Source organism: Burkholderia sp. 22PA0099 (genome assembly GCF_047497165.1).
In the GTDB taxonomy this organism is placed as follows: Bacteria; Pseudomonadota; Gammaproteobacteria; order Burkholderiales; family Burkholderiaceae; genus Burkholderia.
Map to the genome: position 1 here is coordinate 2,736,390 of NZ_CP163165.1, position 922,746 is coordinate 3,659,135.

General features: G+C 66.3%; 775 protein-coding genes, 12 tRNA genes, 1 other RNA gene, 22 pseudogenes and 1 riboswitch (2 of these 811 running past the window's edge). Of the genes and pseudogenes, 327 read left to right on the forward strand and 483 right to left on the reverse strand.

The window, feature by feature from the left end; genetic code table 11:
• The 6 genes from AB4851_RS27565 to AB4851_RS27590 all read right to left on the reverse strand — a co-directional run.
• Window positions 1-504 carry the 5' portion of a response regulator transcription factor gene (locus tag AB4851_RS27565; RefSeq protein ID WP_414449601.1) on the reverse strand. It extends 201 nt beyond the left edge of the window, so the window shows 504 of its 705 coding nt (coding positions 1-504); the start codon lies at window positions 502-504; its stop codon lies beyond the left edge, outside the window.
• A 206-nt stretch (window positions 505-710) separates the two neighbouring features.
• A complete protein-coding gene (locus AB4851_RS27570; RefSeq protein WP_414449602.1) occupies window positions 711-1,169 on the reverse strand; it encodes a hypothetical protein in 459 nt (152 codons plus the stop codon).
• A 485-nt stretch (window positions 1,170-1,654) separates the two neighbouring features.
• Window positions 1,655-1,882, reverse strand: coding sequence for a sulfurtransferase TusA family protein (locus AB4851_RS27575; RefSeq protein WP_414444902.1), 228 nt, complete (start codon window positions 1,880-1,882; stop codon window positions 1,655-1,657).
• Window positions 1,883-2,017: 135 nt separating this feature from the next.
• Window positions 2,018-3,055 carry a Gfo/Idh/MocA family oxidoreductase gene (locus AB4851_RS27580; RefSeq protein ID WP_414449603.1) on the reverse strand — a complete coding sequence of 346 codons (1,038 nt, stop codon included), beginning with the start codon at window positions 3,053-3,055 and terminating at the stop codon, window positions 2,018-2,020.
• An 11-nt stretch (window positions 3,056-3,066) separates the two neighbouring features.
• Entirely contained in the window at window positions 3,067-4,086 is a 1,020-nt protein-coding gene (gene iolG / locus AB4851_RS27585; protein WP_414449604.1) for an inositol 2-dehydrogenase, read from the reverse strand.
• Entirely contained in the window at window positions 4,079-4,957 is an 879-nt protein-coding gene (locus AB4851_RS27590; protein ID WP_414449605.1) for a MurR/RpiR family transcriptional regulator, read from the reverse strand. The genes iolG and AB4851_RS27590 overlap by 8 nt, the downstream gene beginning before the upstream one ends.
• A gap of 194 nt (window positions 4,958-5,151) precedes the next feature.
• On the opposite strand from AB4851_RS27590, the gene AB4851_RS27595 reads away from it, so the two are divergent.
• The 7 genes from AB4851_RS27595 (at window position 5,152) to iolB (ending at window position 14,059) form a co-directional block, all read left to right on the forward strand.
• Complete coding sequence (locus tag AB4851_RS27595; RefSeq protein WP_414449606.1) at window positions 5,152-6,228, forward strand: sugar ABC transporter substrate-binding protein; 1,077 nt, start codon at window positions 5,152-5,154, stop codon at window positions 6,226-6,228.
• A 109-nt stretch (window positions 6,229-6,337) separates the two neighbouring features.
• Window positions 6,338-7,483, forward strand: coding sequence for an ABC transporter permease (locus AB4851_RS27600; protein ID WP_414449607.1), 1,146 nt, complete (start codon window positions 6,338-6,340; stop codon window positions 7,481-7,483).
• 12 nt (window positions 7,484-7,495) lie between these two features.
• Complete coding sequence (locus AB4851_RS27605) at window positions 7,496-8,305, forward strand: ATP-binding cassette domain-containing protein (protein ID WP_414444896.1); 810 nt, start codon at window positions 7,496-7,498, stop codon at window positions 8,303-8,305.
• A gap of 12 nt (window positions 8,306-8,317) precedes the next feature.
• Complete coding sequence (locus AB4851_RS27610) at window positions 8,318-10,294, forward strand: bifunctional 5-dehydro-2-deoxygluconokinase/5-dehydro-2-deoxyphosphogluconate aldolase (RefSeq protein ID WP_414449608.1); 1,977 nt, start codon at window positions 8,318-8,320, stop codon at window positions 10,292-10,294.
• 11 nt (window positions 10,295-10,305) lie between these two features.
• On the forward strand, window positions 10,306-12,282 hold the full coding sequence (iolD, locus tag AB4851_RS27615; protein ID WP_414449609.1) for a 3D-(3,5/4)-trihydroxycyclohexane-1,2-dione acylhydrolase (decyclizing): 1,977 nt from the start codon (window positions 10,306-10,308) through the stop codon (window positions 12,280-12,282).
• On the forward strand, window positions 12,279-13,199 hold the full coding sequence (iolE, locus tag AB4851_RS27620) for a myo-inosose-2 dehydratase (RefSeq protein WP_414444893.1): 921 nt from the start codon (window positions 12,279-12,281) through the stop codon (window positions 13,197-13,199). Before iolD ends, iolE begins: the two co-directional genes overlap by 4 nt.
• Window positions 13,199-14,059 (forward strand): 5-deoxy-glucuronate isomerase, encoded by an 861-nt coding sequence (gene iolB / locus AB4851_RS27625; RefSeq protein ID WP_414449610.1) that lies wholly within the window; start codon window positions 13,199-13,201, stop codon window positions 14,057-14,059. Before iolE ends, iolB begins: the two co-directional genes overlap by 1 nt.
• A 332-nt stretch (window positions 14,060-14,391) precedes the next feature.
• Here the strand turns inward: iolB and AB4851_RS27630 are convergent, their stop codons facing one another.
• Window positions 14,392-14,829 carry an acyl-CoA thioesterase gene (locus AB4851_RS27630; RefSeq protein WP_414449611.1) on the reverse strand — a complete coding sequence of 146 codons (438 nt, stop codon included), beginning with the start codon at window positions 14,827-14,829 and terminating at the stop codon, window positions 14,392-14,394.
• Window positions 14,830-15,158: 329 nt separating this feature from the next.
• Between AB4851_RS27630 and AB4851_RS27635 the strand changes: the two genes are divergently transcribed.
• Window positions 15,159-15,497, forward strand: coding sequence for a YbjQ family protein (locus tag AB4851_RS27635; RefSeq protein ID WP_414449612.1), 339 nt, complete (start codon window positions 15,159-15,161; stop codon window positions 15,495-15,497).
• 31 nt (window positions 15,498-15,528) lie between these two features.
• On the opposite strand, the gene AB4851_RS27640 is transcribed toward AB4851_RS27635, so the two are convergent.
• A complete protein-coding gene (locus tag AB4851_RS27640) occupies window positions 15,529-16,065 on the reverse strand; it encodes an NUDIX domain-containing protein (RefSeq protein ID WP_414444888.1) in 537 nt (178 codons plus the stop codon).
• 149 nt (window positions 16,066-16,214) lie between these two features.
• A complete protein-coding gene (locus AB4851_RS27645; RefSeq protein WP_414449613.1) occupies window positions 16,215-17,819 on the reverse strand; it encodes a YbfB/YjiJ family MFS transporter in 1,605 nt (534 codons plus the stop codon).
• Window positions 17,820-17,940: 121 nt separating this feature from the next.
• Between AB4851_RS27645 and AB4851_RS27650 the strand changes: the two genes are divergently transcribed.
• Window positions 17,941-18,909 carry a LysR family transcriptional regulator gene (locus AB4851_RS27650; protein ID WP_414449614.1) on the forward strand — a complete coding sequence of 323 codons (969 nt, stop codon included), beginning with the start codon at window positions 17,941-17,943 and terminating at the stop codon, window positions 18,907-18,909.
• A gap of 255 nt (window positions 18,910-19,164) precedes the next feature.
• On the opposite strand, the gene AB4851_RS27655 is transcribed toward AB4851_RS27650, so the two are convergent.
• The 5 genes from AB4851_RS27655 to xylF form a co-directional block, all read right to left on the reverse strand.
• Entirely contained in the window at window positions 19,165-20,070 is a 906-nt protein-coding gene (locus AB4851_RS27655; protein ID WP_414449615.1) for an SMP-30/gluconolactonase/LRE family protein, read from the reverse strand.
• Entirely contained in the window at window positions 20,067-20,834 is a 768-nt protein-coding gene (locus AB4851_RS27660) for an SDR family NAD(P)-dependent oxidoreductase (protein WP_414449616.1), read from the reverse strand. The genes AB4851_RS27655 and AB4851_RS27660 overlap by 4 nt, the downstream gene beginning before the upstream one ends.
• A 96-nt stretch (window positions 20,835-20,930) precedes the next feature.
• Window positions 20,931-22,133: a sugar ABC transporter permease gene (locus AB4851_RS27665; RefSeq protein ID WP_414449617.1), complete on the reverse strand. Its 1,203-nt coding sequence runs from the start codon at window positions 22,131-22,133 to the stop codon at window positions 20,931-20,933.
• Window positions 22,130-23,719 (reverse strand): D-xylose ABC transporter ATP-binding protein, encoded by a 1,590-nt coding sequence (xylG, locus tag AB4851_RS27670; protein WP_414449618.1) that lies wholly within the window; start codon window positions 23,717-23,719, stop codon window positions 22,130-22,132. The genes AB4851_RS27665 and xylG overlap by 4 nt, the downstream gene beginning before the upstream one ends.
• 98 nt (window positions 23,720-23,817) lie before the next feature.
• Entirely contained in the window at window positions 23,818-24,846 is a 1,029-nt protein-coding gene (gene xylF / locus AB4851_RS27675) for a D-xylose ABC transporter substrate-binding protein (protein WP_414444881.1), read from the reverse strand.
• 303 nt (window positions 24,847-25,149) lie between these two features.
• Here xylF and AB4851_RS27680 point away from each other — a divergent pair, with 303 nt between their 5' ends.
• Both AB4851_RS27680 and AB4851_RS27685 read left to right on the forward strand, forming a co-directional pair.
• On the forward strand, window positions 25,150-26,373 hold the full coding sequence (locus AB4851_RS27680) for a XylR family transcriptional regulator (RefSeq protein ID WP_414444880.1): 1,224 nt from the start codon (window positions 25,150-25,152) through the stop codon (window positions 26,371-26,373).
• On the forward strand, window positions 26,370-27,443 hold the full coding sequence (locus tag AB4851_RS27685) for an aldose epimerase family protein (protein ID WP_414449619.1): 1,074 nt from the start codon (window positions 26,370-26,372) through the stop codon (window positions 27,441-27,443). The genes AB4851_RS27680 and AB4851_RS27685 overlap by 4 nt, the downstream gene beginning before the upstream one ends.
• Before the next feature lie 101 nt (window positions 27,444-27,544).
• On the opposite strand, the gene AB4851_RS27690 is transcribed toward AB4851_RS27685, so the two are convergent.
• The gene (locus AB4851_RS27690) at window positions 27,545-28,963 is read right to left on the reverse strand and encodes an aldehyde dehydrogenase family protein (RefSeq protein ID WP_414449620.1); all 1,419 of its coding nucleotides are present in this window, start codon (window positions 28,961-28,963) and stop codon (window positions 27,545-27,547) included.
• Between the two features lie 132 nt (window positions 28,964-29,095).
• Here AB4851_RS27690 and AB4851_RS27695 point away from each other — a divergent pair, with 132 nt between their 5' ends.
• Entirely contained in the window at window positions 29,096-30,040 is a 945-nt protein-coding gene (locus AB4851_RS27695; RefSeq protein WP_414449621.1) for a LysR family transcriptional regulator, read from the forward strand.
• 102 nt (window positions 30,041-30,142) lie between these two features.
• On the opposite strand, the gene alaS is transcribed toward AB4851_RS27695, so the two are convergent.
• Window positions 30,143-32,767 carry an alanine--tRNA ligase gene (gene alaS, locus AB4851_RS27700; protein WP_414444876.1) on the reverse strand — a complete coding sequence of 875 codons (2,625 nt, stop codon included), beginning with the start codon at window positions 32,765-32,767 and terminating at the stop codon, window positions 30,143-30,145.
• A gap of 315 nt (window positions 32,768-33,082) precedes the next feature.
• Here alaS and AB4851_RS27705 point away from each other — a divergent pair, with 315 nt between their 5' ends.
• Window positions 33,083-34,303: a CaiB/BaiF CoA transferase family protein gene (locus AB4851_RS27705; RefSeq protein WP_414449622.1), complete on the forward strand. Its 1,221-nt coding sequence runs from the start codon at window positions 33,083-33,085 to the stop codon at window positions 34,301-34,303.
• Between the two features lie 470 nt (window positions 34,304-34,773).
• Here AB4851_RS27705 and AB4851_RS27710 read toward each other — a convergent pair whose 3' ends face one another.
• Window positions 34,774-34,983 carry an ornithine acetyltransferase gene (locus AB4851_RS27710; RefSeq protein WP_414445570.1) on the reverse strand — a complete coding sequence of 70 codons (210 nt, stop codon included), beginning with the start codon at window positions 34,981-34,983 and terminating at the stop codon, window positions 34,774-34,776.
• Window positions 34,984-35,209: 226 nt separating this feature from the next.
• Between AB4851_RS27710 and AB4851_RS27715 the strand changes: the two genes are divergently transcribed.
• On the forward strand, window positions 35,210-36,928 hold the full coding sequence (locus AB4851_RS27715; RefSeq protein WP_414449623.1) for a glutamine--tRNA ligase/YqeY domain fusion protein: 1,719 nt from the start codon (window positions 35,210-35,212) through the stop codon (window positions 36,926-36,928).
• An 86-nt stretch (window positions 36,929-37,014) separates the two neighbouring features.
• Here the strand turns inward: AB4851_RS27715 and AB4851_RS27720 are convergent, their stop codons facing one another.
• The gene (locus tag AB4851_RS27720) at window positions 37,015-37,518 is read right to left on the reverse strand and encodes an NUDIX hydrolase (protein WP_414449624.1); all 504 of its coding nucleotides are present in this window, start codon (window positions 37,516-37,518) and stop codon (window positions 37,015-37,017) included.
• Window positions 37,519-37,627: 109 nt separating this feature from the next.
• Window positions 37,628-39,034: a cytochrome-c peroxidase gene (locus AB4851_RS27725; RefSeq protein WP_414449625.1), complete on the reverse strand. Its 1,407-nt coding sequence runs from the start codon at window positions 39,032-39,034 to the stop codon at window positions 37,628-37,630.
• 201 nt (window positions 39,035-39,235) lie between these two features.
• Here AB4851_RS27725 and AB4851_RS27730 point away from each other — a divergent pair, with 201 nt between their 5' ends.
• Window positions 39,236-40,852, forward strand: coding sequence for an acid phosphatase (locus AB4851_RS27730; RefSeq protein ID WP_414444871.1), 1,617 nt, complete (start codon window positions 39,236-39,238; stop codon window positions 40,850-40,852).
• 85 nt (window positions 40,853-40,937) lie between these two features.
• Here the strand turns inward: AB4851_RS27730 and AB4851_RS27735 are convergent, their stop codons facing one another.
• Together AB4851_RS27735 and AB4851_RS27740 are read right to left on the reverse strand one after the other, a co-directional pair.
• Window positions 40,938-42,329 (reverse strand): sensor histidine kinase, encoded by a 1,392-nt coding sequence (locus AB4851_RS27735; RefSeq protein WP_414449626.1) that lies wholly within the window; start codon window positions 42,327-42,329, stop codon window positions 40,938-40,940.
• Window positions 42,316-42,981: a response regulator transcription factor gene (locus tag AB4851_RS27740; RefSeq protein WP_414449627.1), complete on the reverse strand. Its 666-nt coding sequence runs from the start codon at window positions 42,979-42,981 to the stop codon at window positions 42,316-42,318. The genes AB4851_RS27735 and AB4851_RS27740 overlap by 14 nt, the downstream gene beginning before the upstream one ends.
• A gap of 133 nt (window positions 42,982-43,114) precedes the next feature.
• Here AB4851_RS27740 and AB4851_RS27745 point away from each other — a divergent pair, with 133 nt between their 5' ends.
• Together AB4851_RS27745 and AB4851_RS27750 are read left to right on the forward strand one after the other, a co-directional pair.
• On the forward strand, window positions 43,115-44,152 hold the full coding sequence (locus AB4851_RS27745; protein ID WP_414449628.1) for an ABC transporter substrate-binding protein: 1,038 nt from the start codon (window positions 43,115-43,117) through the stop codon (window positions 44,150-44,152).
• A 108-nt stretch (window positions 44,153-44,260) separates the two neighbouring features.
• On the forward strand, window positions 44,261-45,520 hold the full coding sequence (locus AB4851_RS27750; protein WP_414451964.1) for an MFS transporter: 1,260 nt from the start codon (window positions 44,261-44,263) through the stop codon (window positions 45,518-45,520).
• A gap of 116 nt (window positions 45,521-45,636) precedes the next feature.
• On the opposite strand, the pseudogene AB4851_RS27755 reads toward AB4851_RS27750, so the two are convergent.
• The 9 genes and pseudogenes from AB4851_RS27755 to tssI all read right to left on the reverse strand — a co-directional run bounded on the left by AB4851_RS27755 (window position 45,637) and on the right by tssI (window position 57,454).
• Window positions 45,637-46,093: pseudogene (locus tag AB4851_RS27755) on the reverse strand (nuclear transport factor 2 family protein).
• Window positions 46,094-46,422: 329 nt separating this feature from the next.
• Entirely contained in the window at window positions 46,423-46,848 is a 426-nt protein-coding gene (locus tag AB4851_RS27760) for an SMI1/KNR4 family protein (RefSeq protein WP_414449629.1), read from the reverse strand.
• Entirely contained in the window at window positions 46,845-47,204 is a 360-nt protein-coding gene (locus AB4851_RS27765) for a hypothetical protein (protein ID WP_414449630.1), read from the reverse strand. The genes AB4851_RS27760 and AB4851_RS27765 overlap by 4 nt, the downstream gene beginning before the upstream one ends.
• An 88-nt stretch (window positions 47,205-47,292) precedes the next feature.
• Window positions 47,293-47,556: a hypothetical protein gene (locus AB4851_RS27770; RefSeq protein ID WP_414449631.1), complete on the reverse strand. Its 264-nt coding sequence runs from the start codon at window positions 47,554-47,556 to the stop codon at window positions 47,293-47,295.
• A 514-nt stretch (window positions 47,557-48,070) separates the two neighbouring features.
• Window positions 48,071-48,421, reverse strand: a complete 351-nt coding sequence (locus AB4851_RS27775) for a hypothetical protein (protein ID WP_414449632.1) — start codon at window positions 48,419-48,421, stop codon at window positions 48,071-48,073.
• Window positions 48,417-49,046, reverse strand: a pseudogene (locus AB4851_RS27780) (sugar-binding protein); the annotation flags it as partial. The pseudogene AB4851_RS27780 and the gene AB4851_RS27775, both read right to left, overlap by 5 nt.
• A gap of 156 nt (window positions 49,047-49,202) precedes the next feature.
• On the reverse strand, window positions 49,203-49,544 hold the full coding sequence (locus AB4851_RS27785; RefSeq protein ID WP_414449633.1) for a hypothetical protein: 342 nt from the start codon (window positions 49,542-49,544) through the stop codon (window positions 49,203-49,205).
• A 2-nt stretch (window positions 49,545-49,546) separates the two neighbouring features.
• Window positions 49,547-54,193 carry an RHS repeat-associated core domain-containing protein gene (locus AB4851_RS27790; RefSeq protein ID WP_414449634.1) on the reverse strand — a complete coding sequence of 1,549 codons (4,647 nt, stop codon included), beginning with the start codon at window positions 54,191-54,193 and terminating at the stop codon, window positions 49,547-49,549.
• Between the two features lie 66 nt (window positions 54,194-54,259).
• Window positions 54,260-57,454 (reverse strand): type VI secretion system tip protein TssI/VgrG, encoded by a 3,195-nt coding sequence (tssI, locus tag AB4851_RS27795; RefSeq protein WP_414449635.1) that lies wholly within the window; start codon window positions 57,452-57,454, stop codon window positions 54,260-54,262.
• Between tssI and AB4851_RS27800 the strand changes: the two genes are divergently transcribed.
• A complete protein-coding gene (locus tag AB4851_RS27800; protein WP_414452005.1) occupies window positions 57,350-57,649 on the forward strand; it encodes a hypothetical protein in 300 nt (99 codons plus the stop codon). The genes tssI and AB4851_RS27800 overlap by 105 nt on opposite strands.
• 260 nt (window positions 57,650-57,909) lie before the next feature.
• Window positions 57,910-58,488, forward strand: a complete 579-nt coding sequence (locus tag AB4851_RS27805; protein WP_414449636.1) for a class I SAM-dependent methyltransferase — start codon at window positions 57,910-57,912, stop codon at window positions 58,486-58,488.
• Window positions 58,489-58,566: 78 nt separating this feature from the next.
• Here the strand turns inward: AB4851_RS27805 and mgrA are convergent, their stop codons facing one another.
• Together mgrA and AB4851_RS27815 are read right to left on the reverse strand one after the other, a co-directional pair.
• On the reverse strand, window positions 58,567-59,610 hold the full coding sequence (mgrA, locus tag AB4851_RS27810) for an L-glyceraldehyde 3-phosphate reductase (RefSeq protein WP_414449637.1): 1,044 nt from the start codon (window positions 59,608-59,610) through the stop codon (window positions 58,567-58,569).
• Window positions 59,611-59,786: 176 nt separating this feature from the next.
• A complete protein-coding gene (locus AB4851_RS27815; RefSeq protein ID WP_414449638.1) occupies window positions 59,787-60,179 on the reverse strand; it encodes a tautomerase family protein in 393 nt (130 codons plus the stop codon).
• Window positions 60,180-60,288: 109 nt separating this feature from the next.
• Between AB4851_RS27815 and AB4851_RS27820 the strand changes: the two genes are divergently transcribed.
• Window positions 60,289-61,206, forward strand: coding sequence for a LysR family transcriptional regulator (locus AB4851_RS27820; protein WP_414449639.1), 918 nt, complete (start codon window positions 60,289-60,291; stop codon window positions 61,204-61,206).
• A gap of 13 nt (window positions 61,207-61,219) precedes the next feature.
• Here the strand turns inward: AB4851_RS27820 and AB4851_RS27825 are convergent, their stop codons facing one another.
• On the reverse strand, window positions 61,220-62,209 hold the full coding sequence (locus AB4851_RS27825) for an AraC family transcriptional regulator (RefSeq protein WP_414449640.1): 990 nt from the start codon (window positions 62,207-62,209) through the stop codon (window positions 61,220-61,222).
• A 111-nt stretch (window positions 62,210-62,320) separates the two neighbouring features.
• On the opposite strand from AB4851_RS27825, the gene AB4851_RS27830 reads away from it, so the two are divergent.
• A complete protein-coding gene (locus AB4851_RS27830; RefSeq protein ID WP_414449641.1) occupies window positions 62,321-63,517 on the forward strand; it encodes an MFS transporter in 1,197 nt (398 codons plus the stop codon).
• A gap of 88 nt (window positions 63,518-63,605) precedes the next feature.
• Here AB4851_RS27830 and AB4851_RS27835 read toward each other — a convergent pair whose 3' ends face one another.
• The 5 genes from AB4851_RS27835 to AB4851_RS27855 form a co-directional block, all read right to left on the reverse strand.
• A complete protein-coding gene (locus AB4851_RS27835) occupies window positions 63,606-64,217 on the reverse strand; it encodes an ankyrin repeat domain-containing protein (protein ID WP_414449642.1) in 612 nt (203 codons plus the stop codon).
• A gap of 115 nt (window positions 64,218-64,332) precedes the next feature.
• Window positions 64,333-65,811, reverse strand: a complete 1,479-nt coding sequence (locus tag AB4851_RS27840) for a catalase (protein WP_414445568.1) — start codon at window positions 65,809-65,811, stop codon at window positions 64,333-64,335.
• Window positions 65,812-66,237: 426 nt separating this feature from the next.
• The gene (locus AB4851_RS27845; protein ID WP_414449643.1) at window positions 66,238-67,017 is read right to left on the reverse strand and encodes a response regulator transcription factor; all 780 of its coding nucleotides are present in this window, start codon (window positions 67,015-67,017) and stop codon (window positions 66,238-66,240) included.
• Between the two features lie 95 nt (window positions 67,018-67,112).
• A complete protein-coding gene (locus AB4851_RS27850; RefSeq protein WP_414449644.1) occupies window positions 67,113-67,460 on the reverse strand; it encodes a DUF4148 domain-containing protein in 348 nt (115 codons plus the stop codon).
• A 356-nt stretch (window positions 67,461-67,816) separates the two neighbouring features.
• Window positions 67,817-68,749, reverse strand: a complete 933-nt coding sequence (locus AB4851_RS27855; protein WP_414449645.1) for a LysR family transcriptional regulator — start codon at window positions 68,747-68,749, stop codon at window positions 67,817-67,819.
• A 229-nt stretch (window positions 68,750-68,978) separates the two neighbouring features.
• Between AB4851_RS27855 and AB4851_RS27860 the strand changes: the two genes are divergently transcribed.
• Window positions 68,979-70,121: a TDT family transporter gene (locus AB4851_RS27860; protein WP_414449646.1), complete on the forward strand. Its 1,143-nt coding sequence runs from the start codon at window positions 68,979-68,981 to the stop codon at window positions 70,119-70,121.
• Window positions 70,122-70,212: 91 nt separating this feature from the next.
• Here AB4851_RS27860 and AB4851_RS27865 read toward each other — a convergent pair whose 3' ends face one another.
• The 4 genes from AB4851_RS27865 to AB4851_RS27880 all read right to left on the reverse strand — a co-directional run bounded on the left by AB4851_RS27865 (window position 70,213) and on the right by AB4851_RS27880 (window position 74,073).
• Window positions 70,213-70,539 carry a hypothetical protein gene (locus tag AB4851_RS27865; protein ID WP_414444846.1) on the reverse strand — a complete coding sequence of 109 codons (327 nt, stop codon included), beginning with the start codon at window positions 70,537-70,539 and terminating at the stop codon, window positions 70,213-70,215.
• A gap of 610 nt (window positions 70,540-71,149) precedes the next feature.
• The gene (locus AB4851_RS27870) at window positions 71,150-71,983 is read right to left on the reverse strand and encodes an autoinducer binding domain-containing protein (RefSeq protein WP_414449647.1); all 834 of its coding nucleotides are present in this window, start codon (window positions 71,981-71,983) and stop codon (window positions 71,150-71,152) included.
• Window positions 71,984-72,179: 196 nt separating this feature from the next.
• Entirely contained in the window at window positions 72,180-73,427 is a 1,248-nt protein-coding gene (locus AB4851_RS27875) for a dicarboxylate/amino acid:cation symporter (RefSeq protein ID WP_414449648.1), read from the reverse strand.
• Window positions 73,411-74,073: a GntR family transcriptional regulator gene (locus AB4851_RS27880; protein WP_414449649.1), complete on the reverse strand. Its 663-nt coding sequence runs from the start codon at window positions 74,071-74,073 to the stop codon at window positions 73,411-73,413. The genes AB4851_RS27875 and AB4851_RS27880 overlap by 17 nt, the downstream gene beginning before the upstream one ends.
• Before the next feature lie 195 nt (window positions 74,074-74,268).
• On the opposite strand from AB4851_RS27880, the gene AB4851_RS27885 reads away from it, so the two are divergent.
• Both AB4851_RS27885 and AB4851_RS27890 read left to right on the forward strand, forming a co-directional pair.
• A complete protein-coding gene (locus AB4851_RS27885; protein WP_414449650.1) occupies window positions 74,269-74,664 on the forward strand; it encodes a GNAT family N-acetyltransferase in 396 nt (131 codons plus the stop codon).
• Between the two features lie 42 nt (window positions 74,665-74,706).
• A complete protein-coding gene (locus tag AB4851_RS27890; RefSeq protein WP_414449651.1) occupies window positions 74,707-75,516 on the forward strand; it encodes a TlpA family protein disulfide reductase in 810 nt (269 codons plus the stop codon).
• Between the two features lie 34 nt (window positions 75,517-75,550).
• Here AB4851_RS27890 and AB4851_RS27895 read toward each other — a convergent pair whose 3' ends face one another.
• From AB4851_RS27895 to AB4851_RS27910, 4 genes are all read right to left on the reverse strand, one after another.
• On the reverse strand, window positions 75,551-76,837 hold the full coding sequence (locus AB4851_RS27895; protein WP_414449652.1) for an MFS transporter: 1,287 nt from the start codon (window positions 76,835-76,837) through the stop codon (window positions 75,551-75,553).
• Window positions 76,838-76,874: 37 nt separating this feature from the next.
• Window positions 76,875-78,017, reverse strand: coding sequence for a mandelate racemase/muconate lactonizing enzyme family protein (locus AB4851_RS27900; RefSeq protein WP_414449653.1), 1,143 nt, complete (start codon window positions 78,015-78,017; stop codon window positions 76,875-76,877).
• Between the two features lie 260 nt (window positions 78,018-78,277).
• A complete protein-coding gene (locus AB4851_RS27905; protein ID WP_414449654.1) occupies window positions 78,278-79,552 on the reverse strand; it encodes a glucarate dehydratase family protein in 1,275 nt (424 codons plus the stop codon).
• 48 nt (window positions 79,553-79,600) lie between these two features.
• A complete protein-coding gene (locus tag AB4851_RS27910; protein WP_414449655.1) occupies window positions 79,601-80,941 on the reverse strand; it encodes an MFS transporter in 1,341 nt (446 codons plus the stop codon).
• A 173-nt stretch (window positions 80,942-81,114) separates the two neighbouring features.
• Here AB4851_RS27910 and AB4851_RS27915 point away from each other — a divergent pair, with 173 nt between their 5' ends.
• Window positions 81,115-81,843, forward strand: coding sequence for a GntR family transcriptional regulator (locus AB4851_RS27915; RefSeq protein ID WP_414449656.1), 729 nt, complete (start codon window positions 81,115-81,117; stop codon window positions 81,841-81,843).
• A gap of 36 nt (window positions 81,844-81,879) precedes the next feature.
• Here AB4851_RS27915 and AB4851_RS27920 read toward each other — a convergent pair whose 3' ends face one another.
• Entirely contained in the window at window positions 81,880-83,841 is a 1,962-nt protein-coding gene (locus tag AB4851_RS27920) for a Cache 3/Cache 2 fusion domain-containing protein (protein ID WP_414449657.1), read from the reverse strand.
• 250 nt (window positions 83,842-84,091) lie between these two features.
• On the opposite strand from AB4851_RS27920, the gene AB4851_RS27925 reads away from it, so the two are divergent.
• The gene (locus AB4851_RS27925; RefSeq protein ID WP_414449658.1) at window positions 84,092-85,177 is read left to right on the forward strand and encodes an acyltransferase family protein; all 1,086 of its coding nucleotides are present in this window, start codon (window positions 84,092-84,094) and stop codon (window positions 85,175-85,177) included.
• A gap of 73 nt (window positions 85,178-85,250) precedes the next feature.
• Here AB4851_RS27925 and AB4851_RS27930 read toward each other — a convergent pair whose 3' ends face one another.
• The 7 genes from AB4851_RS27930 to AB4851_RS27960 all read right to left on the reverse strand — a co-directional run bounded on the left by AB4851_RS27930 (window position 85,251) and on the right by AB4851_RS27960 (window position 94,460).
• Window positions 85,251-86,549 (reverse strand): c-type cytochrome, encoded by a 1,299-nt coding sequence (locus tag AB4851_RS27930; protein WP_414449659.1) that lies wholly within the window; start codon window positions 86,547-86,549, stop codon window positions 85,251-85,253.
• Between the two features lie 14 nt (window positions 86,550-86,563).
• On the reverse strand, window positions 86,564-88,345 hold the full coding sequence (locus tag AB4851_RS27935; RefSeq protein ID WP_414449660.1) for a GMC family oxidoreductase: 1,782 nt from the start codon (window positions 88,343-88,345) through the stop codon (window positions 86,564-86,566).
• A gap of 2 nt (window positions 88,346-88,347) precedes the next feature.
• Entirely contained in the window at window positions 88,348-89,013 is a 666-nt protein-coding gene (locus AB4851_RS27940) for a gluconate 2-dehydrogenase subunit 3 family protein (protein ID WP_414449661.1), read from the reverse strand.
• 207 nt (window positions 89,014-89,220) lie between these two features.
• Window positions 89,221-90,771 (reverse strand): methyl-accepting chemotaxis protein, encoded by a 1,551-nt coding sequence (locus AB4851_RS27945; RefSeq protein ID WP_414449662.1) that lies wholly within the window; start codon window positions 90,769-90,771, stop codon window positions 89,221-89,223.
• Window positions 90,772-90,959: 188 nt separating this feature from the next.
• Window positions 90,960-91,748: a 2-keto-4-pentenoate hydratase gene (locus AB4851_RS27950; protein ID WP_414449663.1), complete on the reverse strand. Its 789-nt coding sequence runs from the start codon at window positions 91,746-91,748 to the stop codon at window positions 90,960-90,962.
• 74 nt (window positions 91,749-91,822) lie between these two features.
• Window positions 91,823-93,106: an MFS transporter gene (locus tag AB4851_RS27955; RefSeq protein WP_414449664.1), complete on the reverse strand. Its 1,284-nt coding sequence runs from the start codon at window positions 93,104-93,106 to the stop codon at window positions 91,823-91,825.
• A gap of 139 nt (window positions 93,107-93,245) precedes the next feature.
• Window positions 93,246-94,460, reverse strand: a complete 1,215-nt coding sequence (locus AB4851_RS27960; protein ID WP_414449665.1) for a pyridoxal-phosphate-dependent aminotransferase family protein — start codon at window positions 94,458-94,460, stop codon at window positions 93,246-93,248.
• 173 nt (window positions 94,461-94,633) lie between these two features.
• Here AB4851_RS27960 and AB4851_RS27965 point away from each other — a divergent pair, with 173 nt between their 5' ends.
• On the forward strand, window positions 94,634-95,353 hold the full coding sequence (locus AB4851_RS27965; protein ID WP_414444826.1) for a GntR family transcriptional regulator: 720 nt from the start codon (window positions 94,634-94,636) through the stop codon (window positions 95,351-95,353).
• Between the two features lie 34 nt (window positions 95,354-95,387).
• Here AB4851_RS27965 and AB4851_RS27970 read toward each other — a convergent pair whose 3' ends face one another.
• The 6 genes from AB4851_RS27970 to AB4851_RS27995 all read right to left on the reverse strand — a co-directional run bounded on the left by AB4851_RS27970 (window position 95,388) and on the right by AB4851_RS27995 (window position 102,197).
• The gene (locus tag AB4851_RS27970) at window positions 95,388-95,804 is read right to left on the reverse strand and encodes a TerB family tellurite resistance protein (RefSeq protein ID WP_414449666.1); all 417 of its coding nucleotides are present in this window, start codon (window positions 95,802-95,804) and stop codon (window positions 95,388-95,390) included.
• Window positions 95,805-95,950: 146 nt separating this feature from the next.
• Window positions 95,951-97,087: a porin gene (locus AB4851_RS27975; protein ID WP_414449667.1), complete on the reverse strand. Its 1,137-nt coding sequence runs from the start codon at window positions 97,085-97,087 to the stop codon at window positions 95,951-95,953.
• 85 nt (window positions 97,088-97,172) lie between these two features.
• Window positions 97,173-98,105, reverse strand: coding sequence for a VOC family protein (locus AB4851_RS27980; protein ID WP_414449668.1), 933 nt, complete (start codon window positions 98,103-98,105; stop codon window positions 97,173-97,175).
• Window positions 98,106-98,127: 22 nt separating this feature from the next.
• Window positions 98,128-98,985, reverse strand: a complete 858-nt coding sequence (locus AB4851_RS27985) for a fumarylacetoacetate hydrolase family protein (protein ID WP_414449669.1) — start codon at window positions 98,983-98,985, stop codon at window positions 98,128-98,130.
• A gap of 40 nt (window positions 98,986-99,025) precedes the next feature.
• Window positions 99,026-100,384, reverse strand: a complete 1,359-nt coding sequence (locus AB4851_RS27990) for an MFS transporter (RefSeq protein WP_414449670.1) — start codon at window positions 100,382-100,384, stop codon at window positions 99,026-99,028.
• Window positions 100,385-100,496: 112 nt separating this feature from the next.
• On the reverse strand, window positions 100,497-102,197 hold the full coding sequence (locus AB4851_RS27995; protein WP_414449671.1) for an FAD-dependent monooxygenase: 1,701 nt from the start codon (window positions 102,195-102,197) through the stop codon (window positions 100,497-100,499).
• A gap of 101 nt (window positions 102,198-102,298) precedes the next feature.
• Here AB4851_RS27995 and AB4851_RS28000 point away from each other — a divergent pair, with 101 nt between their 5' ends.
• The 4 genes from AB4851_RS28000 (at window position 102,299) to AB4851_RS28015 (ending at window position 105,907) form a co-directional block, all read left to right on the forward strand.
• The gene (locus AB4851_RS28000; protein WP_414449672.1) at window positions 102,299-103,201 is read left to right on the forward strand and encodes a LysR family transcriptional regulator; all 903 of its coding nucleotides are present in this window, start codon (window positions 102,299-102,301) and stop codon (window positions 103,199-103,201) included.
• A 374-nt stretch (window positions 103,202-103,575) separates the two neighbouring features.
• Window positions 103,576-104,295, forward strand: coding sequence for an MBL fold metallo-hydrolase (locus AB4851_RS28005; protein WP_414449673.1), 720 nt, complete (start codon window positions 103,576-103,578; stop codon window positions 104,293-104,295).
• Between the two features lie 188 nt (window positions 104,296-104,483).
• Entirely contained in the window at window positions 104,484-105,029 is a 546-nt protein-coding gene (locus tag AB4851_RS28010; RefSeq protein ID WP_414444817.1) for an OsmC family protein, read from the forward strand.
• Window positions 105,030-105,112: 83 nt separating this feature from the next.
• Entirely contained in the window at window positions 105,113-105,907 is a 795-nt protein-coding gene (locus AB4851_RS28015) for a sulfite exporter TauE/SafE family protein (protein WP_414449674.1), read from the forward strand.
• 27 nt (window positions 105,908-105,934) lie between these two features.
• Here the strand turns inward: AB4851_RS28015 and AB4851_RS28020 are convergent, their stop codons facing one another.
• Window positions 105,935-106,750, reverse strand: coding sequence for an alpha/beta hydrolase (locus AB4851_RS28020; RefSeq protein ID WP_414449675.1), 816 nt, complete (start codon window positions 106,748-106,750; stop codon window positions 105,935-105,937).
• A 94-nt stretch (window positions 106,751-106,844) separates the two neighbouring features.
• Window positions 106,845-107,405, reverse strand: coding sequence for a lipocalin family protein (locus AB4851_RS28025; protein ID WP_414449676.1), 561 nt, complete (start codon window positions 107,403-107,405; stop codon window positions 106,845-106,847).
• Between the two features lie 280 nt (window positions 107,406-107,685).
• On the opposite strand from AB4851_RS28025, the gene AB4851_RS28030 reads away from it, so the two are divergent.
• Window positions 107,686-107,862, forward strand: a complete 177-nt coding sequence (locus AB4851_RS28030) for a DUF1328 family protein (RefSeq protein ID WP_414444813.1) — start codon at window positions 107,686-107,688, stop codon at window positions 107,860-107,862.
• A 184-nt stretch (window positions 107,863-108,046) separates the two neighbouring features.
• Here AB4851_RS28030 and AB4851_RS28035 read toward each other — a convergent pair whose 3' ends face one another.
• The 8 genes from AB4851_RS28035 to AB4851_RS28070 form a co-directional block, all read right to left on the reverse strand.
• Window positions 108,047-108,979 carry a hypothetical protein gene (locus tag AB4851_RS28035; protein ID WP_414449677.1) on the reverse strand — a complete coding sequence of 311 codons (933 nt, stop codon included), beginning with the start codon at window positions 108,977-108,979 and terminating at the stop codon, window positions 108,047-108,049.
• 359 nt (window positions 108,980-109,338) lie between these two features.
• Window positions 109,339-110,925, reverse strand: coding sequence for a methyl-accepting chemotaxis protein (locus AB4851_RS28040; protein WP_414449678.1), 1,587 nt, complete (start codon window positions 110,923-110,925; stop codon window positions 109,339-109,341).
• Between the two features lie 104 nt (window positions 110,926-111,029).
• On the reverse strand, window positions 111,030-111,848 hold the full coding sequence (locus tag AB4851_RS28045; RefSeq protein ID WP_414449679.1) for a molybdate ABC transporter permease subunit: 819 nt from the start codon (window positions 111,846-111,848) through the stop codon (window positions 111,030-111,032).
• Window positions 111,849-111,873: 25 nt separating this feature from the next.
• Window positions 111,874-112,809 (reverse strand): extracellular solute-binding protein, encoded by a 936-nt coding sequence (locus tag AB4851_RS28050; protein WP_414449680.1) that lies wholly within the window; start codon window positions 112,807-112,809, stop codon window positions 111,874-111,876.
• A gap of 23 nt (window positions 112,810-112,832) precedes the next feature.
• Entirely contained in the window at window positions 112,833-114,008 is a 1,176-nt protein-coding gene (locus AB4851_RS28055; RefSeq protein WP_414449681.1) for a porin, read from the reverse strand.
• Between the two features lie 374 nt (window positions 114,009-114,382).
• Window positions 114,383-115,330 carry a catechol 1,2-dioxygenase gene (catA, locus tag AB4851_RS28060; protein WP_414449682.1) on the reverse strand — a complete coding sequence of 316 codons (948 nt, stop codon included), beginning with the start codon at window positions 115,328-115,330 and terminating at the stop codon, window positions 114,383-114,385.
• A gap of 64 nt (window positions 115,331-115,394) precedes the next feature.
• On the reverse strand, window positions 115,395-115,685 hold the full coding sequence (gene catC, locus AB4851_RS28065; protein WP_414444787.1) for a muconolactone Delta-isomerase: 291 nt from the start codon (window positions 115,683-115,685) through the stop codon (window positions 115,395-115,397).
• 31 nt (window positions 115,686-115,716) lie between these two features.
• Entirely contained in the window at window positions 115,717-116,853 is a 1,137-nt protein-coding gene (locus tag AB4851_RS28070; RefSeq protein ID WP_414449683.1) for a muconate/chloromuconate family cycloisomerase, read from the reverse strand.
• A gap of 144 nt (window positions 116,854-116,997) precedes the next feature.
• Between AB4851_RS28070 and AB4851_RS28075 the strand changes: the two genes are divergently transcribed.
• Window positions 116,998-117,879 carry a LysR substrate-binding domain-containing protein gene (locus AB4851_RS28075; protein ID WP_414449684.1) on the forward strand — a complete coding sequence of 294 codons (882 nt, stop codon included), beginning with the start codon at window positions 116,998-117,000 and terminating at the stop codon, window positions 117,877-117,879.
• A gap of 38 nt (window positions 117,880-117,917) precedes the next feature.
• On the opposite strand, the gene panS is transcribed toward AB4851_RS28075, so the two are convergent.
• Window positions 117,918-118,844 (reverse strand): ketopantoate/pantoate/pantothenate transporter PanS, encoded by a 927-nt coding sequence (gene panS / locus AB4851_RS28080; protein ID WP_414449685.1) that lies wholly within the window; start codon window positions 118,842-118,844, stop codon window positions 117,918-117,920.
• Window positions 118,845-119,398: 554 nt separating this feature from the next.
• Between panS and AB4851_RS28085 the strand changes: the two are divergent.
• Window positions 119,399-120,454 (forward strand): annotated as a pseudogene (locus AB4851_RS28085) (TolB family protein); the annotation flags it as partial.
• A 300-nt stretch (window positions 120,455-120,754) separates the two neighbouring features.
• On the opposite strand, the gene AB4851_RS28090 reads toward AB4851_RS28085, so the two are convergent.
• Genes AB4851_RS28090 through AB4851_RS28110 form a run of 5 tightly spaced genes read right to left on the reverse strand, consistent with a single transcriptional unit; the run spans window position 120,755 to window position 128,567 of the window.
• A complete protein-coding gene (locus AB4851_RS28090; protein WP_414449686.1) occupies window positions 120,755-122,254 on the reverse strand; it encodes a hypothetical protein in 1,500 nt (499 codons plus the stop codon).
• 8 nt (window positions 122,255-122,262) lie between these two features.
• The gene (locus AB4851_RS28095; RefSeq protein ID WP_414449687.1) at window positions 122,263-122,823 is read right to left on the reverse strand and encodes a Biofilm PGA synthesis auxiliary protein PgaD; all 561 of its coding nucleotides are present in this window, start codon (window positions 122,821-122,823) and stop codon (window positions 122,263-122,265) included.
• Complete coding sequence (gene pgaC / locus AB4851_RS28100) at window positions 122,816-124,069, reverse strand: poly-beta-1,6-N-acetyl-D-glucosamine synthase (protein ID WP_414449688.1); 1,254 nt, start codon at window positions 124,067-124,069, stop codon at window positions 122,816-122,818. Before pgaC ends, AB4851_RS28095 begins: the two co-directional genes overlap by 8 nt.
• Window positions 124,066-126,150 (reverse strand): poly-beta-1,6-N-acetyl-D-glucosamine N-deacetylase PgaB, encoded by a 2,085-nt coding sequence (pgaB, locus tag AB4851_RS28105; protein ID WP_414449689.1) that lies wholly within the window; start codon window positions 126,148-126,150, stop codon window positions 124,066-124,068. Before pgaB ends, pgaC begins: the two co-directional genes overlap by 4 nt.
• 29 nt (window positions 126,151-126,179) lie before the next feature.
• Window positions 126,180-128,567 carry a poly-beta-1,6 N-acetyl-D-glucosamine export porin PgaA gene (locus AB4851_RS28110; RefSeq protein WP_414449690.1) on the reverse strand — a complete coding sequence of 796 codons (2,388 nt, stop codon included), beginning with the start codon at window positions 128,565-128,567 and terminating at the stop codon, window positions 126,180-126,182.
• A 739-nt stretch (window positions 128,568-129,306) separates the two neighbouring features.
• Between AB4851_RS28110 and AB4851_RS28115 the strand changes: the two genes are divergently transcribed.
• Window positions 129,307-129,825, forward strand: a complete 519-nt coding sequence (locus AB4851_RS28115; RefSeq protein WP_414449691.1) for a hypothetical protein — start codon at window positions 129,307-129,309, stop codon at window positions 129,823-129,825.
• Between the two features lie 60 nt (window positions 129,826-129,885).
• Window positions 129,886-130,467 (forward strand): hypothetical protein, encoded by a 582-nt coding sequence (locus tag AB4851_RS28120; protein ID WP_414449692.1) that lies wholly within the window; start codon window positions 129,886-129,888, stop codon window positions 130,465-130,467.
• A 69-nt stretch (window positions 130,468-130,536) separates the two neighbouring features.
• On the opposite strand, the gene AB4851_RS28125 is transcribed toward AB4851_RS28120, so the two are convergent.
• Together AB4851_RS28125 and AB4851_RS28130 are read right to left on the reverse strand one after the other, a co-directional pair.
• A complete protein-coding gene (locus tag AB4851_RS28125; RefSeq protein ID WP_414449693.1) occupies window positions 130,537-131,745 on the reverse strand; it encodes a M20 aminoacylase family protein in 1,209 nt (402 codons plus the stop codon).
• Window positions 131,742-133,052, reverse strand: a complete 1,311-nt coding sequence (locus tag AB4851_RS28130) for an MFS transporter (protein WP_414449694.1) — start codon at window positions 133,050-133,052, stop codon at window positions 131,742-131,744. The genes AB4851_RS28125 and AB4851_RS28130 overlap by 4 nt, the downstream gene beginning before the upstream one ends.
• A 242-nt stretch (window positions 133,053-133,294) precedes the next feature.
• Here AB4851_RS28130 and AB4851_RS28135 point away from each other — a divergent pair, with 242 nt between their 5' ends.
• A complete protein-coding gene (locus AB4851_RS28135) occupies window positions 133,295-134,239 on the forward strand; it encodes a LysR family transcriptional regulator (RefSeq protein ID WP_414449695.1) in 945 nt (314 codons plus the stop codon).
• A gap of 24 nt (window positions 134,240-134,263) precedes the next feature.
• Here the strand turns inward: AB4851_RS28135 and AB4851_RS28140 are convergent, their stop codons facing one another.
• Together AB4851_RS28140 and AB4851_RS28145 are read right to left on the reverse strand one after the other, a co-directional pair.
• Window positions 134,264-135,439: a porin gene (locus AB4851_RS28140; protein ID WP_414449696.1), complete on the reverse strand. Its 1,176-nt coding sequence runs from the start codon at window positions 135,437-135,439 to the stop codon at window positions 134,264-134,266.
• A 298-nt stretch (window positions 135,440-135,737) separates the two neighbouring features.
• The gene (locus AB4851_RS28145) at window positions 135,738-136,457 is read right to left on the reverse strand and encodes a DJ-1/PfpI family protein (protein WP_414449697.1); all 720 of its coding nucleotides are present in this window, start codon (window positions 136,455-136,457) and stop codon (window positions 135,738-135,740) included.
• A gap of 77 nt (window positions 136,458-136,534) precedes the next feature.
• Between AB4851_RS28145 and AB4851_RS28150 the strand changes: the two genes are divergently transcribed.
• Complete coding sequence (locus tag AB4851_RS28150; protein ID WP_414449698.1) at window positions 136,535-137,512, forward strand: GlxA family transcriptional regulator; 978 nt, start codon at window positions 136,535-136,537, stop codon at window positions 137,510-137,512.
• Between the two features lie 44 nt (window positions 137,513-137,556).
• Here AB4851_RS28150 and AB4851_RS28155 read toward each other — a convergent pair whose 3' ends face one another.
• On the reverse strand, window positions 137,557-138,372 hold the full coding sequence (locus AB4851_RS28155) for an SDR family NAD(P)-dependent oxidoreductase (RefSeq protein ID WP_414449699.1): 816 nt from the start codon (window positions 138,370-138,372) through the stop codon (window positions 137,557-137,559).
• Between the two features lie 83 nt (window positions 138,373-138,455).
• On the opposite strand from AB4851_RS28155, the gene AB4851_RS28160 reads away from it, so the two are divergent.
• A complete protein-coding gene (locus tag AB4851_RS28160) occupies window positions 138,456-138,806 on the forward strand; it encodes a winged helix-turn-helix transcriptional regulator (protein WP_414449700.1) in 351 nt (116 codons plus the stop codon).
• A gap of 23 nt (window positions 138,807-138,829) precedes the next feature.
• Here AB4851_RS28160 and AB4851_RS28165 read toward each other — a convergent pair whose 3' ends face one another.
• A complete protein-coding gene (locus AB4851_RS28165; protein WP_414449701.1) occupies window positions 138,830-139,228 on the reverse strand; it encodes a VOC family protein in 399 nt (132 codons plus the stop codon).
• Between AB4851_RS28165 and AB4851_RS28170 the strand changes: the two genes are divergently transcribed.
• A complete protein-coding gene (locus AB4851_RS28170) occupies window positions 139,191-139,997 on the forward strand; it encodes a hypothetical protein (protein ID WP_414449702.1) in 807 nt (268 codons plus the stop codon). The genes AB4851_RS28165 and AB4851_RS28170 overlap by 38 nt on opposite strands.
• Before the next feature lie 39 nt (window positions 139,998-140,036).
• On the opposite strand, the gene AB4851_RS28175 is transcribed toward AB4851_RS28170, so the two are convergent.
• From AB4851_RS28175 to AB4851_RS28200, 6 genes are all read right to left on the reverse strand, one after another.
• Window positions 140,037-140,573 (reverse strand): type 1 glutamine amidotransferase domain-containing protein, encoded by a 537-nt coding sequence (locus AB4851_RS28175; RefSeq protein ID WP_414449703.1) that lies wholly within the window; start codon window positions 140,571-140,573, stop codon window positions 140,037-140,039.
• Window positions 140,574-140,763: 190 nt separating this feature from the next.
• Window positions 140,764-143,175 carry a PAS domain S-box protein gene (locus AB4851_RS28180; RefSeq protein ID WP_414449704.1) on the reverse strand — a complete coding sequence of 804 codons (2,412 nt, stop codon included), beginning with the start codon at window positions 143,173-143,175 and terminating at the stop codon, window positions 140,764-140,766.
• 35 nt (window positions 143,176-143,210) lie between these two features.
• Complete coding sequence (locus AB4851_RS28185; RefSeq protein WP_414449705.1) at window positions 143,211-144,338, reverse strand: response regulator; 1,128 nt, start codon at window positions 144,336-144,338, stop codon at window positions 143,211-143,213.
• Entirely contained in the window at window positions 144,338-144,949 is a 612-nt protein-coding gene (locus tag AB4851_RS28190) for a chemotaxis protein CheB (RefSeq protein ID WP_414449706.1), read from the reverse strand. The genes AB4851_RS28185 and AB4851_RS28190 overlap by 1 nt, the downstream gene beginning before the upstream one ends.
• On the reverse strand, window positions 144,949-145,839 hold the full coding sequence (locus AB4851_RS28195; RefSeq protein WP_414449707.1) for a CheR family methyltransferase: 891 nt from the start codon (window positions 145,837-145,839) through the stop codon (window positions 144,949-144,951). Before AB4851_RS28195 ends, AB4851_RS28190 begins: the two co-directional genes overlap by 1 nt.
• A gap of 16 nt (window positions 145,840-145,855) precedes the next feature.
• On the reverse strand, window positions 145,856-149,425 hold the full coding sequence (locus AB4851_RS28200; RefSeq protein WP_414449708.1) for a response regulator: 3,570 nt from the start codon (window positions 149,423-149,425) through the stop codon (window positions 145,856-145,858).
• Between the two features lie 657 nt (window positions 149,426-150,082).
• Between AB4851_RS28200 and AB4851_RS28205 the strand changes: the two genes are divergently transcribed.
• The 3 genes from AB4851_RS28205 (at window position 150,083) to AB4851_RS28215 (ending at window position 154,715) form a co-directional block, all read left to right on the forward strand.
• Window positions 150,083-151,195, forward strand: coding sequence for a Ku protein (locus AB4851_RS28205; protein WP_414449709.1), 1,113 nt, complete (start codon window positions 150,083-150,085; stop codon window positions 151,193-151,195).
• Between the two features lie 24 nt (window positions 151,196-151,219).
• The gene (gene ligD / locus AB4851_RS28210; RefSeq protein ID WP_414449710.1) at window positions 151,220-154,114 is read left to right on the forward strand and encodes a DNA ligase D; all 2,895 of its coding nucleotides are present in this window, start codon (window positions 151,220-151,222) and stop codon (window positions 154,112-154,114) included.
• Between the two features lie 100 nt (window positions 154,115-154,214).
• The gene (locus AB4851_RS28215; protein WP_414449711.1) at window positions 154,215-154,715 is read left to right on the forward strand and encodes a DUF2591 domain-containing protein; all 501 of its coding nucleotides are present in this window, start codon (window positions 154,215-154,217) and stop codon (window positions 154,713-154,715) included.
• Here AB4851_RS28215 and AB4851_RS28220 read toward each other — a convergent pair.
• Window positions 154,712-155,500 (reverse strand): HAD-IIB family hydrolase, encoded by a 789-nt coding sequence (locus AB4851_RS28220; protein WP_414449712.1) that lies wholly within the window; start codon window positions 155,498-155,500, stop codon window positions 154,712-154,714. The genes AB4851_RS28215 and AB4851_RS28220 overlap by 4 nt on opposite strands.
• A gap of 232 nt (window positions 155,501-155,732) precedes the next feature.
• Between AB4851_RS28220 and AB4851_RS28225 the strand changes: the two genes are divergently transcribed.
• Window positions 155,733-155,930, forward strand: coding sequence for a hypothetical protein (locus AB4851_RS28225; RefSeq protein ID WP_414449713.1), 198 nt, complete (start codon window positions 155,733-155,735; stop codon window positions 155,928-155,930).
• Between the two features lie 101 nt (window positions 155,931-156,031).
• Window positions 156,032-157,291, forward strand: coding sequence for an MFS transporter (locus AB4851_RS28230; RefSeq protein ID WP_414449714.1), 1,260 nt, complete (start codon window positions 156,032-156,034; stop codon window positions 157,289-157,291).
• 108 nt (window positions 157,292-157,399) lie between these two features.
• Here AB4851_RS28230 and AB4851_RS28235 read toward each other — a convergent pair whose 3' ends face one another.
• Window positions 157,400-158,308, reverse strand: coding sequence for an alpha/beta fold hydrolase (locus AB4851_RS28235; protein WP_414449715.1), 909 nt, complete (start codon window positions 158,306-158,308; stop codon window positions 157,400-157,402).
• Window positions 158,309-158,395: 87 nt separating this feature from the next.
• Between AB4851_RS28235 and AB4851_RS28240 the strand changes: the two genes are divergently transcribed.
• Window positions 158,396-158,791: a MerR family transcriptional regulator gene (locus AB4851_RS28240; RefSeq protein ID WP_414449716.1), complete on the forward strand. Its 396-nt coding sequence runs from the start codon at window positions 158,396-158,398 to the stop codon at window positions 158,789-158,791.
• Window positions 158,792-158,887: 96 nt separating this feature from the next.
• On the opposite strand, the gene AB4851_RS28245 is transcribed toward AB4851_RS28240, so the two are convergent.
• Complete coding sequence (locus AB4851_RS28245) at window positions 158,888-159,226, reverse strand: hypothetical protein (RefSeq protein ID WP_414444752.1); 339 nt, start codon at window positions 159,224-159,226, stop codon at window positions 158,888-158,890.
• A 97-nt stretch (window positions 159,227-159,323) separates the two neighbouring features.
• Here AB4851_RS28245 and AB4851_RS28250 point away from each other — a divergent pair, with 97 nt between their 5' ends.
• Entirely contained in the window at window positions 159,324-159,491 is a 168-nt protein-coding gene (locus AB4851_RS28250; protein ID WP_414449717.1) for a hypothetical protein, read from the forward strand.
• Between the two features lie 21 nt (window positions 159,492-159,512).
• Here the strand turns inward: AB4851_RS28250 and AB4851_RS28255 are convergent, their stop codons facing one another.
• Genes AB4851_RS28255 through AB4851_RS28265 form a run of 3 tightly spaced genes read right to left on the reverse strand, consistent with a single transcriptional unit; the run spans window position 159,513 to window position 162,186 of the window.
• The gene (locus AB4851_RS28255; RefSeq protein ID WP_414449718.1) at window positions 159,513-160,424 is read right to left on the reverse strand and encodes an NAD(P)-dependent oxidoreductase; all 912 of its coding nucleotides are present in this window, start codon (window positions 160,422-160,424) and stop codon (window positions 159,513-159,515) included.
• Complete coding sequence (locus tag AB4851_RS28260) at window positions 160,421-160,810, reverse strand: carboxymuconolactone decarboxylase family protein (protein WP_414444749.1); 390 nt, start codon at window positions 160,808-160,810, stop codon at window positions 160,421-160,423. Before AB4851_RS28260 ends, AB4851_RS28255 begins: the two co-directional genes overlap by 4 nt.
• Window positions 160,807-162,186, reverse strand: a complete 1,380-nt coding sequence (locus AB4851_RS28265) for an MFS transporter (RefSeq protein WP_414444748.1) — start codon at window positions 162,184-162,186, stop codon at window positions 160,807-160,809. Before AB4851_RS28265 ends, AB4851_RS28260 begins: the two co-directional genes overlap by 4 nt.
• A gap of 135 nt (window positions 162,187-162,321) precedes the next feature.
• Between AB4851_RS28265 and AB4851_RS28270 the strand changes: the two genes are divergently transcribed.
• Complete coding sequence (locus tag AB4851_RS28270; RefSeq protein WP_414444747.1) at window positions 162,322-163,008, forward strand: GntR family transcriptional regulator; 687 nt, start codon at window positions 162,322-162,324, stop codon at window positions 163,006-163,008.
• 159 nt (window positions 163,009-163,167) lie between these two features.
• Here AB4851_RS28270 and AB4851_RS28275 read toward each other — a convergent pair whose 3' ends face one another.
• A complete protein-coding gene (locus tag AB4851_RS28275; RefSeq protein WP_414449719.1) occupies window positions 163,168-163,590 on the reverse strand; it encodes an RrF2 family transcriptional regulator in 423 nt (140 codons plus the stop codon).
• 102 nt (window positions 163,591-163,692) lie between these two features.
• Between AB4851_RS28275 and AB4851_RS28280 the strand changes: the two genes are divergently transcribed.
• Window positions 163,693-164,679, forward strand: a complete 987-nt coding sequence (locus tag AB4851_RS28280) for an alpha/beta fold hydrolase (protein WP_414449720.1) — start codon at window positions 163,693-163,695, stop codon at window positions 164,677-164,679.
• Between the two features lie 20 nt (window positions 164,680-164,699).
• On the opposite strand, the gene AB4851_RS28285 is transcribed toward AB4851_RS28280, so the two are convergent.
• Window positions 164,700-165,647, reverse strand: coding sequence for a LysR substrate-binding domain-containing protein (locus AB4851_RS28285; RefSeq protein WP_414451965.1), 948 nt, complete (start codon window positions 165,645-165,647; stop codon window positions 164,700-164,702).
• 102 nt (window positions 165,648-165,749) lie between these two features.
• On the opposite strand from AB4851_RS28285, the gene metC reads away from it, so the two are divergent.
• From metC to AB4851_RS28310, 5 genes are all read left to right on the forward strand, one after another.
• On the forward strand, window positions 165,750-166,922 hold the full coding sequence (gene metC / locus AB4851_RS28290; RefSeq protein ID WP_414449721.1) for a cystathionine beta-lyase: 1,173 nt from the start codon (window positions 165,750-165,752) through the stop codon (window positions 166,920-166,922).
• Window positions 166,923-166,963: 41 nt separating this feature from the next.
• The gene (locus AB4851_RS28295) at window positions 166,964-167,800 is read left to right on the forward strand and encodes an ABC transporter substrate-binding protein (RefSeq protein ID WP_414449722.1); all 837 of its coding nucleotides are present in this window, start codon (window positions 166,964-166,966) and stop codon (window positions 167,798-167,800) included.
• Window positions 167,801-167,803: 3 nt separating this feature from the next.
• Window positions 167,804-168,454 (forward strand): amino acid ABC transporter permease, encoded by a 651-nt coding sequence (locus AB4851_RS28300; protein ID WP_414444742.1) that lies wholly within the window; start codon window positions 167,804-167,806, stop codon window positions 168,452-168,454.
• The gene (locus tag AB4851_RS28305; protein WP_414449723.1) at window positions 168,451-169,221 is read left to right on the forward strand and encodes an amino acid ABC transporter ATP-binding protein; all 771 of its coding nucleotides are present in this window, start codon (window positions 168,451-168,453) and stop codon (window positions 169,219-169,221) included. Before AB4851_RS28300 ends, AB4851_RS28305 begins: the two co-directional genes overlap by 4 nt.
• Window positions 169,222-169,388: 167 nt before the next feature.
• The gene (locus AB4851_RS28310) at window positions 169,389-170,558 is read left to right on the forward strand and encodes a porin (RefSeq protein WP_414449724.1); all 1,170 of its coding nucleotides are present in this window, start codon (window positions 169,389-169,391) and stop codon (window positions 170,556-170,558) included.
• A gap of 147 nt (window positions 170,559-170,705) precedes the next feature.
• On the opposite strand, the gene AB4851_RS28315 is transcribed toward AB4851_RS28310, so the two are convergent.
• Window positions 170,706-171,113 (reverse strand): DoxX family protein, encoded by a 408-nt coding sequence (locus tag AB4851_RS28315; protein ID WP_414449725.1) that lies wholly within the window; start codon window positions 171,111-171,113, stop codon window positions 170,706-170,708.
• 105 nt (window positions 171,114-171,218) lie between these two features.
• On the opposite strand from AB4851_RS28315, the gene AB4851_RS28320 reads away from it, so the two are divergent.
• Window positions 171,219-172,112: a LysR family transcriptional regulator gene (locus AB4851_RS28320; protein WP_414449726.1), complete on the forward strand. Its 894-nt coding sequence runs from the start codon at window positions 171,219-171,221 to the stop codon at window positions 172,110-172,112.
• Window positions 172,113-172,141: 29 nt separating this feature from the next.
• Here AB4851_RS28320 and AB4851_RS28325 read toward each other — a convergent pair whose 3' ends face one another.
• The 8 genes from AB4851_RS28325 to AB4851_RS28360 form a co-directional block, all read right to left on the reverse strand.
• Complete coding sequence (locus tag AB4851_RS28325) at window positions 172,142-173,080, reverse strand: helix-turn-helix transcriptional regulator (protein ID WP_414449727.1); 939 nt, start codon at window positions 173,078-173,080, stop codon at window positions 172,142-172,144.
• A 22-nt stretch (window positions 173,081-173,102) separates the two neighbouring features.
• Window positions 173,103-173,738, reverse strand: coding sequence for a YbhB/YbcL family Raf kinase inhibitor-like protein (locus AB4851_RS28330; protein WP_414449728.1), 636 nt, complete (start codon window positions 173,736-173,738; stop codon window positions 173,103-173,105).
• 171 nt (window positions 173,739-173,909) lie between these two features.
• Window positions 173,910-175,505, reverse strand: a complete 1,596-nt coding sequence (locus AB4851_RS28335; protein WP_414449729.1) for a gamma-glutamyltransferase family protein — start codon at window positions 175,503-175,505, stop codon at window positions 173,910-173,912.
• 51 nt (window positions 175,506-175,556) lie between these two features.
• Window positions 175,557-176,333, reverse strand: coding sequence for an amino acid ABC transporter ATP-binding protein (locus AB4851_RS28340; RefSeq protein ID WP_414449730.1), 777 nt, complete (start codon window positions 176,331-176,333; stop codon window positions 175,557-175,559).
• 2 nt (window positions 176,334-176,335) lie between these two features.
• The gene (locus tag AB4851_RS28345; RefSeq protein ID WP_414449731.1) at window positions 176,336-176,983 is read right to left on the reverse strand and encodes an amino acid ABC transporter permease; all 648 of its coding nucleotides are present in this window, start codon (window positions 176,981-176,983) and stop codon (window positions 176,336-176,338) included.
• A complete protein-coding gene (locus AB4851_RS28350; protein WP_414449732.1) occupies window positions 176,980-177,633 on the reverse strand; it encodes an amino acid ABC transporter permease in 654 nt (217 codons plus the stop codon). The genes AB4851_RS28345 and AB4851_RS28350 overlap by 4 nt, the downstream gene beginning before the upstream one ends.
• Before the next feature lie 57 nt (window positions 177,634-177,690).
• The gene (locus AB4851_RS28355; protein WP_414449733.1) at window positions 177,691-178,521 is read right to left on the reverse strand and encodes a transporter substrate-binding domain-containing protein; all 831 of its coding nucleotides are present in this window, start codon (window positions 178,519-178,521) and stop codon (window positions 177,691-177,693) included.
• Between the two features lie 15 nt (window positions 178,522-178,536).
• Window positions 178,537-178,950 (reverse strand): RidA family protein, encoded by a 414-nt coding sequence (locus AB4851_RS28360; RefSeq protein WP_414449734.1) that lies wholly within the window; start codon window positions 178,948-178,950, stop codon window positions 178,537-178,539.
• A 168-nt stretch (window positions 178,951-179,118) separates the two neighbouring features.
• Here AB4851_RS28360 and AB4851_RS28365 point away from each other — a divergent pair, with 168 nt between their 5' ends.
• Window positions 179,119-180,570: a PLP-dependent aminotransferase family protein gene (locus tag AB4851_RS28365; protein ID WP_414449735.1), complete on the forward strand. Its 1,452-nt coding sequence runs from the start codon at window positions 179,119-179,121 to the stop codon at window positions 180,568-180,570.
• A 249-nt stretch (window positions 180,571-180,819) separates the two neighbouring features.
• Here the strand turns inward: AB4851_RS28365 and AB4851_RS28370 are convergent, their stop codons facing one another.
• The 4 genes from AB4851_RS28370 to AB4851_RS28385 are packed head-to-tail and all read right to left on the reverse strand — an operon-like array spanning window position 180,820 to window position 187,863.
• Complete coding sequence (locus AB4851_RS28370) at window positions 180,820-182,271, reverse strand: efflux transporter outer membrane subunit (RefSeq protein WP_414449736.1); 1,452 nt, start codon at window positions 182,269-182,271, stop codon at window positions 180,820-180,822.
• Complete coding sequence (locus AB4851_RS28375) at window positions 182,268-185,411, reverse strand: efflux RND transporter permease subunit (RefSeq protein WP_414449737.1); 3,144 nt, start codon at window positions 185,409-185,411, stop codon at window positions 182,268-182,270. Before AB4851_RS28375 ends, AB4851_RS28370 begins: the two co-directional genes overlap by 4 nt.
• Before the next feature lie 8 nt (window positions 185,412-185,419).
• Entirely contained in the window at window positions 185,420-186,622 is a 1,203-nt protein-coding gene (locus AB4851_RS28380) for an efflux RND transporter periplasmic adaptor subunit (RefSeq protein ID WP_414449738.1), read from the reverse strand.
• The gene (locus AB4851_RS28385; protein ID WP_414449739.1) at window positions 186,619-187,863 is read right to left on the reverse strand and encodes an MFS transporter; all 1,245 of its coding nucleotides are present in this window, start codon (window positions 187,861-187,863) and stop codon (window positions 186,619-186,621) included. Before AB4851_RS28385 ends, AB4851_RS28380 begins: the two co-directional genes overlap by 4 nt.
• Window positions 187,864-187,992: 129 nt before the next feature.
• Between AB4851_RS28385 and AB4851_RS28390 the strand changes: the two genes are divergently transcribed.
• Window positions 187,993-188,949: a GlxA family transcriptional regulator gene (locus tag AB4851_RS28390; protein ID WP_414451966.1), complete on the forward strand. Its 957-nt coding sequence runs from the start codon at window positions 187,993-187,995 to the stop codon at window positions 188,947-188,949.
• A gap of 32 nt (window positions 188,950-188,981) precedes the next feature.
• Here AB4851_RS28390 and AB4851_RS28395 read toward each other — a convergent pair whose 3' ends face one another.
• On the reverse strand, window positions 188,982-189,941 hold the full coding sequence (locus tag AB4851_RS28395) for a helix-turn-helix domain-containing protein (RefSeq protein WP_414449740.1): 960 nt from the start codon (window positions 189,939-189,941) through the stop codon (window positions 188,982-188,984).
• Window positions 189,942-190,230: 289 nt separating this feature from the next.
• On the opposite strand from AB4851_RS28395, the gene AB4851_RS28400 reads away from it, so the two are divergent.
• Entirely contained in the window at window positions 190,231-191,247 is a 1,017-nt protein-coding gene (locus tag AB4851_RS28400; RefSeq protein ID WP_414449741.1) for a zinc-dependent alcohol dehydrogenase family protein, read from the forward strand.
• A gap of 256 nt (window positions 191,248-191,503) precedes the next feature.
• Window positions 191,504-193,396 (forward strand): methyl-accepting chemotaxis protein, encoded by a 1,893-nt coding sequence (locus AB4851_RS28405; protein WP_414449742.1) that lies wholly within the window; start codon window positions 191,504-191,506, stop codon window positions 193,394-193,396.
• Between the two features lie 39 nt (window positions 193,397-193,435).
• Here AB4851_RS28405 and AB4851_RS28410 read toward each other — a convergent pair whose 3' ends face one another.
• The 6 genes and pseudogenes from AB4851_RS28410 to AB4851_RS28435 all read right to left on the reverse strand — a co-directional run bounded on the left by AB4851_RS28410 (window position 193,436) and on the right by AB4851_RS28435 (window position 201,030).
• Complete coding sequence (locus AB4851_RS28410) at window positions 193,436-194,947, reverse strand: diguanylate cyclase (protein ID WP_414449743.1); 1,512 nt, start codon at window positions 194,945-194,947, stop codon at window positions 193,436-193,438.
• Between the two features lie 219 nt (window positions 194,948-195,166).
• Window positions 195,167-196,403, reverse strand: a pseudogene (locus AB4851_RS28415) (MFS transporter).
• A gap of 113 nt (window positions 196,404-196,516) precedes the next feature.
• Entirely contained in the window at window positions 196,517-197,107 is a 591-nt protein-coding gene (locus tag AB4851_RS28420; RefSeq protein WP_414449744.1) for a hypothetical protein, read from the reverse strand.
• A gap of 67 nt (window positions 197,108-197,174) precedes the next feature.
• Window positions 197,175-198,026 carry a hypothetical protein gene (locus AB4851_RS28425; protein ID WP_414449745.1) on the reverse strand — a complete coding sequence of 284 codons (852 nt, stop codon included), beginning with the start codon at window positions 198,024-198,026 and terminating at the stop codon, window positions 197,175-197,177.
• Between the two features lie 149 nt (window positions 198,027-198,175).
• On the reverse strand, window positions 198,176-199,555 hold the full coding sequence (locus tag AB4851_RS28430; RefSeq protein ID WP_414449746.1) for a sigma-54-dependent transcriptional regulator: 1,380 nt from the start codon (window positions 199,553-199,555) through the stop codon (window positions 198,176-198,178).
• Complete coding sequence (locus tag AB4851_RS28435; RefSeq protein ID WP_414449747.1) at window positions 199,540-201,030, reverse strand: sensor histidine kinase; 1,491 nt, start codon at window positions 201,028-201,030, stop codon at window positions 199,540-199,542. The genes AB4851_RS28430 and AB4851_RS28435 overlap by 16 nt, the downstream gene beginning before the upstream one ends.
• 264 nt (window positions 201,031-201,294) lie before the next feature.
• Between AB4851_RS28435 and AB4851_RS28440 the strand changes: the two genes are divergently transcribed.
• From AB4851_RS28440 to AB4851_RS28450, 3 genes are all read left to right on the forward strand, one after another.
• Window positions 201,295-202,287 carry a DUF1852 domain-containing protein gene (locus AB4851_RS28440; protein WP_414449748.1) on the forward strand — a complete coding sequence of 331 codons (993 nt, stop codon included), beginning with the start codon at window positions 201,295-201,297 and terminating at the stop codon, window positions 202,285-202,287.
• Window positions 202,288-202,317: 30 nt separating this feature from the next.
• Window positions 202,318-203,346, forward strand: coding sequence for a methionine synthase (locus AB4851_RS28445; protein ID WP_414449749.1), 1,029 nt, complete (start codon window positions 202,318-202,320; stop codon window positions 203,344-203,346).
• A gap of 195 nt (window positions 203,347-203,541) precedes the next feature.
• Window positions 203,542-204,450, forward strand: coding sequence for a LysR family transcriptional regulator (locus tag AB4851_RS28450; RefSeq protein WP_414449750.1), 909 nt, complete (start codon window positions 203,542-203,544; stop codon window positions 204,448-204,450).
• Between the two features lie 104 nt (window positions 204,451-204,554).
• Here AB4851_RS28450 and AB4851_RS28455 read toward each other — a convergent pair whose 3' ends face one another.
• Window positions 204,555-205,331 (reverse strand): substrate-binding domain-containing protein, encoded by a 777-nt coding sequence (locus AB4851_RS28455; protein WP_414449751.1) that lies wholly within the window; start codon window positions 205,329-205,331, stop codon window positions 204,555-204,557.
• A gap of 68 nt (window positions 205,332-205,399) precedes the next feature.
• Window positions 205,400-205,930, reverse strand: coding sequence for a TlpA family protein disulfide reductase (locus AB4851_RS28460; protein ID WP_414449752.1), 531 nt, complete (start codon window positions 205,928-205,930; stop codon window positions 205,400-205,402).
• An 855-nt stretch (window positions 205,931-206,785) separates the two neighbouring features.
• On the opposite strand from AB4851_RS28460, the pseudogene AB4851_RS28465 reads away from it, so the two are divergent.
• The 3 pseudogenes from AB4851_RS28465 to AB4851_RS28475 form a co-directional block, all read left to right on the forward strand.
• Window positions 206,786-207,307 (forward strand): annotated as a pseudogene (locus AB4851_RS28465) (ESPR-type extended signal peptide-containing protein); the annotation flags it as partial.
• Window positions 207,308-207,457: 150 nt separating this feature from the next.
• Window positions 207,458-210,424 (forward strand): annotated as a pseudogene (locus tag AB4851_RS28470) (YadA-like family protein); the annotation flags it as partial.
• Window positions 210,425-210,537: 113 nt separating this feature from the next.
• A pseudogene (locus AB4851_RS28475) lies at window positions 210,538-210,804 on the forward strand (OmpA family protein); the annotation flags it as partial.
• 120 nt (window positions 210,805-210,924) lie between these two features.
• Here AB4851_RS28475 and AB4851_RS28480 read toward each other — a convergent pair.
• The 12 genes from AB4851_RS28480 to AB4851_RS28535 form a co-directional block, all read right to left on the reverse strand.
• Window positions 210,925-211,281, reverse strand: a complete 357-nt coding sequence (locus tag AB4851_RS28480; protein ID WP_414449753.1) for a BON domain-containing protein — start codon at window positions 211,279-211,281, stop codon at window positions 210,925-210,927.
• 21 nt (window positions 211,282-211,302) lie between these two features.
• Window positions 211,303-211,866, reverse strand: coding sequence for a hypothetical protein (locus AB4851_RS28485; protein ID WP_414449754.1), 564 nt, complete (start codon window positions 211,864-211,866; stop codon window positions 211,303-211,305).
• A 205-nt stretch (window positions 211,867-212,071) separates the two neighbouring features.
• Entirely contained in the window at window positions 212,072-212,479 is a 408-nt protein-coding gene (locus AB4851_RS28490) for a hypothetical protein (protein WP_414449755.1), read from the reverse strand.
• 194 nt (window positions 212,480-212,673) lie between these two features.
• Entirely contained in the window at window positions 212,674-213,141 is a 468-nt protein-coding gene (locus tag AB4851_RS28495) for a hypothetical protein (RefSeq protein WP_414449756.1), read from the reverse strand.
• Window positions 213,142-214,157: 1,016 nt separating this feature from the next.
• Complete coding sequence (locus tag AB4851_RS28500) at window positions 214,158-214,847, reverse strand: response regulator transcription factor (protein ID WP_414451967.1); 690 nt, start codon at window positions 214,845-214,847, stop codon at window positions 214,158-214,160.
• A gap of 56 nt (window positions 214,848-214,903) precedes the next feature.
• Window positions 214,904-216,244 (reverse strand): sensor histidine kinase, encoded by a 1,341-nt coding sequence (locus AB4851_RS28505; RefSeq protein WP_414449757.1) that lies wholly within the window; start codon window positions 216,242-216,244, stop codon window positions 214,904-214,906.
• Window positions 216,245-216,320: 76 nt separating this feature from the next.
• On the reverse strand, window positions 216,321-217,781 hold the full coding sequence (gene fumC / locus AB4851_RS28510; protein ID WP_414449758.1) for a class II fumarate hydratase: 1,461 nt from the start codon (window positions 217,779-217,781) through the stop codon (window positions 216,321-216,323).
• Between the two features lie 25 nt (window positions 217,782-217,806).
• Window positions 217,807-218,796: a cytochrome d ubiquinol oxidase subunit II gene (gene cydB / locus AB4851_RS28515; RefSeq protein WP_414449759.1), complete on the reverse strand. Its 990-nt coding sequence runs from the start codon at window positions 218,794-218,796 to the stop codon at window positions 217,807-217,809.
• Window positions 218,793-220,205, reverse strand: a complete 1,413-nt coding sequence (locus tag AB4851_RS28520) for a cytochrome ubiquinol oxidase subunit I (RefSeq protein WP_414449760.1) — start codon at window positions 220,203-220,205, stop codon at window positions 218,793-218,795. Before AB4851_RS28520 ends, cydB begins: the two co-directional genes overlap by 4 nt.
• A gap of 224 nt (window positions 220,206-220,429) precedes the next feature.
• The gene (mqo, locus tag AB4851_RS28525) at window positions 220,430-221,929 is read right to left on the reverse strand and encodes a malate dehydrogenase (quinone) (RefSeq protein ID WP_414449761.1); all 1,500 of its coding nucleotides are present in this window, start codon (window positions 221,927-221,929) and stop codon (window positions 220,430-220,432) included.
• Window positions 221,930-221,952: 23 nt separating this feature from the next.
• Complete coding sequence (locus AB4851_RS28530; RefSeq protein ID WP_414449762.1) at window positions 221,953-222,339, reverse strand: cupin domain-containing protein; 387 nt, start codon at window positions 222,337-222,339, stop codon at window positions 221,953-221,955.
• A gap of 944 nt (window positions 222,340-223,283) precedes the next feature.
• Window positions 223,284-223,985: a YoaK family protein gene (locus AB4851_RS28535; RefSeq protein WP_414451968.1), complete on the reverse strand. Its 702-nt coding sequence runs from the start codon at window positions 223,983-223,985 to the stop codon at window positions 223,284-223,286.
• Between the two features lie 344 nt (window positions 223,986-224,329).
• On the opposite strand from AB4851_RS28535, the gene AB4851_RS28540 reads away from it, so the two are divergent.
• A complete protein-coding gene (locus AB4851_RS28540; RefSeq protein WP_414449763.1) occupies window positions 224,330-225,712 on the forward strand; it encodes a sigma-54-dependent transcriptional regulator in 1,383 nt (460 codons plus the stop codon).
• A gap of 37 nt (window positions 225,713-225,749) precedes the next feature.
• Here AB4851_RS28540 and AB4851_RS28545 read toward each other — a convergent pair whose 3' ends face one another.
• Complete coding sequence (locus AB4851_RS28545) at window positions 225,750-226,901, reverse strand: DNA topoisomerase IB (protein WP_414451969.1); 1,152 nt, start codon at window positions 226,899-226,901, stop codon at window positions 225,750-225,752.
• Window positions 226,902-227,206: 305 nt separating this feature from the next.
• On the opposite strand from AB4851_RS28545, the gene AB4851_RS28550 reads away from it, so the two are divergent.
• Both AB4851_RS28550 and AB4851_RS28555 read left to right on the forward strand, forming a co-directional pair.
• A complete protein-coding gene (locus AB4851_RS28550) occupies window positions 227,207-228,292 on the forward strand; it encodes a catalase family protein (protein ID WP_414449764.1) in 1,086 nt (361 codons plus the stop codon).
• 32 nt (window positions 228,293-228,324) lie between these two features.
• Window positions 228,325-230,652, forward strand: a complete 2,328-nt coding sequence (locus AB4851_RS28555; protein ID WP_414449765.1) for an FdhF/YdeP family oxidoreductase — start codon at window positions 228,325-228,327, stop codon at window positions 230,650-230,652.
• Window positions 230,653-230,765: 113 nt separating this feature from the next.
• Here AB4851_RS28555 and AB4851_RS28560 read toward each other — a convergent pair whose 3' ends face one another.
• Together AB4851_RS28560 and AB4851_RS28565 are read right to left on the reverse strand one after the other, a co-directional pair.
• Window positions 230,766-231,041 carry a hypothetical protein gene (locus AB4851_RS28560; RefSeq protein WP_414449766.1) on the reverse strand — a complete coding sequence of 92 codons (276 nt, stop codon included), beginning with the start codon at window positions 231,039-231,041 and terminating at the stop codon, window positions 230,766-230,768.
• A 71-nt stretch (window positions 231,042-231,112) separates the two neighbouring features.
• Entirely contained in the window at window positions 231,113-232,921 is a 1,809-nt protein-coding gene (locus AB4851_RS28565; RefSeq protein WP_414449767.1) for a thiamine pyrophosphate-requiring protein, read from the reverse strand.
• A 235-nt stretch (window positions 232,922-233,156) separates the two neighbouring features.
• Between AB4851_RS28565 and AB4851_RS28570 the strand changes: the two genes are divergently transcribed.
• On the forward strand, window positions 233,157-234,059 hold the full coding sequence (locus AB4851_RS28570; RefSeq protein ID WP_414449768.1) for an SDR family oxidoreductase: 903 nt from the start codon (window positions 233,157-233,159) through the stop codon (window positions 234,057-234,059).
• Window positions 234,060-234,112: 53 nt separating this feature from the next.
• On the opposite strand, the gene AB4851_RS28575 is transcribed toward AB4851_RS28570, so the two are convergent.
• From AB4851_RS28575 to AB4851_RS28595, 5 genes are all read right to left on the reverse strand, one after another.
• Window positions 234,113-235,765 (reverse strand): response regulator, encoded by a 1,653-nt coding sequence (locus AB4851_RS28575; protein WP_414449769.1) that lies wholly within the window; start codon window positions 235,763-235,765, stop codon window positions 234,113-234,115.
• Window positions 235,758-236,084 carry a circadian clock KaiB family protein gene (locus AB4851_RS28580; RefSeq protein WP_414449770.1) on the reverse strand — a complete coding sequence of 109 codons (327 nt, stop codon included), beginning with the start codon at window positions 236,082-236,084 and terminating at the stop codon, window positions 235,758-235,760. The genes AB4851_RS28575 and AB4851_RS28580 overlap by 8 nt, the downstream gene beginning before the upstream one ends.
• Window positions 236,085-236,192: 108 nt before the next feature.
• Complete coding sequence (gene kaiC, locus AB4851_RS28585; protein WP_414449771.1) at window positions 236,193-237,869, reverse strand: circadian clock protein KaiC; 1,677 nt, start codon at window positions 237,867-237,869, stop codon at window positions 236,193-236,195.
• A gap of 131 nt (window positions 237,870-238,000) precedes the next feature.
• Complete coding sequence (locus AB4851_RS28590; RefSeq protein WP_414449772.1) at window positions 238,001-238,426, reverse strand: response regulator; 426 nt, start codon at window positions 238,424-238,426, stop codon at window positions 238,001-238,003.
• A gap of 174 nt (window positions 238,427-238,600) precedes the next feature.
• Window positions 238,601-238,840, reverse strand: coding sequence for a hypothetical protein (locus AB4851_RS28595; protein ID WP_414449773.1), 240 nt, complete (start codon window positions 238,838-238,840; stop codon window positions 238,601-238,603).
• Between the two features lie 100 nt (window positions 238,841-238,940).
• Here AB4851_RS28595 and AB4851_RS28600 point away from each other — a divergent pair, with 100 nt between their 5' ends.
• Together AB4851_RS28600 and AB4851_RS28605 are read left to right on the forward strand one after the other, a co-directional pair.
• Complete coding sequence (locus AB4851_RS28600; protein ID WP_414449774.1) at window positions 238,941-239,996, forward strand: FAD-binding oxidoreductase; 1,056 nt, start codon at window positions 238,941-238,943, stop codon at window positions 239,994-239,996.
• Between the two features lie 41 nt (window positions 239,997-240,037).
• On the forward strand, window positions 240,038-240,721 hold the full coding sequence (locus tag AB4851_RS28605; RefSeq protein ID WP_414449775.1) for a M24 family metallopeptidase: 684 nt from the start codon (window positions 240,038-240,040) through the stop codon (window positions 240,719-240,721).
• Window positions 240,722-240,842: 121 nt separating this feature from the next.
• Here AB4851_RS28605 and AB4851_RS28610 read toward each other — a convergent pair whose 3' ends face one another.
• Complete coding sequence (locus AB4851_RS28610) at window positions 240,843-241,712, reverse strand: LysR family transcriptional regulator (RefSeq protein WP_414449776.1); 870 nt, start codon at window positions 241,710-241,712, stop codon at window positions 240,843-240,845.
• Between the two features lie 107 nt (window positions 241,713-241,819).
• Here AB4851_RS28610 and AB4851_RS28615 point away from each other — a divergent pair, with 107 nt between their 5' ends.
• From AB4851_RS28615 to AB4851_RS28630, 4 genes and pseudogenes are all read left to right on the forward strand, one after another.
• Window positions 241,820-242,134 (forward strand): EthD family reductase, encoded by a 315-nt coding sequence (locus tag AB4851_RS28615; protein WP_414449777.1) that lies wholly within the window; start codon window positions 241,820-241,822, stop codon window positions 242,132-242,134.
• 58 nt (window positions 242,135-242,192) lie between these two features.
• On the forward strand, window positions 242,193-243,188 hold the full coding sequence (locus AB4851_RS28620) for an alpha/beta hydrolase (RefSeq protein WP_414449778.1): 996 nt from the start codon (window positions 242,193-242,195) through the stop codon (window positions 243,186-243,188).
• Window positions 243,189-243,203: 15 nt separating this feature from the next.
• Window positions 243,204-244,033 (forward strand): annotated as a pseudogene (locus tag AB4851_RS28625) (oxidoreductase).
• 244 nt (window positions 244,034-244,277) lie between these two features.
• Entirely contained in the window at window positions 244,278-244,778 is a 501-nt protein-coding gene (locus AB4851_RS28630) for an AAA family ATPase (protein WP_414449779.1), read from the forward strand.
• Window positions 244,779-244,842: 64 nt separating this feature from the next.
• Here the strand turns inward: AB4851_RS28630 and gcvA are convergent, their stop codons facing one another.
• Window positions 244,843-245,775, reverse strand: a complete 933-nt coding sequence (gene gcvA, locus AB4851_RS28635) for a transcriptional regulator GcvA (RefSeq protein WP_414449780.1) — start codon at window positions 245,773-245,775, stop codon at window positions 244,843-244,845.
• Between the two features lie 277 nt (window positions 245,776-246,052).
• Between gcvA and AB4851_RS28640 the strand changes: the two genes are divergently transcribed.
• The 4 genes and pseudogenes from AB4851_RS28640 (at window position 246,053) to AB4851_RS28655 (ending at window position 248,961) form a co-directional block, all read left to right on the forward strand.
• Window positions 246,053-247,192, forward strand: coding sequence for a YbfB/YjiJ family MFS transporter (locus AB4851_RS28640; protein WP_414451970.1), 1,140 nt, complete (start codon window positions 246,053-246,055; stop codon window positions 247,190-247,192).
• Window positions 247,156-247,476 (forward strand): annotated as a pseudogene (locus AB4851_RS28645) (tyrosine-type recombinase/integrase); the annotation flags it as partial. The gene AB4851_RS28640 and the pseudogene AB4851_RS28645, both read left to right, overlap by 37 nt.
• Before the next feature lie 36 nt (window positions 247,477-247,512).
• Entirely contained in the window at window positions 247,513-247,644 is a 132-nt protein-coding gene (locus AB4851_RS28650) for a hypothetical protein (RefSeq protein ID WP_414449781.1), read from the forward strand.
• A 60-nt stretch (window positions 247,645-247,704) separates the two neighbouring features.
• Entirely contained in the window at window positions 247,705-248,961 is a 1,257-nt protein-coding gene (locus tag AB4851_RS28655) for an integrase arm-type DNA-binding domain-containing protein (protein ID WP_414449782.1), read from the forward strand.
• A gap of 4 nt (window positions 248,962-248,965) precedes the next feature.
• On the opposite strand, the gene AB4851_RS28660 is transcribed toward AB4851_RS28655, so the two are convergent.
• Window positions 248,966-250,107, reverse strand: a protein-coding gene (locus AB4851_RS28660) for an IS3 family transposase (RefSeq protein WP_414446794.1) whose coding sequence is annotated in 2 segments (ribosomal slippage) — window positions 248,966-249,861 and window positions 249,861-250,107 — 1,143 coding nt in all. Because the reading frame shifts where the segments join, the coding sequence is not laid out codon by codon here.
• 58 nt (window positions 250,108-250,165) lie between these two features.
• Here AB4851_RS28660 and AB4851_RS28665 point away from each other — a divergent pair.
• The 4 genes and pseudogenes from AB4851_RS28665 to AB4851_RS28680 all read left to right on the forward strand — a co-directional run.
• A pseudogene (locus tag AB4851_RS28665) lies at window positions 250,166-250,333 on the forward strand (preprotein translocase); the annotation flags it as partial.
• 288 nt (window positions 250,334-250,621) lie between these two features.
• Entirely contained in the window at window positions 250,622-251,908 is a 1,287-nt protein-coding gene (locus tag AB4851_RS28670) for a helix-turn-helix domain-containing protein (RefSeq protein ID WP_414449783.1), read from the forward strand.
• Window positions 251,909-251,921: 13 nt separating this feature from the next.
• Complete coding sequence (locus tag AB4851_RS28675) at window positions 251,922-253,079, forward strand: beta family protein (protein WP_414449784.1); 1,158 nt, start codon at window positions 251,922-251,924, stop codon at window positions 253,077-253,079.
• 343 nt (window positions 253,080-253,422) lie between these two features.
• A complete protein-coding gene (locus tag AB4851_RS28680) occupies window positions 253,423-254,430 on the forward strand; it encodes a hypothetical protein (protein ID WP_414449785.1) in 1,008 nt (335 codons plus the stop codon).
• Between the two features lie 151 nt (window positions 254,431-254,581).
• Here the strand turns inward: AB4851_RS28680 and mads8 are convergent, their stop codons facing one another.
• The 8 genes from mads8 to mads1 are packed head-to-tail and all read right to left on the reverse strand — an operon-like array spanning window position 254,582 to window position 271,694.
• Window positions 254,582-260,158 (reverse strand): methylation-associated defense system ATP-binding protein MAD8, encoded by a 5,577-nt coding sequence (gene mads8 / locus AB4851_RS28685; RefSeq protein ID WP_414449786.1) that lies wholly within the window; start codon window positions 260,156-260,158, stop codon window positions 254,582-254,584.
• Complete coding sequence (mads7, locus tag AB4851_RS28690) at window positions 260,155-261,828, reverse strand: methylation-associated defense system protein MAD7 (protein ID WP_414449787.1); 1,674 nt, start codon at window positions 261,826-261,828, stop codon at window positions 260,155-260,157. Before mads7 ends, mads8 begins: the two co-directional genes overlap by 4 nt.
• Window positions 261,828-266,003, reverse strand: coding sequence for a methylation-associated defense system protein kinase MAD6 (mads6, locus tag AB4851_RS28695; RefSeq protein ID WP_414449788.1), 4,176 nt, complete (start codon window positions 266,001-266,003; stop codon window positions 261,828-261,830). The genes mads7 and mads6 overlap by 1 nt, the downstream gene beginning before the upstream one ends.
• Complete coding sequence (mads5, locus tag AB4851_RS28700; RefSeq protein WP_414449789.1) at window positions 266,003-267,424, reverse strand: methylation-associated defense system restriction endonuclease subunit S MAD5; 1,422 nt, start codon at window positions 267,422-267,424, stop codon at window positions 266,003-266,005. Before mads5 ends, mads6 begins: the two co-directional genes overlap by 1 nt.
• Entirely contained in the window at window positions 267,421-268,077 is a 657-nt protein-coding gene (gene mads4, locus AB4851_RS28705; protein WP_414449790.1) for a methylation-associated defense system protein MAD4, read from the reverse strand. Before mads4 ends, mads5 begins: the two co-directional genes overlap by 4 nt.
• A complete protein-coding gene (gene mads3 / locus AB4851_RS28710) occupies window positions 268,074-269,447 on the reverse strand; it encodes a methylation-associated defense system AAA family ATPase MAD3 (RefSeq protein WP_414449791.1) in 1,374 nt (457 codons plus the stop codon). The genes mads4 and mads3 overlap by 4 nt, the downstream gene beginning before the upstream one ends.
• Window positions 269,444-271,486 (reverse strand): methylation-associated defense system DNA methyltransferase MAD2, encoded by a 2,043-nt coding sequence (gene mads2, locus AB4851_RS28715; RefSeq protein WP_414449792.1) that lies wholly within the window; start codon window positions 271,484-271,486, stop codon window positions 269,444-269,446. Before mads2 ends, mads3 begins: the two co-directional genes overlap by 4 nt.
• Window positions 271,479-271,694 carry a methylation-associated defense system helix-turn-helix domain-containing protein MAD1 gene (mads1, locus tag AB4851_RS28720; protein WP_414449793.1) on the reverse strand — a complete coding sequence of 72 codons (216 nt, stop codon included), beginning with the start codon at window positions 271,692-271,694 and terminating at the stop codon, window positions 271,479-271,481. The genes mads2 and mads1 overlap by 8 nt, the downstream gene beginning before the upstream one ends.
• Window positions 271,695-271,962: 268 nt before the next feature.
• Between mads1 and AB4851_RS28725 the strand changes: the two genes are divergently transcribed.
• The 6 genes and pseudogenes from AB4851_RS28725 to AB4851_RS28750 all read left to right on the forward strand — a co-directional run.
• Window positions 271,963-272,304 carry a hypothetical protein gene (locus AB4851_RS28725; protein ID WP_414449794.1) on the forward strand — a complete coding sequence of 114 codons (342 nt, stop codon included), beginning with the start codon at window positions 271,963-271,965 and terminating at the stop codon, window positions 272,302-272,304.
• Between the two features lie 108 nt (window positions 272,305-272,412).
• On the forward strand, window positions 272,413-273,378 hold the full coding sequence (locus AB4851_RS28730) for a DUF932 domain-containing protein (protein ID WP_414449795.1): 966 nt from the start codon (window positions 272,413-272,415) through the stop codon (window positions 273,376-273,378).
• 70 nt (window positions 273,379-273,448) lie between these two features.
• Window positions 273,449-274,444 carry a YqaJ viral recombinase family protein gene (locus tag AB4851_RS28735; protein ID WP_414449796.1) on the forward strand — a complete coding sequence of 332 codons (996 nt, stop codon included), beginning with the start codon at window positions 273,449-273,451 and terminating at the stop codon, window positions 274,442-274,444.
• A gap of 51 nt (window positions 274,445-274,495) precedes the next feature.
• On the forward strand, window positions 274,496-275,422 hold the full coding sequence (locus AB4851_RS28740; RefSeq protein ID WP_414449797.1) for a phage capsid protein: 927 nt from the start codon (window positions 274,496-274,498) through the stop codon (window positions 275,420-275,422).
• Window positions 275,419-276,372 carry a hypothetical protein gene (locus tag AB4851_RS28745; RefSeq protein ID WP_414449798.1) on the forward strand — a complete coding sequence of 318 codons (954 nt, stop codon included), beginning with the start codon at window positions 275,419-275,421 and terminating at the stop codon, window positions 276,370-276,372. Before AB4851_RS28740 ends, AB4851_RS28745 begins: the two co-directional genes overlap by 4 nt.
• Before the next feature lie 72 nt (window positions 276,373-276,444).
• A pseudogene (locus AB4851_RS28750) lies at window positions 276,445-276,855 on the forward strand (DUF4942 domain-containing protein); the annotation flags it as partial.
• 28 nt (window positions 276,856-276,883) lie between these two features.
• Here the strand turns inward: AB4851_RS28750 and AB4851_RS28755 are convergent.
• Window positions 276,884-278,001 (reverse strand): IS3 family transposase gene (locus AB4851_RS28755; RefSeq protein ID WP_414449799.1). Its coding sequence is split into 2 segments (ribosomal slippage): window positions 276,884-277,740 and window positions 277,740-278,001, totalling 1,119 coding nucleotides; the frame shifts between segments, so codons are not numbered across the junction.
• A gap of 79 nt (window positions 278,002-278,080) precedes the next feature.
• On the opposite strand from AB4851_RS28755, the pseudogene AB4851_RS28760 reads away from it, so the two are divergent.
• The 3 genes and pseudogenes from AB4851_RS28760 to AB4851_RS28770 all read left to right on the forward strand — a co-directional run.
• Window positions 278,081-278,482, forward strand: a pseudogene (locus AB4851_RS28760) (DUF4942 domain-containing protein); the annotation flags it as partial.
• A 101-nt stretch (window positions 278,483-278,583) separates the two neighbouring features.
• Window positions 278,584-278,967, forward strand: coding sequence for a hypothetical protein (locus AB4851_RS28765; RefSeq protein ID WP_414449800.1), 384 nt, complete (start codon window positions 278,584-278,586; stop codon window positions 278,965-278,967).
• Window positions 278,964-279,257 (forward strand): hypothetical protein, encoded by a 294-nt coding sequence (locus AB4851_RS28770; RefSeq protein ID WP_414449801.1) that lies wholly within the window; start codon window positions 278,964-278,966, stop codon window positions 279,255-279,257. Before AB4851_RS28765 ends, AB4851_RS28770 begins: the two co-directional genes overlap by 4 nt.
• A 365-nt stretch (window positions 279,258-279,622) precedes the next feature.
• Here AB4851_RS28770 and AB4851_RS28775 read toward each other — a convergent pair whose 3' ends face one another.
• Entirely contained in the window at window positions 279,623-279,952 is a 330-nt protein-coding gene (locus tag AB4851_RS28775; RefSeq protein WP_414449802.1) for a helix-turn-helix domain-containing protein, read from the reverse strand.
• 212 nt (window positions 279,953-280,164) lie between these two features.
• On the opposite strand from AB4851_RS28775, the gene AB4851_RS28780 reads away from it, so the two are divergent.
• Together AB4851_RS28780 and AB4851_RS28785 are read left to right on the forward strand one after the other, a co-directional pair.
• The gene (locus AB4851_RS28780; RefSeq protein WP_414449803.1) at window positions 280,165-281,517 is read left to right on the forward strand and encodes a hypothetical protein; all 1,353 of its coding nucleotides are present in this window, start codon (window positions 280,165-280,167) and stop codon (window positions 281,515-281,517) included.
• 147 nt (window positions 281,518-281,664) lie between these two features.
• Window positions 281,665-282,522 carry a hypothetical protein gene (locus AB4851_RS28785; protein WP_414449804.1) on the forward strand — a complete coding sequence of 286 codons (858 nt, stop codon included), beginning with the start codon at window positions 281,665-281,667 and terminating at the stop codon, window positions 282,520-282,522.
• Between the two features lie 209 nt (window positions 282,523-282,731).
• Here AB4851_RS28785 and AB4851_RS28790 read toward each other — a convergent pair whose 3' ends face one another.
• The 3 genes from AB4851_RS28790 to AB4851_RS28800 all read right to left on the reverse strand — a co-directional run bounded on the left by AB4851_RS28790 (window position 282,732) and on the right by AB4851_RS28800 (window position 287,084).
• Window positions 282,732-283,004, reverse strand: a complete 273-nt coding sequence (locus tag AB4851_RS28790; RefSeq protein ID WP_414449805.1) for a hypothetical protein — start codon at window positions 283,002-283,004, stop codon at window positions 282,732-282,734.
• Window positions 283,005-283,284: 280 nt separating this feature from the next.
• Window positions 283,285-284,811 (reverse strand): nuclease domain-containing protein, encoded by a 1,527-nt coding sequence (locus tag AB4851_RS28795; protein ID WP_414449806.1) that lies wholly within the window; start codon window positions 284,809-284,811, stop codon window positions 283,285-283,287.
• Between the two features lie 5 nt (window positions 284,812-284,816).
• Window positions 284,817-287,084 carry an McrB family protein gene (locus AB4851_RS28800; RefSeq protein ID WP_414449807.1) on the reverse strand — a complete coding sequence of 756 codons (2,268 nt, stop codon included), beginning with the start codon at window positions 287,082-287,084 and terminating at the stop codon, window positions 284,817-284,819.
• A gap of 503 nt (window positions 287,085-287,587) precedes the next feature.
• Between AB4851_RS28800 and AB4851_RS28805 the strand changes: the two genes are divergently transcribed.
• On the forward strand, window positions 287,588-287,752 hold the full coding sequence (locus AB4851_RS28805; protein ID WP_414449808.1) for a hypothetical protein: 165 nt from the start codon (window positions 287,588-287,590) through the stop codon (window positions 287,750-287,752).
• Window positions 287,753-288,172: 420 nt separating this feature from the next.
• Window positions 288,173-288,862 carry a hypothetical protein gene (locus AB4851_RS28810; RefSeq protein ID WP_414449809.1) on the forward strand — a complete coding sequence of 230 codons (690 nt, stop codon included), beginning with the start codon at window positions 288,173-288,175 and terminating at the stop codon, window positions 288,860-288,862.
• Between the two features lie 299 nt (window positions 288,863-289,161).
• Here the strand turns inward: AB4851_RS28810 and AB4851_RS28815 are convergent, their stop codons facing one another.
• The 7 genes from AB4851_RS28815 to AB4851_RS28845 all read right to left on the reverse strand — a co-directional run bounded on the left by AB4851_RS28815 (window position 289,162) and on the right by AB4851_RS28845 (window position 295,133).
• Window positions 289,162-289,407: a hypothetical protein gene (locus AB4851_RS28815; RefSeq protein WP_414449810.1), complete on the reverse strand. Its 246-nt coding sequence runs from the start codon at window positions 289,405-289,407 to the stop codon at window positions 289,162-289,164.
• Between the two features lie 258 nt (window positions 289,408-289,665).
• The gene (locus AB4851_RS28820; protein ID WP_414449811.1) at window positions 289,666-290,916 is read right to left on the reverse strand and encodes a hypothetical protein; all 1,251 of its coding nucleotides are present in this window, start codon (window positions 290,914-290,916) and stop codon (window positions 289,666-289,668) included.
• Window positions 290,917-291,108: 192 nt separating this feature from the next.
• Window positions 291,109-292,542: a DUF3987 domain-containing protein gene (locus AB4851_RS28825; protein WP_414449812.1), complete on the reverse strand. Its 1,434-nt coding sequence runs from the start codon at window positions 292,540-292,542 to the stop codon at window positions 291,109-291,111.
• Between the two features lie 58 nt (window positions 292,543-292,600).
• Window positions 292,601-292,858, reverse strand: a complete 258-nt coding sequence (locus AB4851_RS28830; protein WP_414449813.1) for a hypothetical protein — start codon at window positions 292,856-292,858, stop codon at window positions 292,601-292,603.
• Between the two features lie 148 nt (window positions 292,859-293,006).
• Window positions 293,007-293,855: a hypothetical protein gene (locus tag AB4851_RS28835; RefSeq protein ID WP_414449814.1), complete on the reverse strand. Its 849-nt coding sequence runs from the start codon at window positions 293,853-293,855 to the stop codon at window positions 293,007-293,009.
• Between the two features lie 153 nt (window positions 293,856-294,008).
• Window positions 294,009-294,085: transfer RNA gene (locus tag AB4851_RS28840), tRNA-Arg, on the reverse strand.
• Window positions 294,086-294,302: 217 nt separating this feature from the next.
• A complete protein-coding gene (locus AB4851_RS28845) occupies window positions 294,303-295,133 on the reverse strand; it encodes an undecaprenyl-diphosphate phosphatase (protein WP_414444638.1) in 831 nt (276 codons plus the stop codon).
• A 93-nt stretch (window positions 295,134-295,226) separates the two neighbouring features.
• On the opposite strand from AB4851_RS28845, the gene AB4851_RS28850 reads away from it, so the two are divergent.
• From AB4851_RS28850 to AB4851_RS28875, 6 genes are all read left to right on the forward strand, one after another.
• A complete protein-coding gene (locus AB4851_RS28850) occupies window positions 295,227-295,484 on the forward strand; it encodes a hypothetical protein (protein ID WP_414449815.1) in 258 nt (85 codons plus the stop codon).
• A gap of 217 nt (window positions 295,485-295,701) precedes the next feature.
• Window positions 295,702-296,610 (forward strand): aldose epimerase, encoded by a 909-nt coding sequence (locus tag AB4851_RS28855; RefSeq protein ID WP_414449816.1) that lies wholly within the window; start codon window positions 295,702-295,704, stop codon window positions 296,608-296,610.
• 215 nt (window positions 296,611-296,825) lie between these two features.
• Window positions 296,826-297,524 (forward strand): peptidoglycan DD-metalloendopeptidase family protein, encoded by a 699-nt coding sequence (locus tag AB4851_RS28860; protein ID WP_414444636.1) that lies wholly within the window; start codon window positions 296,826-296,828, stop codon window positions 297,522-297,524.
• Window positions 297,525-297,874: 350 nt separating this feature from the next.
• Window positions 297,875-299,485 carry an acyl-CoA synthetase gene (locus AB4851_RS28865; RefSeq protein ID WP_414449817.1) on the forward strand — a complete coding sequence of 537 codons (1,611 nt, stop codon included), beginning with the start codon at window positions 297,875-297,877 and terminating at the stop codon, window positions 299,483-299,485.
• Window positions 299,486-299,641: 156 nt separating this feature from the next.
• Window positions 299,642-299,965 carry a DUF2288 domain-containing protein gene (locus AB4851_RS28870; RefSeq protein WP_414449818.1) on the forward strand — a complete coding sequence of 108 codons (324 nt, stop codon included), beginning with the start codon at window positions 299,642-299,644 and terminating at the stop codon, window positions 299,963-299,965.
• 10 nt (window positions 299,966-299,975) lie between these two features.
• Window positions 299,976-301,358, forward strand: coding sequence for an MATE family efflux transporter (locus AB4851_RS28875; protein ID WP_414449819.1), 1,383 nt, complete (start codon window positions 299,976-299,978; stop codon window positions 301,356-301,358).
• A 15-nt stretch (window positions 301,359-301,373) separates the two neighbouring features.
• On the opposite strand, the gene AB4851_RS28880 is transcribed toward AB4851_RS28875, so the two are convergent.
• The 3 genes from AB4851_RS28880 to AB4851_RS28890 all read right to left on the reverse strand — a co-directional run bounded on the left by AB4851_RS28880 (window position 301,374) and on the right by AB4851_RS28890 (window position 303,245).
• Complete coding sequence (locus tag AB4851_RS28880; protein ID WP_414449820.1) at window positions 301,374-301,586, reverse strand: hypothetical protein; 213 nt, start codon at window positions 301,584-301,586, stop codon at window positions 301,374-301,376.
• 220 nt (window positions 301,587-301,806) lie between these two features.
• On the reverse strand, window positions 301,807-302,625 hold the full coding sequence (locus AB4851_RS28885; RefSeq protein ID WP_414444631.1) for a GNAT family N-acetyltransferase: 819 nt from the start codon (window positions 302,623-302,625) through the stop codon (window positions 301,807-301,809).
• Between the two features lie 161 nt (window positions 302,626-302,786).
• Entirely contained in the window at window positions 302,787-303,245 is a 459-nt protein-coding gene (locus tag AB4851_RS28890; protein ID WP_414449821.1) for a SixA phosphatase family protein, read from the reverse strand.
• A gap of 109 nt (window positions 303,246-303,354) precedes the next feature.
• Here AB4851_RS28890 and AB4851_RS28895 point away from each other — a divergent pair.
• Window positions 303,355-303,431, forward strand: a tRNA-Pro gene (locus tag AB4851_RS28895).
• 181 nt (window positions 303,432-303,612) lie between these two features.
• The gene (locus AB4851_RS28900; protein WP_414444618.1) at window positions 303,613-303,831 is read left to right on the forward strand and encodes a hypothetical protein; all 219 of its coding nucleotides are present in this window, start codon (window positions 303,613-303,615) and stop codon (window positions 303,829-303,831) included.
• A gap of 84 nt (window positions 303,832-303,915) precedes the next feature.
• Here AB4851_RS28900 and AB4851_RS28905 read toward each other — a convergent pair whose 3' ends face one another.
• The 5 genes from AB4851_RS28905 to AB4851_RS28925 form a co-directional block, all read right to left on the reverse strand.
• A complete protein-coding gene (locus tag AB4851_RS28905) occupies window positions 303,916-304,275 on the reverse strand; it encodes a copper-binding protein (RefSeq protein ID WP_414449822.1) in 360 nt (119 codons plus the stop codon).
• Window positions 304,272-307,487: an efflux RND transporter permease subunit gene (locus tag AB4851_RS28910; RefSeq protein WP_414449823.1), complete on the reverse strand. Its 3,216-nt coding sequence runs from the start codon at window positions 307,485-307,487 to the stop codon at window positions 304,272-304,274. The genes AB4851_RS28905 and AB4851_RS28910 overlap by 4 nt, the downstream gene beginning before the upstream one ends.
• Window positions 307,484-308,977 carry an efflux RND transporter periplasmic adaptor subunit gene (locus AB4851_RS28915; RefSeq protein ID WP_414449824.1) on the reverse strand — a complete coding sequence of 498 codons (1,494 nt, stop codon included), beginning with the start codon at window positions 308,975-308,977 and terminating at the stop codon, window positions 307,484-307,486. Before AB4851_RS28915 ends, AB4851_RS28910 begins: the two co-directional genes overlap by 4 nt.
• Window positions 308,978-308,985: 8 nt before the next feature.
• Complete coding sequence (locus AB4851_RS28920) at window positions 308,986-310,281, reverse strand: TolC family protein (protein WP_414449825.1); 1,296 nt, start codon at window positions 310,279-310,281, stop codon at window positions 308,986-308,988.
• 139 nt (window positions 310,282-310,420) lie between these two features.
• Window positions 310,421-310,795 carry a hypothetical protein gene (locus tag AB4851_RS28925; protein WP_414449826.1) on the reverse strand — a complete coding sequence of 125 codons (375 nt, stop codon included), beginning with the start codon at window positions 310,793-310,795 and terminating at the stop codon, window positions 310,421-310,423.
• A 154-nt stretch (window positions 310,796-310,949) separates the two neighbouring features.
• Here AB4851_RS28925 and AB4851_RS28930 point away from each other — a divergent pair, with 154 nt between their 5' ends.
• The 4 genes and pseudogenes from AB4851_RS28930 to arsH all read left to right on the forward strand — a co-directional run bounded on the left by AB4851_RS28930 (window position 310,950) and on the right by arsH (window position 313,568).
• Complete coding sequence (locus AB4851_RS28930; RefSeq protein WP_414449827.1) at window positions 310,950-311,273, forward strand: ArsR/SmtB family transcription factor; 324 nt, start codon at window positions 310,950-310,952, stop codon at window positions 311,271-311,273.
• Between the two features lie 53 nt (window positions 311,274-311,326).
• Window positions 311,327-312,397 (forward strand): ACR3 family arsenite efflux transporter, encoded by a 1,071-nt coding sequence (arsB, locus tag AB4851_RS28935; RefSeq protein ID WP_414449828.1) that lies wholly within the window; start codon window positions 311,327-311,329, stop codon window positions 312,395-312,397.
• Window positions 312,398-312,417: 20 nt separating this feature from the next.
• Window positions 312,418-312,852 carry an arsenate reductase (glutaredoxin) gene (gene arsC, locus AB4851_RS28940; RefSeq protein ID WP_414449829.1) on the forward strand — a complete coding sequence of 145 codons (435 nt, stop codon included), beginning with the start codon at window positions 312,418-312,420 and terminating at the stop codon, window positions 312,850-312,852.
• A pseudogene (gene arsH, locus AB4851_RS28945) lies at window positions 312,818-313,568 on the forward strand (arsenical resistance protein ArsH). The gene arsC and the pseudogene arsH overlap by 35 nt, the downstream one beginning before the upstream one ends.
• 54 nt (window positions 313,569-313,622) lie before the next feature.
• On the opposite strand, the gene AB4851_RS28950 reads toward arsH, so the two are convergent.
• Window positions 313,623-315,035: a sigma 54-interacting transcriptional regulator gene (locus AB4851_RS28950; protein ID WP_414449830.1), complete on the reverse strand. Its 1,413-nt coding sequence runs from the start codon at window positions 315,033-315,035 to the stop codon at window positions 313,623-313,625.
• A 1,293-nt stretch (window positions 315,036-316,328) separates the two neighbouring features.
• Between AB4851_RS28950 and AB4851_RS28955 the strand changes: the two genes are divergently transcribed.
• Window positions 316,329-316,802 (forward strand): PRC-barrel domain-containing protein, encoded by a 474-nt coding sequence (locus AB4851_RS28955; protein WP_414449831.1) that lies wholly within the window; start codon window positions 316,329-316,331, stop codon window positions 316,800-316,802.
• Between the two features lie 52 nt (window positions 316,803-316,854).
• Here AB4851_RS28955 and AB4851_RS28960 read toward each other — a convergent pair whose 3' ends face one another.
• Window positions 316,855-317,865: a helix-turn-helix domain-containing protein gene (locus AB4851_RS28960; protein WP_414449832.1), complete on the reverse strand. Its 1,011-nt coding sequence runs from the start codon at window positions 317,863-317,865 to the stop codon at window positions 316,855-316,857.
• 173 nt (window positions 317,866-318,038) lie between these two features.
• On the opposite strand from AB4851_RS28960, the gene AB4851_RS28965 reads away from it, so the two are divergent.
• The 4 genes from AB4851_RS28965 (at window position 318,039) to AB4851_RS28980 (ending at window position 320,560) form a co-directional block, all read left to right on the forward strand.
• Window positions 318,039-318,386, forward strand: coding sequence for a hypothetical protein (locus tag AB4851_RS28965; protein WP_414449833.1), 348 nt, complete (start codon window positions 318,039-318,041; stop codon window positions 318,384-318,386).
• 223 nt (window positions 318,387-318,609) lie between these two features.
• A complete protein-coding gene (locus AB4851_RS28970) occupies window positions 318,610-319,329 on the forward strand; it encodes a Crp/Fnr family transcriptional regulator (protein ID WP_414449834.1) in 720 nt (239 codons plus the stop codon).
• A 126-nt stretch (window positions 319,330-319,455) separates the two neighbouring features.
• Window positions 319,456-319,692, forward strand: coding sequence for a hypothetical protein (locus AB4851_RS28975; protein ID WP_414445556.1), 237 nt, complete (start codon window positions 319,456-319,458; stop codon window positions 319,690-319,692).
• Between the two features lie 64 nt (window positions 319,693-319,756).
• A complete protein-coding gene (locus AB4851_RS28980) occupies window positions 319,757-320,560 on the forward strand; it encodes a transglutaminase-like domain-containing protein (RefSeq protein WP_414444607.1) in 804 nt (267 codons plus the stop codon).
• A 63-nt stretch (window positions 320,561-320,623) separates the two neighbouring features.
• Here AB4851_RS28980 and AB4851_RS28985 read toward each other — a convergent pair whose 3' ends face one another.
• The 8 genes from AB4851_RS28985 to AB4851_RS29020 all read right to left on the reverse strand — a co-directional run bounded on the left by AB4851_RS28985 (window position 320,624) and on the right by AB4851_RS29020 (window position 327,581).
• The gene (locus AB4851_RS28985; protein WP_414451971.1) at window positions 320,624-320,836 is read right to left on the reverse strand and encodes a hypothetical protein; all 213 of its coding nucleotides are present in this window, start codon (window positions 320,834-320,836) and stop codon (window positions 320,624-320,626) included.
• A gap of 519 nt (window positions 320,837-321,355) precedes the next feature.
• Window positions 321,356-321,787 (reverse strand): hypothetical protein, encoded by a 432-nt coding sequence (locus AB4851_RS28990; protein ID WP_414444606.1) that lies wholly within the window; start codon window positions 321,785-321,787, stop codon window positions 321,356-321,358.
• A 162-nt stretch (window positions 321,788-321,949) separates the two neighbouring features.
• Window positions 321,950-323,197 carry an enolase C-terminal domain-like protein gene (locus AB4851_RS28995; RefSeq protein ID WP_414449835.1) on the reverse strand — a complete coding sequence of 416 codons (1,248 nt, stop codon included), beginning with the start codon at window positions 323,195-323,197 and terminating at the stop codon, window positions 321,950-321,952.
• 52 nt (window positions 323,198-323,249) lie between these two features.
• Window positions 323,250-324,542 (reverse strand): MFS transporter, encoded by a 1,293-nt coding sequence (locus tag AB4851_RS29000; RefSeq protein WP_414449836.1) that lies wholly within the window; start codon window positions 324,540-324,542, stop codon window positions 323,250-323,252.
• Between the two features lie 76 nt (window positions 324,543-324,618).
• Complete coding sequence (locus AB4851_RS29005) at window positions 324,619-325,386, reverse strand: SDR family oxidoreductase (protein ID WP_414449837.1); 768 nt, start codon at window positions 325,384-325,386, stop codon at window positions 324,619-324,621.
• Window positions 325,387-325,502: 116 nt separating this feature from the next.
• Window positions 325,503-326,222, reverse strand: a complete 720-nt coding sequence (locus AB4851_RS29010; RefSeq protein WP_414449838.1) for a FadR/GntR family transcriptional regulator — start codon at window positions 326,220-326,222, stop codon at window positions 325,503-325,505.
• A gap of 106 nt (window positions 326,223-326,328) precedes the next feature.
• Complete coding sequence (locus AB4851_RS29015) at window positions 326,329-326,595, reverse strand: hypothetical protein (RefSeq protein ID WP_414449839.1); 267 nt, start codon at window positions 326,593-326,595, stop codon at window positions 326,329-326,331.
• A gap of 254 nt (window positions 326,596-326,849) precedes the next feature.
• On the reverse strand, window positions 326,850-327,581 hold the full coding sequence (locus AB4851_RS29020) for an SDR family oxidoreductase (protein ID WP_414449840.1): 732 nt from the start codon (window positions 327,579-327,581) through the stop codon (window positions 326,850-326,852).
• Window positions 327,582-327,652: 71 nt separating this feature from the next.
• Between AB4851_RS29020 and AB4851_RS29025 the strand changes: the two genes are divergently transcribed.
• Window positions 327,653-328,294 carry a TetR/AcrR family transcriptional regulator gene (locus tag AB4851_RS29025; RefSeq protein ID WP_414449841.1) on the forward strand — a complete coding sequence of 214 codons (642 nt, stop codon included), beginning with the start codon at window positions 327,653-327,655 and terminating at the stop codon, window positions 328,292-328,294.
• Between the two features lie 235 nt (window positions 328,295-328,529).
• On the opposite strand, the gene AB4851_RS29030 is transcribed toward AB4851_RS29025, so the two are convergent.
• Both AB4851_RS29030 and AB4851_RS29035 read right to left on the reverse strand, forming a co-directional pair.
• Window positions 328,530-329,276 (reverse strand): glucose 1-dehydrogenase, encoded by a 747-nt coding sequence (locus AB4851_RS29030; RefSeq protein WP_414449842.1) that lies wholly within the window; start codon window positions 329,274-329,276, stop codon window positions 328,530-328,532.
• A gap of 159 nt (window positions 329,277-329,435) precedes the next feature.
• Window positions 329,436-330,317, reverse strand: a complete 882-nt coding sequence (locus tag AB4851_RS29035) for a LysR family transcriptional regulator (RefSeq protein WP_414449843.1) — start codon at window positions 330,315-330,317, stop codon at window positions 329,436-329,438.
• A gap of 237 nt (window positions 330,318-330,554) precedes the next feature.
• Here AB4851_RS29035 and AB4851_RS29040 point away from each other — a divergent pair, with 237 nt between their 5' ends.
• The 4 genes from AB4851_RS29040 to AB4851_RS29055 all read left to right on the forward strand — a co-directional run bounded on the left by AB4851_RS29040 (window position 330,555) and on the right by AB4851_RS29055 (window position 332,810).
• Window positions 330,555-331,172: a glutathione S-transferase family protein gene (locus AB4851_RS29040; RefSeq protein WP_414444594.1), complete on the forward strand. Its 618-nt coding sequence runs from the start codon at window positions 330,555-330,557 to the stop codon at window positions 331,170-331,172.
• A 31-nt stretch (window positions 331,173-331,203) separates the two neighbouring features.
• The gene (locus AB4851_RS29045; RefSeq protein WP_414449844.1) at window positions 331,204-331,596 is read left to right on the forward strand and encodes a hypothetical protein; all 393 of its coding nucleotides are present in this window, start codon (window positions 331,204-331,206) and stop codon (window positions 331,594-331,596) included.
• 69 nt (window positions 331,597-331,665) lie between these two features.
• A complete protein-coding gene (locus AB4851_RS29050; RefSeq protein ID WP_414449845.1) occupies window positions 331,666-332,142 on the forward strand; it encodes a hypothetical protein in 477 nt (158 codons plus the stop codon).
• A gap of 56 nt (window positions 332,143-332,198) precedes the next feature.
• A complete protein-coding gene (locus AB4851_RS29055; RefSeq protein WP_414449846.1) occupies window positions 332,199-332,810 on the forward strand; it encodes a superoxide dismutase in 612 nt (203 codons plus the stop codon).
• A 78-nt stretch (window positions 332,811-332,888) separates the two neighbouring features.
• On the opposite strand, the gene AB4851_RS29060 is transcribed toward AB4851_RS29055, so the two are convergent.
• The 3 genes from AB4851_RS29060 to AB4851_RS29070 all read right to left on the reverse strand — a co-directional run bounded on the left by AB4851_RS29060 (window position 332,889) and on the right by AB4851_RS29070 (window position 334,821).
• Complete coding sequence (locus AB4851_RS29060) at window positions 332,889-333,050, reverse strand: DUF1328 family protein (RefSeq protein WP_013697398.1); 162 nt, start codon at window positions 333,048-333,050, stop codon at window positions 332,889-332,891.
• Window positions 333,051-333,101: 51 nt separating this feature from the next.
• A complete protein-coding gene (locus tag AB4851_RS29065) occupies window positions 333,102-333,290 on the reverse strand; it encodes a DUF3008 family protein (RefSeq protein ID WP_414451972.1) in 189 nt (62 codons plus the stop codon).
• Between the two features lie 76 nt (window positions 333,291-333,366).
• Window positions 333,367-334,821: an RNA polymerase factor sigma-54 gene (locus AB4851_RS29070; RefSeq protein WP_414449847.1), complete on the reverse strand. Its 1,455-nt coding sequence runs from the start codon at window positions 334,819-334,821 to the stop codon at window positions 333,367-333,369.
• A 411-nt stretch (window positions 334,822-335,232) separates the two neighbouring features.
• On the opposite strand from AB4851_RS29070, the gene AB4851_RS29075 reads away from it, so the two are divergent.
• A complete protein-coding gene (locus AB4851_RS29075) occupies window positions 335,233-336,003 on the forward strand; it encodes a DUF4397 domain-containing protein (protein ID WP_414449848.1) in 771 nt (256 codons plus the stop codon).
• A gap of 74 nt (window positions 336,004-336,077) precedes the next feature.
• On the opposite strand, the gene AB4851_RS29080 is transcribed toward AB4851_RS29075, so the two are convergent.
• Entirely contained in the window at window positions 336,078-336,608 is a 531-nt protein-coding gene (locus tag AB4851_RS29080) for a DUF3005 domain-containing protein (RefSeq protein ID WP_414444587.1), read from the reverse strand.
• 102 nt (window positions 336,609-336,710) lie between these two features.
• The gene (locus AB4851_RS29085; protein WP_414449849.1) at window positions 336,711-337,619 is read right to left on the reverse strand and encodes a MipA/OmpV family protein; all 909 of its coding nucleotides are present in this window, start codon (window positions 337,617-337,619) and stop codon (window positions 336,711-336,713) included.
• 690 nt (window positions 337,620-338,309) lie between these two features.
• Here AB4851_RS29085 and AB4851_RS29090 point away from each other — a divergent pair.
• Both AB4851_RS29090 and AB4851_RS29095 read left to right on the forward strand, forming a co-directional pair.
• Entirely contained in the window at window positions 338,310-338,540 is a 231-nt protein-coding gene (locus AB4851_RS29090) for a hypothetical protein (protein WP_414444586.1), read from the forward strand.
• Between the two features lie 36 nt (window positions 338,541-338,576).
• Window positions 338,577-339,101: a PRC-barrel domain-containing protein gene (locus AB4851_RS29095; protein WP_414451973.1), complete on the forward strand. Its 525-nt coding sequence runs from the start codon at window positions 338,577-338,579 to the stop codon at window positions 339,099-339,101.
• Window positions 339,102-339,188: 87 nt separating this feature from the next.
• Here AB4851_RS29095 and AB4851_RS29100 read toward each other — a convergent pair whose 3' ends face one another.
• The 4 genes from AB4851_RS29100 to AB4851_RS29115 form a co-directional block, all read right to left on the reverse strand.
• The gene (locus AB4851_RS29100; protein ID WP_414444585.1) at window positions 339,189-339,809 is read right to left on the reverse strand and encodes a DUF4142 domain-containing protein; all 621 of its coding nucleotides are present in this window, start codon (window positions 339,807-339,809) and stop codon (window positions 339,189-339,191) included.
• Window positions 339,810-339,858: 49 nt separating this feature from the next.
• Complete coding sequence (locus AB4851_RS29105; protein WP_414449850.1) at window positions 339,859-340,266, reverse strand: BON domain-containing protein; 408 nt, start codon at window positions 340,264-340,266, stop codon at window positions 339,859-339,861.
• A gap of 205 nt (window positions 340,267-340,471) precedes the next feature.
• The gene (locus AB4851_RS29110; RefSeq protein WP_414449851.1) at window positions 340,472-342,820 is read right to left on the reverse strand and encodes an ATP-binding protein; all 2,349 of its coding nucleotides are present in this window, start codon (window positions 342,818-342,820) and stop codon (window positions 340,472-340,474) included.
• A 106-nt stretch (window positions 342,821-342,926) separates the two neighbouring features.
• Window positions 342,927-344,321, reverse strand: coding sequence for a sigma-54-dependent transcriptional regulator (locus tag AB4851_RS29115; RefSeq protein ID WP_414449852.1), 1,395 nt, complete (start codon window positions 344,319-344,321; stop codon window positions 342,927-342,929).
• On the opposite strand from AB4851_RS29115, the gene AB4851_RS29120 reads away from it, so the two are divergent.
• Window positions 344,321-344,644: a hypothetical protein gene (locus AB4851_RS29120; RefSeq protein WP_414449853.1), complete on the forward strand. Its 324-nt coding sequence runs from the start codon at window positions 344,321-344,323 to the stop codon at window positions 344,642-344,644. The two genes, AB4851_RS29115 and AB4851_RS29120, sit on opposite strands and share 1 nt — an antisense overlap.
• 63 nt (window positions 344,645-344,707) lie before the next feature.
• On the forward strand, window positions 344,708-345,691 hold the full coding sequence (locus AB4851_RS29125; RefSeq protein WP_414449854.1) for a sigma-54 interaction domain-containing protein: 984 nt from the start codon (window positions 344,708-344,710) through the stop codon (window positions 345,689-345,691).
• 19 nt (window positions 345,692-345,710) lie between these two features.
• Here AB4851_RS29125 and AB4851_RS29130 read toward each other — a convergent pair whose 3' ends face one another.
• From AB4851_RS29130 to AB4851_RS29140, 3 genes are all read right to left on the reverse strand, one after another.
• The gene (locus tag AB4851_RS29130; protein ID WP_414449855.1) at window positions 345,711-346,655 is read right to left on the reverse strand and encodes a BON domain-containing protein; all 945 of its coding nucleotides are present in this window, start codon (window positions 346,653-346,655) and stop codon (window positions 345,711-345,713) included.
• A gap of 141 nt (window positions 346,656-346,796) precedes the next feature.
• Window positions 346,797-347,132 carry a chemotaxis protein gene (locus tag AB4851_RS29135; protein ID WP_414449856.1) on the reverse strand — a complete coding sequence of 112 codons (336 nt, stop codon included), beginning with the start codon at window positions 347,130-347,132 and terminating at the stop codon, window positions 346,797-346,799.
• Window positions 347,133-347,205: 73 nt separating this feature from the next.
• On the reverse strand, window positions 347,206-347,502 hold the full coding sequence (locus AB4851_RS29140; protein ID WP_414449857.1) for a hypothetical protein: 297 nt from the start codon (window positions 347,500-347,502) through the stop codon (window positions 347,206-347,208).
• A gap of 183 nt (window positions 347,503-347,685) precedes the next feature.
• On the opposite strand from AB4851_RS29140, the gene AB4851_RS29145 reads away from it, so the two are divergent.
• The 5 genes from AB4851_RS29145 (at window position 347,686) to AB4851_RS29165 (ending at window position 351,446) form a co-directional block, all read left to right on the forward strand.
• Complete coding sequence (locus AB4851_RS29145) at window positions 347,686-348,006, forward strand: hypothetical protein (RefSeq protein WP_414444577.1); 321 nt, start codon at window positions 347,686-347,688, stop codon at window positions 348,004-348,006.
• Window positions 348,007-348,132: 126 nt separating this feature from the next.
• Window positions 348,133-348,504 (forward strand): hypothetical protein, encoded by a 372-nt coding sequence (locus AB4851_RS29150; protein WP_414449858.1) that lies wholly within the window; start codon window positions 348,133-348,135, stop codon window positions 348,502-348,504.
• Complete coding sequence (locus AB4851_RS29155) at window positions 348,501-350,309, forward strand: S10 family serine carboxypeptidase-like protein (RefSeq protein WP_414449859.1); 1,809 nt, start codon at window positions 348,501-348,503, stop codon at window positions 350,307-350,309. The genes AB4851_RS29150 and AB4851_RS29155 overlap by 4 nt, the downstream gene beginning before the upstream one ends.
• A gap of 59 nt (window positions 350,310-350,368) precedes the next feature.
• Window positions 350,369-350,791 carry a hypothetical protein gene (locus AB4851_RS29160; RefSeq protein ID WP_414449860.1) on the forward strand — a complete coding sequence of 141 codons (423 nt, stop codon included), beginning with the start codon at window positions 350,369-350,371 and terminating at the stop codon, window positions 350,789-350,791.
• Between the two features lie 214 nt (window positions 350,792-351,005).
• On the forward strand, window positions 351,006-351,446 hold the full coding sequence (locus AB4851_RS29165) for a hypothetical protein (RefSeq protein ID WP_414449861.1): 441 nt from the start codon (window positions 351,006-351,008) through the stop codon (window positions 351,444-351,446).
• A gap of 92 nt (window positions 351,447-351,538) precedes the next feature.
• Here AB4851_RS29165 and ppx read toward each other — a convergent pair whose 3' ends face one another.
• On the reverse strand, window positions 351,539-353,053 hold the full coding sequence (gene ppx, locus AB4851_RS29170) for an exopolyphosphatase (protein ID WP_414449862.1): 1,515 nt from the start codon (window positions 353,051-353,053) through the stop codon (window positions 351,539-351,541).
• Between the two features lie 48 nt (window positions 353,054-353,101).
• On the opposite strand from ppx, the gene AB4851_RS29175 reads away from it, so the two are divergent.
• Both AB4851_RS29175 and ppk1 read left to right on the forward strand, forming a co-directional pair.
• Complete coding sequence (locus AB4851_RS29175; protein WP_414449863.1) at window positions 353,102-353,377, forward strand: hypothetical protein; 276 nt, start codon at window positions 353,102-353,104, stop codon at window positions 353,375-353,377.
• A gap of 19 nt (window positions 353,378-353,396) precedes the next feature.
• Window positions 353,397-355,460: a polyphosphate kinase 1 gene (ppk1, locus tag AB4851_RS29180; protein ID WP_414449864.1), complete on the forward strand. Its 2,064-nt coding sequence runs from the start codon at window positions 353,397-353,399 to the stop codon at window positions 355,458-355,460.
• Between the two features lie 112 nt (window positions 355,461-355,572).
• Here ppk1 and phoR read toward each other — a convergent pair whose 3' ends face one another.
• From phoR to pstS, 7 genes are all read right to left on the reverse strand, one after another.
• Window positions 355,573-356,886 (reverse strand): phosphate regulon sensor histidine kinase PhoR, encoded by a 1,314-nt coding sequence (gene phoR, locus AB4851_RS29185; RefSeq protein WP_414444570.1) that lies wholly within the window; start codon window positions 356,884-356,886, stop codon window positions 355,573-355,575.
• Window positions 356,887-356,964: 78 nt separating this feature from the next.
• Window positions 356,965-357,666, reverse strand: a complete 702-nt coding sequence (gene phoB / locus AB4851_RS29190) for a phosphate regulon transcriptional regulator PhoB (RefSeq protein ID WP_206127137.1) — start codon at window positions 357,664-357,666, stop codon at window positions 356,965-356,967.
• 31 nt (window positions 357,667-357,697) lie between these two features.
• Window positions 357,698-358,402, reverse strand: a complete 705-nt coding sequence (phoU, locus tag AB4851_RS29195; protein WP_414444569.1) for a phosphate signaling complex protein PhoU — start codon at window positions 358,400-358,402, stop codon at window positions 357,698-357,700.
• 16 nt (window positions 358,403-358,418) lie between these two features.
• Complete coding sequence (gene pstB, locus AB4851_RS29200; RefSeq protein ID WP_414444568.1) at window positions 358,419-359,267, reverse strand: phosphate ABC transporter ATP-binding protein PstB; 849 nt, start codon at window positions 359,265-359,267, stop codon at window positions 358,419-358,421.
• 15 nt (window positions 359,268-359,282) lie between these two features.
• On the reverse strand, window positions 359,283-360,179 hold the full coding sequence (gene pstA, locus AB4851_RS29205; RefSeq protein WP_414449865.1) for a phosphate ABC transporter permease PstA: 897 nt from the start codon (window positions 360,177-360,179) through the stop codon (window positions 359,283-359,285).
• Window positions 360,176-361,156: a phosphate ABC transporter permease PstC gene (pstC, locus tag AB4851_RS29210; RefSeq protein WP_414449866.1), complete on the reverse strand. Its 981-nt coding sequence runs from the start codon at window positions 361,154-361,156 to the stop codon at window positions 360,176-360,178. The genes pstA and pstC overlap by 4 nt, the downstream gene beginning before the upstream one ends.
• 112 nt (window positions 361,157-361,268) lie before the next feature.
• Window positions 361,269-362,300, reverse strand: coding sequence for a phosphate ABC transporter substrate-binding protein PstS (gene pstS / locus AB4851_RS29215; protein ID WP_414444565.1), 1,032 nt, complete (start codon window positions 362,298-362,300; stop codon window positions 361,269-361,271).
• Window positions 362,301-362,530: 230 nt separating this feature from the next.
• Between pstS and AB4851_RS29220 the strand changes: the two genes are divergently transcribed.
• Window positions 362,531-362,908 (forward strand): hypothetical protein, encoded by a 378-nt coding sequence (locus AB4851_RS29220; RefSeq protein ID WP_414449867.1) that lies wholly within the window; start codon window positions 362,531-362,533, stop codon window positions 362,906-362,908.
• On the opposite strand, the gene glmM is transcribed toward AB4851_RS29220, so the two are convergent.
• The 4 genes from glmM to AB4851_RS29240 all read right to left on the reverse strand — a co-directional run bounded on the left by glmM (window position 362,863) and on the right by AB4851_RS29240 (window position 367,925).
• Window positions 362,863-364,218 (reverse strand): phosphoglucosamine mutase, encoded by a 1,356-nt coding sequence (gene glmM, locus AB4851_RS29225; RefSeq protein ID WP_414449868.1) that lies wholly within the window; start codon window positions 364,216-364,218, stop codon window positions 362,863-362,865. The genes AB4851_RS29220 and glmM overlap by 46 nt on opposite strands.
• Before the next feature lie 24 nt (window positions 364,219-364,242).
• Window positions 364,243-365,049, reverse strand: coding sequence for a dihydropteroate synthase (folP, locus tag AB4851_RS29230; protein ID WP_414451974.1), 807 nt, complete (start codon window positions 365,047-365,049; stop codon window positions 364,243-364,245).
• Between the two features lie 155 nt (window positions 365,050-365,204).
• Window positions 365,205-367,094: an ATP-dependent zinc metalloprotease FtsH gene (ftsH, locus tag AB4851_RS29235; protein ID WP_414449869.1), complete on the reverse strand. Its 1,890-nt coding sequence runs from the start codon at window positions 367,092-367,094 to the stop codon at window positions 365,205-365,207.
• 168 nt (window positions 367,095-367,262) lie between these two features.
• The gene (locus AB4851_RS29240) at window positions 367,263-367,925 is read right to left on the reverse strand and encodes an RlmE family RNA methyltransferase (protein ID WP_414445550.1); all 663 of its coding nucleotides are present in this window, start codon (window positions 367,923-367,925) and stop codon (window positions 367,263-367,265) included.
• A gap of 226 nt (window positions 367,926-368,151) precedes the next feature.
• Here AB4851_RS29240 and AB4851_RS29245 point away from each other — a divergent pair, with 226 nt between their 5' ends.
• On the forward strand, window positions 368,152-368,700 hold the full coding sequence (locus AB4851_RS29245; RefSeq protein ID WP_414451975.1) for a YhbY family RNA-binding protein: 549 nt from the start codon (window positions 368,152-368,154) through the stop codon (window positions 368,698-368,700).
• 99 nt (window positions 368,701-368,799) lie between these two features.
• Here the strand turns inward: AB4851_RS29245 and AB4851_RS29250 are convergent, their stop codons facing one another.
• From AB4851_RS29250 to gloB, 9 genes are all read right to left on the reverse strand, one after another.
• Window positions 368,800-369,282, reverse strand: coding sequence for a DUF4149 domain-containing protein (locus AB4851_RS29250; protein ID WP_414449870.1), 483 nt, complete (start codon window positions 369,280-369,282; stop codon window positions 368,800-368,802).
• Between the two features lie 14 nt (window positions 369,283-369,296).
• A complete protein-coding gene (gene greA / locus AB4851_RS29255; protein ID WP_414444561.1) occupies window positions 369,297-369,773 on the reverse strand; it encodes a transcription elongation factor GreA in 477 nt (158 codons plus the stop codon).
• A 117-nt stretch (window positions 369,774-369,890) separates the two neighbouring features.
• On the reverse strand, window positions 369,891-373,145 hold the full coding sequence (gene carB, locus AB4851_RS29260) for a carbamoyl-phosphate synthase large subunit (RefSeq protein ID WP_414449871.1): 3,255 nt from the start codon (window positions 373,143-373,145) through the stop codon (window positions 369,891-369,893).
• Window positions 373,146-373,196: 51 nt separating this feature from the next.
• The gene (gene leuE / locus AB4851_RS29265) at window positions 373,197-373,874 is read right to left on the reverse strand and encodes a leucine efflux protein LeuE (RefSeq protein WP_414449872.1); all 678 of its coding nucleotides are present in this window, start codon (window positions 373,872-373,874) and stop codon (window positions 373,197-373,199) included.
• A 23-nt stretch (window positions 373,875-373,897) separates the two neighbouring features.
• Window positions 373,898-375,043, reverse strand: coding sequence for a glutamine-hydrolyzing carbamoyl-phosphate synthase small subunit (gene carA / locus AB4851_RS29270; RefSeq protein WP_414449873.1), 1,146 nt, complete (start codon window positions 375,041-375,043; stop codon window positions 373,898-373,900).
• A 341-nt stretch (window positions 375,044-375,384) separates the two neighbouring features.
• On the reverse strand, window positions 375,385-376,623 hold the full coding sequence (locus tag AB4851_RS29275; protein ID WP_414449874.1) for an MFS transporter: 1,239 nt from the start codon (window positions 376,621-376,623) through the stop codon (window positions 375,385-375,387).
• Window positions 376,624-376,766: 143 nt separating this feature from the next.
• Window positions 376,767-378,338, reverse strand: coding sequence for a transglycosylase SLT domain-containing protein (locus AB4851_RS29280; protein WP_414449875.1), 1,572 nt, complete (start codon window positions 378,336-378,338; stop codon window positions 376,767-376,769).
• Window positions 378,274-378,471: a hypothetical protein gene (locus tag AB4851_RS29285; RefSeq protein ID WP_414452006.1), complete on the reverse strand. Its 198-nt coding sequence runs from the start codon at window positions 378,469-378,471 to the stop codon at window positions 378,274-378,276. The genes AB4851_RS29280 and AB4851_RS29285 overlap by 65 nt, the downstream gene beginning before the upstream one ends.
• 162 nt (window positions 378,472-378,633) lie before the next feature.
• Entirely contained in the window at window positions 378,634-379,440 is an 807-nt protein-coding gene (gene gloB / locus AB4851_RS29290) for a hydroxyacylglutathione hydrolase (protein WP_414449876.1), read from the reverse strand.
• Window positions 379,441-379,459: 19 nt separating this feature from the next.
• Between gloB and AB4851_RS29295 the strand changes: the two genes are divergently transcribed.
• From AB4851_RS29295 to dnaQ, 3 genes are all read left to right on the forward strand, one after another.
• Window positions 379,460-380,272 (forward strand): class I SAM-dependent methyltransferase, encoded by an 813-nt coding sequence (locus AB4851_RS29295; RefSeq protein ID WP_414449877.1) that lies wholly within the window; start codon window positions 379,460-379,462, stop codon window positions 380,270-380,272.
• A complete protein-coding gene (gene rnhA, locus AB4851_RS29300; RefSeq protein ID WP_414449878.1) occupies window positions 380,269-380,718 on the forward strand; it encodes a ribonuclease HI in 450 nt (149 codons plus the stop codon). Before AB4851_RS29295 ends, rnhA begins: the two co-directional genes overlap by 4 nt.
• 80 nt (window positions 380,719-380,798) lie before the next feature.
• On the forward strand, window positions 380,799-381,530 hold the full coding sequence (dnaQ, locus tag AB4851_RS29305) for a DNA polymerase III subunit epsilon (RefSeq protein WP_414449879.1): 732 nt from the start codon (window positions 380,799-380,801) through the stop codon (window positions 381,528-381,530).
• A 22-nt stretch (window positions 381,531-381,552) separates the two neighbouring features.
• On the opposite strand, the gene AB4851_RS29310 is transcribed toward dnaQ, so the two are convergent.
• Window positions 381,553-381,885 (reverse strand): YnfA family protein, encoded by a 333-nt coding sequence (locus tag AB4851_RS29310; RefSeq protein WP_414449880.1) that lies wholly within the window; start codon window positions 381,883-381,885, stop codon window positions 381,553-381,555.
• 596 nt (window positions 381,886-382,481) lie between these two features.
• Here AB4851_RS29310 and proP point away from each other — a divergent pair.
• Window positions 382,482-383,963, forward strand: coding sequence for a glycine betaine/L-proline transporter ProP (proP, locus tag AB4851_RS29315; protein ID WP_414444550.1), 1,482 nt, complete (start codon window positions 382,482-382,484; stop codon window positions 383,961-383,963).
• A 171-nt stretch (window positions 383,964-384,134) separates the two neighbouring features.
• Here proP and AB4851_RS29320 read toward each other — a convergent pair whose 3' ends face one another.
• From AB4851_RS29320 to mdcA, 11 genes are all read right to left on the reverse strand, one after another.
• The gene (locus AB4851_RS29320) at window positions 384,135-384,341 is read right to left on the reverse strand and encodes a hypothetical protein (protein ID WP_206127117.1); all 207 of its coding nucleotides are present in this window, start codon (window positions 384,339-384,341) and stop codon (window positions 384,135-384,137) included.
• Between the two features lie 136 nt (window positions 384,342-384,477).
• Window positions 384,478-385,107: a glutathione S-transferase family protein gene (locus tag AB4851_RS29325; RefSeq protein WP_414449881.1), complete on the reverse strand. Its 630-nt coding sequence runs from the start codon at window positions 385,105-385,107 to the stop codon at window positions 384,478-384,480.
• 105 nt (window positions 385,108-385,212) lie between these two features.
• The gene (locus AB4851_RS29330) at window positions 385,213-386,067 is read right to left on the reverse strand and encodes an alpha/beta fold hydrolase (RefSeq protein WP_414449882.1); all 855 of its coding nucleotides are present in this window, start codon (window positions 386,065-386,067) and stop codon (window positions 385,213-385,215) included.
• A gap of 93 nt (window positions 386,068-386,160) precedes the next feature.
• Entirely contained in the window at window positions 386,161-386,724 is a 564-nt protein-coding gene (locus AB4851_RS29335; RefSeq protein WP_414449883.1) for a hypothetical protein, read from the reverse strand.
• A 183-nt stretch (window positions 386,725-386,907) separates the two neighbouring features.
• A complete protein-coding gene (mdcH, locus tag AB4851_RS29340) occupies window positions 386,908-387,840 on the reverse strand; it encodes a malonate decarboxylase subunit epsilon (RefSeq protein ID WP_414449884.1) in 933 nt (310 codons plus the stop codon).
• Window positions 387,837-388,703, reverse strand: a complete 867-nt coding sequence (gene mdcB / locus AB4851_RS29345) for a triphosphoribosyl-dephospho-CoA synthase MdcB (protein WP_414449885.1) — start codon at window positions 388,701-388,703, stop codon at window positions 387,837-387,839. Before mdcB ends, mdcH begins: the two co-directional genes overlap by 4 nt.
• Window positions 388,700-389,446: a malonate decarboxylase holo-[acyl-carrier-protein] synthase gene (mdcG, locus tag AB4851_RS29350; RefSeq protein ID WP_414449886.1), complete on the reverse strand. Its 747-nt coding sequence runs from the start codon at window positions 389,444-389,446 to the stop codon at window positions 388,700-388,702. The genes mdcB and mdcG overlap by 4 nt, the downstream gene beginning before the upstream one ends.
• Window positions 389,421-390,137, reverse strand: a complete 717-nt coding sequence (gene mdcE / locus AB4851_RS29355) for a biotin-independent malonate decarboxylase subunit gamma (RefSeq protein ID WP_414449887.1) — start codon at window positions 390,135-390,137, stop codon at window positions 389,421-389,423. Before mdcE ends, mdcG begins: the two co-directional genes overlap by 26 nt.
• The gene (locus tag AB4851_RS29360) at window positions 390,124-391,047 is read right to left on the reverse strand and encodes a biotin-independent malonate decarboxylase subunit beta (protein ID WP_414449888.1); all 924 of its coding nucleotides are present in this window, start codon (window positions 391,045-391,047) and stop codon (window positions 390,124-390,126) included. Before AB4851_RS29360 ends, mdcE begins: the two co-directional genes overlap by 14 nt.
• Complete coding sequence (mdcC, locus tag AB4851_RS29365) at window positions 391,044-391,361, reverse strand: malonate decarboxylase acyl carrier protein (protein ID WP_414444541.1); 318 nt, start codon at window positions 391,359-391,361, stop codon at window positions 391,044-391,046. The genes AB4851_RS29360 and mdcC overlap by 4 nt, the downstream gene beginning before the upstream one ends.
• 77 nt (window positions 391,362-391,438) lie before the next feature.
• Complete coding sequence (gene mdcA, locus AB4851_RS29370; protein ID WP_414449889.1) at window positions 391,439-393,085, reverse strand: malonate decarboxylase subunit alpha; 1,647 nt, start codon at window positions 393,083-393,085, stop codon at window positions 391,439-391,441.
• A 199-nt stretch (window positions 393,086-393,284) separates the two neighbouring features.
• Between mdcA and AB4851_RS29375 the strand changes: the two genes are divergently transcribed.
• Window positions 393,285-394,133: a LysR family transcriptional regulator gene (locus AB4851_RS29375; RefSeq protein ID WP_414444539.1), complete on the forward strand. Its 849-nt coding sequence runs from the start codon at window positions 393,285-393,287 to the stop codon at window positions 394,131-394,133.
• A gap of 54 nt (window positions 394,134-394,187) precedes the next feature.
• Here the strand turns inward: AB4851_RS29375 and AB4851_RS29380 are convergent, their stop codons facing one another.
• Together AB4851_RS29380 and AB4851_RS29385 are read right to left on the reverse strand one after the other, a co-directional pair.
• Window positions 394,188-395,108 carry a 3-hydroxyacyl-CoA dehydrogenase NAD-binding domain-containing protein gene (locus AB4851_RS29380; protein WP_414449890.1) on the reverse strand — a complete coding sequence of 307 codons (921 nt, stop codon included), beginning with the start codon at window positions 395,106-395,108 and terminating at the stop codon, window positions 394,188-394,190.
• Between the two features lie 182 nt (window positions 395,109-395,290).
• Window positions 395,291-397,156, reverse strand: a complete 1,866-nt coding sequence (locus AB4851_RS29385) for a phosphoenolpyruvate carboxykinase (GTP) (RefSeq protein ID WP_414449891.1) — start codon at window positions 397,154-397,156, stop codon at window positions 395,291-395,293.
• Window positions 397,157-397,691: 535 nt separating this feature from the next.
• Between AB4851_RS29385 and AB4851_RS29390 the strand changes: the two genes are divergently transcribed.
• The 3 genes from AB4851_RS29390 to AB4851_RS29400 all read left to right on the forward strand — a co-directional run bounded on the left by AB4851_RS29390 (window position 397,692) and on the right by AB4851_RS29400 (window position 400,537).
• Complete coding sequence (locus AB4851_RS29390) at window positions 397,692-398,186, forward strand: Hsp20/alpha crystallin family protein (protein ID WP_414444536.1); 495 nt, start codon at window positions 397,692-397,694, stop codon at window positions 398,184-398,186.
• A gap of 21 nt (window positions 398,187-398,207) precedes the next feature.
• A complete protein-coding gene (locus AB4851_RS29395; protein ID WP_414449892.1) occupies window positions 398,208-398,633 on the forward strand; it encodes an Hsp20/alpha crystallin family protein in 426 nt (141 codons plus the stop codon).
• Window positions 398,634-398,839: 206 nt separating this feature from the next.
• On the forward strand, window positions 398,840-400,537 hold the full coding sequence (locus AB4851_RS29400; RefSeq protein WP_414449893.1) for a DUF2242 domain-containing protein: 1,698 nt from the start codon (window positions 398,840-398,842) through the stop codon (window positions 400,535-400,537).
• Window positions 400,538-400,714: 177 nt separating this feature from the next.
• Here the strand turns inward: AB4851_RS29400 and AB4851_RS29405 are convergent, their stop codons facing one another.
• The gene (locus AB4851_RS29405) at window positions 400,715-401,908 is read right to left on the reverse strand and encodes an MFS transporter (protein ID WP_414449894.1); all 1,194 of its coding nucleotides are present in this window, start codon (window positions 401,906-401,908) and stop codon (window positions 400,715-400,717) included.
• A 479-nt stretch (window positions 401,909-402,387) separates the two neighbouring features.
• Between AB4851_RS29405 and AB4851_RS29410 the strand changes: the two genes are divergently transcribed.
• Window positions 402,388-403,128, forward strand: coding sequence for an HAD family hydrolase (locus AB4851_RS29410; protein ID WP_414449895.1), 741 nt, complete (start codon window positions 402,388-402,390; stop codon window positions 403,126-403,128).
• Between the two features lie 366 nt (window positions 403,129-403,494).
• Here AB4851_RS29410 and AB4851_RS29415 read toward each other — a convergent pair whose 3' ends face one another.
• The 3 genes from AB4851_RS29415 to AB4851_RS29425 form a co-directional block, all read right to left on the reverse strand.
• Window positions 403,495-403,827: a DUF2322 family protein gene (locus AB4851_RS29415; RefSeq protein ID WP_414449896.1), complete on the reverse strand. Its 333-nt coding sequence runs from the start codon at window positions 403,825-403,827 to the stop codon at window positions 403,495-403,497.
• 236 nt (window positions 403,828-404,063) lie between these two features.
• Window positions 404,064-404,660: an anthranilate synthase component II gene (locus tag AB4851_RS29420; protein WP_414449897.1), complete on the reverse strand. Its 597-nt coding sequence runs from the start codon at window positions 404,658-404,660 to the stop codon at window positions 404,064-404,066.
• A gap of 96 nt (window positions 404,661-404,756) precedes the next feature.
• On the reverse strand, window positions 404,757-406,034 hold the full coding sequence (locus AB4851_RS29425; protein WP_414449898.1) for a PLP-dependent aminotransferase family protein: 1,278 nt from the start codon (window positions 406,032-406,034) through the stop codon (window positions 404,757-404,759).
• Window positions 406,035-406,454: 420 nt separating this feature from the next.
• On the opposite strand from AB4851_RS29425, the gene AB4851_RS29430 reads away from it, so the two are divergent.
• Window positions 406,455-407,624: an alpha-hydroxy-acid oxidizing protein gene (locus tag AB4851_RS29430; protein ID WP_414449899.1), complete on the forward strand. Its 1,170-nt coding sequence runs from the start codon at window positions 406,455-406,457 to the stop codon at window positions 407,622-407,624.
• A gap of 244 nt (window positions 407,625-407,868) precedes the next feature.
• On the opposite strand, the gene AB4851_RS29435 is transcribed toward AB4851_RS29430, so the two are convergent.
• The 5 genes from AB4851_RS29435 to AB4851_RS29455 all read right to left on the reverse strand — a co-directional run bounded on the left by AB4851_RS29435 (window position 407,869) and on the right by AB4851_RS29455 (window position 430,111).
• On the reverse strand, window positions 407,869-409,170 hold the full coding sequence (locus AB4851_RS29435; RefSeq protein WP_414449900.1) for an MFS transporter: 1,302 nt from the start codon (window positions 409,168-409,170) through the stop codon (window positions 407,869-407,871).
• A gap of 2 nt (window positions 409,171-409,172) precedes the next feature.
• Window positions 409,173-410,459: a cupin-like domain-containing protein gene (locus AB4851_RS29440; protein WP_414449901.1), complete on the reverse strand. Its 1,287-nt coding sequence runs from the start codon at window positions 410,457-410,459 to the stop codon at window positions 409,173-409,175.
• Window positions 410,456-427,660: an amino acid adenylation domain-containing protein gene (locus AB4851_RS29445; RefSeq protein ID WP_414449902.1), complete on the reverse strand. Its 17,205-nt coding sequence runs from the start codon at window positions 427,658-427,660 to the stop codon at window positions 410,456-410,458. The genes AB4851_RS29440 and AB4851_RS29445 overlap by 4 nt, the downstream gene beginning before the upstream one ends.
• Window positions 427,661-427,801: 141 nt before the next feature.
• On the reverse strand, window positions 427,802-429,403 hold the full coding sequence (gene pabB / locus AB4851_RS29450; protein WP_414449903.1) for an aminodeoxychorismate synthase component I: 1,602 nt from the start codon (window positions 429,401-429,403) through the stop codon (window positions 427,802-427,804).
• Between the two features lie 120 nt (window positions 429,404-429,523).
• Window positions 429,524-430,111: a VOC family protein gene (locus AB4851_RS29455; RefSeq protein WP_414444523.1), complete on the reverse strand. Its 588-nt coding sequence runs from the start codon at window positions 430,109-430,111 to the stop codon at window positions 429,524-429,526.
• A gap of 714 nt (window positions 430,112-430,825) precedes the next feature.
• On the opposite strand from AB4851_RS29455, the gene AB4851_RS29460 reads away from it, so the two are divergent.
• Window positions 430,826-431,401, forward strand: a complete 576-nt coding sequence (locus AB4851_RS29460) for a flavin reductase family protein (protein ID WP_414449904.1) — start codon at window positions 430,826-430,828, stop codon at window positions 431,399-431,401.
• 374 nt (window positions 431,402-431,775) lie between these two features.
• On the opposite strand, the gene AB4851_RS29465 is transcribed toward AB4851_RS29460, so the two are convergent.
• Window positions 431,776-432,648 carry a LysR family transcriptional regulator gene (locus tag AB4851_RS29465; RefSeq protein WP_414444521.1) on the reverse strand — a complete coding sequence of 291 codons (873 nt, stop codon included), beginning with the start codon at window positions 432,646-432,648 and terminating at the stop codon, window positions 431,776-431,778.
• 146 nt (window positions 432,649-432,794) lie between these two features.
• Between AB4851_RS29465 and AB4851_RS29470 the strand changes: the two genes are divergently transcribed.
• From AB4851_RS29470 to AB4851_RS29480, 3 genes are all read left to right on the forward strand, one after another.
• Window positions 432,795-434,051, forward strand: coding sequence for an MFS transporter (locus AB4851_RS29470; protein ID WP_414449905.1), 1,257 nt, complete (start codon window positions 432,795-432,797; stop codon window positions 434,049-434,051).
• A 403-nt stretch (window positions 434,052-434,454) separates the two neighbouring features.
• Window positions 434,455-435,138, forward strand: coding sequence for an HAD family hydrolase (locus AB4851_RS29475; protein WP_414449906.1), 684 nt, complete (start codon window positions 434,455-434,457; stop codon window positions 435,136-435,138).
• A gap of 151 nt (window positions 435,139-435,289) precedes the next feature.
• Entirely contained in the window at window positions 435,290-435,658 is a 369-nt protein-coding gene (locus AB4851_RS29480; protein WP_414444518.1) for an NUDIX hydrolase, read from the forward strand.
• A gap of 21 nt (window positions 435,659-435,679) precedes the next feature.
• Here AB4851_RS29480 and AB4851_RS29485 read toward each other — a convergent pair whose 3' ends face one another.
• From AB4851_RS29485 to AB4851_RS29515, 7 genes are all read right to left on the reverse strand, one after another.
• Window positions 435,680-436,360 (reverse strand): flavin reductase family protein, encoded by a 681-nt coding sequence (locus AB4851_RS29485; protein WP_414449907.1) that lies wholly within the window; start codon window positions 436,358-436,360, stop codon window positions 435,680-435,682.
• Window positions 436,361-436,518: 158 nt separating this feature from the next.
• Window positions 436,519-437,241 carry a class II aldolase and adducin N-terminal domain-containing protein gene (locus tag AB4851_RS29490; RefSeq protein ID WP_414449908.1) on the reverse strand — a complete coding sequence of 241 codons (723 nt, stop codon included), beginning with the start codon at window positions 437,239-437,241 and terminating at the stop codon, window positions 436,519-436,521.
• Between the two features lie 79 nt (window positions 437,242-437,320).
• Entirely contained in the window at window positions 437,321-438,184 is an 864-nt protein-coding gene (locus AB4851_RS29495) for an amino acid ABC transporter ATP-binding protein (protein WP_414449909.1), read from the reverse strand.
• A gap of 14 nt (window positions 438,185-438,198) precedes the next feature.
• Window positions 438,199-438,861, reverse strand: coding sequence for an amino acid ABC transporter permease (locus AB4851_RS29500; RefSeq protein ID WP_414444514.1), 663 nt, complete (start codon window positions 438,859-438,861; stop codon window positions 438,199-438,201).
• A 34-nt stretch (window positions 438,862-438,895) separates the two neighbouring features.
• Window positions 438,896-439,546, reverse strand: coding sequence for an amino acid ABC transporter permease (locus tag AB4851_RS29505; protein ID WP_414449910.1), 651 nt, complete (start codon window positions 439,544-439,546; stop codon window positions 438,896-438,898).
• A gap of 19 nt (window positions 439,547-439,565) precedes the next feature.
• Window positions 439,566-440,393 (reverse strand): transporter substrate-binding domain-containing protein, encoded by an 828-nt coding sequence (locus AB4851_RS29510; protein ID WP_414449911.1) that lies wholly within the window; start codon window positions 440,391-440,393, stop codon window positions 439,566-439,568.
• Window positions 440,394-440,529: 136 nt separating this feature from the next.
• Complete coding sequence (locus AB4851_RS29515; RefSeq protein WP_414449912.1) at window positions 440,530-441,561, reverse strand: LysR family transcriptional regulator; 1,032 nt, start codon at window positions 441,559-441,561, stop codon at window positions 440,530-440,532.
• Window positions 441,562-441,633: 72 nt separating this feature from the next.
• Here AB4851_RS29515 and AB4851_RS29520 point away from each other — a divergent pair, with 72 nt between their 5' ends.
• From AB4851_RS29520 to AB4851_RS29565, 10 genes are all read left to right on the forward strand, one after another.
• Window positions 441,634-442,428 carry a phytanoyl-CoA dioxygenase family protein gene (locus tag AB4851_RS29520; protein WP_414449913.1) on the forward strand — a complete coding sequence of 265 codons (795 nt, stop codon included), beginning with the start codon at window positions 441,634-441,636 and terminating at the stop codon, window positions 442,426-442,428.
• 175 nt (window positions 442,429-442,603) lie between these two features.
• Window positions 442,604-443,542, forward strand: coding sequence for a LysR family transcriptional regulator (locus AB4851_RS29525; RefSeq protein ID WP_414444509.1), 939 nt, complete (start codon window positions 442,604-442,606; stop codon window positions 443,540-443,542).
• Window positions 443,543-443,643: 101 nt separating this feature from the next.
• Window positions 443,644-444,798, forward strand: coding sequence for an aromatic ring-hydroxylating oxygenase subunit alpha (locus tag AB4851_RS29530; protein WP_414449914.1), 1,155 nt, complete (start codon window positions 443,644-443,646; stop codon window positions 444,796-444,798).
• A gap of 81 nt (window positions 444,799-444,879) precedes the next feature.
• Window positions 444,880-446,067, forward strand: a complete 1,188-nt coding sequence (locus AB4851_RS29535) for an ABC transporter ATP-binding protein (protein WP_414449915.1) — start codon at window positions 444,880-444,882, stop codon at window positions 446,065-446,067.
• Window positions 446,067-447,140: an ABC transporter substrate-binding protein gene (locus AB4851_RS29540; RefSeq protein WP_414449916.1), complete on the forward strand. Its 1,074-nt coding sequence runs from the start codon at window positions 446,067-446,069 to the stop codon at window positions 447,138-447,140. The genes AB4851_RS29535 and AB4851_RS29540 overlap by 1 nt, the downstream gene beginning before the upstream one ends.
• Before the next feature lie 88 nt (window positions 447,141-447,228).
• Window positions 447,229-448,488, forward strand: coding sequence for an ABC transporter permease (locus tag AB4851_RS29545; RefSeq protein WP_414449917.1), 1,260 nt, complete (start codon window positions 447,229-447,231; stop codon window positions 448,486-448,488).
• 19 nt (window positions 448,489-448,507) lie between these two features.
• Entirely contained in the window at window positions 448,508-449,335 is an 828-nt protein-coding gene (locus AB4851_RS29550; RefSeq protein WP_414449918.1) for an ABC transporter permease, read from the forward strand.
• 198 nt (window positions 449,336-449,533) lie between these two features.
• A complete protein-coding gene (gene zapE, locus AB4851_RS29555; protein WP_414449919.1) occupies window positions 449,534-450,559 on the forward strand; it encodes a cell division protein ZapE in 1,026 nt (341 codons plus the stop codon).
• Window positions 450,560-450,667: 108 nt separating this feature from the next.
• The gene (locus AB4851_RS29560; protein WP_414449920.1) at window positions 450,668-451,105 is read left to right on the forward strand and encodes a hypothetical protein; all 438 of its coding nucleotides are present in this window, start codon (window positions 450,668-450,670) and stop codon (window positions 451,103-451,105) included.
• 187 nt (window positions 451,106-451,292) lie between these two features.
• Entirely contained in the window at window positions 451,293-452,552 is a 1,260-nt protein-coding gene (locus tag AB4851_RS29565) for an MFS transporter (RefSeq protein WP_414449921.1), read from the forward strand.
• Between the two features lie 239 nt (window positions 452,553-452,791).
• Here the strand turns inward: AB4851_RS29565 and AB4851_RS29570 are convergent, their stop codons facing one another.
• Entirely contained in the window at window positions 452,792-453,433 is a 642-nt protein-coding gene (locus AB4851_RS29570; protein ID WP_414444500.1) for a GntR family transcriptional regulator, read from the reverse strand.
• Between the two features lie 105 nt (window positions 453,434-453,538).
• Between AB4851_RS29570 and AB4851_RS29575 the strand changes: the two genes are divergently transcribed.
• Window positions 453,539-454,015: an OsmC family protein gene (locus AB4851_RS29575; protein ID WP_414449922.1), complete on the forward strand. Its 477-nt coding sequence runs from the start codon at window positions 453,539-453,541 to the stop codon at window positions 454,013-454,015.
• A gap of 100 nt (window positions 454,016-454,115) precedes the next feature.
• Window positions 454,116-455,063, forward strand: a complete 948-nt coding sequence (locus tag AB4851_RS29580) for a hypothetical protein (protein ID WP_414449923.1) — start codon at window positions 454,116-454,118, stop codon at window positions 455,061-455,063.
• A gap of 46 nt (window positions 455,064-455,109) precedes the next feature.
• Here the strand turns inward: AB4851_RS29580 and dctA are convergent, their stop codons facing one another.
• The gene (gene dctA, locus AB4851_RS29585) at window positions 455,110-456,471 is read right to left on the reverse strand and encodes a C4-dicarboxylate transporter DctA (protein ID WP_414449924.1); all 1,362 of its coding nucleotides are present in this window, start codon (window positions 456,469-456,471) and stop codon (window positions 455,110-455,112) included.
• Between the two features lie 180 nt (window positions 456,472-456,651).
• A complete protein-coding gene (locus AB4851_RS29590; RefSeq protein ID WP_414449925.1) occupies window positions 456,652-457,818 on the reverse strand; it encodes a mandelate racemase/muconate lactonizing enzyme family protein in 1,167 nt (388 codons plus the stop codon).
• A gap of 98 nt (window positions 457,819-457,916) precedes the next feature.
• On the opposite strand from AB4851_RS29590, the gene AB4851_RS29595 reads away from it, so the two are divergent.
• Window positions 457,917-458,876: a LysR family transcriptional regulator gene (locus AB4851_RS29595; RefSeq protein ID WP_414444495.1), complete on the forward strand. Its 960-nt coding sequence runs from the start codon at window positions 457,917-457,919 to the stop codon at window positions 458,874-458,876.
• A 36-nt stretch (window positions 458,877-458,912) separates the two neighbouring features.
• On the opposite strand, the gene AB4851_RS29600 is transcribed toward AB4851_RS29595, so the two are convergent.
• Window positions 458,913-459,875 (reverse strand): 2-hydroxyacid dehydrogenase, encoded by a 963-nt coding sequence (locus AB4851_RS29600; RefSeq protein ID WP_414449926.1) that lies wholly within the window; start codon window positions 459,873-459,875, stop codon window positions 458,913-458,915.
• A gap of 290 nt (window positions 459,876-460,165) precedes the next feature.
• Between AB4851_RS29600 and AB4851_RS29605 the strand changes: the two genes are divergently transcribed.
• The 4 genes from AB4851_RS29605 to AB4851_RS29620 all read left to right on the forward strand — a co-directional run bounded on the left by AB4851_RS29605 (window position 460,166) and on the right by AB4851_RS29620 (window position 464,107).
• Window positions 460,166-460,936 carry an SDR family oxidoreductase gene (locus AB4851_RS29605; RefSeq protein ID WP_414449927.1) on the forward strand — a complete coding sequence of 257 codons (771 nt, stop codon included), beginning with the start codon at window positions 460,166-460,168 and terminating at the stop codon, window positions 460,934-460,936.
• Window positions 460,937-461,011: 75 nt separating this feature from the next.
• Window positions 461,012-462,328 carry an MFS transporter gene (locus AB4851_RS29610; RefSeq protein ID WP_414449928.1) on the forward strand — a complete coding sequence of 439 codons (1,317 nt, stop codon included), beginning with the start codon at window positions 461,012-461,014 and terminating at the stop codon, window positions 462,326-462,328.
• Between the two features lie 46 nt (window positions 462,329-462,374).
• Window positions 462,375-462,767 carry a VOC family protein gene (locus AB4851_RS29615; RefSeq protein ID WP_414449929.1) on the forward strand — a complete coding sequence of 131 codons (393 nt, stop codon included), beginning with the start codon at window positions 462,375-462,377 and terminating at the stop codon, window positions 462,765-462,767.
• Between the two features lie 47 nt (window positions 462,768-462,814).
• On the forward strand, window positions 462,815-464,107 hold the full coding sequence (locus tag AB4851_RS29620) for a citrate synthase (RefSeq protein ID WP_414449930.1): 1,293 nt from the start codon (window positions 462,815-462,817) through the stop codon (window positions 464,105-464,107).
• Between the two features lie 54 nt (window positions 464,108-464,161).
• On the opposite strand, the gene AB4851_RS29625 is transcribed toward AB4851_RS29620, so the two are convergent.
• The 12 genes from AB4851_RS29625 to AB4851_RS29680 form a co-directional block, all read right to left on the reverse strand.
• Window positions 464,162-465,283, reverse strand: coding sequence for an NAD(P)/FAD-dependent oxidoreductase (locus tag AB4851_RS29625; protein ID WP_414449931.1), 1,122 nt, complete (start codon window positions 465,281-465,283; stop codon window positions 464,162-464,164).
• Window positions 465,284-465,509: 226 nt separating this feature from the next.
• Window positions 465,510-466,958 carry a dihydroorotase gene (locus AB4851_RS29630; protein WP_414449932.1) on the reverse strand — a complete coding sequence of 483 codons (1,449 nt, stop codon included), beginning with the start codon at window positions 466,956-466,958 and terminating at the stop codon, window positions 465,510-465,512.
• A complete protein-coding gene (locus AB4851_RS29635; protein ID WP_414444488.1) occupies window positions 466,948-467,508 on the reverse strand; it encodes a carbonate dehydratase in 561 nt (186 codons plus the stop codon). The genes AB4851_RS29630 and AB4851_RS29635 overlap by 11 nt, the downstream gene beginning before the upstream one ends.
• A complete protein-coding gene (locus tag AB4851_RS29640; RefSeq protein ID WP_414451976.1) occupies window positions 467,505-468,125 on the reverse strand; it encodes a 6-pyruvoyl trahydropterin synthase family protein in 621 nt (206 codons plus the stop codon). Before AB4851_RS29640 ends, AB4851_RS29635 begins: the two co-directional genes overlap by 4 nt.
• Window positions 468,126-468,256: 131 nt before the next feature.
• Window positions 468,257-468,667 carry a Fur family transcriptional regulator gene (locus AB4851_RS29645; RefSeq protein ID WP_414449933.1) on the reverse strand — a complete coding sequence of 137 codons (411 nt, stop codon included), beginning with the start codon at window positions 468,665-468,667 and terminating at the stop codon, window positions 468,257-468,259.
• 125 nt (window positions 468,668-468,792) lie between these two features.
• Window positions 468,793-469,722: an alpha/beta hydrolase gene (locus AB4851_RS29650; protein ID WP_414449934.1), complete on the reverse strand. Its 930-nt coding sequence runs from the start codon at window positions 469,720-469,722 to the stop codon at window positions 468,793-468,795.
• 199 nt (window positions 469,723-469,921) lie between these two features.
• A complete protein-coding gene (locus AB4851_RS29655) occupies window positions 469,922-471,235 on the reverse strand; it encodes an Nramp family divalent metal transporter (protein ID WP_414449935.1) in 1,314 nt (437 codons plus the stop codon).
• Between the two features lie 117 nt (window positions 471,236-471,352).
• Complete coding sequence (locus AB4851_RS29660) at window positions 471,353-471,625, reverse strand: hypothetical protein (RefSeq protein WP_414449936.1); 273 nt, start codon at window positions 471,623-471,625, stop codon at window positions 471,353-471,355.
• A 110-nt stretch (window positions 471,626-471,735) separates the two neighbouring features.
• Complete coding sequence (locus tag AB4851_RS29665) at window positions 471,736-472,716, reverse strand: XdhC family protein (RefSeq protein WP_414451977.1); 981 nt, start codon at window positions 472,714-472,716, stop codon at window positions 471,736-471,738.
• Window positions 472,717-472,796: 80 nt separating this feature from the next.
• Window positions 472,797-475,289 (reverse strand): c-type cytochrome, encoded by a 2,493-nt coding sequence (locus AB4851_RS29670; protein ID WP_414449937.1) that lies wholly within the window; start codon window positions 475,287-475,289, stop codon window positions 472,797-472,799.
• Window positions 475,279-475,782 carry a (2Fe-2S)-binding protein gene (locus AB4851_RS29675; RefSeq protein ID WP_414449938.1) on the reverse strand — a complete coding sequence of 168 codons (504 nt, stop codon included), beginning with the start codon at window positions 475,780-475,782 and terminating at the stop codon, window positions 475,279-475,281. Before AB4851_RS29675 ends, AB4851_RS29670 begins: the two co-directional genes overlap by 11 nt.
• A 124-nt stretch (window positions 475,783-475,906) precedes the next feature.
• Window positions 475,907-477,058 carry an FAD-dependent monooxygenase gene (locus tag AB4851_RS29680; RefSeq protein ID WP_414449939.1) on the reverse strand — a complete coding sequence of 384 codons (1,152 nt, stop codon included), beginning with the start codon at window positions 477,056-477,058 and terminating at the stop codon, window positions 475,907-475,909.
• A 288-nt stretch (window positions 477,059-477,346) separates the two neighbouring features.
• Between AB4851_RS29680 and AB4851_RS29685 the strand changes: the two genes are divergently transcribed.
• The 5 genes from AB4851_RS29685 to AB4851_RS29705 all read left to right on the forward strand — a co-directional run bounded on the left by AB4851_RS29685 (window position 477,347) and on the right by AB4851_RS29705 (window position 483,103).
• Window positions 477,347-478,099: an Asp/Glu racemase gene (locus AB4851_RS29685; protein ID WP_414449940.1), complete on the forward strand. Its 753-nt coding sequence runs from the start codon at window positions 477,347-477,349 to the stop codon at window positions 478,097-478,099.
• Between the two features lie 11 nt (window positions 478,100-478,110).
• Window positions 478,111-478,947, forward strand: a complete 837-nt coding sequence (locus AB4851_RS29690; protein WP_414449941.1) for an alpha/beta hydrolase — start codon at window positions 478,111-478,113, stop codon at window positions 478,945-478,947.
• A gap of 47 nt (window positions 478,948-478,994) precedes the next feature.
• Window positions 478,995-480,035 (forward strand): 2,5-dihydroxypyridine 5,6-dioxygenase, encoded by a 1,041-nt coding sequence (locus tag AB4851_RS29695; protein ID WP_414449942.1) that lies wholly within the window; start codon window positions 478,995-478,997, stop codon window positions 480,033-480,035.
• 25 nt (window positions 480,036-480,060) lie between these two features.
• Complete coding sequence (locus AB4851_RS29700; protein ID WP_414449943.1) at window positions 480,061-480,741, forward strand: isochorismatase family protein; 681 nt, start codon at window positions 480,061-480,063, stop codon at window positions 480,739-480,741.
• An 82-nt stretch (window positions 480,742-480,823) separates the two neighbouring features.
• Window positions 480,824-483,103, forward strand: a complete 2,280-nt coding sequence (locus tag AB4851_RS29705; protein WP_414449944.1) for a molybdopterin cofactor-binding domain-containing protein — start codon at window positions 480,824-480,826, stop codon at window positions 483,101-483,103.
• 18 nt (window positions 483,104-483,121) lie between these two features.
• On the opposite strand, the gene AB4851_RS29710 is transcribed toward AB4851_RS29705, so the two are convergent.
• Entirely contained in the window at window positions 483,122-483,565 is a 444-nt protein-coding gene (locus AB4851_RS29710) for a MarR family winged helix-turn-helix transcriptional regulator (protein WP_414444475.1), read from the reverse strand.
• A gap of 497 nt (window positions 483,566-484,062) precedes the next feature.
• On the opposite strand from AB4851_RS29710, the gene AB4851_RS29715 reads away from it, so the two are divergent.
• Complete coding sequence (locus AB4851_RS29715) at window positions 484,063-485,370, forward strand: MFS transporter (protein ID WP_414449945.1); 1,308 nt, start codon at window positions 484,063-484,065, stop codon at window positions 485,368-485,370.
• Window positions 485,371-485,660: 290 nt separating this feature from the next.
• Here AB4851_RS29715 and AB4851_RS29720 read toward each other — a convergent pair whose 3' ends face one another.
• Both AB4851_RS29720 and AB4851_RS29725 read right to left on the reverse strand, forming a co-directional pair.
• Complete coding sequence (locus AB4851_RS29720; RefSeq protein ID WP_414449946.1) at window positions 485,661-485,987, reverse strand: DUF4148 domain-containing protein; 327 nt, start codon at window positions 485,985-485,987, stop codon at window positions 485,661-485,663.
• A gap of 212 nt (window positions 485,988-486,199) precedes the next feature.
• Window positions 486,200-487,069 carry a LysR family transcriptional regulator gene (locus AB4851_RS29725; RefSeq protein WP_414449947.1) on the reverse strand — a complete coding sequence of 290 codons (870 nt, stop codon included), beginning with the start codon at window positions 487,067-487,069 and terminating at the stop codon, window positions 486,200-486,202.
• Window positions 487,070-487,219: 150 nt separating this feature from the next.
• On the opposite strand from AB4851_RS29725, the gene AB4851_RS29730 reads away from it, so the two are divergent.
• The 6 genes from AB4851_RS29730 to AB4851_RS29755 all read left to right on the forward strand — a co-directional run bounded on the left by AB4851_RS29730 (window position 487,220) and on the right by AB4851_RS29755 (window position 492,499).
• Window positions 487,220-487,654, forward strand: coding sequence for a VOC family protein (locus AB4851_RS29730; RefSeq protein ID WP_414449948.1), 435 nt, complete (start codon window positions 487,220-487,222; stop codon window positions 487,652-487,654).
• 59 nt (window positions 487,655-487,713) lie between these two features.
• Window positions 487,714-488,526 (forward strand): 5-oxoprolinase subunit PxpB, encoded by an 813-nt coding sequence (gene pxpB / locus AB4851_RS29735; protein ID WP_414449949.1) that lies wholly within the window; start codon window positions 487,714-487,716, stop codon window positions 488,524-488,526.
• Window positions 488,523-489,473, forward strand: a complete 951-nt coding sequence (locus AB4851_RS29740; RefSeq protein ID WP_414449950.1) for a biotin-dependent carboxyltransferase family protein — start codon at window positions 488,523-488,525, stop codon at window positions 489,471-489,473. The genes pxpB and AB4851_RS29740 overlap by 4 nt, the downstream gene beginning before the upstream one ends.
• Window positions 489,463-490,257, forward strand: a complete 795-nt coding sequence (locus AB4851_RS29745; RefSeq protein ID WP_414449951.1) for a LamB/YcsF family protein — start codon at window positions 489,463-489,465, stop codon at window positions 490,255-490,257. Before AB4851_RS29740 ends, AB4851_RS29745 begins: the two co-directional genes overlap by 11 nt.
• Before the next feature lie 61 nt (window positions 490,258-490,318).
• Window positions 490,319-491,650: an MFS transporter gene (locus AB4851_RS29750; RefSeq protein WP_414449952.1), complete on the forward strand. Its 1,332-nt coding sequence runs from the start codon at window positions 490,319-490,321 to the stop codon at window positions 491,648-491,650.
• A gap of 36 nt (window positions 491,651-491,686) precedes the next feature.
• The gene (locus AB4851_RS29755) at window positions 491,687-492,499 is read left to right on the forward strand and encodes a putative hydro-lyase (RefSeq protein WP_414449953.1); all 813 of its coding nucleotides are present in this window, start codon (window positions 491,687-491,689) and stop codon (window positions 492,497-492,499) included.
• 19 nt (window positions 492,500-492,518) lie between these two features.
• Here the strand turns inward: AB4851_RS29755 and AB4851_RS29760 are convergent, their stop codons facing one another.
• Window positions 492,519-493,454, reverse strand: coding sequence for a hydroxymethylglutaryl-CoA lyase (locus tag AB4851_RS29760; protein WP_414451978.1), 936 nt, complete (start codon window positions 493,452-493,454; stop codon window positions 492,519-492,521).
• A 434-nt stretch (window positions 493,455-493,888) separates the two neighbouring features.
• Here AB4851_RS29760 and AB4851_RS29765 point away from each other — a divergent pair, with 434 nt between their 5' ends.
• On the forward strand, window positions 493,889-496,441 hold the full coding sequence (locus AB4851_RS29765; protein WP_414449954.1) for a mechanosensitive ion channel family protein: 2,553 nt from the start codon (window positions 493,889-493,891) through the stop codon (window positions 496,439-496,441).
• 312 nt (window positions 496,442-496,753) lie between these two features.
• Here the strand turns inward: AB4851_RS29765 and AB4851_RS29770 are convergent.
• A pseudogene (locus tag AB4851_RS29770) lies at window positions 496,754-497,686 on the reverse strand (LysR family transcriptional regulator); the annotation flags it as partial.
• 122 nt (window positions 497,687-497,808) lie between these two features.
• Here AB4851_RS29770 and AB4851_RS29775 point away from each other — a divergent pair.
• A complete protein-coding gene (locus tag AB4851_RS29775) occupies window positions 497,809-499,320 on the forward strand; it encodes a CoA-acylating methylmalonate-semialdehyde dehydrogenase (RefSeq protein ID WP_414444464.1) in 1,512 nt (503 codons plus the stop codon).
• A gap of 140 nt (window positions 499,321-499,460) precedes the next feature.
• Here the strand turns inward: AB4851_RS29775 and AB4851_RS29780 are convergent, their stop codons facing one another.
• Entirely contained in the window at window positions 499,461-500,474 is a 1,014-nt protein-coding gene (locus AB4851_RS29780; protein ID WP_414449955.1) for a zinc-dependent alcohol dehydrogenase family protein, read from the reverse strand.
• A 643-nt stretch (window positions 500,475-501,117) separates the two neighbouring features.
• Between AB4851_RS29780 and yghU the strand changes: the two genes are divergently transcribed.
• Window positions 501,118-501,990 carry a glutathione-dependent disulfide-bond oxidoreductase gene (gene yghU, locus AB4851_RS29785; RefSeq protein WP_414449956.1) on the forward strand — a complete coding sequence of 291 codons (873 nt, stop codon included), beginning with the start codon at window positions 501,118-501,120 and terminating at the stop codon, window positions 501,988-501,990.
• Window positions 501,991-502,074: 84 nt separating this feature from the next.
• On the opposite strand, the gene AB4851_RS29790 is transcribed toward yghU, so the two are convergent.
• Window positions 502,075-502,482 carry a VOC family protein gene (locus tag AB4851_RS29790; RefSeq protein ID WP_414449957.1) on the reverse strand — a complete coding sequence of 136 codons (408 nt, stop codon included), beginning with the start codon at window positions 502,480-502,482 and terminating at the stop codon, window positions 502,075-502,077.
• Window positions 502,483-502,985: 503 nt separating this feature from the next.
• A complete protein-coding gene (locus AB4851_RS29795; RefSeq protein ID WP_414449958.1) occupies window positions 502,986-503,642 on the reverse strand; it encodes a TetR/AcrR family transcriptional regulator in 657 nt (218 codons plus the stop codon).
• Window positions 503,643-503,920: 278 nt separating this feature from the next.
• Between AB4851_RS29795 and AB4851_RS29800 the strand changes: the two genes are divergently transcribed.
• Complete coding sequence (locus tag AB4851_RS29800) at window positions 503,921-504,328, forward strand: PRC-barrel domain-containing protein (protein ID WP_414444459.1); 408 nt, start codon at window positions 503,921-503,923, stop codon at window positions 504,326-504,328.
• 256 nt (window positions 504,329-504,584) lie between these two features.
• On the opposite strand, the gene AB4851_RS29805 is transcribed toward AB4851_RS29800, so the two are convergent.
• Window positions 504,585-505,160, reverse strand: coding sequence for a DUF3455 domain-containing protein (locus AB4851_RS29805; protein ID WP_414449959.1), 576 nt, complete (start codon window positions 505,158-505,160; stop codon window positions 504,585-504,587).
• 318 nt (window positions 505,161-505,478) lie between these two features.
• On the opposite strand from AB4851_RS29805, the gene AB4851_RS29810 reads away from it, so the two are divergent.
• The 3 genes from AB4851_RS29810 to AB4851_RS29820 all read left to right on the forward strand — a co-directional run bounded on the left by AB4851_RS29810 (window position 505,479) and on the right by AB4851_RS29820 (window position 508,141).
• A complete protein-coding gene (locus AB4851_RS29810) occupies window positions 505,479-505,925 on the forward strand; it encodes a CHRD domain-containing protein (RefSeq protein ID WP_414449960.1) in 447 nt (148 codons plus the stop codon).
• Between the two features lie 78 nt (window positions 505,926-506,003).
• Window positions 506,004-506,609 carry a cytochrome b gene (locus AB4851_RS29815; protein ID WP_414444456.1) on the forward strand — a complete coding sequence of 202 codons (606 nt, stop codon included), beginning with the start codon at window positions 506,004-506,006 and terminating at the stop codon, window positions 506,607-506,609.
• Window positions 506,610-506,719: 110 nt separating this feature from the next.
• Window positions 506,720-508,141 (forward strand): glycosyltransferase family 2 protein, encoded by a 1,422-nt coding sequence (locus AB4851_RS29820; RefSeq protein WP_414451979.1) that lies wholly within the window; start codon window positions 506,720-506,722, stop codon window positions 508,139-508,141.
• Between the two features lie 29 nt (window positions 508,142-508,170).
• On the opposite strand, the gene AB4851_RS29825 is transcribed toward AB4851_RS29820, so the two are convergent.
• From AB4851_RS29825 to AB4851_RS29870, 10 genes are all read right to left on the reverse strand, one after another.
• Window positions 508,171-508,614, reverse strand: coding sequence for a GNAT family N-acetyltransferase (locus AB4851_RS29825; protein WP_414449961.1), 444 nt, complete (start codon window positions 508,612-508,614; stop codon window positions 508,171-508,173).
• A gap of 235 nt (window positions 508,615-508,849) precedes the next feature.
• Window positions 508,850-509,947 carry a 3-phosphoserine/phosphohydroxythreonine transaminase gene (serC, locus tag AB4851_RS29830; RefSeq protein ID WP_414449962.1) on the reverse strand — a complete coding sequence of 366 codons (1,098 nt, stop codon included), beginning with the start codon at window positions 509,945-509,947 and terminating at the stop codon, window positions 508,850-508,852.
• Window positions 509,944-511,236 (reverse strand): ATP-grasp domain-containing protein, encoded by a 1,293-nt coding sequence (locus AB4851_RS29835; RefSeq protein WP_414449963.1) that lies wholly within the window; start codon window positions 511,234-511,236, stop codon window positions 509,944-509,946. Before AB4851_RS29835 ends, serC (AB4851_RS29830) begins: the two co-directional genes overlap by 4 nt.
• Window positions 511,237-511,239: 3 nt before the next feature.
• On the reverse strand, window positions 511,240-511,464 hold the full coding sequence (locus AB4851_RS29840; protein ID WP_414449964.1) for a hypothetical protein: 225 nt from the start codon (window positions 511,462-511,464) through the stop codon (window positions 511,240-511,242).
• A 225-nt stretch (window positions 511,465-511,689) separates the two neighbouring features.
• Window positions 511,690-512,733 (reverse strand): 4-hydroxy-2-oxovalerate aldolase, encoded by a 1,044-nt coding sequence (gene dmpG / locus AB4851_RS29845; protein ID WP_414449965.1) that lies wholly within the window; start codon window positions 512,731-512,733, stop codon window positions 511,690-511,692.
• Window positions 512,730-513,692 carry an acetaldehyde dehydrogenase (acetylating) gene (locus tag AB4851_RS29850; protein ID WP_414451980.1) on the reverse strand — a complete coding sequence of 321 codons (963 nt, stop codon included), beginning with the start codon at window positions 513,690-513,692 and terminating at the stop codon, window positions 512,730-512,732. The genes dmpG and AB4851_RS29850 overlap by 4 nt, the downstream gene beginning before the upstream one ends.
• Window positions 513,693-513,748: 56 nt before the next feature.
• Window positions 513,749-514,516: a 2-keto-4-pentenoate hydratase gene (locus AB4851_RS29855; protein WP_414449966.1), complete on the reverse strand. Its 768-nt coding sequence runs from the start codon at window positions 514,514-514,516 to the stop codon at window positions 513,749-513,751.
• Window positions 514,513-515,331 carry a 2-keto-4-pentenoate hydratase gene (locus AB4851_RS29860; protein ID WP_414449967.1) on the reverse strand — a complete coding sequence of 273 codons (819 nt, stop codon included), beginning with the start codon at window positions 515,329-515,331 and terminating at the stop codon, window positions 514,513-514,515. The genes AB4851_RS29855 and AB4851_RS29860 overlap by 4 nt, the downstream gene beginning before the upstream one ends.
• Window positions 515,328-515,549: a tautomerase family protein gene (locus AB4851_RS29865; RefSeq protein ID WP_414449968.1), complete on the reverse strand. Its 222-nt coding sequence runs from the start codon at window positions 515,547-515,549 to the stop codon at window positions 515,328-515,330. The genes AB4851_RS29860 and AB4851_RS29865 overlap by 4 nt, the downstream gene beginning before the upstream one ends.
• Window positions 515,550-515,803: 254 nt before the next feature.
• Window positions 515,804-516,634: an amidohydrolase family protein gene (locus tag AB4851_RS29870; RefSeq protein WP_414449969.1), complete on the reverse strand. Its 831-nt coding sequence runs from the start codon at window positions 516,632-516,634 to the stop codon at window positions 515,804-515,806.
• 193 nt (window positions 516,635-516,827) lie between these two features.
• On the opposite strand from AB4851_RS29870, the gene AB4851_RS29875 reads away from it, so the two are divergent.
• Window positions 516,828-517,733 (forward strand): LysR family transcriptional regulator, encoded by a 906-nt coding sequence (locus AB4851_RS29875; protein WP_414449970.1) that lies wholly within the window; start codon window positions 516,828-516,830, stop codon window positions 517,731-517,733.
• 28 nt (window positions 517,734-517,761) lie between these two features.
• Here the strand turns inward: AB4851_RS29875 and AB4851_RS29880 are convergent, their stop codons facing one another.
• Both AB4851_RS29880 and AB4851_RS29885 read right to left on the reverse strand, forming a co-directional pair.
• Window positions 517,762-518,379: a carboxymuconolactone decarboxylase family protein gene (locus AB4851_RS29880; protein ID WP_414449971.1), complete on the reverse strand. Its 618-nt coding sequence runs from the start codon at window positions 518,377-518,379 to the stop codon at window positions 517,762-517,764.
• A gap of 28 nt (window positions 518,380-518,407) precedes the next feature.
• Complete coding sequence (locus AB4851_RS29885; RefSeq protein ID WP_414449972.1) at window positions 518,408-519,772, reverse strand: MFS transporter; 1,365 nt, start codon at window positions 519,770-519,772, stop codon at window positions 518,408-518,410.
• 190 nt (window positions 519,773-519,962) lie between these two features.
• Between AB4851_RS29885 and AB4851_RS29890 the strand changes: the two genes are divergently transcribed.
• Window positions 519,963-521,330 carry an LLM class flavin-dependent oxidoreductase gene (locus AB4851_RS29890; protein ID WP_414449973.1) on the forward strand — a complete coding sequence of 456 codons (1,368 nt, stop codon included), beginning with the start codon at window positions 519,963-519,965 and terminating at the stop codon, window positions 521,328-521,330.
• Between the two features lie 19 nt (window positions 521,331-521,349).
• On the opposite strand, the gene AB4851_RS29895 is transcribed toward AB4851_RS29890, so the two are convergent.
• The 3 genes from AB4851_RS29895 to AB4851_RS29905 form a co-directional block, all read right to left on the reverse strand.
• The gene (locus AB4851_RS29895; RefSeq protein WP_414449974.1) at window positions 521,350-522,225 is read right to left on the reverse strand and encodes a M48 family metallopeptidase; all 876 of its coding nucleotides are present in this window, start codon (window positions 522,223-522,225) and stop codon (window positions 521,350-521,352) included.
• Between the two features lie 414 nt (window positions 522,226-522,639).
• A complete protein-coding gene (locus AB4851_RS29900) occupies window positions 522,640-523,332 on the reverse strand; it encodes a hypothetical protein (RefSeq protein WP_414449975.1) in 693 nt (230 codons plus the stop codon).
• Window positions 523,333-523,414: 82 nt separating this feature from the next.
• Entirely contained in the window at window positions 523,415-524,326 is a 912-nt protein-coding gene (locus tag AB4851_RS29905; RefSeq protein ID WP_414444439.1) for a LysR family transcriptional regulator, read from the reverse strand.
• A gap of 93 nt (window positions 524,327-524,419) precedes the next feature.
• Between AB4851_RS29905 and AB4851_RS29910 the strand changes: the two genes are divergently transcribed.
• The 3 genes from AB4851_RS29910 to AB4851_RS29920 all read left to right on the forward strand — a co-directional run bounded on the left by AB4851_RS29910 (window position 524,420) and on the right by AB4851_RS29920 (window position 530,357).
• Entirely contained in the window at window positions 524,420-527,842 is a 3,423-nt protein-coding gene (locus AB4851_RS29910) for a molybdopterin-dependent oxidoreductase (RefSeq protein WP_414449976.1), read from the forward strand.
• Window positions 527,843-527,923: 81 nt separating this feature from the next.
• Window positions 527,924-529,372, forward strand: coding sequence for a short-chain fatty acid transporter (locus AB4851_RS29915; protein ID WP_414449977.1), 1,449 nt, complete (start codon window positions 527,924-527,926; stop codon window positions 529,370-529,372).
• 40 nt (window positions 529,373-529,412) lie between these two features.
• Window positions 529,413-530,357, forward strand: coding sequence for an ornithine cyclodeaminase family protein (locus AB4851_RS29920; RefSeq protein WP_414449978.1), 945 nt, complete (start codon window positions 529,413-529,415; stop codon window positions 530,355-530,357).
• Window positions 530,358-530,540: 183 nt separating this feature from the next.
• On the opposite strand, the gene AB4851_RS29925 is transcribed toward AB4851_RS29920, so the two are convergent.
• The 3 genes from AB4851_RS29925 to AB4851_RS29935 all read right to left on the reverse strand — a co-directional run bounded on the left by AB4851_RS29925 (window position 530,541) and on the right by AB4851_RS29935 (window position 534,220).
• Window positions 530,541-531,767, reverse strand: coding sequence for a porin (locus AB4851_RS29925; protein ID WP_414449979.1), 1,227 nt, complete (start codon window positions 531,765-531,767; stop codon window positions 530,541-530,543).
• A gap of 119 nt (window positions 531,768-531,886) precedes the next feature.
• On the reverse strand, window positions 531,887-533,002 hold the full coding sequence (locus AB4851_RS29930; protein WP_414449980.1) for a branched-chain amino acid ABC transporter substrate-binding protein: 1,116 nt from the start codon (window positions 533,000-533,002) through the stop codon (window positions 531,887-531,889).
• A gap of 156 nt (window positions 533,003-533,158) precedes the next feature.
• A complete protein-coding gene (locus AB4851_RS29935) occupies window positions 533,159-534,220 on the reverse strand; it encodes a proline racemase family protein (protein ID WP_414449981.1) in 1,062 nt (353 codons plus the stop codon).
• A gap of 158 nt (window positions 534,221-534,378) precedes the next feature.
• On the opposite strand from AB4851_RS29935, the gene AB4851_RS29940 reads away from it, so the two are divergent.
• From AB4851_RS29940 to AB4851_RS29955, 4 genes are all read left to right on the forward strand, one after another.
• Window positions 534,379-535,092, forward strand: coding sequence for a GntR family transcriptional regulator (locus AB4851_RS29940; protein WP_414444432.1), 714 nt, complete (start codon window positions 534,379-534,381; stop codon window positions 535,090-535,092).
• 115 nt (window positions 535,093-535,207) lie between these two features.
• On the forward strand, window positions 535,208-536,974 hold the full coding sequence (locus AB4851_RS29945; protein WP_414449982.1) for a tannase/feruloyl esterase family alpha/beta hydrolase: 1,767 nt from the start codon (window positions 535,208-535,210) through the stop codon (window positions 536,972-536,974).
• Between the two features lie 73 nt (window positions 536,975-537,047).
• Window positions 537,048-537,530, forward strand: coding sequence for a hypothetical protein (locus AB4851_RS29950; protein WP_414449983.1), 483 nt, complete (start codon window positions 537,048-537,050; stop codon window positions 537,528-537,530).
• A gap of 61 nt (window positions 537,531-537,591) precedes the next feature.
• Complete coding sequence (locus tag AB4851_RS29955) at window positions 537,592-538,164, forward strand: hypothetical protein (protein ID WP_414449984.1); 573 nt, start codon at window positions 537,592-537,594, stop codon at window positions 538,162-538,164.
• On the opposite strand, the gene AB4851_RS29960 is transcribed toward AB4851_RS29955, so the two are convergent.
• Window positions 538,161-538,772, reverse strand: a complete 612-nt coding sequence (locus tag AB4851_RS29960; protein ID WP_414449985.1) for a PolC-type DNA polymerase III — start codon at window positions 538,770-538,772, stop codon at window positions 538,161-538,163. The genes AB4851_RS29955 and AB4851_RS29960 overlap by 4 nt on opposite strands.
• 601 nt (window positions 538,773-539,373) lie before the next feature.
• Between AB4851_RS29960 and aspT the strand changes: the two genes are divergently transcribed.
• Complete coding sequence (aspT, locus tag AB4851_RS29965) at window positions 539,374-541,065, forward strand: aspartate-alanine antiporter (protein WP_414449986.1); 1,692 nt, start codon at window positions 539,374-539,376, stop codon at window positions 541,063-541,065.
• A 128-nt stretch (window positions 541,066-541,193) separates the two neighbouring features.
• The gene (locus tag AB4851_RS29970) at window positions 541,194-542,846 is read left to right on the forward strand and encodes a bifunctional aspartate transaminase/aspartate 4-decarboxylase (protein WP_414449987.1); all 1,653 of its coding nucleotides are present in this window, start codon (window positions 541,194-541,196) and stop codon (window positions 542,844-542,846) included.
• Window positions 542,847-542,891: 45 nt separating this feature from the next.
• Here the strand turns inward: AB4851_RS29970 and pelG are convergent, their stop codons facing one another.
• The 8 genes from pelG to AB4851_RS30010 all read right to left on the reverse strand — a co-directional run bounded on the left by pelG (window position 542,892) and on the right by AB4851_RS30010 (window position 556,928).
• Window positions 542,892-544,265 carry an exopolysaccharide Pel transporter PelG gene (pelG, locus tag AB4851_RS29975; protein ID WP_414449988.1) on the reverse strand — a complete coding sequence of 458 codons (1,374 nt, stop codon included), beginning with the start codon at window positions 544,263-544,265 and terminating at the stop codon, window positions 542,892-542,894.
• Window positions 544,265-545,905 (reverse strand): GT4 family glycosyltransferase PelF, encoded by a 1,641-nt coding sequence (pelF, locus tag AB4851_RS29980; RefSeq protein WP_414449989.1) that lies wholly within the window; start codon window positions 545,903-545,905, stop codon window positions 544,265-544,267. The genes pelG and pelF overlap by 1 nt, the downstream gene beginning before the upstream one ends.
• On the reverse strand, window positions 545,902-546,924 hold the full coding sequence (locus AB4851_RS29985) for a tetratricopeptide repeat protein (RefSeq protein WP_414449990.1): 1,023 nt from the start codon (window positions 546,922-546,924) through the stop codon (window positions 545,902-545,904). Before AB4851_RS29985 ends, pelF begins: the two co-directional genes overlap by 4 nt.
• Window positions 546,917-548,326, reverse strand: coding sequence for a PelD GGDEF domain-containing protein (locus AB4851_RS29990; protein WP_414449991.1), 1,410 nt, complete (start codon window positions 548,324-548,326; stop codon window positions 546,917-546,919). The genes AB4851_RS29985 and AB4851_RS29990 overlap by 8 nt, the downstream gene beginning before the upstream one ends.
• A gap of 57 nt (window positions 548,327-548,383) precedes the next feature.
• The gene (locus AB4851_RS29995) at window positions 548,384-548,926 is read right to left on the reverse strand and encodes a penicillin-binding protein activator LpoB (protein ID WP_414444422.1); all 543 of its coding nucleotides are present in this window, start codon (window positions 548,924-548,926) and stop codon (window positions 548,384-548,386) included.
• 72 nt (window positions 548,927-548,998) lie between these two features.
• Window positions 548,999-552,976, reverse strand: coding sequence for a tetratricopeptide repeat protein (locus AB4851_RS30000; protein WP_414449992.1), 3,978 nt, complete (start codon window positions 552,974-552,976; stop codon window positions 548,999-549,001).
• Window positions 552,966-555,794, reverse strand: coding sequence for a sugar ABC transporter (locus AB4851_RS30005; protein WP_414449993.1), 2,829 nt, complete (start codon window positions 555,792-555,794; stop codon window positions 552,966-552,968). The genes AB4851_RS30000 and AB4851_RS30005 overlap by 11 nt, the downstream gene beginning before the upstream one ends.
• Window positions 555,795-556,610: 816 nt before the next feature.
• A complete protein-coding gene (locus AB4851_RS30010) occupies window positions 556,611-556,928 on the reverse strand; it encodes a hypothetical protein (RefSeq protein WP_414449994.1) in 318 nt (105 codons plus the stop codon).
• A 380-nt stretch (window positions 556,929-557,308) separates the two neighbouring features.
• Here AB4851_RS30010 and AB4851_RS30015 point away from each other — a divergent pair, with 380 nt between their 5' ends.
• Entirely contained in the window at window positions 557,309-557,776 is a 468-nt protein-coding gene (locus tag AB4851_RS30015) for a hypothetical protein (protein WP_414449995.1), read from the forward strand.
• Window positions 557,777-557,961: 185 nt separating this feature from the next.
• On the forward strand, window positions 557,962-558,453 hold the full coding sequence (locus AB4851_RS30020; protein WP_414449996.1) for a DoxX family protein: 492 nt from the start codon (window positions 557,962-557,964) through the stop codon (window positions 558,451-558,453).
• Between the two features lie 131 nt (window positions 558,454-558,584).
• Here the strand turns inward: AB4851_RS30020 and AB4851_RS30025 are convergent, their stop codons facing one another.
• The 12 genes from AB4851_RS30025 to AB4851_RS30080 all read right to left on the reverse strand — a co-directional run bounded on the left by AB4851_RS30025 (window position 558,585) and on the right by AB4851_RS30080 (window position 571,685).
• Window positions 558,585-559,688 (reverse strand): amidohydrolase family protein, encoded by a 1,104-nt coding sequence (locus AB4851_RS30025; RefSeq protein WP_414449997.1) that lies wholly within the window; start codon window positions 559,686-559,688, stop codon window positions 558,585-558,587.
• Window positions 559,689-559,874: 186 nt separating this feature from the next.
• Entirely contained in the window at window positions 559,875-560,342 is a 468-nt protein-coding gene (locus AB4851_RS30030; RefSeq protein ID WP_414449998.1) for a GlcG/HbpS family heme-binding protein, read from the reverse strand.
• Between the two features lie 90 nt (window positions 560,343-560,432).
• On the reverse strand, window positions 560,433-561,353 hold the full coding sequence (locus AB4851_RS30035; RefSeq protein WP_414449999.1) for a LysR substrate-binding domain-containing protein: 921 nt from the start codon (window positions 561,351-561,353) through the stop codon (window positions 560,433-560,435).
• A 122-nt stretch (window positions 561,354-561,475) separates the two neighbouring features.
• Entirely contained in the window at window positions 561,476-562,330 is an 855-nt protein-coding gene (locus AB4851_RS30040) for a fumarylacetoacetate hydrolase family protein (protein WP_414450000.1), read from the reverse strand.
• 28 nt (window positions 562,331-562,358) lie between these two features.
• Window positions 562,359-563,564 carry a porin gene (locus AB4851_RS30045; protein ID WP_414450001.1) on the reverse strand — a complete coding sequence of 402 codons (1,206 nt, stop codon included), beginning with the start codon at window positions 563,562-563,564 and terminating at the stop codon, window positions 562,359-562,361.
• 157 nt (window positions 563,565-563,721) lie between these two features.
• A complete protein-coding gene (locus AB4851_RS30050) occupies window positions 563,722-564,468 on the reverse strand; it encodes an SDR family oxidoreductase (RefSeq protein WP_414450002.1) in 747 nt (248 codons plus the stop codon).
• Between the two features lie 77 nt (window positions 564,469-564,545).
• Window positions 564,546-565,241, reverse strand: a complete 696-nt coding sequence (locus AB4851_RS30055) for a GntR family transcriptional regulator (protein ID WP_414444403.1) — start codon at window positions 565,239-565,241, stop codon at window positions 564,546-564,548.
• Window positions 565,241-566,476 carry an LVIVD repeat-containing protein gene (locus AB4851_RS30060; protein WP_414450003.1) on the reverse strand — a complete coding sequence of 412 codons (1,236 nt, stop codon included), beginning with the start codon at window positions 566,474-566,476 and terminating at the stop codon, window positions 565,241-565,243. Before AB4851_RS30060 ends, AB4851_RS30055 begins: the two co-directional genes overlap by 1 nt.
• Before the next feature lie 59 nt (window positions 566,477-566,535).
• A complete protein-coding gene (locus AB4851_RS30065; RefSeq protein ID WP_414450004.1) occupies window positions 566,536-567,852 on the reverse strand; it encodes an MFS transporter in 1,317 nt (438 codons plus the stop codon).
• Between the two features lie 292 nt (window positions 567,853-568,144).
• Complete coding sequence (locus tag AB4851_RS30070; protein WP_414450005.1) at window positions 568,145-569,704, reverse strand: aldehyde dehydrogenase (NADP(+)); 1,560 nt, start codon at window positions 569,702-569,704, stop codon at window positions 568,145-568,147.
• Window positions 569,705-569,724: 20 nt separating this feature from the next.
• A complete protein-coding gene (kdgD, locus tag AB4851_RS30075) occupies window positions 569,725-570,639 on the reverse strand; it encodes a 5-dehydro-4-deoxyglucarate dehydratase (protein ID WP_414450006.1) in 915 nt (304 codons plus the stop codon).
• A 122-nt stretch (window positions 570,640-570,761) separates the two neighbouring features.
• Window positions 570,762-571,685: a LysR family transcriptional regulator gene (locus AB4851_RS30080; protein ID WP_414450007.1), complete on the reverse strand. Its 924-nt coding sequence runs from the start codon at window positions 571,683-571,685 to the stop codon at window positions 570,762-570,764.
• A gap of 152 nt (window positions 571,686-571,837) precedes the next feature.
• On the opposite strand from AB4851_RS30080, the gene AB4851_RS30085 reads away from it, so the two are divergent.
• On the forward strand, window positions 571,838-572,851 hold the full coding sequence (locus tag AB4851_RS30085; protein ID WP_414450008.1) for a zinc-binding alcohol dehydrogenase family protein: 1,014 nt from the start codon (window positions 571,838-571,840) through the stop codon (window positions 572,849-572,851).
• 94 nt (window positions 572,852-572,945) lie between these two features.
• Window positions 572,946-573,383 carry a GlcG/HbpS family heme-binding protein gene (locus AB4851_RS30090; RefSeq protein ID WP_414450009.1) on the forward strand — a complete coding sequence of 146 codons (438 nt, stop codon included), beginning with the start codon at window positions 572,946-572,948 and terminating at the stop codon, window positions 573,381-573,383.
• 186 nt (window positions 573,384-573,569) lie between these two features.
• On the opposite strand, the gene AB4851_RS30095 is transcribed toward AB4851_RS30090, so the two are convergent.
• The 3 genes from AB4851_RS30095 to AB4851_RS30105 form a co-directional block, all read right to left on the reverse strand.
• Window positions 573,570-574,874, reverse strand: coding sequence for an Nramp family divalent metal transporter (locus AB4851_RS30095; protein WP_414450010.1), 1,305 nt, complete (start codon window positions 574,872-574,874; stop codon window positions 573,570-573,572).
• Window positions 574,875-574,979: 105 nt separating this feature from the next.
• Window positions 574,980-575,951: a ferritin-like domain-containing protein gene (locus tag AB4851_RS30100; RefSeq protein ID WP_414450011.1), complete on the reverse strand. Its 972-nt coding sequence runs from the start codon at window positions 575,949-575,951 to the stop codon at window positions 574,980-574,982.
• Window positions 575,952-576,358: 407 nt separating this feature from the next.
• Window positions 576,359-577,105 carry an SDR family oxidoreductase gene (locus AB4851_RS30105; RefSeq protein WP_414450012.1) on the reverse strand — a complete coding sequence of 249 codons (747 nt, stop codon included), beginning with the start codon at window positions 577,103-577,105 and terminating at the stop codon, window positions 576,359-576,361.
• A gap of 129 nt (window positions 577,106-577,234) precedes the next feature.
• Between AB4851_RS30105 and AB4851_RS30110 the strand changes: the two genes are divergently transcribed.
• On the forward strand, window positions 577,235-578,206 hold the full coding sequence (locus AB4851_RS30110; protein ID WP_414450013.1) for a LysR family transcriptional regulator: 972 nt from the start codon (window positions 577,235-577,237) through the stop codon (window positions 578,204-578,206).
• 3 nt (window positions 578,207-578,209) lie between these two features.
• Here the strand turns inward: AB4851_RS30110 and AB4851_RS30115 are convergent, their stop codons facing one another.
• From AB4851_RS30115 to AB4851_RS30125, 3 genes are all read right to left on the reverse strand, one after another.
• Window positions 578,210-578,842 carry an NAD(P)H-binding protein gene (locus AB4851_RS30115; RefSeq protein WP_414450014.1) on the reverse strand — a complete coding sequence of 211 codons (633 nt, stop codon included), beginning with the start codon at window positions 578,840-578,842 and terminating at the stop codon, window positions 578,210-578,212.
• A 34-nt stretch (window positions 578,843-578,876) separates the two neighbouring features.
• Window positions 578,877-579,461: a YceI family protein gene (locus AB4851_RS30120; protein ID WP_414450015.1), complete on the reverse strand. Its 585-nt coding sequence runs from the start codon at window positions 579,459-579,461 to the stop codon at window positions 578,877-578,879.
• 76 nt (window positions 579,462-579,537) lie between these two features.
• Complete coding sequence (locus AB4851_RS30125) at window positions 579,538-580,368, reverse strand: oxidoreductase (RefSeq protein ID WP_414450016.1); 831 nt, start codon at window positions 580,366-580,368, stop codon at window positions 579,538-579,540.
• A gap of 281 nt (window positions 580,369-580,649) precedes the next feature.
• Between AB4851_RS30125 and AB4851_RS30130 the strand changes: the two genes are divergently transcribed.
• From AB4851_RS30130 to AB4851_RS30140, 3 genes are all read left to right on the forward strand, one after another.
• Window positions 580,650-581,243, forward strand: coding sequence for a TetR/AcrR family transcriptional regulator (locus AB4851_RS30130; protein WP_414450017.1), 594 nt, complete (start codon window positions 580,650-580,652; stop codon window positions 581,241-581,243).
• A gap of 190 nt (window positions 581,244-581,433) precedes the next feature.
• Window positions 581,434-581,559, forward strand: coding sequence for a hypothetical protein (locus AB4851_RS30135; RefSeq protein WP_414450018.1), 126 nt, complete (start codon window positions 581,434-581,436; stop codon window positions 581,557-581,559).
• 133 nt (window positions 581,560-581,692) lie between these two features.
• A complete protein-coding gene (locus AB4851_RS30140; RefSeq protein WP_414450019.1) occupies window positions 581,693-582,745 on the forward strand; it encodes a GGDEF domain-containing protein in 1,053 nt (350 codons plus the stop codon).
• A gap of 368 nt (window positions 582,746-583,113) precedes the next feature.
• On the opposite strand, the pseudogene AB4851_RS30145 reads toward AB4851_RS30140, so the two are convergent.
• The 17 genes and pseudogenes from AB4851_RS30145 to gspG all read right to left on the reverse strand — a co-directional run.
• Window positions 583,114-583,389 (reverse strand): annotated as a pseudogene (locus AB4851_RS30145) (IS3 family transposase); the annotation flags it as partial.
• A 25-nt stretch (window positions 583,390-583,414) separates the two neighbouring features.
• A pseudogene (locus AB4851_RS30150) lies at window positions 583,415-584,522 on the reverse strand (IS3 family transposase).
• Window positions 584,523-584,639: 117 nt separating this feature from the next.
• Window positions 584,640-585,017: a DUF6984 family protein gene (locus AB4851_RS30155; RefSeq protein ID WP_414450020.1), complete on the reverse strand. Its 378-nt coding sequence runs from the start codon at window positions 585,015-585,017 to the stop codon at window positions 584,640-584,642.
• A 17-nt stretch (window positions 585,018-585,034) separates the two neighbouring features.
• Complete coding sequence (locus AB4851_RS30160) at window positions 585,035-590,182, reverse strand: RHS repeat-associated core domain-containing protein (RefSeq protein ID WP_414450021.1); 5,148 nt, start codon at window positions 590,180-590,182, stop codon at window positions 585,035-585,037.
• 309 nt (window positions 590,183-590,491) lie between these two features.
• Entirely contained in the window at window positions 590,492-598,717 is an 8,226-nt protein-coding gene (locus AB4851_RS30165; protein ID WP_414450022.1) for an IPT/TIG domain-containing protein, read from the reverse strand.
• Between the two features lie 263 nt (window positions 598,718-598,980).
• Window positions 598,981-600,096, reverse strand: a complete 1,116-nt coding sequence (locus tag AB4851_RS30170; RefSeq protein ID WP_414450023.1) for a cytochrome-c peroxidase — start codon at window positions 600,094-600,096, stop codon at window positions 598,981-598,983.
• Window positions 600,093-600,725, reverse strand: a complete 633-nt coding sequence (locus AB4851_RS30175; RefSeq protein WP_414450024.1) for a type II secretion system protein — start codon at window positions 600,723-600,725, stop codon at window positions 600,093-600,095. Before AB4851_RS30175 ends, AB4851_RS30170 begins: the two co-directional genes overlap by 4 nt.
• On the reverse strand, window positions 600,722-601,141 hold the full coding sequence (locus AB4851_RS30180; protein ID WP_414450025.1) for a prepilin-type N-terminal cleavage/methylation domain-containing protein: 420 nt from the start codon (window positions 601,139-601,141) through the stop codon (window positions 600,722-600,724). The genes AB4851_RS30175 and AB4851_RS30180 overlap by 4 nt, the downstream gene beginning before the upstream one ends.
• A 3-nt stretch (window positions 601,142-601,144) precedes the next feature.
• Window positions 601,145-601,693, reverse strand: a complete 549-nt coding sequence (locus tag AB4851_RS30185; protein ID WP_414450026.1) for a type II secretion system protein — start codon at window positions 601,691-601,693, stop codon at window positions 601,145-601,147.
• Window positions 601,690-604,179 (reverse strand): secretin N-terminal domain-containing protein, encoded by a 2,490-nt coding sequence (locus AB4851_RS30190; protein WP_414450027.1) that lies wholly within the window; start codon window positions 604,177-604,179, stop codon window positions 601,690-601,692. The genes AB4851_RS30185 and AB4851_RS30190 overlap by 4 nt, the downstream gene beginning before the upstream one ends.
• Entirely contained in the window at window positions 604,176-604,769 is a 594-nt protein-coding gene (locus tag AB4851_RS30195; protein ID WP_414450028.1) for a hypothetical protein, read from the reverse strand. Before AB4851_RS30195 ends, AB4851_RS30190 begins: the two co-directional genes overlap by 4 nt.
• A 61-nt stretch (window positions 604,770-604,830) precedes the next feature.
• Complete coding sequence (locus AB4851_RS30200; protein WP_414450029.1) at window positions 604,831-605,547, reverse strand: hypothetical protein; 717 nt, start codon at window positions 605,545-605,547, stop codon at window positions 604,831-604,833.
• Window positions 605,535-605,999: a hypothetical protein gene (locus AB4851_RS30205; protein ID WP_414450030.1), complete on the reverse strand. Its 465-nt coding sequence runs from the start codon at window positions 605,997-605,999 to the stop codon at window positions 605,535-605,537. Before AB4851_RS30205 ends, AB4851_RS30200 begins: the two co-directional genes overlap by 13 nt.
• A 47-nt stretch (window positions 606,000-606,046) precedes the next feature.
• Window positions 606,047-606,760 carry a hypothetical protein gene (locus tag AB4851_RS30210; protein ID WP_414450031.1) on the reverse strand — a complete coding sequence of 238 codons (714 nt, stop codon included), beginning with the start codon at window positions 606,758-606,760 and terminating at the stop codon, window positions 606,047-606,049.
• Window positions 606,761-606,914: 154 nt separating this feature from the next.
• Entirely contained in the window at window positions 606,915-608,606 is a 1,692-nt protein-coding gene (locus AB4851_RS30215; RefSeq protein ID WP_414450032.1) for a GspE/PulE family protein, read from the reverse strand.
• Complete coding sequence (locus AB4851_RS30220) at window positions 608,603-609,790, reverse strand: type II secretion system F family protein (protein ID WP_414450033.1); 1,188 nt, start codon at window positions 609,788-609,790, stop codon at window positions 608,603-608,605. Before AB4851_RS30220 ends, AB4851_RS30215 begins: the two co-directional genes overlap by 4 nt.
• Window positions 609,791-609,804: 14 nt before the next feature.
• Entirely contained in the window at window positions 609,805-610,218 is a 414-nt protein-coding gene (gene gspG, locus AB4851_RS30225; protein WP_414450034.1) for a type II secretion system major pseudopilin GspG, read from the reverse strand.
• A 268-nt stretch (window positions 610,219-610,486) separates the two neighbouring features.
• Here gspG and AB4851_RS30230 point away from each other — a divergent pair, with 268 nt between their 5' ends.
• The 3 genes and pseudogenes from AB4851_RS30230 to AB4851_RS30240 all read left to right on the forward strand — a co-directional run bounded on the left by AB4851_RS30230 (window position 610,487) and on the right by AB4851_RS30240 (window position 618,343).
• The gene (locus tag AB4851_RS30230) at window positions 610,487-611,635 is read left to right on the forward strand and encodes a phosphatase PAP2 family protein (protein WP_414450035.1); all 1,149 of its coding nucleotides are present in this window, start codon (window positions 610,487-610,489) and stop codon (window positions 611,633-611,635) included.
• A 548-nt stretch (window positions 611,636-612,183) separates the two neighbouring features.
• Window positions 612,184-617,121, forward strand: coding sequence for a beta strand repeat-containing protein (locus tag AB4851_RS30235; protein WP_414450036.1), 4,938 nt, complete (start codon window positions 612,184-612,186; stop codon window positions 617,119-617,121).
• A 212-nt stretch (window positions 617,122-617,333) separates the two neighbouring features.
• Window positions 617,334-618,343, forward strand: a pseudogene (locus tag AB4851_RS30240) (IS3 family transposase).
• An 8-nt stretch (window positions 618,344-618,351) separates the two neighbouring features.
• Here the strand turns inward: AB4851_RS30240 and AB4851_RS30245 are convergent.
• Window positions 618,352-618,488, reverse strand: a pseudogene (locus AB4851_RS30245) (integrase); the annotation flags it as partial.
• A 591-nt stretch (window positions 618,489-619,079) separates the two neighbouring features.
• On the opposite strand from AB4851_RS30245, the gene AB4851_RS30250 reads away from it, so the two are divergent.
• The 7 genes from AB4851_RS30250 to AB4851_RS30280 all read left to right on the forward strand — a co-directional run bounded on the left by AB4851_RS30250 (window position 619,080) and on the right by AB4851_RS30280 (window position 626,678).
• Window positions 619,080-620,174 carry a substrate-binding domain-containing protein gene (locus AB4851_RS30250; RefSeq protein WP_414450037.1) on the forward strand — a complete coding sequence of 365 codons (1,095 nt, stop codon included), beginning with the start codon at window positions 619,080-619,082 and terminating at the stop codon, window positions 620,172-620,174.
• A gap of 230 nt (window positions 620,175-620,404) precedes the next feature.
• A complete protein-coding gene (locus tag AB4851_RS30255) occupies window positions 620,405-621,463 on the forward strand; it encodes an ABC transporter substrate-binding protein (RefSeq protein WP_414450038.1) in 1,059 nt (352 codons plus the stop codon).
• A 22-nt stretch (window positions 621,464-621,485) separates the two neighbouring features.
• Window positions 621,486-622,307, forward strand: coding sequence for an ABC transporter permease (locus tag AB4851_RS30260; RefSeq protein ID WP_414450039.1), 822 nt, complete (start codon window positions 621,486-621,488; stop codon window positions 622,305-622,307).
• Window positions 622,304-623,233, forward strand: a complete 930-nt coding sequence (locus tag AB4851_RS30265; protein WP_414450040.1) for an ABC transporter permease — start codon at window positions 622,304-622,306, stop codon at window positions 623,231-623,233. The genes AB4851_RS30260 and AB4851_RS30265 overlap by 4 nt, the downstream gene beginning before the upstream one ends.
• Window positions 623,234-623,274: 41 nt before the next feature.
• On the forward strand, window positions 623,275-624,309 hold the full coding sequence (locus tag AB4851_RS30270; RefSeq protein ID WP_414450041.1) for an ABC transporter ATP-binding protein: 1,035 nt from the start codon (window positions 623,275-623,277) through the stop codon (window positions 624,307-624,309).
• A gap of 29 nt (window positions 624,310-624,338) precedes the next feature.
• The gene (locus AB4851_RS30275; protein ID WP_414450042.1) at window positions 624,339-625,163 is read left to right on the forward strand and encodes a phosphodiesterase; all 825 of its coding nucleotides are present in this window, start codon (window positions 624,339-624,341) and stop codon (window positions 625,161-625,163) included.
• A gap of 309 nt (window positions 625,164-625,472) precedes the next feature.
• Window positions 625,473-626,678: an MFS transporter gene (locus AB4851_RS30280; RefSeq protein WP_414444371.1), complete on the forward strand. Its 1,206-nt coding sequence runs from the start codon at window positions 625,473-625,475 to the stop codon at window positions 626,676-626,678.
• Window positions 626,679-626,940: 262 nt separating this feature from the next.
• Here the strand turns inward: AB4851_RS30280 and AB4851_RS30285 are convergent, their stop codons facing one another.
• Complete coding sequence (locus AB4851_RS30285) at window positions 626,941-627,876, reverse strand: EamA family transporter (RefSeq protein ID WP_414444370.1); 936 nt, start codon at window positions 627,874-627,876, stop codon at window positions 626,941-626,943.
• Between the two features lie 599 nt (window positions 627,877-628,475).
• Window positions 628,476-628,599, forward strand: a riboswitch (TPP riboswitch).
• Window positions 628,600-628,672: 73 nt separating this feature from the next.
• Between AB4851_RS30285 and thiC the strand changes: the two genes are divergently transcribed.
• From thiC to AB4851_RS30310, 5 genes are all read left to right on the forward strand, one after another.
• Window positions 628,673-630,604, forward strand: coding sequence for a phosphomethylpyrimidine synthase ThiC (gene thiC / locus AB4851_RS30290; protein WP_414444368.1), 1,932 nt, complete (start codon window positions 628,673-628,675; stop codon window positions 630,602-630,604).
• 235 nt (window positions 630,605-630,839) lie between these two features.
• Window positions 630,840-631,052, forward strand: a complete 213-nt coding sequence (locus AB4851_RS30295; protein WP_414444367.1) for a glycine zipper 2TM domain-containing protein — start codon at window positions 630,840-630,842, stop codon at window positions 631,050-631,052.
• Between the two features lie 142 nt (window positions 631,053-631,194).
• Complete coding sequence (locus tag AB4851_RS30300) at window positions 631,195-631,551, forward strand: hypothetical protein (RefSeq protein WP_414450043.1); 357 nt, start codon at window positions 631,195-631,197, stop codon at window positions 631,549-631,551.
• A 245-nt stretch (window positions 631,552-631,796) separates the two neighbouring features.
• Window positions 631,797-632,732, forward strand: coding sequence for a DMT family transporter (locus AB4851_RS30305; protein ID WP_414450044.1), 936 nt, complete (start codon window positions 631,797-631,799; stop codon window positions 632,730-632,732).
• A gap of 500 nt (window positions 632,733-633,232) precedes the next feature.
• On the forward strand, window positions 633,233-634,564 hold the full coding sequence (locus tag AB4851_RS30310) for an EAL domain-containing protein (protein ID WP_414450045.1): 1,332 nt from the start codon (window positions 633,233-633,235) through the stop codon (window positions 634,562-634,564).
• A gap of 51 nt (window positions 634,565-634,615) precedes the next feature.
• On the opposite strand, the gene arfB is transcribed toward AB4851_RS30310, so the two are convergent.
• The 4 genes from arfB to recC are packed head-to-tail and all read right to left on the reverse strand — an operon-like array spanning window position 634,616 to window position 644,452.
• Entirely contained in the window at window positions 634,616-635,017 is a 402-nt protein-coding gene (gene arfB, locus AB4851_RS30315) for an alternative ribosome rescue aminoacyl-tRNA hydrolase ArfB (protein WP_414444363.1), read from the reverse strand.
• Window positions 635,014-637,365, reverse strand: a complete 2,352-nt coding sequence (locus AB4851_RS30320; protein ID WP_414450046.1) for an AAA family ATPase — start codon at window positions 637,363-637,365, stop codon at window positions 635,014-635,016. The genes arfB and AB4851_RS30320 overlap by 4 nt, the downstream gene beginning before the upstream one ends.
• The gene (gene recB / locus AB4851_RS30325; protein ID WP_414450047.1) at window positions 637,362-641,096 is read right to left on the reverse strand and encodes an exodeoxyribonuclease V subunit beta; all 3,735 of its coding nucleotides are present in this window, start codon (window positions 641,094-641,096) and stop codon (window positions 637,362-637,364) included. The genes AB4851_RS30320 and recB overlap by 4 nt, the downstream gene beginning before the upstream one ends.
• A complete protein-coding gene (gene recC, locus AB4851_RS30330) occupies window positions 641,093-644,452 on the reverse strand; it encodes an exodeoxyribonuclease V subunit gamma (RefSeq protein ID WP_414450048.1) in 3,360 nt (1,119 codons plus the stop codon). Before recC ends, recB begins: the two co-directional genes overlap by 4 nt.
• Before the next feature lie 162 nt (window positions 644,453-644,614).
• Here recC and AB4851_RS30335 point away from each other — a divergent pair, with 162 nt between their 5' ends.
• A complete protein-coding gene (locus AB4851_RS30335) occupies window positions 644,615-646,912 on the forward strand; it encodes an FUSC family protein (protein ID WP_414450049.1) in 2,298 nt (765 codons plus the stop codon).
• A 40-nt stretch (window positions 646,913-646,952) separates the two neighbouring features.
• Here the strand turns inward: AB4851_RS30335 and AB4851_RS30340 are convergent, their stop codons facing one another.
• The 3 genes from AB4851_RS30340 to AB4851_RS30350 all read right to left on the reverse strand — a co-directional run bounded on the left by AB4851_RS30340 (window position 646,953) and on the right by AB4851_RS30350 (window position 648,292).
• Window positions 646,953-647,168 (reverse strand): hypothetical protein, encoded by a 216-nt coding sequence (locus AB4851_RS30340; protein ID WP_414450050.1) that lies wholly within the window; start codon window positions 647,166-647,168, stop codon window positions 646,953-646,955.
• Window positions 647,169-647,203: 35 nt separating this feature from the next.
• A complete protein-coding gene (locus tag AB4851_RS30345) occupies window positions 647,204-647,674 on the reverse strand; it encodes an Lrp/AsnC family transcriptional regulator (protein WP_414444357.1) in 471 nt (156 codons plus the stop codon).
• Between the two features lie 129 nt (window positions 647,675-647,803).
• Window positions 647,804-648,292 (reverse strand): hypothetical protein, encoded by a 489-nt coding sequence (locus tag AB4851_RS30350; protein WP_414450051.1) that lies wholly within the window; start codon window positions 648,290-648,292, stop codon window positions 647,804-647,806.
• Window positions 648,293-648,482: 190 nt separating this feature from the next.
• Here AB4851_RS30350 and AB4851_RS30355 point away from each other — a divergent pair, with 190 nt between their 5' ends.
• The gene (locus AB4851_RS30355; protein ID WP_414450052.1) at window positions 648,483-648,818 is read left to right on the forward strand and encodes a hypothetical protein; all 336 of its coding nucleotides are present in this window, start codon (window positions 648,483-648,485) and stop codon (window positions 648,816-648,818) included.
• Between the two features lie 250 nt (window positions 648,819-649,068).
• Window positions 649,069-650,262: an ammonium transporter gene (locus AB4851_RS30360; RefSeq protein ID WP_414450053.1), complete on the forward strand. Its 1,194-nt coding sequence runs from the start codon at window positions 649,069-649,071 to the stop codon at window positions 650,260-650,262.
• A gap of 24 nt (window positions 650,263-650,286) precedes the next feature.
• Here the strand turns inward: AB4851_RS30360 and AB4851_RS30365 are convergent, their stop codons facing one another.
• Window positions 650,287-651,225, reverse strand: coding sequence for a DMT family transporter (locus AB4851_RS30365; RefSeq protein WP_414450054.1), 939 nt, complete (start codon window positions 651,223-651,225; stop codon window positions 650,287-650,289).
• 74 nt (window positions 651,226-651,299) lie between these two features.
• On the opposite strand from AB4851_RS30365, the gene AB4851_RS30370 reads away from it, so the two are divergent.
• The 8 genes from AB4851_RS30370 to AB4851_RS30405 all read left to right on the forward strand — a co-directional run bounded on the left by AB4851_RS30370 (window position 651,300) and on the right by AB4851_RS30405 (window position 665,921).
• On the forward strand, window positions 651,300-652,157 hold the full coding sequence (locus AB4851_RS30370; protein ID WP_414450055.1) for a LysR substrate-binding domain-containing protein: 858 nt from the start codon (window positions 651,300-651,302) through the stop codon (window positions 652,155-652,157).
• A gap of 24 nt (window positions 652,158-652,181) precedes the next feature.
• Window positions 652,182-653,003 (forward strand): SIR2 family NAD-dependent protein deacylase, encoded by an 822-nt coding sequence (locus AB4851_RS30375; protein ID WP_414450056.1) that lies wholly within the window; start codon window positions 652,182-652,184, stop codon window positions 653,001-653,003.
• 462 nt (window positions 653,004-653,465) lie between these two features.
• Complete coding sequence (locus AB4851_RS30380; protein WP_414450057.1) at window positions 653,466-655,442, forward strand: PhoX family protein; 1,977 nt, start codon at window positions 653,466-653,468, stop codon at window positions 655,440-655,442.
• 614 nt (window positions 655,443-656,056) lie between these two features.
• On the forward strand, window positions 656,057-656,869 hold the full coding sequence (locus AB4851_RS30385) for an IclR family transcriptional regulator (protein ID WP_414451981.1): 813 nt from the start codon (window positions 656,057-656,059) through the stop codon (window positions 656,867-656,869).
• A 295-nt stretch (window positions 656,870-657,164) separates the two neighbouring features.
• Entirely contained in the window at window positions 657,165-658,517 is a 1,353-nt protein-coding gene (locus AB4851_RS30390; RefSeq protein WP_414450058.1) for an MdtA/MuxA family multidrug efflux RND transporter periplasmic adaptor subunit, read from the forward strand.
• 22 nt (window positions 658,518-658,539) lie between these two features.
• A complete protein-coding gene (locus AB4851_RS30395) occupies window positions 658,540-661,668 on the forward strand; it encodes an MdtB/MuxB family multidrug efflux RND transporter permease subunit (protein WP_414450059.1) in 3,129 nt (1,042 codons plus the stop codon).
• 3 nt (window positions 661,669-661,671) lie between these two features.
• A complete protein-coding gene (locus AB4851_RS30400; protein WP_414450060.1) occupies window positions 661,672-664,989 on the forward strand; it encodes an efflux RND transporter permease subunit in 3,318 nt (1,105 codons plus the stop codon).
• A gap of 302 nt (window positions 664,990-665,291) precedes the next feature.
• Window positions 665,292-665,921 carry an NAD(P)H-binding protein gene (locus AB4851_RS30405; protein ID WP_414450061.1) on the forward strand — a complete coding sequence of 210 codons (630 nt, stop codon included), beginning with the start codon at window positions 665,292-665,294 and terminating at the stop codon, window positions 665,919-665,921.
• 93 nt (window positions 665,922-666,014) lie between these two features.
• Here AB4851_RS30405 and AB4851_RS30410 read toward each other — a convergent pair whose 3' ends face one another.
• The gene (locus AB4851_RS30410; RefSeq protein WP_414444345.1) at window positions 666,015-666,563 is read right to left on the reverse strand and encodes a peroxiredoxin; all 549 of its coding nucleotides are present in this window, start codon (window positions 666,561-666,563) and stop codon (window positions 666,015-666,017) included.
• A 280-nt stretch (window positions 666,564-666,843) separates the two neighbouring features.
• Between AB4851_RS30410 and cdpA the strand changes: the two genes are divergently transcribed.
• Together cdpA and AB4851_RS30420 are read left to right on the forward strand one after the other, a co-directional pair.
• On the forward strand, window positions 666,844-668,595 hold the full coding sequence (gene cdpA / locus AB4851_RS30415) for a cyclic di-GMP phosphodiesterase CdpA (RefSeq protein ID WP_414450062.1): 1,752 nt from the start codon (window positions 666,844-666,846) through the stop codon (window positions 668,593-668,595).
• A gap of 21 nt (window positions 668,596-668,616) precedes the next feature.
• Entirely contained in the window at window positions 668,617-670,149 is a 1,533-nt protein-coding gene (locus tag AB4851_RS30420; protein WP_414450063.1) for an HDOD domain-containing protein, read from the forward strand.
• A 97-nt stretch (window positions 670,150-670,246) separates the two neighbouring features.
• Here AB4851_RS30420 and AB4851_RS30425 read toward each other — a convergent pair whose 3' ends face one another.
• The 11 genes from AB4851_RS30425 to AB4851_RS30475 form a co-directional block, all read right to left on the reverse strand.
• On the reverse strand, window positions 670,247-671,044 hold the full coding sequence (locus AB4851_RS30425; protein ID WP_414444342.1) for an ABC transporter substrate-binding protein: 798 nt from the start codon (window positions 671,042-671,044) through the stop codon (window positions 670,247-670,249).
• Between the two features lie 116 nt (window positions 671,045-671,160).
• Window positions 671,161-672,231, reverse strand: coding sequence for a succinylglutamate desuccinylase (gene astE / locus AB4851_RS30430; protein ID WP_414450064.1), 1,071 nt, complete (start codon window positions 672,229-672,231; stop codon window positions 671,161-671,163).
• On the reverse strand, window positions 672,215-673,567 hold the full coding sequence (gene astB, locus AB4851_RS30435; RefSeq protein WP_414450065.1) for an N-succinylarginine dihydrolase: 1,353 nt from the start codon (window positions 673,565-673,567) through the stop codon (window positions 672,215-672,217). Before astB ends, astE begins: the two co-directional genes overlap by 17 nt.
• Before the next feature lie 13 nt (window positions 673,568-673,580).
• Window positions 673,581-675,044, reverse strand: a complete 1,464-nt coding sequence (astD, locus tag AB4851_RS30440) for a succinylglutamate-semialdehyde dehydrogenase (RefSeq protein ID WP_414450066.1) — start codon at window positions 675,042-675,044, stop codon at window positions 673,581-673,583.
• A 3-nt stretch (window positions 675,045-675,047) separates the two neighbouring features.
• Window positions 675,048-676,082, reverse strand: coding sequence for an arginine N-succinyltransferase (gene astA, locus AB4851_RS30445; protein WP_414450067.1), 1,035 nt, complete (start codon window positions 676,080-676,082; stop codon window positions 675,048-675,050).
• Window positions 676,079-677,164, reverse strand: coding sequence for an arginine/ornithine succinyltransferase subunit alpha (gene aruF / locus AB4851_RS30450; RefSeq protein WP_414450068.1), 1,086 nt, complete (start codon window positions 677,162-677,164; stop codon window positions 676,079-676,081). Before aruF ends, astA begins: the two co-directional genes overlap by 4 nt.
• Window positions 677,165-677,201: 37 nt before the next feature.
• On the reverse strand, window positions 677,202-678,425 hold the full coding sequence (locus AB4851_RS30455; protein WP_414444336.1) for an aspartate aminotransferase family protein: 1,224 nt from the start codon (window positions 678,423-678,425) through the stop codon (window positions 677,202-677,204).
• A gap of 192 nt (window positions 678,426-678,617) precedes the next feature.
• A complete protein-coding gene (locus AB4851_RS30460; protein ID WP_414450069.1) occupies window positions 678,618-679,661 on the reverse strand; it encodes a GlxA family transcriptional regulator in 1,044 nt (347 codons plus the stop codon).
• A gap of 1 nt (window position 679,662) precedes the next feature.
• A complete protein-coding gene (locus AB4851_RS30465; protein WP_414444334.1) occupies window positions 679,663-680,457 on the reverse strand; it encodes an ABC transporter ATP-binding protein in 795 nt (264 codons plus the stop codon).
• A gap of 26 nt (window positions 680,458-680,483) precedes the next feature.
• Window positions 680,484-681,197 (reverse strand): ABC transporter permease, encoded by a 714-nt coding sequence (locus tag AB4851_RS30470; RefSeq protein ID WP_414444333.1) that lies wholly within the window; start codon window positions 681,195-681,197, stop codon window positions 680,484-680,486.
• Window positions 681,194-681,883, reverse strand: coding sequence for an ABC transporter permease (locus AB4851_RS30475; protein ID WP_414450070.1), 690 nt, complete (start codon window positions 681,881-681,883; stop codon window positions 681,194-681,196). The genes AB4851_RS30470 and AB4851_RS30475 overlap by 4 nt, the downstream gene beginning before the upstream one ends.
• A gap of 445 nt (window positions 681,884-682,328) precedes the next feature.
• Here AB4851_RS30475 and acnB point away from each other — a divergent pair, with 445 nt between their 5' ends.
• The gene (gene acnB / locus AB4851_RS30480) at window positions 682,329-684,914 is read left to right on the forward strand and encodes a bifunctional aconitate hydratase 2/2-methylisocitrate dehydratase (protein ID WP_414444331.1); all 2,586 of its coding nucleotides are present in this window, start codon (window positions 682,329-682,331) and stop codon (window positions 684,912-684,914) included.
• Between the two features lie 149 nt (window positions 684,915-685,063).
• On the opposite strand, the gene bamE is transcribed toward acnB, so the two are convergent.
• The 5 genes from bamE to hpnI all read right to left on the reverse strand — a co-directional run bounded on the left by bamE (window position 685,064) and on the right by hpnI (window position 690,543).
• Entirely contained in the window at window positions 685,064-685,636 is a 573-nt protein-coding gene (gene bamE / locus AB4851_RS30485) for an outer membrane protein assembly factor BamE (RefSeq protein WP_414450071.1), read from the reverse strand.
• Window positions 685,637-685,727: 91 nt separating this feature from the next.
• A complete protein-coding gene (locus AB4851_RS30490) occupies window positions 685,728-686,849 on the reverse strand; it encodes an HpnL family protein (protein WP_414450072.1) in 1,122 nt (373 codons plus the stop codon).
• Window positions 686,846-687,724 carry a hopanoid biosynthesis-associated protein HpnK gene (gene hpnK, locus AB4851_RS30495; RefSeq protein WP_414450073.1) on the reverse strand — a complete coding sequence of 293 codons (879 nt, stop codon included), beginning with the start codon at window positions 687,722-687,724 and terminating at the stop codon, window positions 686,846-686,848. Before hpnK ends, AB4851_RS30490 begins: the two co-directional genes overlap by 4 nt.
• Window positions 687,725-687,762: 38 nt before the next feature.
• On the reverse strand, window positions 687,763-689,184 hold the full coding sequence (gene hpnJ, locus AB4851_RS30500; protein WP_414451982.1) for a hopanoid biosynthesis associated radical SAM protein HpnJ: 1,422 nt from the start codon (window positions 689,182-689,184) through the stop codon (window positions 687,763-687,765).
• A 186-nt stretch (window positions 689,185-689,370) separates the two neighbouring features.
• Entirely contained in the window at window positions 689,371-690,543 is a 1,173-nt protein-coding gene (hpnI, locus tag AB4851_RS30505; RefSeq protein WP_414450074.1) for a bacteriohopanetetrol glucosamine biosynthesis glycosyltransferase HpnI, read from the reverse strand.
• A 715-nt stretch (window positions 690,544-691,258) separates the two neighbouring features.
• Here hpnI and AB4851_RS30510 point away from each other — a divergent pair.
• Entirely contained in the window at window positions 691,259-692,254 is a 996-nt protein-coding gene (locus tag AB4851_RS30510; protein ID WP_414450075.1) for an LLM class flavin-dependent oxidoreductase, read from the forward strand.
• Window positions 692,255-692,280: 26 nt separating this feature from the next.
• Here the strand turns inward: AB4851_RS30510 and AB4851_RS30515 are convergent, their stop codons facing one another.
• Window positions 692,281-693,429, reverse strand: a complete 1,149-nt coding sequence (locus AB4851_RS30515; RefSeq protein ID WP_414450076.1) for an alpha/beta fold hydrolase — start codon at window positions 693,427-693,429, stop codon at window positions 692,281-692,283.
• A 168-nt stretch (window positions 693,430-693,597) separates the two neighbouring features.
• Between AB4851_RS30515 and pdxY the strand changes: the two genes are divergently transcribed.
• From pdxY to AB4851_RS30530, 3 genes and pseudogenes are all read left to right on the forward strand, one after another.
• Window positions 693,598-694,461, forward strand: a complete 864-nt coding sequence (gene pdxY / locus AB4851_RS30520; protein ID WP_414444324.1) for a pyridoxal kinase PdxY — start codon at window positions 693,598-693,600, stop codon at window positions 694,459-694,461.
• Between the two features lie 146 nt (window positions 694,462-694,607).
• Window positions 694,608-697,076 (forward strand): GcvT family protein, encoded by a 2,469-nt coding sequence (locus AB4851_RS30525; RefSeq protein WP_414450077.1) that lies wholly within the window; start codon window positions 694,608-694,610, stop codon window positions 697,074-697,076.
• 230 nt (window positions 697,077-697,306) lie between these two features.
• Window positions 697,307-699,402: pseudogene (locus AB4851_RS30530) on the forward strand (phosphocholine-specific phospholipase C).
• Window positions 699,403-699,493: 91 nt separating this feature from the next.
• Here AB4851_RS30530 and AB4851_RS30535 read toward each other — a convergent pair.
• The 5 genes from AB4851_RS30535 to AB4851_RS30555 form a co-directional block, all read right to left on the reverse strand.
• On the reverse strand, window positions 699,494-700,336 hold the full coding sequence (locus AB4851_RS30535) for an NAD-dependent epimerase/dehydratase family protein (protein ID WP_414450078.1): 843 nt from the start codon (window positions 700,334-700,336) through the stop codon (window positions 699,494-699,496).
• Between the two features lie 228 nt (window positions 700,337-700,564).
• Window positions 700,565-701,323: a FadR/GntR family transcriptional regulator gene (locus AB4851_RS30540; protein ID WP_414444321.1), complete on the reverse strand. Its 759-nt coding sequence runs from the start codon at window positions 701,321-701,323 to the stop codon at window positions 700,565-700,567.
• 278 nt (window positions 701,324-701,601) lie between these two features.
• Complete coding sequence (locus AB4851_RS30545) at window positions 701,602-702,072, reverse strand: DUF2214 family protein (protein ID WP_414450079.1); 471 nt, start codon at window positions 702,070-702,072, stop codon at window positions 701,602-701,604.
• A gap of 30 nt (window positions 702,073-702,102) precedes the next feature.
• The gene (locus AB4851_RS30550) at window positions 702,103-703,284 is read right to left on the reverse strand and encodes a hypothetical protein (RefSeq protein WP_414450080.1); all 1,182 of its coding nucleotides are present in this window, start codon (window positions 703,282-703,284) and stop codon (window positions 702,103-702,105) included.
• 294 nt (window positions 703,285-703,578) lie between these two features.
• Window positions 703,579-704,643, reverse strand: coding sequence for a glycosyltransferase family 4 protein (locus tag AB4851_RS30555; protein WP_414444318.1), 1,065 nt, complete (start codon window positions 704,641-704,643; stop codon window positions 703,579-703,581).
• A 638-nt stretch (window positions 704,644-705,281) separates the two neighbouring features.
• Here AB4851_RS30555 and AB4851_RS30560 point away from each other — a divergent pair.
• Entirely contained in the window at window positions 705,282-707,117 is a 1,836-nt protein-coding gene (locus AB4851_RS30560; protein WP_414450081.1) for an ABC transporter ATP-binding protein, read from the forward strand.
• Between the two features lie 99 nt (window positions 707,118-707,216).
• Here AB4851_RS30560 and otsA read toward each other — a convergent pair whose 3' ends face one another.
• The 4 genes from otsA to AB4851_RS30580 form a co-directional block, all read right to left on the reverse strand.
• Entirely contained in the window at window positions 707,217-708,620 is a 1,404-nt protein-coding gene (gene otsA, locus AB4851_RS30565) for an alpha,alpha-trehalose-phosphate synthase (UDP-forming) (protein ID WP_414450082.1), read from the reverse strand.
• The gene (otsB, locus tag AB4851_RS30570; RefSeq protein WP_414444315.1) at window positions 708,617-709,369 is read right to left on the reverse strand and encodes a trehalose-phosphatase; all 753 of its coding nucleotides are present in this window, start codon (window positions 709,367-709,369) and stop codon (window positions 708,617-708,619) included. Before otsB ends, otsA begins: the two co-directional genes overlap by 4 nt.
• A gap of 179 nt (window positions 709,370-709,548) precedes the next feature.
• Window positions 709,549-710,043: a GNAT family N-acetyltransferase gene (locus AB4851_RS30575; protein WP_414450083.1), complete on the reverse strand. Its 495-nt coding sequence runs from the start codon at window positions 710,041-710,043 to the stop codon at window positions 709,549-709,551.
• A gap of 155 nt (window positions 710,044-710,198) precedes the next feature.
• On the reverse strand, window positions 710,199-711,065 hold the full coding sequence (locus tag AB4851_RS30580) for a pirin family protein (RefSeq protein ID WP_414450084.1): 867 nt from the start codon (window positions 711,063-711,065) through the stop codon (window positions 710,199-710,201).
• A gap of 124 nt (window positions 711,066-711,189) precedes the next feature.
• Here AB4851_RS30580 and AB4851_RS30585 point away from each other — a divergent pair, with 124 nt between their 5' ends.
• The 5 genes from AB4851_RS30585 to AB4851_RS30605 all read left to right on the forward strand — a co-directional run bounded on the left by AB4851_RS30585 (window position 711,190) and on the right by AB4851_RS30605 (window position 714,103).
• Complete coding sequence (locus AB4851_RS30585; protein ID WP_414451983.1) at window positions 711,190-712,095, forward strand: LysR family transcriptional regulator; 906 nt, start codon at window positions 711,190-711,192, stop codon at window positions 712,093-712,095.
• 111 nt (window positions 712,096-712,206) lie between these two features.
• A complete protein-coding gene (locus tag AB4851_RS30590; RefSeq protein ID WP_414444311.1) occupies window positions 712,207-712,713 on the forward strand; it encodes a GAF domain-containing protein in 507 nt (168 codons plus the stop codon).
• Between the two features lie 203 nt (window positions 712,714-712,916).
• A complete protein-coding gene (locus AB4851_RS30595; RefSeq protein ID WP_414450085.1) occupies window positions 712,917-713,468 on the forward strand; it encodes an RNA polymerase sigma factor in 552 nt (183 codons plus the stop codon).
• A gap of 10 nt (window positions 713,469-713,478) precedes the next feature.
• Window positions 713,479-713,796 carry a hypothetical protein gene (locus AB4851_RS30600; protein WP_414444309.1) on the forward strand — a complete coding sequence of 106 codons (318 nt, stop codon included), beginning with the start codon at window positions 713,479-713,481 and terminating at the stop codon, window positions 713,794-713,796.
• 1 nt (window position 713,797) lies between these two features.
• Complete coding sequence (locus tag AB4851_RS30605) at window positions 713,798-714,103, forward strand: 4Fe-4S dicluster domain-containing protein (RefSeq protein ID WP_414444308.1); 306 nt, start codon at window positions 713,798-713,800, stop codon at window positions 714,101-714,103.
• 91 nt (window positions 714,104-714,194) lie between these two features.
• On the opposite strand, the gene AB4851_RS30610 is transcribed toward AB4851_RS30605, so the two are convergent.
• The 5 genes from AB4851_RS30610 to uvrC form a co-directional block, all read right to left on the reverse strand.
• Window positions 714,195-714,268, reverse strand: a tRNA-Cys gene (locus AB4851_RS30610).
• Between the two features lie 119 nt (window positions 714,269-714,387).
• Window positions 714,388-714,463 (reverse strand) — tRNA-Gly (locus tag AB4851_RS30615).
• A 68-nt stretch (window positions 714,464-714,531) separates the two neighbouring features.
• Window positions 714,532-714,607: transfer RNA gene (locus tag AB4851_RS30620), tRNA-Gly, on the reverse strand.
• A gap of 149 nt (window positions 714,608-714,756) precedes the next feature.
• Window positions 714,757-715,350: a CDP-diacylglycerol--glycerol-3-phosphate 3-phosphatidyltransferase gene (gene pgsA, locus AB4851_RS30625; protein ID WP_414444306.1), complete on the reverse strand. Its 594-nt coding sequence runs from the start codon at window positions 715,348-715,350 to the stop codon at window positions 714,757-714,759.
• Window positions 715,351-715,432: 82 nt separating this feature from the next.
• The gene (gene uvrC / locus AB4851_RS30630) at window positions 715,433-717,616 is read right to left on the reverse strand and encodes an excinuclease ABC subunit UvrC (RefSeq protein WP_414450086.1); all 2,184 of its coding nucleotides are present in this window, start codon (window positions 717,614-717,616) and stop codon (window positions 715,433-715,435) included.
• A 76-nt stretch (window positions 717,617-717,692) separates the two neighbouring features.
• Between uvrC and earP the strand changes: the two genes are divergently transcribed.
• The 3 genes from earP (at window position 717,693) to AB4851_RS30645 (ending at window position 721,267) form a co-directional block, all read left to right on the forward strand.
• Window positions 717,693-718,889, forward strand: coding sequence for an elongation factor P maturation arginine rhamnosyltransferase EarP (gene earP / locus AB4851_RS30635; RefSeq protein ID WP_414450087.1), 1,197 nt, complete (start codon window positions 717,693-717,695; stop codon window positions 718,887-718,889).
• A 156-nt stretch (window positions 718,890-719,045) separates the two neighbouring features.
• Window positions 719,046-719,603, forward strand: coding sequence for an elongation factor P (gene efp / locus AB4851_RS30640; protein WP_414444303.1), 558 nt, complete (start codon window positions 719,046-719,048; stop codon window positions 719,601-719,603).
• Between the two features lie 263 nt (window positions 719,604-719,866).
• Window positions 719,867-721,267, forward strand: coding sequence for a sigma-54-dependent transcriptional regulator (locus tag AB4851_RS30645; RefSeq protein ID WP_414450088.1), 1,401 nt, complete (start codon window positions 719,867-719,869; stop codon window positions 721,265-721,267).
• Window positions 721,268-721,377: 110 nt separating this feature from the next.
• Here the strand turns inward: AB4851_RS30645 and nagZ are convergent, their stop codons facing one another.
• From nagZ to AB4851_RS30755, 22 genes and pseudogenes are all read right to left on the reverse strand, one after another.
• Window positions 721,378-722,406 (reverse strand): beta-N-acetylhexosaminidase, encoded by a 1,029-nt coding sequence (gene nagZ / locus AB4851_RS30650; RefSeq protein WP_414450089.1) that lies wholly within the window; start codon window positions 722,404-722,406, stop codon window positions 721,378-721,380.
• A 24-nt stretch (window positions 722,407-722,430) separates the two neighbouring features.
• The gene (gene acpS, locus AB4851_RS30655) at window positions 722,431-722,847 is read right to left on the reverse strand and encodes a holo-ACP synthase (RefSeq protein ID WP_414450090.1); all 417 of its coding nucleotides are present in this window, start codon (window positions 722,845-722,847) and stop codon (window positions 722,431-722,433) included.
• 7 nt (window positions 722,848-722,854) lie between these two features.
• Window positions 722,855-723,628 (reverse strand): pyridoxine 5'-phosphate synthase, encoded by a 774-nt coding sequence (gene pdxJ, locus AB4851_RS30660; protein WP_414450091.1) that lies wholly within the window; start codon window positions 723,626-723,628, stop codon window positions 722,855-722,857.
• Window positions 723,625-724,511 (reverse strand): annotated as a pseudogene (recO, locus tag AB4851_RS30665) (DNA repair protein RecO). The gene pdxJ and the pseudogene recO overlap by 4 nt, the downstream one beginning before the upstream one ends.
• On the reverse strand, window positions 724,498-725,400 hold the full coding sequence (gene era, locus AB4851_RS30670) for a GTPase Era (RefSeq protein WP_414444298.1): 903 nt from the start codon (window positions 725,398-725,400) through the stop codon (window positions 724,498-724,500). Before era ends, recO begins: the two are co-directional and overlap by 14 nt.
• A 59-nt stretch (window positions 725,401-725,459) precedes the next feature.
• Entirely contained in the window at window positions 725,460-726,611 is a 1,152-nt protein-coding gene (gene rnc, locus AB4851_RS30675; RefSeq protein WP_414450092.1) for a ribonuclease III, read from the reverse strand.
• Between the two features lie 152 nt (window positions 726,612-726,763).
• Window positions 726,764-727,657 carry a signal peptidase I gene (gene lepB / locus AB4851_RS30680; protein ID WP_414450093.1) on the reverse strand — a complete coding sequence of 298 codons (894 nt, stop codon included), beginning with the start codon at window positions 727,655-727,657 and terminating at the stop codon, window positions 726,764-726,766.
• 16 nt (window positions 727,658-727,673) lie between these two features.
• On the reverse strand, window positions 727,674-729,467 hold the full coding sequence (gene lepA / locus AB4851_RS30685) for a translation elongation factor 4 (protein WP_414450094.1): 1,794 nt from the start codon (window positions 729,465-729,467) through the stop codon (window positions 727,674-727,676).
• Between the two features lie 190 nt (window positions 729,468-729,657).
• A complete protein-coding gene (locus AB4851_RS30690) occupies window positions 729,658-729,915 on the reverse strand; it encodes a glutaredoxin family protein (RefSeq protein WP_414450095.1) in 258 nt (85 codons plus the stop codon).
• 9 nt (window positions 729,916-729,924) lie between these two features.
• Window positions 729,925-731,454: a DegQ family serine endoprotease gene (locus AB4851_RS30695; RefSeq protein ID WP_414450096.1), complete on the reverse strand. Its 1,530-nt coding sequence runs from the start codon at window positions 731,452-731,454 to the stop codon at window positions 729,925-729,927.
• Between the two features lie 17 nt (window positions 731,455-731,471).
• Window positions 731,472-732,527 carry a MucB/RseB C-terminal domain-containing protein gene (locus AB4851_RS30700; protein WP_414450097.1) on the reverse strand — a complete coding sequence of 352 codons (1,056 nt, stop codon included), beginning with the start codon at window positions 732,525-732,527 and terminating at the stop codon, window positions 731,472-731,474.
• Between the two features lie 5 nt (window positions 732,528-732,532).
• Window positions 732,533-733,144 carry an RseA family anti-sigma factor gene (locus AB4851_RS30705; protein ID WP_414444291.1) on the reverse strand — a complete coding sequence of 204 codons (612 nt, stop codon included), beginning with the start codon at window positions 733,142-733,144 and terminating at the stop codon, window positions 732,533-732,535.
• Window positions 733,145-733,229: 85 nt separating this feature from the next.
• Window positions 733,230-733,829: an RNA polymerase sigma factor RpoE gene (gene rpoE / locus AB4851_RS30710; protein WP_414444290.1), complete on the reverse strand. Its 600-nt coding sequence runs from the start codon at window positions 733,827-733,829 to the stop codon at window positions 733,230-733,232.
• Window positions 733,830-733,925: 96 nt separating this feature from the next.
• Window positions 733,926-734,384 carry an RNA polymerase subunit sigma gene (locus AB4851_RS30715; RefSeq protein WP_414450098.1) on the reverse strand — a complete coding sequence of 153 codons (459 nt, stop codon included), beginning with the start codon at window positions 734,382-734,384 and terminating at the stop codon, window positions 733,926-733,928.
• 11 nt (window positions 734,385-734,395) lie between these two features.
• Window positions 734,396-735,634 carry a beta-ketoacyl-ACP synthase II gene (gene fabF, locus AB4851_RS30720; RefSeq protein WP_414450099.1) on the reverse strand — a complete coding sequence of 413 codons (1,239 nt, stop codon included), beginning with the start codon at window positions 735,632-735,634 and terminating at the stop codon, window positions 734,396-734,398.
• Window positions 735,635-735,795: 161 nt separating this feature from the next.
• Window positions 735,796-736,035, reverse strand: a complete 240-nt coding sequence (gene acpP / locus AB4851_RS30725) for an acyl carrier protein (protein WP_012735022.1) — start codon at window positions 736,033-736,035, stop codon at window positions 735,796-735,798.
• Between the two features lie 145 nt (window positions 736,036-736,180).
• Window positions 736,181-736,930, reverse strand: coding sequence for a 3-oxoacyl-ACP reductase FabG (gene fabG, locus AB4851_RS30730; protein WP_414444287.1), 750 nt, complete (start codon window positions 736,928-736,930; stop codon window positions 736,181-736,183).
• Between the two features lie 33 nt (window positions 736,931-736,963).
• Entirely contained in the window at window positions 736,964-737,896 is a 933-nt protein-coding gene (fabD, locus tag AB4851_RS30735) for an ACP S-malonyltransferase (protein WP_414450100.1), read from the reverse strand.
• A 67-nt stretch (window positions 737,897-737,963) separates the two neighbouring features.
• On the reverse strand, window positions 737,964-738,953 hold the full coding sequence (locus AB4851_RS30740; protein ID WP_414444285.1) for a beta-ketoacyl-ACP synthase III: 990 nt from the start codon (window positions 738,951-738,953) through the stop codon (window positions 737,964-737,966).
• Entirely contained in the window at window positions 738,954-740,060 is a 1,107-nt protein-coding gene (plsX, locus tag AB4851_RS30745) for a phosphate acyltransferase PlsX (protein ID WP_414444284.1), read from the reverse strand. It abuts the gene before it with no gap.
• 134 nt (window positions 740,061-740,194) lie between these two features.
• On the reverse strand, window positions 740,195-740,374 hold the full coding sequence (gene rpmF / locus AB4851_RS30750; protein ID WP_010105341.1) for a 50S ribosomal protein L32: 180 nt from the start codon (window positions 740,372-740,374) through the stop codon (window positions 740,195-740,197).
• A gap of 97 nt (window positions 740,375-740,471) precedes the next feature.
• Complete coding sequence (locus AB4851_RS30755; protein WP_414450101.1) at window positions 740,472-741,116, reverse strand: DUF177 domain-containing protein; 645 nt, start codon at window positions 741,114-741,116, stop codon at window positions 740,472-740,474.
• Between the two features lie 242 nt (window positions 741,117-741,358).
• Here AB4851_RS30755 and AB4851_RS30760 point away from each other — a divergent pair, with 242 nt between their 5' ends.
• Both AB4851_RS30760 and AB4851_RS30765 read left to right on the forward strand, forming a co-directional pair.
• Entirely contained in the window at window positions 741,359-741,985 is a 627-nt protein-coding gene (locus AB4851_RS30760) for a Maf-like protein (protein WP_414450102.1), read from the forward strand.
• Entirely contained in the window at window positions 741,982-742,704 is a 723-nt protein-coding gene (locus AB4851_RS30765; protein WP_414450103.1) for an SAM-dependent methyltransferase, read from the forward strand. Before AB4851_RS30760 ends, AB4851_RS30765 begins: the two co-directional genes overlap by 4 nt.
• 51 nt (window positions 742,705-742,755) lie before the next feature.
• On the opposite strand, the gene AB4851_RS30770 is transcribed toward AB4851_RS30765, so the two are convergent.
• From AB4851_RS30770 to AB4851_RS30785, 4 genes are read right to left on the reverse strand one after another with little or no spacing between them, the layout of a single operon-like run.
• The gene (locus AB4851_RS30770; protein ID WP_414450104.1) at window positions 742,756-743,760 is read right to left on the reverse strand and encodes a S49 family peptidase; all 1,005 of its coding nucleotides are present in this window, start codon (window positions 743,758-743,760) and stop codon (window positions 742,756-742,758) included.
• A 30-nt stretch (window positions 743,761-743,790) separates the two neighbouring features.
• Window positions 743,791-744,174, reverse strand: a complete 384-nt coding sequence (locus AB4851_RS30775) for a Rieske (2Fe-2S) protein (RefSeq protein WP_414450105.1) — start codon at window positions 744,172-744,174, stop codon at window positions 743,791-743,793.
• Window positions 744,171-744,830, reverse strand: coding sequence for an HAD-IA family hydrolase (locus tag AB4851_RS30780; protein WP_414450106.1), 660 nt, complete (start codon window positions 744,828-744,830; stop codon window positions 744,171-744,173). Before AB4851_RS30780 ends, AB4851_RS30775 begins: the two co-directional genes overlap by 4 nt.
• 5 nt (window positions 744,831-744,835) lie before the next feature.
• On the reverse strand, window positions 744,836-745,840 hold the full coding sequence (locus AB4851_RS30785; protein ID WP_414450107.1) for an RluA family pseudouridine synthase: 1,005 nt from the start codon (window positions 745,838-745,840) through the stop codon (window positions 744,836-744,838).
• A gap of 721 nt (window positions 745,841-746,561) precedes the next feature.
• Between AB4851_RS30785 and AB4851_RS30790 the strand changes: the two genes are divergently transcribed.
• The 6 genes from AB4851_RS30790 (at window position 746,562) to AB4851_RS30815 (ending at window position 754,023) form a co-directional block, all read left to right on the forward strand.
• The gene (locus AB4851_RS30790) at window positions 746,562-749,837 is read left to right on the forward strand and encodes an Rne/Rng family ribonuclease (RefSeq protein ID WP_414450108.1); all 3,276 of its coding nucleotides are present in this window, start codon (window positions 746,562-746,564) and stop codon (window positions 749,835-749,837) included.
• Between the two features lie 203 nt (window positions 749,838-750,040).
• Window positions 750,041-751,153 (forward strand): GTP 3',8-cyclase MoaA, encoded by a 1,113-nt coding sequence (gene moaA / locus AB4851_RS30795; protein ID WP_414450109.1) that lies wholly within the window; start codon window positions 750,041-750,043, stop codon window positions 751,151-751,153.
• A 109-nt stretch (window positions 751,154-751,262) separates the two neighbouring features.
• Window positions 751,263-751,817, forward strand: coding sequence for a molybdenum cofactor guanylyltransferase MobA (mobA, locus tag AB4851_RS30800; RefSeq protein ID WP_414451984.1), 555 nt, complete (start codon window positions 751,263-751,265; stop codon window positions 751,815-751,817).
• A 97-nt stretch (window positions 751,818-751,914) separates the two neighbouring features.
• The gene (gene glp, locus AB4851_RS30805) at window positions 751,915-753,213 is read left to right on the forward strand and encodes a gephyrin-like molybdotransferase Glp (protein WP_414450110.1); all 1,299 of its coding nucleotides are present in this window, start codon (window positions 751,915-751,917) and stop codon (window positions 753,211-753,213) included.
• A 43-nt stretch (window positions 753,214-753,256) separates the two neighbouring features.
• A complete protein-coding gene (locus AB4851_RS30810) occupies window positions 753,257-753,532 on the forward strand; it encodes a hypothetical protein (protein WP_414444272.1) in 276 nt (91 codons plus the stop codon).
• A 56-nt stretch (window positions 753,533-753,588) separates the two neighbouring features.
• On the forward strand, window positions 753,589-754,023 hold the full coding sequence (locus AB4851_RS30815) for an N-acetyltransferase family protein (RefSeq protein WP_414451985.1): 435 nt from the start codon (window positions 753,589-753,591) through the stop codon (window positions 754,021-754,023).
• Between the two features lie 39 nt (window positions 754,024-754,062).
• On the opposite strand, the gene rmuC is transcribed toward AB4851_RS30815, so the two are convergent.
• The 5 genes from rmuC to pncB all read right to left on the reverse strand — a co-directional run bounded on the left by rmuC (window position 754,063) and on the right by pncB (window position 760,076).
• Window positions 754,063-755,523 (reverse strand): DNA recombination protein RmuC, encoded by a 1,461-nt coding sequence (gene rmuC / locus AB4851_RS30820; RefSeq protein WP_414450111.1) that lies wholly within the window; start codon window positions 755,521-755,523, stop codon window positions 754,063-754,065.
• Window positions 755,520-756,509, reverse strand: coding sequence for a 2-hydroxyacid dehydrogenase (locus AB4851_RS30825; RefSeq protein ID WP_414444270.1), 990 nt, complete (start codon window positions 756,507-756,509; stop codon window positions 755,520-755,522). Before AB4851_RS30825 ends, rmuC begins: the two co-directional genes overlap by 4 nt.
• Before the next feature lie 86 nt (window positions 756,510-756,595).
• The gene (locus AB4851_RS30830; protein WP_414451986.1) at window positions 756,596-757,972 is read right to left on the reverse strand and encodes a sodium:proton antiporter; all 1,377 of its coding nucleotides are present in this window, start codon (window positions 757,970-757,972) and stop codon (window positions 756,596-756,598) included.
• A 101-nt stretch (window positions 757,973-758,073) separates the two neighbouring features.
• On the reverse strand, window positions 758,074-758,745 hold the full coding sequence (locus tag AB4851_RS30835) for a LutC/YkgG family protein (protein ID WP_414450112.1): 672 nt from the start codon (window positions 758,743-758,745) through the stop codon (window positions 758,074-758,076).
• Window positions 758,746-758,876: 131 nt separating this feature from the next.
• On the reverse strand, window positions 758,877-760,076 hold the full coding sequence (gene pncB / locus AB4851_RS30840; protein WP_414450113.1) for a nicotinate phosphoribosyltransferase: 1,200 nt from the start codon (window positions 760,074-760,076) through the stop codon (window positions 758,877-758,879).
• A gap of 319 nt (window positions 760,077-760,395) precedes the next feature.
• Between pncB and fdxA the strand changes: the two genes are divergently transcribed.
• From fdxA to AB4851_RS30880, 8 genes are all read left to right on the forward strand, one after another.
• A complete protein-coding gene (gene fdxA, locus AB4851_RS30845) occupies window positions 760,396-760,719 on the forward strand; it encodes a ferredoxin FdxA (protein ID WP_206130446.1) in 324 nt (107 codons plus the stop codon).
• Window positions 760,720-760,836: 117 nt separating this feature from the next.
• A tRNA-Asn gene (locus AB4851_RS30850) sits at window positions 760,837-760,912 on the forward strand.
• 60 nt (window positions 760,913-760,972) lie between these two features.
• Window positions 760,973-761,048 (forward strand) — tRNA-Asn (locus AB4851_RS30855).
• A gap of 142 nt (window positions 761,049-761,190) precedes the next feature.
• Window positions 761,191-761,667, forward strand: a complete 477-nt coding sequence (locus AB4851_RS30860; RefSeq protein ID WP_414450114.1) for a CreA family protein — start codon at window positions 761,191-761,193, stop codon at window positions 761,665-761,667.
• Between the two features lie 25 nt (window positions 761,668-761,692).
• Window positions 761,693-762,607, forward strand: coding sequence for an AraC family transcriptional regulator (locus AB4851_RS30865; protein ID WP_414450115.1), 915 nt, complete (start codon window positions 761,693-761,695; stop codon window positions 762,605-762,607).
• 48 nt (window positions 762,608-762,655) lie between these two features.
• The gene (locus AB4851_RS30870; RefSeq protein WP_414450116.1) at window positions 762,656-763,447 is read left to right on the forward strand and encodes an AzlC family ABC transporter permease; all 792 of its coding nucleotides are present in this window, start codon (window positions 762,656-762,658) and stop codon (window positions 763,445-763,447) included.
• A complete protein-coding gene (locus AB4851_RS30875) occupies window positions 763,444-763,782 on the forward strand; it encodes an AzlD domain-containing protein (protein WP_414450117.1) in 339 nt (112 codons plus the stop codon). Before AB4851_RS30870 ends, AB4851_RS30875 begins: the two co-directional genes overlap by 4 nt.
• Window positions 763,783-764,082: 300 nt before the next feature.
• Window positions 764,083-764,871 carry a DUF4088 family protein gene (locus AB4851_RS30880; protein WP_414450118.1) on the forward strand — a complete coding sequence of 263 codons (789 nt, stop codon included), beginning with the start codon at window positions 764,083-764,085 and terminating at the stop codon, window positions 764,869-764,871.
• A 134-nt stretch (window positions 764,872-765,005) separates the two neighbouring features.
• Here AB4851_RS30880 and AB4851_RS30885 read toward each other — a convergent pair whose 3' ends face one another.
• Window positions 765,006-765,392 carry a hypothetical protein gene (locus AB4851_RS30885; RefSeq protein WP_414444262.1) on the reverse strand — a complete coding sequence of 129 codons (387 nt, stop codon included), beginning with the start codon at window positions 765,390-765,392 and terminating at the stop codon, window positions 765,006-765,008.
• 387 nt (window positions 765,393-765,779) lie between these two features.
• On the opposite strand from AB4851_RS30885, the gene AB4851_RS30890 reads away from it, so the two are divergent.
• From AB4851_RS30890 to fumC (AB4851_RS30900), 3 genes are all read left to right on the forward strand, one after another.
• Entirely contained in the window at window positions 765,780-765,998 is a 219-nt protein-coding gene (locus AB4851_RS30890; RefSeq protein WP_414444261.1) for an RNA-binding S4 domain-containing protein, read from the forward strand.
• 132 nt (window positions 765,999-766,130) lie between these two features.
• Window positions 766,131-767,522, forward strand: coding sequence for an MATE family efflux transporter (locus AB4851_RS30895; protein ID WP_414450119.1), 1,392 nt, complete (start codon window positions 766,131-766,133; stop codon window positions 767,520-767,522).
• A gap of 266 nt (window positions 767,523-767,788) precedes the next feature.
• Window positions 767,789-769,183, forward strand: a complete 1,395-nt coding sequence (gene fumC / locus AB4851_RS30900) for a class II fumarate hydratase (RefSeq protein WP_414450120.1) — start codon at window positions 767,789-767,791, stop codon at window positions 769,181-769,183.
• A gap of 103 nt (window positions 769,184-769,286) precedes the next feature.
• Here the strand turns inward: fumC (AB4851_RS30900) and AB4851_RS30905 are convergent, their stop codons facing one another.
• Window positions 769,287-769,796, reverse strand: coding sequence for an acyl-CoA thioesterase (locus AB4851_RS30905; RefSeq protein ID WP_414444258.1), 510 nt, complete (start codon window positions 769,794-769,796; stop codon window positions 769,287-769,289).
• Between the two features lie 90 nt (window positions 769,797-769,886).
• Entirely contained in the window at window positions 769,887-770,039 is a 153-nt protein-coding gene (locus AB4851_RS30910; protein ID WP_414450121.1) for a hypothetical protein, read from the reverse strand.
• Between the two features lie 135 nt (window positions 770,040-770,174).
• Between AB4851_RS30910 and AB4851_RS30915 the strand changes: the two genes are divergently transcribed.
• Window positions 770,175-770,882 carry an ArsR/SmtB family transcription factor gene (locus tag AB4851_RS30915; RefSeq protein ID WP_414450122.1) on the forward strand — a complete coding sequence of 236 codons (708 nt, stop codon included), beginning with the start codon at window positions 770,175-770,177 and terminating at the stop codon, window positions 770,880-770,882.
• 226 nt (window positions 770,883-771,108) lie between these two features.
• Window positions 771,109-773,772, forward strand: coding sequence for a DUF6600 domain-containing protein (locus AB4851_RS30920; RefSeq protein WP_414450123.1), 2,664 nt, complete (start codon window positions 771,109-771,111; stop codon window positions 773,770-773,772).
• Window positions 773,773-773,876: 104 nt separating this feature from the next.
• Here AB4851_RS30920 and AB4851_RS30925 read toward each other — a convergent pair whose 3' ends face one another.
• Both AB4851_RS30925 and AB4851_RS30930 read right to left on the reverse strand, forming a co-directional pair.
• Complete coding sequence (locus AB4851_RS30925) at window positions 773,877-774,848, reverse strand: thymidylate synthase (protein WP_414450124.1); 972 nt, start codon at window positions 774,846-774,848, stop codon at window positions 773,877-773,879.
• A gap of 59 nt (window positions 774,849-774,907) precedes the next feature.
• Window positions 774,908-776,275: a sigma 54-interacting transcriptional regulator gene (locus tag AB4851_RS30930; protein ID WP_414450125.1), complete on the reverse strand. Its 1,368-nt coding sequence runs from the start codon at window positions 776,273-776,275 to the stop codon at window positions 774,908-774,910.
• Window positions 776,276-776,825: 550 nt separating this feature from the next.
• Between AB4851_RS30930 and AB4851_RS30935 the strand changes: the two genes are divergently transcribed.
• Both AB4851_RS30935 and AB4851_RS30940 read left to right on the forward strand, forming a co-directional pair.
• Window positions 776,826-778,262, forward strand: a complete 1,437-nt coding sequence (locus AB4851_RS30935) for a cell wall anchor protein (RefSeq protein ID WP_414450126.1) — start codon at window positions 776,826-776,828, stop codon at window positions 778,260-778,262.
• 103 nt (window positions 778,263-778,365) lie between these two features.
• A complete protein-coding gene (locus tag AB4851_RS30940; protein ID WP_414450127.1) occupies window positions 778,366-778,863 on the forward strand; it encodes a dihydrofolate reductase in 498 nt (165 codons plus the stop codon).
• 98 nt (window positions 778,864-778,961) lie between these two features.
• On the opposite strand, the gene pmbA is transcribed toward AB4851_RS30940, so the two are convergent.
• A complete protein-coding gene (pmbA, locus tag AB4851_RS30945; protein ID WP_414444250.1) occupies window positions 778,962-780,332 on the reverse strand; it encodes a metalloprotease PmbA in 1,371 nt (456 codons plus the stop codon).
• 161 nt (window positions 780,333-780,493) lie between these two features.
• Here pmbA and yjgA point away from each other — a divergent pair, with 161 nt between their 5' ends.
• Complete coding sequence (gene yjgA, locus AB4851_RS30950; protein ID WP_414450128.1) at window positions 780,494-781,102, forward strand: ribosome biogenesis factor YjgA; 609 nt, start codon at window positions 780,494-780,496, stop codon at window positions 781,100-781,102.
• Entirely contained in the window at window positions 781,086-781,709 is a 624-nt protein-coding gene (mog, locus tag AB4851_RS30955; RefSeq protein ID WP_414450129.1) for a molybdopterin adenylyltransferase, read from the forward strand. The genes yjgA and mog overlap by 17 nt, the downstream gene beginning before the upstream one ends.
• A 53-nt stretch (window positions 781,710-781,762) precedes the next feature.
• Here the strand turns inward: mog and orn are convergent, their stop codons facing one another.
• Entirely contained in the window at window positions 781,763-782,362 is a 600-nt protein-coding gene (orn, locus tag AB4851_RS30960; RefSeq protein ID WP_414444247.1) for an oligoribonuclease, read from the reverse strand.
• Window positions 782,363-782,490: 128 nt separating this feature from the next.
• On the opposite strand from orn, the gene AB4851_RS30965 reads away from it, so the two are divergent.
• From AB4851_RS30965 to AB4851_RS30975, 3 genes are read left to right on the forward strand one after another with little or no spacing between them, the layout of a single operon-like run.
• Window positions 782,491-783,753 carry a M48 family metallopeptidase gene (locus AB4851_RS30965; protein ID WP_414450130.1) on the forward strand — a complete coding sequence of 421 codons (1,263 nt, stop codon included), beginning with the start codon at window positions 782,491-782,493 and terminating at the stop codon, window positions 783,751-783,753.
• A complete protein-coding gene (gene rsgA / locus AB4851_RS30970) occupies window positions 783,750-784,694 on the forward strand; it encodes a ribosome small subunit-dependent GTPase A (RefSeq protein ID WP_414450131.1) in 945 nt (314 codons plus the stop codon). Before AB4851_RS30965 ends, rsgA begins: the two co-directional genes overlap by 4 nt.
• A gap of 27 nt (window positions 784,695-784,721) precedes the next feature.
• A complete protein-coding gene (locus tag AB4851_RS30975) occupies window positions 784,722-785,060 on the forward strand; it encodes a putative signal transducing protein (protein ID WP_414450132.1) in 339 nt (112 codons plus the stop codon).
• Window positions 785,061-785,149: 89 nt separating this feature from the next.
• On the opposite strand, the gene AB4851_RS30980 is transcribed toward AB4851_RS30975, so the two are convergent.
• From AB4851_RS30980 to rpsP, 6 genes are all read right to left on the reverse strand, one after another.
• Window positions 785,150-786,088 (reverse strand): CobD/CbiB family protein, encoded by a 939-nt coding sequence (locus AB4851_RS30980; RefSeq protein WP_414444243.1) that lies wholly within the window; start codon window positions 786,086-786,088, stop codon window positions 785,150-785,152.
• Window positions 786,089-786,198: 110 nt separating this feature from the next.
• On the reverse strand, window positions 786,199-786,888 hold the full coding sequence (locus tag AB4851_RS30985; protein WP_414450133.1) for a CoA pyrophosphatase: 690 nt from the start codon (window positions 786,886-786,888) through the stop codon (window positions 786,199-786,201).
• Between the two features lie 87 nt (window positions 786,889-786,975).
• A complete protein-coding gene (gene rplS, locus AB4851_RS30990) occupies window positions 786,976-787,371 on the reverse strand; it encodes a 50S ribosomal protein L19 (protein WP_414444241.1) in 396 nt (131 codons plus the stop codon).
• Window positions 787,372-787,510: 139 nt separating this feature from the next.
• Window positions 787,511-788,308: a tRNA (guanosine(37)-N1)-methyltransferase TrmD gene (trmD, locus tag AB4851_RS30995; RefSeq protein WP_414444240.1), complete on the reverse strand. Its 798-nt coding sequence runs from the start codon at window positions 788,306-788,308 to the stop codon at window positions 787,511-787,513.
• Between the two features lies 1 nt (window position 788,309).
• Window positions 788,310-789,023, reverse strand: a complete 714-nt coding sequence (rimM, locus tag AB4851_RS31000) for a ribosome maturation factor RimM (protein ID WP_414444239.1) — start codon at window positions 789,021-789,023, stop codon at window positions 788,310-788,312.
• A 43-nt stretch (window positions 789,024-789,066) separates the two neighbouring features.
• A complete protein-coding gene (rpsP, locus tag AB4851_RS31005; RefSeq protein WP_012734974.1) occupies window positions 789,067-789,321 on the reverse strand; it encodes a 30S ribosomal protein S16 in 255 nt (84 codons plus the stop codon).
• Window positions 789,322-789,513: 192 nt separating this feature from the next.
• Between rpsP and AB4851_RS31010 the strand changes: the two genes are divergently transcribed.
• Together AB4851_RS31010 and AB4851_RS31015 are read left to right on the forward strand one after the other, a co-directional pair.
• Window positions 789,514-790,689 (forward strand): PQQ-dependent sugar dehydrogenase, encoded by a 1,176-nt coding sequence (locus tag AB4851_RS31010; RefSeq protein WP_414450134.1) that lies wholly within the window; start codon window positions 789,514-789,516, stop codon window positions 790,687-790,689.
• 63 nt (window positions 790,690-790,752) lie between these two features.
• Window positions 790,753-791,211: a TM2 domain-containing protein gene (locus AB4851_RS31015; protein ID WP_414450135.1), complete on the forward strand. Its 459-nt coding sequence runs from the start codon at window positions 790,753-790,755 to the stop codon at window positions 791,209-791,211.
• 25 nt (window positions 791,212-791,236) lie between these two features.
• Here the strand turns inward: AB4851_RS31015 and AB4851_RS31020 are convergent, their stop codons facing one another.
• Together AB4851_RS31020 and AB4851_RS31025 are read right to left on the reverse strand one after the other, a co-directional pair.
• Window positions 791,237-792,367 carry a PA0069 family radical SAM protein gene (locus tag AB4851_RS31020; protein WP_414450136.1) on the reverse strand — a complete coding sequence of 377 codons (1,131 nt, stop codon included), beginning with the start codon at window positions 792,365-792,367 and terminating at the stop codon, window positions 791,237-791,239.
• A 98-nt stretch (window positions 792,368-792,465) separates the two neighbouring features.
• Window positions 792,466-792,954, reverse strand: coding sequence for an Lrp/AsnC ligand binding domain-containing protein (locus AB4851_RS31025; protein WP_414444235.1), 489 nt, complete (start codon window positions 792,952-792,954; stop codon window positions 792,466-792,468).
• 146 nt (window positions 792,955-793,100) lie between these two features.
• Here AB4851_RS31025 and AB4851_RS31030 point away from each other — a divergent pair, with 146 nt between their 5' ends.
• Window positions 793,101-794,387, forward strand: coding sequence for a D-amino acid dehydrogenase (locus AB4851_RS31030; protein WP_414444234.1), 1,287 nt, complete (start codon window positions 793,101-793,103; stop codon window positions 794,385-794,387).
• 75 nt (window positions 794,388-794,462) lie between these two features.
• Here AB4851_RS31030 and AB4851_RS31035 read toward each other — a convergent pair whose 3' ends face one another.
• The 5 genes from AB4851_RS31035 to AB4851_RS31055 all read right to left on the reverse strand — a co-directional run bounded on the left by AB4851_RS31035 (window position 794,463) and on the right by AB4851_RS31055 (window position 800,019).
• A complete protein-coding gene (locus AB4851_RS31035; protein ID WP_414450137.1) occupies window positions 794,463-796,253 on the reverse strand; it encodes an acyl-CoA dehydrogenase in 1,791 nt (596 codons plus the stop codon).
• Window positions 796,254-796,358: 105 nt separating this feature from the next.
• A complete protein-coding gene (locus tag AB4851_RS31040; protein ID WP_414444232.1) occupies window positions 796,359-797,294 on the reverse strand; it encodes an electron transfer flavoprotein subunit alpha/FixB family protein in 936 nt (311 codons plus the stop codon).
• 12 nt (window positions 797,295-797,306) lie between these two features.
• Window positions 797,307-798,065: an electron transfer flavoprotein subunit beta/FixA family protein gene (locus tag AB4851_RS31045; protein ID WP_414444231.1), complete on the reverse strand. Its 759-nt coding sequence runs from the start codon at window positions 798,063-798,065 to the stop codon at window positions 797,307-797,309.
• A 276-nt stretch (window positions 798,066-798,341) separates the two neighbouring features.
• Entirely contained in the window at window positions 798,342-798,995 is a 654-nt protein-coding gene (locus AB4851_RS31050; RefSeq protein ID WP_206127685.1) for a methionine ABC transporter permease, read from the reverse strand.
• Window positions 798,985-800,019, reverse strand: a complete 1,035-nt coding sequence (locus AB4851_RS31055; protein WP_414450138.1) for a methionine ABC transporter ATP-binding protein — start codon at window positions 800,017-800,019, stop codon at window positions 798,985-798,987. Before AB4851_RS31055 ends, AB4851_RS31050 begins: the two co-directional genes overlap by 11 nt.
• A 291-nt stretch (window positions 800,020-800,310) precedes the next feature.
• Between AB4851_RS31055 and AB4851_RS31060 the strand changes: the two genes are divergently transcribed.
• Window positions 800,311-801,144 carry a lysophospholipase gene (locus AB4851_RS31060; RefSeq protein WP_414451987.1) on the forward strand — a complete coding sequence of 278 codons (834 nt, stop codon included), beginning with the start codon at window positions 800,311-800,313 and terminating at the stop codon, window positions 801,142-801,144.
• 40 nt (window positions 801,145-801,184) lie between these two features.
• Here the strand turns inward: AB4851_RS31060 and AB4851_RS31065 are convergent, their stop codons facing one another.
• Window positions 801,185-802,108 (reverse strand): histone deacetylase family protein, encoded by a 924-nt coding sequence (locus AB4851_RS31065; RefSeq protein WP_414450139.1) that lies wholly within the window; start codon window positions 802,106-802,108, stop codon window positions 801,185-801,187.
• Between the two features lie 179 nt (window positions 802,109-802,287).
• Here AB4851_RS31065 and mltB point away from each other — a divergent pair, with 179 nt between their 5' ends.
• Complete coding sequence (gene mltB / locus AB4851_RS31070; RefSeq protein ID WP_414450140.1) at window positions 802,288-803,547, forward strand: lytic murein transglycosylase B; 1,260 nt, start codon at window positions 802,288-802,290, stop codon at window positions 803,545-803,547.
• Window positions 803,548-803,653: 106 nt separating this feature from the next.
• Here mltB and cysM read toward each other — a convergent pair whose 3' ends face one another.
• The 16 genes from cysM to gyrA all read right to left on the reverse strand — a co-directional run bounded on the left by cysM (window position 803,654) and on the right by gyrA (window position 821,370).
• Window positions 803,654-804,556 carry a cysteine synthase CysM gene (cysM, locus tag AB4851_RS31075; RefSeq protein WP_414450141.1) on the reverse strand — a complete coding sequence of 301 codons (903 nt, stop codon included), beginning with the start codon at window positions 804,554-804,556 and terminating at the stop codon, window positions 803,654-803,656.
• A gap of 255 nt (window positions 804,557-804,811) precedes the next feature.
• Complete coding sequence (locus AB4851_RS31080) at window positions 804,812-805,129, reverse strand: ComEA family DNA-binding protein (RefSeq protein ID WP_414450142.1); 318 nt, start codon at window positions 805,127-805,129, stop codon at window positions 804,812-804,814.
• 74 nt (window positions 805,130-805,203) lie between these two features.
• The gene (rfaD, locus tag AB4851_RS31085; RefSeq protein WP_414450143.1) at window positions 805,204-806,196 is read right to left on the reverse strand and encodes an ADP-glyceromanno-heptose 6-epimerase; all 993 of its coding nucleotides are present in this window, start codon (window positions 806,194-806,196) and stop codon (window positions 805,204-805,206) included.
• Window positions 806,197-806,247: 51 nt separating this feature from the next.
• Window positions 806,248-807,225 (reverse strand): D-glycero-beta-D-manno-heptose-7-phosphate kinase, encoded by a 978-nt coding sequence (gene rfaE1 / locus AB4851_RS31090; RefSeq protein ID WP_414444223.1) that lies wholly within the window; start codon window positions 807,223-807,225, stop codon window positions 806,248-806,250.
• Window positions 807,194-808,594, reverse strand: a complete 1,401-nt coding sequence (locus AB4851_RS31095) for a UDP-glucose dehydrogenase family protein (RefSeq protein ID WP_414450144.1) — start codon at window positions 808,592-808,594, stop codon at window positions 807,194-807,196. The genes rfaE1 and AB4851_RS31095 overlap by 32 nt, the downstream gene beginning before the upstream one ends.
• A gap of 48 nt (window positions 808,595-808,642) precedes the next feature.
• Window positions 808,643-809,815: a lipopolysaccharide assembly protein LapB gene (gene lapB, locus AB4851_RS31100; RefSeq protein WP_414444221.1), complete on the reverse strand. Its 1,173-nt coding sequence runs from the start codon at window positions 809,813-809,815 to the stop codon at window positions 808,643-808,645.
• 48 nt (window positions 809,816-809,863) lie between these two features.
• Window positions 809,864-810,154 carry a LapA family protein gene (locus tag AB4851_RS31105; protein ID WP_414444220.1) on the reverse strand — a complete coding sequence of 97 codons (291 nt, stop codon included), beginning with the start codon at window positions 810,152-810,154 and terminating at the stop codon, window positions 809,864-809,866.
• Between the two features lie 268 nt (window positions 810,155-810,422).
• Window positions 810,423-810,743 (reverse strand): integration host factor subunit beta, encoded by a 321-nt coding sequence (locus tag AB4851_RS31110; RefSeq protein ID WP_414444219.1) that lies wholly within the window; start codon window positions 810,741-810,743, stop codon window positions 810,423-810,425.
• Between the two features lie 22 nt (window positions 810,744-810,765).
• A complete protein-coding gene (gene rpsA, locus AB4851_RS31115) occupies window positions 810,766-812,478 on the reverse strand; it encodes a 30S ribosomal protein S1 (RefSeq protein WP_414444218.1) in 1,713 nt (570 codons plus the stop codon).
• A gap of 172 nt (window positions 812,479-812,650) precedes the next feature.
• Window positions 812,651-813,340, reverse strand: coding sequence for a (d)CMP kinase (gene cmk / locus AB4851_RS31120; RefSeq protein WP_414451988.1), 690 nt, complete (start codon window positions 813,338-813,340; stop codon window positions 812,651-812,653).
• Between the two features lie 23 nt (window positions 813,341-813,363).
• Window positions 813,364-814,665, reverse strand: coding sequence for a 3-phosphoshikimate 1-carboxyvinyltransferase (gene aroA, locus AB4851_RS31125; protein ID WP_414450145.1), 1,302 nt, complete (start codon window positions 814,663-814,665; stop codon window positions 813,364-813,366).
• Between the two features lie 21 nt (window positions 814,666-814,686).
• Complete coding sequence (locus AB4851_RS31130; RefSeq protein ID WP_414450146.1) at window positions 814,687-815,613, reverse strand: prephenate dehydrogenase; 927 nt, start codon at window positions 815,611-815,613, stop codon at window positions 814,687-814,689.
• Between the two features lie 94 nt (window positions 815,614-815,707).
• Entirely contained in the window at window positions 815,708-816,790 is a 1,083-nt protein-coding gene (pheA, locus tag AB4851_RS31135) for a prephenate dehydratase (RefSeq protein WP_414450147.1), read from the reverse strand.
• A gap of 34 nt (window positions 816,791-816,824) precedes the next feature.
• Complete coding sequence (gene serC / locus AB4851_RS31140) at window positions 816,825-817,907, reverse strand: 3-phosphoserine/phosphohydroxythreonine transaminase (protein ID WP_414450148.1); 1,083 nt, start codon at window positions 817,905-817,907, stop codon at window positions 816,825-816,827.
• Window positions 817,908-818,065: 158 nt separating this feature from the next.
• Entirely contained in the window at window positions 818,066-818,665 is a 600-nt protein-coding gene (locus AB4851_RS31145) for a DUF2059 domain-containing protein (RefSeq protein WP_414451989.1), read from the reverse strand.
• An 89-nt stretch (window positions 818,666-818,754) separates the two neighbouring features.
• Window positions 818,755-821,370 (reverse strand): DNA gyrase subunit A, encoded by a 2,616-nt coding sequence (gyrA, locus tag AB4851_RS31150; RefSeq protein ID WP_414444212.1) that lies wholly within the window; start codon window positions 821,368-821,370, stop codon window positions 818,755-818,757.
• Window positions 821,371-821,962: 592 nt separating this feature from the next.
• On the opposite strand from gyrA, the gene ompA reads away from it, so the two are divergent.
• From ompA to ssrA, 4 genes are all read left to right on the forward strand, one after another.
• Window positions 821,963-822,619: an outer membrane protein OmpA gene (gene ompA / locus AB4851_RS31155; RefSeq protein WP_414450149.1), complete on the forward strand. Its 657-nt coding sequence runs from the start codon at window positions 821,963-821,965 to the stop codon at window positions 822,617-822,619.
• A 160-nt stretch (window positions 822,620-822,779) separates the two neighbouring features.
• On the forward strand, window positions 822,780-823,478 hold the full coding sequence (gene ubiG / locus AB4851_RS31160) for a bifunctional 2-polyprenyl-6-hydroxyphenol methylase/3-demethylubiquinol 3-O-methyltransferase UbiG (protein WP_414450150.1): 699 nt from the start codon (window positions 822,780-822,782) through the stop codon (window positions 823,476-823,478).
• Between the two features lie 27 nt (window positions 823,479-823,505).
• Window positions 823,506-824,219: an HAD-IA family hydrolase gene (locus AB4851_RS31165; RefSeq protein ID WP_414450151.1), complete on the forward strand. Its 714-nt coding sequence runs from the start codon at window positions 823,506-823,508 to the stop codon at window positions 824,217-824,219.
• Window positions 824,220-824,231: 12 nt separating this feature from the next.
• Window positions 824,232-824,601, forward strand: a transfer-messenger RNA (tmRNA) gene (gene ssrA / locus AB4851_RS31170).
• A 101-nt stretch (window positions 824,602-824,702) separates the two neighbouring features.
• Here ssrA and AB4851_RS31175 read toward each other — a convergent pair.
• Both AB4851_RS31175 and AB4851_RS31180 read right to left on the reverse strand, forming a co-directional pair.
• Window positions 824,703-825,320 carry a hypothetical protein gene (locus AB4851_RS31175; RefSeq protein WP_414450152.1) on the reverse strand — a complete coding sequence of 206 codons (618 nt, stop codon included), beginning with the start codon at window positions 825,318-825,320 and terminating at the stop codon, window positions 824,703-824,705.
• Between the two features lie 103 nt (window positions 825,321-825,423).
• The gene (locus AB4851_RS31180) at window positions 825,424-826,209 is read right to left on the reverse strand and encodes an arylamine N-acetyltransferase family protein (RefSeq protein WP_414450153.1); all 786 of its coding nucleotides are present in this window, start codon (window positions 826,207-826,209) and stop codon (window positions 825,424-825,426) included.
• 164 nt (window positions 826,210-826,373) lie between these two features.
• Between AB4851_RS31180 and AB4851_RS31185 the strand changes: the two genes are divergently transcribed.
• A complete protein-coding gene (locus AB4851_RS31185; protein WP_414450154.1) occupies window positions 826,374-827,810 on the forward strand; it encodes a PLP-dependent aminotransferase family protein in 1,437 nt (478 codons plus the stop codon).
• Window positions 827,811-827,819: 9 nt separating this feature from the next.
• Here AB4851_RS31185 and pdeM read toward each other — a convergent pair whose 3' ends face one another.
• The 8 genes from pdeM to AB4851_RS31225 form a co-directional block, all read right to left on the reverse strand.
• Window positions 827,820-828,482: a ligase-associated DNA damage response endonuclease PdeM gene (gene pdeM / locus AB4851_RS31190; protein ID WP_414450155.1), complete on the reverse strand. Its 663-nt coding sequence runs from the start codon at window positions 828,480-828,482 to the stop codon at window positions 827,820-827,822.
• Window positions 828,479-831,430: a ligase-associated DNA damage response DEXH box helicase gene (locus AB4851_RS31195; RefSeq protein WP_414450156.1), complete on the reverse strand. Its 2,952-nt coding sequence runs from the start codon at window positions 831,428-831,430 to the stop codon at window positions 828,479-828,481. Before AB4851_RS31195 ends, pdeM begins: the two co-directional genes overlap by 4 nt.
• Window positions 831,427-833,112, reverse strand: coding sequence for an ATP-dependent DNA ligase (locus AB4851_RS31200; RefSeq protein ID WP_414450157.1), 1,686 nt, complete (start codon window positions 833,110-833,112; stop codon window positions 831,427-831,429). Before AB4851_RS31200 ends, AB4851_RS31195 begins: the two co-directional genes overlap by 4 nt.
• On the reverse strand, window positions 833,109-834,275 hold the full coding sequence (locus AB4851_RS31205; protein ID WP_414450158.1) for a ligase-associated DNA damage response exonuclease: 1,167 nt from the start codon (window positions 834,273-834,275) through the stop codon (window positions 833,109-833,111). Before AB4851_RS31205 ends, AB4851_RS31200 begins: the two co-directional genes overlap by 4 nt.
• A gap of 387 nt (window positions 834,276-834,662) precedes the next feature.
• Window positions 834,663-835,628, reverse strand: a complete 966-nt coding sequence (locus tag AB4851_RS31210; protein WP_414450159.1) for a hypothetical protein — start codon at window positions 835,626-835,628, stop codon at window positions 834,663-834,665.
• 356 nt (window positions 835,629-835,984) lie between these two features.
• Complete coding sequence (locus tag AB4851_RS31215; RefSeq protein WP_414451990.1) at window positions 835,985-836,716, reverse strand: hypothetical protein; 732 nt, start codon at window positions 836,714-836,716, stop codon at window positions 835,985-835,987.
• 549 nt (window positions 836,717-837,265) lie between these two features.
• On the reverse strand, window positions 837,266-837,532 hold the full coding sequence (locus tag AB4851_RS31220; protein WP_414444200.1) for a hypothetical protein: 267 nt from the start codon (window positions 837,530-837,532) through the stop codon (window positions 837,266-837,268).
• A gap of 135 nt (window positions 837,533-837,667) precedes the next feature.
• Window positions 837,668-838,750 (reverse strand): substrate-binding domain-containing protein, encoded by a 1,083-nt coding sequence (locus AB4851_RS31225; RefSeq protein ID WP_414444199.1) that lies wholly within the window; start codon window positions 838,748-838,750, stop codon window positions 837,668-837,670.
• Window positions 838,751-838,878: 128 nt separating this feature from the next.
• Here AB4851_RS31225 and AB4851_RS31230 point away from each other — a divergent pair, with 128 nt between their 5' ends.
• The 5 genes from AB4851_RS31230 (at window position 838,879) to AB4851_RS31250 (ending at window position 845,377) form a co-directional block, all read left to right on the forward strand.
• Window positions 838,879-839,349 carry an NAD(P)H-dependent oxidoreductase subunit E gene (locus AB4851_RS31230; RefSeq protein ID WP_414444198.1) on the forward strand — a complete coding sequence of 157 codons (471 nt, stop codon included), beginning with the start codon at window positions 838,879-838,881 and terminating at the stop codon, window positions 839,347-839,349.
• Entirely contained in the window at window positions 839,346-840,923 is a 1,578-nt protein-coding gene (locus AB4851_RS31235) for a formate dehydrogenase beta subunit (RefSeq protein WP_414444197.1), read from the forward strand. The genes AB4851_RS31230 and AB4851_RS31235 overlap by 4 nt, the downstream gene beginning before the upstream one ends.
• Before the next feature lie 14 nt (window positions 840,924-840,937).
• A complete protein-coding gene (gene fdhF / locus AB4851_RS31240; RefSeq protein ID WP_414450160.1) occupies window positions 840,938-843,886 on the forward strand; it encodes a formate dehydrogenase subunit alpha in 2,949 nt (982 codons plus the stop codon).
• 13 nt (window positions 843,887-843,899) lie between these two features.
• Window positions 843,900-844,154: a formate dehydrogenase subunit delta gene (locus tag AB4851_RS31245; RefSeq protein WP_414450161.1), complete on the forward strand. Its 255-nt coding sequence runs from the start codon at window positions 843,900-843,902 to the stop codon at window positions 844,152-844,154.
• 266 nt (window positions 844,155-844,420) lie between these two features.
• Window positions 844,421-845,377 carry an IS110 family transposase gene (locus AB4851_RS31250; RefSeq protein WP_414450162.1) on the forward strand — a complete coding sequence of 319 codons (957 nt, stop codon included), beginning with the start codon at window positions 844,421-844,423 and terminating at the stop codon, window positions 845,375-845,377.
• Here AB4851_RS31250 and AB4851_RS31255 read toward each other — a convergent pair.
• Entirely contained in the window at window positions 845,365-847,074 is a 1,710-nt protein-coding gene (locus tag AB4851_RS31255; protein ID WP_414450163.1) for an FAD-dependent monooxygenase, read from the reverse strand. The genes AB4851_RS31250 and AB4851_RS31255 overlap by 13 nt on opposite strands.
• A 132-nt stretch (window positions 847,075-847,206) precedes the next feature.
• Between AB4851_RS31255 and AB4851_RS31260 the strand changes: the two genes are divergently transcribed.
• Complete coding sequence (locus AB4851_RS31260; RefSeq protein ID WP_414450164.1) at window positions 847,207-849,048, forward strand: tetratricopeptide repeat protein; 1,842 nt, start codon at window positions 847,207-847,209, stop codon at window positions 849,046-849,048.
• Between the two features lie 117 nt (window positions 849,049-849,165).
• On the opposite strand, the gene AB4851_RS31265 is transcribed toward AB4851_RS31260, so the two are convergent.
• From AB4851_RS31265 to AB4851_RS31275, 3 genes are all read right to left on the reverse strand, one after another.
• Window positions 849,166-850,467 carry an MFS transporter gene (locus tag AB4851_RS31265; protein WP_414450165.1) on the reverse strand — a complete coding sequence of 434 codons (1,302 nt, stop codon included), beginning with the start codon at window positions 850,465-850,467 and terminating at the stop codon, window positions 849,166-849,168.
• A gap of 275 nt (window positions 850,468-850,742) precedes the next feature.
• Window positions 850,743-851,486, reverse strand: a complete 744-nt coding sequence (locus AB4851_RS31270) for a DUF2968 domain-containing protein (protein WP_414450166.1) — start codon at window positions 851,484-851,486, stop codon at window positions 850,743-850,745.
• 116 nt (window positions 851,487-851,602) lie between these two features.
• Entirely contained in the window at window positions 851,603-852,838 is a 1,236-nt protein-coding gene (locus tag AB4851_RS31275; protein ID WP_414450167.1) for a gamma-glutamyl-gamma-aminobutyrate hydrolase family protein, read from the reverse strand.
• Window positions 852,839-853,098: 260 nt separating this feature from the next.
• On the opposite strand from AB4851_RS31275, the gene AB4851_RS31280 reads away from it, so the two are divergent.
• The 6 genes from AB4851_RS31280 (at window position 853,099) to guaD (ending at window position 860,647) form a co-directional block, all read left to right on the forward strand.
• Window positions 853,099-854,475 carry an amidase gene (locus tag AB4851_RS31280; RefSeq protein WP_414450168.1) on the forward strand — a complete coding sequence of 459 codons (1,377 nt, stop codon included), beginning with the start codon at window positions 853,099-853,101 and terminating at the stop codon, window positions 854,473-854,475.
• Window positions 854,476-854,647: 172 nt separating this feature from the next.
• Window positions 854,648-855,166, forward strand: coding sequence for a disulfide bond formation protein B (locus AB4851_RS31285; RefSeq protein WP_414450169.1), 519 nt, complete (start codon window positions 854,648-854,650; stop codon window positions 855,164-855,166).
• Between the two features lie 566 nt (window positions 855,167-855,732).
• Entirely contained in the window at window positions 855,733-856,746 is a 1,014-nt protein-coding gene (gene xdhC / locus AB4851_RS31290) for a xanthine dehydrogenase accessory protein XdhC (protein ID WP_414450170.1), read from the forward strand.
• A gap of 19 nt (window positions 856,747-856,765) precedes the next feature.
• On the forward strand, window positions 856,766-857,791 hold the full coding sequence (locus tag AB4851_RS31295; RefSeq protein ID WP_414450171.1) for an adenosine deaminase: 1,026 nt from the start codon (window positions 856,766-856,768) through the stop codon (window positions 857,789-857,791).
• A 101-nt stretch (window positions 857,792-857,892) separates the two neighbouring features.
• The gene (locus AB4851_RS31300) at window positions 857,893-859,269 is read left to right on the forward strand and encodes an NCS2 family permease (RefSeq protein ID WP_414444184.1); all 1,377 of its coding nucleotides are present in this window, start codon (window positions 857,893-857,895) and stop codon (window positions 859,267-859,269) included.
• 37 nt (window positions 859,270-859,306) lie between these two features.
• Entirely contained in the window at window positions 859,307-860,647 is a 1,341-nt protein-coding gene (gene guaD / locus AB4851_RS31305; protein ID WP_414450172.1) for a guanine deaminase, read from the forward strand.
• Between the two features lie 165 nt (window positions 860,648-860,812).
• Here the strand turns inward: guaD and AB4851_RS31310 are convergent, their stop codons facing one another.
• Window positions 860,813-861,520: a DUF4136 domain-containing protein gene (locus tag AB4851_RS31310; RefSeq protein ID WP_414450173.1), complete on the reverse strand. Its 708-nt coding sequence runs from the start codon at window positions 861,518-861,520 to the stop codon at window positions 860,813-860,815.
• 209 nt (window positions 861,521-861,729) lie between these two features.
• Between AB4851_RS31310 and pepN the strand changes: the two genes are divergently transcribed.
• The 6 genes from pepN (at window position 861,730) to AB4851_RS31340 (ending at window position 868,076) form a co-directional block, all read left to right on the forward strand.
• Window positions 861,730-864,435, forward strand: coding sequence for an aminopeptidase N (gene pepN / locus AB4851_RS31315; protein WP_414451991.1), 2,706 nt, complete (start codon window positions 861,730-861,732; stop codon window positions 864,433-864,435).
• 372 nt (window positions 864,436-864,807) lie between these two features.
• Window positions 864,808-865,827: a class 1 fructose-bisphosphatase gene (locus AB4851_RS31320; RefSeq protein WP_414444180.1), complete on the forward strand. Its 1,020-nt coding sequence runs from the start codon at window positions 864,808-864,810 to the stop codon at window positions 865,825-865,827.
• Window positions 865,828-866,138: 311 nt separating this feature from the next.
• Window positions 866,139-866,214: transfer RNA gene (locus AB4851_RS31325), tRNA-Thr, on the forward strand.
• Between the two features lie 307 nt (window positions 866,215-866,521).
• Window positions 866,522-866,773 carry a GlsB/YeaQ/YmgE family stress response membrane protein gene (locus tag AB4851_RS31330; RefSeq protein ID WP_414445535.1) on the forward strand — a complete coding sequence of 84 codons (252 nt, stop codon included), beginning with the start codon at window positions 866,522-866,524 and terminating at the stop codon, window positions 866,771-866,773.
• A 379-nt stretch (window positions 866,774-867,152) separates the two neighbouring features.
• Window positions 867,153-867,257 carry a chorismate mutase gene (locus AB4851_RS31335; RefSeq protein ID WP_414452007.1) on the forward strand — a complete coding sequence of 35 codons (105 nt, stop codon included), beginning with the start codon at window positions 867,153-867,155 and terminating at the stop codon, window positions 867,255-867,257.
• A gap of 231 nt (window positions 867,258-867,488) precedes the next feature.
• On the forward strand, window positions 867,489-868,076 hold the full coding sequence (locus AB4851_RS31340) for a chorismate mutase (protein WP_414450174.1): 588 nt from the start codon (window positions 867,489-867,491) through the stop codon (window positions 868,074-868,076).
• Window positions 868,077-868,158: 82 nt separating this feature from the next.
• Here the strand turns inward: AB4851_RS31340 and AB4851_RS31345 are convergent, their stop codons facing one another.
• Both AB4851_RS31345 and AB4851_RS31350 read right to left on the reverse strand, forming a co-directional pair.
• Entirely contained in the window at window positions 868,159-869,319 is a 1,161-nt protein-coding gene (locus AB4851_RS31345) for an exonuclease domain-containing protein (protein WP_414450175.1), read from the reverse strand.
• Window positions 869,320-869,434: 115 nt separating this feature from the next.
• On the reverse strand, window positions 869,435-869,638 hold the full coding sequence (locus tag AB4851_RS31350; RefSeq protein ID WP_206126557.1) for a cold-shock protein: 204 nt from the start codon (window positions 869,636-869,638) through the stop codon (window positions 869,435-869,437).
• A 399-nt stretch (window positions 869,639-870,037) separates the two neighbouring features.
• On the opposite strand from AB4851_RS31350, the gene AB4851_RS31355 reads away from it, so the two are divergent.
• Complete coding sequence (locus AB4851_RS31355) at window positions 870,038-870,286, forward strand: hypothetical protein (protein ID WP_414444177.1); 249 nt, start codon at window positions 870,038-870,040, stop codon at window positions 870,284-870,286.
• A 544-nt stretch (window positions 870,287-870,830) separates the two neighbouring features.
• Window positions 870,831-871,982: a porin gene (locus tag AB4851_RS31360; RefSeq protein WP_414444176.1), complete on the forward strand. Its 1,152-nt coding sequence runs from the start codon at window positions 870,831-870,833 to the stop codon at window positions 871,980-871,982.
• Between the two features lie 98 nt (window positions 871,983-872,080).
• Here AB4851_RS31360 and greB read toward each other — a convergent pair whose 3' ends face one another.
• On the reverse strand, window positions 872,081-872,644 hold the full coding sequence (gene greB / locus AB4851_RS31365) for a transcription elongation factor GreB (protein WP_414444175.1): 564 nt from the start codon (window positions 872,642-872,644) through the stop codon (window positions 872,081-872,083).
• Window positions 872,645-872,769: 125 nt separating this feature from the next.
• Here greB and AB4851_RS31370 point away from each other — a divergent pair.
• Window positions 872,770-872,846 (forward strand) — tRNA-Arg (locus AB4851_RS31370).
• 62 nt (window positions 872,847-872,908) lie between these two features.
• Window positions 872,909-872,985, forward strand: a tRNA-Arg gene (locus tag AB4851_RS31375).
• Window positions 872,986-873,180: 195 nt separating this feature from the next.
• Here the strand turns inward: AB4851_RS31375 and AB4851_RS31380 are convergent.
• The 4 genes from AB4851_RS31380 to AB4851_RS31395 all read right to left on the reverse strand — a co-directional run bounded on the left by AB4851_RS31380 (window position 873,181) and on the right by AB4851_RS31395 (window position 877,493).
• Entirely contained in the window at window positions 873,181-875,550 is a 2,370-nt protein-coding gene (locus tag AB4851_RS31380; protein ID WP_414444174.1) for a RelA/SpoT family protein, read from the reverse strand.
• A 64-nt stretch (window positions 875,551-875,614) separates the two neighbouring features.
• Window positions 875,615-875,818 (reverse strand): DNA-directed RNA polymerase subunit omega, encoded by a 204-nt coding sequence (rpoZ, locus tag AB4851_RS31385; RefSeq protein ID WP_006999799.1) that lies wholly within the window; start codon window positions 875,816-875,818, stop codon window positions 875,615-875,617.
• Window positions 875,819-875,876: 58 nt separating this feature from the next.
• Window positions 875,877-876,563 carry a guanylate kinase gene (gene gmk, locus AB4851_RS31390; protein WP_414450176.1) on the reverse strand — a complete coding sequence of 229 codons (687 nt, stop codon included), beginning with the start codon at window positions 876,561-876,563 and terminating at the stop codon, window positions 875,877-875,879.
• A gap of 6 nt (window positions 876,564-876,569) precedes the next feature.
• Entirely contained in the window at window positions 876,570-877,493 is a 924-nt protein-coding gene (locus AB4851_RS31395) for a YicC/YloC family endoribonuclease (protein ID WP_414444172.1), read from the reverse strand.
• 208 nt (window positions 877,494-877,701) lie between these two features.
• Here AB4851_RS31395 and rph point away from each other — a divergent pair, with 208 nt between their 5' ends.
• The 7 genes from rph to AB4851_RS31430 all read left to right on the forward strand — a co-directional run bounded on the left by rph (window position 877,702) and on the right by AB4851_RS31430 (window position 883,422).
• The gene (gene rph, locus AB4851_RS31400) at window positions 877,702-878,433 is read left to right on the forward strand and encodes a ribonuclease PH (protein ID WP_414450177.1); all 732 of its coding nucleotides are present in this window, start codon (window positions 877,702-877,704) and stop codon (window positions 878,431-878,433) included.
• A gap of 1 nt (window position 878,434) precedes the next feature.
• Window positions 878,435-879,067, forward strand: coding sequence for an RdgB/HAM1 family non-canonical purine NTP pyrophosphatase (rdgB, locus tag AB4851_RS31405; RefSeq protein ID WP_414444170.1), 633 nt, complete (start codon window positions 878,435-878,437; stop codon window positions 879,065-879,067).
• Window positions 879,064-880,308 (forward strand): radical SAM family heme chaperone HemW, encoded by a 1,245-nt coding sequence (hemW, locus tag AB4851_RS31410; protein WP_414450178.1) that lies wholly within the window; start codon window positions 879,064-879,066, stop codon window positions 880,306-880,308. Before rdgB ends, hemW begins: the two co-directional genes overlap by 4 nt.
• A 66-nt stretch (window positions 880,309-880,374) precedes the next feature.
• Window positions 880,375-880,462 (forward strand) — tRNA-Ser (locus tag AB4851_RS31415).
• 341 nt (window positions 880,463-880,803) lie between these two features.
• Window positions 880,804-881,178: a hypothetical protein gene (locus AB4851_RS31420; protein ID WP_414450179.1), complete on the forward strand. Its 375-nt coding sequence runs from the start codon at window positions 880,804-880,806 to the stop codon at window positions 881,176-881,178.
• A gap of 115 nt (window positions 881,179-881,293) precedes the next feature.
• Window positions 881,294-881,824: an energy transducer TonB gene (locus AB4851_RS31425; RefSeq protein WP_414450180.1), complete on the forward strand. Its 531-nt coding sequence runs from the start codon at window positions 881,294-881,296 to the stop codon at window positions 881,822-881,824.
• Between the two features lie 287 nt (window positions 881,825-882,111).
• Entirely contained in the window at window positions 882,112-883,422 is a 1,311-nt protein-coding gene (locus AB4851_RS31430) for an MFS transporter (RefSeq protein ID WP_414450181.1), read from the forward strand.
• A gap of 174 nt (window positions 883,423-883,596) precedes the next feature.
• Here the strand turns inward: AB4851_RS31430 and AB4851_RS31435 are convergent, their stop codons facing one another.
• From AB4851_RS31435 to AB4851_RS31480, 10 genes and pseudogenes are all read right to left on the reverse strand, one after another.
• Entirely contained in the window at window positions 883,597-883,917 is a 321-nt protein-coding gene (locus tag AB4851_RS31435) for a YXWGXW repeat-containing protein (RefSeq protein WP_414450182.1), read from the reverse strand.
• A 296-nt stretch (window positions 883,918-884,213) separates the two neighbouring features.
• A pseudogene (gene minE / locus AB4851_RS31440) lies at window positions 884,214-884,467 on the reverse strand (cell division topological specificity factor MinE).
• A 12-nt stretch (window positions 884,468-884,479) separates the two neighbouring features.
• Complete coding sequence (gene minD, locus AB4851_RS31445) at window positions 884,480-885,295, reverse strand: septum site-determining protein MinD (RefSeq protein WP_414444164.1); 816 nt, start codon at window positions 885,293-885,295, stop codon at window positions 884,480-884,482.
• Window positions 885,296-885,356: 61 nt separating this feature from the next.
• Window positions 885,357-886,145: a septum site-determining protein MinC gene (gene minC / locus AB4851_RS31450; protein ID WP_414450183.1), complete on the reverse strand. Its 789-nt coding sequence runs from the start codon at window positions 886,143-886,145 to the stop codon at window positions 885,357-885,359.
• Window positions 886,146-886,308: 163 nt separating this feature from the next.
• Window positions 886,309-886,948, reverse strand: a pseudogene (locus AB4851_RS31455) (GNAT family N-acetyltransferase).
• Between the two features lie 329 nt (window positions 886,949-887,277).
• Window positions 887,278-887,368, reverse strand: a tRNA-Ser gene (locus AB4851_RS31460).
• Between the two features lie 117 nt (window positions 887,369-887,485).
• Window positions 887,486-888,775 carry a serine--tRNA ligase gene (gene serS, locus AB4851_RS31465; protein ID WP_414450184.1) on the reverse strand — a complete coding sequence of 430 codons (1,290 nt, stop codon included), beginning with the start codon at window positions 888,773-888,775 and terminating at the stop codon, window positions 887,486-887,488.
• Between the two features lie 94 nt (window positions 888,776-888,869).
• Window positions 888,870-890,180, reverse strand: coding sequence for a replication-associated recombination protein A (locus AB4851_RS31470; protein WP_414444161.1), 1,311 nt, complete (start codon window positions 890,178-890,180; stop codon window positions 888,870-888,872).
• A gap of 208 nt (window positions 890,181-890,388) precedes the next feature.
• Window positions 890,389-891,072 carry an outer membrane lipoprotein chaperone LolA gene (lolA, locus tag AB4851_RS31475; RefSeq protein ID WP_414444160.1) on the reverse strand — a complete coding sequence of 228 codons (684 nt, stop codon included), beginning with the start codon at window positions 891,070-891,072 and terminating at the stop codon, window positions 890,389-890,391.
• A gap of 44 nt (window positions 891,073-891,116) precedes the next feature.
• The gene (locus AB4851_RS31480) at window positions 891,117-893,420 is read right to left on the reverse strand and encodes a DNA translocase FtsK (protein WP_414450185.1); all 2,304 of its coding nucleotides are present in this window, start codon (window positions 893,418-893,420) and stop codon (window positions 891,117-891,119) included.
• Window positions 893,421-893,714: 294 nt separating this feature from the next.
• Here AB4851_RS31480 and trxB point away from each other — a divergent pair, with 294 nt between their 5' ends.
• Both trxB and AB4851_RS31490 read left to right on the forward strand, forming a co-directional pair.
• Window positions 893,715-894,677, forward strand: coding sequence for a thioredoxin-disulfide reductase (gene trxB / locus AB4851_RS31485; protein WP_414450186.1), 963 nt, complete (start codon window positions 893,715-893,717; stop codon window positions 894,675-894,677).
• A 167-nt stretch (window positions 894,678-894,844) separates the two neighbouring features.
• The gene (locus AB4851_RS31490; RefSeq protein ID WP_414450187.1) at window positions 894,845-895,636 is read left to right on the forward strand and encodes a Smr/MutS family protein; all 792 of its coding nucleotides are present in this window, start codon (window positions 894,845-894,847) and stop codon (window positions 895,634-895,636) included.
• Between the two features lie 133 nt (window positions 895,637-895,769).
• Here the strand turns inward: AB4851_RS31490 and AB4851_RS31495 are convergent, their stop codons facing one another.
• The 4 genes from AB4851_RS31495 to AB4851_RS31510 form a co-directional block, all read right to left on the reverse strand.
• Entirely contained in the window at window positions 895,770-896,888 is a 1,119-nt protein-coding gene (locus AB4851_RS31495) for an ABC transporter ATP-binding protein (RefSeq protein WP_414450188.1), read from the reverse strand.
• 106 nt (window positions 896,889-896,994) lie between these two features.
• Entirely contained in the window at window positions 896,995-897,852 is an 858-nt protein-coding gene (locus AB4851_RS31500; protein WP_414444155.1) for a carbohydrate ABC transporter permease, read from the reverse strand.
• Entirely contained in the window at window positions 897,842-898,783 is a 942-nt protein-coding gene (locus tag AB4851_RS31505; protein WP_414444154.1) for a carbohydrate ABC transporter permease, read from the reverse strand. Before AB4851_RS31505 ends, AB4851_RS31500 begins: the two co-directional genes overlap by 11 nt.
• A gap of 147 nt (window positions 898,784-898,930) precedes the next feature.
• Window positions 898,931-900,175 (reverse strand): ABC transporter substrate-binding protein, encoded by a 1,245-nt coding sequence (locus AB4851_RS31510; protein WP_414450189.1) that lies wholly within the window; start codon window positions 900,173-900,175, stop codon window positions 898,931-898,933.
• A 539-nt stretch (window positions 900,176-900,714) separates the two neighbouring features.
• Here AB4851_RS31510 and zwf point away from each other — a divergent pair.
• From zwf to AB4851_RS31525, 3 genes are all read left to right on the forward strand, one after another.
• Window positions 900,715-902,187, forward strand: coding sequence for a glucose-6-phosphate dehydrogenase (zwf, locus tag AB4851_RS31515; RefSeq protein WP_414450190.1), 1,473 nt, complete (start codon window positions 900,715-900,717; stop codon window positions 902,185-902,187).
• Window positions 902,188-902,286: 99 nt separating this feature from the next.
• Window positions 902,287-902,967 carry a 6-phosphogluconolactonase gene (gene pgl / locus AB4851_RS31520; protein WP_414450191.1) on the forward strand — a complete coding sequence of 227 codons (681 nt, stop codon included), beginning with the start codon at window positions 902,287-902,289 and terminating at the stop codon, window positions 902,965-902,967.
• On the forward strand, window positions 902,945-904,861 hold the full coding sequence (locus AB4851_RS31525) for a bifunctional transcriptional regulator/glucokinase (RefSeq protein WP_414444150.1): 1,917 nt from the start codon (window positions 902,945-902,947) through the stop codon (window positions 904,859-904,861). Before pgl ends, AB4851_RS31525 begins: the two co-directional genes overlap by 23 nt.
• 98 nt (window positions 904,862-904,959) lie before the next feature.
• On the opposite strand, the gene AB4851_RS31530 is transcribed toward AB4851_RS31525, so the two are convergent.
• Window positions 904,960-906,174 (reverse strand): Bcr/CflA family multidrug efflux MFS transporter, encoded by a 1,215-nt coding sequence (locus tag AB4851_RS31530; RefSeq protein ID WP_414450192.1) that lies wholly within the window; start codon window positions 906,172-906,174, stop codon window positions 904,960-904,962.
• Window positions 906,175-906,413: 239 nt separating this feature from the next.
• Between AB4851_RS31530 and AB4851_RS31535 the strand changes: the two genes are divergently transcribed.
• From AB4851_RS31535 to AB4851_RS31560, 6 genes are all read left to right on the forward strand, one after another.
• Window positions 906,414-906,875 carry a hypothetical protein gene (locus AB4851_RS31535; protein WP_414450193.1) on the forward strand — a complete coding sequence of 154 codons (462 nt, stop codon included), beginning with the start codon at window positions 906,414-906,416 and terminating at the stop codon, window positions 906,873-906,875.
• A gap of 143 nt (window positions 906,876-907,018) precedes the next feature.
• Window positions 907,019-908,302: a glutamate-1-semialdehyde 2,1-aminomutase gene (hemL, locus tag AB4851_RS31540; RefSeq protein ID WP_414450194.1), complete on the forward strand. Its 1,284-nt coding sequence runs from the start codon at window positions 907,019-907,021 to the stop codon at window positions 908,300-908,302.
• A 21-nt stretch (window positions 908,303-908,323) separates the two neighbouring features.
• On the forward strand, window positions 908,324-909,442 hold the full coding sequence (ribD, locus tag AB4851_RS31545; protein WP_414450195.1) for a bifunctional diaminohydroxyphosphoribosylaminopyrimidine deaminase/5-amino-6-(5-phosphoribosylamino)uracil reductase RibD: 1,119 nt from the start codon (window positions 908,324-908,326) through the stop codon (window positions 909,440-909,442).
• Between the two features lie 22 nt (window positions 909,443-909,464).
• Window positions 909,465-910,094: a riboflavin synthase gene (locus AB4851_RS31550; RefSeq protein WP_414450196.1), complete on the forward strand. Its 630-nt coding sequence runs from the start codon at window positions 909,465-909,467 to the stop codon at window positions 910,092-910,094.
• Window positions 910,095-910,374: 280 nt separating this feature from the next.
• On the forward strand, window positions 910,375-911,664 hold the full coding sequence (locus AB4851_RS31555) for a transglycosylase SLT domain-containing protein (RefSeq protein WP_414450197.1): 1,290 nt from the start codon (window positions 910,375-910,377) through the stop codon (window positions 911,662-911,664).
• A 359-nt stretch (window positions 911,665-912,023) separates the two neighbouring features.
• On the forward strand, window positions 912,024-913,160 hold the full coding sequence (locus AB4851_RS31560) for a LysR family transcriptional regulator (RefSeq protein WP_414444139.1): 1,137 nt from the start codon (window positions 912,024-912,026) through the stop codon (window positions 913,158-913,160).
• Here AB4851_RS31560 and AB4851_RS31565 read toward each other — a convergent pair.
• Window positions 913,047-914,351 (reverse strand): Nramp family divalent metal transporter, encoded by a 1,305-nt coding sequence (locus AB4851_RS31565; protein WP_414450198.1) that lies wholly within the window; start codon window positions 914,349-914,351, stop codon window positions 913,047-913,049. The genes AB4851_RS31560 and AB4851_RS31565 overlap by 114 nt on opposite strands.
• A 121-nt stretch (window positions 914,352-914,472) precedes the next feature.
• The gene (locus AB4851_RS31570; RefSeq protein WP_414450199.1) at window positions 914,473-915,729 is read right to left on the reverse strand and encodes a cupin domain-containing protein; all 1,257 of its coding nucleotides are present in this window, start codon (window positions 915,727-915,729) and stop codon (window positions 914,473-914,475) included.
• Between the two features lie 276 nt (window positions 915,730-916,005).
• Here AB4851_RS31570 and tatA point away from each other — a divergent pair, with 276 nt between their 5' ends.
• Window positions 916,006-916,239: a Sec-independent protein translocase subunit TatA gene (gene tatA / locus AB4851_RS31575; protein WP_414450200.1), complete on the forward strand. Its 234-nt coding sequence runs from the start codon at window positions 916,006-916,008 to the stop codon at window positions 916,237-916,239.
• A 37-nt stretch (window positions 916,240-916,276) separates the two neighbouring features.
• Here tatA and AB4851_RS31580 read toward each other — a convergent pair whose 3' ends face one another.
• Entirely contained in the window at window positions 916,277-916,921 is a 645-nt protein-coding gene (locus AB4851_RS31580) for a LysE family translocator (protein WP_414450201.1), read from the reverse strand.
• A 340-nt stretch (window positions 916,922-917,261) separates the two neighbouring features.
• Between AB4851_RS31580 and ribBA the strand changes: the two genes are divergently transcribed.
• The 4 genes from ribBA to AB4851_RS31600 all read left to right on the forward strand — a co-directional run bounded on the left by ribBA (window position 917,262) and on the right by AB4851_RS31600 (window position 920,654).
• A complete protein-coding gene (ribBA, locus tag AB4851_RS31585; RefSeq protein WP_414444134.1) occupies window positions 917,262-918,389 on the forward strand; it encodes a bifunctional 3,4-dihydroxy-2-butanone-4-phosphate synthase/GTP cyclohydrolase II in 1,128 nt (375 codons plus the stop codon).
• Between the two features lie 61 nt (window positions 918,390-918,450).
• Window positions 918,451-918,963, forward strand: coding sequence for a 6,7-dimethyl-8-ribityllumazine synthase (gene ribH / locus AB4851_RS31590; RefSeq protein WP_414444133.1), 513 nt, complete (start codon window positions 918,451-918,453; stop codon window positions 918,961-918,963).
• Window positions 918,960-919,391 (forward strand): transcription antitermination factor NusB, encoded by a 432-nt coding sequence (gene nusB, locus AB4851_RS31595; protein ID WP_414444132.1) that lies wholly within the window; start codon window positions 918,960-918,962, stop codon window positions 919,389-919,391. The genes ribH and nusB overlap by 4 nt, the downstream gene beginning before the upstream one ends.
• A 69-nt stretch (window positions 919,392-919,460) precedes the next feature.
• Window positions 919,461-920,654, forward strand: coding sequence for a pyridoxal phosphate-dependent aminotransferase (locus tag AB4851_RS31600; protein WP_414450202.1), 1,194 nt, complete (start codon window positions 919,461-919,463; stop codon window positions 920,652-920,654).
• 100 nt (window positions 920,655-920,754) lie between these two features.
• Here AB4851_RS31600 and AB4851_RS31605 read toward each other — a convergent pair whose 3' ends face one another.
• Complete coding sequence (locus tag AB4851_RS31605) at window positions 920,755-921,885, reverse strand: transglycosylase SLT domain-containing protein (protein WP_414450203.1); 1,131 nt, start codon at window positions 921,883-921,885, stop codon at window positions 920,755-920,757.
• 578 nt (window positions 921,886-922,463) lie between these two features.
• Here AB4851_RS31605 and AB4851_RS31610 point away from each other — a divergent pair.
• Window positions 922,464-922,746 carry the start of a UbiD family decarboxylase gene (locus AB4851_RS31610; RefSeq protein WP_414450204.1) on the forward strand. The gene runs 1,289 nt beyond the window's last position, so only the first 283 of its 1,572 coding nucleotides appear in the window; its start codon is at window positions 922,464-922,466; the stop codon falls past the right edge of the window.

Here is a 922,746-nt window from a genome sequence, read left to right on the forward strand (position 1 = left end):
GTGCTGGAACAGCAGCAGCGCCAGGTCGAATTCCTTCTGCGTCAGGCTGACCGGCTGATCGCCGACGAAGGCCTGCTTCAGGTTCGTGTCGAACCGATAGTTGTCGAACTCGCGCACGATCGATTCGGAACGGGCCGGATAGGCGCGGCGCAGCAGCGACCCGATGCGCGCGCGCAGGATGCCGCCCGATACCGGCTTGACCACGTAATCGTCCGCGCCGGCGTTCAGGATCGCGGTGATGCCGGCCTCGTCGTCGCGGCTCGTCATGAAGATGATCGGCAGCCGGTGCTCGACCTGCTGCTCGCGCACCCACTTCAGCAGTTCCTCGCCCGACAGGTCCGGCACGTTCCAGTCCAGCACCAGCAGGTCGAAGGTTTCGCGCTGCAGGCGCTTCTTCAGCACCTTGCCCTCGCTGAAGGCATAGCAGGTATGGCCGACCGCGGTCAGCGTCTGGCTGACGAAATCGGTTTGCGCTTCGTCGTCATCCAATACAGCAATTCTCATAGCACCCCGCAGTGCGGCGGCGGCGGCTGCCGCCCCTCGCTTTTCCGGTCGAAACCGGCACGACTCGACACGATGCGACGCTGTGCCGCCATTGTGTCTGGATCGCTTCTTTTCTCAAAATCAGGACGTTCACCGAGACTGCGATCGCCACCTGGCGGCTCGCGGGCGTTTCGGGGCGTCCTTTCGATCGGTTCCGCCTGGCGCGCCTAGCCCAAAGGCGTGGCCGTCTTGTCCTGTTCGCCGCGTGCATCACCGTCTGCGCGCCGCTCGGCCACGTCGCTGCCGCTGCCGCTGCTGCCGCCATCGTCATCGGCAGGCGCCGCGCGTTCGGCCAGCGCCGCGTGAAGCTGACCGCGCACATGCTCCCAGGCGGTGCGCGCGTAATCGGGCTGCTCGGCCGCCCAGGCATGCGCCTGGTCGAACACGCGAATCACGGTGGGCGCGCAGCGCGTCACGGCCGGCGCCGGCTGCCCGAGCATCCCGCCGAGCCATTCGGCCAGCCACGGCATGTCGGCCGCGCAGGCGTCGGCGTAGGCTTCGAGCGCGGCGCGCGCATGGCGGTCGCGCGACGGGTCGAGCCCGATGCGCTGCATCGCGCCTACCCGATCGCGCGCCTTGAGCGGTGCGGCAAACGGAATCCGGACCGTTCCGGGCCTGAAGAACATGCTCTCTCCCTGGTGCAGCGTTTCCCGCCGCTCGTGTCAAGCGTTGCAGTGCAGTATAAGGAGCGCACGATCAAACATCGTTTAAACATTGTTAGATCGTTAATAATCGACACAACAATCTTTGCGATTCGATACCGCGCATTGCGGATCGCCGGCCGATTTTCTTGCAATCGCCGCATTTTCAATCGAAGGATTGGCCGCAATGGCTTGCTGGGCCTGAAATCTGACGCAAGCGCGCGGCGCGGGTTTCACACAAATTCACCGTGCGATAACCGGCCGGCAATCGGCCCGCGATTGCGATGTCGATGAAAATGGGTGCGACGTATTATCGCATTCGGTGACGGTTCAACACGATGCGCGGCGCGATCCTTAACTTCATTACGAAACTTGCGCGCCGTCCTGGCGGCATGCGCGAACCGCCGCACCATGAAAAATGCCGCCGGGGCCGAAGCCCGGGCGGCATGTTTCACGCGTGCGGTGCCGAATCAGCGGCGACGCATCAGGAACACGAACGTCTTGTCCTGGGAGGTCGATTCGACGATCTCGTTGCCCGTCTGCTTGGCAAACGCGGCGAAATCGCGCTGCGAACCGGGGTCGGTGGCGAGCACCTTGAGAATCTGGCCGCTTTCCATATCGGCAAGCGCCTTCTTGGCGCGCAGGATCGGCAGCGGGCAGTTCAACCCGCGCGCATCCACTTCCTTGTGAACTTCCATCGGCTTCGACCTTCGAGTGACGCGCCGGCAAGGCGCGGAGTGAAGGCGCGATTTTACCGCAGCGCGGGCGCGCCCGCCGGCCGCCATGCAGCCGTGCATGGCCAAACGGGCGCACCCGCCCGGCGCGTTACGGCATTACAGCGTCACCGCCTGGCCGGTGTGCAGCGCCTCGCGCATCGCGTGGCCGATGCGCGTCGCCTCCAGCGCGTCGGCCAGCGTCGCGCCGCCCGAGTCGGCTCCGCTGCGCACGGCATCGACGAACGCCTGCGCCTCGATCAGAAAGGCTTGCTCGAAGCGGTCGAAGAACGTCGGCGTGCACGCGGCGCGCACCCCGCCCGCGTCGTAGATCTCGACGCGGTTCGCACGCGGAATGCGCCCGATCGTCATCGCGCCGGCCGTGCCGATCACTTCCGAGTGCGAATCGTTGCCGTGGGCCATGGTGCGCGAGGCGTAGAACATCGCCAGCGCGCCGCCTTCGAATTCGCAGATCGCCACGCCGTTGTCCACGTCGCCGCACGCGCGCAGGCCCTCGTGCAGCGCCACGGTGCCGGCCGCGAACACGCGCGTGGCGCGCGGGCGGCCGAGCAGCCAGCGCGCCACGTCGATGTCGTGCACCGAGCAATCGAGGAAGATGCCGCCCGAGCTCGGCGCGAATCGCACGAAGAAGCCGTCGGGATCGTTCTGGTCGGTGGTTTGCGAGCGCACCAGGAACGGCCGGCCGATCGCGCCCTGCACCACGCGCTGGTAAGCATCGCGGTAGCTCGGATCGAAACGGCGCATGAAGCCGATCATGGCCTGCAGGTGCGGGCGCGCGTTCGCCTCGGCGATCACGCGCTCGCATTCGGCCAGATCGAGCGACAGCGGCTTCTCGCAGAACACGTGCTTGCCCGCGCGCAGCGCCGCCACGATCTGGTCGGCGTGCAGCGAGGACGGCGTGACGAGCCACAGCGCGTCCGCCTCGGGGTCGTCGATCAGCCCCGCCACGTCCTCGTATACGCGCGACACGCCCAGCGTGTCGGCGGCCCACCCGCATTCCTCGGCTACCGGGCTGCACGCCGCCACGAGCCGCGCGCCGTTCACGCGGCGCGCGAGGTTTTCGGCATGGCGGCGGCCGAGCCGGCCGAGCCCCGCGATGCCGATCCGCACCGGCGCGGCTTGCATCTGGGAAGTCATCGCGGCGCCCCTTATGCGACGGCTTCGGACAGCCGCACCGCGCGGCCCTCGCGCCACGAACGGGTAGCCGCCTCGGCCAGCTCCAGCGCCTTCACGCCGTCGCCGATGGTGGTGCGCACCGGTTCGCCGCGCGTCACGGCCGCGAAGAAATGCGCGATCTCGCGCGCATAGGCCACGCGGTAGCGTTCGAGGAAGAACGCCTCGGGCAAGTCGTTCGACACCGCTTGCGCGGTGTAGGCGGTCACCTCGGTGGGCCGCACGTTGCCGGCCTGCAGCATGCCGCCGCTGCCGAGCAGCTCGAAGCGCTGGTCGTAGCCGTAGGCGGCGCGCCGCGAGGTGTTGATCTGGCAGAGCCGGCCGCGCCGCGTGCGGATCGTCACGGCGGTCGCGTCGACGTCGCCCGCCTCGCCGATCGCCGGATCGGTCAGCACGCTGCCGGTGGCGTGCAGCGTGTCGGCCTCGTCGTCGAGAATCCAGCGGAAGATGTCGAAATCGTGGATCAGCATGTCCTTGAAGATGCCGCCCGAGCGCTGGATATAGCCGACCGGCGGCGCACCCGGGTCGCGGCTCGTGACGATCAGCATCTCGGGCGTGCCCACCTCGCCCGCCTCGATGCGCGCCTTGACGGCCTCGAAGGTCGGATCGAAGCGGCGCTGGAAACCGATCATGCAGACCACGCCGGCCTGCGTCACGGCCGCCTCGCAGGCCCGCGCACGGGCCAGCGCGAGATCGACCGGCTTCTCGCAGAACACGTGCTTGCCGGCCTGCGCCGACGCGACGATCAGGTCCGCATGGGTATCCGTGCTCGAACAGATCACCGTGGCGCCGATCGCGGCGTCGCCGAGCGCGCCGTCGGCATCGGCCGCGCGCGCGCCGTGTTCGTCGGCGAGCGCCGCGGCGGCGGCCGGATCGACATCGATCACGTACTTGAGGCGCACGCCCGGCTGGCGCGCGAGATTGGCCGCGTGAATGCGGCCGATACGCCCGGCGCCGAACACGGCGACGTCGATCGTCGGAACTGCTTCAGTCATCGTATCCTCCAGTGTCCTTCACTTCTTCCACGTTCAATTCGAGCCGGTACGCGAGCGCGATGAACAGCGCCTGGCACAGGCAGATGGTGCTCGTCAGCGAACGGAACGCGAACGCGCTCCCCTCCTTGACGAGCAGATGCGCGCTCGCCTCGCGAACCAGCGGCGAGAGCCGGCTGTCCGTGATGACGAGCGTGCTCGCATGGTTGTGGCGCGCGGCGCGCAGGCAGTACTGGGTTTCCTTGCCGTACGGCGCGAAGCTGATCGCGATCACCACGTCGCCCTTGCGCACGCTGCGGATCTGCTCGCGGTACATGCCGCCGATGCCCGACACCAGATGCACGCGCTTGGCCGTGTGCTGCAGCGCATACACGATGTAGCTCGCCACCGGAAACGAACGGCGCACGCCGATCACGTAGATGTTGTCGGCCTTCTCCAGCATCGAGACCGCCGCGTCGAACTGCGCGTCGTCGAGGCCCGCCGCCAGCTCATCGAGCCCCGCGCGCGCGGCGTCGATGAACTGCCGCGCGACAGCCGGCTCCGACAGCGCGCCGGCCTCGTCGTCAATCAGCGTGCGGATGCGCTGCTGATAGCTCTGCACGCTCGGGTTGCGCTCGGTATAGGCCTCGCGGAACACCGCCTGCAAATCGGAAAACCCGGAAAAACCGAAACGCTGCGCGAAGCGCACCACCGCCGACGGATGCACGCCGCAGCGCTCGGCGATGTCGCTGGTGCGATCCATCATCACGCTCGAACGGTGCTCGTCGATATACGAGGCGATGCGCTTGAGCTGGCGCGGCAGCGTGTCGTAGGTATCGGTGATGCGCTGCAGCAGCGCGTCGACCGTGGTGTCGGGTTGCGTGGTGTCGTCCATGAATGTGCGGCGGCGCGGCGCGCCAAACCGGTGCTGATGTCGTGGGCCGAGTATAGGCAGCGCCCTCTCAAAATGGAACACATTTTCCATTTCAAGTTGAAATAAAATTTTCTTTGCAATCGCCCGGCGCTTGACCTAATCTTGCTCGTGAACGGCAACGTTCGACCCATAACAGAACCGACACAGGTGGAGACATGAGACTTTGCAATGGCAAGGCCGGCTTTCGCTCGTCCGGCGTCACGGCGAGCCTGAGAACGCTTGCGGCAGCGCTGGCCGTCGCGGCCGGCCTGGGCGCCGCCGCGCTGCCCGCGCAGGCAGCCGATGCCCGATTCGTCCTGATCAGTCACGCGCCCGATTCCGATTCCTGGTGGAACACCATCAAGAACGCGATCAAGCAGGCCGACGCGGATTTCAACGTCACGACCGATTACCGCAATCCCCCGAACGGCGACATCGCCGACATGTCGCGCCTGATCGAACAGGCCGCCGCGCGCGACTACGACGGCGTGATCACCACCATCGCCGATTTCGACGTGCTCAAGAGTTCGATCGGCAAGGTCACCGCCAAGAAGATCCCGCTCGTCACCATCAACTCGGGCACCGAGGAACAGAGCACCCAGCTCGGCGCGATCATGCACGTGGGCCAGCCCGAATACGTGGCGGGCCAGGCGGCCGGCGAAAAGGCCAAGGCCGCGGGCGTCAAGTCGTTCCTGTGCGTGAACCACCTGGCCACCAACCCGGTGTCGTTCGAGCGCTGCCGTGGCTTCGCCGATGCGATCGGCGCGGACATGAAGAGCTCCACGATCGACGCCGGCACCGATCCGACCGAAATTCAATCGAAGGTCAGCGCCTACCTGCGCAACCATCCGAAGACCCAGGCCGTGCTGACGCTCGGCCCGGTGCCGGCCGCCGCCACGCTCAAGGCGCTGCAACAGATGGGGCTGTCGGGCAAGGTCTACTTCGCGACGTTCGACTTCTCCGACGACATCGCCCGCGCGATCCGCGCCGGCACGATCCAGTTCGCGATCGATCAGCAGCCGTACTTGCAGGGCTACATCCCGGTGGCCGTGCTCGCGATCGTGAAGAAGGACAAGACCACCGACCCGGTGAAGATCCGCCAGATCCTCGAAGCCAATCCGAAATTCCAGGCGCGCCTCGCGACCTACGGGCTGCAACCGTCCTACGGCCCGAAGAACATCCGCTCAGGCCCGGGCTTCATCACCAAGGACAACCTGGACAAGGTCGTGAAGTACGCGGGCCAGTACCGCTGAGGCACGGCAGGACAACGTTGACCGCGCGGCGTGCTGCCGCGCTTTCGTGCCGGCGCGTCGGGCTTGCGTTTGCCCGCTTTCCCGCGCGCCGCGGCATCAAGGAGACATCATGGGTGTAGCCGGCAAGCATCTGACAGCGCAGCCCCAGGAAACCCCGCAGCCCGGCGCGCGCGCCGACGAGCGGCTGCGCGGCGAGGCCTGGTTCTCGCGCTTTCTCAATCGTCCCGAATTCGCCGCGATTTCCGGCGCCGTGCTGGTGTTCGCGATCTTCGCGATCGGCGCGGGCGGCTCGGGCATGTTCAACCTCGACGGGATCATGAACTGGTCCCAGGTGGCGGCCTATCTCGGCATCCTCTCGGTGGGCGCCTGCCTGCTGATGGTGGCCGGCGAGTTCGACCTGTCGATCGGCTCGATGATCGGCTTCGCCGGCATGATGGTCGCGATCCCCACCGCCTATTTCCACTGGCCGATCTGGGCCGCCGTGATCTTCGCGTTCGCCGGCTCGATGGCGCTCGGCGCGCTGAACGGTTATCTGGTGATGCGCACCCGGCTGCCGTCGTTCATCGTCACGCTGGCGTTCATGTTCATCCTGCGCGGCCTGACGCTGGCGCTGTCGGTGATGTTCGCGGATCGCACCATCATCTCGGGCCTCGGCGATTACGCCCACGCCGATCCGCTCACCCATGCGCTGTTCCAGGGCGTGGCGTTCCACGGCCTGTTCCGCTGGCTCGCGCACCTGGGCGTCGGCGGCCTGCTCGACAACGGCGACCCGCTGGTGCCGGGCGTGCCGAAGGTGATCCTGTGGTGGCTGGCGGTCACGGCGATCGGCGCGTTCGTGCTGGCCAAGACGCGCTGGGGCAACTGGATCCTGGCGGTGGGCGGCGACGCCAACGCGGCCAAGAACGTGGGCGTGCCGGTGCGCCGCGTGAAGATCCTGCTGTTCGTGCTGACCGCGTTCTGCGCCTGCCTGTTCGCCGTGCTGCAGGTGGCCGACATCGGCTCGGCGGCGGCCGACCGCGGCCTGCAGAAGGAATTCGAGGCAATCATCGCCGCGGTGATCGGCGGCACGCTGCTCACCGGCGGCTACGGCTCGGTGGTGGGCGCCGCGTTCGGCGCGCTGATCTTCGGCGTGGTGCAGATCGGCATCACCTACACCAACATCAGCTCGGACTGGTTCCGCGTATTCCTTGGCGTGATGCTGCTGATCGCCGTGCTGTTCAACCACTATGTGCGCCGCCGCGTGGCGCAAGCGTAACGGAGCCGACTCATGTCCCAGCCTTCCGGTGCGTCCGCGCACGACACGATTCTCGAACTCGACGGCGTCAGCAAGTTCTTCGGCAAGGTGATCGCCCTGTCGGACATCAACCTGAAACTGCGGCGCGGCGAGGTGCATTGCCTGCTCGGCGACAACGGCGCCGGCAAATCCACGCTGATCAAGACGCTGGCCGGCGTGCACGCGCCGTCCGAGGGCCGCTACCTGGTGGACGGCCAGCCGGTGCGCTTCGAATCGCCCAAGGACGCGCTCGACCTCGGCATCGCTACCGTCTATCAGGATCTGGCGCTGGTGCCGCTGCTGTCGGTGGCGCGCAATTTCTTCATGGGCCGCGAGCCCACCCGCAAGCTGTTCGGCCTGATCGACGTGATGGATCTCGACCTGGCCGCCGAGGTGGCGCGCGGCAAGCTGGCCGAGATGGGCATCCACGTGCGCGACGCGCATCAGCCGATCGGCACCATGTCGGGCGGCGAGCGCCAGTGCCTCGCGATCGCGCGCGCCATCCATTTCGGCGCGCGCGTGCTGATCCTCGACGAGCCGACCGCCGCGCTCGGCGTCAAGCAGAGCTTCAACGTGCTCAAGCTGATCCACACCGCGCGCGCCAAGGGCATCTCGGTGATCTTCATCACCCACAACGTCCACCACGCCTACCCGATCGGCGATTCGTTCACGCTGCTCAACCGCGGGCGCTCGCTCGGCACCTTCACCAAGGACACCATCAGCAAGGACGAGGTGCTCGACATGATGGCCGGCGGCGCGGAAATGCAGAAGATGGTCGCCGAACTCGACGGCGCCGTGATCTAACCAGGAACCGACATGGCTCACTCCCCCCTTTCCTTCGCGCAGAACCGGGCGCTCGATGTGATCTGCATCGGCCGCGTCGCCGTGGACCTGTACGCGGAGCAGATCGGCGCCCGCCTGGAAGACGCGACGAGCTTCGCGAAATACCTGGGCGGCTCGTCCGGCAACATCGCGTTCGGCACCGCGCGGCTCGGTTTGAAATCGGCGATGCTGGCGCGCGTGGGCAACGACCACATGGGCCGCTTCGTGCGCGACACGCTGGAGCGCGAAGGCTGCGACACGCGCCAGTTGATTACCGACGAGGCACGCCTGACCGCGCTGGTGCTGCTCGGCATCAAGGATCGCGACAGCTTCCCGCTGGTGTTCTACCGCGAGAACTGCGCCGACATGGCGATCGACGAGGACGACATCGATGAAGCTTTCATCGCCTCCTCGAAGGCGCTGCTGATCACCGGCACGCACTTCTCCACCGACAAGGTCAACCGCGCGAGCCGCCGCGCGCTCGATTACGCGCGCCGCCATCAGGTGCGCACCGTGCTCGACATCGATTACCGGCCGGTGCTGTGGGGGCTGACCGGCAAGGCCGACGGCGAAACCCGCTTCATCGCCAACGAGGGCGTGACCGCGCATTTGCAGCGCATTCTGCCGCTGTTCGACCTGGTGATCGGCACCGAGGAAGAGTTCCGCATCGCGGGCGGCAAGGATGCGCTGCTCGATGCCTTGGAGATGGTGCGCCGCGTGACCAGCGCCACGCTGGTGGTCAAGCGCGGGCCGCTCGGCTGCTCGATCGTCGAGGCCGCCGTGCCGAAAACGCTCGACGCGCTGACGCTGATCGGCGGCGTCGAAGTGGAGGTGCTCAACGTGCTGGGGGCCGGCGACGCGTTCGCCTCGGGCCTGCTGTCGCAATGGCTGCGCGGCGCACCGCTCGAAGCGGCGGCCCGCACCGCGAACGCCTGCGGCGCGCTGGTGGTGTCGCGCCACGGCTGCTCGCCCGCGATGCCCACGCCGGCCGAGCTGACGCACTTCCTGAGCGAGGCCGCGCGCGACCCGCAACGCATGCGCCGCCCCGATCTCGACCCGGCGCTCGCGCGCCTGCATCGCGTCAGCCCGCCGCGCCGCCAATGGGATCAGGTGCTCGGCTTCGCGTTCGACCATCGCAACCAGTTCTTCGAGCTGGCGCAGCAGACGGGCGCCCCGCTCACGCGGATCGCCGAGCTGAAGCGGCTGTTCGTCGAGGCGGTCGCGCAGACCGAAACCGAACTCGGCCTGCAAGGCCAGATCGGCGTGCTGATCGACGACCGCTACGGCCAGGACGCGCTCAACGACGCGACCGGACGCGGCTGGTGGGTCGGCCGCCCGGTCGAGCTGCCCGGCTCGCTGCCGCTCGAATTCGATCATGGCCGCTCGGTCGGCACCACGCTCGAAACCTGGCCGGCCGAACAGATCGCCAAGTGCCTGGTGCGCTATCACCCCGACGACGCGCTGGCGGTTCGGCTCGAACAGGAAACGCAGTTGCGCGCGCTGTACGACGCCGTGCAGGCCAGCGGCCACGCGCTGCTGCTCGAAGTGATTCCGCCGCGCCGCGCCGATCTGCCCGACGGCCCCGACGTGGTCTATCGCGCGCTCAAAAGGCTCTACAACCTCGGCATCCATCCCGAGTGGTGGAAGCTCGAACCGCTCGACGCGGCGCAATGGCGCGAAGTCGACCGCCTGATCGCCGAGCGCGATCCGTATTGCCTCGGCGTGGTGCTGCTCGGCCTGTCCGCGCCGGTCGAGCAATTGGTGGGCGGCTTCGCGGCCGCGGCCGCGTCGAACACCTGTCGCGGCTTCACGGTCGGCCGCACGATCTTCTGGGAGCCGAGCCGGGCCTGGCTGGCCGGCGAGATCGACGACGCGGGCGTGATCGCGCGGGTGCGCGCCATCTTCGAGACGCTGATCGGCGCCTGGCGCGATGCGCGTGCCGGCGAGGTCGCGGCCCGCCGCGTCGCCTAGGAGGGATGACGATGAACCGTAGAGCGATCGAATCCGATCCGGCGCAGGCCGGCAGCGTGGCTGCCGGCGCCGAGGGCGCGACCGTGCGCCTGACCGTCGCGCAGGCGCTGGTCCGCTATCTCGCCGCGCAGCAGGTGCCGACCGAGGACGGCAGCGGCCGCACCGAGCCGCTGTTCGGCGGCGTGTTCGCGATCTTCGGCCACGGCAACGTGGCCGGGCTCGGCGAGGCGCTGTACCAGGCGCGCGACGTGCTGCCGACCTACCGCGCCCACAACGAGCAGGCGATGGCCCACAGCGCCATCGCCTACGCGAAGGCGCATTTCCGGCGTCGCATGATGGCCGTCACCAGCTCGATCGGCCCCGGCGCGACCAACCTCGTGACGGCCGCCGCGCTGGCCCACGTGAACCGGCTGCCGGTGCTGCTGCTGCCCGGCGACGTGTTCGTCTCGCGTGCGCCCGACCCGGTGCTGCAGCAGGTGGAGGATTTCCACGACGGCGGGCTGTCGGCCAACGACGCGCTGAAGCCGGTGTCGCGCTACTTCGACCGGATCGTCCATCCGGCGCAGTTGCTGAACGCGCTGCCGCGCGCGCTGCGCGTGCTGACCGACGCCGCGCTGTGCGGCCCCGTCACGCTCGCGCTGCCGCAGGACGTGCAGGCCATGGCCTACGACTATCCGGTGTCGTTCTTCGCGCCGCGCGTGGTGCGCTTTCATGCGCCCGCGCCCATCGAGGCCGAGCTGGACGCCGCGCTCGACACGCTGCGCACGGCGCGCCGGCCGCTGCTGGTGGCCGGCGGCGGCGCGCTCTACAGCGCGGGCGGCGCCGCCGCGCTGCGCGCGTTCGCCGAACGGCACGGCATCCCGGTAGCCGAAACCCAGGCTGGCAAGAGCTGCCTGCCGTGGGATCACCCGCTCAACGCCGGCGCGCTCGGCGTGACGGGCGCCCCGGGCGCCAACGCGCTGGCCGCCGAGGCCGATTGCGTGATCGCGGTCGGCACCCGGCTGCAGGATTTCACGACCGGCTCGAACACGCTGTTCGCGCAGGCCGCCGTGCTCGGCATCAACGCCAACCCGTTCGACGCGCTCAAGCATCGCGCCACGGCCGTCGAGGCCGATGCGCGGCTCGCGCTCGATGCGCTCGCGGCGCGCCTCGACGGCTGGCGCGCCGAACCGGGCTGGACCGAGCGCGCGCACGGGCTGGCCGCGGCCTGGCGCGACATCGTGCAGACGCTGACCCACGCCCCGCCGCAACCGGGCCAACTGCCGTATGACGCCGACGTGATCGGCGCGGTGCAACGCTCGGCGGCCAAATCGGCGGATTCGGCCGCCAACGACATCGCCGTCTGCGCGGCCGGCACGCTGCCGGCCGAACTGCACAAGCTGTGGCGCGCCGCCGTGCCGGGCGGCTATCACGTCGAATACGGTTATTCGTGCATGGGCTACGAGATCGCGGGCGGCCTCGGCGTCAAGCTCGCGCGGCCCGAGCGCGAGGTGATCGTGTTCGTCGGCGACGGCAGCTATCTGATGATGAACAGCGAGATCGCCACCTCGGTGATGCTCGGCGCGCGGCTGATCGTGGTGGTGCTCGACAACCGTGGCTACGGCTGCATCAACCGCTTGCAGCAGGCCTGCGGCGGCGCGCCGTTCAACAACATGATCGAGGACTGCGTGCAAGGCCCGGCCGGCGCGCCGCAGATCGATTTCGCCGCCCATGCGCGCGCGCTCGGTGCCCACGGCGAGCATGTCGACAGCCTCGACGCGCTCGACGCCGCGCTCGCGCGCGCCCGCACCGCCGACCGCAGCACCGTGATCTGCATCGACACCGACGCCACGCGCACCACGGCCGACGGCGGCTGGTGGTGGGAGGTCGCGGTGCCCGAGGTGTCGCCACGCGCCGCCGTGCGCGAGGCGCGCGCCCGTTACGAACAGCAGGTGGCCGCACGCACCGGCACGTCTCACGAACCTTCTTCCCCGGAATCATCGACATGAGCGATTACGACATTCGAATCGGCGTCAACCCGCTGTCGTGGATGAACGACGACCTGCCCTCGCTCGGCGGCGAGACGCCGCTCGCGGTGGCGCTCACCGAAGGCAAGCAGATCGGCTATGCCGGCTTCGAGCTCGGCAACAAGTTTCCGCGCGAGCCGAAGGCGCTTCAGGATCTGCTCGGCGGCTACGACCTGGCGCTTGTGTCGGGCTGGTATTCGGGCCGGCTCGCCGAGCGCGGCGTGCAGGAGGAAATCGACGCGGTGGGGCCGCATCTCGAATTGCTGGCCAGCAACGGCGCGACCGTGATGGTGTACGGCGAGGTGGCCGCCTCGATCCAGGGCTCGCCCGACGTGCCGCTCTACCAGCGCCCGCGCTTCGTGACCGACGCGCAATGGGAGCAATACGCGCAGCGGCTCGATGCGTTCGCCCGCTACACGCTGAGCCAGGGCGTGCGCACCGCCTATCACCACCACATGGGCGCCTACGTCGAGGCGCCGGCCGACATCGACCGGCTGATGGCGCTGACCGGCGACGCGCTCGGGCTGCTGTTCGACACCGGCCACGTGACGTTCGGCGGCGGCGATCCGCTCGCCGTGCTGGAGCGGCATATCGGCCGCGTCTGCCATGTGCACTGCAAGGACGTGCGCCCCGAGGTGATCCGGCTGGCCGGCAACCGCAACTGGAGCTTTCTCGAATCGGTCATCAACGGCGCGTTCACCGTGCCGGGCGACGGCAGCGTCGATTTCCCGGCCGTCATCGACCGGCTCAAGCGCCACGGTTACCGGGGCTGGCTGGTGGTCGAGGCCGAGCAGGACCCGGTGATCGCGCCGAGCTACGCCTATGCGGAGCTGGGTTACCGGACGCTGCGCGCGCTGGTCGATGCGCCGCTCGCGTCGCAACGCAAGGAGGCCGCGTGATGAACGCCGACATGAACACCCCCACCAAACCGCAGGACCTGCTCGTCAAAGGCACGGCCGCCGGCCCGTCGATCGCGACGGTCACGCCCGAATCGGCCCACTGGCGGCACGTGGGCTTTTCGGCTCATCGGTTGAAAGCCGGCGCATCGCTGGCGCTGCACGAGCCGCAGCGCGAAACCTGCATCGTCGTGCTGGCCGGCCGGGTCGATATCGCCAGCGACGACGGCACGCGCTGGGACGCGCTCGGCTCGCGCGACAGCGTGTTCGAGGACAGCCCGCCCGCCGCGCTGTACCTGCCGCCCGGCGTGCGCGTGACGATCACGGCCACGCGCGACACGGAGCTGGGCGTGGCGAGCGCACCGGGCACCGGCCGCTATCCGCCGCGCCGCATCGAGCCGGGCGAGATGACACGCTCGGTGCGCGGCACCGGCGCGAACACGCGCTACGTGTGCGACATCCTTCCGCAGACGGAGCCCGCCGAATCGCTGCTGGTGGTCGAGGTGCGCACGCCGTCGGGCCACTCGTCGAGCTACCCGCCGCACAAGCACGACACCGACAACGTGCCGGTCGAGAGCTTCCTGGAAGAGACCTACTACCATCGCGTGAATCCGCCGCAGGGCTTCGTGTTCCAGCGCGTCTATACCGATGCGCGCGACATCGACCAGTCGATGGCCGTGTCCGATCACGACGTGGTGATGGTGCCGCGCGGCTATCACCCGGTGGTGGTGCCGTACGGTTACGACTCCTACTACCTCAACGTGATGGCCGGGCCGACGCGCGTCTGGCATTTCAAGAACGATCCCGAGCACGACTGGATCGCGAAGCGCGATGCGGCCGCGCAGGCGGCCAAGGCGGGGTGAGATGGCTCGCTGGCCTGATGGCCGGTGGCTGGCCGTGCGTGGTCGGCCAGCGCATCGGTGTAGACACCGGGCACGGGGAAGCTCGCGTGTGCGGAATCGAGTCCGTCGAGCCGGCTGAAGGCGCCGTCTCGGTGTCGGCCCGGCCACCGGCATGAACCGCGACATTGGCGCAGGCATCGAGCATGAGGAAGCTCACGTGTGCGAAATCGAGCACGCCAAGCCGGCTGGAAGATCCACCTCGGTCGGCGTCGAGCCGGCTACCGGCAGAATCGCGACTACAGCCGTTAGTTGATGCCCGTCGACCGCACCACGGCCGACGCCTGCCCGCGGCTTCAGGCGGCCAGCGGCGCGAGCGCGGCGCGCAACGCGTCGGGCAGCGGCACCGGGCGGCGGCTGTCGCGGCCCACGTAGACATGCACGAAATGCCCCTGCGCGGCCGCCGACGCCTCGCCTTCGGCGAACAGGCCGATCTCGTAGCGCACGCTGGAGGTGCCGAGCTTCGCCACGCGCAGGCCCGCGTCGATCTTCTGCGGGAACACCAGCGGCGCGAAATAGTTGCATTGCGTCTCGACCACCAGGCCGATCGTTTCGCCGCGCTCCGCGTCGAGCACGCCGGCACGGATCAGGTATTCGTTCACGACGGTATCGAAATAGCTGTAGTAGACGACGTTGTTGACGTGGCCGTAGACGTCGTTGTCCATCCAGCGCGTGGTGATCGACAGGAAGTGAGGGTAGGCGCTGCGCGGCAGCAGTTCGGGCTTGGCGGACATGGGCGGCGGAGTCGAGGTCGGAGGGAAGGAAGCGGGATCGGCACGCGGCGCCGCGCCCGGCTTTACAGCGCGGCGCGTTCGCGCGACGATGCGGCGCACGGCCCGCCTCGCGTGCCGCACAGAAAAACACACATCGCGTGAAATTCCAAGGGGCGGCCGGCGTCCAAGCAGTTCGAGTGCAGGCTGCACGCGGCTGCACGCGGCTGCACGCGGCTGCACGCGGCTGCACGCGGCTGCACGCGGCTGCACGCGGCTGCACGCGGCTGCACGCGGCTGCACGCGGCTCGGCTCGCCGCCGCCCCCTTCCACCCTTCGCCACGAGAGCTCTCATGCCCGACCACCACCTGATCACCACCGCCTTCGACCTGCCCGGCCATCGCATCGACCAATCGTTCGGCATCGCGCGCGGCATCGTCGTGCGCTCGCGCTCGATCATCGGCTCGTTCGGCGCCGCGATCCAGACCGTGTTCGGCGGCAATATTTCGCTCTACGCATCACTATGCGAGCGCGCGCGGCAGGACGCGTACGACAAGATGATCGCGCAGGCCGCCGGCTTCGGCGCGAACGCGATCATCGGCATGCGCTACGACGCCACGGAAATCGGCTCGGGCATCACCGAGGTGCTGTGCTACGGCACGGCGGTGCGCGCCACGCCGATCGCGGGGTGAACGCCGAGGCGTTATGACTCGTTGCCGCCCGTCATTGCCCCGGGCGGTCGACAAACGTGACGTCGAGCCCGCGTGCGCGCATCCAGTCGGCCACGGCGTAGCCGGTGCCGGCGCGCCACGGCCGCAGGTTCGGCGGTTCGACGAGCCGGTATTCGAGCAACTCCGGCGACAGCGCGATCTCGCCGCTGGCCCGCACGTGATACGCGATGATCAGCTCGTTCTTGCGGATGAATTCGTACACGCCCACCAGTTCCACCGAATCGGCCCGCAACGAGGTTTCCTCCAGCACTTCGCGGGCGATGCCTTCCTCGGGCGTTTCGCCGTTTTCCAGGAAGCCGGTGATCAGCGCGAACATCCCTTCCGGCCAGGCCGCGTTGCGCGCGAGCAGGATCTTGCCGTCGATCTCGACGATCGCGGCCACCACCGGCAGCGGGTTGTTCCAGTGGACGTAGCCGCAGGCCGCGTCGGGGCAGACCTGGCGGACGCGGCCGCCCTCGTGCAGCGCGTCGGCGCGCGTGGTGAGCGGGGTCGCGCAGCGCGGACAGAAACGGTGTTCGGCAGTGGTCATCGGGGGAGCGCTTGCGGCGCGGCGAGCGGCATGGAAAGCCGTCGCGCGCCATCGTTGGGGGAAAGACGAAGCGCACATTCTAGCGAGTTTGGGCGGTTTGCATCGGAGGCCGCGACGGCCCCCGATGCGGGCTTGGGCGCGTCTTTTCGTTACGCGTCCGGCAGGCCGGCCCGGGCCGCCGCCTCGCGCCGCGCGACGATCGCCCAGGCCGCGAAACCGAGCGCGCCCGCCAGCAGCGCCGCCACCGCGATCCACAACGCCGGCGTGAACGACCCGGCCCGCGCCGCCACCGGCGCGGCGACCAGCGGCCCGGCGATCTGCCCGAGCCCGTAGGACGCCGTGGCATACCCCATCAGCCCGGCCGCCGCCTCGCCATGCAGACGCCGCGCCTCGCGCATCGCGAACAGCGTGATCGCCGTGAACGGCAGGCCGAGCAGCAGGCTGCCGAGTGCGAAGCCGGCCGCGGTCGGCCATGCGATGCCCAACACGATGCCAAGCGCCTGCACCGCGCACGACAGGCCGAGCAGCAGCCGGTTGTCCCAGCCGGCCGGCAACCGCGACGCGAGCAGCGCGCCCACCATCAGCGCCGCGCCGAACATCGGCCAGAACAGGTCGGGCCACGGCGAACCGGGCGGCAGCGCGCCGCGCGCGATCACCGGCAGGAACGTGGCCGTGATGATGTAGCCGAAGCCCGGCGCGCCATACAGCACGATCAGCCGAAGCGCGTCGCGGCGCACGGCCGGGTGGCCGGCGTCGGGCGGCGCGGCGTGCGTGATCCGAGCGGTTTGCGTTGCTTGCCCGGCATGACTCGCTTGCGCTGCCTGCCCTTCCGATCCTTCCGATCCTTCCGATCCTGCCTGTCGTGCCTGTCGTGCCTGTCCTGCCTGTCCTGCCTGTCCGGCTTGGCCCACCTGCCCGGCCACCCCCGCTTGCCCCACCTGTCCAGCCACCCCAGCTTGCCCCACCTGTCCGGCCGCCCCCGCTGGCCCCACCCGTCCAGTCGACTGTGCCTGCCCCACTCGTCCGGCCGCCCCTGCCGCCACCGCTTGCCCTGCCTGCGCAGGCCGCCGCGCCACCGCCCCCCATGCCGCGCTCGGCGCGATCACGCGCCAGATCCACACCGCGAGCAGCACCGACAGCAGCGCGAACCCGAGCCAGCCGAATTCCGCACGCCGCCCGGCCAACGCGCTGCCGATCAGCCCGGTCACGACGATCCCGCCGCCCGGCCCCGTGAAGATCGCGCCACTCCATTGCGGCGCACCCAGCTCGGTGAGTCGGCGCATGCCCCACTGCGACGCGAACACGAACGTCCACGCGCTGACCACGCCGGCCACGAAGCGCACCGGCAGCCACACCGCGAAGCCGTGCAGCGCGCCCATCGCGGCGGTCAGCGCGATCGTCGCGACCAGGCCGCCGCGCACCATGCGCGCCGCATCGACGCGCAGCGCCGCGCAACTGACCGCCCCGACGAAATAGCCTGCGTAGTTCGCCGAGGCAAGCCAGCCGCCGTGCCGGATGTCGAGCGTGCCGTTGGCCAGCATCAGCGGCAGCAGCGGCGTGAACGCGAAGCGGCCGACGCCGAGCGCCACCGCCAGCGCCGCCGCGCAGGCAAACGCGATCAGGCGCGGATCGGCAAGGCGGCCCGCGTCAGCGCCTGGGCCGGGGGCGGCGGTCGAACGCGGCGCCCCCGCCGCCGACACAGACGACGCGGACGATGAAGTGGGCGATGACAGGCAGGAAGCGGAGCGATTCATTCGGGTCGGATGCGATGTGGCGGCCGCGCGGACGGCGCGACACGGATCGGCCCATCCTAGCTTGACCATTCAATCTCGAAAAATGAATAATCGAGAACCTTTCGTTCTCCTGGAGAGAATCATGGATCTGGCGGCGCTCGCGATCTTCCGCGCGGTGGTGCGCGAAAACGGCGTCACGCGCGCGGCGGCGAAGCTGAACCGCGTGCAGTCGAACGTGACCACCCGCATCCGTCAACTGGAGGAACAACTCGGCGCGGCGCTGTTCGTGCGCGACGGCCGGCGGCTGGTGCTGACGCCGGCGGGCGAGACGCTGCTGCCCTACGCCGAGCGCCTGCTCGCGCTGGCCGACGAGGCGCGCCACGCGGTGCGCGAGGATCGTCCGCACGGGCGGTTGCGGCTCGGCACCATGGAGAGCACGGCCGCGAGCCGGCTGCCGGACGTGCTCGCGCGCTATCACCAGCGCTGGCCCGAGGTCGGGCTCGAACTCGTGACGGGCGTCACGAACTGGCTGATCGAGCGGGTCCGTGCGTTCGAACTCGACGCGGTGCTGGTCGCCACGCCACCGCAGCCGGACATGCTCGACGCCGCGCTGTTCGAGGCGGTGCCCATTTATCGCGAGCCGCTGGTGCTGATCGCGCCGCGCCATCATCCGCCGGTGACGACGGCGCGGGACCTGCGCGTGCCGACGCTGGTGTCGTTCGAGCGCGGCTGCGCCTATCGCGGCTACATCGAGCGCTGGTACGCCGCGCAGGCGAGCAAGCCCGCGCGCGTGCTCGAACTGGGTTCGTACCATGCGATCCTCGCCTGCGTCGCGGCCGGCGCCGGCGTCGCGCTGGCGCCGCGCAACGTGCTCGACATGTCGCCCGTCACCGACACGCTGTCGGTGCATCCGGTGGCCGATCTGCAACCGGTCGATACGCTGCTGGTCTGGCGGCGCGGCCATGCGTCGGCGGCGCTGGCCGCGCTGCGCGAGGCGCTCGTCGCGCATGGCGCGGAAGTCGCGCCGACGCGGGCCGTCGATCCGGAACCGGCGGCGGCGCCCCGGCCCCCGGCGAAGGTTAGACGCACGCGTACGGCGCAGGTCACCTGAACGGCGGCTGCCCGGCCGCCTCGATCGGCTGGCTCGGCTGGCTCGGCTGGCTCGGCTGGCTCGGCTGGCTTGCAGGGCAGCCCGCATGCACGAGCGAACGCGTTATCGCGTTATCGCGACAGAGCGCGCCGTCGGCCGCCCGGCATCGCCAAGCCGATGGATCGAACCCGGCCGCGCCAGGTCGGACGCGCGGCGCTACACGGCGCGCGCATCGCCTGCGCGCCGCCTGCCGGCACCCGCCCCGCGCGCCGTCTCTCATCCCTCGGCGTCGAAACGCACCGTGCAGACCGCCGGCGGCAGCCCCGCCACCGGCGCGCGAAACGCAAACAGGCCGCCGGCCAGCGGCTGCGCCTGCCGCTCGGCCTCGCTCAGGCCCTTGGTCGCCGTGGTCGCGTAGACGGTACGCAAATCGTCGCCGCCGAACGCGAGCTTGGTGACGTTCGCGCACGGCAACGCGACCTGCCCGAGCAGCCGGCCGTCGGGCGCGTAGCGCTCGATCCGTGCGCCGCCGAACAGCGCGATCCAGACGCCGCCCTCGGCATCCACGGCCATCCCGTCCGGATGGCCGCCGCCCTCGATCCTGGCGAACACGCGGCGCCGCCGCGGCACGCCGTCGTCGCCGAGATCGAACGCGTACACCAGGCGCCGCAGCGTGTCGGTGTGATAGAGCGTGCGGCCGTCGGGGCTCGCGGCGGGGCCGTTGGTGATCACGTAGCCGGCATCGTGCGCGGCCACGCGGCCGTCCTGGCCGACGCGATAGAGCCGCCCGGTCGGCGCGGCCTCGGCGTTGTCCATCGAGCCGAACCACAGGTGGCCGCCCGCATCGACGTAGCCGTCGTTGAGCCGGTTGCCGGGCAGGTCGGTCTCCAGCGGCAGCACGCGCGTGAACCGCCCGTTGCCCGGTTCGAAGCGGAACAGCCCGCCCTGCACGCCGCAGATCAGCGTACCGTCCGCGCACGGCAGCGCGAAGCCGATCTGCCCCGGCGCCGCCCAGCTCTCGCGGGCGCCGCCCGCCGGGTCGTGGCGATAGAGCCGCCGGCCCTTGATGTCGACGAACAGCACGCGGCGCGCGGCGGCGTCCCAGCAGGCGCCCTCGCCGAGCGTGGCCGCCACCGGCCAGACGCAGTCGAGGGCGCCGTCGGGTACGAGGGCCCGCGTCATCCGCCGAACCAGCCGGCGTCGACGAAATATTCTCGCGCGGTGCAGCGCGCGGCGTCGTCGGAGGCGAGGAACAACGCCATGCGCGCGACGTGCTCGGGCTCGACGCGCTCGTGCAGGCACTGCGAGGCCACCAGCTTCGCCTCGCTCTCGGACGACTGCCACAGCTTCATCTGGCGCGGCGTGCGCACCGCGCCCGGCACGATGCAGTTCACGCGGATGCCGAACTCGCCGAGATCGCGCGCGAGCCCGCGCGTCAGGCCCTCGATGCCGGCCTTCGCCGTCATGTAGATGCTGAGGCCCGTCTCGGCGATGTGCCACGAGATCGAGCCGAGGTTCAGGATCACGCCGCGACCGAGCGAGCGCATGCCGGGCAGCACCGCCTGCGCGCAGAAGAACTGGTGGCGCAGGTTCACCTCGATGCGGCTGTCCCAGTAGGCCGCCGTCAGCTCGCCGGGACGATGGCGGTCGTCGTTGGCCGCGTTGTTGACGAGCACCTCCACCGGCCCCGCCTCGGCCGCGATCGCGGCGAACGTCGCGTTCAGCGCGTCGATGTCGCGCAGATCGCAGTAGTGGAACGCCGGCGGCACGGGTACGTCGCCGAGCGAGGCGACGAGCGCCGTCGATTCGTCGCGCGCGATGTCGATGAAGCTCACGCGCGCGCCCTGCGCGGCGAACGCCGCGACGATCGCCGCGCCAATCCCGGTGCCGCCGCCCGTCACCACGACGTGACGGCCGGCCAGGCTCGGATAGATGGCATAAGTCATGAAAAATCCCGAAAAACCGGTCAGCAGACCATTGAAGAAAGCATCCTCGTCCGGCCGCGCGGCGGCCGGCGTTGCGGGCGTTGTCCGCGGCGCCCGTCAGCGGCGCCCGGCACGCGACACCACGTCGACCCAGACGGCCAGCACCAGAATCCCGCCCTTGACGATCATCTGCCAGTAGGCGTCCACGTCGAGCATCGACATGCCGTTGTCGAGGCTGGCCATCACCAGCGCGCCGATCAGCGCGCCGTGGACGGTGCCCGCGCCGCCGCGCATTGAGGTGCCGCCGATGAAGCAGGCGGCGATCGCGTCGAGCTCGCCCATGTTGCCCGCCGACGGCGAGCCGGCCGCGAGCCGCGCGGTGTTGACGATGCCGCCGAACGCGCACATCAGCCCCATCAGCCCGAAGATCGCCAGCTTCACGCGGTCGGTGTTGATGCCCGACAGGCGCGTGGCCTCCAGGTTCGAGCCGACCGCGTAGATGCGCCGGCCGAACACGGTCTGGGTGGCCACCCACGAGAAGATGCCGAGCAGCGCGAGCACCAGCAGCACCGGCACCGGAATCCCGCCGTAGCTGTCGAGCGTGGCCACGAACGCGGCCACGATCAGCCCGGCCGCGACCAGCTTCGCGATGTCCTGCCAGAGCGGCACGACCCCGAGTTCGTAGCGGCGCCGCGCGCGCCGCTGGCGCACCGTCACGACCACCAGCAGCGCGACGATCAGCAGCGCGATCGCGTCGCCGATGCGCGGCGGCACGTAGCCCTGGCCGATCAGCACGAAGCCGTCCGAGACCGGCGCGATGGTCGCGCCGTGCGTGATGCCGAGCAGGATGCCGCGATAGGCGAGCATGCCGCCCAGGCCGACGATGAACGACGGCACGCCGCGATAGGTGGACCACCAGCCGTTGAAGAGGCCCACCACCACGCCCAGCGCCATCACCACCGGCACGGTGGCCACGATCGGCCAGCCGAGCACCTGGTCGAGAATCGCCGCCACGCCGCCGAGCAGGCCGAGCAGCGAGCCCACCGACAGGTCGATCTCGCCGGCGATGATCACGAACACCATCCCGCAGGCCAGCATGCCGGTGATCGACATCTGCCGCAGCAGGTTGGAGAGATTGCGCGGCGTGATGAACGCGCCGTGGGTGAGCAGCGAGAACAGCAGCCAGATCGCGGCCACCGCGATCAGCAGCGCCAGGATCTTGTAGCGTGCGAACAGCCGGCGCAGTTGCTGCGCGGTGCCGGTGGCGCCCGCCGGGCGAGCCGCGCGGTCGGCGGCCTGGGTGGTCGTCTCGGGTGTCATGCGATGCCTGCCTCGGGTTGAGTCGTGTCGCGCCGCGCGGGCCGGATCGCCGCGCCCAGCACCTGTTCCTGGGTGAGTCCGTGGTTGGGAAAATCGCCGCGCAACTCGCCGTCGCCGATCACGATCACGCGATCGGCGATGCCGAGCACCTCGGGCAGCTCCGAGGACACCATCACGATCGCCATCCCGCGCTTGGCGAGATCGCCGATCAGCTTGTAGATCTCGTACTTCGCGCCCACGTCCACGCCGCGCGTGGGCTCGTCGAGGATCAGCACGCGCGGCTCGGTGAGCAGCATGCGCGTGAGCACCGCCTTCTGCTGGTTGCCGCCCGACAGGCTCGCGATCGACAGCATCGGGTGCGCGGCGCGCACCGACAGCCGGCGCATCTCCACGCGGATCGTGTCGTGCTCGGCGGCCGCGTCGATCCGGCCGAAGCGCGTGAAGCGCTGCAGCACCGCGAGCGTGATGTTGTGGCCGACGCTCAGTTGCGGGACGATGCCGTGGCGCTTGCGGTCCTCGGGCACCATCGCGATGCCGGCGCGGATCGCGTCGAGCGGCGCGCGAATCCTGAGCGGCGCGCCGTCGAGCAGCACCTGCGCCTCGCTCGCGCCCGGATAGGAGCCGAAGATCGCCTGCATCAGCTCGGTACGCCCCGCGCCCACCAGCCCCGCCACGCCGAGGATCTCGCCGCGCCGCACCGCGAACGAGACATCGTCCACGCGCTTGCGGCGCGGGTTGTTGACGTCGAGGCAGGTCACGTTGCGCGCCTCGAACACGATCTCGCCGACCGGATGCGGCTCGCGCGGAAACAGGTTGGTGATCTCGCGGCCCACCATCTGCGCGATGATGCGTTCGGTCGACATGCCCTGCATCGGCTGCGTCGACACATGCTTGCCGTCGCGGATCACGGTGACCGTGTCGCACACGGCCTGGACCTCGTCGAGCTTGTGCGAAATGTAGACGCAGGCGATGCCGCGCGCCTTCAGGTCGCGAATGATGTCGAGCAGGATGCGCGTCTCGGCGGCCGTCAGCGACGACGACGGCTCGTCGAGGATCAGCAGCTTCGCCTGCTTGTTGAGCGCCTTGGCGATCTCGATCAGCTGCTGGTGGCCGCCGCCGTAGTGCATCACCGGCAGCGCCACGTTGATGCCCTCGATGCCGAGGCCGGTCAGCAGCGCGTCGGCGCGGCGCACCATCGCCGCGTAGTGCATGCGCCCGCCCGGCAGCGTCAGTTCGTTGCCGAGGAACAGGTTCTCCGCCACCGACAGCTCCGGCACCAGCATCAGTTCCTGGTGGATGATGACGATGCCGGCGCGCTCGCTGTCGCGAATGCCGGCGGCCTGCAACGGGCGGCCTTCCCAGCGGATCTCGCCGTCCCAGGTGCCGCTCGGGTAGACGCCCGACAGCACCTTCATCAGCGTGGACTTGCCGGCGCCGTTCTCGCCGCACAGGCCCACGCATTCGCCGGGACGCACCACGAGATCGATGCCGTCGAGCGCCTTCACGCCGCCGAAGGTCTTCACGATGCCGCGCATCTCCAGCAGGGGTTCGGGGGTGCGGGTTTCCGACATGCGGATGTCCGACATGCGCCGTCCTTGTTCGTGTCCGGGGGTTCGAGAGTTCGGGTGGGCCGGGCTCGCGCCGCCGCGCGCGGCGCGCACCGGGGCGAGCCCGGCGCGTCGCCTCAGTGCGAGCCGATCTGCGCCTGCGTGTAGAAGCCGTCCTTCACCACCACGTCGACGTTGCCCTTGGTCAGCAGCGTCGGTTGCAGCAGCAGCGTGTCGACCTTCTTCCTGCCGTTGTCGTACTGCGCGTTGAAGGCCGGCTTGCCGCCCTTGGCGAGCGTCACGGCGAGCGTGGCCGCCTCGCCCGCGATCAGCTTGAGCGGCTTGTAGACGGTCATGGTCTGGGTGCCGGCCACCAGCCGCTTGACGGCGGCCAGATCCGCGTCCTGCCCCGACACCGGCACCTTGCCGGCCAGATGCTGCGCGGCGAGCGCCTGGATCGCGCCGCCCGCGGTGCCGTCGTTCGAGGCCACCACCGCGTCGATCTGGTTGCCGTTCGCGGTCAGCGCGTTCTCCATGATGCCGAGCGCGGTCGAGGCGCTCCATTCGGGCACCCACTGCGAGCCGACCACCTTGATGTCGCCGCGGTCGATCGCCGGCTGCAGCACCTTCATCTGGCCTTCGCGCAGGATCTTCGCGTTGTTGTCGGTGGGCGCGCCGCCGAGCAGGAAGTAGCGGCCCTTCGGACGCGCGTTGACCACGCCCTGCGCCTGCAGCTCGCCGACCTTCTCGTTGTCGAACGAGATGTAGGCGTCCACGTCGGCGTCGAGGATCAGCCGGTCGTAGGACACCACCTTGATGCCGGCCTTCTTCGCCTCGGCCACCACGTTGGTCAGCGCCTTCGAATTGAACGGCACGATCACGATCACGTCCACGCCGCGCGAGATCAGGTTCTCGATCTGCGAGATCTGGCGCTCCTCGCTCGCGTCGGCCGACTGCACCGACACCTTCGCGCCGAGCTTCTCGGCGGCCGCGACGAAGTAGTCGCGATCGCGCGACCAGCGCTCGACGCGCAGGTCGTCGATGCAGAAGCCGATCTCGGGACGATCCTTGCTCGCGTGGGCGAGCGGCGCCGCGAGCGAGACGCTCGCCAGCACGGAGGCGGCGACCAACGATTTCAGGACGGAACGACGGCGATTCGAGGGCATGTCTCTGTCTCCATTTCGGTCTGGTTCTTGTGTGTGGGTCGCGGGACGCCGGCGCCCGATCGGCCGGGCGGTGATCAGGCACGGCCGGCCCGACGACAAGCGGCATGGTGCATGCGCCGGCCGCCGAGCGGCAATTACGAAATTGCCCAACCGCCTTAACATTTCTTGCCGGCCCGAGGCGATCGCGGCAACGGCGCGGCCGGCAGCCACTAGAATGGGCGGACCGCGACACCCGGGCCGCCCTGGCGCCCGTGATTTCGATATGCGAGAGACGCCCGCCGATCCCTCGCGAGGAGACCGTCCATGCAACGTCCATCCGCCGATCCGCCGCCGTCCGCGCGCGCGCACCGCATCGCGCTGCTGTTCAATGCGAACAAGGTGTACGACCGCGAGGTGATCGCCGGCATCGGCGACTACATGCGCTCGACGCGCGTGACCTGGGACCTGTTCCTCGAGGACGACTTCCGCTGCCGGCTGGCCGGCATCGAGCGCTTCGACGGCGACGGCATCATCGCCGACTTCGACGACCCGGCCGTGGACGCGGCGCTGCGCGGTTGCCCGCTGCCGGTGGTGGCGGTCGGCTCGTCCTACGAGGACGCGACGCACTACCCGGCCGGCCTGCCCTACGTGGCCACCGACAACGGCAAGCTGATCGCGCTCGCCTACACGCACCTGATCGAGGCCGGGCTCGAGCACTTCGCGCTCTACAGCCTGCCGCCCGCCGACGAAAACCGCTGGGCGCAGCAGCGCGAGCTCGTCTACACGCGCCTGCGCCGCCACGATGCGCCGGCGCTGCCGATCGAGCACGAGATCTACCGCGGGCTGTCCACCAGCGCGCCCACCTGGCACCAGTCCACCCGGCAACTGATCGACTGGCTGCGCGCGCTGCCCAAGCCGGTCGGCGTGATCGCCGTGACCGACGCGCGCGCACGGCACCTGCTGCAGGCCTGCGTGTCGGCCGGGCTCGCGGTGCCCGAGGAGATCGCCATCATCGGCATCGACAACGATCCGCTCACGCGCACGCTCTCGCGCATCCCGCTCTCGTCGGTGATCCAGGGCACCGAGGAGATGGGCCGCACCGCCGCCCACCTGCTGCACCAGATGCTCGGCGGCGCGCGCTTCGCGGGCCGCCAGATCCTGGTGCCGCCGGTGGGCATCAACGTGCTGGCCTCCACGCGCCACCAGCCGCTCGCGAGTCCCTATGTGATGCGCGCGCGGCACTTCATCCGCCAGTACGCGTGCCAGGGCATCCGCACCGAGCAGGTGGCCGACTACGTGGGCGTGTCACGCTCGTCGCTCGAGGAACACTTCCGCCGCGAGCTGCGCTGCACCGTGCATCAGGAAATCCTGCGCCACAAGCTCGACGCGGCCAAGCAGCTGCTCACGCAGCACGAGCTGGCCACCGCCGAGGTGGCGGTGCGCTGCGGCTTCACCTCGACGCAATACATGTACGCGGTGTTCCGGCGCGAACTCGACTGCACGCCGCGCGAATACCAGGAACGCACGCTGTCCGGAGGCCACGCTTGAGCGCAATCCAATCGACGCCGGCCTTCGGGCCGGCCGGCCACAGCGTCTCGTCGCGGCCGTGGGACCGCCTGCCCGGCGGCGACCTGGTGCGCCTCTTCACGCTGCGCAACGCCCACGGCATGCGCGTGGCGATCAGCGATCTCGGCGCGACGCTGGTGTCGTGGCAGACGCCCGACCGCGGCGGCCGGCTCGGCGAGATCCTGCTCGGCTTCGACGCGCCGGCCGCCTACCTCGATTCGCACGCCTATCTCGGCGCGCTGGTCGGGCGCTGCGCGAACCGCATCGCCGGTGCGCGTTTCACGCTCGACGGCATCGACCACACGCTCGACCGCAACGACGGCGAGCAGTGCCTGCACGGCGGCCTGAACGGCTTTCACCGCGCGCTGTGGGACACCGACATGCTCGACGACGCGCTGGTGATGCGGCTGGTCTCGCCCGAGGGCGACGGCGGCTTTCCCGGCAACGTCGAGGTGCAGGTGCGCTACGCGCTCGACGACGACGGCACGCTGTCGATCGGCTATGAGGCGCGCAGCGACGCGCCCACGCCGCTGCAACTGACGAGCCACCCGTATTTCAACCTGAGCGGGCGCGCGCATGCCGACATCGACGGGCACGTCCTGACGATCGACGCGGATCAGTATCTGGAAGTGGATGCGCGGATGATCCCGACGCGGCTCGCCAGCGTGGCCGGCACCGCGTTCGATTTCCGCCAGAGCGCGCCGCTCGGCGCGCGGCTCGGCTGGCCGCACGCGCAGCTCGCGCTGGCGGGCGGCTTCGATCACTGCTTCGCGCTGCGCAAGGCGCATGTCGGCAGCGGCGGCGTGCGCGCCGTGGCGCGCGTCTACGATCCCGGCAGCGGCCGCGAACTGACGGTGCTGACCGACCAGCCGGGCTTGCAGCTTTATACCGGCAACGCGCTGGCGGGCGCGCATGCGCCGCGCAGCGCGCTGTGCCTGGAGGCCGGCGCGTTCCCGAACCAGGTCAATTCGGAGGCGGCCGAGGCGGTGGTGCTGCGCCCGGGCCAGGTGTATCGGCAGGAGACGCGGTATCGCGTGGCGGTGGCCGGATAGGCGGCGGTGTGCGTGGCTGGCCCCAACGTCCTCGAGCGAGACGACACCGGGAAAGGCGCCACCGGCCACGCCGCCCCGGCCCTGGCGCACCGCCCTTGCGCCTATCCCACCATCAACGTCTTCGGCTCCAGATACGCGCCGAGGCCCCACTTGCCCATCTCGCGCCCGAGCCCCGAGTGCTTGAAGCCGCCGAACGGCGCGCGCGGCTCGTGATTCAGCGTGTTGACCAGCACCCGCCCCGCGTCGATCCGCAGCGCGATGCGCTCGCAGCGCTCACGATCGCGGCCGAGCACCAGCGCGCTCAGGCCGTAATCGGTGTCGTTGGCGATTGCGATGGCGTCTTCGTCGTCCTCGTAGGCGATGATCGACAGCACCGGCCCGAAGATTTCCTCGCGCGCGATCCGCATGTCGTTGCGTACGCCCGAAAACAGCGTCGGCTTGACGAACCAGCCCGCCGACAGCCCATCCGGCCGCCCCTCGCCACCGGCCAGCAGGCGCGCGCCCTCTTCCGTGCCGAGCCGGATATAGCCCTGCACGCGCTCCCACTGGCGGCGGCTGACCATCGGCCCGATCTCGGTATCGGCCTCGCGCGGATCGCCCGATTTCACGCGCGCCACCGCGTCGGCCGCCACCTGTTCGAACTCGGCGAGCCGCGCGCGCGGCACCAGGATGCGCGTGCCGGCGATGCAGGCCTGGCCGCTGTTCATGAAGCCGGCCTGCAGAACGATCGGCATGATCGCGTCGAAATCGGCGTCGTCGAGCACCAGCGTCGGCGATTTGCCGCCCAGTTCGAGCGTCACGCGCTTCATCGAGCCGGCGCCCGCTTCGATCAGGCGCCGCCCGACCGCCGACGAACCGGTAAACGAGATCTTCGCCACACGTGGGTCGCGGCTCAACACCTCGCCCACCACCTCGCCGCGCCCGTTCACGACGTTGACCACGCCGCGCGGCAGCTCGGCCGCATGCAGCGCCTCCAGCACGATCTGCGTCTGCCAGGCGCTCATCTCGCTCGGCTTGATCACGGCCGTGCAGCCGGCCGCCAGCGCGGTGGCGAGCTTGTTGCAGATGAAGCCGGCATTGCTGTTCCACGGCGTGATCAGCGCCGCGACGCCCACCGGCGTCATCACCACGCGCGCCGCGCCGGCCGTCTCCTCGAACGCGAACGCTTCGAGCGCATCGATCGCGGCCTGCACCGTCTGGGCCGGATAGGCCGCCATCCAGCGCGCGCGCGACGACGGCGCGCCGTACTCGGTCACGATCGCCTCCAGCAACGCCGCCTCGCGCGCCGCCACCTGTTCGTGGATGCGGCGCAACGCGGCCAGCCGCTGCGCGCGCGAGGTGCGCGACCAGGCCGGGAACGCGGCGTGGGCCGCCTCGATCGCGCGGTGCGCATCGTGCTCGTCGCCCAGGCGCACCTGTCCGATCGTCTGCCCGGTGGCGGGGTTGGTCAGGTCGAACCATTCCTGCCCGTGCGGCAGGACGAATTCGCCATCGATATAAAGGTGCTCGATCCGTTGCATGTGCGTTCTCCGTGTGAGGGGCCGAGCGGCGCCAGGCGGGCGCCGCTTGCAGGGATGCCAGTCTAGGGAAGCACGACTGTTTCGATAAGACGGCCTATCATGCATGGCTCATCCCGAAAATCAGGACACTCGATGCATCGCACCGGCATGACCGAACTCGAAGTGGTGCTGGCCGTGGCCCGTCACGCCAGCTTTCGCGCGGCGGCGCGCGAGTTGGGCATGTCGAGCACGGCGGTCAGCGCCGCCGTGGCCGGGCTGGAGGCACGGCTGGCGGTGCGCCTGTTCAACCGCTCGACGCGCAGCGTGGCGCTGACCGATGCCGGGCAGCGCTACGTCGAGCGCGTCGGCCCCGCGCTGGCCGAGATCCGGCGCGCCGGCGAGGAAGCCGCCAGCGGCCCGGACACGCCGAGCGGCACGCTGCGCCTGAACGCGCCGCCCGAATCGACCGTGATGCTGGTGCAGCCGCTGTTGAGCGAATACTTGCGGCGTTATCCGGAGGTGCGGGTGGACGTGACCACCGACCTGCGGCTCATCGATATCGTGGCCGAGGGCTTCGACGCCGGCATCCGGCTCGCCGAATCGGTGCCGCAGGACATGATCGCCGTGCCGCTGACGGGCGACATCCGCATGCTGGTGGTCGGCACGCCCGACTATCTGGCGCGCCACGGCACGCCGCGCGAGCCGGCCGATCTGATCGCGCATCAGCGCATCGCGATGCGCATGGGGCACGGCGGCCTCTACCACTGGGAGCTGGAGCGCGACGGCCGCAAGTTCCAGGTCAACATGCCTACGCGGATGGTGTTCAGCGAGACGCGCGCGATCCGCCAGGCGGTGCTGGCGGGGCTGGGGCTCGGTTTCATCTCGGAATGGTTCATCGCCGACGCGCTCGCCAGCGGTGCGCTGGTGCCGGTGCTGGAGGCGTGGTGCCAGCCGTTCGGCGGGCTGCGGCTCTACTACCCCGGCCGGCGCTTCGTGCCGGCCCGCCTGCGCGCGCTGATCGAACTGGTGCAGACGATGCGCGACGAGGGCACGGCCGTGTTTCCCGGCGACTGGATGGCCGGGCCGGGCGGCGCATGACGCGGAGCATGGCGAGCACATGACGCAACGGACGCAGACGTAAAAAAGCCGCGAACCTCGCGGCTCGCGGCTGGTTCCAGCGGGCGCGACGCGCCGGGGGCGTTACAGCTTCGACGCCACCCAGGCCTGCACGCCGGCCAGCGCGGCCGGCAGGTTGGCCGGCTCGGTGCCGCCCGCCTGCGCCATGTCGGGGCGGCCACCGCCCTTGCCGCCGACCTGCTGCGCGACGAAATTGACCAGTTCGCCCGCCTTGACCTTCTTGCTGGCCTCGGCCGTCACGCCGGCGATCAGGCTGACCTTGCCGCCTTCCACCGCCGCCAGCACCACGGCGGCATGCTTGAGCTTGTCCTTGAGCTTGTCGACCGTCTCGCGCAGCGTCTTGGAATCGGCGCCGTCGAGCGTGGCGGCCAGCACCAGCACGCCGTTCACGTCCACCGCCTGCTGCGCCAGTTCGTCGCCCTGGCTCGACGCCAGCTTCGACTTCAGCGCGGCCAGTTCCTTTTCGAGCGACTTGACCTGATCCTGCACCTGGCCGATACGCTGCGTCAGCTCGGCCGGCTGGGCCTTGAGCATGGCCGCGGCGGTGTTCAGGCGCGCGTCGAGTTCCTGCACGAAACGCACGGCGTTGTCGCCCGTGATCGCCTCGACGCGGCGGATGCCGGCGGCCACGCCGCCTTCCACCACGATCTTGAAGAAGCCGATGTCGCCGGTGCGGCTCACGTGCGTGCCGCCGCACAGCTCGCGCGAGAAGCCGAGATCGAGCACGCGCACTTCGTCGCCGTACTTTTCGCCGAACAGCGCCATCGCGCCGCCCTTGACCGCATCGTCGTACGACATGTTCTGCACCACGCCCGGCGCATTCGCGAGGATTTCGGCGTTGACGATCGCCTCGACCTTGCGGATCTCGTCATCCGACAGCGGCGCGTTGTGCGCGAAGTCGAAACGCGTCTTGTCGGCGTCGACCAGCGAACCCTTCTGCTGCACGTGGCTGCCGAGCACTTCGCGCAGCGCCTTGTGCATCAGGTGGGTGGCCGAGTGGTTGCGCTCGGTGCGCATGCGGCGTGCGATGTCGATTTCGGCGCGCACCGTATCGCCCACCTTCAGCACGCCCTGCGCCACTTCACCGTGGTGGCCCACCACCTCGGCCTGCACCTTCAGCGTGTCCTCGACGGCGAAGCGCGTGGCCGCATTGGCCAGCACGCCCTGGTCGCCGACCTGGCCGCCCGATTCCGCGTAGAACGGCGTGTGGTCGAGCACCACTACAGCCTGCTCGCCAGCCTTCGCCTCGTTCACCGCGGCGCCGCCCACGTACAGCGCGACGACCTTCGCGTCGTCGAACGCGATCTGCTCGTAGCCGTGGAAGGTGGTCTTGGCGCCCGAGTATTCGAGGCCTTGCGTGGCCTTGAACTTGCCGGCCGCGCGGGCCTGCTCGCGCTGGCGCGTCATCGCATCCTCGAAGGCCGGCTCGTCGACGGTCACTTCGCGCTCGCGGCACACGTCGGCCGTCAGGTCGAGCGGGAAGCCGTAGGTGTCGTGCAGCTTGAACGCCAGTTCGCCGTCGAGTACCTTGCCGCCCTTCGCGTCGAGATCGGCCAGCGCGGCGTCGAGAATCGTCATGCCGTGATCGATGGTTTCGAGGAAGCGTTCTTCTTCCTGACGCAGCACGTCGGTCACGCGGCCTTCGGCTTCCTTCAGCTCCGGATAGGCGGCGCCCATCTCGGCGACCAGGTCGGCCACCAGCTTGTGGAAGAACGCGCCCTTGCGGCCGAGCTTGTAGCCGTGGCGGATCGCGCGGCGCACGATGCGGCGCAGCACGTAGCCGCGGCCTTCGTTGCCCGGGATCACGCCGTCGACGATCAGGAACGAACACGCGCGGATGTGATCGGCGATCACCTTCAGCGAGTTGTTCGTCAGGTCGCTCACGCCCGTTTCGCGGGAAGCGGCCTTGATCAGGTTCTGGAACAGGTCGATTTCGTAGTTGCTGTGCACGTGCTGCAGCACCGCGGCAATCCGCTCGAGGCCCATGCCGGTGTCGATCGACGGCTTCGGCAGCGGCGTCATGTTGCCCTGCGCGTCGCGGTTGAACTGCATGAACACGAGATTCCAGATCTCGATGTAGCGGTCGCCGTCTTCCTCGGGCGAGCCCGGGGGGCCGCCCCACACATCCGGGCCGTGGTCGTAGAAGATTTCCGAGCACGGGCCGCACGGGCCGGTGTCGCCCATCTGCCAGAAGTTGTCCGACGCGAAGCGCGCGCCCTTGTTGTCGCCGATGCGGATGATGCGCTCGGCCGGCACGCCCACTTCCTTGTTCCAGATGTCGAAGGCTTCGTCATCGTCGTGATAGACGGTGATCCACAGCTTTTCCTTCGGCAACTGATAGACCGAGGTCAGCAGCTCCCAGCTGTAGTGGATCGCATCCTTCTTGAAGTAATCGCCGAACGAGAAGTTGCCGAGCATCTCGAAGAACGTGTGGTGACGGGCCGTGTAGCCCACGTTTTCGAGGTCGTTGTGCTTGCCGCCCGCGCGCACGCTGCGCTGCGAGGTGGTCGCGCGCGAATACGGGCGCGATTCGGTGCCGAGGAACACGTCCTTGAACTGCACCATGCCCGAGTTGGTGAACAGCAGCGTCGGGTCGTTGCCCGGAACGAGGCTCGACGAACGAACGATCGTGTGGCCCTTCGATTCGAAGAACTTGAGGAATTTCTCGCGGATTTCGGCGGCTTTCATAGCGTGCGGGAACGGACCTGCCAGACAGGCTCTGTGGCTATCGGCGCCGCGCGCCGGGGAAACGGGCGAACGGCGGCTGGTTTCGGAAACCGCCGATTATACGGGATCGCGACCCGAAGGCAGCAGGCCCGCGCCCCTGGCGGCGCGCCGGCACGCCTGCCCGGGCGCGCCGCGAAGCCGCCGCGGTGCATCCCCCACGCATCCCCCGCGCCGCCGCCGCGCCGCCGACGCACGATTCGCTTTAAGATGCGACGACCGCCGCCCGGGCCGGCAGCCGCGGGCGCAGCCAGATTCGACAAGGGAGACGAACAGCAGATGGGAGCCTTGAGTCATATCCGCGTGCTCGACCTGAGCCGTGTGCTCGCCGGGCCGTGGTGCGCGCAGACGCTCGCCGATTTCGGCGCCGACGTGATCAAGATCGAGCGCCCCGGCGCCGGCGACGACACGCGCCACTGGGGGCCGCCCTACCACCGCGCGCCCGACGGCAGCGACACGCGCGAGGCCGCCTACTACCTGGCCGCGAACCGCAACAAGCGCTCGGTGACGGTCGACATCGCCTCGCCCGAGGGCCAGCGCGTGATCCGCGAGCTGGCCGCGCAAAGCGACGTGGTGATCGAGAACTACAAGGCCGGCCAGTTGAAGAAATACGGCCTCGACTACGACGCGCTGCGCGCCGTGAAGCCGGACCTGATCTACTGCTCGGTCACCGGCTTCGGCCAGACCGGCCCCTACGCGCACCGCGCCGGCTACGACTTCATCATCCAGGGCCTCGGCGGCTTCATGAGCATCACCGGCGAGCGCGACGGCGAACCGGGCGGCGGCCCGCAGAAGGCCGGCGTGGCGATCGCCGACCTGGCCACCGGGCTCTATTCGGCGGTCGCGATCATGGCCGCGCTGACGCACCGCGACCGCACCGGCGAAGGTCAGTACATCGACATGGCGCTGCTCGACGTGCAGGTGGCGCTGCTCGCCAACATGAACACCAACTACCTCGCCAGCGGCCAGCCGCCGACCCGCTGGGGCAACGCCCACCCGAACATCGTGCCGTACCAGACGTTCCAGACGAGCGACGGCTGGATCATCGTGGCGGTGGGCAACGACAGCCAGTTCCGCAAGTTCGTCGAGGCCGGCGGGCGCGGCGAACTGGCCGACGACCCGCGGTTCGCGACCAATCCGTCGCGCGTGCGGCACCGCCCGGTGCTGGTGCCGATCCTCTCGGAGATGACTCGCGAGCGCGGCAAGGACGCGTGGATCGCCGCGCTGGAGGCGGCCGGCGTGCCGTGCGGGCCGATCAACGATCTGGGCGAGGTGTTCGAGAACGAGCAGGTGGTGGCGCGCGGGTTGCAGATCGAGCTGCCGCATCCGAGCGGCACGCCCGTCAAGCTGGTGCGCAATCCCGTGAAGATGAGCGCAACGCCGCCCGAGGCCCGCAGCGCCCCGCCGCTGCTGGGCGAACACACCGATGAAGTGCTGCGCGAGCTGCTCGGCTACGACGACGCGGCGATCGCCGCATTGCGCGGCAAGGGCGCGCTATGAGGCGGCGAACGCGCCGGCGCACGGTGCGCGCCGCATAAAAAACGCCGGGGCACGCTGCTCGCGTGTCCCGGCGCCGCGCCGCGGTGAGTGGCCTCCCGCGGCGTCCTGTCTGACCGGCACCCCTCCCTCCGCGCCCGGCTCGCGCCGAATCGCCAGAGTTCCGATGCCGGATTTCTCCCTGATGCCTGTTGCTGCAGCTCGACGTTGCCGTCTTTTGCGTCGCCGTTGCGGGCAACGCGGGCGGCTCCCGCCCGGTAGAGCGGAAGCCGGTCGGGCCAGCGCTGCCGCCGGCCCGCAAACCTGTTGGAACGTTTTGTCCGGACGTTCACCGCGCCGGGATGACGGGCGGCTTCAATCGTCAGAGGGTTCGGAGATCGGGGCGGTTCGCATCAAGCATCAAGCATCGAGCGAAACCGACCTCGGGCGGCAAACCGGTCGCGGCGCGTGCCGCGCCCCGCCGCCCTTAGGCATCAACGATGGACGTTCGCGCCGACCAGCGCGCCGCCGGCCGCGCCCGCCACGGTGCCGATCGGGCCGCCCGTGATCAGGTAGCCCAGTGCGCCGCCCGCTGCCGCGCCGATGCCGGCGTTGCGCTGGGTGCGCGTCACGGCGCAGGCGCCGAGGCTGGAGACGACGAGGGCGATGACAGTTGCGCGGATCAGGAAGTGCGTGGTTTTCATTTTCGTGTTCATGTTGGTATTCCCCTTGGAGTTCATGCGGCTTCGAACCGGGTGACTTATCTTAAAAAGGCCGCTCACCGCCCGACAACGCGTTTTACCTCCCGTTACGACTGAAACAGAAGGCCCTGCCCGCCGCCACACGCGCCTCGCTCCACGCCCGCGTCAGGTAGAATCGACGGTTTCGGGCGGCGCACCCGGCGCGCGCCCCACTTCTTCCAGTTCCCGCATGAGCACCGAACGCAACGACGCCCCCGCGGCATCCAATTTCATTCGCAACACCATCGACGACGACAATCGCTCGGGCAAATGGGGCGGCCGCGTCGAAACGCGCTTCCCGCCGGAGCCGAACGGCTATCTGCACATCGGCCATGCGAAGAGCATCGTCCTGAACTTCGGCGTCGCGCGCGACTACGGCGGCGTGTGCCACCTGCGCTTCGACGACACGAACCCGGAAAAGGAAAGCGTCGAGTACGTGAACTCGATCATCGACGCGGTGCAATGGCTCGGCTTCGACTGGCAGAAGGACGGCAAGGATCACCAGTATTTCGCGAGCGACTACTACGATCAGCTCTACCAGTTCGCCGAGCTGCTGATCGAGCGCGGCCGCGCCTATGTCGACAGCCAGAGCGCCGAGGACATGCGCGCGAACCGCGGTTCGGCCACCGAGCCGGGCACGGATTCGCCGTTCCGCAGCCGCTCGCCCGAGGAAAACCTCGACCTGTTCCGTCGCATGAAGGCCGGCGAATTCCCCGAGGGCGCGCATGTGCTGCGCGCCAAGATCGACATGGCCTCGCCGAACTTCAACATGCGCGACCCGGTCATCTACCGGATCCGCTACGCGCATCACTACCGCACGGGCGACGCGTGGTGCATCTACCCGATGTACGACTACACGCACTGCATCTCGGACGCGCTCGAGGGCATCACGCATTCGCTGTGCACGCTCGAATTCGAGGATCACCGCCCGCTGTACGACTGGGTGCTCAACGAGCTGGCCGACGCCGGCCGCTTCACGCGCCCGCTGCCGCAACAGATCGAATTCTCGCGACTGAACCTGACCTACGCGATCACCAGCAAGCGCAAGCTGCTGCAACTGGTCAACGAGAACCACGTCGATAGCTGGGACGACCCGCGGATGCCGACCATCGTCGGCATCCGCCGCCGCGGCTTCACGCCGGAAAGCCTGCACCTGTTCTGCGACCGGATCGGCGTGACCAAGGTCGATTCGTGGATCGACATGGGCGTGCTCGAAGGCGCGCTGCGCGACGATCTCGACGAGAAGGTGCCGCGCACGGTGGCCGTGCTCGACCCGCTCAAGCTCGTGATCGACAACTACCCCGAAGGCCGGAGCGAGGATTGCACGGCGCCCGTGCATCCGCATCATCCGGAGCGCGGCCAGCGCACGTTCCCGATCTCGCGCGAGCTGTGGATCGAGCGCGAGGATTTCCAGGAAGTGCCGCCGAAGGGCTATTTCCGCCTGTTCCCCGGCAACAAGGTGCGCCTGCGCTACGGCTTCGTGATCGAGTGCACGGGCTTCGACAAGGACGAGCAAGGCAACGTCACAGCGGTGCACTGCAACTACTTCCCGGACAGCAAGTCGGGCACCGAAGGCGCGAACACCTACAAGGTCAAGGGCAACATCCACTGGATCAGCGCCGCGCACGCGGTGCCGGCCGAGGTGCGGATCTACGACCGCCTGTTCCGCGAGGCGCATCCCGATGCGGGCGGGCGCAACTATCTGGAAGCGCTGAACCCCGATTCGAAGAAGATCGTCAACGCCTACCTGGAACCGGGCGACGCGGGCGCCCAGAACGCGGCCCCCGAAGCGCGCTACCAGTTCGAGCGACACGGCTACTTCGTCGCCGACCGCTACGACACCCAGCCGGGCAAGCCGGTGTTCAACCGGATCGTGCCGCTGCGCGATAGCTGGGGCACGGCGAAGTAAGCCACGCCGTTCACCCGGCGCTCGATGCAAAAAACCGGCCTCGGCCGGTTTTTTTCGTCCGCCGCCAACGGCTGCCGCCGTGGCACTCAGGCCGGCAACCGCCGATGCAGCGCCGTCAGCGACAGCGTGCTCGCGAACACCTTGGCGAGGCTGCGGCTCGCGTACTCGGCCACCTGCGCCACCTCGACCCAGCGGAATGCGTCCATCTCGGGAATCGAGGCCCCCGTCGCGCGGCTAGGAAACATGGAAGTGCAGAGGCAGCCCGACAGATCGGTTTCGGCGTCGCGCAGGCGCGCGGCGAACAGATAGAGATCCTTGTCGGTGCGATAGGCGAAGTGCCCGAGTTCGATCAGGCGATCGGGCGCGAGCACGATGCCGGTTTCCTCGAACAGCTCGCGCAGCGCGGCGTCGCGCTCGGCTTCGCCCGGATCGCGCGCGCCCTTCGGAATGTCCCAATGCGTGGTTTCGGTTGCGTGCGCAAGCAACACGCGGCCCGCCGGATCGAGCAACACGACGCCGCACGACAGCGTGCGCGCCGCCTGTCGCGGCCGCCCTGCCGCCGGTTTCAGGTTCGCAAGGGGTGCCCCCATCGTCGGTTCTCCTCGGCATTCGGATGAGCGGGACGAGGCGCGCATGCGCCTCGCCGGCGAGCATACCATGCCGATTTTCGACGATCGGAGCCCGCCCGCCGCGGCGGTTTCAGCGCGCGGCGAGCTTGTCCTTGCCCGCGCCGCCGGCCTGATAGCCGTCGGTCAGCGTGTTCAGGAACGCGATCACGTCCTGGATCTCGGCCTCGTCGAGCGCCGGCTTCTCGCCCTTCTTGCGGTCGAACGGCGGCTCGGTATTGATGTTGGCCCAGTAGCGCTTCGGCAGATCGTCGAACTTCTGCACCACGCCGTGACGCACCGGATAGAACTTCTCCGGGTTCGTGTCGCGCTGCACGTAGAAGCGCATCACCTCTTCGAGCGAGTGATAGATGCCGTTGTGGAAGAACGCCTTCTTCAGCGCCACGTTGCGCAGCGTGGGCGTGCGGAAGATCCCGCAGTATTCGTCCTCGCCCTTCAGGTCCTGGCGCTCCGGCCCGCATGCGCCGAGATCGTAGAACTTCGGATCCTGGTTGACCGCCAGCGCGCGATTGCGCGGCACGCCGATCGCGATCAAACCGAAATCGCTGAACTGCGGCGGCTGGCCGTCGAGCGAGCGCTGGCTGATGTGGCAGCTCGCGCAATTGCCCTTGCGCTCGTCGTTGAACAGCGCCAGGCCGCGCATCTCGGCCTCGGTCAGCGTGGCCTTGTGATCGAGGAACGCGTCGTACTTGCTGCTGTACGGCGTGAACACCTCGGGCGTCTGCTCGTAGGTGCCGAGCGCCTGCAACACCGCCTCGAAGGTGGCCTTGTCGTCGCCGAGCACCTTGTCGCCGAACGTCGCGCGGAAATCGGCCAGATACGGCGCCGCGCGCACGGCCTTCGCCACCTTCTCGGGCGTGCTGTTCATCTCGAAGCGGGTCAGCAGCGGAATGCGCGCCTGCTGCTCGCCGCGATCGACGCGGCCGTCCCAGGTCAGGCCGCCGGTCGGGCCGGCGTCCACGCTCTCGTCGCCTTCTTCGTCCGAATCGTGGAAGTGCCGGGTGAACGGCGGCACCTTCTGCAGGTACATCAGCGTGGGCACCGCGCGGAAGCCCTGCTGATGCAGATCGTCGCCGCCCAGTTGCACCGACAGCGCGTTAGGCGAACCGAAAGCATGCTCGGCGCTGTGGCACGACGCGCACGCCAGCTTGCCCGAACCCGACAACGACGGATCGAAAAACATCTGCTTACCGAGCACTGTCATCTTCTTGACGGCCGCATAAACCTGCGCGCGCGTCTGCGGCTGGTTCGCCACCACGATCTCGTCGCTCGCGGCCCGCGGCGCGGCGGCTTGCGCAGCCGACGCAACCGAGGCAGCGGCGCCCGAGGCGGCGGGCGCATTGCCCGCCGAGCCCGGCGCGTGCTGGTCGCAGCCGCTCAACAGCCCCGCGACCAGCATCGACGCAATGACGGCCGCGCGGGCAACCAACGGGTGACGAAGCGGCCGGGGCCGGGCGAGGTCTCGTGACAGGCTGCGCATGACATTCCGAAAGACAAGAAAGGAAGGCGCGAGCGTATGTCAGTCAAATGTCAATCACGTGACTTTGAATCGACAGGCAAACGAAAGCTTTACTACATTTAGCCGTCAAACATTACTTACATAATCCGGTCGGCCGGCTGTCATTCGTCATACGAGGATTCCGCCGGCTCCTACGGTACATGTGCGACAGAGAGACAACGAATGAAGAAAACCTTGATCCGCGTTACGCCCATCGCGCTTGCAGCGGCCGCCTTCCTGGCAGGCTGCGGCAGCGACGATGACAACACCACGCAGACCACCACCCCGCCGGCTGCCCAGACGCTCGCGTCGGTGCAGAACGTCGTGGTGATCTACGCGGAAAACCGCAGCTTCGACAACCTCTACGGCGCCTTCCCGGGCGCGAACGGCACGGCCAACATCAAGGCCGCCGACGCCGTTCAGCTCGACCGCGACGGCACCCCGCTCGCCACGTTGCCGAGGATCTGGGGCGGCCTGACCGCCGCCGGCGCGGCTGTGCCGGTGACCGAAGCCATGACGGCCAACCTGCCGAACGCGCCGTTCGCGATCGACGACACGGCCGGCTTCAACACGGGGCTGAACGTCACGACGCGCGACCTGTATCACCGGTTCTATGAGAACCAGATGCAGATCAACGGCGGCAAGAACAACATGTTCGCGGCCTGGGCGGATTCGGGCGGCCTCGTGATGGGCCACTACAACACCGACGCATCGAAGCTGCCGCTGTGGAAGATCGCCCAGCAATACACGCTGGCCGACAACTTCTTCATGGGCGCGTTCGGCGGCTCGTTCCTGAACCACCAATACCTGATCTGCGCCTGCGCGCCGGTCTACCCGAACGCCAACAACAGCGTGGCCTCCAAGTCGATCTCGACGGTGAACGCCGACGGCGTGTCGCTGACGGTCGATCCGGCCACCTCGCCGGCCTCGGCGCTGACGGGCGTGCCGAAGTTCCTGAACTCGGGCAACCTGACGCCGGACTTCTACGCGGTCAACACGATGCAGCCGCCGTATCAGCCGAGCGGCAACAAGGCCCCGGCGACCGACGCCACGCTGACGCTGGCCGATCCGACCGTCGCCACCACCCTGCCGCCGCAGACGGAAACGACGATCGGCGACCTGCTGAGCACGGCCAACGTGTCGTGGGCCTGGTACGGCGGCGCGTTCGGCGCGGCGCTGAGCAACGCGCAAGGCACCACGCCGGCCGCCGCGGCCGACGGCACCACGATCGCGAAGGCGAACTTCCAGTACCACCACCAGCCGTTCAACTACTACAAGGACCTGGCGCCGGGTACCGCGGCACGCGCGGCGCACGTGCTCGACGGCGGCATCAACGGCTCCGAGTTCATCAAGGCGATCGACGCGGGCAAGCTGCCGCAAGTGTCGTTCTACAAGCCGCAGGGCAACCTGAACGAACACGCGGGCTACACCGACGTGGCCTCGGGCGACCAGCACATCGCCGACGTGATCGCCCACCTGCAGAAGAGCCCGCAGTGGAACAACATGGTCGTGATCGTGACGTACGACGAAAACGGCGGCTTCTGGGATCACGCCGCGCCGCCGAAGGGCGACCGTTGGGGCCCGGGCACGCGGATTCCGGCGCTGATCGTGTCGCCGTTCGCGAAGAAGGGTTTCGTCGACCACACGCAATACGACACGGCCTCGATCCTGCGCTTCATCACGCGCCGCTACAGCCTGCCGAAGCTGCATGGCCTGACGGTGCGCGACAACGCGCTGGCCGCCAACGGCGCGGCGGCGATGGGCGACCTGACTGCCGCCCTGACGCTGTCGACCAACTAAGCATCGGCACTCGCAGCGCCTGACCCGTGTTGCGCGGGTCGCGCATGACGGGGCGGCTTCGGCCGCCCCTTTTCATTCAGGCCGTTCATGCCTGGCGCACAAACGTCAGGATCACTGAAAAACCGCCCCGCTCCGGCAACGCGAACGTGACCTGGCCGCCGTGCGCGTCCATCACTTCCTTGACGATCGCGAGGCCCAGGCCCGAGCCGTCGCGACGCTGCGCGCCGCTGCCGTCGAGCCGCACGAACGGGCGCAGCACGGCATCCCAGTGCTCGCGCGCGATGCCCGAGCCGTTGTCGGTGACGGTCAGCATCACGCGCTCGCGCGTGCCGTCGAGGCTCACGTCGATCTGGCTCGCGTCGCCGTGATGCAGCGCGTTGTGCAGCACGTTCGACAGCGCTTCCTGCAGGCTGATCGCGTCGCCCTGGATGGTCGCATCGCTCAGGCGCGCGTCGAGCGACACCTGCACGTCGCGCTCGTCGGCCAACGGGATCGTGCGGCCCAACACCTCGCGGGCCAGCGCGGCCAGATCCACCGGCTGCAACGGCACCACCTCGGTACGGTGGATCACCATTGCGTGGTTCAGCAACTGCCCGGTCAGGCGGCCGACGTCCGAGCAGGTCGCGCGCAGCGTGTCGAGACGCGCGCGCTGCCGCGCGGCGTCGGTTTCGTTGCTCAACATTTCGATCTGCGCGTCGAGCCGCGCGAGCGGCGTGCGCATCTGGTGCGCCGCGTCGGCGATGAAGCGCTGCATGGTGGCGACGCGCTCCCCGAGCCGGCGCATCAGGCCGTTGATCGCGCCGATGATGGCCGCGATCTCGCTCGGCGTATCGATCACCACCGGCCGTAAGTCAGCCGGATCGCGCGCGGCGATGATCGATTCGATCTGCGCGAGCGGCAGCAGGCCGCGCCGGATCGCCAGCGCGCTCGCGCCGATCGCCAGCGCCGTCATCAGGCCGATCAGCGTCCACACCTTGAGGCTCATGTCGTTGGTCAACTGCTCGCGCGCGTGGGTGGTTTGCGCGATCGTCACCAGCGCCCAGCCCGGCGTGCGTTCCTCGGGCATGTAGCGCGCGATGGTGGCGATCCGCACCGCCTGCCGCTCGTAGTTGCGCGAGGCGAACTGCGTGCCGCGCTGCGCCGCCGCCACGTTCGCCGCATCGGGCAGCGTGTTGTAGCCGGCCACCACCACGCCGCGCGAATCGACCACCTTGTAATAGACCAGGTCGTAGCGCGACAGCGACGACAGCGCCGCCACCGGCGGATTCAGCGCCAGCACGCCGCCCTGCACGTAGAGGTTCTCCGCCACCTGGATCGCCGCACCCGACAGCAATTGATCGTAGGCGCGCTCCGCCGCGACGCCCGCGTAATAGCGCGCCGCCAGCGCGAGCGCGGCCGCGCCCGACAGCACCACGCACGCGATGAACAGCAGCGTGCGGCCAAACAGCGTTTTCGGAAACCAATCAGCGCGTCGCAATCTGATAGCCCATCCCACGTGCCGTGCGAATCTCGACGTCGCTGCCCTGCAGCTTCCTGCGCACGCGCGTCACGTATTGCTCGACCGCATTCGCCGACGGCTCGCGGCCGAAGCTGAACAACTGGTTCAGCAGTTCGTCCTTCGAAAACACGCGCTGCGGACGGCTCGCGAGAATTTCGAGCAGCGCGAACTCCTGGCGCGACAGCGGCAACGGCTGGCCGTCGAGCTCGGCCAGGCGGCTGCTGCGATCGATCGCCAGGCCGCCGAAGCGCAGCACGTCGCTGGCGTGGCCGCTGTTGCGGCGCAGGAGCGCCTGCACGCGGGCGTCCAGCTCGCGATAGTCGAACGGCTTGACGAGGTAGTCGTCGGCGCCCAGGCCCAGGCCGCTGACGCGATCGTCGATCGCCGAACGCGCCGTGACCAGCAGCACCGGCGTGGTGCTGCCCGAGGCGCGCAGGCGGCGCAGGATCGCGAAGCCGTCCATCGACGGCAGCATCACGTCGAGCACGACCAGATCGAACGCCTCGACGCCGAGCAGGCTGCTGGCCGCCGCACCGTCGCGTTCGAGATCGACCGCGTGGCCGAGCCGCGTCAGGCGGCTGCCGATCGCTTCGCCGATTTCCGCGTCGTCCTCGACGACCAGAATGCGCATGGTGAGTCCTGCCGATAAGGTGGATTACGGGTATTCCCGGGGGACGGATCTCAGCATTTTCTCAGGTTCGCCCGCTAACCTCCATGCCAGTTCGTCAAGAGGCCGCCACGGCCGTTTCGGAGGAGACCGCACGATGCCCACGCCGTCGTCCGGCCGGCGCGCGCTGCTCGCCGCCGGCCTTGCTGCTGCCGCCGCGCCGCTCGCGCGCCAGGCGCGGGCGTTTTCGTTGTCGCGCGGCCGAACCGTCAGGATTTCGAAGGGTTATGGCGTGTTGTACCTGCCGCTGCTCGTGATGGAACGGCAGCGCCTGTTCGAGGCGCATGCCGTGCGACGCGGGCTCGATCAGGTCAAGGTCGAATGGGTGCTGCTCGACGGCGGCAATTCCGTCAACGACGCGATGATGGCCGGCACGCTCGATTTCGCCGGCGCCGGCGCGCCCGGCTTCATCGAGCTGTGGGCGCGGGCGCGCGGCATTCCGAACGTCGAGGTGATCGGCATCGCGGGGCTATCCGCCACCTCGCTGTCGCTGAACACCAATCAGGCGCGCATTCGCGGGCTGGCCGATTTCACGCCCGCCGACCGGATCGCCGTGCCCGGCATCCATACGTCGCTGGCCGCCGTGGTGTTGCAGATGATCGCCGCGCGACAGTTCGGACTGCCGCATTTCGCCAAGCTCGACCCGATCACCGTGAACCTGCCGCATCCGCAGGCCATGGACGCACTGATCCGGCGCGACGGCGGCGTGACCGCGCATTTCGGCTCGCCGCCGTTCTCCATTCTCGAACTGCGCCAGCCCGGCATTCATCGCGTGACCGATGCCGTGCAGGCGCTCGGCCCGCTGACGCTCGACGTGGTGTTCGCGCCCAAGAGCGTGATCGACGCCGAGCCGGGGCTGGCCGCCGCGTTCATCGGCGCGCTCGACGAGGCCAACCGCTTCATCGCCGCGCATCCGCGCGAGGCCGCCGCGATCTATGTGTCGTCGTCGGGCCTGCGGGTGTCCGCCGACGACATCGTCGCGATGCTCGGCATGCCCGAAACCCGCTACGCCGTGGTGCCCGACCGGCTCATGGAGTTCGTCGATTTCCTGCATGGCGTCGGCACCATCAAGACCCGGCCGCGAACCTGGAACGAGATGTTCACGGCCCAGCTCGATGCGTATCTGACGCGTTGAGCCCAGCGATTCGCACTGCGATTCATTTCAGCAACACGCTTCAAACAGGAGCCCAGCGTGACCCTTGCCTCCCCTTCCCTCGCTGCCGCCGGTGACGAGCAGCGCGTCATGTCGAAGATCGCGTGGCGCTTGATGCCGATCCTCGTCGTGATGTTCCTGATTTCGTTCATCGATCGTCAGAACGTCGGCTTCGCCAAGTTGCAGATGGCGCACAGCCTCAATATTTCCGAATCCGCGTTCGGCCTGGCGTCCTCGTTGTTCTTCATCGGCTACCTGCTGTTCGAGGTGCCCAGCACGCTCGCGCTGCACAAGTTCGGCGCGCGCGTCTGGCTCGCGCGGATCATGCTGACCTGGGGCTTGATCACCGTCGCGATGGGCTTCACCACCTCGATGCCGATCTTCAGCGGGCTGCGCTTCGTGCTCGGGATCGCCGAGGCCGGCTTCTATCCCGGCGTGATCTATTACCTGACGCTGTGGTTTCCGCAGAGCTACCGCGCGCGCGTGCTCGGCATCTTCACGCTCGGCAGCGCGCTGGCCAACATGCTCGGCTCGCTGGTGGGCGGCTGGTTGTTGAGCCTGAGCGGCATCGGCGGGCTGGAGGGCTGGCAGTGGGTGTTCATCGCCACCGGGATTCCCGCCGTGGTGGTGGGCATTCTGGTGTTCTGGCTGCTGCCCACGTCGTTCCGCGAGGCGCGCTTCCTGTCCGAGCAGGAAAAGCAGCTCGTGGCCACCGCACTCGAACGCGAGGCGCCGCCGCATGCCGAGCATTCGCAGCCGTGGAAGGCGTTCCTCGACCCGCGCGTGATGCTGTTCGCCGCCACGTACATGATGATGTCGACGTCGCTGTATGGCGTGACCTACTGGCTGCCGACCATCGTCAAGTCGTTCGGGGTGTCCAGCACAACGAACGGTTTGTTGAGCATGCTGCCTTGGGCGCTGGCCGTGGTGCTGCTGATCTGGCTGCCGCCGAAGCTTAAGCGCGCGAAGAGCCTGCTGCGCACCATCGGCATTGTGGCCGCGCTCGGCGCGGTGGGTTTCGTGTTGAGCCTCGTGCTGCCGACCACGCCGCTGCGCTTTATCGCGCTCGTGCTCGGTGGCGCGTGCATTCCGCTGATCTACCCGTGCTTCTGGTCGATGCCGCCGCGCTATTTCACCGGCGCGCGGGCTGCGGCCAGCGTGGCGGCGATCAACTCGATCGGGAATCTTGGCGGGTTCTTCAGCCAGAATTTGATGCCGCTGGCCGGGAAGCTGACCGGGTCCGCGTTCGGGCCGATGATCGTGCCGATCGTGTGCCTGACGGTGTTGGGTGTGGGGGCGTTTGTGGGGTGGGCGCGGACCGAGCGAGCTGGTGGGGCTGTGCGGGCTTGATGGTTTGAGGTCGCGTTTCCTCGGGCGTGGGTTGGGTGGCGCGCCGGGGGTTGATTCGGATGACTGAAGGTGATGCGGGCCGGTTTGCATGGGAACATGCGCCGGCCCGTTTTGCGTCAGGCCTGGCGGTTTGCTTCGACTGCTGCGACTGTCGCGACCGCGAGCAGCGATTGCAGGCCGCGCCAGCCCCAATAGACACGATGCGCGACGATCAGGCCGTCTTCGATGTCCATGAATTCGACGAGGTCGGTTTGTTCGCCAGTGGGCGTGACGCGCGGGTATTCCCAGACGAGCTGGCCGCCGTTCGCGAAGAAATCGCCAGTGCGGTACCAATCGGTGAAGGTGTTCGCGAGTTGGGTGAAACCGGTGGCGAAGAAGTTGCGGATGGCGGGTTTGCCGGTGAGGGTGCCCTGTGTCGCTGGTGATCGCCAGAACCGATGGGGATTCGAAGTGTGCGTGGCCGGCGTAGAGGGAGATCAGGGCTTCGAGGTCGCGGGAGGTGATCGCGGCGTGCCATTGGGTGTGGATGTGGCGGATTTGGGCTTCGGTCGAGGGGGGGGTTGGGGTGGGCATGGGTGGTGGGTGCGTGGAGATGCACGCTTGCGGTGGGGGTGAAACGGAGATTAGGGGATGGGCGGGGGTGGATGTTTCAGGATGGGGTGAAATGAGGGGAGGCGACCGGGACCGGGGCCATTAGAATTTCCGTGTTCGAGGCGAGTTGGGCATCACACGGCGGGCTGGAAGAAGCGCTCTTCCATAGTGGCTTCGGGTTGCGAGGCATACGTCCTCCTTGGGACATGAATATGCCTCGAACACGAAATTACGGACAGGTCCGACAGGTCCTCTGCGCCTCTTCCAGCACCTTGCACTGGATCGAATGTGCGTCATAGCAATGGTTGCAGTTATAGATCGTTGCCCGTAATACGGCCGTCGTGGATGCTGGTCAGTCCAGATACGAAGTCGCTAGCCAGTGGTTTGATCTCATCCTCAGCGAGCGCACCGAGCGGTACAACAACGAAACGTTCACCCTTTTGAAGATCCAGAGCAAAGCAGTAATCCCCACCGTCCGTACCGATGCCCACGAAGCTTCTGCCCATGCGCGTCGTAATCGAGTACAAAGCATTGAGTTCGACGACCTGCGCGACGGTCCACATCGATAAATAAAGGTCACCAACTTCACCCTCGCCTCCATCCGACCACCCAAGGAAGCCCTTGTAGCTCAATGGGAGCGAGACACCTAAAGTAGTTTCCAAGCTCGCGATTTCCACTGGGTTGGACGGGGCATTCCTGCGAAACCCTTCTCCCAGCAACACGGTGAAATCCGTCATTTGATCGCTCCGAGTTTGTCGAAGTATTTGTACGCCTTCTTCAAGGCACGTTTACGGCAGTCGTCCGAAATCCCAGCAGCCCGCATATCTTTCGACGAGTAATTAAACTGATCCCGGATTCCAGTAGCCCGCGGGTCCTGACCTGCGGCCGTCATTGCATCACGGCGCGCGTTCTGGCTATCGCCGATCGCTTTGTGGATCGGGTTTTGTGGGATGAGAATCGCAGGAGCTTCACGATAGTTGCCCCCTCGATCCTGAATGATGTGGTGACGCTGATAGTCGGACCGTCGGAGGGCTCGGTTGATTGCCGTGTGGCTCGACGCCGCATAGGCGATGCGCCCGGACGGATCGAACACGGAAATCTGACACTCCCCTTTACGACCGAAATCCTCATTCCATTTATCTCGCCTGCGGCATCATCCACGCCATGATTGGTAGATCAATTCATTCATACATCGTGGCGGCCACCAATATATCGGCAAGAACCCTCCAATTCATGGACTCAAGATTTACACTTTCAGAAATTCCCATATTTTCATAATAGCCATCCATGTCCTCGACCCACGAAGCTATTCCACCCAAATAAGCCCCAACAGAGCCATTTTCAATTTCCTCCCCTCCCTTTATCAATCTCGAAAGCTCCTCCACAAAATCAATAAAATCCTCTCGACTCTTAATTTCGGAAATTTTCGCTCTATCAATATTCATCTCATTCAACGATCATTGACTGACCGTCCTCCATCTTCAAACGCATTGATTTTCCACCATTTTTAAAGATCATCCTCCGCATCCGACCATTTACTTGATCTTGCGAATCCACTTGATATGGCATACATTTTACAGCCAATTTTAATGCAGCAAGCCTCCGATGGTCGAGAATCCAGAATTCGATCCACCGCCCCACCGGGTCATATCAGTAATCCATCGAGCCCGTACGGCTTTCTCTGATTTGCGCCAATTATCCGGCCGTGTCGTAGCAATAACGCCGCGTACTCAATGCTCCTTGTGCCTTGTCGCAGCACACAGTCTGGCGCTCAACGCGCCCGACCAAATTGAAAATTCGTAATTTACCCAGTCCGGCTCATCATCGTTCGTTTTACTTCGCGATGTAGATCGTCGCGTTCAAGCTGAACATGATCCACGTTATCGACGAGCAGCCCGGACAAATATCGTGATATCGCGTTCAGCAATGGCCGCTTTCTAGGCCATTATCATTGGCTTCTTAATTCAAACCTAAGAAATCGTCGTACTGCGCATAATGATTAAGACATCGAACCACCTGATCCACAGAGGCAGCTGGTTTTTGCTTGTACGCTAGATCGACAACATCTTGGAAATGCTCTCGCATGTAGCCTTGCTCAAGCCCCAATGCGGTTACTGATTGAGGCAAGACCTCATTTTCATCGTCGTCGAAGTCAGGCACATCACCGACGTAGACCTCCATGTCCGACTGCAGATCGCTAACACCCTCGCGAACGTAAATCATATAAACCGCATCTCGATCCTTTTTCCTTTTGACCAAGCTGATCAGATTTTCAAGCGTATAAAACGCATTTACAAAAAAATTGCCCATTATGGCTGTCCTCGATCTGCGTCAGTTGCCCGGCCGCGTCGTAGCGATAACGCCGCGTACTCAACGCCCCCGGTGCCTTGTCGCGTTGCACGGTCTGACGCTCGATGCGCCCGGCCGGATCGAAGACCGTCGTTTGCCCGATCCGGCTCGCCAGCGTCCGTCTGACTTCGCGGTGCAGATCATCGCGTTCGAGTTGAACGCGATCCACACCATCAACAAGCAGCCCGTGCACATGCCCGGAGCCATACATCATCCAGTCGATCGTGTGCCCGTCAGGCCGTACGGTCTGCTTACGGTTGCCCAGTTCGTCATACCCGTGATGCCACACGTAGCTGCGCTTCACGCCAAATACATCGTAGGCGTGGTGCTCCCGCACAAGATTCCCGACCGGATCGAAGAAACGCTGCACCCGGCTATACCGGTTGCTCGCCTCGATCAAACGCCCGGTCGCGTCATAAGCAAAGGATTCCGATTCATCGCCGCACGCACGCTTCGCAAAGCGGCCGCCACGATCATGTTCAACCTGCGTGACGCGGCCCGCTTCGTCGATCGAAGCAAGATCACCGCTCGCCTCGTCGTAAACGTATTGCGTCGACTTCCCATCGAACTCGACCTCTTCCAGCAAGCGCCCGACCGGGTCATACCGGAACGTATACGAAGCCTCGTTCGCATCCGTGAGGCGCACCAATCGCCCGAGCCGATCGTAGCTCGAGTTGGTGGTGGGAAAAGGTTGGTTCGTAGCTGTTGCAACGTCGACCTCACACGCCCGAAACAATACTAATTATTGAACCATCCATACATCCTCATATCCTTGATCGTCAATGATGAACTTTGACCCTGGCGGCAGTCGCAAATACTTCAATACTGACGGAAGCATTTCCGACAAGTGTTCCGCATGCACAGGTTTATAAAAATCAGCCGCATCAGAATATTCACCACAGTGGAAAAACCAACTAATATTCCCTCCGTCGGGCAAGGAAATACGCGTTCCATATATGGGCATTTCCCCAAGCGTCGAAATTGCAACAGCAACCATCTCTTCAGGAGAGAAATCTGGCAAACCCAGCCGCTCGCAAGTTTCTTTCTGAATTTCAAGAAAATCGTTCAAATTCGATTTTTCCATTATCAAATCCCCAACTTACCTTTCATACATTTCGAGAATGCGGATGCCATCCCGCCCTGGCGTTTTGAACATACTGGGCAATGTGGCTGCACTGCCGATACCGAAGATTGATTTTTCGAATTATTCGATCCAGTTCGATAGTACTCCACCACCAATGCATCTTTATGGTCAGCAACCATCTTAGGTGCAACATTTCCACAGACAACGCATGGCACCCCTTGAACTGAAGCAGTCTGGGCAGCATTAGGACCACAGGCCGCATCTCTTTTATAAGACGACGCAATATTTTGCTTAGGTTGAAACTGCTCACGATCAGGAACACCGTATTCGTTTAACGGTATCGAAGCCCCTGCTCCGTCGGTCGTGGATGATAGACCGAACGGATCCATCCAGCTTATCGGATTCGGAGCATATTGATAGACGTTAATGCCACCCGCCAAACCGATCGGGTCGTTGCTAATGAACCTACCGGTCTCTGGAAGGTAATACCGATACCGGTTGTAATGCAGCCCCGTCTCATCATCAACCTGCTGCCCCTGAAACCGCAGCGAGTTCACAACCAAACCCACCCCAGCCGCCCCAGAAGCCCGCCCAATCACCTCCCGAGCCTCACCCCAAGCCTTATACGCCGCCTCCCAAACCACCTCCCCCGCCTCATCCGTCATCATCAACGGCGTGCCGATCTGATCACAGTGATAGAACATCACCCGCGCTTCGCTCTGCGCCACCGGCACGCGCTGAAGCGGATCCTCCTCCGGCACATACCGCGCATCGGCATGAACCACCGGCGTCTCGATCCCCTCCACCGGCTCCGACACATACTGCACCATCGGCACGAACGTCGCCGCCTCATACACATAATGCGTGCTGCGCGAATCATTCGACTCATACGCCAGCGTATCGCCATCCCAGCCGAACACCGTCCGCGAACCGTTCACCTCCTTCCCGATCCGCCGTCCCAGCGCGTCATAAAAATAGCGCGACGCACTCCGCCGGGCAGTCTCTTCGACATCCGCCGCCCGCATCCGATTGAACGCATCCCACTCGAACCGCTGCACACCGGCCGGTGAACGCTTCTGAACCAGATTCCCTTGCGCGTCGTAATCGAAGTGCGTGCCCGCATAATCCTTGAGCAGATTCCCCAGCACCTTCGGCACCGACGCCGGCAATGTACTCTCATGCCGGCCCAGATACTCGCTTCGAGTGCGCGCCGTTTCCGGCGCACCCGGATCAACAATATTGCTCGCCGGATCGAACGCAAACCGCTCGCGAAGCCCCGGCCCGATCGATTCGATCAACCGCCCCACCGGGTCGTATCGATAATCCGTCGCGCCCTTGCGGCTGTCCTCGATCTGCGTCAGTTGCCCGGCCGCGTCGTAGCGATAACGCCGCGTACTCAATGCCCCCGGTGCCTTGTCGCGTTGCACGGTCTGACGCTCGATGCGCCCGGCCGGATCGAAGACCGTCGTTTGTCCGATCCGGCTCGCCAGCGTCCGTCTGACTTCGCGGTGCAGATCATCGCGTTCGAGTTGAACGCGATCCACACCATCAACAAGCAGCCCGTGCACATGCCCGGAGCCATACATCATCCAGTCGATCGTGTGCCCGTCAGGCCGTACGGTCTGCTTACGGTTGCCCAGTTCGTCATACCCGTGATGCCACACGTAGCTGCGCTTCACGCCAAATACATCGTAGGCGTGGTGCTCCCGCACAAGATTCCCGACCGGATCGAAGAAGCGCTGCACCCAGCTGTACCGGTTGCTCGCCTCGATCAAACGCCCGGTCGCGTCATAAGCAAAGGATTCCGATTCATCGCCGCACGCGCGCTTCGCAAAGCGCCCGCCACGATCATGTTCAACCTGCGTGACGCGACCCGCTTCGTCGATCGAAGCAAGATCACCGCTCGCCTCGTCGTAAACGTATTGCGTCGACTTCCCGTCGAACTCGATCTCTTCCAGCAAGCGCCCGACCGGGTCGTACCGGAACGTATACGAAGCCTCGTTCGCATCCGTGAGGCGCACCAATCGCCCGAGCCGATCGTAGCCATAACTGAGCCGCTGGCCGAGCGCATCCACCCGCGACGCCACGCGCCCGCCCACGTCGTAGGAATACCGCGTGGCCCGCTGCATCGAATCGATCGTCTGCAGCAAGCGCCCTTCGGAGTCGTATTGAATCCGCTCGACGCCAGCCGGCGAACGCACTTCATCGAGTTGCCCGTTCGCCGCATATTGAAACGTCGTGGCGGCGCCGGACGCATCCGTCGCTTCCGCCAGCCGTCCGGCCGCATCGTAAGCCCACTTCGTGGTCTTTCCCGAACAGTCGCGATACGACAGGAGCCGCCCGCCCGCGTCATAGCTCAAGGTTTTCGCGCCGCCCTTCGCGTCGATCACGGTCGTCGGCAAACCCTGCTCGTTGTACTTGTACTTCGTCTCGTACCCGAGCGGGTCCTTCGCGACGACGACATTCCCCGCTTCGTCGTACTCCTGCTCCCACGCATGTCCGTGCGGATCGATCGTCTTGACGACCTGATCCTTCGCGTCGTATTCCATGCGGATGACGGAACCATCGGCACGTTGATGGCGAACCAGATTGCTGCGCGCGTCGTAATCGAAGAACTCTTTGCCGCCGTCGCGATGCGTGTATTGAACGAGCTTGTCGTTCGCATTCCGATACATCCATTCTTCGGCACCGTCCGGATGAATGACACGGAACGTGTAGCCCTTGCGGTCGAAGTAGTGCCGCGTGACGTTTCCGAGCGCATCGGTCACGGCCACCATGCGGAAATTCGGGTGCCAGGCGAGCGTGACTTCATCGCTGCCGTCGTCGCGATATTCGCGGAAGCAACGCGCCTTCGCGTGCGTGCCATCCCATTCGAGATTCACGCCGCGGCCGGTTCGGTCGGTGTAGCGCGTCACCAGATGGTGCCGATACCGATACTCGCGGCGGTTGCCATAGCGATCGAACGCCGCGATCAAATCGCCTTCCTGGTCGTACTCGTAGGCGGCCAACCGGCCGACACGCTCGCCCTCGGCGTCATGCTCGAAGATTTCGACGATCCGCCCGTGCGAATCGAACCTGAACGCGACCTGACGATGCGGCACGATCAAGCGGTGCAACTGTCCCAGAGCGTCGTAATCGAACGTCAACTGATTGCCGGCGCGGTCCTTGATGAAGGAAAGACGATACCGGTCGCCGTCCCGCTCGTACGCTTCCAGTTCGTCGTGCCCGCGCGTCACGGTGAGCCAGCGTTCATCGACACGCAGCAGCGTCAAACCTTCCGCCTGATCGTCGTGCGCGGTACCGATATCGAGCAACGGGTAATCGAGGCTGCGCCCCTCCGCATCGTGGTACACCAGCTTCGTTGCGTGCACATCGATGCGCGTCGTATAGGGCGTGGTCCAGCGCGGCCCCAGTTCGCCGCGCTCGTCGTTGGCGTCGAAGAACGAGCGATAAGTGCGCACCCAGGCAATCGGGATCGGCCCGTCGATGATGAAATCGTCGTGATCGATGCGCTCGTCGCCGAGCGCGAAGCCGATCGAGTTCCCCGAAGCGGCCGCTGGCGTTTTCACGGGCGTGGACAGATTGCAGCAACTGACGCCCGGATGTTCCGCCGGCCCCGTCTTGTTCTGCTTTTCGACCGCCCCCTCCCCGCGCCGCGCCTCGACCTTGGTCGAGCCCTGCGATTTCACGGCCGAAGTCTGCGTCTTCGAATGGCGCGCGCGCCAGCTCACAACGCCTGCCAATCCCGCCTCGATCAGCCAGCCGATCTTGCCGATGTCGTTGCCGTCGAGCGACTTCACGGCCTTCTGCATGGCGGGGATCTTCTGGCGCAGCCCGTTCGCGACCGCCATCAGGTGCTCGCTCGCGTGCGGATCCACCATCTTCACCGCAGACGTGGCGAGATTGATCTCGCCCTTCGCGACGATCTTGACGCCGTTCACCAGCAGCGACCCGATATTGCCCAACACGGCGCCCGGCTGATACACCACGTTGTGCAGCGCCTGCTTCCCTTCCCGCTTCAGATTGTTGACGTTGTTCTGGCTGCTGTAGTTCTCGCCGGCCGCGTGCGCGAACAGGTCGGCGAGACCGTTCATCAGCGTAGTCATGTACTCGGCGGCCTTGTTCAGCACGAAGGTCAGATCCTTGCGCACTTCGTTCAGGAAGGTCTCGATCTCGCCCGCGTAGCGCGCCTGCAAGCCGTCCGCGATCACGGCGATCACGCTGTCCCGCATCATGTTCAGCGCGGCCTCGCCCGCGGCCTTGCCGTTCTTGACCAGTTCCTCGCGCATCAGCGCCATCAACGGCCGTGCGCCCATCCGCACCTGTGCGGTGCCGGGCGGCAACGGAATGATGCCGATCAGGTCGAGGCCGAGGTTCAACCAGTCGAACATGTCGATCGGCTTGTCGCCGTGGTTGATCATCGCGCGGATGTCGTTGATCAGATCGACGGCGGCGAAGATGTTGGCGAGCACCGGAACGTTGCGCGCCACCATCTCGACACGAGCGAGCGTGACCACTCCGCCGCTCAGATCGCCGAGCCACTTGTCCAGATCCTTGAGGTTCGCCGCGACGTCCTCGGGATGGAATTTGATGAGCGGCGACACGAAAACATCGGTCGGCAGCGGTTGGATAACGGCCGGAGCGGTCATGATCGAATGGTTCTATGAATATTTTTATCGGAATGCGAAATATCGAAACGGGTCATGCGACCTGCGTCACACCATTTTCAACGCGGCGGCAGCGCCCTTCGCACTTTGTGCGAGGCCGCCAAGCTGCTGCGCGGTGTTTTTCAGCGCACTGGCCTGCGCCAGCGCGCCCTGCGCTCCCGACGGCAGGGCACTGCCCAGGGCCTGCTGCGCCATGCCCATTCCCTTGGAAGCGATCGCGCCCGTGAGCGCGGACGTTCCCCCCGAAGCAACGGAGCCGGCCAACCCGGCGACATTGCCAAGCGCGCCGCTGCTGCCCCCCATCGCACCGAGCCCCTTCGACGCAAGCGAACCGGCCGCACCGAGCATGCCGCCCACCCCACCGGACGACGCCGAGCCCACCGCACCGGCCACGCTGCTCGCCGTCTTGGCGACCGACGCCACCGACGCCAACGCCCCCGCCGAAGGCAGCAAGGACCCGAGCTGCGATTGCGCGGCCGGCCCCGCATCGGCGCTCGCCGTATCGGCGGCCGCCGGCCAGGTGGGCGGCGCGAACTCGCTGGCCTTGTCGCTCTGCACGCGCGGGTCCTTGCCGAACGCCACCTGCACCACGCCGGGCGGCAAGCCGCTCACCACGGCCTTGCCGCTCGCGTCGAGCGCGCCTTGGCGCAGCACGCCGCCGTTCGCGTCGAGCACCGAGAACAGCCCGCCCTTCACGGCCTCGCCGTTCGCATACTGATGCAGCAATTCCAGTTGCCCCGGCTGATCGGGCCGCGCGGACGGCAGCGGATAACCCATGCTGGCCGGCCCCGCGAACGTATGCGACGCGCCCTTCACGTCGACGGTGCCCGGCGCGTGGATCTCGATGTTGCCGCCCGACAGGCGGATATAGCCGCCGCCGCTGGTCAGCAAGATGCCCTGGTCGGCCGCCAACTGCACGGAATCGGTGGCGGACAGCAGCTTGACCGTCTTCTGCGCGGTCACCTCGACGTTGTCGTCCTGCGCCTGGATCTCGACCTTGCCCTTCGCGGCGAACAGCTTCATGCCGGCGCCCTGCACGAACAGGCTCAGTTTCTGGCCGATGCTCGCGATCAGCGACTTGCCGGCGACGACGTGGGTGCTCTGCCCGCTGACGAGATTGATGTGCTGCGCGGCGGCCAGGTGCACGGATTGCTGCGTCGAGATGCCGATGCCGGACGGGCTGCCGAACACCATGACGGGTTGCTGGAACACGTTGGCGCTGCCGGTGCCGCCGCCGGCCGTGTTGCCACCCGAGGCGGCCGCGCCGCTACGGCTGCTCTGCGTCGCGTCGGTCAACTCGCGCAACGCGTCGTGCGCATCCTGCAGGCTTTCGGCCTGATGCTGGACGCTGACGGACGACAGCGATTCGATCAGGCTTTCCGCGCCCACCAGTTGCTGCTGGGTTTCGCGCACGTCGAGCGGCTGGCTGTTCGCGGCCTTCGGATGCGTGGTGACGTACAGCCCCTGCGTCGCACGCACGGCGCCGTAATCGTCGGTACGCAGATCGAAGCCGCTGCCGAGATAGGCGCCGCGCGAATTGCCGCTCTGGTCGATCAGGTAGCCGAGGTGCAGCAAACTGTTCGCACTGCTGCTCATCAGTTGCAGGCGGTTCTGGCCGGTGGCGTCGTCGAGCACCATCTGGTTGTAGCCGCTGCCGGCATACTCCTTCGAGCGGTGGCCCGACAGGATGCCGTTGCTGTGCCATTGCGGCGTGGCCTGGCCGTTATAGACGCGCGCCACGGCGATCGGCCGATCGCAATCGCCGCCGATATGGTCGATCAGCACTTCCTCGCCCACGCGCGGCATATGCACGCCGCCGTAGCCGCCGCCGGTATCGGATTGCACCACGCGCACCCACGTCGACGCGCCCTGGTCGCCGGGGTTCACGCGGTCCCACACAAAACGCACCCGGATGCGGTTCAGCTCGTCGGTATACACCTCCTCGCCATCCGGGCCGACCACGATCGCCGTCTCCAGATGCATCTCGGGCTTGCGATGATCGACGGGGCTGCGATACGGCACATTGGTGCGCTGCGCCTCGACCGCAACGCGATAGAACCCCACCGAGCCATCGTCGTGCGCGACCTGGGTGGCCGGTGTGGCCGCCTCGCCGTCCTCGGCACGCGCCTCGGCCAGCGCGGCTTCGAGGCTGTGCGGAAAGTGCGGCGCGCCGGTCACCGGCAGGTTGTTCTCGATCCACCACGCCACCTCGATCGCGGCGAATTCGCGCTGCGCGGCGGGGTCGCCGTCATGCACCGGGTGATCGGCCAGCGTGAAGCGGCGGCCGGCATCGAGCGCACGCACGCCGCCCGCGCCGTGAAAGCGCTTGGCCTGCGACTCCCATTCCTCCATGCGGACCTGCGAGAGCTTGTCGCCGTGCGACTGGTCGCCGAACGTATAGCCGCCGGTGTACTCGTACACGTCGAGCTGATCGGGCAGCGCGCCCTGGTTGCCCATGGTCGGCGTCTGCGTGCCTTTCGGGTTCGCCGACACCGACGGGTTCTTGTAGTCGAACGTGCGCGTGGTCAGCGTGACGCTCTGCAGCGTGCGCGTGCCGGACCACTGCGTCAGCGCGTCGGTTTCGGCGCCGGTCGCCATGCGCGCGAAGTTGACGGTAGCCGGCGATAGTTCGGGCAACGATGCAATCGCATCGGTCACGACCAGCGTATGCGATTTACCATCGCCGCCCTGCTCCCAATAACCGAACCAGCCTTCGCTCTCGAACAGCCGATGGACGAAATTCCAGTCGGTTTCGCTTTGGCGCGTATAGGAACGATTCGCGGCCGGTTGCGACAGCGCGAAACGGAAATGCCCCTGCGCCTCGGGGTGTGCATTGAAAATATCGGTGACGATCGCATCGGCGCTCTTGTCGATCCAGATTTTCTGGTCGCGCCGAAAATGCAGCAGATGCAGCCACGCGCTGACGGTCAATTGATATGTGGTCAGGCCACCGTCGGCGCCGAGCCGGCGCGCGGTGAATACATGGCCCTGAATCGGCCGATAACTGGCATCGGCCTGTTGAATCCACAGCGTGACCGCTTGCGCGATCAGCGATTTCAACGCGATGTCGTCGTCGGAGGAAACGACGTCGAGCGTAAAGGTGTAATCGCGCCCCACCGTCGAACGGCCGACGACGCGTTGCACGACCAGTTTATCGGCCCCGAGCGGGGTATCGAGTTTCACGAGCCGATCCTGCTGAATCACACCGGCCTGTATCGCCCCCGCGATATCCTGCACGTTCATGGTGGTTCGCCCTTGTTCTTATCCAGCGCTCTCGGAAAGCGTCTGATCAATCGATTGGCGATTGTAACCGGCGAGTTAGTCAATCGTGAACGCCATGCCGATGACAATCGAGATTTCACCTTCTTTCAACAAATCGATTATTCGATAACAGGCAATTCATGCCGAATCAAAATGATCGAGATAAAGATCGAGTAATTTTTTCTCATCGTTATTGCCCCGTTTGATCGGCGATTCATGACGGCAAGATGGCATGGGCCTTACGCATCGGACAGATCCGGCCGGTTCGTCCCAAGAAAATGAAACGAACTATGACGAGCCTTTTTTCGGCCACAAAACGATGCAACACTACGAGTCGTTTTGCTTTTCCGGCTGCGCCCGCGCGGGCAGCCATCGCGTTTCCTCTACCGTTCCGGTGCGCGCGCCTTGCGCTCACCTTCTCACGAGGTGTTCGCCACATGCGACTCCGAAGCGCATCGTCCGATCTGTTGTTCTTCCTGAGGTCCTGGTTCGAGAATCCGCTGAACGTCGCCGCGATCGCGCCGTCCGGCGAGCCGCTAGGCCGCCTGATCACACGCGAGATCACCGGCTCCGACGGCCCCGTGCTCGAACTCGGCGCCGGCACCGGCGTCTTCACCAAGGCGCTGCTCAGGCGCGGCGTGGCCCAGCGCGACCTGATCCTGGTCGACAACACCGACCGTTTCGCGGCGCTGCTGACTCAGCGTTTTCCCGACGCGAAGATCGTGATCGGCGACGCAGCCCGGCTCGAATCGCTCGGCGTGGCGCTGCCGCAATCGGTCGGCTCGGTGGTCAGCGGCCTGCCGCTGCTGTCGATGCCGAAACCGAAGGTGGCCGCGATCCTGGGCGGTGCGTTCCACTATCTGCGCGAAGACGGTGCGTTCTTTCAGTTCACCTACGGGTTTCGCTGCCCGATTCCGCGTGGCACGCTCGACGCGCTGGGCCTGAAGGCGACCTGCGTGGGCCGCGTGATCCGCAACCTGCCGCCGGCCGCTGTTTACCGAATTTCACGCAAATAAAAACGGGCGGCGCGAAATCGCTCGCGCCGCCCGCTTCCATCCTGCGATTCAACGGCGGCAACCGGCCGCCATGGTCGTTCAGCTTGCGCCGATGCCCGACGACACCTTCCAGAGATCGACGTTGCCGTCCTGCGCGTGACGATCGATCTCGGCCAGTTCCTCGGCCGTAAACGTCAGTTGCTTGACCGCGTCGAGCGAATCGTCGAGCTGCGCCACCGTGCGTGCGCCGATCAGCGTGGACGACACGCGCGGGTCGCGCAGCGTCCAGGCGATCGCCATCTGCGCGAGCGTCTGGCCGCGCCGTTCGGCGATCGCATTCAGCGCACGGATGCGTTCCAGGTTCTGCTCGTTGAGCATGCCGGCATTCATCGAGCCGCTGCGGCCCACGCGAGCGTCGGCCGGCACGTCCTTCAGGTATTTCGAAGTCAGCAAGCCCTGCGCGAGCGGCGAGAAGCCGATGCAGCCCACGCCCAGTTCCTCGAGCGTCGGCAGCAGGCCGTGCTCGATGCTGCGGTTCAGCATCGAATAGTTCGGCTGGTGAATGAACAGCGGCACGCCCTCGGCGCGCAGGATCTTCTCGGCTTCGCGCGTCAGTTCCGGCGAATACGACGAGATGCCGACATACAGCGCCTTGCCCTGCCGATGCAATTGCACGAGCGCGCCCATCGTTTCGTCGAGCGGCGTGTTCGCGTCGACGCGATGCGAATAGAAGATGTCGACGTAATCGAGCTTCATGCGGCGCAGGCTCTGCTCGCAGCTCGCGATCAGGTGCTTGCGCGTGCCGGTCGGGCCGCCGTACGGGCCGGGCCACATCTGCCAGCCGGCCTTGGTCGAAATCACGAGTTCGTCGCGATACGGCTTGAAGTCGGCGGCCAGCCAGCGCGAGAAGTTCTCCTCGGCGGAGCCGGCCGGCGGGCCGTAGTTGTTGGCCAGATCGAAGTGCGTGACGCCGCGATCGAACGCGCGGCGCAGCACGGCGCGGCCCGTCTCGAACACGTCGACGCCGCCGAAGTTCTGCCAGAGGCCCAGCGAGATGGCGGGAAGCACCATCCCGCTGCGGCCGACGCGACGGTACGGCATCGCGTCCTTGTATCGATTCGAATCAGCCAGATACTGCGTCATGGGTCGTCTCTCCTGAACCGTGGGACTGCCCGGCTTCGCCGTTGCGAAACCGGGCGGGTCGCCTGCAAAACGCCAAGTGTAGGGACAGCCGGCAGTTCAGGGAAATGGATTCTGCAGATCGCATTGATCTATTTGCGGAATAGATCGGCGAACCCGCGCGATGCTCGCGCGGCCGCTCAATCCTTCGGCGCGTATTGCATGTCGCCATTGCCGAACGACCAATCCTCGCGCGCCACGTCCACCAGGCTGATCCAGACATCTTCCTTGCGCAGGCCGGTTTTCGCGTGAATGCCGTCGGCCACGGCGCGATAGAACGCCTTCTTCACGTCCACCGTGCGGCCGGCGTTCCAGGTGACCTGGATGAACACGATGCTCGGCGTGTACGTGACGCCGAGATAACCGTCGGCCGGATAGATCAGCTCGTCGGGCGCGTGCCGCGAGATGACCTGGAACTTGTCGTTCGGCGGCACGTTGGCGACGGTGGTCATCGCTTCGTACACCGTATCGCTGATCGCCTTGATGACTTCGGGCGAGGTGTCCTTGGACAGGCTGATTCGTGCGAGGGGCATGAGATTCTCCGTGGAGGATGCGGCACTGGCGTGCAGCGGATGTTCAGAGTAGGCTGACGGCCAAGTTTCCACAAGAGAATGATATTCATCATCAACATGACGAATCGGAATGATGATTGACGAACTCAGATCGTTTATCGCGGTGATCGACGCGGCCTCGCTCACGCGCGCCGCCACCGGCCTGTACGTGTCGCAATCCACCGTGTCGAAGCGCATCCAGCGGCTGGAAGCGATGCTCGGCGCGACGCTGTTCGACCGCAACGCCAAGCCGCCGCGGCCCACCGCGCTGGCGGGCCGCATCTACGAGCAGGCCGTGCCGCTGCTGCGCGCGCTGGAACAGCTGCACGACATCGCGCGCGACGACGCCGCGCCGGTGGGCACGCTGCGCTTCGGGCTGCCGCAGGTGCTGGCCGATATCGTGATGTTCGATGCGGTGGTGGCGATGAAGCAGCGCTTTGCGGCGCTGGAGGTGAAATTGCTGACCGACTGGAGCACGCGCCTGCAGGACAGGATCGAGCGCGGTGCGCTCGACGCGGCGATGCTGATGTTGCCGGAAGACGCACCGCTGCCGGACGGCCTGGCCGGCAGCCGCGTCGCGCGCTTCGACGTGAAGGTCGTGCAGAGCGCCGCGAAGCCGCTGGCCGAGCGCCGCGCGGCCATGGCATCGCTGGCGGCGCACGAATGGATTCTGAACCCGGACGGATGCGGCTATCGCGCCGCGCTCGAACGCGCGCTGGCCGACCAGGGCCATGCGCTTCGGCTCGGCGTGGATACCTATGACACGGACATGCAATTGCGGCTCGTCGCCAACGGGCTCGGCCTCGGGCTGGTGCCGCACGCCGTGCTGAAAGCCAGCCCGTGGCGCCGCCAGTTGCGCGTGATCGAGGCCGGCGATTTCGACCTGAAGCTCGATATCTGGCTGGTGTTTCCGCCGCAGCTCGGCAACTTCAAGCGCGCTGTGGCAGTGCTGACCGAATCGGTCGCGGCGTCGTTTGCCGATCAGGCGCGGCAGGGCAAGGGCCGCTGAAGCGAGGCTTGCCTCAGCCCGCCACGCCCTCGCCCTGCGCGCGCACCGCGCCGGGCGGCCGGCCGATGGTGCGCTTGAACGCGCGGCTGAACGCGGCGAGCGAACCGTAACCGAGCCGATACGACACGGTCTCGATCGGCTCGCGGTCGCGCGCGATCCACTGCGCGGCCAGCCGCATGCGCAGCTCGGTCAGGTAGCGCACCGGCGTCATGCCGGTGGCCGCCACGAAGCGCTCGGCGAACACCGAACGCGAGTTGCCGGCCTCGGCGGCCAGCTCGGCCACCGTCCAGTTGCGGCCCGGCTCGCGATGCAGCGCGACGATCGCGCGGCCCAGGCGCGGGTCGCGCAGCGCCTGCACCCAGCCCTCGGCATCGCCGCAGCCGCATTCCACCCAGCCGCGCACGATGAACGCGGCCACCACGTCGGCCAGCCGCGCCAGCACCGCCGCGAAGCCGGCGCGCTCCAGACACGATTCGCGCTCCATCGCATCGAGCATCGCGCGCAGCTCGGGATAGCGTTCGAGCAGCGTGCCCACATGCATGATCTCGGGCATCGACGCGACCAGCGGCTGCATGCCGCCGAGGTCCAGTTCCATCCAGCCGCTGAAGATCAGCACGTCGTCGGCCACCTCGCCGCTCGCGAGCCGATCCTCGTGCATCGCGTTGATCGCCGCGATCGTTTCGCACAACTTCGAAGAATCGAACTCGGTGATCTCGGTGCACGCAACGTCGGGCGCCGACAGCAACGAATGCAGGCCGCCGTGCGGCATCAGCACGGCATCGCCCGCGCGCAGCTCGATGGTCTCGCCGCTCGCCGCGCGCAGCAGCGCCGTGCCGCGCCCGACGAAGTGGAACTGCGCGCAATCGGGCGCGTTGTTCAGGCGCATGCCGAACGGCGGCGCGACGTGAATGCGCCGGTATTGCACGCCCTTCAGGCGCATGCCGAGCAGCAGCTCGCTGACGAGATCGTGGCTGTCGGGGTCGAATCCGCGGGGTTCAGGCATCGTTGTTTCGGACGATTGATCAAGTTTTGCGGATTGTATGTCATAGACCGTCATCCCGCTGATCCGTAATCTGTGCACTCGTCGTAAACCCTGAGCGGACGCTACACACCCATGGAAATCGCCACCCCCACCCCCGACACCGCGATCCCCGTCGCCCATCCCGCATGGAGCGCCGTGTACGCGATGTCGCTCGGCGTGTTCGGGCTCGTCACCGCCGAATTCCTGCCCGCGAGCCTGCTCACGCCGCTCGCCGACAGCCTCGGCATCACCGAAGGCACGGCCGGCCAGGCCGTCACCGTGACCGCCGCGGTGGCGCTCGTCACCAGCCTGCTGACCGCCGTGGCGACGCGCGGCATCGACCGCCGCCGCGTGCTGCTGGCGTTCTCGCTGATGCTGATCGCCTCGAACGTGCTGGTGGCCTCGGCCAGCGGCTTCGGCGCGATCCTGATCGGGCGCGTGCTGCTCGGCATCGCGCTCGGCGGCTTCTGGACCATGTCGGCCGCCACCACCATGCGGCTGGTGCCGGCCGCGATGGTGCCGCGCGCGCTGTCGATCATCTTCAGCGGCGTGGCCGTGGCGACCATCGCCGCCGCGCCGCTCGGCAGCTATTTCGGGCACCTGATCGGTTGGCGCAACGTGTTCTACGCGGCGGCGGCGATCGGCGCGATCGCGTTCGCGGCCCAGTTCGCCACGTTGCCGTCGATGGCGCCGAGCGGCACCACGCGCCTGCGCACGCTGATCGACGTGCTGCGCCGGCCGACCGTCGGCATCGGCATGTTCGCCGTCACGCTGGTGTTTACCGGCCACTTCGCGTTCTTCACCTACCTGCGACCGTTCCTGGAAGACGTGGCCGGGGTGGGCGTCAACGCGCTGTCGGCGATCCTGCTGGGCTACGGCGTGGCGAACTTCCTGTTCACGCCGGTGGCGGGCCGCGCGCTCGAACGCGGGCTGCGGCCGATGATGATCGCGATGCCGGCGCTGATGGTGCTGCTCGGCGTGGCGCTGTCGCTGTTCGGCCGGCTGCCGCTGGTCGATGCGGTGCTGGTGGCCTTGTGGGGCGCGGCGTTCGGCGGCGTGCCGGTGGCCTGGTCCACCTGGGTCACGCGTACCGTGCCGGACGAGGCGGAAAGCGCGGGCGGCCTGATCGTGGCGGCCATCCAGTTGGCGATCTCGCTGGGCGCGGCGGCCGGCGGGGTGGTGTTCGATTCGCGCGGCGCGACCGGCGTGTTCGTCGCGGCGGCCGTGGTGCTGATCGTTGCAGTTGCAACGATCGTGGCCGGCGTGCCGGTGCGGCGCGAACTGAAGTAAGCCACCCGGCTCCTGCGAAGCAGGCCGCACGCGTCTCGTTCCGGCGAGCGCGTGCGGCCTGTTTTCAATTGGGCGGCCGCCTGCCGGTTCAGCGCGTCGCGCCCACCGTCAGCAGCGCGTGATAGGCGGCATCGTTGCCCTGCGCCTGCGCGAGCCGCAACGCCGTGGTGCCGCGCGCGTCGGCGTGATCCGGGTCCGCGCCGCGCTTGACCAGTTCGGGCAGCAGGTCGAGCCGCCCGAACAGCGCGGCGAACGACAGCGCCGTCTCGCCCGAATGGTTGACCTGATCGATCGCGCACGACGTGTTCATCAGGCGCCGCGCGGTGTCGAGTTCGCCCTTGAAGATCGCGCCCATCAGCGCGGTGTTGCCGTTGCGGTCGCCCACGCAGGCGTTCGCGCCGTGCGACAGCAGGAAATCCATCGCCTGCGGCTGCGCATCGTAGGCCGTCAGGATCAGCGCCGTATAGCCCTGGCGCGTCGACGCGTTGATCGGGTACCCCGCCTGGAGCAGCGCGTCGAGGATATCGGTACGGCCGAGCCGGGCCGCGGCGAACCAGTCGTCGTCGTAATGATGAACATCCGGCACCGCAGCGCCGGGTTCCGGCTTGTGGAGCACAGGCGCCGTGCAGGCGCCGAGCGAAAGCAGCAGCGCGGCAAGCGCGGCCTTGAAGCGGAGGGAGTCAATGCTGCGGAAGGGCATGTCATAAGGCTCCGTCGAGAAATGGGGCATGCGATGCGTGAGCCGGCGGGCGAGCGCATGGCCGATGCGCCCGCCTGCCCTGCCGGTGCCGCGCGAGGCGGCACCGGCACGCCGCTTACTTGTCGCTCAGCGACGCGGCTTGCGACTGCACACGCGACAGATCGGCGTGGGTCGCGGCGGCCAGGCGCTTGCCGTAATCGGCATCGGCCTTGTAGAAGTACGACAGCATGGTGATCTTGTTGTCGTCGTTCGTGACATGGTTCAGGTCGGCCGACAGCGCCGTCACCAGATCCGCCTTGCCCTGCGACGACAGCGACCGGTAATACTCGCCGGCCTGGCCGAAGTTCATCGTCTTGTGGATCGCGGCCTGCTGGGTGGTGCCGTGCAGCGGCGTCTGCACGTACTTGTATTGCGGGTCCTGCGGGATCTCGCCGAGCGTGGACGGCTCGTAGTTGACCTCGCCCTTGCGGTCGCCCGCATTCATCAAGCCATCCTGATTATTGTTGACGACCGGCACGCGCGGGCGGTTGATCGGCAGCGAGTTGAAGTTCGGCCCGATGCGGTACATCTGCGTATCGGCGTACGAGAACATCCGCCCTTGCAGCATGCGATCTTCCGACGGCTCGATGCCCGGCACCATGCGCGACGGCGCGAACGCCGATTCCTCGGTCGTCTCGAAGTAGTTGTCCGGCACGCGGTTCAGCACCATCGTGCCGATCTTGCGCTCCGGCACGTTGCTCCACACCTTGGTGTCGTCGAGCGCATTGAAATCGAACTTGTCGAGATCGTCCGGGTTCAGAACCTGGATATACAGGTCCCACTTCGGATCGTCGCCGCGCTTGAGCGCGCCGTACAGATCGTTCGACATCAGGTTCCAGTCGCGGCCGATCGAGGCCGGGATGTCCTTCGGACGAATCCCTTCCATGCCCTGCTCGCTCTTCCAGTGGAACTTCACGTAATGCACCTGGCCCTGCGCGTTGACGAGCTTGAACGCGTGCACGCCGAAGCCGTCCATGCGCCGGTACGAATCGGGCATGCCTTCGTCGCTGTAGAGGCGCGTCAGCATGTTGGTCGCTTCGGGGGCGTGCGCGAAGAAGTCGAACGCGAGGTTCGCATCCTGCACGCCGGTCACCGCGCTCGGCTTGTTGGCGTGAACGAAATCGGGGAACTTGATCGCATCGCGGATAAAGAAGATCGGCAGGTTGATGCCGACCAGATCCCAGTTGCCCTCGCTCGTATAGAACTTGGTGGCGAAGCCGCGCGGGTCGCGCGCCTGTTCGGGCGAGCCGCGATAGCCCATCACCGTCGAGAAGCGCACGAACACCGGCGTGTGCTCGCCGGGCACGAACACCTTGGCGCGCGACAGATCGGAGATATCCGCATCGGCCACGAACTCGCCGAACGCGCCGGTGCCGCGCGCATGCACGACGCGCTCGGGAATCCGCTCGCGGTCGAAGCGCTGCAGCTTTTCGATCAGATGGGAGTCCTGCAGGAGGACCGGGCCGGCGGGGCCGGCCGTTTGCGAATTCTGGTTGTCGCCGACGGGCGAACCGTTATCGCGCGTCAGGTTCGCGGCAAACGCCGACGACGACATCAGCAGGCCGACAGCCACCGGAATCGCCCAACGCGACTGATTGTTTTGCTTCTTCATTTCGTCTCCGTGAGGAAGTGATACCACTGGGGATGTGGCAAATCGGGACGAAATGGATGCTATTTATTCGAAGCAAAACGCTCCAATTGGAATTCGCAATAGCGGAAATAGCGATGCTCAATCAGATGCCCGGATCGGCTGGCCACGGTCTTTCGTGACCGCCTTCAAACCCTTTCCTGAAAAGGCTTGCAGCCTTTCTCAAGCAACCCTCAATTGATCAGCAATCCGATATTTCTCCGCAACTCAAAGCACGATTTTAAAAATCGTGATAGCCATTTTCGGATAATTAATTACTGCAACGCATCAATGGCAATTGCCGATTTTTACCGGGTGCAATCGCACATCGGAAATAATTCACTCGTATTTCTGTCAGGCGTGCAGGCTGTCCGTCATCCGCGTCTCGTCGGCGCGTGCGCGCGTGGCCGCGCCATGCTCCGGCTCCGCGTCGACCGCGCCATCGCCCGAAAAATAGTAGCCCGCGCGGCGCACGGTGCGAATGAAGCGCTTGCCGTTCGGGTCGTGCAGCTTGCCGCGCAACTGCTTCACATGCACCTCGATCAGGTTGGTGCCCGGATCGAAATGATGCTGCCATACGGCCTCGAGAATCATGCGCCGCGTGACGACGCGATCCTGGTTCAGCATCAGGAATTCGAGCAGCCGGAACTCGGTGGGGCGCAGCATCACGAGCGTCGAATCGACGAACACGATGCGCCGGATCCGGTCCAGCACGATCCCCGCCGCATGCAGTTGCGCGCTGGCCGACGGGTCCGCCGGCAACGGCGCGCGCGATTGCCGCCGCAGCAGCGCCAGCGTACGGGCGCCCAGCTCATCGAAGTCGATCGGCCAGGGCTGATAGTCGTCGGCACCGGCCTTCAGCATCCGCACGCAGCGCTCGATGCTGCCGGTCGCGTCGGTCGCGAGGATCGGCACGCTCACGCCGGTTGCGCGCATCGCGCCGACGATGGTCGGCCCGTCGACGTCGGCGATGTCGTGCGCGACGATCACCAGCGCATAGCCGCCGCCCGTCACGCGATGCAGCGCGTCGCGCGCCGTGACCGCCTGTTGCGGCCACAACCCTTCCTGCCCGAGTACCGCCGCGATCTGCCGGTACTGCGCATCGTCGGGTTCGATCACGAGGATATGGCTCATCGGCGGCCTCCCATCGGTTGCACGGGTTCGGTCCTGCGGTTCGACACGCGCGGGCGGGATGCGCCCGCGCGACGCTTCGACACCGGCCTCATGGCTCAGCTGCCGAAGTACGTGTTGCAGAAGCTGGCCGGGCCGACGCAATCCGCGTTGCTCATCAAGGCCGAGGTTTGCGTCTTCGGCATCGCGGCGCGTTGCGGTTGCTGCGGTTGTTGTGCTTCTTGTGCTTGTTGCACCTGCTCGGCGGCCACCTTCGCTTCGGCGGCTTGCAGCTTCGTCGGGTAGTCGGTGTCTTCGCCGGCCGACGCGTTGTAGCCGGCTTGCTCCAGTTGCACGAGTTCGGCGACGACCTGGGCGCGCGTCAGCGGCGCCTGCGTCTGTGCGAACGACAGCGACGGGATCGTGATGGCGCAGAGTGCGATGGCGAGAGTGGTCAGCTTGTTCATGGTCAGTGCTCCAGATAAAGGTTGGGGATGCGTCGATCGGTGCGTTTCGTATCGCCCGAATAACATTCGGCATCCTGATCAATTTGAGGATTTCCCTCGGTTCGTCAGGCCTGTCTGCTTCGCAAATCAAGGCCTGTCAGATGTGCTAACACCGCCTCGATGCGAATATTCCGGCTCGATGCAAAAAACTTTGATCGCCGGTGTTTCCGAGCGTCGCGAGCGCGTCGCTCAATGAATAGATCGTGCGGTGCGGGAGTTGGGTTACATGCGTCGCACGAAAAAGTTCGTGGACGTCAACGCAGGAAAGAAGAAGCAGACGCGGCCGGCGGCCGGCGCGGGAAGATGGCGAAACGGGTTCAGGCGGCCCGCTTGCGGCGGCGTTTGGCAACAGGAAGAAGCGAAGGCAATGGCGCCTCGGCGGGCGGCACGAGCGCCATCAACGCCTGCGCGGCCGGCGACAGCGAGCGCCCCTTCAACCACACCATATGCAGTGCCCGCTCGATGCGCGGCGCATCGACCTCGACGAGCCGCAGGTCGCCGCGCGCGATCTCGTCGCGCACGCTGAGCACCGACAGATAGGCCAGCGCCGGCTGCGCGATCAGCATGCGCTTGATCGCCTCGGTGTCGCCCACCGACATGCGCGGCACGATCGGCAGCCCGAGTTTCGCGTAGGCCTCCTCGACGATCGCACGCGTGCCCGAGCCCGGTTCGCGCAGAATCACGGCGCGATCGGCCAGCACGGCCGGATCGAGCCGCTGGCCCGCCAGCGGGTGATTCGCGGCGGCCACCACGGCGATCTCGTCGGCGCCGATCGGCCTGGCGTCGAATACCGCGGCATCGAACGGCCCCTCGACGAAGCCGAGCGTGAAGCGCATCTCGCGCAGCCCCGCCTCCACTTGTTCGGTGTTGGCGACGGCCAGCTCGATGGCGACGCGCGGGTATTGCGCATGAAAGCGCGACAGCAGATCGGGCGCCCAATAAACGCCGAGCGTATTGCTCGCGCCGATCTTCAATTGCCCGGCGCCCAGCCCCGCCATCTCGTGCAGTTCGGCCTGCGCCGCATCGGCCAGCGCGAAGATCTGCGCGGCGTGATCGAACAGCACGCGCCCCGCCTCGGTCAACGCCACGCCGCGCGGCAGCCGGTCGAACAGCACCAGGCCGAGCCGCGCCTCCAGCTCGCGAATCTCGCGCGTGACGGCCGGCTGGCTGACATGCAACCGCTCGGCGCCCGCGCTGACGCTGCCGGCGCGGGCCACTTCGTAAAACGCCAGCAAATGCGTGAAATTCATCGGGTCGGGTGTCGGAACGCGGTGACAGGGGTGGACGGCCGGCAGGTCGCGCCGTTCGTTGCCCTCGCAGGCAAACACCGTGGCGCGCCGTTTATTCCCGGTTCGAGGAAAAAAGCGTGCCGAAAAGCATATCAAAAAAGCATCGCATCGATCGTTAATATGTATTTTTTATATCCATGCCGCGTCACTAGACTCGTTTCATCTTCTCCAGACCTCCGCGGAGCCCACGATGACACACCGTCTTGCCTCACCCACCCCGCTGGCCGCCGCCCGGCCGGCATGGCTCGAAAACATTCGTCAGTTCACGCCGAACTGGTTCGCCGTGACGATGGGCACGGGCGTCGTCTTCCTCGTGCTGAACGCGCTGCCGGGCGCATCGCCGCTCAAGCCGCTGCTGGCCGGCTGGCTCTGGCGCATCGATATCGCGCTCTACGCGCTGTTCGCCGCGATGTTCGTCGGCCGGCTCGTGCTGTTCGGCGAAACGGTGCGGCCGATGCTCCGTCACCCGATACAGTCGCTGTTCCTCGGCACCCTGCCGATGGGGCTCGCACCGATCGTCAACGGCATCGTGCTGTTCGGCGGCGCCCATGACGGCAATGCCGCCACCTCGGTCGCGTTCGGCTTGTGGGGGTTTGACGCGGTGTTGTCGGTGGCGGTGGCCGTGGGCGTGCCGTATCTGGTGTTCACGGTGCAGGAGCACAGCCTGGAACGCCTGACCGCCGCGCTGTTGTTGCCGATCGTCGCGCCCGAGGTGGCCGCATCGAGCGCGGCGGTGCTGGCCCCGCATCTGAACGTCGAGACGGCGCGCTGGGTGGTGGGGGCGGGCTATGTGTTGTGGGCGATCTCGGTGCCGCTCGCGTTCTCGATCCTGACGATCGTGCTGTTCCGCCTGGTGATCCACAAGCTGCCGCATCGCGAGCTTGGCGTGACGAGCTTCCTCACGCTCGGCCCGATCGGCACCGGCGCGCTCGGGCTGCTCACGCTCGGCAACGCCGCCGCGCAAGCCTTCGCCGGCACCGCGCTGCAATCGGTGGCCGCCGTGGCCCGCGACGTGGGGGTGCTCGGTGCGCTGTTGCTCTGGGGCGCCGGCCTCTGGTGGCTGGCCTGCGCACTGCTGTTCATGTGGCGCTATCGCCGCGAAGGGCTGCCGTTCAATCTGGGCTGGTGGGGATTCACGTTTCCGATCGGGGTGTACACGCTGGCGACGTTCAACCTCGCGCACGTGACCGGCTTCGACGGCTTCACGCAGCTCGGCACCGGTTTCGCCTGCCTGCTCGGCATGCTGTGGATCGTCGTGCTCGCCCGCACGCTGCGGGGGCTGGTGGCGGGACGCATGTTCCGCGCGCCATGCCTGGCAAGCTCGCAGGCCTGAGGCGAATCGAATGAATCCGGGGATGATGCGGATCGGCGCCCGGAACATCGGGGCCGATCCGCTCGCGCCTGGGCGCGGATGCGGATGCGGTTCAGTCGCCGTCCGTGCAGACGGTCTCGGCGGCGATGCTGTCGCGCAGCGCGGCCGTGTGCTCCATGAACGCCGCGTACATCAGCAGCGAGCAATCGCTGTCGCGCAACGCCTGGCCCATCTGCTCGGTTTCGGCTTCGAGGCAGCGCAGCAGCCCTTCGCGATCGCGGCACTGCTCCATCATGGCCTTCAACAGCGCCTCCTGAGCGTGGACCCGGCCGAACAGCACGTCGATCCGCATCTCGTCCTTGGTCATGCGCCCCGCCGCCGCGCCGTTCATGTCTCCCGCCACGCCCGTTTTCACCGCCCGCATCTGCTGCGCGTTCATCTGCCCTCGCTCCTTTCTTCCCGGCCGGCTTCGCTGACGAAGCCGCCTTGTGCCCGAATTCCTGCTGCGGTTGCCGCTCGTCGCCTCAAACGACGAGCCATGCACTCGGCGCCGGACCGCGTTTCTCGACGGTCACGGCACGGCTGCGGTGTGGTTCGTGAAATAAGGGTTTCATGGCCTCTCGCTATCGAAGTGCAACGGCGGCTGCTTCCGGTGAAGCAAGCCGGGCATTGCGTGTTGACGGGGTGTACCCCGCGCATCGAATGCATGGCTTATTTTCAATATCGCGGAATCAATCCAGCCAAGCCGCCGGCTTTAACTCGTCCACGGCATCAACGCCATTTTGTTATTGGAAACGATTACTTGGTATCGCCGCCGCACCGGCTTAAAGATGAACCCGCGCCGCATCGATTATCGATACCGCGCGGTCAGCCAGGAGATGCGGAACGGCCCATGGCACATGGGCCGGCGCCATTCTCCATCAAATCTTGAAAATATGCACGCATCGAAAATAAGATATTTTTCGCCGCGCCCTGGATCTCGTGAATCGATGATATTCGGTCGATTTTTATTGTCCAGTGCGCTAACGCTCAAAACTCGCACATTCGATTTACGGATCGAGCAGGCCGAGTGCGGTAGCGCGCTTTACCGTCAGTGAAATGTGATTGACGGAAAATTTTTCATTGAGCCGCTTGTAATACCCGTAGACGGTCGGCACCGCCACGCATAACTCCGCGGCGATCTGGTTCGCGGTCTGGCCGCCGCGCAGCAGCTTCAGGATGCGCGTCTCGCGCGCCGTCAGCGCCAGCGAGCGCGCCGCATTGCGGCGCATCTGCCGCGCCAGCCAGTCGAGCAGTTCGCTGGCGAGCAGCCGATAGAAGATGCGCTTCGCATGCAACGCCGCCTCGCCCTCGCGCGGGCTCGCGTCGATCCCCACGTAGAGCACGCCGCTCAAGCCCTGCGTCGGCAGATGCGCCGGCGCGATCAGCTTGGCGCGAAAGCCGTGCGCCGCATCGTGTTCGCGCAGCGCGTGCTGGCCTTCCGTCAGTGCCGCGATGCCGGTGGCCACGATCGGCGTGGAGGTGCGGCGCGCGTAGGCCACGCCGGGGTCCGCATCGAACCAGCGCCGCGCCCGGTAGGTGCCGAGCCAGCCCGGCTCGGCGTCGGTCAACGCCAGCTCGTCGGCGGGCCGCAGCGGCGCCCCCTCGGCCGGCATCAGCAGGAACGCAAAACGTTCGCCACCGAGCTGCCGCACGAGCCGCGACGCGATCGCGCGCACGGCCTCGAAATGCGGCGCGCGCTCGAATTCATCGAACAGCGCCCAATCATCGGACTCGAAACTCGTCAGCGCCATGACCGACGCGCTCGACGGCGATCGCGCGCCAACGCTCTGCGCGGCGTTGCCACGCGGCTCGTCGTACGGTACGCCTTCCCTGTTTGCCACCACCTTGCTCCTTGTGCTTCCCGCGCCGCCTGTCACGGCACAAAACTGCGATCGCAGATTGCCCGCCCCTGCGCTGCAAAAACGCTGTGCCTCATCGCACTCGACGAGGCACCGCTGCGTGACCACCTATAATTTCATCGAAACAGCAGGGTGGCCGACGCAACCGCCTGCGCCGGCCCCTTCGTTGCCGCGGAACTCAGGTCGGCTGACCCGCGCCGCCGTCTACCGGGTCGGCCGCCGCGTCGCGCTCGCCCCTCGACAGCCGCATCGACACCGTCATCGCCACCGTGCTCGCATAGACGTTCAGTGCGGTACGGCCCATGTCGAAGAACGCATCGACGCCGAGAATCAGCAACACGGCTTCGGCCGGCAAGCCGACCGCCGCCAGCACGATCGTGATCGCCACGATGGCGCCCGACGGCACGTTGGCCGCGCCGTCGATCGTGAGGATGGTCAGCACGAGGATGGTCAGCGCGAGCGGCCAGCTCCAGACGATGTGGTACGCATCGGCGAGATAGCCGACTGCCAGCGCCGTGTAGAGCACCGCGCCGTCGCGATTGAAAATGTAGGACAGCGGAAGGATCGTGGAAGCCACCGATTGCGGCACGCCCATTTCCGTCAGCTTCTTCAAGTGCACCGGATACGTGATTTCCGACGAGCGCGTGGTGAACGCGAGGATCAACGGCTCGCTGACCTTGCGGATCACGGCGAGCGGACGCTGGCCGGTGGCGATCACGATGGCGGTCAGCAGCAGCGCGAGGATCGCCATGCCGAGGTAGGCGATGCCGAGCAGCCGCACCAGCGGCATCAGCCCCGACACGCCGCGGCTGCTCATCAGGCCGGCCACGGCCGCGAAGATCGCCAGCGGCGACAGCGCGACGATCCACTCGACCATCTTGAACAGCCCCGCCAGCAGCGACGAAAACAACGTGATGGCCGGACGCCCGGCCTCGCCCGCCGCGCCGAGCGCAGTGCCGAGCAGCACGGCGAACACGAGCACCGGAATCGCATTGCCGGACGCCAGCGCGGCGACCAGGTTCTGCGGAATCATGTCGGTGATGAAGCCGAGCCAGTCGATGCTCGACGCCAGATGCTGCGGCAGCGCGCCCGATTCGGTCAGCGGCGCGCCCAGGCCGGGCCGGAAAATCCAGTTCAGGCCCAGGCCAAGCGCGCTCGACAGCGCCGTCATGACGATGAAGAACACGATCGTGATGGCGGCCGTGCGGCCGAGGTGGCGGCGTTGCTCGACGGCGCGATAGCTGCCGACCGTCACCGACAGCAGGATTAGCGGCATCACCACCATCTTGATCGCGTGGCCGAACATGACGGACAGAAACCCGACATCGGCCGCAAAGCGCGGAGCGGCCACACCGGCGATCGCGCCCAGAATCAGCGCCACGATCATCCACATCGGCAGGGAAGACTTGTTATTCCTTTGATTCATGTGCGGCCCGTATCAGTTGAATTCGTGCGGGGGTGCCATCGACGATGTGATTCCACATATGCATGCGCGCCGCTTCGGGTTGCCCGTCGCGGATCGCGGCATAGATCGCCAAGTGCTCCATGGTGCCGCGCCGAACCGTTGCGTGGTCCTGACGCGGCAATTCGTTCAAGGCCAGCGTTTGCGCCTTGAGCAACTTATAAAGATCGTGAAGCCGCTCGTTTTGCGCGGCCACAAACATTTCCTTGTGAAATACCCAGCCGATCCGCTGTTCGGCCATGATGTCGGCCTCACCACTTTCGAGCAGCCGCGTGATGCGTTCCGCCGATTCGACGAGCGCGGATGTCGGCCCCTTGCAGGCGGCCAGATACGCCGCCGCGCTTTCGAGCGCAAGGCGCACTTCGTAGATTTGCTGAAGATCGTCGTGTGTGGGATCGGTAACGAATGTCCCTCGCTTGTCGAATACGGTCACGAGGTTTTCGGTAGCGAGACGCTGCAAGGCGCTACGTACCGGCATCTGCCCAATGCCGAGTTTGTTCGCCAAACCGCGATGAGAAATTTTTTGCCCTGGTTCCAGCCTGCCGTCAAGAATTCGTGTTCGAATTTCGTCGTACGCATTGTCAGCGTCGGAATGTATTTTTTCTTCCATCCTGAGATCGCAGTATTGTCTTTAGGTTGTCGCAATCGGCCCGCGACGAGGATACGCCGTCGCAATTCGCCGATCAACCGTCAGATTTGACGGGTTTTCATATCAGAATGAAGGTTTTTCCCGGTACGATTTCGGATGATGACTCACGCTTCACTTTTTGAAATTCTCAGCGTTTCGGCTGACGAAGTAGTTCCGTTGCGCGCCCGGTTGCTGCTCGACGGTGACGAAATGGCGTCGCGTCTGGCCGGCGATCTCGATGTCGAGACCTTGCATCTCGGCGTGCAACGCGCCGGGCAGATCGTCGGCGTTGCGTCGGTATGTCGCGAAGACAGCGATGCGCAAGCGCCGAACGGTTGGCGCTTGCGCGGCATGGCGATCGACGAATCGCTGCGCGGCCTCGGCTTCGGCCGGCTGCTGGTCAACCTCGGTGCACGCCATGCGCGCGAGCGCGGCGGCCGGTTCTTGTGGTGCACGGCGCGCGATTCGGCGAAAGGCTTCTACGAACGGCTCGGCTTCGTGTGCGGCTCCGAGCCGTTGCGGCTGGCCGCCAAGCCCGATCTGCTGTTCTTCCGAATGTCGATGGTGATCTGAGATGGCCATCCGATCGATTCCTGACAACGGCGGGCATCGGCCATGACGAGCGTCGGGCCGTTCTCGGTGCAGGTGGTGGCAATCGCGGCGGCCGCCCTGCTGGCCGGGCTGGTGGCGTTCGGCCTGCAACGGCGCGAGCGCGTGCATGGCGGCAAGCGCGCCGCGGCGCTGCTGCTCGATGGTTTGCTGATCGCGCTGGTGGCGGCGCGCCTCGCCTATGTCGCGCGCTGGTGGCCGCAGTACGCGGCCGCACCGCGCGCGATCGCGGCGATCGGCGATGGCGGCTTTCTCGGCTGGGCCGGCGTGCTCGCCGCGCTCGCGTTTCTCGGCTGGCGTCTGCGCGGCCTGCCCGCGCTGCGCCGTCCGGTGCTCGGCGGCCTCGCGGCGGGCATCGTGGCGTGGGGCCTCGCGCAAGGCCTGGTCGTCACGCTGCAACGCGATGCGCCGCAACTGGCCTCGCTGCATCTGAGCACGCTCGCGGGCGCGCCCGTCACGCCGGCACTGACGGCCGGCAAACCGGTAGTGGCCAATCTCTGGGCAAGCTGGTGCCCGCCGTGCCGGCGCGAGATGCCGGTGCTGGCACGCGCGCAGGGCGAACATGCCAACGTCGCGATCCTGATGATCAATCAAGGGGAAGACGCGCGCACGGTGCGCGCGTTTCTCGACAGCCAGGGCCTGCACTTCGGCAACGTGCTGCTCGACCCGGCCAGCAGCGCGATGCGCGCCTACGGCTCGCGTGGCCTGCCGACCACGCTGTTCTTCGATGCAAACGGCCGGCTGGTGGAATCGCATGTCGGCGAAATCACCGCGGCCCGCCTCGAAGATGTGATCGGCGCGCGCTTCGGGCATTGAGTCCGACCGAAGCCCCAAGCGGGCGTCTCACGATTTACACCGCGCCGCGCAACCGCTCCACGGCCGAGGCGCGCACTGCCACCATCAGGATGATCGCGCCGGCCAGCGCCGATGCGCCGGCCAGCACGAACGCGCTCGAATAACCGCCGCCGTATTGCACGAGCCAGCCCGTCAGGCTCGGCGACAGGATACCGGCCAGGTTCGCGAGCAGATGCACGAAACCGCCGGCCGCGCCCACCCGCTGGCGCGGCACGATTTCCTGCAGCAGCGACCAGCACGCCTGCGGCGCCATGAACGCGAACAGGCTGGCGATCGCGATCAGCGTCACGGCCGCCACCAGCGAGGTGACCTGCGAGGCCAGCAGCACGCAGGCCGCCGCCACCCCGAGCCCCACCACGATCACGATCTTGCGCGCGAACAGCACGTCGCCGGTACGCCGGTAGATCCGGTCCGACACCGTGCCGCCCATCGCGAAGCCCACTGTTGCGCCGAGCCACGGCAGGATGCCGACCACGCTCATCTGCTTGATGTTCAGGTGTTGATAGTCGGTCAGATAGCTCGGCAACCACGACAGAAAGAAATACAGCACGTAGTTGAAACTGAAGAACGCGAGCGCCGTGCCGAGCACCGGGCGCGACAGCAGATAGCGGAACAGGCCTCGCTCGTGGCCGGCTTGCTCGCCGGCCTCGGGGATCGCTTCCACGGCGCGGTCGGCGATGATTTCACGCGCCTCCTCGGCCGTCACGCGCGGGTGCGTGGCCGGATCGTCGCGGAACAGCGTCCACCAGGCGGCGAGCCACAGGAAGCCCAGCAGCGCGATCACCACGAACGAGATGCGCCAGCCGAACTGCAGCGCCACCAGCCCGACGATCGGCGCCGCGATGGCCGCGCCGAGCGGCTGCCCGGCGTTGGTCCAGCCCACCGCGCGCCCGGCCTCGCTGCGCGGGAACCAGTTCGAGATCGACTTGTTGGTGGTGGTGCCCATCGGCCCCTCGCCCATGCCGAACGCCACGCGCACGATCATCAGGTGAGCGAACGATCCGGCCAGCGCCGTGGCGCCGCAGAACAGCGACCAGATGCCGGCTGCCACCGCGAACACGCGACGCGGGCCGTAACGGTCCGCCGCCCAGCCGCCCACGAAGCAGAACAGGCAGTAGCCGACGAAGAAGCTGCTGAACAGCACGCCCATCTGCGCATCGTTGATGCCGAGATCGCGCTTGATGATCGGCGCGACCACCGACAGTGCGGCGCGGTCCAGATAGTTGAGCATCCCGGCGCCGAACAGCAGTGCGCCCACCCACCAGCGGTAGCGAAATTTCATCGTGTCTCCTTGATCGTTATAAGAGGGGGCCGGCGCGTCAATCGAGCGTGGCGCGGGCCATCAGGTTGCGAGTCAACAGGGCTTCGTCGGGCTGGAAGCCGAGGCCCGGCGTGTCGGGCAGCGCGAGCCGCGCGCCGGGGCGCTGCGCGGCGTGCAGGCGCTCGGGCCAGTCGAGATACGGAATTTCGAGCGCGACGTCGTCGGGCAGCGTGGCCACCACGTGCGCGGTGGCGAGCAGGCCCGCGCCGTAGTAGAAGCAATGCGGCACGACGCGCACGCCGTAGCTGCCGGCCAGCGCGATCACCGCGCGCATGCCGGTCGGGCCGCCGATCTTCGCGATGCTCGGCTGCGCGACATCGAGCGCGCCGCGCTCGAACAGCTCGCGAAAACCGGCCACGCCCGAGGCGTTCTCGCCGGCCGCCACCGGCACGCCGAGCGCGCGAACCCGCGCGATGCCGGCAACGTCGTCGCACGGCCACACCGGTTCCTCGATCCAGCCCAGCCCGACCTCCCGCAATGCATCCACGCGCTGCGCCGCTTCGGTCGCGCTCCACGGGCAGTTCACGTCCACCATCAATTGGCCGGCCGCCGGCAGCGCGCGGCGCGCGGCCACGATCGCGTCCTGTTCGGTTTCGTGCAGCTTGATCGCGCGGAAGCCTTCGTCCCAGGCGCGGCGCACGTGGCGCGCCACTTCGTCGGGTTCGTTCTCGTAGCTGACCAGGCTGGCGTACACGTCGATCGTGTCGCGATGGCCGCCGAGCCAGCGGTACAGCGGCAAGCCGGCCGCTTGCGCGGCGAGGTCGTGCAGCGCGGTGTCGATCGCCGACAGCGCGTACAGCACCGGACCGGTACGACCGAACGCATGCAGCGCGTGATCGGCGCGCTCGCGCAGCGCCGCGATGCCGTCGAGCGTCGGCTCGAATTCCGCGCCGCGGAACCAGCGCCCCACCGGCCCTTCGAGCGCGGCGAACGTGACCGGATTGATCAGGTGACCGAACGCTTCGCCCCAGCCGATGCGGCCGGCGTCGTCGGTCAGTTTGACGAGCAGCGTTTCCATCCGGCGCAGCGAGCGATCGGCGGCGTTGTAGGTATCGGAAGCGGCTTCGGTATCGGAGGCGGGACGGCGTCCCGCATCGAATGCGAGCGACAGGCGGAGGACTTCGACGGCGGCGATTTTCACGGGCAAGTCTCGAAACCGCCGGACCGATGCTGTCTCCACCCTGCCCGCCGGGCGGCGGGCAGGGAGCGCGGGCGATCGACGCCCGGCCAGGCGGGATCGGTTCCGGCTCAGGTTAATTGTCCGTCATCGTACGTCATGGGTTCGTTTAGTGCAATCGTCAGCCCGTTTATTGCCTGAAACGTGCATGTAAGCTGACGATCGATGCATCCAACTTATACGATGTCGTATTTCATATGTGAACGCCCTCGCCACGGTGTACTTCAATAGCGCGGCTTCCGGTTCGTCCAGTCCGGCTTGTACTTGCGCATCTGGCCGACGTCGTCGCGCTGGCGAATGCCGCAGGTCCGGTACAGCTCGTGCAGCTTCATCAGTTGCTCGCGGTCGATTTCGAGGCCCAGGCCGGGTTCGTCGGTCAGCGCCACGCAGCCGCCGACGATCGGCAGCTTGCCGCCCTTCACCACTTCCTCGTCCGGCTCCTGCCACGGGTAATGGGTATCGCAGGCGTACGACAGGTTCTCGACCGAGGCGGCCACGTGCGTCATCGCCATCAGGCTGATGCCGAGGTGCGAATTCGAATGCATCGACACGCCCACGCCGAACGTGTCGCACATGCGCGCCAGTTGCTGCGTGTCGCGCAGCCCGCCCCAGTAATGATGGTCGGCCAGCACGATCTGCACGCTGTTCAGCGCGACGCTGCGGCGGAACTCGTCGAAATCGGTCACCACCATGTTGGTCGCGAGCGGCATGCCGGTGCGGCGATGCAGTTCGGCCATGCCTTCGAGGCCCGGCGTCGGATCTTCGTAGTACTGCAGATCGTCGCCGAGCAGTTCGGCCATCCGCAGCGCCGTGTCGAGCGACCAGTTGCCGTTCGGATCGATGCGCAGCGGCGCGTTCGGGAACGCGCGCCTGAGCGCCTTGACGCAGGCCACTTCGTGTTCGGGGTCGAGCGCGCCGGCCTTCAGCTTGATGCTCTCGAAGCCGTAGCCGTCGATCATGCGGCGCGCCTGCTCGACGATCTGCGCCTCGCCGAGCGCCTCGCCCCAGCCGTCGGCCGGATACGGGCTGTCGATATGTTCGGCGTACTTGAAGAACAGGTAGGCGCTGAACGGCACGGCCTTGCGCACCGCGCCGCCGAGCAGGTCCACCAGCGGCGCGTTCAGGTAACGCGCCTGCGCGTCGAGGCAGGCCACCTCGAACGCCGAATAGGCGTTGCTGACCGCCTTGCTCGCGTGCGAGCCGGGCGCCAGTTCGGCGCCGGCCGAACTGGCCGGCGACAGGCGCGACACCACCCCGCGCACGATCTCGCGCAGCCGGTTCAGCTTGAACGGATCGAGGCCGAGCAGCGCGCCCTTCACCGCGTCGAGCACCGCCAGCGCCGGCGCATCGCCATAGCTTTCGCCCAGGCCGATATGGCCGGTGTCGGTTTCGATCTCGATGATCGAGCGCAGCGCATAGGCCTCGTGAATCCCGGCCGCGTTCAGCAGCGGCGCATCCTTGAAGGCGATCGGGGTGACGGTGACTCGGGTGATTTTCATGGGGATTCCTGACAATAAAGTGAGCGAGGCCTGGCTTCGATCGATCGTTCAGCCGGCGCGGCGCGCCCGTGCGCGCTGGCGCCCGGCGCGCGTCATCCAGACCGCGCCGACCGCCACCAGCGAGGTGATCGACAGGCCCGTGAGGCCGCCGCGAATCGAGCCGGTGTGCTGTTCGAGCAGGCCGAACACGGTCGGCGCGACAAAGCCGCCGAGGTTGCCGATCGAATTGATCAGCGCGATCACGCCGGCCGCGATCCGCGCATCGAGGTGCCCCTGCGGGATCGGCCAGAACAGCGACGACGCCGCCTTGAAGCCCACCGCCGCGAAGCAGATCGAGACGAACGCGAACGACGCGCCGCCGAACGTCGACACGAACATGCCGAGCGCCGCGATCACCAGCGCGATCGAGGTCCACAACTGCTGATTGCGAAAGCGCGAGGCCAGCGTGGCGAAGCCGTACATGGCCGCGATCGACACGATCCACGGGATCGAATTGAACAGCCCGACCTGGAAATCGCTGTAGTGGCCCATCTTACGGATGATGCTCGGCAGCCAGAACGTCGCGCCGTAGATCGTCAACGACACCGCGAAATAGATGAAGCAGTACAGCGCGATCTTCGGGTCGGCCAGCAGCTTGAGCGGCGACGTGTGCGCGGGCCGGTTGCGCTCGCGCTCGGCCTGCTCGGCGGCGATCGTGTCGGTCACGGCGCGCCGCTCGGCGTCGGCGAGCCAGCGCGCGTCGGCCGGACGCGAATCGAGCCAGAACCAGACCACCGCGCACAGCACGATCGAGGCCGCGCCCTCGATCACGAACATCCACTGCCAGCCGTGCAGGCCGAAGCCGTCGATGCTCAACAGCGCGCCCGACACCGGGCCGGCCAGGATCGACGCGAGCGCCGAGCCGCTCAGGAATACCGCCATCGCCTTGCCGCGCGAACCGGCCGGCAGCCACTGCGTGAAGTAATAGATGACGCCGGGGAAGAAACCCGCCTCGGCGATGCCGAGCAGGAAGCGCAACACGTAGAACGAGGTTTCGCCCTGCACGAAGGCCATCGCCGTGGCGGCGATGCCCCAGGTCAGCATGATCCGCGTGAGCCAGGCCTTCGCGCCGAAGCGCGCGAGCAGCAGGTTCGAAGGCACCTCGAAGATCGCGTAGCCGACGAAGAACAAGCCCGCGCCCAGGCCGTAGGCGGCCGCGCCGATGCCGATGTCCGCGGCCAGATGCTCGCGCACGAAGCCGATGTTGACGCGATCGATGTAGTTGACGATGAACATGATCACGAACAGCGGCAGCACGCGGCGCTCGATCTTCGCGACGGCGCGCCCGAGCGGCGAGGCCGGCGCGAGCGCGGGTTCGCCCGGTGCGGCGGGATGCTTCGCAGTTTCCACGGTGTCTCCTGATGTTGTCTGTCGGCGGCCGGCCGGTTCGAACCGCCCGACGCCGAGTTTTGCGGATTAAAACACTAAAACATTAGTGCGTCAATGAAGCGGGAGTTTGGTATCGTGGCGGCTGCCGCCGGGGCGTCGCGACGACGCCCGGCCGATGTTTTCCGCTTCCGACCATGACTCCGACGCTTTCCGCCCCGCCCACCGCCGCCGCCCTGCCCGAGCTGATCGCTCCGTCCTTCGACCGTTCGCGCCATGCCGCGCCGCAGGTGTTCGAACACTTGCGCGAGCTGATCGTCGACATGCGGATCGCGCCGGGCACGGTGTTGCAGCGCGCCGAGCTGGCCGCGCTGTACGGCCTGAGCCAGACGCCGATCCGCGACGCGTTGATCCGGCTCGGCGAGGAAGGCCTGGTGGACATCTTTCCGCAGCACGCCACGGTCGTCAGTTCGATCGACGTCACGCTGGCGCGCCAGCAGTTGTTCCTGCGGCGCTCGATCGAGCTGGAGATCGTGCACCGGCTCGCCAGCAACACGCCCGCCGCGCTGGTGGCACGGCTGGAGGACAGCATCGAGCTGCAGCGCATGCATGCGGCGCGCGAGAACTACGTGGAATTCGTGCACGCCGATCAGGCGTTTCACCGCCTGATGTACGAGGCGGCCGACGTGACGGGCTTGTGGGCGCTGGTGCGCAAGCAAAGCGGCCATCTGGACCGGTTGCGCAACCTGCATGTGCCGATTCCCGGCAAGACCGAGCGCGTGCTGATGCAGCACGCGGCGATCGTCGCGGCGATTGCCGCCGGCGACCCCGACGGCGCGCAGCAGGCGCTGCGCGCGCATCTGTCGGGCACGCTCTCGCAGGTCGACGACATTCGCGCCCGCTTCGGAGGATTCCTGAAGAACTGAGCGGGCAGCTCGCGCCGCCCCCGGGCGCGGCTTAGCTTACGTCAGCTTGAACACGCTGACCGCCTCGGCCAGTTGCTCCGCCTCGCCGCGCAGGCCCAGCGCCTCGCGCTGCGCCTCGTCCACCACCTGCGCGTTCTGCTGCGTGGCCTCGCCGATCTGCGTCACCGCGATATTGACCTGCTCGATCGCCTGCGACTGTTCGCGCGAGGCCTGACTGATCTCGCCGATGATCACGCGCACCTGCCCCACGCGCTCGACGATGCCCTGCATCGCCGCGCTCGCCTCGCCCGCGATGCGCGCGCCACGCTCGACGGTCGCGCCCGATTCGGCCACCAGCGCCTCGATCTCGCGCACCGACGCCGCGCTGCGCTGCGCGAGCGCGCGCACCTCGCCCGCCACCACCGCGAAGCCCTTGCCCTGCTCCCCGGCGCGCGCCGCTTCCACGGCCGCGTTCAACGCCAGGATGTTGGTCTGGAAGGCAATGCTTTCGATCACGCTCGTGATGTCGGCGATCCGGTTCGCCGAACGGCCGATCTCGTCCATCGTCGACACCACGCGGCCCACCGCCTCGCCGCCCGCGCGCGCCGCATCCGACGCGCCCGACACGAGCTGGTTGGCCTGCGCGGCGTGATCGGCGTTCTGCTGCACGTTGGACGTCAGTTCCTCCATGCTGGCCGCCGTGCGTTCCAGGTTGCCGGCCTGCGCGGCGATCCGTTCGGCGATGTCGCCGCTGCCCGAGGCGATCTGCCCGGTACGCGACGACATCACGGCCGCGCCCTCGCGCACCTGCGCGACGATCCGCGCGAGGCCGTCGCCGATTCCGTCGATCGCGCGAATCAGCCGGCCGATCTCGTCCTCGCGCACGCGCTGGCCCTGTGCGATGCGCACGCTCAGGTCGCCCGCCGCGAGCCGCTCCGAGGCCCGCGCCGCCTCGTCGAGCGGGCGGCTCACGAGCCGCCGCACCGCCCACACGAACAGCAGGCCGAACAGCGCCACCAGCGCCAGCCCCACCAGCAGGAAGCGGTCGCGGGTGGCCGTCACGTCGGCCGTCACCTCGTCGCGCGGCGCGATGCCGGCCACCAGCCAGTGCCATTCGGGCACGGTGAGGAATACGACGTACTTGTCGCGCGCGTCCGCTTCGCCGAACAGCGCGTCGGCGGAACGGTATTCGAGTTGGCCGCGCTTCATCTCCAGCATCCGCGCGAACGGCGCGCCGGCTTCGTCGCCGTGCTTGCCCTCGGCGTTCGGGTGAACGATGAAGGTGCCGCGATCGGGGCCGTCCGAGGCGTCCATCGCCAGGAAATAGCCGCTGTCGCCGATCTTCTGGCGGCGGATGCCGTCCTCGATCGCCGCGATCTCCGCGCCCACGTCCACGCCGACGAACAGCGCGCCGATCACCTGGCCGCTCGCGTCGCGAATCGGCTTGTATTGCGTGATGTAACGTTTGCCGAACAGCGCGGCGAGACCCGTATACACCCGGCCGTTCGACACCGGCCCCCAGGCCGGCCCCTTGCGGTCAAGCAGCGTGCCGATCGCGCGCGTGCCGTCGGCCTTCTTCAGCGAGGTCGTGACGCGGAGAAAATCGTCGCCGCGCCGCGCGAACACCGTCGCGATCGCGCCGCTGCGCGCGAGGAAATCGTCGGGAATCGAAAAATCGAGATCGAGCACGCGATCGCCGGTTTTCAGCGTCGGCGCGGCCGCGCCCTGGATGTCAATCGTTTGCGCGGGGTCGATCGAAAACGCCCCGGGCAACAGGCCCTCGAATTGCGTCATCGAGCGGCCGACCTCGGCCGTCAGCGCCTTGTCGAACAGCGCGATCGTGTCGGCGATCGAGGCGTCCTTCTCGGCGATGCGCCGCAGCACCTGGTCGGTCACTTCCGCGCCGGCAGTGCGGGTCAATGCCCAGGCGAACGCGGCCAGGCTCAGCGCGAACAGCAGGCAGGAAAAAAGGGCGAGCCGCACCCCGATGCTGGTGCGGCGCATGGCGAATAGAGTCATATCGGACGAGTTATCCCAAAAAAAGGTCGCCGCCCGGCACCGTGGGGTTCGAGCACAGTGCCGGACGGAAAACACGAATACAGTCCGCGGCGTAAGCGCTTATCGGCAGTTCGTAAGGAATCTTTAGGGTTTTGAGGCGCGCAGGGCGCGTCTCGCCGAAACTCACCGGTAGGCTACAATTCCGCCGCCCGATCCCGACCTCGCGCGCTCCGGCGTGCCCCTGCCACTGCGATTCCAACCGCGTCCGCCCGTGAAGTCCCACCGCATTCCCGAACTCGATCTGCTTCGCTTCCTCGCCGCCCTCGCCGTCGTGTTCTTCCACTACGCGTTCCGCGGCCATGCCGCCGACGGCCTGACCGGGATGTTTTATCCGGCGCTGGAGCCGGTCGCGCAGTACGGCTTCCTCGGCGTGCACCTGTTCTTCATGATCAGCGGCTTCGTGATCCTGATGACGGCCGGCGAGGCGCGCTTCGGCAAATTCGTCGCGTCGCGCGCCGCGCGGCTGCTGCCGGCATTCTGGGCCTGCTGCACGGTGACGTTCCTCGTGACGCTGGCGCTCGGCGGCGAGCGCTTCACGGCAAGCTGGCCGCAATATCTCGTCAATCTGATCCGGCTCGGCGGCGGCTTCGGCCTGCAACCGATCGACGGCGCGTACTGGTCGCTCGGCACCGAGCTGCGCTTCTATCTGCTGGTGGGCATCCTGCTGCTGGTCGGGCAGATCCAGCGCGCCGAACGCTGGCTGTTCGTCTGGCTGATCGGCGTGGTGCTGGTCGATCTGTTCCCGTTCATCAAGCTCAAGGGCTTCCTGATCACCGATTACGCCGGCCTGTTCATCGGCGGGGCCGCGTGCTACCTGATGCGTCAGCACGGCCCGAACCGTTCGCGGTTGCTGCTGGTCGGCGCGGCCTGGGCGCTGTCGCTGTATCAGGAGCATCTGCTGCTGACGTCGTTCAACGAGAACTTCGGCGCCGGCATTCGCCTGGGCGTGGTGGGCGCGATCATGAGCGGGTTCTTCGCCGTCATGCTCGGGCTCGCGCTGCGCCGCACGCCGCTGCTCGGCGGCACGCGCTGGGTGTGGTTCGGCGCGATCAGCTACCCGCTGTATCTGATCCACCAGAACGTCGGCTACATGCTGTTCAATGCGGCGGCCCCGTCGATCGACCGCACGCTGCTGTTCTGGGGCGTGCTGCTGCTGGCGATCGGGTTCGCGCTCGGCGTGCACGTCGTCGTGGAAAAACCGCTGGCCGGCCCGATCAAGCGTGCGCTGCTGCGCGGCTTCGACGCGCTGCAGGGCCGCCTGCCCGTGCGTCGCACCGGCGCGTCGCGGCGGCCATGAAAAAAGGCGCTGCTCGCGCAGCGCCTTCGCCCGTTTCAGGCCCGATCAGACCATCAGGCCAATCAGCCCGACCTCACCCGCCGGTCTTCGCCCGCACCGCGGCCACCTGCCTGGCCGTGACCGCCGGCCCCTGGTTGCCCCAGCTCGAGCGCACGAAGCTCGCCAGTTGCGCGATCTCCTCGTCGTTGTAGCGCCAGCCGAAACCCGACATCGCCAGCCGCGACGGCGCCGTCTGCGTCGACGGCAGGCGCGAGCCGGCCAGGATCACGGCGATCAGCGAATCCGGGTTGGCCTGCGTGACCATCGGATTGTCGACGAGCGACGGGAACACGCCCGATGCGCCCTTGCCGTTCACGCGGTGGCAGGCCGCGCAACTGTCGAGATACACCTCGGCGCCGCGCCCCTGCACCGTCCCGCCGAGAATCGCCTTGACGGTGGCGTCGTCGGAATGGAACGACGCGGTTTGCGGCGGCGCGCCCAGGCTCTTCAGATAGACGGCCATCGCCTTCAGGTCGGCATCGCTCAGATACTGCGTGCTGTGCTCGACCACCTCGCCCATCGGCCCGGACACCGATGAATGCGGATTGCGGCCTGTCTTCAGGGTCGCCACCACGTCGTCCACCGACCAGGCCTCCAGCCCGCCACCCGCCGACGAGCGCAGGTTGATCGGCGCGGTGCCGTCGAGCGACGCGCCGGCCAGGTACTGATCGCTCTTGCCGCTCACGTCCAGCTCCTGGAACGCCGCGCCGCGCGGCGTGTGACAGGTGCTGCAATGCGCGAGGCCCTGCACGAGATAGGCGCCGCGATTCCATTCGACGCTCTTCGCGGCATCGGCCACGAAGCGCGAATCGTCATGAAATGCGCGGTTCCAGTAGGCGAGCGGCCAGCGCACGCTGAGCGGCCAGGGGATGTCCGAGGCGCGGTTCGGCTGCGCCGAGGCCGGCACCTGCGTGGTGAAGTACGCGTACAAGTCCTGCAGATCCGCGTCCGACACCTTCGCATACGACGTGAACGGCATCGCCGGGTACAGATGCTTGCCGCCCTTGGCCACGCCCTCGCGCATCGCCAGCACGAACTCGTCGAACGTGTAGCCGCCGATGCCGTGCTCGCGATCGGCGGTGATGTTGGTCGAATAGATCGTGCCGACCGGCGTCGCGAACGGCAGGCCGCCCGCGAACGGCGTGCCGCCCTTGGCCGTGTGACAGGCGATGCAGTCGCCGGCTCGCGCCAGATACGCGCCGTGCACGGCGTCGCCGCGGCGCGTGGCGAGCGCCGCATCGAGGTTCGCGCCCGGCGTGACCGAGGCGAATGCCCACAAGGCGCCGACCGCCACCACGCCGGCCGCCACCACTCCAGTAATGATTTTCCGCATGTCTTGTCGCTCGCTCAGACCTGCACCATGGCGGCGCCGGGATTCTTCAGGTATTGCGAGCGGATGTTGCTCGCCGCCCAGTAAGCGAGACCGCCCACCAGCCCCGTCGGGTTATAGCCGAGGCCGTGCGCGAACACGTTCGCGCCCATCACGAACAGGTTCGGCACGTCCCAGCTTTGCAGGTACTTGTTGACCACGCTCGTCTTCGGATCGGCGCCCATCGCCGTGCCGCCGCTGATGTGCGTGCTCTGGTACGCGCGCGTGTCCCAGTGCGTGCCCGGCTTCAGGATGCGGCCCGAGATCGACTTCGGATTCATCGCGCGGCCGATCTCCATCATCTTGCCGGCCACGTATTCCGAGGCGCGCAGGTCGTTGTCCTGCCAGTCGAGCGTGAGGCGCAGCAGCGGCGAACCGTAGGCATCCCGATAATTCGGATCGAGATCGAGGAAGCAGTTGCGATACGCCATGTTGCTGCACTGCGATTCGATGCGGCCGGTGTGCAGGAAGTTGTCCTTGACGGCCTGCTTCCACTCGCTGCCCCACTTCGGCGTGCCCTTGGGCAGCGGAATGCCGCGCACCGGGCCGTTGCCGGTCTGGCGGCCCCAGATGATGCCACCGCCGATGAAGCCCAGTTGCGCGTGATCGAAGTTGTCCGCGTTGAACTCCTCGATCGCCTGGCCGCCACCGCCCGCGCCCATGAACTGATTGATGTACGTGTCCTTGTCCCAGAACATGTTCACGCTGTTCAGCAACTGGTAGCAGAAGTTGCGGCCGACCGTGCCTTCGTTGGTGTCCGGGTTGAACGGCTGACCGATCTTCGAGAGCAGCATCAGGTGCACGTTGTGCAACTGGAACGCGGCCAGCACGACCATCTCGGCCGGCTGCTCGACCTCGTTGCCTTCGTGATCGATATAGGTCACGCCGGTCGCGCGCTTGCCGCTCGCGTCGGTGTTGACCTTGATCACGTGCGAATTCACGCGCAGCTCGAAATTCGGCTTGCGCAGCAGCGCCGGGATGATCGCCGTTTGCGGCGAGGCCTTCGAATAGTTCAGGCAGCCGTAATCGCTGCAGAAGCCGCAGAAGTTGCACGGCCCGAGCTGGCAGCCGTATTCGTTGGTGTACGGGCCGGACGCGTTGCCGGCCGGCAGCGCGAACGGGTGGTAGCCGAGGCCCTTGGCGGCGGCCGCGAACAGCTTGCCGGTGGGGTGATCGGTCAGCGGCGGCAGCGGGTAGGCGCCGCTGCGGCGGCCTTCGAACGGGTTGCCGACGCCGGTCGGCTTGCCGTCGAGGTTGCCCGCCACGCCCGAGGTGCCGCACACGCGCTCGAAGCGGTCGAAGCTCGGTTCGAGCTCGTCGTAGGTCACGCCCCAATCCTGCAGGTTCATGCCTTCGGGGATGAACTTCGCGCCGTAACGCTCGGTGATGTGGCTCTTGTAGCGCAGCTCGTCCGGCATCACGCGCGACTGCACGCCCGACCAGTGCGAGCCCGCGCCGCCCACGCCCTCGCCCGGCTTGAACGAACCGATCTGCCGATACGGCACGGCGGTCTGGTCTTTCGTGTGGCGGTTGGTGACGGTGGTCTTCGAGAGGTTCTGCAGCAGCGCGTTGCGCGCCGAATACTTGATCTCGTCGACGATCTGCGGATACGCGAAATCGGGCACCGTCTCGCGTGCGTCGCCGCGCTCCAGCGCCACCACGTTGAGCCCCGCATTGGCCAGTTCGATCGCCATGATCGCGCCGGTCCAGCCGAAGCCGACGATCACGCAGTCGACCGGCTTTTTCTTGATGCTCGCCATGCTTATCCTCGCTTGCCGTAGAGACTGACGGGCGCGTAGGGATAAGGCTTGGCCTCGCCCACGAACTCCAGGTAGTCGGCGCGCACGCCGGGGTAGCCGATCATCTTCCAGGCGGCCATGTCCTTGTTGCCGCCGTAGGACGGATCGCCGAAATAGCCTTCCATCACGTTCTTCAGCAGGAAACCGTTCAGGAATCCCTTGAAGTTGAAGTCGTCGGACTTGATCTCGCCCGATTCGATCTTCTTGATGAAAGCGGTCCCCTGCGCATGGCCCAGGTCGGCGAACGCCTTGCCGCCGAAATGCGCGCGGCTGTAGGCGTTGATCGCGCGGATGCCGAGCCGGTATTGCTCCTTCGGCGTGAGCTTCGACTGGTAGCCGAACTCAGGCTCGACCTTGAAGAACGGCCCCTGCATGTACCAGCGGGCCGCATCGCCGTACGGCGTCTGCATCTGGCGGTCGATGTACTGCGGCACGCCGAGTTCGACCGCGCCCGGACCGATGTCGTCTTTCGGGATCAGCACGTCGCAGGCGGCGTTGACGAACGCCCATTCCTCCGGCGTGAAATAGCCGGGGGTGTAGTGCTCGACGGTGGGCCGGTCGGCGGGCGGCAGGCCCGGCGCGGGCGTGGGCGGGCTGCTGCTGGCCACGGCGCCGGTGATCCCGACCACGGCTATGGGTGCAATCGCGATGGAGCCTTTGAGAAAGCTCCGCCGGCTGCGATCTTTCGCTGTCGTCATTGTCGAATCGTGTTGTGGAGAAAGAGAGGCACTGCAAGCGGTACTTCAGCGGTACTTCGGGGCCGCGTGCGTTGCGCGGCCCCTCTACTGCGAATCAATACGTGCTGCTCGACGGCGGCAACGCCGCGCGCCAGCGGGTCAGGCCAGCTTGAACGTCTCGACGTGGCCGCGCATGCGGTGCGACTGCTCGCTCAGGGCCTGCGCCGCCGCGGTCGCCTGCTCGACCAGCGCCGCGTTCTGCTGCGTGATCGAATCCATCTGGCTGACGGCGGTGTCCACCTGCTCGATGCCCATGCGCTGCTGTTCGGCGGCGGCGGCGATCTCGTTCATGATGGTCGCCACGTCGCGCACCGCGCCCAGCACTTCCTGCATGGTGCGGCCCGCGTCGGCCACCAGTTCGCTGCCCTCGGCAATCGTTTGCACCGATTCGCCGATCAATTCCTTGATTTCCTTCGCCGACGCCGACGAGCGCTGCGCGAGGCTGCGCACTTCGCTGGCCACCACCGCGAAACCGCGGCCCTGCTCGCCGGCGCGCGCCGCTTCCACCGCGGCGTTCAGCGCCAGGATGTTGGTCTGGAACGCGATGCCCTCGATGATCCCGGTGATGTCCGAGATCTTGCGCGAGCTGCTGTCGATGCCGCCCATCGTGCCGACCACCCGCTCCACCACGTCGTTGCCGCGCGCGGCCACGCTCGAGGCGTTGTCGGCCAGACGGCGGCCGGTGTGCGCGCTCTCGGCGTTCTGCTTCACGGTGGCGGTCAGCTCGCTCATGCTCGCGGCGGTTTCCTCCAGCGAGGCGGCCTGCTCCTCGGTGCGCACCGACAGGTCGAGCGTGCCCGAGGCGATCTGCTGGGTGGCCGTGGCGATCGATTCGGTGCTGCTGCGCACCTCGCGCACGGTGCCGGCCAGGCTCGTCTGCATCGCGGCCACGCCGCGCAGCAACATGCCCATCTCGTCGTCGGCGTGCACGTCGATGCGGCGCTGTAGGTCGCCCTGCGCGATCGATTCGAAATGCGAGAGCGCGTCGTTGAGCGGCCTCATGATGGCGCGGCGCAGCGAAAACCAGCTGAAGCCGGCCGCGATCACGCCGATCGCGATCATCGCCACCGACAGCGCCGAATACACGCGGAAGCTCGCCTCGGCGGCCTCGTAGTTGGTCTTGGCGTTGGCGTAGAGCGCGCCCTTGACCTTGTCGTTGGCCGCGCTCATCGCGTTGTAGAGCGCGGAGAGCTGCGTCATGGCGATGGTGTCGATGCGCGCGGCGTCGTGCGCGCGGATCGCGTCGATGAAGCCCGCCACCGCGTCGCGCATGGTGGCGCGGCGCGAGGTGGCCTCGTCGATCAGGTCGGCTTCGCTTTTTTCGTGCGGCTGCTTGACGAAGGTCTGCCACCATTCGTCGGACTTCGCGAAGAAGCCGGTGGCGCGCTCGATCTGCTCCTGCGCCTTCGGATCGTCGGGGTGCAGCGCCAGGCGGTCGAGCACGAGGCGCGTGCGGGCGATGTAGATCTCGGCGTTGCCGATATTGGTCGCGGCGGTCAGCTTGTTCTCGTAGGTGTCCTGATTGGCGTGGTTGGCCCGGATCGTGCCGAGCAAGCCCAGCGCACCGATGGCCACCATCAGGACGGCAAGAAAACACATCGTCAAGGCGATCCGCGTCTGCAGCGAAAAGCCTGCTTTACCAAACTTCATTTTGTTGTTCTCCGGGGGTACACACTGTGTCGTTATCGGCCACGCATGAGAACGTTTACGGCGAGTGCTTAATTAACTTTAGCGTTTCATCTGATTTAATAAATCCCGCAAACGTGCTAGCGATTCGGCACGTCGCGTGGTGCCGCCAAAGCCACCGCGAAACGGCCGAATCCCCCGTCCGGCAAGGCTCAGGCGACTTCCAGGCGGATCGGCGGCAGCCCGTCGAAGTGCCCTTCGGCCAGGCCCGGCCCCGCCGGGAACACCATGCCGATATAGGAACCGGTCGTCACGATCTGCTCCGGCGTGACCGCGATGCCGCGCTCGACGGCGCTGTGATTGACCAGCCAGGTCAGCAGGCGGCGCGGGTCGACGGCCGGGTTGCTGCCGGTGGCGGCGGGCGCCGCCGGCTCGCCCGCAAAGCGGAACGACAGCGCCGGCGACACGAACGGATACGCCGCGTCGTACGGCACCGGCTCGCCCACGATCAGCGCGCCGTGGTTCTGCAAATCGGCCAGTTGTGCGAAACGATCGACCTCCGGCCAGCCGGCCCAGCGGCTCGTGACCACCTCGATGGTCGGCACCATCGAGGCGATCGCGGCCAGCACCTCGTCCTCGGTGTAGCGTTCGGCGCGCGGTGCGAAGCGGCGGCCGAAGCGAAAGCCGATTTCCAGCTCCAGGCCGAACGGCGCGGCCGGATCGCGCGCGAGCCGCGCGCCGCTCGGATGCAGCGCGATGGTGGGCAGCGGCGCGCCTTGCGCCGGGCCGTCCGCGCCCTTGCCGCCGACCTTCCAGCCGCCGACTTGCGCGCCGAGCGCATCGAGCACGGCGTGCTGGGTGTCGTAGGCCGCTTGCGCGTCGGGCAGCACGCCCGTGCTCTGTGCCGGGTCGAGCCGGGTGCCGTCGCGCCAGGCGGCGGCCAGTGCCCGGGCGAGCGGGGCCACCGCGTCGCGCTGCCGGGGTTCGAGGGAAAGACTCACGCGTCGATGCTCCTGTGTGGATGCCGAAACAAAAAGAGAGGCACGCTCAAATGCCCTGATTCAAATGCCTTGCTTCAGACGCCTTGATGCGAGGCGACGGCCGCATCGGGTTCGGCGTTGTCGAAGCGCCGCTCCGGATGCATGCGGAACGCGCACACCACGCCCACCGCCATCAGCGCCATGCTCACGTAGAACGGCAGCTCCCAACTGCCGAAGCGGTCGATCAGCGCGCCGCCGATCACGGGCGAGACGATCGCCGCCAGCGCCGAGCCGGTGTTCATCATGCCGCTGGCGGTGCCCGAGAATTCCGGCGCGATATCCATCGGAATCGCCCACATCGGCCCGATCGTCATCTCGGCGAAGAAGAAGCCGAGCGCGAGGCAGGTGGTGGCCGCCCCGATGCCGTGCACGAACGCGAGCGGCACCATCACCACCAGCGTCAGCAGCATGCAAACCGACACCATGCCGCTGCGCGCCCGCGCGAGGCTGCCGGTGCGGCGCAGGATGCGGTCGGTCACGACGCCGCCCACCGTGTCGCCGAGCACGCCCGCCAGGAACACCACCGACGAGAACAGCGCCGAGGTCTGCAGGTTCTGGTGGTAGTGATGCAGGAAGAACTGCGGAATCCAGCTCAGGAACAGCCACAGCGTCCAGCCGTAACAGAAATAGACCAGCGTGACCGGCAGCATCCGCCGGAACAGCGCGCCCCAGCGCACGCGCGTCGCGCGCGGCTTCGGCGGCGGCAGGATCGCCAGTTCGGCCTCGGTGATGCGCGGGTGGTCGCGCGGCTGCTCGGTGTAGGTCAGCCACCAGCCGATCACCCAGCACAGGCTCAGCGCGCCGCACAGGAAGAACGCCGCGCGCCAGCCGAAGTTCGCCATCATCAGCACCACCGCCGCCGGCGCGAGCGCATTGCCCACGCGGGACGCCGCATGCGTGATGCCCTGCGCGAAGCCACGCTGATCCTTCGCCACCCAGCGCGACATCGCGGCGGTGGCGGCCGGGAACGTGGCGCCCTCGCCGAAACCCAGCAGCAGCCGCGCCGCCAGCAGCGACACCAGCCCGCCCGCCATGCCGGTCAGCAAGGTCGCCACGCCCCACACGGCGCCGCACGCGATCAGCGTCTTGCGCGCGCCGAAGCGGTCGCTGACCCAGCCGCCAATGATCTGGAACACCAGATAGGGATACGCAAAGGCCGAGAACACCAGCCCCACCTCGGTGTGGGACAGGCCGAACTCCTTGCCGAAACCGACCGCCGCGGTGCTGACGTTGACGCGGTCGAGGTAGGTGATGAAATACATGACGCACAACATGACGAGCACGACGTTCGTCGCGCTCGTCAATCGATACCGTTTCATCGTGTGTCTCCGAATGTTGGAATAGGTCTTGCCGCCACCACACTGCCTGCCCCGCGTGCGTTGCGCGGGGCGAATCACGGAATGGGCGCGGCCGGTGCGGAGCGCGGCATGCCACGCTCCGCCCGGCCCGGCGCCGGGCTCAGGCCGCCGCTTTGAGCGGGGTGCGCACGGCTTGCGCGGCCAGATAATCCATCGCGGCCGGCAGGCCGCTGGCCGCCAACGGCACGCCGGCGATCCGCAACCCCATCTCGCAGCCGGCCAGCGTGGCCATCAGCGTCAGGTCGTTGCAGTCGCCGAGGTGGCCGATGCGGAACATCTGCCCCTTGAGCTTGCCGAGCCCCGCCCCGAGCGACATGTCGAAGCGCTCGTACACGATCTTGCGCACCGCGTCGGCATCCACACCCTCGGGCATCCGCACGCCGGTCAGCACCGGGCTGTAGACGGCCGGGTCGGCGCACTGGATCTCCAGGCCCCAGCCCTGCACGGCATGGCGGCAGGCCTGCGCGAGCCGTTGATGGCGCGCGAACACCTGGTCGAGCCCTTCGTCGGCCAGCATGTCGAGCGCTTCCGACAGGCCGTAGAGCAGGTTCGTGTTCGGCGTGTACGGCCAGTAGCCGCCCTTGTTCATCTCGATGATCTCGGCCCAGCCCCAGAAACTGCGCGGCAGCTTGGCATCCGCACTGGCGGCCAGCGCCTTCTGCGACACGGCGTTGAAGCTGATGCCCGGCGGCAGCATCAACCCCTTCTGCGAGCCGGAGATGGTGACGTCCACGCCCCATTCGTCGTGCCGGTAATCGGCGCTGGCCAGCCCGGAGATCGTGTCGACCAGCAGCAGCGCCGGGTGGCCGGCCGCGTCGATGGCCGCGCGCACTGCGGCGATGTCGGAAGTCACGCCCGTGGAGGTTTCGTTATGGACCACGCAGACGCCCCGGATGCGGTGCTCGCGATCCTCGCGCAGCCGCGCCTCGATCCGGTTCGCGTCCACGCCGCGCCGCCAGTCGTCCTCGCCACCGATGAATTCGGGCTTCAGGCCGAGGTTCTCGGCCATGCGCTTCCAGAGCGTGGCGAACTGGCCCGTCTCGTACATCAGCACGGTGTCGCCGGGGCTCATGGTGTTGGCGAGCGCCGCCTCCCACGCGCCGGTGCCCGACGCCGGATAGATCACCACCGGCTGACGCGTCTTGAAGATCGCCTGGATGCCGCTCAACACCTTCAGGCCCAGCGCGCCGAATTCCGGGCCGCGATGGTCGATGGTCGGGTAGCTCATCGCGCGCAGGATTCGGTCCGGCACCGGGCTCGGCCCCGGGATCTGAAGGAAGTGGCGGCCAGAGGGATGGAAATCCAGCTTGAGCATGCGTGTTCTCCTGGTTGAATTTTGCATGCAAAAAACTATATTCCTCCCAAGCGGCGAATCACAACCGCAATCTGCACGTGGTTTACCCGCGTACATTCGGTGACATTTCTCGAAATTGTGACGGGATGGCCTTCGTGTAAAATCGGTGCCTTGACGATTTATCCGTTTTTTGTATGCAAAATGACACCCCCGCCTCCCCTCCGCGCGCCGTGCTGCCCCCGGTCGAGCGGCAACGCCTGCACGACACGGTGGTCGAGCATCTGCGCAACTTCATCGTCGAAGGCACCCTCGAACCGGGGCAAAAGCTCAACGAACGGGAGATCTGCGAGATGCTCGGCATTTCGCGCACGCCGCTGCGCGAGGCGCTGAAGGTGCTCGAAGCGGAGGGGCTGGTGGATATCGCGCCGAACCGCGGCGCGTCGGTGTCGAAGATGTCGGAGGCGGAGATTCGCGAGACCTTCGAGTTGATGAGCGGGCTGGAGGCGTTTTCGGGCGAACTGGCCTGCGATCGCATCACGGCCGAGGAGATCGACACGATCAAGGCGCTGCACTACGCGATGCTGGCCTGCCGCGCGCGGCAAGACCTGGCCGGCTACTACAGCCGCAACCGCGAAATTCACGATCTGATCAACGTGGCGGCGCGCAACGCGGCGCTGCGGCAAACCTACCTCGCGATCAACCGCAAGCTGCAGGCGCTGCGGTTTCGTTCGAACTTCCAGAGCGCGAAATGGGATCGCGCGATCCACGACCACGCCGACATGATCGAGGCGCTCGAAGCGCGCGACGGCGCGCGGCTCGCGCAGATCCTGCGCCGCCACCTGCTCGACAAGCGCGACGCGGTGCTGCAACTCGACGCCGCCGCGCAGGCCAGCGCGGCGGGCGGCCGCGCCTGAGCCGCCCGCCCGTGTTGCGACGCTTGCCGCGCGCTTACGCGGCCACCGCCATCGTGCGAGCCATGCCCTGCACCGGAGCCGGCGCCGGCACCACCCACGCATCGAAGATCGCCGCCAGCATGGCGACTTCGCCGTCGGCCAGATAATCGTCGGCCGACGCCACCGCCAAGCACGCGCGCAGCACCACCCGGCGCAACGCCGGATCGTCGACCTCGGCCAGCAAGGGCGCGTGCGCCGTGGCGTCGAAGCCGCTGCCGCTGCCGATCTCCATGTCTTCGCACAAGGCCTGCACCACGCTGTCGAACTCGCCGGGGCGCAGGCCCAGCCGCGCGATCACGCCGAGCCGCGCCAGCATCCGCTCCTCGTTGGCGTCGACGTGGCCGTCCGCGATCATCACCAGGGCGACGATACGGGCGGCGGCTTGAGGACTGTTACGACGATAGCTGCGCATGGCGTGATTTCCGTTGCGGTTCGATCCGCGTGGTTGAAGATGCGCCAGTATCGGCGAATCGCGGCATCGGAAAAACCAGCATTTCGATACGTTTCAGTTCGTAAAAACCGAACTTTCCGCGCCGCCCGAGTGCGGCGCGGGCGGCCTCAGAAGTTGTGGCGGATGCCGGCCATCACGCCGAGCTGGCCCACGCCCGCGTTCGGCGTGGTGCCCGGGCCGCCCTGGCTCAGCGTGTAGCGCGCCTTCGCGCTGTTGAACACGTAGCCGGTTTGCAGATAGACGCTGCTCTGCTTCGACAGCAGATAGGTGCCGCGCAGCGCCGCCAGCGTCGCGCGCGTGTCCTGCGCGCTGTCGACGGTACGGTAGATGCCGCCATCGACGATCACGGTCGGCGTCGCCAGGTACGAGCCGGTCACATAGAAGATGTCGCTGCGCACGCCGGCCAGCCCCGGCCCGGCCACTTCCACGCGCCGCCCTAGCCAGCCCGCGCCGAGCTTGAACGCGCCGGCCTTCAGATAGCCGTTCAATTGCATGCGCAAGTCCTTGTCGCCGCTGTCGGTCAGCGCGATCGCGGCGGTGCCGTTGAACAGGTTGGCCGCCGCGCCGGGGCCGCCGCGCTGCTCGTCGTAGGCCGCCGCCACGCCGAAGTGATCCGCGTCATACCGCAGGAGTACTGACCATTGACGGCACGCGTTGAAGTTTCCGGGCAGCGATCCCGCGCAAGTGCCCTGGCCCGGCGAATTGCCGGTGCCGGCCGAATCGCGGCCGAACGAATAGGTGCCGCCGAGCGTGACGCCGCTGAAGCTGCCCTTGTAGGCAATGGTGTTGTCGCTGCGTGCGTTCGGAATGTAGGAATCGATCGAGCCGACGCCGCCGTAGATGTCGGGGCCGAGCTGGTCCGAATCGAGGATCGCCCAGTACGACATGGTGTATTGCCGGCCGAAACTCAGGGTGCCGTAGCGGTTCGTCACGCCCACCCAGGCCTGCCGCCCGAACAGCCGGCCGCCCTGATTGACGTCGCCCGAGCGCACGTTGAAGCCGTCCTCCAGCACGAACGTCGCCGCGTAGCCGCCACCGAGATCCTCGGTGCCGCGCACGCCCCAGCGCGAGGGCACCGAGCCGGTGATGCCCGGCATCCGCACCACGCGCCCGCCCGTCGGGCCGGCGTGCGTGACCAGCTCCACGCCGGTATCCAGAATGCCGTACAGCGTGACGCTGCTTTGCGCGTGCGCGCCGCAGCCGAACGCGAGCGCGCCGGCCGCCATGATCGTCTTGACCTTCATGTCTCCATCCGTCTATTTGATTGTTGTGGTGCCTCTGGTGCTGCGGGTCATGCTGGTGCCGCGAATGCCTTTGCGCCTGCCTCCTTCAAGCCTCGCTGTTGCGCGTGAAGTTCTCGGGGACCGCCGGCCCCCAGAGATACAGCGAATCCTCCGGTGCGAAATCGCCGGCGGGCCATGCCTGCCCGGCCGACACGTAATCGATATCCGCCGAGTACTCGCAGAACGAACCCCACGGGTCCTCGACGTAATGGAAATAGTTCGAGCCGAGCACATGCCGGCCCGTGCCCCAACCCTTCGCGTAGCCGGCCGCGGCCATCTGCGCGGCGCCCTCGCCTACCCGGTTCACGTCGTCGACGTCCCAGGCGGCGTGATGCCAACCGCGCGCGCCGCTCTTCGCGAACGCGACGAGATGGTGATCGCTGCCGTGCGGCGCATGGGTGAACGCAATCAGGTCGAGCGACTTGTCGGACAGCCGCAGGCCGAGCGCGTCGCGATAGAAATCGATCGCGCCGAGCACATCCGGCGAGAACAGCAGCACGTGCGACAGCCGCGCGGGCCGCACCGTCCGCACCTCGCGCCGCGTGCAGTTGCCGCGCCGGTCGGCCGGCGTGCCCGCCACGTCGCGCGGCGCCTTCGCGGCCGGGCTCGTCTTCGGCCCGGCCTTCACCTGGATCAGGTTGCCGTCCGGATCGTGGAACCAGAACCCGGCCGCGTCCGGCCCGGCCGTGAAGCGCGCGCCCGCCGCGCGGGCCTGCTCGCGCAGCGCGTCGAGATCGCCGTCGAAGCAGTTGAAGCTCAGGTAGGCCAGCGATTTGCGCGCGGCCGGCAGCACGCGCGCCCAGCGCCAGCCGTCGGCCGCGCGTACCTCCAGTTCATCGGCACGCGTGCCGGCGCGCGTCACCGCAAGACCGAACGCGCCGAAGAAGCGCTCGGCCTCGTCGATCGACGGCACGTTCAGCGCGAAGTGATCGATCGAATGCACGCCCGCGCGCGGCGCGGGGAATAAGGCTCCGCTCATGCTCGTTTCTCCCGGTTCGGGTTCAGCGCGCCGCTTCATCCGCGATCACGTTGCGCAACGTGCCCATGCCCTCGACGCTGACCTCGCACACGTCGCCCGCCTTCATCAGCAGCTTCGGCGTGCGCGCCCAGCCGATGCCCGACGGCGTGCCCGACACGATCACGTCGCCCGGCTCCAGCGTGATGGCCTCGCTGATGATGCTGATCAGCGACGCCACGTCGAACACCATGTCGTCGGTGCTCGCCGATTGCACGACCGCGCCGTTCACGCGCGTCTCCAGTTGCAGCCCCTTGACGCCGGGCGGCAGCTCGTCGGGCGTGATCAGATCGGGGCCGAACGCGCCGGTCGCATCGAAGTTCTTGCCGACCGTCCATTGCGGCGTCTTGAACTGGTATTCGCGCACCGAGCCGTCGTTGAACAGCGCGTAGCCGGCCACGCAATCGAGCGCCTGCTCGCGCGCGATATGGCGGCCGCCCTTGCCCAGCACCACGGCAATCTCGCCCTCGAAATCGAGCCCTTCCGAATCGGCCACGGCCGGGCGGATCATCGGCTGCTGGTGCGCGACGAGGCTGGTGTTCACGCGCAGGAACAGCGTTGGATAGGATGGCTGATCGTAGTTGCTCTCCTTGGTGTGGTCGGCGAAGTTCAGGCCGACGCAGAGGATCTTCGGCGGCCGCTGCAACGGCGGCAGCCATTCGAGGCCCTCGGCCGGAACGCGTTGCCCGCCCGGTTCACCCGACTGCGCACCGGCCCACTCGGCCAGATCCACGCCGCGCGCCAGCACCGTTTCGAGCGGCTCGTGGCCGAGCACGCGCACCTGGTCGCCCTCGCGCACGCCGAGCGTCGCGCGTCCATCCAACATGAAATTCACCAACCGCATGTTTCGTTCCTTTTTTGCAGGGAGAGTGTGAGAAGTGCCGTCACGCGCGCGAGGCGCGGGCGTCACCGTGAGTGCGATAGAGCCAGCCGTTCGCGAGCATCGCGAGCCCGGCCACCCCCACCGGCGCCGCGAACACCGCGAACGCGGCCGTGGGCGAATGAAACGCCGCGAGCAGCAGGCCGCCCGTCATCGAGCCGATGATCGAACCGATGCGGCCCACGCCGAGCGCCCAGCTCACGCCGGTGGCGCGGGCGGCCGTGGTGTAGAAGCCGGCCACCAGCACGTTCGCGCCGGTCTGCGCGCCGGACAGCCCGAAGCCGGCCAGAAACACCGTCGCCCAGACCAGCGATGGCGAGCCGAGCGTCGCGCCGATCAGCGCGATGGCAAGCGCGGCCACCGCGTACGAGCCGGTCAGCACGAAGAACGGATTCATGCGGTCCATCAGCCGCGCGTTGACCAGCGAGCCGATCGTGCCGCCGAGCGGCAGCATCGCGCCGACGCGCGCCGCGTGGGCCGCGTCGATGCCGGCGCTGGTGATCACCGTCGGCAGCCAGCTGCTGACCTGGTAATAGACCCACAGCGTGCAGAAGAACGCGACCCAGAGCAGCAAGGTGCCGGTGCGGTAGCGGGCCGAGAACAGCACGCCGACCGCGCTTTCGCGCGGGCGATCCGCGCCGTGCGGGGCGGCTTCGCCGGCTGTTGCGGCATCGAGCGGCGTGTTCGCGTCGCCGGTGAGGCGCGCCATCACGCGGCGCGCTTCGTCGGCATAGCGCGGCTTGCCGGCCATGAAGCGGACCGATTCGGGCAGCCATCGCCAGATCACCGGCGCGAGCAGCAACGGGCAGATGCCGCCGAACACGAACACGCCCTGCCAGCCGAAGCGCGGCAGCAGCAGCGAGGCCACCGCGCCGCCGCAGGCCAGCCCGAGCGTGAAGCCGCAGAACATCAGCGTGACGCGCATCGCCCGCCCGCGCGCCGGACTGAATTCGGACGACAGCGTGATCGCGTTCGGCATCGCGCCGCCCAGGCCCGCGCCGGTCAGGAAACGCAGCGCCACCAGCCACGCCGCCGACGGCGCGTAGGCGCACGCGAGGCTGCCGACGCCGAACAGCACCAGCGAGATCGTGATCACGCGCTTGCGGCCGATGCGGTCCGCCAGCGGCCCGAACACGAAGCTGCCGACGGTCAGGCCGAACAGGCCCGCGCCGAAGATCGGGCCGAGCTGGGCCGGGCTCAGCGACCAAGCCGCCTTCAGCAGCGGCGCGACATAGCCGACCGAGGCGACGTCGAAGCCGTCCGCCGCGACGACCAGGAAGCAGAGGACGAGCGTGAGCGTTTGCAGCGGCGAGCGCTGCACGGTGTCGGCAACGCCCGGTGGGGCAACGGACTGCGCTTGCATGGTGGTGTCTCCGATGGATTGTGATTCGCTATTTTTTTCACGGGCGCGAGTTGCCCGGCAGAACAATCGACAGGACGACTGAACGACACGACGCCCGAATCCCGGCCCCGCCCTATTGCGCCGCGAGCGCGGCGGCCGGCTCGCGATGCCGGTGCCCGAGGCTGCGCCACGCGGCGGCCTCGAAGCCGGCGTCGAGCGCATCGCCGCGCCACGCGACATGCTGGTCGGGTCGAATCAGCACGTAGGCCGCTTCGTAGGCTTGCGCCAGCTCGGCGTCGTCGATACGCAGCACGGCGAGGTGCGGCAGCGCGGGCGCGGCGCGCTGCACGGCCGCCTGATCGAACCCGGCGCCCGGCGCGCGCGTGCAGAGCAGCGTGAAGCCCGGGCCGAAACGGTCGTACAGCGAACGGCCGTCGGCCAGCCACACATGCGGCGCGCGATGCCCGGCGCGCGCGGTCGGCAGATAGAGATTGGCGGCGTCGGGCGGCGGCGTGCCGGCCTCGGCCTCCACCAGCGGCGACGCGTCGTAGCGCGTGCCCAGATGCACGCCCGGAATCACGAATTCGCCGGTCGCGTGGAACGCGAGGTAATCGCCGATCGCCGTGCGCGCCGCCTCGCCGGCCTCGCCCGCCTGGTACGCAACCGGCGGCAGGCGCACGTGCCCGATGCTGTCGGCGAAACCGCGCGCGAACGCGGTGTTGCGCAACGCGGCGGGCCGCCGCTCGGCCTCGTAGCTCGCGCCGAGCGCCTCGCCGGCCAGCCCCTTGACCATCGCTTCGAGCTTCCAGGCCAGGTTGGCCGCATCGTCGATGCCGGTGTTGTAGCCCAGGCCACCGGTCGGCGTGAACAGGTGCGCGGCGTCGCCGGCCAGGAACACGCGCCGCTCGGCGAAGCGTTCGGCCACCAGCGCGAAGCCGGCCGTCCAGGCCGAGCGGCTCTTGATCTCGAACGGGATGTCCGCGCCGATCGCCTCCGCGATCCGGCCGCGCACGCTCGGCGCGTCGGCCGCGTCGGCCGCCTCGCCGTCGCGCAACTGCACGTTCATGATGAAGTGGCCCGCGCCGTCCACTGCGATCACCAGCGCGCGCTGCGTCGGGCTGAACGTCCAGTACTGCCAGGCCGGCGGGTGGCCGCTCGCGCGGTACAGATCGGGCGCGTGGAAGTAGACGGCGTCCATCTGGCCGCCCATGAATTCGCGCTTCTCGCCCGCCATGCCGGCCAGCCGGATGCCGAGCGTCTTGCGCACCAGGCTGCGCGGGCCGTCGCAGCCGATCAGGTAGCGCGCGCGCACGGTGCGCGTGGCGGCCGGGCGATCGTCGGTGGCGTCGAGTTCGACGCGCGCCGTGACGGCATCGTCGTCCTGCTCGAAGCCCGTCACCTGCGCCGAGAAATGCACGCGGCAGCCGTCGTGGCCGCGCGCCGCCTCCAGCAGCACCGGCTCCACGTAAAGCTGCGAGCAGCGGTGCGGCGGTTCGGGCGTGGGCCACGTGAACGCATGCCCCTTCGCCCATTCGACGGCCTCGCGCGAACTGGGCTGATGCAGCCGCGCCAGCTCATGCCCGGCGATCGAGGTGAAATAGGCCACGTCCGGCGCATAGTCGGCCGGCAGCCCCAGCGCCCGCACGCGCGCGGCGATGCCGATGCGGCGAAAGTGCTCCATCGTCCGCGCGCTGTTGGCGTTCGCGGCCGGGTGCCGGCTGGTGCACGGCTTCGCGTCGAACAGCTCGACGCTGACGCCGCGCTGGCCCAATTCAGCGGCGAGAAAAAGCCCGACCGGGCCGCCGCCCACGATGATCACGTCACAATCCAGCACTGCCGTCTCCTGGTGTTTTCTAAGCTGGATGTGAAAGTAAACGGCTTATCTCTATAAATCTATACAATGAATTTCATATCCGGAATGAATTCACTGCATACATGAACACGCCCGACCTGAACTTCCTGTACGTGCTGCAAGCGCTTGCCGAGGAACGCAGCGTGTCGCGCGCCGCCGACCGCCTCGGCCTGACGCAGCCCGCCGTCAGCCACGCGCTCGGCAAGCTGCGCACGCTGTTCCAGGACGACCTGTTCGTGCGTGCGGGCGCGGTGATGGCGCCCACGCCGGTGGGCGAGCGGCTGGCGCAGGGCGTGGCGCACGTGCTGGCCGTGGTGCAGGAGGAAATCTGGAGTGCGAAGGGATTCGATGCCGCCACCACCACGCGTTCGTTCTCGGTGTGTCTGAGCGACATGGGCGTGATCGTGCTGCTGCCGCGCCTGCTGGCCGCCTTGCGCGAGCAGGCGCCGGGCGCGGTGCTCAAGCCGATCCAGTTGCCGTCGCCCGAGCTGGCCGGCGCGTTGCAGGACGGCGCGCTCGATCTCGCGATCGGCTATCTCGGCAAGCTCGGCGACAACCTGCACCGCCAGCCGCTGTTCCGGCGCTCGCTGGTGGGCATCGTCAAACGCGGCAACGCGCGCGGCAAACGGCGCATGACGCTCGCCGAATTCATCGAGCGCAAGCACGTGGTGGCCGGCACGCTGGCGCTGACCAACCAGTTGCTGGAAAAGGAGTTGCGCAGCCATGGGGCACGGCTGATGGTGGGCGTGGATGTGCCGTACCTGCTCGCGGTGCCGAGCCTGGTGGCGAATTCGGACTACATCGCGGCCATCCCCGACGAGCTTGCGGCGCTGTTCGCGCGTCTCGCGCAGGTGGACGTGTTTCCGCTGCCGATCGCGCTGCCCGACCTGACCGTGCAGCAGTTCTGGCACGCGCGCCATCACAACGACGCCGGGCATCGGTGGTTCCGGCGCTTGGTGGCGGACACGCTCAAGCAACCGGATTGATGAGCAGCGTTCATGGGGACTGGCAGACGTGGATATCGCCGCGGGCGGGCAAGCAGGCCGTGGCCGAGCATGGTCACGGCTGGAACGGCCACGGCCCGACGTTGTAGCGCTCGGGGCCGACCATCCTCTCCGCGCATGAGCACGAGGGCTGCGCGCTCATGCCGATGCGACGGTTTCGAATACGCGCCGCGGGCTTCACATCGCGCCGCGCGTGAGGCCGGCCCCGGTATCGTGAGTCAAACGGGCATGCTCTTGATCCTGCCGGGCATTCGCCCCCGCTCGCCGCGCCGTTAAGCTCGACACGGAACGGCAATCCGCGCCGCCCCACAAGCCGCCCCCACGACCCTGGGCATTCGAAGCAGAGAGGTCCCGAGATGATTTTTCGACAGTTTTTTGACGCGCAATCCTGCACCTTCACCTACCTGCTCGCTTCGCGCAGCGGCGGCGAAGCCCTGATCATCGATCCGGTCAAGGAGCAGCTCGATCAGTACCTGAAGGCGATCGCCGAGCTGGACCTGCGGCTCGTGCAGGCGATCGACACCCACGTGCACGCCGACCACGTCACCGCGCTCGGCGACCTGCGCGACGCCACGCAGTGCGTGACCGTGATGGGCGACCGCTCGAAGGCGCATTGCGTGAGCACGCATGTTCATGACAACGAACTGATCGACATCGACGGCGTGCGCCTGCGCGCGCTCTACACGCCCGGCCACACCGACGAATCGTTCAGCTTCGTGCTCGAAAACGACGGCCCGCGCGCCGTGTTCACCGGCGACGTGCTGCTGATTCGCGGCAGCGGCCGCACCGATTTCCAGAACGGCGACCCGCGACGCTCGTGGGATTCGATCGTCAACCGCCTGTTCACGCTGCCCGACACCACCACCGTCTATCCGGCGCACGACTACAAGGGCTGGAATGCGTCGTCGATCGGCGAGGAGAAGCGCTTCAATCCGCGCATCGCCGGCAAGACGCAGGCGCAGTACGTGCAGATCATGGAATCGCTGAACCTGCCGCATCCGAAGATGATGGACGTGGCCGTGCCCGCCAACCTCGCGTGCGGGCAGCCCGGCAACAAACCGGCGTGGCAAGGTTGAGAGACGCCTCGTGCCTCGACTGGCCCGCCCTGCGAACGAGACGATCGGGCATGTCGTTGCGCCGGCGGAGCATGTCGAAGCTCAGGCCCCGCCGGTACAGTGAATCCATGCCGCACACGGCGGCATGCGGACCGGCACCGGTCACCCGCCATTCAGTTGCGTTGCCTGTCAACCCAAGGAGATTCCTCATGAGCACGACCCACGAAGCCGTTCAAACCTACCTGCGCCCGATCGATCGCGACGGCCTCGAAAAATTCGCCGCCGCCAGCCGCGACAACCCGGAACGCCGTGGCACCAACAAGGTTCACACGGTGCTGCAAGGCCAGTTCCGTTCGTGGAGCTTCGTCGGCGATCACAACCCCGTGGTGGTGGACGAGCCGCTGCACCTGATGGGCGAGAACACCGTGCCGGCGCCGGGCGAAGTGGCGCTGTCGGCGCTGGGCGGCTGCCTGTCGGTCGGCATCACGGCGGTGGCCACGCATCGCAACGTGCGCCTGTCGCGCCTCGAGATCTTCCTCGAAGGCGATATCGGCAACACCGCAGCCTGGGGCGCCGGCGGCGCGGACCGTCAACCGTCGCAGATGGGCTTCCAGGAAATTCGCGTCAAGGTCGTGATCGAAGGCGATGCCTCGCGCAAGGAACTCGACGATATCGTCAGCCATGCGAACTATTGCTCGCCGGTGGCCAATACCATGCGCAATCCGATTCCGTTCAGCATCGCCACCGCAAGCTGATCCGGCTCGGGCCGGCCCGCCGATGCGGCGCGCCGGCCCACCCGCGCCCTTCTTCGCCTCTTCGTCTTGCACCGAGCGTTTTCATGTTGACTGGTCTGATTTGCGGTGCCGTGGTCGGCATCATTCTGGGCATGACGGGCGCCGGCGGCGGCGTGCTCGCGATGCCGTTCCTGGTGCTCGGCCTCGGCATCGCCAACCGCGACGCCACGCCGATTTCGCTGATCGCCGTGGCGCTGGCCGCGGCCGTCGGCACCGTGGCCGCGCTGCGCCAGCGCACCGTGCGCTACCGGGCCGCCGCCGTGATGGCCACCGCCGGCGCGCTGTTCGCGCCGCTCGGCTTGCGCGCCGCGCATGTGCTGCCCACCCACGTGCTGGTGATCGGCTTCTGCGTGATCATGCTGATCGTGGCGGTTCGGATGTTGTTGCCGGTGTTCGCCAAGCAGCAGGCGCAAGCGGCGGCCCGGCGCTGCCCGTGCCACGTCGACCCCGCCACCGGGCGCTTTCGCTGGACGCTGGCCTGCACGCTGTCGCTGGCCGGCACCGGCGCGTTCGCGGGCCTGCTCACCGGCATGCTCGGCGTGGGTGGCGGCTTCGTGATCGTGCCGGCGTTGCGGCAGTTCACCGATGTGGATATGCGCGTGGCCGCGTCGACCTCGCTGATGGTGGTGGCCCTGGTCAGTTCGATCACGGCCGCCGGCGCGCTGGTGGGCGGCGTGCATCTGCCCGAGAACGGCGGGATCTTCATCGCGGCCACCGTCGGCGGGCTGGTGGTGGGCCGCAACGTGGCCGGCCGCGTGCCGTGGCAGTGGACGCAGGTCACGTTCTCGATTCTGGTGGTGGCGGTGGCGGTGTGGTGGCTCGCGCGCGACCTGCTGTAACGCGAGGCACACGGCCGACGCCGGCAATCAGGCCGCGTCGAGCCAGCGCATCACCTGCTGCCAGTGCGGCGCGCTCATGTTGTCGAACCAGGTGTCGTGATTGGCCTCCGGCAGCAGCATCAGATGGCTGCCCGGATGCCGGCTGGCGAGGCGCTCGGCATGCGCGACCGGAATCAGCGTGTCGCGCACCGAGCCGATCACCACCAGCGGGCCGCGGTAATCGGACACGGCGGAGGCCGAATCGAAGCGATCGTGCAGCATCCAGCGCACCGGGAACATCGGATACTTCTCGCCGGCCACCGAAGCCAACGTATCCCACGGCGTGATCAGCGCCACGCCGGACAGCGCCCGCTCGTGGCCCTGCACCACGCGCGCCGCCATCCCTGCGCCGAGCGACTCCCCGACCAACCAGACCCGTCCGGGCCAGCTCGCGAGCGTCTGCGCCAGCGCGTCGCGCGACGCGGCCAGCGCGGCGCGCATGGTGCGCTCGCCGGGGCGGCTGCCGTGCCCCGGATACTCGACGATCGCGACGCGATAGCCCGCCTGCACGAACACGTTCGCGAGCGGCAGCTTGGTTTCGGAGGATTCCTCATTACCGTGATAGACGATCACGGTGCCGCGCGGCACCGCGCCGTCCGGCGTGACGATATAGCCCGCGTATTGACCGCCGATTTCCCAGCGCTCGATACGCTCGCCCGGGTGCGGCATGTCGCGTGGGTCTTCCGCATGCGGCGTGGACGGCAACAGCATCCGGTCCTGCAGCAGATACAGGGCCGCCGCCGCAGCCAGATAGGCGCCGGCGGCGAGCAGCAGGCAAGAGACAAGAATCCGCTTGGCAGCCATCACGCGTTCGTCAGGTTGAAAACGCGCCAGTATAAGGAGTTGGCCGGTTTTTCGACGTGTTGCGATTATTACGCGGTAATTCACCGCACCGGATTCACTGCGCCGTCATGCGCAGCAGCGAGATGTCGTAGCCCAGCTCCGCCGCACGCGCGACCAGTTGCTGGCGCAACAGCGTCGACGGATTCGCATCGCGTGTCAGCAGCCACAGAAAGCGCCCGGACGGCTCGCCGACGATCGACCAGGTGTAGTCGTCCGCATGATCGAGCACCCAGTAATCGCCGACGTAGAACGGCCCGAAGAACGACACCTTGAGCTTCGCCCCGCCGCTGTCCGGCACCCGCTTCGCACGCCCCTGCACCGAACGCGGTTTGCCGTTCGCGCCGCGGCCGCACGCGTTGATCACCTCGATCAAACCGTCGTCGCGCAGCGCGTAATCAGCCGTAACGCCATCGCAGCCGCGCTCGAAGCGATTCTCGTAACGCGCGAGCTCATGCCAGCGGCCGAGATAGCGATCGAGTTCGACCGGTTTGGCCGGCTGCGGCACCGCCGCGTTGCCGCGCTTGCCGCCGCCGAAGCCGGCGCAGCCGTTCAGCAGCAAGGCCGCGGCCGACACCGCGACGGCCAGCGTGGAGAAGCGCACCAGGGAACGGTTCATCGGGATGTCCTCACGGAATTGATCTGGAATCCTGAAGCAGATTCGATACCAGCACGGCGGGCCGGGGCGCAACGAGATGCGCAGCCGGAAAGCTGGGCATTTTTATAAGAGGGTCGCGCACCGTTTGTAGTATTTACCTCCCGGTGCGTCGCGTGCGTGGCGCGAAGCATGGCGTGTGATGTGTCGCGATACCGCCTGGCGCAAGGCCCGGCGGGCAATCCGGCCGAGTTGGCGCGGCAATTGCATAAAGGGGCCACCACTCTAACGGGAGCACACCATCATGTTGAAATGGGCACTGATTTTTGCCGTCATCGCGATCGTCGCGGGGCTGTTCGGGTTCACGGGCATTGCCGCCGGGTCGGCCGCCATCGCCAAGCTGCTGTTCGGCTTGTTCCTGCTGCTGTGCATCGTGTTCCTGGTGATCGGGGTCGTGGTGGCGAAGCGGGTCGTGAAATAGCGGGCTGCGCGCCTGGATCGCAGGCGTGCGCGCGGCTGCTTAACAGCCGCCGCGCGGCGCCGTTTGAACCGTTGCCGATCTCGGCCAATCATTCGCATTCCTCAAGGGATTCTCTCCTCTCCCTTGCGACAAGCCGGTAATGCCAGGATGCCGCGTGACATTCGCGCGGCATCCTGTTCCGCCTTCAGCCGTCGACGTAATCGATCCCGGTCAACGGCCCGAGATGCGCGATCGACGTGAAGTGATTCTTCTCGGTCGTGTCGATATCGAATTCGAGCACGTTGCCGCCGAGGTCCGTCACGAATGCGCGGCGTCCCGGCTCGTCGAGCGACAGCCCGATGCCTTCTTTCAGCCCGTGCGCCAGCACTTCGTGATTGACCAGCCCGTCGGGCGCGACGTGCGCGCGGTTCAGCGTATTGCCGTCGTGCGCGTCGTCGCCGCGGTCGGTCCAGTACAGCACGTTTTCCTGCCTATCGATGTCGAGATCGATCGGCTCCGGCAGCTTGTCGAGCAGGCACACGACATCGGGGCGGGCCGCCGGCGAGGCGCCGGCCGGCAGGTCGAGGCCGGCGCGGAAGATCCGGCCTTCACCGGCGTCGGGTGCGCCCTTCTGCGTCCAGTACAGATGACCGTTCGGCTTGTCGAGCGCGATGCCCACGCAGTGGCGGGTGGCGTCGGCGGTGTCGGCCGGGAAGTCGCCCGTCTTGACGAGCACCGTGACGTCCGAGCCGTCGAGCCGCGCGCGCATCACGCGCATGCCTTCGCGGTCGCACCAGTAGATCAGGCCGCCTTCGATGTCGAGCGCGAGTTCCTTCGGCGTGCCGGCCAGGCCGGACGCCACCAGCACGCGGTGATCGCTGCCGTCGAGATTCGCGCGCTCGATCGTGCCGTCGTTCGGGGGCACCGCGCCGGCCGCCGGATCGGAATCGATCAGGTGAACGCCGCTGCCCATGTTGGACCAGTAGATGACGCCGTTCTCGGCATCGACCTTGATGCCGTCGGGCGTGAACGTCAGGTTCGTGACGACCGCTTCGTGCGAGCCGTCGGACGACAGCGCGATGATCGCGGGCGGGCGGGTTTGCAGAACGTACAGCGTGCCGTTTCTCTTTGCATCCACGATGACTTCCTCCATTGGGACGGACAGGACTGCCGGGGGCGAATACGTCGGGAACCGCAAGCGGAATGACAGGAATCCGCCGCATTGCAACATGGCATCGAACGCTTTCAAGCAGCGTCGGCCAGCTTCAATGCGGTGAGTTTAGCCGCACCGCAGCAAAGATGCAGTGTGGCGGGCGGGGATGTCATGGAGATGGCGGGGGCGGAAGGGGCGCCACCGAGGCGGCCTTGCTCGGAGCGCGAGGCCGGGCGGCCAGGACGTGGGCATTGCCGGCCCGGGCGGCATCCGCATGCCGTCACCGGGCCAAAAGAGCCGAACCGGGCAGAAGAGAACCAGATCAAACCGGCCCGGCAAGAGCATCAAGCCGCCAACCGCCCATCCTCCACCCGAAACACCGACACCGCCCCATGCAGCGCATGCGCCTGCTCGCGCAGCGCCGCAGCAGCAGCCGATGCCTGCTCGACCAGCGCGGCGTTCTGGATGGTGGCGTCGTCGATATGCGCGATCGCCCGGCCGACCTGCTCGATGCCGTCGTTCTGCACGTCGGAGGCGGCCGCGATCTCGCTCATGATCAGGTTCACGCGGCGCACCGAGCCGAGAATTTCCTCCATCGTCCGCCCGGCGTCCTGCACCTTGGTCGAGCCGAGCCGCACGCGGCTGACGGAATCCTCGATCAGCGCCTTGATTTCCTTCGCGGCGGTGGCCGCGCGCTGCGCGAGCGAACGCACCTCGGTGGCGACCACGGCGAAGCCGCGCCCCTGCGGGCCGGCGCGCGCCGCCTCGACGGCCGCGTTCAGCGCCAGGATGTTGGTCTGGAACGCAATGCCCTCGATCACCGAGATGATGTCGGCGATCCGGGCCGACGCGGTGGAAATGTCGTCCATGGTGCTGACCACGTCGCGCATGCTCTCGCTGCCGCGCGCCGCCACGTCCTCGGCGGTGGTGGCCAGCTCGCTGGCCTGCTTGGCGCTCGCGGAGTTCTGCTTGACGGTGCCGGTCAGTTGCGCCATCGAGGCGGTGGTCTGCTCCAGCGAGGCCGATTGCGATTCGGTGCGCGTCGACAGATCCTCGTTGCCCTGCGCGATCTGCAGGCTCGCACTGAGCACGCCGTCGGCATGCGTGCGCACGTTGCCCACCACGTCGCGCAACGCGCCGCGCATGCGGTCCATGGTGGCCAGGATGCTGTCGGTGTCGCCGGGGCTCACGTTGGCCTGCTGCACCAGCGACCCTTCACGGATCGCATTGGCGAGGTGGCGCACCTCGTCCGGTTCGCCGCCGAGCGCGCGCGTGATGTCGCGGCTGATCAGCCAGGCGATCAGCGCGCCCACCACGATCGCCACGCCGGTCAGCACCAGCATCAGCAACTGGAACGTGCGGCCGACCTGGCGCGCCGATTCGGCCTGCACCTTGTTCAGCGCCTCTTCCATGTCGATGAACGCGTTGATGTCGTTGAGCCACTGCACGAACGCCGGCCCGGCCTGCTTCAGCACGGTGTCCTGCGCGCCGGCCTGGTCGCCGCCGGTGCGCGCCTGCAGCACGGTGGCGATCAGCGGCATCACGCGCGCCTCGTCCTGGCGGATTCGCGCGAACATGGCGCGCTCGTCGTCGGAGGCCTGCTTGCGATCGGCCACCTGCGCCGTCAGCGGCGCGGCGGCCCGTTGATAGTCCTCGTTCAGCGCGGCGATGTGGGCGGCCACCCGCGCCACGTCGTCGGCCGGCACCAGCACCGCGTCGCGCAGCGCGATGGCGCGGTCGTGGACGCTGCCGCGAAACGCGATCGCGTAGGTCTCCTTGACGCTGTTCACGTCGTTGATGGTCGCCAGACTCGCGTTGATCATGTTGACCCGAAAGATCCCGATGACGGTCAACGCCACCAGAATCAACAACACCACGCCGAATCCCGCCGCGACCCGCGTGCCTACCCGTATGTCTTTAAGAAGCAACATCTCCGCCTCACTATTATTTATGTGGGCCCGATAGTCTCACATAATGGAAGATCGCTCGGTACACCCTCACTCAATAAGGACAATAGAAAAAAACTAACGGCGGGTCAGCCGTGCTTCCCCGCGTGCCGCCCGCCGCGAAACAGCGACATCACCAGCACCGGCACCGGCAGCATCACGGCCACCAGAATCCATGTCAGCACATAGACGGACTGGATTCCGCTGTTCTGCAGATTGATATAGAGCTTGACCGGGATGCCCTGCGGGAAATACGAGAACACGGCGACGATGCCGAACTCGCCGACGATCCGCACCCAGGTCACCAGCGCGCCGGTCGTCAGCTCGCGCGCGGCGAGCGGCAGCGTGATGCGCAGGAAGGTGCGCGCGGGCGACGCGCCGAGATCCTGCGACGCCTCCTCCAGCACGCCCGGCACGTTCTCGAACGCGGTGCGCGCCGCGATCACGAAATAGGCGAGGCCGCCGTAGACCTGCGCGACGATGAACGAGCCGGCATTGTTGTTCAGCGATACGCCTAACGCGCCGAGCGCGCGGCCCACCGTGCCATACGGCCCGTAGGCCGACACCAGCAGAATCCCCATCGCCAGCGACGGCATCAGCAGCGAATACAGCACCAGCACGTTGACGCAGGCGCCCAGCCGCGAGCGCGTGCGGGCCAGCCAGATCGCCAGCGGCAGCCCGAGCGCGACGATCGCGAGCATCGCCCAGGTACTGAGCACCGCCGACACGCCCACCGCATGCCAATCGCCGTACGCCGCGCTCAGTTGCCCCCAGCGCGTGTCGTGCATCAGCGACAGCAGCGGCAGCATCAGCAACGCGAGCGCCGGCACGAGCCCGATCCAGGCCATGCCGGCGGTATCACGCAAGGACAGACGCAACGGCAGCCGCGCCGAGAACCAAGCCGGCATCGCTACGCGCCCGACGAGGCGACCGTCACGGATACAGCGCCTCGCCCTTCGGCGCGCCGTAACCGTTCTGGCGGAAGATCGCCTGGCCCGCCGCGCTGTTCAGGAACGCCGCGAAGCCACGCGCCGCCTCGGGGTTCGGCGCGTTCTTCAGCACCGCCGCGTAGAACACCAACGGTTGCGGGCGCAACGTTTTCGATTGGCCCGACGGATCGGTGATCGGGAACGACACGTTGGCGTACCAGTCCTTCGCATACTTCGGATTGCTCAGGTTGATCTCGTCGGGCAGCGCGATATAGGGCAGCCCGGCCGAGATCGTCGCGCTTTCGTAGCCGGACGAGGCATCCACCTGCCCCGCTTCGAGGCGCGTCAGCAAGCCGCCCTCGCCGAACACCTGCTGCGGATTGTCCGTATCGCCCAACACCTGGCGGGCCAGCTCGGGCTGCGCGTAATACTTCGCGGCCAGCATCATCGTGAAGATGATGTTCTGCCCTTGCGGATCGACCCGCGCATCGGTCCGGCCGAACCGCAGGCCGGGCGTCTGCAGCACCTTCCACCACGGCTCGCCGCCGTGACGGCTGGCTTCGAGCTGTTTGGCGAACGCGCTCTTCGGATTGAACGCGATCACCATGCTGGTGCTGGCGACCGGCACCGCCTGGTCGATCAGGTTCGCATCCTTCAGGATCTGCATCGGACCGGGCGTGATCGACACGAACACGTCCGCGACGATCTTCTTCGACGCCAGCAGGCGCGCCATGCCGTAGGCGCCCTCGCCCTGCCCTTCGTACTGCAGATTGGCGGTCTTGGCGAACGCCGGGCCGAGGCCCTTGTCCATCACCACGCCCATCGAGCCGGCGTAGGTCACGCGCAGCGCCGGTTCGGCGTGCGCGACGCCGGCCGCGCCGAGCGCCACGGCGAGCCCGAGCCCGCCGATGAGCCGCCGGGTCGCGGCGCGTCGAGTCATGTGCATTGCGGCGGCGCCCGGCATCAGAACTTGTGGCGCAGGCCGACGCGCACCGCGAGCTGGTTGTTCGCGCCGCCGCCCGAATTGCCGATGAAGCTCGAACTCGAACCGATCTCGGCCTGCACCGGCACCACGCGTCCGCCGATCGTGTTGCTGCCCGAGGCGCGCTGGTAGATGCCGACCAGATACACGTCGGTGCGCTTGGACAGCGCGTAGTCCACCGCGCTGTTGAACTGGTTCCAGTGGCCGGCGAAGCCGCCCGTCAGTTCCTGGAACGTGTAGCCGAGGCCGACGTTCAGCGCGGTCGTGATGCCGTACTTGCCGCCGATTTCGTAGTTGTTCATCGTCGAGGCGCGGCCCGCGATCGGCACGAAGCGCGTGTGGGTCCAGTTGCCCCACACGGTGCCCGCGCCGATCAGGTAGCGCGCGCCGATGCCCAGCGTTTCGAGCTCGTGCAGGCCGCCCGTATTGACGTTTGCGGCGGTCACGCTGAACGCCGGCGTCGCGCCGTTCGGGAAGCGGATGGCGGTGTACGCGGCGCCCGCGGCGAACGGCCCCTGCGCGTAGTTCAGGCCGAAGCTGTAGGTGCTCGACGAGCCTTGCGTGGTGGTGGTGCCGGCGGTGGTGGTGGGCTGGCCGGCGAACGCGCCGGCCTGATTCGAAAAACCGTACAACGCGCCGAACGTGAAGCCCGCGAAGTTCGCGCTGTTGAACTTGACCGAGTTGTTGATCCGGCTCGACGTCAGTTGGTCGAGATCGTTGATATGGAACGCGTAATTGCCCGCGACCGTCTGGTTGCCCATCGTGTAGTTGCCGCCGATGTACTCGGTCGACAGCGAGTATTGACGGCCGAACGACAGCGAACCGACGTTCTCCTTCGACAGGCCGACCGACGCCTGGCGGCCGAACAGCGCGCCACCCTGGCCGAGCGTGCCGTCGCCCGAGCTGAAGCCGCTTTCGAGCACGAAGATCGCCTTGAGGCCCGAGCCGAGATCCTCGCTGCCGCGAATGCCCCAGCGGCTGCCCTGCGCCACGCCGTCGCCGAACTTGACCAGGCTCTTGCTGGTGCCGGTGGCCGTGGCGGCGTGGTTCACGTACGTGACGCCGGAATCGATGATGCCGTACAGCGTCACGCTGCTTTGCGCATGCGCGGTCACGCCGACGCATCCGAGCAGGACGGTCGCGGTCGTCTTCTTCATGTCTTGATCCTTTCTGATTATCGTGTGGGGCAGTTCGCCGCGTGAGGCCCGATCGACGTGGTCTTCGTCGCGGGCAGCACAGGTCGTCGCTCGTGCGGGAGCGATCCATCGCGCGTGAAAATGTGGTGGCGCGTTATGGCTGGCGAAATATAGCGATCCGTTATCGACGCGTAAAGACGCCGTGACCGCCAACGTCGATCAAACGCAACGCTTTCCGAATACAGTTCGCGGCGTGCCCGGGAAACACAGTTGCAAGACGTTGCGCGCACATCGAAATGGGATCGGAGCGCCCCATGCGAAACGGGGGCCATGCCTGCCGGCATGGCCCCCGCTTGATCCTGCTTGGTCCTGCTTATTCCCGCTCGAAGCTTTCGTTATGCCGTCGCGGACACCCGCGGGCGGCTGACGATCTGGTTGTCGCCATTTTGCGGCAGCGCGGTCAGCACGATGTCGAACTCGATCGACCGATAGGCGTCGGCCTTCAGGCCAAGCGCCAGGCCGCCCGTCTTCTCGACGATGTGCGGGATCAGTTCCTCGCGTGTGGCATACGCGAAGTCATCCCAGATCAGCGGATCGCCCTCGATGTTGAACTGCGTGGTCAGCTTGCGGAAGCGCTCGCTCGTCACGAAGAAGTGGACGTGCGCGGGGCGGTTGCCGTGGCGGCCCAGCGCGTCCAGCAGTTGCTGCGTCGCGCCCTGCGGCGGGCAGCCGTAGCCGACCGGCATCAGCGTGTGGAATGCGTACTTGCCGTCGGCGCCGGTGCGTACCGCGCCGCGCAGGTTGAATTCGCTCTGCGCGGTGGTCGGATCGAAATGCGAATAGAAACCATGCGAATTCGCATGCCAGCATTCGACGATCGCACCGGCCACCGGCTTGCCGTCCGTGCCGGTCACGGTGCCGTGGATCACGAGCGGGCCGGCGTGGTCGTCGGCGTCGAGATCGATCCGGCTCATGCCGTCGCGCACCGGCGCACCGGCCACGTACAGCGGCCCCTCGATGGTGCGCGGCGTGCCGCCCGTCAGGCCGGCCTGCTCGTCCTCGGCGTCCATGCGAATGTCGAGATATTTTTCGAGGCCGAGGCCGGCCGCCAGCAGCGCCGCCTCGCCGTCCTGCCCGAGCTTGTTCAGATAGGCGATGCCGGCCCAGACTTCGTCGGCCGTGATGTCCAGCTCGTCGATCGCCTTGAACAGGTCGCCGAGCAGCCGATGGATGATGTGCTGCGTGCGCGCGTTGCCGTGGCCCGTGCCCTTGCCGCCCTCGAGGTTCGAGGCGGCCTTCAGCAGGTCCTGCGCTTGCGGGGTGTGAAAAACTTGAGGGTTCATGATCGTCTCTCTGTTGTGATATTGAGGGGCTCGGGCCAGGCGGTCGTACGACGTTTGGCGCGCGTCAGGCGTCGTTCTCGCGCACCGACGACGGGTGGCGGCACAGCGGCGTCACCGAGATCGTCATGTAGGGAAACAGCGGCAGGCCCATCAGGATCTCGTGCAGTTCGGCGTTGCTCTCCACGTCGAACACGCTGACGTTGGCGTACTCGCCCACCAGGCGCCAGATATGCCGCCACTTGCCGCTGCGCTGCAGCTCCTGCGAATACGCCATCTCGCGCAGCTTGATCGCGTTGAATTGCTCGGCCGGCATGTCGGCCGGCGGTTTGACATCCATGCGTACGTGGAAAAGCATCGTCTCGTTCCTGTGGGAGTGTGCGGGGGATTCAGCGCGTGACCTTGATCAGCCCGTCGCGCGTGAAGCGCTTGAGCTTGGCTGCGTCGAGTTCGATGCCGAGGCCGGGGCCGCTCGGCACGGTCAGTTCGAAATCGCTGTAGTCGAGCGGCGTGGTGAGGATCTCCTCGCTGATCAGCAGCGGGCCGAACAGTTCGGTGCCCCATTGCAGGTTCGCGAAGCTTGCGAACAGATGCGCCGAGGCCACCGTGCTGAACGCGCCTTCGAGCATGGTGCCGCCGTACAGCTCGATGCCGGCCGCGTCGGCCACCGCCGCCACGCGCTGCGCCGCGAACAGGCCGCCGCTCTGCTCGATCTTGATCGCGAACACATCCGCGCCGCCCTGCCGGGCGATCTCGAACGCGCTCTCGGGGCCTTGCAAAATTTCGTCGGCCATCAGCGCCACCGGGAAGCGGCGCATCAGCCGCGCCAGCGCGGCGGGCGACGCCACCGGCTGCTCCACCAGTTCGCAACCGGCCTCGGCCAGCGCGGGAATCGCGCGCACCGCCTTTGTCTCGCTCCAGGCCATGTTCACATCGACGCGCACCGAGCCGCGCTCGCCGAGCGCCTGCTTGATCGCGGCCACGTGGCGGATGTCCGCTTCAAGCGCCTTCGCGCCGATCTTCAGCTTGAAGATGCGATGCCGGCGCTCGGCCAGCATCCGCTCGGCCTCGTCGATGTCACGTGCGGTGTCGCCCGAGGCCAGCGTCCACGCCACCGGCACGCGCTCGCGCCGACGCCCGCCGAGCAATTCGCTGACGGGCACGCCGAGCCGCTTGCCATGCGCGTCGAGCAGCGCCGTTTCCAGCGCGCTCTTGGTGAAATGATTGAGCTTGACGAGCTTGCCGAGGTAGGCCATCAGCGCCTGGATGCGCGTGGCGTCGCGGCCGATCATGGCCGGCGCGAAATAGGCGTCGATCGCCAGTTTCATCGTCTCGGGGCTTTCCGGCCCGTAGGCCATGCCGGCGATGGTGGTGCCCTCGCCGATGCCCACCACGCCGTCGCTGCAGATCACCTTCACCAGCATCAGGGTCTGCCCGTACATGGTGGCCACCGACAGCTTGTGCGGCCGGATGGTGGGCAGATCGACAAGGGAAGTTTCGACGCGTTCGACGGTCACGGAAGTCATGGCGGATCAGGCTGGGAAAAGGACAGTGAACGATTTATACGGCGCGGCGCGGCGCAGCGTCCAACACCTTTTTTATCCCGCTCGATACCTTTAAGATATGGAACCGCCTTTTCCCGCACCGGGCCGCGAGGCTCGCACACCGGCATGGATCTCCGTCAACTCCGTTATTTCGTCGCGGTCGCGCGCGAGCGCAACTTCACGCGCGCCGCCGCGCAACTCCATATCGCGCAGCCGCCATTGAGCCGGCAGATGCAGTTGCTGGAAGAGGAACTCGGCGTGCCGCTGCTGATCCGCAACAGCCGGCCGGTGCAATTGACCGACGCGGGGCGGCTGTTCTACGAGCAGGCAATCCAGTTGCTCGGGCGCGCCGAGCAGATGCAGGCCGCCACGCGGCGCGTGGGGCTGCACCAGCGCAGCGTGCTGTCGATCGGGTTCGTGGCGTCGACGCTGTACGGGGGGCTGCCGCAGGTGCTGCAGAAGCTGCGCGCGCGTGCGCCGGAACTCGATATCCAGATGGTGGAATTGATGTCGATCGAGCAGATCGAGGCGCTGAAGGCCGGCCGCATCGACATCGGCTTCGGGCGCGTGCCGCACAGCGACCCGAGCGTGGCGGGCGCCGTGGTGCTGGAGGAACGGCTGGCGGTGGCGCTGCCGCGCGCCTCGCCGATGGCGGGCAGCACGCAGCCGATGCCGATCGGGGAGCTTGCCGGGCAGCGGCTGATCGTCTACCCGAAGGAACCGCGGCCCGGCTTCGCGGATCAGGTGCTCAGCGCCATGCACGGGCATGGCGTGGCCTTGAACGAGGTGCTCGAAGTGCGCGAGATCCAGACCGCGCTCGGGCTGGTGGCGGCCGAGTTCGGGGTGTGCGTGATTCCGCAATCGGCCTGCCAGATGCGCCACGACGTGCATTACCGCCTGATCGACGACGAACGCGTCACCTCGCCGGTCATTCTCAATCACCGCCTGAACGACAACTCGCGCTACATCGAACTGGTCAAGCAGCTAATCGCGGACGTCTATCGTTAGCCCGCCCGCGCCGGCCCAGGCGGATCAGCCCCGCGCGCTCAGTCGCGCGTCGAGCCCTTGGCCGGCCGCCCCGCCCAATACCCGGCCAGCAGCGAACCCGACAGGTTGTGCCATACCGAGAACAGCGCGCCCGGCAGCGCGGCGATCGGCGTGAAATACAGCTTGCCGAGCGTGGCGGCGAGGCCCGAGTTCTGCATGCCGACCTCGATCGCGAGCGTGCGGCACACGGCTTCGTCGAAGCCGAGCAGGCGCCCGCCCCAGTAGCCGCCGAGCAGGCCGATGGCGTTGTGCAGCACCACCCCCACCATCACGATCATGCCGACCGACGCGATGCTGTTGCGCGTGCCGGCCACTACCGCCGAGATGATCAGCAGGATCGCGACCATCGACACGATCGGCAGGTACGGCTCGATCGCGTTCACCGCGCGGCGGAACAGGTGGTTGACGATCAGGCCCACCACGATCGGCAGCGCGACGATCTGCAGGATGCTCATCAGCATGCCGTGCACGTCCACCACGATCGACGCGTCCACGTACAGGCGCGTGAGCAGGGGCGTGGCGAACACGCCCACCAGCGTCGACAGCGCGCTGATGGTGACCGACAGCGCCACGTCGCCGCGCGCCAGATAGATCATCACGTTCGACGCGGTGCCGCTCGCCACGCTGCCCACCAGCACCATGCCGGCGGTCAGGTCGGGCGGCATGCGCAGGATCTTGGCGAGCGCCCAGGCGGCCAGCGGCATCACGAGGTAATGCAGCACGATGCCGGCGATCACCGGCGCGGGGCGCGTGAACACGCGGCGGAAATCGGCGATCGAGAGCGTGACGCCCATCGACAGCATGATCAGCGTGAGCAGCGTCGTGACGTGCGGCGCGACCGGCGTGAAGGTGGCCGGCGTGAAATACGCGGCGAGCGAGATCAGCACCGCCCACAGCGGAAAGAGTCGGGTTACCCGGGCAAGCATGATGAAAATCCTTGGTCGATCTTGTTGGTGTCGAGTGTCGAAAGACGCGCCGGCAGCGGCGTCACGCTGCGCGAACGGTCACGCGGGCCGGCGGCGGGTTCGCCGCCGATCGCCTGGCGCCCGGCTTCGTGAGACGGGCGCACGCCCGGGCGACGGCGCAAAAACCGGCGATTCTACCTTGCACGGGCGAAAGTCCCGGCCATTGGGTTCTTCGGATGCCTGACCGGCGCGCGTCCCATTGGCGGGCGCCGCCGCGCGCAGGTGCGATGGGCACCACGGCCAAGCCAAACCGGAAATTGTTCCCGATCCCGCGTTCCAAAGCCGCGATATACCCGCGATTTCCATCCTTTCTCGCAACATTGACCGCTCGCCCCGGCTTCTAGACTGTGTCCAATGATGTCGTGGGAGAAGGAACACCAAGCCGCCGATGAGCGGCAACGCCACCCTTCCCCGCCCCGAGTTCGTCCCTAGACCAAGACGCACCGGCACCCATCGGCGCGCCGCTCGCGGCGCGCCGATTCGACCGATGCGATATTCATTCGGATATCGAAATCATGAAACTCATCCACCGAGTCGCCGGGGTTGCGACCGGGATGGCCCTCGGCCTCACGGGCCTCGCGGGTGCGTTCGGCAGCAGTCCCGCCGATGCGGCCTGCATCAGCAATCCGCGCGCGCAATCGAACGCCTCGTTTCCCGCTTCGCTGACCGGCAAGCTGGTGTATCACAGCTATGTCGATTACGGAGACGGCACCAGCCAGCTCTACCTGTACGACTTTTCCGCCCACACGCTGACCCGCCTGAGCCAGCCGTCGTGGGGCATCTCCGACCCGATGAACGCGGCATTCAGCCCCGACGGCAAGTGGCTGACGTTCATGGGCATCGCGAACAACGCCTGGAACGTGTTCATGCTGGCGCTCGGCGGCAACGCCGCGCCGATCAACATGACCAACAGCACCGGCGCCACGCGCAACGAGGACCCGAAGTTCAGCGCCGACGGCAAATCGATCGTGTTCAAGCAGAACGGCGACGTGAAGCTGGCCACGCTGTCGTACACCAGCACCGGCCCGGTGTTCACGTCGGTGGCGAGCCTGACCAACGTGCCGGCCGGCTCGGAATATTCGATGCCGTTTCTCGCGCCCGATGCCAGCGCCGTGTATTACGCCAGCGGCACCGGCGCGAAGATGGGCCTGATGAAGCGCATGCTCGGCACCGGCGTGACCAGCACCTACGATCATCCGGCCGGCCTGCAGACCTACTACCCGATCGCGCGCGCGGACGGCACGGTGTTCTACACGCGCTGGAAGAACAAGGGGCAACTCGACCAGATCTACGCGAAGACGCCGGACCCGGCCTCCACGCCCGATCAGTTGGCGCTGAACGATTGCATCAGCAACAACTCCGATCCGGCGCCGGTGAGCGGCACGAACTATTTGTTCTTCTCGTCGACCACGGCCGGCGGCTATCAGCTCTATCTGGGCGACACCGTCACCGGCCGGCGCTGGAGCCTGACGCCGTTCGGCGTCAATGCCGACACCAGCCGCGCCAAGCTCGGGCCGAGCTACTTCGGCGGCAACGCGACGAGTCAGACCTCGCTGATGCTGCGCCGTCGCGTGCATCGGGCGTAAGCCAGACCTGGCTGATGCCGCACCGTCGCGTGCATCGGGCGTAAGCCAGACCTCGCTGATGCCGCGCCGTCGCGTGCATCGGGCGTAAGCCAGACCTCGCTGATGCCGCACCGTCGTCTGTGTCGGGCATAAACCAGACCTCGCTGATGCCGCGCCGTCGTCTGTGTCGGGCGTGAGCCGGGCATCCCTTCAGCGGGCGTTCGCGGCCGCATCCACGAGGCACGCGCCGGAATCCGCTTCCGGCGCGTGCCTCGTTGCTTTTTCCCTGAAGCATTTTGCGCCCCGCTACGGGCCGCATCGATCCGATTCGGCCGGCGGCACGGCCTGGCGCGTATCGAAATCGGCTTCGCGCAAACCCGACGGCGACAGCGACACCATATGCAGCGACGCCGGGCCGTTCGCGATGCCGGTCACGCCCGTGTTGCCCCATGCGAACGGCGCGGGCATCAGCCCGTGCAGCGCGATCGAGTCGCCGGTCAGTGCGAGCGTCATCAGCCGGCCGTCGCGCGTGGGCACGTAGGCGTTCGCGCCATCGACCACGACGCCGGCCTCGCGCACCGACGCCGGCAGACACGCCAGCCGCGCCGTGACCTGCCCCGCCTCGTCGATCAGCATGACGGTGGTGCGGCCGTCGGCCAGCGTGGCCTCCAGCACGAAGCGCCCGACGGCGGGCACCCATTCGGCGGCATAGGTGTAGTACTGCACGCGCAGATCGTCGAGCGAACCGGGCACGCGCACGAACTTGCCGGTGGCCGGGTCGAGCAGCGCGTAGCGCAGGCGTGCGATGGTGTCGCCGGGGATGAATTTCTGCCAGACCAGCAGCGCGCGCGACGGCGAGCCGGCGATCATCGGCCACCATTCTCGGCCGTGCGGCATGACCTCGACGCGCCGCAACAGCGTGCCCGCGCCGTCGTACACCTTCGCGGCCACGCCGTCGCCGGAGCCGAGGTTGTCGATGCCGCCGCCCTGCACCCAGCCTTCCGAATAGAACACCACGAAGCGGCGGCCGACGGCGGCCACGTGGCCCGAATGGCCGCCCGATTCCACCTCGCTCGGGTAAGACACGATCGGCGTGAGGTCGTCGCGATACACGCCGAAGCGCTGGCTCACGTTGCGCGGCGCGTTCCAGCCGTCCTCGAACGTGACGAACAGGCGGCCGTCGGTGTTTTGCGCGACGGACACCGGCTCCTGCGCCTCGGGGCGGCCGATGAACCGATGCACGCCGGCCAGCGCCGCCTGCCCCGGCGCCCATCGGCCGACGTAGACGTCGTGCGGCCAGCTTCCGTCGGGGTTCGCGCCGCGCGGCGGCAACCCGGAGCTGCTGAAGAACACCCAGTGGCTTCCATGACCGGCGCTCACCGTGGCGATGCCGTGCATGAAACGCCGCTCGTCGCCGAAGCCGGGCGCGGGCACCGCCACCACGGCCCCGGCCGGCGCGCGGTGAGCATCGATCGGTTCGGTGGTGGCGGTGGTGGCGGTGGTGGCGGCCACGGCCCCGGTCGGTACACGATGAGCGCCGAGCGGTTCGGCAGCGGCAACGTCAGCAGCCACGGCACTGGCCGGTACACGACGAGCGTCGAGCGGTTCGGCCGTGGCGACGTCAGCAGCCACGGCACTGGCCGGTACACGACGAGCGTCGAGCGGCTCGGCAGCGGCAACGTCGGCGGCCACGGCCGGGCGCGCCAGCGCGCTCAACACGAGCGCCGCGCCGAGGCAGGCGCGCAGCATGCCTACCCCGCGGGCACGCCCGGCCGCACGGCGATACGCGGCGTTCCTGTTTTCCATCACCCGGCTCACTCGCGCGGCGTGCCCATCTTGTACGCGACCCGCGCGCGATAGGCCGGCTCCGCAGAGGCCGGCACCTTCGCGTCGTCGTCATCGCTCGACGCCACGGGGATCGGCTGCGGGCGCAGCGCCGCGATCATGCCGCTCGCATCGTGCGAGGCCACGAACACGCGCGCTTCCGGGTCCCAGTCGCGCGACGCCGTATCGGCAAACAGCGCGGGCTGCGCGACCGTCACGCGCGGCTTGCGCCGCAGCAGGCGCTGCATGCGCGATTTCGACGTGAACGGATGCGCGACGTGCGCGAGGATCATCCAGGTCGTCAACGCCGCGCCCATCGTGCCGATGATCGCCACGTAGGAAATCAGTTCGGGCCACGAAAGATCGCCCTGATCGAACGGCAGCAGATAGCGGTAGGCATACAGCGTGATGACGGCCCACATGGTGCCGACGCAGGCCGGCCGCACCAGGCGGAACCACGCAACCAGCACCACGCCGCGCATGACGCCCCAATCGGCGATGATCTTGCGGGGCGCGCGCAGCGAAAGGTCGATGACGGGCGAATCAGTCATGTTGAATACCTCGGTCGGGGCTGGTCCAGATCGCGCGCTTGCCGCGGCGTCCGAGGACGACCGCGGGCAAGGCCACGACCGTCGTGACCATGTTGATGAGCCAGAAGGCAATCGGATACCAGACGGAATCCATCAGATAGAGCATCAGCTTTTCGTCGTAGCGCCGGTCGATCAGGCAGCCGACGAAGATCTGCAACACGCAGGTCGCCACCAGCAACATGCCGTGCCAGCGCGGGATCAGCGACACCTGCCAGTCGGGCGGCAGCGGGTGGATCGTGTTGATCAGCGCCAGCACCAGCATCAGCGACATCGAATAGGCCCACGCGATGCCGAGCAGGTATTCGATGAAGATCGGCCACATCATCAGTTGCGAGCGGTGCAGCAGGCGCGGCGCATACTTGAGCAGCACCTGCACGCCGCCCTTGGCCCAGCGCAGCCGCTGGCGGTACAGGCCGCGCAGCGTCTCGGGCATCAGGATCCAACTGATCGCGTGCGGTTCGTAGGCCACGCGCCAATCGTTGCATTGCAGCTTCCAGCTGATGTCGATGTCCTCGGTCAGCATGTCCGAGCTCCAGTAGCCGACATCCGCCAGCGCGCTCTTGCGGAACATGGTGCTGACGCCCGACACCGTGAAGATGCGCCCGTACACCTGCTGCGTGCGCTTGATCAGGCCGATGATCGACGAGAACTCGCCCACCTGCATGCGCCCGAGCAGCGAGGTGCGGGTGCGGATGCGCGGGTTGCCCGTCACCGCGCCCACGCTCGGATCGGCGATGAAGTGCTCCAGCATCCAGCTGATCGCATCCTTGTCGAGCAGCGAATCGCCGTCGATGCACATCAGGAACGGCGCGTCGGTCACCACCGTGGCGGTGGTCAGGCCGATCGCCTTGCCCTCGTTCTTGGCGTGATGCACGACCGTCAGGCGCGGGATCTCGGCGGCCAGTTGGTTGAGCACCTCGCCGGTGCGGTCGCGGCTGCCGTCGTTGACGGCGATGATCTCGTAGTTCGGATAGTCGAGCGCCGCCAGATGGCTGAACACGCGGCGCGCGTTGGCCTCCTCGTTGTAGCACGGCACGATCACCGCCACCTTCGGCATCCCGGCTCGCGCGAGCGCTTCCGGCGAGCGCTCGCGGCCCTGTTCGAGCACGAAGAAATGCACGGTCCCGCCGATCATCCACAGGTAGGACATGAAGAACGGGTAGAAGAAGATGAAATCCTGGAGCCGGTTGATGACGAGATGGATCATTTCGCTCCCGGGGCCTTGGCACTGCTGAGCAACGCGTTGATCGAGGTCGGATCGAGCCGCGCGCGCACCGACATCACGTCGCGCAGCGCGAGCGCCTCGGGCTGATCGTGCGCGAAATCGTCGGGGTAGTAGCCGTAGCTGACCATGCCGGCCTCGCGCAGATGCGCCATCTGCTCGGCCAGCCGCTTGCCCGGCACGCGCGCGCCGCTGCGCGAATCGACCGCCTCCAGCATGAACACCGTGCGGCGCGGGCCGTCCGTCACCTGTTTCACGGTGCTGCCGAGCTTGCCGAGCCACGCATCGACCGAGCCGATGCCCTGCCGCGACGGCATCGCCAGCAGGCCGACGAAATCGTAATCGTTGAGGAATGCCGCGTAATCCTGCGCGTAGCGGCCGCCGGCCTGCGGATCGAGCAGCACGTCGGGGAAGATCGCGCGCACCGTCAGCACCTCGCCGCTGTTCTGGCTGTCGAACACGATCTGCTGCAACTCCTGCGTGAACTCGATCAGGTGGCGCGTCTTCAGTTCGCCCCAGCGCCGGGCCAGCGCGGGATCGGCGCGGATCTGCCCGACCTCGCGCGGCAAGCCCCAGCGCACATAGGTATCGCCCGCGTGGCGGCCGGCATCCTCGGTGTCGCCGAGCATCGCGTCCTCGCCGAACAGCACGCCCGAAAACGCCGCATAGCGGCCCAGATCCTCATACATCTCGCGCACGAACGCGCGCGCGGCCGGATCGAACGGGCTCAGGCGGCGCACGCCCGATGCGCCGGGGGGCGGGCTGCCGCCGCCGGCCGCGCTCACGAACTCGACGCGCCCGGCCAGCCTGGGCGGCACCGCGAACGACAGCACCGGCAGCCACGCATACACCGACACCCGCGCCCGCGTGCTCAATTGCCAGGCCGCGCGGCTGAACAGATCGGCGCGCACCGGCAGGTGCCGGTTCGGGAAATACACCGCCTCGGCCAGCCCCGAGCGCGACGGGTCGGAAAACGCCTGCAGATACACCGAACTCGGGCGCAGCCGGAAGATCCGCTCGATCAGGTCGCCGAGCTTCTTCTCCTGCCGCTCGGGCGACGGGTCGTATACATCATCGAGCGACACCACCACCGCCCGCTCCACCGGATTGACGCGGCCGCGGTTCTGCCACGGCTCGCGCATCGAGCGCTCCAGGCCGCCCACGTCGATGTCGTAGGTGGCGAGAATCCGGCGCATGCGATCGAGCGGCACGTCGCGCGTGTTCGGGCCGGATTCCAGCGTGAACTGGGTCTGCATGCCGAGTTGGGCCGACACCGTGCGCACCGTCAGGTTCTGCGCGCCGTACGGCCAGACCATCGAGCGGATCGTGAAGCCCGTATGCGCCTTGACCTGGCGAATGCAGCGGCCGAGGTCGGTGCGCACGCGCGTTTCGAACTCCTGATCGGTTTCGTAGCGCTGTTGATCGCGCAGATACAGATGCGAGGTGGCCGCCGGCAGTTCGTTGCCCTGGGGATTGGCGATCGCGCCGTGGTGCAGATCGTGCGTATGGCAGGCCAGTTCCACGAGGCCCGAATCGGCCACGTCCTTCACTTCGTCCCACGACATGAACGTGTCGCGCGGCACCACCAGCGTGTCGGACAGGCGCACGCCGGTATCGGCCGGGGTATCCACCCACGACGTGACGATCGCCATCACCGCCGGGTAGTTGAACTGCTTGAGCAGCGGCAGCACCTTCTCGTGATGGCTGCGGAAGCCGTCGTCGAACGTCAGCAGCACGGCGCGCGCCGGCAGCGGCTTGCCGCCGCTGCGCGCGGCCAGCACCGCGCCGAGGCTGACCGGGTGATAGCCGTTCGCATCGATCCAGGAAAAGATCGAGGTCAGCGTGCCGGTATCCACCGCGTACGGGTCGGTCACGTTGTTGGTGGCGAACTCTTCCTGCAGGTTGTCGCGAATGTCGTGAAAGCACAGCGTGCGGAACGTCAGGCCGTCGGCCGCATCCGCCGGCGGCAGCAGGTCGATCAGGCGCGCCGGGGCGAGCCTCGGAAACAGCGTGCAGCCGGCCAGCGCCCCGATGCAACTGCAAATGAACCGTCGTCTGGATTCCATCGTTATCGTTCTCCGTTCGAGACAGGCGCTCAGAAAGGCACCGTGAGCGAGCCGTAAGCCGTCGCCGACAATTCCCGCGAGCCGTCGTACGCATGACTGAGCAAGCCGAGGCCGTAGGTGAGCGCGACGTTGTGGCTGAAGCTCCAGACGTGCTCGATGCGCGCGCCCAGCTCGGGGCTGGTGCCGAAGCCGCGCTCGTTGTACGCGCCGGCGGTCAGGTAGATGCGCTGCTGCAGGCCCTTCTCGCCGCTGCGCCACAGCGACCACTGATGCATCGCCACCAGCTCGGCCGTGTAGTCGCGCCCCGGGGCGTAGTAATTCGCGTTGGCGATGGTGTTGCTGCCGGTGCCGAGGTTCATCGTCAGGTTGACGAACTGGTTGGCCGCGGTGAACACGCGCTGCGTGCCGCTCAGGGTGATCTCCTGGTTGAAGTTCGAATCGCTGTAGCGCGCGGCGGAATACGTGAGCGAAGCGGAGCGGCGGTCGGTATCGGTGAAGTTGAAGCTGAACTGCGCGGTCTTGCCCCACAGGTGATCGAGATAGGCCTTCCACGGCAGCGCGTTCGAATCGGTGTCCACCGATGCGCTCGCCGACAGGTAATCGTTGAATGCGTAGTTGACCTCACCGTTCGCGCCCATCCGGCCGTCCGCGCCGAGCGAGCGCGTGGCCTCGCCGGTAATCGACAGCCCGCCGTTGCGGTAATCGCCGCCGATGCCGGTGCGCGTGCGGCTGATATTGCCGATATCGGTGTTCGCGTGGCCGTAGTAGGTGTGGCCGAACACGCGCCAGTTGTCGAGGATCGGCGGCGAATACAGCATCGTGTCGATGCTGAACTCGTTGTCGGCCAGCTCCGAATTGCCGTGCTCGCCGTTCACCTCGATCGACAGCACCGGCGCGCGATACGCGGCGTAGTCGCGCTTGAACGCACGCACCGCCCCGCTTTCGGGGAAGGTGGTGCCGAACGTGTCGTCGATCTGGTGCGCGCGGCGGTAATCGCCGAGCGCCAGCGACGCGCGGCCCAGGCCGGCCATCGTCTCCACGTCGTCGGGGTGATCGGTCAGCGTGCCGGCGTAGGTGTCGCGCGCGCGTCGCGTCTGCGAATTGCCGAGCATCGCGTCGGCCTGCGCATCGCGCACCTCGGCGCTGAACGGCACCTGCTCCTCGAGGCGTTGCAGGCCGGCCATGCCGGTTGCGGTCTGGCCCATGTAGATGCGGCTTTGCGCGAGCAGCCGGTAATAGCGCAGGTAGTCGTCGTTGGCCGGGTCCCACTGGTTGATCTTCGCGGCGGACGGCAGCGCGCGCCGCATGTCTTCCAGCACCTGTTGCGCCTGCACGTAATGGTTCTGATCGGTCAGCGCGTAGAACAGGTCCTCGCGCAAGTCGATCAGGCGCGTGTGCGCGCCGTATTGATAGCCGAGCGTGGCCGCATCGGGCGCGGGCGCGGTGAACTGCGCGATGGCGCGGCGGTACGCCCACTCGGCCTTGTCGGGCCGTTGCAGATAGGCATAGGCGTCGCCCACCGCCGCCAGCGCGTCGATCGACACGTCGCTGCCGGGCGGGATCGTCTCGAACACCGCCACCGTATCCTTCATGCGCCCGTGCGCGGCATAGGCCACGGCGCGGTCGCCGGCCAGCGACGCGCGAATCGGCGCGTAGTCGGGCGTGGCAGGCAGGCGCTGGTCGAACGCCTCGGCCTCGCGGATGGCACGATCGAGCGCATCGAAGCGGTCGGCGCTGGTCATCTCGCGCACCTTGGCGCGGCCGCCGCGCACTTCCTGGCGGATGCTCAGTTCCTCGATGCGCGCGAGATCGACCGGCGAGAACACGTCGGGCCGCGCCCGGGCCAGCACGAGCGCACGCACCGCGCCGCCTCCCGTGGCCAGCGTCAGCACCTGCTTGCGCAGGTTCTCGTCGGGCGATGCCGAGGTTTCGGACGATTCGGACAATTTCGCCACGGCTTCCGGCACCGATTGCGAGGGCGGCGGAGGCGGCTCGGGCGTGGGGGCGGGGCTCGGTGCGAGCGTGCTGCCGAACGTGCTGCCGGCCGCGAGCGTCGGGCCGGGCGCACCGTCTTCCGGCATCGGCACGGCGTGGACCACGGGCGGCATGCCGTTGCCGACGGTGCCGAGGTTGGCCGCGGCAGTCGGCGCTTGCGGCTCCGCCTTGCGATGCGGTGGTTCCTGCACCGGCGCGCTGCCCGGCATTGGCCGGCCGGCCGGCACGGGGCTGGCCGGATCGTCCGGCATCTCGACCATGAAAACCACCGGCCCGGAAGGCGGCGCTTCCTGCGCGCACGCTTCCCCACTATCCAACGTCGCATAGGCCGACAACAGCACCATCGGCACGACCGTCGCGGGCGCACAGGCACCCAGCGGCCACCGGCGAGGCGGCACGCGCAAACGCTTGAACTCGATCATCGATACGATTTCCTTTTAAAGCGTTCCGTCGGTAAAACAGGCACGCGATCGGTGAAAATGACCTATTGCCGCCAAACGGCGAATCAGGTCATTCCGTTGAAATTTGACAAAATCTCAACATCTTCACGAATCAAGGAAAATCACGGCAGGCAACAAGGGGCGACCGGCATCGACAATGCTTTTTTGCGGGATTCGATATATCGAGTTTGTCGTCATATAAAGTCAGCCTGGTTTTTATCAGTCCACACCCTTACGCTTTCATCGCGATTGGCGAATCATCCCCGCCGATTCGAACGAATCGCGATAGCCACATAATGGCGAACGCCAAGGGAGCCGGCCGTCGCGCGAGGAGCGCAAAGGCCGGACAGGAAGCGCCGACGCGGCGCGTCATCGACTTCTGGAACGTCGATGGTGAGACGGCTCCACTTTGATAAAAGCGGCCGCCAATAGCGGCAAATCGTCAAACAAGCTTTAAAGATTCCTTTTAAAGCATATTCAAGCGACCATGCCACTACCGATACGAGAAAGCATTCTAATCGGCGGGATTGAAACGATTCCCGAAACGTTTCATCTCGTTACTCCCGTTACAATCAGAATCGATTACTGATTGATGTCGGTTTTATCGGTCATTAATTCTTATTGAAGGTTAAAATTAGAAATATTTACTGAGTCGCCTATGATGTTTGCATTTCATTCTTCTCGTCCGTATCCTGATTGCTCTTTAACGACGGAGAAGCCAATGGCGGCATTCATCACGAGAATTAATTGGGTGCGTGCAAGCCAGTGGTGTCTTGCCACGACATTGGCGGCATCCGTCCTGCCGGCCGGTGCGCAGATCGCCCATCCGGTAGGCGAAGGCGCGCAACCGGCCACGATCACGCCGCCCCCGGCCGTGGCGGCCGCCACCGCGTCGGCAGCGCCTTCTACGCCCGCCCCGACAAGCGCCAAGACACCCCGGCCGATGCTCTATTACGTCTGCGGCAACGCCGACATCGACAAGCAGGTGCATGCGCCCGATCCGCAGCATCCGTTCAACCTCGGCGTGAGCTTCGCCGCCTCCAACACGGCTTCGCCGCCGTCCGACGTGGCCGTCAAGGTACGCCGCCATGGCCGCGTGCTGATGGATTTCATCGCGGCCGGGCCGAATTGCCGGTTCTCGCTGCCCGATGCGGAATACCGCGTCGAGGCCACCTACCAGGGCGCGATGAAGTTCGACATCGTCAAGACCGGCGACCTCGACGCGCGCATCACCTGGTAACGCACCGGCTTCGCGCCGTTCGACCCGAGCAGGGACACCCCACGAGGAGGCAAGACAACCATGAGCACATCCGATCAACCGAGCATCTCGCTTGTCAGCGCGCCGCGCATCGGCTGGACCGTCGCGTTGAGTCTGGTGTTCTATCTGATCGCATTGAGCGCGGGGCTGCGCTACAACCCGACGCACGCCTTCTGGCATTCTTCGGAGGCCGAAGCGCCGGCTACGTCGGATGGCGCGCCGATCATCGGCACGGTCAGCGCGACGCCGCCGCGCCTGGTGGGCGATGCGCCGGCGGGGCTGTTGCTGACGCAGGCGCTCGATTGCGCGCAGGCCCGGCAATGGGAATGCATGGGCCAGGCCAGCGAGGCCGCGCGAGCGCTGCAAGGCGATGCGGCGTTGGCGCAGGTTTCGGCCACGCCGTCGGTGATGAGCACCGCTGCGGCGGCCACGCTGGCCGCCGCGCCCGCCGTGGCGTTGGCAGCGGCACGCCCGCACGCGGCGCCGCGTGCGGCAGTGCGCAGCTGGAAGGTGTCGACGCGGCCTCACGCCGCGCCGCGCCGCCCGATCCAGCGCGTCGCCTATCACGTGCCGGCGCGCCCGCCCGCTCCCGATCCGTTCTTCGCGAACCTGTATCGACACTGAGGCCGACGGGATCGGCGGCGTGCTGCACGCTCAGGCCGCGCCGGTCATGCCCGGTTCGCTCCAACCGCCTCAGGCCGCCTTCGCCGCCACCTTCGGCAACCACGCCTTCACCAGCGACACCCACCACGCCATCCCCGGCTTCAGCAGCGCATCGTTGAAATCGTAATTGGGGTTGTGCAGCGGAATCGCGCAACCGCACTGGCCGTGCTCCGAGCCGTCGCCGTTGCCGATGAACACGTAGCAGCCGGGCCGGTGCTGCATGTAGAACGCGAAATCCTCGGACGGCATCTGCGGCGCCACCTCGGCATCCACGCTCGCCGCGCCGAACACCGATTCGAGCACGCCGGCCGCGAAGGCCGTCTCGTCGCGATGATTGACGAGCGCCGGATACATGCGGTCGAACGTGAAATCGAGCCGCATCTCGTAGGCCGAGGCGATGCCCCGCGCCAGTTCGCGCATGCGCTGCTCGATGCGGTCGAGCACCTCGGGCTTGAACGCGCGCACCGTGCCGCTCAAGGTCGCGTGCCCCGGGATCACGTTGACCGCGTTGCCGGCATGGATCTCCGTGACGGATAGCACCGCCGCCTCGTTCGGATCGATGTTGCGCGCGACCACGCTCTGCCACGCCTGCACCAGCGCCGTGGCGGCCACCACCGGGTCGGCCGCGCGATGCGGCTGCGCGGCGTGCGCGCCGGCGCCGGTCAATTCGACGGTGAACGTGTTGCTCGACGCCATGATCGGGCCGGGCCGCAGCGCGAAGCTGCCGGCCGCGATGCCGGGCCAGTTGTGCGCGCCGAACACGGCGTCCATCGGGCAGCGCTCGAACAGGCCGTCTTCGATCATCAGGCGCGCGCCGGCGCCGCCCTCCTCGGCCGGCTGGAAAATGAAATTGACGGTGCCGTCGAAATCGCGCTGCTCGGCCAGGTAGCGCGCCGCGCCGAGCAACATGGCGGTGTGGCCGTCGTGGCCGCACGCGTGCATCTTGCCGGGATGGCGCGAGGCATGGGCAAAGCGGTTCAGCTCGTGGATCGGCAGCGCGTCCATGTCGGCGCGCAGGCCGATCGAGCGGGCGCCGCGTCCGCAGCGCAGCACGCCCACCAGGCCGTGGCCGCCGATGCCGCGCTCCACGTCGATGCCCCAGCTCGTCAGCAGCCGCGCGACGTAGTCGGCGGTGTGCTGCTCCTCGTGGCGCAGTTCGGGGTGGGCGTGCAGATGTCGTCGGATGCGAATCAGATCGGGTTCGATGGCGCCGAGGCGCGGGTCGTTCAGGAAGGTCATTCGGTCAGGGCGCCGTGCGCCGGTTGTTCGGAATTCGAGCCGGCGCGCGCGGACAGCGCAACCGGAATGCAACTGACGAGCGCGGCGGCGGCCAGGTAGTAGCCCACCACCAGCTTGTCGCCGGTTGCGTTGATCAGGGTGGTGACGATCAGCGGCGTCAGGCCGCCGAACAGCGTCACGCCGGTGGCGTACGACAGGCCCACGCCGGTGGCGCGGAACCGCACCGGAAACACGCCGGCCAGCACGTTCGAGGCGCACGCCGCGTAGCAGGCCAGCAGCAGCGCGATGACGGATTGCACGGCCATCAGCGAGAGGCGATCCGGGTGTCGGGACAGGAACAGGAACATCGGATACGCGCCCAGCGCCGTGAGCAGCGCGCCGAACAGCATCGGGCGGCGCACGCCGATCCGGTCCGACAGCAGGCCCACCAGCGGGCACGCGACGACCATCGTGACGCCGTACGCCAGTTGCCCGAGGTAGCTGTCGAACAGGCTCATGTGCAGCTCGCGCACCGAGTAGGTGGTGAAGTAGTTCGACACGTAGGTCGCGATGGTCCAGAACACCATGATCGCGACGCCGCCGATCAGCCGCCAGCGGTATTGCACGAGTTGCGGCACGAGCGGCTCGGCGCGCTGCCGGCTGGCGCGTTCGAACGCCGGCGTTTCCGGAATCGAGCGGCGCACGTACCAGCCCACCGGCCCGATCAGCACGCCGAACACGAACGCAAGACGCCACGCGCCCGCGTTGATCTGCGCATCGCTGAACAGGTGCGTGAGCGCCATGCCCACCAGCCCGGCGAGCATCACGCCGCCGCCCTGCGACATCTGCTGGAACGACGAGGCGAAGCCGCGCCGCTGCTGCGGCGCGTTCTCGATCAGCAACGCGACCGAGCCGCCGATCTCGCCGCCGGCCGAAAAGCCTTGCAGCAGGCGTCCGCACACCACGATCACCGGCGCGGCCACGCCGATCGATGCATACGACGGGCAGACCGCCAGCACCAGCGTGCTGGCCGCCATCAGCACCAGCGTCAGGCTCAACGCGCGGCGGCGGCCGGCGCGGTCCGCATAGCGGCCCAGCACCAGCGCGCCGAACGGGCGCGCGGCGAAACCCACCGCGAACGTCATGAACGTCAGCAGCAGCGAACTGAATTCGGACTGCGTAGCGAAGAAGGTGCGCGAGATCGGCACCGCGAAAATGCCGTAGGCAATGAAGTCGTAGATTTCGAGCAGATTGCCGACCGAGGCGGCCGCAAAGGTCCTGCGTTCGGAGGACGCGGCTGGGTCGTGGAGTGCACCGGAGCGGTTCATGGGAGCGGTTCTGTCGATGTTGGAATAGGCCTCAATCTACCGTCCGCCCCCCTCGCCGCCGCCATACTATTCAAAAATAGCGGGGATACCCGAAAGGCATACCCCAAGGGAAAACGCCGATCCGGCAAGGGTTTTCGACCCGCCGCGCGCGGCGTGTCGCGGGTCGCTCCCGGCTGGCCGGAATGCTTTTGGCATGCAAGACTCCAGGCACGTCTTCACGCACTTCGATTCCCGCATTTCACATGGATATCCGACACGTTCGTTACTTTCTCGCGGTGGCCGATTCGGGCAGCGTGGCGGCCGCCGCGCGGCAGTTGCACATCGTGCAGCCGGCCTTGAGCCGGCAGATCCGCGATCTGGAGGAGGAATTGGGCGCGCCGCTGTTTTCGCGCAGCGCGCGCGGCGTCGAGCTGACGGCGGCGGGCGAACAATTCGCGCTGGATGCGAGAAAGCTGCTGATCGATTTTCAGTCGGCGCGGCAACGCGCGCTGCGCGTCGCGCAAGGCAGCGCGGGCGCGCTGCGGCTCGGGCTGTCGCCCGCCTATAGCTGGCACCCGGCAATACTCTCGCAGTTCAACCGGTTTCGCGAGGCGCAACCGGCCATCTCGCTGCGGGTGGAACCGATGCTGTCGTCCCTGCAACTGACGGCGCTGGCCAATGGCGAACTCGACGGCGGCTTTCTCGGCTGGCGCGATGTGCGCGACACGCGCTTCGACGCGATCACCGTGTTCGATTGCGGGCTGCGCATCGCCGTGCCGAAGCGGGGCGGCATCACGATGGAGGTGCCCGAACGGCTGTCCGATCTCGCGCAACTGCCGTGCGTCTGGTTCGATCGCGACACCTCGCCCGCCTACTACGACTTCCTGATCCGTCAATGCCAGCTTGCCGGGTTCTCGCCGAACATCGTGCAGGTCGGCGGCGACACCACCATGATTCTCGGGCTGGTGGCCGCCGGGTTCGGCTATTCGATCGTGCCGGACAGCGCGCTGCATTGCTGCCCGTCGTCCACGGCGTTGATCGCGCACCCTGAGCTGACGCTGACCTACCCGGTCGAGTTCGTGTGGAAGCGCGATCAACTGAACGGGCCGCTCGCGCGCTTCATCCGCGACATGGAACCGCGCGTGCCGTTCGACCCGTATGCGACATGGGCCGGCGAAACGCCGCAGCAGGCAGACGTGCCGGCCTGAGAGGCGACGCCCGGCGGCCCGCGATCAGAACTTCTGGCGGATCGCGAGATGCACGGCGGCCTGATGGTCGGTGGATGAGGCGCTCAGGCTCGTGAGCGCCGCCATGGCGTCCTTGCCCGTCGAATCGTGGCCCGACGCCTTCTGATACACGGCTGAAAAATACACGTCGGTCCGCTTCGACAAGGCGTAGTCCGCACCGATCTCGCCCTGGTAGTAACGCGCGCCGGCATTGCTCGCGCCGTTGGCCAGCGTCACCGCATTGCTGCGCGTGTAGTCGAAGCCGGAGGCCAGCAGCAGCGCCGGCGTCAGTTGATAGCGCAGGCTCAGTTCCGCGTTGTCGAAGGTGGCGCTGCCGCCCGCGCGGAAGCCGGTGGCGCCGTTGCCGCCGAGGTCGAGGAAGCGCACGTTCGAGTAGGTCGCGCCGAGCGTGGCCGCGCCGATCGCATAGGTGCCGCCGAGCGCGATCACCTGGTACGAATTGGCGGACGCGTAGCCGGAATAGATCGGATTACTGACGACAGCCGGCGTGGCGGCCGACGTGCTGTTGCCGAACAGGCCGCCCAGGTTCGACGGCGTGCGCGCGTTGAGGTAGCCGATGCCCAACGTGACCGGCCCGCCCGCGTAGCCCGCGCCGAGCGACCAGATCTGGTTCTGCGACACGCTGCCCGCCACGCCGCCGACGCTGTAGGTGCCGCCCCACGTGAAGCCGCCGTAGCGCGGGCCGACGTACTTGACCGTGTTGTTGGTGCGATACGAGTTGTTGAAGTTGTCGATGTCGCCCGCATGCGCCGCGATCGTGCCGCCCCATGCATCGGCCACGCTCAGGATGCCGACATAATCGACCACCGAATCGTATTGCCGCCCCAGCGTGACGCGCCCGAAGCGCTCGCTGGCGAGCCCGACGAACGCCTGTCGGCCGAACATCAGGCCGCCCTGCCCGAGCTTGCCGCTGTTCACGTCGAAGCCGTTCTCCAGCGTGAATACCGCCTTCAACCCGCCGCCCAGGTTCTCCTCGCCGCGCAGGCCGAACCGGCTGCCCTGCAGCATCCCCGACGACAGGTTGTACAGCGAATGGCCGCCCGCGTTCGACGTGTAGTTGATGCCTTCGTCGATGATTCCGTACAAGGTCACGCTGCCCTGCGCATGCGCGGCTTCCGTCATCGCGCCCAACACCGCGATGGTGATCAACAGCTTCTTCATGCTTCAATCCCCTTGATCGATTTCGTATAGAACTACTGATTAGTTTTTCCTGACGATTTCAGGCAAGGGGATGGTAGTGGCGATCAAAAATCGCGGGTATTACCTAAAAACTGGGTGCGCTATGCCTCGCGGGCATAGCACGGCATGACGGCTTCACGTCATCCGGAACACCTCCGGCGCGTGGTTCAACTCCGCTGTCTGATCGTCGAGCGCACTCGACGGCGAACAGCTTCGGCGTATGCGTGGAAACATGGGCGCGCCGAGCGCCCCGTTGACGGCATGCATCTGCCCGCATGCCTCAGCCGGCCACTGCCGCGAGCCGCTGCGCCGCCTTCTCGACGGCGGCCACGCGAATCGCGCGACGCACCGCCGTGGCCTGCAACGCCCGCTCGACGATCGCGCGCGGCGCGACGAACGGCGTGCCGGCCTGGAACGGCGGCTCCGGGTCGTATTCGATCTGCAACTGGATCTGCTGGGCGACGTCCTCGCCGGCCACTTCGGCGGCCACGCGCAGGGCCATGTCGATGCCGGCCGTGACGCCGCCCGACGTATAGAGGTTGCCGTCGATCGTCAGGCGTTCGTCGCTGGGGATCGCGCCGAACCGGCTCAACAGGTCGCGCGCCTGCCAGTGGCCGCCCGAACGGCGGCCGTTCAGCAGGCCGGCCGCGCCGAGCAGCAGCGAGCCGGTGCAGATGCCGAAGATGTATTTCGCGGCGAGCGCGCGTTCGCGCACGAAGCCGACGATCCGCGGGTCGAGCATCGCCTCGTCCGTGCCGGGGCCGCCCGGCACGACGAACAGGTCGTAGGCGGACGCGCCGGCGAAATCGGCGTCGGGCTGGATCACCAGGCCCTTGTCGGTGCGCACCGGCGCGCGACTCGGCGCGACGATTTCCACGCGCCAGCCGGGCAGTCGGCCGAGCACTTCGAGCGGGCCGGTCAGGTCCAGTTGCGTCATGTCCGGGAACAGCAGCAGGCCGGCGGTTTGGGTTTGGGGGGCAAGTTCGAGCGATGGGGTCATGGAATCCTCCGAGTGGTGACGCCATTGAATCAGCCCGCGTACTGGCAAAAAAGACAGAAAATGCGTATTTTTTGCCAATGCCTGCCCTTGCCTCCCCGCCCCCTCGCCGGATCGTGATCTTCGTGTTCGACGGCGCCCAGCCGATCGACGTGTCCGGCCCGCTCCAGACCTTCGACACCGCCAGCGAAGAGGCGATGGTCGAGCGTTACCGGTGCAGCGTGGTGTCCGAGGATGGCGGCCCGCGCCGGCTGCAAGGCGGCATGACGGTGCTGACCGAGCCGCCGCCCGACGGGCGCTTCGACACGCTCGTGATCCCGGGCGGCCCGGGCGTGCATGCGGCGCGCAAGTCGCCCGAGATCGTGCGGCAAGTCAGGGCGCTGGCCGAGCGCGCCGAGCGGGTGTGTTCGGTCTGCACCGGCGCATTCCTGCTGGCCGAGGCCGGGCTGCTCGCAGGGCGCAAGGCGGCCACGCACTGGCGCGCGTGCGCGGCGCTGGCGCGGGAATTCCCGTCGGTGGAGGTGCAGCCCGATCCGATCTGGGTACGCGACGGCCGGGTCTGGACCTCGGCCGGCGTGACGGCCGGCATCGATCTCGCGCTGGCGATGGTCGAGGCGGATTTCGGCAACGCGCTGGCGGCGCTCGCCGCGCGGCGGCTGGTGGTGTACATGCGGCGCTCGGGCGGGCAGGCGCAATTCAGCACGCCGCTGGCGCTGCAAACCGCCGACGGCTTCGGCACGCTGTTCGACTGGCTCGGCAAGAACCTGCACCGGCCGCTGAAGGTGACCGACCTGGCCGACGAGGCCGGCATGTCGCCGCGCACCTTCATCCGCCATTTCACCGAGAAGATCGGCATGCCGCCCGGCAAGGCGCTGCAAGGTCTGCGCCTCGAACGCGCGCAATCGCTGCTGACCTCCACCACGTATTCGCTGTCGGAAGTGGCGCGGCGCACCGGCTTCGGCCGCGAGGAGCGCCTGCGCAATGCGTTCGTCCGGCAGTTCGCGATCGGGCCGACGCAGTGGCGGCAGCGCTTCAGCGAGAAGCACGAGGCGTCGTAGTCGCAAGCAGCGCGAAGCCAATGCGTGTGCTTGGTGGCGGTGCGTTACAACCCCGGCGACAACCCGCCATCGATCCGCAGGTTCACCCCCGTGATGTAGCCCGCGAGCGGGCTGGCAAGAAACGCCACGGCGTCGGCGATCTCGTCGAGCCGCCCGACCCGCCCCATCGGCACCTGGGCGAAGCTCGGCAGCACGGCCCGCTCGACCGCCTCCCACGCGCCGTCGCGCTCGGCCAGCCCGCGCTCGGCGGCCACCTCGCGAAACCGCGCATCGAGCGCGGCGCTGTGGATCGTGCCCGGCGAGACGGCATTGACCGTCACGCCGTCGGCCGCCACGGCCTTCGCCATCGACGAGGTCAGTGCATTGATCGCGGCCTTGCTGGCCGAGTAGTCGGGCGCGCTGGGCGGCGGGATGGTCGCGGCCAGGCTCGAAATATTGATCACGCGCCCCCAGCGGGCCGCGCGCATGGCGGGCAGCAGCCGCGTGGCGACGCGCACCGCGGCCAGCACGTTGCGGTCGTAGGCCGAAGCCCACGCGCCGGCCTGCGTCGTGTTCCAATCGTCGCGCGAGCCGCCCGAGCCGCCCGCGTTATTGATCAGGATATCGATGCGTCCGGCGCGGGCCTGCGCATCGTCGACCAGCCGCCGCACCGCGTCGTCGTCCGTCAGGTCGCCCGTCACGAACGCGGCCCGGCCGCCCTGCCCGGCGATCTCGCCGGCCACGCGCGCGGCCAGCCCGGCATCGCGGCCATGCACCACCACGAACGCCCCTTCCCGCGCGAGCGTCCTGGCCAGCGCCTCGCCGATGCCCTTGCTGCTTCCCGTCACCAGCGCCGTCTTGCCGTGCAATTGCAAATCCATCGCCTATCCCTCACGCTTCGTCAACGAAGACGCCACGATAGGGAGCACGAGTGAACGAAACAAGTACGCACTTTTCGGTGCCCATGGCTCCCATCTCGCCCGAAGCGCGCGAGGCCTGCCTCGGCCCGGACGGCTCGGTCGCGCATGTCGCGCGCGTGATCCGCATGATCCACGGGCGCTGGAAGCTGCCGATCCTGTTCCGGCTCTACGCCGATCCGGCGCTGCGCACCTTGCAGTTGAAACGCGACCTGCCCGGCATCTCGCAGAAGATGCTGACCCAGCACCTTCGCGAGTTGGCGGCCGACGGCCTGATCGAGCGCATCGATTTCGGCGAGAAGCCGTTGCGCGTCGAATATCAGTTGACGGAGCGGGGCCGGCAGTTGCTGCCGGTGCTGGTGGCCGCGCGGCAGTTCTCGGCGCGCCATCCGGCGTGAGCACGGCATGGCGAACTCACCGCTCAAGCCTTCGCGAACTTGCGAATCGCGTCCTCGGTCACGGGCGTGAACAGGTTGACGAGATTGCCGTCGGGATCCCGAAACAATACCGAGCGGTTGCCCCACGGCTGCGTGACCGGCGCCTGCACGATGTCGGCCAGATGCGGTTCGAGCCGCGCGAACGCCGCATCGACGTCGTCCACGCGAAACTCGACGATCATCGCGCGGTTGCTGCCGGGCGTGGCCGCGCCCGCGCCGAACAGGTCCATGGTGCGCTTGCTGCCGACCGCCAGCGTGCACGACGGCGACGCCAGTTCGGCGAAATCGTCGGTGAACCAGGTGGCCGTGAGGCCGAGCGTTTCGTAGAAGCCGACCAGCCGGCGAATGTCGTCGGTGATGATGCGGGTGGAGACGAAGTCCATGGGGTTTCCTCCTGAAGTCGATGTGTCGGCGCATGCTACGAGGAGGCTGCTGACACCGTGCTGTCAGCAGCACGGCAACCGGGCAACGCACGCTTCATTCGCACCGGTTGAATTCAGAACTTCGCGCACGGCAATGACACGCGGCGCGGGCCGGCCCATCATGCGATGCGACTTCGCCACGCCACCGCCCGCCATGCCCAAGCTCATCGCCCTGCTGCTCCACCGAATTCGCTCCCTGCTCGCCCTGTGCCTTGCCTCCGCGCTGCTCGCCTCGACGGCGGGATGCCACGCGCAGGCCGAACCCGATGCGGCCGGCCAGATGTCGATGAAGCCGTCCGTCACGTACCTGTTCCTGCTGCGCCGCACGCCGTTCTTCACGGCGCTGTCGACCGAGCAGTTGCAATGGGTGATCGCGCATTCGAAGGAATGGCAGGTGCGGGAAGGGTCCGTCATCGATGCGTGCAGCGCCGGCGGCAGAGAAAACGCTTCGGATGACTGGATACTGCTCGACGGCGGCTGGGCGGTCGAGCACGACGGCCGGGCCGAACGCGCCGGGCGCGGCGAGGCGGGGCAATGGTTCAACCGGACGGTGGCGAACGGCGCACGCTGCCGGCTCGTGGCGACCGAATCCGGCTACGTCATGAAGATCGCGCATGCCGACCTGCAAAACATGCTGGCGCGCGGTTTCGACTTCGATGCGCCGTTGGCGGCCGGGCGCGCCTATTACCGGACGATGTTCGGCAACGGGCGCGCGGGCGACGCGCAGTGAATCAGTGAATCGCTGTGAATCGACCGGCCCCGCCCGCGTTCAGGCGAGGCTGTCGATCAGCGCCGCATTGAACGCCTTCAGGTCGTCCGGCTTGCGGCTCGAGATCAGCGAACCGTCGCGCACCACGGGTTCATCCACCCAGGTGCCGCCCGCGTTGCGGATGTCGTCCTGCAGGCTCGGCCAACTCGTCATCCTGCGCCCGCCGACCACGCCGGCCGACACCAGCAGCCAGCCGCCGTGGCAGATCACGGCGATCGGCTTGTCGGCCCGGGTGGCCTCGGTCACGAAGCGGCGCGCGTCGTCCACCATGCGGATCGCGTCGCCGTTGACGACGCCGCCCGGCAACACCACCGCGTCGTAATCGGCCGCGCTCGCCTCGTCGAACGTGCGGTCCACCTTGACGCGCGCGCCCTTGTCGACGTGCCGGAAACCCTGGATCTCGCCGTGCTGCGTCGAAATCACGTGCACCTGCGCGCCTTCGGCCGCCAGCGCGCGCTGCGGCTCGGTCAGTTCGACTTCCTCGAATCCGTCCACCGCGAGGATCGCGATCTTGCGTTGGTCGAGTGCGTTTGCCATGACGTGCTCCTGTTCTCGTTTGCGGCTCCGTATCGGCCGTCACGACATATCGAGCAACGACGGTGCCCGGCAAACGCGACGCGGGCGCGAGGCGCGAGCGACGCGCCCCGGGTGATTGCTACACGGCTTGCAGAATTTACCCGGCGGCGTTCAGCGGACCCGACCCCAGCCGCCGAACGCCCAACAGCCCTCACGTGCCTCGAACGATCCGCTCCACCGCGTCGAACAACTGGTCCGCATCGAACGGCTTCTGCAACGCGGTCCAGGCGAAATCGAACGCCTGCATCCGCGACACGGCGTGGCCCGACGCGAAAATCACGCCGATGCCGGGATACCGCGCGAACGCCAGACGCGCCAGTTCCATGCCGTCGATGTCGGGCAAGGCCAGATCGGTCAGCAGCACGCCGCATGGCTCGGTTTCGAGCAGCTCGAGCGCCTTGCGCGGATGGTCGGCCTTGAGCACCGTCAGGCCATTCATCTCCAGCAGCATGGCGGTGGCCTCCAGCGAATCGATATCGTCGTCGACCACCAGCACGCGCTTCGCGGCGGCCGCGTCGAAGGCCGGCGCAGGCGATGCAGCCGGTGCGGCCGATGCAGCCGGTTCCACCGCAATCGGCTCGCTCGCCGTCACCGGTGCCGCCGGCGCTGCCGCCTCGCCAGCCGCGCTCAACAGCCCGCGCAGCCGGGTCGCCAGTTGCTGGCGGCTATACGGCTTGCTCAACAGCTCGACGCCAGGGTCCAGCCGGCCGCCGTGCACGATCGCATTGCGCGTGTAGCCCGACGTGAACAGCACCTTGAGCGCGGGCAACTGCTGCTTGGCCAGACGCGCCATCTCCGGGCTGCTCAACGGCCCCGGCATCACCACGTCGGTAAACAGCACGTCGATGCGCGCGCCGCTGCCGATCACGGCCAGCGCCTGATGCGCGTCGCTGGCTTTCAGCACCTCGTAGCCGAGCCCCGTCAGCGTGTCGATCACGGTCGACTGCACCGACAGGTCGTCCTCCACCACCAGCACCGTCTCGCTGCCCTGCTGCAGCGTCTCGGGCGCGGCGCACGGGGTGGCGGCGAGCGCCTCGGCGGTCATCGGGAAATACGCCTTCACGGTGGTGCCGTGGCCGACCTCGCTGTAGATGCGGATATGCCCGCCGCTCTGCTTGACGAAGCCGTAGGCCATGCTGAGGCCCAGGCCCGTGCCGATGCCTTCCGGCTTGGTGCTGAAGAACGGGTCGAACGCGCGGGCCAGCACGTCGTGCGACATGCCCACGCCGTTGTCGGTCACGGCCAGCATCACGTACCGGCCCGGCAGCACGTCGGGCTCGGCCGCGACGTAGCCCTCGTCGAGCGTCTCGTTCGACAGTTCGAGCGTCAGCCTGCCGCCCTCGGGCATCGCCTCGCGCGCGTTGACGGCGAGATTGAGCACGGCGTTTTCGAACTGATGCGGATCGAGCATCGCGAACCACAGCCCCGGCGCGACCACCGTATCGATCTCGATGGCGTCGCCGAGCGTGCGGCGCAGCAAGGCGTCCATCTCGCGCAGTTGGCGCTCGGGGCTCACCACCAGCGGTTGCAGCGCCTGCTGCCGGCCGAACGCCAGCAGATGCGCGGCAAGCCGCGAGCCGCGCTCGGTCGCGTCGATCGCCTTTTGCAGCCGTTCGAGCGTCCACGGGTCGTGCTCGTGGCGATGCGTGAGCAGATCGAGATTGCCGCGCAGCACCTGCAGCACGTTGTTGAAATCGTGGGCGACGCCGCCCGTCAACTGGCCGAGCGCCTCCATCTTCTGCGACTGGAACAGCGCGGCGCGCGCCTGGTCGAGCTGCTCGGCGGCCTTGCGGCGCTCCGTGATGTCGCGCGTCACCTTGGCGAAGCCCACCATCACGCCGTCGTGCCGAATCACGTCGATCACGACATGGGCGAGGAAACGGCTGCCGTCGCGCCGCACCCGCCAGCCTTCCGCCTCGAAGCGCCCTTCGTCGCGCGCCGTCGCGAGCGCATGCTCCGGCACGCCATCCGCCACATCTTCGGGCGTGTAGAAGCGCGAGAAATGCGAGCCGACGATCTGCTCGGCCGTATAGCCCTTGATGCGCTCGGCGCCCGGGTTCCAGCTCACCACGCGGCCGTCGGGCGACAGCATGAAGATCGCGTAATCCACCACGCCCTGCACCAGCAGCCGGAACTGGCGCTCGTTCTCGAGCGCCGCGTCGTAGGCCGCCTTCTCGTCGCTGAGGTCGCGCACGACCTCGACGAAGCCCAGCAGCGTGCCGTCGTCGCCGCGCAGCGCGGTCATCACGACGCTGGCCCAGAACGGCGCGCCGCCGCTGCGCAGGCGCCAGCCGAGGCCGGCATGGTGGCCGTGCTCGGCGGCGCCGGCCAGGGCGTGGCCGGGCACGCCGGCCGCGCGGTCGTGCTCCGGATAGAACCCGGAAAAATGCCGGCCGACGATATCGGCGCTCCGGTAGTCGTGAATGCGTTCCCCGCCGCGATTCCAGCTCAGGATGCGGCCGTCCGGCGCCAGCGTGCAGATCGAGTAATCCCCGGTCGTCTGCACCCATGCGCGCTCCCAGTCTCCCGACGGGCCGGCTTGATAAGTCGTTGTACTTGTCATGATTGGTGACTGTGGTGGTGTCGATCGCGTTGGGTCTAGACCAGCGGCCGAAGCTCGCCGGCTTCGTCCGAGCGCGGCAGATCGAGACGGAACGTCGTGTGATCGGCTTCGTGCGTCTCCACGCGCGCCGTGCCCTTGTGCATCTGGATCACCTTCTGGACGATGTTCAGGCCGAGGCCCAGGCCCGCGCGCTTGGGCGAGCCGGCCGCGCCCGGCCCGAACGCCTCGAACAGGTGCGGCACCACGTTCGCCGCGATCACGCCGCGATTGCGCACCTTCACCACCACCCGGCCCGCGGCCTCGCCATCCACATCGACCGTCACCGGGCTGTCCGCCGCGCCGTATTGCAGCGCGTTGCTGACCAGGTTGGACACGGCCTGCCACAGCAGGTCGCCATCCCACACGCCGGCGCAATCGCCGCGCTCGGTCACGACGATCCGGTCGCCGCCCTCGCTGGTGCGGAATTCGTCCGCCACCGCGCGGCACAGCGCGCCCAATTGCGCGGGCTGCCGCTGCATCTGCAGCCGGCCGCCTTGCAGGCGCGCCAGGTTCAGCAACTGATGCACCATGCGCGCCATGCGCAGCGAGCTGGTCTTGATGCGGTTCGCCACGGTGGCCGTCTGCGTGCCGGCCGGATCGCGCAGCAGGTATTCGGCCGAGGCCAGCACCGCGCCGAGCGGCGTGCGCAGATCGTGGCCGAGCACCGCCATCAGCATCTCGTTCGCTTCGAGCAGGTCGCGGGTGGTCTGCAACTCCTCGGCCAGCAGCCGCTTGTGCCGCTCCAGTTGCACGAACACCTCGACCTTCGCCTTCAGGATCGCCGCATTGATCGGCTTGTAGAGGAAATCGACCGCGCCGGCCTCGTAGCCGCGAAACGTGCGCGACGCCTCTTCCGAGGTGGCGGTCAGGAAGATGATCGGCACGTGGGCGGTGCGCGAGCTGCCGCGCATCAGCGTGGCCAGCTCGAAGCCGTTCATGTCGGGCATGTTGACGTCGAGCAGCGCCAGCGCGACGTCATGCACCAGCAGCAATTCCAGCGCCGCGGTTCCCGATTGCGCCACCAGCAGGTTGACGCCATCCCGGGCAAGCAGGGCCTGCAACGCCGTGATGTTGTGGGCGATGTCGTCCACAATGAGAATGTTGACAGAAGCCATGGTGTGCATCAGGAGTAAACAGGCAAACTCGCCAGCCGGTTGGCCATCGCGAGCGGTGAAAGGATGGCGTCGGCGGCCCCGCGCGCGATCGCCGCGCGCGGCATGGTGGGCGCCTCCGCCGTCTCCGGTTGCTGCACCCAGGCCGTGCCGCCCGCGGCGCGAATGCAGGCCAGGCCGGCCGCGCCGTCGTCGTTGGCACCCGACAGCAGCAAGCCCAGCAAGCGGCTGCGAAATCGATACGCGGCCGATTCGAACAGCACGTCGATCGACGGCCGCGAGAACCCCACCCGGGCATCCACCGACAGCGCCACCGTGCGGTCGTCGGCGGCGAGCATATGGTAATCGGGCGGCGCCAGATAAACGTGCCCGCCCCGCAGCGGCTCGCCGGCATCGGGCTCGATCGTCGGCAGCCGGCAATGGCGCGCCAGCGCCTGCGCCAGATGGCTCTGCGCATTGGCCGGCAAGTGCACCACCACCATCACGATCGCCGAAAAATCCGCCGGCAGCGCGCCGAGCAGCACGCCCAGCACCTCGACGCCGCCGGCCGACGCGCCGATCACCACGGCCTCGTAGGCGCGCGGTGCGGGCTCGGAGGGAAAGGAAGCTGCGCACGAGGTCATCAACGTTTCCGGTAAATGCGCTCGCGCTCGCGGAAATCCTCGAACGCCGGGTGCTGCCCCGAGAAGCGCAGGCTTTCCTTGATGCCGAGGCCGAGAAAGCCGCGCCGCACCAGCGTGCGCTCGAACAGCGCCAGCGCGCGATCCTGCAACGCGCGATCGAAGTAGATCAGCACGTTGCGGCACGACACCAGATGCGCCTCGAGAAACACCTCGTCGGTCGACAGGCTGTGATCGGCGAACACCACCCGGTCGCGCAGTTGGGTCGAAAAACGCGCGCCGCCATAGGCCGCGTGATAGTAGTCCGACAGCGAACGCTTGCCGCCGGCTTCCAGGTAATTGCGCGAGAAGCCCGCGATGCGGTCGAGCGTGTAGATGCCGGCTTCGGCGCGCGCCAGCGCATCGGGGTTGATGTCGGTCGCATAGAACATCGTGCGCTCGGTGAGCCCCTCCTCCTCGAACAGGATCTTCATCGACCACAGCTCCTCGCCGTTGCTGCATCCGGCCACCCACACCTTGATCGACGGATAGGTCCGCAGGATCGGCAGCACCTGCTCGCGCAGCGCGCGGAAATAGGCCGGATCACGAAACATCTCGCTGACCTGGATCGTCAGGAACTGGAACAGCCGCGTGAAATCCTCCTCGCGGCGCAGGATGCGATCCTGCAACTGCGACAGGCTCGGCAGGCCGAATTCCGTCAGCGCCTGCGTGAGACGGCGGCGCAGCGACGGCATCGAGTAATGCCGGAAATCGTGCTGGTATTTCAGGTAGATCGCGTCGAGCAGCAGCTTCAGTTCGAGATCGAAATCCGACAGGCGCGGCTCGGCGTCCGGCGCGGCGGGGCCGGCCGGATCGTTCGGGTCGGCGGGATCGACGGGATCGATGGGGTTCATGCGGTCGATGTCCATCTCAGCGCTGCCGCAGCCAGACCCGGCAGAGCGACACGAGCTTGTCGATGTCGATCGGCTTCGAGATGTAATCGTCGGCGCCCGCCTCGATGCAGCGGATGCGGTCGTGCTCCATCGCCTTGGCGGTCAGCGCGATGATCGGCAACTGCAGGAAGCGCACGTCCTGGCGGATCGCGGCCGTGGCGGCCAGGCCGTCCATTTCGGGCATCATCACGTCCATCAGCACCAGGTCGATCTTGTGGCCTTGTTCAAGCACCTCCAACACTTCGCGGCCGTTGCGCGCGATGAACAATTTCGCGCCGAGCGGCTCGATCACGTGCGACAGCGCGAAGATGTTGCGCGCGTCGTCCTCGGCCAGCAGGATCGCGCTGCCCTCGAACACGTCGTCGCGCTGGCGCACCGTGCGCAGCATGCGCTGCTGCTCGGGCGCGAGCGTCGATTCCACGCTGTGCAGGAACAGCGTCACCTCGTCGAGCAGGCGCTCGGGCGAGCGCGCGCCCTTGATGATGATCGACTTCGAATAGCGGCGCAGGCGGTGTTCCTCGTCGACGGACAGCGTGCGGCCGGTGTAGACGATCACCGGCAGCAGCGCGCGCGCCGGGTCGGTCGCGAGCCGTTCGAGCAGGTCGTAGCCGGTGCCGTCGGGCAGCGCGAGGTCGGTCACCACGCAATCGAACTCGTTGCCGTCGAGCTGCTCGATGGCGCGCGCCAGCGTATCGACCGCCACGATGTCGGTGGTCTCGTTGCCGAGCAGCACGCGGATGCTCTCGCGCATCGCCAGGTCGTCCTCGATCACCAGCACGCGCTTGAGGCGATGTTGCAGGCGGCCTTCGAGGCGGCGGATCGCCGATTCGAGCGTAGCGCGCGCCGCCGGCTTCATCGTGTAGCCCACCGCGCCGAGGTGCAGCGCCTTCGCGGTGTGATCGGTGGCGGCCACGATATGGATCGGGATGTGGCGCGTCAGCGAATCGTTCTTCAGCCATTCGAGCACGGTCAGCCCCGAATGATCGGGCAGGCCCACGTCGAGCAGCACGGCGGTCGGCTGCATGTCGCGCACCAGCGCGATGCCCGAGCCGCCGTCGGCCGCGTGCACGAAATCGAAATCGAGTTCGTGCACGAGATCGCGCAGGATGCCGGCGAACACGAGGTCGTCCTCGATCGCGAGGATCAGGCGGCCGGGCCGCTGGCGGTCATGCCGGTCGTCGGCGATCGATTGCGCCGCCGTGGCCGAGGTGGCGGCCGTCACGGCCCGCTCGTGCGGATCACGCGACGGCGTGCTCGATGCGCCCGATGCGCCGGTCGTGAAACCGGCCGCGCCGAACGTGGCGGCCAGGCCCGGTGCGTCGGCCAGCATCGGCACCGCATCGCGCGGCGCACGTGCCGAATGCAGCGCGCCGGCGTCCGGCGTGCCTTCGGCATCCACCGTCCACGCCGCCTCGGCCGGCAGCCACAGCGTGAAGACGCTGCCCGCGCCGAGTTCGCTGGCCACGCCGATCCGTCCGCCCAGCAATTCCGCGAAGCGGCGCGAGATCGACAAGCCCAGGCCGCTGCCGCCGTAGTGGCGGCTGGTCGAGCCGTCGGCCTGCTGGAACGCCTCGAAGATCATTTCGAGCTTGTCGGCGGCGATGCCGATGCCGGAGTCGCGCACGTCGAAACGGATCTGGCCCGACGCGTCCGCGGAGATGCTCAGCGCCACCTCGCCGCGCTCGGTGAACTTCAGCGCGTTGGACAGCAGGTTGCGCAGGATCTGCACGAGCCGCTGGCTGTCGGTCACGATCGTCGCCGGCGCGCCGGGCGCGCGCGAAATCGTCAGCGCGAGCGGCTTGGCGGCCGCGATCGGCTCGAACATCTCGCGCAGCGACTGCATGACCGGTTCGAGCGCCACCCACTCGGGCTCCATCGTGACCTGCCCGGCCTCGACCTTCGACAGATCGAGAATGTCGTTGATCAGGTTCAGCAGGTCGCTGTTCGAGCTGTGGATGGTTTCGGCGTAATGGACCTGTTCCTTGGTCAGATTGCCGCCACGGTTTTCCTGCAGCAGCCGCGCGAGAATCAGCGAGCTGTTCAGCGGCGTGCGCAACTCGTGCGACATGTTGGCAAGAAACTCGGACTTGTAGCGGCTGGTCTGTTCGAGTCGCGCCGCGTTGGCCGAGATCGACTCCTGCGCCGTCACGAGTTCTTCCTTCTGCCGCTCCAGGCGCTGTGCGTATTCCTCGAGTTGCGTGTTGGTCTGCTCGAGCTCGGCCTGATGCGACTGGAGCCGCGCCTGCGAATCGGTCAGCGCCCGCCCGCGCTCCTCCAGCCCTTCGTTGGCCACCCGCAGCTCTTCCTGCTGGACCTGCATTTCCTCGTTCAGCAGTTGCGCTTCCGCGAGCGTGTCCTGCAGGCGCTCGCGATATTGCGCGGCGGCGAGGAAGTCGCCCGTGCTGTTGGCGATCAGTTCCAGGAATTCGAGGTCGCGCGCCTCGATATCGCGCATGAAGGCCATTTCGACCACGCCGTTTACCGCATCGTCGCTCGTGACCGGCAGCACCACCAGGCCGCGCGGCGCGCTGCCGCCGAGGCCCGACGTCACCATCAGGTAGTTGTCGGGAATGTCCTTGAGCACCACCGTGCGGCGCGACGTGGCGGCCTGGCCGATCAGGCTTTCGGCGTCGCGGAAGCTGCGGGCGCCGCCGGCGGCGGCATCCGCGCTGAAGCCGTGCGTGGCGACCCGGCGCAGCTCGCCGCTGGTCGCGTCGCGCACGTAGAGCGCCGAGACGAACGCGTCGAGGTAGTGCGCGAGGAAATCGAGCGTGGCCTGCCCCACCGAGGCGGCGCTGCTCTGTCCGACCATCTTTTCCGCGAGCAGGCGCTGGCCCGAGCGCACCCACACCTGCCGTTTCAGCACGTCGGTGTGTTCGACCTGCTGGCGCAGCGCGTCGTCATAGGTGCGCGACAGTTCGAGCAACTCGCGCCGGCCGCGCCACGCCAGGAACGCGCTGACCAGCACGCTGAACAGCACGAACACGCTGACGAGCACCGCCGTCAGGCTCCGGGCGGCGTCGCCGCGTTGCTGGCGCAGCGCCAGTTCGACGTCGAGGAAGCCCGCGAACTCGCGGCGGATTTCGTCGAATTCCTGCTGGCCGCGGCTCGAACGCACCGCGCCGCTGTAATCGAGGTTCTTGCGGCGCAGCTCGATGATGTCGTCCGCGTTGCGGTTCCAGCGCGTCTGGATCGCCTGGATGCGCTTGAGCGTCTCGACCTGGGGCGGGTTGTCGGCCACCAGCTTCACCAAGCCGTCGATCTCGGCCTGGAAGCGGCTTTCGTCGAGTTCGTAAGGTGATAGAAAGCGTTCGTCGCCGGTGATCAGGTAGCCGCGCATCGACGCCTGGCGTTCGACCGCCAGCCGCATCATTTCGTTGGCATTGCCGATCACCCGCTCCGAGTGCTCGACCCAGCTCATGGTGGAGGTCAGATACAGCACCAGCCCGATGAACACCGCGACGCTCACCAGGCCCATGCCGAGCGGTAACGCGATATTGCGCTGGATGATCTTGCGGAAAGTGAGCGGGTCGAGAGCTTCGGTCATTGGGTCCTTTGTGCTTTTTAATCCGCGCATCGGCCGGCAAATGCCTCGACTTCGTCCGGGTGAGCGGACGCGGGAATCGGGCGTGCGGGAACGGGTCGGCGGGTAGCGCACCCGCACTTTACAGGGCATGGATCGCTCGCGAAACTGCGATCTCGCTGTGGGGGGCGGTGGAGGGGGTGGCGGCGCTTCGACTTGCCGGGTTTGGGTCGATTTTGGGGCCGTTATTGGACCCACTTCGGGCCCACTTCGGGCCTGCTTCGGGGCGGCTTTGGATCGGTTTTCTGCCCGGCCGCTGCGCGTCGGTTGCCCGGCCGTCCCGGTGCCGCCGGCCCGGCTGCGTCGCGCCGGCAGGCGACATCGGCCGCCACCACGGCTCGCTTTTTTACAAACCGGCAGCAGGATTTGCGCGACGCCGGCCGGCTGGCCCCCGCGAATCGCCTGGCCGACCGGATGCTCCGACGCACGGGTGCGCTGCCGCCGCAGCCGGACCGACGCGAATCGGCCTGCCGATCGGCCCTCCCCGCCGCGCGGCACGCCTCTTGCGAACATCTCGATCCATCCTGCGAAAACCCGAACTCGGCCCGCCCCGCGCGCGGCAAGCGGGAACGCGGCACGGCGAAAAGCCCTTCGCCATCCGAATCACTCACGGAGCACGCGATGCCTGCCATGATCTGGAAAGGAGCGATCAGCTTCGGGCTGGTCCATGTGCCGGTGCAACTGGTGCCGGCCACGCGCACCGTCAAGCCGTCGTTTCACCTGCTCGACCAGCGCTCGATGGACCCGGTCGGCTACCGGCGCGTGAACAAGCGCACCGGCCGCGAGGTGCCGCGCGAGGACATCGTGCGCGGCTACGAATACGAAAAGGAACGCTACGTCGTGCTGAGCGACGACGAAATCCGCGCCGCGAACCCCGAATCGACGCGCTCGATCGACATCGTGACGTTCGTCGAGGCCGCCGCCGTGTCGTTCCTGTATCTCGACACGCCGTATTACCTGCTGCCCGACCGCAACGGCGAGAAGGTCTATGCGCTGCTGCGCGAGGCGCTCGTCGATACCGGCAAGATCGGCATCGCGCACGTGGTCATCCACGAGCGGCAGCATCTGGCGGCGCTGATTCCGGTGGGCGCGGTGCTCGCGCTCGATCTGCTGCGCTGGGATAACGAACTGCGCCCGCTCGACGAATTCGCGGCCGGCCGGGCCAGCGCCCGGAAGGCCGGCGTCAGCGCCCGCGAGCGGCAGATGGCCGGCAAGCTGATCGACGACATGTCGGGCAACTGGTCGCCGGACGCCTATCGCGACACGTTTCGCGACGACATCCTGGCGCTCGTCGAACGCAAGATCAAGGCCGGCAAATCGAAGAAGGTCGAAACCCCCGCCGCCGGCAAGCCGCGCGCGCCGTCGAACGTTCTCGACCTGACCGAGCTGCTGCGCCGCAGCCTGAGCGGCAAGCGCGGGCGGCAGGCAAACGGCGGGGCGCGGCCCGAGGCGGCCGCGAGCGACGGCGGCGGTCGCGACAATCGCGACAATCACGACAAGCCGGTTCGCAAGAAGGTGGCGGCGAAGGCCGCCAAGGCCGCCGGGAAAGCCGCCCCGACCGGCAAGCGCGCGCCGAAGGAATCGGCATCGGCATCGACGAAAAAGAAGCCCCCCGGCAAGACGGCGACGAAACAGGCTGCCGCCAAGCGCCCCGTCGCGAAGAAAACGGCCGCCGCCAAACCGAAGGCCGCCGCGGCCGCTCGCGGCAACGCGCCCAAGCGCCGGGCCGCCTGAGCCCGAACCGATACCGGAGCGCCGATGCCGACCCGCAAGCTCGCCGACTACCGCCGCAAGCGCCGTTTCGACGCGACGCCCGAACCGAGCGGCGCGCCCGCCCGCGCCGTCCGTTCGGCCCCGGCCGCCCGCGCCGCCCCGGCTGCGCTGCGGTTCGTCGTGCAGGAGCATCACGCGCGGCATCTGCATTACGACTTCCGGCTCGAACTCGACGGCGTGCTCAAATCCTGGGCCGTTCCGAAGGGGCCGAGCCTGGACCCTTCGGTCAAGCGGCTCGCCGTGCAGGTCGAGGATCATCCGCTCGATTACGGCGCGTTCGAGGGCGACATTCCCGTCGGCCATTACGGCGCCGGCAGCGTGCGGATCGACGACGCCGGCCACTGGATTCCGGACGGCGGGCAGGCCGGCGCGCGGCGCGGCTACCGCGACGGCAAGCTCACGTTCGCGCTCGAAGGCGGCAAGCTGCACGGGCGCTGGTCGCTGGTGCGCACGCGCTCGATCGGGCACGGCAAGCAGACATCGTGGCTGCTGATCAAGGCCCGCGACGAGGCGGCGAGCGAGGCGCCGGGCAGCGCCAACAAGGTGAAGCGCCGCGCCAAGGTCTCGCCGAGCGAGACCGCCCACGCCGTGGCGAGCACCGCCGCCAACGCAACCCTCCGCGCCAAGGCCTCGTCGAGCGCTGCAAAGAGCGAGGCGGCTCACGTCACACCGGGCACCACCGCGAAGACGAATCGCCGCGCCAAGTCCTCGCCGAGCGCTGCAACGAGCAAGGCCGTCCGTGCCACACCGGGCACCGTCGCCAAGGCAAACCGCCGCGTCAAGGTTTCGTCGAACGCTGCAACGAGCAACGCCGTCCGTGCCACACCGGGCACCGCCGCAAAGACGAAGCGCCACGCCAAGTCCTCGTCGAACGCCGCCCCCTCCCACCCCGCCCCCGCAGGCCGCCGCGCCGCCCTGCCCGAGCGCCTCAGTCCCCAGCTCGCGACGCTCGTCGATGCGCCCCCTCCCGGCGACGATTGGCGCTACGAAATGAAATTCGACGGCTATCGCGTGCTGATCCGCATCGCCGGCAGCGGCCGGCGGCGCTCGGCGCAAATCTACACGCGCGAGGGCAACGACTGGAGCGCGAAATTTCATACGCAGTGCGAAGCCCTCGCCGCATTGCCGGTGCGCAACGCCTGGTTCGACGGCGAGGCGGTGGTGGCCGACCCGAACGGCGCACCGAGCTTCGCGGCGCTGCAACAGGCGCTGTCGTCCGGCGACGACGGCGCGATCACCTTGTTCCTGTTCGACGTCCCGCATCTGGACGGCCGCGCGTTGCAGGATCTGCCGCTCGATGCGCGTCGCGCGCTGCTCGCGCAGCGGCTCGGCGAAGCGGCGTCGCCCCATCTGCGGCTCTCGCCGACGCTCGACGGCGAGACGGCCGAACTGCTCGCGGCGGCGGCCGAGGCCGGGCTCGAAGGCCTGATCGGCAAGCGCGGCGGCAGCCGCTACCGCGCCGGGCGCGGCGACGCATGGATCAAGCTGAAATGCCGACAGCGGCAGGAGTTCGTGATCGGCGGCTACACCGATCCGCAAGGCAGCCGCGAAGGCCTCGGCGCGCTGCTGCTCGGCGTGTTCGACGCGCCGGGCGGCCGCAACGGCGGACGCCACAGCACGGCGACGCTGCGCTACGCGGGCCGCGTCGGCACCGGCTTCGACCGGCGCCAGCTCGCGTCGCTGCTGCGCCAACTGCAGGCCGTCGAGCGGGCGCGCACGCCGTTCGCGACACCGCCGAAACCGCGCGGCGGCGGCGCCGTGCACTGGGTCGCGCCCACGCTCGTGGCCGAATGCGAGTTCGCGAACTGGACGGCGGACGGCCTCGTGCGCCAGGCGGCGTTCGTCGCGCTGCGCGACGACAAGCCCGCTTCGCGGATCGTCCGCGAAACGCCCGCGCCCGCACCGACACCCGCACAGCGCGCACCCGGCAAGCCGCCCTCCGCCACGCCCCCGGACCGACGACCCATGACGAAACAGCGCAGCGACGCCGACCTTCACGGCGTGCGCATCACCCACCCCGAGCGCGTGATCGACGCCGACAGCGGCGCGACCAAGCTCGACCTGGTGCACTACTACGCGGCGCTCGCGCCGTGGCTGCTGCCGCAACTGCACGGCCGGCCGGTGTCGCTGGTGCGGTACATGAAAGGCGTCGGCGGCCCGTCGTTCTTTCAGAAGCACGCAGGCAGGCAAGGCATGACGTTCGTCACGCGGCATCCCGGGCTCGACCCCGGCCACGACGCGCTGATCACGCTCGACGACGCGGCCGCGCTGATCCACGCCGCGCAATTCGACACCATCGAATTCCATACCTGGAACGCCTCGATCGACCGGATCGAGCGCCCCGACCGGCTCGTGTTCGATCTCGACCCGGACCCGTCGCTGCCGTGGCGCGCGATGACCGACGCGGCGGGGCTGGTGCGCGCGCTGCTCGACGAACTCGGGCTCGCATCGTTCTGCAAGACGAGCGGCGGCAAGGGCCTGCACGTGGTCGCGCCGATCAGCCGCCACACGTCGTGGGACGACGCGCGCGATTTTTCGCAGGACGTCGCCCGGCACCTGGCCGCGACGCTGCCCGAACGCTTCACCGCGACGATGGGGCCGAAGCACCGGAAGGGGCTGATCTTCGTGGACTATCTGCGCAACGGGCGCGGCGCGAGCACCGTGGCCGCCTACTCGGCGCGCGCGCGGCCCGGGCTCGGCGTATCGGTGCCGCTTGCCTGGGACGAGGTGCCGGAGACGCGCGGCGGCGCGCAATGGACCATCGCGAACGTCGCCGCGCGGCTCGCGGCGCTTGAACGCGACCCGTGGGAGGGCTACGGCGACGTGTGGCAACGGCTCACCGCCGCGATGCGCAAGCGGCTCGCGCCCGGTTCGGGTTGAGGCCCGGCGGCGCGCCCGCCTCGATGCGGGCGCGGGCATGAATGCTGCGGCACGTTCCGCATCCCCCTCACCGCCCCATTTCCAGCCCTGGACCCCTGCCATGCAAACCGACCGACTCGATGCCCGAGAACTCGACTACTGGACCTTGCGCGCCCTGGCGCATGACGACCGCCCGCTGGTGTTCGTCGCCACCGAACCGGAGATCGTCGCCACCGTCGCGAGCGGCGATTTCTCGCGAATGGACCAGCGCGTGTCGGCGTCCACCGATTGGGCGGATGCCGCCGCCGTGCTCGAACGCGTCGCCGACCTGCGCGCGACCCGCCTCGACGACGGCGTCACCCGCGTCGAAGCGCGCTTCGCGGGCTTGCCCGATCTGACGCTCGCCGCCCACGGCGAAGGCCCGACCTTGCGCGTGGCGCTGTTGCGGGCGTTTGTCCGCGCACGCTTCGGCGACACGGTCGGGCCGGTGCCCGGCGAGCCGCACGTCGTGCAAAACGGGCAAGTGACAGCGCACGAAGCCGGCGCGCCGCTGCCGCACGGCGGTCAGCGCCGCGATGCGCCGCGCGACACGCACGAGATCGGCGCGCTGCCGCGCCCCTAGCCCGCCCGGCCCGTCGAACGCAGGATCGCCTGCGCGAACTCCACGAAGCCCGCACCGCCCGGCCCGCGCGTGATCCAGCGCGGCGCCACCGGCAGGTGCGGCAGGTAATCCACCACCGTGCTGACGCCGGCCGTGTGCGTGAAGAACGCGAACATCGGCGCGTCGTTGGTGGAATCGCCCGAATAGGCGACCGACGCGCGGGCGGCGTCGGCGTCCAGGCCATAGGTGTCGGCCAGCACGCGCAGCGACATCGTCAGCTTGTCGTAGCCGCCGATCCAGCCGAGCACCCAGAGGTTGTTGATCGTCGCATCCGCCCCGGCCTGCCGCAGCGCCTCGACGAGGCGGCGGTCGGCGGCCTCGCCCGTGCGGCGATAGGCGAGGCTCGTCAGGCGGAACGCCTGATCGTCGGCTTCCCGCGCCTCGGGCACGGCGCGTTGCACGGCTTGCGCCACCGCCTGCAGTTGCGCGCGTACCGGTTCGAGCCGGTCGGGCGCGTGCCAGAACCGGCGCTCGACCTCGTGCCCGTGCGCCCCGCGCCGCAGGAACAGGCCGCCGTTTTCGGCAATCACGCCGTCGACCGGCCACATCCGGGCCATCTGATCGCACCACCCGGCCGGCGCCGCCGTGACCGGCACCACGCGAATGCCGCCCGCCTCCAGTTGCGCCAGCGCCGTATAGGTGTCGGCGGACAGCCGGCCTTGGTAGGTCAGCGTTTCATCCATGTCCGTGAGCACGAACCGGACGGCCGAGAATTGATCGGCGCGGGCGTCGGAAAGGGGTTGCATGATGGCCGGTGGGCAGGAATGGCCGCAAATTATGACGGCCAAGCGGGCCGGCGCTTCGTCGAATTGCGCGAATGCATATCGCGATTCGTCGATAACGGCGACGCGCGGCGCGCTTGCCCGCCGCAATGCGACGGCCGGCACTTGACTAAAAATGCGACGAATTTGTCGCCTTCAAGCGTATGCGCGCAGCCATCGCCGCGATGGTTCGCATTGCACGCCGTGCCGAGCGCCGGTGGGCAGCTTCGCCGAGCGCCTTGCGCCGAGCGCCTCGGCGCGCGCCGGCCGGTTGGATATCGGCGCGCGCGACGGCGAATCGGGCCGCGCCATTCGCGTTTTCCTCGCCTACGCCGGCCCGTCGCGCGCCGTCACGCGCCACGCGCCGCGCGTTGACACGGCCGATTCCGCCACGTACGCTGCGCGACTGCAGTGAGACGTCCTGTCCACTTGCCGTAAGCGTTTACGTCAATCAACGCGCAATCGGGTTCCGGCACGTTCGCCTCGCCGAGGAACCCATGCGCTCGAGATTCGCGTATGCACATCCGCTCTTACGGCATTCCCGCCTTTCTGTCGTCCCTCCCGGCTTCGGCCCGTTGCGCGTTGGCGCTCGGCTTTTGCATCGGCTTCGCGGACGGCGTGATGCTGCCCTTCCTCGCGCTGTGGGCCGAGCACGCGGCCCATGTGTCGTCGCGCTTCGTCGGCCCGTTGCTGGCCTGCTATTCGGCAGGAGAACTGATCGCCACGCCGTGGCTCGGCGGCGCGGCCGACCGCTGGGGCCGCCGGCCCGTGCTGCTCGCCTCGTTGCTCGGGGTGGGCGGCGGCTTCATGCTACTGCCGTTCTGCCAGGGCGCCATCGAGATCGCGGCGGTGCTGCTCGCGATCGGCGTGGCCGAATGCGCACTGCATCCGACCGTCTCGACCGTGATCGCCGATGTCGTCGCGCCGGCCCGGCACCGGCAGGCGTTCGCGTGGGCGCGCGGCGTCTCGGGCCTCGGCCGGATCGCCGGGCCGGCAACCGGCGCGATGCTCGCCGCGCCTGCGCTCGGCGGCGTGTTCTTCGGGGCGGCCGGCGCCTTGCTGGCCGCGGCGTTGATGGTGCTCGCATGGATGCCCGAGACGCGTCACCCCGGCAGCCATCACAACGACAACGAAGACGAGGACGACGAGCCGGGCCTCGCCGGCCTGCTGCCGGCGTTTCGCGACCGGCAGTTGGCATCGATGCTCGGCTGGCTGCTGTGCGTCGAGATCTGCGCGGGTTGGGTGCCGGCCGTGCTGCCGCTGTTCGCGCACGACACCGGGCTGCTCACGCCCGCGCAGGTCGGCTGGCTGTTCACGTATGGTGCGGCGCTGCTGGCCGGGTTGCAGGTGGCGACGGCGGGCAGGCTGGCCCGTGTGGAAGGCGGCGCGCTGGTCTGGAGCAGCGCGCTCGCGTTGGCCGCCGCGTTCGCGGCGATCCTGCTGCTCGGCGGCGTGGCCGGGCTGGCGGTCGGCATGACGCTGCTGTCGCTGAACCAGATGCTGCTCGGGCCGTTGGTGCCGGCCACGCTCGGCGCGCTCGCGCCGCCGCATCGGCGCGCCGTGTACATGGCGGCCGGCTCGGTCGTCAACGATCTGGAAGACACGCTCGGGCCGGCGATCGGCACGCTGGTGTACGGGGTGTCGCCGCGCCTGCCGTGGATCGTCGGCATCCCGCTCGCGCTCGGCGCGGGTTTCGCGTTGTCGAGACGAATGCGGCGAATGCAGCGGGCAGGCCGCCGCGAGGCGGAATCGGACAGCCGCGCGCCGGAGCTGTGAGCAAGATGCCGTGCGCAGGCGACGGCGGAAGCCGCCGCCGAGGCGCTGGCCGTGCTTCGGCCCGCGTCAGTCGGCCGAGCGGGGAAAAAGCGCTGATCGATCACACCGTCATTTCCCGAACACCGAGCCGGCGAACGCGGCCAGATCGCGATTGAAACGCGCCGGCTCGTCGGCGAACGGCGCGTGCCCCGATTCGGGGTACACCTCGGTGACGATGCGCGGATTGAGTTCGGCCGCGCGCGCGAGCGTGGCCCGGGTGTCGACCAGCGCGTCCTGTCCGCCATAGAGGAACAGCAACGGCACCCGTGCGCGGCCGAGGCCGTCGGCGGCGAGCACCGTCATCGACGGCACCGCGCGCTGCATGTCCCACGACGCCATCGCGGCATTGGCCAGCAAGCGGTCGAACGTCGCCGCATCGGGCGCGCGGTTGAAACACAGCGCGACGAAGCTGTGCTCGCCATCGAGATGCGTCTTCAGATCGGGCGCGGTCATGTCCCGGTAAACCTCGGGATGACTGACGATCTGCCCCGCCGCGAGTTCGACCACGCCGTCCACATACACCGCGCCCGAGATCGCGCGATCGCCGTACTTGGCAAGGTAGTTCGAGATCACCACGCCGCCCAGCGACCAGCCGACCACGATCGGCTTGCGCGCATGCGAGCCGGCGATCACGGCCGCGAGATCGTCGGCCCAGCGGCCTCCGTCATGGTATGGCGCGGCGCCGGCGGGCTTGTCGGACAGGCCGTGACCGCGCAGGTCGTAGGTGATGACGCGGTATGGGCGCAGTTCGGGGCTGCCGACCTGTGCGTCCCAGTTCAGGTGGCTGCCGAGCAGCCCGTGCACGAACACGATCGGCGGGCCGTCGGGGTTGCCGCTTTCCTGCACCGCGAGCTTGACGCCGTCCGGCGAGGTGACGGTGTAACTGGCCGACGCGGCCCTGGCGGCCGGCGACGACGCGATCAAGGCCACGGCCCAGAGGCCGGCCAGCAGCAAACGATGGAAGAGTCGGGTGGACATGCGCTTTCCTGTGAAGGTTGACGAGCCGCTCAGTCTCAACCCTCACACTGATGTGAGAGTCAAGCGCTTCGTGCTAGGCTGGCCTTCATGAAAAATCCGCCCTTACCTGCCGCCCCCGCCTGGCTGACCATCGGCGACCTGTCGCAACGCACCGAGGCGAGCGTGCGCTCGATCCGGCACTACGACGCTCACGGCCTGCTTGCGTCGGTGCGCGCCGGCAACGGTTATCGGATGTTTCCCGAGAAAGCCGTCACGCAGGTCCGGCAGATCCAGCGCATGATCGCCACCGGCTTCACGATCGACGACATTCGCGGCTTTCCCGATTGCATGCTGCTGATCGAGGGCGCACGTTCGTGCGACCAGATCACCGGCGCGCAACGGCAACGGCTCGAAGCGATCGACCGCCAGATCGCCGATCTGGAAAAGCGTCGTGCGCGATTGATCAAGACGCTGCTGGAAGGCGCGGTGCCACCGGTCGAATGAGGCGCGGGTATCTGAACCCGGTTTGACCGACGGCCTGAACCGAAGCAAGGGTTCAGGCCGTGGAAGAGGAAACGATAGTGAATCGAAAAACCGCGATTACTGATACGCGCACACCTTGGCGGTGTCGTTCACCCAGCACGCGCCGTCGCGCTTCAGGATGCCCAGATCCGAATGCGCATGCGTGGCGCCCGGCTCCTCGTTCCAATACCCGTGCGCGCCCTCGTCGTCCATCAGCACGTAGGCAAAATACTTGGCCGGATGCTTGCCCCCGGCTCCGATCGAAAACGTGCCGTGCTCCTCGAGTTTGACCTCGCAAGGCCCGTCGAGATAAACCTTCTGATTCACCTGCAGCAGGCAGCGCCCGGTTTTGGCATAAGCCGAGGCCGGCGCGGCGACCACGGCCAGTGCGAGCAAAAGCAAGGGAATGGTTTTCACGTTGTTTTAATCTCTCAGGTTGATCGAACGCGAAGATATAGCATGATTTCAAGTACCGTCAATGGCAATCCCGGCCCACCGGCGGCGGGAAAAACCGATGCTGGAATCCGCGCATTCTCTTTTCAAACCGGCACCGGATATGAGCGTGTTTCCCGGCTTCGCACGCGAGATCGCCGACGCGGCGCGCGAGAACATCACGCTGCTCGCCACGATCGGCAGCCACATGAAAATGGCCGGCAGTCCAAACGACTGCCGGCCATCTTGATCGAGGCACAACCCGCTCCGCCTATTCGCCGCGCTCACCGCCCAACTCGACACCCGCCAGCAACTCGCTGAACCGCGCCATCTCGGTGTGATCCTTGCCATGCCCGAGCGTATTGACGGCCGCGCCCCACAAATCGCGGCACAACGACGAAAACGGCGCGGACACGCCGCCTTCGCTGGCCACCGTCAGCGCGATGCCGACATCCTTGGCCAGCAGATCCAGGCCGAAATTGCTGTTGAACGCACGCGACAGCACGAACTGCTTGAACTTCTTTTGCGTGCTGTTGTTCATGCCCGTCGAGGCATTGAGCACGTCGACCATCTTTTCCGTGTCGAGGCCGAACTGCTGGCCGATCAACAAGGCCTCGACGCCGATCAGAAAGCCGCCGGCCGACACCAGGTTGTTCAGCGCCTTCATCGCCTGCCCCGCGCCGATCCCGCCCACTTCCGTCACGCTCGTGCCCATCCGGCGCAGCAACGGCATCGCGCGCTCCACATGCCGTGGCTCGCCGCCGGTCATGATGGCCAGCTCGCCCGTGACCGCGCGCGACACGCCGCCCGACACCGGCGCGTCGATCGTCGCGTGGCCGGCCTCGGCCAGCTTCGCGGCGAGCGCCTGGGTGACGGTCGGCACGCCGGACGTCATGTCGATCACCAGCGCGCCCGGCGCGAACGTGCCGGCGAGCGGCAGCAGCGCGTCCTCGACATGGCGGCTGGTCGGCAGGATCGTGATGACGGCATCCGCGCCCTGCACCGTATCGGCCAGCGTGGCCGGCGCCGCGCCACCCACCTCGGCGGCGAAGCGCTCGCCGCGGCCGGGCGCCACATCGAACACGGCCACCTCGAACCCGCCTTCCACCAGCCGCGCCGCCATCGGCCAGCCCATGTTGCCGATGCCGACGAACGCGACCTTGCCGAAGCCCCCGGCGCTCACTTCAACGCCCCTTCGGCCACCAGCACCTCGTGCGCCGCCTTGAACGCCTTCAGGCCGTAGGGGATGCCCGAGTACGCCGTCGCATGCAGCAGCGCCGCCTTGATTTCCTCGACGCTCACGCCGTTGTTCAGCGCGCCCTTGACGTGCAGCTTCAGCTCGTCGGTGTGGCCCGCGACGGTCAGGATGCCCATCTGCATCAGGCTGCGCGTCTTGCGGTCGAGCGTGGCGTCGCCCCAGGCCCAGCCCCACGCCCACGAGGTCGTGGCGCGCTGGAACGACATCATGAAGTCGTCGGCCTTCTCCATCGATGCATCGACGTACGCGGCGCCAAGCACCTCGCGGCGAATCGGCATGCCTTTCTGGAACAGTGCGTCGTCTTCTTTCATGATTCAACTCCTTTGTTGAGAACTATCGATTCAGAGGGGGTGACCGATTCCAAGGACCGGCCGGTCGTACGCGGGCCGACCAGGGCGACGACGATCGCCACCATGAGCCAGCACGCCGAGATATACGAAAAGACGCTCAGGTAGCCCGCGCTCACATACAGCGCGCTGACGATGAACGGGCCGACCACATTGGTCAGGCGTCCTATGCCATAGCAGAACCCGGTGCCCAGCGAGCGCAGCCGCGTCGGATACGATTCGGGCGTGTAGATATAGAGCGTGGCGTTCATCAACTGGATCGAGAGCGTCACGAGCGCGCCGAAGATCACGATGAACAGCGGCGACGGCGCGAGCCCGTACGCCACCCCGCTCACCGCGATCACGACGGCATCGACGGCCACCACCCACTTGCGCTCGAAGCGCTCGACCACCGCCGTGCCGAGCCAGGCCCCGATCGGGTTGCAGATGGCGATCAGGCTCGCGTATTCCAGCGAATGCGCCACGCTGAAACCGCGCGCAACCAGCAGCGTGGGCACCCACGCCACGAAACCGTAGAAGCCCAGCGTCTGGAACACCCAGATCAGCGTCAGCCCGATCGTCTGCGCGCGGTAGCCCGGCGCGAACAGGTCGCGCACGGCCACCGGCTCGGCGCGGGCGGTGCCGGTTTCCACCGGCATCGCGGCCAGGGATTCGTTCGGATCACTGATTACCGTGCCGGCCGCGCGTTCCAGCTTGTCCACCGCGATCCGGGCTTCCTGCATGCGCCCTTTCAGCATCAGCCAGCGCGGCGATTCGAGCAGCCGCAGCGCGAACGGCAGCACCAGCAAGCCCAGGCTGCCCCACACGAACACCAGCCGCCACGCCCACGGTTCCATCGGCACCACCAGCCGCGCGACCCAGGCGGTGGCCGGAATGCCCATCAGCCCGAGCATGAAGATCGTGCTCATCACCTTGCCGCGCACGCGCGCCGGGAAGAACTCGCTGATGTAGACGTTCGCGATCACCGTCATGGCCGACAGGCCGATGCCGGTCAGGAACCGGAAGGTAGCGAGCGAATAGATGTCCCACGATGCCGCGTTCAGCAGCGAGAACACCGTGTACACGATGATGCTCGACACGAACGCGCGCTTTCGCCCCAGGCGATCGGCCAGCATCGCCCCGCACGCGCCGCCGATGAACATGCCGCCGAAACTCACCGACGTGATCAGCGCGACCGCATGCAGCGGAATGTGCCACTGGGCAACGATGGCCGGCGCTGCGTAGCCGAACGTGTTCAGGTCGGCGAGTTCGAAGAAGAACGCGAACGCGAGCACCCCCATCGCCATCTTGTGAAACCGGGTCAGCGGCAGGGCATCCAGCCGCGAACTGAGTGTACTCATTGTCTCCTCCGATTCTTGATTGTCTGACAATCCGTCAATCTGTCAGTTAACGCAGAATGACACACGAAAGATTGTCCGTCAATCTGTCAAATTCGAGGCGTGTGGTAAATTTCGGCTGTCACCTACGAGGAAGCGATGACGACGTCTTTGAAAATCACCCCGGTTTCCGTGCGCAAGCAGGTCGAGGACGGCCTGCGCGCCGCCATTGCGGCCGGCAAGTTCCTGCCGGGCGACCATCTGCCGGACCGGTTGCTGTGCGAAACCTTCGGCACCAGCCGCAGCGTGGTGCGCGAGGCGATCCGGCTGCTGGAGGCGGAGGGGCTGGTGCAGGTTCACCCCAATCGCGGGCCGTTCGTGGCCAGCTTGACGGTGGAGGAAGCCGCCGATATCTACGAGATCCGCGCCGCGCTGGAAGCGGTGGCCGGGGAAGGCTTCGCGATGCGCGCCGGCAGCGAGGACCGTGCCGAATTGAAGGGGATTTTCGAGGAGCTGCGCGCCTCGGACGTCGATCGCCACAAGCTGCTCGAACTGAAGCGGCGGTTCTATGACGTGCTGACGCGCGGCAGCGGCAACCAGCTCATCAAGGGCATGCTCGACCGGCTGCTGACGCGCAACTCTCAGTTGCGCGCCCTGTCGCTATCGAGCGACGGGCGCCTCGCGCAGACGGTCGAGGAGATCGGCCGGGTGATGGAGGCGATCGACCGTCACGACGGCCCGGCTGCGGCCGCCGCGTGCCGCGCGCATATCCGGGCGGCCGCGGAAGTGGCGCTGCGCATTTTGCGCGAGCGGGCGCAGCAAACGGATTCGGTTGCCGCGGGGTGAGTGGGAATCATCGGAGTAGCGAGGCTGCGCCCGTCGAGGCCGGCCCTATCCCGTTGACGTTCCGTGGCGGTCACGCTCTCCGGCCGACCGCCGCCACCGGCCATTCGTCCCGGCCACGCCCGATGGCCGCCGATAGCCGGGAACCTCCGCCTGCAAACCTCACGCTTGCGACTGCATCACCTGCGCGGCCAGCTCCGCCAGCGTGGTGTCGCCCAGTTCATCGATCAGCCGCGCCTGCGCCGAATCGAGCGCCCGCCCCAGCGTCGCATTGACGGCCCGCTCCACCGGGCAATCGGGGTGATCGGCGGAAGGGCCGATGGCAAACACCGAGCCGCTGTCGAGCGCCAGCAGCACATCGCGCGCGGTAATGGCCTGCGCCGCCCGGGCCAGCTTCCAGCCGCCGCCCCGCCCGCCCGTCGACGTCACCAGCCCGCTCTCGCGCAACCGGCCCATCACGCGCCGCACCACCACGGCATTGGTCTGCAGCATCAACGCAATCGTTTCGGAGTTCTCATTGCCGTCGAGCAGATGCATGTGCACCAGCACATGCAACATGCGCGCGAGGCGGGTGTCGTGTCGCAACGGGCGTCTCCCGATCAAATACGGTCAAGGTCATTCGGACGGTTGACGATAGCACAAAGCGAAACTTATGATGTTACGGAATCAACGACCGGAGCGATCGAGATGCTTGAAATGGACGCGCGCAGGATTCGTACCAACGGTATCGACATGCATATCGTGCAGCAAGGCGATGGGCCGATGATCCTGCTGTGTCATGGCTTCCCGGAGACCTCGCATGCGTGGCGCCATCAGTTGGCGCCGCTCGCGCGGGCCGGGTTCCGCGCGGTGGCGCCGGACCTGCGCGGCTACGGGCTGACGGACAGCCCCGATGCGGTCGACGCGTTCGACATCCGGCATCTGGTGGCGGACATGGTCGGCGTGCTCGATGCGCTGGACGTGCCCCAGGCCATCATCGTCGGCAGCGACTGGGGCGCGACGGTGGCCTGGCAAGCCGCGGCGACGCGGCCCGACCGGTTTCGCGGCGTGGTGGCGCTGGGCGTGCCGATGATGGCGCCGCCGCCCGTGCCGCCGACGCAAATCTTTCCGCAAACCGCGGACGCGCTGCTTTACGCGCTGTACTTCCAGCCCGAGGGGCCGGCCGAGGCCGAACTCGAACGCGATCCGCGCCAATCGCTGCTGAAAATCCTGTACTGGGCCTCCGGCGACGCCGGGCCGCGCGACGCCGGCCAGACAACGCCGAACCCGTTCGCGATGGTCTCGCGCACGCAGGGCATGCTCGCCGCGCTGCCGATGCCGTCCGCGCTCCCCGCCTGGCTGGACGAGGCGGATCTCGAGGCCTACGTCCAGGCGTTCGCCCGCAGCGGATGGCGCGGCGGCCTGAACTACTACCGCAACCTCGATGCGAACTGGGCGCTAGAGCGCCAGTACGACGATCCGCAAGTCAAGGTTCCGGCGCTGTTCCTCGCCGGCGAACGCGACCCCGGCCTGAGCATCCCCGGCATGCGCGACATCATCGCGGGCATGCCGTCGCTCGTGCCCCGGCTGCAAGCGAGCCGGATCATTCCCGGGTGCGGGCACTGGGTCTCGCAGGAGCGTCCCGAGGCACTGTCGGCGGCGATCATCGAGTTTGCGCGCGGGCTCGATGCGTGACTGACGAGGCGGCATGCAGGCTACTTGCGCCGCGTGCCGCCGGATGCCTGCGCTGACGACGCCATCGCCGATTCGATCGCCTTCTGGTCGCGGCTCAACTGCACGCGCATGTGGCTCAGAAACTGCCGCGCGTTCTCGGCCAGGGGCGTGCCGGGCCGGAACACGAGAACGCCGGTAAACACCACGTCCGCATCGATCGGCTTGACGACCAGGCCACGCTCGACAAAATCGAGCGCGACGATCGGATGGGCGATCCCCAACCCCACGCCGGCCAGCGCGAGTTCGCAGATCGTGTGCGAATAAGGCGTCTCGACAAGCGGCCTGAGCGTCACGTCGAGCGCCCGCAACTGCGTATCGAGCCTGCGCCGCGTGCTGTCCTCGGGGTTCAGGGCCACGAACCGCGTGGTCGCCAGGTCCTTCACCTTGACCGCCGCGCGCCCCGCAAACGGGTGTTCGCGGTTCATCACGGCCACGCCCGGCATCCGCACGAAAGCCGAATGCTCCAGGCCCGCCATCGACATCTCGTCGGACATCAACCCGAAGTCCACCTCCCCCGCCGACACCTTCTCGTGCACTTCGCGCGAACTCATCACCTGCAGGGAAATCTGCACGTCACGCCCGGCCGCATCGAAGCCCGCAATCACGCGCGGCAGAAACCCCGTGCCGAGCGCCGGCAGCGAAGCGATCGCCAGGCGGCCGAGCCCGTATGAACGCAGGCTGCGGATGCGGTGCTCGATCACCTCGTAGCCAACGAAATAACGATCGACGTCGCGCATCAACGCAATCGCCTCCTGCGTCGGCACGAGCCGGCTGCGCACGCGCTCGAACAGCTTGAAGTCGGCCATCGCCTCGAGCCGCCGAATCGCCTGGCTCACCGCCGGTTGCGAAATCTCCAGCAAACCGGCCGCCTTGCTCGTGCTGCCGGCATTCATCACGGCCCGGAACACTTCGATGTCACGCACACCCATATAACCACCGCTTATAGACCTAATTATTTCCGATGCTGACCGAAACCGGGGCGTAAGTAAACTTCGTTCATCGCATTCGCAGCCCAACGTAACCCGAACCTCATGACGAAAAACACCCAAGCTACCCGCCGCTCCGAGCCGTTCCGCAGCCTGTCGCCCGCGGTCATGCGCGCCTCCACGGTCGTGTTCGACTCGCTCGCCGATTTCGCGCGCCGCAAGGAGCGCCAGCCCGACGGCTTCAGTTACGGCATCACCGGCACCCCTACCGCCCGCGAACTCGAGCACCGGATCGCCGCCCTCGAAGGCGGCCGGCACTGCGTGGTCACCCCGTCCGGACAATCCGCGCTGATGACGACCGTGATGGGGTTCGTGCGCGGCGGCGATCATCTTCTCGTGTCCGCCGCATGTTACGGAGCCCTGAAGACCTTCGCGCAGAAATGGCTGGCCCACTTCAACGTGGACGTCGAGCTGTATCCGCCCGCGATCGGCGCCGACATCGAGCGATACCTGAAGCCGAACACGAAGATGATCTGCATGGAATCGCCCGGCACGGTCACGATGGAAATGCCCGATATCCCCGCCATCGTCGCGGTAGCGAAGCGCCACGGCGTGATGACGATGATGGACAACACCTGGGCCAGCCCGCTGGCATTCCGCCCGCTCGAACACGGCGTGGATTTCAGCATCGAGGCCGCCACCAAGCTGTTCGGCGGGCACTCCGACCTGCTGGCCGGCTCGATCAGCATGAACGATGCCGGCCACTACGCGACGCTGCGCGAAACGCAGAGCATCCTCGGGCAGCAAACCAGCCCGGACGACTGCTTCCTGGTGCTGCGCGGCATGGAAACGCTGCAGATTCGCTTCGCGGCGCAAAGCGCGGCCGCCCTGCAGGTGGCGAGCGCGCTCGATGCGCATCCGCTGGTGCGTTCCGTGCTTTTCCCCGCGCTGGAATCCGATCCGGGACACGCGATCTGGAAGCGCGACTTCTCGGGCAACGGCTGCCTGTTCTCGCTGATTCTCGAGCCGGCGCCCGAAGCCGCGTTCACCGCGTTCTTCGATGCGCTCCGGCACTTCGCGATCGGTGCGAGCTGGGGCGGCGTGCACAGCCTGGCGGCGTACTACCCGGCACCGTTGCAGGCCGACCGCCCGTTCCCGCTGACCGACCAGCCGATCATTCGTCTGTCGATCGGCCTCGAACCCGTCGACACCTTGATCAACGACCTGCGCGCCGGCCTCGATGCGTTCGCCGGCGCGAAAAACGCCACGGCGGCGTGATGTGCACGGCCCATCCGACCACCGATAACAGGGGTGCCCCGATGAAAACAGCCATTCGGTTCCGTGCGGCGCGGCTCGCCGTGTGCGTCATGTTCGGCGCGGCGTCGATTGCCGCGATGCCCGCACAGGCGGCCGATCGGTTGGCGGCGGCCCGAGCCGCCGGCACGCTGCGCGTCGCCAACACGCAAAGCAGCCCGCCGTGGAGCCTGCTCGACGATCGCAATCAGGCCGCCGGCTACGACGTGGAAGTCGCCAGGGAAGTCGCTCGCCGGATCGGCGTGCCGAAGGTGACGTTCGTCGCCGATTCGTTCAAGAACTTCGTCGAGGGATTGAAATCCGGCAAGTACGACCTCGTGATGAACGACCTGACGCCCACGCCGGAACGCGGCAAGCAGGTGGATTTCGGCGCGCCCTACGGCGTCGAGGATTTCCGGATCTTCGTGCGCGCCGACAACGCCACGATCAAGGGGCGCGCCGACCTGAAAGGCAAGCGCGTCGGCGTCACGACCGGCTCGACCAACGAATCGTGGTCGCGCTCGCACCTCGCGGATTCCGACATCCGCACCTACGACAACGGCGGCCTGGTGTTCAACGACCTCGGCAGCGGGCGCATCGACGCGGTGATCATCTCGCACTTCGGCGGCCTCAAGTATGCGAACGTCAACCACCTTCCGGTCAAGGAAGTCGGCGAACCGCTGATCTACCAGTTGTCCGCGCCGGCGCTGCAGAAGGACCAGCCCGCGCTGCGCGACGCGGTCGACAAGGCCATCGCCGAGATGCTGGCCGACGGCACGATCGAACGGCTCGCGAAGAAATGGGTCGGCGCCGATTACGACATGGTCGGCACGATCGCCAAGGCCAAAGCCCAGAAGGAGTAAGCGATGCTGGAGTTGTTCATGCGGTCGCTGCCGCTGCTCAAGAGCGCGGTCCTGATGACGATCTTCCTCGGGCTGTCGTCGTTCGTGCTGGGCTCCACGCTGGGCCTGCTGGTGGCGCTGGCGCGGCTGTCGCGCTACCGGGCGTTGCGCGCCGTGGCGTTCGCCTATGTCTCGATCTTTCGCGGCACGCCGCTGCTCGTGCAGATCCTGCTGCTCTACTTCGGGCTGCCGCGCTACGGCATCGTGCTCGACCCGGTGCCGGCCGCCCTGCTCGCGCTGACGCTGTTTTCCGCCGCCTACCTCAGCGAGAACTTCCGCTCCGGCATCAACGCGGTGGACCGGGGCCAGTGGGAAGCGGCGATGTCGCTCGGCATGGGCTACTGGAAGGCGATGACGCGGGTGATCCTCCCGCAAGGGCTGCGCATCGCGATCCCGCCGGTCGGCAGCCGGATGATCGCGCTGATCAAGGACACCTCGCTGGCCTCGACCATCACGGTCGTCGAACTGACGCGCGTGGCCGATCAGGTCGGCGCCTCGACGTTCCGCTACATGGAGATGTTCCTGATGGTCGGCCTCATTTATTGGCTTATCAACCAGATCCTGACGATCGTGCAGACGATCCTCGAGAATCGTTTGTCGAGGCGCTTCCAGTGAACCGAGATATCCAGACCGTCGCCGTGCGCGGCCTCGTCAAATCGTTCGGCAACAACGCGGTGCTGCGCGGCGTCGATTTCAGCGTCGCGCGCGGCGAGGTGGTCGTGATCATGGGGCCGTCCGGCTCCGGCAAGACCACGCTGCTGCGTTCGTTGAATTTTCTCGAAGTGCCGGATGCCGGCTCGGTGTCGGTGTGCGGCATCGACGTGGCGTGTTCGGGCGAGGCCGGGCTGACGCGCGACGACCAGAAACGGATCAGGTCGATCCGCCAGCGCAGCGCGATGGTGTTTCAATCGTTCAACCTGTTCCCGCACCGGAGCGCGCTCGACAACGTGATCGAAGGCCTCGTCAGCGTCAAGAAGATGAAGAAGCCCGAGGCGGTGGAGCGCGGCATGCGGCTGCTCGAACGGGTCGGCCTCTCCGCCAAGGCCGACGCCTATCCGGGCCGTCTGTCGGGCGGCCAGAAACAGCGCGTCGCGATCGCGCGCGGGCTGGCGATGGAACCCGAGGTCATCCTGTTCGACGAACCGACCTCGGCGCTGGACCCGGCCCTGCGCGAAGACGTGCTCGCCGTGATGCGCGAGCTGGCCAACGACGGCATGACGATGCTGGTCGTGACGCACGAAGTGCGCTTCGCCCGGGACGTGGCCGACCGCGTCGTGTTCATGGACGGCGGCGTGGTGGTCGAGGACACCGATCCCGCCGCGTTTTTCGACGGCGCGGGCAACCCGCGCGTGCGCCAGTTCCTGCATCTCATCGAAACCTGATCGACACCACGCGACAGGCCGCCCTCCCTCGGGACGACGGCCGCCGCCTGTTCCGAACCCCTGAAAACTCACGCGCCCGTTCGCGGGGATCGTCACGTCCGGCGCCCGCGCCGCACGGATCGATCCGCCTGCTTGCCCACACACCACACGACCCAGGAGCCACCACCATGAAACGCACCGTCACCTCGCTGGCCGCGCTCGGCCTGATGTCCGCCGGCACCGCCGCCCACGCCCAGAGCACGGTCACGCTGTACGGCATCGTCGACGCCGGCATCGCCTACGTTCACAACAGCGCCGGCACGGGCGGCATCAACCAGAGTTCGCTCGTGCGCTTTTCGAGCGGCACCATGTCGGGCAGCCGCTGGGGCCTGCGCGGCTCGGAAGCGCTCGGCAACGGTTTGCAGGCCATCTTCCAGCTCGAGAACGGCTTCAATGCCGGCACCGGCACGTTGAACCAGGGCGGCCGCGAATTCGGGCGCAAGGCGATCGTCGGCCTGAGCAGCCCGAACTGGGGGACCTTGACGCTCGGCCGCCAGTACGACCCGGTGGTCGACCTGGTGCAGCCGCTGACCGGCGATGCGTATTTCAGCGGCACGTTCGCCACCCCGGGCGACATCGACAACTACGACAACAGCAGCCGCATCAACAACTCGGTCAAGTATGCGAGCCCCGATCTGCACGGCTTCAACATCGAGGCGATGTACGCGTTCGGCGGCACGGCCGGCAGCGTGTCGGACGGGCAGACCTACAGCGTGGGGGCGAGCTACGCGAGCGGGCCGTTCGCGCTGGCAGCCGGCTATTTCTACGCAAACGGCGGGCGCACGGCCACCAACGGCGTGCGCGCCTGGAGCGGCTCGGCCGACACGCTGTTCAACACCGTCATCAATACGGGTTACGCCTCGGCCAAATCGATGCAGATCGCACGGGCCGGCGCGCGCTACAAGCTCGGCGCGCTGACGCTCGGCGTGTCGTACAGCAACATCCGGTACGGCCGCGACACCCTCTCCACGTTCGGCAAGGACGAAACCTTCAACTCGGGCGCGCTGCTGGCCGCCTATACGTTCACGCCCACCTCCCGCGCGGGCTTCGGCTACAACTACACGAAATCGAGCGGGGCCGCCTCGGCGCACTATCACCAGGTCAACCTCGGCTACGACTACGCGCTGTCGAAGCAGACCGACCTCTACGCGCTCGCGGCCTATCAAAAGGCCGGCGGCAGCACGTTGAACGCCGCCGGCAGAACGATCGCGGCCGATGCATCGATCGGTTCGTACGGGATCAGTTCGGGTGCCGACTCGCAGGCACTGGCGGCGATCGGCATTCGTCATAAATTCTGACGCGTGCGGATGGCGCGGCGCGCGCGACATGCCGCCGATGCGCGGCGCGAACGGGTCGCGGCCGGTTTCACGCCGCGCTCAAGCCGATCGCCCGGCCGACGCGCGACGCGTCGCAAGCGCAGGTGTCGGCCGCCGCCTCGCATCGCCTCATCGAATCGGACGCGACGGCCGCAGCGCATGCGCCCCGTCGCCCAGCAACATCAGCACGAGCAGCGCCGTGGCCCAGAACGCCGGATACTCCCAGCCGCCGCCCTTGTCGTTGAATTCCCAACCCACCTTGCTGTGCACCATCGCAATCGTGCCCAGCAACTCGAAAAAGAGCGGCACGGCCACCCAGCGCGCATACACGCCGAAGATCAGCGCCAGCCCGCCGAACAATTCCAGCGCGATCGTCAGATAGGCCAGCACGGGCGGCAAGCCCAGCGAGCCGAAATAGCCGACGAACCCCGGCACCGTGAACACGAACAGCTTCACGCCGACATGCGCGAGAAACGGCACACCGAGCAGCACGCGCAGCAACAATGCTCCATACGGAGCCGTTCTGGTTTCCAACATGATGGGCATCGCCTCGAGAAGAAAGAGGCCTCAGTGTGAAACGCACCACCCTGTTCGAAAATAGCTATATTTGGACATTGCATCGCCAAAAATGAACAGGCCCCCATGAACGACCTCGACTGGAACGATTTGCGCTATCTGCTGGCGATGGCGCGCGGCGGCTCGGCGGCGGGCGCGGCGCGCACGCTGGGGGTGTCGCACGCCACCGTGCTGCGGCGCTTGCAGGTGCTCGAACAGGAGGTGGGCACGGCGCTGTTCGACCGGCTGCAGACCGGCTACGTGGCGACCGAGGCGGGCCTGCGCTTCATCGATATCGGCGAGGCGTTCGAACGCGCGCTGACCGGCACCCGGCGCGAAGTGGAAGGGCAAGTCACGGGCCTGGCCGGCCCGATCCGCTTCACCACCACCGATTCGCTGGCCGACGGCCTGCTGCCCGGCATCCTGCAGGCGTTCCACGAACGCTATCCGGCCATCACGGTGGAAATGCGCATCACCAACGCGCGGCTCGATCTCGACCGGCGCGAGGCCGACGTGGCCTTGCGCCCGACGCGCGAGCCGCCGCCCGCCTGGGTCGGCAGGGCCGTCGCGCGCATGGATTGGGGCTTGTATGCCGCGCGGCCGCGTCACCGGATCAAGGCCAGCCGGCGCGACACCGCCGCGCCGGCGTGGCTGCTGCCCGACGGCCATCTCGCGCAGGCGCCGCTCGACGCGTGGATGCGCGAGCGGATCGGCGGCGAGCGCATCGTCGCCACGGCCGATTCGTTCGTGGCCTTGCGCCGGCTCGCCGAGAGCGGCGCCGGCGTGGCCGCGCTGCCCTGCTTCATGGCGCACGGCACGAATCTGACGTTGCTCGAACAGCCGCCGCTGGCGCTGTCCTCGGAGCTGTGGCTGCTGACGCATCCGCATCTGCGCGGCGCCGGCCGGATCCGGGCGTTCATGGATCACGTCGCGCAGCAGATCGGCGCCTTGCACGCGCGGCTGGCGCCCCCTCGGGCGTAAGCGGCCCCCCGTACGTAAGCGGCCCGGCCCTATCGAACGACCGACGGCAGGCAGCCGAAGCGCGCGTGGAACCGCTGCGAAAACCGCGCGCGGGATTGATAGCCGCAGGCTTCCGCGATGCGCGCGACGCCCCAGGTGGTGGTCTGCACCAGCAGCATCGCGTGGTGCATGCGCACCTCGATCAGCAGATCCTCGAAGCGCGCGTTCTCGGCGGCAAGACGCCGCCGCAGCGTGGCGGGGCTCATGGCCAGCGCCTTGCCGGCCTCGTGCGCCGTCCAGTGCCGTGCCGGCGCGTCGCCGATCAGCGTGCGCACCTGGGCGGCCGTGCTGTGCCGGTCGATCCGGCGAAAACGGAAGCCGCGTTCGTCCAGCGCGGCAAGCAGATCCAGCAGACGGTAGCGCAGGCGCTCGTCGCTGAGGGCGGCGTTCGTCATGCTGCCGGCGACCTGACGCAGCGACGCCGCCAGATCGTCGTCCAGCGGAATCGATCGAAAGGCGGCGTCGTGAGCGGTGTCCGCGGCTGCGGCCGGGCGGCCGCGCTCGAACGCGTCGAGCAGCGCGGCGGAAAACGTCAGGAATACCGAACGAAAGCAGCGCGCCGCGCCGCCGGGCGTCTTCTCCAGGTCCGCGCCGATGCCCGCCTCGACCAGCAACAGCGAGGCCGGCACGTCGATCGTCATCCGCGTGAGGCCGTCGTCGAGATCGAGCCGGCCCGACACGATCAACACCGCCGTGGCCTCCTGAAACACGAAGCGCGGCGTGTGCTGCGCCGTGGTCAGGCAGGGCTGCGCAAGCGCGCCCAAGCCACGCCGGGAGACCGGCGCGCCCGACGGTGCGGGCCAGTCGGCGAGCGCGTCGCGGGCGGCGTTGGCGGCGTTGGCGACGTTGGCGGCGTTGGCGGCGTTGGCGTCGTTGGCGTCGTTGGCGTCGTTGTCGACGCTGCCGTCATCGAGCGATATGCAAGCCATGGCGCGATGCGTTCCGATGCCGTTACCGCGCGGGCACGGCCGGATTCAGGCTGTAGAGGCCCGTGATCCGTGCGCTGCCGAGCACCGGCGCCCGGTCGAGCGCCGCACGCACGTTCGCGCCGGTGAGCGCGCCGTCGATCTCCAGTGCCGGCACGCCGAGCGCATACACCGTGAAGATGTAGTGGTGAACGATCGTGTCGTTCCACGGCGGGCACGGGCCGTCGTAGCCGTAGTAGTCGCCGCTCATCTGTGCGTCGCCGGCAAACCAGCCCGTGTAATCGTTGATGCCGTGCCGCAAGCCGGCCGGGCTCGTCGGCCCCGGCTTGCCGCGCGGCGTCACGCCGTCCGACTGCGAACCCGCCGCGATCTCCGTGGTGCCGGCCGGAATGTCGAGCAGCAGCCAGTGGAAGAAATCGACGCGCGGCAGCGAAGCCGGCACGGTGCGGCCCGCCTGGTTGACGTCGTCGCCCCGGCTCGGCACGTCGGGATCGTGGCAGACCACCACGAACGACTGCGTGCCGGCCGGCGCATCGCGCCAGGCGAGATGCGGGTTGCGATTCGCCGACAGCGCGACGTGGGATGCGGCATCGGGAACGGCGAACGCGAATTCGCCCGGAATGGCCTGGCCGTCCTGAAAACTCTGGCTGATCAATTGCATATGAAATTCGTCCCATGCGGGGTGGGTGGAAGAGAGGTATGGCGTGTGCCGGCACGCCGCCATTATAGAAACGGCCGCCCGCCCCGATGAGCGCACATCGAATCAAAAATCACGCCGATCCGATCAATTTGATTGGCTGAAGCATGCCAGCCGCACACCACGGATCACCGCTCACCGCCCCGCGCTGCTGCGCGGATCGTGCCCGCCCGTGCACGCGCCCGAGGCGTCGCGCAGGATCGCGCCGGCATGCCCCATCGTCTCGTCGTAGTCCTGCAGCAGTTCGACGGGGTGGCCGTACGCCCTGAGCGCCTCGACGGTCGCGGCCGGAAAGCGCGCCTCCAGCTTCAGCGAATCGCTCGATTCGCCCCAGGTGCGCCCGAGCAGCCAGCGCGGCGCATCGAGCGCGTCGAGCGGCGACAGCCCCAACTGCGCGACACGCGAAAAGATCGCGCTCTGGGTTTGCGGCTGCCCGTCGCCGCCCATCGTGCCGTACACCAGGGTTCGGCCGTCGTCGAAGCGCGCCAGCGCCGGATTCAGCGTATGGAACGGCAGCCGGCCCGGCATCAGCGGGTTGCGCGAGGCCGGATCGAGCGAAAAGCTGCAACCCCGGTTCTGCCACAGCACGCCCGAGCCGGGCAGCACCACACCACTGCCGAACTCGTGATAGATGCTCTGGATGAAGCTGACGGCCACGCCATCGCGATCGATCGCGCCGAGCCAGACGGTATCCGCCGGCCCCATGCCCTGCCCCCACGGCGCGGCCTGCCCGGGCCGCACGCGCGCCGCGAGCCGGTCGAGATGCGCGGGATCGAGCAGCGCTTGCGGATCGACCGTCATGAAGCGCGGGTCGGTCACGTGCGCATCGCGAATCGCGAACGCGAGCTTGGTGGCTTCCACGCAGGCATGCACATACTCGGGGCCGAGCGGGTCCATGCCGGCATGCAGCAACCGGTCGAGCAGGCCGACGATCAGCAGCGACACCACGCCCTGCGTCGGCGGCGGCAGGTTGTACACGGTGCCCGCGCTGTGCGCGAGCGCCAGCGGCCGCACCATGCGCGCGGTGTGGCGCGTCAGATCGTCGAGCGTCACCGGCGCGCCGGCCGCCTGCAGGTCCGCGGCGAGGCTGCGCGCAAGATCGCCGCGATAGAAATCGTCGAAGCCGGCGCTCGCGAGTTGGGTCAGCGTGTCGGCCAGCCGAGGCTGGCGGAACCGGGCGCCCGCGCCCAGCTCCGTCGGCAGGAACGTCGCCGCGAAGCCCGGTACGTCGCGCAGCTCGGCCTGTTTGCGTTCGGTGCAGCGCACCTGCGATTCGCTGGCCGCGAAGCCGTCGGCGGCATGGCCGATCGCCTCGCCGAGCAGGCGCCGCAGCGGCAGCCGGCCGCCGAGGTGCTGCATCGACCACGCATGCGCCGCCTGCCAGCCCGACACCGTGCCCGCGACGGTGATCGCCGCCAGCGGGCCGCGATGGGGAATGCTCGACAGCCCCGCCTCGGCATACACCTGCGGCGCGACCGCCTGCGCGGCGGCCCCGCACGCATCGATCGCGACGGGCGCTTCGCCGGGGCGCGCGATCAGCCAGAAGCCGTCGCCGCCGATGCCGTTCATGTGCGGATACACCACGGCGATGGTCGATGCGGCCGCAATCATCGCCTCGACGGCGTTGCCGCCCTCGCGCAGCACCGAGCGCGCGCTCTCGGCCGCGAGCGGATGCGGCGCGACGGCCATGCCGTGCGTCATGGGAAAGGAATCGGGGCGGTCGAAGGTCATGGTCGGGAACGAAGGATCGGAACAAGAAAAACCACAGCATGCACCAGCGATTCAGGCCGTGTAGCGCGCGAGGAATTTCTTCGCGCGCTCGGTTTTAGGTTGGCTGAAGAACGCGTCGGGCGCGGCGGTCTCGACCAGCTTGCCGCCATCGAGAAACACCACCTGATCGGACACGTCGCGCGCAAAGCCCATCTCGTGCGTGACGATCAGCATGGTCATGCCCTGCCCGGCCAGCGCCCGCATCACGCCGAGCACCTCGCCCACCATCTCGGGGTCGAGCGCGCTGGTCGGCTCGTCGAACAGCAGCACGTCGGGGCGGATCGCCAGCGCGCGCGTGATCGCCACGCGCTGCTTCTGGCCGCCGGACAGCCGATGCGGATAGACGTCGGCCTTGTCGGCCAGCCCGACCTGCGCCAGCAGCGCCAGCGCCTCGCCGCGCGCCTCGTCGGCCGCGCGCCCGTGCACGTGGAGCGGCGCGGCCATCACGTTCTGCAACACCGTCATGTGCGGCCACAGCGCGAAGTTCTGGAACACCGTGCCGATCCGGCCGCGCGCGGCGGCCAGTTGCCCGCGCGACATCGGGCGCGCGGCGGCGCCCTCGCCGGTGCGGCCCATCGGCTGGCCGCCGACCTCGACGGTGCCCCGGCCCGGCACTTCCAGCCAGTTGATACAGCGCAGCAGCGTGGATTTGCCCGAGCCGCTCGGGCCGAGCAGGCAGGTGGTGGTGCCCTGCGGCACGTCGAAGCTGATGTCGCGCAGGATCTCGACGCCGTCGTAGTCCTTGCACAGCCCGCGCACGCGGATCGCCGCGGAAGCCGTTGCTTTCATGGTCACCTCGAAGGAGAGCGGCCGAGCCGGCCGACCGTCCAATCGGTCAGCAGCGACATCAGCCAGTACACCAGCATCGCCAGCAGAAACGGGGCGAATGGCGAGAAATAATTGCTGCTGACGAAGTTCGCCGCGAACGTCAGTTCCTCGACGGTGATGATCATCAGCAGCGCGCTGTCCTTGATCACCATCACCGCCTGGTTGACGAGCACGGGCGCGGCCGCCGCCAGCAATTGCGGAAACACGATGCGCCGGTACAGCGCGCGGCGCGTGAAGCCGAACGCGTCGGCCGCCGTCAGCGTGTCCTGCGGCAGCGCGAGCCCCGCCGCGCGCAGGATCTCGACGAAATAGGCGCCGTGGTAGATCACCAGCGACGCCAGCCCGGCGCCGAGCGCGTCGAAGCGCAGCCCGATGGCCGGCAGGCCGTAATACACCACGTAGGCGAACAGCAGGAACGGCACGCAGCGCATCAGGTCGGCCAGCAGCCGCACCAGGCGCGCGACGGGCTGCGGCCCCTCGCGCAGCAGCACGTAGCCGAGCAGCGCGAGCGGCAGGCTGATGGCCAGGCACAAGGCCACCAGCGCCAGCGAAGTGGCCGCGCCCGACGCCAGGATGGCGCGCGAGGCCCACAGCGAAGTCAGGCTGTTCATGACGCGCGATATCCGTAACGTTGGGCCGCGCGCCGTTCCAGCATGCGCTGGCCCTGCACCACCAGCGCGATGATCAGCGTGTAGAGCACGGTGGCGGCCAGAAACGGCGGCAGCGGGTCGTAGGTATCGGCGCCGATGCGGCCCGCCGCGCGCGTGATGTCGACGATGCCGATCACCGAGGCGGCCGGCGTGATCTTCAGCAGCAGCGTGATCTCGCTGACGAGCGGCCCGAGGCTCGCGCGCCAGAGTTGCGGCAGCACGATGCGCATCAGGGTCTGCCACCCCGAGAAGCCGAACGCAGCGCCGGCTTCGAGCTGGTCGGCCGGCAACGCGATCAGCGCCGCGCGCCAGATCTCGCAATTGAATGCCGTGGTGTTCAGGCTCAACGCCAGCGCGGCGGCCGCCATCGGCGGCAGGTCGAGGCCGGCCGCCGGCATCACGAAGAACACCAGCAGGCACAGCGTGACGACCGGCGTGGGTCGCATCACGCTGACATAGGCGGCGATCGCGCGGCCGAGCACCGGCACGCGCCGCCAGCGGGCCAGCGCCAGCAGCAGGCCGAGCGGGATGCCCACCGCCACGGCGCACAGCGCCAGCAGCAGCGAAACGCCCGCGCCCTGCAGCAAGGCCAGATAGGAGCTTGTCGTCATGGTGAAGTCGGCCGCGCAGCCGGTAACGGCCGCACGGCGTGTCCGGTGAGGGTCGCGTCAGTTGCCGCCGGTTGCCGACAGCGGCATCGATTCGAAGGTGGTGCCCAGCCACTTGCGCTGCAGCGCGTACAGCGAGCCGTCCGCGCGCGTCTTGGCGAGGAAGCCGTTCAGGTAGCGCAGCAGCGTGGTGTTGCCCTTGGCCACGGCCCAGGCCGCGTAGGTCGGCGCGCCGACGGCGGTGCCCATGCGGAACCGGTCCGGGTGCTCGTGGATCAGGCTGGTCAGGTTGACCACGCCGTTGATCACGTAGTCGAGACGGCCGTTCGACAGATCCTGGTACGCCTCCGGAAACGACGCGTACTGCACCACCTTGCCCAGTTGCCCGCCGTGCGCGGCCAGCGTCTTGCTCAGGTCCGCAAGCGCCGCGTACGAGCCGCCGCCGGCCTGCACCCCGACCACCTTGCCGGCCAGATCGGCCACCGACTTGATGCGCGTTTCACCGTTGCGCACCACGTAGTACTGCGTCGCATCGGCCACCGGCATCGTGAAATCGAGCGTCTTGGCCCGCTCCGGCGTGACCACCACCGAGGTCAGCGCCACGTCGTACTTGCCGGTCGTCACGCCCGGCAGCAACCCCGACCACGGAATGATGTTCTGCTCGATCTTGAAGCCCGCCGTCTTGCGCAACTGGTCGAGCAGCGCGTTGTCGAGGCCGACGGGCTTGCCGTCCTGGATGAATTCGAACGGACGGAAATCGTCCTCGGTCGCGACCGTCATCACGCCCTTGGCCTGGATCTGTTCCAGCGTCAGTGCGGCGGCCGCATGCGTGCCGGCGGCGAACACCGCGCAGGCGGCAACGGCAATGGCAAACCAGTTCTTCAGCAACATGGGAATCTCCTTGAATCAGCGGGTGGCGCCAGCGCGGCGGCGGGCGATGAAGTCGATTTCGACGAGTGCGTCGTAGGCCAGGCCGGTCACGCCGACGCAGGTGCGCGCGGGCAGGCGGCCGGGCTCGAAATAGCTCTGGTAGGTGGTGTTGAACGCGGCGTAGTCCTCGCTGAAACGCGTCAGGAAGGCGCGTGCGACCACCACGTCCGTGAAGTCGAGGCCAAGCCCGGCGAGCACGGTGCGCAGGTTCGCCATGACGTTGGCCGTCTGGGCTTCGATGCCCTCGGGCAGCACGCCGGGCGCGCCGGGGCTGTCGGGCATCTGCCCCGTCACGAACACGAAGCCGTCGGCTTCCGTGGCGTGGCTGAACGGGGCCACCGGCGTGGGGCCGCCGGCGATCATGTGAAAGGCGATGGGGGACTGCGACATGGACAGGCTCCAGGGTGGTGATGCGCTTCCTTTTGCAAGCCCTGTGCCAGTTTGATTAACAGAACAAATTGTCCTGTTTTTCTCCGCTATACTCGCGCAAATTGTCCCAATCACAACCTTGGTGCCGCCACAAACTGGTGCAATTCACGCATCGAATCGGGGATTTCCATGAGCAACCATGACAATGATCCATACAATCCGAATCGCCCTGCCGGTGGCGTCAAGCCGCCCTGGCTGGTGGCGATCGACATCGCGCGCGGCCCGCGCTATCTGGCGATCGCGAACGGCGTGAAGGCGGCGCTGATCAACGGCACGCTGAAGGCCGGCGACCGCCTGCCGCCGCAGCGCGAGCTGGCGCAACTGCTGCAACTGAACCTCGGCACGGTCACGCGCGCGTTCGACGAATTGCGCAGCATGGGCCTGATCAAGGGCACGGTCGGGCGCGGCACCTTTCTCACGCTGCCGGCCTCGATGGACAGCCCCGCCTCGCTGTGGGATCACTCGCAGCCGCAAGGCTTCATCGATCTCTCGCACAACTTTCCCGAGCACGCACCGGGCATGGCCGGCGCGCATCCGCTGCTGCGCGCGCAACTGCGCGTGGACGACGCCGCGCGCCTGCTGGCCACCCAGGTGGATGCGGGCCACCTCACGCACCGCACCGCCGCGGCCCGCTGGCTCGACAGCCGCGGCGTGCCGGCCACGGCGGAGCAGCTGGTCGTGACCTGCGGCGCGCAGCATGGCCTGCTGCTCGCGCTCGGCGCGCTGACGCGGCCCGGCGACATCGTGCTGACCGAGGAGCTGACCTACTACGGCCTGAAATCGGCCGCCGCGCTGACGGGGCGCTCGCTGGTGGGCGTGCGCATGGATGCCGAGGGCCTGCTGCCGGACGCGCTCGATACCGCCTGCCAGCGCTCGGGCGCGAAGGTGCTGTTCTGCTGCCCCACCCTGCACAACCCCACCACCGCCACCATGAGCGCCGCGCGCCGGCGCGAGATCGTCGAGGTGTGCCGGCGTCGCGACCTGCTGATCGTCGAGGACGACGTGTACGGCTGGATGCCCGACGAGGCCCTGCCCTCGCTGGCGCTGCTCGCGCCGGAGCGCACCCTCTACGTGACGGGGCTGTCGAAGCTGATCGGGCCGGGCTTGCGGATCGGCTTCGTGGCCGCGCCGCCGCCCTATGTGCATGCACTCGGCGTGGCCTTGCGCGCGACCACCTTGATGGCCTCGCCGCTGAATGCGGCGATGGCTCGCGACGTGCTGGAATCGGGCGAGATGGCGCAGATCGTCGAGACGATCCGCGAGGAAACGCGCGCGCGGCAGGCGCTGGTCGCGGCGGCGCTGCCGGCGGCGGCGATCGTGACGCGCCCCGGCGCGTTCTATTTCGGACTGCGTACCGGCAGCCATCGCACCGGGCAGGATTTCGCCCGCGCCGCCGAGGCGGCCGGGATCGGCGTGACGCCCTACGATCTGTTCGAAGCCACGCCGCTCACGGGCAGCACGCTGGTGCGCGTGTGCCACAACGCGGCCCCCGATCGCGACAGCCTGCGCCGGGCGCTGGCCGGGCTGGTGCAATTGCTCGGGCAGCCGGCTGCCGCGATGGGGTTTCGGCGCGGGGCGTGAGACGGATGAAGCGAGCCGGAACGTGCCGGCCCGACGTGCTCGGCCAAATTGCTCGGACAGCCGGCCGTCGCAATGGGGTTTCGGCGCGGGGCGTGAGACGGGTGAAGCGAGCCGGAACATGCCGGCCCGACGTGCTCGGCCAAATTGCTCGGGCAGCCGGTAGCCGCGATGCCGTTCCGGCGCGGGGCGTGAGGGGGATCGAGCTAGCCCGAACACGCCGGCCCGACGTGCTCGGCCAAGCGGAAGCGATCACCCGCCGCTGGCGACCACCTCCGACGTAGCCCAGCCCCCGCCCAACGCCCGATACACGCCCACCGCGGCGCGCGCGACGCCCGCCCGGCTTTCGTCCAGTTGATCCTGCGCGTCGAGCAATTGCCGATCCGCATCCAGCACATCGGTCAGCGTGATCGCCCCCGCCCGATACGCCTGCCGCGCGAGATCGCGCGCCTCGATCAGCGAGCGCACCTCGGTGCGCAATTCGATCAGGCGCGCATGGTTCTGCGTCAGGCCGGACAAGGCGTTCTCCACGTCCTCGGCGGCATGCAGCACCGCCTTTCGATAGACCGCGAGCGCTTCGGCATTCGCCCCGCGCGCCTCGGCCACTTCCGCATCGACCTTCCCGAAATCGAACAGCCGCCAGCGCAATGCCCCGCCGCCCAGCGCCTGAAACGCCGACGCACCGAACAGATGGCCCGTACTCGTGCTGTCGAACCCCAAGGCGCCCGACAGCGAGAGCTTCGGGTAGTACTCGCCGATGGCCGCGCCGATCTGTTCGTTGGTCGCGGCGAGCCGCCGCTCCGCCGCGATGATGTCCGGACGACGGCGCAACATGTCGACCGGCTGCGGGTTGGCGGGAATCGGCGGGATGTCCGGGATCTCGCCCGGCACGGCAAGCGCCTGGGCCTGAGTGCCCGGCTGCGAACCCGTCAACACGTCGAGTCGATTCAGTTGCTGCTCCAGGCCTTGACGCAAGACGGGCACGCTCGCGCGAGCCTGCCCGAGCAAGGCTTCGGTCTGCGCGATCTCCCGTTGCGTGGCGGCGCCCGCCGCCAATCGATGCCTGACGAGTTCGAGCAACTGTTCGTCCGCCACGATCTGCGCCTGCGCGACGGCCACGCGCGCCTGATAGCCGCGTATCTGCAAGTACGCATCGGCCGTGTCCGCCACCACCATCACGCGGATGCCGGCCCGATCGGCCTCGGCCGCCTGCGCTGCGTCGCGCGCGGCGGCAGCGCCCCGCCGCAGGCCGCCGAACAGATCGATCTCCCAGCTTGCCGACGGCCCGATCGCATCCTCGTGCCCATCGCGTGTAAAGCCGGGCACGGTGGACGCGACCGCCCCGAACGGGCTGCGCAGGCTCTGATGTTCGTAGTGGCTTGACCCATCGAGATCGATGCTCGGCAGCAGCGCCGCACCGGCGCCCGATGCCGCGGCCCGCGCCTGACGCACGCGCGCGAGCACCGCCGCGAGGTCGAGGTTCTGTTCGAGCGCACGCGCCTCCAGCGCCGTCAGCACCGGATCGTCGAAACCGGCCCACCAGCGATCCATCGACGGCTCGGCTTGCCCCGCTTTTTGCGGCACACCCGCCACGGCGTTATGAAACGGCTGCAGGTCCGTTTTCGGCGGCGTGTAGTCCGGCCCCACCGCGCAACCGCTCACGCTCAATGCGAGCGCCGCGACCCATCCTCGGTTTCGGCTCATGCGTTGCTCCTCCCGCCCAGTTTGCGTATCGCGGCATAGAACGCCGGGGTGAAGACCAGCCCGAAGGCGGTCACCCCCAGCATGCCGAACAACACCGCCGTGCCCAGCGACTGACGCATTTCGGCGCCGGCCCCCGTGGCCACCGCCAGCGGCGCGACCCCGAGAATGAACGCGAACGAGGTCATCAGGATCGGCCGCAGGCGGGTGCGCGCCGCCTGCGTCGCTGCTTCCTCGGCGGTGTCGCCGTCGTGGTCCTGCCGCTGCCGGGCGAATTCGACGATCAGGATGGCGTTCTTCGCGGCCAGGCCGACCAGCACCACGAAACCGATCTGCGCCAGGATGTCGATCGGCAAGCCCCTGAAACGCAGCCCCGTGGCGGAGGCCAGCAGGCACATCGGAACGATCAGCACCACGGATAACGGCGTCTTCCAGCTTTCGTACTGCGCGGCGAGCACCAGGAACACGAAGATCGCGGCGGCGGCGAATATCGCGAGGGTCGGCACGCCCGGTTTCCGTTGCTGATAGGCCAGGTCGGTCCATTCGAATTCGATGCCGGGCGGCAATACCCGGGCGGCAAGCTCGGACATCCGCTCGATGGCATCGCCGGACGACACGCCGGGCGCCGCGGCACCCTGCACCTCGGCCGCCGGATAGAGGTTGTAGCGCGGCACGCGATACGGCGCGGTCATCGCCCTGAAGGTGGCCACCGAGCCGATCGGCACCATGTCTCCGCTGGCATTGCGCGCCTTCAGGCGCGCGATCTCCTCGCTGTTCTCGCGGAACGCTTCATCGCCCTGGGCATAGACCTGGAAGGTCCGGCCCAGGTAGTTGAAATCGTTCACGTATTGAGAGCCCAGATAAAGCTGCAAGGTGGAGAACACGTCGGTGGTGGTCAGGCCGACCTTCTCCGCCTTCACGCGATCGATATCGGTGAAGATCGACGGCGCGCGCGTGTTGTAGAGCGTGAACACGCCGCGAAACGCCGGGTCGTGGTTGGCCGTCGCCACGAGCCTGTTCGCGGCCTGCGACAGCGCTTCGGCGCCGAGGTTGGCGTGGTCCTCCAGCATCAGCTTGAAACCGCCGGCGCTGCCCAGGCCCTGGATCGGCGGCGGCGAGATCACCAGGATGCGGGCGTCCTTGATGACGGCCAGGCGCTGCTTGACGATCCCCAGCATCTTCTCCGCGTTGACGCCGCGAATCTCGTGGCCGCCCATCGACGGCAGCACGATGAAGATGGTGCCGGCGCTCGGCGACACCGTCGAGGTGGTCGCGTCGTACCCGGCCATCGGTGAGGTGTGCTCGATGCCCGGCGTGCTCATGATGATGTCGGTGGCCTGGCGCACCACGGCATCGGTGCGGTCGAGGCTGGAGCCGGGCGGCAGGCTCAGAATCGCGATCAGGTAACCCTGGTCCTGCTCGGGAATGAAGCCGGTGCTCATCAGCGAGAACTGCACGCCCGTCAGCGAAATCAGGCCGAGGTACGCCACCGCGACAATCGCCGTGGCCCGCACCAGGCGGCCGGTGATCCTGCCGTAGTGATGGGACAGCCAATCGAACGCTGCATTGAAGCGCCCGAACCCCGCCTGAACCATTTTCGCCACGCCGCGCGGCGCGACGTGGCGCCCGCCCTCGGGATGCGCCTTCAGCAAGGCGGCGCACAACGCCGGGCTCAATGTGAGCGAGACGAAGCAGGAGATCACCGTCGAGGCCGAGATGGTGATCGCGAACTGCTTGAAGAACAGCCCCGGGATGCCCGAGATGAACGCCGACGGCACGAACACGGCGCACAGCGTCAGCGCGATCGCCACCAGCGCCCCCGACACCTCGTCCATGGTCCGGTGCGCCGCGTCTCGCGGCGACATGCCGAGCGCGATGTTGCGCTCGACGTTCTCGACCACCACGATCGCATCGTCCACCACGATCCCCACCGCCAGCACCAGCCCGAACAGCGACAGGTTGTTGATGGTCGTGCCGAACGCGGCAAGAATCGTGAACGCGCCCACCAGCGACACGGGAATCGCCACCACCGGGATCAGGGTCGCCCGCCAGCTTTGCAGGAACACGTAGACCACCCCCACCACCAGCAAAATCGCGATGCCGATGGTCAGGATGACTTCGTGAATCGACTGGCTGACGAAGGTGGTCGGGTCGTAGAAGATCTTGTAGGCGAGCCCGGAAGGAAAGCGCTTCGAGAGTTGCTTCATCTTGTCGATGATCGCGTGCTCCACCGTCACCACGTTCGAGCCCGGCACCGCGAACGCGAACAGCGGCGCCGACGGGCTGCGGTCGGCATAGGCGGTCGACAGGTAATCCACCGCGCCGAGTTCGACCCGCCCGATATCGCGCACGCGCGTCACCCGGCCCTGCGCGTCCGTCTTCAAGATCACGTTGGCGAACTGCTCCGGCGTGACGAGCCGGCCCAGCGCTTCCACGTTGATCTGATACGCGGCTCGCGACGCCACCGGCGGTTCGTTCAAGACCCCTGCCGAAACCTGGGCGTTCTGCGCCCGCAACGCGGCGAGGATCTCGTTCGCGCTCAGGTTGCTGGCTGCGGCCTTGTCCGGGTCGATCCAGATTCGCATCGCGTACTGCCGATCGCCGCGCGAGAGCAGGTCCGACACGCCGGGAAGACGCGCGATCTCGTCCTTGACGTTCAGGATCATGTAGTTCGAGATGTATTGCGTATCGCGCGAGCCATCCGGCGAATAGGGATGGATGCCGAGCAGGAACGCCGGGATGGTCTTCTTGACCTGCACGCCCTGGCGCTGCACCTCGTCGGGCAGGCGCGACAAGGTATCCTCCACGCGATTTTGCGTGAGCATCAGCGCGGCGTTCATTTCCGTGCCCACCTTGAAGGTCACGGTGATCGTCAGCGCGCCGTTGCCGGTGGACTGGCTGCTGATGTACTCCATGTTCTCGACGCCGTTGATCGATTGCTCGAGCGGCGTCGCGACGGTTCGGGCAATCGTTTCGGCGGAGGCCCCCGGGTAGGTGGTGGTGACCTGCACGGTCGGCGGCACGATATCCGGGTACTGGGCCACCGGCAGGAAGGCCATCGTCGCCAGCCCGAACACCGTGATGAAGACGTTGATCACGGCCGCGAAACGCGGCCGGTCGATGAAGAAGTGTGCGAGTTTCATGTCGTGGCTCAGCTTCCGCCCTGCTCGGTGGTGTCGTCGATCGCGCCGGCATGGGGCGACACCTTCGCCCCCGGGCTCGCCGCCGGCATGCCGGCCACGATCACCCGGTCGGTCGCTTGCAGGCCGCCGAGGATCACCCTCAGCCCGCCGCGAAGATCGCCGATGCGCACGCGCCTGGGCTTCACGATGTCGTCGCCGCCCACCACCAGCACGATGTGCTCCGATTGATCGGGCAGCACCGACGCGTCGGGCACGAGCAACGCGGGGCTCGGCGGAGCGAGCTGCACCCGCACCCGCGCGAAGCCGCCCGGCGTCAGCAGGAGGTCGTCGTTGGCGAGGGTCGCGCGGGCGTGAATGGTGCCGCTCGACCGGTCGATGGCGTTGTCCAGGAAGTCGAGCGCGCCGTGCCGCCCGAACCCCTGTTCATCGCTGAGCGAGATCTGCACGGCATTGGCCAGCGGCCCCGGCTGCGTCAGGCGCCGCCGCGAAAACGCCATGTAGTCGGCTTCGCTCATGTCGAAGTCCAGATGCACGGGATTCACCGAAACGAGCGTCGCCAGCAGCGTGGTCGGGCTCGATCCGGCGCGGCTCCCCGAAATGAGATTGCCGACGGAAACCAGATGCGTGCCGATCCGCCCGGTGAACGGCGCGACGATCCGGCAATGATCGAGATCGAAGCGCGCATCGTTCAACTCGGCCTGGGCGTCGTCGACCGCAGCTTTCGCGGCCCGCTGGTCGGCGTCGCGCTGCTCGGCGTTCTCGGTGGTGCCCGCGCCGCTCTGCTGCAAGGTCTGCGCGCGGCCGAACTGCCGGTTGGCGAGCGTCAGCCTGGCCCGCGCGGCGTCGAGCCGGGCGATCGCCTCGTTCAGCTTGATTTCATACGGCGTGCGATCGATCTCGAACAGCACGTCGCCCTTGCGCACCAGGCTGCCGTCCTTGAAACCGATCCGCGTCAGCGTGCCGCCGACCTGCGCGCGCAGCTCGACCTGCTCGATCGCGGAAAGCCGGCCCTGGAATTCGACCCGGCTGTCGATCTCGCGCTGCAGTGGACGGGCCACCACCACGCTCGGCACCGGCGCCGCACCGGCCGCACCGGCGTTGCCGCCCAGCACGCGCGGCCCGCCCAGCACGGCGGCCGCGATCACGGCCAGCGCCGCGCCCGAGAGGATCCAGCCTTTGACTTCGCGCTTGCGGGTTGAATGATCGTTCATTCCCGGCTCCTGTCGATGATGTGCCTGGTCAGCAGGAAGAAGATCAGCGCGGCGGCTTCGAGACACGCCGCGATCAGATCGATGCCGTGAATCCCGCCCTGGGCCACGATGCGCGCGCCGATCCAGCTTCCCAGCGAGAAGCCGGCGTACATCACCGAATAATTCAGCGACAGCGAGATCGGCGCTTCGGACACGCCGCCGGCCTTGACCAGCCGCGCCATCAGGGCCGGCACCACGCCCCACGCGGAAAAGCCCCAGCACACCAGCCCGATCGCAACCGGCAGCACAGGGTGGGTGGGCGCTGAGAACGCGATGGCCGCCAGAAACAGGAACGCGAGGATGCCGAACGCGAGCGCGGCGATGATGATCGCCGTCGAACCGAAACGATCGGTGAGCTTGCCGCTGGCCAGCACGCCCGCGGCGGCCGACACGCCCCACAACGACAGCATCGCCGTGATCCCCCAGCCGCTGACCTTGGCGACCTCCACCAGGAACGGCGCAATCATCGGATAGGCGGTGTAGACCGCCGCTGCCCACAGCAGCGTCACCAGCAAGGTCATCCAGACCCGGGGGCGGGTCGCGGTCGTCACGCGCTCGCGGAAGCCGGGCACCCGCAGGCCGTCGCCCACCGTGGCGGGCACGCCCATGGCGATGCCGACGGCCGCGACGATCGCCATCACGCCCACCGCCAGGAACGTCATGCGCCAGCCGAACGCGTTGCCGATCAGCGAACCCAGCGGCAAGCCCAGCGCCACCGCGATGGTCGTGCCGCTGTTGACGATGGCCAGCGCCGTGGCGCGGCGATTCGGCCCGACCGTCACGCCGGCCAGCGCGCTGGCGTTGGGCACGTACAGCCCCGCCGAGATGGCGAGAATGATCCGGGCCATCAGGATGCCGAAGAAATCGGTCGACGCCCACGCGACGAAGTTGCCCGCCGCGAATACGCCGATCGCCGCGAGCAGCAGCTTGCGCCGGTTCAGGCGCGCGCCGAGCACCGTCAGGATCGGTGAACTCAGCGCCAGCGTGAGGGTGAACACCGTGATCAGCAGCGCGACCGCCGACAGCGATCGCCCGAAATCCACCGCCATGCGCGGCAGCAGCGGCGCGATCATGTACACCTCGGTGCCGATCGCGAAGGTACCCAGTGCCATGCAGTAGATCGGCACCAGCGAGGCGTGGTCCGCGGCCTCCGCCGCGCCGCCTCGGGTCGAAACAGTGTGTTTGCCAGGTTGAATGCTCATCGCTTTTCCACAGGGAATTCAGTGCAGGCCGTCCGGAAAAGTCCGGTTCCGGTCGTGCCCAGTATCCCGTTGAGACGCGATGTCACAAATGTCATACTGCGTGCAATTCAGGACATTCCGATTGCTGCGATGAAGACACAAAAAGTGGGGTTCGTGTTTTACCAGGGGTTCACGCCGCTGCAGATCGCCGTCGCGGGCGCGTTCGATGTCGCGAACCGTCACGCCGGCCGGACGATCTACGAGGTGCGGGTGCTGTCGAAGTCGGGCGGCCCGTTACGCGGGCCGATCGGTGTGTCGATCGACTCGGAACCGTTCTCCGACGCGTTGTTCGATCTGCTCATCGTGTGCGGCGGCCCGGTGGAGCCGGAGCCGGACATCGTCGCGTTCCTTCGCGGCGCGCCGCAGCGCAGCCGCCGGATCGCCAGCGTCTGCACCGGCGCGTTCGCGCTGGCGGCGGCCGGGCTGCTGGAAGGCCGCAGCGCCACGACCCATTGGGGCAGCGCCCGGCTGTTGCAGGAGCGTTATCCGGCCATCAAGGTGGAGGAAAACCGGATCTTCATGTCGGACGGCCCGATCTGGACCTGCGCGGGCAGCACCGCCGGGCTCGATCTGGCGCTGGCGTTCATCGAGGAGGATTTCGGCATCGATCTCGCGCGCACCATCGCGCGCTTTTTTGTCATGTACCACCGCCGCAGCGGCGGGCAGACGCAGTATTCGACGCTGCTCGAACTGGAACCGAAGTCGGATCGAATCCAGAAGGTCGTCACCTATGCGCGCCGCCATCTAACCAATCGTCTGAGCATCGACGAGTTGGCCGAGGTCGCAAATCTGAGCCCACGGCAATTCAGCCGCATCTTCCAGGAAGAGACCGGGCAATCGCCGGCCAGGGCCGTCGAGAACCTGCGCGTCGAGGCGGCGCGCATCCTGATGGAAGACAGCGATCATCCGATCGAGGCGGTGGCACAGCAGACGGGCTTCGGCGATTCCGGGCGCATGCGCCGCGCCTTCATCCGCGCGTTCGGGCAGTCGCCGCAGGTGATCCGGCACGCGACGCATGGCGCCACCGAGCCGGATGCCGGCCACTGATCGCGCCGCGCAGCCGGATCGCCCGCCCCGCGCTATGCGCCAGCGTGAACCCGGGCGCGGAAATCGCGTGGCGTTTCGCCGAGCGCCGACTTGAACTGACGGCTGAAATGCGCGGCGTCCTTGAACCCCGCGTCATGGCCGATGCGCGTGATGGATAGATGCGTGCGCAACGGATCGGCGAGATCGCGGCGTGCCTGCTCGATCCGGCCGGACCAGAGCCGTTGCGACACGCGCACGCCGGTTCCCTCGAACAGGCGGCTCAGTTGCCGGGCCGAGATGCCGTGCGCCGCCGCGATCGATTCGCTGTTCAGTTCGGGATCCGAAAGATGCTGTTCGAGATACGCCAGGATCCGGCGCCGCAGCGCGACATGACGCTCGCCGGCATGCAGCGGGGCATCCAGGCCCGCGCCCAGCGCCGTGGCGATCAGATCGAGCGCGGCATCGTGCACCCGGCCCAGGTAGGCCGGATCGATGGCGTCGAGTTCGGCCGGGATCTGCCGAAGGTAGCTCGACGCCAGCCGGCCCACGCCGCGATCGCCCGCCACGCGCTGCGCGGTGAGATCCTCGGCCGTGGCGAGCCTGCCGAGGAGCAGCTTGCGCGGCAGGCGCATCACGATCTGGCCGAAATCGCGGTCGAAGCGCAAGTCGTAGGGGCGCGTGGTGTCCACCAGCGTGAAATCGCCCGGCTCCATCACCGCCTGCCGCCCGCCCTGCCGGGCCTGGCCACGGCCCGCCGTCTGCAGGGTCAGCAGGAAAACGTCGCGCGCCGAGCGCGCAATGCGCGAGCGCGTGCGCGCGACCCCATGCGCCGACGACGCGATCTGAAACATCTGCAGTTCACCCGCCTCCAGGCACTCCAGCCGGCCGTCGAAGCGGTCGGGCGTCGGCACGTCGCAATCCAGCTCGACGAAGGTATCGCAGACCAGCGAGGCCCAATAGTTCGCGCGCGCCGTTCCGGCCAGGCTCGAGGTGGAGAAAGACAGCCGGTTCATGGCGGGCTCCTTGATACGGTGAGCCGAGCATTTTCCGACATTTCCGGTTCGCTCGTTGAGGGCGGGATCGAGTGCCGGTGTCGATGCCGCAACGCTTGGTTCGCGATCGACCGCCACGGACAGAAATCCGGGCCGGCGCAGGCAAGACGGCCCGATCGGGCGCCTCTACGCTGTCGGGATTCGGCGCAAGGGGTGCCGCCTGCCGCGCGCATATCGCGGGCGCGTTCCCCGACTGCCCCGTTCGCCCGGCGATCCCGTCGGCGCTCGCTCTAACGTATGGAGAATCACGATGTCGGAACTGGTGAAAATCGTTCAATTCCATGAGGCCGGCGGCCCGGAAGTCTTGAGCGTGGATACCCTGCCGTTGCCGGAACCCGGCCCCGGCGAGGCGCGCCTGCGCGTCAAGGCGATCGGCCTGAGCTATGGCGAGATCATGTTCCGCAAGGACGAGTACTACGTCTCGCCGAGCTTCCCGGCCCGCAACGGCTACGAGGCCTCGGGCGTCGTCGAGGCCGTCGGCCCGGGCGTCGATCCGGCCCTGGTCGGCCAGATCCGCTCCACCGTGCCGGCGTTCTCGCTGACCGATTACGGCGTGTACGGCGAGGTCGCGATCGTTCCGGCGGAGCTGCTGGCCCCCTACCCCGAGCACCTGTCGTTCGAGGAAGGCGCCAGCATCTGGATGCAGTACATCACGGCCTGGGGCGCGCTGGTGCATCACGCCGCCATCGCGCCGGGCGATTTCGTGGTCATGACGGCCGCCGCCGGCTCGGTCGGCCCCGGCGCGATCCAGATCGTCAAGGCCGAAGGCGGCATCCCGATCGCCATCACGCGCTCGGCCGCCAAGCGCGATCGCTTGCTCGAACTGGGCGCGGCGCATGTGATCGTCACCGACGAAGAGCCGGACCTGACGGCTCGCATCCTGGAGATTACGGGCGGCGTGGGCGCCAAGGTGATCTTCGACAGCGTCGGCGGCCCCGCCATCGCCGATCTCGCCATGGCGACGGCCGACGATGCGCTGATCATCGTCTACGGCCTGCTCTCGAACCAGGTGCCCGCGTTTCCGATCTACGAAGCCTGGCGGCTCGGCGCGCAACGCCGGAGCTTCAAGATGATGGGGTACTCGGTGTTCGGCGTGACGCTGGTTCCGCAGTTGCGTGAACAGGCCGTGCGATACGTCTACGACAAGATCAAGGGCGGCCAGTTGAAGCCCCGCATCGCCAAGACGTTTGCGCTCGCCGATATCGTCGAGGCGCATCGCTACATGGAACGCAGCGAGCAGGTCGGGAAGATCGTGGTGACGGTCTAAGCCGTTCGGCCCCGGCGCGGGTCGAGCCGGGTTGCCATGACGTTCTCCGCGACGCATGGCAACGCAGCGCGGAAATGATCTGACGAATCGCGAGCGAACAGCGCCCGGTTCAACCAACCAAGAGTGATGAATACCGCCAAAATCCGACAGATTTCGTCGCATCCGGACGGTTTCCGCCTGCGCGATTAAAGAACCGGCCCAGGCTGCCGACAAGTAGGTCAAATCCCGCCCTGCTCTCTGCCCAGCCCCGATGCCGATGACCCTTTCCAACTCCGTGGGCCTCAAGATCGGCCTCTCGTTCGGCGCGGCGCTCGCGCTCAGTATCGCCGCCCTGACGGCCGTCAGCGTGATCAACGTCCGGACCGAAGCGGCCCGCAATTTCGAGCAGTCGAGCCAGTCGCGCATCGCCCAGGCCGACGAATCGCTCGACGGCACCTTCAAGGGCGTCGAGCAGAACCTCGGCTACCTGGTCGGCACGGCGCAGTTGCTGTCGGCCGACGCTTCGATCACCAACTACCTGGCCGGTGGCGGGATGATGACGCCCGACAAGAACGGCGGGGTCGAGCAGACCATCTTTGCGTTGCTCAAGCAGTTCGGCGACGCGCATCCGGACCTGCGCTACCTCGACATCGGCACGCAAACGGGCGGCTACGTCCAGTGGCCGATCGAGAGCATGAACGGCAACCACTACGACCCGCGCGAGCGGCCCTGGTACAAGCTGGCGATGACGGACCCCGATCACGTGGTGCGTCCCGCCCCGTACCTCAGCGCGGCCGGCTCCGGCGGCGCGATCATTCCGTTCGCCAAGGTGGTCAAGGGCGCGAACGGCGCGATCATCGGCGTGCTGGAAGGCGACCTGTCGCTGACCGGCTTCGCCAGCCTGACCAGCGGCATCCGTTTCGGCGAAACCGGCTACCTGCTGGTGGCGGACAACAACGGCAAGGTGCTGATCGATCCGCGCGACAAGACGCACGAATTCAAGGATCTCGCCGGCCTCGGCGACGGCTACCAGCAACTCGCCTCGGCCACCGACGGACGCAGCGCGGTGCGGTTCGGCTCCACTGTTTACGAGGCCTACGCCTACACCTCGCCGAAGAATGGCTGGCGCTACTACGCACTCGAACCGCGCAGCGAAATGATGGCGGGCGCGAACCGGCTGGCCGCGATCCTGTTCCTGACCGGCTTGCTGGTGCTCGGTGCGGCCCTGCTGTTCACGGTGATCCTGAGCCGCCGCATCACGGTGCCGCTGCGCGCGCTGGCCGGATCGATGCACGAAATCGCCGAGGGCGACGGCGATCTCACCACGCGCCTGCCGGTGGCCGGCAAGGACGAAGTCGCGCAGTTGGCCCAACGCTTCAATGCGTTTGTCGAGAAGCTGCACGGCGTGCTGATCAAGGTGGCGTCGAGCAGCACGCAATTTCAGACGGCCGCGCGCGAAGTGTCGGCCGGCAATATCGATTTGTCGGCGCGCACCGAGCAGCAGGCCGCCTCGATCCAGCAGACGGCCGCCAGCATGGAACAGTTGGCCGGCACCGTGCGCGAGGCGGCCGATCGCGCCAAGCATGCAAACACCATCGCCACCGACGCGGTGAGCGTGGCGCGACGCGGCGACGAGGCCGTGACCGACGCGGCGAAAACCATGGAAGCGGCCGTCAGCGAATCGGAGCGCATCATCGGCATCGTCGGGATCATCGAATCGATCGCCTTCCAGACCAATATCCTCGCGCTCAACGCGGCCGTGGAATCGGCGCGCGCGGGCGAAAGCGGCCGCGGCTTCGCCGTGGTGGCCACCGAGGTCCGCAACCTCGCGCAGCGCTCGACGGCCTCGGCCAAGGAGATCAAGGGCCTGCTGGAAGCCTCGGTGGGCAACGTGCGCACGGGCGCCTCGCAAATCGCCGTGGCCGGCAAGACGATCACCGAGCTGAACAGCGCGGTGCGCAGCGTGGCCGCCATCACAACCGATATCGCGGCGGCCGCGCACGAGCAGACCCGCGCGATCGACGAAATCAACACCGCCGTTTCCACCATGGATCAATCGACCCAGCAGAACGCGGCGCTCGTCGAGGAAATCGCGGCGGCATCGGAATCGCTGAACGCGCAGGGGCAGCAGCTTCACGAGACGGTCAGCCTGTTCCGCCTGGAACGTTAAGCGCTGCGCCGCAACCCCGGCCCACCCGGGCCGGGGACGCTACGCTTCCTGCGCGCAACACACGCGGTTTCGGCCTTCGCGCTTGGCGCGATACAGCGCCGAGTCCGCCGATTGCGTCAGTTCATCGATCGATGCCGGGCGGCCGCGATGCCCGGTCGCGTAACCCATGCTGACCGTGAATGGTGGCGTCGACTCGACGAAATCGGCAAGCCGGTTGCGCTCCACTTCCGCACGGATCGCCTCGGCCACGGTTGCGGCGCCGCTTTCGTCGGTGTTCGGCAACACCGCGACGAATTCCTCGCCGCCGTAACGCGCGACGATGTCGGCACGCCGCTGCGTGTGGGCCCGAATGCATTCGGCCAGGAAGCGCAGCGCCGTATCGCCCTGCGCATGCCCGAATCGGTCGTTGTACTGCTTGAAGTGATCGACGTCGATGAACAGCACGGACAGGCTGCCGCCGTCGCCACCGTTGTTGCGCTGCAAGCGCTCCCATTCGTTGGCCAGCGCGATGTCGAGCGCGCGGCGGTTTTGCAGGCCCGTGAGCGGATCGGTGCGGCTCAGATCGGTCAGCAGCCGCTGCTTGCGCAGGTTGTTTTTCAACGCGAACGCGAGCAGCCACACCACGGCGCAGAACAGCGTGCAGATCAGCGAGGCCGACACGCCCACCGACCATGACATGCGCATGAAGCCGGCGAGAACGCTGCGTTCGGCGGGGGCCACGACGGCAATCAGCGGCGTACCGGGCACGTGGTGATACGTATAGAGCCGCCGGGTGCCGTCGATACGTGAGTAGTCCGTATAGAACCCCGAATCCTGCGTGAGCATGCGTTCGAAGGGCTGCGATGCGCTCAGGCGGACCATCTGGTGGCCGCCCAGCGGCGGATTTCTGGCCAGGATGGTGCCGTCCGCGCGCAGGATCGCGCTGATGCCGTTCTTCCCGACGTTCAGCCGGGCCAGCAACTGATCGAAGTACGTGATATCGATGGCCACCACCGCGATGCCGTTGAACGTGTGGTCCGGCAGCTCGATGCGGCGCGACAACGCGATCGACGCCATGCCGTTGCGCACGCGGGCACGATAGGGTTCGGAGACATAAAGGCCGACGTTCGCGGCGTCGCGATGCACCGTGAAATAGTCCCGGTCGCTGAAATCCCATTGGTGCGTCGAGCTGCAGCATCCGTCGATCACGTGGCCGTACCGGTCGGTCACGCCGATGCCGGTCACGTATTGGGCGGGCCCGCGCTGAAACAGCAGATCGTGCCGCAGCCTGGCATCCATGCGCTGGATCTCGGGCCTGCCGAGATCGGATGCCAGCACCACCAAGGCGTTGTTGGAGGTTTCGACGGTCCTGCCGATCTCGCTGGCCAGCACGGCGGCGACGTTGAGCGAGCTTTCGTGCGCATGCTCGACGACCCCGGTTCTCATTGCCCAGAGCGTCATGGCGTTCAGGCTCAGCGCGGCGAGCGACATCAGCGTGCCCAGCGCACCGACGACGAGATGGTTTCGTCCCGCCCAGTCGGCAATTTTCTCGATGGGTGTGGAGGCTGGCATGCTCACGCTCGTAAGGACAATCCGATGCAATGCACTACGCAAGGCGGCGGGAAATCCTTGTTAACGGCAAGCGGGCCGGGAAATCGAGGTCGGTGGACGATGCGAATCGGCAGCGCCTGCGCGCAAACGGTTGCGGTCAGGCCGGCAGGGATATGTTTCGTATGACTTATCGCGTGTCGGAACGCCGAGGTTCGGCAACCGCCCGCGACGAAATCCGCATCATGTCGCGAGCGAGTTCGGGCGGGCGGGATCGTCATGAACGCCGCATGCCTGCCTCAAGGACGTGCCGAACACCATCCACAGCGTGAGCGAGCCCATCGACACCGCGCCCAGCGCGAGGAATGCCGTGGCGTAGCCGAAGTGCTGCGCGAGCACGCCCCCGAGCGCGGGGCTCAGGGCCGCGCCGGCACCCTGCACGGTCATCACCACGCCCTGCCCGACGTTGACGCGCCCGGTGCCCTGCAGCAGCCGCACGATGAGCGCCGGCACCGCGACGCCTTGCAGCCCCGCGCCGATGCCATCGAGCACCTGCACGGGCCACACGCCCCAGGCGGAAATGAACAGCGCCGCCGCCAGCCCGCGCAGCGGCAGCGCCAGCAACGTGATCAGAATCACGCGCCAGTATCCGATGCGCAGGATCAGCCGGTTCGCCACGCAGGCGGCCAACACCATCACGAGTTGCGCCACCACGATCGTCTGCGCGGTGAACGCGCTCGGATCGCCCTGGTGAGCGGCCACCACCGCCAGGCCATAGAGCGGCAGCATCGCGGCATTGCCGAGGTGGAACATCGCCAGCGCGGCGGACAGCAGCAACAGCGGGCGACATGTCAGGAGCACCCGCAAGCCGCTCGCCGGCTCGTGCGCCTGCGTGGTCGAACCCGCGCTCAAGCCTCGGGCGCGGTCGTGATCGATGCAATCGCGTCGGATCAGCAAGGTGGCGATCATCGCCATCACGCCGAACACGCCCGTGAGCGCGAACACCAGCGCCGAAGCCGTAACGCCAGCCCAGCCACCCCGACAGCGCCGCACCGACCACGTTACCCGCGTGATTGGCCACCTGGTTGCGCCCGAACTGCCGATCGAAACCGCGCGCCTGCACGATGCCGAGCGTCATGCCCGCCACGGCAGGCCCGAGCACGGCGCCCGTCACCGCCGTGAGGATTTGCGATGCCGCGACCATCCAGTACGCGTGGGCCGCCCACAGCACCAGCGAGGCGAGGGTCGTCATCACCGCCGCCGCCACGATGACGCCGCGCTTGTGACGGGTGGCGTCGACCAGCGCACCGGCCGGCGAGGTGGCGAGCATGCCCGCGATGCCGCCGAGCGTCATCACCATGCCGATCGCGTCGGCGTGCCAGCCACGCGCCTGCAGAAAGACGCCGAGAAACGGGCCGATGCCGGCCTGGACATCGGCCATGAAGAAGTTGAGCCCTTCCAGCGCGTAAAGCGGATTCATCGCTCGCTCCTCTCATGGTCGTTCCCATCCGGGTGACCGGCACCGACCCACACAAGGCCGGCGCACGAAGCATGCCGATCCGAAGCGAACCCGGCTCGACATGCGTGCGCCCGCTATGCGTCGAGCGCCGACGCGACGGTGTCCTCATCGACCAGTTCGGCGATTTCGGCGACCTCGACGGTTCGCCCGTGCCGGTTGGTCACGCCCTGCCCCCACGCCTGGACGTGCGCGCCCGGCTCAAGGTACGACGCCAGTTCGGCAGCGGCGTGCGGCGGCATGCGCAGCGACGTGCCGTCGCTCAACAGCGCACCGCGCAACTCGCCTTTCGGGCCGTAGAGCGACAACAGCACTTCGCCGCTCGCCTCCATCGGGCTGCGCCCGGCTTCCGGGCGCGGCGGCTTCTCGCCGTCGTGATGCGGGCCTTCGTCCAGGATCAGCTTGCCGGCCGTCGTCGTGATCGAAACGGCGGCGAGCAAGGGGGCGCCGCGTGCCTTCACGCCACGCACGCGCACCTCGTCGCCCACGGCAATCGAGCGTGCAACCTGCCGCGACAAATGCGGCGGGAAATGGACCTGCTGCGGCGGGACCTGCTGCGGCGAACGCGCGCCCAACACCAGGCCATCCAGTTCGCCATGGGCGTTCAGAAGAAAACGCGTGACCTTGCCGCGAACTTCGGGAAGGCTCTCGGGATCGATCCAATGCATGTCGTGACTCCTTGTTCGACGGTGAGGGAAACCGGAATGCGGTTCGTGAGGGGGTATCGCGCCTCGCTCAAGGCGCGGGCGGCGCGCGATCGTAGAGCATCGTCAGCTCGCCGGGCGCGCCGAATGCGGTGGCCTGCAGCGCCGTGCCGTATCGGGTGCGCGTGCCGTACCCTTGCGCCGATACCGTCGCGCCGGTTTGCACGAGCGCGGGAAATTGCTGGGCGATGGGCGGCGTCATGCGAATCACGGTGCCGTCGGCCAGGATCACGCCGTCCGGCTCGCCGCGCGGCGTGGTCGTGACGTGCGCCACCTGGCCTTGCGCATCGAGACGCGACAGCGCCGCGCCGTGCAGATCGGGCGGCAGCGGCGGGTTGCCCGGCAACGGCGGCTGATCCACCAGTTGCCGACCGCTGCGCAGGTCGGTGATGCGCTGCGCCGTGAGCGCGCCGCCCGCATCGCGCGATCCGCCGATCCGCACGTTGTCGCCCGGGCGCACCATCGAGACAAGCTGCTCGCCCAGGTGCGGCGGGAAACGGACCAGCGTGCCGTCACGTGTCAACAGGCTGTCGACCTCGCCATCCGGGTTGATCAGAAAGCGCGCCACGACGCCTTGCTCGGTCGCGGGCGCATCGCTATCGCCGAGCCGCCCGGGGCCGTGCGCCGGCGGCGCAGGCACAGGCGCCGCCGCCGTGGGGGCGCCGAGCGCGGGGACAGGCGCAGGCGGTGCCGCCGTGGCGGCATCGAGCGCAGGGGCCGGCGGCGGCGCGCCGGTCGCGGCTGGGGGCGGCGGCGCGATGGGCCGCCCGGTGTCGGCCTGGGCCGCCGAGGCGGGGTTCGCCACGACGAGCGCGGCGAGGCTCGCGGCGCTCAGGATGCGGGTGGCAAGGCGGCTGCATGAGGGCTTCGGATTCGCTGGCATGATCCACTCCTTGAAGACATGGAGCGTCTTTTGCAAGCTCCATGCCATGCCGGAAAGTCCCATGCGGACAGGCGCCCACGCGCCGATGCGGGATGGCGATGTCGGGAAACCGGACAGCCGCTGTCCGGTTTCCCGACACATCCACACCGTCAGGCGTCGGACAGGCCGAGATTCGCGAGGCGTGTGTAGAGCGACTGGCGACTGATGCCGAGCCGGCGCGCGGCTTCGGCCCGATTGCCATCGGCCAGCGCGAGCGCGCGGGCGATCAGGGCACGTTCGAGCGTCGCGAGCGCATCGGGCAGGGGCAGGTCGATCAGGGCCGGGGGGATCGCATTGGCGTCGCTCGCGGCCGAATCGAACAGGAATGCGAAATCATCCCGGGTCAGCACGCTCGCCGGCGCCAGTGCGTGGGCACGCTCGATCGCGTTGGCCAGCTCGCGCACGTTGCCGGGCCAGCCAAAGCCGACCAGCAGCCGCTGGGCGTCCGCGGAAAGATGCTTGCGTGCGGCTTCGGGGCCACCGGCGACGGTTTCGAGGAAGTGCTCCGCCAGGGGAAGGATGTCGGCCACGCGTTCGCGCAACGGCGGCATATGCAGCGGAATCACGCTCAACCGATACGACAGATCCTGCCGGAACGTGCCGGCCGCGACCATCGCCGGCAAGTCGCGATGCGTGGCGGCCACCACGCGCACATCGACGGTCAACGGCCGGTTGCTTCCCAACGGCACGATCTGCCGCTCCTGCAACACGCGCAGCAGCTTCGCCTGCATCGCGAGCGGCATGTCGCCGATTTCGTCGAGAAAGAGCGTGCCGCCGTGCGCCACCTCGAAGCAGCCGCGCCGGTCCGCATGGGCGCCGGTGAACGCGCCCTTGGCATGACCGAACAGCTCGCTCTCGAGCAGATCCGGCGGGATCGCGGCGCAGTTCACGGCGATGAACGGGCCATCCGAACGGGCCGACGCGCGATGCAGCACGCTCGCCGCGACCTCCTTGCCGGTGCCCGTCTCGCCGGTGATCAGGACGGTCGATTGCGTGCCGGCCGCACGGCCGAGCTGCTTCTGGATGTCGCGCATGGCCTCGCTGATGCCGAGCAATTGCGGCTCGCGAGAAGGCGTGTCGTCCGCGAACCGGGGAATGGCCCGCAAGGCGGACGTATCGACACGAGTCGCGACGATGCGCGCGAGCAGCGCGGCGATCTCGTCGCGGCCGACCGGCTTGGTCAAATGCTCGAACGCGCCCAGCCGCATCGCGCCGATGGTGTTGTCGCTGGTGGCGTACGCCGTCAGCATCACGACCGGCACCTGCTGCAGCTCGGGCATGTCCCGCAGCGTCTTGAGCACGGCAAGACCGTCCGCGCCCGGCAGCCGGAAGTCGAGGAAGATGCACACGGGTGTCGCTGCCTCACGCAGACGCGCGATCGCATCTTCGCCGGAGCGCGCCTCGATCGGACGGTAGCCGAGGTCCTGGATGGTCTCGGCCAGGCCGTCGCGGAACGCATCGTCGTCGTCGATGATCAGGATGGTCGCCATGGCACCTCGATGACAAAACAGGTCGATTCGGCCGGGGCCGCCAGCCACGCGCCGCCGCCATGCGCCGATGCGATCTCGCGCACGACGGCCAGGCCCAGCCCCGATCCGTCGGGGCGCCCCGTGACGAACGGCTCGAAGATCCGCTCGCGATCGCCGTCGCTCACGCCCGCGCCTTCATCCACGACTTCGAGCCGCAGGCGCGCTTCACCCTCGCGCGTGACGGCGCACGCATTGACCTTGACGTGGCTGCCCGGCGGCGCGTGCCGCAGCGCGTTGACGATCAGATTGTCGAGTGCGCGCGCCAGTTGCGCGGCATCGAAGACCGGATGCGTGGCGCCGGTGCCGGCGGCGACTTCCATCTGCAACGTCACCTGCCGGCTTTCCGCCCGCGCTTCGTGCGTACGCAGCAAGCCGGCGAGCCACGCGGGCAGGTCGACCGCCTGCGGGCGGAGGGTGATCGGTTGCGTCAGCGCGAGCAGGCTCGTGAGTTGAGATTCGACGCGCCCGACTTGCTCGATGATGATCTTCAACGCGGCTTCGCGCCGGGCGGCGTCGCCCGCCAGCGCGTTCTCCGCCTTCAGGCGCATCGCGCCGACCGGGTTGCGGATTTCATGCGCGATCTGCGCGGCCATCTTGCCCAGCGCGCCGAAACGCTCGGCCTGCCCGAGCTTCGCACTCAGCGCGTTGGCCTCGCGTTGCAGGCGATCCGCGCGTTCGACATAGCGGTTGAGCGCATCGACGATGTGATCGAGATCCGGTTCGCCAAGCCGCTCGATGCGCGTGCCGCGTTCGAGGCCGCCATCCGGCGCCAGCGCCTGTTCGAGCCGCGTGAGCTTGCGCTTCCAGCGCCTGAGCGCCATCGCCAGCAACACCGCGAGCGCCACGATGACGGCCAGCATCGTCGCCAGGATGGCCGCCGCGCGCTCCCCGTATGGCCCGAGCGGCGGCCGTGCCCGCGTCAGCATCCAGGCGAGCAACCCGGCATGACGCGGCACCGGGCAAGCGACCGCGACCACCGCATCCCCGCCGCCGGTCACCACGTCGGCACGCATCTGGCCGAGGCGCGCGACGTTCGACAGCGTGCGAAGAATCAATGGGGTTTCGGCTTCGGGCACGTCGCGTTTGACGCCACTGCCCTCGTAGGTCGGAAACGCGTAGGCGAGAAAGCCGGCCGGCGCGCCGGGGGGCGACGCCGAGGACCAGAAGCCGCCCTCGATGCCCTCCGTGCGGATCAGGACGAGGTCGAGCACGGCGTGCATCAGATCGACATCGGTTTCGCCGGGCCGCTGCATCGACAGGTCGTAGCGCGACGCAACCGCGGCGCAGGCCGTCACGGCCTGCTGCCGGGCTTGGGCGACGCGCTCCCCCAGCGCCGACGAGAGCATCAGCCACACGACCGCCGTGAGCAGAATGCAAAGGCCGGCGACCAGAATCCAGAGCGCGTAGAGCTGAGTGGAGAACGACGGTCTCGGCATGAAGGGCCTGCGAGAAATCGGGGAGAGAATTTCCGAGCAAAACTCACGCCTGCATGCGGCGGGCGAGAAATGGTACACCAGGCACCAGTCGTTTTTCGTCGCGCATCGACACATGAAAATAAATAATCGATCTATGAAATCAAATCACTTTTTCTCATCGATTACTCCACGATAGAATGCGCTTCAGCATTAATTATATAAATTCGATTCATTTAAATTAAAAACAGATCAAACCGCATATCAAGAACCAGGATTTGAATCGCGATGAACCACGACTTCACATTCTTCATCAAAAGCATTCGCTTCGATGAAAACTACCATCCCGGCGAAAACACCCGCATCACCACCAACTTCGCCAATCTGGCCAGGGGCGACGCGCGCCAGGAGAATTTGCGCAACACCTTGAGCATGATCGACCGTCGCTTCAATGCGTTGGCGCACTGGGACAACCCGCGCGGCGATCGCTATGGCGTCGAGCTCGACATCATTTCGGTCGAAATGAATATCGACTCGGGCGGCAATGGCGAGAATGGCGGCGCATTCCCGATGATCGAAGTATTGAAAACGAATATCGTCGATCGAAAAACGGACGAACGCATCGAAGGCATCGTGGGGAACAATTTTTCCTCCTACGTGCGAGATTACGATTTCAGCGTGCGCCTGCTCGAACACAACAGGAATCAAGCCGAATTCGGCATTCCGCACGATTTCGGCGACCTGCACGGCAAGCTGTTCAAGCGCTTCGTGAATTCCGACGCGTACCGAGCACACTTCAACAAGCCGCCCGTGATCTGCCTGAGCGTGTCGAGCAACAGCACCTATCATCGGACGGCAAATCAGCACCCGGTGCTGGGCATCGAATACCAGCAAGGCAAGCTTTCGCTGACCGAGCAGTACTTCGAAAAAATGGGGCTGCAGGCTCGCCATTTCATGGCACCCAACAGCGCCGCACCGCTGACGTTTTATTTTCTCGGCGATCTGCTCAACGATTACACCAATCTCGAACTGATCAGCACCATCAGCACGATGGAAACATTCCAGAAGATTTACCGGCCAGAAATCTACAACGCCAATTCCGCGGCCGGAACCCCGTATCAACCCAGCTTGCAGCACCCGGATCATTCCCTGACCCGGATCGTGTACGACCGGGAAGAACGCAGCCGCCTGGCGGTCGAGCAAGGCAAGTTTGCCGAGACGCATTTCATCAAACCCTACCAGGCCATGCTCGAGCAATGGTCCGCCGATTGCGCGCTTTGATTCATTAATCAACACACCAGGTCATTCATCATGAAAACGTTGTTGCCCACCTCGACTGCCGGCAGCCTGCCGAAACCCGCCTGGCTGGCAGAGCCGGAGAAACTCTGGTCGCCGTGGAAGCTGCAGGACGAGGCCTTGGTCGAAGGCAAGCAGGACGCCCTGCGCGTGTCCTTGAACGATCAGCAGCAGGCAGGCATCGATATCGTCAGCGATGGCGAGCAAACGCGCCAACACTTCGTCACGACGTTCATCGAGCATCTCGAAGGCGTCGATTTCGAGAAGCGCGAGGTGGTCAGGATTCGCAATCGCTACGATGCGAGCGTGCCGACCGTGGTGGGCGCCGTGGCGCGCAAGCAGCCGGTTTTCGTCGACGATGCCAAGTTCCTGCGCCGGCAAACCCAACAGCCGATCAAATGGGCGCTGCCCGGCCCGATGACCATGATCGATACGCTCTACGACAGCCACTACAAAAGCCGCGAAAAACTGGCCTGGGAGTTCGCCAAGATCCTCAATCAGGAAGCCCGGGAGCTGGAAGCCGCTGGCGTCGATATCATCCAGTTCGACGAGCCCGCGTTCAACGTGTTCTTCGACGAGGTGAACGACTGGGGCATTGCCGCCCTGGAAACGGCAATCGAAGGGCTCAAATGCGAAACCGCCGTGCATATCTGCTACGGCTACGGCATCAAGGCCAATACCGACTGGAAAAAGACGCTGGGCTCGGAGTGGCGGCAATACGAGGAAATCTTCCCGAAGCTGCAGGCCTCGAATCTCGACCTGGTTTCCCTGGAATGTCACAACTCGCGCGTGCCGATGGATCTGATCGAACTGATCCGAGGCAAGAAGGTGATGGTCGGGGCGATCGACGTGGCATCGAACACCATCGAAACGCCGGAGGAAGTCGCCGATACCTTGCGCAAGGCGCTTCAGTTCGTCGATGCCGACAAGCTCTATCCGTGCACCAACTGTGGCATGGCGCCCCTGTCTCGCCACGTGGCGACCGGCAAGCTGAATGCCCTGAGCGCGGGCGCGGAAATCGTCCGGGCGGAACTCTCGTCCTGATATCGGCTTGATATCGGCTTGCAACCGGAGCCAAGGCGCGGCCTCCACCGCCGCCCTGCTCCGGTTCGTCCATGCCGTAATACAGCATGCCGCTGTCGTTGATCCGCGCCACGTTCTTCAAGCGCGAGGCGGGCCGCCGCGATGCGCCCGATCGCCTCGATTAGAATTCCTCATTGCCTGAAGAACGGAACACCCATGCTCGAACGCATTCATCTGGTCATCATCCGCGAGGTGCAGCGGCAGGGCTCGCTCACGGCCGCCGCCGCGGCGCTGTTCCTGACGCAGTCGGCACTGAGCCACACCGTGAAGAAGATCGAGCAACAGCTCGGCACGCCGATCTGGAATCGCGAGGGGCGTGGCCTGCGGCTCACGCAGGCGGGGCACTATCTGCTGTCGCTCGCGGAACGGATGTTGCCGCAATTCGAGCATGCGGAGGCGCGCATGAAGCAATATGCCGACGGCGAGCGCGGCACGCTGCGCATCGGCATGGAATGCGCGCCGTGCTACCAGTGGCTGCTGAAGGTGGTCTCGCCGTACCTGACGCGCTGGCCTGACGTGGATGTGGACGTGAAGCAGCGCTTCCAGTTCAGCGGCATCGCGGCGCTGTTCGGCTATGACATCGACGTGCTGGTCACGCCCGATCCGCTCGCGCGCCCGGGGCTGCGCTTCGATCCGGTGTTCGACTACGAGCAGGTGCTGGTGGTGGCGGAAGATCATCCGCTGGCCGACGCGCGTTACGTGAAGCCCGAGCAGCTGATCGACGAGACGCTGATCACGTATCCGGTCGAGACCGATCGTCTGGATATCTACACGCATTTCCTGCGCCCGGCCGGCGTGGTGCCGCGCCGCACCAAGGCGATCGAGACGACCGACATCATGCTGCAGATGGTGGCCAACCGGCGCGGCGTGGCGGCGCTGCCGCGCTGGCTCGCCGAGGAATATGCGGACCGCGTGCCGGTCGTGCCGGTGAAGCTCGGCAAGAACGGCATCGCCAAGCAGATCTTCCTCGGCACGCGCGACGCGGACGCCTCGGTGGACTACCTCGCGTCGTTCATCGACTTCGCGAAGGACCTGAACTGGCAGACAGCGCGATTTGCACGCTGATAGCGCCCGGCATGACGGCTTGGATTCATGAAGCTGTCCTGACGAAGTCGCCGCGTCGATCGGCGACATCCTGTCCGCCTCGATCGGCCCACGCGATCTCGACGTCACTGCGCCGGCTGCCCGGCGAGCCATCCCCACCGGCCAAAGATCTTCGCGCCCTGCGGCGATTGCAGAAACGCCACGAACTGCGACGATGCCGCCACGTCGGCGCCCCTGCGCGTGATCGCAATGCCCGCATCCCGATAGATCGCGTAGCGCGGCTCGATCGCAACCAGGTCCGCCAGCGACGGGTTCGAGGTCTGCCAGATATTCCACACCAGCCAGACATCGATATCGGGGTGGTCGATCCACGTCTGACGCGCGACCGCCGTGTTCGGCGCATAGCTGACGATATTGGCGCGCAGCGCCTTCACGGTGCCGATATCGCCAAGCCGCCCCGCCACATCCTCCCACACGCCGTTCTGCCCGGCACCGTTGACCACCAGCACGCGAACCCCGGGCTTCAATGCATCGCCCAGGCCGCCGATATGCCGTGGATTGCCCTTGCGCACGAGCATCGCCATCGGCCGCAGATACAGCGGCACCGGCGCATCGGGCGTCAGTTGGTCGCCCATCGCCACGACGAAATCGGACATCATCGTCTCAGAGCCGCTGTAGACGAGGTCGGCATCCGCGCGCGCGTGGTCGATCCAGCCGGCTGTCGGGCCGGCCGTGACCTCGACATGCACGCCGGTCTGTTTCTCGAACGCCTGCGCGGCCTCCTTCATCGCGGGGGCGGGGCCGCCCGCGCCATAAACATGCAACGTGGCGGATTGGGCCATCGCATGGCCCGCGCACAACGCCGCACACATCGTGAAAACGGCACCTAAGGTCTTGTTCAAGCTGGGTCTCCTGATAATGATGGCCGCCGACAGCGACCGGGTTGAAGCGATCGGCGTGCGGGTCGCGGTCAGTGCGGTTTCGAGGTCAGCTTGTCGAGCAAGGCCGTCATTCGTTGCGGGTCCACCTGCCCCAACGCCGACGCCACTTTCTCGCCATTGCCGTCGAGCACGACCGTAAACGGCACGCCGCCATGCGTGTCTCCTTCCCGGAGCAGCATCGCGATACCCGGGCCGCCCGCCAGGTAGACCGGATAGTTGATGCCATTGCGTTTGGCGAATGCGGCAACCGGCGCGGCTTCATCGAGCGCGATGCCCAGGAACTGCACCTTGCCGGCGTACTGCTTCTGGAGTGCGACGAAATCCGGCACCTCGCGACGGCATGGCGCGCACCAGGGCGCCCAGAAATTCACGACCACCACTTCGCCCGGATAGCGGGCCAGTTTTTCGGTCTTGCCCGACAGCGTCTGCAACGACAGTTCGCCGAGATTCACGACCTCGCCGGCATGAGCGCAGTTCGACGCGGCGAGTGCGACGCCGGTGACGGCCAGCACGTGCGCCGCGATCGTGGCGCAGCGCGAAACCATGGAACGAAACTTCATCGCGTTGTCCTTGGTGAATCGGAAAGGGAACGTTCGGAAGGTATCGCGCCGTGGCCCCGCGGCCCATGACCGATCGGAGCAGATTCATGCTCCATCGTCTCGATTGCGGGATCGTCCGCAAGCCTGCTTCGGTGTGCCAGGCGGTGCCGATCGCGGCGTTGCTGCGCCACGGCCCACACCGACCTCCGTGGCCTTCTCCCTTCTACCGCCTGCCACAACGCCAGGCTCGACCCCACCCACATGATTTCAAACACACCTCATTTCAAATAATCAAAATAATTACTTTTCTACTTTTTGGATTATGAATTCAGTCTTTCGGACATGATCCCGAACCCCGAATGCACAACGCAACAACGGGGCCTGACAATCCGGCGGATCGGGCCGTGGCCCCGACTTCGAACGAGCATATCGATCCTGATAATCAGGGCCTTGATTTTGAATCGGCCCCGCGGCCCATGACGATTATCCGAAAGCCACGAGCATGGCATCCAGCCATGCCAAGGCCGGGGCATCGGGGTCAGGCAGCTTGCCTGGCCTCGAATATCACATTCTTACGACACCTTTCAAGATCAGAGCAATGACAGCCGATTACCAAACAACCGGTGATTTGGTGTGAGGATTGCACGACGCACCGAATATCCAATGAAATTGGCAATATCTTTAAAAATAGTTAAATTCACAAATGAAAGACATTTAATTTTAAACATTGGAAAAACATGTTTGCAGTGATTTTCACATGTTCATGGTTACCGAAAATAAACTGAGCTCGTCAATTTCGAGATTACCGCAATCTGGTGATTGATTTGTCTGAAAAATCAGACGCCCTATTGCGTATTTCTTTAAAGGCTGCCGACCATGAATCGCATATACCGCTCAATCTGGAACGCCACCCTCGGAACCTGGGTGGCGGCATCCGAACACACGCAGTCACGAGGCAAGGCCAATCAGTCCGCGATCGTCAAGGCTGCCGTGTCATGTGTCGTGCTGTCGGCAGCCTCGATCAACGTATCGCATGCTCAATACGCTGCAGGCAATGGCGTCGCAACCGGTGCCTCGTCGATCGCCATCGGGGTGAATACGCCCCAGACCGCGACGACGGCCAGCGGCAGCTATTCGGTCGCCATCGGCCCGAGCGCAACATCCGGCGGCAATTATTCGGTGGCGCTTGGCAGCACGGCAACCGCCAGTGGCGGCAGCGCCATCGCTTCCGGTTTCGGGGCGACGGCGAGCGCCGAGCATGCCGCGGCCTATGGCGCCGGCGCCGATGCATCGGGTGGGTATGCGACCGCCCTGGGGCCCGGGGCAACCGCGAGCGGTAGTGGCTCCAGCGCCATCGGCGTGAATGCCGTCACATCCGAAAGCAATTCCGTTGCGGTAGGCAACGGAGCACGAGGAACTGGCCTGGGGTCGACCGCCGTGGGCGCTGGCGGAACGGCGAGCGCGCTCAATTCCACCGCGTTGGGCGCCAACGCCGCGGCGGAGTCGGGCGGTGCCACCGCGCTGGGGGCTTATGCCACCGCCTTTGGTTCGAATGCGGTGGCGATCAGCGAGAACGCCCTGGCCTATGGCAGCAACTCGGTGGCCATAGGTTTCAACACGACGGCCGACGGCCGAAATTCTCTCGCGCTGGGCAATAGCGCCAGTGCGTCGGGTAATGAATCCATCGCGGCAGGTTCAATGGCGGTAGCCAGTCAAGCCAATGGCTTGGCGATTGGAAATGGCGCGACCGCATCCAACGCCAATGCCGTCGCACTGGGGAGTGGTTCGGTAACGACGGCGGCGGTAGGCACCAGTTCAGCCACGGTTGGAAGCGTGTCCTACGGAGGGTTTGCAGGCACGACGCCCTCCTCTACGGTCAGCGTCGGGGCTGTCGGCGCCGAGCGAACCATCACGAACGTGGCCGCCGGGAGAATTACGGCAAGCAGCACGGATGCCATCAACGGCTCGGAGCTTTACTCAACGATTAGTACAACCAATAGCAGTATCACGTCGTTATCGACGTCGACTTCGACCGGCATCGGCTCCTTGTCGACGGGGTTGTCGACCGCCACCAGCAATGTGGCCTCGCTGTCGAGTGGATTGAGCAGCACGAACAGCAATGTGGCCTCGCTGTCGAGCGGCCTTTCTTCGACCAATAGCAACGTGTCGTCGTTGTCGTCGGGCCTCAGCAGTACCAACAGCAATGTCGCCTCGCTGTCGTCCTCGACTTCGACCGGCATCGGCTCCTTGTCGACGGGGTTGTCCACCACCACCAGCAATGTCGCCTCGCTGTCGAGCGGTTTGAGCAGCACCAACAGCAACGTGTCGTCGCTGTCGTCGGGCCTGTCATCGACCAACAGCAACGTGTCGTCGTTGTCGTCTGGCCTCAGCAGCACCAACAGCAACGTCGCCTCGCTGTCGTCCTCGACTTCGACCGGCATCGGTTCCTTGTCGACGGGGTTGTCCACCACGACCAGCAACGTCGCCTCGCTGTCGAGCGGTTTGAGCAGCACCAACAGCAATGTGTCGTCGCTGTCGAGCGGCCTGTCCTCGACCAACAGCAACGTGTCGTCGCTGTCGTCTGGCCTCGGCAGCACCAACAGCAACGTTGCCTCGCTGTCGTCCTCGACTTCGACCGGCATCGGCTCCTTGTCGACGGGGTTGTCGACCACCACCAGCAATCTCGCCTCGCTGTCGAGCGGTTTGAGCAGCACCAACAGCAATGTGTCGTCGTTGTCGTCGGGTCTCAGCAGCACCACCAGCAACGTCGCTTCGCTGTCGAGCGGCTTGAGCACCACCAACAGCAATGTGTCGTCACTGTCGTCGGGCCTGTCGACGACCACCAGCAACGTTGTCTCGCTGTCCAGCGGCTTGAGCACCACCAACAGCAACGTCTCATCGTTGTCCACCGGCCTGTCCTCGACCACCAGCAACGTGTCGTCGCTGTCGTCGAGCCTCAGCAGCACCAACAGCAACGTCGCCGCGCTGTCGTCCTCGACCTCCACCGGCATCGGGGTGCTGTCTACCGGCCTCAGCTCGGCCAACAGCTCGATCATGTCGTTGTCCACATCGACCTCGACTTCGATCAACGCAGCGAAGACACACTATTACAGCGTGAACGACAACGGCACGCCGGCGAGCAACTATCAGAATGACGGTGCAACGGGCATCAATGCACTTGCAGCCGGCGTGAACGCCAGCGCGGCGGGCGCAAGCAGTGTCGCGGTCGGCGATGGTTCAAGCGCCGCCTCGACCGGTGCGATCGCCATCGGTCAGGGCGCGCTCGCCAATGGCGAAGGGGCGACGGCACTCGGCAGCAATGCGCTTGCCAGCGCCAAGGGCGCGGAGGCGTTCGGTTCAGGCGCGACGGCAAGCGGCATCAACTCCCTTGCGTTCGGTTCAAACGCCACCGCGAATGTCGCCAACTCGATCGCGATTGGTGCGAATTCCATGACGGGTGCGCCGGTCGGCACGCAAGGCGCCACGATTGGCGGGCTCGCCTACACGTTCTCGGGTGGAACTCCTGTAGGAGTCTTGAGCGTCGGACAGCCGGGGCAGGAGCGCCAAATCACGAATGTTGCCGCGGGCCGGGTATCCGCCACCAGCACGGACGCGGTGAACGGCAGCCAGCTCAACGCAACCAACCTGGCGGTCAACAGTTTGTCGACGTCGATGGTGTCGAATATCTCGTCGTTGTCGACCGGCATCGGCTCGCTGTCGACAAGCCTCAACACCACCAACAGCAACGTGGCCTCGCTGTCGACCTCCACCTCGACCTCCATCACCTCGTTGTCGACCGGCCTCAGCAGCACCAACAGCAATGTCGCGTCGCTGTCCACGTCCACCTCGGCTTCGATCAGCTCGCTGTCGACGGGGCTGAACACAACCAACAGCAACGTCGCCTCGCTGTCGAGCGGCGTGACGAACATCAATAACACGCTGAACCAGCTGTCAACGTCGATCAACACCAACCAGACACGTTCGGTGAACAGCACCGGGGTGGCAGTCGACATGAACGGCACGGGCAGCGACAGGCCCTCCGTCACGGCCGGTTCCAATTCGGTGGCGATCGGTGCGAATTCGAATGACGGTGGTCGCTTGAACGTGGTGTCGGTGGGCAGCGATACGCAGCAACGCCAGGTCACGAACGTTGCGCCGGGTACGCAGGGCACCGATGCCGTGAACGTGAATCAGTTGACGCAAGTGCAGACGGCAATGTCGACGGCGCTGTCGGGGCAGCAGGGGCAAATCAATTCGCTGGGCTCCCAGTTGCAACAGACCGATCAGATGGCCCGACAAGGGATTGCCGCGGTCGGCGCGATGGCGTCGATCCCGCAGATCGATCGTGACGCCAACTTCGGGATGGGTGTCGGCACCTCGACGTTCCAGGGCCAGAAGGCGATGGCGGTCAACATGCAGGCTCGCATCAGCGAGAACTTGAAGGCCTCGATCAATGGCGGCTTCAGCGGCGGTCAAAAGGTGATCGGCGCAGGCATGCTTTATCAGTGGAAGTGAGGGCTTGCCGGAACCGTCGCGGCAGCTCGGCTAGCTGCCGCGACGCAGGCGGGACGAGTTCGTCATGCGGCCCGTGGTGTGACGCAATCCAATTCGGTTTGAAGGAGTTAACTGTGAACAAACTTACGCTTGCGCTCTTTTCAGCGGCCATCACGGGGTGCTCGACGGCTTCCGGTCCGACCTACAGCGCTTTCGAACTGCAACCGCGTGGTGGCGTGCAAACGTTCCAGGTGGATTGCGGCGGCTTGCTGGCCGGGCCGTCGACCTGCACGAAGGCCGCTCGCAAGATATGCGGCGATCGAATCGTGCGCACCGTCGATTCGGTGCGCACATTGCGCGACGGCTCGAATCCGACATCGTTGGTTTTCCAATGCGATGCGGGGCAAACCCGGGTCGATCCTTGAGCCGGCAAGGAGGTCCGCCGGCTCCGTCGAGAATGGAGCCGAGCGGACAAAGCGGCAAGCCGCCCGAAAACGCATCGACCGACGCGCGATACAAGACTATCGAGGGCTCGCAATCAGAAGGTTGTGAACCGTGCTCACACCCGCCACACCTTGCACCGCGGCTCCGGCCAGCGTGATCTGGCCGGGTTGCGCGACATCACCCGCCAACGTGACGACCTGGCCTCGCACCTTCACATTGATGCCGGACACATCGAGTCCTGGAACTTGCGAAAGCGCGTTGTGCAAGGCCGGTCCCAAATTCGGGTTTTTCCGTTCCGCTACGCTTCTGCCGTGGCGACTCGAGTCCGAAGGTGTGGCCGATGCGATATTGCTTTCCTGTGCCCAAGTGATCTGAGTGGCGACGCCGACACAGGCGATTCCGCATATGACTCTCAGGTTTTTAAATGCTTTCATATTGATTTTCGCCTATCCAACCTAGATACACGTGACGACGATATTGGTGACCAACCCCGCAACCGCGCCAGCCGCATTCGCGACCGTGCAGTTTTGCACCGGCGCGTGAGGTTGAGATAGCACCGTGACCGAATACGAACGGGAATAGCTCACGGGCGTGCCGAACGAGAAGCCGCCATTTCCCGCAAGGGTCACGGTGTCCGCGCCGTTGTTCTGCAGGATGAGCACATTGCCGGGCGTCAGGCCGGCCACCGTCCCGCTGATCGTATAGCTGTTCGGCGTGCACGAAATAGCGACGTTGTCGTCTCCCGGCCCCGGGCCATACCCATCGTTATCGATGATCGAACAGGTCTGCCCCGTGGGCTGCGTGAGCACGGTCACGTTGTAGTCGCTTGAATTGTCGACCGGATTCGAAAAGAGAAAGCTGCCGTTGGCAGTCAGTGTCAGGTTGTCGGCTCCGTCATTCTGTACAACCAGGCTGCTCGATGGAAGCAGCCCATCGAGAACACCGCCGACCTGGTAACAGGAGCCGTCACTCAGACAGCTATCGCCGTTATCGCCGCCGCAACCGGACAGGATCAGCATGGCAGCAGTCATCCCGGTTACCAGACGATAACTGCGCCCCCTCCCCGGTGCATGGCGCCGACGGCCGACTGCACCGGCTGGAAAATCATTCGACTCCAATCGGGAATTCATCATTCTTTAGCTAGCTTGCGATTTTTTGAAGATCATGATTTTTGTTCGCACGCCGAAATGATCAAACACTTCAGCGTGCCGGCACGTGAATACTTTACTTCGACGTGCAAGTCTCGATGCCGTTGCCGCCCCCCATGTATTGCGGCTCGTAGTAGAACTTTTTGATCGTGATCTTTCCACTCGACGCGGTATTCACCGTAGCCAGCGCTACGCCGAAGTCGTGCTTCGACAGATCCTTATTCGCGAAGTCCATGGCCAATTGTTTCCCGTTCGAAACAATCGATCCGACGTAGACGTCATCGACCGTCACCTTGTAAGCACCGAACTTGCCCGAACTATACTTCGCGTCGAGCTTGAGGATCATGGTGCTGTGCGAATCGCCGTCGTGAATATCGTTGCCGGCGCACTGATAAACACCGCTGATATCGGTGCCATTGAACGGGGTTCGAGTTGCCTCGATGGTTGCCGCGTGGCTTGACGATGCGAGCACGAGGAGCGACATTCCGAAAGACGTCAAGATTGATTTCATCATCAAATCCCAATAACTACATAAATAACCGACCATTTCGCACATCACCGAAAATCAACGGCAATAATAACGCTGCATCGTTGATGCCGAGAGATCACGAAATGGACCACCAACAGCCCACGAATTTCACAAATCTTCTTATCGATCTTTGTTTTTCAACTATATTTTCAATTAAACTCGACGTTATTCGGCTTCTTGAATCGAAACCAGGCGATACTCCTTGGCGTCGCCAGCAGGATCACGGCCACGACCTCCGCGATGCAATCGATATTGTTACTCGGGGCCAGCGACGCATCCTCCGGGTGAACGGTATACGCCAGGAAAATCGCCAACATCTTTATAACCAAAATGACCGACAGAACATTTTTTGCCCATCGCTGCCTGGAAAACAACTCGACCAGCAAAAAACCCTTCACGACCACCCAAACCAGCACTATCGTCAACAAAAAGAACACGATGGCACCAAGCGCCGCAGCGGACATCTTTTCGGAAGACTGAAAATTGTTCAGCGACTCGAAATCGTGGTACCCACAAAGCATTTGCACAAAAAGAATGGGCAACGGAAGATAAAACACGAACAGAATCATCGCGGCAATTTTTGCAGAAATCGGTGATTTACCGTTCAGAATTGGCACCTTTCTACGAAGAACAAACCTCATCACAACACCCCTTTTATACTTTCACGTCAAATAAATATATCGTCCCGGCGCATCAAAAATACCCAATCCTTCAACCCTCTCCCCGGGAAATTCCGACCATTTACTCGATCGTGAATCACCTCCTCTCATGATCAATTTTTTGAGCCACAGTGCGAGTACGCCACGCCCCATCCCGATGCACGGTCCGGCACGCATTCAGGTGAAATACTCGCCCTGCCTTGGAGAAATTTTCACGCTGCGATCAGCGCACACCAATCAATTGCAAACCCGAAAGCTGTGCCAGTGCCAACCGTAATAGCCATTGTCGGGTTCGCGACGGCGTACCCAGTGACAGAAAACCGGGGGCGACTCCACGACAGCAACGGCAGGAGCCGCGACCACCACGGGCGCAGGCGCAGCCACAACCACCTGAGGCGGTGGAGGCGCCGCCACGACCACGGCCTGCGCCAATGCGGACTGCGAAAAACAGACGGACAGCAGTGCCGAACACAAAGCAACGGCACAAGCCTTGAATGAAAATTTTTGCATTTTTTAGTTTCGAAGATGAAGTTCGGTGTGGATCAGCAGAGCACGTCAGCGCCAATAGCCATGATGCCAATAGCCCCACGAGTCGTAATGAGCCGGAACCCAGACGGCCTGGCCGACGGGGGCGACCACACACCCAACAAGGCTCAAGCTCAGGCTACAGAGCAGCGTCACAATAGAAATGCGTTTCAGCATGGGATGTCGAGTTGTAAAAATCAGTGCTTCTGGAAGGTCCATCTACACACCGCATCACGATGCATCGCGCCTTTTCAATCGATCGTTATCCTGATCAATTGATTGATCGCTACCCATCATGCTTCAGCGATGACATGCCCAGGGCCGTACCCAGCGATACGATCCTCAAAAAAACTCACGTTTCAAGGATCGCTCACTACCCTGACAGTGCGTCGATACAACATATCGTATCGTTGAAGAATGAGCGCAGAATGAGCGATCCGGGAAGTGCGTCAGTGAGCCAACGCCAGGTCGTTGCCGACATCGTCGAGCATCACGGTCCACCCGAGTCCGCGCACATTGCGAATCACGGCCCCCCCGAACTTCTTTCGCACCGAATGAATCAGGGCGTCGATCGCATTGCTCTCGACCTCTTTTCCCCAGCCATACAGGCGGTCTTCAAGCTGCCCGCGCGACAGGATCGTTCCCGGCCGCTCGAGAAACGCCAACATCAGCGAGAACTCGCGTGCGGACAACACCGACGTGCTGCCATTGCACGTCAGTGTGCGTTTGTCCATGTCGAGGCTGAAGGATTCGTTGCCGAGGCGAGAGGAGGCATAGCCCGCCTTCCGCCGGATCACGGCACGAATTCGTGCCAGCAGTTCGGGAACCGCAAGCGGTTTCAACATATAGTCGTCTGCCCCGACATCGAGGCCTTCGACCCGTGAATCGAGATCATCCTTGGCCGTCAGGATCAGAACCGGCACGGCCTTACCCGCCTTTCGCAATGATTTCAGCAGTTCCATGCCGTCCATGCCGGGCAAACCCAGATCGAGCAGCACGACGCTGTACTCCGCGTCGTCGGTGGCACGTAGCCCGGCCACCCCATCACGTACCCAGTCCACGCTGATATCGGCATTCTTCAATGCGCGCAGTAGGCCTTGACCGATCTGTACATCGTCTTCGATTAGCAAAACTCGCATTTCCATTACCTTGAAAAACACCATGAACGGCCGAATGCCGCGGAATCGGTGGGGCCTCAGGCGGCGCCATCACGTTCCATCGGCAAGCTCACCATGGCGATGATCCCGGACTGCCCGTCGCTGCGATTGTGCAGTTGCACCGTCCCGTCGTAGCGAGTCACGATGGCCCTGACGATCGCCAGACCCAAGCCGCTGCCGTCGCCGCCGACATCGGCGCGAAAGAAACGATCGAACACGCGCGGCAGCAGTTTGGGATCGATGCCCGGCCCGCTGTCCTTGACCGTGATATCGACCGTCTTGCCCCGTACGTGGGTCGATACATCGATCCTGCCGCCGTCCGGCGTATACCGCACGGCATTCCCGACCAGGTTCCGGACCACCGTGTCGATATCCAGCTCGAGCATGCGCACTCGCGCATCGGTCATTTCGTCTGCGCCGATATCGATGCGTCGTTGTATTGCCGTCGGCAACACATCGGCAATGGCATTCACGATGGTCGGGCCAACGTCGATGCTCGCCATCGCCGATGCCATCGACTTGCCCAACAGGGGCGTATCGGCACGAGCCAGTCTCAGCAGTTGAGAAATCAGGTTACTGCTGCGTGTAATGCCGCTTTGCAGTTCGCGAAAGCGCTCCAGACTGCCCAATCCGATCTCGTGTTGCAGATTGTCGGCCTGCAATTGCAAGGCGGTGATGGGCGTTCGCAGCTCGTGGGCGGCATTGTCGATAAATTGGCGCTCGGTTTCGATCGAATGAGCGAGACGTTCGATCATCAGATTGATGGAACGGATGAAGGGCAGCAACTCATCGGGCACGCGAGTCAGCGGCAACGCTTCCAGACAGTTCACGTCGATGGCGCATACCGTATTGCCGAGCCGATTCACCTGTCGCAGCGAGCGGCTCACGACGATCGGCACCGCGATCCAAACGAAGGGAATCAGCACGACGATCGGCCAGAGCGAGTAGGTCGCCAACCGCGTCTCCATTTCTGCCCGTGCCGACATCCGTTGCGCAATCTGGACCCGCTGGCCGGGGCGGCTGCGCGTGTAGAGCCGCCACTTCTCTCCGAACAGAGTCGGGTTGGTGAAACCGAGCCGCGCGTCACGCGGCAACAGCAAATCCGGATTGTTGGAATAGACGGGTTTCGATTCGTCGTCTTTCCATACGACGATGACGAGGTCATGCTTGTCCGGGGGCGTGGAAACCCGAAAAAACGTCACGCTGCGCGTGTCGAAATCGAGCCGAAGGCGGATGGCCAGAGAGGCCATGCGCCGGTCGAGCAGCGCGGCCGTACCGGCTTTCAAAAAGTGGTACGAGCTCGCGCCTTGCATCAATGCAAGCAAACTGATCATCACGCCAATGGCGAGGATGAGTTGGTTACGAAGCGATTTGAGCATGAACATGGTCGTCAGTCGCGAAGCCAACCCGCCACACGCCTTCCTGATCGGGAGGCAACGAAGTGACCACCGTTTATCAAGCGCCCCCGGTGCCCTCACCGATCATGGCGGCGGGGTTGATGAACTTCTCGTAGTCGGATTCGCTGACCTTGCCCGATTTGAGCGCCGCGGCCTTCAACGTGGAGCCGGTGGCCTGCGCATCCTCGGCGATATGCGCGGCGTTCTGATAACCGATCACCGGCGACAGTGCCGTCACCAGCATCAGGTTGTTGTCCAGGTAAGCCTGAATCCTGTCGTGATCGAGATCGGTTCCTTCCACGGAATAGGTCCGGAACTTTTCGCAGCCATCGGCGAGAATCGTCGCGCAATGCAGGAAGTTGTTGATGATGATCGGCCGCATCGCGTTCAGCTCGAAATTGCCCTGGCTACCCGCAAAGGCGACCGCCGTGTCCTCGCCGATCACCTGGATCGAGATCATGACCATCGCTTCGCATTGGGTTGGATTGACCTTGCCCGGCATGATCGACGAGCCGGGTTCGTTGGCCGGCAGCGTGAGTTCCCCCAGCCCGCAGCGCGGCCCCGACGCCAGCCAGCGCATGTCGTTGGCGATCTTCATGAGCGACACCGCGGCGCCGCGCAGCGCCGCGGAGGCGCGCACCATGGCGTCCAGCGAGCCCTGCGCCATGAATTTGTTCGGCGCCGTCACGAACGGCTTTCCCGTCAGCTCGGCAATCTTCGCCGCCACATTTTTCGAAAATCCCGCCGGCGCATTGAGGCCGGTGCCGACCGCGGTGCCGCCGAGCGCCAGTTCGTAGAGCCCTTCGCGGCTGCGTTCGATCTCCGCGATGCAGGCCCGCAGCTGCGCGGCCCACCCCGACCATTCCTGCCCGACCGACAGCGGCGTCGCGTCTTCCAGATGGGTACGCCCCACCTTGATCACGTTCATCCATCCGCTCGCCTTGCGTTCGATGGTGGCGGCAAGCCGGCTCAGGGCCGGCACGAGACGCTCGTCGATCACGGTGACGGCGGCGATATGCATCGCGGTGGGGAAACTGTCGTTGGACGACTGGCCCATGTTGACGTCGTCGTTGGGCCCTACCGGCTGCTGCGTGCCGAGCGTGCCGCCCAGCAATTGAATCGCACGGTTCGACAGCACTTCGTTCACGTTCATGTTGGACTGGGTGCCCGACCCGGTCTGCCACACATAAAGCGGGAAATGCGCATCGAGCCGGCCGGCGATCGCTTCGTCGGCGGCATGAACGATGGCCTGAGCTTTCCAGTCAGGCAGCCGCCCGGCCGCCTGGTTGACCAGGGCACATGCCTTCTTCACCGTGCCATAGGCGTGATAGACCGCCTTGGGCATCCGGTCGTCGCCGATCGAGAAATGCTCGAGCGAGCGCTGCGTCTGCGCGCCCCAGTATTTTTCGGCGGGCACCGAGACCGTGCCCATGCTGTCAAATTCCTCGCGGGTGCCCGAGGCATTGAGGCCGATTGCAATGTCCGCCAGGGCTGGGTGGTCGAGGTTGGCGTTCGTCATGTTCAGTGTTCCTTGATAGAGAATGTCAGTACTCTTCACCATTCACTTGCACCTTCCCCTTGAAGGTGAAGTAAATGAACATCGTGTATAGAATCGTGATCGGCAGCACGAAGACACCCGCTCCCCAGAACAGAAACGACTGGCTCGACTGTGGCGCTGCGGCTTCGGTGGTCGTCATGGCGAACGGAATCACATACGGATAGAACGACGCGACGAACGTACCGAGCCCAACCGCAAACAACGCCACGGTGAGAAGGAACGGCGCCAACTCCCGACGCGCGCCGATGGCTCTTGCCATCAACGCACTGATCACCAGGGCTTCAATAGGAAACAGAAACAGTGTCGGGTGATCGATCCAGCGCTGCATGAGCGGCGTGTTTCTGAGCAAGGTCGCGACGAACGCCACCGCAAGAAATCCCAATACCCCCACCAGCAGGCGAGGCAGCAGTCGAAAGGCCAGTTGTTGCGTGGTGCGGCGCGACTTGTAGGCGAGCCAGGCCGCGCCGATCAGCGCGTATCCCAAACACAAGCCCAAGCCACAGAACAGCGCAAAGGGCGACAGCCAGCCAAAAGCGCCGCCGATGTAATCGCGCCCGTTCATCGGCAGACCATTTGCCAGCGCGCCCGCGGTCGTGCCTTGCATGAAGGCCACGAGGTAGGATCCGATCATGAATCCCTTGTCCCACAACGGCCGGGTGCGCGTGCTTCGGTCACGGAATTCAAAGGCAACGCCTCGGAAAATCAGACCGGCCAACATGACCATCAGAGGCAAATAAAAGGCCGACAACAACGTCGCGTAAAACAGCGGGAATACCGCGAACATGACCGTCGCGCTCATGACGAGCCAGGTCTCGTTGCCATCCCACACGGGTGCGATCGACGCCAGCATGCGGTCACGCTCCGATGCGTCTCGAACCCATGGAAGCAACATGCCGACGCCCAAGTCGAAACCGTCGAGCGATACGTACAGAAATGTGGTCAGAACAAGCACCGCAACCCAGAAATCGAGCATCATGCGAGCGTCTCCGATTTGCGATTCGAGTCGATGTTCTCGCTCGCCAGCGATAAAGGACGTTTCGGGTTCGTTCCCGCTGTTGCCGGTGCAGAAACACTGGCTGGGCCACGCTTGAGCAAGCGATAGATGTAGATCGTGCCGAACAGGAAGATCACGCTGTATATGACCGAGAAGAGGAGCAATGTGGCGCCGACTTCCGGACTGCTCAAAGTCGGGGTGACAGCCTCCGCGGTACGCAATTGGCCGAACACCGTCCAGGGTTGTCGGCCCACTTCGGCGGTAAACCAACCCGTCAAGGTCGCGATGAAGCCAACGGGAAAGGACAGGAAAATCGTCCGGAGCAACCAACGGCTGACCTGAGCACGCTTGCGTACCACCTGCCAACTCCCGTACCAGGCGAGTGCCAGCATCAGCAGCCCACACGCGACCATGATTCGGAATGCGAAAAATGGGATGGCCACCGGAGGGCGATTCGCTTTCGGCCAATCGGTCAGCCCGACCTCTTTTGACGTGAGGCTCATCGAGCCGATCAGGCTACCCAGGTAAGGGATGCTGATCGCGTAATCGTTCGATTCGGTCTTCTCGTTGGGCCAGGCGATCAATACTTCCGCCGCCGGTTGCTCGTCATGCCAGCGCGCTTCTATCGCTGCGAACTTGGTGGGCTGTTTATCGTGCGTATAGTCACCGACCAGGTGCCCGAACAACAACTGACACGGCACCAGCACGGCAGCCAGGCCAAGCGACATGCGCATCATGGTGCGCGACTCGGCTTCGAACTGCCCTTTCAGGGTGTGCCACGCACCGGTGGCGGCGATGCAGAACGCCGACGTGAGATAGGCGGCGAGCAGCATGTGCGGGAAGCGCACGAGCATCACTGGGCTGAAGATGATGGCCGGCCAGTCGGTCGGCGTGAAAACCCCCTTCGCGTCCATCACGAAACCAACCGGGTATTGCATCCAACTGTTGTTGACCATGATCCAGAACGAGGACAAGGTCGTACCGAGCGCCATCATCAGACAGGAAAAGAAGTACAGCCATCGAGGCAAGCGGTTCCGGCCGAACATCACCATGCCGAAAAAGCTCGCCTCCAACGCGAACGCACTGAACGTTTCATAGGCCAGCAGCGGCCCCTGGATCGCGCCGGTTCGCCGGGAGAGTTCACTCCAGTTGGTGCCGAACTGAAACGCCATGACGATGCCCGACACCACACCCATCGCGAACGCAACCGCGAATATGCCGCGCCAGAAATCGAACAGACGCCGATAGGTTGGCCGCCCTGTCGTCAGCGACATCCCCTCCAGCACACAGAGCCACGCAGCCAGCCCTACCGTGAAAGCTGGAAAAATGATGTGAAACGACACGGTCGCCGCGAACTGGATTCGCGACAGCATGAGTGCGGTGAGGTTCATATGGCTTCCTTGAGCCGATTTCCAGCCGGACAGCCGCCCGAGCAGAGGCAAGTCGTGCTGTGTCCACGTAGATTCGTGGCGAGCGCCACCTACGTCTGCGTTGATTGATATCGAAATTGCGGTAACCGGCATCACGGCTTTCCCCGGCGCGAAGAACATTCGCAGTGCGAATGGAACGCGTTGCCAGTTCATCGGCCGGGTCGAAACTCACGCACACTGCCGCGTCAAACGTTTTCCAGCCCGAGCACGGCCGCGGTATGGGCGCGGGTTTCTCGGCATGCCTCGCCGTCTTGCTTCAGATCGATCCCATAAGTCGGGATGATCTGCTTCAGGCGCGGCAGCCAATCGCCGTCCGTCATTCGATCGGAGAAGCAGGTACGCAGCACTTCGAGCGCGATATGGGCCGCCGTCGATGCGCCGGGCGATGCACCCATCAAGGCCACGATCGACTTGTCTTGCGACGCGACGAGTTCCGTGCCGAACTCCAGTTCGCCACCGCCCTTGCCATTGGCCTTGATGATCTGGACACGTTGGCCGGCCACCGCCTCGGTCCAGTCTTCCTCTCTGGCGCCGGGATAAAAGCCCTGCAGGGTTTCGAACATCTGATGCGGCGTCTGAACGATCTGCCCGACCAAATACTCTTCGAGTTGCAGGCTGTGTCGCGCAACGTCGAGCATGGGCAGAATGTTGGCGGGTCGCACCGACTTGAACAAATCGAAATAGGAGCCCTCCTTGAGAAACTTGGTCGAGAACCCGGCATAAGGCCCAAACAGCACCGAGCGCTTGCCGCCAACCACCCGGGTGTCCAGATGCGGTACGGACATCGGCGGCGATCCATGGGCCGCCTTGCCGTAGACTTTGGCGTGGTGACGTTGCGCAACGGCATCGACGTCACAGCGCAGCCACACCCCGCTGACCGGAAACCCGCCGTAACCGTGCCCTTCCGGAATGCCCGATTTCTGCAGCAGTTCGATCGATGCACCGCCGGCGCCGATGAATACGAATTTCGCCAGCGTGATGCTGATTTCGCCAGTTTCGCGATTTTCCACCTCGACCTGCCAGGCACCATTTTCGTGACGCGCCAGGCCCACGACGCGATGCTGGTAATGCACCGAGAATCCTGACTGGCCGGCCAGTTGCGCCACGAGCAAGTGGGTCAGCGCGCCGTAGTCGACATCGGAGCCGGTCGCCATGCGGGTCGCGGCCAACGGCGTTGCCGGATCGCGCCCCTCCATCAGCAACGGTGCCCATTCGGCAATCTGCTTGCTGTCCTCGCTGTACTCCATGCCGGCGTAGCAATGATGCGAGGACATCGCTCGAAAGCGCTCGCGCAGGAATGTCCGATTCGCCTCGCCGGTGACGAAACTCATATGCGGGCAGGCATGAATGAACGCCGCGGGGTCGGCTATTTTCCCGGTCTTGACCAGGTGGGCCCACAGCTGCCGGGACATATCAAACTGAACATTGACCTCGAGCGCCTTGGCGATGTCGACACTGCCATCGGGCAACTCGGGGGTGTAATTCAGCTCGCAATTGGCGGCGTGCCCGGTGCCCGCATTATTCCAACCATCCGAGCTTTCGAGCGCGCAGTCGTGCAAGGTTTCGAACATCACCACCGACAGTGACGGATCGAGTTCCTTCAGCACCGTACCCACAGTCGCGCCCATGATGCCGGCGCCGATCAGAACGACATCTGCATTCCTAAACGTATTCTCAATACTCATCTGAAACTCCGTCGACCAGATAACTAGTCTTGCTTTACGAAACAGGGGGTGGAGAACGGCGTGAAGATCACATACGCGCGCCGCCACGGCTCGTCGTCGACGAGCCTCCAGCGGTGGCCGCTTCCCGTCGTGTCCTCGGCAAGCAGCACATCGCCTGGCGCGATGGTGAATGTCGCACCCGATCGCGTGGTGAACTCGAGCGTGCCGCTCAGCGTGATGACGAACTGGCGAGCAGGTGCGTCGTGCCATTCGAAAGTCCCACCCGCGCGTGTCTCGCGAAACGAGATGGACACCACGTCGACGGTTTCGCTCAGCACGTCGCCCCGCTCTCCCTTCGGGAGATCGATCAAGCCTTCCTCGAACAGCGAGTCGCCATCACTGCCGGTCCAGATTCGAACACATCTGATCATTGCACGCTCCACCCAATAGTCTGTTAAATAATCTTTGCTTGATGCGCAATCCTATAAAGGAAAAAGGCATGAAAGCGGACAATACAGCAGCGGAAGTTTAAAAGCATCCCTTCTAAAGTTAAACATTTTTCATCCACGGGCATCCTCATTTTTTCTCATCCATTTAGTTCCTATCTTCAGTAGATAGCAGATCAATTCAAATCAAGTTTAGTGATTATTTTTGGATGTTTACCTTGAATTCTTTCAAAGCAGATTCATCACATCAATCTTGCCTGCCGAACTACCCACTCACAATTCACCCGCATCTCTTCATGGAGTACTTAAACAATCTTCTTAAGCCAATGATTAATTATCAAGTTCAATACTCTTGATAAGAAAGGGAATTGAAATGAGGAAGGCATACCTGCGTCCGAGCGCGGAACAACGCCCGACGCTCATGGCCGGGCAGCCCGACGCGAGCCCGGTCGGCGGCCGACGAAAGCGGTGCGCGGCAATGCACGCGAAACGCGGTTCGTCGTGCCATGCCGAATGAACGATGCAGGAAGATTTTCACGGAACGCGAAATAACCTGTTATTTCGCCTTGGAGGAATACTTGATTATTGATAATGCCAGGTTACAGCCGCCGCACCCTAAAACTTATTCAACACTCCAATCCGGAGTTTGACCTGATTATGCGATCCGGCCGGAAAACCATTCGCAATATCGCCAATGGAGGCCACCGCATTAACGACATTTCCTTAGGAATCCAATGTCGAGCCACTCGCATGCTGACAACCCCCAATACATAGAGCAAGGTTTTCCGGATAAAAAATAAATGACCGTGACGCCCAGGTTCTGGTAACGAGGAGGTAGCGCATCTCCCGCAACAGATTGATCGAACAGATATGAACGCCCCCGGATCGAGCAGGTATTCAGATTCCTGCATGCGCACGAGACGGGGCGATTATCGATTCCCCGCTTGATTTTCCCCACCGCCGGCGCCGCTGCGCGCCAGTTGTCCCATCCGGAAAAGTGCGCCCAACAGAAGCGCAACGGCAAACCATAACGCCATATCGCGCATCAGCCGGGTGGCGAGCCCTCCGAACACGGCGCCGGCGAAGAAGCTCAAGCTCGCGCCGCCGAGCAACGATGCGTCGTGCAGCGCCAACTTGTCGTATCTTGGAATGAGTCCTTCGAGAAGACTTTTCGCCGCGCCGCGAAGGTTGCCGGTCGTCATCATTGACGAGTACGCAAGATTCTCGACATGCGTAAACGACAAGGTCTGCATGGTGGCGACGAACGTGATGCCCGGGATCAACCACAGTTCCGCGCGTCCACACACGCCACTGGCGGCTACCGTCAGAAAGAGAATCTCGAGTAAAAGGCAGACCAGGGCGGGACGCCGAATCACGTTGGCCACGATGTCGAGTCGCAACAGATGGACGACGAATACCGCGAGCACGAAGGCGACGAGTGGCGGGACGTGCCGTTGCGCCTGAACCCAGTTGCCGGCTGATATCTGGATGCCAAGGAGTGCCACGTTCCCGGTCATGGCGTTTGCGAACACGCCGCCGTGGCCAACGTAGGCATAAGCGTCGAGAAAGCCTCCGGACAGCGTCAAGAGGGTGGCGACGCTACGGCTTTTGCCTGCCGTATCCAGATTCATCTTGCTCGCTCCTGTTTCCTTCATGATGTTGCCGCGCATGGTAGCAGCGAAGAATGCGCTGTCGGGAAGACAAGTGCGTGGCCTGGCCGGCGGATAGCCGAGCTGCCCGGCTTGCCATTTCCGATCCACTTTTTGTAGACTTCCGATAGGTAGCACGCCTGTTGCCACTTCTCGGAAGGGCGCCGCACCGGCCCGGCGTTTGGACCGGCTGCCAACGCCGACACGACGTGGCTTCGGCACGCTCTGCCCTTCTCAGGCGCAGAGACTTTCTGGTCATTCCATCAGCAAGCGATGCAGTTCGAGGTCCGCCGACCTTGCTGCGTGATTCGTCATGGACACCGCCCATGCCCTACGTACTCTTTGTCGAAGACGACCCCGATTCCAGGGATATGCTCGTGGCGCTCGCCCGGACCCAGCACCTGACATGCGACGCCGTCGGAACGTTGGCCGAGGCCCGGGCCCTCATTGCCAGGCGCATGCCCGACCTTATCCTGAGCGACTTGATGTTGCCCGACGGTCAAGGTGTGGACCTCTTTGACGAGTTGCCCAAGGGAACGCACTGCGAAAAGGTGGTGATGACCGGCCACGCCAGCATGGATTCGGCAATCAATGCGATCCGATGCGGTGCGAACGACTACCTCGTCAAGCCGTTGAACATGCACCGGCTCAACAGCATCTTCGCGCGCGTGCCCAGAACGCCTGCGCTCCACGAAGAGATCGCCAAGTTGCGCGACGAGCTGAAGCGTCTCGGCCGCTTCGGTCTCATGCTTGGCAGCTCGCCGGTGATGCAGCGTGTCTATGACGCCCTCACGCGGGTGGCGAGCACGGATGCGTCGGTGCTGCTGACGGGAGAATCCGGCACCGGAAAGGAATTGGCGGCGGAAACCGTCCACAACCTCAGCAACCGCCGTAGCGGCCCGTTCCTCGCCGTCAACTGCGGCGCCATCGCGGCGAACCTGGTCGAGAGCGAACTGTTCGGCCACGACAAAGGCAGCTTTACCGGCGCAGACCGCCAGCACCAGGGCTACTTCGAGCGCGCGGATGGCGGCACCTTGTTTCTCGATGAAATTACCGAGATGCCGCTCGAATTGCAGGTCAAGCTGCTGCGCGTGCTCGAAACAGGATGCGTATCACGCTTGGGGGCCACCGCAGAGGTGGATGTCGACGTGCGCATCGTCGCGGCGACCAATCGCGATCCCGAAGCAATGATCGCCAGCGGCAAGTTGCGGGCCGACCTCTACCATCGAATCAACGTCTTTCCGATCGCGCTGCCACCGCTTCGGGAGCGTGGCGACGACATACAGTTGCTCGCCGGCGCGCTGCTCGAGCAGCACGGCAAAGCGTCCGGACGCAACCGGCAGTTCGCCCCGGCCGCACTGGCCGCGCTGTCGAATTACGCGTGGCCGGGAAACGTGCGCGAACTGCGCAACTTCGTGCAGCGCGCGAGCATCTTCAACGAGGGCGATTTGATCACCGAACTCCCGCCGCCCATCCTGACCGAAGTATTGGGCGACGGGGACGCCGCCGACGAGGTCGTGACGGTGCCGCTGGGCATCACGCTCACCGAGGTCGATCGACGCATGATCCTCGGCACGCTGGCGCAATGTGGCGGCGTCAAGACGCACGCAGCCGAAGTGCTCGACATCAGTCTGAAGACGATCTACAACCGCCTCGCGGAATTCAACGACACCGATGACGATGACCCGCTGAACCACGGCGCCTCGTAACATCGCCCCCGACACGCGCGGCAAGCCGGCCCGGCGATCAGGCGTGCGGCGCGCTCATGCGCTTGCCGCGCGTCGAGGCGGATCGATGGGCCTCATGGCCGGCCCCCTTGCTGCCATCCGACGCGCCAACCCGTCTTCGCGGCCGCTGCACCGGTTTCGATGCCGGGCTTCCCGCGGCCTTGACCAGCAAAGCCGCAAACGCCACCTCGTCGATCCTCAACCCGCGTCGCGCACGACACGGCCCGAGCGCCGCCAGCCCGCCGGCTTCGAACGCGTCGAGCACCACCGGATGGATATAGCAGCGTCGGCACACGGCGGGCGTGTTGTAGAGCAGCGCAGCCACCGCCCGCACCGTCTCGACGATCTGCTTGCGCGCCTGCGCCGTGTCGATCCATTCGATCCGGCGCAGCGCGCCGAGCGCGTGGACGCTGCCCGCCCACGTGCGATAGTCCTTCGCCGTGAAATCCGCGCCGCTCGCCTCGTGCAGATAGGCGTTGATGTCGGCCGATCCGACCGTGTGCCGTTGACCATCGTCGTCGACGTACTGGAACAGGTCGTGGCCGGGCAGCTCCGCGCAGCGCCGCAACATGCGCCGCAGGCGCGGATCGTCGATCGTGACGTCGTGCTCCACCCCGCTCTTGCCGGTAAAACGCAGCCGCATTTCGCCGGCCGCGATCTTCAGGTGGCGCTTGCGCAGCGTGGTCAGCCCGTAGGACGCGTTGTCCCGTGCGTATTCGGCGCTGCCGATCCGCACCAGCGTGGTATCGAGCAGACGCACCACGGTCGCCACCACCTTGTCGCGCGGCATGCCGGGCTGACGCAGATCGCGCGTGACGCGCGAGCGGATTCGCGGCAAGGCCCGGGCAAACGCGGTCATCCGCGAATATTTGTTGGCATCCCGAAGTTCCCGCCACAGCGGATGGTAGCGATACTGCTTGCGACCACGGGCATCGCGGCCGGTCGCCTGGAGATGGCCGCGCGGGTCGGCACAGATCCACACGTCCGCATAGGCCGGCGGGATGGCCAGCGCGTCGATTCGCGCGATTTCGTCGGCATCGCGAATGCGCCCGCCATCCACGTCGAAATAGACGAAGCGACCCCGCATGCGCCGCCGCGTCAGACCGGGCCGACGGTCGTCGACATGGCGCAGCGGTCCGACGCGCGCCTCTGGGTCTGGTGTGGCTGTCATTGCATCCTCCGGGTCTCGTGTGGTTCGCGGCACGCAATCGGTTCCCACGATGGCGAATCCGATGGAAAACGTCGGACGCGGCAGGCGACCAATTTGCAAGCACCGTGTACAAAAGCGCCAACCGGCGCGCCGGCCGGCCCGGACTCCCGCGATCGTCCGACGGAGCCGATCATGGGGGGCCTTCGCGCGAGCGATGAACCTTCGGCATCCAGCAAATTCGATGCCCGGCTGGCGTGCGCGCCACGACCGGCGTGGGTACGGCGCTTGCGCAAGCACAAGCGCCCACCCCACCGACGGAGCCATCGATGACCCCCACCGCGCTGACGATCCACCCCCTGCCGTTCGACCCGCTGTTCGAGCAGATCCCCGACGATGAAGCCGATACCACGCGCGAGCTGATCGATGCCCTGAACCACATCCAGGACATCACGTCGCACGACTACGCGCATGCCGTGCGCAGCGTGCATGCCAAAAGCCACGGCCTGCTCGAAGGCGAACTGACGGTGGCCGCCGATCTGCCGCCCGAGCTCGCGCACGGCGTGTTCGCGCGCAAGGGCGGCACCTATCCGGTGACGCTGCGCCTGTCGACCAATCCCGGCGACGTGCTCGACGACGCCGTCTCCACGCCACGCGGCCTGGCGCTGAAGATCGCGCAGGTCGACGGCGCGCGACTGCCCGGCAGCGAGGCGCAAGCCACGCAGGATTTCGTGATGGTCAATGCGCCGGCCTTCTCCGCCCCCACCCCGAAGGCCTTCGTGCGCAGCCTGAAGATGCTGTCGAAGACGACCGACCGTGCGCCGGGCGGCAAGAAGGCGCTGTCGGCCGTGATGCGCGGCGCCGAACGCGTGATCGAGGCGGTCGGCGGCAGCAGCGCGACGCTCACGAACCTGGGCGGCCATCCGGCCACGCACATCCTTGGCGAGACCTTCTACACCTGCGCGCCGTGCCTGTACGGGCCGTATTTCGCGAAGCTGGCCGTGGTGCCCGTCTCGCCCGAGCTGGTCGCGCTGAAGGATGCGCCGATCGACCTGAGGGGCCGCCCGGACGCCCTGCGCGAAGAGGTGGTGGCCTTCTTCGCGCGGCATGGCGGCGAATGGGAGCTGCGCGTGCAACTGGCGACCGACATCGAAACCATGCCCGTGGAGGATGCCTCGGTCGCGTGGCCGGAGGACGTCAGCCCGTATGTCGCGGTCGCGACGATCCGGGTGGCGCCGCAGCCGGGCTGGACCGACGCGCGCTCGACGGCGATCGACGACGGCATGAGCTTCAGCCCGTGGCACGGCCTCGCCGCGCATCGCCCGCTCGGTGGCGTGATGCGCGTGCGCCGGGCGGCCTACGAAACGTCAGCGGCGTATCGCGGCACGTTCAACGGCTGCCCGGTGCACGGCTGAAGCACACGACCCACGAATCCGGAGCTCAGACCATGCACGATACCGACGAACCCACCACCCGCGACGCCCCCGACACCGATCCCGAACGCCGCAACGCGGCCTATCCGCACGCGTCGGGCGGATGGGGATCGATGAAGGCGGTCGTCGCGATCCTGGCGAGCGAGCACGCGGTGCGCAAGGGCGGCGCCGCGCTGATGCGGCAGAACAAGCCGGACGGCTTCATGTGCGTCAGTTGCTCGTGGGCCAAGCCGGCCGGCCCGCATCCGTTCGAATTCTGCGAAAACGGTGCGAAGGCCACCGCGTGGGACATGACGTCGAAACAGGTGGGCGCCGCGTTCTTCGCGGCCCACACCGTTACCGAACTCGCCGGCTGGCACGACCACGATCTCGAGGCGGCCGGACGGCTGACCGAGCCGCTGCGCTATGACGCGGCCAGCGACCGCTATCTGCCGGTCGGCTGGCAGCAGGCCTTCGACGAGATCGGCCGCGAGCTGAACGCAACCACGCCCGATCGCGCGGTGTTCTACACGTCGGGCCGCGCCTCGCTGGAAACCTCGTACATGCTGCAGTTGTTCGCCCGCCAGTACGGCACCAACAACCTGCCGGACAGTTCGAACATGTGCCACGAAAGCAGCAGCGTCGGCCTGCAGGCGGCGATCGGCGCGGGCGTCGGCACCATCGGCCTCGACGATTTCGAGCAGACCGACCTGATGTTCTTCTTCGGTCACAACGTCGGCACCAACAGCCCGCGCATGCTGCATCCGTTGCAGGACGCGCGCCGTCGCGGCGTGCCGATCGTCACCTTCAACCCGCTGCGCGAGCCGGGCCTGGTGGGCTTCACCAATCCGCAATCGCCGCGCGAGATGCTGACGCCGGGCGACACGCAGATCTCGACGCAATACCACACGCTGCGCATCGGCGGCGACACCGCCGCGTTGACGGGCCTGTGCAAGGCCGTGATCGCCGAGGACGACGCGGCGCGCGCCGCCGGTGCGCCGCGCGTGCTGGACACGGCCTTCATCGATGCGCACACGCACGGCTTCGACGCGTTCGCGCGCTACGTGCGCGAGACCCCATGGCACGCGATCGAACGCGAAAGCGGTCTCGCGCGCGCCGAACTCGAGCGCGCCGCCCGCCTGTATTGCCACGCCAATGCGGTCATCGTGCATTACGGCATGGGCATCACGCAGCATCGGCTCGGCGTGCAGAACGTCCGCATGATCTGCAACTTCCTGATGCTGCGCGGCAATCTCGGCAAGCCCGGGGCCGGCGTCTCGCCGATCCGGGGCCACTCGAACGTGCAGGGCCAGCGCACCGTCGGCATCACCGAAAAACCGGCGCTGGCGCCGCTCGACATCCTGGCCCGCCAGTTTCACTTCGAGCCGCCGCGCGAGACCGGCATGAACGTGGTGGAAGCGTTCGAGGCGATGATCGACGGGCGCGTCGATGCCGTGTTCAACCTCGGCGGCAACCTGGTGCGCTCGGTGCCCGATCGCGATCGCATCGAGCCGGCCTGGCGGCGCCTGCGGATGACCGTCAACGTCGCCACCAAGCTGAACCGCACGGCGCTGCTGCCCGGCGCGGTGTCCTATCTGCTGCCGTGCCTGAGCCGCATCGAGATCGACCGGCAGGCGGGCGGCGAGCAGGCGGTGTCGGTGGAGGACAGCACCGGGCGCATGCACGGCTCGCGCGGCGTGGCCGAACCGGCCGGCGAGACGCTGCGCTCCGAGCCGTTCATCGTCGCCGGCATCGCCACGGCCACGCTCGGTGCGCGCAGCACCGTGGCCTGGGATGCCTGGCGCAACGACTACCGGCTGATCCGCGAGGCGATCGCCCTTACCTACCCCGAGATCTTTCACGATTTCGACGCGCGCATGTGGACGCCCGGCGGTTTCGCGCGCCCGTTGCCGGCACGCGAACGCCGCTGGATGACGCCCAGCGGCAAGGCCGAATTCGCGGTGCCCGAATCGCTCGGCGAAGACCCAGACATGCCGGCCGGCGAAGGCGCGCTGCGGCTGATGACGATGCGCGGCGACAGTCAGTTCAACACCACGATCTACAGCCTCGACGACCGGTTTCGCGGCATCTACGGCGACCGGATGGTGCTGCTCATGCATCGTGACGACATCGCCGCGCATGGCATCGGCACGGACGAGCGCGTGACGCTGGAAACCATCGCCCATGACGGCGTCGAGCGGCGCGTGGCCGGCCTAAAGGTGGTGCCGTACGAGATTCCGCGCGGCTGCGTGGCCGGCTATTACCCCGAGTGCAATCCGCTGCTGCCGCTCTGGCATCACGCGAAGGGCAGCAAGGTGCCGGGGGCGAAGTCGATCCCGGTGCGGATCGTCGCGGCCGGGTGACGGCGATGGCGGCGCCGGCGAGGAACGGCACATGAGACCGCCCGCCGGCGGCCGCCCGCCCACGATGCCGGCGTGCAGGCCGCACCGCCTCCGCGTTCAACCGTGCGGGCCGATCAGCGCAGCGCGGCGCTCGCCTTCACGAAGGTGCCGGCATCCGAATCACGGATCGCGTGCTTCAACGCCTTCAGGGCAGGCTTCAAGGCGTCCTCCGACGCCGCGTCTCGGTCGACCACGGCTGCGGCCTCCTTCTCCAGCCGGTCCAGCAATTTCGCGGCACAACGCGTGTCGAGGCTGCCGGTTCGCACGAGGTCGGCAAGCTTCTCGCTCAGTTCGACAAGCGCAACCGGTTGCGTCAGTGTCTGCACACTTTCACTGCCCTTCTTACCCATGATGAATGTCCTTTGTGGTCGACCCACTGCCTGCGCCATGCCGAACCCACGCCGCATCGACACGCGCCTCGTTACGATTTGCCATCATGCTTTCCCCCCGGCAGCACCGACGCCAGCACCTGCCGCGCGGTATCGGCGACGACACTGCGTTCGCGAGGATCGCCCTTGACCAGCGTCTCGGCAAAATGCCTGGCCTGCTGCAGCGTGACGTGCGGCGGCAGCGGCGGCACCTCCGGATCGCTCTTCACCTCCAGAAGCACCGGGCGATCGGCCGCCAGCGCCTCGTCCCAGGCCGCCGCGAGCTGCGCCGGATCGTCGACGTAGATCCCCTTCAGCCCGATCAGCTCCGCGAACTTGTGATACGGCACGTTCGGCACCTGCTGCGACGCGTCGAACTTCGGATCGCCCTCCATCACGCGCTGCTCCCACGTCACCTGGTTCAGATCCTCGTTGTTCAGCACCATGCAGATCCAGTGCGGATTCGGCCAACGCTTCCAGTACTTCGCCACCGTGATCAGTTCGGCCATGTTGCTCATCTGCATCGCGCCGTCGCCCACCACCGCGATCACCGGCCGCGCGGGATGCGCGAACTTCGCCGCGATCGCATATGGCACGGCCGCTCCCATCGACGCGAGCCCGCCCGACAGCGATGCCATCATGCCGCGCCGGATCATCAAATCGCGTGCGTACCAGTTCGCGCACGAGCCGGAGTCGCTGGTCAGGATCACGTCGGCGGGCAGCTTCGGCGACAACTCGGTAAACACGCGCTGCGGATTCACGCCGCGCCCGGGGCTCGCATCGGCCAGCGCGCGCTTGGCGAGCGTGTCGTGCCAGCGCCGGTTCCAGCGCGCGATCCGGTCGCGCCAAGGATGCGTGTCGCGCTCCTTCAGCAGCGGCAGCAACTGGCGCAGCGTTTCCGCGGCATCGCCGACCAGATTCACCTCCATCGGATAACGCAGGCTCAACATGTCGGCCTTCAGGTCGATCTGCACGCCACGCGCCTTGCCCTCTTTCGGCAGGAATTCGGCGTAGGGGAAACCGGAACCGATCATCAGCAGCGTGTCGCATTCGTTCATCAGCTCGCTGCTCGGCTCGGTGCCGAGCAGGCCGATCGAGCCCGTTACCCAGGGCAGATCGTCGGGCAGCGCCGCCTTGCCGAGCAGCGCCTTCGCCGCGCCGGCGCCGAGCCGGTCGGCCACGGCGATCACCTCGTCGGTCGCGCCCAGCGCGCCGGCGCCCACCAGCAGCGCGACCTTCGAGCCCGCATTGAGCACCTCGGCCGCGCGCTGCAGATCGGCCTCGTAGGGCACGACCTTGGGCCGCGCATAACCGACGCCCGAATGCGCGGTGCCGTGCACACGCTTCGGCGGCTCGTAATCGAGTTGCTGGAGATCGTTCGGCAATATGATCGCCGTCACGGTGCGCGTCGCGATCGCGGTGCGCACGGCCCGATCGATCAGATGGCGCACCTGCGCGGGCACCATGGCGGTCTGCACGAACGCGCCGGCGACATCCTTGAACATCGCGGCCAGATCGAGTTCCTGCTGATAATGCGCGCCGAGCGCGGCACGCGCCTGCTGCCCCACCAGCGCCAACACCGGCATGTGATCGAGCCGGGCATCGTAGAGGCCGGTGATCAGATGCGACGCGCCGGGGCCGGACGTCGCGATGCACACGCCCAGCTCGCCTGTAAATTTTGCATGCGCGCTCGCCATGAACGCCGCCATTTCCTCGTGCCGGGCCTGCACGAAATCGATCTTGCCCTCGGCGCGGTTCAGCGCGCCGAACACGCCGTTGATACCGTCGCCCGGATACCCGTAGATGCGCCGCACGCCCCACTCCGCAAGCCGTTCGACGATGAAATCTCCGACTGTCGCCATCGCGCTGTTCCTCCATGCATGCGCGCGGCGCACCGACAGGGGCCGGCCGCCTTCCTCGCGCAGGTTGCGCAGATGAATGCGCAAGCGTCGTGCCGCGATCGCGACATGACGCGATCCGGCCGGACCTGCGCCGCAAAACCTTGAACCGTCGATCACGATGGCACGACTGTTGCTGACATCGACAGACGTAGCGGACCTCGCGTCCCGCCTTGCCAACAGAACACGGAGCGCTCTCATGACCGACAAACCCGATCAGACCACCATGCAGGACCCGCTCACGCAATATCCGCAGCCCGACTTCGACAGACAGCCGCAACCCGCGCCGGGCCTGGCCCGCAAGATGCATCCGAAGCCCGATCACGGGGAGCAGAGCTATCGCGGCGCAGGACGCCTCAAGGGCCGTCGCGCGCTGATTACCGGCGCCGACAGCGGCATCGGACGCGCCACCGCGATCGCCTTCGCGCGGGAAGGCGCCGACGTCGCCTTGAACTATTTACATGATGAGGAGGCCGACGCCGGCGAGGTCGTCCGGTTGATCGAGGAAGCCGGCCGCAAGGCCGTGGCGCTGCCTGGCGACATCAGCGACGAAGCGTTCTGCACGAAGCTGGTCGACGATGCCGTGCGCGCGCTCGGTGGCCTCGACATTCTCGTGAACGTCGCCGGCAAGCAGGTGTACGTCGAGCACATCGCCGACCTGAGCACCGCGCAACTCGAAGCCACGTTCCGCACCAACGTGTTCGCGATGTTCTGGCTCTGCAAGGCCGCCCTGCCGCATCTGCCGCGCGGCGGCACGATCATCAACACCACCTCGATCCAGAGCTACCAGCCGAGCCCCGGGCTGCTCGATTACGCGTCGACCAAGGCCGCGATCACGGCCTTCACGCACGCGTTCGCCAAACAGGTGATCGACCGGGGCGTGCGCGTCAACGCGGTCGCGCCGGGGCCGATCTGGACGCCGCTGCAACCGAGCGGCGGCCAGCCGCAGGAGAAGGTCGAGGTATTTGGCTCCGAAGCGCCGATGAAGCGCCCCGGCCAGCCCGCCGAGCTTGCGCCGATCTACGTGCTGCTCGCCTCGCAGGAATCGAGTTATGTGACCGGCGAGGTTTACGGCGTGACCGGCGGCAATCACCTGCCCTGATCAGCCGGCACGCCGATTCCGATCTCGTAACGCCTCGATGCGTCGTGCCGACGTCAAACCAACATCCGTGCGATCGTGCTCGCCAGGATTTCCAGTGGAAACGGCTTCAAAAGCACCGCAGGCTCGGGGCCGGATATCGCGCTGAAATCGAGCTTGTCGGCAAATCCCGTGATAAACACGATGGGCAATCGGGGCGAGCGCTGACGCATCGCGACGGCCAGCTCGCCGCCCGTGACACGTGGCATGGCGTAATCCAGCAACACGATATCGTGCTGCCGCCGATCCAGCGATTGCAGCGCCGCCGGTGCATCGGCTGCGACATCGACGATGTAGCCGAGCATTTCCAGCGAGTCGACAAGTGCGGTCCGAATGGCGTCGTCATCGTCGACCACCAGAACATATTTCGGCTCGGTCGCATAGGCGGACGCCTTCTCTCGGGTTGACGAGCTGGCCACCACCGCCGGTTCCGTCAGGCGCAGGAGGATGGTCACCTTGGTGCCGATTCCGCTTTCACTTTCGATTCGTGCAGTTCCGCCTGCCTGACGGGCAATGCCGAACACCTGCGCCAATCCAAGCCCGGTACCCGCACCGATTTCCTTGGTCGTGAAGAACGGCTCGAATGCCTTGGCACGGACATGATCGGGCATGCCGTGACCGTTGTCCGTGACGCCGATCTCGACATAGCGGCCCCGCGTCAACTCGGGATCGCCGCCAATCTCGACCACGCGCGAAGCGATGACCAACGCGCCCCCCTCCGGCATGGCGTCTCGGGCGTTGATTGCCAGATTCAACAATGCGAGTTCGAGCTGTGTCGAATCGGCCACGACCGGGGTGGCGGATGCGTGCAGCTCGAACGTGATGTCGATACCGGTTCCCAGGCTTCTCGTCAGCATCTCCGACATGCCGGTGATCAAGTCGTCCACCACCACGGAAGACAGCGCAACTTGCTGGGTTCGGGAAAAAGCCAGCAACTGCGCGGTCAGCTTTGCCCCGCGCATCACCGAGCGCGCCGCATTTTGCGCCCATTTCTGCACTTTCTCCGCATCGGCGGCCATGTGCTGAATCAGTTCGAGATTGCCGTGAATTGCCTGCAGCAGATTATTGAAATCATGCGCGAGCCCGCCGGTCAACTGGCCGACCGCTTCCATCTTCTGCGACTGGCGCCGCTGCGCCTCCGCCTGCCGTTGCTCGCGCAGATCGGTGATCACCGCACACACGATGATCTGGTCCGCCAGATCGCTGACAAGCAACGGGCTCAGCGAAATCGAGACGGCGATGGCCGCGCCGCTGTCATTGATCAGTTCGAATTCACGGCGTGCCGGCCGGGTGCTTCCGGCCGCCAGGAAGCTGGCGTAATCGGGAAGCGCCGCGGCATCGAGATGCCGGGCGAACGCCTGCCCCACGATTACGGCGTGTTGCTTTCCCAGCAGTTCGGCGACCACGCGGTTGGCATACAACACCGAGCCATCGGCGGAGAGCATCAGCGCGCCCTCCTGCATCTGCTCGATGAGTTCGCGGTATAGCCGGTCCGCATTCACCAGCGTGTAAAGGCGCGCCGAATGATTCTGCTCGCCGACGACGGCGTCGACCGCCCCGCTTCGGATTGCATCGAGCGCTTCCTCCGCCTCCTGCAATCTGGCCCGAAGTTCTTCGTGGGTCAGATCTGCCAGCTTGGATTCGCGATCGTCGTACTCGCGGTCAGGCATGCTTGTCGACTCCGGAAAGTGGCAGGCTGAGTGCACTTAAAAGTTTGTCGCGATCGGACAGATCGCCAATGATGCGTCGTACGGGAAGCGGAAAGACTTTGACGAGCGTGGGGACGGCGATGATCTGATCCTCCATGCCCGCCTCCGGATCGAGGTACAGATCGATGATCTGCAGATCGACACGGCCGGCCAGCACGGTCGCACAAAGTCTGCCCGCATTCTCGATCGCCCGGGCGGAGCGCGGCGTGCTGCCGGTGACGTAAAGCTTCAAGACATACCGCTCCGGATCAGGGCCGGGTACAGCGGTCGAATGGGTCACATGGCGCCTTTCGTATCGTGTCGAACGTTGCGCGGTAAGCGAGTGCCATGCAACTGTGAAAAGACGCCCCTCGGGCGCTCCCCGCGGAACGATAGAGTCATTCTCACGTCAGGCACCTCGCCGTCGCGCGAGAGTTTCCCGATCTTCGCTCGCCGTTTCCTCGGCAATGCGCGTGACCTGATCTTGTGCGCTCGCTTCTTCGTCTTCCTCATTCAGAGAGGCCTGAAGTTCGGCGATCTGCCGCTTGATCGCCTGGCGCTTGCGTTCTGCCTCACGGTGCGCCCGTTGCGCACTTTCCATTCGCGCCGCGGCTTCCGCGCGCTCCCTGGACTCCTGCGAAACCCGCGCGGCCCCGGTCAACACGCCTCCTGCACCGATGTACGCCGGCACCAGCTCGATTCCGTCCGAACTCAGCGTGTATTCGCGGATCTGGTTTGAATGCGCCATGCCACGAGCCTTCAGCACATAGAGCGTCCGGTTCCGCTCCCCGTTGGCCTCGGTGTTGAACAATGCGACCCAGACATCCATCAAGGACGACACGCTTCGGTCGTTGACCGAGGCGGCCGTGGCCACATCGACCAGGCTGGTGAAAACACATGTCGTGCCACGCGCCTTCAGCATGTCGATCAGGCGGAGGAATACCGCATGCACTTCATCCTCCAGCCCGCGGAACGCGGACAACGGATCGATGACGACCAGGGACGGATCGAACTTTTCGATGTCCCGATACATGCGCGCAAGATGCATCTCCAGCCCGAAAAGGCTGGGACGCGCCGATTCGAAACGCAATTGGTCGCCCAGGAACTTGCCCAGATCGATGCCGACCGAGCGGAGGTTGCGGATGACCTGAGCGGGCGACTCCTCGAATTCGAAAAACAGGACCCGTTCGCCACGCTCGCAACTCGCTTGCGCAAAGGCCGCCGCAAACGTGGTTTTACCGGTGCCCGCGAGGCCTGAAATGAGGACGCTCGAGCCGCGATAGATCCCGCCCCCGTCGAGCATCCGATCAATGCCGGCTATGCCCGTGGGGAGGATCTCTTCGGGCGAGGGATGATCCAGGCTCGCCGAAGTAATCGGTAAAACGGTAATGCCCTCGGCATCGATCAGGAACGGGTATTCGTTGGTGCCATGGGCAGACCCCCGATACTTCACCACGCGCAGCCGGCGCGTGGTGACCTGGTCGCGCACCCGGTTGTCGAGCACGATCACGCAATCCGACACATATTCTTCAATGCCGTAGCGCGTGAGCGTGCCGTCGCCCCGCTCGCCCGTGACGATGGCCGTCACGCCACGCTCCTTCAACCAGCCGAACAGACGGCGCAACTCGGAGCGAAGCATGCTTGCATCGTTGAACGACGCAAACAGGGTTTCGATGGTGTCGATCACGACGCGCCGGGCCTTGACCTTGCGGATCATGACATCCAGGCGGATAAACAGGCCTTCCAGATCGTAATCCGGCGTCTCGTCGGTTTCCGATGGCCGCAGCTCGATATGGTCGATCAGAAGCCGGTTCTGATTGGCAAGCTCGGCTACGTCATAGCCGAGCGACGCCACGTTGGCGGCCAGATCCTCCGAGCGCTCCTCGAAGCTGACGAAAACGCCCGGTTCGTCATACCGAGTGGCCCCTTCGACCAGAAACGTCATGGCGAACAAGGTCTTGCCACAGCCCGCGGCGCCGCACAGCAGCGCAGATCGCCCGCGCGGCAGCCCGCCATGGGTCAACTGATCAAATCCGGCGATCCCGGTCGGGGTCTTTGGGATTCCTGATGGATGAAAGGTTGCCAACGCTGGCCTTTGATAAGTGGACGTTACGGGGAGCGAGAGGACATCGGAAGCTCATTGTCGCACCATATGGGGCAAACGGCGGCGACTCGCCGCCGTTTCCGTCAACGCCCCCTGTCGAACGGCGGCCGCGCTTACTGACCGACGTTCTTTCCTTCGGGCGTGGCGAGTGCCTCCGCCAAATCGGACAGCACGATGGGTTTGACGAAATAGCGCTCGAAACCGGCAGCGGCGGCACGGTTGCCGTCGCCGGACTGGCCGTACCCCGTGAGTGCAAACAGCCGGAGCTTCGCATGCCGTGGCTGACTTCTCAGAACGCCCGCCAGCGCATAGCCGTCCATCCCGGGCAAACCGATGTCCAGGATGGCGACATCGGGCTCGAATTGCCCCGCGACGGAAATCGCATCAACCGGATTGATCGCCGTCGAAACCTCAAAGCCCTTCATGGTCAGATACGCCTCCATGACCGATAGTCCGTCCAAATAATCGTCGACCAATAGCACCCGCATGCTGTCACCTGTTTGTTGCGCTCGCCCGGTTTCGGGCAATGCGCTTTGCATAATGGAAAAGATTCGTGTGTGTCGAACCGAACCGGTGGCCCGAACTCGTGGCGATCGCCGCACGTCATCACGGCCCGCGAAACGTCCTGCCAACGCATGGCCGACGCCCGCGCCGCCCGTCGAGCCATCGAGGCACGGTGAGATTCTGGCGCATTAACGGCATGCCGATACGAATTATCGGCCTTGGACGCAGCCAAGGAAAAACCGGCGGCAGCCGGGTTGCGGGTCCAGCACGGATCGAGCCTGCACTCGGTCGCCGCGCTGCATCGACTCCGGCACCTCGCGGAAGATGCCGTTGCCGCATACGCGCAACGCCTCGTCGCGGAACGCCACGCTCGCCCAGAAGTCGCCATCCACATCGCCACGCGCCGGCGTCTGCCGGCCGGCATAGTGGTCCAGCGGCGGCCGCGTCAAATGGTACTTCAGCTCGATGTCGGCGCTTTGTATAGTCGCGTCACATCCGAAGCCCGGCCGACACGCCGGGCAGCGAGATGGACATCGACGTGGGGGCATCATGCAGGCGCAGGTCCAGAGTCTCGAATTTCGCGGGCAATCCGTCGTGATCCTCAACCTACTCCCGGAAAATACGGCGTTCCATTATCGGGAGGGCCAGTATTTGAGCATCGCGCTGCCGGGCACGGACCAGCATCGCTCCTACTCGATGGCCTCGCCGTGCCGCCCGGACGGGGCGATCGAACTGCACATCCGCCTGCACGAGCATGGGGCGTTCTCGCACATGCTGCGCGAGCGGATCGAGATCGGCAGCACGTTGACGCTGTCGGGCCCATACGGCGACTGCATTTGGAGCGTGCCGGCCGACGCTTGCGCGAAGGTGATCCTGCTGGCGACCGGAACCGGCATCGCGCCGCTCAAGGCCATGATCGAACGACACGCGAGGAGCGCGCCCCGCAACGCGGTGTGGCTGTACTGGGGCGGCGATCGGCCCGAGGACTTCTACGTGGCGCAGGCATTGCGCGCCCTGGAGCAGGAATGCGCCCATTTTCATTTCGTGCCGGTGCTGCGGGAGGGCGCTCCGGATTGGGCCGGAGCCCGAGGCTTCGTGCAGGATATCGCGGCAGCCGACCATCCCGATCTCGGCGATGCGTACGTGTTCGCCTGCGGCTCCCCCATCATGGTGCGCATGGCGCGCGAGCGTCTGATGACGACATGCGGCTTGCCGGAGGACAGATTTTTCTTCGACGCCTTCGAGCCCTCCGAGCCCCATGCGGATGCCGCCGCACGCGCGTCCGACGCGCCTGTCACGCTGTCGGTGCAATTGCCCAACGGTGCGCGCCATGCCGTGCGTTGCCGGGCCGGAGAACCGCTGATGCGCTCGCTCGTTGCCGAGCACTTCGTCCAGGCGATCTGCGGCGGCAATCAGTCGTGCGGCACCTGCCGCGTCACCTTCGACGAGGCCGACCTGGCTCGGCTGCCCGTCATGTCCAGGGCCGAGCGGCGCCTGCTGGCGGCGCTGCCGGCCAGTGGCCCGTGCGACCGGCTGTCGTGCCAGTTGAACGCCGACGCCCGCTACGAGGGCTTGCAACTGCGTATTCCCCCACAAGACTTCTGACCGGATCGTCGATCCGGCTGCCAACGTGAAACGAGCCGCTCATGAACCAACCACACAATCCGCTTGAAGCCGTCGGATCGCATTACGACGCGGCACAGATGCTCGTCGCGCGCGAGCATACCCGTCGTGCCGTGCAGGCGATCGCCGCCGCGATGCAGCCCGGCATGATGGAGTCCGAAGCAATCGAGACGGCGAAGGACATCCTGGCCGAGATGGGCCTGCTGCGGGGCTGGCACGACGTGTACGTGCGGTTCGGAAAGAACACCGTGCAGATCGGCGGCACGCCGGACGATCCCGACATCGTGCTCGGGGAAGACGACATCTTCCTGGTGGATATCGGGCCCTGCTGGCAACACTGGGAAGGCGATGGCGGCGACACGTTCGTGACCGGCGCGAATGCGGAAATGGCGCGCTGTGCTGCCGACGTCAAGGCGATCTTCCACGAAGTGCGCCGCCACTGGCTCGCCACGGGGGCATCGGGCAAGCAGTTGTACGACTTCGCGAAAGCCAGCGCCGAACGGCGAAACTGGGTGTTGAATTTCGACTTGCCGGGCCACCGCATTGCCGATTTTCCGCACAAGGCCATCGTCAACGTCCCCTTGTCGGGCATCGAGTTTTGCCCGTCCCAGGAGATCTGGGTGCTGGAGATCCACATCCGTGATCGGGACAGCCGCTTCGGCGCCTTCTTCGAAGACACCTTGCTCGACGATTCGTATTTCGATTGATGGCGCGGCGAGGCGCGAATGCGCTGTTCGTCGTCCGGGTCGAACATTCCGTCAATTTGATGGCCGGGATGTTGACCGGTGAGGCTAGGCGCGCAGCCTCGGCGTTCCAGCTCAATACGCCTCAAGAAGCATCGAACGACGAATGCGCCAGGTGCTTGATCGCGAGATCGACGAATGCGCGAAGACGATGCAACCGGCTGAGATCGCGATGGTAACCCATCCAGATTTCTCTGGGCGGCGGGTCGTCATCCAAATCCAGCCTGCGGATGGCGCGGTTCTGGTCTCCGACAGGTCGGGGTAGTACCGCGATACCCACCCCTTCGCCACACATCTGCGCCTGGACATTGCGATTATTGGATTGCAATACCACGCTGGCATTCGGGAAGCGCCGCTTCAGCCAATCGATGTCCGGGAATGTCCCCGTCGAGGTGTCCATCGCGATCAACCGATTCCCCGCACCGTCGCCATCGACCGGATCGGTGCTGGAGGTCGCGACGTAGACCCCGTATCGCATCCGAAGCAGCCGCTTTTGCACAATGTCCGGCCCCTCGAACGGGACGATACGGAAAGCGACATCCGCCTCGCGTTGAGCCAGATTGAACAAGCGCGTTCCGGTGAGAATCTCGATGTCGACAAGCGGGTATTCGCGCGAGTATTCGGCAATCACCGGCGGCAACGCATAGGCGCCGAACCAATCGGCCGCCGACACCCTGAGCGTGCCTTCCAGCTTCCGCTGTTTGCCGGCCAGCCGCCGCTCCATGGACAGCGCGCTCTCTTCCATTTGCTCCGCGAGCGGCAGGATCGCAGCACCCTCCTCGGTCAGAACAAAGCCGTCCGTGGTTCGCTGAAAAAGCACCTGCCCCGTGGATTCCTCAAGGACACGAAGCCGCCGTCCCATGGTCGGGTGGCTCAAGTGCAGCGCGCGTGCGGCAGCGCCCAGGGTGCCGGTACGCGCTATTGCAAGGAAGATCCTGACGTCGCCCCACTCCATACCAACACCCACATATTTGAACGGACTCCGTTCATTATATTCGATTGCCGAACAATAATGAGTTGAGCGAGACTACGCACCCTCGAATGGAAATAAAGGAAATCGTCATGGCGCACCTTGCCCCCGCTATCGTGTACGTGACCTACGAGGGCACGCCGGACAGTCGCTTCGATCGACGCTACTACGTCGAGCAGCACCTCCCGCTCGTCATGCAGGCATGGCAGCGCCACGGTCTCGAGGACGTCACGGCTTTCTTTCCGCCGTTGACGCACGTCGGCACGCTGGTGATTTGTGAATGTCGCTTTCGCGACGCAGCGGCAATCGACGCCGCCTTTGGATCTCCGGAAACCCCGGATGTCATGGCCGACGTTCCGAAATTCACCGACATACGCCCAACGCGCTTTCGCGTCGCCCCACTTTGAGCGGGTCAATGCAATACCGACGCCGTACCCCCTCACGCTTGAAGACAGGAGAATGATCTTGGCTTTCTGGAAACATGCTTCCCCGCGTACCGTGCGTCGCGGGCATATGTGGATTTCGGGCGATCGGATCGAACGAAATGGACAGACCTACCAACGCGGCCCGCTCTTCGTCGAGTGGGAAACGCCGGACGAGGTGACGCGCCCCTGGCCAATCGTACTTCTGCATGGTGGCGGCTATCAGGGCACCGAGTGGTTCGACACGCCGGATGGCCGGCCCGGCTGGGCGCAGCGCCTGGTGGAGGCCGGCTACGCGGTGCTTGTCGCCGACCGTCCAGGGCAAGGCCGCTCGCCGTTCCACACCGAAACGATGGGCCCCATGGGGCCACCGTTCTCCTACGAACACGGCCGCCATATCTACTTCCCGGCCGAATACGAGGGGCAACACACTCAGTGGCCCTTTGCTCGGGACGATGAAGCGGCAATGGATGAATTCATCGCCGGCTATGGCCCGCTTCCCGCGGACCTCGCGTTTTCCGAAGACATGGAAGCGGATCGGATCGCGAAGTTGCTGGACAGAATCGGCCCGGCAATCCTCCTGACGCATTCGGCGTCGGGGCCGGTCGGCTGGCTGGTGGCGGACCGCCGGCCCGGGCTGGTCAAGGCGATCGTCGCCGTCGAGCCCATGGGGCCGCCCTTTGCGACGATTCCCAATATCGGCTCGCTCACGTGGGGCCTCGCCGCGGCGCCGCTGACCTGGGAACCGCCGGTCGCTTCGCCTGACGCGTTGCGCGCGGCCGCGCCCGGCACGCACCGATTGCCCGCGCTCGCCGGATTGCCGATCGTTGCCGTCACCGCCGAAGCCTCGGCCTTCGCCGCCGCCAGCCAGCCGGCGATCGAGCAACTCAAGGCGGCCGGCAGCGAGGCCGAATTGCTGCATCTTCCCGATCACGGCGTGTTCGGCAACGGTCACGGGCTCATCTACGAGAAGAACTCCGATGAGGCGCTGGCGCCGGTGTTGAAGTGGCTCATCGAACATACGGAAGAACAGCACTGAGTGAAGGGGAAAACCGTGAAGAAAACCTGGTTGATTACCGGTTGCTCCAGTGGTTTGGGTCAATATCTCGCCCAGGCTGTCGCGTCGCGAGGCGACCAACTGGTGGCCACCGCCCGCGACCCCGAAACGCTGCGAACCTTGGCGCAGCAGTTTCCGGAAACGGTGCGAGTGTGTGCGCTGGACGTGACACGATCGGAGGAGGCTCGGGCTGCCGTGGCGCTGGCGGCGCAAGCCTTCGGTGGGCTGGACGTACTGGTCAACAACGCAGGCTACGGCTTGTTCGGCGCGATCGAAGAGGCCGTGGCCGACGAGTACCGCCCGATGTTTGATGTCAACGTGTTCGGGCTGATCGAAGTGACCCGTGCCGCATTGCCGATGCTGCGCCAGCGGCGCGGTGGGCGCATCGTCAATTTGTCTTCGACGGCGGGGATTGCGGGGGGGCCGGCTCGGGCTATTACGCCGCCACCAAGTTCGCCGTGGAGGGCCTGTCCGAAGCGCTGGATCAGGAAATACGGCCCTTCGGCCTGCGCGTCGTCATCGTCGAGCCGGGCCCATTCCGTACGGCCTTCCTGGGGCGCTCGATCACGCTGGCGAAACACCGGATCGGCGACTACGACCAAACTGCAGGCCAGCGGCGCGCTTACCGCGACAGTAACGATGGCAGGCAAGCCGGCGATCCGGCCAAGGCGATCGATGTCATTCTGCGAGCCGTCGATAGCGACGCTCCGCCGTTGCACCTGCCCTTGGGGCCGGTCGCCTACGGCGTCGCCGATCGCAAACTGGCGGCGTTTCGTGAGGACATCGACGCATGGCGTCGGATCGCCATTGCGACCGACTTCGATTGAAACCGGGCGAGCACCGTGTTGGTGACGTACAGGGCCGCTTCGATTTCATCCGGGTTTCGATACCCCCGTTGCATCTAAACGTGCCAAGGCGTTTCGGCAGGGGCTCGCCGAAGCCGCATCGGCGCCACGCAACGCCGCGCGGAGTATGATCGCGCGGTCGCGCATGCCGAACGGTCGCGCCGTCTTCACAAGCTTCCACATGTCGCCAATCTCCGTCGCAGACCTGGGCTCACGCATATGTATCATGGGGCCGTCGAACAGTGGCAAATCAACGTTGGCCGGCGCCATCGGCCGCTCGTTTGCACTGCCCGTCATACATCTCGACCAGCTTTTTCATCAGCCCGATACCCATTGGCAACCCCGCCCGCAACGGGAGTTTATCGCCCTGCATGATCGGGCCATTGCTGAGGATAACTGGGTAATGGAAGGCAACTACTCGGTGTGTCTTCCTCAGCGATTGCAACGCGCAACGGGATTCATCCTCATCGACACGCCGACCGCGATCAGCCTGCTCCGATATCTGCGGAGAACCTTGTTCGAACGCGATCGCCCCGGAGCGCTTGCAGGGGCCGAAGACAAGGTGCGATGGGAAATGGTTCGCCACATTGCCGTTACCACTCGCGCCAATCGAGCGCGCTACGCGGCGATGTTCGACGATATCGGCTTGCCGAAAGTGCGCATGACGTCCGCGCATGCCGTGCGATCGTTTTGTCGTGAATCCGGCGTGACCTTGTTCAGAAAATAACCGATGGGTGGCGGCTGCCATTTCCAGCCAGTGTTGTGCGACTGCGATGATGCCCCATGGGCCTTCATTTGCGGAAACGCCGAGGTTGCCGGAGATCGTCGGCGGCAGTTTGACATTCCAGCCACTTGCGAAAGGCGTTGAAATCGTCCTGATCGCACGATAGCGGCTCTCTCCAAACCACGAACCAACTGTACGTATCTTCCGCCTCGACGTCGCCGACACGAACCAATCGGCCCGCCGCAAGATCATCGGCGGCCAGTACGGATCGTGCCAACGCCACGCCCTGTCCCGCCATCGCGGCTTGCAGCAACAACCCCGCATCGTCGTAACTCGGCCCTTGGGTCGGCTCGGGAAGCGCAAGGCCTGCAGCCTTGAACCAGGGCTTCCATTTCTGTCTCGGACTACGAAGCAATGTGACGTCGAGAAAGTCTTCGGCCGATTTGAGCGATGTTCGGGCGAGCAATGCAGGGCTGCATACCGGAAAGATCACGCTTTTCATCAACTTTGTCGTGTGCAAGCCAGGCCAGTGTCCCGTGCCATAACGAATCGCCAAATCGATCCCGTCTCGACCATCCAGCGCCGCAAGCGCCGCGGTCGGTCGAATGGCGATATCGACATCAGGATGGCTCGACTGAAAAAACGAAAGTCGAGGGACCAGCCAGCGAGCCGCAAAGCTCGGCAGAACGCTGACTGTCAGCGTCCGCGTGACCTGGCGTGTTCGGGGACGGGCGCGTGCAGCGTTAAAGGCCTCTGCCAGTCGCTGCAAACCCTCACGCAGATCCAGCACCAGAACTTGCCCGGCCTCCGTGAGCAGCATGCGCTGCCCCTGGCGAACAAAGAGCGTGACCCCGCCAAGCTCTTGTTCCAGACGCGCAATATGCTGGCTGATCGCGCCATGCGTCAGGGACAGCTCTTCAGCCGCGCGACTGTAGCTCAGGTGCCGAGCAGCCGCCTCGAAGGCCCGAAGTGTTTGGAGCGGTGGCAAATTGGGGATCATCGCGGTTAATCTGGCTATCAGTGATGGTTAGTTTACATCGTTTGCCACGCTCGAAAATCAATCGAATAATACGGGCCAAAATGAAGCCCAGCACGAATATACACCGTTAATTTTACTGACGATAAATGGCAGCCAAGGCACCGGCGACAGCAAGGGCTTCATGGTCAACCCACAGGACGCCACGATGGCTATCGACAACACCCTTGCCCATTCAAAACGAACGCCCCCATTGAATTCCACGCCCCTCGCGCCCGTCTGGGTTGTATTCGGATTGGCGATGGGGCCGGCGGTGGCGCTGGGCCTTGCACGCTTCGCCTATGCGCTTCTGCTCCCTCCGATGCGCAGCGCGCTCGGATGGAGCTTTGCCGATGCCGGCGCGATGAACACGGCAAATGGTGCCGGATACTTGATTGGCGCATTGGTCGCCGCACCGATTGGGAAACTGATCGGCGACAAACTCGTTTTTGCGCTCGGCTTGTTGTTGACGGCGGTGTTCGTGGGTGCCTCCGGCCTGACAGCCGACTTCACGATATTGCTGACACTGCGAACGATCGCCGGCTTTACGGGGGCGCTCTCATTTGTCGCTGGAGCGGGCCTTACCTCGGTAGCCGCCACCGGGGGTGCTCAAAGCCGGGCCCCCACTTTGCTCGGCATTTACTTTGCGGGCGCCGGCATCGGCGTCACCACTTCGGCACTGGCCGTTCCCCCGCTGCTCAACGCGACCGGATGGCGCGGCGGATGGTTGGTACTGGGTGGATTGGGATTGCTGGCGACAGCGTTCGGCTGCTTCGCGCTCAAACGCGCTCGCACGACCATCTACACGTCGTCCGAGGCCGCACGAGGCGGATGGTCGCCTTGGTTTATGGCACGCAAGCTTATTGCCTACGCGTTGTTTGGCGCAGGCTACATTGCCTACGCAACGTTCATCGTCGCATTCCTCCGTAGCGAGGAAGGGCTGACTGGCCCGGAAATTTCCGCGTTCTGGTCGATCCTGGGGCTTGCATCGATCGGCGCCGCCTTTGCGTGGGGCCCCATTCTTGGACGCCTTAAAGGCGGATGGGGAACTGCGGCAACGATCGGCATGGTCGCGATAGGGGCCGCTATTCCGCTGATATGGAGCAATGTGGTCGGCGCTTTTCTCTCGGCGATCCTGTTTGGTGGTTCTTTTCTCGCGGTGATCGCAGCCGTCACATCGTTTGCCCGCCGAGCTGCGAAACCGCACGCATGGACGAGCGCCATTGCGGCATTGACGATCGCTTTCGGACTCGGCCAGTGCATCGGCCCGGTGCTGAGTGGCGCGCTTTCCGATGGCCCCAATGGCGTGCGTGTGGGCCTCTGGTTGTCCGTCGGCATCTTGATGGCGGCCGCCGTTATCGCAGCTTTACAGCCGGAGCCGGTGGTCATCAATCTCAGATAGATAAGCGGGATTTCAATCGGGCATGTGCCGAGGCGGGGATGGTGGATTTCAACTGACACGACCTGAGGCACACATGGGCGAGCTGACATGTGCAGCGCGGGACGCCGCTGATGATGCTGAAGGAGCTAGGCGGCTGGGAGACGATTTCGATGGTGCAGAAGTATGCGCACTTGGCGCTGAGCCATCTGGCGCAGCACGCCGGCAACGTCAAGTTTCTGTCAATGTCGGTGGATCAGGTGGTCGATGAGGCGACCAAGAAATCGCCCAAAACCCTTGCTGCATAAGGCTTTCGACTGGCCCGCCCTACACGATTCGAACGTGTGACCTACGGCTTAGAAGGCAGAAGGTTTTTACCTTCCTTGGCGTGGATCGACGTTGATGACTCCCATCAAACAACTGAAAATAAACAACTTTTTATCAAACCGCTGAAAAGTGATGTTGACCTTGATTGATCTAAAATCCTAGAATTCGGTTACATGGCGGTTACACGGAAACTAGGAACCCTTCACCCGATGTCCAAGGTCAACTTCACGGTCGCGCGAGTCGACGCGCACCACTGCCCCGACGGTAAGCCGCAAGCATTTCTCTGGGACAGCCGAGCGCCCGGCCTTGGGCTCCGTGTCACGGCGAACGGTGTCAAGGCGTACATTTTTCAGTCGAAGGTGCACGGGAAGACCGTGCGGATCACCATCGGCGACCCGCGCAGCTTCACGATAGAAAAGGCTCAGACCGAGGCCAGGCGCCTGCAAACACTCGTGAGCGAAGGCAAAGATCCTCGAGAAGTAGCCGTCGCAGAGAAAGAGATGCATGCACGAGCGCGAGAGGAACGTCTCGAGCGCGAAGCTCTTGCGCGGAAAATGGTCGAAGAAGAGTTGCTAAGAACATCGCTGCTCGCTCGCACGGTCTGGAACGCGTACATGGATGCCCCCCATGAAAAATGGGGAGAGCGACATCGCGCCGACCATATTCAGGCGGCCGATCCTGGCGGAGCACCAAGAAAGCGCGGCGAAGGTGTCACCGTCGCCGGCCCTCTTGCGCCGTTGCTCGATATGCCACTCTCACAAATCGATGCCGATGTCGTGAAGGAATGGTTTCGCAGTCAGCAGGCAACTCGGAAGACGATGGCAGCGAACGCATACCGAAAATTTCGCGCGTTCATCCGATGGTGTGCGGCGTCGGATCTGTTTCGTGCGGCAACGAATTCTGACTGCTGCACTGACCCGGCCGTTAAAGATACGATCCCGCGCCAACGAGCAAAGGAAGGCGACTGCCTGCAACGGGAACAGTTGGCATCGTGGTTCAGCGCGGTCAGGGCCATACCTAACCCTGTAATCTCGGCATATCTTCAGGGGCTGCTGATCACAGGAGCTCGACGCGAAGAGTTGGCATCTCTGAAATGGATCGACGTTGACTTTCGTTGGCGCAGCTTAACTTTGAACGACAAGATCGAGGGAACTGGTGGCCGCACGATTCCCCTTCCACCGTATTTCTCGGAGTTGCTGCTACACCTCAAGCACCTCAACGAGCTGCCCCCGAATCGGCGTCAAGTCAGAGAGCTCGCAAACCAAGGGAGGTTGTGGTTCCCTTCCCCATGGGTATTTGCAAGCAAGAAGGCTAAGGACGGCAAATTGGCGGAACCGAGGATCGCGCACAACAAGGCGCTAGCAAGCGTCGATTTACCTCATCTCAGCTTGCATGGTCTCCGACGTTCATTTGGTACGTTATCGGAGTGGGTGGAAGTTCCAACTGGACTGGCCAGAGTTTCATAGACACTCACAAGCCGTTTAGCGCGTAGCGCCGCTCAAACTCTACAGGTGACAGGTCGCCGGCGGAACCATGCCGGCGAATCGGGTTGTAGAACATCTCAATGTAATCGAACACGTCCGAGAAAGCTGCTGTCCTGTTCGGGTAGATGCGCCGCTTGACCCGCTCCTTCTTCAATGCGCTGAAAAAGCTTTCGGCAACGGCGTTATCGTGGCAATTTCCGCGACGACTCATGCTCGGGACCATATGGTGAGCCCTCAAGAATGACTGCCAGTCATCGCTGGTGAACTGACTGCCCTGATCCGAATGCACCATGACACCGGGCCCCGGTTTGCGCTTCCAGACTGCGGCCAACAGGGCTTGCAACACCAGATCAGTGGCCATCGTTGATCGCGTGGCCCAGCCAACGATCTGACGCGAGTACAGATCCATGACCGCCGCCAAATACAGCCAGCCTTCGTAAGTTCGGATGTACGTGATGTCGGTTACCCAGACTCTGTTCGGCGCGTCGGGGGCAAACTCCCGATTCAATACATTGTCCACCACACCAACCGGGCCCCCACGATAACGAGGCTTGCTGCCGTAGCCGACTTCGGCGCGCAACCCTTCTTCGCGCATTAACCGAAACACGCGATGACGACTACACGTCTCGCCCGATTCTCGCAAATCCACCGTGATTTTGCGGTAACCGTAGACGCCGCCGCTGGTCAGCCAATGATGCTTGATCAGACCGAGGAGCCGGTCGTCCTCGCGCTGGCGCTCACTACCCGACTGACGCCGCCAGGCGTAATAACCGCTGCGATGAACGTTGAGAACACCGCACATCGTACGCAGGCAATGCTCGTTGATATGGGCCCGAATGAATGCGTACTTTGCCGTTATCCCTTTGCAAAGTACGCGGCGGCCTTTTTTAGAATGTCGCGCTCCTCGGTTACCCGCTTGAGTTCGGCCTTCAGCCTACGCACCTCGGTGTTCTGGTCCAATTCCGCCTGCCGCACAACATCCGGCTTATCGAATTTCGCCCGCCAAGCATAGAGGCTGTGCGTCGTAATGCCCAGCCGCTGGGCGACATCCGCCACCGAGTGACCGCGCTCGGTAACTTGCTTGACTGCTTCGATCTTGAACTCATCCGTGTACCGCTTGCCGCTCATGCTGACCTCCTCGGTTGCCATAAATTATGGCTCGAAGATGTCTACGAAAGGCTGGCCAGTCCAAACAGGTGTTGTCGCACAAATTCAAGGCCATCGCCCGTCAGCGATCGCGGAAAAGCACTATCGCCGGCGCCCTATCGACCTTCTTCGGAAATGGCATGATGCGATCGAGATGTGGATGATCGAGCAAGCAGGAATCGATTCTTCTGGCGAACAGTACGATTGAATTCGTGTTGATGTCACTCCGCCCTAACAATCCGCGCTCGACAATCAATTGCAACTTTCAACGCTCGTAGATATTGGCGTCGAAGCCGCTTGGGTCGGGCAGTGTCATCCCGTAGACCATCAGCACGCGCAAAAGCGCTCGAACCCATAAGTAAATTTACTCCTGATTTCCCGCAGCAAGCATTCGACTGCTTGCGCTCGACCAGTGTGGCGATGTTCATCGTCATAGACCAAGTGCTACGAGCGAAACACAATTGCACCCAACAAATTTGTTGGGTAAAATTCTCACATGTCTTCGCAAGCTCTTATCACCAACGACCGCCATGCCCGCGAGGTCACCGGGCTGATCGAGGAATTGTCATGTGCGACCTCGTCGGAACAAATGCTCAAGTCGGTGGTCAGCGGCCTCCCCCCGGAGGTCATGGCGGGTGTCCAGCGCGCTTTGACCGCAGAACGTGCAGAACTCACGGCCATGCTCAATGCTTATCTGGACGCCAAGCGTGGCGATCTGGCGCAGCTGAAGGCGCGGGCTCAAAACGATTTGGGCGAGATGCTTATCGTGGCTCGCATTGCCAAGGGTTGGTCCCAGAAGGATCTCGCGCGGCAGATTGGCCTACGCGAGCAGGCTATCCAGCGCTACGAAGCGGATCTCTACCGTTCCATCAGCCTAGCCGGCTTTGTTCGTGTAGCGAAGGCGCTAGGACTGAATCTGTCTGCTGATATCTGTCCCAATGCCACCGCACCCTGGATGTCTCTGCCTTCGCTGGATGTTTCTGCCGAGCAGGCGCAGAAAGTGTTGAAACATGCGAGGGAGAACGGCTGGCTCGAAAATATCGATTCCGATGAAAACGCACTGAGTCAACTGGTGCGCTATGTCGCAGAGCACGTGGGAAGCCACGGAAAACCCTCGCTGTTTCGAACAGGCCTGGTTGTTGAACACCACGCCGATGACTGGTCCTTGCTTTGCTGGAAGGCGCAGGTGACACGTCGGGCCAAAGCGACCATTGACGCCCAGAAGATCAAATACCGCCCTCTCGACATGGCATGGCTGAAAGACCTTCCCGGCCTGAGCGCAATTGAGGATGGTCCGCTTCTCGCCCGAGACTTGCTGCTGGCCCATGGCATAGTGGTCGTCGTCGAGCGCCATGTTCCGGGCATGAAAGTCGATGGGGCGGCATTTCTGATCGATGACATTCCGGTGATCGGCCTGACGCTTCGTCGAGACGCACTGGACAACTTCTGGTTCACGCTACTGCACGAAGTAGCGCACGTGATCCTCCACTACCGGACAGGCCTAGCTGCTGGTTTTTTTGACAACATTGAAACGCGGGAAATTGACGAGATGGAGGCGGAAGCTGATCAGTTCGCCGGTAGCCTGCTAATCCCCAACGACCTCTGGTTACGCTCGCCCGCGCGTATTTCTAAGACGGCTGAAACCATCGAGCGTTTCGCGCAACGCCTCGGGATCTCTCCCGCAGTGGTCTTTGGGCGTATCCGGATGGAACGACAGAATTACGCAATATTCTCAGACAAGATTGGTTCAGGTCAGGTTCGTAAGCTGTTTTTTCAACAGTAGTCGGAGGTTCTGAATGCATGAGGGTTCGAAGATCCTGTATTGTCCGGCATTGCGCCTAAAAGCCGGCGAGCTGGCTGGAATAAGGGAGCTTGACGACGGAGTCGCACGGCACGTTCTGCCCCGCCTTATCGTCCCTCCAGCGGACGATCGTGACGATAACCCCCAGCCCCGGCTGTTCAACTCCGAGTGTAACGTGCCGGATGTGGGCGGCCTTGTGAGCACTCACTGGCGCGGCCGGCGGGCATTCATCGACTTTTCTTATCTCATTCCCGAATGCAGGGCGGCACAGAGCGAAACATGGTTGCCTCCGATTTTCGCCCGCGCTAGGTCGCTCCATGTCCGAGCGATCCCCTTCGTGCCGATAAGCAAGCTGAGCTCCGAACTGATCTCTGCCATAAAGAGAGTTTTGCCCGCCGACGAGACGCTCAAGCTCGGAATAAGCGTGCGATCTGGCGATCTGGAAGATCCGCAACTTGAGAAAACATTCAGCACGATTCTCAGTGAGCTGTCTCTGGAGTTCCGCGAGTGTGCCGTCTTTGCCGACTTCACAGACGCAGACTTTTCCGAGTTCCAATTAGTGAGCCCGATTATCGGTTTTGCTCTGGAAGCGTTGCAGGATCTCGGCCCTTGGCAGCTTATCGTCTTCCAAGGTACTCACTATCCTGAGAAAAACCCCGCCACTCAGGCTGGACAGACGGTAGCGTGGCCCCGCAACGAATGGCATGCCTGGCACAACGCCGTGAAGTTCGACGCCAATACAGCGGAGCACATGATCTTCGGCGATTACGCCGCAGACTGCGCAAAGATGAATTTCAAGAAAGCACGTGCTCAAGCGATTCGCCACTATCGCTACGCAACGCCAACGGACTGGCTGATCGTGCGCGGCGGCAGTGGTGACAGCGATTCGCGCATCATGGCCGATGTCTGCCAAAGGATAGTTGATAGCGGTCAGTTCGCTGGGGCCGACTTCTCGCTGGCGGATCGGTACATCCGCGATAACGCCATTGACGGTACCAACCCTGGCAATCCTCAGATCTGGCGTCAGGTCAATACGACACATCACATCACGCAAGTCGTGACCGACGTTGCGAAAGTTCGAGACATTCATATCGCGCCGTTGCCCGCAGAGCCTGCAATACTACAGGCCCAATTGTTCGCGCCAGGCGAGTGATCCAAATGGCGTACACGTGACTAAACCGCTGCGCACCAACAAGCATAAAGCGCCGTTCAACACTCATGCGTTCCCACTGGAATCGCGGCTGGAGCGCCCGAAGGTTATTCGATATGCGAAGAGGTGTTTGATGTCTAAAGGCCCGATCCCACCCTTACCCGATCGCGACCAGTTATTTCAGGAGGTATGGACTACCCCTATGGTGCATGTCGGTCACCGATACGGCATTTCGGGAACAGATGTGCGACGTGTATGTGACGCATTCCAGATACCCGTCCCACAGCCCGGGCATTGGACGCGAGTCGACCTCGGACATACGATTCCGCGGCCTGAACTGCCTGCGATGTCCAAGCAGGAAATCCTAACTGCCGTATCCGCAGTTGAAGCAATAATCGGTCGGCCCAAACAGCTTGTCGAAATGCGTGCCGACAAGCGAATTCAGAAAGGGAAGAAAACCAACGCCAACGATGGCCCCAATCAAAAAGATTGGCATCGTGCCATCGAACAGTTACGTGAGCAAATGGACAAAGGTGTCGCTCGCGCCGACCATCTAAAAAAAAGACATGACTGGGAACAGGGCCATCCCGGAAAGCAATACCCGCACAAAGGTGAAGTCGTCTATGGAAGCTGGGAATCCTTTTGTGATGCAGGGCAGTTGTTGGTGACCTCGCACCGCAAGTTCGCCGCTCGTTTATCCACGGGCACCTATCAGCGAGGACTGTTAATTCTTAACATCCTTTGCCACGGAGCAGGGCTTGAGGGATACACGGTTCAGATGGCAAAGGACAATGAACGCCTTGAGCTATCGAAGCAAGGAGCTCGCGTCGGAATTCGCATTACTGAAAAATTAATTCAAGGTACGCGGTATCGCACCAATAGCTGGGACAAGTCTCGTGAGCCAGTGCGTACGCTAACGCCAACCGGAACGCTCACACTGTTTGTTGAACAGCAAGGCCCAGGCCAAACCGAGTTGTCGGACACCAGAGACCTGCCGCTCGAACAGCAGTGGAAACGCATTCTTGCAGCCATCAAGCATCGGCACCAAGGCTCGCTGACAAACGTCGCGGAATGGGATGAGCAGAAGCGAAAATGGAGAGAGGCCGAAATCCGACGCGAGGAGGCGGCAAAAATCATTGCTGAGGAAAACCGAAGGCAAGCGTCCCTGTTCTCCGAAGTCGAAAACTGGCAGCGTGCGGAACTGATTCGAGCTTACGTCGCGTACCTTGATAGCAAACTGGCAGATCAAGCCCAGTTAAACACCGGATACATCACGTGGAGGACATGGGCTGCCGAAGTTGCAGACAAGCTCGACCCAGCCCTCCATCGCATCGGCAAGGCGTCTGAAGCATGACGTCTAATAGACCTATCTAAAATACCTCGAAGCCGAAGACGCCCAGACCTAACGGCTCATAGTTCCCACAAGCTGTGAGTTGGCTGTCGCGCTTTTTCTACTGGTTGCACCTGCACTTGATGGATGGATCCTGTCAAGCGCAGCGTGTAGATCAGCCCCTCACAGCCACCCGAGTTGCCCCACCGTGCTGCGTGACCCTGGGTCTGCACCGAAGCTTAACGGCCCCCTTGGAAAACGACTCATCCGTCGCCTTGCTTGACCAAACGTAGGCCTCTCCGGCTTTCAGTAGGGCCATGCGCTCTGGCGTCAGGTTGCCGAGTGCGGCATTGGCTTTCTGGATATGCTTCAACCAAGCAGGAGAGTTGAACTTGTGCATGATGATCTGGCTGGACAGCTCGATCAGGCTGACAGGCACGGATGGCGGGTCTTGGCTTGCTACCATGATGCTGACGCCCTTGTGCCGCATCTCTCGGACCACTTCGATTAGCCCGGCAACCAGGTCGGGACTCTCGATGTATTTGTGGGCCTCATCAAACACCACCAGCTTGTTGAAGCTGCGCCCATCTATGCGCGCATCAGCGAACAACTGCAAGAGGACGACGAACAGTCCGAGGGCTTCGTCCTTCTCGATGAACTCGTCTCGCAGGTCCACGATGATCAGTCGGCCTGGTCTCACCACCTCAGTGAGCGAGGTACCGTCATTGATGTACTCTGCGGCCAGGTCGAGGCGCATCCGAGCCAGCTCCTTGAGGTGATCGGGAACCGACGATGCATCGATGCCTGCACGCAAGCCCTCAAGGGTGATGTCGTCACGCATCGCCTTCATGATGCGCATGATCTGGCGGATATAGGTGGCCTGATTGCCCACGGCGCCCATCAAGAACTTCCAGTGAGACGCTTTCAGCTCTGACGCCGAGAACTGCAAAGGCCGCACTTCAATGTCGGGGTACTCCGCCTGACGCTCTTCGATCTTGTCTGCTGGCACGAGGAGCAAGACATCCGCGAGCGCCTTCGGCTCCGCGCCATACACTTCCTTCAGCGCACGAACCTGATCTTCCACCGAGTTCGCCCCCACCATCGACGTGAACTCGGGCTTGTAGTCCATCGTCGGGCTGTAGTGGAAGATCACCGTGGACAGCGGCTCGGGAAGGCAGTTGATACCAGGGATCTGCAGCGAAGCCATCTCTGCCACGCTGCCCAAGGTGTAGCTCTTGCCACCACCCTGAACGCCGAACAGGCTGATGGTGTGGGTCTGATTGAGGTCAAGTGCCACCTTGCGCCCAGACACTTCGCCAATCAGGCCGTACTGCGGTGTTGCTCCCGTAGCACCGAGCATGATGTCGTAAGCTACGCGCCTGTCGGTAGTCTCGCCATCTTGAGTCCGCGGCCGTGTAACGGACACACCCTGGGGAACCTCCTCCTCCGCAACAAGAACCGATGCGGGCGCCTGTTCCGCAGTCGCATCCGCACCCGGCTCGTCTACTGACAGTGGTGGCATGTCAGTGCTTGCAGCCTGCACGGTGCCTATTGGCTGAGGAGCCACCAGCACCACTGCGGCTGGTTCCGGCTCCCTCACGGACGCGTTGGAAACCACCTCATGCTGCGCGTATTTGACCCTCGGACTGTCGTCCCACGCGAGTGTTCGATCCCGTGGCGGGCTGAGGAACGCTGCCGTTTCAAAGGTAGGAACGGCTGGCGCCAACTCCCTGCGACGAAGCAGTTCTTGCGTGACCTCTCGCGCTGTGTCAGCAGAGCGCGCGTACTGGACGCTAGCCACCGTTTCGATGTCAGTCACTGCCGACTCCACCAACTGCCGGATCAAATCACTACCGATCCGATAGAACTCGATGCCGTTTTCATGCTCGGCGGCCTCAGTACCTGGCTTGCTGAAGTCAAACACCACGGCACTTCGTGTGAACTGCAGGGTGTACGGCCGCTCATCAAGGCGTCGCAGGAAGTAGTGGGCCTCTTCGGCGGCTTCTGGCAAGACCACGCCATAGCGTTCGGAGCGGTCTAGGTAGAAGCCCAGCAATGCAGCAAGATCGCGATTCTTGATGGGGCGGTCGGGCCGATCTACGTCAGCCATCTTGGGGTCGAAGTGATAGGCCAAGACGTGCTCGGACTGAGCAATCTGATCAGCGATGGAGGCCTTCAACTGCGCGTAGGCAGCAACATCACCCACTTGGCTATAGCACTTCACTTCGACCAACCGACATGTCACCACACGGCTTGCTGGGTCAAGGTCGAACAGGGCAAGGTCAGTCCGACGGAAGCTGACTTCATCGCCCATTTCCTCAGCGCTTTGCTTCAACGCCTTGTATAACTCCAAGTGCGCGTCCAACGGCACGACGACTTGGTTCTGGAAAACGCCTTGGTGTTCGAGAAACAAACGCGAGAGCGCTAAGCCCATCGCCTCGGCCCGCTGGGATGAAGAGGACAGCAACTTCAAGGCCAACCGTCCGGACAACGATCGAAGCTGGTCCAGCATCACCAAGGCATGTCGGCCCGTATTGGGCAGTCCGTACTCACCTAAGATGGGAATCAGCAACGACTCAAGCTCAGCAACGGACCGCGAGGTGATCGCCAGCCGATGGCTCATCGCGCTCGCCATGTCGGGCGAGTGGTCGATCAAATAGTCTGGCCGTGTGGCATGCCGACGATGGTCGAAGAACTCGATCCCCAAGTTCCGATCGATCGTAAGCACCCAATCACTGACCTCATGAACCTGATGGAGCATGGCACGCTCATCTGCGGACAGGCTCAGCGCAACAACGGGGCGAGCATGCGGCAGGTATTGACTGCGAGCAACTGTCGCCACTGCGACCGAGACAGCACGGGAAACACCACCCATGAGATCGGACAACACTTCTGCTCCCTCCAGCGGCTGCGCCGCGCCATGAAGCGGACGACGCAGCCAAGTGATGGACTGCTCGTCTTCCAGATAGTCCACTTCGAAGGGCTGAACCAGACCATGGACAAACGAAGAGTCGTCACTGTCCCGAACATCAACTGCTCGAATTTCCTCAGCAGGGAACAAGTCAAACAAGAAGGACAGGTGAGCCGCATGCAATTCCGGATCCTCACGGAATTCCTTGATGGCACGAATGGCCAGTCGCAGCTTGGGGTGCAAATGACTGTTGGTCGGCGTCGAAAAAGCGTCTGCCTCCTTGGCGCTTGTTCCCGAGTCTGGCGACAAGAGTTCCAGCAACGCTTCCCCGGTCGAAGGGGCAGCAGGATCAAGTACGAAGAGCCGGATGTCGTAACGTAGATCGGCGAAGTCAGGATGTCGCTGGAGAGCCAGCAACACCTCGGCCATTGCGCCTGCGCGCCCCGCGTTGAATGCGTTGATCGTCAGCGTCTCCACATACGGGTGCTGGACCAGATAACGCTGCACGCGCGCGGCAAGATAAGCACTATCGATCGTTGCCCCGCCTATGGCTGGCTCTGGCAAGCCCAAGGCACCACAAACCTCCCCGATCAGGCCACGAGGGTCCTTTTCATCGGTCGCCGCGTACAAGGACCAGAACGGGTTGATGTTGTCCACAGCCAGCGCTGTCCGTCCCAGCTCCTCACCGAAGGGAACAACCGGCGGAAATGCCGCTGGCGCAAGCTGCTTGATCACTGCGTCACGTGTCGGGATCACAAAGTCTTTGTTGCTAGCCCGACTCTGCTCCATCCAGGCCTGGCCGAGATGGCTCCATGCAACATGCCAGTTGGCACGCAAAGGATGCGTTGGCCCCAGCAGCACAGCATCTCGTCGCCTGCCTTGGTAGTCCTCCAGCACGAGGGCTACTGAATCTATGGTGAGCGCGTAGCGAAGCTCATCCATTGCTTGCCGCGCAACGACCGTCTCTGTGGAGCTGGCACGTGCAAGCGCTGTGTCGATCCAAGCCAAGTAGGCGGAGGCGTAGTTCTGCGCCGGCTCCTGAAGGGACAGAAGATCGCTGGCCTGCATGATCAGCCGTTGGTCCCCCTTGAGCACTGCGGCGAAAAACGACTCCCGAGCCTCTCGGAATCGAGTTACCTCGTCCGAGACTGGCCACTTGAATGACGTCGTAGATCGGGTGGCAACACCCGAAGCGCTGATAGAAAGGCTCAAGCGGTTAATACCTTCCGGGTCTTCAAGAAACGCCAGCTCCAGGTTCGCCAAAAGGCTGGACACCAAGACGTTCGCCTTACCCTCCTTGCCCAGGCGAACCTCCAAGGTTTCGCCGCTGGCCGTGGCCTTGCTACTGCGCTCCACCCAGCCGCAGCCGGTCACAGTAACGGTTCCAGGATCACGATCCTGAGTAACCGCCGCAAAACGTGCCCGCAGCAACGCATGCATCAAGCTAGACTCACGCGGGACCGCACGCTGTGGTGGTTCTACCTCCACCTCGTCGTCGGTGACCACGTAAAAGAGGTCACTTTCGTTGGGGCTGGCGTGCGTCTCAGCTGCATCAGTGTTGAACCGAATGGGATTGCCTTCTCCGTCCGCTAGAGGGATGCGATCACCGTCCTCGGTCTCTGCATACACCCGCACGTAGTGCCAGCCTTCCTCCCAGTCGATCTTGCCAATAGACGAAAAAGCAATCGCGCCGGAGTCGGTTCCTTTGGTCCAGGCGGCTTTTCGCCTACGCAGGCCTGTCGGCCCGTTGTCGCGCGACACAACTTCTGCCACGAAGCGCGACAGCCCTTCGACCTTGGACGGCACCGGGTCAACACGGAAAGAGACACTGAACTTTTTGAGCCCGGTTTTTGAGATGGGCAGCACCTTGTGCCCGATCAACTCAGCCAACCGGGGGTCTTCGTTGTCATCCTTTACCACGGGCAAGTCAGGCAGAGCGACATAGCCGATGTAGATGGCATCGGGGTTGACTCCACCGTCCTCGAACAACCATTTGTTGAACGCAAGTGGCCAATTCACACGGTCACGAACGATGGCTTGCGTCCACTCCTTGGGATTGGAGACGCCTATACGGGAGAAGAACTCGCCAAGCTGCTTGCAGAACACGTGGTCCAACAAGCCCAGCTCAAGCGCGCGAACGCGCTCCGTCTTGGTAGACCAGGTCACGCGCTCAACGCACTCTCGGTTGCGCGCCACTCGCGCAGGTGCGCGCTCGGCCTGTTGGAACAACTCAAAGTCCGGCACCAGAGCAAGCTCAAAAAGCGCTGCCCCCATCGCGTCCGGATCAAACTCATTGATCTGGCACGTGAGCAGGTAACGAGCGACAGCAGCGTCATCGGCATACCTCCATCGGCTGTCACGCCGCCGCAACTCGCTCAAGCAGGCCTCTACGGCCATCCGCAAGTTGGCAGGAACTTGAGCCAGCAACTGCCCATTCAGCTCCGCATACGCGCCATCGATCGAGGCCTCTTCGAACGTCGCGACGCCAAAAGAATCTTCCGCTGAAGCACGCAGGTCATTCGGCACGAAGACCAGCAACGGGGGCCGAAGCTCATCGTTCGGTAGCGGATTCCGCAGCTCAACCAGTTTGGTGCTGCTGACAGCCATGTCCGGTGCCATCGCTCGCAAGCCTTCGTCAGCCAGTACCACGACATTCGCTGACGGCACGGCAGCCCGCAGGCCGCCAGCCAAGCGAATCATCAGCTCTCGATCCAAATCAGTGGCCCGCATGCAATGCCCAAGCTCGCGAGCGGCAAGCAACCGGGATAGTTTTGGAAGCAGGACCGATTCCAGCGCGGCGTTCAGTTCTTGATTGGTGAGTTCACGCAGTCCCTGACTCATGCGCGCGCTCCTTCGTTTCGTTCTGCAATCGTGTAGCGCGGCACCACGGTCTGGGTCACGTAAGCATCAGACAAATCTCGATAGAAGCCAATCTCACGCAGGCGTCCAGTAAATGCCTGCACATTACTGCGCAGAGCTTTCCGTTCGTCGATGGTCGGAGCGCTGAACCCCTCACCGGGCGGCAGCTGATCGATGTAGAGCCCATAGCGTTCACGCAAGAACGACAACAAGTCGTCGATTCGCATTTCGCCGGTGAAGTAGCCCTGGTCCCCACCGGGCAGCAACACCGCGATCTGCAGCAACACTTCCAGCAGGCGACTCTCCAGCGCAAATCTCCGAGGTGCGTTTCGAGCACGGGTCTGCGCAAGTAGCGCCCCCGACTTGTTCTTTAACATCGTCGCGTCCAAAGACTCGATGATGTACTTCCGATGGAAGGCACCACGCAGTGCCACCAAAATCTCGATGTAGGTCTCGAAGTCCGAGAGTCCCATCTTTGTGATGGCCTCCACCTCTGCGTCAAGGCCAGCATCACCCTCAGACAAGGATTCGAGCAGCCCAGCCAGCCGCTCACCAAAGAACTTGTCTCGCTCTTCCGCGTATGGTTCCCCTTGCAGACCGTAGAGTTCTCCGACCGAGAACACAGAATTCAAGGGCCGGATCAATTTTCCTCTCCGAACGAGGTGCTCAGAAAACTCGTCAAGCTTCTTGGCGACGAAGTAAGCTCGCACAAAGCTAGGAATGCGCCGATAGTAGCCATCTGCACTGCGCTCTGCCAGCGCTGCGGTAGAAGACTCTGCGTTCCCCGATAGATCAACGAACAGGCCAAGCTTGTAGGGGCAATCACCCTGAGGCTCGCGTTGCTCGCGGGGCTTCATAGGGCATGCCGATTCAGCGCACAGAGAGTTGGCTCCCTCCAGCCTCTGCCAGGCAGGCAGCAGTTTTAGCAAGCGAAGGTGGTACAGCGCCAAGTGAAACGACAACAGCACCTTCAAGTACTCCACCATCACCGAGCGCGGCATGAAGGGCTTGTAGAACAGCAATCGCTGAATGTCTTCGGCCATCAGATCGGCTGAGCCGATGCATACAGGCGCAAACCGATCTCCACCCGCGCGCGTGTCCGCCGTGTCCTTCCTCTGCGACAGAAAGTGCAGCAGCGTCGCCGTCTCGATGTCTGTCAGTGCCTTGTCGTTGAGCTCTCTTGTGAGCTTGTCGAACCCATCGAAGAAGAAGCCCTTGAGATGTTCGATGGCGTGGTGGCCGGACCTATTTCTTGCGTGATACAGCATCTGATAGAGATGCTGGGCGGCGCCGTAGTCACGGGAGTGCTTCGGGTTGCGAAAGCGATAGGTATAGCCATGCAGCGGTCGCGGCCCTGCCACGGCGGCGTTTTTCTTGCCTCGGTTCACGATGTCCATCAGGTGGGTTTCCACCCAGCGCTCCACCGTATCTCGGTGCTGGGTGAAGCCCAAGAACTTGTCGCTAGCATCGAGGATGTCATCAACGAACTTGTCCACGGTCAACTCGCGCTTGTCGCGGAAAACGCTCGGATAGCCACCATGCTCAAGCCGCTCGAACAAGCCGGTGAGCACGCGATCCATCTCGATGGTCTTGAAGTCGAGATAGCTGATTTTCGGGAGTCGGAACTCCCTGTCCTTTTTCTGCAATGCCATCAGTTCCCCCTGGCGCCGCTCTCTGCGGCTTCTTCTTGGCGAGCGCCCTGCACAGGGCCGTGCAGCAAACGCATCTCCACCCGACCATCGTCATGGCGGGCCAAGCGGTAGAAGTCGTGCCCCGTGGTCGTCAGCAGGATTTCGCGGTAAGGCTGAGCGTTGAGACTGTTCTTGAATACGCCAAGGCAAAGATAGAAACCCTGTATCTCTTCAACGCTTGGCCGATAGCCTTCATTCAGCCGCACCAGCATCTCGAACACGTCGAGGTTGATGATCAGCTCGCTGCTGATGGCACCTGCGCCTTGGCCTTGATACTTCAGAAGCAGACCGGTCGGCAGATGTTCAACGAAGCGAGCCTTGGCCGCAAAGTCTTGAACCTGCAGCCGAAAGCCCTCCACGGGGAAGAGCCGGTAGCTCCGAACCGTACCGTGTTCGACTTGCCGCAACTGCAAGGCCAGGCTGGCTCCAAGGCGCTCCGGGCGCTGCAACCCCTCGCCTCGGTTGATGGCATGCAGGATTTCGCTCGTGAGTTCGTCAATGGGCATTTCGCCTCGAACGATCTCCACCATGCGTTTGGCGGAGCGATAGGGCAGCATTTTTTCCCAGCTGGCGTCACGCCGCTCAAAGAAATGCTTGCGGCGTGCCATGGCCACATACTCGCGGTGCTTCCTCGCCCGGTGGCGAACTGACGAGTCAGACACGCCACGCGGCAGATCGCCGAACAGGCGCTTCAACACCTCGAAGTCAAACTGCCCTCGGCGCTCAAAGCGGAACAGGGCGCGGTCATCCGGCTGAACAAAGTCCAGGCCTCGGTCGAAGCGGGGATCCTCCTGCTTGCCAACATCCAGATCGCTCAGCAGCGTCAGCAGCCGGTCCGAAGTGGCTTGTCCGCCACCCATCCAGCTGTTGAAGTAGAAGCTGCGCGCCACGTCATCGTGCTTGCCTAAGGCGTAGAGCGCATGAATCTCGCCACAGTCACGGTTGCCAATCAGCATGAAGGAAAGCGCTGAACGCAGGTCGCGCATCGTGATGTGCAAGCGCCCGCGCAAGTGCGCCATCGTGTAAAGCGTCTCGAGGCGTTCCAACAAGCGCGGCCCGGCAATCTCATCCTGGAAACTGCGCGCGTTGTGCAAGGCGTAGCAACTGTCTTTCAAGTCACACAGCTCACAAGCAGCCCAGTTCTCCGGGCGGACGATGCTTCGCAGCGTGCGCTCCAGAATCGATCCATCCTCAGTATTGTTAGCGTCGTCTGCCACAACGCTGCGCAGGTTCAGGTTCACTACCGCCACGCCAGACTCCGCTTCCCCCGTGGCGAATGCACGCCGAACCAGGGCCGTGAGTGCCGGGAAATCCCGTTCATGTGCAGCGAGAAAGTCCACCAAGCGGCCCTCGTTGATCGCAATCAGCCGGGTCTCTTTGGGGCTCCATGAGGCTGCATCGTTGCCCTTGAACGGGGCCAGGAAGTCCAGCAACACCTGGTTATTGTCTTTGTTGCCCTCGTCTTGGCTGCCGTCATAGTTGATGAGGTAGCGCTTGCCGTCCAAACTCAGCTCGCTCCCGTTTGCCAAACCACGATTGACAGCTCCGCCGCGCGCTTCCACCTCTTTCTCCAAGCGTTGCAAGAAGGCGGTCTTGCCATCACCAGCGTTGCCAGAGATCAGCACGAGCCGGAACTCCCCTTGCAGCACAGCAGGCAACAAGGCACGGTCCAACGCGGTGTCCACATAGGCTGAGAACCCAAGCGCGTCCATGCCCCGCGTACCCGCATTGCTGCGCCGGCTTTGACTGTAGAGCGTCAGCAGGTGTGATACGAACGCATTGGTGTTGGGTGCCGATTCAGCCAAGGCAGGCTGCCCGCTGCTCACCGCCGTCACCATGGAGGCCAGACTGACCGTCTGCACACGACGTGCATGGCGAACTTCTGCCAGCGCATCGCGGAAATCGACGGCCGTGTGGAAGCGCTCTGCCCTGCGCGGCGCAATGGCCTCGAGCACCACGTTCACCAGCTCTGGCGCTAGGTCAGCAAAGCCCGAAAGTTCGCGCGGGTCGGGCGCAGGCTTGTTGATGGGCGGCTCCGTCGTGTCCCATGGGTAGCGGGCGGTCAATGCCTCGTACAAAGTCAGGCCCAGCGCATACAGATCGCGGTCTGCACGCTCGCCGTTATGCGGAATGACCTCAGGGTCAAAGTCCGGCGGCAAATAGCGCCGCGAGCCCCCGCCGCGCGACTCCTTGTCATCGGCCCGTACCGACACATTGAAGTCGATGATTTTGGCGCCCTTCTGCGTCCACAAGAGGTTGCGTGGCTTGATGTCGCAATGGTGGAAGCCCTGCGCATGCAGATGCACCAGACCCTCGATCACCTGCTTGCCCAGCTCCAGCGCATCCTCGGGGGACAGCAGGCGATCGTGAATCATGTCGCCGACATCGGCCCCTTCCACGTACTCAAACACCAGGAAGGGAATGTCCCGCCCTGGAATCACATCCGCATCCAGCACACGAACCACATGAGGGTGCTCGGGGATGTGCACCAGGTGGCGGTACTCCTTCTTCAGGCGCTCCAAGGTCGAGTGCCGGTCACTGACGATGAGCTTCACAGTACGCGCCACATCACCCAAGGTGTCGATCACCTTGTAGACCACACCGAAGCTGCCGCGCCCGAGCTTCTTCTCCACGATGAACTTGTGGGTCAGGCGATGGCCTGCCGCCAAGTTCAGGTAGTCGGTCTGGGCATCATCGACTTCGAAGACCTCAGGCTTTGGTGCTTCTGCAGCCTGATTGGCCACTTGCGCAACGGGTTGCAGTAAAGCATTCACAGCGGCCAGCGCGGCAGATGCGGTCAACCGTTGGTGCTCATCAAAAGCGCACAGGCTCTGAAGCCAAGCATCAAAGGCTTCGTTCAGCTCCGGTCGCAGCGCCGAGGGCTTGCTGAGGAACTCCCCGGCTCGATCCCACACCGTAGTGGGCTCGCCAGCGAAGGGGCGCTCGCCAGTGAAGAGTTCGTAGAGGATGACCCCTGCGGAGAAGATGTCTGATGGGCTGGATGCGGCACCCGGCTCCCGGAACGCTTCGGGTGCCACATAGGCTTTCTCCACCAGATCAACAATGTCCGCCGCGATCGTCAGGCTGCGGTCCACACCGGGCTTGGCGAAGTCGAAATCGGTGATGCGTGTGGTGCCGTCCTGGCCAATCAAGATCGCACCCGGCGTCAGGTTGCGATGCACCACACCGTGATGGTGGGCATGGGCCAAGGCAGCCAGCAGGTCTTTGGCCACGCGCCACTTCTGGTCCAGGGTCAGCGCCAACTGGGGCCGAGCCATGTGCACCGTCAACGCCTGGCCCGGTGCATCGTCCAGGATCAGGATGAACGACTTGTCGTCATCGGTCGGGAAGAAATCCCGCGCCGCGACGATGTTGGGATGCAGCGGCAGCTTGGACAGCGCCCGGTAGGCATTGGCAATGCGGTTGACCTGCGCTTTGCGCATGTCTTCAGGCTTGTAGGGGTCTGCCTGGTACACCCGCAGGCGGGCCGTACCACCTGCGAACGCGTTCTCGGCGCGGAACTCGGTGTAGGCCTCCGCTGCCCCGAGCTTCTCTTTAACCTGCCAGTGCCCAAAGCGCTGCACTGCGGAAGCTGGCTTCACCACCTTCAAGGCATGCAGGATCAAGCCTTGCTGCTGCAGGATGTTCTTGGAGAAGCGCGTTGGGATGCGCGTGGCATCCTTGAAATAGCGCTCTGCGTCCTTCAGCTTCACCACCCGGTCTGAATCCAACTGCTCGCGGTCATTCAGGTGTGCATCGGGCGCGGTGAGCAGGATAGCGGCATCGACGTAGATGCCGTCCAACTCATCCCGACCGGGATGGGCCTGGGTCACCAAGCCCTTCACCGTGCGCGCATGACCGCGCAGCTTGCCCAGTGGCGATGGATATGGCGCGCGCCCCTCGGGATACCACCTGTTGCCGTACACGTCGATGGTGCCGCGCGTGCCCTTTACGTCGATCAGGTAAAGGGCATGCGGGGTCAGCAAAGCGATGTCGATCTCGAAGCGCTCGCCCCGCCGCTCGATCTCGAAGTTGTGAAGCAGAACGAAACTGTCTGGCAAGCGATCCCGCAGGTAAGCGATGGCGCTGCGCTCTGCATCGTTGACCGGCTGGCCTACTGGGATCACTTTGGCCATTACGACTCCCCTTTTATCTTCTGTTCTAGTAGTCTTATGGCTTTCAATTCTGCTTGTCGTGCTTGCTCGATCATTTCGTGAGCTTCAATAACAGGCTTCGCGAATGACTCTCTCACTGACGGAGCTGGCCACAAGACTCTAAGCCTCGAAATGTGTGGCTCCCACACTCTGGGAATGCTATTTCCACATGCCTGTCGCTTGATCAGCACCTCGCCAACCCTTGTTCTCAAAAACAAGTACAGAAAAGCGCCGTCAATTTCAGTGAGCGGAGAAACTCTAAAGACATCGTCAGCACAAAAGACACCTTCAAGCCACCCGTTAACATACAGCGGCCGCCCGAAAAGACCGTAAATCTGACCTGCCGCCTGGAACACCACGGTTCCTCGCTCAAGGATAAATTCATCAAACTTAGGAGTTCGCCTGCTTACATACCTAGGCTCCTCTGCCTGGTATCGATAAATGTCGTTACCACTCACAAATAAGCGTCCGTACTCCTCGCTCTCCACCCATAAACGTTTGAAGATAGGTGGCTTGAAGTACCTTTTAACAACTGAAGACAGCTTCTCAACTCCGAGCGGACTGCGATCCAGCATTTCCTCGGCCCAAAGTGCAGCTGCCGAGTGATACGGTGCATCCAGACGATCATTCAAGTCAGAGCACTTCACACTGGTGTGAGAAAACTCTGTCACCTGTGGCAAATCGTCGGATGAAAATCCAGCCGCACCCTCCAATTGCTTCAGTGAAGTTGCGAGCTGCATATTTGCCATGCTGCGCAATCGGGAAGATCTTTCAACCAACTGATGAATTTCACCCTCAAACTCCGGCCCGAACCGTGGAACCGGCAAATTCGCTATGTGTTCTGGTTCGATGTGCTGGATGATTGCGCCGTAAGTACCGGAAACCACCAAAGGTACGCCGTAGCGACTAGTCAAGAACGCGTACAGATAACCAGGCGGGACGGACTCCGGATTAGGAACAACCTTCATAATGTGCTGCGATGACCACATTCCATCCATGTCAGGACGTACGTATGTCATCCGCCCGATGGTCCCAGAGCAGGTAATTAGCGTGGTGCCAGCACTAAGCTTTAGATAGGCCAATTTATTCGACTGCGCGTAGCGCCGCTGAAGGAGCGGCACAGTCGAAAGATCCGCGTTGAGCATGTCGCTGTTGCTCAAAAATGGAACCCCTTGTGCGGGGTCATTCACCCAAACTCTTGCAAAGACGGGACCGTTGTAGATGCCTCCGGCATATCCGGTCGTGAGGGTGCGCAACGGGTCTTTGCGTACCTTCAACTGTGTGAGCGCATCTCTCGCCTCCAATGCGCCTGACATGTATGGATTGCAGTCCAAGCGCCGACCACCCTCATTGAGCCAGCCGGATCGAACGATGCGTGCGTTCTTGAAACTCGTGAAGGTCATGCTGCAACCTCCTGGGGGAACCACGCGATAAACGTTGCGTGCATCTCAGCGAAGGCCACATCGGTGCAACCCTTGATCGAGATGTGCTGAGCCAGCTTCTGGTAGATCGCAGAAGAGCGGGGTTGCCGCGTTTGCTTCAGCACCCACTCAGTTGCCTCCTTCGGCCGCGGTGGTTTGGCGGCGTCAGCAGGCCACCATCCGCTCTCGGCAAGATGCTGACGCAGCGACTTATCGCCCTTGTAGCGCAGCACATCCGCCACCTGCGGCTTGTCTTGCCACAGCCAGTTTTCCAACTCGGGCTCGATGGCGATCACCTTGACCGCATCCTCGGCCCAACCACTGGCCACCAGTTTGGCCGTGATGTCAGCAACGATGACATCTTTGCCAGGCGAGCCTTCCCATTCACAATCCAGCACCACGAGGGCGCGATGGTGGCTGTTCTGGTAGGGGCGCAACAACTCGTGGCCCTTGGTGTAGACGCCGGGGTCGTTGCCACCTTCGTCCACCAGCAGGTCGGCACCGACATCGGTGTTGATCTCGAAGGGCGCGCAACCGAGGCTCAGGTGCCAACGCTCGCGCTTGAAGTACCCACGGAAGGTGGCCGCCATGTTGCTGTCGGCCACCAAGATGACGCAGGGGCGCTTGTTCATCATCCAAGCACCCCCGCTGCGAATAGGCTGCCAAGGTCGATGCCACCTCGCCACTCTTGCAGGCGAGGATGCTCTGTCCCGGCGACCATCTCCACGCCGCCTTCGCTTGCCAGACGTGCACACAGCAATTGATCGAGCTCGGCTCGCGCCAGTACCACAGGTGAATGCGATGACACCCAGACCTGGCTGTCATACATGGACGAGAGCGATTGCAGGACCGCTTCGATGGCGCGCGGATGGATGCCGTTCTCTGGCTCCTCGGTCACCAGGATGGCCGGTTGCTTACCGAGGTAAGGCAGCAGCGTCAGCGTGAGGATGCGCAAGGTGCCGTCAGACAAGCCCGGGGACGGTACTTTGAAGTCGCCTTTGTAGCTAACCACGAAGTACGCGTGGTGATCGTCCTCACGTTCACGCACATCAATGTCAATGACCTGCGGAAGCGCGGTTTGCACATGGGCAATCCAATCGGCATAGCGCTCGCTGCGGTAGCCGATGTCTGCGCCTTCCGTAGCGCCTTCACGCTTCAAGTCCAGTGCGAGCCATGGCGCATTTCGACCGTCCGATGTGATCGTTTTCGGCTGGCCTGGCGGGCAGGCAAACCGCATTTCCTCCCAATCTGGATTAAGAAACACGGTGTCTGTGGTCAGTAGACTATGCAGCCAACGTGAAGCAGGGTACTCATGCTCCGACTCAAAGAGCATACGGGGCATGGCGAGCAAAGTGTTGCCAATTCCTACCTTTGTGGAGCGGGTTCTTGCTCCTGGGGGCGGAACCTCTGGCGTGAATTCAGCCGTTTGTCCAAATTCGCGCTGCAGAATCATTCGCCAGCCCTTGCGTTTCCGCTCGCCTACTCGAACACCCTGGTATCCAGGCTCCGCGCGATTCGGTTTGTAAGCCTCAGGGAAGACGAATAGGTACTCTTGAACAACGTGTAGGTCTCGGTCTTCAGAGACTCTGAGTCCGAGTTCGTACCGAATATGTGAAGGCCAGCGCTTCTTGTCGATCTCCAGCGCGGAATGAGTTTTTTGCCGTTGAGCCTTACTCAGTCGTTGAAACATGCCTTCGACGAGTTTTGACTGGACTTCTTCCGGCAATTTCGCCTCAATGGCGAAAGAAAAATCATCTCCCCGACCAGCAAACACGAGTTCCCTCAGGCTGCTGGCGCGAGCTTTGCCCTCCGATGACTTGCGACGACGCGGTACGAACGCATCGACCACATATTTGGCGTCCAAGAGGTCGCCGAGTAGGCCGGGCAAATCGAGGAGCGTGGTCTTGCCAGAGCCGTTGGCCCCGACGAGAACGCGAAAGTCGCCGACATCGACGCCCAGGCGTTCGAAGCAGCGATAACGTGTGGCTTCAAGTCGCGTGATCATTTGCTGGGCTCCGGATGTTGGGCGCGGAACTCGGCATACGCCTTGGCGATTTCGGGCAGATCGTCGTCGAGGATGCGCTCCTTGCGGTGCAGGGTGCGCACGTGCAAGCCACCGCCGATGCGAACCTTCTCCTCATGGCTGACATCCACCAGGATTTCTTCGCCGTCAGGGTGGCGCTTGTAGAGCGTGTTGCCACGGCGGTCGAAGCCCACCTTCTCGGCGACTGCCATGAAGACGGGGTAGTCCTTCTTCTGACCGAGGTCTTCTGCCTTGATCACCTCTTCGGGCTTGCGCTTCAGGAAGAGCAAGCTGGTCAAGATGTTGACGTTGGCTTCGACGATGAAGGACTCCACGGGCAAGTCGATGCTGGCCAGCACCCAGCAGTGGCGAAGAATCCAGTAACGGATGTACTCATCGCCAGGATTGCCCAAGATGCCGTCAGGCAAGACGATGCCAGCACGGCCGCCCGGCTTGAGCCACTTGACGCATCGTTCGATAAACAGCACCTCGGGCGACACAGCAGGCTTAATGGCATTGGTCATCACGAAACCATCGCCTTGCCGTTCCCAGCGGCGGGCCAGCTCGTACTGCTCCAGGATAGTCTTTTCGGTGACTGGAATGTCGGAGCCAAACGGCGGGTTGGTCATCAAGACATCAATCGTGCCAAGCGGGATGGCTGCCTTCGCTGCCGGCACGCCAGGCAGGTGGCCTGCCGGAAACTCCAGTGAATTCATGTGATAGAGGTGGCCGAGCGAATTGCCAGCCATCATCACGTTCATCTGTGCAGCGCGAACCAGGAAGGGGTCGAAGTCGGCGCCAAACAGGTTGTTGGCGGCGAAGTGGGCCAACCGGTCTCGAATGGAGACGAACTCTTCTGTGTTCTCGTCACCTGCCTTGATGTGCTTCTCGTCGTGGAAGACCTTGTTCAGGTAGTTCAAGGTCTCGACCAGGAAGCCGCCCGTACCGCAGGACGAATCGAGCACGCGCTCATGCTCCTTGGGAGCCAGCATCTTGACCACGAGGCTGATGGCGCCACGCGGGGTGAAGTATTGGCCGCGATCTCCACGCAGGTTGGTGCCGACGATCTCTTGGTAGGCCGCACCCTTGGCGTCCACATCTGTGCGGCCAAAGTCGTAGCGGGCCAGTTCGGAGACGATGAAGGCCAGGGCGCGGTCGGACAAGGTGATCTCCTCATTGCCCTTGAACAGACCGTCGTACTTTTTCTTCACTGCCTCAAAAAGCGGCTTGATGCGCAGGCGAATTTGCTCTCGGCCAGCAGCTTCAAACGGCTCGAACGGCCCCACCCAGAAGCGACGCGCATCGTTGGGCTGCTGCTCGTCGTACATCTTGCAGAAGATTAGATACAGGAACTGCCAGAAGGCCGCATCCTTCGGCATGCCTTCATTGCCGTGGATATAGTTGTGGCAGCGGCGGAACGCTGTGCGCAGCATGACCGGATCGGCACGGCGCAAGCGCCCCATGGAGCGCCCTTCAACACTGAAGGTGTCATCACCTAGGGGCCAGTCGCCGATGGGCTTGAACTTGGTATCGAATCGGGTGACTTCTTTCTTGAAGAAGAAGAACTCAAGGCCGTTGGTCCACAAGCCGTAGTCGCAGCTATCGACTTCAGCCATTACCATTTCAAGCACTTCGAACTCTTTGCGTGCTTCTTCTGGATCACGCATGCGATAGGCACCCTTGGTGCCGAGCTTGGGCTCTTTCTCCACCACCACAGAGCGGTAAAGGTTGTCTACGGTGTGTGCTTGGCCTGGCTTGAAGATGGCGATGTCGAGCTTGCGGTTCTTGCCCAGCATCTTGACCTTGAAGTCAGGCTCCATGTCTTCGGCGGCAATCCCATACTCATGAATGATGGCGCGGGCGATACGCTGACGGACTTGCTCTTTGTCGCTGTCCTTCACCGGGTTACCAGTGATGTAGTCAAAGACCTTGCCCTCTTCGAGCGCTTTCTCAGGCGCTTGGGCTTCTTGATCAAGGTCACTCATATCGTTGTTGTCCTGTACGGAGCGCTGCTTAGGCATTGCGGGGCTCCTTGTCGTCAAAATCATCACTGCTGGCAGCGGCACCGCCCTCTCGAACCCAGGCGTCCACGTCTTCCTTCTTGAACTTCCAGAAACGCCCAACCTTGTGCCCTGGCATGCCTTTGGAGGTCACCCAGGTGTAGATGGTGTCTTTGGCTACGCCGAGGTAGTCGGCGATGTCATCGACAGAGAGCCAGCGGTCGTCCATGTCTGCATCCAAACAGAAATGCGCCGTCAGAGTAGCGGCAACTGAGCACAGTCTACGCCACTTCCAGCCAGCCCAACAGGGTTTGATTCGGTTTTGATTGGGTTAGACCTTGTTAGGATCGTTTGAACAAGTGCCCAGAGTGGCAAGCATGTCACTTTTATCAACTCATTCAACTCCAGTTTTTTTCAAACTTATATCACCTCATCGAGCATCCCTCCCGACACGCCTAGGCAATGTGCTTTGTCCCAATCCCTCATGAGGTTGATATATGAACTCTTCGATTTTCTGTCCCCGCTGCGATTCGCCTTGCGTCGTCGCACGCAACACAGCCCGAAAGGCCGGTGGTGCCATTGGTGCGACGGCTGGTGCCGCTGGTAGCGCGGCTGCAGCACTCGGCGGAGCCGAAACCGGTGCAGCACTCGGAATGGTGGCCGGCCCCGTAGGCTCGATCTTCGGCGGCATCGCCGGTGCTCTCATGGGCGCACTGCTTGGTGGCGCTGCCGGATGTGCGGCTGGCACCGCCTTCGGCGAGCAAATCGACACGCATGTCCTCGACAACTACGAATGCCAAGCGTGCGGCCACACCTTCAGCCAGCAACACGCGAGCTGATGTAGCTCGCCCCACGCTTAACTAATCGTCCGACTCAACGCCTACAGCCCTCCGGGGCTGTAGGCGCTTTTGCGTTCTGTTTCCCAAAATCGATCAGGAGATTTTCAAATGCATCTCGTCAACAGCATGGCCTACGTCAACGAAACCCCGTGGCACGGCCTGGGTAGCCAGCTCGCACCTAACCAGCCCATCGAAGTGTGGGCAAAGCAAGCCGGCATGGATTGGCAGATCGAGTCGACCGACGTGCGCTATCTGTCGGGCAACGCTGGCGGCAATCTCGGTTCGATCCACTCGTTCCCCGAGCAGCGTGTGCTGTACCGCTCGGACACGAAGGCGCCGTTGTCCGTCGTGTCGTCGCGCTACCAGGTGGTGCAGCCTCGGGCCATCCTCGAGTTCTACCGCGATCTCACCGAAGTCGGAGGATTCGCGCTCGAAACTGCAGGGGTGCTCAAAGAAGGCAAAAAGCTTTGGGCGTTGGCTCGCACCGGCCAATCTGTGTCGCTTAAGGGTAAGGACACGGTGAACGGCTATCTGCTGCTCGCGACGGCATGTGATGGCACCCTCGCGACGACTGCTCAGTTCACCTCGGTTCGCGTCGTGTGCAACAACACCCTGCAGATTGCGCTAGGCGACAGCGCCGGCTGCGTGAAGGTGCCGCACCGCACGCAGTTCGATGCGCAAGCCGTCAAGCGACAGCTCGGCATCGCGATCTCTTCGTGGGACGGCTTTATGGTCCGCATGAAGGCGCTGTCCGAACGCACCGTCAACGATGCTGCGGCCGAGAGCTTCTTTCGGCGCGTGTTGACCTACCCCGTTAGTACCGGCCAGCTCACGCAAGCCACAAACGACTCCGCGATCAAAACCGTGCAGTCGCTCTACACCGGAAAGGGCATGGGTTCGACGCTCGAATCGGCATCTGGGACCGCGTGGGGGCTCGTCAACTCGATCACGGAGTTCGTCGACCATCAACGTCGTGCTCGCAGCGAGGACCACCGCCAGGATGCAGCCTGGTTCGGCACCGGCGCCGCACTCAAGCAAAAGGCTTGGGATGAAGCGATGAAGCTGATCGCCTGACTCCATGTCCACCGTACTTCCCTGCCCGGCCGGATCGCTCCGCCGGGCAATTTCATTTGTGGAGGTAGAAATGTCGCTATCTGAAACAGCCACACGGCAACGTAGTCGTCCGGCGCTGCGCCTCGTCGAAACGAAAGACATGTCTCGCGTGGATTGGCTGGAAGTGCGGAAATCAGGTATAGGCGGCTCGGATGCTGCCGCTGCCGTCGGGCTCTCGCCATATCAGTCGATGCTCGAACTGTGGCTCGTCAAAACCGGACGAGATGCGAACCTTCTCAAGCCCGATCCCAACGATACAACCGAGCCGGTCTACTGGGGCACGCTACTAGAGCCCATCGTCGCAGCGTCGTACACGAAGCAGACGGGAAACCGCGTGCGACGCGTCAACGCTATGCTTCAGCATTCGTCGATTCCGTGGATGCTCGCCAATGTCGATCGTGAGGTCGTCGGCAACCAGAACGTCCAACTGCTCGAATGCAAGACCGCGGGTGAGTTCGGCGCCCGCCTCTGGCGTGCCGGTGTTCCCGAGTACGTCCAGATTCAAGTTCAGCATCAGCTTTGCGTCACCGGCAAGCAGGCCGCTGATGTCGCTGTGTTGCTGTGCGGCCAGCAACTCGATGTCCATCGTATCGAGCGCGACGACGCGCTGATTGCACGGTTGATCGAGTTGGAGGCCGCATTCTGGCGCTACGTCGAAACCGATACCCCGCCGCCCGCCGACGGCTCGGAATCGGCTGACCGCGCGCTGCGCAGTCTGTATCCAGGAACGGGGGGCAACGTCGATTTCACCGACGATCGCCGCTTGTCGTCCGCGTTCGCAGACCTCATCGCAGTTCGCAGCGAGATCGAGACACGACAAGCAGTCGAAGCTCAGCTCAAGCAAACCATTGCGCAAGCCATGGCAGAAGCCGATCGCGCGCAATTCGAAACGGGATCCGTGTCGTTCAAGCGCAGCAAGGACGGCACGGGCGTCGATCTCAAACGACTGCTCGCTGACCACCCCGAGCTTGCCACGCAGTACGCCATCACGAAGCCTGGAACGCGCCGCTTCCTCGTGTCGACCTGATCGCCATTGGCTTCGCCCCCTCGATTCCATCTATCCATATAGGAGAGCATCATGCTCAAGGGACTTGCAATCACGCCTCCCATTGTGGGGCGCATCAGTATCGGGAAAATCGTCGAGCGCAACGGCAAGCGGCTCCCCGAGAAAGACGACGCGTTCACGATTACAACTCAAGTGCAGCAGCGTGGGGAGTGGCTGCTCCATCCGCTCAACGAAGCACTGCGCAAAGCCACGACCGGCAAGCTGCGCGCGATCCCGGTGCGATTTCTGTTCAACGATCCGGACCTGAATCTGCGCGCCGAATACTCTTGCTTCGACCGCGAGACTGGACGCCCGGTTTGCGTCGGTAACGGTGAGACTTGCCGTCGTGCCGGCGACGCCGGTATCGAAGAACTGCCATGCCCGTCGCCCGATGCATGCGCCTTCGGTCAAGGGGGGGCCTGTAAACCCTACGGGCGGCTCAATGTGCTAATCGGCGACGAAGACGAAATGGGCAGCTTCTGTTTTCGCACCACGTCGATCAACTCCATCCGGACCCTGGCCGCACGCTTGCACTACTTCGCTGCGGTGTCGGGCAATCTACTGGCGTGCTTGCCGCTGGAGCTGAAACTGCGCGGCAAGTCGACTACGCAGAGCTATCGGTCCGCGATCTACTACGTGGATCTCTGCGTACGTGCAAACAGCACACTCGAAGCGGCCATAACGGAGGCACGCGAGCTGAGCAGTCGGCGACGCTTAGCTGGGTTTGATCAAGCGGCGTTGGATACGGCTGCACGTACTGGACTCGCCAACGGCGCATTCGAGGACAGTATTGAGGAACGCGCGGCAGTCGCCGAGGAATTTTATCCAGCGGAGTCAGTTGACGACGGTAGTCACGGTGGGGACGGTGGCAATAGCGACACGGCTCATACGTCCACCACGCCGAGCCTGAAAGACAGACTGGATCAGCGTGCCGCACGACTCGTCGAGAAAGCCGCATGATCCGTCGCGTGGCATTTTCCCTGGCAGGCGCAGCAACGACTACTGCGATCTGCATGTCGGTACTGGCTAGCTGGCAGCGCGGTGGATGGCTACTGGAGCGGATTGCCTGGGTTGCCATCGGCGTCGTGCTTGTCGCTGGCGCACATGTGCTCCCAGCACTTTACCGATCAGCGCCCCTTGCTGTTCGCGCTGTCGGTACGCTGCTGTGGCTCGGCTGCATGGCGGCGGCATCGTTCGGGCATGCGACTTTCTTTCTGCTATCTCAGTCGCATGCAGGTAACGCTAGGGTATCGACATTGGTGGACGTCAAACCTGTCGCTCACCGCAGTCTCACTGCCGTCATATCCGAACGTGCTTCGATCACTGCGCAACTCGCCCAGGCCAACGTGCATCGTTGTGTTGGTGACTGTCCGGTACTGCGCGCGCGTCGTACCGGACTAACTGCACGACTGAATGCGCTAGACGCAGAAGCCAGCGACGTCCGGCGAGACCAGGCCGCAGAGGATCGAGCGGAAATTGTCCGCGACACCACCAAGGCCGATCCAGTTACAACGCGCCTTGCGGCGGTTTTAGGCATGGCGACCACGAAGCTTGACCTGCTCGTCGGGTTGGCACTCGCTGCCATTCTGGAAGCCACGGCCTGCCTGCTCTGGTGGGTCGTATTTTTGCCGCGTGCGGACTCCGTGACTGAGATAAGTCATGACGCAGTCACTCTAGTCGCATCGGAGCAGCTAGGGCCGACTACGACGGCACCTACCGTCCAGTCAGAAACGCCTCCTCCCGCCCCGGTCGTGATGGAACCGGATACCGACCTCACGAGACTCGTCCGCGACATCCAGGCGGGAATCTTGAAGCCGACCGTTGCCAGCATCCGCCGTCATCTCCACTGCTCACAGGCCAAAGCCGTTGCGCTTCGCCGCCAGTTCATAGAACACAACGCAAAGCCATAAGCGCCGGGCCTCTCGCCCGGCGTTTTCGTTTCTTCGTCTTCATCAATTTCACGACATACGGCCAGGAGGACTATGGATACCGCAACCGATCTCGTTAAAAGCCTCAGCATTACCCATCTCGCGAACCAACGCGTGGCCGCAGTGGAGCGCGTCCGTGCCGCGCTCGATCTGCTGGACGAAGCAGAACAGATTGCTATGGCCGCCAATCTGGGCTTCCCTCGGATGGTGCTTGATGAAAGCTATGGTTGTCGGGGCCGGCCCAGCATTTCCGGCCTGCATGCGGTTCGGGCCGATGCCGAAACCGCCATTGTGCGCGTCATCGACACTCGCGGCTGGGACTATCTGTTAAAGGAGTCCGGTCTGCGCACCTTCATGGACGCGAAGGCACGCGAACAGTGGAGCCGACAGATCAGTGAGGGCGATGTGCCGGAACTGACTGCAGCCAATATCGAGGCCACGTTCACACAGCTCTACAGCGCACGCTGATCCGCTTGGGTTTTCCGGACCAACCCTAGCGCGAGTTTTCCGGCGTTTCGGGCCCGGTGGGGCCCGGCAAAAGCGCCAGCTGACGGGCATATTCAGCCGGCGCCAAGTCTTTGAGAGCAGAGTGAGGACGGCTCTCGTTGTAGTCCTGCCGCCATGCCTCGACGATCGCTTTGGCTTCGCCCAACGGCTCGAACCAATGTAGGTTCAAGCATTCGTCGCGGAATGATCCGTTAAACGTTTCAATGTGGCAATTGTCCGTCGGTTTGCCCGGTCGGCTGAAGTCGATCTTGGCTCGATGGTGATATGCCCACATGTCGAGCAGCCGACCGGAAAATTCACTACCGTTATCGACAAACACATGCCGTGGGGCGCCGCGCGTAGCCGCGATGCGATTGAGTGCTGACACTACGTGTTCGCCTTTCAAACGCTGTCCAACCTCGATGACCAAGGCCTCCTTCGTGAACACGTCCACTACGGTCAAGGTACGGAACTTCGAACCATCAGCCAGTTGGTCGGCCACGAAATCCATGCTCCACGCGTCGTTCGGCTTGACGGGCACAATCTTGGCCACCCGGGTGACCACCATCTTGCGGCGCTTCGGCAGTTTCGAACGCAACTGCAGCTGCTCCTCGCAATACAGCCGATACGCCTGATTCCTGCCCAACTGCCAACCTTCGCGACGCAACAGCACGTGGATGCGTCGATAGCCATATCGCACTCTGCTGTACGCAATCTCGCGCATGCGTGAACGCAGCTCGGGACGGGAGTCCTTGACGCTGCGGTAGTACTGGACACTGCGCGGTTGCTTCACAAGCCTGCAGGCCCGCCTCATCGTCAATCCGTAGTGGCTCACCACATCTCGCCTCAGCGCGGGCCGGGCCACTTTTTTGAAGCGACGTCCTGCAAGATCGCCTTGTCCAGGCTCAGCTCGGCAACCAGCTTCTTCAGTCGCGCATTCTCGTCCTGCAACTGCTTGAGCTCGCGTACCTGGTCCGACTGCATGCCTGCGTACTGCTTCTTCCAGCGATAAAACGTCTGCTCCGAAATACCGATCTGGCGGATCAGATCCGCCACCGGCATACCTAGCTCTGCCTGCTTCAGCACCGCCACAATCTGTTCAACTGAAAAGCGCTTGCGTTTCATGGCAACCACCTCCTGGTCAGGGTCAAGTGTGCCGCAAAACTCGCGCTCGGAACGGTCCAGGATTCCCAAAGCAGATCAACGCAGCGACATGTTCGAGCGCGGCGTGATCCAGTGCTTCCGGCAGCTGTCCTGGAACTACAAGACCAACCAGCCATTCAAGTTCGGCAAACGCATCATCGTGACCTGCCTGCTCAGCTCCGGCTTTTCGAGCCGTCACGGAACGGACCGTCTGGATGACCTGGTTCGCGTATTCAGCGTGCTGGACGGCAAGCCCGAACCGGATCATCGACACGGCATCTCTACGCTGCTGTTCGATGCGCGACAGGCCCGACTCGCTGAAGCCGACAACGACTATCTGCACCTGCGCTGGTTCAAGAACGGCAACGGCCACGTGACCTTCAAACGGCCCGATTTGGTGACCCAGATGAACCAGATTCTCGCAAAACACTATCTGAACGCGCTGGCATCCGACGCGCGCTAGCTTCCGCTCGTTTCACGCCGCCTCCGGCACTGCTGCTATTTCCCGCCCACGTCATCCGGTTTTACCGGAGGCCCGTGCTCGCCCTGCTTCTGGAGACATTCATGAGCAATACCATCCGCCTTAAGCCGCTTTTCAAGCCTGGGCGCCTGCTCTTCACGCCCGACGTGCTGCATACGCTGCGCGCGAACAACATCCCCGCCATCAGCGTCGTCCTGCGGCACATCGTCGGTGACTGGGGCTGCGTGTCCGATGACGACAAGCACGAAAACGATCTGTCGATCGCAGCCGGCCTGCGCCTAATCTCGCTCTACCCGTTACCGGACAACACCTGCATTCTCGTGGTCACCGAATGGAATCGCTCTCAGACCACCATCGAACTGGTGAAGGAATCTGTATCGAACGGAATTTTCCGGCCGCAACCCGCCGCCCATCGCCGTTATCCGGCCTGGCCCGCCGTGACCTATGAAACGAGGATCGCGGCATGAACGGATCCCCACACCATAGCGCACGCTTCCCCTTGGGTAAGACGGTCATCACGCCTGCCGCCCTAGCTTTGCTGGAGCAGGTAGAACTGTCACCAACTGAGTTGCTGAGCCGCCATCTGCACGGCGACTGGGGAGAACTTGATGTTGCCGATATCGCCCAGAACGAGCTGGCACTGCTGACCGGCAAGCGCTTGCTATCGAGCTACGTCATTCCCGGCGGAGGCGCGGTCTGGATCATCACTGAAGCCGACCGTTCAGTCACGACGATCCTGCTGCCGGAGGACTACTGATGCCGTCCCTGGTCGAGAAACTGCACCCCGCACTACGCCTGGGTCAACGCCTGTTACTTGAACAGTCGCGCCAACCCTTATTCAGTCGTCAGGGAGAGAGTTGGGCACTGACTGGCCGGTTGTCACTTGGCTCACCGATCCATGCAATGGCGCACGACATGCGGCCCTGGTAGTGGGTATGGAGGAACGAGACGCTAGGCCAACGGCCTTGCTGTTGCTCGATCCGAGCGGCAGGGCTCCAGCACTCAATGCATAGAATGCACGCCTCGAGCTTGGGGAGCTACACACGATTTACGTGACGGCCGAAACTACCCTGCCCGTTCAGATGGATGGCGCAGTGTCACTCCGGCTTGCCGAGTCGAGCACTACCGCAGACGACTGCGCTTGATTTCAGGCGGGGTTGCAACGTTTGCCCGGCGCTCGCCAGTTGGTGCAAGCGAGACGCCATCCAAGGGCTCAAACAGGCCTGCCAACGTGATATTGAGCGCATGGCAGATGTTGGCCAGTGTCTCGACGGAGGGATTGGCGATGCCCCGCTCAATGGCCGAAATGTAGGTTCGGTCAACGTGGGCCTCGAAGGCCAAGGTCTCCTGCGACTTTTCCACTTCGTGTCGGCGTTGCTTGATGCGCTTTCCAAGCGCGGCCGTGATCGGTGCGAATGAACGGGTCGCAGATTCGGGTCGTCGAGCAGTCATGAACGGCAGGATGCCCGGACGACGACTTATTCACGACGCTGTATATTCGTCATTTACTGTAGAGTTTACTCTACAGTCAGACAAAAATATGCCGATATAGCAGGACGGCAACGATCCAGGCCGAACCGTAGGCCGGCCATAAGACCGAGGAGCAGAAGGCCCTGCCCCTCACATTCCGCAATCGAACTCAAATTAACGAGAGAACACGCAAAATGGGGAAGAATACGTTCAACACGGGGATCACGAATCTCGCGCTCGGCGCGGCGATGTGTGCCTCGCTCGTGGCATGCGGTGGCGGAGGCGGAAGTTCCACACCCGCCACCGGTAGCACCGCGACGTCGGTCAAGACGACCGGGACAGCCGCCACCGGATCGCCCATCTCAGGCGCGACCGTGCAATTCAAGTGCGCTTCGGGCGCGACTGCTTCAGCCACGACCAGCGCTGACGGCACTTGGAGCGTTTCGCTCAATGCCAGCGATTATCCCTGCGCGGTGCGTGCGACGGGCGGACAGGCCAACGGCAAAACGATGACCGTCCCGCTGTACTCCGTAGCAGCAGCACCCGGCAATACCAACGTCACACCGCTGGCAGACTTGATAGTTGCAGCCCTGACCAAACAAGACCCGGGCACCTGGTTCGCCAATGTCCGCGGTGGCGACTTGGCCGGATTGATCACGTCGACCAATCTGGCAGACGCAACGGCCACGCTCGTGACGCAGCTTGCAACGTTGCCGGGCAAACCGACGTTGCCGACGGGCTTCGATCCGCTCACGTCCACATTTACCGCGACCAAGGGCGATGCGGGCGACGATGTGCTTGAGGTCTACAGTGCTGCACTGATCGCGTCGGGTTTGTCGCAAGCAGATGCGGAAGGTAAATCGGCCGCTGGTAGCGCCCTGACACAGGCGGCAACTGCCGCGACTGCCTACACGACACCGGGCCTGACCAGCCTCCAGATCGGCTTGGCGCAAAACCTGGATGGTAGCTACGGGCTGTCCGTTCCCGACATCGCGCGCGGCTCGCTGACCTCAGCGGCAACCGTCGATACCGCAGGCAACATCACGGCACTTTCAAACACGACGAATTTCTCTGGCGTTGTCAGTCTGCTGGGGAATCGAATCGGCGAGCTTTGCACGTCGAACGGCATCGGTGGCGTCATCGCGAACCACCCCGGGCAGTATGTCTATTTATCGAGCGACCTGACCGAGGTGCTCAGTCCTAGCGAGCTGAATGGCCGGACGTTCAGCGAGTACGAAGACTGCGTGCAGTCGGGCACGACCTCCTTCCAACAGACTTCGGATGGAACGGGAGCCATGACCTTCACCAGCACGGACGGCAGTCAAGACGCGCCCGTCGCCAACATCGCACAGGCGTTTTCGACCACTGGCCTCGCTGACTCGGCTAATCACTCGGTCAAGCGCGCCAAGGCGTACAAGTACGTCGCCAACGGCGTGACGCAGTACGTCTACATCACTGTCAACAGCACGACGACACCTGGTGCGAACGATGATCCGTTGACGTTTGATGCGGACACCAAGTACGTGACGATTGGACTGTCTCAGTAATGTTCAGCTCGCCGCCTTGTTTCCACGAGAGCGGCGCGTTTCCTTGATGGCGCAGCTGCCGATCATTCCGGCTCGCTGCGCTTTTCTTCGTCTGGCGATCGATCTCGTGCTGCCAGATCCACCCTAAAAACAATCCACCTTCAATCCATGAACAAAAATCTCATTCGCCTCGGGCTGGTCGTTGCTATTTGCGCCGCGCTGGCGGCCTGCGGCCACTCCGAAGTCGACACGGTCAAGAAGTCCACTGTTCCGCAAGATCCCACCCACACCTACGAGACCGCATTGTCGAATCGCAGCTCGTGCGAACGCGACGAGTGGCACATCTTCAAGGACGACTCAGGGCGATCGGTCGTGGAATATCGGTGTGACCTGAAAGATGGCGCAGCATTGATTGCCGCGTATCGCCAGAAGAAAATCCTCGATACGCAGAACGACTTCCAGGGATACCTGCGCGGCCTTGATCAAACTACCGAGCAAGCCGAGCAAAGCCCAGAATTTTGGGAAAAGGCATTGGTCGACGCTCAAAGTAAACTCGCGCAGATGCAGTCGCAAGCCGATGCCGCAAAGTCGAGCGCGGCCGCAGCAGGCGACCCCAGTGCGCTTCGTCAAGCCATGGTTAATCAAGGCGACATCGAAGGGGCACAACGCGCCGCCGAACAAGCACAGCAGCATCTTGCTGACGCACAAAACACGCTCACCAGCTTGCCTCAAGAACGCGCCCGCTTCGAGCAACAAGAGAAAGACGCGCTGGCGCAGATTGATGGGGCATACGGCGGTGTGACGAAGACGACCGAGGTGTTCCAGTGGTTTGTGCGTGATGATTCGATCGTGCCGGCGTGGTCAGGCGTCGAGCTGACCAAACAGGATGGCAGCACCGTTCGACGCAACAAAGATTGGCAAAGAACGATGGGAGATTTGATCAGCCATAGAGGTGACGATCATGTTCACTATGCGCTTGATGTCCCCGATAACATTGCACCCGCTCAATGGCCATCGGCATCCTGATCAACAATACAGCGTTCCACAAGCTACCTACCTCTCACGCGGAAGGTAGCGTTATTTTTTTATCCGAATTGCAGACCGGACAGCCTTGTGTCGACGACTTACGATGGTATCCGGCAAACACGACAGGTCGCTCTGACATGCACTGGCCGCGTTTTTATCACGTGAGCTTCGGCGTCTCGTGCAGCTTGAGCCAATAGCTATTGATCTCGTCATCGGATACGTTGAAGCGCCGAAGCCATTCCTCGCTCGGGACGGTTGTATTTAGCTGAGGCACGTTCAAGGACGACACGAACTGGAAGATCGTGGAATACCGCTGCGAGTTTCAGAACTGGGCAGCGCTGCTTTCCGCATTCCGTCATCAGAAGATCAGCGATACGTAGCACGATTTCCATGGCTATTTCCATGGCCTCGACCAGACCGCCGGGAGTATCGAGAGTCCCGAGCAACTCGAAAAACAGCTCGCTAATGCCCAGAGTCAGCAATAGTGATTACCTCATCGCAACGAAAGTTGAGCACCTTCGCGAATTCTTGCAAGAGGTCGTCAAACTGACTAAGGCGCCAATTGAAACGTCCTAGACGGCTCGGTAGAGAACGCTCCGCAACGATTCAGGTTGCTCGATATGTTGCAACAACTGCCTCTATTCCTTGCCGCGTTCTGGCAGCAGAAATTCCGCGACGACCAAAACGACTACCCTGGATATTATCGTGGCGTCGATCAAGACATCGCGCATACCACGGGAAAGGAGCACCGTCCGCCCCCGGTCAGCCCAGCAGGAAACGTCTCAGGCACGCGACGAGGGCCGATACGTCATTGTCCGGTGCCAGTTCAAATGTCCCAACGCCGAAAGCTTCCTGGAATGCACTCTCTGCCAACCAGTCAACAGCGCCGCTCCGTGGAAGGAGCAGAAAACTACCCCAAGGACGTTCGCCGTGCCATGTCAGGCTGTCCTGATAGATGTGGGCCGACTGCATAGCGTCGAGGACATTGGCCCGACTGGCCCGATATTTCGCGTCGAGCACAAGGAAGCGTCTACCCTGCGACGACTCGATCGTGAGAACGATATCCGGCTCGCGCTGCCGTGAAAGACTTTTGAATCCCCGCGCGCTTGCCTGGTCCCAAGCCTGAAACGTCGGCTGTAAATGAAGGATCACGGTATCTCCGTTCAAACAGCCATGTACCCGGGGTCGAACAAGAGCGGGGTCACCGGTGACGAACTTCCATCCGGCTTCCGGTGCGATCTCCTGCAGCAACTGCCAAGTTCGCACGAAGCACCAGCGCTCGTAGATCTGCCATGTGGGTCCCATGGGCAGTGGGTCATCCTCGGCCTCGCCTAGCACGCCCGAATTCAAGGTCTTCCACGCCAACTGGAATGCACGGGCATAGTCAGGTTGTGCAGAGATCGCGTTGAGGCCTGCAGAGGAAACCTCCGGGCGCGTCACAGCGCGAAATATCGGAGTTCGCCGGATACCGCGCACTCCATCGGTGAACGCAGCCAACACCCGCAGACGACGCGACACTCTGGTCGACAGCCGTTCGTCCTGTCGGCCGACCATATCGGTGAACTGCTCACCAAGTGCTGCCGCGCGGGCAAGCAAGCGCTCCAACATGACCGCAATCGCACGGTTGGCCGCGTGATCGAAGGTCGACTCTACGTGGGGCACCGTCACCCGGCTCAGGTCAATGAGATCGCCCGAGTCTGATCCAAGTAGTTGGCCTGCTACCGGTGTACGGCAGAGATCACGCACCGTTCGGACATCCAATCGCCGGACCTGGTGCGGCTGCACGGTGCGTCGTTCCTGATGTGAGCTCATCAGCGAGTGTCGACAGACGGCGCGCAAGGCGGCAAGGCATGAGCTGCCATAGCGACGCATCCGGGCATAGGCCACCTCGACGGAACCAACATCGCCATCTCGCCCAAAGCGAGACGACATCGCGCCATCACCCAACAGCATAGACGGCATGACGTTGAGGATTTCGCTAACCATACATAGAAATTGAGGTTGGCCCAGCTTGTTCGGTGAAGGCCCCACGTCCAGACCATAGGTAGCGATCAGCCTGCCGGTGCTATCCAATACCTCCGCGTCCACCCTACCAGCATAGAAGCCTGGCGCCCAAACCCATGCCTGCTGACCAAGCCGGCGATCGAGGGGGATTTCGTCGACCAGAACGAAGACGGCATCGGACGTCGCTACCCGAAACGAGTAGACACCTCTCTCGACGAATCCTGTAGCAACGCCACCGGGCGGCACTTCCCACAGACGCCCCGCGGGCTCCTCGATCAAGAGCATCCGTGTCAGCGCCAGAAGCGGGCACTGCCCAGTCGGGTGAGATCGTCGGACAGCTGAGCTACCTTCTCTTGCGACATTGGCAGTTGGTGCGCCTCTAGTAACTTTCTCGTCTCAATCAATGCTGTGCGCAGACGAGAGTTATCCTCTCCGCGTAGCTTTGGAAGGATCTTCCCATACACGGCATGGTCAATCGCCTGCCGGAAACCGATGGCACCGCCTGCAAGCGCAGCCCGCACGTATCCGATCACGTCACCGATCGTACGCCAGCCGAAATGTAGGCGCACCGGCCGAAGTACTGCGCTCAACTCCTTGAGAATCTCTTGCAGAACTGCAGTGTGGCCAGCGTCAAGACCGGAGCTTCCCCAGCCAGGATATGCATTCGTGTCGATGTCCCAGAATTCGATGACCGATGCACGATCTAGAACCTTGTCGCTCAGGCCATGGGTCGTCTCGTCCATATTGACCGTTCCGATAATCAGGAGGTTAGACGGGTAGGCCACGCTCGGCGGAATCTCATCGACATCGTCATCCTGGGCATGCAGCTCAATTTGATCTCCCGTCTCCATTGCCGACAGCAGAGGCGCCAGATACTGCTCCGGATGCGATAGGTTCATTTCGTCGAGCACCACTGTATAAGGTCGCTCAGGATCGCGCACCGCATCCAGGAGAAAGTTCAGAAAGCTCGTGCGTACATACCGTTCAGTGTTTAGCGGATTCACGTATCCCAGCAGCGGACTAGGATCGTGCCAACCGGGCTGCACAGGCAGGACGTAGACACCACCCGCGGCAGCCGATGACGGTTGGCCTCGCAGCGCGTGCCCATAGCTTCGCGCCAACTGCGTCTTGCCGGATCCGCTAAGACCGCTCAGCACGGCGAGATGGCGCCGCTCGTGACTCCACAGCGCGGCGTCCAACTGAGCAACAAGTACTCGATTAAACACCAGCGTCTCAGGGAACTGCGCCAGAATTTTGTCGACGCTCGTCCGTTCCAAGACGAGAGTCGAGCCGCGGTCAGCCAAGGAAGGCACCGGCTCGCTCGGAGTGAGTGCCGCCACCAGCTGACCAGGCTCCCAGTGGATTCGGCCCGCCCATTCCTTGCCCCGAGCCGTCAGCGCTAACCTCCTGCCAGCAGTGAACTCAATCAGATCCATTGCACGCAACCAACCGATCAATGCAGTCGGCGCGAAGTTAGTCTTCCAGCCGGGGTTGACCTGCTGGAGATCCGAGATCAAGGTATTCTGCTCACGGGGCTTTTGACTCAGCAGATAAAGCACGTTGTCGAAGCCAAGAATCTGTGTCAACAGCCAATCCGACACATCGTCCGGATCACCAGACTCGAGAAACGCCATCCCCCGCGAGGTCAGCTTGAGGCTGTTGCCGTCGGCAGCCAGCACACCCCATTCCGCTATCAGCGCATTGATGTTTGTGTTAACAGAATTTGGCGACAACTTTGGATTGACCGCTCGCACATGCTCCCGGAAGTCCTCGCGCGAACAACCATCTTTGACGAACTGAAGCATGGCGAGTACCGACGGAATCGACCCGCCAATGGCAAGCATGCCGCGACGACGCCGGCTTGCCGGCAATGGCCGCAACTGGCCTTCTCCTGCGGCGGCGCCACTATCCGTTGTGACCTCATCGTCTATCCGAGCGATCTTTCGCTTGAAGAGAAGCCATGGCAACTTCATACGCGTCAGTTCCGGCGGCTCGTCCGGCGGCATATTGATACGCGACCAGACGCTGTCGAGCCGGTCGAGAATACGCTGATTCAACATCGCGCGACCTTCCCCGAGTCTGCCAACGTGCATAGCCTTGCCAAGACCATCGAGGACCTTCCCGTCGGCCAGACTGGTGAAGTGCCGCGGCTGCAGAGCGGCAAATACGCGCGCGAGCTTGAGCCGCGGCACCCGGGATCCCGTTTGCTGGATAAATTTTGCAACCTCGTCCCACAACCGTTGTAGTTCCCGCGTAAAAGCTTCCCGGTCGAGTGAGGCATCCTGATTCCGAACCGTCCATAGGCGATCAACGATCGCGCTGTCGGTCCAGAATGGTTGCGTAGCAATGAAGCCTTGACCGGTCGCCGAAATTGCTTCGCTATCCCATAGAGTCTGCTGGAATCCCTCGGATCGGAACACATCTTTGTCCGCCTGCTGCACCTTGTCGATATGCGCTGCCAAAGCCTGCGTCCACTTGCGATAATTCGGGTCGTCCCGATGAGCGGCCAACACCTGGTTGGCCGCTGCGACGAGCGCGTCGTCCTCTTGCAGATCCATGCTTATTTCCTAAAGCCAATCGAACAACCATTAATGTCGGAGGATGCGATAACAGCGTTCGCAATTTTGCAATTAACACTTCTCAGTGCCAAGCAGTTTCGCCCAATCGGCGACAGTGTTATCACTGTTTGGAGTCGCAAGCAATCATATCTGCTGACCATCGCGATGAGCGCATTAGGAGCCACACAGGCACATGTGCGGTTGCAGCAACTCGGCCTCGTCAACAACAAGGTCGTTGTCTACGAGGACGAGGCCACACGTCGTCGGTTACGAGGGCGAGATGCCTCGCGTGAAGGGCTATGCCAGCGAGAATTTCCGCATTCTCACCAACCAGAACTATCGGGGAGGATTTCTTGTTCTCGCTTGCGATCTCTAACGGCGCGTCGTGTGCAATGAACCCGAAGTTCATATGGTTCACCAGCAAGGAGATTTTATTCACATGGCATTCCGACGTACTAGCCGTGAAGGTCTCTTCCCGGTTGAACAGTAGCAGGATGATCATCATGTTCGACAGCAAGAGCAAGCTCTATCCGCTCATTCCGCCTGGGCCGGCGCTGCAGGCAGCTACAGCGAAATCGAAGAAGCTGGCCAAAGGCGGTCAGACTTGCAATGACGCGAAGCTGAAAGCATTCCGTCAGGTAATGCACTCGGATACTACGACGTGCTGAGTGAGTGGCGCAGTCAGTGTGGTTTAGCTCCCGTCTGAGCCTGCCATCTAGCTCGAGCGATACATGGATGCCGCGTCAACGAGACCCGGCATCTTATTCTATCCTCGGAGACCGGCGGCGCCACGTATCGCCAAACGAACGACTGCAACGTCAACGAGGATCTCAAACCGTAAAACGAAACAGGAGCTTGCCCGAGTTAAAAATTTGCGAGAATATGCCGTTAATTCGGCCAAACGCTTGCTCGTCTGCCAAGGTCAAGATATTGTTCGGTTCGTCATATGCCAGTGTGTTCCATGTGCTCATGTCTGGTCGTAAGATGCTTATCCGGCGCTGATTCCTGGGCCCTCATCCGTACATCTATACATTGAAACAATGACAACTCACCCAAAACAAGCATTTGTACACTTTCACTCAAGCTACATGTTTGATCTGGCCGAAAACGAATGTCGAATGGGACGAGGCGTAGCGTGCGTAATTTTGTGTGCTGCTGCAATAGAAGCACTATTTGGCGATATCGCTCTGTCGTTGGTCGCCCGAAGAGATTTCGTGAATAGTGTTCGCGATAGCTCTCAGGAGGCCCCCAATCTCTTTGGCCAAAAACAGGCTGCATACACTTTCTCAAAAATCCCCCCTCTAAACGCGCTGGAAGAATCGATCGCCACCGCCTTTGGCAAACTTAGCGAATACAAATCGTCGGGACTCGACCTGTACTATGTGCTGGACGGATTTCTCCAAGGTGAGGATCGCAATCCCAAAAAGGCAACGAAAGCGCAGAAAGCGGCCTGGAAATCAACGCTTCCGCTTGGAGTAGGAGAGCTCTTCGAGTTGCGAAATTCGATTGTACATAGGCATGGGTCAGCGTTTATATTCGATAACGAAGGAGCGTTGATGAATGGACCTGACGCATTGCCCCCGTCCTTGGCGGAGTTGAAAGATATCTTCAAGATCGACATCACTGATTCGAACAGATCAGGTTGGTTGGGGCTTATCGACACCGAAGAGGTAGCGACTTGGGGTGTGCGCGTAGCCCGAGAATTCATCAATGCGACACTGCATTCATTACCACAGACACCAGCGTTTGACTTTCTCAAGAGCAACGCAAAAATTTGATCGAAGAGCCTAGCTCCGGCGCATCTGCTTGGGTAAGAACATCTATTGTCTCGATCAACCGATGGTGTGTGATCTACTTGAACGCTAGCCCCCGTCGCTACACGGGCAGGAGGCCATATCACGCAGAAAAACGAGATGACGACCGTGAACAGTATTGGCGGGGGCTGCTCCACGAGGACAGCTCGCTTCCGATCCCAACCCCCAAACCGATCTCACCGAAAACGCTCAAGGCTTTGAGTCAAGTCATAACGCGTTCAGCTGTAGCACATTGCATGGCCCCTCGCACTCGCGATGCTCCGTCATCCCTGATGATTACCTGCTGCTGCGCCATCACGCTCTCGCTGTATTTCAGCGAGCCAGCTCTTGAACGTGACCGGAGCGAGCCCCAAGCCCATATCTTTCAGCTTTTTGATGATTGCCGCATTCGATACACCTCCTCCAATCAACTCCTGAATGGTGTCGTACATGTCGCGAAAACGCTGCTTTCGAGGGTCTGCATGATGGTTAGACAGCAACTTGCGTAGCTCTTCAATATCGGCTTGCATGCAGGTCGTATTGCGCGAGGGATTTTGATGCACTGGATTCTCGGTTCATATTCGGTTGCACAGGGGGTTTCATTTACATTCAAACTGGATATACGGATCGTCTTCACTCAAATTTAGAAATTACAATTTTCGTAACAAATTCACCAAATCCCACCAGTCTCACGCGCATCCCGAACAATCCTCCAAGTGCGCACGTATCTTGCGGATTGTTCGGGATACCACGAGCGCGGACCAAGTCATTTTTTTCACACAATTACTTCAAATATCGCAAGAATCGTCTGATGCAGATTCAATGCCGCGCGTGCGGGGACGACCACGTTTGGGTCCCGTTAGCTCCTTAATCTTACCGTGCAGGAACATCTTTAACTTGCCTGCATGCTTGATGCGAACCAGCTGCGTAGCTTTCGCAAAATAGCTCAATGCCGTCCACAGATGCTTGCGCTTTTCCGTATCGTAGTGATCGATCATGCCAACCCCCACGTAGCGATACCCTCCCCGAGCAGCCTTCAGGTTGCAGCTGAAGGCGTACCCACGTCCCTCCGTAATAATGTCATTCCAGTAGTTCGCGATCTTGAGCGAATACCCCACATCGTCCTGCACCTCCGAGCCATTAAATATGAAGCATATGTGCAGGTGATGCCCACCATCTCGTGAATACTCAATGCGGCCCACATGACCGACGATGTGCCTGAATATCGAGCGCTTGCCTTTCATGTTCCCGCACAGACGCTCCCAGTCAGCTTTGAGCTCGACGAGGCTGATCCATCGAGGATTCTCTTCGTGGTGCTCGGTACCGTTCATGAAAGCTTCATGTTCACGTTCAGCACGATTTTGCATGGCATCACGACGCTCTATCGCTTCGGTAACATCAGCACATGCGGTCTTGTGGTATTCGAGCACCATGTCGACGAACATGAGCCTTGCATATCTTTCAAACAGGTTTTCCAAGTAACGGCGAAGGTATGCGAGATTGTGCTTGCCGTTGCTTTTCCAATCGCTAATTCGCTTCTTGAGCTTGACCCTCCGCGCCTCTTCAAGCATTGTCGCTATGAAGTCAATCGCCATCTTCGCATGCAGCGGGTCGACTCCATGACCATCCTCATCCGTCCAATCCACATGTGTGTAGTTGCTGATCTGGTGCTGACGGTACCGTTCAAAGAAGAACTCCAAATCTGGTGAATACGATAGAGACGGATCGTGAATGCGGGCGTACGCTGACAGTCTCTTTATATCGTCGGCCATCTTCAACACGATTACGCTCCCATCTCTTCTGTACCTATAGGGTAGCGAGCTACCACGGAGCAACTTCTCCATGAAGTCGATCAAGGAATGCAGGTCTGCTGCATTTAGCTGATAGGACTGCCCATCTATACTTCGTACCTGATTGACGACTGCTGACACAGTCGCCATGGTCAATCTCATGTCATCGTCATGCTCATCTGAACGATTAATTGCTGCACGATGATCTTGCCGATCATCATCCTCATCATAGAGATGATAGTCATTCATATTTAATTATCTTAATTTCTCTATAGATATGCAGAGTTAATTATTAACCCCGTTCATATACCAAAATAATTCCAACACAATGAAGCAGGGAGCTCGCCGACGATACATCGACAAATCCCTTGCTTTCATTATGTTTTGAGGCTGTTTAAGGATATCCCCAAACATACCGATTTCTTTGTAGCAGAAGGAGACTCAGTGAACACCACCTCGTCCAAGGAGATGCCCTACACTATCGCGTCGATTCAGATGAACCATTCCGCCCTTCACCCACACCTCCTCCTGAGCGCAGAGCTTCGCCAATGCCTTCTTGAACTGCCCTGCAGTCGCCATACCGGCATTGAAAGCCCGCTCACGCAGAAGATCCTCTGAGATCTTGTCGCGCACACGCAGATCACGGAACAAAAGCTCGTGCAGTCGACCTGCATCCTCATCGATCCGCGAGAGCGCTTGCTCCTCCGAGTTGATCAGCCGGGAAAAATTTTCATAGCTCCACAGGGCAATTTCTTCCGCACATTCGACTCGTTCAGCCGTAATGAGACCTTCTTCACCCTCAAACTCGTGGTGCCTCGCCGCGTGGCGGATAATTTGCTCATGCAGCTTGTTCAGGCTGGCCATCTCACTCGAACTTGCTCCCTCCAACCGGATACTTCCGATACGACGATCGGCTCTCTCAAGTGCGCGGCCTGCTAGGGGCGAGAACGTCAGGATCTTTTGCCCCTCCCAGCCCATTTGTTGCAAACGTATTTGCTCGTGGAAGTAGTGTTCACAGCGCCCGAGAAACTCCTGCATTTCGGCGAGCGCAAGGACATCAGGCAGGTCTGTAGGAGCAGGCTCAACTATTGATCGATCCGTGAAATACCAGAAAAAACGAGCAAAGAAACCAATTTCGAGTGCATGCCTTCCCTGAGGTGTGCGCAAAAAGGCTAGGAGTCGGTCCGGCTGAATTGGCACGACCATCGCAATCTTTGGATCGACCATCGCTACGCCCGTGCAGTGACGCGCGAAACTGATCGGGATGCCACTCCAGCTCGAACACAGCAAACCGATCAGATCCTTCCCCAGCTCAGGCAAGAAGGCACTGCCCTCATCCGGGGCGATCAAAAACGCACGATTCTGGTCTGTCTGCTCTTTCACAGCAGCAAACGAAAACCGCTCAAGGGTGCGAGGCGGCGACGGCGGGGCTTTAGGGCGACTTTGTTCAAGCTCGACCAACCGACTGACGAAAGCATCGTTAGGGGGAAGCCCCTTGCTCGCTAGCTTGGCGATCGCACTCTGGGTGCCCGCATACTGGGCGTGCCACGCCGTCATGCGACCTTTGTGTTCTTGCCATGCAGCGAGCGTCTCCGTATCGTGCGCGGCAATGAGGCCGCTACGGTGAGTCATGGACGGCTTCCCTGCTGGAGACTTTCCAACACCGGAATCACCACCGATTCCAATGTAGGCCGTAAGCCCGATTTGCTGACCATTCCATTTGACCTTAGTGCATGGAGCAACAGCGTTCGCGGTATGCGTATCAATAACGCCTGCGAAAATCGTAGCGAACGTCTCGGTGCGAGCTACAGCCTCGACCAAAGCACGTTGCTTCTTCGATAGTGCACACAGCAGAACAGAATTGCCGAACATCATGCGGCCTCCTGTCCATCGAGGAGAACTACCATGCAAACTTTGTTGGTGGCGATGCCGATCATTGCGCCACCTCGCTATTGCTGGTGTTGACAAATGCGTCATTGGCAGCCACTACACCATCTCGCTTGGTAACGATCACGGCAGGCCAGCGAAGACGGCCATTCGCATGCTTCTGTGGCACGACTCCGAAGTAGCTACCCGTCTGGCTGTAGCGCTTGCGAGCGGTTTGCTCCTCGATATGGTTCTGCGCGGCAAACGTCTTGGTTTGCCACGGATACGCAGTGTGTTCGACTGAATGATTCGGACTATTGGACATCTCTGTTCCTCGTGGGCCGAGATGCGGGCCCATGCGCCACGTTGATCGCCCCCGATCAACGTGACGCCATGATCCGACTAGAGAAACAGATGCTGAACCAGGGCGTCGATAACCGTCGCTTATCGACGGTTATCGACGGAATCCTTTGTCAGCTGTTGACCTTTTGCTTTGCGCGCAGCCTACGCAAGCGGGCGTCAAGCGCACCTTCTGTCAGATGGCCCATCATCGTTCCATCTTTCTGTACGACGTTGGTTTTATAGATAAGGCCATGCACGGTCGCCTTTTTTGTCTGGTAAGTTTCGACGCGACCGGTGAATGGGGGGATTTCGGCATGCGCCATGTCCTTAAGCTTTAACCATACTTGCTTGGTTGCATCAGAGGCGGCCGCAATAATGGCCTCCGCAATTAAATGATCTAGATCGCGTTGTCTTTTCTTCCCCAAGAGAGACACACGCCGCCCATGGTTAGATGCCGGATGCATCACGACTTCTTCTTGGGACGTAGATTGTTTTTTTTGCTCCTCCCCTGCTGCGGCGAGCAATTTCAGCGCAGCCAACTCGTCGGCTACCGAGAGCGCGAAATGGTGATGGTAGGAGCCGGCAGGATAGATATGCCGCATAAACTCCAGCAGCTTAGGGACATTCCAAGAAGCTTCGCCTGTAGCGTTGCACCACTTCAGGAAATCATCCGATACGATCTCGTCACGAGGCATGGTCCCGTGACGTACATCCTCGCGATATTCGTCCAACAGTCGAGTCGCGAACTGTAATTGACGAGGGGTCGCTGGAACATCGGGATCATCCAGTTGGCGGACATCGCTATCCTCGCCAGGAATCTCCGTGCATTTTCCGAGGGGCGGGATGACGCCCGTGACCAACAGCACCCCTTCTGCCGGCGTCCAGTATGCACGCTTATTTATGTAGTATTCGACCCGCTCGAGAAACTCCACTCGCTTGCGGGCTAACTGACTGCGGTTTTTATCAACGTCGGCGCTCATCCTAGGCAGTGCGTAGTGGCAAAGGCGGTAGCGTACCGTATCCCAGTGATCCAGATGGATCTTCGGTGATGGAATCCGGTTACATCGCGGTTACACGAGACCAAGTCAATGCGCGATAGCTTGAAGCCATGCATCGTAACTCATTGACTTAACTGGCCCGCCCTACACGATTCGAACGTGTGACCTACGGCTTAGAAGGCCGTTGCTCTATCCGTCTGAGCTAAGGGCGGTCATGAGACAGGCGGCGCCGAAACCGGCACCGCCAGAAAGAAGCGAAGCAACCACCGCACATCCCGGCCCAAACGCCAACACCACCGGAACGCACCGCTCGTCACCTCGAATCGGAACCCCCGAGCGAAGCGCCAACCCCGCGCCCCCGACGAATTCCGAGCCAAAGATTATACCCGATCGCTACCGCGCGACCAGCCCAAACCGGGCAAGGTCAAATCAGACCGGCTGCGCATGGAACGCGAACCAACCGAGGCAGAACAGCCCCGCCAGCACGCAATACACGCCGAACGACGCGAGACGCCCGCGCCCTTCGAAATAGCGCATCAGGAAACGAATGCTCAGATAAGCGGCAATCGCCGTCAGCACACCGCCCAGCGCGGCATCGGCCAGTTGATCCGGCGCATGAAACAGCTTCGGCAGTTCGAGCACGCCGGCCGCCAGAATGATCGGCGTGCCAAGCAGGAACGAAAATTCGGCGGCCTTTTCGGTCGTCAGCCCGGCGGCATTGCCGGCGATCATCGTCAGCCCGCTGCGCGAAAAACCCGGGATCAACGCGCCAACCTGCGCCAGCCCGACCAGAAACGCGCGGCCAAAACCGAGCCGCTCCGGCGCACGATGCGCGCGCGAACGCTGGAGGCGATCGCCCCACCACAACAGCACGCCGTTGACGATCAGCGCGCCGGCCACGATCCGCAGGTCATGGAACACGTGCTCGATCTTCTTCTCGAGCAACAGCCCCACCAGCCCGGCCGGAATCGTGCCGATGATCAGCGCCCACATCATGTGCGCGTCGTCGTTGGGACGGCCGGCGAACGAGGCGAAGAAGCCCCGCACGAGCGCGCACCAACGCTTGCGGAAATACCAGAGCAATGCGATCGCGGTACCGAGGTGCAGTGCAACAAGGAACGGCAGCAGTTGCGGCGCATGCTTGTCGATATGCATGCCGATCAATGCGGGCACCAGCAGCGTGTGACCCAGGCTGCTGACGGGGAAAAGTTCGGTCACGCCCTGCAGGACGCTCAGAAATACCAGAAACCAGAGGCTCACGCGTCGGTCCTTTTGTCGATGATGAATGGGAAAAGCGCTCGATACACCGGATGGAGAATCCGGCAGCGCACTGATTATGCACAGCAGCATTCCGTGCGCCAAGTCGCCGGGCCGCACTTCGCGGCTTTCATCGACGGAACCGTCAAAATTGTCAGGAAATTGAAATACACCCAGAAACAAAAAGGCCCGCGGTCCGGAGGACGGCGGGCCTGGAAGCGCTGCGGAGGCTGGCCCGCAGCGGTTTTGGCATCAGCGGCCGAGCTGGTAGAAAAACAGCAGCGTGCTGCCGGTGAACATGCCGAACAGGGCGATTCCCATTGCCATTGCCAGATCCATGCTGCTGACTCCTGATTCGAATGCGGTGTAACGAAAAGTAACCGGTCGACACAATTATGCGGTCAAACCGACAGACTGCCACCCGCAATTTCCCCACATGGGTTTCCCCTAGGCAAGTTTTTCCGATTTTTGCCGATAACCCGCTGCGGTTCGCGCGCCCTCGCCACTCGCGCAAGCGCGCGGCGTCCGCTATGCTGTCCGCCCGTTGTGTTGACGCCGATCGAAGGACACCATGCCCATCTTCCAGCAGCAGGACATCATCGAACTCGTCGATGGCCCGTCGCGGCTGCGCATCGCGCCGCAAGCCGGCGGCCGTCTCCTGTCGTGGGATATCGATGGCGAGCCGGTCATCTTCTGGCCCGAGCAGGCCGACTGGAGCGCGCCGGCCAAGGTGCGCGGCGGCAACCCGCTGCTGTTCCCGTTTCTGGGCCGGCATCGTGTCGGCAATACAGTCGGCCGCTGGCGCGACGCGGCGGGCGTGGTGCGCGACCTGCCGATGCACGGCTTCGCGCGCGACCTGCCGTTCGCGGCGCACGTGGATGCGGACGGCCGCGGCATCGACATGACGCTCGAATCGAGCGACGCAACGCGCGACGGCTACCCGTTCGCGTTCCGCTTCGATGCGCGCTATCAGTTCGCCGACGCGAACACGCTCGACGTCGAATTGACCACGCGCAACCTCGGCGACGCCCCGTTGCCCTACTACGCCGGCCATCACTTCTACTTCGCGCTGCCGCACGGCGAGCGCGCGCAAACCTCGATCGAGCTGCCGCCGACGCAGCGCCGCTTCCAGGAAGCAGACGGTTCGATCAGCGCGCCGGTCGCCGGCGAGCCGCGCTATACGCTCGACGAGGCGCGCATCCTCGACCGCTTCCACTGCCTCGAAGGCGTGCCGGCCCGCCCGCTGCGCATCACGATGCCGGGCCGCAACCGCCGCATCGACATCGATCTGAACCGCCCCGGTTCGGTGGAGTGGTACACGGTGACAACCTGGACCGAGAAGCCGGAATCGGATTTCTATTGCGTGGAGCCGTGGCTCGGCCTGCCCGACGCCATCCACAACGGCCTCGGCCTGCGCATGCTCGCGCCCGGCGCGACGGAAACGGCCTCGTTGCGCATCAGCGTCGCCAAGCTCGACTGAACGACACGGCGCGCGGCCCTGCGCCGGACGCCACGTGCCGCGCGCAGCCTCACGGCGCGGCCATTCGCACCGCCTGAACGGCCGCGCCGTGACGCCGCGCACGTCTCGTGCGGCGATCGAACCCGCAAATCGGCGCCGCGCGCCACGAACCCGGTAAAATCCCCGGTTTTGTATCCTGCCGCCGCGCCCCGCGCCGCGCCGTCTTGCGAGGTTTCATGTTGGTCAAAGCCGCCCGAGGGTTCGTCCTTGCTTCACTCGCCGTTGTCCTGGCCGCGTGCGGTTCCGCACCGGTCGGCCCCGGCTTCTATCGCGTCGAACGTGGCGACACGCTGTCGAAGATCGCCCGCTCGAACCGCCAGCCGGTCTCGAACCTCGTGCGCTGGAATTCCATCTCGAATCCCAATGCGATCGAAGTCGGCCAGGTGCTGCGCGTCGCGCCGCCAGGCGGCACGGCATCGAGCAGCGCGCCGGTGCGCACCACCGGTGGCGGTGGCGGCAGCTCGGCGCCCCCGCCCGCAGCCGCCGTCGCGCCGCCGCGCCCCAACGTCTCGATCTCGCTGATCTGGCCGGCGGCCGGCACGGTGGTGCACTCGTTCGATGGCGGCAATTCGAAGGGGATCGACATCGCGAACACGGCCGGCACGCCGGTGGTGGCGGCAGCGGCAGGCACGGTGGTGTATGCGGGCAACGGGCTGCGCGGCTACGGCAACCTCGTGATCATCAAGCACGACGCGGATTTCCTGACCGCCTACGCGCACAACCGCGTGCTGCTCGTGAAGGAGGGCCAGGCGGTCACGCAGGGCCAGAAGATCTCGGAGATGGGCGACAGCGACAACGACCGCGTCGCGCTCCATTTCGAGCTGCGTTACGGCGGCCGGTCGATCGACCCGGCGCGCTACCTGCCCGCGCGCTGACGCACGCGCCGCATCGCGCGGCGCGCATTCCGGCAGCGGCCGCCAGGCCGCCCTGCTGACGAACGGGACCGCTCAGCGCTTGCGATACCGGCCGCTGACGCGGCCGGACAACGGATCAACGCGCGTCGCAAACAACACGACGGCGCTGATGCCGAGCACGCTGAACCCCGTGGCAATCCAAAGCCAGACCATGTTTCATTTCGATTCGTTGAACGAGCGATAGTACGCGGGAACCGGCATGGCCGCCGTGGCGCACATCATCCCTCGTGAAGTGCGACTATCGCGCGAAGGCCGTGACGATACGGTGTAATCTCGGCAATCCGTCTGTTGCGATGTCGCCCGGAGCGCCAATGCTGCCTGAAGCCGACGATTACCCTTCATTGCTTGCCGCGTTCGCGTGGCGCATTCCCGAGCGCTACAACATCGGTGTCGACGTGTGCGACCGCTGGGCCGACGGCAGCGGCCGGCTCGCGCTGATCGACGAGCGCGAGGACGGCACCGTCACGCACTATACGTTCGACGCACTGAAGGCGGCCTCCAATCGCCTCGCCCATCACTTCGCGCGTGCCGGCCTGGTGCGGGGCGATCGCGTCGGCATCTTCATCGCGCAAGGCGCGCAAACCGCGATCGCGCATCAGGCCGCCTACAAGGCCGGCCTGATCGCGGTGCCGCTGTTCGCGCTGTTCGGCGCCGACGCGCTCGAATTCCGGCTGGCCGACAGCGGCGCCGCGGCACTCGTCACCGATTGCGCGGGCGTGGCCAAGATCGCGCCGCTGCGCGCCGCGCTGCCGGCCCTGCACACCGTCTACTGCACCGACGGCGAGCCCGACGGCACGCTGTCGTTCGACGCCGCGCTCGCCGGCGAATCGGACGCCTACCTGCCCGTCGATACCTCGGCCGACGATCCGGCCGTGATCATCTGCACCTCGGGCACGACCGGCAAGCCGAAGGGCGCCCTGCACGCGCATCGGGTGCTGCTCGGCCATCTGCCCGGCGTGGAGATGTCGCAGAACGGCTTTCCGCGCGGCGCCCGCGTGTTCTGGACGCCGGCCGACTGGGCCTGGATCGGCGGCCTGCTCGACGTGCTGTTGCCGGCCTGGCATCACGGCGTGACGGTGGTGGCGCGTCGCTTCGAGAAGTTCGACGGCGAGGCCGCGTTCGCCCTGCTCGCCCGCCACGGCGTGACCCATGCGTTCCTGCCGCCCACCGCGCTGAAACTGATGCGCGGCGTGCCGCGGCCACGGGAGCGGCACGCGCTCATGATCGAATCGGTCGCGAGCGGCGGCGAATCGCTCGGCACCGAGCTGCTCGATTGGGGCCGCGAGGTGTTCGGCGTGACCCTCAACGAGTTCTACGGGCAGACCGAGTGCAACGTCGTGCTGGCCTCGTGCAGCGCACTGTTCGCGCCGCGCCCCGGGGCGATCGGCAAGGCCGCGCCCGGGCATCGCGTCGAGATCGTCGATGCGGCCGGCCAGCCGGTGTCACCCGGCACCGAGGGCACGATCGGCATCCGGGCGCCCGACCCGGTGATGTTCCTCGGCTATTGGCGCAACCCCGACGCGACGCGCGAGAAGTTCGCGGGCGAGTATCTACTGACCGGCGACCGCGGCGTCGCCGACGCGGACGGCTTCATCCGCTTCGTCGGCCGCGACGACGACGTGATCACGAGCGCCGGCTACCGGATCGGCCCGGGGCCGATCGAGGATTGCCTGCTGCGCCACCCGGCCGTGCGGATGGCGGCCGTGATCGGCGTGCCCGATCCGACCCGCACCGAGATCGTGAAGGCGTTCGTGGTCGTGCAACCCGGCGTGACAGCCGACGAGGCGCTGGTGCGCGAATTGCAGCAGCACGTGCGCACGCGCCTGGCCGCGCATGAATACCCGCGCGCGATCACGTTCGTCGACGGGCTGCCGCTGACGGCCACCGGGAAGATCATCCGGCGCGCGCTGCGCGGCCTGTGAGCAGGCCACTGCACGGCCGCACGGCGGCGGACATGGGCATGACCGCGTTGCCACAGGCAGAACGGGCGCGCCGGCGGATCGGCTAGAATCGCGGCTCACCCCGCCTTGCAATCCGCACCCGGCCGTCACCCCGGCCGGGCGCCCCCGTTCATGACCATGACCGCATCGACCCCTCCGTCCGCCGGCGACACGCTCAGCCCGCTCTACCGCCAACTGCTCGGCGAAACCGCCAAGATCGACTGGTGCGATCTCGAACGCTTCTTCGCACAGGGCAAGCTGCTGTCGGTGGCGCGCGACCTCGATCTCGTCAGCGTGGCCGAAGCGGTCGCCTCCGACGATACCGAACAGGTCACGCGCTGGCTGTCGGCTGGCCATGTGGCACGGATGCCCGCCGAACTCGCCCAGGATTACGCCACGCGCACGCCCGAGCTGTGGGCCGTGGTCGTATCGCCGTGGATCTGCGTGCAGGAACGCACCTGAGGGCCTGCCGATGTCCGCGTCCCCTGCTTCTCCCGCTTCTTCGACCACCGCCGCACCTGGCCGCACGCCGGTCGACCATCGCAGCGTGCTAGGCCTCGCGATTCCGATCGTGCTGGCCAACCTGACGCAGCCGATCCTCGGCGCGGTCGACACGGCCGTGGCCGGCCACCTCGACGGCCCGCAGGTGCTGGGCGGCGTCGCGCTCGGCAGCCTGTTCTTCAGCTTCGTGTACTGGGGTTTCGGCTTCCTGCGGATGGGCACCACCGGCCTCGTCGCGCAGGCGTTCGGCGCGGGCGATCAGGCCGGCATCCGGCTCGCCGTGTGGCGCGCGCTGGCGCTGGCCGCCGTGCTGGGTCTGCTCGTGCTGGCGCTGAACGGCCCGCTGATCGCGATCGCCCTGCATCTGCTCGGCGGCAGCGACGCGGTGCGTGCCAACGCCCAGGCCTATGCGCAGGCTCGCATCTGGGCCGCGCCGTTCGCGCTCGCGAACTACGCGATCCTCGGCTATCTGCTCGGCGTGCAACGCGTGCGGCTGGCGCTCGTGCTGCAAGCGTTCATCAATGTCGTGAACATCGTCGCCGTGGTGGCGTACGTGTATCGCTTCGACGGCGGCGTGGCCGGCATCGGCGCGGCCACCGCGACGGCCGATCTGGCCGGCTTCGTGCTGGGCGCGATCGTGTTGCTGGTGCGTCGCGGGAGCGGGCACGGCCTCGGGTTCGGCTTGCCGACCCGGGCGGCGTTCTTCGAGCGCACCGCGCTCAAGCGCCTCCTCGTGCTCAATCGCGACATCTTCGTGCGCACGCTGTGCCTGCTGTCGGCGTTCGGCTGGTTCGCGCATCGGGGCGCGCAGCAAGGCGACGCCACACTCGCGGCCAACGCGCTGCTGCTCAATTTCCTGACCTTCACGTCCTACGCGCTCGACGGCTTTGCCCATGCGGCCGAGGCGCTGGTCGGCGCGGCCGCCGGCGCGCGCGATCGCGACACGTTCCGCGCGGCCGTGCGCGTGACGCTGCAATGGGCGGTGGGATGCTCGGCGGTGTTCACGCTCGTGTATGCACTGAGCGGCAACTGGATCGTCGCGCAACTGACCGATCAGCCGGCCGTGCGCGAGATGGCGGCACGCTTCCTGCCGTGGGCGGCCGTGCTGCCGCTGGTGTCGGTGTGGGGATTTCTGCTCGACGGCGTGTTCATCGGCGCGACGCAGACACGCACGCTGATGATCGCGATGGCCATCTCGCTGGCCGTGTTCCTCGCGGCCAGCTTTGCGCTGGCCGGGCCGCTCGGCAATCACGGCCTGTGGCTCGCGCTGTCGATCTTCATGCTTGCGCGCGGCGTCACGCTGTCGCTGCGAATGCCCGCGCTCGCGCGCCGGATCGGCAGCGCGGCGGGCTGAGGCCGAACGGCGGCCTTACTGCGACGCGGCGGCCGGTGCGGCCGGCGTGCCCGACGACGCCGGCGCATCGAGCATCGTCGGCGGCGTCATGTCGGTCGGCACGCCGTGGTAGTCGGCCGGATCTTCCGGCGGCTTGCCGTGATGGCGCGAGCCGTCGCTCGACGCCGATTGATCCACGCAGGCGCTCAACATTACCGCGACGAGCGCGGCCATAACGAAACGGAACATCCTCACCTCGAATTCGAAACACCGCGCGGCGCACGACGCACCGCGCACGCGACGCAGCAGTCTAGCGGAAACCGGCGCGTCCAGCCTCGTGCGCCGGGTTGCCAGATGCGTGATTCGCGCACGGCGCGCTCGCTGCCCGCTCGTGGCGTCGGCAACAAAAACGGCACGACGATCGGATCGTCGTGCCGTTTCGGTATTCGACTTGGCGCGTGCCGGAGGATCAGCGTGCGATCGGCTCGGCCAGGAAGTGGCGGGCGTAGCGGGCGTTGATGTCCGAGAGACGGAACAGCGTCAGGAAATCGGCGCAGTTGAAATCGGGATCCCAGGCCGGTGCGCCGCAGATCTTCGCGCCCAGACGCAGATAACCCTTGATCAGCGGCGGCGGCAGCACCTTCGTGCCCGTCTTCAGCTCGTCCACCGGCAGCGCCGTGTGCGGGAAGGCGTGGTATTCCGGCGCCGTGAGCGAGTCGCTGAGCGACGCGTAGAGGTTGGCCGCGTAGTGGCCGCCGTCGGCCATCGACACGCTCGCGCAGCCGAGCATGGTTTCGTAGCCGTTTTGCATCATGTAGGTGCCCAGACCGCCCCAAAGCGCCATGATCACGGCGCCGCTGCGGTAATCGCGATGCACGCACGAGCGGCCGACTTCGACCATTTTCGAGCGCAGATGCGCGAGGCGGGACAGGTCGAACTCACCTTCCGCGTACAGGCGGCCGATACGGGCGGCCTGATGCGGCGGGAGGACCCGGTAGGTACCGACGACCTTGAGCGTGTCGAGGTCGCGGACCAGCAGGTGATCGCAGTAGGCGTCGAAAGGATCGACATCGAGGCCAGCGGGGCCGCTGACCGAGGCGCCCATCTCTTCGGCGAACACGTGGTAACGCAGGCGCTGGGCTTCGCGCAGTTCGTCTTCGGTACGCGCCCAAGCGGCGCGCAAGCGGAATTCAGACGTGACCGTTTCGGCCGCGCGCGGCAAACGGCGACGCGACTGATCAAGCGGCAGCGAAGCAAATGGGAGCGTGGGCGTCGGCAGATCTCGCATCAGGCTTTCCTGGTCGTAAGGATTGGAACGACATGGTCGCCAATGTAGTAACCGGCCGTGACGCTTGGATGGCAAATCGGTGTCAGTTGGGTGACATGTCGTCCAAATGACTTTAGCAGAAAGTCGGAAGAAAGGTATCTAGACGCGGAATTGGGCCGGATTCAGGTCAATTCCGGTGAAATTGCGGCCTTCAGGACGGCTTGACCGGCCCGCTCGATCGAGCGGCTTTGCAGCCAGATCAGCCCGCCTTTTTTCAGCGACCAGCTGTCGTCGATACCCGACAGCAGCTTCGCCGCCACCGCGCCGAGCGTCGGTTGATGGCCAACCACCACCACCGTGGGCGCGATGCCCTCCGGCCAGCCGGCCGCCGTCAGCACGTCGGCCACGCTGCCGCCCGGTGCCAGTTCGCGCACCGTGCGGTATTGATCCGTGAGCGTCTCGATCGTCTGCACGGTGCGCACCGCCGGGCTCGCGAGGATCACGGCGCTGCTTTCGAGCCGCGGCCTCAGCCACTTCGCGACCGCATTCGCATCGCGACGGCCCCGCACGGTCAATTGGCGGGCGAGATCGCTGGCGGCGTAGTCCTCCGCTTCGGCATGACGCCATAGAATCAGATGCATCCTGATGAACCTCGGCGAGTCGATCGGACCTCCATGCTAACGCGCCTTCAATGACATCTGTACAAGGGATTGACCCGAGTGGCGCAATGAGGCACAATCTTTGGCTTGTCGGAGCGTAGCGCAGCCTGGTAGCGCATCTGATTTGGGATCAGAGGGTCGTAGGTTCGAATCCTATCGCTCCGACCACGAAATACGAAGGGGTTACACGCCACAAGCGTGTAACCCCTTTTTCGTTTCCGGCTTCGGATCACTGCGTGAAGCCGGTTTAGAGCACCTGGAATGTTGCGACGCAACAAAAATGCTCGTAGACTGAGCTGGCGTCTACCGCGACATTGCTTCACGGGCGCCGCTAACGGGAGAGCACGCCATGACGACGTATTCGCCTCAACCCAGCCTGTCGCCCCCCGCTCTGCACGTCTTCGAGCAAGATGGCGCCTGGCACTGGGGCATCACCGTCCCGCGAGCCGCGGGAAGCGGATTCAAGCTGATCGCTTTCAGTGAGAAAACCTTCGCCGTTGAAAGCGCCGCCCGCATTGACGGCGGCTCCGCGCTCGCGAGCCTGGCGGATATCGACTCGCGGCATTGATGCTCCGTCGGCACGCTCATCGCGCACCGGAGCCAGGCTGAACGCCGCGTTCCGGATACGCGGAGATACACGGCGCCCGCTTCGTCAGGACGAAGCCTTCACCATCTTCACGATGACGGGTGCGCCCTTCACGTTCTCGATGCGCACCTTGACCCTCTCCCCCGAATAAGCGTTCCGCACCATCGCGGCGCCGCTCGCCTTGTAGGCCATCGTCATCGCGGGCATGCCGAGGTTGGCAAGTTCTCCATGCCTGAGCGTGACCATGCCCGTCGCACTATCGACCTTGACCACCTCGGCGTCGCTCAATGCCGTGTCCGATGCCTTGGCCGATGACGGCGGCTTCGTCGGCATGGGCATGCCGGCCATGTCGTCGCCGGCGAGAGCCGATGCGGCATAGGCACCGGTGGTGCAGGCAAGCAGCGTGAGAACGAGGAAACGTTTCATTGCGATTCTCCAGTGGTGATGGAAGGCACGTTCGTGCCGGAAGGAACTGCGTGAAATGAACCGGGCGGGCGCACGGCGCCGTGCCTGCGCAGGCGTCGACGCTGCAGCAGGTACCACGCGGCGGGGATCACGAACATGGACAGCAAGGGCGCGGTGACCATGCCGCCGATCATCGGCGCGGCGATGCGCTGCATGACTTCCGACCCGGCGCCATGACCGAACATGATGGGCAGGAGCCCGGCCAGCACGACGGCGACGGTCATCGCCTTGGGTCGCACGCGCAGCACCGCGCCCTCACGGATCGACGCCAGGAGCGTGGCCTCGTCAAGCCGCGCCCCCCCGGTCAAGCGGTGATCGAGCGCGCGCTTGAGATACAGCAGCATGATCACGCCGAATTCGGCGGCCACGCCGGCGAGCGCGACGAACCCCACCGAGGTCGCCACGGACACCGTATGCCCGAGCGCCCAGATCAACCAGAATCCGCCGACCAGCGCGAATGGCACGGTCGACATCAGCAGCGCCGCGTCGGCGACGGAATCGAAGGTGAGGAACAGCAGCACGAAAATCACCGCGAGCGTTACCGGCACCACCATGCGCAGCTTCGCGGAAGCGCGTTCGAGATACTCGAACTGTCCGGACCACGCGATTGAATAGCCGGGCGGCAGCATCACGTTGCGCGCGACCGCGCGTTGCATCGCGGCGACGGCGGACGCCAGCGCCACGTTGCGGATATCGACATACACATAGCCCGCGAGGCGCGCATTCTCGCTGCGTATCATCGGCGGCCCGTCGTCGATGCGCACGCGCGCGATATCCCCCAGAACGATCTGCGCGCCGCGCTCGGTGACGATCGGCAACTGGCGGATGGCCTCCACCGAATCGCGAATCTCGCGCGGATAACGCACGTTGATCGGGAATCGCTCGCGGCCCGCGATGACTTCGCCCACCTCGTCGCCACCCACCGCCGACGACACCACCGACTGGATCTCGGCGACCGACAGCCCATAGCGCGCGGCGGCGAGCCGGTCGATGTCCACGTCGATGTAGTGTCCGCCGTTCAGCCGCTCGGCCAGCGCCGACGTGACGCCGGGCACGCCCTTGACCGCGGCCTCCACCTGCGTGGCGATGCGGTCGATGCCGTCGAGGTCGGGGCCGGTGATCTTCACGCCCACCGGCGTCTTGATGCCGGTCGACAGCATGTCGAGGCGGTTGCGGATCGGCAGCACCCAGACGTTCGAGAGGCCGGGCACCTTCACGCGCGCATCGAGCTCGTCGATCAGCTTTTCCGGCGTCATGCCGGCGCGCCACTGGCTGCGCGGCTTGAACTGGATCGTGGTCTCGAACATCTCGAGCGGCGCGGGGTCGGTGGCACTGTCGGCGCGCCCCGACTTGCCGAATACCGTCGCCACCTCCGGGACGGTCTTGATCAGCCGGTCGGTCTGCTGCAACAGCTCGGCCGCCTTGTCCACCGAGATCCCGGGAAGCGCCGTCGGCATGTACAGCAGGTCGCCTTCGTCGAGGGTCGGCATGAATTCCTCGCCGAGCCGCGACAACGGAATCGCGGTGAGCGCCAGCGCGACGGCCGCCAGGCCGATCACGCGCCACGGCCGCCGCAACGTCGCGTCCAGCAGCGGGCGGTAGGCACGCACGAGCAGGCGGTTGACCGGATTGGACGCTTCCGGCGGAATGCGCCCGCGGATCAGATAGCCCATCAGGACCGGCACCAGCGTGACCGACAACCCCGCCGCCGCCGCAATCGTGTAGGTCTTGGTGAACGCAAGCGGCGCAAACAGCTTGCCCTCCTGCCCTTCGAGCGAGAACACCGGAATGAACGACAGCGTGATGATCAGCAACGAGAAGAACAGCGCGGGCCCTACCTCGGCGGCGGACTCGGCGATCAGTTCCCAGCGCTGCGACGCGGTGATCGGCGTGCCGGGGCGGGCATGCTCGAACGCTTCGAGATGCTTGTGCGCGTTCTCGATCATCACGATCGCCGCGTCGATCATCGCGCCGATCGCGATCGCGATGCCGCCGAGCGACATCAGGTTCGCGTTCACGCCCTGGTAGCGCATCACGATGAAGGCCGCCAGCACGCCGAGCGGCAACGACAGGATCGCGACGAGCGCGCTGCGCAGATGAAACAGAAACACCGCGCAGACGATCCCGACGACGATGAACTCCTCGATCAGCTTGTCCTGAAGATTGCCGACGGCGCGTTCGATCAGTTTCGAGCGATCGTAGGTCGTGACGATCTCGACGCCCGGCGGCAGCGAGCGCTTCAGATCCGCGAGCTTCGCCTTGACCGCCTCGATCGTCGTCAGCGCATTCTTGCCCGAGCGCATCACGACCACCCCACCCGCGACCTCCCCCTGGCCGTTCAGTTCGGCAATGCCGCGACGCATCTGCGGGCCGATCTGGATGCGCGCGACATCGCCGAGCAGGACCGGCGTTCCCGCCGCATTCGTGCGCAGCACGATGTGACGAAAATCGTCGAGCGTTTTCAGGTAGCCGGACGCGCGCACCATGTATTCCGACTCGGCCAGTTCCACCACCGAGCCGCCCGACTCCTGGTTCGCATTCCTGATGGCCTGCGAGACGGCATCCGGCGTGATGCCGAACGCTCGCAGCCGGTCCGGGTCCAGCACCACCTGATATTGGCGCACCATGCCGCCGATGCTCGCGACCTCGGACACGTCGGGCAAGGCCTTCAGTTCGAACTTCAGGAACCAGTCGTTGAGCGCGCGCAATTGCCCGAGATCGTGCTGCCCGGTGCGGTCGACCAGCGCATATTCGTAGATCCAGCCCACGCCGGTCGCATCGGGCCCGAGCGACACCGTCGCGCCCGGCGGCAGACGGCTTTGCACCTGGTTCAGATACTCGAGCACGCGCGAGCGCGCCCAGTACTGATCCGTCCTGTCGTCGAACAGCACGTAGACGAACGCGTCGCCGAACGACGAGTACGCGCGGATCGCGGTGGCGCCCGGCACGCCGAGCAGTGTCGTGGTGAGCGGGTACGTGACCTGATCCTCGATCACCTGCGGCGCCTTGCCCGGATACGAGGCCTTGACGATCACTTGGGTATCCGAAAGATCGGGCAGCGCGTCGAGCGGCGTCTGCCTGACCGAATACACGCCCCATGCCGCGAGCAGCACCGTGGCGAGCAGCACCAGAAAGCGATTGTGGATCGACCAGCGGATAAGGCGCGCGATCATGGCTGGCCTCCCACCGGTTCGACCTTCGTGAGCTGGTAGCCGCTATCGGTCTGCCGGAATGCGAAACGCACGGTGTCGCCCGCACGAACCTCGGCGAATGCATCGGCGGACGGCTTCTCGAATGCCATGGTCATCGCGCTCCAGTGCAATGCGGGCACTGACTGATGCGAGAACGTGATCTCGCTCGCGTCGATTTTCTCGACGATTCCCGTGGTTTCGTAGGTTGGCGCGGCACTCGCCGCACTCGCCGCGACCTCCGGGCCGCTCGCCCCGAGACGCGGCAATACCGATTTCAGGCTCGCCTCGGAATCGATCAGGAACTGGCCGGACGCGACGACCTGCTGGCCCTCGGCCAGACCGGAGGCGATCACCGTATTGCCGCCCGCCTCGCGCCCGAGCGTGACTTCGACGGGCCGCATCTGCCCATCGGCGTTGCGCACGATGACGAGCGAACGCTTGCCCGTCGTGATCACGGCTTCCGATGGCACCACCAGTTGCGGCGCAGCCGAAGCGGCACTGACCCGCACGCGCACCAGCATGCCCGGCGTGAGCCTGCCCTGCGCATTGTCGATCTCAAGACGCGCCTGAAGTGTGCGGCTGTCGGTGCTGATGCCGGGCAGGATCTCGCGGATGCGGCCGGTGAAATGCCGCGAGCCATCGGCGGCCGCAACGGCATCGACGCTCATGCCGGGCCGCGCCTGCAGCGCCAGCGATTCGGGAATCTCGACGATGAGCCAGAGCTTTGCGAGCCCCGTGATCTTGGCGAGGGTCTGTCCGGGCGTGACCATCGCGCCTTCGCGCACGTCGAGCTCGCTCACGACGCCGGTTTCGGCCGCGGTGAGCGTGAGATGGGTCTGGACCCGGCCGGTGCGATCGAGCGCGGCAACCAGGGCATCGGGAATCGAGAGCGCCTTCATGCGCGCGCGCGCCGCCGCCAGCAGCCCGCCATCCATGCCGGAGCGCCGCAGCGCGAGATATTCCTCCTGCGGCGCCAGCCAGTCGGGAACGAACAGCGACGCGACCGGCGCGCCCTTCTCGATGCGCTGCATCGGCGCGTTCGCAGCGAGGCGATCGATATAACCGGTCACGCGCGACTGCACGACATCGGCGGTCGATTCGTCGAACTGCGTCGTGCCGATGGCATCGAAGCCGTCGGGCACGCTCACGCGTTGCACCGTCGCATAGCGGATGCCGAGATTCTGCTGCAGCGTCGGGGCGATCCTGATGCCGTGAGCGCCGCCTTCGTCCGCATAGACGGGCTGAAGCTGCATGTCCATGAAGGGCGACTTGCCGGGCTTGTCGAAATGCTGGTTCGGCACCATCGGATCGTGCCAATAGAGCACCTTGCGGGTCGCGCTTGCATCACGGCGATCGACGCCGGCAGCGGGCACGGACGACGCATGGCGCGTCCCGGCCACATAGCCGGCGCCAGCCAGCACCAGGCCGGCTGCCAGCGCCGCCATGGCGAGAACGAGGGGTTTCGGGTTCATGGTGGGCCTCATGGGTTGACGGCGAGCGCGGGCGGGACGACCTGGTATTCGAGCTGCGCCCAGGTGAGCGCGACCTCCCGTTGCAGGTCGAGGATCTGAAGCTGCGCATCGAGCTGCGCACGCCGGGCGGCGAACGTGTCGGCGAGCGAGCCGGTTCCTGCGCGATACGCGGCGACGGCGAGATCGGCGCGGGCATCGGCGGCAGGCAGCAGGCCAGCCTGCAAGCCGGCGACACGCTCGCGGCCGCTGGCCAGCGTGGTCGACAAGGTCTGGAGATCGGCTTCGACCTGACGGCGGGTGTCCTCGAAGCTCAGGCGCGCCTGGGTGGCGAGGTCGGCCTTGCCCGCGACATCGCGATCCTCGACGCTCGACCGGTGGATCGGCAGCGGAATGCTCACGCCGACGGAGACGAAGTGCGAGTTGCCGCCGCCCTGCAGATACGAGACGTTCCAGGTCCAGTTGGGGCTGCGGCGGCTTTCGGAGACGGCCACCTCCGCGTCGGCGATGCGAATGTCGGCCGCCGCCGTGATCAACGCCGGGTCGACGCTGCGCAACTGGTCGGCGGACAGCGTCGCGACGACCGACTGCGGAGCGGGCGGCTCGCCCGCGACATCGGTCACGGGAATCGCCGTCCAGCGCGACAACGCGATGAGCGCGGTCTGGAAGACCTGCCGCGCCTTGAGCAGATCGTCGCGGGTCCCGGCCTGCATCAGCCGCGCCTGGGCGACGTCGGTGGCCGTTGCTCTCACGCCGCGATACGACGCTTCGGTAGCGGCCAGTTCGTGCGTCATGTGCTCGACAAGCGCCTCGCGCAGCGCGACGGCCCGCTTCGCATAAGCGGCGTCGAGCCACGCCGTGGCGGTGCGCTCGCGCACGGTCGCGAGCTGGGCAAGATAGCCGGACTGCGCGAGCTCGACCCGCTTCGCGGCGAGATCCGACTGGAGCGCCCGCTTGCGCGACGACACCCATTCCTGCTCGATGCCGATACGGCGCATCGTCAGAATGTTCTGGCCGATCGTATAGGCCTGATCGCCGTTGATCGGCAAGGTGTCGATGCCGGCCGTCAGGTTCGGATTGGGTAGCTGGCCCGCGCCGACGACCGCCTGCGCGCTGGCATCGACGGAAGACTGGGCGGCCGAGATGGCCGAGTTGCGCGCGCTCGCGCTTTCCAGCGCGGCGTCGAACGTCAGGGGGGTGGCCTGCGCGTGAGCGGTCGGGCCGTGCGCAAGCGACAGCGCGAGCACGAGCGCGCGCAGCCGCAGCCCGCCGCGCCGGTATGCCGGCGCGGCTTTGACTGGTTGCATGTTGAACTCCGTTGGGTCGAGCCCGTACCTGCCGTCAGGTGGTCGATGCGCACCGTGAAGGCAAATGGACGACAAGCGGACTCACGCCCCGCAAGGGGGCGACATCACCGCGAGGTCGCGGCGTACCGGATGGTGGGAGTCAGAGCGCGCGTGGCGGCCGCCACAACCCGTCGGGGCTGCGCGCGGGACAAGCCTGCGTGTAGTGGAAGCGCAGTTCGCTGACGCGTCCTGCCGGACGCGAAAGGATCGGCAAGGAAACCGGATGGTAGAGATTGCCGGCCTGGCATTGCGCCGTCATCTTGCAAAGCGTGCCGGCGGATTTGCCGTGACCGGCAGCCGAGGATGGCATGCCTTCGCAGTCGGACATGCCCTGCATGCCGGCATCGGACACATCGGCCGCGCCGGTCATCGAAGCCTGCATCGGACACGGGCCGGCCAAGCCGCTGGCCGCCAGCCCGGAGAGGGGCAGCATCGCGCAAAGCAGCAGAACGAGGAATGTCCGGATCAATTTCATCGCCGGGCAGTATAGCCGAGCCTTTGCCGGTAAGGGTCACGCCATTGTGAAGAAGCATGCCCGCGACCGTGCATGCGGATCGTGCCGCTTCTGCTTGGGTGAACGCCGCCCGCACCTTCTTGCCTCACTCATATATTTCGAATATATTGGAAATATGGAAGAAAAAGACATCATTAGCGCCCTAGCGGCGCTCGCCCACGAATTGCGCCTGCGCGTGTTCCGCATGCTGGTTGTCGTCGGGCCGGAAGGGCTGACGCCGGGCACCATGGCGGCCCAGCTCGACGTGCCCAACGCCACGCTCTCGTTTCACCTGAAGGAGTTGATGCATGCCGGGCTGGTCACGCAGGAACGCGACGGCCGCACCTTGATCTACCGGGCCGCCTACGCGCAGATGAACGCGGTCCTCGGTTTCCTGACCGAGAACTGTTGCCAGGGGCAGGCTTGCCTTGGCCCAGGTGCAACGTCATGCCCATGCTGAACGAGAACGCTGACGAAGCAACCCACATCGAACCCCTGCCCGTTCGGGCCGCCATGAACCCACCCCACATCGCCGCCGTGCGCAACCACGACTCGAAGCTCGCGATCGGTTTCTTCGAGCGATATCTGAGCGTCTGGGTCGCACTGTGCATCGTCGCGGGCATCCTGCTCGGCCAGTGGCTGCCCGGCGTGTTCCAGACGATCGGGCGCATCGAATATGCCCGAATCAACTTGCCGGTCGGCGTGCTGATCTGGGTGATGATCGTCCCGATGCTGATCAAGGTCGATTTCGGCTCGCTGCATGAGGTGCGGCAACATCTCAAGGGGATCGGCGTCACGCTCGTCGTCAACTGGCTGGTCAAGCCGTTCACGATGGCGTTCCTCGCATGGCTCTTCATCAAGCACCTGTTCGCACCGATGTTGCCCGCCGTGCAGCTCGACAGCTACGTGGCCGGCCTGATTCTGCTGGCGGCCGCGCCCTGCACGGCGATGGTATTCGTCTGGAGCCGCCTCACGGGCGGCGACCCGCTCTTCACGCTCTCGCAGGTCGCGCTCAACGACAGCATCATGGTGGTCGCGTTCGCACCGCTCGTCGGGCTGCTGCTCGGCATCTCGGCCATCACCGTGCCGTGGGCGACACTGCTCTCGTCGGTGGTGCTCTACATCGTCATTCCGGTCATGCTCTCGCAATTCATCCGCGCGGTGCTGCTGGCTCGCGGCCACGCGGCGTTCGAAGCGGCGATGGCGAAGATCGGCCCGTGGTCGATCACGGCGCTGCTCGCCACGTTGGTGCTGCTGTTTGCCTTCCAGGGCGAAGCCATCCTGAAGCAGCCGCTGGTGATCGTGCTGCTGGCCGTGCCGATCCTGATCCAGGTGTTCTTCAACTCGGCGCTGGCGTACTGGCTCAATCGCGCGGTTGGCGAGAAACACAGCATCGCCTGCCCGTCCGCGCTGATCGGCGCATCGAACTTCTTCGAGCTGGCCGTCGCCACCGCAATCGGCCTGTTCGGTTTCCACTCCGGCGCGGCGCTCGCGACGGTGGTCGGCGTGCTGATCGAAGTGCCGGTCATGCTGCTCGTGGTACACGTCGTCAACCGGTCGAAGCACTGGTACGAGCGTGCCTGAACGTTACGAAAAACAAGGCCATGAACGAAGTCACCCTCTATCACAACCCGGATTGCGGCACCTCGCGCAACACCCTCGCGATGATCCGCAACGCGGGCATCGAACCCGTCGTCATCGACTATCTGACAAGCCCGCCGTCGCGCGAGACGCTCGTCGAGCTGATCGCGCGGTCGGGACTGAGCGTGCGCGAGGCGTTGCGCGAGAAAGGCACGCCCCATGCGGAACTGCACCTGGACAATCCGGCACTGACCGATGATCAGTTGTACGACGCGATGATGGCGCATCCGATACTGATCAATCGTCCGTTCGTGGTGACGCCGATCGGCGTGCGGCTGTGCCGCCCGTCCGAAGTCGTGCTCGAGATCCTGCCCGACGCGCAGCGCGGCGCGTTCACGAAGGAAGACGGCGAAGCCGTCATCGATGCGGAGGGCAACCGTGTCAGCCCCCGCAACTGAACTCATGACCGCCCTTGCCCAAATCGACGCGGCATCGTTCCGCGTGCCCGATATCCGGCGCTTGCAGGTCGCGGAGGCTGCCTCGCATCCGCCCCCGCATCCTGCTGCTCTACGGCTCGCTGCGCGAGCGCTCGTTCAGCCGCCTGCTGAGCGAAGAGGCCGCGCGCCTGCTCACGGCGATGGGTGCCGAGGTACGCACGTTCAATCCGAGCGGCCTGCCGCTACCCGACGATGCGCCGGACACGCACCCCAAGGTGGCGGAACTGCGCGACCTGGTGCTGTGGTCGGAAGGCATGGTCTGGTGCTCGCCCGAGCGCCACGGTGCGATGACCGGCATCATGAAATCGCAGATCGACTGGATTCCGCTTTCGGTTGGCGCAGTGCGCCCGACGCAGGGCAAGACGCTCGCGGTCATGCAGGTGAGCGGCGGCTCGCAGTCGTTCAACGCGGTCAATCAGATGCGTGTGCTCGGGCGCTGGATGCGGATGCTGACCATCCCGAACCAGTCGTCGGTGGCGAAGGCCTTCGCGGAATTCGACGAGGCCGGCCGCATGAAGCCATCGGCCTATTTCGATCGTGTCGTGGACGTGATGGAAGAACTGGTGAAGTTCACCTTGCTGACGCGCGATGTCGGCCCGTACCTGGTCGATCGCTACAGCGAACGCAAGGAAAGCGCCGCCGAACTGATGCAGCGAGTGAGCCAGAGCCGTATTTGAGCCACCGCGTTGGCCGCCATCTCGTCTCGGGCCGGCTCCCACGCGCCGGACATGTCACAGGCCGTGCGAGTTCAACAGCCGATACAAGGTCGCGCGTGAAATGCCGAGTTCGCTCGCCGCCTTGATGTGCTGGTTCCGGTGCCGCAACAACGCGGCTTCGATCGTGCTTTTTTCCGCCCCCTCCCGAGCCTGCGCGAGCGTGGTCGGCACCGGTGTGATGAACTGGTCGAGGCCCAGGTCCGCGGCCGAGATCAACCGGCTGTCGGCCATGACGATCGCGCGCCGGATTCGGTTGATCAGCTCGCGGACATTGCCGGGCCAGGAATAGGCGTGCATGGCCTGGTGCGCGCAGCCGGTGAAGCCAAGAATCATGCGCTCGGCGTCGCCGCGAAACTTCTGCAGGATGTGATACGCGATCAATTCGATATCCCCCCCGCGCTCACGCAACGGCGGCTCGTTGATCCGAAGCACGCATAGACGATAGAACAGGTCCGCTCGAAAGCGCCCGTCATCGATCGCGGCGTCGAGATCGACATGCGTGGCCGTGATCACGCGAACATCGACCGGAATCGAAGCGTGCCCCCCCAGGCGTTCGATTTTTTTATCGGACAGGAAGCGCAACAGGCTCGCGCCGCTTTCGAACGGCAAGTCGCCGATCTCGTCGAGAAACAGCGTCCCGCCGTCGGCAGCCTCGATCCGCCCGATCTTCGGGTGGTTCGCGCCCGTGAATGCACCGCGTTCGTAGCCGAACAATTCGGACTGCAACAGATGTGGCGGTATCGCACCGCAATTGATCGCGATGAACGGCGCCTTGCTTCGCCCCGATTGGGCGTGGATCGCACGGGCCGTCAATTCCTTGCCGGTACCCGATTCGCCCGAGATGAACACCGGCGCATCGGCCTTCGCGACCTTCTCGATCGAGCGAAACAGGCGTTGCATCGCCTCGCTCGCGCCCACCATGCCATGGCCCCCGACGTTGGCGCCATCGGGCGCGCAGTCATGCTCACGCAGGTCCGCCATCCACGACGCACGATTGACGGCATGATCGACCGCCGCGTAGGTCGACGGCCGCGTCAGGTAATCGAAGCAATAGCGGTGAATCAGTTGGCGCACTTCGGGTTCGGCCAGCCGCAGCGGATCCACCAGCGCGATCCAGCCGATCTGCTTGCTCCGCAGCATCGGTTCGAGCGCGGCGGCTTCGTGGGTGTCGAAGCCGTCGAGATCGACGATGCCGGCATGCACGGCGCCGGGCCGCTCGCGACGACGCACGGGTTTCGAGCTGATCGCGAGCGACACGTCCCAGTGTCGTGCCGCGAGGTACGCCACCAGCGCCGCATCCGGATCTCGTGCCAAATAAAGACACCGACGAACGGCCGGCGCGCTTGACGCCTCATCGGTCGGCAGGCTCGCCGCAGACGACGAAGCGAGAGACACGAGCGGAGAATCGACACGTCGAGGATTTTGCATACCGCCTTGGAGAGGTAATTGCACGGCTTCGCGTAAAGACGGGCGAAGCCGAGCACATGTCGATAACGTTCCGCGCTATCGCGACGTGTCGAAAATGGTCGATAGAAAATTAAAGGTGCTGATACGGTTCATCATCTGCCGGTGCACACAAGCCTGCGATCGCCGCCGCGCCAATCACGGCCGCGACGATGAAAACAAAGCCTCGTCGTCATCGACTTGCATCGGTATGTCTCGACACGCCGAACCAAGGCGCCGCCCTGTCGGCCATTACATGAAAAATTCACGAATGGCGTATAGGCAATAACGCCCGTTCAATGCGAAGACTGCCCCGCATTCGGTTCGCGCAATGTGCTTTTTTTTCTCTGGCCGGTCTGTACGGTAAATGCTGATTTTTCCTCGCACGACGATACGGACGGTTCGCCATTTGACCGCCCGATCAAACCCAGGCACGTATCCGTGCGTTGAATTTACCGTCGTGACGAATTTTCCGGCAGGCGCCGGGTGAATTCCGGATCATCGAAGCACGGTATGACCGGTAGGGCTGCGCCCCTTTCATTTCCCGACTATCGGCACGAAGCCGCGATGCGATCGTTGCCGAATGCTCATTGCAACGGGTACGAGCGCTCGCGTCGGCCACCTCGATTCCTCGCGCGAATAGCGGCCGAACCCGCCTCCAGGCGCGGTCTCACGGTCTCGTGGCCTACATGGGAGTCGGCACGAGACGTTTCGCCAGTTGAACGTGGCGCAAGCATGCCCTCGGTGTTTACCTTTATCGAAGATCTCGTGCCAATTGAATGGCGTGAGTCAAAACAACAGAACGTCAAACTTATTTGACGATTAATCCGAGATCGCGAAAATCCATCGACCATATATAAACCATATGATCCTTACCAAAAACATCGCCGCTCATCTGGAATTGACTTATCGATTCGACATGAGAATTTTTGCACGCCGATTTCCATCGCACCTTTGGATTGGCGCATTGGTAAAAACATCCGCATCAGCGCGGGGGGCCACCCCGTCTCGGTACATTTTCCGGCCTGTTCGCCGTGGCCGGGATTCCGTCCAATCGATTATTTCGCTGGCCGCTTCACAACGGCATGCATGGTTTGATCGCCGCAAGCGAAAACGATCACGATTGGCCGCCACCACTTCGTACGATGCCGTACCGATTCGTCCAGTCGATGCGCGCATTGTGGGCATCAAGGGTTCATGCCGTTCGAGCGCCGATACCGCGGCCGGCCCGACAGTTCCGCCGTACGGCATCTTCCATCATTTATTCAGGATAACGTCATGACGATAATCGATCCGGCCCAACCCTCTGCTTCAACGCCGGACGGCACGGCGATCATCGGCGGCGAGAGCGGCGAAGGCCCCGGCCCGGACGTGATGGCGGCCGACACGCTGCGTGGCGACAAGCTCATGTCGAGCGACAACGAGGAACTCGGCAAGATCTCGGAGATCATGCTGGACGTGCGTGGTGGGCGGATCGCCTACGCGGTGTTGTCCAGCGGAGGCTTTCTCGGTATCGGCGACACCCTGCGGGCCATTCCGTGGAGTGCGCTGACGCTCGACGCCCATGAGAAGTGCTTTCGGCTCGCCATGACCGCGGAAAGCGTGAAAAACGCGCCCGCGTTCGACAAGAACGCGTGGCCGTCGATGGTGGATCTCGAGTGGGGGCGGCAGGTGCACGCGCATTATCAGCGCCGCCCGTACTGGCTCGCTGCGGAGCCGACGCTGCCGGACGATCCGCCCGGGCCGCGATGAGCGGCGGCGAGCCGGGCGATGCCGGGCTGCCGCACGGCGATCAGCGCCGCGATCACCGTGGCGACAGCAGCCGATCGCTTTCCTCGCGCACCACCTGATAGCACTCGCACACATGACGCTCCAGCGCGGCGCGATCGAGCACTTCGATCTTGCCGCGCGAGTAGCGGATCAGGCCCGCCTCCTGGAGTTTTCTCGCGGTCTCCGTCACGCTCGCGCGACGCACGCCGAGCATGTCGGCGATCAGCTCCTGCGTCATCTGCACATCGCTTGAATCGAGCCGGTCGAGACTCAGCAGCAACCAGCGGCAGAACTGCTGCGAAATCGAATGATGCCGGTTGCAGACGGCCGTTTGCGCCATCTGCGTGATGAGCGCCTGCGTGTAGCGCAGGAACAGGCGCTGCACCGCACCGCCGCGCGCGAACTCATCCTTGACGACCTGCCCGCTGAGTTTGAACGCGTCGCCTCCGCTCTGGACGATCGCGCGATTCGGCATCGTCTCGCCCCCCATGAACAGCGCCACCCCCACCAGACCGTCGCGCCCCACCACCGCGATCTCGGCCGACGCACCGTTCTCCATCACGTAGAGCATCGAGATGATCGCGGTGGTCGGCAGGTAGATATGGCTGAGATGGTCGCCCGATTCATAGACGACATGCCCGAGCGGCATCGTGACGGGCGTCAGATGCGGCTCGATACGGCGCCGCTCGTCGCCGGGCAGCGCGGCCAGCAAGTGATTGAGTTGCATCGACGGCTCGCCGGCGTCGTGCGGCGCACGATCGTCCTGCTCGTAGCGCAGCACCCGCTCGACCAGGCGTTGCTGCAGTTGTGCCTGTTCGTGGTAATCGCGGCTGGGCAGCAGGCTTTGCACCGACGATCGCAACGTGTCATGGCCAAGCGCATCCAGAATGCGGATCTTGGTCAACACGCCGAGGTCGCTCTTGCCGTTACGCCAGGCCGAAATCTGCGCGCGGGTCAGCCCGAGACTTTCCGCCACCTGAGCATCGCTGGCGAATCGGCCCCTGCGCTTCAATTCATCGAACGTTCCAACCCAATCGAATTGCATGAGTCGATAATCAAAATGGTGTCAAATACATTTGACTTCGCGCCTTGATTTGAGCACAATTAAATTGTGCTATTGGCGTGTCAAATGCGTGGGGCATATATAGTACATGCGCCTATGGTCGCCACGCCGCTTTCGCGCGCACATACCGTTCGTGCATACCTCGAGATTCATGCATGAGCGATCCCCGATCGTACTTCCGTTTGCCCGCCTCGTTGTCTCAGCAGACCGTTGCAGCCGTTCCCGCCCCGATCACCGACGACGAATTCTCCGCATCCCAGCTCGATTTTGTCCGCGATGTCTTTGCCTACGCGGCGCATCTGCGCGAGCATGGACGGCCCACCCCGCTCTCCGATGCCTTCCTCGGCGCGTTCGTCGGCCTGCTCGAAGCCATCGACATGAACTCACGCGAAGACACGCTGCGCTGCACGTCCCAATTCCGCGAGATCGTTACGCTGCTGATGCCGGATGCGGCACCCGATGCGGAGCCGGCAGCGGCCCCGGCCGCGCCGCCTACGAAATAGCCCGCCCGCTGGCGCAGCAGGCCCGTTGACGCCACGCTGGCGCGACCTCGGCCGCGCTGCCGCCATTCACGCACACCGTACAGAGTTCGGGCGCATGCCCGAGCACACTGATGTCGTCCTCCCGCCTCCCTGGCCGGCCCCCGGAGCATGATCGCGTGTCGGTCGAGCGTGCTGCACCGCGTGGGCCCTCGGCAGTCAATCCAGCACCCACCAGGATCGGTTCATGCCCCTTCCCCCTCGCCTCACGGACAACTATCTGCTCGCTGCACTGTCGGAAGACGAACGGAAGGACATCGCCCCACATCTATCGCTCGTCGAGCTGCCGCTCGGCACCTTGTTGCACGAATCCGGCAGCAGGCAATCCTATGCGTATTTCCCGACCACCGCGATCATGTCGCTGCTGTACGTGATGGAAGACGGTTCATCCGCAGAAATCGCGATCGCCGGGAAGGAAGGGATGATCGGCGTGTCGCTGTTCATGGGCGTGGATACCACGCCGAGCCGAGCGATCGTGCAAAGCGCCGGGCGGGCCTATCGGATGGACGCGCGCCTCTTCGGCCAGGCATTCCAGCGTGGCGGCATGCTGCAACAGATGTTGCTGCGCTACACCCACGCGCTGATTACGCAGATGGCGCAGACCGCCGTCTGCAACCGTCACCACTCCATCGATCAGCAGTTGTGCCGTTGGCTGCTGATGAGCCTCGACCGTCTGCCGTCGAACCAATTGCGCATGACGCAGGAACTCATCGCGAACATGCTGGGCGTGCGCCGCTCGGGCGTCACCGGGGCCGCGCTGAAGCTGCAGGACGCGGGCCTGATCCGCTATAACTACGGGCATATCGAGGTGCTGGACCGCCCCGGCCTGGAAAACCGAGTGTGCGAATGCTATCGCGTCGTCAAGCGCGAGTACGACAAGCTGCGACTCGACCCGAATACGCAATAGCGCGCGGGAGCGGGCACGCACCGTGCGCCGCTTCTCCCAAACCATGCCGCACGCTGCGAAGCGCAGGACTCGATCGAGCGCGCGCGCGGCGAGCGCGTGGTTGCCGATCCCCTGAAAGAGGTCTTCATGCAGCGAACCATCGCGTATCGCAACTTCGAGATTCATGTCGAATTGACGCCGGCCAAACAGGACACGTTCGATGTGAGCGTCCAGATCGGACGCGGCGCAAGCCTGGCGATGAGCGGCGTCGAGGGGCGCCGCATCGCGCTGCGCAACGGCCCGTTTACCGAACGGTGGGCTTACCTGATCGCCGAGGTCGCCGGCCAGGCCGCGATCGACGTGATCCTGGGGCCGGCAGACTGAGCTTCGCGCCCCGCCGGCCACGCGGCTCGCCGGCCCCACCACCCCGCCCAGCCAAGGAACACTCATGAAACTCCGCGTCGGATACCAATTGTCATACACGTGTTCGCAACCCACGCCGATGATGCTGATGCTGAACACGCACTTCTCGCACGCGAACGATATCGTCGTGCCGGATGTGCTCGTCACTCATCCGCCGCTGCCGCTCCACCAGTATCGCGACGGCTTCGGCAACCTGTGCAGCCGGATCGTGGCGCCGGTCGGGCGCCTCGATTTGAGCACTACCGCGCTGCTGAACGTGTCCGGCGAAATGGAGACGCGCCCCAGCAACGATTGGGGCCATCCGGTGGAGCAACTGCCCGATGAAACGCTGGTGTTCCTGCTCGGCAGCCGCTATTGCGAAACCGACCTGCTGGTTGAAACCGCCTGGCGCCTGTTCGGCCAATGCGTGCCCGGACGCGACACCGTGCTGAAGATCTGCGACTTCGTGCACCAGCACATCGAATTCGACCACGATCACGCACGGCCCACGAAAACCGCGCTGGACGCGTATCGCGAACGCAAGGGCGTGTGCCGTGATTTCGCGCATCTGGGTGTTGCGCTGTGCCGGGCCATGAATATTCCGGCGCGCTACTGCACCGGCTATGTCAGCGATGTGGGCTTGCCGCCCGTTACCGCGCCGATGGATTTCGCCGGTTGGTTCGAGGCGTATGTGGGAGGGGGCTGGCAGACGTTCGACCCGCGAAACAACACGCCGCGCATCGGCCGGGTCTTGATGGCCTACGGCCGGGATGCCGCCGACGTGGCCATCAGCAATGCGTTCGGCACCGCGGAACTGACGCACTTCGAGGTGCATTGCGACGAGGCGTGATCACGCCGCGCCTCGCGCGGCATGCCGCGCGGCGATGCGGCGGCGAGCGCACGCCGGGGCGCTTCAGCCATACGTCGTGTGCAACCAGACATGAGCCCAATTGCGGGCATAGGCGATCGCATCGTCGCGACTATCGAAGCCCGCCAGATCCCCGCTCAGATAAACGTCGTATTCGCTGCCATCCGCGCGATGGGACCGGATGCGCGCATGCGCCATGTACTCGCCATCGGCATGGCGAGGCGTCGGGTCGACACGGAATCGGCGCGGCGAAGACAGCCCGATGATCTCGATGGCGCCCGCCTCGACGGGCAGGTGACGGTCGACGAAACCGGGGACATCGTATTGAATCGAGCACTGCAGGTCGAATGGGCTCATGTCGCACTCCGGCATCTCCGGCACGCTGGCCGGAATAGGGAAATTCAAGTCGTGCCGAGACTCGCCGGCACCGGCGAAACCGAGATCCTGAAGCGGAAGTCACGCCGGCATGGACGTTCGACGCAAGGCAGGGAGGCCGCGAAAACGCGGTGGGTCAAGCCACCACCAGGATCGCGGTTCGGGATCGGTAGCGTGCGGATGGCGCCGAATCACGGAGAAAAGCGCCACCTTCAGCGCTTCATGCTACGCGCCTTAATTGATTTGTATAGCTAAATTTCCTGGTCGATCCGGCGCCTGCCGTGAAGGGAAAAAGTCATTCCAATCTGCGGCATGGGGCGGCGGAATTTCAACCTGGCACGACCCCGGCACACGGCAACGACAACCCATCGAGGCCGGGCCGAAATCCGTCCATGGCCGCAGTCAGGGCGCATCGCCCTGCACCACCACCGCCAGTTCGAGATTGATCTCGTCGTCGGCCGTCCACTTGATCACCGCGGCGGGCGCCCCGAGATACGGCGAGCGAGCCGTCAGCGCGGCGAAGCCCGCATCGGTCAAGCCGATCCGGGCCAGCTTCGCCTCCGACACGGAATAGACCTGGCGTGCGTGGGTCATGCCTGCGTCGCGCAATATCAGCAAGGCATCGCGAAGCTGGACGTCCACCTGTGGGTCGTCGGCGCGCAGGTGAATTTCGAACTCGGCATGGGGATCGTGGCTCGCCGCGTCGGCCAGTGCGTAGGCGGGCGTCGGATAGACGGCATTGCCGATCGCCGCCCCGGCCGAGGTCACTCGGCTCAACGCCCAGGCCTCGGGTATCCGTTCTTCGATGAGGTGGTAGTCGTGGGTCGTCAACATGTTCGTTCTCCAATGGCTGGAGCACCCACGACGATGGCCAACGGCGCGGGCGCAATGGTTACTGACAACATTGCGCCGCAACGCGTACGGCAGAATACTGAGCAGCCACTATAGCATCCGTGCCGAGTCGCGCCCCATGCAATCGGGTTTCCCCTCGCTCCCTCAAGGCGTCTGCAGCGCGCCATCCTTCAAGCGCGTCTGCGTCCACGTCGTCACCGTGTTCTCGCACGGATATTTCGCGGCCTCCGCTTCATCGATATCGACGCCCAGGCCTGGCTTGTCGTTCGCATACACATGCCCGTCGCGAAACTCCGGCAGCCCCGGGAACACCGCCAACAGCGCCTCGCGCGGCCCCTTCAATTGCTGGATCACGAAGTTCGGCGGCTCGGTGCCCGACCATTCCTGCACGCCGAAATTGCGCGACGCGAGATCGATATGGATATTGGCCGCGTGCGCGAGCGGCGACATGTCGCCCGGGCCGTGCCACGCCGTTCTCACGCCGAACTGCTCGGCGAAGATCTGCAGCTTGCGGCCGGCCGTGATGCCGCCGATCTGGCTCAGGTGGACGCGGATGAAATCGATCAGCCGCTCGGTGATCAGGAAGCGCCATTCGTAAGGATTGTTGAACAGTTCGCCCTGCGCGAGCGGCGTCGTGGTCTTCTCGCGCAACTGGCGAATCCACTCGCCCTCCTCCAGCGCGATGGCATCCTCCAGGAAAAACAGTTCGTACGGCTCCAGTTCGCGCGCGAAGCGGATCGCCTCGACCGGCTTCAGCCGCTCGTGCACGTCGTGGCACAGCTCGACATCGAAGCCGATCCGGCTGCGGATGCCGTCGAACAGCTTCAGCGTCTCGCGCATGTATTTGCGGCCGTCGAGATAGATGCCGTCGGCCGAGCCGTGCGGCGCGCCAGCCGGCGCCGCGCCGAACCCCGCACCGCCGTAGCCGCCGCTCTGACAGCGGATATGCGTGATGCCCTGCTCGCGATACTTCTGGATGTTCTCGCACAGCTCGCCGAGATCGCGGCCGTCGGCATGCCGGTACACCGGCACGCCCTCGCGGCACTTGCCGCCGAACAACTGATACAGCGGCAGGTTCGCCATCTTGCCCTTGATGTCCCACAACGCCATGTCCACGCCCGAGATCGCGTTGTTCTCGATCGGGCCGTTGCGCCAGTACGCGTTCTGATGCATCAGTTGCCACAGCTCCTCGATCGCTTCGGCATCGCGGCCGATCAGCAGCGGCCTCAAATAGGCTTCGATGAGGCATTGCACGGCGAGGTGCCGGTACGCGAACGTCGCGCAACCGAGCCCGACCAGCCCGGGCTGGTTGGTCTCGATCTTGACGACGATCAGGTTGATCCCTTCGGGTGCGGTCAGGATGACCTTCACATCGGTAATCAGGGTGGTCATGGGTAGGCGGAAATCCAGAGAATGAGGAATGCGACGCGAGGCGCCAAGTGCATCAGGTACGGCCGAGCGAGGCCGCCGACGGCTCGGCCGGGCGCGGTTCGGCGCGGCCCGGCACGGTCATCATCAGGATCACCGACGCCAGCAGCCCCACCGCCATGAAAATGTATGACGCGGACGGGCTGCCGGTCGCACCGTTCAGGTAGCCGACCACCCACGAGCCGAGGAACGCGCCGAGCGCGCCGCTCGAATTGATGATGCCGATCGCGCCGCCCAGCACGTTGCTCGGCACCAGTTCGGGCACCAGCGCGAAGAACGGCCCGTAAGGCGCATACATCGTCGCGCCGGCAATCACGAGCAGAACGAACGAAATCCAGAAGTGCGAGCCGCCGACCAGATACGACGCCACCAGCGCGATGGTGCCGATCAGCAGCAGCGGCCAGACGAACAGCTTGCGATTGCGCGTCTTGTCCGACAGCCAGGACGCGAGCAGCATCAGGATGATCGCGGCCAGATACGGCACGGCGGCCAGCCAGCCGACCGACACGATGTCGATCGTCGAGGCCGCCTTCAGGATCGACGGCAGCCACATGATGAAGCCGTACACGCCGATGCTCCAGAGCGCATGGATCGCGCAGCACTTCAACACCACCGGCGAACGAAACGCGGCCTTGTAATCACGCACCGGCGCGATATCGGCCTGCTCCGCCTTCAGGCGCGCATCGAGTTCGGCCTTTTCCGCCTGGCTCATCCACGGCGCATCGGCCGGGCGATCCTTGACCGTGAACCACCACACCACGGCCCAGGCGAGCGCGGGCAGCCCCTCGAGGACGAACATTTCGCGCCACCCGAAGCTGCGCACCAGATAGCCCGACACCACCGACATCCACAACACCGTGACCGGGTTGCCGAGGATCAGGAAGGTGTTCGCGCGCGAGCGTTCGGAGCGCGTGAACCAGCGGCTGATGTACATCAGCATCGACGGCATGACCGCCGCCTCCACCACGCCGAGCACGAAGCGCAGCACCATCAGCATCGGGATATTGCTGACCATCCCCGTCGCCGCCGCGCACAGCCCCCACAGAATCAGGCTCGCGAAGATCAGCTTCTTGACGCTGTTGCGCTGCGCGTAGATCGCGCCCGGCACCTGGAACAGGCAATAGCCGAGAAAGAACAGCGAACCGATCAGCGACGACATGCCGTGCGTGATGCCGAGATCCTTGTCGATCCCGGCCGCCGCGGCGAAGCCGTAGTTCGCGCGGTCGAGATAGGCCAGGCTGTAGGTGATGAAGATGATGGGCATCAGATACCACCATCTTTGGGGTGCCACGGGTTTGACGCTGTCCATGATGTCTCCGATAGGTGCGTGCGAGCCGCCGCCCGTCTGGTGTTGTTGGTGTGGGCGGCCGGGGTTCAGGTGCTGCTTACAGGACCGACAGCCAGCCGCCGTCGACGTAGATGATCTGGCCGTTCACGTAGCTCGACGCCGCCGAGGCGAGATACACGGCGGTGCCGACCAGTTCCTCGGGCTTGCCCCAGCGCTGGGTCGGGTTGCTGCTCTTGACCCACGCATCGAAGCTCGCGTTCTCGACCAGCGGCTGATTCATGTCGGTCAGGATGTAGCCGGGGCCGATCGCGTTCGCCTGGATGTTCGACTGCGCCCATTCGGCGCTCATCGCGCGCGTCAGCATCTTGATGCCGCCCTTCGCCGCCGTGTAGGCGCCCACCGTCGCGCGCGCCGCCTCGCTGGTCAGCGAACCGATGTTGATGATCTTGCCGCCCGTGCCGCGCGCGATCATGCGCCGCGCCGCCTGCTGGCCGACGATGAACGCGCTCGTCAGGTTGGTGTCGATCACGCGCTGCCAGTCGCCGAGCGCCAGCTCGACGAGCGGCTTGCGAAACTGGATGCCGGCGTTGTTGATCACGATGTCGATCGGCACGCCGTCCCGGTCCCATTGCGCGAACGCGTCGGCCACGGCCTGCTCGTCGGTCACGTCGAACGCGCGGCCTTGCACGTCGAAGCCCCGCTCGGCAAGCCGGCCGACCGAGGCGGCCACGGTGTCGGCCTGCGTGCCGTTCACGATCACGCGCGCGCCGGCGGTGGCGAGGCCTTCGGCCAGCGCGTAGCCGATGCCGCGCGCCGAACCGGTCACGAGCGCCGTGCGGCCGCTCAGATCGAACAAAGAAGTCATGAGGATTCCTCTTGATAGTCGAAGGTCGGGCGCGAGTGCGCCCCTCGCGGCCGCTGCCGGCCGCGATGACGTGAAATGCCGAATCGCCGCTCGGGCGGCTTACAGGGCTAGGGGGCTCAGGTCGGCTTGCCGCCCACGGCCCGATGCAGCGCCGCGCGATCCTCGAAGTCTTGCTCGGCGCGTCGGATCAGCACGAGCGAAGCCGCCTCCGCGGCCGCCTCGTCGCCGTTCTCGATCGCGAGGCACAGCGCTTCGTGCATCGGCAGCGAGCGGGCCGGGCCGCCGGCGATCTCCGAACTGAGCGCGAAGCTGGTTTCGAGGATCGACGACAGCGCGCTCTGCATCTGCTGGACGAACTGGTTGTGGCAGGCGGTCAGGATCGCGCCGTGAAACGCCAGGTCGGCGGGCACGTAGTCGCCGTCGCCGGCCACCGCGCGCGCCATCGCCTGATACGCGCGCCGGATCGCGATGCGATCGGCGTCGGTGGCGCGCTTCGCGGCGAGCTTGGCCGCGTTCGGCTCGATGATCAGGCGCAGCTCCATCAGATCCTGGATCAGCGCGTCGTCCACTGTGCCCGCCCGGGCGCGCCAGTGGATCACGTCGGGATCGAACAGTTGCCATTGCGAGCGCGGCAGCACGATCGTGCCGTAGCGCCGCCGCACCTGCAGCATGCCCTTGGCGGACAGCGACTTGACCGTCTCGCGGATCGTGATGCGGCTCACCTTGAGCCGCTCGGCAAGCTCGTCCTCGGACGGCAGCACCTCGCCCGGGGCGAGTTGCCCCGAGCAGATCTGCTCGCCCATCTGGTTCAGTACCTGCCGGTGCAGGGTTGCCATAAGTGACTCTCTAGATCATACGTATGATGTAGAAAGATACGGGTGGGAGCCGGCTGCGGCAATCCGGGTTGTCCCGAAGCCGGGGGACATGCGCCGTTCGGGCGAGTCACAGCGTCGCCAGCAGCCCCTTGTCGAACGGCCGCAACGCGTCGAGGCGCTGCGCCGCCACGAGGTTCGCCCAGTCCGGGTTCGCGATCAGCGCGCGTCCCACCGCGACCAGGTCGCACTCGCCTGCCGTGAGGCGCGCCTCGACCGGCGCGAGCGGGCCGACCGTGGCGGCGTGCTCGCCTTCGCGCAACGCGCCCACCACGTCGCCGCCCTCCAGCCCGACCGAGCCGACCCTGCACGCCTGCCCGAAGCAGCACGTCGGCATGTACGGCATCTCGCAAGTGCCGGGCCGCGTGCTGCCGAGGGATTTCTGCGTCGACGGCAAGCCGCACGCGCTGCGCTTGAAAAAGCGGGGCGGCGGCAAGCGACGCGGATGCCTACGTTGCCGGCCACGCGGCGGGACTCGGTCTCGCCCGCGGCTCGTTCCATTCGTTGCGTGCGCAACTGGAATCGGGCGTCCGGTGCGATGAAGCACATCTCCACCCGGCCGAACCCGATCCTCGCCCCACCCGCCAACGCTTACCAGGGCGTCGTGCCGCCGGCCTCGACGAACGTGCCGGACACCGCATCGTCGCCGAGCAGCGCATACTTCACCGGGATTCTCGCGCCCTCCTCGACGCTCAGGAAACCTTGATGGCCGGTGAGATCGGTCTTCACGTAGCCCGGGCTCACCGAATTGACGACGATCGGCGTGCCCTTCAGTTCTTCCGCCAATTGCACGGTCAGCATATTGAGCGCAGCCTTGGACGCGTTGTAGCCGATCAGCCGCGCGTTGTAATACGGCGAGGACGGATCGCCGTTGAGCGTCAGCGAGCCGAGCGCACTCGACAGGTTGACGATGCGCGCTCGCGGCGCCTGCCGCAGCAGCGGCAGCATCGCCTGCGTCACGCTCAACGTGCCGATGAAGTTGGTGTCCATGATGCGGCGCGCGGCATCGGGCGATGCGGCGGTCGGCGCGCCGTCCTGGGCATCGACGATGCCCGCGTTGTTGACGAGGATATCGAGCCGGCCGTGCCGGGCGCGAATCGTCTCGGCGGCGGCGGCGATGCTTGTTTGATCGTTCAGGTCGATCGATACCGCTTCGGCGCGCACGCCCTGCGAGGCGAGGTCGTCGAGCGCCGCCTGCGCGCGGCCGGCATCGCGCGCGCCGACGATCACGAACACGCCGGCCTGCCCGAGCTGGCGCGCGATTTCCAGACCGATGCCCTTGTTGGCGCCGGTCACGAGTGCAATGCGGTTAAGGTCTGTCATCTGCCATCCTTCATCTGTTCGGTTGGGACACGAACACGATATAAAGAATCGTCCTGCCTGAGAATTCGCTTATGCCGTCCGCCACACCCATCCGTCTCACGCCCCGTAGAAAGCCGCGCCAGGCGCGTTCGACGGTCACGCTGCATGCCATTTTCGAGGCCAGCATTCAGGTTTTGCTGACCGACGGCCCCGAGCGCCTGACCACCACCAAGGTGGCGGATCGGGCCGGCGTGTCGGTCGGCACGCTGTATCAATACTTTCCGCACAAGCAGGCGCTGTTCTACGGCCTGAACGAACACTATCTGGAGGCGCTGGCCGAGAAGATCGAGCGCACCTGCCAGGCGCAGCACGGCGAGCCGATCGGCCGGATGATCGAGGTGCTGGTGGGAACGTATTGGGATACCAAGATGGAACGGCCCGACGTCACGCGCGTGCTGTATCGCTCGGTGGTCGATCTCGACAACGCGCCGCTGGTCGAGGCGTTCGCCCGGCGCGTCGATGCGGCGTCGGCGGCGATGTTCGCCAGCGCGGCCGATGCGGTGTTTCCGGATCTTGCGATCGTCAACCTGACGTTGCTCAACACCATCTTCGGCACGGTGCGCAGCGTGTTCGAGCGCAGCCTGCCCGACGACGAGGCGCGTGCGGTGCAGGCGCAAGTGATCCTGATGTGCCGCGCGTATCTGGATCGGCTCGGTGCGGCAAACCGGAAATAGGCGATGCCTCACGAACAGGTTGTGCATACAACCTGTTCGGATCGGTACGTCAAACTGCGAAGCGCAGCCACATGCGTAAAAACCCGGTTGGCGATGAAGCGCCACCGGGTTTTTTCTTGCTACGCCGCGAAACCTTCGGCCGATAAGCCGGCAGGCCCGCGACGGCGCGTGGCAGGCGGGGTTCGCCTGCCCGCTATTGCTCGGTTCAGTTCAACTCAATTCCGCTCAATTCCGCTCAACGCATCCCGCCCGCCGCCAGCAGGTTCTCGCCCGTCAGCCAGCGCGCATCGTCCGAAGCCAGGAACACGGCAATATCGGCGATATCGTCCGGGCGGCCGCCACGGCCGAGCGGCGTCTTGGCGATGAACTCGGCATCCATGCCCGAACCCGAAATGCCGGCCGTATGCGTGCCTTCGGTTTCCACATAACCGGGGTTGATCGCGTTGACGCGAATCTTGCGCGCGCCCAGTTCGAGCGCCAGCACGCCGGTGATTGCATCCACCGCGCCCTTGGTGCCCGTGTAGATGGCGGTGGCCGGCGGCGTGATGCGCGTCACGCCCGAGCTGATGTTGATGATGCTGGCGCCTTCGCCCAGATGCTTCGACGCGGCCTGCGTGACCAGCAGCAAGCCGAGCACGTTGGTATTGAACTGACGATGGAATTCGTCTTCGGTGATGTCTTCCAGCGCGCCGAACGCATACACGCCCGAGTTATTCACGACGATATCGAGCGAGCCGTACGTATCGACAGCGGCTTGCACGAGGCTGGCCGCCTCGGAGGTTTTCGACACGTCGCCGCCGGCCGCCACTGCGCGCCCGCCTGCACCGGTGATCTCGCTCACGACCTTCTCCGCGCCATCCCGGCTGCTGGCGTAACCGACCACCACCGCCGCGCCTTCGGCGGCCAGCGCCTTGGCGATCGCCGCACCGATTCCCTTCGACGCACCCGTGACGAGTGCCACTTTTCCTTCGAGCTTGGCCATTCCGATCCTCATTTGCGGTAGACCGGGCGCTGCCAGGACGGCGGCGCACCGGGTATGTCCACGAATCTACGCGCGGTCCGGGGCCGGAAAAAGTGGATCAAGCCGAATGAAGATGCCGGGTTTCGCAAACAATCGGAAACGGATCGGCTGCGTCGCGCGCTACCCGCCGTAACCGAGGTCGCTTCGCAAGCGCTCGACCGCCAGGTCGATGAAGCCCCGAATCTTCGCCGGGGTGTGCAGCCGTTCGGCATACACGACATGCACGGGCATGGCCGGTTCCTCGAACTCGCTCAACACGGCCTGCAATGCGCCCGAGCGCAACTGCGCGGCAATCTGGTAGGCCGGCACGCGCGTCACGCCCATGCCCGCTTCGGCGGCGGCAATCGCGGCATCGTTGGTATTGCAAAACAGCGCCGGGCCGACCCGCACCACGATATCGCTCGCGATGCCGAAGCGCCATTCGCCCGCGGCCCAGCCCGCCGTCGCGCCGACGACGCGGTGGCGCGCGAGCTCGTCGGGCCGCTCCGGCACGCCATGCTGGCGCAGATAGTCGGGCGACGCGCACACCACCCGCCGCACCGTGCCGACCATGCGCGCCACGTAGCTGGCATCGGGCAGATGTCCGATGCGCACGGCCACGTCGATGCCCTCCTCGACCAGATGCGTCATGCGATCGACGAACAGCGCATGGCCGACGAGCTTCGGATGACGTTCGAGAAACGCGTTGAGAATCGGCAGCACATGCATGCGCCCGAACAGCACGGGCGCCGACACGGTGAGCGTGCCGGTGGGCGCCGAATACGAACCGGCTGCCGCCGCCTCGGCCTGCTGCACTTCCGCGAGAATGCGGCGGCAATCGTCGAGGTAGCGCTCGCCCATTTCGGTGAGCTTGATCGAGCGCGTCGTGCGCACGAACAGGCGCGCGCCCAGCATGTCCTCCAGCAAGGCGATGGTGCGGGTGACGGTGGGCGGGCTCGCGTTGAGCAGGCGCGCCGCGCCCGCGAAGCCGCCGGCCTCGGCAACCTTCACGAAGACGGTCATGGCGTGAAAGCGGTCGATGATGTTCCCCTCTCCGGGTGGCCCCGGCGCAAAGCCATTGTTTCGGCCTCCGCATGATATCCGGGCGGCGCCGGCCCGTTAAGTGCGCAGCATTCGAAAAAACAAAAGAGTGCATTCCACCGATTGGCCGTTTCGCCGAACGATGCGACTCCTTACGCTTCAGTCATCCGGGCGGACTGGCCGCCGGGGCCTAACGAAATTGCACACGAGACTGCACGCATGAAACTCTACTACGACGCATTGTCCGGACACTCGCACCGCATCCGGCTGTTCCTCTCGCTGCTCGACCAGCCCGTCGAGATCGTCAACGTCTCGCTCGCGGCGGGCGAACACAAGCAGTCCGAATTTCTGAAGCTGAATCGTTTCGGACAACTGCCGGTTCTGGAAGACGACGGCACCGTGCTGGCCGACTCCGCCGCGATTCTGGTCTACCTGGCCAAGCACCTCGGCAAGACCGACTGGCTGCCCGAGGATGCGCTCGGCGCGGCCAGGGTGCATCGCTGGCTGTCCGTGGCCTCGGGCGAGATCGCCTACGGCCCGTCCGCCGCGCGGCTGATCACGCTGTTCGGCGCGAAGCTCGACGCGCAGGAAGTCATCAAGCGCTCGCACGACATCCTCAAGCTGATCGACGCCGAACTCGACGGCCACGCGTGGATCGCCTCCGCGCAGCCGAGCATCGCCGACGTGGCGCTGTACAGCTACATCACGGCCGCACCGGAAGGCAACGTGGATATCTCCGGCTACGCCAACGTCAACGCCTGGCTCAAGCGCATCGAGGCGCTGCCCGGCTTCGTGCCGTTCGCCCGCAACGCCGTCGGCCTGCGCGCGGCGGCCTGACGACGCTTCCCGCCACGACCGCGAGCCGATCATGTCGAATACCCCGTCGTCGCCGGGTTGGGGCCTGGACGCATCGCCGTTTCACGAAGGCGAGCTGGCCGTGCAGGAGCGCGTGGGCGTGCGCGAAAAGATGGCGGTGACGGGGCGGCAGGTCGTGCGGGAATATCTGACCGGGCAGCATCGGGAATTCTTCGGACTGCTGCCCTATAGCTTTGTGGGCTCGGTCGATGCGCAAGGCCGGCCGTGGGCGTCGATCCTGCTCGGCCACGCCGGCTTTCTCGACGCCGTGGACGCCCATACGGTCGCCGTGCAGGCCCGGCCGCTGCACGGCGATCCGCCCACGGCCCCGCGTCCGGAATCCACCGGACCTACCACCCCACCCGCCGTGGGGTCATTCCACCCGCCCATTCGACTATTTAAATAAAAATAATTATCATTCGCATTCATAGAGCAGCACCGAGCCTGCCCCATCCGAGGACCCGAGAGGAACGTCATGCACACCGCCACCGCCGCCCCACCCTCCCGCGCAGACGACCGCGACGAGCTCGCGCGCTGGCGGCGTTCGATCACCTGGGGCAACCGCGCGTTCGACGAACGCGACTACGCCGCCGCCATCGCCCATTACGACGCGGCGGTCGCGGTGGCGGACGCCATGTACGGCCGCGTCGGCGACGCCGAAGCCGGCACGGCCGCGTGGGTGGTCGCGCATCACAACCTGGCCGACACCTACGCGCGGCTCGGCCGCAACTGCGACCAATGCCGCCACCTGTGCGCCGCGCACGCGCGCCTCTGCGACACGATGAACGGCGCGGCGCTGCCGATCCGCTGGCAAACCGCCGCGCAACGCCATTGCCGCCGCACCTATGCCGAACTGACGCACTACGTCGCGGGCCATCCCGACGACAACGCCGCCCGCGACGCCTGCCAGCTCGGCGCGGCCGGCCCTGTGCATACGCTGATGCGCCAGTAGCCAGCCACCGCCCGACCCAAGCCATCGAACCCACCGCATCACCACCCGGAGCCACCATGCCCTACACCCTGCCCCCGCTGCCCTACGCCTACGACGCGCTCGAACCGCACATCGACGCGCAGACGATGGAGATCCACTACTCGAAGCATCACCAGGCCTACGTGAACAACGTCAACGCGGCGCTCGAAGGCGCGGGCCTGCCGTTCCCGAGCATCGAGGAACTGGTGTCGGGCATCGAATCGCTGCCCGAGGCGGTGCGCGGCGCGGTGCGCAACAACGGCGGCGGCCACGCCAACCACAGCCTGTTCTGGAGCGTGATGGCGCCGAACGGCGGCGGTGCGCCGCAAGGCCGTCTCGCCACCGCGATCGACACCGATCTCGGCAGCTTCGATTCGTTCAAGGATGCGTTCACGAAGGCCGCGCTGACGCGCTTCGGCAGCGGCTGGGCCTGGCTCAGCGTGACGCCTGCGAAGAAGCTGGTGGTGGAGAGCAGCGGCAACCAGGACAGCCCGCTGATGACGGGCAACACGCCGATCCTCGGCCTCGACGTCTGGGAGCACGCCTATTACCTGAAATACCAGAACCGTCGCCCCGAATACATCGCGGCGTTCTACAACGTGGTCAACTGGGCCGAGGTCGCGCGCCGCTACGACGCCGCGCTCGGCTGATCACGCGCCCGTGCAATCGGGCGCACCATGAAAAACGGCCGCCATCGCTGGCGGCCGTTTCGTTTGTCGACTGCTTCGTTATCTTCGAATCACGCCAAGCAGCAGCGTCACGATGAAGATGATGACGAAGATGAAGAACAAGATCTTGGCGATTTCAGCGGCGCCGGCTGCAATGCCGCCGAAACCGAAGACCGCCGCGATGATGGCGATGATAAAAAAGATCACTGCGTAGCGAAGCATGTCTACCTCCAGGTTGAAAAACGATTCCCATGTCGTGAAGCGCTCAGGCCGTCACGACGTTCTCTTGTGTTGCGGCTTGTCCTTGGTCCGGGTCGCGGCCATGTCCTCGAGTTCGCGCTCGCTCATCGAGTCGTGCATGTCGCGCGACGCGCCCTTCAAATCCTTGACCTGTGTATCTCCACGCTTGGCCGACAATGCCGCGCCGGCCGCGTGCTGTTGCGCTTGCGATTTCGCTTTCATGGCCGCCTCCTCGTTCAGCATGACTGATGGATGGGATGGGAAATTCGAACTGCGCATGCCGCGATGAAACGCGTGCTCAAATCGGCACGCGACGGCGCAGTTCGGCCGGCAGGATCTTCATCGCCTGCCGGTACTTGGTGACGGTGCGCCGCGCGAGCACCACGCCGCGCCCCGCCAGCCGATGCGCGAGCGTGACGTCCGACAGCGGCTCGCCGGCCGCCTCGGCCGTGATCATTTCGCGGATCAGCACCTTCGCCGCCGCGGCCGAACAGGCACCGCGCCCCGCCGCTTCGAGCTTGCGCGGGAAGAAATGCTTGAACTCGAACACGCCGTGCGGCGTCGCCATGTACTTGTTGCCCGTGGCACGCGAAATGGTGGATTCGTGCAGATCGAGCTCCTCGGCGATGTCGCGCAGCACCAGCGGCTTCAGCGCGATCGCGCCGTAGCGGAAGAAATCACGCTGCCGCGCGACGATGCATTCGCCGACGCGCTGGATCGTATCGAAGCGCTTCTGCGCGTTGCGGATCAGCCAGCGCGCTTCCTGCAACTGCTGACCGAGCGGCGATTGCACCGATTCGCTCGATTTCGCGAACAGCTCGGCATACAGCTTGTGCACGCGCGCGCGCGGCATCACGGCCGGGTTGACCGTCACGACCCAGCGCCCGTTCACCTGGCGCACGATCACGTCGGGCACCACGTAGTCGCCGCTCGCGCTGCCGTAATGGTTGCCGGGGCGCGGATCGAGCTTGCGCACCAGCGCGCAGGCCGCACGCAGCGTGCGCGTATCGCAGCCGATGCGGCGCTGGATCTCGGCCGTTTCGCGACGCGCCAAGCGTTCGAGATGATGTTCGACGATGGTCTTCGCGCACTCCACATCGGGGCGGCCGGCCGGCATCGCATTCAGTTGCAGCAGCAAACATTCGGATAACGAACGAGCAGCCAGGCCCGGCTTGTCTACCGATTGCACCAGCCGCAGCGCCACCGTCAGTTCCTGCTCGTTGAAGCAGACATCGGAATCGGCCACCGTCTCGGCCAGCTCGGTGAGCGTCTGGCGCAAGTAGCCGTCGTCGTCGAGCGCGTCGATCAACGTGCGCGCCGCCGCGCGGTCGCGCGGGTTCAGCGGATAGAGGCACAGCGCCTCGTGCAGATGCTCGTGCAGCGACGGCTCCATCACGATCCGCTCCGACGGCTCCAGGTCGTAGCTGTCGCCCGAGCGGCGCATCGCGCTGCCGCGCATCGAGGGCTCCGCCGTGTACGACATCTCGTTGTCGCGCGGCCCTTCCTCCGCGGTCACCAGATTCGGCGCATCGGCCGATTCGGCGGATTCCGCGGCCTGTTCGGCTTGATCGAACGGCGTGCGCGTATCGTCGTCGCCCGATACCTGCACGTCTTCCAGGAACGGGTTGGTGTCGAGCGCCTGACGCAGCTCTTGCTGAAATTCGAGCGACGATAGCTGAAGCAGCCGAAGCGACTGTTGCAACCGCGGCGTCAGCGTCAAGTGTTGTCGCATCTGTAGCGCGAGCGTGGACATCGGGTGCTCCTCGTCGATTGATTGATCCTGTCCCGACTTTCGCAACATTCGTACCAGGTTGCTCGAGCCTTGATGGACAAGGGCTCGACCTGCAGGCCGCAACACGCGTCACCGCCGACAAGGCATTTTTTACAAGCGGGTTCGCAAGATTTGGACCGTGAGCCCGACACCCCATGCAATGCGCTGTTGCGCGACGCAAAGCACGCGTATCGGTGGCGCGCCCGCGACCGCGCGATCGCGTGCGGGTACGAGTTCTGCTGGATGGAATCGCCCGCCGACCGCGCGGGTGCGGCGAGGGGGCATCGAAAAATGCGTTCGCCGCCGGGCTTCGGCCCGCTGGCCGCACGTCGTCGCGCGCATCGCGCCCGGCGACGCGCAAGCACAGAATCCAATCAGATCGGAGAACAAGACATGAAGGCAATTCGTACCCTCGCGGTAATGGCATCGGCCGTGGCGATGCTGGCCGCATGCGGTGGCAACGACGGCAACGACATCGGCACCATCATCGGCACCGCGAAGCCGCAGGCGCGCTTCATCAACGCCGTGCCGCTCGGCCCCAATCTGGACTACTACCTGAACAGCAAGCTCAACACGGCGAACGTGGCCTACAAGGGCGTGACGCGTTACGCCGATCTCGACACCGGCAACCAGACCACCTCGTACAACTCCACCGGCAGCAACACCGCGATCGCCTCGCAGGCCTTCTCGACCGTGAACGGCCATCACTACACGACGATCGCGCTGCCGAGCACGTCGAACTCGATCGCGGAGATCGACGATCCGTACGCCAAGGGCCTGCTGTCGGACAAGGCGCGCGTGCGCGGCTTCAACGCGTCGCCGAACGCGCAGAACCTCGACATCTACGTGGTCAATGCGGGCAGCACCAATATCAGCGCGAGCAGCCCGACGCTGGCGAACGTTTCGTATCAGAACGCGGTGCCGGCCTCGACGCAGGATTCGCTCTATCTGTCGGGCGGCAGCTATCAGGTGATCGTCACGACCGCCGGCTCGAAAACGCCGATCCTGACCACCCCGGCCGTCTCGCTGGCCAACAACGCGGATTGGCTGGTGCTGACGATCCCGGCCGGCGGCATCAGCGACGTGGTGCCGAACGACATCCACGTGCTGATCGCGCAGGGCAACGAGGCCGATGCGTCCGCGCAGGAACTCGGCCCGCAATAAACCGGCTGCTCACGCAAGAACGCCGCCGGCGCGAGCCGGCGGCGTTTTCGTATCGGGCGGCGCGGCGCGCGCCGTCAGCGCTTGGCGGCGTCCGACGGTTCGAGCCGGATCACGCGCTCGGTGCGTGCGCCGTAGGTGCGGCCCGCATCGATGATGCCGGCCGCGCTGACCTGCCAGCCGAGCCGCGTTTCCACGGCCGGCGAGCCGTCGCCGCGGCGGCTCGCGAAACCGGCCAGGCCGTCGTCGGACGTGACCACGCTGTCGTCGAGCGAGGCGTTCGAGTGGATCTCGTTGTCATGCCAGAGCGGCGCGTCGCGATGCGCGTCGAAGCTCTTGCCGTCGACGTCCACGCAACTGTCGGACGCGCCCATGTTCGCGTTGTCGAGCGTGACGATGCGGCTCGCCGCGCGGCGCACCGGATCGCCGTGTTCGCGTTGCGCATAGCGCTCGCGATCGATCGCCGGCAAGCCGGTGGGCGTTTTCGAGGCGATCCGTTCGGGCGTGAGCCTGCGATCGCCGGCCGCGACCGGCGCGCCGCCGATCGCGGGCGCGGGCGTCTTAACCGGGTTGGCTTCGGTGTGCGAATGATTCCGTGCCTGTTCCATTGTCTCCTCCTGGTCGGGGTGCCTTGCGCCGCGCGGGGCAAACCGCGCGGCAGGCATGGATGCAGCATCAGCGGTACCGGGTGAAACGACGCCGGACAATCCTTAGAACTGGTAATTGACCGAGACGTCCGCCACACCGTTGGTCGAGCGCTGCGTGAGCGGGCTGTTGCGTGCGCTGCCCACCAATTGCTCCAGCGCGCCATCCACCGTGACGAACCAGTGCTTGCGGACGAACCACACCATCGTCATGCCGACACCGTACGATTTCAGGCCTGCTTTCGCAGAATACGGCCGGTAGCCGGTGCGTGTCGATGCCTGCTGGTTGATACCGAACCAGCTGTTCATATAGTTCGAATCGGCGAACGACACGGTCGGGCCGGCGAACCAGAAGAACTTCTCGGAGCTGCCCGGCAGCGGCATGTAGGCCGACAGATCGCCCACCCAGCCGTTCGAGCCGCCGATGCTGCGCCGCACATCGGCGCGCAGCACGATCGGCAGGTTCTTCGAGATCACGTAGTCGCCCGACAGCTTGATCAGCGGTGCGGGATTGATGTTGGGCAGGCCGTTCAGGTGGCCGAGATCGTCGGCGGAGCGGCGGCCGAGATCGTAGTTGATCGACAGCGTGGTGCGCCAGTTCTGGCCCTGCGCGAAGTTCACGCCGAGCCCCTCGCCCGTCGACAGGAAAAACAGGTCGCGGTAGCGCACGTCGAAGTTCGGGCCGGCCTTCACGCGGTATTGGTCGGAGCCTTCATAACGCGGCTGGAACGAGGAAGCGGCGCCAAAGCGCACCGACCACTGCTCGGGCGGCTTCGGATCGAACACCTTCTGGAGCGTGACGCCGGCCGAATACTGCCATTCGCCGAGCGGCGACGGGGTCTGCGCGCGAGCCGTCACGGCGGCGGCGCAGCAGACGGCGAACACGGTGAGCCGGGACGGCACGATCGCGCGGCGCGGCAACATCACCGGGCGGGGCGCAGACAGGGAAACGGAAACGGCACGGCGTCGAATCATCAGCTCATCCTCTTTATGTAATCGGTTCTTCCGGGAGCGTGCCGCCCCGCTGCTGCGCGGGTGCCGTTGCCCATGTTACTCGCGGCACGCGCGTTGCGGGTGCCGGCCAGCAAGCAGGTTCGCCACGCACGAACCGCTCCCTTTCGTCTGCCTCGGGTCTGCCCCCGGTCTGCCTCCGTCTCGCCGGCAACCGGCCCGTCGCCCCCCCACGCGCTCGGGCGGTTCGCGCGACGGCGGATCGCCCTCGGGCGGTCGCGGCGTCGGCGGATCGGTCGGCCCGGGGTCGCCCTCGTCGGGCGGCGGGTCGGGATCGATCGCGGGGTGAGTCGGCTCGGGACGATGCAGCGAGATGCCGGCAGGCCGACCGGCGAATCGCGATGCATCGAACCCGGCGAACTGGGCAAACGAAGCGGAAACAAGCGCCACGGTCGGTCCTCCGGATGCAAGACAGCGGGCATTACTGCAATTCGCATGCCATGCGTGCCGGCGCCCGCGCCGTCAGGCCGGCGGCCCGAGTCGCAACCGCGCGCCGCGACCTGTTCGACGGTTCGCGTGCATTCCTTACATCCGGCACTGAAAATTTTTCAGTTTTGAGACAGTCATCGACGTGACGCCGTGATGGCAGGCCGGCAAGCGGGCCGGCATGGAGCTTGCGCCACAGAATCACGAACCTACCGTGGAGGACCTGCGATGCCATCCCTTACCCACCCCGCTTCGCGAACCGAGGGCGCCGGGAGCAAACCGGCGCCGAACGAGCGCGGCGCGGAACGCAGCACGACGCGCCGCGACGAGAAGCAGATCGACAAGGCGCTCGAAGACACTTTCCCGGCCAGCGATCCGCCGGCCACCGGCGGCGTGACGCGGATCGATCCCGTGCCGGCCCACCAGCCGCCGGACCGCGGCGAACCGGGCTCGCCCTGAGCGCGGCGCGCAGCCCTTTCAGCAAGGAGGTCGATGATGAATCTGCATTCCGAAACCGGCACCGGCGAACGCATCGTCGGACGACCCGACCCGTCGGCAGGCCCCGGCCCGGACGTGATGGCCGCCGCGACGCTCGACGGCAACCGCGTGTATGCGACCGACGGCGAGCATGTCGGCCACATCAAGGACATCATGCTCGACGTGCGCGGCGCGCGGATCGCCTACGCGGTGCTGTCGAGCGGCGGCGTGCTCGGCATCGGCGACAAGCTGATCGCCGTGCCGTGGCATGCGCTGACGCTCGATACCGATCGCAAGTGTTTCGTGCTGGCCGCCACCGCGCAGCAGGTGCGCGCGATGCCCGGCTTCGATCGCCATCACTGGCCGTCGTTCGCCGACCCGGCCTGGGCCGAGCCGCCCGCGACGAACCAGCCGGCCGCCGCGGCCACCGGCTGGGACCCCGACGATATCGGTCACTTCGATGTGGATACCGGGCTCGACATCGACGCCCCGCCGCACGAAAGCGCGCCGAACCAGCCCGAGCCGCGCGACGGTCGCCATTGATCGGTCGGGCGGTCATGTTTGAAGGAGCGTCCCGTGTGGGGACGCTCTCTTTTGTCCGCGCGATGTGCACGCCGCCGCCGGGGTGCTTCAACGGCCCACTTCGCGCGCGAGCTTCTGGGCCAAGCCCAAATGCTGGTGCAGCATCGGCAGGCTGTCCTGCGCGAACGCGCGCAACTCGGTCGAATGGCCGCCGCGCGCCTCGGCCGAAAACAGCCGGATCGCCTGCCGGTGCGCGCCCGGCCCGGCGATCGCCACGTAGGCCACATCGAAATCGTGGCCGTGCTTGTTGCGCAGCGCGTCGATGTCGGGATCGACGATCATCGCGGCCTGCGCCGGCACGCCCTCCTTCGCGGCAAGCGTGCGCAACTGCTCGTTGGCGCGGCCGTGATCGTCGAGCATCTTCTTCGCGAACACACGCACGGCCGGCGATTCCGAGCGCTCGATCGCCAGTTGGCTCGCCTGCACCTCGCGTTTGCCGGCGAGCGCGGCCTTGTCGACGAATTCCGGATCGATGCCCTGCGGGCGCTTGGCGATCTCGCTGTCGCCCACCGGCGAAGCCGGCTTGACGATTTCGGCGCCGACGCTCGGGCTGGCGGCGGGCGGGTTGTGCGGCACCGGGTTCGGGTCGGTCTGGGCCGAAGCGGCGCAGGCCGCGCCGAGCGCGACGGCCAGGGTGGCCGCGCGCAGGCGTGTCGTGACTCGACTCATCCTCGCTCTCCTCGTGAAATCGGACTGCGGCTGGATGACGACGTCGCGCTTACTTCGCGAGGATCGTCAGTTGGTCCTGCACCGAACGCACGCCCTTCACGCTCTTGACGGCCTGCACGGCGAGCGGCTTCTGCGCCTCGTCGGGCACGCTGCCGGTCAGCGTGACACGGCCCTGTTTGGTGCTGACGTGGACATCGCCGGACGACAGCCCGTCGGTCCCGACCAGGGCCGCCTTCGCCTTGGTGGTGAGGGTCATGTCACGCATCGACGCGCCGGCCGAATGCGTGGCCGACGCCACCTCGTCGCTGGCGGCCGCGTTCGCGTCGAGCGAGGCGGTCGCGCAGAACGCGGTGGCGGCGGTCAGGGCGATCGCCAGCAAGCCGCGCGCGGAGCGCGTGGCGACACGGCGGCGGTTCAATGAACGATGCGGGCGTTGACCTTCGGTGCGGTGCTTCATCGTGACCTCCAGGAATCGGGCCGGACGGGCCGGCGATATCGGGAGGCTCGCAACGCGCGTACCCGGCCGCCCCGCCACGCCGGGCAAGGCGAAGCGGGCGCGACGGTGCTTTTCGTCAAGCTGATTGCAAGATTTACGGAGCGGGGAACAGAAGCGGGAAGAACGCGGGAAGAACGCGGCAGCCGTGCAACGTGGCCGCCGGCCCTCATTTGTCTATCGTGGAAGACGAAGACGGAGACGTCAGTGATCGCAGTGGCGCCTGCGTTGCGCGCAGGATCTCGCGCGCCAGCGTCTGCACATCGACCGGCTTGCACAGATAGCCGTTGAACCCGGCCGACAGCACGCGCCGTTCGTCGGCCTGCCCGGCATGCGCCGTCACGGCCAGCACGGGGGCGCTCGCGGCGGCGCGAGCGTCGCCGCGCAGCGCATCGAGCAGCCAGAAGCCGTCGCCATCGGGCATCGCCAGATCGGACAGCACGATGGTGGGTCGCGCCGCGTCGAGCCGCGTCAGCGCGTCGCGCCCCGACGAGGCCACCACCACCGCCGCGCCGAGCGTGGCGAGCGCGGCCGCCAGGCTGGTGCGCGAGGTTTCATCGTCGTCGACCAGAAGAATGCGCTGGCCGGCGAGATCGAGCCGCTCGCGCGTCAGCGTCGTGTCGCTGTCGCGGCTCGCCCACAGCACGGCGTCCGGCGTCTGCCAGCCGGCCGGCAGCGCCACTTCGAAACGGGTGCCGAGATCGAGGCCGGCGCTCGTCACGCGCACGCCGCCGCCGTGCAGCTCGGCGATGTGCCGCACGATCGACAGGCCCAGCCCCAGCCCGCGCTTGGACGACGCCGGCGAGCCCTCGGCCCGCCGAAACGCCTCGAACACGTGCGGCAGGAAATCGGCCGGCACGCCCTGCCCGGTGTCGCTCACCGTCAGCAGCGCGCGCGAATCCTCGCGGGTCAGCCCGATCGTCACGCGGCCGCCGCGCGGCGTGAACTTGAACGCGTTCGACACCAGATTCGACAGCATCTGCCGCAGCCGCTCGGCGTCGCCCGACACGATGCAGGTGTCGAACGCGCAATGCGTGTCGAGCTGCACGCCGCTGCTGACGGCAGTGGTTTCGAACGAGACGGCCACATCGTTCATCACCCGCACCAGATCCACCGGCATCGGATCGAGCCGCAGCTTGCCGGTGGCGAGCGAGGACGCATCGAGAATATCGGCCACCATCCGCGACAGCGAACGCGCGCTGCGATCGATCGCGTCGATCGCCTGGCGTTGCAGCGCGCCGTCGATCGGGTTGCGCATCACCTCGACCCAGCCGTAGATCACGTTCAGCGGCGTGCGCAGCTCGTGCGAGACGACCGCCAGCAGCTCGTCCTTGAGCCGGTTCGAGGTGTCGGCCAGGCGCCGCGCATCGCGCGCGCCGCGCAGCCGGTGATCGGCACGGCGGTCGCGGCGGCGCTGCACGCGCGTGTCGCGCAGCGTCAGCGACAGCGCCACGCAGCGTTCGGCTTCGTCGAACACCGGCGAGGCGCCGAGCGTCGCGCGAAACCGCGTGCGGTCGGCGCGCAGGCACAGCAGGTCGAGCCCGGCCACGGCCTCGCGCATCTCGGCCACGGCGACGGTCAGCGGATGCCGCGCCTGCCAGCGCGGCGCCACCAGCATGCCGACGTCGCGTCCGAGCGCATCCGCCTCGGCATAACCGAACATGCGCTCGGCGGCCGGATTCCAGCTCGTGATCAGGCGATCGACGCCCACCCCGATGATCGCGTCGGTCGAGGCATCCACCAGCCGGCGCAGCATCCGGTTCGCCATCGTGCGTTCCTGATCGGCGCTGACGTCGCGCAGCACCAGCACCGCACCGCCGCGCTCACCGTCGGCATCGCATCGCGGCGACACCGACATCGCCACCGGAATCCGCGCGGCCTGCCCCGCCGGCCGCAGCCATTGCAGGTCGGCCGCGCCGCCCTCGCCACCGGCCAGCACGCGGTCGAGCTGGACCGAGCGCACGCGCTGGTCGTCGCCGTCGTAGGCATGGAACACGTCGTGGAACGGCTGGCCGCGCGCGGCGTCGGCATCATGGCCGGCCAGCGCGGCGGCCGCGGCATTCAGATAGGTGATGCGGGCAGCCGGATCGGTGACGATCACGCCCTGCGTCAGCGAGGCCAGCGTGGTTTCGTAGTCGCGGCGCTGCGCGGCTTCGCGGCGGCGCAGCGCATCATTGGTGAGCCGGGCATGACGCAGCGCGGCTACCACCGCGCTGACCACCCCCGACACCAGCAGGAACATGCCGATTTCCAGCGCCTGCATGGCGCCGGATATCGGATAGGCCTGCGGGTCGCTGACGAACAGCAGCCAGATCAGCAGCGCGCCGACGAGCGACGCCGCCAGGCCGGCGCCGAACGAGACGGTCCAGGCGATGCCCGCGATGAACGGGTAGTACAGCACCAGCGGCATGTTCGGGCCGCCGAAATGGACGAGCAGCGACTGCAGCACGGTCGGCATCGCGACGAGTGCCGCAACGATCACGCCATTGCGCATCCAGCCTGCTTCGAGTTGATTCATCTGATCGGCTCCCGTCCGCACCGCTTGGGCCGGACGCATCCCTTACCATCCGGGCGGGTCGCTGCGCAGGTTTCGCGGCACGGCGGCACGCCGTGGCGCGCTGCGCTCACGACGGCGCCTTGTCCGCTGCCGTATCCGTCCTGTCGCTCTTGTCGCCGCCTTCGATCTGCGCCAGGCGGTTGTAGATTGTCTTGAGGCTGATGTCGAGCACCTCGGCCGCATGCGTCTTGACGCCACCGCATTGCGCCAGCGTGCCGAGAATCACGCGCCGGTCCACCTCCTCCAGCGTGGTGCCGAACGCCACCGACACCGTGTCGTCGTCGGCCACCGCCTCGCCCGACACCTCGGTCATGATCGGCGCCGGCAGCGTATCGATCACGTCGCCGTCGTTGAAGATGCTGGCGCGCTGCACAAAATTGCGCAGCTCGCGCACGTTGCCCGGCCATTGGTAGCCGGACAACGCCGCCAGTGCAGGAGCAGCAAAATGCATGCCGCGGCCGCTCTCCTCGTTGAGCCGTTCGAGAAACGCCGCGGCCAGCATCGGGATATCCTCGCCGCGCTCGCGCAGCGGCGGCAGCGTGATCGGAAACACGTTGATGCGGTGATAGAGATCGGGGCGCAGCTTGCCGTTGGCCATCGCCGCGTCGGTGTCGAGGTTGGTGGCCGCCACGATCCGCACGTCCACGTCGAACTCGCGCGACGAACCGAGCCGCGTCAGCCGCCCGGTTTCGAGCACGCGCAGCAGCTTGACCTGCGACTCCATCGGCATTTCGGTGATTTCGTCGAGGAACAGCGTGCCGCCGTCGGCGCGCTCGAAGAAGCCCTTGTGCTGGCGATCCGCGCCCGTGAAGCTGCCGCGGTCGTGGCCGAACATCTCGCTCTCCACCAGGTTCGCGGCGATCGCCCCGCAGTTGATGGCGAGGAACGGCCCCTTGCGGCGCAGGCTCAGGTCGTGGATCGTCTGCGCGGCCAGCTCCTTGCCGGTGCCCGATTCGCCCATCAGCAACACCGACGCCTCGGTGCTCGCGACGCGGCTGATCGCGTCGTACATGGCCTGCATCGGCGGCGAATTGCCGAGCATGCGGCCGAAGCGGCCGAGCCGTTTCAGTTCGCCGCGCAGCGAGGCGATTTCCTCGTGCAGCACGCTGGTGCGCGGCACCCGCGCGAAGATGCTGTTCAGCCGCTGCATGTTGAGCGGCTTGACGAGGTAATCGGTGGCGCCGCGCCGCAGCGCGTCGATGGCGGTTTCGAGGCTGGCGTGGCCGGTGGTCAGCACCATCTCGCAGTGCACGCCCTTCGGCAATTCTTCGAACAGATCCATGCCGCTGCCGTCGGGCAGCATCAGGTCGCAGAGAATCAGATCGGGCGTGTGGGTGGCGAGCAGCTTGCGCGCTTCGGCCAGTGTCGCCGCCGTGTCGCAGCTCAGTTGCTGCGTTTGAGCGAGCACCGAAAGCATCTCGCGGGTGTCGGCGTCGTCTTCGACGACGAGAATATAGGGCATTGACGCTCCGTCTCGGAACACGCTCCGGCGGGCATCGAGGCCTCGCGCCGGGCAGCGTGCAGCAGGAGCACCGGGCGCTGAACAACCCGATGACGCCCGGAAAGGGTGACCGACGGCACGACGCTGTCGATCTTGATAACGCCGACCGGGGCACCGGATCGGCCGCTTGGCCCGGCCTGTCGACTTGGCGTCCGGGGAGTATAGAGGACAACCTGTTGCACCCGGCCATTATCGTTTTTTTCTATCCGACCATGCCAGGCGTATTGGAATTTTCAATTCATGAACCGCAGGCAGATTCGGCTACGCTTGCGCTTATCTTATAAAAATTACACGCTTCACGGGGACCGTGTACGGAGACACGCTCTTCCACCCGAGATCCAACATTCATGTCGAAAACATCCAGCGACGGCCGCCGTCTGGCCGGCTCCTCGCCGCGCCTCCAGGCGCTGCTGTCGAAAATCGAGAAGGTTGCCGCAACCCGCGCAAGCGTGTTGATCGTCGGCGAAAGCGGCGCCGGCAAGGATATCGCCGCGCGCCTGCTGCACGATGCCAGCACCCGCGCGGGTGGCCCGTTCGTGGCCGTCAATTGCGGCGCGATCCCGGCCGAACTCGCCGAATCGCAGTTGTTCGGCCATGAAAAAGGCAGCTTCACGGGCGCGGCCGCCCAGCACATCGGCTGGTTCGAAGCCGCGGCGGGCGGCACGGTGTTCCTCGACGAAATCGCGGAAATGCCGCGCGACATGCAGGTCAAGCTGCTGCGTGCGCTCGAATCGAACACCATCATGCGGGTGGGCGGCACCGACACGATCCCGCTCGACGTGCGGATCATCGCCGCCACCCATCACAATCCCGTCGATGCGATCCAGGACGGCCGGCTGCGCGAGGATCTGTTCTACCGGCTCGCCGCGTTCGCGCTGCATGTGCCGGCGCTGCGCCACCGCGAAGGCGACGTCGAGGACATCGCGCGCGACCTGGTGGCCGGGCTCAACGCCCAGCACGGCAGCGACAAGGCGCTGTCGGCGCAGGCGCTCAAGGCGCTGCGCGCCTATCCGTGGCCCGGCAACGTGCGCGAGCTGCGCAATGCGATCGAACGCGCCTTCATCCTGTCCGACGACCAGATCGAACTCGACCTGCCGCGCCAGGTGCCGCCGCGCGTCGACGTGCGCGACAACGTGATGTCGCTGCCGCTCGGCGCCACGCTGGCGCATGCGCAACAGCGCTTCATCGTCGCCTCGCTGCGTCATTTCGAGGGCGACAAGCCGCGCACCGCCAAGGCGCTCGGCATCAGCCTCAAGACGCTGTACAACCGGCTCGCGCTGATGCGCGAGCATGGCCTGGAGCAGGAGCTCGAGGAAAGCGCGCGCCGCTGACGGCGCGCCGCCGCCCGGCTCAATGCCGGCGGTCGTCCGGCCCCGGCGCGACGGTGGCGGCATCGGGCTGCGCCGGGCCAGCCGGGCCGATCGCACCGGACGGCTGCGCGGCGGGATCGGGGCCGGCCAGCGGCGCGTCCCCCGAACCCGATCCGCCACGCGCCGCCGACTGCGGCACGTCGTCGGGCATGCGTCCGCGCACCACGCGCACCCGGTTGTCCACGTCGCGCACCCACACGCAGCTATCGGCCAGATCCTCGATCTCGTGCTTCATCCAGCGCTCGGGCACGGTGCCGTCGAGCCGCACGCAGCCCGCCTCCACCGCCACGCTGACCTCGCTCACGTCGATATCGATGGCGAAGGCCAGGCGCTCGCAGACATCCTCGCGAATCCGTTCGTCGGAACGCGTGTAGCCCTTCGGCCCGCGCAGGGGCTGCGCGCGGCGCTCGGCGTGGCGCGGGTGATAGGTGGGCGGCGGATCGTAGCGCGCGTGCGACGGCGCGCCGTGGCCACCGCCTTGCCACGCGTGCTGCTCGTTCCGCTCGTGCCGCGGCGCATCGCCGTAGCGCGCGTCGCGGCGCGCAGCGTGCTCGCCCGCGTGGCCGCCATGCTCGCGTTCGCTGGGCGCGGCCGGCCGCGCGGGGCCGCCGCCGACGCGTACCGGGTCGCGCCGGGCATCACGCTCCCGCCCTCCTTCATCGGCCGCACCGCGCGCTCGCCGTGCATCGCCGGCATCGTGCCGGGCGTCGTGCTCGCCGCGCTCGCGCCGCGCGTCGAAACGCTCGGCGGGCAGGCGCTCGCGGGCGTCCTGAAAATCGATGTCGCGTTCGTCGTCAGGCAGCAACAGGTCGTCGTAATGCGGCAGGTCGTGCTCGTCGCTGCCCCAGTAAGCCCGTTCGTTGCGCTCCTGCCAGTTCGCCGGCCCGCGCATGTCTCGCGAGCGATTCGGATGGCGTCGTTGCATCGCATACCTCCTCGATCGGTTGGGTCACCCCGGCGCGGATTCGGCCGGCGTCACCGTTTTTCATCATTTACTTCAAACGATATTGAAAGATTTGCCGGATCGACGGCGATGGCGCCACGCGCGGGCGCCGGCCGTCGGCGCTCATGGCGCGTCGTCGTCCTGCTCCGCGTCGTCGCTGTCGGCCAGCCAGCCGGTGCGGTCCGGCTCGATGTCGGCGCTATCGACGAAGTTCGAATCACCGTCCGCCGACGCGCGCTCGCCCGTGCCGGCGCGGTCGGTGCCCGCCGCGCCGGCCGCCGCGCCACGTTCGAGCGCATGGGCGTCGAGTTCGTCGTCCACGTCGAACGGGCGGCGTTTCGCGCCGCGCGTGTCGCTGCCGCTGTCCGACGAATCGCTCGGGCCGAGCGCGTCGGCATCGCTGCCGTTGCCGCCCGACGGATCGAGCGGTTCGTTGTCGGGGTTCAAGGTGCTGCTCATAAAGCCTCCCGGTCCTGGGTAATCCAATGCGAAAACCCGCCGGCCGCACGCGGTGGCCGGCGGGGACGGGGGATCAGCCCCCCGACGCGCCCGAGGCCGGCGACGCACCGGCGGCACCCGACGAATCGGATGCGCCCGTGGCGTCGGAAGCCGCGCCCGGCGCCGTCATCGGGGCCGGCGATACGCCGCTGGCCGCACCCGGTTGCGACGTATCGCTCGATGCGGCCGGCGCACTGGCTGCGCTGCCGGCACTGCCGCTATCACTCTGCTTCGAGCAGCCGGCCGCCGCGAGCAGCCCCGCACACAGCGCGCCCATGGCGAACGCGCGCCATACAGGTCGTGTCAGGGGTCGTGTCAGATCGTGTTGCATAAACCCTCCGGTCGTGGATGGACACCATGAGCCGCAAGACATGTGCCGCGCGCGGCCTGCCCGGCTGGCATGGCCGTTGCTGAAGGGAATGGATACGCCGCCGCATCCCTGGCCCTCTCGGCCGACGCGGCGTACCGGGCCGGCGTCATCGCCAGCGCCCGGCCAAGCATGGAGGACTGACGCGTGACACAAGTGGACCTGCTCCGTTACCTCGTGACGAGCCAATTGGTCGCACGCATCCAGACCGGGCGCTGGATGCCGCCCGACCGTATCGTGGCGGCCACCCGCCTATGGCTGGACAGCCATCGCGTGGAATGCGAGTGGCTCGACCGGATTCGCATCGCGATGGCCGCGCGCGGCCTGGCCAACGAGATCTACGACGTGGCCACCTCGGGCAGCGGCCCGGGCCTCGCCGACGGCCTGCTCGCCGACGAAGGCTCGCCGCAGATGGAAGCGCTGCGCGCGCGCTGCGAGCATTATCTGCAACGGCTGCACCGCGATTGACGTTCGGCGAGGCGCAATGCGATTCGGCACGAGCTTGCACCGCGCGCCGAACGGCTCGGCGTGTGCGGTTGAAATCGATTCGAAACCGACTGCAAGACGATGAATCGGGCGGCGCCGTCCGAGGCCATGTCTGGCGATTATCCATTCGGTTCACGTTCCGATCGTGGCGGCTTCGATCGGTTGTGCCTTGCGCCCTCTTGCGCCTTCTCCCGCCGCGCCCGACATCCCGCCCGGCCGCCGTTCCGCGCCGAAGCGCAAACCCTGTCGATAATCGTCTGCGGTTTTAATTCGCGGGTTTTCCCTTTCCCGTTTACCCGCCAATTCTCCAATAACAATCCATACGATCCTTTTCAAATTTCGATTGGCAGCACTATTTTTCTTTCCTGCGCTGCATTCCCCGCCATCCCCGCCGTTAACAAGAAAAAGAATAAATCCATCGTCATATCGGCAAATAAAAGTCCGAATTGCATCGACTTTCCGGCAAGGGAACAGGGATGAAAGCAAGAGACAACACGGGGCGGGGAAACACGTCGAAATCGATTTCGGGAACGGGAGCCCGCAGCGGATCGCGCGCGATCCGGCATATCGGAGCGGGCCTCCTGGCGGCCGCCATACTCGCGCTGGCGGCCTGCGGCGGCGACGACAACAACGGCAGCGCCAGCGCGCTCGGCGCCGTTTCGAACCAGGCCTTCATCGACAACACCGCATACGCCACCGGCGCGGGCGCCAGCCTGAACCTGTGGCAAGTCAACGAATCGGCGGCGGTCATGCATCGCCAGTGGGCCGGCAACGGCAAGAGCGTCGATTACACGTCGACCACCGGCCATCTGAGCGCGCTGGCCCCGGACGGCACGCCCGAGGCCAGCCTGTCCTACGTGGCCTACACCGCGCCGAGCCAGGACGGCCGGCCGCGCCCCGTCACGTTCTTCTACAACGGCGGCCCCGGCTCGTCGTCGGTGTGGCTGCGGCTCGGCGCGTTCGCGCCCACCCGCGTGGCCACGCCCGATCCGCTCATGACGAACTGGCCCGACTTCCCGCTGGTCGCCAACGACGACAGCCTGATCGACACCACCGACATGGTGTTCATCGATCCGCCCGGCACCGGCTTCTCGGAAGCCATCGCGCCGAACACCAACCAGACGTTCTGGGGCACCGATGCCGACGTGGCCGTGATGCGCGACTTCATCCGCCGCTATATCGCCGTCAACCAGCGCACCAGCGCGCCGCTGTACCTGTACGGCGAGTCGTACGGCACGCCGCGCACCAACATGCTGGCGCTGGCGCTCGAATCGGCCGGCGTGAACCTGAGCGGCATCGTGCTGCAGTCGTCGATCCTCAATTACTTCGCGGACCCCGGCGAAACCTACGCGATCACGGGTGGCAACACGGCCAGCGCGTCGCTGGCGCTGAAGGCCGCGACCGACGGGATGATCGGTTACTTCCTCGGCTACGCGCAGGTGGCCGCCTATTTCAACCAGGTGTCGCCCGCGCCGGCCGACCCGGCGCAATTCGCCTTGAAGATGCAGGCCTTCGCGACCGCCCAATACGCGCAGCTCGCGCAATACGGTCCGAGCTTCTTCTTCGCCGGCACCCCGCTGGTGCCCACGCCGACCTACCCCGACATCAACACGCTGTCGCAATGGTCGACGCAAACCACCCTGTCGTTTGCCTCGCTGAGTGCGTATTTCGGCACGAAGTTCTACGGCCGCGCGCTGGTGCCCGGCTCGACCATCGGCCGCTACGACGGCCGCGTGATCCTGCCGAGCGGCGACCCGCGCCTGCAGGCGGATTCGGACCCGTCCGACATCCTCGTTTCACAACCGTTCACCGCCGTGCTGGCCGCGCAGTTGCCCAACGAGCTCGGCTATCAGGCGCCGAACGCGACCTACGCCACGCTGAACAACGCTGTCATCAACGGCTGGGATTTCAGCCACGCCGGGCAAGCCGTGCCCGACACCATCCCGGACCTGCTCGCCGCGCTCCAGCTCGATCCCCAGTTGAAGGTGCTGTCGGCCAACGGCTATCACGACCTGGCCACGCCGTATTTCCTGACCGAGAACCAGCTCGCGCGCTTGCAGACGGTGCCCGGCATCGCGCCGAACCTGCAGATGACGTTCTACCCGGGCGGCCACATGATCTATCTCGACAACGACGCGCGGCCCCGCCTGCGTGCCGATCTGGCCGCGTTCTTCGCGAACCGGCCGATCGCCAACGCGCTGTCGCTCGCGCAATTGCCCGCGCCCTGGCCCGACGAAAGCCCGGCGGCCGCGCGAACCTCGAACACCGCGATCGCGGCCCGCTGATGCCGCTCCCCTTCTCGACGAGACACGCCATGCTCCATCCGCATCCGATTCCACGCGGTATGTCATTCGCGGCACTGCGCCACGCCGTTTCGTTGGCGACCCGGGCCTTGGCGGTCGTGGCGGCCACCACGCTGGCGCTGGCGCTGCCCGCCGGCCCCGCCGCCGCGGCCGCGCAGCAGGCCGTGTCCACCCCGGTGCCGCTGCAAGGCGGCGTCGACGGCCCGTTCCGGCCGCGCCAGCCGCTTGCCGCGCCCGCCTCGGCCACCACCGGCAGCGATCTGGCCCGGCAGGCCCGCTCGCGGCTCGCCGCGAGCCTGGCCACCAATGCCGCGCTGTCGGACGGCCGGACGATCACCGCGGCGCAGGCCCGGGCCCACGGCCTGCCGTTCATCGCGCGCCATTTCGACCAGATCGACACAGCCCACAGCGGGCGCGTGAGCCTGCAACAGGTCCGGCAATATCTGCAACGCGAGCCGCAATAGGCGGCAGAGGGCGGCAGCAGGCCGCCATGCGCCGCGCGGCCTCTGCCTCGGCGCCACGTCACAAGGCAACGGCAAACCGCTGCGCCGCCGCCGCGTTTTCGCTATGATCGAAACACGCCGCGCCGGCGATCAGGGTCAACCGGGCGCGGCGGGCCGGCTGCATGCGCACCGGCTTTCTCGCCACCAGAACAACAACATCACCGACTTGCGCCGTATGAAAGCACACCACCTCGCGGCCGCCGGCCTAGCCTGCGCCGCCCTGCTGACTGCCACCTCGCCCACCTTCGCCGCGGAGCCGAAAGCGCTCGACGCCGCGCTCGATTGCTCGTGGAACGGCCACAAATTCGTCGCGCCGCTGGCCGAAGCCGGCGACATCGACACCAAGCCGATGCACGTCGAAGCGAATTCGATGAACGCATTCCATACCGCCCACCCGCTGACGGCCTACGGCTTTTCGGTCTACGTGGTGCTCGGCTACCAGGAGAACGATCCGCTGTTCCAGCATGGCGACGGCACGCAGATCGACCAATGGGGCTACGGCGTGGTGGTGCGCGGCTCGAAAAGCAGTGTCGAGGCCAAGGTGCGCGCCGCCGGCAGCACCGCCACCGTGAAGGCCGCGTTCCCGTTCCTGACCGCCATCGTCTGCACGCCCTGAGCGCGGCGCGAGCCTCGACGACATGAAAAAGCGGCTGCATGCCCGACGCATGCAGCCGCTTTTTCATCGAACGCGCACTGCGCGCCCGGCGCTCAGGCTTCCGTGTACACCACGCGATACGGAATGCCGACCTTCTCCCACTCCGCCGCTTCCTGGCTCAGGCTGTAGTCGGTCAACGGGTTCTGCTCGACCCAACTGCCCGGCAGCCGCACCTCGTAGCCGCCCTTCTTGGCGTCCGACACCGAAATCTCGGGCAAGCCGGCATCGGTTCGGCGACGGCACAGCAGCGCCGCCAGGCGCAGGCAGAACAGCAGCGGCCATTCGACGTCGCGCGACTGCGAAAGCTTGCCGAGCTTGCCCGCATGGCCGAGCACCAGCGCCGCCAGGCGGGCCTGATCGGTGCGCGAGAAGCCGGGCATGTCGGCATTGCTGGCGATATAGGCCGAATGCTTGTGATAGGCGCTGTGCGAGATCGACAGGCCGATTTCATGCAACGCGGCGGCCCAGCCCACGAACGTGCGATCCTCCGGGCGACGCAGTTCCTCGGTCTGCTCGAGCTGGTCGTAGAAGCTGGTAGCCAGCGAGGCGATCCGGTCGGCCTGGGCGCGATCGACGCCGTAGCGGCGCGTGAAGCCCTCGACCGTCACCGCGCGCATGTCCTCGTGCTGCGCCCGGCCGAGCAGGTCGTACAGCACGCCGAGGCGCAGCGCGCCGTCGGTGGTGTCCACGTAATCGATGCCCAGTTCCTCGAACACCGCGAGCATGATCGACAAACCGCCGGCCAGCACCGGGATGCGATCGGGCTTCAGCGCGACGAGCTTCAGGCGGTTGACGTTCTCGGCCTTGATCAGCGCGCGCTTCAAGCGTTCGAGCCCGCCGCGCGAAATGCCGTGCGTGATGCCGGCATCGTTGAAGCCGTTGCCCTCGACCAGCTCGGCCAGCGCGCGCGCCGTGCCCGACGAGCCGATCGCCTGATCCCAGCCGGCCTTCTTGTACTCGCCCGAGATAATCTGGATTTCGCGCTTGGCGGCCAGTTCGGCCTGCCGCATGGTGTATTCGTCGACGTTGCCGGCCGGGAAGAACTGGCGGCTGTGGCTGACGCAGCCGATATACAGGCTTTCCATGACGATCGGCGTGTAGTGCTGGCCGATGATGAATTCGGTCGAGCCGCCGCCGATGTCGACCACCAGCCGCTTGCCCGCATTGGCCGGCACCGAGTGCGCGGCGCCCGCGTAGATCAGCCGCGCTTCCTCGCGGCCCGCGATCACTTCGATCGGGAAGCCGAGCGCCGCTTCGGCCTCGACCAGGAATTCGCCGGCATTCTTGGCGACGCGCAGCGTATTGGTGGCCACCGCGCGCACGTGATCGGGGTGGAAATCGCGCAGGCGTTCGCCGAAACGCTTCAGCGCGTCCCAGCCCCGCTCCTGCGAGGCGCGATCGAGCATCTTGTCGCGCGACAGGCCTGCCGCGAGGCGAACCGGCTCGCGCAGCGCGTCGACCGGGTAAATCTGGCTGCCCGCAGGCGTTTCCTCGACGCGGCCGACGATCAGCCTGAAGCTGTTCGAACCGAGATCGACGGCGGCGAGTAGTTGCGGGGATGTGACCATCGGGTAGTTGCTCCGTTCTCGGCAGGCGAGCCGCCGCTACGCCAAACCATGACATTCAAACGCAGCATTTTAAATGCTGTCGCCGCCGCGGTGTCGGATCATCGCAGGCAATTGCAGCGCCGGCGAATGGTTTCGCTTGAAACAGACGATGAGATTTGCCGATTGCCGACGTATTATTTGCTGAACCATCCTGCATTGTCATCAATACGTCATCAAATCATGGAATGCCAGGACGTATCATTCGAAAAGAAGGTCAAATACGTCATCAATATGTCATTAAACCGTGAGAATTTCCGAGCACCCCTTCCTTCCCTCCGCACCTGACCAGCCCTCCACGCTGCCGATGTCCATCCGCTACCCGCTGCTCAACCGTGAACTGGGCATCCTCGGCTTCAACGAGCGCGTGCTCGCGCAAGCCGCCGATCCGCACGTTCCGCTGCTGGAACGGCTGCGTTTCATCTGCATCACCAGCAGCAACCTCGACGAATTCTTCGAAGTCCGCATGGCCGGGCTGCAGGAGCAGATGCGCGACAACCCGGGCGCGCCGTCGCCCGACGGCATGTCGCTGCAGCATGTGTACGACCTGGTGGTGCAGCGCGCGCAACGCCTGGTCCACAAGCAATACGCGATGCTGCACGAGACCATCATCCCGGCGCTCGAAACCGAAGGCATTCATTTTCACGGCACGGATAGCTGGAGCGAGGCGCAGCTCGACTGGGCCCGCAACTACTTCCTCGACGAACTGCTGCCGGTGCTGACACCGATCGGGCTCGATCCGGCGCACCCGTTCCCGCGCGTGCTCAACAAGAGCCTGAACTTCGTGGTCGAACTCGAAGGCCGCGACGCATTCGGCCGCCAGGCGCTGCTCGGCATCGTGCAGGCGCCCCGCGCGCTGCCGCGCGTGGTGCGCATGCCGCAGGAGCTGTCGGGCTTCCGTCACGGCTTCGTGCTGCTCAGTTCGCTGATGCAGCGCTTCGTGGGCGAGCTGTTCCCGAAGCTTGTCGTCAAGAGCTGCAACCAGTTCCGCATCACGCGCAACAGCGAGCTGTTCGTCGACGAGGACGAAATCACCAACCTGCGCGTCGCACTGCAGGGCGAACTGCCCGCCCGCCACCTCGGCAACGCGGTGCGGCTCGAAGTGTCGGCCGACACGCCCGCCCACATCGTGCGCCGCCTGCTCGACGAGAGCGACCTCAGCGAGCGCGATTGCTACCGCGTGAACGGCCCCGTCAACCTGGTGCGGCTGATGCAGTTGCCCGACCTGGTCGATCTGCCCGAACTGAAGTTCGTGCCGCACACGCCGTCCACGCCGGCCGAAGTCACGAACGCGGCGTCGATGTTCGCGGCGATCGATCGCGCCGACATCCTGCTGCACCATCCGTACGAAAGCTTCCAGCCGGTGCTGCAACTGCTGCAGGAGGCCGCCCGCGATCCGAACGTGGTCGCCATCAAGCAGACCATCTACCGCACCGGCACCGATTCGCCGCTGATGGACGCGCTGATGGAAGCCGCGCGCAACGGCAAGGAAGTGACGGTGGTGGTGGAGCTGCTCGCGCGCTTCGACGAGGAAACCAACATCAACTGGGCGTCGCGGCTCGAAGCCGTGGGCGCGCACGTGGTGTACGGGGTGGTCGGCCACAAGTGCCACGCCAAGATGGTGCTGATCGTGCGCCGCGAGAAGCGCGGCGGCAAGAACGTGCTGCGCCGCTACGTGCACCTCGGCACCGGCAACTACCATCCGCGCACGGCGCGCCTCTATACCGATTTCGGGCTGATGACGACCGAGCCGAGGATCTGCGAGGACGTCCATCACGTGTTCCAGCAGTTGACCGGCATCGGCGGCGAGCTGCGGCTGCACGAGCTGTGGCAATCGCCGTTCACGCTGCATCCGAAGATGATCGAGGGCATCCGCCGCGAAATCGCCAACGCGCGCGCCGGCAAGCGCGCGCGGATCGTCGCGAAGATGAACGCGCTGCTCGAACCGTCGGTGATCGCCGAGCTTTACGAGGCCTCGCAGGCCGGCGTGAAGGTCGATCTGATCGTGCGCGGCGTGTGCGCGTTGCAGCCCGGCGTGCCGGGCCTGTCGGAGAACATCACGGTGCGCTCGATCATCGGCCGCTTCCTCGAACATCACCGCATCTACTACTTCCATGCGGGCGGCGCCGAGGAAGTCTATCTGTCGAGCGCCGACTGGATGGACCGCAACCTGTTCCGCCGCGTCGAGGTGGCATTCCCGATCCACGATCGCAAGCTCAAGCGTCGCGTGATCGCCGAAGGGCTGTCGGTGCTGCTCGGCGACAATCAATCGGCGTGGCTGATGCAGAGCGACGGCCACTACAAGCGCCGCCGCACCGGCAAGACCTCGCGCAGCGCGCAGCTCGGGCTGCTGGAGAAGTTCGGCGGCTGAAGCCGGAAGCGCGCCGGCGCGTGCGTCGGGCTCAAACGAAAATGCCACCCTCGCGGGTGGCATTTTTCATGGCGGTGGCAACCGGTGTCGATCCGTTGTCCTGCGAATGCGCTCAGACTTCGTGCCGCCGCCGCGCCACCGTGCGCTGCGCCGGAAAGCGCGCCGTGAACGTGCTGCCGCGCCCTTCCTCGCTCTGGATCAACAATTGGCCGTCGTGGCGTTGCAGCACATGCTTGACGATCGCGAGGCCCAGGCCCGTGCCGCCGGTATCGCGCGAACGGCTGCGATCGACGCGATAAAAACGCTCGGTCAGCCGCGGCAACTCTTCCGCCGCAATCCCGAACCCGCTGTCCTTCACCGAAAACACCGCCTGCGAGCCGTCGCGCCGCCAGCACACGCGGATCTTGCCGCCCTCGGGCGTGTAGCGCACCGCGTTCGTGACGAGGTTGCCAAGCGCGCTGAAGATTTCCGTCTCCGCGCCCGTCACCGTCAGCGCTTCGTCGATCTCGAACGAGATCTCGTGATGGCCGGCCGACAGCGATTGCGCGACATCCTCGAGATGGCCGAGCACGTCGTCCATGTCGACCGGCTTGTCGGTCGGCGGCTTGCCCTCGCCTTCGAGCTTGGCCAGCACCAGCAGGTCGGTGACGATCTTGCGCATGCGCGACGCCTGCTGCTCCATCATGTCGAGATAGCGCGCGCGTTCTTCCTCCGACACCGGCAGCTCGCGCAGCGTTTCGAGGAAGCCCGACAGCACCGTCAGCGGCGTCTTCAGTTCGTGCGACACATTGGCCACGAAGTCGCGGCGCATCGCGTCGGTGCGTTCGACCTCGGTGATGTCCTGCGTCAGCAGCAGCTTGCGGTTGTCGCCGTACGGGAACACCTGCACCGCGATCACGTGCTGACGCCCTTCGCCCATGCCGCGCATCACGAGCATCTCGTCGTAGTGCTGGGCATTGAGGTAACGCACGAAATCAGGATGCCGAACCAGATGCGTGATGTGCTGGCGCAGGTCGCGCTTCGAATCGAGCCCGAAATGCAGCTCGGCGATCGCATTGCACCATTCGATCTGGTCGTGGTCGTCGAGCATCGCCACGCCGTTCGGCGAGGCCTGGATCGCCTGGATGAAGCGCGAGTGCTGCTGCTCGACCTGACGCACCTGCGAATGCCACTGCTTCGCGAGCTTGTGCAGGCGGTAGTAGATTTCGCCCCAGATGCCCGGCGCGCTCGGCACTTCGCCATACACCGGCGCGTCGAGCAGGCGCCAGAGGCGCTGCGTATGGAAAGTGCTGAAGAACGCCTGCGCGGTCAGCAGGATGATCGCGACCGCGAGACCCGCGCGCATGCCGATCAGCGCGCCGGCCAGCGCGGAAACCAGCGCGAGCAGGACGAGCGAGACCAGAAAGCGCGCCCAGATGATGTTCATGGTTGGCGCTCTAAAGAGAACGGGAATGAGCGGAGCCGCGGCGCGCGGGCGATCGCCCGAATCGCGCGCCGCATTGCATCAAGCGTGTTTCGCGAGGCGGTAGCCGCTGCCACGAACGGTTTCGATCATAGCATCGCACCCTGCCGGCTTGAGGGCCGCGCGCAGGCGCTTGATATGCACGTCCACCGTCCGTTCCTCGACGAATACGTGATCGCCCCACACCTGATCGAGCAGTTGCGTGCGGCTGTGCACGCGCTCGGGGTGGGTCATGAAGAAATGCAGCAGGCGGAACTCGGTCGGACCGAGATCGAGCTTGATCTCGTTGCCTTCGGCGCTGGCCGCGACACGGTGCGTAGCCGGGTCGAGGCGCAGGCCGTTGATCGACACCACGTCCTCGGTGAGCTGCGGCGCGCGGCGGCGCAACACCGCCTTGATGCGCGCCATCAGTTCCTTCGGCGAGAACGGCTTGGTGACGTAGTCGTCCGCGCCGATCTCGAGACCCAGCACCTTGTCCTGCTCGTCACCGCGCGCGGTCAGCATGATGATCGGGATGTGCTTCGTGCGCTCGTTGTTGCGAAGTTCGCGCGCGAACGCGATGCCCGATTTGCCCGGCAGCATCCAGTCGAGCAGGACCAGATCAGGCAGCACGTCGCTGATCAGGTTTTGCGCCTGCTCCGCGTTGTACGCGCGAATCGCACAATGGCCCGCGTGTTGCAGGTTCACCGAAATGAGTTCGGAAATCGCGGGCTCATCTTCGATGACGAGAATGTTGCTGGGCATCGGCACCTCTATCCGTCCTTATCCTGGCTGATTAACTGTTGGCTTCGCGGTCGAGCAGGTCGCGCGGCTTGTGCCGCACGTCGGTGCCCTTGACGATGTAGATGATGAATTCGGCGATGTTCTTGGCGTGGTCGCCGACGCGCTCGATCGCCTTGGCGATGAACAGGAAATCGAGGCCGACCGAGATCGTGCGCGGATCTTCCTGCATGTACGACACGAGCTTGCGCACGAACGCGCGGAATTCCTGGTCGATTTCCTTGTCGTCCTTGACGATCTGGGCCGCGGCCACCGTGTCGAGGCGCGCAAACGCATCGAGTGCGCGACGCAGGATCGTCACGGCCATTTCGCCCGACACCTTGATCTCGGCGATGTTCACGCCACGCGCGATCGGCTCGTCGGCGAGACGGCGCACCCGCTTGGCGATCTTTTCGGCTTCGTCGCCGGCGCGCTCGAGATTGGTGATGGTCTTGGAGATCGACATCAGCAGGCGCAGGTCGCGCGCGGCCGGCTGGCGGCGCGCGATGATGTTGCCGCACTCTTCGTCGATGTCGACTTCCATCTGATTCAGGATGTCTTCGTTGGCGATCACGCGCTCGGCCGCTTCGCGGTCGAATTCGTTCAGGGCGTGGATGGCCTCGGTAATTTGCGCCTCGACGAGGCCGCCCATTTCGAGAACCTTCGACGACACCGCGTTCAGGTCGGCGTCGAATTGGCTCGACAGATGCTTATCGGTCATTGTTCTTGCTCCGTCATCAACCGAAACGGCCGGTGATGTAATCTTCCGTTTCCTTGCGGGCCGGCTTGATGAAGATTTTTTCAGTATCGCCGAATTCGATCAGCTCGCCCAGATACATATACGCTGTGTAGTCCGAACAACGTGCGGCCTGCTGCATGTTGTGCGTGACGATCACGACCGTGTAGTCGCTCTTCAGCTCCGCGATCAGCTCTTCGATGCGGCCGGTCGAGATCGGGTCGAGCGCCGAGCACGGCTCGTCGAGCAGCAGCACTTCCGGGCGGATCGCGATGCCGCGCGCGATACAGAGCCGCTGCTGCTGGCCGCCCGACAGGCCGTAGCCGCTCTGGCCCAGCTTGTCCTTCACTTCGTTCCACAGCGCGGCCTTGGTCAGCGCCCACTCCACGCGATCGTCCATTTCCGAGCGCGTGAGCTTCTCGAACATCTTCACGCCGAACGCGATGTTGTCGTAGATCGACATCGGGAACGGGGTCGGCTTCTGGAACACCATGCCGATGCGCGCGCGCAGAAGCGAGATGTCCTGCTTCGATTCGAGCAGGTTCTCGCCGTCCATCACGATCGCGCCTTCGGCGCGTTGTTCCGGATACAGCGCGTACATCTTGTTGAACGTGCGCAGCAAGGTGGACTTGCCACAGCCCGACGGCCCGATGAACGCGGTCACCTTGCCTTCCGGAATGCGCATGTTGATGTTCTTCAGCGCATGGAACTTGTTGTAGAAGAAGTTCAGATTGTTGACTTCGATCTTCGCTTCAGGCGCTGCAAGCGGGCTCTGGCCAGGTGCTGCGCTGGCGCCGGCGGGCGCTTTGCCGAGTTGGATCGGATTCAGGTGGCTTTCTGCCATATTCATCGGATTGCTCCGCCGTTACTTTTTCGAGAAGATCGAGCGCGCCAGGATGTTCAATCCCAGCACGCCCAGCGTGATCAGGAAGACGCCCGCCCAGGCGAGCGATTGCCACTGCGCAAACGGGCTCATCGCGAACTTGTAGATCGTGACGGGCAGGTTGGCGATCGGGTGGCTCATGTCGAGCGAGAAGAACTGGTTCGACAGCGCCGTGAACAGCAGCGGCGCGGTTTCGCCGGCGATCCGTGCAACCGCGAGCAGCACGCCCGTCATGATGCCGGCGATCGACGCGCGCAGCGTGATGGTCAGCACCATGCGCCACTTCGGCGTGCCGAGCGCGAACGAGGCTTCGCGCAGCGCGATCGGCACCAGGTTCAGCATGTTTTCGGTGGTGCGGATCACGATCGGCACTTGCAGCAGCGCCAGCGAGATCACCCCCGCCCAGCCCGAGAAGCGGCCGGTCGGCGCGACCACCACGGCATAGACGAACAGGCCGATCACGATCGACGGCGCCGACAGCAGGATGTCGTTGATGAAACGCATCGTGCTCGCCAGCAGGTTCTTCTGGCCGTATTCGGCCAGGTAGACACCGGCCATCACGCCGATCGGCGTGCCCACCAGCGTGCCCAGAACAACCATCATCAGGCTGCCGACGATGGCGTTGGCAAGACCGCCGCCATCGGTATCCGGGGCCGGCGTCGACTGCGTGAACAGGTCGACCGACAGGCCGCCGATGCCCAGGCGCAGCGTCGTGTAGAGAATCCACACCAGCCACACCAGACCGAACACCATCGCGGCGAGCGAGAAGGTCAATGCAACGGCGTTGGTGCGCTTGCGGCGAGCCTGCAGCCTGGTGCGCATCGCCTCGAGTGCGGGGCCGGACTGGCCGCCCGGCATGTTCAGGACGCGTTCGCTCATTTCTTGCCTTCCGACTTCTGGAGACGCAGCAGCATCAGTTTCGAAACCGACAGCACGACGAAGGTGATCACGAACAGGATCAGGCCCAGTTCCATCAGTGCCGACGTATGCAGGCCCGGCGCGGCTTCCGCGAATTCGTTCGCGAGCGCCGAGGTAATGCTGTTGCCCGACGAGAACAGCGAAATATCGTTGAGCAGGTTGGTGTTGCCGATCACGAACGTGACGGCCATCGTCTCGCCGAGCGCGCGGCCGAGGCCGAGCATCACGCCGCCGATCACGCCGGTCTTGGTGAAGGGCAGCACGATCTTCCACATCACTTCCCAGGTCGTGCAGCCGATGCCGTACGCCGATTCCTTCAGCAGGACCGGGGTGACCTCGAACACGTCGCGCATCACCGAGGCGATGTACGGGATGATCATGATCGCCAGGATCACGCCGGCGCTGAGCAGGCCGATGCCGATCGCCGGGCCGGCGAAGATCGCGTTGAGGCCCGGGATGGGTTTCACGAGCTTGCCGAGCGGGCCTTCGAAGTATTCCGCGAAGATCGGCGCGAACACCAGCAGGCCCCACATGCCGTACACGATCGACGGAATGGCGGCCAGCAATTCGATGGCGATGCCGAGCGGGCGGCGCAGCCACACGGGCGAGAGTTCGGTGAGGAACAGGGCGATGCCGAAGCTGACGGGCACGGCGATCACCAGGGCGATGATCGACGTGACGATCGTGCCGTAGATCGGCACGAGCGCGCCGTAGACATCGGCGTTGGGGTCCCATTCGGACCGCCAGAGGAAACTGAGGCCAAACTTCTCGATAGTCGGCAACGACGCGATGAGCAGCGACACGATGATGCCGCCGAGCACCAGCAGGGTCACGATCGCGGCAATGCGCGCAAGACCGCCGAAGATGACATCGCCGAGCCGGCCCGGCGCGCGCATCTGGCCTGCGGCGGGACGTGACGAGAGAGGAATGTCGGACATGGGTGCCTGATTGTTCAGTGGCAGGCGGCGCATGCCGCCCCGCCGATACTGCACCGCGCCGCCCGACACATGCCGGACGGCGCGACCACGACTTGCTTGCTGCGAATGAAGCTTACTGAGCGACCGGCTTGCCGGCTGCGTCGGTCACCTTCACCTTCCATTGCTTGCGGATTTCATCCGTCACCGACTTCGGCAGCGAGATGTAGTCGAGATCCGTTGCAGCCTTTTCGCCGTTCTTGAACGACCAGTCGAAGAACTTCAGCACTTCCGCGCCTTGCTCCGGCTTGTCCTGCTTCGTGTGCAGCAGCACGAACGTTGCGCCGACGACCGGCCATGCGTCCTTGCCCGGCTCGTTCGTCAGGATCTGGTAGAACGACTTCGTCCACTCCGCGCCGGCAGCGGCGGCGGCGAACGTCTTGGCATCCGGCGCCACCACGTTACCCGACGCGTTCTTGATGTTGGTGTAGATCATGTGGTTCTTCGTGGCGTAGGCCGATTCGACATAGCCGATCGAACCCGGCAGGCGTTGCACGAAGGCCGCGACGCCGTCGTTGCCCTTGCCGCCCGTACCCGTCGGCCAGTTGACCGTTGCGCCTTCGCCGATCTTCGACTTCCACTCGGCGTTGACCTTCGACAGGTAGTTCGTCCAGATGAACGACGTGCCCGAACCGTCAGCGCGGCGGACCACGGCGACGTCCAGATCCGGCAGCTTGACCTTCGGGTTCAGCGCGACGATGGCCGGGTCGTTCCACTTCTTGATCTTGCCCAGGTAGATGTCGCCGAGCACTTCGCCCGACAGAACGATTTCACCTGCCTTGATGCCCGGGATGTTCACCACCGGCAGAATGCCGCCGATGACCGTCGGGAACTGGAACAGGCCTTCCTTGGCCAGCTCGTCGTCCTTCAGCGGAGCGTCCGAACCTGCGAAATCGACCGTCTTGGCGATGATCTGCTTCAGGCCACCCGAGGAACCGATGCCTTGGTAGTTGACCTGAGCGTTGGCAGCGTTCTTGTACTCGGCTGCCCACTTCGTGTAAATCGGTGCGGCGAACGTGCTGCCGGCGCCGGTGATGTCGGCTGCGTGGGCGGCAACAGCGAAGAGCGCGCCAGCCAGACCAGCGAACGCAGTTTGCATCAACTTCATGAGACCTCCAGTGTGTGAGCGGATGACTACGGCACCGCGAAGATTAGGGGGTACCCATGACAGTAATGTGACAATTGATGAACCTGATGTGACAGCAACATGACAGACCGAAAGCTGTGAGCCGCCCTGCCCGGCCGGCGGGCCTCGCCGCGGATGTCCCATCCGGCAAGGCTTCGCGGCGGCTGCTCGGGGAGGTTCGCGAAGGGAAGTCGAGCGGGCCGATGCCGCGAATGCATCGAAATCGCGCATCGAACGGCACGATTGTTCAACGCCGTCCGGCCCGAGCGGCAGCGCTCATCCACAGTAGTCGAAATGTCACGAAACGGAAGATTTTTGCCGATGCAAACGATTTTTTCGGGCAATTGCGGAGAAAATCGGGATCGAACGGCAATGGCGTGGCTCGCACGGGTAAACGTTTTCATCCGAGCCATGACGAGATCGGGCGACGCCTGCGTCCGATCCGCCGCCGTGCGACAAGGTGGCGCGTCATCACGGTGCGCCGTCGGACCAATAAAAAAGGGCGACGCCCCGCGCCGCCCTTGCCTTTCGTCCGCCTGGCCTGTCAGGCCGTCGCGGCCCGGACCGCCGCGGCGATCGTTTCGGCATGATGCTGTGCATCCGCGGCTTCGCGCGCCTCGACCATCACGCGCAGCACCGGCTCGGTGCCCGAGGCGCGGATCAGCACGCGCCCGCTTTCGCCCAGCTCTCGCTCGGCCCTGGCAATCGCGGCCTGGATCGAGGCGTCGCCCTTCCAGTCCGCGCCGGCCTTCATGCGCACGTTGATCAGTGTTTGCGGGAACAGCTCGACGCCGTCGAGCAGTTGCGCCAGCGTCTTGCCGCCGCGCGTCAGCGCGGCCAGCACCAGCAGCGCCGAGACGATGCCGTCGCCGGTCGAATGGCGGTCGAGCGACAGGATGTGACCCGAGCCTTCCGCGCCGAGCTGCCAACCGCGTTCACGCAATTGCTCGAGCACGTAACGATCGCCGACGGCCGCGCGCACGAACGGCACGCCGAGCTTTTGCAGCGCCACTTCCACGGCCAGGTTCGTCATCAGCGTGCCGACCGCGCCCGGCACCTTGCCGTCGGTGGCCATGCGATCCTGCACCAGCACGTAGAGCAGTTCGTCGCCATTGAACAGGCGGCCGGTGGAGTCGACCACCAGCAGGCGGTCGGCGTCGCCGTCGAGCGCAATGCCGAGATCCGCGCCGTTTTCCTTGACGGCGGCAATCAGCGCATCGGGCGCCGTGGCGCCGACCTTGTCGTTGATGTTGAAGCCGTTCGGCTTCACGCCGATCGGCACGACATCCGCGCCCAGCTCGTGGAACACGTGCGGCGCGATCTGGTACGCCGCACCGTGCGCGCAATCGACCACCAGCTTGAGCCCGCGCAGGTCGTACGAGGCCGGAAACGTGCTCTTGCAGAACTCGATGTAGCGGCCGTTCGCGTCGTCGAGCCGGCGTGCCTTGCCGAGGCCGTCGGACGGCTCGCAGGCCAGCGGCTTGTCGAGCCAGGATTCGATTTCGGCTTCGGTTTCATCGGGCAGCTTGTTGCCGTCGCCCGAGAAGAACTTGATGCCGTTGTCGTGATACGGATTGTGCGAAGCGCTGATCACCACGCCGGCGGCGAGGCGCAGCGCGCGCGTCAGGTAGGCGACGCCCGGCGTGGGCATCGGGCCGGCCAGCATCACGTCGACACCCGCCGCCGAGAAGCCCGCTTCGAGCGCCGCCTCGAGCATGTAGCCCGAGACGCGCGTGTCCTTGCCGATCAGTACCGTCGGGCGGCCGGCCGTGCTGCGTGCGTTCGAGCGCGCCAGCACCTTGCCGGCCGCATAGCCGAGCCGCAGCACGAATTCGGGGGTGATCGGGCCTTGGCCGACTTCGCCGCGAATGCCGTCCGTACCGAAATAACGACGTCCCATGAATGCAATCCTCCTTGTATGTACTTATGCGCGCCGTGCTGCCTCGCGCACGGCGCGCCAGATTTTCAGCGCATCCACCGTCGCGGCGACGTCGTGGACGCGAATGATGGCCGCTCCCCGCTCGGCGGCGCACACGGCCGCCGCCACGCTCGCGGCCACGCGCTCGGCGGGCGGCTTGCCGATCAGCGCGCCGAGCATCGATTTGCGCGACATGCCGGCCAGCACCGGGTAACGCTGCCCGTCCGGCCGCGCGGGGGCCGTTTCCGGCAAGCGCGCCAGCAAGGCGTAATTGTGCTCGACCGTCGCCTTGCCGAACCCGAACCCCGGATCGACGCTGATCCGCGACGGCGCGATCCCGGCCGCAACGAATGCCGCGGCGCGCACGGTAAGAAAATGTCTCACCTCCGAGACGACGTCAAGATAGTCCGGTTCGCCGATCTGCATCGTCTGCGGCTCGCCGAGCATATGCATGACGCACAGCCCGCAGTTGCTGTCCTTCACTGCCTCGATCGCACCGGCCTGCCGGAAGCCCCAGATATCGTTGATCAGGTCCGCGCCGGCCGCCAGCGTCGCGCGCATCACGTCGGGCTTGTAGGTGTCGATCGAGAGCGGCACGTTCATGCCGTGCAGCGCCTCGACGATCGGCACGACACGCGCCAGTTCCTCGTCGAGCGGCACGGGCGGCGCGCCCGGGCGTGTCGATTCGCCCCCGATGTCGATCAGATCGACGCCATCGGCCAGCATCTGCTCGGCCTGGCGCAACGCGGCGTCGCGGGCCACGTAGCGGCCACCATCGGAAAAGGAATCGGGGGTGACGTTCAGGATGCCCATCACGAGCGGACGGTCGAACGTCAAGGTGAAACGGCCGCACTGCAAAGGCGGCGGCGCGATGGAAGCGGTATCGGTCAACACGAAAAATCCGGAGGCAGAAACAAAACGGGCCGGTGTGATTCACACCGGCCCGCTCATGAGATCTCGTTTCGAGATTATGCCGGCGCAGTCGCGCTACCCGGCTTGACTTCGGCACCCGCGCCACCCGACGGGTCGCTGGCCGGCGGCACGTTGCCGCTGCTCTTCGGCGAGCGCGGCGGGCGGCCCGCCATGATGTCGTTGATCTGATCGGCGTCGATCGTTTCCCACTCCATCAGCGCGGCCGTCATGGCCTCGACCTTGTCGCGGTTCTCGTCGAGCAGGCGGTGTGCGAGCTTGTACTGATCGTCGATCACGCGACGGATTTCAGCGTCGACCTTCTGCTGCGTCGCTTCCGAAATCGCACGCGTAAAGCCCTTGCCGAACGGGCCGCCTTCGTTTTCGTCGTCGGCATACACCATCGGCCCGAGCGCATCGGTCATGCCGAAGCGCGTGACCATCGCGCGCGCCGTTTGCGTCGCCTTGTTGAAGTCGTCCGACGCACCCGTGCTGATCAGGTTCATGAACAGTTCTTCAGCCGCGCGGCCACCGAACAGGATCGCCAGACGGTCGAGCAGGTAATCCTTCGAATACGTCTCGTTGTCGTGCTCGGGCAATTGCCACGTCACGCCCAGCGCACGGCCACGCGGAATGATCGTGACCTTGTGGACCGGATCGGCCTTCGGCAGCAGCTTGGCCACCACGGCGTGACCTGCCTCGTGGTATGCCGTGGCACGCTTCGATTCCTCGCGGATCACGGCCGACTTGCGCTCCGGACCCATGAAGATCTTGTCCTTGGCGTCTTCGAAATCCTGCATTTCGACGATGCGCTTGCCGCGACGCGCGGCGAACAGCGCCGCTTCGTTGACGAGGTTCGCCAGATCGGCGCCCGAGAAGCCCGGCGTGCCGCGTGCCAGCACGGCCGCGTCGACGTCGTTCGAGATCGGCACCTTGCGCAGGTGAACGCGCATGATCTGCTCGCGGCCACGAATGTCCGGCAAGCCGACATAGACCTGGCGGTCGAAACGGCCCGGACGCAGCAGCGCCTTGTCGAGCACGTCGGAGCGGTTCGTTGCAGCAACCACGATCACGCCCGAGTTCGCCTCGAAGCCGTCCATCTCGACCAGCATCTGGTTCAGCGTCTGCTCGCGCTCGTCGTTGCCGCCGCCCATGCCGGCGCCACGATGCCGGCCGACCGCGTCGATTTCGTCGATGAACACGATACACGGTGCGTGCTTCTTGGCTTGCTCGAACATGTCGCGCACACGTGCCGCACCGACACCGACGAACATTTCAACGAAGTCCGAACCCGAGATGCTGAAGAACGGCACCTTCGCCTCGCCGGCGATCGCGCGGGCGAGCAAGGTCTTGCCGGTACCCGGAGGGCCGACCAGCAGCACGCCGCGTGGAATGCGCCCACCGAGCTTCTGGAATTTCTGGGGATCGCGCAGGAAGTCGACCAACTCGGACACTTCTTCCTTCGCTTCGTCGCAACCCGCGACGTCGGAGAAGGTCACCGCGTTGTTGTTCTCGTCGATGAGACGCGCGCGCGATTTGCCGAACGAGAACGCCCCGCCCTTACCGCCGCCCTGCATCTGCCTCATCATGTAGAACCAGAACACGATGATCAGCAGCGTCGGCCCGAGGTAATACAGCGCGGACACCAGCGCGTTCGGTTCGTCGTCAGCCTTGCCGCTCACCTGCACGCCGTACTTCATCAGGTCGCCGACCATCCAGATGTCGCCGGGCGACACGATCTGGTATTTCTGGCCTTCTGCCGGAGTGACGGTGAGGTTGCGGCCTTGCACGATCACGTTCTTGATCTTGCCGCCCTTGGCGTCGTCCATGAACTGCGAATACGACACACCTTCCTGGACGCGGGGCTTGTCGAATTGCTTGAACACGGTAAACAGCACCAGTGCGATCACGAGCCACACTGCCGCTTTCGATAACATATTGTTGTTCAAAGCACCACTCCTTCACTCATAGACGAGCGCCTACATTTTTCTTGCAGCGCTCCTGAGGCATTCTAATCCAGTCCGTAGCCCATCGCCATAAGCTTCGCCAAACGCTTCGATAGGCAAATCCCATGACCGGCAAGGCTCCCGGCTGGCCTGCGGCGCCTGCCGCATCCGTCAGCGCGGATGTTTCAGATGCCGACCCAAAATAAACGTCTCCGACGATTTATCGCGCGAGGCTTTCGGCTTGCGCGGTGCAACCGTACGGAATTGATGCTTGAACTTCTCGACGATCTGGCTGTAGCCCGTGCCGTGAAAGCATTTCACCAAAAGGGCGCCATCCGGTTTGAGATGGTTCTGTGTGAATTCGAGCGCGAGATCGCAAACGTGTTCGATCCGGGCCGCATCCGCAGTCGCCACGCCCGACAGATTGGGTGCCATGTCCGAAATTACAAGGTCGACGGCGCGGCCTTGCAGCACTTCTTCGAGCTGATGCAGCACCACATCCTCGCGAAAATCGCCCTGGATGAAGTGCACGTCGGCGATCGGCTCCATCGGCAGCATGTCGAGCGCGATGATGGTGCCGTCGATCCCGCCGTCACGCTGGGCGTCGCGCTGCTTGCCCTGCGCGAGCTTGTTGCGCACGTACTGGCTCCAGCTGCCGGGCGTCGAACCCAGGTCGACGATCACCTGACCGGGGCGGATCAGCTTGTCCTGCTCGTCGATTTCCTTGAGCTTGTAGGCCGCGCGTGCGCGATAGCCTTCCCGTTGCGCCAGCTTGACGTACGGGTCGTTGATATGGTCGTGCAGCCACGAATGGTTGAATCGGTTCTTTGCCATGCAGGAGGAAAAATGTCGGCCAAATACCACAGAGCCGGGACCGTTCGCCGATCGAAGCACCCAATGAATGGCGTCGATCGTGCAATGGTTCCGTCAGCTCGCGCTTTTGGCGGATAATACGCGTCTTGTTCGCGCGGCAGACGCCTCGATGGCGGTCCCGCAGCGATTTTACGTGGTTTTCGAGCGCGCCCACGCGGCGCGCCGATCTATTGATTCAAGAGTTCCGATGCCCGCCCTTTCGCTTTCCCCTGTCGAGCGCTCCGCGCTGCGTTCCCAAGCCCACGCGCTGAAGCCCGTCGTGCTGATCGGCGCCGAAGGCCTGACCGACGCCGTGCTGGCCGAGATCAAGGTCCACCTGGCCGCGCACCAGTTGATCAAGATCCGCGTGTTCGGCGACGAACGCGACGCCCGCATCGCGATCTATGAAGAAATTTGCGATCGCCTGAACGCCGCGCCGATCCAGCATATCGGCAAGCTGCTGGTGATCTGGCGCCCCGAGCAGGCAGAAGTGGCGCCGGCTCGCAGCCGCCGCGGCCCGCCGAGCGCTCGCGAAGCGGCGATGCAGCGCGCCGCCGGCGAGCCGGAAAGCCGGGGTGGCCGCGCGCCGCGCGTCGTGAAGGTCGTCAAGCATTCGCCCGATGCCAGCCCGGTTCGCAAGCCGCGAGCCACCAAGGTGGTCGTGCGGGGCAACGAGCGCGTGACGGCGGGCGGTACGGTCAAGCGCGCCAAGAAGCGCCAGCAAAGCACGAAGCGCCCGTTCCAGAACGACAAATAAGTATCGGGCAACACCCGGCCGGGCAAGCAAGCCGCAAGGCATGCCCGGCTGCCAGTGCCGTCAGGCGCGGAGCATCACGCCTCGCAGCCTGCACGGCATTCAGGCACCCGCGGTACGCGATTCGCCAGCTGCGGACAGCCGCCACACCAGCCAGATACCAAGCACGCTTTCGACCAGATAGAACAGGCTCGAAACGCCGTGCAGCATGCCGAAGCGGCTTGCATATTCCGAATGGCCGACGTCGGTGCCCGCCGCCTGCGCGGCCAGACGCATCGCGTCCATGAACGGCTCGATCGCGAAATACCCGAGCAGCACGCACAGCAGCATCGCGCCGACGATCACGCGCAGCCGGCGATAGTCGCGCTCGCCCGCTCGCACGCGTGCGTTCGCGATCAGCAGCATGACGACGCCGCACACCACACCGATCAGGCCCTCGATCCGGAACAGGCGTGCCGCCACGCCGCCCGCCGCGACGCGGTCGAGCGTGGTGAACAGCACCGGCGCAACCGCATAGCCGATCGTCAGCAGGCTGCCGACCCAGACGGTGGAGAGAAAACGGAACAACCGGGGCGCGTTGCGCATCGAAGCGCTCCCGATCAGATGTAGCTGACCGAGATGATCTCGTACTCGCGCACGCCGCTCGGGGCCTGCACCGCAGCCACGTCGCCTTCCGACTTGCCGATCAGGGCACGCGCGATCGGCGAGCTGATGGAAATCAGGCCGTGGTCGATATCGGCTTCGTCGTCGCCGACGATCTGATATTTGACGGTGTCGCCCGATTTGAGATCTTCGAGTTCGACAGTGGCCGCGAACACGACGCGCCCTTCCGCGTCGAGCAAGGACGGGTCGATGACTTGCGCCGCCGACAGCTTCGACTCGAGATCGGCGATCCGACCCTCGATGAAACCCTGCTTTTCTTTCGCGGCGTCGTATTCGGCGTTTTCGGACAGATCGCCCTGCGCGCGTGCTTCGGCGATCGAATTGATCACGGACGGACGCTCGACCGATTTCAGGCGCTGCAGCTCCTCGCGCAGTTGTTCGGCGCCACGCTTGGTCAACGGAATGGTGCTCATAAACGGCTCAATAACAAAAAACGGGCGTAAAAAAAATCACCGCGATTAAGCGCATTTCCGGTGAACCGGAAACGCCGCCTAACCGCGGCCTGTGAGTGCCTGGGAAAACCCGACGACTTAGTTTAGGCGAGCGTGAAGACCTTGTAAATCATAGACTTCGAGGTCCTTCAGGTAGCGCAAACCTTCGACCGCGGCGCGAGCGCCCGACATCGTCGTGTAGTACGTCACCTTCTGCGCCTGCGCGCTCATGCGGATCGAACGCGAATCGGCGATCGCCGTGCGCGTCTCGTCGACCGTCGTGAACACCAGGGCGATCTCGCCGTTCTTGATCATGTCGACGATGTGCGGACGGCCGTCCTTCACCTTGTTGACGACCTTGACCGGCACACCGGCCGCCTCGATCGCGGCAGCCGTGCCGCGCGTGGCGACGATCGGGTAGCCGAGGTCATGCAGCATGCGAGCGACTTCGACGGCCTTCGGCTTGTCGGCGTCCATCACGGTCAGCAGCACCGTGCCCGATTCCGGCAGGCGCGAGCCGGCCGCGAGCTGCGACTTGAACAGCGCTTCGCCGAAGGTCTGGCCAACGCCCATCACTTCGCCGGTCGAACGCATTTCAGGTCCGAGCACCGGGTCGACGGTCGGGAACTTGACGAACGGGAACACCGCTTCCTTGACGCTGAAGTACGGCGGCACGACTTCCTTCGTCACACCCTGGTCGGCCAGCTTCTGACCGACCATCGCGCGCGCCGCGATCTTCGCGAGCGGCAGGCTGGTGGCCTTCGACACGTACGGCACCGTGCGCGAGGCGCGCGGGTTCACTTCGAGCACGTAGATGACGTCTTCCTTCGAGCCATCCGCCTGCGGCACTTGCTGGATCGCGAACTGCACGTTCATCAGGCCGACCACGTTCAGCGCACGGGCCATCGCGCCGGTCTGGCGCTTCAGTTCGGTCACGGTTTCCGGCGACAGCGAGTACGGCGGCAGCGAGCACGCCGAGTCGCCCGAGTGAACCCCCGCCTGTTCGATGTGCTCCATCACGCCGCCGATGAACACGGCTTCGCCGTCGCAGATGCAATCGACATCGCATTCGATCGCGTCGTTCAGGAAGCGGTCGAGCAGCACCGGCGAATCGTGCGACACCTTGACGGCCTCGCGCATGTAGCGTTCGAGGTCGCGCGGCTCGTGGACGATTTCCATCGCGCGGCCACCCAGCACGTAGGACGGGCGCACCACCAGCGGGTAGCCGATTTCGGCGGCCAGCGCGAGCGCTTCGTCTTCGGCGCGTGCGGTGCGGTTCGGCGGCTGGCGCAGGCCCAGGCCCTGCAGCAGCTTCTGGAAGCGCTCGCGATCTTCCGCGGCGTCGATCATGTCCGGCGAGGTGCCGACGATCGGCACGCCCGCGGCTTCGAGATCGAGCGCGAGCTTCAGCGGCGTCTGGCCGCCGTACTGCACGATCACGCCGACCGGCTTTTCCTTGTCGACCACTTCGAGCACGTCCTCGAGCGTCAGCGGCTCGAAGTACAGGCGGTCGGACGTGTCGTAGTCGGTCGACACGGTTTCCGGGTTGCAGTTGACCATGATGGTTTCGTAACCGTCCTCGCGCATCGCGAGCGCCGCGTGCACGCAGCAGTAGTCGAACTCGATACCCTGGCCGATCCGGTTCGGGCCGCCGCCCAGCACCATGATCTTCTTGTTGTTGGTCGGCTGCGCCTCGCACTCTTCCTCGTAGGTCGAGTACATGTAGGCCGTCTTGGTGGCAAACTCGGCCGCGCAGGTATCCACGCGCTTGTAGACCGGGCGCACGTTCAGTTCGAGACGGCGCGCACGCACGTCGGCCGCGCTGGCGCCGAGCAGGGTTGCCAGGCGACGATCCGAGAAGCCGCTCTGCTTGACGAAGAACAGCTCTTCCTTCGACAGGCTGGCCAGCGTGCGGCCGCGCAGCGCCGCTTCCTTCTGGATGATCTGTTCGATCTGAGCCAGGAACCACGGGTCGATCGCGGTTTCCTCGAAGATCTGCTCGGCCGTCAAGCCGACGCGGAACGCATCGCCGACGTACCAGATCCGATCCGGGCCCGGCTCGCCGATCTCGCGGACGATCTCGTCGCGGTCGGTGGTCTTCTCGTCGAGGCCGTCGACGCCCACTTCGAGGCCGCGCAGCGCCTTCTGGAACGACTCCTGGAACGTGCGGCCGATCGCCATCACTTCGCCGACCGACTTCATCTGCGTGGTCAGGCGCGAATCGGCTTCGCGGAACTTCTCGAACGCGAAACGCGGGATCTTCGTGACGACGTAGTCGATCGTCGGCTCGAACGAGGCCGGCGTCTGGCCGCCCGTGATTTCGTTCTTCAGTTCATCGAGCGTGTAGCCGACCGCCAGCTTCGCCGCGACCTTCGCGATCGGGAAGCCGGTGGCCTTCGAGGCCAGCGCCGACGAACGCGACACGCGCGGGTTCATTTCGATGACGACCATGCGGCCGTCCTTCGGGTTGATCGAGAACTGGACGTTCGAGCCGCCGGTGTCGACGCCGATCTCGCGCAGCACCGCGAGCGACGCGTTACGCAGGATCTGGTATTCCTTGTCGGTCAGCGTCTGGGCCGGTGCGACGGTGATCGAGTCGCCGGTGTGCACGCCCATCGGGTCGAGGTTTTCGATCGAGCAGACGATGATGCAGTTGTCCGCGCGGTCGCGAACCACTTCCATCTCGTATTCCTTCCAACCGAGCAGCGATTCCTCGATCAGCAGCTCGCGGGTGGGCGAGAGGTCGAGGCCGCGCTTGCAGATTTCCTCGAATTCCTCGCGGTTGTAGGCGATGCCGCCGCCCGAACCGCCCAGCGTGAACGACGGGCGGATCACGGTCGGATAGCCGCTGCTGCCGGTCAGCGCGGCGATTTCCGCCTGCACCTGCAGCGCTTCTTCCATCGAATGCGCAACGCCCGACTTGGCCGAACCGAGGCCGATCTTGGTCATCGCATCCTTGAACTTCTGGCGGTCTTCCGCCTTGTCGATGGCTTCCGGCGAGGCGCCGATCAGCTCGACCGAGTACTTTTCCAGCACGCCGTGGTGGTGCAGGTCGAGCGCGCAGTTCAGCGCGGTCTGGCCGCCCATCGTCGGCAGGATCGCGTCCGGGCGCTCCTTGGCGATGATGCGTTCCACCACTTCCCACGTGATCGGCTCGATGTATGTGACGTCGGCCGTGTTCGGGTCGGTCATGATCGTCGCCGGGTTGCTGTTGACGAGGATGACCTTGTAGCCCTCCTCGCGCAGCGCCTTGCATGCCTGCGCGCCCGAGTAGTCGAACTCGCACGCCTGGCCGATGATGATCGGGCCGGCGCCGATGATGAGGATGCTCTTGATGTCTGTGCGTTTTGGCATGGCTCGAATATTCAATAGGTAATCGTTAATGCGTGGCGGCGGCGGAGTCGGTCATCGGAGCGTCGCGAACGCGAGCTTGAGGCCGAAGCCGATGAACAGACTGCCCACGCCGCTCGCCGCGCCCGCCGCGAGCTTGCGGCGGCGGCGAAACTGTTCGGCAAGACGCGCGCCCGCGAAGATCAGCGTGCTCAGGTACAAAAAGCTCGCGAACTGCGAGATCGCGCCCAGCACGACGAACGACACCACCGGATACCGGTAGGTCGGATCGACGAACTGGATGAAGAACGAAATGAAGAACAGGATCGCCTTCGGGTTCAGCAGGCTGACGATCAGCGCCTTGCGGAACGGCCGTTCGCCGTCCACCGGGCGGGCGTTGGCGGCCGGAGCGCTGGCGAGGGGCGTGCCGTTGCGCGCGGCGCGCAAGGCCTGCCAGCCGCTGCGCAGCATGTTGAACCCGATGTAGAACAGATAACCGGCGCCGCCGTACTTGACGACCGAGAACAGCAGCGGGTTGGCCTTCAGCAGCGACGCGACGCCGGCCGCCGACAACACCATCAGGACGGTGTCGCCGACGAACACGCCGCACGCGGCACGATAGCCGGCCTTGACCCCGCGCTGCGCCGCGAGCGACAGCACGTACATCGAATTCGGGCCGGGCAGCAGGATGATGAACACCACGCCCACGACGTAGGTCCAGAAATCCGTGATCCCGAGTGCATGACCGAACATGATGCGCCGTCTCCGTTCTTCGCTCAGGCGCCGTGCGCCTTGGCCTTGTCCATCAACGCCGTGAAGCGATCGAACAGGTAGCCGATATCGTGCGGGCCGGGCGAGGCTTCCGGGTGGCCCTGGAAGCAGAACGCCGGCTTGTCGGTCAGCTCGAAACCCTGCAGCGTGCCGTCGAACAGCGAGACGTGCGTCGCGCGCGCGTTGGCCGGCAGCGAATCGGCATCGACCGCGAAGCCGTGGTTCTGCGACGTGATCACCACGCGGCCGTCGGTCAGATCCTTGACCGGGTGGTTCGCGCCGTGATGGCCGGTTTTCATCTTCAGCGTCTTGGCGCCGACCGCGAGGCCCATGATCTGGTGGCCGAGGCAGATGCCGAAGGTCGGCACGCCGCGCTCGATGAATGCCTTGGTCGCCGCGATCGCGTAGTCGCACGGTTCCGGATCGCCGGGGCCGTTCGACAGGAACACGCCGTCCGGGTTCAGCGCGAGCGCGTCGGCCGCGCTGGCCTGGGCCGGCAGCACCGTCACGTCGCAGCCGCGTTCGGCCAGCATGCGCAGGATGTTGTACTTCACGCCGAAGTCGTATGCGACGACCTTGTAGCGCGGCGCGGTCTGCTCGCCGTAGCCGCCTTCGAGGCGCCATTCGGTCTGCTTCCAGGCGAACGGTTTATCGGTCGAGACGACCTTGGCCAGATCCATGCCGGCCAGGCCCGGGAACGAACGCGCCAGCTCGATCGCCTTCGCTTCGTCGTCGGAGCCGGCCAGGATGCAGCCGCCCTGCGCGCCCTTGTCGCGCAGCACGCGGGTCAGCTTGCGGGTATCGATGCCGGCGATGGCGACCACGCCTTCGGCGCGCAGGTAGGCGTCGAGGGTCTGGTCCATGCGGAAGTTCGAGGCGAGCACCGGCAGGTCGCGAATGATCAGGCCGGCTGCGTGAACCTTGGTGGCTTCGACGTCTTCGCGGTTCACGCCGACATTACCGATGTGCGGATAGGTAAGCGTGACGATCTGCCGCGCATAGCTCGGGTCGGTCAGGATTTCCTGATAGCCGGTGATCGCGGTATTGAACACGACTTCGCCGATCGTATGGCCGGGCGCGCCAATCGAATAACCGCGAAACACCGTGCCGTCGGCGAGAGCGAGCAAAGCGGGAGAAAAAGACGGCAACACGGGAGGCTCCTTGGGGGACACCCTTGCTGCCGACCTGTCGACCTGCCGCTGGCCGGTTCGCCTCTCGGGAGGCGGTCGCCGGCGCTCGCTCGGCTCACCCGGAAGACGCGCCAGGAACGCGCGCGCTGGCTAAAAGCGCGGGCTGCATTCGGCGGCGTCGCGTGCCGGGCGGCAGGCGGCGGAAGACGGGGATTTGGAGGTAGGCGCTAGGGTGCGGGGTTGAATTGCGCAAACCTTCAAATTATAGCGTGAAACCCCGACTATCTCAAATCTGACTTACCCGGCATTGTGTGACAGGGGTTTGACAGGCGGCCCGGAACACCCGCCCTGCCCGCCCCGGCTCACGATGCGCCCGGTTCGACGCCGGTTCGCGCCCGCCCCGGCCGCCCCGGCAATACGTACCAGATCGCGCCGGCGATCTGCAGCGCCACCAGCACGCCCCACGCCACCAGATGGGCGGCGCGCGGGTAGTGCCCGCCCTGCGTCGGCCATTGCGACAGCACCGCGCCGACCCCCAATTGGAAACCGAAGATCAGCACGAAGATCACCAGCGTCAACGTGGTGTTCGCACGGCCGATCAAGTGAACGGGGAAATGCTCGGCCAGAATCGCGTAGCTGAGGATGCCGATGCCGCCGAACGCGCCGTAGGCGGCCCACAGCACCACCGCCGGCAGCGGCGCGCCGAGCATGATCGCGATCTGGGTCAGCACGAAGCAGCCCATGCCGATCCCGCAGAACGCGTAGACCGACACGCCGTGCCCTTCCAGCCAGCGCGCCGCCACGCCGGTGCCCACGCTGCCGGCCATCATCGCGAGACCGATCACCGAAACCAGCGCCGCCGCCTCGTGCGGCGCGAAGCCCATCACGTCGCGCATCCAGGCGCCCACCCACAGCGACTGCATCGCATAGAACACGCCCTGCGTCACCACCGAGAACGACGCGATCTTCCAGAACGCCGGGCTGCACAGGATGTGCCAGGTGCCCTTGAACTGGCTTGCGACGCTGGCCTGGCGGTGGGTGCGCGCGGCATCGGGCGCGCCGAGCCAGATCAGCGCAGCGACCGCCACGGTGAACACCGCCAGCGCCGCGCACACGGCGCGCCAGCCCATGAAGCCGAGCGTCCAGGCCAGCGGCGAGCCGACCGCCACGCCGCCGAAGCCGCCCACCGCCATCACGAAGCCGTTGACGAGCGGCAAGCGCGCCAGCGCGAACTGCTCGGCGATCGCCTTGAACGCGGCGCCCAGGCAGACCGACACGCCCACCCCGATCAGCAACCGGCCGGCCATCATCGCCGCGATGCCGTGCGCCATGCCGAACACGGCGATGCCGGCCGCCGCGAACAACAACATCGCGGCCGTCACGCGGCGCGGCCCGAAATGGTCGAGCAGAACGCCGGCCGGAATCTGCGCGCCGGCGAAACCCAGGAAATACAGGCTAGTCAGCAGGCCGAGATCGGCGGCCGACAGCCCGAGGTCGTGCGTGATCAGCGGCGCGAAGCCGAGATTGACGCCACGAAACACATAGGACACGAAATAACCGAGCGAGAACAGCACGAACACGCGCAGCTTGATGGACGACATAGGCACCTCGAAACCACCGCCCGCGCTCGCGAACGGCCAGGCAAACGAAAACGCCGTCACCTCGGTGACGGCGTGGGAGCGGGATCATAAGCGACGCGCGGCGAATCGGGCGAAAGCCCCTCGCGCGCAGCGACCGATTCGCGTTATTTCTTGTTGGTTTTGCGCGAGGCGGACTTGGCGGCCGGCTTGCTGCTGCGAACCGGCTGCTTGGCGGCGGCCTTGACCGGCGCGCGGCGCACGGCCTTGCCGCCCGAGCGCAGGCTGGCGCGCTCGATGCGGGCGCCGCCCGTCGTGGTGGCGATCCGCTCCGGCCCCGGCTCGGCCGGCACCGCACGGCCCACCGGCACATGCAGCACCATGGTCTGGCCCGGCATCACCATGTCGCGGCGCGTGCGGTTCCAGGCATGCAACTGCCCGACCGACACGCCGTAGCGGCCGGCCAGCGACGCCATCGTCTGCTTGCGGCGCACCCGGATCAGCATCTTGCGCGTGTCGGGCACATCCGCTTCCATGGCCAGCGCGCCGTTCTCGGCCACGTCGGCGCTGATGTCCTCGTCGTCGTCGTCGGCGCGCGGCACCACGATCGTCGAACCGGGCTTCAGGCGCATGCCGGCCGGAATCTTGTTGACGGCCATCAGCGTATCGGCGTCCACGCCGATCTTCTCGGCGATCGCCGCCGGGCGCGCGCGCTCGGTCACCGTGTAGGTGGTCCACGACGACAGCTGGCCACCGTACGACTTCAGGCCCTTCTCGAACTGCGATGCGTTGTCGAACGGCAGCAGGATTTGCGGCTGCGTCGCACCGACGATCACCGGCTTCGAGAACGACGGGTTCAGCGCCTTGAATTCCTCGAGCGACAGGCCCGACAACTGGGCGGCCATCTTGACGTCGATGTCGTGCGACGTGGTGACCGTCACGAAATACGGGTGGTTCGGGATATCGGGCAGCGTCAGGCCGTATTGCTGCGGATTCGCGATGATGTTCTTGACCGCCTGGAGCTTCGGCACGTAGTTGCGCGTCTCGTTCGGCATGCGCAGGCTTTGGTAGTCGGTCGGCAGGCCGGCCGCCTGATTGCGCGCGATCGCGCGCTGCACGTTGCCCTCGCCCCAGTTGTACGCGGCCAGCGCCAGATACCAGTCGCCGAACATGTCATGCAGGCGCGACAGGTAATCGAGCGCCGCGCTGGTCGAGGCCAGCACGTCGCGCCGCTCGTCCTGCCACATGTTCTGCTTGAGGTTGTAGGTGCGGCCCGTGCCGGGAATGAACTGCCACATGCCGGCCGCCTTCGCCACCGACAGCGCCTGCGGGTTGTAGGCCGATTCGATGAACGGCAGCAGCGCCAGCTCGGTCGGCATGTTGCGCGCCTCGAGCTCCTCGACGATGTGATAGAGGTACTTCTGCGAGCGCTCGGTCATGCGCTGCACGTAATCGGGACGCTCCGTGTACCAGGTGGTCTGCATGTCGACGAGGTCGCTCTGCAGGTCCGGCATCTGGAAACCACGGCGAATGCGCGCCCACAGATCGGAATCCTTGGTCGTCAGGTCGCCAACCGACTGCTTGTCGACGTCGACGGTTTCCTTCGAGGTGGCGGACTTGCGGAGAAAATCGGAGGCGGCCTGCGGATTGGAAGCGGCGGCGGCGGCGGGGACGTCAGGCCCGGGGCTCGCACAAGCGGCCAGCAACAGGACCAACATCGCACTGATCAGAAATCGCATGTAAATCTCGGCTTCCAACGGCTGAAAATTGCAGGCGATAGTAAGGTGGCCCGAGCATCGCGTCAATAAAAACGCCGAAAAATGCCAATAAATCCGGTATTTGGGGCGCATTCTCCAGATTCAGCTTGAGCATTGGCTGAATCGAATCAGGCAGTTTCTGATGGCCGTCGCCCGATCATGCGCCGCTTCGCGCCATCGAAACATTGAGAATTGTTGCGCGCGGGCCGCCGGCCTCGCGAGGCGGCGGCCCTACGCGAAGACAGGTCGGGAACAGCGGCAGCGGATAGTGGAACGATCAGCGGAAGCGGTTCTTCCACTCGCGCATCATCGTGAAGGCGGCCAGCCGGTCGGCCGGCGCCTCGTGCAGCTCGGCTTCGAGCATCGCGGCGATCGCCGGGCTGTCGGCGCGCAGGAACGGATTGACGGCACGCTCGTGGGCGATGGTGGTGGGCAGCGTGGGCACGCCGCGCGCGCGGCGCGCCTGGGCGTCGTCGCGCCAGGCGGCCAGCGCCGCGTTGTCGGGCTCGCACGCGAGCGCGAAGCGGATGTTCGAGAGCGTGTATTCGTGCGCGCAGTGCACCTGGGTTTCGCCCGGCAGCGCGGCCAAGGCGTCGAGCGAGGCCAGCATCTGCGCCGGCGTGCCCTCGAACAGCCGGCCGCAGCCGCACGAGAACAGCGTGTCGCCGCAGAACAGGTGCGGCGCGCGGTTCGCCGCGCCGGCGGCCTGGTAAAACGCGATGTGGCCGCGCGTGTGGCCCGGCACGTCGAGCACCGTGAATTCGAGCGCCGGCTTGCCGATCGCCACGCGCGCGCCGCCCGCGAGCGGCACCGTGACTTGCGCGATGTCCTCGCCGGCCGGGCCGTAGACGGGCACCGGGCCGCCCTGCTTCGGGTCGTCGAGCAGCGCGGCGACGCCGCCGACGTGGTCGGCATGATGGTGGGTGAGTAGAATAGCGGCTAGCCGCCAGCCCCGCGCATCGAGATACCGACGCACCGGGGCGGCGTCGCCCGGATCGACGGCGATCGCGTCGCTGCCATCCGACACGAGCCAGATATAGTTGTCATCGAATGCCGGTACCGGCACGTATTCCAGCTCGTTCATGGGCGCGCACTCAATCGATATGTCAGACCGTCCGATTATAGACTGGCCCGCCTGGAGCGCTTCGCCGCCCGGCCGCTACGTGCTCGAGTGGGAACAGGCCCAGCTCGACCGCGTGGTGTCCGACGTGTTCGGCTTCCACGCCTTGCAACTGGGCCTGCCCCAGCTCGATTCCCTGCGCGAGAACCGCATGCCCGGCCGCGGGCTGGTGCTCGACCCGGCCAGCGGCGCCAGCGCGCCGTTCCGCTTTCCGTGGGCCGGCGACCCGCCCGGCCCGCATCACGCGCCGGTCGGCCGCAGCACCGTCTGGTGCGACCTGCTCGACCTGCCGTTCGAATCGCAGAGCGTCGATCTGATCGTGATGCCGCACACGCTCGAATTCACGGCCGATCCGCACGGCCTGCTGCGCGAAGCCGAGCGCGTGCTGATGCCGGAAGGCCGGCTCGTGATCACCGGCTTCAATTCATTGAGCCTGTGGGGCGCGCGGCAATCGGTCGGCCGCATCGCGAAACGCCCGTTCGTGCCGGGGGCGCGCGATCCGATCGCCTTCATCCGCCTCAAGGACTGGATGAAGCTGCTCGGCTTCGACATCGAGCGCGGCCGCTTCGGCTGCTATCGCCCGCCGCTGGTCACCGACAAGTGGATGTCGCGCTACGCCTTCATGGAAGCGGCCGGCGACCGCTGGTGGCCGATCTTCGGCGCTGTTTACATGGTCACGGCCGTCAAGCGGGTGCGCGAGATACGCCCGGTCGGCCCGATCCGGGTTCGCAAGCCGGCGCGTGCGCCCGCGCTCGCACCGGCCGCGGCCCCTACCACCCATCAAGAGCATTCATGACGTTGCAATCGATCGATATCTATACCGACGGCGCCTGCAAGGGCAACCCCGGCCCCGGCGGCTGGGGCGCCCTGCTGCGCTTCGGCGACCAGGAAAAGGAACTGTTCGGCGGCGAGCCGGGCACCACCAACAACCGCATGGAGCTGCTCGCCGTGATCAAGGCGCTCGAAGCGCTCAAGCGCCCCTGCCAGGTGGTCGTGCATACCGATTCGCAATATGTGCAGAAAGGCATCAGCGAATGGATTCACGGCTGGAAGAAAAAAGGCTGGGTGACGGCCGCCAAGACGCCCGTCAAGAACGCCGATCTCTGGAAGCGGCTGGACGAACTGGTCGCCGGCCACGAGATCGAATGGCGCTGGGTCAAGGGCCACGCCGGCCACGCCGAGAACGAGCGCGCCGACGCGCTCGCCAATCGCGGCGTCGATTCGCTTTCGCAGCAGGCCTGAGCGGCGGCACGCGCCGCGCTCCCCTGCCGCTTCGTCTTCGTTACCGCCGGCCCGCGCGCCGGCCTCACTGAATCACCGACATGCGCCAGATCATCCTCGACACCGAAACCACCGGCCTGAATGCCCGCACCGGCGACCGCATCATCGAAATCGGCTGCGTGGAAATGCTGAACCGCCGGCTGACCGGCAACAATCTGCACTTCTACGTGAACCCCGAGCGCGACAGCGACCCGGGCGCGCTGGCCGTGCACGGCCTGACCACCGAATTCCTCAGCGACAAGCCGAAATTCGCCGAAGTCGCCAACGCGATCTGCGATTTCGTGCGCGGCGGCGAGCTGATCATCCATAACGCGCCGTTCGACATCGGCTTTCTCGACGCCGAATTCGAGCGCCTGAAGCTGCCGCCGCTGCTCAAGCACTGCGACGGCGTGATCGACACGCTGGTGCAGGCCAAGCAGATGTTCCCCGGCAAGCGCAATTCGCTCGACGCGCTGTGCGACCGCTTCGGCATCAGCAACGCGCACCGCACGCTGCACGGCGCGCTGCTCGACTCGGAGCTGCTGGCCGAGGTTTATCTGGCGATGACGCGCGGCCAGGAAAGCCTGGTGATCGACATGCTCGGCGATGGCGACGACGAAGGCGGCGCGGGCGGCGGCTCGCGCGTCGCGCTGGCGTCGCTCGCGCTGCCGGTGCTGACCGCCAGCGACGAGGAACTGGCCGCGCATCAAACCCAGCTCGACGAGCTCGACAAGTCGGTCAAGGGCACCTGCGTCTGGCGCAAGGAAGCCGAGCCGGCCACGCCGGCGGCCTGACCCGCCGCGCCCGCGCCATCCTTCAGCCGCGCGGCTGAAGCGCAATCACCGCCATACCGGCCAGCGCCAGCACGGCGCCGGCCGTATCCCAGCGTGTCAGCGGCACGCCGTCGACCACCCGCAGCCAGCCGAGCGCCACCGCGATATACACGCCGCCGTAGGCCGCGTAAGTCCGCCCCGCGGCCGACGGATGCAGCGTCAGCAGCCACGCGAACAGCGCCAGCGATACCGCCGCGGGCACCAGCAGCCACGCGCTGCGCCCCTCCTTGAACACCTGCCACGGCAGATAGCAGCCGACGATCTCGGCGAGGGCGGTGAGAACGAACAATCCGGCGATCTTGATCAGGTCGGGCATGGGTCGGAAAACGGATTCGAGGGCCACTCGCGGCGGCGAATATTGACGAGGGAAACCGGACGGGAACGGACGCTGCAACGCGCCCGCGCGCATCGCCAGCGCCGTGCCGGCACCGGCCGGATTATCTCCCGCCAATCCCCCACCGGGCGGGGCTGTGCCGGCAATTTGCACGATCTCCTGCGATCGTGGTACTATAGCCGCTCTTTCATTTATCTATTTCGTTCATTCTGTTTGAGCAGCGAGCGTTTGCGGAATTCCCGCCACCGTCTCGTCGCACGAAATATCGATCACAGGCAGGCAGCCGTTTTCGGCCCACCTGCTTCGTTTCAGCGCCCTTTCCAGGGTTCGTTTCCGGTCGCCGGCGCCACGCCGCGCACCGGTCGTCGTCGGTCCCCCTTGTCAGGCCAGCCCGGCGGCAATCTCATGAGCGCATCGACGCGGCGGCCACTGGCGCGCCGCACGCGGCCCCGTCCGATCTCGGCGTCTTCGTGCGCCCGACGTTCCGTGCTGCCACGCCGCTGCGCTCCTCGGCAAACCGTGGCGATGCTCGCGCCTTCCGGCAACGCGCATCGTCCGCTGTCAAAGGAGCCTTCACCTTGACTGCATCACACGTCAGCCCTTCCGCTGTCTCCGCGTCGTCCAGCGACGCCCCCGTCACCGTCAACGACATCACCGTCGTCGATCAGTCCCTGCTGAAACGCGCCGTACGCGCCATGGCCATCGGCAATGCGATGGAATGGTTCGACTTCGGCGTCTACAGCTACATCGCCGTCACGCTCGGCCAGGTGTTCTTCCCGTCGAGCAACCCGTCCGCGCAGTTGCTGGCCACCTTCGGCACGTTCGCGGCCGCCTTCGTGGTGCGCCCGATCGGCGGCATGGTGTTCGGCCCGCTCGGCGATCGCATCGGCCGCCAACGCGTGCTCGCCATGACCATGATCCTGATGGCGCTCGGCACGTTCTCGATCGGCCTGATCCCGAGCTACGACTCGATCGGCATCCTGGCCCCGATCCTGCTGCTGGTCGCCCGCCTCGTGCAGGGCTTCTCGACCGGCGGCGAATACGGCGGCGCGGCCACCTTCATCGCCGAATTCTCGACCGACAAGCGCCGCGGCTTCATGGGCAGCTTCCTGGAATGCGGCACGCTGATCGGCTATGTGCTCGGCGCGGGCGTGGTCACGCTGCTCACGGCCGTGCTGCCGCACGACGCGCTGACCTCCTGGGGCTGGCGCGTGCCGTTCCTGGTGGCCGGCCCGCTCGGTCTGATCGGCCTGTATATCCGGATGAAGCTCGAGGAAACCCCGGCCTTCAAGCGTCAGGCCGAACTGCGCGAGGCGCAGGACAAGACCATGCCGAAGGTCAAATTCCTCGACATGCTCGTCAAGCACCGCAACGCGATGCTGCTGTGCGTGGGCCTCGTGCTGATCTTCAACGTGACCGACTACATGGTGCTGTCGTATCTGCCGAGCTTCCTGTCGTCGACGCTGCATTTCAACGAGACGCACGGCCTCGCGCTGGTGCTGCTGGTCATGGTGCTGATGATCCCGATGACGATCGGTGCAGGCCGCCTGTCGGACGTGGTCGGCCGCAAGCCGGTCATGCTGGCCGGTTGCGTGGGCCTGCTGGTGCTGTCGATCCCCGCGCTGATGATGATCCGCACGGGCGAGATGCTGCCGGTGTTCGGCGGCCTGATGATCCTCGGCGTGATGCTGTCGTGCTTCTGCGGCGTGATGCCGTCGGCGCTGCCGGCGCTGTTCCCAACCGAGATCCGCTTCGGCGCGCTCGCGATCGGCTTCAATATCTCGGTGTCGCTGTTCGGCGGTACGACGCCGCTGGTCGCGGCCTGGCTGGTGGAACGCACCGGCAACCCGATGATGCCGGCGTACTACCTGATGGGCGCCGCCGTGATCGGTGCGATCTCGGTGCTGGCCCTGCGGGAAACGGCCCGCCAGCCGCTGGCCGGTTCGCCGCCGGCCGTGGCATCGCGCCGCGAGGCGCATGCCCTGGTTCGCGAACTGCGCGAACAGGCGGAAGAAGATAACAACGACGCTTACCATAGCGTATCGGCGGCCCGCGCTTAAGCCACTTCGGCCACTTCAGCCACTTTAGCCGGCTCAAGCCCCCCGCCGTTCCCGACGCCGCGCCAGCTCGCCAGAGCCGGCGCGGCGTTGTCATCTCCGGGCGCCCAAAAACGAACACCCCCGCCGAGGCGGGGGTGTGGGCGTGTCCGGCGCCGGGTGACGCGGCGCGCTTCAATGCGCCGTGCAACCGCCGTGCCGGCAGGCCATGCAGGTCACGAACGAGCGCGAACGCTCGACCACGGCCCGCATCCCGCGCCCGGCCACCACGAACCCGACCTGGCTCAGGTTGAAGTCGTGCGTCACCATCAGTTGCATCAGCGACACCATCGGCAGCACGACGGACGGGTGATACAGACGATTTTCGATGAGGGTTCGCATGACGGGCTCCGACGGGACGATGAACTGACCCGACGAATTCTACGAACCGGCAGCCCGCGGATAAATGGGCTGCACACGAAGTCAGTTGTTTGCCTGCGCGAACAATCGGTGGCAACCCTAGGTTTGCCGCCCCCGCTCAGTCGGGCGGCGTGCTGACGAACTCCGGCAGTTGCTCGGCGCGCGCCGACAGCGCGGCGATGGTCGGGAAGCGCTGCGCATCGAACAGCGCCAGATCGCGCTGGTGGGCGCGCTCCGCCTGCGTGAAGCGCCACGCCACGGCCACCGTCACGTCGGCCTGGGTGATGCGCTCGCCGAGCAGCCAGCCGGTGGTGCCGAGAATGCGCTTCTCGAGCGCGCCGTAAGCGGCGTCGACCTGCTCGACCAGGCGGTCGAGCCACGGCCGATGCACCTTTTCGTCGGGGCGCATGTTGTTCTCGTACACCACCTGCACCGTCTTCTCGGCGGCGACGAGTGCGAGGCCGATCAGTTCGATCGAGCGCAACCGCGCGGCCGCGTCGTCGGGCATCAGCCGTTTGGACGGCTCGACGAGGTGATCGAGATAGTCGACGATGAGCGACGAGTCGAGCACCATCGTGCCGTCGTCGGTCAGCAGCGTCGGCGCTTTCACGACCGGGTTCACGGCCTTGAACTGGTCGAAATGACGAAACACCGACAGCGGCAGGTGCTCGAACGACAGCCCGAGCAGCTTGGCGGACACGGCGCTGCGGCGAACGTACGGGGAATCCAGCATTCCAATCAGCTTCATCTGACACTCACTCTGGTTGAGGGCGGGACCGACGACTGTAGCAGCCTCGCGTCACATCACGCCAGCGTCAGCGTCGATCGTGAGGAGATATCGCGCGCCGCCCGTTCAGCGTGCGCCGAACCAGGCGGCCAGCGACGGCCAGAGCGCGCGATTGTCGTCGCGGAAATAGCCGACCGCGCCGATCGGTCGTTGGCGCGGGTGCGGCGCGAGGGTACGGAATTCGACCTCCGCGGCGGTGAAGCGCCGGTGCAGCGCGGCCACGGCGGCGGGCGGCGCGAACGGGTCGTCCTCGACGGCATAGGCCAGCAGCGGGCCGCGATAGGCATCGAAGCCGGCGCGCATTTCCCGGCCCGCCGCCGCCACGCGGCCGCCCGGCCCCCGCCCGCCGGCGGCGCAATCGAGCGCGATGCCGGCCGGCACGTCGGCTTCGGCGCCGAGCAGGCGGCCCGGCACGCGCGTCATGAAGCGGCCGGCCAACGGCAGCGCCACGTAGGTGGCGAACGCAAGCGCGACGCCCGCCGCGCCACGCGCATCGCCGCAATAGCCGGTGCCGGCGGCCACCGTCGCGATGCCGGCCAGCCGCCCGAGGTTCGGCGCGAGGCCCAGCAGGCGGCCGCCCGTCGCATGACCGAGCGCGAACAGGCGCGCCGCGGGCGCGTGGGTGGCCAGGCAATCGAGCGCGGCGGGCAGATCGGCTTCGCCCCATTGGCGCAGCGTCACGCGATCGGTGTCGGCCACCGCCGTGCGCGAACCGCCGATGCCGCGATTGTCGTAGCTGAGGACCGCGAACCCGGCTTCGGCCAGGCTGCGCGCAAACGCGTCGTAGCGCACGCGCGGCATGCCGAGCGCGCTGTTGATCAGCACCGCCCGTTCAGGGTTCAGGTGGGGAAGATAGAGCGAGCCCGTCAACGGTCGTCCGTCGCGCGCCGCGAACTGGAGAGTTTCGACCGTGATCGCCATCGTCTGCCTCGTCGTGGAAGCGGCTATTGTGCAAGCGAACGACGCGGGCCGCTACCTCGATCGCTGCGCGGTTTGAGGTGTTTGGGTTACGCGTCAGCGCGCCCCGGCTGCCACGCGATACCACTGCCAGAACGTACGTGTATAGGCCTGCGCCAGTTGCGGCACGTCGCGGAACACGTTCAGCGCACGCACGGTCATGGCGCCATCACCGGCGGTGGATGGGCCGCGGCCGTGGGCGGGCGGCGTGACGGCGGTGTCGATCGCCACGGCGTCGTCCGCCACGATGAACGGCGTGCGCGTCGCGCCGGCCCGGCGCGCGAACGCCACGTCGATGCCCGATTCGGCCAGAAACGCCGCGCCGCTGTAGCGCGCGGCCGGCGCCGAGCGGTCGAGCACCACGCGCACCGCCACGCCGCGCCGGCGTGCCTCGCACAAGGCCGAGGCCAGCGCCGGCGACACCGAGGCATACCCGGCCACCAGCACGCGCCGGTGTGCGCCGTTCACCAGTTCGGCCGCCACGCCGAAGGCGTCACCGACATGCGCGAAATAGGCGCTCGCCTCCCCGCCGACAAAGGGCGCGGGCAGCGCGGAAACGGCTGGCGAAGCAAGGGCGAGCGCCGCGCAGGACAGCGCGGTCAGGTAGGCGTGTGGTCTCATCGGGCGCGTATTGTAGTCACGCCGATCGGCCCCGCAAGTGGTTTCTGAGAAGCGTGGCGCGGCGGCGACGAACGCGCGTTCGCGGTGCGGAAAATCGCGTCCGGATCAGGCGCGGAGCGAGCCGCCGAACGGATTGATCGGAGGATTATCGAAGGCGGGCGAACCGTGCCGTTCTTGATGAATTCAGGCCGCGTCGAGCTTCGCCAGCCACGCGGCCAGCCCGTCCCACGAGCGGAAATCGGCCACGCTGCGCGCGGGAACCGCCGGATACGCGCCGGCAGCCATCTCGGCCAATGCGCGGCCCGGCCCCAGTTCGAGGAACGCGCTCGCGCCGGCTTCGACGCAGGCCGCGAGGCATGCGGCCCACTCCACCGGCTCGGCGATCTGCCGCGCAAGCTTGTCGAGGCCATCGCCCACATCGAGCACCACGGCGCCGTCGATGCCGCTGAACAGCCGCGTGCCGGCCGCGCCACGCCCGACGCTCGCCTGCCCGAGCGCGGCGCGAAACACCGGCACGGCGGCGGCCAGCCGTGGCGTGTGCGACGCGATCCGCACCGGCACCTCGACCACGCGCGAGGCGCCATGCGCCTGCGCCTCGCCGGCCAGCGCGGCCAGCGCCTCGGTGGTGCCGGCCAGCACGCAGGCCTCGCCGGGGTTGACGATCGCCACCGCCGCGTCGTGCCCGGTGCACAAGGCATCGAGCGTCGCGCGCGGGAGGCCGCGCACGAACAGCATGCCTTCGTTGCCCGCGCTCGCCGCGTCCATTGCATCGGCGCGCGCCGCGATCAGGTCGAGCGCATCGCGCGCGTCGAACCGGCCCGCCACATGCCACGCGGCGATCTCGCCCACGCTGTAGCCGGCCACGCAGCGCCGCCTCGGCAACAGCGGCGCGAGCCGAGCGTACACGGCCAGCGCATGCAGCGTGCACAAACGCTGCGCCGCGCCGTTCTCGCGCAGCGCATCGCGGCCGGCCTCGCGCACCCAGTCGCGCGGATCGCCGCCGAACCAGCGCGACGCGTGCGCGAACAGCGGCGCGGCGGCCGGATCGTCGCCGATCAGGTCGAACATGCCGGGGCCTTGATGACCCTGGCCGGAGCACAGGAGCGCGAGCGTCATTGCGGATCGAGCCCGTCGGCGAACAGGCTCATCGCGAGCAGGTCGGCCGTGCCGCCGGGGCTCAGCCGCCGCGCGACGAACGCGCGATGCACGGCGGCGGCCTGCTCGCGCCAATCGTCGGCGCCCACGCCGCCGCGTGCCAGGAAATCCCGAGCGGCCTGCTGCGCGAACGCCAGGCCGGCCTCGCCGCCGCGATGCAGCAGATTGGTGTCGTCGAGCGCCGCGATCAGTGCGAAGCAGGCCTGCACGCGCGCCGCCTCGGCGTGGCCGGGGCGCAGCGCCCGCGCGGCGCGCAAGGCCGGCACGCCGATCGCGTAGACCGCCGGAAAGCCGTTGGCCGCCTCGCCGCGCGCGCCGCCGACGCCGTAGCGGCGGATCGCCCGCTCGCCGTGGCTGTCCGACGGACGCGGGCCGCCCAGGATCTCGTCGCCCCATTGCGCGGCAACGCACGCGCCGAGCGTAAGCGCCGGCACCGGTTCAGCGGTCGCTCGCCAGCCCGCCGCCGCGCACAGCAGGCCGAGCCCGAAGATCGCGCCGCGATGGGTGTTCACACCGCCGGTGGCGGCCAGCATCGCGTGCTCGGCGCGCAGGCCGATCCGGCGCAGCGCCGCCATCTCCGCCCGCGCCGCGCCGGCCCGCGCCAGTTCGGCCAGGAACGGGCGAATCGCGGCGGCGCTGCGCGCGAACGTGGCGGCATCCATATCGTCATGGCTGCCCCGATCGACATGGCTGACGAGGCCGGGTTTCGGCCAGGTCCGCACTTCGAGCCACAGGCAACGCTCGGCGAATTCGGCAATCGCGTCCGCGGCCTCGCGCGGCGACGGCTTCGCTTCGAACGCAGGCACCCGCATCGGCTGGATCATGCCGCCCCCTTCGCACCGTCGAGAAATTCGCGCGGCGACAGCAGCACCACGCCAGCCGAGGTCTTGGCGACGATCTCGCCGCGCTCCGCCAGCGCCGTACGCAGTTCGCGCCAGTTGGCGCCCGCGCCGTCGGCCCGAATCACTTCGCCGTCGATGCGCATCGGGGCCTCGCCGCCATCGGCACCATCGGCACCATCGTCACCATCGGCCAGCGCAGCAACATCGTCGAGCAGCGCCGCGAGCGCCGCCTCGGCATCCGCGCCGATGGGCGCATCGAACAGAAGATCGAGATCGGAACCGGAAGACAGATAGGTCAGGCCCGTCATGGCCTGCCAGGCCAGGCTGCCGAATGCGCGGCAACCCACGTGATGCCGCCGCGCGATCGCATCGAGCCGATCGAGCGTGGCGCGCCAGTGCGCCGGCGCGGCCTCGCGCAACCGCGCAACGGCGGGCGGCGGCTCGACCGAGACGATCGCCGACTCGGGCACCACCACGCCGATGCGGCGCTTGCCCAGCGACGGCGGCAACGGCAAGCCGAGCGGCACACCGGCCGCGCCGGCATCGCACGGCCCGGCGCGCCGCACCATCAGCGGCCAGCCGCGCGCAGCCCACTCCCGTACCTCGGGCGGCGCGTCGGCCAGCGCCGGGTGGGCGGCCAGCACCTCGCGCCACGCATCGGGCGCGACGCGCACGACGCTATGACGGATCAAGCCGGCCTCAGCCGGCCGAGCGGGCGAGTTCATGAACGCGTTGCGCGATACGCGCGGCAGCCGGGCGGCCGCCGCGTTCCGCGCCGAGGCGATCGCGGCCGTCGGCGCGATCGGCCGGCGTATCGAACCACGGCGCCAGTTGCGCGCCGAGCGGCTGCGCCGGATCGAGCACGGCATCGACCGCGCCCGTTTGCGCCAGATTGTCGAGGCCCGGCGCGAACACGGCGGTCGATTTCGCCATCTCCTGCAGCACGTCGAGCGGCAGCTTGGTGACGCGCGAGATCGACGGCAGATCCATCACGGCCGGCTCCGCGCCCGGCAGCGCGACCAGCACGCGGGTGGCGAGCGCCGTCGCGATGAACGCGCCGGCCGCCGTGCCGCCATACAGCAGGCCGACGGTCGGATGGCCGCGCAGGCTCGCCAGCATCAGGCTCTTGGCCAGATGCGACAGGCATTCGTTGAGGCCGAGCAATTCGTCGCGCTTACTCATGCGCTGGCTCGCGCTGTCCACCAGCACGAGAATCGGCGTGCGATCACCACGGCGCACCACATCGAGCACGCGCGCCGACAGCCACAAGGCTTCGTCCACGCCGACGAACGCGCCGCCCGACACGCCGATCACGTCCACCGTGCGGCCGGCGATGGTGGCGCGGCCGGCCAGCAGGCCGTCGTCGCGCACCGCGACGTCATGGTCGAAGGAACCGAGAATCTCATCGAGCGTCATCGCGCGTCTCCTGAAGGCGGTCGGCCAGCGCGGCGAAGGCGTCGCCGGGCATGGCGGGAATGGCGTCGGCCTCGGCATCGGTCGCCCCGAGCCGGCGCCAGACGTCGCGTGCGTCGGCGCAATCGCCGAACGCCGCGAGGCGCGCTTCGAGCCGCGTCTGCTCGGCATAGAGCACCGCGAGGTCGAAGCCGTGGCGCACCGCGAGCAAATCGAGCGCGGCGGCGCGGAACGCCGGCAGCGTGTCGTCGACGAAGCGCTCGGCGCCGCCGATCAGCCGGCGATGCTTGCCGCCCATGGTGCGCCAGACCAGCGCGCGATCCTTCGAGTCGAATTCCTCGACGCCGCGATTCGTTTCGATCACCTCGGGCCCGGACACGCTGATGCGGCCCGGCTCCGACACCGCCAGCGCCGAACAGCACGCAGCGAGCAGGCCGCCGCCGCCGTAGCAGCCGGCGCGGCCGCCGATCAGCCCGATCACCGGCACGCCGGCCTCGCGCGCATCGACCAGCGCGCGCATCACCTCGGCGATCGCCAGTTCGCCCGCATTGGCTTCCTGCAGGCGCACGCCGCCGGTATCGAACAGGATCAGCACGGGCGTGGCCGATTCGCGCGCGGCGCGCAGCAGGCCGGTGAGCTTCGCGCCGTGGATCTCGCCGAACGCGCCGCCCATGAAGCGGCCTTCCTGCGCGGCCACCAGCACGGCGCGGCCATCGAGCGCGGCGCGGCCGACGATCATGCCGTCGTCGAACTGGCGCGGCAGCGTGAACAGCGGCAGGTGCGGGCTCATTTCGCGCTCGGCGGGCCCGATGAATTCGGTGAAGCTGCCGGCGTCGACGAGCCCGTCGATGCGTTGCCGCGCCGAGGCTTCGTACCAGCTCGCGCCGGCCGTGGCGAGGTCGAATCCGCTCATCGCTGGCCTCCCTCGATCGCACGGACCGCCTGCGCGAGCCGCAGCGCCACCGTATCGGGACGCGCGCCGCCGTCGTTGATCGAGAAGCGCAGGCCGCCCGGCGAGCGCCGCTCGACGAAATCGGCGACCACGGCCTGCCACACCTCGCCGAAGCCGGTGGCGGCGGTTTGAATATCGATCTCGCAGGCCGCGCCGGGCAGCACACGCTCGACGAGCACTTCGAGATTGCCGGACGCGACCACGCCGACCAGCGCCGACGCCGCATCCCCGCCCGCACGCTCGCGCGCGGTGTGAAGATAGTTGAGCTGTTCCATTCGATCTCTCCCGCCAGCCCGCTCGGGGCCGGCCGAAACGCGCACGGGGGCTCGACTGCCGCCCCGCGCGGCAGGGCTTACCAGTTGCGAAAGCGTGACGGCGGCGAATACAGGCCGCCGGACCAATGCACGAGGTCCTTCACCGAGCGCGCCGCGAGCAGGCGGCGGTCGGCATCGAGCGGATCGATGCCGAGATCCTCGGGGCGGCGGATCACGCCGCGCTCGCGCAGCCGCTCGACCATCTTGCGGTCGCGGCCACGGCCCACGTCCGTATAGCCGGCCACGCCGCGGATCGCATGCTCGCGCTCGTCGGCGTCGCGGCACAGCAGCAGGTTCGCGATGCCCTCCTCGGTCACGACGTGCGTGACGTCGTCGCCGTACACCATGATCGGCGCGAGATCGAGCGAGAGCTTGTCGGCCAGGCGCAGCGCGTCGAGCTTCTCGACGAACATCGGCACGTTCTTCTCGCCGAACGTCTCGCCGATCTGCACGACCAGCTTGCGCCCGCGCCGCAGCGCGGCCGGCGTGTGCGGATCGGCCTCGGCGCCGGCCTTCAGCCAGGGCTCGCTCGAATGGCGGCGCCCGCGTGCGTCGCTGCCCATGTTCGGCGCGCCGCCGAAGCCGGCGATGCGGCTCTCGGTCACGGTGGACGAATGGCCGGCCAGGTCGATCTGCAGCGTCGAACCGATGAACATGTCGCAGGCGTAGAGGCCGGCCGTCTGGCAGAACGCGCGGTTCGAGCGCAGCGAGCCGTCCGAACCCGTGAAAAAGATGTCGGAGCGCGCGCGGATGTAGTCGTCCATGCCGACTTCGGAGCCGAAGCAGTGGATCTGTTCGACCCAGCCCGATTCGATCGCCGGGATCAGCGTGGGATGCGGATTGAGCGCCCAGTGCGTGCCGATCTTGCCCTTCAGGCCGAGGCGTTCGCCGTAGGTCGGCAGCAGCAGTTCGATCGCCGCCGTGTTGAAGCCGATGCCGTGATTCAGGCGCTTGATGCCGTAGGGCTGGTAGATGCCCTTGAGCGCCAGCATCGCGGTAAGAATCTGGGTTTCGGTGATCGCCGCCGGGTCGCGCGTGAACAGCGGCTCGACGAAGAACGGCCGCCCGGCCTCCACCACGAAATGCACGCGGTCGCCCGGAATGTCGACGCGCGGCACGCGATCGACGATGCGATCGACCTGGGCGATCACGATGCCGTCCTTGAACGCGGTGGCCTCCACCACGGTGGGCGTGTCCTCGGTGTTCGGGCCGGTGTAGAGATTGCCGTCGGCGTCGGCGCTGACGGCCGCGATCAGCGCGACCTGCGGCGTCAGATCGATGAAGTAGCGCGCGAACAGTTCGAGGTAGGTGTGCACGGCGCCCAGCTCGATGCGCCCGCCGAACAGCAGCTTGGCGATGCGCTGCGATTGCGGGCCCGAGTAGGCGTAGTCGAGACGCCGGGCGATGCCGCGCTCGAACACGTCGAGGTGCTCGGGCAGCACGACGCCCGATTGCACCATGTGCAGATCGTGGATCTTCGCGCTGTCCACCTCGGCGAGCGCCGTGGCCAGCAGGTCCGCCTGCTTCTGGTTGTCGCCTTCGAGGCAGACCCGGTCCCCGGGGCGCAGCACCGCTTCGAGCAGCGCCGTCGCGTCCTCGGCCGCCACCCGTTTGCCACGCGCTAGCGGCGCGCCCGCCGCGAGGCGTGCGTCGCGGGCCTGCCGCGCCTGATTCCATCCCGTCATTGCGTCTCTCCTGCGATGCGTATCCGGTGCTGGCGATTGTATGCCGCGCCGTGCGGGCCATTGATGAAGTTGCCCAATGCCACTCAGAGGCCGCGCCAATCGATCGCGCGCCGCCCTCGGGCGTCTTGCCGTAAACTGCTGCGACGGCCCAGCCGGGCCGCGCCCGCGCGCCGCTGCCGCCGTTCATCTGGATTCCACCATGCGTTCGTTATCGCCCGAACTGCTGCGCAGTTTCGTCGCCGTCGCCCAGACCGGCAGCTTCACCGCCGCGTCCGAGCGCGTCAATCTCTCGCAATCCACCGTCAGCCAGCACATCCGGCGGCTCGAAGAGCTGCTCGACCGGCCGCTGTTCGAGCGCGACACGCGCAACGTGCGGCTGTCCGCCAACGGCGACGCGCTGCACCGCTACGCGAGCCGAATCCTCGAACTGATGGACGAAGCGGTGATGTCGGTGTGCGGACCACCGCTGTCGGGCAAGGTACGGCTCGGCATGTCGGAGGATTTCGCGTCGGCCCACCTGCCCGCCGCGCTGGTCAGCTTCATCCAGCGCAACCCGGAAGTCGAACTGGAGATCACCACCGGGCTGTCGGGCGACCTGTTCCACGCGCTCGACGAGGGCCGCCACGACCTGGTGTTCGCCAAGCGCATCGCCGGCAGCCGGCGCGGCCGCGTGATCCGCACCGAGCCGCTGTACTGGTGTACCGGGCCGGCCTCGCCGATCACCGGGCGCGAGCCGGTGCTGCCGCTCGCGCTGCACCCGGAGCCGAGCGTGTCGCGCCAGCGCGTGCTCGAAACCCTGAACGCGATCGGTCGCCCCTATCGGATTGCCGTATCGAGCAGCAGCATCGCGGCGCTGCGCGCGGCCGCGGCGGCCGGGCTGGGCGTGTCGGCGTTCGCCGGCTACGTGATCCCGCAGGGCCTGGCCAAGCTCGAAGCGGGCCTGCCCGCGCTCGGCGACCTCGAATACGTGATCGACCGGCCCGCCTCGGCGTCGCGCTCGACGCTCGCGCTCGAAGCCACGCTGGTGGCGGCAGCGGCGGAATTCTAAGGCAGGCCGTCGCTACGGCCGCCTGCCCTCATTCGCGCGCGGGCTCGGTTTCGATCAGGGCAGGAAGCTGCGCCGGCGCGCCTCGATCAATTCCACCAGCAGCCGGTCGCGCTCCGCGCCGAGTTCGGCAATCGAGCGCGCACCCTGAATCTCGCGCAGTTCCTCGATCAGCTTGCGATCGACGTCCTCGTTGAACGCGGGCGCGCCGAGATCGTCCCACCAGCTCGTGATCGGCCCCGACAGATGGTCGAGGAAATGCGCCATGCCGCCGTCGCCGCCGCCCAGGTGATAGGTCAGGCCCTGCCCCATCAGCCCCCAGCGCAGGCCCGGCCCCCAGGACACCGCCTTGTCGGCGTCGGCCACGCTGACCACGCCCTCGCCCACCAGGTGATACACCTCGCGGAACAACGCGGCGGCCAGCCGGTTCGCCACGTGGCCGGGCATCTCCTTGTTCAGCACGATCGTGACCTTGCCGAGCCCGTCGTAGAAGCGCTTGGCGCGCGCGATCGCCTCGGGCGCGGTGGCTTCGCCACCGGCCAGCTCGACGAGCGGAATCAGGTGCGGGGGATTGAACGGATGCGCGATCAGGCAGCGCTCGGGATGCCGTTCGCAGGCGGTCTGGATATCGGACATGCGCAGGCCCGACGAACTCGATGCGATCAGCGCCTCGGCCGGCAGGCGCGCATCCAGGCGACGATACAGCTCGCGCTTGACGTCGAGCCGCTCGGGGCCGTTTTCCTGCACGAAATCCACGCCGTCGAGCGCGGCGTCGAGATCGGCCACGAAGCGCAGCTTGGCGCGGCAGGCCGCGAGCCGCGCCTCGCCCATGAAGCGCACGAGCGCCACGTCGAGCCGTTCGGCCGCGTCGGGCGCGGGGTCGGTCACGACCACCTCGAAGCCCTGATCGAGATAGAAGGCGGTCCAGCTTGCGCCGATCACGCCCGCGCCGACGACGGCAATGCGTTGGATATCCATGGGATGCGGTCTCCGGTAGCGAATTCGTTCAATGAATGACGGCGACGATTGTCGCATCGAACGGCTGCGAATCGCCCTGAACTGCTTTGGACCGCCGATTCTCCACGCCAATGAAAAACGCCACGCGAACCGGGTTCGCGTGGCGTTTTTTCAGGGTGAATCCGGGCAGGCCTGCTACCCGGTCAGCCTCGGAGCCGCGCCTCGAAGGCCGCCTTGGTGTCGGCCAGCGCTTGCGGCAGGCGGGTCTTCAGCTTGTCGAACAGCTCGTCGTGCAGCGCCAGTTCCTCGCGCCATGCGTCGCGATCGACCGAGGCCACCTGCTCGAACTGTTCGGCCGTGAACGCCATGCCGCCCCAGTCGATGTCCTGATAGCGCGGCGTCAGGCCGAGCGCGTGCTCGACGCCCTCGCCCCGGCCATCGATGCGCTCCAGCATCCACTTCAGCACGCGCATGTTCTCGCCGAAGCCGGGCCACGCGAAGCGGCCGTCGGCGTCCTTGCGGAACCAGTTCACGCAGTAGATCTTCGGCAACGTCGCGCCCGACGCTTCCAGTTGGCTACCAAGCTTCAGCCAGTGCGAGAAATAGTCGCTCATGTTGTAGCCGCAGAACGGCAGCATCGCGAACGGGTCGCGGCGCACCACGCCCTGCTTGCCGGCGGCAGCGGCGGTGGTTTCGGAGCCCATCGTGGCGGCCATGTAGACGCCCTCGGTCCAGTCGCGCGCCTCGGTCACGAGCGGCACCGTGGTCGAGCGGCGGCCGCCGAACACGAACGCGTCGATCGCCACGCCGGCCGGGTTGTCCCAGTCGGCATCGATCGACGGGCATTGCGAGGCCGGCGCCGTGAAGCGCGCGTTCGGATGCGCGGCCTTGCGGCCGGTTTCCTTGCCGATCGCGGGCGTCCAGTCCTGGCCCTGCCAGTCGAGCAGATGCGCGGGCGGCGTGTCGGTCAGGCCTTCCCACCAGACGTCGCCGTCGTCGGTCAGCGCGACGTTCGTGAAGATCACGTTCTCGCGCAACGTGGCCAGCGCGTTCGGGTTGGTCTTCTCGCCGGTGCCCGGCGCGACGCCGAAATAGCCGGCTTCCGGGTTGATCGCGTAGAGCTTGCCGTCCTGGCCGGGCTTGATCCAGGCGATGTCGTCGCCGATCGTCGTGACCTTCCAGCCGTCGAAGCCGGCCGGCGGGATCAGCATCGCGAAGTTGGTCTTGCCGCAGGCCGACGGGAACGCCGCCGCGATATGGCGTTTGGTGCCGTCGGGCGCGGTCACGCCGAGGATCAGCATGTGCTCGGCGAGCCAGCCTTCGTCGCGGCCCATCGTCGAGGCGATCCGGAGTGCGAAGCACTTTTTCCCGAGCAGCGCGTTGCCGCCGTAGCCCGAGCCGTAGCTCCAGATCTCGCGCGTTTCGGGGAAATGCACGATGTACTTGGTGTCGTTGCACGGCCACGGCACGTCGGCCTCGCCGGCCGCGAGCGGCTTGCCGACGCTGTGCACGCACGGCACGAAATGGCCGTCCTCGCCGAGCACGCGATACACGTCGCGGCCCATGCGCGTCATGATCCGCATGTTGACGGCCACGTACGGGCTGTCGGACAGCTCCACGCCGATATGCGCGATCGGCGAGCCGAGCGGCCCCATCGAGAACGGCACGACGTAGAGCGTGCGGCCGCGCATCGCGCCGCGGAACAGGCCGTCGAGCGTGCCGCGCATCTCGGCGGGCGCGACCCAATGGTTGGTCGGGCCGGCATCGTCGCGCGCTTCGCTGCAGATGAACGTGCGATCCTCGACGCGCGCCACGTCCGACGGATCGGACAGCGCGAGAAACGAGTTCGGGCGCTTGGCCGGGTTGAGCCGGATCATGGTGCCCTGCGCGACCATCTGTTCGCAGAAGCGATCGTATTCTTCCTGCGAGCCGTCGCACCACACCACCTTGTCGGCTTCGGTCAGCGCGGCGATGCGCGCGACCCAGTCGATCAGGCCGCGATGGCGAACGTACTCGGGCACGTCGAGCGACAGGGAATGCGTGGCCTCGACCGCTTGGTTTCGGGTCATGGAAATCTCCGGATAGGTGTTGAAAAGGAAGACGGTGTGCGTGAGGCCTGCGCGTCAGCGCGTGCGCGGCGGGGCGCGGCGCCGCGCACGCCTCGCGCGGTCGCGGGACGCTGCTGGCGCAGGCGGGTTTCTGTGCGGCGCGGCAGCGCGGCCGGCGGCGAAACCTTCACGGGGATTGGGGATTGCAACGATCACGGGAATCGGCATTGCCGATGCGAGACCTCAGTATTCGAGAGTGGGGCAGCATACCATCGCGATTCCAAAGTTTGGGATGGCACGACGCCGCTGCTAGGGATGATCCCGATAGGGATGCCCCTGAAGCGGGGCGCGACCCCAACGGGCTGCCAGCGGGCCGCCGGCGATCGATGCACCCGCAAGCATCGGTTTGAAAAATCCCTCTTGAATTCGTGCGCAACGTTCTTATTTGTGGAGCCATGAGGCGGTTGCGTTCCGCACCGCCGGTTGACCCCGCATCGCATGGCCCGCGCCCTTCGCGCACCGTCCATGCCGATCGATCTTCGAGAGGATTCGAACCATGACCACGTATCGCTTCGGCGCCGACCTGTTCGGCGAACTCGACCGGCTGCAACGGCAGATGTCGGGCTTCGCCGCCTCGCGCGGCAGCCGCTTCGACACCTTCCCGCCGATCAACGTCGGCGCGAACGACGATGCGATCGAGATCGTCGCCTTCGCCCCGGGCATGCAGGCCGGCGATTTCGACGTGACCATCGACAAAGGACTCCTGACCATCAGCGGCGAACGCAGCACCGCATCGCCCGGCGTTTCTTTTTCGTCCAATAATGTTTCGGATGCCGAATCATCTGGTGCGGAACCTGCCGCCCGAACCGCGCAAGCCGAAGCGGCTCGCCCGCTGTCGCGCGAACGCTTCAGCGGCCGCTTCCGCCGCGCGGTGGAACTGCCGTCGAATGCCGACGCCGGCAACATCGAGGCGCGCTACGACAACGGCTGCCTGCACATCCGTATCGCGAAGCGCGCTGCCGCGCAGCCGCGTTCGATTCACGTTCAGTAAATGATTGCGAGGACCATCGCCATGACCACCACTCCCGAACTCATCGACCGCCCCGCCGCCGACGCCACCGCACCGGCCCAACCGGGCGCCCATGACACGCCGCGTCGCGGCCCGAGCGTCACGCCGTCGGTGGATATCACCGAGGACGCGCAAGGCATCACGCTGTGGGCCGACCTGCCCGGCGTCGCGAAAGCGGGCCTCGACGTGCGCGTGCACGACGGCCGCCTGACCATCGACGCCCAGGCCGATCTGCCGCAAACGGCCGGCCTGCGCGTGCAGCATGCCGAACGGCGCACGCCGCGCTACCTGCGCAGCTTCGCGGTCAGCCCGCACTTCGACACCGCGCGCATCGACGCGAACCTGCGCGACGGCGTGCTGACGCTGCGTATCCCGCGCCGCGCCGAAGCGCTGCCGCGCAAGATCGAGATCGCCACGGGCCAGGCCTGAGCGATTCGGCAACACGTGCAGCACGATCCCGCCCCGGTTGGGCGGGATTTTTTTCGTGTGTCGTTTTTCGACTGCGCCGCCTGCGCGTTCGCGCGGCAAATGCAGCCTGGCATCAGGGGAAACTATAATAGCGGCCGGTCACGCAAGCGGCCCGGGGTCGCATCGCGCGGTGCCGGGCCGGTGCGTCCCTCCCACTACCCGACGCCATGCACACTCGACTTCGCCTGATTTCCCTGACTTGCGCGTTCGCGGCCACGGCCTTGCTGTCGGCCTGCTCGTCCGCGCCCAAGCCGCTGTACACGCAGGAGCAGTTCGACGCGTCGAGCAGCCCGTACACGCACACCTTCCACGACACTTCGTCGGCCACCTGCGAGGCCGCGCGCCGCGCGCTGCTGAGCCAGGGCTACACCACCAACCTGGCGCGGCCCGATACCGTCGACGGCAGCAAGAACTTCCAGCCGGCCAACGATTCGCACGTGGTGATCGAGTTTCACGTGGTCTGCGTCGATTCGGATCCCGATTCGGGTTCGAGCATCGCCTACGTGAACGCCGTGCAGGACCGCTACACGCTCAAGAAGACCAGCACGTCGGCCAGTGTGGGCCTGTCGGTGCTCGGTTCGTTGTCCTTGCCGATCGGGTCGAGCGACGATTCGATGGTGAAGATCGCCAGCGAGACGATTCCGGCCGGCGTGTTCTACGACCGTTTCTTCAAGCTCGTCGATCACTTCCTGAAGGTCAATCCGGCCAAGCACGGCAAGGCGGCGGCCAAGGCCGCCGAGCAGGAGCCGGTCGCGCCGCTGCCGGAACCGGCGCCGGGCACGGGTGGGCCGGGCGATACCGGGCCGGTCAAGATGCGCACGCCGGCCGAGCCGACGGGGCCGGCGTCTTCGCCGTCCGCTTCGCCTTCTTCGTCGTCATCTTCGCCGGTAGCGCCCGAGGCTGTGCTGGTGCCTACGGCGACAGCAGCGTCGCATGCGGCGACGGCCCCGGCCGCAGGCGCGAATGTTGCGCCCGGCGCGCAGGCCGTGGTGGCCTCGACGGGCACGTCCGCGCTGCCTAACGGCGGCGCAGCGCAGGCCACGGCCGCGCCAGCCACGCAAGGCATGAACGCGTCGGCAGCGAATCAGGTCGGCGCGGCCGGCGTGCCGACGCAAGGCGAGGTCAATCTGACGCCGGGCGCCGCGACAACGATCGCTCCGAACGGCCATGCCGCGGCCAACGCACCGGCGCCGCAGGCCGCGCCGGTCAAGGCCGCCGTTGCTGCACCGGCGGCATCGAATACGACCGCGCCGGTTGCGGCTTCGCATCCCGCAGCCACGCCGAGCGCCAACCCGGCTCCTGCGTCGAGCGCGACGGCTGCCACACCCGCAGCGGCTCCGGCCGCTGCATCGGCATCTGCCGCGGCCACGACTGCCACATCGGCACCTGCCGCAGCCACCGCCGCCGCATCATCCCCCGCACCGGCCACGGCCGCGCCTGCTCAGGCGGCCGCTGCCGCATCGAACGTCAACGCAGCCTCGGCCCCGACGCAGAACACCAGCGCGGCTGTTGCCGCGTCCGCCGCGGCCCCGGCCAGCGCCGCATCGTCACCCGCCGCCGCAAATCAAGCCGCTTCCGCACCGGCTGCCGCTTCGGCCACTTCCGCGTCCGCCGCGGCCCCGGCCAGCGCCACATCGTCACCCGCCGCCGCAAACCAATCCGCTTCCGCACCGGCTGCCGCTTCGGCCACTTCCGCGTCTGCCGCATCAACCCCGGCCGCTGGTTCAACCACGTCTGCCGCCTCAGCCCCACCCGCCGCTTCGACCACGTCTGCTGCCTCGACCCCGACCGCCGCTTCGACCGCTCCCGCCTCGGCACCAACCGCCGCCCCGGCCGCTCCCGCTTCCGCCGCCTCGGGTCAGTAAGCCCCCTGCTTCACGGCCCTCGCGCCTTCCCCGCTCCTCGCCCCGCGCTCGTCCGCGCCAAAAAGCAAAACGGCGGCGCGTAGCACGCACCGCCGTCAGGGCAGAACAAACCAACCCTCAGCAACCTCGCCTCACGCGCGGCGCACCGCACGCGGGCCAATACTCAAGCCACCGCGTTCAGCAAGCGGCCGGACTCGCCCGGCGACGCATCTGCGACAGCACCAGCAACAGCCCGAGCGCCGCGATCCCAGCGCCCGCCAGCGACACGGCCGCATACCCCAGCCCCGACGACAGCACCGCGCCGCCGGCCGCCGCGCCGAGCGCATTGCCGAGATTGAACGCGCCGACATTGACCGACGCCGCCAGCCCCGGCGCTTCGGACGCGGCGCGCATCACGCGCATCTGCAACGGCGGCACCACGGCGAACGCGCCCGCGCCCCAGACCAGCAGCGCCAGCGCCGCGCCCACCTGCGTCGTGGCCAGCACCGGGAACGCCGCCATCACCACGATCAGCAACAACAGGAACGCGATCAGGCTGCCTTCGAGCGACCGGTCGGCCAGCCGCCCGCCCGCCACGTTGCCGATCGAGAAGCCCACCCCGATCAGCACCAGCATCGCCGTGACGAAGCCCGGCGACGCGTGCGTCAGGTGTTCGAGCGCCGGCGCGATATAGGTGTAGAGCGTGAACATCGAACCCGCGCCGAGCACCGTGGTGGCCATCGCGCCGAGCACCACCGGGCGCGTCAGCACGGCCAGTTCGGCGCGCACGTCGGGCATGCGGCCGGCCTCGCCCTTCGGCAGCGCCGCGAGCAGCCCGGCCATGGCCAGCACGCCGAGGCCGGAGGTCGCGACGAACGACATCCGCCAGCCGATCATCTGGCCGAGCCAGGTAGCGGCCGGCACGCCGCCGACGTTGGCGATGGTGAGCCCCATGAACATCGTGGCCACCGCGCTGGCCTGGCGTTCGCGCGGCACGAGCGAGGCCGCCACCACCGAGCCGATGCCGAAGAACGCGCCGTGATTCAGGCTGGTCACGAGCCTCGCGAGCAGCAGCGTGGTGTAGTCGGGCGCGATGGCCGACAGCAGGTTGCCGATCGTGAAGATGCTCATCAGCAACACCAGCGCGGTGCGGCGCGAGGCACGCGCGAGCAGCAGCGTCATGATCGGCGCGCCGACCATCACGCCGATCGCGTAGGCGCTGATCAGCATGCCGGCGCTCGGAATCGAGACGTGGACGCCGTCGGCGATCACCGGCAGCAGGCCCATCGGCGAGAACTCGGTGGTGCCGATGCCGAACGCGCCGACGGCCAGCGCCAGCAGCGGCAAGGTCGAGCTCGGCGCCGACGCGGCGGGAGAGGAGGAAGCGTTCATGACGGCGGTCCTGTAAAGGCGCAATAAAAGCGCGGGCCGGCTGCACCCGCTATTCGACGTGGTCGCAGTGTGCCCGCAATGCTGCCCTGCAAAAAGCCGTCGAATGGGGAAAGAGCCTTGACTCTCAGTCAAGAATTGCGCACTTTCATCGTGCAAGCTCTGGCAGAGATTGCTTGAGGCGGATGGGATCAGGACGCGATGAAATCGCATTGATTACCTTCATATCGGCCCATTTATTCGTCATGACAGCGAAAACATCGATTTATTGCCGAATCTGACACCTCGCGCTCCGAATGACACGACACCATCGATTTCATCCAAAAATCAAGACACGATCTTTTGCTTGATGAAAGATCAAATGATCTGGTGCAATGCACCATCTCCCGGCCAGGTCGCGCCGGGACAAGAACCTGCCGGCGTCCGGCGAGCCGGCCGCACGGCCTTGCCGGTATCATGGCCGGTTACCGCAGGAGAACCCCATGCAAGCCCCCACCCCTTCCCCGCTGCGCGCGGACCGTGCCCTGATCAGCGATTGCGACGGCGTGCTCGTCGACAGCGAGGCGATTGCCGAGCGCATCGTCATCGAACGCCTGGAGGCGCTCTGGCAGGTCGAAGGCGTCCACGACGCAATCCGCCCGCTGCTCGGCATGCGTACCGCCGTGGTGCTGACCGAGGCCGGCAAGACGCTCGGCCGCACCATCAGCGAGGACGAAATCCATTCGATCCGCGAGGACATCCGCACCAACGCGGCCCACGCGCCCGAAATCCCGGGTGCCGTCGAGGCGCTCAAGTCGATCGCGCTGCGGCTGGCCTGCGCGAGCAACAGCGATCTCGATTACGTCGAGCGCGTGGTCAAGCGCGTCGGCCTCGACGAGGTGTTCGGCGGCCGCCTGTTCACCGGCGAACGCGTGGCGCGCCCGAAGCCGGCGCCCGACGTCTACCTGGCCGCGTCGGACACCTTGCAGGTGCCGCCGTCGGGCTGCGCCGTGATCGAGGACAGCGTGACCGGCGCGCGCGCCGCGCTCGCGGCCGGCATGACGGTGCTCGGCTTCACCGGCAGCGCGCACGCGCCCGACGAACGGCGCGCGGCGCTGCTCGCGATCGGCGTGCATGTGACGTTCGAACGGATGACGGAACTGCCGGGCGTGGTGCAGCGCTGGCTCGACGGCGAATTCGGCGTGACGAGCGAGGCGTCGGCCACGGCCGGGTCGGCAACGTAAGAGAAACCTCGGGCGGGAACGGCCGCCGCGCTCGGCGGACGGCACGCAACGGGCCATGGCGGCAGGGCCAAACAACCCGGAGGGAGCGCAAGGCCCTCGGAGGTCAGGATGAAGCCCTGCAACCGGGGCGGCGCGAAGCCCTCGGAGGTCGGGCCGAAGCCCTTCAATCGAGGCGGCGCGAAGCCCCCGAGATTGGGCCGAAGCCCTGCAACCGAGGCGGCGCGAAGCCCCCGAAGGTCGGGCCGAAGCCCTTCAATCGAGGCGGCGCGAAGCCCCCGGAGGTTGAGCCGAAGCCCTGCAATCGAAACGGTGCGAAGCGCTCGGCAGTCAGGCTGAAACCCGCCGAGCCTCGCGCCGCGCAGCCTCTCAGGCGGCGGCGATCACATCGATACGCAGCGCGGGCGCGCCGCCTGCCACCTCCAGCAGACGATCGACGTTCGGGTGCGCGCCCGGGCGGTTGCGCGCGTCGGCCGTGTGCTCGCCGAACACCGCGAGGCCATGCTCGGCCGCCGCGGCGTCGAGCTTGCCGAACGCCTGTTGCAGGTAGTGATAGACCGCGAGCGAGCCTTGCTTGCCCGGCTTGTTTTCGATCGTCGACACGACGCCGCCGCCGGCATCGACGAGGTCGATCCGTTCGATGCCGTCGATGGCCGGCAGTTGCGCGAGGTTGTCCTTGAAGACGGGGGTCGGTTGAATCACGGCGTACTCCGCTGGTTCGGTAATGATGGGCGGGCCGTATCTTAGCCGATCCCCTGGAGCGTGTTGCGCACTTCTCCAAACCGCCGCCGAAGCGCGAAGAAAACCGCAGCCCCTCACCCGGTAACGTCAAGGCGAACCATGCGGCTGCGGCGCGCCCTGTCCGATCTCGATGAAAGAGCACGCGCCGCAACGGCAAGACGAACGGCATGAGCCGCACCACGCGCCGCGTGGGCGATTCAGGCGGCCTGCTTGCGCTTGTGGGCCAGCGCGATGTCGCGGAAGTTGCGAAACAGGTCGATGCCGCCTTCGGTGCAGATCGATTCCGGATGGAACTGCACGCCGTGCAGCGGACGCGTGCGATGGCGGATGCCGTGGATCACGCCGTCCTCGCCCCACGCGCAGGCCTCGAACGGCTCCTGCACCGCCTTCACCACCAGCGAGTGATAGCGCACGATCGACAGCGCCTCGGGCAGGCCGGCGAACACGCCGCGCCCGTCGTGGCGAATCACGTTGACCCGGCCGTGCATCGGCTCGGGCGCGTGCACCACCTCCATGCCGTGCACGTGCGCCATGCACTGATGGCCGAGGCACACGCCGAGCAGCGGCAGCGTGCCGTCGCGGATCACGTCCGCGCTGATGCCGACATCGGCGGGCACCGCCGGCGTGCCCGGCCCGGGCGACACGATGATGCAGTCATAACGCGAGAAATCGATGTCGTCGAGCCGCGCGGTGTTCTTCACGACGGTCGGTTCGACGCCGCAGGCCTCGCCCATCTGCTGGAAGATGTTGTAGGTGAACGAATCGAAGTTGTCGATGATGAGGGTCTGGCACATCTGCGCACGGTCCTGTAGACGAGTGGTGAAGGACACGAAAGGGACACGGCCACGCGCAGCGACGCCCCCGCTCGGGGCGCGCCCGCGCGAGGCCGATCAGCCGAGGGCGTGCAGCTTCGCGTCGAGATAGCGCGCGAAGCGCTCGACGCCGGCCTCGATCGCGGCCGGCTCGGCATTGCTGAAGGCAAGACGCACGGCGTTGCGATACCCGCCGTCAAGCGAGAAGAAGCTCATCGGCATCACGATCACGCCGTGATCGCGCGCACATTCCACCGTCTCGCGCTGGCCGAAATCGAACGGCAGCGTCACCCCGAGGAAGAAGCCGCCGTCGGGCCGATTCCAGGCGATGCCGTCGCGCCCGCCGAGCCGCGCCTCGAGCGCCGCCACCAGCGTGTCGCGGTTGCGGTGATAGAACGCGCGCGGCGCCTCGACGAGCCTGCGCAGGCTGCCGCCCTCGCGCAGCAGCACGCCGCCCACCAGCGCCTGCGTGACCTGGCTCGTGTTGACGGTGACGAAGCTCTTGCGCTCGGCGAGCTCGGCGCGCAACCGCTCGGCCGCCGCCTCGTCGCCGAACAGCCGCTTCGGCAGCACCGTCGCGCCGATGCGCACGGCCGGGCACAGCGTCTTCGAATAGGTGGCGAGATAGATCACGCAGCCGGCCGGATCGAGCGACGTCATCAGCGGCGGCGCGTCGCCGTCGAAGCGGAACATGCCGTACGGGTTGTCTTCGAGCGCCACGATGCGGTGCTCGATGCAGCCGGCGATGATCGAACGCCGCTCGGCTTCGCTGAGCACGGTGCCGGTGGGATTGTCGAAATCGGGCGTCAGATAGAAGCCGCGCGCGGTCTTGCCCACGCGGCGCAGCGCGGCCGCGGTGCGCGCCAGCGCCTGCTCCCAGCGCTCGCCGTCGGCGCAGGCCACCGGCACGATCTCGATGCCGGCGAAATCGGCCACGCCGGTGATGCCGATATAGGTGGGGTTGCGCGCGAGCATCACGTCGCCGGGCGCACGGCACAGCGCCGGCACGATCAGCGCGAGCGCTTCCTGGCAGCCGGCCGTCACCATCACCTGCTGCGGGTCGCAGTCGATGCCCTCGTCCACGCGCAGTTGTTCGGCCACCAGGGCGTTGATGATGCCGGCCGTGCGGCCGTATTGGGCGATGCGCCGGCCCGCGAACGCGAGATCCCGGCCCGCCTCGCGCGCCGCGTGCGCCTGATAGTCGGGCACGGCGGCGAGCCAGCCCTCCAGCGAGAAGAACTGCTCGGCCGGCCGGCCCGACGCGAACGAAATCGCATCGGGATAATCGTTGGCGGCTTCGTTGAGGAAATTCATCACCGCGAGCCGCGAGGCTCCGGCATTGGCTTGAGTCGACAAGGCCCTCTCTCCTGTATCTGACAGCGACCGGGGCAGCGCTTGGGCGCGCGAAACGGGGGTATCCCGCCGCGACGCGCCATCACGAGTCCGGTGCCCGGTGCGCCCCGCCCCAGCTTCATTCGCGCGGCGCCCGATGATTGTGTTCGCGGGACGGCGCGCGGCGTTGCCGGCGCGGGCCATCGACGATCGCGGCTACGATAGCACCGCCATTTCTCCATGAATCGTTTGCTGATTTTTCTTGATTAAGTCGCACGCGCCGGCGGTTCGCGCACTTCGCATTGGCGGCCAATGCGAAGCAAGCGGGCCGCAGGGGCGCCCGTGCAGGCGCAAAGCGTTTACACTCGTGCGCTTTCGCGCCCGCCCCGCCCGAGCGACACGTTCGTCGTCGCGCCGCATGGGCCGCCACCACGCCTGCCGCCGATGCCCGATCCCGTCAACGTCGAAGATTTTCGCCGCCTCGCCCGCCGCCGCCTGCCGCGCCGCGTGTTCGACTACCTCGATGGCGGCGCCGAGGACGAGCGCGGCCTCGATCGCAATCGCGACGCGTTCTCGCGCATCGCCTTCGTGCCGCGCCGGCTCGTCGATGTCAGCACGCGCACGCTCGATACCACGCTGTTCGGCAAGCCGCAGGCCGCGCCGTTCGTGATCGCGCCCACCGGGCTGAACGGCCTGATCTGGCCGGACGGCGACATCGCGCTGGCGCGCGCGGCGGCGCAGGCCGGCGTGCCGTTCGCGATGTCCACCGCCTCGAACGTCACGCTCGAACGGCTCGCCGGCGAGGCCGGCGGCGAGCCGTGGTTCCAGCTTTACGTGATGCATCGCGCGCTCGCCGACAGCCTGGCCGAGCGCGCCGCCCGCGCCGGCTATCGCACGCTGGTGGTGACCGTGGACGTGCCGCTGAACGGCAAGCGCGAGCGCGACCTGCGCAACGGCTTCGCGCTGCCGCTGCGCTACACGCCACGCGTGCTGCTCGACGGCCTGCTGCACCCGCGCTGGTCGTGCGCGCTGCTCGCCAACGGCGGCGTGCCGACGCTGGCCAACGTGGGTGCCGACGACGGCGCGAGCGTCGAGGTGAAGGCCGCGCTGCTCAAGCGGCAGATGGATGCGAGCTTCAACTGGCAGGACCTGCGCCGCTTGCGCGATCGCTGGCCGCATCGCCTGCTCGTGAAGGGCATCCTCGCCGCCGACGATGCCCGCGCCTGCCTCGAACTCGGCGCCGACGGGGTGATCCTGTCGAACCACGGCGCGCGCCAGCTCGACGACGCGATCGCGCCCATCGACGTGCTCGCCGCCACGCGCCGCGCCTGCGATGCCGGCGAGCACGTCGATGGGCGCGGCGCGCTGCTGATGGACAGCGGCATCCGCCGTGGCGCCGACGTGGTGAAAGCGCTCGCGCTCGGCGCCGATGCCGTGCTGCTCGGCCGCGCGACGCTGTACGGGCTGGCCGTGGCCGGCGAGGCCGGCGCCTCGCGCGTGATCGCGATCCTAAAGGACGAGATCGACCGCACGCTCGCGATGCTCGGCTGCCGAAGCGTGGCCGAGCTGTCGCCCGCGCATGTGAAAGCGCCGGGGGCAAGCGCCGCCGCGTGAGCGCGCGGCGCGTGTCATGAGCCGCGCGTGCCATGAGCGGCGCTTGCCATGAGCCGCGCATGCCACGAGCGACGCGCGCGATAAGCGACTCATGCCACGAGCGACGCTTGCAGAGCGGAATTCGAATCGATCGTCCCTGCCAGGCTCGCCGCCCGTCGGCCGGATCGAGCGCATCCGGCACCGGCCCGGCGGCATCGAGCGGCGCAATCGCGGCGCCCATCGCGCAAACCGCGAAGTCAACTTGCTATCCGGCATGCATCGTGTCGCGCGGTTCGCCGCTATCGATGCCCTGCTCGATGCCATGCCCCGCCCCGCGCGCCACCCGCCACGCCGCCACGAACGCCACCGCCATCAACGCGGCGGCCAGAAAGAACGCGAGCCCCGGCATCGGCCGCGCCACGCGCGGCCCGATCGACCACGCGAAGCCGAGCCCGTACACCAGCGGCCCGACGATCGACGCGAGCCCCACGAAGGCCTGCATCACGCCTTGCAACTGCCCCTGCCCGGCTTCGTCCACGCGACGCGACATCAGCGCCTGCAGCGCCGGCATGAACAGGTTGAAGAACACGTAGACGGGCATCGCCAGCAGGTAGCCCCAGCCCGCCGAGGCGAGCCCGAAGCCCAGGTAGCCGAGCGCGCCGGCCGCCGCGCCGATCAGCAGCGCGCCGCGCTCGCCGGCGCGCTTCACGATCGGCCCCACCAGCGCCACCTGCACCAGCGTGCCGAGGCCGCCGCTCGCCATCATCACGAGGCCGATCGCAGCCGGCGTCCAGCCGTAGCGATAGCCGCCGTACAGCACGAAGATCGACGGCCCCACCATCCACGCCAGCGCGAACAGCACCGCGAGCGCCGCCAGCCCGAGCAGATCGCCGCGCGCCTTCAGGAACGCGAGCGCGCCGAACGGATTGAGCTTGCGCCGGTCGAGGCGGGCCGTGCGCGCCTCGGGCGCGAGCGATTCGGGCAGGATCGCGAGCCCGTACAAAAAATTGAGCGCCGACAGCGCGCCGGCCACGTAGCACGGCAGGCGCAGATCGATGCCGGCCAGCAGGCCGCCGAGCGCCGGCCCGGCCAAAAAGCCCAGGCTCACCGCCGCGCCGATCCGGCCGAACGCGCGCGCGCGTTGCTCGGGCGGTGTGACGTCGGCCACGTAGGCGTTCGCGGTGGCGAGGCTCGACGAGGTCAGCCCGTTCAGCACGCGCCCGGCGAACAGCCACGCGAGGTTCGGCGCGAGCGCCATCACGAAGGAATCGACGGCCAGCCCGAACAGCGAAATCAGCAGCACCGGCCGCCGCCCGACGCGATCGGACAGCGCGCCGAGCAGCGGCCCGCAGACCAGTTGCATCGCGCCCCACACCACGCCGAACAACGTGCTCCACTCGGTCGCGAGCGCGGTGTCGCCGCCGGCGAACTGCTTGATCAGGTTCGGCAGCACCGGCAGCACGATGCCGAACGAGATCGTGTTCATCACCGCGGTGGCGAAGATGAAGCCGAATGCGGCACGCGAACCGCCGCCGCCACCGCGCGCCGAACCGGTCAGTTCCGGCATGCTCATGACGCGGCGGCGAGCGAACTGCCCACGCCCACGCTCTCGCCCTCACAGGCGCGCAGCGCGTCGAGCAGCGCCTCGACGCGCGCGGGCTCGATGCGCGCGTCGTCGTGCGATTCGGCCAGCAGCGCCGAGAGCGCCGCGCTGTCCACGATCGCCGCGCGCCGCTCGGGCGACAGCGCCGGATCGGTCAGCAGCGCGGCGCGCACCGGCTGCAGATCCTCGGCGAGCTGGCTCAGGCGGCTGCCGGGCGCGCGCGCGTTGGCTACACCAACTGCGTCGGTTGCCTCGGCCACGCCGGCCGCGTCGGCTACACCCGCCACCTCGACCGCGCCGGCTGCACCAACTGCCTCGCCCACGGCATGACGTCGGCCCCAGTCATCGAGCGCGGCGATCGCGAACAGGCCCGCGCCCCAATTACGGCCACGTTCGAGAAACAGCGCGCTGGCCGCCGCGAAATCGAGCCCGGCCGGATCGAGGAAGCCCATCCGAAACTCGGCGAGGCGGTCGCCGGCATAGAAGCCCGGCAGCGCGCGCGTGGCGTTCGACGCACCGAGGATCTGCTCCAGCGACGGATACCACCAGAAGTTCACCGACACCGATACATCCGGCGCGCGCACGTGGTGCCACCAGAACACCGGCATGTACAGCAGCTCGCCGGCATGGATCGTGAAGCGGATCGCCTCGGCGTGCGCGTAGTCGGGATACGCCGCCAGGTCCGGCTGGTCCGGCTCGACGTTGGACAGGTGCGCGGTGGCCGCGTCGTGGTGATACGGATACAGGCGCGGCGTCTCGTCCGGCGCGAACAGCGCGAATTCCTTGCTGCCGTACAACTGCGCGAACAGGTTGTTCGAATAATCGAAATGCAGTTGCGAGGAGGTGCGCCGGCCGAACCACAGGTTGATCATCGGCCGGCTCGACGCGATCCATTCCGGCACCACCAGGTTGTCGAGCAGTTCGGGCAGCATCTGCGGAATCGGCTGCTGCATCACGTACACATGCTCGTCGGCATCGGCGTCGAGCATGCGCCGCGCCGCCACGCCGAACTCCACCTCGGTGTTCTCGAACGCGTTCGAGCGGCGGATGTCGTGCGACGGCTTGAGCCGGTACTGGCCGTCGCCGGCCGTGCTCAGCGTGATGCGGCGCGTCTGCGCGATGTTGGCCAGCGCCTCGGGCGTCCAGCGCTCGTCGATGCGCCAGTCTTCGAGCGCGCCGGTGATGATGACGGGCTCGTTGCGCGCCAGCCAGCCGTCGTTCGTGAATGCCTCGCGCGTCACGCGTGCGATCATCGTGTCTCTCCTCGATAGGGTTCGGCCGCGTCGTCGTCGAGCAACGCGAGCCGGCGGTTCAGGATGCCGCCGATCGCCTCGCCCAGCACGTCGGCATGCAGCTTGATGATGGTTTCGTGATTGCCCGGCACGGGCAGCACCTCGATCTCGTCGCGCGCGATCAGGGCCTCCCAGCCGAGCGCCTCGGGCAGCGCGTGGTGGCCTTCGAGCGGCGTGAGCGACGCGTCGCTGGCCGCGAACACGTGCAGCTTCACCGGCGCGCGGCGGGGCCGCCAGGTGGCCATCGCCGCGCCGTGCGCCACCAGCCGTTCGAGGAACAGCCGGTTCTCGCGCGCGGTGTCGTACGACAGGTGCCAGAGCGGCCGGCCCGCCTCGCGGCGCGCCTCGATCGCCCGCACCAGCATGTCGATCAGCGCGTCGATGTCGCCGGCGCCCTCGAAATCGATGCTGGACGGATCGAAATCCGTGAAGTTGTTCATCGCGAACGCGTACAGCGTGACCAGCGCCACGCGCTGCGCGTCGAAGCCGGCCGGTGCGTCGAGATGATCGGCATGACTGGCCTGGCCGAGCAGGTTCGGCGGCAGCGTGGTGTCGAACACGCCGAGGAACTCGATCTCCTCGCCCTGCGCGAGCATCTGGGTGGCGATCTCGTAGGCGATCAGGCCGCCGAACGACCAGCCGGCCACGCGATACGGGCCGCGCGGCTGGATCTCGCGCATCAGGCCGACGAAGCGCGCCGCGATCGCCTCCAGCGTGCGGGGTTGCGCCTCGCCGAGCGCGAGCGGCGGCAGCCCGTAAACAGGAATCGACGCGTCGATGTGCGAGGCCAGGTGCTCGAAGTACCAGGAATAGCCTTGCAGCGTGTGGGTGAGGAACAGCGGGCGTTCGCCGCCGTCGGCATGGAACGCCACCCAGGCCTCGCGCGCGTCGTTCGACTGGCGGCCGGCGAATTCGCGCGGCGCCGAGCGCGCCGCCTCGATCAGCAACGCGAGCTTGTGCACCGTGCGCGTGTCGAAGATGCTGCGCACCGACAGCTTCACGCCGGTGCGCTCGCCGGCGCGCGCCGCCACCTGTGCCGCCATCAGCGAATGGCCGCCGATCGCGAAGAAATTGTCGTGGCGGCCCACTCGCGCGAGCCCCAGCGTGTCGCGCCAGATCTCGGCGAGCAGTGTCTCCAGTTCGCCCTCGGGCGCGACGTGCCGGCCCTGGCCCACACCGAGCGCGCCCGCCGCCTCCACCGTGGCGGGATCGATCGCGCGCAGCGCGAGCCGGTCGAGCTTGCCGTTCGGCAGCGCCGGCAAGGCCGCGAGCGCCACGAAACGGCTCGGCACCAGCGGCCCCGGCAACCGCTCGGAAAGCCACGCATGCAGGCCGCCGGCATCCACTTCCACGCCGGCGCGCGGCACGTAGAACGCCACCAGTTGCACGTCGCCGGACGCCGCACCGAGCTCGCGCCCGATCGCGGCGGCAGCCGCCACGCCCGGATGCGCGCCGAGTTCAAGTTCCACCGCCGGCAACTCCACGCGCTGGCCGCGCACCTTGATCTGGAAATCCTCGCGGCCCAGGTGCAGCAACTGGCCGTCGGCCAGCCACTGGCCGATGTCGCCGGTACGCAGCAGCGTCGCGCCGGTTTCCGGATGGCGCACGAAACGCTCGGCGGTGAGATCCGGGCGATTCCAGTAGCCGGGGCCCACCGACGCCCCTTCCACGTAGATCTGCCCCACCGCGCCGATCGGCACCGGCGCGAGCCGTGCGTCGAGCAGGTGCACGCGGCAGTTGGCGATCGGCCGGCCGGCCGGCGTGACCGCGTGATGCACGGCCAGCGCGCGGTCCTCGCTGTAGGTGATGTCGTTCAGCTCGCTGCAGCCGTAGTTGTTGTGCAGCCGCGCGTTCGGCAGCCGCACCGCGAAGCGCACCGCCAGATGACGCGCGAGCGGCTCGCCGGCGGTCGTGACGTGGCGCAGCGCGCCGAGCCGGGGCGCGTGTTCGAGCAGTGCGGCGAGATGCGAGGGCACCAGGTTCAGGCGCGTCACGCGGTGCCGTTCGAGCGCGGCCGCGAAGGCCGGGGCATCCTTCACCAGCGCGTCGGCGAAGATCACCTGCGGCGCGCCCGCGAGCAGCCCCGACAGCATTTCCTTGATCGACGGCACGAAGGACATCGAGGTCTTCTGAGCCACCACCTCGCCGGGCGCGAACGGCGTACGCGCCCACAGCGCCTGCAGGCAGTTCGTCACCTGCCGGTGCGGCACCATCACGCCCTTCGGCTGGCCGGTGGAGCCCGACGTGTAGGCGATGTAGGCCAAATCGTCGGGCTGCGTGGCGTGGGCCGGGAAGCTGGCCGAAGAGCGGGTCGAAAAGCGGTCCGGCATGCCCGGCGTCGCCGCGTCGCCGTCCCGCAGGTCGGCCGGCACGTCGAGCCGCAACAGTGCGCAGCCGGCATCGGCGAACGACGGCGCGAGCGCGGCGGTGGTCACGATCGCGGCCGGCTGCGCGTCGTCGAGCGTGCGGCGCACGTAGGCGGCCGGATAGCCCGGATCGATCGGCACGTAGGTCGCGCCCAGCCGGAACACGGCCAGGATCGCGGCGACGAAATCGATCGAGCGCGGGTAATGCAGCACCACGCGCGCGCCCGGCGCGACGCCGCGGCGCCGCAGCGCGTGGGCGATGCGATCGGCCAAGCCGTCGAGTTCGGCGAAGCTGGCGCCGCCTGCCCCGCCTTCCCCGTCCTCGTAGATGCAGGCCGGCGCGTCGGGCCGCAACGCCACCTGCCGCGCAAACAGCGTGTTCACGTCGGCCGTCTCGAAGCCGGCCCACGTATCGTTGCTCGCCGCCACCCGTGCGCGCTCGGCCGGCGTCGGCGCGCGCAGCGCGGCCAGCGGCGCGTCGGGCGCGTCGGCGATGCGTTCGAGCAGTTCCTCCAGCACGGTCAGCATGAAGCCGATCTGGGTGGCGTCGAAACGCAGGCTGTCGAAGTTCGCCACCAGCTCGAGCCCGTTGCCGTCCCCGAATATTTCCAGGTCGAGATCCGACTGCGCCTGACGGTTCACCACTTCCTGCCGCACCGTCATGCGCAGGCCGTCGCCCCAGTCGTCGGTGGCCACCGGCGGCACGTTCTGGTGGCGCAGCATGACCGGCACCGGCGAGCGGCCGTCCGGCTGGCGCAGCGCCGGCACGGCCGCGAGCATGTGCTCGAACGGCAGCGCCTGATGTTCGAGCGCGTCCAGCACGCGGCGGCCCGCCTGCGCCAGCAGCGCGGCCACGTCCGGCTCGCCGGACAGGTCGAGCCGCAGCGGCAGGATGTTGATGAAGAAGCCCACCAGCGGTTCGAGCAGCGGGTCGTCGCGGCCGGCCGTGGTGGTGCCGATGCAGAGGTCCTCGCGCCCGCTCTGGCGATGATGGAGCACCGCGAGCGCCACCAGGAACAGCGTGAACAGGCTCACGCCGCGCTGCCGGCCCAGTTGCGCGAGCCGCGCGGCCAGCGCCGGCGGCAGCGTGCGGCGCAGCACGCCGGCCGGGCCGTGCGCCGCGTCGGCCGGCGTGCCGGGCACGGCGAGATCGAGCGGCTCGCGATGGCCGTCGAGCGCCGCGCGCCAGTACGCGAGATGCGCGCCGAGATCCTGCTCGCGCTGCCAGCAGGCGTAATCGGCATAGTGCGCGGCCAGCGGCGCAAGTGCCTCGCTCCTTGTCTCTCCCCTTGCATCGGCCGGGGCCGCGCCGGATCGCGCCGCGCGGTCGGCCAGGTACAGCGCGCGCAGATCGTGCACGAACACGCCGAGCGACCAGCCGTCCGACACGATGTGATGCATCACGATCGACACCACATGCCGCTGCGGCGCGAGCCGCAGCACGCGCACGTCGAGCAGCGGGCCGCGCTGCAGGTCGAACTCGATGCCGGCATGGCGATCGAGCGCGGCGGCCAGCGCGGCCTCGCCGATCTCGTGCACCGGCAGCGCCACCGCGTACGGCGCATCGACGAACTGCGCCGGCAAGTCGGCGCCGGGCGCGATGTCGAAACGCGTGCGCAGCGTCTCGTGGCGCGCCACCAGCGCGTCGAACGCGGCCTGCAGCGACGCCGGCGCGAGCGGCCCGTCGAACACCAGCGCGCCGTTCATGTTGTAGGCGCGGCCACCGTCGCGCTGCTGGATCAGCCACAGCCGCTCCTGCACGTACGACAGCGGAAACGTCGCGCCGGCCGCGCGGCGGGCGGCGGATGCCGACGGCGCGAACCGCGCGGCGGCAACGGCACGCCCATCGCCGCCCGATGCCGCGCTCGATGTCGTGCCCGATTTCGCGCCCTCGCCCAGGCGCGCCGCAAACGCGGCCAGGCCCGGCGCCTCGAACAGCGCGCCGAGCGTGGCCGCCTCGCCGAAGCGCTCGCGCAGCCGGCCGATCACGCGCACGGCCAGCAGCGAATGCCCGCCGAGCGCGAAGAAATCGTCATGGCGGCCCACTTGCGCCACGCCGAGCAGTTCGCACCACATGGCGGCCAGCATCGCTTCCACCTCGCCCTGGGGCGCGGCATAGTCGCGCCCGCCGAACGCGGCCGTGTCGGGCGCGGGCAGCGCGCGGCGGTCGAGCTTGCCGTTGGCGGTCAGCGGCAGCGCGGCGAGCGCCACGTAGGCCGACGGCACCATGTAGTCGGGCAAGCTGTCGCGCAGGTAGGCGCGCAGCGCCTCGACGTCGCACGGCGCATCGGTGTCGGCGGCCAGGTGATACGCCACCAGCCGCTTCTCGCCCGGCGCATCCTCGCGGGCGATCACCACCGCGTCGCGCAGGCCGTAGGCGGCGAGCCGCGCCTCGATCTCGCCCGGCTCCACGCGGAAGCCGCGGATCTTCACCTGGCTGTCGTTGCGGCCCAGGTATTCGATGTTGCCGTCGGGCAGGTAGCGCGCCAGGTCGCCGGTGCGGTACAGGCGAGCGTCGGCATCGGCCTCGGCCGAGAACGGGTCGCGCACGAAGCGCTCCGCCGTCAGCGCGTCGAGGTTCAGATAGCCGAGCGCCACGCCCTGGCCGCCCACGTACAGCTCGCCCGGCACGCCGGCCGGCACCGGTTCGCCGTGCGCATCGAGCAGATACACGCGCGTGTTCGCGATCGGCCGGCCGATCGGCAGCCGCTCGGGCGCGGGTGCCCCGGCGCGCAGCAGGTAGGTGGTGGCGAAGGTGGTCGATTCGGTCGGGCCGTAGCAGTGCACCAGATGCTGCGGGGCGGCGTGCTCCATGATGCGGCGCACCGCCCGCACGTCGGCCGCGTCGCCGCCGGTGAGCAGGTAGCGCAGCGCCGGGAACACCGGCGCGAGCGCGTCGGCGTAGGCGCTGAGGAGGCCCGCCACCAGGTGCAGCACGCTCACGCGCTCGCGCGTGAGCAGCGCGGCGAGGCGCGGCGCCTGCAGCAGGTCGTCGTGCGGCACGATCACGAGGCACGCGCCGTGCAGCAACGCGTTCCACACTTCCATCGTGCTGGCGTCGAAGGCCGGGTTCGAGGTGAAGGCGATGCGGTCGCGCGCGTCGAATTCCGCATAGCCGTTGTGGATCACCAGCCGCGCGATGCCGCGATGCGCGATGATCACGCCCTTCGGCGTGCCGGTCGATCCCGAGGTGTACATGATGTAGGCCGGACGATCGCCACCGCCCGGATGCGACGGGGCCGGTGTGCTGTCGTGCACGCTGTCGTGCGCGCTGTCGTGCTCGCCTTCGTACCCGGCCGATGAAGCGTCCAGATCGACGCGCCGCACCTGCGGCACGTCGGGCACCGCCTGACCACCCAGCGTCAGCAGGCAGCGCGCGCCGCAATCGGCCAGCATGAAGGCCTGCCGATCGGCCGGCGCGTTGCGGTCGAGCGGCACGTACACCGCGCCGCACTTCAGCACGGCCAGCTCCGCCACCACCAGCTCGATCGAGCGGTCGAGCAGGATCGCCACGCGCTCGCCCGGCGCCACGCCGAGCGCGGCGAGCCGGCGCGCGAGCCGGTTGGCGCGCGCGTCGAGCCCGGCGTAATCGAGCGTGCGCGCGCCGTCGGCCAGCGCCTGCGCGTGCGGCGTGCGCGCCGCCTGCTGCTCGAACAGCGTGTGCACGCCGGTATCGAACGGGCACGCCGCGTCGGTCGCGTTCCAGCCTTCGATCAGCTCCCGGCGTTCCGCCTCGGGCAGCCAGGCCAGCTCGCGCACCGGCGTGGCCGGCGCGTCGTCGAGCGCGGCGACCAGGCTGGCCACGCTGCGCGCCAGATAGGCGCACACGCGCGCCGCGTCGTGCGGCGCGACGAGTTGCGCGGTCAGGCGGAAGCCCTCGCCCAGATCGTCCACGCTCAGTGCGCACGGGTAATGGGTGCGTTCCTCGCCGTCGACCACGTCGATGCCCTGCCAGCCCGGAATCGCGCCGCCGTCGATCACGGTGCCGTCCGCGCTGTGGCGGAAGTTCAGCAGCGCGCTGAACAGCGGCGCGGGCGCGGCCACGCCGCTGCAGCGCTGCGCGAACGCCAACGATGCGTGTTCGTGGCCCATCAGGTCGGCCAGCCGGCGATGGGTGCGCAGCGCCGCGTCGCGCACGCCGGCGGCGCCCGCCTCCACGCGCACCGGCAGCGTGTTGATGAACAGCCCCATGACCTGCTCGGCGCGCGTGCCGCCCTGCCAGCGGCCGAGCAGCACGGTGCCGAACACCACGTCCTCGCGGCCGGACAGCTTGCCGATCACGTGCCCCCAGGCGAGGTGGAACAGGCTCGCCACGCTCACGCCCAGTTGGCGAGCCTGCTCGCGCAGCCGCGCGGCCAGCTCGGGCGCCAGTTCCACGGCGGCGGTGCGCACCGGCGTGCGTTCGCCGTTCGCGTCGGTTTCGCCGTCCACGTTGGCGAGGCCGTAAGGCAGCGTGGGCTCGTCGATGTCGCCGAGCATCTCGCGGAAAAACGCCTCGCTGGCCGGGCCGCGCCCGGCCAGCCGCGAGCGGGCCACGTGGTCGCGGAACGGCGGCGGCGGCGGCAGCGCGTGCCAGCTGCCGTCGAGCCAGGCCGCCACCTCGCGCAGCAGGATCGCGATGTCGGTGTGATCGAGCGCGATGTGATGCGTGAGCAGCAGCAGCACCCAGTTGCCGTTGGCCGGATCGTGCGCATAGCGCACCGCCATCGGCGGCGCATGGCGCAGGTCGAGGCGGTAATGGCGCGGATCGTGGCGCTGTTGCAACTGCTCGCCGATGTCGGCAGCCGGGTCAAGATCCACCACTTCCTCGACCGACAGCGTCGCCGCGCGCCGCACCACCTGCACCGGCTCGCGCAGGCCTTCCCAGGCGATGCCGGTGCGCAGCACGTCGTGACGCGTCACCGCGGCCTGCAACGCGCCCGCGAAGCGCAGCAGATGCTCGCGCGTCTCGAAGCCGAAGCGCACGCGCGACAGGTAGGCGTCGCCCACGGTCTGCGCCAGATGGTGATACAGCATGCCTTCCTGCAACGGCGCGAGCGGATAGATGTCCTGCACGTTCGCCGCGCCGCCCGGCACGCCGGCCACGATCGCGTCGATCTCGCGCTGCGTCAGGTCCACGAGGCTCAGCATCGACGGATCGAGCCGGCTCGCGTCGGCCGGAATCCGGTTCGGCGCAATCTCGAACTCGGCAGCCACGCGCAGCGTGGCGGCCAGATCGGCCAGCGTGGGCGCGCCGAACAGCGCCGGGATGTCGGTATCGAGCCCGGCCTCGCGCAGCCGGCCGACCAGCCGTACCGCCAGCAGCGAATGGCCGCCCAGCTCGAAAAAGTTGTCGTGGCGGCTCACCTCGGCCACGCCGAGCACTTCCGCCCAGGCGGCGGCCAGCGCGCGTTCGGCCTCGCCCTGTGGCGCCGCGTAGTCGCGGCGGCCGTAGGCGGAGTCGTCCGGCGTCGGCAGCGCGCGGCGATCGAGCTTGCCGTTCACGGTGAGCGGCAGCGCGTCGAGCGCCACCCAGGCGGCCGGCACCATGTGGCGCGGCAGCCGGTCCGCCGCGTGCGTGCGCAGCGCGTCCACACTGGCCGGGCCGGCGTAATAGGCCACCAGGCGGCGATCGCCGGGCGTGTCCTCGCGCACGATCACCGCCACCGCGTGCACGTCGTCGAGCTCGGCCAGCCGCGCCTCGATCTCCCCAAGCTCGATGCGGAAGCCGCGGATCTTCACCTGATCGTCGTTGCGGCCGAGGAACACCAGCGAGCCGTCGGCCCGGTAGCGCGCGAGATCGCCGGTGCGGTACATGCGTGCGCCCGGCGCATCGTGGAACGGATCGGCCAGGAAGCGCTGCGCGCTCAACTCGGGGCGGTTCAGATAGCCGCGCGCCACGCCCACGCCGCCCACATACAGCTCGCCCTCGGTGCCGAGCGGCGCCGGCTGACCGTGCGCGTCGAGCAGATAGAGCCGCACGTTGCCCACCGGGCGGCCGATCGGCGGCGTGTCGCCGTCGAAGTCGGGCGGGCACGGCCAGACGGTCGCGCACACGGTGTTCTCGGTCGGGCCGTAGCCGTTGAACAGCACCGCCCGGGCCGCCAGCGCGCGGAACAGCGCCGCGCCGGGCGCCTCGCCGGCCAGCACCAGCGTGGGCCGCGCGTCGATCGCGGGCAGGCCCTCGCCGTCCTGCAGCAGCGCGGGCGGCAAGGTGGCGTGGGTGATCGCGTGCGCGTCGAGATAGCGCCACAACGCGACCCGGTCGTGACGGATCGCGTCGGGCGGCACATGCACGGCCGCGCCGGCGCACAGCGCGACCACGATCTCGGCGATGCTCGCGTCGAAGCTGGCCGACGCGAATTGCAGCACGCGGCTGTCGGGCTGCACGCCGAAGCAGGCGATCTGCGCCTGCGCGAGATTCACCAGGCCGCGATGCTCGACCATCACGCCCTTCGGCGTGCCGGTGGAGCCCGAGGTGTAGATCACGTAGGCCAGGTGGCGAGCGTTCAGGCCGGCCGCCTGCGCGGGCAGGTTCGCATTGCCGGCCGGGTCGTCCGCCCGCAGCGCGGCCAGCGTGTCGAGTTCGAGCACCGGCACCGCGTCGGGCAGGCCCGCGAGCCGCGCGCGCGAGCGGCTGTCGGTCAGCGCCGCCACCGGCGCGCTGTCGGCCAGCATGTGGGCCAGCCGCTCGGCCGGATAGGCGGGATCGAGCGGCACATAGGCGCCGCCGGCCTTCATCACGGCCAGGATCGCCACCACGATCGAGGCATTGCGTTCGAGGCACAGCGCCACCCGATCGTCGGGCGCGACGCCCAGCGCACGCAGCCGGTGCGCGAGACGGTTGGCGCGCGCGTTCAGCTCGGCGTAGCTCAGTTGCTCGTGCGCGTCCTCCACTGCGATCGCGTGGGGACGTTCGGCCACGCGCGCCTCGACCAGCTCGTGCAGGCAGGCCTCGCGCGGGAACAGCACGTCCGTGTCGTTCCACGTTCGCAGCAACTGATCGCGCTCGGCGGCGGACAGCAAGCTGGCGTGAGCGTGATCGGCCTGCGGATCGGCGGCGATCGCATCGAGCGCCGCCACGTAATAGCCGAGGATGCGCGCGCCCTGGGCCGGCGCAAGCCGCGCGCCGTCGATCTTCAGCTCGACCGTGAGCGCGGCGGCCGTGTCCGATACGTTCACGCCGAGCGCGAAGTTGGTCGCCTCGAAGCCGTGGCCGCCGCGGGCCTCGAAGCCCACGTTGCGCTCGAGCGCCTCGTACACATGGAAGTTCACGTAGTTGAACACCACCTCGTACAGCGCCGCGCGGTCGTTGTCGAGTTGAAGCTGGAAATACGGGTAGTGGCGGTGGCGAATCACCTCGAGTTCGCTGCGGAACGTGCTGCGGATCAGTTCGGCCCAACTGGAAGCCACGAGGTCGAGCCGCATCGGCAGCGTGTTCAGGAACAGGCCCAGCACCTTCTCGCCGTCGTCCTGCTCCTGGCGCACGTTCGACACCAGGCCGCTGGTCACGTCGGTCTTGCCCGCAATCATCGCCAGCACGCGCAGGTGCGCCGCAAGCACCACGCTGCGCATCGGCACCCCGAGCGCATTGGCCACGCCCCGCAGGCGCTCGCGCACCGGTTCGTCGATCGTGGCGATCAGCGGCGGCTTCGGCGCGGACGGATCGCCCTCCGGCTCGGCCGGCGGCAAGGCGCTGAACGTGTAGCCGGACAGATAGCGGCGCCAGAATTCGCGATGCTGCGGCGAGGCCAACGCGCTGCGCTCGGCCTCTACCGCGCTGCGCGGCGTGCGTGCCAGCGGCGGCGCAGCGCGCAACGAGGCCGGTTCGGCCGCCAGCAGCGACAGGTAGGTGTCGAACAACTCGGTGTTCAGCGACGCCACGCTCCAGCCGTCGAGGATCGCGTGATGGAAGCTCGGCGTGTACTGGATCTCGCGCTCGCCCCGCACATGCACGAACACGCGCAGCAATGGCGCGACGTCGAGCGCCACGCGCGTCTTGCGCTCGGCTTCCACGAATTCGACGATGCGGCGTTCCTGCTCCGCTTCGTCGTGCATGCCGAGATCGATCGTGGCGAGCGGCACCTCGCCGGTGGCGAACACCAGTTGCATCGGCTCGCTGAAGCGCTCGAAATCGAAGGCCGTGCGCAGCACCGGATGGCGCGCCGCCAGCGCCGCGAGCGCGGCGCGGAAGGCCGCTTCGTTCCAGGCCGGCACGCCGAAGCGATAGCTGAATACGTCGTGGTAGACGGACGCATCGTCGGCCGCCTGTTCGTTGTGATACACCATCCCGCGCTGCAGGAAGGTCAACGGATAGGCATCCTCAATGCCGGCTGGCAGACGCGCACGATCCGCTTCGCTGAGTGCGAGCGCGTCGCTGGCGTGCGAGGCGCTCGCGTCGTCGGTCGAGAGCGCTTGCGCGAGGTTGGCGATCGTCTGCTGTGTGAACAGGTCCACCAGCGCGAAATCGAGCCCCTGTGCCTTGGCCTTCGACAGCACCGATACCGCGCGGATCGAATCGCCGCCGGCCGCAAAGAAGTTGTCGTGGATGCCGACCTGGTCCAGACGCAGCACCTGCGCCCAGATCGCCGCAAGACGTTCCTCGATCGAGGTGCGGGGCGCCACGTAATGCCGTGTATCGACCGATTGCGCCGGCTTCGGCAGCGCGGCTCGATCCACCTTGCCGTTTGCCGTCAGCGGGAATCGCTCCAATGCGACGAACGCGGACGGCAGCATGAAGTCCGGGAGCGTCCGGCTCAGGCCGGTACGCAACGTGGCACTGTCGGTTTGCGCTTGGTCCGGATCGATGACGTAGTAGGCCACCAGCCGTTTCTCGCCCGGTTCGTCTTCGCGCGCGGTGACCAGCGCTTCGCGCACGCCATCCAGCGCCGACAACGCCGATTCGATTTCACCCAGTTCGATCCGGAAGCCGCGAATCTTCACCTGCGTGTCGATCCGGCCGAGGTATTCCAGCGTGCCGTCCGGCAGGAATCGCGCGAGATCGCCCGTGCGATACAGACGATCGTGTTCGCTCGTACCGAACGGATTGCGGACGAAGCGCTTCGCCGTCAACTCCGGCTGATTCAGGTAGCCACGCGCAACGCCCGCACCGCCGATGCACAGCTCGCCCGGCACGCCGATCGGCATCGGGTTCAGGTTCGCGTCCACCACATACGCGGACAAATCCGGAATCGGCCGCCCGATGCTCGCGGGCGTGCCGCCGCCGTTCGCCTGCAGCGGCCAGTACGTTACGTGCACCGTGGTTTCGGTGATGCCGTACATGTTCACAAGTTGGCAGGCCGTATTGCGCGCGTCGTCGTACCACGGACGCAGCATGCCCACTTCCAGCGCCTCGCCGCCAAACACGACATAGCGGAGCCGATGCGTCTGCCCGCTTTCCGCCTGTGCCGCAATCAATTGACGGAACGCACTCGGCGTCTGATTGAGCACCGTCACGCCCGCTTCGCAAAGCAATGCATAGCATTCCTGCGGCGAACGGCTGACCAGCTTCGGCACCACCACCAAGCGTCCACCGTGCAGCAGCGCACCCCAGATTTCCCACACCGAAAAGTCGAAGGCGAACGAGTGGAACAGCGCCCAGGTATCGGTGTGATCGAACCCGTACCAGGCATCCGTCGCCGAGAACAACCGCGTGACGTTGCGATGCTCGATCATCACGCCCTTCGGCTGACCGGTCGAACCCGACGTGTAGATCACATAGGCAAGGCTATCCGCGCTTAAACCGGCCACATCCGGGTTGTCGATCGAACCTTCCGCCGTCGCCACATCGATATCGATGACCGGCGCTTCCACTTCCACCAGCACGTCGCTCGTATCGGCCTGCACCAGCACTGCCACCGGCGCGCTGTCGCGCAGCGTGTACGCGAGTCGATCCGCCGGATAAGCCGGATCGAGCGGCACATATCCCGCCCCCGCCTTCAGCACGCCGAGAATCCCCACCAGCATCCCCAGCCCGCGCTCCACGCAGATCGCCACGCGATCATCCACCCGCACGCCCTGCGCGATCAGCGCATGCGCGAGCCGGTTCGCACGCGCATTCAACTCCGCGTAAGTCAGCCGCTGCGCCCCGAATTCGACCGCCACCGCCTCGGGCCGCTCCGCCACCCGCGCCTCGAACAAGCGATGAATCGGCGCGTCCTGCTCGAACGCCGCCTCGCGCGCATCCGCATTCCACGCCTCCACCACTTGCCGCCGCTCAGCCGCCGACAGCAGATCCGCCCGCTCATGCGCGGCCTCCACATCGGCCGCGATCGCATCGAGCGCCGCGAGGTAGTAACCGAGCGCACGCTCGCCCTGCTCGCGCGACAGCCGCGTCGGGTCGATCTTCACGTCCACCGTGAGCCCGTCCGCCATGTCGGCGAAATTCACCAGCAGACCGAAATTGGTCGCCTCGAAGCCGTGCCAACGGCGCAGCGCAAAGCCTTCGTTGCGGGCCAGCGATTCGTAGACGTGGAAGTTCACGTAGTTGAACGCCACCTCGTACAGCGCCGCGCGATCGTTGTCGAGTTGAAGCTGGAAATACGGATAGTGGCGGTGGCGGATCACCTCGAGTTCGCTGCGGAACGTGCTGCGGATCAGTTCGGCCCAGCTCGACGCCACCACGTCGAGCCGCACCGGAAGCGTGTTCAGGAACAGGCCCAGCACCTTCTCGCCGTCGTCCTGTTCCTGACGCACGTTCGACACCAGGCCGCTGGTCACGTCGGTCTTGCCCGAGATCATCGCGAGCACGCGCAAGTGCGCCGCGAGCAGCACGCTGCGCATCGGCACGCCGAGCGCGTTCGCCACGCCCCGCAGCTTCCCGCGCAGCGCCTCGCTCACCACCACGCTCAGTTCCGGGCGCACCGCATCGGGGCCTGCGCCCGCCTCGGCGGGCGGCAGGCCGCTGAACGAATAGCCGGACAGATAACGCCGCCAGAATTCGCGATGTTGCGGCGAGGCCAGTGCGCTGCGCTCGGCCTCTACCGCGCTGCGCGGCGTGCGCGCCAGCAGCGGCGCAGCCGCGCGCAACTGGCCCGGCTCGGCCGCCAGCAGCGACAGGTAAGTGTCGAACAGTTCGGTGTTCAGCGACGCCACGCTCCAGCCATCGAGGATTGCGTGATGGAAGCTCGGCGTGTACTGGATCTCGCGCTCGCCCCGCACATGCACGAACACGCGCAACAATGGCGCGACGTCGAGCGCCACGCGCGTCTTGCGCTCGGCCTCGATGAAGGCGTCGATCGCGGCGTCCTGCTGCGCCGGTTCGAGCGCGGATTGGTCGATCACCGTGAGCGGCACCTCGCCCGTGGCATGCACGAGTTGCAGCGGCTCATCGAAACGATCGAAATCGAACGCCGTGCGCAGCACCGGATGGCGCGTCACCAGCGCCGCGAGCGCGGCGCGGAAGGCCGCTTCGTTCCAGGCCGGCACGTCGAAGTGATAGCTGAACACGTCGTGATAGAGCGCCGCGTTTTCCGATGCCTGCTGATTGTGATACACCATCCCGCGTTGCAGGAAGGTCAACGGATAGGCATCCTCAATGCCGGCTGGCAGGCGCGCACGATCGGCTTCGGAAAGCGCGAGTGCGTCGCTGGCATGCGAGGCGCTCACGTCGTCGGTCGACAGCGCTTGCGCGAGGTTCGCGATCGTCTGTTGTGTGAACAGGTCCACCAGCGCGAAATCGAGCCCTTGTGCCTTGGCCTTCGACAGCACCGATACCGCGCGGATCGAATCGCCGCCGGCCGCAAAGAAGTTGTCGTGGATGCCGACCTGGTCCAGACGCAGCACCTGCGCCCAGATCGCCGCAAGACGTTCCTCGATCGAGGTGCGCGGCGCCACGTAATGCCGCGTATCGACCGATTGCGCCGGCTTCGGCAGCGCGGCGCGATCCACCTTGCCGTTCGCCGTCAGCGGGAACCGCTCCAATGCGACGAGCGCGGACGGCAACATGAAGTCCGGGAGCGTGCGGCTCAAGCCGGTACGCAACGTGGTGCTGTCAGCTTTCGTCTGGTCCGGATCGATGACGTAGTAGGCCACCAGCCGCTTGTCGCCCGGTTCGTCTTCGCGCGCGATGACCAGCGCTTCGCGCACGCCATCCAGCGCCGACAACGCCGATTCGATTTCACCCAGTTCGATCCGGAAGCCGCGAATCTTCACCTGCGTGTCGATCCGGCCGAGGTATTCCAGCGTGCCATCGGGCAGGAATCGCGCGAGATCGCCCGTGCGGTACAGACGATCGTGTTCGCTCGTGCCGAACGGATTGCGGATGAAGCGCTTCGCCGTCAGTTCCGGCTGATTCAGGTAGCCACGCGCGACGCCCGCACCGCCGATGCACAGCTCGCCCGGCACGCCGATCGGCATCGGGTTCAGGTTTGCGTCCACTACGTACGCGGACAGATCCGGAATCGGTCGCCCGATGCTCGCGGGCGTGCCGCCGCCGTTCGCCTGCAGCGGCCAGTACGTTACGTGCACCGTGGTTTCGGTAATGCCGTACATGTTCACAAGCTGGCAGGCCGTATTGCGCGCGTCGTCGTACCACGGGCGCAGCATGCCCACTTCCAGCGCCTCGCCGCCGAACACGACGTAACGAAGCCGATGCGTCTGCCCGCTTTCCGCCTGTGCCGCAATCAATTGACGGAACGCACTCGGCGTCTGATTGAGCACCGTCACGCCCGCTTCGCACAGCAGCGCATGGCATTCCTGCGGCGAACGGCTGACCAGCTTCGGCACCACCACCAGACGCCCGCCGTGAAGCAGCGCACCCCAGATTTCCCACACCGAAAAGTCGAAGGCGAATGAATGGAACAACGCCCAGGTATCGGTGTGATCGAACCCGTACCACGCATCGGTCGCCGAGAACAGCCGCGTGACGTTGCGATGCTCGATCATCACGCCCTTCGGCTGACCGGTCGAACCCGACGTGTAGATCACATAGGCAAGGCTATCCGCGCTTAAACCGGCCACATCCGGGTTGTCGATCGAACCTTCCGCCGTCGCCACATCGATATCGATGACCGGCGCTTCCACTTCCACCAGCACGTCGCGCGTATCGGCCTGCACCAGCACCGCCACCGGCGCGCTGTCGCGCAGCGTGTACGCGAGCCGATCGGCCGGATAGGCCGGATCGAGCGGCACATACCCCGCCCCCGCCTTCAGCACGCCGAGAATCCCCACCAGCATCCCCAGCCCGCGCTCCACGCAGATCGCCACGCGATCATCCACCCGCACGCCCTGCGCGATCAGCGCATGCGCGAGCCGGTTTGCACGCGCGTTCAACTCCGCATAGGTCAGCCGTTGCGCCCCGAATTCGACCGCCACCGCCTCGGGCCGCTGCACCACCCGCGCCTCGAACAAGCGGTGAATCGGCGCGTCCTGCGCAAACGCCGCCCGCTGCGCTGCGTCGTTCCACGCCGCCAATTGCCCGACCTCGTCCGGCGTCGGCAATTGCAGCGCCGCCACCGGAATGCTCCCGTCCTCCAGCACCTGCTCAAGCAGATGCGAGAAACGCGCGCCCACCGCCTCGATGTCGGCATCCTCGAAATACGCGCGGTTGTACATGAAATGCACCCATGCGTTCTCATCGAAGCGGTTCTCGCGGATATGCAGCGCCAGCGGCAACTGCTCATGCCCGTTCGAGAACATGTGAACCTGCGCCGGCGCGTCGCCGAAGCGCATGTCGTAATCGTCGCGCTCGTACGACACCGAGATGTCGAACACCTGGGCCCGTTGCGCCTGCAACAAGCCGAGCGCGCGATTCAGTTCGCTGATCGGAAAGCGCTGGTGGCGATAGTCCTGCTTCAGCGTCTGCGCGATCGCCTTCAGCAGCGCGTCGAAGCGCAGCGCCGGATCGAACCGCAGCCGCACCGCGCTCACGCCGGTGAACATGCCGGCCGTCTGCCGCATCCGCGCGTTCGAGCGGTTCAGGATCGGCAGCCCGATCGCCAGATCGTCGCGCTGCGCGGTACGCGCGAAATACACGGTCAGCAGCCCCAGCATCACGTGGAACGGCGTGGACGCGTGCTCGCGCGCGAAGCCCTCGATCCGCGCGTAGAACGCGCGCGGCAGGCACAGCGCATGATGCCCGGCCGGCGCGACGCCGCCCGCGTAGCGCTCACGAAAACGCGGTGCGAACAGCGGATCGGGCGTGGTGCGGTACTTGTCGAGCCAGTACGCGCGGTGCCGCTCGAATTGCGGCGAGTCGCGCAACGCGCGGTCCTGCTCGACGAACTCGGCATACGAGGGCGCATCGAGATCGGGCGACTCGCCGTTCGACAGCGCCGTGTAGATGCGCGCGAGCGAATCCACCAGCAGGCCGATCGCCCAGCCATCGACGATCAGGTGATGGAAATTCAGCGTGAACAGGAAGCGCGCGTCGTTGATCTTCGCCAGCGCGAAGCGGAACAGCGGCGCGCCGCCGTCGAGCGGAAACGGCTCGGCCAGACACTGCCGCGCCCAGTCGCGCGCGGCGCCGGCCGGGTCGGCCTCGCCGGAAAAATCGTGCAGCGGCACCCGCACCGTCATGACCGGCGCGATCACCTGGCGCGGCACGCCGTCGGCATCGTCACCGGATTCACCGCCGGATTCACCCGCCCCCGCACTCGCCTGCGCCCCCGTCACCGGCACGAGCCGCAGCGCGTCGTGCCGGGCCACCAGCAGGTTCACCGCGCGCTCGAACCGGTCCACCTCCACCGGCCCCGCGATATGCGTGTAGCCGCCGATCTTGTAGACCGGCGCGTCGCCATGCACGGCCTGATCGAACCAGATTTCGCGTTGCGCGGCGGTGAGCGGAAGGCTGTCGCCCGGCAGGACTGTGTGGTTCAAGCTGTCTCTCCTTCGTGCCGCGCGGCGATGCTCGTGATGCACGAAGCGGCCGCGCGGCGTTTCATGTTGTCGCGTGCGCGTTATTCACGTCATGCACGCCGGGCCCGATGGACACGACGCGCGAGGCTGCGCCGGCCGGCCTCAGAGCGCGGTGGCGTCGGCGGAACGGCGCGTCGCGCCGGGCCGCTGCGCGGGCGGCGTCGCGCGCTTGCCCACGCCCTGCGTGGCGAGCGCGGCGTCCTCGGCCGCCAGGCGCTCCACCGCCTCGATCACGCCGCGCGCCTTGACGATCGTCTCGTCGAATTCCTCGGCCGGGTCCGACAGCGCGGTGATCGCGCCGCCCACGCCGAGCTGCGCGCGCCCGCCGTGCAGCGTCACCGAGCGGATCACGATGTTGAAATCGCAGGCGCCCGACAGCCCGAACCAGCCGAGCGCGCCCGAATAGATGCCGCGCGCGCCGCCTTCGAGCCGGTCGATGATCTCCATCGTGCGTTGCTTCGGCGCGCCCGTCATCGAGCCGCCGGGGAACGCGGCACGCAGGCAGTCCACGCCCGACACGCCCGCCTTCAGCGTGCCGCGCACGGTCGACACCAGTTGGTGCACGTGCGAATAGGTCTCCACGTCGAACAGCTTCGGCACGTGCACCGAGCCGATCCGGCTGACCTGGCCGAGATCGTTGCGCAGCAGATCCACGATCATCAGGTTCTCGGCGCGATCCTTCTCGCTGGCGGCCAGCTCGGCGATCAGCGCCGCGTCTTCGTCGGGATTGCGCCCGCGCGGGCGGGTGCCCTTGATCGGCTTGGCCTCGGCATGGCCGTGGCGATCGACGCTCAGGAAGCGCTCGGGCGACGCGCCCACGTGCGCGAAGCCGCCGATGTCGAAATAGGCCGCGTGCGGCGCCGGCGACAGCTCGCGCATGACGCGGTACAGATCGAAGGCCGGGCGCTCGAACGCGAACGTGATCAGGTTGGTCATGCAGATCTCGTAGCTCTCGCCGTCGACGATCTCGGCCAGCGCCTCGCGGATCTTCGCGATATAGGTGGGCCGGTCGTGGCGCATCGCGGCGTGCTTCGCGATCCACGCCTCGACCTCGCCCAGCGTGAGCTTGCGGCGCGGCGCGATCTCGCTGCGCGCGGCCGAGGCCGCCGAAACCGACGAAGCCGCCGAACTGGCCGGAGCGGGCGGCTCGACGCTCGCCTCGAGCGCGGCCTGGGTGCGCTCGATCCACGCGTCGGCCTGCGCGCGCCCGGCGGCGTCGCCGCTCAGATGCAGCAGCCAGGTCTTGCGTTCGAGATGGTCGATCGCCACCAGCCGCGTGGCGAAGATGAACGCCGCGTCGTGCGTATCGGAGCGCCACGCCCGCGAGCCGGTGGTCTCGCCCTTCAGCTCGTAGCCGAACACGCCCGCGTAGCCGAGGTTGAAGTCGAACGGCAGCTCGGCGGCGGCCTCGATGCGCTGCGCGTCGAGCCGCGCCTTGAGCCAGTCGAACAGGCTGTCGACCTGCGCCACCTCGGTGCCGCCGGCGCGCTCGATGGTGACCGAGCGCGCGGCCAGATCGTAGGTGACGGTTTCGCCGAGCGGGCCGTGCGCGTCGCCCATGAACGTGAATCGAGAGAAACCCGGCACCACCACGCTGCTCTCGAACAGGAACCGGCTCTTCGACGACGGGAACACGCGGCCAAACGCATGCAGCGCATCCGGGCAGATATCCAGCGCCCGGCACTGGATCTGGAGGCGATCCATGATGAATCCTTTCGATGTACCGCTGACAGGGGACAGCCGCCGCCGCGCGCGCGGCGCGAAGGCCGGGCGCGGTCGAAGGCCGCGATCACGGTGAAGCGAGACGCGAGGGAGCGCGTGCGATCAGTACTTGCCCGATTGCTCGAGCTGATCGAACAGGTCCTGCACGTTGTCCTCGACGAAACCGGCCTCGCCGTTGCGGCGGATCAGCTCGAAGCTCATGCCGGTGTTCGCGCAGCGCGACGAGAACGCCTGCGTGAGCCCGCCGCCCTCGATCACGTTGGTGTCGAAGCCGAGGCCGCGCGCCTTCAGGCTGTCCACAGCCGCGCTCACGTCCCGCACTTCCATCGCCACGTGCGCGATGCCCACGCCGTGGTGCTCCACCAGCTTCGAGACCTGCGACTCCGGTTCGGTGCCCTGGCACAGCACGAAGCGGATGCCGTTCATCTCCATCTCGGCGGACACCATGCCGGTGCGCGCGCCCTTGATGTGGCGGCGTTGCTTCAGCTCGAAGCCGAGCACGTCGCGGAACAAGCGGATGCCGTCCTCGAGATCGCGCACGGCCAGCGCGATGTGATCGATGCGTTGAAAGGAAAGGTCTGCCGGTTCGGCGTCGCGGGCGGATGGATCGGTCGACGAATCGGTCGACGGATCGGTCGAGGCGGCAGTCAAGGCGGCGGCGCGAAGGGATTGCGGAATACCTGCATTCATAGGGGCGTCCTGCGAAACGGGAGCGCGCTCGATCGGCGCGCACGAATGCATACCTGCGTCGGCGTGGTAAGCCGGTGCGGGTGGCGGCTAAGAGGTGACCGGAAATGCGGGTCGGGAGAGAAGAGGACAACGAGACGCGCGGCGGCCGCGATCCGGCATTTCATTCCCTTATCAAATGACGAATTGCCAATTCGATAGGAAACAAAACGCAAACGACAAGATTTTCTCGCGAACATCTTTGCCCTCTCGTATTTTCATTAGCGCTGCATTCAACCGTTTCAAATTCGAACTGTCAACACGACGGCCGGCGCCGAATCGGGAGCCCGCCGCGCCTGCCCGCGGGCCGCCCCGCGATCCGGGTCGATGCGGATCGATCGGCGCTGCGCCAAGCGGGACAAGGCGCCGCTCAGGGCAACGAGGCCCCCCTCGCGGCCGCCGTGCCGTGCCCGTGCGGCGCGCGCGCCGTGTCCACTCCGGAAGCATCTCGTTTCAAATGAGGGAAATTGAATAACATGACATTTACATTCACTCGGCTTCACTCATTTTTCTTGAGTTTTCATGAGCATTTTCAGCGCATATCAAAATAAGACTTCCGGAATCGGGGCGAGAATAAACCGGGCTCGCCGATTCGCGAATCCGGCCGCGGGTTCGGGTTGCTGCGCGCCGCATCCCGCACCGGTAGAATCCTCCGCTCCCCCACCCTGCTCACCTCACATGACCCATTTCGCTCCCGTCAGGCTCGACCACGCCAGCCGCCTGCTGAACCACGGCCCCACCGTGCTCGTCACGAGCCGCCACGGCGAGCGCCGCGACGTGATGGCCGCCGCGTGGTCGATGCCGGTGGAATTCACGCCGCCGCGCCTGGCCGTGGTGATCGACAAGAACACCTTCACGCGCGAGCTGATCGCGGCCAGCGGCGTGTTCGGCATCGTGATCCCGGGCTTCGCCGCGCTCGACCTGACGTTCGCGGTGGGCAGCGCCAGCGGCCGCGACGAGGACAAGTTCACGCGCTACGGCATCGATGCGCGCCCCGGCCCCGAACTCGGCGTGCCGGTGATCGAGGCGAACTGCGCGGCCTGGCTCGAATGCCGGCTGATCCCCGAGCGTCACACCGAGGACGCCTACGATACGTGCTTCTGCGAGGTCGTCTCGGCCGCCGCCGACAGCCGCGTGTTCGCGAACGGCCACTGGCATTTCGACGACGCCAACGCCGCGCTGCACACGATCCATCATCTGGGCGCGGGCAAATTCGTGCGCGCCTCGGGCATCACGCAAGCCAAGCCGCTCTGACCTGACGTTGGCGCGCTGCGGCGCCTCCGGGCGCCAGTGCTTCCGTGTGCCGGGTCCCCGGGCTTCCGCGCTTCCGAGTCCCCGGGTCTCCGGGTCTCCGGGTCTCCGGGTCTCCGGGTCTCCGGGTCTCCGGGTCTCCGGGTCTCCGGGTCTCCGGGTCTCCGGGTCTCCGCGTCTCCGGGTCTCCGCGTCTCCGCGTCTCCGCGTCTCCGCGTCTCCGAGTCTCCGAGTCTCCGAGTCTCCGAGCCTCTGAGCCTCTGAGCCTCTGAGCCTCCGGGTCTCCCGGCTTCCGGCTTCCGGCTTCCGGGCTTCCTAATCACCGGCCCTCCAGACCGCCGCGCCGCTGCGCATGGCGGCCGGCGACGCTCGCCGCCCTACAGCAAGCCCACCAGGTTCGCGACCACCGCCTCGCGCTCGCGTTCGCGCGTGGCCAGCGCGAGGCGCGCGACGGCCGGCACGCCGTCGATGTCGAGATAGCGCACGCCCTGCACGCGCACTTGCTCGAACGCGGCCGGCACGATCGACAACCCCAGCCCGGCCGCCACCAGATTGATCACCGACGAGATTTGCGGCGCTTCCTGCGCGAGCCGCGGCGCGAAGCCGGCGCGTCGGCACGCGTCGACGATCTCGGCATAGAGCGTCGCGCCGGCCGGCCCGGGCACCAGCACGAACGCCTCGTCGGCCAGCGCCTCCAGCGCCACGCGCCGCCGCTTCGCGAACGCATGGGTGGCGGGCACCACCAGCTTCATCGGCTCGTCGGGGAACGGCCGCAGCGCGACGCCGGCCACCGCCACCGCGCCGGGCCGCACGAACACGGCATCGAGCCGCTCGTCGAGCAAGCGGCGCACGAGGCTCGGCGAGTTCGCCTCGTCGAGCGTCACGTCCACGCCCGGGTAGGCGGCCTTGAACCGCTGGATCAACGCCGGCACCACCGGGTTGAACACGGCCGATGCCGTGAAGCCGAGCCGCAGGCTGCCGGTTTCGCCGTTGCCGGCCTGCTGCGCCGCGCGCCGGGCGCGCGCGGCATCCTCCAGCACGCGCACCGCCTCCACCCGAAACGCCTCGCCGGCGCTGGTCAGCAGCACGCCATGCGCGGTGCGCCGGAACAGGTCGACGCCGAGTTCGCGTTCGAGATTGCGGATCTGCTGACTGAGCGGCGGCTGGCCGATGCCGAGCCGCTCGGCCGCGCGCGTGACGTTCAGTTCCTCCGCGATTGCGAGGAAATAACGGAGATGACGGAGTTCCATGGGCGGTGCGGGTTGGCGGTCGAGGCGGTCGAGGCGTTCGGTCAGATATCTGTGAAACGTCTTTCTTTGATCCGTTTCATATATTGGACAGTATAACTAGCCACGCGGACAATCAAGGCTGTCGTCATGTCCCCCGGTTCCGCCTCATGAATCCCGCCTCCGCCCTTCCCTCCGACGCCGACACCCGCGTCGCCCCCGGCAGCGCCGACTACCGCCGCATCAGCCTCGCGCTGTTCCTGGCCGGCTTCTCGACGTTCTCGCTGCTCTATTGCGTGCAGCCGCTGCTGCCGCTGTTCTCGCAAGGCTTCTCGATCGGCGCGGCGCAGAGTTCGCTGGCGCTGTCGCTGGCCACCGGCTTCCTGGCGTTCTCGATCCTGGCCGCCAGCGCGCTGTCCGAACGCCTGAGCCGGCGGCGGCTGATGTTCGTGTCGATGGCGCTGGCCGCCGCGCTGAACCTGGTGGCGGCCTGGATGCCGAGCTGGTCCGGCGTGCTGGTCGCGCGCGCGCTCGAAGGCTTCGTGCTGGGCGGCGTGCCGGCCACCGCGATGGCCTATCTGGCCGAGGAGATCCAGCCGCGCGGGCTCGGGCTGTCGATGGGCCTCTACGTCGGCGGCACGGCGTTCGGCGGGATGATCGGCCGGGTCGGCATGAGCGTGTTGAGCGACTGGATGTCGTGGCGCGCCGCGATGCAATGGATCGGCGCGATCGATCTGGCCGTGGCGGTGGGCTTCGCGCTGCTGCTGCCGGCCTCGCGCCATTTCGCGCCGCGCGCCGGGGTGCGGCTCGGCGAGCATGTCGCGCAGTGGCGACGCCAGCTCGCGCACGTCGCGCTGCCGGCCGTGTTCGCGATCGGCTTCCTGGCGATGGGCGAGTTCGTGACGGTCTACAACTACGCCGGCTTCCGCCTGATGGCCCCGCCGTTCTCGCTCGACGCCACGCGCACCGGCCTGATCTTCAGCGCCTACGTGTTCGGCATCGTGGCCTCGTCGACGGCCGGCGCGCTGGCCGACCGCTTCGGCCGCGCGCCGGTGATCGTGTGCGGCGTGCTGACCAGCGCGGTGGGCGTGGCGCTGACGCTGGACGGCGCGCTGGCGGTGGTGATCGTCGGCATCGCGTTGCTGACGATCGGCTTCTTCATCACGCATTCGGTGGCCAGCAGCTGGGTGGGCCTGCTCGCGCAGGGCGGCAAGAGCTATGCGTCGGCGCTGTATCTGCTGTCGTATTACCTCGGGTCGAGCGTGCTCGGCTCGTGGGGCGGCCAGTTCTGGCAGGACGGCGGCTGGCACGCGGTGGCCGGCTACGGGCTGGCGTTGCTGGCAGCCGCGCTGCTGTGCGTGGCGTATCTGGCGCGCGTCACGCAGCGCGCGACGGCCGTGGCGGGCGGGGCCGCGTCGCGGGGCTGAACGCCGCTGGCCGCGCCGGCCACATCCTCTGAAAATCGGGCACGCGCATCGAGGATGCGGTGCCCGATTTTCATTTCCGCTGCTGCAACGGCTTCGGCGGTGCCACCACCCACCCGCCGATCTGCGGCGCTGAAACAACGGTTACCGAAAAACCTGCCGCCACGTTCCAACGCAAGCGCACAGCCCGCCCAAATGCCACAAAATCCCACACCGCCAATACCAGCGTGCCGCCGAGCGCCACGCGCCGGCCCGCCAAACCGCGATGACAGGCGGATGACAGCCGGTTGCAGATATTTGCTGATTTGCCGATTCGGGCATTTGTCGTTACGATTTTCGGCTCGCCCGGTCACGGGCCGCCGCAGCGTTGCCTGCCGCGCCGTCCGCCCTCGTCGTCAGGAAGTCCATGAGCCGTCACCTTGCGCTGTTCGATCTCGATCACACCCTGCTGCCGCTCGACAGTGACCAGTCGTGGGCGCATTTTCTCGCGCGCCTCGGCATCGACGGCGCGGCCGATCACGTGGCCTCGATCGATCGCCTCTATCGCGACTATGCGGCAGGCTCGCTCGATCTCGACGGCTACCTGCGCATCGCGCTCGCGCCGCTGGCCCGCCATTCGCGCGAACAGCTCGACGGCTGGCACGCACGCTACATGGCCGACGTGATCGAGCCGGCGATCCTGCCGGCCGCGCGCCAATTGATCGCACGGCATCGCGACGCGGGCGACCTGTGCTGCATCGTCACGGCCTCGAACGCGTTCGTGACCGAGCCGATCGGCCGCGCGCTCGGCTTCGAACACCTGCTCGCGATCGAGCTGGCCACCGAGGGCGGCGACCCGGCCGCACGCTATACGGGCGCGCCGATCGGCGTGCCGTCGTTCCGCGAAGGCAAGATCACGCGCACCGAGCAATGGCTCGATTCGCTCGGCCACCGCCTCGACGCGTTTGCGCGCAGTTATTTCTACAGCGATTCGATCAACGACCTGCCGCTGCTGGAACAGGTCACCGATCCCGTCGCGACCAACCCGGACGCACCACTGCGCGCCGTGGCGGCCGCCCGCGGCTGGCCGGTGCTCGACCTGTTTCAGTAAGCCGCACGCGGGCAGGCCGACGCGTAGCGCGCGCCGGCCTGCCCCGACCGATGACCGATACGCGCGCCGCCGCGCAGAACGCGGCGGTGCGAGGCAACAGCCCGGCCGAATCTACCTCGCCGGCCACCGTCGCCAGACCGAACGAATAACGATGAAAGAACGCGCCACCGTCTTGTGCCGCCGCGCCAACAAGATCCTGCTGGTCACCCGCCCGCGTTCGCGCTGGGCCTTGCCCGGCGGCACGATCCACGCCGGCGAGAGCCCGCTGGACGCCGCCGCCCGCGAGCTGTACGAGGAAACCCATCTCGACGGCCTGGTGCTGCACTACGCGTTCCAGTTCGGCGGCCTGAACAAGCGCCATCACGTCTTCATCGCCGACGTGCCGCGCGGCCGCAAGGCCATCGCCAGCAACGAGATCACCGGCGCGCGCTGGTTCGGCCGCACCCGCTTCGCCTCGCTCGCGGTCAGCGTGCCGACCCGCAAGATCATCGAACTCGTGCAGAAGATGTCGGTGCGCTGAACGCGCCCCCTCAGCTGCCGCTCAGTTGCCGCTGTGCCCGAACGCCTCGCCCATCTGCTCGGCTTCCTCGGGCGACTGCGGGCGCAGCAGCTCGAACATCGAGGCCGGCTCGATCACCGCGTAATCGCCCGGGCCGCCCGCGCGCAGCACCGGCCGTGCCTCGGCGGTGCGATACACGCCGTCGCGCAGCAGCTCGCGGCGGATATGCACCGCCACCACCTCGCCCAGCACCAGCCACGTGCCCAGCTCGCCGCCGGCCGCATCGGCCAGGCGCACGATCTGCGTCTTGCGGCATTCGAAATGCACCGGGCTGGCCGCCACGCGCGGCGCCCGCACCCGCTGCGACGGCGCCAGTTCGAGCCGCGCCACGTCGGCCTCGCTCACGCCGCGCGGCAGCGGCGCGCAGCTGATGTTCATCTGCTCGACGAGCGCGCGGGTGGTCAGGTTCCAGACGAACTCGCCGGTCGCGTCGATATTGGCGACGCTGTCCTTCCAGCCGAGGCTGGCGAAGCCAACGATCGGCGGGCGGTAGTTGAAGCCGTTGAAAAAGCTGTACGGCGCGAGATTCGGGCGGCCCTCGGCGTCGACGCTGGAGATCCAGCCGATCGGGCGCGGCCCGACGATCGCGTTGAACGGATCGTGCGGGAGGCCGTGGCCCGAGGCGGGTTCGTAATAGTGGTAGGAATCGTCGGAGGCGGACACGGAAGCTCCTGGCAAGGATGGCGGTGAGGGATGGCGGTAACATCGGCGGCGGCCGGATGGCCGTCGCACAGTGACCGCAACACTACCGGAATCGCCGCCGGCCTGCAGCGCCCGTCTCCGTCCCGACGTCCGCTGGCCGCCCCCTCGTCCCGTCGCCCTCAATCGCGGTAGGACGGCGATTCGTCGTCGAGGATCTTCTTCATCTCCTCGAAATGCGCGATCGAGAAATCGCGGATGCCTTCCCAGTCGCGCGCCGTGCGCTCCGCCACCGCATCCGACAGCACGTTGATCGGCCGGCCGGTCGCATAGGCGTGCACGAGGATCTGGCAGGCGCGTTCGAGCGTGTACAGATCGTCGAACGCCTCGCCGATCGTCTCGGCCGTGACCAGCACGCCGTGATTGCCCATCATCAGCCGCGACTTGCCGTCGAGCATCGCGACCAGGCGCGCGCCCTCGTCGTCGGAATCGGCCATGCCCGAGAACGAGGTATCGAGCGCGACGCGCCGGAAATAGCGCGCGGTGTTCTGCTCGATCGGCAGGATGGTCGGATCGGCGAGCGTCGCGATCGCGGTGGCGTAGATCGGATGCAGGTGCATCGCCACCCGCACCTGCGGCAGCCGCTGGTGCAACTGGCCGTGGATCGCCCAGGCCGTGGGATCGACGCTGCCGTCGGCCACGCAGGACGGATCGTCCGCGTCGAGCAGCACCAGGTCGCTGGCCTTGATCCGCGAAAAATGCTGCCATTTGCGGTTCATCAGGAAACGGCGGCCGTCGCCGGAGACGGCGACGCTGAAATGATTGGCCACCGCCTCGTGCATGCCCAGACGGGCGAAGCAGCGGAACGCGGCGGCGAGATCGATACGGAGCTGGGTTTCGGTCATGACGGGGGGCTCGGTGGAATCGAGAGAATCGAGAGAATCGGGGGAATCGGAGGAATCGCCGAAGCCGGCGCCGCGCTGTTCAGGCGCCATCGGCAACCGCCGCAACAGCGGGCGCCGCCTCGTCGCCGGACCAGAACGCATTGCGATCGACGTAGTTCTGCAGGAACTGGCGCAGCCGCGGGTTCTCCGAGCGGCGGAACAACTCGCGCGGATGGCCCTGCGCGGCGATGCGCCCCTGGTCGATGAACACGACGGTATCGGCCATCTGCGCGGCGAAGCCCATCTCGTGCGTGACGACGGCCATCGTCATGCCGTCGCGCGCAAGCTGCTTCATCACCTGCAGCACCTCGCCCACCAGTTCGGGATCGAGCGCCGAAGTCGGCTCGTCGAACAGCATGATGGTCGGCTCCATCGCCAGTGCGCGCGCGATCGCCACGCGCTGCTGCTGGCCGCCCGACATCTTCGACGGGCGCGCGTCGGCACGATGCGACAGCCCGACCATCTCGAGCATCGCGGCGGCGCGGCGCGCGGCCTCGTCGCGCGACAGGCGCCGCACGCGCAGCAACGCCTCCTGCACGTTGCCGAGCGCGCTCATGTGCGGCCACAGGTTGAACTGCTGGAACACCATCCCGACGTTGCGGCGCACGCGGTTGATCTCGGCCTGCGAGGCGCGGGCACGCGCGCCGTCGCGTTCGGTGTAGCCGAGCAGCTCGCCCTCGATCCGCACCGCGCCGTGATCATAGGTTTCGAGCCCGGCCAGGCAGCGCAGCAGCGTGCTCTTGCCGGAGCCGGACGGCCCGACGATGCAGACCACTTCCGATTTCGCGATGCGCAGATCCACGCCGCGCAGCACGTCGGTGTGGCCGAAGCGCTTGTACAGGCCGTCGACGGCGATCGGCGGCGCGGCCGCGTCGGGCGGGGAACACTCATCGGGTACGCGCATGCGTGCCTCCGGGGTCAGGCGAACATCCGGCCGATACGCCGCTCGGCGAGCGCACCGGCCCACGTCGCGAGTTCGACCAGCAACAGATAGCAGACCGACAGCGCGAGCAGCGTCTCGACGAACGCGAAGCTCGCCGAACCGATGCCGGTCAGCACGAAGGTCAGCTCGGGCACCGTGACGATCGACAGCACCGCCGTCTCCTTGCTCAGCACGATCGTCAGGTTGGTCAGCGCCGGCAGGATCAGCGCGAGCATCTGCGGCAACTGAATCCGCACGATCGCCTGCCAGCGCGTCAGGCCCAGGCAGGCCGCGGCCTCGAGATGCCCGGGCGGAATCGCGGCGAACCCCGAGCGGAACGCCTCGGTGAAATACGCGCCCGCGTACAGCGCAAGGCTCGCGATGCCGGCCGGCAGCGGATCGAGCGTGAGCCCGAAGGCCGGGCCGCCGTAGTACAGCAGGAACAGTTGCACGAGAAACGGCGTGCCGCGAAACAATTCGATGTACACACGAATCGCGGCACGTGCGCCGCGCCCGCCGAGCTGCTGCGCGAGCGCCGCCGCGAAGCCGAGCGCCAGGCCGATCGCGACGCTCGCGATCCACGCGCCCACCGTGATCGCGAGGCCGCCGCCGATCTGCGGCAGGTTGTGGGTGATGACGGCGGGGTCGAACGTCGACATGCGCGAGCCTCCGTGGCGTGGCGTGACGCGGCGTTCAGCCGGCGCGCAGGCGCCGCTCGGCGCCGTGCGCGACCAGCGCGAGCGCGCCGCACAGGATGAAATAGATCAGGCCGGCGGCCGCGTAGGCTTCCAGCGGCTGGTAGGTGCTCGCGGCGATGTTCTGCGCGGTGCGCGTGATCTCGGCCACGCCGACCACCGAAATCAGCGAGGACGCCTTGATCAGCAGCACCATCTCGTTGGTCAGCGAAGGCAGCGTGAGACGCACCACCTGCGGCACCTGGATGCGCCAGAGACGATCGGCGGCCGACATGCCGAGCATGCGCGCGGCCTCGATCTGCCCCGGCGGCAGGTTCTCGAAGCCGCCGCGCAGGATCTCGGCCACGTAGGACGCCGCGCACAGCGAAACGGCGCTGACCGCCGCCACGCCCGGCGACACGTTGATGCCGACGAACGGCAGCAGATAGAACACCAGCAACAGTTGCACGAGCAACGGCACGCCACGGAAAAAACGCACGTACACCGTGCCCGCGATCCGCAGCGCGGCCCACGGCGCGAGCCGCGCGCAGCAGACGGCCAGCCCGATGAAGAAGCCGAGCACGAGGCCGGCGGCCGACACGCCGAGCGTCATCAGGGCCGCATGCGCCAGCAGCGGCAGCCCCGCGAGGAAGGTGGTCAGGCTGAACATGGCGGGCCGCCCGTCGCGCTCAGAAGCTCGGCGCCGGCATCGTCGAGGGCAGGTCCACCGCCACCCCGAACCACTTCTTCTGCAGCGCCGCGAGCGTGCCGTTCTGGTTCAGCGTGACGAGCGCCGCGTTGAAGGCGGCGTTCAGCGGCGCGCTGTCGGCATCCTTGCGCATGCAGTAGGCGAAGTAGACCTTCGCGCCGAAGGCCGGCTGCACCACCGCGAACATCGCCGGGCGCTGCTTGGCGACATAGGCGACGTTGGTCAGCGAATTCGCGACGGCCGCGAGACGCCCGGCGGCGAGATCCGCGTAGGCCTGGTTGTTGTCGACGTACTCGCGCACGGTCGGCGGTTTCGGCAGCGTCGCCACGTAGGCCTTCAACTGATCGAGCTGCGCGCTGCCCTTGCCGGCGCCCACCACCTTGCCGGCGATATCGGCGGACTGCTTGAGGCTGCCGTCACCCGCGCGCTTGAGCAGCGCGTCGGTGCCGTCGGCGATCGGCAGCGTGAACGCGTAGCGGCCCATGCGCGCCTTGGTCACCGTCAGCGGCCCCGCCACCATGTCGAACTTGCCGGCGTCGAGCCCCGGCAGCACGCTCTCCCACGGCAGATCGACGAAGCGCACCTTCACGGCCATCAGCTTGCCGACCTCGGCGAACAGATCCTTGTTGAAACCGGCTTGCTGGCCGTTCTCGAGAAAATCGAACGGCGCGAACTGCATCTCGGTGCCGACCACCAGCTCGCCGTGCTGCTTCACGCGGGCCAGCAGATCGTCGGCATGCGCGGCGACGGCGCCGGCGCTCAACGTCAGCGCGAGCAACAGCGATTTCCAATGACTGAAACGAAACATGAGACGCTCTCCGAATGGATTGGACGAAGGCCGCGGCGCGGTGCGCCGGCACCGGCCCGTGTCGACCGCGAGACCAATTTATTCGGCCAATATCCCGAGAAAAATATGGTTTTTCGATGTAGGCGCAAGCTTTTGGCTATGCAGCCTCGACGCTCGCCAGCGCGGCGCCCTCGCCTTGCGGCGCGTCGTCATGCCCGGCCAGCGCCTGCGCGCAGTAATCGATGAAGGCCTGCGTGAGCGGCGTGGGCGACGCGCCGGCCAGCGTCGCGGCCACGATCGTGGTCGACGCGAGACGCCCGGCCAGCGGCCGCGCCACCACGCGCCGGCCGTCGTAGGTGAGGTCGGCGGCCGGACGCGTGACGAGCAGCGCGAAGCCCGCGCCGTGCCCGACCAGGCCGCGCACCATCTCGATCGACGGCGAGGCGAACGCCACCGTCGGCGCGAGCCCCGCCGCCTCGAACAGGCCGAGGAAATAGCGGCGGCTCGGCTCGACGTCGAGCAGGATCATCGGCGCGTCGCACAGTTGCGCGAGCGTCAGCATGGGGCAGGCGGCGAGCGGATGATCGGCCGCGAGCAGCAGGTAGGGCCGCCCGCTCGCACGCAGCGGGGTGCGCGCGAGATCGTCGCCGAGCGCCTGGTCGTAGACGATCGCGAGGTCGTAGCGGCCCTTGCGCAAGGCCTCGACAAGCTCGGGCTGTTCGCCGTCGCCGATCCGAAACCGCACGCCCGGATGCCGCGCGCGAAACCCGGTGATCAAACGCGGCAGCAGCCACGGCGCCATCGGCTCGTAGCAGCCCACGCTGATCTCGCCGCCCGCCAGTTCGTGCCCGGCCAGCGCGTTCTGCTCGAACGCGTGCACGCTGCGCAGCAGCGCCACCGCGTCGCGATGAAAGCGCTCGCCGGCCGGCGTCAGCGTGATGCCCTGCGCGTGGTGGCGGATGCACAGCTGCACGCCGAAGCGTTCCTCCAGCCCGCGAATCGCGCTGGCGATCGACGGCTGTGCGATGAACAGCCGCCGCGACGCCTGCGCGGCGCCGCCATGCTCGACCGCCGCCACGAAGTAGCGGAGCTGGCGCAGCGTGAACTTGGCGCCGGCCGCCACCCAGGGCCCGGCCGCGGCGTCGATCGACAAGCCATGATTTTCTTCGTCATCGCGGATAAATTTCATCGTCGTTTCTCCCGAATGTTCCGTGCCACGATCAGCCTCACCGATCACCGTCCTTCTTGTGGAGCAACCCCGATGCCGACCGATGAAACCCGACAGGCCTTTGCGCGCGACGGCGCCGTGGTGGTGCGCGGCGCCTTCTCCGACTGGATCGACACGCTGCGCGACGGCGTCGCGCAGAACGAGCGCGAGCCCGGCCCGTATTTCCGCAACTATTCGCCGGGCCGGGAGCACGGCCGCTTCTTCGGCGATTACTGCAACTGGCAGCGCATCGCGCCGTTCCGCCGCTTCGTCGAGGCCGGCCCGGCGGCGGCCGTGGCGCGCGCGTTGATGGGCTCGCGCCGCGCGCGGATCTTCCACGAGCACGTGCTCGTCAAGGAAGCCGGTTCCGAGCGCATCACGCCCTGGCATCACGACGAACCGTATTACTGCGTGAGCGCCGCGCAGTCGGTCAGCCTGTGGATTCCGCTCGACCCGGTGCCGCGCGACACCTGCGTCGAGTTCGTCGCCGGCTCGCACCGCTGGGGCAAGCTGTTCCGGCCGCGCAAGTTCAGCGGCGTCGATTACGACCACGATTCGACGCGGCTCGAACCGATGCCCGACATCGACGCCAATCGGCACGCCTACACGATCCTCGGCTGGGATCTGGAGCCGGGCGACGCGATCGCATTCGATTTCCATACCGTGCACGGCGCGCCCGGCAACGCCTCGTCGCAGCGCTCGCGGCGCGTGGTGTCGTGGCGCTGGCTCGGCGACGACGCGGTGTATGTCGAGCGCGGCGGCGAAACCTCGCCGCCCTATCCGGAACTGGCGGCCACGCTCAGGCATGGCGACCCGCTCCCCGAACAGGCGTTTCCGTTCGTGGGCTGAACCGGCCCGCCCGTCATGCCGGCCGCCTCGCGAAAAAATGTACGTCGCGGCCTTCCCGGACGAAAACACATTTCAAATATGCACCGCATGGTTTTTGGCTATGCAGAATGACGCTGTCGCCGCACGGTCGGCGCACCCTCTTCCCGTAGATCGTGGTCCGACCGGAGCCGGCGTCATGGAAACCATATCGTTGCGGTATTCGCTGCGCCAGTTGCGCTATTTCGTCGTGACGGCCGAAATGCTGTCGTTTACGGCCGCCGCACGGCAACTGCATATTTCGCAACCGTCGATCTCCACCTCGATCGCCGAGCTCGAAGCCTCGTTCGGCGTGCAGTTGTTCATCCGCCACCATGCGAGCGGCCTGTCGCTGACGCCCGCCGGCCGCGACATGCTCGGGCAGGCGCGCAATCTTCTAAAGAATGCCGAGGAGCTGCAAACCACCGCGCGCGAGATGGATGGCGGCATGTCGGGCACCATTTCGCTCGGCTGCCTGGTGTCGCTCGCGCCGCCGGTGCTGCCGGCGATCATGAGCCGCTTCGTGGCCGACAACGCGGGCATCGGCTTTCGCACCTCGGAGGCGCATCAGGACGATCTGCTGAACGCGCTGGCCGACGGCACGCTCGACATCGCGCTGACCTACAGCCTCGATCTGACCGACGACATCGCCTTCACGCCGGTCGTCTCGCTGCCGCCCTATGCGCTGCTGCCGCCGCAGCACCGGCTCGCGCGCGGCCGGCAGGTCGCGCTGGCGGACCTGCTCGACGAGCCCTATGTGCAGCTCGACCTGCCGCACAGCCGCGAGTATTTCGCCGCGCTGTTCGATCCGCTGGGCCGCCGCCCGGTGCCGACCTATCGCTCGGCGCAACCCGAAGTGGTGCGCGGGATGGTGGCGAACGGGCTCGGCTTCAGCATCCTGAACTTCCCGCTGCGCTCGACCAGCACCGTCGACGGCGCCACCTTCGTGATCCGTCCCTTCCGCGACACCGTGATGGCGACCACGCTCGGCATCGCCATGTCGCGCAGCATGAAGCCACGCCAGCTCATCACGCGCTTCGCTCAGTTCTGCGAACAATGCATTCCCGAATTGCATGGCCAGGTGCCCGTCGCTGCATAGGAAAAAACTGGCTGTTACATCCAAAAAGAATATTTTGGCTGTCAATTTGACTTGTTAGATTCGTGACCATTGCATAGCGCCGCAGCCGCTTCGGAGGTCAGATGAACCGCACCACGCCCGCCCCCGGCCCGTCCAGCCTCGACGAGATCGTCCGGAACCTGCGCGCGAACTGCGAGCGCGAGTTCGGCGACGCACGCGCGATGCCGCCCGCCGTCTACACCTCGCCGGCCTTTCTCGACCGCGAGCAGGAAGCCATCTTCCGTCACGACTGGCTCTGCGTGGGCCGCGCCGGCGCGCTGCCGAACCCGGGCGACTATCTGACGGCCGACATCGGCGGCCAGCCGGTGGCGGTGCTGCGCGGCGAGGACGGCGCGCTGCGCGCGATGTCGAACGTCTGCCTGCACCGGATGTCGGTGCTGCTCGAAGGGCGCGGCAACACGCGCCGCATCGTCTGCCCCTATCACGCCTGGAACTACGACCTCGACGGCGCGCTGCGCGGCGCGCCGCTGATGGATCGCCAGCCCGGCTTCTGCAAGGATCAATACCGGTTGCCGGCGGTGCGCTGCGACGTCTGGCAGGGCTGGATCTACCTGACGCTGAACGCCGGCGCGCCGGCCGTGGCCGAGCAGTTGAAGGAACTCGACGCACTGGTGGCCGACTACGACATGAGCGCCTACGTCGAGACCTTCTACGAGGAGCACACCTGGGACACCAACTGGAAGATCCTCGCGGAAAACTTCATGGAGAGCTACCACCTGCCGATGCTGCATCGGGCCACGGTGGGGCCGCATTCGAAGCTCGAGGAAATGGAATGTCCGCCGGGGCTGCCGGCCTTCAACTACCACTGGATCACCAAGGAAGCGTCGCTGCCGATCGGCAACGCGCATCCCGACAACACGCGGCTCGAAGGCCACTGGCGCAAGACCACCGCGCTGCTGGCGATCTACCCGACCCACCTGATCACGCTGACGCCCGGCTATTTCTGGTACCTGGTGTTGCAGCCGCTCGGCGTGGATCGCGTGCAGATCCGCTTCGGCGGCGGGCTCGCGCCGGAATTCATCGCCGATCCGAAGGCCGGCGAATACATGGCGACGCTGAAGGCCCTGCTCGATGAAGTGAACGCCGAGGACCGGCGCGGCGTGGAAGCGGTGTTCCGCGGCGTCCATGCGCCGCTCGCGGCGCCGGGCCACCTGAGCCACCTCGAACGGCCGAACTACGACTTCGCGCGTTACCTCGCCTCGCGCGTGGCCGCCTGAAGCGGCGGCACGGCAAAACGAGAGGTCCCGATGAACCCCGGCCGCGCGCAAGCGAGGCCGTCCAGCCCTCACAGTCAGACGATGGCCAGCCAACCCTATATTTCGTTCGTCGGCGTCAGCAAATCCTACGACGGCCTGCAATCCGTGGTGGACGGGCTCGATCTCGACATCGCGCGCGGCGAATTCGTCGCGCTGCTCGGGCCGTCCGGCTCCGGCAAGACCACCACGCTGATGATGCTCGCCGGCTTCGAGACGCCGACCGACGGCTCGATCCTGCTCGACGGCCGCCGCCTCGACGACAAGCTTCCGCATCAGCGCGACATCGGCATGGTGTTCCAGAACTACGCGCTGTTTCCGCACATGACGATCGCGGAAAACGTGGCGTTTCCGCTGTCGGTGCGCAAGGTCGGCCGCGCCGAGCAGAAGGCGCGCACGCTGCGCGCGCTCGAAATGGTGGAGCTGTCGCATCTGGCCGCGCGCCGGCCCGCGCAATTGTCGGGCGGCCAGCAGCAGCGCGTGGCGCTGGCGCGCGCGCTGGTGTTCGAGCCGAGCGTGGTGCTGATGGACGAGCCGCTCGGCGCGCTCGACAAGCGGCTGCGCGAAACCATGCAGTACGAAATCATGCGGCTGCATCGCGAACTGGCGCTGACGATCGTCTACGTCACGCACGATCAGGCCGAGGCGCTGACGATGTCGAACCGCGTCGCGGTGTTCTCCGACGGACGCATCCAGCAGGCCGCCTCGCCCAGCGAACTCTACGAAGACGCCCAGAACGCGTTCGTCGCGAACTTCGTCGGCGAGAACAACGGCCTGACGGGCCGGGTGACCGCCATCGACGGCGGCTTCGCCACGCTTGCGCTGGCCGACGGCACCGCGATTCGCGGCCGCTGCGGCAGCGGCGTCGAAGCCGGCGACACGGCGATGCTGGCGCTGCGCCCCGAACGCGCCCGGCTGGCCGACGCGGCCACGCTCGCCACGCCGCCCGACGATACCAACGTGGTGCTCGCGAACGTGCACGAAGTGGTGTATTGCGGCGACCACCACCGGATTCACGCGCGCACGCCCGACGGCCAGATGCTCGTCGTCAAGGTGGCGAACACCCGGCTCGTCGATCTGCCGCCGGTCGGCTCCGCCGCCGCGATCGCCTGGCGCCGCGACGACTGCAAGGTGCTGGCCGCCGCGGCCGCGCCGCGCCAGCCCGTGGCCGGCGATGCCGCCGCCTCCCCGTCTTCTTCCCCTGCCCTGCCCCTCGCTCCCGGAGTCAACTGATGAAAACCACACGCACCGTTGTCCGCAGCCGCCTCGCCGCGACCGCCGTCGCCGCCGCTGTCGCCGTTTCCGCGCTCGCCACCGTGCCGGCGCACGCGGCCGACACGCTGTCCGTCGTCACCTTCGGCGGCGCCTACGAATCGGCCGCGCGCCACGCGTGGTTCGAGCCGTTCACGGCCAAGACGGGCACGCAGTTCACGACCGAGTCGTACGACGGCGGCCTCGCCAAGCTGCAGGCGATGGAGCAGGCCAAGAACCCGACCTGGGATCTGATCGACATGGAAACCAACGATGCGATCAACGCCTGCGACGAAGGCCTGCTCGAAAAGTTCGACAGCAAGACGATCGGCAAGACCAGCGACTTCCTGCCCGGCTCGCTGCGCGAATGCGCGGTCGCGGCGATGGTGTGGTCGACCGTTTATGCCTATGACACGAGCAAGCTGAAGACGCCGCCGACCAGCATCGCCGATTTCTTCGACCTGACGAAATTCCCCGGCAAGCGCGGCCTGCGCAAATCGCCGAAGGTCACGCTCGAATGGGCGCTGATCGCCGACGGCGTGGCGCCGAAGGATGTCTACAAGGTGCTCGCCACGCCGGCCGGCGTCGATCGCGCGTTCAAGAAACTCGACACCATCAAGTCGAGCATCGTCTGGTGGGAAGCCGGCGCGCAGGCGCCGCAGTTGCTGGCGGACGGCGCCGTGTCGATGGTGCAGGCCTACAACGGCCGGATCGACAGCGCCGTGCATCAGGACAAGAAGCCGTTCAAGATCGTCTGGGACGCGCAGTTGTACGACTACGAATGGTGGGCGGTGCCGAAGGGCGCCAAGCATGCGGCGCTGGCCAAGCAGTTCATCGTGTTCTCCTCGCAGCCGAAGGCTTATGCGGACCTGACGAAGTACATCGCCTATGCGCCGCCGCGCAAGGATTCGCTGCCGCTGATCGACAAGGAGCGGCTGGCCGACATGCCGACGGCGCCTGCCAACTTCAAGCGCCCGCTGCAGATCGACGCGAACTTCTGGGCCGACAACGGCGACGCGCTGAACAAGCGTTTCCAGGTCTGGCTGACGCAGTAAGCGAGATTCCGCCGACGGTGTAACACGGCGCGTCGCGGTTCGTCCCTTTTTGTCTCGTTTGGTCGCGCGACGCGCAGGAGTCCCAACCATGAAGCTATCCCCGCAGCCGATGACACCGGCCGGCGCCCCGCTCGCGGCCGGCCGCGTCGAAAAATACCGGCAGGCGCGCCGCAAGGCCGCCTTGCAGGCGCTGCTGCTCGCGCTGCCGCTGCTGGTGTTCCTGCTCGCCACCTTCATCGCGCCGATCGCGATCCTGCTCGCGCGCGGCGTGCGCAACCCCGAGGTGCCGCACGCGATGCCCGCGCTCACCCAGGTGCTCGACCGCTGGGACGGCCAGGGCGTGCCTGGCGAGCCGGCCTTCGCGGCGCTGGCGGCCGGGTTGAAATCGGCCTCCGAGAGCGGCAGCCTCGGCGAGGTGGCGCGGCGCATGAATTTCTATCAGCCGGAATTCCGCAGCCTGCTGCTGAAATCGGCGCGCCGTGTGAAGGAGAACGAAACGGTTGCCGCCTGGAAACCGGTGCTGCTCGACGCCGACGAACGCTGGGGGCAAGCCGAGACCTGGCGCCTGCTCAAGCGCGCCGCTTCCGCCTGGACGCCCGACTATCTGCTCAACGGCATCGACGCGCAGGTCTCGCCGTCGGGCGCCGTCACCCACGTACCGGCCGACAGCGCCGTGTACCGCGCGGCGTTCCTGCGCACCGTGTCGATCAGCGCGACCGTCACGCTGCTGTGCCTGCTGCTCGCCTACCCGGTGGCGTGGATGCTCGCGAACCTGCCGCCGAAGCAGGGCAACCGGCTCATGCTGTTCGTGATCGTGCCGTTCTGGACCTCGCTGCTGGTGCGCACCACCGCCTGGTACGTGCTGCTGCAACCGAGCGGCGTGGTCAATCAGGTGCTGCTGTCGCTGCACCTGATCGACGCGCCGCTGCAACTGATCTTCAACCGCGCCGGCGTGCTGATCGGCATGACGCACGTGCTGCTGCCGTACATGATCCTGGCGATCTATTCGGTCATGAAGAGCGTGCCGCCGATCTACCTGCGCGCGGCGCAATCGCTCGGCGCGCATCCGGTGGTGGCGTTCGTGCGCGTGTACATGCCGCAGACGCTGCCCGGCGTGGGCGCGGGCTGCTTCCTGGTGTTCGTGCTGGCGCTCGGCTACTACATCACCCCCGCGCTGCTCGGCGGGGCCGGCGACGAGATGATCAGCCAGTTGATCGCCTCGCAGACCAACGACCTGCTGAACTGGGGCCTGGCCGGCGCGCTGTCGGCCTACCTGGTGATCTTCACGGCGGTGTTCTATTTCATCTTCAACCGGCTGGTCGGCGTCGACCGGCTGCGCTTCGGTTGAACGCCCACGGAGGCCCCTCGTGCAACTGACGAACAGCATTCCATCGGTGCGACTCGCGAAGCTCGGCACGCGCCTGCATTGCGCGCTCGTGCTGGCGTTTCTGGTCGCGCCGATCCTGGTGATCATCCCGCTCTCGTTCAATTCGGGCTCCTACTTTTCGTACCCGATGGAGGGCTTCTCGCTGCGCTGGTACGCGCAGGCCTTCGGCAGCGCCGACTGGCAGCGCGCGTTCGCCAACAGCATCGGCATCGGGATCGTGTCGACGCTGATCGCCACCAGCCTCGGCACGCTCGCCGCGCTCGGGCTGGCGCGCGAGAATTTTCCGCTGCGCTCGCTGATCATGCCGCTGCTGATCTCGCCGATGATCATCCCGATCGTGGTGGTGGCGGCCGGCTTCTACCTGATCTTCGCGCCGCTCGGCCTGGTCAATTCCTATACCGGCGTGGTGCTCGCGCACGCCGCGCTCGGCACGCCGTTCGTGGTGATCACCGTGACCGCCTCGCTGCTGTCGTTCGACCAGAGCCTGCTGCGCGCCTCGGCCGGGCTCGGCGCGCCGCCGTGGGTGACGTTCCGGCGCGTGACGCTGCCGCTGATCCTGCCCGCCGTGGCGACCGGCGGCGTGTTCGCGTTCGCCACCTCGTTCGACGAAGTGATCGTGATCCTGTTCATCGGCGGCCCCGACCAGCGCACCGTGCCGCGCCAGATGTGGAGCGGCATTCGCGACCAGATCGACCCGTCGATCCTGGCCGTGGCGACCGTGCTGATCGTGTTCGCGATCGCGCTGTTCTCGTCGATCAACTGGCTGCACGGGCGCGCGCGGGCTTCGGCGGCGGCGGCTGTGGAGTAAACAAGGCTCGGAGGGTTCGGGGACGGCGGAAGCTTCGGTGGCTTCGGTGGCTTCGGTGGCTTCGGTGGCTTCGGTGGCTTCGGTGGCTTCGGTGGCTTCGGTGGCTTCGGTGGCTTCGAGCAGGCCTCGCCGCCGCCGGCTGTGGCAGACTGTCGGCCGTTTTCCACACGCGTGCGGCCCGAGCGGCCGCCGACCTTCATGCCGACGCTGCCCGCCTGGCTCACCGCCGAACTCGCCCGCCGCCGCCTGACGCTCGACGCCGACCAGTCGGCTGCCGCCGCGCACCTCGACGCGCTGCTCGCGGGCCGGCTGCCCGAGGCGACCATCGGCGCGTATTGCTACGGCCCGCCCGGGCGCGGCAAGAGCCTGCTGGCCGCGCTGTTCCATGAAGCGTGGCCCGGCCCGCGCGTGCGCACCCATTTCCATGCGTTCCTGCGCGACGTGAACCGCCGGCTGGTGGCCGCGCCGCCGTCCGACGACAAGCTCGGCGACGTGCTCGCGCAATGGCTCGGCGAGAGCCGCCTGCTGTGGTTCGACGAGTTCCACGTGCACGACATCGCCGACGCGCTGATCCTCGCCGCGCTGCTGCGGGTGGCGATCGCGCGGCGCGTCTATCTGCTGTTCACGTCGAACCAGCCGCCGGCCGGGCTGCTGCCCGACCCCGAGTTCCATCACCGCTTCGAGCCGACCATCGCGCTGCTGAACGCGCACTGCCTGATGCTGCCGTTCGAGGGCGCGGTCGATTACCGGCGCGTGCGCGAGCCGGCGGGCGCGGCGGCGGCCGAAACGGCCGCGTCGGCATTCACGCACGACGACACCACCACCGCCGCGCTGTTCGCCCGCCACGGCGATGCGGTCGCCGCGTGCGACACGATCGTGCCGATCGCCAACCGCCCGCTCGCGGCCCGTGCGGCCGGCGCCCACACGCTGTTGTGCAACTTCGACGCGCTCTGCGCGCAAGCCCGCTCGCATCTCGACTACCTCGACCTGGCCGCGCGCTACCGCGTGCTGATCCTCGACGCCGTCGCGCTCGACGCCGAGACGCCGCGCGCCGTGCTGCAACGCTTCGTCTGGCTCGTGGATATCGTCTACGACCACCAGGGCCTGCTGGTCTTCCTGCACGACGCCGATTTCGAACCGCGCACCGGCGCGCGGCCCGACGTGCACGGCATCGAGCGGATGTGGTCGCGCATCAGCGAAATGCGCGCCACACGGAACGCCTGACTCCGGCCCCTTCTTCGTCAACGCTTGCCGGATAAATCGCCTCCGCGATTGCAAGCGCCAAAAAGACTGTATATATTCACAGTACCCGATCACCCGAAGAGGGCTTTCATGACGACGATGTCCGACCTGAGCCAAGCCAGCCAACCCGCCGCACGCCCCGATTCCGACTGGCTGGTCGACGATTACGAACTCGAGCAGATGGAATCGCTGCGCCTGCGCCATCGCGCCACGCAGGATCTCCAGCAAGTGCTCGTCGCGCTCGCGCGCCGCGCGTTCGGCCCGCGTCGCGGCAGCCCGTTCGGCGAGCTGCGCGGCCCGAGCTGGGCGATGCTGCTGGCCATCGAGGAGCGTGCATTCAACGATCCGGGCCTGCGCGCCCGCCACGATCCGGCCCTGCTGGCCTCGCTGCCGCGGCTGGCCGCACGGCGCGGCATCGAGGAGCAGCTCGACGCCGAAGCCAACCTGCGCAGCGACGACGAGGACACCCCGTTCGTGATCGGCGTGGCCGCCGCGCTGCTCGGAGCGAACGAGGAGATGGCCGACTGAGGCGGCCCGCGTCGTATCGATGGCCCCGCTGCCCCGCCTTCACGCAGGCAGGTAGTGCCGATACCGGTATCCCCGGACGTCTGTTTGCGCGCCGCCACGCGGCGTAGGATCGTCAGCGCGTTGCCGCCGCCCACCCGCGGCGGCCCGCCACGACGTCCACCGACTCCCACGATACCGAGGCACCGCGATGAGCCGTTCCGTTTCCCCCGCCGCGCCGGCGCCCGCCGAAGACGGCCACGCGCACTGGCGCCGCAATCTCGCCGTCTGCGTGTTCGGCTCGTTCACCACCATCGTCTCGATGACGCTGCTGTTGCCGTTCCTGCCGCTCTACGTCGAGCAGCTCGGCGTGCACGACCCGGCCGCGATCGTGCAATGGTCGGGCGTGGCGTACGGCGCCACGTTCTTCACAGCCGCGCTCACCGCGCCACTGTGGGGCCGACTCGCCGACCGCTACGGCCGCAAGCTGATGCTGATCCGCGCGAGCCTCGGCATGACCATCGTGATGTCGTTGATGGGCATCGCGCACGACGTCTGGCAACTCGTGGCGTTGCGGCTCGCGGTGGGGCTGCTGGGCGGCTATGCGTCGGGCTCCACCGTGCTGGTCGCCACGCAAACGCCGAAGGCGCGCTGCGGCTGGGCGCTCGGCGTGCTGTCGTCCGGCATCATGGCCGGCAGCATCGCCGGCCCGCTGCTCGGCGGCTGGCTGCCGTCGGTGATCGGCATCCGCGCCACGTTCCAGTTCTCCGGCGCGGCGATCGGCGTGGCGTTCCTCGCCACCGTGTTCCTGATCAAGCGCGACCGCCCCGCCGCGGCCGGGCGCGGCGCGGCCGACAAGCCGGGCTGGGCCGCGCTGCCCGATAAACGGCCGGTGGTGGCCATGCTCGTCACGGGCGCGCTGCTGATGCTGGCCAACATGTCGATCGAGCCGATCATCACCGTGTACGTCGCGCAACTGGTGCCCGCGCAGCAGGTCACGTTCGTCGCCGGCCTCGTGATGTCGGGCGCGGCGCTCGGCAGCATCCTGTCGGCCTCGCGGCTCGGCAAGCTGGCCGACCGCATCGGCCACTGGAACGTGATCGTCGGCTGCCTCGCGGCGTCGGCCGTGCTGCTGATTCCGCAGGCGTTCGTCACGCAGGGCTGGCAGCTTGTCGCGCTGCGCTTCGCGATGGGCATCGCGCTCGGCGGCCTGCTGCCGTGCGTGGCCAGCGTGATTCGCCACAACGCGCCGCCCGCCGTGGCCGGCACCATGCTCGGCTATTCGACCTCGTCGCAATACGTCGGGCAGGTGGCCGGGCCGCTCGCGGGCGGCTACTTCGGCGGCCATTACGGCATGCGCTCGACGTTCTTCGCCACCGCCGCGATCATGGCGGCCGGCGCGATCGGCAACGCGATGATGCGCACGCGCGTGACGCGCTCGGGCGACGCCACGGAAGCGGCGGTCGAATGAACGGGCGGCGGCTGCGTTCGCTTGCAGCCGCTCGCGTTCAGGACACCGCCACTACCCCGCAGCACGAAACGGGTGGCGGCCCTGTTCACTCGCGACCGCCCGCGTTCAGGACACCGCCACCACCCGCAGCACGAAACGGGCGGCGGCCATGTTCGCTCGCAGCCGCCCGCGTTCAGGACGCCACCATCACCCGCAAGACGAAACGGGCGGCGGTCATGTTCGCTTGCAGCCGCCCGCGTTCAGGACGCCGCCACCACCCGCAACACGATCGCCTTGGCCGATTCGAGATGCGCAGCCGTCATCGCGCGCGCGCCGCGCGCATTGCGCTCGCGGCACGCCTGCAAAATCGCCTCGTGTTCCACCTGGAACGACGGCGTTTCGGCCAGCAGCCGGTTCTGCAAGCGCTCGTAGCGCTCGACCTGGCCGCGCAATGCACGGATCGCCTGCAACTGGCGGCCGTTGCCGCAGCCCGCATACAGCAGTTCGTGGAACTCGCGATTCAACTCCCCCTGACGCAGCGCGCTGCCGGCCTCGCCCAGCAGCCGATGCACCAGCTCGGCGCGCGCCAGCGCTTCGTCGTCGGCGCGCTTGACGCTGCGAAAGATCGCATCGCCTTCGAGCAGCACGCGCAGCCCGTAGATTTCCTCGACGTCGTGCGCATCGAGCATGCGCACCACCGCGCCGCGATTGCGGAAACTTTCCACCAGCCCTTCGTGTTCGAGCTGCTGCACGGCCTCGCGCAGCGGAATCCGGCTGATGCCGAAGCGCTCGGCCAGATCGCGCTCGACCAGCCGCGCGCCGCTCGCCAGCTCGCCGCTGTTGATCAGTTCGCGCAGCGACGCCGCAATCACGTCGGCGGTCGAATCGAGTTTCGCTTCCATCCTGGCTCCGGGTTCAATTTGGAATAATGGTATACCAAATGGGATTCCAGTGACACAATGACGCCGATTCGGACACCATACTTTTTCAACCGGCGGGAGGATTCGATGGCATACGGCAAGCACCATTACCGCGTGGCGGTGCAGTGGACAGGCAACCGCGGCAGCGGCACCTCGGGCTATCGCGACTATGGCCGCGATCACACCATCCGCTCGGGCACGAAGCCCGAGATCGCGGGCTCGGCCGACGCGGCGTTTCTCGGCGACGCGGCGCGCTGGAACCCGGAGGATCTGCTGCTCGCATCGGCCTCGGCCTGCCACAAGCTCTGGTATCTGCATCTGTGCGCGGATGCCGGCATCCGCGTGCTGGCTTACGAGGACGACGCCGAAGGCACGATGCTCGACAGCCCCGAGCAAGGGCGCTTCACTGAAATCGTGCTACGCCCGCGCGTGACGATCCGCGCCGGCGACGATGCCGAACGCGCGCACGCGCTGCATCACGCGGCGCATGAGAAATGCTATGTGGCGAACTCGGTCAATTTCCCGATCCGGTGCGAAGCGACGATCGAGGTGGCGCCACAGTAAGCGCCGAATAAGCGCGGGCCGGTAACGGCAAGCGAAGCAGCGCGGCACGGTGGTGCACATCGCATGTCACAATCGCCGCTCCTTCCCCTCGCCTGCCGCCATGCTCCGTCCGATCCCGTCGCTCGCCGCCCTGCTCGCATCCGCCACGTTTTCCGTGATGGCCCACGCCGACACGCAGTATTTCCACAAGACCCTGGCCGGCCAAATCGGCGGCCGCTACGCGTTCACGATGGATCTGAAGAACGTCGACGGCACGCTGACCGGCAACTACCACTACGCGGGCAAGCAAAACAACCTTTACCTGAACGGCAAGATCGACGCGGCGGGCAACGTCACGCTCGACGAAACGCCGTCCTCGGGCAAGCGCAGCGGCACGTTCACCGGCAAGCTGAACGGCGGCACGTTCGACGGCACCTGGACCTCGGCCGACGGCGCGCGCCGTCTGCCGGTCGACGCGCATCAAACCGCCGAAACCGTGATCGGCTCGAAGCGCGCGCTGCTGACGCAGGCGGTCGGCACCTATCCGCTCGACACCGTCAGCGGCTCGGGCGGCGCCAACAGCATGTGGGATACCTGGCGGGTGAAAGGCGGCTGGACGTCGAACGTCTCGGGCATCGAGAACGCGCGTCGTGCATTCTCCACCGTCAAGCTGACGGCGGCGGACCGCAAACGCCTCGACAGCATGACGATCACGGTCGATGCCGCGCTCACCACGCGCCTGAACGTCGACGGCAAGACGGTGCTGACGATTCCGTACCGCGACGCCGGCATGCAGTACGACATCGGCAAGCCGCACGACGGCACGGCGGCCGACGACCTGAAGGGCCTGTCGCCCACCACCACCGTGCACGACGAGCATCTGTACCTGCTGGCCAGCGACCGGCCCGACTGGCTGCCCGCGCTGTCGGGCAGCTTCAATACGTACGGCGACGATGTCGCGCTCGCGACGGTGAACTACGACGTGATCGGCAAGACGTTCCAGGTATTCCTGCGCGACAGCCTGTGCTGCGGCGGCACCGGCTTCACGTTCGCCCGAAAACCGCACTGAACGCACTAACCGCGCCGCAACGCGCGGCGCGGCATCGCATCGCCGCTCAATGCACGCCGTGATGCGCCGCCGGCAAACCCGGCGTGCCGCGCCCGGCTTCCGCGTCACCCGGCTCGGCGGCCGATGCTTCGGGCTCCTCTTGATAGCGCCGGTCGAGCACCGCGCGCGCCCGGTCGAGATCGAGCGCGCCTTCCCAGCGCGCCACCACCACCGTCGCCACGCCGTTGCCGATCAGGTTCGTCACGGCGCGCGCCTCGTTCAGGAAACGGTCCACGCCGAGCAGCAGCACCAGGCCCGTGACGGGAATCTGCCGCATCGTCGCCAGCGTCGCGGCCAGCGCCACGAAGCCCGCGCCGGCCACCCCGGCAGAGCCCTTCGAGGTCAGCAGCAGCACGCCGAGCACCAATAGCTGATCGCCGAGCGACAGGTGGATGTTCATGGCCTGCGCGACGAACAGCGCGGCCATCGTCAGGTAGATCGCCGTGCCGTCCGCGTTGAACGTATAGCCGGTCGGCAGCACCATGCCGACCACCGGCCGCGCACAGCCCAGGCGCTCCATCTTCATCAGCATCTGCGGCAGCACCGCCTCGGTGGAAGCCGTGCCGAGCGTGATCAGCAGCTCGTCCTTGATGTAGCGGAGATACTTCCAGAGCGACAGCCCGCACAGCCGCATCACGAGGCCGAGGCCCAGCGCGACGAACAGGACGGACGTCAGGTACAGGCACAGCATCAGTTCTCCGAACGATGCCAGCGTGCCGATGCCATATTTGCCGATGGTGAACGCCATGCCGCCGAACGCACCGATCGGCGCGGCCACCATGACGATCCGCACCACGCCGAACATGCCCTGCAGGAACATGTCGAGCATGTCGACCAGCGGCGCGGTGCGCGGCCCGAGCTTGGCCAGCGCGATCGCGAAGATCACCGAGAAGAAGATGATCGGCAGAATTTCGCCCTTGGCGAACGCGCCGACGATGCTGCCCGGCACGATGCTCATGAAGAATTCGAGCATGCCGTGCTGTTGCGCCGCGTGGGTGTAGGTGGCGATCGAGGCGGCGTCGAGCTGCGCCGGATCGATGTTCATGCCGGCGCCGGGCTTCACGACATTGACCACCACCAGACCGATCAGCAGTGCGAACGTCGAGGCCACCTCGAAATAGAGCAGCGCCTTCACGCCGACCCGCCCGGCCACGTGCAGGTCGTTCATGCGCGCGATGCCCACCACCACCGAGGCGAAGATGATCGGCGCGAGCGCCATGCGGATCAGCTTGATGAACAGGTCGCCGAGCGGCTTCAATTGCGCGCCGATGTCGGGATAGAAGTGGCCCACGATCACGCCGGCAACGATGCCGATCAGAACCTGGACATACAAACGCGATAGCGACTTGCGGATTCTCGTTACGAGCATGGCTGTCTCCTGGGCATGCCGTCGTCTGACTGGGTCGGGCACACGCGCGATGACGCCGTGCGCCGCTGGTGTTGTTTTCGTATTGTTATCGTCGCGAGGGGCCACCGCCGTGGCGCGCCCCTCGCGATGTGCTGCATGAAGCGCCGCGCTTGCCGCGCGGCGCTTGCCTGGTTGCTGCGCTTACTCGGCCAGCTTGCGCATCTCGACGATCAGGTCCGCCTTGCCCTCGAAGCCGATGCCCGGCAGGTCCGGCATGGTGATGTAGCCGTTGTCGACCTTGACGCCGTCGGGGAAGCCGCCGTAAGGCTGGAACAGGTCCGGATACGATTCGTTGCCGCCGAGGCCGAGGCCGGCCGCGATGTTCAGCGACATCTGGTGGCCGCCGTGCGGGATGCAGCGCTTGGCCGACCAGCCGTGCTGATGCAGCATTTCCAGCGTGCGCAGGTATTCCACCAGGCCGTAGCTCAGTGCGCAGTCGAATTGCAGCCAGTCGCGGTCGGCGCGCATGCCGCCGTAGCGGATCAGGTTGCGCGCATCCTGCATCGAGAACAGGTCTTCACCGGTGGCGATCGGCTTGTCGTAGTAGTTGCGCAGCGTGGCCTGCAACTCGTAGTCGAGCGGGTCGCCCGGCTCCTCGTACCAGAACAGGTCGTATTGCGACAGCGCCTTGGCGTACTGCACGGCCGTGTCGAGATCGAAGCGGCCGTTGGCGTCCACCGCCAGCTTCTGGCCGTCGCCGAGCACGCTGAGGATCGAATCGATGCGGCGCAGGTCTTCGTCGAGCGAGGCGCCGCCGATCTTCTTCTTGACCACCGTGTAGCCGCGGTCGAGATAGCTGCGCATCTCGTCCTTCAGCTTGCCGTGATCCTGGCCCGGGTAGTAATAGCCGCCGGCCGCGTACACGAAGATCTTGCGATCGGGCTGGCCGTTGCCGTAGCGCTCGGCCAGCAACTGGAACAGCGGCTTGCCTTCGATCTTCGCCACCGCATCCCACACGGCCATGTCGATCGTGCCGATCGCCACCGAGCGCTCGCCGTGGCCGCCCGGCTTTTCGTTCTGGAACATCGTGGCCCAGATCTTGTGCGGATCGAGGTTGTCGCCGGCATCGTTGACGAGCGAGGCCGGATCGGCTTCGAGCAGGCGCGGAATGAAGCGCTCGCGCATCAGCGTGCCCTGGCCGTAGCGGCCGTTCGAATTGAAGCCGTAGCCGATCACCGGCTTGCCGTCGCGGATCACGTCGGTCACCACCGCCACCAGGCTCAGCGTCATCTTGCTGAAATCGATGTAGGCATTACGGATGGGGGAGCTGATCGGGACGGTTTTTTCCCGGATTTCGACGATTCTCATGCGGATGTCTCCTGGCAGGCACGAATAACGGACGACGCATCATAGCGCCGCCGTCCCGCGCTAGAATTCACCCTGTTTCATTTCATCATTCACCTAAAGTGAAAACCGATTCCACCTCCGATTTCGCGTTCTTCGTGCAGCTCGCCAAGCTCAGGAGCCTGTCGGGCGCGGCGCGCTCGATGGGCCTGACGCCGCCGGCCGCCACCAAGCGGCTCGGCATCATCGAGGAACGGCTCGGCGCGCGGCTCGTGAACCGCACCACGCGCAGCGTGAGCCTGACCCCGGAAGGCGAAACCTACGCACGCTACGCGGCGCGCATTCTCGATCAGGTGCGCGAAATGGAGGACGCGATCGCCGGCACGCCGGCCGATCCGCACGGGCGGCTGCGCGTGAACGCCACGCTCGGCTTCGGGCGTACCACCATCGCGCCGCTCGTCTCGGAGTTCGCCAAGCGCTATCCGCATGTGGACGTGCAGTTCGTGGTGACGGATCGCCCCGTCGATCTGGTGGAAGGCGGCTTCGACATGGCGATCCGCTTCGGCGAGCTGCCCGACAGCCGGCTGCGCGCGCGGCGGCTGATGAGCAACCGGCGCTTTCTGTGCGCGTCGCCCAAATACCTGGAGCGCTGCGGCACGCCCACCCGCAAGGAAGACCTGATCGCGCACCGCTGCATCATCCATACCCAGAACGACGATGCCTACGGCGTGTGGAAGTTCATCCAGGACGACCATCTGGAAGCGCTGAAGGTGAACGGCTCGCTGTCGAGCAACGACGGCGACATCGTGCTGCGCTGGGCGCTCGACGGGCACGGCATCCTGATCCGCTCGGAATGGGATCTGGCCAAGTATCTGCAAAGCGGGCGCCTGCAACTGGTGCTGCCCGAGCTCGTGCTGCCGTCGGCCGATCTGTACGTCTACTACCCGGGCCAGCGCAACGAAACCACGCGGGCGCGCGCGTTCATCGATTTCCTCGTCGATCACTTCCAGGCGCCGTTCGTGCCGATCGAACTGGCGCAGATGCGCGCCGAGGCCAGGAAACCGGCGCGCAAACGGAAATAGGCCGCACGCGCGGCCCATCCCGATGCCTGGAAGTCCTTACAGCCGGTTCGGCGCGGCGCGGCCGTCGAGCACGGCGGCCACGTTGTCGAGCGCGGTGTAGCCCATCTGGTCGCGCGTCTCGATCGTGGCGCTGGCCATGTGCGGGGTCAGGAACACGTTGTCGAGCGTGGCGAAGCGCGGGTCGATGTTCGGCTCGTTGTGGTACACATCCAGCCCCGCGCCGAACAGATGCCCCGAAACGAGCGCAGCGTACAGCGCATCCTCGTCCACCAGCCCGCCACGCGCCGCGTTGACGAACACCGCGCCCGTCGGCAGCAGCTCGAACTCGCGCGCCGTCATCAGCGGCGCGCCGCCGCCCGGCACGTGCAGCGTCAGCACGTCGCAATGCGGCAGCATCGCGTCGAGGCTCGGATAGAACTGCGCACCCGCCTCCACCGCCGCATCGGCCTGCCGCATGTCGGTGTAGGCGATATGCATGCCGAAACCGCGCGCGCGCTTCGCCATCGCGCGGCCGATCCGGCCGAAGCCGGCCACGCCGAGCGTCTTGCCGTTCACGCGCATGCCGAGCATCTCGGTCATGCCGAACGACTTGCCCCAGCCCTGCCGCACGATCCGTTCGTACTCCGACGCACGCCGGCACGCGGCCAGCACCAGCAGCATCGCGAAATCGGCCGTGCATTCGGTCAGCGCGTCGGGCGCATTGCTCACGGCGATGCCGCGCGCGAGCGCCGCCGCCACGTCCATGTGATCGACACCGGCGCTGGCGTTGGCGATGATCTTCACGCTCGGCGGCAGCGCGTCGATGTGTTCCTTCTGCAATCCTGATTTCTTGCCGATCAGCACGGCGGGCGTCTGATACCGGGTGCAGAAATCGACGACCGAGGCGGCATCCATGTCGGAGTCGGTCACGAATGCGTTGAACTCGGTGCGGGCGCGATCGGCCACGGCGGCCGGCACGCGGCGGGCGACCAGCAGCTTCGGGTTGGGTTGGGCGGACATGGTGTTTTCCTTTGGTCGAAATCCGGGCACAGCCTACGAGGCCGGTTCGGCGAAGGTCAATGTTGATTCTATCGATCAACATCTGGGCGACATGCCGTGCACGGAACCCGCCGTGGCGCGGCACCGCCCGACTGCAAGCCTTGCACGTCCGGCCCGAGGCTCAGGAAAACCCTGATGACGGCACGCCCCGGCAAGCCGCAGCATGTTGATTGGAAGAATCAAGATTGCCGGTGCTTCGGGGCGGATGCAATTCTGTTCTCGTCCCTACCGACCATCGACGAGATCGCGACATGCACCCAGACACGCAAGCCCGCCCCCGTATCGCCGCCGTCACCGGCGCCGGCTCCGGCATCGGCCAGGCCGCCGCCGTGGCGCTGGCCCGCGCCGGCTTCACGGTCGCCCTGCTGGGCCGCCGCGCCGAGGCCCTTCAGGAAACCGAAGCATTGATCGACGCGGCCGGCGGCCGGGCGCGCGCGTTCCCCACCGACGTGGCCAACGAAGCCTCGGTCGAGCGCAGCTTCACCGCGATCGCCGCCGAATTCGGCCGCCTCGACGTGCTGTTCAACAATGCGGGCCGCAACGCAGGCGCCGTGCCGCTCGACGACTACACGCTCGAATTCTGGAACGACGTGCTGGCCACCAACCTGACGGGCGTGTTCCTGTGCGCCCGCGCCGCGTGGCGCCTGATGAAACAGCAGGACCCGCAGGGCGGGCGCATCATCAACAACGGCTCGATCTCGGCGCACTCGCCGCGCCCGAACACGATCGCCTACACGGCCACCAAGCACGCGGTGCTCGGCATCACCAAGTCGCTCGCGCTCGACGGCCGCCCGTATCGCATCGCCTGCAGCCAGATCGATATCGGCAACGCGGCCACCTCGCTGACCGAGCGCATGAACCAGGGCGTGCTGCAGGCCGACGGCCGCGTCGCGCCCGAGCCGCGCCTCGACGTCGTGCACGTGGCCGATGCCGTGGTGCAGATGGCGAAGCTGCCGCTCGAGGCGAACATTCTGAACATGACGATCATGGCCAGCGCGATGCCGTTCGTCGGCCGCGGCTGAACGGCGCGCAGCGAAGCCAAGCCTCAAAGCCGGACCCACGACAACAAGATCCGGCTCACGAACAGGAGACACGACATGAAGACAGCCGAGGACGCACCGGTGGCGATGCACGACTACGCCAGCCGCACGAGCGCCGCGAAACGCAGCAAGGTCCGCTATTCGATCCTCTCGATGTTGCTGGTGGCCACCATCCTCAACTACGTCGATCGCTCCGCGCTCGGCATCGTCGCGCCGGCGCTCTCGAAGGATCTCGGCATGACGCGAATCCAGATGGGCGAACTGTTCGCCGTGTTCGGCGCGGCCTATTCGTTCGCACTGCTGCCGGCCGGCATCCTGGCCGACGTGCTCGGCTCGCGCGTGGCCTATGCGCTGTCGCTGTTCGGCTGGTCGCTCGCCACGCTCACGCAGGGCTTCTCGAACGGCTACCGGATGCTGCTCGGCGCGCGCCTGGCGATGGGCGCGCTCGAAGCGCCGGCGTTTCCGTCGAACGCGCGCGCGGTCACGCTGTGGTTCCCGGTGCAGGAGCGCGGCTTCGCCACCAGCGTCTACGTGATGGGCCAGTACATCGGCACGCCGCTGTTCGCGGGCCTGCTGCTGTGGATCTCGACAGCCTTCGGCTGGCGCGCCGTGTTCTTCGTGACGGGCGGCTTCGGCATTCTGTTCAGCGCGATCTGGTATCGCATCTATCGCGATCCGGCGCGGCACGGCTCGGTCAACGCGGCCGAACTGCAACACATCAACGAGGGCCGCACGGCGCAGCCGCCGCGCACGCGCTTCGACTGGCGCATGGCGCTGCGCCTGCTCGGCTACCGGCAGATCCTCGCGATCTGCCTCGGCAAGTTCTGCAACAACACGCTGCTGGTGTTCTTCACGACCTGGTTCATGACCTACCTCGTCGAGGAGCGCCACATGTCGATGATCAAGGTGGGCTTGTTCCAGGCGCTGCCGTTCGTCGGCGCGACGCTCGGCATCCTGATCGCAGGCTTCCTGTCGGATTTCTTCATTCGCCGCGGTGTGTCGATGTCGGCCGCGCGCAAGGCCCCGCTCGTGATCGGCACGTTCCTCGGCGCCTCGGTCGCGCTGGTCAACTTCGTGCATTCGAACGAAGTGGTGATCGCGATCCTGACCGTGGCGTTCTTCGCGCAGGGCATCGGCTCGATGTCGTGGGCCGCGGTGTCCGAGATCGCGCCGAAACAGTATGTAGGCCTGACCAGCAGCATCACCAGCCTCGCGGCCAATATCGCGGCCGTCACCACGCCGCTGATGATCGGCTACGTCACGCAGCACACCGGCAACTTCTTCTGGGCGCTGAACCTGATGGGCGCGATCTGCCTGCTCGGCACGCTGTCGTACTCGCTGCTGCTCGGCAAGCTCTCGCGCATCGAACTCTGATCCTGACTCTGATCCTTATCGCCACTCTCACGACCTGCTCCGCACCATGATCGAATTCAAGTGGGACCACCTCCAGCTCGCGTCCACCGACGCCGAAGCCACCGCCGCCTGGTTCGCGCGCTGCCTGAGCGCCGAGATCGTGCGCCGCCCCGGCCGCGTCGACCTGCGCCTCGGCGACATCAACCTGTTCATCACCAAGCTCGCGCAAGCGCCGGCCGAGAGCGGTGCACCGGGCGCGGCGCGCGAGGGCATCGATCATTTCGGCGTCCGGGTGGATGACCTGGACGCCGCGTTCGCGCACCTGCTGGCCGAGGGCGCGGAGATCGTCGAGCCGATCAAGCAGATCCGCGCCGGCGTGCGCGGCTGCTTCGTGAAGGCGCCGGGCCAGATCGTGGTGGAGATTCTCGAACGCCGCCCGGCGGAAATGACATTCAACTGAGAGCGGTCTATAGTCGGGCGCATCCTCTCAAGCCTCTGCACGCCGCCATGTCGAACTGGATCACTCTCGCCGAAGCGACCCGCCAACTCGGCGTGCGGGCGCAAACCGTCTACGCCTACGCGAGCCGCGGCAACATCGCCGTCATGCAGGACCCGCACGATCCGCGCCGCAGCCTGTACCGGGCCGAGGACGTGATCGCGCTGTGCCGCAAGAAGCAGGTCGGCCGCAAACGCGCGGCGCTCGCGGCCGGCACCATCTTCGGCGCGGAGCCGTGCATCTACAGCGGCCTGACCACGTTCTCGCGCGGCCGGCCGTGGTATCGCGGCCGCGACTGCATTCAACTGGCCGACAACGCCACGCTGGAAGACGCCGCCGCGCTGCTGTGGAATTCGCCGACCGCCGTGTCGTTCGCGTTCGACGATGCGGCGCTGCCCGACGGCGAGCGCGGGCGGCGCTGCGCGTTCACCACGCTGGCCGCGCTGGCCGCCAACGGGCATTCGACGCTGGGCCGCCTCGACAGCGCGCTGCATGCCGAGGCGGGGCGTTTGGTGGCGATCGTGTCGCTGGCGTTCGGCGCAAGCGCGGGTGCCGGTGCGGGTGCCGGTGCCGGTGCCGGTGCCAAGCGCGGCGATGGCAACGCATCGGGCCGGACCCACGAACGGCTCGCGGCGGGCTGGGGGCAGGACGCGGCCGGCGCCGACCTGATCCGGCGCGCGATGGTGTTGGTGGCCGATCACGAGATCACCAGCTCGGCGTTCGCCGCGCGCATCACGGCATCCACCGGCGCGCCGCTGGCCGGCTGCCTGCTGACCGGGCTGACCACGCTGTCCGGCCCGCTGCACGGCGACGCGTCGCGGCGCGTGCGGGCCGTGTTCGACGACGTCGAACGGCTCGGCGCCGAACACGTGGTGGGCCACCATCTCGGCTCGGCGATCCCGGTGCCGGGCTTCGGCCATCATCTCTACCCCGACGGCGACCCGCGCGCCGAAGCGCTCCTGAGCCGACTCGATCCGCCGCGCGAACTGGGCGCGTTCATCGACAAGGTCACGGCGCTGACCGGCCTCAAGCCGAACATCGACGTGGCGCTGGCGATTCTGTCAGCACAACTGAAGTTGCCGGCCGATGCCGCGTTCGGGCTGTTCTCGATCGCGCGCAGCGTGGGCTTGCTCGCGCATTGCATCGAGCAGTTGCGGGTGGGCAAGGTGATCCGCCCGCGCGGGCGTTATACGGGGCCGGCGCTGGAAGACGAGCACCTGCGCCCCGCCGCCGTCGACGACAGGGCCTATACGGCCGGCACGCTGGAGAAGAACCGCGTGTTCAAGCTGAAGACGGCGGGCTGAGGGCGGAAGATTGCTTCGGTACCCTTGCAACCGGTGCACCGACCTCACGCTGCATCAAGCCGCATCGAGCCGCGCCAGCACCTCGTCGGCGATCGCGAGCGAAGCGGTCAGCCCCGGCGATTCGATCCCGTACAGATTGACGAGGCCGGGCACGCCGTGTTCGCGGGCCGACTGGATCATGAAATCGGCGCTGCCGCCGTCGGGCGCATCGAGCTTGGGGCGAATGCCCGAATAGGCCGGTTGCAGCGCCGCATCGGGCAGCGCCGGCCAGTAGCGCCGGATCGCCTCGTAGAAGCGCGCGGCGCGGCCCGGATCGACGCGGTAGTCGATCGTGTCGATCCATTCGACGTCCGGCCCGAAACGCGCCTGGTTCGCCAGATCGAGCGTCAGATGCACGCCCAGGCCGCCCGGCTCCGGCACCGGGTAGATGAGCCGCGAGAACGGCGCGCGCCCCGACAGCGAGTAATAGTTGCCCTTGGCATACCGCGCGCGCGGAATCGATGCGGGTGGCAGGCCGTGCAGCGCCCCGGCCACCGCCTGCGCATACAGGCCGGCCGCATTGATCACGCGCCGCGCGCGCAGGCGCATCGGTTCTGCGCCGCCGGTTTCGAGTTCGACCACGGCGTGGCCGCCATCATGCAGCACCTGCCCGCCGATCACCGGCGAGCAATACGCGATCGCCGCGCCGGCGCGCTCGGCGTCGCCGAGCAGCGCGAGCATCAGCGCATGGCTGTCGACGATGCCGGTCGACGGCGATTCGAGCGCGGCCACGCAGTGCAGCGCGGGTTCGAGCGCGCGCGCTTCGGCGGCATCGATGCGGCGCAAATCGGTCACGCCGTTGGCGCGCGCGGCGGCCTCGACGGCGGCCAGCGCATCGCGCTGCGCGTCGCGGGTGGCGACGATCAGCTTGCCGCAACGGCGGTACGGCACCTGCCGCGCCTCGCAATACGCATACAGCAACCGCCGCCCCTCGACGCACAGCCGCGCCTTCAGCGATCCGGCCGGGTAATAGATGCCCGCATGGATCACCTCGCTGTTGCGCGAACTCGTGCCGGTGCCGATCGCCGTCTCGGCCTCGACGATCACCGTTTCCCAGCCGCGTTCGGCGCAGGCGCGCGCTACCGCCAGCCCCACCACGCCCGCGCCGATCACGACGCACTCCACCGTCTCCGTCATTCCGCCCGCTCCCGGTTCGTCCCGCTCCGGCCCGCGCCTGCGCCTCGCTCACCCGCAGGCAGGGCGGGCGGCGCGGGCATGATGGCCGTGCCGGCATTTCGTTATCGGCAGACAGGAGGATAGCGCAGCACCGCCGTGCTTCGGTCCCGTGCCGAAAAACAGAAAGCACTGCGAAAGGAAAAACGGGCGCCGCCTGAAAGGCGACGCCCGCCGGCCGGCATGGCGGTCAGCCGGCGTGCTGGTCGAGAAACTTGAGCGGCTGGCCCGCAGGCGTGCCCACCAACACCTCGTCGCGCATCACGGGCTGGCCGCGCAGCACCGTTGCGACCGGCCAGCCCTGGCACGCCATGCCGTCGTACGGCGTCCAGCCCGATACGCTCGCGATCCAGTCGTCGCGAATCGTGCGGCGCGCTCCGAGATCGACGATCGAGAAATCGGCGTCGTAGCCGAGCGCGATGCGCCCCTTGCCCTCGATGCCGAACAACCGCGCCGGCCCGGCGCTGGTCAGATCGACGAGCCGCTGCAGGCTCAGGCGAGCGTGCGCGACGTGATCGAGCATCACCGGCAGCAAGGTCTGCACGCCGGTCATGCCGCTCGGCGAGCCCGGGTACGGCCGCGCCTTTTCCTCGAGCGTGTGCGGCGCGTGATCGCTGCCGATCACGTCCACCACGCCGTCGCGAATCGCCTGCCACAATGCTTCGCGATGCGAAGCGTCGCGCACCGGCGGGTTCATCTGCGCGAGCGTGCCGAGCCGCTCGTAGCATCCCGGCGCTTCGAGCGTCAGATGATGCGGCGTGACCTCCACGCTGACGCGGCGCTTGTGCTGCGCGAGAAACGCCATCTCCTCGGCCGTCGAGACATGCAGCACATGCAGCTTGCGGCCGGTTTCGGCGGCCATCGCCACCACCCGGCGCGTCGCCATCAGCGCGCTCTCCGGGTCGCGCCAGTGCGGATGATCGCGCACGTCGCCACTGGCCTCGACCAGCGCGCGCCGTGCGCGCAACCGCGCCTCGTCCTCGGCGTGCACCGCCATGCGGCGGCGGCCGTTGCGCACGATCCGGCGCAGCACGGCATCGTCGTCGGCCAGCAGGTTGCCGAACGAGCTGCCCATGAACACCTTGACGCCCGCGCAGCCGGGCAGCGTTTCGAGCACGGCCAGCCGCTCGGCGTTGATCGCCGAGCCGCCCAGATAGAACGCGTGATCGCACCAGGCCCGCCCGCGCGCCAGTTCGAGCTTGTCGCGCAAGTCGGAGGCCTCCAGCGTCAGCGGCTGCGTGTTCGGCATCTCGAACACGGCCGTCACGCCGCCGAGCACCGCGCCGCGCGTGCCGGCCTCCAGCGTTTCCTTGTGCGTGAGGCCCGGGTCGCGGAAATGCACCTGCGTATCGATCACGCCGGGCAGCACGTGCAGCCCGCCGGCAGCGAGCCGGTCGTCGGCATGCCAGCTCGACGCGAGATCGCCGAGCGCCACCACGCGCCCTTCCACGCAGGCGATATCGATGCGTTCCGCGCCGTTCGGCGTCAGCACCGTGCCGCCCTCGATCAGCAGGTCGGCATGGCGCCGCGCGAGGCGCTCGGCGATGTCGCGGCGCTCGGCCACGGCGTTCGACGCGCTCGATGCACGCGTAGCGCGAGCCCGCTTCGCGGCGGGCAGCAGCGTCACGTCAGAATTCATTCTGGATCTGCTTGTAGCCGCGCACCAGCGCGTTGTTGGTACGCGCCACGTCCTCGGAGAACTCGCTCGCATCGGGCGTGACCTGCGGGTACGAGGCCAGATCGGTCTCGGGGCCGATCCGCTCGGTGGACGGCACATGGAAATACGGCGGCAGCTTGCAGCCGTCCACCACCGCGTTGAAGCGCACCACGCAGCCGTCTCCCACCACGCAATTGAACAGCACGCTGTTGAAGCCGATGAACACGCCGTTGCCGATCTCGCACGGGCCGTGCACGATGGCCCGATGCGCGATCGAGGTGCGCTCGCCGATCCGCACCGGCGCGCCGGACTTCGAGTGGATCACTACGCCATCCTGAATATTCGAATGCGCACCGATCACGATCGGCTCGATCTCGCCGTTCGCATCGATCTCGTCGGCGCGAATCACCGCATACGGGCCGATGAAGACGTTCGCCTCGACGATCACGAGGCCGCACAGGATGGCGGTGGAATCGACGAAGGCGTCGGGGTGAATGCGCGGCAGGTCGCCGCGCGGGTTCTTGCGGATCATGGTTGCGTGAGCCTCGATGTCGAACGATGAAGGGGCGCGGCCGGCGGCGGATTGGCGGTGCGCGCGCCGCGCAGCAGCCGCGAGAACAGTTGCGGGTCACGCCACTCGGCGCGCACCGCCGCGGAAAATTCGATATCCCGAAGATCGATCGGCCCCATCGCGGAGTTGTGGGCGTCGTCGCGAAAACACTGCGCGTAGCCGGTATCGGTCTCGTGGACGATCACCGAATGCAGCCGCACGTCGGCCTCGCCGTTCGCCATGTCGGTGGCGGCCAGCATCGCGTCCACCAGCAGGAAGAACACGCGCGAGAACTGCTCGGCGCTCGGCGACACGGGCAGCAGCACCCAGCGCGCCGAATGACGGCACATTGCCGCGAGGTAATCGGGATCGTCGCCGCGCCAGAGCGTCATGGCGTGATCGAACCCGTCGATCAGCTCGCGCACGCCGCCCTTGAGCAGGCCGAAGTCATACACCATCTGGCCGCGATCGAACGCGTGCGCCTCCAGCAGCAACTCGACGCGATACGAGTGACCGTGAATCGAGGTCGCGCAGCGTTGCGTGGTGCAACCGCGCACGATATGGGCGTTCTCGAAGCGGAACAGCTTGCGGATCAGCATCGGGGCTCCCACGTCGGGGCCGGTGAAGCGAAACGCCGACACGTCGAAAATGATTCGCATAACGAATCAGTAGGCATCGCAAGGTTCGACATGAAAGCGGGCAAGAAAAGGTGAATCGGAAGCGGCGCGAATCAGTCCGCGTCGGCCGTGCAATCGACGCAGCGCCCGCGAATCTCGATCGCCGCGTGGCTCGGCACGAAATCGTGGCGGCCGGTCAGGTGCGCAAGGCGCTCGCCGAGCGATGCGTCGGCGTACTCGCCGAGCGATGCGTCGGCGTACTCGCCGATGCGGCTGCAGCGCTCGCAGATCGTAAACACGCTGACCGCATCGCCGCGCACCGCCGTGCGCGGCAGGTAGGCGTTCAGCGTTTCGAGGCGGCTCACCTCGCCGGCCTCGACCAGCCGCGCCAGCGCCCGATAGACCTGCGCCGGCGCGTTGAAGCCCGCCTCGCGCAACCGGTCGAGCAAGGCATAGGCGCCGAGCGGCGCACCGGCGCGCCGCAGGGCGTCGAGGACGAGTTGCTGTTTCCGGGTCAGGGACATGGCGGATTCGGGGCGACCGGATGCGGCCAGAGTCTCGATGGCTGAAAATGTTACGATATAACGTATCATTTCACAAGCAAAAAGCGGCTCGCCGAGGCATACCGTTTCGTACGCCTTATCTTGGTTCAGGTGGTCGGCGGGCACTCGATCAAGGCGCGCGCCGCCGCCAACGCTTGCGCCACATCGCCCGCCGATGAACCGATCGCCTGCCGCAGCGTCGCGAAACCATGAATATTTCCCGCCGCCTCGCGGAACGCCACCGGCACGCCCGCCTCCACCAGCGCGGCGGCATAGGCGCGGCCTTCGTCGCGAATCGGGTCCGCGCCCGCCGTCATCACCACGGCCGGCGGCATGCCGGTCAGATCGCCGCGCATCGGGGCGGCGCGCATGTCGGCCGGGTCGGCGCGATAGGCGTTGGCGGAAAACGCGAGGCTGCCGCGCGTCAGCAGATAACCGTCGCCGAACCGGTCGAGCGACGCCGTCACGCGGCCCGGATCGGCCAGCGGATAGAACAGCAATTGCAGAATCGCCGGCACGGTGGCGGGCCGGTCGCGCAATTGCATTGCCGTCACGATCGCGAGATTGCCGCCCGCGCTGTCGCCGGCAAACAGCAACGCGCGCACCTCGCGACCCAGTTCGGCCGGGCTGCCCGCGGCCCAGCGCGCGGCCGCCTCGGCGTCGTCGGGCGCGGCCGGCCAGGGATGCTCGGGCGCGAGCCGGTAGTCGACCGACAACACCGGCAGGTCGAGCGTGCGCGCCAGTTCGGCGCACAGGCTCGCATGCGTCTGCACGCTGCCCATCACGAAACCGCCGCCGTGGAAGAACATCAGCAAGGGTCCCGGCGCACGCTCGGCGCGGCTGTCGAACAGGCAGGCGCGAATCGGGCCGGCCGGGCCCGGAATCGCGACCTCGCGCAACACGGCCAGCGTGCCGACCGGCAATTCGGTGACCGATTTGGAGGCGGCGTAGCCGTCGCGCAGCGCGTCGAGGCCGGCCGGTTGCAGCGCGGCGCCGTGCAGGCCGCCGAGGAAGGCGGCCACGTCGGGGCGGATCAAGGAATCCGGCGAAGAAGCGGGGGAAGAAGCGGACGAAGAAGCGGATGAAGAGGCGGACAAGGACATCGAGGCAAGGCTCCGGTGCTGCGCGGTGGCGAAAGCGGCAACCGCAGGCACGCAGCCGCCGCGCCGCCATGATCGACGCAGCACGGCACGGCGCGAAGGTCCACATATCGCCCGGGCCGATGGACCACTTTACTCAGCCGACCACGCCCGTCACGAGCAGCAGGTTGGTGCCGCAGATCACCGCGAACAGCGCCCACGCGAACAGCTTCGCCCCCCAACCGATCGCATACCCCTGCATCAGCTTCGCATCGCTGACCGAACGAATCAGCGGCCACATCGCGAACGGCAATTGCAGGCTCAACAACACCTGACTCCACACCAGCAGCTTGCCGACCGAGCCGTCGCCGAGCAGCAGCACGCCGGCCAGCGCCGGTGCGAGCGCGAGCCCGCGCGTGATCAGGCGGCGCTGATAGCACGGGATCTTGACGTGCAGGAAGCCGTCCATGATGACCTGCCCGGCGATCGTGCCGGTCAGCGTGGAGCTTTGCCCCGAGGCCAGCAGCGCGATGCCGAACAGGATCGCGGCGGCGCCGCCCACCAGCGGCGTGATCAATTGATAGGCCTGCTCGATGTCGGCCACGCCGGTGTGTCCAGCCGCATGGAACGCCGCGCCCGCGAGGATCAGGATCGCCGCGTTCACGCACATCGCCACCAGCAGCGAGCACCAGGTATCCACCCGCACCATCGCGAGCGTGTCGAGCACGTGGCCGCGCGCGCCGCCCGTCACGCGGCGCGTCTGCACCACCGACGAATGCAGGTAGAGGTTGTGCGGCATGATGGTCGCGCCCACGATGCCGAGCGCCAGCACGATCGCATCCTTGCGGTCGTGGCCCGGATCGCCCGGGATCAACCCGGCCGCCACGGCGTGCCAGTCGGTCGGCACCATCGCCACCTGCGCCACGAAGCAGCACGCCATGGTGCCGATCAGGCCCAGCACGATCGCCTCGATCTGGCGAAAGCCCTTGCCCTGCATGCCGAGCACGATCAGCGTGTCGAGCGCCGTCAGCACGATGCCCCAGGCCAGCGGCACGCCGAGCAGCAGCTTGAACGCGAGCGCGCAGCCAAGCACCTCGGCGATGTCGCAGGCGATGATCGAAATTTCTGCCGTGACCCATTGCAGCCATTTGCCGAACGGGCCGTAGCGCTCGTAGCTGATCTGCGCGAGGTCGCGGCCCGCCACCAGCCCGAGCCGGGCGGCCAGCATCTGCAGGAAGATCGCGGCGAGGCTGGAGAACGCCACCACCCACAACAGCGAATAGCCGAACTGCGAGCCGGCCTGGATGTCGGTGGCCCAGTTGCCCGGGTCCATATAGCCGATCGCCACCAGCAGGCCCGGCCCGAAAAAGCGGCGCAGCCGCGCGAACCACGGGGCGCGCGCATCGATGGTGATGCTGCCCTTCACTTCGGCGGGACAGAACGGGGCGGTCGGAATGGTCGGCAGCGGCATCGGGTCGGCAGGATGGAAAAGGCGCACACGCCGGCCAGACGGCACGGCGAACCCGGTGCATTGTACTGAGGCTGGAAGAAACCGGCCGGGATCGTTCGCCCCGGCCGGGTGCGGCGGCTAGAGTTGCGCTTCGACCACGGCGCGGCTGCGAATCGCGCGCTCGATCAGTTGCTCGCTGCCGACCTTGCGGATCGCGTCGTCGAGCAGGCCTTCGGGCGTCTCGGTGGCGAGCTTCAGGATGCCCGACCAACCGCGCGCGTCGAGCACCACCAGCGTTTCCATCGAATCGGCCCGGCTCACCAGCACGCGCTGCAAGGCCGGCCCGGCGCCGAAGCTGGCGCACAGGGCAATCGTTTCATCGCCGAGTGGGTAGTCGAATTGTTTGATCATGGCGTACCGCCGCTGCTGTGGGCCAAAGGGGACGCGCTGTCGCGCGCCGCATGACTCACATGCTATGCAGCCCGAATTAAAGCGGGCTTAAAGGGAAGGCCCCGTCAACCTCAAGCATCCCGAAGCATCCCCTGCCCCGCCTTGCCCGCTTCGACATCGCGCAAGCCGGCCACCGGCACGCGATGGCGGCGCGCGGTCAGGTCGGCGACGATCGACACGGCGATCTCGGGCGGCGTGCTGCCGCCCAGGTGAAGCCCGACCGGCGCATGCAGCCGCGCAAGCTGCGCATCGTCGAGATCGAACAGCTTGAGCCGCTCGCGACGCGCGTCGCTGTTGCGGCGCGAACCGATCGCGCCCACGTAGAAGGCCGGCGTGCGCAGCGCCTCGATCAGCGCGAGATCGTCGAGCTTGGGATCGTGGGTCAGCGCGATCACGGCGGTGCGCGCGTCGGGCTGCATGGCCAGCACGGTGTCGTCGGGCATGGTGCGCACGCGCGACACGCCCGGCAGCGGCGGCGTCGCGTAATCGTCGCGCGGGTCGCACAGCGTGACGGCATAGCCGAGCGGCACGGCCATCGCGGCCACGTAGCGGCTCAGTTCGCCCGCGCCGATCAGCAGCAGCCGCCAGGCCGGGCCGAACGGCGCAATCAATTGCTGGCCGTCGAACGCGGGCGCGGCGGCATCGCCGTCGATCGCGGCGAGCGTCGCGCGGCCGCTGGCCAGATCGAGCGTGCGCGCCACCACCTGCCCGGCGCGCAATGCGTCGAGCAGCGCGTCGACCCCGCTGGCCGGGCCGAGCGTTTCGCGCACCAGCCGCAGCGTGCCGCCGCACGGCAGCCCGAAGCGATGCGCGTCGTCGGCGTTCAGGCCGTATTCGACCACGCCCGGCAGCGGGCCGGGCGGCCCGTCGCGGCGCAGCGATTCGGCGAGATCGTCCTCGATGCAGCCGCCCGACACCGAACCGCAGATCCGCCCGTCACCGCGCATCGCCATGATCGCGCCGACCGGGCGCGGCGCCGAACCCCAGGTGCGCACCACCGTGTAGAGCCACACGGCATGGCCGGCCGCGCGCCACGCGCCGGCCGTCTCCAATACTTCGCGCTCCGAACCATGCCAGCCGGTGCCGTCGTGGTGGCCCCGGCCGTCGGTGGAGAGAAACCGGTCCGCCGCGTTCAATGTGCCGCTCCTTGCGCGCGAATCCGCGCCGATGCCGCTTCGAGATCGCGCCACGCCGGTTGGTCCGGCGCGTAGCGCTTGCGGATATAGGCGGCGAGTTCGGCCATCTGGCGGTCGTCGAATTCGTCGCGGAAGCCGGGCATGTAGCCGAGCGCGGCGGTGGCCGGCTGCGCGATGCCGTTCTGCAGCACGCGCAGCAGGTTGTCGGGGTTGGCGTGGCTGACGCTGGTGTTCAGCCCCATCAGCGGCCGCACGCCGAAGTGCCCCACCCCGCCCGATTCGGCGTGGCAGACCGCGCAGGCCGCCTCGAACGTGCGCCGACCGTTCTCCATGCCGAGCGTGGACACCGTTTCCGCGCCGCGCGAAGCCACCGCGGCCGCGGCGGCCGTGGCGGTGGCGTCGTCCACATGCGGCGACAGCGACGAGAGGTAATGCGCCATCGCCCGCACGTCGCCCTCGGGCAACTCGGCCAGGCCCGCCACGACCGGCGCCATCGGCCCGGCCGCCACGCCGTGCTCGGGCGAAAAGCCGGTGCGCAGGTAGCGGAACAGCGCGTCCTCCGTCCACGGCACCGGCGCGGCGTGCGAGGCGGCCACCAGCGCGGGCGCGTCCCAGCCCTCGGCGCTGCCGCCCGTCAGATACGCGAAGCCGCCCTTTTCGGCGCCGAGCGCGTTGCGCGGCGAATGGCAGGCGCTGCAATGGCCGGCGCCATCCACCAGATACTTGCCGCGATTCCACTGTGCCGAGCGCGCCGGGTCGGGCGCGTATGGCGCGTCGTCGTGATAGAGCCAGTTCCAGCCCGCCAACAGGCGGCGCTGATTCATCGGGAACGGCAGCCGGGTGGCCGGCGGCGCGGCCTTCACGGCCGGTTGCGACATCAGATACGCGTAGAGCGCCAGCAAGTCCGGCTCGCTGAGTTTGGCGAACGCCGTGTACGGGAACGCCGGGTACAGATGGCGGCCGTCGCGCGAGATGCCCTCGCGCATTGCGCGCGCGAACGCCGGATAGGACCACGAACCGATGCCGGTTTCCGGATCGGGCGTCAGGTTGGTCGAATAGATCGTGCCGAACGGCGTTTCGAGCGGAAAGCCGCCCGCGTTGGTGCGCCCGCCGGGCGCTGTGTGGCAGACGGCGCAGTCGCCCGCGATCGCCACCAGCCGCCCGCGTTCGATCGTGTCGGCACTCCAGACCTGCGCGCCCGAAGCCGAGCCGGCCGGAATCGGTGCGATCGGCGCGGGGCCGGGCAGCAGCGCGCCGGCCAGCCCGATCAGGCCGCCCACCACGCCGCCGATGCCGCCGCCCTTGAGCCAGCGCCGCCAGCGCGCCTGCGCCGACGGTTGGCGGCTCACCACCGCGCGATAGCCCTCGTGCGTGGCCAGCGCCGCGCGCACCGCACGCGCATCGAACGGCGGCGCGCGAAAGCGCACGCCCGTCGCGTCGTAGAGCGCGTTGGCGATCGCCGCGGCGGCCGGTGCGGCAGCGCGTTCGACGCGCTCGCGTTCGGCATCGTCGAGCGCAGCGAATTCGGTGGCCAATTGCGAGGCGTCGGCGTCACCCGCCGGTGCAGCGACCAGTTCGTGAGCCAGCGCCGTATCGGCGGCGCTTTCGTCGTAAGCACTACGTGCCGTGTGACGCACGCCGAGCACGCGCGAGACGGCCGCCTCGATCTGCGCGGCGGCCAGACCCGCGCCGCGCGCGCCGTCCGCGCCCGGTTCGCCCGCACCCTGCCCGGCCACTACGCGGCGCAGCGCGATGTCGCCGGTCGCGGGGTTCACGTCGATGTCGACGACCCAGGCCGTCCAGTCGGGGCGCCGGGGCGCGTATCGAGCGAGCGGGCGGGCCGGATTGGATAGTTCGTTATCTGAAACATCGGCATCGCCCGACGCGATCTGCCGCTGCCCGTCGAACGCAAAACCGCGCCCGCGCAACCAGGGCGACGCCGGCAACGTGGCCGCCGGCGCCTGCCATTGCGCACGCTCGGTCACCATGCGGATCACTTCGTGCGCGCCGGCATCGCCGACCGGATCGAGATGGCGCAGCCGCAGTTCGACCGGATCGACGTGCAACTCGGTCGCGCATTCGTCCACGCCCGATTCGCGCGCGAACGCATGCGCATGGGCCGGAATCCGCCGCGCCGGGTCTTCCACCTCGACGCGTGCCTCGGCATGGCGATAGACGAACGGCAGCGGCACGTCGCCGGCCGTGCCGCTCGCCGGCACCGGGCGCGAACGCGCGTCGACCTCGGCCGACGCGAGCCGCGCGCGGTATTGCCAGCTCGCCAGCGTGCCCTGCGCGGACAGGCCCGCATCGACCGACAACGTCGCGCTCAGGCCATCGCCGGCCGGCCAGCCGTATTCGGCGCGCTGGTGCGAGACGAGCGGCAACGCACGCGCCGACGCTGGGTTCGCGATAGCCGGGCGCGGGCCGGCGACGCTCGCCACGTCGTGCTCGCCCTCGCCTTCGTGACGGACTGCCGAATCACCGTTCATGGTCGTGTTGCAGATAGCGCGCCGCGCGATGCACGGCCCGCACGATCTCGAGATGGGTGCCGCAACGGCACAGATTGAAACGCAGCGCGTCGTGGATCGCCGCGTCGTCGGGGGCGGGATTGCGGTCGAGCAGCGCCTTGGCGCTCATGATCATGCCGTTCAGGCAGTAGCCGCACTGGGCCGCCTGTTCGTCGATGAACGCGCGCTGGATCGGATGCGGGGCGTCGGCCGTGCCGAGCCCTTCGAGCGTGACGACCTCGCGGCCGCAGGCCGCGCCGGCCGGCACCACGCACGAGCGCGTGGCCTGCCCGTCGACCAGCACCGTGCACGCGCCGCACTGGCCGAGGCCGCACCCGTATTTCGGGCCGTTCAGCTCGAAATCGTTGCGCAGCACCAGCAGGAGAGGCGTATCGGGTGCGGCGCCGGGCGCGCTGCGCTCGTCGCCGTTGACGCGGAGCGCGAGCGGCCCCGCCGATTGGCCGGAATGCGACATGACTGACCCGATTCAAGACGCCGACGCGCGCGACGGGCGCGAACCGGCAGGCAACCTCGCGCGGCCGGGCCGCGCGATGCCGTTATACCTCGCCGAAATTCCGGCCGGGGCGAAGCCGTGCCGTTCAGCTTGCCACGGCTTCCTTGGCGGGCGCTTCGAGCGGCACGTCGAACACGTCGTAGCCGAACACCCAGGCCGGGTCCTCGTTGGTGCGCAACCAGGTGTTGTTGTGCGACACCAGTTGCACCTTCGAGGCGCGCGCGGCGCGGTTCGCCTCGTACAGCGCGAACGCGTTGGTGTAATCGGCCACGCCCACTTCGTCGAGGCAGCGCGCCAGCATCGCGGCATCCTCGATCGCCATCGCCGCGCCCTGCGCCATGTGCGGCTTCATCGGATGGCAGGCATCGCCGAGCAGCACCAGGCGGCCACGGCTCCACAGCGGCAGCGGATCGCGTTCGAGCAGCGGCCATTTGGTGATCGACGGCGACACGTCGATCAGATGCTGGATGTCGGAGTGGAAACCGGCGAACGCCTCGCGCATCTCGTCGCGGCTGCTGTCGACCATCGACACGCCGGCCGGCCAATCGGCCTGCGGCACGCCGGTTACGTAGTAGTACTCGTCACGCGCTTCGGTCACGTAGTAGACCATCATGTGGCGGTCGCCCGACCACCACTTGACGCACATGTCGTACGGCTTGTTGTTCAGCAGCGAGGCCGGGAACACGGCGCGGTGCGCGACGTAGCCGGTGTAGCGCGGCGGTTCGGCGCCGAGCAGGTGCTCGCGCAAGCGCGAGTTGACGCCGTCCGCGCCGATCGCGATGTCGGCCGTCTCGACCGTGCCGTCGTCGAACGTCAGGCGCACGTCGCTGCCGGTGTCCTCGATCGTCATGAGCTTCTTGCCGAACACGATCGTGCCCGGCGTGACGGCCTGCGTCATCAGCGCGTGGAAATCGCCGCGGTGCACCGTCAGGTAGCTCGCGCCGTAGGTCTTCAGCGCGAAATCGCCGAGCGGGATCTGCGACATGACCTCGGCCGTGATGCCGTCGCGGCTGTACCAGAAATCGGGATGCGAACCCATCGCTTCGAGAGCGTTCTCGCAGCCGATCTTGCGCATGATCTTCATGACGTTCGGGCCGAGGTGGATGCCCGCGCCGAGGCGCGAGAACGACGGCGCCTGCTCGTAGAGCTTCACGTCATAGCCGCTGCGTTGCAGCAGCGCGGCGGCGGCGGTGCCGCCAAGGCCGGCGCCCACGATCGCGATACGGGGTTGCTTCATCGGAATCTCCTGTTCTGAGTGGCCGGCGGCAGGACCGTCGCGGCGGCGGATGGGTTAGGGTTAAATCAAGCGTACACACTGCAAAATATTCGCACAAGCGAAAATTTTCAGGCACCGACACGCAGCATATCCCGCACCAATAATGCACATCCATGCTGCATACAAGGGATTTCCCGGGGGTTCGGGAGGTTTTTGATACGTTGTGAAATTCAAACGTACACGCTAGACTTTGCTTCACTTTCGGCAACCGCCCCCGCGCCGCTGCCGCTCAACGCCCAAGGAGCCAAGATGACCCGAACCTTCCGCATCGGCCAGATCGTGCCGAGCTCGAACACCACGATGGAAACCGAAATTCCCGCGATGCTGCGCCTGCGCGAATCGATCCGCCCCGAGCGCTTCACGTTCCATTCGAGCCGGATGCGCATGAAGAAGGTGGTCAAGGAGGAACTGGCCGCGATGGACGCCGAATCGGACCGCTGCGCCGTCGAGCTGTCGGATGCGCGCGTGGACGTGCTCGGTTATGCCTGCCTGGTCGCGATCATGGCCATGGGCCACGGCTATCACCGCGTCTCGCAGGAGCGCCTGACGCGTCACACCGCCGAGAACGGCGCGCAGGCGCCGGTGCTGACCAGCGCGGGCGCGCTGGTCGACGCGCTGAAGGTGATCGGCGCGAAGAAGATCGTGGTGGTGGCGCCCTACATGAAGCCGCTGACCGAACTGGTGGTGGACTACATCCGCAATGAGGGCTACGAAGTGATCGCCTGGCGCGCGCTCGAAATCCCCGACAACCTCGACGTGGGCCGCCACGATCCGGCGCGCCTGCCCGACATCGTCAAGTCGCTGCCGTACCAGGACGCCGATGCGATCGTGCTGTCGGCCTGCGTGCAGATGCCGTCGCTGCCGGCCGTGGCCAAGGTCGAGGCGATGACCGGCAAGCCGGTGATCACCGCCGCGATCGCCACCACCTATTCGATCCTGCGCGAACTCGATCTCGAACCGATCGTGCCCGGCGCCGGCGCGCTGCTGTCAGGCGCCTACTGAACGGAGCCGCGATGACCTCGACCTTCCTGTATGGCGCGAACGTGCATGCCAACGGCATCCGCCAGCACTACCTGCGCTACGGCGGCGCCACCGGCGAGCGCGCCGGCCGCCCGGCCGTGATTCTGATTCCCGGCATCACCAGCCCGGCGATCACCTGGGGCTTCGTCGGCGAAGTGCTCGGCGCGCGTTTCGACACCTACGTGCTCGACGTGCGCGGCCGCGGCCTGTCGTCGGCCTCCGACACGCTCGACTACAGCCTCGACGCGCAGGCGCACGACGTGGCGGCGCTGGCCGCCGCGCTGAAGCTCGACCGCTTTGCGCTGGTCGGCCATTCGATGGGCGCGCGCATCGCCGCGCGCGCCGCGCTGCATATCGAGCATGGCCTCGCCTCGGTGGTGCTGGTCGATCCGCCCGTGTCCGGCCCGGGCCGCCGTGAGTACCCGGGCAAGCTGCCGTGGTATGTCGATTCGATGGCGCTGGCCCGCGCCGGCACCGACGCCGAAGGCATGCGCGCGTTCTGCCCCACCTGGACCGAAGAGGAACGCCGCTTGCGCGCCGAATGGCTGCACACCTGCGACGAGCGCGCCATGCTGGCCTCTTACGAAGGATTCCATACCGATGATTTCCACGCCGACGCCGCGCAACTGCGCGTGCCGTCGCTGCTGATCACCGCCGAGCGCGGCGACGTGGTGCGCGACGAGGACGTGGCCGAGCTGCAACGCGCCACGCCGGCGATGGGCCACGTGCGCGTGCCCGACGCCGGCCACATGATTCCGTGGGACAACGCGGCCGGCTTCTACGCGGCCTTCGGCGATTTCCTCGGCGCACCGCTCGCGGCGAGCGCCTGAGCGCCCGACGAAACCGAACCGCCCGACCTCTTGCAACGGAGCCGACCATGCCGATTAACGACGCCCAACTGATCGACGCGTGGAAACACGTGCTGACGCTGTCCCGCCTCGAAGCGGGCCAGACCGTCACAATCCTGACCAGTACCGCCACCCATCCGCAAACGCTGCAATGCGCGCTGATCGCCACGCAGCAGATGGGCGCGATCGTGAACCGCCTCGACCTGCCGCCGGTGAACGGCGACAAGGCGTTCAGCCGCGATTCGCTGGCCTATCTCGGCACCACGCCGCTCACCGGCAATCGCGCCGCGATCGCCGCGCTGAAGGAAAGCGACCTGGTGCTCGACCTGATGACGCTGCTGTTCTCGCCCGAACAACACGACATCCTCAAATCGGGCACCAAGATCCTGCTGGCGGTCGAGCCGCCCGAAGTGCTGATGCGCATGGTGCCGACCGAGGCCGACCGCACGCGCGTGCTGGCCGCCGCCGCGAAAATCTCCGCTTCGCGCGAGATGCGCGTCAGCTCGCCGGCCGGCACCGCGCTGGTGTGCCCGCTCGGCGATTTTCCGCCGACCGCCGAATACGGCTTCGTCGACGAGCCGGGCCGCTGGGATCACTGGCCGAGCGGCTTCGCGCTGACCTACCCGAACGACCGCACCGCGCACGGCACCATCGTGATCGACCGCGGCGACATCCTGCTGCCGCAGAAGCACTATGTATCCGAACCGATCGCGCTGACCGTGGAGAACGGCTACGCCACACGCATCGAGGGCGGCGTGGACGCCGCGCTGCTGCGCGACTACATGGAAACCTTCAACGACCCCGAAGGCTATGCGATCTCGCATATCGGCTGGGGCCTGCAGCCGCGCGCGCGCTGGTCGACGCTCGGCCTGTACGACCGCGAGGCCACCATCGGCATGGATGCGCGCGCGTTCGAGGGCAACTTCCTGTTCTCGCTCGGGCCGAACAACGAGGGCGGCGGCAGTCGCACCACCACCTGCCATATCGACATCCCGCTGCGCCACTGCACCGTCCAGCTCGACGATCAGGTCGTGGTGCGCGACGGCCGCGTGCTGTTCCCGGCCGCCTGAACCGCTTTATCGAGGATTCCCAAGCATGTCCAGCTCACTTGAACTGTCGCATCACGCCGAAAGCGGCGTCTATCGCCAGCAGGGTTTCGGCACGCCGCTCGCGCCGGCCGGCAACGTCGGCCTGCTGATCGTCGACCTGGTGGTCGGCTTCGCCGATCCGGCCACGTTCGGCGGCGGCAACATCCCGGCCGCGATTGCCCGCACCGAGCAGGCGCTCGCGATCGCGCGCGCGCGCGGCTGGCCGGTGGCGCACAGCAGGATCGTCTACGCCAGCGACGGCAGCGACGACAACGTGTTCTCGCTGAAGGTGCCCGGCATGGCCACGCTGCACGAGGATCACCCGAACAGCCAGATCGTGCCGGAACTGACCCCGGCCGCCGGCGAACTGGTGGTGCGCAAGCAGGTGCCGTCGGCGTTCTTCGGCACGCAACTCGCGCCGTGGCTCACGCAGCGCGCGGTGCGCACGCTGCTGGTGGCCGGTGCCGTGACCAGCGGCTGCGTGCGCGCCAGCGTGGTGGATGCGATGTCGTTCGGCTTCCGTCCGTTCGTGCTCGCCGATTGCGTGGGCGACCGCGCGATCGCGCCGCACGAAGCCAACCTGTTCGACATGGCGCAGAAGTACGCGGCCGTGCTGCCGCTCGACGACGCCATCGCCGCGATCGACGCCGCTCAATTGGCCCAATCGGCCCAGGCCGCGCGTGGTTGACCGGCCGTTTTTGGCCGTCTAGATTGCCGGATGCGGGCGCACGCGCCCGCCGCCTTTCCCCTCTTCAGCGGACCCCGCGCCCGTGAACCGTTCCGAACTGCTCGCACGCGACGGCTGCCTGGCCGTGATCCGCCGCCCCGCTCCGCCCGTCAAGCCGGCCCCCGGCCAGCCCGGCAGTTTGTCGTCCTACACGCCCGACGTGCCGGAAGTGTTCGTCGCCGTGCTCGACGACGGGCGCGTCCTCGCGTTCAACGGCCACGTCGATCTCGGCACCGGCATCCGCACCTCGCTCGGCCAGATCGTGGCCGAGGAGCTGGATCTCGCGCCGGCCCAGGTCTCGATGCAGCTCGGCCACACCGCCGCGACGCCGAACCAGGGGCCGACCATCGCCAGCGCCACCATCCAGATCTCGGCCACGCCGCTGCGCGCGGCCGCGGCGCAGGCGCGGCGCAAGCTGCTCGAACTGGCGGCCGCACGGCTCGATGCGCCGCTCGACACGCTGAACACCGACCGCGGCTTCGTGTTCGTCGGCAATCCGAACGATGCCGACGCGCCGCGCCTCGCTTACGCCGAACTCGTGGCCGGCGCGCGCCTCGCGCTCGAACTCGACCTCAAGACCCCCGTCAAGGACCCCGCCACCTATCGCGTGATCGGCCGCTCGGCGCCGCGCGTGGATTTGCCGGCCAAGGCCACCGGCCAACTGACGTTCGTGCACGACATGCGCGTGCCCGGCATGCTGCACGGCCGCGTGATCCGCCCGCCCTACAGCGGCCTCGACAGCGGCCCGTTCGTCGGCCACTTGCTGGCCGGCGTCGAACGCGAATCGGTCGCGCACCTGCCCGGCATCGTCGCCATCGTGACGCGCGGCGATTTCGTGGGCGTGGTGGCCGAGCGCGAGGAGCAGGCGATCCGCGCCGCGCGCGAATTGCGCGTGCGCTGGCACTCGTTGCCGCCGCTGGCCTCGTTGGCCGACCCGGGCGCGGCGATCGCCGCCGCGCCGGCCACGCGCCGCCCGCTGCTCGACGAAGGCGACGTCGAGGCCGTGCGCAACGAAGCCGACACGATCACGCTGTCGCGCACCTATGTGTGGCCGTACCAGCTTCACGGCTCGATCGGGCCGTCGTGCGCGCTGGCCGACTATCGCGCGCCGGGCGACGGCCGCATCACCGTGTGGTCCGGCACGCAGAACCCGGTCACCTTGCGCTACGACCTCGCCACGCTGGCGGGCCGCGACGAAGCCGACATCGACATCGTGCGGATGGAAGCGGCCGGCTGCTACGGCCGCAACGGCGCCGACGACGTGTGCGGCGACGCGCTGCTGCTGTCGCAGGCCATCGGCCGCCCGGTGCGCGTGCAACTGACGCGCGCCGACGAACATTTGTGGGAACCGAAGGGCACCGGGCAGGTGGTGAACGTGACGGGCACCGTGAGCCGCGACGGCCGCCTGCTCGGCTACGACTTCACCACGCGCTACCCGTCGAACGACGCGCCGCTGCTGGCCTCGCTGCTGACCGGCGCGGTGCCGGCCACGCCGCGCGTGTTCGAGATGGGCGACCGCACCGCCGTGTCGCCGTACGACAGCCCGAACCGCCGCTTCGTTTGCGAGGATCTCGCGCCGCTGGTGCGCTCGTCGTGGTTTCGTGGGGTGTCCGCGCTGCCGAACTCGTTCGCACACGATGCGTTCGCCGACGAATGCGCGGCGCTGGCCGGCGTCGATCCGCTCGAATTCCGTCTGCGCCATCTGTCCGACACGCGTGCGGCCGAACTGTTGCAGGCGATCGCCACGCGCGCGGGCTGGGTGGCGCGGCCACGCCATGCCGCGCCGTCGGACGAACGCATCGTGCACGGTCGGGGCATCGCGTACGCACGTTACGTGCACAGCCGCTTTCCCGGGTTCGGCGCGGCGTGGTCGGCGTGGATCGTCGACCTGACGGTGGACCGCATGACGGGCGAGGTGCGCGTGGAGCGCATCACGGTCGGTCAGGACACCGGAACGATGATCAACCCCGATGGCGTGCGCCATCAGATCCACGGCAACGTGATTCAGGTGTTGAGCCGCTCCCTGAAGGAGCGCGTGCGCTTCGTCGACGGCAAGGTGGCCACGCGCGAATGGGCCAGCTATCCGATCCTGACGTTCCCCGAACTGCCGGCCGTGGACGTGGTGCTGATGCCGCGCCAGGGCGAGCCGCCGCTCGGCGCGGGCGAATCGGCGTCGGTGCCCGGCCCCGCCGCGCTCGCCAATGCGATCCACGACGCGACCGGCGTGCGCTTCTGCGCGCCGCCGTTCAATGCGGAAACGATACGGGAAGGATTGCGCGCGGCGGGCCGCCTGATCGAAGCCGAGCCGGCGCCGACGCGCTGATTCGAGAAGGCGCGGAGCTTATTCGGCGTCGCCCTGCAGCATCTTGTCGAGCAGGTATTGCAGCGCGACGCGCTCGCCCACGTTCAGCGCGCCGTAGGTGCGCTCGGTCACCTGCTTGGCGAACGGCACGGTGCGATCGATCAGCGCCGAGCCCGAAGCGGTCGCGCGCACCATCAGCTTGCGGCCGTCGCTCGGATCGGGCATCACCTCGATCAGCGAACGTGCCTTGAGGCGCTCCACCACGCCGCGGATGGTCGCCTGATCGATCGCCGTGGTCTTGACGATGTCGTTCAGCGAACAGCCCTTCTTTTCCTTGACGGTGCAGAGCGTGACGAACTGCGCCGCGGTCAGGTCGGAATCCGGAATCGCCTCCTGGAAAATCGCGACATGACGCTGATACGCGCGCCGCAACAGGTGGCCGATCTGGTCGTGAAAGTCATACGAATCTTTGGAGGACGACATGAACGGCAGCGGCCCGAAGGCCCGAAATCGAAAGACGGGAAGTGTACACCCTCGACTTTTGGATTTTCGGCCAAACCGGCGCGCCACCTCGAATCGATCAAACCTCCCATCGCCGATCCGCATTTCAAGCCGCGCCAGCGCGATCGCCGTATTTCGCCCTGCGGGCAGGCACGAAAGATGCATGATTTCCCCACACATCAATTCATGATGTACACGCTTCATTTTCATGCGTAACCGCACAATCGGAGTGCAACGGAATGGGCACTTTCCGTGCGCGCCGCACCGTTCCGGCATGGATGAAAACACCTAGTAATTCAGGGCATCCCGCGACGGACAAGCGTTTCCGAAACGGCTTTGGCGAGCACCTCGAAGCCGGGCAATTTTGTAGTGTGTACGCTCATTAAATGGCGTGATATACAGAATCCGGGCGTCATCGCGCAAGTGACCGCGGCGACCGGCTTCCACCCAACCCGACCTATTCGACCAGGGGCAGTCCCATGTCAACCACTCATCCGAACGCGGCCTTGTCGGCCGACACGGCGCAGCACGCGGCGCTCTACCGCAAGGTCACGATTCGCCTCGTCACGATCTTCTGTCTCTGCTATTTCGCGGCCTACCTGGACCGCATCAACATCGGTCTCGCCAAGCTGCAGATGCTCGATGCGCTGAAGTTCAGCGACAGTATCTACGGGCTCGGCGCGGGCCTGTTCTTCGCGGGCTATATTTTGTTCGAAGTCCCGAGCAATCTGGTGCTGCAACGCGTGGGCGCCAAGCTATGGATCGCGCGGATCATGATCACCTGGGGCATCCTGTCGGGCGCAACGCTGTTCGTGCACACGCCGATGCAGTTCTATATCGTGCGCTTCCTGCTCGGCGCGGCCGAGGCCGGCTTCCTGCCGGGCGTGCTGCTCTATCTGACGCAGTGGTATCCCGACGCGCGCCGCGCGCGGATCGTCGCGCTGTTCATGGTGGGCCTGCCGCTGTCGAGCATGATCGGCAGCCCGATCTCGGGCTGGATCATGCGCTCGTTCGACGGCGTGCACGGCATGGGCGGCTGGCAGTGGCTGTTCCTGCTCGAAGCGCTGCCGTCGATCATCCTCGGCTTCGCCGTGCTGCGCTGGCTGCCGAACACGATCGAATCCACGCCGTGGCTCGACGCCGGCGAGAAACAGGCGCTGCGCGCGAACCTCGACAGCGATCCGGAAGGCAACAAGAGCCATGCACTGGCGCGCGCCTTCACCGATCCGAAGGTCTGGGCGCTCGGCATGATCGACCTGTGCGTGCTGCTCGGCCTGTATGCCGTCAGCTTCTGGCTGCCGACCATTCTGCGCGACACCGGCGTGAAGGACACCTATCAAATCGGCTGGCTGATGGTGATCCCGAACGCGGCGGCCGTGCTGGCCACGCTGTATTGCGGCGCCAGCTCGGACCGCACCCGCGAGCGCCGCTGGCACATCGTGGTGCCGTTCGCCGTGGCGGCCTTGTCGCTGGCGATCGCGGCGTCGTCCTCGCACGGCACGCTGATGACGCTGGTGCTGTTCTCGCTCGTCAACGCCGGTGCGGCAGCGGCAATGCCGGTGGTGTGGTCGCTGCCGTCGATGTTCCTGAAGGGTGCAGCGGCCGCGGGCGGCATCGCGTTCGCCTGCTCGCTGGCGAACCTGGGCGGCTTCGGCAGCACCTACTTCATCGGCTGGCTGCGCGACACGTTCCATTCGCAAAGCGCCGGGCTGTACGGCTTCGCCGTCTGCATGCTAGTGGGCTGTGCACTGGCGCTGGCCTATCCGAAGCAGCTCGTGAACCGCTGATCGAATAAAAAAACGGGCGGCGAAAGCTCGCCGCCCGCACAACACACTCTCACTTCAACCACCGATACCACACACACGTACTACACCGTTTCGCTACGGGAACGACAGGGACGACAGGTACAACGGGGACTTCGGTTACAACCCAACACCGGCTTGCTGCGTTACTGCCTGCCACTCGCTACGTACTGCCGGTTACCACCTTTCACCGCACGTCGCGCGGCGCCTCGAACCCGATCATTTCGCATGACTGAACGATTGGGGAGCGCCTGCCGCGACATATTCCGCTTCGCTTACGGATGGGCGTACATCGCGTTCCAGTCCGCCTTCGAGACGCCACGGCCGGCCGGGCTGCCCGATTGAACCCGGTTGCTCACGCCACCGTAGCCGCTCGTATCGCCACCGTTCATCGCGGCGACCTTGCGTTCCGCGGCCTGGATGTCGTCCGGGTAGTTCGGATCGGCACCGGCGCCGGGACGCCAGCCGGCCTTTTCCAGTTGCACCAGTTGGGCGCGCACTTCGGCACGCGTCACGGGGCCGTTCGATTGGGCCTGGGCAAACGAAGCAACGGGCACGACGAGCGCGGCGGCAACAGCAACAGCTTGAATAAGGTTCTTCATGATCGATACCTCCTGGGTTTGTGCATTCGGTCGACTGTGTTGCTCAACCGATGGACGAAGTGTAGGCCGGTCGATCCCTAGGGTTAACACCTAAATCGTGATTACAGAGTTCCTCGATTCAGAACAATAAGGCGCGAGGCCCGGTGTAGTAAGGCTCCCAGCCCGATCGGCCCGAGCCATTGCACGCACCGCCCTTTCAAAGCTTTCGACCATCACGCACCGGCGGCTGCCGCCGCGACGCATTCGGCGAACGTCGTCACCGCCGCCGGCCGCTCGCCCGCCGCGCGTTCCACGTAGCCGATCTCGCGCGCCGGCACCTCGCCGTCGAGCGGCAGCACCGCCACCGTCTTCGGAATCCGCAACGCCGCGGCCTGCGGCACCAGCGCCACCCCTACTCCACGCCCCACCAGTTCGACGATCGCCTGCAGTTCGTCGAGTTCCACCACGTCCTGCACGTTGATGCGCTGCTTGCGCAGCCAGCGCTCGACCAGCCGCCCGCCGAACGAATTGCGGTCGTAGCGCACGAACGGCTCGCTCTTGAGCAAGGCGCGCCAATCGTCGTGGCGCTGCGCGCGCGGCACGAGCAGCGCGAACGGCTCCTGCGTGAGCGCGCGCCAGCGCAGTTCGGCCGGCAGCGCGAACGGCGGCTTGATCAGCACCGCGCCGTCCACCTCGCCCGAATCGACCTGCGCCAGCAGGTTCAGCGACACGCCCGGGATCACCCGCACGCGCCAGCCCGGCGCGCGCTCGCGAAACAGCGCGATGGCCTGCACCAGCAGCAGCGTCTGCGCCGAGGCGATCGCGCCGATCCGCAGCAAGCCGGTGTCCTGCTCCGCGCCGCCCTCGTCGGCGAGCCGCGCGTAGGCGGCCAGCAATTCCTCGGCGCGCTCCACGGTGCGCCGCCCGGCCGCGTTCAGCGTGGCCGAGCGCCCGGTGCGGTCGAACAGCGCGAAGCCGAGTTCGTCCTCCAGCCGCTGGATCTGCGCGCTGACCGCCGACTGCGTCAGCCCGACCTGCGAACCGGCGCGCGCGAACGTGCCGTAGCGCACCACGGAAAGAAAGGTTTTCAGCTCGCGGATCATGGTCGATTGATCAAAAAAATTTGAGGTAAGTCACAAAATATATCGTTTTCCAGCGAATTTTGTCATACCTAGACTGTTTCTCATGCCGCGTGACACGGTTGGCGAATCCGCCGCCGGCACGCTCCCCACTGGCTCGATACGGAATACGCCATGAGCAATACGACCCTTTCCCAGCCGCCGTTCCATCTGGCGTTCCCGGTTCACAGCATCGCCAGCGCGCGCGAGTTCTACGGCGAACTGCTCGGTTGCCCAGAAGGCCGCAGCTCGGCCGAATGGGTGGACTTCAATTTCTACGGACACCAGATCGTCGCCCACCTCGCGCCCGACGAATGCGGCCATCGCCACACCAGCGCCGTGGACGGCGACGCCGTGCCGGTGCGCCACTTCGGCGCCGTGCTGTCGATGGCGCAATGGGAAGCGGCGGCCGACAAGCTGAAGGCCGCCGGCATGAAGTTCATCATCGAGCCGCACGTGCGCTTCAAGGGCGAAGTGGGCGAGCAGGCCACCATGTTCTTCCTCGACCCGTCGGGCAACGCGCTCGAATTCAAGGCGTTCGCGAACATCGAATCGCTGTTCGCCAAGTAAGCGCGACGCGGCGGGGGCCGTGCGCCCTCGCCGGTTTTCCCACGCCTCCGGCCGCTGCCATGACCCGCCCCACTGACGACGATCGCCCCGCCCCGGCCGCCGCCGAGCCGTTGACCGAGGTTCGCTGGACGCTCGCGCCCTCGGGCGAGCGCCTGCTGATGGTCGATCTGCACGCGCCGGACCTGCGCCGCGCCAATCTGGCCGCGCGTCATGCGGCGGCGGCCATCGCGCAGGCGCGTCTGCCGTTCGTGGTGGACATCGTGCCGGCGATGGCCACGGTCGGCATCCATTACGCGCTCGAACGCGTGCCGTTCAAGCGCGCCGATGCCTCGCCGTACGCAGTGGTGGAGCGGCTGATCGGCTCGTGCCTCGACGCGGCCTGGCAAGGCGGCGACGCCACGGCCGATGCCGCGCGGCACGCGAACGCGTCGAGCCGCATCGTCGAGATTCCGGTGTGCTATGGCGGCCTGCACGGCCCCGATCTGGCGGGCGTCGCGCAGTCGTGCGGCCTGTCGGAATCCGAACTGATTCGCCTGCACAGCGACACGCTGGTGGACGTCATGATGCTCGGCTTCGCGCCGGGCCACCCGTATCTCGGCCTGTTCGATCCGGCGCTGGCGGTGGCGCGGCGCGCGACGCCGCGCACCTCGGTGGCGTCCGGCTCGGTGGGCCTCGCCAACCGGCAATCGGTGATCTATCCGACCATGCTGCCGGGCGGCTGGAACGTGATCGGCCGCACCCCGCTCGCGCTGTTCGATGCCGAGCGCGACGCGCCCTGCCTCGTCACGGCCGGCGACCGCGTGCGCTTCGTGCCGATCGACGAGGACACGTTTCGGGCTGCCAACGAACACGCCCCGAGGAGAGCCGCATGACGATCGAAGTGATCCGCCCCGGCGCGCTGTCCAGCTTTCAGGATCTCGGCCGCACCGGTTACCAGCATCTCGGCGTGCCGGCCAACGGCGCAATGGACGAACACGCGCACCGGCTCGCCAACGCGCTGGTCGGCAACGCGCCCGGCGACGCCACGCTCGAAATCACGCTGACCGGCCCGACGCTGCGCTTTCATCGCGCGGCGGTGATCGCCGTATGCGGCGCGGATCTCGATGCCTGGCTCGACGACCAACCGCTGCCGCGCGATCGTGCGACGGTCGCGCCGGTGGGCAGCACGCTCGGCTTCGAGCGCCGCCGCAGCGGCGTGCGCGCCTATCTGGCGGTGCGCGGCGGCTTCGCGCTGGCCACGCCGATGGGCAGCGCCAGCACCGCGCTGCGCGCCGGCTACGGCGGCCTGCGCGGCCGCGCGCTGCGCCGTGGCGACACGCTGGCGATGCGCGAGCGCTATCCGTCGTTCCGCGAACGCGACGGCTTCGGCCCGGTGTTCGCCGACGGCGTGCTGCGCGAGGCCGGCGAGCCGCTGCGGATCGTGGCCGGCCGCGAATGGGCGCGCTTCAGCAGCGACGCGCACGCCACCCTGCTCGGCAGCGCCTATCGCGTGTCCGCGCAATCGGATCGGATGGGCTACCGGCTCGAAGGCGCGCCGCTCGCGCTGGCCGCGCCGTTCGAGGCCGCCTCGGAAGCGCTCGCGTTCGGCACCGTGCAGGTGCCGCCCGACGGCCAGCCGATCGTGCTGATGGCCGACCGCCAGACCACCGGCGGCTATCCGAAGATCGCGCAGGTGTGCGCGGTCGACCTGCCGCGCCTCGCGCAAGCCTCGCCCGGCGAGGCGCTGCGTTTCGAGCGGATCGAACTGGCCGACGCGCAGCGCCTCGCGCTCGCGCAGGCACGCGGCTTCGCCGCCTGGGAGCAAGGCCATGCGCACTGAACTCGATTTCAACAGCGACCTGGGCGAGAGCTTCGGCATCTACCGGCTCGGCGACGACGCCGCGGTGCTGCCGCACGTCAGCTCGGCCAATATCGCCTGCGGCTTCCACGCCGGCGACCCGCGCACCATCGCGCGCACCGTGCAGGCGGCCCGCGCGGCCGGCGCGGCGATCGGCGCGCATCCGGGCTTCCCGGATCTGCCCGGCTTCGGCCGCCGCGACATGCAACTGAGCGCCGACGAGCTGTACGCGATCACCGTCTACCAGGTCGGCGCGGTCAAGGCGTTCGCCGAGGCGGCCGGCGCGCGGCTCGCGCACGTCAAGCCGCACGGCGCGCTCTACAACCTCGCCGCGCGCCGCCGCGAGATCGCCGAGCCGATCTGCGCGGCGGTGCGCGATGTGGACCCCGCGCTGGTGTTCTACGCGCTGGCCGGCTCGGTGATGGTGGACGCCGCGCGCGACGCGGGCCTGCGCGTCGCGCAGGAAGTGTTCGCCGACCGCACCTACCAGGACGACGGCTCGCTGACGCCGCGCGGCGACCCGCGCGCGCTGATCGCCGATGCGGACACCGCGATCCGCCAGGTGTTCGGCATGCTGCGCGACGGCGTGGTGCATTCCGTGAACGGCGTGGCGATCCCGATCGAACCCGACACGCTCTGCATCCACGGCGACCAGCCCGGCGCGGCCGCCTTCGCGCAGCGGATTCGCGCCGCGCTCGACGCGGCCGGCATCGCGGTGCGGCCGCCGGCATTCGATCCTCACGGCGCGCTCGCCGTCACGCACTAGTTTCATCGCTTCGCTCGATCCCCACGCCGGCCCGCCGGCCAGCCATTAATCAGGAGTCCAGATGTTGAACGCAAGCACGGCAGAGCTTCAGGCGGCGCCGCTGGAACCGGACGCATCCGGCGCCACCGCCCGCGCGATCGCACGCAAGGCCGCGCTGGCGGCAGCGGCCGGCACGGCGATCGAATACTACGAATTCGGCGTGTACGGCTACATGGCGGCGCTGATCGGCCCGCTGTTCTTTCCGGCCGACAACCCCACCGCCGCGCTGCTGTCGATCCTCGCGATCTTCGGCAGCGCGTTCCTGATGCGGCCGATCGGCGGCATCGTGCTGGGCCGGCTCGGCGATCGCGTCGGCCGGCGCGCCGTGCTGCTGGTGACGGTGATCGGGATGGGCGTCGCCACCGCGGCGGTCGGCCTGCTGCCCACCGCGGCCACCGCCGGCGTGGCCGCGCCCATCGCGCTGCTCGCGGCGCGGCTCGCGCAGGGCTTCTTCTCGGGCGCGGAAGTGACCGGCGCGGCGGCCTATCTGGCCGAATCCGCACCGCGCGGCCGGCGCGGCTTCTACGGCGCGTTCACGCCGGTGGGCGTGGCGATCGGCGGCGCGCTGGCGGCGATCGTCTGCAGCCTGACCACCGCGTTCGTCGGCGCGGAGCAGATGCATGCGGGCGGCTGGCGCATTCCGTTCCTGATGGCGATCCCGTTCGTGCTGCTGTCGGCGCTGATCCGCAAGCGCGTCGACGAATCGGTGGCGTTCCGCCAGGCCGCCGCGCGCCACGAGCCGGCCAAGGCGCCGCTCGCCGAGGTGTTCGCGCGGCATCGCGCGGCGCTGCTCAAGGTGTTCCTGATCTCGTTCGGCCAGAACGCGGGCTACTGGGTCGGCTTCGTGTTCATGAACATCTACCTGACCACCTACCTCAAGTACGACAAGGTGAGCGTGTTCGCGCTGATGGCCTGCATCAGCCTGGCGATGGCCGTCATGATGCCGCTGTGGGGCGGGCTGTCGGACCGCATCGGGCGCCGCCGCGTGCTGATCGCCGGCTTCGTGGGCTATGTGGTGCTGATCTTCCCGATGATGGTGCTGATGAACCAGCACAGCTTCGCGCTGGCCGCGCTCGCGATGTTCGTGGTGGCGCTGCCGATGCCGGCCGTGCAATCGGTGGGCTACCCGACCTACGCCGAGCAATTCCCCACACGGGTGCGCTACACCGGCATGGCGTTCAGCTTCAACTTCGGCGCGATGCTCGGCGGCGGCGTGACGCCCTATCTCGCCACCGCGCTGATCGGCGCGACCGGCAACCTGATGTCGCCCGCGTTCCTGCTGGTGGGCGCGATGCTGATCGGCGGCGTGGCGCTGCTGGCGATGCGCGAGACGGCCAACGCCGCGCTCGACTGATCCGACCACCCCCTCGACGCCCCCCGTCCAGAAACCATGACCGAGATCGCTTCCCCGCCCCCGCCCGAGGCGGCCCTGAGCACGCCGCACGGCGCGCGCCTGGCGTTTCGCGCCGGCTACGACGGCAACACCAGCGGCGCAGCGCCGGGCCACGCGCAGGGCAACCTCGTGATCCTGCCCGCCGCCTACGCCGACGATTTCGCCGCGTACTGCCGCGCCAACCCCGTGCCGTGCCCGCTGATCGGCATGACCGCGCCGGGCGACCCGCGCCTGCCCGCGCTCGGCGCCGATCTCGACCTGCGCACCGACCTGCCGCGCTATCGCGTCTGGCGCGACGGCGTGCTGGTGGACGAGCCGCGCGAGATCCGCGCGCTGTGGCAGGACGATTTCGTCGGCTTCGTGATCGGCTGTTCGCTGTCGTTCGAGTTCGCGCTCGAACAGGCCGGGCTGCGCGTGCGCCACGTGGACGAGCGCAAGGTCGTGCCGATGTATCGCAGCGCGCTGCAGACCGTGCCGGTCGGGCCGTTTCGCGGGCCGACCGTGGTGTCGATGCGGCCCTACACGGCCGAGGAGACCGCGATCGCGTTCGAGGTGTGCGCAAAGCTGCCGGGCGCGCACGGCGCGCCGCTCCATGTCGGCGACCCGGCCGCGATCGGCATCGCCGACGTGAGCCGCCCCGACGAGGGCGAACCGACCGAGATCCGCGCCGGCGAGCAGCCGGTGTTCTGGGGCTGCGGGGTCACGCCGCAGGCGGCCGTGATCGAGGCGCGGCCGTCGATCTGCATCACGCACGCGCCGGGCTACATGCTGGTGTGCGATCCGCGCGTGGAGGCGTTGCGGTTGGTTTGATGGGGCGCAGGCGCACGTCTCACGCGCAGGCCACCGCCGCCGCCGCGCTTCGCGCCTGCCACGCCCGCGCGGCCCGCGACACGCCGGGCCGCCCGAGCGCGGCCGAGATGGTTTCGCCGGCCGCCACCAGCCGCCCCAGATCGATGCCGGTTTCGATCCCCAGCCCGTCGCACAGATAGACCAGATCCTCGCTCGCCAGGTTGCCGGTGGCGCCTGGCGAATACGGGCAGCCGCCGATCCCCGACACCGACGCGTCGAACACGGCCACCCCGGCCTGCAGCGCCGCGAACACGTTCGCCACCGCCATCCCCCAGGTGTCGTGGAAGTGCCCGGCCAGCGCGGCCACCGGCACCTCGCGCACGCAGGCGTCGAGCATGTGCCGGGTGGCCAGCGGCGTGCCGCGCCCGACGGTGTCGCCGAGGCTGATCTCGTGGCAGCCCATCCGGTACAGCTCGCCCGCCACGGCGGCCACCTGAGCCGGGGCCACCTCGCCCTCGTACGGGCAACCGAGCACGCACGACACGTAGCCGCGCACCGGCACGCCGGCCTGCCGCGCCTGCTCGATCACCGGCACGAAGCGCGCGAGGCTCTCGGCGATGCTGCACTGGATATTCGCCCGCGAGAAGCTTTCGGACGCCGCCGCGAACACCGCCACCTCGTCGCAGCGCGCCGCCAGCGCCGCCTCCAGCCCGCGCAGGTTCGGCACCAGCGCCGACAGCACCGCATCGGCGCGAGCCGGCGCGTTCGCCACGCCGGCGAGCACCTGCGCGCCGTCGGCCATCTGCGGCACCCATTTCGGCGACACGAACGAGGCGGCCTCGATATGCCTGGCGCCCGCGTCGAGCAGGCGTTCGATCAGACCGATCTTGGTTGCGGTCGCAACGAACGCGGCTTCGTTCTGCAAGCCGTCGCGCGGGCCGACCTCGACCAGCTTCACGCGCGCCGGAAGCGGCACGCCGCTTGCGTCAGGCACGCGGCGTGCGCCGGGCGCGGTTGCATCGCGCGGTTGGGGATGGTCGGGTTGCATGGTGTCGTCCTCCGGAACGGGTCGTTGGTATGTCGGTCATCGGCGGGCGCACCGGGCCCCGCGCACCGACTATCGTCCGGCCCGGCCCGCGCGGCAAGGCACGGTTCGCGGCGACAGTGGCGCACTGTCATGGTGACAGCGGCCGGGGCAAGGCAGCGAAGCGAAGCAGCGAAGCGCGTTCTCGCGAGTGCCCGACAATCCTGACGATTTCCTTTCATCATCAGCCGCCCGAACGCCTGCGCCGGCTTCGCCCGCACGCCCCGCGCTGCGTGCGGAACCAAACGGGTTCGGACGCAATCATGTTAACGTCCTGCCACCGCCTTCCAGACGGGCCGCCGTGCCGCGTGCCCCATTCACACCCTATGCGACAGATCCTGATCGGCTGGCTGCTCGCCATTGTCGTCTCGGCGGCCCATGCCGCCGCCCCTGCCCCGGCATCCGCAAACTCGGACGCCGTGCCGCCGCTCACCCCGCAGCAGGCCCAGCAAGCGCTTTCGGTGCTCGAGAACGTGCATCAGCGCACGCAGTTCGAAGCCACGCTGCGCGCGATCGCGGCGGCCGGCGCCTTGAGCACGCCCGTGCCCTCCAGCGCAGCATCGGCGGCCAGCGCCAGTTCGGCCGCGTCGGCCGCCGCGGCCTCCACGCCCACGGCGCTGCAAACCAACGGTCTCGCGTCGCAACTGGTGCGCCAGGGCGCGCATTGGGCCGCGCAGATCGGCGGCGCGCTGCGCGATTCGATGCATTCGCTGCTCGACATCGGCTCGGTCGGCAGTTGGTGGCATGCCAAGCTCACGCACGGCACCGAGCGCGCCGAATTCCTCGATTTCGTGAAGCTGATCCTCGCGGCGCTGCTGCCGGCGCTCGCGGTCGAATGGCTGGCGCGCCGGCTGCTGCGGCGTGCGCTGGCCGCGCTCGCCGCACGCCGCGCGGGCCACGACCCTCACGACGACGAAGCCGACAGCGCAAACAGCACCGCGGCCTCGAACGCCTCCGGCGCAGCCGCCGAGGCGCAGGCCGAGGCTCGCGTCGAAGCGCGCGCGCAGGCGGACCGCGCCGCGCTCGGCGCCAACGATGCCGACGTGTCCGCCACCGCCGCCGACGCCTCGCTCGACCCGCAGCACATCGCCCACGCCACCCGAGGGCGCGGCCACGCGCTGCGCCACAGTTCGGCGCTGCGCCGCATGCCGCGCGCGCTGATCAGCCTGGCGCTGCGCTCGGTGCCGGTGCTGGTGTTCGTCGGCGTGGCCACGCTGACGATGTCGGCGCTGACCGACGACGACACGCCGCCCGCCAATGCGGTCAGCTCGCTGATCGACATCTACGTGATCTGCCGGATGGTGGCGATCGTCTCGCGGCTGTTCTTCCAGCCCGATGCGCCGCAACTGCGCCTGCTCCATATCGACGATCGCTGGGCCGCGTTCACGCAGCACTGGATTCGCCGCATCGGGCTGGTGGTGGGCGGCTGCGCGGCCGCGGTGGAAACCGCCGCGAGCTTCGGCCTCAGCGAGGCCGGGCATCTGGCGCTGCTCAAGGCGGTGGCGCTGATCGGCCACGTCATGGTGTCGATCCTGATCCTGCAATGCAGCCGGCCGGTGGCCGCGCGGATTCGCGCGCACTGCGCCGGGCAGCCGTCTCTGGCGCTGCTCGGCAACGCGCTGGCCGATGCCTGGGCGCCCGTCACGGTGTTCGTGGTGATGGCGCTGTGGTTCGTCTGGGCGCTCGACGTGCACAACGGCTATCACGTCCTGATCTCGCTCGGCGGCCGCTCGATCGCCGTCATGATCGGCATGCGGATCGTCGCGATTCTGGTGTTCGGCGCGCTGGCCCGGCTGTTCGAGCGGCGCGACGCCGACAGCGGCACGGTGGTGCATCGCCATGCGTACCGCTACTACCCGCTGCTGCGCCAGATCGTCTCGGGCGTGGTGGCCGTCGTGACGATCATCGCGTTGCTGCAGATCTGGGGCGTGCCGGTGCTGCGCGCGCTCGAATCGGGCACCATCGTCCACCGGCTCGCCTCGGCGCTGGTGACGATCGCGATCGCGGCGGTGGTGGCGCTGTTCGTGTGGGAGGCGGCCAACATCGGCATCGAGCGCCGCCTCGACAGCTGGACCCGGCAGGGCAACCTGGTGCGCGCCGCGCGCCTGCGCACGCTGCTGCCGATGCTGCGCTCGCTGCTGTTCATCCTGATCATGCTGGTGGTGGTGCTGACCGGCCTGTCCGAGCTGGGCGTCAACGTCGGGCCGCTGCTGGCCGGCGCGAGCATCTTCGGCGTGGCGCTCGGCTTCGGCTCGCAAAAGCTGGTGCAGGATTTCATCACCGGCATCTTCCTGTTGATGGAAAACGCCATGCAGGTGGGCGACTGGGTCACGCTGGCGGGCGTGTCGGGCACGGTGGAATACCTGTCGATCCGCACCGTGCGGCTGCGCGCCGGCGACGGCTCGCTGCACACCGTGCCGTTCAGCTCGGTATCCACCGTCAACAACACCAATCGCGGGCTGGGCAACGCGGCGGTCAAGGTCAGCGTGCAGTACGGCGAGGATCTCGACGCGGCCGTGGCCACGCTCAAGGAGATCGGCGCGGCGTTGCGCGTCGATCCGCAATACAAGGACGGCATCCTGTCGGACTTCAGCTATTGGGGCGTCGATTCGGTGGACGGCGCGTCGATCGCGCTGTCGGGGCAGATCCAGTGCAAGGACACCACGCGCTGGGGCGTGCAGCGCGAATTCAACCGCCGCATCGCCGAGACGTTCCGCGAGCGCGGCATCCGCATCGCCAACCCGCAGCGCACCGTCCTGACGCGCGAATCGCACGACGGCGCGATTCCGCCCGACGCCGATCCCGACACGCCCGCCGACAAGGAATCGGGCCAGGCGGCCGGCTCGCCGCTCGACGCGCCGCCGCCGACGCGCAGTTGAACGGACGGCCTGCGCGATGGAACGGGGGCCCGACCTTGATCTGACGAGCTTGAGGGGCGCACCGCGCAGGATCGCGGTGCGCCCCTCGCCATTTCAGGCACGGGGGGCGGCGCGTTTGGCGTATTTCGCGTTCCTGGCTTCCTTGGCCTCCTTGCCTTCCTTGGCGTCGGCCTTGGCGCCCTTTGCGCCCTTTGCCTCCTTGGCGCCCTTCGCGTCATCCTTGGTGCCCTTCGCCTCCTTGGCGTCCTTCGCGTCGCCCTCCGCTTCCCTGGCGTCCCTGCCCTCCCTCGCTTCCCCCTCCGCCTCCACCCCGAAACCCGGCGCGAACGCCTCGCGCAGATACGCGACAAACGCCGTCACCACGCGCGGCACATGCGTCGCATAGGGACGCACCGCCAGCAATTGCTCGGCGAACACGCCCACCGGCCGCCATTCGGGCAGCACGCGCACCAGCGTGCCGGCGCGCAGCGCGGCCACGGCCGAGAAATCGGGCAGCAGCGCGATGCCGAGATCGTCGAGCGCCGCATCGCGCAGCACCTCGCTGTTGTTGGCACACAGCGGCCCGGCGATCGGCGTGGTGACGCGCGCCGCGCGCGTGCGGCGCGTGCCGGCCCGCTCGAAACTCCAGGCCGTCGACCCGTGGCTGCGCGGGTAATAGAGGCAATCGTGTCCGACCAGATCCTCAGGCCGGGCCGGCGCGCCGCGCTTCGCCAGATAACCGGGCGTGGCCACCAGTACCGACACCGTGCGGCACAGCTTCCAGGCCACGTGCGTGTCGGGCGCGGCGGCGCTGTGGCGAATCGCCAGATCGAAGCCCTCGGTGGCGAGCGACACGAGCCGATCCGACACGTCGAGCTGCACGCGCGCCTCCGGGTGGCGGCGGCTGAATTCGGCCAGGCGCGGCGCCAGATGCTGGCGCGCCAGCGCCACCGGCGCGCTCACGCGCAGGCTGCCGCGCACCACCTCGGCCGTGTCGCGCACGCCCGAGAAGCTCTGCGCGATGCGTTCGTAGAGCGGCCGGGTTTCCTCCACCAGCCGCAGCCCCGCCTCGGTCAGCCGCACGCTGCGCGTGGTGCGCTGCACCAGCGGCACGCCGGCGGCGCGCTCCAGCTCGGCGATCTTCAGGCTGACGGCGGCCTTGCTGACGCCGAGCCGCCCGGCCGCGCCCGTGTAGCTGCCCTGGTCGGCCAGCACCGTGAGCCAGTGCAGATGAGCCCACAGGCTCTCGATTTGATCGATGTTCATCGCGTGATTGTTCAGAAATTTAAACAATGATTTCATCGGCAGTGTATATCCATCGGGCGGCGCGGCTCCTACACTGCACAGCACTGACCGGCCACGCCCGGCAATCCACCCAGGAGGAGCCCATGAATCCGTACACCGATCGCACCGACGTCGAACACTTCATCGACGGCCAGCGCACCGCCAGCCACGGCACGCGCACGCAGGCCGTCTACAACCCGGCCACCGGCGAGGTGGCCCGCACGCTGCGCCTGGGCGACACGCGCGATGTCGATGCGGCCGTCGAATCGGCCAAGCGCGCATTCGCGGGCTGGAGCAACACGCCGGCGATCCGCCGCGCGCGCGTCATGCTGCGCTTCCTCGAACTGATGAACCAGCGCCGCGACGAGCTGGCCGCGATCATCGTGGCCGAGCACGGCAAGGTGTTCAGCGATGCGCAGGGCGAAGTCTCGCGCGGCATCGACGTGATCGAATTCGCCTGCGGCATCCCGCAACTGCTCAAGGGCGACTACACCGAGCAGGTCTCCACCGGCATCGACAACTGGACCACCCGCCAGGCGCTCGGCGTGGTGGCCGGCATCACGCCGTTCAACTTCCCGTGCATGGTGCCGTGCTGGATGTTCCCGGTCGCGATCGCCGCCGGCAACACGTTCATCCTGAAGCCGAGCGAGCGCGATCCGTCGGCCTCGCTGTTCATGGGCGCGCTGTTCAAGGAAGCCGGCCTGCCGGACGGCGTGTTCAACGTCGTGCAGGGCGACAAGGAAGTGGTCGACGCGCTGCTCCAGCATCGCGACGTGAAGGCCGTCAGCTTCGTCGGCTCCACGCCGATCGCCAACTACATCTACGAAACCGGCGCGAAGAACGGCAAGCGCGTGCAGGCCCTGGGCGGCGCGAAGAACCACATGGTGGTGATGCCCGACGCGGATCTCGACGCCGCCATCGACGGCCTGATCGGCGCGGGCTACGGCTCGGCCGGCGAGCGCTGCATGGCGATCTCGGTGGCGGTGCTGGTGGGCGACGTGGCCGACAAGATCGTGCCGCGCCTGGCCGAACGCGCCCGCGCGCTGAAGATCGGCAACGGCATGAACGCCGAATCCGAAATGGGCCCTATCGTCACGCGTCAGGCCGTGGAGCGCATCGAGGGCTATGTCGGCCTGGGCGTCGAGGAAGGCGCCACGCTGGTGGTGGACGGCCGCGGTCACCAGGTCGAAGGCCACGAAAACGGCTTCTTCACGGGCGGCACGCTGTTCGACCACGTCACGCCCGAGATGCGCATCTACAAGGAAGAAATCTTCGGCCCGGTGCTGGCCTGCGTGCGCGTGAAGGATCTCGGCGAGGCGATCGACCTGATCAACGCGCACGAATTCGGCAACGGCGTGGCGGTGTACACGCGCGACGGCCACGTGGCGCGCGAATTCGGCCGCCGCATCGAAGTGGGCATGGTGGGCATCAACGTGCCGATCCCGGTGCCGATGGCCTGGCACGGCTTCGGCGGCTGGAAGCGCAGCCTGTTCGGCGACATGCATGCGTACGGCGAGGAAGGCGTGCGCTTCTACACGCGCCAGAAGTCGATCATGCAGCGCTGGAACGAAAGCATCGAGAAGGGCGCGGAATTCGCGATGCCGACCGCGAAGTAAGCGTGTCGGCCGGCCACCTCGATCGGGGCGGCCGGGCAAGCCTCACAATCACGCGGCAATCAAAAGGCCGGCGATCGCAGCACGCGATCGCCGGCCTTTTCACGTTCGCCGCATCGGCTCGGACGCGGGCGTGGGCAAGATCACCACTCGGCGACGATCTTGCCGAAATGGCCGCCCTGCTCCTGCCAGCGGAACGCCTCGGCCAGCGCGTCGAGCGCGAAGCTGCGGTCGATCACCGGGCGGATCGCGTTGCGTTCGAGCGCGCGCACGTAATCCTGCTGCTGGCGGCGGCTGCCAACGATCAGCCCTTGCAGCCGCGCCTGCCTGGCCATCAGCGCGGCGGTCGGCACCTCGCCCTGCATGCCGGTCAGCACGCCGATCAGCGAGATATGGCCGCCCACCCGCACCGCGTCGATCGACTGCGCGAGCGTGCCCGGGCCGCCCAACTCGATCACGTGGTCCACGCCGCGCCCGCCGGTCAGCTCGCGCGCCACCGCGCCCCAGCCCGGCGTCTGCCGGTAGTTGATGGTGTGATGCGCGCCGAGCGCGCTGGCGCGGGCCAGCTTCTGGTCGGACGAGGACGTGACGATCACGGTCGCGCCCATCGCGCGGGCGATCTGCAACGCGGCGATCGACACGCCGCCGGTGCCGAGCGTCAGCACCGTGTCGCCGGCCTTCAGCGCGCCGTCGCCCACCAGCGCGCGCCAGGCGGTCAGCCCGGCCGTGGTGAGGGTGGCGCTTTCGGCGTGGCTCCAGCCGCGCGGCGCGTGCGTGAAGGCCTGCGCGGGGCGCACCACCACCTCGGTCGCGAAGCCGTCCGCGCCGTCGCCGGGCGTGCCGGCGAAGTTGCCCACGGCGTCGAACGCCGCGCCGTCGGCCCAATGCGGGAAGAACAGCGACACCACGGCGTCGCCCGGCGCGAATTCGTCGACGCCGTCGCCCACCGCCTCCACCACGCCCGCGCCGTCGGACATCAGCACGCGGCCGTCGTCGGTCGGCATGCCGCCCTTGGCGACGATCAGATCGTGGAAGTTCAGCGAGGTGGCGTGCAGCCGGACGCGAATCTGGCCCGGCCCCGGCTGGCCGGGATCGGGCAGGTCGCGAATCTCGATCCGGTCGAGCCCGCCCGGTGCGCGCAGGACGGCGGCCTTCATGCGAGCCTCCCGATGCGGCGGCGGCCGAGAACGAGCGAGGTGAGCGAACGCGGCGTCAAGGCGGCGCGCGATTGAAGCGGAGCAGGCAGCGTGAGCATGCGGAGGGTTCCTGTGATGGGTCACGGAATACGCGCGGCGGAGGCGGAATATGGTGGCGAAAGACGGCTGTGATTCGCGGCTGTAATTCGCGGCCGTGATTCGTCGCTGTATATCGCCACTGTGATTCACGACCATGATTCACGACCGTGATCTACGGCTGCGATCAACGACCGCGACTCACGGCTGAGATTCACGACCGCAATTCACGGCTGCGAGTCACAACCGCGGTTCACGGCTGCGGTTCACGGCTGCGAGTTGCGACTACGACTCACGACCGCGATTCACGGCTGAAATTCGCACGGCCGCCGCGCGCGGCCAGTGGCACATGATGAACCGCCTCGCGAAACGCTGCTCGGCCGCCATCGAACGCGGCGGACCTCCACGCCGTAGCGGCCCGGAGCCGCCTCCGGCGAGATTGCCGAAACTTGACTACAGTAACGGTCCCGGCGGAACGCCCGCGCCGCATGGTTCGCCGCGCGCACCGCCACCACCCTGCCCCACGCCGCGCGTGCGGGCTGCCGCCGCCTCTTTCGGAGAAGATTGCATGAGCCAGGATTCCGTCTACGTTCCCCCGGCCGTCTGGACCCATCGCGCGCCATCCGGCGGCCATTTCGCGAGCATCAACCGCCCGGTCGCGGGCGCGACCCACGACAAGCCGCTGCCGGTGGGCGCGCATCCGCTGCAACTCTATTCGCTGGCCACGCCGAACGGCGTGAAGATCGGCGTGATGCTGGAGGAACTGCTCGCGCTCGGCCACACGGGTGCCGAATACGACGCCTGGCTGGTGCGCATCGGCGACGGCGATCAGTTCGGCAGCGGCTTCGTCGAAGCCAATCCGAACTCGAAGATTCCCGCGCTGGTGGATCACAGCGGCGCGCAACCGGTGCGCGTGTTCGAATCGGGCTCGATCCTGCTCTACCTCGCCGACAAGTTCGGCGCGCTGGTGCCGAGCGAGCCGGCCGCGCGCGCCGAAACGCTGAACTGGCTGTTCTGGCAGATGGGTTCGGCACCGTACCTCGGCGGCGGCTTCGGCCACTTCTACGCCTATGCGCCCGAGAAGCTCGAATATCCGATCGACCGCTTCACGATGGAAACCAAGCGCCAGCTCGACGTGCTGAACCAGTTGCTAGCCGAACGCCCGTATATCGCCGGCAACGCCTACTCGATCGCCGACATCGCGATCTGGCCGTGGTACGGCTGCCTCGCGCTCGGCGAGTTGTACGGCGCGGGCGAATTCCTCAACGTGGTCGAATACACCCACGTGCGCCGCTGGGCCATGCAGATCGCCGAGCGGCCGGCCGTCAAGCGCGGCCGTCGCGTGAACAGCGTGCGCGGCGAGCCGGCCGACCAGCAGCACGAGCGCCACGCCAGCACCGATCTGGATCGTTTCGCGCTGTTCACGCCGGTTGCCCGCTGAGTACGATAAGCAGGATGACGAAGCAAGGGCGGCGCATCCGGAGGTGCCGGATGCGCCGCCCTTGCGGGTGACTTCGTTGCTGCCTTACTCGTCGAACGTGCCGCGATATTCGTCCGACGCATCGGCGCGCGTGTTCAGCTCGAACATCACGCCGCCCGGGGCGCGGCAGAAGAAACGCGAGCCGCGGCCGTTGTTGAACACGGCCGTCTCCATCGGCACGCCCTCGCCCTTGAGCCGCGCGTAGAGCGACTCGACGGCGTCGAGGTCGGGCAGTTCGAACCCGGTGTGGAAGTTGCGCGGCCAGGCCAGCGTTTCGTCGCCGGCGTCGTCGATCACGACGTCGAAGCCGGGGCGCTTGAGGATATACGAGCGATCCCAGGTGCCGGCGATCGTGAAGCCGAGGTAGCGCTCGAAAAAGCGCGCCGTGGCGGCCGTGTCGGACGAGGGAAAGCTCAGGTGGTTCAGTTTCATGCTGCGGGTCACGTCGGTCATGTCGATGCCTTGCGGGTGCGATGGCGGTGGCCCGATGCCGTACCGCCGACCCGTTCAGAATACGAGCCGGCCCATGCCGCCGGCTACTCGCATCGGCGCGCGGTGGGCGGGGTGGCGCGGCCCGCGCGGCCGGGCAGGCGCGGCAAGGCGCGTTGATGCGCCGAGCCGCTTCGTCGGTCTCGTGCTTGCTCACATTCGGCGGCGTGCTTCAGGTTTCGCGCCTGGGTTTTGCACGTGCCTCGGCTTGCTCGCGTTCGATCTGCGCTTAAGGTCTCGCACCCGGGTGTCGCGCGCGCCACCGCTTGCTCACATTCGGCAGCCAGTTTCAGGCCGCGTGCCCAGGTTGCGCGCGTGCCTCGCGCTTGCCCGCACTCGGCGATCCACTTCACGCCTCGCACCCGGGTTTCTCTCGCCCCGCGCGCTTGCTCGCACTCGGCGGCCCACTTACGCCCCGCGCCCGGGTTTCGCTCGCCTCGCGCGCTTGCTCACACTCGGTGCCCGCTTCAGCCACCGCGCCCAGCTTTCCCCCGCCCCTCGATCAAATCCAGCTCGCGCAGATACCCAAACACCGCCGCACGCAAACGCCGCTCCAAACTCGCCACGTCGCGCTCGCCACGCGCCCCGGCGCTGTCGGTCAGCGCCTGCACGATCTCGCCGAGATCGGCCGCCGCACGATCGAGCGCGCCGGAGGTCCCGCCCTCGCCGGCCGGCAGCACGCGGCGCAGGATCGTCGTCATCGGCGCTTCCAGCCCGACGCATTCCACCGCATCGCGCAGCGCCGGGCTGTCCTCCTGCTCGTCGAGCAGCCGCGCCAGGTTCGGCCGCTGCAACTGCTGGCGCGCCGTCGCGGCCAGCAGCAGGCCGAGCGCCGCGACGCCGTCCGGCTCGGCCAGCGCGGCGTCCATCTCGTCGAGATAGCACTGCGTTTCGCGCTGCATCAGCGCCACCGTCAGCGCATCCTTGCCCGGGAAATACTGGTAGAGCGAACCGATGCTGACGCCCGCGCGCTCGGCCACCGCATTGGTGTTGAAGCCGTCCAGGCCGCGCGCCTCCAGCACCTGCGCGGCGGCCTCGACGATCGCGGCCACCGTTTCGGCGGCGCGCGGCTGGGTCGGGGTCTTGCGCGGTTGCAGGCGGGGGCGGGGCTGGCGATCGGTCATGGCGCGGCGGAGAACAGGTCGGGACACGCGCATTGTACAAAGGCGGGCGCGGCCGAAAATCCGCCCGAAACAGGGCCAGGTACAAAAGCCTCGCTGCCTTGTAAAAACGCGCGCCGCCCCGCTCGCAGGCCCGTCGCACAATGCGCCGGGACGCGGCACGCGGCTTGCGCACCTTCAGGGCGTTCGACCTCTCGGCCCGGCTTGCCCCGGCCCCTTTCCGCTTCGGTGGATGACCTCGCCACGACGACGTCATCCGCCCCCTTGACGGAGGATTCCCCATGAAATCGACGCCCAGCCCCACGCCCGGCACCCACAGCGGTCCGCTTGCCGGCTATCGCGAAACCGATTCGAGCGGCGCGCTGCCGCTCGCCGTCCACACGCTCGAAGGCGCAAGCATCAGTGCGCCGGACGGCACCGCAGTCGGCCACCTGAGCGACTTGCTCGTCGATCTGGGCGAGGGTCGCATCACCCACGCCCTGATCGCCACGGCCGACGATCGGCACGACCACCTGATCGCCGTGCCCTGGTCGCTGATGTCGGCGGACACCGAAGGCAAGGGCCTGAGCATCGACGCGCCGGCCGAACGCGTGTTCGACGCGCCCGGGTTCGACCGTGATCGTTCGCCGTCCGCTCGTGACAGCGATTGGGCGCAGGCGATCGAGCGCCATTTCGGCTCGCGCGCCTGAACCGGCGGCGGGCAGAGCGCCCATCGCGCGCCGCGCCCGCCGCCTGCCGCCTACCGCCCATCGCGGCCTGCCGCCTGCCAGGCACCGTCGCCTGCTGCCCGGCCGCGCTTACCGCCTGTCGCGCGCCGTCGTCTACCGCCTGCCGCGCACAGTCTCCTGCCGCCTACTGCCAGCCGCCTATCGCCTACCGCAGACTGCCCGTCGCGCGCCGCCGCCCATCGCCCTCCATCGGACTCAGCGCCCCTGCCCGCAAGGCTCAACGATAGAACGCATACCGCGCCAGATACGGCGTGCTGCCTTCCTGATGCTCGGTCGCACACGGCGCGGCCGGCATCGCGCCGCCTACCGTCGCAAGCCGCTGCACATGGCGCACCCCGGCCAGCAGGCCCGCGCCGCCCGTGTCGTGCGTTTCCAGCAGCAGTTGCGGGATGCTGCCCGGCGTGGCCGACGGCTGCTGCGCCAGCACGCGGCCGACGATCCGGCTGCCATCAGCCGCCGCCCACGACGGCCCCGCGCCATGCTGCACGCGCGCCTGGCCGCTCGCGTCGTAGAGCGTGGCCGCCGGCCGCTTGAACACCCAGCCCAGCCGATGCTGCGCGTCGAACTCGCAGGCGTAGATCTGCACGCCCGACGCCGCCAGCGTCAGCGCCGGCACCCCGCCGCCCGGCGGTTCGAGCGAAGCGGGCGCCGCCGCCATCGGCGCGACCGATGCACCCTGCCCCCCGGATTGCGGCGCCGCACACGCGCCAAGCGCCGCCAGCGCCGCGAACGCCATCGCGAAGCGCGCCGCACGCCCCCGCACCGCTACCTGAGCTGCCATCGAATGCCACATGGAAAAACCTCGTTGTCTTAAATGAATGGTGGGAACCAAGCTGCCCTTCCAGAACGCCCGAGCCCCCCTCGCTATTCCATCTTCCGTACAGCTTATGCAGCCGCGCGGCGCCGCGCGTATCATGTGCGCGCATGGCGGCGGGCCTGGTGGCGAAGCACTTACGAAGTGCTTTCCATGGCTGACGATTCGTCATGCGAACGGTTCGATGATTTTTTTTGCATTCCGATGGAATAAGCCCCCACCCCCATGCGTTAAGCAAGGGAGCGGACGACGATGACGACCGCCACTCTTCAACGCATACGACCTGACGAAACCGCCATGAAACTGATCTCCCGCCGTGCCCTGACGATCGCCGCGCTGTCCCTCGGCCTGGCCGCCTCGCTGTCGGCCCAGGCCGAAACGCTGCAAGTCCATGCCGACCTGGCCGCCGCCACCGAAGTGCCGCCGAAGCAGAGCGACGGCCACGGCATGCTGATGGGCAGCTACGACACCGATTCGAAGCAACTGACCTGGCACGTCGACTATTCGGACCTGACCGGCCCGGCCACGATGGCCCACTTCCACGGCCCGGCGCCGGTCGGCAAGAACGCCGGCGTGGTGATCCCGATCGCCACCAAGGATCTGCCGAGCCCGATCGAAGGCCACGCCACGCTGACCCCGGCGCAGGAAGCCGATCTGCTGGGCGGCCGCTGGTACTTCAACGTGCACACGGCCAAGAACCCGGGCGGCGAAATTCGCGGCCAGGTCGCCACCAGCAAGTCCTGATCATCGGCATTCCCGGCCGCCGCCCGCTTCGATGCGGGCGGCGGGCGCGCTACGACCCTCTCCACCAGAGCCTCACCCATGAATTCACGCGCTCCGTCCTCCGCCAGCCCGGCCGTCGAAGCCTCGCCCAGCGTGCCGCGCTACACGCGCACCGCGATGGCGCTGCACTGGCTGATCGCGCTCGGCATCCTCTGCAACGTCGCGATCGCCATCAGCGCCGACTGGATGCCCGACGGCTGGGTGCGCCCGGCCATCGACATCCACAAGTCGATCGGCATCACCGTGCTCGGCCTGGCGATCCTGCGCGTGCTGTGGCGCGTGTCGCACCGCCCGCCCGCGCTGCCGGGCTGGTTCCGCCGCTGGGAGCTGCGCGCCGCGCACCTCGCGCACATCCTGCTGTACGTGCTGATGTTCGCGATGCCGATCACCGGCTGGCTTCATGATTCGGCCTGGGACGGCGCGGCCACCCACCCGATGTCGCTGTACTACGTGATCCCGTGGTTCCGCCTGGGCTTCATCGAGAACCTGCAGCCCGACCTGAAGAATTACCTGCACGGCCTGTTCGGCACGATGCATACGTGGGCCGCCTACGCGCTCTACGTGGTGCTGGCGATGCATGTGCTCGGCGCGCTCAAGCACGAGCTGTTCGATCGCGAATCGGTCCTGCGCCGGATGCTGCCGTGAGCACGCCCTCGTCTGCCCTGACTGTCGCCAAGAGCGCGTCGGCCCGCGCCGCCGCCGCACGCGCCGTGACGGCCGCCGCGCGCGAAGCGCTCGACCTGGCCCGCACCCGCATGTCGCCGCGCCTCACGCCGCGCGGCACCACCCTGATCAGCGTGCTGATCCACGGCGGCGCGATGGCGGTGTGGATCCTGCTGATCACGCGCGCGCTGCTGCCGGGCCTGGTGTCCTGGTCGGTCGGCATCGCGTATGTGATCTACGACACGCTGCTGCTCGCGTTCGTGGCGGTCAAGATCTGGCCGCTGGCCGGCAAGCTGTCGGCCGTGCATGCGCCGGCGCAGCCCGCCCCGGGCCAGCCGCAGCCCACGCTCGGCGTGGTGGTGGCGGCCTACAACGAGGCACCCGTCATCAAGGTCACGCTCGACGGCCTGTTCGGCCAGACCGAGCCGCTGCACCAGATCGTGTTCGCCGACGACGGCTCGACCGACGACACCGTCGCCGTGCTGACCCAGCAATACGGCCTCGTGCAGGCGCCCGACGGCGAACTGAGCGCGCCGAGCACGCTGTATCCCACCTTGCGCTGGCTGCGCGTGCCGCACGGCGGCAAGGCCGCCGCGCTGAACGCCGCGCTGCTGCATGTCGAGACCGACGCCGTGCTGACGGTGGACGCCGACACCCGGCTCGCGCCCGACGCCTGCGCCGCGATGCGCCGCGCGTTCGTGGCCGAGCCTGAGCTGGTGGCCGCCACCGGCATCCTGACGCCGATCTGCGCGCGCGATCTGTCGGGCCGCTTCTTCCAGTGGTTCCAGACCTACGAGTACATCCGCAACTTCATGTCGCGCTTCGCGTGGATGCGCGCCGACAGCCTGCTGCTGATCTCGGGCGCGTTCGCGTGCTTCCGCCGCGACGCGGTGCTGAAGGTGGGCGGCTTCGACGGCGAATGTCTTGTCGAGGATTACGAACTGATTCACCGGCTGCGCCGCTACGCCGTCGAGCAGGGCGAAACCTGGCGGGTGCGCGTGATCGGCGACGCCCACGCGCACACCGATGCGCCGGGCACGCTGCGCGCGTTCCTGCGTCAGCGCCGCCGCTGGTTCGCGGGCTTCCTGCAGACGCAGTACTGGAACCGCGACATGACCGGCAACCGCCGCTACGGCCAGCTCGGCCTGCTGATGCTGCCGGTCAAGGCGCTCGACACGCTGCAGCCGATCTACGGCCTGACCGCGATCGCGCTGCTGCTGGTGTTCCTCTGCGAGCACCGCTTCCACACCGCGCTGTCGATCTCGGGCGTGATCGGCGCGAAGATCGCGATCGATTTCGCGTTCCACCTGTGGTCGATCCACCTGTATCGGCGCTGGACCGGCTACCGCGAACAGTCGAGCCTCGCGATCGCGTTCGTCGCTTCGGTGTTCGAACCGTTCAGCTTCCAGGTGCTGCGCCATGCCGGCGCCGCGCTCGGCTGGCTCTACTTCCTGCGCGGCAACCGCCATTGGGGCGTGCAGGAGCGCACCGGGCTGGTGGGCGACAAGAAGTAAGCTCTCCTGCGCGACGCGGGCCTCACGGCTCACGCGTCGCGCAGCGCCTTGCGCATGAAGTAGCGCGACACCCCGGCCGGCCGGCACGGGATCTCCCCGAACACCGTGAAGCCGTGCTTCTCGTAGAAGCGCGGCGCCTGGAACGAGATGGTGTAGAGCACCGCGTGCTCGCAGCCGCGCCGGCGCGCCTCGGCCTGCGCCTGCCGCAGCAGTTCGCTGCCCACGCCGCCCCGGCGCAACGGCTCGGACAGATAGAACATGTCGATGAACAGCACGCCGAGCGAGGTGCGGCCGGTCAGGCCGCCGAGCACCGCGCCGGTGGCCGGGTCGGTCACGATCAGGTCGAGCGGGGTGTTGTCGGGCTGGCCCGATTGCGCGTCGTTGTACTGGTTCAGGTGTTGCGCGAGCCAGGCGCGCGCGGCGTCGTGCTGGCCGTCGGCCAGCCGGATCGTGTAAGCGGATTGCGATGTCATGCGGATGAAGTGGCGTCGAACGGTGGGACGGCCCGGCTGCCGCATCGCGGCGCCTGGGCTCGGTCGTGTCATCGCGATGAATGCGATGCGCGCACATACTGCCACGCCCGGCCCGCTCATGCACCGGCTCGCGCGGCATGCCGACGCCATGACATCCGTTTCGATTCGATAACGCCTTCGCGCGAGGCGGCAACGTCGCTTACGCCGCTGACGCCATCACCTCACCCCTACCCGCTCAAAGCCGCGTGCGCCCGAACGTCAGCAGCGCCTCGCACAAGGTCTCGACCGCCTCCTCCGTCACCGCGTTGTAGAGCGACGCGCGCAGCCCGCCGATCGAGCGATGGCCGTCCAGCCCGACGATGCCGTAGCGCCCCGCGTAATCCACGAACGCGTCGTCCATCCAGGCGTCCTTGAACGAGAACGCCACGTTCATGCGCGAGCGCCAGCGCGGCGCGGCGTGGATCGACACGGCGTCGCCGAGCGCGTCGAGCGTCGCGAACAGCCGCGCCGACTTGCGCGCATTGATCTCGCCCATCGCCGCCAGCCCGCCCACCTCGTCGCGCAGCCAGCGCGACACCAGCGTCAGCACGTAGATCGCGAACACCGGCGGCGTGTTGTAGTTCGAGCCGTGCGCCACATGGATGCGATGGTCGAGCATCGCCGGCAGCGTGGCCGGCACGCGCGCCAGCAACGAGCGATGCACGATCGCCACCGTCACGCCCGACGGGCCGAGGTTCTTCTGCGCATGCGCGTAGAGCATCGCGTAGCGATCCATGCGCAGCGGCGCGGACAAAAAATCCGACGACATGTCGGCGATCACCGGCACCGCCAGTTCGCTATCGAGCGCGTCGAACTGCAAACCCTCCACCGTCTCGTTCGACACGTAGTGCAGATAGGCCGCGTGCGGATCGGGCGCGAGCGCGCGCAGGTCGGGCAGATCGACGAAGCCGCGCGCCTCGCCGTCCCACGCCACCGTGGCCGGGCCGACGCTGGCGGCATCGCGCGCGGCGCGGCGGCTCCAGTAGCCGGACACCACGTATTCGGGCGGCGCATGGTCGGGCGTGGCGAAGTTCATCGGGATCATCGCGAACTGCAGGCTGCTGCCGCCCTGCTGGAACGTCACGGCGTAATCGTCGGACAGGCCCAGCAGCTCGCGCAGGTTGCGTTCGGCCTCCAGCAGCAGCGCGCGAAACCATTCGGAGCGATGGCTGGTGCCGAGGATCGACAGGCCGGTGTCGGGCAGCGCGACGATCGCGTCGCGCGTCTGGGCCAGCACCACCTCGGGCAGCGCGCCGGGGCCGCCGGAAAAATTGAGGGCGTTGGGATTCGTCATGCTAGTGCGTCGGGAGATTCGGGAGATTCGGGAACGTCAGGAGAACCGACGAAACCGGCGGCGTCGCTCAAGGCCGCGCGTCGCGTGATCATCGCGAGGAACGCGTCGAACACGCGCTGCATCTGCGGCAGCTTGTACGGGTACAGCGCGGGATCGTCGATGTCGTGCACCACCATCGCGGTGGCCGTCTCGAAGATCAGCAGCGCGCCGTCGCGCGTCTCGGCGCAATCGAGGCCCACGTAATCGAGGCCGGTGCGCGCCGCGATGCGCGCGAACGCCTCGCGGTGGCGCACCGCGAAATCGGCGTCGAAGCTGGCGAAGCAATGCGCTTCCTCGTCGCGCCGCGACGTGTCGCCGGCCATTTCCGCGTACGGGTAATGGACGATCCAGTGCGACGAAATCCCCATGTGGCACACGAGCGGCACGCCGTCGCACATCACGATCCGGTATTTGCGGTAGAGGCCGTCGTCGCTGCGGTAGTCGACGAACGGCGCGACGTAGAACGCCTCGCCCGCCATGGCCTGCAGATACGCGGTGAAGTCGGCCGGCGCATCGATGCGCACCAGCCCGCGCCCCGCGTGCGAGCCCACCGGCCGCACGATCAGCGGATAGGCGGCGTTCAGGCCGGCCACCGCCGCACCGTCTCGCGCGGCGTCGGCCAGCCGTTCGCGCGGCACGCGCACCGTCTCGGCCATGCGGATGCCGGGCTGATCGCCGAGCAGCGCGAACGCCGCCTCGCGCGCGGTCGAGCCGATGCGTTGCGGCGCGTTGATCAGCGGGCGCGGGCTGCGCGCGGCCAGCGCCGCCATGCGCGCCAGGCGCGGCGCGTTGGCGTCCGACGCGCAGGCCGCCACCAGCAGCACGTCGTGCGGCGGCAGCGCGGCGGGCAGCGGCAGCGCGTCGTCCACGTACAGCACGTCCACGTGCAGATCGGCCCGCTCGATCAGGCATTCGAACGGCGTGTTGGCGATCAGGTCGCCGGGCGTCTTCAGCACCAGCAGGCGCGGCGCACCGGGCAACGCGGCGCGCGGCGGCACGTAGTGCTGACGATTCGCGAGCGCCAGTTGCTGCACCTGCGCGGCCGCCTCGGGCTGGTACTTCAGTTCGAGCACGAGCGCGAGTTCGAGCAGCGCATCGGGCTCGTCGTGGGTCTCCAGATAGCGGACCAGTTGCGCGCCGAGCGGCGTGAGGTCCAGCCCCTGCCCGGCCGCGCGCAGCAGCTCGGCCAGCCCGAGCGGGCGGTACGGCTCGCCCGCGCCCTCGGTGGCATCTTCGAGGTTCGGCGCCATCGTTCAGCCGCTCCGCTTCGGCGACGGCGCCACGTCGGCGCGCTCGCCGACATAACCGATCCATTCCTCGAACCAGCGCGGCGGCAACGCCGCATCAGGCATGGCAGGCGGTGGATCGTCCTGCGCAAGGTGCGCGGTCCGGTGCGCGGCGCGGCACCCGGCATCGCGTCGGCCGGCAACCAGCGTCAACGCGCCGCGACGCGCCGGTTTGAGAGGCACATTCGACATCCGGCAATTCCCCATGAGACGGCCCGGCGCGCGGCGGCGAGCCGGGCACCGTGTGTTGAAATCCGGGCGGGGAGGCGTGCGCGGCGTGGCGCGAGTGCCCCGCTCCGGTCGGCGACCAGCATGCGGGGGCGGGGCTTAACGGATGCTTAACTTCGGCGTTACAACAGAAAAATTCGCAGGAAGATTTGCGCAATCGTGTCTTACACGGGATGCGTCATGCGGCGGTCATACCGGCGCGTGCGCCTCGGGTTCGGCACGCGCGAGCAGATCGAGCGCGACGTCGACGATCATGTCCTCCTGGCCGCCCACCATCTTGCGGCGGCCCAGCTCGACGAGGATATCGACCGTCTTCAGGCCGTACTTCGCGGCGGCCACCTCGGCATGGCGCAGGAAGCTCGAATACACGCCGGCATAGCCGAGCGCGAGCGTCTCGCGATCGACCCGCACCGGGCGATCCTGCAACGGCCGCACCAGGTCGTCGGCCGCATCCATCAGGCGGTACAAATCGCAACCATGGTTCCAGCCGAGCCGCGCGGCGGCCGCCACGAACACCTCGAGCGGCGCGTTGCCGGCGCCCGCGCCCATCCCGGCCAGGCTCGCATCGATGCGGTCGCAACCCTCCTCCACCGCCACGATGGAATTCGCCACGCCGAGGCTCAGGTTGTGGTGCGCGTGGATGCCGGTTTGCGTTTCAGGCTTCAGCACGTCCTTGAACGCGCGGAACCGCTCGCGCACGTCGTTCATGCCGAGCGCGCCGCCCGAATCGACCACGTACACGCAGCTCGCGCCATAGCTTTCCATCAGCTTCGCCTGCGCGGCCAGCTTCTGCGGCGTGGTCATGTGGCTCATCATCAGGAATCCGACCGGGTCCATGCCCAGCTCGCGTGCGTATTCGAGATGCTGGCGCGACACGTCGGCCTCGGTGCAATGCGTGGCCACGCGCACCACGCGCGCGCCGGCGTCGTAGGCGTTGCGCAGGTCGTGGGTGGTACCGATGCCGGGCAGCAGCAGCGTGGCGATCTTCGCGCGCGTCACGCTCTCGGCCGCCGCCGCGATCCATTCCACGTCGCTGTGCGCGCCGAAGCCGTAGTTGAAGCTGGAGCCTTCGAGGCCGTCGCCGTGCGCCACTTCGAGGCTGTCCACGCCGGCCGCGTCGAGCGCGGCGGCGATCGCGCGCACGTTGGCCAGGCTGTATTGATGGCGGATCGCGTGGCTGCCGTCGCGCAGCGTGACGTCCGAGATATAAAGCTTGCGGTCGCTGACGCTCATTGCGCGGTCTCCTTCAGTGCACGCGAGATGCCGGCTTCGATCCGGCGGCGGGCCATCATGTCGCCGCACGCGAGCGCGGCCGAGGTCATGATGTCCAGGTTGCCGGCATACGACGGCAGGTAATGGGCGGCGCCCTCCACTTCGAGGAACACCGAGGTCTTGATGCCGTGCCGCAGCCCGAGGCCCGGCACATTGAGCGGCTGCTCGGCCGGGATCGTGTCGAACTGCACGCGCTGCTTCAGGCGATAACCGGGCACGTAGGCCTGCACGCGCGCCACCATTTCGGTAATGCTCTGCTCGATGCGCGCCGTGTCGGCCGCCTCGGACAGCACGAACACCGTATCGCGCATGATCAGCGGCGGCTCGGCCGGGTTCAGCACGATCACCGCCTTGCCGCGCGCCGCGCCACCGAGCTTCTCGATCGCGGCGCGGGTGGTCTCGGTGAACTCGTCGATATTGGCGCGCGTGCCGGGGCCGGCCGACTTGCTCGAAATCGACGCGACGATCTCCGCGTAATGCACCTTCGCCACCTGCGACACGGCCGCCACGATCGGGATCGTGGCCTGCCCGCCGCACGTCACCATGTTCATGTTCGACGCGTTCTCGGCTTCGAGGTTGATCGCCGGAATCACGTACGGGCCGATCGCGGCCGGCGTCAGGTCGATCACCTGCACGCCGTGCGCCTGCAATACTTCGTTATGCCGAGCATGCGCGCCGGCCGAGGTGGCGTCGAACACCACGTCGATCTGCGCAAACACGTCGAGCTCGAGCAGCCCGTCGAGGCCCTCGGCCGTGGTCGGCACGCCCAGCCGGGCCGCGCGCGCGAGGCCGTCCGAGTTCGGATCGACGCCCACCATCGCGCCCATTTCGAGGTGCCGGCTGTTGCGCATCACCTTGATCATCAGGTCCGTGCCGATATTGCCCGGCCCGATGATGGCCACTTTCACCTTGCGATTCATCATTCACTCCCGTTCGCCGGCGGCCGGCCTTTCTTTCGCCACCGCCGGCATCGCATTCAACGCTTCACATGGAACCCGGCGCTGCCGAGCTGCTCCATCTCGACCGAGACGTATTGCCCCGGCGCGATCCACTCGGCCGGCGTCGCGCCGCCCGCCATCACGATCCAGCCGGCCTGCAGCGGCTCGCCGGCCTGCGCCGACAAACGCGCGGCGGCCACCAGCGAGCGCAGCGGATGGCCGAGCAGCGCGGCGGTCGAACCGACCTGCACCACGCGGCCGTCGATGTTGAGCGTCAGGCCCAGGTTGCTGAAATCCGTTTTCGGATCGCGCCACGCGCCGATCACGAAGCCGCTCGACGACGCGTTGTCGGCGATCACCTCGGGCAACGTGAACTTGAAATCGCGGTAGCGCGAATCGATGATTTCGAGTGCCGGCGCGATCGCTTCCACGGCAGCCAGCGCCTGCGGGCCGGTCACGTCGCCGTCGAGCGCGTGCTTGAGCACGAACGCGATTTCCGGCTCGACGCGCGGGTGCACGAAGCGCGAGAAATCGATCGCGGTGCCCTCCTCGATCTGCATGGCCGAGGTCAGGCGGCCCCAGATCACGTCGGACAGCCCCATCTGCACCATCTTCGCGCGGCTCGTGAAGCCCATCTTCACGCCGACCCGGCGCTCGCCGCGCGCGAGACGGCGCTCGATCGAGGCAGCCTGGATGCGATACGCGTCGTCGAGCGACAGGCGGTGGTCGGTATCGAACTGTTCGATCTCGCGCGCCTCGCGCGCGGCGTCGTCGAGCAGGCTCGCGTATTCGGTGATCTGGCTCATTGGCGGGCCTCGCTCGCGGATGCGGTGGAATCGGAGTCGAACACGGCGCGCACCGCGCCGAGCCCGTTGATGCGCGCCTCGAAGATGTCGCCCGGCGCAACCGGCACCATCGGCCCGAGTGCCCCCGACAGCACCAGGTCGCCGGCCTTCAGCGGCGTGCCGAGCCGCGCCATCGTGCGCGCGAGCCACACCACGGCGTTGATCGGGTTGCCGAGGCAGGCCGCGCCCGCGCCCACCGACACCGGCTCGCCACGGCGCTCCATCGCCATGCCGCAGAGGCGCAGGTCGAATTCGGACAGCTTGCGCGGGCGGGTGCCGAGCACGTAGGCCGACGACGATGCGTTGTCGGCGATCGTGTCGGCGATGCGGATGTTCCAGTCGGCGATGCGGCTGCCGACGATTTCGAGCGCCGGCAGCGCGTAGTCGATCGCATCGAGCACGTCGAGCTGGCCGGGGTTGTCCACGACGATGTCGCGGCCGATCACGAACGCGATTTCCGCTTCGATCTTCGGCTGCATCAGGATCGACGCCGGAATCGGTTCGCCGTCGCCGAAGCCGAAATCGTCGAACAGCATGCCGAAATCGGGCTGATCGACGCCCAGTTGCTTCTGCACCGCCACCGAGGTCAGGCCGATCTTGCAGCCGACCAGGCGGCGGCCTTCGGCCAGGCGGCGCTCGGTGTTGACGCGCTGGATCGCGTAGGCGTCGTCGATCGACAGCCCCTCGAACGTCTCGCGCAGCGGCGCGATCGCGCGCCGCGTGCGGGCGGCGTCGGCCAGCGCGTCGGCGGCCTGGCGGATCGCCTCGGGCGTCATTGTCCGTTCTCCTGAACGTCGGGCTTCGGCGCCGGCAGTTCGTCCTTGGTCTGGCCGCCGACGGCCCAGAAGCTGGCCGGCGTGGTGGTGGCGTACACGCGGATGGTGTTGAGCGGCGCGCCCAGCGTTTCGTGCACGGTCTGGGCGACGGCCTTCACGCAGGCCTTGATGGCGGCCTCGTCGCGGCCCTCGACGAGGGAGATATGAACAATCGGCATGATGGGTCTCGGTTCGACAGCGGGGGAATGGGGGAAATCGGTCAGGCGGCGGTATGGGTCGGCGGCGAGCGCACGCACGAACCCGGCGCGAGCACGGCGCGCGTGACGTCCTGTTGATTGCCGATGCGCATGCGGGTCTCCATGTAGGACGGCGGGCGGCTCGCCTTCCGTCTCGATGGAACGCATGATGCGTGGTGGGCGCGGATACCGTCCAATACCGATTTTTGAAAAACCGATACCGGATTGGTATGGCCTTATTCCCCGAAGCCGAACAGCCGGCGCGGCGTGTCCCACAGAATCCGGCGGCGCACGGCCGCATCCGGCACCAGTTCGCCGAACAGCGCCAGCAGCGGCGCGTAGTCCATCCGCTCGGGCGCGCGCAGGAACGGCCAGTCCGAACCCCACACGCACTGTTCCGGGCCGAATGCGTCGAGCAGCGCGAACAGGTACGCGTGCGCATCCTGATACGGATGCGAACGCTGCGAAAACTTCTGCATCCCTGACAATTTCACGGTCACGCGGCCTGTTTGCGCAAGCCGCAGCAAGGCCTGGAACGCCGGCTGGCCGACGCCGTGCGCCACCTCCGGTCGGCCGCAGTGATCGATCAGCACGCGTGCGCGCGTCGATTCGATCAGCGGCAGCAGGTGCGGCAACTGATCGCCGGCCACCTGGATCTGCGCGAACAAACCGTGATCGGCCAGCATCGCGAACAGCGCGCCGGCATCGTCGAACACCCCCAGCCCTTCGAGTGCCGGGTTGAACGCCACGCCCACTACCCCCGCATCACGCAGCGCGAGCAGCGCGCCAGGCGCGATGTCGTTCTCCACCACCGCCACGCCCTTGAAGCGGCCGCCGCCGTGCGCAATCGCGTCGAGCATGCAGCGGTTGTCGGTGCGGTAGCCGCTGGTCGGGCCGACCAGCAGCGCGTGGCGCACGCCGCATGCATCGAGCACGCGCGTGAACTGCGCGGCGGTGCCGATCTCCTGCTGGCTCGGCTGGTACGGCGTGGTGGGCGAATACGGGAAGCGCTGTGGATCGAAGACGTGGTTATGGCAATCGATTTTCGGTTCGTCGAACAGGTTCATCGTGTCGGGCAGGCAAGCTCGGGGAAGGAAAACCGGGGGCGCAAGCGCCCCGGCGCGGGTGGGCGGCATGGCGCTCATCGTATACGGAAGCCGCTCGGCGCAGCCGGCTTGCCGCCGCCCCGATCTTGCGTTTCAATACGGCAAAACGGCAAAGCGATACCGCAACGGTATCGGCCGCGCGCAAGGAGGCGGGATGGAAATCAAGCAGATGCGCTACTTTCTGGCGCTCGCCGAGGAGCTGAATTTCAGCCGGGCCGCCGAGAAGCTGCATATGGCGCAGCCGCCGCTGACGCGGCACATTCGCGCGCTGGAGGAGGAAATCGGCGCACCGCTGTTCGTTCGCACCACCAAGGGCGCGGAGCTGACCGAGGCCGGCCACGCGCTGCTGGCCGAGGTGCCGAACATCCTGTCGCTGTCGCGCCGCGCCGAGGAGCGCACGCGGCTGGCCGGCCAGGGCTACGTGGGCAGCCTCGACGTGGGCATCTTCAGTTCAGGCATCCTCAACGTCATTCCGCGCCTGCTCGCCGAATTCCATGCCGAGCGGCCGAACGTGAAGATCAGCATCCGCAACCTGTCGAAAGCCGAGCAGATCGCCGCGCTGCGCGAGCGGCGCATCACGATCGGCTTCAACCGGCTGGTGCCCGACGAACCCGATATCGGCGTGGATTGGGTGCAGCGCGAGAAATTCCTGGTGGCGCTGTACGAAGGCCATCCGCTGTGCGCGAAAAAGCGCATCACGCTGCGCGACCTCGATGGCGAACCGATGATCCTCTATCCGAACGCACCCGTGCACGGCCTCGCGCAAGAGGTGGCGGCGGCGTTTCGCGCCGAGGGCGTCGCGCTGCGCGTCGAGCAGGAAGTGGAGGACGTGGTGACGTGCATCGCGTTCGTGTCGAGCCGCTTCGGCGTGTGCGTGACGACCGAATCGGCGGCCAACCTGCGCCTGCCCGGCGTGGTCTATCGGCCGTTGCAGTCGAGCCAGTTGCGCGACATCGAATTGAGCTGCCTGTACCGCAAGCAGGAAAACTCGCCGATCCTGCTCGCGTTTCTCGACCTGATCCGGCGCACGCGCACGCGCAGCATGCGCGTGGCGTATTGAGCGCCGCCGGGCGGTGCCGGCATCAGCGTCAGGCCGCGCCCGGCTCGCGGAACGCGTCCACCACGTGCAGCGTGTGCGCGTACACCGCGCCCGCGCGCAGCACGACGGCGATCGCATAGGCCTCGTCGAGCGCTGCTGCATTGCCGGGCGTGGCCAGCGCGGCGTCGTGGAAAACCTGCCGGCGCGCCTCGTTCGATTGCGTGTAGGCCGCGGCGGCAGCGGCCACCCATACCAGCCCCGGCGTCAAGTCTTCGGTATCGAACACGGCCTGCGCGAAACGCAGCCGCGCGCGGGCGATGTCGCTGCCGCGCAGCGCCGCTTCGTCGGCGATCGCGAGTTGGCCGCCATCGAGCGACACGGCCGCGTCGCCCAGCGATTCGAGCGCGGCGCTCAGGTAGCTGACCGCCAGCGCTTCCTGCTCGTTCGCGCCGCAACGGCGCGCGAGCGCCGCGTGATGCTCGATGCAGAACGCGCAGCGCGTGACCTGCGCGATCGCGACGGCCACCAGATGCTTGTCCTTCTCCGACAGTTGCCCCGCGCGCCACACCGGCGCCGACATCGCGCGAAACGCCTTCGGGCCGGCGTGCTGCCGTTCGAGCGCGCCGAGAATCCGCGCTTCTTCGTCATGCAGGCGTGAACCGCTCATGATCAACAAGTCCTGTTGGAAAGGGGAATCAGCGCGGGCCGGCCAGCGTGGCCTCGCCGCGAACCGGCGCTGCGTCACTACCCGCACCACCACCCGCCGCGCGCCGGGCCGGGTCCGCCGCGGCCAGCACCGCGATCAAACTCAGCGCGCCCAACGCTGAAATATAGGCGCAAATCAGCCACGGCGAGCCGCCGCCCACCGCGAGCAGCGCCGCCGCCACGAACGGCGTCAGGCCGCCCGAGATCAGCGTGCCGATCTGGTAGCCGAGCGAAATGCCGCTGTAGCGCACCTCCACCGGAAACTGTTCCGCGAACCAGGCCGCGCCCGGTGCGTAGATCGCGGCGTCGAACACGGCCAGTTCGATCGCGAACACCAGCGGCAGATAGCGCAGGTCGCCGTGATCGAGGAACCAGAAGAACGGCCAGACCAGCAGCGAAATGCCCACCACGGCCCAGATCGCGGGCCGGCGGCGGCCGACCCGGTCCGACAGCGCGGCCCACAGCGGCGTGGCGACGATCGCCACCGCCGAGCCCACGATCACCGCGCCGAGCGCATACGAGGCGCCGTTGCGCTTGAGGTTCAGATAGCTGATCGCATAGGTGGTGACGATCGCGTACATGGCCGGCTGCAGCAGCCGCAGGCCGATCGTGACCAGCAGCGCGCGGCGGTGATGGCGAAACACTTCCGCCACCGGCAGGCGCTTGAGCCGGCCTTCGGCCTGCGCGGCGAGAAACGGCTCCGGCTCGCGAATGCGCGTGCGCACGAAGATCCCCACCGCCACCAGCACCACGCTGAACAGGAACGGCAGGCGCCAGCCCCAGTCGGAGAACGCCTCGGGCGCGAGCCACGCGCGCACGCCCAGGAACGTGCCCGACGCCAGCAACATGCCGGCGGCCGAACCGACCTGCGTGAACGAGCCGAGCAGCCCGCGCGTGCGCGCGCTGGCATGTTCGACCGACAGCAGCGACGCCCCGCCCCACTCCGCACCGGTGGCGATGCCTTGCAGCAGCCGCAGCGCGACCAGCAGCACGGTGGCCAGCAGGCCCGCCGTGGCGTAGGTCGGCAGCAGCCCGGTCAGCACCGTGGCCACGCCCATCAGCACCAGCGAGAACACCAGCACGCGCTTGCGGCCGATGCGGTCGCCGAAGTGGCCGGCGATCACCGCGCCCACCGGCCGCGCGAAAAAGCCCACGCCGTAGGCCGCGAACGCGCCGAGGATGCCCGCCAGCGCATTGGTGCTGGGCGGAAAGAACGCATGACTGAAGATCAGCGCCGACGCGGTGCTGTAGATATAGAAGTCGTACCACTCGATGGTGGTGCCGATGAACGCGGCAAAGCCGACGCGCGCGGCGCCCGCCTTCGGGCTGCGCGATGTTGCGGAGGGAGTCGACATGATTCGGCCGGGCGGCAGGAGACAGGAAAAGCCGGCCAGTAAAGCATCGAAACCTTCGTCAACCTAACGATAATTTCTGCTTTGCTTTGCAGTTTAGTGGCGATAACGATATGCCGATCCGGCAATGTCGGCCGCGCGCCCCGCCGCCTAGAATCGCTGGTTTTCCAGCCAGCCACGGGCGCTTTCCGCGATGCCACGTCAACTCCGCTTCAACGCCTTCATGATGAACTGCGTGGCGCATCTCGCGCCGGGGCAATGGACCGCCGAGGCCGACGCCTCGTTCGGCTATCTCGACACCGCGTATTGGGTGAACATCGCCAAGACGCTCGAAGCGGGCCTGTTCGACGGCCTGTTCCTCGGCGACGTGATCGGCGTGTACGACGTGTTCGGCGACGGCCCGCAGGCCGCGCTGCGCTCGGCCGCGCAGGTGCCGATGAACGATCCGGCCGTGCTGATCCCGCTGCTCGCGCACGCCACCGAACACCTCGGCTTCGGTCTGACGGTATCGGTGGCCTACGAATCGCCGTACCTGCTCGCGCGCCGCTTCACCACGCTCGACCATTTGAGCCGCGGCCGGGTGGCCTGGAACATCGTTACGTCGTATCTGCAAAGCGGGGCGCGCAATCTCGGCCAGGACGCGCTGCGCGCGCACGACGCGCGCTACGAGCGCGCCGACGAGTTCATGTCGGTGTGCTACCAGCTCTGGGAAGGCAGTTGGGAAGACGGCGCGGTGCAACGCGATCGCGAGCGCGGCGTGTATGCGGACCCGACGCGCATTCATGCGATCCGCCACGACGGCCCGCATTTCCGCAGCGAGGGCGTGTTCCAGTGCGAGCCGTCGCCGCAACGCACGCCGCTGCTGTTCCAGGCCGGCGGCTCGGCGCGCGGCACGCGCTTCGCGGCCGAGCACGCCGAATGCATCTTTCTGGGCGCGCCCACCCGCAAGGGCCTGCAGGCCTCCGCGCGAGCGGCCCGGCAGGCGCTGGTCGATGCCGGCCGCGCGCCCGACAGCGCGAAATTGTTCGCCATGCTGACGGTCATCGTCGACGAAACCGCCGAGCTGGCGCAGGCACGCTACGCCGCCTATCGCGCCCGCGCCGATCACGAAGGCGCGCTGGCGCTGCTGTCGGGCTGGACCGGCATCGATCTGTCGCGCTACCGCCCCGACGATACGCTGGCCTATGTCGATACCGATGCGGGCCAATCGGCGCTGGCGTCGTTCAGCAAGCTCGACCCGGAGAAGGTCTGGACCGTGCGCGACGCCGTGGAGTTCGTCGCGATCGGCGGGCGCGGCGCGGTGGTGGTGGGCGATGCGGCGCAGGTGGCCGACGAACTGCAGGCGCTGGCCGAGGAAGCGGACATCGACGGTTTCAACCTGGCCTGGGTCGAGTCGCCGCGCACGTTCGAGGATGTGGTTCGCTGGCTGGTGCCCGAATTGCAGCGGCGCGGCGCCTACAAGACGCGCTACGAAGCGGGCACGCTGCGCGAAAAGCTGCTGGGCGGTTCGGCGCGCCTGAGCGCGCCGCATGTGGGTGCGCGCTACCGCGTGGCGCGGTAGCGCGGGCGGCGGGCGTGGCTCAGTCGAGGCCGGCGTGCAGCGACGGCTCGCGATCGAACCCGGCCTGCGCTCGCGTTTGCTGTGACGCGGCGGCATAGCCGCGCCCGGCGACATCGGCGTTGATGGCGGCGACGCGGCGCGTCAGGCGCGGATGCGAACGGTTGATTTCGGTCAGGAAGCCGAATATCGGCGGCACCATCCGCTCCTGCGCGATGAACGCCTCGCAATCCATCTCGGCGTTCAGGCGGCGGCAGCCGCAGCCGAGCATCTGCAACGCGCTGCGCGAGGAAGCGGCATCCTTCGCCAGATAGGTGCCGATCCGGTCGCACGTATATTCGCGCGAGCGCGAATAGGCCTTGCCGAGAAACGGCACCGCGTGGGCCGGCAGCTTGATCATGTTGAGCCACGGGTTCAGGTGGCCGGCCGCGTGATGGCCGATTTCATGGCCGATCACGAAACGCACCTGGGCGTCGTCGTTCGCCTCCACCAGCGCCGACGTCAGGAACACATACCGCCCGCCGCCGAACAGCCGCCGCGCGAACGCATTGAACACGCCGTTCGAGTTGTAGATGAAGGTTTCGGGCGGCACGGCCAGGCCGATCGCCTCCGAGGCCTCCACCACCATCGCGTGCAAGCGCGGAAACTGCTTCGGGCCGATCAGCACCATGTTGCCGTAGGCGGTGGCGCGATACGCGGCGCCGGCCAGCCAATGGAAAATGCCGAACATGATCGCGTATTGCACGAACATCACCGCGAAGGGCCGGTGTTTCGGACTGTCCATCGCCGCGACGACGGATACGTAAATGGCGAACCACAACAACACGCCGCAGATCAGCATCGCCCAGTGATACGGCTTCTCGCGCTTGTTACGGAATTGATTGGCAAGCTTCGACATCGGTTCTCTCCAGGTTCCAGGCTGCTTCAATGGCAGCGAACGACGCGGCGCTTCGAACCAATATCGGCCCAACGCGCGCGGGAGAGCCCGTCCCGTATGGGCGAGCAGATTCCGGACTACCCCCGGGCGGCAATGCGTATTGGATTGAACGCGCCGCGTTTTTCATCGAAATTTCATGTGCCCGGCAACAGGCCGGTTCCGGACGCATGAGATTCGTTTGATTTTCTGATAATCCTGTGACGCTGAATCGCGGCACAAAACGGAATGCGCGCTATTACAGCGTAATTACCGGGGGCACACAAGCGGATCGACCAGGCGCATCACTCCGCAGCCTGACAATCGACAACAAAAAACCGCGGGCCGGTCGCGCCTCGCGGGTCGGGGTCGTGCGGATTCCGGCGATGCCGGTGCGGATCAGGCCGGCTGGGCGCTCTCGGCCGCGCCGGCTTCGCAATCGTCCCAGTAGCGGAACGGATCGCGGTGTTGCGGGAAATGCTCGGCGAGCCAGCCCGACAGGCGCTGCCACTCGGGGTGCCGGTTGCCGGTCATGGCCGACCAGATCGACGAGCGTTCGAGGATCTTGCCGGTCGCGCGGTCGCGAATCAGCAGGCTGCCCATGCCGCTCGAACTGTTCGATTGGGTTTCGACCTGGTAGCGCGTGAAAATGCGTACCTCGGCATCCTCGGACCAGCCGTACACGGCGCGCACGGCGTTCGACGCATCGCGCAGCTCGATCGGGCCGGAGGGCGGGCGCACGGCTTTCCAGCCCTCGGGGAACTCGGCCACCACCTCATGGCCGGCCTCGCGCACCCACCGCACGCGCCAGGCACGCACGATCGCGGCATGCACCTGCGACACCGACGTATAGCCGGCCGGCAATTCGATCGCGATCGGCAGCGTGATCAGGTTGTCTTTCCAGAGGCGGCTTTCGTCGTCAGGCCGCTGAACCGGCGCGAGCGGGTTGGTGGACATCGGGCTCGGGCCAAACGGGTTGACCGGCTTGCTCGCCGAACGCGTGCCGGTGCCGGTGCTCAGGCCGGCGCCCGGCAGCCCGGCAAAAAGGCGTTCGGCATCCTGGCGAGTCAGTTTGGGTTTTGCTTTCTTCATCTTTCGTCAATTCAATCGTTCGATACCGGTACACAGACCGACATGATGCACCCTGCCCGGCCCGGCGGCCATCCGCACAAGCCTATGGGCCGGTTCGTTTCCACGAGCGGAACAGATCCAGCAGCACCCGCACCTGGCGGCTCGGCACCGCGTCGCGACGCCACACCGCGCCGACATCCATGGTCGGCACCTCGACGCTCAGGTCGCGCCGGCTGATGCGGCTGCCTTCCAGCGACCACGGCCGGTAGACCAGGTCCGACAGGATCGTCACGCCCTCGCCGAGCGCCACCAGGCTGCGCACGGCCTCGATCGACTTGCTCTGCATGCGCACGCGCGGCGCGACGCCGAACTTGCCCCAATAACGGGCAACCGTCTGGACGTGCTCGTCCATGTCGAGCAGCAGGAAATTCTCTTGGGCGACATCTTCGAGCGTGACGCGCTGCGCTTCGAGCAGCGGGTGATCGGGCGGCGTCCACAGGCGGCGCGGCGAGCGGATCATCGTCTCGCCCTTCAAATCGTCGTGGAGAGCCGTATTCGACACCAGCAACAGCGCCGCGTCCAGTTCTCCTTCGATTAATTGCTGTTCGATGGTCTCGCGGTCGCGTTCGACCACCTCCACCTGGAGGTTGCGGAACCGGCGCGTGACGACCGACATGATGGCCGGCAATAGATAGGCAGAAATGGTTTCCGTCATGCCGATCCGCGCCAGGCCGGCGATCTGCCCCGGTTCCTCCTGCGCCGCCACCACGGCTTCGTCGACCGACTGGCGGGCCTGCTGCACGTGGCGCAGGAAGCGCATGCCGGCGTCGGTCAGGCGCACGCCCTTGGCGTGGCGCGACAGCAGCGGCACGCCCACCGCGTCCTCCAGGTTCTGCAGGGCGATCGTCATCGACGACTGCGAGACGTTGCACAGATTCGACGATTGCGAGATCTGCCCGGTATCGGCCACCGATACGAAGTAGTCGATCTGGCGCAGCGTGATCTGTCTCGGCATGGTGCGCTCCCGGCGTCGAGATATTAAAAAAATCGATATTGCCGGATCAAAAAGATGAATTTGGCGGCGTTTGTGGTTTCGTAGGATCGTCGCATGGAACCCGATACCGCACCTCCCACGCAGGAAAAGAAGGGCTACTGCACGCTCTGCCGGTCGCGCTGCGGCACGATCAACGTCGTGCGCGGCGATCAGTTGACCGAAGTTCGCCCCGACCGCGAGCACCCCACCGGCCACGCGATGTGCCTGAAAGGCAAATCCGCGCCGGAACTGGTGCACAGCCCGCACCGCGTGCTGCATCCGATGCGCCGCACCGCCCCGAAGGATGCGGCCGACCCCGGCTGGGTGCGGATCGGCTGGGACGAGGCGCTCGACGCGATCGCCGACAGGCTCGGCAGCCTGCGCCGCGAGCACGGCGCGGAATCGGTGGCGTTCGGCGTGACCACGCCGAGCGGCACGCCGATGAGCGACAGCATCGACTGGGTCGAGCGCTTCATCTGGTCGTACGGCAGCCCGAATATCTGCTACGCGACGGAAATCTGCAACTGGCACAAGGACGTGGCGCACGCGTTCACGTTCGGCTGCGGCATGCCCACCGCCGATTACCGGCACGCGGAGGTGATCCTGCTGTGGGGCACCAACCCGGCCAATACCTGGCTCGCGCAGGCCGACGCGATCGCCGCGGGCCGCCGCAACGGCGCGAAGCTGATCGTGGTCGACCCGCGCCCGACCGCGCTGGCCCGCGAGGCCGACGTGTGGCTGCGCGTGCAACCCGGCACCGACGCGGCGCTGGCGATGGGCATCGCGCGGCACTTGATCGCCAGCGGCGCCTACGACGACGCGTTCGTGCGCACCTGGACCAACGCGCCGCTGCTGGTGCGCCGCGACACCGGCCGGTTCCTGCGCGAGCGCGATCTCGATCCGCACGCGGCGGACAACCGCCATGTGATCTGGAACGCCAGGCAAGGCCGCGCCGAAGCGCTCGGCGAGGAAGCCGGCACCACGCCGGCCGATTTCGCGCTCGACGGCACCTACGCGGTGGCGTCGATCCCGTGCGAGCCGGCCTTCGCCTGCTATGCGCGCGCGCTCGACGCGTTCACGCCCGAGCATGTCGAGGCCATCACCGGCGTGCCGCCGGACGCGCTCGAACGCGCCGCCGCGCTGCTCGCGCCGGGCGCCCGCATCGCCTATCACGCGTGGTCGGGCGTGGGCCAGCACACCAACGCGACGCAGACCGAGCGCGCCATCGCCACGCTCTATGCGCTGACCGGCGCGTTCGACCGGCGCGGCGCGAACCGCGAGTACGTCAAGCAACCGTCGAATGCAGTGAGCACCTATGCGCTGTGCCCGCCGCAACAGCGCGCCAAGGCGCTGGGCCTCGACGAGCGTCCGCTCGGCCCGCCCGCGCAGGGCTGGGTGACCGCGCGCGACATGTACCGCGCAATGCTCGACGGCGAGCCGTACAAGGTGCGCGCGCTGTTCGCGTTCGGCACCAACCTGCTGGTGTCGCAGCCCGACGCGCAAACGGCCCACGCGGCGCTGAGTCGGCTCGAATTTCATGTGCACTGCGATCTGTACGAAACGCCGTCGTCGCGCTACGCCGACATCTTCCTGCCGATCAACACGCCGTGGGAACGCGAGGGGCTGCGGATCGGTTTCGAGATCGACGAGCGCGCGGTGGAACTGGTGCAACTGCGCCAGCGCATGGTCGCGCCGCGCGGCGAAAGCCGCGCCGACTACGACATCGTGTTCGCGCTGGCCACGCGGCTCGGCATGGGCGAAGCGTTCTTCGGCGGCAGCATCGAGGCCGGCTGGAACCACATGCTCGCGCCGCTCGGCCTCGACGTGGCCACGCTGCGCGCGCACCCCGAAGGCATCGCGCGCCCGCTCGCGCAGCGCGAGCGGCAATACGCGCAGCCGGGCGCCGACGGGCCGCGCGGCTTTCGCACCGAAACGCTGCGCGTGGAGCTGTATTCGGAGAAGCTGCTGCGCCACGGCTACCCGCCCGTGCCGGCCTACGTGCCGCCGGCCGGCCTCGCCGCCGAGGCCCGCCTGGATCGCGAGGCCTACCCGTACGTGCTGACCTCGACCAAGAACGGCTATTACTGCCACAGCCAGCATCGCGGCGTGACGCGCCTGCGCAAGCGCGCGCCCTATCCGCTGGTCGAGATCAGCGGCACGCTGGCCGCGCGCAAGGGCATCGTCAACGACGACTGGGTGGTGTTGCGCACCGAGCACGGCGCCGCGCGTTTCGTCGCGCGCGTGGAGCCGGCGCTGGCCGACGACGTGCTGATCGCCGAATACGGCTGGTGGCAGGCCTGCGACGAACTCGGCCACGCGGGCTTCGACGCGCGCGGCCCGCTCAACAGCAACTTCAGCAACCTGGTGTCGGGCCGGCAATACGATCCGCTGTCCGGCTCGATGCCGATGCGCGCGCTGGCCTGCGACCTGCAAGCCGATCCGGCGTTCGAGCGCGAGCGCCGCGCGTGGGACGGCTGGCGCGATTTCGTGGTGACGCACCTGCACGACGAAGCCGAAGGCGTGCGCACCGTGACGTTCGCCGCGCGCGACGGCGGCCCGCTGCCCGACTACCGGCCGGGGCAGCACGTCACCGTGCATGTCGCCGGGCTCGGCGAGCGCGGCACGACGCGCGCCTATTCGCTGGTCGGCGCGGCGCAACAGGCGGGCCGCCGCAGCTACACGATCTCGGTGCGCCACCAGGAACACGGCGCGATGTCGAGCCACATTCATCGCGCGCTCGCCGTGGGCGACGCCGTGCAGTTGCGCGCGCCCGGCGGCACGTTCGTCCTGCCGCTGCATTCGCGCCAGCCGGTGGTGCTGTTCGCCGGCGGCATCGGCATCACGCCGTTCGTGTCGTATCTGGAATCGCTGGCGCAGGCCGGCGCGCGGCGCGCCCTGCCCGAGGTGTGGCTGTTCTATGCGAACCGCCACGGCGCGGCGCATGCGTTCCGGCAGCGCATCGACGCGCTGCGCGAGGCGCTGCCCACGCTGCGCGTGATCGATTGCTATGCGCATCCTCGGCCCGTCATCGACATCGCCGGCCTCGACTACCAGCGCACCGGCTATCTCGATGCCGGCGTGGTGGACGCCGCGCTGATCGAGCGCCGCGCGCGCTTCTACCTGTGCGGCCCCGAGCCGATGATGCGCGCGATCATCGACGGCCTCACCGCACGCGGCGTGCCCGCGTTCGACATCTTCAAGGAAGCGTTCCGCTCGCCGGCCATGCCGCACGGCGATGCTTCGCAGAGCTTCACGATCACGTTCGCGCGCTCGAACCGCACCGCGCGCTGGACGCCCGCGCACGGCAGCCTGCTGGCGTTCGCCGAAGGCCTCGGCGTGGCGCTGCCCAGCGGCTGCCGCGTCGGCCAGTGCGAAAGCTGCGCGGTGCGCGTGGCGCGCGGCAGCACCGATCACCTGTCGGGGCACGCGCCCGACGAACCCGACATGTGCTTCGCCTGCCAGGCGATCCCGCTGTCGGATCTGGTTCTGGAAGCGTAAGTACGCCACCGGAGCACCGAAGCACTCAATAACCACACCGCCGCAACCACACAGCCAAAACCACGCAAGGGGGAATTCACCATGGACAAGCTCGCACGAGCCACACCGCCCGAGGCCGCCACGGCCCACGGCAACACGCTGGAACGGCTGGCCGCGCGCGTCACGCGCTGGGCCGAACGCTGGTTTCCCGATGCGTATATCTTCGCGGCGATCGCCGTGATCGTCGTCGCGCTGGGCGCGCTGGCGGTCGGCGCGCCGGCGCAGCGGGTGGGCATCGCGTTCGGCGACGGCTTCTGGAGCCTGATCCCGTTCACGATGCAGATGGCCGTGGTGGCGATCTCCGGCTACGTGGTGGCGGTGTCCCCGCCGGCCTCGAAGGTGATCGCGCGGCTCGCGCAACTGCCGCGCACCGCGCGCGGCGCGGTGATGTTCGTGGCGTTCGTCAGCATCGGCACGTCGCTGTTCAACTGGGCGATCAGCCTGGTGTTCAGCGGCCTGCTGGCCCGCGCGCTGGCGCGCCGCACCGGCCTGCGCATGGATTACCGCGCGGCCGGCGCGGCCGCCTACCTCGGCATGGGCGCGACCTGGGCGCTCGGCCTCAGCTCGGCCGCCGCGCAATTGCAGGCGAACCCCGACAGCCTGCCGAAAACGCTGCTCGCCATTACCGGCGTCATTCCGTTCTCCGAAACGATCTTCCTGCCGCAATCGATGCTGATGGTGGCCGCGCTGACGATCGTCTCGCTGCTGATCGCGGCGTGGTCCGCACCGGTCGGCGAGCGCGCGCGCACGGCGCAGGACCTGGGCGTGTCGCTCGACGACATCGATACGCATCTGGACAAGCCGAGCCGCCCCGGCGAATGGCTCGAATACAGCCCGCTCGTGACGATCCTGATCGTGCTGCTCGGCCTGGTGTGGATCGGCCACGAGTTCACGACGAAGAACCCGCTGCTGGCGATCTCGAACCTGAACACCTACAACTTCGTGTTCATCCTGCTCGGCATGCTGCTGAACTGGCGGCCGCGCCGCTTCCTGAACGCGGTGGCGAAAGCCGTGCCGTCCACGGCCGGCGTGCTGATCCAGTTTCCGCTGTACGGCGGCATCGCGTTCATCCTGACCAAGGCCGCCGCGCCGGGCGGGCTGCCGCTGTCGGAGCATCTCGCGCACTTCTTCGTGGCGATCTCGTCGCAGGCGTCGTTTCCGGCCGTGATGGGCGTGTATTCGGCCGTGCTCGGCTTCTTCGTGCCGTCAGGCGGCGGCAAGTGGATCATCGAGGCCCCCTACGTGATCGAGGCGGCCAAGGCGCTGCAGGTGCACCTCGGCTGGTCCGTCACCGTCTACAACGCGGCCGAGGCGCTCCCGAACCTGATCAACCCGTTCTGGATGCTGCCGCTGCTCGGCGTGCTCGGCCTGCGCGCCAAGGACGTGGTCGGCTTCACGTTCACGCAATTGATCGTGCACGTGCCGCTGGTGGTGTTCATGTTGTGGGTGCTCGCGCCGACGCTCGCGTACCACCCGCCCGTGATGCCCTGAAACCCAACCCGAATTCCCGAACTCCCGAACGTCCACAACCATGAAAATTCTCGACTCGACCGCCACGCGCGATGCGCTGCCCTTCCCCGAGCTGATCGACGCGCTGCGCGCGATGTTCGTGGCCGGCTGCCACGTGCCGCTGCGCCACAACCACAAGATCGCCGCCGAGGGCGGCGACGGCACCGTGCTGATCATGCCGGCCTGGCAGGACGGCGGCTATCTGGGCATCAAGACGGTCAACGTGTTCCCCGGCAATGCCGCGCTCGGCCTGCCGGGCCTGCATTCGACATACGTGCTGTACGACGGCCGCACCGGCGCGCCGCTCGCGCAACTCGACGGCAACGAAATCACTTCGCGCCGCACTGCGGCGGCCTCGGCGCTGGCGGCCGGCTATCTCGCTCGGCCGGACGCCACGCGCATGACGCTGCTCGGCGCGGGGCGCGTCGGCAGCCTCGTACCGGAGGCGTATCGCGCGGTGCTGCCGATTCAGGAAGTGGAGGTGTGGGATGCGGTGCCGGCCGCCTCGGTGCGGCTCGTCGCGCACCTGAACGCGCTGGGCTTCGCGGCGCGCGTGGTGGACGACCTGCCGGCCAGCGTCGCGCGCGCCGACGTGGTCACCTGCGCCACGCTCGCCACCGAACCGGTGGTGCGCGGCGAATGGCTCGCGCCGGGCTCGCATCTCGACCTGATCGGCAGCTTCACGCCGGCCATGCGCGAGGCCGACGACGCCTGCTTCGCGCAGGCCAGCCTGTTCATCGATACGCCCGAGGCGTTCCAGAAATCGGGCGATCTGCTCGGGCCGCTCGAGCGCAAGGTGATCGGGAATCCCGATCAATGGCCGACGCTGGAAACGCTGTGCCGCGGGCAGGCGCAAGGACGCGCGAACGCGGCTGAGCGCACCGTGTTCAAGGCGGTGGGCACGGCGCTGGAGGATCTGGCGGCGGCGGCGCTGGTCTATGCGCGTCACGCGCCGGCTGCTGCCTGATTCAGAAACGTTCGCGCAAGCCGGCCGTGATCACCATCTGCGTGTTGCCTGAGGCCAGCGGCCGACATGCTCGGCACGCGCCGCCGCCTGATTCAGAACCGTTCGCGCAAGCCGGCCGCGATCACCATCTGCGTGTTGCCCGAGGTCAGCGGCCGACATGCTCGGCACGCGCCGCCGCCTGATTCAGAACCGTTCGCGCAAGCCGGCCGCGATCACCATCTGCGTGTTGCCCGAGGCCAGCGGCTGCCGATTGATGTCGGCCGTCAGCCCGGAGCCGCCATCGTGCGCATGCTGATACAGCACGCTGGCATAAACGTCGGTCAGCTTCGACAGGTTGTAGTCGACCAGCAGCGACGGCTCGAACCAGTTCGGCCGGTGCGTCTGCGCCTTGCTGGTGATCTGCGCGGCCGTGTAGGTCAGCGCGAGCGTGGTGCTCAAGGCGGCCGTGAAGCGGTATTGCGCGTTCAACTCGAAGTTGTCGAAGTGCGCGCTCGCGTCGCCGGTGGCGATGCCGAGCGAGCCGATGCCGTTGATGGTTTGCAGGTGATCGAACTGCGAATGCGTCCAGAGCGCGTCGACGGTGGCGCGCCCGGCTCGCCAGCGCGCGCCGGCGCCGTAGATGCTCTGCCGTTGCGCCACGAACGTGCGGTCGCTCAGCGTGACCGCGCCGTCGGCGTTGGCCGGGCCGGCATCGGTGTCGAGCCGCAGCCAGGCCGCGGCCACCCGCACGCTGCCGAGGTTCCAGGCCGCGCCGACGCTGGCCACGCGATCGTTGGCCGCCGCGCCGGCGTCGTTCGAGAAGCCGTACAGCGCGCTGACCTTCCAGGTGTCCATCGAACCGTAGCTGTACTTCACCGCGTTGTTGACGCGAAAGCCGTGATTCAGGTTGTCGTTGTCGAACACGTGCGCGGCCAGGTTGTCGACCACCGGCTTGTGGATCGGCGCGAGGAAATCGACCACCGAATCGTATTGGCGCCCCACCGTGAGCGTGCCCGCGCGCCGGTCTGCCAGGCCCACCCACGATTCATAGCCGAACAGGCGGTTGTTCTGCGTGGCCGCGCCGGTGCTGGTGTTGAAGCCGTTGACGAGCCGGAAGATCGCCCGCGTCGATTCGCTCAACGGCTCGCTGCCGACAAAGCCCCAATGGCTGCCTTGCAGATCGCCGCTGGTTTCGCGCACGAGCGACTTGCCGCCGGCATTGCTCGTATACGACACGCCCGCCGTCACCACGCCGAACAGCGTGACGCTGCTCTGCGCATGCGCCGCCATGCACCCGGCGGAACACGCACCCGCCATCAACAGGCGGTTCGAAAACCATTGGCTACGCCATCCGAACTGTTTCCGCACCGGGCGCGTGGGCGCGCCTCGTTCGATTCCCGCTTCCCCTGCCGCCATCTTGCTCACCGCCATCAAGAATGATTTGTCTTCGCAGTCGCATTCTATTTTTGGGGTCCTCAAGAAATCGTCAAGAACCGGGGCGATTTCATGACGATTGCGTGACGTCGCGGCAGGGCTCGGCCGCTACGCCATCAATACGGCGTGAGCTGGTTGTTGCGGAACGTGTAGACGGTGGTGGGCGCACCCTTCAGGTTGCCGTTCGCATCGAACGCGTAATGCCCGGCGATGCCGTCGTAGCTGATGCCGGCCAGATACGCGCGGATCTTCTCGCGATCGGTGGTGGTGCCGGTGGCCTCCATCGCCTTGGCGATCATCATCACGCCGTCGTAGAAGTTCGACGCGTACACCAGCATCTCGGTGTGATAGCTGGCCTTGTAGCGCTCGACGAACGCGTGCCCGGCCGGGGTCTTCTCGATCGACGAGCCGCCCTGCGCGCAGAACGCGTTGGCCGACATGTCACCGGCCAGTTGCGCCAGTTCCGCCGAGCAGATGCCGTCGCCGCCGAGCAGCTTCGACGACACCGCGGCCGAACGCATCTGCTTGAGCATCGGGCCGGCCTGCGCCGCGTAGCCGCCGTAGAAGATCGCTTCCGGCGCCTGCTCCTTGAGCTTGGTCAGGATCGCGCGGAAATCGACGGCGTTCGAGTTCGTGTACTCGCGCGCCACCACCGTCAGGCCGATCCGCTTCGCCTCGGTGATGAACTCCTGCGCGATGCCCTGCCCGTACGCGGTGCGATCGTCGATCACGGCCACTTTCTTGGCCTTCAGCTTGTCCTGCGCGAAATCGGCCATCGAGCTGCCGAGTTGCGCGTCGCTCGCGCCGATCCGGAACACCGTGTTGTAGCCCTGCGCCGTCAGCGCCGGGTTGGACGCCACCGGCAGGATCGCCACGCCGGCCGACTGATAGATGCGCGCGGCCGGAATCGCCACGCCCGAGTTGTTCGGCCCGAGGATCGCGAGCGCGTGGCTGTCGGCCAGCTTCTGCGCGATCTGCACGCCGACCTTCGGATCGCCCTGGTCGTCCTCCGAATCGAGCACGAGGTGCACCTTCTGGCCGCCGACCGTCAGGCCGTGGGCGTTCAGATCGGCGATCGCGAGCTTCGCGCCGTTCTCGTTATCCTTGCCGCTGCCGGCCTGCGCGCCGGTCAGCGGGCCGGACAGGCCGAGCGTCACGGTGGTGTCGGCCAGCGCCGCCACGGATACCGCGAAAAGACCACATGCTGCAACCAAGCGGGTAAGTGTTTTCATGTCCTGTCCTGCGGGTGAATGCCATCGGGTTGTCGGGGAAAGCGGGCACTGCCGGCGCCAACGCGCGCCGTCCATTCGTATTCCTGATCAAATCGTCTGAACAAATCGCCTGAAGCAACGCCGCGAGCGGCGTTGCAGCAAGGCTTATTTGCGACCTTACTTGCGGGACTTGATCAGCTTGTCGTCCACCGCCTCCAGCCAGGTGTCCGACAGCGTGAAGCCGGTCTGGAAGCGGTCGGTCGGGTCCACGCCGACCTGCGAGATCGCGCTGATCCAGGCCTGCCCCGACACCACCGGCACCACCGCCGGCACGTCGCCGAGCAGAGTGGTGGATTCGACGCGGCTCTCGAAGCGCGAGCCGATGATCGACTCGTGCACGAACGTCTCGCCCACCGCGATCTGCCCTTTCGCGTGCATCACCGCGAGCCGCGCCGAGGTGCCGGTGCCGCACGGCGAGCGGTCGCAGCGGCCCGGCGACACGATCACCGTGTTGCGCGAGGTCAGCACGCCGTTCTCGCGGCGCAGCGGCATGACGAATTCGGTCTGCGTGATGCCCTTGATCAGCGGATTGAGCGGATGCGGCGACGGCAGTTGCTCGGCCGCCGACGACTTGATGATCTGGCCCAGCTCGCACAATTCGCGCGCCTCGTCGGGCGTCACGCCGAAGCCGAGCGCCTCGGCATCGACGATCACATAGGTCATGCCGCCGTAGCCCACGTCCACCTTCAGCGTGCCCACGCCGGGCACCTCGATCATCGCGTCCAGATGGTTGGCGAACGCCGGCTGGTTCGTGAACTCGACCTTGGTGACCTTGCCGCCCGAGCACTCGCAGCGCACCGAGATCAGGCCGGCCGGCGCTTCGAGCACCAGTTCCGTGACCGGCTCGACCATCGGCAGGATGCCGGTTTCGAGCAGGACGGTGACCACGCACATCGTGTTCGAGCCGGACATCGCCGGGTATTCGGTCGATTCGGCGATCACGTAGCCCATCTGCGCGCGCGGGTCGGTGGCCGGCAGGATGATGTTCACGCTCTGGTTGGCCGAGCCGCGCGGCTCGAACAGCGCAATGCGGCGGATGTCGTCGCGGTGCTCCTCCAGGTACATCATCTTCTCGAACATGGTCGCGCCCGGCACGTCGAACACGCCGCCCGTGACGACGTTGCCCACCTCGCCCTCGGCGTGGCAGTTGACCACCGTGAATGTCCTGTTCCAACGCATGACGGAATTCCTCGCTGACTGACAGCGCTCGACCAGGCGCCGATCGCCTCGGATATCGAACACTGACTATTGTATCCAATATGCTGTAGTCGATTTTTACTGTCAAGCACCGGGTGCTATGGCATGATTTCGTCTGAATTCAAGGCTCCCCCATCCGTATGCAAGACCTTTCCGATCGCCGTGGCGCCGCCACGTCCCCCGCCGCTTCCGGCAAGCTGGTCCGTACCACCATCGTCGAGCAGGCGGTGGAAATCATCCGTGGCAAGATCCTGCGGGGCGAACTCGCGCCGGGCGACCCGCTGCGCCAGGAGGCGCTGGCCGACGAGCTCGGCATCAGCCGCGTGCCGGTGCGCGAGGCGATCACGCGGCTGCAGGGCGAGGGTTTCGTGACGATCTTTCCGCACAAGGGCGCGTATGTGTGCGGGATTTCGGCCGACGAGGTGCGCGAAACCTTCGAGATCCGCATCCGGCTCGAACCTTGGATCTTCTCGCGCGCGATGGCGCATTCCGACGAAACCACGTATGCCGCCGCGAGCGCGATCGTCGACGAGATGGACCACGCCACCGAAACCACCTGGGGGCAGCTCAACTGGCGCTTCCATGAAACGCTCTACGCGCCGTCCGGGCTGGACCTGGCCATCGACACGCTGCGCCGGCTGAACGACCTGAACGAGCGCTACTTCCGGTTCCAGGTGGTCAACGTGCCGATCCGCGAGAACACCCGCAGCGAGCACCTCGAAATGATCGAACTGAGCCGCGCGCGCGATGCGCGGCGCGGCGCCGTGTTGCTGCGCGAGCACCTGCAGCGCGCCATGCAGCAGATCGTGGAAGTGGCCAGCGGCCTGCTGGAGCCGCGCGGGCAGAAGCGCTAGGCGGTCGCGAGCGGGCGATGCACGCGCGCCACAGCGCCGGCCTTGGGCGGTCGAATCTGGCCCTGATCTATGTCATATTGACGCCTCGCTCCCTCACCAACCCGTGTCCGCGGCAATGAACCAGCATCCGGCGCGCCCGCGCCCCGCTCATCGGATCGTCTTCGCACTCGCCCTCGCCGCCGCGACACTCGTCGCCAGTTCCTCCGCGGCCGCGCAGCACCTCGCCCCTCAGCCTCCCCAGCCCCGCCATTGCCTCGACCTGGCCGGCGTGCAGATTCCCGCCAGCGGTATCGGGCTGCCGACCGACGGCGCGATCGTGCAGACCGCCACGCCGATCGGCGCGACCGCCGTCGGCAACCAGGATGGCGACTATTGCCGGCTGACCGGCGTGATCCGCGCGACCACGGCCGGCACGCCCGACATCCGCTTCGAGTTGAACCTGCCCGCGCGCTGGAACCGCCGCGCGCTGCAATTCGGCGGTGGCGGCTACAACGGCGTGGTGGTGACCGGCACCGGCCCGACGCCGTTCTCGCCCGACATCGCCCCGCTCGCGCAGGGCTACGCCACGTTCGGCGACGATTCCGGCCATATCGGCAACCCCGGCGAAGGCACCTTCGGCCTGCTCGACGAGGCCGTCACCAACTTCGGCTACGCGCACCTGAAGAAGGTGCACGACGTGGCGCGCGCGCTGATCGTGCGCGGCTACGGCCGCTCGCCCGACAGGATGTACTTCGCGGGCGGCTCCACCGGCGGGCGCGAGGCCTACACGGTGATCCAGCGCTACCCCGACGACTACGACGGCGTGATCGCCAACGCGCCCGCGCTGAACTTCACCGGCGTGCGCCTGATGGGCGTGGCGCTCGGCCATGCCGAATACCGCAGGCCGGGCGGCTTCGTGCCGCCCCGGCTGCTGGAGCGCGTGTACGAACGCACGCTGCAGGTGTGCGATGCGCTCGACGGCGTGGCCGACGGCATCGTCAGCGATGTCGAAGCGTGCCGCGCCCGCGAGCCCGAGATCATCGATTCGCTGCGCTGCCCGGCGCAGCCTGCGTCGGCGGCGGCAGCGGCTTCGGCCACGTCGGCATCCGCCGCGCCGCTGGCGAGCGGGATCGTCGCCAGTTCCGGCACCACGGCGCACGGCGCGAACGCCAGCGGCGGCTGCCTGACCGAGGCGCAGCTCGCGACGCTCGAACTGCTGCGCGACGGGTTGCGCCTGCCCTACCCGCTCGCCTGGAACGTCAGCGGCTATCGCGGCTACAACGTGTTCCAGGGCACCCGCTTCACGAGCGGGCTCGGGCTGGCGCACTCGCCGCATCCGCAATCGAATCCCGAATTCCACGAGAACGGCTACCTGTATGCGCAGGGCGACGCGTATATCCGCTACTTCGTCACGCGCGACACCGCCTTCGACGCGTTCCAGTTCGACGTCATGCGCCCGGGGCGCTACCAGGCGCGGATCGTGTCGCTGTCGAAGACGATCGGCGCGATGAACCCGGACCTGTCGCGCTTCATCGCGCGCGGCGGCAAGCTGATCACCATGCAGGGGCTGGCCGACGAGGTGATCAGCCCGAACCAGACGATCGCCTATTACGACGGGCTGGTCGCGCGCTACGGGCAGGCGCGGGTCGACAGCTTCATGCGCTTCTACATGGCGCCCGGCTTCCAGCACGGCAACGGCGTGTTCATCCCGTCGGTGGACATGCTCGGCGCGCTCGACCGCTGGGTGTCGCACGACATCTCGCCGGAAACGCTGCTCGCCACCGACATCCTGCCGGCCACCAACGGCCGCACCCGGCCGCTGTGCCGCTATCCGGGGTTTCCGCGTTACGTCGGCCGGGGCAATGTGAACCGGGCGAGCAGCTTCGTGTGCGCGATGTCGTGAGGGATGGCCGGGAAGCCGCCGACAGAACTCGGTCGGCTTGAATAACGAAAAATCCGATCCGGGGCCAACCGACATGACACGTCGAGACGTGCACGACCTGGTGATCTTCGCCCGGGGCTGCCTGTATGGCATGGGCGGCAGCCTGCCGTCGGCGCTGCTGCTGATCGGCGTGTGGATCTTCGCGGGTTATACGTTGGTCGGTGCGCTGGGCTCGACCGGCGACGATCGAATCGGACCTTGCGTGATATCGGTCGCCGCGCTCGTGACGGCCACCTCGGGCTGCGTCGGGCTGTGCCGCGCGCTGGTTCCGCCGTGGCGATCGACCCGGCGCAGTATCGTCAGAACCCTGTGCTGTCTGATCGGCGGGCTGCTCGCGATCAGCCCGCTCTCGTATGCCGAGATCGGCGACATCGTGCGGCGTCGTGGCGGCCACGAGTTCAGCCCGCTCGACCTGATCGTGTTCGTGTTGGGCGGCCTGGTGCTGCTTTATTTCGTCGAGGCGGGCGTGACGCTGGCGTGGCGGCTGTGGCGACGGATGGGGAATGCGAACGCCTAGGTACGGGCCGGCGGGGACGAAAAGCGGGCCACCACCAATCAAACAAGGGAATTTCCCAAACATGGACACACTCGGGCCACTTCGAGAAGCCGATCAGAAAGTGCTGGCCGATACACGGCAGGCGCTGGAGAAGATTCACTCGCTCGCCGCGTCGCCTTGCGACTCGCCTGAAGCGGGCGTCGATATTCTTCGGCGGCTCCGCATGGATGTTTATGAAGATCTCAATCAGATCCTGCACGAACATCTGATTGTCCGTGCCGCAGAGTGGCTGCTCGCCCATGACCGCGTTGCCGGCGATATTGCCTGGTTCTGGAATCCTCGACAAACCGGTGACAGCTCCGAACCCGATTTGCGCGGCATGTGCCGCGAAGGCGTGGTGATTTCCGCCGAGGTGACGGCATCGGAACGGCCGATCGGCACGATTGATCGCCGAATGCACACGACGCTTGCCAAGCTGTCACGCATGGCGGGCGAGCAGTTCTATTTCGTCCGAACCGAATCCATGCGCAAACGTGCATCGACCAAGATCGACAAGGCAGGCTGGGCCATCTCGGTGGTGAAACTCGACGCGCCTCTCGCGTCGAACGAACTGCCGATCGCCGCCCTGGAAGACCCTCTCGCGGAACCGCTTTAACGCCCGACCATCGCGCCCAGAAACGTCGCGACATTCGCCTTGCTGGTTTTCTGCAGGCGCGACATCAGCGCGTGATCGACGCGACTGAGCCCGTAGGTCTGCGCCATGTCGCGTTGCAGACGGCACCACAGGTGCCCCGCCATTTCCGCATCGACCATCGCCCGGTGGGCGCGGCCCGTTTTCGGCAGGCGCAGCATGTCGGCCAGATTCGACAGCCGGTGGCTTTGCGCGTGCGGATAGATGCGCCGCGACACCAGCAGCGTGCAGGCGAATTCATGCGCCGACGACTCGCCGAGCTGCTCAAGCTCCGATTGCCAGAAGCGCCGGTCGAACGCGGCGTTGTGGGCCACCACGGGATGGCGGCCGACGAACGCCGCCGCCTCGCGCATCACGGTGGCCACCGGCGGGGCCGACGCGATCATGTCGTTCGTGATGCCGGTGAGCGCGACCACGTCGGACGGAATGCGCCGCCCGGCGTTCATCAGGCTCTGGTAGCGGTCGACGATCTCGCCGTCGCGCAACAGGATCACGGCGATTTCGGTGGCGCGGTCGCCCTGGGCGGGGGACAGGCCGGTGGTTTCGAAGTCGAGGACGGCTACGGTTTGCATGGTTCCTGGCTGAGACGGCGGGGTTGAGCGGGGCGGCGGCGGATCGCGAAAAACGATCCCCGTGGAGGATAGCAAATTGATGCCTGGCTGCCTGCTCATCCTGGGCGGCAGGCGAATCGGTCGCACCGGTGCCGGCGCGCGCGCCGTTCGCCCCGATCGAAGCGCGATCACCGTTTCAACTCGCCAATGCCGCTGACCTGCCGGTATTGACTTGAACCAACCTGCCGCCACGATTCCCGGTGCATACGTGTCATGCCAAAACCAGGATTAACGGCGCACGCACCATCAACCATTTCAACCATTCAAACTTTCGCCTCGATAAACGCATAACTTAAAGAAAAATCGATATCGGCGCGTTCCTGAAACTTGATGCGCCAAGCGCCCTGGCGCACATTATTTTTCTCGCTTTACTGCAATGACTTGCGAATACCCACGACGCCCGCGCCGCCCGCGCCGCCGCCGTGAAATACATGCCGTCACGAAAGCGAATTGATAATAAACAGGCCCCGATTTACAGCTATCCTGCGTCAGCAACCCATCCATGCCGCAGCCGGCGAAACATCGAATGTTCTGGTAATTATTTCAAGCACGCGAGGTTCCGATGACTTGGTTACACGACATTTTTCAAAAATCTCCCGAGATCGCATTATTCCTTTCGCTGGCCGTCGGCTACTTCGTCGGGCAGATCAACTTCGGCAAGTTCCAGCTCGGCGGCGTGGGCGGCTCCTTGCTGGCCGCGGTGGTGATCAGCCAGGCCGGCGTGACCGTGGACGACGGCATCAAGTCCGTAATGTTCGCGGTGTTCATCTACGCGGTGGGCTACGACTCCGGGCCGGGCTTCTTCAATTCGCTGAACCGCAATTCGCTGCGCGAGATCGCGATGGCGCTGTTCCTGGCCGTGTCGGCGCTGCTGACCGTGCTGGTGTGCGCGAAGCTGTTCCATCTGAACAAGGGGCTCGCGGCGGGGCTCGCCGGCGGGGCGCTCACGCAATCCGCGATCATCGGCACGGCCGGTGACGCGATCGCGCGGCTCGGCCTGCCGGCCGATCAGGTCAAATCGATGCAGGCCGATGTCGCGATCGCCTACGCGGTGACCTACGTGTTCGGCTCGCTCGGCGCGATCATCGTGTGCGTGAACGTGCTGCCGAAATTCATGGGCCAGGGCCTGCGCGAGGCCGCGCTCAATGCCGAGCGCGAGTTGGCCGGCGGCCACGCCGCCCCCGCCGCCGGCCAGGTGGCCGCGCTGCCCGAACTGATCGGCCGCATCTATCGCGTGCGCGCCGCCGCCGGGCGCACCGTGCAGGCGATCGAGGTCGAACATCGCGATCTGCTCACCATCGAGAAGATCCGGCGCGACGGCAAGGCGCTCGAACCGCGCCCGGACCTCGCGCTGCAAGCCGGCGACGTGGTGCTGCTGGTAGGCCGGCGCGAAGGCATCATCGATGCGGCCGGCACCATCGGCGACGAACTGGCCGGCGCCGACGCCGACGGCTTCGGCGTGGTGATGCAGACACGCCAGGGCGTGTTCACGCGCCGCGGCATGAACCACACGACGATCGCCAAGGTGCGCGAGAACGTCGACCGCGAGCTGCGCCACGGCGTGTTCGTCTCGGCCGTCACGCGCGCGGGCCAGCCCCTGCCGCTGCTGCCCGACACGGCGCTGCTGCACGGCGACGTCGTGACCTTCTACGGCTCGCCGGGCGATACCAAGCGTGCCGTCGATGCGGCCGGCTACGAACTGCCCTACACCAACAAGACCGATTTCATCTACATGAGCGTGGGCCTGGTGGTGGGGCTGCTGCTCGGGCTGATCGTCGCGAGCGTGGGCGGCGTGCCGCTCACGCTCGGCTCCGGCGGCGGCTGCCTGCTCGCGGGGCTGCTGTTCGGCTGGATGCGCGGCAAGCATCCGATGTACGGCGTGATGCCATCGGCCGCGTCGCGGCTGCTGCAGGATTTCGGGCTGGCCGTGTTCGTCGCGGTGGTCGGGCTCAATTCGGGGCTGCGCGCCGTGGCCACCGTGAAGGAAAGCGGCGTGACGATCTTCCTGCTCGGCGTGTTCGTCACGCTGTTCCCGCTGCTGCTGACCATGCTGTTCGGGCGCTACGTGCTGCGCTACCGCAACGCGGCGATCCTGGCCGGCGCGCTGAGCGGCTCGCGCAGCGCGAACCCGGCCTTTGGCGGGATTCTCGACAAGGCCGAGAGCGCCGTGCCCACCGTGCCGTTCGCCATCACCTACGCCGTGGCGAACGTGCTGCTGACGCTGCTCGGCCCGCTGGTGGTGGGGCTGGTGTAGCGCGGCGCGCTACCGTTCACCTTTTCCGGCGCGTCCGGTTTTCATCTTCCCGCAACGTGTGTCGTTCCGGCCGCTACCGAAGCAACCACAAGCGACCACGAGCGACCACTCACGATGGAGTCCTTATCATGGCCAAAGACAAGCGCAAATCCGACGACCGGGCAAAGCTCGCGGCACTGAGCCCGTTCGAACTGAAGGACGAACTGATCAAGGCGGCCGGCGGCGCGGCCGTCGAACGCCCCGCCAACACCGCGATGCTCAACGCCGGGCGCGGCAATCCGAACTTCCTCGCCACCATTCCGCGTCACGGCTTCTGGCAGCTCGGCCTGTTCGCGATGCGCGAATCCGAGCGCTCGTTCGCCTACATGCCGGAGGGCGTGGGCGGCTTTCCGCAGCGCGACGGCATCGTGGAGCGCTTCGAGTTGTTCCTGCGCGAGGAAAAGGACAAGCCCGGCATCGGCTTCCTGCGCGGTGCCGTGTCGTACGTGCGCGATCAGCTCGGCCTGTCCGCCAGCGATTTCCTGTACGAGATGTGCGAGGGCATCCTCGGCTCGAACTACCCGGTGCCGGACCGCATGCTGAGTTTGTCCGAGCAGATCGTCGGGCAGTATCTGCGCCGCGAGATGATCGGCAAGCATCCGTTCGTGGGCGAGTTCGACGTGTTCGCGGTGGAAGGCGGCACCGCCGCGATGACCTACATCTTCAACACGATGCGCGAAAACCGGCTGATCCAGCCCGGCGACACGATCGCGCTGGGCATGCCGATCTTCACGCCGTACATCGAGATTCCGAAGCTCAACGATTACCAGTTGAACGTCGTGCATCTCAATGCGTCGGTCGAGAACAACTGGCAATACTCGAACGCGGAACTCGACAAGCTGCGCGACCCGAAGGTGAAGGCGTTCTTTCTCGTCAACCCGAGCAATCCGCCCTCGGTGAAGATCAGCGACGAAAGCCTGCGCTACATTGCGGAAATCGTCGAGGCGCGGCCCGACCTGATCCTGCTGACCGACGACGTGTACGGCACCTTCGCCGACGATTTCGTCTCCCTGTTCGCGCTCGCGCCGAAGAACACGATCCTCGTGTATTCGTACTCGAAGTATTTCGGCGCGACCGGCTGGCGGCTCGGCACCATCGCCACGCATCGCGACAACGTGCTGGATCGCCTGATCGGCGAACTGCCGAAGGCGGTCAAGCGCGAACTGCACACGCGCTACGAATCGATCACGACCGACCCCGATTCGCTGAAGTTCATCGACCGGCTGGTGGCCGACAGCCGCACCGTGGCGCTCAATCACACGGCGGGCCTGTCGACGCCGCAGCAGGTGCAGATGGTGCTGTTCTCGCTGTTCTCGCTGATGGATACGCCCGACGCGTACAAGAACGCGCTGAAGCGCCTGATCCGCAGCCGCAAGCGCGCGCTGTACGAGGAAGTGGGCATTTCGTTCGCCGACGACGATCCGAACCAGGTCGACTACTACACCATCCTCGACCTCGAATTCCTCGGCGAGCAGGCGTTCGGGCGCGAGTTCGTGGATTGGCTGTTCAAGAACACCGAGCCGTCGGACCTGCTGTTCCGGCTCGCCAGCGACGCGCGCGTGGTGCTGCTGCCGGGGCGCGGCTTCGGCACCGCGCACCCGTCGGGGCGCGTGTCGCTCGCGAACCTGAACGAATCCGACTATCGCCAGATCGGCCGCGCGCTGCGCAAGCTGATCGAGGAATACGTCGAGCGCTTCAACGCCGATACCGGCAAGAAGCTCGATAGCGGGAAGGTCAAGTAAGCGCGGCGCACGCGCGCGCGGCGGCGGGCCTCACCCGCCCCGCGCTCAGTTGTGCAGCATGTAGGTTTCGTATTCGAGCCGCGAGAACTTGCGGTCGAGCACCAGCACCGCCACCACCACGAGCACCAGCAAGGTGGCCGCGAAACCGTAGCCGTATGCGTTCGGGCTCATCTGCAGCGTGACCCAGGTGAGCACCCCGTTCAGCAGCGCGAAGGCCGCGCACAGGCGCAGCACCGTGCCGCGCGCATCGAGATAGAAGAACACGTTCAGCAGGCCGAGCAGCACCACCTGCAGGCTGGCCGCGATCGCGTCGACCGTCAGCAGCGGCATGTAGAGCGTGGAAATGTGCAGCGCCTGCAGCAGGTTGCTGCCGAACGCCACGATCAGCAGCAACACGATCGCCTGGATCTTGACGATCTCGTACAGGCCCGAGCGCACGCTGCTCACCATCATGTCGCGCATGTCGTTGATATGGCGCAGCGTCGCGCCCTTGCGCACCGCGTCGTAGAACGCATCGTAGTACTCGACGAAATCGGTTTCGATACGCACCAGGAACGCCGCCATGCCCGGCATCACGCACACGTAGGCGATGAACACCGGCATGTCGTAGATCACCGACGCGCGCAGCGGCCCGATCACCGGCGCGCTGGTGCCGGCCGAATACCAGAACATGAACTTGTCGATCCACACGCCGAGGTTGAACAGAAAGCCGACCATCGCGAGCGACGGATACGCGAAGCGCCGGTCGAACGCCTCAAACGAGATCAGCCGGCCGCCGCGATAGCCGCGGTAGATCAGCCCCGACAGGCCGGCCAGCAGCACCACATGCCCGGCGACGAAACCGCCCAGCAGGCCCGCCAGCCCGTGCCGGTTCAGCAACAGCGCGAACCCCACCGTGCAGCCGTAGCCGACCATGAACGTGTAGAGAATCTGCCGGTACTGCTTGACGCTCGACAGGAAGATCACCGAGATCCAGATGTTGCTCAACACCACGAAGCCCACCACCATCAGCACGCGATACGCGAGCGTCTCGCCGCGAAAGCCGAGCGCCATCGCGACGCTGGCAAACAGCCCGGCGGCCAGCGTCGTCACCAGCACCACGCCGTTGTAGTTCGACAGCACGAGATCGTCGCGCTTCTCGAACAGGCGATCCGAGATGAAGCGCGTGAACGCGAGCTGCAACGGCCCCGTGAGGATCAGGCTCAATGCGATCAGGTAGGTGACCGACACCTGGAACTGCACGATCGCGAACTTCGGGATCACCACCGCCAGGCTCATCACGCCGATCAGCAGGATGCCGAAGATCGACAAAATCAGCGGCCCCGAGCTGATCAGGCCCGCGTACGCATAGGCGCGCGCGGCGCCGAACAAGCTGTCCTTGCGCAGGATCTTGCGCAACTCGAAACCGATCCCGGCCATCAGCGGGTCTCCTTCGCGGGCTTGGCGCCATGCGGCACCGGGCAACCGCCCATTGCGTCCGCAGCGCCCGCCGCCGGCCGCGCATCGGGCGCGGCGGCAAGCCGGGTGTAGAGCGCGGCGTAGCGGTCCGTCATCTGCGCCTTGGTGTAGTAGCGGCGCACCCGCGCGAGGCCGGCCTGCTGCGCGGCGCGCCAGCGCGTGTCGTCATCGAGCAGCGCCAGCGCGGCCCGCGCGAATTGCGCCGGATCGGCGATCGGCACGACCGCGCCGGCGCTGCCGAGCGCGCGATCCTCGTCGCCGTAGCCCTCGATCAACTGGCGGCACGAGCCGACATCGGTGGTGATCGACGGCACCCCGGCCGCGAAGCCCTCCAGCACCACCAGCGGCAAGGCCTCGCTGATCGACGACAGGGCGATCAGATCGACCTTCGGCAGCACCGCATCGATGCGCTGAAAGCCGAGAAACTTCACGCGCGAGGCCAGCCCCAGACTCTCGACCAGCGCGCGGCATTCGAGCGCGTAGGCCGGATCTTCCTCCTCCGGGCCGACGATCCAGCCTTCGATGTCCGGCATGCTGTGCGACGCGACGAACATCGCGCGAATGAAGGTCTTGATGTCCTTGATCGGCACCACCCGGCCGATCAGCGCGACCACGCGGCGCGGGCCGTCGATGCGTCGCTCGACCAGCGGCGCCAGCGCCTCCACATCCACACCGTTGGGAATGCTGCGGGTTTTCGCGGCGGGCGCGCCATCGGCGATCTGGCGCAGCCGGTTCGCTTCGTACAGCGCGACGATCTCGTCGGCGGCGTCGTACGCGAGCCGGCCGAGCGCCTCGAAGAAGCGCACCCACAGCTCGCGGAAGTAGCTGATGCGCGAGATGTCGCGCTCGAACGCGCCGCGATTGTCGCGAATCCACTGGCTCTGCAACAGATCAATCTTGCGTTCCTTCGTATAGATGCCGTGTTCGGACACCAGCAGCGGCCGCCCGCTGCGGTAGTGCAGGAGCGTGCCGAGAAAGCCGGCGTAACCGGTGGACACCGTGTGATACACGCGCGCCGGCGGCAGTTGCTCGGCCACGTTCGCCAGTTGCCACAGCGGCTTGTGCATGATCCGCACGGTCCAGAAGTAATCGGTAAACGACGGGTCCGTGCAGTGCCGCTCGTACTGATCGACGATGAAATCCCACGCGGCGCGGCTGGTCGAGAACTGCTTCTCGTTGAGCATGCCGTGCGCGCCGAGCGTGGGCGCCATCTGCGCCATCAACGCGGCCACGCTCGTGCTGCTGTCGCCGCCCGCGCCCTGCCGGCCGTTCGCGCCGCGCAGCGCCTCGTGCAGCCGCGCCGATTGGGCGAACGCGGCCGGATCGCCCGCCACCTCGCGCGGCTTGTGCTCGACGCCGGCGGCCGTCGCGTACAGGTAATGCGCCTCGAAATGCACGACGTTGTCGGGCAGCGCGTACGCGGCGCCCTGGTAATCCTCCTCGCGGCTGCCGATGAACACCACTGCGAAGCGCAGGTGCGGATACGCGCGCAGCATCTCGTTGACCCAGCTCGACACGCCGCCGCGCACGAACGGGAACGTGCCCTCCAGCAGCAGGCAGACATCGGCATCGGCGGCGCGCCGGTTCAGGGACGGATTCATCGGGACCAGTAGGTGACAATCGGTTTGAGCGTGGGCAGCACCGCGGCGTTGCCGAGCGAGGCGAGCAGCTCGCGCGTGAGCGCGTAATCGCCGCGCAGGAACGCGACCTCGGCGAGCCACGGCGTCAGGCGCTCGCGCGGAAAACCGAGCTCGAGCGCGCGCGCCATCGCCACGCCCGCATCGTCGGGGCGGCCCTCGGCGAGCGCGAGACGGCCGAGGATCAGCCACAGCGCGGCGTCGCGCTCGTCCACCTCGAGCGCGGCGCGCGCGTACCGTTCGGCCTGCGCCAGCGTGTGCCGGTATACCGCGCCTTGCACGAGGCTCTGATAGATCAGTTCGAAATACAGTTCGGCAAGCTGCCGGTTCAGCGCGTAGCGCTCGGCGTCCGTTGCGGCCCTGGCGAGCGCCTGCCCCATCGCGTAGATCTTCTGCATGATCTCGTTCTCGGCATGATCGAGCGTGCCGTACGCGATCAGCCGCACGTCCTCCACCGGATCGGCCAGCAATTCACGCAACAGGCTGCCGGTGGTGCGGGTCGGCATGCTCTGGATCGCGACCAGCGCCGTCAGCCGGTCGGTGGACGACACCTGCGTGTTGACGAGCCGTGCCTGCAAGCGCGCGCCGCCGCCATGCGCGACGCGCGACACCAGATGCGTGATGAACTCGGGGCGGCCCACCTCGGCGAGCCGGTCGTTCTCGCGCTCGGCCGGAAACCACGCCGCCCAGGCGCAGCTCGCGAGCACCAGCAGGCCGCCCACGAGCGGCATGAACATCAGCAGCGCCCACAGCAGCCAGAGCGTCGGGCGGCGCGGCTCGCGGTAGCGCGCCGGCAGGATCGGGCGCAACAGCCAGGCCTGCACGGCGGCGGCGAGCGCCTGCAATGCGAGGCCGGCCAGGAACGGATCGAGGTGCGCGCCGGCCCGCTCGCACGCCCACCAGGCGAGCGCCTCCACCAGCAGGCAAGCCAGCGCGCGCAGCACGCCGACGACCAGGGCGACGAAGGCGGCGGGCTTAGACATCGGCGCCGCTGCGCTTGAGCAGGCGCTGCAAGGCCGCGCCCGGTTCGAGCGCGCCCAGGTGCAGCGTGTGCACGCCGATGTGCGCGCGTTCCATGTCGAGCCCGAACTGCGCGTCGAGACTGTTTTCGATCCGCGCCAGGTAGCCGTCGACGCCGGTCGTGTCGGTGGCCGGCATCAGGTTCACCAGCACCGAATGCGAGGCGGTCTGCAGCGGCCACATCAGGTCGAGCGCGCGGCGGCGGCGCAGCACGTGCTCGAACAGCGAATCGCCCTCCTCGCCGCGCGGAAACGCCAGCGCAACCAGCGACGACGCAATGCCCGCGTCGCGCTGCAAGCGCGAGAGGCGGCCGAGATCGAGCGCGAAGTCGTACGGGCAGCCCGGCACGTCGGCGAGAATGCCGCGCACCACGCTCGCATGCTCGACGCCGTCGGCGTAATACGCGAGCAGCACCAGCAGCAGTTGCAGGCTGTCGAAGTTCAGCGACAGGAACGGCATGCGCCGCACCACCAGCAGCGCGATCACCTCGCCGTCGGCGCTCACCAGCGGCGCACACACGAGGTAATCGGTCTGCGCGATGTCGGCGCTTTCGCCGCGCAAGTGCGCGACGCTCTTGGTGCGCAGCGCGTGCAGCACCAGATCGTCGCTCGCGACCAGCGAGAACGCGTCGCCGACATGCGCCACCGCCTCGGTCGCGGGCCGGTCGTCACGCACCGGAAACACCGCGCCGATCTCGATCTGGCACACCTGCGCCACGAATTCGAGCATCCCCGCCACCGACGGCAGCGCGCGCAGCGGCGCGGGCGCCTCGGCCGGGCCTCGCGGCTCGGCGCTGACCGACAGGCGCCGCAGTTCGGTGATCGAGTCGCGCAGCGTGGTGGGCTTCGACAGCAGATCCTTTTCGAGCCGTTCGTGCGACAGGCGCATCAGGTAGTGGCTGTTGGTGATCGCGACCAGCCGTTCGTTCAGATAGTCGTTGATGGTCGAGGCGCGCCGCGCCCGATGGCCCCACGTATCGCCGAAATGGCCGGCGATCACCGTCTGCAGCAGGCCGCCCGCGAACATCATCACGGGCCACGGCGCGCCCGGCGGATAACCGAGCTTCCAGGCCGCCACCATCAGCGCGCCGCCGAACAGCCCGAGCAGCGTGCCGTAACGCAGCGCGACGATCATCGGCGCGAACCACAACCACGGGAAGCCCGCCTGCAACAGCAGCGGATCGTGCGGCGAACACAGGCGGCTCACGGCCAGCACCAGCGCGACGAACACGGCGGCCTCGACGATCGCGAACGGCCGCGCGACGGCCGGCGCGATAAACCGGCGCAACGGCCCGAGGCGGCCCAGCGCGTTGGAGCTGCGCGTCTTCGACGCGTCGGCGGCGGATTGCATCGCGGCGGGATTCACGGCCGGTTCCTTTTCATGGGTTCGGAAGCGCGAGGGCGAACGCGTGGCGGCCCGGCCTCAACGGCGCGGCGCGAGCGGCGCGAGCACCTTCGCGATCAGCCCGGTGGCCACGCCCGCGAGGCTCGAACGGCTCCAGCCGTTGCGCGTGCCGGTGGCGCTCCAGACCACCTTGCCGGTGTTCACGTCGGTCAGCTCGAACGTCAGGCCGACCACCGGCTCGCCGTCCACGCCGGTTTTATAGCGCCATTCCTCGACCGAGCCGGACAGCACGTAGCGAATTTGCTGCGACTGCGCCCACGCCAGCTTCTGCTGGCCGTCGCTGCGCTGCGCGGTATCGAACAGCGCGCTCGAACCCGCGTCGTCCGGCGCGAAGCGCACGTCCGCGAGGCCGTCCGCGCGCAGCACGTTGGCCGCGATCGACGCCGCGCTCTGGCCGGCCGACGGCGTTTCGGTGTAGTTCGCGATCGCCCCGACCGCCACCGCATCGTGCGCCTGCAGCGCCGGCGCGGCGGTGCCCTTCAGCGTGCCGCAGCCCGCCAGCAGCAGCGTTGCCGTGGCCGCCGCCGCGCACCACGAGAGGGCCCGCTTGCTTCGTTCCATTCCACTCATTGCCCTGCTCCTTCGTTCATGTCGTCATTCGTTCGGCGCGCACGGCCCAGGCCGGCGCACGCGTCAATAGAACCAGCTGTAGCGCCCGCCGATCACCGTCACCGGTTCCGAGCCGGCCTGGGACACGCTTTCGCGCTCCAGATAGAACACCGCGTGATCACCGCCGAACACGCTGCCGGCGGCGCCCGCCGTGATCTGCGGCCCCCAGCCCTGCACCGAATCGTGCACGATGCCGATATCGAGGAACGGCCGCCAGCGATGCGTGTAGCGATCGAGCAGATCGGTGCCGAAGCCGAACGAGAGCCCGTACTGCGCATAGGTCGGCGGCATCGCGCCGGCGGCGGTCAGCGGCCCGAGCGCGGCCGGCGACAGCCGCGCGAGCAACGGGTCCGCGGTGCCGGTGGCCGAGTATCGGCCGCGCGCACCGCTCAGTCGCAGCGTGAAATCCGGGTAATCCAGGCGCAGCTTGTATTCGATTTCGCCCGAAGTCAGCACGCCGCTGCCCAGAAAATTGCGCGCCTGGCTGTAGAAGCGGTCCGCCTCCACGCTGCCCGTCACCAGCAGGCGCTGAGAGATGGTCCAGCGCGCGCCGCCGATCAGGTTGTCCTTCATGCCGCCCACCGACAGCAACTGCGATTCGGTGGCCCGCTGGTTGCGTCCGATGCTGCCCGTCAGCCCCACCGGCGAATTGCGGCCAAGTTCGCCCGACACGCTGACCGTGTTGAAACTGTCGAGGCCCTCGCGCCGCCCCAGTGTCAACTGCACCGCGGTGTTGCGCGTCTGGCGGCGCAGGTGGACATCGACCGAGCGGTCCACGCCCGGCACGTTCACCAGTTGGGTTGGATCGGCGCTGCGCTGGAAGCGCTCCAGCGCGGTCACGCCCACCATCAGGTTGTCGCCGATCTTCACGCTGCCGCCGATCCGATGCTCGACGGTATCGAGCGGATGCTCGACCTGGCTTTCGACGCCCGTACTGAGCGATTGCGGCCACGCCATCGCGGTATCGACCAGGCGCTCGTGCAGCAAGGCGTTGCGCGGCGCGCCGGCCAGGCCGTCGAACGCGAGTTGTTCGGCTTCGCCGGGGCGGTCGAGCGCCAGCAGCGCATCGATGCGCCCGTCGATCGGCAGCCGCGAGCCGCGTTGGTCGACCAGCCGCTGCATGGTGGCGGTGTCGCCCTCGGCCAGCGCGAGCGTCAGTTGCGAATCGGCCGGGCGCGCGAGACGGCTCGCGTATTGCCGCGCCAGCCAGCGCGTCGCGAGCGGGCTGGCGTCGTGCGACAGCGCCGAGGCGATCGCCACGTCGATCGCCACCGCCGAGCGCAGGCGCGCGGCCGCCGCCTGGTCCAGCGCATGGCTGGCCGGTTCGGGCGGCAAGCCGGGCGCGTCGCCGAGCAGCGTGCGCCGCGTCGCGGCCATGGTGTCGGTGCCGCCGTCGTCTTTCAGCAACTGGCCGAGCAAGGCCGCCGCCGCGTCACCGTTCTCGAAGATGTCGGCCAGCAGCACGCGGCGGCCCCGCAGCTCGTCGCGCCGCTCGGGGTCCTGCCCCGCGCGGCGTGCCCGCAGCGCACGCGCCGCGCTGCCGCCCGCCGTCTCGGCCTTCACGTCCTGCGCCATCTGCAGCCAGACCTTGCGGCGGATCGACCACGCCAGATCCGGGTCGCCGGCATCCTCGTGCGCTTCGGCGAGCGTGAGCAGCCACAGCGGATCGCGCGACATCGACGCGCCCTGCCGCCGCAGCAGATCGAGCGCGGCGGCCGGCCGGTTCATGCGCATCTCGGCCGCCGCGAACGGCCCCCACAGCGCGCTGTCCTGCAACGCGCGCGAGCGCCACGCAACCATCATGTTGCGCAGCTCGGCGTCGCTGCCGTAATCCACCAGCGTCCAGATCAGCGCGGCGCGCACGTCATCGGTCGCGCCCGGCAGATCGACCGCGCGGCGCAGGTCGGCGAGCGCGGCCAGCGGCGCACCGGTCTCGCGGTAAAACTCCGCACGCGCGCCGAGCACGCCCGGCGATTGTTCGGCCCGCGCACGATCCTCGGGCGAGAGACTCTTGAGCAGCGCATCGACGCGATCCATCGCGCGCGCCAGCGTGTAGTAGTAGATCGCTTCCTGCAACGCGCGCATCGTGTGATCGCGCTCGAACTGAAGCTGCGAGGTCCGCCCCGCGTCGAGCGGGTACGGATCGTAGAAGTACGTCATCGCGCTCAGGTCGTCCGGGGTCGCCACGCCGCTGGCCAGCAGGTGCCGGTAGGCCGCGTCGGCGATGCCGTCCTGTTGCAGCAGGCGCGCGAGCTGCGCTTCGTTGCGCCAGAACTGCATATCGGCATCGGTATCGGCGTCGGCCGCGCCCGGCTGCGCGGCCTGCAGCATCGCGAGCGCCGGGGCGTACTGGCCCTGGCGATACAGGATGCTCGCGCCGTGCAGCGCGTAGGACGTGTTGCCCGGCTCCGCCTGTTGCAGCTTGCGCCAGATGCCGAGCGCCTCGTCATCGTGGCCGGCGCGCTCGGCGAGCAGCGCCATGCGCTCGTCGAGCGCGTGGCTGCCGGCGGTGCGCAGGCGCGCGTGCAGGAAGGCCAGCGCGTCCTCGGGCCGGCCGAGCCGTTCGAAGGTGGCAGTCGTGGTATCGACCAGCCGCATGTCGTTCGGCGACGCATCCGACGCATGCACGAGCGCCACGACGTAGCTCGCATCGTCGTGCAGCATCGGCGCGAGGCGCAGCACGTTGGACCAGCCGGACGGATCGTTCGACGCCTGCGCGTAGCCGAGCCACGTATGCAGCGCGAGCAGCGGCGCGTTGTTCCATTCGGCGACCTGCGCGAGACGCTTGAGCCACAGCGCCGAATGCGGAGTCTTCGCCACTTGATCGGTGGCGACCTTCTGCGCGTTGGCGAGGTCGTTCGATTCGAGGAACGACTGGTAGAGCAGGCTCGGCAGATCGTCGGAGGCGCGGTTGGCGGCGGCTGCGGTGGTGGCACCGCCGTCGGCCGGTGCCTGCCCCGTGGTGGCCGCAACCCGCACGATCCGCACCTCGCCCGCCCGCGTCGCGATGCGCCGCGCACCTGGCCAGCCCTCGCCGACCGGGCCGTCCATGTAGAGGAACGCCGCCGCGTGCGCACGGCGCGACGTTGTCGCTTGCATCGACGCAACCCGCAGCGCGGCGCGCTCGATCCGGCCCACGTCCACACGGCCCATTTGCTGCGTGGACAAACCAAGCAGCGTCTTCGCGTACTGGTCGACGAGATCGGGACGCTGCGCGGCCCGAGCCAGGTTGAGCAGCACGATCAACGTGTCGCGATCGTCGGCCAGCGTGCCGAGGTGCGCTTGCGCGGCGGCCAGCGCCTCGTCCAGATGATTGCCGGCGCGCAGCGCGGCCACGCCCGCGATGAAGCAGCGCCGCTGTTCGGCGCGCGTCGTCGCATCGGCCTGCAGGCTGAACCACGCCGCCGCCGCGCGCCGGTAATCGCCGCCCCACAAGCCGTATTTCGCGACCTCGGCATTCCAGCGCCGGCGGTTCGGCGCGTCCTGCCGCACCAGGCGCTCGTAGAACTGCGCGGCCAGCGCCGGCAGGTCGAGCGCCGCCGCGTTGCGGGCCAGCACGGTGAGATCGTCGGTGTCCCAGGCATCGCCCGCCACCGCCGCGAGCCGGGCCCGCAGCGAGGCGATCGCGCCGGCGCGGCGCGGATCGCCGGGCGGGAACGCGAACGCCTGCTGCTCGTCCACGTTCAGGCGCAGCAGCGTGGCCGCGCGATGCAGGCGCGCGTCGGGCTGCGCGTCCATGCGCGTGGCGATCCGTTCGGCATCCTCACGACGGCCCAGTTGCTGGTATTGCTCGCCGAGCGTCTTGAGCAGCTCGACGTTGTCGGGCTGCACGCGCAGCCACGCCTCCTGATACGCCACGCCCAGTTCGCTCGGGCCGGTAGTCGAGGCGATCCGCTCGCGCAGCGCTTCGCGCGGCCACGCCGTATAGAGGATCGCCACCGCCCCCGCCGCCAGCAGCAGCACGAGCCACGGCGGGGCGATGCGCGGGCGGTCAGCGGCCACAATCGATCTCGACGGCTTGATACGTGACGCGCGAACCGGCCACGCCGGTCGTGTCGAAGCGCAGCAGCGCGCCGTCCGCGTGCGTCGCGACCGGCTGGCCGGCGACCCGCACACTGCAACGCTGCGCGTTCGCCAGTTCGACGAACGGCTGGTAGTAGCCGCCGAATTCGAACGCCAGGCCGTGCGGCGTCACCCGGAAGCGGCGCACGAAGCCGTTGGCGACCGCGATGTAGGGGCGCTGCGGCGCTGCTGCTGCCGCGCTGGCGGCCGGCGCAAGCGTGAAGCGCGCGGCGCCGTCGTCGATGTGGAGGTAGTTGCCGTCGGGGCCCGGCGCATAGCCGGTCACGCCCGAGGCGTGCGCGAGGTCGGGCACCTCGCTGCCGGCCCAGTGCAGCTCGCGCACCATGCCGTTGCCGCGCACCAGCCAGCCGTCGCGCGTGCCGGTCTGGCGCGCCACCGCGAAGGTGTGCCAGTCGAGCACCTTGCGGATGTAGTCGGTCACGTGCACCGGCAACAGCGGCTGCTTCAGCACGGCCGCGAAAATCTTGTCGAGCGAGCGCAGCGACGCCACCTTGGTGCCGCTGTACATGTGATAGTAGATGTCGATCGGCTTGAAGCGCAGCGGGCTGTCGGTCATCGAGAAGGTTTCGAGCACGCGGTCGAAGCCGTAGAACGGGCCTTGCCAATCGTTGGTGTAGACGTTCTCGTCCTGGTTCGGCGCGTAGACCTGATAGGCGTTCGGCCCCTTGTCGACGCCGATCGGCGCGATCGCCGTCCAGGTCGGCTGCGAGCGCGTGATCACCGTGTCGCCGCCGTTGAAGTTGTAGACGCCGGCCTCGTACACCTTGCGCACCACGATGCCGGGCGGCTGGCAGTCGCCCGACCATTGCAGCACCACCACCTTCTTGTCCTGCGGCGCGAGCTTCGCGTTGATGTAGTCGATCGAGCCGGTGATCTCGCGGTCGATATTGAACTTGTAGCCCGGGATGTTCAGCGAGAACGCCGCGTCGCCGCCGCCGCGATCGACCTTCGCGCCGGTGCTGCCGTCCACGTCTTCCCACTGGAAGGGGTGCGAGTAGGTGTGCGTACCGATCTCGACCCACGGCAGCGCGAACATCTTGCGCGCGATCTCCTCGAGCCGTGGCGAAATCTTCGGATACAGCCCGGCCGGGCCCACCTCGCCCTCGATCACCGACAGCGTCATCGGGATCTTGTAGCGCGAGAAGATCTGCTCGTAGAGCGCCTCGCCCGAATAGTCCGGGCCGGGAAACTCGGTGCGCGACGCGAAACCGTCGCCATCCACGTGCGTCATCAGCAGGCGGCGGCCGTTTTCGGTGGTCACGCTCGGCGACGGCAGCGCCGGCAGCCGCAGCGCGGCGCTCAGGAACGACATCGGCTGGATCGCCCAGCGCTCCATCTCCACACCGTCGAGCGACACCACCGTGTACGGCGCGAGCGCGTAGCCACCCCACGGCAGGATCGCCACCGGGTCCAGTTCGCCGCCGTTCACGCCGAGGCGCAGCAGCGCATGGCCCGTCGCGCCGACGTGCACGCCGAGCAAGTCGCGCGGGTCGTTGCGAGGATTGATTTCGAAACCGATCATCGGATCGCGCGCGATCACGTTCACCGGCCCCGAGAACGGCCCGGCCACCGTCTGCAAGCCCAGCCCGGCCCCGAGCGGCCCGGCCGGATCGAAGCCGAGCTGGTCGAGGAACGCCACCGGCACATGATCGACCACGCGCGCGGCGATCCAGCGCTCCCAGGCGCGCGTGTTCGGCACGCCCGTGCCTTGCAGCCACACCACCACGCCCGCGTAACGGTCGGGCGTGATGTCGTTCGGCAGGCCGGAGGCGAAATCCGCGTATTGCACGTCGTAGCCGAGATAGTTCAGCGGCGTGGCGAGATCGCGCACGCCGATGCTGCCGTCGAGCGGCTGCTTCGGGTTGTGATCCTGCACCACCAGAATCTTGCGCGGCAGCACCTCGATCGCGCCGATGCCCACGATGTCGCGCGCGGGGCTCGTCACGTACGGCTCGACGCCGAGCGCCAGCACCGTTTCGGCGGTCTGGCGCACGCAGATGCGATCGGTGCGCGCGCAGGATTCGATCGACACCACCGGCACCCCGGTTTGCGCGGTGAACGCGCGGGCGGCCGCCGCGCGGCTGTCGCGCAGCGCGGGCGGTACATCGAGCGGGAACGTGCCGGCCTCATTCAGGCCATGCACCAGCGAATCGCCGACCACCGCGTAGAGTTCCCGCGCGACCGGCATGGCGGCCTGCAAGGCATCCGGGCCGCCGGCAACGAGCCGCGCGTCGGGGTGCGCCGCGCGAATCGCGGCGACGGCGGCGAGCGCGTCCGGCGAGTCGAGCAGAAAGCCGCGATAGCCGCGCTGCCACAACGGCTCGATGGCGCGTGCCACGAACTGGGCCGGCGCTTCGCCGGCCTCGGCCGTGGTGCGCGCCATCCACAAGGTGTGCGCGAGCGGATGGGCCTGCGGATCGAAACCGCGCGCGGGGTCCACCACTACCGCGTCGAAGGCCTGCAAGGCGTCGACCGGCGGATTGACGGCGAAGTAGAAGGCCAGATTGGGACGGTGGGTGGCCGTATCACCGGCGGCCGGGAGCGGCTGCGCGGCTGCCGGCATTTCGACGTGCGCGGGGGCCGACTGGGCGATCGCCCGAGTGGGCGCATTGATCGCACCAATGAGCAGCCACGACAGGCCGATACACAACGCACGCGACACGGCGCGGCGTTGCGCGTTCCACTGCCGCCACGGCGCGCACAATGCAGCGCCCGACAGGTCGGTTTGATTTCGCATGCAAGTCTTCGGATTGCACCGCGCATGAAAGCGCAATGTCATTCTGGGTTCGCGAGTGTTCGAAGCGGGAAATCGCTGCGACAGGCTGCCGTTGCCACGGCGTCGAACGACGCTGCGGCCGCGTCCCGCCTGCGGATTGTCCGGGCGGACCGGCGCGGCGACGCATCGATGAAACGGCGCGGATTTTAACTTGATTCACCAAATCTTACGCAGTATTTCTTCGTTCATGCGTCGATTGGGGCTTAATTCCAACGGATACGGATTGATTGGTTTTTTAAAACCACATATTGGAATTCCCGCAAACGTTTTCTGATTTTTATAGACGAATGCTCTGTCCCGAAATTAATATCGTCTGATTCCGATTCGGATGATGCGGCCTTGGCGTCGGCGTATCGGCTCGATCGCGCAACCGCTCCGACGGCAATGTGAAGAGTGAAAGCTATTTGTTAGATATTACGTAATCACGTCAATCATGCGGCCGCTCGCATGCGAGATCGAGGAACGCGCGCGCGTGGGGGCATCGCGTTTCGATTTCCGTGATACAGAGGCAAGCTGGCGTGTGCGTTTCCGTATCGAAGCAGAGCCGGCACCCGCCAGGCTGTCCGAAGACGGAGCCTTCGCTTCGTGCCGACACCTCGCCATGGATTGCCCGGCCTATGCGGTGGCGGTCCACTCCCGGTTGGGATGTCGCTGCGGCAGCGCATGTGGATGACACCGACCTGAAGCGCCGGCGTATCGTGCCGACCTCGCCTCGTGGTCGGCACGGCCGTTTCCGCCGTTCGATACCCGTCATTGGACAGGCCCTGGTGCACCGGCTCAACAGCGAGGCAAATGCATCAGTGGCCTGGCACGAGCAAACGGCGCAGTTTTGACGCGAATCTCACTGCTTACATCGTCGTCTGAACCCAGCGAGAAAAATGTCGCCAGATTCAGGTCTTCAGACGCGCCCAGTCCAAATCGCCGGCAGCGTGGTCGAATCAAGTCGGATACGAGGTTGGCTCCGCCAACACTCCCGACATATCGTACATAGTCGTCCTGAAGGCCCGTGATCGTGGCGAGACTTTCGGCACGTGCTGCGGTCGTGGTCGCGGCGGACACGATTGCCAACGCGCCGAATATGGTGATCAGCTTCAAGGTTTTCCTTGTCATGTATTGCCTCGGCTTGAAATCGTCGGTCAGCAGCTGGTACGCATACTATCGCGCACCACGCAAACGCCTCGACCGCAATGCAAACCACGAAAACGCCTTGTCAGCCGGCACGTAATTCGCGGATAGGCGGCACGCCGAGCGGTCCGACAGCATCAACCGGGTCACGCTGACCATCTCGGAGATGCATGGCGGCGTGTCGGAACAAAGCATCGTCATCGCGCTGATCGACGAACGCATGAACGACATGGACGAAATGACCCAACAGAACGCGGCACGCGTCATGCACGGAATAAAGCGCAGCCGCCGGTGTTAACCCAGCGAGCGTGTCCGATCGGCCGCGCCCCACACCGTGAAAGGTTCGCGCCATGCCCTCAGCCCGCTTTGATATTCGTCGATCACTCGCTCCCGCCATCGCCGCCGGTGCCATCGCGATACTGATCAACGTTGCGCTATTGGCAATCGCCGACAAGTATGGCCTCGTTACAGCGCGCGGTGGTTTGCTTACCTTATTGAATCGGACGCTGCACATTCCTGGGAACGGATTGGCGAGGAATTGGCTCTTTCAGCAAGCTTTTCACATTGCCGTCGGCATTGGAATGGCGATCTTCTACGCGGGAATCAATACCAGGCCGGCGGCACGGCCGATTCTCAAGAGCCTTCTGTATGCGGCCGCGCCGTGGCTCGCCAATTCGCTGATCATTCTTCCCTTGATCGGACAGGGCATTGCCGGAAGCCGCGTGATTTCCGTGCCGGGCATGATCTATTTCGCCTTTGCGCATACGGCGTTTTTTGTCATCAACGGGCTGCTGCTGGCCCGATTCTCGGCCGAATAGAAGCCACCGCATCTTGCCGCCCGTCGCTGGCGGCATTTTTCGCAGAGTTGGATAAAAGATAGAACACCGAATCAATTGTTGAGCGCGGTTGAATTCAGTTCTCCATTCACCAACCTTGACGTGCCACCGCGAAATTAAAATAATTCATCGGCAATTTCAATCGGCCAATACAAGACAGGCGGATCATGAAGCCAACCTCCCCTTCCCTCTCCAGAGAAAACGTTCATCCGGATCGCCGTTACGGAAGGGTTGAGGCGCAAACCTACGCACTCCTGCGGGCGGCATTCGGCCTGATTCTGTTCACGCATGGATTGCCGAAGGCGCTCCACATTTCGCATGGCGCCATGAATGATCCGATGGCCGCGTCGATCCACCTGATTCAGCACGTTCTCGGCTTGCCGTTTGCACCGCAGATCGCCTATCTGGTCATGCTGCTGGAAACCGCGGGCGCGCTGGCGCTCGCCGTTGGCTTCCATACCCGCATCGTTGCCCTGCTGTTCTGCGCCGAAATGATCGGGATTTGCTTTTCGCTCGGCCCGACCTGGCCCTGGCTCGACCGAGGCATCGAGTATCCCGTGCTGATGGGCATGCTGGCTTTATATGTCGCTTCGCATGGGGGCGGGCCTTACTCCGTGGATGGCCGCTTTTGGCGCACCTCGGAATTGGAGCGCCCGTGATAGGGCCGCTCGCTTATCGGCGTTCCCCCGCCTCGTCCAGGCCGATGCGTGCAGCGAGCGTTTGGTGCCCCCCTTTCCGCGCAGCGGCAATGGCGAAGCCGATCAACGCAGCGAACCCGGGCCAAAGCCGCTCAGGCTTTGACATTGGCAAGAATGCCCAAGGCATTCTCCCATCCGATTTTCTCGAATTGCGCCGCGCTCATGTTCGACGCCTTCAGCCCGTTCGCCGTATCCAGCGGCGACGCCGCCGGGAAATCCGAGCCGAACAGGATGCGATCGCCCGGCATCAACGCCATCAAGGACGGCAGCGTGTACTGATTCCACGCCTGTGCCGTATCGAAGTAGAGCTTCCGAATCAACGCAACCGCACCGGCCGGCTCCGCTTTCATCAAAACCGGATCGCCCGAGACCATGCGCGCGAATCGAAACGTCAGATACGGTACGTCACCGCCACCGTGCGAAAAGATGAAACGAATGTTCGGATAACGAATGGTCACGTGATTCATCAGCAAGCTCGCGACCGTGCGCGACGTCTCCGTGCCGTATTCGACCACGACATCCGGCACCTTGGGCACCACGTTCGTGCAGCATGCCGGCTGAAGCGGATGGACGAATACCGTCGCGCGACGCCGGTTCAATTCCTCCATCACCGGCGTGAAGACCGGATCGCCCAGATACTTGTCGCCGTAGCTCGTCATCATGCCCACGCCCTGCGCCTTCAGCGTATCGAGGCCATACGCGATCTCGGCAAGCGTCGCGTCGATATCGGGAAGCGGCAACGTGGTGAACATGCCGAAGCGGCCCGGGTGATCGACCGCCATGCGCGCCTGAAACTCGTTGCAATCGCGGGCGAGCGCCTTGGCCTGATCGAAATCGCCGAAGAAGATGCCGGGATCGCTGGTGGAGACAATCGCCATCCGGACGCCGCCGGCATCCATCGCATCGAGCGATTTCTGCACGGTCCAGCCTTCGTTGAAGGCCTGATGAGTGCGCCGCCCCCGCATCATCGCCAGCAACGCCGGCGACGTGTAGTGGTGATGCACGTCGATGATGCGCTTCGCCTGCGCCGGCTGTGCCCAGGCGTTACGGCCCAGCGCGAGCCCCACGCCGAGCGCCGCCGCCGCGCCCAGGAAGCCGCGCCGGCCCGCACCGGAATGGGAATGAGGATGGGGCAAGCCGCAGCCGCAGGGCGGCGCGGCCGGTTGCAGATCGAGTCTCGACCATTTCTTCAACATCGTGTGTCTCCAGTCTTGTTGTTTCGATGCGGGTCGTTGCCCGCGCTTACGTTCGCCGGCACGCGACGCGTCGCGATTTCGCGTCGGATACCGGCATCCATCGATGGCGCGACGCGCGCACCGGGTTCCCACCGCGCAGCCGGCGGCAACCCGGCCTCATGCGGTACGTGCACCGCGCCGCGTGCCCTATCGCAACGACGCCGCCGCGTTCGCCGCGGTCTGCCCATCCTGCTCGGGCGCCGCGCCGCTGACGCCGATCGCGCCGACGATCCTGCCGTCGTGAACGAGCAGCAGGCCGCCGTCGGCGGGCACCATGTCGGGCAGCGCAAGCACATTCAGGCGCCCCGCCGCGACCCGGTCGGCAAAGCCCTTGCTCGGCTCCTGGAACAGCAGCGCCGTTTTCGCCTTGCCCAGCGCCATCTTCACGCCGGCCAGTTGCGCGTCGTCCATGCGCACGAAGCACATCAGGTTGCCCCCGGCGTCGATCACCGCGATCGACTGACGCCAATGGTGATCGTGCGCATAGGCCAACGCGGCGTCGACCAGCCCCTGCGCACCGGCCAGCGTGAGCACGGGTGTGTCGACGAACTGCGCGTGGGCCGACGGAGCGCATGCCATCACGGCCCAGGCCATGACCGATGCCAATCGCTTCATTGAATCCTCCCATCGATACGTTCGACGCAAAGGCGCGCCACACGCGCCAGCACACCGGCAACCGGCGTCGCGCAACGGCCGCTCACACCTTCAGGCCTGCAACGCAACAGCCTGCGTGCGCAAATCGATCCGCCTGATCAACGGCATCGCCTTGTGGAGCGCCGGGTTGTCGTTCCCCGCCTTCCATGCGAGATGCAGTTCCACCGAGCGGACCGGGTCGATACCGGCGACCTCGCGAAACACGACGCCCTCGTACGACAGATGGCTCGCCGTTTCCGGCACCAGCGCGGCGCCCAGGCCGGATCGCACCACGGCCAGCATCGACAGGACCTGGCTCACATGCTGACGATAGACAGGCATTGCACCGATATGCGCGAACACGTGACGAACGAGATCGTGGAAATACTTCGCATCGTCGGGCGCATACATCACCATCGTCCGCCCGTCGAAATCGCGCAGATGCAGCGCGTCGCGCCGGGCAAGCGGATGATCGAGCGGCAACGCCGCCACCAGCGATTCGCGCGCGACGCAAAGGCTGCGCATGTCGTCGTGATCGGCGGGCAACTGCCGCAGCAGGCCGATGTCGAGCTGGCCGTTGTCGAGGGCATCCACTTGCGCGCGGCTGACCATCTCGCGCAGTTCGAGATCGACATCCGGCAGGCCGAGCCGCAGGCACCCCAGCATCTCCGGCAGGAATTCGTAGCCGGCGGTGGCGGTAAAACCGATCGTGATGCGGCCCGCCTCACCCAAGCCGGTGCGCAGCGCCGCCGAACGCGCCCGTTCGGCGAGCCGCAGGATCGTTCGCGCCTCCGGGAGCAGGCTGCGTCCGGCGCAGGTCAGGCTCACGGTTCGGTTCGTCCGGTTGAACAGCGCCGTGCCGATCTCATGCTCGATCAGTTGAATATGCCGACTGAGCGGGGGCTGCGTCATGTGCAGCCGCAGCGCGGCGCGGCCGAAATGCAACTCCTCGGCCACCGTCACGAAACAGCGCAGTTGGGTCAGATCGAACACAGTCACTCTCCTTTTCCCTCGCCACCCTCGCACGCAGGTGCGCAACGCCGGTGGCACACGGGATCGCCCCGCACGACGGATGCCGCTCCGCACCCATGCCATCCGGCACGGGCATGGCGCGCTCAGATCGGCTCGTCGACGATCGTGTTGCGCAGGATGCCGATCTTCGAGATCTCGACCTCGACGACGTCGCCCGGTTTCATCCACAGCGGCGGCTGGCGGTACGCACCGACGCCGCCGGTCGTGCCGGTGACGATCACGTCGCCCGGCGCGAGCGGCGTAAAGGTGCTGATGTATTCGATCAGTGCAGGAATGTCGAAGATCAGATCGTCGGTCGGCGCGTGCTGGACGACCGCATCGTTCAATCGCGTCGTCACGGTCAGCGCCGACGGGTCGCCCAGTTCGTCGGCCGTCACGAGCCACGGGCCGAAGCCGCCGGTACCCGGAAAATTCTTGCCGGGCGTCAGTTGGCTGGCATGGCGCTGCCAGTCGCGTACGCTGCCGTCGTTGTAGCAGGCATAGCCCGCGACGTAATCGAGCGCCGCTTTCGCACTGACATGCCGTGCCGGGCGGCCGATCACCACCGCCAGCTCGCCCTCGTAATCGAGTTTTTCCGAAGCGCGCGGGCGCACGATCGCCGCGTTGTGCGCCGTTTGCGAATCGGCGAAACGGGTGAAGATGGTCGGCTTGTCGGGAATCTCCTTGCCCGTTTCCCTCACGTGCGCGACGTAGTTGATGCCGATGCACAGGATCTTTTGCGGATCGGGAATCACGGGCAGAAACGCGATGTCGCCGATGCCGAAATCGGCCTGCGAACGCGCGGCGATCTCGCCGATTTCGGCGAGGCTGCCCCGTAATAGCGCCTGCCTGAGCGTCGCGCCCACCTTCGATGCGTGCGGCGCCATGTCGATGATGCCCGATTCTGTCAGTACACCGAATGATTCGATTCCTGCGCGCTTGAAACTGATGATCTTCATGAGAATGCCCTTGAAATATCCGCTTGAATCAGAACCGGTGCATCAGCCCGACGCCGGCCACGATCTGGCTGCGCGACGACGCCGGCTGGGCGTTGGCACCGTCGCCGATCGAAGCGACCGCATTGACGATGTCACCCGCGCCGTTGATGCCGAGCGTCTGGCCGCTCGCACGCTGGAATCCCTCCAGCGCGTACAGCGAGGTGCGTACCGACAACTGGTAGACCTCGGAGAAATTGATCTGCTGATACCGCGCGGCGGACGCGATGCGATTGGCCGTGGTCGCGCGCGTGTAGGCATAGCCCGCCGTCAGATCCACCACGGCCGACGGCTTGTAGTGAAGCACCGCGCCGACCGTGTTGAAGATGGCGGTATCGGTGAATGACGAATGCGTGCCGGGGATGTACTGCGTGTTCGAATACATGAACGACACGTCCCACGCCTGATTGAACGCATAGCCGCCCGCGACGGCCACCCGCTGCTGGGCCTGAGCGGTCTGGTAGCCGACATTGATCGCCGAGACGCCGATCTGGGCGCCGTTGTTCGAGGTGGCCGACGACGGGCTCCACGCACCGCCGCCGGGCGTTGCATTATTGATGCGCCAGAACGCCGCCGCGATCCCGATCGGGCCGTTGATGTATTGCGCGCCGGCACTCCAGGCCGAGCCCGCGTTGGTGCTGCCCGCTACCCCGCCGAACGAATACTCGCCGCTGAAGGTCAGCCCGCGGTAATTCGGCGACGTGTAGACGATCGCGTTGTTCTCGTGATAATCGGTGTCGGTGCCGTCGATGTCGCCGGGATGCGCCGCGTAGTAACCGGTCAGCCGCGGCTCCGGGCTGTACGGCTGCAGCATCGTGTAGTACGCCGAATATTCGCGCCCCGCCGTAAGGGTGCCGTATCTGGGGTTGGTCAAGCCCACGAACGCGAGCCGGTTGAACGCGAGCCCGGCCGTCGACTCGGCGCCGTTCGCGCCATTGAACCCCTGCTCCAGCGTGAAGATCGCCCGCGTCTGGCCGCCAAGATCCTCGCTGCCCTTGAAGCCGACGCGATCGGCGGCAAACACCCCGGTCGTCATCTTGACGAGCGAGCGGCCACCGCTGGTGGAACCGAGCGTGGTGGCGCTGCTCTGATAGCCGATGCCGTTATCCACGATGCCGTAGAGCGTCACCGAGCTTTGTGCATACGCGCCATCGGCCATCAGGAACGCACACGCCGAAATCCAGATTGTCTTGCGCATTGCTTGTCTCCTCCTAGTTGTCGTATCGTCGTTACATCGCCTGAAACATTGCACTCCTAACTTTTATTTCGATTTTTCCGTGGCTGGTTCGTCGCGCCCATCACGTCACGTCATGTCGGAACGCGGCATCGCCGCCGCGTCCCGACTCAAGCTCGACTCAGCCTCGGCCGAGGAACGACGGCATTTGCGACGCCATCACCGTGACGAACGGCACGTTGGCATCCAGGCTCATGTTGGCGATCAACAAGACCGTGTTGCCGACGTTCGCCGCATCCATCGTGGGCTCGACGGCGGTGGTGCCGTTCGGTTGCAGCACGCCGTTGGCCATGCGGGCCGTCATCGGCGTGGCGGCGTTGCCGATGTCGACCTGCGAGCTGACGATGTCGAACTTGCGGCCGTCCAGCCCGATCACCTTGGTCAGCCCCGTTACCGCGTGCTTGGACGTGGTGTAGGGCGCCGAGCCGGGGCGCGCGACGGTTGCCGACAGCGAACCGTTGTTGATGATCCGGCCACCACGCGGCGATTGATCTCGCATCATCCGGAACGCGGCGTTCGCACACAGGAACATCCCGTGGATGTTCACGTCGATCACCTTGGTCCATTGCTCGAACGTCACGTCGCCGAAATTCGTCGCGGGAGAGCCGGTGCCGGCGTTGTTGAACAGCACGTCGAGGCGGCCATGGGTCGATGCGACCTGGTCGAACAACGCCTGCACCTCATCGGGCCGAGACACATCGGTCGGCACCACCAGGCTTTCGCCGCCGGCCAGGCTGGCGGTCTCCTCCAGCGCGTCGCGCCGGCGGCCGGCCAGCGCGACGGCATAGCCGTCCTGCAGCAGTGCGGTGGCAACGGCCCGGCCCACGCCGCTGCCGGCACCGGTCACAATGGCAATTCGCTTCGTCATCCTAATTTCCTATCGTTTGTCAAATGCGTTGTCAGGGTTGCCGGCCGGGTCGAAGCACCCGGCCGGCATGGCTTCGTCTACTCCGGCAAATCGAGATTCGATTGCAGGATGATGTCGGCCGTCGCGCGGTAATGCGCCACCAGCATGTCGATCGCACCTTGCGGCGGCCCGTCGATTGCCGCGTCGATCAGCGCCTTGTGCTCGTTCGTGACGTCACGTGCCGGATACGCGAGGCTCATCGACAAAAAGCGGTAGCGCGCCGCGTGGTCGGTCATCAGCGAACAGAAATCCAGCAACCAGCGCGACGGGCACGTGGCGAGCAGCGCCATGTGAAACTGCTTGTGCGTGTCTTCCCACGGCGCGTTCTCCTCGAACACTTCCGAATTGGCCGAGCGATCGGTTCGTGAAAGCCGATGCCCGGCCAGGATCAGTTGCTCCTCCCATTTCATCGTCCGGTGGGCGAGCGCCTCGCGCAGCGCGACGGTCTCGACCCAGCAGCGCGTGTTGGTCAGCTCGACCAGTTCGCGCCGCGATACCTGTGCCACGAAAAATCCCTTCTGGTCCACCTTCTGCACGAAACCCTCGATCACGAGCTGATTCAGCGCCTCGCGTATCGGCGTGCTGGTCACGCCGTAACGCTGGCTGATCTCGTCGATCAGGAGCTTGGCCGACGGGGTCAGCTTGCCGCACAGAATGTCCTGCCGGAGCACCCGATAGACGGCGCTCGTGCGGGTGAAACTGGTGGCGGGTTTGGAACTTTGCGAAGGCAACATCAAATATCCTCGAACTGCGCGATGGTCAGGCCTGCATTCGTGTCGGTGATGTACATCAGCCCGTTGCGGTCGACGAACACGTCGGCGGACTGCGTGACCTGCACCGCGCCCGGCCGGATGTCCACCACCTCGAGCGGCGCGCCCGGCACGATATGCCCGACCTCGCGCGGCCTGAAAGCATTGGAAATATCGAACACGCGAACGCCAGCATTATGCCAAGTCGCGAAGATCAGGTTTTCGCTCTGAAACGCGCCGGGACGGTTCTCGTGAAGGTTGTGCGGGCCGAACTTGCCGCCGACCGCGCAGTAGTTCAGTTCCTCCGGCTGCGGCAGCGTGGCGATCGAGATCGGCCGGCCCGGTTCGCGCACGTCGAACACCCACGTATGCGCCAGCCCCGCGGCGCAGTTCGAGCTCATCGCCTCGTCGGCGATGATCGCCAGCCCGCGCCCCGGCAACGGCAGCGGCGTATGGGTGCCGCCCGCGAACGGCGGCGACATCACCGTGTGACTGAGCAGCTTCGGCGCCACCGGATCGGACAGATCGTGGATCGTCAGCCCGCCGTCGCGCCACGCGCCGTACAGCTTGCCGTCGGCGGGAATCGCATGATGCAGCGCCCAACGCTTGCCCGGGGGCCAGGCCGGGGTTTCGTCGCCATCGCGATGCATGCCCGGCAGCGCCCAATGGCCGGCGAGCGTCGGCTTGGTCGGGTCGGCCACGTCGAAGATCGCCAGCACGAAATCCGAGTAGCCGCTCAGATGCGCGGACGCGTAAGCGTAGCGCCCGCCCGTCCACCAGAGCCGATGCAGGCCGATGCCGCCCACCGGGCAGAAGCCGATTTCACGCGGGTTGGCCGGGTCCGAGCCGACATCGTAAATCCGCAGCCCCGCCTCGAACGGCCGTTCTCGACGCGTGAAGCTGTCGTCGATCGCATTCGTGAAATAGTCGTCCTGGCTCTTGTATTGCTGCAGCGCCCACACGTTCGCGCTGTTGACCGCCAGCAGCAGGCCGTCATGCAGTTGCAGATGATGCGCACGCGTGTTCTTCGCACAGGCGATGAAGTTGACCGGCTTCGGCGCTTTCGGATTGCCGACGTCGATCACCGAAATGCCGTCGCTGAACATGTGGCCGATATAGGCATGGCCGCGATCCACCATGATCTGAACGCCGTCCGGGCGCTTGCCCTGGTCGGTGTGGCCCAGGAAGGTCACGTTCGAAGAACGGGAAATGGGATGCATCGTCAACCTCTCGTCAAGTCACTGGAACAGAACATCCGCGGCGTGCGGTTCAGCGGCATTCAGGCGATCTCCGCGAGCGAGCGTTGGCGCGTCTCCGGCCCGATCAGATGCAGCCCCGACGCCGCGATCACCATCAAGCCGGCGATGCAGCCGAACACCGCCCCGAGACCGAACCCGTGCTGGATCAGCGGCAGCGCCGGCACGAACCCCGCGGTCGCGAGACGTCCGATGCCCGCGGCCATGCCGAAGCCCGACGCACGCGCCTCGGTGGGGAACACCTCGGACGCGAAGATCTGCATCGTGTTGCCGCCCACCTGGTAGAAAAAGATCATCAGGAAACCGGCCGCCATCAACTGCAGATTGGTGCCCGCATTGGCGAACGCCACCGCGAACACCCCCGAGCACAGGAACGTGATGAAGGCCGTGCGGCGGCGCCCGAACCGGTCGAGCGCAAACATCATGAACAGGCTCGCGAACGGTGCGGCCAGCGTCATGCCGAACGTGTACGACAGCGATTTCGTGATCGTGAAGCCCTGGCTGTTCATGATGTTCGGCAACCAGGTGCCGAGGCCGATCGTCACGCAGAAGAACGCGCTGAAGCAGACCATCGCGGCCAGCAGGCGCACCCGGTAGTGCTTCCACACCATCACGAACGGATCGGCCTTCGTGTCGTGCGCCACGTCGGCCAGCTCTTCGGCCGGTTCGCCGAGCCCCATCTTCTTCAGGATCGCCAGCGCCTCGCGGCCACGCCCCTTCGCGGCAAGCCAGCGCGGCGATTCGGGCAGCGCGAAACGCAGCACGAACAGCACCAGCGCCGCCACGCCGATCGCCCCCCAGATCCCCCGCCAGCCGATCGACTCGCGGAAATACAGCGTGACGAGGAACGCCAGCGGCCACACCAGCGCGCCGCCGATGAAATGCACCAGGGCGAGAATCCGGCCACGGATGTCCTTCGGCGCGTACTCGCCCGCATAGGTGAACGCCAGCGGCTGCTCCGCCCCCAGCCCGAGCCCCGAGACGAAGCGCGCCAGAATCAGCCACATCACGCTGGGCGCCAGGGCACTGGCGATCGTTGCCAGGCCGAACAGCAGCAGATTGAACTGATACACGGCCTTGCGGCCGAACCGGTCGGTGAACTGGCCCTGCGCGAACGTGCCGATCGCCAGCCCGAACAACTGCGCACCCCCGACCCAGCCGAGCTGGGCCTGCGTGGCGAAATGCTGGTGCAGCATGTCGGGAATGAAGGAACCGAAAATTGCATAGTCAATGACATCCAGGCAGTAGCCGGCCGCGACGAGCGCGATCACCTTGACGTGCGTCGGCGTGATCGCGGCCGAGTCCAGCGTGTCCGAAACAAAAGCGTCAACTGTTCTCATTGTCTCCTCTCTTCTCTGCCAATACCGGCTGCCCGCGGCCGACGATTCGATGATCGTGGACAGGCGTCTATGTTTATATATTGCTCGGTATTTAGTTAAAAAATATATCATCGTAAACATCAACGGTACAAAATATATTTTCAATTTTGCGTGTGCTTCACCGCCTCCCTCTGTTGATTGGACGATCGGTTGCATGCCGCGAAACGCGGCGAAACAGGCCGGACCGGGCCGCCCCGCAAGGCGTGGCGGCCCGGCGAGCGACCGCATGGGCCGCCCGGATGGTGGCGGTGAACTAGCGGCGCGTCTGGCCGTCGACCAGCCGGCGAAGCTGGAACGGGTTGTCGTCGGCAAGCGCCGCCGGCAGCAGCTCGGCAGGGAAATCCTGGTAACAGAGCGGGCGCAGGAAACGCCGGATCGCCAGCGAGCCGACCGACGTGCTTCGGCTGTCGGAGGTCGCCGGATACGGGCCGCCATGCACCATCGCATGGCAGACTTCGACGCCGGTCGGCCAGCCGTTCGCGAGCAGCCGGCCGGCCTTGCGTTCGAGCACCGGCACCAGCACACGGGCGATCTCGGTGTCGTCCGGGTCCATCTGCAACGTCGCGGTGAGCTGGCCGTCCAACTGCTCGGTCAGCGCCACGAGCTGCGCGATGTCGCGGCAGCGAACCAGCAGGGACGACGCACCGAAGACTTCCGCCTGCAACGCGTCGCTGCCGAGGAAGGCGTCGGCGTCGGTCGCGAACCATGCGGCGCGGCATCGGTTCGGCCCGCTGCCCGGCAGCCCCCGCGCCAGGACGGTGACCGCCGGATGCTCCAGCAGCGCGGCAACGCCAGCGTCGTAGGCCGAACTGATGTCGGGCGTCAGCATCACTTGCGCGGCGCTGCCCGAGAGCGCGGCGGCGGCCGTCGCGACAAAGCGCTCCAGATCGGGCGACGCCACCGCCAGCAGCAGGCCGGGATTGGTGCAGAACTGGCCGGCGCCGAGCGTCAGCGACGCGGCGAACGCTTGCCCGAGCGCGTCCGCGCGCGTGCGCAACGCGCCGGGCAGCAGATAAACGGGATTGATGCTGCTCATTTCCGCATAGACCGGAATCGGCTCGGCACGGGCCGCCGCCACCTTCATCAATGCGGTTCCCCCGCTGCGCGAGCCCGTGAATCCGACGGCCTTGATGCGCGGGTCGGCCACCAGCGCGGTGCCGACCTGACGGCCCGAGCCGAACAGCATCGAAAACGTTCCGGCCGGCATGCCGGTGCGTTGCACCGCACGCCCAATCGCGCCGCCCACCCATTCCGCCGTGCCCGGATGCGCGTTGTGCGCCTTCACGATCACCGGGCAGCCGGCCGCCAGCGCGGACGCCGTATCGCCGCCCGCCACCGAGAACGCCAACGGGAAATTGCTCGCACCGAATACCGCCACCGGCCCGATCGGAATGTGACGCTGGCGCAAGTCGCTGCGCGGCTGCGGCGTACGCGCCGGGAGCGCCGGATCGAGGCGCGCCTCCAGCCAGCCGCCGTCGAGCACGACATCGGCGAAAAGGCGCAGTTGCGCCGTCGTGCGTGCGCGCTCGCCTTCGAGCCGCCCGCGCGGCAAGCCGGTTTCCTGCATCGCGCGCTCGATCAGCGAGTCGCCCAGCGCATCGATCTCGTCGGCGCAGGCCTGCAGAAACGCACTGCGCTGCTGCAACGTCGTCTCGCGATAGGCGTCGAACGCCTGCCACGCCAGTGCGCAGGCCTGCTCCACCTCGGCCGTCCCGGCCAGCCCGTAGGCCGGTTCGAGCACCGCGCCGTTGGCCGGATCGGTCGCGCGATGCTCGCCGGTCTCGCCGCGCACGGCGTCGGCGCCGATCAACATGCTGCCTGTCAGCGCCCGCATCACCGACGCGCCCCGATCAGGTTCTTGAGCAACGCGAGTTCGTCGTCCTTGAGATCCGCAAGCGGCGTGCGCACCGGGCCGGCGGAGCGGCCGACCGCCGTCATGCCGGCCTTCACGATCGACACCGCATAGCCGGCCCGGCGATTGCGGATCAGCGTATAGGGCAGCACGAAATCGTGCAGTTCGCGCTGAATGAACGCGTGATCGCGGGCGCGCACGGCGGCGTAGAAGCTCAACGCCCATTCCGGCAGGAAGTTGAAGATCGCCGACGAGTAAGTCGTGACGCCCATCTCCAGATACGGCAGCGCATAGGTCTCGGCGGTCGGGAGGCCACCGATGTAGGTCAGGCGATCGCCGAAGCGGTTGTAGACGCGCGTCATCCGGTCGATGTCACCCACGCCGTCCTTGTAGCCGATCAGGTTCGGGCACCGCTCGAGGATCTGCGCGACGGCCACATCGTCGAGCATCGCGTTCGCTCGGCTGTAGACGATCACGCCCAGGCGGGTCGACTCGCACACGCGGATCACATGCGCGGCGACGCCGGCGGCATCGCATTCGGTCAGGTACGGGGGGAACAGCAGGATGCCGTCGGCGCCGGCCGCCTCCGCTGCCTGCGCGTGCTCGATCGCCTGAGCCGTGCCGCCGCCCGCCGGCGCGATGATCGGCACCTTGCCGTCGACCGTTTCGACCGCCGCCCGCACGACCCGATCGACCTCGGCGGCGGTCAGCGAGAAGAATTCGCCCGTGCCGCCGGCAGCGAAAAGCCCGGCCACCGGGTAACGGGACAGCCATTCGAGGTTCGCGCGATACGCGTCTTCGTCGAATGCGTAGTCGGGGGTGAAATGCGTGATCGGAAAGGAAAGGAGGCCTGCGCTCAAGGTGTCGCGCAGTTCCTGGTGGGTATATCGGGTCATCGTGCCGTCTCCTAGATAATGAAGACGACTTTAGAAAGATTATCGATGCCCGTACATTTCAATCACTGAATGGATTGATACCTTTACTGGATCACGCATCGACCGACGTCACCCGGCGCGGCTCACCCTGCGCCGAGCACCGGATGACTATCGCGCAACGCCGCACACCGCTGCCGCAGGAAACCGTGCAGTTGCGTGATGACCGGGGTCAGTTGCGCGCGATGCGCGCACAGCAAATGCAAGGGCGACGGCTCGCAGTGATCATGCGGCAGCAGTTCGACCAACCGGCCGGCCGCCAGATCGGGAATCAAATCCAGTCGCGACTTGTAGATCAGGCCTTCCCCGGCAATCGCCCAGCGCCGCACCGCATCGGCATCGTCGCTGATGCGGTTGCCCGTCACGGCCACGGTGCGATCGCCACCCGGCAGCGTGAACCGCCAACGCTCATGCACCTGCTCGCTCCACACGAAGCGCAGGCAATTGTGCCGCCGCAAATCCTCGACGTTCGCCGGCTTACCGTGACGCTCGATATACGACGGCGCCGCGCACAGCGCACGGCGATTGCCGTCCACCAGCGACATCGCCAGCAGCGACGAATCCGGCAACGCGCCGTAGCGGATGGCGATATCCAGCGGCTGCCGCACGAGGTCCACCGAACGGTCGCTGATGCGCACCTGCAACGAGAGCCCGGGATGCCGATGCTGGAATTCATCCAGCCATGGCAGCAACAGGTTGCGGCCGAAGTCGGACGACGCCGACACGCGCAACGGGCCGCTCAATACCGCGCGCCCGGTCGACAAGGCCTGTTCGCCCTGCATCTGCGCACCGAGCATCGAGCGCGCGTGCGGCAGATAACGTTCGCCGGCATCGGACAGTTGCATGCTGCGCGTCGAACGCGTGAACAAGCGCGCATTCAGCGCTTTTTCCAGCCGCTGCACGCATGCGCTCGCATGGCCGGGCGCGATATTGAGCTGCCGCGCCGCTTCCGAAAAGCTGCCCAGCTCGGCCGTATGGACAAAAATCTGAACGTCGTCGAGGCGAATCATTTTCGTCGAATTAACGAAAGTATTTGGTCATTTCGGGTGTTTTTCCGAATATCCGCCAACGATACCATCAAACCCGACATCACCCAATGACGCTGAAAGCCTTGCCAGTCAAGGCTTTCACGTTGCCCGCCCCCTATCCGCAGGATATTTTCATGAAAGCTGTCGGCTTCTACCAGAACCATCCCATCGAGCACCCGCAAGCGCTGGAAGACATCGCGCTGCCGACGCCGGCGCTTCGCGACCACGACCTCCTCGTGGAAGTCAAAGCCGTGTCCGTCAACCCGGTCGATACCAAGATTCGCCAGCGCGGCGACGTGCCCGAAGGGGCCGCTCGCGTGATCGGATGGGACGCGGCCGGCATCGTTCGCGCCGCCGGCCCGCTCGCCACGCGCTTCAAACCGGGCGATCGCGTCTGGTACGCCGGCGACATCACGCGGCCCGGCAGCAACAGCGAACTGCAGGCGGTCGACGAGCGCATCGTCGGCCCGATGCCGACCACGCTCGATTTCGCCGAAGCCGCCTCGCTGCCGCTGACCGCGATCACCGCGTGGGAACTGCTGTTCGACCGCCTCCAGGCGCATGCCGCCGATCCCACCGAGAACGGCGTGCTGCTGATCGTCGGCGCGGCCGGCGGAGTGGGTTCGATCCTGACTCAACTCGCTCGGCAGTTGACCGGCCTGACGGTGATCGGCACCGCGTCGCGCGACGCCAGCCGCGACTGGGTACGCGCCCAGGGCGCGCACCACGTGATCGACCATCGGCAAGACTGGGCGCCGCAATTGAAGGCGTTCGGCATCGACGAGGTGAGTTGCGTGGTGGGGCTGAACGACAGCGCGAGCTATCTGAAACAGATCGCCGGCGTGCTTCGCCCCGAAGGCAAGTTTGCGCTGATCGACGATCCGGACAGCCTCGACATCCGGGCGTTCAAGTCCAAATCGATTTCGATCCACTGGGAATTGATGTTCACGCGGTCGATCTTCGGAACCGCCACGCTCGCGCGTCAGCACGCGCTGCTTCGCCGGGTTGCGGAACTCGTCGATCGCGGCGATCTGAAGCACACCATGACGCGCCGCATCGACGGCATCGACGCCGCCGGCCTCAAGCAGGCGCATGCCTGGGTGGAAACCGGCGGCATGATCGGCAAGGCCGTGCTCGCCGCGCGCTGATGCGCGGCGCGGCTTCTCGTTCAACGCGTTCGACACACCCGCGCGCATCGAGCGGCATCGCTCGATGCGTCATCGTCCCTCACCTTGCAAAGCCATGACCACCACGCCCCCTCCGTTCTTCACCACCTCCGTGATCACGCGCGAAGCTGCCGCCGCGCTGATCGATGCCGCGCGCAAGGCGTCCGAGGCGATCGGCTTCGAGCCGGCCATCGCGATCACCGACCCATCCGGCCACCTTCGTGCGTTCGAGCGCACCGACAATAGTTCGTTCCTGGCTGCCGACATTGCCATCGACAAGGCATGGACCGCCGCCACGTTCGGCATCGACACGAACGTCTGGATCGAGGTATTGAAAGAGCCCGGCGCGGCTTATCTTCAGCATCGTCCGCGGCTGACGCCGGTGGGCGGCGGGTTTCCCATCTCGATCGATGGCAAGCTGATCGGCGGGCTCGGCATTTCGGGCGGCAACCATGCGCAGGATCGCGAGGCGTGCATCGTCGCGTTGCAGGCACTCGGGTACGCAACGGCGTAATCCGTCGCGCGGCTGGACAGGCCCCCCTCAACGTCAAGCGCATTCACCGTGCGGCGCGCCCGCATGCCCTGCGGATGCAACGGCGAGCGGCGCCCGCTCGACAGGTCGGGGCTGAGATCGTGCGACTCGACGCGCAACGCGGCGAGCCCTCGGGCTCACCCCATTGACCGCATGAATTCCAGCGCCTCATTCGGAGAACAATTCGAACAGCAGAACCAGGTTCAACGACAAAACCACGACCATGCCGGCCATGGCAGCAAGGTTCGTCGCCATGTGATTTCGAAATCGTCCCATCACATCCGGCCGAGACGTGAACCAGACGAGGGCGATCATCGGCACCGGTAACGCAATGCTCAGCATGACCTGGCTCAGCACAAGCGCACACGTCGAGTCGACACCGGCCGCGATGACGACAAAGGCCGGCACCATCGTCAGGAGCCGCCGCAGCCAGACCGGAATGCGCCACCCGGTAAAGCCTTGCATCACCATCTGCCCCGCCATGGTCCCGACGACCGAACTCGAGATACCCGACGCAATCAATGCGCAGAGAAAGAGCGTGGCCGCGGCGCCACCCAGCAACGGGGTCAGCGTTTGCCAAGCGTTCTCGATGGTAGAGATGTCGGCGTGACCATCATGGAAGGCGCTCGATGCCATGACGACCATCGCCATATTGATGAGGCCGGCCACGCCAAGCGCGATCATCACTTCTCGGTTGGAAAACGTGATCAGCCGTGCGCGCTCGTCGTCGTTGGCCACCGACACGCGATTCTGAGTCAAACCAGAGTGCAGAAAGAGAACGTGCGGCATGACCGTGGCCCCGATAATTCCCACCGAGATCGTCAGCGCCGCATGGTCCGGGATGCTCGGCCGCACGGTATGTATCAGTACTGCAGACCATTGGACAGGTGCAATCAGCAACTCGGTGAGGTACGACATCCCGATTACGCCGACCAGGGCAGCGATCAGCAATTCAAGTGGTCGGAAACCCTTCGACTCGAATTGCAGCAGGCCATACGTGACGACTGCGGTGATCGACATGCCTGCCAGCATGGGTAGATGGGAAAGCAGTGAAACGCCGATGGCGCCGCCGACGAATTCGGCCAGGTCGGTCGACATTGCCGCGAGCTCGGCCAAGCCCCACATCCCGAACACCATGCCACGCGGCAAATGTTCACGGCAGAGTTCCGCGAGATTCCGCCCGGTCACGATTCCGAGTTTTGCCGAGAGCGCCTGGAACAGCATCGCCACGATATTTGCAGAGGCAACCACCCAGAGTAACGTGTAACCATATCCCGCCCCGGCCTGGATATTCGTCGCGAAATTGCCGGGGTCCATATACGCAATGGAGGCGACGACGGCTGGACCCGCACACGACATTGCCGTCCGCGCCCGCCCTCGCCGGCCGGCCAATGCTTCATGGATATCGAATTGCGTTCTTTCCGTCAACGTCCGGCTCGGTGGTACCGCCACGCGGCTCGCGCTTTCGTTCATGGCCCCTCCGCCAATGCATTCGATGATTCGAATTCCGAACGATTTACAACCGGATCGGGAGTGCTCGTGGTTGCGCCTCGGCACTCCCGGCTCACTGCGCGATAGTCAGGCGCTCATGTTGAGCGTGCCGTTGACGCCATTTGGAAAGAAGCCGCCCTTCCCGGCTGCGGTACTGGTGAGGTAGACGATGTTCAGCACGTTCGGATAGTTACGGCTGTACGCCAGCCCATTCGCGTCGAGCGGCACGATGTTCGACGTGCCGGGCGTGCTGCCGGAAATGCCCTGATCATCGCTGCCGACATGATCCAGGCTTCCGCGCGCCGCGGAGATCGCATTTGCCGCGCTGATGAGGCTCGATGTGTCCAGCCCTTTTGCATAAAGCGTCGTGCGCACCAGCCCGGCGTGATAAGCCTCGGCCGCGAGGATGCCTGCGGCCGCCTCGAGAAAGGTCTTGTTGGTGATGAGCGGCGACGCCCCTTTGTATGCCGTCACGCCGACATCTTCGAAGATGAATGCGCCGAGCAAGAAGTTGTTGTCGCTTGCATAGGGGTTGAATACCGCGCCGGCACCAACCAGGCCGGCCGCGCGGGCCGCGACGGAAAACGCGCCGTTGGGATCGACGCCACCGACGTCGATCGAGGGTTGCGCCACCGCGGCGGATCCGAGCGCGGTCCGCAAGAAATTGACATGCTCTCGCTCGTCCATGGCGATTTCGTTTGCATAGGCTTTGACCAGCGGATCCTGGAACGGCACCTGCTGCCCCGCGATGACGTTCCCCATCGTGCCGACACCCGTGGTCATGCTCGCCGGCAAGCCGCTGCCCGTGGTGGCATAGGTATAGAACTGCGCTTCGAGATATTCGAGGTTGAGCGCGAAGTTGAGGATTTCGGCATCGGTCGGTGCGGAGCTGGCCAGCGCGGCGTCACCCGAACCGCCCCCGCATGCACTGATCAGCGTTCCGCCTGCGAGGCCCAATGCCAATCCGCCTGCATTCCTAAAGAACTGGCGGCGCTCCTGTCGCCGCTCGGCACGTCGATTGAAGACCTCGATAACGGCTTCCGATTGATTGTCTTGCATGGTCGTTCCCCTCTACTCAGATCGAAGCAATGGAGATGCGGTACGCCGAAGCAAGCATGACTAGCCACGCCCTGTTGCCGGACGATCGCGCACGCTGACGTGAAGCAGTCGAGATCATGGATGACCCCGCCATCTTCACGTTTCAGATACGACGGTCAACCGAGGGCAGATGCATCAAATAAAAAATTCCGGATCAATCTCACGCACGCGACAGATGCGGCATGGCAACAGACAACACGACCACATGAACGCCAGGCGCGGGATCGTTTCCTGCTGCGACCTCGACGTCGAGGCAACGGAACGGCGTCAATCGTGACCTGGGCATCGTTGCCCTTGTCATCGATGATCGCCCGGGAACCCTGGCGTACCGTGTTGATGCGAATCGCGTGATTGATCCGGAGTACTGCTCAGGGAATCTGACGGGTTGGCCGGAACACGATCTCGTTCACGTCGACATCGGCGGGTTGCTCGATGGCAAAGGCCACCGCACGCGCGAAGGAATCGGCCGAGATGGCATGGGCCTGATAGAAGTCGCGCATGCCTTGCGCGATGTCCGGCTCGGTCACGCTGCCCTTCAACTCGCTGTCCACCGCGCCCGGCGACACGATGGTGGTGCGGATATTCCAGGGTTTCGTCTCCTGCCGGAGCCCTTCGGACAGCGCCCGCACGGCATGCTTGGTCGCGCTGTAGACAGCCCCGTTGACCATCACCTTGTGGCCGGCCACCGACGCCACATTGACGAACTGTCCGCCCTTCTGGCGCTGCATGTGCGGCAGCGCCGCCGCGACACCGTACAGCACGCCCTTCAGATTGACGTCGATCGTTCGATCCCAGTCATCGACCTTCAGTCGTTCCAGCGGCGAAAGCGGCATGAGCCCCGCATTGTTGATCATCACGTCGATGCGCCCGAATGCGTCCACCGCCGTGTCGACGAGACGCTTGACGTCGTCGCGCACGGTGACGTCGGCGGCAACGGCAAGCGCGCGGTGTTGCGGGTGATTCAACGCTTCGGCCAATGCCTGCAGACGCTCGGCACGCCGCGCGCCGAGCACGACGTGCGCCCCCCGCGCGCTCAAGCGGCGCGCCGCCGCCTCGCCGAGACCGCTGCTGGCACCCGTGATGACGATGACCTTGCCCTGGATGTTGTCGCTCATGGAACGCTCCTGTTGATCGGTGAGGCCCCATTGTGGAGAGCGCATTGTCAAAGCACTAGCCGTGTACGTGTTGATCCATTATCAAGTTAAAGTTGACACTGCCCGCCGATATCTTTCAGGAAGCATCCCATGTCCCTCATCGACTTTCGCGCCATCGAGACCTTTTCGAAGGCGATCGAACTCGGCAGCATCCGGCGCGCTGCCGCCGCGCAAGGCATCAGTCCGCAAGCCGCGAGCCAGTCGCTCGCGAACCTCGAGGAACGCCTCGGCGTGCGCCTGCTCCATCGAACGACCCGCAGCATTGCATTGACCTACGAAGGGCAGCAGTTCCTCGAGGCCGCTCAACCGGCGTTGATGGCATTGGAACGTGTGGTCGATCGGATTCGCACCGCCAAGGACGAGATTGCCGGCCCGCTGCGCATCGTCGCGCCCCGATACGCGTTCCTGCCGCTGCTGTGGCCCCTGGTCGACGCGTTTTGTCGCCGGCATCCCGACGTCGAGCCGGACATCAAACTCGACGACCGCATCGGCAACTGGGTGCAGGACCGGGCCGATGTCGGCTTCCGGATTGGCTCGGCGCCCGAGGATGGCGTGGCCGTTCGCCGGCTGTTCGCCATGCAGTTGATTGTTTGTGCGGCCCCTGCTTACCTGGCGAGGCACGGCGCGCCCGATTCGATCGAGCAACTGGCCTCGCACCGATGCAGCGTGTTCCGGCACCCCGGAAGCGGTCGCGTGCTGCCCTGGCTTCTCAAGGTGGGTGGGGAAGTGATCTCCCATGACCTCTCCCCTACGCTCTCGACCAACGACGCCCAGCTCGAGACCGAAGCGGTGCTCGCCGGTCATGTCATCGGCTTGTTGTCCGGGTTGTCGGCGGCGCCGTTGATTCGTTCGGGGCAGTTGGTGCCGCTGCTGGTGGACCATGTCACGGACCACATGGGCGTTCACGTCTACTACGGCAGCCGGACGGCGCAGCCGTCACGCGTTCGTGCGTTTGTCGATCTGACCGTGGAGCGGCTGGCCGGGTCGAAGGAATATGTCCTGGATGCAAGGGAACTGGCCACGCTGGAAGCGAAAGGCCGCAGGAAATCGGGGCGACGATGAGATTCAGTTCATCGCTTCCGCATGAATCCAACGACAGCCCACCTTTGCCGCGATGACGGCATCGAGCAACGAAGCCGCGATCGCCTCCGCTGGATTGACCCGAAGTTTTTTCGGCAGGATCGGGGCGAGCAGTCGAAACAGTGTCAGCGCGGCTTGCTCGGCACGCCTTGCTTCATGTCGCTCCCCGCCAATCAGGCTGGGGCGGCAGATCGTGAGCGATTGGAACCCGATGTTCCGGATGTCTCGCTCGACCTCGCCTTTGGTCCGGTAGTAGAAGCTCATGGAATTCGCCGATGCGCCCATGGCGGTGACAATCGCGTAGGTCTTCACACCAGCCGCATACGCGGCTTCGCCGATTGCAACGGGCAGTGCGTGGTCGACATGACGAAACGCCTGCTTCGAACCGGCCTTTGCCTGGGTCGTTCCCAATGCGCAGATCACCGCGTCAGGCCGATGCGACATGAGCGTTGGAACCAGCGCCTCCAGGTGCGGCCCGACCGGGTTCAGCAGTTTGTCATGCGGTGTCAGCGCTTGCCGGGTTGGCGCAATCACCTCGGAAAACGCCGGGTTGGCCAGCGCCAGCTTCAAGGTTCGGCTTCCCACCAATCCTGTCGCGCCCAGCAGCAGCAGTTTCATCTTCGGTCCCTCCCGGTCGGCAAGCATCGCCGGATTATTGCTTGATTCCCTCGAAGTTGATGGTGACGCGCACCTCATCGCCCACCTCGGGCACATAGGCCTTCATGCCGAAATCGGAACGTTTGATCGTCGTGGTTGCGGTAAAGCCGGCCTTGTAGACGTTCGTTCCGTTCGTATCCTGCGCCCGTCGATTGAACGTGGTCTTGAGGACCAGCGGCCTGGTGATCCCGAGCAAGGTGAAGTCGCCCTGGATGTCCGCCGTCTTGGCGCTCGTCATCTCGATGTGCGTGCTCTTGAACGTCATTGTTGAAAACCGTGCGACGTTGAAGAACATCGGCCCCTGCAACACCTTGTCGCGCGCGGCAAAGCCCGTGTCGACGCTGTCCGCGCCCAGGGTCACCGCGACCGTGCTGTGTTCCGGCTTCGCCGTGTCCAGCAGCAGCGTGCCTTCAAGCTCGTGAACCGAGCCTGTGATGGTCGAGAAGCCGAGATGGTCGATCGTGAAGATCGCCTGCGTATGGGCCGGGTCGAGGGCATAGGTGTCGGCCGCGAACGCGGAAGCAAACGGCGCGGCGCTGATCAGGGCCGCCGCAAAAAGCGGCTTGAGCGAGAGGGTCATGGCGGTGGATCGTTTCAATGAATTGGAATTCGGAACGGCGTTCAAGGCTTCGATCGAACGTTCCGGAACGGCTTGATTACGCGTGCTGCGTGCCTTGCGCCGAGTTGGATACGGCTTCCCATTTGTCCCAGTTGCCGAGGCGCGCCTGGTAGGCCGCCTTGAACTTCGCGATCGTCGTCGAGCCGAGCACCAGGCGAAGCGGAGGTTCATCCGCGTCCACGGCTTTGAAGATCGCCGCGGCGGTGGCCGCCGGATCGCCAAAATCCTCGGGTTTGAACGACGAGCGTATGGCCTGGCGGATGGGGTTGTAGACGTCGATGGCCGGCGGGGATTGCACCGCTGCGCGAAACCCGGTGGTGAAGTGGCCTGGTTCCAGGATCGTGACTTTGATACCGAATTCAGCCACTTCGGCCGCGAGTGCTTCCGAGATGGCCTCGACGGCAAATTTGGTGGCGGTGTACGTGCCCCCCGTCGGGAAAGCGATCACGCCGCCGATGCTCGACACCGTCAGGAGATGCCCGCTGCGCTGTGCCCGCAAGATCGGCAGCGCGGCCTGAATGACCCATAGCGTGCCAAACACATTGGTGTCGAAGCTGGCTTTGGCCTGCTCGGCTTCCAACTCCTCGATGGCGCCCATGTAGCCATAGCCGGCGTTGCTGACGATGACGTCCAGACGCCCGAAATGCCGATGTGCCTGACCGACCGCTGCAAACACCGCATCGCGATTCGTCACGTCGAGCGGCAGCACCAGAATCGCATTGCCATGAGCCTTGACGAGCTCATCGAGCGCCCCCACGTCGCGTGCCGTGGCAACCACCCTATCGCCGCGTTGCAGCGCAGCCTCCGCCCAGACACGGCCAAATCCGCTCGATGTCCCCGTGATGAACCAAACCTTCGACGACGCCATGTTATCGACTCCCCAACAAATTTGCACTCAGTGCAATATATGCACTGAGTGCAAATTCGTCAAGGGCAATCGACCCTCCGAGGAAAGGCGTCCGGGCGTGGCGACGCGCTTCGGACGTCAGTGGCGTTCGTGCGGCCTGGCGGCCGTCGTTGCGACACCTGTTCGTTCGTCAGCGATCCGCGCCAGAGCGGCGGGGGGTGGCTACGGCATAATCCGGTGGGCGGAAAGCTCACGTACCGATTAGACAATGCCGTATCTCGGCGGCTGTCAGAGTGACAACGATGATTGACATAGAGAACACCCAGAACGACCTGCGTGAACGCAAGCGTCAGTTGACCCTCGATCTGATCGCCCGAACGGGGCTCAGGCTCTTCGTGGAAAACGGCTACGAGGCGACGACGCTCGATGCCATTGCGGCGGCATCGGGCATCTCGCGGCGCACGTTCTTCTCCTATTTGAAGTCGAAAGAGGATGTCCTGCTGGCGCATGAGAGCGGCAATATCCCGCGCCTTCTGCGCCCGACTTTCCTGGAGCAATCACCGAAGCAGCGGCCGATCGACGCCGCCCGGAAGACCTTCCTGATCCTGGCCTCAATGTATGAGACCAAGGAATCCGTCATGGCGGATCGCATCTTGCGGTCGATTGAAACGCTTCGGCTACGCAAGGAAGCGCTTCACGTTCAGTTGGAGGAGGTGCTGGCCGAGGCGATGTACGAACGATGGCCCGACCCGGCCCGGCGGCCGGCCTTGCGCCTGACCGCGATGATGGCGATGGGTACGCTCAGGTTCGCCAAGGAGAACTGGCGGCGCGATGAAGCGGCACATCCGTTGACACACTACATCGACGAGGCGTTCGATCTTCTCGCTGAGCAGTGAAGGCGTGCTCCGAACTCGGCGAATCTCGGTAGCCAGGATGCCCAGACTGGTGTGTTGATCAGCGGCGGACATTGGTCGCCGATCAAGCAATCGGCTGAACGACATTCCCCGTGTGACCTCCCCCCGACCAATCGGCTCGTTACGCCGTCATTCCTGTGGCACCCGAGAGAGTACCGATCGGAGGCTAACCATGAAAGAAATCACGGTTGAAATCGTCAAATCAATTAGCGATAAGGAATTCGACGAGTTGTGCCATGCCTTGATCGCCCCCGATCCCGAACGCGATGGCAACATGCGCGGCACCGACAGTGACTGACCTCCTCCCGACTGGCCGGGCACCTGGCTTTCGTGCAAAGCGTATCGAAGCCGCCTTCCCTGCACGGGCCGCTGCCATTCAAGGCAGCGCCGTACCGGCCGATAAAATATTTTCACGGTATTGAACGACCACAATGAGCCACGAAGAGAAAGACCCGGCCGGCAGCCCGCTTCAAGCTGCATTTCTGCGCCACGAAGAAAGCCTTGCATCGCCCGGAAGCCAGCCCGGCGAGGACAACCCCGCCGTGTATCGCACGCTGCTCGAGTCGACCCGGGCGATCCCCTGGAAGATCGACTGGGCGACGATGCAGTTCGCGTACATCGGCCCGCAGATCGAAAAGCTGCTCGGCTACGCGCCGTCCACGTGGAAAACGGTGGAGGACTGGGCCGCGCGCATGCATCCGGAAGACCGCGACGCCGTGGTGAATTTTTGCGTCGCGCAGTCGCAAGCGGGCGCGGATCACGAGGCGGACTATCGCGCGCTGACCGCGGACGGCGGCTACGTATGGATTCGCGACGTGGTTCACGTCGTGCGCAAGGAAAATGGTGAGGTTGACGCGCTGATCGGCTTCATGTTCGACATCAGCGAACGCAAGCGTACCGAGGAAAAAGTCGCGGAACTCCAGCGCGAACTGGAGCGGCTCTCGTTGTCCGACAGCTTGACCGGGATCGGCAACCGTCGCATGTTCGACACGGTCGTGGCGCGCGAATGGGCAAGCGCCGCGACATCGAGAAAACCGCTCTCGCTGGTGATGATCGACATCGATTTCTTCAAGTCGTACAACGATTATTACGGCCACCTGCAAGGCGACGCATGCCTGAAGCGCCTGGCGCGCGTGCTCGGCGAAGCCGCCGGCCCGAACGCGTTCCTGGGCCGGTTTGGTGGCGAAGAATTTACGCTCGTGCTCGCCGACACCCACGCCGATGATGCCGTGCGTATCGCGGAGCGCTGCCGCACGCTGATCGCGGAGGAATCCATCGCGCATCTGCGCTCGCCGCACCAGCAGCGCGTCACCGCGAGCTTCGGGGTCGCCACCGTGGTGCCGACCGAAAACATCGACGTCACGGCGTTCATCAACCTGGCGGATGCGCAGCTTTATCAGGCCAAGGATCAGGGGCGCAACCGCATCGCGGCGGTGGATCGGGCAGGGATCGGTGGAGAAGGGTTCAAGCTTCAGTCGCGTTGACGATCTCGTCGAGTGTGTCGTGCACGTTCAAAAATACGGAATGCGGCCGCAATAAAAAACCCGTGAAGCCTGATGCTTTCACGGGTTTCTGAACTTCATCGATGCACATCGAACTGCGATCTGGTGCGGGGACCGGAATAGAACAAACTCGCCTATCCTTTATCACATAACGATAAGAGAATTTTCCAAACTCAACATGCCCCCAAATATGCCCCCATCTTCAGCGGAAACTCTGGTTTAATTACCCAGCCCCGAGTGAGTGTTCCAACAGCACTGGGCCTGGACTGCCGAGGGAATGCTAGACGCGATTTGTCTATGACTCTGATCCCACGCGGACAAAAGTGGACTGACCAGAGTTTCATGGACACTCACAAACCGTTTAGCGCGTAGCGCCGCTCAAACTCTACGGGTGACAGGTCGCCGGCGGAACCATGCCGGCGAATCGGGTTGTAGAACATCTCAATGTAATCGAACACGTCCGAGAGAGCTGCTGTCCTGTTCGGGTAGATGCGCCGCTTGACCCGCTCCTTCTTCAACGCGCTGAAAAAGCTTTCGGCAACGGCGTTATCGTGGCAATTTCCGCGACGACTCATGCTCGGGACCATATGGTGAGCCCTCAAGAATGACTGCCAGTCATCGCTGGTTGATCTCCCACGACTAGCCGAGCGCCTAGACTTGGAGGTTTCCGGCCTTAAGGTGTGCGAGCCTGAACTCGCACGGCGTCAGATGGCCCAGCGAACTGTGCGGTCTGAATTCGTTGTAATCCTGCCGCCAGTGCTCGATCTTTTCCCGGGCGTCGTCCAGTGACAAGAACCAATGCACGTTCAAACATTCGTCCCGCAAGCTACCGTTGAACGATTCGATGAACGGATTATCCGTGGGTTTGCCAGGGCGTGAGAAGTCCAAGGTCACACCGTTTTCATACGCCCGGTGATCCACAATGCATGCGAGATGAACTCGCTGCCGTTATCGACCTATATCCGTTTTGGTGTGCCATGAAGCGATTTCAGATGGTTCATCGTAGCGACGACATCGGCTGCCTTCAAGGCGTAATCGTCCGTGATCGCCACGCTCTCCCGACTAAAATTATCGACCACAGTTAAGGCGCGGATTTTTTGCCCGTTGAACAGCTGATCGGCCACGAAGTCCATGCTCCAGCACGTGTTGACGGTAGAGATTTCCGGCCGCTCCATGCGGTGCGCGGCTGCCACGCGCCGGCGTGGCCGCTTACGCCGCAAATTCAGCTTTTCCTCGCAGTAGATCCGATACGTCTTCTTGTGATTGATTAGCCAGCCTTCGCGTCGCAACAAGACGTGGATGCGCTCTACACCATATCGAATCCGGGTTTCGGCAATGTCCCGGATGCGCTGGCGTTCGGCGCGGTCGTCACGTGGATGAGGCTGATAAAAATACGTGGCCTGACGCAACTGCAATACGGCCGTCGCTCGCCGGATGCTCACGCGATGGGCCTGGATCAAGAAGTCAGCCAGCGCGCGTTTGCGCGCCGGCTTCATAGCTTTTTTTGCACCACCTCTTGCCGCATCTACTTGTCCAGGCTGAGGTCGGCCACCATGCGCTTGAGTCGGGCATTTTCCTCGTCCAGTTGCTTCAGGCGCCGTAGCTCGGACACGCCGAGACCACCATACTTCTGTTTCCAGTTGTAGAAGGTGGCCTCCGAAATACCCATCTTCCGGCGCACTTCCGTGACCGTGGTGCCCAGTTCGGCCTGTTTCAACGCGAAGGCAATCTGCTCTTCTGTGTACCTCGATTTCTTCATGCAAACCTCCCGCCCGTCAGGGCTTCAAATTTGCCTGAAATCTCCAGTCTTCGCCGCTACGGTTTTTCGGGAGGAGGTCAAAGCTTTCAATCAAGTGCAGCAGCATCTCAAGATACTCTATATCGGGTTTCGCAGTGAAATTGATAAAGAATCAGCCTGTATCTTCCGCTGAGGAGGGGATCCATCATCTTTATAAACCTCAAGTTGCTCTAATTTTCCATCCTTTAAAAACAAAAGTACATTGATGTAGGGCCCGCATCCGGAGATCGTATCTACATCTTCCTGCTGCGCAGTAACAAGAGGCCCCGTATAGGCACCATATGTCGATGCAATATTCGTGCGAATTTCAAGTGAACCCATATCATCCAGCGAACGAACTTGGCATGAATTTATTTGCATATCCAAAGCAGACTTCCCTGACGAAATTTTTTCAATCATCGCCTTTAACAGAATGACCTCAAAATCTTGCGGACTTCTAAATTCCAATTTTTTCATCACGCTCTCCTTACCACTTAAAGAGGGTAGTGCGTCCCAATATTGAAACGACCATTCCCCAGAGGAAAAACTCGATACTCGTAATTATCCGATCTCCCCCAAAATGGACCACCAATATTGTTCGGATCCGGCATGTTATTTAATATTTCATTTCGCGCTGATTCTTGATCATCCGGCGGAACATGTCGGTCACCGTGCCCCCAAACAAATTGAACATTAATAATATTCGGGTTATTTGAGTTATTTGGATTGTTAGGTGCACACATTCCCGCTGAAGGCGTAGGGCCGCCAAGCCCTGCTTCACCGCCATCTCCAGCCCCTGCGTCCAACCCCATTGGATCATTAAAATTAATTGGATCGTCCAAAGCGTAAGCATATAGATTCGCTCCATCGACAAATCCGTATGGATCCTGCGAAGCAAAGCGCCCCAGACCAATCAGCAAATACCGAGCCCTTACATAAAGGAGTCCATCTCCATCATTTTCGCGCCCGATGAATTGATAGGGATTATCCGAAACAGATCCATTGTAGGCAACATCACCGAACGCAGAATAATTATATTTCGTTTGCGTTGCACCGCTCTCGTCAAGCAGTCCTACAACGCTTCCCAAAGCATCTTGCATGAAGGAGCGCACTCCGGCCGAGCTACTTCTTTGAAAATATTCATCCAATTTAACGCCAGCCAGGACACTACTTATACCCGTGATGGCATTATTTTCCTGAACCACTTGTAACCCATCATACATAAATCGCGTCTGGGACCCATTGACAAATTTCGCCACTCGCCGACCGAATATATCGTATTGATATTGAGCGACATTATTTCCACTCACCGCAACAGACGACAGCCTATTTCTCTCATTCCAACCATAAGACGCCGCACCATTACTCGCAATATTCCCATTTGCGTCGTATTCAACAGTACCGCCATTGATACTTGCGAGCACGCTGTTCGGACCTTTTGTTGCCGAAAAACTCGACGGCATGAGTGCATTAGACGGCATCGATTCGTTGATACTGGATCGACGACCTACGCTGTCATATAAATAATTTATTTCATCAATTACACCGGAGGCATTTGAATACTTAATTTTGAGCAACTGACCCGCCAGATCGTAGTTATACGAAACGGCTATACCATTAGACATTGCCAGTCCGATTCTAAAGTTAGCCGCATTATAGGCAAACCCAATCGAACTAATTCCTTGGCTAATTTTCGTTAGACGATTCGCTGCGTCCCATTGATATGTAACCGCAGCTTGTCCGTTGACCGTAGCCGTATCACGCAGTCCGTTGGCGTAATACGTGTACGCGATCGTACCGTTTGGCGTAACCTCCTGAGTTAATTTATCGAAATCATCGTAAGTGCGAGTAATTGTTCCGTAAGCAGAGTCATTAACCACTGTAAGTCGATTCGCTGCATCCCAAGTATTCTGAACATTACTCAACGAGGTGGTGGCATTACAGTTTGATGCACCAAACCCTATCGTATAGAGGCGCTTTACGCCGTCGTAAGCGAGGATGCTTGCCTCACCTCTTCTATCCACAATACAAACTTTGTTGTCGCTCGCATCATATTCATAACTTTCGGACTTTCCGTTCTCATCTTTCTCAGAAATTAATCGCTCCTTTTCATCATACGCGAACAACCAAGCACCTCCCATTGGGCTCACAATTGATTTGACATTACCAAAATAGTCGTATGTCTTGTATGTTACATTTCCTGCTGGGTCCGTCGTAGAAATAACGTGATCCAAGGTATCATATGCGGCTCGATACGAATTTCCTTTTGGATCTTGTGCCTGCACTGCGCGGCCGACGGAGTCGTATGTCAAGGTCACCGCTCGACCGAGGCTATCCGACACTGACGTCAAATCAGCCCCAGAATATGTCCGTGCGATCGTCATTGTCCCTCCATCGACAGTAACCGATCGAGCCGTTTCACGCCCCTCCTGATCTCGCAAAAAAACAACATGATTGCCGTTGCTATCAGTAGACGCAACCACATCGCCTTGATTATTTAACGTGAGCGATATGGAATTTCCAATAGGATCCGTTGCTTTAACAATCTGGTTGTAGGTGGAATCGTATTGGTAACTCCAATGCCTGGCTTGAGCAGTACCGGACATATTGGTTATAGACGTAACATTCCCCATATTGTCATATTGGTACGAGGTATTTCTCCCCAGTGCATCTACAATCGAAACCACACGATTAGTGGCAATATCCCGAGTGTATGTAATGGCCTGTTGCTCTGGTCTACCTAGAGCCACAACTTCGCTCGTCGCATAGCCGGAGGAATTAAAAGAAATCTGCTGTTTAACCCCCCTCGGGTCAGTCACGATGGTTTGATAGGAATTACTAGAGGCATTAAAATCGTACGAAAATCCCTCTGCAGAGCCGTCGGCATAAGATTGCCTCACGACCCTACCACTAGCGTCAAATGTGTTTTGAAATTCCAAATTACGATTTTTGTTAGTTCCCGCCAGCATTTCATTTGCACTATCGTAAGTGTACGATTCTGCATGCCCTGCTGGGTCTATGACTTGAGTTAGACGGCTGAGTTGATCGTACTGATATTGGACTTTCCTTCCAAGATCATCTGATACGGACGTCATGCGATCCAATCCATCGTAGGTAAAATACAAATGGCGACCATTTGGTGAAATAACCTGAGTCAAGTTTGCATATTGATCTCTCTGGAGTTGAACGGTATTTCCATGGCGGTCCTGAATCAAAGTTAAGGCACCTTGTCTCGGATTAGTCGTACCTTCTGCCTCAGGAAATCCATAAATCGTGCCATCTTTAAGAGTGACGCACCAATATGCATTGAAACCTGATGGACAAGGGCCGTGCAAGTACCCGCCCAACGTCGCACCATAAAACTGACTGCTCGCTGTGTTTTTAGCAACCAACGGATAAAACCCAGCTTCACCTTCGGTAAAATCTATATGACTTCCATTTGGCAACACAAGGCTCATCTTTGACCACCCAGATTGCACATCACGCACGAGGAACATGTCGTACGAAAGGGTCGTCCCAATTCCAAAACTACGTGCAACGTTATCTCTCGTCCTATAGGTACGTGTAACTTCCAACGGAATCACATCAGCCACCCGTAAGTCAGTTCGATTTAGCGTAAAGATACCGGTATAGGCGTCAACCGGGTCTCCTACATTGCACCCCCCACAAGGTGGCTGTGCGTCACTCGGTTCCTCAGGCTCCCCACCCACCATCGCTCCGGTAAACTCGTAAATTACGATGCCAGGATCCGGGACAATCTGCGTTCCATCCGCGCTGACAGTGCCTTTACCATATACGTACCAACCCTTACCCGTCGGATCGTAGTTCCAGAAGTCGATGCGCGCATTAGGTTGCTCATGATTGAAATTCGGGTAGATTAGTTGTGCACCCTGGGCACGCAGCGATGACATCGCCTGCAAATGCGCGCCACCCGGCTGAATTGTGAAATAAACAGGCACTGAGATCGGCGGAAGGGGAAACGGTGGCTGATCAACCGGAATCGCACTCATCGTCAGCTTCGTGACGATATTTCCTTTATCGTCACGAATAACCGTGCCAGCAGGAATCTTGAGCTCAAGCCCGGGAATCGCCGGATTCGAGATGTCCGTCTCACCGGTTGTCGGCGACGGGATTGTGATGACATGGTTCGTGTCGAGCGGAGTCATCCAGATCACGAACGGCAACGCGTTCACTTTGCCGGGAGTCACGCTCATGCCGTACTCGAAACGACCATACTGTCGCTTGCCGTGGTTTGCAGACGAACCATCAATGATCAGATCCTGCTGCCCCGACGGCACGTCATCCAGAATGAACTCCCCGTTGTCATCGGTCACAACGGTCTTTGATCCAATCGAAAGCGATGCTCCCCGCAGGGGCTTGCCATTGAGCTTGAGTACCTGCCCCTCTACCGCGGTCACCCCAGCTCGCACCATTGACGAACTATGGGGCGCTTGCTTCTTGAGCGCCCCATACCTGCCATAAAGCGCTGCAAAGATCTCCGGATTCTTCGGCATGGTACGCAGAGCGAGATGACTCTTGCCGTTGGTCCAACGACCATGTCGGTGCTTGGCGCCTGGGCTCCAGCTGTCGTCATCCGATGGCGTATCAGCACTCGGGTCAGAAGCTGTCGAGGCTGACGCCGCAGCATCGATTTGAGCGACGGACGCACTTGAGGCACCGCTTGACGAATCCGGCAATGCCGTAACCGAACCACTGCCTGCGCCTGTTCCACCACTCGCGACGCCGCCACCGTTATTCAATGACTGAGTCGTAAAAGCGATGGTCGTGAATGGCAGCGCGTTTCCGGCGGCATCTTTCGCATCTTTGACGAACAGCGTGTAGTGCGTAGCAGGAAGCAATTGCACTTTAGGCACGAAGAATGCCAGGATGCCGTCGTCAGTAGCGGTAACACTGCCTTCCACCGCCCCTTGCGGGCCAACCAGCGTCACTGTTTTGACATTAAGGCTGGAAGGATCAAGAGGTTTATTGAACAGGAGAGACAAGCGAGCCGAAACAGCAACGTCTGTAGCACCTGCTGTAGGCAGCGCGGACTGCACTGCCGGCGACACGGCCTCATATGATTGCGCGGGAATAGCGCCGGGATCCGAGGCAGGATCAATGAATCCATTCTGGGTCACATCAAAGAGCTCTGCCGAGCCCAGTGCTCGACCGTGCGCACCACTACCGCCCTGTACCATGACGTCACCGCTCGGCAACAGTGCAGCTTGTGCATCGGAGCGTCCGGTTTTCAACTTCGGTGCTGTGCTGCTCACCTTGAGATCAGTCGCATCAAGTAGTTCCGACTGTGCTAACACATTTCCATGTGCATCCACACCGCCCGCGATCAGCAACCGACCATCCGCCATCACCGTCACAGTCTGATGACTGCGAGCAACAAGACCGATGTCACCCAAGTTGGTGAAGACCCGCGTCTGCAGATTCAATCGCTCTGCAGCCATCACCGGCAAACCTGAGCCGTCTATGCCCCCAATCACCAAGACCGATCCATCAGGCAATACAACGGCTGCCTGATAAATTCGGGCAACATTCAGATTCGATCCTAGTGGCGTAGAACTACCGTCTGCAGCAACAACAGAAGCCGTTGCTGTTGGCTGGCCATCGCCTCCAACACCCCCAAGCACGAGCCATCGCCCATCTGGCAGTCGAGTAACACTTGCCCCTTTTGCGGTACCCGGCACTGAGGACGGAAACAGCGCAGCGTACGACGCCTTCGTACTCCTGGCGTTGCTCGAAAGCGCTGACGCAGGCGTAGGCGCCCCGACATAAGCAAGGCTGGACAGCGCGAGCGCGCAGCCCAGCATTCCCCCGATTCGCTTCATCTTGGTTCGAATCATTTTTTACCCGATCTTGTTTTCGCTGTTACTTGCCCAGCTTCGGCTAATCCCCGGTGCCAGCTGGACAGTCGTTAAATCGTATTTCTAAAACTACATCTACAAAACGGACATGCTGCCGACAAACACGCGCTTCGCTGCTGCGACAAGCAACTCGCGTGTGTTCCGTTTCGCTCTCCCGTTGCGCTCCACGTGAAGTAGGCCAGTCACTAGCAACCTGTTATCCAAAGACGCGGTACTGGCTTGGGAGAACATGATCTGTAAGCTGCCTGGCCAACTGCCCGGCTGAACACGCACGACGTAATTTCCTGACTGCGGCAATGACGGAAGCACCAACTGCTGAGTTCCATCCTTCGCGATGCTAGATGACGCCAGCTGAGAACCATCCGGGTTGTAGACAACAACGGTTGCGGCTCCAGCGAAACTGTCGCCCGACAGCGACAACGTCAATCCGGTCTGCCCTTGGGTCCCAGTGAAGCTATAAGCAGCCTGCTGGCCGACAACCGACGACGAACTGATTTGGCCCGGCCCGTTCAGCGTCAAGCTACCTGTAACGTCTGCAAGCAGTTGCATATTAAAAGCGACTGGGGTATCCGACGTTGTACTGATCGTTACCGTATAGGTGTCATTCGCAGGCAGCGGCGGAATTGCAAATCCAGTATCCGCCGTTGCCGTAAAGCTCCCGACAGTCTGCCCGCTCGAATTAGTGACCGTGAACAATACTGCACCGCCGGATGACGTCGAAACGTTAGTTGCACTGAGACCTAATAACTGGCCTTGAGAACCCGTAAAGGAATACGACACGGCAGAAGATGCAGCCACACGCACAGCGGCAGCGCTCCCGGGGGAGAGGGTTCCATTGGCTGTCGCTGGCGCGTTCAGTGTCGTGGAGATACTCACTTGGGTAGACACAGGTGAACTGCCAAATTCAGAAGCAAGACGCAAGACATACTTACCATCCTTTGGCAAGGATGGCAGATTGATTTGCGTATTACCGGCGTAACTTGACGAGGTCAGGGAATTCCCCTCCGGACTAATCAAAGATACATAGAGGCCCTGCGGCCATCCCGCATACGTACCGTTATTGAGAGTAACCGTATAGTTCTGCCCAGCCAGGCCAGAGAACGTGTAGCTACCGTTCAGACCAAGTGGGTTATTCGCATACGTCACCGAGGGACCATTGACTTGTAGCTCACCACTTGTATCTGGAACAAGCAACATATTTAGATTGGCGGAAGCAATGCCCGCCGTGAGCGTGAGCGTGTAGGTTCCGGTTGCAGGCAATGTCGGAAGACCGTAGCTAGATGCTCCAGAAGTCGAATAAGACTGCAATACCGTGCCGCTCGAGTTGACAAGTGTGTATGTCACACTTTGTCCACTCGGTGCAGTGGCAATGTTGGTAAGCCCCAGGCCAAGATTTTCACCCTGAGTCCCATTGAACGTGTACGACAACGTCTGGCCTGTTGCCAAACTTACGGCAACGGGTACGGCGCTAGGCGTAATCGCAGTCGTTGCATTTTGAACGACACCAAACGATGCACTACCGCTACTCGGGCCCGTCGGGATAGCGCGAATCAAATAGTTCCCACTTGATGGCAGCGGCGGCAGGCTGATCTGTGCATTACCGAAATAATACGTACCCGTAAGGAAACTCCCGTCTGGCGTGTAGATATAGACATACATGCTTTCAGGCCAACCCGGGAACGTGTCATTCGTCAGCAAGACCGAATAACTCTTCCCTGCAACCCCTGCAAACGTGTACGACCCGTTCAGCCCGAATGGGGTATTCGACAAGGACGTAGACGCACCGTTGACGCTCAGTGTTGCAGCGACATCGGGAACAAGCGTCATGCTCAAGCTCGCCGACGCAATTCCCGCGGTCATTGTCAAGGTATAGGTATCGTCCACCGGCAACACGGGCAACGCATAGCTCCAGGAACCTGACGTCGAGTAAGACAGCAACTGCGTCCCACTCGAATTCAAAAGAGCGAATGTCACGTTCTGCCCGGACGGCATGGTTCCGATATTGGACAGGCCCAGGCCGAGTGCCTGTCCTCTTGCTCCGCTGAACGTGTACGACACCGTCTGGCCAGCAGCGAGGTTCACCGAAATCGAATTCGGACCCGGCGTAATGGCAGTCGTCTGATTTTGAGCAATGCTGAGAGACACGCTTCCCGCACGGCTCGTGTACGGCATGACACGTATCCGATAGTTTCCGCTGACCGGTAGCGGCGGCAAAGCAATCTGCGCGTTGCCAGAGTACGCCGCGCCGCTCAACAGACTTCCATCGGGGGTGTAGATGTTGACCGTCAAACTCTGCCAGTCGTAGAACGTATCGTTGCTCAATGCAATCGAGTAGCTCTGTCCAGCAACCCCCGAAAAGGTGTAGGAGCCATTCAATCCGAGCGGACTATCTGCGAATGTGACTGGAGTTCCGTTGGTATCGAGCGTTGCTGTCGTGTCAGGAACAACCACGACATCCACTTCGGCGGATGCCGAACCAGCCGAGAGTGCAAGCGTATAAGTATCGTTCGCCGGCAGAATCGGAAGATTAAACTCCCATGCATGACTGACAGAGATGTAGTCAGTACTCAGTACTGTTCCACTGGAGTTAGTCAGCGTGTACGTCATCTGCGCCCCTCCTGGCGTCGTCGCGCTATTCATGAAGCCGACCCCAAGCGCATCACCCTGATTACCCGAGAACGAGTAGTACAACGTCTGGCCTGCAGTCAACGAAACATGGAACGGCGTTGCGCTCGGCGTAATTGCAGTCGCACCAACACCGCTAGTTGAATTCCCCGTGGATGTGACAGTAGTAATCAAGCTACCGGAAGCTCCCATCGTCGGCACGAGGCGTAACGTGTACGCGCCATCGACTGGAGCTCCCGACAAGGCAAGCTGGTGGTCCCCATCGTTTGCCCAGACGATAACTTGCTGCCAGAGCGTCCCATCAGGCTTGTAGGCATAGGCATCAATTCGATCCGGATGACTGTCCCCCGTAAAGGAGACCACGTAGTTACCACCCGCGGTGCCAAGGAACGAGTACGTCATGTTCTGTCCAACAACACTGGAGACGAAGGTCTGAGAGGTGCCGAGCGCGAGCGTACCGACTTGATCGGGTGTCAATTGAAGATTAAAGCTGGCAGCCGAGCCTCCTGCATTGAACGTAAGCGTGTACGTTCCGTCCTGAGGAAGCACAGGCAACGCCACCCCTCCATCCCCTGTCGCCCCGAAAGTCCACAATTGCTCACCATCCGGGCCAATCAAGGTCAGCGCGAGCTTCGTCCCCGGCGAGTTGAACGCAAGATTGGTCAAGCCAACGCCAAACAACGCACCCTTCGAGCCGTTAAATGTGTAGCCCAACGTCTGGCCTGCAGCGAGATTGACCGCCTGTGCGTTTTGACCAGGTTCGATCGTAGAAGTCGATGTCGCGCCTAAACCAACAGTCACGGCACCACTACTACCAACATCCGGCACCAAGCGAACGGTATAGGTACCGCTCACGGGCGCATTGGTTAGATCGATCTGGGCGACCAGCCAATACGGATACAGCGTATGTTGTACCCACAGGCTTCCGTCTGGCTTATAGACGGAGTAGGTCATCAAGTCCGGATGAGTATCACCGGTGAGCGCAAGCGAATAGCTTTGCCCCGCAGTGGCAGCAAAGGTATAAGTGGCATTCTGCCCGACCGTTGTCGATGTGAAAGTGCTCGGCGCTTCGTTGACAGCGAACGGCGCAATTTGATCTTGAGTCAATTGCAGGTTGTATGTCGCCGCAGATCCCCCTCCGCTAAATACCAGCGAATACGTTCCGGAAACGGACAGCACTGGCAGCCCGAAACCCGCATCAGACGAGGCCTTGCCACTCCAGAGATTTTCTCCATCAGGGCCAAGCAGCGTGACAGAGATACTTGCATTTCCAGGCACCGTGGAGAAATTGGATATGCCCACCCCAAGCGACTGACCCTGCGAGCCATTGAATGTATAGGTCAGATCCTGCCCCGCCGCCATATTGACAGCGACAGCCGATCCTCCTGGTGTCAATCCTGAAGTGATGCTCTTTCCGATACCAATGGAAAGGCTGCCAGAGCCACCCACGGCCGGAACTACACGGACAACGTATGTCCCATCCGTCGGGACGCTGGAGAGCTCAAGTTCGACGGTTCCCCAGTACGGCCAAAGATTGTATTGTTGCCACTGACTGCCATCCGGCTTGTAGACGAACACATTCACATAGTCAGGATGAGTGTCGCCGGTCAGTGACACCGCGTAGCTTCCTCCCGCCGTTGCGCTAAACGTGTAAGTTGCGTTCTGCCCGACCTCATTCGAGACAAAGGTAGCCGTCGCGCCATTGACTGCGAAGACAGATGATTGATCTTGCGTCAATTGGACGTTGAATGTAGCCGCAGCCGCACCAGGGTTCATCGACAGCGTGTAGATTCCACTTGCCGGCAAATACGGAAGTGCAAAGCCAGCCGTGCCAGACGTACTGTTGGTCCACAATTGCATGCCATCGGCACCGTAGAGCGTCAACGTGACTGCGCCATTCACCGGATTCGTCGAGAGGCTAGACAAACCTACACCAAGTGCCTCCCCCTGCGTACCACTGAACGTGTAGTTTGCTGTCTGCCCAGATGCGAGGTTCATCGCAATAGGGGCGGCTCCTGGAGTAATTGCCCCCGTCACAGACTGTGCAACACCGACCGACAAGCTTCCGCTTGTACCGCTCCCAGGCACTGTACGAATCAGGTAAGTCCCGCTCGCAGGCGCATTGCCCAAGTCAACCTCCGCTGCTGACCACGGCCAGAGGCTGTACTGCATGAGAATCGCACCATCGGGCTTATAGATCTGCACGTTCACGTAGTCTGAATGCGAGTTGCTCGACAATGAGACCGCATAGCGCTGGCCGGCTGTCGCCGAGAACGAGTACGTCGCGTTCTGCCCCATGATGGTCGAATTGAATTGCGAAACTGCACCATTGACCTGCAGCGAAGCAGCCACATCGTCGGTGAAGTAAAGATCAAAGGTCCCAGCACCCGAGCCGGCTGAGAGAGTGAGCTTATAAGTGTCCGTAGCCGGCAGGGGTGGAATCGCAAAGCTAGCTCCGTAATATGTGTTGCCAGACCAAACCTGGACCCCACTCGAATTCGAGATTGCAAGGTTGACCAAACTGTTGGGATTGAGCGCTATGTTTGCCAATCCAACACCCAACATCTCTCCCTGCGAACCGTTGAACGTGTACATCAACGATTGGCCACCTTGAATTACCACGTTGTTAGGCGCACTTCCAGGTGTCAAAGAGCCAGCTGACACCGTTTGCATAATGCCGACCGACAAACCTCCGGTCGCTCCTGTGTCCGGCGTAAAACGTACCGAATACGTCCCCGAAACAGGAGCGCTAGGCAACGTGTAATACGCCGGCAACGTCGACGGATAGTTTGGATTAGTCGAGTTCAGACTGGTCCATCGCGTTCCGTCGGGCAGATAAACATTGATACCCATATTCCCGGCGAACGTATCCGTTGGCACCGCCAGCGTATACGTTTGGCCAGCAGCTACCGCAAAGCTGTAGGACGCGTTTTGCCCAACTGCGGTGGTCGAAAAAGTAGAGTTGGCCGAATTCACCGCCAACGTCCCAGTTTGATCTGGCAACAGTGTGAGATCAAAGCTGGTTGTACCCGCCCCGGCCGTAATCGCTACTGTATAGGTGTCGGTCTTCGAGAGCATCGGCATGGCGTAACCAGTCGTCCCTGAAACCGAGAACGACGACACGCTGGAACCACTCGAGTTCGTAACTACGACATTAGCGCCAGGCCCTGAAAAATTGGTAAATCCGAGGCCGGCGTATTCCCCTTGCGTGCCACTGAACGTGTAAGCGACCGTCTGGCCGTTCGTTGCATTGACAGTAGTCGGGCTGCCCACACTCAGCGCTCCGATCACGTTGTTACCAATAGTGGTCGAACCTGACGCAGCCAGCGAAACAGAAATACTGTCGGGTTGTGCATCCCATCCGTTTGGAACAACGCGAATCAAATAGTTAGCGTTGGCGATCGCCGGAGTGAGTGATATCTGCCCAGTATCACCGGTGACAATACCAATCGAGGTATTGAGCGTTCCATCCGGGTTATACAAAGCAGCAGACGTCGTCGCCACAATCGTGTTGGCGCCGAAAGAGATGACATAATTTTGGCCCGCTTGAGCAGGAAACGTGAACGCACCGTTCTGCCCAACCGTGCCCGTCGTCAGCACAGACGGTGTCCCGTCCGACGAGAGCGTTGCGGCCTGATCGGAGACTAGATTAATGACAAAGCTAGCCCCATTGTTACCCGCACTCACCGACAGTGAATATGTGTCTGTGACGGGGAGTGCCGGCAGCGGACAAGACGATGCGTTGATGTGGCTCTTATCCGTCAACACCACGGTACAACTGTTAAGAGTTACACCACTCGAATCGTAAAGCGTCACCGTCAAAGGCTGCCCGGTTGGGATGGTCGAATAGTTCGTCAGCCCAACCCCGAGCAGTTGTCCTTGCGTTCCTGAGAAGCTATACGTAGCCGTCTGCCCAGGGGTTATCGCTCCCGTAACCGGTCCTGCATCGATGGATAACGTACTGGATGCATTGGGAGATAAAGCAAGTGACAGTGTTCCGAGTCCAGGCCCGGTCGGCACAATCCGGACAGTGTAAGTACCACTTAGAGGCGTATTAGGCAGACTCAATTGCGAGGACCTTGACCAAGAGTACACCGTCCCTTGCATCCACTGCACGCCGTCGGGCCGAATAACGTAGATATTGACTGATTGAGCAAACGTGTTGCCCAAGAATGTGAGCGAATAACTTTGGCCCGCGACACCCTGAAAGGTATCGGAAGCATTCAGCCCAATTGTCGTGGGTGAAAAATCAACGAGTGATCCGTCAATCGGTAGCGCCCCGTTTTGATCTACAGTCAGTCGGAGGTTGAACGACGCAGAAGCCGTACCGGGATTTACGGTTAACGTGTAGGTATCGCTAGCAGGCAACGTAGGCAGAGCCCACCCACCAGGCGACGAAGCGACTGCAGACCAAATCTGGGTTTTGTTAGAGTCAAGCAAGGCGAGACTCACACCACCGCCAGTCGGTGACATCGTAATCAAGCTAATGCCGATGCCGAGGTTCTGACCTTTCACCCCGTTAAAGGAGTAGACAGCACTTTGCCCCGTAACAAGATTGACTGCTGCCGCGCCGCCACCGGGCACGAGCGAAGCCGATCCTGTCAATTGCAGCAAAGTCGACTGCAAGACACCCCCAATCAACGCCCCCGGAATAACCCGGACCCGGTACGTGCCACCAGAGAGCGCTCCAAGATTGAGTTGAGCCGGAACGGTAGTTGATGTAACGGTGGAAGACGTAACCACGTTCCCGTTCGGGTCATAAACAAAGACGGTTGTGTTCCCTGCGATGCTATCCGAACCCAGCGTCAAGGCCAGATCACTTTCTCCGTTACTCGCTGCAAACGTATACTGCACTGCTGGATTACCTACCGTCGCAGAATACGAATTTGAGGCGTTGGCCGTGAGCAAACCTCCAACCATATCGGGCACGATCTGAACCGATCCTCCCGTCGTACCCGTGGATTCAGATAACGTCAGCGTGTATGTCCCGGTAGCCGGTAGCAACGGGAGCGTGCACATCATCGTAGACGTCACGCTGCTGCAACTAGCCAGCGAAGCACCATTAGGCTGAGTCACTGTCGCTTGAACCGTGCCTCCAGTTGCTAGGCCGCTCACGGTCAACGTGACCCCGTCTCCGGCATTGCCGGCGAACGTGATGGTGGCCGGGGAACCAGGGGCCGCGTTCACAGGAACTGCGGCGCCACCCGCACCGAGAAGAGAACCAACAATGAAATTGCTCTGGCTTGTTGCAGAACCTGTGCTGTCGCTAACAACGATCGGTCCGGTCACCGCGCCTGCCGGTACGGATACAACAAGCTGACTATTCGTTGCTGACACAACTTGCGAAGAAACTCCGCCAATCGTAACGGAATTATTTGAGGCGGTAGCATCAAACCCAGCGCCCGATATGGTTACCAGCGTTCCCACAGGGCCCGTAATCGGTGCGAAGGTCGTGATGGCAATCGAACCAGACGACACCTGCTGGACGCCTAGAAGATTACCGGCTGCGTCGTACTGATACTGAACAGCTGCCCCATTGTCATCAGTTGCCTGCACAAGCCGACCAGAAAGATCGTAAGCGAACTGGACGGCGGCCTGACTGGGTAAAGAAAAGATCGAGCTGTATGCCAGAACAGCAAACATTAAGGCCACGACGCGCAACAACACACCAGACATCGCGCCTGATCGTGCTCCACGGCTCCAACACTTGTTGAATCTCTCGCAATTCCGATGTGTACGCGAGTCTTTCCCCGTCGATGCGATTAGCATCGCAACCCCTTGTTATCAGCAACGCATTTTCATTTTAATACCGTTTCCTTTTTTTGCCCTCGGAACGGTCTTATTTTTTACACACCCATGTTCGCGAAACTTTATCGTTGCGCCTACATGCAAGTCAAACTGTAAACAATTTATTAGTTGTACTTTGTAAACACCCTGCCTCATCTGGCGGTAAAACGTGTCGCGTAGGGGCTCGTGAGCGACCGCAAAAATGCCACGATATCGGCCCGCTCTAGCGGCGTCAGAATCATCGGATGCTGTGCCTCGGCACCGCGAAAATAGACTTCCATCTCAACGGCATCTTCGAGGGTTTTGACGCTTCCATCGTGCATGTATGGTGCGATAAGAGCGACATTGCGCAAGCTTGGCGTCTTGAATTTACCGATATCTGCCGGCTCCTTCGTTACGTTGAATCGACCAAGCTCTGCGACATCAGCATCGCTAATGATCAGCTTGTCCAATTCGTTGGGGTCGGCGGCGACGACTTTACGGGCGGTTCGGTCAAGCACACTCTCGATCTTTGAAAACCCGATTCCCAAAGTGTGAAATTCACCATCATTGAACGTGGCGCCGTCATGACCGATCGTGTGGCACGTGACACATTGCGCACGCCCTTGAAATAGCTGCAAACCCCGCTGCTCCGCTTCCGTCAATGCAGTCGTATCGCCGCCGTATTGAAAGCGATCGAATCTGGACCCGCCGGCGAGCAACGTCCGCTCGAAGCTCGCTAATGCGTGAGCAGCATCGGTCGCATCGGGTTTGTGGTTCACACCGAGAATACGCTCGAATGCTCGCTTATATTCAGGATCGTGTCTTATTAAACGGGTCAACGCATTCAGATCTCCAAGACCATGCTCACGAGGGTTGACAATCGGATCGAGCGCTTGCTGCTCTAGGGTTTTGCGGCGCCCATCCCAAAACTCGCTTGTCTCCAATGCGACATTCAACAAGCTCGGTGTCTTGCGCGACCCAATCTGAGCATCGACACCGATCGCCAGCGGACGCCCGTCGCTGAACGCACGCTCGGGCACATGACATGTTGCGCAACTGACCGTACCGTTCCTCGACAAGCGTTGATCAAAAAATAACCGCCTGCCAGTAGCGATTTCGACAGGTGACGCGAGCCGACTCAGCACTGCCGGAGGCAGTCCGAGCGCCCTGTCATCCCTCACCTGGCGATCCTCCGCGACTGCCCGAAACGACATCACACAAACCAGCAGCAACAATCCAATTGCGCCAATGCGAAGGCCGCAGAAAGCATCGGCTCGACCTGTCATTTTCCTAGCCCGAAAGACAACGCGCTTGCCGGCATCGCTCCGAACGCATTGTTTGCAGTCGATGCGGAACTTGCTGCGGACGCCGCAGCGCCCGCAATATTCGATGTTTGAAGTCCTCGGACCGGACTGCCGTCATCAGGGATCACAAGGTTCCACGGATACGTGAACACCCATTGACGGTATTCGGTTCGATCCTTCAAGCCGGCATCGATAAGATCAAAGTTGTCAACCTTGAAAGGTGCGGCATGCGAGAGCGAATAAACACCAACAATCTTCCCGCCGACCTTAACGAGACCCCATTCAGCCTTCCCTGTCATCGGGTCCACATAGACCTTGCGCAGAAAACGTCTGATGCCTGGAAACATCGGATCTCGCACCAGGCTATCCAGCGAGTCGGGATATGCCTGGCCATGCGCAACCACGTAACGACGAATCGCGTCTCTAAACTGATGTCCGATGAAAAGCAGCTCTCGTTCCTTGTCGCGCTTGAGCGACATGCCGTAGAGCGTAGACGCCGTCAGTAGTCCAAGCCCCATGACGAATACGAGAAGCATCACCCAAAGATAGGTAAATCCCGCTTCGCGTCGCAGAGCCTGCGCGCGCGTTGGTCGTTCACGCGAATGCTTCATAGCTCTGAGAATGATTGCCCGTCTTTCGTATCGCCAGCGGCACCGCTCTTGACGTCGAATATCCCTTCGATATTCGCATCAGGAGACGCGACCGTGACCCACGTGCTTTCGCTACGCGTGATCGGGTCCGGTGGTATAGCTGCGAGGTAGTGCTTCTGGACGAGCTCGTCGAGCGTGGCTGGATAGTGCCCGGTGTCCTGATAGAACTTGTCGAGCGACGATCGCATCACACGCAGGTCTTCCTTCATCACCGTCTCACGTGCACGGTCGAGACTATTGAAATAGCGAGGCAACGCGATGCTCGCCAACAACGCAACGATCGCCAATACCACAAGTAACTCGATCAACGTGAACCCACGGCTACGTTTCCGTAGCACGCTCGATCGTCTTCTGAAGCTCGTATCACCCATTAACATGTCTCACCACTGGCGGTAAGGGACGTTGTTCATTCCAACGCCACTCGATCGAGAGTAAACGTCATACACGTCGTCACCTTCTTCAGGTGCCTCGGGTGGACTCTTGTAGGCACGCTTGCCCCAACTGCTCTCCGCATCGTTGGCAGTCGCGTCCATTGGATCTCGAGGAATTCGACGCAGGAAATAAAGCATCTTCCCATCGAGACTCTGTCTGTCTTTAACGCCTTCCACCAGATCGGACAGCCTGTGTGGGTATCCCGAGTCGCCAAGCTTCAACTCGATACGCCCTTGGTCTGCGGCCCGCTTATATGCATCGATCGCTTCACGAATCTCCACCAGATTGATCCGCAGCTCGTGCTCGCGCTCTCGGGCCATCATCGCTTTGGCGGACGGAATTGCGACCGATGCAAGCACACCCATGATGCCAAGCGTGATCATCAACTCTACATACGTAAAGCCAGCACTACGTCTTCCGGTATGTGAGCAGAAACTCGTCTTACGCGAACGAAACGGACTCATCATTCGACGTTTCAACAGCATCTCGAGCTTCATTTGCTCTGCCCACCGACGATGGTGATTGACTGCACCGGCAGCGCCGACGTAGCAACCGCCGGCTGCGGCGTCGCTGATTGCACAATGATCTGCGCTTGCGGCGCTGGTGCGATAGCTTTCAGCACCAACGTCAACAGGCTACCCGTGCCAGATACCGGCCCGGACGGTGATTGCAGTTGCAGGTTGATTTGACCGTTTCCGACCTTGCTGCTCGACGCTGCCTGGCCGCCGGCCTGACTGAAGAAATCGCCTGCAGTGAGGTTCATCACCTGAAATTGCGCGGGATTGAATCCGATCGAAATCGGCATGCTAGAGATCGGCTGCGTGGACTGCGCCTGAAGCGTAAGACTAAACTGCTGCCCCACCGACACCTGTCGAGGTCCTGTCCAGCCAAGCAACATCTGCCCGTTGGATGCATCGTCCTGGGCGACGCCGTCGTTCGCAGCCGCGTCGCTAGCGGTCGTACCCGTCGACAAGGCACTCCCTGCAACACCTGCGGAAGCGGCGCTACCGAATCCACCGCCGACAGAATTCACGCTGCTGCCGACCGCACCGCTATTCGTCGCGGCCGGACGAGAATCCGAATTTTTCTTCTCGGACACCGGTTGCACAGCCTTGGGCGCCGCTGATTCCACGTTACTGATTGCTAGGCCTCGGCCGCCGAGGTCGGTCTCTGTCCCCGACTCGAACTCTGCAGCGCTGAATGCTGGACGATGCAGGGTCCGCACCAGATGCGGCGTAATCGCAAGGACGATTTCCGTCTTTTGATTGTTGTTGTTTTGATTGCTGAACAGCTTACCGAGCACCGGAAAGTTACCCAGACCAGGAACCTTATTGGCGGCCCGTGAATCCTGGTCCTGTATCAGGCCGCCGAGAATTTGCGTCTCCCCGTCGCGTAACTGGAGCACCGTGGATGCGTTACGGGTTCCGATCTGGTAGACGACAGTTCCGCTTTGCTCCGTGATCTGGCTGTCGATGGAACTCACCTCAAGCGACAAATCTATGCCGATTTCGTGATCGAGATAGATGGTCGGCTGCACCTCGAGCTTCAGACCTACATCAACGTAATTGACGCTGTCCGACACGAACCCAGTTGCCGTGGACGTCGTAGTCACTACGGGCACGCGATCACCGATCATGATCTTCGCCTTTTCCTTGTTCTTCACACGAATTCTAGGGTTGGCGAGCACATCCGCATCGGTGTCCTGTTGGTTCGCATTGAACGTCATCGGCGATATGGTTGCCGTGATGCTGCCGGAATTCAGGTGTGTGAGCTGCTGCAACGTCAGCGATGATGTTGACGTGGAAGAATTCGATGTATTCGTAGTACCGGTGTTTCCCGTTTGCGACTGGGATTGCGCCGCCTGCAAACTGATCTGATTCGGCCATTGGATGCCGAGATCTAACAGCCTTGAGCGCTGAATTTCCATCACTTCGACTTCGAGCATCACCTCTGGCTCACCCACATCGGAGACCGCAATCAGTTTCTCGGCCAAGCGAACGGCTTCCGGTGTGTCCCGTACCACGATGAGATTGAGCTTTTCGTTGACGTCCATGTCCTTCAACTTGAGGATCGCCTTCAGCGTCGCTGCAACCTGTTTGGCTTCGGCATTCGCCAGGAAAAAGTTACGTACGATGAGCGTCTGATAGTCCTTCTGCTTCTGTGGAGTATTGGGATAGACCAATACACTGTTGTCGTTGAGAATTTTCTCGCCGAGCTGGTTGGTCACGAGAATGAGGTGAACGGCATCTTCGACGGTGGTGCGAGACGCAGACACATTCACCTTAGTGTCGGTTTTGACGTCCTTGTCGAAGAAGAAATTGACGCCGGACACTTTCGACACCATGCCGAACACGCTTTGAAGGCTGGCATCGTGGAACTCAAGCGAGATCGGCTTGCGGAACGCCGCCGCCAAACGCTTGCCGGCGCTCGGCTTTCCAGCCCGGCTGACGGCGATATCGCCCACAATCTTTTGCGCCTGCGGGTTGTCTGGATTTTCGGCCAAGACGCCGCGCACGATCTCATCCGCGCCGTCGATATCTCCATCCGTCAGGAGCTTACTGGCATCGGCGAGGCTGCCGGATTCTCTCGATTGATTCTTGAGCATCGCGATGTCGGCGGTGGCAACCGCATTGCCCGGATCGATATCCAGCACAGCACGATAATGACGTTCCGCCTGACCTGGATCTTGAGCAGATCTCGAGCGGTCGCCAGCCTGAAGCTCATGCTCCACAGCTGCTTGCTTGGTATTGTTGAGCGCGGCACGCATTTCGATGTTGTCGGGATGCGCGTCTACCGCGGTTCTGAGCTTGGCCAATGCTTCGGGATAATGTCCTTGCGCCGCGAGCCGTGTGCCCTCGAGATAGGAATTCGATGGGGTCGTACAACCGGCCAGCACGACAAAACACAGCGTGATTAAATGACCAGGCAACGCGCGCAGGCGCACATGCTCGCTCGTGACAAGAGCCCCAAATTTCCGGATCACGGATTAATACCCTGTTGTTCGTTTGACGTGCCGTCGGGACCTGCATCGAGGGCCAAGGTCTGCCTGGTTTGTGTCGGCAGATAAGTGAAAATCAGTGCGTTCGTCTTGATCGAATCGAGGCGGTAGCTTCCATTAACGGTATCGCCCTCGTGCGCCAGCGTCTCATCCGCGCCGTTTGCTGCAAGCAGGACGGCAATGCCGCTTCCGTCAGTCAACCGGCCCAGCATCTTGAACGGCAGAGGCGGAGCAACCGGCTTCGGAGCTGTTTGATTGATGGGCTTAGCGGGTTCCGGGCCAGCGAACAACGTGCTTGCATTCGTCTCAAAATGGCGCGTTTGCAGCACCACCAGTCGCACCTCACCGCTCGAACGATTTGCGTTTTTTCGTATATCCGACTCGACGCTCGCCCCGCTCGTCGTCGGCGTCACTGATATCGGATCGACCTGCGGATTTCTGACATGATTCGCCGCAGCGCCAACAACATCATCGACGCCATCATCGGAAGACGATACGTGGATCGCCGCCGCGACCGCACCGACGAGTCCCAGCGCGAGAATCCAATGACGAATGGAAATTTTTGGCTTCGTCACGGTCGCACCAAATACACGAAGCGAACACGCGCCTCCAGCGCGCTCCCGACTGCCGGCGCCGCTACGTAGGCCGACGGCAGAGGTAACGGCAGCGGAGGAGCAACGTCATCGGACGCCTGCGCGCGGAAATTTGTCGAGCCATTGGGGGGGACGCGACTTTCCCGATCGAGGTGTCGAAGGGAACGGACGGCAGTGGGATCGCCGACGGTTGATCCACGCGGCCTTGTCCAGTTTCGTCGCGCTTGAAGGATATGCCTTGCAACCCGAGTGTTGGCGCTTCGTTCAACGCCTGGAGTACAAACGACACGACCGACGATGCCGGACCTTTCACCGGCAGGTTGATCGCATATTTGAAAATCTTCGCTGACGTGTCGGCAGTCGGTTGGTAGTCACCACGCTCTAGCCTCAGTCCGTTTTTTTGGGCGAGCGCGAATAGCCGCTCCACCTCCAACGGAAGTTCACTTTGAGCTGGAAGCTGACGCACAAACGTCTGTAAGTCAGCACTGGCCGACTGCGGATGGCTCGGCGGCGCCGAAGCGGAATTGGCTCGCACTGCATGATGAATGTCCGCAACCAGCTCCGTATTTCCATGTCGAAGAAGCATCGCTTCAGCGATCGCGGCTGCGCAAATTGCCGACAAAAATACCGATAATGTCAGCGCGAGTCCCAAGCGGCGCTGTACATAACCGATCCAAGCAAGGATCCGCCGGCTCTGCCTACCTAACTTGACGATTCCATTTCTCAGATCCGGAAGCACATCACGACTCACGGAAGCCATCTCGCCTCCACTTCGAACTGGATGCTGCCGTCCTTTTGCGATTCGTGTGCCACCAAATAGACGTCCGCGATTTGTCGCTGGGAGGACAACTGGCTCACATATCCGGCGATGGCGGTCGCATCGTCTGTTACTGCACCGATCCGCAGCTTTCCCGTCGACGGCTCCGCATCGAGATCAAGCAAATAGACGCCCGACTCCTTAAGCGGCTTAATCGTTTGAAAGACACGATCCCACGGCAAATTGAGACCGTCGATGTAGAGATTCAACGCGAGGATTTGCTTTGTTTCCAGTGCTGTCAACGGCGCGGGCCGCCACGACGCTGCGGCATGCGCAGCGTTCAATTCATCCAATTTTCCGGCCAATGCACGATTGTCTTGAAATTTAAAACCAGCCCAGACCAAAGCCAAACTCGCCGCCACACCAGCACCCAGCATAAATAGTGCGGGCGCCACGGATAGACGGCCCCCTGTGCTCGCGTCCAACTTGAGAGACCGCACGCTCATATGCCACCTTCCATCGCCAGCGATACACGAGGCATCATGTCCGCTGCATCGACAGGAGCCAGCAATGCCGCTGGTTCAGAACAATGTGAGAGAACAGTGGTCGTCACGTCGGCAGAACATATCTCCGATTGGTATGAGCTCAGGTCAAGTACGGCCATTGGAAGTCCGGCAGGACATGCTCGCCTGAGCCGGGTACGACGCTCCATCGCGATAAGCGTACTTCGCCATTCCTCTTCGGTCGTTTTCCCGATCGACTGGTTTGATTCGGTCGGCATGAAGCGAGAGACCGTTGCGAGGTCGGCGACAAGCTTGTCTTCGAACAACACAAGCCCAACCCGCCCCGTTTCAACCACGCCGAGCCATCCGTGCTCAGGTAGCAACTGGCTATGCTGATTCACTGCCAATACGATCCATGGCGTCAGACTCGTCAAACGTGCGCCCATCCGTGCCGACATCGCTGCAATCTCGGTCTGGAGCGCGCGGTCCATTGCGAACACAAGGCGGGGCCGCCCAGGTGGTGCATCCTCGACCACAAACGTATAAGCATCCGTCACGGCACTCGCCGATGATCCCGACGTAAAGTGCAGACCAAAATAATCAGCGGCAATGGCCACGCCGCGCTTCCGCGACACCATTGCATCGGTCCACGGAAGGCGAAAGAAATGGCAGAGCGAGAGCGACAGGCTAACGGTTAGCGTGAGGCTCGGCATCCAGCGGCGCGTACTTCTACTGAACGTACTCGTGATGCACATCTCTAGCGAAGCGAGTGCCTCTCGCCAGCTTGCGTGATGAGTCTCGTGATGTGAGGTTCCGTTCGCGTATAACTTGAAGCCGCGATCCGACAACCCTACCTCGATTCGCTCGCTACGAAACCACACGAAGCACCTCGTCGATCGTGGTTTCACCTGCCGCAACGAGTTCGAGCGCAATCTCGCGTATCGGACGCATTCCGCTCGTTGCTGCAGCAGCTTTGAGTTCGGTAATCGGTGCTTTGGTAGCAATCAATCCGCGAACGATATCGTCAACTAAAAGCACTTCAGCAACAGCCTTCCGCCCTTTGTATCCCGTTCCGCGACAGTACCCGCAACCCCGTCCCGCCATCAGGCGCCAACCAGTAATCGCGCGTCGATCAAGACCAAGTCGTGCAAGCGAACCATCGTCAACTTCAGATGGCGCCACACATCGGGGGCAACTAATCCGGAGCAGCCGCTGAGCAACAATGCCGTTCAACGCTGCCGAAAAACTATATGGATCGACCCCCATGTAAAGAAACCGCCCGAGCACGTCGAATACGTTATTTGCGTGCACCGTGGTAAGCACGAGGTGGCCAGTCAGGGCAGCCTGCACCGCGATCTGCGCTGTTTCCCCGTCACGAATCTCGCCAACCATGATCTTGTCCGGATCGTGGCGCAGGATCGAACGCAAGCCGAGTGCGAATGTCAGGCCTTTCTTCTCGTTGACTGGAATCTGAAGGATCTGCGGTAGCCTGTACTCGACCGGGTCCTCAATGGTGATGATCTTGTCGCGACCCGTGTTGATCTCGGTAATCGCCCCGTAGAGGGTCGTGGTCTTGCCGCTACCGGTCGGTCCCGTGACCAGAAGCATTCCATGTGGCCGTGCGGAAAGTCCGCGAATTGTCTCTTGGGTCGATATGTCGATACCCAGATGATTCAAGGTCAGTTGCTGGCTCGCCTCCGTCAGGGTCCGTCGATCCAGAAGACGCAGCACTGCATCTTCGCCAAAGATATTTGGCATGATCGATACACGGAAATCCACATCCCGTCCCTGCATACGCAGCCTGAACCGACCATCTTGAGGAATGCGGCGCTCGGCAATATCGAGCTCCGCTAGTACCTTGATCCGGGAAATCGTGCGCTCTGCCGTTTCAGCGCCTCTCACCGTGGTAATCGGTACGAGAACACCATCGACACGGTACTTGACGACCAGGCCATCCGCCTCGCGCTCAATATGTACGTCGCTAGCCCCTACCTTGAGTGCGTCGTACAGCGTCGAATTTACCAACCGAACGACGGTGCTCGCATCCTCACTGATTCGCACCAGCGAAAGATCTTCCACGAAGTCTGCGGATTCGTTTGCGCTGTGCTCTTCGGCAATCGCATCCATCGCTCGCATACCGCCTTCGAGCCGGGTGAGATATGCCGCGATGTCCGCTCGGTGCGCCAAGACGAGTTTGGCCTGACCGTGGAACCGCACATGTATCCAGGCTTCGAGTTCGATCCCGAACGGATCTCCGAACACGATGAACAAGGCACGCACAAGATCTGAAGGATCACGCAACGCGAGAATGCCTCGGGACGCTGCCTCCGCGAAAGGGAGTTCGTCGAAATCAGGCGTCAGTCGGTCGAGATCCGCCATCGAGAAACGCGGATAACCAAACACATTAGCCAACTCACTGCAAAACGCATCTGCTGTCAGTCCACTCTGCGCTTCCAGCACATCGACCAACGGCCTGGCCTCGGCACGGGCCACCGCTCGCGCAGCCTCGAGGGCCGTTGGCGAAAATTCGAACGTCGATATCTCATGCGGCGCATTCATTGCAACGACCCCGCAAGATCGAAGATAGGCATGTAGAGCAAAACCACGACAGAGCCGATCACGAGTCCCATCGCACTCATCAGTACCGGCTCCAGCAGCCGCGATGCCCAGTCCACCCAACGAGCGATCTCGTCGTCATGGAACCGTGCGGCGCGCTCCAGCATGTCGTCGAGGCGACCGGACCGTTCGCCTACCCTCAACAGACTCGCAGCGATCGCAGTCGCGAGCGACTCCTGCTCCAAGGCCGAGGTCAAGTCGCTTCCCTCTTCAACCGCCCTGCGTGCGCGCTCGAGTGCCGCGCGCTGTTGGGGCGGAAAGAGGCCCGCGCCCATCGACAGTGCCTTAGTGAGCGGGATGCCCGCCGCCAGCAGCAGCGCGGTTGTTCGATAAAAACGAGCGAGTCGAAACTCGACGGCACGAGGCGCCACGAAAGGCAAGGAGAGCAGCATTTCGAGCAGCATCCTGCGGGTAGCCACAGATCTGAGAGCAAGTACACATGCCATCGCTGCGCTCGCCGCAATTACACCCAGCAGCCCCCAGTGCTGATCGATCTGCATACCGAATGCGAGCAGGAGCCGAGACGCAATCGGCGTCTCGCGCCCCGCCCCCTCATACACCGCTGCAAACCGAGGTACCACATAACCGAGCAGGAACAACGTGACCGTCAAGCCGACACCGATCAACATGACTGGATAGATCGATGCGGATACCAACTTTTTGCGCAACAAATCGAATTGAATCCGATAGGCAACAAACCGCGATAGCGCGTCGACAAGATTGCCCGAGCGCTCAGACGAGCGAACTGTGGCCACATATAGGTCGGGAAATGTGTCAGGACGCTGCGCAAGCGCATCGGAAAAGCCTTTCCCTTCTCGCAACTCATGCAAAACATCGGTAAGCACGGAACGTGGTCCCGCTCTGCGCTCTTTGGACTCCAGAGTCTGCAGCGCCTCGATGAGCGATAAGCCTGCCTCAAGCAGTGCAAGCAATTCTTGACTAAAAAGCACAAGATTAAATTTGGCAGACTGCTTTGCTGGACGCGACGGCGATATCTCGGACGATATGGCAACGACCATCAACCCGCGCGATGCAGCCGTGCGTAGCGCTTCGGCCTCACTATCCGCATCGAACGTGATTGTCTCTGGCCTGCCTCCTGCTCCGGAGACCTGCACATTGATTTTCATGGATGTGGCTCGCGTTAGCGCCGGATTTCAGCGTTTTCGCCAGATCCACCGGGCTGCCCCGTCTTCCCGTAGGAAATTAGGTCGTATTCGGCGCCACTGGAGCCGGGTAGCCGATAAACGTATGGATGCCCCCAAGGATCAGCAGGTACGGCTCGTTCAAGATACGGCCCGGACCAACTGGATTCGTCGGCAGGTTTAGACGTGAGCGAGGCAAGTCCTTGCTCAGTGCTGGGATAGTGACCAGTATCAAGACGGTACTGATCAAGTGCTTTAGCAAAAGAAGTGATCTGTGCTGCCGCAACCTTCCGCTCCGATTTTCCAAGCTGAGCGAAATACCGCGGTCCTACATAAGCCGCCAATAGGCCAATGATGACCATGACGACTAACAACTCAAGCAGAGTGAATCCTCGTGCCTTGCGCCGAATCATGACTACTTCCCCCGAATCCACTGAGCCTCAACTGCACTCTTATCGTGGCGGCCAATTTTCTTAATAGTGTTCCGCTGTCGAAGCCTACCTGACAGCGTTGGCGGAGTGTATCAGAGGCTCACAAACCTTCAATTACACAAATCGACGACGTTGTTTTTAAGCACGTAAGATTTTTCCGACATGAAAGTCAGGCGAGTACTTCTCATATTGTTATTACAAATATAATTCAATATTCTTTCAATTAATTTTCACAACCAAACTCCTCAAGTTGACCGCTTTCTCGCCGATCCTCAAATTACATATCGAGAGGGGTATCTGCATCACAAGGACTCAATCCAAAGTAGTTAAAATTTTTCAACGCTACGTTTCTCAAAGATGGTACATTTCCAACAAAACAAACGCATCGATCAAAATAATACGAGCTTCTTTCATCGGCTCAAGAGAGAAAATTTTGAAAACACCGGCCATCGTCATAAAAAATTCATTCCCCGATAAAATATCGGCACTCCAGATAGCTTGGGCAACAATCATTTTCATCACTCTCGTCGATTTTCTTTGGCTGAGGGAGTGGAGCTTTCAGCTCATTATTGGCCCCAAGTTGAAAACATCCATCTCCATAGCCGCAATAATATTTGTCAATCAATGGATCAAGTATCGATCCCGATCCGATACCAATGAGAATTCAGTCTGGCTGACCCGTCTGCGAGACTTGTCGTTCACCGGTCAATGGATGATTGCTCTCGCTGCTTTTTGCACCGCAACAAGCATCCTGTCCAGCCTTTCAGTCGCAATTGCTGCACCGTTGATCGATGATCAGTTGGCGTGGATCGACCAGGCTGGAGGTTACGACTGGCTCGCTTGCTATCAATGGGTTCAAGGCCATCCGTTTTTGCTTCTTGTCCTTCATTTAGCCTATATCAGCGGACTGGCGCAGATGATCGTTGTCCCAGTGGCTCTCGGAATCACCGGACACAAAATTGAATTAATTAAACACATCGCCCGACTTATGCTTGCAATACTGACTTGCATCGCGATTGCTGCATTCTTTCCAGCGGCAAGTGCTTTTTTGCATTTTCATGTTACAGATCCAGAGACATTAAATACCGTGTCCACGTTTCTTCCTCTTAGAGAGGGAACGCTCCGCGTGATTGATCTTAGTATCTCGCAAGGATTAGTATCGATGCCGTCGCTGCACGCAACGTTTGCCATCCTTTTCGCTTATGCGCTGCGGCAGGCGGCTTTGTTTTCCAATGTTGGCACAGCTCTCAACGTTCTGATGCTTGCCTCGACACCAACACAGGGCGGCCACTATCTCAGCGATGTCATCGGGGGAATTTTGCTAGCGGCGCTAGTCATTGTTCTGGTCGAGAAGATGTCTGCCCACCAAAACAACCGTGAACAACCTCGATCCATATGAACTCTTGGACCTTACGGCAAAAGTCCAGACTGAGAAAATTGGAAGTTTCTGGAAAATTCAAGGCCTTGACGGGCGAGAGGTATGCCACGTTCGTATCATCGATACTCGTGCACCCATCGTGCTCGCGTAACCGACACAGCGTCGCCACGTGCGGTGTGTCCTACGCATCAGCGGCTGACAGTCATGAAGTCGTCGTCGACGTGTCAAGCAACTGCCAAAGCCACGTGCTTGCGTGCGTTCTTTCCACGCCACGACTACTTTGCGTCCTGTTTTCGTGGCGACAAGCCCTGTGGGCCGCGTGCCCAATTGTGTTAGCAGTTCTAAATCAGGTCGAGTTGAAAACTAAATTCGCTTACCGTTTGGCTTGCGTGAAGGTAGGCCTATACAGTTCGCGTAGCTGTTGATGTATTAAAATAACGCCGCCCTGATGGACTGAAAGGTGACGGCATCAAAATAATATGCGTCACTAATAACAAGGGGTTGTGATGCGATTCGTATCGACGGGGAAGTCGCTCACGCGTCAATTACGCAAAGAGCGAGTTTGTAAAGTGGCCAACGAATTGCTCTCTGTAGCATGTGCTCCTCTAGTAAGTCGCTCAGCGATTGGACTCGCTTTGTTTGCTGCCGGGATCCTGCCTTTCCCAAGCCAAGCGGCCGTTCAATTTGCCTATGATCTTTCTGGAAGATTGATCCAGGCTACTTCATCGGACGGTACTGCAGTCCAATATCAATATGATCCTGCTGGAAACTTGCTCGCTGTCCAGCCGCTTTCAACAGGCTCCATTTCGATCACCTCTTTTTCACCATCTGGCGGACCCACTGGTACGCAAGTCACGATTTCGGGAGTCGGATTTGATGCGACGACTGCCAACGACACCGTGACAATTGGAGGTGCTGCAGCGCAGATTGTGTCCGCAAGCACGAATCAGCTTATTGTTATTGTTCCCGATGCAGCTGTCACTGGACAAATATCAGTGAGTGATGCGGTGGGCACTGCGACCAGTCAGGGCAATTTTATGATCGGTTCATTGCTCGCGGTCGGCAACCCCGCTGTCTCTGCTTCCATTTCACCTGGAGCGTCGACAACGTTGACGTTCTCGGGTAAGGCTGGGGATGGATTGTCACTTAGTATCAGTGGACTCACTCCAGGGGGAACCGTCACGGCCACAGTTGCGACGCCCGATGGCGTTACTTTGACTACTTGCAATACGTCCGGCTCGTCGTTGCTCTGCGCGCTACCCACACTTCCTATCGACGGAACGTACACACTGACATTTTCAGCTACAGTGGGTGCATCCAGCACATCGGTACAAGTTATCCCAGATGTATCAGGTGGCACACTTTCACCAAATCTGACAGATTCTTTTAATGCAACCGCAGGAACACCTGCAATCAGCTATACATTCGTTGCAACAGATCATGAGAATGATCTGGGGTTGTCGCTTGGCCAAGACAGCATCTCTGGAAATACTAATATCACGGTTTATGGTCCGACTGGCTCAGTTATTTCAAGTACGACAGTCACGCCCGCTACGGTTCCTGCACAAATTAACTTCGGGACATTGGGAGGTGGTTCATATCGAGTTCGTATCATACCTGCCACACTGGGCGGCGGAGCCCTGCAGGTCACGCTAAGCCAGTTTGTATCAGCGGGGACATTGGTGCCTGGCGGCGCACCTGCGTCAGTCGATCTCGCAACGGGACAAAGTACTGGACTCTCGTTCAACGGCAAGCAAGGTACCGACTTGGGGATTGGTATTGACTCATTTAGCTCCGCTCCGGTTGGGCAGTCCGTTATCTTGTCGTTGCTAAATTCCAGTATGACGCAGATTTGGTCAGCGACTGTCACAGGCAACAGTAGTTTCGCTTTGCCAATGTTGCCAGTTGACGACACTTATACGCTATCGATCAATCCGGGTGCGGCATCTTCGAAATTCAATCTTCACCTGACGAGCGATCTAGCGACGCTGCTGTCGTTGGATGGATCTGCAGTCACATTTGCGCCCTCCACAGTTGGCGTGAATGCGTCCTATACTTTCGACGGAGTTGCTGGTCAGGGTTACTCGCTTTCCTTCCTCAGCAATAGCTTTCCACAACCGGTCAACGTCTACGTGATGCGTCCCGACGGCGTACAGTGGTTGCAGACGACACTATATACGAGCAGTACTGCGACGCAGTTCAGTCTCCCGAACGCGCCAATTGGCGGCACCTACACTGTTCGCGTCGTTCCAAGCGGGACGGTGGCAGGAACGTTAGTGGTTGGCGTGACGAAAAACATCGCTAGCAATTTGACAATCGACGACGCGCCGATCGCTGGAAACCTCGCAGCGGGTCAGACAACTACGCTGAATTTCTCCGGTTCGATGGGCCAGCTCCTCGGGGTCGGTCTTACCGACTTCTCGACAGTGCCATCGGGACAGCCTCTTTCACTTAATCTTGCTGATTCAAGCGGAACAGTGATAGATCGATGCACCGTCACGATATCCGAAGCGAGCAGAATGAACGCGGCAGGATGTGCTTTGCCTGCCCTTCCCGCTGACGACACCTATTCGTTAATCGTTAGCGCTGGAGCCAATGCAGCGAATTTCCACCTCGCACTTGTCTCGGATCAGATCGGAACACTGAGCCCAGGCTCTGTTCCATCCGTTTTCACAACTGGCAAGGTGGGGCAGAGCGCGTCCTATCAATGGCCTACCCAGCGGGGGCAAAATTATGTCGTTAGCTTTTCGGCCGTCACGGCGATTGGCGCGACTGGAGCATATCTCTACAATCCGGACGGCACATTGAATAGCTCCGGGACAATTTTAGAGGGAGTAAATTCACAAGTTTCTCTGACCCCGGCGATCACAAACGGCAATTATTCAATTCGTTTAACGCCTACCGCCTGGGAAACACAGGTCGATAGCATGTCAATTTCACTATCGAATGTCGGCACGTCTCCTATCGGAGGTAGTACAGCAGGAGCACTTGCCGTCGGAGCACCGGTGAATGTGGACATCACGAACGGGCAGACCACCTCTTATACTTTCTCTGGAACACGTGGTGAATATGTCGGACTCGGGTTCAGCAATTTTAGCGGCGCTGGTGTCAACGTAGTCGTAGCCAATTCGAGTGGAACGACTCTAGCCTCATTTCCTGTTTCGGCCACGACCGGTTATGCGCTACCTAGGCTGCCTACGACCGACATTTACACTGTGTCTATCGTCGGCGGATCGGCAGAGGCCAACTTCAATTTGACGATGTCACCGGATCAAGTGGCAAGTGTTACGTTAAATGCGTCACCTACGATTTTCAATTCAAATATCGTAGGACAATACGCATTAGCACAAATGACAGTCGCGGCCGGGAAAACTTATACTATTGGGGTGCCAGCAGATACGTTTTCTGGTTCGATGAGCCTATATATTTATCTTCCCGACGGGACTTTATGGCAGGACTATTTGTCACAAATCAATCCAGCAAATTCGTCAACGTTCCCTGCGTATATCACGCTTCCCGTAGTGCCTGTCACCGGCACCTACTCAGTACGATTTGTCCCCGACACGGCTGCGACCGGAAGCATCTCGGTGTCGCAATTGCAGACAATCGCCGCAGGTACAATCACGCCTGGGAATGTAGAGCACGACGTTTCTTTACAGCCTGGTCAACCTGTCAGCTACAGCTTCGCCGGCGCCAAAAATCAGATGTTTGGAATTGGTCTAGTGAATGCATCACTACCCTCCAATTCGTATTTCAATTTGTCGCTCACGAATTCGAACGGAGTTCAAGTTTGGGCGTATAACACACTATCCGACCGAGCATTTGCAATTCCCGCGTTACCCAAAGATGACACATATGTACTCACATTCAATATCGGGAGTACATCGGGCACGTTTGGATTCTATTTGACGCCGGATATTACTGCGACGCTTCAGGTCAATGGGGCGGCGTTGAAGTTTGCTCCCACCGTAGCAGGCCAAGATGCCTCCTACTCGTTTTCTGGCAATGCAGGTCAAAATTATACGATCTCTTTTTCCGGAAACGACTATACAAGCGTCTCCGTGTACAAACCAGATGGCGCACTTTTGACGCAACAATATCTCTATCAAGGTTTTACGACGAGCAAGATAGAATTAAAAGATCTGCCAGTAGATGGGTCGTACATTGTACGAATGGTCCCACTTGCGGGAACTCCAACTGGAATTTCAGTCGGAGTATCGCACGCGATTCCTGGCGTGCTAATCCCAGGCGGATCGAGTGTGCCTATTAATCTTGCAGCGGGTCAACAGGCTATTTATTCATTTAGTGGCAATGTTGGCGACGCGCTGGGGTTGGGATTGACGAATCTGGTGACAAATCCGGGGAATTCGCGGATCAATTTGACGTTGTCCGGACCAGATGGCACGCAATTATGGACGATTGATACTTCGGATACGACAGCCTCATTTGCGATGCCGTATCTCCCAGTGACTGGGATGTACACGCTGTCCGCCACTCCACAATCATCTTCAGCTGCATTTAACTTGCAGCTACCAATAGACCAATCAGGAGATATAGGGGTTAACTCCACTTCACCAACATTTACGTCGACAACTGTTGGACAAAATGCAACGTATGATTTTTCTGGGCAGGCTGGCCAACATTACACCTTGGCTCTGGCAGGAAACACTCGCCAGGATTCATTCGCAGTTTATGTGTACAACCCTAATAATAGTTTATGGATGCAGACAGTTGTCAGTAACTCGTGGCTAGACTTCGAGATTGACTTACCTAATGCGCCGGCAACTGGCAGCTACCATGTCCGCCTCGTTCCAACTGTGGGTAATTCTGGAAGTGTGACGGTTGGTGTAGCACAAAAGACAACTTCGACAATAACCCCAGGGGGAGGTGCTTTTTCAGTGAACCTGTCCCCCGGCCATGATCATGTTTATACGTTCAGTGGAACTCAGGGGCAGTCGCTTGGCGTCGGGCTATCAAATTTTTCGACCATGCCTAATGGACGCTCAATTAATTTGACGCTGACTGGTTCGGACGGATCTACGGTATGGAGTAATAACACGAATTCTGATTCAGGTTTTATTATTCCGGCTTTACCGAAAGATGGAGTCTATTCATTATTAGTTCGCTCGGATGGGGCGGGCAGTTCGTTCAATTTCGATCTGACCGTCGACAAGCCTTTTCCGCTCGTGCTGGGCAATCCGCCAATGAGCCTTGTGTCAACTGAGGTTGGGCAAAATTTTATCTCGACGTTCAATGTCTATTCCGGGACGGATTTTATACTTAATTTAGATTCAAACTCGCACTTAGACAGTTTAAAACTTTATGTGTATCGCGCAGACGGAAGTCTTTGGGATCAGGAAACTATTTTACCAGGAGAGAATTATCAATCTGATTTTCATCCAACAGTGACAGGTTACTGTGTAATTCGAATTGCACCTTATCTTGGTCATTCTGGGACGGTAAACGTTGGCATTGGTACTCCAAGTTCAGTTACTGTAGAAAATTGACGTAATTTTCGAAAATTTATCGGCACCGACCTCCTTTCCACTAACCAAGCGCCTAGTTGAAAGGAGGTCAGGAGTTGACATCCCCCCGAAAAAGCGTAGCGGCGAAAGCAGGAGATTTCAGGCAAATTTGAAGTCCTGACGGGCGGGAGGTTTGCATGAAGAAATCGAGGGACACGGAAGAGCAGATTGCCTTCGCGTTGAAGTAGGCCGAACTGGGCACCACGGTCACGGAAGTGTGCCGGAAGATGGGCAGAGGCCACGTTCTACAACCGGAAAAGAGGTATGGCGGCCTCGGCGTGTCGGAGCTACGGCGCCTGAAGCAACTGGAAGAGGAAAAGGCCCGACCCAAGCGCGTGGTGGCCGACCTCAGCCTGGACAAGCAGATGCTGCAGGAGGTGGTGCAAAAAAAGCTATGAAGCCGGCGCGCAAACGCGCGCTGGCTGACTTCTCGATCCAGGCCTATCGCGTAGCGTATTGCAGTTGCGTCAGATCACGTATTTTTCTCAGCCTAATCCACGTGACGACCGCGCCAAACACCAACGCATCCGGGAAATTGCCGAAACCCGGATTCGATATGGTGTAGAGCGCATCCACGTCTTGTTGCGACGCGAAGGCTGGCTAATCAGTCACAAGAAGACGTATCGGATCTACTGCGAGGAAAAGCTGAATTTGCGGCGCAAGCGGCCGCGCCGGCGCGTGGCCGCCGCGCACCGCATGGAGCGGCCGGAAATCTCTACCGTCAACACGTGCTGGAGCATGGACTTCGTGGCCGATCAGCTGTTCAACGGGCAAAAAATCCGCGCCTTAACTGTGGCCGATAATTTTAGTCGGGAGAGCGTGGCGATCACGGTCGATTACGCCTTGAAGGCAGCCGATGTCGTCGCTACGATGAAACATCTGAAATCGCTTCGTGGCACACCAAAACGCATACAGGTCGATAACGGCAGCGAGTTCATCACACACACATTGGATCACTGGGCGTATGAAAGCGGTGTGACCTTGAACTTCTCACGCCCTGGCAAACCCACGGATAATCCGTTCATCGAATCGTTCAACGGTAGCTTGCGGGACGAATGTTTGAACGTCACTGGATGATGCCCGGGAAAAGATCGAGCACTGGCGGCAGGATTACAACGAATTCAAACCGCACAGTTCGCTGAGCGATCTGACGCCGCGCGAGTTCCGGCTCGCACACCTTAAGGCCGGAAACCTCCAAGTCTAGGCGCTCGGAGCGACGGATTCGAACGAGTTAGAGGCCGCTAATACCGCTGCGCGCTTGTCCGCCTTTTTGGCCTCCCCTGGGTCCACGCCTGCGGCGAGCTTCTTTCGGGCCCATCCCTTTTTTCACGCTCCGCTGCCAGTGACACATATAAAAAACCCGTGAAGCCTGACGCTTTCACGGGTTTCTGAACTTCATCGATGCGCTTCGAACTGCGATCTGGTGCCGGGGACCGGACTCGAACCGGCAAGCCAATCAAGGCGGCGGATTTTCGTCACACTGCTTCTTTCAAAGCCGGCTACGCTTGACGCGGCCGTTCGTGCGCTGGACTATGCCTTCGCCGTCGTCTGCGCGCGTAACCCGCACGCGTGACCTTAGGCGCCCCCCGTCTAGTCTCTACACCTTCCCGAGCGTCGCGCACGCGACAATCGGGCTTGGCTCGGCGTTGCCTCGGCACACCGTTGCGCGCCAGGGGTTTCACCGAATTTGAGGGGTTCTGCACCAGCCGTTTCCGACCGGGCACTCAATCATTTAAGTCCGCTATGTCTACCAATTTCATCACCCCGGCTGAAAGGGCGGTCCGCATTCTACCACTGGTCCGGCACGACTTCGCAGCGCTCTGCCGCCATCCATGTAGCGGCGCAAAAACAACAGCGCGCAAGGATCGGCCGGCCGTCACGGAAGCGTCACAATCGCTGCCGATAATCGACAATGTAAACGTTTACATCCGCGAGATTCCATGACTTCGACCATCAAGGATGTGGCAGCCCTGTCCGGTTTTTCGATCGCGACGGTGTCGCGCGCGATCAATGCGCCGCACACCGTCAGCCCCGGCACGCTGGCGACCATCCGGGCGGCGATCGACACGCTGCAGTTCCGCCCGAACCCGCTTGGCCGCCAGTTGCGCAGCGAACGCACGCAGTTGGTGGGGGTGATGTTGCCGACGCTCGCGAACCCGGTGTTCGCGGAGTGCCTGCAAGGGCTGGACGAACTCGCCTCGCAGGCCGGCTTCAAGCTGATCGTGATGAGCACGGAGTATGACACGGCACGCGAACGGCATGCGATCGAAACGCTGCGCTCGCAGCGCGTCGAAGGGCTGATCCTGACGGTCGCGGACGCGCACGCCCACCCGCTGCTCGATGCGCTCGACGCGGATGGCCAGCTCTACGTGCTGATGCACAACGACACGCCGCACCGCCCGTCGGTGGCGGTGGACAACCGGCTCGCGGCCTACGACGGCGTGAGCCGGCTGATCGCGCGCGGCCATCGCCGCGTGCTGATGCTGGCCGGCTCGCTGTCGGCGTCGGATCGCGCCAAGCAGCGCCACCTCGGCTACACGCAGGCGCTCGCCGATCACGGCCTGACGCCGCTGCCGGTGCTCGAGGTGGACTTCAACGCGCCGGTCCTGCCCGACGCGGTGCTCGCGCACCTGACCTCGGAAGCCACCCGCCCGACCGCGATTTTCTGCAGCAACGACCTGCTCGCGATGGTGGTCATGCGCGGCCTGCGCGGCGCGAATTTCAACGTGCCCGACGATTTCTCGGTGCTCGGCTTCGACGGCCTGGCGATCGGCGAACTGCTCGCGCCGTCGCTGGCGAGCGTCGCCTCGCCGAACCGCGAGATCGGGCGCTCGGCCTGGCGGCGGCTGGCCGAACGGCTGGCCGGCAATACCCACGAGAAGCCGGCGCTCACGCTGCCGCACACGCTGCGCGACGGCGGCTCGATCGCCACGCTGCCCGGCACGCCGGCGGCGCGGCTGCCGCGCCGCGCCACCGACGTGGAGGTGGGCATCGCCACGAACGCCGACGCCGGCAACGCGGCGCCGAACGCCTGAAGCCGCAGCCCGATGTTCACCGTGCCCCGCTCGCCCCGTCCAACCCACCGGCCCGATTCGCGCCGTCGTTTCACTTCGGTATCCATACCGATCGGGCCGATCCCGGCACACGGCGGCGTCCGCTGCCGCCACGCATCGAGCGCGCGGCACGTACCGCCCCCCGCCCCGTCCTCGGCAGCGCATGTCGCCCAGCATACCGACGCCCTCGCCCCCGTCAGGAGACTTGCTTGATGTTTCGCCCACGCTTCCCGCGCGCGCTGTCGACCGCGCTGCGCCGCGCCGCTTGCGCGCTGGCGGCCCTGGCCGCGCTCGGTTCGCTGGTTGCGATCACACCGGCTGCCGCGCGCGATGACGACACCGCGATCTGCTACAACTGCCCGCCCGAATGGGCCGACTGGGCGGCGCAGATCGCGGCGATCCGGCAGAAAACGGGCATTCGCGTGCCGGCCGACAACAAGAACTCGGGCCAGGCGCTCGCGCAACTGATCGCGGAGCAGAAAAGCCCGGTGGCGGACGTGGTGTACCTCGGCGTGTCGGCGGCGATGCAGGCCAAGGCCCGGGGCCTGGTCGAGCCGTACAAGCCGGCGCACTGGGATCAGATCCCCGCCGACATGAAAGATCCGCAAGGCTACTGGTTCGCGATCCATTCGGGCACGCTGGGCTTCTTCGTCAACAAGGACGCGCTCGACGGCCGGCCGGTGCCGCGCTCGTGGGCCGACCTGCTCAAGCCCGAGTACAAGGGGATGGTCGGCTACCTCGATCCGTCCAGCGCGTTCGTCGGCTACGTGGGCGCGGTGGCGGTCAATCAGGCGCTCGGCGGCTCGCTCGACAACTTCGCGCCCGCGCTCGACTGGTTCCGCAAGCTCAGGGCGAACCGGCCGATCGTGCCGAAGCAAACGTCCTACGCACGCGTGCTGTCGGGCGAGATCCCGATCCTGATCGACTACGATTTCGACGCCTATCGCGCCGAATACAAGGACCGCGCCAACGTGGCGTTCGTGATCCCGGCCGAGGGCACGATCACGGTGCCCTACGTGATGAGCCTGGTGAAGAACGCGCCGCACGCGGCGAACGGCCGGAAGGTGCTCGATTTCGTGCTGTCCGACGACGGCCAGAAGCAATGGGCCGATGCCTACGTGCGCCCGGTGCGCGCGCAGACGATCAGCCCGGCGGCGGCCGCGAAATTCCTGCCGGCAAGCGACTACGCACGTGCGAAGAAGGTCGACCTGAACAAGCTGGCGGCGAGCCAGCAGGCGTTCGGCCAGCAGTACCTGCAGGCGCTGCGGTAAGCGGGCGGAGCGAGACCACACGATGCGCGATCTCACGTTCCCCGCTGGCTGGCGCATCGCGCTGGTCGCACCGGCGCTCGCGGTGTTCGCGGCGTTCTGGCTGCTGCCGATGGCGGTGCTCGCGCGCGTGTCGGCCGGCGACGATCTGGTGGCCACCTATCTCGCGCTGCTCGGCAACGCGCGCTACATGACGAGCCTGGCCTCGACGGTCGCGCTGTCGGCCGCGGTCACGGCGCTGACGCTGGCGCTGGCGACCGCGTCGGGGCTGCTGCTCGCGCGCCGCCGCTTCGCCGGCAAGCGCCTGCTGGTCGCGCTGCTGACCTTCCCGCTGGCGTTTCCGGGCGTGGTGGTGGGCTTCATGGTGATCATGCTGGCCGGGCGGCAAGGCCTGATCGGCGTGCTGTCGGCCAGGCTGACCGGCGACCGCTGGGTGTTCGCCTATTCGGTGGCGGGCCTGTTCGTCGGCTACCTGTATTTCTCGATTCCGCGCGTGATCGTCACGGTGATCGCGGCGGCCTCGAAGCTCGATCCGTCGCTGGAGGAAGCGGCGCGCTCGCTCGGCGCGTCGCCGTGGCGCGTGTTCATCGACATCGTGCTGCCCGCGCTCGCGCCGGGCCTGATCGCCTCGGGCGCGATCTGCTTCGCCACCTCGATGGGCGCGTTCGGCACGGCGTTCACGCTGGCCACCGAGCTCGACGTGCTGCCGATGACGATCTACACCGAGTTCACGCTGAACGCGAACGTGGCGACGGCGGCGGGCCTGTCGATCGTGCTCGGCCTGGTGACGTGGGCAGTGCTGGCCGTGGCGCGCAGCCTGACCGGCCAGACGGCGGCGGCGGCATGAACGCGCCGCGATCCACGCAACATTGCGCGGCTCGTCTCGGACGGCGGCTGCCGCGTCTGCCGCATCTGCCGCATCTGCCATCAGGCCGTGCCGTCGCGGCCGGCGTGCAATGGGCCGTCACGCTCGCGCTGTGCGCGTTCCTGCTGGTGCCGGTGGCGATGTCGGTGCTGGCCGGGTTGACCGTCAATTATTTGCGCGGGCCGTCGAGCGGCCTCACGCTGCGCTGGCTCGGCCAGGTGTGGACGCAGTATCACGACTCGGTGTTCCTCTCGCTCGAAGTGGCGGCGGCCACGCTGGCCGTCACGCTCGCCACCGGCGTGCCGGCCGCCTACGCGCTGGCGCGCAGCCGCCATCGCGCGGCGCGGCTGGTCGAGGAAGCGCTGGTGCTGCCGGTCGCGCTGCCGGGGCTGGCGTCGGCGCTCGCGCTGCTGGGCGTGTACGGCGGCTTCACGGCGTTCCGCACCAGCCTGTGGTTCATCGTCGCCGGGCATGTGGTGTTCACGCTGCCGTTCATGGTGCGTGCCGTGGCGGCGGTGGCCGCGCGCGCCGACCTGCGCACGCTGGAGGAAGGCGCGGCCAGCCTCGGCGCATCGTTCCCGACGCGCTTCGCGACCATCGTGCTGCCGAACCTGCGCCCCGGCATCGTGGCCGGCGCGCTGGCCGTGCTGACGCTGTCGATCGGCGAATTCAACCTGACCTGGATGCTGCACACGCCCGACACCAAGACGCTGCCGGTCGGGCTGGCCGATACCTACGCGTCGTTGCGCATCGAGGTCGGCAGCGCCTACACGATCCTGTTCCTGCTGATGACGCTGCCGCTGCTGGTGGCGATGCAATGGCTCGGCGTCGATGCGACCGGCACGCGCGTGGGCGACGCGTCGAGCGCGTCGACCCGATCGCCTCGATCGCGCGAGCCGTCCGCCTGAATGCAACCCATGCTCCCCTGCCTCCCCTGCACTGCCCGCCGATGAAGCTCGATTCGATCCCCGTCACGCTGACGCGCTGCGCCAAGACCTTCCGCGCCACGCGCGTGCTCGAACCGCTCGATCTGGCGATCGGCGCGGGCGAGACAGTGGTGCTGCTCGGCCCGTCCGGTTGCGGCAAGACCACCACGCTGCGCCTGATCGCCGGCCTCGACACGCCCGACGCGGGCGGCACGATCGCGTTCGGCGACAAGGACGTGACCGCGCTGCCGATCGAGCGCCGCCAGGTGGGCATGGTGTTCCAGAACTACGCGCTGTTCCCGAACCTGTCGGTGCGCGGCAACGTCGGCTACGGCCTGAAGATCCGCCGCACCGATTCGGCCACGCTGCGCGCGCGCGTCGACGAGCTGCTCGCGATGATGCAACTGACCGCGCACGCCGAAAAACCGGTGACCGAACTGTCGGGCGGCCAGCGCCAGCGCGTCGCGCTGGCCCGCGCGCTGGCGGTGCGTCCGCGCGTGCTGCTGCTCGACGAGCCGCTGACGGCGCTCGACGCGAAGCTGCGCGACACGCTGCGCCGCGACATGAACGCGCTGCTGCGCGAGCTGGGCGTGACGACCGTCTACGTGACGCACGATCAGGCCGAGGCGATGGAGCTGGGCGACCGCATCGTGGTGATGGGCGCGGGCCGCATCGAGCAGATCGGCACGCCGCGCGAGATCTACTACCAGCCGGCCAACCGCACGGTCGCGCAGTTCATCGGCACGCTGAACCGGCTCGCGGGCGTTTGGCGCGACGGCGCGCTGCACACGGCCGGCGGCGCGGTGCCCGGCGTTCGCCCGGCCACCGAACTGTTTTTCCGCCCCGAGGACGCTCAACTGGCCGATCCCGACGATCCCGCCACGCATCTGCGCGGATTGGTGGCGGCCTGCGCGTTTCTCGGCGAACGCACCCGGCTGACCATCGAACATGCGGCGCCCGATGCGGTCGTGATCGACGTGCCCGGGCGCATCGCGCTCGCGCGCGGCACGGCCGTCGGCCTGACGATCGCCGCCCAAGGCCTGATCGCACTCCCCTGATTCCACTTCGCCACACCCCAGGACACACCATGCTGCTCGCCCAGATCAGCGACCTGCACATCAAGCGCCCGGGCGCGCTCGCCTACCGTCGCGTCGATACCGCGGCCAGCCTCGCGCGCACCATCGCGCGCCTGAACGCGCTCGCGCCGCGCCCCGACGCCGTGCTCATCACCGGCGACCTGACCGATTTCGGTCACGACGAGGAATACCAGCACCTGAAACGGCTGCTCGCGCCGCTCGAAATTCCGTATTACCTGCTGATCGGCAATCACGACGAACGCGGCGCGCTGCGGCGCGTGTTCGACGAGCGCGCCGAACTGCAGGGCGGCGAATTCGTGCAGTACGCGCTCGATCTCGGCCCGCTGCGCCTGATCGCGCTCGATTCGCAGACGCCCGGCGTGAGCGGCGGCACGCTGTGCCCGGCGCGGCTCGGCTGGCTCGCCGACGAACTCGACGCGGCCGCGCGGCGCCCGGTGATCGTCGCGCTGCATCATCCGCCGTTCGCCTCGGGCATCGATCACATGGATCGCCAACGGCTCGACCCCGAGGCGTCGCGCCGCCTCGATGTGCTGCTGCGTCGCCACGCCAACGTCGAGCGTGTGTTGTGCGGGCATGTGCATCGCACGCTGTTCGCGCGCTTCGGCGGCACCATCGCGTCGACGGTGCCCGCGCCGGCCCATCAGGTGGCGTTCGACCTGCGCCGCGACGCGGCGCCCGCGTTCGCGATCGAGCCGCCGGCCTTCGCCGTGCATCGCTACGATCCGGCCGAGGGGCTGGTTACTCATCATGTCTATGTCGAGGAGAGTGATGGGCCGCACCCGTTTTATGACGCGGCGGGGGCGCTGATCGACTGACGGGCGGGGGGGGTTCGGGGTTTCGGCACTTCGGCACTTCGGCACTTCGGCACTTCGGCACTCGGCACTCGGCACTCGACACTCGACACTCGGCACTTCGCAGCGTGGCGCAGAAAGGCACCGGGAGGCGCTGGACCGGAAGACGTGAATCGCCACCGCGCAACCAGATCGCCGCGTCGGCAGAGTTCATGCCGCTCCGGTATGATCGGCAGCCTTTGTCGGTCGGTCGGTCGGGCCGGCGCGTGCGCATGCGTTGCGCGCACGGCGTCTCATCGCCCCGGCGCCGCCACGCTTCGATCCGCTCTCGCCATGTCCAGCTCATCCCGCTCCGCCGCTTCGCCGTCCGACGCCCACCGCCACTACTCGCGCGGCCTGCTGCTCCTGCTCGCGACCATCGCGGGCGTATCGGTCGCCAACATCTACTACAACCAGCCGCTGCTCGGCGCGCTGCGCAACGCGTTCCCCGCCGACGCCAACTGGATCGGCGTGGTGCCGACCGCCACCCAGCTCGGCTACGCCGCCGGCATGCTGCTGCTCGCACCGCTCGGCGACCGCTTCGACCGCCGCAAGCTGATCCTGCTGCAGATCGCGGGCCTGTCGGTCGCGCTGCTGGTGGCCGCCGCGGCGCCCGCGCTGCCGGTGCTGGCCGCGGCCAGCCTGGCGATCGGCGTGCTCGGCACCATCGCGCAGCAGGCCGTGCCGTTCGCGGCCGAAATCGCGCCGCCGGCCGAGCGCGGCGCGGCGGTCGGCACGGTGATGAGCGGGCTGCTGATGGGAATCCTGCTGGCGCGCACGGCGGCCGGCTTCATCGGCGAATACCTGGGCTGGCGCGCGGTGTTCGTGGCGTCGGTGGTGGCGTTGATGGCGGTGGCCGTGGCGGTGCTGCTGCGGCTGCCGCGCAGCACGCCCACCTCGACGCTGCGCTATCCGCAGTTGCTGGCCTCGCTCTGGCATCTGGCCGTGGAGTTGCGCGGGCTGCGCTACGCGGCGGCCACCGGCGCGGCGATGTTCGGCGCGTTCAGCGCGTTCTGGCCCGCGCTCACGCTGCTGCTGGCCGGCGCGCCGTTCCACTACGGGCCGCAGATCGCGGGCCTGTTCGGCATCGTCGGCGCGGCGGGCGCGCTGGCCGCGCCCTATGCGGGCAAGTCGGCCGACCGGCGCGGGCCGCGCGCGGTCATCACGCTGTCGATCTGGCTGGTGGCGGTGTCGTTCGGGATCTTTGCCGTGTCGGCGAGCAGCCTGATCGGCCTGGTGATCGGCGTGATCGTGCTCGACGTGGGCGTGCAGGCCGCGCAGATCTCGAACCAGTCGCGCATCTACGCGCTGAAGCCCGAGGCGCGCAGCCGCGTCAACACGGTCTACATGGTCTGCTATTTCATCGGCGGGGCGCTCGGCTCGTCGGCCGGCGTGGAAGCATGGCACCTGGCCGGCTGGAGCGGCGTGTGCGCGGTCGGGCTGGCGTTCGCGGTGCTGGCCGGCGCGATACATCATCGCGGCGCGCGGCATACGGATTGAGGCGGCGCGGGTGGAGCGCTGCGGGTACTACGGATGCAGGCGGTGCGGATAGAGCGCTGCGGGCATTACGGGCACAAGCGGTGTAGATAGAGCGCTGCGGGCACTGCGCGGACGCAGACGGCACGGATACAAGCGCAGGGGGCACGATCGGCACTGGCGGCGCAACACACCCGCCCCCGAACCGCCCGTCACGCACGGCTCGCGCCGCTCCCAGGCCACCCGCCACCGTCCCGCCGGCCGGCCGGCAGCACCCACCCTCACCTCACCGCGCCGGCTTGCGCGCCGGATCGCAGACGAACGACAAGCCCACGCTGCCGAGAATCGCCAACGTGGCGATCACCGTGGCGGTCGTCACCGGCTCGCCGAGCAGCAGCGCGCCGAGCGCCACGGCGACGATCGGATTCACGTACATGCAACTGCTCGCCAGCACCGGGCTGGTGTTGCGGATCAGATAGCCGTACGCCACATACGCGATCATCGTGCCGAAGATCATCAGGTACAGGAACGCGAGCGTCGGCAGCGCGGCGAAATGCACGCTGCGCTCGCCGAGGAAGAACGCCGCGGTCGACGAGGCCAGCCCGCCCAACCCGATCTGCAGCGCGGTCGAGAGGAACAGGTCCGACGGCAGCTTGAGCCGGCTCGACAGATGCACGCCGCCCGCCCAGAACAGGCCGCCGCACAGCACCGAGATGCTGCCGAGCGTCGAGCCCGGTGTGGACGGCCCGCCCGAATTGAGGATCACGATGCCGACCATGCCGAGCCCGACGGCCACCCACTCGCCGCGCGCGACCGCACGCCCGGCGATCGCGGCGATCACGGTGGCGAACAGCGGCACGGTGGCCACCATCACGGCCGCCGAGCCGCTGCTGACGGTGCGCATGCCGAGCGCGATCAGCCCCGACGACGCGGCCACCAGCATGGTGCCGACGATCGCCGCGTTGCGAACCTCGATCAGCGACGGCATCGCCGGCTTGCGGCGCATCGCGAACACGAACAGGCCGATCCCGGCGATGCCGTTGCGCATCCCCGACAGCAACAGCGGCGGGAACGCCTCCAGTGCGATATGGAGCGCCAGATACGTGGAGCCCCACACGAAATAGATGAACGCGAGGGCCAGCGCGACGCGCCCGCCTCGGCTTTCGGGCAGACGGAAGCGGATACGCCCCGCGAGGGCGAGCAGTCGATCGAACGGGGTCATGGTTCAGCTCGACGCGAACGTGGCGATCAGCGCGGACGACGAGGCGAGGCACGGTCGAGGCGCGCCAGACACGGGCGGCACCGACGGCGCGGCCGGGGCCTCGGCGAGCGGCGCCGCGAAGCGATCGGAACGAAGGGAACGAGCGTGCGCGCGCGGCCGGCAATGAGCCGGAGCGGCAGGGAAAAACAGGCGGGACGGCATGTCGTGGAGAACGGAACCGAAGGAAGTCGAACTGGCCCGGCAGCGCGGGAGCGCTGCGACCGGCAGCGCGTCGAAAGCATTATGCATGAACGCCACGAACGAAATTCGGGGTCAATCAGGAAATGCGCGGCGCTGACGTTTCGGCGCGACACAGCCACCCGGCAATTGTCGTCAAACGACCGGAATCAGCCGCCAAACGACAGCACCAGACAGCGCCAGACAGCGCCAACCCACGGCGCCCACCGCCAACGCCGGACCGACAGCGCCGAATCGCCCCCGGCGTTTTCCAACCATTTTTGCGGCCGCCAGCGGCCAGGGGCCTGCCTCGATGGCCTGCCACGGCGGCAATCGGTATCCCGACCGGTTGAAACCTCGGCCGTCCGGGTGTATCGTTCGGCCTGCTAACGCGGGGGTCCTGCGTTGCGCGGTCCGGCGTTCGGGATTTCGCGCTTCGCGGGTGAGAAATACCCTTTGAACCTGATCTGGATAATGCCAGCGCAGGGAAGCGTACGGGCTTGCGCCATCCGTCGTCCTTCCGGCCAGCCTGCCGCCTATTTCGTCTCCTGCTTAGCGCCCCACATCAGGAGATGAACGCATGAATGCCAATCCGAAGTTCCTGTCCGCCGACGCCCGCGTCGACGCCGCCGCCGTCGCTCCGCTGCCGAATTCGCGCAAGGTCTACGTGACCGGCTCGCAGCCGGACATCCGCGTGCCGATGCGCGAGATCACGCAGGCCGACACCCCGACCGGCTTCGGCGGCGAGAAGAATCCGCCGATCTACGTGTACGACACGTCCGGCCCGTACACCGACCCGGACGCCACCATCGACATCCGCTCGGGCCTGCCGGCGCTGCGCCAGGGCTGGATCGAGGCGCGCGGCGACACCGAAACGCTCGACGGCCTGTCGAGCGAATACGGCCTCGAGCGCGCGGCCGACCCGGCCACCGCCGAGCTGCGCTTCCCCGGCCTGCATCGCAACCCGCGCCGCGCCGCGGCCGGCAGGAACGTCACGCAGATGCACTACGCGCGCCAGGGCATCATCACGCCGGAAATGGAATACATCGCGATCCGCGAGAACCAGCGCCGCGCCGAATACCTCGAAAGCCTGAAGACGAGCGGCCCGAACGGCGCCAAGCTGGCCGCCATGATGGGTCGCCAGCACCGCGGCCAGGCGTTCGGCGCCGCCGCGTTCGGCGAGCAGGCGCTGACCGAGATCACGCCGGAATTCGTGCGCGACGAGATCGCACGCGGCCGAGCGATCATCCCGGCCAACATCAACCACCCGGAATCGGAGCCGATGATCATCGGCCGCAACTTCCTCGTGAAGATCAACGCGAACATCGGCAATTCGGCCGTCACGTCGTCGATCGGCGAGGAGGTCGACAAGATGACGTGGGCGATCCGCTGGGGCGGCGACACGGTGATGGATCTGTCGACCGGCAAGCACATCCACGAAACGCGCGAGTGGATCATCCGCAACAGCCCGGTGCCGATCGGCACGGTGCCGATCTACCAGGCGCTGGAAAAGGTCAACGGCAAGGCCGAGGACCTGACCTGGGAAATCTTCCGCGACACGCTGATCGAGCAGGCCGAGCAAGGCGTGGACTACTTCACGATCCACGCCGGCGTGCGCCTGCAATACGTGCCGCTGACAGCCAACCGGATGACCGGCATCGTGTCGCGCGGCGGCTCGATCATGGCGAAGTGGTGTCTCGCGCATCACAAGGAGAGCTTCCTGTACGAGCACTTCGAGGACATCTGCGAAATCATGAAGGCCTACGACGTGAGCTTCTCGCTCGGCGACGGCCTGCGCCCCGGCTCGATCTACGACGCGAACGACGAAGCGCAGCTCGGCGAACTGAAGACGCTCGGCGAACTGACGCAGATCGCCTGGAAACACGACGTGCAGGTGATGATCGAAGGCCCGGGCCACGTGCCGATGCAGTTGATCAAGGAAAACATGGACCTGCAGCTCGAATGGTGCGACGAAGCGCCGTTCTACACGCTCGGGCCGCTGACGACGGATATCGCGCCGGGCTACGACCACATCACGTCGGGCATCGGCGCGGCGATGATCGGCTGGTTCGGCACGGCGATGCTCTGCTACGTCACGCCGAAGGAACACCTCGGGCTGCCGAACAAGGCCGACGTGAAGGAAGGGATCATCACGTACAAGCTCGCGGCGCACGCGGCCGATCTGGCCAAGGGGCATCCGGGCGCGCAGGTGCGCGACAACGCGCTGTCGAAGGCGCGCTTCGAGTTCCGCTGGGAAGACCAGTTCAACATCGGCCTCGATCCGGACAAGGCGCGCGAATTCCACGACGAGACGCTGCCGAAGGATTCGGCCAAGGTCGCGCACTTCTGCTCGATGTGCGGCCCGCACTTCTGCTCGATGAAGATCACGCAGGACGTGCGCGACTTCGCGGCCAAGCAGGGCCTGACGGAAAACGAGGCGCTGAAGAAGGGGATGGAGGTCAAGGCCGTCGAGTTCGTGAAGACCGGCGCCGAGATCTATCACCGCCAGTAAGGCGGTTCGCGGCGGGCCATGGTCGCACGGCCTTTCAACAGGCAAGCGCAAGCCGTGTGCCCGCCGCGATACATTTGATTACGCCGGACAAAACGGCTTAACAAGTCCTTACAGCAAGGTCGGGCGCGCTCGCCTAGATTGGTAATGTCGCGCGCGAATGCGAACTACCGGTGAGCCACATGCCTGCATCGACGCACCGCGCGCCCCGACCCTTCCATTCTGCGAGGACACAGCCATGAACGCGATTCGACGAGCCGGCATCGGCGCCATCCTGATCGCCACCATCGCAAGCCTGTCGGCCTGCGATTCGATGAGCACGCGCCAACGCGATACCGCGATCGGCGCCGGCGTGGGCGGCGTGGCGGGCGCAGCAATCGGCGGCAGCGCGCTGTCGACGCTGGGCGGCGCGGCCGCCGGTGGGCTGATCGGCAATCAGGTCGGCAAGTAAGGCCGGAGGCGCTGTGTGAAGCGGCCTGTTTTCGGCGCAGGATGAAATCTGCCGTTACCGTTTCACACAGCGTTTCATCTTTCGCAGGCCTAAGCTCCGGGTATCTTCCTTCGACCAGGACGCCTCCGCGCGGAGGCTCGCCATGAAAACCCGCATCCTTATCGCCGCCGGCCTCGCCACCGTCTCGCTCGCCGGCTGCTATTACCCGTACGGCTACTATCCGGGCGGCTATTACGCTGCCGCACCCGTGCAGACCGAAGCCGCGCCGATCGCCGCGCCGGCTTCCACTTACCCGGCGCCAGTTGCCGCGCCTGCTCCCGCGTATGTCGCACCGGCCTACCCGGCCTACTACCCCGCCTATCCGGCCCCGGCCTACTACCCGGCCTATTCGGGCTTCTGGGCGCCGTCGATCTCGCTCGGCTTCGGGTTTGGAGGCGGTTGGGGTGGACGGGGCTGGGGCGGGCGCGGTTGGGGCGGCGGTTGGCACGGGCGGCATTGATCGTCGATGCGGGCCGGCTTGCCGGGTGCCGAAGCGAGGCTTCGGTGCCGTCATGCGCGTGCCGCCGATCGCTGCGCGCACAAGGATTCCAACAGGGCCGATCCGGCGGCTCGGTGACATCGCGCACTGACGGCCAGCTCGCTCGCACCATTTTCCGCTTCTTGCCGTTTCATCCCGGCGTGTAACATCGGGCGCGCGGGCGGGGCTACCCTGCCTCGCATTCCTCGCTCACTGCCCACCACGCCATGTCCACCCGCCAACTCTCGCTGTTGCTCCTGCTTGCCTCGCTCTGGGGCGCATCGTTCCTGTTCATTCGCGTCGGCGTCGCCGAATTCGGCGTGGCGCCGCTGATGGTGCTGCGGGTCGGCTTCGGCGCGCTGTTCCTGATCGTGCTCGCGCTCGTGCGGCTCGGCCCGGCTACCGTCTGGCGCACGCTGCGCCGCCACGCCTGGCCGCTGCTGGTGTGCGGCCTGCTCAATTCGGCCGCGCCGTTCTGCCTGTTCGCGTTCGCCGAACTGACGCTGCAGGCCGGCATCACCTCGGTCATCAACGCGACGGCGCCGCTGTGGGCCGCGCTGGTTGCCTATCTGTGGCTCGGCGAGCGGCTGTCGGCGCCGCGCACGCTCGGGCTGGTGATCGGCTTCGGCGGGGTGCTGCTGCTGGTGGGCGATCAGGTGTTCGCGCCGGACGGTGCAACGGGTGGCGCGAACGCCTCGGCCACGCTGCTGGCCGCGGCCGCCGCGCTCGGCGCGACGCTGCTGTACGGCATCGCGGCCAACTACACCAAGCGCAAGCTGTCCGGCGTCGATCCGCTGCTGAACGCCACCGGCACCATGACCGGCGCGACGTTCCTGCTGGTGCCGTTCGCGCTCGCCTCGTGGCCGGCCGCGCCCGCATCGGCGCAGGCCTGGGGCGCGGTGATTGCGCTCGGCATCCTGTGCACGGGCGTGGCCTATCTGATCTTCTTCTACCTGATCGCCAAGGTCGGCCCGTCGCGCGCGATCACGGTGACGTTCGTGATCCCGATCTTCGGCATCCTGTGGGGCGCGCTGTTTCTCGGCGAGATCGTCGCGCCGATGATGCTGGCCGGCTGCGCGGTCGTGCTGCTCGGCACCGCGCTCGCCACCGGCGCGATCAAGCGGATTCCGGGGTTCGGGCCGGCGCGCGATCCGTTGGGGTAAGCGGCGCGAGGGGGATGCGGGGCGGGTTGCGTCGGCTGACCGGCTCGGTCGGCTCGGCATGCAGGCATCGCCGACGCGAGCGTCATCATCGGCATCGAGCCGGCAAATCGTCATGGCGCGCCGTACCTGTCGGCGGCGCGCCACGCTCCGCACCGGCCATCCACGCCGGCCACGCGGCGGCATCCGAACGCATTTCAGCCGATTCGGCGCCACTCCAATCGTTTGCGTCCGGCGAATCCGACGAATTCCAGAGGCTCCTTGATTTCGGCCGTGCGGGACCGTACCGAGGGCCGTGCGAATCCTGTCACAATTCGGGGCGTACGGCATTTTCCGTGGTCATTCATTCGGTGTAGAGTACGTGAGCGCGAGCCGCCGCAGATCAGGGAAACCCACTATTCGAGCGCGCCGCAAGCCTATTCCGACGTTTCATACGACACCGTGCGGTGCGCCGACGATCCCCTCCGGATCGCACCGCGTCCGCCTCACCGAAGCTACGCGCAATGCCACCGTCCGCCGAACTGACGCTTGAACATCTCGTCAGCCTGCTCGTTTCAGACGGCGCCGGCGGCTGGTGCGCGAACTATCGCGGCATGCGCCTGAGCAGCGTGTTCCAGCCGATCCTGTCGATCACGCACCGCCGCATCGTCGGCCACGAAGCGCTGGTCCGCGCCCATGCCTCGCCCGACGAATCGCTCGAACCCGAAGCACTGTTCGCACTCGCCCACACCCGCAACGACGCCCCGCTGCTCGACCGCATGACGCGCTGCCTGCACGCCGCGAATTTCGCCGCGCAGGATACCGGCCAGGGCTGGCTGTTCCTCAACGTGATGCCGCAGATGCTCGATTCGGGCAGCGCGCAACGCGAATCGATCGACGAGCTGTGCGCGCACTTCGCGCTGCCGCCCACCCGCGTGGTGCTCGAAGTGACCGAGCAGCCGGTGCGCGACGAAGCCGCGCTGGCGCGCACCATCGACCGCATCCAGCACCGCGACTTCCTGATCGCCGTCGACGATTTCGGCACCGGCTTCTCGAATTTCGACCGGGTCTGGCAGGCGCGCCCCGACATCGTCAAGCTCGACCGCTCGCTCGTCGAGCGCGCGCAGCAGCCCGGCGACGCGCGACGCAACATCCGCCACCTCGTCACGATGCTGCATCAGGCCGGCGCGCTGGTGCTGGCCGAGGGCATCGAAACCGATCAGGCGTTGCAGGTGATGATGGATGCCGACGTGGATTTCGTGCAGGGCTTCCTGTTCGGCCTGCCCGACGGCTCGCTCGAACGGGCGAGCCGCGGCGGCACGCAGCGCGTCGACGCGGCCTGGCAGCGTCATGCCGAGCGGCGTGCCGAGCGCTCGCAGCGCGCGCTCGCGGCCGGCCCCGGTTTCGAGGAACTCGAAAACCGCCTGCTGGACGCCGCGCACACCTATCTCGGCAATGGCGACCTGTCGGCTGCGACCGAACCGCTGCTGGCCATGCACGCGATCCGGCATGTGTTCGTGACCGACGAGAACGGCGTGCAACCGGCGCCGTCGATCACCCCGCCGGGCGCCGTGTCGCCCACCCAGGCCGCGCGCCTCGCGCCGCTGTTTCCCGAAATCGGCAGCAACTGGTCGCGGCTGCCCGTCTGGCAACGCGCCGTGGAAACGCCGGGCCGCGTGATCGTGGCCGGCCCGCACCACTCGCTGACGGCCGGCCGCGACGCCTGGACGGCCGCCGTGGCAGTGCCGGTGCCGCCGGACGGCCCGGTGCGCGTGGTGGTCTGCGCCGAGTTCGTGCCCGATCACGGCGGCCTTCACGAAACCGTCGACGCGCTCAGTTCCGGCAAGCCCCACTAAGCGGCATGCCGGCGGCGGCGCATCGCCCCGCCGCTGCTGCGCGTCCCGACCTCAATCGCTGACCTTCCCCCTGCCCGCCTTCACCGCGCCGCGCCGGCTCTTGGCGTCGAGCCGCCGCTCCTTCGAGCCGCGCGTCGGCCGCGTGGCGATGCGCGCACGACGCACCACGGCCACGTCCGCGATCAACGCATCGAGCCGCGCCAGCGCCGCGACGCGGTTCTGTTCCTGCGTGCGATATTCCTGCGACTTCAGCACCACCACGCCGTCGCGCGTGATGCGCTGATCGGACAGCGCAAGCAGGCGCTCCTTGAGAATGTCGGGCAGCGACGAGGCGCGGATGTCGAAACGCAGATGGATCGCGCTCGACACCTTGTTGACGTTCTGCCCGCCCGCGCCCTGGGCACGCACGGCCGACAGTTCGATCTCGGCCGGATCGAGCGTATAGCGGATCATCGCGGCGCCTCCTCGTCGATGGGTTCGCGCGTGCCGGCTTGCGCGAGGCCGGCCTGCGCGAAGCGCGCGGCCGCGTCGGCCATGCGCGCGGCCAGGCCCGAATCGCGCTGGGTGCGGGTGGCGATCGCCTGCGCCAGCACGGCGCGCGGCCCGATCACCTGCACGCGCTGGCGCGCCCGCGTGATCGCGGTATAGACCAGCTCGCGCGACAGCACCCGCCCGAACGCGGCCGGCAACACCAGCGCCGCCTCGTCGAATTCCGAGCCTTGCGACTTGTGGACCGTCAACGCGAACGCCGTGTCGTGCGGCGGCAGCGCGGCCGGCGAGACGGCGCGCAACTGGCCGTCCGCGCCACGGAACCACACGCGCAACGCGCCGCGCGGGTCGGGCAGCGCGATGCCGATATCGCCATTGAACAGGCCGAGCGCGTAATCGTTGCGCGTGACCATCACGGGCCGCCCCGCGAACCAGTGCGCACCGACCGCGAGCGGCACACGCACGCGGCGGCGCACCAGCGCGGCCAGCCGCTGGTTGATCTCGTCGGCACCGCGTGCGCCGCTGCGCGTCGCGCACAACACGCGAAAGCGGTTCAGCGCGTCGAACAGCGGCAGCGGGTCCGGCTCGGCGGCGGCGAGCGCGTCGCGCAAGCTGTCGCCGTACGCGGCAAACCCGGCCGCGAGACGGTCGAGCGTGGCGGCGGCGAGCGCGTCGCCGCCGTCGGCGTCGAAACGCGCGGCGGCATCGGCGTCGGTCGAGAGCGTGTCGAGCGCGGCCTGCGCATCGCCACGGCGGATCGCCAGCGACAGGCGGCCAATCGGAGAATCGAGGCCGAAGCGGTAGTTGCGTTCGAGCCAGACGACGCTGTCGGCGAGGGGGGATAGCGCGGTTCGATGCGCGTGTTGCAGCGTGGCCGGTCCGAATCCGGCCTCAGGCACCGGCTCGCTGCGGATCGCACCGGACGCCGCCGGATGCGCCTCGTCGATCTGCCACGTATCGAGCCACGACAGTTCCGCCGGTTCGATCCACGCGTCGAGCGGCGCGCCGGAGAACGTGGCGTCCGTCTCCGGCAGGTCGGGGCGTGGCGCTTCGACCGCGGACGGTGCGGAAACAACGGAAGCAGCGGCATCGTCGTCGAAATCGAACAACGAGCCTTGCGCCGGCTTGTCGGCCGCTGCCGCATCGGCCGCCTTGCGCGCCGCGACACGACGCACCGGCACGGCAGCCTGCGCCACCGAATCGTTCGCCCAATCCGGCTTGCTCGCCTCGCCCGGCAACGCTGCGACGAACTCCGCCGCGCTGACGCCGAGCACCGCCGCGATCCGCTCGCAACCGGCCGCGCTGAACGCCGGCCGCGCGCTCAATTCGGCAAACACCGCGCCGGCCTCGACGGCGGCAAGCTGATCCTTGTCGCCGAGCAGCACCAGCCGCGCGCCCGGCGCCAGCGCGTCGAACAGATGCGCGGCCAGCGCGACGTCGATCATCGACGCCTCGTCGATCACGACGAGGTCGTACGGCAGCGGATTGTCGCGATGATGGCGAAAGCGCCCGCCGGGCAGCCAGCCGAGCAGCCGGTGCAGCGTGAACGAGGTTTGCGGCAGGCGCGCGGCCAGCTCGGGCGGCAGGTTCGAGGCGCGCGCGTGCAACGCTTCCTGCATGCGTTGCGCGGCCTTGCCGGTGGGCGCGGCCAGCGCGATGCGCAGCGCCGGCTGCATCTCCAGGAGGCAGGCGATCACGCCCACCACGGTAGTGGTCTTGCCGGTGCCGGGGCCGCCGCTGACGATCGTCACGCGCCCGCCCAGCGCCACCACGGCCGCCACGCGCTGCCAGTCGATCTCGCCCGCGCGCGGCGCGGCGAAAAAGCGGTCGAGGCTCGCACGCAGCGCTTGCGGCTCGGTGCCCGCCCCGCCCGCCAGGGCATCCGCCGCGCCGGCCCGCGCATGCAGCACGAGCGCATCGGCCAGACGCGTCTCGTAATCGAAATAGCGCGCCAGATAGAGCCGCCCTTCCGGATCGATCACGAGCGGACAATCGGCGCCCGGCGCGGCGCGGCCGAACGCGGCCACGCCACTCGCGGCCAGTTCGTCGCGCACCGCGTCGAGCGTGGTGTCGTAGCGCTGCGCGAGCGCGCCGAGCGAAATGCAGACGTGCCCGGCCGCGGTCGCCCGGCTGGCCGCGAACGCCGCGCGCGCGGCCCAGCGCGCCGCATCGGACGACGCGCCGAGCCGCCGCGACAGCATCCCGATCCGGCGCGCGAAGCCTTCGGCCAGCGCCAGCCCGAAATCGGCCGGCTCGGGCAGCCGCTCGGCCAGCCCGCCGACGAAGCCGAACGGTTCGGTCAGGTCCTTCATGCGCGCTCCTTGCCCATCAGCGCGTCGAGCGCCTCGACGAGTTCGCGCGACGGCCGCCGCGCATGCACGCCGGCCGCCTGCCCGCCGCTGACCCAGCCCGGCCGCACACCGCGCACGAACAAATACAGATATCCCGCCATATGCGTGTCGTAGTCATAGCCGCGCAAGCGCACGCGCAGGTAGCGATGCAGCGCGACCGTATAGAGCAGCGCCTGCAGGTGATACGCGTGATCGGCCATCGCCGCGTCGAGCGCGGCCGGCCCGTAGGCGTCGGCTGTCGCGCCGAGGTGGTTCGATTTCCAGTCGACGATCCAGAACCGGCCGTCGTGCTCGACGATCATGTCGATGAAGCCCTTGAAGAAACCGGCCAGCGTGCCCGCTTCGAGCGCGACGTCGGGATGGCCGTGCGCGACGAGCAGCGCGCGCAGCGCGGCGAAATCGAGCGACACGGCCGGGAACAGGAATTCCATTTCGTTGAGCCGCCGCGCGGGATCGATCGCATCGAGCCGCAGGCCCGGCACCAGTTCGGTGGCGACCACGTCGGCCACCATGCGCAGCATCATCGCGGGAAGCCGTTCCGCCAGCTCCGGCTCGGCTTCGACGGGCCGCTCGTGCAGCGCGCGCCGGGCCGCCTCGGGCCAGCCCTCCGGCGCGCCGAAATCGCTCAATTCGAACAGCAGGTGCAGGCATTCGCCGGCCGCCGCGCCACGCGGGAACGCGACGATATCGTCGGGCTCGGGCGGCGTGGCGGCCGTTGCCCCCACGCCAGCGTCGATGCGCGGCGTGAGGGCAACGGCCGCCGCGAGCGCATCGTGATCGGGCCGCAACGCCTCGTCGGGCACCGTGGCGATGCCCTCCTGCTCGCGCGCCAGCGACGCCGTCAGCGAACTGAAGCTCGCGATCCGCCACGCATCGCGCAGGAAGCGCGCCGCCTGCCGCGCGCCGCCGAGCCGTTCGGCATCGTGCCCGGCCGCGAGCGGCGAGCGCGACGACACCACCGGCAACGGCGCGATCGAGATCGGCCCGCTCGCCAGAGCGGCCCAGCGCTGCGACAGTTCTTCCGATTCGGGCGGCTTCTCGAGCCACGCATCGAAGCCGTAGCCGGCACCGGCCACGAGCCAGTTCAGCACGCTGCGGCGCGCCTCCTTGGTCGACCTGGCCGACTGATAGACACCGGCCACCAGATAGCAGCGATAGACGGCCCGCGTCAGCGCCACGTACACCAGCCGCGCGCGCTCGGCGGCCTGCTCGCGGCGCGCCTGCGCCGCCGCCATCTCGGTGGCCGCCTCGTCGCAGCCGTAATGCAGCACGGCCGCGCCGGTGTCGTCGTGATACTCGCGCGCATCGGGCAGCGCTTCCTCGCGCGGCTCGTGCAGGCGGCCGTCGTTGAGGAACGGGCAGAACACCACCGCGTATTCGAGCCCCTTCGACTTGTGCACGGTGACGATCTGCACGAGGTTGCGATCCGATTCGAGCCGCAGTTGGGCATCCTCGCCGCCCCCGCCAACCGCGCGCTGCGCGGCCAGCCAGCGCAGCGTCGGCGCGATGCCGGGCTGCGCCGAGGCGCGCGCCTGCGTCAATTCGGCCAGATGGTTGACGTCGGTCACGCGCCGCTCGCCATCCGAGCCGCCGATCAGCCGCTCGGCGATCCGCAGTTCGCGCGCGAAGCTGCGCCACATCACGGCAAAGCCGCGCTCGCGCCAGATCAGCCGGTAGCGCGAGAAGCGCTCGACCCAGCTCATCGCGTCGGCATCGGCCTCGCCGGCCTCGCCCTGTTCGAGCCGCCACAGCGCGGACGCGTCCATGCCGAACCAGTCGGTGGCGAGCGCGGCGCGCAAGCGGCGCAGGTCGCCGGGCGCGTCGATCGCGGCCAGCACGCGTTCGAGCTGCTCCGCATCGAGCGTGGCGAACACCGAGGCCTGCGCCAGCTCGACGCTGCCGATGCCCCACGCGGCCAGCATCCGCTTGACGAGGCTGCCCTGCCGGTGCGTCTGCACCAGCACCGCGATATTGGCCGGCGTCAACGCCGCCTCGCCGAGCCGCACCGAACCGTCGCGCGCACCGCGCATGAGCCGCGCGATCTCGGCAGCGCAAGCCTGCGCGGCATGCCGCTGCGCGTCGCGCTTGGACAGCGCGTCGTCGCCCTCAGGCAGCGTCCAGATCCGGAAATCGCCGGTGCCCGCCTGCGGATCGGTGTCGTCGAAGAACGGCGCGCGACGACGCTCCCCGGCACGCACCGGCTCGTAATCGAGGCCATCGAGCACGAACGCGCGCGGGTTCGCCATGAACACGCGGTTGCAGGCATCGACAATGGCCGACGTCGAACGCTGATTGACGGCCAGCGTGTAGCGCGCGCTGGCCCGCTCGCGCGCGGCCAGATAGGTATGCAGATCGGCCGCGCGGAAGCTGTAGATCGCCTGCTTCGGATCGCCCACCAGGAACAGCGGGCCAGCCGGCGCGAAGATCGTGTCGAAGATCTCGAACTGCAGCGGATCGGTGTCCTGGAATTCGTCGATCAGCGCGGCCGGATAACGGCGGCGCAGCGTATCGGCCAGCCACGGATGCGCGACCAGCGCGTGATGCAGGTTCGCGAGCAGATCGTCGAACGACACCACGCGGCGCGTGCGCTTCTTTTCCGCGAGCCGCGCGGGTGCCTCGGCCAGCCAGTCGGCGATCAGCGCGAGCCAACGGGCGCGCTGTGCGGTCTCGGCCGCCGCGAGCGCCAACTCCAGCACCTCGGCCGCGTCGAAGAACGGATGCACGGGCGTCGCGCCGCCCTTCTTGGTTGCCTTCTCCAGCGCCGTGCGCGTGAGCTTGAGCGCCGGCTTCGTCAGCGGCGCGGGCGGCGCCGCGCCGGCTTCGGGCATCGCACCGAAATACGCGGCCCAGGCGGCCAGCGCGTCGGCCACCGCTTCGGGCTTGTGCGAGCGCTGGTTCAGCGAGGCCTGCGCAACATCGAGCGACTGCGCGATAGCCGAACGCTCGGCTTGCCAGAACGAAGCAGCCGCGGCATGAGCGGCCCGCAGCGCCGTGTCGGCATCGGCGCCGTCGGCCTGCGGATCGGGCAGCCCGTCGAAGCGCAGCGCGGCCAGCGGCTTCTTGAGCCGCCGCGCCAGTTGCGCGTCGAGCGCGTCCGGCCCGGCGCGATTCGCCACCAGCCACGCGGCAAAACCCGCATGCGCGGCGGCGGCCGGCTCGACGCGCGTGCGCCAGTAATCGGCGGCCAGCTCGAAGCGCAGCGCGGCATCGTCGGCCTCCATCTCGAACGCGAACGGCATGGCCGCCGCGAACGGCGCTTCCTGCAAGGCGCGCTGGCAGAACGCGTGAATCGTGTGGATCGCCGCCTGATCGAACGCGCGCAACGCACGGTTGATGCGCTTGCCGGCCAACTCGCGATCGATCTCGCTGCCCGGCCCGAGCGTGGTGGCGAACAGCTTCGCGATGAACGGATCGCCGCCGTCGTCGTCGCATTCGAGCGCATAGGCCAACTGCGCGAGACGGCCGCGAATCCGCTCGTGCAACTCGGCCGTGGCCGCCTTGGTGAACGTGACGACGAGGATCTGATCGGCGTTCAGATCGTGTTCGAGCAGCAGCCGCACATACAGCGCGCAGATGTTCCAGGTCTTGCCGGTGCCGGCCGACGCCTCGATCTGGTTGACGCCCGCCAGCGCGCAGGCGAAGACGTCGAGTTCCTGCGCCGCGAGCGCGGGGGCGATGGCGTGCTGCGTCATGCGCCGCTCCTCAAATGCTCGACGAGCGGATCGAAAACGAGATGCGCGAGCGCCGGGAACGGCGCGTCGAGCGAGAGGTTCGCGCCGCGCCAGGCGGTGGCGAGCGCGGCGTCGTCGGCTTCGCTGGCCACCCGCTCGTTGATCCAGACGCCGGCCGCCTTCGATTCGCCATCCGACACGAGCGCCCAGGCACTCTTCGGAAAGAAGCGCAGCGGCATGCGACGGCCGGCGCGGAACAGCGCGGCCAGCGGCGCGAGATGCCGGTGCGGATCGGCCACCGGCGCGAATTCGAAACCCTCGCCGCTGCCGAACCAGAGCGTGCGGCGCGGGCCGCCCGGATCGATCGCGCAATAGACGAGATGCGCGAGCCACGCGGACAGATGATCGCGCGCACCGGGCCGCGCATAGCGATAGATGACCTGACCCAGCGGCGTGAGCCGGTTCAGCGTGCCGTGCAGCGCGAGCGGGCGGGCCTGCGCGTCGGCGGCCAGCCCGGCGTCGAACGGCCCGAACCACGGCAGTTCGCCGTCAGGCCAGGCCGGCGCGATGTCGAGCGCGAACGGCCGCCGCTCGGCGCCGCCTTCGAGCGCCTGCCGCACATTGCCGGCGAGCCGCTCCAGGCCGCCGAGCGCCTGCTCGCGCCAGACCGCGCCGGTCGCGCCGCCCGGCATCTCGGGGCTGGCGTCGGCCACCCGCCGCGCCAGTTCGGCCACGCTCGCGCCTTCGGTTTCGACGAACAGCGGCAGCACGCGCGCGGCCAGCGCGTCGCTGCCCGCGTAGTCGAGCGCGAACGGCTCGCTGTCGATCAATTCGGCCTGCGCATCGAACAGCGCCACGCCGAGCCGGTCGCGCAGCAACGCGCGCGCCGGGTGCCGCCAGAAGCGCTCGAAATCGCCGAACGCCACCGGCGCATCGGCTTCGGCCGGCAACGGCGCGGCGAAGAACGGCGGCGCCTCGCGGCTTTCGCCGCGCGCCAGTTGCCCGGCCAGCGCCGCGCGTTCGGCGTCGTAGGAATAGAGCCGGCCACCGCGCTCGAAGTAATCGGCCGAGAACGGCTGCAGCGGATGCTCGGTCACGAACGCGCGCCGCGCCGCCTCGATATCGGCCGGCGCGGCATCGGGGCCGGCCGTGACCTCGGCCACGTAGTCGAGCAGCTCGTCGACGAGCGCGGCCGGCGGCAGCGGCGCGTTGTCGCGAATGCTGCGGCCCGTGTAGGTCACCACCAGCCGGTCGCGCGCGGCCAGCAGCAGGTCGAGGAACAGGTTGCGCTCGTCGTCGCGGCGCTGGCGATCGCCAAGCTTGGCGAACACGGCCATCAAATCGAACTCGTCGGCACGCGCGAGGCTCGGCAGCACGCCGTCGTCCATGCCGACCAGGCACACCATGCGATACGGCAGGCCGCGCAGGCTGGTCAGCGACGAGAACGTGACGCCGCCCCACGGCACCCCGCCGCGCGCCGGATCGTCGAGCGCGGCGGCGAACCCGGCGCGCACCACGGCGGCCGGCATCGGCAGGTCCTGCGCGCCCTCGCGAATGGTGGCCAGCAACGCGTCGAGCGCGTCGCGCACGCCCGACAGCGCATCGGACCACGCCGCGCCCGAATCGAAGAAGCGCGCGAGCGCGTCGGCGAAAATCTCGCTCCATTCGCCGGGCGTCGCTTCGGCCACGATGCGGCCGGCGAACCAGTCGAGATCGTCGGTGAAACGCGCGAGCCGGCCGAGCAGTTCGGCTTCGCCGCCCTCGGGGCCGTCGATCGGCAGATAGGCGCCGACCGGCGCCGCGCCGTCCGGCATCGCGTAGCCGAGAAAGAGCCGCGCCAGCGCATCGGCGAAGGTATGGCGCTGCACCGGCACGGCCGGGTCGGCCACCGTGCCGGGCCGCGGCTCGGCTGCCGCCAGCCCGCGCCGCGCGCCCGCTGCCGCGAGCCAGGTCTGCACGGTTTCGAGCGCGGCCGCGTCGATGCCGTAGCGCGCGGCCACCGCATCCACGCGCAACCATTCGATCAGTTCGGGCGCGCCCACCTCGCGCTCGGGCAACGCGAGCCAGTCGAGCAGCACGCGCGCCACCGGGTTGGCCTGCGACGGCGGCAACCCGGTAATGCGATACGGCACGCGCGCGGCCTCCTGCGAAGCCGAGGTGCCGAACACGGCGTCGATCAGCGGGCCGGCCGCGGCCAGATCGGCGACGGCCACCACCACGTCGGACGGCGCAAGCGTCGAATCCTCGGCGAACGCGGCCAGCAGCCGGTCGTGCAGCACTTCGAGCTGGCGCGCGAGGCTGTGGCAGACATGCACCTCGATGCCGCGCGCGGCCGGCGTCGGCCCCAGTTCGGCCTCGGGGCGCAGGTCGAGCATGGCGTTCTGGATACGCGCGAGCCAGCTGTCGGCCTCGAACGCCTCGAAGCGCGACGCATCGGTGGCGGCCGCCGATTCGGTCAGCTCGTGCAGCATGTGCAGTTGCGCCTGCGTCTGGCGGCCCCATTCGGCCAGCAACGGATGGCCGACCTGCTGGTAATCGAGTTGACCCGCCGCATCGAGCGATTCGGCGCGCGCCTGCGTGACGATGTCGAACCAGAATTCACGGCACGGATTGAGCGCGTAGATCCGCACGTCGATCCAGCGCGACAGCTCGCGCAGCAGCGCCACGTGCAACGGCGGCATGGTGGGCAGCGCGAACACGCTGACGGCGTCGGGCCAGGCGGCCAGCGTGCGCGCGTCGGGCGCGAGCGACGGCGCTTCGCGCAGGAAGCGGTGCGCGGGCGGCTCGCCGTCGTCGGCCAGCTCGGCCACCAGCGCGCGCCACAGCGCGGCCTGCCAGTGCTCGTCGTCGCGCGCGGCCTCGGCGCCACGCGAAGGCGTGCCTTCCAATGCGAAGATCGAGCCGCCGTCGCGCCAGGCCGCCAGCCACTCGGGCCGGTACGTCAGGTAATGATCGAATACCGAGGCGAGCCGGTGGGACAGCTCGTAGCGCATCGGCGCATCGGCCGCCGCGAGATAGGCGGCGAGGCGCGGCGAGGCGAGCCACGGCGCGGCTTCGCCGCCCTGCTCCGCACGGCTCGACAGCAGCCGGTAGCACCGCCAGACGAGCCGGTCGGGCGCGAACGGCGAGCGCGGCGGCACGTGCAGCACCTGGCCGATCTGCGCCCACAGCCATTGCGCGAGATAGTTGAACTGGACGTTCGCGCAAATGCCGTGCCGCGCGGCGATATCGAGTTCGAGCCGCCGGCGCAGCGCCGCGCTCGGCACGATCACCTGCTGCGCGGCCCACGGCCCCGCCGCGCCGGGATGCGACGCGAGATGGTCGATCAGCGCATCGGCCAGCGTTTCGTGACGGTTCGAGAAAAAGAGGTGGAGCATGCGGGCGGCGGCGGTGACGGTACGCGGCCGTGGGCCACGCAGGAAGCGCCAAGGATAGCAAACGCACCGCCGCACGGATATTCGGCCAAACAGCCAGCTTTTCGGGGCGACGAAATACGATAGACTCGTCCGCCTGCCCGCGCTGTTCGCCAACTGTCCTCGATGCGCTATTCGATCGAAATCAAGAAGTTCCTGTACAGCCAGTATTTCTTCGGCGGCCTGCGGATCGCCGTCGGCGTGTCGTTGCCGGCGGTGCTGTGCCTGATCGTGTTCAACGATCGCGATCTCGGTTTCACGATCGCCACCGGTGCGCTCGGCGCCTGCGTGGTCGACATGCCCGGCCCGCTCAAGTACAAGCACAACGAAATGCTCGCATGCAGCGTGATCGGCTTCCTGTCGGCGCTGGCCACGGGCCTCGCCACGCCGAACATCTTCGCGCTGTGGCTGACCATCGTGCCGCTCACGTTCGTGCTGTCGCTGATCGTGGTGTATGGCAACCGCTGGCCGCAAATCAGCTTCGCCACGCTGTTCATGATGGTGATGACGCTGGAGGACAGCTTCACGCCCATGGAGGCGCTGATCAACGCCGCGTGGATCCTCGCCGGCGGCCTCTGGTACACCTACTGGGCCACGCTCGTGTCGCGCTGGCAGGCGCGCCGCATCGAGCAGCAGGCGCTGGCCGACAGCCTGTTCGCGCTGGCCGGCTACCTGCTCGCACGCGCCGATTTCTACGATCTCGAAGCCGATCTCGACGAGTGCTACCGCAACCTCGTCGTCAAGCAGGTGGCGGCCGTCGAATCCCAGGAAACCGCGCGCGACATCGTGCTGCGCAACCTGCCGAAGCTGCGCGGCGGCAAGCTCGACCGCGCCCGCACGCTGATGTTCAACCTGTTCATCAACAGCGTCGACCTGCACGAGATGTTCGTCGGCGCGCATACCGATTACCCACTCGTGCGCAGCACGTTCGGCGAATCGGACATGCTGCTGTTCTATCGCGACCTGATCCGCAAGGCGGCGGCCGATCTCGAAACGGTGGGCCTCGCGGTGCTGCAGAACCGCGCGCCGCAAACCCGCACCAGCGTGAAGGCGGAACTGCGCGCGATCGAGTACGAGATCGAGCTGATGCGCAAGAAGAACTTCCCGGAAACCAACCCGGAAGCCTATGCGGCCGTGCTGGCCACGTTCCGGCGCATCTGGAGCGCCACGCGCCTGATCGACAAGATGCGGCGCACACTGGCCGCCACGCCGGACGTCGCGCAAACCGAGCTGAAGATCGACCAGACCCTCGCGCGCTTCCTGCAGCGCCGCCGGCTCTCGCCGATGCTGATCTTCTCGAACCTCAATTTCGGCTCGCCGAGCTTTCGCCATGCGCTGCGCGTGACGGGGGCCGTCGCGGTGGCGTTCTGGCTCGGCCGCCTGCTGCCGCTGACCAACGCCTACTGGATCGTGATGACCACCATCATCATCCTGAAGCCCGGCTATTCGCTGACCAAGCAGCGCAACGCGCAGCGGATCGTGGGCACCCTGCTCGGCTGCGCGATCAGCATCGCGCTGATCTACACGGTGAAATCGCCGCCGCTGCTGATCGCGATCATGTTCGGCTCGATGGTGATGAGCTACAGCCTGCTGCTGTTCAACTACGCGGCCAGCGTGGTGTTCACGTCGTCCTACGTGCTGCTGATGTTCCATCTGCTCGCGCCGGGCGGCATGCGCATCATCGGCGAACGCATGATCGACACCGTGGTGGGCTGCATGATCGCGATCGCCGCGAGCCGCCTGTTCCCTTACTGGGAATACCGTGCGATGGGCAAGCTGGTGGACGACGTGCTGGGCAACACGCGCAAGTATTTCGAGGCAGCCTGGCGGGCCGGGAGCGGCAAGGCGCAGGGCGCGCCATCGGTGGCGGCGGTCGACGGCGCGGCGGTGGTGCAGGCGGTGGCGAGCGCGGCGGAAAACCCGAAGGCCTCGCCGCTCGAAAGCGATTATCCGTATCGGCTCGCGCGCAAGAACGTGCATATCGCGTTCGCCAATCTCGGCCAGGCATTCCAGCGCATGATGCTCGAACCGAAGGCCCAGCAACGCTTCGTGCCCGAGCTGAACGACCTGCTGGTGCAGGCGCACGTGCTCGGCGCGCAGATCACCGCCGCCGCGCCGCTGCTGCGCAACGCCACCGGCGAGAGCGCGCCCGACACCTACGCGGCGCTGCAGAACGGGCTGGCCCAGGTGCGCGAGAACCTCGAACAGGCCGAAGCCGGCGTGGCGCCGCCCGGCAATCAGGGCGAGCTGACCAGGCAGCTCACGCGCGATCTCGATTCGATGGTGGTGGAGGCGGAGAAGTCGAACAAGGTCGGCACCGAGCTGACGCACGACCTCAAGGTGCTGGCGCACCAGTGCAAGCAGATGCTGGCCTCGTCGCTGCTGATCCGCAAGGATGCGAGCGTGATCCGGTTGCCGGCCTGATCGGCCGAGCCGCCGACGCCGCACCTGCCCGGCGCGGCGCTCAGTTGCCTGCGGAGGACGCGGCCGACGCAGCGGATGCGGGAGCCGCCACAGCCGATGCCGTCTCGCCGGAAGCCGCCTCGCCCCCATGCGCCGCGTCGTACGCCCGCTTCTCCGAGATCGCGTTGTAGAGCACCGTGCCGATCACCGCGAGCACGATCACGACGATCATCACGGACACGCCGCGTACCGGGTTCTTCCTGGGCTGCTGGTTCATGGCCTGCCTATTTGCCTATACCGGCCTATACGGGCTTATACCGCTGCGGTGCCGCTGCGCACCGGCAACGCCGTCGAGTACTTGATCTGCTCCATCGCGAACGAGGAACTGACGTCGAACAGCGGCACGGCGCGGATCAGATGCTTGTAGACGCGATCGTAATCGGCGATATCGGCCACCACCACGCGCAGCAGATAATCGGTTTCGCCGCTCATGCGGTACACCTCGACCACTTCCGGGATATCACACACCACCTGCATGAAGGTGCGCGCCCATTCCTCGGTGTGCTGATTGGTGCGCACCGCGACGAACACCGTGGTGCCGACGCCGAGCTTGCGCGCATCGCACAACGCCACCTGGGCGCGGATCGCGCCCGTATCCTTGAGCCGCTGAATCCGCTTCCAGCATGGGGTTTGCGACAGATTCACCTTCTGGGCCAGTTCGGCGATCGGCAGCGTCGAGTCGGCTTGCAGCAGTTCCAGCAACTTGCGATCGATATGGTCCATTCCCCGTTCCTGTTGGTCTTGTCGGCGTAGAAAATTTTTCTACGCCGAATACTATACGGGGAACATTATGAAAACTTTATTGGCAACGTCGACCGGGATAAATACGTACGCGGCGCGTTTGCCGGCACCTCAGTTGTTCGCCGACTTCTCGGTATCGGACGACGAAGTGGACGAGGAAGACGACGCAGGCGCGTTATCCCGGCTCCATTGCTGGAGCTTGCGGCCGGCCGATTCGAGGCCGGTGCCGGCGGCCGAGGCGGCCAGCCCGAATGCGTTCGCGGCGGCGCTCTTCAAATGCGCTTGCGCGGCCGACGCCACGTCGCTGGCCGACACGGGCGGCACGGCCGAAGCGGCCGACGCCACGCCGGCCTTGGCCGCGGCGATCTGGCTGTCCACAAAGCTGGCGGCCTGATCGAGCTTCTTGGCCGCGTGGGCGGCCGCATCGGCCACGGCGCTGGCTGCGTGGTCCGGCGTCGACGCGTTCGTGTCCGCCGGCTTGTCGCAACCGGCCAGCATGCCGGCCGCCAAGGCGGCGGCGGCGATCGCCATCAGGCTGCTGCGCCGGGGCGCGGCATGACGAACCGGGGCAAGGAAGGAAAACCGAAAGGGATGCTTCATGTGGGTTGGCGCGACAACGCGCCCTCTCGATGCGGGAATCGCGATGATACGACGGCGGCGAGCTAGCGCCACGTCAGGATTACATTCCCTTTCAGACAAGTCGGGAAATCTTTCGGATTGAACCCATAGGCGGCCCGCGGTGCGCTACCTATAGTCGATCGCACCATGAATTTCTGCGGCGGTCGTTTCCATGATCAATGAACTCGATTGGCTGATCGTGTTGCTCGTCACGCTTGGCGCGACGCTCTCGTTTTGCCGGCATGTGCACCAGCGCTCACCCGATGCCATCGAGCGACGGCGGCGTCGGCACGCCACGCTGTGGCTCGTGCTCGCGGTGATCGGCGGCTGGATCGCGAGCGTGATCGTCGCGCAAGGCATGATCGCGCCGTTCGGCTGGCGCGCCCCGTTCGATCTGCCGCCGGCACCGTTGCTGCTGATCGCCGTGACCTGCGTCGCGCTCTCGCTCGGCTGCGCGTGCTGCGGCTGGCGGCTGCTGCGGCCACGGCGCATTTTCTCGGCGCATTGAGCGCGCGCCCCTGCCGTACACACCCACGCACGCACCATTTGGCGGCACACGCGCACCACCACAATCCATTCGCCAGCACCACACGCGTGCAGCCGGAAGAAATCGCCTGCCTCACGCATCGATCGTGAAACCCGCACCAACCCTGGCACCCCGATCCGGTGCGGTTTCGCACCGGATTCACGCATCGATTCCCCTGATTGGCCCGAATCTTGCTCAAATGCCCCCTTTTCGCGCAAACACGGGCAACAGGATGGACAGTCTCAAATCGGCCACCGACACCTTATTTCTCCTTCTCGGTGCAGCCATGGTGCTGGCGATGCACGCGGGCTTCGCGTTCCTCGAACTGGGCACGGTGCGCAAGAAGAATCAGGTCAACGCGCTGGTGAAGATCCTCGTCGACTTCTCGGTGTCGACGATCGCGTACTTCTTCATCGGCTACACGATCGCCTACGGCATCGAGTTCTTCGACGACATCGGCACGCTGGCCCAGCACAACGGCTATGCGCTGGTGCGCTTCTTCTTCCTGCTGACATTCGCGGCGGCGATCCCGGCGATCGTGTCGGGCGGCATCGCCGAGCGCGCCAAGTTCAACCCGCAGTTGATCGCCACCTCGGTGATCGTCGGGTTGATCTATCCGTTCTTCGAAGGCATTGCCTGGAACGACCGCTTCGGCATCCAGGATTGGCTGACGCACGCGTTCGGCGCGCCGTTCCACGATTTCGCCGGCTCGGTGGTGGTGCACGCGTTCGGCGGCTGGATCGCGCTGCCGGCCGTGCTGCTGCTCGGCGCGCGCCAGGGCCGCTATTCGAAGGACGGCCGGATCGCCGCGCACCCGCCCTCGAACATCCCGTTCCTCGCGCTCGGCGCGTGGGTGCTGGCAGTGGGCTGGTTCGGCTTCAACGTGATGAGCGCGCAGACGCTCGACAAGATCAGCGGCCTGGTGGCCGTCAATTCGCTGATGGCGATGGTCGGCGGCACGCTGGCCGCCTGGCTCGCGGGCCGCAACGATCCGGGCTTCACGTATAACGGGCCGCTCGCCGGGCTGGTGGCCGTGTGCGCCGGCTCCGACGTGATGCATCCGCTCGGCGCGCTCGCCACCGGCGCCGCGGCCGGCGCGCTGTTCGTGGTGATGTTCACGTGCGTGCAGAACCGCTGGCGCATCGACGACGTGCTCGGCGTCTGGCCGCTGCACGGCCTGTGCGGCGCGCTCGGCGGCATCGCGGCCGGCGTGTTCGGCCAGCCGGCGCTGGGCGGCCTCGGCGGCGTGTCGTTCGTGTCGCAATTGTTCGGCACGGTCGGCGGCATCGCGGTGGCGCTGGTTGGCGGCACGATCGTCTATGGCGCGCTCAAGGCGACCATCGGGCTGCGGCTCGACCGGGAAGCCGAATTCGACGGCGCCGACCTGTCGATCCATCGCATCACGGCCACGCCCGAACGGGATTGAGCGGGGGTGCGGGGCGGCCCACCGTTACCTCCCACGCCGCGCGATCAACACCACCCCCGCCCCGGCCACGAACGTCCCGAGCAACATCCGCCAGGTCAGCGGCTCGTGGAACATCGCCCACGCCCACACCAGCGTGACCGACGGGCTCAGGAACAGCACGCTCGACACCCGCGCCGGCGACGCGCGCCGCAAGCAGGCCCAATACAGCCCGTAGCCGCCGAGCGTCGAGAAGATCGCCGTCCACGCCACGCCGGCCGCGAAGCCGGCGCTCGCCACCGGCATCAGGCTGCCGCGCGCGCCCTGCAACACGGCGAAGATCAGCGCGGTCACCACGCCGTGCACCCACAACGCGGCCATCGGGCTCAACGACGGCGCGTGCGCGGCGGCGGACAGCCGCTTGCGCCAGATGCCCGCCGCCGCCAGCGACACCATGCCGGCCACCGGCAAGCCGAGCGCCCAGACGGGCGCAGCGCCCACCCGGAACGTGTCGCGGCTCACCATCAACACGCCGGCCAACCCGAGCGCCAATCCCGCCCACACCCGGCCCGAACTGCGTTCCCGCAGCACGAACGTGGAAATCAGCACGGTGCCGATCGGCAACAGATCGGCAATCAGCGCCGACAGCCCCGCCGACACGCCCAGCTCGATACCCTTCGCCACGCCGGCCAGATAGCCGGCCATCGCCATCGCGCCGATCGCGGCCTCGCGCAGCAGCGCCGCTCCCGACGCCGCGCGAATCTCGCGCGCAACGAAACCGAACGAGCCGATCGACAACGCGATGCAGCGCCAGAACACCACCAGATAAACGGGCGCGTAATCGGCCGAAAAGCGGATGCCGACGAAACCCGAACTCCACGCCATCACCATCAGGCATTCGAGCAGCGGCAACGGGAGCAGAAACGCGGCCGGTGGCGGGACGGAAGGCACGCTCGCGGCGGCGCAGGGGGATCGGGTCGAAGTCATGCACCCAGCCTAAGCGTCGCGCGTGGATTCGAAAATCAAAATATACTGGCCGAGTCGTTCAATAAATTGGAATCATGGACAGCATCCTCGATATCGAACTGCTGCGCACCTTCCACGCGGTGGCGCGCCTCGGCAAGTTCCGCGCGGCGGCCGAGTTCGTGCACAAGAGCCCGGCGGCGGTCAGCATCCATATCCAGCGGCTCGAAGCGGTGGCCGGCGGCCGGCTGCTCGAACGCGACAACCAGCGCGTCACGCTGACGGCGCTCGGCAAGCGGCTGCTGTCGCGCACCGGCGAGCTGCTCATTGCCCACGATCGCGTGCTGGAAGAGATTCGCGGCCGCACGGTGGCCGCGCGCATCGTGCTCGGCGTGCCCGACGAATACGCGGCCCACGTGATCCGCGATCTGCTGCCGGGCTTCTCGGCAAGCTGGCCGAACGTGGTACTCGAAATCCGCACCGCGCCGAGTTTCGAGCTGCGCGAGCGGGTGGCGCGCGGCCAGCTCGATCTGGCCTTGGTGGTGCAGCCGATCCAGTCGGCGCGGCCGGCCGACGTGCTGACCGTCACCACGCCGGTGTGGGTCGCCGGCAGCGGGTTCGCGGTCGATCCCGCGCAGCCGCTGCCGCTGGCGCTCTATGCCGAGCCGTGCCCGTACCGCGCGGCGATCATGACCGCGCTCAAGCAGGCCGGCACGCCGTGGCGCGTGATCATCGAAAGCCCGTCGAGCCAGGCGATCCAGGCCTGCGTCGAATCGGGGCTCGGCGTGACGCTGGTCGATCGCGCGCGCGTCACCGGCCGCATGCGCGTGCTCGATGCGCTGCCGCCGATCGGCGATCACGAAGTGGTGCTGATGCGCGATCCGGCCGGCCGCGAGCAAGCCGGCGAAGCGATCGATCTGCTGGCCGCCACCTTCCGCCAGCAGTTCCGGCTATGACGTTGCGTTGATCAGGAGAGCCCGATGAATCACGACGACGACACCCTCATCGCGCAGGCGGCCGACTGGATTCGCGAGGCCGACGGCCTGCTCGTCACGGCCGGCGCGGGCATGGGCGTGGATTCGGGCCTGCCCGACTTTCGCGGCACGGAAGGCTTCTGGCGCGCGTATCCGGCGCTGCACGGCACGGCGTTCGAGACGATCGCGAACCCGGCCGGCTTCGCGAGCGAGCCGCGCTTGAGCTGGGGCTTCTACGGGCACCGGCTGGCGCTGTACCGGGCCACCGTGCCGCACGCCGGGTTCGGGCTGCTGCGCGATTGGGGCGCGGCGATGGCGCACGGCGCGTTCGTGTTCACCAGCAACGTGGACGGCCAATTTCAGCAAGCCGGCTTCGGCGCCGAACGCGTCGTCGAATGCCACGGCACGATCCATCGGCTGCAATGCGTGGACGCGTGCACCGGCGCGATCTGGCCGGCCGATGCGTTCTCGCCGGAGGTGGATACGGAACGCTGCCTGCTGACGAACGCGATGCCGCGCTGCCCGCACTGCGGCGCGCTGGCGCGGCCCAACATCCTGATGTTCGGTGACGGGAACTGGCTCGAACGCGACACCGCCCGGCAAGCGCAGCGCCTCGCGCGCTGGCTCGAACGGGTCGAGAGGCGGGTGGTGGTCGAACTGGGCGCGGGCGGCGCGCTGCCGACGGTGCGCCGTTTCAGCGAACGCCACGGCCCGCGCGTGATTCGCATCAACCCGCGCGAACCGATGATCGCGACGAAACACGGCATCGGGATTGCCGGCGGCGCGGCCGAGACGCTGCGGCGGATCGACGAGAGGCTGAACGGCTGAGCGCAACGGCGGCGCGAATCGCCCCGGCACGCCGCGATCGCCCCCCTGCCGCGCATCGCATCGCATCGCGCCGCGCCGCCGAGGCGAAGCAAGCCGCCTCGCTCGAAGCGCGCGTGATAACCCCGACTCACCTATCGTTACAGCCAGTCCCGCATCGCACCGCCAGCCGAGCGCGGCCAGGTCGCCGAGCAAGACAACCGCACCGGGGTCGCCAATCAGACGATGTTCGCCGCCGCGCTCGCCGGAATCCAACGCTCCATCCCGCCACGCCAAAGCCGCGCCCCTCCGCCTTCCCCTCGTCAAATCAAATATTCCAAAACACAAACAACAAGCATTCAAAAAACTTTCACATACCCCGCCTACACTCCGCCTCGCATTACAAAAACCTTCCATCAATCTTCCAATCCGTAACGGAAGACGCGGAAGCGCCCCACACCGACCCCACACGAGAACCGGACACCCATGACCGCGCAGCCCAAAACCTCCCGCCGCCAGGCGCTGAAGATCCTCGTCGGCGCGCCGATGCTGCCGCTCAGCGGCCTCGCGCTCCCCGCCCTGCTCAGCGGCTGCGGCGGCGGCGACGACAACGGCCCGACGACGGGCGGCGCCGGCAACGCCCCCGCAGCCAGCTTCGCGGCGGCGACGTTCGCCTCGATGGCCGCGCCCACGCTGGCCGATCCGGCCGCGATGGCAACCACCACGGTGGGCTCGACGCTGTCGGTGTCGTTCTCGGACGGCAGCGCGCGCAACTACAAGCTGGCCTACAAGCCGTTCTTCGCGACCGGCGATCGGGTGCCGAACGGCAGCGGCGGCACGATCCTCGCGGGCGGCTACTACGACATCAACAACCAGCCGATCATCGATACCTCGAAGGCCGGCAGCGAACGCCAGTTCTACTCGGATTGCCCGGACGGCAGTTCGCTGCTGACGCTGGCCAACGCCAGCGTGGCCGGCGTGAAAGGCAAGCCGGTGTTCGCGGTGGTGCAGTTCGAATACACCACGCGCAACCAGAACGGCGATTCGACCTACGGCCGCCTGCCCTCGCCGATCGCCGTGCTGACGCTCGACCAGGACGCCGCCACCGGCGCGCTGACGCTGGTCAAGTACCACAACGTCGACACCTCGAAGGCGCATGGCCTGTGGATCACCTGCGGCGCGAGCCTGTCGCCGTGGAACACCCACCTGTCGAGCGAGGAATACGAGCCGGACGCCACCGTGGCCGCCACCGACGCGCAATTCCTCGCGTACAGCCAGAACACGTTCGGCAGCACGACGACCGCCAACCCCTACCACTACGGCCACCTGCCGGAAGTGACGGTCAACCCGGACGGCACCGGCTCGATCAAAAAGCACTACTGCCTCGGCCGGATCTCGCACGAGCTGATCCAGGTGATGCCGGACCAGCGCACGGTGATGATGGGCGACGACGCCACCAACGGCGGCCTGTTCATGTTCATCGCCGACAAGGCCGCGGACCTGTCGGCCGGCACGCTCTACGTGGCGAAGTGGACGCAAACCGCCTCGGCCGGCGCGGGCGCGGCCACGCTGAGCTGGCTGCGCATCGGCCACGCGACGAGCGCCGAGATCGAGGCGCTGGCCAACACGCTGAAGGCGAGCGACATCATGGATCTGGCCACGGCCGATCCGGGCGACGCGTCGTACACGAAGATCCACTTCAGCGGCAAGTTCAACTGGATCCGCATCAAGCCGGGCATGGAAAAGGCGGCCGCGTTCCTCGAAACGCACCGCTACGCGGCGCTGATCGGCGCCAGCATGGGCTTCACCAAGCTCGAAGGCACCACCGTCAACGCGAAGGACAAGGTGGTGTACACGGCGATGTCGCGCATCGAGACCTCGATGGTCAAGGGCAACGCGGTGTCGCGCGACGTGGCGGTGGACAAGAAGATCTCGGCGGGCGCCGTCTACGCGCTGAACTTGAAGGGCGGCCAGAGCGACACCTCGGGCACGGCGATCGACAGCGCCTGGGTGCCGGTCGACATGAGCGCCCCGGCGGCGCTGGTGGGCGAGGATCTGGCCACGGCCGACGCGCTCGGCAACACGGCCAACGCCGACCGGATCGCCAACCCGGACAACCTGAAGTTCTCGGAAAAGCTGCGCACGCTGTTCATCGGCGAGGATTCCGGGATGCACGTCAACAACTTCCTGTGGGCCTACAACGTCGACACCAAGACGCTGTCGCGCGTGCTGTCCTGCCCGTCCGGTGCGGAATCCACCGGCCTGCACGCGGTGGACGAGATCAACGGCTGGACCTACATCATGAGCAACTTCCAGCACGTCGGCGATTGGGAATCGCCGCTGCACGACAAGGTCAAGGCCACGCTCGACCCGCTGGTGCGCGCCAACTTCAAGGATCGGTTCGGCGCCAGCGTCGGCTACCTGACCGCCGAAGCCACCGGCATCAAGCTCGCCAAGGCCTGAGAGCCACCGCGCTTCGCGAAACCCGGTTTCATCCGTCGCGGCCTTCGGGCCGTTTTCTGCACGCGCTGCCCTTCCCGGCAGCGCGTTTTTTCATGGCGCCGCGCCCGGCCGGCCGCCGCCTGCGGGCGAACCCCCGGTCCGGCCCCGAGCGGCCCGGGTTAAGCTGGCATATCAAACAAGCGACGTTTAACTTATCCGAGCCGCCATTTTTCGGCAAAAATCCCACTATTTGAACAAATGGGGCCGGATTGATAGAGTAAAAAAAAAGCGCCACGGGTGACCGTGGCGCTTAAAAAGTTCTAGCCATTCCGAGGGCCGTGCTAGAACCTGAGAGACTGCATCGAAACATCGTTATCGGTAAAACTGACGAAACGTTGTTTCGAAATTCAGGCACATTTTTTCCGTTTCCCGATCCCAAGTCAAGAGAAAAATACGGCGCAATTGTGAATTTTGCGACACAAGCTTGGGAGAAAACCCTTCAAAACCGGGGACATCCGACACTCTGTCATCGCATGATACGTTGTCGGTAAAACATGCACGATTCGATAATTGTCGTACTATTTCTGCAAATATGAAATTTTGTTTCAGAAAAGTGAGAGGCCTTCGTGTCGACAATGAATAACGCGGCAAGCGCCGCGAAAGATCGCGAATCCTCGACGGATGAGATTTCGGCGCTCGCCAGAGGGCTCGCCGTATTGCGTTGCGTGGCCGCCGCCGATGCACCGGTCAGCAACCGCGAACTGACAGAAATAACAGGTATCCCCAAACCGACCGTCTCGCGTATCACCGCCACCCTCGTGGGCGCCGGCTTCCTGTTTCGGCTGCCCGACAGCGAACGCTTCGTGCTGACCGCGTCCGTGCTCGAACTGAGCAACGGCTACCTGCGCAACTTCGATATCCGCGCCCGCTCGCGGCCGTTCCTGATCGAACTGGCCGAGCGTACCTCGCTGTCGGTTCACCTTGCGGTGCGCGATCGGCTCGACATGGTCGCGATCGACGTGATCCGGCCGCGCTCGGCGGTGCTCGTCACGCGGCTCGAAGTGGGCTCGCGGATGGACATCGTCCGCACCGCGGTGGGCCGCGCCTACCTGGCCGCGCTGCAGGACAGCGAGCGCCGCGAGCTGGTGGTCGCCCTGCAGACCGCGCACGGCGACGACTGGCCGCTGGCGCAGGCCCGGCTCGACGCCGCGCTCGACGACACCCGGCGCAACGGCTATGCGATCGCGATCGGCGAATGGCGCGACGGGCTGAACGCGGTGGCGGCCGGCTTCGTCGGCCCGTCGGGCCAGCGCTACGCCGTCAACTGCGGCGGCGCGGCCATGCAGCATTCGGCCGAGGCGCTGCTCGAGACCGCCGTGCCGGCCCTGCTCGAGTGCGTCGCCAGGATCGCCCGCGAGATCGGCGGATCGGTCGCCCCGCGCCGCTAGCCGGCCTGCCGGGGCCGAGCCGATCGCGGCGAGCGGGCCGGCCGGCCCGACCGTCGAATCGTCACGCACACGTCATCGGCACGTCACTCGCGGGTCATCGCAATATACAAGTGGTTACCCCAGTAAACCGTTGAAAGAAAGTTCGCTAGACGATCGCCCGGGTCGCACGTAGCATCATGCAACCTCGCGCCCGCATGGGCGCTCCGCTCTTTCGCCGTCCCAGCGGCCCGCCCCGGCGGCGGGTCTCGCGCGGCGCCTCCCACGCCCGCTCACGCCAGCGTCAGTCAGATCGAACATGAATAATCCGGAATCCCAAACGCCTCGCTCCCCCGCTCCTCCGCCGCATGATCCGGCGCCGCGCAAGCGCCGCCCGATCGCGATCGGGGTGGCCGCGCTCGTCGTGATCGGCGGCGCGCTGCTGTGGTGGCATCCGTGGAAGAAGGCCGACGCGCCCGCCAACGGCCAGGCCGCGGGCCAGACCGGAGGCCGCCGTCACGGTGGCCCGGCCGATTTCGCCAACCAGCCGCAGCCGGTGCAGGTGGCCACCGCCACCCGTGGCGAAATGCCGATCGTGCTGTCCGCGCTCGGCACCGTCACCCCGCTGGCCAACGTGACGGTCAAGACCCAGCTTTCCGGCTATCTGCAATCGGTGAATTTCACCGAAGGCCAGATGGTCAAGAAGGGCGACCTGCTCGCGCAGATCGACCCGCGCCCGTACCAGGTCTCGCTCGAAACCGCCCAGGGCACGCTCGCCCGCGACCAGGCGCTGCTCGCCACCGCGCGGCTCGACCTGCAGCGCTATCAAACGCTGCTCGCGCAGGATTCGATCTCGAAGCAGCAGACCGACACGCAGGCCTCGCTGGTCAAGCAATACGAAGGCACCGTCAAGACCGATCAGGCCTCGATCGATTCGGCCAAGCTGAACCTGACCTACGCACGCATCACCGCGCCGGTGTCGGGCCGGGTGGGCCTGCGCCAGGTGGATGCGGGCAACTACGTGACGTCCGGCGACACCAACGGCCTCGTCGTGATCACGCAGTTGCAGCCGATGAGCGTGCTGTTCACCACCTCGGAAGACAACCTTCCGCAGATCCTCAAGCAGGTCAACGCGGGCCAGACGCTGTCGGTCACGGCCTACAACCGCAACAACACGGTGCCGCTGGAAGCCGGTTCGCTCGAAACGCTCGACAACCAGGTGGACACCACCACCGGCACCGTGAAGCTGCGCGCCACGTTCGCCAACAAGAACAACCTGCTGTTCCCGAATCAGTTCGTCAACACGCGGCTGCTGGTCGACACCTTGCGCGACGCCGTGATCGTGCCGACCGCCGCCGTGCAGACCGGCTCGATCGGCCAGTTCGTCTATATCGTCAAGCCGGACAACACCGTCACGGTCCGCAAGGTCAAGCCCGGCCCGGTGGATGGCGAACGCACCAGCATCGCCCAGGGCGTGCAGGTGGGCGAGCGCGTGGTGACGGACGGCGTCGATCGCCTGCGCGAAGGCGCGAAGATCACGATCCCGGCCGCGCATCCGCAAGGCGCGTCGGGCGCCGCCGCCGCATCGGGCGCGCATGCCCACGGCGCCTCCGGCGCGTCCGGCGCCCATGGCCACCGCCATCACGGCGCATCCCAATCCGCCGCGCAATGACGCCCAAGACCACGCCTGATCGATGAATCCATCCCGTCTATTCATTCTTCGCCCGGTCGGCACCGCCTTGCTGATGGCGGCGATCATGCTGGCCGGCCTGGTTTCGCTGCGCTTCCTGCCGCTGGCCGCGCTGCCCGAGGTCGATTACCCGACCATCCAGGTGCAGACGTTCTACCCCGGCGCGAGCCCCGAGGTGATGACCTCCTCGGTCACCGCGCCGCTGGAGCGCCAGTTCGGGCAGATGCCGTCGCTGAACCAGATGTCCTCGCAAAGCTCGGCGGGCGCCTCGGTCATCACGCTGCAGTTCAGCCTCGACCTGCCGCTCGACATCGCCGAGCAGGAAGTGCAGGCCGCCATCAACGCGGCCGGCAACCTGCTGCCGTCGGACCTGCCCGCGCCGCCGATCTACGCCAAGGTCAACCCGGCCGACGCGCCCATCCTCACGCTCGCGATCACCTCGAAAACGCTGCCGCTCTCGCAGGTGCAGGATCTGACCGACACGCGCCTGGCGATGAAAATTTCGCAGGTGTCGGGCGTGGGCCTGGTGAGCCTGTCGGGCGGCAACCGGCCGGCCGTGCGGATTCAGGCCAACCCGCTCGCGCTCGCGCAATACGGGCTGAACCTCGACGACCTGCGCACCACCATCTCGAACCTGAACGTCAACACGCCGAAGGGCAACTTCGACGGCCCGACGCGCGCCTACACGATCAACGCCAACGATCAGCTGACCAGCGCCGATCAGTACAACACCGCCGTGGTGGCCTACAAGAACGGCCGCCCGGTGATGCTGACCGACGTGGCGAAGGTGATCGCCGGCACCGAGAACACCAAGCTCGGCGCCTGGGTCGATGCGGAACCGGCCATCATCGTCAACGTGCAGCGCCAGCCCGGCGCGAACGTGATCCAGACGGTCGACGCGATCAAGGCGATCCTACCGAAGCTGCAGGAAACGCTGCCGGCCTCGCTCGACGTGCAGATCGTCACCGACCGCACCACCATGATCCGCGCCGCCGTGCGCGACGTGCAGTTCGAACTGGCGCTGGCGGTGGTGCTGGTGGTGCTGGTGATGTACCTGTTCCTGGCCAACATCTACGCCACCATCATCCCGAGCCTGTCGGTGCCGCTGTCGCTGATCGGCACGCTGGCCGTGATGTACATGGCCGGCTTCTCGCTGAACAACCTCTCGCTGATGGCGCTGACCATCGCCACCGGCTTCGTGGTGGACGATGCGATCGTCATGATCGAGAACATCGCGCGCTACGTGGAGGAAGGCGAAGGGCCGCTGGAAGCCGCGCTGAAGGGCTCGCGGCAGATCGGCTTCACCATCATCTCGCTGACGGTGTCGCTGATCGCGGTGCTGATCCCGCTGCTGTTCATGGGCGACGTGGTGGGCCGGCTGTTCCACGAGTTCGCGATCACGCTGGCGGTGACCATCGTGATCTCGGCGGTGGTGTCGCTCACGCTGGTGCCGATGATGTGCGCGAAGCTGCTGCGCCACACGCCGCCGATGGGCGAGCACCGCTTCGAGACGCGCGTGCACAAGGTGATCGACAAGGTGATCGCGCGCTACGGCACGGCGCTGCGCTGGGTGCTCGAACGCCAGGCTTCCACCCTGGTGGTGGCGGTGCTCACGCTGGCGCTGACCGCCCTGCTCTACCTGTTCATTCCGAAGGGCTTCTTCCCGGTGCAGGACACCGGCGTGATCCAGGCCATCACCCAGGCGCCGCAGGCGGTGTCGTACGGCTCGATGGCCGAGCGCCAGCAGGCGCTGGCCGCGCAGATCCTCAAGAACCCGAACGTGGACGGCCTGACCTCGTTCATCGGCGTGGACGGCTCGAACATCACGCTCAACAGCGGGCGGATGCTGATCAACCTGAAGAACCGCGACGATCGCAGCGACTCGGCCACGCAGATCATCCGCGACCTGCAGAAACAGGTGTCGAACCTGCCCGGCATCGCGCTGTACATGCAGCCGGTGCAGGATCTGACGATCGACTCCACGGTCAGCCCGACCCAGTACCAGTTCCTGCTGACCAGCCCGAACCCGGACGACTTCGCGACCTGGGTGCCGAAGCTGATGCGCCAGCTCCAGCAGGAGCCTTCACTGGCCGACGTGGCCACCGATCTGCAGGCCAACGGCAAATCGGTGTACGTCGAGATCGACCGCGCCACCGCCGCGCGCTTCGGCATCACGCCGGCCACCGTCGACAACGCGCTGTACGACGCGTACGGCCAGCGCATCGTCTCGACCATCTTCACGCAGTCGAACCAGTACCGCGTGATCCTCGAGGCCGAGCCGCAGATGCAGCACTACGCCGATTCGCTGAACGGCATCTACCTGCCGTCGGCGGGCGGCGGCCAAGTGCCGCTGTCGTCGATCGCCACGTTCCACGAACGCGCCGCGCCGCTGCTCGTCACCCACCTCGGCCAGTTCCCGGCCGCGACGGTGTCGTTCAATCTCGCGCAGGGCGCCTCGCTCGGCGAGGGCGTCAAGGCGATCGAGGCGGCCGAGAAGGCGATCGGCCTGCCCGCCTCGTTCCAGACGCGCTTCCAGGGCGCCGCGCTGGCGTTCCAGTCGTCGCTGTCGAACCAGTTGTTCCTGATCCTGGCCGCGATCGTGACGATGTACATCGTGCTCGGCGTGCTCTACGAGAGCTACATCCACCCGATCACGATCCTGTCGACGCTGCCGTCGGCCGGGGTGGGCGCGCTGCTCGCGCTGATCGTCACCGGGCATGATCTGGACATCATCGGCATCATCGGCATCGTGCTGCTGATCGGCATCGTCAAGAAGAACGCGATCATGATGATCGACTTCGCGCTGGAGGCCGAACGCGTGGAGGGCAAGTCGCCGCGCGAGGCGATCTACCAGGCCTGCCTGCTGCGCTTCCGGCCGATCCTGATGACCACGCTGGCCGCGCTGCTCGGCGCGCTGCCGCTGATCGTCGGCTCGGGCGCGGGCTCCGAGCTGCGCAAGCCGCTCGGCATCGCGATCGCCGGCGGCCTGATCGTCTCGCAGGTGCTGACGCTGTTCACCACGCCGGTGATCTACCTCGGCTTCGATTCGCTGGCGCGCCGCGTGCGCCGCGCCTTCGAGCGCCGCCGGCCGGCCGCGGGCGACACCTCCGGCAACAACGGCACGGGCGCGTAACCGATGAACCTGTCGCGCCTTTTCATCCACCGCCCGATCGCGACCACGCTGCTCGCGCTCGGGATCGCGCTGTCGGGCCTGTTCGCGTTCGCGAAGCTGCCCGTCTCGCCGCTGCCGCAGGTGGATTTCCCGACCATTTCGGTGTCCGCGTCGCTGCCGGGCGCGAGCCCCGATACGGTCGCGACCAGCGTGACCAGCCCGCTGGAGCGCCATCTCGGCTCGATCGCCGACGTCACCGAGATGACCTCGACCAGCTCGGTCGGCACCGCGCGGATCATCCTGCAGTTCGGGCTGGACCGCGACATCGACGGCGCCGCGCGCGACGTGCAGGCCGCCATCAACGCGGCCCGCGCCGACCTGCCGGCCAGCCTCAAGAGCAATCCCACGTACAAGAAGGTCAACCCGGCCGATTCGCCGATCATGGTGCTGGCCGTGACCTCCGACACGGCCTCGCCCGCCAAGCTCTACGATTCGGCCTCCACCGTGCTGCAACAGGCGCTCTCGCAGATCGAGGGGATCGGCGAGGTGGACGTGTCCGGCTCGGCCAACCCGGCGGTGCGCATCGAGCTGGAGCCGCAGGCGCTGTTCCACTACGGCATCGGCCTGGAGGACGTGCGCGCGGCGCTGTCCTCGGCCAACGCGAACAGCCCGAAGGGCGCCATCGAATTCGGCCCGAACCACTACCAGCTCTACACCAACGACCAGGCCTCGCAGGCGTCGCAGTACAAGGACCTGGTGGTGGCCTACCGCAACAGCGCCGCAGTGCGGCTCGACGACGTGGGCAGCGTGGTGGATTCGGTCGAGGATCTGCGCAACATCGGCCTGGCCAACGGCCGGCGCGCGGTGCTGGTGATCCTGTACCGCTCGCCGGGCGCGAACATCATCGACGCGGTGGACCGCGTCAAGGCCTCGCTGCCGCAACTGACCTCGGGCATGCCGGCCGACATCAACGTGGCGCCGGTGATGGACCGCTCGCGCACCATCCGCGCCTCGCTGACCGACACCGAGCACACGCTGCTGATCGCGGTGGGCCTGGTGGTGATGGTGGTGTTCCTGTTCCTGCGCAACTGGCGCGCCACGCTGATCCCGAGCGTGGCGGTGCCGATCTCGATCATCGGCACGTTCGGCGCGATGTACCTGCTCGGCTTCTCGATCGACAACCTCTCGCTGATGGCGCTGATCGTGGCCACCGGCTTCGTGGTGGACGACGCGATCGTGGTGCTGGAGAACATCTCGCGCCACATCGAGAACGGCAAGACGCCGATGCAGGCCGCGCTCGACGGCGCGCGCGAGGTGGGCTTCACGGTGCTGTCGATCAGCCTCTCGCTGGTGGCCGTGTTCCTGCCGATCCTGCTGATGAGCGGCATCATCGGCCGGCTGTTCCGCGAATTCGCGCTGACGCTGTCGCTGGCGATCTTCGTGTCGCTGCTGGTCTCGCTCACGCTCACGCCGATGATGTGCGCGCGGCTGCTGCCGCCGAACGAAACCGCCAAGCGCGAGGAAGGCCGCGTCGGCCGCTGGCTCGAACGCGGCTTCGGGCGCTTGCAGCGCGGCTACGACGGCTCGGTGGTGTGGGCGCTGCGCCATCCGCGCATCATCGTGCTGTCGCTGGTGGCCACCGTCGCGCTGAACGTGCTGCTCTACGTGAAGATCCCCAAGGGCTTCTTCCCGCAGCAGGACACCGGCATGCTGATCGGCGGCATCCAGGCCGACCAGTCCACCTCGTTCCAGGCGATGAAGGTCAAGTTCACCGAGATGATGCAGATCGTGCAGTCCGATCCGAACGTCGCGACGGTGGCCGGCTTCAGCGGCGGGCGCGCGACCAACGCGGGCTTCATGTTCATCACGCTGAAGGACAAGCCGGGCCGCAAGCTGTCGGCCGACCAGGTGATCGCCAGGCTGCGGCCGCGGCTCGCCCGCGTGGCCGGGGCGCGCACCTTCCTGCAGGCCGCGCAGGACTTGCGCGTGGGCGGGCGCCAGTCGAACGCGCAATACCAGTTCACGCTGTTCGGCGATTCGACGGCCGAGCTGTACCAGTGGGGGCCGAAGCTGACCGAGGCGCTGCAGAAGCGGCCCGAGCTGGCCGACGTCAACTCCGACCAGCAGCAGGGCGGCCTCGAATCGATGGTCACCATCGACCGCGCCACCGCCGCGCGCTTCGGCATCCAGCCCGCGCAGATCGACAACACGCTGTACGACGCGTTCGGCCAGCGCCAGGTGTCGACCATCTACAACCCGCTGAACCAGTACCACGTGGTGATGGAGGTCGCGCCGAAGTACTGGCAGGACCCGGAGATGCTCAAGCAGGTGTACGTCAGCACCACCGGCGGCACCGCCAACGGCGCGGCCACCACCAACGCGGCGGCCGGCACGTTCACGGCGAGCACCAGCAGCAGCGCCGGCACCGGCACGGCCGGCGCCAGCACCACCAGCGCCGCGGCGATCGCCTCCGATTCGGCCCGCAACGCGGCGCTGAACTCGATCGCTTCCACCGGCAAGTCGAGCGCGTCGTCGGGCGCGGCGGTGTCCACCTCGAAATCGACCATGGTGCCGCTGTCGTCGATCGCCAGCTTCGGTCCGGCCACCACGCCGCTGTCGGTCAGCCACCAGGGCCTGTTCGTGGCGACCACCATCGCGTTCAACCTGCCGCCCGGCGTGGCGCTGTCGGACGCCACCCGCGTGATCTACCAGACCATGGCCGAGCTGGGCATGCCGGCCACCATCACCGGCAGCTTCCAGGGCACCGCGCAGGCGTTCCAGCAGGCGCTGCAGGATCAGCTGCTGCTGATCGCCGCCGCGATCGCCGCGATCTACATCGTGCTCGGCATGCTGTACGAGAGCTACATCCACCCGATCACGATCCTGTCGACGCTGCCGTCGGCCGGGGTGGGCGCGCTGCTCGGGCTGCTGCTGTTCAAGACCGAGTTCGGCATCATCGGCTTGATCGGCGTGATCCTGCTGATCGGCATCGTCAAGAAGAACGCGATCATGATGGTGGACTTCGCGATCGAGGCGTCGCGCCAGGGCAAATCGTCGTTCGACGCGATCTACGAGGCGTGCCGGCTGCGCTTCCGGCCGATCATGATGACTACCATGGCCGCGCTGCTCGGCGCGCTGCCGCTGGCCTTCGGGCACGGCGACGGCGCCGAGCTGCGCGCCCCGCTCGGCATCGCGATCGTCGGCGGGCTGATCGTCTCGCAGGTGCTGACGCTCTACACGACGCCGGTGGTGTATCTGTACATGGACCGGGTCCGCCTGGCGGCCGAACGGCGCCGCGCGCGGCGCAACCCGCCGCCGCAACCGGCCGGCGCGAGCGAATAAACGCGCACGCTCCCACGCGGTTCGGGCGGCAACGGCGACGGGCCGGGCAATCGATGCCCGGCCCGTCGCCGTTTCGGGCTTGCCGCGCCGCGTTTTTTCCCGAAGCGGCGCGCGATCGCCGTCGATGGTTCGTCGGCAATCTGTAAGATGGCAAACGATCCGGCCTCGCCCTGCGTCACATCCGGCCGATCGGCCGATACATGCCGCCCCACCTGCGGCCGGGTACGGAATCGGCATACACTGGTCAATCCCGCATCGGCTGGCTGGGCCCGCCGGTGCAGCCTCATCCAAGGAGCGGTTCCATGTCGATGAAGGTATTGCTGATCGGCGCCAGCGGCCGGACCGGCCATGCGCTCGCGGACCTGCTGCTCAAGCAGCGGGATTTCGAACTGACGGCGCTCGCGCGCCGGCCCGATTTCACGATGCCGGGCGCGCGCGTCGTGGTGGCGGACCTGAACGCGGATTTCTCGGCCGCGTTTCGCGGCCTGTCGCATGCGATCTTCGCGGCCGGTTCGGCCGAATCGGAAGGCGAGGCGCAGGAAGCCGCGATCGACCGCGACGCGGCCGGCCGCGCAGCCGAATACGCCCGGGAGCACAACCTGCAGAAACTCGTGGTGATCAGCTCGCTGACCGCCTACCAGCCCGACAGCGGCCCCGCCGCGCTCGCCCACTACTCGCGCATGAAGCGCGAGGGCGACGACCGGGTGGCGGCCTCGGGCGTCGATTACGTGATCCTGCGCCCCGGCCCGCTGTCGGACGATCCGGGCGTCGGCAAGATCGCGCTGACCGACCGCTGGCAGGACGACGCCACGCCGGTGGCGCGCCAGGACGTGGCCTGGGCCGCCATCGAGGCGATCAAGCTCGGCATCTCGCGCAAGACCATCGGCTTCGTCGGCGGCGGCGTCGCGATCGAACAGGCGCTGCGCACCTGACGCCGCCCCCGCCCGGGGGCCATCGCCATGAAAAACGGCGGCCGAATCGGCCGCCGTTGTCGTTTCCAGCGCGAGTCGAAAAAGCCGGCGCGCTTACTGCGTCTTGTGCGCCGCCGCCCAGGCCTTGACGGCGTTCATGGTGTTCTCGACGTGCTTGTCCGGCGACATGCTGGTGTACTCGTAGAGCACCTTGCCTTCCGGCGAAATCACATAGGACACACGGTTCGCGCGATCGACGGCCGGCAGCTTCGCATCGTATTCGCGGATGATCTTCGCGTCCGGATCGGCCGCCACCGGGAATTTGCTGCGGCATTCGCTGACCGAAAACTTCTTCAGCGTGTCGATCTTGTCGGCCGACACGCCGATCACGGTCGCGCCGTATTTCTTGTAGTCATCGACCGCATCGGCGAACGCATGGGCCTCGATGGTGCAGCCGGTGGTGAACGCGGCCGGGTAGAAATACAACACCACCGGCCCTTTCTTCAGTTGCTCGTCGAGCGAATAGGAGTAGGTCTTGCCGCCCAGCGACGCCTCGGTCTTGAAGTCCGGCGCGGCATCGCCGGCCTTCAGCACGGCGTGCGCCGCCAGCGTGTGCATCGCCAGCGCGGCCACCGCGATGGTCGAGAGAATTTTCCGCTTCATTTCGTTCCTCATTTTCAATAAAGTCCAAGATGTTCCCGAATTCGCCCCGATCCACTCGCCAAACATTCCGGCAGGTGAAATGGGGCGGTAGACAAATCCGTACCGCAGACTCGCTAAAGAATCCGTACCGTTAGCCGTTATTGCAACGGAACCACGGGGTTCCAGCCTCACCCAGCCAGCGAGAAACATGGAAGCCATCAGGAACACGTCGCCTCGGAAGAGCGCCTGGCATCACGCCCTCCGCGCACTGCGCCGACTTGCGTGGTCCAGCGGCGCGTTGATGCCGTCGCGCGCCAACGCACCACGGGACGACGATACCGTCCGCAATTGGCTCGAACAGACCGTCGGTCCGGTCGATTTTCTTGCCCATCTCGATCGCGACCTGCGATTCCTTTACGTCTCGGACGCCAGCCTGCGTTTCATCGGCTATCACCGCGACTACCTGCACACGCTGACGCTTCGCGATCTGATTGCCGAGCAGGATACCGCGACGCTCGATGCGCTGCTTGCCCGCGCGCAGCAAACCGGCCAGGTGGAGAAAGCGACGGTGTGCATCGTCAAGTCGCTGACCTATCCGCTCGACGTGGAACTGCGCGCGGTGCGCAGCCGCCATGCGGGTGTGGACGGCTATGCGATCGCGGCCTTCGACGTGTCGGCCTGGCGCGCGATCGAGGCGCGGCTGACCTACGAGATGCACCACGATCCGATGACGGGGCTCGACAACCTGTCGGCGCTGATCCCGGGCCTGATCGAGGCGCAACGCGTGGCCGACGAGCATGGCACCTGCGCCGCCCTGCTGCTGCTCGATCTCGACGATTACCAGCGGATCAACCGCGGGCTGGGCTACGACGCCGGCGATACGCTGCTGCGCGATACCGCCCAGCGCCTGAAGGCCGCGATCACCGGCGACGAGAAACTGGCCCGCGTGGCCAGCGACAAGTTCGCGATCGTGTTCAGTTCGACGAACCGGGCGCTGGCTCAGGACCAAGCGCAAACGTTGGCGCGGCGTTTGCAGGCCGCCATCCAGCCGCCCTACCGCTACGACGGCCAATCGGTGCATCTGTCGGCCAGCGTCGGCATCGCGCTGTATCCGGACGAGCGCTCGCTGGCCGGCCTGCGCAGCCACGCCCAGCATCACAGCCCGCTGCTGCGCCGCGCCGATCACGCGCTGACCCAGGCGAAATCGCTCGGCGGCAACACGCTGGCGTTCCACCAGAGCGCGGCCGACCCGACCGACGCCGAGCGCCTCAAGCTCGAATCGGATCTGTACGACGGCGTGCGCAACGGCGAATTCTCGCTGCACTTCCAGCCGATCACCGAAAGCCGTACCGGCGCTGTAGCCGGCGTCGAGGCGCTGATTCGCTGGCAGCACCCGGTGCTGGGCCTGGTGCCGCCGTCCACGTTCATCCCGTTGGCCGAATCGATCGGGCTGATTCATTACCTCGGCAACTGGGTGTTGAAGGCCGCCTGCATGCAGATCGTGGCCTGGGACGATCAAGGCCTGGTGCTCGAATACGTGGCCGTGAACGTGTCGCCGCAGCAGTTCCGCGACCCGCGCTTCGTGCAGAGCGTGCGCGAGGCGGTGGCGCTGACCGGCATCAGCCCGCAGCGGATCGTGCTGGAAATCACGGAAAGCCTGCTGATGCACGACCCGGTCGGCGCCAAGACGCTGCTGGAGGAAATCGCCTCGCTCGGCATCCGTTTCGCGGTGGACGATTTCGGCACCGGCTACTCGAGCCTCGCCTATCTGCAACGTTTCCCACTGGCTCGCTTGAAGATCGACCGGAGTTTCGTAGAAAATCTATTGACGTCGCGCAACGATCGCGCGATTGTATCGGCCGTCGTTGGACTTGCGCAAACGCTCGATCTCGAACTGGTGGCCGAAGGCGTCGAAACCGAGGCGCAACGCGAGTTGCTGACCGAGATGGGCTGCGATCACATTCAGGGTTGGCTCGTCTGCCGGGCGCTGCCGTCCGACGAACTGGCGCAGCGTTTCGAGGATCGGCTGCTTTACCTGCGCGAACCGGCCTGACGGCCGAGCGTTTTTAATCGTATGACGACATTGACCGAACACCTGCCGAAAGCGGCGCTGCTCGACAAGCTGTGGGCGCGCATGAACGACCGCGGCGATTTTCCGATGCTGTCGGATTCGCTGCGCGCCACCATGGCCGCGATCGATAACGACAATCTCGACTTCTCGGCGCTGGTGCGCGTCGTGCTGTCGGACTTCGCGTTGACGCAGAAGGTAATCCGGCTGGCCAATTCCGCGATGTATATCGCCTTTGGCGGCAACATCACGACCGTCACGCGCGCCCTGATGGTGCTCGGGATCGATGCGGTCGGCCATCTGGTGGTGGGCCTGAAGCTGGTCGACCACTTCCATCAGGGCGCCTCGCAGCGCATCGACGCCCGGCTCGAACTGAACCGTGCGCTGCTGTCGGGCTGCGTCGCGCGCCGTCTGACCGAGGACGCCGACCTGCGCGCCGGCGAGGAAGCCGTGGTCTGCACGCTGATGCGGCAGGTCGGCAAGCTGCTGGTGGTCAATTATCTCGACGGCGAATGGGAGGCGATCCGCCACCGCGCCGCCAAGCTCGGCTGCGACGAGGCGACCGCCTGCCTCGACGTGCTCGGCGTGAGCTTCGACGAGATCGCCCGCGAGGCCGCCGTGCGCTGGCGCCTGCCCGACGTGATCCGCTTCAGCATCGCGCCCGCGCCGTCCGAGCACGACGAGGATGCCGACGAGCCCGAAGCCGCCCGCGCGCCGGTGATTCCGGACAGCCCCGGCGACGAAGGCGACGCCGAACGCGTGCGCTGGCTGCGCGCCGTCAGCGAATGCGCCACCGAGGTGGCCGCCGCGATGACCGCGCCCGGCGTCACGCCGACGCTGCGCGACACGCGCCTGACCACGCTCGCGCATCGCTTCGGCACCGCGCTCGGCATCGAATCGGACGCGCTGGTCAAGATCGCCCGTGAGCTGACCCACGACGAAACCAGCGACACCGTGCTGCGCGAGATCATCGCGTTGCGCAGCAACGCGGCCGCGCTCGAGCGCGCCGCGTCCGAACCGCAGGCCACGCTCGATTCGGGCCTGGCCGACCTGCGCGCGCTGCCGTCCGAGCATCGCCGCGAGCCGGTGCTCGCGCTGGCCTCCGAAAGCGTGCTGGCCGGCCTGCGCCTGAGCCGCACCGTGATGTTCGTGCGCGGCGACGACGGCACCTTCATCGCCCGGCTCGGCTTCGGCCACGGCATCGAAACGGCGCTCGGCCGGCTGCGTTTCCACGAGACCTTCGAGCCGGACGTGTTCCATCTCGCGATCTCGAACTCGGTCGGCATCTTCATCGAGGACGCGCGCGATCCGAAGATGCTGCGCCGCCTGCCGGCCTGGTATCGCGACGCGTTCCACGACGTGCACGGCTTCGTGCTGCTGCCGGTGCGCAGCGGCGAGCATTGCGTCGCGCTGCTGTACGGCGACTGGTCGGGCTCGCAGCAGACGCAACGCATCGCGCATCGCGAGATGGCCGTGCTCAACAGCATGGGCGCCGAACTCGCGCGCTTCTTCGCGCCGCCCGAGACCGAATCGCACTGAGCGCGCACACCGCGCCAGGCCCGGCCATGAAAAAACCGGCCGCCCCCTTGCGGGTGCGGCCGGTTTTTCATCGTCGGTACTCGTCGCTACACCGGCGTTACTTCAACACCACCGGCACGCTGAAATACTTCTTCGCCAGGGTGTCGATCGTGCCGTCGGCCTTCAGCGCCTTCAGTGCGCCGTTGACCGCGGTCAACAGGTCGGCGTCGTTCTTGCGCATGCCGAAGCCCACGCCCGAACCGAGGATCTGCGCATCCACCACGTGATCGCCGGCGAACGCGAAGCCCGCGCCCTGCGGCTTCGACAGGAAGCCCTTGGCGGCGGCTTCGGAATCCTGGAACGTCGCGTCGAGGCGACCGGACTTCAGGTCTTCGTAGGCCAGATCCTGGGTTTGATACGGCACCACTTCCACGCCGGCCGGCGCCCAGCGCGCCTTCGCGTACGACTCCTGGATCGTGCCCTGCAGCACGCCCACGCGCTTGCCCTTCAGCGAAGCCGGCGTCGGCAGCAGGCCGCTGCCCTGCTTGGCGATCAACTGGTTCGGGATCGAATAGATCGGATCGGTGAACGCCACGGCCTTCTTGCGCTGGTCGGTGATCGTCATGTCCGAATTGATCGCGTCGAACTTGCGTGCCTGCAACGCCGGGATCAGGCCGTCGAAATCGTTCTCGACCCACACGCACTTGACCTTCAGCTTGGCGCAAACCGCATTGCCGACGTCGACGTCGAAGCCGGCCAGCTTGCCGTCCGGCGTCTTGTACTCGAACGGCGCGTACGAGGCCTCGACGCCGAAACGGATCTGCTTGAGTTCCGCGGCGTGCGCGCCGGACAGGGTGGACATCGCGGCGGCCGTCGCCACCGCGCATGCGGCCATGTTTCGCCAGTTCAACTTCATCGAAAGGTTCTCCTCGGTAGTCGGGATGGATTGTTCAGCAAACGGCGCGGCCGGCAACACCACCAGGCCGCGAGGCCGCGATTGTAACGCCGCGCGCGAACGCGGCGCCAACTTGTCTAGTCGAGCGCGGCCAGCGTGGCCGTGGTGGTATCCACCACCATCAGCCCCGCGCGCAGGCCCGGCTTGACCGACGGGTTCGGAAACACGATCCGCTCCTCGTCGTGCGACACCTGGTAGCGGTAGCTGCCGTCACGCGCCACCAGCGTGTCGCGCGGCAACGGCGTGAAGTTCGGCACGTCGTTCGCCACGAACAGCTCGAACGCCTCGCTCTGCTTGGTGATCTGGCCGATCACCGTGAAGATGCGCGGCGGCGCCGGCGGCACCTCGTGCGCCGCGAACGCGGTGCCCGACACCAGCCCGCGCACGGCGGCATCGGCCGCGGCGAACCGCGCCAGGTCGTTCTGGCCGAACGGCCGCGCCTTGCCCAGTTCGAGCGTGCAGGCGAGCGCCCCGCAGGCGCTGGCCGTGAACTGCGAATAGGTGTTGCCCTGCTCGGTATGCAGCAGCACCGCGGCGATCTCGGCGCGGCCCAGCCAGTCGATCATGGCGCGCGCGGGCGGCTCGCCGATATGCGGCAGCAGCGCGAAACGCTCGAACGCCGAGGCGCGGATCGCCGTATGCAGGTCGAGATGCCAGCGCGCCTGCCGCACCGCCGGCGCGCCCTCGAAGAAGCGCTGCGCGGCCGCCTCCAGCACCGCGGCGCGCGGGGCGTCGCGGCTGTCCGCGCGCTGCGCGTGGCGGCCGTTGAACAGGCGGTTCAGGTCGTCGTCGAGGTAACGCGTGCCGGCGCGCATCGCGCCCGGATGGCCGAGCACCACCAGCAGCCGCGAGGCCAGCGGCAACGCGCCGCGCGTCAGGTCGCGCACCAGCGCCGATACCAGCTCGATCGGCGCGGTTTCGTTGCCGTGCACGCCGGCCGACACCAGCACGCAGGCCGGCGTGCTGGCCGCCGACATGCACAGCACCTCGGGCGTCAGTTCGAGCAGGCCCTCGCCGCGCCACGCGAAGCGGATCATGCCGTCCGCGCACACGCCCTCGCGCTCGTCGGGCTCGCCGCCCGCCAGCGTGAACGCCAGGAAATCGTCGAGCCAGGCGGGCGCGCCGCCGCGATCAGCGCTGGAAGTCATAGAGCGAGCCGAGTTTGAGGATTTGCGTCAGTTCGTCGAGCGCCGTGCGCGACTCGTCGAGCAGCACCGGATCGGTCAGATCGGCCGGCGCGAGCCGGTCGCGGTAGTGCTTCTCGATCCATGCGTCGAGCGAGGCGAACAGCGCGTCGTCGATCCAGACGTTCGCGCCCACCGCCGCCCGCTCCGCCTCGGTCAGCACCACGCGCAGGCGCAGGCAGGCCGGGCCGCCGCCGTTCTTCATGCTCTCGCGCAGGTCGAACACCTTGACCTCGCGAATCGGGCCGTTGCCGCCCTCCAGCGCCTCAAGATAACGCGCGACGCGCTCGTTCTCCAGGCACTCCTGCGGCACCACCAGCACCTGCGCGCCGTCGGCGCGCGTCAGCAACTGGCTGTTGAACAGGTACGAGCCGACCGCATCGCTCACGCCGACCGCCGCATCGGGCACCTCGATCACGTTCAGGCGCGCGCCGCGCTCGGCCAGCGCGGCCGTCAGCGCGTCGTACACGGTGTGACGCTCGGCGAACGCCAGTTCGTGGCAGAACAGCGTGTCGCGGTTGCCGACCGCGATCACGTCGTTGTGGAACACGCCGGCATCGATCACGTCGGGGTTCTGCAGCGCGTAGACGGTGGCCGCATCGGCCAGGCCGTGACGCTGCGCCACCGCGCGGCTCGCCTCGAAGGTCTGCCGGGCCGGGAAGCGCTTCGGCTCCGGCCCGCGCCGGTACTCGCTGCGCCCGTAGACGAAGAACTCCACGCCCGGCTCGCCGTAGCCGGCGCAAAACCGCGTGTGATTGGCCGCGCCTTCGTCGCCGAGCGCCGGGGTGCCCGGCAGCGCGTCGTGCACCATGAAGCGCGATTCGTCGGCGAAGATCGTCGCGAGCGTGCGCTGCGTGGCGACATGCTCGATCGCGCGGTGCAGCTTGCTGCACAGGTTGGCCGGCGTGAAGTGCACGCGCCCATCGCCGGTGTCGGCCGACGGGCTGACGGTGGCGGCGTTGGCCGTCCACATGGCCGAGGCCGAGCTGGCCGCCGCCAGCAGTTCGGGCGCTTCCCTGGCGGCCTTGGCGATCACGTCGGCGTCCTTGCCCGAGAAGCCCAGCTCGCGCAGCAGCCGCAGCGACGGCCGCTCCTGCGGCGGCAGCACGCCCTGCGCGAAGCCGAGATCGGCAAGCTGCTTCATCTTGCGCAGCCCCTGCTTGGCCGCCGCCTTCGGGTTGGCCGCCGATTTCTCGTTGTTCAGCGAGGCCACGTTGCCGAACGACAGGCCCGCGTAGTTGTGGGTCGGGCCGACCAGCCCGTCGAAATTCGCCTCGATGGCGTTGCGCGTTGCGTTCATCGTTGCTGTCCGCTCAGAAATGGAGGCCGGGCGACAGGCTCGCCGGCATCTGCAGTTGCTCGCTCTCGACCGAGGCCATCGGATACGCGCAGTAATCGGCCGCGTAGAACGCGCTCGGCCGGTGGTTGCCCGAGCGGCCCGCGCCGCCGAACGGCGCGGCCGACGATGCGCCGTTGGTCGGCCGGTTCCAGTTCACGATGCCGGCGCGGATGCTGCGCTGGAAATGCGCCCACGCGCCGGCATCGTCGGACAGCAGCCCGGCCGACAGGCCGTAGGCGGTGTCGTTGGCCAGCGCGATCGCCTCGTCGAAGCTGCGGTAGCGGATCACCTGCGCGAGCGGGCCGAAATATTCGGTATCCGGCAGGTCGCGCACCTCGGTCACGTCGAGGATCGCGGCGTTGACGAAGCCGAGCGCCGCGTCGCGCTGCGCCATCGCGATCACGGGCCGCGCGCCGGCCGCGAGCAGCGCCGTTTGCGCCTCGACCAGCCGCGCCGCCGCGCGCGCCGAGATCACCGCGCCCATGAACGGCTGCGGATCGGCGTCGTAGCGATCGGCGCGGATCGCGGCCGTGACCTCGGCGAAGCGCGCGAGGAAGCGGTCGCCCTGCGCGTTGTCGGCCACGAAGATCCGGCGCGCGCAGGTGCAGCGCTGGCCCGCCGACAAAAACGCCGACTGGATCGTGTGGTGGACCGCCGCATCGAGATCGGCCACCTCGCCCACCACCAGCGGATTGTTGCCGCCCATCTCCAGCGCCAGCACGATCTCGGGCCGGCCGCCGAACTGGCGGTGCAGCAGCGTGCCGGTGTCGGAGCTGCCGGTGAAGAACAGGCCGTCGATCTGGCGGTGGTTGGCGAGCGCCACCCCGGCGTCCTTCTCGCCCTGCACCAGGTTCAGCACGCCGGCCGGCAGCCCGGCGTCGCGCCAGGCCTCGACGGTGGCGCGCGCCACGCCCGGCGCCAGCTCGGACGGCTTGAACACCACCGTGTTGCCGGCGATCAGCGCCGGCACGATATGCCCGTTCGGCAGATGGCCGGGGAAGTTGTACGGGCCGAACACGGCCACCACGCCGTGCGGGCGGTGCCGCAGCACGGCGGTACCGTCGGCCATCGGCGTGCGTTTCTCGCCGGTGCGCTCGTGATAGGCCGTGATCGAGATCGCGACCTTGTTGGCCATCGTCGCGACTTCGGTGCGCGCTTCCCAGAGCGGCTTGCCGGTTTCGCGGCCGATCGCGGCGGCCAGCGCTTCCTTGCGTTCCTCCAGGATCGCGGCGAAGCGCTGGACGATCGCGATGCGCGCGTCGAGCGCGAGCGCCGACCAGTCGGCGAACGCGCGGCGCGCGCTGGCGACGGCCCAGCCGACATCGGCCTCCGAGGCGCTCGCGCCGCGCCAGACGGTCTCGCCGGTGCCGGGGTTGCGCGAGGCGAATTCGGGGCCGCTGCCGGCGACCCAGTCGCCATCGATGAAGAGTTCGGACATGTGTTATCTCGGTTGGGATTTCAGCGCGTAGACGCGCACCGGATCGCCTGCCGCAACGTCGAGCGCGCGGGCGTCGGCGGCGCTCAGCACGAAGCGGCCGTCGGCCACCGCGCCCGGCGCCGCGCCGACGCGAAAATCGGCGAGCGAGGTGTTCGACACGAGCGCGCGCGGGCCGCCTTCCGCCGCCGCTGCGGGTTCGCCGATCTCGACCGGCACCACGATGCTGTCGCGCACCGTGCGCAGGTCGGACACGTGGCATTCGAGCACCGGGCCGGCGTCGAAGATATCGACGTGGTTCTGGTAGCGCAGGCCTTCGGCTTCGAGCATCTTGCGGGCCGGCAGCGTGTCGCGGTGCGTGAGGCCGATGCAATCCTGCGCGTCCTGCGGCAGCAGATCGACGTACACGGGAAAGCGCGGCATCAGCTCGGCCAGGAACGATTTGCGGCCGTGCGAGCTCAGGTAATCGGCGGCGTTGAAATCGATCTGGTAGAAGTGCGAACCCACCGCGCGCCAGAACGGCGAGCTGCCGGCCTCGTCGAAATGGCCGCGCAACTCGGCGCAGATCCGCTCGGGAAAGCGCTCGCGGAACTGCGCGATGAACATGAAGCGCGAGCGCGACAGCAGCCCGCCCACGCCCGCCGTGCGATAGCGCGGGCTCAGGAACAGCGAGCAGACTTCGGCATAGCCGGTCAGGTCGTGCGAGATGTTCAGCAGCGACATGCGGGTCCACACGCCGAGATCCTGGCTCGCGTGCACCACGGTGGCCACGCGGTAGTTGTAGAACGGCTGCGCGAGCCCGACCTCGGTTTCGATCCCGCACACGCCGGCGATGTCGCCGCTGGCGGTGTCTTCCATCACGAAGAAGTAGCCGGCCTCGGCGGCCGTGGCAGTGCCGTCGAGCGTGCAGCGCGCGCGTTCGACGCGCGCCGCGAGCGCGTCGCGGTCCGGCTTGAAGGTGGTCAGGCCCGGGCCGGTTTCCTGCGCGAGCGCCACCAGCGCATCGACATCGCCTGTCTGTACCACGCGAACCACGATCATCGCGGGTCTCCCGAAAGCGGGGTGGCCCCGTGGGTTGAAGTGACCTCGTCGCGGCGATGCAGCGGCACGCAGCGCACCGCGTCGCCGTCCACCACGCCGAGCGCGGCGCGCGCGGCGGCGTCGAGCGGCGCCTCCATCGCGTGGACCGTTGCGGCATCGGGCAGGTCGACCAGCACGCAGCGAAACGCCTCGCCCTCGCCGGCCGCCACCAAGTGCGTGGCGCCCGCCGCCGCGCCGGCCGCGTTGCGCACCGTGCGCGCGACGTTGTGCGTGACGCAGGCGGTGCGATCGACTTGCGCGGTCAGCACCGGGCCGGCATCGAAGATATCGACGTAGCGGTCCGGCTCGAAACCTTCTTCGAGATGGATGTCATAGGCGAGCAGGCCGTGTTCGTTCGGCTCGCCGAGCACGCGCTGCGCCGCCTCGGGCAGCAGCGGCACGTAGATCGGATACACCGGCATCACCTCGGCGATGAACGTGCGGCTGCGGCCGCCCGATTCCACCTCGATATCGGCGAAATCGCGATGGAAGAACTTGCGGCCCACCGCTTCCCAGAACGGCGACGCACCGTGCTCGTCGGTCACGCCGAGCAGCAGCGAGAACACTTCCGGCGTGAAGCGGCGGCGGTTCGCGGCGATGTACATCATGCGGGCGCGCGATACCAGGTGCGCGGCGGCATCGCCGCGCAGCGCCGGGTCGACATAGAAGCCGCCCAGCCGGCTCTTGCCGGTCAGCTCGTGCGACATGGTCAGCGCGTGGATCTTGCGGTTCACATGCAGCTCGCGCGAGGCGTGGATCAGCGCGTCGTTGCGGAACGCGTAGAACGGCTCCGAATAGCCGGCCGCGGCGACGATGCTGGCCGTGCCGAGCAGGCGCCCCGTCTCGCTGTCTTCCAGCACGAACAGGTAGAACTCCTCGCCGGGGAAATCGGCGTCGGCGCGAAACGAATCCTCGGACAGCGCCACGCGCGCTTCCAGCGCGCGGCGGTCGTGCGGCAGCGAGTGCAGCACCGGCCGCGCGGTGCGGGCCATCTGCGCCAGCGCGTCGAGGTCGGCAAGCCTGCCGGGGCGTACGAATAGCATCGTCGTTCCTGTGAGCGGGGTGGGCCGGGCGGGTGGGTCAGCGGCTCGCGCCGACCACTTCGTCGACCGCGCGCGAGAAGCGCGCGAGGCCTTCGTCGAGCACGTCGAGCGGAATCACCAGCGACGGCACGAAGCGCAGCACGTTCGGGCCGGCGATCAGCATGATCACGCCGTGCGCGGCGGCCGCGTTGACGAAATCCTTGGCGCGGCCGTCGAAGGCCTCGGTCAGTTCGGCGCCGATCAGCAGGCCCTTGCCGCGGACCTCGCGGAACAGGCCGCCGTGCTTCGCATCGAGCGCGGCCAGCGTGGCCCGAATGCGCTCGCCGCGCTCGTGCACGCCGGCCAGCAACTCGGGATTGCTGACCAGTTCCACCACCTTGTCGGCGATCGCCGAGGCCAGCGGATTGCCGCCGTAGGTGGTGCCGTGCACGCCCACCTTGAAATGCTCGGCCAGCTCGGTGGTGGTCAGCATCGCGCCGATCGGGAAGCCGTTGCCGAGCGCCTTGGCGGTCGTCAGGATGTCGGGCGTGACGCCGGTATCCATGTAGGCGTAGAAGTGGCCGGTGCGGCCCACGCCGGTCTGCACCTCGTCGAAGATCAACAGCGCGCCGTGCGCGTCGCACGCTTCGCGCAGCGCTTTCAGGAACGCCGGATCGGCCGGGATCACGCCGCCCTCGCCCTGCACCGGCTCGACGATCACAGCACAGGTGCGCGGGCCGATCGCCGCCCGGGCCGCCTCGATGTCGTTGTACGGCAGATGGCGGATGCCTTCGGGGCGCGGGCCGAAGCCGTCCGAATACTTCGGCTGGCCGCCCACGCTGACGGTAAAGAACGTGCGGCCGTGGAACGACTGCGCGAACGAGAGGATCTCGTATTTATCGGCGCCGAAGCGGTCGAACGCCACGCGGCGCGCCAGCTTCAGCGCGGCCTCGTTCGCTTCCGCGCCCGAGTTCGCGAAGAACGCGCGATCGGCGAAGGTCAGGCTTTCGAGGCGCTTCGCGAGACGCAGCACCGGCTCGTTGGTGTAGCCGTTGCCGATGTGCCAGAGCTTGCGGCCCTGCTCCTCGAACACCTTCAGCACTTCGGGGTGGCCGTGGCCGAGCGCCGTCACCGCGATGCCGCCCGCGAAATCGACGTACTCCTTGCCGGCGGTGTCCCACACGCGCGAGCCTTCGCCGCGGTCGGGTACGAAAGCGGCCGGCGAAAACACCGGCACCATCACGTCATCGAAAGTCTGTCGGGTCACGTTATCGCGGGTCATGGCGGTTCCTTGGTTCGGCAATCACAGGGTTCAGTGTAGGCAACGGGGCGCGAGACGTCTTGCGCATTTGCGACGGGTTCTATCGGCTTGGCCGGTTGCGCATCGCGAAACACGCGGAGAGCGGGAACGCAGTTCGCTCGCCATTCCGGCGCGCGTATTCACGATGCGGCCACGATGCATTCACGGGCGCGCTCACCGGTCGTCGTCGCGTTCGACCAGCGCGCCCGCGCGCGGTTCGCTCGTGCCGCCGTGCTGCTTTTCGAGCCACGCGCGGCGATCCTCGCGCGGCGTCACGCCGAAGCGTTCGCGGTAGGCATTCGAGAAATGCGCGGCCGATGAAAAGCCGCAGGCGAGGCTCACCTGCACCACCGATTTGCTGGTGCGCTGCAATTGCGTGCGCGCCTTCAGCAGCCGCAGGTTCAGGTAATACTTCGACGGCATCGCGCCGAGATACTGGCGAAACAGCCGTTCGAGCTGGCGCCGCGAGATGCCCACCAGCTCGGCGATCTCGTCGGTGGTGAGCGGATCCTCGACGTTCGCTTCCATCAGTTGCAGCGCGTCGTTCAGGCGCGGATGGCGCTCGCCCGGCGCGGTCACGAACGGAATCCGCTGGCGCGTCTCGGCGCTTCTTGGCGCGGCGCAGCCGAGCGCGTCGGCGATCCGCTCGGGCAGCGCCGGGCCGTGATCGCGGCCGATCATCGCCAGCATGAAATCGAGGCTGGCCTGGCCGCCCGCGCAGGTCGCGCGATCGCGGTCGATTTCGAAGATCTGCTGGGTGACGATGGTGCGCTCGAACTGCTCGGCGAACTGCTGATAGGTTTCCCAATTCACCGCCACGCGATAGCCGGCCAGTTGCCCCGCCATCGCGAGCCACCACACGCCGTGGTGAATGCCCGTGACGAGCGGCGTGCGCTGACCGACGCGTGCGAGGCTGGCGAGGAACAGGCGGTAGTCAGCGAATTGCTGGAAGCGCTCGCTGTGCACGATCAGCCAGTCGCAGGCGATCGCGTCGTTGAACGCCGCGTCGGCCGGCCATTGCGCGCCGCCCGCGAGCGGCACCGGCTTGCCGTCCCACGAACACACCTGCCAGCGGTACAGCGCGCGCCCTTCGATGTCGTTGGCCAGCGCCAGCGCATCGACGATCGGGCCGACGCCCGACATCGACACCGGCGGCAACGCCACGATCGCCACCTGCGTCGTGCGCGCGGCGCCGCCCGCGCGGCCGATCGCCGCCACCTTACTTGAGGCTGCCGGACAGGAACTGGCGCAGGCGTTCGCTCTGCGGACGCGCCAGCACCTCGGCGGGATGGCCCTGCTCCTCGGTGCGGCCCTGATGCAGGAACATCACGTGGTTCGACACGTTGCGCGCGAAGCCCATTTCGTGCGTGACCACGATCATCGTGCGGCCTTCCTCGGCCAGCTTCTGCATCACCTTCAGCACTTCGCCCACCAGTTCCGGGTCGAGCGCCGAGGTCGGCTCGTCGAACAGCATGACGTCGGGATGCATCGCCAGCGCGCGGGCGATCGCCACGCGCTGCTGCTGGCCACCCGACAGATGCGACGGATATTGCTTCTCGACGCGCGGCTGCAAGCCGACTTTTTCCAGGTACTCGCGGGCGCGCGCCTCGGCCTCGCGCTTGGACAGCCCGAGCACGTGCACGGGCGCTTCCATGACGTTCTCCAGCACGTTCATGTGCGCCCACAAGTTGAAGTGCTGGAACACCATCGCGAGCTTGGTGCGAATCCGCTGCAGTTGCTTCGGGTCGGCCACGTCGAGCGCGCCGCTTTTATCGGCCTTGGTGCGGACCGTTTCGCCGTCGACGATGATCTGGCCCGCGTTCGGCCGTTCGAGGAAATTGATGCAGCGCAGGAAGGTGCTCTTGCCCGAGCCGCTGGCGCCGATGATGCTGATCACGTCGCCCGCTTTCGCGTCGAGCGAGACGCCCTTCAGCACTTCGTTGTCGCCGTAGCGCTTGTAGATATCGATGGCCGCGAGCTTGCTGGCGGGGTTCGGCGGGGTGATGTCGGCCAACTGGCGTCTCCCGGAATGGATACGAATCAATGACGTCCGGCCGCGAGATACGCGAGCCAGTGGCGCTCGGCCCGGCGAAACGCCGCGACGAGTGCGAACGATACCGCAAGATAGATCAGGGCGGCGATCCCGAACGACTGGAACGCCATGTAGGTGGCCGAGTTCGCGTCGCGCGCCACCTTGAGGATGTCGGGCACCGTGGCGGTGAACGCCACCGTGGTGGCGTGCAGCATCAGGATCACCTCGTTGCTGTACAGCGGCAACGCGCGGCGCAGCGCCGAGGGCAGGATCACGCGGCGGTAGGCGGTGAACGGGCTCATGCCGTAGGCGCGCGCCGCCTCCACCTCGCCGTGCGCCGTGGCACGAATCGCGCCCGCGAAGATCTCGGTGGTGTAGGCGCAGGTGTTCAATGCGAAAGCCAGGATCGCGCAATGGAAGCCGCTGCGGAAGAACGCATCGAGCAGCGAATGCGCGCGCACGAATTCGAGGCTGTACATGCCCGTGTAGATCAGCAGCAACTGCACGTAGAGCGGCGTGCCGCGAAACACGTAGGTGTAGGCGCGCACCGGCATCGACACCCAGCGCTTGCGCGAGACGCGCGCCACCGCGAGCGGAATCGCGCACACGAAGCCGATGCCCACCGACGCCGTCAGCAGCCACAGCGTGACGGCCAGGCCCGACAGGCGTTGCCCGTCCCAGTACAGGAAGGCGCGGCCGAACTCCTGGATGATCTCGATCATAGTTCCGCGTGCCTCACGCCGGTCGAATAGCGCCGCTCCAGATGCCGCAGCACGAGGTTGGACAGCGTCGTGATCGCCAGGTAGATCAGCGCCGCGACGAGGATGAAGAAGAACATGTTGAACGTGCTCTTGCCGGCGTCCTGCGCGGCCTTGACCACGTCGGCCAGGCCGATGATCGACACCAGCGCGGTGGCCTTCACCAGCACCTGCCAGTTGTTGCCGATGCCGGGCAGCGCGAAGCGCATCATCTGCGGAAACAGGATTCGCGCGAACACGCGCAGCCCGCTCATGCCGTAGGCCGCGCCCGCCTCCAGCTGGCCGCGCGGCACCGACAGAAACGCGCCGCGAAACGTTTCGGTGAAATACGCGCCGTAGATGAAGCCGAGCGTCAGCACGCCGGCCACGAACGGATCGATGTCGATCTGGTCCCAGCCGAGCAGGTCGGTGATGTCGTTGAGCCAGATCTGGATGCTGTAGAACAGCAGCAGCATCAGCACCAGGTCGGGCACCGAGCGGATCAGCGTGGTGTAGCCGGTGCCGAGCGCGCGCAGGCCGCGCCGCGGCGACAGCTTGGCGAGCGCGCCGAGCAGGCCCAGCACCACGGCGGCGGCGAGCGACAGCACCGACAGCTCGATCGTCTGCACGGTGCCCGCCCAGATGAGGGGGCCGAATCCGTAGAGGAACACGCGCGTCTCCTGAAGTGGGTCGGTTGGGAAGCCGGCGGCCGGCGTTCGAGTGGGGCGGATGGTTGCAGGCGAAAAAAACGGCCACAAACCGGGGCCAGGCACCATGCTGCAACGCAACATCGCGACACGATGCCCGACGCATCGCGCAACGCCCCGCAACGCGGGGGCTCGCGCCGCCCCGGCAAGCCGCCTGTCAGGCTCGGGGCCGGATGCGGGCGGTGCGTTTTTGCACGTTTCGGGTCGCTTTTTCGATAGCGCGGGGCCGGCAAAGCCGGCCGGCCGAGGAATGGGGACGCGTCTTCACCGTCAACTCTTATATAAGATATAAGACGTTTGACGCAAAAGCGGTTAACGACTGAGAATCCCGGGCGAAGCAGCACCCGTAGCAGCCTCGGAGCGCCTGAAAGAGGCCTTCGCCCTGAAACGCCCTATCAGCAGGTCCCCCATGCTAGAAAACTTTCGTGCTCACGTAGCCGAACGCGCCGCGCTCGGTATCCCCCCCCTGCCGCTGACCGCCAAGCAAACCGCCGAACTGGTGGAACTGCTGGCGAACCCGCCCGCAGGCGAAGAGCAAACCCTCGTCGAACTGATCACCTACCGCGTGCCCGCCGGCGTGGACGAAGCCGCCCGCGTGAAGGCCGGCTTCCTGGCCGCCGTGGCCAAGGGCGAGACCGCCAGCCCGCTGATCTCGCGCGAGCGCGCCACCGAGCTGCTCGGCACGATGCTGGGCGGCTACAACATCCAGCCGCTGATCGAACTGCTCGCCGATGAAGCCGTGGCCGCCACCGCCGCCGACGCGCTGAAGAAAACCCTGCTGATGTTCGACCAGTTTCATGACGTCAAGGAGTTGGCCGACCAGGGCAACGTTCACGCCAAGGCCGTGCTGCAAAGCTGGGCCGACGCCGAATGGTTCACGAGCCGCCCGGAAGTGCCGGAAAGCCTGACCATCACGGTCTTCAAGGTCACCGGCGAAACCAATACCGACGATCTGTCCCCGGCGCCGGACGCCACCACCCGCCCGGACATCCCGATGCACGCGCTGGCGATGCTGAAGAACGCGCGCCCCGGCATCACGCCGGAAGAAGACGGCAAGCGCGGCCCGGTCAAGTTCATCGAATCGCTGAAGGAAAAGGGTCACCTGGTCGCCTACGTGGGCGACGTGGTCGGCACCGGCTCCTCGCGCAAATCGGCCACCAACTCGGTGCTGTGGTTCACGGGCGAAGACATCCCGTTCGTGCCGAACAAGCGTTTCGGCGGCGTGTGCCTCGGCGGCAAGATCGCCCCGATCTTCTACAACACGATGGAAGACGCCGGCGCGCTGCCGATCGAACTCGACGTGTCGCAGATGGAAATGGGCGACGTGGTCGAACTGCGCCCGTACGACGGCAAGGCCCTGAAGAACGGCGCCGTGATCGCCGAATTCACCGTCAAGTCCGACGTGCTGTTCGACGAAGTGCGCGCCGGCGGCCGCATTCCGCTGATCATCGGCCGCGGCCTGACGGCCAAGGCGCGTGAAGCGCTGGGCCTGGCTCCGTCCACCCTGTTCCGCCTGCCGCAACAGCCGGCCGACAGCGGCAAGGGTTTCTCGCTCGCGCAGAAGATGGTCGGCCGCGCCTGCGGCCTGCCGGAAGGCCAGGGCGTGCGCCCGGGCACGTACTGCGAACCGAAGATGACCTCGGTCGGCTCGCAGGACACCACCGGCCCGATGACGCGCGACGAACTGAAGGACCTGGCCTGCCTGGGCTTCTCGTCCGATCTCGTCATGCAGTCGTTCTGCCACACGGCCGCCTATCCGAAGCCGGTCGACGTCAAGACGCACCAAACCCTGCCGAACTTCATCAGCACGCGCGGCGGCATCGCGCTGCGTCCGGGCGACGGCGTGATCCACTCCTGGCTGAACCGCATGCTGCTGCCCGACACCGTCGGCACCGGCGGCGATTCGCACACCCGCTTCCCGATCGGCATCAGCTTCCCGGCCGGTTCGGGCCTGGTGGCCTTCGCGGCCGCCACCGGCACGATGCCGCTGGACATGCCGGAATCGGTGCTGGTGCGCTTCAAGGGCAAGATGCAGCCGGGCGTCACGCTGCGCGACCTGGTCAACGCCATCCCGCTGTACGCGATCAAGGCCGGCACGCTGACCGTCGCCAAGCAAGGCAAGAAGAACATCTTCTCGGGCCGCATCCTGGAAATCGAAGGGCTGCCGGACCTGAAGGTCGAGCAGGCATTCGAGCTGTCGGACGCCTCGGCCGAGCGCTCGGCTGCCGGTTGCTCGGTGCACCTGAACAAGGAACCGATCATCGAGTATCTCAACAGCAACGTCACGCTGCTGAAGTGGATGATCGCCGAGGGTTACCAGGACCCGCGCAGCCTGCAACGCCGCATCGACGCCATGCAGCAATGGCTGGCCGACCCGCAACTGCTGCAACCGGATGCGGACGCCGAATACGCGGCCGTCATCGAAATCGATCTGGCCGACATCCACGAGCCGATCGTGGCCTGCCCGAACGATCCGGACGACGTGAAGACGCTGTCGGACGTGGCCGGCGCGAAAATCGACGAAGTGTTCATCGGTTCGTGCATGACCAACATCGGTCACTTCCGCGCGGCGTCGAAGCTGCTCGAAGGCAAGCGCGACATTCCGGTCAAGCTGTGGGTCGCTCCGCCGACCAAGATGGACCAGAAGCAACTGACCGAGGAAGGCCACTACGGCGTGTTCGGCACGGCCGGCGCGCGCACCGAAATGCCGGGCTGCTCGCTGTGCATGGGCAACCAGGCCCAGGTGCGCGAAGGCGCGACCGTGATGTCCACCTCCACCCGCAACTTCCCGAACCGTCTGGGCAAGAACACCAACGTGTATCTGGGCTCGGCGGAACTGGCGGCGATCTGCTCGCGTCTGGGCAAGATCCCGACCAAGGAAGAGTACATGGCCGACATGGGCGTGCTGACGGCCAACAGCGACAAGATCTACCAGTACATGAACTTCGACCAGATCGAAGATTTCAAGGAAGTGGCCGACACCGTCAAGGCTTGACGGCACGCCGGGCGGCGGCGGGGCGACCCGCCGCGGCATCGCGTCAATAAAGCGTCGATAAAAATGGCGCCGCGGGTGTGAACCCGCGGCGCCATTTTTCATTGGGCGGCCGGTGACCGGTGGCAAGGCAGGCCGTGCCTGCCCCCGCCCTACCGCCCCCGCATCAGGTCCGAGCGCGAGGTGGTCGTCACCAGCCCGTCGTCGCCGAAATGCACGTTGTAGAACGCATCCTGGTTGACGCCGTCCTCGCGCCAGCGCCAGCTCCATACCGTTTCGGGCTTGAGCGGGTAGCGCGCCACCTCGGTTGGCTTGCCGAGCAGTTGGCGGACCTGATCCTGCGTCATGCCGGGGCGGATCATCGCGAAGGTGTCGGCCGTCAGCACCTGCGTCGCGCCGAGATACAGACCGTTGCGGTCGATGTCGACCATGTAGGTTTCGTCGCCCATCGGCCCGCGCGGGTATTCGAGGCGCTTCGAGCCGTCGAGGTTCTGGCGCTCGGTTTCGGGCTTGCCGAGCTGCGCGCGCACCTCGTCCTCGGTCGAGACGCCGGCCTTCAGCTTGCGCAGCAGCAGCGGCGCGGGCTGGATCGAGCGGAACAGTTGCTTGAGTCGATGCACGACGGCGTCCTCCTGGCGGCTGTCGCAGCCGCCGAGCAGACAGGTCGCGGCGACGGTTGCGGCCACCAGCCACGGCCGCGCCGGCCGGAAAACAGATGCAATCATGGGGAACACGGATGCGCGCGAACGCACCGAACTGGGCACCGTGGAAGCATACGCGCGTCTGCGCACTGTTCACAAATCGGGGTGGTAGCGGTTAGCGCGTCTCGGGCTCGCGGTTTTGCTCGTGCTGCGCGCGGGACGCGCCCGGCTCCGCCGCGGCGGGCCGGTTGCCGCCTTCATCGTCATCGTCGCCGGCTTGCGGTGCGTTCGCTTCGTGCTTCGCTTCGTGCTTCGATGCGCGCAGCTCGCGCCGCGTCACGCCGATCTCGACGATCTGCCACGACGCCAGCGCCAGCCCGCCGAACAGCAGCTCGCGCGCGCGCCGCACCAGCGCCAGCGAAAACGCCGTCTCGCGATCGACGCCGAACAACTGCGCCAGCACGACGATGGTGCCCTCCTGCACACCCACCCCGCCCGGCACCATGAACGCCGCGTGCCGCACCGCCTGGATCATCGCCTCGATCGCGATCGCGCCGCCCACCGGCACGCGATGGCCGAGCAATTCGAGCGCCCAGTAGATTTCCAGCGCACCGATGATGTAGGCGATCAGTTGCAGCAGAAACGCGCGCGCCAACAGCCCGGTGCGCTTGAGCAGGCCGGTGATGTCGGCATCGAGCCGCTTGCCGTCGATGCCTTGCAACAGCGCGCTGGTATCGCCGAGCAGCTTGCCCGCGAAGCGTTCGATGGTGTGGAAGATCCCGCCGCGCCGCAGCAGCACGAAGCACACGGCCGGAATCGGCAGCGACAGCACCAGCGCCAGCGCGATGGTCCGCGCGCTGCCGCCCCCGCCCGTATCGGTCAGCGCCAGCAGCATCACCAGGCCGATGGCCGAGAACGCGTACTGCACGCTGACGGTGATCAGCACCTCGACGATCACCGAGGCCGTCACGAAGCTCGCATCGGGCACCTTCCAGCGCGCGAGCCGGATGCCGACGATCTCGCCGCCCACGCCCACCGTCGGCAACAGCCGGTTCACGGCCTCGCGGATGGTGGCGATCCACCACAGGAACGGCAGCGGTGCACGGCGATCGAGCAGCAGGCGCCAGGCCTGCGCGTCGAGCAGCAGCGGGACCAGGTGGAACGGCACGAGCCAGAGCAGGACGAAGCCGGCGCGGCCGATGATGCGCATCACGTCGCCGAAGCCCTGATGCACGACCGTCACGAGCAGCAGTGCGATACCAACCGGCCAGCCGAGCCGGCGAATCCATTTGATCATCGTGTCGCACCCGCTGCCGGGGCGGCATGCGCGCCGCCCGCCTCGATGCCGCAAAGCGTGCCCGCGCCGCCGAACACGGCCGCGAACCCGCCGCGTGCGATGCCTGCCTCGGCCAGCGCGGCCGCCACGCGCGGCGACAGCAGCGCATCGAGTTCGGCCGCCGGCCGGTAGCCGCGCATCGACGCCGTGACCGGCGCATCGCCCGCCTCGACATCGGCCTCGGCCGGATGGCAGTACAACTCGCCCACGCCGCGCGCCGGCATCGCGGCGATCGCGTCGAGCAGCACGCGCTCGTCCATCCGCCCGGTCTGCGCGATGCCGACCACGTAGTCGTTATGCGCAAGCCCGGCGCGGTCGAGCCGCGCGCGCACCAGCGCGATCCACGGCCGCAGCCAGGCCGGCGCGCCGCGCTCGAACGGCAGCCGCACCGCGCGCAAGCCGTAGTCGCGCCCGATCTCGACGATCATCGCGAGCACGGTGGGATGCAGATGGAAATGCTTGTGCGCATTGACGTGATCGAGCACCAGCCCGGTCGCGGCGAACGCCTCGAATTGCGCGCGGATCTCGCGGCGCAGTTGCGCGCGCACCCACGGCAGGAAAAAGAACCGGCAGCCGTCGCGCGCCATCGCGCCGCCGAAACGGCCGGCCGGCCCGACCAGCGCCGGAATCTCGCCCGGCGGCAACATCGCCGCGCCGTCGGCCAGCACCAGATGCAGGCCCACCGCGAGCGACGGCAGGCGCCGCGCGCGTTCCACGGCATCGCGCGCGGCCGGCGCGGCCACCATCAAACTGGCCGCCGCGAGCACGCCATCGCGATGCGCGCGCTCGACGGCGGCATTGACGCGCGGATGCAGACCGAAATCGTCGGCCGTCATGATCAGCGCCCTTCCCGAACTTCCTTCCTTCACTCCGTTCAAGCCTCGTGTGCCCGCAGAAAACGGAAGAATTCTACGCCCTCGCGCAAACGGCGTTTCATCATGTCCCAGCTCGTCAGCATCTCGCTCACGATCTCCCAGATCTTCGACGGCCGGAAATAAAACGCCCGGTAGAAGTGTTCGAGCTCGTGATAGATGTCGTCCTTCGACAAGTGCGGATAGCCGATCGCGGCCAGTTGCACGCCGGCCTTGCTGACCAGGTTGATGGTCTTGTTCTCTTCCATCCAGCCGTTTTCGATGGCCTGCTCATAAAGCTTCGTGCCCGGATACGGCGCGGCCAGCGACACCTGAATGGTGTGCGGGTTGATTTCCTTGGCGTATTCGATCGTCTTCTTGATCGTGTCCTTGGTTTCGCCGGGCAGGCCCAGAATGAACGTGCCGTGAATCTTGATGCCGAGCTTCTTGCAATCTTCGTTGAAACGGCGCGCGATGTCGGTGCGCAGGCCCTTCTTGATGTTCAGCAGGATCTGGTCGTCGCCCGATTCGTAGCCCACCAGCAGCAGGCGCAGGCCGTTTTCCTTCATGACCTTCAGCGTGTCGTACGGCACGTTGGCCTTCGCGTTGCACGACCACGTCACGCCGAGCTTGCCGAGGCCGCGGGCGATTTCCTCCACGCGCGGCTTGAAGTCGGTAAACGTGTCGTCGTCGAACATGATCTCCTTCACTTCGGGCATGTTGTCGCGAATCCACTTCACCTCGGCCAGCACGTTCTCGACCGAGCGCACGCGGTAGCGGTGGCCGCCCACCGTTTGCGGCCACAGGCAGAACGTGCATTTCGAGCGGCAGCCACGGCCCGTGTAGATCGAGACGTACGGGTAGTTCAGGTATCCGATGAAATAGTTGCCGATCTTCAGGTCGCGCTTGTAGACGGGCGCGACGAACGGCAGCTCGTCCATTTCCTCGATCATCGGACGCGGGCCGTTGTGCTCGATCGAGCCGTCGGCGGCGCGATAGCTGAGGCCGAGTATTTCGGCGAACGGCTTGCGGTCCGCCACGTCGCGGCACGTGTAGTCGAACTCCTCGCGGCAGACGAAATCGATCGCGTCCGAGGCCGTCAACGAGTTGTGCGGATCGACCGCCACCTTGGCACCGACCATGCCGACCAGCACCGACGGCTTGCGCTGCTTGAGGTCCTGCGCGAAGGTCGCGTCGGTGGGAAACGACGGCGTGCTGGTGTGGATGATGACGAGATCGTATTCGGCGGCGATCTTCAGCGTGTCTTCCACCGACAGCCCGTCGGCCGGCGCATCGAGCACGCGGCTGCCGGGCACCAGCGCGGCGGGTTGCGCGAGCCAGGTCGGATACCAGAACGAACGGATTTCGCGCTTGGCCTGATAACGCGAGCCGGCGCCGCCGTCGAAGCCGTCATACGACGGCGCTTGCAGGAACAGGGTTTTCAGCGGGGCAACATGTGCTTGCATGATTCGTCTCGATACGATCAATGTTCGTTCAACCCGCGCGACGCCGGCCGGCTCGCGCGCCCTTCTGTGTCGATCCTCGTCGATCCGCCGCCCGCGCGAACGCGGGCGGCGCCATGGCGTCCGGCATGCGGTGCGGGCGCGATCGAACCGCACCGCATGCCCGTGTCATCGTCCGTCGCCGCCCTCCACCATCGTGGCGCGCCCGGCACCTGCCACCGTGATCCGCGTGCCGCGCCAGTACACGTGCGAGCCGAACGCGGCCGCGAACCATTCGAGCAGCAGCAGCGTGTCGCGCACCGGCACGAGCGGCAGCCCGCGCCAGAACACGCCGCGCGATGCCGAACCGCGCGCATGCGTCGCAAGCCGCGCCACGGCGCCGCAGGTCACCACGGCCGCCGCGACGGCGCCCGTGAACGTGCCGTCGAGCCGCGCCGCCAGATGCGCGCCCACCGCCAGCCACGGCACCGTGAACGTGACGATCAGGCTGGCGAAACCGGCCGGCTTCAACGAGCGGATGGTGCGCAGCCAGCGCGTCTCGCGCCGCCACAGCCCGACGAGGCCCGACTCGGTCACGTCGGTCACCACGTTGACGTCGGACAGCGCGGTGCGCCGCCCGTGACGGCGCGGCAGCGCCGCCAGCCAGTAGTCGTCGGCCAGCTCGTCCTTCAGCGCGGCCAGCCCGCCGATCCGTTCGAGCGTGTCGCGCGTGAGCGCCAGCGTCGCGCCGAAGCCGAAATCGCTGGAACCGCCCGCATGCGCGATGCGCACCGATGGCGCGAACCAGGCATCGACGAACTGCGCGCCAAGCTGCGGCCAGAAGCCGCCCACGCCGCGTGCGCGATACAGGCAGGTGACGACGCCGATCGCCGGATCGTCGAGCGGCGCGGTGACGCGCTCCAGGTAATCGGGCTCGACGGCGATGTCGCTGTCGGCGATCACGAAACGGTCGTAACGCGCGTGCCCGGTCATATTGATCAGGTTGCTGACCTTGAGGTTCTTGCCGTGAATGCGCGCATCGACCACCAGCGTGATGTCGCAATCGGGGAAATTGGCCTGCAGCCGATGCACGACGGCGATCGCCGGATCGTCGGGCGACGCGACGCCGCACACGATCTGGTAGCACGGGTGGCGCTGCGCGCAGAAGCTGGAGAGGTTTTCGTAGAGGCGCGGCTCGGCGCCGCACAGCGGCTTGAGCACGCTGACCGGCAGCCAGCCGTTGCGTCGCGCCGCACGCGGCAGGCGCGGCGACGGCGCCAGCGCGGCGAACCACGCATAGCCGCAAGCCGCGGCGATCGGCACGAGCAGCAGCCAGTCGGTCAGGGAAGCGAGAACGTTCATGCCGCGCCCCTTCCGGCCCCACGGCCGGCACGCTGCGCATGGCGAGATCCCGTAGCAACAACAACGGCGGCGACGAACACGGTCCCGGCTCCTGTGAACCTGCGTGACGGCAGGGCGAAGGTGGTATCGACTGTGCAACACGACATGTGACAAGACCGGCCCGGCTCGCGGCCGGACGATGCATTCGGCGGCGTCTCTCGGCGCACTGACCGTGCGGTCTTGAATGAGGAATCGAGTTTAGCAACGATTGCCGAAACGCCGCGCCGAGGCGACACCGAAAGCGCAAATTCGGTACAAATCAAGACAAATGATTGGCATTTCTGCGCAATAGCGCGGCGTTAACGCAAGCGTTTTGCATGGCGCGTGGCGGCTCGTTTGTCAGTCTACGGTCGACGTTCGCGGGTTCGGCGTGCGATTCCGTCCGTTTGCGGCAAGGAATTCGGCCCGTTGCTGGCGTTTGAGTCACGTTAGCGAAGAAATATGACAGTCACGCAGTGCGTGTTTTCGCCGCATGCCCCCAGCGCGACAAGGCACCGTTTCCACACCCGCAACAGCGCGACGGAGGCCGCGACGTTACCCTCCGCCCGGCAGGGTTATCGCTACGTCGCCAGCGGGGTTGGCGGGGCTTTGGCACAATCGGCGGCACTCGACGTCGCGATGCGGGGCCTTGGCACCCGCGCTGCGCCGCACGTCCCCACTCTGCGAAGCCCACTCCATGATCCCGTTCTCCGTTCTCGATCTCGCGCCGATTCCCCAGGGCGCCGACGCCAGCCAGGCCTTCCGCAACTCGCTCGATCTCGCGCAGCACGCCGAGCGCTGGGATTACCGCCGCTACTGGCTGGCCGAGCATCACAACATGCCCGGCATCGCCAGCGCGGCCACGGCGGTGGTGATCGGCCATATCGCGGGCGGCACGAGCAAGATTCGCGTCGGCTCGGGCGGCATCATGCTGCCGAACCACGCGCCGCTCGTGATCGCCGAGCAGTTCGGCACGTTGGCGGCGCTGTACCCGGGCCGCATCGAGCTGGGCCTCGGCCGCGCACCGGGCACCGACCAGACCACGGCGCGCGCGCTGCGCCGCGACATGGTCGCCAGCGCCGATTCGTTTCCCGACGACGTGGTGGAGTTGCAGCGCTATTTCGCCGAGCCGGTGGAAGGCCAGCGCGTGCGCGCCGTGCCGGGCGCGGGGCTGAACGTGCCGCTGTGGCTGCTCGGCTCGAGCCTCTTTTCGGCGCAACTGGCGGCCATGCTCGGCCTGCCGTTCGCGTTTGCGTCGCATTTCGCGCCCGATTACCTGATGCGCGCGCTGGAGGTGTATCGCGCGCAGTTCCGGCCGTCGGCGACGCTCGACAAGCCCTATGCGATGGTCGGCATCAACGTGTTCGCGGCCGACACCGACGACGAGGCGCGGCGCCTGTTCACGTCGCTGCAGCAACAGTTCCTGAGCCTGCGTCGCGGCACCCCGGGCAAGCTGCCGCCGCCGGTCGAGGTGCTCGAGGCCAACGAATTCGAACTGGCGAACGTGGCGCATTCGCTGTCGTTCGCGGCGATCGGCTCGCGCGACACGGTGCGCGAGCGGCTGCGCCGCCTGATCGCGCAAACCGGCGCCGACGAGCTGGTGGTGGCCGCGCAGATCTACGATCACGCTGCGCGCGTGCGCTCGTACGAAATCACGGCGCAGGTGCGCGACGAGCTGGCGGCGGAAGGCTGAACGCCCGGTGTGAAGCGGCGAAGGTGTTACGGCGCGGCGTGCGCCATAACCGAAGCGGCTGACGACGCCGGCGCCGCCAGCCATGCCAGCAGCGCCTTGTGCACGGCGGCCGGGTCCTGCATCTGCGGCGCATGCCCCAGCGACGCGAATTCGATCAGCGTCGCGCCCGGAATCGCGGCCTGCGCGTGCCTGCCCAGCTCCGCATAGCGGCCGAGCTTCGCGTGCAGCTCGGGCGGCGCGGCGTCCTTGCCGATCGCGGCGGTGTCCTTGTCGCCGATCATCAGCAGCGTCGGCACGCGCAACTGCCCGAATTCATAGAGCACCGGCTGCGTGAAGCTCATGTCGTCGAACAGCGCGGCATTCCACGCCACGCTTTCGCGCCCCGCCCCGCGCACCATGCCGGCCTGCATCTGCACCCAGCGCTCGAAATCGGGCGACCACTCCCCCGCGTAATAGGCCGTCTGCTCGTAGCGGCGCACGCTCTCGCCGGTCGTCTTCAGCGCACGCGCATACCAGTAGTCCACCGTCAGCGGCGGCACGCCGAGCGCCTTGCCATCCTCCAGCCCCATCGGGTCGAGCAGCACGAGCCGCTGCGTCTGCTTCGGATACATCAGTGCGTAGCGCACCGCCAGCATGCCGCCCGTCGAATGGCCGATCACGATCGGCTCCTTCACGCCGAGCGATTCGAGCAGCGCGTGCGTGTTGTGGGCCAGTTGCTGGAACGTGTACTGGTAACGCGCCGGCTTGGTCGATTTGCAGAAGCCGATCTGGTCGGGCGCGATCACGCGATAGCCGGCCTGGGTCAACGCCGCGATCGAGCCTTCCCAGGTGGCCGCGCAGAAATTCCGGTCGTGCAGCAGCACCGCCGTGCGGCCGTTCGGATGCGCGGGCTTCACGTCGAGATAGGCCATCTGCATCGCTTCGCGCTGCGAAGCGAACGTGTAGCGATGCACCGGATACGGATAATCGAAGCCTTCGAGCTCGGGGCCATAGGCCGGGCCGGCATCGTCGGCCACCGGTAACGCCGGCAGGGTCTCGCTCGTCGTCACGGCGGGCGTCGGCACGAGGCCCGCCGCCTGGCAGGCGCCGGCCACGGCAGCCGCGGCAGCCACCATCGCGGCCGCGACGATAAGGGCGGCCGACTGCGGGATCGGGATCGTGCGATTCGGGAACATCGGGCTACCGGAAGGAGGAGAGGAAAAACAGCGCGGCGCGCCGCCGCAATTTTACGGTTAGTAAGCCAACGCTGCCGTGACGCGCGCAGGCGCAACGTTTACCGCGTATTTCCGGGCGGCAGCGACTTTTGGTATCGTTCGTAGACCCCACCGCGACGAGCCGCCGACATGAAAAACGTCCTCAGCATCCAGTCGCACGTGATCTACGGGCATGCCGGCAACAGCGCGGCCGTGTTCCCGATGCAGCGGCTCGGCGTCAACGTCTGGCCGCTCAACACCGTCCAGCTCTCCAATCACATGCAGTACGGCCACTGGGCCGGCAGCGCGGTCGACGCGCCAAAGCTCGAGCAACTGGTGGACGGCATTGCCGCGATCGGCGCGCTCAAGCGCTGCGATGCGGTGCTCTCCGGCTTTCTCGGCTCGCCCGCGCAGGCGCACGCGGCGGTCGACATCGTGCGCACCGTGAAGTCGATGAACCCGAACGCCTGGTATTTCTGCGATCCGGCGATGGGTCAAACCGGCGGCATCCGGCCCGAGCCGGGCGTCGAGGAATTCATCGTCAGCGAACTGCCGGGCCTGGCCGACGGCATGGCGCCGAACCACAGCGAGTTGCAGAAGCTGGCCGGGCGGCGCGTGGAAACCGTGCGCGAGGCCGTCGATGCCTGCCGCGAGATCATCCGGCGCGGCCCGAAGGTCATCCTCGTCAAGCATCTGCACGATCGCAACAGCCCGGCCGACCGCTTCAACATGCTGGCCGTCACCGAGCACGAGGCCTGGATCGGCCAGCGCCCGCTCTATGCGTTCCCGCGCCACCCGGTCGGCGTCGGCGACCTGACCAGCGCCGTATTCGTCGCGCGGCGGTTGCGCGGCGATTCGATCCGCGCCGCGTTCGAGCACACGCTCGCGGCCGTGCACGCGGTGGTCAAGGCGACCTACGACGCGCGACGCTACGAACTCGAACTGGTGGCCGCGCAGGACGAGATCGCCAACCCGAGCGAGTGGTTCGGCGCGTGGGTCACCGACATCGAATGAGCGTCGCGGCCGCCGCCGGCCGCTGAACGCCCCCCTTCCCGCCTGCCGCGCGCCGACCGGGACGATCCGGACGATTTTCGCGCCGTCGCACATGTGTCATTTTTAGGCAATACGATGCGTTTTGTTGCAATCCAATCGTATCCGCCATGAGCCTGTTGCCGCCCGCCTCCCTCCCGTCCCATGCCCGCGTCGTGATCATCGGCGGCGGGATCATCGGTTGTTCCACCGCCTATCACCTCGCCAAGTCCGGCATCGCCGACGTCGTGCTGCTCGAACAGGGCCAGCTTTCGTGCGGCACCACGTGGCACGCGGCCGGGCTGGTCGGCCAGTTGCGCACGCAACGAAGCCTCACGCAACTGATCCGCTATTCCACCGAGCTGTACGCCTCGCTCGAAGCCGAAACCGGGCTGGCGACCGGCTGGAAGCGCTGCGGCTCGCTGTCGGTGGCGCGCACCGCCGAACGGCTCGTGCAACTGAAGCGCACCGCCGCGCAGGCGCGCGCCTACGGCGTGGACTGCGAGCTGATCGATGCGCGCGCGGCCGGCGAGCTGTGGCCCGCGATGCGCACCGACGATCTGGCCGGCGCCGTCTGGCTGCCCGGCGACGGCAAGGCCAACCCGACCGACCTCACGCAATCGCTGGCGCGCGGCGCCCGCCAGCGCGGCGTGCGCATCGTCGAGGGCGCGCGCGTCACGGCGGTACTGAGCGAGCGCACCGGCACGCGCCGCCGCGCCTCGGGCGTGACGTGGCGCACCAAGGATGGCGCCACCGGCACGCTTGCGGCCGACATCGTGGTGAATTGCGCGGGCCAGTGGGCCAAGCAGCTCGGCCGGCTCGCCGACGTGACCGTGCCGCTGCATTCGGCCGAGCACTACTACATCGTCACGGGGCGGATTCCGGGCGCGCATCCCGATCTGCCGGTGATGCGCGACCCCGACGGCTACATCTATTTCAAGGAGGAAGTGGGCGGCCTGGTGATGGGCGGTTTCGAGCCCGACGCGAAGCCGTGGGGCATGGCCGGCATCCCCGACGATTTCGAGTTCCAGTTGCTGCCCGACGACTGGGACCAGTTCGAGATCCTGATGCGCAACGCGCTGCACCGCGTGCCGGCGCTGGAAACGGCCGAAGTCCGCCAGTTCTACAACGGCCCCGAATCGTTCACGCCCGACAATCACTTCATCCTCGGCGAGGCGCCCGAACTGGCGAATTTCTACGTGGGCGCGGGCTTCAATTCGATGGGGATCGCCTCGGCGGGCGGCGCGGGCCGCGCGCTGGCCGAGTGGATCGCGGGCGGGGAGCCGGCCACCGATCTGTGGGCCGTCGACATCCGCCGCTTCGCGCGCTTTCACGGCAACGACGCCTGGCTGTTCGACCGGGTCAAGGAAACGCTCGGGCTGCATTACGCGATGCCCTGGCCGAATCGCGAGCTGGACAGCGCGCGCGGCGTGCGGCGCTCGCCGGTGCATGCCGCGCTGCAAGCCGCGGGCGCGTGCTTCGGCAGCCGGATGGGCTGGGAGATCGCCAACGTGTTCGCGCCGCCCGGCACGGCGCCGCGCATCGAGTACAGCTTCGGCCGTCAGAACTGGCACGACTGGAGCGCGGCCGAGCATCGCGCCGCACGCGAGCAGGCGGCGCTGTTCGACCGCAGCGCGCTCGCCAAGCTGCTCGTCAAGGGCCGCGACGCCGAAGCCGCGCTGCAGGCGCTGTTCGCCACCGACCTGGCCGTCGCGCCGGGCGCGGTGCGGCGCAGCGCCCTGCTCAACGCGCGCGGCGGCTACGAATCGGACGTCACCGTGGTGCGCCTGGCCGACGACCGCTACCTGATCCTGACCGGCACAACGCAGGCCACGCGCGATCTCGACCTGATCGAGCGCCACCTCGACGCGGGCGGCTACCGCTGCGCGGCCGTCGACGTGACCGGCCAGTACGCGCTGTTCTCGCTGCTCGGGCCGCAAGCGCGTGCGCTGTTGCAGCGCGTGTCGCGGGCCGCGCTGGACGAGGCGGCGTTCGCGCCCGGCACCAGCCGCGAAATCGCGCTCGGCCACGCGACGGTGCGCGCGCTGCATCACGCGGTGGCCGGCGAACCGGGCTGGGACCTGCTGGTGCCGGTGGAATCGGCGGTGCTGGTGTACGACGCGCTGCTGGCGGCGGGCGGCGAGCACGGCCTGCGGCTCGCGGGCGAATACGCGTTCGAATCGCTGCGCATCGAGAACGGCCATGCCGTGTGGGGCCGCGAACTGTCGCCGGGCGTCGATCCGTTCGAAGCGGGCCTCGCCGCGCTCTGCAAACCGGCCGCAGTCCTGCCGCGCCCGTTCGTCGGCGCGGCGGCGCTGGAAGCGAAGGCCGGCCAGCCGTGCACGCGGCGCGTGCTGGCGCTGCGCGTGGCGGACCGACCCGACGTGACGCTGTGGGGCGGCGAAGGCATCCTGCGCGACGGCCACCCGGTCGGCACGCTCAGTTCGGCCGCGTTCGGTCATACGCTCGGCGCCGCGGTGGCGCTCGGCGTGGTGGCCTGCGACCCCGATCGGCCCGATCCGCTGCACGGCCGCTACGAGATCGAACTGGCCGGCGAACGGCTGGCGGCGGTGGCATCGCTGCCCGCTCGAAACGAGTAAATTCGGCCGATTCGAAACCGTGAATTAGACAGAATTACCGTACTTTCAAGGCGTTTTCACCGAACTTACGGCCATGCAAACGTTTTCAGCCTTCACGCGAATGACACTGTTTTCTCGTTATCCTCCCGGCATCGGCGGGCGTCGCATTCGCGCCGTCCACCGAACCCCGAGCATTCTTCATCGGCCGTAACTGGCACGGCCGTCCATCCCCGCCGCACAGGAAGAGCACCATGACGACGAAGCATCGCCGTGACTTTCTGCGCCTCGCCGCCGGCACTGCCGGCGCCGCCGCGCTCAGCGTTTTCCCCCCGTGATCCGCAATGCCCTCGCGATTCCCGCGAACCGCCGCACGGGCACGATCCGCGATATCGAACACATCGTGATCCTGATGCAGGAAAACCGCTCGTTCGACCATTACTTCGGCACGCTGCGCGGCGTGCGGGGCTTCGGCGATCCGCGTCCGCTGGTGCAGCAGAACGGCAAGTCGGTGTTCCATCAGCCGGCCGGCCTCGGCGAAGTGCTGCCGTTCCACCCGGGCGCCGACAACCTCGGCATGCAGTTCATCCAGGATCTGCCCCACGGCTGGCAGGACATGCACGCGGCGTGGAACCACGGCCGCTACGACCAGTGGGTGCCGAACAAGGGCACCACCTCGATGGCCTACCTGCAACGCGGCGACATCCCGTTCCATTACGCGCTGGCCGATGCGTTCACGATTTGCGACGCGTACCACAGCTCGATCCCCAGCTCGACCGATCCGAACCGCTACTACATGTGGACCGGCTACGTCGGCAACGACGGCCAGGGCGGCGGCCCGGTGCTCGGCAACGACGAGCTCGGCTACGGCTGGACCACCTACCCCGAGGTGCTGGAAAAGGCCGGCGTGTCGTGGAAGATCTACCAGGACGTGGGCGAAGGCCTGAACGCAGCCGGCTCGTGGGGCTGGACCAGCGACAACGCCTATATCGGCAACTACGGCGACAACTCGCTGCTGTACTTCAACCAGTACCGCAACGCGCAGCCGGGCAACCCGCTGTACGACAAGGCCCGCACCGGCACCAACATCAGCCAGGGCGGCACGCTGTTCGACGTGCTGAAGGCCGACGTGGCCGCCGGCACGCTTCCGCAGGTGTCGTGGATCTGCTCGCCGGAAGCCTATTCGGAACACCCGAACTGGCCGGCGAACTACGGCGCGTGGTATGTCGAGCAGGTGCTCGCCACGCTGACGTCGAACCCGGAGGTCTGGAGCAAGACGGCGCTGTTCATCACCTACGACGAAAACGACGGTTTCTTCGATCACGTGCCGCCGCCGTTCGCGCCGCAATCGCGCGACAACGGCCTGTCGACGGTCGCCACCACCAACGAGGTGTTCCCCGGCGACGCCTCGCACATGGCCGGCCCGTACGGCCTCGGCCCGCGCGTGCCGATGATGGTCGTATCGCCGTGGACCAAGGGCGGCTGGCTCTGCTCGCAAACCTTCGATCACACCTCGCTGCTGCAATTCATCGAGGCGCGATTCGGCAGCCAGTACGACATCGTGGCCAGCAACGTGTCGCCGTGGCGCCGCGCCGTGTGCGGCAACCTGACCTCGGCGTTCGACTTCCGTGATCCGGACGCGCGCGTGCCGAACCTGCCGGACACGAGCGGCTACGCGCCGCCCGACCGCACCACGCACCCGAGCTACGTGCCGCTGCCGCCGGCCTCGCAGGCCGTGCCGAAGCAGGAAAGCGGGCTGCGCCCGGCGCGTGCCCTGCCCTACGAGCTGTTCACGTACGGCCGCGTCGACGCGTCCACCGGCAAGTTCAAGCTGACGTTCGCCAACACCGGCAACGCCGGCGCCGCGTTCCAGGTGCAGGCCGCGAACCGCGTCGATGGCCCGTGGGCCTATACGGTCGAAGCGCGCCGCCGCCTGTCGGACAGCTGGAGCACGGCCGCCACGCTCGGCCTCTACGACCTGTCGGTGTACGGCCCGAACGGCTTCCTCTGCCAGTTCCGCGGCACCACCTCGGCCGGCGACGGCCGCACGCCGAACCCCGAAGCGCTGTACGGCTACGACGTGATCAACGGCAACCTGACGCTGCGCCTGTCGAACCGCGGCAAGACGCCGGTGCGCCTGACCGTCAGCAACGCCTACACCGGCACGACGCGCAACGTCGAACTGTTCCCGGGCCAGCGCCTCGACGAGTACGTCGACCTGCGCGGCAGCCACGGCTGGTACGACCTGACCGTCAGCGACGGCACCACCGCCGGCTTCCTGCGCCGCTTCGCCGGCCACGTCGAGACGGGCCGCGCCAGCACCAGCGATCCGGCGATCGCGACGGTGTAAACGGCAACGGCGCCCGCTGCGAATCGCAACGGGCGCCGTGCCGATGTCCTGCCGCCCCGCGGCCGTGCGAACGGCCGCGGGGCTTCGTTTTTTAGTGCGTGATCTTCGGCTCGTCCATCGGCTCGCCGACCACGAAGCCGCCGCCCTGATAGCGCTGCGCCGGATCGTCGAGGTTGCTGTCCGGGCCGCTGGCCGGGAACAGGTGCTCGAACGGCGTGGAGCTGTCCTGCGGGCGATAGCCGAGGAACGCCGCCTTGGCGTTGTCGATCCACTTGGTGCGGTTGTCCGACACGCCATAGACGATCGCGTGGCCGACGCGGTTCGTCATCAGCGAGCAGCGCACCAGTTCGATGAAATCGCGGAAGCTCAGGAACGTGACCAGCATGCGCGGGTTCCTCGGCGCCTCGAACGACGAGCCGATCCGCAGGCACACCGTTTCCAGGCCGAAGCGGTCGAAGTAGTAGCGCGACAGCGATTCGCCGAAGCACTTGGTCACGCCGTACAGCGAATCGGGGCGGGCCGGCGAATCGACATCCACCACTTCCGTGACGGGGTGGAAGCCGACCACGTGGTTCGAGCTGGCGTAGACGATGCGGCGCACGCCGAACTGATGCGCGGCGGCATAGAGGTTGTAGACGCCGCGGATGTTCGCCTCGATCAGCGCGTCGAACGGCGCGTCGACCGAGATGCCGCCGAGGTGGACGATCGCGTCGACGCCGTCCACCAGCGCGTTGACGGCCGCGCGGTCGGCCAGGTCGGCCACCACCGCTTCCTCATGGGCCGCCGTCTCGCCGAGCGGCGCGATGTCGGTGACGCGGACGATGTCGGCCCAGTCGCCGAGCGCGGCGCGCAGTTGGCGACCGAGGTTGCCGGCGGCACCCGTCAGCAGCAGGCGGCGGAACGGCTTGGCGGGCGTGGAAGTCGGCGAAGTCACGGCGGGGTCCTCTCTCGGTGTCGGGGTGAGACGTTGCAGCGCCCGGCGCGGGACGCACCGGGGCATGAAAACGCGATCTTATACGACGACTGACGTATCAGCTACCAGCGAGAACCCGTAGCCGCCGCACGACAGCGCTGGTCGACCGATGACCGCGCAGATGGACGAAGGCGCCGCGCCGGCCCCCCATCGGGGGAGCCGGCGCAGCGCCTCGGGATCGTGACGTCGTTATTCCGAACCGTCGCGCCCGGCCTCGGCCGCCTCGTGCGCCCGGCGCAGACGTTCGCGGCTGTTGGTCAGGTGGGTGCGCATCGCCGCGCGCGCCGCCTCCGGGTCGCGCCGCGCGATCGCCTCGAAGATCGCCTCGTGCTCGTGGTTCAGGCGGCCGACGTAGCGCTCCAGGTCGTCGCCCGCGAACCGCGCCGAGTTCACGCGCGCACGCGGAATGATCGACGTGCCGAGCTGCGTCATGATGTCGACGAAATAGCGGTTGCCGGTGGCCTGGGCGATCTGCAGGTGGAAATGGAAATCGAGCTGGGCCGTGTCGCGGCCGCCCGATGCGCTCTGCGCGATCGCGTCGAGCGCGCGGCGCAGCAGGGTGAGATCGGCCTCGTTGGCGCGCTGCGCGGCCAGGCTCGCGCATTCGCTTTCGAGGCTGATGCGCAACTCCAGCACGGCCAGCACGTCGCGCAAGGTGGTGATCGTGGCGGGATCGATGCCGAGCGTGCGGCGGCGCTCCGGCGCCAGCACGAAGCTGCCGATGCCGTGGCGTGTTTCGATCAGGCCGCTGGCCTGCATCCGCGAGATCGCCTCGCGCACCACCGTGCGGCTGACGCCCTGCGAGGCCATCACTTCCGTCTCGGTCGGCAGCTTGTCGCCGGGCCGCAGCGTGCCGCTTTCGATCTGCGAGCTCAGTGCGTCGACAACGTCTTGCGCAAGGCTGCGGGCGCGGCGGCGCGGGGGCACGGGAAGCGCGGGCACGGACATGGGGCCTGTATCCTTAAAATGATTGATCCGATCGGAAACGGATGCGGTCGAAATGGCGCGGTCATTATACTGCGTCGATAGTCGTCCGATGACTGATGTTTCCCCCAATGCCCGGCCGGTCAAGACGCTCGGGCATCACATGCCCGGCGGTCGGATGTCGAATCATCGCACTTCCGAACACCGGCGGACAAGCCGGCCGCGTCGACGCGAAACGGCCGGCGCAATACCGGCCTTTCAGACGATGAGCGGGGGTTCCTGTCGAGGCGGGGCGAAATGCCTCAGCCGGGCATGCCGATGCCGCGCGCCATGCCGGCCGCGGCAAACACGATCACGATGATCAGCGCGGCCTGCGCGTGGCAGATTCGCGAATAGGCCGACGCGCGCGACACGTCGGGCAACGCGCCGCGCCGAACCGCCGCGCGCCAGCGGAGCAGTGCGAGCATCGGCCGGATCTCCAGCGCGAGCACGATCACGAGCGCGGTCATCTTCAGGTGGAACAACGGGGCGTGCAGATAGTAGGCGCTGCCCTTCTCGAAGCCGCCGAACGCGCGCAGCAGCCCGGTAGCGATCAGCACCAGCGCCGTCAGCCCCCAGCCGGTATCGGCGCGGAACACGGCACGCAGGTCGGCCACCTGCACGCTCGCGGCGGCGGCGACGCGCTTGAACGCGCGGTTGCGCGTGGCGATCGCCGCCAGCGCCAGGCCGAACGCACTCAGGTGAATGGCGGCCAACAACCAGCGGATCATCATGGCGATTTCCTCGGGCCGGCCCGGCGGGCCTCAGACGAACTGTCGCAGCGTCGCATCGAGCGCGCGTGCGGCGGCGCGGTCCCCTTCCGTCGCAAGCGGGGCACGCGCCACGATCTTGCGGTTGTGGCCGACCGCCGCAGGAGAATTCCAGAGCAGTTCGACCTTGGGGCGCGAGAGCGGCTTGCCGCGCGGCATGTCGGATGTGGCGGGCACGCCGGGGCGATTGGCGGCGGCGGCTCGTGCGGCGGCGTCGGGCTCGGGCATGGCTTGAGCCGGTTCGGCGGCAGCGGCTTGTGCGGCGGAATCGGGCTCGTGCATCGCTTGCGCCGGCTCGGCCGCAGCGGTCGACTCCGGTACGGTGGCGGCGAATTCGGGCGTATCGACGGCGGCCGTGGCCGAGATCGCAACGGCATCGTGCCCGACAGCCGGGGCCAGCGCGGCCGGTTGCTCGGCAATCGCGACAGCACCCGCCGTGGCGGCCACCGGCTCGCCGTGCGGCGCGGCGGTGTCGGCCATGACGATCGGCGTGGTGTCGGCGGCGATATCGGTTGCGTTGGCCGGCATCATCGGCACGGGCGCCGACTCGGCTTCGAACGGCGGCGCCACGGCGGCGGGCGGCAGCACCGTGCCGCGCGGCCAGCGGATCGCCAGCTCGCGCGCATCGTACTGCCCCACCTTGCGGCTTTCCATCCAGACCACCACGGTACGCGTGAGCACGTCGATCGAAATGGCGTAACGGCCGATCGCGAACCGGCGCGCGGCGATATTGGTGCCCCACAGCGGCTGCGGGCGGCAGATCCACACCACCGCGGCGTACAGCACCGGCGCGGCAATCAGCCAGCCGTTGCTGGCCATCACGGCATGCAGCGCGCGTCGCCAGCCGGCGAACCACACGAACGCGCCGATCGACCAGACGGCAAACAGGAAACAGAGCAAGGCGAACAGGCGCAGCGCCTGGCGCAGCCATTGCGGCAGCGGATGACGCGGCCGTTCGGCGCGCGCGGCGGCGCCCGGCAGGCTCAGCAGCAGAAACAGGAACACGAGATTGACGCAGGCCCACGGCGACGAGGCCATCGACGACAGCGTCGACCACTCCATCTGCGCCATGGCGTGCAGCCAGCGCACGAGCAGCACGAGACCGACGGCGCGCAGCGCGAAAATGACGCCGGCTCCGGGAGCCGGAATCGCGCGCGTGGTTTTCGTTCTGGCCAAAACAACTCTCCTGTCGATCATCCTGCGGGTGCCGGATTTTACGGCACGGCCATTATAGGGGCATGACTTCGCCGGGCAGGCAAAACCTGCCGCTTTGCGGCGATTCGCCGAGGCCGCGCGGCGCGGATACAACACCGCCCGAAAAGCGGGCCGCCGTGCTGCTCGATGCCGCACCCCGCCCCGCTTTTCGGCACGGTCGCGGCACCGCCCAGGCACGGGAGGCACCGCAAAGCACGACGCCCCGCAGGGCGAACCCTGCGGGGCGTCGGAACGACCGGTACGGCGAACGCGCAGTTAGTTGGCGTTGACTTCGCGCAGCACGGTGCGGCGGTTCTGGCGCAGCAGCTCTTCGTACACCTTGATGTAGTTGGCAGCCATGACCTTCGACGAGAAGCGCGCTTCGAACGCACCGCGCACCTTCTCGCGCGGCAGCGTGTCGAGCTTCTTGACGGCGGCGATCGCCGAAACTTCGTCTTCGACGACGAAACCCGACACGCCGTTGTCGATCACTTCCGGCACCGAACCGCGGTTGAACGCGATCACCGGCGTGCCGCAGGCCATCGCCTCGATCATGACCAGGCCGAACGGCTCCGGCCAATCGATCGGGAACAGCAGCGCGTGCGCATTGCCAAGGAATTCCGACTTCTGCGATTCGTTGATTTCACCGATGTATTCGACGTGCGGCAACGCGAACAGCGGCTTGATCTTCTCTTCGTAGTAAGCGCGATCGGCCTTGTCGAGCTTGGCGGCGATCTTGATCTTCATGCCGGCCTGTTCGGCGATGCGGATGGCCGTATCGACACGCTTTTCCGGCGAGATGCGGCCCAGGAACGCGAGGTATTCCGGCTTCGCGCCCTTCGGCGGCGTCAGCAGGTTTTCCGGCAGACCGTGATAGACGGTCGGCTGCCAGTTGGCCTGCGGCAGCGGAATGCGCTGGTTGTCCGAGATCGACACGACCGGCACGGTGTTGAACGTGTTGAAGATCGGGTTCAGTTCGGGCAGATCCAGGCGGCCGTGCATCGTCGTGACGTGCGGCACCGGCTGGCGCGAGAACAGCGAGAACGGGTAGTAATCGATGTGGAAGTGCAGCACGTCGAATTCATCGGCGCGGCGGCGCACTTCTTCCAGCAGCAACATGTGGGGAGCCATCACGTCGCGGATCGTCGGGTCGAGGCGCAGGGCCTGCGGCCAGAACGCTTCGAGCTTGGCCGACGTTTGCGAATCGCCGCTCGCGAACAGCGTGACATCGTGCCCCATCTCGACCAGCGCTTCGGTCAGGTAAGACACCACCCGTTCGGTACCGCCATACAGCTTCGGGGGAACCGCTTCGTGCAACGGAGCGATTTGAGCGATTCGCATCTGAGTAACTCCTAAAAAATCGGCAAAAAAACAGGCTAGAAAGGACCGTAAGCCTTGCCGTCCGGCGAGCCGGACTGTTCTTCATATATGAGATGAAACACCATCGGCTCGCGGCGTCGAGCGCCATCCCGTGACGACGCTCCAGCATTCAACGCGCGGTGCCACAGCGCGTTGACAGCATCCCGTAAAATTTCCTGCCCCGCCCGGGATGACCACCAAGCAACCCGTAAAAATGACTCAGGGTTAGCCCGAACGCCATTATCTGGCCGTTGGTGCAGGCCGGTGCGGAACATTTCAAAGAATTTACGTTGTTACAAAGGCGCAACATTTTGCAACCCTTGGACTTTCAAGGCGGAATTAGAGTGGGAACGTCACGGGCGACGCTGCAGCACCATCATGGTCGGCGTCGCTTTTTGTTTTGCAGGCTGACTAACGTCAGCATCGGCCGCGCGGAAACAATGCGAGCCGTGGAATTTTATCCCAAAATGAATCGCAGACCGTAGATCGGATGCGATCGGGTGCGGCACAAACGTCGAGCTTGTTTACAATGCCGGCTTCCGTCCGCATCGCGGGCCATCGCGACGCACGCCGCACCGCGCGCCTCTCAACCTCCGACAGACCGACCACACGCACATATTTTGGAAGCTCTCACACCTGCCCAGCGCAACGCCCACAACGCGAAGCTCTCGAGCTATGCGAGCCGTCCCCTTGCGTTTCTGTTTCGCTACATCCGCAAGCACCCTCTCGCGCACATCATCGTGCTGGCCAGCGTGCTGGCCGCCGTCGGCTGCGCGCTCGGCTCGCAATATGCGATCAAGCATCTGATCGACGTGCTCGCGGGCGGCCGCCACCATCCCGGCCCACTGTGGGGCGCGTTCGCCCTGCTGGTCGGCCTGATCGCCGCCGACAACCTGCTCTGGCGGGTCGGCGGCTGGGTGGCCGCGCATACCTTCGTGGCCGTCACCGGCGACCTGCGCCGCGACCTGTTCCAGTATCTGAGCGGCCATTCCCCGAGCTATTACGCGGAAAAGCAGCCCGGCACGCTGGCCAGCCGCATCACCGCCACCTCGAACGCGATCTACACCTCCGAGAACACGATGGCGTGGAACGTCCTGCCGCCGTGCATCGCGGTGGTGGGCGCGATCGTCATGATCATCGTGGTCAATCCGATGATGGCGCTCGGCCTGTTCACCGCCTCGGCCATCCTCGCGATCGTGCTGTTCAAGCTGGCGGGCCGCGGCTCGGCGCGCCACCACACGTTCGCCACCAAGGCCGCGGCGGTGGACGGCGAGCTGGTGGACGTGATCGGCAACATGGCGCTGGTGCGCGCGTTCGGCATGACGCTGAACGAGCAGAAGCGCTTCGGCCAGACGGTCAAGGCCGAAATGGATGCGCGCCAGCAAAGCCTGCTGTACCTCGAAAAGCTGCGCCTGCTGCACGCGGTGATCACCGCCATGCTGTCGGCCGGTCTGCTCGGCTGGGCGCTGATGCTCTGGGATCAGGGCAAGGCCACCTCGGGCGACATCGTGCTGGTCAGCTCGCTCGGCTTCACGATCCTGCACGGCACGCGCGACCTGGCCGTGGCGCTGGTGGACGTGACGCAGCACGTCGCGCGTCTGGCCGAAGCGGTCAGGACCATCCTCGAGCCGCACGGCATGCCGGACCGCTCCGACGCCACCGAGCTGAAATCGCGTGGCGGCCGCGTCGAATTCGAGGGCGTGACGTTCGCCTATCCGAGTCGCACGCCGATCCTCGACCACTTCGACCTGCGCATCGAGGCGGGCCAGCGGGTGGGCCTGATCGGCAAGTCGGGCGCCGGCAAGTCCACCGTGCTGGCGCTGCTGCAGCGCTTCTACGACGTGCAGCACGGTGCGATCAAGATCGACGGCCACGACATCGCCAGTATCACGCAGGGCAGCCTGCGCAACCAGATCGCGCTGGTGCCGCAGGACATCTCGCTGCTGCACCGGACGATCTACGAGAACATCGCCTACGGCCGCCCCGATGCAAGCCGCGAGGAAGTGCTCGCCGCCGCCCGCGACGCGCGTTGCACCGAGTTCATCGAACCGATGCCGGACGGCTTCGACACCATCGTCGGCGACCGCGGCGTGAAGCTGTCGGGCGGCCAGCGCCAGCGCATCGCGATCGCCCGCGCGATCCTCAAGGACGCGCCGATCCTGCTGCTCGACGAAGCCACCTCGGCGCTCGACAGCGCCTCGGAAGAAGCGATCCAGGCCGCGCTCGACCGGCTGATGGTGGGCCGCACCGTGATCGCGATCGCGCACCGGCTCTCGACGCTGCGCAACTTCGATCGCATCATCGCGATGAGCACCGGCAAGGTGATCGACGACGGCGCGCCCGAAGAACTCCGCAACCGCCCGGGCCTGTATCGCGACCTGCTCGCCAAGCAGCACGGCCACGACCTGATCGACGACGACGGCAGCGAACGCAGCAGCGGCGAACGCGTCGCCTGACACTGCCCCGGCCAGCCCGCTTCCCGCGGGCCTTCGCCCAAACAAAAACCGCCGGCAAGCCGGCGGTTTTTTCATGGGCGCAGCAAGAGGCGACGCGCTTCAGCCGCCCTTCAACGCCCTGCCACCCACGGCCAGATCGCGCAGGAAGTTGTCGCGCCACACCGAGACATTGTTCTCGCGAAGCTGCGCGATCATGTCCTCGTAGCGCGACCGACGCTCGGCCACCGGCATCGACAGCGCTCGCGCGAGCGCCTCGGCCATGCCGTCGATATCCATCGGATTGACGATCAGCGCACCGGTCAACTCGCGCGCCGCCCCGGCGAAACGCGACAGCACCAGCACGCCCGGGTCCTCGGGGTCCTGCGCCGACACGTATTCCTTGGCGACCAGGTTCATGCCGTCGCGCAGCGGCGTGACGAAGCCGACGCGCGCGAGCCGGTACAGCGCGGCCAGCAGCGGCCGTTCGTACTGGCGGTGGATGTAGAGGATCGGCGCCCAGTCGAGCTCGGCGTAACGGCCGTTGATGCGGCCCGATTCGCCTTCGAGCTGGAGCCGGATGTCCTGATAGGCGCGCAGGTCGGCGCGCGTGGACGGCGCGATCTGCAGGAACGACACGCGATTGCGATACGACGCCTCGTGTTCGAGCAGCTTCTCGAACGCGCGGAAGCGCTCCACGAGGCCCTTCGAATAGTCGAGCCGATCCACGCTCATCACGAGCTGGCGGCCGTGCAGCGAGGTGGCCAGCGTGCGCACCGCACGCCCGTTCGCGCCGGACTGCGCCAGCTCGGCGATTTCGTCGGGATAGATGCCGATCGGATAGGCCTGCGCGCGCAGCGTGCGGCCGAACGCACTGACCGTGACCGGGCCGGGGCCGTGACGCTCGACGCTGCCGCCCGCCTCGGCGTCGATGTAGTCGCAGAACGCGCGCAAATCGGGCTTGGTCTGGAAGCCGAGCAGATCGTACGAGCACAGCGCCTCGACCAGCGCCGCGTGCGGCGGCACGTTGACGAGCACCTGCGCCGCCGGAAACGGAATGTGCAGGAAGAAGCCGATCCGATTCTTGACGCCTGCCGCGCGCAGCGCCTGCGCGAACGGAATCAGGTGGTAATCGTGAACCCAGATCACGTCGTCGTCGCGCAGCAGCGGCACCAGTTGCTTCGCCAGCCACACGTTGACGCGCCCGTAGCCCTCGAATTCGTTCCGGTCGTACTGGATCAGATCGGTGCGGTAATGGAACGCCGGCCACAACGTGGCGTTCGAGAAACCGCGGTAATACTGGTCGTAATCGCGGCGCGACAGGCCGATGGTCGCGAACGTGACCGGGCCGCGCTCCTCGACGCTGATCTGCGGCGTGCCCGACGGCAGCACGTCGCCGCTCCAGCCGAACCACATGCCGCCGGTTTCCTTCAGCGCGTCGTACACGCCGATCGCAAGCCCCCCCGCCGCCGGTTCGCCTTCGGAAATCGGCGCCACGCGGTTCGATACGATGATCAGGCGGCTCATGCGGATGCGCGTCCTGCCGTGATCCATTGGGCGATCTGCGCGCGCATCGCGTCGACCGAGTCGAGCCGCGTGCCGGCCATCGTGTCGCCCGCGCCGATCTTGATCGACAGGCCGCCCGCGGCGTTGACCACCGCGAAGCCCTTCTCGTCGGTCAGATCGTCGCCGGCGAATACCGGCTTGCGGGCGGCAAATGGCGGCTCGCCGAGGAAGGCCGCGATCGCGCGGCCCTTGTCGACGCCCTTCGGCTTGATCTCGAACACCATCTTGCCGGGCTGCAACACGTAGGCGTCGGGGTAATCGGCCACCAGCCGTTCGGCCACCTCGCGCGCCACCGCTTCGCGCTCCGGCGCATTGCGATAGTGCAGCGCGACGGCCGCGCCCTTGATTTCGAGCAGCATGCCGGGGTTGCGATCGACCACCGCGGCCAGCGCGTGCTCGATGCGCAGCAGGCGGTCGTCGTTGAAGCCCACCCGCATCGTGTCGCCGTTCGCGTCACGGCGCTCGGCGCCGTGCAGGCCGGCGATCGGCAGATCGGTCAGGCCGAGGAAGCCGTCGATGCTGTCGATGCCGCGCCCCGACACGATCGCCACCGCGCCGTGCGCGAGCGTGCGCAATTCGGTCAGCAAGGCGGGCAGGGAATCGGGCACATGGATGCCGTCAGGCGTGGGCGCGAGATCGACGAGCGTGCCGTCGAAATCGAAGAAGAAGGCGGTGTCGGACAGGGAGAGGGTAGCCGGGACGGATTGCATCGGTTCTCTGATGAAGGTGGCGGCAGGCGAGCGAGGTCGCCGGGGAATCCGCACATCTTACCGCGCCCTTGCAGGCGAGGGCAAAGGGCGGACGGTGCGGCGGCTTGCTGGCGGAAGCTTGTGCGTGATTTGCCCGCGCTGTTGCGGGCTTTCGGCGCGTCAGCCGGCTCTCGGGCGCCTCATCCGGCCGAGCGCATCCAGACGTGCGGAATGCCGTCCTCTTCGTGGATCTCCGAATCGGGCGCGAAGCCGAACGCGCCGTAGTACTTCTGAAGATGCGCCTGCGCATGCAGGCTGATCGGCGTGCCCGGCCATTGCGCGCGAATGCGTTCCAGCGCGTTGGCCAGCAGCGCGTTGCCGAGGCCGATGCCGCGAAACCCGGCCGTGGTCAGCACACGCCCGATGCGCACGTCGGGCGAGCCGGCATCGGGCAGCAGCACGCGCAAATAACCGGCGAGACGGCCTTCGGCATCGTGGGCGCCGAGATGCCAGGCGTCGAGGTCGGCCTGGTCGATATCGGCGTAGACACACTGCTGCTCGACCACGAACACGGCGCTGCGCGCTTCGAGGATCGCGTGGACCTCGCGTGCGGACAACGCATCGAACGCGCGCCAGCGCCATTCGAGCGCGGCGAGCGAGGGGGAAGACGACGGTGCGGAAGTGGAAGAAGACATGCGACTGGCCCAAAAAACGGCACGCGCCCGGGTGGGCGCGCTCGAATGGCCATTATGCCCGCCGCGCGGCTGCCTGGGCAGGCGGCGGTTCGGGTTCGGCTACTGCCCTGCCCTTGCCGAACCGCCGCCGCGTGAGCCCGGACTCACACCCGGAATCAGGCCGGCATCCCGCCGAAGCGGCCGCTGTTGAAATCGTCCACCGCCTGACGGATTTCATCCTCGCTGTTCATCACGAACGGGCCATAACCGACCACCGGCTCGTCGATCGGCTCGCCACTCAGCACCAGCAGCGTCGCGTCATTGTTGGCCTCGATCTCCACCGCGCCGCCTTCGCGCGACAGATGCACGACCTGCGCCTCGCGCGCCACTTCGCTGCCGTTCACCAGCACCGTGCCGCGCAGCACGGCGAGCGCGAGCGTCCGGCCGTCCGCGATGTCGAAACGCGCCTGGCCGCCGGCCTTGAGACGCACGTCCCACACGTCGATCGGCGTGAAGGTGCGCGCCGGGCCGCGATGGCCGTCGAACTCGCCGGCGATCACCCGCACCCGGCCCGCGTCGCCCGGCAGCGGCACCGACGGGATCTCGGCATCGCGCAAGGTCTGATAACCGGGCTCGGCCAGCTTGTCCTTGGCGGGCAGATTCACCCACAACTGCACCATTTCGAGCGCGCCGCCGCGCTTCGCGAACGCGTCCGAATGGAATTCCTCGTGCAGGATGCCGCCCGCGGCCGTCATCCACTGCACGTCGCCGGGGCCGATGTGGCCGCCCGCGCCGGTCGAATCGCGGTGATCGACCTCGCCGTCGTAGACGATCGTCACGGTCTCGAAGCCTCGATGCGGATGCTGGCCGACGCCGCGCCGGTGCGTGGTCGGTTCGAACTGCGCCGGACCGGCGTAATCGAGCAGCAGGAACGGGCTCAGGTGCGTGCCGGTGCTGTGATAGCTGAACAGCGAGCGAACCGGGAAGCCATCCCCGACCCAATGCGGACGCGGGGCGCTATAGGTGCCGACGACTTGTTTCATCTGGACTCTCCTTGATCTGCGAGCCCGAACCGGTCTGTCCGGGCGATGGGAGAAGCATAGGATCGGAACAATCGGAGCGGTAGTATGGGAAAATCACACTCAGCGTTCTACTGGGTGAACGATGATGCGGGATTTGAACGATCTCTACTTCTTTGTGCAGGTGGTCGACCACGGCGGCTTCGCGCCGGCCGGGCGAGCGCTGAACATGCCGAAATCGCGCCTGAGCCGGCGCATCGCCGAACTCGAGGAACGGCTCGGCATGCGTCTGATCCAGCGCTCGACACGGCGCTTTGCCGTGACCGAGACCGGCGCCACCTATTACGCGCATTGCCGCGCGATGCTGGTGGAGGCCGACGCCGCCGACGAAGCCGTGGCGTTGCTGCACGCCGAGCCGCGCGGCATCGTGCGCATGACCTGCCCGATCGCGCTGCTCGATGCGCTGGTCGGCCCGATGCTGGCCGCCTTCATGGCGCATTGCCCGCACGTCGAGATCCATCTGGAGGAAACCAACCGGCGCGTCGATGTGGTGGGCGAAGGCATCGACGTGGCGCTGCGCGTGCGGCCGCCGCCGCTCGAAGACAGCGACCTCGTGCTGCGCCGGCTCGTCGAGCGCGGCCAGTGCCTGGTCGCCAGCCCGGCGCTGCTCGCGCGCCATCCCGTACCGCGCGTGCCGGCCGATCTGGCCGCGCTGCCGAGCCTCGCGCTCGGCGTGCCGCAGGACGATCACGCCTGGGCCCTGCGTGGCCCGGACGGCGTGCAGGCCACCATTCCGCACCGGCCGCGCTTCGTCACGCGCGGCATGTTCGCGCTGCGCGAGGCGGCCATATCGGGCGTCGGTGTGGTGCAACTGCCGACCATGATGATTCGCGAGGCCGTGGCGCACGACAAACTGCGCGTCGTGCTGCCCGACTGGGCGCCGCGCCGCGAGATCGTGCATGCCGTGTTCGCGTCGCGGCGCGGGCTGCTGCCGGCCGTGCGTGCGCTGGTCGATTTTCTGGCCGACCGGTTCGCCGAACTCGAACCCGACTGAAGCACGCGATATGTCCCCGGCGGCCATCGGCAGCGCGGCGCGCCGATTTCTTTTAGACTGCGCGGACGCGCGGCATTCGCTGCGCATTCCGTATTTTTCGCGCTCCCGATCATGTTCGAACTTTCCGATTCCCTGCCCGCCTCGAAACCCGCGCTGTACGACACGCTCGTCGCGCAAGCGCGCTCGCTGATCGAAGCGGAAACGGATCTCGTCGCCAACGCGGCGAACTTCTCGTCGCTCGTCTATCACTCGCTCGATGGCCTGAACTGGGCCGGCTTCTATTTCTACGACGGCACCGAGCTGGTGGTCGGCCCGTTCCAGGGCAAGCCGGCCTGCGTGCGAATTCCGCTCGGCCGCGGCGTATGCGGCACCGCCGCGCAATCGCGCGCCACCCAGGTGGTGCGCGACGTGCACGAATTCCCGGGCCACATCGCCTGCGATTCGGCTTCGCAATCGGAAATCGTGGTGCCGCTGGTGGCCGCCGACGGCACGCTGATCGGCGTGTGGGACGTCGACAGCCCGAATCTCGCGCGCTTCGACGAAGCCGATCGTACCGGCATGGAAGCGCTGTGCCGCGTGTTCGTCGAGCTGGCCTGGGAGCGGCGCGTCAAGCGCTGACCCGCTGCGCGTGTATCGGCCCGCTCGATCGGACAGCCCCTGACGGGGCTGTTTTCATTTGGGCGCGGCCGGCTTCAGGCGCGGCCAGCTTCAGATGTGGCCCGTTTCGCTCCGGACTGCGAAAAATTCCTGCGCGAAGCCCACAATATCCGCGCGTGCCGTCCGTCTTCAGGCACATGGATTCGCCACTCAGCCCCGACACGATGAACGAACGAGACCGCGACATGACCGCGACGATCGTGCAGGAACGCACGAGGCTCGGGAATTTCATCCGCCGCCGCGTGCGCGATCCGAACGATGCCGAGGACATTCTCCAGGACGTATTGCACGAATTCGTGCAGGCCTACCGCCTGCCCGCGCCGATCGAGCAGGCCAGCGCGTGGCTGTTCCGCGTGGCCCGCAACCGCATCATCGACCGCTTCCGCAAGAAGAAGGAGCAGCCGATCGTCGACTTCACCGGCGACGATGCCGATGACGGCGACACCCGGCTCGATCTCGCCCTGCCCGCCCACGATGCCGGCCCGGACGCGCTGTATGCGCGCAGCGTGCTGCTCGAGGCCTTGCAGGCCGCGCTCGACGAATTGCCGGCGAACCAGCGCGAGGTGTTCGTCGCGCACGAACTCGAAGGACGAAGTTTCAAGGACATGGCGGCCGACAGCGGCGTGGCGATCAACACGCTGCTCGCGCGCAAGCGCTATGCGGTTCTGCATCTGCGCTCGCGGCTGCAGGCCACGTATGACGAACTCGATATTTAGGAGTGAAACGATGCGATACGGAATCAGATGGATCGGCAAGCTTGCCTTTGTGGTGGTAGCGATCGGCGTGCTCGGCTGGGCCGTGATGGGCTTGTGGAACTGGGTGGTGCCGGCGCTGTTCGACGGCGCGCGCGTGATCGATTTCTGGCACGCGCTCGGGCTGCTCGTGTTGAGCCGGATCCTGTTCGGCGGCTTTCGTGGGCACGGCGGCGGCTGGCGGCACAAGAAGCGCTATTGGGAGAAGTGGGAAGCCATGACACCCGAGGAACGCGAGCAATTCCGCTCGACATGGCGCAGCCGGCGCTGCGGCGCACCGAAGGGAGAATGAGATGACGCGTACCCCGGCGGCTTCGGCCGCGAACTGCAAGCAGGCGCCGGGCGTGATCGTGCCCGTCGTCGATCTGCGACGCTGCGAGGGCAAGGGCGATTGCCTCGACGTATGCCCGGAAAACGTGTTCGAGATCCGGCGTATCGATGACGCCGATTACGGTGCGCTCGGTTTGATGAATCGCTTCAAGCTGCGCGTGCACGGCATGAAGGTGGCGTATACGCCGAACGCCGATGCGTGCCGGGCTTGCGGGCTGTGCGTGACGGCTTGCCCGGAGCGGGCGATCAAGCTGGCGCGGGCGGGGTAAATCTCGATTGGCGCACTTCGTGTGCGCTGCCGTGGCAATTCGACATTGGAAAAAGAAAAGCCCCGCATTTGCGGGGCTTTTCTTTACAACTTGGAGGCGCGAGCCGGAGTCGAACCGGCCTACACGGCTTTGCAGGCCGCTGCATAACCGCTTTGCTATCGCGCCAAAAGCGGACTGCCGAATCGTCACGAAATGCTGCCCGCAACGACCGCAGCTTTTTTTGCTCCGCAGATTCGCTTTGGAAATCTGCCAAACAAAAAGGGAAGCGTGGCTTCCCCTTGTTTTGGAGCGGGAGACGAGTCTCGAACTCGCGACCTCAACCTTGGCAAGGTTGCGCTCTACCAACTGAGCTACTCCCGCATTACCTGCTACGCAGGCTTTGCCGAACCACAATGCGACTGCTGATTCAACAAAACACCGCTTGAATCTGGAGCGGGAGACGAGTCTCGAACTCGCGACCTCAACCTTGGCAAGGTTGCGCTCTACCAACTGAGCTACTCCCGCATTGTGCTGCTTACTGCTGCCATCTCCGCGCTACTGCTTCGTTCGCTGCTGCGTTCGTTTCAGCGCAGCGGAGAAATGAGATTATGTAGAACCTGTTTCAGAGTGTCAAGCGTTTTTCGCACCCTTTTTCTCGACACCCCGGCAAAGCTTCACATCGCACCGCCACGCTCACGAATCTGCGGCCACGCAAGCTTCATGTAGTACAGCATCGACCAGATCGTCAGCACCGACGCGAGATAGATGAGCCACAGGCCCCACACGCGAGTGTCGATGGTGATACCGCCCCCAATCGGCAGCGCGCCATAATACAGCAACATCGGGATCGCGACCATCTGGCAGGCGGTCTTGAACTTGCCGAGCGAATTCACGGCTACGCTCTTCGATGCGCCGATCTGCGCCATCCATTCGCGCAGCGCCGAAATCGCGATTTCCCGGCCGATGATCACCAGCGCGATGGCGGCGTCGATACGCGAGATCTGCACCAGCACCAGCAGCGCCGCTGTCACCATCAGCTTGTCGGCCACCGGGTCGAGAAACGCGCCGAACGCCGAGGTCTGGTTCCATTTGCGAGCCAGGAAGCCGTCGAACCAATCGGTCAGCGCCGCCAGCACGAACACCAGCGCCGCCGCCAGGTTGCGGTGATCGGCGCTCATCATGACGTCCGGCAGATAGAACAAGCCGACGACGAGCGGAATCAGCACGATTCGCACCCAGGTCAGGAATATCGGGAAATTGAACGGCATGACGGGCTGGACGGGTAGAGGATGTGCAATTGTGCCGCGCCGCCCGCCCCGCCACAAGCGAGCAGGGTGAGCGCGCGACGCTTCAGTGAAGCTGGCGGTAGATCTGCTCGGCGAGCGCGTGCGAAATGCCCTCGACGCTGGCCAGCTCCTCGACGCTCGCGGCCACCACGCCGCGCAGCCCGCCGAACCGCGCGAGCAAGCGCTGGCGCCGCTTGGCCCCCACGCCTTCGAGTTCCTCCAGCCGCGACGTCTGTCGGGTTTTGGCACGCTTGGCGCGCATGCCGGTGATCGCGAAGCGGTGCGCCTCGTCTCGGATCTGCGCGACCAGCATCAGCGCCGCGCTTTCCTTGCCGAGTTCGAGCGAGGCGCGGCCGTCGGCGAAGATCAGCGTTTCCAGGCCGACCTTGCGCCCCTCGCCCTTCGCCACGCCCACCAGCATCGAGCAATCGAGACCCAGCTCGGTGAACACCTGCCGCGCCACTTCCACCTGGCCCTTGCCGCCGTCGATCAGCACGATGTTCGGCAGCAGCGAGGCGGACGCCGTGGCGTGCGTCGCGTCGCCGTCGATGCCGGCTGCGGTATCGGCCGCGGCCGCGTCGGCCGCCTGCTCGACCATCTTCTCGTAGCGGCGCGTCAACACCTGGCGCATCGCCGCGTAATCGTCGCCGGGCGTGATGCCGGTGATGTTGTAGCGGCGGTATTCGCCAGACTGCATCTTGTGATGATGGAACACCACGCACGACGCCTGGGTGGCCTCGCCCATCGTGTGGCTGATGTCGAAGCATTCGATCCGCAATTCGGCGAGATCGTCCGATTCGAGGCTCAGCACATCGCCGAGCGCGCGCGTGCGTGCCTGCTGCGAACCTTGCTCGGACAGCAAACGCGCCAGCGCGAGCCGCGCGTTCTGCTCGGCCATCGCCAGCCACGCGCGCTTCTGCCCTTGCGGCTGGCGCAGCACCGCGACCTTGTGGCCGGCCTGCTCGATCAGCAGGTCGATCAGCTCGCGATTCGACGGCGCATGGCTGACCACCAGCACCGGCGGCACGCGATTGCCGAGATAGTGCTGGGCGATGAACGCCTCGAGCACTTCGGTTTCGATCGACACGCCGGCGGCTTCGGCTTCGGCTTCGGCTTCGGCCGGCTCGTCGGTGGGAGCCGCGCCGGCCTCGTCCGTCAACGCATCGACAGCGCCGGCCGAATCGGCCGGCATCGCCGCCTCGTCCGCATCGGAAGCGTCCGCCATCGGACCCATTAGCGCCGCCGGATCTTCAATCACGGCAGCAGCGCCCTCGCCATCCACCTCGGTGTCCCCCGCCACGCCCGCCGCCAACGCCAGCGCGCTATCGGCATGCGCCGGGAAATACGCCTTGTCGCCAAGGTGCCGGCCGCCGCGCACCATCGCCAGATTCACGCACACGCGCCCGCCCAGCGCCACCACGGCGAGAATGTCGACGTCGCTCTCGCCGCCGACCTCGATCGCCTGCTGATGCAGCACGGTCGACAGCGAACTCATCTGGTTGCGCACCGCCGCCGCCTGCTCGAACTTCAGCTCGCCCGCGAACGCGTGCATCTTCTGCTCCAGTTCCTTCATCACCTCGCTCTGCCGGCCAAGCAGGAAGCGCGATGCGTTCGACACGTCGCGCGCGTAATCCTCCTTGCCGATCGCGCCGACGCATGGCGCGGTGCAGCGGCTGATCTGATGCAGCAGGCAGGGCCGCGTCCGGTTACCGAACACGGAATCCTCGCAGGTGCGCAACTGGAACACGCGCTGCAGGATCTGGATGCTTTCGCGCACCGCCCAGGCGCTCGGGAACGGCCCGAAATACTGATTCTTGCGATCGACCGCGCCGCGGTAATACGCCATGCGCGGAAACGCGTGCCCGGTCAGCTTCAGATACGGGTACGACTTGTCGTCGCGAAACAGGATGTTGTAGCGCGGCGCGAGCGCCTTGATCAGGTTGTTTTCGAGCAGCAGCGCCTCGGCCTCCGAGCGCGTGACCGTGGTTTCGATCTTCGCGATCCGCGACACCATCATCGCGATGCGCGGCGAGGGCAGCGTCTTGTTGAAATAGCTCGAAACGCGCTTCTTCAGGTTGCGCGCCTTGCCGACGTAGAGCACCGCGCCGCCCGCGTCGTAATAGCGATAAACGCCGGGCAGGTGCGGCAATTGCGCGAGGATCGGCTTCGGTTCGAACGGGGCGTCGGCCGGAACGGACGGATCGGCCTGGGGAGGCGTGCGGGACGAATCGGATGCGGGGGCTGTCATGCGGGATCCGGGCGCCGTGGCGCGCGAACAGGTCATTTAGAATCGCCAGTTTAGTGCATTCGCCCCCGTTCCTTCGATGCCCGACTTCCCTGCCCCATCGCCCGCCCGCCCCGACGCCTCCGGGCCGCCGCTCGCCTGCGACATCTTCTGCGCCGTGGTCGACAACTTCGGCGATATCGGCGTGTGCTGGCGGCTCGCCCTGCAACTCGCACGCGAACACGGCTGGCAGGTGCGATTGTTCGTCGACGACCTGGCCACCTTCGCCCGGCTCGCGCCCGGCCTCGATCCGGCGGCGGCGAAGCAAAGTGTGGACGGCATCGCGATCGAGCATTGGGGCGAACCGGTGCATGCCGGCGACACGCTCGCGATCGCCGACGTGGCGATCGAGGCATTCGCCTGCGAACTGCCGGCCGAGTACGTGCGCGCGATGGCGCGTCGCGAACGCGCGCCGGTCTGGATCAACCTCGAATACCTGAGCGCCGAGGATTGGGTGGCCGATTTCCATCGCCGCCCGTCACCGCATCCGCGCTATCCGCTGCAAAAGGCGTTCTTCTTTCCGGGGCTCGGCCCCGGCACCGGCGGCGTGCTGAAGGAAACCGGCCTCGATGCGCGGCGCGAGGCGTTCATGGCCTCGGCCGAGGCGCGCGACGCGTGGTGGCGACGCGCCACCGGCGGCCCCGCGCCGGCGCCCGGCACGCTGGCCGTTTCACTGTTCGCCTATGAAAATCCGGCGCTCGGCGCGCTGCTCGAACAATGGCGCGACGGCACGCAGCCGGTCGTGCTGCTGGTGCCGGAAGGCCGTATCGGCCCGGCGGTGGCCGCGTTCTTCGGCCTGCCCGGCTTCGGCGCGGGCAGCCACGCGCAGGCGGGCCGGCTCACCGTGCACGGCCTGGCCTTCGTCGCCCAGCCCGATTACGACGCGCTGTTGTGGGCCAGCGATCTGAACTTCGTGCGTGGCGAGGATTCCTTCGTCCGCGCGCAGTGGGCACGCAAGCCGTTCGTCTGGCACATCTATCCGCAGGCCGACGACGCCCACCTGCCGAAACTCGACGCGGCGCTTGCCCACCTGAGCGCCACATTGCCCGCCCCGGCGCGCGACGCCGCCGCCCGCTTCTGGCACGCCTGGAACGGCGCGGGCACGCCGGACTGGGCCGATTTCTCGACTCACCGGGCCACGTTCGATGCGCGTGCGCACGCCTGGGCGGACGAACTGGCGGCGGTGGGCGATCTCGCTGGAAATCTGGCGGATTTCACAAAATCTCAGTTAAAATAAGCGGTTATCCAACGGCGGACCACGCAAGCGCGTTCCGGCCCCGGTCAATTGCCTGAAACACGGCGCCCGGCGTGCGAAACGAACCAGACATGGCCCGCTTGCGTAGTCGGCCGTTGCGCGACATCAGGAAAATTTTTTGCACAGGACAGTTTTGATATGAAAACCGCTCAGGAACTCCGCGTAGGCAACGTCGTGATGGTCGGCAGCGATGCGTGGGTTGTCGCCAAGGCCGAATACAACAAGTCGGGCCGTAACTCGGCCGTCGTCAAGATGAAGCTGAAGAACCTGCTGACGAACGCCGGCCAGGAATCGGTTTATAAGGCGGACGACAAGTTCGACGTCGTCGTGCTCGACCGCAAGGAAGTCACGTATTCGTATTTCGCCGATCCGATGTACGTGTTCATGGACGCCGATTACAACCAGTTCGAAGTCGAAGCCGAAATGATGGCCGACGCACTGAACTACCTCGAAGACGGCATGGCTTGCGAAGTCGTGTTCTATAACGAGAAGGCCATTTCGGTCGACATGCCCACGGTCATCGTGCGCGAAATCACGTACACGGAACCGGCCGTCAAGGGCGACACGTCGTCGGGCAAGGTGCTGAAGAGCGCCAAGCTGGCAACGGGCTATGAACTGCAAGTCCCGCTGTTCTGCGCCACCGGCGACAAGATCGAAATCGATACGCGTACCAACGAGTATCGCAGCCGCGCATAAGTTCACGCGATTGGCTTGAAAAAGCGCCCTTCGGGGCGCTTTTTGTTTGTCTGCAGCACATAATTGCATAAAATTGCAATAATCAAGCTTTTCAGCGTTGCCACACAGAATCGGCATCAATTTGTATCTTCGGTAACTCTTTTGCTTTCAAAGGTAAATACCGTACGCTATTGCCGCCAAGGGACATAAAATCCGACGCTAATCAAACAAATAGGGCGTACAGCCCGTCACGAACGGCCGGCCCATTGAACATTCCGCACACCATGCCACACGCCCTCATAGTCGAAGACGATCCCAACAGCTTGTCCGGCCTGACGGCGCTGCTTGCCGCTGACGGATTCACGGTCGACACCGCCACCTCGCTCGCCGAGGCTCGTGCAGCATTGGCGCGGACCATTCCCGATGTGGTGCTGGTCGACCTGAACCTGCCCGATGGCAGCGGCTTCGACCTGCTGCAGCACCTGCCCCAGCCGCAGCAGCCGAACGGCGGCCTGCCGGTCATCGTGCTGACCGGCAATGCGACGGTCGAGAGCGCGATCGAGGGGTTGCGGCATGGGATCTGGGATTACCTGCTCAAGCCGGTCAATATTCCGCGGCTGCGCAGCCTGCTGGCGCGCATCCCGCGCCCGTACGAGCTGATCGAGGAAGTGCAGACGCTGCGCACCACGCTGCGCCGGCTGGGCCGCTTCGGGCCGCTGATCGGCCGCAGCGACGGCACGCAACACGTGTACGACATGATCGAGCGCAATGCGCGCAGCGAGGCCGCCGTGCTCGTGTGGGGCGAGGCCGGCACCGGCAAGGAAGCCACCGCCCGCGCACTGCACGACCTGAGCCGCCGCCGCAAGGGGCCGCTCGTCAAGTTCGACTGCCGCGCCGCGCTGCAATTGCCGCGCGTGATCGAACTGGGCAGCGTCGTGATCGAAAGCATGTTGTTCGGCCGCGAACGCGGCAGCTACGGCGGTGCCGAACGGCGCGAGCCGGGCCTGTTCGAACAGGCCAGCGGCGGCACGCTGCTGCTCAAGGACGTAACCGCCCTGCCGCTGTCGATCCAGGAATCGCTGCTGCGCGCGCTCGATTCGCAATCATTCATGCGCATCGGCGGCTCGGCCGAGATCGCCACCGATTTCCGCCTGATCGCCACCTCGCGCCGCCCGGCACGCGAGGCGCTCGACAACGGTACGCTGCGCGAGGATCTGTGGCTGCGGCTCGACGCGGCTTCGATCGCGCTGCCGCCGCTGCGCGATCGCGACGACGACATGCTGCAGATCGCCGAGGCGCTCGTCACCGACCTGAACCTGGAGGCGCGCAAGGCGGGCCTCGGTTCGGTCGACAAGCGCATCGCACCCGACTTCATCCGCGAATGCCTGGCGTACGACTGGCCCGGCAACGTGCGCGAGTTGCGTGAACGCGTGCGGCTCGCCTACGAGGCGTCGGGCGATTTCATCGAAACGCTGCGTGCCAACGACGGCGTGTTCGTGCCGGGCGCCGCGCTGAACGGCAGCAGCGTGCAGGTGCGCGTCGGCACGCCGCTGTCGGACGTCGAGGATCTGCTGATCCGCGCGACACTCGACGCCGTGGGCGGCACCCGCCACCGCGCCGCCGCCCTGCTCGGCATCAGCCCGAAGACGCTCTACAACAAGCTGCAACGCATGAAGATGAACTGATGGCGGATGCCGCGCGCATTCCGCGACACGGCATCGGATCGACGAAACGACACGGGCCACGCAATGCGTGGCCCGTTCCTTTTTGGCTAGACGCTTGCGCCGTCAGGCGCTCATCCCAGCGTCTCGCGCAGCAGCGCCGTGGCGCGCTGGTAGTCGGGGCGGCGCGTCAGCTTGTCCCAGCTCGACGGCTTGCCGCGCGGACGCAGCCGGCGAATGCGGCGCGCCGATTCCGCCGACACCTCGGCCTGCATCTCGTTGAGCACCTTTTCGGCTTCTTCGGGCTGATTGCAGACCAGCACCATGTCGCAACCGGCCTCGATCGCCGCGTCGGCCGCCTGGGCGAGCGAGCCACCCGCACGCGCCGCTTCCATCGACAGGTCGTCGCTGAACACCGCCCCCGTGAAACCGAGCCGGTCGCGCAGCACGTCCTGCAGCCAGATCGGCGAGAACCCGGCCGGGCGCCGATCCACCTGCGTGTAGATCACGTGCGCCGGGATCACCGCCGACAGCGACAGGCCGAGCCAGTCGTAAGGCGCGACGTCGACCTTGAGGATCTGCTCGAGCGGCCGGTCGTCGGTCGGCAGCGCGACGTGCGAATCGGCTTCGGCAAACCCATGGCCGGGAAAATGCTTGCCGCAGTTCGCCATGCCGGCCAGCGCCAGGCCGTGGTTCAGGCTCTTGGCCAGCAGCGTGACGACGCGCGGGTCGCGATGGAACGCGCGATCGCCGATCACCTTCGAGCGGCCGTAATCGAGATCGAGCACCGGCGTGAAGCTCAGGTCGATGCCGCAGGCGCGCAGTTCGGCCGCCAGCACGAAGCCCACGGCGGTCGCCAGCTTGGTGGCGTGCAGCACGTCCTTGTCCCACAGCTCGCCGAGCCGGCGCATCGCCGGGAGCACCGTGAAACCGTCGGTACGGAAGCGCTGCACGCGGCCGCCTTCGTGATCGACGGCGATCAGGATGTCCTCGCGCACCGCGCGGATCGAATCGGTCAGCGCGCACAGCTGGGCGCGGTTCTCGAAATGGCGCGTAAACAGGATCACGCCGCCGGTACGCGGATGGGCCAGGCGGCGTGCATCGTCGCGCGTGAGTGTCGTGCCGACGACGTCGAGCATGACGGGGCCGGGAGTCGGTTTCATCGGGTCGGTCCGTGGAGAAGAGGTTCAGTCGCGAGCCGGCACGGCGCCTGGCGTTTCGGCCACGACGAAGGACACGGCGTAGTCGCGTTCGTCGCTGACGGTCACGCGCGCGCTGATCTGCCGCGCGGCCAGCCAGTCGGCCAGTTCGCCCGAGGCCACCACGTAGGGCTGGCCGCTCGGTTCGTTGAGGGTTTGCAGCGCGCGCCAGGTCATCGGCCAGCGCATGCCGAGGCCGATCGCCTTCGAGAACGCTTCCTTGGCCGAAAAGCGCGTGGCCAGGAACGCGATGCCGCGCGCCTCGGAGCGCTTGCGGCGCGCATGGAACACGCGCAGTTCGTCGGGGCCGAGCACCTTCTCGGCGAACCGGCCGCCGGTGCGTTCGAGCACCGCGGCAATCCGGCTCACCTGAACGATGTCGGTGCCGATCCCGTAGATCGTCATGGCGCGCTCAACGGCCGCCGTGGCGGGCGGCCACGCGTGCCGCCACCATGATCGCCTTCATCTCGCGCACGGCGTTGTCCCAGCCCGTGAAGATCGATTGCGCGACGATCGCGTGGCCGATGTTCAGCTCGACGATGCCGTCGATCGCGGCGATCGGCTGCACGTTGGTGTAGTGCAGTCCGTGGCCCGCGTTGACCTTCAGGCCCAGCGCGACGCCCGCGTCCACGCCCGCCACCACGCGCTCGTATTCGCGCTGCTGCGTGGCCTCGTCGTGCGCTTCCGCATAGGCGCCGGTGTGCAGCTCGACCACTGGCGCGCCGGCCTCGTGCGCGGCGCGAATCTGCTCGGCATCGGGATCGATGAACAGCGACACCCGCACGCCGGCCTCGGCCAGTTGCCGGCACGCGGCGCGCACGGCCTCGAAATGGCCGGCCACGTCGAGGCCGCCTTCGGTCGTCAGTTCCTCGCGCTTTTCCGGCACCAGGCAGGCGTCGTGCGGACGCACCTCGCAGGCGATGTCGAGCATCTCGGCCGTGACCGCGCATTCGAGGTTCATGCGCGTGACCAGCAGCGGGCGCAGCGCACGCACGTCGGCGTCGCGGATATGGCGGCGATCCTCGCGCAGATGCAGCGTGATCGCGTCGGCGCCGGCCTGCTCGGCGGCCAGCGCGGCGCGAATCGGATCGGGATAGCTCGTGCCGCGCACATTGCGCAGCGTGGCGACGTGATCGATGTTGACGCCGAGATCGATGGCGTTGGGCGCGGTCAGGAAGAAGCTCATAGGTTTTGCAGGTCGATCAGAATCTGGCGCGTGGCGAGCGGCGTGCCGCCCAGATAGGTGTTGAGCAGGAAGCGCATCAGCGTCTTGCTTTGCGCGACGGTCTGCGCACGATGGTAATCGTCCTCCTCCATGTCGAGCAACGTCTGGCCCGACACGACCGGCCAGTGCGACGGCAGCTCGTGGTCCGCCTCGCGCACGCCGCGCTCGGGATCGAACACGTAGCGGCCGTCAGCTTGCACCGTGCGGCGCGACACCGTGCGGGTCAGCGCACGTGCATGGCCGGTTTCGCGCAGCAGCACGCGCTCGAACGAGCGCAGCACCTGCACGGCCGGCTCGTCGTGGGCGAGCCGCGCGAGCGTGAGAAGGTAATGCTGGAACAGGGGGGAAACGGATCTTCGCGCGCGCAGAACTTGACCAGCAGTTCGTTGACGTAGAAACCGCAGAGCAGCGCGTCGCCGCCCAGCGGCAGCATGCCGCCCACCCATTCGGCGCCCGTCAGCGTGCGCATCTCGGATTTGCCCGACCACGACAGCGACAGCGGCTGGAACGTCTGCAGCACGCCGCGCAGCGCCGAATGCGGACGCTTGGCGCCCTTCGCGACGAGCGCGACGCGGCCGTGGTCGCGCGTCAGCACGTCGATGATCAGGCTGGTTTCGCGATAGGGATAACTGTGCAGCACGAAACCGGGCTGCTCGGAAACGCGAAATTCGGATGCGCGCGGCCCGCTGGCGCGACGCGGCTTGCGCGCCGGTGCGCGGGGAGCGGGTTCGGACGCGGCGGTGCCGGACGAAGCCGCCGTGGCGTCGGGCACGTCGGGCGCGGGATCGGCCAGCGACACGGGGACATCGTCGCCGACGCCGTCCGTCCCGTCATTCGTACCCATAGGCACGAAGCCCCGCTTCGTTGTCGGCCCAACCGCTCTTGACCTTGATGAAGGTCTCCAGATACACGGGGCCGTCGAACAGCTTTTCCATGTCGATACGCGCCTCGGTGCTGATCTGCTTGAGCTTGGCGCCCTTCTTGCCGATCACCATCGCCTTGTGCGAATCGCGCTCGACCAGGATCGTCGCGAACACGCGCGTGAGCCGGCCTTCTTCCTCGAACTTGTCGATGATCACGGTGCTCGTGTACGGCAGCTCGTCGCCCGTCCAGCGGAACACCTTCTCGCGCAGGATTTCGGCGGCGAGAAAACGCGAGCTGCGGTCGGTCAGGTCGTCTTCGCCGTAGATCGGATCGCCTTCCGGCAGGTAGGGCCTGGTGACCTGCATCAGCCGGGCGACGTCGTCATCGCTCTTGGCCGACAGCGGCACCACTTCGGCGAACTCGCGCAGATCGCCCATGTCCTTCAGGAACGGGAACAGCGAACTCTTGTCGGCGACCCGGTCGAGCTTGTTGAGCACCAGCAGCGTCGGCACGTTCTTCGGGATCAGGTCGAGCACCTTTTGATCGTCGGGGCCGAAACGGCCCGCCTCGATCACGAACAGGATCGCGTCGACCGAGGTGAGCGTGGACGTGACGGTGCGGTTCAGCGTGCGGTTCAGCGCGGTGCTGTGGCGCGTCTGGAAGCCCGGCGTATCGACGAAGATGTATTGCGCGTCCGGCAGCGTGTGGATGCCGGTGATGCGATGGCGCGTGGTTTGCGCCTTGCGCGAGGTGATGCTGATCTTCTGGCCGACGAGCGCGTTCATCAGCGTCGATTTGCCGACGTTCGGCCGGCCGACGATGGCGACCATGCCGCAACGGAATCCGGCGGGAGTAACGGGAGCGTTCATATCAGGTTGCTGCAATGCGTGGCGAGCCGCACGACGCGGCCCGCGACTGGATCAGGAGTTCAGTGACCGGCATCGGCCACGCGCAGGGGCGCGGCGGCGAGGTCGGTATCGGCGTCGTCGGACGGCCCGGATGTGGTGTCGCGCAGGCGCAACGTGCGGTCGCCCGTACCGGCGCCACGAACGGCGGTATCGGGCTTGTCGCCGGCTGCCGGCGCCGATTTCTCGGTAGCGGGTTTATCTGCGGCGGGTTTATCCGTCGCTTGCGGCTTGTCGTTCGGCTTGTCGGCCGGTTTATCCACAGGCTTGTCGGCCGATTTCACAGTGTCGCCGTGCGAACCCGCGCGAATCACGGCCACCGGTATGCCGCGCTCGGCGGCGCCGTCGGCCGGCTTGCCCGCCGCGGACGCCGTACGTTCCTTGCGTTCGGCCGGCGCGGCCCGCAGGTCCAGCGCTTCCTGCACACCCTTCACGCCCGGCACGATGTCCGGCTCGCCCTTGGCGCGCGAACTCTTCGAGCGCTTCGGCTTGGCAGCGGCCATCGGGCGCGCCATCACCTCGTCGAGCGCCTTCTTCGCGGCAGCCTGCTCGGCCGCGCGGCGGCTCGCGCCGGAACCCGACACCTTGATCTCGAGCTTCGGCACCGTGCATTCGACTTCGAATTGCTGATTGTGCGCCGCACCATGCGTGGCGACCACGGTATAGGTCGGCAGCGCGATCTTGTGGCCTTGCAGGTATTCCTGGAGCAGGGTTTTGGCATCCTTGCCGAGCGTGCGCGGATCGATGTGATCGAGAATCGGTATGTAAAGGCGCTTGATCACCCCTTGGGCGGCTTCGAAGCCGCCATCGAGGAACACGGCCCCGATGATGGCTTCGAACGCGTCCGCGAGAATCGACGGGCGGCGAAACCCGCCGCTGCGCAACTCCCCTTCCCCGAGCCGCAGGCCTTCCGAAATATTCAGGGCCTGAGCAATTTCGTACAGCGACTGCTGCTTGACGAGATTGGCTCGCACGCGCGACAGATCGCCCTCGTCCAGCTTGCTGAAGCGCTGGAACAACAGGGCCGCCACCGCGCAATTCAGAACGGAATCGCCGAGAAACTCGAGCCGTTCGTTATGCGTGGCGCTGTGGCTACGGTGGGTCAAAGCCTGACGCAGCAATTCCGCATTGCGAAATTCGTAGCGCAGCCGGCTTTCCAACTGGGACTGAGACATGAGCAGGAGTATAACGCGGCCGCGGGTGCCGTCGAGTGACGGATGCCGGGCGTGAAAAGGCGTGTCGAAGCGGTGTTACCGCGGGTTCTTGAAGTGATTTGCCAGCATTGCGCGTGGCCGTCGCGCAATGCTGGCCGGGATCGACCGGTGGCTCAGTGGAACGAGCCGATGCGCTTCAGGTCGCTGAAGTTCATCCAGATGAAGAACGCGCGGCCGACCACATCCTTGTCGGGCACGAAGCCCCAGTAGCGGCTGTCCGCGCTGTTGTCGCGGTTGTCGCCCATCATGAAGTAGTGGCCCGGCGGCACCTTGCAGGTCACGCCGTGCTCGTTGTACTGGCAGTTGCTCTTGTACGGGAAATCGTCGGCGCCCATCACGAACGGCGGCACGGCCGGGTTGTTCAGGATCGCGTTCTTGCGGCCGTCGATGGTTTCTTCGTACTGCTTCGCATAGTTCATGCGTTCTTCGTCGAAGAAATCGGGCAGCGGCGTTTCGGGCACGGCCTGGCCATTGATGGTCAGCTTCTTGTCGTAGTACTGCACGGTGTCGCCCGGCAGGCCGATCACGCGCTTGATGTAGTCGACCGACTCATCCTTCGGATAGCGGAACACCACGACGTCGCCACGCGCGAGCGGGCTGCCCGAGGTGACCTTCTGGTTCGTGATCGGCAGGCGCAGGCCGTATTCGAACTTGTTGACGAGGATGAAATCGCCCACCAGCAAGGTCGGCACCATCGAGCCCGACGGAATCTTGAACGGCTCCACCACGAACGAGCGCACCACGAACACCGCCAGAATCACCGGGAAAAAGCTTGCCGTGTATTCGAGCCACCACGGCTGGCGCAGCTTCTCGTCGCGCAGCTTGGCGCGCGTCGCATCGGCGTTTTCGTCGGCGAAGCGCGCCTCGACGCGCGCTTGCTGATTGTCGAACTCGGCTGCCGCTTGGTCGGCCGCCTTGCGACGGCCCGGCAGGAACACCAGCTTGTCCAGCACCCACGCAATCCCCGTCAACACGACGAGCACAAACAGAATCAATGCGAAATTCATAAAAGGATCAGTCCTGTTATTTGTCTTCGACCCGCAAGATCGCGAGGAACGCTTCCTGCGGGATCTCGACCGAACCCACCTGCTTCATGCGCTTCTTACCGGCTTTCTGCTTTTCGAGCAGCTTCTTCTTTCGCGAGATGTCGCCGCCGTAGCACTTGGCCAGCACGTTCTTGCGCAGCGCCTTGATGTTTTCGCGCGCGACGATGTTCGCGCCGATCGCGGCCTGGATCGCCACGTCGTACATCTGGCGCGGGATGATCTCGCGCATCTTCGCCGCCACTTCGCGGCCGCGATATTGCGACTGCGAACGGTGCACGATGACCGACAGCGCATCGACCTTGTCGCCGTTGATCAGCATGTCGACCTTGACCACGTCCGACGAGCGGTATTCCTTGAACTCGTAATCCATCGACGCATAGCCGCGCGAAGTGGATTTCAGGCGATCGAAGAAATCGAGCACGATTTCGGCCATCGGGATTTCGTAGGTCAACTGCACCTGGCGGCCGTGGTACTGCATGTTGATCTGCGAGCCGCGCTTCAGTTCGCACAGCGTGATGACCGCCCCGACGTATTCCTGCGGCATGTACAGGTTCACGGTGACGATCGGCTCGCGCACTTCCGCGATGCGGCCCGGATCGGGCATCTTGGCCGGATTCTCGACCTTGATGATTTCGCCGTTGGCCTGCACGACCTCGTACACCACGGTGGGCGCCGTGGTGATCAGGTCCATGTCGAATTCGCGCTCGAGGCGCTCCTGCACGATTTCCATGTGCAGCAGGCCGAGGAAGCCGCAGCGGAAGCCGAAGCCGAGCGCCTGCGACACTTCCGGCTCGTATTGCAGCGAGGCGTCGTTCAGGCGCAGCTTTTCGAGCGATTCGCGCAGCGCGTCGTACTGGTTCGCCTCGACCGGGTAAAGGCCCGCGAACACCTGCGGCTTCACTTCCTTGAAGCCCGGCAGCGGCTCCGGCGCCGGCTTGGCGACGTGCGTGACGGTATCGCCCACCTTCGCGGCCGTCAGCTCCTTGATGCCGGCGATGATGAAACCCACCTGGCCGGCCGACAGCGATTCGAGATCGCGCGATTTCGGGGTAAACACGCCGACATGCTCGACCGGGTATTGCGCACCGGTGGCCATCAGCTTGATCTTTTCCTTCGGACGCAGCGTGCCGTTGACGATGCGCACCAGCATCACCACACCGACGTAGTTGTCGAACCACGAATCGATGATCAGCGCCTGCAGCGGCGCGTCGGGATCGCCCTTCGGCGGCGGCACCTTGGCGATCAGCGCTTCGAGCACATCTTCGACGCCGAGCCCCGTCTTGGCACTGCAACGCGTGGCATCGGTCGCATCGATGCCGATCACGTCCTCGATTTCCTCGATGGCGCTTTCCGGGTTGGCCGCCGGCAGATCGATCTTGTTCAGGACCGGCACCACCTCGACGCCGAGCTCAATCGCCGTGTAGCAGTTCGCGACGGTTTGCGCCTCGACGCCCTGGCTTGCATCGACGACCAGCAACGCGCCCTCGCAGGCCGACAGCGAGCGGCTCACTTCATACGAGAAATCGACGTGCCCCGGGGTGTCGATCAGGTTCAGGTTGTAGACCTTGCCATCGCGTGCGCGATAGGACAATGCGGCCGTCTGTGCCTTGATCGTGATGCCGCGCTCGCGCTCGAGATCCATCGAGTCGAGCACCTGCGCTTCCATTTCGCGGTCGGAGAGGCCACCGCATACCTGGATGATGCGATCCGCGAGCGTCGACTTGCCGTGGTCGATGTGCGCGATGATCGAGAAATTGCGAATATGATCCATTCAGTGCCGATCAAGCGAAAAAGGCGCGCTCGACGACTGCGGAGCACGCCTTGTAAGTCGGTGAAAAAACAGCCTATTTTAGCCGAAAAGGCTTGGCAGAGGCGGCATTTTGGCCGCGCCCGGCCAGATAAGGCACGAAAACTGCAGGAATGTGTGTCGGGACGGCCGCTTGCCGGACCGACCGGCGCCTTTACCGCGCCCCGCCGGCCACGCCGCGCCGCAACAGCGCCGCGCGCACCGCGACCGCATCGAACCGGTGGCGGCACACCTCGGCGCCGTCAAGCAGCAGCACCGGGACGTCCTCGTCATAGCGCGCCACCAGCGCGGAATCGGCGTCGATATCGACGTACGTCACCGCCACCTGAAACTCGGCCGCGACCGGGGCCAGCGCCGCGCGCAGATCATCGCACAGGTGGCACCAGCCGCGGCCGTAGAGGGTGAAGGCCACGCGCCGCGGTTACTTCTGGCGCGGACGCAGCGGAACGAACTGCGTGTTGTCGCCGCGCCGCACCAGCACCGCCACCATCTTCGACGGGTCCAGCTTCGACGTCAGGTCGACGAATTGCTTGGCGTTGGTGATATCGGTGTCGCCCACGCGAATCACGATGTCGTCGCGCTTGAGGCCGGCGCGCGCCGCCGGGCCGTCGGCCGCATCGACGTGCACGCCGTTCGGCACCTTGGCCGCTTTCAGTTGATCGGCCGTCAGATCGCTGACCGTCAGGCCGAGCGCATTGCTCTGGCGCGGCTTGACCGGCTGGCTCGGCTTGCCGTCGGCGTTGCGCGCGCTCTTCTCGGCCGGCACTTCGGCAATCATGATCGGCAGATCGCGCGAGGTGCCCTTGCGCCAGATCGTGACCGTCGCGTGGGAGCCCGGCTTGGTGTCGCCGACCATGCGCGGCAGATCGGTGGCTTCCTCGACGTCACGCCCATTGAACTTGAGGATGATGTCGCCGGCCTGCACGCCGGCCTTGTCGGCCGGGCCGCCCGGCTCGACGCTGCTGACCAGCGCGCCCTGCGCACGCGGCAGGCCGAGCGAATCGGCGACATCCTTGGTGACCTCGCCGATCGCCACGGCGATGCGCCCGCGCGTGACCTTGCCCGAGGTCTTCAACTGCTCGGCCACGCGTATCGCCTCGTCGATCGGAATCGCGAACGAAATGCCCATGAAGCCGCCGGTCCGGCTATAAATTTGCGAGTTGATGCCGATCACCTCGCCCTGCATGTTGATCAGCGGGCCGCCCGAATTACCGGGGTTCACCGCGACGTCGGTCTGGATGAACGGCAGGTAATCGCCGGTGTTGCGGCCCTTCGCGCTGACGATGCCGGCCGTGACCGTGTTGTCCAGCCCGAACGGCGAACCGATCGCGACCACCCACTCGCCCACGCGCACCTTGTTGGAATCGCCGATCGACACGCTCGGCAGATTGGCGGCGTTGATCTTGACAATCGCGACGTCGGTGCGCTCGTCCACGCCGATCAGCCTGGCCTTGAATTCGCGCTTGTCGGTCAGCGTCACGTAGATCGTGTCGGCGTCATCGACCACGTGCGCGTTGGTCATCACATAGCCGTCGGGCGACAGGATGAAGCCGGAGCCCACGCCGCGGTTCTGTTCGGTGTCGGGCGCATCGGGCGCGCTCTTGGGCGCCCCCGGCGTTTGCGGCAGCGGGATGCCGAAGAAGCGGCGGAAGAACTCCGACATGTCGCCGTCGTCCGGGCCTGGCTGGAACGCGCCGCGCGGATCGACCGGCACGGTGGCCGTGGTGCGGATGTTGACCACGGCCGGGCCGGCCTTCTCGACCAGATCGGCGAAATCGGGCAACGCGGCGCGGGCCGCGGGCGCGGAAGGCGGTGCAACCGGCACCGATGCGGCAGCCGGCGCCGACGCACCCGAGGTGGGCGAAGCGGTTTGCGCGGCCAGCGACGCAACGGGCAAGCACGCCGTCATCGCCGCCGCGGCCGTCCAGGTACGCAGCGTGGTCTTGATCATGTCGGGGAACCGGGAGCTTACTTCGAAGGCTTGTATTCTATGGCACCCGCGAACTGCTGCAAGGTTGCCTGCGGCACTTCGCCCAGCAAGGTGATCCAGAAATCGCCGCTGCGCTTGACCAACACATGGGTGGCGCCGGTGCTGCCCGCCCCTTCCTTGCGAGTGGAACCCTTTTCCACCGGTTCGATGAAGGCCGACACGGTAGCGAGGCCGTCGGTGAACACGGCCTGATCGACGGCGATCGGCGCGGCCTTCGGATCGCGCGCGGCCATCGGCCGGCGCACTTCGCGGATCTTGCGGAAACCGGCCACGCTCGGCGCGATCTTCCAGCCCTGCGCCTCGATGTCGACCGGCGCCACCGGCGGGCGCACCACGGTACAGTTGTCGAGGTTGCGGATGCTGTTCGCGATGATGGTTTTTTCGGCCGGATTCGCGGCGCCGATCTGCAATTGCGAGAACGCTACCTGCTCAAGCACGTGGTCGTCGGCGTCGAGCGTCTGCGTACGCAGCAGCAGGCCAGTCTTGGCGTCGGTCCAGAGCTTGTAGGCGAAGCGGTTCGCGTCCTTCGGCACCAGTTCGACAACCTGCGCGTCGATACCGGCCACCCGATCCTGGCCGGCCGGCTTGACGTCGTAGGCCGACAGCACCTGTTCGCCGCTCGCGCCGAGCAGCGACGGGAACGCGTCACGGTTCTGGCGACGCTCGACCACGCACAGATGACGCTCGGGCACGAACGTGACGAGATCGTCGTTATGACGCAGCAGCTTGCGCGGCTTGCCGTCGAGGCTTTCGATCTTCTCGTATTCGCCGCCCTTGGCCGCGACGTGGGTGATGCGCGACGACTGCACGTAATTGCCGCGCTGGAACACGAAGGTGCCGTCGTAGTTCTGAGCTTGCGCGGCCTGCTGAATGCGGTCCAGCCAGGCGGCCGCGGCTTGCGGGCCGGCGGCCGGATCGAGTGCGGGTTGCGCGATCGCGTGGTTGTGAACGGAAATCAGTGCGGCGGCGCACAACACGAGCGCAGGCAGCCGCGTCCAGCCGGAAGTGGCGCGATTCAACAGCAATGTCCGCATCGAGTTTATTGGCCTTGCGTCGTGACGGCGGTGCGAATGAGCGGCATCGAGCCCGACACGACGGGCTGCTGCGCGAATTGCTGGTGCGCTTCGAGGTATTGGTCGAGGCTCGCGTCGCGGATGATGTTCAGATCCTGACGGGCCGGCGCGGACACACGCTGCAGATCCTGCGGCGCCACCGATGCCACCTGCACCTGCGAGACACCCGGCTGGCCCGCGCCCTGCATTTGCGGCACGACGATCCAGGTGAACATGGCGGCCGCGGCGGCCACCGCCAGCCCCGGCACGAGACGGCGGCGCAGCGCGCTGCGCGGCGCCGGTGCAGCGGCCTCGACCGTCAGCGCGGCCGGCGCGATCAGGTGCGGCTCGGCCGCGAACGCGGCGGAAAACCGGGCGCTGAAGGCGTGGCTGACCGCCGGCGCGATCGCGAGATCGTCGGAACGCAGTGCGTCGCCGATCGCGTGAAACTCGGACCAGGCGCGACGCTCCGTGTCGCCGAACGCGGCCAGGATCTGGCCGAGCGGCAGGCCATCGGGCGAATCGCCGTCGACCAGTGCGGATAGACGCTCGCGTTGCGAGCGGCCTTGCGAATGCGATTGCGTAGAGACCGACCCCATGATGCTCCCCATCTTCAATACCCCGTCGTGACACACGACTCTGTATAACTGGACCCCGTGCCGTTTCCGCACCCCGGGGCAGGCCTTACCAGCGCCTGCCTTCGGGCGTGTCGAGAAGCGGACGCAACTTGTTGGCGATCGCCTCACGGGCCCGGAAGATTCGCGAACGAACGGTGCCGATCGGGCAGTTCATCATTTCCGCGATTTCTTCGTAACTCAGGCCCTCGATTTCCCGCAATGTGATGGCCTGACGCAATTCCTCGGGCAGCAGGGCCATCGCAGCGTTCACCGTTTCGGCGATCTGCTTGCTCATCAACATCGACTCGGGCGTGTTGATATCCCTTAGTTGGTCTGCGTCCGAGAAAGTTTCCGCTTCTTCCGCATCCGCTTCAGTGGATGTCGGCGCGCGGCGCCCCTGGGTCGCAAGGTAGTTCTTGGCCGTATTGACGGCAATTCGGTACAACCATGTATAGAACGCGGATTCGCCGCGAAACTGCGGCAGCGCGCGGTATGCCTTGATGAACGCGTCCTGGGCCACGTCCTCGACCTCGGCGGGATCCCGCACGAGGCGCGAGATCAGCCGGAGGATCTTGCGGTGGTATTTGGAGACCAGGAGTTCGAACGCCGCCTTGTCGCCTTTCTGAACGCGTTCGACCAGAACCTGATCGATTTCTTTTTCACTCACCTGACAAATCCGTTAACTAGGGATGCAACGCGGAGCGCTATTGTACCAACGCCCACCGGCGCGCCGCGAAAGCGGCCGTGGCCCACGCACCCGCCGCTAATCGCGGCCGGCTCGCCTGCCGGCCACCGACAGCGCGCGAAACGCGCGCGGCTCGATGGCATCGGCCGGCACCAGGAACGGCACCGGCCGCCCGTGCTCGCGTGCAATCTCGAGCACCAGCAGCCGGTCCGCCCAATGCGTGCAGCGAACCACGGCACCGTGCGCGAGGCGTCGCCCCGAACCATCGTACACGGCCAACGCGCCGGTACCCGGTTCGAGCAGCAACGCGCACGGCACACGGCGCGCACTGGTTTCACGCGCCACCGAGGCGAGCAAGGCAGCACTCAGCAACCCGACGAACACCGCTTCCACGCTCCCGACGAACGACGCTGCGCTCGCACCGGCAGCCGCCGCGCAAAGCACGACGAAGGCTGCCAGCACGACGCGCAGCGTCGTCGATGCACGCAGCGCGACAGGCTGCGTGCCAGGGAAGTGTGGAAGGGAGGGACCCGTCAAGCGATCCCGCTTCAGGCGCGCTTGAAAACCAGCGTGCCGTTAGTCCCGCCAAAGCCGAAGGAGTTCTTCAGCGCGACATCAATCTTCATGTTCCGCGCTTCGTTCGCGCAGTAATCGAGATCGCATGCCGGATCCTGATCGAAGATGTTGATGGTCGGCGGCGACACCTGGTTGTGCACGGCGAGCACCGTGAACACCGATTCGAGGCCGCCCGCCCCGCCCAGCAAGTGGCCCGTCATCGACTTCGTCGAGTTGACCACCATCTGCTTGGCGCGATCGCCGAACGCACGCTTGATACCGGTCGTTTCGGCCAGATCGCCGAGTTGCGTCGACGTGCCGTGCGCGTTCAGGTAATCGACCTGATCGACGTTGATGCCGGCGTTGCGCAGCGCAGCCAGCATGCAGCGGCGGGCGCCATCGCCATCCTCGAGCGGTGCGGTCATGTGATAGGCGTCGCCGCTCATGCCGTAGCCGCTGATTTCGGCGTAGATCTTCGCGCCGCGTGCCTTGGCGTGCTCGTACTCCTCGAGCACCATCACGCCCGCACCTTCGCCGAGCACGAAGCCGTCGCGATCCTTGTCCCACGGACGGCTCGCCGTCGCCGGATCGTCGTTGCGCTGCGACAAGGCACGCGCGGCCGCGAAGCCGCCGATGCCGAGCGGCGACACGGTGGCTTCCGCGCCGCCCGCGATCATCACGTCGGCGTCGCCGTATTCGATCATGCGCGAGGCCTCGCCGATGCAGTGCAGGCCGGTGGTACAGGCCGTCACGATGGCGAGATTCGGGCCTTTCAGACCGAACTTGATCGACAGATGGCCCGAGATCATGTTGATGATCGAGGCCGGTACGAAGAACGGCGAAATCCGGCGCGGGCCGCGGTTCAGCAGCTCGGTTTGCGTGACTTCGATCATCGGCAGACCGCCGATGCCCGAGCCGACGATCACGCCGATGCGCTCGGCGTTTTCCTCGTTCACTTCCAGGCCGCAGTCCTTCATGGCCTGCATGCCTGCCGCGATGCCGTAATGGATGAAGGTATCCATGTGACGCGCTTCTTTCGCGGGCAGGTAGTCTTCGACGTTGAAGCCTTTCACCTCGCCCGCAAAGCGGGTCGAGTAGTTCGTTGCATCGAACTTGGTGATGTTGGCAATGCCGGACTTCCCGGCGACGAGATTGGCCCACCCGTCGGCAACATTATTGCCAACAGGCGAGATCAGCCCAAGGCCTGTAACAACAACTCGACGGCGGCTCACGGTACCCTCTTTTCCATAGGATGACAAAAACAGAAGCCACAGGGGCCGCAGGAACCAGCCCTGCGAGCCCTGTGGCTGTTAGCGCGGCCGGCAAGCGTGCCGGCGGCGAGATCTGGCGCCCATGCAGCGTTTCGACAACGTTGCAAGTGGCGTTGCCTTGGTTAGGCCTTGACGTTCGCGCGAGCGTAGTCGATCGCTTGCTGAACCGTCGTGATCTTTTCGGCCTCTTCGTCCGGGATTTCCATGCCGAACTCGTCTTCGAGCGCCATCACCAGCTCGACGGTGTCGAGCGAGTCTGCGCCGAGGTCGTTCACGAACGAAGCTTCGTTCTTGATTTCGCCTTCGGCCACGCCCAGTTGCTCGGCGACGATCTTCTTGACACGTTGTTCGATGTTGTCCATTACCCCTCCGAGGGAAGTTTGAGATTTACAAGTGCGCGCATTTTATCAGGTTTGATGCCTCCAAAAATGCGCGCCGGCATTGCGGTTCGACAGGCGCCGACAGCGCCTCCATCCGACATACGGCGCGGATGGTAAACGAATTCCGTTACGACATGTACATACCGCCGTTCACATGCAGCGTCGTGCCGGTGATATACCCGGCGAGCGGCGAGGCGAGGAACGCGACGGCGTGAGCGATATCGTCGGTGCTGCCGAGGCGCCCGAGCGGAATCTGGGTTTTCAGTGCGGCCTGCTGTTCTTCGGGCAGCGACTTGGTCATGTCGGTATCGATGAAGCCCGGCGCCACGCAATTGACGGTGATGCCGCGGCTGCCGATTTCACGTGCCAGCGCACGCGTGAGGCCGGCCACGCCGGCCTTGGCAGCCGCGTAGTTGGCCTGGCCCGGATTGCCGAGCGATCCCACCACCGACGTGATGTTGATGATGCGGCCGCCACGGGCCTTCATCATCGGGCGCAGCACGCCGCGCGACAGGCGGAACACCGATTTCAGGTTGGTGTCGATCACGGCGTCCCAGTCGTCGTCCTTCATGCGCATCGCCAGTTGATCCTGGGTGATGCCGGCATTGTTGACGAGGATGTCGAGACGGCCGAATTCCTTGACGACGGAATCGATCAGCGCATCGCTCGACGCGGCGTCGTTCACGTTCAGCACCGCACCGCGGCCGGCCAGGCCGGCTTCGCCGAGCGCCGCGCCGATGCCTTCGGCGCCCGCTTCGCTGGTGGCCGTGCCGATCACCGTCGCGCCCTGGCGCGCGAGTTCGAGCGCGATTGCCCGGCCGATGCCGCGCGACGCGCCGGTGACGATCGCCACCTGTTTGTCGAGAGTCTTGTCCATGTTGTTCCGTGAATCGGATGAATCGGAATGCGGTCAGGCGGTGACGAGCTTCAGCACGTCGTCGAGCGTCGCCGGATCGTACACGGCTGCGCCCGTCAGTTCGCCATCGATGCGCTTGGTCAGGCCCATCAGCACCTTGCCCGGCCCGCATTCGACCAGATGCGTGACGCCCGTGCCCGCGATATGCCGGACGCATTCGACCCAGCGCACCGGGCCTGCCGCCTGGCGCACCAGCGCATCCTTGATGGCAGCCGGATCCGACACGACGGCAACGTCGATGTTGTTGACCACGGGAATATGCGGCGCGGCGATCGTGACGCCGGCCAGGTAGTCGCGCAGTTGATCCGAGGCTGGCTTGAGCAGCGACGAATGGAACGGCGCCGACACCGCCAGCGGCAGCGCGCGCTTCGCACCCTTCGCCTTGGCGACTTCGCAGGCCTTCTCGACCGCGGCCTTGGTGCCGGCGATCACGACCTGCGCGGGCGCGTTGAAATTGACGGCTTCGACCACGCCGGCCTCCGATGCCTCGGCGCACACCGCGCGCACCGTGTCGTCGTCGAGGCCGAGGATCGCGGCCATGCCGCCCTCGCCGACCGGCACGGCGCTTTGCATGGCCTGTGCGCGGAAACGCACCAACGGCACGGCGTCGCGAAACGCGAGCGCGCCCGAGGCGACCAGCGCCGTGTATTCGCCGAGGCTATGGCCCGCGACGATCGACGGCGCCGGGCCGCCGGCCTGTTGCCAGGCGCGATAGCACGCGTAGGCGGCCGTCAGCATCACGGGCTGCGTGTTGGTGGTGAGGTTCAGTTCTTCGGCCGGGCCTTCGGCGATCAGCTTGCCGAGATCCTGGTTCAGCGCATCGGACGCCTCCTGGACCGTTTCGCGCACCACGGCGAACTCGGCGAATGCGTTGAGCATGCCGACCGCTTGCGAACCCTGCCCCGGAAAAACAAATGCAAATTTCATCTCGTCCTCGTTTGATTCGTTCGAACGACGCGCCGGCCTGGGCGCGCCCGGTGAAGCGCGGCTCCGCTCAGAAGCGGAACACCGATGCGCCCCACGTGAAGCCGCCGCCGACGCCTTCGACCAGCACGGTCTGGCCGCGCTGGATGCGGCCGTCGCGCACCGCCACGTCGAACGCGAGCGGGATCGATGCGGCGGACGTGTTGCCGTGTTCGCCGACGGTGACGACCATGCGCTCCTGCGGCAAGCCGAGCTTGCGGCAAGTGCTGGTCATGATACGGATATTCGCCTGGTGCGGAATCAGCCAATCGACCTGGTCGGGCGTCAGATTCGCCTTCTCCAGCGCTTCGACGGCCACCTTCTCCAGCACGTTCACGGCGAGCTTGAACACCGCCTGGCCGTCCATGTGAAGAAACGCGCTGCCCGCGATCACGCCGCCGTTCACGTTGCCCGGCGTGCAGAGGATGTGCGAGTAGCTGCCGTCGGCGTGCAGTGCGCTGCCGAGGATGCCCGGCTCTTCCGAGGCGGACAGCACGACCGCGCCGGCGCCGTCGCCGAACAGCACGCAGGTGGTGCGGTCCTTGAAATCGAGGATGCGCGAGAAGGTTTCGGCGCCGATCACCAGCGCGTTGCGATGCTGGCCGCTGCGGATGAAGCTGTCGGCCGTCGCCAGCGCATAGGCGAAGCCCGAGCACACGGCCTGCACGTCGAACGCGGCGCCGCCGTTGCGGATGCCGAGCTTGTTCTGCAGCAGGCAGGCGGTGCTGGGAAAGACGAAATCGGGTGTGGAGGTGGCGACGATGATCAGGTCGATCGACTGCGGATCGATATCGGCCGCTTCGATCGCGCGCTGCGCGGCGATCAGGGCGAGATCGCTGGTCGTGACGTCGGGATCGGCGAAATGGCGCGTATGGATGCCGGTGCGCGCGACGATCCATTCATCGCTGGTTTCGATGCCGTCTTTCGCGAGGCGGTCGGCGAGCGCCTGATTCGTGACGCGGTTGGGCGGCAGGTAGCTGCCCGTGCCGAGCACGCGGGAATAGAGAGTCGATTGGGCCATTTATGCTTTGGAGGACAAACCGGCAGAAGGTTCGGCCTGCTGGCCTGCAGACGGTGCTGCCTGACCGGCCCCGCCCGCGTCGTGACCGCTTTCGCCAAGCGGCATCGCGTTTTCCGCCATGGCCCGGGAAAGGCGCTCCAGCACGCCATTTTTGACCGCATCATACCCGCGTTTGATAGCCCACTCAAACGCGTAGGCATCGGCGGAACCGTGGCTCTTGATCACCAGGCCGCGCAGGCCGAGCAGCGCCGCGCCGTTGTATTGGCGGTGGTCGACGCGCTTCTTGAAGCGCATCAGCACCGGCAGCGCGAGGATCGCCATCAGCTTGCTGGGGAGCGAACGGCTGAACTCTTCCTTGATGATGTTGGCGAGCATCTGCGCGAGGCCTTCGGACGTCTTCAGGGCGACATTGCCGACGAAACCGTCGCAGACGATCACGTCGACCGTGCCCTTGTAGATGTCGTTGCCTTCCACGTTGCCGCGGAAATTGAGCGTGCTGGTACGCAGCAGCTCGCCGGCGCGCTTGATGGTCTCGTTGCCCTTGATCACCTCTTCGCCGATGTTGAGCAGGCCGATGCTCGGGCGCTCCTTGCCTTCGAGGGCGGCGACCAGCGCATGCCCCATTTCGGCGAACTGGAGAAGGTGCTGAGGCTCGCAATCGACGTTGGCGCCGAGGTCGAGCATCATCGTGTAGCCGGACGGATTCGGCAGCGCCGAGGCGATGGCGGGCCGTTCGATGCCGGGCAGCGTCTTGAGCACGTAGCGCGACACGGCCATCAACGCACCGGTGTTGCCGGCCGAGATGCAGGCCTGGGCGGCGCCGTCCTTGACGTGATTGAGCGCGACGCGCATCGAGGAATCTTTCTTCCTGCGCAGCGCGACTTCGACGGGATCGTCCATCGCCACCACTTCGGTCGCCGCGACGATCGACAGCGAAGGATCGTCGAGCGCCTTGAGCTTCTTCAGCTGGGAGCGGATGGCCGAATCGAGGCCGACCAGCATCAGGTGCGCATCGGGATGCGCACGGACAAACTTGACTGCCGCGGGAACGGTCACGGACGGGCCGTGGTCGCCTCCCATGCAATCGATCGTGAGCTTTACTGTCATGGAGTGCGACGAATTTCAGGCACAAAAAAGCGGCAGTTGAATGCCGCCTTCTTGTTGAGCCAGGAAAGTGTCAAGCGAACCGGGCGTCACGCGTGTCCCCCTGCAATGGTGCGGGCGGGCGCGACGCAAGGTGCTTAGTCGTTCTTCGTCTTGACGACTTTCTTGCCGCGATAGTAGCCGTTCGGGCTGATGTGGTGACGCATATGCACTTCACCCGTGCTCGGCTCGACGGCCAGGGGCGTCGTCGTCAGGAAATCGTGCGAACGGTGCATGCCGCGCTTCGACGGCGACTTCTTGTTTTGCTGAACTGCCATGACTAACTCCTAAAAATTTTCCGGATTCTAACACAGCCCGAATCGGCGCTATCCATCCAGGCACTCCCGCCCGACGCCTTCCCGTGCTCCACCTACGTCAGTGTTTCTTGTCGCCGTCCCGCTTCAGCGCTTCGAGCGCCGCGAACGGATTGGGCCGCTCATCGCCGGGCACCTCGCCGCCTTCGGATTCTTCATCGAGATCCTCGGTATCGGTGGCGGGACCGCTCACCCCCGATACGAGACTTTCGTGAACCGACGGACAGCTTTCGTGCTTCGGAACGAGCGGCAACGAGAGCAACAGCTCTTCCTCGATCAAGTCGACGAGATCGAACTGGCGCGAACCCACGATCACATCGACTTCATCGGTCTCATCGAGCGGAATGGCTTCCGCTTCTTCTTCGGTTGCAACAATTCGATACAGCATGTCGACATCGAAGGCCTGCTGATACGGAGCCATGCAGCGCTGGCATCCGAGCCACGCGGTGCCGTGCAGCGCGAGGCGCAGATACGGCTGGGCCAGCTCGCTGCCGTCTTCCTGCAGTTCCGCTTGCGTCGAGCCTTCCGCCTGCCACGTGAACGTGGTGTCGCGGTCTGGCGCGTCGGCCGGCACTTCGTTTAACATGCGCGGCAGTTGCGAGAGCCGCACCGCGCCTGCCGATTGCCGCCCGCTGCGGGCGAATTCGAACAGGTCGACGAGATGCGGATCGAGCGACACCGCAGGTTTGCCAGAAGAGGAATTCATGTGCGCTCCCGCGTTGTTCGCTTGGCTTTCACCTTGCTTTTGCCGACATCGCCGAACCCGAATCGACCGGCGGACCGAGACACAGGCCTGGCCGCTTTGCCGCTCGGGCCCTTGCGCCGATCGATCGAACCGATCAGCATCGCTGCCGATGAAAAGCGCAAAACTATATCCGTTTTATCTTTTCGAGTCAATCACTTAACCTGCCGCGCTGCGCAAGCCCGCGACGCCGCTTCCGACGCCCCATGATGACCACGTTTTCCCGCCCGCCCAGGCTGATCCTGGCGTCCAGTTCGCGCTACCGGCGCGAACTGCTCGAACGCCTGAAAATCCCGTTCGACGTCGTCACACCCGATCTCGACGAAACCCCGCAAGACGGCGAAACACCGGCCGACACTGCGCTGCGGCTCGCCGCCGCCAAGGCGCGCGCCGTCGCCGGTCAGCTCGATGCACTCGACGGCGCGATCGTGATCGGCTCCGACCAGGTCGCCACCTTCGACGGCCGCCAGATCGGCAAACCGGGCAGCCACGAACGCGCGCTCGAACAATTGCAGGCGATGCGCGGTCGCGAAGTCGAATTTCATAGTGCCCTATGCGTTTTCGACAGCCGCAACGGCCACACGCAGATCGAGGACGCGATCACGCGCGTGCGCTTTCGCTCGCTGTCCGACGCCGAACTCGATGCCTACCTGCGCGCCGAAACGCCCTACGACGTGGCCGGCAGCGCGAAATCGGAAGGGCTCGGCATCGCCCTGCTCGACGCGATCGATTCAAACGACCCGACCGCGCTGATCGGCCTGCCGCTGATCGCGCTGACGCGCATGTTGCGCGAAGCGGGCCTGCCGCTGTTCGGCGCGGAGGTGCGGGGATGAGCGCCGGTACGCTGTATCTGATCCCGAACACGCTCGGCGACGGCGATGACTCGATGCTGGCCGCCGTGTTGCCCGCGGCCGTGCAGGCGCGCGCCGCCTCGCTCGGTTATTACATCGGCGAGAACGCCAAGACCACCCGCGTGTTCCTGAAGAAAGTCGGCGTCGAACGGCCGATCCAGGAAATCGAGATCCGCGAGTTGAACGTCAAGACGCCGGCCGGCGAGATCGAGCGCCTGCTCGCGCCGATCCTGGCCGGCGCGGACGCCGGGCTGGTGTCGGAGGCGGGCTGCCCCGCCGTCGCCGATCCGGGCGCGCTGCTGGTGCGCCGCGCCCACGAGCGCGGCGTGAAGGTGGTGCCGCTGGTCGGCCCCAGCTCGATCCTGCTGGCGTTGATGGCCTCGGGCCTGAACGGCCAGACCTTCGCGTTCCACGGCTACCTGCCGGTCGATGCCGCCGCGCGCGCCAAACGGCTGCGCGAGCTCGAACAGCAATCGCGCAAAGGCAGGGAAACGGAGATTTTCATCGAGACGCCGTACCGCAACCAGGCGATGCTGGAGACGCTGATCGCGACCTGCGCGCCGTCCACGTTGATCTGCGTGGCGGCCGACCTGACGCTGGAAACGGAAACCATCGTCAGCCGCAGCGCGGCCGACTGGAAGAAGAAACCGGCGCCGAATCTGCAGAAACGGCCCGCGATCTTCCTGTTGCTGGCGAACTGACGCGTTTGGCCGGGCGCGCTGACGCGGCCCGGCCAAACGCATTGCCGGCGATCAGCGCAGCGTGATGCCGCCCGCCGACAGCGCCGACTTCACCGCCCCGCCACCGATCGCCGCGCCGAACTTGCGCGCCACGCGGTTGCCGAGGCTTTCCTTGACTGTGTAATCGACGATATCGGGCGCCTTCAGCACGTCGCGCGCGACGCTGTCGGTGGTGCCGAAGCCGTCGGCCAGCCCCAGTTCGACGCTCTTCGCGCCAGTCCAGAACAGGCCGGAGAACAGATCCGGCGAATCGTGCAGGCGCTTGCCGCGGCCATCCTTCACGGCCTTGATGAACTGCGCGTGGATCTCGTCGAGCATCTCCTGCGCGTGCGCGTCCATCTTCGGCGTTTCCGGCGAAAACGGATCGAAGAAGCCCTTGTTCTCGCCCGAGGTGTGCAGGCGGCGCTGGACGCCGAGCTTGTCCATCAGCCCCGTGAAGCCGAAGCCGTCCATCAGCACGCCGATCGAGCCGACGATGCTGGCCTGATTGACGTAGATGCGATCGGCCGCCGCTGCGATGTAGTACCCGCCCGAGGCGCACATGTCGCTGACCACCACGTAGAGCGGCTTGGCCGGGTATTTCTTGCGCAGCCGGCGGATCTCGTCGTAGACGATACCGGCCTGCACCGGGCTGCCGCCCGGGCTGTTGATGCGCAACACCACGCCGACCGTGCCCGAATCGGAGAACGCGTCGTCGAGCGACGAATTGATGTCTTCCGCGTTGGCGTTGGTGCCGGCGGCGATTTCGCCGTCGATCGTCACGAGCGCCGTGTGGCGGCTGCTCGACAGCTTGCCGTCGTTGGAAAAATCGAAGATCGCGAACACCAGCCCGATCACCACCACGAGCCACAGGAAACGGAAGCCGATCCGCCAGCGGCGCGCCGCGCGCTGCTCGACGATCGCGGCCATTGCAATGCGTTCGAGCGCGGTGCGCTCCCAGGTGGGCTCGTTCAGCGGTTGGCGGCCTGCGTCACGCTCGGCGCCGGGTGCATCGGGGGGAGTCGTTTGGTCGGTCATGCGGGAAGCCAGTGAGGGTCGGGAAATCGGTCAGGAAGCCTGCGGCAGCAGCTCGGCGTCGGGCAGCCAGTAGACGGCGCGGCCCTCGGGCGCATCGCGCTCGTCCACCTCGACGGCCCGCAGCCGCGCGCCGCGGCACGGGCCGCCGACGCATTTGCCGGTATCGGGGGTGTAGATCGCGCCATGGGTGGCGCACATCAGATAGAGGCCGGACGATTCGAAGAACTGGCCCTCGTTCCAGTCCAGCTCCATCGGCACATGCGCGCAGCGGTTCAGGTAGCCGTAGGCACGGCCGTCGTAGCGCACGAAGAACACCACGACCGACTCGCCGCGCAACGTGGCCGGCACCCGGATGCCCGCGCCGCCGTCGACGAGGGCGGCCGACGCGCAGACGAATACGGCCTCGCCGCTCATGCGTGTTCGCGCAGCCAGCCGGCCAGCGCGCCGACATCGTCGGCAAGAAAACGCGGCGACAGCGCCGCCAGCGATTCGGCCGGATGCGCGCCGTAGGCGACGCCGATGCCGGCCGCGCCGGCGCTGGCCGCCATCTGCAGATCGTGGGTGGTGTCGCCGATCATGACGGTGCGCGCCAGATCCTGCCCCAGTTCCCGGCTCAGTTCGTGCAGCATGGCCGGATGCGGCTTGGAGAAGGTTTCGTCGGCGCAGCGCGTGCCATCGAAAAAGCGCGTGAGCTTGGTTTCGTCGAGCGCGCGGTTCAGGCCCACGCGGCCCTTGCCGGTGGCCACGGCCAACAGGTAGCCGGTGTCGCGCAGCTCTTCGAGCATCTCGCGCACGCCCGCGAACAGCTCGATGCGCTGATCCTTCACCAGATAGTGGAACCGGTACCGCTCGGCGAGCTTCGCGTAGTGGGACGGATCGAGCGTGGGCGCGGCGATCGCCAGCGCGTCACGCAGGCCAAGGCCGATCACATAGCGCGCGGCGTCGTCGGACGGCGCCGGCAGGCCGAGATCGCGGCAGGCCGCCTGGATGCTCAGCGCGATGTGCGCCGTCGAATCCATCAGCGTGCCATCCCAGTCGAAAACGATCAGGTCAAATTGCTGTCGGGACATGCGGTTCATGCGCCGGAAGCGCGCAGTTCGTTGAGTTGGTCGAGAAAGCGCCGGCATTCGTCGGGCAGCGGCGCGTCGAACTGCAGCGTGTCGCCGGACAGCGGATGCACGAGCTTCAGGCGATAGGCGTGCAGGAACATGCGCTTCAGCGAAGGGCGCGCGTTCGCACGCGCCAACGCCTTGTTCAGGGCGAAATCGCCGTACTTCGCGTCGCCGGCGATCGGCAGCCCAAGGTGGGCCAAGTGTACGCGGATCTGGTGGGTCCGACCCGTTTTCAGCTCCGCTTCGAGAAATGCATAGCCGGGCCAACTGTCGATCAGGTTGAACACGGTGTGCGACGACACGCCGTCGTCCTGCACGCGCACGCGGCGCTCGCCGTCGGGCGTCAAATACTTGAACAGCGGCGCCTTGACGGCCCGCCGGCGCCCCCAGTCGGGCGCCCACTCGCCATGGCCGCAGGCGTAGTAACGCTTGTCCATGCGATTTTCGCGGATCTGCTCGTGCAGCCCGACCAGTGCCGAGCGCTTCTTGGCCAGCATCAGGATGCCCGAGGTTTCGCGGTCGAGCCGATGCACCAGTTCAAGGAACTTGGCCGTGGGCCGTGCCGCGCGCATTTGCTCGATCACGCCGAACGATACGCCGCTGCCGCCGTGCACCGCCACACCGGCCGGCTTGTTGATGACGACCATCGCGTCGTCCTCGAACAGGATCTCGAATTCGGCGGCCGGCACCGGGGCGGCCTCTTGCGCGGCATCCGGTGTGGCGAGCCGGATCGGCGGAATTCGCACGATGTCGCCATAGGCCAGCCGATACTGGGCATCGATCCGGCCCTTGTTGACACGAACCTCGCCACTGCGCAGGATGCGATAGATGTGACTTTTTGGCACGCCCTTACAGACGCGCAACAGGAAGTTGTCGATACGTTGACCGGCAGAATCATCACCGATCTCGACCATGGAAACCTGACCGCTCTCGACCGATTTCTGGGATATTTTGCCTAACTCATTCATACTGAATATAATTTTGCCGAGCTTTCCGCTGCGTGCGGCCGGATCGGCCGGTTTCGGGCGGATTGCGAAGGGCGCAAGCGCAAACCGCTATTTTACTTGCGCCAGGGGTCTGCTGCTCACCCTTGCATAAAAGAGAAGCAGCAAAAGTTGCACGCACGGCACTTCATCCCGGCAAGGATCGCGCCCACAGGCGGATTCGGTCGGAAGCGTGCCGCGGTAACGGAATGTTGGACAAAAAGAATTTAATTGGCAGCGGCAGACCGGCACGATTCAGGCCGGCCGCGCTGCCGGTTGCGATTATGACGGCGTGCGCCACCCCAGGTTTCGCGAAGCGTGCGAAGCCGGCGACGTCAAACCAGGGTAGAACACCCCAGGCGGGAAAGTCGGGCTGGATTCGATACTCCCCGCTGCGGCCTGGCCGCAGCACATGCCGCCCAGCAGCGTCGCGCGCAACTTGCGCCGCGTACTGCGTGGCATTGCCCGGTTACAGGCTTAGCGCGCCGCATGGCGCGCGGAGTGGTCATCCGTGCTTTGAAGCCGCATTCGCAGGTGCCCCTGGCTGCCGGCCGGTCGTATCGGCCCGCGCCTGATCAGGCAATTCTCCCGCCATCGTTCCCGCTCCAGCGTGCTTGTGACAACACAACAAGGCGCGGCCTGTCTTCGCACGCGTTCCGCCTGACAAGCGAAACGCGCCGCCGGCAGCGCCGCCTGGAGTCGTTCAATGAAACGCATGCTGTTCAATGCGACGCAGCAGGAAGAACTGCGCGTCGCCATCGTCGATGGGCAGAAGCTCATCGACATCGACATCGAAACCGCCGGCCGCGAACAGCGCAAAGGCAATATCTACAAGGGCGTGATCACGCGCATCGAGCCCTCGCTCGAAGCGTGCTTCGTCAACTACGGCGAAGATCGCCACGGCTTCCTGCCGTTCAAGGAAGTCGCGCGCCAGTACTTCCGCGACGGCGTCGACATGCGCTCCGCGCGCATCCAGGACGCCCTGCGCGAAGGCCAGGAACTGATCGTTCAGGTCGAGAAGGAAGAACGTGGCAACAAGGGCGCCGCCCTGACCACCTTCATCTCGCTGGCCGGCCGTTACCTCGTGCTGATGCCGAACAACCCGCGCGGCGGCGGCGTGTCGCGCCGCATCGAGGGCGACGAGCGTCAGGAACTGCGCGAAACCATGGCGCAGCTCGAAATCCCCGAAGGGATGAGCATGATCGCCCGCACCGCGGGCATCGGCCGCAGCGCCGAAGAACTGCAATGGGATCTGAACTACCTGCTGCAGCTCTGGCATGCGATCGAAGCAGCGTCGAAGAGCGGCCACAACGGCCAGCCGATGCTGATCTATCTCGAATCGAGCCTCGTGATTCGCGCGATCCGGGACTATTTCCAGCCCGATATCGGCGAAATTCTGATCGACACCAACGAAATCCATGACCAGGCCCGGGCCTTCATGGACATCGTGATGCCGGACAACGTCGGCAAGGTGAAGCGCTATCACGACGACGTCCCGCTGTTCTCGCGCTTCCAGATCGAACACCAGATCGAAACGGCGTACTCGCGCACGGTGCCGCTGCCCTCGGGCGGCGCGATCGTGATCGATCACACCGAAGCACTGGTGGCGATCGACGTGAACTCGGCCCGCGCCACCAAGGGTGCGGACATCGAGGAAACGGCCACCCGCACCAACCTCGAAGCCGCCGACGAAGTGGCGCGCCAGTTGCGCCTGCGCGACCTCGGCGGCCTGATCGTGATCGATTTCATCGACATGGAATCGGCCAAGAGCCAGCGTGAAGTCGAGCAACGCCTGAAAGATGCGCTCAAGCACGACCGTGCGCGCGTGCAGATGGGCAAGATCTCGCGCTTCGGCCTGATGGAACTGTCGCGTCAGCGCCTGCGTCCGGCGCTGTCGGAAGGCAGCCATGTGACCTGCCCGCGCTGTAACGGCACCGGCCACATCCGCGATACGGAATCCTCGGCGCTGCAAGTGCTGCGGATCATCCAGGAAGAGGCGATGAAGGAGAACACCGCGGCGATCCATTGCCAGGTGCCCGTCGAAGTCACGGCCTTCCTGCTGAACGAAAAGCGTCAGGAAATCAACAAGATCGAGTCGCGCTTCAAGGTTGGCATCGTGCTGATCCCGAACAAGCACCTCGATACGCCGCACTACAAGCTCGAACGTCTGCGTCACGACGACGCTCGCCTCGACGACCCGCGCGCCTCGTGGAAGATGGCCGAGGAAGCGGCCCGCGAACTGGAATCGGAAACCGGTTACAGCAAGCGCGATACCGAAGCGAAGCCGAAGCAGGAAGCCGCCGTCAAGGGCATCACGCCGGCCAGCCCGGCGCCGAGCGCAGCACCGCAACGCGAAGCCGCACCGGCTCCGGTTGCCGCCCCGGCTCCGGCCGCGGTGGCCGCACCGGCCGGCGGTGGTTTCTTCGGCTGGATCAAGAGCCTGTTCGGCGCGGCGCCTACGCCCGCTCCGGCACCGGAACCGGTCAAGGAAGCAGCGGCACCGGCCCGTCCGGCCCGCGAACGCGGCGAGAAATCCGAGCGCGGTGAGCGCGGCGGCGATCGCAGCCGCAACGGCAACCGCCGTGGCCAGCAAGCCGGCACGCGCGACGCCCAGCCCGCCGTGACCGGCGGCCGTCAGCCGCAGCAGCCGCGCGGCGAGCGCGAAGGCAAGGAAGCGCGCGAACCGCGCGAACAACGCGAGCCGCGTGAGGCCCGCGAAGGCCGTGGCAACCGCGAGCCGCGCGAGGCACGTGAAGGTCGCGAAGGCCGTGAGGGTCGCGAAGTCCGCGAACCGCGCGAGCCGCGTGAACAACGCGAACCGCGTGAGGCCCGTGAAGCCCGTGAGCCGCGCGAGAATCGTGAACCGCGCGAACGCGCCGTGACGGCCGACGATGCAGCGGAAACGCCGCGTCAGGAACGTCGCGAACGTGGCGAGCGCGGTGAACGCCGCAAGGCCGTGCCGCACGCCGCCACGCTCGAAACCGTCAACCGCGGCGAAGCCCACGCCGAGACGGACGAGAACGCAGCGCAACTGGATGCATCGGGTGCGGACTTCGCCGCCGACGCCGAAGCCGGCGCACGCGACGGTGAAGAACGCCGCCGCCGCCGCCGCGGCCGTCGTGGTGGTCGTCGCGATCGTGAAGAAGGCGCAGCAGGCGCACAGGACGGCGTGGAAGGTTCGGAAGGCGCAGAGCAAGCCGAAGCCGGTCATGCCGAGCACGCACCGGTGGTGGCCGCTGTCGCAACCGTGACGGCCGCAACCGCCGCCGTGGCGGTCGAAGCCGTTGCCGCACACGCAGAAGCGGCATCGGCTCCGGCCGAAGCAGCAGCACCGGAAGCCCCGGCGCCGACGATTTCGCCTGCCGCCGCGCTGGAAGCCGTCGCACCGGCCCCGGTCGTCGAAACCGAACCGGCTCCGGCTCCGGAACCGGCCGTGCTGGCCACGCCGGCACCGGTCGAAGCCGCACCGGCCGCCGAGCCCGTCCAGGCGGAACCGGCTCCGGCCGCCGCCGAACCGGTCAGCGAAGCCCCGGCTCCGGTCGAAGCGCCTGCTGCCGAAGCCGCGCCGGTCGTCGAAGCCGCGCCGGTCGTCGAAGCGGTTCCGACCCCGGCCGAAGCACCGGCTGCCGTCGAACCGGCCGCGTCGCCCGCCGCCGCTCCGGCACCGGCTCCGGTGGAGGCCACGTCGGTCGCCGCTGAACCGGCACCGGCGCCGGTCGCTGAAGCCGCGCCGCAAGTGCCCGCTGCCGTCGAAACGCAGCAACCGGCTCCGGCCGCCGCACCCGCAGCAGCCGTCGGCATCGAAGCCGCGCTGGACGCCGCCGGCCTGACCTGGGTGAACACGGATGCCGACAAGCTCCGTGCCGCGCAAGAAGCCGCGTCGCGCCTCGCCGCGCCGGTGCGCGCCCAGCGTGAACGCAAGGTGCTGCCGCCGGTCGATTCGGCGCCGATGCAGCAGGTCGAAACCCACACGCAGCAATAAGTCGCACCGGGTTTCGCCCCCCAAACCCGCCCTTCCGAGGGCGGGTTTTTTTATGTCTACCGGCTTGCTGCGTTGACAGGCGCGGCTGTGCATCGCCGTCTGTGCTCTTTTTCTACGGGTTTCCGTGCGCCGGCCCGATCGGCGCGTTGCCGCTAAAATAGACGTCTGAACGTTCCCACGAATTCGCACCCGATTCATCCGCCATGTCCCGACGCATCATCCCGCTCATCGACGCCAGCAGCATCCCGGATCTGTCCGGCGCCCTGCTCGCTCCGAACGGCACGCTGCGCGACGCGCTCGCGCGGCCGCTGCGGGACCTGCGCATCTCGGTCACCGATCGCTGCAACTTCCGCTGCGTCTACTGCATGCCGCGCGACGTGTTCGACAAGGACTATCCGTTCCTGCCGCACAGCGCGCTGCTCTCGCTCGAGGAACTGGAACGCACGGCGCGCCTGTTCGTCGCGCACGGCGTGGAGAAAATCCGCATCACCGGCGGCGAGCCGCTGCTGCGCAAGAACCTCGAATTCCTGATCGAACGGCTCGCGCGAATGGAAACGGTCGACGGCCGTCCGCTCGACCTGACCCTGACGACCAACGGCTCGCTGCTGGCGCGCAAGGCACGCAGCCTGCGCGACGCCGGGCTGTCGCGCGTCACCGTCAGCCTCGACGCGCTCGACGACACGCTGTTCCGCCGCATGAACGATGCCGATTTCGCGAGCGCCGACGTGCTCGAAGGCATCTTCGCCGCGCAGGCGGCCGGGCTGGAGCCGGTCAAGGTCAACATGGTGGTCAAGCGCGGCACCAACGATGCCGAAATCCTGCCGATGGCGCATCGCTTCCGGCACACCGGCGTGGTGCTGCGCTTCATCGAATACATGGACGTCGGCAGCTCGAATGGCTGGAACATGACCGACGTGCTGCCGTCAGCCGACGTGTTGAAACGCATCGACGCCGAATTCCCGCTCGTGCCGCTCGACGCCCACACGCCCGGTGAAACCGCCCAGCGCTGGGCCTACGCCGACGGCGGCGGCGAAATCGGCCTGATCTCCAGCGTGACGCGCGCGTTCTGCGGCGATTGCACGCGCGCGCGCCTGTCGACCGAAGGCAAGCTGTACACGTGCCTGTTCGGCACCTCGGGCCACGATCTGCGCGGGCTGCTGCGCAACGGCGCGTCCGATGCGCAAATCTCCAGCGCCATCGCGCGCATCTGGCACGCGCGCGACGACCGCTATTCGCAATTGCGCGGCACCAGCCAGGCCAAAGCGCCGGCCGAGGGCCATGCGCCGCGTGTCGAGATGTCCTATATCGGCGGCTGACCGCCGCTCCGCCACGCCCGTGCCCCCCTCCGATTCGTCCACGCCCCCGAGTGCCGCTCGGCACGCCACGCTGACCGGCCTGCTGCTCGCAGGTGGCCAGGGTTCGCGCATGGGTGGCGTCGACAAGGGCCTGCAACCGCTGCACGGCGAACCGCTCGCGCAGCATGTGCTGCGCCGGCTCGCGCCGCAAACTAGCGCCTGCCTGATCAGCGCGAACCGCAACCCCGAGGTCTATCTCGCGCTCGGCCAGCCCTACGGCGCGCGCGTCGTGGCCGATGCGACGCCCGGCTTCGCGGGGCCGCTCGCCGGGCTGCTGGCCGGGCTGCGCGCCGCGCCAACGCCCCTGGTGCTGACGGCGCCGTGCGACACGCCGTATCTGCCGCTCGACCTGGCCGCGCGCCTGCTCGCCGCGCGCGAGGCGCACGCCGCCGAGATCGCCGTGGCCGTGTCGATCGACGCCGACGGCACGCGCCACGCGCAGCCGACCTTCGCGCTGGTGCCCGCCGCGCTCGCCGACGACCTCGACGCCGCACTGGCGGCCGGAGAGCGGCGTGTGCGCGCGTGGTACGCACGCCACACGGCCGTCGAAGTGCCATTTCACGACGAGCGCGCGTTTTACAATGCCAATTCTTTGCAGGAATTGACCCGCCTCGAGCGCGAATGACGCCGGCACGGCCATTCCGGCCCGCCGCACCCGCTGCCGCCGCAGCACGCCATCGCCCACCGGCGCGAACCGTCCGCCTCGCGGCGCCTCACCAGCCATGACCACGCATCCGTCGCCCGCCGCTCCGAACTCCGAAACCTTGTCCGTCGATGCCGCGCGCGCGCTTGCACTGAGCCTTGCCGCGCCGGTCGAGGGCACGGAGCCGGTCGCGCTCGACGCCGCACTCGGCCGCGTGCTGGCCGAGGCGATCGCCTCGCCGCTCGACGTGCCGGCCTATGACAACTCGGCGATGGACGGCTATGCGTTCGACGGCGCGGCGCTCGTGGCCGCCGTGGCAAACGGCGGCGAACTGGCGTTGACGGTGGCCGGCACCGCGCTGGCCGGCCATCCGCATCCGGGTGCGACGCCTGCCGGCGCCTGCGTCCGGATCATGACCGGCGCACCGATGCCGGCCGGCTGCGACACCGTGATTCCGCAGGAACGCGTCGACCTGAGCACACACGCCATCGCGCGCTTCGCGGCGAACGCCGTGGCGCGCGGCGCAAACTGCCGGCGCGCCGGCGAGGATCTCGCCCACGGCGCCACCGTGCTCGACGCCGGTCGCATCGTGCGCCCGGCCGACCTCGGCCTGCTGGCCTCGCTCGGCATCGATCGCGTGCTGGTGCGGCGGCGCTTGCGCGTGGCCTGCCTGTCGACCGGCGACGAATTGCGCGCACCGGGCGAACCGCTCGGCGCGGGCGGACGTTACGACAGCAACCGCGCGATCCTGTTCGGCATGCTCGCCACGCTCGGCGTGGAAACGATCGACGGCGGCATCGTCCGCGACGATCCGGCCGCGCTCGAAGCGGCGCTGCGCGACGCGGCCACGCGGGCCGACGTGGTCATCACTTCGGGGGGCGTGTCGGTGGGCGACGCCGATTTCACGCGCGACCTGCTCGGCAAGCTCGGCCACGTGCATTTCGCGAGCCTCGCGATGCGCCCCGGCCGGCCGCTCGCCTGCGGCCAGCTCGACGCCGGCGCACCCAACGCACCCGGCGCTCGTGCGGCGCTGTTCTTCGGCCTGCCCGGCAACCCGGTAGCGGTCGCCGCCACGTTCCAGGTGATCGTGCGCGACGCGCTGCTGGCCTGCATGGGCGCGCAGCCGGAACCGGCCGCGCGCTACCCGGCCCGCGCGCTCGACGCGATCGACACGCGCACGGGCCGCACCGATTTCCTGCGCGGCATCGCCACGCGCGACACCGATGGCCACTGGCAAGTCGCCCCGGCAGGCTCGCAAAGTTCGGCATCGCTGAAAGGCCTCAGCGACGCGAATTGCTTCATCGTGATCGGCGCGGCACACGCTCGCGTCGAAGCCGGCGAGACGGTCGAGATTCTGCCGTTCGCCGGCGCACTCTAAAATTCAATATTTCCTGCACTAGCACTTACGGGGCAACTCGACTATGAAAAAGCAAATTACCTCGATCGCGGCGGGGCAGACGGCCAAGGCGCTGATCCTCGTGTACCTGACGTTCAGCGTGCCGATCGTGCTGCTCGGCATTCTCGTCGCGTTCGTGCGTTACGGGTCGGTCGAGTTGAGCACGATCTTCAGCGCGCTGCTGCTGAACGCGATCATCGGCTTCGTGCTGCTGTGGATTGCCTGCCACGCCTACAACTGGGTGGCCTCGCGCTTCGGCGGCATCGAGATCGTGCTGTCCGACGTTCAGGAAGAAGCGTGAACACGACGGCCATCCGCGCCGCCCAACCCGGCGATGCCGCCGCGCTGGTCGCGCTGATGCGCGAGTTGGCCGAGTTCGAATCGTTGACGCACCTGTTCGTCGCAACCGAGGCCGATCTCGACGACGCACTGTTCGGGCCGAACCCGGCCGCGGGCGCGCTGGTCGCGACGCAAGATGGCGCCGTGGTGGGCTACGCGCTGTATTTCCAGAACTATTCGACGTTCCTCGGCAAGCGCGGGCTGTATCTCGAAGATCTCTACGTGCAGCCGGCCTGCCGTGGCACCGGCCTCGGCACGCGGTTGCTGCGCGCGCTGGCGGCCCTGGCGGTGGAGCAGCGCTGCGGGCGCTTCGAATGGACCGTGCTCGACTGGAACCAGCCGGCCATCGATTTCTACGAACGGCTCGGCGCGACGGTACTGCCCGATTGGCGCGTGGTGCGCGTGACGGGCGAGCAGCTCGAAGCGCTGGCCAAGCCGGCCGGCAACAACTGACACGGACCAACACGGCGCACCGCCCGGTGCGCCGCTTCATCACCCTTCCTCGTCCGGCCCCGCCTCACCGAGCAAGCCTGCCGCATCGTCGCCAGGCAAGGCCTCGACATCCTTGAGCTTGCGGCTCATCACGCGCGTACGCTGCTCGGCCGACTCGATCGAGCGCGTCACCGTTTCGAGTTGCGCCTTGGTGCGCGCCAGCACGTCGCCGAACTTGCCGAACTCGGTCTTGACCGCGCCCAGCACCTGCCAGACTTCGCTCGAACGCTGCTCGATGGCCAGCGTGCGGAAGCCCATCTGCAGGCTGTTGAGGAGTGCCGTCAGCGTGGTCGGCCCGGCAACCGTCACGCGATACTCGCGCTGCAGCAGGTCGGTCAACCCGGGGCGCCGCAGAACCTCGGCATACAGCCCCTCGGTCGGCAGGAACAGCAGCGCGAAATCGGTGGTGTGCGGCGGCGAGACGTACTTCTCGGCGATGGTCTTGGCCTCGGCGCGAATCCGCATTTCGAGCGCGCGCGCCGCCTCCTCCACGGCCACGACATCGGCGCGCTCCTGCGCATCGATCAGCCGCTCGTAATCCTCGCGCGGGAATTTCGCGTCGATCGGCAGCCACACCGGCTGCGAATCGTGCTGCCTGCCGGGCAGGCGGATCGCGAATTCGACGCGCTCGCTGCGCTTGGGCACCGTCGCGACGTTCTTCGCGTACTGGTCGGGCGTCAGCATCTGTTCGAGCAGCGCTTCGAGCTGCACCTCGCCCCAGGTGCCGCGCGTCTTGACGTTGGTCAGCACCTTCTTCAGATCGCCCACGCCGGCCGCCAGCGTCTGCATTTCGCCGAGCCCGCGATGCACCTGCTCCAGCCGCTCGGACACCAGCCGGAACGATTCGCCGAGCCGCTGTTCGAGCGTCGCGTGCAGTTTTTCGTCCACGGTGCGGCGCATCTCGTCGAGCTTCGCGGCGTTGTTCGCCTCGATGTCCTTCAGGCGCTGTTCGAGCGTGGCGCGCACTTCGCCGAGGCGACGGTCGTTCGCCTCGGTCAGTTGCACGAGCTGCTGGTTCAGCACGGCGCCGAAATGGCGCAGCGCGGCGCCCTGCTCGTCGCGCGCCAGTTGCGCCTGCTGATGCAGGCCGTCGCGCATCGCGTCGAACTGCTGCGTGTTGGCGGCCACCAGCTTCGCCAGTTGCTGCGCGAAGCCGTCGATCTGCTGATTCTGCACGGTGGCCACGCTCGTCATCTGCGCGGCCAGCATCTGCTGGAGCTGCGCGAAGCTGCCCGACAACTCGGTGCGCGCGCCGCGCGAGCTTTCGGTGATTTCGCCGCGCAGCGCGCGTTCGAGCCGCTCGGTGGCGCGAGCCTGCTCGTCCTGCACGTCGTCGAGCCGCTCGCCGAGCCAGCCGATGCCATCGCCGGCGCGGCCCGAGCCGCGCCAGAGCACCACCAGCGCGATCGCGAGCGCCACCGCCAGCACGACGATCGCGCCAAGCAACAACGGCATCGTCATGCGCGTGCCTTGCCGAGCACGTCGGGATTGACCGGGTTCGGCGGGCGGCCCGCGCGCGGCCCGACGCCGAGGCCCGCGATCAGGTTGTCGGCGGCGAGGTTCGCCATCGCGCGGCGCGTCGCCTCGGTGGCGCTCGCGATATGCGGCGTGATGACGATGTTCGGCACCTCGAGCAGCGCCGGGTTCACGCTCGGCTCGCCCTCGAACACGTCGAGGCCGGCCGCCGCGATGCGGCGCTCGCGCAGCGCCACGGCCAGCGCCGCGTCGTCGACGATGCCGCCGCGCGCGATATTGGTCAGCGTGGCGGTGGGCTTCATCAACGCCAGCTCGGCCGCGCCGATGGTGTGATGGCTTTCCTTCGTATAGGGCAGCACCAGCACGACATGATCGGCCTGGCGCAGCAGCGCTTCCTTCGAGAGATATTCGGCGTTCAGGTCGGCCTCGATCTCGGGCGCGACGCGCGAACGGTTGTGATACACCACGCGCATGTTGAAGCCGCGCGCGCGGCGCGCGAGCGCCTGGCCGATGCGGCCCATGCCGACCACGCCGAGCGTCGCGCCATGCAGGTCCGCGCCGAGGAAACTGTCGAACGACCACTTCTCCCACTTGCCGGCGCGCAGCCAGTGCTCCGATTCGGCGATACGGCGCGCGGCCGCCATCATCAGCGCCCAGCCGAAATCGGCGGTGCTCTCGTTGAGCACGTCGGGCGTGTTGGTGCCGAGCACGTTTGCCGCGTTGAACGCCGCGATGTCGAAGTTGTTGTAGCCAACCGCCATGTTCGATACGACGCGCAGCTTGGGCGCGGCGGCCAGCGCAGCGGCGCCGATCGGGTCGCCGGCCGTCAGCGCACCGTCCTTGTCGGCGAGCCGCGCATGGAGTGCGTCGGGCGAGAGGGCGTCGCCGTTGTTCCAGTCCACCTCGAAATGCTGCTTCAGACGCTCGATCACATCCGGAAAGATCGGACGCGCCACCAGGATTTTCTGCATTGCCTGCCTCCGTCAAATGCGCGCGGCCGGCTTCGCACGACTGCGCCGCCGGGCCGCCCGCCAAACCGTGTTGAAATCCGCCCTGCTCAGGCGGAGAAGAAGAGCCATGTCGTCAGCGCGAACACCGGCACGAGAATGCCGAACGACCAGCCCAGGTAGGCGAAGAAGCTCGGCATGCGAACCCCGCGCGATTCGGCGATCGCCTTCACCATGAAGTTCGGCGCATTGCCGATATAGCTGTTCGCGCCCATGAAGACCGCGCCGGCCGAGATCGCCGCGAGCGAGGCAGCGCCCGTGGTCATCAGCGTCGACGCATCGCCGCCGGCGAGGTTGAAGAATACGAGGTAGGTCGGCGCATTGTCGAGGAACGAGGACAGCAAACCGGTGGCCCAGAACAGCATCGGCACGATCGGCTCGCCGTGCGCGTCCGTCACCAGATGCACGATCGAGGCGAACGCGCCGCCCGCGCCCGCGCGCAGGATCACGATGACCGGCGCGATCGTCACGAAGATGCCGGCAAACAGCTTGGCCACCTCCTCGATCGGCGCCCAGTCGAACGCATTGCCTTCACGCGCCGCGCGCGGCGTCAGCGCCAGCGAAAGCAGCGCAACAGCGATCAGCGCCACGTCGCGCACGGCGTTCTGCAACGCCACGTGCGTGCCGAACACGTCGAACACGATGCCCGGCTTCCAGATGCCGCTCATCAGCACCAGCGCGACGATCACGGCCAGCAGCACGAAGTTGAACGTGCCCTCGATACGGATCGGCACCGGCGCGACGCCGGCGGGCTTATCGCCACGGCCACCGTCGCCGTCGCGCCGGAAACGCCAGCTATCGAGCGCATGAAAGACCGCCAGCAGGACGCCGCAGATGAACAGCGTGGGCAGCGCGAGATGGATCGTGGTCCAGAAGAAATCGACACCGTTCAGGAAGCCGAGAAACAGCGGCGGATCGCCGAGCGGCGACAGCGCGCCGCCCGCGTTCGCCACCAGGAAGATGAAGAACACCACGACGTGCACCACGCGCGGCCGCGCGGCATTGGCGCGCAGCAACGGCCGGATCAGCAGCATCGCGGCGCCGGTGGTGCCCATCAGGCTTGCGAGCAGCGCGCCGAGCGCGAGCAGCCCGGTATTGCGCGCGGGCGAGGCGCGCAGGTCGCCGTGCACGCAAATGCCGCCCGCTACCGTATAGAGCGTGGTCAGCAGCACGATGAACGGGATGTATTCCTCGAGCAGCGCATGCACCAGCGTGCCGAACGCCACGCCCGCGCCGAACACGGCCGCGAACGGCACGAGAAACGCGAGCGCCCAGGCCGCGGCGATCTTGCCGAAATGGTGATGCCAGAACAATGGCGCGACGAGCGGGAACACCGCGATCGACAGCAGCATGCCGGCGAACGGCAGGCCCCACAGCGCCGACAGCGTGGCGCCGTCGAGCGTGGCGGCAGAGGCCGGCAGCGGCATCAGCGCCAGCACGGCCAGCACCGGCACGCACGCGGCGAACGGTACGCGCGGCAAACGCAGCGCGCCATGCAGCGACGAAAAAAACGAACGGGCGGCGCGGCTCATGCGCCGCCCACGATGATCGCGTGGACGCGGTACGGGCCATGCGCGCCGAGCACGATGGTCTGCTCGATATCGCCGGTGCGCGACGGCCCCGACACGATATTCACGGCGCGCGGCAACTCGCCGTGTTCGGCGCGGATCAGCGCGAACGCTTCCTCGTGCCCGGCCACGATGCGCGAGGCGGGCACCACCACGAGATGGGTTTCCGGCAGCAGCGCGGCCGATGCGTAGGTGTCCGGCCCGGACAGCAGCACCAGCGAGCCGGTTTCGGCCGTCGCGCAGAAACAGCCCGTGATGCCGACCAGATCGCCGTCGCGCGGCTTGCGGCATTCGACGCCGAGGCCGGCCGCGCGCCAATCGAGTTCGGCGAGCGTGCGCCAGGCGATCGCCTGCATGGGCAAGGCATGTTCGGCGAGATAGCGGGCGGCGGCGGCCGGCACGTCGGCCAGCGTATCGACGGCTTCGACCGTGGTGGCCATGCGCACGGCTTCCTCGGTGAAGCGTGCGACGAGCGCGTCGGGATCGGTGGGCATCGGCGGGCGCGGGCCGGCCGGATGGCGCGCCAGGTAATCGGCGGCCTGTTCGTGCTCGTGCGCCTCGGCTTCGGCCGGGCGCCCCTGGGCCGCGCGGATGCGCGCGAAGATCTTGCGGCGGGCAGCCGACGTGTCCATGTGCGGTCCTCGTGAACGTGGCGGTGGGATCGCGCTCGATTATAACGGCCGGTGCCGGCGCGATGGCCCGCCACCGGCCGTTCGGACAGGTCGCGGCAGCGCGCCCGGGGGGCGCGTGCCGGCTCGCGGCCTTATTTGCCCGCGCTGTCCTCGTCCGGCTGGGCGATGCCGAACACCTGGCGCAGATAGGCCAGATAGTTCTTGTCGTCGCACATGCTCTTGCCCGGCGAATCGGACAGCTTGGCGACCGGTTGGCCGTTGCAGCGAACCATCTTGATGACGATCTGCAGCGGCCGGTAGCCGAGGTCGTTGGTCAGATTGGTGCCGACGCCGAACGCGAGCCTGCAGCGGTCGCGGAAGCGCTCGTAAAGCTGCAGCACCTTCGGGATGTCGAGCGCGTCGGAGAACACCAGCACCTTGGTGCGCGGGTCGCAGCGGTTCGACTCGTAGTGACGGATCATCCGCTCGCCCCACTCGAACGGATCACCGGAATCGTGGCGCGCGCCGTCGAACAACTTGCAGAAGTACATGTCGAAATCGCGCAGGAACGCATCCATGCCATACACGTCGGACAGCGCGATGCCGAGGTCGCCGCGATATTCCTTGGCCCACATCTCGAGCCCGTAGATCTGCGAATCGCGCAACCGCGGGCCGAGCGCCTGGCAGGCCTGCAGGTATTCATGCGCCATCGTGCCGAGCGGCGTGATGCCGTGCTTCTTCGCGTAATACACGTTGCTGGTGCCGGCGAACTGCGCACCGAGCCCGTCGCGCAGCGTCATCGCCACTTCCTCGTGCCACACCTTCGAGAAGCGGCGGCGCGTGCCGTAATCGGCGATCTTGCATTCGGAGAATTCGGGCTTCGCGCCGAGCAGGGTGATCTTGTCGCGCAGGCGATCGCGGCCCTCGCCGTAATCGGGCTCGGTCTGCGTGTTGCGGAAATACACCTCGTTGACGATCGCCAGCACCGGGATCTCGAACAGGATCGTGTGCAGCCACGGGCCGCGAATCACGATGTCGATCTCGCCGTTGGCCTTCGGCGACGGCGAGATCTCGATGTACTTCTCGTTGAGATGGAACAGCGCGAGGAACTCGACGAAATCGCCCTTGATGAAGCGCATTTCGCGCAGGTAATCGAGTTCGGCCTCGGTGAAACGCAGATGGCACAGGCCGCGCACTTCATCGCGAATCTCGTCGATATACGGCACGAGATCGATGCCGGGATTGCGGCACCGGAACCGGTATTCGACGTTGGCGGCCGGGAAGTGATGCAGCACCACCTGCATCATCGTGAACTTGTACAGATCGGTGTCGAGCAGCGAAGTAATGATCATGATTCGAGACTGCCTAGAAAGACTGCCTAACGCGCGAAGACCGCCGCGCACGACCCCGGCCGCAAGGAAGCGCCGGAACCGGAACGAGCCGCAGCGTTTCCACGCGAGCGCCCTGCCCGGACATGCCTGCCGCATGTTACCCGAATGCGCGCCAGACCATCCCCGTCACGGCGACGCGGCGCCACGCCATAAACTAATCACGAAACGGTATAAGACAGGGCCGGGGTGGCTGGATAAGGGTTTTCCGCTTCAGTTACAATGCCGCATTTGGCGCAAAGCCTACCCCCACACATATCATCGCCAAGCAGGAGCGTTTTGAATGACTCACGTTGTGACCGAAGGCTGCATCAAGTGCAAATACACGGATTGCGTCGATGTGTGCCCGGTGGATTGCTTCCGTGAAGGTCCCAATTTTCTCGCGATCGATCCGGACGAATGCATCGACTGCGCCGTGTGCGTGGCCGAATGCCCGACCAATGCGATCTACGCAGAGGAAGACGTTCCCGGCGACCAGCAGCAATACACGCCGCTGAATGCCGAACTGGCCAAGCTGTGGCCGTCGATCACCAAGACGAAGCCCGCCCCCGGCGACGCCGACGAGTGGAAGGACGTGCAGGACAAACTGCACCTGCTCGAGCGCTGATCTCGCCACGCTGCGCCCGTCCGCGGCGCAGCCTCGCATCCGGGTTTCCGGAAATTTCGCGCAGGGGCTTGACACGTTTTCGTTAGCCTCATAGAATCTCGTTTCTCTGCTGTTTGTTCCCCGATAGCTCAGTCGGTAGAGCGCCGGACTGTTAATCCGTAGGTCCCTGGTTCGAGCCCAGGTCGGGGAGCCAAAAATGCTTGGCGCGCTGGTTTCAGCGAGCCCGCACTGAACAAACGCAGTACCGATTTATTCCCCGATAGCTCAGTCGGTAGAGCGCCGGACTGTTAATCCGTAGGTCCCTGGTTCGAGCCCAGGTCGGGGAGCCAAACAGCGAAAAGGCCCGTCTCACGACGGGCCTTTTTGTTTTTCCGCCCTGCCCCTCGCCGTTTCCGCATCGCTGCCCGCGCGAAAACCCGGCAGCGCGCCGTGCTAGAGTCGAATTCCTTTCGCATTCCGCCCGCCCCGCCCATGATCCACCATCGCCTTGCCGCCGCGACCTGCCTCGCCGTCTCGTTGCTTCCGTTCGCCGCCGGCGCCGAGGAAGTCGCCAGCGTCAACACGAACTTCCGCGTCACCGGCTCCGATCGCGTGGTGGTCGAAGCCTACGACGACCCGCTCGTGCAGGGCGTGACCTGCTACGTATCGCGGGCGCGCACCGGCGGCATCAAGGGCAGCCTCGGCCTGGCCGAGGACCCGAGCGAGGCGTCGATCGCCTGCCGCCAGGTCGCGCCGATCCACTTCACGCAGCCGCTCAAGCAGCAGACCGACGTGTTCAGCGAACGCATGTCGTTCATCTTCAAGACCCTGCACGTGGTGCGCGTGGTCGACAAGAAACGCAACACGCTGGTGTACCTCACCTACAGCGATCGCGTGGTGTCGGGCAGCGCGAAGAACAGCGTCACGGCCGTGCCGGTGCCCGACGGCACGCCGATCCCGCTCAAGTAATACCGCCCGTTCCCGTCGCCACACCATGCGCTCCGCCCGTCTCGTCGATGCCGCCCGCTACTGGCGCACGCCGTTGCTGCCGGAGGCCGATCTCGTCACCGCCACCTATCGCGAGCACACGTTCGCGCCGCACTGGCATGACGCGTATACGGTGCCGGTGATCGAAACCGGCGCCGAGCACTATCGCTATCGCGGCAGCCTGCGGATCGCCGATACCGGCTCGATGCCGATCATCCACCCGGGCGAGGTGCATACCGGTTCGCGCGCGACCGAGGACGGCTGGCGCTATCGCGTGTCCTACGTGCCGATCGATTACCTGCGCGCGCTGGCCGACGAAATCGCCGGATCGCCGCAACCGGTGCCGTGGTTCCCCGACGACGCGCTGCACGATCCCGACTGCGCGCGCCGCCTGCTGCTCGCGCATCGTCTGCTCGAAGCGGACGGCATCGATATCGCGCCGGCCCACGACGATCCCCCGCCACCGCCCGGCCCGCTCGCCGCCCCACCGCTGCCGCGCGGCCTGGTCGAGCCGCTCGCGGCCGAAACGGCGCTGCTCGACGCGCTCTCCACGCTGCTCGTGCGGCATGCGCTCGGCCGGCCGCGCGCCGGCGTGCCGGCCGCCGACGAACCCCGCGTCGCGCGCATGCGCGAACGGCTCGCCGCCGATCTGACCACGCCCGTCACGCTGGCCGAAATGGCCGAGGCGGCCGGGCTGTCGCCGTTCCATGCGGCGCGGCTGTTCACGCGCGCGACCGGCATGGCGCCGCACGCGTGGCGCAATCAGTTGCGCCTGCACCGCTCGCTCGCGCCGCTGCGCGCGGGCCTGGCCGTGGCCGACGTGGCGGCCGCCAGCGGGTTCGTCGATCAGAGCCATTTCACGCGCCACTTCAAACGGATGTTCGGCGTGCCGCCGGGCCGCTGGCAGAGCGCGAAGAAGTAAGTTCACCGCCGCGCAAGAACGTACAAGCCTGCCTGACGCCGCTTCGCTATGCTCGGCGTTCAGGAGGACTCACCGTTGAACCCGTCTCACCCCAATCCATCCCTCACGCAGCGCCAGCCGCGCCCGCTGCGCGAATTCGCCGACGGCGCCCGCGATACGTTTCCGATGATGGTCGGCGCCGCGCCGTTCGGCGTGATCTTCGGCACGCTCGTCACGGCCGGCCCGCTGGCCTGGTGGCACGGCGAGCTGATGTCGCTGATCGTGTTCGCCGGCTCGGCGCAATTCATCGCGATCGGCCTGCTGGCCGGCGGCGCCGGCGCGCTGGTGGTGATCGCCACCACGCTGATCGTCAACCTGCGCCATCTGCTCTACTCGGCCACGCTCGCGCCGTATGTGGCGCATCTGCCGCTGCGCTGGCGCGCCACGCTCGGCGCGCTGATGACCGACGAGGTGTTCGCGGTGGCCTACGCGCGCTACCGCCACACGCGCCCCGGCGAAATGGGGCCGCACTACTTTCTCGGCTCCGGCGTCGCGATGTACGTGAACTGGCAGATCTGGACCGTGGTCGGGCTGCTGTTCGGCGCGGCGTTCCCCGGCCTGCAGGCGCTCGGGCTCGATTTCGCGATGGCCGCCACGTTCATCGCGATCGTGGTGCCGCAACTGGCCGCGTTCCGCTATCTGGCCGCGGCGGCCACGGCCGGCGTGATCGCCCAGCTTTGCCATGCGCTGCCGTACAAGCTGAACCTGCTGGCCGCCGTGGTGGCGGGCGTGACGGTGGGCGTCGCGCTGTCGCTGCGCGATCACGTGCGCGCGCGCCGTTGCTCGGAGGCTGCCTCGTGAGCTACGTCCTGATTTTGCTCGGCATGGCCGCCGTCACCTACGCGATCCGCACGACGCTGTTCCTGTTCGGCGAACGGCTCGTGTTCCCGCCGCTGGTGCGCACCGCGCTCGGCTTCGTGCCCGTCACGGTGCTGACGGCGATCATCGTGCCGATGACGGTCGCGCCGCACGGCGGCGGCGTGGAGTTCGGCCTGCGCAATCCGCAACTGGTGGGTGGCCTGGCGGCTGTGATCGTCTCGGCCGCCACGCGCCGGCCGCTCCTGACGATCGCCGTCGGGCTGGCGGTGTTCTTCGTCTGGCAAGGCGTGGTGATGCCACGCTGGCTGCCGGCCTGAATCAGGCCGGGGGGCGCCGAACTTGTCAGCGGATTCGCCGCTGAATCACCGCCGGGCTCGTCCGGACCGGCGCGGGCCGAGCCTAACCGAGTCGAGCGGAGCCGGATCAGACGGACCGAGCCCGGCCGGCACGCCCCGCGCCCACGCCCTCAAGTTTCTTTCGCACGCGCCGATAAGAGAGGAAAACCCTCCTGGCGCCAATCGCGACGGAGCCGGCCGGCATCAGCCACGGCCGGCCGATGCGGGCGGCGCATGCCGGCGCGCGGTCGACGCCGGCAGCCACCGCGTTCCGAGAAATTCATGGGTCATATCACGCTGTCGATCAAGGACGACACCATCACGTCGCTGCGCAAGGATTTCGATGCGTTCGTGCGTGTCTCGCTGAAGCTCGATCCGCAGTTCGCGACGCCCTCGTTCGAGGATTTCCTGCGCGCCAAGCTGCTCGACAACATGGTGCCGCTCACCGAGCACGCCGTGCAGCGCATGTTGCAGGGCGGCCAGTACGCCTGGGCCAAGCGCACGCTCGACAAGGAATTCCCGAACGTGGTCGAGATCCTGATGCGTCAGGCGGAAACGTTCGGTTTCGGCTTTGCCTCGCGCAGCGAATGGACTCCCGACGAACTGCTGAAGGCCTGCCATGACTGGGCCGCCGCGATCGTCACGGAAGCGCAGGGCGACGCCTCGCTGGTCGATCCGCTGGCCGCGCAGATCAAATCGGCCGTGCACGACATCCAGACGCTCGAGGAGCGCATGCAGACGCCGGCCTGGCGGCTGGCCGAATCGCTGCGCCAGCGCGTCTACGAAGCCAAGCTGGCCTGCGAGATGAGCGTGGGCAGCACGGCGCGCGAGAAGCTCGGCGAGCTGCGCGGCCTGCTGCGGCTCGGGCTGTCGCACGGCTCGTTCCAGAAGCAGGAAGCGCAGCAGATCATGGAATACCTGCGCCTGCTGAAGCCGGAAATCTTCGTCGAGGAACCGCACGACGTGTTCACGCGGCTCGCCGCGTGGCTGCGCAGCATCTTCATGGTGCCCACGCCGGCCAGGGCCGCGCAGCAGAACCCGGCGGCACGGCCACCGCAGCAGCGTCAATAACGAGGTACGCCGCGCCTGCCCTGGCGCGGCATAAAACGGGCCGAACCCCGCACAAAGCGAGGTTCGGCCCGTTGCCGTTTTCAAGCCCGGCGGCAAAGGCGGATCGGCGTCCCGCCCCGTTGTTGCCGCATCGCTTACTGCGACTGGCCCGAACCCGGCGTACCGTTGCCGGCCGGCGACATCCCGCTCGTATTGCCGTTCACGGCATCGCCCGCCTTCGAGTTCGCGCCGTGCGCCGAGCTGTTCGCGCGCGTCTTGGCGTGATGCGACTTCATCGTGTGCTTGGCGCCCGGCGCGCTCATCGCGCCGCTGTTGGCGGGCGTGCCGTTGCCCGGTGCGGTCGGTGCGGCGTCGTTGCCGCCGGTGCCGCCCGACTGGCCGCCCGCGCCGGCTGCACCGCCGCCGCCACCGCCAGCACCGCCGCCCGCGCCACCACCGGCCTGGGCCATCGCGGATGTTGCCGCGAACACGGTCGTCGTCACCAGCGCAGCGCTCATCAGCATTTTGCGAATCGTGGTCATAGCATTCCTCCTCGGGGAATTGGCCGGCGCGGCCTTCGAAACGGGCCGCACCGCCCCGCCGCGACATGCGGCAGTTGGTAGACAGACCGGCCCGTGCCGCGGCCGGTTCGCCGGAAACGCCGACTGTTACCCAAGCTTGCATTTGCTGACGGTTGGCATACATCCACTTACATGGGCCATCCGCCGGCGCCTCGGGATCGGGATCTTCGCTTCCGGTCCCGTTTCCTGACGCAGCGAACGTTCCCGTTCCGCGCCCACACCGGCCGAACCCGCTCCAGCCCGCCAATCCGGCGGTTTCGCGCGCCGCGCTCGCCCCCGGCCGCGCGCTGGCTTATGATGCGAGCCTTGCTTTTTTACACATTGCGCGCCGTTCGCGCGCATCGCCCCATGCCCAACCTCGATTTCACGCTGACCGGCGATTACGTCGAACTGCACAACCTGCTCAAGATCTCCGGCGTGGCCGACAGCGGCGGCTCCGCGAAGGTGCTGGTCGCCTCGGGCGCCGTCAAGGTGGACGGCGCGACCGAGCTGCGCAAGACCTGCAAGATCCGCGCGGGCCAGGTGGTGCTGTTCGAAGACACGCGGATCGCCGTCCACGGCGCCTGAGCGCCGACGCGGGTGCCCGAGCGGCGCCCGCCGCTGCCCGGCATGTCGATTCGACAGCCGTGCAGGAAAACCGTAAGCTTGCCGTCTCACTACAACAACCGAGAGCGCGGGCCTGTCTTCCCGCGGCCCTTCATGTCGCTTCCCGGCCTCCCGCGCGCGGCCCACGCGCCGCCGCCTTCCTTTTCCCGTCACGCCGCCGACACCGCCCGTCTCGCCGCGCCGCTCGCGATCGCCCAGTTGTCGCAGATGGCGATGAGCGTGACCGACACCGTCCTGCTCGGCTCGCTCGGCCCCGACGCGCTCGCGGCAGGCGGCCTCGGCGCAACGCTGTTCTTCGTGGTCGTCACGGTGCTGCAAGGCGTGCTGACCTCGGTCAGCGTCAGCGTCGCCCACGCGCGCGGCGCGCAGGACGACGACCGCATCCCGCACATCTACTGGACAGGCGTGGCGCTGTCGCTGCTGCTGGCGGTGCCGGCCATCGTCGTGCTGCTGTTTGCCGAGCCGTTGCTGCTGATGTTTCACGAGCCGGCCGAGCTGGCGCGCAACATCGGCGAATACTGCCGCGTGCTGTGCTTCGCCGCGCCCGGCAGCCTGATCGGCGTGGGCCTGATGCGCGCGTTCCTGCCGGCGATCGGCGCGGCGCGCCGGCTGCTGTGGGTGTCGATCGCGAGCGTCGGCGTGAACGCGGTCCTGAACTACGGCCTGATCCACGGCGCGTTCGGCCTGCCGCGCCTCGGCTTTCTCGGCTCGGCGGTGGCCACCACGCTGTCGATCTGGCTGACGGCCATCGCGCTGGTCCTGCTGCTGCACGGCCGCCCGGCGTTCCGCCATTTCGTGGCGGCGTCGCGACCGAAGCTGCCGCTGATGGGCGAGCTGGTCAGCGTCGGCTGGCCGGTCGCGATCACCTACGGGGTCGAATCGACGTTGTTCCTCGCCACCGGCCTGACCATCGGCGTGCTCGGCGAATCGTCGCTGGCGGCGCACCAGATCGCGCTGAACGTGGCCTCGGTCATGTTCATGGTGCCGCTGGCGATCGGCCAGGCGGCCAATGTGCGGGTGGGCTACTGGATGGGCGCGGGCGCGCCGCTGGCGGCACGGCACGCGGGCTTCGCCGCGATCGGGCTGGGCGTGGCGTTCATGTCGCTGTCGGGGCTGTTGCTGATCGCCGCGCCGCACGCGATCGTCGGGCTGTACCTGGATCTGGGCGACCCGAAGAACGCCGGCACCGTCGCGCTGGCCACGCAGTTGCTCGCGATCGCCGCCCTGTTCCAGATCGTCGACGGCATGCAGACGGTCGGCTCGGGCTGCCTGCGCGGCCTGAAGGACACGCGCATCCCGATGATCGTCGCGACGCTCGGCTACTGGGGCGTCGGCTTTCCGGTCGGCTACTGGTTCGCGTTCCACGTCGGGCTCGGCGCGCGCGGGCTGTGGTGGGGGCTGGCGGCGGGGCTCGCGAGCGTCGCCGTGCTGATGACCTGGCGCTTCCACAGCAAGACCCGCGCGGCGCGCGGCAGCGCGCACTGACCGTTCGGCAGCCGGTCGCGCACGCCACGACGGCGCGCGGGCCGGTTGCCTGCTTCCCCGGGTTTTACGCCTGCGCCCCCCCGCGCCGATACCCGCACGCGCGCCCGTCCCATTGCCCGTCGCGCCGCCAGCCGACGTAAAATCGCGCCCGGCGCTATGCTTGTCGCCTCTGGACGCCGTCATGAGAACGGTGCCCGTCCCCACCTACGCTTTCGTGCCGCGCCGCCGCGCGCGGCGGAGCCAATTCTCGTGACGGAGTCATCAAGATGAGCGAAGCAGTACGGATGGAACGCGATACGTTCGGCGAAATCGCCGTGCCGGACGCCCGCCTGTGGGGCGCGCAAACGCAGCGGTCGCTGCAGAACTTCAAGATCTCGACGGAAAAGCAGTCGCCCGAACTGATCCACGCGCTCGCGCTGATCAAGCGCGCGGCCGCCAGCGTCAACCGCGAACTCGGCGTGCTGGCCAATGACAAGGCCGACGCGATCGTCGCGGCCGCCGACGAGATCATCGCCGGCCGTCATCCCGAGGAATTCCCGCTGGCCGTCTGGCAAACGGGCTCGGGCACGCAGACCAACATGAACCTCAACGAGGTCATCGCGAACCGCGCCAGCGAGCTGCTCGGCGGCGTGCGCGGCGAGTCGCGCAAGGTTCACCCGAACGACGACGTGAACCGCGGCCAATCGTCGAACGACGTATTCCCGACGGCCATGCACATCGCCGCCGCGTTCGCGATCCACACGCAGTTGCTGCCGGCGCTCAAGCGCCTGCGCGCCACGCTCAACGAGAAATCGAAGGCGTTCGCCGAGATCGTCAAGATCGGCCGCACCCACTTGCAGGACGCCACGCCGCTCACGCTCGGCCAGGAATTCTCGGGCTATGTCGCGCAACTCGATCACGGCATCCGCCACGTCGAATCGACGCTGCCGCACCTGTACGAACTCGCGCAGGGCGGCACGGCGGTCGGCACCGGCCTGAACGCGCATCCGAAGTTCGCGGCGGCCGTGGCCGGCGAGATCGGCAAGCTCACGCAACTGCCGTTCGTGACCGCGCCCAACAAGTTCGAGGTGATGGCCGCGGCCGACGCGCTGGTGTTCGCGCACGGCGCGCTGAAAACGGTCGCCGCCAGCCTCATGAAGATCGCCAACGACGTGCGCTGGCTCGCGAGCGGCCCGCGCTGCGGCCTCGGCGAGCTGTCGATCCCGGAGAACGAGCCGGGCAGCTCGATCATGCCGGGCAAGGTCAACCCGACCCAGTCCGAAGCCGTGACGATGCTGTGCTGCCAGGTGTTCGGCAACGACGTGGCCGTCAACTTCGGCGGGGCGAGCGGCAATTTCGAGCTGAACGTGTTCCGCCCGATGATCGCGCACAACGTGCTGCAATCGGTGCGTCTGCTGGCCGACGGCGCGTTGAGCTTCAACGATCACTGTGCGGTGGGCATCGAGCCGAACCGCCCGCGCATCGATACGCTGCTCAACGAATCGCTGATGCTGGTGACGGCGCTCAATCCGCACATCGGCTACGACAAGGCTGCGCAGATCGCGAAGAAGGCGCACAAGGAAGGCACCACGCTGAAGGCTTCCGCGCTGGCGCTCGGCTACGTGACGGATGCCCAGTTCGACGAATGGGTCAAGCCGGGCGAGATGATCGGCAACCACTGAGCTTCGCCGCACGAGCCGCCAAAGGGCGTGCTGAACGCCCTCGACGAACAAGGCCGGCAAATGCCGGCCTTGTCGTTTTGCGAGGAGGCGTGCGGCGCGCCGTTCAGACGCTGCCCTTCGCGACTTCCTCGGGCTTCAGTTCGACGATCTTGTCGAGCGCGGCGCGCACGTCCATCGCGTATTGCTGGAGGCGGCGCTCTTCATCGTTGCTCGGCACGAACGGCGGCACCGGCAGCGGGTTGCCGTTCTCGTCGACGGCGACGAACACCACCATGCAATCGGTGGTCTGGCGCAGCACGCCGCCCTTCGGGTCGCCCGCGTGCACCGAGACGTGAATATGCATGCTGGTGCGGCCCGTCGCGACCACACGCGCCTTCAGTTCGACCAGGTTGCCGACCAGGATCGGCCGCTGGAAACGAATATTGCCGACGCTGACGGTCACGCAATAGCGGCTCGACCAGATCGCCGCACAGGCGTAGGCGGTCTCGTCGATCCATTTCATCAGCGCACCGCCGTGGACCTTGCCGCCGAAGTTCACCGAGGTGGGCTCGGCGAGAAAACGGAACACGGTCTCGGTGCGATCGAGGGGCGCGGTGGGCGATGAGTTCGACATCTGGGCTCCGTTTCGACGGTATCGTGTGGGAACGCCGATTATACGGGGCCGGGCCGGCGCGCCGCCCCGACGCGGCGCGCCCTGCTTGCGTCAGTTGTGGACGGTGATGCCCTGATCGATCGTGCCGTACATCTCGATGCTGCCGTGGCCGCCGTCCGAGGCACCGCCGCCGCCGTTCGCGCAGCCCGCGCAACAGCCGGCCGCCACGAGCGCCGCCAGCAGCATCCTGATCCTTCCGCGCATGATGTCCGTTCCTCGAGGTTCGATGGCCGCATTCTACGCGGCGCTCCGTGCATTCCACGTTTCACGATCGGGTGAAGCGTCGGATGCCGGACGCACCTACACTACGCGGATTCTCATCGCCCCCAGGAGCCGCCCATGATCGCGACCGACCCGCACTTTCCCGGCCTGAGCCGGATCGGCGCGCTGCTGGCCGACCCCGGCCGCGCGGCGATGCTGTGGGCGCTGATGGACGGCAGCGCACGCCCGGCCGGCGAACTGACGCAGATCGCCGGGCTTTCGCCGTCGGCCGGCAGCGCGCATCTGGCGCGTTTGAGCGACGGCGGCCTGCTCGCGCTGGAAGTGCGCGGCCGCCATCGCTATTACCGGATCGCCTCGCCCGACATCGCCGCCTCGATCGAGGCGCTCGCCAATCTCGCGCAGGCCACGGCGGCCACGCGCCCGACACCGTCCGCCGCGCGCACCGTGCCGCCGGCAATGCGCCACGCGCGCACCTGCTACGACCACATGGCCGGCGAACTGGCCGTGCGCGTGTACGACCGCATGCTCGAACGCGGCTGGCTCGCCACCCGCGAGCGCGAGGTGGACGTGACGCCGCTCGGCGCGGCCGCGTTCGCGCAGCGCTGGCGCATCGATATCGGCGCGCAACGTCAGCGCAAGCGGCGCTTCGCCTGCACCTGCCTCGACTGGAGCGAGCGGCGCGTGCATCTGGCCGGCGCGCTCGGCGCGGCGCTGCTCGACGCCTGGCTCGACGCACGCTGGGTCGAGCCGGCCAGCCAGCCGCGCGTGCTGCGCATCACGCCCGACGGGCAGCGCCGTTTCGAGGCGCTGCTGGCGGACGCCTGACGGCACGCCGCGAGGCCCGGCGTGAAACCCGCCGGAATGGCCGCCGCGAGGCCAGCCGTGAAGCCCGCAGTAAAGGCCGCCAACGAGCGGCGCGCGGGCGGCGACATGCTTTGTTACGCCGTGCATAGGCGCATTACAAAAGCGGCGAACCGGATACACGGAGCGCGGGTACAGTGGGCGCACGCGGGCCAGGTACGCGCCCGCGACGATCCATAACGAGTCCGACATGACCTCGCTCCGCGCTCCGTATTCCCTCAGTTCACTGGCGGCCTCGACGCTGCTCGCGATCGCGACGCTCGCCGCCGCGCTGCCGCCCGCGTTCGCCCAGACACCGCCCGCGCCGGACGGCGCGCCCACGGCGCAGCAAGCCGGCGGCGATCCGCCGTCGCGCGTCGCGCGGCTCGATTACCTGTCCGGCCCGGTCACGACCGAGCCGGCCGGCGCGAGCGACTGGTCGTACGCGACCGTCAACCGCCCGCTGACCAGCGGCGATCAGCTCTGGAACGACCAGGGTGCGCGCTCGGAACTGCATATCGGCTCGACGGCCGTGCGGCTCGACCAATCGACGTCGCTCGCGATTCTCAATCTCGACGACAGCAGCACGCAATTGAAGGTGGGCATCGGCACGCTGTCGACGCACGTGCGCGAACTGACACCCGGCGGCGCCTACGAGATCGACACGCCGAACCTCGCGCTCGCCATCAATGGCCCCGGCGACTACCGCGTCGACGTCGCGCCGGACGGCGCCTCGACCACCGTCACCGTGCGCCGCGGTACGGCGACCGCCTACGGCGAGGCCGGCCAGATCCCGATCGCGGCCGGCCAGCAACTGACGTTTTCCGGCACCAACCTGCAGAGCACGGCCGGCAACGCCGTGCCGCCGGCCGATCCGTTCGACGGCTGGGCCGCCGCGCGCGACGCGGCCGAGGATCGTTCGATCTCGGCGCGCTACGTGTCGCGCGACATCCCGGGTTATCAGGACCTCGACGCGAACGGCACCTGGCGCGAGACGCCCGAATACGGCGCGGTCTGGACGCCGAACAGCACGCCGGCCGGCTGGGCGCCGTATCACACCGGCCACTGGATCTGGCAGGCGCCATGGGGCTGGACCTGGATCGACGACGCGCCGTGGGGCTTCGCGCCCTACCACTACGGCCGCTGGGCCTATGTCGACGACAACTGGGCCTGGGTGCCCGGCCCTGTCGTGGCGGCCGAGCCGCCTTGCTATGCGCCGGCGCTGGTCGGTTTCGTGGGCGGCGGGGGCGGCGGCTTCGACTGGAGCGTCGGGCTGGCCGTGGGCGGCGCGGTGGCCGCCGGCGTGGCGTGGTTCCCGCTCGCGCCGCACGAGGCCTGGCGGCCGGGCTGGGGCGGCTGGAGCCCGCGCTACTACGAGCGCGTGAACCGCACCACGATCGTCAACAACATCAACATCCACAACACCTATATCAACTACCGCGTGCGCAACGGCGTGACCGCCATCCCGGCGCAGGCGTTCGTGCACGGCCAGCCGGTGGCGCGCTTCGCGCAGCATGTCGATCCGCGGCAGTGGCGCAACGCGCATCTCGGCGCGGGCGCGCCGGGCATCGCGCCGGTACGTCAGAGCTTCGCGGGCGGGTTGCGCAACGCGAGCTATCGGCCGCCGCAAATGGCGCTCGGCCATCCGATCGTGGCGACGCGCAATCCGGTCGTGCCTGCCGCGTTCCACGACCGGCAGGCGCAGCAGTTCGCGCGGCATGGCGGCAACGTGCCGGGCGCCGGTGCGCCCGTGATTCGCAGCAGCACGCCGCCGAACTACGCGGCGCGGCCGGTGCACCCGGTCGCCGGGCTCGCCGGCGCGCCGAATCAGTGGGCCATGCACAACGTGCAGCTCGTCAACCGTCAGGGGCCGGTGTTGCAGCCGGGCCAACGCGGGCCGGGTGCTCAGTTCGGTGGCGAGGCGCGCGGGCCGGGCGGCATGAACCCGGCGGGCGGGCCGGCACCGGTGGCCGTGCGATCCGCCACCGCGGGCGGTCAGGTGATGCCGCGCGGCGAACCGGGCATGCCGGGTATGTCCGCCGAACGCGGCGGCGCGCCGATCCAGCGCGGTGGCCAGGGCATGCCACCCACGGCCGGCTTCGCGCCGCATCAGCCGGGGATGGCTGCACCAGCGCCGGCCGGCAACGGCGTGCCGCGTCCGCCGATGGATGCGGACCGGCCCGGCTTCCATCCAGGGCAGTCAGAGCCGGGACAGTCGCCTTCGTGGACTCAGCCACATGCGCCGATCGCGCAGCAACGCGCGAACGCGCCGTTCCATGCCGGCCAGCCGCAAGGCGTGCGCGAGAACGGTGTGCCGCCGCGTCCGCAGTTCGGGCAGTCGGGTGGCGTCGAGGGGCAGCGTCCGCAAGCGGGCAACACGATGCAGTCCGGTTTCGTCTCGCGACCGCCGGAGCAGGCGCATTCGGCGCCGATGCAGCGCTTGCCGGCGCAGCAGCCCGTTCCGCAGCCGGTCAACGAGCCGCGCCGGAACCTGCCGCAACCGTCGTTCGGCCAGCCGCAGATGCATGAAGCGTCGCCGCGCATGGAGCCACGCGCGCAATCGCAGCCGCACTTCGAGCCGCAGCAGGCGCCTCGCATGGAGCGGCCACAACCGCATTTCGAACCACAGCCAGCCCCGCGCATGGAGCGCCCGCAACCGCATTTCGAACCACAGCAAGCCCCTCGCATGGAGCAACCACAACCGCATTTCGAACCACGGCAAGCCCCCCGCATGGAGCAGCCGCGTCCCGCCCTTCAACCGCAGCCGCACTTCGAGCGTCCCGCCGCGCCGCCGCCCCATTTCGAGCAACCACGCTCCGCGCCGGCCCCCGCGCAGCAAGCGCCGTCGAACGAGGGGCACCCAGGCCGTCACTAAAGCGCGGCCTCTCGCCCACCTCTACGCAAAAAGCCCGCGCCGAACGAAACGGCGCGGGCTTTTTTAACGGCCACGAAAATCGGGGGCCACTTGCCCCCGGAGCGTTACACCGCCATCGGCGCCGTCAGCGGCGCATGGTGGCGATAGCCTTCGAGCGAGAAATCGGACGGCTCGATCCGTTCGAGCCATTCGGGCGCGTACACGCCCGTCTTCGCGTACTCGGGCACACGCTCGGCGATCACGAGGCGCGGGCTTTCGTACGGTTCGCGTTCGAGCTGCTGCGTCAGCATGTCGAGCTGGTTCTCGTAGATGTGCGCATCGCCGATGAAGTACGTAAACCAGCGCGGCGTATAGCCGGTCAGCCGGCCGACCAGTTCCAGCAGCGCCGCGCCTTCGGTCAGGTTGAACGGCGTGCCGAGGCCCACGTCGTTGCTGCGGATGTAGAGGCACAGCGAGATCTCGCGCTTCGCCGCGTTCGGCAGGAACTGGTACAGCAGGTGGCAGGCCGGCAGCGCGATCTCGTCGAGCTTCACGGGGTTCCAGCCATGGAACAGGATGCGGCGGCTCGACGGGTCGCGCATGATCGTGTCGAGGCAATCGCGCAACTGGTCGATCGCCTTGTACAGCAGCACCTGCTGCGCGCCGCCGTCCTCGAAGCCGGTTACCACGCGGTAGCCGCGCGAGACGGCGTCGTCGATCTGCGCGGTGGCCTGCGCGGCGAGTACCTTGTAGCCAGGCCAACTGCGCCATTGCACGCCGTACACGTCGCCGAGATCGTCCACGCCGGTGCGATACGGATTGGCGAGCCACGCGGCGTTGTCGTTGGCGTTCGCATCCCACACCTTGCAGCCGAGCGCGCGAAAATCGGCCGCGCTGCGCGTGGCGCGCAGGAAGCCGACCAGTTCGCCGATCGCCGACTTGAACGCCAGCTTCTTGGTCGTGACGGCCGGAAAGCCTTGCTGCAGGTCGAAGCGCAGCATCGCGCCCGGCATGCTGATGGTGCGGATGCCGGTGCGGTTCTCCTGCCAGGAGCCGGTATCGAGGATGGTGCGAACGAGATCGAGATACTGTTTCATGCGGGTTCCTTCGGCCGCCAGCGCGGCCCGTCCCGCGATTCTAACAAGCCTCGCGACACTCAGCCGGCGGCCGGCATGGGCAGCCCGATCGTCTCCACATCGCGATCGCGCATGCCGTGCGCCACCAACAGCCGGTACAGCGTGACGCGCGACACCCCGAGTTCGCGCGCCGCGTCGGCGAACCGGCCGCGATGGCGCAGCAGCGCGATCTCGATCGCGCGCCGCTCGGCGGCCTCGCGGGCCGCGTTCAGCGAGATCGGCGCCGATTCGGTGAAATCCGTCAATTCCAGATCGGCTGCGCTGATCATGCGCCCTTCCGACATCACGATCGCGCGCCGCACGCGATTGATCAGCTCGCGCACGTTGCCGGGCCACGTGTAGTTGTGCATCGCGGCGATCGCGTCGGGCGCGAAGCCGCGCAGCCGGCGGCTCGCATCGCCCCGGAACCGTTCGAGCATGTGGCGCGCCAGCACCTCGATATCCTTGCCGCGCGCGCGCAGCGGCGGCTCGGTCACCTTCAGCACGCACAGCCGGTGATACAGATCCTCGCGGAAGCGGCCGGCGCGCAACGCCGCTTCCATGTCCACGTGGGTCGCGCAAATCACGCGCACATCCACCGGAATCGACGCATGGCCGCCGAGCCGCTCGATCCGCCCTTCCTGCAGGAAGCGCAGCAGGCTCGACTGGCTTTCGAGCGGCAGGTCGCCGATCTCGTCGAGGAACAGCGTGCCGCCATGCGCAGCCTCGACGCGGCCGATCTTGCGCTGCGTCGCGCCCGTAAACGCGCCGCGCTCGTAGCCGAACAGTTCGGACTGCAACAGATGATGCGGAATCGCGCCGCAATTGATCGCGACGAACGGTGCGGCGGCGCGCGCCGAACGTTCATGGATCGCCACGGCGCTCAACTCCTTGCCGGTACCCGATTCGCCCGAGATGAAGACGGGCGCGTCGGTCGACGCGACCTTGCGCAGCGTGCGGAACAGCCCGAGCATCGCCTCGCACGCGCCGACCATCTCGCCCTCCCCGCGCGCCGCCGCCAGCGGCGGCTCGGTCAGCGTGACCATGCCGTAGGCGTGCCCGACCGATTCGACGATGCGCTCGCGGTCGCACGGCATCGTCATGTAGTCGAAGCAGTAGTCGCGTACCAGCCGCCGCAATCCGACGTTCTGCATCTGGCCGCGCTGGGCCACCGCGATCCAGCCGACGTTCGGCGTGCTCAGGCAGGCCTCGACGTCGCCGAGTTCGCCCGGATCGATGCCCGACATGTCGAGCAGGCCGCCGGCCGCGCCGCCGCGCGCGGCCGCCCGGCGCAGATCGCGCGCCGTGGCCGCATGCTCGACCCGCCAGCCGCGCGCGTCGAAGCTGCGTTGCAGTTCCACGCTCGGGTCGCGCGAGAAATAGATCAGATGCCTAGTGACGATTTCCATCGCACCATCCTTCGTTCGATGCCCGGCACGCGAGGCCTTGCGTGCGACCGCGCCGCCGAACCGGCCCTCACGAGCGGATACGGCCAACGCGTCCTGTTGCAGACATTCAAGTCTCCCCGGCAATAAGGCGCTTGCTTTTTTGGCGGCCGCGACCCACGGCCATATTGTTGTTTCGCTCTCGCATTGTTGTTCGACTGGATACTTGACGCGATTCCTCTGGAGAACCTCCGGAGCGGCGGCCCCGCGCGCGGGCTGCACCGAGATGGCGAAACCAGTGTCAGCCGTTTTAATTCGCTTGGGTATCCGAAGTAATCCGTACATGCCGCGTTTCAGAATTGAAACGATTTTGCTTCGGGATACTGTCAAATTTTCCGAATGGCGAGGAGACGTCCTTGTGCGACAGGCCTCGCGCGTCGATGGCACGCGTTTCGCTAAAGGAAGCCCGTCGAACAGCGCGACGCACGCGTGAGCCGACACCTTTTTTCACGTGCCCCGTCCCCCGGCGGGCACGCTTTTTATTCCTCCGACCGTTACATCACCGAGCCCATTCATGAAGCGTACCGTCATCGCCGCCGCCCTCCTCGCCTCGTCCGCCAGCACCGCCTTTGCCGCCGACGCATTCCTTTACAACCTGACAGGCGTCACGCAAGCCGTGGGCATCTTCGGTGCCGTCGGCCTGTATGGCGTGGTCGGCGTGTCGAGCAGCGCCGGCGCCGTGATCGACAACCATCAGGCCGTGGCACTGAATCATGTGTCGCTGGCGCCGCTCCATCAAAGCAGCACGCAGGGCGCCGTGACGGTGTCGGTCGACAATGTCGCCGCCAGCACCACCGCCGACGGTTACGCCTATCGCAACAGCGCGCAGTCGGCCTCGTTCGATGCCTCGGTGAAGACGAAATCGTCGCAATCGGCTTCGGCCAGCGGCAGTGGCTGGATCGCGGGCGGCAGCGCCAGCACGGCCAGCTCGCAGCAGAGCGTGACGGCCAACCAGTCGTCGAACCAACACCGCACGGGCAGCACCGGCGGCGCGGCGTTCATCGCGGGCGGTGCGGCGTCCGCCTCCGGCAGCAGCCAGAGCAACGAGGTCAGTGGCTACGTGCTGCCGGGCCTGTTCGGCTTCGTGGCAGGCGGCAGCGCCTCGCACAGCGCGAGCGGCTATCGCGTCGGCGCGGCCGAGGCGGCGTGGGGCGGGTCCTCGTCGACGGATGCGGCCAGCAGCGCGCATCGGCATGCCGACGTCAGCGCGAGCCGCAGCAGCAGCGCATCGGGCTCGGCCTGGCAGGCGAATGCTTCGCAGAGCGAATCGAAAACGGCATCGAACGGTTCGCTCTCGACTCGCGAACACGCCGAGACGGCGCGCAGCGCGTCATGGGGCTTCGGCAGCAACATCGAAGCGCAGCGCACCGAAACCTCGGGCAGCGTCACCACCGTCACCGACACGCGCCAGGCCGGCACGCTGACTGCCACTACCGGCAGCAACGCTGCCACCGGCGTGAAGGGCAACCTCGGCATCAACGTCGCGATGGGCATCGACAACGCACAGAGCAACGACGTGTCGCTCGCCTCGGTCGATATCGGCAACGTGTTCGGCAACGCGCAGGCGTTCAGCACGCAGTCGTCGGCGGGCCACGCGCGCATCGACAACTTCGTGCTCAACGCCTCGCTGGGCGACGGCTCGCTGGCCGGCGTGTCGGGCAATGTCGGCGTAAACGTCGCCTCGGGCGTCAGCAACGTGCAGAACAACAGCCTGGCCGGCTCGATGACGACCACCAGCGCCGGGCAGGCGAAGACGGTCGCGATGGTCGCCACCGACGACAACACGCAGCTTGCCGGCGCGCAGATCGACGGGCGCTTCGTGGGCACCGCGATGCTCGGCGCGAATACCCTCACGGGTGCGACCGGCAACATCGGCGTGAACATCGCCGGCGGCGCGGGCAACCTGCAGCACAACGGCCTCGCGATCGCGGCGCTCAACAGCGGGCACTGAGCGTTGCACGGCCCGCGCGTCGCGCAATCGGGCGACGCGCGGGCCGCCTTATGCGGGTGATCCGGTAGAATCGGGCGCTTTCCCGCCTGCTCCGGATTTCGTCATGACCACCCTGACCCTGATCGTGGCGCGCGCGCGCAACGGCGTGATCGGCCGCGACAACCAGCTTCCGTGGAAGCTGCCCGAAGATCTCGCGTTCTTCAAGCGCACCACCATGGGCGCGCCGATCGTGATGGGCCGCAAGACGCACGAATCGATCGGCCGGCCGCTGCCGGGGCGCCGCAACATCGTCGTCACGCGCGACGCGGCACGCCGCTTCGAGGGCTGCGATACGGTGACCTCGCTCGACGCCGCGCTGGCCGCCGCCGCGCGAGACCAGGCCGCCGAAGCGTTCCTGATCGGTGGCGCGCAGCTTTACGCCGAAGGCCTTGGCCGCGCCGACAAGCTGATCGTCACCGAGATCGATGCCGATTTCGACGGCGATGCGTCGTTCCCCGCTCCCGATCCCGCACTGTGGCAAGAGGCCTCGCGCGACACGCATCGCGCCACCGAGCCGAATGCGTTCGACTACGCGTTCGTGGTGTACACGCGCAAGGCCTGAAGACGGATCGCAGGCCTCGCCCCAAAAAACAAAGCGCCGCTTCGAGCGGCGCTTTGTTTTTGCAGCCCACGCGCGAAGCGGGGCCGATTCGATTCGGCTTACTGCCCGGCGATCGTCATCTGCTCGATCAGCACCGAGCCGGTTTGCTTCGTGCCGCGAACGATCGTGTCGGCGCCGATCGCGACGATATGCCGGAACATTTCCTGCAACGTGCTCGCCACGGTGATTTCCTCGACCGGGTACTGGATCACGCCGTTCTCGACCCAGAAGCCGGCCGCGCCGCGCGAATAGTCGCCCGTCACGTAGTTCACGCCCTGCCCCATCAGTTCCGTCAGCAGCAGGCCGGTGCCGAGCTTCTTGAGCATCGCGTCGAAATCGTCGCTGTCGCGCGTGTTCGAGCTGCGCAGCGCGAGGTTGTGCGAGCCGCCGGCATTGCCGGTGGTCTTGGTGCCGAGCTTGCGCGCCGAGTAGGTGGACAGGAAGTAGCCCTCCACCACGCCGTCCTTGACCACGCTGCGCGCATGCGTGCGCACGCCTTCCTCGTCAAACGGCGCGCTGCCCATCGCGCGCGGCACGTGCGGATCCTCGACCACCTGCACGTGCGGTGCGAACACCGGCTTGCCGAGGCTGTCGACCAGGAACGACGTCTTGCGATAGAGCGCGCCGCCGCTGACCGCCTGCGTGAACGCACCGAGCAGGCCCGCCGCGAGCGGCGCCTCGAACAGCACCGGCACCTTGCGCGTATCGAGCCGGCGCGAGCCCATCCGCGCCAGCGCGCGTTCGGCGGCATAGCGGCCCACCGCTTCGGGGCTGGCGAGATCGCCGGCGTTGCGCGTGGAGGTATACCAGTCGTCGCGCTGCATGTGGCGGCCGCTGCCGGCGATCGGCGCGCACGCAACGTAGTGGCGCGAGTACGGATAACCGGCCAGGAAGCCGCGCGAGGTGGCCAGCACGAACTGCGAATGCTGGGCCGACACGCTCGCGCCTTCAGAATTGCGGATCTGCGGGCTGACCGCGAACGCCGCGTCTTCCGAGCGGCGGGCGATTTCGACGGCTTCGTCGGCCGTCAGCGCCCACGGGTGATAGAGATCGAGATCGCGCGGCGCGGTTTCGAGCAGCTCGGCCTCGGCCAGGCCCGCGGCTTCGTCCTCGGCCGTGAAGCGCGCGATGTTGTAGGCGGCCGCGACCGTGTCCTTGAGTGCCGCCGACGAAAAATCGGACGTGCTCGCGTTGCCGCGCTTCTTGCCGAGGAACACCGTGACACCGACCATCTTGTCGCGGTTGTGCTCGATCGTCTCGACTTCGCCGCGTCGCACCGACACCGACAGGCCGTCACCTTCCGAGATTTCGGTGGCCGCATCGGTCGCACCCATCGCCTTCGCGTGCCGGAGAATTTCCGTGGCAATGTCTTTCAGTTGTTCCTGCGTGTGCGGGAAATGGCGCGAGGGTGCGTCGGTATGAGCAGGCATCGTCGTGTGGTCCGGTAGCGGGCGGCTGGCCCGCGAGGTTCGAAATGTGGCGTATCCGCGATCATAACAAGGTCCGGCCCGCGCCACCTATCGGGGCCTTGCAGCACGCCGCGGCAGCCAAGGCGGCCGGCAACCGCTCGCGGCGCGATACAATCTCGCCCATGAACCGCAAAACCCGTATCCAACCGATCGAGCACGGCGCCGAACCGGACGCCGACAACGGCTACGATCGCCCCAGCAAATCCCAGCTCAAACGCGAGATGCACGAGCTGCAGGCACTGGGCCGCGACCTCGTCGAGCTGCCGAAAGACGCGCTCAAGCGCATGCCGATGTCGGAAAAACTCGACCAGGCCGTGCGCGAAACGCGCCGCATCACCGATCACGAAGGCCGTCGCCGCCAGATGCAGTACGTCGGCAAGGTCATGCGCACGCTCGACCCGGCCGAGGTCGCGGCACTGCGCACCGCGCTCGATTCGCAGCGCGGCGTCAACAAGGCCGCCACGGCGCGGCTGCACTGGATCGAGCGCACGCGCGACCAGTTGCTGGCCGACGACGAGGCGCTGACCCGCTTCATTCAGGCACACCCGGCCGCCGACGCCCAGGAAGGCCGCACGCTGATCCGCAACGCCCGCAAGGAAGCGCAGCAAAGCAAGCCGCCGCGCTACTTCCGCGAGCTGTTCCAGTGGATCAAGGTGACGAGCGCCAAGCCCGGCGAGGATGCCGAGGCCGAGTCCGACGAGGACACCGATCCCGATGACGACGAAGCGTAAGCACCCGGACGAGCTGATCGTCGGGCTGGTTTCGATCAGCGATCGCGCCAGCCGCGGCGATTATCAGGATCAGGGCATTCCGGCGCTCGAAGGCTGGCTCGGCACGGCGCTCGCTTCCCCGTGGCGCGCCGAAACGCGCCTGATCGCCGACGAAGCCGCCCTGATTTCCGCCACGCTCGTCGCGCTGATCGACGAGGCCGGCTGCGACCTGGTGCTGACCACCGGCGGCACCGGCCCGGCCCGGCGCGATGTCACGCCCGAGGCGACGCTGGCGATCGCCACGCGCGAGATGCCCGGCTTCGGCGAGCAGATGCGCCAGATCAGCCTGCGCTTCGTGCCCACCGCGATCCTGTCGCGACAGGTGGCCGTGATCCGCGAAACGCCCGACCACGCGGCGCTCGTCATCAACCTGCCGGGGCAGCCGAAGTCGATCAAGGAAACGCTGGAAGGCCTGCGCGACGATACCGGCAAGGTGCTCGTGCCGGGCATCTTCGCGGCCGTGCCCTATTGCATCGACCTGATCGGCGGCCCGTACGCCGAAACCCACCCGGAAATCTGCGCCGCGTTCCGCCCGAAGAACGCGCAGCGTCCGCCGCGCGCCAATTGACAACGGCCGGGCAAGCCCGGCCGTTTCATCGTTTCACTGCGCCGCGTGACGGCTTACTCGGCAGCGCTCGCCGCCGGCACGAGGAAGTGCTCGCGGTAGTACTTCAGTTCGTCGATCGACTCGTGGATATCCGCCAGCGCCGTGTGCATCGCGCGCTTCTGGAAACCCTTGTAGATGGCGGGCTGCCAGCGGCGGCACAGCTCCTTGAGCGTGCTGACGTCGAGGTTGCGGTAATGGAAGAAGGTTTCGAGCTCGGGCATCCAGCGCGCCATGAAGCGGCGGTCCTGGCAAATGGAGTTGCCGCACATCGGCGACTTGCCGGGCGACACGTATTGCGCGAGGAACGACTGGATTTGCGCGGCGGCATCGGCTTCGCTGACGGTGGAGGCACGCACGCGGTCGATCAGGCCCGAGCGGCCATGCGTCGACTGGTTCCAGGCGTCCATCTTGGCAAGGGTTTCGTCGCTCTGGTGGATTGCCAGCACCGGCCCTTCGACGACGCGCTCCAGCGTGGAATTGGTGACGACCACGGCGATCTCGATGATGCGGTCGCTATCCGGGTTCAAACCCGTCATTTCCATGTCGAGCCAGACGAGATTGAGTTCGTTGCGAACGAGCGCGGGCTGGTCGGCGGATTGGGCGATATCGGTCATACGGTTTCCTGAAGAATCGGCGGCGGCGGACGCACCGCTGTCGTGGCCGGCACATGGGCCGAAAACCGTCGAGCGTACCCCCGCCGCTAGAACTTATAATTCTCGCATAGATACCACCGGCCTCCCTGATGTCCGCTTACTCGTTCACCCTGTTGTTCGCCGCCGCGATCCTCGCGATGGTCGGCGCCAAGCTCTGGCTCGCTTCGCGCCAGATCCGCTTCGTCACCGCGCACCGCGGCGCCGTGCCCGCGCAGTTCCGCGACTCGATTCCGCTGGCCTCGCACCAGCGCGCCGCCGATTACACGGTCGCGCGCACGCGCCTGACCATGCTGCAGATCGTGACCAGCGCAGCAGTGCTGATCGTGCTGACGCTGTGCGGCGGCGTCGGCGCGATCGACCAGGCGCTGCGCGGCTGGCTCGGCGGCAGCCATTACGTCCAGCAGATCCTCGTGATCGTGGTGGTGATGGCGGTCACCAGCCTGCTCGAACTGCCGTTCGAATACGTACGCCAGTTCGGCATCGAAGCCCGCTTCGGCTTCAATCGCATGACGCGCAAGCTGTTCTTCAAGGATCTGGCCCTCAGTACCGTGGTCGGTACCGCGATCGGCCTGCCGCTGCTGTTCGTCGTGCTGTGGCTGATGAACCGCGCGGGGCCGCTGTGGTGGCTCTGGGCCTGGATCTTCCTGGTCGCCTACCAGATGCTGGGGCAGGTGATCTACCCGAGCTTCATCGCGCCGATGTTCAACAAGTTCGAGCCGCTCGCCGACGAGGCGCTGCGCGCACGCATCGAAGGCCTGATGAATCGCTGCGGGTTCGCCGCGAAGGGCCTGTTCGTAATGGACGGCAGCCGCCGCTCCGCGCACGGCAACGCCTACTTCACGGGCTTCGGCGCGAACAAGCGCATCGTGTTCTTCGACACGCTGATCGACCGGCTGTCGGGCAGCGAGATCGAGGCCGTGCTGGCGCACGAACTCGGCCACTTCAAGCGCCGCCATATCGTCAAGCGCATGATCGTCGTGTTCGCGATGAGCCTCGTGCTGCTGGCCCTGCTCGGCTGGCTCGCGGGCCGTACCTGGTTCTACACGGGCCTCGGCGCGATGCCGTCGCTGACGGGCAGCAACGCGGGCCTCGCGCTCGTGCTGTTCTTCCTGGCCATGCCGGTGTTCCTGTTCTTCGTCACGCCGCTCAGCAGCATGAGCTCGCGCAAGGACGAATTCGAGGCCGACGCGTTCGCCGTCGACCACACCAACCGCCAGGACCTCGTCAACGCGCTGGTGAAGCTCCATGAGGACAACGCCTCGACGCTGACGCCCGACCCGGTCTACACCAGTTTCTACTACTCGCATCCGCCGGCTTCCGTGCGGATCGACCGACTGCTCGGCGCCGCATGACGCGCGGCCGCCAGCAAGGCCCGGGCAAGCCGGCCAAGTCGAGCGCCGAGCGCATCACCGGCCGCGTGATCGCGGCGCATGGCCGCCATTACCTGGTCGCGCCCGTGGACGGCGGGCCGATGCTGCAATGCTTCCCGCGCGGCAAGAAGAGCGAGATCGCCGTGGGCGATCGCGTGCAGTACGAGCGCAGCTCGGCCGACCAGGGGGTGATCGTCGAGATCGACACGCGGCGCAACCTGCTCTATCGCTCCGATCAGTTCAAGTCGAAGCTGTTCGCCGCGAACCTCGACCAGTTGCTGATCGTGCTCGCCACCGAGCCGTTCTTCAGCGAGGACCTGCTCGGCCGTGCGCTGATCGCGGCCGAGGCCAATGCGCTGAAGCCGGTCATCGTGTTGAACAAGATCGACGTCGAGGCCGCGCTGCCGGTAGCCCGCGAGCGGCTCGCGCCGTATCGCGCGCTCGGTTACAACGTGGTCGAATTGTCGGTGAAGGATGCGCCCGACGACACGCTGGCGCAGTTGATGCCGCGCCTGGCCGGCCATTCGACGATCCTGCTGGGCCAGTCCGGCATGGGCAAATCGACGCTCGTGAACCTGATCGTGCCCGAGGCCGAGGCCGCGACGCGCGAGATTTCCGCCGCGCTGAACAGCGGCCGCCACACCACCACGTTCACGCGGCTCTATCCGCTGGCCGACGGTGGGGCGCTGATCGATTCGCCGGGCTTCCAGGAATTCGGCCTCTACCACTTGACCGAAGGCCAGTTCGAGCGCGCGTTCCCCGAATTCCGGCCGCTGCTCGCCGACTGCCGCTTCTATAACTGCCATCACCTGCACGAGCCGGGCTGCGCGATCCTGGCCGCCGTGGAGGATGGCCGGATCTCGAAGTCGCGCCACGCGCTCTATGCACAGCTCGTGCACGAGGCGAGCCAGATCGTCCGCTGACGATCTCCGCCTCCCCTGCCCGCTCCGATGCGCATCCCGGCCCCCGATCTCTCGACCGCCCATCATTGGGTCAACGTGCTGAACGCGGCCGGCATCGGCTGCGAACTGCACAACCGCTTCGCGACCGGTGCGCTCGGCGGGCTGCCGCCCGACCAGTGCGCGCCCGAGATCTGGCTCGACGACGAGCGCGATACCGCACTCGCGCGGCGCATCCTCGAAGCGGCGGCATCGGGGCCGCCGGCCGATGCATCGCGCTGGCGGTGCGGCGGCTGCGGCGAATGGCTCGATGCGCAGTTCACGGCGTGCTGGCGTTGCGGGCGAATCCGCGACCCGCGCGACGACGAAGCGGCGCCCGATACACGCTGACCGCCGCGCCGTATTGGCGCTCGAAAAGCAAAAAGCCGGCTGAGAACGCCGGCTTTTTTTATTTCAATGCGCGCCACCCGCGCCGCGTATCACGACACCCACACCGCCAGCGTCAACATCAGCAGCAGGATCATCCACAGGATCACGGCGCGCCAGACCAGGCCGACGGCCGATTGCAGCGTGCGCGGCGTACAGTCGTCGCCGACCGCCAGCGGGCCGCTGTCGCCCACCGATAACGCATCGACGCTCGACGGCTCGGCCAGCGGGCCGGCCAGGCGCGCGCCGAGCGCACCGCTGCCCGAAGCCAGCAGCACGCCGTCGTTCGAGTCGGGCCACTGGCGCGTGTGATTGCGCCACGCGTAGATCGCATCCTCGAAATTGCCGACGATCGCGAAGCCGAGCGCCGTCAGTCGCGACGGAATCCAGTCGATCACGAAGAAGGCGCGCTGCGCGAAATTGGAGAACGCCTCGGTGCGGTCGTCGGTCGGCACGGACCAACTGCGCGACAGATATTCGGCGATCCGATACAGCACCGCGCCGGCCGGGCCGAGCGGCAGGACGAACCAGAAGAACACGCCGAACACATGGCGATGCGATGCCACCACGGCATGGATCAGCGTATGGCGCACGATCTCGCCAACCGGCATGTCCACGGTATCGAGCCCGGTCCATTCGGCCAGCACTTCGCGCGCGCGCGGCACGTCGTCGTTGTTGAGCGCGAGATGGATATCGGTGAAGTAATGGCTGAACTGGCGGAAGCCCAGCGTGAAATAGACCACCACCACGTTCCAGACGAACGCGAAGGCGAAGCTGATCTTGAACAGCAGGTAGTAGACGAGCGCGACGGCGAGCACCCAGGGCACCACGACGACGAGCCAGGCCAGCACACCATGCTTCTTCTTGCCGGCGTCGAAGCCGTTCGCCGCAGTTTCCGCATGGAACTGGAACAGCGCGAACACCGGATTACCCGGCGACAGCGCGCGCACCTGCTCGATGATGAGGGCGAGGAGAACCGAAAAGAAAGTCATGCGAAAGGGCGTGTCGTCCTGGGTTATACGATTTTTCGCATAACGATAGCACAGCGCAATGGCGCGAGGGCTCTAGCCCTGCGGCACGCCGGACGCCGGCTGTCGTGCGATCAGGAGTGCGCGGCAAGAAAGCGGTACAGATTGCGCAACATGCCGGCGGTTGCACCCCAGATGAAGTAATGGCCGTCGTCGCGCGCGTCCGGATAGGGCATCGCAAAAAAACGACGTTCCCCGCCTTCCCATTTGAACAGCCGCACTTCGTGATGCTCGGGCGCCATCAGGAAGGCCAACGGCACCTCGAAAATCTCGGCCACTTCGAGCGTATCGGCCTGCACGGTAAACGGCGGATGCACGATGCCGACCACCGGTGTGACGCGATAACCGGTGCCCGTCAGATATTCGGGCAAGTTGCCGAGCACTTCGACATGTTCGCTGTCGAGTGCGATTTCCTCGCGTGCCTCGCGCAATGCCGTGGCCGTTGCATCGGCATCGAACGGTTCGCGGCGGCCGCCCGGAAAGCTGATCTGGCCGGGGTGATCGGTCAGGTGATCGGCGCGCTGGGTCAGCAGCACCGTGAGCCCGTCGGCACGCGCCACGAGCGGCACCAACACGGCCGCGATGCGTGGATCGCGATAATCGGCCAGGCGCGCCTCGGCCGGCTCCTGCGTCCAGCCGTAGGACTGCGCGAAACGCTCGCGCAGCCCGAGCGGCGTCAGCACGGCCGGCGGCACCGTCGGCAGGCCGGCGCCGGTCGATTCGACAGGCAGCACTTCGGGATCGATGATCGGGCGACGGGTCAAGGGGCGCTCGCGGAAAGGTCTGACGGAAGCGTATTGTCGCCCCGGAATAAAAAAAGCACCCGGTGGGGTGCTTTTTCCTTACAGCATTTACGCCTGCTCTTGCTTGGCGGCGGTGCGATCCTTCAGCACCAGCTTTTCCTTGATTCGAGCCGACTTGCCCGAACGCTCGCGCAGGTAGTACAGCTTGGCACGACGGACATCGCCGCGACGCTTGACGATGATGCTCGCGAGCAGCGGCGAGTACGTCTGGAACGTACGCTCGACGCCTTCGCCCGACGAAATCTTGCGGACGATGAAGGCCGAATTGAGGCCACGGTTGCGCTTCGCGATCACGACGCCTTCGTAGGCCTGAACGCGCTTGCGGGTACCTTCAACCACATTCACGTTCACGATCACCGTGTCGCCCGGGGCGAAATCGGGGATCGTCTTGCCTTCGAGCGCGCGCTCGATTTCTTCCTGCTCAAGTTTTGCGATCAGATTCATTGCTGACTCCTAAAGCCATCGTGTCGGAGTTGGTACCTTGTCCGCTTCCGGACCCGGCCCCGATAGAGGATGGATTCACATCTGGCGTCGCGCACGCATGCACGACACCGCCTTTTTCCCGGACCACCACGGAAAGGCTTCAGCTCGAAGCTTTCCTCGCGGCCTTCGCGAGACTTGCAAGCCACGCCTCGTCGGCCCGGCTCAACAACTGTTGCTTGCGCGCCCGGTCGATCAGATCGGGCCGCTTCTGCCATGTATTGCGCAGCGCTTCCTGCCGCCGCCACTTCTCGATTTCCGCATGATGGCCGCCGAGCAGCACATCGGGCACCCGCACGCCGTCGTATTCCTCGGGGCGCGTGTAATGCGGACAATCGAGCAAACCGTGCACGAAACTGTCCTGCACTGCCGATTGCGAATCGTTCAGCACACCCGGCAGCAGGCGCACCACCGCATCCATCAGCGCCATGGCCGGCAATTCACCGCCCGACAGCACGAAATCGCCGAGGCTGATTTCCTCATCGACGACACGATCGAGCAAACGCTGGTCGATCGCTTCGTAGCGGCCGCACAGCAGCACGACACCGGGCTCGGCTGCCATTCGCACCACACGTTCGTGGGTGAGCGGCGCGCCTTGCGGCGACATCATCACCACCCGCGTCGACGCAATGCCCTGCTCGGCCTGCGCGGCCTTGGCCGCGCCGATTGCTGCTTCGAGCGGCTTGGCGAGCATCACCATGCCCGGACCGCCGCCGTAGGGTCGATCATCGACCGTGCGGTAGTTGTCCGTGGTGAAATCGCGCGGATTCCACGTGCGCAACCCGAAGCGCTCCTGCTTGACCGCCCGGCTGGTGATCCCCCAGCCAGTCAGCGCCTGGAACATTTCGGGAAAGAGCGTGACGACATCGAACTGCATCGCGCGCTCCTGTGCGTCGTTCATTTCAGTAATCGGCTTCCCAGTCGACGACGATGCGCTTCGCCGCCTGGTCGACCGTTTTCACGTACACCCCGACGAACGGGATCAGACGCTCGCCCGTGACGGGCTTGCCATCCTTGCCGCTGGCCGGATAGTCGACGCGCATGACCGAATGCGCGCCGTTGTCGATCATCTCGCCGACGCGGCCGAGTTCGACACCCGCTTCGTTGACGACATCGAGACCGATCAGGTCGACCCAGTAGAATTCGTCGTTGTCGAGCGCCGGGAAATCTTCTCGACGCAGGAACAGACGGTAGCCGCGCAGCGCCAAAGCCTGATCGCGATCGGCCAGACCGGCCAAATGCGCAACGACCGTATCGGCGTGCGTTTTCGACTGCGTGATGCTGACGGACAAACGTTCCGCCCCTTTCTCGAGCCATACGAGGCGCGCCTTCAGCAGCGCATCGCCGCCACGGCCCACGCCCGAATGGGGCACGATCTTGACCCAGCCCTTGAGGCCATAGGCATCGACGATCGCACCGACCTCGATCGCATCGTCGGGCCACGCTTGCGCCGCACCGATGCCGACCGAGGCTTGACCCGGGTTACTGCTTGCTGCCGCCGGCTTCGCGCTGCTCTTTTCAGAGGAACGCTCGACCGGTTTGCGGACAAACACGCCAAACGCAGACGCTTCGCGTGTACCGCCTTTGACATCACCGGATGAATCGTGACCGGACATTCAGACCACCTCTCGGCCGCAATTACCGGAAAACCGTGCCATATTAGGCAGCCGGTTGTGCCTTTTGTGCTTCCTTCACGAGGCGAGCGACGGTCGGCGACAGTTGTGCGCCAACGCCTTGCCAGTACGTCAGACGATCCTGAGCGATACGCAGCGATTCGCCCTTCGTGGCGACCGGGTTGTAGAAGCCAACGCGTTCGATGAAGCGGCCGTCACGACGATTACGCGAATCGGTAGCAACGATGTTGTAGAACGGGCGCTTCTTCGAGCCACCGCGAGCCAGACGGATGATAACCATATGAAATCCTTCGGGAAAACCGGGTTCGGAACTGCTGAAACCCGCGATTATAGCGGGAAACCAAAGACATAACAAACACTTACGGCAGAAAAAGCGCGACACCGCCCAATCGCCAGCGGTCACGGCGTTTCGCCGCCCAGCTCCTACACTGATTGAACCGTGCCGCCGCACCGCACACGACCCGATCGATCCATGCCCCTGCCCTCGCTCCCGTTCCGCGCTTTGCTTCATCGACTCGCCACCATCGGCGCGACGCTGCTTGCCGCCAGCCTCGTCGCCGAGGCCAGCGCGGCCGCGCCGCCCATCGACAGGTTGAGCGTGCCGCCCGGCTTCAAGGTGGAGGTGCTGGCCGCCGACATCGCGAATGCTCGCGAGATGGCCTGGTCGCCGCGCGGCATTCTTTATGTGGGTTCGACCGAGGGCAGTGTTCACGCGCTGACGCTGCGCGACGGCCGCGTGGTGGCGCGGCACGTGGTGGCGTCGGGCCTGGAGATGCCGGTGGGCGTCGCCTATCGCGACGGCGCGCTCTATATCTCCGCGATCTCGCGCATCCTGCGTCTCGACCGGATCGACGACCAGCTCGCCGCGCCGCCCAAGCCGGTGCTGGTGACCGACAAGCTACCCACGGATCGCCAGCACGGCTGGAAATTCATCGCATTCGGCCCCGACGGCAAGCTCTATGTGCCGGTCGGCGCGCCCTGCAATATCTGCGAACCGGATCGCGACCGCTACGCGATGCTGGGCCGCATGAACCCCGACGGCAGCGATTATCAGGTGTTCGCGCGCGGCATCCGCAATACGGTCGGCTTCGACTGGCATCCGGCGACGCACGCGCTGTGGTTTACCGATAACGGCCGCGACATGCTCGGCGACGACCGCCCCGACGACGAACTGAATCAGGCGCCGCGCGCCGGCCTCGATTTCGGCTATCCGTATTGCCACGCCGGCGACATCGCCGATCCGCAATACGGCCGCGGCCACCCGTGCAGCGGCTTCACGCCGCCGGTGGCCAAGCTCGGCGCGCACGTGGCCGCCCTCGGCATGCGCTTCTATACGGGCACGATGTTCCCGGCCGAGTACCGCAACGCGATCTTCATCGCCGAGCACGGCTCGTGGAACCGCAGCAGCAAGGTCGGCTACCGCGTGGTGCGCGTGAGCCTCGGACCGGATGGGCGCACGGCGCGCCAGCAGGTGTTCGCGCAGGGCTGGCTGCAGGCGGACGGCGATGTGTGGGGCCGCCCCGCCGACGTGCTGCCGCTGCCCGACGGCTCGCTGCTCGTCAGTGACGATTACGCCGGCGCGATCTACCGGATCACTTATACCGGGCACCCGGGCGCGACCGACAATCGGCCGGGTGTCGCGCCGTAGAATGCGCCATCGGCGCAGGGGTCGCGCCGCCCCGTCCCGCGCAGTTTTTCCTATCGGTTCGTCATGTCCAGCCCACCGCCACGTTTCCGCTCGAAAACCGTCACCGCCGCGCTCGCCTTTTTGTTCGGCTCGCTCGGCGCACATCGCTTCTATCTGAATGGCTGGCGCGACCTGGCCGGTTGGGCGCATCTGGTCGGCACGCTGCTCGGCGTGCCCGGCCTGTTGCTGCTCGCGCAAAGCGAGCGCGCCTCGCTGCTAGGCTGGGCGCTCGCCGTGCCGGGCGCAGTCTCGTTGCTCGCCGCGTTTCTGGCGGCGATCGTCTACGGCCTGCGCGCCGACGAGAAATGGGACGCGCAATTCAACGCGTCGACCGACCGCCGCAGCCAGTCGGGCTGGACGGTGATCTTCATCGTGATCTTTTCGCTGCTGATCGGCGCGTTCCTGCTGATGACGTCACTCGCGCTGTCGTTCCAGACGTACTTCGAATCGCAGGTGCAGGCCGCCAAGGAACTGTCGCAGTAGGCGCGGGCAGTCACGAGCAGGCCAGCTAGAACAAGCTCAGTTGCGGCGTGGCGGCCGCCGCCGCACGTGCCTTCACCGGCTCCGACGCGCGGAACTGCGAAAAATCGAGAATGCCGCGCGTGCGCTCGTTCAACCCGAGGCGCTTGACCGCTTGCCGGAAGCGCTGCTTCATCAGGTCGGCCCACAAGCCCTCGCCCTTCATCCGGCTCGCGAAATCGGATTCGTAATCCTTGCCGCCGCGCATGTCGCGCACGCGCGCCATCACGCGCTCGGCGCGATCGGGAAAGTGCGCGGCAAGCCATTCGCGAAACAACGGCGCGACCTCCCAAGGCAGGCGCAACACGATATAGCTCGCATGCGTCGCGCCGGCCTCGGCGCACGCTTCGAGCACGCGCTCCAGATCGGGCTCGGTGACGAACGGAATGACCGGCGCGATGCTGACGCCAACCGGCACGCCCGCGTCACGCAACGCGCGGATCGTGCGCAGCCGCCGCGACGGCGTGGCCGCGCGCGGCTCGAGCGCGCGGGCGAGATCGGCATCGAGCGTGGTGATCGTGACGGCCGCGATCACCTGGCCACGCTCGGCCATCGGCGCGAGCAGGTCGAGATCGCGCTCGATCAGCGAATTCTTGGTGATCGCCGCGAACGGCTGCCCGTGATCGTGCATGACCTGAATCACGTCGCGCGTGATGCGCCGCTCGCGCTCGCAGGGCTGGTACGCATCGGTATTGACGCCGAGCGCGATCGGCTCAGGCACGTAGCCACGCTTGCCGAGCTCGCGTTCGAGCAGCTCGGCCGCATTGACCTTGGCGTAGATCCGACTTTCGAAATCGAGCCCCGGCGACAGGCCCAGATAGCTGTGCGTGGGCCGCGCGAAACAATAGATGCAGCCGTGCTCGCAGCCGCGATACGGATTCAGCGACACGTTGAACGGGATATCGGGCGACGCGTTGCGCGTGAGGATGCTTTTGGCGTGTTCGTCGAACACCTGCGTGCGCAGCGCCGGACGGGTTTCGTCGTCCTCGCCGGCCCAGCCGTCGTCGACCGTCTCGCGCTGGTCACGCTCATAGCGCCCCTGCAGATTGCCCACTGCGCCACGGCCCTTGCGCGGCACGGGCGGCGCCACCGGATATTCGACATCGGATCGATCGCTCATCACGCCCCTTCATCACGAACGGCGCAAGCGAAAATTCGCCGCACCGAATACTGTTTATTTATACAGTATTCGGTGCGGCCTGCCAAGCGATCGGCCGATCAGCCGTCGACCGAAATGCTCAGGGTTTCCTTGATCTCTTCCATCACCACGTAGCTCTTGGATTGCACGGCGCCGGGCAGTTGCAACAGGATGTCGCCGAGCAGCTTCCGGTAATCTGCCATTTCGCCGATGCGGGCCTTGATCAGATAGTCGAAATCGCCGGACACCAGGTGGCATTCGAGCACCTCGTCGATCTTCATGACCTCGCGGCGGAACTGTTCGAACATGTTGCCGCTCTTGTGGTCGAGCGTGATCTCCACGAACACCAGCAGCGCCGCGCCCAGCATGGCCGGATCGACACGCGCGTGATAGCCGGTGATCACGCCGTCGCGCTCCATGCGCCGCACGCGTTCGATGCACGGCGTGACGGTCAGGCCGACCTGCTCGGCCAGGTCCTTCATGGCCATGCGGCCGTCCGCCTGGAGCAGCCGCAGGATGCGGCGATCGAGCTTGTCGAGGGCACGGACTGGTTGACGTTGCGTTCTCATCCGGTTTTTTCTGAAAATTGAAAAAATACAATAACAAAAACTGGAACTCGAACAATACCATAGCTGAAAAAACCAGGTCGTAACGTGAAGGCAGCGATGCAGGTGCATCCCCACGGCGTTCCGGCTTTTTCCCATCTGGAGCAGCTATGCGTGTCGTGATTCTCGGAAGCGGTGTGGTGGGCGTGACGAGCGCCTATTATCTGGCGCGCGCCGGCCATGAAGTGACGGTGATCGACCGCGAGGCCGGCCCGGCGCTGGAAACGAGCTTCGCCAATGCCGGCCAGATCTCGCCCGGCTATGCCGCGCCGTGGGCCGCGCCCGGCGTGCCGCTGAAGGCCGTCAAGTGGATGTTCGAGAAGCACGCGCCGCTCGCGATCCGCCTCGATGGCTCGCGTTTCCAGCTGCAATGGATGTGGCAGATGCTGCGCAACTGCACGTCCGAGCGTTACGCGGTGAACAAGGGCCGCATGGTGCGCCTCGCCGAATACAGCCGCGACTGCTTCCAGGCGCTGCGCGCCGACACCGGCATCCAGTACGAAGGCCGCACCGGCGGCACGCTGCAACTGTTCCGTACGCAAGCGCAGTTCGACGGCGCGGCGAAGGACATCGCCGTGCTGCGTGACGCCAACGTGCCGTTCGAGCTGCTGACGGCCGACCAACTGAAGAACGCCGAGCCGGCGCTGGGCGCCGTGTCGCACAAGCTGACGGGCGGCCTGCGCCTGCCGGGCGACGAAACCGGCGACTGCCAGTTGTTCACCACGCGCCTCGCCGCGATGGCCGAGGAACTGGGCGTGCAATTCCGCTACAACACCTCGATCGACGCGCTCGCCGTGGCCGGCGGCCGGATCGCCGGCGTGCAGTGCGGCAGCGAACTGGTGCGCGCCGACGCCTACGTCGTGGCGCTCGGTTCATACTCCACGCGCTTCCTGTCGAACCTCGTCAAGATTCCGGTCTATCCGCTCAAGGGCTATTCGATCACGGCGCCCATCGTCAACGCCGATTCGGCGCCCGTCTCCACCGTGCTCGACGAAACCTACAAGATCGCGATCACGCGTTTCGATTCGCGCATCCGCGTGGGCGGCATGGCCGAGATCGCCGGGTTCGACAAGCGTCTGAACCAGGCGCGCCGCGAAACGCTCGAAATGTGCGTCAACGACCTGTTCCCGGGCGGCGGCGACACGTCGAAGGCCACGTTCTGGACGGGCTTGCGCCCGATGACGCCGGACGGCACGCCGATCGTCGGCCGCACGCCGATGCCGAACCTCTTCCTGAACACCGGCCACGGCACGCTCGGCTGGACGATGTCGTGCGGTTCGGGCCAACTGCTCGCCGACCTGATGTCGGGCAAGAAGCCGGCAATCCAGGCCGACGACCTGTCGGTGCATCGCTATCTGAGCGAAACCGGCGGCAGTTCGCGTCCGGCATACGCCTGATCGGCTGCGGCGGGATCGATAAAAGGGCACCCTCGGGTGCCCTTCGTCATGACGGCGAAAACCGTGTCGAGCGGGTCAGAACTGGTCTTCGGTCAGCATCAGCACGCTGTCCTTGCCAGTGGCGCCGACGATCGATTCGGCGATCCCGTTCGCCTGCACGAGCACGTGCTGCGCGTAGAACTGCGCGATCGCGATCTTCGCGTCGTGGAACGCCGTATCGTCGGCGCGATTGCGTTGCGCGGCGAGCAGCGCGCGCGCCATCTGCCAGCCGCACAGCACGATGCCGGCCAGCTTCAGATACGGCACGCTGCCGAGGAACACCGCGTTCGGGTCGCCCTTGGTTTGCGCCACCACGTAATCGACCGCCGCGCCGAGCGCCTTCGCGCCATCGGCCAGATGCTTGCGCATCGCGGCGAACGCGGGTGTGTCCTCGGCCCCGAGCGCCTGGACGGTTTCGTCGATCTCGGCCAGCAGCGCCTTCGCCACCGCGCCGCCATCGCGCACGGTCTTGCGGCCGACCAGATCGTTGGCCTGGATCGCCGTGGTGCCTTCGTAGATCGCCAGGATGCGCGCGTCGCGGTAATACTGCGCGGCGCCGGTCTCCTCGATGAAGCCCATCCCGCCGTGCACCTGCACGCCGAGGCTCGCAACCTCGTTGACCATCTCGGTGCTCCAGCCCTTGACGATCGGCACCAGGTATTCGTAGATCGCCTGATGACGGGCGCGCTCGGCCGCGTCGGCATGCGCATGCGCCTGATCGCTGTGCGCGGCGGCGACATAGGCCAGCGCGCGGGCGCCTTCGGTCAGCGCGCGCATCGTGCCGAGCATGCGACGCACGTCGGGGTGATGGATGATCGTGACCGACTGCTTGGCGGAGCCGTCGACGGGCCGGCTCTGCACACGCTCCTTCGCGAACGCGGCGGCCTTCTGGTAGGCGCGATCGGCCACGCCGATGCCCTGCATGCCCACGCCGAAGCGCGCGGCGTTCATCATGATGAACATGTATTCCAGGCCGCGATTCTCCTCGCCGATCAGATAGCCGATCGCGCCGCCGTGATCGCCGTATTGCAGCACGGCGGTCGGGCTGGCCTTGATGCCGAGCTTGTGTTCGATCGATACGCAGTGCACATCGTTGCGCTCGCCGAGGCTGCCGTCCTCGTTGACGAGAAACTTCGGCACGATGAACAGCGAAATGCCCTTCACGCCGTCGGGCGCGTTCGGGGTGCGGGCCAGCACGAGGTGGACGATGTTGTCCGCCATGTCGTGCTCGCCCCAGGTGATGAAGATCTTGGTGCCGAACACCTTGAAGCTGCCGTCGCCTTGCGGCTCGGCGCGCGTGCGCACCAGCGCGAGATCGGAACCGGCCTGCGGCTCGGTCAGGTTCATGGTGCCGGTCCATTCGCCCGAGATCAGCTTCGGCACGTAGCGCGATTTCTGCTCGTCGCTGCCGGCCGTCAGCAGCGCTTCGATCGCGCCATCGGTCAGCAACGGGCACAGCGCGAACGACAGATTCGAGGCGTTGAGCATTTCGATGCACGGCGTGGCGATCAGCTTCGGCAAGCCCTGGCCGTCGTATTCGACCGGATGTTGCAGCCCCTGCCAACCGCCTGCGACGAACTGGCGAAACGCGTCGCCGAAACCGGCCGTTGCCGTCACCACGCCCTGGCTCCATGCGCTGGGCTGCTTGTCGCCGTCGACGTTCAGCGGCGCGAGCACCTCGCCGCAGAACTTCGCGGACTCGTCGAGCACGGCCTGCGCCGTGTCGAAGCCGGCGTCCTCGAAGCCGGGCAGCTTCGCGACGTCATCGATGCCGGCCAGCTCCTTCATCACGAACAGCATGTCCTTGACGGGCGCGATGTAGCTCATGGTGCTCCTCTCCTCTGTCTGTTTATGGTCAAAAAAGGGGCGCTCGCTGCGCCCCTTCGTGGTGGTTATCGGCGCGTCGTCAACGATGCGCGTGGCCGCTCGCGATCAGCCGAGCGCGGTCACGAGTTCCGGCACCACCGTGAACAGGTCGCCCACGATGCCGTAGTCGGCCACGCTGAAGATCGGCGCCTCTTCGTCCTTGTTGATCGCGACGATCACCTTCGAATCCTTCATCCCGGCCAGATGCTGGATCGCACCCGAGATGCCCACCGCGATGTACAACTGCGGCGCGACGATCTTGCCGGTCTGGCCCACCTGGAAATCGTTCGGCACGTAGCCCGCGTCCACCGCCGCGCGCGAGGCGCCCAGCGCCGCACCGAGCTTGTCGGCCAGCGGCTCCAGCGTGGCCGTGTAGTTCTCGCCGCTGCCCAGGCCCCGGCCGCCCGACACGATGATCTTCGCGCTGGTCAGCTCCGGACGGTCCAGCTTCGTCACTTCGCGGTTCACGAACTGCGACTTGCCGCTGTCGGCCGCCGCCTCGATCTTCTCGACCGCCGCGCTGCCGCCTTCGGCCGCCACCGGGTCGAAGCCGGTCGCACGCACCGTGATCACCTTGATCGGGTCGCTCGATTGCACCGTGGCAATTGCGTTGCCGGCGTAGATCGGGCGCTCGAACGTGTCGGCGCTGTCCACGGCGGTGATGTCCGAGATTTGTGCGACGTCGAGCTTCGCGGCGATGCGCGGCGCGATGTTCTTGCCGTAGGCCGTGGCCGGCGCGAGGATATGCGAGTAGTCCTTCGCAATATTCAGCACCGTGGCTTCGACGTTTTCCGCCAGCCCTTCGGCCAGCTGCGGCGCGTCGGCCAGCAGCACCTTCGCCACACCGGCGATCTTCGCTGCGGCGTCGGCCGCGGCTTGGGCGTTGCCGCCCGCCACCAGGACGTGGATATCGCCACCGATCTTTTGAGCGGCGGCCACCGTGTTCAGCGTCGCGGCCTTGATCGACGCGTTGTCGTGTTCGGCAATGATCAGAATCGTCATCTTTGTCTCCCCTTACAGCACTTTCGCTTCGGTCTTCAGCTTCTCGACCAGCGTCTTCACGTCGGCCACCTTCACACCTGCCGCGCGCTTCGGCGGCTCGGCCACCTTCAGCGTCTTCAGGCGCGGCGCGACATCCACGCCGAGCTCTTCCGGCTTGATGTTTTCCAGGGGTTTCTTCTTGGCCTTCATGATGTTCGGCAGCGTCACGTAGCGCGGCTCGTTCAGGCGCAAGTCGGTCGTGACCACGGCCGGCAGCGTGAGTGACAGCGTTTCCGAACCACCGTCCACTTCGCGTGCGACCGTCGCGCGACCGTCGGCGATCGTCACCTTCGAGGCGAACGTCGCTTGCGGCAGGCCGGCCAGCGCGGCCAGCATCTGGCCCGTCTGGTTCGAATCGTCGTCGATCGCCTGCTTGCCGAGGATCACCAGTTGCGGTTGTTCCTTGTCGACCAGCGCCTTGAGGATCTTCGCCACCGCCAGCGGCTCCACGCCCGCATCGGCCGAACCGGCCTCCACCAGGATCGCGCGATCGGCACCGATCGCCAGCGCCGTGCGCAGCGTTTCCTGCGCCTGCGCCACGCCGATCGACACGGCGATCACTTCCGTCGCCACGCCCGCTTCCTTCAGGCGCACCGCTTCTTCCACGGCGATTTCATCGAAGGGATTCATCGACATCTTCACGTTCGCGATATCGACGCCCGTTCCGTCCGACTTCACGCGGACCTTCACGTTGTAGTCGACCACTCTTTTTACCGGCACCAGGATTTTCATGCACACGCTCCAAAGTTACGAATACGACCGACGGCCATTTTATAGCGTCGCCACCATCAAGGCGGCAAAGCGGAGCTATCTGGCCCCTCGACCGACGAGGATAACGTCATTCGGCGACACGCCGGCAATAGCGAACGATCGTACTATTTTAAGAGAGAAAAATCCCTCAAGCCAAGCCCGGGTTCTGGACCCTCGCCTCTAATCGGCGGCACGCGCCATGCTGCGCACCGCCCGGGACTGCCTGGCCGGCCGGCACGCGGCCGGCTGGCGTCCCTGTCAACGGTGGCTCAGGCGACGCACCAGCCAGTCGCCGAACGACTGCACGATCTGCACGAACACGATCAGGATCGCCACGACCGTCCACATCACGTCCGGCTCGTAGCGCTGATAGCCATAACGGATGCCGAGGTCGCCCAGGCCGCCGCCGCCGATCGCGCCGGCCATCGCCGAATAGCCGACCAGCGACACGAACGTGATGGTCAGGCCGGCGACGATGCCCGGCCATGCCTCGGGCAGCAGCACCTTGAACACGATCTGGCGCGTGGTGGCGCCCATCGCCAGCGCCGCCTCGATCAGACCCCGATCCACCTCGCGCAGCGCCGTCTCGACCAGCCGCGCGATGAACGGCGCGGAGGCCAGCGTCAGCGGCACCACGGCCGCCGCCGTGCCGATCGACGAGCCGACGATCAGCCGCGTGAACGGAATCACGGCAACCAGCAGGATGATGAACGGTGTCGAGCGCACCGCATTGACGAGCCCGCCGAGCAGGCGGTTGACGGCGAGGTTCTGCAGCACGCCCTGACGGTCGGTCAGATAGAGCAGCACGCCGAGCGGCAGCCCGACCAGCGCGCCGACCACGCCGGAGATGCCGACCATGATCAGCGTCTCCCAGAACGACTGCACGAACATATCCAGCATTTCACTCAACATGCGACAACTCCTCGACCACCACGCCCTGCTCGCGCAGATACGCGAGCGCTTCGCCGACCTTGCCCGGTTCGCCGCCCGCGAGCACCGCGAGCGAGCCGAACGGCTGGCCCTGGATCTCGTCGATCTGGCCGTGCAGGATGTTGAAATCCAGTTCGTAGCGGCGGATGGTTTCCGACAGGATCGGCTGGTCGACGCCGTTGCCGGCGAACGCCAAGCGCAGCAGATGGCTGCGGCCGCCCCTGAGCTTCTCGGCGACGCGCGCCTTCAGCGCCGGCGGCAGCTCCTGCGCGATCACGTCGCCGATCAGCGCGCGCGTGACTTCGTGATGCGGCTGCATGAACACGTCGATGACCGGGCCGGTTTCCACCACGCGGCCGGCGTCAAGCACGGCCACGCGGTCGCACACCTGCTTGATCACTTCCATCTGGTGCGTGATCAGCACGATCGTCAGGCCGAGTTCGCGGTTGATCTTGCGCAGCAGGTCGAGAATCGCGCGCGTGGTTTCGGGATCGAGCGCCGAGGTGGCTTCGTCCGACAGCAGCACCTTCGGCTTGCTGGCCAGCGCGCGGGCGATGCCGACGCGCTGTTTCTGGCCGCCGCTGATCTGCGACGGGTAGCGATCCTTCTGCGCCGTCAGCCCCACCAGGTCGAGCAGCGGCAGCACGGTCGCGTCGATCTGGGCGCGCTTCGCGCCGGCCAGCTCCAGCGGCAGCGCGACGTTCTGGTAGACGGTGCGCGACGACAGCAAATTGAAGTGCTGGAAGATCATGCCGATGTCGCGGCGCGCGGCGCGCAACGCGTCGGCGGACAAGCGCACCAGGTCGCGGCCGTCGACCACCACCTCGCCCTCGCTCGGGCGCGTCAGCAGGTTGATGGTGCGCACCAGCGTGCTCTTGCCGGCGCCGCTGCGGCCGATGATGCCGAACACCTCGCCGCGGGGAATCGTCAGATTGACGTTGCGCAGCGCTTCGGTCCAGCCTTGCGGCCCGGGGAATCGCTGCGACAGGTTACGAATTTCGATCATGTAAACAAAACGGCGGAAGCTGCGAGGCCGATCGTGTCGGGCATCGCCGGCTGCCGCCGTCATATCCGGGAATAGCCGCGCAGTTTACCGCACGCACCTCATTTCCCTTAATAATCGATTCCGCTTCTTTCATAACCTGCGGAAATTAGAGGCGTGCATCCGTACCGCGCGATGACGGCGCGACTATGATCGTCGGCACTTCCATCCGCCCTATCGGAGACACGCGCGATGAACGCCACGCTTCCCCCGTCGGGGCATGCAGGACCTTCAGCAGCAGCAGTCGGTGCAAGCGTGCGCACGGCCGACGGCATCGAGCTGGCCGCCTGGCGCTGGCCGGCGGGCGACACGCCACGGGCGACGGTCGCGCTGCTCCACGGGCTGGGCGAACACGCGCGCCGCTACGACGCGCTGGCCGGCAGGCTGAACGCGGCCGGCATCGAACTGGTGGCCGTCGACCTGCGCGGCCACGGCCGCTCGCCCGGCCCGCGCGCCTGGGTCGAACGGTTCGACCGCTATCTCGACGATGCCGACGCGCTCGTCGATTACGCCACCCACGCCGGCAGCGCTCACGGCACGACGCCGCCGTTCCTGATGGGACACAGCATGGGTGGCGCGATCGCCGCGCTCTACGCGATCGAGCACGCGAACGTGCGGGGCCGCCGCTTCGCCGGGCTGATCCTGTCGAGCCCGGCACTTGCCCCCGGCCGCGACGTACCGCGCTGGATGCTGGCCGCGAGCCGCTTCATCAGCCGCGTGTGGCCGCGCTTTCCGGCGCTGAAGATCGACGCGGCACTGCTCTCGCGCGACCCGGCCGTGGTGGCCGCCAATCGCGCCGATCCGCTCGTGCATCACGGCGCGGTGCCCGCGCGCACCGGCGCGGAAATCCTGGTGGCGATGGAGCGAATTGCGCGCGGCCGGGCATCGTTGGCGTTACCCACGCTCATCTACCACGGCACGGCCGACAAGCTGACCGAGCCCGAAGGCAGTCGCGAGTTCGGCGCGCAGGCCGGGCCGGCCGACAAGACGCTGACGCTCTACGACGGCAACTATCACGAGACGATGAACGACCTCGAACGCGAGCGCGTGATCGGCGCGCTGATCGGCTGGATCGTGGCGAGAAGCTGAATGACGGCGGCCGCGACAGCCGCCGCGACGCCGGCCGCGCTCAGATCCCGGCCAGCGTGCGCAGATGCGCGACCACGCTGCGCCCGAGCGCCGACAGGTTGTAGCCGCCTTCGAGGCAACTGACGATGCGGCCCTGCGCATGACGCCGCGCCACGTCGCAGATCTGCGCGGTCAGCCATTCGTAGTCGGCCTCCACCAACCCCATGCGGCCGAGATCGTCCTCGCGATGCGCGTCGAAGCCCGCCGACACGAACAGCATCTGCGGACGAAACGCCTCGAGCCGCGGCATCCACAGCAAATCCACCGTCTCGCGGATCGTCATGCCGTTGGTGCGCGCCGGCACCGGCACGTTGACCATGTTCGCGGCCGGGTGCTCGGTGCCCGAGAACGGGAACAGCGGATGCTGGAAGAAGCTGCACATCAGCACCCGCGGGTCGTTCGCGAACGCGGCCTCGGTGCCGTTGCCGTGATGCACGTCGAAATCGATCACGGCGACCCGTTCGAGCCCGTGCACGTCGAGCGCATGGCGCGCCGCGATCGCCACGTTGTTGAAGAAGCAGAAGCCCATCGCGCGCGCCGGCTCGGCGTGATGGCCGGGCGGCCGCACGCTGCAGAACGCGTTGTCGTAGCGCCCCTCGATCACCGCGTCGGTGGCCGCGATCGCCGCGCCGGCCGCGCGCAACGCGGCGCGCCACGTGTGCGGGTTCATCGAGGTGTCGGGGTCGAGCGTGAAGTAGCCGGCGTCGGGGATGCTCGAGCGCAGGTAGTCGATGTGCGCGTGCGTATGAACGCGCGCCAGATCCGCCTCGCTCGCGAGCGGCGCGCTCTCGTGTTCGATCAGGTCGTCGATCCGGCTGGCGATCAGTTGATCCTGGATCGCCGACAGCCGCGACGGGCATTCCGGATGCCACTCGCCCATCTCGTGCAGCAGACAATCGGGATGCGTGTAAAAAGCGGTTGCCATTGACGTGTGTCGCGACACGAGCGAAGCCGGTGCCGCGAGTCTCCTTCGATGATGACGACGCGTCGTCGCGCGCGGATTCGCCGCTAACTTACCACATTGGCCTCGGCACCAAACCGATGCGCGAAAAGCGTCAGTTATACTGCCCCGAACTCAACCGCGCTGTCCTTCCTCCGGTTCCCATGACTCTCCGATCGTCCGCCGTCTCCCCTTCGCTTCGTTCGCCTTCTCGCTTTCCGCTCAAGAGCCTGGTGCTCGCTGCAGCCGTCGCGACGCTGGCCGCATGCGCGCAGACGCCGGCCGGCCCGCAGGCCGCGCAACCGGCCGGCGCGATCGCCACCGCACCGGCAAACGCCGCGGCCGGCACGCCGGTGGCGGCGCCCGTCGTCGCCACCGTGCCTTCGGCGGCAGCGCCACAGCCGTCGCCGGCCATCGGCCTGTCGCCGTCGGAAGAACAGATCGTGCCGCAGCAGTATGCGAACAATCCGAAGGTCGATGCCTTCATCAACGAAATCGCCGCACGCGACGGGCTCGATCCGGCGCGCCTGCACGCATTGTTTGCCAGTGCGAACTATTCGGCGACGGCCGTGCGCCTCGTGCGTCCGGCCCCGTCGCCGTCGGTCAAGAACTGGCGCGTCTATCAATCGCGCTTTCTCGACACGATCCGCATCAACGCCGGCGTGAAGTTCTGGCGTGCGAATCAGGCCACGCTGCAGCGCGCCTCGAACGAATTCGGCGTGCCGCCCGAAGTGATCGTCGGCATCATCGGCGTGGAGACGATCTACGGCCGCTTCATGGGCAACTTCCCGACGCTCGACGCGCTGACCACGCTGGCCTTCGACTACCCGGACACGCCGAACCGCGACGACCGCCAGGCAACCTTCCGCAAGAACCTCGAGGATTTCCTGGTCTGGACGCGCGACAGCCAGATCGATCCGACCAGCGTGAAGGGCTCCTACACGGGTGCGATCGGCATTCCGCAGTTCCTGCCGAGCAGCATCCGCAGCTATGCGGTCGACTACGAAGGCACCGGCCAGATCAACCTGCGCACCAGCACGGCCGACGCGATCGGCAGCGTGGCGAACTATCTAAAGCAGCACGGTTGGGAGCCGGGCCGCCCGGTGGTGTGGAACATCGCGTCCGACGCGGGCAGCCAGGGCGTGGCGCAAGCCGCCGCCGACGGCAAGCCCGAGCCGCACCTGCAACTGTCGCAACTGACGCAGGCCGGCCTCGTGCTCGACGAGCCGTCGGTCAATGCGGCCGCCGAAGCGAGCACGCCGGTGCTGGTGATCGACCTGCCGAGCCCGGGCCGCGCCACCGAGTACAAGATCGGCCTGAAGAATTTCTACGTGCTGACGCGCTACAACCGCAGCTTCTTCTATGCGCTGTCCGTGTATCAGTTGGGCGAACGCGTGAAGCAGAAGATGCTCGCGACGCAGTAAGCCGTGTGGCGCCAAGCCACGCCACAAAGAAAAAGCGCCGTGTTTCAACGGCGCTTTTTTCATGGGCGCGCCGTCATGCGAGGCGCGCCGGATGCGATGCGAACGCTCAGGCCGGGAACACGCCAGTCGACAGATAACGGTCGCCGCGGTCGCAGACGATGAACACGATCGTCGCGTTCTCGACCTGACGCGCGATGCGCATCGCCACTTCGCACGCGCCGCCCGACGAGATGCCGCAGAAAATGCCTTCGACGGCCGCCAGCTTGCGCGCCATCGCTTCCGAAGCGGCCTGGCTCACGTTCTCGACGCGATCGACGCGGCTGCGGTCGAAGATCGACGGCATGTAGGCTTCGGGCCACTTGCGGATGCCCGGAATGCGCGAGCCGTCCTCGGGCTGCGCGCCGACGATCTCGACCTTCTCGTTCTGGCTCTTCAGGAACTGCGACGTGCCCATGATGGTGCCCGTCGTGCCCATCGCCGATACGAAGTGCGTGATGCGGCCTTCGGTATCGCGCCAGATTTCGGGGCCGGTGGTTTCGACGTGGGCGAGCGGATTGTCGGGATTGGCGAACTGATCGAGGATCACGCCCTTGCCTTCGCGCTGCATCTGGTCGGCCAGATCGCGCGCCAGCTCCATGCCGCCCTTGGTGGGCGTGAGCACGATTTCGGCGCCGTAGGCGGCCATGCTCTGACGGCGCTCGACCGAGAGATCTTCCGGCATGACCAGCAGCATCTTGTAGCCGCGGATCGCCGCGGCCATCGCCAGCGCGATGCCGGTGTTGCCGCTGGTCGCCTCGATCAGCGTGTCGCCCGGCTTGATCCGGCCACGCTCCTCGGCCTTGCGGATCATCGACAGCGCGGGCCGATCCTTCACCGAACCGGCCGGATTATTGCCTTCGAGCTTCGCGAGGATCACGTTGTTGCGCGAGCGAATCTCGTCGTCCGGCACCCGGACGAGCTGCACGAGCGGCGTGTTGCCGATCGTGTCTTCGATAGTTTTGTAAGCCATGAACGTAATGTGGATGCGAGGCCGATGAATCCGAAGATTGTAATCCAGCGTCGGATCCGCCGTGCGGGGCGGAATCGCGGCCGGGCGGGAAGACGATACGCGCGCTCGGCGCCGCACCGGCCCATCACGCAAAAAACCCGCGACAGCGCCGCGGGAATCCGTCGACCAGCGACGGCTGAAGGAGCCATGACGGCATGATGCAAGCCGCGCGCCCAACGCGACCCGCCTGACCGGGCGAAGCCGGCTATTTATCGATCACTTGCCGGACAGCTTCGCCGGCGCCGCCGTAGCGGCGCGCGCGGCCGGCGCCTTCGCGGCACCGATCGTCAGGCCGTCGGACACGAGCCGCTCGACCGATTTCTCGCCGATACCGCTCACGCGTCGCGCGAGATCGGCGGCATCCTTGAACGGCCCATGCGCGGTGCGCTCGTCGACGATCGCCTTGGCCTTCGCCGGACCGATGCCCTTGATGCCACGCAGCGCATCGTCGCTCGCCTGATTGACGTCGACCGCGGCCCACGCCTGAGCCAGCCCCGCGCAACACATCGCCACCACCAGAATCTTCTTCAGCATCCGGATCTCCCATCAAGAAAAACGGCCGGCGGCTGCCGACCGTGAGACCCAGTGTAGGGACGATCCGATCTGGCTTACAGCTGGCCGAACAGCCAGCGCACGTAACGGTCGACGCCTTCCTGCACCGTCAGGAACGGTGCGTCGTAACCTGCCGCGCGCAGCTTGCCCTGATCGGCCTGCGTGAAGCATTGATACTTGCCGCGCAGCGCGTCGGGGAACGGCACGTATTCGATCAGCCCCTGCTCGACCTGCTGGGCCAGCGTCAGCGGCGGCTGGCCGTCGAGCGCGCGCAGCGTGTTGACCACCGAGGTGGCGATGTCGTTGAACGGCTGGGCGCGGCCCGTGCCGAGGTTGAAGATGCCCGACTTCTCCGGATGATCGAAGAAGAACAGGTTGACCTTCACGACATCCTCGACCGAGACGAAATCGCGCGTCTGCTCACCGGGCGCATAGCCGTTGTACTCGCCGAACAGCTTGACCTTGCCCTCGGCGCGGAACTGGTTGAAGTTGTGAAACGCCACCGAGGCCATGCGGCCCTTGTGGATTTCGCGCGCGCCGTACACGTTGAAGTAGCGAAAGCCCGCAATCTGGCTCTTCGCGTCGGGCAGCACGCGGCGGATCACCTGATCGAACAGGAACTTCGAATAACCGTACACGTTCAGCGGCGCTTCCACCTCGCGATCCTCGACAAAGCGCGTCGAGCCACCGTAGATCGCCGCCGACGACGCGTACAGAAACTGCGTGCCGTTCGCCAGGCAGGTGTCGAGCACCGCGCGGCTGTAGCGGAAGTTGTTGTCCATCATGTAGCGGCCGTCGGTTTCCATCGTGTCCGAACAGGCGCCTTCATGGAACACCGCGCGCACCTTGCCGAAATCGCCGCGCTGGAAGCGCTCGACGAACTCGGTCTTGTCGAGGTAGTCGTCGATTTCGCAATCGACGAGGTTCTTGAACTTGTCTGCGCGGGTCAGGTTGTCGACTGCGATGATGCGCGTTTCGCCGCGCTCGTTGAGCGCCTTGACGAGATTCGCGCCGATGAAACCGGCTGCGCCGGTGACGATGAGCGTCATGATCGTCCTTCTCGGAAAGTGAATGAAGCGGGCGGCTGGCCGCCCGCTTGCTCAGTTGAACAGTTCGCCGTATTCGACCGTGGCCGTGCCGAGCTTGGCCACCACGATGCCGGCCGCGCGATTCGCGAGCATCACGGCTTCATCTAGCGTGAGGCCCGCGCCGAGCATGGCCGCCACCGTCGCGATCACGGTGTCGCCCGCGCCCGACACGTCGAACACCTCGCGCGCGAGCGCCGGCACGTTCAGCTCGCCCGCGTCGGAGTAGAGCGTCATGCCCTCTTCCGAACGCGTCAGCAGCAGCGCGTCGAGCGCCAGCGAGGTGCGCAACTCGCGCACGCGTGCGCGCAGGTCGTCCTCGGAATGCCAGCGGCCCACCACCTCGCGCAATTCGGCGCGATTCGGCGTGATCAGCGAAGCGCCGCGATAGCGCGCCCAATCGGTGCCCTTCGGATCGACCAGCACCGGCAGCCCGGCCGCGCGCGCGTTGGCGATCATCGTCGTCACGTGCGTAAGGCCGCCCTTGGCGTAGTCGGACATCAGCACCACGCCGTGCGTGGGCAGCAGCGTGTCGAAGCGCGCCAGGCCTGCCAGCAGCACTTCGTGCTGCGGCGAGGCCTCGAAATCGACGCGCAGCAATTGCTGCTGCTGCGCGAGCACGCGCAGCTTGATGGTGGTCGGCAGTTGCGCGTCGCGTTCAAGGTGCGTCTCGACGCCGCTCTCGCCGAGCAGGCCGACGATGCGCTCGCCCGGCTCGTCGGTGCCGACCACGCACAGCAGGCCCGCATTCGCGCCCAGCGTGACGATGTTGCGCGCCACGTTGGCCGCGCCGCCGAGCCGCTCTTCCTGGCGCTGCACGTGCACCACCGGCACCGGCGCCTCGGGCGAGATGCGGTTCACGTTGCCGAACCAGTAGCGGTCGAGCATGACGTCGCCCACCACCAGCACGCGCGACTTCGCCAGCCGCTCGCGCGACACCGTGGCGACGTTCGATGCGGCCTCAGCCGCGCGCGGAGGATTGAGCTGCGACATGCGGACGTCCGATTGCGTGGTAATCGATCCCGAGTTCGGCCAGCGCCTCGGGTTCGTAGAGATTGCGGCCGTCGAAGATCACGGGCGCATTCAGCACCGATTTCAGATGCGCAAAATCGGGGCTCTTGAATTCCTTCCATTCGGTGACGACGACCAGCGCATCGGCGCCCGTCACCGCCTCTTCCTTGGTGGCGACGAAGCTCAGGCCCGCCAGCGCGGCCTCGTTGCCGGCGAAGTCGAGCGCGAACACGCGCCGCGCCTCGTCGATCGCGACCGGATCATAGGCGCGCACCGAGGCGCCGCGCTCCAGCAGCGAGGCGATCAGCGTACGGCTCGGCGCCTCGCGCATGTCGTCGGTGTTCGGCTTGAACGCGAGGCCCCACACGGCGAAGCTGCGGCCGGCCAGATCGGTGCCGAACTGCTTTTCGATCTTCGCGAGCAACACGCTTTTCTGTGCGTGGTTGACGGCCTCGACGGCGTCGAGAATGCGCAGCGGCTGGCCGTTTTCGGCGGCGGTGCGGATCAGCGCCTGCACGTCCTTCGGGAAACACGAGCCGCCGTAACCGACGCCCGCGTAGAGGAAGTGATAGCCGATACGCGGATCGGAACCGATGCCGCGCCGCACCGATTCGATGTCGGCGCCGACGCGCTCGGCCAGGTTCGACATCTCGTTCATGAACGAGATGCGCGTGGCCAGCATCGCATTGGCCGCGTACTTGGTGAATTCGGCCGAGCGCACGTCCATGTAGAGGGTGCGTTCGTGGTTGCGGTTGAACGGCGCGTAGAGCTTCTTCATCTTCTCGCGCGCGATCGTGCCGGCGGCATCGTCGTCGACGCCGATGATGATCCGGTCGGGCCGCATGAAATCCTCGACGGCCGCGCCTTCCTTCAGAAACTCGGGGTTCGATACCACCGAAAAACGGTGCAAGGCGCTATCCGCCAGACCACGCGCGGCCAACGCCTGCTCGACCACGCCGCCGACGCGCTGGGCCGTGCCGACCGGCACCGTCGACTTGTCGACGATCACCTTCGCGCCGGCCATGTAGCGGCCGATGTTGCGCGCCGCTTCGAGCACGTATTGCAGGTCGGCCGAGCCATCCTCGTCGGGCGGCGTGCCGACCGCGATGAACTGGATCTCGCCATGCGCGACGCTCGCCTCGATGTCGGTCGAGAATGTGATCCGGCCGGCCGCGCGCGTGCGCGCGATGATTTCCTGCAGCCCCGGCTCGTGGATCGGAATGCCGCCGTTATTGAGGATCTCGATCTTGCGCGGATCGACGTCGAGACAGAACACGTCATGGCCGATCTCCGCGAGGCAGGCGCCCGTGACGAGACCGACATAGCCGGTGCCGATGATGGTGATTTTCATAGGTTTCCCGGTGATTCGTTCCGGAGGTTGAGCAGAATTCCGTGCCTACTAATTCGAGACGCCGGCTTCGACGCGCCGCGGTGCGTAGGTTTCCCAGCCGCTGCAGCCCGGGCATTGCCAGTAGAACAACCGCGCCCGGAACCCGCAGTCGTGGCAGGTATAGCGCGGCAGGTTCTTGGTGCGCTGCTTGACCAGCGTGCGCATCATCTCCAGCTCCGCCCGCCGCGGCTCGTCGGCCGTGGCGATCTGGGCGTCGAGCAGGTGGAGCATACCCGACAGATTCGGCGCCTTCTGCATCTGGGTGCGCGCCAGCGTATGCGCGACATCGGCACCGCGCAACTCGGACACGTACTGGAACACCACGTCGAGCAGGTCGTTCGACGGATAGCGATCGGCATAGCCGGTCAGCAGCGCTGCGCCCTCGGCGGCACGGTCGAGCGCCAGATACGACTTCATGAGCTTCTCGGCCACCAACGGCAGATACGCGGCGTTCTGCTGCTCGACGCGCTGCCAATGGCCGATCGCGGCCTCGTGATGGCCGGCCGCCGCGGCCACGTCGCCCGACAGGATGGTGGCACGCACGTTCTGCGGATTGACGGCGAGCGCGTCGCGCAACTGGCTGCCGGCCGCCTCGGCGTTCTTCTTCGCCAAGGCCTCCTGCGCCAGTTCGCAATGAAACTGCGCGATTTCCGTGGCCAGCGAGCCGCCGTCCATCGATTCGATCTTGCCGGCTGTCTGGATCGACTTGTTCCAATCCTTCTCGATGCCGTAGATCGTCAGCAGCGCACGCTGCGCGCCGAGCGCGTAATCGCCGTCGGCCAGCATGTGGAACGATTCCTCGGCGCGGTCGAGCAGGCCGGCCTTGAGGAAATCCTGGCCCAGTTCGTAGAGCGCGTGGTCGCGCTCGTTGACGGGCAGGTCGTTGCGGTTCAACAGATTCTGATGCACCCGGATCGCGCGATCGGTTTCACCGCGGCGGCGAAACAGGTTGCCGAGCGCGAAGTGCAGTTCGACCGTTTCGGGATCGAGCTTGGCCACCTCGATAAACGCATCGATGGCTTGATCGGGCTGCTCGTTGAGCAGGAAATTGAGGCCGCGAAAATACGAGCGCGGCAGGCTGGCGCTTTCGGACAGCAGCTTCTTGAGGTCGTAGCGCGACGCCATCCAGCCGAATGCGAACGCAACGGGGATGGCCAGCAGCCACCAGAAATCCAGATCCATGAGGTATCGAAGCAATGCCGGGCCCGCGCAAGGCGGCCCGGCTAATCGTTAAATGACGGGCGGCATCGGTTGATCGATCACCACCGGCGTTTCCCGGGCCGAGCGCAGGTCGCGCTTCAGGCGACCGTTTTCGAGGCGCATTCGCAGCACGGCCGGCAGCGCCGACAACAGGCCGGCAACCAGGCCCACGACAAAGAACGCGAGGCCGATCAGGATCAGCGGCGCCTGCCAGGCATAACCGGCAAGGAAATTGAGCGTGGTGCTTTGCGTATTGGCCAGCGCCAGCACGAGCAACAGCACGAACACCAGCACACGGATCAGCCAGACAACGAATTTCATGAAGCCCTCCTGTGATGTTGCGCGGGCGGCATCCTGCCCCGCCGCGTCTGAAGTGCCCGTATTGTAATGGAAGCGTTTCGCGATCCGTGAATCCGATCTTGGGCAGCCTGCGCCATCGCACGCATCGCGATGCGCTTCGCATTCCGATGCGTCGCCAACCGCGGCATCGCAGTGGCATGACCAACCGGAAACGGCGAGCAATAAAAAAAGCGCCCCGAGGGGCGCTTTTTACAGCCATGCCAGCGGGCAGGGCTTCGGGCGATGACGCTTACTCATCGTCGCCGCTGTCGTTCTTCAACGGTTCGCCGGCGCGGCCATCGACGCGTTCACGCAATTCCTTGCCGGGCTTGAAGTGCGGTACGAACTTCTCGGGTACCTGCACTTTCTCGCCCGACTTCGGATTGCGGCCCACGCGAGCCGGACGGCGGTTGAGACCAAAGCTGCCGAAGCCGCGAATTTCGATGCGATGGCCTTTCGCCAAGGCGTCAGACATCGCATCGAGCATCGTTTTCACCGCGAAATCCGCATCCTTGAGGACAAGTTGCGGAAATCGCGTTGCCAACTGGGCGACCAACTCTGATTTGGTCATACTTCAGCAGACCTCGCGAGGCTTACTGGTTCTGGCCGTCGAGCTTTGCCTTCAGCAGCGCGCCGAGGTTCGTCGTGCCGCTTGCTGCTGCGCTGACTTCGGTTTGCATGCCGCGGATGGCTTCTTGCTGCTCGGCCGAATCCTTCGCCTTGATCGACAGGTTGATGCCACGCGACTTGCGATCGATGTTGATCACCATGGCGTTGACCTTGTCGCCTTCCTTCAGCACGTTGCGAGCATCTTCCACGCGGTCTTGCGAGATTTCCGAAGCGCGCAGGTAGCCTTCGATATCGCCCGACAGCGTCACGACTGCACCCTTCGCGTCGACCGTCTTCACGACGCCGTCGACGATCGAGCCCTTGTCGTTCATGGCAACGTAGTTGCTGAACGGGTCGCCTTCGAGCTGCTTGATACCCAGCGAGATGCGTTCCTTCTCGACATCGATACCCAGAACGATGGCTTCGACTTCGTCGCCCTTCTTGTACTTGCGAACGGCTTCTTCGCCCGTCTCGCTCCAGGACAGATCCGAGAGGTGGACCAGGCCGTCGATGCCGCCCGGCAGACCGATGAACACGCCGAAGTCGGTGATCGACTTGATTGCGCCCGTGATCTTGTCGCCCTTCTTGAAGTTGCGGCTGAAGTCATCCCACGGATTCGGCTTGCATTGCTTCATGCCGAGGCTGATACGACGACGATCTTCGTCGATTTCCAGGACCATGACTTCGACTTCGTCGCCGAGCTGAACAACCTTCGACGGGGCGACGTTCTTGTTTGTCCAATCCATTTCGGATACGTGGACCAGGCCTTCGATGCCCGATTCCACTTCGACGAATGCGCCGTAGTCGGTGATGTTCGTGACCTTGCCGAACAGGCGCGTGCCCGACGGGTAACGGCGCGAGATGCCTTCCCACGGATCGTCGCCCAGTTGCTTGATGCCCAGCGAGACGCGGTTCTTCTCTTGGTCGAACTTGAGGATCTTCGCGGTGACTTCCTGGCCAACCGAGAGGACTTCGCTCGGGTGACGCACGCGACGCCATGCGATGTCGGTGATGTGCAGCAGGCCGTCGATGCCGCCCAGATCCACGAATGCGCCGTAATCGGTGATGTTCTTGACCACGCCGTTGACGATCGCGCCTTCCTTCAGCGTTTCGAGCAGCTTGGCGCGCTCTTCGCCTTGGGTCGCTTCGATCACGGCACGGCGCGACAGCACGACGTTGTTACGCTTGCGGTCGAGCTTGATGACGCGGAATTCGAGCGTCTTGCCTTCATACGGGGTCGTGTCCTTGACCGGACGCGTATCGACCAGCGAACCCGGCAGGAACGCGCGGATGCCGTTGACCATCACGGTCATGCCGCCCTTCACCTTGCCCGTGATGGTGCCGGTGACGAGTTCGTTGTTGTCGAGAGCCTTTTCCAGCGAGAGCCACGAGGCCAGGCGCTTGGCCTTGTCGCGCGACAGGATCGTGTCGCCGTAGCCGTTTTCCAGCGCGTCGATCGCGACGGAAACGAAATCGCCCGACTGAACCTCAACCTCGCCCTGATCGTTCAGGAATTCCTCGATGGGAATGTAGGCCTCGGACTTGAGACCCGCGTTGACGACCACGAAGTTGTGGTCGACACGGACGACTTCGGCGGAGATCACTTCGCCGGCGCGCATGTCTTGACGGGTCAGCGACTCTTCGAACAGGGCCGCAAAGGATTCGGTATTCGGGGTGGAGGTTTGCAGATCGGACATAAAAATCGAATTGTGCGTGGTGTCGCGCCGTCTCGTACCTCGGCCACCTGGCCGGGTTGGCGGAGCGAAAGCCACACGGGGTTAAGGGTTGAAACACGCTTTCGGCACCGGCCCTTGCCGGCTGCTCGAAGCACCTGCTGCCACTACGGGTACTGCCAACTGCATACGTTGCTCAGACGACGGAACCGAATGCTTCCCGATGCCACGTCAGAACCTGTTCGACCGCTTGTTCGACCGACAGGCCCGACGTATCGAGCAGCTTCGCATCCGCCGCGGGCTTGAGCGGCGCGGCCGCGCGGTTGCTGTCTCGCGCGTCCCGCTCACGCAAATCCCGGAGCAAGTCATCTATATTAGCAGAAAAACCTTTTTGCATCAATTGCTTATGTCGGCGCGCGGCACGGGCCTCGACGCTCGCGGTCAGGAACACCTTCAAGCCCGCGTCCGGGAAGATCACGGTGCCCATGTCGCGGCCGTCCGCGACCAGCCCCGGGGTCTTGCGAAACGCCCGCTGACGCGCCACCAGCGCGGCGCGCACGGTTTGGTGGACGGCGATCGCGGAGGCGCGGTTACCCACCGCCTCGGCGCGGATCTGGTCCGACACGTCCACACCGTCGAGCTGGGCGCAGCCCTCGCGGAACGTGATGTGCAGGTCGTCGATCAGCTTCGCCAGCCCCGGCTCGTCGTCGGGTTCGATCCCGTAGCGCTGGCTCGCGAGCGCCGCGAGCCGGTACAGCGCGCCGCTGTCGAGCAGGTGAAAGCCGAGGTGCGCGGCGACCAGCGCGGCAACCGTGCCCTTGCCGGACGCGGTGGGGCCGTCGATCGCAATGACGGGCGTGGGATGGAAAGGTCGAGTCGATTTCATCTGAACAAACGTGCCTCGGGGGCTCAGGGCTTCGCGAGCGCGGTGAAGCGGTCGAAATAATCGGGGAAGGTCTTGGCGACGCACTTCGGATCGTTGATGCGCACCGGTACGCCGCCGAGGCTCACGAGCGAGAAACACATCGCCATGCGGTGATCGTCGTAGGTATCGATGGCCGCGTTCGGCAGCAGCACGGCGGGCGGCGTGACCACCAGGTAGTCGGCGCCCTCCTCCACGGTCGCGCCGACCTTGCGCAGCTCGATCGCCATCGCGGCGATCCGGTCGGTTTCCTTGACGCGCCAGCTCGCGATGTTGCGCAGCGTGCTAGGGCCGTCGGCGAACAGCGCGGCCACCGCGATCGTCATGGCCGCATCGGGTATCAGGTTGAAATCCATGTCGATCGGTTCGAGCCGGCCGTGATCGTGGCCGATGCCGCGCACTTCGATCCAGTCGTCGCCCATCGACACGTTGGCGCCCATCTGCATCAGCGCGGCCGCAAAGCCGACGTCGCCCTGGATGCTGGCGCGGCCCACGCCCTCGACGCGCAACGGGCCACCGCCCAGCGCGCCCGCAGCGAGGAAATACGAGGCCGACGAGGCGTCGCCCTCGACCATGATCGTGCCCGGCGAGCGGTAACGCGCGGCCGGCACCGTGAAACGCGCCCAGCCGTCGCGCTCGACCGTCACGCCGAAGCGCGCCATCAGCTTGATGGTGATCTCGATATAGGGCTTCGAGATCAGTTCGCCGTCGATCTCGACGACGCTCGCGCCACCCGGCGTGCCGACCAGCGGCAGCGTCATCAGCAGCGCGGTCAGGAACTGGCTCGACACGTCGCCGCGCACGCGGATCGGCGCATCGACGGCAATCGCGGCCGGGCGAATGTGCAGCGGCGGATAGCCTTCGTTCTGCTCGTAGTCGATCGCGGCGCCGATCTGGCGCAGCCCGTCGACGAGATCGCGGATCGGCCGCTCGTGCATGCGCGGCACGCCGTGCACGCGGTAATCGCCGCCGTTGACGGCCAGCGCGGCGGTCAGCGGGCGCACCGCCGTGCCGGCGTTGCCGAGGAACAGGTCGGCGGCCTTGACCGGAAACGCGCCGCCCGTGCCGGTGACCACGCAGGTGTCGCCGTCGCGCTCGAGCGGCACGCCAAGCGTGCCGAGCGCCGCGAGCATCACGCGCGTGTCGTCGGAATCGAGCAGGTTGGTGATCGTCGTGGCGCCCTCGGACAGCGCGGCCAGCAGCAGCACGCGGTTCGAGATGCTCTTGGAGCCGGGCAGACGGACCGTGCCCGACGCGCGGGAATACGGGCCGAGATCGAGGAATTCCATATGAAGCCTGTAGAGATCCGGTTAAGACTGAACGGGGCCGGCAGCCGGCTTGCCGCCGCGCTCCTGCCAGGCCGTGCGCGCGGCGCGCGAACGGACGAACACGGCTTCGAGCGCCGCGCCGTCGCCGGCGTCGATGGCCGCGCGCAAGCGCCCGAGCACCTGCGTGTAGGCATCGAGTTCGTCGAGCAACGCTGCACGGTTCGCCACGCAGACATCGCGCCACATTTCGGGGCTCGATGCGGCGATCCGCGTGAAATCGCGAAACCCGCCGGCCGCGAACGAGAATTTCAGTTCCGCATCCGATTCGCCGAGGATCTGCTCGACCAGGGCGAACGACAGCACGTGCGGCAGATGGCTGACGGCCGCGAACACGCGATCGTGCTGCTCGGGCGCCATGGCGCGGACCACGGCGCCGGTGGCCTGCCACATCGACTCGATGCGCGCGACCGACGCCGGCGCGTTCTCGGGCAGCGCACAGATCACGACGTTGCGGCCGACATACAGATCGGGCAGCGCGGCCTCGACGCCGCTCGATTCGCGCCCGGCGATCGGGTGGGCCGGCACGAACTGCGCGATTAGCGCGCCGAGCGCCTCGCGCGCGGCAGCGACCACGTCCGACTTGGTGCTGCCGGCGTCGGTCACGATCGTGGCCGGATCGAGGAACGGCGCGATGCGCGCGAGCAGCGGGCCGGTTTGTGCGACCGGCACGGCCAGCAGCACCACGTCGGCGCCATCGAGCGCGGCGCGCAGTTGCGCGTCGTCATCGAGCGCGGCGATGGCATCGACCACGCCGAGCTCGCGGGCGCGTTCGACCGAGGCGGGCGAGCGCCCCACGCCGATCACGCGGCCGGCCTGCACGGTGCCGCGCTCGCGCAGCGCGCGCGCGAGCGAGCCGCCGATCAGGCCGACGCCGAACACCACCAGTTTGTTGAACGAAAAGTCAGACACGGCAGCCGCCTGGTAAAAACGCGCGGGCACCAGCCCACGCGCGAAATGAACGAACGCCTTGCGTCGCGGCACACGCGGGCAAAGCCGCGGCGCGTCAGCGTGCGCGCGGGTAAGAACCGAGGACCTTCAGGAACGCGGCCTTGCCGCCCAGTTCCGTCAACGCCGCCGCCACCTGCTCGCTGTCGCGATGGCCTTCGATGTCGATATAGAAGTAGTACTCCCAGGTGCCGACGCGCGCCGGCCGCGATTCGAAGCGCGTCATCGACACGCCGTGCCGTGCGAGCGGTTCGAGCAGCTTGAACACGGCGCCCGGCTCGTTCTTCACCGAGACGATCAACGAGGTCTGATCGCAACCGCTGGGCCCGGTCGGCGCCTTGCCGATCACGACGAAGCGGGTGCGGTTGTGCGGATCGTCCTGGATCATCGAGTAGGCGATCTGCAGGCCGTAATGCAGCGCCGCGCGATCGCCGGCGATCGCCGCGACGCTCGGGTCGTCGGCAGCCAGACGCGCGGCCTCGGCATTGCTGGCCACCGCCTGACGCTCCAGATGCGGCGCGTTCGCGGCCAGCCAGCGCTGACACTGCGCCAGCGCCTGCGGATGCGCGCAGACGCGCTTCACGCCGTCGAGCGTGCCGGCCCGCGACATCAAATTGTGATGAATCGGCAGCGACAGCTCGCCGCCGATCAGCAGTTGCGTATGCAGCAGCAGGTCGAGCGTGCGCGACACCGCGCCTTCGGACGAATTCTCGACCGGCACGATGCCGAACTCCGACGCGCCGGCTTCGACACCGCGGAACACCTCGTCGATCGACGGACACGGCAGCCCTTCGATCGACTGGCCGAAATACTCGAACATCGCCTGTTCGCTGTAGGTGCCGATCGGCCCGAGGAACGAGACGTGGATGGTTTGTTCAAGCGCGCGGCTGGCGGCCATGATCTCGCGCCAGATCGCATTGATGTGCTCACCGGCCAGCGGGCCCGCGCTCATGTCCTGCAGACGCGCGATCACCTGCTGCTCGCGCTCGGGGCGAAACACCGGCGCGTTGAATTCCTTCTTGACTTCGCCGACTTCGAGCGCAACTGCAGCGCGCTGGTTCAGCAGCGCGATCAGTTGCGTATCGATCGCATCGATGCGCTCGCGCAGCGGTTTGAGGCGGGAATTGAGTTCGTCGTCCATGCTCGTTAGGCTTGCTTGATGAACGCTGGCGGCCTCAGGCCTGCGAGCGCTCGAAATCCTTCATGTACTCGACGAGCGCCTGGACGCCCGCGAGCGGCACCGCGTTGTAGATCGACGCCCGCATGCCGCCAACGGACTTGTGGCCCTTGAGCTGCAGCAGCCCGCGCGCTTTCGCGCCGGCAAGGAAATCTTCGTTACGCGTTTCGTCGGCGAGAAAGAACGGCACGTTCATGCGCGAGCGCGCGCCCTTCTCGACCTTGTTCAGATAGAAACTGCTCGAATCGATGGTGTCGTACAGCAGCGCCGCCTTCTCGAAGTTGCGCGCCTCGATCGCGGTGAGACCGCCCTGCGCCTTCAGCCACTTGAACACGAGGCCGGCGATGTAGATCGCGTAGGTGGGCGGCGTGTTGTACATCGAATTGTTGGCGGCGACCGTCTTCCATTCGAACGCGGACGGGCAGATCGGCAACGCGCGATCGAGCAGGTCGTCGCGCACGATCACGAGCGTGACGCCGGCCATGCCGATGTTCTTTTGCGCGCCGCCGAACAGCGCGCCGTACTTCGAGACATCCATCGGGCGCGACAGGATATGCGAGGAGACATCGGCGACGAGCGGCACGCGGCCGGTGTCGGGAATGTCGAACGTTTCGACGCCGTCGATCGTTTCGTTGCTGCACAGATGCACGTAGGCCGGATCGGCCGACATCTGCCATTCCGAGAAGGCCGGCACACGCGTGAAGCCGTCTTCGGTGCGACCGGTTGCAGCCAGATGCGGCGTGCCGTATTTCTGCGCTTCCTTGAACGACTTCTGCGACCACGAGCCGGTCACGACGAAATCGACCGTCTGCCGCGCGCCGAGCAGGTTCATCGGCACGATGGCGTTTTCGGCGATCCCGCCGCCCTGCAGGAACAACACGCGGTAGTGGCTCGGGATGGCGAGCAGCTCGCGCACGTCGGCCAGCGCCGCTTCGTGGATCGACGTGAATTCACGGCCGCGATGGCTCATTTCCATCACGCTCATGCCGCTGCCGTTCCAGTCGAGCATCTCGTCGGCCGCTTGACGCAGCACGTCCTCGGGCATGGCCGCGGGGCCGGCGGAGAAATTAAACACGCGCATCGTAAACCTCGGGAGAAACACGGCGCGCCCGGATGAGGCCGGATACCGCGCCGGAAAAGGAATGGCCGCTTGCGCTCGCGCGCAAACGGCCATTATCGCACCGACATTGCCGCCCCGCCAAACCGACACGGGTGCGCCGGCGGGGGCGAAACGCGTGCTTACTTGCCCGGCTTGACCGACGCGACTTCCTTGTCGGCCTGGTCGCGGGTCGCCTTGATCGCTTGCGGCATGTACTTTTGCATCAGACCGTTGACGACATCGCGGCCAACCTGGTCCTGGACCTGGATGAACTTGCGGCCCGTCGGGCTCTTGTAGAACGTCGTCAGATCCTTGATTTCCGAGGTGCTGTAGTACTTCGCATAGGCGTCGTACTGAGCTTGTATCGCGTCGCTCTTGAAGTTTTGCGTGTCGAACACCTTGCCTGCGCCGTCAACCAGCTTTTGCACTGCGTTCTTTTGCAGCGTCGGGACAGCAGCCTGCTTTTGTGCGTCGGTCAGCGTCTTGTTCTCCGACAGCGCGTCCGACAGGATCGCCGGAACCAGCTGCTTCGATTGCATTTCCGCGCTGTTCGCGATCGCGCCGACCAGCTTCGGTGCATCGATGGCGCTCAGCAGGTCGGAAATAGCCGCCTTCTTGTCAGCGTCGATCGGGGCCGGAGCAGCCGAAGCAGCCGGCGCCTGGCTCGACAGCGATTGCGCCATGGCGAACGTCGGCACGATGGCTGCCAGCAGGACCAGTTGCTTGAATTGTTTTTGCATCATCACTCCCTCTTGGAAATATGAACGATAGTTGCACCGCCGGGACCGGCTGCCTTGCAGCGCGCTCCCGACGGCCGGCAGCCGCTGGATCAGGCTTCGTCGCCTTCGGAATCCGGTGCGTCTTCCGCGTCGATTTCAGTGTCCGCGTCCGCCTCGGCGATCTGCTGCAAGCCCGACAGCCTGGTGCCCTCATCGAGACTGATGAGTGTAACACCTTGCGTGGCGCGCCCCATCTCGCGGATCTCCGACACGCGCGTGCGAATCAGCACGCCCGCAGTGGTGATCAGCATGATTTCGCTTTCCGGCTCGACCAGCGTCGCGGCGACCACCTTGCCGTTGCGCTCGGAGGTCTGGATCGCGATCATGCCCTTCGTGCCGCGGCCATGACGCGTGTATTCGGTGATCGGCGTGCGCTTGCCGAAACCGTTTTCCGTGGCGGTCAGCACCGATTGCTCTTCGCCGCCGGCCACCAGCATCGCGATGACCTGCTGGCCATCCTCGAGCTGCATGCCGCGCACGCCGCGCGCCTCACGGCCCATCGGACGCACGTCGTTTTCGTCGAAGCGCACCGCCTTGCCCGAATCGGAGAACAGCATGACGTCGTGCTCGCCATCGGTGATCGCCGCGCCGATCAGGAAATCGCCTTCGTCGAGGCCGACCGCGATGATGCCCTTCTTCAGCGGACGGCTGAACGCTTCGAGCGGCGTCTTCTTGACGGTGCCGAGCGAGGTGCCCATAAACACGAACTTGTCGGCCGAGAATTCGCGCACCGGCAGCACGACGTTGATCTTCTCGCCGTCCTGCAGCGGGAACATGTTGACGATCGGGCGGCCGCGCGCGTTGCGCGAGCCTTGCGGCACTTCGTAGACCTTGACCCAGTACACGCGGCCGCGATTCGAGAAGCACAGGATGTAATCGTGTGTGTTCGCGATGAACAGCGTCTCGATCCAGTCGTCTTCCTTCATCTGCGTGGCCTGCTTGCCGCGACCGCCGCGCTTCTGCGCACGGTATTCGGACAGCGGCTGCGACTTCACGTAGCCGGCGTGCGACATGGTCACGACCATGTCCTGCGGCGTGATCAGATCCTCGGTGTTCAGCTCGGTGGCATTCAGTTCGATGCGCGAGCGGCGTGCATCGCCGAACTCCGCCTTCACGGCCGTCAGCTCTTCGACGATGATCGCGGTGATCCGCTCGGGGCGGGCCAGGATGTCGAGCAGGTCGGCGATCTGGGACATCACCTCGCGGTACTCGCCGATGATCTTGTCCTGTTCGAGACCGGTCAGGCGCTGCAGACGCATCTGCAGAATTTCCTGAGCCTGCGTTTCGGACAGGTGGTACTGGCCGTCCGCCTGCATCCCGAAGCTCGGGTTCAGCCCTTCCGGACGGTAGGCCTCGCGACCGCCGGCCGCGGCGTTGTCGGTTTCGGCGCGCGCCAGCATCTCGCGCACCAGCGACGAATCCCACGAACGCGCCATCAGTTCCTGGCGGGCGATCGGCGGCGTCGGCGCAGCCTTGATCAGCTCGATGAAATCGTCGATGTTGGCCAGCGCGACGGCCAGGCCTTCAAGCACGTGGCCACGCTCGCGCGCCTTGCGCAGTTCGTAGATGGTGCGCCGCGTCAGCACCTCGCGGCGATGCGCGAGGAAGCAGACCAGCATCTCCTTGAGGTTCAGCAGCTTCGGCTGGCCGTCGACGAGCGCGACCATGTTCATGCCGAAGGTGTCCTGGAGCTGCGTGGACTTGTAGAGGTTGTTCAGCACGACCTCGGGCACTTCACCGCGCTTCAGTTCGAGCACGGCGCGCATGCCGCTCTTGTCGGACTCGTCGCGGATGTCCGAAATGCCTTCGAGCTTCTTCTCGTTGACGAGCTCGGCGATGCGCTCGAGCAGCGAGCGCTTGTTCACCTGGTACGGCAGCTCGTCGATGATGATCGCCATGCGCTGGCCGCGATCGATTTCCTCGAAGTGCGTGGCCGCGCGCATCACGACGCGGCCACGGCCCGTGCGATAGCCGTCGCGCACGCCGGCGACACCATAAATGATGCCGCGCGTCGGGAAATCCGGGGCCGGGATGATTTCGATCAGTTCGTCGATCGTGGCCTGCGGGTTGGCCAGCAGGAAATGGCAGGCGTCGACGACTTCGGACAGGTTGTGCGGCGGAATGTTGGTCGCCATGCCGACCGCGATGCCCGACGAGCCGTTGATCAGCAGGTTCGGCATGCGCGCGGGCAGAATGGTCGGCTCGCTTTCGCTGCCGTCGTAGTTCGCCGCGAAATCGACCGTTTCCTTGTCGATGTCGATCAGCAACTCGTGACCGATCTTCGCCATGCGGATTTCGGTGTAACGCATCGCGGCGGCATTGTCGCCATCGACCGAACCGAAATTGCCCTGGCCGTCGACCAGCATGTAGCGCAGCGAGAAATCCTGCGCCATCCGGACGATGGTTTCGTATACCGCGCTGTCGCCGTGCGGATGATATTTACCGATCACGTCGCCGACGATACGCGCCGACTTCTTGTAGGCCCGGTTCCAGTCGTTGTTCAGTTCGTGCATCGCGAACAACACGCGCCGATGCACGGGCTTCAGGCCGTCGCGGACATCCGGGAGGGCACGTCCGACGATCACGCTCATCGCGTAATCGAGATACGAACGGCGCATTTCCTCCTCTAGGGAGATGGGCAGAGTCTCTTTGGCGAATTGATCCATGTATCCGTATCGTTTCGGAGCGAAGACGGGACCGCCTTTCGCGTAAACGCCGTGGTCACGACGCAACGTGCGATTCTATCATGCGGCAAAACCGCACCGAAACTCGCCACCCCCACTATATGTATATGGCGAAAATTCGCCGCAGCCTCGCAGCATGCCGGGGCCGGATCGAGCGGGTCCGCCGGACGGTCGGCACACCCCATTTTTGCGGTTCGCCGCCGACACACCCCCGCCATCGCGCACGATCATCATCGTCCGTTTGCGCGCGGCCCCGAATGTGCAGGAAAAACGAAGATTGTGTCGAAAGCGTGTACCTCGAACAGGTTATTCTTGACAATTAGTGCAACATCCTGCAGCAGATGTTGCACAGGAACCACAACCCCGAAGGCCATCAATCCGATGGGGAGTTTTTTTTCGCCGGACGGGAACGATATGGCAAAATGCCGAAGCACTGACATTCAGACGCCGCCCCAAGGGAGCGGGGCCCCGTTTTTTGTGCCGCACCAATGCTATACTCCGAGCAATGTATGACTTGTCAACGTCATCAAGCTCGCAGTAAACCTGCGGTAATCTCAATTTCGAGAGGAGAAATATGAATAAATTTTCAAAGCTCGCGTTCATTGCAGCTACCGCAGTAGTGGCTGCATCCGCATCGGCCCAATCGGTGCCGGCATCGCGACAAGCCGTGAATGACAACTGGGTGAATGGCACGGGCGAGTACGTGTGGATGAACGGCACGAACGAGCTTTGCTGGCGCGATGCGTTCTGGACGCCGGCAACGGCAAACGCAAAGTGCGATGGCGCACTGGTGACGCAAGCCGCAGCGCCGACGCCGGTCCCGCCGGTTGTAGCACCGGCCATCACGAGCCAGAAGATCACGTATCAAGCCGATGCGCTGTTCGACTTCGACAAGGCAACGCTGAAGCCGCTGGGCAAGCAAAAGCTCGACGAGCTGGCTGCCAAGATCCAGGGCATGAACATCGAAGTCGTGGTCGCAACGGGCTACACGGACCGTATCGGTTCGGACAAGTACAACGACCGTCTGTCGCTGCGTCGCGCGCAAGCTGTCAAGTCGTACCTGGTCAGCAAGGGCGTCGAGTCGAGCAAGGTCTACACGGAAGGCAAGGGCAAGCGCAATCCGGTCACGACGGGTTGCAACCAACGCAACCGCAAGCAGCTCATCTCGTGCCTGGCTCCGGACCGCCGCGTGGAAGTCGAAGTGGTCGGTACGCAGCAAGTGCAGCAGTAAATGGGTCGGCAGTAACCTCTCGGGTTACCGCAGCCTTGAAGCCCCGCCTCGGCGGGGCTTTTTCATTGTGGCGCCCCGCCGCCGGCCACTTGCTGGCAGCCATGGCGCACCGCTTATATACTCGGGGCTCGCTCCCTCTACGCGTTATCCGCTTGACGACATGACCAACGCCGACCCGCACGAACTACAGAAATTCAGCGATCTCGCCCACAAGTGGTGGGATCCGAACGCCGAGTTCAAGCCGCTGCACGACCTCAACCCGGTGCGGCTGGGCTGGATCGACTCGCATGCACACCTGGCCGGCAAGCGCGTGCTCGACATCGGTTGCGGCGGCGGAATCCTGTCCGAATCGATGGCCGGCCTCGGCGCGCAGGTCAAAGGCATCGACCTGTCGACCGAAGCGCTCGGCGTGGCCGATCTGCACAGCCTCGAAAGCGGCGTGACGGTGGATTACGAAGCGATTGCCGCCGAAGCCATCGCCGAACGCGAACCGGGCAGCTACGACGTGGTGACCTGCATGGAAATGCTCGAGCACGTGCCGTCGCCGGCCGGCGTGGTGGCCGCCTGCTCGGCGCTCGTGAAGCCGGGCGGCTGGGTGTTCTTCTCCACGCTGAACCGCAACGTGAAGGCCTACCTGCTGGCCGTGATCGGCGCCGAATACATCGCCCAACTGCTGCCCAAGGGCACGCACGATTACGCGCGCTTCATCAAGCCGTCCGAGCTGGCCGGCTTCATCCGCGCCACCGACCTGCATATCGCGGAAATCCGCGGCATCACCTATCACCCGCTCGGCAAGCGCTTCTCGCTGTCGAACGATGCCGACGTGAACTATATCGTCGCCTGTCGCCGTCACGCGTAAGCGCCCATTCCGATTTCGTCCGACCGCATGAGCACGTCTCCCTCCCCGTCCGCCACGCCTGCCTTGCCGAGCCTCACCGCCTGCGACGCGGTGCTGTTCGATCTCGACGGCACGCTCGCCGATACCGCGCCCGATCTGGCCGGCGCCGTCCACAAGATGCAGCGCGAGCGCGGCCTGCCCGAAACGCCGCTCGACTTGCTGCGCCCGCTGGCCTCGGCCGGCGCGCGCGGGCTGCTGGGCGGCGGCTTCGGCATCAAGCCGGACGCGCCCGATTACGAGGCGATGCGCATCGAGTTCCTGGCCAATTACGCGGCCGCGATCTGCGTGAAGACCGTGCTGTTCCCCGGTATCGCCGCGTTGCTCGACGAACTGGATGCGCGCGGCGTGAGCTGGGGCATCGTGACCAACAAGGCCACGCGCCTGACCGAGCCGCTGGTGGCGCTGCTGGGGCTCACGCCGCGCGCGGCGTGCGTGGTCTGCGGCGATACCACCGCGCACGCGAAACCGCACCCGGCCCCGCTGCTGCATGCGGCCGGGCTGATGAACATCGCGCCGGAGCGGATCGTGTATGTGGGCGACGACCTGCGTGACATCCAGGCGGGCACGGCGGCCGGCATGGCCACCATCGCCGCCGCGTTCGGCTATTGCGGCGACGGCGTGGCGCCGGCCGACTGGCAGGCGCAGCATCTGGCCGCCACGACCGACGCGCTGCGCGAGCTTCTGCGCAATGTTGCGCTATAATGTCAGGTCCGTGGGGGCGACCTGGTTTCGACAGGGGTTGCGAAGCGGCTAGGGCATGTCGAGGACCCGTCACCTCGTTAATCAATGGGAAAATCGTAACTGCAAACGACGATACGTTCGCACTGGCAGCCTAACGGCCGCCGTCCTCTGCCTAGTTCACTGACGGGCTAGTGTCGCAAGACCGGTAGCAATACCGACAGAGGTCATTTACGTCAGTTAAGTCCTGCCGGCGCCACGACGGTAGGGTCGAAAATTTAGTGGATCGCCGTCTCGTAGCGTGTTCGTCCGCGACGTGGCGGTTAAATCAAAAGATAGAACTAAACATGTAGAACTGGTCGTGGACCGCTTCTGGACGCGGGTTCGATTCCCGCCGTCTCCACCACCCAACATCCCGGCTGTACCCGCAGCCCGCAGCAACAAAAAACCCGCGCAGCGTCAGGCTTCGCGGGTTTTTTATTGCGCATCGCCAGCGCGATGCGCGCCTCACTTGGCGCAGCTTGCCTCGTCGCGATTCACGACCTGGAGCATCGAGCGATCCGAGATCATCGCCGAAAGGCGATGCTGCTTGAGGTCGCGATTGAGCGTGACCAGCAGGTCGCCCTTGCGATAGATGTCGAGCTGTTCGCTCGCCGTGAGCTTGCGGCCGATCAGGCTCGGGTAATCGGCGTCCGGCAAGCGGGTGAAGCCTTCGGCGCGCAGGCGCTTGGCCACGCGCTCCGGGGCGCCGGCCGCATCGGCCAGGAAATACAGCAGCGCGCCGTTGCCCATCAGGCTTTTCGTCTGCGAATCCTCCATGCCGAACAGCGCCACGCCGAGCGCGTCGTCGCCGAAGATCCGGCAGCTCGGCCCCGATTTCGAACTCTGCAGATAAGCGCCGTAGTGCGGCGTGCAGGCGCTCTGGTTGGCCGGGTTGGCATCCTCGACGTCGTGCGGCAGCGCGCGCAGCTCGGTCATGACGTCGCCGACGCGATGGTCCGACGTGAAACGGTCGAGGCCCGGGCAGTCTTGCTGCGAGGTCAGCGAGAAGCCGTAACCGGCCGCCGAGGCGGCATGCGCGGCGCAGCCGAGCGTTACCGCGAGGATCCACTTGTCGAAAGTCATCTGGCCTGTGTCGGGCGGGTGCGTGAGAAGGGCCGCGTATTGTCCGGGATTGGCGGGCGTCTGTCGATCCGTCGGCCGCGTCCCCCACCGCCACCGCGTGACGTCAGCCCGCCACGGCTTCCGGCTCCGCCTCCAGGCCGAACGTCTGCCGCAGCACGTCCGCCGTTTCGTCGCGCCCGAGCGTGCGCTGCGTGACGACGCCATCCGCGATGGTCTTCAGCGAATCGCCGAACAGGATCGTGCGCCCGCGCGCGTCGAAGCGCACGACCACCAGCCGCTGCACGAACACCGCATCCGGATGCGTCGAATTCAGATGGTTGGCCGGTGCGAAATCGACCCACTCCTGTGGCGACAGATCGAACGCGTACTGGTTGGCCCACTCGCCGTTCACGAGCGCGCGCAGCAGGTAGCCGTCCGCGCCGGCATCGTCGAGCCGGAACGTATCGGCGTCCTGCGCGATCTCGATGCCGAGGCGATCGAGCCGCATCGGCGCGCGAATCCCGTAGCTGCCGAAACCGAGATCGCACAGCCAGTCGGCGCCGTCGACGGTCGCGACGACCGCCATGTGCGTCTTCGGCCGGCGCACCGGGTAGAACATCGGCCGCGCGGCAACGAAGCGATAAGGAATGCCGAGCGCGTCGAGCGCCATCGCAAACAGCCCGTTCACCTCGTAGCAATAGCCGCCGCGCCGCCGCTCGACGATCTTCTCGACGATCGCCTCCGGCACCAGCGATACATGGCGCCGCGCCTGCACGTCGAGGTTCTCGAACGGCACGGCGAACAATTGATGGCGCATCAGCGCGGCCAGCGTCGCGCTGTCGGCCGCCAACGGGCCGTGGTAGCCGATCCGGTCGACGTAGCGTGGCAAAGAGAAGTTGTCGGCTTTCATGATGGGGTCCTCGCGGGTCGGGCTGTCGGTGATGCCCGGCACCATGGCACCGGGAACGAGCACCGATGGTGTCACCCGCCCCCTCGTGCGCCTATACACAACAGCGCGCGATCTGTTACATAACAGATTCGCACGACCGCCACGCCACGCCCGACACCTCGACGATGCCCGACGCTTCCGCCCCGCTCCCGCGATATCAGCAACTCGGCCGGCAACTGCGCGACGGCATCGCGCAGGCCGGCCTCGCCGACGGCAGCCGCCTGCCGTCGGTACGCGTGCTCGCGGCGCAGCACGGCGTCAGCGTGACGACCGCCCTGCAAGCGCTGCGCTGGCTCGAAGCCGAGGGCGCGATCCGCGCGCGGCCGCGCTCGGGTTATTTCGTGGCCACCCCCGCCGCCGATGTCACCCGCGCCACACGCTGGGCCGCGCCGCTGCCGGAACTCGACGCCCAGGCGCGCGACCACCTGGCGATGGTCGGCGCGCCGTGCGAATTCCAGCTCGATCTGGCGGCCGGCGAGCCCTCGCTGTATCCGGTCGAGCGCTTCGGCGTGCTGCTGCGCCGCCTCGCGTATCGCCACCAGGACCTGCTCGGCGCTTACGTGCGCGGCACCGGCTACCCCGAACTGCGCCGCGAGATCGCGCGCCAGGCGATGCAATACGCGTGCGAGCTCGACCCGGACGAACTGATCGTCACGAACGGCTGCGTCGAGGCGATGAACCTCGCGCTGCGCGCGGTCACGCGGCCCGGCGACATGGTGGCGGTCGAATCGCCGACCTACTTCGGACTGCTGCAGATGCTGCGCGCACTCGAACTGACCGTGCTGCCGATCCCGTGCGCGCCGCGCGACGGCATGGATCTGGCCGCGCTGACCGAGGCGCTCGACCGCGCGCCGGTCAAGGCGGTAGTCACCATCGCGAACGGCAACAATCCGGTCGGCAGCGTCGCGCCGGACGCCGCCAAGCGCGCGCTGGTCGACCTGCTGGCCGTGCGCGGCATCCCGCTGATCGAGGACGACATCTTCGGCGACGTCTGCTTCGGCAATACGCGGCCTCGCCCGGTGCGCGCGTTCGACACGGCCGGCAACGTGCTGTTGTGCGGCGGCTTCTCGAAGAGCCTGTGCCCCGGCCTGCGGCTTGGCTGGATCGCGGCCGGCCGCTACACCGAGCGCGTCAAGGCGCTCAAGTTCACGACGAGCATGGCCACCGCCGAATTGCAGCAGGCCGTGGTGGCCGACCTGCTCGCTAGCGGCGGTTATGCGCTGCACCTGCGGCGGCTCAAGGCGGCCCTCCAGTCGCAGCAGCACAGCTTGCGCGAGGCGATCCTGCGGCACTTCCCGGCGGGCACGAGCGTCAGCGAGCCGGCCGGCGGGTTCGTGCTGTGGGTGCAATTGCCGGGGCACCGCGCGCGCAAGCCCAGCACACGTGCGTTGTTCGAGCGGGCGCGTGCCGAAGGGATCGGCGTGGCGCCCGGGCATCTGTTCGGCATCGACGGCGCGTTCGACGACTGCCTGCGCGTCAATGCCGGTTACCGCTGGCGCCCCGAGCTGGAGCGCGCGATCGCCCGGCTCGGCGCGCTTGCGGCGGACCTCGTCGCCGTATAGCGCAACGCCTCAAGGCCCGACGCGAAACACGCGATCACCGCCGATCACGTAGAGCCGGTCGCGCGAGCGCGCCGTGCCGATGTCGTAGCCACCAGTAAACGCGCCGAACGCCGGCAGCACGCCGAGCCGCTCACCGAACCGGAAGCACGGCAGCCGCGCATGATCGCCGCGCCCCGACAGGCGCAGCATCGGGTGCTCATGGCCGGCCAGCGCATAGGCGCCATCGACTTCCTGCGGGTGATGGCACAGCGCCCACGGCCCGAGCCGATACGGGCCGGCCACCGTTTCCACCTCGAACTCCGCCGCGAGTTCGCCCGCGTGCCGGTCGTGATTGCCCTCCACCAGCACGAGCCGCAAGCCGCGATGCGCGCGCCGCCAGGCACGCAGCGGCGTCAGCATGTCGTCGGCATGCGATTCGCGCGCGTGCAGCAGATCGCCGAGAAACACGATCGTCTCGGGCAGATAGGTGGCGATCAGCCGATCGAGTCGCGCGAAGGTTTCGTTGGTCGAGCCGGCCGGCACCGGAATGCCGCGCGCGCGAAACACGGCGTCCTTGCCGAGATGCGCATCGGCCACGAACAGGCAGCCGCGCGCCGGATCGAACGCGGCCCGTTGCGCGGTCAGCACGAGCGCGTGGCCGTGCAGGTCGATGGTCAGCGCGTCGGCCTTCATGGCCCGCCTCCGCGTACGCCGCGCGAGGCGGCCTTTTCCAGATCGGCGAGCATCCGCGCGACGCGCTCGGCGAGCGTCTCGGTCGTCACCTTCTCGCGCAACCGCCCGACGATCAGCGGGAACGCGAACGGCGTCGGTTTCTTCGGTGTGCTCAACGCCAGCCGGCTCGCGCCCATCCGTTCGAGCGCGGCGCGCATCCGGCCCAGTTCGAGTTCCTGCACCCGCACCTCCTCGTCGGCCTGCGCGAGCAGCAGATTGCCGCTGTCGTGCTTGCGAAATACTTCGTAGAACAAACCGCTCGACGCCTGCAATTGCCGGGCGCTCTTCTGCTGCCCCGGATGCCCCTGGAACACCAGCCCCGAAACGCGCGCGATCTCGCGAAAACGCCGCGCCGACAGCTCCGACGCGTTCAGGCTCGCGAGGATGTCGTGCGCCAGGTCGTCGGTGGAGAACAGCCCGCCGTCGATCAGCGCGCGCCAGTCGAACGGCTGCGCGGACAGCAGCTCGAAGCCGTAATCGTTCATCGAGATCGAGAACGTGCTCGGCCGGTCGCGCGCGACGCGCCACGCGATCAGCGAACCGAGCCCGACATGCGCGGTGCGGCCGGCGAACGGATAGCAGAAGAAGTGATGGCCCTCGCGCGTGCGGATCGCTTCGGCCACCAGCACGCCCGGCGCGGGCAACGCCGACCAGTTCGCCTGCAATTCGAGCAGCGGTCGCACCGCGCGCATCTCCGGCTCGTCGTAGATGCCGTCGCCGGCACGGGCGAGCATCACGAGCGCCGCGTCGGCCAGTTCGGACGACAGCGGCATCCGGCTGCCGGCCCATTGCGGCAGCGCGCCGCGCGTGGACGTGGCGCGCTTCACGTAGGCGGTCATGTCGCGCACGCGCACCAGTTCGAGCGCGCGGCCGCCGAACATGAACATGTCGCCCGGCTTCAGCCGCGACACGAACGCTTCCTCCATCGCGCCGATCCGTCCGCCCGACAGGAACGCGACCTGCATCGTCGCGTTGCCGACGATCGTGCCGATGTTGTTGCGATGGCGGCGTACGAGTTCGTCGCGCGGCACGCGGTAGACGCCGTCGTCATCGGCCGCCACGCGGTGATAGTCGGGATATGCGCCGAGCGAGCCGCCGCCGCGCTCCACGAACGCGAGCGCCCAGTCGAACTCGGCGTCGCTCAGGTCGCGGTATGCGTAGGCGCTGCGCACCTCGGCCAGCATTGCGTCGCGCGTGAAGCCGCCGCCGATCGCCACCGTCACGAGATGCTGGACCAGCACGTCGAGCGGTTTCAGCGGCATCTCGCGCGCCTCGATGCGCCCCTCGCCGATCGCCTCGCGTGCGGCGGCGGCCTCGACCAGTTCGAGCGCGTGGGTCGGCACGATGGTCACGCGCGACGTGCGGCCCGGTGCGTGGCCCGAGCGGCCGGCGCGCTGCATGAGGCGCGCGACGCCCTTCGGCGAACCGACCTGGAACACCCGATCGACCGGCAGGAAATCGACGCCGAGATCGAGGCTCGACGTGCACACCACCGCCTTCAGCCGGCCCGCCTTCAGGCCGAGTTCGACCCAATCGCGCACCTGCCTGTCGAGCGAGCCGTGATGCAGCGCGATCAGCCCGGCCCAATCGGGCCGCTGTTCGAGCAGCGCCAGATACCAGAGTTCGGCCTGCGCGCGCGTGTTCGTGAACACCAGCGCGCTCGCGACCGCGTCGATCGCGTCGGCGACCGCGCCGACCTGGCGCGTGCCGAGATGGCCGCCCCACGGAAAGCGCTCGATGGTATCGGGGATCAGCGTATCGACCACCAGCCGCTTCGGCACCGCACCGCGCACCACCACGCGCGGCGTGCGCACCGGGTGCAGCAACGCGTCGCAGGCGAGCGGCAGGTTGCCGAGCGTCGCGGACAGCCCCCAGACCTGCAGCTCGGGCCGCCATGCGGCGAGCCGCGCGAGCGCGAGCTGGGTTTGCGTGCCGCGCTTGCCGCCGAGCAGTTCGTGCCATTCGTCGACCACCACCAGCCGCAGGTGCGCGAGCGTGTCGCGTGCGTTGGCGCGGCTCAGCAGCAGCGACAGGCTCTCGGGCGTGGTGACGAGCGCGGACGGCATGCGCCGGTCCTGCCGCGCGCGTTCGGCGGACGGCGTGTCGCCGGTGCGCAGGCCGACCGTCCAGGGCACCGACAGATCGATCACGGCGGCTTGCAACGCGCGGGCGCTGTCGGCCGCGAGCGCACGCATCGGCGTGATCCAGAGCACCGTGAGCGGCGCGGGCAGCGTGGCGCGGCGGGTGCCTGACGGGGTAGCCGAGTTGACCTTGGCAGCCGGGTTGCCGCCGAACGCGGCCAGCGCGCCGATCCAGACGGCCCACGTCTTGCCTGCGCCCGTCGTCGCATGCAACACGCCGCTCGCGCCGCGGGCGATCTCGCGCCAGATCTGGCGCTGGAAATCGAACGGCTCGCGGCGCTGCGCGGCGAACCACGCGGAGATGCGTTCGTCGATCGGCGTGGCGGCGCGTGCGGCATCGGGCGCGAACGGCGTTGGATGAAACGCTTCGGCGATGGCTGCGTCGTGCTGCGCCTGTGCAGCGCGCGTGCGCGGAATCGCGCGTGGACGCGGCGCGCCACGGCGGGGCGGCGTGATCGGTTCGGTCGGTTCGGTCGGTTCGGTCGGTTCGGTCGGTTCGGTCGGTTCGATCGGCTCGGTCGGCTCGATCGGCTCGATCGGCTCGGTCGGCTCGGTCGGCTCGGTCGGCTCGGTCGGCTCGGTCGGCTCGGTCGGCTTGCTCGGCTTGCTCGGCTTGCTCGGCTTGCTCGGCTTGCTCGGCTTGCTCGGCTTGCTCGGCTTGCTCGGCTTGCTCGGCTTGCTCGGCTTGCTCGGCTTGCTCGGCTTGCTCGGCTTGCTCGGCTCGGCAGCCCCGCTGCCCGGCTCGATACGCTCCTGAGCGTCGCTCATGCCGGCACCTCGTCGAGAAAGCCTTTCAGCATGTCGAGCGTATCGGCGTCATCGATCGATTTGTCGGTGCGCCAGCGCAACATGCGCGGAAACCGCACCGCAATGCCCGACTTGTGCCGCGGGCTCGCCTGAATGCCCTCGAAGCCGATCTCGAACACCAACGACGGCGTGACGCTGCGCACCGGACCGAATTTTTCGATGGTGGTGCGCCGCACGATCGCGTCGACCTGGCGCATCTCCTCGTCGGTCAGCCCCGAATAGGCCTTCGCGAACGGCACCAGCGTGCGCTGGCCGTCGGCCTCGTCCCACACCGCGAACGTGAAGTCGGTGTACAGGCTCGCGCGCCGGCCGTGGCCGCGTTGCGCGTAGAGCAGCACGGCGTCGATCGCGTACGGGTCCGTCTTCCATTTCCACCAGGTGCCCGACGCCTTGGTGCGCCCGACGCCGTAGCTCGACGCGCGCTCCTTCAGCATCAGCCCCTCGACGCCGCGCACGCGGCTTTCCTCGCGCAATGCGGCCAGCGCGGGCCAGTCGGGCGCGACGACTTGCGGCGAGAGGCGCAGCACGGCGTCGGCATCGGCGACACCGTCGGCCTTCGGTGCGGACAGCGCACGCGCCAGCGCCTCCAGTTGCGCGCGCCGCTCGACGAGCGGCGTGGTGCGCAGGTCGCGCCCGTTCAATTCGAGCAGATCGTAGGCGCGCAGCGCGGCCGGCGAATCGGCCAGGATGCGCTTGGTCAGCGTCTTGCGCGTGATGCGCGGTTGCAAGCGCGCGAATGGCAACGGCGTGGCCGCGCCCGGCTCCCACGCAAGGATCTCGCCGTCGATCACGGTGCCGTCGGGCAGCGCCTCGCCGAGCGCGACGAGTTCGGGGAAGCGTTCGGTGAGCAGATCCTCGCCGCGCGACCAGATCCACACGCGCCCCGCCCGCTTGACGAGCTGCGCGCGGATGCCATCCCATTTCCATTCGACGAGCCAATCGCCGATCGGGCCGAGCGTGGCGGGATCGGCCTGCAACGGATGCGCGAGGAAGAACGGATACGGCAGGCCGAGATCGCTTTCGTGCGGCGCGGCGGCGTCGCCCTCCTCGGCTTCGGGCGCGATCAGGCGCAGGTAGCGCGCGGCGTCGGGCGCCTGTCGCGAATCGGTCCAGCCGACCATGCGCTGCGCGATCCGCTTGTGATCGACGCCCGCCACCGCCGCGAGCGCACGCACCACGAGTTGCCGCGACACGCCGACGCGAAAGCCGCCGCCGATCAGCTTGGTCAGCAGGAAGCGCTCGTTCCAGTTCAGTTCGTCCCAGTAACCGACGAGGCGTGCGCGCAAGACATCCGGCTCGATGCCGCGCAGCGTCAGCACGCGCGTCTCGATCCATTGCGCGAGGCCGAGCGACGATTCGCGCGTGGCGGGCGGCAACACGTGCGCGATGGTTTCGGCCAGATCGCCGACGGCCTGATACGACTCCTCGAACAGCCAGTCGGACAGCCCGGCGCGCTCGCGTGCGCAGTCGGCGAGCAGGCGTGTCGGCACCGATTGGCGCGGCTTGCCGCCAGCCAGGAAATACGCGGCCCAAGCGGCGTCCTCGGGTGCGGCGGCCGAGAAATAGGCGACCAGCGCGTCGAGCTTGACGTGGGTGGAGGTGGTCGCGTCGAGCGCGGCGTAGAGCGTCGCGAAGCGTTTCATCGGCGGGGGCTCGGTGAAGGCGCGGCATGCTCGACGGGGGCGCCTTGCGAAGCGGATTTCGATACGCCTTGCGACTCGGGCTCCGAGTCGCTGCCGATCACGGACGCAGATTGCGACGGCAGCGGCTGCGAAGACAACTGTGCAGCCGCACCCTCCGCCTCGGCCGCCTCGTCGCCATACTCGGTCGAGAACGCGCCGGCCTCCAGCCCCTGCTCGTTGAGCCAGCGCACCATCGGCTCGATCTGGCCGTGCGTGACGATCACGCGCCCGGCTTGCGTCGCGCCGATCGCGTGCAGCAGCCCGGGCCAGTCGGCGTGATCGGACAGCACGAAGCCGCGATCGACGCCGCGCCGCCGCCGCGTGCCGCGCAACCGCATCCAGCCCGAGGCGAATGCGTCGCTGTAGTCGCCGAAGCGGCGCATCCACGCGCTGCCCTGCGCGGACGGCGGCGCGACGATCAGCGCGCCGCGAAACGCGGCCTTGTCGCGTGCGGGGATCTCGCTGACGAGCCGCGTGTCGGGCAAATCGACGCCCGCCTCCCGGTACGCACGGTTCAGCGGCTCGACCGCACCGTGGCAGAAGATCGGGCCGATGCCGCGATCGATGCCGGCCAGCACGCGCTGCGCCTTGCCGAACGCGTAGCAGAACAGCACCGAGGCGCGGCCTTCGGCGGCGTTATGGCGCCACCACGCGTCGATGCCCGCGAAGATCGCTGCGGCCGGCTCCCAGCGGTAGATCGGCAGGCCGAACGTCGATTCGGTGATGAACGTGTCGCAGCGCACCGGTTCGAACGGCGCGCAAGTCGGATCGGGCTCGATCTTGTAATCGCCGGACGCCACCCACACGCGCCCCGCCTGCTCGACACGCACCTGCGCCGAGCCGAGCACGTGGCCGGCCGGATGCAGCGACACGCGCGCGTCGCCGATCGTCAGCGTCTCGCCGTAGGGCAGCGCCTGCACGTCGATGTCGGGCAGTCGCGAGCGCAGCACGCCCACGCCCGGCTGCGCAGCCAGATAGCGGCGATGCCCGCTACGCGCGTGATCCGCATGCGCATGCGTGATGACGGCGCGTTCGACGGGCCGCCACGGGTCGATGTAGAAATCGCCGGCCGGGCAATACAGCCCCTCGGGGCGGGCGACGATCAGGTCGGAAGAGAGGTCCACGCGTCTCCAGGGTCGTCGGGGTGAAATCACATCGAGAACCAGCCAGATTCGTTCCCGCCAAAATCGGGCCGCCGGCTCGCGCCAGATCGGACGAAACGCCACGGCTGGCGGGCCTTGTCGCGCCTCGGCTTCACGCAGCGCACCGCCGCAAGGGGTGGGCGTGGGGCTGCGCGGGGCCGCATCGCGTGCCGGGGCCAGGCTCGCTCGCCGCTGCCGCCATCGCAACCGGCTCGACGTAAAAACCTACCATCGCTTCGGCCAATGCGCCGGGCGATGCCGCATATCGGATTCGCCGCCCCAAAACGATTTCACCCCGCCGGGCCGAACCCGACGGGGTGAAATCGTTGCGCTCGCCCGAGGCCGTTCGGCCCCGGGCAGTGATGAGGCTCAGGCGTTCGACATCACGATGTTGGCGGTCTTGCTGGTGTTGCCGGCGAGGCCCATCGAGGCTGCGTCGTCGGTCGAGTAGGCGTAGGCGTGGATCGCATCGCCGTCGCCCGCCTTGCCGCCGTCCGACATCGTGACGGTCATGTTGCTGGCGTTGCCGCCGAAGTCCTTGTTGCCGTCGACCTTGCTGATGTCGGGGTTGCCCGCCCCCGTGCCCTGGCCGTTGTCGGCGCCGCCGTCTTCGTACAGCACTTCGTTCGGCTTGGTGTTGCCGTTCGCGTCCGACGGCGAGATGCGCACGCCGATGTCGGCCGAGCTGGCCTTGAAGCTGCCCGTCTGGCCGGGCTGCAGCGTGATGGTGCCCTTGTTCTGGCCCTGGACCGAGTACGTGAACGACTCCGGCCGGTTCGTGTCGTTGGTGACGTTGAAGGTCTTGTCGTCGCCGGTGCCGGTGTTGACGACCTTGACCGAATCGGGGCTGACGCCGCTCGTCGCGGCGGCCTGCGGCACACCGCCTGCGTTGTTGCTGATGCCCGCGGCGCCCGGTGCCGCGCCCGACGAGCCTGACGAGCCTGACGAGCCGGTGCTGGCGTCGTCGGCCGCCGCGGCCGGCGTACCGTTCGACGATGCGGCCGCCGCCGAGGTGCCCGAACCGGCATCGGTCGACGGCGTGCCCGCGCCAGCGCTCGGCGTGGCCGCCGCGGCCGGTGCGCCGCCGCCCGTGGCGGCCGGTTGCTGTGCATCGAGTTGCGGCATCCCGCCGCCCGAACCACTCCCGGCGCCCGACGGGCTGCCGCCGACATTGTTGTCGTCACCGCTGCCGATGCGCGCGAGCAATTGATGGATCGCGTTCTCGAGTTGCTGGATCATCTGGATGATCTGGCTTTGCACCGACGAATTGGCGCCGCCCAACGAACCCAGGCCATTGCAACTGTTGGTGCTGGCGCTGTTGATCTCGAAAGACATATCGAACTCCGGAGCGTGGTATCGCCACGAGCCTACGACCAGCCCAAAAGGCGCGTCACCGGCCAGCGGAACCGATGTACGCCGAAGCGAAGCACCGCGCGAAAATTTCCGGAATGATGCAAGACATGCGGATTTTCCGCATCGGAACGAATGAATTCGTGACGAATTCATGTCGGAACGGTGCGAGTGGCGAGACGGAAAACCGGGAGGAACGGTGAGCAGCGCGGACATCGCGAGGCCTGCAACCCGGCCGGGAAAACCGGGCAGGCAAGCATGGCAAACGTCCGCATTGGCGAAAATGCACGGCCCACACAACCGATCGGAACAGCGACCGCCCCCGCCGCCGCTTCCTCGTGTCAGTTGCTGTCGTCCTGGGCGTTGGCGTCACCGGTCTGCGCGACCTTGGTCAAGACGCGCTTCTGATAGGCGTACCAGGACACCAAGCAAGCCTTGTCCCGGCAGTTCTTTTCGCGGAAATTCCACTGCTTGCGCGCACGCTCGGCAAACGCCGTCTTGTCCGTTACGGCGTCCTTCGCCTGCTGGTAGATCCCGGCGAGATCCCGATCGGACGCGGCAAGATCCGCGTCATGACACACGAGATACTCGGGAATCGATTTCGACTTCGAGCAATCGAAGCTCGTTTGCTGGAGCGAACCCGCGTCTGGCGTATCAGGGGCGGGCTGTGCCGGCGGTGCTTGTGAGATCACCGGCGTGGAGGCCTGCGCCGGTGCCGGGGCCGCGTTGACGGGCTGGGGCATCGTCGGAACCTGCTGGCCGAACGGCGTCAGTTGCCCCGCCATCGCGTCCTCGATCATTGCACCGATCAATGAATTCGGCGCCACCCGCAGCGTTTCGGTTTTAAAAACCGAATCACCCGAAATCAACTCGGACTTAGCGAAGTTACAAGGCGCCTGGCAGCTGACACGACTCGCCACGTTCGGATTGTCGTTGTCGAGAATCAGCACGACATAGTTGCCATTCTTCAAACCGACGTAACGCATCATGACGAGTGCCTTGGTGGCTTTGCCGGCGCGAATATCGTCTTCGCTTAAAGCCGGCTCATATCCATAGGTTCCATCCTGATTCACCGCGTAATTATGCGAAGGCGGCGCCGGTTGCACGACCGGCGCGGGCGCCGTGGAATCGGATACCGGGCCAGCACTCGCAACCGGGCTGGCAGCAGGCTGAGACGATCCGGCGGAAGGCGGGGGGCTTTTGTCACAGCCGGCAAGCAACATCGCGGCGAACAACGCTGCGACGGCAAATTGAATCGTTTTCATTGGTCTCTCACGGTTCGAGAATGTTATTTTCGCGGGTGCAAACGCTCGCCCATTGCGATTTTTCAAGCATCGCAATGATACCGAAAACGCCCGGACCAATAAATCGCTCATGGCTCGCCGCCGGCGCATCACGGGAATGATCTATTTAGAAACTGGAAATCGATACCCTATGCCACCCGATCGATTTATTCGTTCGCCACAGACGACAAATCGGGATGAAATGCGGATTATCGCGAACAGGAAGAGGGAAAGACTGAACAACGAGGAGATTCGCCGAGACGCGTCCAAACGGCGTCTCGACGCTGCGTGCAGCCAGGAACCTGGCCCGCGCGCATCAGAACCGGCACACCCGCCCGGTCAATTGTCCTGCGGGCACTGCAGGTTGCAGCCGTTCGGGTCGCCCATGTCGCCCTTCTTGCGCGCTTCCGTGCGCTTGCCCGACTGGTACTTCTTCGACGGCGCGGAGGCCGCGAACTGCATCTGCGGATGTTCGTTGAAATGAAACTGGTCGGTCAGGATGCCGCCCGGCACGCCGGGGGAATTCTGCGCGAAGGCGAGCGAGGCGACGGCGGACAGCACACCGGCCGTCACGGCGACGGCGGCGAGATTGGCGAGGAGTTTCATGACGTCTGGGCACCGGGTTGGCGGCGCGTGGGCTGGTGATCGTTGGCTAAATGAAAAATGTAGCGCAAATGGGCGCGGCGTGCACCGGCCGCGCCTGATTCTTGATTACCGGCGGTTTCGGCGCGCGGCCCGGGTTCAGACCGAAGTCGCACCCGACAGGCCGTCAGCCACCGACAACAGCGCGCCACAGGCGGCCGGGTCATAGCCGTCGAGGCGCGCGACCGTCTCGCGGTAAGGCTCGTCGCGCAGCAGCGACAGCGCATCGGCCAGCGGCGGCTCGCCGAGCCGGCCCTGCTCGCAGGCGAAGTAGTAATCCTCGTCCACCACCGGAATGAACGCGAGGCCGAAATGATGCGCGGCCGGCTCGACGCCGAAACCGAGATCGGCCATCCCGCTCGCGACGAAGGCCGCGATCGCCGAGTGGGTCAGTTCCGCCGACGCGTAGCCGTTGATCCGCTCCGGATCGACGCCGATCTCGCGCAGCGCCAGATCGAGCAGCATCCGCGTGCCGGAACCGGGCTGGCGGTTGACGAAGCGCACGTCGTCGCGCGCCAGGTCGGCCAGGCCCACCACGCCCTTCGGATTGCCGCGCGGGATGAACAAGCCCTGTTTGCGGCGCGTCAGATGAATCAGCACATGGCGCGAATCGTCGAGCCACGGCCGATAGATCTGCGCGCAGTTCTCGCGGAACATGCCGCGCGGCAGGTGAAAACCGGCCAGATCGCATTCGCCGCGCGCCAGCGCCTTCACGGCCTCGACGCTTTCGCGGTACTTGATGTCCACCTGCGCATGGCCGTCGACCAGCGACGAGACCAGCGCCGCCACCGCATAGCCATGCGAGGCGTGGATGCGCAGCGCCCCCGGGTGCTGGGTCAGCCGCCGGTTCAATTCGCTGGCCACCTCGGCCGCGAGCGCCCGCAAGTTCCCGCCCAGCCGCTCGCCCACCAACCGCTGCGCCCCGACCACGGCCGCGCCCAGCTCGGACAGCGTGGTGCCCTTGCCGCGTGCCGTTTCGATCAGCGCGCCGCCGACGCACGCTTCCAGCGCCCGCAGCAAACCCCAGGCGTGACGGTAGGACAGCCCCTTGGCCTCGGCCGCCTGGGCGATGCTGCCCGTGCTGGCCACCAGTTCCAGCAACGGCACCACGTCGGACAGGCTGGCGGTACGCCCCTCGCTGTCGCGCACGATCAGATGGGTGTCGCATTCGACTCGAATCATTTATGCAACCTCGTCTCTTATTGCGACCTGGATTCTAACGGCATATTGTCTTTCCCACCTGATCAAACAACAGCGCCAGTGCCCGGCCATATGAAACAGCCGAGCATATAGGACCTGGAGGAGCACGGATGTCCCCATCCCCCGTTTCAGCGGACGCGCTTGTCTCGCGACATGCGCGCGCCGGTCAATCCCTCGTCGCGATCCTGCACGCCATTCAGGATGAAGCCGGCTATGTGCCGGAAGGCTGCGTGCCGCTGCTCGCGAAAGCCCTGAACCTGTCGCGCGCCGAAGTTCACGGCGTGCTGACCTACTACCACCACTTCCGCACCACGCCGCCCGCGCGCGTGACGATCCAGCTGTGCCGCGCCGAAGCGTGTCGCAGCCTCGGCGGCGAAGCGCTGGTCGCGCACGCCCAGACGCGCACCGGCTGCCGCATCGACGGCGAGCATCACGGCGACGTCGCGCTCGAATCCGTCTATTGCCTCGGATTCTGCGCCCAATCGCCCGCCGCCATGATCAACGACGAACCGCACGCGCGCATGACGCCGGCGCGTTTCGACGCGCTGCTCGCCGAAGCCACCACGAAGGAGCCGGCATGAGCCAAGCCCCCGTCCGCATTTACGTGCCGCGCGATTCCGCCGCGCTGGCGATGGGCGCCGAGGCGCTGGCCCGTGCGATTGCCGCCGAAGCCGCCGCGCGCGGCGTGGCGATCGAACTGGTCCGCAACGGCTCGCGCGGCCTGCTCTGGCTCGAACCGCTCGTGGAAGTGGCGACCGAAGCGGGCCGCGTCGGCTACGCGAATCTATCGGCACGCGATGTGGGCTCGCTGTTCGACGCCGGCTGGCTCGAAGGCGGCGCGCATCCGTCGCACGTCGGCGTGGTCGACGACCTGCCCTACCTGAAGAAGCAACAACGCCTGACTTTCGCGCGCATCGGCATCACCGATCCCTTGTCGATCGACGATTACGTCGCGCACGGCGGCCTCGACGGCCTGCGTCGCGCGCTGACGCTCGACGGCGCGGCCGCCTGCGAGGAGCTGATCGAATCGGGCCTGCGCGGCCGTGGCGGCGCGGCGTTCCCGGCCGGCATCAAATGGCGCACGGTGCGTCAGGCCAAGGCGGCGCAGAAGTACATCGTCTGCAATGCCGACGAAGGCGATTCGGGCACGTTCTCGGACCGCCTCGTGATGGAAAGCGACCCGTACTGCCTGATCGAAGGGATGATCATCGCCGGCATCGTGACGGGTGCGACGCAGGGCCATATCTACGTGCGCAGCGAATACCCGCACGCGATCGCGGCGCTCGACGAAGCGATCGTGCGCGCCCGCGCGGCCGGCTGGCTCGGCGACAGCGTGCTCGGCTCGGGCCACGCGTTCGAGCTGGCCGTGGCCAAGGGCGCCGGCGCCTACGTGTGCGGCGAGGAAACCGCCCTGCTCGAATCGCTCGAAGGCAAACGCGGCGTGGTGCGCGCGAAGCCGCCGCTGCCCGCGTTGCAAGGCCTGCACGGCCAGCCGACCGTCATCAACAACGTCATCACGCTCGCCACCACGCCGATCATCTTCGCGCGCGGCGCGGCGTTCTACCGCGACTACGGCATGGGCCGTTCGCGCGGCACGTTGCCGTTCCAACTGGCCGGCAACATCCGCCAGGGCGGCCTCGTCGAGCTGGCGTTCGGCGTGACGCTGCGCGAGCTGCTGTTCGATTTCGGCGGCGGCACGGCCAGCGGCCGGCCGGCGCGCGCGGCCCAGGTGGGCGGCCCGCTCGGCACCTACCTGCCCGAGCATCAGTGGGATATCCCGCTCGACTACGAAGCCTATGCGGCAGTGGGCGCCGTGGTGGGTCACGGCGGCATCGTGCTGCACGACGACACCTCGAACCTGGCCGACCTCGCCCAATACGCGATGCAGTTCTGCGTCCACGAATCGTGCGGCAAGTGCACGCCGTGCCGGATCGGCTCGACGCGCGGCGTCGAAACGATCGCGCGAATCCGCAACGGCGATACGTCGGAGCGGCAGGTACGCCTGCTGCGCGACCTCTGCGACACGATGATGGCCGGCTCGCTGTGTGCGATGGGCGGCATGACGCCCTACCCGGTGATCTCGGCCCTCGATCACTTCCCCGAAGATTTCGGCCTCGCCGGCGCCGCGACCCCGGCCGCCAAGGCCGCGGCCTGACAGGAGACTCAACCATGTCCACCCAAGCATTCGATTCCTCCGCCCCCGTGGGCGGCTGCGGTTCCGGCAACTGCGCCTGCAAGAGCGCCGCTCAACGCCGCGACCCGTTCGACGATACCGACTACGGCACGCCGTTCCGGCACGCCGATACCGACATCACGCTCGAAATCGACGGCCAGGCCGTCACGGTGCCGGCCGGCACTTCGGTGATGCGCGCGGCGATCGAGGCCGGCGTGCACGTGCCGAAGCTGTGCGCCACCGATTCGCTCGAACCGTTCGGCTCGTGCCGGCTCTGCCTGGTCGAGATCGAAGGCCGCCGCGGCACCCCCGCGTCGTGCACCACGCCGGCCGAAGCCGGCATGAAGGTGCGCACGCAAAGCAACCGCCTGCAAGACCTGCGCCGCAACGTGATGGAGCTGTACATCTCCGATCACCCGCTCGACTGCCTGACCTGCCCCGCCAACGGCGACTGCGAACTGCAGGACATGGCCGGCGTGGTGGGCCTGCGCGAAGTGCGCTACGGCTTCGACGGCGACAACCACCTCAAGGCCAAGAAAGACGAGTCGAACCCGTACTTCAGCTACGACCCGTCGAAGTGCATCGTCTGCAACCGCTGCGTGCGCGCCTGCGAGGAAACCCAGGGCACGTTCGCGCTGACGATCTCGGGCCGCGGCTTCGAGTCGCGCGTGTCGGCGGGCGAAAGCCAGTCGTTCATGGAATCGGAGTGCGTGTCGTGCGGCGCCTGCGTGGCCGCCTGCCCGACCGCGACGCTGCAGGAAAAGAGCGTGACGTTCCTCGGCCAGGCCGAGCACTCGGTGGTGACGACCTGCGCCTATTGCGGCGTGGGCTGCTCGTTCAAGGCCGAGATGAAGGGCTCGCAGGTAGTGCGCATGACGCCGCACAAGAACGGCCTCGCCAACGAAGGCCACGCCTGCGTGAAGGGCCGCTTCGCCTGGGGTTACGCCACCCACAAGGACCGCATCACGAAACCGATGATCCGCGAGAAGATCACCGACCCGTGGCGCGAAGTGAGCTGGGACGAGGCGCTGAACTACGCGGCCTCGCAATTCCGCAAGCTGCAGGAAAAATACGGCCGCGATTCGATCGGCGGCATTACGTCGTCGCGCTGCACCAACGAGGAAACCTACCTCGTGCAGAAGCTGGTGCGCGCCGCGTTCGGCAACAACAACGTCGACACCTGCGCGCGCGTGTGCCACTCGCCAACCGGCTATGGCCTGAAGACGACGCTCGGCGAATCGGCCGGCACGCAGACCTTCGCCTCGGTCGCGAAGGCCGACGTGGTGGTGGTGATCGGCGCCAACCCGACCGACGGCCACCCGGTGTTCGGCTCGCGCCTGAAACGACGCATCCGCGAAGGCGCGAAGCTCGTGGTGATCGACCCGCGCCGCATCGACATCGTCGACAGCGCGCACATAAAGGCCCAGCATCACCTGCAACTGCGCCCCGGCACCAACGTCGCGATGATCAATTCGCTGGCGCACGTGATCGTTACCGAGCAACTGTTCGACGCCGCCTATATCGCCGAGCGCTGCGAGACGCGCGCGTTCGAGGATTGGCGCGCGTTCGCCGCCCGCGAGGAGAACTCGCCGGAAGCGAACGAGGCGATCACCGGCGTGCCGGCCGAGCAGGTGCGCATGGCCGCGCGGCTGTACGCCACGGGCGGCAACGCCGCGATCTACTACGGCCTCGGCGTGACCGAACACGCGCAAGGCTCGACGATGGTGATGGGCATCGCGAACCTCGCGATGGCCACCGGCAACGTGGGCCGCGAAGGCGTGGGCGTGAACCCGCTGCGCGGCCAGAACAACGTGCAGGGCTCGTGCGACATGGGCTCGTTCCCGCACGAGCTGCCCGGCTACCGCCATATCGGCGACGCCACCGTGCGCGCGCAGTTCGAGGCCGCCTGGTCGGCCACGCTGCAGCCCGAACCGGGCCTGCGCATCCCGAACATGTTCGAGGCCGCGCTCGACGGCAGCTTCAAGGGCCTGTACTGCCAGGGCGAGGACATCGTCCAGTCGGACCCGAACACGCAACACGTGGCCGCCGCGCTGTCGTCGATGGAATGCATCGTCGTGCAGGACATCTTCCTGAACGAAACCGCGAAGTACGCGCACGTGCTGCTGCCCGGCGCGACCTTCCTCGAAAAGGACGGCACGTTCACCAACGCCGAACGCCGCATCTCGCGCGTGCGCCGCGTGATGCCGCCGCTGGCCGGCTATGCCGACTGGGAAGTGACGCTGAAGCTGGCCCGCGCGCTCGGCTACGAGATGGACTATGCGCACCCGTCGGAAATCATGGACGAGATCGCCGCGCTCACGCCGACCTTCTCGGGCGTGTCGTACGAAAAGCTCGACCGGCTCGGCAGCATCCAGTGGCCGTGCAACGACGCGGCGCCAGAAGGCACGCCGACCATGCACATCGACAGTTTCGTGCGCGGCAAGGGCCGCTTCGTGATCACGCAGTTCGTGGCCTCGCCGGAAAAGGTCAACACCCGCTACCCGTTGATCCTGACCACCGGCCGGATCCTGTCGCAGTACAACGTGGGCGCGCAGACGCGCCGCACCGAGAACGTCCACTGGCACGACGAGGACCGGCTCGAAATTCACCCGCACGACGCCGAGGAACGCGGCATCCACACGGGCGACTGGGTCGGCATCGAATCGCGCTCGGGGCAGACGGTGCTGCGCGCGCTGGTGTCCGACCGGATGCAGCCGGGCGTGGTGTACACCACGTTCCACTTCCCGGAATCGGGTGCGAACGTGATCACGACCGACAGCTCGGACTGGGCGACCAACTGCCCCGAGTACAAGGTGACGGCGGTGCAGGTGTTGCCGGTCACGCAGCCCTCGGAATGGCAGCGCCAGTATTCGCGCTTCAATGCCGAGCAGATCGACCTGCTGCAACAGCGCGAAGCGGCCGTGCCGGCCGGCTCGGGCAAGTGAGGCGCCACGCACGATGAAAGTCGACAACCTGATCACGATGGCCAACCAGATCGGCACGTTCTTCGGTTCGATGCCCGATCGCCCCGAAGCCATCGACGGCATCGCCGATCACATCCGGCGCTTCTGGGAACCGCGCATGCGCCGCACGCTGCTCGCCACGCTCGACGAACCCGAGGGCGAAGCGTTCCTCTCGATCGAGCCGATCGTGCGCGAGGCGCTCGTCAAGCATCGCACCGCGCTCGAACCGGCGACCTCGCCGGCGGTGTGACGGATACCGGGCGGCGGCGGATTGCATTGCCGCTGCCGCCCGGCATACCCACCCTTTCCGCTATTTCAATTTCCCCCAGCCGCGCTCACTGCGCCGGCCTTGTATCTTTAAGCCTCGGACCAACTCGGGTAGCCCGAGCGGCCTCTGGGTTGAAACACGAAGCCCGTGACTGAGCACTGGGCGCCCGGGTTGGACCGTCCTTTCTTGCAGCCCGAACGGTTGTAGGAATGTAGAGTTCGCATAAACAAGGATGGGAGCGAAGGGACGTGTCCGATACTGTTTTCGTGGGAATCGATGTGTCGAGCCGGACGCTGGAGGTGGCCACCAGCACGCAAACTGCGACGTGGCAGGCAACCAACGACGCGGCCGGCATCGAACAACTGGTCAGTCAATTGCGTGAACTTCAGCCGGCGCTGATCGTGCTGGAGGCCACCGGCGGCTACGAGTTCGAGGCTGCGTGCGCACTTCAAGCCGTGGGCCTGGCCGTCGCCGTGGTCAACCCTCGCATGGCGCGCGACTTTGCGCGAGCCATGGGCGTGCTGGCCAAGACCGATGCGCTCGACGCCAGGATGCTGGCCGCCTTCGCTCGCGTGCTGCACCAGCATCCCGAGCGCGAGCGTTTCGTCAAACCGCTTGCCGATGCCGAACTCCAGCGGCTTCAAGCCCTGGTGCTGCGGCGTCGGCAACTGGTCCAGATGATCACCGGCGAGCGACAACGCTTGCGGCTTGCCCATGCTGCAGCCCGGGCCAGCCTCGAACGCGTCATCGATTTCCTCAAAAAGGAGCTCGACGACAGCGATACCGAGGTCGCCGCGCACGTTGCGCATCATCATGCCGAACTGGCGCGCACGTTGCGCAGCGTGCCTGGCATCGGCTCGACCAGCGTCGCCGTGCTGCTCGCCGAGCTGCCCGAACTGGGCAAGCTCGATCGCAGACGCATCGCAGCACTGGTCGGCGTGGCGCCGCTGAATCGCGATTCGGGGCTCATGCGCGGTCAGCGCAGCATCTGGGGCGGACGCGCCGACGTGCGTCGCACCCTGTACATGGCCACGCTCACTGGCGTGCGCTACAACCCTGTGCTGCGCGAGTACTACCAACGTCTCGTCCTCGCAGGCACGCGAAAGAAAGTCGCTTTGGTCGCCGCCATGCGCAAGCTGCTGACGATCATCAATGCCGTCGCAAAACATCGCGTCGACTGGAATCCCGACTTTCATATCGCTTGACTCACAAGACGGTTGCTCAGCCCTCGGTTCACGGCGGCAAACCACGTCTCGCAGTGCCTGAGCAGCGCATGGCCGTCGGAAGCGCTGCGCCCGCGCGCCGCCAGATAGCCGTCGGGCCTCAGCAAATAGAAGCAGCCGCGCGTGTGGCCATAGGCATCGCCGAGCGGCGGTGCGCCGTCCTCGCCTGTGCTGCCGGCATCGGTCACGCGCCAGGTGCGGATCGCGCCCGGCATCAGACGGTCGAGCGCGGCCGCGAGCGCCGGGCCGTCGCCGTGCGTTTCGGCCTTGCCGTTCCCTTTATGTTCCGCGGCTTCGGCCGCTGATGAAGCGCCGTCCGCCTCGATCAGCAGCAACGTGAAGTGCGCCGGATCGTGCAGATCGAACAGCCGCGCCACGCCGGGCGCCTGGCCGAGCGGCCCGTCGAGCACATGCAGCAGCGCATCGGGCGCGCGTTCGCCGGCGCGCGGGCCGCCGTCGAGCACGCGTTCGAGCGTGAGCGAGCTTTTGCGGTACTGCACGGCCAGCTCGCTGACCGAGCGGCGCAGCGCGTCGCGCACCGGCCCGAGCGAGGCCAGCACCGGCACCACATGCTCGCGCAACAGCTTCAGCGGCCCGTGATCGGCCTCCACGACCTGCGTGATGAAGCTGGTTTGCCGCAGCACGTCGCGCTCGATCGGATGGCGCTCGGCGTGATACGTGTCGAGCAGCCCCTCGGGCGCACCGCCCGTCAGCACGCGCGCGAGCTTCCAGCCGAGATTGAACGCTTCCTGGATGCCGGTATTCATGCCCTGCGCGCCGGCCGGGCTGTGCACGTGCGCGGCATCCCCCGCGAACAGCACGCGGCCGATGCGCAGGCGTTCGATCATGCGGCTGTGCAGGTGGAAGTACGAGGACCACGCGAGATCGTCGATCGTCAGTTGCGCGTCGATGCGCGTGCGCACGATCGCGCGGCAGAGGTCGAGCGACGGTGCGCTCGCGCCTTCCTCACCCTGCGCATCGGGCGGCGGCCGGTCGGCCACGATCCGGTAGCGCCCCTGGCCGAGCGGCAGCATGCCGGCCAACCCTTCGTGGGTGGCGTACAGGCGGATCTCGTCATCGGGCCAGCCCGGCTCGGCCGCCACATCGGCCAGCAGGAAGGTTTGCTCGAAGGCCTGCCCGGCGAACCCGGAGCCAAGCAGATGCCGCAGCGTGCTGTGCGCGCCGTCGGCCGCGACCACATACGACGGCTCGACGCTTTCCTCGCCGCCACCCTCGCGCTGCAACATGGCCTGCACGCTGCCGCCGTCCTGCCGGATACGCACCAGCCTGACACCGCGCTCGATCAGCACCCCGAACGATGCGAGGTGCTCGGCGAGGATGCGTTCGGTATCCGTCTGGTCGAGCATCAGCAGATACGGATAGCGCGTTTGCAGCGGATCGAAATCGAGCTCGGCGATGCGCCGTCCTTCCGAATGCAGATGCGCGACGCGGGCACGATGGCCGCGTGCGAGAAACGGCTCGACGATACGGTGCTGCTCGAACAGTTCGAGCGTGCGCGCCTGAATGCCGATGGCGCGCGAATGGCGGGCCGGCTGCATGGCCTGATCGATGAGGCGCACGGGCACCTTGGCACGGGCCAGCGCAAGCGCGGCGGCCAGGCCGGTGGGGCCGGCACCGACGATCAGCACCGGGGCGATATCCAGCGGAACGGCAAGCATGTCGACCTCCGCGATCCAAGACGGGAATCAGTCTACGCCGGCCGCCGCACGCCATCCATAGGCCGAATGGCCGAAATGGACAAGCACGACGTGCGGTATGGGAAAATGCGTCTTTCTCGCCAGCTTTGCGTCATGGAATCCGTTTTCGATCGCGCGTTCGCGGCGCACCGGGCCGGCCGCCTCATGGAGGCCGAGCGCGACTACCGCGCCGCACTCGTCGCCAATCCGTCCGATGCCGATGCACTGCATCTGTTCGGCGTGTTGCGTCATCAGCAGGGACAGAACCAGGAAGCGGCCGATCTGGTCGGCCGCGCGGTCGCCTTGCGCCCGAACGATGCTGCGTTGCACCTGAACCTCGGCAACGCGCTGCGCGCGCTGGGCCGCATCGACGACGCCATCGACCGGTTCCGCAACGCGCTGACGCTCGCGCCGGATTTCTCGCTCGCCCATTACAACCTGGGCAACGCCTATGCCGCCCAGGAACGCCACGAGGATGCCGCCGACGCGTTCGAACGTGCGCTGCGGCTCTCGCCCGGCGACGCGTCGATCCACAACAACCTCGGCAATGCACTGAACGCGCTCGGCCGTCACGACGAAGCGTTCGCCGCGTTCCGCCGTGCGCTGGCGCTTCGCCCGGGCCATGCAGGCGCGCACAACAATCTCGGCATGGCGCTGGCCGCGCTCGGCCAGGCCGACGAGGCGCTGGCGCATTTCCGCGCCGCGCTCGACGCCGAGCCGGGCTTCGCCGCCGCCCACTTCAACCTCGGCAACACGCTCGACGCGATCGGCCGCCACGACGAGGCCATCCGTGCGTTCGAAGCCGTGCTCGCGTTGCATCCGGCGTTCCCGCTCGCGCTGCTCGGCCTCGGCAATGCGCTGGCTGCGCTCGGCCGTCATGGCGAGGCGCGCACGCGCTACGAGCGCGCCGTGGGCCTCGATCCGTCGCTGGTGCCGGCGTGGCTCAATCTGGGCACCGCGCACCATGCACTCGGGGCGCACGAGCTGGCGTTGCGCGCGTTCGATCAGGCGCTGCGGCTCGCGCCCGATCACACGCTGGCGCGCATGCATCGCGCCGTCACGCTGCTGACGCTGCGCGATTTCGCGCGCGGCCTGCCCGAGTACGAAGCGCGCCACGCGCTGCCCGGGGTGTCCGACGCCGGTGCGCTGCCGCGCTGGCGTGGCGAACCGGTCGCCTCGCGCACGCTGCTCGTGCGCGCCGAGCAGGGCTTCGGCGACACGCTGCAGTTCGTGCGCTTCGTGCCGCTCGCACGCGAGCGCTGCGCGCGGCTCGTGCTCGAAGTGCAGCCGGCGCTGCTGCCGCTGATCGAGCCGCTCGCGAAGCCCTGGCGCGTATCGGTCGTCGCGCAGGGGCGGCAGCGTATCGAAGCCGATCTGGCGTGCTCGCTGTTGAGCCTGCCCTATGCGCTCGGCCTCGGTTTCGACGAGATTCCGGCCCCCACGTCATATCTGAGGGTGCCCGACGCCGCGCGGCGACGCTTTCGCGGCTCGCTCGGCGGGCAGTCGCGGCGCAAGCTCGGCATCGTCTGGTCGGGGCGGCGTCAGGTGCAGGAAAACCGCGCCGCACCGCTCGCCGCGCTCGCACCGCTGTTCGACATTCCCGGTATCGACTGGATCGTGCTGCAGCCCGATCTGTCGCCGGCCGATCGCGCCGCGCTCGATGCGCATCCGCAGCGCGCCCGCATCCGCACCGTCGACGGCCTCGACGATTTCGCCGCCACCGCCGCACTGATCGACCGTCTCGACGGCGTCGTGTCGATCGACACCGCCGTCGCCCACCTGACCGGCGCGCTCGGCAAGCCGCTCTGGCTGATGCTCGCGTTCGCGGCCGACTGGCGCTGGTTCACGGGTAGCGACAGTCCGTGGTATCGGCGCGCGAATCTGTTCCGCCAGCCGTCGCCGGGCGATTGGGCGCCGGTGGTCGCCGCCGTGGCCGCGAGCGTCGCGGCCGGTTGAGGGGCGTCGTCGTGCCGGGCAAGATCCGGCCACCGTATGCACAACGAAAAAGGGAGCGCCTCGGCGCTCCCTTCTCTCGTCGGGTTCAATCGCAGCGGGCCGCGGCCCGCGCCATTCTCAACTCGCCTTGTATTGCTGGCGCGCCTCCTGGGTGCGATACAGCACCAGCGTCGCGATCAGGCCGCAGATCGCGGCCACCGCGAGCCACAGGCCCGGCGCGGCCTTGTTGCCGGTTTCGTGGATCAGCAGCGTCGAGATCGCCGGCGTGAAGCCGCCGATCGTGGTCGCCAGGCTGTAGGCCAGCGAGAAGCCCGCCGTGCGCACATCGGCCGGCATCACTTCGGTCAGCGCCACCACCATCGCGCCGTTGTAAGAGCCGTACAGGAACGACAGCCACAGCTCGACGATCAGCAGCCGCACGAACGACGGATCGGCCACCAGCCACTGCACGGCCGGATAGGCCGTCAGCAGCGTCAGCACCGTGAAGGTGATCAGCACCGGGCGGCGGCCGATGCGGTCGGAGATGCTGCCCCACACCGGCAGCCAGACCAGGTTCGACAGGCCCACGCACACCGTCACCACCAGCGCGTCGATCGACGACAGATGCAGCACTTCCTTGCCGAACGTCGGCGTGTAGGCCGTGATCATGTAGAACGACACGGTGGTCATGATGACCATGCCCATGCCGCCCAGTACCACGCCCCAGTTCTTCAGCATCGACTGCATGATCTCGCCCATCGACGGACGATGGCGCTTGGCCAGGAACTCGTCGGTTTCCTTCAGCGAGCGGCGGATCAGGAACAGGAACGGCACGATCAGGCAACCGATCAGGAACGGCACGCGCCAGCCCCAAGACGTCATGTCCTCGACCGGCAGCAGGCTGTGCAGCAGCACGCCCACCAGCGCCGCGAATACCACCGCGACTTGCTGGCTACCCGATTGCCAGGCCGTGTAGAAGCCCTTGTTGCCCTTGGTCGCGATCTCCGACAGGTAGACCGATACGCCACCCAGCTCGACCCCGGCCGAGAAGCCCTGCAGCAAGCGGCCGAGCAGCACGAGAATCGGCGCAAGCATGCCGATCGTGCCGTAGCCCGGCACGACGGCCACCGCGAGCGTGCCGAGCGCCATCAGGCCGAGCGTCAGGATCAGGCCCTTGCGGCGGCCGTGGTGATCGATATAGGCGCCGAGCACGATCGCGCCGATCGGGCGCACCAGGAAGCCCGCGCCGAATACCGACAGCGCCAGCATCAGCGAGGCGAACGCATCGCCGCTCGGGAAATAGGTCTTGGCGATCGACGAGGCGTAATAGCCGTAGACCATGAAATCGTACATTTCCAGGAAGTTGCCGCTGACGACGCGGAAGACGGTCCTGAACTTGGATTCCTGTTGATTGACGGACGTGTGGGTCGCAGTTGACATGTTGTATCCCGGTCGAACGCCTGCGCGCTGCGCGTGGCGTGTGGTGTCGTCGTGTCGCGTCCGGCCTTCGGTCGTGCCGGCGGCGGCGCGCCATGACTGTAGCGCAGTGTCGCGCGATTCGCTGCGGCGGGGTATGCGGGGAAGTGATGAGACGTGCGAATTTTTCTTGCTAAATACTTACAAAATGCGCAAGAAGTTCGTCTAAAGAAAGGAAATCGTTAGAATCGACGGCGAGCGCGTTGCATGCCCGCCGCCATCGGGCCGTTGCGCTCGCCCTACTTCTTCACCGGCGACAACCCGCGCTCGTTCTGCTTCTGCAACTGCCGCACCTGGCGCTCGAGATCGCGCAGTTGCAGTTGCGAGGCACGCTGCTCGACGGCCAGCGCATTCGCTTCGTTCTGCACCGTGCGTTGCCGCTCGTCGATCTGCGTGCGCTGCGTGCGGGCGATATCGAGATCGGCCTGCAGGCGCTTCGCGTGATCCTCCGACAGCCCGATCACGCGTTCCAGAAACTGCTTCTGCGCGGCCAGCTCGGTGCGGCGCAGTTCGAGATCGGCCAACTGGACGGTTTGATCGGAGAAGTTCTGATAGATCATCTCCGCGCGCGGACGCTCCTGCGATTTGACGACACGCCAGAAGTGCTTGTCCTGGAACAGCGCGACGTAATAGGTCATCTCGCGCGGATAGAACAGCATGCTCGCGCCGTAGCTGCCGTTGTAGGTGGTACGCATCTCCGTGAGCTGGTGATCGCGCAGCATCTGCATCATCTCGGCAACGTTACCCTGCGCGTCGGCCGAAGCGTCCGGCGACGAGGACGCCGCCGCACCTTCACCGTTGTCGGGCGTGAGCGTCGTGACGTCGGGGCGCGTGCCGGCCACGGGCGGCTTCGATTGCACCTGCGCCACCGCATCGGCCGCCGCCGGTTCGGCCGCGATAGAAGGCCCCGTCCACGCGAGGACGCACAGCGCCACCCACGGCATCGCCCGGACGATGCCGGCCACCCTGCTGCGCTTGCTCAAGCTGAAGCTCCTGATTGGTAGAACGACGCGCGATTATCGCCTGAAACGACAAACCGGCCGCCCGCAAATGCGTGGCGGCCGGCCGGATCGATGCGCCATGACAAGAATGCTGCCGCTTACAACCGCGTTTCGCGGGCGGCGCGCAGGAACGTGTCGAGCAGCGGCGTGCAGTCGAGCAATTCTGAACCACCCGCACGATGGAACTCCGGGTGCCACTGCACACCCACCACGAACGGCGCACGGCGGTAGCGGATGCCCTCGATGATGCCGTCCTCGGCCGACACGGCCTCGATATTGAGGTCGCGGCCGAGATCGCGGATCGCCTGATGATGGATCGAATTGACGATCGCCTCGCGACGGCCCGGAAACATGTTCGCGAGCGTGGAATTGTCGGGGAAGCGGATCGCATGGCGATGCTGATCGTAGTGCTCGCTGACGTGGACGCCGGCCGTCGGCACGTCGGTGGCGATGTCCTGATACAGCGAGCCGCCGAACGCGACGTTGATCAGTTGGGCGCCGCGGCACACGCCGAGCACCGGCTTGCCGGACTCGACGAACTCGTGCAGCAACTCGAGCTCGTACATGTCGCGCACGCGATCGCCGGGCCATTCGGGGCGGGCGTCGGACGCCGCGTAGGTTTGCGGCGAGACATCGGCGCCGCCTTGCAGCAGCAGCCCGTCGAGGTGCTTGGCGTAATCGCGCAGGCGGATGTTGCTCGGGTGCAGCATGCCCTGATGGCCGACGGTCGGGATCATGAACACCAGCACGTCGCGCGACATCACCCAGTGCGCGATCGATTCCTCGAGATATTGCAGCGTCTTGCCGCGCAGGCCGGCCGCGCCGGGCTCCGGGTGGAAGATGCGCGCCGACACGCCGATGCGCAAGGTGCGTTGCGTGATCCGCTGCCCCGCGCGGTCGAACAGCCGCCGGGCGCGCGCGGCGACGATGCGGCCGAACACCGACCACGGCGTGTCGCTCTGCTTCAGGTAAGCGGGTGGTGGCTGCGTCTGACCGGCGGCAGCCGGCGGCGGGCGAGCCGTCTCGAAATCGGGCGCCGCGCCGAAACCGGGCGGCGGCGCGCCGGGCCGGGCCTGTTGAGCGCCGCTCGCGGCCGCGTCGGCGCCGGGCGGCGGCACCGCGGCCGGATCGACGATTTCGACGCTCACGGGCACCGGAACGGGATCGGCCGGCACGTCCTGGGCAGCCGGCACCTGAGCGGCAAACGCGGCCGGCGATGGCTTGGGCGGCTCGGGAGCCGGGGCGGCGGCGGGATTCTGGGAGGCCGCGTCGGCGGCCGTGGAGAGGTCCGGACGCGGGCCGGACGGTGCTGCGGAAGGCGTGTTTTCGCTCATGACGAGGGTCTGGCGCGTCTGTCACGCGAGGGTTAGACGAAGATTCATTATCCGTCAGTACCGGATCAGCGGCAAATCGCCCCCGATGCCGATCGATTCGCGGGCGATTGGCGGTCGCGCCCGCATCGCCTTGCGCGACGCTGCTTCACATCGGCCATTCGGCTGGCTGGACGCACGAAATCGATGCCCCTACTATCATCAGCCAGCAAGCCGGTGCCGCCACGCGGCGCCGTCCCCCCGCCTTCCGACCCGACGCCGCCATGACCACTTTCGCCCCGTTCCCACCGCTCGCCACGCTGGCCGCCGATCTCGCCGCCGGACGCACAACCAGCCGTACGCTCGTCGATACCGCGCTCGAACGCATCGCCTCGCCCGACGGCCAGGGCGCCGTCGCGTTCCTCGGCGTAGATGCCGACGCGGCGCGCACCACCGCCGACGCCCACGACCGCCTGCGCGCGGCCGGCACGGTGCTCTCTCCGCTGGCCGGCATCCCGGTATCGGTCAAGGACCTGTTCGACGTGGCCGGCCAGGTCACGCGCGCCGGGTCGATCGCGCTCGACGACGCGCCGCCGGCCGAGGCCGATGCGCCCGTGGTCGCCCGGCTGCGCCGCGCCGGCGCGGTCATCGTCGGCCGTACCAACATGAGCGAATTCGCGTTCTCGGGCCTCGGCCTCAATCCGCACTACGGCACGCCCCGCTCGCCGTACCGGCGCGGTGTGGCCGGCGACGCGCGGGTGGCAGGCGGCTCGTCGTCGGGCGCGGCGGCGTCGGTGGCGGATGGGATGGCGGCCGTGGCGCTCGGCACCGATACCGGCGGCTCGATCCGGATTCCGGCCGCGTTGTGCGGCCTGACGGGCTTCAAGCCGACCGCCAGCCGCGTGCCGCGCACGGGCGGCGTGCCGCTGTCGACCACGCTCGATTCGTTCGGGCCGATCGGCATCTCGGTCGCCTGCTGCGCGTTGGTCGACCGAATCCTGGCGGGGCTCGAACCGCGCGTGCCGGCCGCCCGGCCGCTCGAAGGCGTGCGGCTCGGCGTGCTCAACCATTACGTGACGGACGGCATGGATGCCGAGGTCGCGGCCGCGTTCGACGCCGCGCTCAAGCATCTCGAAGCGGCCGGCGCGATCGTGTCGGACCTGCGCTTCGCACCGCTCGACCGGCTCGCCGAGATCAACCGCTTCGGCTTCTCGTCGATCGAGGCCTACGCCTGGCACCGGCCGCTGCTGGCGCGGCATGCCGATCGCTACGACCCGCGCGTGCTGACGCGCATCCTGAAGGGCCAGCCGGCCAGCGCCGCCGACTATCTCGACCTGATCGCCGCGCGCGAGGCCGTGCTCGACGAGGCGGCGCGCACGCTGTGGCCGCGCGTGGATGCCGTGCTGGCGCCGACCGTGCCGGTGGTGCCGCCGCGCCTCGCCGATCTGGAACATGACGACGACGCGTTCGCTCGCACCAACGCGCTGATCCTGCGCAATCCGAGCGCATTCAACTTCCTCGACGCCTGCGCGCTGTCGCTGCCCTGCCATCCGCGCGATACGGCACCGGTCGGGCTGATGCTCGCGGCCGCGCCACATCGCGATGACGCGCTGCTGGCGATCGGGCAAGCTGTCGAAGCGGTGCTGGCCACGATCCGCTGAACGCCGGGCGGCGCGTGGCCTGGAACAGGAACGAGAACGGGCGCCGCCCTGACGCTCGCCTGACCACGCCGCCAGCCACGCGCCGGTTTGGTGCATTCACCAAATTGCCGCCCCGAACGACGCGCCCGTTCGCGCTAGAATCCGACGACTCCATTTTCGGGACCGACCACCGATGAACGATTTCTCGCTGTCGCTGCGCCGCGAGCGCCGCCTCCTGACGCTGCTCGGCGTCGTCTGCGTCGCGCTGCTGGCCGGCGCGCTGTACCTTCAGATCGTCAAGGGCGAGGATCCGTGCCCGCTTTGCATCATCCAGCGCTACTTCTTCGCCGCGATTGCGATCTTCTCGTTCCTCGGCACCGGCCTGCGCAGTTGGCGCAGCCTCGCGGTGATCGAGGCACTGATCCTGATCTCGGCCGCGGCCGGCGCCGGCACCGCGTTCCACCACTGGCAGATCCAGCTCCACCCGGGCTTCAGCTGCGGCTTCGACACGCTGCAACCGATCGTCGACAGCCTGCCGCCGGCCACCTGGTTCCCGGTCATGTTCAAGGTCGCCGGCCTGTGCGAAACGCTCTACCCGCCGATCTTCGGAGTCCTGCTGCCGGGCTGGGCCGCGATCGCCTTCGTGGTGATCTTCGTGCTGGTGGCCGCCGGCCTGATCCGCAACCGCCGCCGCATCGCGCGCGGGGCCTGACCCGGTGCGCCGCTGCGGCCGATGCGCCGCTCGGCGTAAACACCGAAGCCTTGCCGGGGCGGCCGACGCCCCGTTCTCCCCGCCCGCCGCGCACCGCGGCAGCACCTTGGACGTGCCCCGCCGGCGCTGCGCCGGCGGCCCTCGCCGCCCGCCGTTCGCGCCATCCCGCCCCGTCACGTACTACGATCAACATGATCGCCACCGAATAGCCCGCATCAGCCGGGGGAAATATTTCCCGGTTTTTGCGGTGCTATCTTGAAAAACGGATGGCGATCTACGTGCGCGAGGCGGGAGTCCTCGGTGCTTGTCGACCCTGCGTAACGCGCGCCTGATCCGCAATGTCCTGCTATTGACCATGACAACGCAAACCATCCGTATCCGCCCTCGCGGCGCCGTGTTTCACGCGCGCCGCTCCCGCCCGAACCGGCCGTCCGATGCCGCGCGCCAGCCCGCGCCGGCCCCGTGCGCAGCCGGCTCGCTCGCCGGGCATCCGCCGCGCGCGGCCCTCTCACTCGCCTCGCCCGCCGCGTCCCGCGCGGCGGCGCGGCGTTAAAGGAGGCCGCGCCATGGAAACCTGGCTGACCGATGTTCAGCATCTGATCGCGCACGGCGAAGCCGCCGTGCTGGTGACCGTCGCACGCGCCGAAGGCTCGGTGCCGCGCGAGGCCGGCACCAAGATGCTCGTCACGCGCGACACCGCCCGCCATACGATCGGCGGCGGCCATCTCGAATGGAAGGCGATCGAGATCGCTCGGCATCTGCTCAAGGACGGCTCGCACCTGCCCCACGCGCGCCGCCTCGAACGGCTGCCGCTCGGCCCGAGCCTCGGCCAGTGCTGCGGCGGCGCCGTGACGCTGGCATTCGAGCGGCTCGACATCGCCGATCTCGGCTGGATCACCTCGCTGGCCAAGCGCGTCGCGGCCGGCAGCGCCACGGTGCGCAGCATCGCGTTCGGCCCGACGCCGGACCCGGTGATGCTGAGCGAACCGGAATCGGACGTGACGCGCGCCGACTGCCTGCTCTGGAGCACCGGCGACGTCTCGCTGATGACCGAGACCATCGCGCCGCACACGTTCGCCGTGGAGCTGTTCGGCGCGAGCCACGCCGCGGCCGCGCTGGTGCGCGTGCTCGCGACGCTGCCGTGCCGCGTGCGCTGGGTGGATGGCCGCGACGCGCCGTTCCCCGAGCCGCAGGCACTGGCCGGCATCGACAACCTGCGCATCGAGCCGCGCGACACGCCCGAAAGCGCCGTGGCCGAAGCCGCGCCGCACAGCTATTTCGTAGTGATGACGCACGATCACGCGTTCGACTTCCAACTGGCCCAGCACATCCTGCACCGCGCCGACTACGCCTACTTCGGCATGATCGGCTCGCGCTCGAAGCGCATCCAGTTCGACCAGCGTCTGGCCGCCAGCGGCATCGATCCGGCGCAAACGGCCCGCATGCGCTGCCCGATCGGCGTCGAAGGCATCGTCGACAAGGCGCCCGAGACGATCGCGATCTCGGTGGCCGCGCAAATTCTGCAGGTCGTCGACCAGCACGCCACGCAGGCCGCCGCACCGGCCGCCCCCCAATTCTGACCGACCAGGACATCCCCTCATGACTCCGAATTTTCAAGAGAAGATCGCGCTCGCCCCGAAGGCCGAGCTGCACATCCATATCGAAGGCTCGCTGGAGCCGGAACTGATCTTCAAGCTCGCCGAACGCAACGGCGTGAAGCTCGCCTACGCATCGGTCGAGGCGCTGCGCGCGGCGTACGCGTTCACCGACCTGCAATCGTTCCTCGACATCTACTACGCCGGCGCGAGCGTGCTGCTCGAGGAACAGGATTTCTACGACATGACGGCGGCCTATGTCGAGCGCGCGCTGGCCGACAACGTGATCCACACCGAAATCTTCTTCGACCCGCAAACGCACACCGAACGCGGCGTGCCGATCGAAACGGTAGTGGCCGGCATCGACCGCGCGCTGGCCGATGCCGAGCAACGCGGCCTGTCGAGCAAGCTGATCCTCTGCTTCCTGCGCCACCTGTCGGAAGAGGACGCGCTCGCCACCTTCGACGCCGCGATCCCGCTGTTCGAGAAATATTCGCGTCGCCTGATCGGCGTGGGCCTCGATTCGTCCGAGCGCGGCCATCCGCCGTCGAAGTTCGCGCGCGTGTTCGCGAAGGCCCATGCCATGGGCCTGAAGCTGGTCGCGCACGCCGGCGAGGAAGGCCCGCCGGAATACGTGATCGAGGCGCTCGACCTGCTCAAGGTGGACCGCGTCGATCACGGCGTGCGCAGCATCGAGGACGCCGCGCTGGTGGCGCGCCTGGCCGATGCGCGGATCGCGCTGACGGTGTGCCCGCTGTCGAACCTGAAGCTCAAGGTGTTCGACGACCTGACCCAGCACACGCTGAAGGTGCTGCTCGACAGCGGCGTGGCCGTGACCATCAATTCCGACGATCCCGCCTACTTCGGCGGCTACGTCAACGACAACTACTTCGCGACCGTCTCCGCGCTGTCGCTCGGCGACCAGGATGTTTACACCGTGATCCGCAACGGCTTCGAGGCGTCCTTCGTCACCGAGGGCGAGCGCGCTGCGCTGATCGCGAAACTCGATTCGCACTGGCATCCGGCATGACACCCACGTCCTGCCGGGGAGGCCGATGCAACCCGCGACGCGCGCCTGCGAGCGCGCGCGCACCGTCGTCCCCATAACAGAGACTGAGGAGAGCTTTCCCGATGGACACGTACAACGGCAGCAAGACACCGGCATCGAGCAGCGCGCTCGACCGCTTCTTCGGCATCCGCGAATCCGGTTCGCGATTGCGCACGGAAATCGTCGCCGGCATCACGACGTTCCTGACGGCGATGTACATCATCGTCGTCAATCCGGGCATCCTGGCGCAGGCCGGTGTGCCGTTCGCGTCGGCGCTGACCGCCACCGTGATCGTCAGCTTCCTCGGCAGTTGCGCGATGGGGCTCTACGCGCGCAACCCGGTGCTGGTCGCGCCGGGCATGGGCATGAACGCGCTGTTCGCGTTCGTCATGGTGCACGGCGGCAAGATGCCCTGGCAGACGGCGCTCGGCTGCGTGTTCTGGGCCGGCGTGATCTTCGCCGTGCTGGCCGCGTTCAATGCGCGCAAGCTGGTGGTCGACGCGATCCCGCCGAACCTGCGCCACGCCGTGTCGTGCGGCATCGGCTTGTTCATCTGCCTGATCGGGCTGGTCAACGCGAAGTTCGTGGTGGGCGACCCGGTCACGATCGTGCACGGCGCCTCGCTGAACCCGGTGGTGATCACGTTCCTGGTGGGGCTGGCCGTCACCACCGTGCTGGTGGTGCGCCGCGTGACCGGCGCGCTGATGATCGGCATCGTCGTCACCACCCTGCTGGCGATCCCGATCGGCCGCGTGTGGGGCGACGGCACCGCCTACTGGCCGGCCGCAATCGCCACCAAAACGCTCGTCAACTGGAACGGCCTGGTGGCCGCGCCCGATTTCTCCGGCATCGGCCAGCTCGACCTGATCGGTGCGCTGAAGGTGGCCTACTGGCCGTTCATCTTCGTGATGCTGTTCACGGCCTTCTTCGATGCGCTCTCCACCTTCATGGCGATCTCCGAAGCCGGCAACCTTGTCGATCGCGACGGCAACCCGCGCAACATCCGCCAGTCGATGATGGTCGACGCGTTCGCGGCGGTGGTGTCCGCGCCGCTCGGCACCAGCCCGGCCAACGCCTATATCGAATCGGCGGCCGGCATCTCGGCGGGTGGGCGCACCGGCCTGGTGGCGGTGGTGGCGGGCCTCTGCTTCCTGCCGTTCCTGGTGCTCTCGCCGCTGCTGTCGCTGGTGCCCGCGATCGCCACCGCGCCGGCGCTGATCCTGGTGGGCGTGTTCATGATGGAGTCGATCACCAAGATCGAATGGCACCGCTTCGACGAGGCGATCCCCGCGTTCATCGCGATGGTGCTGATCCCGCTCACGTATTCGATCACCGACGGCATCGCCTACGGCTTCCTGGCGTTCGTCGTGCTGAAGCTGTTCACCGGCCGCCGCCGCGAGATCAAGCCGGCGATGTGGATCGTCGCCGCGCTGTCGGGCGTGCTGCTCGCGCAGTTGTGAGCCCGCGCCTCATTTCTTCGATGCTGGAGTGTTTCCCATGACTCAAACCGCCTATCGCGCCCGGCTGCTGACGTTTCGCGGCGACCCGGCGCATGCCGCCGACGCCGCCGCGTTCGAGGACGACGGCCTCGTGATCGTCGAGGACGGCCGGGTGGCCGCGTCCGGCGCCTACGCCGCGCTGGCCGGCCGTCTCGCACCCGACACGCAGGTGGTCGCGCTGCGCGACAAGCTGATCGTGCCCGGCTTCATCGACACGCACATCCACTACCCGCAGACCGACATGATCGCCTCGCCGGCGCCGGGCCTGCTGCCGTGGCTCGACACCTACACGTTCCCGACCGAGCGCCGCTTCGAGGATCCGGCCCACGCGCGCGAGGTGGCGGCCTTCTTCGTCGGGCAACTGCTGGCGGCCGGCACGACCACGGCGCTGGTCTACTGCACCGTGCACAAGCAATCGGCCGATGCGTTCTTCGAGGTGAGCGAGGCGCACGACCTGCGCATGATCGCCGGCAAGGTGCTGATGGATCGCAACTGCCCCGAATTCCTGCGCGACACGGCGCGCTCGGGGTACGACGACAGCGCCGAGCTGATCGCGCGCTGGCACGGCCGCGGCCGGCAGATGTACGCGCTCACGCCGCGCTTCGCGCCGACCTCGACCGTCGAGCAGCTGGAGGCCTGCGCCGATCTGGCGCGCCGCCACCCCGACGTGTTCGTGCAGAGCCACGTGGCCGAGAACGTCGACGAGGTGAAGTGGGCGGCCGAGCTGTTCCCCGGCCATCGCAGCTATCTCGACATCTACGACCGCCACGGGCTGCTGCGCCCGCGCGCCGTGTACGGCCACTGCATCCACCTCGACGACGAGGATCGCCGGCGCATCGCCGAAACCCGGACGGTAATCGCGCACTGCCCCACCTCGAACTTCTTCCTCGGCAGCGGGTTGTTCGATTTCGACCGCGCCACCGCGCAGCACGCGCCGCTGTCGCTGGCGACCGACGTGGGCGGGGGCACCTCGTTCTCGATGCTGCAGACGATGAACGAGGCGCACAAGGTCGCGCGGCTGTCGGGCTATCACCTGAGCGCGACGCGCATGTTCTGGCTGGCCACGGCCGGCGCGGCGCAGGCGCTCGCGCTCGATGCCGAGGTCGGCACGCTCGCGCCCGGCTCGGAGGCCGATTTCGTGGTGCTCGACCCGGCCGCCACGCCGCTGCTGGCGCGCCGCAGCGCGCGGGCCGAATCGCTGGAGGAATTGCTGTTCGCGCTGGCGATGCTCGGCGACGACCGCGCCGTGCACAGCACCTATGCGGCCGGCCGCTGCGTCCACCGGCGCGATGCGGCGCAGCCGGTGCGCGAGGCGCAAGCGGCGAAAGCGGCGGCCTGAGCCGTCAGGCCGAGCGGACCTGTGCCGTCGGCGCACGTGCCGAACCGGCTTCCACCGACGACCTGGAAGAAAAAACGGGCCTGGCGCATGCTCCTGCGCCAGGCCCGTTTTTGCCGGGCAAGCCGGCGCGTTACCGGCCCGCCGTGTCTTTATGCTTGTTTGCCGTTACTTCGCGCCGCTCGCCGCCGATGCCGGCGCGGCCGGCACCGCCCGCTCGTTCGAGCCGGCCGGCGCCGGAGCCGGGCCACCGCCGTTGCGGTCCACCGGCAAACGCACGGTGCGCGTCGCGCCATTGCCGAGCGGGAAATCGGCCAGCGCCGAGCGCGCCAGATACGGCATGGCCGTCACCAGCGAGCCGCCGCCGCCCGAATTGCGTGCGCTGACGTTGTAGACCTCGCGGCCCGTCGCGCGCTCGGTGATGCGGATGTTCAGCGTGCGCTCGAACACGCGGTAGGTCTGATTCACGTAGCCGGCCGGCTGCGGCCCCCACGGCCCGAAGCCCCCCCACATGCCGCCGCGCCAGTACGGCCCCGGGCCGAACCACGGGTCGTAATACACCAGCTGCGGCACCGAAACCAGATCGCCCTTGATGCCGTAGGTCAGCCCCACCAGGTAACGCGCGTCAGCCGCCGGCACGCGGCGGAACGACAGCGTGGCGAGCTCGCCCGCGACGACGTTCTCGTAGGTCGCCGCCTCCAGGCTGTTCTGCTCGCCCGGCGTGCGCGAGAACGCGTAGCTGCGCGTGGCGTCGCTGCCGCTCCAGTCGGAAAATGCCGTGACCTGCGTGCTCACATAGTTCGCGCAGCCCGACAGCAGCACGACGCAGGCGCTCGCGAGCCAGAACGCGGCGCGGAACGTACGATTCGCTTTCATCTTGATCCTTGGGTTCGATTCGATGTCGCCCCGGTGGGCGGCCTCGCGATCATACGCCGCGCGCCACCCGCCGGATCATCAGCAGACCCGCCGGCACGCCGAAAGTTCGAACCGCGCGGGCGGCGCCAAGCCTTTGTACAATGGACAGCCCGCCCCGCCGCCACAAGCGGCCGGTGGCGAATCCCGAACCCCTACTGCCCACGCTCGACATGTCCGATACCGCCGCCCATTCCGCCGTGATCCGCCGCGACGACTACACGCCGCCCGCGTTCCTCATCGACAGCGTCGCCCTCGAATTCGATCTCGTGCCCGAGCGCACGCTGGTGCGCAACACCATGCGCGTGCGCCGCAACCCGGACGCCGCGCCGGCGCCGCACCTCGAACTGCTCGGCGAATCGCTCGAATTCATCGCCGCGCGCGTGAACGGCCAGCCGGTCGACACGGTGCGCGCGCACGAGCACGGGCTGACTGTCGAGAACCTGCCCGACACGTTCGAACTGACCATCGACAGCGCCTGCGCGCCGGCCGTCAACACCACGCTGTCGGGCCTCTACGTGTCGAGCGGCAACTTCTTCACGCAGTGCGAGGCGGAGGGCTTTCGCCGCATCACCTATTTCCTCGACCGCCCGGACGTGATGTCCACCTACACGGTCACGCTGCGCGCAAGCCGCGCCGACTACCCGGTGCTGCTGTCGAACGGCAACCTGGTGGATTCGGGCGAGCTGCCCGAGGGCCGCCACTTCGCGAAATGGGAAGACCCGTTCCGCAAGCCGAGCTACCTGTTCGCGCTGGTCGCGGGCAAGCTCGTGTCGATCGAGGAAACCATCACCACCGGCTCGGGCGCGAAGAAGCTGCTGCAGGTGTGGGTCGAGCCGCACGATCTCGACAAGACGCGCCACGCGATGGATTCGCTGATCCACTCGATCCACTGGGACGAAAAGCGCTTCGGCCTCGAACTCGACCTGGACCGCTTCATGATCGTCGCGGTCGGCGATTTCAACATGGGCGCGATGGAGAACAAGGGGCTCAACATCTTTAACACGAAGTACGTGCTGGCGAACCCCGAAACGGCCACCGACACCGATTTCGCGAACATCGAGGCGGTGGTCGGCCACGAGTATTTCCATAACTGGACGGGCAACCGCGTAACGTGCCGCGACTGGTTCCAGTTGAGCCTCAAGGAAGGCCTGACCGTGTTCCGCGACCAGGAATTCTCGGCCGACATGTCGGCCGGCGAAGCCGACGACGCCGGCGCGCGCGCGGTCAAGCGCATCGAGGACGTGCGCGTGCTGCGCCAGCTCCAGTTCGCCGAGGACGCCGGCCCGATGGCGCACCCGGTGCGCCCCGAAAGCTACGTCGAGATCAACAACTTCTACACGATGACCGTCTACGAGAAGGGCTCGGAAGTCGTGCGGATGTACCAGACGCTGTTCGGCCGCGACGGCTTCCGGCGCGGCATGGATCTCTATTTCGAGCGCCACGACGGCCATGCCGTCACCTGCGACGATTTCCGTCACGCGATGGCCGATGCGAACGGCCGCGATCTCGCGCAGTTCGAACGCTGGTACAGCCAGGCCGGCACGCCGCGCGTGTCGGTGAAAACCGCCTACGACGCCGCCGCCAAGCGTTACACGGTCACGCTGCGCCAGGGCTACGGCGAATCGGCCTCGGCCGCCGCGCGCGACACCCAGCAAGGCCCGCTGCTGATCCCGTTCGCGATCGGCCTGATCGGCGCCGACGGCCAGGACCTGCCGCTGCGCCTCGACGGCGAAGCCACGGCCGGCGGCACCACGCGCGTGATCGAGCTGACCGAAACCGAGGCGTCCTACACGTTCGTCGACGTGGCCGCCGCGCCGCTGCCGTCGCTGCTGCGCAATTTCTCGGCGCCCGTGATCGTCGATTACGACTACCGCGAAGACGAACTGGCGTTCCTGCTCGCCCACGACAGCGATCCGTTCAACCGCTGGGAAGCCGGCCAGCGCCTCGCCACGCGCGCCCTGCTGACGCTGGCCGACCGCGCCGCCGCGGGCAATGAGCTGACGCTCGACGCGACGTTCGTCGACGCGTTCCGCCGCGTGCTGACCGACGACACGCTCTCGCCTGCGTTCCGCGAGCTGGCGCTGACGCTGCCGTCCGAAGCCTATCTGGCCGACCAGATGCGCGAGGCGAACCCGGCCGCCGTGCATCGCGCGCGCCAGTTCGTGCGCGGCCAACTGGCCGAGGCGATGCATGCCGACTGGCTGGCGATCCACGAACGTCACCGCACGCCGGGCGAGTACGCGCCGACGCCGGAAGACGGCGGCCATCGCGCGCTGAAGAACCTGGCGCTCGCCTATCTGGCCGAACGCAAGCAGCCGGCCGACGCGGTTCGCCTCGCCACCGCGCAATACGAAGCCGCCAACAACATGACGGACCGCGCGGCCGCGCTCGGCGCGCTGCTGTCGGCCTCGGCTGCCGATGCCGCCGCGCAGGCGCCGGCCCAGCAGGCGCTGGCCGATTTCTACCAGCGCTTCGAGAAGGAAGCGCTGGTGATCGACAAATGGTTCTCGATGCAGGCCACGCGGCGCGGCACGGCCGAGCATCCGACGCTGGCCACGGTGCGCGCGTTGCTCGACCATCCGGCGTTCAACCTGAAGAACCCGAACCGCGCGCGCTCGCTGATCTTCGGCTTCTGTGCGGCGAACCCGGCGCAGTTCCACGCCGCCGACGGCTCCGGCTATGCGTTCTGGGCCGACCAGGTGCTCGCGCTCGACGCGATCAACCCGCAGGTCGCGTCGCGTCTGGCGCGCTCGCTCGAAAGCTGGCGGCGTTACACGCCGGCGCTGCGCGAGCGCATGCGCGAGGCGCTCGAACGCGTCGCGGCCGGCGTGAAGTCGCGCGACGTGCGCGAGGTCGTCGAGAAGGCGCTGGCCTGACGGCAGTCCCGGCCTCACCGGCATGACGCAACGGCCGGCCCGCTCACGCGGCGCCGGCCGTTTTTCATTCAGGCGTCACCGCCTCGACAGCCGCTCGATAGCGGAATTGCACCACCTGCTCGGGCCCAAGCTATATAGCGAAACGCTGATCACCTGTTCGGTGCCGGGCGACATGCCCGACATCGTGCGCCCCATACCGCGCCCGGCCGGTATCGCGCCGGTGCGCTGCCCGAAACCGAGCTGCCGTGAAGCGCCGGCCGCGCCCGGCTCGCGGCGCGCATTATGCTGCTGCGCGACAAAAAGGCGGCAGGCCCGGGCGAGGCGGGTAAAATTGCGGCCTAACAAGATTTCCTCGCCTCTCGGAGTTCAGCCATGTCCATTTCCCGACGTACCACGCTGTCGAAATTCCTGATCGAGCAACAGCGTGAGAACCACAACCTCCCGGCCGACCTGCGCCTGCTGATCGAAGTCGTGGCGCGCGCCTGCAAGGCGATCAGCTACAACGTCTCGAAGGGCGCGCTCGGCGAGGCGCTCGGCACCGCCGGCAGCGAAAACGTGCAGGGCGAAGTGCAGAAGAAGCTCGACATCCTGTCGAACGAGATCCTGCTCGACGCCAACGAATGGGGCGGCAACCTCGCCGCGATGGCCTCGGAAGAAATGGAAACGTTCTTCCCGATCCCGGAAAACTACCCGCGCGGCGAATACCTGCTGGTGTTCGATCCGCTCGACGGCTCGTCGAACATCGACGTGAACGTGTCGATCGGGACGATCTTCTCGGTGCTGCGCTGCCCGGACGGCAAGGAAGCCACCGAGGAATCGTTCCTGCAGCCGGGCACGCGCCAGGTTGCGGCCGGCTACGCGGTATACGGCCCGCAAACTGTGCTGGTGCTGACCACCGGCTACGGCGTGAACTGCTTCACGCTCGACCGCGAACTCGGTTCGTGGGTGCTCACGCAAAGCAACATGCAGATTCCGGCCGATACGCGCGAATACGCGATCAACGCCTCGAACGCGCGCCATTGGTACGAGCCGGTGCAGCGCTACGTCAACGAACTGAACGCCGGCGCCGATGGCGAGCGCGGCGAGAACTTCAACATGCGCTGGATCGCCTCGATGGTCGCCGACGTGCACCGCATCCTGAACCGCGGCGGCATCTTCATGTACCCGGCCGACGCCCGCACGCCGGACCGCCCGGGCAAGCTGCGCCTGATGTACGAAGCGAACCCGATGTCGTTCATCGTCGAACAGGCGGGCGGCGCGGCCACCACCGGCACCGAGCGCATCCTCGACGTGCAGCCCACCGGCCTGCACCAGCGCGTGCCGGTAATCCTCGGCTCGAAGAACGAAGTCGAGCGCGTCGAACGCTACCACCAGGAAGCCGCGGCCAAGTAAGCACGGGCGGCGCGAGAGCAACGTATTGCAGCGCCGCAAAAAGTGCGCCGGGAGGGGCCGCCCCTTCCCTCGCGCGCGGCTTTCAGCGTAGAATTCGCCGCGCTGAAAGACTCAGGGTCAGATGGCTGGTAACGGTTGTCGACGCTCGGGGCGATACAGGCACGAAGTTGAGCGATTCGTTGCGGTCGATTGCGAGATTGGATCCTTTCCGGATCAAGCACTTAGTCGAAGCAACGCAGAAATTTGAAAATTTCTTCGCCGAACCGCTTGCCAGCCTCGCAGAAATCACCCTATAATTTCATCTCTTTGTTGCCGGTGTAGCTCAGTTGGTAGAGCAGCGCATTCGTAATGCGAAGGTCGTAGGTTCGACTCCTATCTCCGGCACCATCCGAATCAAGCAGAAAGCCCGATCCTCGTGATCGGGCTTTTTGTTTTTCCGCCTCGGTTTCTCCCCTCCCCGCTTCGCCCTGAAAGGCCGCCGAAAGGCTCTGGACAAGGGTTTCTCCTCGAAAAAATCTTTGGTTACGCCTTTGCCCGCTGCCTAACATTACTTAACGCTCCTGACCCGGCTATTGAAGTAAATTGCGTGGGCAACGGGCCCGGAGCCAGCGGCGCATCAAGCCGCAAGACGGTGCAATGCCCGCGGCCGGTTCGTTCGTTTCTCGACATACCAACAGCAACCTGGAGAACCACCATGGCTCATGGCTTGATTATGTGGCTCATCATCGGCGCGATCGCCGGCTGGCTTGCCGGCCTGCTCGTGAAGGGCGGCGGATTCGGGCTGATCGTCGACATCATCGTCGGCATCGTCGGCGCGATCATCGGCGGCTGGCTCGCGGCGAAGCTCGGCATCGCGGTCGGCGGCGGCTTCTTCGCCTCGATCATCGTCGCCGTGATCGGCGCGGTCATCCTGCTGTTCATCATCCGGCTGTTCAGGCGCGCATAGCACCCGAGCCGTGTCGCCCGGCGGCCCGCAAGTTTGCGCTCCGCCGGGCGCGTCCTGCCGCCATTTCGCGTCGTCGGCATCGCGCCGCTTCCCTCAAGCAGTCGATCCGCTTCACACCCTTCTCACACCCTTCCCCGTTTTTCCGGCATCGAGCCATCCGACGAATCCGTGCAAACCCTCACGGGATGGATGCGCGCGCACCTATTTTGCCGATGTGCGGCACGCCAAAATCGCAGCAGCTGTGCGGTTTAAGCAACATCGACAAAATGAAACGATTCCTTGCTGGAAATCTTCGAGTTAGGAGATCGATAATCGACACACCGCAAGGAGAATGATCATGGATGAGAAACCACTTCGCATGCCACCTCCCGAGAAAGTGATGAGCCCGGACCCGGAGCCGGTGGCCGTCGAGTTTCTCGCCGAACTGCCCGACCATGTGCGCGCGTTCTTCGATGAACAGCACAAGCTCGGCACGCCCAAGTGACATCGGCCTGCGCGTCCTGAATCGCCAGTCGATCGCGTCCCGTTTCTTGCACCCGCAGGCTTGCTCGCCACGACATGCTGTGCACCGCGCCGGCCTCGCCGGCCTCGCCGGCCGCTCGGGCGCGTTCGTCCGGATGCACTGAACACCGCCTGAGCGCGTTCACGCCCTGCCTTCGTTTATCCTCGTCGTTTTCCGCTTCGTCCGGCTGCCTGCCGGCTCACGCCGACTCCCATGACATTTCCCCTTCGCTTTGCCAGCGCCTGCGTGTCGCTGGCCGCCCTGCTTATCGCGCTGCCCGCCAGCGCCGACGGCGACGACACGCCGCTGACCAACCTCGTCGCGCTCGCCTCGCAACGGATCGCGCTGGCCGAACCGGTCGCGCAATGGAAGTGGGCCAATCACAAGCCGATCGAGGACAAGCCGCGCGAAGCGCAGTTGCTGGCCGACGTCGAGCGCCGCGCGGTGGCGAGTGGGATCGATCGCGACTACGCGCATGCGTTCTTCGCCGATCAGATCGAGGCGAGCAAGATCATGCAGAACGCGCTGTTCGCGAGCTGGCGCGTGAGCCAGCCGCCGCAGGGCACGCCGCCCGACCTCGCGGCCACCACGCGCCCGCAGTTCGACAAGCTGACGCAATCGATGATCGCCGCGCTGGCCCGCGTCGCACCGCTGCGCGAGGCGCCCGATTGCCAGTCGCGCGTCGCAGGCAGCATCGCCAACTGGAAAGCGCTGACGCGTTACGACTCGCGGCAGACACCGGCACTCGATACGGCGCTCTCGCATGTCTGCGCGGGTGGCGGGGCGAGTTCGATGGGGTAAGCGGTGTCGAGCGGATCAGCCGCTCGACATAAAGCCGTTTCGACCCGATACGTCTCGATATGGATCGGTGTTTCGGCCAGCGTTATTCGGCCGAAGCCTCGATGGTTACCGGCGTCACTGCCAGCGGCACCGTCTCGAGCCCTCGCGCGAGATGCGTCTGAAGGATGCGGCAGATCCCGGCATGGAACCCGCCCTCGCCGGGCGCCAGCGCCACGGCCAGCTCGATGGCCTGCGCGACGCTGGCAGCCGAACCGAGATAACGCCAGTTGTCGACCACCAGGTACGACGCCGCACCGCCCTCCTGCTGCTCCACGATCGCCACCGGCCCGTCGAACGGCCAGGGCGTGCTGCTGCCGGTGGCGCTGCGCCGCGTGTCGCTCGCCTTACGGTTGAGCGGCGGCTTCAATTCGGCAATCCACGCCGCTTCGACCAGCATCGCGCCCAGTTCGCCGCGCGTTTCGCGCCAGGCGATGCGCCGCACCTGTTCGGCCAGCTTGCGTTCCTTGGCCGAACGCCGCTCGCCGGTCAGCAAGGCGCGCAGCCGATTTCGCACCCGCACGCTGCGCCCGATGAACAGCGGCGCATCGTGCTCCCCGAACAGCGCATACGCGCCGCAGCCGGCCGGCGAGCGCTCCAGGTCGTCTTCGGTCAGGTTGCCGGCAAGACGATAGCGGCGGGTGGTCTGATCGATCTGCTCGGCCAGCCGCTCGGCGGGCACCAGCGCCGGCAGCCGCTGCCAGAATTGCCAGACGAGATCGGCGTCGGCGAGCGCCCGGTGCCGTGCGTTCGGCACCAGCGCATGGCGCTCGATCAGCGCGTCGAGCCCGTGCCGCGCCTCGCGCGGGAACAACGCACGCGACAGCCGCACCGTGCACAGCATGTCGGGATTGAACGCCAGCCCGGCGCGCTCGAATTCGGCGCGCAGGAAGCCGCGGTCGAAGCTTGCGTTGTGTGCGATGAACAGCTTGCCGTCGAGCCGCGCATACAACTCGGCCGCGATCGACGCAAAGCTCGGCGCGCCGCGCACCATCTCGTCGGTGATGCCGGTCAGTTGCTGGATGAAGGCGGGAATCGGCTGGCGCGGATCGATCAGCGACGTCCAGGTGGACACGCCATCGGGCCCCACCTCGACGACACCGATCTCGGTGATGCGATGGTCGGCCGCGGAGCCGCCGGTGGTTTCGAGGTCGACGAAGACGAGCGGCGAATCGATGACAGGAAGAGACGAGGACAGATCGGACATATCTGCGGAAAGCGATACCGGTGGATGACGCGCGAACCGCGCACGGTAGCGATTCTACCCGCCAAAAACAAAGCCCCCGCTATTGCGGGGGCTTGGAATCACGGGTTAACCCGGATTAAGCAGCCTGAATATTGGCAGCTTGCTTGCCTTTCGGGCCCGTCTTGACTTCGAACGAAACGCGTTGGTTTTCCTTCAGCGTCTTGAAGCCATCCATACGGATTTCCGAGAAGTGCGCAAACAGATCCTCGCCACCGTTGTCCGACGTGATAAAGCCAAAGCCCTTAGCATCGTTAAACCATTTCACGATACCGGTATCCATATTCTTCATTCCCCAAACAATTTAAATAAAACGAGCAACCCTTGAGTGTGCCGTCACCGAAAGCCCCGGCCCCGCTAAACCTCGTGGACGATGAGCAGTAAGCACCGCAGACTTCGTGGTGCTTTTATAAATGCGACGCTCAATGCTCGTCAAGAAAATTCTTCACATCTTCTTATTCCATTTGACGCCGATCCCGATGGAAGCGGCACAGGGCCAGAAAAATGCGCCAATTAGGCTTGTCTGACCTGTCATTATTACTAGGGCAACGGTATTAAATTATCAAAATAGCAAAAAATACCGAGCAAGTAAAAAATATCGGTGACTCGGTATTTTTCCGGGTTGCCCCGGGCATTTCGATTTGCGAAGCTGGAAACGGTTACGGTAGGACAGGAGGCGAAAATGTTTGACGCTCTGAAACGCTTCGCGCATCGAGTCGGCATGTTGCGCCGCCACAAAACGATTGCGCCCGCAATCCCGTCGACTTCCGCGTTCGACGCCGAGTTCGAGACGACCTGGCACGGCGATCACTGGCAGAACCTGCTCGCGTCACCGCTCGATGCACGTCATTACGTGATGGAAGATTGGGCGCAACCGGCCATGATTCCGTACGGCGAGTTGGCCGACGCTCCCACGAAGCGTCGCCGCTAGATCGCTCGGCCGGGCACCCGCCCGGCTCGACAAACCGCACAGGCAAAAAAAAGCGCGACTGGAAGGTCGCGCCGACAAAGGTTTGGAGATCTTTTCCGTCAACGAAAAAGTCTGCTTCGGAAAGCAGAGACTTCAGTATAGCGATTGCTTCGCGCACCATTATCGGCGGTCTTCACAAACCTCTATTGCCGTTGCCTCAACAATCACCGCTCCGGTGACTATCGCGCTTCGCGCACCCCGTTTTTGTCTCCATCGCGCAACGCGAAAATCGTTTCGACATCCTGATCAAAATCCCGCTCACCCGCCACAGCCTTATCTGACAACGGTTTCGGGCCACCGCCCGACAATTTCACAAATCTAAATTCATTATTGCTTAAAGTGGAATCGACGCCGATGGGCTGCTCGCTCGACACTGCATCCGGGTCTGGAGATTTGCGGCGCTTTATGGCGCCACCCTCTCATGCCACACCGCCGCTCTCGGTGCGGTTCACTACCTCGATGAAAAAGGGGAAGCCAAGCTTCCCACTCAGACGGAGACGCAACAATGAAAAAGACGCTAATCGTAGCGGCGGTATCGGGTGTCTGTGCAACGGCGGCGCACGCGCAAAGCAGCGTGACGCTGTATGGCTTGATCGACGCCGGTATCACGTACACGAACAATCAGGGCGGTCACAGCTCGTGGTCGGAGACGAGCGGTTCGATCAACGGCAGCCGGTGGGGGCTGCGCGGCAATGAGGATCTCGGCGGCGGCCTGAAGGCGATCTTCGTGCTCGAGAATGGTTTCGGCATCAACAACGGCACGCTCAAGCAGAACGGTCGCGAATTCGGCCGCCAGGCTTTCGTCGGCCTCGCGCAAGACCAGTTCGGTTCAGTCACGCTGGGCCGTCAATACGACAGCGTGGTGGACTTCATCGGGCCGCTGTCGCTGACCGGCACGCAATACGGCGGCACGCAGTTCGCCCACCCGTTCGACAACGACAACCTGAACAACTCGTTCCGGGTCAACAATTCGGTCAAATACACCAGCACCAACTGGAACGGCTTGAAGTTCGGCGCCTTGTACGGCTTCTCGAACAGCAACCAGTTCTCGAACAATCGCGTGTACAGCGCGGGCGTGTCGTACAGCTACCTGGGCTTCAACCTGGCCGCCGGCTACATGCAGCTGAACAACGACATCAGCGGCCTGACCACGGCCATCGTCAGCAATGCGAACGGCGCGGTGGCGGGCGACAACACGTTCGTCGGCAAACGCCAGCGCGTGTTCGGCGGCGGCCTGACCTACACGTTTGGTCCGGCCACGGCGGGCGTGGTGTTCACGCAAACGCGCGTGAACCAGGCGCTCGGCATCGGCGGCGGCGCCTCGGGTACGTCGGCCGGCATCGCGCTCGACGGCACCTTCGCTCGCTTCAACAACTACGAAGTCAATGCGCGCTACGCGCTGACGCCGGCCCTGTCGGTGGCCGGCTCGTGGACCTACACGGCGGGCTTCCTCGACGGCCGCCATCCGGGCTGGAACCAGTTCAACCTGCAGACCGACTACGCGCTGTCGAAACGCACCGACATCTACCTGCAGGGCGAGTATCAACACGTGAGCACCGACGGCCTCGGCATCGGCGCCTACGTGAACGGCCTGGGCGGCGCATCGTCCACCAACAAGCAGATCGCCGTCACGGCCGGCCTGCGTCATCGCTTCTGACGCAACGCAGCCGCTGCACCATGACAAAAGCGCCCCGCGGGGCGCTTTTTGATTGTCTGGCAAACGGACTGCGACGCTCGCCCCTCCGGGCGGATACGTCACGCAGCCGCCGCCGGATAGCGCACGTCGAGCACGTCGACCGGCTGCGCACCGACCGGCGTCATCAGCGTGACCGTCTCGCCGATGCGCGCCTTCAACAGCGCGCGGGCAATCGGCGACACCCAGCTCACGTGGCCCTGGTCGAGATCAACCTCGTCGACGCCGACAATCGTGATGGTGTGTTCGTCGCCGTCCTCGGTGGCGTAATCGACCGTCGCACCGAAGAACACCTGATCGGTATTCTCCTGGCGGCTCGCGTCGACCACCTCGGCCAGATCGAGCCGCTTGGTCAGGAAGCGGATGCGCCGGTCGATCTCGCGCAAGCGGCGCTTGCCGTAGATGTAATCGCCGTTCTCGGAGCGATCGCCGTTCGAGGCGGCCCACGACACGAGCTTGACCACCTCGGGCCGCGCCTCGTCGATCAGATGCAGCAACTCGTCTCGCAGCCGCTTGTGACCGGCGGGCGTGATGTAGTTTTTCGCGCCGGCCGGAATTTCCGGCAACGCCTGGCCGAGATCGTCGTCGTCATCGCCTTCCGACTCCTTCACAAACGCCTTGTTCATGCTGTTCCGGCTACCTTTCGACTGCCAATGAGATCCTGCAAGGGTACACGAACGCTTCCCGCGAAGAAATTGTGACGGAACTATTCCCTTTCCCTAAAAAGCTTGCTATAGTCTCACTCCTGCGTGCGGCTGTAGCTCAGTTGGATAGAGTACTTGGCTACGAACCAAGGGGTCGTGGGTTCGAATCCTGCCAGCCGCACCAATTTTTAAAACGGGTTGTCTTACGAGACATCCCGGCAGTACACAGCAGTAACCGCTTTGCGTGCGGCTGTAGCTCAGTTGGATAGAGTACTTGGCTACGAACCAAGGGGTCGTGGGTTCGAATCCTGCCAGCCGCACCACCTTTGAAGGGCCTTCCTCCGGGAAGGCCCTTTTGTTTTGCGCGCGCCGTTTCTGTTTGCCTTCTCCGCGCGACGCAACACATCTCCCCTTTTCGCACCGCCATAAAAAAGCGGCACGATGCCGAAGCTTCGTACCGCTTTCGTTTGCCCGTCGCATCGCCTATCCTGCGTGCCGCCAGCCACGCATGGCGCCTCTCAATAGTCCTGCCGATCCCGATCGATCCGCATGCCGCCGTCGTGACGCGCATGGGCCGTATCGTCGCTCGAACGCTCGCGCATGATCCGCATGACGTCCGGGTTCGTGCGCACGCGGCGCATGACGTTGGCGAGGTGCACGCGATCACCGACCTGAATCACGAAGCGCAGGATCGTCGATTCATGCGAGAGATCCTCATCCATCGCGATATGGACGATGTTGGCATCGGCCGAAGTGATATCGGCCGCGACGCGCGCGAAGATGCCCTTGGTGTTCTTGACCAGCACCTTGACCGTGACATCGAACAGGCGGCCTGGCTGCGGCGCCCAAGCGACGTCGATCCAGCGGCCCGGATCGCGGCGGTGAATGCGCTGCGCCACCCGGCAATCGGTCGTGTGGATCGCCATGCCGAGGCCGATGCCGATATAGCCCATGATGGCATCGCCCGGAATCGGCCGGCAGCAGGCCGACAACTGCACCGACATGCCCTCGGTGCCCGTGATCGCCACCGGCGGCGCGTTGTGGGCCGGACGATCGCCGCGCGACATGTCGTCGTCGGCATCGCGCCCGCTCATCAGCACCTCGATGCGCTTGGCCATCACCTGCGGCACGCGGCGGCCGAGGCCGATATCCGCGAAGATTTCCTGGCGGCTCTTGTTGCCCGTCCACTGCACGAGCTTTTCCCAGATTTCCGGCTCGATGTCGGCCAGCGCCAGCCCGTAGCTCTTCAGGCTCTGGTCGACGAGACGCTCGCCCAGTTGCACCGATTCGGTCAGACGCATCGTCTTCAAGTAATGACGAATGGCCGAACGCGCCTTGCCGGTGCGCACGAAGCCGAGCCACACCGGGTTCGGCTTCGAATACGGCGCGGTGATCACCTCGACGATATCGCCGCTCTTCAGCTCGGTACGCAACGGCAGCAGCTCGTTGTTGATCTTGACGGCCACGCACTGGTTGCCGAGATCGCTGTGCACCGCGTAGGCGAAATCGAGCGCCGTGGCGCTGCGCGGCAGCGCCATGATCTTCGACTTCGGCGTGAACACGTAGACGGCATCCGGGAACAGGTCGATCTTGACGTGTTCGAGGAACTCGCTCGAATCACCGGCTTCGCTCTGGATGTCGAGCAGCGACTTGAGCCACTGATGCGCGCGCATCTGCACGTCGTTGAGATCCGCGCCGCCATTCTTGTAGAGCCAATGCGCGGCCACGCCGGCTTCGGCGATCTCGTGCATCTTGCGGGTACGAACCTGGAATTCGATCGGCGCACCGAACGGGCCGACCACCGTCGTATGCAACGACTGGTAGCCGTTCATCTTCGGGATCGCGATGTAATCCTTGAACTTGCCCGGCACCGGCTTGTAGAGCGCATGCAGCGCGCCGATGCAGGTGTAGCACTCGAGCGCATGCTCGACCACCACGCGAAACCCGTACACATCGAGCACCTGCGAGAACGACAACTGCTTGTCGCGCATCTTGCGGTAGATGCTGTAGATCGTCTTTTCACGACCCATGATCTCCGCTTCGAGCTTCGCCTCGCCCACCGTGCGCTGCGCCGATTCGAGGATCTTGCCGATCACTTCACGACGATTGCCGCGCGCGGCCTTCACGGCCTTCTCGAGCGTGGCGTAGCGGTGCGGGTTGAAATTCGCGAAGCTCATGTCCTGCAGCTCGCGATAGGTGTTGTTCAGGCCGAGGCGGTGCGCGATCGGCGCATAAATATCGAGCGTTTCGCGCGCGACGCGGCGGCGCTTTTCCGTCGGCACCGCGCCGAGCGTGCGCATGTTGTGCAACCGATCGGCCAGCTTCACGAGGATCACGCGCACGTCGCGCGCCATCGCCAGCAGCATCTTGCGGAAGTTTTCCGCCTGCGCTTCCTCGCGGCTGCGGAACTCCATCTTGTCGAGCTTCGACAGCCCGTCCACCAGCTCGGCGACCTTCGGCCCGAACCGCTCGGCCAGTTCGCTCTTGGTCACGCCCTGATCTTCCATCACGTCGTGCAGCAGCGCGGCCATGATGGCTTGGGCGTCGAGCTTCCAGCCGGCGCAGATTTCCGCGACGGCGACAGGATGGGTGATGTAGGGTTCGCCGCTCTGGCGATATTGACCGAGGTGGGCTTCGTCACTAAAGTGAAACGCCGCCTTGACCTCTTTGATTTCATCCGGGCCGAGATACTCGGCGAGCGCGGCGGTCAGTTTCGCGATCGAAACGACGCCGTGCTTGCGAGGTTGCTCCGGTGTATTGGTCGGCCCGAACAGATGGCGAAACGATTGTTCGAGGACCGCGTCGATGTATTGCCGCGCCGGCGAGGTGGCCGTGACTTCTTCAGCATGGCCGGCCTCCGCGGAAGCGGACGATGTTGAGTTGCTCATGTTCGCCTCCTCAGGTTGGCACGCCGGTTGTGCGGATTACATGACGGTAAAAGCCGAGTGTGCCTTAAACCGGCACTTTCTTCAGCATCTCGATGCCGACCTGCCCGGCCGCGATCTCGCGCAGCGCGACGACGGTAGGCTTGTCACGGCTTTCGATCTTCGGCGTGTGGCCTTGCGCGAGCTGACGCGCACGATAGGTGGCGGCGAGCGCCAGTTCGAAGCGATTGGGGATTTGCTTCAGGCAGTCTTCGACGGTAATGCGAGCCATGGTGGTATTCCTTCTGAATATGGTGGCTATTCTACCTTATGTCCCTCTTCCACCGCCGTCACTCGGCGTGCGGGAGATGGATGCCCAGCTCGATGAAAAGCTCGGTGTGACGTGCGTACTGCGAAGCGACGCGCAGGCGCGTGGCAGCCACGATCCGCTGCAGCTCCGAAAGCGCCGTCTCGAAATGCTCGTTGATCACCACGTACTCGGCTTCCGAGGCATGTGCGATCTCGCTGCCCGCCGCGAGCAGACGGCGCGTAATCACGTTCGGCTCGTCCTGGCCGCGCTTCTTGAGACGCTCTTCGAGCGCTGCGAGCGACGGCGGCAGAATGAAGATGCCGACCGCATTGCGGAACTGCTTCTTGACCTGCTGCGCGCCCTGCCAGTCGATCTCGAGCAGCACGTCGCGGCCGCGTTGCATCTGTTCCTCGATCCACACGCGCGAGGTGCCATAGTAGTTGCCGTGCACCTCGGCGCTTTCGAGGAATTCGTGGTGCGCGTGACGCGCGCGGAAATCCTCGACGGTGGTGAAGTGGTAATGCTCGCCGTCCTGCTCGCCCGGACGCGGCTTGCGCGTCGTGTACGAGATCGACAGGCAGATTTCGCTGTCCTTGGCGAGCAGCGCGTTCACGAGCGTCGACTTGCCCGCGCCCGACGGCGCCACCACCATGAACAGGTTGCCGGGGTACGCGCCGGCATGCAGCGCGTGCGCTTCTCGGTGCGCGTCTCGGTTCGATTCGGTCATCTTGCGTTACTCCAGGTTTTGCACTTGCTCGCGCAGTTGCTCGATCAGCAGCTTCAGCGCCATCGACGCATCGGCGAGTTCCTTCGCCGCGGCCTTCGAACCGAGCGTGTTCGCTTCGCGATTCAGTTCCTGCATCATGAAGTCGAGACGCTTGCCGACGCGGCCGCCCTTCTCGATCACGTGACGCGTTTCGTTCAGGTGGGCGGTGAGCCGCGACAGTTCTTCGGCGATGTCGATGCGGATGCCGTACATCGTCACTTCCTGGCGAATGCGTTCGGCGGCTTCCTCGCGCGTCACGACCGTCTGGCCGCTTTCCGAGGCGGCCAGGCCGAGCGCTTCCTGCAGGCGCTCGACGATCTTCTGCTGATGCTTGGCGATCAGCTCCGGCACGAGCGGCGTGATGCGCGCGACGATCGCTTCCATTTCGGTGACGTTGCCGAGCAGCATCGCGGCCAGTTGCGCGCCTTCGCGCTGGCGCACCACCACCAGGTCGCCGATCGCTTCCTTGCCGCAGGCCAGCACGGCTTCGCGCAGCGTTTCCGCCGACACGCCGCTCTCGGCGAGCACGCCGGGCCAGCGCAGCACTTCGCCGGTACGCAGCCGTTCCGAATTGGGGAACGACACGAGCACCGCGCGTTCGAGTTCGGCGAGCTGGTCGAGCGCCTCGCGGTTCAGCGCGCCGGCCTGGCTCATCTGCTCGCTGCGTTGCAGGTTGATGCGCACGTCCACCTTGCCGCGCGAGAGCTTGTTCATCAGCATCTCGCGCAGGGCCGGTTCGCACGCGCGCACGTCGTCGGGCATGCGGAAATTCAGGTCGAGGAAACGCGAATTCACCGTACGCAGTTCGACCGACACGCTGGTGGCGCCGTTACCCGAGTTGGCCACGAGTTCGCGGGTCGCGCTCGCATAGCCCGTCATGCTGTAGATCATGGTTGGTCTCGCCGGTGAGGGGGCCGACACGGCCCGAGAATCCAGAGGCGCCCGGTGCGCACGAGGCACGGGGCGCGAAACCGGCATTATCCCATTTTTGGCGGCGTCCTCGCCCGTGCAAGCAGTTCGCCTGCGCCGCATCGCGGCCCGGTGCGGCGGCGGCATGCGCGGTAAAATCGCGGTTTCCCTCCGGACGCCTCACTTCCTCATGACGAATTCCTCTTCCCGCCCGAGCGGCCGCCTGGCGAACCAGCTGCGCGATGTGCGTCTGACCCGCCATTACACGAAGCATGCCGAAGGCTCGGTGCTCGTCGAATTCGGCGATACGAAGGTGATCTGCACGGCCAGCGTGGTCGAGCGCGTGCCCGAGTTCCTGCGCGATCGCGGCCAGGGCTGGATGACGGCCGAGTACGGCATGCTGCCGCGCGCCACCAACACGCGTAACGACCGCGAGGCCGCGCGCGGCAAGCAGACCGGCCGCACCCAGGAAATCCAGCGCCTGATCGGCCGCGCGCTGCGCGCCGTGGTCGATCTCGAACAACTCGGCCCGCGCACCATCCATATCGATTGCGACGTGATCCAGGCCGACGGCGGCACGCGCACGGCCAGCATCACCGGCGCGTTCGTGGCCGTGCAGGATGCCGTGGCCGGGCTGATCTCCGCGGGCAAGCTGGCCAAGTCGCCGATCAACGATTCGGTCGCGGCGATCTCGGTGGGCGTGTATCGGGGCACGCCGGTGCTCGACCTCGACTACGCCGAGGATTCGAAGTGCGACACCGACATGAACGTGGTGATGACCGGCGCGGGCGGCCTGGTGGAAGTGCAAGGCACGGCCGAAGGCGTGCCGTTCACGCGCGACGAGATGAACGCGCTGCTCGATCTCGCGCAGAAGGGCATCGGCGAACTGATCGCGCTGCAACACGCCGCGCGGGACGCCTGACATGACGCTCGCCAACGCTCCCTCGCCCGCCGGCTTGTCGCGGATCGTGCTCGCGTCGAACAACGCGGGCAAGCTGCGCGAATTCGCGGCGCTGTTCGAGACGGTCGGCATCGAGATCGTTCCGCAGGGCCAGCTCGACGTGAGCGAAGCCGAGGAACCGTATCTGACCTTCATCGAGAACGCGCTGACCAAGGCGCGCCACGCATCGCGCGCCACCGGCCTGCCGGCGATCGCCGACGATTCGGGCCTCTGCGTGCGCGCGCTGCACGGCGCGCCGGGCGTGCATTCCGCGCGCTATGCGCAGAGCGCCGGCTTCGAGAAGAGCGACGCGGCCAACAACGCGCATCTGGTCGAGCAACTGCGTGGCGTCGACGACCGCCGCGCCTATTACTGCTGCGTGCTGGCGCTGGTTCGTCATCCCGACGATCCCGAGCCGCTGTTCGCCGAGGGCCGCTGGCATGGCGAGGTGGTCGATGCGCCGCGCGGCGAGCACGGCTTCGGCTACGATCCGCATTTCCTGCTGCCGGCGCTGAACGCCACCGTGGCCGAGCTGGCGCCGGCCGTCAAGAACACCGTCAGCCATCGCGCGCTCGCGCTGCGCGCCTTGCTCGCGCGGCTCGGAGAAGACGCGTGAGCCAGGCCGCCGAAACCGGGCAGCGCATCGTCGCGACCTTCGCGTCGCCGGGCAAGGTGCGCCTCACCGCCCTGCCGCCGCTCGCGCTCTACGTGCATTTCCCGTGGTGCGTGCGCAAGTGCCCATACTGCGATTTCAATTCGCACGAGTGGAAGGGCGAGCGCTTTCCCGAGCAGCAATACCTCGATGCGGTGCGCGCCGATCTCGAACAGGCGCTGCCGTTCGTGTGGGGCCGCCAGGTGCACACGATCTTCATCGGTGGCGGCACGCCGAGCCTGCTGTCGGCGGCCGGCCTCGACCGCCTGCTGTCCGACGTGCGTGCGCTGCTGCCGCTCGACGCCGACGCCGAAATCACGCTCGAAGCGAACCCGGGCACCTTCGAGGCCGCCAAGTTCGCGCAGTTCCGGGCGAGCGGCGTGAACCGGCTGTCGATCGGCATCCAGAGCTTCAACGAAGCGCACCTGAAGGCGCTCGGGCGCATCCACGACACGGCGCAGGCGCGCGCCGCCGTCGAGATCGCCGCGAATACGTTCGACAACTTCAATCTCGACCTGATGTTCGCGCTGCCGAAGCAGACGCTCGACGAATGCCGCGCCGACATCGAGACGGCGCTGTCGTACGCACCACCGCATCTGTCGCTGTACCACCTGACGCTCGAACCGAACACGCTGTTCGCCAGGTTCCCGCCGACCGTGCCCGACGACGACGCGTCGGCCGACATGCAGGAATGGATCCACGAGCGCACGATGCAGGCGGGCTACGGCCGCTACGAGGTGTCCGCGTATGCGCAGCCGAACCGGCAGTGCAAGCACAACCTCAACTACTGGCGCTTCGGCGATTACCTCGGGGTGGGCGCGGGCGCGCACACCAAGCTGTCGTTTCCGAACCGCATCCTGCGTCAGGCGCGCTACAAGCATCCCGGCACCTACATGGAGCAGGCGATGGCCGGCACGCCGGTTCAGGAGGAGCGCGAGGTCGGGCCGCGCGACCTGCCGTTCGAATTCATGCTGAACACGCTGCGGCTCGCCGAGGGCTTTCCGGTGGCCAGCTACGCCGAACGCACGGGGCTGCCGCTGCGCACCATCGAGCCGGCGCTGGCCGAGGCCGAACGGCGCGGGCTGATCATGCGCGACTACGAACGCATCGCGCCGACGCCGCTCGGGCAGCGTTTTCTCAACGATCTGCAGGAGCTGTTCCTGCGTGACGACGACGAGGACGACAAGGACGGCAACGCGGGTTGATGCGCTTCACGGCATCGCTCGCAAAGCCGAAAACAGCGCCGGCATTTCGGTTACAATGCCGGCCGTGGAAGCGTGGCCGAGTGGTTTAAGGCACCGGTCTTGAAAACCGGCGACGGGCAACCGTCCGTGAGTTCGAATCTCACCGCTTCCGCCAGTCCTTCCCTTCCTCCGCTTCGACCGAAGCAACGCTTCCCCGCGAATGACGATCCGATCCTGCCTCCTCGGCACGAACACGGCTTCATATCGTCGCGGCGGCATTTTTGCATTTCATCACGACTGTTATTGCCGCGTGCTATAAACCAAGTGGCACCCATTTCAGCGCGTTCGTGAGCACATGTTCCTTGCAATTCCACTCGTTGCGGCGGCACGGCAACGCGCACGCGATATCCATGATTTGTCGTCGTTCGCCGGGCGGGCTCTCTGGCCCGCCTTCCGGCGTACCGTCACGCAATTCCCCGAACCCGAAATCATATTTCTGCCATTGGGAGGCACGAAATGCCGGAGTACTACGTCACCGCCCGCGTCATGCTGTTCAAGGATGACAAGCGGACCAAGGAATATCCTCTCGACTCCAAGGAGTACAGGAAGCTGCATGCCGAAATGCATGCGCGCGGCTACGTACGCTATGTGATCGACGACAGCAGCCAGGTGATGTATCGCTTGCCCCCCGGGGAATACAACCTCGAAATCTCCGCGATGGATGCCGTTTCGGCGCGCACCGAAGCACTATCGCTGGCCTGCGCCGCCGCGACGAGCTCCACCTCGAAGCATCGTTATCTGACTTATGTGACCGGCGACGGCGGCCGCATCTGGGCGCAGCTCGGCACGTTCAAGAAAGACCCGGACGCACTGCCGGACGTGCAGCCGTAAGCCCCACGAATCGCCGCCAGCCGCGCGGCGCATCGGCCCGATGCGAGTTCCGCTTTCATACGCGCCGCCAGCGTCTATGCTGGAAACGTCCGAACGCTCGCGCACGGTCGTTTCCATGCTCACACGCTCTGCCCCCCTTCGCTTCGATCCCGCCTCGCCGATCAGGCCAAGGCCGGCGCATCGCATCGCGCGCCTGGCCGTGTTGCTGGCCGGCGCCCTCGCCGCCGCCGGCTGCACCGTCACGCTGCCGCAGCGCGCGCTGATCCTGTCGCCCACGCCGGGCGCCAGCGCCAACACCCAGGCCAGCTATCGCGACGATGTGGCCCGGCAGATCCTCGACGCGAACGCCTCGCGCGTGTTGCACGGCACGCCGCAGGCGATGCTGCGCTCGCTCGTGGTGGTGGCCTTCACCGTCGATCGCGACGGGCGGCTGGTGCGCGCGTCGGTCTATCGCAGCAACGGCGACGACGGCGCCGAGGCGATCGCCCTGCAATCGCTGCGCCGTGCCGCGCCGCTGCCCCGCCCGCCCACGGGCCTGCTCGACGGGCGCGGCCAGATCGAGATGATGGAAAGCTGGCTGTTCAACGACAACGGTCAGTTCCAGTTGCGCACGCGGGCCACGCAGCAGGCGCAGACGATCGATTGACCCCGCCGCGCACTGCGACAAAAGCGCACCGGGCCGCTTGCTATAATTCGCCGCTACCCGATCCGTCGTTCAGGACGGCTCGCCACGTTCCGCCTACCCGGCCGGCCCGTCGCGCGAGCCCGACAAGGCCGCTTGCGCGACGCGCGCAGCCCGCCCCGGATGCATCGCCGGCCCTCGAAGCCGGCACCCGCGCCGCCGCCTTGCGCAGCGCCGCGGGATGAAACGAATTGAGACCCGATCACCCGAGCCGCCCCGCACGCGGTTCGAACCCGCACCACGGAACCATCATGTCCTCTACCTCTCCCGCCGCCGGCACCGCGTCGCACGGCTCGCAGCCGGTCAGCCACCGGCGCATCGTGTTCGCGAGCTTCATCGGCACCGCCATCGAGTTCTACGATTTCTACGTCTACGCCACGGCCGCCGCGCTCGTGATCGGGCCGGTGTTCTTCCCGCACGGCTCGGCCACGGCGCAGGCGCTGTCGGCGTTCGTCACGTTCGGCATCGCGTTCATCGCGCGGCCGATCGGCTCGTTCCTGTTCGGTCACTTCGGCGACCGCTTCGGCCGCAAATCGACCCTGGTCGCCTCGCTGCTGGTGATGGGCGTATCGACCACCGCGATCGGCTTCGTGCCCGGCTACGACACGATCGGCGCGCTTGCCCCGGTGCTGCTCTGCGTGCTGCGCTTCGGCCAGGGCATCGGCCTCGGCGGCGAATGGGGCGGCGCGGCGCTGCTGGCCACCGAACACGCACCGGCCGGCAAGCGCGGCTGGTTCGGCATGTTCCCGCAGCTCGGCCCGTCGATCGGCTTCCTGATGTCCAACGGCCTGTTCTTCGCGCTCGCCATCGGTCTGTCGGACGAGCAGTTCCGCAGCTGGGGCTGGCGCGTGCCGTTCCTGGTCAGCGCGGCGCTGGTGGCCGTCGGTTTGTATGTCCGCCTGAAGATCACGGAAACCCCGGCGTTCCAAGCCGCGATCGATCGCAACGAGCGCGTGCGCATGCCGGTCGCCTCGCTGCTGTCGCAGCACTGGGCGCCGACGCTGCTCGGCGCGCTGGCGATGGTCGTCTGCTACACGCTGTTCTATATCTCGACGGTGTTCTCGCTGTCGTATGGCGTCAGCGCGCTGCACATCGCGCGCCCGAGCTTCCTCGGCCTGCTCTGCATCGCGGTGGTGTTCATGGCGATCGCCACGCCGCTGTCGGCCTGGGCCTCGGACCGCTTCGGCCGCAAGCCGGTGCTGATCGCGGGCGGGATCGCCGCGCTGCTGTCGGGCTTCACGATGGAACCGCTGCTCGGCAGCGGCTCGATGCCGCTGATCGCGCTGTTCCTGATCATCGAGCTGTTTCTGATGGGCGTGACGTTCGCGCCGATGGGCGCGCTGCTGCCGGAGCTGTTCCCGACCAACGTGCGTTACACCGGGGCCGGCGTGGCCTACAACCTCGGCGGCATCCTCGGCGCGTCGATCGCGCCGTACATCGCGCAGGTGCTGGCCGCGCAGGGCGGGCTGTCGTGGGTCGGCGGCTACGTGTCGACGGCGGCGGTGATCAGCCTGATCGGTGTGCTGCTGATGCGCGAGACACGCGACACCAGGCTGATGTGATCGCCGGTGGCGGGCGAGGCGGTACATGCCGTGCCGCCCCGCCCGCCGCCGATCAATACACCACGACGTGCGCCGGGTGGTAATACACGGGCCGCGCCGGCACGATCACGCAGCCGGCCAGCACGATCGCGGCGAGCGCGACGACGAACAGGGTTCGTTTCATGATCGCGCGCCTCAGGCCCAGTGGCCGCGCACCCAGACCCAGCTCGGGCCGCGCGCATCCCAGTGGCCCGGCACCCAGTGCAGGCCCACCTGCTCGGCTTCCCAATGGCCGCGAACCCACACATAGCGGCCGTGCTCCCAGCACCAGTGGCCGTGATCCCAGACATAGCCGACGCGCGTCGCCGGCACCACTTCGTAGCGCACCGGCGGCGGTGCGCTCGGCGCGACGATCACGACTTCCTCGGCACTCGCCGAGAGCGGTGCGACGGCCGAGCACAACGCCGTGGCGGCCAGTGCAAACGGAACCAGATAGCGAGTAGCAGTGCGAATCATATGAAGCTCCTTGTTGTCGTTCGATTCGGATACGCATCAATGCGTGCCTACCGGTTCAATGCGCGAGCCCGGGCAATGGCCGACAGACGCCGTGTTACGGCGGGGGGCAAAGTGCAACAGCCGGTAAGTGCGGAAATCGGAATGAAAGACGGCGCGCGCGATTCGAAAGAATCAACGGCAAGACGGCATGAACATCGGAGCAATGCGCGCGCGAGGCGGCGAGCCCTGGCGAGGCGGGAAACGATGCCGGGAGCGGGGAAAACCGCGCACCGCAGAACGCGATGCGCGGCGATCGATCAGGACTGCGGAATCTCGATCTTGACCTCGAGCACTTCGAGGTTGTCCTGGTGTTCGAGGCTGACGCGGATATCGTCGTTCGAAATCTTTACGTACTTCTGAATGACTTCGAGCAACTCCTTCTGCAGCGCCGGCAGGTAATCCGCCGGCGGCCGGCCGCCGATGCGCTCGTGCGCGATGATCAGCTGCAGGCGCTCTTTCGCGACGGCGGCGGATTTTTCTTCTCCCCGAGGAGAAACGAAAGGATCGACATGAGGCGTCTCCGTTACTTGCTGCGGAAAAGGCGTTGCAGCAGGCCCGGCTTGATGTACTCGACGAAACGCAGCGGTTTTTCTTCGCCGAGGAAGCGTGACACCACGTCCTTGTAGGCTTCGGCCACGTCGGTGCCGTCGAGGTGAACGGCAGGCAAGCCCTGGTTGGACGCGTGCAGCACGGCTTCCGATTCCGGGATCACGCCGATCAGCTTGATGCGCAGGATTTCGCTGATGTCTTCGAGCGACAGCATTTCGCCTTCGCTGACGCGCTTCGGGTTGTAGCGCGTGATCAGCAGGTGTTCCTTGATCGGATCGCCGCCGTCGGCCGCGCGCTTGGTCTTGGACGACAGGATGCCGAGGATGCGGTCCGAATCGCGCACCGACGACACTTCCGGGTTCGTCACCACCACCGCTTCGTCGGCGAAATACATCGCGTGCAGTGCGCCCGATTCGATACCGGCCGGCGAATCGCAGACGATGTAGTCGAAATCCATCGCGATCAGGTCGTTGATGACCTTCTCGACGCCATCGCGCGTCAGCGCATCCTTGTCACGCGTTTGCGACGCCGGCAGGATGAACAGGTTCTCGCACTGCTTGTCCTTGATCAGCGCCTGGTTCAGGTTCGCTTCGCCCTGGATCACGTTGACCAGGTCGTACACCACGCGGCGCTCGCAGCCCATGATCAGGTCGAGGTTGCGCAGGCCGACGTCGAAGTCGATCACGGCCGTCTTGTGGCCGCGCAGCGCCAGCCCGGAGGCAAAGCTCGCGCTCGTCGTCGTCTTGCCGACACCGCCCTTGCCCGAAGTCACCACGATGATTTTTGCCATTACCCTACCCTGTGTTCGTCAATGAGGTCGATCGATCCGCCGCTGCGTCGCGCACTTGCGCTCAGGTCAGCCGCAGCGGTTCGATCATCAGTTTTTCGTCTTCGAGCCGGATCTGCACCGGCTTGCCGCGCACGTCGGCCGGCAGCGGGTTCTCGGTGGTTCGATAGATACCCGCAATCGAAATGAGTTCCGGCTCGAGGCACGTACAGAAGATCCGCGCATCGTGATTGCCGAGCACGCCGGCCAGCGCCCGGCCGCGCAACGGCGCGTACACATGGATATTGCCTTCCGCGATCACCTCGGCGCCATTGCTGACCGGCGCGAGCACGACCAGATCGCCCTTCGCGTAGATCTGCTGGCCCGAACGCAACGGCCGGTCGATCACGAGCGTCTGGATCGCCGTGACGCCGCTCGCGGCCGGTGCCGCGTCCTGCGCAGCGGCGGCCGATGCCGACGTCGCCTGCGATTCGGCAGCCGGCACATCGGCCGTGGCCGATTCGTCCGACGCCGCTTTCGCGGCCGGCGCCGCACGACGGTCGCGCGCCTCGAGCAGCGGCAAGCTGCTCGCGCTCGCCCAGTCGCGCTGGGCCGCATCGGCCACCACGCCGATCGGGCGCATCCGCACGTCGTTGAGCATCTGACGAATCGCGTCGAGCTTGATCTGCTCGCCCTCGGCCAGACGCCGTACATCGATCGCCACCACGTCGTCGGCGAAGAATTCCGGCGTCGCCTCGAAACGCTTGACCAGCTCGGTTCGCAGCGCGTCCAGGTCGGCCGTCTTCACGACAAACAGCAAGGAATCGACCGAGCCGCTGCGAAGCTCGAAGAATGGCGATTTTTTAAGCGACATGAACGTCCTGCAAAAAATTTTTGCGTATTTTACAGGCGTCCGGGCGAGCAGCCATCATTTTCGGGATGCCGCGGGAGATGCCACGCACAACGGCGGGACGGCAAGGCGGATCAGGAGAAATCAGGCGGCAGCAGGCGCAGGAAAGGAAGGCAGCGGCAACGTCTCAGGCATCGAAACGCGAGACGAACAGCGATTTCATCGCACCGGGCACGCGGGCGATCGGTGCGTGCTCGCCGAGATTGGTGAAGCCCATGTGCTCGTAGAAACGGATGGCGTTGCGGTTCTGCTCGGCGATCCAGGCGTAGATCTCGGTGGCGCCCTGCCCGGCCAGCCAGTCGCGCGCCGTGTTGACGAGCAGCACGCCGCCGCGCAGGTGACGCACGGCATGCGCGACCCACAGCTCGCTGACGAACGCGCGGCGCTCGGCGGAGCCGTCGAAATACGCGCCGATCATCCCGGCGGGGTGGCCTTCGGTATACAGCAGGAACGTGGTGGACTGATCGGAACCGGCGCGCTGCGCGGCGATCGCGTCGGCCGCAGCCGCGTCGACGGCCAATTCCGCCTCGGGTGCTTCGCCGGGTGCATACGGCTCGCGCAGCGATGCAGCGCGCAGTTCACGGTACACACTGCCCTGATCGGCGGCGATGCGGCGGACGGTCAAAGTCGAACTCATGCGGGGGACATCCTTCGGACAGCAAGTTATTAGCTTCAACCGAAAGCAGGGTATGAGTCAAATCGTTATTTTCAAACGATCGGGCAAATCGAGAGATATCGAAAGCCATACAGCGAAACAGAAAGCGCATGGTGCGGCGCACATCGTATTACCGCTCATGACAGCCCACCGAATTTGCTTTCCGTTCAGACACTTCCCTGCGAGGGCAATGGCCGCCAGACGGGCACCCGGCGCGGCAGAGGCAGAGAAAATGCGGCATCGCAACAATATCGATATTTCAGTTACCTATCGATTTTCGAATTCGCGTTCCGCCCGAATCGGCGACGACGTACCACCCATGCATTCACTCACGCCCTATTCATCGCGGTAATGACCCGAGCGATTTTCCGATGCGCGCGCAACCATCACCCGGAAAGCAAAAACCCCTCGATTCCTTGCGGAACCGAGGGGTTCAAATTTTGGCGGAAAGGGTGGGATTCGAACCCACGGTACGGAATAACCGTACACCGGATTTCGAGTCCGGCGCATTCGACCTCTCTGCCACCTTTCCTTCTACTGCTTTACTGCCCCGCCGTTCTGGAGGTCTTCGTCCCGGCGAAGCAAAGATTATAGAACAACTTGTTTGGCTTTTCCAAGCCCTTTGCGCAAAAAATTTTCGGATACGGGATCACGCGGCCGCGATCGTCTCCTGACCGCCGAAGTACGGGCGCAGTACCGCCGGAATCGTGACCGAACCATCGGCGTTCTGATAGTTCTCCAGCACCGCCACCAGCGTGCGGCCGACGGCCAGGCCCGAACCGTTCAGCGTATGGACCAGCTCCGGCTTGCCCTGCGCGTTGCGCGTGCGTGCCTGCATGCGGCGCGCCTGGAACGACTCGGTGTTCGAGCAGCTCGAGATTTCGCGGTAGGTGTTCTGCGCCGGCAGCCAGACTTCGAGGTCGAATGTTTTCGAGGCCGAAAAGCCCATGTCGCCCGTGCACAGCGTGATGACGCGGTACGGCAGTTCGAGCTTCTGCAGGATCGCCTCGGCGTGACCGACCATCGCGTCGAGCGCGGCATACGACGCGTCCGGCGCCGTGACCTGCACCATCTCGACCTTGTCGAACTGGTGCTGGCGGATCATGCCGCGCGTATCGCGGCCGTAGGAACCGGCCTCCGAGCGGAAGCACGGCGAATGCGCGGTCAGCTTGATCGGCAGCGTGGCCGGATCGATGATCGAATCGCGCACGCTGTTGGTCAGCGTGATTTCCGAGGTGGAGATCAGATACTGCGTGATGGTGTTGTCGTCGCCACCCTTCTCGACACGGAACATGTCGTCGGCAAACTTCGGCAACTGGCCGGTGCCGAACAGGATTTCCGGATTGACGATGTACGGCGTGTAGGTTTCGGTGTAGCCGTGCTGCTGCGTGTGCGTGTCGATCATGAACTGCGCGAGCGCACGGTGCAGGCGCGCGATCGGGCCGCGCAGCATCGTGAAGCGCGCGCCCGACAGCTTCGCGCCGGTTTCGAAATCGAGGCCGAGCGGCGTGCCGACATCGACGTGATCGCGCACCTCGAAATCGAAGCTGCGCGGCGTGCCCCAGCGGCGCACTTCGACGTTGTCCGCCTCGTCGCGGCCGACCGGCACGCTGTCGTGCGCGACGTTCGGCATTTCGAGCATCAGCGCCTGCACGGCGGCCTGGATCTCGTCGAGCTTCACGGCCGAGGCCTTCATCTCGTCGCCGATCCCGCCCACCTCGGCCATCACGGCCGACGTGTCCTCGCCCCGGCCCTTCATCGCGCCGATCTGCTTCGACAGGCTGTTGCGGCGCGCCTGGAGTTCTTCGGTACGAGTCTGGAGCGCGCGGCGATCCGCCTCGAGCGAGGAGAACCGGGCGACGTCGAGGGTGTAGCCGCGATCGGCGAGGCGCTTGGCGACGCCGTCGAGGTCTTTGCGCAGCAACTGGATGTCGAGCATGGGAGGACTGGAGTTTCGTTGTGTGAGACGCGAATTCTAACGCACCGCCGGGCACGCTCGGCGGCCCGGCGTGCAAGTGCGGCGCGATGGCGGCTTATTCCGGCTTGCCCGCTTCGCGGTCGAGTTCGCGCAGCCAGGCAAGCTTGTCGGCGATCTTGCTTTCCAGCCCGCGCGGCACCGGCTGATACCAGCGCGGCTCGCGCATGTCGTCGGGCAGGTAGGTTTCGCCGGCGGCGTAGGCGTTCGGCTCGTCGTGCGCGTAGCGATACGCGTGGCCGTAGCCGAGTTCCTTCATCAGCTTGGTGGGCGCGTTGCGCAGATGCACCGGCACCTCGCGCGACTTGTCCTGCTTGACGAAGGCCATCGCCGCGTTGAACGCGTTGTAGCCGGCATTGCTCTTGGCCGCGCAGGCCAGATAGATGACGGCCTGCCCAAGCGCCAGCTCGCCCTCGGGCGAGCCGAGCCGCTCGAAGGTTGCGGCCGCGTCGTTGGCCATCTGCATGGCGCGCGGATCGGCCAGGCCGATGTCTTCCCACGCCATCCGCACGATGCGCCGCGCCAGGTATTTCGGATCGGCGCCGCCGTCGATCATGCGGCAGAACCAGTACAGCGCGCCGTCGGGGTTCGAGCCGCGCACCGATTTGTGCAGCGCCGAAATCTGGTCGTAGAAGTTGTCGCCGCCCTTGTCGAAGCGGCGTGCGTTCAGCGTCATCGCGTTCGACACGAAATCGGCGTCGATCCGGTTGGTGCGCGCCGACAGCGCAGCCGTTTGCGCCTGTTCGAGCAGGTTCAGGAAGCGCCGCGCGTCGCCGTCGGCATAGCCGACCAGCGTGTCGACCGCCTTCTCGTCGAAGCTCAGGCCGTCGAGCGCGATCTGCTGGGCGCGCGCGAGCAACTGGCGCATCTCGGCGTCGTCGAGCGACTTCAGCACATAGACCTGCGCCCGCGACAGCAACGCCGAATTGACCTCGAAGCTCGGGTTTTCGGTGGTGGCGCCGATGAACGTGACGAGGCCCGATTCGACGAACGGCAGCAGCGCATCCTGCTGGCCCTTGTTGAAGCGGTGGATTTCGTCGACGAACAGGATCGTGTGGCGGCCGTTGCGGTTCAGCGTGTCCCGGGCCTGCTCCATTGATTCGCGGATGTCCTTCACGCCGCCGAGCACCGCCGACAGCGCGATGAACTCGCAATCGAACGCGTGGGCGGTGAGGCGCGCGAGCGTGGTCTTGCCGACGCCGGGCGGCCCCCAGAGGATCATCGAGTGCGGCCGGCCCGATTCGAACGCGAGCCGCAGCGGTTTGCCCTCGCCGAGCAGATGCGTCTGGCCGATGACCTCGTCGAGCGTCTTCGGGCGCAGCGCCTCCGCGAGCGGGCGGCGCGGTTCGGTTTCAAACAGGTCGGACATGGACCTCGACTCCTGGAATGGCCGGCGCGACGCATATCGCCGCGCGGCCGATCATTATGACAGCCGGTCGGCCGGCGCACCCTCGGCCGATCGGACAGGCAATCGGCTTGCCCCGACAGGCGCAGGCGGCGGCACGGCGGCAGATGGTGCGCCCGAAACGCAACGGGCCTGCCATCGCTGGCAGGCCCGTGCGCACGCCGGAGGGCGTTCAGCCCTTGATCACGTCGGCGCCCTTCGGCACCGTGAAGCGGAACTGGTCGGCCGGCAGCGACGGGTTGGTCTGGATATTCGTGAACGTCAGCAGCGTGACGTTGCCGAACACGTCGTGAAGCTCCATCGCGGCGAGCGTGCCGCCCTTGAAGCCGATGCCGATACGCTGGAACTGCGTGTCCTGCGCCTTCGGCAGCATCTCGACCCAATCGATGCCGCCCTTCACGCCGCCATCGCGCAGCGTGTAGTTCTTGTCGACATCGTTGCTGCCGAACAGGATCGCCGCCGGGCTCGCGCCGAGTGCGCCGGCCAGCTTGCGCTCGGTAACCTGGTTCAGATCCTTGTCATAGACGAACAGCGTGTCGCCGTCGGCCTGCAGCAATTGCTGATACGGCTTTTCGTAGGCCCAGACGAACTTGCCGGGGCGCGCGAACACGAAGCTGCCGCTCGAATTGTCGTTCGGCTTGGAGGTGGCGATCGCGCCGCTGGCCGCCTTCGACGGCGCCTTGACGATCTGCTGCGTGAAGTTGCCCTTGGCCGATTTGACCTGCGTGACGAACGACTTCAGTTCGTCGGTGCCGCCTGCGAACGCGTGCGAGGCCACCGCCATCAGCGCGGTGCCGGCAAGCGCCGCGGCGAAGCGGCGAATGGAGGAAGACTTCACGAACGGAAATGCTTGCATGGGGTGGTTTTCTCCCTGATTGGCGGACCGGCGCCGACGCGGCGTCATTCCGCGTCGCGGGCCGGTACCAGAATTTCGCGGTTGCCGCTGGACGACATCGCCGACACCAGCCCCGATTGCTCCATCTGTTCGAGCAATCGCGCGGCGCGGTTGTAGCCGATGCGCAGATGGCGCTGCACCAGCGAGATCGAGGCGCGGCGGTTCTTGACGACGATCTCGACCGCCTGATCGTACAGGGGGTCGGACTCGTCGCCGCCCTCGCCGGTTCCCGCGGCACCTTCCTCGCCCTCGGCGACGCCGCCTTCGAGCAGGCCTTCGATGTAGTTCGGCTCGCCGTGTTCCTTGAGCTTCTCGACCACGCGATGCACCTCGTCGTCGGACACGAACGCGCCGTGCACGCGCACCGGCAGCCCGGAGCCGGGCGGCAGATAGAGCATGTCGCCCATGCCGAGCAGCGATTCGGCGCCCATCTGGTCGAGAATCGTGCGCGAGTCGATCTTCGAGGACACCTGGAAGGCCATCCGCGTCGGCACGTTGGCCTTGATCAGGCCGGTGATCACGTCGACCGACGGCCGCTGGGTGGCGAGGATCAGGTGGATGCCGGCCGCGCGCGCCTTCTGCGCGATCCGCGCGATCAGCTCCTCGACCTTCTTGCCGACCACCATCATCAGGTCGGCCAGCTCGTCGATCACCACCACGATGTTCGGCAGGCGGCCGAGCGGCTCCGGCTCTTCGGGCGTCAGGCTGAACGGATTCGGGATCTTCTCCTCGCGCTTGGTCGCCTCGTCGATCTTGTTGTTGTAGCCGCCCAGGTTGCGCACGCCGAGCTTGCTCATCAGCTTGTAGCGCCGCTCCATTTCGGCGACGGTCCAGTTCAGCGCGTTGCCGGCCTGCCGCATGTCGGTGACGACCGGGCAAAGCAGATGCGGAATGCCTTCGTAGACGCTCATTTCGAGCATCTTCGGATCGATCAGGATCATCCGCACCTGTTCGGCCGTGGATTTGTAGAGCAGCGACAGGATCATCGCGTTGATGCCGACCGACTTGCCCGAACCGGTGGTGCCGGCCACCAGCAGGTGGGGCATCTTCGCCAGATCGGCGCACACGGGCTTGCCGCCGATGTCCTTGCCGAGGCCCATGGTCAGCGCCGAGGCCGACGCCGCGTACACCTCGGAGCCGAGGATCTCGGACAGGCGCACGGTCTGGCGGCGCGGGTTCGGCAATTCGAGCGCCATGTAGTTCTTGCCGGGGATCGTCTCCACCACCCGCACCGACACCAGCGACAGCGAGCGCGCCAGATCCTTGGCCAGGCCCACAATCTGGCTGCCCTTCACGCCGGTGGCCGGCTCGATTTCGTAGCGCGTCACGACCGGGCCGGGATAGGCGGCCACCACGCTCACCTCGACGCCGAAATCCTTGAGCTTTTTCTCGATCAGCCGCGAGGTGAATTCGAGCGTGTCGGCCGGAATCGATTCCTGGCTCTGCTGGGCCGGATCGAGCAGGCCGATGGCCGGCAAGGTGGAATCGCCGGGCAGATCGGTAAACAGCGGCACCTGGCGCTCGCGCTCGACGCGCTCGGACTTGGCCGGCGTGACGATCGGCGGCACGATCGTGACAGGCTCGTGATCCTCGATGCGAACCCGCTCCTCCTCGACCTTGCCCTCGCGGCGCACCGCGGCGGCCTCGCCGAGCTTGCGGTCGCGCCCGGCCTCGCGGCGCAGCTTGGCGAGCGTGAACGCATTGATGATGCCGTCGCCGACGCGTTCGCACACCGACAGCCAGGAGAAGCGGAAATACAGCGACAGGCCGATCGCCAGCGCGATCAGCAGGAACAGCGTGCCGCCCGTGAAGCCGAGCGCGTGCGACACGCCGCGCGCGACGGTTTCGCCGATCACGCCGCCCGGCGCACGCGGCAGCGGCACCTTCAGCGACCACATGCGCAGCGCCTCGATGCCGTCGCTCGCGAGCAGCACCAGCACGAACGCGAAGCCCTCGGCCAGCCAGCCGACCGGCCGCGCCGGTTCCTCGTCGAGCACCTCGTGACGCGTGATGCGGCGGTAGTTGGCGGCGACGCGGCGCGCCAGCAGCGCAACCAGCCAATAGGCGGAAATGCCGAACAGCAGCAGCAGGATATCGGCCGTCCAGGCGCCGACGCGCCCGGCCCAATTCGAGATGTGGTCGATCTGGACGGCGTGGGTCCAGCTCGGGTCGCGACGGCTGTAGCTCAGCAGCGCCATCAGCAGGAACGCGAACACCGCGACCTGAAGAATCCAGCGAATCTCGACGAACAGCCGCGACATGCGATGCGGCAGCGCCTGCGTCTGAGCCGTAAAGGGAGCTTTTGCCATGAATCCGTGTAGAGAGGGCGGCCGTGCCGGGCGGCGCCGGTCGGTCGATCGCGAATATTGTAAACGCTGGCGCGATCGGCCAAGTGTAAATGACGGTAACCGGCTGATCGAGCCCGTCTATCGGACCGATAAAAACGTCGATCCGGCAGTGCAGCAAACGCCCCTTTATAATGCGCGTCTGGTACCCATCTACGGCATCGTCCCCGGCGCGCGGATCGCGCAGCCGGCCCGCATGCCGTCCTCGCCGTTCGCCGCGTCATCCGCCCGTTCGGCCGCATTTTACGGATCCTGCACATGTCCACGTCCAAACACGCGAAAGTCCTGATTCTCGGTTCCGGCCCCGCCGGCTATACCGCCGCGGTGTACGCGGCCCGCGCCAACCTGTCGCCGCTCCTGATCACCGGCCTCGCGCAAGGCGGTCAACTGATGACCACGACCGACGTCGAAAACTGGCCGGCCGATCCGAACGGCGTGCAAGGCCCCGAACTGATGCAGCGTTTCCTCGAGCACGCCGAGCGCTTCAACACGGAAATCGTGTTCGACCACATCCACACGGCCAAGCTCGAAGAGAAACCGATCCGCCTGATCGGCGATTCGGGCGAATACACCTGCGATTCGCTGATCATCTCGACCGGCGCGTCGGCCCAATACCTCGGCCTGGCCTCGGAAGAAGCGTTCATGGGCAAGGGCGTGTCGGCCTGCGCCACCTGCGACGGCTTCTTCTACCGCAACCAGGAAGTCGCCGTGATCGGCGGCGGCAACACGGCCGTCGAGGAAGCGCTCTACCTGACCGGCATCGCCAAGAAGGTCACCGTGATCCACCGCCGCGACAAGTTCCGTGCCGAGCCGATTCTGATCGATCGCCTGCTGGAGAAGGAAAAGGAAGGCAAGGTCGAGATCAAGTGGAACCACGTGCTCGACGAAGTGACCGGCGACGCCTCCGGCGTGACGGGCGTGAAGGTCAAGCACACCGGCACCGGCGAAACCGAGGCGATCGCGCTGCAGGGCGTGTTCGTCGCGATCGGCCACAAGCCGAACACGGACCTGTTCCAGGGTCAGCTCGAAATGAAGGACGGCTACATCGTCACGAAGAGCGGCCTGGCCGGCAACGCCACCGCCACCAACATCCCGGGCGTGTTCGCGGCCGGCGACGTGCAGGATCACATCTACCGCCAGGCGATCACCAGCGCCGGCACGGGCTGCATGGCCGCGCTGGACGCCCAGCGCTACCTCGAAAGCCTGCACGACGGCAAGTAAGCCGGCCACGCGGCCGGGCGGCGACGCTACAATATCGCCGCCATGCGCCGCAGCCCGCTTCCGCTTTCCGAAGGCCGCTGCCCCGCGCAGCGGCCTTTTAGCATGCGCGTCCGGCCTGCCGGGCAGCGTCCCGGGCACTCCCGCCCCACTTCGATCCGTAGACCATCATGGCGAAGAACCAGCCCCATCCGAGCGACCCGGCCAAGCGCCGCGCCGCCCTCAAGCCGGCCGAACCGATCGCGCCGGCCGCTCCCATGCCCACGCCCGGTGCGCTGAAGGGCCAGGGCCTGTCCGGCCTCGGCTCGCTGCGCGATGCGCTGAAGGGCGAATCCGAGCGGCGCGAGAAGCAGCAGGTGCAGGCCGCGCGCGAGGCGCGCGAAACCGCGGTCAACGCCAACCTGTTCCGCAACGAAATCGGCGCGATCACGCCGCTGGCCAGTGCGCCGCGCGCGCCTGCGCGGCGCGCGCCGCCGCAGCCGGTGCCGCAGCAAACGCGCCTCGACGAGGAAGCGGTGCTGTCGGCAACGCTGTCCGACGAGTTCGACCCGGAAACGCTGCTCGATACCGACGAAAGCCTGTACTACCACCGCCCCGGCATCAGCCGCGAGGTAGTGCGCAAGCTGCGCAGCGGCGCGTGGATCGTGCAGTCGCAGCTCGACCTGCACGGCATGCGCCGCGACGAGGCGCGCGAGGCGCTGGCCGCCTTCATCCGCGAGGCCGGCAAGAAGGGCCTGCGCTGCTTGCGCGTGATCCACGGCAAGGGGCTCGGCTCGATCGGCAAGGAGCCGGTGCTCAAGGGCAAGGTGCGCGCGTGGCTGGTGCAGAAGGAAGAAGTGATCGCGTTCTGCGAGGCGCGTGGCAACGACGGCGGTGCCGGCGCGGTGCTGGTGCTGCTGCAACCGTTGACGGTGACGTCCGGCCATCCGGCCGAGCGCGGGCTGCCGCGCGCGGCGGGCTGAAGCGCACATACGCGGTTTTCCTCACGGGATAACTCCGCCCGATCCCCGCCGAAAACGAAGCGGGCCACCCGAAGGTGGCCCGTGTGTCCTGGCCGATGCCGAGCGGCGCAACCGCGCCGCCCTCACCTCGCCCTCAAGCGATCCGCGCTTCCGTCGCCGGATCGAACACCACCGCCTTCGACACGTCGAACAGCAGCTTCAACTGCTGCTTCGGCTGCGGGTTCGCGGCCGGGTGCACGCGGCTCACGATCCGTTTGCCGTTGACCTGCGCGAACACGTGCGTATCGGGGCCGGTCGGCTCCGTCACGTCGACGATCACGTCGATCGGCTGCAGCGTCGAGGCCTGGCCGTCGTGGGCGTTGCGCGCATCGGTGATGCGCTCGGGGCGCAGGCCGAGGATCACCTCGCGGCCCACGTGATCGCTCAGCTTCGAGCGCTCGAACGGCAGGTTCAGCACGCCGCGCGTGGCGCCCGTGTCGATCTCCATGCCCACGCCGCCGCCCTGCTCGACCACCTTGCCCGTGATGAAGTTCATCGGCGGCGCGCCGATGAAGCCGGCCACGAACAGGTTCGACGGCGAATCGTAGATATCCTGCGGCGCGCCGAACTGCTGCACCACGCCATCCTTCATCACCGCGATGCGATCGCCGAGCGTCATCGCCTCGATCTGGTCGTGCGTCACGTAGACGATGGTGGTGCCCAGGCGCTGATGCAGCAGCTTGATTTCGGCGCGCATCTCGATGCGCAGCTTCGCGTCGAGGTTCGACAGCGGTTCGTCGAACAGGAACAGCGACGGGTCGCGCGCGAGCGCCCGGCCCATCGCCACGCGCTGGCGCTGGCCGCCCGACAGCTGGCCCGGCTTGCGGTCGAGCAGGTGCTCGATCTGCAGCATTGCCGAAACGCGGTCGACGATCTGCTTCTGCTCGGCCTTCGGCACCTTGCGGATGGTCAGGCCGAACAGGATGTTCTCGCGCACCGTCATCGACGGATAGAGCGCGTACGACTGGAACACCATCGCGATGTCGCGATCCTTCGGCGACAGGTCGTTGACGACCTTGCCGTCGATGCGGATCTCGCCCTTCGTGACGGTTTCGAGGCCGGCGATCATGTTGAGCAGCGTCGACTTCCCGCAGCCCGAACCCCCGACCAGAATCAGGAACTGGCCGTCCTCGATGTCGATGTCGACACCCTTCAGGACCGGCACCCCGTTCGGATAGGTCTTGTACACGTCACGGATGGAAAGGCTTGCCATGCTGTGAATCCTCTGTCTCTGGTGCGGCGTCGAGCGCCGCGTCGGTTCTGCTCGCCGCGCGGGACACGCCCGCGCGACCGGTTCGTTGGTCCGGAATGGCCGGTCGTCAGCCCTTCACCGCGCCCGCCGTCAGGCCGCGCACGAAGTAGCGGCCGGCGACCACGTACACCAGCAGCGTGGGCAGCGCGGCGATGATCGCGCCGGCCATGTCGACGTTGTATTCCTTCACGCCCGTCGACGTGTTCACGAGGTTGTTCAGCGCCACCGTGATCGGCATCGAATCGACGCCCGAGAACACGATGCCGAACAGGAAGTCGTTCCAGATCTGCGTGAACTGCCAGATCAGGCAGACCATGAAGATCGGCAGCGACACCGGCATCAGGATTCGCGTGAAGATCGTGAAGAAGCCGGCGCCATCGATGCGCGCGGCCTTCACCAGCTCGGCCGGGATGCTCACGTAGAAGTTGCGGAAGAACATGGTGGTGAACGCGATGCCGTACACGACGTGCACCAGCACCAGGCCGGTGGTGGTGTTGGCGAGGCCGAGATAGCCTTCGACGCGCGCCATCGGCAGCAGGATCACCTGGAACGGGATGAAGCAGCCCACCAGCAGCAGCGTGAACAGCGCGTCGACGCCACGGAAGCGCCAGTGCGTGAGCACGTAGCCGTTGAACGCGCCGATCAGCGACGAGATCAGCACGGCCGGGATCACCATCTTCAACGAGTTGAAGAAGAACGGCCGCATGCCGTCGCAGCGCACGCCGGTACAGGCCGAGCCCCAGGCCTTGAGCCAGGGGTCGATGGTCCAGCTGGTGGGCGGCGTCAGCAGGTTGCCGGTGCGCAACTGGTCGAGATCCTTGAAGGAGGTCGACAGCATCACGTACAGCGGGAACAGGAAGTAGATCGCGAACAGGATCAGCACCGCGTAAATGACGGCGCGGCTCATCGTCATCTTAGGCTGCATTGCGGGTGCTCCTCGATTCCATATACATCAGCGGCACCAGCACCGCGACGACAGTAGCCAGCATCATCACCGACGAGGCCGCGCCGACGCCGAGCTGGCCGCGATTGAACGAATAGGTATACATGAACATGGCGGGCAGCGACGACGAGGTGCCGGGGCCGCCTGCCGTCAACGCCACCACCAGGTCGAACGTCTTGATCGTGATGTGGCAGAGGATCAGCAGCACCGAGAAGAACACCGGGCGCATGCTCGGGATCACGATCTTGCGGTAGATGGTCGGCAGCGTCGCGCCGTCCACCTGGGCCGCCTTGAAGATCTCGCCGTCCACGCCGCGCAGGCCGGCCAGGAACAGCGCCATCACGAAGCCCGTGGATTGCCAGACGGCCGCGATCACCACGCAGAAGATCGCCTTGTCCGGATCGTCGAGCCAGTCGAACGAGAAGCTCGCCCAGCCCCAGTCGTGCATCACCTTCTCCAGCCCGAGGCCCGGGTTCAGGATCCACTGCCAGGCCGTGCCCGTGACGATGAACGACAGCGCCATCGGATACAGGAACACGGCGCGCAGCGCGCCTTCGTTGCGGATGCGCTGATCGAGCAGGATCGCGAGGAACAGCCCGAGCCCGACGCAGACCGCGATGAACGGAATGCCGAACCAGGCCAGATTGGCGGCCGAGGTCCACCAGACATCGTTCTGGAACAGGTCGGTGTAACGGCCGAAGCCGTCGAACGTGTAGTTGGGCAACAGTCGCGACTTGGTCAGCGACAGGTAGCCGGTAATGACGATGAAGCCGTAGATGAACACCACGGCGATCGCGATGCTGGGCGCGAGCACCAGCTTCGGTATCCAGCGATCGGCCAATGCCGAGAGCGGCGACGTGCGGCGGGCGACGTCGGCGCGGCCGGGTTCGTTTCCGCTGAGAGGGGCAGCCACTTGTTTCGACTCCTGGAACGGGGGCGCCGGCCACCTGCGAACAGGCGCACGGCATCGGGTACGACACGGACCGGCGGCGGCCGGCCCGTTTGCGACGGCGCAGGCAAGGCGCGGGCCGTCAGCCGGCCGCGCCCCGCCCTCACCGCATTACTTCACCTTCGCGGCCTTCGCGAGGGCGGCAACCGCTGCCTTCGGATCTTCCTGCGAGTTCATGAACTTGGTCACGACATCGCTGATCGCGCCGGCGGTGGCATCGCCCTGCGCCATGCCGTGAGCCAGCGACGGCACGTAACCACCAGCCTTCAGCGCGCCCTGTTCATCCGCGTAGGACTTCTTCGCGCAGTCGTCGTACTTGTCCATCTTCACGCCCAGGCGAACCGGGATCGAGCCCTTCAGCAGGCTGAACTGCTCCTGGAAATCCGGCGTCATGATGGTCTTGGCGAGCGCGAGCTGGCCCGGCGTCGGCTTGTCCGAACCCTTCTGCTGGAAGAACACGAACGAATCGACGTTGAACGTGTAGGCCTTCGCCGTGCCCGGCACCGCCGCGCAGACGTAATCCTTGCCCGCCTTCTTGCTGGCGCCTTCGAACTCGCCCTTGGCCCAGTCGCCCATGAACTGGACGCCGGCCTTGCCGTTGATGACCATGGCCGTGGCCAGGTTCCAGTCGCGGCCGTTGCGGCCCGCGTCGAAGTAGCCCTGGATCTTGCGCACCGTGTTGAACACGTCGAGCATCTTCGGCGAGGTCAGCGTGCCCTGGTCGAGATCGACGATCGCCTTCTTGTAGAAATCGGCGCCTTCGGACAGCACGACGTCTTCCCACAGCGTCAGGTCTTGCCACGGCTGGCCACCCATCGCGATCGGCTGGATGCCGGCGGCCTTCATCTTGTCGGCCATCTGGAAGAATTCCGGCCAGGTCGTCGGCACCTTGCCGCCGACCTTGTCGAGCGCGGCCTTGTTGATGTACATCCAGTTCACGCGGTGCACCGAGAACGGCGCGGCCACGTAATGCCCCTTGTACTTGATGATCTTGTCGATTTCCGGCGGCAGGTTCTTGCTCCAGTCGCCCGCCACCGAATCGATGTTGACGAGCACGCCCTGGTCGGCCCAATCCTGGATCAGCGGGCCCTTGATCTGCGCGGCCGACGGTGCGTCGCCGCTGATCACCTTGGTCTTGAGCGCCGTCATGGCTGCCGCGCCCGCGCCGCCGGCCACCGCGAAGTCCTTCCACACGTAGCCCTGCTTCTGCACGTCGTCCTTCAGCACGCCGACCGCCTTCGACTCACCACCCGACGTCCACCAGTGCAGCACCGTGACGTCTTCCGCCTGCGCCGAGGCGGCACCGATCATCAGGCCTGCGGCGCACAGCGCGCCCATCATCGCGCGAATCTTCATTGTCTATCTCCTCCAGATTGATTGAACCGACTCTTGGGGCTCCCGTTCATGCGGAAGCCATCTTGCCAACAAGCAGCGAAACGTCGCAACCGGGATATCACGCCGCGAACGACCGGACACGGTCGGGCCGTTGCCGGCCGCGGGCGCTCAGGGACTGACTGAGTGGATCGAGATTCAAAGACTTGTCTCCTCTGATCTGATGGTTCCGGTTACGCCGCCGCGCGACGCCGAACCTCGGGGCCGTCGCGGACCGGCGCACGATGCGTTTCGCCAATGTCCTTTAACATGCGGTCTCGGCGCGCTGCCGCACCGGCCGTCCTGCTCGAAGAGCGCGCTACCCCGATGTCTCGTGTGCGCTTCTTTTTCTTCGTTCAGGTCTACCCCTTGCGGCGGATTGTAGTTAAACTACAATTCAGTGTCAAAAATATTTTTATCGCACTACGGCTCCGGTTTCCGCCGTCCGCGCCCGTCGGAACGGCCTCGCACACCGGTGTCGATAACATGCCGCGGTGCGGGCATTCCCAACCGGGCGGAGACACATGCACACCGATTCCAGCAGCTTCACCTTCGTTCTGTTCGGCGGCACCGGCGACCTGTCGATGCGCAAGATCCTGCCTGCCTTGTTCGAGGCCCACCGGGCCAACATGCTGGCCGATTCCGGGCGCATCGTCGGCGTCGCGCGCAACGACACCGATCGCGACGGCTATCACCGCTGGGTCGAGGAACACGTCAAGCCGCATGCGAAGAAGGCTGCCGGCAGCGCGTTCGACGAGGCCGCATGGCAGCGTTTCCTCGCGCGCATCGATTACGTCAATCTCGATCTCGGCCGTCCGGAAGACTACCGCGTGCTGCGCGAGGCGATCGGTACGCTGCCGGGCACGCGGGTGTTCTATCTGGCCACCGGGCCGTCGCTGTTCGAGCCGATCTGCAAGGCGCTGGCCGGCGTGGGCCTGAACGAAGGCGCGCGCATCGTGCTGGAAAAGCCGCTCGGCTACGACCTGGCCTCGTCGAACGCGATCAACGATGCAGTGGGCGAGATCTTCGCGGAAGACCAGATCTACCGGATCGATCACTACCTCGGCAAGGAGCCGGTGCAGAACCTGCTCGCGCTGCGTTTCGGCAATGCGCTGTTCGAGCCGCTGTGGCGCCGCGACTGGGTCGAGAGCATCCAGATCACCATCGCGGAAGAGCTCGGCGTGGAAGCGCGCGGCGATTTCTACGACAACACCGGCGCGTTGCGCGACATGGTTCAGAACCACCTGTTGCAGCTGCTGTCGATCGTCGCGATGGAGCCGCCCCACTCGATGGATTCGGATTCGGTCCGCAACGAGAAGCTGCGCGTGCTGCGCGCGCTCAAGCCGATCGACGCGCGCGACATCAGCAAGGTGGCGGTGCGCGGCCAGTATCACGCCGGCACCATCAAGGGCCTGCCGGTGCCCGGCTATGCGACCGAACCGGGCGTGAAGGCCGACAGCACCACCGAAACCTACGTCGCGCTGAAGGTGGAAATCGAAAACTGGCGCTGGGCCGGCGTGCCGTTCTTCCTGCGCACCGGCAAGCGGCTCGCCGATCGGGTGGCCGAGATCGTCGTCAACTTCCGCGCGGTGCCGCATTCGGCGCTCGGCCCCAATGCGCTGCGCGCCGGTGCGAACCGGCTCGTGATCCGCCTGCAGCCGAACGAAACGATCCGCCTCTATTGCCTCGCCAAGCAGCCCGGCGAAGGCATGAACCTCGCCAGCGTCCACCTCGATCTCGCCTTCGACCAGTTCTTCAAGGAAGGCCAGATGGAGGCGTACCAGCGCCTGCTGCTCGACGTGATCAACGGCCGCCTCGCACTGTTCGTGCGACGCGACGAGCAGGAAGCCGCGTGGCGCTGGGTCGAGCCGTTGCAGACCGAATGGCAGAAAACGCTCAAGCCGCCCAAGCCGTACGCGGCGGGCACCTGGGGGCCGGCCGCCGCGAGCGCGATGCTCGCGCAGCACGGCACCTGCTGGCTCGAAGAAGAAAACTGAAACCGATGCGCAGCGCAACGCGGCCCACCCGCCGCGCCGCGTCACGCCGGAGCATCCCCGCATGACCCACGAATTCGATACAAGCAGCCTGGAGGAGAAGTGATCGAGCTTCACGCTTTCGAAAGCCCGCAAGCCCAGTGCGATGCACTCGCACGGGCGGTCGGCGCGGCGCTGCAAGCGCCGCTCGCCGAGCACGCGCGGGCAACGCTCGCCGTCTCGGGCGGCACCAGCCCGCGCCCGTTCCTGCAGACGCTGTCGCACTACGCGCTCGACTGGCGCCACGTCGATGTCACCCTGGTCGACGACCGCTGGGTGGCCGACGCCGACGACGCCAGCAACGCCCGACTGGTGCGCGACACGCTGCTGCAGAACGCGGCCGCCGGCGCGCGCTTCCTGCCGATCGTCGACACCGCCGCCACGCTCGATGCCCACGTCGCCGCGCTGAACGCGAACCCGACTTACGCACTGCCGAACGTCGCCGTGCTCGGCATGGGCGAGGACGGCCACACCGCCTCGATCTTCGCCGACGCGCCCGAATGGGAGCAGGCGATCACCACGCCGGCGCGCTACGTCGCCGTGCATCCGGGCGCCGCGCCGCACCCGCGCGTGAGCCTGTCGCTCGACGCGCTGCGCCGCGTCGACCGGCTGTTCCTGCTGATCTCGGGCGCGCGCAAGCGCGAGGTGCTCGAAGCCGCCGCCGCCGCGCCGCAACGCAACGCGATTTCCCAACTGGCCAACGACAAGGGGACCCAGCTCGATGTCTACTGGTGCGCAAACTAAGCCGCTTGCCGGCCAGCACGCCGACGGCCCGCGCCTGCTCGCCGACGTGGGCGGCACGAACGCGCGCTTCGCGCTCGAAGTCGGCCCCGGCGAAATCACGCAGATCCGCGTGTATCCGGGCGCCGATTACCCGACGCTGACCGACGCGATCCGCAAGTATCTGAAGGACGTCAAGATCGGCCGCGTCAACCACGCCGCGATCGCCATCGCCAACCCGGTCGATGGCGACCAGGTGCAGATGACCAACCACGACTGGAGCTTCTCGATCGAGGCCACGCGCCGCGCGCTCGGCTTCGACACGCTGCTGGTGGTCAACGATTTCACCGCGCTCGCGATGGCGCTGCCGGGCCTGACCGACGCGCAGCGTCAGCAGGTCGGCGGCGGCGCGCGCCGCCAGAACAGCGTGATCGGCCTGATGGGGCCGGGCACCGGCCTCGGCCTGTCGGGGCTGATTCCGGCCGACGACCGCTGGATCGCGCTCGGCAGCGAAGGCGGCCACGCCAGCTTCGCGCCGATGGACGAGCGCGAGGATCTGGTCATGCAGTACGCGCGCAAGAAGTGGCCGCATGTGTCGTTCGAGCGCGTGTGCGCCGGGCCGGGCATCGAGGTCATCTATCGCGCGCTGGCGGCCCGCGACAAGAAGCGCGTGGCGGCCGGCGTCAGCACGCCCGAGATCGTCGATCGCGCGCACGAAGGCGATGCGCTCGCGCTCGAAGCCGTGGACGTGTTCTGCGCGATCCTCGGCACGTTCGCCGGCAACCTGGCGGTCACGCTGGGCGCGCTCGGCGGCGTGTACGTGGGCGGCGGCGTGGTGCTCAAGCTCGGCGACCTGTTCCTGAAGTCGCGCTTTCGCGAGCGCTTCGAATCGAAGGGCCGCTTCTCCGATTACTGCGCGAACATTCCGACCTACCTGATCACGGCCGATTACCCGGCGTTCCTCGGCGTCTCGGCGATCCTGGCCGAGCAGCTGTCGAACCGCTCGGGCGGCGCGTCCTCGGCCGTGTTCGAGCGAATCCGCCAGATGCGCGACGCGCTCACGCCGGCCGAACGCCGCGTGGCCGATCTCGCGCTGAACCATCCGCGCTCGATCATCAACGATCCGATCATCGACATCGCCCGCAAGGCCGACGTCAGCCAGCCGACCGTGATCCGCTTCTGCCGCTCGCTCGGCTGCCAGGGCCTGTCCGACTTCAAGCTGAAGCTGGCCACCGGCCTGACCGGCACCATCCCGATGAGCCACAGCCAGGTGCATCTGGGCGACACGGCCACCGATTTCGGCGCGAAGGTGCTCGACAACACGGTGTCCGCGATCCTGCAGTTGCGCGAGCATCTGAATTTCGAGCACGTCGAGAAGGCGATCGAGATCCTCAACAGCGCGCGTCGCATCGAGTTCTACGGGCTCGGCAACTCGAACATCGTCGCGCAGGACGCGCACTACAAGTTCTTCCGCTTCGGCATCCCGACCATCGCCTACGGCGACCTGTACATGCAGGCCGCGTCGGCGGCGCTGCTCGGCAAGGGCGACGTGATCGTGGCGGTGTCGAAGTCGGGCCGCGCGCCCGAGCTGATGCGCGTGCTCGACGTCGCGATGCAGGCCGGCGCGAAGGTGATCGCGATCACCTCCAGCAACACGCCGCTCGCCAAGCGCGCGACCGTGGCGCTCGAAACCGATCACATCGAGATGCGCGAATCGCAGTTGTCGATGATCTCGCGCATCCTGCATCTGGTCATGATCGACATCCTCGCGGTGGGCGTCGCGATTCGCCGCGCCGCGCCGAATGCCGAGCTGAACCAGGCGGTGACGCAGGCCAAGGCGCGCGCGGGCGACGACGAATCGTCCGACGTGCTCGACTGGCTGAGTCACGGCGTGGCGCCGGCCGCCGCGCGCGACTGAGCGACAGCGACGGTGGCGGCCTGACCGCCGCCGCATGCAAAAAGGGCTGGCGCTTTCGGGCGCCAGCCCTTTTTCGTTGCTACGCCGAATGCCGGCGCTCAGTCGCCGCGCACCGGCCGACCGTGCCAGCGCAGCACCAGCCGCCGCCCGACGAAGCACAGCGCACCGGTGATCGCGATCGTCACGCCCATGCCGAACGGCGTGCCGTCGGCCAGCAAGCCCACCACCGCGCTCGCCACGGCGCCGAGCCCCAGTTGCATCGCGCCGAACAGCGCGGCCGCCGCGCCCGCGTTGTGCGGATAGCGCAGCATCAGGTCGGTCGAGCAGTTCGCCGACAGCAGCCCGATCACGCCCACCACGAAGAACAGGCCGGCCACGATCGACCACAGCCCGCCGATGCCGGTCAGCGCGAAGAACGCCACGCACAACGACGCCACGGCACTGACCAGCGAGGCCGCCGCGATCAAGCGCAGCGAGCCGACCCGCGCCACGAGCCGCGTATTGATGAAGTTGCCGATCATCACGCCGAGGATGTTCATGCCGAACAGCAGGCCGTAATGCTGCGCCGACACGTGGAAATATTCGATGTAGACGAACGGCGTGGCCGTGATGTAAGTGAGCAGCGACGCGAACGCCATGCCGCCGCACAGCATGTAGCCCCACGCAATCGGGTCGGCCAGGATGCGCCCGTACGACGCGAACGAGCTGAAGATCGCCGAGGAGTGGCGCTTCTCCTTCGGCCAGGTCTCGGGCACCTTCAGGAACGCCGCGATCGTGCAGCCCACGCCGAACAGCGCGAGCACCACGAAGATCGTGCGCCAGCCCGCGAAGCGCAGGATCTGGCCGCCGATCAGCGGCGCGAGCAGCGGCCCCACCGAGGTGACGATCGCCACCATCGACAGCACCTTGGCCGCGTCGGCGGGCTCGTGCGCGTCGCGCGCGATCGCCCGCGACAGCACCGAGGCCGCGCCCGCGCCGAGCGCCTGCACGAAGCGCAGCACGATCAGCGCATCGATCGACGGCGCCACGAAGCAGCCCGCGCCCGCCACGGTAAACAGCATGATGCCGCCGAGCAGCACCGGCCGGCGGCCGAGCGAATCGGACAGCGGCCCGTACAGCAGCATGCCGATCGAGAAGCCCGCGATGAAGCTTGTCAGCGTCCACTGCACCGCGGCGGCGCTGGTGCCGAGGCTCTCGGCCACGGCGGGCATGCTCGGCAGGTACATATCGGTGCCGATCGGGCCGCAGGCGGCCAGTGCGCCGAGCAGCATGATCAACCGGGCGTCGGGCCGGCGCCGTATTGCATTCGACATGGGAGTTCTCGGCTGCGGCCGGAACTTCACGCGTGGCGACGCGCGGCCCGGCTCGGTGGACATGGCGGCGGGACAGCCGCCGTGAACGCTCGATTGTACGCGCGCCCTCTCGATCGCGATGCCGAGCCGCCCGTCGCCGGATGTCCTGGAAGCCTTGCCGGCACGCCGGCGCAGGCGTTTCGGGTAAGCTCGCGATTCCGTGTTCGCGCACCACCCCGCCTCGTCAGGCGCCCCTCGACATGACCGCCTTCCTGCTGATCTGGAGCCCGAAAAAATGGCCCTGGCCCGAACTGCCCGAGGTCGCCGCGCGCGTGCGCGCCGGCGAAGCGGTGCAGGATGCCTGGGGTTGCGGCTTCTCGCGCAGCATCCTGCCCGGCGACCGCGTGTTCCTGCACCGCGTCGCGCAGGAACCGAAGGGCGTGTTCGGCTCCGGCTACGTGACGCGCGCGCCGTACGAGGTGCCCGACGCCGGCACCCGGCGCGGCTACCGGCTCTGCATCGATTTCGTCTACGACTGGCTGGTGGACGGCCATCAGGAGGTGGTGATCGCACGCGACGCGTTGCGGGTGCACCCGTTCTCGGTACAGACCTGGGACGCCCAGACCTCGGGCACCTCGATCAAGCCGATGGCCGAAGGCGCGCTCGAAAAGCGCTGGGCCGAGCTGACCGGCAAGCGCCGGCCGCCGCCGCTGCCGCGCTGAGGGCGGCCCGCCGGCCCGATGCCGGCCGCCGACCGCCGGGGCGACTCTTCGGTACAATCTGACGATCGTTTCGTCCGCCTGGGCGCGAGCGCGGTGCCCTGCCGCGCCGGCCCGGCCGCCGCCTCTCTACGCAGGTCCTATCCATGTCGAACAACCAAACCCTCTTCGAACGCGCCCAGCAGACCATCCCGGGCGGCGTCAACTCGCCCGTGCGCGCCTTCCGGTCGGTCGGCGGCACGCCGCGCTTCGTGTCGCGCGCCCAGGGCGCGCACTTCTGGGACGCGGACGGCAAGCGCTATATCGATTACATCGGCTCGTGGGGCCCGATGATCGTCGGCCACGTCCACCCCGAGGTGCTGGCCGCCGTGCAGGCCGTGCTGGCCGACGGCTTCTCGTTCGGCGCGCCGACCGAGGCCGAAATCGAGATCGCCGAGGAAATCTGCAAGCTGGTGCCGTCGATCGAGCAGGTGCGGATGGTGTCGAGCGGCACCGAAGCCACCATGAGCGCGCTGCGTCTGGCGCGCGGCTTCACGGGCCGCAGCCGCATCGTCAAGTTCGAGGGCTGCTATCACGGCCACGCCGACAGCCTGCTGGTCAAGGCCGGCTCCGGCCTGCTGACGTTCGGCAACCCGACGTCCGCGGGCGTGCCGGCCGACATCGCCAAGCACACCACGGTGCTCGAATACAACAACGTCGCCGCGCTCGAAGAGGCCTTCACGGCGTTCGGCGACGAGATCGCCGCCGTGATCGTCGAGCCGGTGGCCGGCAACATGAACCTGGTGCGCGGCTCGCAAGCGTTCCACGACGCGCTGCGCGCGCTCTGCACCCAGCACGGCGCCGTGCTGATCTTCGACGAAGTGATGTGCGGCTTCCGCGTGGCGCTCGGCGGCGCGCAGCAGCATTACGGCATCCAGGCCGACCTGACCTGCCTCGGCAAGGTGATCGGCGGCGGCATGCCGGCCGCGGCCTTCGGCGGCCGTCGCGACATCATGGCCCACCTCGCGCCGCTCGGCGGCGTCTACCAGGCGGGCACGTTGTCGGGCAACCCGATCGCCGTCGCCGCCGGCCTCAAGACGCTGAAGCTGATCCAGGCGCCGGGCTTCTACGACGCGCTCACGGCGCAAACCAAGCGCCTCGCCGACGGCCTCGCGGCCGAAGCGAAGGCGGCCGGCGTGCCGTTCGCGGCCGACTCGATCGGCGCGATGTTCGGCCTGTATTTCACCAACACCGTGCCGGCCAGCTTCGCCGACGTGACCAAGAGCAACATCGAGCGCTTCAACCGCTTCTTCCATCTGATGCTCGACGAGGGCGTCTATTTCGCGCCGTCCGCCTACGAGGCCGGCTTCGTGTCGAGCGTGCACGACGACGCCGTGATCGACGAGACGCTCGCCGCCGCGCGCCGCGCGTTCGCCGCGCTCGCGGCCTGACCCTCTCGACCCGGAGACGCGATGTTCTCGGAAACTGATTTCGCGCACATGCAGCGCGCGCTCGATCTGGCGTCGCGCGGGATGTACACCACCACGCCGAACCCGCGCGTCGGCTGCGTGATCGTCAAGGATGGCGCGGTGATCGGCGAAGGCCACACCCAGCCGGCCGGGCAGGATCACGCCGAGGTGCAGGCCATGAAGGATGCACGCTCGCGCGGCCACGACCTGCGCGGCGCGACCGTCTACGTGACGCTCGAACCGTGCAGCCATTTCGGCCGCACGCCGCCGTGCGCGCTCGGGCTGATCGACGCGCGCGTCGGCAGGGTGATCGCCGCGATGGAAGACCCGAACCCGCAGGTGTCCGGCAAGGGGCTCGGCATGCTGCGCGACGCCGGCATCGAAGTGCGCTGCGGGCTGCTGTCCCAGGAAGCGCGCGAGATGAATATCGGCTTCGTATCGCGCATGACGCGCGGCCAGCCGTGGGTGCGCATGAAAAGCGCCGCGTCGCTCGACGGCCGCACCGCGCTGCCGGGCGGCGAAAGCCAATGGATCACCGGCGAGGCCGCGCGCGCCGACGGCCACGCCTGGCGCGCACGCGCCTGCGCGATCCTGACCGGCATCGGCACCGTGCGCGAGGACGACCCGCAATTGACCGTGCGCGGCATCGATACGCCACGCCAGCCGCTGCGCGTGCTGATCGACAGCCGGCTCGAGATCCCGCTCGATGCGAAGCTGATGAGCGGCGCGCCGATCCTGATCTTCTGCGGCACGCTCGATGCGGCCGGCGAAGGCCGCGCGGCCGCGCTGCGCGACCGCGGCGCCGAGGTCGTGCCGCTGGCCGACGTCAACGGCAAGGTCGATTTGTCCGCCATGCTGACCATGCTCGGCAAGCGCGGCATCAACGAGCTGCATGTCGAGGCCGGCCACAAGCTGAACGGCTCGCTGCTGCGCGAGGGCTGCGTGGACGAGCTGCTCGTCTATCTCGCACCCACCCTGCTCGGCGACAACGCCGCCGGCATGTTCAACCTGGTCGCGCCGGCCACGCTGGCCCAGCGCACCACGCTGCAATTCCATACCCTCGACCGGATCGGCGACGACCTGCGCATTCTCGCGCGCTTCGTCGCGCCTTCGGCTCACTGAACCTGCTCACGGAAATCACACGATGTTCACCGGAATCGTCGCGGCGGTCGGCCGCATTGAAACCATCGAAGCGCTCGGCACCGAAGCCGATGCCGGCGTTCGGCTGATTGTGCAGGCGGGCGGCCTCGATCTTGGCGACGTCGCGCTCGGCGACAGCATCGCGATCCAGGGCGCCTGCATGACGGCCATCGCCACCACGGCCGATACGTTCACCGTCGACGTGTCGCGCGAGAGCCTGAACCGCACCGTCGGCCTGACCGAGGCCGGCGAAGTGAACCTGGAAAAGGCGCTGCGCGCACACGACCGGCTCGGCGGCCATATCGTGTCGGGCCACGTGGACGGGCTCGGCACCGTGACGCATTTCGCGCCGGTCGGCGAATCGCACGAGCTGCGCGTGCTGGCGCCGAAGGAGCTCGGCAAATATCTGGCCTACAAGGGCTCGATCACGGTCAACGGCGTGAGCCTGACCGTCAACGCCGTGACCGACCGCGAGGACGGCTGCGAATTCTCGATCAACCTGATTCCGCATACGGTGGAGGTCACGACGTTGCGGCATCTGAAGGATGGGGTGAAGGTGAATCTCGAGATCGACATGATTGCGCGGTATGTGGAGCGGATGTTGGGGGCGGACGCCCTCGTTACCGCCAAGTAACCGCATCACCGCGTCACCGCGCCGGCCGGCGCTTCCGGCCGGCGCGGTGCCCCTTCCCCGCCTCGCCCTCCCCGCTTCCCCCGCCATTTCCCTCGTCTCAACAATCTGTCATTAGAATACGGGCCTCGGGCGCTCGGGCCGGCGCCTTCCCGGACGCAATCCGCCCGCCCCGCGCGCCATCGGCAGCGCGGGCGGCGGCCGTCCTGCTCACCGCTTCCGAGGCAACGCCAAGGCGGTTCCGGCCGATATAACAAGCAGTCAACGCATACGGTTACGAATCATGGGAATCCAGCAGCACCAGAAACGGGTGCCGGTCGGCGGCCTCGCGTTTCGGGGCAGCGCGTTTGCCGCGCTCCTGATCGCGATGCACGGCGTCGCCCGCGCGGACTGCATCGACGACGCCGCCGCGTTCGAACACGTCAGCGTCGGCCTGATGCGCGCCATCGCGCAGGTCGAATCGGGCACGCGCACCAACGTCATCAACACCAACAGCAACGGCACGACCGACATCGGTCTGATGCAGATCAACAGCTCGTGGCTGCCACGGCTGGCGCGCGAAGGCATCACCGAGCAGAGCCTGCTCGATCCGTGCACCAACGCCTACGTCGGCGCGTGGATCCTCTCGCAGAACATCCGGCAATACGGCCCGACCTGGAATGCCGTCGGTGCCTACAATGCGAGCTCGCCGGACAAGCGGCTCGCCTACGCGCAGAAGGTGTACGACACCGCGCAATCCATCTCCAGCACGCAGGACGCGTCCATGCCCATCCTCCCGCCCTCGTTCACGCCGCCGCAAACCTACAACCCGTTCGCGAGCCTCAACGTCCAGCAGGTCAAGGTTGCGCCGCAGGGCGCGGCGGCAGCGGCGGCCGCCGCGCACAGGCCGGGAAGCCCCGGCGGCCCGGCCACCGCCGTGATCGCGGCATCCGCGCCCGGCGCCTACAACTTCGGCTGGGCCGTCACCGGCGCGGACGACGCCAAGCCGGTTCAGGTATTCGACGACGGCGCGAAGATCTACGTGCAGTTCGCCGACATGAAGCGCATTCCGGCGATCTTCGCGGATACGCCGCGCGGCCGCGTGGTCCTGCGCTGGGAAGCTCAGCCGCCCTACGCGGTGATCGCGTCGCTCGAATCGAAGCTGGTGTTCCAGATCGGCCCGGCCGAAGCAATCGCGCAGCGTTCGGCAGCCGGCGACGCCACCAAACCGGGCAAGCCCGGCACGCCGCCGTTGCAGGCCGGCGCGCCCGCGGCGCCCACCGCCACGACGGCAGCCGCCGCCACCGCCGTGGCCGGCAAGAGCCCGGCCGCCGTCGATCCGGCCGCCGCGCGCAAGGCGTCCACGAGCGCGCTGTGGTACCTGTCGGTGCCGTCGACGGCACCGGCCACACGCGCCGTGGCCGATACGACGCCGGGGCCCGCTGCCCCCGCAACGCCGGCTGCACCCGCCATCGAAGCGGCGAACACGGCCAGCACCGCGCCCTCGAAAGCCGCCCCCGCAGCAGCCCCCCTCCCACGCCGGCCGACACCGCCGCCTCGCGCAAGGCAGCCGCCGACGCGCTGTTCTACATGACCAAGTAAGACGCACGACGCAAGGCCACTTCTTCAGCGTCCTTGCGTTGTACTTTCAACCGTCCGACATCGTCATTTCTGCATTTTCATTTCATATACTCATTGGCAATCGTCAGCATTGCCAACTATTGTGTCGCGCAGTTCCGCATCGCCTCCCTCACCCTCCCCGAATCGCAAAAACGCCATTTTCCCCGGTGTTTTTTCGTGATTTCTCAGACCTGCATGTCATCCCGCTCATCGCAAGCGCGGGTGTTCCCCTGCAAGCCGAAATTCCGCAGCGGGATTACACTTCGGTGCAGCTGCCCCGGCATCATTCAAAGAGGCATGAAACACGTTCCCCAATAGGAGACACGGCTTCATATGAAAAACATAACAATTCGCCAACTCAAGACTTTCGAAAGTGTTGCGCGCAATTTGAGCTTTTCGCGTGCGGCCGAAGATCTGCATCTGACGCAGCCCGCCGTCTCGATGCAGATCAAGCAGATGGAGGATCACGCCGGCGTGTCGCTGTTCAGCCATGTCGGCAAGCGCATCGCGCTGACCGATGCCGGCGAGCTGATGCTGCGTCACAGCCTCGCGATCCTCGCCGATCTGAAAGCCGCCGAGCAATCGTTCGCCACCCTGAAGACGGGCAGCGCGCAGCGCCTGCGCGTCGGCCTGATCACCTCGTGCAGCTACTTCTTCCCGCAGTTGATCGGCGCGTTCATGCAGCAGAAGCCCGGCGTCGATCTCGACATGTCGGTGCGCAGCCGCGATCAGTTGGTCGCCCAGTTGCGCAGCGATAGTCTCGATCTCGCGGTGATGGTGCAGGCGCCGGACGACGCCGCCATCGTCGCCGAGCCGTTCGCGCCGAATCCGTTCGTGCTGGTGGCGACGCCCGATCATCCGCTGGCCGGCGTGCGCGACATCGCCCGCTCGCGCATCGCTCAGGAGTGCCTGCTGGTGCGCGAGAGCGGCACCGACACGCGCAGCGCCGCCGACGACAGCTTTCGCGGCCAACCGTACGCCCCCCGCTTCATGGAGATCGGCTGCGCCGAGGCCATCAAGCAATCGGTGATGGCCGGCATGGGCATCAGCCTGCTGCCGAAGCAGACGGTTCAATCCGAACTGCGCGCCGGCCTGCTCGCGGTGCTCGACGTGCAGGGCTTTCCTCGCAAGCGCAACTGGTGCGTGGTCCATCGCGCCGACCGCCATCTGCCGCCGGCGGCCGTCCATTTCCGCGAATTCCTTCTGACCGAAGGCAGCGCGCGGCTCGAACACATCACGGGGATCGACAAGGTGCAGGCTGACATGGCGCTTCGACGCTCCGCTTATGCTTCGGGGCCGGCGCGGCCCGTCGCGAGTACGGCGAGCCTCGACGTCGCGCTGCGCACCCGCGCCCTGTTACGCGACGACAGCCTGCCAGACCAGGGCGATATTCAAGGCGAGAATCACGGCGGTGGCGAAGCCCGCCACGACGACAATCTTGCGGCTCGCGGCAAAACTGCCCATCACTGAACGACGCGACGACAGCACCACGAGGGCGATCAGCGGCACCGGCAACACGATGCTGAGCACGATCTGGCTGTCGATCATCGCGTGCATCGGGTCGCAGGTCAGGCACACGATCACGGCCGGCACGATGGTGATCAGGCGGCGCACCATGACCGGCGTGCGAAAGCCCACGAAGCCCTGCATGATGTTCTGCCCGGCCATGGTGCCCACCACCGAGCTGGAGATGCCCGAGGCCAGCAGCGAAACAAGAAACAGCACGCCGGCACCGGCGCCGAGCACGGGCGTCAGCGTGTGATACGCCGCCGCGATGTCGGCAATGCCGGGCGCGCTCTTGCTGAACACCGAGGCGGACATCGCCACCATCGCCATGTTCACGAACCCGGCCAGGCCCAGCGCGATCCATACCTCGCGATTCGAGAAGCGCACCAGGCGGCGGCGTTGATAGTCGTTGCGTGCCGGCGCGCGGTTCTGCGTCAATCCGGAGTGCAGATAAATCGTGTGCGGCATGATGGTCGCGCCGACGATCCCCACGGCCAGCATCAGTGCCTGGCTGCCGTGCAGTTGCGGCACGAAGGTATGAAAGATCGCCGCATGCCAATCGGGCGGCGCGATGAACAGCTCGCCCAGATAGCTGAGGCCGATCACGGCGATGAACGCGCCGATCACCAGTTCGAGCGGGCGAAAGCCCTTCTTGTCGAGCGACAGGATGCCCACCGTCACGATGCCGGTGATCAGCAGCCCCCAGGCCAGCGCGAGATGAAACAGCAGCGAGATGCCCATCGCCGCGCCCATGAATTCGGCCAGGTCGGTGGCGATCGCGGCGATCTCGGAGCCAATCCACATGGCGATCACGAGCGGCTTCGGGAATTCGTCGCGGCACACTTCGGCCAGGCTGCGGCCGGTCACGATGCCGAGCTTGGCGGACATCGCCTGGAACAGCATCGCCACCAGCGACGACAGCATCACCACCCACAGCAGGTCGTAGCCATAGGTGGAGCCGGCCTGGATATTGGTGGCGAAGTTGCCCGGGTCCATATAGCCGACCGACGCGATCACCGCCGGCCCCGCGAACGGCAGCAGCGCGCGCAGGCCGCGCCGTTCGTTGTCGAGCGTGTCGCGCATCGCCGAGACGGCGTCGGCGGTCGTCGTGCCGGACAAGGCCTGGCTGGCGGTGCGTTTGAGTGCCATCGGCATGGTGAGAGCCTCTTGCGAATTCTTGCGAATGTGCTGGATTTCGATAACGACAAACAACGAGGAAGCGGGCAGCCGCGCGTCGTGCGGCAGGCGTCGAGCCTGCGCGCACGCGCACGTCACCTCAGGCGAGCACGTCGCGCCGGTCCTTCAGGCGGTGGATCGCATCGAGCGTCTCGTCATCGACGCGCAGATGCTCGCGCAGCAACTGTCTCGGCACGTTCGCCAGCCATTGCGACAGCGTGATCTCCGAGAAGTGATCCGACTTGAAGATCTCGAGGAACACCAGGTCCTCCTTGCCGGTGTTCTTGATGTAGTGGCCGAGATTCTTCTCGACGTAGCCCACATCGCCCGGGTTGAAGTCCACCGTTTGCGCGGCCGGCCCGGTGTTGAACACCGTCATGCGCGCCGAGCCCTTGATGAAGTACTGCCATTCGTCGTTGTCCGGGTGCCAGTGCATTTCGCGCAGGCCGCCCGGCTTGACCGTCACGAGCGCCGCGGCCACCGTCTTCGACACCGGGAAGTTGCGGCTGTCGACGATGCGCACTTCGCCGCCGGCATTCGAGATGGTCGGCGTCATCGCGCCCATGCGGAAGATGAACGGATGATCGGGGCGGCCGGCCGGCGACGCGCAGTAGGCCTGATCGGCGGCGAGCGGGCCGGCCTTCGCGCCTTGATAGATCCACAGCTGTTCGAGCGGGATCTCCTTGAACTTCTCGGCCGGCACGCCGAAGTTCTGCGCGAGGATGTCCGGCGGCGTGTGGGCGAACCAGTCGGACACCATCAGCGTGTTGAATTCGCCCGACGAGCCGTTATCGAAGGCCAGCACGAATTCGCCGCCGTTGTCGCCCAGGCCCTGCAGCGAGTGCGGCAGGCCCGGCGGGAAATACCAGATGTCGCCGGCCGCCACGTCGGCCACTTCGGCGCGGCCCTTGGTGTCGATGGTGGTCACGCGCACCTGGCCGCTGACCATGATTGCCCACTCGGCCTGCTGGTGCCAATGCAGTTCGCGCACGCCGCCCGGCCCGAGGCGCATGTTCACGCCGGCGATGTCCTTCGAGATCGGGAACGCCTTGGTGGTCACTTCGCGCGCCCAGCCGCCGGCCTGGATACGCTTGTGGGCGAGATTGAACGAGGCCCACGGAATCGGCATGCCGCCGACGTCGGTCGCGGGCGGATTGTTGAACGACGGCAGCACGTCGCGCAGTTGCGGATTCTGCGGGCCGGGCTCGGACAGCGCGGCCGGCGTGGAGTTGATCGCGCCTTGCGGCGGCGTGTCGGGGTTGCCGAATTCGGCGGCCTTGGCGGCCACCGCGGCACCCATCGCGACGGCCCCTGCTGCCGCGCCGACCAGCACACTGCGACGTTTCATATCGGTCATGCTCTGTTCTCCTGAATATCTTTTCCTGATGAGGATCGGCTCTCGCGGCGCTTGGCACGCGGCGCTGTCGATCGATCGGAACCTTGCTGTCTGCTCCGTGACGCCAATACTAGGGACGCAAGCTCAGGATGAACAATCAGGAATTCTTGGCGAGTGCATAAGCAGGTTTGATGGATCGCCGCGCCGATCGCACATAGGATTTGCGCATGCGCTGGTGTTCGAACCGGTGCAACGCGCGGTTCAATTCAAACGGAAGCAAACGCAAGGAGTGTGAACATGGGTAGCCTCAGCATGACGCATTGGCTGATCGTCCTGGCGATCGTGTCGCTGGTGTTCGGAACGAAGAAACTGCGCAGCCTCGGCACCGATCTGGGCGGCGCGATCAAGGGCTTCAAGGAGGGGATCAAGGAAGACGAAGCGGCAGCCGCACCCGAGGCGCTCGCGCAAGCGGCCGTCTCGAACGACGCCGCGCTGGACGTTCAGGCGAAGCGCCCGGCCGCGCAATCCTGAACGCGGCGCGCAGGCACCGGGCGCATCACGAGATGCATCACGGCTGCTTCGCCGTCAGCAGTTCCACGCCGAAGCCGACGAACACGAGGCCGGTCGTGCGCCGCATCGCCGCCACCGCTCGGCTCGCGCGCAGGCGCCCGTGCAGATGGCGCACGCCGGTCGAATAGATCGCGTGCACCACCAGCACCGTCAGCGCGATGGTCAGGTACATCTCGGTGAACTGCAGCGGCAGCGAGCGTTGATGATCGACGAACTGCGGCATGAACGCGGACAGGAAGATCATCGTCTTCGGGTTGCTGCCGGCCACGATCATCGATTCGCGCAGCAGCCGCCAGCGGCTGACCGGCACGGCCGTGCCCGGCGCCCCGCCCGCTTCGGCGCCGGCCGCCACGGGCCGCCCGGCGTCGCGCCATTGCCGGATGCCGATGAAGATCAGATAGGCCGCCCCGGCCAGCTTCAGCGCAATGAACAGCGGCGGCATGGCGGCCAGGATCGCGCCGACACCGAGCGCCACCAGCGACACCACCACCAGTTGCACGAACAGGTTGCCGGCGATCGACACGACCGTGCCGCGCGCGCCGTGACGCACCGTGTTGCGGATCACGAGCAGCACGTTCGGGCCGGGCGTCAGCGTGGTCAGCAGATAGGCGAAGGCGAACAGCAACCAGGTGTGGGCGGACATCGGCATCTCCGGAAGGCGAATGGGCGGGAATGGTGGGGCCGGAACAGCCGCGACGGCGGCCGCTCATGGCAGCCAGCCACGGCAGCCGCGACGAGCCGGCAAGGCCGCCAGCGCCGATCATGCCACGCCGGCGCGGGACGCGCGCCGCCGCCCGGCACCGGGCTCGCGCGGCCCACGAAAGCCGGTGCGCGGGCCGGCCGGCGCCGTGGCCCCATCAGCGGCCTCACGCGCGGCCCGTCACGCGCCCCTTCACGCGACCCCACGCGGCCCAATTTCCAAGGCAGCCGGCCCGCCGTGACGTAAAATAGCGCTTTTCCCCAGCGGACTCCCTTTTTCCGATATGAAGCTCGCCTCCACGCCCGACATCATCGCCGAGCTGAAAGCCGGCCGCATGGTGATCCTCGTCGACGAGGAAGACCGCGAAAACGAAGGCGACCTGATCCTCGCCGCCGATTTCGTCACGCCGGAAGCGATCAACTTCATGGCCCGCTACGGCCGCGGCCTGATCTGCCTGACGCTGACGCAGGAACGCTGCAAGCACCTGAACCTGCCGCTGATGACCTACCGCAACGGCACGCAGTACGGCACCGCGTTCACCGTCAGCATCGAGGCGGCCGAAGGCGTCACCACCGGCATCTCGGCGGCGGACCGTTCGCACACCATCGCCACGGCCGTCGCACGCGACACGCGCGCCGACCAGATCGTCCAGCCGGGCCACGTGTTCCCGATCATGGCGCAACCGGGCGGCGTGCTGGTGCGCGCCGGCCATACCGAAGCCGGTTGCGACCTGACGGCGCTCGCGGGCCTCACGCCGGCCGCCGTGATCTGCGAAGTGATCAAGGACGACGGCTCGATGGCGCGCCTGCCCGACCTGATCGCGTTCGGCGAGCAGCATGGCATCCTGATCGGCACGATCGCCGACCTGATCCACTACCGCAGCCGCACCGAATCGATCGTCGAGCGCGTGGCCGAGCGCACCATGCAAACAGCGCACGGCGCGTTCCAGGCCGTGCTGTACCGCGACAAGCCCACCGGCTCGCCGCACATCGCGCTGGTGCGCGGCACGCCCTCGCCCGACGTCGACACGCCGGTGCGCGTGCACGAGCCGCTGTCGGTGCTCGACCTGCTCGAAACCAGCACCTCCACGCACTCGTGGACGCTCGACGCCGCGATGAAGGAAATCGCCGCGCGCGACCTCGGCGCGGTCGTGCTGCTCAATTGCGGCGACAACAAGGAGCATCTCGTCGACGTGTTCCGCGCGTTCGACGAGGAAGAAAAGGCCGCGGTGCTCAAGCGCCGCCCGGTCGATTTCAAGACGTTCGGCATCGGCGCGCAAATTCTGCGCGACGTCGGCGTCGGCAAGATGCAGGTGCTCGCGAACCCGCGCAAGCTCGGCAGCATGTCGGGCTGGGGTCTCGAGGTGACGGGCTTCGTGCCGATGCCTGGCGGCGCGGCGTCCGAGGTCTGAGTTCCACGCAACCGACTGACCCGCCGCTCCCAACCACGCTGAACCCAACCACGGAATGAACATGGAAATCGGACAATACCAACCGAATCACGAGGGTGAAGGCCTGCGCATCGGCATCGTGCAGTCGCGCTTCAACGAGCCCGTCTGCAACGGCCTGGCCGATGCATGTGTCGAGGAGCTCGAACGCCTCGGCGTGACCGGCGAAGACGTGCTGCTGGTCACCGTGCCCGGTGCGCTCGAAATCCCGCTGGCGCTGCAAAAGCTGGCCGAAAGCAACCAATTCGATGCGCTGATCGCGCTCGGCGCCGTGATCCGCGGCGAAACCTACCACTTCGAACTCGTCTCGAACGAAAGCGGCGCCGGCATCTCGCGCATCGCGCTCGATTTCAACACGCCGATCGCCAACGCCGTGCTGACCACCGAGAACGACGAGCAGGCCATCGCCCGCATGACCGAAAAAGGCCGCGACGCGGCCCGCACGGCCGTCGAGATGGCCAACCTCACGATGACGCTCGACCAATTGAGCGACGACGAGGAAGAAGAGGACGAAGACGAAGAAGAGGAAAACGAATGAAGAAGAGTGCACGCCGACAATCGCGCGAACTGGCGACGCAGGGCCTGTATCAATGGCTGCTGTCGAACGCGTCCACCGGCGAGATCGACGCGCAGTTGCGCGGCGCGCAGGGTTACGACAAGGCCGACCGCGAACTGCTTGAAACCATCCTGTACGGCGTGATCCGCGAACACGTGGATCTCGCCGCCGCGCTGACGCCGAACCTCGATCGCCCGATCGAGCAACTGTCGCCCGTCGAACGCGCGGTGCTGCTGGCCGCGACGTTCGAGCTGAAGCATCAGATCGAAACGCCGTACCGCGTCATCATCAACGAGGCCGTGGAGCTGACCAAGACGTTCGGCGGCTCGGACGGCTACAAGTACGTCAATGGCGTACTCGACAAGCTGGCCGTCAAGCTGCGTCCGGACGAAGCCGTCGCGCGCCGCTGATATCGCCGAAAGGCACTCCCGCGGGCGCTACGGCGCCCGCCCTCTTTTCCACTTCTGGTTTTCTCCGCCATGAATACTGCCGCCGAATCGCTGATCCGGCTGGCGTCGCGCGTCGACGCGATCCAGCCGTTCCATGTGATGGAAGTCGTCAAGCAGGCCGCGCTGCTCGAACAAGCGGGCCGCGACGTGATCCACATGAGCATCGGCGAGCCGGATTTCACGGCGCCGGAGCCGGTGATCGAAGCGGCCGCCGCCGCGATGCGGCGCGGCGTGACGCAATACACCAGCGCGCTCGGCATCGCGCCGCTGCGCGAGGCGATTGCCGCGCACTACATGCGCACCTACGGCCTGACGATCGCGCCCGAGCGCATTGTCGTGACGGCCGGCGCATCGGCCGCGCTGCTGCTGGCCTGCCTTGCGCTGGTCGGCCGTGACGACGAAGTGCTGATGCCGGACCCGTCGTACCCGTGCAACCGCCACTTCGTGGCCGCCGCCGAAGGCCGGCCGGTGCTGGTGCCGAGTGGCCCCGAAGCGCGCTTCCAGCTCACCGCCGACGACGTGCGCGAACGCTGGGGCGACCGCACGCGCGGCGTACTGCTCGCCTCGCCGTCGAACCCGACCGGCACCTCGCTCGCGCCCGACGAACTCGGCCGGATTCTCGGCGCCGTGCGCGAGCGCGGCGGCTTCGCGATCATCGACGAGATCTACCAGGGCCTCAGCTACGACGGCCCGCCCGTCTCGGCGCTGTCGTTCAGCGACGACGCGATCACCGTCAACAGCTTCTCGAAGTACTTCAACATGACGGGCTGGCGGCTCGGCTGGCTGGTGGTGCCGCCGGCGCTGGTCGGCGTGTTCGAGAAACTGGCGCAGAACCTGTTCATCTGCGCCTCGGCGCTGGCCCAGCACGCGGCGCTGGCCTGCTTCGAGGCCGATACGCTGGCCATCTACGAAACGCGCCGCCTCGAATTCATGCGCCGCCGCGACTACATCGTGCCGGCGCTCGAATCGCTCGGCTTCGAGGTGCCCGTGAAGCCGGACGGCGCCTTCTATGTATACGCACGCTGCGCCAAGGTGGCGCATCCGGCCGCCGGCGACAGCGCGAAGCTCGTCGATGCGATGCTGCAGGACGCGGGCGTGGTGCTGGTGCCGGGGATGGATTTCGGTTCGCATGCGCCGCGCGACTATATCCGGCTCTCGTATGCCACCGCCTACGGGCGGATCGAGGAAGCCGTCGCGCGCTTGCGGACGCTGTTCGGCGGCTGAACGCCACCGGCCCGGCGAAACAGAAAGTTGCAATTGGCGGGACAAAGTAAAACGGGGCGCTCGACAGCGCCCCGTTTTTCATGGCTGCGGCAACCCGCGATCAGGTCCCGACTTCCGACGAACCGTCGTGCTTCACGCCGGTCTCGGCGCTGGCGTCCGCTTGCGGCGGTGCGGCCGGCTTCGGTTCGGCCGGTGCGCCGGCCTTGATCGTCAGCGGATGCGCGCCGTCGAGCGTGGCTTGCACGCGCTTCGGGCTGGCCGCCGGGGCCGCGGTGGAAGCCGTGGTGACCGGCGTAGACAGCGGCGCGTAGATCGACACATTGCGGCCACGCGACACATCGCGCAGGCGGACGCGTTCGCCGAGCACCTTGGCGCTGTAGCCGCCGTCGTCCGGGCCGGTCACGCCGTTGTAGAGGCGCAGCCCGCCCTGCAGCGAGCCGCCGCGGGCGATGCAGTCCTTCAGCACCAGCGCGCCGACCTGCAGGTTGACCACGGGGCGAAGCGCCGCGTCGGTGCCGCCCGCGTATTCGAACTTGTCGGAATGGATCTTCGACATCACCTGCATCAGGCCCTGGGCGCCTGCGCCGCTTTCGGCGTACGGATTGAAGCCCGATTCGATCGCCATCACCGACAGCAGCAGCAAGGGATCGAGGCCGACGTCACGGCCGGTGTCGAACGCGGCCGTCACGAGCCGGCCGACCGCCTCCTGGGCGACGTGATAGCGGCGCGCGAGGTAGGTGGCGACGAGCGCCTGCTCGCGGCTGCTGTAGATGCGGTCGCTGCGGGCATCGGCGGCGACGCGCTGGATCGGGATCAGCTTCGCCAGCGTGACCGGCGACTGGCCGTTGCGCACGGCTTCCGCGGTGGCCAGGGCGGCCGCGTCGCTGGCGCCCAGATCCGCCGTGGCGGGCTGGTAGGACACCGGCGACACCTGGCCGTCGGTATCGATATCGTCATCGGTATCGGCATTGCCGGGGCCGAAGGCGGGCAGCGGGTGCCCGGACAGCAGCCGCGCGGGGCCAGCCTTGACGGCGGCCGACAGCACGGGCATCAGCTTGGCGGCCAGGGTGCCGCGCGCGTTCGGCAACATCCAGAGCGCCAACGCGACGAGCACGGCGCAACCGCCGACGATGCTGAAAAGGTGGTGACTGACACGCGTCCCCCGACGCAGCACGTCGCGCAGCAACTGCGCGTGCCGTTCGTTGGGACGCCACGATAACCAAGCGTTCATTCAGATCTCCCATGAACATGACTCGTGCGGCTCGCTCGACTCGAAGCGAGAAGGACGCGAAACCGCGGAATCAGGACACCGCGGGCCCGGATGGGGCTGCGACGTCGGAGAAACGGTATGAGTACCGTTCGGGGGCCAGGGCGGTCACGAGAACAATGCCCGGCGGGCAAGGTGACGCGCGGTGGCTTCCACGCAAAAAACCAGCGTCGCTAAGGCGCTGGCTAGGACGAAAAACAACCGTCACATGCCGTTTCATCGCGGCGGACGGCGACGCGGAGCGTCGGGTAGACCGGAGCGGACTGGCTGTCTGCCAGGGGGTCCGGCGAACAATGTGAGCGGATTCTAGGGAGGGTTTTATAGATCGTCAACACTATAAAGTCCGCAAATCATAACAAAAAGTAATGATTTGTTACGTCGCGGATCGAAAAGCCGCGCGCTGTCTGGGTTTCACGGGCGCTTAACAAATTTGCGGTTCGCGCTCGATAAAACGGTCGCCCGGGTAGAATCGGGGCTCGTTTTTCGGCGCGCCGCGTCGTCAATGCACCCCGCCGCCGCGTGCGGTCGATGCCAATATTTCCATGAAATACAAAGACTTACGAGATTTTACCGAACGCCTCGAAGGCTTGGGCGAGCTGCGACGGGTCAGCCAGAGCGTCTCGCCCGTCCTCGAAATGACCGAGCTGTGCGACCGGGTATTGCGTGTCGGCGGCCCGGCGCTGCGGTTCGACTCACCAACCGGCTACCGGTTTCCGGTGATCGGCAACCTGTTCGGCACGCCGCGCCGCGTCGCGCTCGGCATGGGGGTGGATGCGGACCGCGCCGACGACGGCTCGGCCCTCACCTCGCTGCGCGACATCGGCC

Excerpts from the sequence above, each read along its gene's own strand:
- AB4851_RS27570 (WP_414449602.1), bottom strand. The coding sequence starts at position 1,169 with ATGTTCTTCAGGCCCGGAACGGTCCGGATTCCGTTTGCCGCACCGCTC.
- AB4851_RS27575 (WP_414444902.1), bottom strand. The coding sequence starts at position 1,882 with ATGGAAGTTCACAAGGAAGTGGATGCGCGCGGGTTGAACTGCCCGCTG.
- AB4851_RS27580 (WP_414449603.1), bottom strand. The coding sequence starts at position 3,055 with ATGACTTCCCAGATGCAAGCCGCGCCGGTGCGGATCGGCATCGCGGGG.
- iolG (WP_414449604.1), bottom strand. The coding sequence starts at position 4,086 with ATGACTGAAGCAGTTCCGACGATCGACGTCGCCGTGTTCGGCGCCGGG.
- AB4851_RS27590 (WP_414449605.1), bottom strand. The coding sequence starts at position 4,957 with ATGGACGACACCACGCAACCCGACACCACGGTCGACGCGCTGCTGCAG.
- AB4851_RS27595 (WP_414449606.1), top strand. The coding sequence starts at position 5,152 with ATGAGACTTTGCAATGGCAAGGCCGGCTTTCGCTCGTCCGGCGTCACG.
- AB4851_RS27600 (WP_414449607.1), top strand. The coding sequence starts at position 6,338 with ATGGGTGTAGCCGGCAAGCATCTGACAGCGCAGCCCCAGGAAACCCCG.
- AB4851_RS27605 (WP_414444896.1), top strand. The coding sequence starts at position 7,496 with ATGTCCCAGCCTTCCGGTGCGTCCGCGCACGACACGATTCTCGAACTC.
- AB4851_RS27610 (WP_414449608.1), top strand. The coding sequence starts at position 8,318 with ATGGCTCACTCCCCCCTTTCCTTCGCGCAGAACCGGGCGCTCGATGTG.
- iolD (WP_414449609.1), top strand. The coding sequence starts at position 10,306 with ATGAACCGTAGAGCGATCGAATCCGATCCGGCGCAGGCCGGCAGCGTG.
- iolE (WP_414444893.1), top strand. The coding sequence starts at position 12,279 with ATGAGCGATTACGACATTCGAATCGGCGTCAACCCGCTGTCGTGGATG.
- iolB (WP_414449610.1), top strand. The coding sequence starts at position 13,199 with ATGAACGCCGACATGAACACCCCCACCAAACCGCAGGACCTGCTCGTC.
- AB4851_RS27630 (WP_414449611.1), bottom strand. The coding sequence starts at position 14,829 with ATGTCCGCCAAGCCCGAACTGCTGCCGCGCAGCGCCTACCCTCACTTC.
- AB4851_RS27635 (WP_414449612.1), top strand. The coding sequence starts at position 15,159 with ATGCCCGACCACCACCTGATCACCACCGCCTTCGACCTGCCCGGCCAT.
- AB4851_RS27640 (WP_414444888.1), bottom strand. The coding sequence starts at position 16,065 with ATGACCACTGCCGAACACCGTTTCTGTCCGCGCTGCGCGACCCCGCTC.
- AB4851_RS27645 (WP_414449613.1), bottom strand. The coding sequence starts at position 17,819 with ATGAATCGCTCCGCTTCCTGCCTGTCATCGCCCACTTCATCGTCCGCG.
- AB4851_RS27650 (WP_414449614.1), top strand. The coding sequence starts at position 17,941 with ATGGATCTGGCGGCGCTCGCGATCTTCCGCGCGGTGGTGCGCGAAAAC.
- AB4851_RS27655 (WP_414449615.1), bottom strand. The coding sequence starts at position 20,070 with ATGACGCGGGCCCTCGTACCCGACGGCGCCCTCGACTGCGTCTGGCCG.
- AB4851_RS27660 (WP_414449616.1), bottom strand. The coding sequence starts at position 20,834 with ATGACTTATGCCATCTATCCGAGCCTGGCCGGCCGTCACGTCGTGGTG.
- AB4851_RS27665 (WP_414449617.1), bottom strand. The coding sequence starts at position 22,133 with ATGACACCCGAGACGACCACCCAGGCCGCCGACCGCGCGGCTCGCCCG.
- xylG (WP_414449618.1), bottom strand. The coding sequence starts at position 23,719 with ATGTCGGACATCCGCATGTCGGAAACCCGCACCCCCGAACCCCTGCTG.
- xylF (WP_414444881.1), bottom strand. The coding sequence starts at position 24,846 with ATGCCCTCGAATCGCCGTCGTTCCGTCCTGAAATCGTTGGTCGCCGCC.
- AB4851_RS27680 (WP_414444880.1), top strand. The coding sequence starts at position 25,150 with ATGCAACGTCCATCCGCCGATCCGCCGCCGTCCGCGCGCGCGCACCGC.
- AB4851_RS27690 (WP_414449620.1), bottom strand. The coding sequence starts at position 28,963 with ATGCAACGGATCGAGCACCTTTATATCGATGGCGAATTCGTCCTGCCG.
- AB4851_RS27695 (WP_414449621.1), top strand. The coding sequence starts at position 29,096 with ATGCATCGCACCGGCATGACCGAACTCGAAGTGGTGCTGGCCGTGGCC.
- alaS (WP_414444876.1), bottom strand. The coding sequence starts at position 32,767 with ATGAAAGCCGCCGAAATCCGCGAGAAATTCCTCAAGTTCTTCGAATCG.
- AB4851_RS27705 (WP_414449622.1), top strand. The coding sequence starts at position 33,083 with ATGGGAGCCTTGAGTCATATCCGCGTGCTCGACCTGAGCCGTGTGCTC.
- AB4851_RS27710 (WP_414445570.1), bottom strand. The coding sequence starts at position 34,983 with ATGAAAACCACGCACTTCCTGATCCGCGCAACTGTCATCGCCCTCGTC.
- AB4851_RS27715 (WP_414449623.1), top strand. The coding sequence starts at position 35,210 with ATGAGCACCGAACGCAACGACGCCCCCGCGGCATCCAATTTCATTCGC.
- AB4851_RS27720 (WP_414449624.1), bottom strand. The coding sequence starts at position 37,518 with ATGGGGGCACCCCTTGCGAACCTGAAACCGGCGGCAGGGCGGCCGCGA.
- AB4851_RS27725 (WP_414449625.1), bottom strand. The coding sequence starts at position 39,034 with ATGCGCAGCCTGTCACGAGACCTCGCCCGGCCCCGGCCGCTTCGTCAC.
- AB4851_RS27730 (WP_414444871.1), top strand. The coding sequence starts at position 39,236 with ATGAAGAAAACCTTGATCCGCGTTACGCCCATCGCGCTTGCAGCGGCC.
- AB4851_RS27740 (WP_414449627.1), bottom strand. The coding sequence starts at position 42,981 with ATGCGCATTCTGGTCGTCGAGGACGACGCGGAAATCGGCGAAGCGATC.
- AB4851_RS27745 (WP_414449628.1), top strand. The coding sequence starts at position 43,115 with ATGCCCACGCCGTCGTCCGGCCGGCGCGCGCTGCTCGCCGCCGGCCTT.
- AB4851_RS27750 (WP_414451964.1), top strand. The coding sequence starts at position 44,261 with ATGTCGAAGATCGCGTGGCGCTTGATGCCGATCCTCGTCGTGATGTTC.
- AB4851_RS27760 (WP_414449629.1), bottom strand. The coding sequence starts at position 46,848 with ATGACGGATTTCACCGTGTTGCTGGGAGAAGGGTTTCGCAGGAATGCC.
- AB4851_RS27770 (WP_414449631.1), bottom strand. The coding sequence starts at position 47,556 with ATGAATATTGATAGAGCGAAAATTTCCGAAATTAAGAGTCGAGAGGAT.
- AB4851_RS27775 (WP_414449632.1), bottom strand. The coding sequence starts at position 48,421 with ATGGGCAATTTTTTTGTAAATGCGTTTTATACGCTTGAAAATCTGATC.
- AB4851_RS27785 (WP_414449633.1), bottom strand. The coding sequence starts at position 49,544 with ATGGAAAAATCGAATTTGAACGATTTTCTTGAAATTCAGAAAGAAACT.
- AB4851_RS27790 (WP_414449634.1), bottom strand. The coding sequence starts at position 54,193 with ATGACCGCTCCGGCCGTTATCCAACCGCTGCCGACCGATGTTTTCGTG.
- tssI (WP_414449635.1), bottom strand. The coding sequence starts at position 57,454 with ATGAACGTGCAGGATATCGCGGGGGCGATACAGGCCGGTGTGATTCAG.
- AB4851_RS27805 (WP_414449636.1), top strand. The coding sequence starts at position 57,910 with ATGCGACTCCGAAGCGCATCGTCCGATCTGTTGTTCTTCCTGAGGTCC.
- mgrA (WP_414449637.1), bottom strand. The coding sequence starts at position 59,610 with ATGACGCAGTATCTGGCTGATTCGAATCGATACAAGGACGCGATGCCG.
- AB4851_RS27815 (WP_414449638.1), bottom strand. The coding sequence starts at position 60,179 with ATGCCCCTCGCACGAATCAGCCTGTCCAAGGACACCTCGCCCGAAGTC.
- AB4851_RS27820 (WP_414449639.1), top strand. The coding sequence starts at position 60,289 with ATGATGATTGACGAACTCAGATCGTTTATCGCGGTGATCGACGCGGCC.
- AB4851_RS27825 (WP_414449640.1), bottom strand. The coding sequence starts at position 62,209 with ATGCCTGAACCCCGCGGATTCGACCCCGACAGCCACGATCTCGTCAGC.
- AB4851_RS27830 (WP_414449641.1), top strand. The coding sequence starts at position 62,321 with ATGGAAATCGCCACCCCCACCCCCGACACCGCGATCCCCGTCGCCCAT.
- AB4851_RS27835 (WP_414449642.1), bottom strand. The coding sequence starts at position 64,217 with ATGCCCTTCCGCAGCATTGACTCCCTCCGCTTCAAGGCCGCGCTTGCC.
- AB4851_RS27840 (WP_414445568.1), bottom strand. The coding sequence starts at position 65,811 with ATGTCGTCGTCGGCGTTTGCCGCGAACCTGACGCGCGATAACGGTTCG.
- AB4851_RS27845 (WP_414449643.1), bottom strand. The coding sequence starts at position 67,017 with ATGAGCCATATCCTCGTGATCGAACCCGACGATGCGCAGTACCGGCAG.
- AB4851_RS27850 (WP_414449644.1), bottom strand. The coding sequence starts at position 67,460 with ATGAACAAGCTGACCACTCTCGCCATCGCACTCTGCGCCATCACGATC.
- AB4851_RS27855 (WP_414449645.1), bottom strand. The coding sequence starts at position 68,749 with ATGAATTTCACGCATTTGCTGGCGTTTTACGAAGTGGCCCGCGCCGGC.
- AB4851_RS27860 (WP_414449646.1), top strand. The coding sequence starts at position 68,979 with ATGACACACCGTCTTGCCTCACCCACCCCGCTGGCCGCCGCCCGGCCG.
- AB4851_RS27865 (WP_414444846.1), bottom strand. The coding sequence starts at position 70,539 with ATGAACGCGCAGCAGATGCGGGCGGTGAAAACGGGCGTGGCGGGAGAC.
- AB4851_RS27875 (WP_414449648.1), bottom strand. The coding sequence starts at position 73,427 with ATGAATCAAAGGAATAACAAGTCTTCCCTGCCGATGTGGATGATCGTG.
- AB4851_RS27880 (WP_414449649.1), bottom strand. The coding sequence starts at position 74,073 with ATGGAAGAAAAAATACATTCCGACGCTGACAATGCGTACGACGAAATT.
- AB4851_RS27890 (WP_414449651.1), top strand. The coding sequence starts at position 74,707 with ATGACGAGCGTCGGGCCGTTCTCGGTGCAGGTGGTGGCAATCGCGGCG.
- AB4851_RS27895 (WP_414449652.1), bottom strand. The coding sequence starts at position 76,837 with ATGAAATTTCGCTACCGCTGGTGGGTGGGCGCACTGCTGTTCGGCGCC.
- AB4851_RS27905 (WP_414449654.1), bottom strand. The coding sequence starts at position 79,552 with ATGAAAATCACCCGAGTCACCGTCACCCCGATCGCCTTCAAGGATGCG.
- AB4851_RS27915 (WP_414449656.1), top strand. The coding sequence starts at position 81,115 with ATGACTCCGACGCTTTCCGCCCCGCCCACCGCCGCCGCCCTGCCCGAG.
- AB4851_RS27920 (WP_414449657.1), bottom strand. The coding sequence starts at position 83,841 with ATGACTCTATTCGCCATGCGCCGCACCAGCATCGGGGTGCGGCTCGCC.
- AB4851_RS27930 (WP_414449659.1), bottom strand. The coding sequence starts at position 86,549 with ATGCGGAAAATCATTACTGGAGTGGTGGCGGCCGGCGTGGTGGCGGTC.
- AB4851_RS27935 (WP_414449660.1), bottom strand. The coding sequence starts at position 88,345 with ATGGCGAGCATCAAGAAAAAGCCGGTCGACTGCGTGATCGTCGGCTTC.
- AB4851_RS27945 (WP_414449662.1), bottom strand. The coding sequence starts at position 90,771 with ATGAAGTTTGGTAAAGCAGGCTTTTCGCTGCAGACGCGGATCGCCTTG.
- AB4851_RS27955 (WP_414449664.1), bottom strand. The coding sequence starts at position 93,106 with ATGAAACGGTATCGATTGACGAGCGCGACGAACGTCGTGCTCGTCATG.
- AB4851_RS27960 (WP_414449665.1), bottom strand. The coding sequence starts at position 94,460 with ATGCTCAAGCTGGATTTCCATCCCTCTGGCCGCCACTTCCTTCAGATC.
- AB4851_RS27965 (WP_414444826.1), top strand. The coding sequence starts at position 94,634 with ATGCAAAATGACACCCCCGCCTCCCCTCCGCGCGCCGTGCTGCCCCCG.
- AB4851_RS27970 (WP_414449666.1), bottom strand. The coding sequence starts at position 95,804 with ATGCGCAGCTATCGTCGTAACAGTCCTCAAGCCGCCGCCCGTATCGTC.
- AB4851_RS27975 (WP_414449667.1), bottom strand. The coding sequence starts at position 97,087 with ATGAAGGTCAAGACGATCATGGCGGCCGGCGCGCTCGCGTTCGGCTGC.
- AB4851_RS27980 (WP_414449668.1), bottom strand. The coding sequence starts at position 98,105 with ATGAGCGGAGCCTTATTCCCCGCGCCGCGCGCGGGCGTGCATTCGATC.
- AB4851_RS27985 (WP_414449669.1), bottom strand. The coding sequence starts at position 98,985 with ATGCGGTTGGTGAATTTCATGTTGGATGGACGCGCGACGCTCGGCGTG.
- AB4851_RS27990 (WP_414449670.1), bottom strand. The coding sequence starts at position 100,384 with ATGCAAGCGCAGTCCGTTGCCCCACCGGGCGTTGCCGACACCGTGCAG.
- AB4851_RS28000 (WP_414449672.1), top strand. The coding sequence starts at position 102,299 with ATGAACACGCCCGACCTGAACTTCCTGTACGTGCTGCAAGCGCTTGCC.
- AB4851_RS28005 (WP_414449673.1), top strand. The coding sequence starts at position 103,576 with ATGATTTTTCGACAGTTTTTTGACGCGCAATCCTGCACCTTCACCTAC.
- AB4851_RS28010 (WP_414444817.1), top strand. The coding sequence starts at position 104,484 with ATGAGCACGACCCACGAAGCCGTTCAAACCTACCTGCGCCCGATCGAT.
- AB4851_RS28015 (WP_414449674.1), top strand. The coding sequence starts at position 105,113 with ATGTTGACTGGTCTGATTTGCGGTGCCGTGGTCGGCATCATTCTGGGC.
- AB4851_RS28020 (WP_414449675.1), bottom strand. The coding sequence starts at position 106,750 with ATGGCTGCCAAGCGGATTCTTGTCTCTTGCCTGCTGCTCGCCGCCGGC.
- AB4851_RS28025 (WP_414449676.1), bottom strand. The coding sequence starts at position 107,405 with ATGAACCGTTCCCTGGTGCGCTTCTCCACGCTGGCCGTCGCGGTGTCG.
- AB4851_RS28030 (WP_414444813.1), top strand. The coding sequence starts at position 107,686 with ATGTTGAAATGGGCACTGATTTTTGCCGTCATCGCGATCGTCGCGGGG.
- AB4851_RS28040 (WP_414449678.1), bottom strand. The coding sequence starts at position 110,925 with ATGTTGCTTCTTAAAGACATACGGGTAGGCACGCGGGTCGCGGCGGGA.
- AB4851_RS28045 (WP_414449679.1), bottom strand. The coding sequence starts at position 111,848 with ATGCCGGCTTGGTTCTCGGCGCGGCTGCCGTTGCGTCTGTCCTTGCGT.
- AB4851_RS28050 (WP_414449680.1), bottom strand. The coding sequence starts at position 112,809 with ATGACTCGACGCGCCGCGACCCGGCGGCTCATCGGCGGGCTCGGGCTC.
- AB4851_RS28055 (WP_414449681.1), bottom strand. The coding sequence starts at position 114,008 with ATGAAGAAGACGACCGCGACCGTCCTGCTCGGATGCGTCGGCGTGACC.
- catA (WP_414449682.1), bottom strand. The coding sequence starts at position 115,330 with ATGAACCCTCAAGTTTTTCACACCCCGCAAGCGCAGGACCTGCTGAAG.
- catC (WP_414444787.1), bottom strand. The coding sequence starts at position 115,685 with ATGCTTTTCCACGTACGCATGGATGTCAAACCGCCGGCCGACATGCCG.
- AB4851_RS28070 (WP_414449683.1), bottom strand. The coding sequence starts at position 116,853 with ATGACTTCCGTGACCGTCGAACGCGTCGAAACTTCCCTTGTCGATCTG.
- AB4851_RS28075 (WP_414449684.1), top strand. The coding sequence starts at position 116,998 with ATGGATCTCCGTCAACTCCGTTATTTCGTCGCGGTCGCGCGCGAGCGC.
- panS (WP_414449685.1), bottom strand. The coding sequence starts at position 118,844 with ATGCTTGCCCGGGTAACCCGACTCTTTCCGCTGTGGGCGGTGCTGATC.
- AB4851_RS28090 (WP_414449686.1), bottom strand. The coding sequence starts at position 122,254 with ATGGAAAACAGGAACGCCGCGTATCGCCGTGCGGCCGGGCGTGCCCGC.
- AB4851_RS28095 (WP_414449687.1), bottom strand. The coding sequence starts at position 122,823 with ATGACTGATTCGCCCGTCATCGACCTTTCGCTGCGCGCGCCCCGCAAG.
- pgaC (WP_414449688.1), bottom strand. The coding sequence starts at position 124,069 with ATGATCCATCTCGTCATCAACCGGCTCCAGGATTTCATCTTCTTCTAC.
- pgaB (WP_414449689.1), bottom strand. The coding sequence starts at position 126,150 with ATGGAATCCAGACGACGGTTCATTTGCAGTTGCATCGGGGCGCTGGCC.
- AB4851_RS28110 (WP_414449690.1), bottom strand. The coding sequence starts at position 128,567 with ATGATCGAGTTCAAGCGTTTGCGCGTGCCGCCTCGCCGGTGGCCGCTG.
- AB4851_RS28115 (WP_414449691.1), top strand. The coding sequence starts at position 129,307 with ATGGCGGCATTCATCACGAGAATTAATTGGGTGCGTGCAAGCCAGTGG.
- AB4851_RS28120 (WP_414449692.1), top strand. The coding sequence starts at position 129,886 with ATGAGCACATCCGATCAACCGAGCATCTCGCTTGTCAGCGCGCCGCGC.
- AB4851_RS28125 (WP_414449693.1), bottom strand. The coding sequence starts at position 131,745 with ATGACCTTCCTGAACGACCCGCGCCTCGGCGCCATCGAACCCGATCTG.
- AB4851_RS28130 (WP_414449694.1), bottom strand. The coding sequence starts at position 133,052 with ATGAACCGCTCCGGTGCACTCCACGACCCAGCCGCGTCCTCCGAACGC.
- AB4851_RS28135 (WP_414449695.1), top strand. The coding sequence starts at position 133,295 with ATGGATATCCGACACGTTCGTTACTTTCTCGCGGTGGCCGATTCGGGC.
- AB4851_RS28140 (WP_414449696.1), bottom strand. The coding sequence starts at position 135,439 with ATGAAGAAGCTGTTGATCACCATCGCGGTGTTGGGCGCGATGACGGAA.
- AB4851_RS28145 (WP_414449697.1), bottom strand. The coding sequence starts at position 136,457 with ATGACCCCATCGCTCGAACTTGCCCCCCAAACCCAAACCGCCGGCCTG.
- AB4851_RS28150 (WP_414449698.1), top strand. The coding sequence starts at position 136,535 with ATGCCTGCCCTTGCCTCCCCGCCCCCTCGCCGGATCGTGATCTTCGTG.
- AB4851_RS28155 (WP_414449699.1), bottom strand. The coding sequence starts at position 138,372 with ATGGATTTGCAATTGCACGGCAAGACGGCGCTGGTGACGGGAAGCAGC.
- AB4851_RS28160 (WP_414449700.1), top strand. The coding sequence starts at position 138,456 with ATGGCTCCCATCTCGCCCGAAGCGCGCGAGGCCTGCCTCGGCCCGGAC.
- AB4851_RS28170 (WP_414449702.1), top strand. The coding sequence starts at position 139,191 with ATGTCGTCGGTGATGATGCGGGTGGAGACGAAGTCCATGGGGTTTCCT.
- AB4851_RS28165 (WP_414449701.1), bottom strand. The coding sequence starts at position 139,228 with ATGGACTTCGTCTCCACCCGCATCATCACCGACGACATTCGCCGGCTG.
- AB4851_RS28175 (WP_414449703.1), bottom strand. The coding sequence starts at position 140,573 with ATGGCAAACGCACTCGACCAACGCAAGATCGCGATCCTCGCGGTGGAC.
- AB4851_RS28180 (WP_414449704.1), bottom strand. The coding sequence starts at position 143,175 with ATGACAAGTACAACGACTTATCAAGCCGGCCCGTCGGGAGACTGGGAG.
- AB4851_RS28185 (WP_414449705.1), bottom strand. The coding sequence starts at position 144,338 with ATGCACACCATGGCTTCTGTCAACATTCTCATTGTGGACGACATCGCC.
- AB4851_RS28190 (WP_414449706.1), bottom strand. The coding sequence starts at position 144,949 with ATGACCTCGTGCGCAGCTTCCTTTCCCTCCGAGCCCGCACCGCGCGCC.
- AB4851_RS28195 (WP_414449707.1), bottom strand. The coding sequence starts at position 145,839 with ATGAACCCCATCGATCCCGTCGATCCCGCCGACCCGAACGATCCGGCC.
- AB4851_RS28200 (WP_414449708.1), bottom strand. The coding sequence starts at position 149,425 with ATGACCGAAGCTCTCGACCCGCTCACTTTCCGCAAGATCATCCAGCGC.
- AB4851_RS28205 (WP_414449709.1), top strand. The coding sequence starts at position 150,083 with ATGCCTGCCATGATCTGGAAAGGAGCGATCAGCTTCGGGCTGGTCCAT.
- ligD (WP_414449710.1), top strand. The coding sequence starts at position 151,220 with ATGCCGACCCGCAAGCTCGCCGACTACCGCCGCAAGCGCCGTTTCGAC.
- AB4851_RS28215 (WP_414449711.1), top strand. The coding sequence starts at position 154,215 with ATGCAAACCGACCGACTCGATGCCCGAGAACTCGACTACTGGACCTTG.
- AB4851_RS28220 (WP_414449712.1), bottom strand. The coding sequence starts at position 155,500 with ATGCAACCCCTTTCCGACGCCCGCGCCGATCAATTCTCGGCCGTCCGG.
- AB4851_RS28230 (WP_414449714.1), top strand. The coding sequence starts at position 156,032 with ATGCACATCCGCTCTTACGGCATTCCCGCCTTTCTGTCGTCCCTCCCG.
- AB4851_RS28235 (WP_414449715.1), bottom strand. The coding sequence starts at position 158,308 with ATGTCCACCCGACTCTTCCATCGTTTGCTGCTGGCCGGCCTCTGGGCC.
- AB4851_RS28240 (WP_414449716.1), top strand. The coding sequence starts at position 158,396 with ATGAAAAATCCGCCCTTACCTGCCGCCCCCGCCTGGCTGACCATCGGC.
- AB4851_RS28250 (WP_414449717.1), top strand. The coding sequence starts at position 159,324 with ATGCTGGAATCCGCGCATTCTCTTTTCAAACCGGCACCGGATATGAGC.
- AB4851_RS28260 (WP_414444749.1), bottom strand. The coding sequence starts at position 160,810 with ATGAAAGAAGACGACGCACTGTTCCAGAAAGGCATGCCGATTCGCCGC.
- AB4851_RS28265 (WP_414444748.1), bottom strand. The coding sequence starts at position 162,186 with ATGAGTACACTCAGTTCGCGGCTGGATGCCCTGCCGCTGACCCGGTTT.
- AB4851_RS28270 (WP_414444747.1), top strand. The coding sequence starts at position 162,322 with ATGACGACGTCTTTGAAAATCACCCCGGTTTCCGTGCGCAAGCAGGTC.
- AB4851_RS28280 (WP_414449720.1), top strand. The coding sequence starts at position 163,693 with ATGCTTGAAATGGACGCGCGCAGGATTCGTACCAACGGTATCGACATG.
- AB4851_RS28285 (WP_414451965.1), bottom strand. The coding sequence starts at position 165,647 with ATGGGTGTGCGTGACATCGAAGTGTTCCGGGCCGTGATGAATGCCGGC.
- metC (WP_414449721.1), top strand. The coding sequence starts at position 165,750 with ATGACGAAAAACACCCAAGCTACCCGCCGCTCCGAGCCGTTCCGCAGC.
- AB4851_RS28295 (WP_414449722.1), top strand. The coding sequence starts at position 166,964 with ATGAAAACAGCCATTCGGTTCCGTGCGGCGCGGCTCGCCGTGTGCGTC.
- AB4851_RS28300 (WP_414444742.1), top strand. The coding sequence starts at position 167,804 with ATGCTGGAGTTGTTCATGCGGTCGCTGCCGCTGCTCAAGAGCGCGGTC.
- AB4851_RS28310 (WP_414449724.1), top strand. The coding sequence starts at position 169,389 with ATGAAACGCACCGTCACCTCGCTGGCCGCGCTCGGCCTGATGTCCGCC.
- AB4851_RS28315 (WP_414449725.1), bottom strand. The coding sequence starts at position 171,113 with ATGTTGGAAACCAGAACGGCTCCGTATGGAGCATTGTTGCTGCGCGTG.
- AB4851_RS28320 (WP_414449726.1), top strand. The coding sequence starts at position 171,219 with ATGAACGACCTCGACTGGAACGATTTGCGCTATCTGCTGGCGATGGCG.
- AB4851_RS28325 (WP_414449727.1), bottom strand. The coding sequence starts at position 173,080 with ATGGCTTGCATATCGCTCGATGACGGCAGCGTCGACAACGACGCCAAC.
- AB4851_RS28330 (WP_414449728.1), bottom strand. The coding sequence starts at position 173,738 with ATGCAATTGATCAGCCAGAGTTTTCAGGACGGCCAGGCCATTCCGGGC.
- AB4851_RS28335 (WP_414449729.1), bottom strand. The coding sequence starts at position 175,505 with ATGACCTTCGACCGCCCCGATTCCTTTCCCATGACGCACGGCATGGCC.
- AB4851_RS28340 (WP_414449730.1), bottom strand. The coding sequence starts at position 176,333 with ATGAAAGCAACGGCTTCCGCGGCGATCCGCGTGCGCGGGCTGTGCAAG.
- AB4851_RS28345 (WP_414449731.1), bottom strand. The coding sequence starts at position 176,983 with ATGAACAGCCTGACTTCGCTGTGGGCCTCGCGCGCCATCCTGGCGTCG.
- AB4851_RS28350 (WP_414449732.1), bottom strand. The coding sequence starts at position 177,633 with ATGACGACAAGCTCCTATCTGGCCTTGCTGCAGGGCGCGGGCGTTTCG.
- AB4851_RS28355 (WP_414449733.1), bottom strand. The coding sequence starts at position 178,521 with ATGTTGCTGAAGAACTGGTTTGCCATTGCCGTTGCCGCCTGCGCGGTG.
- AB4851_RS28360 (WP_414449734.1), bottom strand. The coding sequence starts at position 178,950 with ATGTCGCAGTCCCCCATCGCCTTTCACATGATCGCCGGCGGCCCCACG.
- AB4851_RS28365 (WP_414449735.1), top strand. The coding sequence starts at position 179,119 with ATGAGCAACCATGACAATGATCCATACAATCCGAATCGCCCTGCCGGT.
- AB4851_RS28370 (WP_414449736.1), bottom strand. The coding sequence starts at position 182,271 with ATGAGCCGAAACCGAGGATGGGTCGCGGCGCTCGCATTGAGCGTGAGC.
- AB4851_RS28375 (WP_414449737.1), bottom strand. The coding sequence starts at position 185,411 with ATGAAACTCGCACACTTCTTCATCGACCGGCCGCGTTTCGCGGCCGTG.
- AB4851_RS28380 (WP_414449738.1), bottom strand. The coding sequence starts at position 186,622 with ATGAACGATCATTCAACCCGCAAGCGCGAAGTCAAAGGCTGGATCCTC.
- AB4851_RS28385 (WP_414449739.1), bottom strand. The coding sequence starts at position 187,863 with ATGAGCATTCAACCTGGCAAACACACTGTTTCGACCCGAGGCGGCGCG.
- AB4851_RS28390 (WP_414451966.1), top strand. The coding sequence starts at position 187,993 with ATGAAGACACAAAAAGTGGGGTTCGTGTTTTACCAGGGGTTCACGCCG.
- AB4851_RS28395 (WP_414449740.1), bottom strand. The coding sequence starts at position 189,941 with ATGAACCGGCTGTCTTTCTCCACCTCGAGCCTGGCCGGAACGGCGCGC.
- AB4851_RS28400 (WP_414449741.1), top strand. The coding sequence starts at position 190,231 with ATGTCGGAACTGGTGAAAATCGTTCAATTCCATGAGGCCGGCGGCCCG.
- AB4851_RS28405 (WP_414449742.1), top strand. The coding sequence starts at position 191,504 with ATGACCCTTTCCAACTCCGTGGGCCTCAAGATCGGCCTCTCGTTCGGC.
- AB4851_RS28410 (WP_414449743.1), bottom strand. The coding sequence starts at position 194,947 with ATGCCAGCCTCCACACCCATCGAGAAAATTGCCGACTGGGCGGGACGA.
- AB4851_RS28420 (WP_414449744.1), bottom strand. The coding sequence starts at position 197,107 with ATGCATTGGATCGATCCCGAGAGCCTTCCCGAAGTTCGCGGCAAGGTC.
- AB4851_RS28425 (WP_414449745.1), bottom strand. The coding sequence starts at position 198,026 with ATGCCAGCGAATCCGAAGCCCTCATGCAGCCGCCTTGCCACCCGCATC.
- AB4851_RS28430 (WP_414449746.1), bottom strand. The coding sequence starts at position 199,555 with ATGGCGACCATCCTGATCATCGACGACGACGATGCGTTCCGCGACGGC.
- AB4851_RS28435 (WP_414449747.1), bottom strand. The coding sequence starts at position 201,030 with ATGCCGAGACCGTCGTTCTCCACTCAGCTCTACGCGCTCTGGATTCTG.
- AB4851_RS28440 (WP_414449748.1), top strand. The coding sequence starts at position 201,295 with ATGAACCACGACTTCACATTCTTCATCAAAAGCATTCGCTTCGATGAA.
- AB4851_RS28445 (WP_414449749.1), top strand. The coding sequence starts at position 202,318 with ATGAAAACGTTGTTGCCCACCTCGACTGCCGGCAGCCTGCCGAAACCC.
- AB4851_RS28450 (WP_414449750.1), top strand. The coding sequence starts at position 203,542 with ATGCTCGAACGCATTCATCTGGTCATCATCCGCGAGGTGCAGCGGCAG.
- AB4851_RS28460 (WP_414449752.1), bottom strand. The coding sequence starts at position 205,930 with ATGAAGTTTCGTTCCATGGTTTCGCGCTGCGCCACGATCGCGGCGCAC.
- AB4851_RS28480 (WP_414449753.1), bottom strand. The coding sequence starts at position 211,281 with ATGAAAGCATTTAAAAACCTGAGAGTCATATGCGGAATCGCCTGTGTC.
- AB4851_RS28485 (WP_414449754.1), bottom strand. The coding sequence starts at position 211,866 with ATGCTGATCCTGTCCGGTTGCGGCGGCGATAACGGCGATAGCTGTCTG.
- AB4851_RS28490 (WP_414449755.1), bottom strand. The coding sequence starts at position 212,479 with ATGTCGCTCCTCGTGCTCGCATCGTCAAGCCACGCGGCAACCATCGAG.
- AB4851_RS28500 (WP_414451967.1), bottom strand. The coding sequence starts at position 214,847 with ATGCGAGTTTTGCTAATCGAAGACGATGTACAGATCGGTCAAGGCCTA.
- AB4851_RS28505 (WP_414449757.1), bottom strand. The coding sequence starts at position 216,244 with ATGCTCAAATCGCTTCGTAACCAACTCATCCTCGCCATTGGCGTGATG.
- fumC (WP_414449758.1), bottom strand. The coding sequence starts at position 217,781 with ATGACGAACGCCAACCTCGACCACCCAGCCCTGGCGGACATTGCAATC.
- cydB (WP_414449759.1), bottom strand. The coding sequence starts at position 218,796 with ATGATGCTCGATTTCTGGGTTGCGGTGCTTGTTCTGACCACATTTCTG.
- AB4851_RS28520 (WP_414449760.1), bottom strand. The coding sequence starts at position 220,205 with ATGAACCTCACCGCACTCATGCTGTCGCGAATCCAGTTCGCGGCGACC.
- mqo (WP_414449761.1), bottom strand. The coding sequence starts at position 221,929 with ATGAGTATTGAGAATACGTTTAGGAATGCAGATGTCGTTCTGATCGGC.
- AB4851_RS28530 (WP_414449762.1), bottom strand. The coding sequence starts at position 222,339 with ATGATCAGATGTGTTCGAATCTGGACCGGCAGTGATGGCGACTCGCTG.
- AB4851_RS28535 (WP_414451968.1), bottom strand. The coding sequence starts at position 223,985 with ATGAATCTGGATACGGCAGGCAAAAGCCGTAGCGTCGCCACCCTCTTG.
- AB4851_RS28540 (WP_414449763.1), top strand. The coding sequence starts at position 224,330 with ATGCCCTACGTACTCTTTGTCGAAGACGACCCCGATTCCAGGGATATG.
- AB4851_RS28545 (WP_414451969.1), bottom strand. The coding sequence starts at position 226,901 with ATGACAGCCACACCAGACCCAGAGGCGCGCGTCGGACCGCTGCGCCAT.
- AB4851_RS28550 (WP_414449764.1), top strand. The coding sequence starts at position 227,207 with ATGACCCCCACCGCGCTGACGATCCACCCCCTGCCGTTCGACCCGCTG.
- AB4851_RS28555 (WP_414449765.1), top strand. The coding sequence starts at position 228,325 with ATGCACGATACCGACGAACCCACCACCCGCGACGCCCCCGACACCGAT.
- AB4851_RS28560 (WP_414449766.1), bottom strand. The coding sequence starts at position 231,041 with ATGGGTAAGAAGGGCAGTGAAAGTGTGCAGACACTGACGCAACCGGTT.
- AB4851_RS28565 (WP_414449767.1), bottom strand. The coding sequence starts at position 232,921 with ATGGCGACAGTCGGAGATTTCATCGTCGAACGGCTTGCGGAGTGGGGC.
- AB4851_RS28570 (WP_414449768.1), top strand. The coding sequence starts at position 233,157 with ATGACCGACAAACCCGATCAGACCACCATGCAGGACCCGCTCACGCAA.
- AB4851_RS28575 (WP_414449769.1), bottom strand. The coding sequence starts at position 235,765 with ATGCCTGACCGCGAGTACGACGATCGCGAATCCAAGCTGGCAGATCTG.
- AB4851_RS28590 (WP_414449772.1), bottom strand. The coding sequence starts at position 238,426 with ATGCAAAGCGCATTGCCCGAAACCGGGCGAGCGCAACAAACAGGTGAC.
- AB4851_RS28600 (WP_414449774.1), top strand. The coding sequence starts at position 238,941 with ATGCAGGCGCAGGTCCAGAGTCTCGAATTTCGCGGGCAATCCGTCGTG.
- AB4851_RS28605 (WP_414449775.1), top strand. The coding sequence starts at position 240,038 with ATGAACCAACCACACAATCCGCTTGAAGCCGTCGGATCGCATTACGAC.
- AB4851_RS28610 (WP_414449776.1), bottom strand. The coding sequence starts at position 241,712 with ATGGAGTGGGGCGACGTCAGGATCTTCCTTGCAATAGCGCGTACCGGC.
- AB4851_RS28615 (WP_414449777.1), top strand. The coding sequence starts at position 241,820 with ATGGCGCACCTTGCCCCCGCTATCGTGTACGTGACCTACGAGGGCACG.
- AB4851_RS28630 (WP_414449779.1), top strand. The coding sequence starts at position 244,278 with ATGGGGCCGTCGAACAGTGGCAAATCAACGTTGGCCGGCGCCATCGGC.
- gcvA (WP_414449780.1), bottom strand. The coding sequence starts at position 245,775 with ATGATCCCCAATTTGCCACCGCTCCAAACACTTCGGGCCTTCGAGGCG.
- AB4851_RS28640 (WP_414451970.1), top strand. The coding sequence starts at position 246,053 with ATGGGGCCGGCGGTGGCGCTGGGCCTTGCACGCTTCGCCTATGCGCTT.
- AB4851_RS28655 (WP_414449782.1), top strand. The coding sequence starts at position 247,705 with ATGTCCAAGGTCAACTTCACGGTCGCGCGAGTCGACGCGCACCACTGC.
- AB4851_RS28670 (WP_414449783.1), top strand. The coding sequence starts at position 250,622 with ATGTCTTCGCAAGCTCTTATCACCAACGACCGCCATGCCCGCGAGGTC.
- AB4851_RS28675 (WP_414449784.1), top strand. The coding sequence starts at position 251,922 with ATGCATGAGGGTTCGAAGATCCTGTATTGTCCGGCATTGCGCCTAAAA.
- AB4851_RS28680 (WP_414449785.1), top strand. The coding sequence starts at position 253,423 with ATGTCCAAGCAGGAAATCCTAACTGCCGTATCCGCAGTTGAAGCAATA.
- mads8 (WP_414449786.1), bottom strand. The coding sequence starts at position 260,158 with ATGAGTCAGGGACTGCGTGAACTCACCAATCAAGAACTGAACGCCGCG.
- mads7 (WP_414449787.1), bottom strand. The coding sequence starts at position 261,828 with ATGGCATTGCAGAAAAAGGACAGGGAGTTCCGACTCCCGAAAATCAGC.
- mads6 (WP_414449788.1), bottom strand. The coding sequence starts at position 266,003 with ATGGCCAAAGTGATCCCAGTAGGCCAGCCGGTCAACGATGCAGAGCGC.
- mads5 (WP_414449789.1), bottom strand. The coding sequence starts at position 267,424 with ATGACCTTCACGAGTTTCAAGAACGCACGCATCGTTCGATCCGGCTGG.
- mads4 (WP_414449790.1), bottom strand. The coding sequence starts at position 268,077 with ATGATGAACAAGCGCCCCTGCGTCATCTTGGTGGCCGACAGCAACATG.
- mads3 (WP_414449791.1), bottom strand. The coding sequence starts at position 269,447 with ATGATCACGCGACTTGAAGCCACACGTTATCGCTGCTTCGAACGCCTG.
- mads2 (WP_414449792.1), bottom strand. The coding sequence starts at position 271,486 with ATGCCTAAGCAGCGCTCCGTACAGGACAACAACGATATGAGTGACCTT.
- mads1 (WP_414449793.1), bottom strand. The coding sequence starts at position 271,694 with ATGGACGACCGCTGGCTCTCTGTCGATGACATCGCCGACTACCTCGGC.
- AB4851_RS28725 (WP_414449794.1), top strand. The coding sequence starts at position 271,963 with ATGAACTCTTCGATTTTCTGTCCCCGCTGCGATTCGCCTTGCGTCGTC.
- AB4851_RS28730 (WP_414449795.1), top strand. The coding sequence starts at position 272,413 with ATGCATCTCGTCAACAGCATGGCCTACGTCAACGAAACCCCGTGGCAC.
- AB4851_RS28735 (WP_414449796.1), top strand. The coding sequence starts at position 273,449 with ATGTCGCTATCTGAAACAGCCACACGGCAACGTAGTCGTCCGGCGCTG.
- AB4851_RS28740 (WP_414449797.1), top strand. The coding sequence starts at position 274,496 with ATGCTCAAGGGACTTGCAATCACGCCTCCCATTGTGGGGCGCATCAGT.
- AB4851_RS28745 (WP_414449798.1), top strand. The coding sequence starts at position 275,419 with ATGATCCGTCGCGTGGCATTTTCCCTGGCAGGCGCAGCAACGACTACT.
- AB4851_RS28765 (WP_414449800.1), top strand. The coding sequence starts at position 278,584 with ATGAGCAATACCATCCGCCTTAAGCCGCTTTTCAAGCCTGGGCGCCTG.
- AB4851_RS28770 (WP_414449801.1), top strand. The coding sequence starts at position 278,964 with ATGAACGGATCCCCACACCATAGCGCACGCTTCCCCTTGGGTAAGACG.
- AB4851_RS28775 (WP_414449802.1), bottom strand. The coding sequence starts at position 279,952 with ATGACTGCTCGACGACCCGAATCTGCGACCCGTTCATTCGCACCGATC.
- AB4851_RS28780 (WP_414449803.1), top strand. The coding sequence starts at position 280,165 with ATGGGGAAGAATACGTTCAACACGGGGATCACGAATCTCGCGCTCGGC.
- AB4851_RS28785 (WP_414449804.1), top strand. The coding sequence starts at position 281,665 with ATGAACAAAAATCTCATTCGCCTCGGGCTGGTCGTTGCTATTTGCGCC.
- AB4851_RS28795 (WP_414449806.1), bottom strand. The coding sequence starts at position 284,811 with ATGCTCTTGATCGAGGAGCCCGCGGGGCGTCTGTGGGAAGTGCCGCCC.
- AB4851_RS28800 (WP_414449807.1), bottom strand. The coding sequence starts at position 287,084 with ATGGATCTGCAAGAGGACGACGCGCTCGTCGCAGCGGCCAACCAGGTG.
- AB4851_RS28805 (WP_414449808.1), top strand. The coding sequence starts at position 287,588 with ATGTTCGACAGCAAGAGCAAGCTCTATCCGCTCATTCCGCCTGGGCCG.
- AB4851_RS28810 (WP_414449809.1), top strand. The coding sequence starts at position 288,173 with ATGTTTGATCTGGCCGAAAACGAATGTCGAATGGGACGAGGCGTAGCG.
- AB4851_RS28815 (WP_414449810.1), bottom strand. The coding sequence starts at position 289,407 with ATGCAAGCCGATATTGAAGAGCTACGCAAGTTGCTGTCTAACCATCAT.
- AB4851_RS28820 (WP_414449811.1), bottom strand. The coding sequence starts at position 290,916 with ATGAATGACTATCATCTCTATGATGAGGATGATGATCGGCAAGATCAT.
- AB4851_RS28825 (WP_414449812.1), bottom strand. The coding sequence starts at position 292,542 with ATGATGTTCGGCAATTCTGTTCTGCTGTGTGCACTATCGAAGAAGCAA.
- AB4851_RS28830 (WP_414449813.1), bottom strand. The coding sequence starts at position 292,858 with ATGTCCAATAGTCCGAATCATTCAGTCGAACACACTGCGTATCCGTGG.
- AB4851_RS28835 (WP_414449814.1), bottom strand. The coding sequence starts at position 293,855 with ATGAGCGCCGACGTTGATAAAAACCGCAGTCAGTTAGCCCGCAAGCGA.
- AB4851_RS28855 (WP_414449816.1), top strand. The coding sequence starts at position 295,702 with ATGCCCATCTTCCAGCAGCAGGACATCATCGAACTCGTCGATGGCCCG.
- AB4851_RS28860 (WP_414444636.1), top strand. The coding sequence starts at position 296,826 with ATGTTGGTCAAAGCCGCCCGAGGGTTCGTCCTTGCTTCACTCGCCGTT.
- AB4851_RS28865 (WP_414449817.1), top strand. The coding sequence starts at position 297,875 with ATGCTGCCTGAAGCCGACGATTACCCTTCATTGCTTGCCGCGTTCGCG.
- AB4851_RS28870 (WP_414449818.1), top strand. The coding sequence starts at position 299,642 with ATGACCGCATCGACCCCTCCGTCCGCCGGCGACACGCTCAGCCCGCTC.
- AB4851_RS28875 (WP_414449819.1), top strand. The coding sequence starts at position 299,976 with ATGTCCGCGTCCCCTGCTTCTCCCGCTTCTTCGACCACCGCCGCACCT.
- AB4851_RS28880 (WP_414449820.1), bottom strand. The coding sequence starts at position 301,586 with ATGTTCCGTTTCGTTATGGCCGCGCTCGTCGCGGTAATGTTGAGCGCC.
- AB4851_RS28885 (WP_414444631.1), bottom strand. The coding sequence starts at position 302,625 with ATGCGAGATCTGCCGACGCCCACGCTCCCATTTGCTTCGCTGCCGCTT.
- AB4851_RS28890 (WP_414449821.1), bottom strand. The coding sequence starts at position 303,245 with ATGCATCTGATTCTATGGCGTCATGCCGAAGCGGAGGACTACGCCGCC.
- AB4851_RS28900 (WP_414444618.1), top strand. The coding sequence starts at position 303,613 with ATGACGACGTATTCGCCTCAACCCAGCCTGTCGCCCCCCGCTCTGCAC.
- AB4851_RS28905 (WP_414449822.1), bottom strand. The coding sequence starts at position 304,275 with ATGAAACGTTTCCTCGTTCTCACGCTGCTTGCCTGCACCACCGGTGCC.
- AB4851_RS28910 (WP_414449823.1), bottom strand. The coding sequence starts at position 307,487 with ATGATCGCGCGCCTTATCCGCTGGTCGATCCACAATCGCTTTCTGGTG.
- AB4851_RS28915 (WP_414449824.1), bottom strand. The coding sequence starts at position 308,977 with ATGAACCCGAAACCCCTCGTTCTCGCCATGGCGGCGCTGGCAGCCGGC.
- AB4851_RS28920 (WP_414449825.1), bottom strand. The coding sequence starts at position 310,281 with ATGCAACCAGTCAAAGCCGCGCCGGCATACCGGCGCGGCGGGCTGCGG.
- AB4851_RS28925 (WP_414449826.1), bottom strand. The coding sequence starts at position 310,795 with ATGAAATTGATCCGGACATTCCTCGTTCTGCTGCTTTGCGCGATGCTG.
- AB4851_RS28930 (WP_414449827.1), top strand. The coding sequence starts at position 310,950 with ATGGAAGAAAAAGACATCATTAGCGCCCTAGCGGCGCTCGCCCACGAA.
- arsB (WP_414449828.1), top strand. The coding sequence starts at position 311,327 with ATGAACCCACCCCACATCGCCGCCGTGCGCAACCACGACTCGAAGCTC.
- arsC (WP_414449829.1), top strand. The coding sequence starts at position 312,418 with ATGAACGAAGTCACCCTCTATCACAACCCGGATTGCGGCACCTCGCGC.
- AB4851_RS28950 (WP_414449830.1), bottom strand. The coding sequence starts at position 315,035 with ATGCAAAATCCTCGACGTGTCGATTCTCCGCTCGTGTCTCTCGCTTCG.
- AB4851_RS28955 (WP_414449831.1), top strand. The coding sequence starts at position 316,329 with ATGACGATAATCGATCCGGCCCAACCCTCTGCTTCAACGCCGGACGGC.
- AB4851_RS28960 (WP_414449832.1), bottom strand. The coding sequence starts at position 317,865 with ATGCAATTCGATTGGGTTGGAACGTTCGATGAATTGAAGCGCAGGGGC.
- AB4851_RS28965 (WP_414449833.1), top strand. The coding sequence starts at position 318,039 with ATGAGCGATCCCCGATCGTACTTCCGTTTGCCCGCCTCGTTGTCTCAG.
- AB4851_RS28970 (WP_414449834.1), top strand. The coding sequence starts at position 318,610 with ATGCCCCTTCCCCCTCGCCTCACGGACAACTATCTGCTCGCTGCACTG.
- AB4851_RS28975 (WP_414445556.1), top strand. The coding sequence starts at position 319,456 with ATGCAGCGAACCATCGCGTATCGCAACTTCGAGATTCATGTCGAATTG.
- AB4851_RS28980 (WP_414444607.1), top strand. The coding sequence starts at position 319,757 with ATGAAACTCCGCGTCGGATACCAATTGTCATACACGTGTTCGCAACCC.
- AB4851_RS28990 (WP_414444606.1), bottom strand. The coding sequence starts at position 321,787 with ATGTTGACGACCCACGACTACCACCTCATCGAAGAACGGATACCCGAG.
- AB4851_RS28995 (WP_414449835.1), bottom strand. The coding sequence starts at position 323,197 with ATGACCACCCTGATTACCGATGTGAAGGTCATCCTGACCGCACCCGAA.
- AB4851_RS29000 (WP_414449836.1), bottom strand. The coding sequence starts at position 324,542 with ATGGACAGCGTCAAACCCGTGGCACCCCAAAGATGGTGGTATCTGATG.
- AB4851_RS29005 (WP_414449837.1), bottom strand. The coding sequence starts at position 325,386 with ATGACTTCTTTGTTCGATCTGAGCGGCCGCACGGCGCTCGTGACCGGT.
- AB4851_RS29010 (WP_414449838.1), bottom strand. The coding sequence starts at position 326,222 with ATGGCAACCCTGCACCGGCAGGTACTGAACCAGATGGGCGAGCAGATC.
- AB4851_RS29015 (WP_414449839.1), bottom strand. The coding sequence starts at position 326,595 with ATGCCGACGTGCTGCTTCGGGCAGGCGTGCAGGGTCGGCTCGGTCGGG.
- AB4851_RS29020 (WP_414449840.1), bottom strand. The coding sequence starts at position 327,581 with ATGACAGACCTTAACCGCATTGCACTCGTGACCGGCGCCAACAAGGGC.
- AB4851_RS29025 (WP_414449841.1), top strand. The coding sequence starts at position 327,653 with ATGCCGTCCGCCACACCCATCCGTCTCACGCCCCGTAGAAAGCCGCGC.
- AB4851_RS29030 (WP_414449842.1), bottom strand. The coding sequence starts at position 329,276 with ATGGCCAAGCTCGAAGGAAAAGTGGCACTCGTCACGGGTGCGTCGAAG.
- AB4851_RS29035 (WP_414449843.1), bottom strand. The coding sequence starts at position 330,317 with ATGACCGTCTTCGTGAAGGTTGCCGAGGCCGGCGGCTTCGCGGGCGCG.
- AB4851_RS29040 (WP_414444594.1), top strand. The coding sequence starts at position 330,555 with ATGAAACTCTACTACGACGCATTGTCCGGACACTCGCACCGCATCCGG.
- AB4851_RS29045 (WP_414449844.1), top strand. The coding sequence starts at position 331,204 with ATGTCGAATACCCCGTCGTCGCCGGGTTGGGGCCTGGACGCATCGCCG.
- AB4851_RS29050 (WP_414449845.1), top strand. The coding sequence starts at position 331,666 with ATGCACACCGCCACCGCCGCCCCACCCTCCCGCGCAGACGACCGCGAC.
- AB4851_RS29055 (WP_414449846.1), top strand. The coding sequence starts at position 332,199 with ATGCCCTACACCCTGCCCCCGCTGCCCTACGCCTACGACGCGCTCGAA.
- AB4851_RS29060 (WP_013697398.1), bottom strand. The coding sequence starts at position 333,050 with ATGCTTCGCTACGCAGTGATCTTTTTTATCATCGCCATCATCGCGGCG.
- AB4851_RS29065 (WP_414451972.1), bottom strand. The coding sequence starts at position 333,290 with ATGAAAGCGAAATCGCAAGCGCAACAGCACGCGGCCGGCGCGGCATTG.
- AB4851_RS29070 (WP_414449847.1), bottom strand. The coding sequence starts at position 334,821 with ATGTCCACGCTCGCGCTACAGATGCGACAACACTTGACGCTGACGCCG.
- AB4851_RS29075 (WP_414449848.1), top strand. The coding sequence starts at position 335,233 with ATGAAGGCAATTCGTACCCTCGCGGTAATGGCATCGGCCGTGGCGATG.
- AB4851_RS29080 (WP_414444587.1), bottom strand. The coding sequence starts at position 336,608 with ATGGAACAGGCACGGAATCATTCGCACACCGAAGCCAACCCGGTTAAG.
- AB4851_RS29085 (WP_414449849.1), bottom strand. The coding sequence starts at position 337,619 with ATGATTCGACGCCGTGCCGTTTCCGTTTCCCTGTCTGCGCCCCGCCCG.
- AB4851_RS29090 (WP_414444586.1), top strand. The coding sequence starts at position 338,310 with ATGCCATCCCTTACCCACCCCGCTTCGCGAACCGAGGGCGCCGGGAGC.
- AB4851_RS29095 (WP_414451973.1), top strand. The coding sequence starts at position 338,577 with ATGAATCTGCATTCCGAAACCGGCACCGGCGAACGCATCGTCGGACGA.
- AB4851_RS29100 (WP_414444585.1), bottom strand. The coding sequence starts at position 339,809 with ATGAGTCGAGTCACGACACGCCTGCGCGCGGCCACCCTGGCCGTCGCG.
- AB4851_RS29105 (WP_414449850.1), bottom strand. The coding sequence starts at position 340,266 with ATGAAGCACCGCACCGAAGGTCAACGCCCGCATCGTTCATTGAACCGC.
- AB4851_RS29110 (WP_414449851.1), bottom strand. The coding sequence starts at position 342,820 with ATGAATCAACTCGAAGCAGGCTGGATGCGCAATGGCGTGATCGTTGCG.
- AB4851_RS29115 (WP_414449852.1), bottom strand. The coding sequence starts at position 344,321 with ATGCCCTATATTCTCGTCGTCGAAGACGACGCCGACACCCGCGAGATG.
- AB4851_RS29125 (WP_414449854.1), top strand. The coding sequence starts at position 344,708 with ATGTCGAAAACATCCAGCGACGGCCGCCGTCTGGCCGGCTCCTCGCCG.
- AB4851_RS29130 (WP_414449855.1), bottom strand. The coding sequence starts at position 346,655 with ATGCAACGACGCCATCCGAATCGCTCGCGAGACATGCGCGGGCCGGCG.
- AB4851_RS29135 (WP_414449856.1), bottom strand. The coding sequence starts at position 347,132 with ATGAGCAGCACCTTGAACCCCGACAACGAACCGCTCGATCCGTCGGGC.
- AB4851_RS29140 (WP_414449857.1), bottom strand. The coding sequence starts at position 347,502 with ATGCAACACGATCTGACACGACCCCTGACACGACCTGTATGGCGCGCG.
- AB4851_RS29150 (WP_414449858.1), top strand. The coding sequence starts at position 348,133 with ATGTCTGGCGATTATCCATTCGGTTCACGTTCCGATCGTGGCGGCTTC.
- AB4851_RS29155 (WP_414449859.1), top strand. The coding sequence starts at position 348,501 with ATGAAAGCAAGAGACAACACGGGGCGGGGAAACACGTCGAAATCGATT.
- AB4851_RS29160 (WP_414449860.1), top strand. The coding sequence starts at position 350,369 with ATGTCATTCGCGGCACTGCGCCACGCCGTTTCGTTGGCGACCCGGGCC.
- AB4851_RS29165 (WP_414449861.1), top strand. The coding sequence starts at position 351,006 with ATGAAAGCACACCACCTCGCGGCCGCCGGCCTAGCCTGCGCCGCCCTG.
- ppx (WP_414449862.1), bottom strand. The coding sequence starts at position 353,053 with ATGGTCACATCCCCGCAACTACTCGCCGCCGTCGATCTCGGTTCGAAC.
- AB4851_RS29175 (WP_414449863.1), top strand. The coding sequence starts at position 353,102 with ATGACATTCAAACGCAGCATTTTAAATGCTGTCGCCGCCGCGGTGTCG.
- ppk1 (WP_414449864.1), top strand. The coding sequence starts at position 353,397 with ATGTCCATCCGCTACCCGCTGCTCAACCGTGAACTGGGCATCCTCGGC.
- phoR (WP_414444570.1), bottom strand. The coding sequence starts at position 356,886 with ATGAACATCATCTGGGCGCGCTTTCTGGTCTCGCTCGTCCTGCTCGCG.
- phoB (WP_206127137.1), bottom strand. The coding sequence starts at position 357,666 with ATGCCCAGCAACATTCTCGTCATCGAAGATGAGCCCGCGATTTCCGAA.
- phoU (WP_414444569.1), bottom strand. The coding sequence starts at position 358,402 with ATGACCGATAAGCATCTGTCGAGCCAATTCGACGCCGACCTGAACGCG.
- pstB (WP_414444568.1), bottom strand. The coding sequence starts at position 359,267 with ATGAATATGGCAGAAAGCCACCTGAATCCGATCCAACTCGGCAAAGCG.
- pstA (WP_414449865.1), bottom strand. The coding sequence starts at position 360,179 with ATGAGCGAACGCGTCCTGAACATGCCGGGCGGCCAGTCCGGCCCCGCA.
- pstC (WP_414449866.1), bottom strand. The coding sequence starts at position 361,156 with ATGTCCGACATTCCTCTCTCGTCACGTCCCGCCGCAGGCCAGATGCGC.
- pstS (WP_414444565.1), bottom strand. The coding sequence starts at position 362,300 with ATGAAGTTGATGCAAACTGCGTTCGCTGGTCTGGCTGGCGCGCTCTTC.
- AB4851_RS29220 (WP_414449867.1), top strand. The coding sequence starts at position 362,531 with ATGCATCGAAATCGCGCATCGAACGGCACGATTGTTCAACGCCGTCCG.
- glmM (WP_414449868.1), bottom strand. The coding sequence starts at position 364,218 with ATGGGACGTCGTTATTTCGGTACGGACGGCATTCGCGGCGAAGTCGGC.
- folP (WP_414451974.1), bottom strand. The coding sequence starts at position 365,049 with ATGGGCATCCTGAACGTCACCCCCGATTCCTTTTCCGATGGTGGCCGC.
- AB4851_RS29240 (WP_414445550.1), bottom strand. The coding sequence starts at position 367,925 with ATGGCAAAGAACCGATTCAACCATTCGTGGCTGCACGACCATATCAAC.
- AB4851_RS29245 (WP_414451975.1), top strand. The coding sequence starts at position 368,152 with ATGCCCGCCCTTTCGCTTTCCCCTGTCGAGCGCTCCGCGCTGCGTTCC.
- AB4851_RS29250 (WP_414449870.1), bottom strand. The coding sequence starts at position 369,282 with ATGCGCAACGCGCCCCGGTTGTTCCGTTTTCTCTCCACCGTCTGGGTC.
- greA (WP_414444561.1), bottom strand. The coding sequence starts at position 369,773 with ATGAGCACCATTCCGTTGACCAAGCGTGGCGCCGAACAACTGCGCGAG.
- carB (WP_414449871.1), bottom strand. The coding sequence starts at position 373,145 with ATGCCAAAACGCACAGACATCAAGAGCATCCTCATCATCGGCGCCGGC.
- leuE (WP_414449872.1), bottom strand. The coding sequence starts at position 373,874 with ATGTTCGGTCATGCACTCGGGATCACGGATTTCTGGACCTACGTCGTG.
- AB4851_RS29275 (WP_414449874.1), bottom strand. The coding sequence starts at position 376,623 with ATGTCGTCCATCAAGCTGCGCGTGTTCGTGCTGTTCTCGCTCGGTTAT.
- AB4851_RS29280 (WP_414449875.1), bottom strand. The coding sequence starts at position 378,338 with ATGCGATTTCTGATCAGTGCGATGTTGGTCCTGTTGCTGGCCGCTTGT.
- AB4851_RS29285 (WP_414452006.1), bottom strand. The coding sequence starts at position 378,471 with ATGCTCAAGCTGAATCTGGAGAATGCGCCCCAAATACCGGATTTATTG.
- gloB (WP_414449876.1), bottom strand. The coding sequence starts at position 379,440 with ATGAACGAGCTGGAATACGTGCCGGTACCGGCATTCGATGACAACTAT.
- AB4851_RS29295 (WP_414449877.1), top strand. The coding sequence starts at position 379,460 with ATGTCAGACCGTCCGATTATAGACTGGCCCGCCTGGAGCGCTTCGCCG.
- rnhA (WP_414449878.1), top strand. The coding sequence starts at position 380,269 with ATGACGTTGCAATCGATCGATATCTATACCGACGGCGCCTGCAAGGGC.
- dnaQ (WP_414449879.1), top strand. The coding sequence starts at position 380,799 with ATGCGCCAGATCATCCTCGACACCGAAACCACCGGCCTGAATGCCCGC.
- AB4851_RS29310 (WP_414449880.1), bottom strand. The coding sequence starts at position 381,885 with ATGCCCGACCTGATCAAGATCGCCGGATTGTTCGTTCTCACCGCCCTC.
- AB4851_RS29320 (WP_206127117.1), bottom strand. The coding sequence starts at position 384,341 with ATGCGAACCCTCATCGAAAATCGTCTGTATCACCCGTCCGTCGTGCTG.
- AB4851_RS29325 (WP_414449881.1), bottom strand. The coding sequence starts at position 385,107 with ATGAAGCTGATTGGAATGCTGGATTCCCCGTACGTTCGCCGCAGCGCC.
- AB4851_RS29330 (WP_414449882.1), bottom strand. The coding sequence starts at position 386,067 with ATGGCGATCACGGTCGAAACTCTCCAGTTCGCGGCGCGCGACGGACGA.
- AB4851_RS29335 (WP_414449883.1), bottom strand. The coding sequence starts at position 386,724 with ATGAGACCACACGCCTACCTGACCGCGCTGTCCTGCGCGGCGCTCGCC.
- mdcH (WP_414449884.1), bottom strand. The coding sequence starts at position 387,840 with ATGACGCTCGCGCTCCTGTGCTCCGGCCAGGGTCATCAAGGCCCCGGC.
- mdcB (WP_414449885.1), bottom strand. The coding sequence starts at position 388,703 with ATGATCCAGCCGATGCGGGTGCCTGCGTTCGAAGCGAAGCCGTCGCCG.
- mdcG (WP_414449886.1), bottom strand. The coding sequence starts at position 389,446 with ATGAACTCGCCCGCTCGGCCGGCTGAGGCCGGCTTGATCCGTCATAGC.
- mdcE (WP_414449887.1), bottom strand. The coding sequence starts at position 390,137 with ATGACGCTCGATGAGATTCTCGGTTCCTTCGACCATGACGTCGCGGTG.
- AB4851_RS29360 (WP_414449888.1), bottom strand. The coding sequence starts at position 391,047 with ATGAGCGGATTCGACCTCGCCACGGCCGGCGCGAGCTGGTACGAAGCC.
- mdcC (WP_414444541.1), bottom strand. The coding sequence starts at position 391,361 with ATGGAACAGCTCAACTATCTTCACACCGCGCGCGAGCGTGCGGGCGGG.
- mdcA (WP_414449889.1), bottom strand. The coding sequence starts at position 393,085 with ATGACGGGATGGAATCAGGCGCGGCAGGCCCGCGACGCACGCCTCGCG.
- AB4851_RS29375 (WP_414444539.1), top strand. The coding sequence starts at position 393,285 with ATGCGTTCGTTATCGCCCGAACTGCTGCGCAGTTTCGTCGCCGTCGCC.
- AB4851_RS29380 (WP_414449890.1), bottom strand. The coding sequence starts at position 395,108 with ATGGATATCCAACGCATTGCCGTCGTCGGCGCGGGCGTGATCGGCGCA.
- AB4851_RS29385 (WP_414449891.1), bottom strand. The coding sequence starts at position 397,156 with ATGACCCGAAACCAAGCGGTCGAGGCCACGCATTCCCTGTCGCTCGAC.
- AB4851_RS29390 (WP_414444536.1), top strand. The coding sequence starts at position 397,692 with ATGACCACGTATCGCTTCGGCGCCGACCTGTTCGGCGAACTCGACCGG.
- AB4851_RS29395 (WP_414449892.1), top strand. The coding sequence starts at position 398,208 with ATGACCACCACTCCCGAACTCATCGACCGCCCCGCCGCCGACGCCACC.
- AB4851_RS29400 (WP_414449893.1), top strand. The coding sequence starts at position 398,840 with ATGCACACTCGACTTCGCCTGATTTCCCTGACTTGCGCGTTCGCGGCC.
- AB4851_RS29405 (WP_414449894.1), bottom strand. The coding sequence starts at position 401,908 with ATGAACGCTTCCTCCTCTCCCGCCGCGTCGGCGCCGAGCTCGACCTTG.
- AB4851_RS29410 (WP_414449895.1), top strand. The coding sequence starts at position 402,388 with ATGCAAGCCCCCACCCCTTCCCCGCTGCGCGCGGACCGTGCCCTGATC.
- AB4851_RS29420 (WP_414449897.1), bottom strand. The coding sequence starts at position 404,660 with ATGTGCCAGACCCTCATCATCGACAACTTCGATTCGTTCACCTACAAC.
- AB4851_RS29430 (WP_414449899.1), top strand. The coding sequence starts at position 406,455 with ATGCCCGATCCCGTCAACGTCGAAGATTTTCGCCGCCTCGCCCGCCGC.
- AB4851_RS29435 (WP_414449900.1), bottom strand. The coding sequence starts at position 409,170 with ATGCCGGAACTGACCGGTTCGGCGCGCGGTGGCGGCGGCGGTTCGCGT.
- AB4851_RS29440 (WP_414449901.1), bottom strand. The coding sequence starts at position 410,459 with ATGATCGCACGCGTGACGCGCGAGGCATTCACGAACGACGGCTGGCTG.
- pabB (WP_414449903.1), bottom strand. The coding sequence starts at position 429,403 with ATGGATCGCCTCCAGATCCAGTGCCGGGCGCTGGATATCTGCCCGGAT.
- AB4851_RS29455 (WP_414444523.1), bottom strand. The coding sequence starts at position 430,111 with ATGAATGCAGGTATTCCGCAATCCCTTCGCGCCGCCGCCTTGACTGCC.
- AB4851_RS29460 (WP_414449904.1), top strand. The coding sequence starts at position 430,826 with ATGACCCATTTCGCTCCCGTCAGGCTCGACCACGCCAGCCGCCTGCTG.
- AB4851_RS29465 (WP_414444521.1), bottom strand. The coding sequence starts at position 432,648 with ATGGAACTCCGTCATCTCCGTTATTTCCTCGCAATCGCGGAGGAACTG.
- AB4851_RS29470 (WP_414449905.1), top strand. The coding sequence starts at position 432,795 with ATGAATCCCGCCTCCGCCCTTCCCTCCGACGCCGACACCCGCGTCGCC.
- AB4851_RS29475 (WP_414449906.1), top strand. The coding sequence starts at position 434,455 with ATGAGCCGTCACCTTGCGCTGTTCGATCTCGATCACACCCTGCTGCCG.
- AB4851_RS29480 (WP_414444518.1), top strand. The coding sequence starts at position 435,290 with ATGAAAGAACGCGCCACCGTCTTGTGCCGCCGCGCCAACAAGATCCTG.
- AB4851_RS29490 (WP_414449908.1), bottom strand. The coding sequence starts at position 437,241 with ATGACCGAAACCCAGCTCCGTATCGATCTCGCCGCCGCGTTCCGCTGC.
- AB4851_RS29495 (WP_414449909.1), bottom strand. The coding sequence starts at position 438,184 with ATGCGCGTACCCGATGAGTGTTCCCCGCCCGACGCGGCCGCGCCGCCG.
- AB4851_RS29500 (WP_414444514.1), bottom strand. The coding sequence starts at position 438,861 with ATGTCGACGTTCGACCCCGCCGTCATCACCCACAACCTGCCGCAGATC.
- AB4851_RS29505 (WP_414449910.1), bottom strand. The coding sequence starts at position 439,546 with ATGTTCAGCCTGACCACCTTCCTCGCGGGGCTGCCGCTGCTGGCGCAT.
- AB4851_RS29510 (WP_414449911.1), bottom strand. The coding sequence starts at position 440,393 with ATGTTTCGTTTCAGTCATTGGAAATCGCTGTTGCTCGCGCTGACGTTG.
- AB4851_RS29515 (WP_414449912.1), bottom strand. The coding sequence starts at position 441,561 with ATGAAATTTATCCGCGATGACGAAGAAAATCATGGCTTGTCGATCGAC.
- AB4851_RS29520 (WP_414449913.1), top strand. The coding sequence starts at position 441,634 with ATGCCGACCGATGAAACCCGACAGGCCTTTGCGCGCGACGGCGCCGTG.
- AB4851_RS29525 (WP_414444509.1), top strand. The coding sequence starts at position 442,604 with ATGGAAACCATATCGTTGCGGTATTCGCTGCGCCAGTTGCGCTATTTC.
- AB4851_RS29530 (WP_414449914.1), top strand. The coding sequence starts at position 443,644 with ATGAACCGCACCACGCCCGCCCCCGGCCCGTCCAGCCTCGACGAGATC.
- AB4851_RS29535 (WP_414449915.1), top strand. The coding sequence starts at position 444,880 with ATGGCCAGCCAACCCTATATTTCGTTCGTCGGCGTCAGCAAATCCTAC.
- AB4851_RS29540 (WP_414449916.1), top strand. The coding sequence starts at position 446,067 with ATGAAAACCACACGCACCGTTGTCCGCAGCCGCCTCGCCGCGACCGCC.
- AB4851_RS29545 (WP_414449917.1), top strand. The coding sequence starts at position 447,229 with ATGAAGCTATCCCCGCAGCCGATGACACCGGCCGGCGCCCCGCTCGCG.
- zapE (WP_414449919.1), top strand. The coding sequence starts at position 449,534 with ATGCCGACGCTGCCCGCCTGGCTCACCGCCGAACTCGCCCGCCGCCGC.
- AB4851_RS29560 (WP_414449920.1), top strand. The coding sequence starts at position 450,668 with ATGACGACGATGTCCGACCTGAGCCAAGCCAGCCAACCCGCCGCACGC.
- AB4851_RS29565 (WP_414449921.1), top strand. The coding sequence starts at position 451,293 with ATGAGCCGTTCCGTTTCCCCCGCCGCGCCGGCGCCCGCCGAAGACGGC.
- AB4851_RS29570 (WP_414444500.1), bottom strand. The coding sequence starts at position 453,433 with ATGGAAGCGAAACTCGATTCGACCGCCGACGTGATTGCGGCGTCGCTG.
- AB4851_RS29575 (WP_414449922.1), top strand. The coding sequence starts at position 453,539 with ATGGCATACGGCAAGCACCATTACCGCGTGGCGGTGCAGTGGACAGGC.
- AB4851_RS29580 (WP_414449923.1), top strand. The coding sequence starts at position 454,116 with ATGCTCCGTCCGATCCCGTCGCTCGCCGCCCTGCTCGCATCCGCCACG.
- dctA (WP_414449924.1), bottom strand. The coding sequence starts at position 456,471 with ATGCTCGTAACGAGAATCCGCAAGTCGCTATCGCGTTTGTATGTCCAG.
- AB4851_RS29590 (WP_414449925.1), bottom strand. The coding sequence starts at position 457,818 with ATGAGAATCGTCGAAATCCGGGAAAAAACCGTCCCGATCAGCTCCCCC.
- AB4851_RS29600 (WP_414449926.1), bottom strand. The coding sequence starts at position 459,875 with ATGTCCGCCCAACCCAACCCGAAGCTGCTGGTCGCCCGCCGCGTGCCG.
- AB4851_RS29605 (WP_414449927.1), top strand. The coding sequence starts at position 460,166 with ATGCACCCAGACACGCAAGCCCGCCCCCGTATCGCCGCCGTCACCGGC.
- AB4851_RS29610 (WP_414449928.1), top strand. The coding sequence starts at position 461,012 with ATGAAGACAGCCGAGGACGCACCGGTGGCGATGCACGACTACGCCAGC.
- AB4851_RS29615 (WP_414449929.1), top strand. The coding sequence starts at position 462,375 with ATGATCGAATTCAAGTGGGACCACCTCCAGCTCGCGTCCACCGACGCC.
- AB4851_RS29620 (WP_414449930.1), top strand. The coding sequence starts at position 462,815 with ATGTCGAACTGGATCACTCTCGCCGAAGCGACCCGCCAACTCGGCGTG.
- AB4851_RS29625 (WP_414449931.1), bottom strand. The coding sequence starts at position 465,283 with ATGACGGAGACGGTGGAGTGCGTCGTGATCGGCGCGGGCGTGGTGGGG.
- AB4851_RS29630 (WP_414449932.1), bottom strand. The coding sequence starts at position 466,958 with ATGAATTCTGACGTGACGCTGCTGCCCGCCGCGAAGCGGGCTCGCGCT.
- AB4851_RS29635 (WP_414444488.1), bottom strand. The coding sequence starts at position 467,508 with ATGATCCGCAAGAACCCGCGCGGCGACCTGCCGCGCATTCACCCCGAC.
- AB4851_RS29640 (WP_414451976.1), bottom strand. The coding sequence starts at position 468,125 with ATGCTGATCCGCAAGCTGTTCCGCTTCGAGAACGCCCATATCGTGCGC.
- AB4851_RS29645 (WP_414449933.1), bottom strand. The coding sequence starts at position 468,667 with ATGTCCCTGACCCGGAAACAGCAACTCGTCCTCGACGCCCTGCGGCGC.
- AB4851_RS29655 (WP_414449935.1), bottom strand. The coding sequence starts at position 471,235 with ATGCCGCTGCCGACCATTCCGACCGCCCCGTTCTGTCCCGCCGAAGTG.
- AB4851_RS29660 (WP_414449936.1), bottom strand. The coding sequence starts at position 471,625 with ATGATCAAACAATTCGACTACCCACTCGGCGATGAAACGATTGCCCTG.
- AB4851_RS29670 (WP_414449937.1), bottom strand. The coding sequence starts at position 475,289 with ATGAACGGTGATTCGGCAGTCCGTCACGAAGGCGAGGGCGAGCACGAC.
- AB4851_RS29675 (WP_414449938.1), bottom strand. The coding sequence starts at position 475,782 with ATGTCGCATTCCGGCCAATCGGCGGGGCCGCTCGCGCTCCGCGTCAAC.
- AB4851_RS29680 (WP_414449939.1), bottom strand. The coding sequence starts at position 477,058 with ATGAAGCAACCCCGTATCGCGATCGTGGGCGCCGGCCTTGGCGGCACC.
- AB4851_RS29685 (WP_414449940.1), top strand. The coding sequence starts at position 477,347 with ATGACCCGAACCTTCCGCATCGGCCAGATCGTGCCGAGCTCGAACACC.
- AB4851_RS29690 (WP_414449941.1), top strand. The coding sequence starts at position 478,111 with ATGACCTCGACCTTCCTGTATGGCGCGAACGTGCATGCCAACGGCATC.
- AB4851_RS29695 (WP_414449942.1), top strand. The coding sequence starts at position 478,995 with ATGCCGATTAACGACGCCCAACTGATCGACGCGTGGAAACACGTGCTG.
- AB4851_RS29700 (WP_414449943.1), top strand. The coding sequence starts at position 480,061 with ATGTCCAGCTCACTTGAACTGTCGCATCACGCCGAAAGCGGCGTCTAT.
- AB4851_RS29710 (WP_414444475.1), bottom strand. The coding sequence starts at position 483,565 with ATGTCGTCCTCCAAAGATTCGTATGACTTTCACGACCAGATCGGCCAC.
- AB4851_RS29715 (WP_414449945.1), top strand. The coding sequence starts at position 484,063 with ATGTCAACCACTCATCCGAACGCGGCCTTGTCGGCCGACACGGCGCAG.
- AB4851_RS29720 (WP_414449946.1), bottom strand. The coding sequence starts at position 485,987 with ATGAAGAACCTTATTCAAGCTGTTGCTGTTGCCGCCGCGCTCGTCGTG.
- AB4851_RS29725 (WP_414449947.1), bottom strand. The coding sequence starts at position 487,069 with ATGATCCGCGAGCTGAAAACCTTTCTTTCCGTGGTGCGCTACGGCACG.
- AB4851_RS29730 (WP_414449948.1), top strand. The coding sequence starts at position 487,220 with ATGAGCAATACGACCCTTTCCCAGCCGCCGTTCCATCTGGCGTTCCCG.
- pxpB (WP_414449949.1), top strand. The coding sequence starts at position 487,714 with ATGACCCGCCCCACTGACGACGATCGCCCCGCCCCGGCCGCCGCCGAG.
- AB4851_RS29740 (WP_414449950.1), top strand. The coding sequence starts at position 488,523 with ATGACGATCGAAGTGATCCGCCCCGGCGCGCTGTCCAGCTTTCAGGAT.
- AB4851_RS29745 (WP_414449951.1), top strand. The coding sequence starts at position 489,463 with ATGCGCACTGAACTCGATTTCAACAGCGACCTGGGCGAGAGCTTCGGC.
- AB4851_RS29750 (WP_414449952.1), top strand. The coding sequence starts at position 490,319 with ATGTTGAACGCAAGCACGGCAGAGCTTCAGGCGGCGCCGCTGGAACCG.
- AB4851_RS29755 (WP_414449953.1), top strand. The coding sequence starts at position 491,687 with ATGACCGAGATCGCTTCCCCGCCCCCGCCCGAGGCGGCCCTGAGCACG.
- AB4851_RS29765 (WP_414449954.1), top strand. The coding sequence starts at position 493,889 with ATGCGACAGATCCTGATCGGCTGGCTGCTCGCCATTGTCGTCTCGGCG.
- AB4851_RS29775 (WP_414444464.1), top strand. The coding sequence starts at position 497,809 with ATGAATCCGTACACCGATCGCACCGACGTCGAACACTTCATCGACGGC.
- AB4851_RS29780 (WP_414449955.1), bottom strand. The coding sequence starts at position 500,474 with ATGAAGGCCGCCGTCCTGCGCGCACCGGGCGGGCTCGACCGGATCGAG.
- yghU (WP_414449956.1), top strand. The coding sequence starts at position 501,118 with ATGAGCCAGGATTCCGTCTACGTTCCCCCGGCCGTCTGGACCCATCGC.
- AB4851_RS29790 (WP_414449957.1), bottom strand. The coding sequence starts at position 502,482 with ATGACCGACGTGACCCGCAGCATGAAACTGAACCACCTGAGCTTTCCC.
- AB4851_RS29795 (WP_414449958.1), bottom strand. The coding sequence starts at position 503,642 with ATGACCGATCGCCAGCCCCGCCCCCGCCTGCAACCGCGCAAGACCCCG.
- AB4851_RS29800 (WP_414444459.1), top strand. The coding sequence starts at position 503,921 with ATGAAATCGACGCCCAGCCCCACGCCCGGCACCCACAGCGGTCCGCTT.
- AB4851_RS29805 (WP_414449959.1), bottom strand. The coding sequence starts at position 505,160 with ATGTGGCATTCGATGGCAGCTCAGGTAGCGGTGCGGGGGCGTGCGGCG.
- AB4851_RS29810 (WP_414449960.1), top strand. The coding sequence starts at position 505,479 with ATGAAACTGATCTCCCGCCGTGCCCTGACGATCGCCGCGCTGTCCCTC.
- AB4851_RS29815 (WP_414444456.1), top strand. The coding sequence starts at position 506,004 with ATGAATTCACGCGCTCCGTCCTCCGCCAGCCCGGCCGTCGAAGCCTCG.
- AB4851_RS29820 (WP_414451979.1), top strand. The coding sequence starts at position 506,720 with ATGTCGCCGCGCCTCACGCCGCGCGGCACCACCCTGATCAGCGTGCTG.
- AB4851_RS29825 (WP_414449961.1), bottom strand. The coding sequence starts at position 508,614 with ATGACATCGCAATCCGCTTACACGATCCGGCTGGCCGACGGCCAGCAC.
- serC (WP_414449962.1), bottom strand. The coding sequence starts at position 509,947 with ATGACGAATCCCAACGCCCTCAATTTTTCCGGCGGCCCCGGCGCGCTG.
- AB4851_RS29835 (WP_414449963.1), bottom strand. The coding sequence starts at position 511,236 with ATGGCGCCGAACCTCGAAGATGCCACCGAGGGCGCGGGCGAGCCGTAC.
- AB4851_RS29840 (WP_414449964.1), bottom strand. The coding sequence starts at position 511,464 with ATGTCGAATGTGCCTCTCAAACCGGCGCGTCGCGGCGCGTTGACGCTG.
- dmpG (WP_414449965.1), bottom strand. The coding sequence starts at position 512,733 with ATGAGCGTCAGCGACCGCAAGCTTTATATCTCGGACGTCACGCTGCGC.
- AB4851_RS29850 (WP_414451980.1), bottom strand. The coding sequence starts at position 513,692 with ATGAATCGCAAGGTGAAAGTGGCCATCATCGGGCCGGGCAATATCGGC.
- AB4851_RS29855 (WP_414449966.1), bottom strand. The coding sequence starts at position 514,516 with ATGAGCCAGATCACCGAATACGCGAGCCTGCTCGACGACGCCGCGCGC.
- AB4851_RS29860 (WP_414449967.1), bottom strand. The coding sequence starts at position 515,331 with ATGACGCCCGAGGCGATCCGCCAGGCCGCCGACGCGCTGGCCGACGCC.
- AB4851_RS29865 (WP_414449968.1), bottom strand. The coding sequence starts at position 515,549 with ATGCCGATTGTTCATATCTCCCTCGTCGAGGGCCGCGACGAGGCCGCC.
- AB4851_RS29870 (WP_414449969.1), bottom strand. The coding sequence starts at position 516,634 with ATGAACCTGTTCGACGAACCGAAAATCGATTGCCATAACCACGTCTTC.
- AB4851_RS29875 (WP_414449970.1), top strand. The coding sequence starts at position 516,828 with ATGGAAATCAAGCAGATGCGCTACTTTCTGGCGCTCGCCGAGGAGCTG.
- AB4851_RS29880 (WP_414449971.1), bottom strand. The coding sequence starts at position 518,379 with ATGAGCGGTTCACGCCTGCATGACGAAGAAGCGCGGATTCTCGGCGCG.
- AB4851_RS29885 (WP_414449972.1), bottom strand. The coding sequence starts at position 519,772 with ATGTCGACTCCCTCCGCAACATCGCGCAGCCCGAAGGCGGGCGCCGCG.
- AB4851_RS29890 (WP_414449973.1), top strand. The coding sequence starts at position 519,963 with ATGCCACGTCAACTCCGCTTCAACGCCTTCATGATGAACTGCGTGGCG.
- AB4851_RS29895 (WP_414449974.1), bottom strand. The coding sequence starts at position 522,225 with ATGTCGAAGCTTGCCAATCAATTCCGTAACAAGCGCGAGAAGCCGTAT.
- AB4851_RS29900 (WP_414449975.1), bottom strand. The coding sequence starts at position 523,332 with ATGAAGAAAGCAAAACCCAAACTGACTCGCCAGGATGCCGAACGCCTT.
- AB4851_RS29905 (WP_414444439.1), bottom strand. The coding sequence starts at position 524,326 with ATGCCGAGACAGATCACGCTGCGCCAGATCGACTACTTCGTATCGGTG.
- AB4851_RS29910 (WP_414449976.1), top strand. The coding sequence starts at position 524,420 with ATGGAACCCGATACCGCACCTCCCACGCAGGAAAAGAAGGGCTACTGC.
- AB4851_RS29915 (WP_414449977.1), top strand. The coding sequence starts at position 527,924 with ATGGACAAGCTCGCACGAGCCACACCGCCCGAGGCCGCCACGGCCCAC.
- AB4851_RS29920 (WP_414449978.1), top strand. The coding sequence starts at position 529,413 with ATGAAAATTCTCGACTCGACCGCCACGCGCGATGCGCTGCCCTTCCCC.
- AB4851_RS29925 (WP_414449979.1), bottom strand. The coding sequence starts at position 531,767 with ATGGCGGTGAGCAAGATGGCGGCAGGGGAAGCGGGAATCGAACGAGGC.
- AB4851_RS29930 (WP_414449980.1), bottom strand. The coding sequence starts at position 533,002 with ATGAAAACACTTACCCGCTTGGTTGCAGCATGTGGTCTTTTCGCGGTA.
- AB4851_RS29935 (WP_414449981.1), bottom strand. The coding sequence starts at position 534,220 with ATGCGTTGGAACAGGACATTCACGGTGGTCAACTGCCACGCCGAGGGC.
- AB4851_RS29940 (WP_414444432.1), top strand. The coding sequence starts at position 534,379 with ATGCAAGACCTTTCCGATCGCCGTGGCGCCGCCACGTCCCCCGCCGCT.
- AB4851_RS29945 (WP_414449982.1), top strand. The coding sequence starts at position 535,208 with ATGAACCAGCATCCGGCGCGCCCGCGCCCCGCTCATCGGATCGTCTTC.
- AB4851_RS29950 (WP_414449983.1), top strand. The coding sequence starts at position 537,048 with ATGACACGTCGAGACGTGCACGACCTGGTGATCTTCGCCCGGGGCTGC.
- AB4851_RS29955 (WP_414449984.1), top strand. The coding sequence starts at position 537,592 with ATGGACACACTCGGGCCACTTCGAGAAGCCGATCAGAAAGTGCTGGCC.
- AB4851_RS29960 (WP_414449985.1), bottom strand. The coding sequence starts at position 538,772 with ATGCAAACCGTAGCCGTCCTCGACTTCGAAACCACCGGCCTGTCCCCC.
- aspT (WP_414449986.1), top strand. The coding sequence starts at position 539,374 with ATGACTTGGTTACACGACATTTTTCAAAAATCTCCCGAGATCGCATTA.
- AB4851_RS29970 (WP_414449987.1), top strand. The coding sequence starts at position 541,194 with ATGGCCAAAGACAAGCGCAAATCCGACGACCGGGCAAAGCTCGCGGCA.
- pelG (WP_414449988.1), bottom strand. The coding sequence starts at position 544,265 with ATGGCCGGGATCGGTTTCGAGTTGCGCAAGATCCTGCGCAAGGACAGC.
- pelF (WP_414449989.1), bottom strand. The coding sequence starts at position 545,905 with ATGAATCCGTCCCTGAACCGGCGCGCCGCCGATGCCGATGTCTGCCTG.
- AB4851_RS29985 (WP_414449990.1), bottom strand. The coding sequence starts at position 546,924 with ATGTCTAAGCCCGCCGCCTTCGTCGCCCTGGTCGTCGGCGTGCTGCGC.
- AB4851_RS29995 (WP_414444422.1), bottom strand. The coding sequence starts at position 548,926 with ATGGAACGAAGCAAGCGGGCCCTCTCGTGGTGCGCGGCGGCGGCCACG.
- AB4851_RS30005 (WP_414449993.1), bottom strand. The coding sequence starts at position 555,794 with ATGCGAAATCAAACCGACCTGTCGGGCGCTGCATTGTGCGCGCCGTGG.
- AB4851_RS30015 (WP_414449995.1), top strand. The coding sequence starts at position 557,309 with ATGCCCTCAGCCCGCTTTGATATTCGTCGATCACTCGCTCCCGCCATC.
- AB4851_RS30020 (WP_414449996.1), top strand. The coding sequence starts at position 557,962 with ATGAAGCCAACCTCCCCTTCCCTCTCCAGAGAAAACGTTCATCCGGAT.
- AB4851_RS30025 (WP_414449997.1), bottom strand. The coding sequence starts at position 559,688 with ATGTTGAAGAAATGGTCGAGACTCGATCTGCAACCGGCCGCGCCGCCC.
- AB4851_RS30030 (WP_414449998.1), bottom strand. The coding sequence starts at position 560,342 with ATGAAGCGATTGGCATCGGTCATGGCCTGGGCCGTGATGGCATGCGCT.
- AB4851_RS30040 (WP_414450000.1), bottom strand. The coding sequence starts at position 562,330 with ATGAAGATCATCAGTTTCAAGCGCGCAGGAATCGAATCATTCGGTGTA.
- AB4851_RS30045 (WP_414450001.1), bottom strand. The coding sequence starts at position 563,564 with ATGCGCAAGACAATCTGGATTTCGGCGTGTGCGTTCCTGATGGCCGAT.
- AB4851_RS30050 (WP_414450002.1), bottom strand. The coding sequence starts at position 564,468 with ATGACGAAGCGAATTGCCATTGTGACCGGTGCCGGCAGCGGCGTGGGC.
- AB4851_RS30055 (WP_414444403.1), bottom strand. The coding sequence starts at position 565,241 with ATGTTGCCTTCGCAAAGTTCCAAACCCGCCACCAGTTTCACCCGCACG.
- AB4851_RS30060 (WP_414450003.1), bottom strand. The coding sequence starts at position 566,476 with ATGCATCCCATTTCCCGTTCTTCGAACGTGACCTTCCTGGGCCACACC.
- AB4851_RS30065 (WP_414450004.1), bottom strand. The coding sequence starts at position 567,852 with ATGAGAACAGTTGACGCTTTTGTTTCGGACACGCTGGACTCGGCCGCG.
- AB4851_RS30070 (WP_414450005.1), bottom strand. The coding sequence starts at position 569,704 with ATGTTGATCGGCGCCGACGCCGTGCGCGGCGAGACCGGCGAGCATCGC.
- kdgD (WP_414450006.1), bottom strand. The coding sequence starts at position 570,639 with ATGACCCGATATACCCACCAGGAACTGCGCGACACCTTGAGCGCAGGC.
- AB4851_RS30080 (WP_414450007.1), bottom strand. The coding sequence starts at position 571,685 with ATGATTCGCCTCGACGACGTTCAGATTTTTGTCCATACGGCCGAGCTG.
- AB4851_RS30085 (WP_414450008.1), top strand. The coding sequence starts at position 571,838 with ATGAAAGCTGTCGGCTTCTACCAGAACCATCCCATCGAGCACCCGCAA.
- AB4851_RS30090 (WP_414450009.1), top strand. The coding sequence starts at position 572,946 with ATGACCACCACGCCCCCTCCGTTCTTCACCACCTCCGTGATCACGCGC.
- AB4851_RS30095 (WP_414450010.1), bottom strand. The coding sequence starts at position 574,874 with ATGAACGAAAGCGCGAGCCGCGTGGCGGTACCACCGAGCCGGACGTTG.
- AB4851_RS30100 (WP_414450011.1), bottom strand. The coding sequence starts at position 575,951 with ATGCAAGACAATCAATCGGAAGCCGTTATCGAGGTCTTCAATCGACGT.
- AB4851_RS30105 (WP_414450012.1), bottom strand. The coding sequence starts at position 577,105 with ATGAGCGACAACATCCAGGGCAAGGTCATCGTCATCACGGGTGCCAGC.
- AB4851_RS30110 (WP_414450013.1), top strand. The coding sequence starts at position 577,235 with ATGTCCCTCATCGACTTTCGCGCCATCGAGACCTTTTCGAAGGCGATC.
- AB4851_RS30115 (WP_414450014.1), bottom strand. The coding sequence starts at position 578,842 with ATGAAACTGCTGCTGCTGGGCGCGACAGGATTGGTGGGAAGCCGAACC.
- AB4851_RS30120 (WP_414450015.1), bottom strand. The coding sequence starts at position 579,461 with ATGACCCTCTCGCTCAAGCCGCTTTTTGCGGCGGCCCTGATCAGCGCC.
- AB4851_RS30125 (WP_414450016.1), bottom strand. The coding sequence starts at position 580,368 with ATGGCGTCGTCGAAGGTTTGGTTCATCACGGGGACATCGAGCGGATTT.
- AB4851_RS30130 (WP_414450017.1), top strand. The coding sequence starts at position 580,650 with ATGATTGACATAGAGAACACCCAGAACGACCTGCGTGAACGCAAGCGT.
- AB4851_RS30135 (WP_414450018.1), top strand. The coding sequence starts at position 581,434 with ATGAAAGAAATCACGGTTGAAATCGTCAAATCAATTAGCGATAAGGAA.
- AB4851_RS30140 (WP_414450019.1), top strand. The coding sequence starts at position 581,693 with ATGAGCCACGAAGAGAAAGACCCGGCCGGCAGCCCGCTTCAAGCTGCA.
- AB4851_RS30155 (WP_414450020.1), bottom strand. The coding sequence starts at position 585,017 with ATGAAAAAATTGGAATTTAGAAGTCCGCAAGATTTTGAGGTCATTCTG.
- AB4851_RS30165 (WP_414450022.1), bottom strand. The coding sequence starts at position 598,717 with ATGTCTGGTGTGTTGTTGCGCGTCGTGGCCTTAATGTTTGCTGTTCTG.
- AB4851_RS30170 (WP_414450023.1), bottom strand. The coding sequence starts at position 600,096 with ATGACAGGTCGAGCCGATGCTTTCTGCGGCCTTCGCATTGGCGCAATT.
- AB4851_RS30175 (WP_414450024.1), bottom strand. The coding sequence starts at position 600,725 with ATGAAGCATTCGCGTGAACGACCAACGCGCGCGCAGGCTCTGCGACGC.
- AB4851_RS30180 (WP_414450025.1), bottom strand. The coding sequence starts at position 601,141 with ATGTTAATGGGTGATACGAGCTTCAGAAGACGATCGAGCGTGCTACGG.
- AB4851_RS30185 (WP_414450026.1), bottom strand. The coding sequence starts at position 601,693 with ATGAAGCTCGAGATGCTGTTGAAACGTCGAATGATGAGTCCGTTTCGT.
- AB4851_RS30200 (WP_414450029.1), bottom strand. The coding sequence starts at position 605,547 with ATGGCTTCCGTGAGTCGTGATGTGCTTCCGGATCTGAGAAATGGAATC.
- AB4851_RS30210 (WP_414450031.1), bottom strand. The coding sequence starts at position 606,760 with ATGCCGAGCCTCACGCTAACCGTTAGCCTGTCGCTCTCGCTCTGCCAT.
- AB4851_RS30215 (WP_414450032.1), bottom strand. The coding sequence starts at position 608,606 with ATGAATGCGCCGCATGAGATATCGACGTTCGAATTTTCGCCAACGGCC.
- AB4851_RS30220 (WP_414450033.1), bottom strand. The coding sequence starts at position 609,790 with ATGAAAATCAATGTGCAGGTCTCCGGAGCAGGAGGCAGGCCAGAGACA.
- gspG (WP_414450034.1), bottom strand. The coding sequence starts at position 610,218 with ATGATTCGGCGCAAGGCACGAGGATTCACTCTGCTTGAGTTGTTAGTC.
- AB4851_RS30250 (WP_414450037.1), top strand. The coding sequence starts at position 619,080 with ATGACTTCGACCATCAAGGATGTGGCAGCCCTGTCCGGTTTTTCGATC.
- AB4851_RS30255 (WP_414450038.1), top strand. The coding sequence starts at position 620,405 with ATGTTTCGCCCACGCTTCCCGCGCGCGCTGTCGACCGCGCTGCGCCGC.
- AB4851_RS30260 (WP_414450039.1), top strand. The coding sequence starts at position 621,486 with ATGCGCGATCTCACGTTCCCCGCTGGCTGGCGCATCGCGCTGGTCGCA.
- AB4851_RS30265 (WP_414450040.1), top strand. The coding sequence starts at position 622,304 with ATGAACGCGCCGCGATCCACGCAACATTGCGCGGCTCGTCTCGGACGG.
- AB4851_RS30270 (WP_414450041.1), top strand. The coding sequence starts at position 623,275 with ATGAAGCTCGATTCGATCCCCGTCACGCTGACGCGCTGCGCCAAGACC.
- AB4851_RS30275 (WP_414450042.1), top strand. The coding sequence starts at position 624,339 with ATGCTGCTCGCCCAGATCAGCGACCTGCACATCAAGCGCCCGGGCGCG.
- AB4851_RS30280 (WP_414444371.1), top strand. The coding sequence starts at position 625,473 with ATGTCCAGCTCATCCCGCTCCGCCGCTTCGCCGTCCGACGCCCACCGC.
- AB4851_RS30285 (WP_414444370.1), bottom strand. The coding sequence starts at position 627,876 with ATGACCCCGTTCGATCGACTGCTCGCCCTCGCGGGGCGTATCCGCTTC.
- thiC (WP_414444368.1), top strand. The coding sequence starts at position 628,673 with ATGAATGCCAATCCGAAGTTCCTGTCCGCCGACGCCCGCGTCGACGCC.
- AB4851_RS30295 (WP_414444367.1), top strand. The coding sequence starts at position 630,840 with ATGAACGCGATTCGACGAGCCGGCATCGGCGCCATCCTGATCGCCACC.
- AB4851_RS30300 (WP_414450043.1), top strand. The coding sequence starts at position 631,195 with ATGAAAACCCGCATCCTTATCGCCGCCGGCCTCGCCACCGTCTCGCTC.
- AB4851_RS30305 (WP_414450044.1), top strand. The coding sequence starts at position 631,797 with ATGTCCACCCGCCAACTCTCGCTGTTGCTCCTGCTTGCCTCGCTCTGG.
- AB4851_RS30310 (WP_414450045.1), top strand. The coding sequence starts at position 633,233 with ATGCCACCGTCCGCCGAACTGACGCTTGAACATCTCGTCAGCCTGCTC.
- arfB (WP_414444363.1), bottom strand. The coding sequence starts at position 635,017 with ATGATCCGCTATACGCTCGATCCGGCCGAGATCGAACTGTCGGCCGTG.
- AB4851_RS30320 (WP_414450046.1), bottom strand. The coding sequence starts at position 637,365 with ATGAAGGACCTGACCGAACCGTTCGGCTTCGTCGGCGGGCTGGCCGAG.
- recB (WP_414450047.1), bottom strand. The coding sequence starts at position 641,096 with ATGACGCAGCACGCCATCGCCCCCGCGCTCGCGGCGCAGGAACTCGAC.
- recC (WP_414450048.1), bottom strand. The coding sequence starts at position 644,452 with ATGCTCCACCTCTTTTTCTCGAACCGTCACGAAACGCTGGCCGATGCG.
- AB4851_RS30335 (WP_414450049.1), top strand. The coding sequence starts at position 644,615 with ATGCGCTATTCGATCGAAATCAAGAAGTTCCTGTACAGCCAGTATTTC.
- AB4851_RS30340 (WP_414450050.1), bottom strand. The coding sequence starts at position 647,168 with ATGAACCAGCAGCCCAGGAAGAACCCGGTACGCGGCGTGTCCGTGATG.
- AB4851_RS30345 (WP_414444357.1), bottom strand. The coding sequence starts at position 647,674 with ATGGACCATATCGATCGCAAGTTGCTGGAACTGCTGCAAGCCGACTCG.
- AB4851_RS30350 (WP_414450051.1), bottom strand. The coding sequence starts at position 648,292 with ATGAAGCATCCCTTTCGGTTTTCCTTCCTTGCCCCGGTTCGTCATGCC.
- AB4851_RS30355 (WP_414450052.1), top strand. The coding sequence starts at position 648,483 with ATGATCAATGAACTCGATTGGCTGATCGTGTTGCTCGTCACGCTTGGC.
- AB4851_RS30360 (WP_414450053.1), top strand. The coding sequence starts at position 649,069 with ATGGACAGTCTCAAATCGGCCACCGACACCTTATTTCTCCTTCTCGGT.
- AB4851_RS30365 (WP_414450054.1), bottom strand. The coding sequence starts at position 651,225 with ATGACTTCGACCCGATCCCCCTGCGCCGCCGCGAGCGTGCCTTCCGTC.
- AB4851_RS30370 (WP_414450055.1), top strand. The coding sequence starts at position 651,300 with ATGGACAGCATCCTCGATATCGAACTGCTGCGCACCTTCCACGCGGTG.
- AB4851_RS30375 (WP_414450056.1), top strand. The coding sequence starts at position 652,182 with ATGAATCACGACGACGACACCCTCATCGCGCAGGCGGCCGACTGGATT.
- AB4851_RS30380 (WP_414450057.1), top strand. The coding sequence starts at position 653,466 with ATGACCGCGCAGCCCAAAACCTCCCGCCGCCAGGCGCTGAAGATCCTC.
- AB4851_RS30385 (WP_414451981.1), top strand. The coding sequence starts at position 656,057 with ATGAATAACGCGGCAAGCGCCGCGAAAGATCGCGAATCCTCGACGGAT.
- AB4851_RS30390 (WP_414450058.1), top strand. The coding sequence starts at position 657,165 with ATGAATAATCCGGAATCCCAAACGCCTCGCTCCCCCGCTCCTCCGCCG.
- AB4851_RS30395 (WP_414450059.1), top strand. The coding sequence starts at position 658,540 with ATGAATCCATCCCGTCTATTCATTCTTCGCCCGGTCGGCACCGCCTTG.
- AB4851_RS30400 (WP_414450060.1), top strand. The coding sequence starts at position 661,672 with ATGAACCTGTCGCGCCTTTTCATCCACCGCCCGATCGCGACCACGCTG.
- AB4851_RS30405 (WP_414450061.1), top strand. The coding sequence starts at position 665,292 with ATGTCGATGAAGGTATTGCTGATCGGCGCCAGCGGCCGGACCGGCCAT.
- AB4851_RS30410 (WP_414444345.1), bottom strand. The coding sequence starts at position 666,563 with ATGAAGCGGAAAATTCTCTCGACCATCGCGGTGGCCGCGCTGGCGATG.
- cdpA (WP_414450062.1), top strand. The coding sequence starts at position 666,844 with ATGCCGTCGCGCGCCAACGCACCACGGGACGACGATACCGTCCGCAAT.
- AB4851_RS30420 (WP_414450063.1), top strand. The coding sequence starts at position 668,617 with ATGACGACATTGACCGAACACCTGCCGAAAGCGGCGCTGCTCGACAAG.
- AB4851_RS30425 (WP_414444342.1), bottom strand. The coding sequence starts at position 671,044 with ATGAAGTTGAACTGGCGAAACATGGCCGCATGCGCGGTGGCGACGGCC.
- astE (WP_414450064.1), bottom strand. The coding sequence starts at position 672,231 with ATGACTTCCAGCGCTGATCGCGGCGGCGCGCCCGCCTGGCTCGACGAT.
- astB (WP_414450065.1), bottom strand. The coding sequence starts at position 673,567 with ATGAACGCAACGCGCAACGCCATCGAGGCGAATTTCGACGGGCTGGTC.
- astD (WP_414450066.1), bottom strand. The coding sequence starts at position 675,044 with ATGTCCGAACTCTTCATCGATGGCGACTGGGTCGCCGGCAGCGGCCCC.
- astA (WP_414450067.1), bottom strand. The coding sequence starts at position 676,082 with ATGATCGTGGTTCGCGTGGTACAGACAGGCGATGTCGATGCGCTGGTG.
- aruF (WP_414450068.1), bottom strand. The coding sequence starts at position 677,164 with ATGCTATTCGTACGCCCCGGCAGGCTTGCCGACCTCGACGCGCTGGCG.
- AB4851_RS30455 (WP_414444336.1), bottom strand. The coding sequence starts at position 678,425 with ATGACCCGCGATAACGTGACCCGACAGACTTTCGATGACGTGATGGTG.
- AB4851_RS30470 (WP_414444333.1), bottom strand. The coding sequence starts at position 681,197 with ATGATCGAGATCATCCAGGAGTTCGGCCGCGCCTTCCTGTACTGGGAC.
- acnB (WP_414444331.1), top strand. The coding sequence starts at position 682,329 with ATGCTAGAAAACTTTCGTGCTCACGTAGCCGAACGCGCCGCGCTCGGT.
- bamE (WP_414450071.1), bottom strand. The coding sequence starts at position 685,636 with ATGATTGCATCTGTTTTCCGGCCGGCGCGGCCGTGGCTGGTGGCCGCA.
- AB4851_RS30490 (WP_414450072.1), bottom strand. The coding sequence starts at position 686,849 with ATGATCAAATGGATTCGCCGGCTCGGCTGGCCGGTTGGTATCGCACTG.
- hpnK (WP_414450073.1), bottom strand. The coding sequence starts at position 687,724 with ATGACGGCCGACGATTTCGGTCTGCATCCGCGCGTCAATGCCGCCGTC.
- hpnI (WP_414450074.1), bottom strand. The coding sequence starts at position 690,543 with ATGAACGTTCTCGCTTCCCTGACCGACTGGCTGCTGCTCGTGCCGATC.
- AB4851_RS30510 (WP_414450075.1), top strand. The coding sequence starts at position 691,259 with ATGATCCCGTTCTCCGTTCTCGATCTCGCGCCGATTCCCCAGGGCGCC.
- AB4851_RS30515 (WP_414450076.1), bottom strand. The coding sequence starts at position 693,429 with ATGTTCCCGAATCGCACGATCCCGATCCCGCAGTCGGCCGCCCTTATC.
- pdxY (WP_414444324.1), top strand. The coding sequence starts at position 693,598 with ATGAAAAACGTCCTCAGCATCCAGTCGCACGTGATCTACGGGCATGCC.
- AB4851_RS30525 (WP_414450077.1), top strand. The coding sequence starts at position 694,608 with ATGAGCCTGTTGCCGCCCGCCTCCCTCCCGTCCCATGCCCGCGTCGTG.
- AB4851_RS30540 (WP_414444321.1), bottom strand. The coding sequence starts at position 701,323 with ATGTCCGTGCCCGCGCTTCCCGTGCCCCCGCGCCGCCGCGCCCGCAGC.
- AB4851_RS30545 (WP_414450079.1), bottom strand. The coding sequence starts at position 702,072 with ATGATGATCCGCTGGTTGTTGGCCGCCATTCACCTGAGTGCGTTCGGC.
- AB4851_RS30555 (WP_414444318.1), bottom strand. The coding sequence starts at position 704,643 with ATGCGAATCGCTCAAATCGCTCCGTTGCACGAAGCGGTTCCCCCGAAG.
- otsA (WP_414450082.1), bottom strand. The coding sequence starts at position 708,620 with ATGAGCCGCCTGATCATCGTATCGAACCGCGTGGCGCCGATTTCCGAA.
- otsB (WP_414444315.1), bottom strand. The coding sequence starts at position 709,369 with ATGCAATCCGTCCCGGCTACCCTCTCCCTGTCCGACACCGCCTTCTTC.
- AB4851_RS30575 (WP_414450083.1), bottom strand. The coding sequence starts at position 710,043 with ATGTCTTCTTCCACTTCCGCACCGTCGTCTTCCCCCTCGCTCGCCGCG.
- AB4851_RS30580 (WP_414450084.1), bottom strand. The coding sequence starts at position 711,065 with ATGAAACAAGTCGTCGGCACCTATAGCGCCCCGCGTCCGCATTGGGTC.
- AB4851_RS30585 (WP_414451983.1), top strand. The coding sequence starts at position 711,190 with ATGCGGGATTTGAACGATCTCTACTTCTTTGTGCAGGTGGTCGACCAC.
- AB4851_RS30590 (WP_414444311.1), top strand. The coding sequence starts at position 712,207 with ATGTTCGAACTTTCCGATTCCCTGCCCGCCTCGAAACCCGCGCTGTAC.
- AB4851_RS30595 (WP_414450085.1), top strand. The coding sequence starts at position 712,917 with ATGAACGAACGAGACCGCGACATGACCGCGACGATCGTGCAGGAACGC.
- AB4851_RS30600 (WP_414444309.1), top strand. The coding sequence starts at position 713,479 with ATGCGATACGGAATCAGATGGATCGGCAAGCTTGCCTTTGTGGTGGTA.
- AB4851_RS30605 (WP_414444308.1), top strand. The coding sequence starts at position 713,798 with ATGACGCGTACCCCGGCGGCTTCGGCCGCGAACTGCAAGCAGGCGCCG.
- pgsA (WP_414444306.1), bottom strand. The coding sequence starts at position 715,350 with ATGCCGTTCAATTTCCCGATATTCCTGACCTGGGTGCGAATCGTGCTG.
- uvrC (WP_414450086.1), bottom strand. The coding sequence starts at position 717,616 with ATGACAGCCCCCGCATCCGATTCGTCCCGCACGCCTCCCCAGGCCGAT.
- earP (WP_414450087.1), top strand. The coding sequence starts at position 717,693 with ATGCCCGACTTCCCTGCCCCATCGCCCGCCCGCCCCGACGCCTCCGGG.
- efp (WP_414444303.1), top strand. The coding sequence starts at position 719,046 with ATGAAAACCGCTCAGGAACTCCGCGTAGGCAACGTCGTGATGGTCGGC.
- AB4851_RS30645 (WP_414450088.1), top strand. The coding sequence starts at position 719,867 with ATGCCACACGCCCTCATAGTCGAAGACGATCCCAACAGCTTGTCCGGC.
- nagZ (WP_414450089.1), bottom strand. The coding sequence starts at position 722,406 with ATGAAACCGACTCCCGGCCCCGTCATGCTCGACGTCGTCGGCACGACA.
- acpS (WP_414450090.1), bottom strand. The coding sequence starts at position 722,847 with ATGACGATCTACGGGATCGGCACCGACATCGTTCAGGTGAGCCGGATT.
- pdxJ (WP_414450091.1), bottom strand. The coding sequence starts at position 723,628 with ATGAGCTTCTTCCTGACCGCGCCCAACGCCATCGATCTCGGCGTCAAC.
- era (WP_414444298.1), bottom strand. The coding sequence starts at position 725,400 with ATGAACGCTCCCGTTACTCCCGCCGGATTCCGTTGCGGCATGGTCGCC.
- rnc (WP_414450092.1), bottom strand. The coding sequence starts at position 726,611 with ATGTCTCAGTCCCAGTTGGAAAGCCGGCTGCGCTACGAATTTCGCAAT.
- lepB (WP_414450093.1), bottom strand. The coding sequence starts at position 727,657 with ATGAATTTCGCATTGATTCTGTTTGTGCTCGTCGTGTTGACGGGGATT.
- lepA (WP_414450094.1), bottom strand. The coding sequence starts at position 729,467 with ATGGATCATATTCGCAATTTCTCGATCATCGCGCACATCGACCACGGC.
- AB4851_RS30695 (WP_414450096.1), bottom strand. The coding sequence starts at position 731,454 with ATGATCAAGACCACGCTGCGTACCTGGACGGCCGCGGCGGCGATGACG.
- AB4851_RS30700 (WP_414450097.1), bottom strand. The coding sequence starts at position 732,527 with ATGCGGACATTGCTGTTGAATCGCGCCACTTCCGGCTGGACGCGGCTG.
- AB4851_RS30705 (WP_414444291.1), bottom strand. The coding sequence starts at position 733,144 with ATGGGGTCGGTCTCTACGCAATCGCATTCGCAAGGCCGCTCGCAACGC.
- acpP (WP_012735022.1), bottom strand. The coding sequence starts at position 736,035 with ATGGACAACATCGAACAACGTGTCAAGAAGATCGTCGCCGAGCAACTG.
- fabG (WP_414444287.1), bottom strand. The coding sequence starts at position 736,930 with ATGGACAAGACTCTCGACAAACAGGTGGCGATCGTCACCGGCGCGTCG.
- fabD (WP_414450100.1), bottom strand. The coding sequence starts at position 737,896 with ATGAAATTTGCATTTGTTTTTCCGGGGCAGGGTTCGCAAGCGGTCGGC.
- AB4851_RS30740 (WP_414444285.1), bottom strand. The coding sequence starts at position 738,953 with ATGGCCCAATCGACTCTCTATTCCCGCGTGCTCGGCACGGGCAGCTAC.
- plsX (WP_414444284.1), bottom strand. The coding sequence starts at position 740,060 with ATGACAGTAAAGCTCACGATCGATTGCATGGGAGGCGACCACGGCCCG.
- rpmF (WP_010105341.1), bottom strand. The coding sequence starts at position 740,374 with ATGGCAGTTCAGCAAAACAAGAAGTCGCCGTCGAAGCGCGGCATGCAC.
- AB4851_RS30755 (WP_414450101.1), bottom strand. The coding sequence starts at position 741,116 with ATGAATTCCTCTTCTGGCAAACCTGCGGTGTCGCTCGATCCGCATCTC.
- AB4851_RS30760 (WP_414450102.1), top strand. The coding sequence starts at position 741,359 with ATGATGACCACGTTTTCCCGCCCGCCCAGGCTGATCCTGGCGTCCAGT.
- AB4851_RS30765 (WP_414450103.1), top strand. The coding sequence starts at position 741,982 with ATGAGCGCCGGTACGCTGTATCTGATCCCGAACACGCTCGGCGACGGC.
- AB4851_RS30770 (WP_414450104.1), bottom strand. The coding sequence starts at position 743,760 with ATGACCGACCAAACGACTCCCCCCGATGCACCCGGCGCCGAGCGTGAC.
- AB4851_RS30775 (WP_414450105.1), bottom strand. The coding sequence starts at position 744,174 with ATGAGCGGCGAGGCCGTATTCGTCTGCGCGTCGGCCGCCCTCGTCGAC.
- AB4851_RS30780 (WP_414450106.1), bottom strand. The coding sequence starts at position 744,830 with ATGTCCCGACAGCAATTTGACCTGATCGTTTTCGACTGGGATGGCACG.
- AB4851_RS30785 (WP_414450107.1), bottom strand. The coding sequence starts at position 745,840 with ATGAATGAGTTAGGCAAAATATCCCAGAAATCGGTCGAGAGCGGTCAG.
- AB4851_RS30790 (WP_414450108.1), top strand. The coding sequence starts at position 746,562 with ATGAAACGCATGCTGTTCAATGCGACGCAGCAGGAAGAACTGCGCGTC.
- moaA (WP_414450109.1), top strand. The coding sequence starts at position 750,041 with ATGTCCCGACGCATCATCCCGCTCATCGACGCCAGCAGCATCCCGGAT.
- mobA (WP_414451984.1), top strand. The coding sequence starts at position 751,263 with ATGGGTGGCGTCGACAAGGGCCTGCAACCGCTGCACGGCGAACCGCTC.
- glp (WP_414450110.1), top strand. The coding sequence starts at position 751,915 with ATGACCACGCATCCGTCGCCCGCCGCTCCGAACTCCGAAACCTTGTCC.
- AB4851_RS30810 (WP_414444272.1), top strand. The coding sequence starts at position 753,257 with ATGAAAAAGCAAATTACCTCGATCGCGGCGGGGCAGACGGCCAAGGCG.
- AB4851_RS30815 (WP_414451985.1), top strand. The coding sequence starts at position 753,589 with ATGCGCGAGTTGGCCGAGTTCGAATCGTTGACGCACCTGTTCGTCGCA.
- rmuC (WP_414450111.1), bottom strand. The coding sequence starts at position 755,523 with ATGACGATGCCGTTGTTGCTTGGCGCGATCGTCGTGCTGGCGGTGGCG.
- AB4851_RS30825 (WP_414444270.1), bottom strand. The coding sequence starts at position 756,509 with ATGCAGAAAATCCTGGTGGCGCGTCCGATCTTTCCGGATGTGATCGAG.
- AB4851_RS30830 (WP_414451986.1), bottom strand. The coding sequence starts at position 757,972 with ATGCCGCTGCCGGCCTCTGCCGCCACGCTCGACGGCGCCACGCTGTCG.
- AB4851_RS30835 (WP_414450112.1), bottom strand. The coding sequence starts at position 758,745 with ATGGACACGTCGGCTGCCCGCCGCAAGATCTTCGCGCGCATCCGCGCG.
- pncB (WP_414450113.1), bottom strand. The coding sequence starts at position 760,076 with ATGATCATTACTTCGCTGCTCGACACCGATCTGTACAAGTTCACGATG.
- fdxA (WP_206130446.1), top strand. The coding sequence starts at position 760,396 with ATGACTCACGTTGTGACCGAAGGCTGCATCAAGTGCAAATACACGGAT.
- AB4851_RS30860 (WP_414450114.1), top strand. The coding sequence starts at position 761,191 with ATGATCCACCATCGCCTTGCCGCCGCGACCTGCCTCGCCGTCTCGTTG.
- AB4851_RS30865 (WP_414450115.1), top strand. The coding sequence starts at position 761,693 with ATGCGCTCCGCCCGTCTCGTCGATGCCGCCCGCTACTGGCGCACGCCG.
- AB4851_RS30870 (WP_414450116.1), top strand. The coding sequence starts at position 762,656 with ATGCTCGGCGTTCAGGAGGACTCACCGTTGAACCCGTCTCACCCCAAT.
- AB4851_RS30880 (WP_414450118.1), top strand. The coding sequence starts at position 764,083 with ATGGGTCATATCACGCTGTCGATCAAGGACGACACCATCACGTCGCTG.
- AB4851_RS30885 (WP_414444262.1), bottom strand. The coding sequence starts at position 765,392 with ATGACCACGATTCGCAAAATGCTGATGAGCGCTGCGCTGGTGACGACG.
- AB4851_RS30890 (WP_414444261.1), top strand. The coding sequence starts at position 765,780 with ATGCCCAACCTCGATTTCACGCTGACCGGCGATTACGTCGAACTGCAC.
- AB4851_RS30895 (WP_414450119.1), top strand. The coding sequence starts at position 766,131 with ATGTCGCTTCCCGGCCTCCCGCGCGCGGCCCACGCGCCGCCGCCTTCC.
- fumC (WP_414450120.1), top strand. The coding sequence starts at position 767,789 with ATGAGCGAAGCAGTACGGATGGAACGCGATACGTTCGGCGAAATCGCC.
- AB4851_RS30905 (WP_414444258.1), bottom strand. The coding sequence starts at position 769,796 with ATGTCGAACTCATCGCCCACCGCGCCCCTCGATCGCACCGAGACCGTG.
- AB4851_RS30910 (WP_414450121.1), bottom strand. The coding sequence starts at position 770,039 with ATGCGCGGAAGGATCAGGATGCTGCTGGCGGCGCTCGTGGCGGCCGGC.
- AB4851_RS30915 (WP_414450122.1), top strand. The coding sequence starts at position 770,175 with ATGATCGCGACCGACCCGCACTTTCCCGGCCTGAGCCGGATCGGCGCG.
- AB4851_RS30920 (WP_414450123.1), top strand. The coding sequence starts at position 771,109 with ATGACCTCGCTCCGCGCTCCGTATTCCCTCAGTTCACTGGCGGCCTCG.
- AB4851_RS30925 (WP_414450124.1), bottom strand. The coding sequence starts at position 774,848 with ATGAAACAGTATCTCGATCTCGTTCGCACCATCCTCGATACCGGCTCC.
- AB4851_RS30930 (WP_414450125.1), bottom strand. The coding sequence starts at position 776,275 with ATGGAAATCGTCACTAGGCATCTGATCTATTTCTCGCGCGACCCGAGC.
- AB4851_RS30935 (WP_414450126.1), top strand. The coding sequence starts at position 776,826 with ATGAAGCGTACCGTCATCGCCGCCGCCCTCCTCGCCTCGTCCGCCAGC.
- AB4851_RS30940 (WP_414450127.1), top strand. The coding sequence starts at position 778,366 with ATGACCACCCTGACCCTGATCGTGGCGCGCGCGCGCAACGGCGTGATC.
- pmbA (WP_414444250.1), bottom strand. The coding sequence starts at position 780,332 with ATGCCTGCTCATACCGACGCACCCTCGCGCCATTTCCCGCACACGCAG.
- yjgA (WP_414450128.1), top strand. The coding sequence starts at position 780,494 with ATGAACCGCAAAACCCGTATCCAACCGATCGAGCACGGCGCCGAACCG.
- mog (WP_414450129.1), top strand. The coding sequence starts at position 781,086 with ATGACGACGAAGCGTAAGCACCCGGACGAGCTGATCGTCGGGCTGGTT.
- orn (WP_414444247.1), bottom strand. The coding sequence starts at position 782,362 with ATGACCGATATCGCCCAATCCGCCGACCAGCCCGCGCTCGTTCGCAAC.
- AB4851_RS30965 (WP_414450130.1), top strand. The coding sequence starts at position 782,491 with ATGTCCGCTTACTCGTTCACCCTGTTGTTCGCCGCCGCGATCCTCGCG.
- rsgA (WP_414450131.1), top strand. The coding sequence starts at position 783,750 with ATGACGCGCGGCCGCCAGCAAGGCCCGGGCAAGCCGGCCAAGTCGAGC.
- AB4851_RS30975 (WP_414450132.1), top strand. The coding sequence starts at position 784,722 with ATGCGCATCCCGGCCCCCGATCTCTCGACCGCCCATCATTGGGTCAAC.
- AB4851_RS30980 (WP_414444243.1), bottom strand. The coding sequence starts at position 786,088 with ATGACTTTCTTTTCGGTTCTCCTCGCCCTCATCATCGAGCAGGTGCGC.
- rplS (WP_414444241.1), bottom strand. The coding sequence starts at position 787,371 with ATGAATCTGATCGCAAAACTTGAGCAGGAAGAAATCGAGCGCGCGCTC.
- trmD (WP_414444240.1), bottom strand. The coding sequence starts at position 788,308 with ATGAACGACGCACAGGAGCGCGCGATGCAGTTCGATGTCGTCACGCTC.
- rimM (WP_414444239.1), bottom strand. The coding sequence starts at position 789,023 with ATGTCCGGTCACGATTCATCCGGTGATGTCAAAGGCGGTACACGCGAA.
- rpsP (WP_012734974.1), bottom strand. The coding sequence starts at position 789,321 with ATGGTTATCATCCGTCTGGCTCGCGGTGGCTCGAAGAAGCGCCCGTTC.
- AB4851_RS31010 (WP_414450134.1), top strand. The coding sequence starts at position 789,514 with ATGCCCCTGCCCTCGCTCCCGTTCCGCGCTTTGCTTCATCGACTCGCC.
- AB4851_RS31015 (WP_414450135.1), top strand. The coding sequence starts at position 790,753 with ATGTCCAGCCCACCGCCACGTTTCCGCTCGAAAACCGTCACCGCCGCG.
- AB4851_RS31020 (WP_414450136.1), bottom strand. The coding sequence starts at position 792,367 with ATGAGCGATCGATCCGATGTCGAATATCCGGTGGCGCCGCCCGTGCCG.
- AB4851_RS31025 (WP_414444235.1), bottom strand. The coding sequence starts at position 792,954 with ATGAGAACGCAACGTCAACCAGTCCGTGCCCTCGACAAGCTCGATCGC.
- AB4851_RS31030 (WP_414444234.1), top strand. The coding sequence starts at position 793,101 with ATGCGTGTCGTGATTCTCGGAAGCGGTGTGGTGGGCGTGACGAGCGCC.
- AB4851_RS31035 (WP_414450137.1), bottom strand. The coding sequence starts at position 796,253 with ATGAGCTACATCGCGCCCGTCAAGGACATGCTGTTCGTGATGAAGGAG.
- AB4851_RS31040 (WP_414444232.1), bottom strand. The coding sequence starts at position 797,294 with ATGACGATTCTGATCATTGCCGAACACGACAACGCGTCGATCAAGGCC.
- AB4851_RS31045 (WP_414444231.1), bottom strand. The coding sequence starts at position 798,065 with ATGAAAATCCTGGTGCCGGTAAAAAGAGTGGTCGACTACAACGTGAAG.
- AB4851_RS31050 (WP_206127685.1), bottom strand. The coding sequence starts at position 798,995 with ATGTTGAGTGAAATGCTGGATATGTTCGTGCAGTCGTTCTGGGAGACG.
- AB4851_RS31055 (WP_414450138.1), bottom strand. The coding sequence starts at position 800,019 with ATGATCGAAATTCGTAACCTGTCGCAGCGATTCCCCGGGCCGCAAGGC.
- AB4851_RS31065 (WP_414450139.1), bottom strand. The coding sequence starts at position 802,108 with ATGGCAACCGCTTTTTACACGCATCCCGATTGTCTGCTGCACGAGATG.
- mltB (WP_414450140.1), top strand. The coding sequence starts at position 802,288 with ATGACTCTCCGATCGTCCGCCGTCTCCCCTTCGCTTCGTTCGCCTTCT.
- cysM (WP_414450141.1), bottom strand. The coding sequence starts at position 804,556 with ATGGCTTACAAAACTATCGAAGACACGATCGGCAACACGCCGCTCGTG.
- AB4851_RS31080 (WP_414450142.1), bottom strand. The coding sequence starts at position 805,129 with ATGCTGAAGAAGATTCTGGTGGTGGCGATGTGTTGCGCGGGGCTGGCT.
- rfaD (WP_414450143.1), bottom strand. The coding sequence starts at position 806,196 with ATGACGCTCATCGTCACCGGCGCAGCCGGTTTCATCGGCGCGAATCTC.
- rfaE1 (WP_414444223.1), bottom strand. The coding sequence starts at position 807,225 with ATGTCGCAGCTCAATCCTCCGCGCGCGGCTGAGGCCGCATCGAACGTC.
- AB4851_RS31095 (WP_414450144.1), bottom strand. The coding sequence starts at position 808,594 with ATGAAAATCACCATCATCGGCACCGGCTATGTCGGTCTCGTCACGGGC.
- lapB (WP_414444221.1), bottom strand. The coding sequence starts at position 809,815 with ATGGATCTGGATTTCTGGTGGCTGCTGGCCATCCCCGTTGCGTTCGCA.
- AB4851_RS31105 (WP_414444220.1), bottom strand. The coding sequence starts at position 810,154 with ATGAAATTCGTTGTCTGGCTGATCCGTGTGCTGGTGTTCGTGCTGTTG.
- AB4851_RS31110 (WP_414444219.1), bottom strand. The coding sequence starts at position 810,743 with ATGACCAAATCAGAGTTGGTCGCCCAGTTGGCAACGCGATTTCCGCAA.
- rpsA (WP_414444218.1), bottom strand. The coding sequence starts at position 812,478 with ATGTCCGATCTGCAAACCTCCACCCCGAATACCGAATCCTTTGCGGCC.
- cmk (WP_414451988.1), bottom strand. The coding sequence starts at position 813,340 with ATGAAATCGACTCGACCTTTCCATCCCACGCCCGTCATTGCGATCGAC.
- aroA (WP_414450145.1), bottom strand. The coding sequence starts at position 814,665 with ATGGAATTCCTCGATCTCGGCCCGTATTCCCGCGCGTCGGGCACGGTC.
- pheA (WP_414450147.1), bottom strand. The coding sequence starts at position 816,790 with ATGGACGACGAACTCAATTCCCGCCTCAAACCGCTGCGCGAGCGCATC.
- serC (WP_414450148.1), bottom strand. The coding sequence starts at position 817,907 with ATGCGCGTGTTTAATTTCTCCGCCGGCCCCGCGGCCATGCCCGAGGAC.
- AB4851_RS31145 (WP_414451989.1), bottom strand. The coding sequence starts at position 818,665 with ATGCAAAAACAATTCAAGCAACTGGTCCTGCTGGCAGCCATCGTGCCG.
- gyrA (WP_414444212.1), bottom strand. The coding sequence starts at position 821,370 with ATGGATCAATTCGCCAAAGAGACTCTGCCCATCTCCCTAGAGGAGGAA.
- ompA (WP_414450149.1), top strand. The coding sequence starts at position 821,963 with ATGAATAAATTTTCAAAGCTCGCGTTCATTGCAGCTACCGCAGTAGTG.
- ubiG (WP_414450150.1), top strand. The coding sequence starts at position 822,780 with ATGACCAACGCCGACCCGCACGAACTACAGAAATTCAGCGATCTCGCC.
- AB4851_RS31165 (WP_414450151.1), top strand. The coding sequence starts at position 823,506 with ATGAGCACGTCTCCCTCCCCGTCCGCCACGCCTGCCTTGCCGAGCCTC.
- AB4851_RS31175 (WP_414450152.1), bottom strand. The coding sequence starts at position 825,320 with ATGACTTTCGACAAGTGGATCCTCGCGGTAACGCTCGGCTGCGCCGCG.
- AB4851_RS31180 (WP_414450153.1), bottom strand. The coding sequence starts at position 826,209 with ATGAAAGCCGACAACTTCTCTTTGCCACGCTACGTCGACCGGATCGGC.
- AB4851_RS31185 (WP_414450154.1), top strand. The coding sequence starts at position 826,374 with ATGCCCGACGCTTCCGCCCCGCTCCCGCGATATCAGCAACTCGGCCGG.
- pdeM (WP_414450155.1), bottom strand. The coding sequence starts at position 828,482 with ATGAAGGCCGACGCGCTGACCATCGACCTGCACGGCCACGCGCTCGTG.
- AB4851_RS31195 (WP_414450156.1), bottom strand. The coding sequence starts at position 831,430 with ATGAGCGACGCTCAGGAGCGTATCGAGCCGGGCAGCGGGGCTGCCGAG.
- AB4851_RS31200 (WP_414450157.1), bottom strand. The coding sequence starts at position 833,112 with ATGAAACGCTTCGCGACGCTCTACGCCGCGCTCGACGCGACCACCTCC.
- AB4851_RS31210 (WP_414450159.1), bottom strand. The coding sequence starts at position 835,628 with ATGTCTTTCGAGATCAACAGCGCCAGCACCAACAGTTGCAATGGCCTG.
- AB4851_RS31220 (WP_414444200.1), bottom strand. The coding sequence starts at position 837,532 with ATGAAACTCCTCGCCAATCTCGCCGCCGTCGCCGTGACGGCCGGTGTG.
- AB4851_RS31225 (WP_414444199.1), bottom strand. The coding sequence starts at position 838,750 with ATGATTCGAGTCGAATGCGACACCCATCTGATCGTGCGCGACAGCGAG.
- AB4851_RS31230 (WP_414444198.1), top strand. The coding sequence starts at position 838,879 with ATGTCCCCATCCCCCGTTTCAGCGGACGCGCTTGTCTCGCGACATGCG.
- AB4851_RS31235 (WP_414444197.1), top strand. The coding sequence starts at position 839,346 with ATGAGCCAAGCCCCCGTCCGCATTTACGTGCCGCGCGATTCCGCCGCG.
- fdhF (WP_414450160.1), top strand. The coding sequence starts at position 840,938 with ATGTCCACCCAAGCATTCGATTCCTCCGCCCCCGTGGGCGGCTGCGGT.
- AB4851_RS31245 (WP_414450161.1), top strand. The coding sequence starts at position 843,900 with ATGAAAGTCGACAACCTGATCACGATGGCCAACCAGATCGGCACGTTC.
- AB4851_RS31255 (WP_414450163.1), bottom strand. The coding sequence starts at position 847,074 with ATGCTTGCCGTTCCGCTGGATATCGCCCCGGTGCTGATCGTCGGTGCC.
- AB4851_RS31260 (WP_414450164.1), top strand. The coding sequence starts at position 847,207 with ATGGAATCCGTTTTCGATCGCGCGTTCGCGGCGCACCGGGCCGGCCGC.
- AB4851_RS31265 (WP_414450165.1), bottom strand. The coding sequence starts at position 850,467 with ATGTCAACTGCGACCCACACGTCCGTCAATCAACAGGAATCCAAGTTC.
- AB4851_RS31275 (WP_414450167.1), bottom strand. The coding sequence starts at position 852,838 with ATGAGCGAAAACACGCCTTCCGCAGCACCGTCCGGCCCGCGTCCGGAC.
- AB4851_RS31280 (WP_414450168.1), top strand. The coding sequence starts at position 853,099 with ATGACCACTTTCGCCCCGTTCCCACCGCTCGCCACGCTGGCCGCCGAT.
- AB4851_RS31285 (WP_414450169.1), top strand. The coding sequence starts at position 854,648 with ATGAACGATTTCTCGCTGTCGCTGCGCCGCGAGCGCCGCCTCCTGACG.
- xdhC (WP_414450170.1), top strand. The coding sequence starts at position 855,733 with ATGGAAACCTGGCTGACCGATGTTCAGCATCTGATCGCGCACGGCGAA.
- AB4851_RS31295 (WP_414450171.1), top strand. The coding sequence starts at position 856,766 with ATGACTCCGAATTTTCAAGAGAAGATCGCGCTCGCCCCGAAGGCCGAG.
- AB4851_RS31300 (WP_414444184.1), top strand. The coding sequence starts at position 857,893 with ATGGACACGTACAACGGCAGCAAGACACCGGCATCGAGCAGCGCGCTC.
- guaD (WP_414450172.1), top strand. The coding sequence starts at position 859,307 with ATGACTCAAACCGCCTATCGCGCCCGGCTGCTGACGTTTCGCGGCGAC.
- AB4851_RS31310 (WP_414450173.1), bottom strand. The coding sequence starts at position 861,520 with ATGAAAGCGAATCGTACGTTCCGCGCCGCGTTCTGGCTCGCGAGCGCC.
- pepN (WP_414451991.1), top strand. The coding sequence starts at position 861,730 with ATGTCCGATACCGCCGCCCATTCCGCCGTGATCCGCCGCGACGACTAC.
- AB4851_RS31320 (WP_414444180.1), top strand. The coding sequence starts at position 864,808 with ATGTCCATTTCCCGACGTACCACGCTGTCGAAATTCCTGATCGAGCAA.
- AB4851_RS31330 (WP_414445535.1), top strand. The coding sequence starts at position 866,522 with ATGGCTCATGGCTTGATTATGTGGCTCATCATCGGCGCGATCGCCGGC.
- AB4851_RS31335 (WP_414452007.1), top strand. The coding sequence starts at position 867,153 with ATGAGCCCGGACCCGGAGCCGGTGGCCGTCGAGTTTCTCGCCGAACTG.
- AB4851_RS31340 (WP_414450174.1), top strand. The coding sequence starts at position 867,489 with ATGACATTTCCCCTTCGCTTTGCCAGCGCCTGCGTGTCGCTGGCCGCC.
- AB4851_RS31345 (WP_414450175.1), bottom strand. The coding sequence starts at position 869,319 with ATGTCCGATCTGTCCTCGTCTCTTCCTGTCATCGATTCGCCGCTCGTC.
- AB4851_RS31350 (WP_206126557.1), bottom strand. The coding sequence starts at position 869,638 with ATGGATACCGGTATCGTGAAATGGTTTAACGATGCTAAGGGCTTTGGC.
- AB4851_RS31355 (WP_414444177.1), top strand. The coding sequence starts at position 870,038 with ATGTTTGACGCTCTGAAACGCTTCGCGCATCGAGTCGGCATGTTGCGC.
- AB4851_RS31360 (WP_414444176.1), top strand. The coding sequence starts at position 870,831 with ATGAAAAAGACGCTAATCGTAGCGGCGGTATCGGGTGTCTGTGCAACG.
- greB (WP_414444175.1), bottom strand. The coding sequence starts at position 872,644 with ATGAACAAGGCGTTTGTGAAGGAGTCGGAAGGCGATGACGACGACGAT.
- AB4851_RS31380 (WP_414444174.1), bottom strand. The coding sequence starts at position 875,550 with ATGAGCAACTCAACATCGTCCGCTTCCGCGGAGGCCGGCCATGCTGAA.
- rpoZ (WP_006999799.1), bottom strand. The coding sequence starts at position 875,818 with ATGGCTCGCATTACCGTCGAAGACTGCCTGAAGCAAATCCCCAATCGC.
- gmk (WP_414450176.1), bottom strand. The coding sequence starts at position 876,563 with ATGACCGAATCGAACCGAGACGCGCACCGAGAAGCGCACGCGCTGCAT.
- AB4851_RS31395 (WP_414444172.1), bottom strand. The coding sequence starts at position 877,493 with ATGATCTACAGCATGACGGGCTATGCGAGCGCGACCCGCGAACTCGTG.
- rph (WP_414450177.1), top strand. The coding sequence starts at position 877,702 with ATGACGAATTCCTCTTCCCGCCCGAGCGGCCGCCTGGCGAACCAGCTG.
- rdgB (WP_414444170.1), top strand. The coding sequence starts at position 878,435 with ATGACGCTCGCCAACGCTCCCTCGCCCGCCGGCTTGTCGCGGATCGTG.
- AB4851_RS31420 (WP_414450179.1), top strand. The coding sequence starts at position 880,804 with ATGCCGGAGTACTACGTCACCGCCCGCGTCATGCTGTTCAAGGATGAC.
- AB4851_RS31425 (WP_414450180.1), top strand. The coding sequence starts at position 881,294 with ATGCTCACACGCTCTGCCCCCCTTCGCTTCGATCCCGCCTCGCCGATC.
- AB4851_RS31430 (WP_414450181.1), top strand. The coding sequence starts at position 882,112 with ATGTCCTCTACCTCTCCCGCCGCCGGCACCGCGTCGCACGGCTCGCAG.
- AB4851_RS31435 (WP_414450182.1), bottom strand. The coding sequence starts at position 883,917 with ATGATTCGCACTGCTACTCGCTATCTGGTTCCGTTTGCACTGGCCGCC.
- minD (WP_414444164.1), bottom strand. The coding sequence starts at position 885,295 with ATGGCAAAAATCATCGTGGTGACTTCGGGCAAGGGCGGTGTCGGCAAG.
- minC (WP_414450183.1), bottom strand. The coding sequence starts at position 886,145 with ATGTCGCTTAAAAAATCGCCATTCTTCGAGCTTCGCAGCGGCTCGGTC.
- serS (WP_414450184.1), bottom strand. The coding sequence starts at position 888,775 with ATGCTCGACATCCAGTTGCTGCGCAAAGACCTCGACGGCGTCGCCAAG.
- AB4851_RS31470 (WP_414444161.1), bottom strand. The coding sequence starts at position 890,180 with ATGTCCGACCTGTTTGAAACCGAACCGCGCCGCCCGCTCGCGGAGGCG.
- lolA (WP_414444160.1), bottom strand. The coding sequence starts at position 891,072 with ATGCAAGCATTTCCGTTCGTGAAGTCTTCCTCCATTCGCCGCTTCGCC.
- AB4851_RS31480 (WP_414450185.1), bottom strand. The coding sequence starts at position 893,420 with ATGGCAAAAGCTCCCTTTACGGCTCAGACGCAGGCGCTGCCGCATCGC.
- trxB (WP_414450186.1), top strand. The coding sequence starts at position 893,715 with ATGTCCACGTCCAAACACGCGAAAGTCCTGATTCTCGGTTCCGGCCCC.
- AB4851_RS31490 (WP_414450187.1), top strand. The coding sequence starts at position 894,845 with ATGGCGAAGAACCAGCCCCATCCGAGCGACCCGGCCAAGCGCCGCGCC.
- AB4851_RS31495 (WP_414450188.1), bottom strand. The coding sequence starts at position 896,888 with ATGGCAAGCCTTTCCATCCGTGACGTGTACAAGACCTATCCGAACGGG.
- AB4851_RS31500 (WP_414444155.1), bottom strand. The coding sequence starts at position 897,852 with ATGCAGCCTAAGATGACGATGAGCCGCGCCGTCATTTACGCGGTGCTG.
- AB4851_RS31510 (WP_414450189.1), bottom strand. The coding sequence starts at position 900,175 with ATGAAGATTCGCGCGATGATGGGCGCGCTGTGCGCCGCAGGCCTGATG.
- zwf (WP_414450190.1), top strand. The coding sequence starts at position 900,715 with ATGCACACCGATTCCAGCAGCTTCACCTTCGTTCTGTTCGGCGGCACC.
- AB4851_RS31525 (WP_414444150.1), top strand. The coding sequence starts at position 902,945 with ATGTCTACTGGTGCGCAAACTAAGCCGCTTGCCGGCCAGCACGCCGAC.
- AB4851_RS31530 (WP_414450192.1), bottom strand. The coding sequence starts at position 906,174 with ATGTCGAATGCAATACGGCGCCGGCCCGACGCCCGGTTGATCATGCTG.
- AB4851_RS31535 (WP_414450193.1), top strand. The coding sequence starts at position 906,414 with ATGACCGCCTTCCTGCTGATCTGGAGCCCGAAAAAATGGCCCTGGCCC.
- hemL (WP_414450194.1), top strand. The coding sequence starts at position 907,019 with ATGTCGAACAACCAAACCCTCTTCGAACGCGCCCAGCAGACCATCCCG.
- ribD (WP_414450195.1), top strand. The coding sequence starts at position 908,324 with ATGTTCTCGGAAACTGATTTCGCGCACATGCAGCGCGCGCTCGATCTG.
- AB4851_RS31550 (WP_414450196.1), top strand. The coding sequence starts at position 909,465 with ATGTTCACCGGAATCGTCGCGGCGGTCGGCCGCATTGAAACCATCGAA.
- AB4851_RS31555 (WP_414450197.1), top strand. The coding sequence starts at position 910,375 with ATGGGAATCCAGCAGCACCAGAAACGGGTGCCGGTCGGCGGCCTCGCG.
- AB4851_RS31560 (WP_414444139.1), top strand. The coding sequence starts at position 912,024 with ATGAAAAACATAACAATTCGCCAACTCAAGACTTTCGAAAGTGTTGCG.
- AB4851_RS31565 (WP_414450198.1), bottom strand. The coding sequence starts at position 914,351 with ATGCCGATGGCACTCAAACGCACCGCCAGCCAGGCCTTGTCCGGCACG.
- AB4851_RS31570 (WP_414450199.1), bottom strand. The coding sequence starts at position 915,729 with ATGACCGATATGAAACGTCGCAGTGTGCTGGTCGGCGCGGCAGCAGGG.
- tatA (WP_414450200.1), top strand. The coding sequence starts at position 916,006 with ATGGGTAGCCTCAGCATGACGCATTGGCTGATCGTCCTGGCGATCGTG.
- AB4851_RS31580 (WP_414450201.1), bottom strand. The coding sequence starts at position 916,921 with ATGTCCGCCCACACCTGGTTGCTGTTCGCCTTCGCCTATCTGCTGACC.
- ribBA (WP_414444134.1), top strand. The coding sequence starts at position 917,262 with ATGAAGCTCGCCTCCACGCCCGACATCATCGCCGAGCTGAAAGCCGGC.
- ribH (WP_414444133.1), top strand. The coding sequence starts at position 918,451 with ATGGAAATCGGACAATACCAACCGAATCACGAGGGTGAAGGCCTGCGC.
- nusB (WP_414444132.1), top strand. The coding sequence starts at position 918,960 with ATGAAGAAGAGTGCACGCCGACAATCGCGCGAACTGGCGACGCAGGGC.
- AB4851_RS31600 (WP_414450202.1), top strand. The coding sequence starts at position 919,461 with ATGAATACTGCCGCCGAATCGCTGATCCGGCTGGCGTCGCGCGTCGAC.
- AB4851_RS31605 (WP_414450203.1), bottom strand. The coding sequence starts at position 921,885 with ATGAACGCTTGGTTATCGTGGCGTCCCAACGAACGGCACGCGCAGTTG.